The organism is Natrinema versiforme (assembly GCF_005576615.1).
Classification (GTDB): domain Archaea; phylum Halobacteriota; class Halobacteria; order Halobacteriales; family Natrialbaceae; genus Natrinema; species Natrinema versiforme_A.
In genome coordinates this window covers 112730-1012492 of sequence record NZ_CP040330.1, presented here as the reverse complement: position 1 = coordinate 1012492, position 899763 = coordinate 112730, and the positions used below count along the sequence as shown (strand labels likewise).

The following is an 899763-nucleotide window of genomic DNA, read 5'->3' as shown; positions in this document are numbered from 1 at the left end:
ACGAGGAGGATAAGTAGGACCCGGTAGCTCGCAAGCCCCGACGCGAGGGCGTCCGATCGATCGATCCAGGGCGGGCCGAACGTGGCCCCCGCGATCAGGGGTGCGAGCGCGAGGACGAGCAGGGCGAAGCGGTAGGCGACGAGGGTGCGGCGAAGCGGGACGTTCGCCGCGGCCACCGCAATCGCGGTCAGCGCGGAGAGGACGAGCAGCGCCCGCGGCGTCGTGTGTGCCAGCGCGGTGGCGGCGAACCCGATCTGGACCGCCAGTTTGGTCCGGGGATCGAGGCGGTGGGCGACCGTTTCGTCGGGTTCGAACGTCAGCATCGCTTCCCTCCCGTGGGCCGCGTCGATCGCGTCGGTCGCGGCGATTCGTCCCGTTCGGTCATCGGTCCGGAACGCGAACCGCGAGGTCTTCGAGGTCCCCCAGCGCGTCCTCGAGCGGTCCGTCAACGGCGACGCGCCCGTCTCGCATGGCGATGACGCGGTCCGCGAGCGCGGAGACGTCACGGAGGTCGTGGGTCGCGAGCAGGATTCCGGTGCCGTCGGCCGACAGCGACTCGAGTCGCTCGAGTACCGATCGGCGCGCGGGTTCGTCGAGCCCGGTGAAGGGTTCGTCGAGGACGAGGTGGGCGGGGTCCATCGCGAGCGCGCCCGCGATCGCCACGCGGGACTGCTCGCCGCCGGAGAGCGTCTCGATCCGGTCGTCCTCCCGACCGGCCATGTTGACCGCCTCGAGTGCGGTCGCGACGCGGCGGTCGATTGCCTCGCGTTCTAGCCCGAGGTTTTCGGGGCCGAAGGCGACGTCTGCCCCCACGGTCGCCGAGACGAACTGATCGCGGGGGTGTTGGAAGACCATCCCGACGTTCGAGCGGGCGGCGATCAGGTCGTCCGCGACGGGTGTTCCGTCGACGAGGACCGCGCCGGAGTCGGGCGTCAACAGGCCGTTGCAGTGGCGCAACAGCGTCGTCTTCCCGCTGCCGTTTGCCCCCGCAAGCAGGACGAACTCGCCGTCGTCGATCGTCAGCGATACGTCCTCGAGGATGGGGATGTCCTCGAACGCGTGGGAGACCGACTGGAACTCGATCATCGGGTCGTCACGATCGAACCGGCGTGATTCGGCCGGACCTGACGATGGCGACCGCCGCGGCGATCTTGAGGAGTTCGCCGGGAATAAAGGGGAGCGCGCCGGCCGCAATAGCCTCCCATGCCTCCATCTCGAGGAGCCACGCCATGTAGGCAGTCCCCATCCCGTAGATTACGATCGTCCCCATGAGGAGCGCACCGATCAGGACCGGGAGTCGAACGGTCCGCAGATCGCGCAACGCCGGTCCGCGGTGGACGATGAGGCCGATCAGCGCCGCGGCGATCGGGTACGACCACAGGTAGCCGGCCGTCTGCCCGATCAGGATGCCGAGCCCGCTGTTCATGCCGGCGAAGACCGGTGCGCCGGCGGCACCCGACGTGAGGTATAACAGGACCGAGATCGGCCCCCAGACCGGACCCAAGACGAGCCCGGCGAGGAAGACGAACAGCACCTGCAGCGTGATCGGAGCCGGCGAGAGGGGGATCGGGATCGACACCAGTACCGACGCCCCCATCAGCGCCGCGAGCATCGCCGCCCGAGCGAACTGCCGGACGACGGCATCGTCGACGGGATCGACCGAGTTCCGTTCCGTTGCCATACCCTCGCTCTCTCGTAAACCGGGATCAATACTTCGGTTTCCGAGATTATCGGAACGGACGTTGACACGTCCGCTCGAGTCGCCCCTCGAGTCGGGCGACGAGGCCGGTCGAAACAATGCGCTTCCTCCCAGTTGTATGGAGCGTTGCGGCCATCGTCGGTCGCGCGGAAACCACCTCCTTTCGCGCCGCTGTCCGCTGTTTACGCTCGTTGTTCGCAACGAAACGCCGAGTAATAGCCGATTGTCTCGACTCACTAACCGAAACGACCGGCGTCCTTATGCACGAATTCCACCCCGTGGTGGGAAAATGCGATCCGGTAGTACGAAGTCCGGCAATTCGGGGTATCAGACAGTACGTCCGGCGTGCCAACGCAGTGCCGATGGAGCCGGAGCTGCAGTCGAACGGTGGGGTCCTGACGGGCGTGTGATCCGCGACGGAGGGCTTCGCGGCGGCGGGGGCGACCGATGAGTCGACGCCGAACGACGGTCGCCGTCGTTCTAGTCGCGGCCGCGATGGTGGGAAGCGTCGTCGCGTTGCCGCTACTCGGTGGCGGCCTCGGCCCGTTCGGTTCAGACGACGGGGACGCCGACGCGGCCGCTGCGTCGCCGCTCGAGGACGAATCGCAGGCCGCACTGCAGGAAAACGGAAGTCAGGAGGGAGTCCAATCGGCGGCCGACTCGGACTTCGAACTGGTGACGCTGGAGTCGCCAGCGGCGGACGGCGAGTCGACTGGCGCGGGCGGAACGAACGAGCAGGTCGCGATCCAAGGGGACCGCGAGGACGCCGTCGAAACCGGCGTCGACGAGGGGATTGCACTCGTGCAGTCCCAAGGCGTCGAGGTGACCCAAGAGCAGCGAACGGCGGCGCTCGAGGGGGCGCGAGAATCGGCGTCCCAGTACCAATCCGTCGAAGCCGAGCAGGTTCAGGCGGCGACGAAGGGTGCCGTCCACGGCGCGCTGATTCAGGAGCAGTCGGTCAACGCCACCCAGATCCAGTACGCGATCGGCGGCGCGACCGATGGCGGGCTCTCCCAGTCGCAATCGGTGAACGCCACCCAGCTACAGAGCGCGACCTGGGGCGCGGCACACGGTGCGGTCGCCCAGAGTCAGCGCGTGAGCGTCGAGCAGTTACAGGTCGCGACCAACGGCGCGGCCGCCGGTGCAGCGAGCGAGGCCGGTGCGAAAGACATCGGAACGGTAGCGAAAATTCAGGAAGCCGCACAGGGGTCGGCCTACGGCGTCCTGACGCAGTACCAGTCGATATCGGTCGAGCAGCGCCAGCGGGTTACCCTCGAGCACGTCCAGCACGCGGCGGCCGGAGCCGCCGCCGGCTCGCTCGAGGGGAGTGCGGACGCGGTGCTCGAGCAGGAACAGCGCGTCGAGGCCGAGCAACGCCAGCGCGTGACGATCAAGCAGATTCAGAAGTCCGCGGCCGGGGCGGCGAAGGGCGCGCTCGTCCAGGAGCAAGCGGTCTCGGTCGAACAGACCCAAGCGACGGCCCGCGGCGCGAGCCGGGGGTCGCTGAAACAGGTCCAGTCAGTCAGCATCGAGCAGCGCCAGCGGATTTCGATCACGCAGGTACAGGAAGCTTCCTTCGGCGCGGCGAAGGGTGCGATCGCCCAGAGTCAGGAGGCGACCGTCGAGCAGATTCAGGCCGCGGCTGACGGCGGGGCGGGCGGCGCGCTCGTCCAGCGACAGACGGTGTCGGTCACGCAGGTCCAGTCCGCCGCGACCGGCGCCGCGGAGGGCGCGGTTACCAGCGCGATCCAGCGACAGGAAGTCACCGTCGAACAGGTCCAGGCCGCCGCGTTCGGTGCCAGTGAGGGAGCGGTGACCCAGACGCAGGTCGTCGACGTGACGCAGGTCCAGCGCCTCGCGCGCGGCGGTGCGAGCGGTGCGCTCGTCCAATCGCAGGACGCGTCGGTCACGCAGATCCAGACGGCCGCCCGAAGCGCCTGCGAGGAGACGGCTCGAGCGGTCCAGTCCCAGCGGATCAGCATCACGCAGCTCCAGTCCGTGACGGCGGAGACCGCGGCCGACGCGACGGCCTACGCGATTCAGGAGGACACCGACGACATCACCGTCATCAGCCAGCACGTCGAGATCGAGGTCGAACAGCGCATCGAGACGATCGACCGGATCGAGGGCACTGCGTCGCTCGACGTCTCGGACCAAGAGAGCGACGGTGAGAGCGTCACCGTCGGGAACACGTCGCTTTCGGAGGGCGGGTTCGTCGCCGTCTACGAGGGCGTCGCCGTCGACGCCGATCCCGACGACGTCGTCGGCGTCTCGAGCTATCTCGAGGCCGGCGAGCACGAGAACGTGACGATCGACCTCGACGAGCCGCTGAACGAAAGCGGGCCGCTCGTGGCGGTCGCCCACCACGATACGAACGACGACGAGGCGTTCGACTACGTCGAGTCCGACGGTGAGGACGACGTACCATACGTCACCGGAAGCGGAGCGCCGGCGCTCGACGGCGCGTTCGTGACGGTGACCGACGAGTCCGACGAACCCGACGTGGAGCCCAACGCGACGCTGTCGGTGGCCGATCAGGAAGGCGACGGACAAACGCTGACCGTCGACGAGGCGAACGCGTCGGTTCCCTACACCGTGACCGTGACGTACGACGGGGAGACGGTCGAGAGCGACGCGTTCGCGGCCGGCGAGCCGATAACGGATCTCGCGCTCGACCTCGAGCCGCCACTCGAGACGAACGCGTCGGTCGACGTCTCGGTCGTCGGCGAGGACGGAACGGTCCTCGAGAACGAGACGATCGAGTACACGGTCGCGAACGAGACCGACGAGCCCGAAGCGACGCTCTCGGTCGACGATCAGGAGGGTGACGGCGAGACCCTCGAGATCGACGCGGCGAGCGCGACCGTCCCGTACGTCGTGACGGCGGAGTACGACGGCGAACGCGTCGACAGCGAGCAGTTCGAGGCGAACGAGACGGTCGCGGAGGAGCGCCTCGATCTCGAACCGCCACTCGAGGAGAACGCGACCGTCAACGTCTCCGTTCGCGCCGCGGCTGACGACGCGGCACTGGCGACCGAGTCAGTCGAGTACGCGGTCGTCGAGCCGGAGCCCGGGGCACCGACGGCGAACCTCTCGGTCGCCGATCAGACCGGCGACGGCGAGACGCTGACCATCACCTCGGCCAACGCCTCCGTCGAGTACGCGCTGACCGTTACCGACGAAAACGGAACCCAGCTCGCCGAGAGCGAGCCGTTCACGGCCAACGAGACGATCGGCCCGACGGAGTTCGACCTCGATCCCCCGCTCGAGGAGAATTCGACGCTCAACGTCTCGGTCGTCGCGGCCGAGGACGGAACGGCCCTCGAGACGGATGCCGTCGAGTACACAGTCGACGGCGACCTCGCGGACTTCGACGTCGAGTTCGCGAGCTGTTCGCGCGCGGTCGTCGATGCCTCGCTCGAGGACGGCGATCAGGTCGCCGCGAGCACGGGCTTCTACGATCAGGCCGGCTTCGGTAACACGATCATCGAAGACTACGTCGCCGTCGGCGAGGACGTCGAGGCTCCGTTTAACGGGACGATCGTCTTCGAGATCGGCGACGAGCGCAGCATGACGACCGACGGCGACGAGGTGACCGTCGAGGTGCCCGACTACGGCACCTTCGGGACGTACATCTCCGGGATCAGTTCGCCGGAAGCGGTGCCCTTCGCGTCGATCGACTACGCGAACCCCGACGCGCAGACGTGCGCCGAGGAGGCCCGGCCGGACCTACCGTCGCTGTCGGTCGAGGAGACGACGCCGACCGACGACGGCGAGGCCATCGACGTGACGTTCGGCTACGAGAACCCGAACAACGCGACGATGAGCGGAAACAGCGAGTTCGTCGAGGGGACCGCGACCGACGAACCGCCGACCGAGTTGGAACCCGGCGAAAACGCGTTCACCGTCGAGTGGACGCCCGAGAGCGACGACGAGCGGCTCGTCTGGCAGACCGACTTCGCGAACTACGGCTACGACGAGCCCGTGACCGCCGAAACGCCGACCGCCGGCGAGATCGAACCGGCCGACCCTGCGGCGTTCAACGTCTCGATTGCCGGAACCAACGGTCCGGTCGAACAGGGTGAGCAACTCGCGGTCGAAGCCGACGTGCAGAACACCGGCGGCGACGCGGGCGCGCAAACCGTCTCGCTCGCGGTCGGCGACACCGCGGTCGACTCGGAGTCGGTCTCGCTCGAGGCCGGCGAGACCCAGACCGTCTCGTTTACGGCTCCGACGGACGACCTCGAGCCCGGCGAGTATCCGCTCGCGGTCTCGAGCGAGAACGAGACGGCCGAGACGACGGTGACCGTCGTGGAGAGCGGCGAGCCGGCGACGTTCACCGCCTCGATCGCTGGGACCAACAGCCCGGTCGAACAGGGCGAGCCCGTTACGGTCGAGGCCGACCTCGAGAACGTCGGTGACGAAGCCGGAACCCAAGACGTCGAAATCGCTGTCGGCGGTGCGCCCGGCGAGTCGGTGCCGGTTACACTCGAGCCCGACGAAACCCAGACGGCCACGCTGAGTTACGAGACGGACGACCTCGAGCCCGGCGAGTATCCGCTCGCGGTCTCGAGCGAGAACGAGACGGCCGAGACAACGGTCACCGTCGAGACGAGCGGCGAGCCGGCGACGTTCGCCGTGACTGATATCGCCGCGCCCGAGACCGGCGACCCCGGCGAGGAAGTAGCGGTGACGGCGACGGTCGAGAATCAGGGCGATCTCGAGGGGGCCCAGACGGTGACCTACAGCGTCGACGGCCAGCCGGTTTCCGAGGAGAGCGTGACGCTCGCGGGCGGGCAGTCGGCCGAGATCCAGTTCTCGTCGCCGCTGCCCGAGGGCACCTCGACGCACGCGATCGCGACCGACGACGAGCAGGCGTCGGTGACGATCGAAGCGACCGCAGCGGCGACCGCGGAGTCGGACGGCGACGCGGAACCGATCGACGGAACGGAAACGGGTGAGGCGGACGAGCCGACCGAGCCGACGCCACCGGAGCAGCCCGACGAACCGGCACCGCCCGACGAACCGCCGGCGGAGTCGGCGCAACCGGACGACCCCGGCGCGGACAACGAAGCCGACACGTCACCCACGGAGTCCCAGCCGACCGAGACGCCCGACGGCGGGCCGGCGGAAACGCCTGCAGAAGACACGCCGGCCGATCAACCGGCAGAGACGACGGACACCCCCGAGGCGGACGGCGCGGCTGCGGGAGCCGATAGTGAGTCTGCCGGAGCCGCGGCGGGCGCTGCGGATACCGGAAACGAAACCGCCGGCGCCGGATAGCACCGGTGCCTCGGTTCCGGTGTGCCGCTCGCTGACGGCGCTCTCGCTCGGCGGAAATGAAACGTGAAGAAGTCGGTACTTCGAGTCGCGCGTCGCGGCTCAGTGCTGGTGGCCGGTCGCTTCGCCGAACGTGACGCCGAAGCGCTCCTCGAAGAGCTCCATCACACGCTCTTCCTGGGCCTCGAGTTCGTCGTCTGCGTCCTCGCCGTGGTGGACGATGTGGTGGGCGCGGCTGGCGAAAGAGAGCAGCATGACGTCGCCGACCGTCTCGGCGTCGGTCTGGTCGCCCTCGGCGACGAGGTCGACGAGCCCTGAAGGGATCGTGATTTCGTCGGTCGCGCCGTCGTCGGAACTGATCGAGAAGGTCGTCGTCTGGACTTCGTCGGTCATACTCCTACGGTCGGGAACCGTCCCTAAAGGTGCTGTGGCTTGCCCCGGACCGCGCGCCCGGGCGAGACGTGGTGCAGATGCGACCCCCGTGGTGTTTTTGCCCCGCGACGACGAACGCTCTCGTATGCCATCCGTCGAACTCGACGAAGCAACGATCGAGCGGCTGGATGCACTGCGCGTCGAGGACGAGTCCTACGACGAACTCGTCAACGAACTCATCAACATCTACGAAACCAGCGAGTACACGCTCTTTCACGCCGGCGACTGACCGGCCGGCGAGGAGTTGAGTTCGGCACTGTCCGACGAGCCCGCCGGCGACGGTCGTCTCGCTTCAGCCGTCGGCGGCCGTTCGCCGAACCTTCTCCCACTTCCCCTTGGACTCGAGGTGGGACTGCAGTTCGGTCGCGTACTCCTGCGTGAGCCGTTCGGCCGCCTCGCGTTGCTCCCGCTCGGAGGAGCCGCCGCTGCCGCCCATGCCGAGCGCGCCCATGATCGAGTCGAAGATGCCGCCGCCGCTCGAGGAACTCGAGCCGCCGCCCGCGCCCCCGCCGGCCATCGCGCCCATGCCGGTCTGGACGTTCTCGAGTTCGGGGATGATCCCGTCGAGATTGTCCGTGTTGGCGACGATCTGGGCCCGCTCGGGATCGTCGGCGTGTTCGATCTCGAACTCCGTGGCCGTCATGATCAGGCTCCACTGCTGGTTGGAGAACTGCGACGTCTCGATCTGCGAAGCGAACTCCTGATCGACGGTCATCCGCTCGCCGACGATCCGGTCGGTCCACGACGTGTCGCTCATGGCCCCCGGTTGGGCCGGTGGCTGTATCAGCGTTTCCCCTCTCGGCCCCGCAACCGGTGTTCACCGCCGATTCGCGCTCGCCGTCGGAATCGCCCGCGGCGGACCGGAATCGTCACCCGGGCTGACCGTCTCTCGTGTCAGGAAAACGTTAATAGGTATGCTTGCCGTATGATATCGTGACACACGATGTACGACCGCATCCTCGTTCCGACCGACGGCTCGCGTGAAGTCGAGCGCGCACTCGAGTACGCCTTCGACCTCGCGCACGAACACGATGCGACGATCCGCGCGCTCTACGTCGTCAACGCGGCCGGCTACGGCGGGCTCCCCATGGAAACCGCTCTCGAGGGTGTCAGCGACGCGCTCCGCGAGGAGGGGCGAGCGGCGGTCAGCCGCGTCGAGGACCTCGCGCCCGCGGACGTCACGGTCGAGACGGCGGTCCGCGAGGGCTCTCCGAGTCAGGTCATCGTCAACGAGGCCGATCCGCTCGAGTGCGATCTAGTCGTGATGGGGACCCACGGCCGCGGCGGGATCGACCGGCTGCTGCTCGGCAGCGTCACGGAACGGGTCGTCCGACGCGCTTCGGTACCGGTGTTGACGGTGCAGGTCGATCCAGACGGGGTCGACGGCCGCGCCGAAGAGCTCCGGCTCGCCGCGGAGTAACGGATTAGACCGGCCGCAAGTGCTCGCAGTCGCCCGCCGTAACGGTCTCCCGCCCGTTCTCGGTCTCAACGACGAGGGCCCCGGACTCCGTCACGTCGATCGCCTCACCGACGATTTCGCCAGTGGGACGGTCGACGCGTACCCGCTGGCCGATCGTCAGCGCCAGCTCGCGCCACGCGGGGACGACCGCCTCGAGGTCGGTTCGATACCGATCGAACGACTCCAAGAGCCGCTGGACGAACCGTCGCCGGTCGACGTCGCCCGCCTCCTCGCGGATGCTGGTCGCGCCCTCGGGCAGCGCGTCGGCGTCGAGGTTCGCGTTGACGCCGAGCCCGACGGCGAGCCACTCCACGCGGTCGGTCTCCCCTTCCATCTCCGTGAGGATCCCCGCGAGCTTTCGGTAGTCGCCGTCGTCGCCGACCGGGACGACCACGTCGTTAGGCCACTTGATCCGGGCGTCGACGCCCGCCTCTCGAGCCGCCGTGGCCGTGGCGACCGACGCCGCGAGCGTGTACAGCGGGGCCTGCGCGGGCGCGACGGCCGGTCGCGTCAGGACGCTGACCCAGACGCCGCCCGACGGCGAGGACCACTCGCGCTCGAGGCGGCCGCGGCCGCCGACCTGTTCGTCCGCGAGGACGGCCACGTCCGTCGCGCCCTCGGCCGCCAGCTCGCGCGCCCGGTCGTTGGTGCTCCCCACGGAGTCGTGGTACTCGACCGAGAACGGGGCCTCGAGTTCGAACTCGACAGCCGGGGCGTTGTACGCCGCGACGGCGGTCAGTTCGTAGCCGGTCGGTCCGCTCTCGATCTCGAAGTCGGCCTCGCGCAGCCCGTCGATGTGCTTCCAGACGGCCGCCCGCGAGATATCGAGCGACTCGGCCAGTTCGGGCCCCGACACCGGCCCGTCCGCGATCGCCTCGAGGATCGCTCGTCGCGTCTCGTTCATGGACTCGCAAGGGAGTCGCGCGCACTTCAATCGGCTGATCGGCGGCCGCCGCCCGCCGCGGTCGCGCTAGACCTGCTGCACCCAGTCGAGGTACCACGCGTACATTCGCGCGATCTGTGCCTGCTGCGTTTCGACGATGTCGTTCGCCATCGCTTCGACCGCGGGCGACTGTCCCTCCCGGAGGACGAGGTGTGAGAGTTGGATCGCGCCGCGGTGGTGGTTCGCGAACGTTTCGATGAACCGCAGGTCGAAGGTCGTCCCCTCGAGGCGCTGCAGGTACGCGAGTTCGTTCGGGCGGAGGTTGCCGGGGATCGACGTCACCATGTCCCTGACCGCGTCGAGATCGGCCTCGAGCAGGTGCTCGGGTTCGATCCCGGCCTCGGCGAGGATCGATTCGATCCGCACGAGGCCCTCCCGCTGGCCCTCGAGTACCGTCTCGGCGAACTCGGCCAACGCGTCGTGGTTCGTCCGCTCCGGAACCAGCGAGGCGGCTTCGATCCCGCCGCGGTGGTGGTAGGCCATCAACTGGAGAAAGCCCACGTCCGCCAGATTCAGTTCGGTGTCGCTCGCTGCGTCGCCGGCGGGCGTCTCGTCGGAACCGGTCGAGTCACCGCCGGTCGCCGCGGCGGGTGCCGCACCCGACAGTCCCAATGCGAGGCCCGCCGAGGCGAGCGTGCCGGTTTGCAGAAACGAACGGCGCGATGCGTCGGCGGACGAGTCGTCGGAATCCGTTTCGCGTCCCATGGATCGGCCGGACCTCCACCGGGGACGGGGATAAGACTGGTCGTAGTCAGACCACAAAATTCGTCGTTTACAGCGCTATCGCGGGCGATATCTCCCGCTTAGATCGATAGTCTCTCGCTACACAGCACTCGTCACCGGGCGTGGCTCCGCAGTGGGGCGACCGACAGACCACGGCCACGAGCGGACGTTCGCGAACGCGAATCGGATCGCGACCGAACCGCTTGCGAGTCAAGGGGAAACGGACCAGTGGCGGGACAGTAACACTGACGCATGGACCGCGGAGGCCGTCGGGTGAAAGACGCCGTCGAAGTCGAGTTTCGGGTTCGCGACACGTCCTACCCGTTCGTCGACGCGTCGCGGGCCGAGGACTGTCGGCTCGATCTCGAGGTGCTCTTTCCGCATTCCGAGGCCGGGTTCGTCGAGTACTTCACCCTCGAGGGTGCCCGGCCGGAGCGGGTCCTCGAGGCGGTCGACCGGAGCGACGACGTCGACGCGGAACTCGTGGCGCGCCACGAGGACGGCGGTCGATTACGATTCCACGTCCGCGAGCGCTGCGTCGCGAGGAGCGTCGTCGAGTTCGGGGCGATTCCGCGGACCGTCGAGGCCGACGGCGGTGACGGCCGGGTCGTCGCGGAGGTGTCTTCACGGGCCGACGCCGACGAACTCGTCGAGCGATTCGAAACGGAGCATCCGACGGTGACGGTCGACGATTCTCGCGACCGGCAGCGGTCGACGCCGCTGTTTACGCACCACGATTTCAAACAGACCGTTATCGATGCGCTCACCGACAGGCAGCGCGAGGTGTTTCTCACCGCCTACATGAACGGCTACTACGACTGGCCGCGAAAACACGAGGCCACCGAACTCGCCGACGAACTCGGTATCTCGCCGGCGACCTTCTCACAGCACCTCCGGGCCGTCGAAGGGCAACTGTTCAGCATCCTCCTCGATACCGACGACGAGTGCGTGTTCGTCGAGTAGGGCCGACACGCGAGCCCTCGAGGCGGGATGTCGATTAGCCGCGACTCTCGAGGAAGGCGACTAGCCGCGGATCTCGCGCAGTTTCTCGCGGCCCGGCGCGATCAGTTCGTCGAGGTAGGTTGCGAGCGTCCCCTTCGCGTCGGCGGGGTGGAGTTCGCCCGACTCGAGGTCGTCGGCGAGAGCCTCGTAGTCCTCGTAAGTCAGGTCGCCGCCGTACTTCTCGGGGCGCTCGACGACGATTTCGTCGAACCGCGGGAAGACGTGATACTCGAACAGTTCGAGGACGGGGTTCTCGCGCTCGTTGCCGTCGTCGTCCGGCTCCGGATCACGGGTCGGCGGGCAGTACGCCGAGTTGACCTTCTCCTCGAGGTCCTCCGTCGAGTCCTCCATCGAGATGGTGACGCCCTCGCTCGAGGACATCTTCCCCTTACCGCTGGTGAGGTCGGCGACGATGGGCGTGTGCAGGGCCGGCCGGACCTCGTAGTCGACTTCGGGCAGTTTCTCGCGGGCGAGCATGTGGACCTTGCGCTGGTCTAAGCCGCCGACGGCCAGATCGAGGTCGAGGTACTCGATGTCCAAGGTCTGCATCAGCGGGTAGACGAGGTGGCTCACCTTGGCCGTCTCGTCGCCCTGTAGCTCGGCCATCGCGCGCTGGGCGCGGTTCATCGTCGTGTCGACCTCGAGCGTGTGCAGGTCGAGTACGTACTCCTCGTCGAGTTGGAACTCGGAGCCGTAGACGAACTCGGTTTGATCCTCGTCGAGCCCGTAGGCGAGGAACTGGGCTTTCATCTGCTCGGCGGTCTCCTGAATCTCGTCGAAGGTCCCCTTGTCGTTGAGGTAGGCGTGGACATCCGCCAGCAGGATGACGACGTCCATGCCCGCCTCCTGGAGATCGATGAGTTTGTTCGCGGTCAGCAGGTGGCCGAGGTGGAGCACGCCGGAGGGCTCGTAGCCGACGTAGGCGCGTTTCCCCGCGGGATCCGCCGCGAGGTCGCGGACCTCCTCGTCGGTGACGACCTCCTCGGCGTTTCGCGTGATCAGGTCGTAGGTATCCATTGCTGTCTGAGTGGAATCAACGGACGGATTTATGCCTTCTTGAACGACGGTAGTGTCCCGGACGGTCGCACACTCGCGCCCGATGAATTCAAAACGGTGTCAGTGAGTCGACCCGATCGCGGGCCGTCCCCGCGAGGTAGCCGGTCGCCGCGCCGACGCCGGCCCCGACCGCACCGCCCGCCGGTCCGGCGAGACCGCCGACCTTCCCGCCGAGTTTCGCTCCCTCGGCCGCGCCGCGGGAGGCGTGTTCCGATCGCAGACATGGTGGCTCGAGCGATGGCATCGCCCGACCGTTCGGTGCGGTGACAGATAATAGTTGGTCTCGAGCGAGACCGCGGCCGATCAGAGGTCGCCTGACCGGATCCGTTCCTCCGCCTCCTCGAGCGCTCGGTCCCGGTCGAAGGCCTCGACGATCTCTCGAAGTTCGTCTTCGTCGGCGTCGGCCAACTCGCGGGCGTGCGCGGTGATGTTCGGCACCGCGCGGATGATGTTGTCCACGATCGGCACGTCGGCGACCTGCGGCGAGCGCGACAGCGGGTTGAGGTCGATCACGATCTCGGTCTTGCCCATCTCGTCTAGCGCCTCGGCGCGGTCGCCGTCCTCGAGCGGTACGAGCACGACGTCGGCCGCGTAGATGCCGTCGGCGTCGACCTTCGCCCGCTTGTGGTCGAGGTTCGGAATCCGCGCATCGGCCTCGAGTCCCTTCACCTCGTCCGCGCCGTGCTCGCGCAGGTGATCGGCGATGGCCTCGATCCGCTCTGGGGTGCGATTGAAGAGGTTGACCTCGAGATCGGCACCCGTCGCGTCGGCGAGGGCGGCCATCCCGCCGGGGACCAGCGCCGCGACGTTGCCGTTGATCGAGAGCACCGGCCGCTCGGCGAGCAGGAGGTGGGCCGCGGCGGCCCGTTCGGCGTCGTCGGCGCTCAGAATCGTCTCCTCGCCCAGCAGGTAGTCGAAGGCGCTGCCCCGACCCTCGGCGTGCATCCCCTGCAGATGCGTGATCCCCTTCTCGATGCCCGCCTCGATCCGGTGGCGGGTGAGCAGGTCCTGATATCTGGGGTGATCCTCCGGGATCTCCTCCTCGTGCTCGACGTCGGCGGAGACGCTGTCGTAATCGCTCACGATCGTACTCGGGTCGGTCGGTAAAAAAGTCGATTGATAGCCGTCGATAGCCGGGGAGACCGCTATTCCGTGAACGTGATCCAGCCCTCGGGGGCCTGCGCCTTCACGTCGTTCATCGCCTCGCGGGCGTCGGTCCGGCTCTCGTAGGTCTGGGTGCTTTCGGCCATCGTCGTCCCGTACTCGTCGATCAGCTGCCAGACCCAGCCGTCCTCCGCGGTGTGGAGTTCGAACGAGACGCTGTCGATCTCGAGGATGCTCGCGGACTCGATCAGTTCGCGGACGGCCTCGAGGGCCGCGCGCGCGTCGTCGGCCGTCTCGTGGGTCTCGGAGCCGGTCGCGACGGTCCGGCCGTCCTCGTCGATGAGCCGCCACTGCCAGCGGTCGTCCTCGTCGGCGACGAGTTCGAAGGAGGCGACGTCGAAGTCGACGCGGCCGGCCATCGGCGCGAGCTGGCGGACCTCCTCGATCGCGTCGAACAGGTCGGCCTTGCTCGCGGCGGTGCCGACCCCGTTGGCGATCACTTCGCGGTCGCGGTCGACGAGTTCCCACGACCAGTCGTCGGAACCGTCGAGTCGGATCGCGGCGTCGTCGATCGCGAAGATCGGCGCGTCGGTCGCGTTCGCCTGCAGTTCGTCAACGCCGGCCATCGCGGCCTCGCGGTCGGCGTAGGAGATACTCGAGTCGGCGATCTCCTCGCGATCGCGGTCGAGCAGTCGGAAGCGCCACTCGTCGGTACCGTAGAGCTGGACCGACACGTCACCGATCGTGTAGCGACCGGCCGACGCGGCGGCGTCGCGGATGTCGTCGAGGCTGTCGACCAGTTCGTCGCGGGTCGGGTACGCCTCGCCGTCGACGGCGACGGTCTCGCCGGACGGCATGACGAACCGCCAGTGCCAGTCCTCGGTCGCGTACGTCTGGAAGACCGCCCGATCCATCGTCCGGACGTCGGAGTCGAGATACTCGAGCAGGCGGTTCATCGCCTGTCGCGCGGCGCCGCGAGTCGGGTGAGTCGCCGGGTCCTCGGCGACGAGTTTGCCGGCCTCGTCGATGAGCCGCCAGCCCCACTCGTCGTCCTCGTTGACGAACAGTTCGAACGCCGCAGTCTCGATCTCGAGCAGTTCGGCGTCGGGGGCCTGCTCTTTGAGCGTCATCATCGCTTCGGCGGCCTCGCCGCGGGAGGTGTGTTCCTCGCCGCTGTCGGCCAGCACGTTGCCGTCCTCGTCGATGAGCCGCCAGCGCCACTCGCCGGAGTCGGCCTCGTAGACCTGGAAGGCGGCGTTCTCGAACTCGATGAGCTCGGCCTCGCTGGCCTGCTCGCGGACGCGTTCGATCGCCGTCGTCGCCGCTTCGGCGTCGGCGTGTGGCTCGGTGCTCGCGGCGACGACCTCGCGGTCGTCGGTGACGAGCCGCCAGTGCCACGGGCTGGTGTCGTCCGCCGCCGGCGCGTCGTCCGCGACCGTTCCGCCGTCGGCGGCCGGTTCTGGTTCCTCGAACGGCGTCGGAAGGTCGTCGTCCTCGCCGCCCGGCGCGTCGTCGGGAGCCGCGTCGGCCTCGGCCTCGGCCTCGGCGGGGTAGACCTCGTACTCCGCGTCCTCGATCTCGACGACATCCGACTCGAGCGCGTGGTCGCCGAACTGGTCGGTCCACCGCTCGGACGCGTCGCGTTCGGCGGTCCCCTCGGGACCCCGCGCGACGACGTGTTCGTTCGCGTCGACGAGCCGGTAGCGCCACTCCTCGCCGGACTCGTAGAGTTCGTACGTCGGCTCGCCGGAGACAGTGACCGACGCCGACTCGAGCGCCGGCAGCAGCGCCTCGGCGGCCTTCTCGGCGTCGCGCCGGGAGTCGAACTCGGCGGCGCTGCTCGCGACGACCTCGTCGGCGGCGTCGACGAACCGCCACGTCCAGCCGTCGGCCCGTTCACAGAGTTCCACGCCGATGTGCTCGACGTCGAGCACTCGCGCGCGGTCGAACCGCTCGGCGAACGAGCGGGCGGCCTCCTCGGCTCGCTCCTGCGTCGAATGCCCGTCCTCGCTCGAGGCGAGCGGCGTTCGGTCGTCGTCGACGAGCTGCCAGTGCCACTGATCGCGCTTCTCGGCGTAGGTGAACGCGGCCCCCTCGATTTCGATCACGTCGGCGTCCGGGCCGCGGTCTTTCAGGAAGCTCACCGACTCCTCGGCGCCGTCACGCCGGTCGAACTCGCCGGCACAGGAGCCGACGATGCTGCCGTCGTCGCGCGCGAGCGTCCACTGCCACGTCCCGTCGCGGTCCTCGTAGAGCCGGAACGCGGAGGTCGTCAGCTCCATCAGCCCCGCGGAGCTGATCTGGTTCTGAACGCGCTCGATGCCCTCCGTCGCGTCCGGCCGCGTCACGGCGCTCTCCGTGCTCTGGGCCAGCGCCTCGAGGTGGAGGACGTGCCACTTCCAGTCGCCGTTGTCGTCGCGGAAGGCGGCGAACTGGGCTCCTTCCATCGCGTCGCCCGTAAGAATCGGCGGATCGTCCGTCGTTCCTTCCTCCTCGACGAACATCCCCTTCTGTCCCGTGAGCACGGGAACGAGGGCCGTCACGCCCGCGATGATCCCGATACCGAACGTGTAGACCGAAATGACCTCGACGCTGTAGTCGACGCCGAGATTCCGCCAGTTGTACGGATACGCCCACCCGAAAAAGCCGACGCCCCCCAACGCGACGAGCAGTCCGACGACGCTCGCCTGAATCCCCCTCGTCCGCACCGGCAACATGAGGACGATCCCGAACAGACAGAAGGCCAGCCCCGTCGCGGCCGTGACCCCCGAAATCCTGATCAGCGTGTAGGAATTCCCCTCGCCCGCGTAGCCGATCACGAACGACGCCACGCCGGCGGCCCCGATGATGTAGCCGACGATAAACAGCCAATAGCCGTAGACGTCCTTGCTTGAGTCGGGTTCGCCGACGTAGTGTTCATACAGTTGAAACAGGTTTTGGTGAATGTCAGTCAGTGATGCCATTGCCAAACTTGACCGGATAACTTGAACGAATCATAATAAAGTTCTGGCTAGCCATACGAAATCAGTCATGTAGGTTCAGAATAATCTATCCGGCAGTGATCCGGTCCTCGCAGTCCGCCGATAGAATCGAAAAACGCGCCCTTACAGGCAGTTATATCCGCTCTATCGCCAATTTTCGAGTGATCCGATACCGACGTAGAGCGTCGGCGTCGAATCGAATCGGATTCCGTCCGCGAAAACGATCGCTGAATCAAGTCCGACCACCGACTGTCCGGCGATTCGGCGGCAGATATCTACACCGGCTGATAGATAGCGGGGGTACTTAACTACCGCAACACCGCGCCGGCCGGATGCGTCGCACAGACCGACGGCTCGTAGCCGGCGTCGGAGAGCCCCGTCCCGAGCGCGAAGACGGTTTCGCCGAGCATGGCCATCGACGCCTGTCCGTCGGCCGCCGAGACCTCGCGGATCGCCTCAGCGACTCGCTCCGTGAGCAGGCCGGCGTCGCGCGCGAACAGCCTCGAGGCGTACAGCAAGGAGAGTAGCGTCGGTTCCTCGACGACCCGGGAGAGCGCCTCCTTGCCGGCGGTCGTGAGCTGCTCGGTGTCGCCCGAGAGCACGTCGGCCGTCGAGAGTTCGCCGAACGAAACGTACTCGACGCGCGCCCGCGCCGGAATCGCGTCGAGCTTGTTGTCCTGTGGCCCGCCCGGCTCGAGGCGGATCGGAACGCCGCCGTGGGCCTGCGCGACCACGTCTCCGAGTCCCGTCCCGGCCTGTACCTCGGCACCGTGAGCGATCGTCACGAGTTCGTTCTCCGAGAGCTTGCGCTCGAAGACGCGGTTCGCCGCGAGCGCCGTACCGAGCGCCATCGCTCCCGAGACGCCGAACCCGGCTCCGAGCGGCAGTTCGGAATTCGCTTCGACGCGGGCGGTCGCGTCGAGCGTCTCGAGGACGGTCGTCACCGGATCGACCTCGAGTTCGGTTCCGTCGAGGACGATCGCTGATTCCTCTGCCGGTTCGACCGTTACTTCGACACCGTCTGTGAGCGTCAGTCCCGCCCCTCGTGAGCCGGCTTTCGTCGGATCGTCGTCCGGGTGAGCGCTGAAAAATCCCGTGACGTGTCCGGGGACGAACGCCGTCGCCTCCTCGCGCATTATCCCGTCGTATCGGTCGGAACGATATAACGTTGTAGATTCCCTGCTCGGCGATGGGAGCCGGAGCGACGGGCAAGAACCGGAGGACAGCGCTCGGCGACGTTACGACGAATCGTACGATCGGTTCGCGACGGTCGCCGAGACGAGCGTGGATTCGGTCCGGCGGAGGATCTGTCCGACGGAACTCGCCGAACAGTCCAACTCGGCTGCGATCTCTTCGTAGGTGGCACCGCGCGGATCGTCGTAGTAGCCGTGCTCGTAGGCCATCTCCAGTACCTCCTGCTGGCGCTCGGTGAGGTCGTCGTAGCGCTGATCGACCGACGGCAACGAGTTCGAGACGGCCTCGACGGTGAGGTCTGCGAGTTCCCGGTAGCTCTCGATGAGCCGCTGGACGTCGTCGTCGGGCCCGGTTACGGTCGTTCGAAGCGACGATCGGTCCGGATCGACGTACACGATCGGGTACTGGACGATCACGCCGGTCGTATGGAACGGCTCGATGAACCGGCGATTGAGGTCGGTCGGCTCATACCGAAGCTGTAACATCGTCCGCCCGTCGTCGGCGCTGAGCTCGCGGTCGACGAGTCGCGAGAGGTCGTCGGGAACGTTCGACCGGACCTGTGGCGGCGTTCCGGCCACCTCGAGAAGGGCCTTGACGGTCCCGTCCTCGAGGAGACCGATCTGGTGGATCGCCTCGAATCGAAGGTCGTTCTCGCGACACCACCGCTCGGTTGGATCGAAGTACCCGCGGTGTGGAGTGACAACGTAGGTCGCCCGTTTCATGGTAATAACTCACACAATTATCAATAAAAATGTTCCGCAACCACCAGTTTTGAGTCGTCGATTAGAGCAGTCGCCTCACACAGGCACCTCAAAAGCCGATTTCGACCGCTCTACGGACGGTTTGTGGAATCGGTCTCAGGAATCGCACCCAATCATTTTCAGTGGCGAGTCCCATTCCAATGTCGTTTGCTCCGCTTGTAGGCGTGTTTCCGATCCCGGTGCGCGCGAGTTACGGCGGATGCTCGCGACCGCCACACTGCTCATGATAGTTATACTATCGAAATGTAATCGGACCCCGACATAACTGTATTCAGAACTGAAGAAGAACGAATTACCGTATTACCAATCATGATTTCGATGCACCATGGCAGACAACGACAGCGAGAACGGTACACAGCGACGTTTCGAGGAATCGACCGGATCGACTAGACGATCCATCCTCAAAGCGACTGGCGTGACGGCCATCGCCGGGACGGGACTCGCGGCCGCCTCCGGTTCGGCGTCGGCACAGGTCCTCGGCCCCGATGTCATCGAAATCGACGACGGCCTGTTCGGCTGGAGCGCCGACGGCAGCCTCCCGGTCACGGACGAACTGCTCGTGTTCGTCCACGGCTGGTTCGGCGACACCACCGTCTCGAGTCAGGCCTCGAACGTCGAGAACTCCCTCGAGTCGGGCGGCTATTCGCCGGCCGAGACGGTCGCCATCGAGTGGCCTGCGACCAACTTCAACTTCATCGGCGCGGAAGCCGACACCGAGAACGTCGGCGGGGTTACGGCCGACCTCATCGAGGAGTTCTACGACAGCGGCGGCGGTAACGTCCGACTGGTCGGCCACTCGCTTGGCGGTCGCTGTGTCCTCTGGGCCGCGACCGAACTCGGCAGCGGCTACCAGATCGAGACCGTCGCCCCGCTGGGCGCGGCCGCCGACGGCTCGGAAGTCTGTGGCAGTCCGTGGAACGCCGGTCTGGACAACGCCTGCGAGGTCCGCAACTACCACTCGAACAACGACTCGACGGTCGGCAGCGCCTACGGCGGCTTCGGTGACACGGCCCTCGGAACGGAGGGCGCCGGCTGCGATCCCGCCCCGAACTACACGGACGTCGATGTCACCGCCAGCGTCGGGAGTCACCTCGCGTATCTGGGCGACTCGATGGTCGGTAGCGACCTCGCCGGCGCTATCAACAGTGGCTCCTGTGACGGTAGCAACGGCGGCTAGGGGTGAGTCTCCCGTCCCGCTGCGCCCGCCGTGAACTGCGATCTCGAGTGCCCGTGTCGTTTTTTCGCTGCGTCCCGCCGTTCCCGTCCGGACTGGCCGCTCGCTCGGGTACGATTCGATAGCCGCGCGACTACGGGGTCTGTAGCCGGACGCGGTGATAAATAGCGGCGGTGTCGTGTCCACCGTTGGACTCGCGCTGCTCGTCCAACGAGCCCCCGCTCGACAGTTGCGCCGTCGCCTTACGGCGACAGGCGCTGCCGGTCACGCGAGACTCCCTTCGGTCGTCTCGCCGGCTCTCAGGTCTGTCGCCTATGGCGACAGACGCTGACGATCACGCGGGAACAGTACAGCTTCTCGGATGTTGTCCAGCCCGAGGATGGTCATGAGCAGGCGCTCGCCGCCGAGGCCGAAGCCAGCGTGGGGCGGCATGCCGTACTTGAACATCTTGGTGTAGTACTCGAACTGGTCGGGATCGAGGCCCTGCTGTTCGAAGCCCTCGATGAGCTTCTCGTGGCGGTGCTCGCGCTGGCCGCCCGAAACCAGTTCCATGCGCGGGTGCATCAGGTCGAAGCCGGTCGAGAGTTCGGGGTCGTCGTCGTGGTCCTTGATGTAGAACGGCTTGATCTCGCTGGGCCAGTCGGTGATGAAGTAGTGGCCGCCAACGTCCTGTCCGAGGGCCTCCTCGGCCGGCGTCGAGAGGTCGTCGCCCCAGACGAGCTGCTCGTCGAGTTCGCCCGTCGCGTTGATGCGCTCGATGGCCTCCTCGTAGCTGATGCGCGGGAAGTCACCCTCCGGAACCTCGAAGTCCTCGGCGAGGTCGAGTTCCTCGAGTTGCTCGCCGAAGTTCTCCTGTACGGACTCGTAGGACGCTTTGACGATGCCCTCGGCAACGTCCATGGCGTCTTCGTGGTCGCAGAACGCACCCTCGAAGTCGATCGAGGTGGCCTCGTTGAGGTGTCGCGGCGTGTTGTGCTCTTCGGCGCGGAAGATCGGACCGATCTCGAAGACGCGCTCGACGTTCGAGCCAGCGATCAGCTGCTTGAACAGCTGTGGCGACTGGTTCATGAAGGCCTCCTCGCCGAAGTAGGTGATCGGGAACAGTTCGGTGCCGCCCTCGGTCCCCGTGGCGACGATCTTCGGCGTGTTGATCTCCGTACAGCGGAACTCGCGGAACTGGTCGCGGACCGCGCGCAGCACGTCCGAGCGGATCTCGAAGATCGTCTGAACGTCTTCCTTGCGCAGGTCGAGCGTGCGGTTGTCGAGTCGCGTCGAGAGGTCGGCGTCGACCTTCTCGGAGGGGTCGAGCGGCAGTTCCGGGTCCGCGGGCGCGACGACCTCGACGGACTCGGGCGTGACCTCGACGCCCGTCGGCGCGCGGGGCTCTTCCTCGACCGCACCGGAGACTTTGACGACGCTCTCGCGGGAGACGCCGAGACCGGTCTCGACTAGCTCCTCGTCCATCTCGTCTTTCTCGAACTTGATCTGGATCTTGCCACTCGTATCCCGGAGAATCAGGAAGGCGATGCCCCCGAGATCGCGGATCTCGTGGACCCAGCCGGCGACCGTCGCGTCGTCACCCGGCTCGGCGTCGGCAGTGTAGGTTCTGTCCTGCATACCACCCGATTCACGCAGGCGGAACTTAAGCACAGTCGTTCGGAGTCGTGATCGGCGACCGACGAGCGCGCAATTGGCACCCCCGAGCGCTCGAGTGCGCTCCGAGCACGCTCGAACTCCCACCCACGGAGCAATGGCACATCGCCGTCCGCGTCTTTTTGGGTCCCGCGGCGGTGCCGCTAGGTATGGACGGCCTCGAGCGACTCGCGGACGATATCCGGAACGGTGAGACGGTCGTCGCCTTCACCGGCGCGGGCATCTCAGCGCCCTCGGGCGTGCCGACGTTCCGCGGCGACGACGGCGTCTGGGAACGATTCGACGAGGGACAGTTCGCCTACGGCCGATTGCAGCGCGATCCGGCGGGGTTCTGGGACGACCGCGTCGACCTCCAACAGGAGATGTTTGACGGCGAGTTCGAACCCAACGCGGCCCACGAGGCGCTGGCCGCGATGGGACGGGACGGCGACCTCGAGGCGATCCTCACCCAGAACACCGACGGGTTACACGGCGAGGCGGCGGCCTCGGCCCACGAGGGGACGACCGACGGTGAGAGCGCCGGCGAGGCGACGGTTCTCGAACTCCACGGCAACGCTCAGCGAGTCCGCTGTACCGACTGCGGGAAGCGAAGGGACGGCGAGCCGATCTTCGAGCGCGCGGCCGAGGGAGAACTACCGCCGACCTGCGACTGCGGCGGCGTCTTCAAACCCGATGTCGTCCTCTTCGGCGAGCAGCTTCCGGGTGCGGTCATCCAGCGCGCCCGGTCGCTCGCCCGCGAGAGCGACGTCTTCCTCGCGATCGGCTCCTCGCTCGTCGTCGAACCGGCCGCGTCGCTGCCGCGACTCGCCGCGTCGACCGGCGCGACGGTGGGAATCGTCAACCTCGAGTCGACGCCATGTGACGACATCGCCGATATCGTCTCTCGAGCGGACGTGACGGACGCGCTGCCGCGGCTGCGAGCGCTCGTCGTCGAGTAGGGGCCGTTGCCGCGCCGCTCGAGTGTGCGTGCTGTGGAAACCGCAGCCGAATCGAATCGGAAGAAGAGCGGAACGGTGAGCTTGATCGCGCGTTAGGCGTCGTTCGCCGCCGCGACGGTCTCGCGGACGGCCTCGATCCCCTCGTCGTGTGCGAGGTCGCCGACGACGACGACGTCTGCGTACTGGGCCATCGCGTACGCAGAGTCGTAGTCGTGGATGCCGCCGCCGTAGAACAGCGTCGACTCGTCGGTGGCCTCGGCGGCGGCCTCGACGACCGCCTCGTCGCCGAGGGTGCCGGAGTACTCGACGTAGACGATCTCCTGGCCGAACATGTGCTCGGCGACGGTCGCGTACGCGCCGACATCGTCGGCCTCGAGGTCGCAGTTCGCCTCGGTCAGTTCCGCCACGTCGGCCTCGGGATTCATGACGATGTAGGCTTCCGTCGTCGTCCGCTCCCAGTCGAGTTCGCCCTCGAGCCGGACCCACTCCTTGTGAGCCTCGGTGATCCAGAACGGCGAGCCGGCGTTGAAGACGGTCGGGATGAGATAGCCGTCGAGCGCGTCGTCCTCGAGGACGACTTCGGGGTTCGACGGCTCCTGATAGAGCGCCACGTCGTGTTCGGCACACGCCTCGATGACGGCGCTCATGTTCTCCTCGGTGATGCCCATGGTGCCGCCGACTTCGATCGCGTCGGTGCCGGTCGCACAGAGATCGCCGTAGGTCACGCCCTCGGGTAACTCCTTGTCCGGATCGATCTTGAGAATATGATTCCAATCGTCCCAGGGGGTAGTCATACCGCTCCGTTTCCCGACAACCAGCAAAAACGCTACGGAACGACCCCGTCTCGAGACGTGCACGCCAGAAGCGCCGCCTGGCTCGGACACGAGGGCTAGCGCGGCGATCTGATCGCTGTCGAGTCCGGCCGCGATCACCCGATTCGATCGGTCGACGCCCGACCGAAACGCGAACGCGGTCCGTGCGCCGCTACAGTTGTTCGGCGCTGACGGCCCGGAGCGAGGTGTCGTTCTCGACCTCCCAGATCCGCAGTACGAGGTGGGCCTTGCAGTAGTATTCGGCGGTCTCGAGGCCGGTCCGTCCGTTCTCGAGGACGAGCTGGCACGAGGCCCCGTTCGAACACTCTGGTGAATGTTCACACATTGGTACTCGTTCGATCTACTCGTCTCGCAGTCAAGACCTTGTCGGTGGAAAGCGTTCGGGTCCCGAAGTCGACCTGCGCCCCTGCTAGCGGTTCGAACGGCTGTATTCGGGTGTATTACCCGCTACTGCAGCCCGCCCTAGACGCCCTGGCTCATCAGGTGGCTGCGCAACACGTCGGCCTCCTTGTTGCCGGAGCCGGTGTTGACGATGACGACCGTTTCATCGCCGTCGAACGCGCCGCGCTCGGCGAGTTCCCATGCGCCGCTGGCCGCGGCCGCCGCGCTCGGGATGAGTTCGAGGCCCGTCGATTTGGCGACCTGCACGGCCGACTCGAGGATGTCCGGATCGTCGGTCGCGACCGCGCCGCCGCCGGTCTCGCGGATCGCGTCGAGGACCCGCGGGCTCGCAGCGGGGTCCGGAATCTCGAGTTCCCCACAGATCGTGTCGGGGTGTTCGACCGGCTCGTGGTCTTCCCGGTCGTCCTCGACGGCCTCGACGATGGGCGCACAGCCCGACGCCTGCGCCGCGTAGAGGGCCGGCAGCTCGTCGATCAGGTCGAGTTCCCGCAGTTCCCGTGCGCCCTTGGCGAGCCCGACGAGCCCGGTCCCGGCCCCCGTCGGGTACGCGATCACGTCGGGACCCTCCCACTCGAGTTGCTCGGCGATTTCGTAGGCCATCGTCTTCGCGCCCTCGTGGCGGTAGGGCGTGGCGAACGCCGCCAGCGAGTACCAGTCATCGTGTTCGTCGAGCCCTTCCTCGAACGCGCCAGCGGCGTCGCCGTAGCGGCCCCCGACGACGTTCATGTCGCCGCCGTGGACGTTGACCATGGCCTTGTTCGTGAAGCCGGAGCGAGAGGGGAGGTACGCGTGAGAGTCGAGTCCCGCGCGGGCCGCGTAGGCCGCGACGGCCTGCCCGCTGTTGCCCGGCGAGGGAAGCGCGACGTCGGTCGCGCCGTCGCGGGCGGCCGCGGTGACGGCCACCGATGCGCCGCGATCGGTGCTCGAGCCCGTGGGATTCCGTCCCTCGTCTTTGATGTAGACGCGTTCGACGCCGAGTTCGTCGGCCAGTTCCGGGCAGTCGACCAGCGGGGTCGCGCCCTCGTTCGTCGTCACCGCCGACTCGCGATCGAAGGGGAGCAGTTCGGCGTAGCGCCACTGCGAGTCGAACGGCCGGGCGGCGAGGGTCTCGCGATCGAGGTCGATCGCGTCGTAGTCGTAGGTCGGATCGAGCGACCCGCCGCAGTCCGGACACCGGGGGGACTCGGCGGCGTCGACGACCGCCCCGCAGTCGACACACTCGAGGCCGGCGAAGGCGTCTGTCGTTGCCATACGCGACCCTTCGCGGCGTCGAACTAAGGGCTGTCCATCGGCGGCTCGCACCCGACGGTTCGCGCCGCTCTGGTCGGGACTCGAGGCTGGCCGATCGGAGGATTCGGGCGGCGAAGAGTCAGAACTAGGCGAAAATTCGAGAAACCGGCAGAATCGGACAGAAGACCGAAGGGTTCAGTTGTCGCCGGTTTTCGACTGCCACTCGTAGTCGCGGCGTTTGGCGGACTTGCCGAAGCCACACGACGAGCACTCTTTCTTTTTCGTGTGATAGGATTTCTCTCCGCAGCGACGACACTTCGTGTGGGTCGTCTTGTTCTTCTTTCCTTGGCTCGGGGTTCCTGCACCAGTCATGGAGTGATCGAAACGACGTTATCGCCGCGTATAATGGTTGTGTCTTCGACCGGCGGCTCCTCTTCGACGCCGCCCTCGACGGGAATCGTCACGTCCTCGAGTACCAGATTCATGTGTTGATCGTAGCCGGCGAGATCGCCGACGTACTCGTCGCCACTCTTGAGTCGCACTGTAACGCGTTCGCCGAGCGACGCCTCGAGGACGTCCAGCGGTCGTCCACTCATACGCAACACCGCAGGTGATGGACACTTAATCGTACCGGTCCGCAATCCGCCGGAACCCGTTCAGCGATACCAGTTAGGACCGCCTTGAAGCGACGATCTATCGAGCGTGTCGCCTTAAACGGCTTCAGCTTGACCGTTCTCGGCCACAGTTTTGAGGATCAGCGGTGTGGTAACGACGTCAATGACGGCGATTCCCAGTGCGACGAGTTGCGCCGTTCCGTCCAGAACGAAGAGAGCGACCGCGGCGATGGTGATACCACTGAGTAACGCGTAGCCCCATCGGACGGCAGGGTTATGGAGTACCATGGTCTGGTTAATATTCCAACTAAACAAAAGCGTATCTATCCGCGACGGTTTCGCCCGCGGTATCAGAAGGGATGGGAGATGTCATCTCACTCCCCACTGAGGGATCGAACGGAACGAACGCGAGCGGACGAGACGGAGTCGGCAGACACGGTATCGTACTGACGCCGGCCAGCGGTCGAACGTTTCAGTCGGTGAGACGGAGCCGATTCTCGTAACCTGTCGCTACACACGTCAGTAACGGAGACCTAACCAAACGGCTAAGTGTGCACTCGTTGAGCGTCCGCCCATGGGAGACACGAACTTCACCCTCATCGAACTACGCTTCGACGGCGACGCACGGTTCGGCCTGGGATCGCTCAGCGATGCACTGCCGTTCGGCGGGACCGACTCGTCGACGGACCTCGAGACCGAGACCGAAATCGACACGGAGGACACCGATGACGAGTCCGGCGGCACGGGCAAAAGCGCCGTCGGCGCGCTGGTCGCGCTGGTCGTCCTCGTCGGGATCGCGGCCGCCGCCAAGCGATTCCGCGGTGACGACGAGGACCCCGAACTCGAGCCCGAGGACGAACCGGACGTCATCGTCAACTAATCCGGCCGTCGCACCGGACTGGACCGAGCCGAACGCTTTTGCGCATCCTTCCCGTACCGATAGTCGTGAATCTCTATCGCAGCGCCCGGGCGGTTGCCAGGGCGTCCGGTGACGACGCGATCGACTGGCGGTCGGCCGCCGACGCCGCCAAGGCGGCGACCGACCCCGGCTCGCTCGATCTCGAGCCCGGGGAGCGCGAGGCCTATGCCAGCGACGTTCGGGACGCGAGGGCTGCCGTGCGGACCGTTTCGGGGGCCGAGTTCGATGTCCCCGAGACCGTCGAGATCCAGAACCGCCACCACTGGATCGACGCCAACGTCGCCACCTTCGAACGGGTCATGGGCACGCTCGAGACCCACACCGGCGCGTTCCCCGGCGTCGCCCGGACGATCAACACGGGGACGATGACCGTCCTGCTCTCGTTCCTCGGGCGGAACGTCCTCGGACAGTACGACCCGCTCTTGCTGGCCGATGCGCCCGCGAACGACCACGCGTTGTACTTCGTCCGGCCGAACATCCTCAACGCCGCGGCGAAACTCGACGTCGACGCCGATCGGTTCCGCCGCTGGATCGCCTTCCACGAGGTGACCCACGCCGCCGAGTTCGGGGCCGCACCGTGGCTTTCGGACCACCTCGAGTCCCGCATGGAAGAGGGGATCGCGACGCTCTCGGAGGGGTCGTTCGACCGGGCGGCGTTCCGCGATCTCGACGCCGCGATGACCGTCGTCGAGGGCTACGCCGAACTCCTGATGGATCACGCCTTCGACGAGGAGTACGAGGACCTGCGCCGAAAACTCGACGAGCGCCGGCAGGGCCGGGGCCCGCTCCAGAAGCTCTTCCGTCGACTGCTCGGCCTCGGGCTCAAAGAGCGCCAGTACGAGCGCGGGAAGAACTTCTTCGAACACGTCGTCGCCGTCCGCGACCTCGAGACGGCGAGTCTCGTCTGGGACCAACCCGAGAACCTCCCCAGCCACGACGAACTCGACGCGCCGGGGACGTGGATCCAGCGCGTCGATCGCTAAGTCGGTCCGTTCTCGAGGCGTTTCGGTGCAATTCGATCTGTCGGCAGAATAGATCTATCGACAGCGAAAGCGAGCGTCCTGCTATCGTGGCGGCAAGGAATCGCCACGCCCTCCCCAACCGATTTCTCCTCACGGGCACGAAGTGCCCGTTCGGACGGTTCGCGGGACCGTTGGTCCCGCGCTAACGCTCACTCACTGTCGTTCGTTCGCTCATCCCTCGCGCAGGTGTGTCCCACGACTCGCTATTCGCTCGTCGTGGGCCAGCGCGCGCACCGCAGCGGGCGCACAGTAAATTCAGTCGGTGGTGATCCAGATTAGGTACCACAATAGCGCCCCACCGGCGACGCTCCCGCCGACGATCGCCGCGCCGATCACCGCCAGCGGGGCGTTGTTCTGGATCGCGATCAGGCCGCCCGACAGCCCGACCAGTAACACGAAGACGGCTTTGAGCTGTCCGGAACCAGTGGGTCGCTCGCTCGAGCGCGAGGAGCCCCGGCCCGGCCCGCGACCGCGGCTCATAGCTCGCGGGGGGCGCTGACGTGCATCGTCGCGAATCGCCAGTCACTCGCGCTCGAGCCGTCGTCCGATTGCCGAACCAGCGTGGCGCTCCAGCGGCTGTCGAACCGATACTGCTCGCCGGTCTCGGTGTCCGTCCACGCCATGTCGACCTCGTCGGCGACCGTCGCGAACGCATCTCGTTCCTCGACGACGAGATTGCGGCTCTCGATCGTCCAGTCGTCGGTCGTTTCGGTCTGTTCCTCGAGAGCAGCGGAGACCTCTTGTCCCCCGAACAGGGACTCGCTGATACCGAACTTGACGGTCGATTCGTCTGCGAGGAAGTACGGTGCGAGGGGATCACCGTTCCGGAGCGCATCGTAGTAGTTGCGGACGACGGTCTCGGCGTGGTCGCTCATATGGAGTCTATCGGAGTCCGGTTGCAAAGGCCCACCGGACAGTCGCAGGTGTATTCGATTGCTCGATTGGGCTGTCCGTCTGTTCGTCGATTGAGGAGCACTCTACGCAAGTATTCGCGAACGAAGTGAGCGATTTGTTACGAGAGAGCGCTGCTCTCTCGGCATCAAGCGAAGCCTTCCGGCTTCGCGGACCTCGCGAATCTCCGATTCGCTCAGTCACGAAAGAGCGCTCAGCGCTCTTTCGAACGACACCGCCGGAGCGGGACAACGCCCCGCGGAGGCGGACTTTTTCATCGAAGTCCACGGGAGCTCCGCTCTCGCGGCCCCATCAGAAATCTTCGATTTCTGAGGACGGTTTTGCGCCGAGAGGTGAGCGAGCGAACCCGAGGCGTAAAAAGTTCGGTTCACATGAAGCCGCGGTCGACCTCGTCGGTCTCGATCAGATCCTTGAGTTCAGCGTTCAACAACTCGTCGGCCTCGTCGAAGCGCTCGGCGAGCCCCTCGAGTTCGTCGGGCCGGTCGTACTGGTCGTACTCCATCGGCCCGAACGCCGGGCTCTCCATGGCCTCCATCACGTCGTCGAACAGGTCTTGGGGCCGGGTCGGCGCGTCCGCGTGCGTCTCGAGAACCGTCTCGAGGCGCTTGCCGACCGTCTCGGCCTGCGCCTCGTCTTCGGGCGGGGACTGGACCGCGAAGCGCCCGCCAGAGTCCCGTTCGGGCATGAACGAGCCGATTTCGTCGTCGAGGCTGCGGGCGACTCGCGTGCCGACGCCGCGCACCTCGAAGGGATTCTTCGCGTACGTTTTCAGGAAGAAGACGCCGGCCCGGGGATGCGCGAGGTACATGTCTTCGCCGACGCCGCCGGCGCGGTCACCGGCGACGGCGCGCCAGTCCTCCGGATCGACGTTTCGCTCCGTGACATCTTCGAGTATGTCCTGCCACTCGCAAAGCCGCATGGGCGGCGATTGGACCGCGCGCAGAATGAACGTGTCGGTTGCACCGAAAAACGCCATAATTGGACCTTCACGGTCCGAAACACCCGATTAGAACCAAAAGGAATACCATGACTCCCCGGTCAGGGAACGTAACCAGCGCTTTCCCTATGTCCGTCCGCCAACCACTCTCGTTCGTCGAACTGTTTCGCGCCACGCCGGCCAAGAGCTCGCTGTTGACGCTCGCACCGCTCGCGCTGGCGCTCGGCCAGGTATGCAATAGTTACGTCAACGGCGTCTCGCCGGCCGTCTCGATCGCCTTCGCTTGCGTCATGGTCGGGTTCGCCGTCGTCGCGATGGGCCACCACGCCGCCGAACACCGCGTCCGCCGGCTCGAGACCGAGTACGGGACTGAACAGGCCTAAGCGCCCGGTCCGGGTTCGGTCGCGACCGTCCGCGCCTCGCGGGCCTCGTAGGCGTTGTACCCCGCGAGCCCGGCGATCAGGACCCCGGTCGCGAGGGTGCTCCAGAAGAGGCCGCCGGTCATCTCGAGCAGCGCGGCCGAGACGATCAGCCAGATTCCGAGGACGGCGATCAGCGACGCGATGCCGGTACTGAGCGGGACGTCGTTTGCCACCCGATAGTAGTTGTAGCCGGCGGCGGCGAGGACGACGAGCCCGACCAAGACGTTGTTCCACAGCGGTGCCGCGGCGGTCTCGAAGACCAGCACCGAGAGCGCGACCCACGCGCCGAGGACGGCGACGAGCAGGCTGATGACCGAGGTCTTGCGCCGCCGCTCCTCGTTTGCGACCTGTGTCGACTCGTCGCGCGGGTCGCGGCCGCCGGAGCGCTCCCCGTCTCCGATGCCGGTTCCGGAGTCGATGTCGGCGGCCGCCTCTTCCGGCCGATTGACCGGTCCGTCGTCGGCTCTGCCCCCCGAACCGGTCCGGGGTCCCGACTCGTCGCTCGTCCGACGATCGTCGCCGTTCGGGTCACTCATGGCACCGAGCGTAGGGTTCGGGATCCCAAAAGCGACGTGCCTGTTCCAGCCGCGGTGGCGACTCGAGCGAAACCGAGAGCCGTGGTAATCACGAATTACCGGGCTCAATCGTCGGCGCGGACTGCGCGCGACTGGGCGGACGAGTCCGACTCGCGCGAGCGCAACGCAGTGCAGCACTGCGACCGATAGCGTTTTTGATCGCTCGCTCGTGACGATAGCTGTGCACGTACGCGGAACCGTCGCGGACGAGGTCGAAGTGCGGTCGGTGTCGACGAGCTACGGCGAGAGCGACCTCGCGGAGGTCCCGCTCCGGATCGCGACCGAGGGCGACGAGCCCGCCGGCGACGCCGCGCCGACGCGCAGCGACGGCGGAACGGCGGCCGTCGCAGATAGCCGCGAGACGACGACGGTGACGCTCTGGAACAAGTGGACCGAGTCGGCCGAGTTGCTCGAGCCGGGGATGGAGCTGCTCGTGACGAACGCGAAAGAAGAGGAGTATCAGGGCGAGATGCAGTACGCGACGACGGGCGACTCCTACGTCGTCGTCGAGCCGTCCTTCCTCGTCAGCGTTACCTCGATCCGCAACTGGGTCGAGTGTCCCCGCCTCTACTACCTGAACAAGCTCTCCGGGGTGCCGCTGAACTACCCCGTAGTGAAAGGGACCCTCGTCCACGAGGTGTTCGGCGACCTGCTCCGGGGTCGCGACCTCGAGGAGTCAATTGATGCCCGCGTGGAGGAACGGGGCCTCCAACTCGGCCTGCTCGGCGAGACCCCCGACGCCGTCAAGGAGGAGATCCGAGAGAACGCCAAAGCGATCGAGGGCTGGCTCGAGCAGGGTCGCCTGACGGAGGAGGACAGTTGGCGCTCCGAGCAGTTGCTCATCAGCGAGACCTTCGGGATTCGGGGCCGGGCCGACGCCGTCCGCCGCGGTGCGCCGGTCGAACTCAAGACCGGGAAGAACCTCAAGAAGGAGCCGCGGTTCAAGGACAAGGTCCAGGCCGCCTGCTACGCGCTCTTGCTCGAGGAACACGGCGGCGACGTCGATATCGGCACGCTGCTCTACACGAAGAACTCGGCGCTGGACCGCAACGAGGAGACCGGCGACCTGACCCCCGCGAAGGAGTTCTCGATGGGCGACGGGCTCCTGAAGTACGTCGTCCGACTGCGCAATGAGATCGCGGCGATGGAAACCTCCGGCGACATCCCGACGGGGTACGAGGCCGACGCGAAGTGCGAGTACTGCTTCGAACAGGACACCTGCATGGTCGTCTCCGGCCGGCTCGATCAGGAGTCCAAGGCCGGTCAGATCGGGCAGTCCCTGCCCGAGGAGGAACGCGAGTACTTCGATCGCTTCTACCGGGCGATCGAAGAGGAGCGCCGGGAGGTCCACCGCGAGTACGCCAAGCTCTGGGAGCAAACGGCCGAGGAGCGGGCCGACGACGACCGCGCGCTGATCGACCTCGAGTTCGTCGAGAAGCGGCCGCTCGAGGGCGGCCGGTGGGAACTCAGCGCGCGCAACACGGGCGGTGCGAACTCGAAGCTCCGGGAGGGCGATCTGGTGCTCGCGAGCGACGGTGACCCCGTCCGGGGTAATTCGGAACTGGCGCGGATCGAGCGGTTAGACGACGAGATCGTGATCACGGCGGACGAACCGGTCGAAGTCACCCGGCTCGACGTCTACCCCTCCGAACTGACGACCGACCGGCTGCTCGTCGCGATGCACGACGCGCTCCTGAAAGGCGACGAACGCCGGAAAGACATCCTGTTCGGGCGGGCCGAACCCGAATTCGGGGAGATCGAGGAGACGTTCATCGACAACAACGAGCGCCAGAACGAGGCCGTGACGAAGGCCGTCGGTGCCGAGGACTGCGCGCTGATCCACGGCCCGCCGGGCACCGGGAAGACCTACACCATCGCCCGCGCCATCCGCGCGATGGTCGAACGCGGCGAGCGCGTTCTGCTCTCCGCCTTTACGAACCGTGCCGTGGACAACGCCTTGGAGGCCTTGCTCGAGCAACTCGACGATGTCATCGACGAGGATCGGGTCGTCCGGGTCGGCTCCGAGAGCGGGATCCGCGACGACATGGAGCCGTATCGCCTCGAGCGAGCCGGAGAGCCCGAGGACCGCGTCGCGAAACTACAGAACGCGCAGGTGGTGGCCGCGACGACATCGACGTGCGGCTCGCGGATCATGAAGGAACAGCGGTTCGACGCGGCGCTGGTCGACGAGGCCGCCCAGCTCACGGAGCCGGGGACCTGCGCGGCGATCAATCTGGCCGAGCGGTTCGTCCTCGTGGGCGACCACGAGCAGCTCCCGCCGGTCGTCCGGGCCGAGAACGATCTCACCGAATCGCTGTTCGAGCGGCTCGTCGACCTCCACCCCGAAGCCGGCGTGATGCTCGACCGGCAGTACCGGATGAACCAGCGCATTCAGGTCTTCGCCTCGACCGAGTTCTACGACGGCCGGCTTCGGCCCGCGACGCCCGACGTTGCGAGCCGGAATCTGGACGATCTCGAGGGCGTCTCCCGCGACGGGCTCCCCGAGACGCTGCGAGATCCGGTCTCGTTCGTCGACGTCGAGGGCGACCGCAGCCGGTACACGGATAGTGAGGAAGCCGCGCGAATTGCGACTCTGATCGAAACGTACGAAGCCGCCGGGCTCGAGCGGTCCGAAATCGGCGTCATCGCCCCCTTCCGGGCGCAGGTGTCGGAGATTTCGAAACACGTCCCCGACGACGTGGCCGTCGACACCGTCGACCGTTTCCAGGGCTCGAGCCAAGAAGTTATCATCGTCTCCTTCACCGCGACCGGCTCGCTCAAGGGGCCGATCTTCGAGGACTACCGGCGGATCAACGTCGCCCTGACCCGGCCCAAGCGCGCGCTGGTGCTCGTCGGCGACTCGTCGGCGCTCGCGTCGGACCCGGTCTACGAGCGGATGCTCGAGTGGGCGCGGCGGTGAGCGGCCAGCCGACCGGCGGTTCACTCGCCGATCTCGTCTCGATTCGTCCCGACCCTCGTCTCGACAGGGAGCACCGGCGCTGCACCAGCAGGGCCCACTTTTAGTGCGTTCTTGCGTGTGGCATGCTCCCGAGAACGCACAATGGACGAGAGTAGCACGGGCGAGTTCACGAAATCGATGCGGGTCGAACGAGGCGGATCGAACCGATGAGAGCGCTCACGTGGCACGGCGAACAGGACGTCCGCATCGACGACGTTCCCGAGCCCGAGATCGTCAACCCGACCGACGCGATCATCGAGGTCACGGCCACCGCAATCTGTGGCTCCGATCTCCACCTCTACAACGGCTACATGCCCGGCATGCGGGAGGGCGACGTGCTCGGCCACGAGCCGATGGGCGAGGTGATCGAGGTCGGCAGCGAGGTCGAGACCCTCGAGGTCGGCGATCGGGTCGTCGTCCCCTTCACGATCAGCTGTGGCTCGTGTTGGTTCTGCGAGAACGAACTGTACTCGCTCTGTGACAACTCGAATCCGAACGCCGAGGTCGCGAGCGAGGTGATGGGCCACTCGCCGGCCGGTCTGCTCGGATTCTCCCACATGCTGGGGGGCTACGCCGGCGGACAGGCGGAGTACCTGCGGGTGCCCTACGCCGACGTCGGGCCGATCAAGATCGAGTCCGACCTGCCGGACGAACAGGTGCTGTTCCTCTCCGATATCTTCCCGACGGGGTACATGGCCGCCGAAAACGCGGACATCGAGGAGAACGACACGGTCGCGGTCTGGGGCTGCGGACCCGTCGGGCAGTTCGCCATCCAGAGCGCGTGGATGCTCGGCGCGGACCGGGTGATCGCCATCGACCGCATCCCGGAGCGACTCGAGATGGCGATGGACCACGGGAACGCGGAGATCATCGACTTCGAGAACGACGACGTCTACGACCGGCTGATGGACATGACCGGCGGCCGCGGGCCGGACCGCTGTATCGACGCGGTCGGAACGGAGGCCCACGGCACGGGTGCCATGGGCGTCGCCGATCAGGTCAAACAGGAGGCGCGACTCGAGGACGACCGGCCCCACGTGCTCCGGCAGGCGATCAAGTGCTGCCGGAAGGGCGGCACGCTCTCGGTCCCCGGCGTCTACCTCGGGCGGTCGGACAACCTCCCGTTCGGGTCGGTGATGAACAAGGCCCTGACGATCAAGACGGGCCAGACCCACGTCCAGCGCTATCTGAACCCGCTGCTCGAGCGGATCGAAGACGGCGAGATCGATCCCTCCTTCGTCATCACCCATCAGGTGGGACTCGAGGACGGCCCGGCGATGTACGAGACGTTCAACAACAAGGACGACGACTGCATCAAAGTCGTGATGACGCCCTGAACTCGAGCAGGCAGGCGGCGGCCGTCGCTCGGCGAGTCGTCGCCGAGCGATCGACCGGCAGCGAGACGACGGGCTACGCCGACGAGTAGTCCACCCGCCCTTCCTCCTCGCTCATCCGAATCCAGTACACTCGGGTGTACGGCAGGTGGATGAAGCTCTCGTCCTCGAGTCTGATGCGGACGCCCTGTACCTTCCCCGAGTCGGTGATGTTCTCGGCTGCCACCTCCTCGGACGCCGTTCCGTCGGGGCCTTCGTACGCGATTTTCGCCATGTTCCTCGGTAAACACCCCTGTCAATAAGTTCCAAGCGCGCGAATTCGTGCAGTCCGATGAGCGGGTTTCGTCCGGGAGAAGGGGTTGCCGCCGTCGGCAGCGTGGAATCGCTCTGCTCGAGTGGGTTCACGCTCGCCAACCGGTGGGCCGGCTCGCAGTCCGAGCCGTCACCGTCGTCGCGCTCGCGTCGATCGCGACCGGGATCGCCGCGTTGCTCACCCGGCCGGACGAAGCCACGGCTCACTCCGCCGCGTCGGCCGCCTCCCAGAGCGGGTAGAGGTCGTCTTCGATGGGGTCGGTAATCGACTCGCCGTCGAGGACGAGTTCGGACTCGCCGCCATCGCGGTCGTCCACGGTACCGATCGCCGCGGCCTCGAGTCCGGCGTCCTCGAGCGCCGCGAGACAGTCGTCGACCGCGTCGGCGGGGACGGTCGCGAGCAGCGCGCCGGAGCCGAAGATCCGCAGCGGATCGACGCCCGCGGCCTCGCACAGCGCCGCGGTCTCCTCGCGGATCGGAACCGCGTCACGGTCTACCTCGAGCCGGACGTTCGACGCGCGGGCGACCTCGAGCAGGCCGGCCGCGACGCCGCCCTCGGTGGGGTCGTGCATCGCCGTCGCGTACTCCCGGACGATCCGCGCCTCCGGGACGACGCTGATCTCCTCGAGAAATCCCTCGGCGCGCTCGCGGATGTCGGGATCGACCGCGAGATCGTCGCCGAAGTCGGCCGCGAGGATGGCCGAGCCCTCGATTCCGGCGGCCTTCGTGAGAAGAACGGCATCGCCGGGTTTCGCGCCACCGGTCGGGACGAAGCGCTCGGTCATCCCCATCGCCGTCAGCGAGAGGATCGGTCGCTCGAGTTGGTCGACGTACTCCGAGTGGCCGCCGACGATCGACGCGCCGATCTCCCGGGCGGCCGCGTCGAGGTCGCTGGAGATCCGCTCGAGTACCGTGTCAGCAGTGTCGTCGTTGGTCGCGTCGGCCTCAGTGGGAAGTAAGACGACGGCCGTCAGCCAGCGCGGGTCGGCCCCCGAGACGGCCACGTCGTTCGACGCGACGGCGACGCCGAGCGTGCCGACCCCCTCTGCGGCGAGCGAGATCGGATCGGAACTGACCACGAGCGTGCCGTCGCCGTCGGGCCAGTCGATCGCGGCGGCGTCCTCGCCGTCCGCGGGGCCCTGTACTACCGTCTCGTCCGTCTCGGCCGCACCCGTCCGCTCGAAGACGTGTGCGAGCAGATCGTCCGGACTCACCTTGCCGGGCATACCACGAACTGAGTGGATGCACGGTTTGTAGCTGTCGGAGAACCGTCGCTCGAGGAGAGTTCACAGTAGCCCGTTAGTCGGGAAGGGGCGGCGCAAATGGACATATCGAAACGACACTCGTCGTTCCCTCGCTCATATAAAAGCCCCCAGCACTGAGAGAACGGCTTAGCCCAGTCTGTCCCGAATGCAGTGACGCATGCAGACGACACACTCCGATGCCGGAATCGAGGTAACGTACGAGCGCCACGGTGACGGCCCGCCGCTGATTCTCCTTCACGGAGGCATGGCTCCCAAAGAATACTGGCAGCCCGTTATTCCACACCTGGACGGATACACCGCGATCGTCCCGCAACGCCCGGGATTCGGAACGTGTCTCGATGATCGAGCCGAGACCAGCGCCGATGAGGTGCTGGATCGGGAAGTCGAATACGTGCGAACGCTCGTCGACGCGTTCGACGAGGAGCCCATCCTCTTCGGTCACTCCTACGGCGCACTCACCGCGATCGAAACGGCGACGAACGCACCAGTGGCGGCAGTCGTCGCGTACGAACCGGCGATCCTCCCCGACGACTACCGCGCGGACGCCGACCTCGCGGACCGAATGCAGACGCTCATCGACGCGGGGAACCGACGTGAGGCGGTAAAGCGGTACATCGAACTGGTCCTCCACCCCGACGGGATCGACGACCTCGACGGGTGGCTCGCGGAGTGGCCGGTCTGGCCGGCGTGTACGGACCTCGCCGAAGAGGTCGTCCGGATGAACCGCGCCGTCGAGCGATACCGCCTCCCGAGCAGTCTGGACGTTGCCGCCCCCGTACTCGTCTTGACCGGCACCGACGGCCCCGGGTTTCTCCGGGAGAGCGCCCGCGCAACCCACGACGTGCTCCCGCACAGCCGCCTCGTCGAATTCGACGGTGTGAGTCACAGCGGTCCCGCCGAAGCACCGGCAGTAATCTCGGCAGAAATCGACTCGTTCGTGCGAACACGATAACGCTCCCGCAGCCAACGTATCTCAGCGGACACTCCGAACACCGGTTCGGAACGCGTCAGGCGTCGGGTGCGACCGCGTCCATCGTCTGGCGGACCTGTTCCTCGCTCGCGCCGCGCGGGAAGCTGACCGCGATGGCGTCGAGGCCGTCGACCGCCTCGTAGGCCTCGAGTTGCTCGCGGGCGGTCTCGGGATCGCCGACCGCACAGAGGTCGTCAAGGATGGCCTCGTCGACCAGTTCGAGTGCGCGCTCGCGGTCGCCGGCCTGCCACGCGTCGTGGATCTCCGCGGCCTCGTCGTAGCCCTGGCGCTCGAGGGCGTCGCGGTAGAACGTGCCCATGCCGCCGATGTAGAACCCGATGTGCTGGCGGGTGAGCGCGCGGGCCTCCGCCGGATCGTCCAGCACGCAGCAGGTGACGCCGGCGGTGACCTGTACGTCGTCGGGGTCGCGGTCGCCGAGGTCGGCACCGCGCTCGATGTCTTCGATGCGCTCTGCCATCCCCTCGGGGGTGAGCATGATGCCGTGCCAGCCGTCGGCGAAGCGGCCCGCGAGTTCGACCGCCTTGGGCCCCATGCCGGTGACCTCGATCGGCGGCGGGGTCTCCGGCGGGTCACAGCGCAGGCGGAATCCGGACAGATCGAACTCCTCACCGTCGTAGTCGACGGTCTCGCCCGACAGTACCTGCCGGACGATGTCGACCGTCTCGCGGGTGCGCCGGAGCGGGTTGCCGTACTCGACGCCGTGCCAGTTCTCGATCACGACGGGCCCGCTCGGACCGAGTCCCAGCCGGAACCGGCCCTCCGACAGCTCCTGTAGCGTCGCCGCCGTCTGGCCCAGCACGGCCGGCGTCCGCGAGTAGGTGTTCAGGATGCTCGAGCCGATATCGATCGACTCGGTGCGTTCGGCCATCGCAGAGAGCACCGTGACGCCGTCCCGTCCCCACGTCTCGGGGAGCCACGCGCAGTCGTAGCCGCCGTCCTCGGCCGTCTGAGCGTAGTCGACGATCGAGTCGATCGTCGGCTGTGCGGCCACCGGCAGGTGGACATCTCTATCAGTCATCGTCAGACACAGACGGAGTCCGGCCTTTTGTCTGTATGGGAACTGGTGGCGTGAGGACGAGCGTTTCTATCGGGCTCGAGCGACGAGCCGATTCGATGCCACCGAGCGCGAACGGTGCGGTGAAACCGGCACGACCGGTCCTGTGGGGACCGATTCGGTCTATTTCGACCCGATATTTCGGAGCCGCTCCGATCGCGGCAGGCCGTTTCCGTCGCCCGCGATAGCTCTCAGTTTGCGACTGGCGAGATAGACGATCAGGGCCCCGAGGACGGTTGCGGGCGTCGAACCGAGATGCCAGAGGATCGTATTCGAGATCTCGTATCCGAACGGACTGACCGTCTCGCTCGCCGTCTCCAGAACGAACAACACTGGCGGGTGTGCGACGTAGATACCGACGGCGTACCGCCGTCCCCACGAGGGTAACGCGGTGGACCGCCCGAGCCCCGGTCGCGAGAGGAGAAAACAGAACAGCGAGACGGTACCCAATGCGGTCGCGATCGTATAACTGGGGGCGTAGACGCCCTGACCGATCGTCTCCCCCGTGAGGACGTACCCCAGTACGTACCGTTCCCCGAGATGGAGCGCGCCGAAGAGGACGGTCGCTCCCAGATAGAGCGTGCTTCGCTCGGGACTCGGTTGCCAGTCGCGCGAGTAGATGGTGTAGCCAAGACTCACGTAAAAGAACCCGAAGAACAGCGCGTCTCTGATCTCGAACGGAATATCCACGAAGGCACTGTCTAGTTGAGCCAGTTTGAGAAACGAGCAGGTCGTTGAGTGAATTGGTTAGGATGCTCGCAGACCTGCTCAGCGAGAGCTATGAGACGAATTTAGAAGAATCTTGGGAGAATGAGCGGACGGCGACGCCCGTCAGGGCGTTCGCCGTCCGCCTCCACCAAACCGGATGTTCGCTTCGGGAGACAACAGCGATTCTCGCTGAATTAGGCGTTGAACGTTCTCACGGAGCGGTCTGGAACTGGGTTCATCGGCTGGCTGACAGCGGACGCGACCCGCCGACGGCGTCGCCGTCGCGGGTCGCTGTCGATGAAACCGCTGTCAAGATCAACGGTGAGTGGTCTTGGCTATATGCTGCAATAGATATCGAGACAAAGTTGATTCTTGACGTTGCACTGTTTAGTCGACATGGCACTGATCCGGCGGCTGCGTTTCTGCAGAAACTCCGCGAGAAACACGATCTCTCCAAGGCTGAGTTTCTCGTCGATCAATTTGGCTATCGGACTGCCCTCTCTCGAGTCGGACTGAGCGGTCGGGTCAACTATACCGACCGAAACCTCATTGAAAAGTGGTTTCACACTCTCAAAATGCGAGTTGACCGCTTCCATAATTCATGGGTGGGCAGTCGGGCGAGCGTCCGAGAGTGGCTTGAACAGTTCGTGCATTACTACAACCACCAGAGACCGCATCAAGCTCTCGATGGAAACGTACCAGTCGAGGAGGTACAGAACTAGACAGTGCCTCCACGAACATCGTATAACCGGACCCCAAGAGTCCGACGAGGTGGAAGCCGAGGGAAATCGGCAGGACGTAACCCCCGAGACCGCTCTCGAGACAGAGAGCGATCAGCAGATACGAGAAGACGAGCGCCGGGAGAAACCACAGGATCTCGGAGACGGATGTCCCGTAGTAAAGCAACTCGAGCGGCGAACCGAATTCGACCAGTTTGGGAATCGCGCTGCGCACGATATCACGCCCGCCGGAATCCGCCGGCAAAACAGTTGCCGTGAGGAAAACCGGGGCCGCGAGGACGATCCCGTAGACGTAAAGCGAGACGAGACCGGTGACTCGATCGACGAGCGCGGCCGTCAGGTCGCGGCGGGCAGCTCCGAGCGCAAAGAAGTACCCCGCTGCCACGAAGAAGAACGGGACCGCGAATCGCGCCGTCGTTTCCAGCGCGAAATTGAACGCATTGCCGTCGGTTCCGACGCCCTCGAACGGATTCGTGTGGATGACGACGACGAAGCCGATCGCGACGATTCGCATCGCATCGACGCTGTGGATTCGGTCGCTCATTACTCGAGTCGGGACCGATCCGCGTGCTGTTTTTCGGCGCACTCGAGTCGCTCGCTGGCCCGCGAAACCGGCCGGCGAGAACGCCGCCACTGATTCTCGCGCGCGTCGAACCGGAGGACAACCGCCTCGAGGTTGGTAGCGAGCTGCCGGAGCAGTCGGGTCCCGGCCGAGGCAGGGAATCCGATATCGGCATCGGTACGTCGTTCGAGCATACGTCTCGCCGACTCGCGGATTGCCCGAATATGGGAGACACCGTTCGTACCGTACTAAGAGATTTGACCGAATTAACGCCGATTAGACCGCTCTTATACACTGACTATCGCAGGATCCGATCGAACCGAGCGCCGACGAACGCCGCCACCGCTCCGAGTGGTGTCGGATGAGACCGAGAACGAGGCCCGAACGGGGCGCCGTCGGCGACTGATCGATCGTTGCCGGGTCTCAGTTCGGGGACGACTCGCGTCTCGAGTCGCTCGAGCGGAGACGCGAGTCTACACGTCGTGCTCTTCGTCGATCTGCGGGACGCCCTGTGCGGTAATGGTCTCGCCGACGATATACGACGAGGCGGGACTCGCGAGGAACTGCGTGAGGTCGGCGATCTCCTCGACGGTGCCGATGCGGCGCGCGACCGCCTCGCGGTCGATGTTGTCGGCGGAGACGCCCATCTGGCTCTCGACGCCCGGCGTCGCGACGAAGCCCGGCGCGATGCAGTTGACGCGGACGTCGTCGTCGGCCCACTCGTAGGAGAGCGTCGTCGTCAGGTTGATCACCGCCGCCTTGGCCGCGCCGTAGGGGCTCATCAGCGGCGAACCGCGCTGACCGGCCACGCTGGCGAGGTTGATCACCGCACCGCCGCCGTCCTTGAGGTGCTCCGCGGCGGCGTGGGTGCAGTGGTAGGTGCCGTTGACGTTGATGTCCATGATCGTCTCCCAGCCGTTCGGCGAGATGTCGTCGAAGTCGGCCATGAAGGAGGCCCCGGCGTTGTTGACCAGCACGTCGAGCCCGCCGAACTCCTCGACGGTGGCCTCGACGAGCGCCTCGACGGCCTCGCGGTCGGTCACGTCGCACTCGACCGCCAGCGCGCGGCCGGGCCCGTCGCTTTCGTTGATTCCCTCGACGACCGGATCGACGTTGTCCTGCTCGCGCGAGCAGACGACCACGTCGACGCCGTCCGCGGCGAAGCGCTCCGCGATCGACTTCCCGATCCCGCTCGAGGAGCCGGTAATGATGGCGACGTCGCCGTCGACGCTGAACTGGGCGGTACTCATGGCCGCTCACCTGCGACTGCGATCTGCGTTCGATTTCTTACCATTGTTAGTTCCACTCGTCCATTCGTAGCAACTGTTAATAAAGATGGGTATGGATACCGTACCGTTAAGTGAATGGCAATCGCTGGCACAGATAGTTACGCGACGGCGACGGCAGTTCGGTCGCCGCCGCGAGGAATCCGAGATCCCATGACTGGACACACGCTCGAATATAGCTCGACGCGGCGACTCGAGAGCGACGGTGGTGCGATAGACGCGGCCGACCAAGCGGCGACCGCGAGGCTCGACCGATGAGCGGCGACGCGGGCGAGGGTACGACCGACTCGACTGACCCCGAGTGGGAGGCGGTCTTCTGGGACATCGGCGGCGTGATCCTCGCGCTCGATTCGGTACAGGGCGCACACGCCGAGTTCGTCGCGGATCTATGCGAGCGCCACGGCGTCGACGCGACGGTCGAGGAGGCCGTCGACACGTGGCGGACGGCGGTCGGGAAGTACTTCCGCGAGCGCGACGGGACCGAGTTCCGCTCCGCGCGGGACGGCTACCACCGCGGCGTCGAGACGGTCGTCGGCGAGGAGATCCCGCGCGAAGAGTGGCAACCCCGATTCGACGAGATCGTTCGCTCGTCGATCGATCCGGTGCCGGGTGCCGTCGAGACGATCGAACGCCTCGCCGACCGGGACCTCCACGTCGGCGTCATCAGCGACGTCGACGACGCGGAGGGTCGGGAGATACTCGAGCGGTTCGGCGTCCGCGAGTGTTTCGATTCGATCACCACCTCGGAGGCGGTCGGACGGACCAAGCCCGATCCCGCGATGTTCGAGGCGGCGCTCGAGACGGCCGGCGTCGATCCCGAGCGGTCGCTGATGATCGGGGATCGATACGAGCACGACGTGAAGGGAGCCGCCGAGGCGGGACTGCACGGCGTCGCGTTCGGAGCCGACGACGGCTCGGCGGTCTCCTTCCGGATCGACTCGCCGGAAGAGGTTCTCGAGATCGTCGACGGCGATGTGCCGCGCTCGCCGGACAGCGGGACGTAGCCCGACGACGGAGGAGACGATCGCGACGAGAGCGACATGAGCGACTCGTTCGATCAGGGCCGGGCGGGGACCTGTGCTAACCACATGAACATTGTAAAATAAGGGAGACAACGTAACTATTTTCGTTAGGCAGCCAGTTATGCTACCGTATACCATGTCGATCGAGATCCGTGATCTAACGGCAGCTACCACACCGGTACGGAGAGCCCCATGAGCGAGAACTACTACGAGCGCCTCGTCGACGAGGACGCGCTGGTCGCGTATCTTTCGGCCAACCTCGGCGAGGTCGACGACTACGATATCGCCCGCCATCAGGAGGGCCATTCGAACGAGACTCTGTTCGTCACGTGGGGCGACCGCGAACTCGTCATCCGGCGGCCGCCGCCGGGCGAAACCGCCGACACGGCCCACGACGTGCTCCGCGAGTATCGCGTGACCGATGCCGTCGCCGACACGGACGTGCCGGTTCCGGAGCCGTTGCTCGCCTGCGAGGACCACGACGTCATCGGGAGCGACTTCTACGTGATGGAGCAACTCGAGGGCGACGTCCTGCGCGAGGGCGAGCCCGAGCGGTTCGCCGCACCCGAGCACCGCCGTCGGATCGGCGAGGAACTGGTCGACACGCTGGCGACAATCCACGACCTCGAGTACGAAGAAATCGGTCTCGGCGAGTTCGGCCGCCCCGAGGGGTACACTCAACGGCAGGTCGACCGCTGGGGGAAACAGCTCTCGTGGGCGTTCGAGGTCACCGAGGACGAACGCGAGGTTCCGGACCTCCACGAGGTCGGCGACTGGCTTCGGGACAACGTCCCCGAAGAGCACCCCCACACGCTCGTCCACGGGGACTACAAGCTCGACAACGTCATGTTCGCCCCCGGGACGCCGCCGGAACTCGTCGGCGTCTTCGACTGGGAGATGGCCACGCTCGGCGACCCGCGGGCGGACCTGGGCTGGATGCTCTCCTACTGGCGCGACGCGAAAGACCCCGAGCCGTCGATCCCCGAACTGACGACCCGCTTCATGGAACGGGACGGCTACTCGAGCCGGGCCAAACTGGTCGAACGCTGGGAGGACCGAACCGGCTACGAGTTCGAACACGAGCGGTTCTACCGAACGCTGGCCGTCTACAAGCTGGCCGCCCTCGGCGAGATGTTCTTCCGGCGCTACCTCGAGGGCAACAGCGACGATCCGATGTACCCGAAGATGGAAGACCGCGTGCCGGCACTCGCCGCGCGGGCCAAACGGATCATCGAGGGCGACGAACCGCTCTAAACGTTCCATCCCGATCGTTTGCGAACTGAGACCCGCGATCAAATCCGAATCGCCGCAGTGTCGCTGCCGACGGTTCGGCAATCGAACGCGAGTACCGTCTCGCTTCCGAGTAAACGGCTGGAAACATTACAACAGTTCCAGCAGCCGGATGTCAGTATACGGATTGTGAGCGGTTCGAAGCAACTCTTAACAATGGTAAAGCGGTGTCGGTGGAATTAAGACATTTCCGGCCGATGGCACGACCATGTCACTGGACAGCATCGACCGCGTTGCGGTTCTGGGCGCGGGGAACATGGGACACGGGATCACCGAAGTAACCGCCATGGGCGGCTACGATGTCACGATGCGGGACATCAAATCGGAGTTCGTCGAAGACGGCTACGAGTCCATCGAGTGGAGCCTGCAGAAACTCGAGGAAAAGGAGCTAATCGACGAGTCCGCCGACGAGGTCCTCTCACGGATCGACACGACGACGGATCTCGAGGAGGCCGTCGCCGACGCCGACCTCGTGATCGAGGCCGCACCCGAGGACCTCGACCTGAAACACGACATCTTCACCGATCTCGAGGAGTACACGAGTGAGGACACGCTGCTCGCGACGAACACCTCGAGCCTGCCGATCTCGGACATCGCGGAAGCCGTCGACACGCCCGAGCGCGTGCTCGGCCTGCACTTCTTCAACCCGCCGGTGAAGATGGACCTCGTCGAGGTCATCTACGGCGAAGACACGAACGACGAGGCCGCCGAGGCCGGCTACGAGTGGGTCGAATCGGTCGGAAAGACGCCGATCTACGTCCGCAAGGACGTCCGCGGCTTCGTCGTCAACACCATCGTCGGTCCCTTCGGCGGTGAGCCCGCGTTCATGGTCTCGAACGGCGAGGCGACGATCCGCGAGGCCGACGCGACGATGGCCCACGAACGGGGCTATCCGATGGGACCGTTCGAACTCGCCGACCTCACCGGGATCGATGTCGGCTACCACGTCCGCAAGGAGGGCGACAGCCCGATCCCGCCGATCACGGAGGAGAAGGTCGAAGCGGAGGAACTCGGCCAGAAGACCGGCAAGGGCTTCTACGACTACGAGGACGGCGACGGGGCCGACTACGAACCTGAAGACGCCGGCGGCTTCGACTGGCTCCGCGTCGAGGCCCGCATGATCAACCGCGCCGCGTTCCTCGTCGGCGAGGACGTCGCGACCCCCGAGGAGGTCGACACCGGCGTCCAACTCGGCCTCGGCTTCCCCGAGGGAATCTGCCGACGCGCCGATAAGATCGGTCTCGACACCGTCCTCGAGAAACTCGAGGAACTCTACGAGGAGACGGGTGAGGACCGCTTCGAGCCCCACCCGTACCTCGAAGAACTCGTCGCGGAGGGCAAGACCGGCGAGGACACCGGCGCGGGCTTCTACGACTACGGCGACGCCGAACTCGGCCCCTACCACGACCTGAACTACGAGCTCGAGGACGGCCTCCTCGAGATCGAACTCGACCGGCCGTCCCGGATGAACGCGCTCTCGGACGACCTGCTCGCCGAGATCGACGACCTGCTCACGTCGGTCGACACCGACGAGGTCCGATGTGTCACCCTCGAGGGCGCGGGCGACCGCGCGTTCAGTGCCGGCGCGGACATCTCCGGGTTCGGCGATACGGACCCGACCGACATGATGGACGTCACGCCCGCCTTCGAGACGGTCAACGACTTCCCGCGGCCCGTCCTCGCGAAGATCGACGGCTTCTGTCTCGGCGGCGGCCTCGAGCTCGCGCTGGCCTGTGACCTGCGGATCGCGACCGAGCGCTCCTCCTTCGGCGCGCCCGAAATCGGCCTCGGCCTGATCCCCGGCGGCGGCGGCACCCAGCGGCTCACCCGCATCCTCGGGGAGACCCGCGCGAAGGAACTGGTCTTCCGGGGCAATCACATCGACGCCGACCGCGCCGAGGACTGGGGCCTGATCAACCGCTCCGTCGAGCGGGATGACTTCGACGACACCGTCGAGGAGTTCGTCGACGACCTGCACAGTGGCCCGCCGATCGGCCTGAAAGTCGCGAAGAAGGTCATGAACGAGGGCCAAGACGCCAGCCTCGACGCCGCACTCGCCATGGAGAGTCAGGGCTTCGGCCTCCTGATCAGCACCGACGACGTGCTCGAAGGCACCGCCGCCTTCGCCGAGGACCGCGAGCCCGAGTTCGAGGGCAAGTGAGATGACCGACGGGCCGTCGGACGCGCCGGGCTGGCCGGAGTGGGCGTCGTTCGTCGAGCGCCACGGTTACCTGTCGTGGCTCGATCTCGAGGTCGAATCCCTCGAGGAGGGGCGGGCGGTCCTCGTCGTCGAACGGAACGAGGACTTCGAGAACCCGATCGGGAGCGACGGCTACGATCCGGTCCACGGCGGGATCGTCGCGACGCTGATCGACACCGCGAGCGCGTTCGCGCTGCGGAGCACGTTCGAGAACCCCAGCGAGGCCCACCTGACGACCACGGATCTCAACGTCTCGTATCTCCGCCCCGCGACCGGCGACCTGCGCGCCGAAGCCGAGGTGCTCCGCGCCGGCGGCTCGACCGGCGTCACGGATGTCACCGTCACCGGGGCCGACGGCGAGGCCGCCGTCGGTCGCACCACCTACCGGCTGTTTCGCGACGGTATCGACGGCACCTGACTGCGCACTCGGTTCGAAGCCCCTCGAGTCAGCCGGAACGTTGTGGCCGGCGAGGACGAGATGAGATCGCTCTCGCGCGAACTGCGATTGACCGCGGGAGAATCAGGGCGGGTGGGTTATCGCTCGTTGCGTTCCTTTCGCAGGTCCTCGTAGATCCGCGGATCGGTCTGGAACTTGAGGACGTTGTGGACCGCCGAGTTTCGGATGTTCGCGATGACGTTGCCGTACTCCGTGTAGCAATCGTGGATCCACCGGGAGACCTCTTGGCGGTCGCGGAACATCATCACCGTCTTCCACTGGTACTCCCCGTCCGAGAGGAAGAAAAACAGGGTGTGTTTGTCCGCCTTGATGTACTCCATCGCCTCGCGCCAGTTGTCGGCGAAGTGCTCCGCGTTGAACTTGAACTCGAACAGCGCGAAGATGTAGTACTCCTCGTTCGGGATGATCGCCTCGCGGAAGACCCCCTCGTCGCGCATCCGCCTGATCGACTCGCTGACGGTGACGTGGGAGACGTCGATGTCGTACTCCGCCTCGAGGACCTGCGTGAGTTCCCGCGAGGAGAGTTGCGGATCGTTCGAGAGTTCACAGAGGATCGCGATATCGCGGTCCTTGAAATCCCAGTTCGGTGGTTCGTCGTCGCTCATGGTATCGTGACTGTCGTAGCTGACATATTGTTACACTTCCGCTCCTGTCAGGAATTCACGGAGCCGATCGGCGTAGGCGTCCGACCGGTCCTCGGGAACCCAGTGGTAGGCGTCCGATAGCGGTTCGAGTTCGGCGTCGTCGATGTCCTCGGCGAGTCGCTCCGCGTAGGCGTAGGGTTGCATGACGTCGTCTTTGCCCCACAGCAGCAGCGTCTCGGCGGTGATCGCGCCGTAGTCGAGTTCGGTCGTGTGGTTCGTGTTCGTCGCGACGGCGTCCCGAACCAGCGACAGGTGACCCTCGTCGGTCAGCCACGGCGCTTTCATCCCCGCGACGAACTCGGGGTCGGCCTCGCCGTAGGCCCCCTCGACGAACGCCGAGTCGAGCTGTTCCTCGAGTTCCTCGCGCTCGAGGTCGGCAGTCGAGGGCAGGCCCAGATTCGAGACGAACTCGACCGGCCACGAGTCGTAACAGACGGCGTTCGAGAGGACGAGTTGCTCGACCCGCTCGGGGTTGTGTGCGGCAAAGCGCAGCGCGACACCGCCGCCGATATCGTGGGCGACCAGCGCGATCGCCTCGACCCCGAGATCGTCGAGCAGGGCCTCGAGCATCGCCTCCTGTGCGCGAATCGAGCGGTCGAAGCCGTCGCCCATCGCGGAATTGCCGTAGCCGACCAGATCGGGGGCGATAGTCCGCCGATCCTCGGCGACCGCCGGGACGATATCGCGCCAGAGGAACGACCACGTCGGAATGCCGTGGAGGAAGACGACCGGCGGGGCCGTGCTCTCGTCGGGACCGTCCTCGTGGGAGGCGACCTCGAGGTCGTGGCCGTCGACCGAGACCGTCGTCGACGACTGTTGGTCGCTCCACGCGTCGTGGTCGACCATTCAGGACCCTCCGTTCGCGGCGTCCCCCGATCGGTGGCGGACAGCAGTGAGCCGGCGATCGCGTCCATCTCGACCGTTCCGTGTGTGTTTCACTCGCATAATCCGTGGTAACACATCGTCCGTTCACCTTCCAAGATAAAGTCAGTTTGGGAGAGGGCTACCGATGTTAACCCATCTGGCAGCTACTCGTCTTCGGAGCCCGCCGTCAGCCCCGCCAGCGACTCCTCGCCGATCTCCTCGAGGACGTGCTCGTGGAACGACTGCAGCGCGGCGCTCTCGTCTTCGGCGAGGACGACATCGCTGGCCGACAGCGTCGCGAGCCCGAACGCTCGCGGCGTCGGCGAATCGAGAAGCCGCCGGGAGACGGCGAGTTCGCCCGCGTCGATCGCGTCGACGATGTCCTCGATCTCGCTTACGTTCAGTTTGTCCTCGAGGATCTCGCGGTAGGTCTCCTCGATCACCGCGAACTCCTCGAGATCCTCGGCGAAGCCGAGCAGCATCTCGCTGGAAACCTGCTGTTCGGCCGCGGATTTCTCGTAGCCCTTGTAGCGCTTGAGGATCATCAGCGCGCGGGTCGCGTTGATCCGGAAGTAGCGCTGGAGCAGGTCGGTTCCCGAGAGGGAGGCCCGGAGGTCGTCGCGGACGTCCTCGGCCGCGAGGTCCGCGATGATCCCCTCAATGTCGACCTTCCGGTTCAGCGGCATCGAGAGGACGAAGCCGTTGTCCGCGACCGCCACGCGGACGTTGGCGGTGGCCTCCTGTGCACAGCGGTAGGCGAACAGCCGCGAGAGCCCATCGTTGACCTTGCGGCCGTACGCCGAGTGGACGTAGTAGTGGCGCTCGTACTCCTCGCGGTCCCGGACGACTTCGATCGAGAGCCGATCGGTCGTGCTCACGCTCTCCGCGCCCGCGTACTGACACTGGTAGTCGAACAGCCGGGCAATCGCCCGCACGCTGTCGTCGTCCAGCGGGAACTCCCGGAGCCACGCGCGGACCCGCGGCGGCCCGCCGGCCGCGTAGCGCTCGAGGAGTTCCCCCTGAAACGCGAGGATCTCACAGCCCAGATCGTAGGACAGCGGGAGGCGTTCGGAGTACCACGAGGGGACCGTCGGCCGGGCGCTCGTGCGGTCGACGTAGACCTTCGACCCGCGCCGGTAGCGGTACTCGAAGTGGTCGCCGCCGAGGACGAAGACGTCGCCCTTCTCCAAGGTGTCGAGGTAGGACTCGTCGAGTTGGCCGACCCACTCGTCGCTCGCGCGCGTCTTGACATCGCAAGCGAACGAGTCCGGGATCGTGCCGATGTTGGTCATGTAGATGACCCGCGCGAGGCGGCCGCGTTTCCCGATCAGGGGCTCGCCGACGGGGAACTCCTCGTGATGGTGTTGGCCGTCGGGCGGGTCGTTCTCGTCGCGCCAGACCTTCGCGTAGACGTTTTTCTCCTCCAGGCCGGCGTACTCGGCGGTGAGGTATCGCATGAGCGACTCGTACTCCGCTTCGCCGTAGTTCCGGTAGGGATAGGCCCGCCGGAGGATTCGCTTCAGTTCGGCTTCGGGTCTGATCTCGGCGATCGCCATCCCGTAGACGTGCTGGGCGGCCACGTCCTGTGCGTTCTCGGGAATCGACACCGAGTCGACGAACCCGTCTTCGGCCTTCTTGAGCATGACCGCACACTCGAGGAGTTCGTCCCGGTCGAGCGCGATGACCCGACCCGTCACCGTCTGGCCGACGCGGTGGCCCGCGCGACCGATCCGCTGGAGGAGGGCGGCGACGGACTTCGGCGAGCCGACCTGCACGACGAGGTCGACGTGGGGCATGTCGATCCCCAACTCGAGGCTCGTCGAGGAGGTGACCACGTCGAGGTCGCCGTCTTTCAGTCGGCTCTCGATGTCCTGTCGGACCTCCTTCGAGAGGCTCCCGTGGTGACAGCCCGAGTTGTCCTCGTCGTAGGCGTCGAAGTCCTCCCGGAGGTTGTGCAGGACTCGTTCGGCCCCGGAGCGCGTGTTGGTAAAGACCAGCGTGTTTGTATGCTCCTGAATGTGTTCGTGAAGCATCCGGTAGAACCGCTCTTGGACGACCTCGCGGGGCGTGTTGATCAGGTCGTCCGCGGGGCACTCGAGTCGCATGTCGAACTCGCGGGCGAAGCGAGCGTCGACGATCTCGTAGTCGCGTGGCTCGCCGTTCGCTTCACAGCCGACGAGGAACTCCGCGACTCGAGAGAGGGGCTCGATCGTCGCCGAGCAGCCGATCCGGGTGATCGCTCCCTCGGCCATCGCCTCGAGTCGCTCGAGGCTGACCGAGAGGTGGGTGCCCCGTTTGCCCGCCGCAAGCGAGTGGATCTCGTCGACGATGACGTACTCGACGGTGCGGAGTTTCTCGCGGAACTTCGGCGAATTGAGTAAGATCGCGAGGGTCTCGGGGGTCGTGTTGAGGATGTGTGGCGTCTCCTCGAGCATCTTCTGACGGTCGCTCGAGGACGTGTCGCCGTGGCGGATGGCGTGGCGAATCTCGCCCATCGACTCCTCGCCGTCGCGCTCGGCGACGATCTCTTCGATCCCCTCGAGGGGGACCTCGAGATTGCGGTGGATGTCGTTCGCGAGGGATTTCAGCGGCGAAACGTAGAGACAGTAGACTGAGTTCTCGAGGCCATCGGGCTCCTCCCGGTCTCGCTCGTAGAGGTAATTGATGATTGAGAGAAACGACGACATGGTCTTCCCCGACCCGGTCGGGGCACAGACCAGCGTGTTCGTCCCGTCGTGGATCTTCGGGATGGCCCCCTGCTGTGGCGGCGTGAAGAAGCCCTCGTTCTCGGGAACGAACTCGCCGAACTCCTCGAGCCACCACTCCTGTACCGCGGGCTCGAGCAACTCGAACACGTCACCGTCCTCGATCGCGGTCGTGGCCGGATCGAACGGAAGGGCGTCGTCGGCGACCGGCAACTCGAGGCGCTCGTTCCCGTCCATTACCGTCGTCTCGGGGACCGGCGTGTAAGAGGGTTTGGACAGCGGGGTGAAAGTGAAATTGGGGGTTGACGGTGCGATGCCGGTCTGACTATCGGAAGCCGAGATCTGATCGGATTCGTGACGAAGCCACAATACAGATAGTCCCTCGTTCGTGACATTCAGGAAATGGTATCGTCGCGCTCGGTCGCGGCTCTCGCTCTCGTCCTCGCCGTCGGACTCCTCACGGTCGGATTCGTCGGCGGGACGACGGTCGTCGATCCCGACTCCGACGGGGTCCCGCCGGTAACCGAACTCCGCGACGGAACTGCCGTCTTCGACGCCGACACCGACGGCGACGGCCTCGAGGACGGGGCCGAACGGCGATACGGGACCGACCCCACCGCGGCCGATACCGACGGGGACGGACTCGACGACGGCGCGGAGGTGTCCGAGGTCGGGACGGACCCGCTCGAGGCCGATACGGATGGCGACGGCCTCGAGGACGGCACGGAACGACGCGAGACCGGCACCGATCCGACCAGTTCGGATACGGACGGCGACGGCCTCGCGGACGGCGACGAACTGCGCGAGTACGAGACCGATCCGCTCGCAGTGGATTCCGACGACGACGGCCTGTCCGATTTCGGCGAACTCGAGGAATACGGGACCGCGCCCGCGAACCCGGACACGGACGGCGACGGACTCGAGGACGGTCCGGAAGTGCTCGAGCACGAGACCGAGCCCACCGTCGCCGATACGGACGACGACGGACTGGCGGACGGGGAGGAAGTCCACGAGTACGGGACCGAACCGACGACTTCCGATACCGACGGGGACGGACTCTCTGACGGTGCGGAGGTCAATCGACAGGACGTCTTCCCCGACGCCGACCCGCTCCGGACGGACATCTACGTCGAGGCCGACACCATGGAGCGGACCGACCTCGAGCGGCGCGAAGTCGAGCGGATCGTCACCGAGTTCGACGAGGCCCCGCTCGAGAACCCCGACGGGTCGACCGGCGCGGCCCTCCACGTGGACCTCGACGAGACGATTCCGTGGGACTCGGAGACCGACGTCGGCGACTTGAACGAGATTCGGGCGCAGTATTTCGATCAGCAGGGACTGGGCTATCACTATCTGGTCATCGTCGAGGACGTGGCCGGCGATACGAGCAAGGGGAACGTCATCGGTAAAGCCGGCCTCGGGACGATGATGGTCGAATCGCAGTCGGGCCGCGATCAGACGGGATCGACCGCGATGCACGAACTGGGTCACTCGCTCGGTCTCTCGAACACCGATTTCGAGGGGATCGATACCGACGAGTACTCCTTCAGCAGCTACTCGAGCGTGATGAACTACAACGCGCCGCGTGACTACTACGGGTTCTCCGCGAGCGGCGGCGTCGGCGACTTCGACGACTGGGGATACCTCGACGACCACATGTTCACACCGGCGACATCGTTCGTCGGGTCGGACGACTGACTCGAGGCTCACGACCGCCCGACAGACCCACGCCAAGAGGTGCTTCACACCTCGTTCTCGGATTCACTCTCCTCGAGCCCCGAGTCAAACACGAGGCAGTGGCGCTGCTACCGCTCGCAATCGCCGTGATCCGACTCCACTGGCGTCGCCCTCGTGTCCGATCGACCGAGCGGCCGCCGTTATTCGGCGACCGTCGAGCCACCGGCATTGCTGGACGCTTCGGTCACCTGGACCTGTCCCGAATCGTCGACGCACACGCGCTTTCCGCGATACGTGAACTCGATCGTCGCACTCGAGTCGCCCGTCGACTGAAACAGCGCATCGAGCGCGTCCGTATCGATCACCTCGTGTAGCGGCGGCTCTAACTCGACCGGATCGACGCCCTCGTGTGCCGCCACCCCCTCGACGACCCTGAGACTGGTCGGAACTGAACTCGTCATATCCCTCCCGGCAATGACGACGTAAATAACTCCCTCGATACGGTATCGCCGCGGCGGCCGGTCATCGGACGATCGCCGCCGCGTGGGGTACATCGGTCGAGTCGCCCGAAACGGGCTCGAGTACAGCCGCCACAATAGTCGTGTTTAGTTTATAGCATTCTGCCAGACGGCGAAAGCTTGGAGCCACGGTTCTGCGGTTGATGGTTTGGCGTGACTAAAGCAGTTTGAAAACGAGGAGGTACGTCGTTTTATCTCTCGAAAGATACGTTCAACAGCGTTTCGATTTCCATGTTTTTGTATCGAAATCGGAGCCCATGTCGGCGGAGTGCTGTCTGGAGATGCTGTGCTCCGTCGACGAGAAACACAGCGTCTTCGACATCATTTTCTCGGTTAATTCTCGCAGAAAGCGTTCAGTTAATGCGGTTGTAGTCGTTGAAAACAGCCGTATATGGAGAATCTTGTTCGTTTCAGGATCGACTGCAGCGTACAGCCAATACTGGTGATCATCGATCCGAATCACGGTTTCGTCGAGCGCAATGTGATTCGGAGTCGTGTCAGTTGCTGGCTGTAGATCAGCTTTCTGTACCCAATCGTGAACAGCCTTCCGCGATCGCTCGACACCGAACCTCTCGAGTTCTCGAACGGTATTCGAAAGCGATAATCCAGCAAGGTGGAGTCGAATACCGAGCCCCATCAGCCGACGCGGTGTCCGTTCTCGCTCCACAACACTCAAATCGATCCAGTCGCTACAACCGTTGAGGCGGTCGATTTTTGCCATAGACCAGCATAAAATCGTACTGCCTCACTTTTCACGCTTAACTAAACACGGCCGCCACAATACGGAATGAGTTTATACGGGCTTCTCTACTAGAGAACGGCCTGCGATCGGCCGCGGCAGCGACCGGAGGCCGCGCGGCCGCGGGCTGTCAGAGGCAGCCACACTTCGATCGGACGGCATTTCGGACGCGAGAACGGCTACGGATCGGTCGAGACCGTTCGCGAACGACGTCCCGGTATCACCTCCGCCTCACTCCGGTGGTATCGGCTCGAGGTTCGAATTCGAGACCCGACAGCAGCGACGCCGGGAGTTCGGACTGAGAAACGACTGGGCTGTCTCTCCGATCTCCACCAGTCAGCAATGATGAACGATCGCTGGATCCGTTCGCCGGGGCCGATCAGACCTGCGGGTCCGGTCGAGTCTCTATAGCCGTAAGATGTAGTTAGTGTATAATCTGTTAATTTCTGACTGGTAAGGGATTTCCTGAACGGGTCGAAACCGTAGATTCCTACTTCTAGGAAGTATCTACCGCTATACTTATTGTACATACCTCGAGATGAGGAATCAGTATGATCGGGCCTCGAGTTGTGTCGATTATCGTTGTCAGTATCATTACTGCGACGGTACTCGCTTCAGGTCCACTCGTGCCGGTGGAACTCACGACGTATGAGAGTCCCTGTGAGGGAGGCTCACTCTCCAGCGAGGGAAACGCGGTAATCCAGCCATCGTCCATTCCCGAGTCGGCGACTCTCACACGATCCGAGTTCGGGGCGGAAGTCTGGAAACTTGACGTTCCTGACGCGACAGTGAGGGCAACCGATGTCCAAGGGTGTGTGAGAGTTACCTATGAGATCAGTATTAGCGAACTTGGTATCACCTCGCTTTCCGCGGTGACGGTAAGCGAGGAATCCCCTGAAATGCTCCATGTTTCTATGTCGGAAACTACCCTCAGCCCGGACCGCGTCAGCGAGGAGCAGTACGATGCAGAAGTGCGTCTGACCTACCACGGCGTTGAGAACCAAACCACCGTCGAACGGACGCTGATCAGGCGAAATATCACGGTAGAGGTGGCAGCGTGAGCTATCGATCACGGTATTATGCCGTTCTCGATAACCACTCGCAACGAGCGACTGCCATCGCACACCGCCTCGGACAGCTGGTGTTCGGGGACTACGGTGGCGTCTTCGTCTTTCTCCTCACGTGTAGCGCAGCGATGGTACTCTGGCGAACGACGTTTTCGATCAACGATAACCTGACCGTTGCCAACGGACTAGTCGCGCTGAGCGATGGACACCTCCACGTCACCACGCCGGCATATGGGGAGACACTCAGAAGTCCGGGAATGGCCGACTACAACGGAAAAGCGTTTCCGCGGAACTTCGCACATATCGTTTTCGCACTTCCGATCCTCTGGGTTCTGGACGGGGTCGCTGCAGTCGCCGACGTTCGCATCGCTCTTGTGGCACTCTGGAGTCTCTCGGTGTTCGCCACCGTCAGCGCCGGCGGACGGCTAGTGGATCGTCACAGAGCAGCCCATCTCGTCGGGGGAGGGATTGCACTCAGTAGTTTCGTCATCAGCGTGGCCATTGCGACGCCGTTTCCGCTCGTTCACCTCGCGTATCCCGCGCTCCAACTCGCGATGATACTCGCTACTGCCGGATGTGCACTCGTCGTCTATCGCCTTCTCTCACGCATCCACTCGTCCGATGTCGGGCTTGCGGCTGGCATCGCTGTCGGGGTTGCATCACCGGCGCTGCTCTGGGCGACGATCCCGAAACGGCACGTTCTTACTGCCCTGTTCGCGCTGCTCACGCTGTTCTTCCTCTACCGAAGCCGAGAGACCGACCGCATCTCGACCTATCGGCGATACAGGGCCGTCGCCTACGTTCCGGTGGGCCTAACCGCGTGGTTACACGCATCCGAAGGGCTCGTTCTGCTCGGGGCTCTGGTCGTCGCCGATTTCGCTACTGCTCGAGAGAACAGTGTCCGAACGCTTGCGACGGTTGCGGCGGGACTGCTCGTCTCGCTGCTCCCGTTTTTCCTGACGAACTATCTGATATCCGGCGATCCGTTTACGCCGCCACGGATGCTCGATCGCTACGGTGGCGATGCGGTTGGCAACCGAGTGACTGGGGACACATCTACCGCAGGTGGTAGCTCGGAAACTGGAGGCGGAACCGCTAGTGCCACGGATGACGGCAGTATCGTGGGCGGAGTTATAGCACCACTACTCGGCACCATCGACAGAGCCCTTCTTTTCACTGAGTTCCTTACTGACGGCATTACTGCGGTTCGTCAGGAGCCGGCTCGACTGTACCGCACTTTCGTTCGGAGCGGTTACTTCGGATTTTCGTCATCCGGTGCGACCGGCCGCGCTATCAACGTCGCCTTCTTGGAAGCGCTTCCGATCGCAGGCGCATTGATCGCCGCACCCGTTGTCGCCTTCCGGACCGTATTCGACAGTTTGAGTAGCCGTTCGTCTCTGCGCCTTCGGTCCCGACCGGTCTTTGCTGCGGATATTTTCGTCCTGGCCTATGCGATCCTGGTCACGCTACTGTACATCTACCGGCTTCCACTCCACGCAATGCTCACCGTTCGATACGTGTTCCCCTTGTTCCCGCTCGCCGTATACGGTGTCGCCCGCCTTCCGTGGGTCCGTGCGACCGTAACTGACCGGCCACTGTGGCTCGGATTCGCCTATACGGGAAGCGTCTTCATTGGCGGTCAACTCGTTCTCGCCGCTGTCGTGATAGAAGGCTACACTGCCGACGAGACGATACAAGGGCTCGCTCTTCTCGGTCTCGCTATCGCGGCCGGAACGGGAATCTGGAGCCTCAGCGCGGCGTTCGATCAGACAAACACGCGCATCGGCGCTATTCTGTTCGGTCTCGGAAGCGGACTTGTCACCATTCTCATGGGCGTATTCGCGTTTTCGTTTTTCGGTCCGACTGCCAAGTTCGTACTCCCGATGCTCCCGCTGTAGTTCGGGCGATACTCGAGGCGTTCGAGATCGCACTCGAGCCCTCGCGTAGATGCTCACTCGCGTCTCACATCATGGCTTGACAATCAAAAACGGCGGTCCATGCATCCCCGTCTGCCCACCCATCTATGTGCGCGCGAGGTCACGCTCGTCAATTACTGGTTCATCCCAGTTCCTATACGGACATGATGCCGAATCAACAATTCCATGTCGTTTTAGCAGGAAACTTCACTAATCGCCAGAGGGAATAGCTTTCAAGACTTCGCTGTAGCCCGGATAGCGCCCCCTGATTCTCAGTTCTGAAACCCTTGTCAGTTCACGAGAAACTCACGAACCTTTAACTATATATGGTAGTAGTTGCGTCCAGATTACAAGCACCGAAAGGATGGCAAGGATGCGCGTCGGGTTGGCTGTGGATTCCCCAGATCCCCACGCGCGAACAGTGGTTCCAGACTGCTGCGCATAATCCTTCCGACCGTTCAGACCGGTGCTGTGGTAAACATGGATTTGAAGCAATACAGATCGAAGCTGATCGGAAGCGAAGACGAACGAGCCGTCTCACCAGTTATCGGCGTGATCCTTATGGTTGCAATTACCGTCATCCTCGCAGCCGTGATCGCGGCATTCGTGCTGGATATGGGGACTGGTCAAAGTGCGAACGCGCAGGCAGGACTTGATATTTCGAACGATACCAGTGATGCTGACGACTATGACGTGACCATTACATCAATGGGAGACAATACGGACAGCATCTTCTGCGATAACGGTGGTAATCAGCAAACTGCAAGTAGTGTTGGTCAAACAATCACATGCCACCAAGGTGATAATATTATCGGAGTTAACAACGAGGGCGATGAAAACGTTATCCAGTCAGACATAGGCAACTAATTATAGATCCTTCGGATTATCAGGTTATTTACTGCTAAATGAAGTATATATTGCCTTTTGAATGATAGCTAAGCAGTGAATTCTTGGCACTAGGTTTATATTGAGAATTTGAGTTCCACACACCGCGCTTGCTCCCTGACGGAAGCAACGCGAGCGATGGGCGCGCGGTTCGGGGCCGTCGGAGATATATCAGCGCGCGACGCGCGTGGTCCGCGTGAACCGCTCGAAGCGCGCCAACCACTTCGGGACGGCCGTCGAGAAACGGATAGCCGAGAAACGATGGTTCGACCTCGAGATCAATTACGTGCGGCCACGCGAGTTGCGCGACCTCCTGCTCGGAGCGCGAGCCGCCGACCTCGTACCATCGATCGGCGAGCAACTCATCGACGAGCGTCGCCGGCACGAGCGCACGGGCGACTGCGGCAGCCCCGGCCGCGGGACTTCGAGCAGTTGCTCGTGGGCCGCTCGTTTGACGTAGAACCGGCCGCGAATCGATCGGCTCCCGTTGCTCATCTCTATCTGGCAGCCTTTGATCTCGACCGGAACTGCCGGCTCGACGAGAACGATTCCGTAGAACGGCAGCGATCGACTCGCCTCGAGGGCAGCGGTCGTCCGGGCGTCGCGCCACGGCAGTGTGATCGCTAACGTACTCGAGTTCGTCGATGGTCTGGACAATCTCCGCTTCGAGGGCGTCGCCGCTGGCCTTCGAACTCTCGAGTTCTGACGCGCGAGAACTCATAGCGGGCCCTCCTGCGCATCACGAACCGTGCGCGTACAGTCCGGGCACAGTCGCCGGAGTGCGTCGACGCGATCACCGCACCGCTCGCATTCGTCGGATTCGACGAGCCGGCTCATCGCGAATCACCGCCCTCGGTCTGATCGCCTTCGGCCTCGAGGATCGACTGACGGACCTCGATATCAGTGGCTTCCGTCGGTGACGAGTCCGCCGACCACAGTCGCCGAACTGCGACAAGAACACCGAGACCTAGCAGGAGACCGGCTACTACGTCGATCGGATAGTGAACGCCGATCACCACTCGAGACGCTGCGACTGTACCCACTACGATCGTCGCCACCGCAACCCGGGCTCGTCGCGAGCCGATCTCGAGACGGTCGGCAGCAAGTCCGTAGGCGACGGTCGCGCCGAGTGCATGGCCGCTCGGGAATCCGTAGCCACCGATCGCTGCCCCCGGTGGACGAGTGAGCCCGATGGCTGACTTCAGGACAGTCGTCAGCCCAATAGCGGCGAGGACAGCGACGACCGGCCACGGTTCCCGACCCCGGCCCACAGCCCACGCAACGAGACCGACACCGATGACGACCGAGTAGTCCCCTGCGTGAGTGACGATCGCCGCGACCGAGACGACGATCTCTGGAAGGAACTCTCAGATCAACTCGAGTTCACCGACGGCCCTCATTGACAATCGCCTCCGTGACGGCCGGGCGATGTCTCCGGGTCCGGAACCGAAACGTCGACGCCAGCAGCGGAGCCGCGGCTCAGTCGAGCGTAAGTATCGCAGTCCCCGCAGCGGTGAGCGCGATCGTCGTCGTCACCGAAGACGCGACGGAACCGGTCGGTGACGTGGGCTCCACAATGCTTGCACGTCGAGCGGTCGACTGACGGCCACGGAGCGACCGTCACGCTGACCACCTCCCGGTAGTCTGTCGACTGCGTGGTAATATACCGAAACCGAGAATTGGATTTTCGGCCGTCTCGAGGGTATGAGCCGCTAAGAGTTGAACACTTGGAAAATTTCGAGTGGGACCGCCGAGAATTGAACTCGGGTCCTACGGACCCCATCCGCAGAGGATACCACTACCCCACGGTCCCGCACGTGAACCGATGGTCGTCTGCCGCTTAAGGGTGTCGTTTCGGGTCCGGTTCGTCACCGGGTTTCACGGCCTCGAGCCCGACACGTTAGACCAGCACCCGCTCGAGGTCGACCACGACCCCGCTCTCGGCGTCGACGCTGCCGGCCAGTTCCCCGAGACAGACCGCCGCGCCGTTGGGCGTGTAACAGGCCACCAGCGCTCCGTCGTCGATCCCGTCGTCGGCCTCGAGCACGCCCGGCGCGTAGACGGGAGCCCCCTCGGCCACCTCGCGGGCCGCGTTCTCCGCGATGACGACGCTCGGAATCCCCTCGAGAATCCGCTCGGCGGGGTCGACGACATCGTACAGCGGTTCGGGATCGCCGTCCTCGAGCCAGAAGCCGAGCGCGTCGAGGAAGTCGTGGGCGCTGTGGAGGGTGCGGTCGTCGAACGGGTCCGTCGCAGTCCGGCGCAGGTGTCCCATGTGGCCGCCCGTTCCCAGCGCCAGTCCGAGGTCGTGGCACAGTTTCCGGACGTAGGTCCCGCTCTCACAGCGGATTCGCAGGAGGAGGCGACGCTCCTCGGTCTCGAGCACCTCGAGATCGTAGAGTTCGCGCACGCGCAGGCGACGGGCCACCGCGCTCTTGCGGGGCGGTTTCTGATAGATCGGCCCCTCGAACTCCGCGACCACCGATTCGGCGTCGGCTGGAACCGGCGCGTGACACTCGAGGACGGCGACGTACTCCTTGCCGCCCTCGAGGAACACCTGTGCGAGCCGGGTCGCGTCGCCGAGCATGACCGGAAGACAGCCGGTCACCTTCGGATCGAGGGTACCGGCGTGGGCGGCGCGGTCGATCGTCGACTCGACGCCGCGTTCGGCGAGCGTCTCGACGACGGCGTCCCGAAGCCACCCGCTGACCTGATGCGAGGACGGGCCGGGCGGCTTATCGAGGTTGACGACGCCGAAGGTGAGCAACTCGGCGGGCGACCGGTCCGCTGGTGGGCCACGCAGGCTCATCAGAAGTCGTACTCGACGCCGGTTACGAGCGCCTTCCCTTCGTCGCCGTCGGCGTCGTAGCGCTCGACGGCGGTGACGAGCATGTCGAGGACGGCGTCGGGCTCCCAGCGAGCCGTGTTGACCGAGAGATCGTAGATCGTGAGGTCCCGAATGTCGATCCCGTAGTACTCCTCATAGCGTTGGGCTTCGCTGGCCTCGCGGGCCTGCGTTTCCTCGGTCGCACGAACGGGATCCTTGTCCTCGCGGTCGGCGATCCGCTCGCCGCGAACCCGTGCGGGCGCGTCCAGCCAGAAGCGGAAATCCGCCTGCTCGCCGGCCAGCCAGCCGGCGAGTCTGGACTCGAGGACCAGATCGTCTTCCTCGACGGCGATCTCGCGCAGCCGTCGGTCGAGGTCGCGATCGATCTCGTCGTTTTCCTCGGCCAGTTTGTTGAACTCGAGCGGAGTATAGCCGCGCTCGTCGGCCAGTTCGCGGAAGATGTCACCGCCGCTGACGTGGTCGAAATCGAAAGCCTCGGCGAGCAACTCGGCAGTCGTGCTCTTCCCGCTTCCCGGCGGGCCGGAGACGGTGAGTAACATACTCCCTCTGCGAGGGGCCGGGTAAAATGGGTTTTGAATCAGCGAGCGCGGGCAGCGGCCGCGTCTGCGTACGCGATGAGTACGTGAGAAGAGCTGTCGAATCGGAAAACCGCTGCGAGCCGGATCAGCTAGTCGACGGCGACATATCGATGTTCAGGGACTTCCGGAGGAGTTGGGAGAACCCCATCGAGCACAGGAAGTACCAGACGATCCACGCCGGCATGGGGCCGAACAGCCCCGACTGCCAGCTGGTCTCGCCGACCAGCGGCATGATGACGGTCGCTTCCGCGCCGTCGATCCCGACCGACTGGATCTTCCAGTACATCCAGAGGAACAGCGGGATCGTCAACAGCATGATCCAGACCATCGGGCGGAACTGCTCTTTGAACATCCCGAGGTTGTCCGCCATTGCCTCCATCTGTTCTTCGCGTGCGCGCTCGATCTCGTTTTCGATGCGCTCGATTTCGGCCTCGCTCGCCCCGCGTTCTTCGGCGTCTTTTTTCTCCTGACGGAGGTCCTTTTGCTCCTGTTGGACGGCCTGCATCCGCTCTTGGTACTTCCCCATGACCTCCGTGTTCATCAGGTTCGCCTGCAGCAGCGACGAGTAGAGACCGGTGATCAACGCGACCGAGAGGATCACGCCGTAAAACGGCAACGCCGCATCGAGCGGTCCGAGAACGGCGTTGATCGTACTCCCGACGACGTTCCGAATCGAATCGAACCAGTAGCCGGGCATCAACAGCAGCGCGCCGACGCCGGCGAGTTTGTCCCACTGCGACCAGCTCGATTCCTCCTCGTCGATATCGATATCGGCCGCGGCACCGCCGTCGCCGTCACCGTCGAGGGCCCGGTCGAAGGCCTCGCGATCGGCGATCTCGAATCCCTCGTCGCCGTCGACTAACACTCCTTTCTCGATCAATCGCCCCCACTGTCCGCTCGTCAGGTCGTCGCTGACGTCGGCCCACTGGACCTCGCCGCCGTTCCTATCGGCTTCCTCGCGGATCGCCTCGAGGGCGCTCGCCATCGAGGAGTCCTCACGGACGAGGGCGTCGATCTTCTCGGCTGTACGCGTCATCTGCTTTGTGCTAGGCGTCGTCCGGTATACAAGTGTTTTTCTTCGGTTATGCGCCAAGGACGACTGAAGCAGTCATAATTTTCTTGGATCAGGAAGTGAGTTTAGCCAACATTTATGACGGCAGGATATAGATTACTGGGGTAATGACCGGGGAACGTGAATGTCTACATAAGGGGGAAGACGAAGAGCGAGGTGCCTCTCCACAAGTTGGCCTCGTTTTATTGTTTGGAATCGTAGCAATCAGTGCCGTTTTACTTATCACTGTTGGGATGGGATTAATCGGTTCGATTGAATCGGAGAGTCAAGTAGAACAGACACGTACCTCAATGGATGTCATGGATCATGGCTTTTCGACGGTTATAAACACGAAACAACAGCAGGAGGTCCCAGTTGAAGATGCACAATTCGAGCCAGATGGGACGGTATATGTTGCGTGGGTGAATAATCGCTCTACCGCCTTTGATAACAACCCGAACGCAACAATCGATCCACTTGGAAGGGTTGAATCAAAGATAGATGGGCAAACCATCGCGTATCAAGGGGGTGGCATATGGGAACAAACAGCGGATGGAACGACTGTCTATTCCGCACCAGATATACACTACGACCAGTCTCTGACAATGAACGTTGTCCAAGTAGATGCTAGCGATATCAACGGAGACAACGGAATTGCGGAGATAAACGATTCTAAATCGGATGATTTAGCCGCAGAAATTGAGAATTCATCAAAACAATCGAACGGGACGGATCTTGCGTTAGAAATCAAAAGTGAATATCATGAAGGATGGAAGCAGCATTTTGAGTCTGCTTTGAAGGGAGATGTAGATATTGATCATGATCCAGACGAAAAGCGCGTACGGGTGTATATTGAGGATGCGAGATCGGACGCGACATTCCAGGTGACAGATGTTGAAGCTGACCGAGTGGTTCCACGTAATGGTGAACTGGAAGTCAATGCATCGGTTCTCAATGTTGGAGATGCATACGGAACGGGCAATCTGACACTGGCAGTAAATCCGGAAACCAAAACGGAAATCGAACTTGAACCAGGTGAGACGACAACTGAATCACTCACATTGCCAGTAAATGCAATTTCGGAACAGGAAGATAACCTCAGTCAATATAAGCCGTACACGTATAACGTTAGCACAAGCGATGACTACGCTCAAGGAAGATTCTTTTTGAGCTATCCGAATACATCCTACTATAAGCTTAACAACAGTGATATAGATATTAATCAAGATCCCCAGAACCAGACTATTTCACTAGAAGCTGGGTTCTTGAATATAGGCGAAACTGATGAACCACGGAATGTTTCAATCGATCTCCAAGGAGATCAACAGGTTCGGAACGACCAGGGGGACCTTGTAGATATTTCTTGGGAGTCCGTTTCTTCGGTCGAGCAACAGCCGTGGAACGACAGCACGATAGCGACGACAATAAATCGTAGCGCACTCCCTGATGGAGAGTATGAACTTACCGTTGCTATCGATAACCCCACTGGAATATGTGCTAACAACAATCAAACTTGTGAAGTAACTAGGAATTTCACAATCGATGGTGGAGGAATAGGAGATCCAGGAGAAGTGATTGTTTCCGAGCCCGCAAATGTGAGTACAAGCATTATCGGGACAGAAATCTCAGCAGAGGGCGATTTTAACCGCATAACTAGTCCGTTCACCGATAACGCCGACGCAGGCCTTCTCGTTAATGACGGTAGTAAAGCAGATGGATCGGTAGTCAGACAAGAATCGGGCAATTTTGGCTTTAGCCTTGTCCCATCTGAGCCAGAGTCGACCAATGATGAGCCGAAAACATCGTCAAGTGGTGGATGGGTCGCAGCAGATGGAACTACTCCGGAAGCAGATGGAGAAGTGGTCCGCAACTGCTATGGCCGACATTGTGAGCGGAATTTTGAAGGGGAGTGGAATTGGGATGTTAACAAACTTGTATGGAGTGAGGACGGCGGATACGTACTTGACTGGCATCAGGACGGTGATTGGAGTTGGGATGGAGATGGATCCGCAGAAGTGGCAGAATTTGACCAATATAAACAATGGGCACCGGTGACTGCATCTGCAATGGTTAACGGATCAGAGGTGCAATTAACGCCGGCAGGGGAAAACAATACACTTCCCGTAGATGAGATTGATGAGCAATCAATGGCGGATCACAATCTCAACACCTTCGGAACGCAGGATCAAGTTTGGAATTACGAACAGGAAAACGTAACTGGGACTGTCTCAATAAGCTCCACATATTGGTCCTGTAATGAGTGGGACTATGCTGGCGTGGATAAATCCGATGCAACCGGGACTGATAGTAATTATTACAATCGCGAATGTACGGATTTCGGCACCCCAATTACAACAGCAGAAGGTGGTGGGTACGAAGCCGAGTCAGAAACCGGCTTCGTCATGACACGTGATGCTGACCATAATAATCTCCCAGAAATTGAAGAGGGATACCCACGGCAGCGAAACGTCACCGAAGTCTTCAAAGCCGGGACTGACGGCGTCACGTTAGATGAAGAGAATAACCTCACACTCGGTCCACGAGACTTCGCATTCATGATGGAGGTTACCATGGACCAGGACGGACTGCAAGACACGTACGGTCATAACTACAATGGCGAATACGACCTATATACGGATAATCAGAGCGAATTATTCCGTGCAGCCTGGGATATCGCAGAAAACTACCGAGATGAAGCCTTGTATACAAACGATCCGAATTACAATGACGTGATCGGATTCGTTCAAGTTGATGGCGGTGGAACCTACGTTGATCTTGAAGACGATCCATTCGATGATGTCCATGTCAATGGTGAATTACGCGAGACAAATATCAGAGGCGGCGGAACGATCGAAACGGACCCAGAATCTGGTACGGTTTCCGTCAATGCTGGTTCAATCACGATTAGATAGATAACGTAGCCAAAGTATTGACATAATCATTGTTGGGGCACTGTCTAGATGAGAGTTTGAGGAATGAGCAGGTGGTGGCGAGAAGTGCTCATGCAACTCGCCAACCTACTCAAAGAGAGCTTAGACGTGGATTGTGATGAGGTTTGGGAGAACGAGCGCATCCCGACACCCGTTAGGGTGGTCGGGGTGCGGGTTGACCGCTTTCCCTCCTTCTGGCGAGGCAGTCCAGCCAGCGCTCGCCGCTGGCTCAGATGGTTCAGACACCATTACAACCACGATCGACCGAATCAAGTACTGAATGGCCGAACACCAGCTGAGGAGGTGCTGAACTAGACAGTACCATTGTTGACGAATTAGTGCACTGTTGAAAGAACGGGCAATTAGAGATCGAGAGTGAGAAGAAGTCAGGAGAGTATTTACATTCTACGAATGCGATCGTTCAATACCGTTCAGAACACGTATTCTGCGACTCTACACGTCTTCTAGCAATATTCTGGGTTCCTACTATAGTAAAATACGACTGTTGAACGGAGATAAACGATTCTGGAAGATATGATCGGACGAGCGTATTATCATTACAAGAGAAACTGTTCTAGCCATGAATTTACGGTGTGGTGGGCGTGGAGGGGAGGCTCGAGGACAAGCCTCCGTGTTGGCACTGATCCTGCTGATCGGGATGGTTGCCGTCGGCAGTATCGGCGTTTTGCTCGTTGGAACCGAAGCGATGGCGAGTGCAGAACATCAATCGGAGCAAGAACGGATCGAACAGGCATTCGTCGAGTTGAGTACGAGTATTTCATCGTCGACCGTCTCCGGCGACACCTCGCAGTCAATGGAACTTCATGCCGGCGAACGGGGAGCGATCGCACACCACGGTTCGGCGACGTACGAGATCTGGACCGAAAGTTACAGCAGCGAGAACGAAACGCCCGTTGCCAATGGATCGATTGGTACCGTCGAGTACGAGGGTACTGACGGGACGACGATCGCCTACGAGGGCGGTGGCGTATTCCACGAAACGGGGTCGCAAACGCGGGTTCTCTCAGCGCCGCCGATCGATTACAATCACGAGACGAGCACGCTATCGTTTCCCGTATTCGGCCTCACTGAGAACAAATCGATCGATTCCGGCGATATCCGTGTCAGGCAAACGGACGCGAACCGTAGCCCGAAGAGTTACATCGAAGACGACCATGTATTCATCGAAATCGAGAGCGAGTACTGTCGAGGATGGGAGCAGTACTTCGTCGATCAGGCAGGCGATACGACACTGCAACAGGCGTGTTACGGGGCCGAAAACGCTGACGGCAAAGTGAAAGTCCGACTCGGATACGACGATATCGAAAACGCGTTCTCGTCGGGAGTCGCGCTACCGAGTGAGGATAACATCGGTTCGGGTACTGGAAACGGGAATAAGCAACCGATCGACGACGTGGACGAAACCGAATACGTTCCACTGGACGCGACGATCCAGCAGTTGAGAGACGATTTCAAGGAGAACGCGTCCGGGGAACTGAGTGAGACGAATTCCAATTCCGGAGGCAAATACTACGTCGAGAACCTCGAGGGATCATACGATTTCGAACTGGTCGGAGACGATGCGATCGTCGTCGTCAACGATAGCGTAACGACCGACGGGAGCGGGATAACAGTTTCCGAATGCGGGAACGGAGACCATAGTCTGAAAATATACGCAGCGGGGGACTTCTCTATTCACGATGATGTGAAGCCAACGGACGAATGTGGAGAGGAGAACGTAGACACGATTCAACTCTACGGTACGTCAACGTCTTCCGTCGACTTTCACGATTCGAGCAGCACGTTCCGGGGACTACTCTACGTTGCGAGTGACGAATTCGAACCAAATAACGGGGACTATCAGATCGACATCACCGGCGGTGGCGGATTCACCTTCGAGGGAGCGGTCATCGCTAACTCGATCTATTTCGACTCCGCGGCAAACAAAGTCGACCTAAATGGCCTCGAGGATAGTACCGTCGACGTGATTCCAGAGGGATACGAACCCGCACCTCAACTAACGTATCTCAACCTCGTCGAACACGAAATCGAGATTCGAAATAACTGAGTTTACGCCGCGTCGTCGATCGTTTCCTTCACGTCTTCCCAGACCGCGTCAGGTGCCTGCTCGCCGTCGACTCGCTCGAGCACGCCCGCATCGTCGTAGTACTCGATAACCGGCTCGGTGTTCTCCCGAAACACCGACAGTCGCTCCTTGACCGTCTCTTCGGTATCGTCGTCTCGCTGGACCAGTCGCTCCTCGACTTCGGGGTCCTCCGGCGGGTTGTACTCGACGTGGTAGATGTCGCCGGTCTCTGGATCCATCCGTCGGCCCGTTAGTCGGTGGACGAGTTCGTCTTCGCTGACCTCGAGATAGAGGACGACATCGAGGTCAGTCATGTCCTCGAGTTCCTCGGCCTGCTCGACGTTCCGCGGGTAGCCGTCGAGGACGAAGCCGTCGGCCTGACTGAGCGCCTCGTCGACGATGGCGTTGACGACCGCGTCGGGGACGAGTTCGCCCTGATCCATGTACTTGCCCGGGGTATCGTATTCGGTGTCCATGTCGGAGATGTCCATCTCCTTGTTATTCCGGAGGGCATCGCCGGTCGTGATGTGATCGACATCGAACTCCTCGGTGATCTTTGCACTCTGAGTCCCCTTACCCGCCCCGGGCGCGCCCAGGATCAGGATTCGTGGCTGAGCCATACGGCCTCGTTCAGTGCCAGCACATAAAGGCTTAAAGAATCGGGCACGTTCGTCCGATTATGACTCGCTTCAATGCCACCGAGCCCGCCGAGCGACGGAAACTGTACGTCGATGCCATCACCGCCCATCGCGAACGCGGGAGCGGATTCGTGACACTCGAGGCCGACGAGAGCGCCCTCGAGACTGACACGGACACCGATGCCGACGCCGAGACGGCTGCCGAACTCGGCGTTCCGTGGGTGCAGTTCGGTGACGGGACGATCAACGTCGACTGTACTGACGAGGAACTGGATACGCTCAAGACCGTCCTCGGCGAGTTCCCGGCGTTCAAAATCGACGAACTGAATCGGCCCGAAGAAGTCGAGGGAGTCAACGTCCGGATCAGCGCGAAGGCGGATCCCAATCGGATCGCCCAATTCGTCGATGACATCTTCTGCGAGGTGTACGACCTCCCGTCGGTGTTTCGCGTCTGGGCCGTCGAGGTGTGAGCAACCGTGAACAGCCGGCTCCATCGCTAGCGAGGGGACGAACAGTAACGGAGAACGGTAATCCACACTCGAGCGGGCGAGACGATTCGATTCGGAATTGCGCTCGAGCCGAACCCGCTCGGGGACCCCCTCGTATGCGGGGTTGGTATGTGGTTCGTTAGACAGGTTCTGCGTACGACAGCGACAGAAAAAAGAGCATCGGGCCCAACGGCACAGTGATGGACCGAAAAGACGGGCCCCATCCGAAAACCGAGACAGCGGTCCGCCGGACGCTCGCCGACAGACGGCATCAGTCGGGCGGTTTCCAAATAGATAAGTGGCCCCAGCAATCATCCTCCGACATATAACTGGAGTTCAAAAGAGGTGAATACAATCATCAACCTACTGACGACCCCGATGCAGACACGTGTCGACGTGTTCGACCGGATCTTCCTGGTCTTCCTCGGACTAGGTGCGCTCGTCGGTATCGTCGTGATCACGTATACGCTGTACAACGCGTACAAGTACCGTGATACGGGCGATGCCGGCGATGACGAAGATCTGCCATCCGTCGGGGAGTTACCGACAGGCGGAAAGGGCGGTAAGAAACTGTTTCTCTCGTTCGGTATCAGTGCCATCATCGTCATCTCGCTGGTGATCTGGACGTACGGGATGCTCCTGTACGTCGAGGACCCCGCCGACGAGGGCGAGAGCGCACAGGAAGAGGCGCTCAACGTCGAAGTCGTCGGCGACGGCTTCGCGTGGAGCTACGAGTACGAAAACGGCGTCGAGCCGAGTAACCTCCGCGTTCCCGCCGGCGAGCGGGTCTGGGTGCAGGTGACCTCGGGCGATGTCTGGCACGCGTTCGGCATACCCGAGCAACGGGTGAAAGCCGACGCTATTCCGGGCGAGTACGACGAAACGTGGTTCCAGGCCGACGAAACCGGCCAATACGAGATTCAGTGCTATGAACTCTGTGGCGAGTACCACACCTCGATGGTCAGCACGCTCGAGGTCGTGGAACCTGACGAGTTCGACCAGTGGATGGACGAGCAGTTGACGATGTCGTTCACGATGGAGGATGGAAACGAATCCCGCGTGACCGACGGTTACGAACTCACGCTCGAGCATCAGGAGACTGACTTCGAGGAGACGTACACGGCCGACGAGTTCGAGAACGGATCGATCACGATCGACGAACTCGAACACGCCGGGCCGTACAACGTGACGGTGACGCCGACCGACGGCCAGTTCGAGCCGATCGAAGAAACCGATGTGAACAGTCCGACCGACGACACCTTCACGCTCGAGATGAACGCGACGGAAAGTAATGCAACTGAAAGCGACGCCAACGACGGAGGCGAGAACTGATGAGTGATCTCCCGCCGATGCGGTCGGTCAAACGCTGGTTGGTCACGACCAACCACAAGGACGTCGGGATCCTCTATATCTCGACGGCAATCTTCTTCCTCCTGTTCGGGGGCCTCCTCGCGCTGCTGTTCCGGACTCACCTGTGGGAGGCCGGCGGTACGGGTCTGCTCACGAACGATCAGTTCTACCAAGCGGTCTCCGCGCACGGACTCATCATGGTGTTCTGGTTCCTGTCGCCGATCGCGAGCGGCTTCGCGAACTACTTCATCCCGCTCCAGATCGGGGCGAAGGACCTCGCGTTCCCGCGGCTGAATGCCCTGAGTTACTGGTTCTACCTGTTCTCGGGGATCCTGATGGGAATCTCGTTCTTCCAGGGTGGTTCGTTCTCCGGCGGCTGGACGATGTATGCCCCGCTGAACGTGCCGACCTACACGGGAGCGATGCAGGCGATGACCGGCGGAAACGCGACGATTCTCGCGCTGACCCTGTTCGTCATCTCGATCACGATCGGATCGGTGAACTTCCTCGTGACCATGCACCGATCCCGAGCGGAAGGGCTCGGCCTGTGGAACATGCCGATGTTCTCCTGGTCGTGGCTGCTGACCGTCTGGATGATGCTCTTTGCCTTCGCGGCCCTGCTGGCAGCGCTCCTGTTGCTATCGGTCGATCGGCTGTTCCTCACGCAGTACTTCGCGACCGATCAGGGCTCGAGCCTGCTGTGGGCCCACGTCTTCTGGTTCTTCGGTCATCCGGAGGTGTACATCGTCTTCTTCCCCGCGCTGGGGATCATGTTCGAGACGTTCCAGACGTTCACCGGTCGGCGACTCGTCGGGCGGAAGTGGGTCATCATCGCGATGGTCCTGGTCGCGGTCCAGTCGTTCCTCGTCTGGATGCACCACATGTTCCTGTCGACGATCAACCTCCCGATCAAGACGCTCTTCATGGCGACGACGATCGGGATCTCGTTGCCGTTCGACCTGATGGTCTTCGCGCTGATCTACACGATGGTCAAGGGTCGAGTTCGGTTTACGACGCCGTTCCTGTTCTCGCTAGGTGCCCTCGTCCTGTTCATCCTCGGCGGGATCACCGGCGTCTTCCTCGGTGCTGTCGTCCTCGACTACGAGTTCCGGGGCACCTACTGGGTCGTCGCCCACTTCCACTACGTGATGGTCTCGGGCGTCACCGCACTGGTCGGCGGCATCTACTACTGGTGGCCGAAGATAACCGGGAAGATGTACTCCGAGCGACTCGGAAAGCTCAACTTCGCGGTCTACTTCATCGGGTTCAACCTGCTGTACTTCCCGATGTTCATGGCCTGGGAGACGCCGCGCCGCGTCTTCCACTACGCCGAGAGCGCACAGCTCTACCACCAGCTGGCGACCGTCGGGGCGTTCGTGTTCGGCGCGTCGTTCCTGATCATGTTCGTCACGCTCGGAAAGAGTCTCGTCTCGGGCCCCGACGCGCCCGACAACCCGTGGACGTACTCGCGAACCGCTGAGTGGGCGATTCCCTCGCCCCCGCCGCTCGAGAACTGGCCGGACCGGCCCAGCTACGCCAGCGGCAAACTCGAGTTCGTCGACGACGCCCCGGCCGCGACCGACGGCGGCGTCGCACACGGACAGGAAGCAGCCGGTGCGACGGCCGCGAGCCACGAGGAAGAGCACGCCGACCACGCCAGTATCTGGCCGCTCGGCATCGGTGCCGCGACGTTCACCTTCTTCCTCGGACTCAGCGGCATCACGCCGTACGTCTTCTCGTTCGTCGAGTCGCACATCCACAGCGATGTCGGCGACTTCGTGAGCCTGTCATCGGCACCCGAACAGAGCATCATCTACCCGGCGCTCGTAGTGCTCGGACTGGGAATGATGGCCGTCACACTGTTCCAGTTCGGCCGCGAGCAGTTCGATGCGCCCGAGATGGCCGTCGCCGAACGCTGGCCGTTCGGCGGCATCAGCAACGAGAAGATGGGCGTCTGGGTCTTCCTGGCCTCGGACGTCGTCGTCTTCGGTGCCGCGATCGGCGCCTACGTGTTCATGCGCATCCACATGGGATGGGGCAACTGGCATCTCGACTCGATCACCATGGCCGGTCTGTTCAACACGTACGTCCTGCTGACCTCGAGTTTCACGGTCATCCTCGCACACGTGATGGCCGAACGCGAGAACAAGAAGGGACTACTCGGCGCGTTGAGCGTAACGGTCCTGCTCGGACTCGTGTTCATGGGCGTCAAGGCCTTCGAGTACAGCAGCAAGTTCGCCGACGGTCACTACTGGTTCAGCGGAATCGAGTACTCGATTTACTTCGTGACCACCGGCCTGCACGCGCTGCACGTGCTCCTCGGGCTATTGATCGCCGTGTTCATGATCTACCGGGTCGTCTCGATCGACGCCTATCTCGAGGACCACATGCCGGTCGAGTACTTCGGACTCTACTGGCACTTCGTCGACATCGTCTGGGTCTTCCTGTTCCCGCTGTTCTATCTGATGTAGCGCTCCGGCGCTACATGTGATTCCGCCGTGCCGTTTCGGGCTATTTTCCCCCGCTTCGACTGTGACCGACACCATCCGGGACGATACCGCGATCGGACAGCGGACTCGCTGACCGGGAGCGGATGCCGACTCGAGCGGGGCCGATATCCCGGACGGTACCGCGCCCGCCAATCGAGGCAGTCGGACGCCACTCCGTGATTGGGAGACGGTCTCCGACCGGGTCGCGCCGAGCGAGTCGCTACTGTCACACGAACCGTTGCTCGAAGGGGACACACCGGGTTTCGAAGCCCGATAGAGAACGCGGTCCAGTTAGCGATCGTCGTTTCGCCGTCGACTCGCAACGGTCAGCGCCGCGACGAGGCCGGCGGCGACGAGTACGATGCCACCGAGGAGAACGGGACTCGAGAGGGGGTTGGACGCGTCGGTTCCGTCCGTCTCGCCGTTTGGCTCGTCCGCCGTCACTGGCTCGAGACTGGCGCGGGCAGCGACGAGTGCATCGGCGGCGGCGCTGGCGTCGACGATGCCGTAGCCGTAGCGGGTGTCGACCACATCACCGTCGCTGCCGTCCGTCGTCCCGTCGGCAGTACGGCTCTCCGGCACGCGGGCCGTCTCGGTGAGCGCCGTCTCGATTTCGTCGGGCGTCGCGTCGGGTTCGATCGACAGTAAGAGCGCGGCCGTTCCGGAGACGTGCGGCGTCGCCATCGACGTCCCCGGCATCGACTCGTAGCCGCCGCCGGGAACGGCGCTCGTGATCGCGACGCCGGGTGCGACGACATCGGGAACGACGTACGACGACGGTGCCGCCCAGTCGTCCGGGGCCCCCGCCCAGTCGGTCCGGTTGACCCGCTCTCCGCCGGAGAACGAGGGGACGGCTCCGTTCCGGTCGACCGCGCCCACGCTGATCGCCTCGTAGACGTTACCGGGGGAGCCGGACGTTTCCGCCCCCTCGTTTCCGATCGCCGCGACGACGACCGCACCGCTCTCCCGTGCGTTTCGGACCGGATCGATGAGCTGCGAGTGTTTGCCAGTCGAACCGATGCTCATACTGATCACGTCGGCGTCCTCCTGCAGGGCCCACTCCATCCCGGCGACGACCTGGGCGAACGAGCCGCTCGTATCGGTCAGAACGAGCCCGTGAAGCAGTTCCACCTCGGGGGCGACGCCGATCGCGGTGCCGGTCGTCGCCCCGCCGGCGACGGTTCCGCTGACGTGTGTTCCGTGCGTGCCCGTATCGTGTGGCGTCGACCCCGTGACGCGCTGGCTGGTCGCGTTGAACTCGGCCCACCCGCCGGGATACGTCGGATCGGACGGGTCGTCGGTCGCGAGTTCGAGGTCGGGATGGCCGACGTCGATTCCGGTATCGAGGACTGCGACGCGGACGCCCTCGCCCTGCGTGTCGTAGGCGTCCCAGACGGGGGACGCGTTCAGCTGTGCGAGTCCGGTCGTCGTTCGTCGCTCGCCTGCTGCGAGAGATGACGCTGTCGCCATCGTCGTCGCGTTCGCGCGATTCGGCGGCTCGGGAACGGTCACCGCGAAGTTCTCGTGGACGGCCTCGACCGCATCGAACCGCTCGAACGTCTCGTAGTCGACTTCGTCCGTGTCGACGGTGATCAGCACGGCGTTCGTCAGCCAGAACGTCTCCTCGACGGATACCCCGTCCGTGTCCCGGACGTAATCGAGGAGCGGATCCTGCGTCGTCTCAGCATGTGTCTCGAGCCGTCGTTCCGTCGCGGCATCGGACGCCGTTTCGTGGACGGTCGCCTCCTCGAGTCGAACGACGACCTCGACAGTCGACCCGTTTTCGGGAAGGTCGTCGTCGATGACGATCGAATCGTCCGAAGCGGTCGACTGTGGCTCGTCGCCGGCCCCCGCCCCCGATCCGAGCGCGACCGGCGCGAAAACGGACGCGAGCAGGAGGACAGTGATGACTGCGAGGACGGAGGGAAACATCGTACCGGAGCGGCCAGACGCCATGATACGGTCACTGTGTAGTCACCGAACAAAGAGATTCTGGAGAACGAACTACTTCGAGGCTGTCGTTCCGAAAGTGGACCGCTCGCTCGAGCGTCGCCTACCCCGCCCAGACCAGCGCGTAGATGAACGTAAACAGGAAGTAGACGAGGAAGACGGAGATGGCCGCCTTGAAGTGAAACGTAAACAGGTCGTACTCCTCGTCGTCGCGTTCCTCGTCGAAGGCGTCCCGTTCGGCCTCGGAACACTCCTCGGGGTGGTCGACGCCGATGTGAAAGGTCGCGTATCGCTCGGACCGGAACGGCCGTCCGCAGTACGGACAGGTCGCCCCGGGCGCTTCGTCCGCGGGAACCTCGTACGTTCGCTTGAGCGTGCGATCGGTCGTCATTCGGTCGACCGTTGTGGTGGCGCGAGGAAGTGTTTGCCGGTTGGCGCTCGCGTCTCGACGGGCTGCCGGCAGGGTTAGCTCGGGACGTACGGCGGATCCATCGTTCCCTGCGAGACGAGATACAGGCTCACCATCGTAAAGAAGACCATGACGATGATGAGCGGAAACTGGCTCCTGATCGCCTGCAGTTTCCCGGGGAACAGGTCGAACGAGACGGTGTGTGCGACCCACACCGCGAGGACGTGCCCGAGCAGGATGCCGGCGATCTCGACGTAGCCGAACCAGCCCGGCAGCGCGTATCGAGTCGGGTTCGGCGGCGGGTTCAGCGGCATCGCGAGCGCGTCGAACAGTGCCGGCGACAGCGAGAGCCCGAAGCCGATGTAGTGTGCGAGGTGATAGCCGGCCGCGATGGCAAGCAACGGCGCGGCGAGCCTGAGCCCGAGGTACTCGCGGGAGAGGTACGTCTCCGCTCGCTCGCGAGTCCGGTCGATGGCGACCCAGTACACCTTCCAGAACAGGGCGAAACCGCCGACGAGCAAGAGCAGGTAGACGAGCACGGGCGGCAGTCCGATCCCGACCAGCGCCTCGATGGTCCGGACCCCGATCGGCGTGACGATGAACCCGCTGTAGGTCAGCTCCCAGACCAGCACGAGTACGAACGCCACGAGCGACCGATCAGTGACGAGATCGGCCTCGCTCAACTGCGATCCCGGATACCGGAGTTCGAACCCGTCGTCGGTCCGCTGAATCGGCGCGACGGCTCCGTAGAGTCGGAACCACAGCGAGAGGGGATCGCCGCGCCGGAACCACGTCTCCGGTGAAAACACGACCGCACTCGAGATCGTAAACAACGAGTACATGACGAGGATGGCCAGCAACGCCCGCGGCGACGAGGTCAGCGGGGCGACGACCTCGAGCCAGACGAACGTCAGCAGCGCCACCACGGCGGGCCAGGATTTGTAGGACGAGGGATACTCCTCGTAGCCGTTGGGCAGCGCCGATGCGATCCGCCGCCACGGATTGAGCGCCGGCCACGGGTTCCCGACGGCGTACGTGGCGATCGTCAGCAGCGCGCGCCCGCCGACGAACGTCACCAGGACGGTCGCACTGACCAGTCCGATGTTCGGCCCGTCGATGCCGGCGGCGAAGATGAGCGCGAGCCCGAGGAGTCCGATCGCGCCGAACAGGAGCGAGCCGGCGGTCAGCAGCCGGTCGACGGACGCCTCGAGCGCGCGGTCGTGGTAGGTACCGATGATCCCGCGATCGGTGACGAGCATCGTCAACAGCGCCGAAGCACCGACGGCACCGCCGCCGGTCGCGAGATAGAGCCACGTCGGGACGCTCACGTCGCTGCTGCCGCCGGTGAGGCCGGACGCGACGTTGCTCGCGGCGGCGAGGCCGGCTCCGGCGGCGAGAGCGACCAGCGCGAGCGCGAGAACGATACCGGTTCGGCGAACGAGAGCCGACCGTTCACTCATTGTCGGCGCTTCGTTCCGGCGGTCCATCTACGTGTCGCTTCGCCGCCGATCGACCGACGGAAGTCGTATGAGGAAGGTATAAGTATCCGTCACCCACATTCCTCACTAATGGCGAGTCTCCGGACGTACACCCTGATTTACGTGGCATTGATACTGTTAGCGACAGGGAAGTTCGTCTTCTTCCACTTCCCCGAAATCTTCGACTACCAGATGGCAGTCGGCGGGACGATGATTCTCGCGGCCATCAAGGTCTCACTGATCGCCGGCTACTTCCAGCACCTGAAAGACGAGCCCCGGTCGATCACCTATCTGATGCTCACTGCGGTGTTCATGGTGTTCCTGCTGACCCTCGCCGCAGGGTACTCGATCCAGTAGGGCTCTCGTCAACGCCGACCGTTTCGGATCGAATCAATCCGTTCTCTCGCCGTCTTTCTCGTCTTTTCGGTGATCACGTCACTGTGCTGTCCGTCGTCGAACTCTCACTCCCTCACGAGTCCGTTCGGTCTCCGACGTCCTCCCCACTGCGTATCTCGGCGTCCGGATCACCGTCCGTCACGTCGTCCGGATCGACATCGACGTCGCGAGCCGTTCGCTCCTCGCCCGGCTCCGTCTCCTCCGACCGCACTGCCCGCTCCGACGATTCAGTCCCCTTCGTCGCTGGTTCCTCGGTCTCGTCCATCTCCCTGTCGGGATCGACGCGCGCTCCCCCTTCGACGGTGTCGTAGTACTCGTCGTCCGCGATCGATTCCGACTCCTCGGGTCTGCCGGAGTCGGGGTCGCGGTCCGCTCCGGGAACGTCAGTTGCCGCTCCCGTGTCGGGCGCCGATTCCGGTCCGGCGGCCGAATCACCGCCTACTCGCGGCTCCGACCCGCCGTCTCGCTCGTCCGAACGGCCGTTCCCCGCCTCGGCCGCGGATTCGTCATCCGGCTCGACGCTTTCGGCCGAAAACGCGGCACCGATCCGAACCGCGTCGTCGGTGATCTCGTCGACGGCGTCGCTCTCGAGCGGCACGATATCGCCGGACGCGGGCTCCCAGTCGAGGACGGCTTTGATCGAGTCCGTCATGTCCGGCTCCGGGTCGATGTGTGCGGTCTCCCCGTCGATGGTGGCGACGGTCCCGAGCGTCTCACCGTCCGCGCTTTCGACGGGCTTGTCGATGTCGTCGTCGGTAAACGTCGGACTCATGCCCGAGGATAGTCCCGTCTCCGGGAAGCCGTTCCTGCCTGCACGGACCGGGATCGACGTCGGCAGCGTTCGAACGGGACCGACGCCGACCGGGCTACGCCAACTCGAGGGCCGTCGACAGATCCGACTCGATGGCGTCGACCTTGCTGCGGTCGTACAGCGCCGCCGCCGGGTGGAACGACGGGACGACGATCCGACCGTCGTCCTCGAACTCCCGGCCGTGCAGATCGGTGATCGTCTCGTCGGTATCGAGGATCTCGGCCGTCGCGAAACTCCCCATCGGCACGAGGACGGCCGGATCGACGCGGTCGATCTCGGCGTCTAACACCGGCCACCAGGCCTCGATCTCGTCGACGTGCGGATCGCGGTTCTCCGGCGGTCGCACCTTGACGAGATTGGTAATGTAACAGTCCCGCCGATCGTATCCAATCGACTCGAGGGCCCGATCCAGTTGCGAACCGGCTTGGCCGACGAAGGGCTCGCCTTGTTTCACTTCCTGGCCGCCGGGTGCCTCACCGACGAGCATCACGTCCGCCGACAGCGGCCCGACGCCGGGGACGAACTGCTCGGGATCGTACTGGTCGTCCGGCACCGCCTCGAGTGCGTCCACGAACACTGCCTCGAACTCCCAGTCGGTCGATGGCTGGTCGGTCATCGTGTGGCGCTACAACGGTCGCGGGAAACACCCTTTTGCTGCTCGCTGTACGGGACAGTCGTCCGGATTGATGTATCGGGACGATCGAGTCGCACTGTTCTCGAGTCGAACCAGGCACATGCATCCGGTAACGGTTTCCCTCGAGCGGGCAGAGAAAGCGGATATGCCATTCAAGCCGCCGGTCGAGTGTCCGATCTGTCGGGAGACGCTCGCCCTCGACCGAACGCTCGAGGATCACCTCGTCGGCTCCCACACGCAGCGCGAAGTCGCTCGCCACCTCGCAACTGTCCGCGAACGGGTCGAAGGGCAATCGATTTCGGATTGAACGACGAGTCGCCGACTTCGGTGGCGACTGCAGTCGCTCACGAAACAACGAACGGAAAAAGAACCGAGATGGCAGATGGCCGTTATTCGCCGCCGAACATCTGGCGCATCATCGGATGCATTTCCATCATCTGCTCCTCGGCGATCTCCTCGTAGAGCTTGTACGTGATGGAGACGGCCAGCAGCAGGCCGGTTCCGCTCACACCGCCGATGGTACCGAGCATGTTCGCCCAGACGGCGAGCAGGCCGACCAGTGCGCCGCCGATGACGGTCACTTGTGGAATGTACCGTTCCATGACCTTCTCGATGACGCCGACGTTCTGTCGGAAGCCGGGGATCTGCATTCCGGAGTTCTGGATCTGCTTCGCCGTCGATTCGGGGCCCATGTCAGTGGTTTCGACCCAGAAGATGGCGAAGATTGCGCCACCGACGACCATGAAGGTGACGTCGATACCGATCCGGATCATCACTTGCCACCACTCCTGAGCGACGTTCGCACTGAACCACATCCAGTCTTCGGGCGAGTAGATCGGGGCCACGTAGTAGAAGAACCCGCCGGTGGGCTGGCCCTGCTGCGAGTAGGTCCCGAGCCAGCTGGGCATGCCGGCCCACTGACTGTTCATGATCTGGCCCATGAACTGGACGTTTGCCTGCACAGCGCGAACGAGGATCATCGGCAGGACGCTCGCGTAGATGAGCTTCACGGGGAAGCGACCGCGAGCACCCTTGACTCGTGCGTGGCTCAGCGGAATCTCGACGCGGACCGACTCCGCGTAGACGACGATCCCGAAGATCAGCACGGTCGTCAGCAGGGCGATGATGTGGCCATCGTTGATCAGCAGCGTTTGCAAACCGCTCGTCGAGATGAGTGAGCCGACTTCGACTTGCCCCGTCAGGATGCGGTACCAGTCGAAGAAGAACCCTCCCTGAGAGGGCTGGACGAGTCCGGTGACCAGTCGCTGGCTCACGCCGGCGATAATGAACAGGCCGATCCCGCTGCCGACGCCCCACTTGCTGACGACCTCGTCCATGTAGAGGATGAGGACACCGCCAACGAAGATCTGGGCGAACATCAGCATCTGGACGCCCGTCTGATCGAGCATGAACCCGCCGAGTTGCAACGACTGCTGGGCTGGCAGGAAGCCGCCGGCGAACACCATCGGGAGACCGGTCAGGATCACCATCATGACGACCAGCAGCTTCTGGAGGCCCTGATAGAGCACCTGATCCCGCGGGTCGTCCGTGTCGAGACCGAGCAGGTTCGCACCGCCGAGCAACTGTAAGACGATGCTCGCGGTGACGATCGGTCCGATACCGACCTGCAACACCGACCCCTGCGAGCCGGCGAGGATCGCACGGAACTCGCCGAAGAGGTCGGTCGCCCCGCCGGACTGCATACCGAACAGCGTGATGTTCGTCAGGAAGAAGTACAACATGAGGATGCCGGCCGTCCACATCAGCTTCCGCTTGAAGGGGACGTGCCCCTCCGGACGGCGCACTGCTGGCATCCGCGTTAGGACCGGTTCAGCGGCTTCCTTCCATCCCATATGTTATTCCTCGTCCTGGTCGTCGTCGGCGTCGTCCTCCTGTCCTCGCTCCGAGACGACTGCCTCGCCGCCGGCAGCCTCGAGTTTCTCGCGAGCGGCATCGGAGAACGCGTCCGCCGTTATCTCGAGCGTGTTCCGGACCTGTCCGGATCCGAGGACCTTGACCTTGTCGACCTCGTGGCCGTCCTCGACGATATCGCGTGCGTCGAGTCGGTAGCCGCCGTCGGTCTCCTCGGCGAGGTCCTCCGCGACGTAGAGGATCGCGTCCTCGTCGAGCTTCTGGACGTCGATCTCCGCGACATCCTCGCGGATGTCGTGGGGTCGCTTGAAGCCGTGTTTGCCCTTCGGTTCGTAGTTGTGGAACTCGTGTTTGCTGCGCCCGGCACGGCCGCGGCCACCACGGTGGCCCGCACCGCGTCGGTTCTTGTGGGAACCGCCGCTGTGGGTTCGCGATCCGCGCTGGCGTCGTTTTTTGCTCGTCATGGTTATCGCATCGATTCTAGGAGGTCGTTAATCTCCCCTGTTGTATGCTTTCCGAGTTGGCCGCCCTCAACGGTCGGCTTTTTGATACCCTCGTGACCTCCCCGCGGTGGGTGAAGTCGAAGCGTCGGTGACAGTCCCTCGTCACGAAGTGTCGTCTCCTCGGCGAGGAGCGCCTCGGCGAGATCGCCGAAGCCGTCGTAGGCCGTGTTGTCGGCAAGCCACTCCTCATCGACGTCCGACTGCTTGCCCTCGAGGGGCTCCGCTCGCTTCGCGAGCAGGGTCTCGAGTACCTCGGCGTCGGGCTCTCCGACGGCGACGTAGTCGTTGACCTTCGCGATCATCCCCTCGTAGGCGTCGGTCTCGGGGACGAGCGTGCAGTGGTTGACGTTGTGGATGTTGAGCATCGACAGGGTGTCCTGGACGTCTTCCTGTCGGTTCACTTCGCCGCGGATCTGAACGATTGCCTTCATCACTCGCTCACCTCAGCTCGCTCTCGGTCCGGCCGTCGCTGCGGGTGCCGCGACTGCGAGGCGTTCTCGAGGGCGTTGTAGGTCGCCTTGGCCAGGTTCACCGTCGTTCGGGTGTTACCGTGGCTCTTGGTCCAGGCGTTTTCGATCCCGGCCAGTTCGAGGACGTGACGGACGGTGTCGCTGGCGGCCAGCCCCAGCCCTTCGGGGGCGGGGATGAGCTCGACTTCGACGGAGCCGGCCTTGCCGGTCGTCCGTCGGGTCAGCGAGTGTGGCCGGTCCGAGCGGTCCTCCCAGGAACCCGAGCCGCGGGGAACCTGGATCATGTTCAGCTTCGCGATACCGATCGCCTTCTGGATGGCGGACCCGACCTGATCGTCGCGGCCTTCGGCGTAGCCGATGAATCCGTTTCGGTCACCGACGGCGACGACGCATCGGAACTTCACGCGTCGTCCGGAGTCGGTCATCCGCTGGACCATGTTGATGTCCAGCACTTCGTCTTCCAGTCCGGGAAGGAGCTGGTCGACGAGTTCGGGTTCCTTCAGCGGAAGTCCCGAGTTGAGGGCGGTCTCCATGTCCTCGATTTCGCCCTCCTGGACCTTCCGACCGAGACGGGTGACGGGTTCCCATCCGCTGTCGTTGTAGTTGTTTCCACTCATTCGAGAATCGCCTCTCGTACCTCGTCGAAGTGTTCGGGGAGGTCTGTCGCGTCGAAGTCACCGCTGTACAGCGGTTCGTCGAGCTGTTCTGCGTACTCGGCGATGTGCTCGCCGCGTGTACGCGACCAGTCCGCGAGCACGCTGTCGTTGTGCGGGATCTCGAGGCCGGCGTCGATTGCGCCTTCCTGTACCGCGAACACCTTGTTGCCGGGCGTGGCCGTGTTGAGACCGATGTCGAGGACCGCTTCCTCGAGACCCGCCTCGACGGCCCGTGTGCCGGCCAGCAGGCCGGTCAGATACGCCGCGGAAATGTTGCTCGTGGGTGCATCCCAGCCGTACTCCGCCAGATCGCTCGAATGTGCGCTCGCGAGCGTCTCGTCTCCCTGAGGTCCGGGAGTGATCAGCTGCGCCGTAGTGTGCTTGTTGCTCTTGCGAGCAACCAGGCGGGGCTTCCCCGATTTCAGCAGGCGCAACCTCTGGTGGTAGTCCGTCCGGACCTCACGGCGACGCCGCATCGGCACTTTGTATCGTGGTCCTGTCGCCATTATTGGTCACCGTAGTTTTCGTCGATGTAGTTCAACAGGTACCGGACGCTACGGAACTCCCCGCCGCCAGCCTTCTTGTAGAGCTCGCGGTACTGCGTGGGCGTCAGCTCGCCCTTGTCGCGGAGTTCGCGCAGCTTCCGTCGCTGTGCGCGAATCTTGTTCTGCCATTCGTCTTTCTCGTCTTGGCGTGCGCCCTTCTTGCCGCGGCGCTTGCCCTGGCCGTTCTGGTGGCCGTAGGCGCGCTTCGCGTTCCGTTCGCGGGCGCGACCGCGAGAGTTACCCTTCGCGTCGGCGGCCTGAATGCGACCCTCGTCGACGAGTTCACGGATCTCGTCGCGAGTGATCGCTTCGGCGATGTCGCCTTGCGCGTCGGGATCGAGCCAGACGCGGTTCTGACCGACGTCTAAGACATCGGCTGCCAGTCGCTTCTGTGCGGTCAGATCAGTCATTGGATTCCACCTCGACTTCCTCGTAGGTTGGGTTCAGGACGCGAACGTCCTGCTCTTCGGCGAGTTCCTCGATGCGTTCGCGCTTGCGCGCGCCGACCGAGGACGAGATCCGGACCGCCTCTCGAGCGCCGTCGACGCCCTCGAGGTCGTCCGTGTTCTCGACGTAGACCTCTTCGAAGCCGCTGGGGTGTTTGCCGCGGACGGCTTTCGGCGTTCGGAAGCCGGCCTGGACTTTCGGCCCCTTGCCCTTGACGCCGCGGCGCTGCTTGGACAGCTGGCCGCGAGGTCGTCGCCAGGATTCGGGCGTCCGCTTTTTCTTGTGGTAGTCCTGTCGGTTGAACTGCGGTTTCCCTTCGCTCTTCCGACGAGAGAGGAGTCGCTCCTCCTCTTCGGAGAGGTCGGGCGTCTTCTCGGTCAGCCCGCGGGGCTGCAGTTCGGTTTCGACATCTTCGTCGGGTTCCGCTTCTTCCTCGACGCCTTCGTCTTCGATTTCGGCCTCGGTCTCCTCGGTGACCTCGAGGTCACCGACGTCGGCCTTGATACGAGCGGCGAGTGCGTTCCCGACGCCTTCGGCTTCGGCCAGGTCGTCCTGGTCCGCTTCCTTGACGTCCTGAATGGACTCGAAGCCAGCCTCTCGCAGCGCGTCTGCCTTGCTCGCGCCGACGCCGCTGATGTCCTCGAGTTCCTGTGGGTCGTCCGATTGATCGTCTGCCATCTATCAGGCACCTCCTTTCGCGGGCTTGGTGGTGATGTAGACCCCGTCCTGGAAGACGCGGGTGTCCTTGCCGCTGACCTTCGTCAGCTGCTCGATGTCGGCCGCCGTCTGGCCGACATCGTCCTTGCTGGGGCCGGAGAGGACGATCTGCTCGTCGTCGACGGTAACCTCAGTCTCACCGTGGATAGTCGTTCGTCGCGGTGCCTTTTCGCCGAGGAAGTTCTCGATGACGACATCGTCGCCGTCCACGCGGACCTGCATCGGGAAGTGAGAGTAGAAGACTTCCATCTCGTACTCCCAGCCCTCGGTCACGCCGTGAATGGCGTTGGTGATGTGGCTCTCGAAGGTGCCGACGGTCGAATTCGTCTTCGCGTCCTCGGCACCGCTCTCGATTACCACCTGATCGTCGTCGGTTTCGACGGTCACGTCGGGGTACCAGAGGCGGCGCGTAACGGCGCCTTCCGGGCCCTCGACGGTCACATCGAAACGGTCGACCTCGACGGATACGTTCTCGGGGATTTCCAGTTCGACTCGCATGATTAGTAGACGTATGCGATCACCTGGCCCCCAATACCCTGGTCGCGCGCCTCGTAGTGGCTCATGATGCCACTGCTCGTCGTGACGACGAGGGCTCCGAAGTCTCGAGCGGGGAGATAGCGCTTCTCCCACTTCTCGAAGTCTTCGGCGCCAGCAGCGTAGCGGGGCTTGATGGGGCCGCACTCGTTGATCGCTCCTTTCAGTTCGACCTCGAACTGACCGGCTTTGCCGTCGTCGACGTACTCGAAGCCGTCGATGTACCCGCGGTCGTAGAAGACCTCGAGTACGCTGCCGATCTCGTTCGAAGCGGGCGTTACCTCGTGGGTGAGATGACCCACACTCTCGGCGTTATCGAGTCCCGAGAGCGCGTTGCTGAGTGGATCGTTCCCGGTCATATTATCGGTACTTCCTGAATCCCATGTCGCGGGCGATCTCGCGGAAGCACTGCCGGCAGAGATTGATGTCGTACTTCCCGACAAGTCCCTGCTCGCGGCCACAGCGCTGACAGGATTCGACCTGTCCCGTTCGCTTTGCCGCGTGCTCGCCCGTGCGGTCGTTTTCTTCTGTTTCGCTTTCACTCATCGTCCGTGCCCTCCACGCTCACGTCGAAGTTGGCCTCGAGGAAGCCGATGGCGTCCTCGGGGGTCAGTCGGTGCTTCGAGGGGATCGATCGGGTGGCCTTATCGCGCTTGGCGATGCGGTAGCCCGGACGGACCAGGTTAACGGTGACGTCCAGCCCGTAGATCCCGACGTTCGGGTCGTACTCCTGGCTCGGGAAGTCGGTGTGTTCCTCGACACCGAAGCTGAAGTTCCCCGTGTCGTCGAACTGCGCCGCCGAGATATCCGTCAGCGGAAGCGACTTCTCGAGGAACTCGTAGGCGTCCTCGTCGCGAAGGGTGACCTTCGCGCCGATCGGATCGCCCTGACGAATACCGAAGTCCGGTTCGGTTCGCTTCGCCTGGGTCCGGACGCTCTCCTGACCCGTGACTGCCTCGATAATGTCCTCGGCTTTGCCGAGTTCGCGGCCACCTTGGCCGACGCCCATGTGGACGACGACCTTCTCGACGCGCGGTTCGCGCATCTCGTGGAAGTCGCCGCTGGTCTCGCTTTCACTACTCATCGTCATCACCAGTGAAGTTCTCGTCGATGACGACGACGTACTCTTCGACGGTTTCGAAGCCGCCGTCGTCCGTCGAAACGCCGACGCTGTTCGAGCCGCTGCCCGGGGTGACGTCGATCGCGTCGATCTCGCCGACCTTGCCGCCGTGGTTGCCACGGACGGCCGTCACGAGTGCGCCTTCCTCGTAGGGGAAGTGTGCGACGACGGACTTGTCGTCGTTGTCGATGACGATCGAGTCCTTCGGGCTGTAGTCGTCCTCGACGATGACGTTCGTCCCGTCGTGGAGCGTCAGCTGGGTGTCGCCGCCCGACACTTGCTGTTTGCCCGTGATCTTGCCGAGGCGGCTCTGGGCCGAGTCCTCGTCGATCTCGGTCAGCGCGAGCCGACCGCCCTCGTCGGGGAAGACGCGGTAGTACTCCCCTCGCTCGGGGAACGCGACGATGTCGAACATGCCGATCGGGCGCTGTTCGTCGTTGATCGCGTCGCCGTTGATGAGGATCGAATCCTCGGACAAGGCGTACCGTGCTTCCTTCCGAGAGTCCACGTAGCCGAGCACGTCCCGGAGGAGGACGACGAGCGGCACGCCGTCTTCGCCGTGGGGACCGGCGTCGGCCTTGACCGTGAAGGTCTCGGTCTTTCGCTCGACCGGCCAGGACTTCGGTACCGATAGTCGTTTCTGGTGTTTCGTCATTCGCTATCACCTTCGAGACGCGCCTCGCGACGCTCGTCCTCGAGGTCGAGTTCCGTGATCCGGACGTTCGAGGGGTCGAGCGGCCGCGGCACTTCCTCGCCGTCGGCCGTCTCGACGGTCACGTCCTCGACGTGGATGGTTCCATCCTCGAGGATCGCGCGGATGACCTCGGCTTCCTCGCCGGCGTGGTCGCCGCGCATGACCTCGACCGTGTCGCCCGCGTTGACGCGGGTTCGACGGGTGTCGTACTCCTCACGGAGCTCGTCGGACAGCGTCGCGTGCAGCTGCTTCTGTCGCTGGTGCAGCGGCGCGCGTTCCGTCTGGGTTCGCTGTTTGTGTGGTTGTTCAGTCATATCTATACGATCATCGTCGCCGTGCTGGCGATTGCTCCGAAGCGTTCTGCGACTTCGCGGGCGATCGGCCCCTTGATCTCCGTACCGCGGGGCTCCTCGTTCTCGTCGATGATGACGGCCGCGTTGTCCTCGAACTTGAGCCGCGTGCCGTCGGGCCGGCGGATCGACTTCCGCTGGCGGACGACGACGGCCTCGAGGACCTGTCGGCGCATCTCCGGGGTACCCTTGGTGACCGAGACGGTCACCTTGTCACCGATCCCCGCCTTCGGCTGGCGGTTCTTGGTGCCGTGGTAGCCCGCGACGCTGATGACCTTGAGTTCGCGCGCGCCGGTGTTGTCGGCACACGTGACCAGGGAGCCCTTCTTCAGGCCCTGCGTGACGTCGGCTTTCATTGCCTCCATCACTGATCACCCTCTTCGGCTGCGGCGAGGTCCTCGTCGGAAAGCGCCGGCTCAGGCTCGGCCTGGCTCGTCAGCTCCGCGAGGTCCTCGGCAGTCGCTTCTTCGGTTACTTCGACGACCACGTGCGATTTCGTCTTCGACAGTGGTCGGGTCTCTGCGATCTTGACCGTGTCACCGACCGAGAGCGGCTCGAGCACGCCCGGTACGTGTGCCGGGATGCGCGAGCGTCGTTTCATGTGTCGGTCGTACTTCGGGACCGCCACATCGTACTCTCGCTCGACGACTACGGTCTTATCCATGTCCGTCGAGACGACCGTCCCCTCGAGGATCTGTCCTCGAACGGAGAGTTCGCCGTAGAACGGACACTTCTCGTAGTCGTATTCCTCCGGGTTTGCTGGTTCCGGAGGGGTTTCAACGTCTAGTCCTATTGCCATGGTGAGTCACCACTCGTTTCCGTGCGTCGGGCGGGTCGTGAGAGCAGCCGCGATCCATCGACCGTAACGTAGGCTACATCCTCGCCGGCGCCGTCTGCGCCGTCCGATTGCTCGAACGTCGCAGGTTGAGTATCGGCCAGTTTGGACGCAGTCCCCGAGGACTTCGCGTCCTCGGCGGCGTCATCTGTGATCGCGAACTCGAACGTCGAGCCCGATTTCGGCACCATCACGACCCGAGACTCGCCGTCGTCACGAATTTCGATCGACAGGGTCTTCGTCGTCTCGATGACGACGCGTCCCTCCAGACCCACCCGCGAGGAGTCGTCGCTCTCGACGACTCGGACGGGGAGTCCGTTGAGTTCGTGTCGCGGCAGGGTCTCGGGTGTCAGTGCCATTGTGTGTGGTTACGTTATTCCGCTTGCGCTTCGACTTCGTCGTCCAGGTCGCCTTCCTCGCGCTGGATCGTCTTGATCCGCGCGATGGTGCGGCCCAGTTCGCCGATGCGGCCCGGATTCTCCGGGGCACCACCGGCGGCGAGGACGGACTTCGCGTTCAGCAGTTCCGTTTCGAGTTCCTCGAGTTCTTCTTCCCGTTCGGCGGGCGTCATGTCGCGGATCTCTTCGACGTGGAGGATCGCCATCAGGCGTCACCTCCCTCGTCGGGGTCTGCTTCGTCCGTCTCCTCGTCTTCCATCTCCTCGACGAGTTCCTCGGCTTCCGCTTCGACGTCTTCCTCGAGTTCCTCGAGTTCTTCTTCGACGTCTTCGTCGCCGCTGGGGACCTCGACATCGTCGAACTCCTCGTCGGCGTCGGCCTCGACTTCCTCTTCGATGACCTCCTCGACGACGTCCTCGTCGAGGTCGGCTTCCTCTTCGGTCTCGACGGTCTCGTCGGCCGCGGCCTCAGCACCGCTTTCGGCGGCCTCGGCGTCCTCGGGTTCGCCCTCGAGGAGTTCCTCGACGCCGCCTTCCTCGTTGACCTCGACGGCGTCGGGGACGATCTCTTCGGGGTCCATGTCTTCGTTGACCTCGAAGTCGTCGGGCAGTTCCGCGCCCGGCGGGATGATCTTGACGTCGACACCGATGGTGCCGAGTTTCATGACCGCGACGCCCTGGCCGTGGTCGACGACCGTTTCGGCGGGCTCGCCGTTGTGCTTGATGTAGCCGCGGTTGAACTTCTCGACGCGCGATCGCGCGCCGGTGACCTTCCCGGAAAGAACGATCTCCGCGCCGAGCGCGCCGGCTTCCATGATCCGGTCGATCGTCGTGTGACCGGCCTTTCGGAAGTACCAGCCGCGCTCGAGTGCGTTCGCCAGTCGGTCAGCGACGATCCGTGCGTTGAGGTCGGGTTCTTCGACCTCTTGGACGTCGATCTGGGGGTCCTCGAGGTTGAACTTCTCCTCGAGGGCCGTCGTGACCTTCCGGATGTTCTCGCCGCCTTTGCCGATGACCATCCCGGGCTTTTCGGCCTTGAGGACGATCTGGGTTCCCATCGGCGTCTTGGCGACGTCCATACCACCGTAGCCCGCGCGGCCGAGCTCTTCTTGGAAGAACTCGTCGATCTGGGACCGCTGCAGGCCGTTCTCGATGAATTGGTGTTCGTCAGCCATTAGCTATCACCTGCTTCGTCCTCGTCGACTTCTTCGACGACGATCTCGACGTCGACCTGCGGCGTGTTCCACGAGGAGGCACGCCCCATCGCGCGGGGCTTGCGGCCCACGGACTCGCCGACCTTGTGGGCGGCGACGTGGACGATCTCCATCGACTCGCCGTCGAAGCCCTGATGATCCGCGTTGGCTTCGACGTTCTCGAGCAGGTCGAGGAATTCGCCGGAGACCTTCTCCGGGTACTTGCCGGCGTCCCAGCCGTCGACGTCGGATCGGTGACCCGCGCCGGCGTTGTGGGACTTGAACGGAACCGACTGTACTTCGTCGATCACGTCCTGAAGGTAGGCCTTCGCGTCGCCGACGGTTCGGCCCTTGATCTCGCGTGCGACCTCCTTGCTGTGCTTGTTGCTCATATGACGCTCCCGAAGCATGGCTTTCGCCGTGGCGTCGGGGTCCGCGTCGACTGAGTAGTTGATTCCCATACGATGATCACTTCAGTGGGACGAACTTCGACGATCGGGTCGCGCCGATACCGGCCTGACCGTGCTCGACGGAGGTCCGGGTGAGCCGGAACTCGCCGAGGTAGTGGCCGATCATTTCGGGTTCGACGCGAACGCGCTCGAACGCCTGTCCGTTGTAGACCTCGAAGGTCAGACCGACGAACTCCGGCAGGATCGGCATATCCCGCAGGTGCGTTCGAATCGGGTTGTTCGCCGTCTCCTCTTCGCCCTTGCCGCGGGCCTCCTCGAGAAGCTTCTCCTTCTCGACGGAGAGACCGCGCTGGATACTTCGCCGCTGTCGTGCGGGTAGCAGTTCCACAACCTCGTCGAGCTCCATATCCTGCAGCTCCTCGAGCGTGTGGCCGCGGTAGGTGAACTCACCTTCACGGCCGGTTCGGTACTCCTGACTCATTTGTTTCCACCTCGGCCGGTGCTTCGGGACGCGATGTCACCGACCTTCCGTCCCGGCGGGGCGTCCCGCGAGACGGACTTTGGCTTGCCGGGGTGCTGTCGGCCGCCGCCACCGAACGGGTGGTCGACGGCGTTCATCGCGACACCGCGGACGCGAGGCCACTTGGTGCCCCGAGCCTTCATCTTGTGATACTTGTTCCCTGCCTTGACCATCGGCTTCTCCGTTCGGCCACCGCCGGCGACGACGCCGATAGTGGCACGACACTGCGGATCGAGGCGCTTGACCTCGCCGCTGGGAAGCTGGATGACCGCCGCGTTGCGGTCGTGCGTGATCAGGTCAGCGTTGGTCCCCGAGGCTCGAGCGAATCGACCGCCGTCGCCCTGGTTGGCCTCGACGTTACAGACCGGCACTCCTTCGGGAATCTCCGCGAGCGGGAGCGTGTTGCCGGGCTTGATCTCAGCGCTGACACCGACCTGCAGCTCCTCGCCGACGGTGATGCCTTCCGGCGCGAGGATCAGTCGCTGATCCCCGTCTTCGAACTCGACGGCGGCGATCGGCGCGGATCGGGCCGGGTCGTGTTCGATGTCGACGACCGTCCCGCGGACGATGTCGTCTTCTTCCTCGTTCTTGTGTTCGAGCTCCGCCTTGTAGCGGTGGGACGGGGCACGGAACGTGGAGGTACCGCGACCGCGTCGTTGTCCTTGAATGCGTCGTCCCATTCTCAGAACACCCCGATTCGCGAAGCGACTTCCTGTGCGTCGTCGTCCTCAGAGAGTCGGACGATCGCTTTCTTTTTGCCGTTCATCGTTACCTGCGTGTTGATGTTCTCGACCGAGATCTCGAACCGCTCCTCGACCTCGTCCCGGATCTCCGGCTTGGAGGCGTCCGGGTTGACGACGAACTGGAGCTTGTTCTCGAAGTCCATGTCGTTCATCGCCTTCTCGGTCACGAGCGGGTGTTCGATGGCCGAGCTCATCGGTCGGCCACCTCCTCGAGTGCACTCTCGGTCCAGACGGTCAGCCGTCCCGGCTGTGCGCCGGGCGCGAGATCCTCCGCGTTGACCTCTGCGGCGGTCGTCACGTCGGCACCGGCGAGGTTCCGAGCCGCTCGCGACGGGCCGGTCTCGCTCGAGGTGACGAAAAGGATCGACGTCGGCGTCTTGTACTTCCGGCCGCGGGCTTTCCCTTGACCGGAGCGGACGCTCCGACCCTCGTCGGCGCGTTCGATGTCGTCCGCGAGGCCGGCTACCTCGAGGAAGTCGACGACCTCACGGGTCTTGTGGAGATCCTCGAACTCGTCGTCGACGACGACGGGAGTCTCGACGTCCTCGTCGAACTCGTGACCGCGCTCGGCGACGAGTTCGGCGTCGGTCGTCGCAGCGATGGCGCTGCGGACGGCCAGTTTCTTTGCTTTCGTGTTGATCGATTCGGACTGGTCCTTCTCGGCTTTCGGCGGGTGTGCCTTTCGTCCCTTGACGGCCTGGGGGACGCGGCGTGCGCGACCCTCCTGTCGTGGGACGTGGGCCATACCGCGGCCGCTGCCGAACGATTCGGCCGGCGTTCGAAGGCCGGCGAACTCGTCGGAGCCGTAGTCCTGTTTTCGGTTTGCCTGCGCGGCGCGCACGGCGCGGCCGATCAAGTCCGGGCGGTAGTTGGTCTCGAAGACCGCCGGGAGCTCGACCGTGCCCGCGTCCGAGCCGTCCAGGTTTCGTACTGTTGCGTCCATGTGTTATCCCTGGTTGGATGCGGTGGAGACGTAGCGCACCTCGGGATCGAGGCGCGGCTGGTCTCCGGGTCGGATCGCCGGACGGAAGCGCACGAGGCGCTGTTGCGGTCCGGGGAGCGAGCCCTTGATCAGCGCGTGCGGTCCGTCGACTTCGCCGTAGTTGACGAAGCCGCCGTCGACCGTCGCGTCTGCGCCGTCGCCGATGTCGACGAGGCGCTTGTTCAGTTCCGTCCGCTGGTGGTAGCCCATCTGGCCCTGCTGGGGAACCGTCGACCGAACGCGGGACGGGTTCCACGGGCCGAGGTTACCGATGCGGCGGCGCCAGCCCTGCCGGGCGTGCTTGCCCTTGCGTTTCTGGACGCCCCATCGCTTGACGGGACCCTGGGTCCCTTTCCCTTTCGTGACGCCGCTCGCGTCGACGTACTCGCCGGCGCGGAAGACGTCGTTCATGACGTGTTCGCCACCGTCTGCGACGGTCTCGAGGGCGAACTCGACGCGGTCGTCGACGGAGCCGCCGCCGACGCGCGTTTCCATCACGTCCGGTTTCTTCTTGGGCACCGAGGGAACGTCCCCCGGGACCGTGTGGGTGATGACGCGGACGTCGTCGACGCGACCCTCCTCGAGGAGGCCCCGAAGCTCGTCTTCGGAGGCGTCGGTGTCGTAGTCGTCACCGGGAAGGTCGAGAACGCGATCGAGTTCGGGAACGAACTCGTCGGTCCAGACCTCGGTTATCGGCTTCATACCGTACGGCGTGTCTTCGTATGCTCGCAGTGCGACGGCGCGCATCGGCGGCGTCTCCACGATCGTCACGGGGACGGTCTCTTCCATCCCTTCGGTCGGCGAGTTCGCTTTATCGTCGACCATGACGACGTGGGTCATGCCGGCCTTGTAGCCCGCGAAGCCCTGGAGCGTCGGCTGTCCGTCAGTGTCCGGCCACGAGTTAAAGCGTGGGACCTCGCTGGTCGCACGCTTTCGTGGGCCGAACCCGAGTGAGCCTTTGCGTGGTGTATTTGCTTGTGGCATTCTATCACTCTCTCAGTGAGAGGGGAGCAAGCGTCGCGAACAGAGCCTCCTCCGTTCGAACGACCTCGCTTCCCTGATCCGGAACCGTGTTTAGCCAGAGGTCGAACCCCGGATCGGCAGTGGGTTCGACTCCGTTATCGGCCGCGTCGTCTTGTCCGGACGACGCTTCGATGGCCGATTCCTCGATTCCGAGGATAGCCGGCAGCCCTCTCTCGGGCGCGCCGAAGGCGACGGTCATCCCGTCGCGCTTGGTGCGTCCGGCCAGCGTCTCGAGCCGCCCGACGGTGAGTTCTGCACCGAATCGGGAGGCTGCGATGCGAACGCCGGCGTCCTCACGGCCGAGTGCTGCCTGCAGGTCCGTCTGCTCGATCGAAAGCCCCGGAAGGGGTTCATCGACGAGCTTCGCCCGGACCGGTCGTCGCGAAGAGATCCTGATGGTCACGCGCTCCCCCTCCTCGACCGCCATTTTCGGCGGTACGTTGAGGGAGATCGGGTGTTGCAGTCCGCAATTGACCCGGACGCGCCCTTCAGGTCCGACCTCGGTCACGATTCCTTGTCTTGACGACCCCGAACCGGTAGATTCGGAGCCGGTCTGTGACATGGCGCGGAGCGGCGGCAAGACGCCCGCGTACTCCAGTTCGTCCCGCATCCCCCATGCCTCGTTGCGGAGGTAGGGGGGCGTTGCGGCGTATCGCAGTACGGTGCTTACGAACCCGCCGTCGAACTGCCCGGTTTCCCCATCCCGATCGGGATAGACGACCAGGCGATCAGCACGGAAGATCGTCGCCGCGCGGGCGACGTATCCGAGTTTGCGAGTTGCCTCGCGTTTGTCCTCGGCTTCTCGGCTGAGCGACGACGGCACGAGTACGCTGACAGTCATGCCGAAACGCTTCGGCGCCGCGTCACTAGACTGTAGCGATGTATTGCGGAGAGGGTCTTAAAAGAATAGCGGATTCGATTCCGGCTGTCAACGGCTCACACCCACGAATTCGTGCCGAACGGACACACACTCACTCGCGATAACTAGTCCCATTCGATCCGCAGCGGAGTCGGAGAAAATTGCTGCAAGACGGGCCGACTCGGCGGTCGATAGCTCGAGAATCGCCATGCGTGGGCATGCCGATGCTGAACCGATTCGCAACCCTTATACATCCATCCGGCAGTAGGTATGAGTGCAACAGGGCGCTGGTAGTGTAGTGGTATCACGTGACCTTGCCATGGTCACAACCTGGGTTCAAATCCCAGCCAGCGCATTTCTGTCGCGAACAACTCCGTGAGCGACAGGAATCGGTCTGGATTTGAACGAGAGAAGTCGCAGCCTGCGAGCGAACGACGTGAGCGAGCAGGACCGTCTTCGCGTTGTTCAAATCCCAGCCAGCGCATTTTTCGATACTCAATAACAACGAGCGGAGCGAGAAGTCCGAGTGTTGGAAAATCATCCAGGGATTTGTATCAGACTGAGGTTCTGCGACCGCAGTGAGCAGGTTCTCAGGCGTTGTTCAAATCCCAGCCAGCGCGTTTCTCGAGCCTCGAGTCTTCACTCGCGCCACGAAATGGTTCCAGAGCTGACGATACCGTAGCGGATCGCCCGCCGAAACCCGGAATGAGATGGATTTCCAACCATTTGCCATCGGTTCGTTATGTATAAATAGATGAGGGGCAACCGTCTATTTGCACTCGAGAACGAGTGGCGGTCGAACGCGCTGGTAGTGTAGTGGTATCACGTGACCTTGCCATGGTCACAACCTGGGTTCAAATCCCAGCCAGCGCATTTCTGTCGCGAACAACTCCGTGAGCGACAGGAATCGGTCTGGATTTGACGAGAGAAGTCGCAGCCTGCGAGCGAACGACGTGAGCGAGCGGGACTGTCTTCGCGTTGTCCAAATCCCAGCCGGCGCTTCTCTGAATCCAATCCTACGAGCGCCCCCAATAGTGTGTTGCGCGTACGTGCCGATTACAACGGCACGGAGGCACCCCTAACAATTCATCTCATCGACTCGCTTGTTTACTCGAGTTAATCGATCGTGACGGTCTTGGGTTCGGTATCCGTCTGTCCGCCCTCCTCGGCGAGGTCCTCGAGGGCGAGTCGGAGGTTCCACTTGTTCGACTTCCAGAAGGCGTCGAAGACCACACCGAGGACGGGGACGGAGCCGCCCAACGTGTCGACGCCGATGTTCGCGAGCATGCGGAGCAGCGTCGACTGGGAGACATCCATGCGGGCGGCTTCGGCGACGATGTACAGCGAGACGACTGCTGTGGCGGTGTCGCCGGCTCCCGGGAGGATGCCGACGATCGGATCGATCCCGAACTGGAAATCGGTCCCCGGAAGTCGGATCCCTTCGTCGAGGGCGTTGGCGACCGTCTGCATGCGCTCGAGCGCCGCCTCGTCGACGGTCGCCGGAAGGTCGTCCTCGAATCGCTCGAGTTCCGAGCTGATGTCGTTGGAAGAGTCAGGTGCCATACGTGTGCCGAGGACGCGTGCGTGGATAAGGCACCGGGCGGCCGTAGCAAGCGGCGGGCCGTGTGATCTGGTCCCGTTGTCGCCCCGAACTCGAGACAATCGAGAGCAGGAGCCACGAACGTGAGCGGCGGTCGAACTGAGCGGTGGCAATCACCGATTGACGAAGTCAAAGTCCGTGTTGTCGTGACTGTGTGCGGCCAACGGGTGGCACCGACCCGGGAATGCCCTTCGGAACAGGGATTTCACATTCGATACTCATACGATAGACTAGTTCACGTATGACTACTGTTTTCGGCGACGAGTGGCTTTTATACCGTGAGTAACTACAGTCTAACACACGATTGAACGATCAGATTTAGCAATGCAGACCGAACTCTCACCCGCAGACGGCACGGACGATCTCCAGTACGACCAACCAAACGACCGCTACGTCTTCCGCCACGACCCCGACGGCACCGCGACGATCACGACGACGATCGTCCACGCGCTCGCGTCGATCGCGGACACCGACGTTTCACAGGGGGAGTTCTCCCTCTACGATAGCGTCGACCCGGACGCGCTCGATCGCATCTTCAGCAAAAAGGCCGACGGCACCGAGCGAACGGGCGGCCACATCGCCTTCACGGCCCTCGAGCACGAGGTGTACGTCTACGCGAACGGGGACGTCATCATCTACCCGCCCGCGGAGGCGCCCCGAACGCCGACGACGAACTGACCATCCTCGGTCACAGCCTCCTCGCAGTCGGCACTGATCGTTTTTCACGGACCCGACGACCGCTCCGCGAGCGTCGCGGCCGTTCGGGGCCCTCGAGGTGTTCGTCGGCACTGGGGAGACGTCCACATGACACCTCTTTAGGTCCCCGCTGCCGTTAGTGATCCGTATGACGGTAGTCGCACTACTGAGCGTCGCACCGGTAATCGAGGACAGCATGGCCGACGAAGTCGCGAACGCGGTCGACGCGCTCGAGGAGTACGACGTTACCTACGAGACGAACCCGATGGGGACGGTGATCGAGGCCGAGACGACGGATGAACTCTTTTCGGCCGCACAGGCGGCTCACGATGCCGTCGACGCCGACCGCGTGAGTACGGTGCTGAAAATCGACGATAAACGGACTCGAGACGTCGACGCGTCGGAGAAGGTCGAGGCCGTCGAAGAGCACCTCGGTCGGCCGGCGACGAATCGCGAGGGGTAGTGAACGATCTCGACGGGCGACTACGCGACGGTGGACAGCTATCGCCCGAACCGGGCAAGTATCCGATCGATTCCCATCGTCGGTCCGTTCTCGCCGCGAAAAAACCGCGATCGTCGTTATTGGCCGGGGACCTGCGGGTCCGTCGATCCGGTTTCCGGTCCAACGGTCGACTGAAGCGCGTACAGCCCCAGCGCGGCCACGAGGGACCCCGCTTGGAGCAGCAGGCTCGGATGGACCATAGCCGCGACGCCGAGCACGAAGAACCCAATCCGCGCGCCGGCGGTGGTCGGGCGACCGTACGGCGCTCGAGGGAGCCGCGGCGGCACGAGCGGATCGGGGGATCGACGAGGTGCGAGTCGAGCACGACGAGACGAGCGTCGACGCGGCGTCGGTTTCGGGGACGATCGAGGACGCGGGCGACACCGTCGAGGTTCGAGGCTGCCCTCGTCAGACACCGGTCAGACACGAACGGACAAACGGTTTTACCACGGAGGGTGAACCCGGTCGCATGGAAAGTCTCAATCGAATGGCGATCGAGCTGGTCGACGAGGCCCTCGATTACGCTGAGGAGTTGAACATCGGGGGCTACGACCTCGAGAACGAATCGACGGTACTCGACTTCGGGCTCGAGTTCGACGGCGGGATCGAGGCCGGGCTCTTGCTGACGGAGATCCAGACGGCCGGGATGGCGACGCCGAGCTACGAGCTGGGTGAACTCGGCGACGCGTCGATTCCGTACGTCGAACTGTCGACGGATCAGCCGGCCCTCTCGCTGCTGTGTTCCCAGAAGGCGGGCTGGGAAGTGATGACGGAAGACTTCGAAGGGCTCGGCAGCGGGCCCGCACGTGCGCTGGTGGCAGAAGAGGACGAGTTCCGCCGCATCGGCTACACCGACGCCTTCGATCTGACGGCGTTGGCCGTCGAGACCGAGATGGACCCGACCGAATCCGTGGCCGAACACGTCGCCGACCGCGCCGAGGTCGAGACGAGTAGCGTCTTCCTGCTGGCCTATCCGACCGCGAGCATCGCCGGGAGTATTACGAACGCGGCTCGAGCCGCCGAACTCGCGACCTTCCGGCTCTCGGAACTGGGCTACGATCCCCTCGACATCGTCTCGGCGACGGGCCGCGCACCGGTCGCGCCCGTCGCGGGCGACGAGCGGACGGCGATCGCCCGCACCAACGACGCGATCGCCTACGGCGGGCGCGCACACCTCACCGTTCGTGAGGACGCCGATATCTTCGATTCGGTGCCGTCGACCGCCGCCGAGGACCACGGCCGGCCGTTCGGCGAGGTCTTCGACGACCTCGACTGGGACTTCGCGGAGGTGCCGTCGGACCTCTTTGCACCCGCGGCGGTGACGATCGACGTGATCGGCGGGCCGACCTACGTGCACGGCGAAACGGACGAGGAACTGCTCGTCGACTCCTTCGAGCTGTAATCGTGCGGTTCAAGCCGGTTCCCGAACCGCCCGCCGACCTCGCGCTCCTCGCGACGGTCCGGCGAACCCTCCCCACCGACGCCGGCGATATCGACGATTGCTGTCGGCTCCTCATCGACGAAACGCCCCTCGAGACCCGGGACGAGGCGGCAACGTGGCTCACCTTCTTGCGCGCGCTCGAGCTCGCGGCCGAGGAGCCGGCGGGCTTTCGTCACCGCGGTCCGGCCTCGGGCGGCGACGCGGACTCACCGGTCCTCGAGCGGGATCGAATCGGTCGGGCGTTTCGAGACCGCGTCTACGGAGCCGACGCGGTTCTCGCCGCCCTCGAGCGCGCCGACGAGCCGCTGACCGCCGAGGCGGTCGCCGACGCGTTGGGCGACGACCGGTCGAACAGCGAGCGGCGCTCCCGCCCGAACAGCGTTTCGGAGGATCGAGTCGAGCGACTCCTCGAGTGGGCAGTACTGCTCGACGTAGCCGAGCGAGGCGAAAACGGGGAACGAGACGAAAGCAGATACCGATTTTCGCCCGCGCGCGAGAAAAAGTAAAACCGCTACTCGTCGGACAGCCGGCCGGGGGTCCACTCGCCGTCGAACTCCTGATGTGTAAACGGCGCGGCGTCCTCGCCGGCGTAGGTGGCGACGAGGTGGCCGTCGCCCTCGAGGTGGTACTTGTAGGTCGTCAGCCCCTCGAGCCCGACGGGGCCGCGGGCGTGGATCTTGCCCGTGCTGATGCCGACCTCGGCGCCGAGGCCGAACCGGTAGCCGTCGGCAAAGCGGGTCGACGCATTGTGGAAGACGCTCGCGGAGTCGAGGCTGCGCATGAACGCGCTCGCGCGGTCGGCGTCCTCGGTCACGATCGACTCGGTGTGTTTCGAGCCGTGGGTGGTGACGTGATCGATCGCCGCCTCGAGCGAGTCGACGACGCGGATCGAGACGATGAGGTCGCCGTACTCGGTGTCCCAGTCGGCGTCGGTCGCGGCTTCGACGTCGACGATGTCGCGCGCGGTCTCGTCGCCGCGGATCTCGACGTCGGCGGTTTCGTAGCGGTCGGCGATCGCCGGCAGGAACGTCTCGGCGACATCCTCGTGGACCAGCAGGGTCTCGACGGCGTTACAGACCGCCGGATACTGGACCTTGGCGTCGTAGGCGATGTCCTCGGCCATGGAGAGATCCGCCTCGTCGTCGACGTAGACGTGGCAGATCCCCTCCGTGTGGCCGAGCACCGGGATGCTCGTGTTGTCCTGAATGTAGCTCACGAACGCGGAGCTGCCGCGGGGCATGAGGAGGTCGATCGCGTCGTCCATCTCGAGCAAGGCGTCGACGTCCTCGCGAGCCTCGATGTGCTGGGCCCAACCGTCCGGGATTCCGGCGTCGGCCGCGGCGTCCTCGATGATCTCGAAGAGGATGCGGTTCGAGTGCAGCGCCTCGCTACCGCCTTTCAGGATGACCGCATTGCCGGATTTCAGGCCGAGCGCGGCGATCTGGACGAGCGCGTCGGGCCGGGACTCGAAGACCGTTCCGACGACGCCGATCGGGACGGCGACCTTGTAGAGTTCGAGGTCCTCGTCGAGCTCTCTGGCCGAGAGCGTCTTGCCGAGCGGGTCGTCCTGTTCGGCGACGCTGCGGACCATCTCGGCGATGTCCTCGATCTTCGACTCGGAGAGTTTGAGCCGGTCGACCAGCGCCTGCGTGTACTCGCCGTCCTCGAGCAGTCGCTCGCCTTCCTCGACGTCCGTCTCGTTCTCCGCGAGGATCTCGTCCGTGCGGGCTTCGATCGCGTCGGCGATCTCGTGGAGGGCCGCGCTCCGCTCCTCGTCTCCCAGTTTCGCGAGCGCTAAGGCCGCGGTCTGTGCCTCGTCGACGTCCCGTTCGATGTCGGTCTCAGTCATCGCTCCCACCGTTGATGGGGAGGAATATGGTCCCCACGGGCTTGGCAGTAGCGATCTTCTCGAGCACGTCGGGTTCCGTCGACTTCGCGATGTAGGCCGGGATGCCGTGCTCGCTGACATCGCGTGCGCCCTCGACTTTCGTCTGGATGCCGCCGAACCCGTCGGACGTGCTCTCGGAGATGATTTCTTGGACCTCGTCGTAGTTCGCCCCGACCGCCTCGATGCGCTCGGCGTCGTCGTCTTCTTTCGGGTTGCCGGTGTAGACACCGCCGACATCGGTCAGCGTGACCAGCAGGTCGGCGTCGACGCCCATCGTCGTCGCCGCCGAGAGCATGTCGTTGTCGCCGATCCGGATCTCCTCGGTCGCGACGGCGTCGTTCTCGTTGATGATCGGGACGACGCCCCAGTCGAGCAGCGTCTCGATCGTGTTCCGGAGGTTCGTGAATCGTTCCGGGTTCTCGAGGTCGTGCTGGGTCAGGAGGAGTTGGGCGACCTTCCGGTCGTACCGGTCGAAGCTCTCGGTGTAGCGGTGCATGAGGAGGCTCTGGCCGACGGTCGACAGTGCCTGGGACTCCTCGACGGTGCCACTCGACTGTTCGATCCGGCCCGTTCCGGCCCCGATCGAGCCCGAGGAGACGAGGATGACTTCCTTGTCGCGGGAGAGCAGGTCCTCGATGTCGTCGACCAGTTTGTCGAGTTTCCCGTCGTCGAGGTTGGAGTCCTCGTCGGTCAGGGAGTTCGTCCCGGCCTTGACGATCACGCGGTCGGCGTCGGCCGCCAACTGCCGCGTCTCCGCGACGGCGGCGTCCGTGAGTCCCTTACTCATCGTCCTCACTGCCGAATTCGGCCGCGAGTTCTCCCGAGCGCTCTTCGGCCGCCGCAACCGCCGCGGCGACGTCCGCATCGGCGTCGCTGTCCCAGAGGACCTCCATCCCCTCGATGGTCGTCCCGTTGGGCGAGCAGACGGCGTCGATCAGTTCGTCGACGCTCTGCTCCGAGCGGAGGACGGTCTCGGCGGCCCCCTTGAACGTCTGTGCGGCCAGCGTCTCGGCGTCCCCCTCCTCGAGGCCGCCCTCGACGCCCGCGTCGGCCATCGCCCGAATGAGATAGAAGACGAAGGCCGGGCCGCTCCCGTTGACCGCGGTCGCGATGTCCATCTTCGCCTCGTCGATCTCGGCGAACTCGCCGACATCGTCGAGGAGTTCGCGCACCTCGTCGGTGACGCCGTCGGCGGTCACGGCCGCGGCCATATCCCCCGTCTCGGCCGCGAGGTTCGGCATGATCCGGACGACGTTCGCGTCGGTCCGCGCCTCGACGTAGTCCGTGGAGACGCCGGCGGCGATAGAGAGAAGGGTCTGTTCCGGCGAGAGATCGAGATCGTCGAGGACCGCGCCGACGATGTCCGGTTTCACCGCGACGATCACAACGTCCGCGTCGGACGCCTCGGCGATGTCCGATGTCGTGTGGTCGACGTAATCCGCGACTGCCTCGAGTGCGTCGGGGTCGAGATCACACGCGGTCACCGTGTGGTTCCCCGATCGATGGAGGCCCTTGATCAGGGCGCTCCCCATGTTGCCACAACCGATAACGCTCGTCTGTACCATCTTATCTCACTCTGATGTGCCGAGGCGGACATACCAACTTTGGTTTCGATCGCGCCGCGGCGGTCGTCCGGAACCGCCTCAGTCGGCCGTTCGGTGGGGACTGGGCCTCGAGGACGGGAGAAGAGCGGGTTCGACTCGGCGAGAGTCGATCTACGAGTCCGTGGGTGCGGGGAGCGTGAAGTAAAAGATCGTCCCCTCGCCGGGTTCGGACTCGATCCAGATATCGCCGCCGTGGCGGTCGATGATCCGCTTGCACAGCGCCAGTCCGATGCCGCTCCCGTCGTGGTCGTCGGGCGTGTGGAGGCGCTGGAAGACCTCGAAGACGCGGTCGGCGTCGGACGGATCGATCCCGATGCCCTCGTCGCGAACCGAGAGCAGCCATTCCTCGCCGTCGCGCTCGGCGTCGATCGAGACACGGGGTGGCTCGTCACCGCTGTACTCGATGGCGTTGTCCAGCAGGTTCTGGAAGACCTGCCGCAACTGCTCGCTGTCGGCCTCGACGCGGGGCAGTGATGTCGCCGTGATCTCGGCGTCCCGCTCGTCGATCTTGACCTGGAGGTCGTCGCGGACGGCTGCGAGGACCGCGTCTACCTCGACGGGTTCGAAGGACTCCCCGCGAGTGTCGACCCGCGCGTACTCGAGCAAGCCCTCGATCATGGTTCGCATGCGGTCCGCGCCATCGACGGCGAATTCGATGAATTCGCGGCCGTCCTCGTCGAGTTCGTCGGCGTACCGCTGCTCGATCAGTTGCAGGTAACTCGAGACCATCCGCAGCGGTTCTTGGAGGTCGTGGGAGGCGGCGTAGGCGAACTGCTCGAGGCGTTCGTTGGACTCCTCGAGGCGCTGCTGGCGTTCCTTGCGGTCGGTGATGTCCCGGACGACGCCGACCTGCTTTCGCTCGCCGTCACCGGTCTCGAGCGTCGAGAGGGTCCCCTCCGTGGGAACGGTGTCGCCGTCGGCCGTCCGGATCGCCGCTTCCATGGTCGGATTGGTCTCGATCCCGTCGGACATCGCGTCCCGCATCGCTTCCGACTGTTCGATCGCGTCTTCGTCGACGACGAGGGAGGCGTGTTCGCCGATCAGGTCCTCGCGATCGTACCCGGTGAGCGACGCGTACGCGTCGTTGACCATCGTGAACCGCCCCGCTCGGTCTTTCACGTAGATGCCATCGTTGACCGTCTCGACGATCGTTTCGTACTCGGTCAGCTCTCGCTCGCGTTCCTTGCGGTCGGTGATGTCCTGAATCATCGCCATCCCGGCGACCACGTTGCCCTGATCGTCGGTGATGGGGACGACGTGTGCGACCCACTCCCGATCCTCGTAGGCGAACTCGACGGACCGATCCTCGCCCGCGAGCGCCCCACGGAACGCCGGCTCGAGTTCGTCGGCGGTGTCGTCGTCCCAGACCTTGCGGACGTGTCGTCCTTCGGCCGTCGCCGGATCGACCGAGAGATCCGCAAATCCCTGCCCGGCCACGAGGGTATAGACCAGTTCGTCGTCGAACAGCGTCACGGACCCGTTCGGGAAGTTCTCCGCGAGGGTTCGATACCGGCGTTCGGACTCCTCGAGTCGGCGCTCGTACTCGCGGCGTTCGGTGCTGTCCTGTGACATGCTCAAGGCGGCGAAGACGTCGCCGTCGTCGTCACGCACCGGGACGATATGGAACTGGTAGAACCCGCCGTCGAGTTCGATTTCGAAGGCGTCGGACTCGCCGTCGAGTGCGGCCTCGTAACGCGGGACGAGTTCGCCGGCCAGTTCCGACGGCACGGCCGTCGCCACTGACTGTCCCTCGAGGCTCTCGGTCGTGGTGTCGGTGTATGGAAAGCTCCCGCCGACGGTCTGATAGGTGAGGTCCTCGTCGACGAGGGCGACCACCCCGTTCGGGAAGTTGTCGACGAGGGTTCGGTAGCGGCGTTCGAGCGCCTCGAGTTCGTGTTCGTGCTGTTTTCGCGCCGTAACGTCGCGGCTCGAGACGATCAGTGACACCACGTCCCCGTCGTCGTTCGTGACCGGCCTGACGACCCCGTCGAGCGTGTACTGCAACCCGTCCAGCCGAGTGAGATCGACCTCGAACTCGACGTACTCGCCGGCCGCCGCGCGCTCGGTCCACTCCCTGACGGCCGACTGAGCCCCATCGCCCTCGTCCCACCACGGCGTCTCCCAGAACGGCTCGCCGGTCACGTCCGCGAGGTCGGTGTCGACGTACTCCATCGCCGTCCCGTTGACGTCGACGACCGTCCCGTCTGGCTCGAGCAGTCCCACGAGAATGTTCGGGTCCTCGAAGATCGCTTCGAAGCGGCGTTCGGTTCGCTCGAGTTCCCGCTCGCGTTCCTCGCGGTCGGTGGTGTTGGGCTTCCGGCGCTGTCGGCGATCGTTCTCCCGCCGCTCGGATTGGTCAGTCCCCCGCCGATCCCCGGACTGCCACCAGACTCGAGTCCCGTCGTGGATCTCCGTCGACTGTAGTTCACCGAGATCGGTGAGTTCACGCAGGTGGTGTCGTGCGGTCCGACGGGTACAGTCGAGTTCGGTAACGACTCCAGCAACCGTTATCGGCGTCGACGGCCGGTCCAATTGCCGAAAGATGTCCCGAATGCGTTCCCGAACGGCATCCGGAGTGGACCCTGAAGCTCCCATGACTCACGTGTGAGTATTATGCGCATAAACGCTTGTGTTCGGCTACTGCGCGGAGTGTGAACGCACGGCCTCGCAACCGCGGACTCAGTCCGCGGGGTGGACGTCCGTCACCGTCCCCACGCCCTTGCTGCGGCCCTCGCGGAAGACGAACTTCTGGCCCTCCTCGACGAGGTACGGACGGAACTTGAACCGGACGGAGGTCTTGCCGCTATCACCCGGCAGGAGGCGGCCGTTCTCCGGGTAGAAGGCCGCGGCCTCGCCGATCGTCTCGAGGTGGACGACCGGTTCGTACCCCTCGCCGATCCGGGTGGGGTGGTTGAGCACCATGACCTCGGCCTCGAACTCCCGGACGGGGTCGGGGTCGGCGTCGCGGGGCAGTAAGACCATCCCGCGCTCGATGGCGCTCTCCTTGATCCCCTTGAGCGCGATGCCGACGATCCGGCCCGCTTGGGCCTTGTCCACCCGGTGGTAGTGCATCTCGATCGAGCGGACCTCGACCTCCTGAAAGCGGCCGTCGGCCATCGGCCCGATCAGGAGTTCGTCGCCGGCCTCGACCTCGCCGGACATGACCGTCCCCGAGGCGACCGCGCCGACGCCGGTGACCGAGTAGCTGCGGTCGACGTACATCCGGAACTCGCCGGTGTCCTGGGATGTCTTCGGGAGCCGGTCGAACAACTCGTCCAGCGTCTCGAGGCCGTCCATCGTGATCGCGCTCGTTTCGACGATGGGGACGACCCGTTCGCTGATCTCCTCGATGGCGGCGTCGATGCCGTGGCGGCTGACCCGCAGCGGCGACTTGTCGACCTCGCGGAGGAGCCGTTCGACCTCGCGTTCGACCTCCTCGATGCGGTCGTCGTCGACGGTGTCGGTCTTCGTGATCGCGACGATCGTCGGGAGATCGGTCGCGAGTAAGACGCCGAGGTGTTCTCGCGTCGTCCGCGTCGGGCCGTCGTCGGCGGCGACGACGAGCAGGCCGTAGTCGAGTTTCTGCCCGACGAGGCCGCGGATCGTCGTCCGGAGCCACGGCTCGTGGCCGACGGTGTCGACGAAGGAGACGAGCCGGTCGGCCTCCTGGACGACGTCCGCGCGGTCGGCCTTGCGGTTCGGGTTGCGAACGCGGACCGGGCCCTCGTCGTCGAAGCCGTAGACGGCGTAGGACAGATCGGCGGAGAGCCCCCGCTCGACCTCGTGGGGCTGGACATCGAGGAACGCCCGCGTCGCGCCGTCCCCGTCGTCGGGCTTGCCCGTGACGAGCGACCCCACCAGCGTACTCTTGCCGTGGTCGACGTGGCCCGCCGTCCCGACGACGACGTGTTCGTCGTCCGTCTCGAGGACGCCGCCTTCCCGGACCTGTGCGACGCCGACGAGCCCGTCGTTGATACCCCACGTCTGGACGTCCTCGATGTGTGCGTCGGCCTCCTCGGCCAGCAGGGACAGCACGTCCATCGTCTCGGAGAAGGTATCGGGATCGATGCCGGCGAGGCCGCCGTCGTCGGTGACGCCGACGACGTACGTCGCCTCGCCGTCGCCCGAAAGGAGTCGGTGTCGGAGTTGTGCGGCCAGGCTCTCTCGCCGCCCACCCTCGAGGTGGACGTCTCGTGACAACCGTTCCTTGAACTCGACGTTGCCACCGTCCTGTTCGCCACGGTCCAGGGCTCGCTCAAGGAGAGCCCGGTCACGGCTCATACTCCCTGTTAGTCGAGCACACGGCAAAAGCCTTCCCGTGTATTGACAATGTATACCATAGTATAACTGCCGAATCGAAGAAAACTACGTCGCCGGCCGCTCTCTCGGCGCCGTGGCTGCGGATCGTTGCCGCGGTGTGCGCCCCGCGACCGCCACCGACCGGCGGCGACGAATCGGGCCGAACGTGCCGGGCTTGCTTTCAAGCCCCTCGAGCCCGTTCCTCGAAACATGAGTGTCAGCGGCCTCTGTCAGATCTGTGAATCCCGTCCCGCACAGGAACGGTGTTCCAACTGCGGCACGCTCGCGTGCGAGGTCCACTTTGAGGACAGTATGGACCTCTGTGCCGACTGCGCCTCACAGGCCCAGCCGGGGCCCGGAAACGACGACGTGGAGATCAACCGGTTCTAACCGACAGCGTCGAACGCACTCGATATCGTGACCTCGATCCGCGACCTGCTCGGCGAGTCACTCGGCGTCGGCGAGACGTATCACCTCCGGCTCGAGGAGCGCGACGGCCGTCTCGTCGCCGAGCACCCGAACGACGCTAGCCCGATGGACATCGCCGTCGTGGAAGGGCTGGATCGACTCGAGAAACGGCCACCGACGGATCCCGTCACGGTCGAGGTTCTCGGCCGGACCATCGACGGCTACGTCGGGGGTCGCGTGGTCGGGCCGGACCCGCACAGAACCGACGAGCCCGAATGACTGCGTCCGAACGCGGTCGCGAGCAGGTCACTCTTCCGACTCCGGGTTCCGCCGTCTGTACGATTCGGGGAGGAATCCCTCGTCGTCCATTTTCACGAACCCGCGTTTCGATAGCGTCGTGAACCGGGCGGGCTCGATATCCCACTGCTCGGCGACTCGTCGTGCGACGATCGCGCCCATCCCCAACGAGTCGCCGCGGCGGGGCGTTCCCTCACAATCCGCGGTGAGTTCGTCGCTGACGTCTCGGTACTGCTCGGCCGCCTCGTCCCACTCGTAGACGTCGACGAACCCGACGTGGTCCGTTTCGTGATGGTGGACGATCACCAGCAGCCCGTCGCCGATGCCCGCTTTCACGAGCAACTCACGCCAGTAGTCGCCGTGCGTGTGCGTCTTCCCGCCGAGGTACGCCTGCCGATCGTCGGCGTCGACACGCAGTCGGTCCCGTTGATAGTCGTCGTAGCGGTCGCTCTCGGCGAAAAACGAGGCGAGGCGGTCCGAGAGGTCAGGCAACTCCGATCGCGGACGGTCGAGAAACCGTTCCAGTTCGCGCTCGACGTCGCTCGGCGACGCCGTGTTCGGTCGGAACGTCGCACAGATCTCCTCGTAAACGCCCATACGCTACCGAACGGGGCGATCGGGTTAGTCGTTCGGTCGGACCGGTGAACGCGATCGGGAGGAAGCGGGCTCTCAGTCGCGGTACTGATTCAGCCGCTTCTTGAGCCGCTTTGCGGCCTGCCCGCTGGCCCTCGCGAACTCCTCGCCGTCGTCGTCTCGCGGCTCCGCCGCTCGACTGTTCGAGGCGCTTTGCGCCTCGCTATTTTCTCCGGCGAAGATGATCCCGCGCGAGGAGTTGACCAGCCCGACGCCGTCCGCGAGGCCGTACTCCACGGCGGCCTCGGCGTCGCCGCCCTGCGCGCCGATGCCGGGGACGAGGAAGGGGAGGTCGGGCACCTGCTCGCGGAGGTCCTCGAGTTCCTCGGGTTGAGTCGCGCCGACGACGAGCCCGACGTTGTCGTTCTCGTTCCAGAGGTCCGCGAGCGCGGCGACCCGCTCGTAGACGGGTTCGCCCGTCTCGAGTTCGAGGTCCTGAATGTCGGCGCCGCCCGGGTTCGAGGTCCGACAGAGGACGAAGACGCCCGCCTCCTCGTCCGCCAGAAACGGCTGCAGCGAGTCCCGTCCCATGTAGGGGTTGACGGTGATCGCGTCGGCCCGCTCGAGCAACTGCGCGTACTGGCGGGTCGTGTTCCCGATGTCGGCTCGCTTGGCGTCGAGCAGGACGGGGACGTCCTTCCCGTGGGCGTAGGCGATGGTCTCCTCCAAGGCGGCCCAGCCGTCCGGGTCCTCATAGAAGGCGGCGTTGGGTTTGTAGACGGCGGCGTGCTCGTGGGTCGCATCGATGATCCGCCGGTTGAACGCCCAGCGCGGCAGGTCGTACTCGCGGAGGTGCTCGGGGATGCGCGACGGGTCAGGATCGAGGCCGACCGAGACGACGCTGTCGACCGTCCGAATGCGGTCGTGCAAGCGGTCGAAGAAGTTCATGCCGGACGTGGTCCCGCGACGGTCGAAAAGGTTGCTATACCGTCGGCCGAAACGGTTCGTGCCGCACTCGAGACAGATACCCGTCACGTTTCCGCGGGTCGTCGAAACGCGATCGAGCGGTCACCGGCTCTTGTCGACGGAGAGACACGCAGCGTCGTCGGCAGCGGTTCGTTCGCGGTATCGGTCGATCCAGTGGCGCGTCTCTCGGTGTGCCACGGTACACCGAGCCGTTCCAAATATTTTAGACATCAGCTACTTCGTTCGTATAATAGTTGGACACTGTATGGGAATCAGGAATAATGTAACGTCGTTCTCACATCGCCTCCGCGAACAGGTTCAGTCGACGTTGCTGAACGAGCCGGAACCGGCGGGTGACGAGACCGCCCACGGAGACAACGGCGGCGAGGAACGCGTCTCGAACTCGTTCGGCAATCTCTTTCACTGCTCGCGCTGTGGCGACGTCTACATCGCCACCGAGAAGCGCGTCTGCTCGGACTGTGACGCGGAGGTCGAACAGGTTCGATCGACGCTGGCGTGCAACGGCCGATAGCCCTCTCCTCCTCGACTGAGCCGATATCGACCGCGTCGTCCGCACGTTCCGCTCGTTACGCCTCGAGTACCTCGATCAGGTTCCCCTCGGGATCCCGGAGGAACAGGATCGTCGTCCCGGTCTCGCTCGTCCGCGGTTCGCTGATCGTCGGCACGTCGTCGGGGAGGGTCTCGTAAAACGACTCGAGGTCGTCGACCGAGAGGCCGACGTGCGAGGCTCCCGGTTGGTTGAGCCCCGCGGCCGGGGAGCCCCGCGCTTCGGGATCGTACTCGACGAGTTCGATGCGGACCCCGTCGGCCTCGAGGTGCGCGAAGTCGGCGCTTGCACCCTCGATACCGACGGCGTCGGCGAAGGCCTCGCCGCCGACGCTGAACCGATCGGCGACCGAGAGACCGAGCACGTCCCGGTAGAACGCGAGCGTCTCCTCGAGATCGGTGACGGTGAGACCGACGTGGTGTGCGCTGAGTGCTTCCGCTGTCATGGTGTAAGTCCTGCGAGCCCGGGAGAAAAACGCTTCCGTCTGCCGTTCGGGTTCCACCCCGCAGGCTGTGATGGGGTAGCCGCCGAGTCGAGTCGCCCGCAGGCGTCGGTCCGCGCGGGATTAGTCGAGCGAGAGGTCCGGGAGCCCGGCTTCGATCTCGTCGCGGCGACTCTCCAACCACTCGGGAAGGACGAGGCGCTCGCCGAGCGACTCGAGGTCTTCGTCGACGGTATACCCCGGTTCCTTCGTGGCGAACTCGAAGAGGACACCGCCGTGTTCGCGGACGTAGACGGACTCGAACCACTTGCGGTCGATGATCTCGGTCGGGCGCAGTCCCTCTCCCTGGAGGACGGTGCGCCACTCGGGCTGGTCGTCGGCGGTCGTCCGAAACGCCACGTGGTGGACGGTCCCGGCACCGGGCTGGCCCCGTGGTGCCTGTGGCTCCTCGCAGATATCGACGACGTATCCCAGTTCGCCGTCGCTCTCGTATCGCCGGCGACTCCCATCCGAATCGGTCTCGGCGTAGCCCATCGTCTCTAGAACTCCCTCGGTCGGGTCGGCCGTCGAAAGCGACAGCGTCACGCCGAAAAACCCGCGGATCGCGTGCTCGTCCGAAACCGGTCCCTCGGGCGGATCGCCGGCGGGCGCGTCGGCCCGGGCGACGAGCTCGAGCGGGAGGCCGTCCGGGTCCCGGAAGGGAATCACAGTGTCGCCGAACCGTTCGTGGGGTTCGTCGGCGTCGACGCCAGCGTCTGCCAGTCGATCGGTCCAGAAATCGACCGCCCCGTCCGGGATCAGGAACGCGACCGCACTGGCCTGTCCGGTACCGACCTGCCCCTGACGGGCGTCGGGGTACGGGAAGAACGTCATGCTCGTCCCGGGGTTCCCGCCGCGGTCGCCGTAGAACAGGTGATAGACCGAGACGTCGTCCTGATTGACGCTGCGCTTCACCAACCGGAGCCCGAGCGTCTCGGTGTAGAACTCGAGGTTACGTCGGGGGTCGCTCCCGATGGCCGTCACGTGGTGGATGCCGGGAATGTCTGCGGGCATGGAGACACGTACGACGACCTCCCGAAAGAACCCCGGGCCTGGCGACGACCCCGCAGGGCGGATCGGCGACCTACGACGCCGGGTCCGCGAACCGGTCGGTATTCAGCGAATAGACGTGCTGTCTGGCGTCCGAAAAGGAGATCTGCGAGGTGACGAGGTCGTGTTCCTCGAGCTGTTTCAGCGCGTAGCGAACCGTTCGGGCGGGAAGCATCGTTTCCTCGGCGAGTCGGGACTGTGTGAGGCTTCCCTCGTGTGCGAGGACGGTCAACACGAGTTTGGCACTCGGCGGGACATCGTCGACGGCGTCCGGAGCGGTGTTCGACGTGAGAACGACCTGTTCACTCATATATTGGTCCCTCGCCACCGACTGCCTTTAATCGTACCCTGCAAGGAATCGGACCTACACAGCCGCCGAGAGCCCACTGGATGGGGGGAGGGGGAGCTGCGCCGTACCAGCCGATATCGAATCCGCTAGGCGTCGAGCGTGTCTGCGAGTTCGTGGACGCTCTCGACGGTCAGATCCGGGTCCATCTCGTAGGGTCCCCAGAGGGTGTCCTGCCGGTCGATCCAGACGCCCTGCATCCCGGCGTTGCTACCACCCGGTACGTCCCACCAGCCCGCGGCCACGAACGCGATCTCCCCGATCGGCGTGCCGATCCGGTCGGCGGCGTGGCGGTAGAGTTCGGGTTGGGGTTTGAACTGCTGGATCTCGTCGGCGCTGACCGTGTCGCGGATCAGATCGCCGAGTTCGGCCTCCTCGAGCAGCGACTCGAGCATGTCCTCGCTGCCGTTCGAGACGATGTAGCAGTCGTAGCCCGCGTCGCGTAACCGCTCGATGCCGTCGTGGACATCGTCGAAGACCGGCAGATCGTGATATTTCGAGAGGAGTTCCTCGCGCTCGTCCGCGCCGATATCGACGCCGATCGTCTCGAGGGCGTACCGTAACGCGTGGCGGTTCATCTCGTAGAACGAGTCGTACTCGCCGATCGCGTTGCCGACCATCGCGTACGACAGCGACCGCTCCCGCCAGAGGTTCGCGACGAGTTCGGGATCGTGTTCGTCGACGTGTTCCGAGAGGGGGTCGGCGACGGCCGAGACGTCCACGAGCGTGCCATAGGAATCGAACGCGATCGTTTCGACCGCGTCGGGGTCGAAGGACATGGCCCCGCCTATCCGGCGAACGTCGAAATAGCTTGGCCCGACGCGCGGGCTCGCGGACCAGCGGGGCGACGAGTCGGCGATCGGAGAGCCGGCGTTGCCGGACTCGATCGAGGAGTCAGCCCATCCGTACCGCCGGCGATCGCCGGTTGTGTGGCGTCGCGTTCACTCGACGACGGCCCGCACTTGGAGGTACTCGACGCGGATCGCGTTATCCCCGAACCACTCCTCGAGGGCCGCGACGGCGTCCCGACGGAGCGCGGCCCGCGCGTCGTCGTCGTCCATACGGCGGAGCACCGGCGAGAGCGGGCCGGACTCCTCGGCGAACTCGCGCCAGAAGTGATGGGGTGTCGCGTACCGGAACTCGAGGAGGCGGCGCTGGAACGAGCAGTCTGCGACGTCGGCGAACTGCTCGCGGACGAACGCGGGATCGCCCCACTGCAGGTGCGACCGGGGATCGCTCGGCGGGTCTGCGACGTGGTCGGTCAGGACGTCAGTGAGATCCCCGACGACGCCGTTGGGCGACCACGCGGTGAAACAGACGCGTCCGCCGGGCCTCGTCACGCGCCGGAGTTCCGCGCCGGCGCGGGTCGAGTCCGGCGCGAACACGTGGCCGAAGTTCGAGAGGACGACATCGAACGCGTCGTCGGGCACGGGGAGGGTCTCTGCGTCGCCGGTGAGCCAGCCGATGTCGTCGTAGCCGGCCAGCGCCGCGTTGTCGCGGGCGAGTTCGAGCATGTTGTGGGCGAGATCGAGACCGACGACGTCGGCCCCCGCTCGGCGGGCCGTCAGCGCGGCGTTGCCGGTCCCGCAGCCGACGTCGAGGACGCGGTTGCCCGGATCGATGCCGGCGACGTTGACCAGTCGCGCGATGGCGGGCAGCATGTTCGGGGCCATCGCGGGGTACCGGCCGGCCGACCAGACGTGTCTCGCCGATCGGTCGCCGGGTTCGGTCGGGTCGTCCATACCCGGTGGTCGGTCGCCACGCACAAAAATCGATAGCCGCCACGGACGAGCGTTTATTTCGACCGAGGGTGATGGGACGGTATGACACGCGTCGCGCTGATCGCCCACGACGAGAAGAAACCGGATATTATCGAGTTCGCACGGACGCACGAGGAGCAACTGCAGCAGTACGACCTGATCGCGACCGGGACCACGGGCGCGCGGCTCATGGAAGAGACCGACCTCGAGATCGAGCGCAAGGAATCGGGCCCGCTCGGCGGGGACCTGATGATCGGTGCCGAAGTCGCGGAGGACCGCCTCGACGGGATCGTCTTCCTCCGCGATCCGCTGCGAGCGCAGGCCCATGAGCCCGATATCTCGGCGCTGTTGCGGATCTGTGACGTCCACGACACGGCGCTCGCGACGAACCTCGCGTCCGCGACGTTTCTCATCGAAGGGCTCGCGGAGTGAGCCGCGAAGCGGTCGACGGACCGGACCCCGAATCCGGCGACCGGGTCACGCCATTTATTAGCATTCGCTGCGCGTTTTGTCGTATGGCTATCTACGAGAGCGACCTCCCCGGCGTCGGGAAGAAGTTCGAGGTCGAACTCGACGGCGACGAACGGCTCGTTATCGTGACCCACAACACGGGAAAACGGGAGGTCTACCTGAAGTCGGACGCGGACGCCGACAGCGACAAACTGTTCGAGGTCTCCGACCGGCTCGCCCGGAAGATCGGGACGATTCTCGAGGGGGCGTACTTCCAGCCGGTACAGGCCGAACAGGTCGAGACGATGCTCTCCGACGACACCTACCTCGAGTGGTACGGCGTCGCCGAGGGTGCCGAGGTCGCCGGTCGGAGCCTCGCCGAGGCAAATATCCGCGATCGGACGGGGGTCTCCATCGTCGCCATTCAGCGCGGCGAGGAACTGATCTCGCCGCCGACGCCGGAGACGATCCTCGAGGTCGGCGACACGTTAGTCGTCATCGGCGACCGCGAGGACTGCGCCCAGTTCGAGGAACTGCTCGGAGCCGGACTCGAAGAGTGATCGAAACGGCTGTTCTCGCCCGAGGTGAGATGAGTGGCGACTGAAACGGCGCTCGTCGACGTCGGGATCCTCTTCATCGCGGCGGCGTTCGCCGGGATCTGCTCGAGTCGGATCGATCAGTCGGTGATTCCATTCTACATCATTACCGGGATGCTGCTGGGGTCGAACGTGCTTGGTGAACTCCCCGCACTCGCCGGCAGCGAGGTCGGCGTCGCCGGCGTCACGGTCACTGTTCCCGACGTGACGATCGGCGGCGTCGACGTGCTGGCAGCGGTCAGCGGCCTCTCCCTCGGCGAAACCGACTTCATCGTCATCGGCGCGGAGATCGGGATCGTCCTCCTGTTGTTCTTCCTCGGTCTCGAGTTCAACCTGGACCGGCTGCTCGCGAGCAGGGATCGGATCGGCAAGGCGGGGAGCGTCGATCTGGCGATCAACTTCGGTATCGGACTGGGCTTCGGCTATCTCGTCTTCGGGGGCTTCCTCGCGGCGTTTCTCACGGCCGGCATCGTCTACATCTCCTCGAGTGCGATCATCACGAAGTCGCTGATCGATTTGGGGTGGATCGCGAACGACGAGGCCGAACCGCTGCTGGGGACGCTCGTCTACGAGGACCTCTTTATCGCGGTCTATCTGGCGATCGTGTCCGCGCTCGTCCTCGGGGGCGGCGACGTCGGCGAAGCGATGGGGCAGATCGGGGTCGCGATCGGCGTCATCATCGCCCTGCTCGCGCTCGTCACGTTTGGGACCGACTTCTTCCAGCGCTTTCTCGACGCCGATACCAACGAGTTCGTCGTCGTCCGCGCGCTCGGCGTCACGATTCTGGTCGCCGGCGCCGCGCTCGCGCTGGGCGTCAGCGAGGCCGTCGCCGCGTTCTTCGTCGGCATGGCCTTCGCGTCGACCGACCACGCCCACGACTTAGAGCGGTTGCTCGAGCCGCTCCGGGACGCCTTCGCGGTGATCTTCTTCTTCTGGATCGGGCTCGTCACCGATCCGGGGCTGTTCACGCTCTCGGTGCTCGGGATGATCGTCGCCGGCGTGGTCGTGACGACGCCGACGAAGATCGTCAGCGGCTACCTCGGCGGCCGGATCTACGACCTCGACGACCGCCGATCGCTCCGGGTCGGGTTCGGGATGGCGACCCGCGGCGAGTTCTCGCTGATCATCGCCAGCCTCGCGCTCTCGGGTGCCGGGACCGGCATCGCCGCGGAGACGGCACAGACGCTGTACGCCTTCACCGTCGGCTACGTCCTCGTCATGAGCATCCTCGGCACGTCGCTCATGCAGTACTCGAGTCGGATCGAACCCGTCGTCGTCTCGGCGCTCGAGCGCAGGCGTGCGGGGCCGGCCCAGTCGAGCGAGGACTGACCCGCCCGTTCGAAGGGATAGCTTCAACCCGCTCGAGGTCTCTCACATACCTATGCCACAGGCGGTCGTCTTCGACCTCGATTACACGCTCGCCGTTCCCCGACGGACTCGGGCGACCATCCTCGAGGAAGCCACGGCCGCAACGGGTGCGCCGTCGCTCACTCGCGACGCGTACCTCGAGGCCCATCGCCGGAACCTCACCAGCGAGACGCGCGAACCCATTTTCGCCGACCTGCTCGAGGGGGCCGAGAGCGACGCCGATCCGGCCGCCGTCGCGACGGCCTACCGGGAGACGATTTCGGACTCCCTCGAGCCCCTGCCGGGCGTCGAATCCATGCTCGCCGACCTGCGGGGTGAGTACCGGGTCGGCCTGCTCACGAACGGCCCCGTCCGGGCCCAGCGGGACAAACTCGAGACGCTGGGCTGGGAGGACGCCTTCGACGCCGCGCTGGTCACCGGTGAACTCGAGGCCGGCAAGCCCGACCCCCGCGCGTTCGAGGCGATCACCGACGCGCTGGGCGTCGATCCCGTCGACGCGGTCTACGTCGGCGACGAGGTCGAGGCCGATATTCGGGGCGCGACCGAGGCGGGGATGCGAGCGATTCAGGTGGTGCTCGAGGACGGTTCGGAGCCCGATTCGCGCGCGGTCGCACACGTCGAGCAGGCGGAGATCGCCGCGACGCTGCCGGACATCATCGCGGATCTCGAGTAAGAGGTCGAGTCCTGAGACCGGACTCGAGATCGACTTCGCCGTTCGATGGGATCACGATCGTTTCGGGACGATTTGTTTCGTGGTACTGCCGATCGTCGTACTGGCGATCGTGGTACTGACGAAGAACGGCGTTCTGCGACGGCTGGCAGCACGGAAAACCACAGCCTCCCCATCCGATTGCGGTCCTCGCTCCCGCAGTCGCTGCGGTCCTCATCCCTCGCACATCGTCGTCGGCCACCCTCGCTCGCACTCGGGCGGCCGACAGCGCGCGCCACCGCAGTGGTCCTCTTCTGTGGGCGATTCTAGCCCTTATTCGTCGGTCTCCGCGAGCGCCTGACTCACCCGCTGTACCACGTCAGTCGCGCGCTTGACCTCGGCGCCGCTCTCCACGAAAACCAGCGTGCGGGGCGGATTCGTCGCCTTCGGGCGCACCCGGAGATCGACGTCCGAGGCTGCCTCGGCCGCCGCGTCTTGGGCGGCCTCGAACTCGAGGTGCGCCCGGTCGTCGTGGACGAACGCGCGGGCGATCCGCTCGTCGTCGCGGATCACGTCGTAGGCGCGAGCGCCGTCGGCCGTCGGTTCGACGTCCCGATCGGCGTTCGTCACGGCGAAGCGGGCGAGTTCGCCGTCCTCGCGGCCGTCGAGTTCGCTCGAGAGCAGTTGGGCGATCCGGCGGCCGTCGGTGATGCGATCCTCGACCATACTCGGTGGTGCGGGCGGCGGGATTAACCCTCTTCGGTGTCGACGACGGCCGCCCGGGCGATCGGAACGAGGTCGTCGGTATCGATCCCCTCGCGGCGGGCGTAGACCACCGCGGCGGCCTCGATCGTCAGCCCGAGGTCCCGCTGGAGGGTGTTGATCGCGCCGACCGCCTCGTGTTTCGCCATCCCCTCGGCGACCAGCGAGTCGAGGACGCGTTCGAACGCCGACCGTTCCCGCAGGAGGTCCTCGTCGGGGACGAACTCCTCGGGCACCGTCACCTCGGCGGGATCGAACGCGACCTCGAGGCCGTCGTCGCCGCGCTCGAGCAGGCCCTCGCCGGTGGCGATGTCGATCAGTCGCTTGGCCTGATCGGGGGAGAACCAGTCCCGGTCGAGCGAGAGGGCGACGACGAACTCGTTTTCCTTCAGCCGACGGGTCCCGTTCTGAATGAACGGGGCGGCGACCGCGACGCGGAGGCTCATCGGGGACGACTTCCTCGAGCGGTGAGAAAACGATGGCGGTTCCGGCCGACTCGGGGGCCGGAGCGCGAGCGAAACTGCCGGCGTGTCAGGCGATCAGTCGGACGCGCGGCCACCGCTGTTCCGATCGGCTCGAGACGGCGGCGGGAACTCGCCGGCCGCCGGCTCCGGCGTCTCGGGGAGGACACAGCGGTCGAGTTCGCGGTTGACGTGGCGGTACTGGTCCGGCGCGTTCGCGAGCGGGTGAGCGGGGTTCTGATCGCTGTCGATCCGCGCGGCTCGAACCTCGTCGAACCCGTTGAGTCGGGCCTGAATCCCGCGCCAGTGATATCGCGTCGCGGCCGGGACGGAGACGGGACGGGGTGGTTTTCCGTCCGGGTGCCGCGTCGCGAGGATGGCACTGTTGACGTTACTGGCGAGCGCGTCGTGATCGATGAGGACGCCGACAGCGGCGTCTCGCGGCGCTCGCGCTGCGAGGACGTCGAGTCCGAGGTGGAGCGCCCGATACTCCGCGACGTTGTTGTCCGGCGGCGTGTCCGCAGTCGAGACGCGTGCGACGCGGGTACCGTCGCGTGTTTCGATAACGGCACCCAGCCCACCGCCCGATCCCCGGAAAGACCCGTCGGTGGCGACGTAGAAGTCACGATGATGGGTCCGCGGCGGATGGGCGATATGGGGTGTGGGCGACTCGTCGAACAGATCCCGTAGTGCGGGCCGGCCGTGAGCGGCCATGCTCCCGCCTACGTCACACGCCGCCTTAACTATTCTGTCCCTGTTGACATCCTCCTCGCCCTGAAGGGCGAGGATTCCTGAGAGTTGGGATATTAAGGTTCGCAACCTACCTGTTCGCTCGGTGCGAAACGCCCCGAGGTTTGGTTAAACAGGTAGGTTACTGGCCGTGCCAAACGACCGTTACTCATATCCCCAGTTGGGGGATTCTGAGTTATCTTTCTGCGAATGTTCACCGCACCGTTCACGTCTGCGTTCATCGTTGCTCCGCACGATTCACAGACGTACAATCCACGCTCCACCCGATTCGCATCACGCTTCCGGCCACAGCACGAACACGTCTTGCTCGTGTCGCGCTCGCTCTTGCGGTCAACGAGGATACCATGTTCTTCGGCCTTGTATTCGAGCAACGTGGTGAAGCGGTCGAACTCCCATCCGTGGAGTTTCTTGTTTCCACGCTTGCCCCAGTTCCGTGAGTCACCGTTCTCGTCCTCACGAATCTTGCTCAAGTCACCGATAGCGATACGACCAACCTCGTGGTCGATGCACAGCTCAACAATGTGTTTGGCAAGAGCATGCAGGAAGTGGTCTTTCCGCCGAGACAACTTCTGCCGAGCGCGGAGCGCACGTTTGGACGGGCCGTTCTCGCCTTCCGTCTTGTACTCGTCGTGGGTGAAGTGGTGTTTATCCTGCTTCAGCGCGTTCCCCGGATACAACTCGGCGTCTCCATCGTCATAGGCGATGGCCAGATAGTTCTTGATACCGAGGTCGATTCCAGCAGTGTTGTCGCCGGGTGCGTCCTCGACGGGAATCTCGACCTTGCAGACGAGATGGAGTTCCCAACGGTCGCCGTTCCATACGGCTCGAACTTGCTGGATGTTCTCTACGGTTACGTCCGGTCGCGTTTCGTACTCTACAAGGATGAAGTCCGAGCGGTGGTTCTTCAGGTTGAAGCCCTTGCTCAGGCGGAGTTGGTTGTGCTTGTCGTCGTGTTTGATGCCGTTTTGTTTCCACGTTACGGTGGAGCGTGGGTGGTCGTCGCCTCGCTTTCGGTAGCCGGGTGGATTCGCGTCTGTATCGCCGTTCTTGCGCTTTTTGAACCAACCGTTGAACGACTCAGCAAGCTCTTCTAGAACTCGCTGACTTGACTGAGAATGTAGGTCACTGTATCGTTCGTGGTCTTTTAGTTCACGCTTGAGGTCGGCTTCGGACGGTATCTCGCCGGTTTCATCCCATTCTTGTTGGGTGTGATAGCGGGCGACATTCCACAGTTTGGATGCTGAGTGTCCGCAGTCATCGAGATCGTCACTCACTTGAGAGTGGTTGACGATTTTCGCTCGATAGGTGCGGGTTGTTTCCAGCATCTGACTGTGTTCATAAGTACTTATAGAATTTTCCGTATTAAATATAGTGGTTGAGCGTGGAATATCCAACTGTGCAGTTATCGGTGGTTAGTGTCATCCGGTGACGGCGCGTATCCTCGCCGTAAACGGCGAGGTTTTGCGCCTGTTCATCCCATAACATGTGACAAGTATAGTCATAGGAACCGATACGACCGTCACGACTCACAGCAACGGCGGAAAGACCGATTATCGAAACAGTCTCGAGACGACGTATGAACGCCGAATTCGCCGAAATCGTTCGATTTCGGGCTCCTCCCGAGCGCTCTCGAGAACGCGTCCGGATCGGCGGGGACGCGAACCCTATCTGTGTTGGCAGTAGGTGTAATACCACTTGGTGCTTGGACGAACTATGAACCAGACGAACGCCAGTCGGATGGAGGCGGCCTGTTCCCTGCTCGCGGAATCCGAACGGCGATATCTGCTCTACCAGTTAGCCGACGACGCCACTGCGAACCTCGAAGATCTCGTTACGCAGGTCGCGGCATGGGAACTCGACGCCCGTGCCGACGCGGTCGGCAAGGAGACCAGACAGCGCGTCTACGTCTCGTTAGTCCACAACCACCTGCCGCGACTCGAGGACTACGACATCATCGAGTACGATCTCCGGAGCGGCGACATCGTACTGGCCGAGGGATTCGACGACATCAAGCCCCTGCTCGAGCAGTTCAGACAGACCGAGGAGGAACCCGAAATTCGCGAGCGGCCCCCGCTCTGAACCGGTCCACAAACCCACCAACCCGCCGACCTACCGCGCCGACCCGCCGACCCGCTACCCCACTGATTCGCTGACCGCCGACCCGCGGATCCACCGTTCCGCCGTTCCATCGACACCCGCTGCTCTACTGCTTCGACCGTTCCTGAAACAGTCGTGACGTTTCGACGACTGAAGCGGCCGTCCACTGCTCGTCACGGCTGCTTCGAATCGAAAGACAGAGGCCGTCCCTCCCGGGAGAAGCCACCGTGAGCCGATATCGAAATCTCGCCCTCTTCCTGACGCTCGCAACGCTGTGGGGATCCGCGTTCGTCGCGATCAGCGCCGGACTCTCGTATATTCCACCGGTGCTGTTCGCGGCGCTGCGATACGATATCGCCGGCCTACTGATGCTCGGCTACGCGGTGTACGCCGTCGATAACTGGCGGCCCCGCGGCCGACTCGAGTGGATGCAGGTTGCCGTCGGAGCCACGCTCTTAATCGCGGCCTACCACGCGTTCCTGTTCGTCGGACAGGTGAATACGACGGCCGCGGCGGCCGCGATCCTGGTCAGTCTCTCGCCGGTCCTGAGTTCCGGGTTCGCCCGACTGCTCGTCCCCTCCGACGCGCTCTCGTCGGTCGGCATCGTCGGCGTCCTCGTCGGTCTCGTCGGTGTCGCCGTCATCGTCCGCCCCGATCCGTCCAATCTGCTCGCCACCGACGCGGTGGCGAAGGGACTCGTCTTCTGTGCCGCGGCGGCGTTTGCACTCGGCAGCGTCCTCACCCGGCGGATCGACGCCTCGCTCCCCATCGAGACGATGGAGGCGTGGTCGATGCTCGGCGGCGCGCTCCTGATGCACCTCGCGAGCCTCGCGATCGGCGAGCCCGTCGAGCCGGCCGCGTGGACCAATCCGGAGGCGATCGGCGCGATCGCGTACCTGTCGGTGGGCGCAAGCGCCGTCGGCTTCCTCATCTACTTCGACCTGCTCGAGCGACTGGGTGCCGTCGAGATCAACATGGTGTCGTACGTCGCACCGATCGTCACCGCGATCGTCGGGTGGCTCTATCTCGGCGAACTCGTCGATACCGCGACGCTGCTCGGGTTTGGGCTCATCGCGGTCGGATTCGTCCTCGTCAAGCGACGGGCGATCCGACAGGAGTTCGGCCACGTTCGATCGCGGCGCTCGAGCGACTGAGCTCCGCGACGTGTCTCTCACCGGCGATGCGCGTGTCCGACGTACAGCGCCAGCAGGTTCCCGACGACCAGCCCGAGGAACGCGCCTCCCTCGAGCGACGACGACAGGCCGCCGGCGAGCAGGGGCAGGTACAGAATCGGCATCGCGATCGCCGTCCAGAACCCCGCCGCGCGGATCGGTGTCGCGATCCTCGGTGCTGCGCGCTCGAGTGCGCCGTGTTCGTCGTCACGGCGGTCGCTCGGCGGGCTCGAGTCGGCGGATCGCCGATCGGGCAGGGAAGGGGGACTCGCCATTGGGATCACCGAGAGTGTACGTCTCGGTCTCGGCGACCCAAATACCGGCCCGACCGTTTCGACCGATTCGGACCAATTCAGTGGAATCGGGCAGACTGAACGATCGATTTACCGACGAAGGCTGTCGTTTGACACGCGAACGGCAGCGATACCGTTCGGTAAGCGGTTCGCCGGAGGACGTAGTCTCATGTTTAAATACGAAGGCTCGGCAACGCTCGCCATGAGCGACATCGAGCGGATCGAGCGGCGACTGTCCGCCGTCGAACGCGCCGTCGTCGACGGCGATATCGAACTGGACGAACTCGCCGACATCGCGTCCGTCGCCAGCGCGCTCGAGGACCTGACCGCGCGGGTCGAGGAACACGAGCGCCGTATCGCCACCCTCGAAGGACGGATCGACGCCCTCGATGGGGTCGTCGGCAACGTCGAATCGGTCAACGGAGCCGTCGAACGGCGCGCCGACGCGGCCGTCGCCGCCGTCGATCGACTCGAGTACCGCCTCGGCGACATCGAGCGAGCCGTCGACGACGCGACCGATCTCAACATAGACGACCCGCGACCGGTCACCGCCGATGCCACGTCCGACGACCGGACCGGAGCTACCGAGACGAACCGATTGAGCTCCGCTCGAGGCGACCGCGATTCGAGCACGGTCTCGAGCGAACCGGACGATGCGGGCGAGTCGGGCAGCGATCCGCCCGCCATCGAACGAACCGTCTCGGAGATCGTCTCGCCGACGACCGATGGAGACGCCTCGACGACTCGAGAGCCACGGACCACCGCCGGCGCGACGCAGGCCGCCCTCGACTCCCGGCTCTCCGAATCGGCCGGTCGGGACGGGGCGGCCGACGATGACTGTGTCGACGGCGCGTCCCGCCCAGACGAGACACACGACTCACCGTCCGACAGCGACGAGGGGTCAACCGGGGGCGTGTTGCAGTCGCTTCGCGCCAGACTGCCGTGATTCGGTACGTCGTCGCGATCGTGCTCACGGTCGCGCTCGTGGTGCTCGCGGTCCCGGCGATCGAACGCGGAGCATCGATGAACAGCCAGCGGCAGGTCGACGCGAGCATCGCGGCGATCGACGACGCGGCGACCTCGCTCGCCGAATCCGAAGAACTCTCGCCCGACGGTCATCCCGATCCCCGGCGAGTCGTCGACGTGACGCTGCCGCGGGGGTCGCTCACGACCGAATCCGTCGATCACTTCGAGATTACGCCGCGAGAGAACGGGAGCTACAGCGCCGTTCGTTACGTTCTCGAGGACGGCACGACGCGAGAGACGGTCATCGGAGAGCCGATCGTCCGGAACGATCCCGCCGACAACGAATCGGTCGAACTCGGCGGAACCGGCGGAGTACGGCTCGCGCTGACGCTGCAGGCCGACGACAATGGGGATCCGGTCGTCGTCGCGAGCCGTGTGTGAGTTTAAATCGGAAGCCGCTGCCAGCATCGGTATGTCTCAGGACGGGACCGGACACCTTCGATCGGTCATCGACGGCCTCGGCGTTCGCAACTTCTTCGGTCGGGACGCCCCCGGAGTGGGCGGTCTCTTCGGCCGAAACGAGGATCGACTATCGCCGTGTGCCTGTCGGGTATCGTTCGAGGACGAGACGCTGCTCCTCGATGCGGCCGACTGCGACGGTGACCTCGAGAGCGCGAGTGCCTGCCGTCAGACGGCGGTCGAAGCGCTCGCCGACCGCGACGCGTCCCGGATCGTCGTCCGATCGAACGGGCTCGAGTTCCGGTATGACGGTCGCGGCGTCGACCTCCTCGGCGCGGCCGGCCGGTTCGTCGCACTGCTCGGCGATCGCGACGAGCAGTTGGCGACGGCGGCCGCGCAGGAGCCGCTCGCGGTCGGCGAGGAACTGCGAACGAGGGTCGGCCCGATCGCCGACATCGGCATCGAATCGGGACTGGTCGCGGCCGCGAGCGCGCTCGAGACCGGGAGCGATGAATCGGCGCTGACGCCGACCGTCGGGCTCACCGTCGGCCAGTACTTCGTCGACCGGACGGTCGCCGACGGCGCACATCTCAGGGACGCCCGGTCGCTCGAGACGGGGAGCGACGCACGGATCTACGGACGGTCGGACGGCGTCGCGCGCTACGCCCTCGACGTGATCGACACGACTCTTTCCGGTGACGAACGGCGGGTCCTCATCGAGGGATACGAAGCGATCGCGGAAGGAACCGTGGAAGGGGATCGCGCGGCCTCGCAGGCGATCGAGGCCGCCAGCGACGAGCCGGCCGACCCGCGTTTGACGGCAATCTTGCGCAAGCACACGATCGGGTACGGGGTCCTCGAGGACCTGTTCGCCGATCCCCGCGTCACCGACGTGTACGTCACGTCGCCGGTCTCGGCGAACCCCATCCGCGTCGTCGTCGACGGGGAGTCGATGACCACGAACGTCCACCTCACATCCGGCGGCGCTCGGGCGCTCGCCTCGCGGGTTCGGCGCACGAGCGGCCGGGCGTTCTCCCGGGCGAGCCCGACGGTCGACGCGACGGCTGCACTCGAGAGCGGCACCCGCATTCGGGTCGCCGGCGTCACCGATCCGGTCGCGGACGGCATCGCCTTCGCGTTTCGGGAACAGCCCGACGACGAGTTCACCCTGCCGGCGCTCGTCGCGAACGGAACCATGTCGGCGGCGGTCGCGGCGTTTCTCTCGGTCGCCGTCGAACGCAACGCCGCCGCGCTGATCGCCGGGACCCGCGGGTCCGGAAAGACGACCCTGCTGGGAACGCTGCTGTACGAACTCGCGGCGGGGACCCGAACGGTCCTGATCGAGGACACGCCCGAACTCCCGGTCGGGCCGCTGCAGTCGGTCGGGCGAGACGTGCAGGCGCTGCGGACGGGGTCCGGCGACGGCCCCGAGATAACGGCCGAAACGGCGCTCCGGACGGCGCTTCGGCTCGGCGACGGGGCGCTCGTCGTCGGCGAGATCCGCGGCGAGGAGGCCCAAGTTCTCTACGAGGCGATGCGGGTGGGTGCCAACGCGAACGCGGTGCTCGGGACGATTCACGGCGACGGCGCCGACGCGGTCTACGAGCGCGTCGTCTCCGATCTCGCCGTCGAACCCTCGTCGTTCGGTGCGACGGATCTCGTCGTCACCGTCCAAGCCCACCGAACGCCCGACGGGCGAACACGACGCCTCGCCAGCATCGAGGAGGTCGTGGGCAGCGGCGACGATATCTGGTTCGAGCCGCTGTACGAGTTAGACGGCGAGCGAGCGGTCGCGACCGGTCGGATCGATCGCGGCGAGAGCCGGGTCGTCGAGCGCCTCGCCGGACCGACCGAGAACTACGCCGACGTTCGCCGGGCGATTTCGGCGAGAACGGAGCTCCTGTCGACGCTCGCCCGCGACGGCCGAACGGACCCACAATCGGTCGCCGCAGTGTACGCCGATCGGGGCGACGGGGACGAGTGATCGCAAAATGGGATTCTCATCGACGCTCGTCCGCGCACTCGCCGCGCTGTATCCAGCCGCCGTCGACGGGAGCGACGACCTCGAGGAGTCGCTCTCCTTTACCGACTCGCCACACGACGCCGAGACGATCGTCCGGGCGGGATACGGGGCCGGGATCGTCGCGGCGTTTCTCCCGGTGGCGCTACTGGTCACGTCGGCTCCGATCCCCTTCGTCCTGTTTTTCGTGCTCGTCGCACCGCTCGCGGCGATCCACACCGTTCACTCGATGCCGCACTTGCAGGCGGCGTTTCGCCGAACGGAGGCGCTCGGCGACACGCCGAATCTCATCGGCCGAGCGGTGCTGCGAATGCAGGTCCAACCGGCGCTCGAGGGCGCGGTTCGGTTCGCGGCCGAAACGGGCCACGGCCCGCTCTCGCGGAGTCTCGACGGTCACATCGATCGATCGATCGGTACGTCCGGAACGGGGCTGCTCTCCTTCGCCGACGAGTGGGCCGAGTGGTTCCCGGCGCTCCGGCGGTCGGCGCACCTGCTCGTGGCCGCCCAAGACGCGCCGGACGCCGAGCGCGTCCGCACGCTCGATCGATCGCTCTCGGCCATCCTTTCGGGCACTCGCAGTCAGATGGCCGATTTCACGACCGCGATCCGAGCGCCGGCGACGGGGCTGTTCGCGTTCGGGATCATGATCCCGCTCGCGCTGGTCTCGCTCGTCCCGACGGTCCCGATGGTCGGCTACTCGGTCAACATCTGGCTCTTCGTCTTCCTGTACAACGCGGTCCTCCCCGCCGTGCTGATCGGCGCGAGCCTCTGGTTACTCGTTCGCCGCCCGGTCGCGTTTCCGCCGCCGACGATCGGCCACGATCATCCGGACGTCCCCGATCGGCTCCACCTTCGGGCGCTCTGGGGCGTGCTCGCCGGTCTCTGTAGCTACCTGCTGGTCGCCGCGTTCGGCCCCGCTCACCTCGCACCGATCGCCGCCGTCGGTATCGGCGTCGGTATCGCGCTGCTGGCCACGTACGGCCCTATCCTCGAGGTGCGCCACTACGTCCGCGATGTCGAAGCACACCTCACCGACGCGCTGTACATCGTGGGACGGCAGGTCGCCGAGGGCGAATCCGTCGAATCGGCGGTCGAGCTGGCGGCCGACCGCGTTCCCGCCGAGACCGGCGCTGTCTTCGAACGTGCGGCCGGCCTCCAGCGGCGGCTGCATATGGGCGTCCGGGAGGCGTTTCTCGGGAGCTACGGCGCGCTTCGAGATATCCCGAGTCCGCGCGCTCGCGGGACCGCCGCGTTGCTCGCGATCGCCGCCGACGAGGGGAAACCCGCCGGCCGAGCCATCGTCTCGATGGCCGACCACCTCGAGGAGCTCGAGGAGGTCGAAGCCGAGGCGAAACGGGACCTCAAACAGGTGACGGGCACGCTCGACAACACGGCGGCGTACTTCGCGCCGCTCGTGGCCGGTGCGACCGTCGGGATGGCCGCGATGATGTCCAGTGCAGATCTGAGCGGCGCAGAGGGGGTCGATGCTGCCGCGTTCCCCGCCGAATCGCTCGCGGTCGTCATCGGGGTCTACCTGATCGCGCTGTGTTTCATCGTCACGCCGCTCTCGATCGCCCTGCGTCACGGGATCGATCGGGCCCTCTTCGGCTACCACATCGGCCGCGCGCTCGCCTCCTCGATGGTGTTGTACGTCGTGACAGTAACTGCGCTCGACATCCTCCTGTGAGCCCGTCTCGGACTCGGATTTAAATACGAACACGCGGCGAGAGGCAGCATGGATCTGGAAACCCCGGTCGACGGCTGGTACGTCTGGCTGGCCGTCTCCATCGTCAGCGTCGCTGTCGCCGGTATCGCAGTCGGGTTGCCGAACGGGCCACCGCCGGATGCCAATCGGGCGGTAAACGCCATCGAGGAAACCGCCGGCAGCACCGCCCAGGCGAGTTCGACCTACGACCACGACGCGACCGAGATCAAGTTCGACGGCCGAACGGTCGCGATGCGAAACGAGCACGGCACCGCTCGAGCGAGTCTCACCTACGGACGCGTCGTCCCCGTCATGGGCCACGAGCGCCTCGAGAACCTCTCCGAAGGGCGCGCCTTCGAAGACGAGTACGCGACGGAACTCGACCGAGCGGACACGAACGCGTTCGACGTCTTCCTCGAGGATGTCGACGACGCGTACGCGGACAACACCGGGGAGTGGCGGACTGCGGACGACCGGATCCGAACCCGGACCGTCAGCACCACGCCGGTACCGACCGTCAGCGTCGCCGTCGAATTCGAACGCGTTGCGGGAGACCAGACGCATGACGCTCGGTTCGCCTACGAGGCGAACACGGACGCGACCGTACAGATACTGGCGACCGGCGAGAAGGATCTCGGCCGGATCGAGAAATCCGTCGACGCGAGTCCTACGGCAGAAACTGCCCGCCTCGACTCAGACGATCTCACCGATCACAATTCGTTGTATTTCCCGATCGACGTGCGGATTCGGGTCGGCGGAGAGGAGGTCTGTGCCGAGACGATAAGCGCCGACCAGGGCATCGACGCCCCTAAAGGGCTCCGTGCGGAGCCTGACTCCGAGCCGGTCTCGGTGTGTGAGTCGGGCGGCGCAGCCATCGACACTCCCGCGGAGACGCCGGGATACGTGAGACACAACGCGGCGACGGAAACCTTCGATGTCACACTCGTCGATGTCTAGCCGCCGGCGCGGACAGACCGAACCGCTCGCCGCGCTCGTCGCCGTCTCGGCGCTCCTCGTCGGCGTGGGACTGTACGGGCTCTATATCACCGAGACGCTCCCCGGTGCTACCGACCGGACGACGGAGACGACGGCAGTCACCCGGATCAAAGACGATATCGAGACCGACGGCGTCGTTCCCGGCGGCGACCGCGCGCTCGGCGACGAGATCGAGACGGCGTCGCTTCCGCACGGACGGAACGTCTACGTACAGGTCACGACCGTCGAGGACGGCCGCGAGACCGTCGTGGCCGACGCGTTCTTCGGGACGGACGGGCAACCGGACCGGAACCCCATCGAAAGCGGGGAACTCGAGGGGCCGCCGGACGAGGCGAGCGTAGCCGAACGTCCGGTCGCCGTCGAAACGAGACCCGGTGCCGTCCGCGGCGGAACCCTGACTGTGGGGGTGTGGGACGGATGAGCGGTGACCGCGCCGTGAGTACGGTCGTCGACGTTACGATGGCGCTCTTGCTCATCAGCGCGAGCGTGTTGCTGGTCGGGCTCCACCTCTCCGACTCCGACGACGAGTTCGACGACGACCGCGCCGACAGAACGGCCGAACTCCTCGGCGAATCGACGCTCAGTGTCAGGTACAGTCTCGCCGACACCGCACCGATCGACGACCGCGCCGGCGAGTACCACCGGACCGAGTACGGCTCGGCCACCGGACTGCTCGCGGACGCGGCCGTCGCGAACGCTCGCATCGACGGGACCCGAATCCGACCCGCCGGCGACGAGTTCGAAACCGCCGTCGACGCGTCCATCGGAAGCGCCCTCGTCGGCTCGAGCGGCGATTTCTACGCCGTCGCCGAGTGGGAGCCCTACGACAACGCCTCGATCAACGGCACCGCCACCGCCGGCGAACGACCCCCGCCGACCGCGGACGTCTCGAGCGTGACACTGACCGCCTCAAGCGGACTCCCAGCCGTCGATTCGGACGAAATCGAACGCGCGTATCTGGACGGGGGCACCGACTGGAACGAGTATCTGGGCGATCGAACCGACCGCGTCGAAACGCCCCAGAACGAGTCGTTCGAGGCGGCCGGGATGGTAGTCGGGTCGGCGATCGTCGACGGCTACTTCCCGCCGGCCGACACCCAGCGAACCCTCGAGAGCCAAGGCGTCTCCCACGAACTCGCGGTCTTTCGCTACGAGCGGATGGTCGCACCCCTCGAGTACGAGTTTACCGGGACGACGAACCCCGATCATCACGGCCCGCTCAAGCGCAACGAGGCGGACGCCGTCGAAGCCAACGCACAGGTACTCCGCGGACTCGAGGACGCTGACGCGTTCGGTCGGGACGGACTGGGCCACTGGATCGGGGCAGACCTACAGACCGCTCTCGCTCCCGAGATCGCGGCGATCGAGGCGGAGTACGACGGCCAACGACGAGACGAGGAGATCGCGGCGCTGCTCGCCGACGAGATATCGACTGCCGACGTGACGATTACGATTCAAACGTGGACCCATGACTGACCGACCTCACACCGTTTCGATCGCAGACGATGACCGCGCCCGCATTCCGTTCGCCCTGATCGCCGTCCTGTTGCTGGTCAGCAGCATCATGATCGTCGGCGTGCTGGAGTCCAGAGACACACCGACCGTCGACACCGACAACGCACTCGCGATGGATCGCGCCGAGTCCGTCGCTGTCGGCGAACTGCGACAGGCAGTCCTCCGTGCTGCCGACGACGCCGCCAGCGCACCCGTCACCTCGACTGAGGGGGCGGACGCAGCCTTCAGCAATGCCGTCGACGAGGACGAAGCTGTGTTCGATCAGTATTTCAAACTCCTCATCTACCGCGAAGTCTCCGAATCGTTCGCGAACGCCGAGCAACAGGTCGACCAAGACACCACCGCTCGAGCCTCGGTCGAGCGGATCGACTGGGGCGATAGCGACGACCTCGAGGCGGCGATCGATCGCGTCTCGATCGACAGGCGCGAACCCGGCGTCCTCACCGTCGACATCGACGGGATCAAACTGACCGTCACCGAAAGCGACGGCGAGACGGTGACCGAGCAACGGTCGCTGGCGGTGACGGTCGGCACGCCGCTCTACCAGCTCAAAGACCGAACCGAGGAGTTCCAGAGCCAACTCAACAAAGGGTTCTTCGAAACCGACGGCTACGACGGCTTTGGCCGGTACTTCGCAGCACGAATGTACCCCTACACGTGGGGGAAAGCCTACTACGACCGACTCTCCAGCGGCGACCGCGCCTTCCACAACCTCACCCCGAACGAGCACACCGAAGTGATGGTCAACGACGCCGTCTTCGGCCTCCAAGAGAAGACCTTCGGCACGACCGACCCCTCCAAGGACCGCGCCATGCTCCTCCCGACGCTCTGTATGGGGAGCGATCTCGCCTCGAGCGCGGGCGATGTTGAAACGGAGGACTTCCTTCCCGGCGGCGAGAACAACTCACTTGCCAACGAGAGCAACCTCTGTAACGCCGATCTGATCGACGCCGAGGGTGAGCTCCCGGACGCGCCGACCGTCCAAGATATCGTTTTGACGATGCTCGAGGACAACGTCGAGACCGATGTCGAGATTCAGGCCCATCCGTTCGCTGATGTCTCCTATATGCAGATGGCGGCCGGGATGGATATGGAGCAAGTGGAAGCAGAGTTTAATGAGTCGCTTGGACAAACTGACCGGTTCAACAGCCAATATCTTGAAAACTACTTCTCAGATGAGTTGGAAAACCAAGGTATGGCTGATAGAGTCGGAAGTTTCAGAGATGATGAGAGTGGTGTTCTAGCGGATGTTGAGGAATTATTTTTAACTAATTATCCACAGGAAGATGGCATATCTAAGATAATAGAGAAAGTATACGCTGTAGATGTGAAAACAACAGAAAATGGACCATATAAACATGATAGTTTACCAAATCCAACATCTCCTGCTGAATGGGCTCAAAACCCAGGGAACTGGTCTGGTCCAATTAATCAGACCTACCACGCTGATCAATCTCAATCAGATGTTGACGTAACTATTAATATTATATCGGAAGATAATAATACAAGTTTCGATAACCGTGACCTCGCTAAAATAGATATCAACTATGATACATCTGTCGGTGTGAAATCAGAATGGAAGCATAAGGATGTGAATCGATCACCACGAATTCGTTGGAATTGGAAGGAGAATGTAACGTACAGTGCTAGTTACAAAATCACCGGTGATTTTGTTTCTGACGAAATTTTAACTGAACGGGAAAAGCGTGGGATACAATCTCTATTCAGAGGAGATTCGTGGAATGAGGAATATGGGTTTGTGAAAAATTTTAACGGATCTGAAAACATAGCAATCAGAGAAACGTTCGGTCTCAGTTCGACATCTATTAGATACCAAGAAAGAGAACTTGAGGACGAAATAGTCGAATCAAGTGATGGTATAATACATACTCCTGATTTTAAGAAAGCAATCCCCTACTCTGCTGATCCAGATATTGATGTAAGTCCACGAAATCGGGAAAAACTCTACGAATGGGCATTATCAGATCTCAATCAGACACATTATGACGTTATCACGACTACAGAGCCTCATCAGACAGACTTGTGGGATATGGTTGAAAGACCAAGTCCGCTTGGAGGTATCGAGAAGAATGTGAGTAAATTAGAGCGTAAATTAGTGTATGAGGATGCTTCTGAGCCTTATAATAATACAGCAGATCTTCTTCGAGCCGAAGTTAGAAAACAATATTTTGAGAACACTCACGATAATATTGACCTGATCAACGGTTGGCATGACAAGACACTCGGGGAGAGCAGCGCGATCCTAAATGACCTCTTTGGGGGAGTCCTTGATACAAGTAATGACCTCCTCAGCGGTCCAATGAACTTTATCGATCAGATGATGGATCCCGAAACCCGGCCTCAAGATACACAAGCATCATTCAATCAATCTCCATTAGTGGATGATATGGACTATCGAGTTGAGGCCTCACCAACGTATCTCTCATTAGAGAGCGTTAATCGCACTGAGGTTCCAGCAGTGCGTCCGCATAGCGGCAACACACTCTCAGTCAGTAATATCAATGATTCAGAGCATGCTCCCATGGGTGCTGGTTATCTTGATGGAGTTGGCCACCCAGGCTTTCCTCTTCTGCCATGGCCATCCCTGTTCTATTTGCAACTTGACGCTTATTACGTGAAGATACAAGGAGAATATGCGCGTTTTGAAGTACGTTCTAATGCCGGTTCTCCAACGACCAATGATGGAATGACCTATGTCCAACAGGCATCAAAAGTTACTATCGAAACACCATCCTGGGCAGATCAAGAGGACCTTGCAGTTGGTTCTGTTGAACCAATCTCATTTGCCAATGATCTAGTCATTCCAATTATTGCTCCAAGTCCGCAATTAATGTCCATGGGTTCACCAGGAGTTGGTGATACGTGGCGCTACAAGGGTTCAGATTCACCACAGGAAAAATGTTCAGTAGCGTGGAAGAACACTGGCCCAAACTTCAATAAGGAAAGTAGCAGTTGTATTTCAAAGGAGAAGATAGGGATTAGTAATTGACACCCCACATCACTTCTCCTTCACTTCATAAACATTTCCACCTGCGGTTGGGACATAAAGAATATCATTCGAGATGGCAAGTGGTGCTCTGATTGATTCTCCCTCTCTCTTTCCAAACTCTTTATAATGCCATTTCACGGTACCGTTACTTGAGTTGAGGGCAACCAAATCATGATAGCTAGGTATATAAACGATCCCATCAGCAATCAATGGCTTTGTCTGTACACGATATGGGAGCTTTATCGGATCCCACAGATACTCCTGAGATTTGATGTCGACAGCAAAGAATTTCTGTGCTCCTGTGCCTGCTCCACCAAAATAGACGGTCCCATTCGCTATTGATGGACTACATTCCACACGTGCGTCGATTCCAATTGACCATTCCTCTTCGCCATTCTCGGCATCAATTGCGTACAGTCGCTGATCCTCGCCACCAACATAGACAGTTCCATCTGCGACTGCTGGATTACTCTCTCCTAGTGGCTCTTCATTTGGGTTCTTAAATCTCCACTCGATTTCACCGTTTTCAGAATCTACTGCATAGAGTGTATTCTCACCTGCAAAATACACACTTCCATTATTAAACGCTGGTACGTTCGTGTGTGGCCCGCGACCCTGATGATTGCGCATATTATGTAAAGTTGTTTCATCACCATTTTCTGGGTCGAAACGATGAAGAAGCAGATTTTGTGTTCCGATTACCGCATCACCAGCAATGACTGGATTGATACTGCTAATACCGATATCTTCCCTCCACAATACCTCCTCTCCGTCGCGGTCAATCGCAACGATCCCATCTTTTGTTCCGGCATATACCCCCTTACCAACAGCTGGATGAGCGGTGGGTGATGCGTTCACTTCTTCTTTCCACTCGAGGTCTCCACTCGGAAGATCAACTGCGTGTAGATGGTTGTCAGCAGCGACGTAGAGCGTTTCATCGACGATCGCCGGGCTATTGCTAATTACACCCTCAGATTCGAAGACCGTGTTTAGCTCCACATCGTCTCCCGTCGGCCCAGTCGCAGTCGGATGATACCCCGTATTCTGCGGATCGACTCCGTACATCGGCCACTCGCTGGCTGGCAGTTCATCACCGGTCCCGCTATCCTTGTTATTGCTCTTGTCATCATTCATACACCCTGCAAGTCCCGAAATCCCAGCAGTCGCACCGAGACAACTCGCCAACCAACCGCGACGAGTTCGAATCGATCGATCATCCATAATATACGTCACTTCTCTCCTTCAATCAAATAAAACTCTCGCTATCTCATATTTCAATGGGAGTGATATATCTCGAGCAATCCGCCGTCGAACGAGCATCGACAGACGGGGCGAAGACCACGACTATGCCCGAACGGAGGTTCAAAAGGGATGCCGAGCCACTGTCGGTATGATCGCTATCGCGGGTGCGAAAGGCGGCTGTGGAAAGACGGTGACGACGATCGGGCTCGCCGAAGCGTTCGGCCGGCGCGGGACGGCGGCGATCGCCGTCGACGCCGACCGGCAACTGCCGAACGTCCACGTCGCGGGTGGCGTCGATCGGGAACCGACGCTCGAGGCGCTCGAGCCGGGTACGAACGTCGATTCGGTCGCACAGTCGAGTCCGCGGGTCTCGAACGTCGGACTGCTCTCGGCTCCGGAGCCGTCGACGGAGGTCGACTTCGGGACGGCCTTCGAACTGCTCGAGGCCGACGGCGTCCGAACGTTCGTGGACTGCCCGTCGGGGGCGGGTCCCGATGTCGTCGAACCGCTCTCGGCGGCCGACGGCGTGATCGTCGTGACGACCGACGGCGAGCGCAGTTGCAGTGCCGCCGAGACGACGATCGAGATGGCGCGTCGACTCGAGATCCCGGTGCTCGGAACGGTACTGAATCGATGTGACAGCGTTCCGGAGGCGGTCGAATCGTGGACCGACGTTCCGGTGTTGGGGCGAGTTCCCGATGAATCGTCGCCCCTGACGAACGAGGCGACCTGCGTGGCCTACGACGAACTCGCACAGACGCTAGAGCGGAGGGCGTCACCGGACCGAACGCCGGTGGAGTACGACGGCGACCTGTTACCGACGGGAATCGACGACCTCGACCGGCGCTTGGGCGGGGGGCTGGCTCCGGGGTCGCTGGTCGCGGTGGTCGCGGATCCGGCCAGCCAGTCGGAGCAGCTCCTCTACGAGGCGACCGCCGTCCGCGGGACGCTCTATCTCTCGACCGAACGGTCGGCCGCGAACGTCGAGCGAGCGCTCGAGGCCACGGCGACGACGACCGGAAACCCGACGGTTCGCCGCCTCGACGGCGGTGACGAGCCTGGGGCGGCGATGGACCTGATCGAGAAACTCCCCGCCGCGTCGACGCTCATCGTCGACCCCGTAAACGCACTGGAGAGCGGCGATCGGGACGCCTACGTCACCTTTCTCGACGACCTCAAAGAGCAGTTGGTCGCGACCGAGAGTATCGGTCTGTTACACTGTCTCGACGAGCCGGGAGACGCTGCCCATCGGAGCGCGACGACGCACGCGGTCGATGCGGTCTTCGAGATGGAGACGGTCGCGACCGAGGCCGGATCGACCCTTGAGCACCGCCTCTCGATCCCGAAGTTCAGGGCCGGTGGGCGGTCGATAGAGCCGATCGAACTCGAGTTCGGTGACTCCTCGAGCCCGGTCGAATCAGTCGGAGACGACTCCTGAGTAGCTGGGAGCGGAGCGGCCGACCGAGCGAGACCGGTTAGACGACACCGATTCGATCGGACAGCCGCTTCTCACAGCGTTCGATCCGTCGAGCGACCGTCCGGATCGCGTCGACTGCGCCACAGTTCGGATAGACATCGCGGACGGCGCGCCACCGGCGCTGTGCGTCGGCGACCGCCGACCGCTCTTCGATCCCGATCGCCGGCGCGCCGAACGTCCGCTCGACGCGGTCGGCGAGCCGGTCGACGGCGGCGGCGTCAGCTCTGTTGAGTACGACCGCTGCGACCGGCGTCTCGAGATCGAGCGCGAGTCGTCTCGTGCGGAGTGCGTCGGCCAGCGCCGACTCGGTCGGTGTCGTCACGAGGACCGTCATCTGGGCGCTTTCGAGCTGGTGGCCCACGTCGCGTGCCAGCCCGGCCGGGCAGTCGACGACGACGCGCCCGCACTCGCGTTCGATCCGCTCGAGGACGCGTGGAAGCGTCGTCACGTCCGCCGCTCGGGCACCGGCGAGCGTGCGTCCGGCCGGGAGGAATCGGACGGCTTGGTGTCGGTCGATCGCCTCGAGCGGGTCGGCTCGACCGGCCAGCACGTCGTGGAGGTCCGGCCCGTGACCGCGCGGGAGGTCCGCGGTCGTCAGATCGCCGTCGACGACGACCGCGTCGAGTTCGCGGCCGAGGTTGAGCGAGACCGTCGATTTGCCGACGCCGCCTTTCCCGCCGCTGACGGCGACGATCATCGCACCCGCTCGAGGCTCTCGAGCGGCGGTCGCCAGTCGGCCATCGACGCGAACACGTCGGTCGGTTCCGGGGCCCGATCGTTCGAGGCACGGCGGGTCTCGGTCACCGCGAGCGGCGGGTCGGCTACCGCTGCCAGTTCCATCGGGGTCGCGAAGCCGAACCCGCGACAGCGGTTCGGTTCGACGAGTCCCTCCCAACAGCCGTCGCTCCACTCGGGGGCCGACTGTCGCTCGCCGTTCGGGGTCCAAAGCGGACCGTCGACGCGATTTTCGATACGGACGATCTGGGGCGTCGTCAGCGCGTTCGTGACGATCGCCGAGACCAGCGTCACTCCCTCGGTTCGGTCCGTCTCCCACTCGAGTTCGATCACGGCCGGCTTGGCCGCCCGATCCGATAAAAAGGTGATCGCTGTCGGGGCGACTGTAGCGGTGCCACAGGGGTCCGCTACTCGGCTCGGTCGCCGTCGCCGCCGGCGTCGGTTCCGAGGTCGAACTCGCCGGCGACCGACCCGCCGGCGGACTCGAGGACGACCGTCTCCCCGGCGGTCATCGAATCGCCGATATCGGCGGCGACGTCCTCGAGGTCGACCGCGGGCGGGAAGAGCAGGTCGACGCGGCTCCCGAAGGCGATGTGGCCGATGCGGTCGCCGCGCTCGAGGTCGTCGCCGCGCTCGGCGTAGGGATGAATGCGGCGGGCGAACGCGCCGGCGATCAGCGTGACTTCGGCGTCGTGGTTCGGCTCGTCGGGGTGGGAATTCGTGGGGCCGTCGCCGGCCGTCGCCTCGCTGTCGGCGGCGACCGGTTCCCCGCCGTTGTCCGCGATCGTCGCCGTTTCGTCACCGTCGGACGGCAGGGTCGGAGCGTCGGTCTCGAGGCGGACGTGGACGCGTTCGTTCCGGTCGGATTCCTTCGAGAAGGCGGGTCGGTTCGCGCCGGAGACGTGTTCGACGTCGGTAACGCGGCCCGCGAAGGGGGCGCGGACGACGTGGACGTGCCAGACGTTCATGAAGATCCCCAGCCGGACCTGATCGCCCTCCTCGCGGAGGACGGAGACGTTCCCGTCCGCGGGCGAGACGACGCCCGTCGGCGGCGGGGTACGTTCGGGATCGCGGAAGAACGCGAGGGTGCTGGCTCCGGCCGCGAACGCGACGAGCCCCGCCGTGACACTGATGAAAAGGGCGAACGGGGCAGCGAGCAGTGGAAGGACGGCGTACTTCCAGGCCCCCGGCGCGAAGTTCATAGGAGCGGTAACGGGACGGAATCGTATGGCCGTTACGGATGGAGCGGTCGACGATGGCGTCGATGAGACCCATCGACCGAATGACCGGAAACCGGCGACCGGGCTACTGTGGGGCCTCGACCGGGATCGTAAAGGAAAACGTCGACCCCTCACCGGGTTCGGAATCGACCCAGATGCGACCGCCGTGGCGCTCGACGATGCGGCGACAGAGCGCGAGCCCGATGCCGGTGCCGTCGTACTCCTCGCGACTGTGCAGGCGTTGGAAGACCCGGAAGACCCGGTCCTGATCGTCGGGATCGATCCCGATCCCCTCGTCGCGGACCGAAATCTCCCAGTTCCTGCCGCTTCGCTCGGCGCTGACGCGCACCCGCGGCGGCTCGTCGCCGCTGTACTCGATCGCGTTCGAGAGCAGGTTCTGGAACAGCTGGCGGAGCTGTCGCGAGTCGCCCGTGACCTCTGGAAGCGACGCGGCCGTTATCTCGGCGTCCTGCCGGTCGATCATCACCTGCAGATCCGTCAGTACGTCCTCGAGGACGGCGTCGAGATCGACGGGTTCGAACGGGTCACCCTGCGAGTCGATCCGGGAGTACTCGAGGAGGCCGTCGATCATGTCGCGCATGCGGTCCGCGCCGTCGACGGCGTACTCGATGAACTCCCGGCCGTCCGCGTCGAGGTCGTCGGCGTAGCGGCCCTCGATCAGTTGGAGATAACTCGAGACCATCCGCAGGGGCTCTTGGAGGTCGTGGGAGGCGGCGTAGGCGAACTGCTCTAAGCGCTCGTTCGAGGCCTCGAGGTCCGAGACGGTCTCGTTGAGCTGTCGCTCGTACCGCTGGCGCTCGATCGCGGTCGCGAGGATCGTCGCGACGCTCTCGAGGAAGTCGACGTCGTGATCGGCGAACTCCCGCCGGCGGGTGTCGTAGACGTCGAGGACGCCCCACGGATCGGTCGCCGGGCCGACGGTGACAGTGATCCCGCTCCGGGCGTCGGGGTCGTCCACCAGCGACGGCCCGTCGAACCGGTCCTCGGTCTCGAAGTCTTCGATCACGACGGGATCGTCGTCGGCCAGCGCGGCCGCGCCGATCGAATCGGTTGCGGAGGCGATCGTCCCGTCGGCGGCGTCGAAGCCGGTGTTGGCTCGGAGCCGAAGCGCCTCCCCGTCGGGGCCGGCCACCTCGTGTTCGAAGATGGCCGCGTACTCCGTGTCGAGCGCCGCCGCGACCAGTTCGGTCGCCTTCTCGAGCAACTCGTCGGTATCGGCGCTCTCGAGGGCGTTGCGACCGAGATACGAGACCGACTCGAGCTGGACGACTTTCTCCGTCAGGGTTCGCTCGGCCTCCTTGCGCGGGGAGATGTCCCGGAAGAGGCCGACGAAGTAGCGGTCGCCCTCGTACGTGAAGTCGTTGAGCGAGACGCCCAGCGGCACCTCGTGGCCGTCGGTGTGCTGGCCCGGTAACTCGACGTAGGTCCAGTTGATGTGTCGCTCGCCGGTGTCGAGATAGCGCTGGAGCGCCGAGAGGTGGGTCTGGCGCAGCCGCTCCGGGATGATCTTGACCTTGCTCGAGCCGACGAGTTCGTCGGGGTCGTGGCCGAGGATGCGCTCGACGGCGGGATTGGCGTACTGAATGTCGCTGTTCGTGTCGAGGACGATGATGCCGTCGGGCAACGCGTTGGCGAGCGCCTCGAAGGTGCGGCCGTACGTGAGATCGGACTGGGACTTCACCGTCGAATCGGCCGCCGACGCTCGGCGGCGGACGATCCCGGTGATCGACGGCTGTCGGTCGGCGTCTCCCTCCACGTCCCCGGCTCGCGATTGTCGCTCGAGGTGGACGGTACAGGGAACGACGTCCGTCTTCGTTCGGATCGGGATCGGCGTCGAGGTCGGTGTCGAGCCCGCCTGCTCGAGATCGGACCCGAGCGACTCGAGGGTCGTTTCATCGTCGAAAAGCGTCTCGAAGGATCGCTCGCGGAGTTCGGCCCGCGTGTAGCCGGTCAACCGCGTGAACGCGTCGTTGACGGCGGCGATCGTCCCCGCCGGCGTCACTCGGAAGCAGGCGACGTCCGCCGCCTCGAGCAGCCCTTCCATCCGGTCGGCTATCGGACCGGCGGTGGCCCCCTCCTCGGATACGGACGGGTCATTTGACGGGCCAGGTTCCATTGGCAGCCCTTTGGCCGTACCGTAGATAAGGGCTGTGGAACGCGTGACGTGTAGGTCTTGATTATAGTAGCCACTGCAAGTCAATGCGCTCCTGATCGCCGGACGACGTTGCGATCAGTGTGTAAATCGTTTCAGTGGCTACTATACATACCCGATCGTCGCGAGATTCGCGGCGAGGGACCGGTCGAGAGACTCGAGTCGAGCGATCCTCGAGCGGAAGACGGGACCGCGTACATCTCCTCGCCGTCGCCCGTCAGTCCCAGAACGCCTGCGTCCGGGCGTACTCACGTTCCTTCGAAAGGATGTCCCGGTAGAACTCGGACTCGTCCTCGCGGAGCTTGTTGATGATCTGGGCGGCGTTGTGCGGGCCGACCCCGCGGGCAGCCATCGCGATCACCGCCTGCTTGCCGTGGCTCTGGACGAGGCTCGCGGCCCGGAACGCGCGTTCGGTCATCTCTCGCTGCTCGTCGTCTTTCTCCTGAGAGCGGACCGCTTGGACGACCTCGTCGGCCCACGGGTTCAGCGACGCGATCCGGGTCGAGCCGCACTCGGGACACTCGGGCCGGTCGGGTACCCGCTTGACTTTCGTCTTCACCTTCCACTCCTTGCAGTGGGTACACAGCAGGATGACGCGGTCGTTCTGAATCCGCTCGCGGACCGTCTTGATGACGCTCGCGTCGGCGTTTTCCGGCGCGAGCAGTTCCTTGCCGCCCGAGGAGCGCCCGCCCTGTCCGATCGGCGTCCGACCGCGGTGGGTCACCAACTCGAGGTCGCCCGACTGAATCCCCTCGAGCACCGCACTCGCGCGCTCGATGTCGAGGTCCTCGTGGAACACTTCGCGAATCGCCTCCTCGTACATCGGCGTGTCCTCGAGCGCCGACAGCAAGCGGTCGTTCGAGAGCCGGCCCGACCCGCTGCCCTGCCAGCGTTTGAGCGCGCCGAACTTCGCCGAGACCTGCGCGAGCCGAAAGGCGAGCGCGTCCGACCGCTTGAGCCCGAGTTCGACGATCGCCTCGACGTGATCGGGATCGGTCGTCTCGAGCACCTCGATCACCTCGCTGGTCGCGATCGAGTTCGGGACCTCGAGTTCGATCCGGTAGGGATCGGTCTCGAGGCCGACCGACGAGCCGGCGCGCTGGCCGAGCAGCGCGGAACAGATCCGGCCGAGCGTTTCGTTCGCCGTGTGGCCGAAGGGTGCGTTGAGTACGATCGTCCGCCCCTGTCGCTCGAGGACCAGCCGATCCGCCGTCGGCATCGGCGACTCGCTCTCGACCTGCTGCTCGAGCTGGGTACAGGCCTCGGTCAGGGTGTACTCGTCGGCCGGGTATCGATGGGCGAGTTCGTGCCCGACCGCGGCCGCGTCGGCTCCCGCTTCGAACTGCGGCTCCGCGACGGCGCGGATGTCGCCGACCTCGCCGGCGACCGCCGCGGGGACCGGGATCTCCTGGCCGATCCACGACGGCACCTCGCCGGCGGGGTCCTCGATGGGGCTCACTTTGACCCGCGCTTCCTCGTCGTCGATCTCGGCGATCCGCCACATCTCGCCGCGCTGGATGAACACCTCGCCGGGCTGAGCGAAGTTCACGACGAACCGCTCGTCTAAGGTCCCGATCTGGCCGCCCGAGGCGATGTCGTGGACCTCGTAGGTCTCCTCGTCGGGGATCATCGAGAGGTTCGCGTAGACGTACTGCCACGTGCCGCCGGTGGTCTCGATGCGGTCCTCGCCCTCGTCGAACCAGAGAACGCGGTTGCGGTCCAGTTCCGAGATGATCTCGCGGATCGTCGCTTCGGGCACGTTCCGGAACGGATAGGAGCGGGTGACCGTCTCGACGGCCTCGTCGACGTACGTGTCGCCGCGGCTCTGGACGATCGCCGGCAACTGGTTCGCGACCACGTCCAGACTGCCCTCGTGGATCGCCGCCGGCTCGACCTCGCCGTCGCGGGCCCGGCGGGCGATCGACAGCGCCTCGAAGGTGTCGTCGGGACGCGTCGTGACGACCGTTCCGCTCGAGACCTCGTCCTGCCGGTGGCCCGCGCGGCCGATCCGCTGGAGCAGGCGGGTGACCTGTCGGGGGCTCTTGTACTGGATCACGTGGTCGACCTGCCCCACGTCGATCCCGAGTTCCATCGACGAGGTACAGAGCAATCCGTCGAGTTCGCCGGCTTTGAACCGGTCTTCGACGTCGATCCGGGCCTCCTTCGAGAGCGAGCCGTGGTGGACGCCGATCGGCAGGTCGAGTTCCTTGAACCGCGAGCCGAGCGCCTCGGCCGTCTGGCGCGTGTTCACGAAAATCAGCGTCGACTCGTTTTCCGCGACCAAATCCCGAATGACGCGGACGTGGCTGGCCGTGTCGGCTTCGGTCATGAGTTCGCCGGCCAGTCGCTCGTCCTCGTCGGTGATCTCCGGCTCGCGGACCGTCACGTCAACGTTGCTTCCCACGTCGATCTCCCGAATCTCGCAGGGCCGACCGCCCGTGAGGAACTGGCCGACCTCCCCCGGGTCGCCGACGGTCGCCGAGAGCCCGATCCGCTGGAACCGCCCCGAGAGGTCGTAGAGCCGCTCGAGGCCGATCGCCAACTGCGCGCCCCGCTTCGAGGCCGCGAGTTCGTGGACCTCGTCGATCACGACGTGGGAGACGTCTTCGAGGGCCTCGCGCAGGCGCTCGCCGGTGAGCATCGCCTGGACGGTCTCGGGCGTCGTGATCAGCACGTCCGGGGGGTCCTCGGCCTGTTTGCCCCGCTGGTACTGGGTCGTGTCGCCGTGGCGAACGTCGACCTCGAGATCGAGGTAGTCGCCCCACCACTCGAGGCGCTCGCGCATGTCGCGGTTGAGCGCCCGCAGCGGAGTGATGTAGAGCGCGCCGAACCCCTCCGGTGGGCCGTCATCAGCAACGAGATGGTCGAAGACGGGCAACATCGCCGTCTCGGTCTTGCCACTGCCGGTGGGCGCGATCACGAGCGTGTTCTCGCCGGCCGACAGCGGCGGAATCGCCAGTCGCTGCGGTGCCGTCGGCTGTGAGAATCCGCGTTCGGAGAGCGCCCCCCGAACCGTCGGTCCGAGGCGCGTAAAGGCCGCGACGTCCCCGTCAGTCATCGAAACGCGCTAGGGGCGAACGCCGGATAAGGCCCACGTTTCCGGTGAACGCGGCCCGGATCGACGACCAACTCGAGCCAGTGCCGACGGCCGCCGGGAGAACGCCGGCGGCTGTCGGATCGGTCTCGGAGACGACTCACTCCTCGGATTCGTCGCTCTCGCCGTCGGACTCGGCGTCGAGATCCGTGTCGACGAGATCCGCCGCAACGTCTTCGTCGACCGCCATCTCTCCCGGCTCGGCCGGTTCGTCCTGCACGCCGGGTTCGGCGCGTTCGGCGATCTCCTCGTCCGAGCGTTCGTCGGTGTAGTCCGCGTTCGTCTCGGTTTCCTCGAGGACGTCGGCGCTTGCCTCGTCCGCTCCGGAGTCGCCGATCTCGTCGTCACCGCTTTCGTCCAGCCCGGTCACGTCGGCGTCCTCGCTCTCGCCCTCGCTCGCGTCGGCGGACCCGTCGACATCGAGGTCGGTCTCCGACTCCTCGCTTCTGGGGCCGTCGATGGAGATCTCGGTGATATCGTCGGGGACGGTGGCGGCGGTCCGGTTCCGGATCGTCTCGATCCGATCCCCAGGGACCGCATCCGCAGCACGGCGCTGGATCTCGTCGGGAACGGCGTCCTCGACGCCGGCCTGAACCTCGTCGACGGACTGGACGGGAACGTCGTCGCGCCCGCCCAGTACTCGCAATACGGCGTACGTGAACCCGAAGAGGCCGGCCGCAGTGAGCAGGTGTTTGGCGAGCCGTCTCGAGGAAGATGCGTCGGCCGGCGGGTCGGCAGCGGCCGAGGTCGCTCGGTCGCGGTCGGGTGTTCGAAGTTGCATCACGAGTCGTTCGCACTCGGCCGGCAAGTGGGTTCGGCGTGCGCAAGCCGGCAGCGCTCGCGGGCCGCGGCGTCGGGTGCTCGCAATCAGATCTCGAGGTGTTCGATGCGGGCATAGCGGCCGGCCCGCCAGCCGGCGACGATCGCGACGACCGTGCCGACGACGAGCGCGAGCGCGAACCCGCCGAGATAGACGGCGGGCGGGGTCCGGAGGAGTCCCTCGAAGCCGAGTACCGACGCCGCGAATCGGTTCACCCCGAGCACGGCCAGCGGCGTCGTCGCGAGCCCGACGAGGCCGCCGAGCAGCCCGATGACGAGGCCCTGCGTGCCGATCGTGCCCGCGAGCACCCGCCGGGAGAGCCCGACGGCCCGGAGCGCCGCGAGTTGCTCGCGCTGTTGGTGGGCCACGAGCGCGAACAGGTTCGCCGTCAGGACGACGCCGCCGACGACGGCGAGGCCGACCAGCGTCGCGCCGCTCGCGAGGACGATCGTGCGCTCCTCGACCATCGACTGGACCTGTTCGTCGCTGGTCCGGACGTCGTACTCAGGGTACTCCTCGTCGAGGTCGTTCGCGACGGTCGTTCGATCGGCGTCATCGGTCACGTCAGCCGTGATGAACGTCGCCCGGTCGGTTCCCGACGTACCGGCGACCGCCTGCAGATCGCCCAGCGGGACCGTCACCCCCGGCGAGCCCAGATACTGCGAGTAGTAGCCGGAGGTCCCGACGACGGTGAACTCGGCTGCGTCCGCCGTCTGTCTGCTGGTCCCGACGTAAATCGTCTCGCCGACCGAGACGTTCAGCGAGTCGGCGACGCGCGGATCGATCACGATCTCGCCCACCGTCGGCTCCTCGGGCGGCGGAGTGGCAGCCGTCTCCTCGTCGACCTCGAACCCGCGTCCTTCCCGGAAGTTGAACCCATCGTGGGTCTCCTGGACGCCGACCGCGGGCCTGCGTTCGAGGTCCGACGCGTTCGTTCCGAGATAGACGTCGTACATCGCGATCGGCGAGGCGCTCTGGATGTCGTCCCGTGCGGTGATCTCGGCCGACTTGGCGTGTGCCACCACGATCGGGTTCTCGGTGCCGCTCGCGGACGGATCGACCGGATCGCTCGAGATCCAGATGTCCCGGTCGGCGTTGTCCAGCCCCTGTTCGCCCTTGTCGACGACCCCGACCCCGAGGCTCGCGAGCACCGTCACCGAGAGCACGGCCAGCGTGACCGCGAGCACGGTGAGGGCGGTTCGACCGGGCGACCGGCGGAGCTGTGCGAACGCGAGTCCGACGACGGCGCGCAGGCGAACCACCGCCCCGCTCAGCGTCATCGGCCCACCTCCTCGAGGACGGACGTTCGCGCGGCCACGGCAAGCGGGTACGGAACGGCGACCAGTCCCGACAGGAGGGCGACGCCGATCGCGTAGGGCACCAGTAGCGGGTGGAACTGGGCGACCGCTCCTGGCGCGACCGTCGCGCCGGCGACGGCGTTGACGCCGACGATTCCGGCCATCCCGAGTCCGATCCCCGCGATCGATCCGACCACCGTCGTGATCCCCGTCGACACCGCGACGACGGCGAGCCGGCTGTGCGTCGGGAACCCGACCGACTCGAGGACGGCGAGGGTACGACGGTCCTCGTTGACGGTCATCCCCATGGTGGTCGCGACGAACGACGCACAGATCGTCACGCCGACCAGCAACGCGATGACGCTCGTCGCGAACGCCAGCCCGTCGTCGAACAGCGCCGACGGATCGGTGCCGCCGGCCACCTCGACCGCGGCGGCCGGATACGCGTCGGACGCCGCCGACTGCGCCGCCTCGGTCTCGCCCCAGACCAGCAGTCGATCCGCGAGCTGGCCGTCGTCGCTCCCCGAATACGACTGGAGTTCGCTCAGATGAACCACGCCGACGGGCGCGTCGCTGCCGCGGGCACCCTCGTCCGCGATGGCGGTCACCGTCACCGTGACCGAGGGTGTGGCGGTATCGACTCGGTCCGTTCCGCCCGTTCCACCGATCGAAACGGGGATGTCGTCCCCCGCGTTGACGCCGAGTTGCTCCGCGGCGGTCGACGAGAGAACGATCTCGCGCTCCTGTGGTCCCTCGTACGAACCGTTCGCGTAATGGGGATCGCCCGCCTCGAGTTCGCCGGCCGGCAGACCCGCGACGGTTCGTGACTCCTCATCCGGGACGACGCCGACGAGGCGGACGGTTCGCGGCTCGCCGTCGGACGCCTCGAGCTGTGCCGTTTCGACGAGTACCGGCGATGCGTGTTCGACGCCGTCCTGGGCTCGGATCGTCGCGGCCCGTTCGTTGGTCGCGCCGAGCCGCGGGTCCTCGACCCCGTTGACGGACGACAGCGTTCCGCTCTCCTCGGGGATGACTCGGACATCGGCGTCATCGCCGTTGGTTACGCCGCCGTCGGCGAGCGCCAGCGCGACGCCGGTGACGACCACCAAGAGCGCGATCGTCAGCGCGACGGCGGCGATCGTCGACGCGATTCGTCCCCTCGTCGTTCGCGTCGCCCGCCGCCACCACCTGCCGAGGGTCAGACCGACGATACCGGACCAGCGCGTCCGCCGCCGCGAGTCGACCGCCTCGGGCAATACGTCGTCGTCATCGGACATCGTCCACCCGTCCGTCACACAGCGTGACGATCCGATCGGCGACATCGAGCGTGGCCTCGTCGTGGGAGGCGACCAACACCGCCCGCTCGCGGCCGACATCGGTCAGCAGTTCGAGGACATCCGCCCCGGTCGCCGTGTCAAGTTCGCCCGTCGGCTCGTCGGCGACGATCACGTCCGGGTCCGTCGACAGCGCCCGCGCGATCGCGACGCGCTGTCGTTCCCCGCCGCTGAGTTCGCCCGGCAGATGCGTGGCGCGGTCGCCCAGCCCGACCTCCTCGAGCAGCGCCGTCGCGCGCGCTCGCCGGTCGGCTCGCGGCACCCCGGACTGGACGAGCGGCAAGGCGACGTTCGCCCGGGCGGACAGCGACGGCAGGAGGTGGAATCGCTGGAAGACGATCCCGATATGGTGTCGCCGGACCCGGGTCCGCTCGGCGTCGGACAGCGCCGCGAGATCAGTGTCGCGCAGTTCGACGCTGCCGCTCGTCGGAACTAACAGCCCCGCGACCGCGTGTAACACCGTCGACTTCCCGCTCCCGCTCGGTCCCTCGAGGCCGACGATCATCCCTTCTGGCACGTCGAAGGAGACGTCGCGGAGCGCGGTCACCGTCCGCTCGTCACCCGAGCGAAAGCGCCCGCCGGTCGACCCGTACTCGTGGGTGACGCCCTCGAGGCGAACGGCCGCCGTCGATTCGCGTTCGTCCGTCCGATCCCTCGCCGACGATCGCGAACCGTGTACTGATTGGTTTGACATTCCCAACGGTCTCACTCGCAGTGACCGCCCACCGACTCATTGTTTCGACCCGGCTACCCCTGTCAAACGACCGCTACACGGTGTTTTGCTCGTGAAACGGTCTCGAAGGCGACGCCGATACCGCGATCAACGCGGCTGTCGCGCTCGTTCGATGGTATCCGGGTGATCGAGGCGAGTCGGACGAGGTAGGGGGCGCATTGTGCGCTGCTTTGTCAGTGAAACGGGTACGTACAGGTTAGCAACCGATCACGTCGGGCTATTCTCTCTGGTTTTCTGACTTGCTCCGTCTTCGAATACGAACGCACTCCGCTGCTCGGTATCGTCGGCCGCCTCGAACAATTGTGGTCCGTCGTGCGGCCTGAGCCAGACCGTCATGTCGTCGCGGTTCTCGTGTCGGTGCAGATTTCTGGCGTCCGGGTTACCTGCATTCCGGATAAGAGTCGCCGGGAATCTAGTTTTTCGTGGGACTCGAGGGGGATATCGGGGCGACTCTGTTTGACTCTATCAATCTTCTCGGACACCGCGCTCGCGGTAACTACGTGTGCGAACCGAACTTTTGCGCTGCGGGCGCGACTCCGTCGCGCCCTCGGCAAAATCTCGAGAGAGCAACGCTCTCTCGGACCTCGCGGGAGCTTCGCTCCCGCTTAGCTTCGATGAAAAGCACGGCGTCACCCCCTCAGCCGCGCCACTGGCGCGGCTTCGAGGGTTCCTTGGCCCGCTCGCTCACACCGTTCGCTCGCGGTTGCTGGCGGTAACGCCTCCGCCTGTACTTACCGCTGATGATTCTGTCCGACACTGTCTGACTTCTCGGACAGTCTTTTCATGTAGGTTCTATCTGAAAAGCACGGTAACGCTATATGCATATTGAACATCATGCTGAGGCGAAGGCCGATGGGATGCAGATCTGGGAGCCGTTGAAAGGAATACCCTCTGATCAGGGCTTTGGAAGTGAAACGAAAAACGTAGATCCTTCACCAGGCTCAGACTCAACCCATATCTCACCATTATGGCGCTCAACGATCCGTTGACAGAGCGCAAGTCCAATTCCTGTGCCGGCGTACTCATCACGGCTGTGCAGCCGATGGAACACTTCAAAGATGCTGTCTTGGTTAGCAGACTCAATGCCAATACCCTCGTCACGGACAGCAATGATCCACTTGTTCCTCTCCTGTTCGGTGAAGACGTGGACACACGGTGGTTCATCACCGCTATATTCGAGCGCGTTTTCCACAAGGTTTTGAAAGAGTTGACGCAGTTGGTTAGGGTCCCCTTTGACCTGGGGGAGAGTCTCCGCGGTTATCTGGGCATCATTTTCTTCTATTTGCCGCTGGAGGTCAGTTCGTACATCCGCTAGTATCTTGTTCAAGTCAACGTGTTCAAACGGAGCACCTTGTGTCTCGACCCGCGAGTATTTGAGGAGTCCATCAATCATGTCACGCATCCGGTCGGCGCCATTAACGGCGAACTCAAGAAACTCGTGGGCGTCCTCGTCCAGCGTGTCCCCATACCTGTTATCAAGCAACTGAAGATAACTGGATACCATCCGCAGAGGCTCCTGCAGATCGTGTGAGGCCGCGTGCGCGAACTGTTCCAACCGTTTGTTCGACTGCTTCAGCCGGCTGTTCAGGGCCTCTAGTTGTTGTTCGGTGTGTTTCCTCTCCGTGATGTCGATAAGTGCACCGGGGAAGGTAATTGGATTGCCATCTTCATCACACTCAACGTGTCCACGAGCGATGACCCACTGGAGTTCGTCGTCCTCATTCCAGACGCGATACTCCTCCTCATACTCACCGCCGGACTCAACAGTTTCCTGAATTCGCTGTTTAACCCGTTCGCGGTCGGCCTCGTGGATTCTGGAGACGAATTGGTCGAGCGATACGCCCTCTCGGGCCGCAGCTGGGTCAACTCCAAATGTCTTGGCGAACGCAGGCCCAGTGACGAACTGGTCTTCGGGGATGTGCCATTCCCAAGTCCCGACCGTACCGGCCTCTACTGCGGCCTCCATTTGCAACTTGGCGTCACGTAAGGATTGCTCACGCTCTCTCTGTGCGAGTTGGGAATTTACCCAGTTACTGACGAATTCAACGAACGTCACGTCCCAGTTAGAGAACTCCTCCGCTCGTGCCTCCATCCCGTAGAAGCAAAATGTCCCATAGACCTCCTCGCCAGCGAACACTGGAGTTCCGAGATAACAGGCAATTCCCCAGGTAGAGTCTGCTAACTCTGTTGCTTCTGCTTCAACATCCCTTAGGACAAGCGTCTGTTCAGTCTCGACAACGTGCTTGCAATTTGGAAGTTCCGAGAGAGGAATCGCCTCTCCCGCCTGCAGGTCAGCATCGGCCGGAACATCAACTGCCTCAAATATATAGGTGTTGTCCTCAACACATGAGAACGTCGCGTAGTCCGTTCCGACCACGTCGCGAACAATTTCCAGAAGAGTGTCGATTTGTTCTATAAACGGTTGGTTAGTCTTGGAGATGGTTTCTGAGACTTTTTGCAGGGCGCTTTCACGGTATTCGAGTTGTGCTGAGAGATCTTCCCGAGGACTTCTTGACACATCCCGGTCACTCATTACCTCCCAAACGAACGGCATACTGAAAGGATTGTTCTATCTCGTCGGTTTGGAGGGCATGATTCACATATTTCCTCATTTGTGTCTACTCTATAAGCAATACAGCTTTGACTGTACTTACCGCTAACTTGTGTTTATGCGTATAAGGAGTCCCGAATGACCGTCGCTTTTTATGCCTCTCCCGGGAAGTCGTTCGGATCGAGTACAGACACTTCCCACGTCCCCGTATCAGTCCGCGTCACTCGCACTGGTTGATCTTTCACATTGCCCTCTTCATCGACCATCCAAGCGCCCGAAGCTCGCCCTTCGGGAGCACAACACCGCCCGACGTACGACCAACTTGTGTCAACTGGTGGATCGGCATGGCTACGTTCCTAACTGGTACTGAATCTGTTTAAACATTGGTTTCACCAGTACGATACTATGATATTCCTGACCGCTATCATTCGCGCTCGAGTCTCATCGAAGCATGGGTGCAGACAACCCGCCACCGACTGACGAGAAGCTTCCCGACGAGGTTTACCACGACCGGAATCTCCTCGCGATCGCCTTCGCGAGAGCGATCCGCCTTACTTGGGGACCGAACACCGCCGGCTGGTACTGGTACGACGGGTGGCCGGTCGTCTGGGTCGATACTCCGACCGGCCAGAAATCCTGGCACGTCACTCCCGGCCTCGAGGATGTCCTCGAGCGCTCGTCGCTCCAACAGACCGAGCCGACGGGCGGCTACGACGGCCACTCGAGGACACTAAAGAACTGCCGACTCGCCCACCATACCACCGGAGACCACTGATGACCGAGCGCTCGAGTTCGGATCGAAAGACTGCGATCTATTCGATCTTTGCTCGACTTCGACGAGAAATCGAGTCCGCTCCCCGATTGAACAGATGCCAGACGGTCGCACTCACTCCGTTCGCGCGCTGCGACTGGCGTGTTCAAATCGGTTCAGGATGAATTTCTCACTGCTCACGTTGTTCGCAGGAGAAATCCGCCCTCCCCGATTTGAACGGGGGGCAAGTCGATCTACAGTCGACTGCTCTACCAGTCTGAGCTAAGGGCGGGCGCACTCAAACGTAGCCGCCGTAATGCACATAAGGGTTATTATTCGGAACGGGCGCGGACGTGTCGCGAGCCACGAACGGCAGCATGATTGATATGGGAGGCGTGAGAAGAGGGGGACAACTCGCCTATGAGCAAGATCACGTTCCGCGCCGACGACGACCTCGTCGAACAACTCGAGGGGCTCGAGGCCTCCAAGAGCGAAGCGATGCGAGAAGCGCTCCGCTCGTATCTCGAGGGCGACGGGTCGGCACGGAGCGGCGACGAGCGGTCGGAGACGGGACGTGAGGGAGAGGGTGCCATCGACGAACTGGTTCGCGAACGGGTCGACGAGCGACTCGCGACGCAGTTGCGGGAACTCGGCCTCGAGCGCGCCAACGCGCGTACGCGTGAATCGACTTCGACCGATCCACAGGACATCACGATCTCGATCTCGCTCGAGGGAGCGACGGCCGCGTCCGAGGAGGCGGTGCAGATCGAACGCGACCACGCGCGTGAGACGACCGACGGAACCCGACAGCCCGGTCGGACGCAGGCACAGCCGGACACGCAATCCGAGGCGGACGTAACCTGCAACCAGTGTGGTGACCAGCTCGACGGCGACCACGTCTACTGTCCGAACTGCGGCGAAAAGGCGTCGCGGCGACTGTTCTGTGATTGCGGCGACGAGGTCCGATCGGACTGGTCGTTCTGTCCGGGCTGCGGTCGTCGGACGCCCGCGGCGGACGTACTCGAGTCCGACAGTAGCCAGTACTGACCAGTGTAAGACGCTGAAAGTCACCCTCGCCGAAAGTTTTATTATTCAAGCCGGACATCCAACTATTCGCGTAAGACGGATTGTCTTACACCCGTCGACAAGACGGGAAATCGCCCGATGTCGGGCGGTTACGACGTAAGACACGCCGCGTCTGACAGGGGCGCGCCACCGTCTTACCCAACGGGGAATACAACCATGGAGCGTGTGACACTGCGAATTCCGAAACAGCAGATCGAAGAGGTAGAGCAATTGGTCGATTCGGGCGAGTTCCCGAACCGGAGCGAGGCGATCCGGTCGGCCGTCCGCGAGATGATCAACGAACAGGGAGACGGTCCCAGCGAACAGACCGGCAAACGCAACTGGGCCAAGGTGTAACGATGCAGGATATCGTTCAAGACGCCCTCGAGAACGCGGAGGAGGAGGCCCGGGAGATGGACGCCTCGATGGACGACGACGAGTTCGGGGAGCCCCGAATCGTCATCGTCGGCTGTGGCGGTGCCGGGAACAACACCATCAACCGGCTGTACAACATCGGCGTCGACGGTGCCGACACCGTGGCGATCAACACGGACAAGCAGCACCTCAAGATGATCGAGGCCGACACGAAGATCCTGGTCGGCAAGTCGCTCACGAACGGGCTCGGTGCCGGCGGCGACCCGTCGATGGGCGAACGCGCGACCGAGATGGCCCAGGGCACGATCAAGGAGGTCCTCGGCGATGCGGACCTCGTGTTCGTGACTGCCGGGATGGGCGGTGGCACCGGCACGGGTGCCGCCCCCGTCGTCTCGAAGATCGCCAAGGAGCAGGGTGCGATCGTCGTCGGAATGGTCTCGACGCCGTTCAACGTCGAGCGCGCCCGCACGGTGAAAGCCGAGGAAGGCCTCGAGAAGCTGCGCGAGCAGGCCGACTCGATCATCGTGCTGGACAACAACCGACTGCTCGATTACGTCCCGAACCTGCCGATCGGCAAGGCGTTCTCGGTGATGGACCAGATCATCGCCGAGACAGTCAAGGGGATCTCGGAGACGATCACCCAGCCGTCCCTGATCAATCTGGACTACGCGGACATGTCCACGATCATGAATCAGGGCGGCGTCGCGGTGATGCTCGTCGGCGAGACCCAGGACAAGAACAAGACCGACGAGGTCGTCAAGGACGCGATGAACCACCCGCTGCTGGACGTCGACTACCGCGGCGCGAGCGGCGGACTCGTCCACATCACCGGCGGCCCCGATCTCACGCTGAAAGAGGCCGAGGGTATTGCCGACAACATCACCGAGCGCCTCGAGGCCTCGGCGAACGTCATCTGGGGCGCGCGGATCCAGGAGAACTACAAGGGCAAGGTGCGGGTCATGGCGATCATGACCGGCGTCCAGAGCGCACAGGTGCTCGGTCCGACGACCCAGAAGCAGGCCGACAAGTCCCGCCAGAGCATCGAGGGCGTGAGCGAGGCCGACTTCGACGCGAGCAAGAACGTCGAAACCGGCGGCTCCGGCTTCGGCGCACAGAGCGACGGCGGCCGCGAGGAAGTCGACCGACAGAACGGCGTCGACGTTATCCGATAGTCGACGATCGCGGCACGGACACACCACTGACACACCACCTTCGTGCCGACTCGGTTTCGTCGATCGCGTTTTATCGTCGATTCGTTCCCTCGAGAGTCATCGCTCGCCACAGCGTGGCGTCCGTCTCGAACGACCGCCAGTCGCCGGACTGACTTGCCAGCATCGCTACTCCTGCGGCGGCCGTTTACGGTCGTATACAACCGTGCTTCGAGATTCGTCCGACGATACAGCGAGCCCGTGCGAGGGAAAGAGTTTCATCGAGTTATCCATTGAGGGGACGGTATGTCGCTCGAGACCGTGTCTTGAAAGCCGTCGGGCTTCTCGTCGGCGGATATCTACTGTTTATGGCGTTCCTCGCGATGGGGCCCATCGGCTGGCTGGTGTTCGGAACGTTACTCGCGGTCGGCGTCATACAGGTTCATCGGAAGCGAGCCACGGAGACCAGTCGACCGGACGATGTGAGCGGATACTGCCCCGACTGCGACGTGACGGTCGATCTCGAGGTTGCCGACGGTGATGGCGAGGGCGGAGACCGCGCGGATCCGTCGGATCCATCGGTTCGATACTGTCCGAACTGTGGCGAGTCGATCGACTCCGACGGAGATGTCGAGAACGCTGCCGACTCGAGAGACGCTCGTCGGGCGACCGGCACGACGAACTGTGCCGCCTGTGGTGCGCCGAACGATCCGGAGCGAACGACGTGCAAACACTGCGACGCGGCGCTCTCGTGACGCTCGGTTAGGCCAGCGACTCGAGCAGCGAGCACTTCCGACAGACCTCTCGAGTGGTCGTCGAGCCGCACTCGACGCACTCCCGGAGGTCGGCACCGTCATCGCCGGCGTACTTCTCGGCCGCGATGTCGGCCAGTTCCTCGTAGCCGGAAAGGATCGAGTGGCGAGTGCCGGGGTGGTTCTCCTCGAGATCGTAGAGGAGTTGCTGGATCTCGCCGCGGTAGGCCTCGCTGGCGTGGGGACACTCGGTGATGTGTGCCGGGAGGTCGTTGATGTGGGCGTACAGCGCGATCTCTTTTTCGGGGACGTCCCGCAGCGGCTTCGCGCGCGGGACGAACTCGTCTTGGTCCTCGCGGTCCGACAGCGAGCCGAGGCTGGCGTCGAAGTGTTTGGCCATCTGTTCGACGTCGCCCTCGAGGATGTTCATGAGCGCGGTCTGGGCCTCGTCGTCTAAGTTGTGGCCCGTGAGGAGGAGATCGGCCTCGAGTTCGTCGGCGTACTCCGAGAGGAGGTCCCGGCGGAAGACGCCGCAGTAGGCACAGGGAGCCATGTTTTCGGGGTCATCTTCGACGACATCGTCCATCCGGACGCCGAACTCGTCTTCGTAACTGACGAGTTCGTGGCGGATGTCGAGGTCCTCGCTGAGTTCGACGCAGGCGTCGACCGATTTGTCGCGGTAGCCCTCGATCCCCTCGTGAATCGTCAGCCCGACGAGTTCGATGCGGGGGTCGTCGGCGAACGTGTCGTGGAGGATCTGCGTGAGCACGACGCTGTCCTTGCCGCCGGAGAGCCCGATCACCCACGTCTGGGGGTTCTCGGGGGTCGCATCGTGGGGGACGAGGTCGTCCCGTCGGACCCGGCGGCGCACCCGCTTTTCGACCGACTCGCGGAAGTGGTCCTCACAAAGGTGTGCCCCGGAGTAGGCGGCGTGCATGACCGCCTCCTGGTCACAGCGATTACAGTCCATTAGCGGTCCGTTGTCGGTCGCCGCCAATCACGGTTTCGTCTGGCGGAGACGGCGGACCCGTCCACTCAGACCGGTACCGCCGAGCGCTCCTCGACGGTGTCGGCCCCCTCCTCGAGTGCGGCTAACAGGAGGTCGACGTACCGCTCGCGGCCGCGGGAGGAGAACAGTTCGTGGCCGCCGTTGTAGAGAACGACGTGTTCGGCGGGGACCCGCTCGCCGATCGGGTGGAGGCTCACGACGGGATCGCGCAGCGAACAGAAGACGACGGCGTCGTGGTCGATCGTCAGCAGTTCGTCCTGTGCACGGCGGGTTTCCCGAACGAAGGCCGGCGAGACCCACGAGGGCGTCGTCTGGAGTTGGTGATCGGTCGCTTCCTCACCTAGCGCCTCCCGATCGAGGTCGATCGGCAGACACGGGAACGTCGTCGGGAGTTTCGACACCGCCTCCAACACCGGTTCCGGGAACCCCTCACCGTACCCCCACCACGGACTCAGATAGACGTGGTTGGCCGCGCCGTCGAGGGCCTGTGCGACGAGCGCGCCCGCGCTGTGGCCCAGCAACTGGTACCCCTCGAGGTCGCGGACGTACTCGGCGACCGGCTCGAGCCAGTCGGCTTTGAAGTCGTCGATGTTCGTGGGGAGTTCGAACGCGTGGACCCGGTAGCCGACCTCGGTCAACTGCCCGATGAGCCAGCTGACGTTCTCGTGGGTCCAGCGGTTGCCCCAGCCCATGACGAAGACGAGTTCGTCGTCGCCGTCCTCGTTGAAGATCCGATGTCGCATAGGCTTGTGTTCACCGGGAACCGGTAAAAAACCTGATTTCTCGACAACCCGCTCGAGACCGCGCCCCCGGCGTCGCTGAGAAACGACTTTGCGCGTCGATGCCCAAGGGCGACCGATGACTGGATTTGACCGCAGTGACGCGGTCGATCGCCTCGAGCGATTCGTCGACACCGTCGAGGACGACCGGCTGCCGGTGCCCGTCCGCGAGGTGTGGGCGCTCGGCGATATCGCGCTCGGCCTCGATCCCGTCGAGCGACTGGATATCTACGTGACCAAGGACGTGTTGCTGCGCGACGACAGCGAGCCGACGGCATCGAGCGACGACGGAACCGAGTCGAACGCAGGTGACCCGAACGCCCGGTTCCGCGAGTCCCACGGCATCGAGGGCGTCGGGAAATCGGTTCGGGCCGACTGGGCCCGCGAACATCCCGACTACCTTCGCGCCAATGCGAACGGCCACGCCGCGCCCGAGCAGTGTCTCGCCGCACACCTCCTCGGGGACGACGAGCCGATCCATCTCGAGGTCTGTAACGCCTCGTTCGAGGACAACGTCACGCAGCGACTGCGCGGCGCGCAACTCCGGGAGGATTACACCCAGTTGCTCGACCCGCGCGGGGTCTGTCTGTGGGCCGACGGCACCAGAAGCGACGACGCGTTCCGGAAGCTCCGGGAGAGCGAACTGGCGCTGCCGACGCTGTCCGCCGCCCTCGAGATGCTCGGCATGGACGACGACGAGGCCGACGCGGCGGCCCGGGAGCTCCACTCGTGGCGCGAACGACAGGACGGCGTGACGGTTCGCGGCGACGTCGTCTGACGCGCCGATCGGCCCCTACCTGCAGCCGCTCCGTCCTACCTGACCGCCGCGCTGTCCTGTAGGTCTGCGATCGCCGCGCGAACATCCTCGAGCCGCTTTGCGACCGTCGCGCGGTCGACGTGGACGACGCCGCTCTGCCGGTCGTAGTCGACCATTCCGGCCTCGTCCAGTTTCGGCAGGTGGACGTGGCGGAGTTCCGTCTCGACGGCCCGCCGGTCGGGCTCAGCCGACCCCGTCTCCGGTGCTCGCTCGATGACGTAGTCGACGAGGTCCTCGGATGCGACGCTCTCTGTCCCCGTCCGCATCGCGTATCGGCAGAGGGACCGGCGACGCGGGTCACTCAATGCAGCAAACGACAGATCTATCGAATTTCGCTTTTCGTCCCCGTCCGCATGCCGGTCTGCCATTGCGTATCAATGGACGGATCCGTCGGATAGCTCCGACGCGGAAGTATTCACGTCCTTTATCCGTCCGGATCGTTCGTGATCGTCGGAGCCGAAACCGAAAAACCACACCGATACCTACCGACGGTATCTCGCCACGATGCTACTCGCTACGCTCCTCATCGACTATCCTATTCTCCGCGAAACGCTCTCGCACACATCGGACGTAACGGTCACGTGGGAACAGTCCGACCTCACCGAAGACGGTGACCACCAACTGCTCGTCTGGGTCGACGGCGACGAGTTCGCGGCGTTCGACGCCGCGCTCGAGGCCGATCCGACCGTCACCGCTCCCGTCCGAGTGGTCGAGTTCGACGAGCGTCGCCTCTACCAACTCGAATTGACGCCCGAGGGCCACCGATCGAGCGTGTATCCGCTCGTGATCGAAGAGGGCGGCGTCTTACAGGAGGTGACCGCGACGAGCGAGGGGTGGCGCTTTCGCGTCGCCTTTCCCAGCGACGAGGCGCTCGAGCGGTTTTACGCCTTCTTCGTGGAGCAGGATCTGGAGGTCGAACTCCGGAAGCTGTACGAGAAAGGAGAGAGCGTCGGCGGTGCGGGGACGCGCTCGGAGTTCGGCATGACGGAGTACCAGCACGAGGCGCTCGTCGCCGCCGTCGACGCCGGCTACCTCGACATTCCGCGATCGTGTTCGCTCGCGGAACTCGGCGACCGACTCGGGATCTCGCCGAACGCGACGTCGGAACGCTTTCGTCGCGGCGTGAAAACGCTCATCGAGAACACGGTGTACCCCGCCGACCAGTCGTCGTAGCGCACGGTCACTCGTTCTCGGCGATACCGGGGGCCGAAAGCGACGCCGGACGCTCCGAGACGAGCCACGTGGGGACGACTCGCGTGAGGACGACCATCCCGGTCAGTTCCACCAGCGTCTGCGTGACGACGACCGCCGGTGCCAGCTCGTAGCCCGCCGGGAGCGCCAGCGCCAGCGGGAGCACGACCAGCGAGTTCCGCGTCACGGAGGTAAAGACGAGCGCGCGGCTCTCGCCGGTATTCAGTCGGAGAAGTCCGGCCGCCACCCGACCCAGCAGGGGCATGACGACGAGAAACGCGACGTATACCGGGACGACCGCTGCGATCTGCCCGATCGAATCCCCGACTCGAGGGAGCTGCGAGGCGATCACGACCAGCAGGGTCGCACCCATCATCGGGACCGGAAGCCACCCCATCGCGTCCTGCCACCGGCGTCCGGTCGCCGACCGCGTCGCCCCCAGTTCGGTGAGCCACGCGAGGGTAAGCGGCAAGGCGATGAGCAGGAGGAATGCCTCGAGGAAGGGGTCGGGGTCGACGACGGCGGCGATCCGACTCCCCATGAACAGCCAGAGATAGCCCGGCAGGAGGAGCAACTGGAGGACCAACAGCGCCGGCGTCGCGGCGGTGAGCTGCTCGGCGTCCCCGTCAGCGAGGTCGGTAAACGGGATCACGTAGTCGATACAGGGCGTCAGCAACACCATGAACGCGCCGACGAGCAAGACCGGTTCCTGCGGGAGAACTCGGGTGAGTCCGTAGACGACGATCGGAACGACGAGAAAATTCATCCCGAGCGCGCCGGCCATGAACCGGCCGTTCGTAAACGCCGCACGGAACCGACCGAACGGAATCTCGAGGAAGGTTACGTACAGGAGGACCGCCAAAACGGGTGTGATGAGCCGCTCGAAGAACGGCGCGGCTGCCGGCCACGCCACGCCGACGCCGAGGGCGAGCAGGACCGAGACCGCGTACACGGCGATCTGGTTGCGTTGGACCCACTCGTTAGAAGGCATCACCGGACGTTGGTGCGAGAACCGTAAATGGGGCGCGGTCTCTCAGCACGCACAGATCGGACGAGAGTCGAGACGCCGACTCAGGGGATGTCGCTCCGGCGGAACCAGAGCTGGGCCGCGATCAGGAGGACGACGGTCATCGCGACGAGGACGCCCGTGCCGACGAGGTCGTAGCTGCCCTCGAGCAGGATCTCGTTCGGATCGTAGTACCGCATCGGTGCGATCGCGCCGACGGGTTCGGCGTCGGTGCCGGTCAGGAGCGACTCGGAGAGGAACAGCGCGAACGTGACGCCGAGCGCGACCCGCTGGGCGATCGCCGCGCGGTCGAAGACGACCGACGCGAGCAGGCCGATCCCCGCACAGGCGAAGAGGTAGGGAATCGAGAGGAGATGGACCGCGAGCACGTCAGTCGCGGCGAGGGGATGGTCGATCAGTCGCGCGCCGACGTAGACGACGATCGGCGGCAGGACGTTCGCGCCGACGATCGGCACCGCCATCGCGGCGAATCGCTCGCCGACCAACCGTGTTCGGGAGATCGGCATCGCCAGCAACACGTCCATCCGACCGCGGTCGACATCGTCGGCGATCGTTCCCGCCGTGGCGTAGGCCAGATACAGCCCCAGCAGGATGATCCATCCGAACGTATAGAGTTCGAACGAGAGGAACCCGCCCAGACTGGCCATCGTCCGGACGCCCATCACCTGCAGAATCGGCTCGGGATAGGCCGCCAGCAGTTGCTCCAGATCGACCTCGGCCTCGAACGAGGGATAGACCCAGATGACCATCGCGGCGAGCAGCGAGAGCCCGATCGAGAGATAGAGGCTCCCCCGCACTCGATGTCGGCCGTCGTACCGCGTCAGTTCAAACATCGTCGTCCCCGTCGTCCGTCGCAGTGGCACCGGCGGCCACGCGATCGCTTCCGTCCGATCCATCGGCCGCGCCGTCGCCGCCGTAAAACCGCATGAATACCTCCTCGAGCGGCGCTTCTTCGATCGAGAGATCGAGCAGCCGGTATGACCGAAGCACCTCGAGCAGCGCGTTGACGTCGCCGGTGAACGTGAACACGTACTCGCTCCCGCCGCTCGACACGTTCTCGGTATCGGTCTCGAGGTCGTGGACGCCGTCGATCTCGAGCGACTGAACCGGGATCGACTTCGCGGCGTGTAAACGGACGAGTTTGCCGCTTCTGTCCAGCAGCGATTCGACCGGTTCGACCGTGACCAACTGCCCGTTTCGGATGATGCCGACGCGATCGCACAGCTTTCGCACCTCGCTTAAGATATGCGAGGAGAAAAACACCGTCAGTCCGCGCTCCCGTTCGGCCCGGAGAAACTCCGTAAACCGCTGCTGGAGCAGCGGGTCCAGCCCGCTGGTGGGTTCGTCGAGGATCACCAGCTCGGGATCGTGCATGAACGTCGTCACGAGCCCCAACTTCTGGACGTTCCCCCGCGAGTACGCCCGGATCTCGCGGTCCAGCGGCGGGTCGAACAACTCGAGCAGTTCGGCGCTGCGCTCGTCTCCCTTGATCGAGCCGTGCAGGTCGAGGAGTTCCTGACCGGTCGCCGTCTCGTCGAACGCCGGGCTGTCGGGCAGATAGCCGATTCGGCGCTTGGCCTCGAGCAGTTGCTCCTCGTCGGTCACGTCGCGGCCCAGCAGCCGCGCCGAGCCGGCGGTCGGCGAGATGAATCCGAGCAGCGTCCGGATCGTCGTCGTCTTGCCCGCGCCGTTCGGGCCGAGGTAGCCGAATATCTCGCCGCGCTCGACATCGAACGTGACATCGTCGTTGGCGAGGACCTCCCCGTAGGATTTGGTGAGCCCCTCGAGTTCGATCGCGGCCATACATGCTAGTAGCGTCGTGACACCATTGCTGTGGCGGTCCGACGCGTTAGAGCGGGGTCCTGACAGTTTTCGTTACCAAAATCATTTATTACAGGACGTGGCCCGGGGACGTATGAGCGATATACTCGCACGAAACCTCGACGGAAAGCCCGTCGTCGGAATCGACGGTACTGACTTCGGCACGCTCTATACCATCACGATGGACCTCGAGTCCGGCGCGCTCCGCGACCTCGTCGTCGACGCTCGCGGACGGGCTTCGACGGGCGACACCGCTCGAGCCGACGGCGATGACCGGCTACAGATCCCCGTCAGCCGCGTCGAGACGGTGAACGATCGGATCGTCATTCAGTCCGGGGAGTGAGTGAGCGCTCCGCGGTGATCACGGCCCGCTCTCGGAAACCCGGCCGACGGTCACGAAGAACGGAACCGCTTCTTCGCGGCGGTACTTCCCCGCTTCCATCTGGTCGATGACGGTCCGCCCCATCTCCCGCCACGACCCGCGGAGGTCGTCGTACTCCGCCTCGGTCAACGCCCCCGAGAGCATCGTCTCGCGGTCGTCGGCCAACCCCGCGCCGGTCGCCTTTCGGCGGGCCGCGACCAGCGCCGGCTCGCCGTAGGGCGGTTCGACCGTCCGAACGTGGTCGTACCGGCGCGTTTCGCACACCTCGAGTCCCGCCGTCTCGAACGCCTCGCGGGCGTCGGCCCCGAGCGACACGTCCGTCCGCACGCCGTCGAGGTAGGCCCGCCGCGCCCGCCGCTCGAGGTCGTCTTCGGCGTCGACGCTCGAGTCGACCTCGACGGCGGCGTTGTCGGGTTCGACGGCCGCGACGAGGTCCCGCGAAACGCGAGCGAACTCGGCCAGCGCCGCGGCGGGCTCGGGGAGGTTGATCAGCAAGGCCTGACAGACGACGAGGTCGAACGCGTCGTCGGGGAACGGCAGCCGAACGGCGTCGCCGGTGACGACCGGCACGTGCTCGCTCGCGGCCGCGAGCAGATCGGAGTCGGCGTCACAGCCGATCACTTCGCCCGGCGACTCCGCCGCGAGGACGCGACTCAGTTCGCCGGTGCCACAGCCCACGTCCAGAACGCGGTCGCGAGACTCGAGGGCGAGCGGCTCGAGGGCCGCCCGGGAATCGGCCCACATCCCCGCTCGGGTCCGGCTGAGGTAGGATTCTGAGAACTCGCGCACGGACCGTCCTACGCCTATCTCGAGTAAAAACGGGTCGGTTTCTCGAGCGCTCGAGACGGGTTAGTCGTCCCGCAGTTCTCGGACCTTCTCGATGTTCCACGCGAAGCCGCGGCCGTCCTCGGTCGGCGTCTCGAGCGCGAACGGCAGGTCCCGCAGATCGGGGTGGTTCACGATCGCTTTCATGCCGTCCTCGCCGATGTACCCCTCGCCGACGTGGGCGTGTTCGTCCTTGTGGGTTCCCACGTCGTGTTTCGAGTCGTTGAGGTGGATGTACTCGAGGTACTCCAGTCCGACCTCGTCGTCGAAGCGGCCGACGGTCTCGTCGACCGCCTCGGGCGTCGTGAGGTCGTTGCCCGCGACGAGCGTGTGGGCGGTGTCGATACAGATGCCGATGTCCGTCTCGGTGCGGTCGATGATTCCCGCGAGGTGCTCGAACTCGCCGCCGAGTTTCGTTCCGCTGCCCGCGTCGGACTCGATGAGGATCGTCACGTCGTCGGGCACCTCGAGGTCGTCGATGACGCTCGCGGCGTTGTCGAGGCCGCCCTCGACGCCCGCGCCGGTGTGGGCCCCGAGGTGGACGTTTACGTACGGAATGCCGAGTCGCTCGGCGGCGTCGAGTTCCGCCTGCATACTCTCCATGGACTTCCGGCGGAGGTCGTCTTTCGGCGTGCAGAGATTGACGAGGTAGGACGAGTGAATGACCCACGGCCCCTCGAGTTCCTCGTCGGTCTCGTCCCGGAAGCCCACGGCGGCCTCGTCGCCGATTTCGGGCTGTTGCCAGACCTGCGGCGAGGTGGTGAAGATCTGTCCGCAGTTACCGCCGAAGGCGAGTTGGCGGTGGACCGCGTTGCGGAGATCGTCGTACGGCGGGGTTTCCTCGTCGGAAGAGACGCGCGAACCGGAGATCGAAACGTGTGCACCGACCTTCATGGCCACTCGTCAGTACCGGTTCGTGATAGGTACTTCGGAGCGAGTCGAGTCACCGGAATCGACGGCGCTGGAAGGCGCTCAAGCGATCCGGACGACGGCCCACCGACTGCGGGCAGTCACCCCTCTCCGGCCTCGAGCACCTCCCGATTCCGGACCCACGCATTGCTCCCGAACTTCCGGTCGGCGAGGTCCCGCGCAGCCTCGAGTTCGCCGTCCCGCCACGTCGATACCTCGGCATCACACCAGTCCCGCAGCGAATTCGCGATCGTCTCGACCGCGCCGTCCCGGTCGAGACCCGCCTCGTCGCGGACGCTCGTCACCCGGTCGGTGAAGGTCGATTCCTCGAGTTCGGCGTCGAACACGCCGACGTGTGCCCGGGGCTCGAGGGCGTAACTGATCGAGCCGTGCTGGATGACCACGTCGCGCTGGCGGTACTGTGCGTTCCCGCTGATCTTTTTCGCCTCGTCGCCCGCGTCCGCCGGTGCGACGATGTCGTGTGCCGGGTTGATATCCCGCAGGTAACACGAGGGCTGGTAGATGGCGTCCTGTTCGGCCGACGCGAAGGCGGCGTCGACGCCCATCCGGTCGAAGGCCTCGAGGATCGGCTCGCAGAACAGTTCGTAACAGTCCATCAGGTTCCCGGGGACCTCGTCGGCGGGAGCCACGATCGTATAGGAGATGTCGGCGAACCGGTCGTGGTAGATGCCACCGCCGCCGGTCTGACGCCGCGTCACGTCGACCCCCTCGCGCTCGCAGAAGTCCCAGTCGACGGTGTCGGCGTCCTGTCGGTACCCCAACGAGAGCGTACTCGGTTCCCACGAGTAGGTTCGGACCGTTCGGATCCCGTCCTCGAGGGCCGTCCCCGCCGCGATCTCCTCGAGGGCCATCTGCGTCGCTCCGTTCCGAGGCTCGTCCCGGATCAGCCGCCAGTCCCGATCCGCGAGATCCGTATCGGTCGAACGGTCTGTGGCGTCGCTCATATCCCACCAATCGCGCTCGAGGGGGTTAGAGATAGGGTTCGGACGGCCGTGGACCTGAATCCGGAACGGGGCCGTGTCCGCGGACGGGTCACCTGCGTGTTCGATTCCCAGTTCCGAAGAACTCCTCGAGGTGTTTATTCGCTGTCGTGAACTCGGTCGACGTATCGATGGCGATGATCTCGGAACGCGTTGCGGACGGCGTCTACCGGTGCGGGAGCGAGCGAGTGAACTGGTACCTCGTGGAGACGGCCGACGGCATCACAGTCGTCGATACCGGCTTCCCGGCACACTGGGATCAGTTCGACGGGCAACTCGAGACGATGGGCTACGGCGTGACGGATGTCGACGCCTGCATACTGACGCACGCGCATCCCGATCACGCGGGGTTCGCCGAGCGACTCCGCAGGGAAGCCGGGGTCTCGGTGTGGCTCCACGAAGCCGACGCCGCACACGCTCGAGGCGACGCCGAGGTGACTCTCACTAAAGGAATCGTTCGCCTCTGGCGGCCGGAACTCTCCCGGTATGCGGTCGAGTTCGTTCGCTCGGGTGGCCTTTCCGTCCCGCCGCTGACGACGTTTCGGACGGTCGCGGACGGCGAGACGCTCGACGTGCCGGGCTCGCCGCGAGTCGTTCACACCCCCGGCCACAGCGAGGGGCACGTCGCGTACCACTTCCCGGAACAGGAGGCCCTCTTCTGTGGCGACGAACTCGTCACGACCGATTTCGTCGCCGGTCGCGGCCACCAGCCGCAACTGCTCACCGACTGGTTCAACCCGGATCACGACCGCGCGTACGAGTCGTTGTCCCGACTCGAGTCGATCGGCGAGGTCCTCCTCCTGCCGGGTCACGGCAAGCCGTGGCGCGGTCATACCGAAACGGCCGTCGAACTCGCTCGAGAGCGAGAAAAACGGAAATAACGATTCGTCCGCGAACGGCGATACCCGTTGAACCGACGCCCACTCTCCGTCGTTGAGAGGACGACGAAATCCGACGCGAACACGACGGTGAACGGCCGCCGTCCGGAGGAGGAGTACGGTATATAGAACTCGATTTAGTATATCGATATGGGATTTATGCCGTGATGGCGCGTCAGTAGCCCGGCCGGCGAGGCCGACGGAGACGACTCCTCTCGCTAACTGTGACGCATTCGAGCGTTCGTCACGCCGTTTTTACGTACACGCCGGCTACCCCCTCCCATGGTGCGAAACGTCGCCGGGTTGCTCCCGGAACTCGAGGACGAGGACTTCTATCTCCTCTCGGGGGTCGAACAGGGGATGCGGTTCTCCGAGTGGGTCCAGCGGGAGAAGCTCCCGAAGTTCGCCAATCTGACCGAAGAGGAAGTCGACTACCGGCTCGAGCGCTGTCTCAAGCGCGGGTTAGTCGAGAAGAAGACGATCCAGTACGAGGGCTACACCCTCCAGTTCGAGGGCTACGATACGCTCGCCTTGCGAGCGCTCGTCGAGCAGGACACGATCTCGGAGTTCGGCTCGCCGCTGGGCGTCGGCAAGGAAAGCGACGTCTACGAGGTCAAGTCGTACAAACCGCTCGCGCTGAAGTACCACCGCGAGGGGTATACGAACTTCCGGAAGGTCCACAAGGAACGGGACTACACCTCGGACAACGACCACGTCTCGTGGATGTACACCGCCCGGAAGGCCGCCGAGCGCGAACACGACATCTTGGAGGAACTCTACCCCGACGTGGCGGTCCCCCAGCCGATCGGCCAGAACCGCCACGCCATCGTCATGGAGAAAATGGACGGCGTCGAGCTCTCCCAAACCCGACTCGAGGACGAGCAGGTACTCGGCGTCCTCGAGTTGCTGCTGACTGAGATGTCGCGCGCGTACGCGAATGGGTACGTCCACGCCGACATGAGCGAGTACAACGTCTTCGTCAATGAGGAGGGTGTCAAAGTCTTCGACTGGCCCCAAGCCGTGCCGACGGACCACGAGAACGCAGCGGAGTTCCTGCGGCGCGATCTGACGAACATCGTGGGCTACTTCCGCCGCAAGTACCCCCAGCACGTGCCCGAGGATCTCGCGAGCGACGACATCGCTCGCGCCATCGAGGACGAGTCGTTCGAGTCGGTCGAGGCTCATCTGTAGCGGTCCGGACTCGAATTCTGTGGGTACAGCTCGATCGGCCGTCGATCTCGCTGTTTTCTCGGTTTTCACCTCGAGTACGGATTTCGACCGTTCGAGAGCGACGCGCTCGCGGTTCGTCTTGCTGATTCGGTCGAAGCACTGTTCGTCCCACTATAAATCAAATATCGCGATACCAAATGGTAAACGAACTGCACACAGATTTTGCGTTTGGATTTCTACAAACCACCAACTCAATAACACTTATTGCCGATGTTGAGCTGATCAGCACTTTAGGAGAGGCGGCACAACCTCCGAAGATGAATTTGATGTGTAGCTTATTTACAGCATTGGAAAGAGAGAATTAGACGATCAGTAGGTGTGCTTACTGAACGGAGATGGGTACACGTAGTCGGCCGGTGGTTCGAAGAATCTGGGATAGCGTGGGAGCTTCGCTCTCACTGAACCTCACTCGTTTTCTCCGGTCATTCACATGACGGCCGCAATTCATTCGGCGTAGCCGAAGTTGAGAATCGGCTATCAGGAGGCTCGCTGACTATTGATCGAGTTTTTGTCGTGCGACGACGCAGCCGTGTAGCTTCTGGATTAGGCCGGGATCGTAAGCCACGCTAACGTGCGAACACTATACATCCTAATGATGGAGTATATATGGCTGTGCTCAAAATTTGCCCGGAGATGGATAGCAAATCAGAGACGAATACGGATGAGACGGATGTCGAACTCCTGGAGGGATCGTCATCCGAGAAGGACCCTAACCTGCGCAGCGCTGAAGTGACCAAGGGCGTCGAGCGTGCACCCCACCGCGCGATGTTCCGCGCGATGGGCTACGACGATGCGGATCTCTCCTCGCCGATGATCGGCATTGCGAACCCCGCGGCGGACGTCACGCCCTGTAACGTCCACCTCGACGACGTCGCCGAATCCGCGCGCGAGGGCATTGAGGACGCCGGCGGGATGCCGATCGAGTTCGGCACTGTCACCGTCAGCGACGCCATCTCGATGGGCACGGAGGGAATGAAGGCCTCGCTGATCTCGCGCGAGGTGATCGCGGATTCCGTCGAGCTCGTCTCTTTCGCCGAACGGATGGACGCCCTCGTCACCGTCGCTGGGTGCGACAAGAACCTCCCCGGCATGATGATGGCCGCCATCCGAACTGACCTCCCCAGTGTCTTCCTCTACGGCGGGTCAATCCTCCCCGGCCACCACGACGGCCGCGATCTCACGGCCCAGAGCGTCTTCGAGGGCGTTGGCACCTACGCTGCCGGCGACATGACCGAGGAGGAACTCTATGAGATGGAGCACGAGGCCTGCCCGGGCGCGGGCTCCTGCGGCGGGATGTTCACCGCCAACACGATGGCCTCGATCAGCGAGATACTCGGTCTCGCCCCCCTCGGGTCGGCGTCGCCGCCCGCCGAGGATGGAGAGCGCTATGAGGTCGCCCGCGAGGCTGGCGAGGTCGTTCTCGACGCCGTCGAGAATGACCGCCGGCCGAGCGACATCCTCACGAAAGAGTCCTTCGAGAACGCCATCACCCTCCTGACGGCGCTCGGCGGCTCCACGAACGGCGTCCTGCATGTCCTTGCACTCGCCGGCGAGGCTGGCATCGACCTCACGATCGACGAGTTCGACGAGATCAGCAAGCGCACGCCGAAGATTGCGAACCTCCAACCGGGCGGCACGCGCGTCATGAAGGACCTCCATGACGTCGGCGGTGTCCCCGTCGTCATCCGCCGCCTCTTGGAGGGCGGGTACCTCCACGGCGACACGATGACCGTCACCGGGAACACCATCGTTGAGGAGTTGGAGACGCTCAACCTGCCGGACGACGAGGACATCGACGTGAACTTCCTTGCAACGACCGAGGACCCGTTCCACGAGGAGGGCGCGATCAAGATCCTAACTGGGAACCTCGCGCCGGACGGCGCCGTCCTCAAGGAGACGGGCGAGGAGGGCTTCCACCACACCGGCCCCGCGCGCGTCTTCGAGCACGAGGAGGACGCGATGTCCTACGTGCAGGAGGGCCACATCGAGTCCGGCGACGTCATCGTCATCCGGAACGAGGGCCCGCAGGGCGGCCCCGGGATGCGCGAGATGCTCGGCGTCACCGCCGCCGTCGTTGGCCAGGGCCACGAGGACGACGTCGCCCTCCTCACCGACGGGCGCTTCAGTGGTGCGACCCGCGGCCCGATGGTCGGCCACGTCGCCCCCGAGTCCGTGGTCGGCGGACCGATCGCCGCCCTCGAAGACGGCGACACCGTCACCGTCGACATCCGCGAGCGCGAACTCTCCGTCGACCTCAGCGACGAAGAACTCGAAGCGCGCCTCGACGAGTACGAGCGTCCCGAGCTCCAGTACGAGGGCGGCTTCCTCCGTAAGTACGGCGACGCCTTCGACTCCGCTGCGAACGGCGCGGTGACGAATCCCGCCGTCAAGCGCGACAACTGAGCGAGCGTGCTTGCCCGTCAGGGCACGTTTCACCGAACGACGGAGCCAATCGGGAGTGCCCTCCCGTGTTTTTTTGGACCGAGCGGGGTGCAAAGCTCCCTCAAGAGAGAAAAGACGGAGGTATCTCCGGTGAGCGGCCGAAGCTGACGCATGAACTCCTGTTTTCGCATCAGGTAGAGGAAGTACGGGCCGCCGATGAGACCGGTGATGATTCCGACGGGGAGCTGGACGGGGTTCAGCGCGAGGCGCGCGCCCACGTCAGCGCCGACCAGTAATGCGGGGCCGACGAACAGACAGCCGACGAGGAGCCGTTTCGTGTCGCCGCCGACGACGTTCCGGACCATGTGGGGCACGATCAACCCGACGAAACTGACGAGGCCGGCGACGGCGATCGCGGCGGCCGTCGACAGGATCGCGATGCCGGCGACGAGAAAGCGGACTCGCTCGACGGACATCCCGAGCGATCGGGCGGTCTTCTCCCCCAGCAGGAGGATGTCGAGCTGTCGCGTGACGGCCAGTGCCAGCACGAGCGCGAGGATCGTAAACGGAAGCGCGATGCGGACCTGCTCCCAGTCGGTTCCCAGCAGCGACCCCGACAGCCACGTCTGGGCCGCCATCGCGATCCCCAGATCGGATGAAGAAGAACAGGGCGCGCTGGACGGAGCCGAACACGGAGCCGACGATGACGCCGGCGAGGACGAGCCGGATCGGGCTGGTCCCGTTCTTCCACGCGATGGCGTAGACGAGGAGGAAAGCGAAGGCTCCACCGGCGGCTGCGAGCATCGGGAGCCACGACACCAGTCCCGAGAACATCGTCAGGGTCAGCAAGACGACGAGTCCAGCGCCGTCGCTGATGTCGAGGATATAGGGGCTCGCGAGTTCGTTTCGAGTAACGATCTGGAAGATCGCACCCGAAATCGCGAGGTTCGCACCGACGAGGACCCCTACGAGGATTCGCGGCAGGCGGATGTTCCAGACGATGAGTTGCTGGGGTGTGAGCCAGTCCGGAATCTCGTCGCCCAGCATGAACGCGCGCCAGATGTCCACGTGAAAGATCACCTGTGGGTCGAATACGGTCCGCCACGCCTCGCTCATCGTCTCTGCTATCACGCACTTGTTTAGGCCGGCCTAAAGATTATCGTTCTCTCCGGAGACGGTCACGACACTCGAGGAATAGTCACCTTGAACACGGTCGTGGCCGTAGCCCCAATCATGAGTGAGAATACCACACAGAGTCTCGACGGCGTCGGCGTCTGGGGCGGTGGTATCACCGGCGGACTGATCGCCGGAATCGCCATGGGGCTGGTCCTCCACCTCGGCGGCAACCAGATCGAGTTACTGGGCGGACTCGCGGCCGAACCCGGGACGGCGGTCGACGTCGGCTGGACGATCCACCTGCTGATCAGTATCGCGTTCGGGTTGCTGTTCGCCGCCCTCGCTTCGCGGCGGGCGGTCCAGCAACTGGTGGACGAGTTCAGCGACTACGTCGTGCTGGGACTCGTCTTCGGTTCGGTCCTCGGGCTCTTCGCCGGCGGCGTCCTGTTCCCGCTGGCGATGGAGCGGGCCGGTGTCGCGGCGTTACCGCTGCCGTTCCTCCCGATCACGGGACCCGCGGCGGAACTGTTCAGCGCGCTCCTGTTCGGCCTCGGTCATCTCGTCTACGGACTGGTGTTGGGATCCATCTTCGCGACGGTCAACGGAGTGGCACCCGGTAGCGTGCGCGATTTCGCCGCGGTACGGTGACCGACAGTCGGCCCCAACGGGGACTGCATCGGGAACCGCTAGCACGGCGTCTCACGGAGTTCGAAGCCCTTATACTCGAGAGTTGGGAAGGGAGAGTAGACTCGCTGGTTCGCGCGGGCATCAGCGGGCACCTGTACGGCACCGCCGCCACAGGTCGGGATGTGATCCGCGGGGCACGTGCCCCGGTCGGGATTGAACCACGCAACGCCCGCGGGTGAATACAATGGCAGAAAGCTTCTATTCCCACATCAAGGACGCATGGAAGGACCCCGACGACGGCAAGCTCGGGGAACTGCAGTGGCAGCGAAAGCAGGAGTGGCGCGATCAGGGCGCGATCGAGCGGATCGATCGCCCGACGCGTCTCGACAAAGCGCGCGAACTCGGCTACAAGGCCAAGCAGGGCATCATCGTGACCCGGGTCTCGGTCCGGAAAGGGACCGCCCGGAAGCAGCGACACAAAGCCGGTCGACGCTCGAAGCGACAGGGCGTCAACCGCATCGGGCGACGCAAGAACATCCAGCGCATCGGTGAGGAGCGCGTCTCCCGAAAGTACCCCAACATGCGGGTGCTCAACAGTTACTGGGTCGGTGAAGACGGCTCGCAGAAGTGGTTCGAAGCGATCCTCGTCGATCCGAACCACCCCGCGATCGAGAACGACGACGATCTCAACTGGATCTGCGACGACGACCACACGAACCGCGCGTTCCGCGGTCTCACCAACGCCGGCAAGGCGAACCGCGGTCTGAACAACCGCGGCAAGGGCGCGGAGAAGGTCCGGCCGTCCAACAACGGCGATCGAGGCCGCGCGAAGTAACGCGGGTCGTCACTGCGACCGGTTTTCACGCCGATTTTTCTGCGCCGCGAGTCGTCGCTCGAGCAGCGATCTCCGACGAGCCGAACGGCCGCGACGCGCCATCGCCGAGACGGGCACTAAGTGTACGAGCGTCGTACCGTCCGTATGCCACGCTCCGAGGTCGCCACGTTCTCGGTCGACCGCGTCGAGATACTCGACGAAGACGGCCGCGTCGACGAGTCGCTCGAGCCCGATCTCGACGACGAGCGGCTGCTCGAGTGGTATCGAACGATGAAGCGGTCGCGGCGACTCGACCGGCGGATAATCGCGCTCCAGCGGCGGGGTGAGCTGGGAACGTTCGCGCCCGCGACGGGACAGGAGGCCGCACAGGTCGGCAGCACCGCGGCTCTCGAGGAGACCGACTGGACGGTGCCCGCGTTCCGCGAGCATCCCTCGGCGCTGGCTCGCGGCGGCTCCGCACAGGCGATCATCGAGTACGCGATGGGACTCGAGGAGGGCGGCGAGCCGCCCGATGACGTGCCGATCATGCCGCCGTCGATCGCCGTCGGAACTCAGCCGCTCCACGCCGCGGGGATCGGGTGGGCGGAGGCGATGAACGACACCGATTCGGTCGCGCTCACCTACTTCGGCGACGGGGCGACAAGCGAGGGCGAGGTCTACGAGGCGATGAATCTGGCGGGCGTCTACGAGGCCCAGACGGTCTTTTTCTGCCAGAACAACCAGTACGCGATCTCGACGCCGCTCTCGAAACAGACCCGGGCGGCGACCCTCGCCCAGAAAGCCATCGCCGCGGGCATCGAGCCGATTCAGGTCGACGGCAACGATATTCTCGGCGTCTACGCGGTCACGAAGGAGGCCAGAGAGCGCGCTCGCCGCGGCGTCCCGACGCTGATCGAGGCGACTACGTATCGACGGGAGATGCACACGACGGCGGACGATCCCTCCGTCTACCGCACCACCGAGGAAGAGGAAGAGTGGGAGCCGTTGGACCCGATCCTGCGGTTCGAGCGCTACCTCCGCGAGCACGGCGTCCTCGACGACGAGACGATCGACTCGATCGAAGCCGAGATCGAGACCGATCTCGAGGCGGCCCTCGAAGCGGCCCGGGAGACGGAGGCAAACGCCGACCCGGTCGACATGTTCGATACCGCGTACGCGGAGCGACCGCCCTACCTCGAGCGCCAACGCGAGGCGTTCGTCGCGGACGAGGGGGACACGGTCGCACCCGCGACGGGGAGTCAGCGCAGCGACGGCGGGTCCTCAGCCGCGGACGTGGGGAGCGGCGACGCGGACGGTTCCAGCAGCGCCGACGACCTCACCGACGCGGACCTCGAGAACGCCGAGCGGCTGAACATGGTCGAGGCGATCCGGGAGACCCTGCACGCCGAACTCGAGCGGGACGACGACGTGCTCGTCTACGGGCAGGACGTCGGCGTCGACGGCGGCGTCTTCCGAGCGACACAGGGGCTCATCGATGCCTTCCCGGGCCGGGTTCACGACGCGCCGGTCGCGGAAGCGGGCATCGTCGGCCTCGGCGTCGGCCTCTCGGCGGCGGGCTACCGGCCGGTCGCCGAGATCCAGTTCGCCGGGTTCACCTTTCAGGCGTTCGACCAGATCCACCAGCACCTCTCGCGGATGCGCAGCCGGTCCCGCGGCGAAATTACCTGTCCGATGGTCGTCCGGGCCCCCTACGGGCTCGGCGTGTCGGCCCTCGAGCACCACTCCGAGAGCTATGAGGCGGGCTACGCCCACATTCCCGGCCTGACGGTCGCGATCCCCTCGACGGCCCGGGACGCGGCCGGGCTGCTCCGATCGGCCGTTCGGAGCCCCGATCCGGTCCTCTTCCTCGAGCCGATGGCGCTCTATCGGGCGGCCCGGCGGCCGGTCCCCGAGGAGACGGTCGTTCCACTTGGCGAGGCGCGCGTAGTCGACTCGGGGACCGACGCCACCGTCGTCGCGTGGGGCGCGATGGTCCCCGAGGTCGAGGACGCGGTCGCCGATCTCGCAGCCGATATCGAGCTGATTGACCTGCGGACGATCAGCCCGATGGACACCGAGACCGTCCTCGAGTCGGTCCGGAAGACCGGCCGCTGCGTCGTCGTCCACGAGGCCCCGCGGACGGGCGGGTTCGCGGGCGAAATCGCGGCCCGAATCGCGGACGAGGCGGTCTGGTACCTCGAGGCACCGATCGAGCGGGTGACGGGGTACGACGTACCCGTTCCGCTCCCGGCCCGCGAGGACGCCTATCGGCCGGGTCCGGCTCGAATCGGGGCGGCGATCGAACGAGTGCTCGCCGCGTAGCTCCCGCCGCCTCGGACTCGGAGGTGGACTTATTCCGTCGGCCGGCGTACTGGGGCGTATGGCACGACACGTTCTCGTGGCGGTCGACGACTCGAAGCAGTCGACCGAGGCGCTCGAGTTCGCATGCACGGAGTATCCGGAGGCGACGATCACCGCGATTTACGTCCTCGATCCGGGCGACTTCTACGCGGTTAGCGGCGTCGAGGGGACCGCGATGGCCAACTACGACGAGATACAGGACCACCACGAGGAGCGGGCCGAGGCGGTCCTCGAGACGGCGCGCGAACAGGCGGCCGAACACGGCGTCGAGCTCGAGACGGAGCACGTCGTCGGCGGCGTCTCGCGATCGATCGTCGATTACGCAGCCGAGAACGGCGTCGACCACATCGTCGTCGGTAGCCACGGGCGGACGGGCGCGAGCCGGATCCTCCTCGGCAGCGTCGCGGAGACGGTCGCTCGCCGGTCGCCGGTACCGGTGACGATCGTTCGGTAGCCAACTCGTTGCTGGCGGCGACGCGGCCGCCGTTTCCCATCGCGATTACGCGGCCGCGGTTTTCGGACGGACAAACGGAGAACAGCGGTCGCTGTGCGGTCGAGTTGCGGGTCGTGGAAAACCGAACCGGAGCCGATCAGACCGAGACGGTCTGCCCTTCCCGTTCGCTCTCGGGCGGGCGGATGTCGAGATCGGCCTTCAGGGCCTCGATCGCCTCCTCGGGGTCGGTTTCGGAGTCGAAGACCCGATCGAATCCCATCTCCCGAAAGTACGCGCGCGTCTCGTCGAAGTCGTCCTGTCCGACAGCGAGGTTGCCGCCGATGTAGGTCGTGACCTCGAGGTCGGAGTCGGCGATCCGCTGGTGGAACCCCTCGCAGTCCTGTTTGGCGTGTCCGTAGAGCGACGAGACGAGTACAGCCTCGGCGTCGTTGGCGGACGCGGCTTCGACGAACTCCTCCTGGGAGCTCTGGACCCCCAGATTGACGACGTCGAATCCGGCTGCCTCCAGCGCCTGTTCGAGGATGGTGATCCCGACGACGTGTGCGTCGGACCCGATCACGCCGAGGATGACTGTCTCAGTCATGTGCGTACCACCACAAACCGCGGGGAGCTCCATAAACCTAATGATTAATAATGTGGTAGTGATTCACACGGTCTCCCTCCTGCGAATACGTGACGATTTTCGGCGTCCACAGCGGTCGCCGAACAGTCGTTTACTCTCGGAGGAAATCGTCGCTCGAGCGTTTCGCGAGAAGTAGAGACTCGAGTCGAGCGGCCAGCCGATCAGACGCTCGTGAGCGCGCCGACCGGCGCGTCGGTGCGGTCGCGGGCGCGTCGGATGCCGTCCTCGCCGGCCGCGATGAGGGCGAAGACGCCGGCGACGTCGGCCTCGGCGGTGTGAGCGATATCGAGGAGGAGTTCCTGGGTCTCGCCCGAGCGGATGAGGTCGTCGACGACGAGGACCGATTCGCCGGGCTCGATCGCGGAGGCCGGCAGGTAATAGGTGAGTTCGATCCCCGACTGCAGGCGCTGGCGGGCCTCGATGAACTCCTCGACGGCGGTCTCCTTGCTCTTTTTCGCGTAGGCACAGCGGACGCCGTAGTAGCTCGCGAGCGCGGCCGCGAGCGTGATGCCGTCCGTCGCGGCGGTGAGGACGACGTCCGGCCGGTCGAAGTCGAACCCGTTCGCCACCACCGGCGCGGCCAGGTCGAGGAAGGACTGGTCGAAGACCGTCGCGCTGTTGTCGACATAGCCCTCGTCGTCGACGCGAATCCGCGCCTCGAGTTCCTCGCTCAACGCCGCCCGGCCGAGGTCGTCGACGACCTCGCGGGCGCGCTCGGTCCCGGGCAGGACGTGCCCGTTGACGTACCGGTTGAGATCGCCGGCCGGAAGCCCCGTCGTCTCGGCGAGTTCGTCGTAGGTCCGCGTCTCCTTTAACATCCGCAACACGTCGACGGCTCGTAGCTGGAGGGCCGCCTTCTCGGCTCTGTTCATACTAGTATGCACGATTCCGCAACCATGGGTATTACGATCAGATTCGAATCGGGAATCAGCACGAACATGGCTTCCTCGTCGCTCGCCGTCAGCCGATGGGAGCGTCGCGCTCGCCGCTCGTCCCTTCCCGCCCGTAGCGGCGGACCAATCGCCGCATGACCCGCGCCTGTGCCTTCTGGAGGAGCGTCGCAGCCGTACTCGAGGCACACCCCAGCCGTTCGGCCACGGACTCGACGCCCGCCTCGCGGGGGACCTCGTAGTAACCGACGGCGACGGCGGCTTCGACCGCCTCGAGTTGGCGGTCGGTAAGGTCGCCAGTCAGTGGCGCGTGCCGGCGGTCGTACTCCCCGATCGCGCGAACGGTAACGTCGATCTCGTCGGGGAGCCCCTCGAGCATCGCCTGCAGGTCGTCGCCGGCGCCGACGATCGTCATGTAGAACGCGGCCTCGGAATCGTAGATCACGGGCGGCACGATGACGAGATCGAGCGCGGCGAACGATTCCCGCCAGCGGACGTCCTCCTCGCGAGTCTCCTGACAGATGTAGACGTAGAACGAGTCGTCGTCGATCGGCGTGAGATCGTACCAGCGGACCGAATCGACGGCCTCGATGGCCTCAACGTACACCTCGCGGTCGGCCTCGGCGTAGAACAGTTCGTACTCGCGGTCGCCTTCGGGGCCGAGGATATTCCACGCCCGCAGTTCCTCGTAGCGGACCGCGTCTCCCTCGCGGATGAACCGCTGCATGGGATGGAGCATCCTGTCGGGCTGGCGGAGCCGGACATCGAGGTACTTCATCGGCGGTGAGTCGATGACTGATCGGGCCGCATATAAATTCCCTAGTGTGTCCGCGAGAAGCGACAGATCGATCGCCGGCCGACGGTGACGTATGAGGACGCTCGATCCGTTCCGTCCGCCGATAGCTGATCCACGACACCCGCGGCCGCTCGAGTCGACGGCGGTGATGCATCGATGACCGATGCGCTGACGAGCGCCGTGTTCGCCGTGGGCGTCGGCCTCGCACTCGCGAACCTCACGGGAATCGTCGCCAGCGCATCGGGCCTGCTCGAGTACTGGCCACCGGGCGAACGGAATTGGACCTACTACGCCCACTGGGGGATCTCGCACTCGCTCAACGTCGTCGTGCTCGCGCTCACGTATCTCAGTTGGAACAGCCTCGGCCTGCCGCGGGGCCCGTCGCTGGCTGCGGGTGCCGTGCTGTTCGTGGCCGGCTACGCCGTCGCCATCGCGGCCGGGCTGGACCTCGGCGTCGAGGAAACGAAGGGACTTGCGGGCAACCTGCGAACCGGCGGCTGGTACCGCTACTCGCGGAATCCCCAGTACGTCGGCTACATCGTCGCGACGATCGGGTTCGCGCTGGTGGCGAACTCCGCGCCCGTGACCGTCGTCTGCGCGATCTACCTCGGCTGGTGGCTCTCGTTACCGCTCGCCGAGGAACCGTGGCTGCGCGAGCGGTACGGTGAGGAGTACGAGCGGTACGCCGAACGCGTGCCGCGGTTCGTCGGAGTACGCACGATTCGTGCGCTCGTCGATAGCCGATCCGAAACCAGCACATCGGAGACGACGTGACGACGCGCTACGCCTCGAGACGCTCTTCGAGGGCGGCGACCGCTTCGGGAAGTGCCGAGAACTGCGCACCGAGTACGACGTACTCCGCGTACACGTGGTTCAGCGTCGTCTTTCGTCCCCGTTCGATGGAACCTCGGACACGATTGTCAATGATTTCGAACCGGTCGTACCTGTCTGCGAGCAGGTCGCCGCCGATCGTCGGCTCGTCGGGATCGAACGGCGCGTCAGCCGCGCGCTCGAGCGTCGTTTCTCGAACGTCCCGGACGTCTCCAACCGATTCGAGCGCTCGGTGGGAACCGTCCGCGATTTGCTCGCGTATCGTCTCGAGGGCGCGGTAGCTGTATTCGAACGCGCAGGCGTTCCGGAGCGCCCTCGCCGTGTCACCGGACGCGGCTGCGTTGCGCGTCTGCTCGACCGGTCCGACGGTCCAGGTCAGTCCGTGGTAGAGCACGTCTTCGGCAACCGTCCCGGAAACGTCCGCGTCGACTACCGCCGCCGGGTCGGTCGATTCGTCCGGAACGGCAGCCGCGTCGATCGCTTCGAGTGACTGGTCGAGGGCCGCTTGGAATCGACCGTCGAACGATCGTTCGTCCCGTAAGCGGTCCTCGTGCCGCCGCTCGAGCGCCGTCAAGAATTCGATCGTCGCGGCCGCTCGCTCGGTGGCACCGCCGATCGCTCCGCTCTCGAGGACGTCGGTACTCTCGTCGCGAGGCTGCGTCTCGAGACGTCGGTTCGCGCTCGCCACTTCGGTTTCGAGCCGGGACGCAAGTACGAGTAGCCGCTGAGGCTCGTCACCGACGTACTCGAGTTCCGAACGACGGTTCGACAGTCGTTCTTGAACCTCGTCGCGCTCGGTTTCAACAGCATTCCGGGAACGGTCACCGGATACCACCTCGAAAGCGGTCGCCGCCTCTCCAGCAGAGCGACGTGCGGCGATACTGCGTCGCAGCCTGTGGAACCGACTCGGTAATTCCGTGAGTTCCTCGCGTCTGGTCTGTGCAATTTCCCGCGTTCGATCGATTTCCTTTCGGACGGTCTCGTTCGGTACATCGTCGGCCTCGAGCGGATCCGGGACGGCGTCAATCAACGTTTCGAGGCGGTCGACAGCACTGGCAATGGTCCCCTCGCCCGGCTGAACCGGTGCCGGCCGAGCGACGTTCGGTGCCTCCGTCGAGAGGATCGGTTCCAGTTCCTCGGCCTCGAATCGGCGCGGCTCGTCCGACTCGAGGAACTCGAGGTCGAGACAGCCAGCCGTCGCGCCGAGTGCTCCCACGCCGATCGAGCCGAGCAGTGTCCGTCGCTTGCGGTACGTTCGGTTCCTCATCATTCGTCACCGTCGCCGACGGTAGCAGTGTCACGGCTACTGGCATCGAGGTTCCTCGCGTCGAACAGTTCCCGTCGCGAGGGATGGAGGGCAGACATACCTGCAGTTGCGGGTGGTCTGACAAATACGTTATCCCGTTCGTTGACAGAAACGACGGGAACGCCGCAGTTGGAACTGCTCGCTCCCTCAGTCCTGCAGGAAGTCCGGCTGCGTGCGCTGTTCCTCGATTTCGGTCTCGAGGTGCTGTTTGAAGTCCTCGATTTCGACGTCGTACTCCTGATCCTCGAAGCGGTCTCGGACCGAGATGTTGCCGTCCTCCTCCTCGTTGTCCCCAACGATGATCTGGTACGGCACGCGGTCGTCGTGGGCCGCGCGGATCTTTCGCTCCAAGGTGGAGTCGCGGCCATCGACCTCGACGCGGAAGTCGTCGAACTCGTTCGCGACGCGGTGGGCGTAGCCGAGGTTGTCGTCGGAGATGGGCAGTACGCGGACCTGTTCGGGCGCGAGCCACAGCGGGAACCGACCCTCGTAGTGCTCGATGAGCATCATGAAGAACCGCTCGTAGCTGCCGTAGAGCGCGCGGTGAATCATGACCGGCCGGTGTTCCTCGTTGTCCTCGCCGACGTAGTTCAGGTCGAACCGCTCGGGCATGTTGAAGTCGAGTTGGACCGTCGGGCCGTCCCACGAGCGGCCGATGGCGTCCTCGAACGCGAAGTCGATCTTCGGCCCGTAGAACGCGCCGTCGCCCTCCTCGACCTCGTAGTCGTGGGCGCGGTTCTCGAGGACGTTCTCGAGTTGCTCCTCGGCGCGGTCCCAGATTTCGTCGGAGCCGACCGACTTCTCGGGCCGGGTGGCGAGCGCCATCTCGTACTCGAGGTCGAACGTCTCGAGGACATCGGTGATCATGTCCATGATCTCCTCGACCTCCTGTCTGATCTGGTCGGGCCGGATGAACAGGTGGCCGTCGTCGATCGTAAAGGCCCAGACCCGCGAGAGTCCGGAGAGTTCGCCCCGCTGTTCCTTTCGATACACTTTGCCGTTCTCGGCGTACCGGATCGGCAGGTCCCGATAGCTCCACGAGTGGTCCTGGAAGATGGCGGCGTGGCCGGGACAGTTCATCGGCTTCAGGCCGAACTCGTCGTCGCCGACGTCGAAGATGAACATGTCGTCCTGATAGTTCTCGTAGTGGCCCGACCGGTGCCAGAGGTCCGTCTTGAAGACGTGGGGCGTCTCGACGTAGTCGTAGCCCGCGTCCTCGTTGAGGTCTTTGACGAACGCCTCGAGTTCCGAGAGGACGGTCTTCCCGGCGGGGTGATAGAGCGGCAGCCCCGGCCCGGTCACGTCCTGAATCGAGAAGAGGTCCATCTCGTTGCCGATCCGCCGGTGGTCGCGCTTCTCGGCTTCCTGCTTGCGTTCGAGGAAGTCCTCGAGATCGCTCTCGTCTTCGAATGCCGTCCCGTAGATCCGGGTCTGCATCGTGTTCTCCTCGTCGCCGCGCCAGTAGGCCCCCGCGATCTCGAGCAGTTCGATCGCGCCGATTTCGCCCGTCGAGTCGACGTGCGGGCCGGCACAGAGGTCCTCCCACTCGCCTTGCGTGTAGAATGTGACGGTGTCTGCTTCCTCGGCGAACTCGGAGAGTAGTTCGAGCTTGTACGGCTCGTCGGCCAGTCGCTCTTCGGCCTCGTCGATCGAGACGACCTCGCGCTCGATGTCGTAGTCCGCCTCGATGATCGCCTCCATCTCGTCCTCGAGGTCGGCGAGGTCCTCCTCGTCGACATCGAGGTTGTCGAAGTCGTAGTAGAAGCCCTCGTCCGTCGGCGGGCCGATCGCGAGTTTGACCTCCTCGGCGTCGAACAGCCGTTCGACCGCCTGTGCGAGACAGTGGGCCGCCGAATGACGCATGACCTCGAGGTACTCCTCGCTGCCGTCGGTGATGATCTCGAGTTCGGCGCCGTCGTAGACCGGCTGCTCCTTGGCGACGAGGTCGCCGTCGAGTTTGCCGGCGACCGTGTCGCTCCCGAGGCCCGGCCCGATCTCGTAGGCGCAGTCTTCGATCGTCGCGTCGGCGTCGACTTCGAGTTCGGATCCGTCGGGCAGTACGACCGTTAGCTGCTCCTGTGAGTCTGATTCTGACATGGCTGTGGATGTGGTGAAAATCCGGTGGCGTGTCCGCGCCGTCCCGCACACTGGTCGACCGCCGTCGACACAACACACGGTAGGTGGGAATTAGAAACGGGCAAACGCCCCTGTAAAGCGGACACCTACCATCGTGGCTACGGGTACTCTCGAGCGGAATAAAAGCATTGTGATGGGGATCGGACGGTGGGGGGTCGCCCCTTCGTTCGAACGAGGGAGTCCCCGGAGCGGGGGTTACTGGCTCTCGAGCAGATCGCTCGCGGTCACCAGCGACTCCATCTCGACGCCGGCGTCCTCGACGTTCTCGCGGCCGCCCTCCTCGCGGTCGACGACGACGAGCGCGCGCTCGACGGTCGCGCCGGCCTCCCGGAGCGCCTCGACGGCCTCGACCAGACTCGTCCCCGTCGTCACGATGTCCTCGACGACGACGACCTCCTCGCCGTCCTCGAGTCGCCCCTCGATCAGGTTCCCGGTGCCGTACTCCTTGCGCTGTTTGCGCGCGATGACGTAGGGGACGCCGGCCGCGACGCTCGTCGCGGCGGCAAGCGGCACTCCGCCCAGCGCGACGCCGCCGAGTTTGTCGTCGTCCGCGAGGCGGTCGGCGAAGGCCTCCGAGATGGCCTCGAGACAGTCCGGATCGGTCTCGAAGAGGTACTTGTCGACGTAGTACTCGCTGGTACCGCCGTGGGAGAGTTCGAACTCGCCGAACTGGACGGCGTCGGCGTCTCGGAGGGCATCGATGAGTGCCTGATTCGTCATTGTTCGAGAGAGCGCACTGCACCGAAATAAGCGGTGTGGAACGGGATTGGCGGCCCGAGCGGGACACGACGGACGCAATTGGAGGCCTGCTGAGTCGGTGTCTCCGTCGTCAGCGGTCGACGTGATAGTACTCTCGTGAAAAAGCACAATCATTATGCTAATTTATTCTAATTCCAGAGTGATGGATATAGATCGGCGAACCGTGGTCATTGGAGTTATCGTCCTCGTCGCGCTTCTTAGCGCAGGAACACTCGTTCTCTACACACCGACGGCCGCGACGGGGACGACCCCGACGACGCCCACCGAACTCAATGGGTCGTACTCCGTCTCGGAGCGGGTTCTCGTCGACGGCGAGCGATTCCTCGAACGGGAGTCGATAGTCGACGATGAGACGGGTGAACAGCGGCTCGTTCTCGCGTTCGAAGACATCTCCTACGATCACTACTGGACGGGCGACGGCGAGCAGTACACGAAGATCACGGCGAAAAGCGACGACCGACTCGCCGAGGTGCTCGCGGAGTCGTCGAACGAGGTCGTCCTGAAAGCCGACGACGAACCGAGCGCGATCGTCGCTGCATCCGGCGATGACCTCGCAGACGACAGCCCGGCACACTACACGTTTCCGGACAGGCTGATCCACTCCCAGCTCAAGGCACCTGGATACGAGCGAACCAACACCCGGACCGTCGACGGTCGGGAGGTTTCCGTGTACGAACCCCAAACCGGCTGGACAAAACTGACAAGAGACGAAGCCGAAGACGACACGTTCTACGTTGCCGACGCCGACGGCGAGTTACATGCCGGCCCAGACGGACAAGTGCGTCACGCGAACGTCACGCTCGAGCGAATCGACGCCGCCACGTGGGGCGAGTACCTGCTCGAGCGCGGCGATCCGTTGACGGCGACAGTCGAGTACGACGTCACGGAGTCGGCAAATCAAGTGGCTCCGGCGTGGATGGAAGACGTTCGGTAGGCGGACTAATAGGAGTTCGACGGGACGGATACGTCACGTGACTGTAACCCAGTGATCAGTCACCCGGCTGGTTACCACGGCTCGTTCTTCAGTCCGAGTTTGTACGCGATCATGTTCGTCGTCACGTGGAGGATCGGCGTCAGGACCACGACGACGAGGATGACCTCGAGCGTGAACCAGTTCCGGAACCACCCGAATTCGAGCAGGGCGACCAGCGGGAGCGAGACGACGACGAAGTCCAGTTGGTCGAGGCCGGGGAACATCGCGCCGCGCTGGCGGCCGGTCCGGCGCTTGAGGAAGGACGCGAGGATGTCGCCGAGCATCGCGCCGCCGGCGAGTCCGAGTGCGGCGAGCGGGGTAAACTCCGGGACGGCGAACCCGAGCGCGTCGCCGACGCCGTCGGCGAGGACCGTCAGCACCGCCGCGAGGGCCAGACCCGCAGTGATTCCCATCGCCGTACCGCGCCACGTCTTGCCGTCGCCGAGGACGCGCTTCGCTCCCCACGTCCGACCACCGTCGATCGGCCGGCCGCCGCCGGCCAGCACCGCGGCGTTGTTCGGAACGTAGGCGGGCAACATCGCCCAGAACGCGATCACGATAGTCTCGAGTACTGCCATATTCGCCGGGACGAACCCGCGTGTCTTAACCGGCGGTGGTTCGGTCGGAGCGATATCGCGGCGCTCGAGCCGGGTCGCAACGACCCGGCAGACGGACGCTGACGGCCGTTCTCGAGACAGTGGCAGTTAGTGTATACAATATCTGTATTCAATATACACGAAAAGTTTTTAGCACTCCTGATCGATGCTCGTCGTAGACGCCCTGTTACCATGCCACGAGAGCATATCTTCGACGAGGCCGAGTACGAGCGGCGGGTCGCTCGGACGAAAGAGCGGCTGCGCGAGGAAGACCTCGACGCGATCATCGTTGCCGATCCGGCGAACATGAACTATCTGACGGGGTACGACGGCTGGTCGTTCTACGTCCATCAGGCTGTTGTGGTCACGCCCGATCGGGACGAACCCGTCTGGATCGGCCGCGACATGGACGGCGGCGGCGCGCGGGCGACGACCCACCTCGGCGACGACAGCATCCGCGCCTACAGCGACGACCACGTCCACTCGCCCCACGACCTCCACCCGATGGACTACGTGGCGGGCGTCCTCGAGGAACTCGAGGTCGCGGACGGCCGGATCGGCCTCGAGATGGACGCCGCCTACTTCACCGCGAAGTCCTACACGCGCCTCCAGCAGAACCTCCCCGAGGCCGAGTTCGAGGACGCGACGCTGCTGGTCGGCTGGGTTCGGATCAAGAAGTCCGAGCGGGAACTCGAGTACATGCGCGAGGCCGCTCGGATCTCCGAGAACGCGATGCGGGCGGGCCTCGACGTCATCGAGGAGGGGGTTCCGGAGTACGAGGCCGCGGCCGCGATCTACGAGCAGTTGATCACCGGCACCGAGGAGTACGGCGGCGACTACCCCTCGATCGTCCCGCTGATGCCCTCGGGCGACCACACCGGCACGCCGCATCTCACGTGGACCGACCGGGAGTTCGAGGACGGCGATCCGGTCATCATCGAACTTTCGGGCTGCCGGCACCGGTATCACTCCCCGCTGGCCCGCACGACGTTCGTCGGCGACCCGCCCGCGGAACTCGAGGAGACCGCCGACATCGTCGTCGAGGGACTCGAGGCGGCGCTCGACGCCGCCGAGCCCGGCGTGACCTGCGAGTCGGTCGAGGAGGCGTGGCGCGAGACCATCGCCCAGTACGGCCTCGAGAAGGAGGACCGGATCGGCTACTCGATGGGACTGGGCTACCCGCCGGACTGGGGCGAGCACACCGCGAGCATCCGGCCCGGCGACGAGACTGTCCTCGAGGAGGACATGACGTTCCACATGATTCCGGGCATCTGGACGGACGAGATCGGCATGGAGATCAGCGAGACGTTCCACGTGACGAGCGACGGCACGGAGACGCTCGCCGATTTCCCGCGAGAGCTTTTCACAACGTAGCGCGACCCATACCGTCCATGGAACGCCAACCATACTACTGCCTTCGACACAACACTCATACTGATGACTACCTCATCACCCGCGACGGAAAGCGAATCAGCGGACGAACTCGATTCGGCGCTCGTCACCGCTCGCCGGCAGTTAGAGCGGGCCGCGACCCACGTCGATGTCGATCCCGGGGTCGTCGAGCGGCTGAAGCACCCGACGCGAGTCCAACAGGTATCGGTTCCCCTCGAGCGCGAGGACGGTAACGTCGAGGTCTTTACAGGGTACCGAGCCCAGCACGACGACGTTCGCGGCCCGTATAAGGGCGGCCTGCGCTACCACCCCGAAGTGTCCGCCGAGGAGTGTACCGGGCTCTCGATGTGGATGACCTGGAAGTGCGCCGTGATGGATCTGCCCTTCGGCGGCGGGAAAGGCGGTATCGCCGTCGATCCGAAGGAGCTGAACGAGGACGAAACCGAACGGCTCACCCGTCGCTTCGCGGAGGAACTGCGCGACGCGGTCGGCCCGACGAAAGACGTCGCCGCACCGGACATGGGCACCGACGCCCAGACGATGGCGTGGTTCATGGACGCCTACTCGATGCAACAGGGCGAGACGATCCCCGGCGTCGTCACCGGCAAACCGCCGGTCATCGGCGGCTCCTACGGTCGCGAGGAGGCCCCCGGCCGGTCGACCGCGATCGTCACGCGGGAGGCGGTCCAGTACTACGATCGCGAACTCTCCGAGACGACCGTCGCCGTCCAGGGCTTCGGCAGCGTCGGCGCGAACGCCGCCCGCCTCCTCGAGGAGTGGGGTGCAACCGTCGTCGCCGTCTCGGACGTCAACGGCGCGATCTACGACCCAGAGGGGATCGACGTCGAGGAGATTCCCTCCCACGACGAGGAGCCCGAAGCGGTCACCCGCTTCGCGACCGAGATCGCCGACGCGGACAGCGTCCGGCGACTCTCGAACGAGGCCCTCCTCGAGCTAGACGTGGACGTCCTGATTCCGGCCGCGGTCGGCAACGTCATCACGGCGGACAACGCCGACGCCATCGCGGCCGACATCGTCGTCGAGGGCGCGAACGGTCCGACCACCTTCGCCGCCGATACCATCCTCGAGGAACGAGACGTGCAGGTGATTCCGGACATCCTCGCGAACGCGGGCGGTGTCACGGTCTCGTACTTCGAGTGGCTCCAGGACATCAACCGCCGCCAGTGGTCCCTCGAGCGCGTCAACGAGGAACTCGAGGAACACATGCTCGAAGCGTGGGACGACGTCCGGGCCGAGGTCGACGCCGAAGGGCTGACGTGGCGCGACGCGGCCTACGTAGTGGCGCTGTCCCGGATCGCGGAGGCCAAGGAGACCCGCGGGCTCTGGCCCTGATTGATCCCGGCCGCCAGCGGTTCGGACTACGTCGGCACCGCTGATCGTCGCCGGCGGTTCGACTCGGGTCGACGCGGACGATCGACACCGATCGCGACCGGACGAAGGGAAGGGCTCATGTCCCACCGGTCACATGCTCCGAGTATGGCGTCGTGGAAGCGGGTGTTCGCGAGCGGGCTCATTCTCCTCGGGCCGATACTCGTCACGCTGTACGTCGTCTACCGGGCCTACGCGATCGTGACCGGCGTCACGCCGACGCTCGTGCTCGACGAAACGGTGCTGAGCGGTCTGATCGCCCACGAACCGACCCGCGTCCGCGTCGTCAGCGTCCTCCGGCTGATCACCTCTCTGAGCTTCTTTTTCCTCGTAACCCTCGCGATGGGCGTCCTGACCCGAACGACGATCGGCGATCTCTTCGCGCGGAGCGTCGACGGGATCGCGAACCGCGTCCCGGGGCTGCGCGTCGTCTACAACGCGTCGAAGGTCGCCGCCGAAACCACGCTCGGCGAGGAGCAGGCGCTGCAGGAACCGGTCAGGGTCGAAAGCTGGGACGGCGTCGAGATGACGGCGTTCAAGACCGGCCAGACGACCGCCGACGGCCGGGTCGTGCTCTTCGTTCCGACGGCACCGAACGTCACCTCCGGCTTCGTCGTCGAGGCCGAGGCGAGCCGGGTCACCGAAACCGATGACTCCGTCGAGGAAGCGCTCGCACGGATGCTAAGCGGCGGGTTCGGCGAGACCAAACGCCCGAACGGAGCGAGCCCGACCGTGCCCTTCGACACCTCCGGCGACCGGTCGGAAGAGACGGAGTGACAGTTGCGTGAGGATAGGAAACAGATGGCTCGAGAGCGTTGCGTGGCGCTCAGTACGGCCCACCCCGCACCTCACTCTCGAGTCGAATCGGGACGATAGACGGCGTTCTCGAGGTCGCCGCCCGTCTCGAGGGCGTCGACGTTGCCCGCGACGATGTCGGCCAGTCGGTCCCAGTGTTTCGGCGTGTGACCGCCGGTGTGGGGCGTTAGCAGACAGTTCTCGAGGTCCCAGAGCGGGTGGTCAGCGGGGAGCGGTTCGGGGTCGGTGACGTCGAGGGCAGCCCCGCGGATCCCCTCGGACTGCAGAGCCGAGACGAGCGCGTCGGTGTCGATGATCCCGCCCCGGGCCGCGTTGATGACGACCGCGTTCGGCGGGAGCGTCGCCAGTTCCTCCTCGCCGACCAGCCCGCGGGTCAAATCGTTCAGCGGGCACGCGAGCACGACGTAGTCGCTCCGGGAGAAGGCCTCGTGGACGTCGTCCTCGTCGAAGCCGAGTACCTCGTCGGTCGGGCCGCCCTTCTCGGGGGTGTAGCGGATCCCGATCGTCTCGACCTCGAACCCCTCGAGACGCTTTACGACCGCCTGTCCGATCGAACCGAGGCCGACGACCGTGACGGTGCTGTCGGTGAACTCGAACGACTGGAAGTGTCGCCACCCGCTGTTTTCCTTCCGCCGCCACCCCTCGTGGAGTCGGCGCGCGAAGACGAGCATGTTGGCGATCGTCTGCTCGGCGATGCCGGGCGCGTGGATGCCGCCCGCGTTCGTCACTGCGACCCCGTGGTCCGCGAGGGCGTCCATCGGCACGTGATCGGTGCCGGCGAAGGTACACGCGAACAGCTCGAGCCGCTCGGCCCGCTCGAGGAGGGCCTCGTCGATCGTGATGCCGGTCACGACCCGGGCCTGCGGGACGAGTTCGCGTTCTTCTTTCGGCGTCCGCGCGAGCGCGACGGCGCGGTCGGGCAGTCGCTCGCGGAGCCGTTCGGCGTACGAGTCCATCGATAGCCCCTCCGTCCCCTCTCTCAGAACGACGACGTCTGGATTCGTGCTCATATCGGGTATGCGTTACCGGACGATTGGTATCCGTTCTCTTATTCCTTTTGTGTACTCGTCGTAAACACTGATTGTGTATAATTAAGGCACTGGGGCGCGTCAGTGACTCGCATGACCGAGCCGATTCAGGACCGACTCGTGACGGTTCGTCGCAGCTTCCACCGCCACCCCGAGCCGGCGTGGCGCGAGTTCCTCACGACGGCCCGACTCGTCGAGGAGATCCGGACCATCGGCGTCGACGAACTCGCCGTCGGCCCGGACGCCTACGACCCCGCGGATCGGATGGCCGTCCCCGACGACGATCTCGAGCCGTGGCTCGAGCGCGCTCGCGAGCGCGGCGCGGACGAGGCGTTGCTCGAGCGGATGACCGGCGGGAATACGGGTGCCGTAGCAGTCTTAGAGCGCGGTGAGGGACCGTCGATCGGGCTGCGCGTCGACATCGACGGGCTGTTCATCGAGGAATCGACCGACGCGGACCACGGTCCCGCGGACGAGGGCTTTCGCTCGGAGATCGACGGGACGATGCACGCCTGCGGCCACGACGCCCACATGACGTGGGGACTCGCCGTCCTCGAGGCGATCAAAGAGAGCGACTTCTCGGGTCGCTTCGTGGTCTTCTTCCAGCCCGCCGAGGAGACGAGCGGCGGGGGCTGCCCGATGGCGAAAAGCGAGTTCGCCGACGATCTGGACTACCTGCTCGCGATCCACGTCGGTCTCGACCATCCCACGGGCGAGGTCGTCGCCGGGATCGAGAAGCCGCTCGCCATGTGCCACGTCGACGTGACGATCGAGGGGACCTCCGCGCACGCGGGCAAGGCCCCGAACGAGGGGGCGAACGCCGTGCACGCGATGGGTGCCGGGATCGTCAACGCCTACGGCGTCCCCCGGCACAGCGACGGGATGACCCGGGTGAATATCGGGACGGCCGAGGCGGGAACCGCGAGCAACGTCATCGCCGAGCGCGCCCACATGGAGTGCGAAGCCCGCGGCGAGACGACCGAGCTGATGGAGTACATGAAACGTCGCCTCGAGCGCACGATGAAATCGGCGGCGACGATGCACGGCTGCCGGGCCGCGGTCGACGTAGTCAGTGAGTCGCCGCGGGCGGACAGCGATCCCGAACTGCAGGCGCTGGTGGGCGAGGTCGCGGGCGAGGTCGACGGCATCGACCGCGTGCTGCCGGCCGCCGACTTCGGCGCGAGCGAGGACGCGACGTTCCTGATGGAACGCGTCCAGAACGACGGCGGGTTGGCGACCTACCTGATCGTCGGCACCGACCACCCGACGAGCCACCACACGCCCACCTTCGACGTGGACGAGCGCAGTCTCGAGCACGGCGTCGACGTACTGGTCGAGACGATCCGGGAACTCGAGGCGCGGCATCCGGTTCCCCACGTCGCGGAACCCGACGACGGGGACGCCGCAGCGGTCGCGGAGGGCGGCGAATGAGCGAGGCCCGCGTCACGCTCGCCGACGTTGAGGCGGCACGGGAGCGCATCGCGGATGTCGTCCACCGCACGCCGCTCGACACCTCGCGGACGTTCGCCGAACTGAGTGGCGCGGCCTCGGTCGGGCTCAAACTCGAGAACGTTCAGCGGACGGGCTCGTTCAAAATCCGCGGCGCGTACAACGAGATGGCCCAGCTCTCGGCCGCGGAGCGCGAGGCGGGGGTCATCTCCTCGAGCGCGGGCAACCACGCCCAAGGGGTGGCGCTGGCCGGCGACCTGCTCGATATCGACACGACGATCGTGGTGCCGGAGGTGACGCCGGCGGCGAAGATCGAGGCCACCCGCGGCTACGGGGCCGCGGTGGTCGTCGAGGGAGACATCTACGAGCGCTCCTACGAGTACGCCCTCGAGCGGGCCGCTGACACCGGCGAGACGTTCGTCCATCCCTTCGACGACGAGGCCATCGTCGCCGGGCAGGGCACGATCGGTCTCGAGCTGCTCGAGCAGTACCCAGACATCGATACCGTCCTCGTAGCGATCGGCGGCGGCGGGCTCATCTCGGGGATCGGCACGGTGCTGAAAGCCGCCGAGCGGGACATCCGCGTGATCGGCGTCCAGCCCGAGGGCGCGGCCCACGCGAAGCCGTCGCTCGAGGCCGGCGAGATCCGCGAACTCGAGGCCGTCGACACCGTCGCGGAGGGGATCGCGGACACACGGATGCTCGAGACCACCTTCGACATCGCCCGCGAGGTCGTCGACGACGTGGTGAGCGTGAGCGATCGCGAGATTGCCGCCGCGGTGACTCTGCTCGCCGAGCGCGCGAAGACGGTCGCCGAGGGCGCCGGGGCCGCGCCGCTTGCCGCCGCGCTCTCCGATGAGGCGGAGCTGGACCTCGAGGGCGCACACGTCGGCGTCGTCGTTTCGGGTGGTAACGTGAACCTCACCGAGCACGCGGAACTGACACGGACCGGACTCCGCGAACTCGAGCGCTACGTCGAGGCCAGACTGGCCGTCGCGGGCTGGCCGACGAGCGTCGGCGAGGTTGCGGAGACCGTGGAAGCCGAGGGCGCGGAACTGGACATCCTCGAGCGCGCCCGGCGCACGTCGGTCGACGAGCCGAACCGAGTGCCCGTGACCGTCGGCCTCGAGGGCAGCGGCCCGGAGCATCTCGAGGGGGTTCTGGAGACGCTGCACTCGCTCGAGGGGGTTTCGGTGCTCGAGCGCTCGCTCGAGTGATCGCGTCGGCGAGCGCGCTCGAGCACTCCGGCCGAGCGATCTGTTACTTCGGATCGGCTACGTGCCCGTCGATCGGCATGCACGAGAGAGCCGATGATGAAACGAAGCGTCTTGCTATCGTGGCAACAGGGTATCACCACATCCTCCCCAACCGATTCGCTCACTCCGCTCGCTCATCCCTCGCACGCAATCATCGACACGCCTTCGCAGCGCTCAGGCGTGTCGGAAGCGCGCGCCACCGCATATTGGATGGGTGAGACGGAACAGTAACACCTCAGTCCGCAGTGACCGCTGAATCGAGAGCAGAGAACGGTCAGCGGAAGCGACGACAGCGATCAGTTGCGGTGAACCGCTCGCGGTAACCGAGGGGATTTGTGACCCGCGTCGCAATACGGTAGTAGAATGGGATCGCCCTCCTCGACCGACCCTGGAGTGCAGGCCCGAATCCGGCAGCAAGAGGTCATCGCGGAACTCGGCCAGCGAGCGCTGGAGACGGACGACCTCGATCAGTTGATGCGCGACGTGTCCGCCGCCGTCGCCGAGACGCTCGACAACGAGTACTGCAAGGTACTCGAGCGGGACCCCGGCGGCGACGAACTCTTCTTCCGGCAGGGCGTCGGCTGGCGAGACGGCCTCGTCGGATCGGCGACGGTGCCGACGGATCTCGACTCGCAGGCCGGCTACACGCTCATCAGCGAGGAGCCGGTCATCGTCGACGATCTCCGCGAGGAAGAGCGCTTCTCCGGCCCCGAGTTGCTCACGAGCCACGACGTGGTCAGCGGGATCAGCGTCGTCATCAGTTCGGTCGAGGAGCCGTGGGGAGTGCTCGGCACGCACACGACCGACCGAACGGAGTTCACGGCGAACGAGGCCAATTTCGTGCAAAGCGCCGCGAACATCCTCGCGGCGGCGATCGAGCGCGCGAACAAGGAAGACCAACTCCGCGAGCGCGAGGCCCAACTGAGCGTCGCGACCGACGCCGCGTCGATCGGGCTCTGGCTGTGGGACATACAGGAGAACGTCTTCACCGCCGACGAGTTCCTCGCGGAATCGTACGGAATGGACCCGGGGGTAGTGACGACGGGCGCCCCGATCGAGGCGTTCTTCGAATCGGTTCCCGAGGAAGACAAGGACGGGATCTGGGAGCGACTCGACCGCGCGCTAGAGACCGGCGGATTCAGCGCCGAATACCGCGTCGAAAGCGGCGACGGCGAGACCATGTGGATGGTCTCCCGCGGCGAGGTGGAGTACGACGCGAGCGGCGACCCGGTCCGGATGCACGGTGCCGTCACCGACATCACGGAGCGAAAGCAACGCGAGCGGCAACTCAGGGAGCGAGAAGAACGGTATCGGGACCTGTTCACCTCGATGTCCGAGGGATACTGCGTCATCGAGCGGGTCGACACGCCGCCCTCGGAGCCGATCGACTTCCGCTATATCGAGGCGAACCCGGCGTTCGAGGAGCACTCGGGGATGACCGACGTCGTCGGAAAGACGATCCGAGAACTGGTGCCGGGAGAACGACAGGAGTGGTTCGAGACCTACGATACCGTCGTGGAGACCGGTGAGCCGGTCAGATTCGATCGCGAACTGGCGACACAGGGTCGGGTTCTCGAGTGTTACGCGTTTCCGGTCGGCGACGAGACGGACGCACAAGTGGGGGTACTCTTCACGGACATCACCGAACGAGTGGAACGCGAACGGCGGCTGGAGGGTCTGATCGAACGGTTAGAGACGTCGAACGAGCGCTTGGAGCAGTTCGCCTACGCGGCCAGCCACGACTTACAGGAACCCCTGCGGATGGTCTCGAGTTACCTGCAACTCATCGAGGGCCGGTACGGTGGCGAGCTCGACGACGATGGGGAGGAGTTTCTCCAGTTCGCGGTCGACGGCGCCGAGCGCATGCGCGAGATGATCGACGGCCTGCTCGAGTACTCTCGCGTCGAGACGGAGGGCGATCCCTTCGAACCGGTCGATCTGAACGCGGTCCTCGACGACGTTCTCGATGACCTCCAACTTCGATTCGAAGAGAGCAACGGTGAGGTGATTGCCGAGTCCCTCCCGACTGTTGAAGGCGACAGCGGGCAGTTACGACAGGTCTTCCAGAATCTGCTGGACAACGCCATCGAGTACAGCGGGGACGGGCCGCCCCGCATCACCGTTTCGTCCGAGCGCCGTTCCGAGAACGCCGCCGAATGGGAAATCTCGGTCAGCGACGACGGAATCGGCATCGATCCGGAGTACAGCGACCAGATCTTCGACGTCTTCCAGAGCTATCACGAGGGTGAGGGGTACAACGGAACGGGGATCGGACTCGCAATCTGCGAGCGGATCATCGAGCGACACGGGGGCGAAATCCGGGTTACCAGCGAGCCGGGCGAGGGCTCGACGTTTACGTTCACGCTGCCGGCGGCAAGCGATTCCGACTAGGGACCGCATCGACCGCGGCTCACAGGAACCAGCGACGGTCCGGCAGCACAGATTCGGTTATGGCTCTCCTCGAGCGATCAGCGACCCCGCTCGAGACGACCGCGAAAACGACAATCGAAATCGAACGGTCAGTCGGCCACTTTCGCGCTCGGGCCGACGGCCTCGATGGCCTCGAGGAAGATGCCGATCCCCAACTCGATCTCGCGTTCAGTCGAGTCGAGCGGCGGGAGCAGCCGGATGGTCTTCTTCCCGCAGCCCAGCGTCAGGAGGCCGCGCTCGAGGGCCGCCTCGACGACGGCGCTCCGCCGTTCAGGGGTGTCGAACTCGACGGCGAGCATCAGCCCCTTCCCGCGGACGTCCTCGACGTACTCTGGTGTGTCGTCGCACAGGAGTTCTTTGGCCTGCTCGCCGCGTCGGGTGGCGTTGTCCAGCAGGTCGTGTTCCTGAATCGCCTCGAGCGTGAACGTGCCCATCATCGAGCCGAGCAGGTCGCCGCCGCCGAAGGTCGATCCCAGCCGGTTCTTCTCGCTGGGGAAGACCTCGGAGCGCGAAATCGTCGCGCCGACGCGCAGTGCCTTCGCGCTGGCGATGACGTCTGGTTCGATCGGGTAGTGATCGGAGGCCCAGATCTCGCCGGTGCGGCCGACGCCGGACTGGATCTCGTCGACGACCAGCGGGATGTCGTACTCGGCGGTGACGGCCGCGACTTCCTCCATGAACGCCTCGCTGGGGAACCGGTAGCCGCCGACGCCCTGAATCGGCTCGAGGGTGAGGAAGGCGATCTCGTCGGGGTTGACGTGGCCGCCCTCCGGCGAGAGCATGGAGCGGAGTTGCGAGTCGCCGCCGGCGAAGAACCCGCAGTCACAGCTATCGGCGTCACAGCCCCGATCGGCGCAGAACGGGACCGTCTCGATCCCGCTGATCTCGGGGTAGTGGCGCGTGTAGACCTCCTTGGACTTCGTCAGCGAGAGGGTCCCGAGCGTGCGGCCGTGGAAGCTGCCCGCGAAGGCGACGCCGTACTTCGCGGGGGCCCGGTAGTCGTGGGTGATCTTCATCGAGTTTTCCATGGCCTCCGCGCCGGAGTTCGAGAGGAAGACGGTGTCCATCCCGTACTGACTCGAGACCGCGGTCAGTTTCTCCATGAGGTGACTCGAGCCGGGGACGTCGGACTCGTCGGGGGTGGGGCCGGCACCGAAGTACATGTCCTGGCCCGCAATCTTCATCGGTTCGACGAGGTCGAACTCGCGGACCTTCTCGAGGACTTTCGCGTTGTTGTAGCCGAGCGGTGCCGCACCGATGTGACAGGTGAAATCGAGGAGGACGTTCCCGTCGACGTCCGTGACGAACGGCCCGTCGGCCTCGCGGGTCACGTCCCAGACGAATTCGTGGGAGTACTCGCTGGGCGCGGAGTACTCTTGGTGGAAGTCGACCCACTTCTGGGCGTTCGGTCCCGGAAGCGCGTCCGCGTCGGGCTCCGCCGTGTCCCTATCCATACACAGTTTATGTGTACCTCGTACATTAAAACTTGTTATAGATTGGCGAGGGGACGATCGGCCGTCGGAAAAACGGACAGCATGACGGCCGACGCGGATCGTCGGCCGGGGAGGTGGCTTGGCCGGAAATCGGTACAGGAACCCGTCTCAGTCGTCGTCCGATTCGACGGGGCCGCCGGGACCGGGCGATTCCGGTTCGGGTTCGGTCTTCGCGCTCGAGCCGACCAGGACGGTCTCGTCCTGCAGCAACACGTGGCCGTAGCTCGAACCGAAGTCCTTGATCAGCGAGCACATCGCGAGGAAGCAAACGAGGGCGAACGGCGTCCCGGTGATGATCGCCGCCTGCTGGAGCGTGTTCGCGCTCCCCGTCCCACCGAGGATCATCAGGATCGCAGCAGTCATTCCCAGGACGACACCCCAGAAGACTCGGTTGATCGTCGACGGTTTGGCCTTTCCGCCGGTCGTCATCATCGAGACGGCCAACGTCGACGAGTCCGCGGAGGTGACGAAGAACGTCGTCACGAGGATCAAGAACACGTACATCAGGGCGGTACCGATCGGGATCGTGATCGAACTCCCGCCGAGGTTGAGCGTGAACTGCAACGCCTCGAAGAGGATGAAGCCGGAGACTTCCGCCCCGGCCTCGCCGGCGATCACCGCGCCGAAGTCGGCGATGCCGTTGTGCTGGGCCCAGACGGCGGTACCGCCGACGAACGTGAACCACGGGATGGTGGCTCCGGAGGTCGCGACGATCCCCGTAAACGCGACCTCGCGAACGGTGCGCCCCTTGGAGATGCGGGCGATGAACAGACCCGCGAACGGCGACCACGAGAGCGCCCACGCCCAGTAGAAGACGGTCCAGGCGTTCATCCATTCCGTCGCCGCCGGATCGCCGGCCCCCATCGGGCCGGCACCGGTAAAGAGGCTCATCGAGACGAAGTCCGACAGCATCCCACCGAACGCCTGCGTGCCGAGCAGAATCAGGAACAGCGTCGGGCCGGCGATGAACGTGCCGAACATGAGGATAACGAAGAGAATCATGTTGAAGTTCGACAGCCGGCGGATCCCCTTGTCGACGCCCAACACCATCGAGGTCGTAAACAGCAGCGTCATGAAGGTCACCACGAGGAGAATGCCGATGTTCCCCATACTGATCCCCCACTGGTAGTCCAGCCCCGTGACGAACTGGCTACCGATGAATCCCAGCGACGTCGCGACGCCACCGATGGTCGCGAAAACGGCGAGGATGTCGACGACCTTCGCGACCGGTCCGTCTAAGTTCTCGGCACCGATGATGGGAGTGAGCGCTGAGGAGACTCGGAGCGGGACGTTCTCGTAGTTGTACGCGAAGTAGCCGATTGCGATCCCCATGATCGTAAACACTGCGAGCTGGGGGAGCGCCCAGTGAAACAGCGTCTGCTGGACAGCAAGGGTCATCGCTTCGGCCGAGCCGCCCTCGACACCGCCGAATAGCGGTGAGGGACTATCGTAGTAGAACAGCGCCTCGGTTGGGCCCCAGAACACGACGCCCGCGGCGAACCCCGCCGAGTACAGCATCGCGAAAAACGACAGGAAACTGTACTCCGGCGATTCGTCGCCGAGCTTGATCGATCCCCAGGGACCGACGATCAAGAACAACAGAAAGACGACGATGAGGAAGACGATCAGTAACAGCGCCCAGTTGAACGCGCCGAGCATCTGATTGTTCAGCGAGGAAATCCCGCTCTCGACCGTACTGGGACTGATGAAAAACGCCGCGATAACGCCGACCGTCAGCAACGCGCCGAACGCGAAGACGATCGGATCGATCTCCTCGAGGAACTCGTCGACCATTCCATTCTCGGCGTCGCTCATCCCGTCTCACCTCCCGGAAGTGGGCGACGGCATGCTGATTGTGCGTGGCTCCACCTACCGTTCGCCATGCTGCATGATGGCATACCGCTACCATTGACGGCGTATACAATAAGTGTTTCTCACATTGCGAAAATATCCACAGTTTCCGTGTATCAGACGTGTATACAGAAGACAGACTCATTTGCAACTTTTCTGCCCATACGGCCCCCGAAGCAGGTTTTTAAAACACAAGATGGCAATAATAGCCCGCAAACAGCGTTTTCAACAACTATTAGAACGGACAGTAACTGAGTGGAAGCTGCCGGAGCGACGCGGACGACGGGCGACGAGAGCCCCACTCGTCATCGGACGCGAACGGCCGAAAACGGAATTCGATAGCCGGCGGTCCCGCGTCGGATTATCGGTTCGTCAGTTCTTCGAACGTCGCCTCGCGGGCCTCGGCGCTCTCGGTCACCCGCTCGGCGAACTCGTCGACGCGGTCCTTGATCTCCTCGCCGGTGTCTTCCGGCGAGAAGTCGTCGGACATCGTCAGCAATCGGACGAACGCGCGGAGTTCCTCGTCGGTGAGCTTGGCGAACTCCTCGTTCTCGAGTTTTTCGACGACCTCGTCGACATCGATCTGACCGACCGGATCGACGTTGAACTCGACGTTGACCATGCGGTAGTTCGAGCCGGCGAGTCGCTGTTCGGCCTTGCCGACGCCCTCCGAGAGCATGTCCTTGAACGGGGTGTGATACCCCATCGTCCCGAGGTGGAGGAAGGCGAGCATGTCGGTGATCCCCTGCGTATAGGCGTCGCGATCCTCGTCATCGGGATCGAAGACCGTCTCCCGGTCGCGTTCTTCCATGTACTCGAAGAGGATGCTGAAATCGAGAATCGCGTTCCGAACCCGCCGCCGAATGCGGTTTCGCTTCTGTTTCTTCGAGTGGTCGGTGTAGTCCGTCTTCCGGCCGAGCAGGAAGTCACGGTCGGAGGGCGTGAGAATTCCGCGCGGGCGATCCGAGTCCGCCGCCGGTTGCAGTGACTCCGGCACGTCGTCCTGACTCATACAGGAAACACGGACAGCGCGCGAATTAACGTTTCCCATCCGTCGAACGTGATCGCAGACGAACAGTTCGACGAACCGGACCGTTCCGCTACGGTCGACGGCGGGAGAGTTCGACGGCTGTCTCGGTCAGCAGCCCCACGCCGACCTCGAGGCTGTCCTCGTCGATATCGAACGTCGGTGTGTGGTGGCTCGTCGGGTGGTCGGTACCGACGAGGACGTACGAGGCGAGGCCGCCGTCCGCTTGGACCCGTTCCATCAGATAGGTCACGTCCTCGCTCACGCCGAACTCCTCGCTCGGAACGACGCGATCGACGCCGTCGACCTCCCACGCGACGTTCCCCACGAGGTCCCGCAGGGCGGGATGGCTGTCGACGCGAGGCGACTCGCTGATCACCCGCGGGGTCACGTCGCAGTCGTGCATTTCGGCGGCGGCGTAGAGTACGCGCTCGAGTTCGGTGCGCGTGTATTCCATCAGCGAGGTGGTCTCACCGCGGACTTCGGCCTCGATGGTGACCTCCTCGGCGATGACGTTGCTCGCGGTGCCGCCCTCGATGCGGCCGACGTTGACGCGAGTCATCCCGTCGCTGTGCCGGGGGATGCCGTAGGCGTTCTGGATCGCGGTCGCCGCCGCCTGCATGGCGTTCGCCCCCTCGTTCGGGGCCTTGCCCGCGTGGGCGCTCGCGCCCTCGAACGTCGCGGTCAAGTGGGCCATCGCCAGCGGTTTCTCGATGCCGGCGACGATCTCGCCGGTGGGGTGGTCCAGCCCGATGTGGAGCGCGAGCAGGTAGTCGACGTCGTCGAGGTAGCCGCTCTCGGCCATCGCCTTCCCGCCGCCGGAGATCTCCTCTGCCGGTTGGAAGAAGACCGTCACCGTCCCTTCGAAGTCGCTCTCCTTTATCGTCTCGAGCGCGCCGAGCGCCATCGCGACGTGGGCGTCGTGGCCGCAGGCGTGCATGTAGCCGTCGTGTTCGGAGCGAAAGCCCTCCGCGGCCGGTCGGTGGTCGCGCTCGTCCGACTCGCGCATCGAAATCGCGTCGAGGTCGACGCGCAGTCCGATGCAGGGCCCCTCGCCCTGCTCGAGCACCGCGATAACGCCCGTGTGGCCGCCGGCGGTGCGCTCGAGGATGTCCGATCGAACCCCCGCCTCGCGAGCGCGCTCGAGCCACGGCTCGAGTTCCGACTCGGGCGGAACGGCCATGCGCTCGTCGGTCGCCAACGCCTCGCGGCCGACGGCAATCTCGTCGACGCCGATCCGCTCGAGTTCCTCGACCACCCGGGCTGTCGTCCGGAACTCGCGCCACCCGGGTTCCGGATGGCGGTGGAACGCCCGCCGGAGGTCGCGCAGCCTGTTTCGCACGTCAGAGGACATTCTTGCCGGTTCTACGCGCGGGAGCTACTTAATCGTAGTCAATAATCGTACACCGATTACGCAGTATCGATGGAGAACGTCACGGATCGAGTCGGATTGGTCACGGTTTCCGCGCCCCAGACCGCAATCGTTGGACTCGCTGCGGCCGGCGTTGGTTCGGTTAACCCAGAGACGCCGTCGCGTCGAGTTCCACGCGGACGTCTTCGGGGAGCCGCGCGACCTCCACGCAGACTCGAGCCGGCGGGTCCTCGCCGAATCGCGCGCCGTAGGCCTCGTTGACCCGCTCGTAGTCCTCGAGATCGGTCAGGTAGACGGTGACTTTGACCACGTCGGCGAGGCCGTCGCCGCCGGCTTCGTCGACGACGGCGGCGATGTTATCGAGTACCCGGTCGGTCTGTGCCTCGATGTCGCCCTCGACGACCGCGCCCGTGTCGGGATCGACGGGGCCGTAGCCGGAGACGTACAGCGTGTCGCCGGCGCGGACGCCCTGCGAGTAGGGGTTGTCGGTGCTCGGTGCGTCGTCGGTCTCGATGGAGTCGATGTCGGACATGGACTCTCGGCTCGAGGCTCAGGCGGCCCGTTTCGCTTCGGCGGTCACATCGTCGATCGCTTCGACGACCACGTCGAGTGCGGTCTCGGCCAGTTCGTGGGTGAGCACCAGCGGCGGCAGGAACCGGAGCACGTTGCCGTGGCGGCCGGCCGTCCAGACGAGGACGCCGCGCTCGAAGCAGTACTGCTGGATGGCGTCGACGAGGTCGCCGTTCGGCTGGCCGTCCGCGTCGACGAACTCCGCGCCGATGAACAGGCCTTTGCCGCGGATATCGGCGAGCCGGTCGTTGCCCTCGCCGGCCTCGCGGAGCCGCCCCTGAATGTACTCGCCGAGGTCGCGGGCGTGGGCGAGCAGGTCGTGGTCCTGAATGTACTCGATGGCGCGGGTGCCGGCCCGCATGCCGACGACGTGGCCGCGGTAGGTGCCGGCGTGGTCGCCCGGCCCCCACGTGTCCAGATCCTCGTGGTACATCGTGGCCGACAGCGGGAAGCCGACGCCGCCGAGCGCCTTCGCGCTCGTCATCGCGTCGGGGGCGACCCCGTCCCAGTCGCTGGCCCACCACTGGCCAGTGCGGCCGAGGCCGCTCTGAATCTCGTCGAAGACGAGCGTCACGTCGTTGTCGTCGGCGATGTCGCGCAGCCCCTGCAAGAACCCTTTCGGCGGCGTGACGATGCCGCCCTCGCCCTGAATCGGTTCGACGATGATGCCGGCCGGGTTCGCCAGCCCGCCGTAGGGATCTTCGACGATGGCTTGGACCTCCTCGAGCGCGTGATCGACCGCCGCCTCGGGCGTCTTGTCCTGTCGGAACGGGTGGGGGTAGGGCGCGTGGACGACGTCGGAGAGCAACGGCGTGTAGTCGCCCTTGAACTTCTTGTTCGACGTGACGCTCATCGCGCCGGTCGTCGCGCCGTGGTAGGCACCGCGGAAGGCGATCAGGCCGTCGCCGCCCGTGTTGTACTTCGAGAGTTTGATCGACGCCTCGATGGCGTCGCTGCCGGTCGGGCCGCCGAAGACGACCTTGTTCTGTCCCTGCAGGCCGTCGGGCGCGATCTCGTCTAACTTCTCGATCAACTCGAGGCGCGCTTCGGTCGGGAAGTCGACCGTGTGAACGAACTTGTCGGCCTGCTCGTGGACCGCCTCGAGCACGTAGGGGTTCGAGTGACCGACGTTGAGCACGCCGATGCCCGCGAAGAGGTCGATGTAGGTGTTGCCGTCGGCGTCTCGGACCGTCGCGCCCTTCCCCTCCTCGAAGGCGATCGGGATGTCGTCCGGGTAGGCGACCGCGCTGCTGTCGATCTCGCGCTGTTTCTCGAGCAGCGCCCGCGTGTTCGGCCCGGGCACGTCGTCGACGGTTGGTGCGTCCGCGAAGTGAAGTTCGTCTATCGGCGGTCCTGCCGTCATACGTATGGGCAGGTGAAACAATTATAAATAGCTTGTCCACAATATTCATGCAGTCTGTATACAGTTATTGACTACGCAGGTCAACTCGAACGACAGGCCGAACGACGAATCGCTCACGGAACCACGCCCGTTCTCGTCGTCCGGTTCCAATTTCGAATCCGAACGAGATGGGATCGTATTCTCAGTGATCGTCAATAGAGTGCCACGAGAATACGGATCCAGCAGTCCAATCAGGGAGTTTATCACCGGCACCTACACAAGTTCGGATCAATGAACGCCCGAAATCACGCGTGCGGTCCGCCGCGACAGTCGGTATCGAGCGCAAGGAGCCGACGGGAACCGGGAACGAGACGGCGCGACGCGGGCGGGGACGAGTGGGGTGGACCCACATGAGCGCCGACGAAGAACTCGCGAAGGACCTCGGACTGCTCTCGGCGATCGCGATCGGTATCGGGACGATGATCGGGGCCGGTATCTTCGTGCTGCCGGGAACCGCAGTCGCTCGAGCGGGGCCGCTCGCGGCGCTCACCTTCGTCATCGGCGGCGTCACCGCGCTGTTTACGGCGCTGTCGGCCTCCGAACTGGGAACGGCGATGCCGAAATCCGGCGGTGCCTACTTCTACATCAACCGCGCGCTCGGCCCGCTGTTCGGGTCGATCAGCGGCTGGGCGAACTGGCTCGGGCTGGCCTTCGCGTCCGCGTTCTACATGTACGGGTTCGGCGAGTACGTCAACCAGCTCGTTGGCGCGCAGGCCATCGGGCTCGGCCCGGTGACGATTTCGGCCGCTCAGACGATCGGACTGATCGGTGCGGCGCTGTTCATCGCCATCAACTACATGGGTGCCAAGGAGACCGGCGGCCTCCAGATCGGCATCGTGCTCACGCTGTTGGCCATCCTCGGCGTCTTCACGATCGTCGGGCTCCTGAACGCCGACCTCGAGTCGCTGCGGCCGCTCGCGCCCGAGGGGACGACCGGCGAGGTGCTCCCGGTGACCGCCATCGTCTTCGTCTCCTACCTCGGCTTCGTCCAGATCACCTCCGTCGCCGAGGAGATCAAGAACCCCGGCCGGAACCTCCCGCTGGCGGTCATCGGCTCGGTCGTCATCGTCACGGTCGTCTACGCCCTGTTCCTCCTCGTCCTGCTGGCGGCGGTGCCCAACGAGCTGGTGGCGAACAACGACACGGCGGTCGTCGAGGCCGCCGAGTTGCTCTTCGGCCAGTACAGCGTCTTCGGGTTCGGTCTGGGGGCGCTCGGCTGGGGGCTGTTACTGCTCGGAGGCCTTCTGGCGACGGCCTCGAGCGCGAACGCGTCGATCCTCTCGTCGTCGCGGATCAACTTCGCGATGGGCCGGGAGAAGATCATTTCGCCGTCGGTCAACGAGATCCACCCCCGCTTCGGGACGCCGTACAAGTCGATCCTGATCACCGGGGGACTCATCATCGTCTTCCTCCTCTTTGGCAACCTCGAGATCCTCTCGACGGCCGGCTCGGTGTTGCACCTGATCGTCTACGGCCTGTTGAACATCGCGCTGATCGTCATGCGGGAGGCCGAACCCGCCGACTACGATCCCGACTTCGAGGTGCCGCTGTATCCGATCGTCCCGATCATCGGGACGATCTCGTCGTTCGCGCTGATCGCGTACATCGAACCGCTCGTCATCGCGCTCTCGGCGGGGCTCGTCGTCTTCGCGGCGGTGTGGTACCTGCTGTACGCCCGCCAGCACGTCGAGAGCGCCGGGGTCTTCGCCGGCTGGATCCTCGACCGGTCCGAGGAGATGCCTGACGCTGCGGTGGCCGCGGCCGACACGGTCCGTCCCGACGCCGCTAGAGGGTCCGCCGCGAGCACGAACGGCGGCGACTTCCGCGTGATGGTCCCCCTCTCGAACCCGCGGACTGAGAAGGACCTCATCACGCTCGCCGGCGCCGTCGCGAAGCAACGTGGCGGCACGGTCCACGCGGTCCACATCGTGCAAGTGCCCGACCAGACGCCGCTCGAGCGGGCCGAGGAGAACGACCGCCTCGACGCCGAGTCCCAGAAGTTGCTCGAGCAGGCCCGGACCGACGCCGAGACGTTCGGCGCGACGGTCGAGACCCACACCGTCCTCTCGCATCGCTCGTTCGAGGAGGTCTTCGACGCGGCTCGCGCCTTCGAGGCCGATCAGGTCGTCATGGGCTGGGGACCGACCGCACACGGCCGCGCCGAGTCCCGCATCGACGAACTGACCCACGATCTCCCCTGTGACTTCCTCGTGTTGAACGAGCGGGGCTTCGACCCCGACCGGATCCTCGTCCCGACCGCGGGCGGCCCCGACTCGGAGCTCAGCGCCGAGGTCGCTGGGCTGCTCCGCGAGGAGTTCGACTCGCAGGTGACGCTGTTGCACGTCCTCACCGACGGCGAGTCCCCCGAGGAGGGCGAGCAGTTCCTCGAGGAGTGGGCCGCCGAGAACGGCCTCGCCGACGCCGAACTCCGGCTCGAGGACGGCGATGTCGAGACGTCCATCGCGGAGGCCGCCTCCGAGGCAACGCTGGTCGTCATCGGGGCGACCGGCGAGGGGCTGCTCTCCCGGATCGTCCGCGGCTCGCTGGTCTTAGACGTGCTCGAGGACATCGAGTGTTCGGTGCTGCTGGCCGAACGGGCCCGGGAACGGACCATGCGTGAACGGCTGCTGGGAGTCGAAGAAGAGTAGTCGTCCCCTTCTTTTCGGGTCCGTGATCGGAGCGCTCGAGAAACGGAGGAACAGCCTTACGCATGGCTGTCATTCGCTCTGATATGATCCCGCCCATCGCGAACCGGTTCGTCGCGGGGGAATCTCCTGCCGAAGCGCTCGAGCACGTCCGCGGGTTGAACGAGAACGACGTGAAGGCCATCGTCAACCTCCTCGGCGAGCACTACGACCACCGCGATCCCGTCGAAGCCGACGCCGCCGAATACCGCCGACTCGTGGCCGATATCGCGGGTTCGGGACTCGAGGCCTGCATCTCGGTGAAACCCTCGCAACTGGGGCTCGACATCGGCGAGGACGTGTTTCGGAGCGAGCTGGCCGACATCGTCGACGCCGCGGCCGACCATGGCGTCTTCGTCTGGATCGACATGGAAGATCACACGACGACCGACGCGACCCTGGACGCGTTCGAGGCGCTCGCCCGCGACCACGGAGGCGGCGTCGGCATCTGCCTGCAGGCCAATCTCAGGCGGACTCGAGCGGACGTGAAACGGCTGGCCGACGTTCCCGGCAAGGTCCGCTTCGTCAAGGGGGCCTACGACCCGCCGGCCGACGTGGCCTACACGGACGGAGCGCGGATCGATCAGGAGTATCGGGACCTGCTCGAGTACGCGTTCGAACACGACGACGGCGGCATCGCGGTGGGGAGCCACGATCCGGCGATGATCGAGCACGCGACGGCACTCCACGAGCGGTACGGCACCGACTTCGAGATCCAGATGCTCATGGGCGTCCGCGAGGAGGCCCAGTACGAGTTGGCAGGGGAGTACGAGGTCTGGCAGTACGTCCCCTACGGCGACCGCTGGAAGTCCTACTTCTACCGCCGAGTCATGGAACGACGGGAGAACCTCCGGTTCGCGCTCCGAGCCGTATTGAGCAGTTGAGACCGCGGCCTCGAGCGCGTCGCGAGGTGGCCGACATCCGCGGCGACGAAAGCGGTTCGGATTGCCCCTTTGTCCCCGACTCGAGTACCCGCCGCGAGGGATCAAAGGATAGTATAAAGGCAGACGGCTCCATCGTGGTGGACATATGACGACGACGCTCGGAACGGCGAGCGCGTCTCCCGGCGAGATCGAGACGGGGCGTCTCGAGGTCGGCGAGACGCGGGATGGGAGCCCGTTCGGACTGCCAGTCGCCGTAGTGAACGGGGCAGATTCTGGAAAAACGCTTTATATGCAGGCGGCCAGTGACGGCGACGAACTCAACGGCGTCGGCGTGATCCAGCAGGTCGTGCCGCGGCTCGATCCCACGGAGATTTCGGGGACGATCCTCATCGTGGGAATCGTCAATTACCACGCGTTTCAGGTCGCCGAACACCGCAATCCGATCGACGATACGAAGATGAACCGCGCCTACCCGGGCAACGAGGGCGGCACCTCGACGGAGCGGATCGCGGCCGCCACGTTCGACGCCGCGACCCGGGCGGACCTGATCCTCGACCTCCATCAGGGATCGACCAGCCGGATGCTCGACGAGGTGCGGGTCCGCTGTGGCAAACGCCACCGGCTCCACGACCAGTGTCTCGAGCTGGCGAAGGCCTTCGGCTGCGGCTACGTGCTCGACCAGAAGGGACCCGACGGCCAACTGGCCCGCGCGGCCCCCGACGACGGCATCCCGACCGTCGACCCCGAACTCGGCGGGGCCGTCGGCTGGGACGAGGAGAGCATCCGCAAGGGCGTCGAGGGCGTGTTCAACGTGCTCCGGTACTACAACTTCCTCGAGGGCGCCCAGCCGCTCGAGACCCAGACCCGCGCCAGAGGGTTCGAGCAGTACGGCGCTCCCGCCGGCGGACTCGTCACGCTCCGGAAAGAGCTCGGCGACCGCGTTCGACCGGGCGAGACGCTGTTCGAGGTGACGACGCCCTTCGGCGAGCCGAAAGCCGAGGTGACGGCCGACAACGACGGCATCCTCTGGCGAGCGCGGCGGCTCCCGCAGGTCGCAACCGGCGAGTACGTCTGTTCGGTCGGGACCGACATCGGTGAGTACTGAGATGGCCGCCGACCTCACCTGTCCCGACTGCGGAGCCGTCTACGAGGCCGGCCCGGACGAACCGTGGCGCTGTGGCTGCGGTCACGCACTGGAATTTACCGAACGGCCCCATCCGCAGGGCGATCCGCTCCCGCTGCACAGCCTCGACACCAGCGAGGGGCTCTGGACGTTCTTCGAGTTCCTCCCGATCGAACAGCACGTCACCTTCTACGAGGGCTTTACGCCGATGGTCGACGCCCCCGACTGGGACGCCGAGTTCAAACTCGAGTACGTCTTCCCGACGGGGTCGTTCAAGGACCGCGGCGCGACGACGACCCTCTCGCGGGCCGTCGAACTCGGCGTCGAGAAAGTCGTCGAGGACTCCTCAGGCAACGCGGGCGCGTCGATCGCGACCTACGCGGCTCGAGCGGGGCTGGACGCGGACATCTACGTCCCGGCGGATGTCAAGCAGTCGAAGCTGATGGCGATCCAGCGGGCCGACGCCCGGCCAGTCCGTGTCGAGGGAACGCGGGAGGACGTGACCGCGGCCTGTCTCGAGGCCGTCGAAGGCGACGCGAGTGGCGACGGGTCGCCGGCCGACGGCGCCGCCCCGTATCAGACGGGCGAGGGCTGGTACGCCAGCCACGCGTGGAACCCCGCGTTCTACGCCGGGACGATGACGTTCGCGTTCGAAGTGGCCGCCCAGCAGGGGTGGACCGTTCCCGACGCCGTCGTCCTCCCGATCGGCCACGGGACGCTCTTTTTAGGGGCCTACCGCGGCTTCTCACTCCTGAACGAGGCCGGTATCGTCGACGGAATGCCCCGCCTACTCGGCGCGCAGGCGGCCGGCTACGCCCCAATCGTCGCCGCGCTCGGCGGCGACACCACCGACGCGGAGGGGGAACGAACCGACATCGCCGACGGCATCCAGATCACCGAACCGGCCCGCGGCACCGAGATCCTCGAGGCGATCGAGGAGACCGACGGCGACGCGATCGCGCTCGGTTCGGACCCGATCGAGACCGCACTGGATCGGCTCCACCGCGGCGGGTTCTACGTCGAGCCCACCTGCGCGGTCGCGCCGGCGGCCCTCGAGCGGTACCGCAAGGACGGCGTCATCGCCGCCGACGACGATGTCGTCGTCCCGCTGACCGGCAGCGGACTGAAAACCCTCTAACCATGGTCAGCCGACCGCCGACGTTCTGTCCCGACTGCGGTACCCGCCTCGAGTCGACACCGATCGAAACCCGCGAGCGAATGCGCTGTCCGAACTGCGAGGCGATCGTCTGGCACAACCCGGTTCCCTGTGCCGGCGTCGCGGTGGTCGACGCCACCGGCCCCGAGCCCGCCGTACTCTGCGTCGAACGCGGCGTCCCGCCGGGCGTCGGCGAGTGGACGATCCCCGGCGGCCACATGGAGACCGGCGAGGAGCCGGCGACGGCGGCCGCCCGCGAACTCCGAGAGGAGACCGGGATCGTCGTCGATCCCGCCGACCTCGAGATCCTGGGCGCGTCGGCGATGCCGCCTCGAGAGGGCAAACACGTCGTGACGGTCCACTACGTGGCCGACCGCGCCGATGCCGAGGGCGACCCGGTCGCCGGGAGCGACGCGACGGACGCCCGCTTCTGGACGCCGGCCGAGTTCGATGCCTCCGAGGAGACCTTCCGTCCGGTTCACGAGGCGCGGTTCCGCGAGGCCGCCGCGCTGTTCGAGTAGGCACTATCGCCGACATCTCCCGGACAGCGGGACACGGCGGAATCAGGGAATTCATTAGCGACCCGACCCAGGTCCGGACAATGAGTATACCGTCGTTCGCCATCGGGATCGCCGGCGGCACGGGTGCCGGGAAGACGACGGTCGCACGCACGGTCGCGGAGACCGTCGGCGAGGCCGTCACGCGGATCCCGCTCGACAACTATTACGAGGACCTCTCGCATCTGGCCTTCGAGGAACGCGAGCAGATCAACTACGACCACCCCGACGCGTTCGAGTGGGACCTGCTCCGGGAGCAACTCGACGCGCTGTTGACCGGCCAGTCGATCGAGATGCCCCAGTACGACTTCGAACTGCACAACCGCACCGACGAACGCGTCACCGTCGAGCCCTCGGACATCATCGTCCTCGAGGGAATTCTCTCCCTCTACGACGAGGAGATCCGCGAGATGCTCGACCTGCGGGTGTACGTGATGACCGACGCGGACGTCCGCATCCTGCGCCGGATCGAACGCGACGTCATCGAGCGCGGCCGCGACCTCGAGGGCGTCATCGACCAGTACCTCGGGACGGTCAAACCGATGCACGAGCAGTTCGTCGCCCCGACGAAGAAGCAGGCCGACGTGATCATTCCCGAGGGTGCGAATCGGATGGCGCTCGATCTCCTGATCGAGAAGGTACAGGCCGAACTGCCGAACGACTCGGAGCGATCCGACGGCTCGGACCGCGAACTGTCGTTCGACGGACAGGCGATCAACTGACCGCCGCAACCGAAACCCGACATTCCTTTACTCGAGCCCTGAATACGGGCGGGTATGTTCCTCTCCCTGCGCGCGGAGGTCGAGGACGCCCTCGAGCGGGCGCTCTCGACACTGGACTTCCCGACGGACGACCTCGGAATCGAAGAACCCCCGGAGGACGTCGAGAGCGTCCTCGCCTCGAGCGTGGCGTTCCGACTCGCCGGCGAGGCCGGCGCACCCCCGCCACAGGTCGCGGGGCAGATCGCCGACGAGGTCGACGCCGACGAACTGACCTACGTGTCCGAGATTCAGACGCAGGGGCCGTATCTGAACTTCCTGCCGAGCGACGCATACTTCGCCGAGACGCTGGGCGAAGCGACCGACGAGGGCTACGGCCACCTGTCCGACCGCGACACCAGCGTCGTCGTCGAGCACACGAGCGCGAACCCGACGGGGCCGGTCCACGTCGGGCGCGCCCGAAACCCGATCATCGGCGACGCCGTCGCTAATCTGCTCGATTTCGCCGGCTACGACGTCGACCGCCACTACTACGTCAACGACGCCGGCCGGCAGATGGCCGTCTTCACGTGGGCCTACGAGACCTTCGACGAGGACGACCTCGAGAGCGAACCCGAGCGCGACCGCATCGAGTACGACCTCGTGCGCTACTACCGCAAGGGCAACGCCTACCTCGAGAACGCCGACGAGGACGACGTCGAGGAAGCCGAGGCCGAGATCGAGTCGATCATGCAGGGGCTCGAGGAAGGCGACGACGAGGCCTACGAGCGGGTCAGCGAGGTCGTCGATCAGGTGCTCGGCGGGATGACGGAGTGTCTCGCGCGCCTGCCCGCCGAGTTCGACGAGTTCGTCAAGGAGACGCGGTTCATGCGCAACGGCGACACCGACGACCTCGTCGACCGGCTACAGGACCTCGACGAATCGGTCTACGAGGAGGACGCGTGGCAGCTCGAACTCGAGGACCACGGGATCGACAAGAACCTCGTCTTCCTCCGATCGGACGGCACGTCGCTGTACGCCACCCGCGATCTGGCCCACCACGAGTGGAAGTTCGACAACTACGACCGCGCGGTGACGGTGCTCGGCGAGGACCACAAACTGCAAGCGAAGCAGGTCCGGACGACCCTCGAGTTACTGGGCAACGACACCGACAGGCTCCGGCAGGTGCTGTACTCCTACGTGAACCTGCCCGAGGGGAAGATGAGCACGCGCCGCGGGACCGGCGTGGATCTGGACGATCTGTTAGACGAGGCGATCGACCGCGCCCGCGACGAGGTCGAGGACCGGCTGGACGACCGCATCCGCGACGACGATCTGGACGAGGCAGACATCGAACGCATCGCCCATCAGGTCGGGATCGGCGCGGTCCGCTACGACATCGTCTCCAAGCAACCGACGAAGGCGATCACCTTCGAGTGGGACCGCGCGCTCGACTTCGAGGCCCAGTCCGCCCCCTACGTCCAGTACGTCCACGCGCGCTGCTGTGGCATCTTAGAGGAGGCAGGGATCGACCCCGAGACCGGGATGGACGACGTCGAGACCGCCGTCGACGCCGACCTCCTCGCAACCGAGGCCGAACGGGACCTCCTCGAGACGACCGCGCGGTTCCCGGCGGTCGTCGACGAGGCCGCGGACGACCTCGAGCCCCACCAGATCGCGACCTACACCCGCGAGTTCGCCGACCGGTTCAACGGCTTCTACCGGGAGTGTCCGGTGCTGGCCGACGACGTCGATCCCGAGGTCCGCGAGGCGCGGCTGGCGCTGGTCGCGGCCTCGAAACACGCGGTCGCGAACGCCCTCTCGATCATGGGCGTGGCCGCGCCGCGGTCGATGTGAGCGGCCGCTGATCTTCTACCATTCCTACTGTCCGCCGACACCAAACACGTTCGACGGACTCGCGGCTGTCCGTCTCGGGCCGAAAGAACAACACCGGTTACTGTAACCGCGTCGCCACTTACTACGTTTCGTCGGAGGTCGCGAGGACGGTCTCGACGAACTCGTCTTCGCTCATCTCGTCGTTGATGTACGCGAGCGCCCACTGGACGTCCACGTAGAACGACATCACCTTCGCGCCGTCGGACTCGAGTACCCACGTGACGCTGTTGACCTCGGTGGCGAACGCTTCGGGATCCGTGATCGCCGCGGCGACCGTCTCGCCGAGGGACTGGAGTTCCGCTCGCAGCGTCTCGGGATCCGTCGTGGTCGTCGTCGCGACGACATCGACCGTGTCGGCGTCCTTGTTGACGTCCTTGATCGACAGCTTGTCGCTGTCGACTTTCATCTTGTCGCGGTCGAGCCCGGGAATGTCGGTCTTATCGTCGGTCTCATTGGTATCGTCGCTACCGTCGTTGTTGAGTGATTCGTCGTCGTCATCGTTCGACTCGGAGTCGTCGCCGGTCTCGTCACTGGAACAACCCGCGAGCACGGTTGCGAGCGCTGCGCCACTGCCGAGGAGGATCTTTCGTCGCTCCATGGACGACCCATCGGGAACCGCCATGATTAGTAATCAGTTCGTTACCGTTTCTGTCCTCGAGACCGACTCGTTCGACCGATTGCGCGCGTCGAAACCGTCTCGGAAACGACCGACAAACGGATCGAAAAGAGTGCGTTCCGGCGACAGATCGAGCGAGTCCGGTCACGACGGTCAGCCGGCGAAGACAGTCACGAGCCGGTGGTAATCGCTCCGTTCGAGAAAAACGAGCGAGCCGAGAGACGAGTTCACGACGGAAAGCGCTCCTTACCGACCGATTTCGGGACCAATCGGTCCCGTCGACGGAGCCGAGATCAGCGATCGGACTCGGCTTCCGTGATCGCACTCGAGACGTCGTCGTGTGCCGCTTGCCGACCGTCGGTATCGTCATCGGTCTCCGAGTCGGCCGCGGTCGACTCGGCGGTAGCGCCCGCCTGCTCCGGCGCAGAGTCAGCGGGGGTGGAGTCGTCGTCCGCACCGGTCTCGTCGCCCCCAGTCGGGACCGGAACGTCGACGCCAGTCAGGTCCGCTGCGAGCCGGCGGTAGGCTGCCGACGCGGGTCCGTCGGGTTCGAAGACGACCAGCGGCGTCCCCGCGTAGACGCTGTCGCGGGCCGCAGGGTCCTCGGGAATCGTGCCGAGCAGAGGCACCTCGAGGCGGTCGGCGATCTCCTCGTGGGAGATATCGCCGTCCGGGCGGGTCCGGGTGAGGACGAGCCCGGCGACGGTTCCGCCGGACCGATCGGTCAACTCGAGGGTCTTCGTCGAGTCGTGGACGGCGGCGGGTTCGGGCGTCGAGACGAGGAGGACGGCGTCGGCGAGTCCCAGCGGGAGGACGGTTTCGTGGCTGATACCGGCCCCGACGTCGAGAAAGACGTAGTCGAACTGGGACCGCAGTTCATCGACGACCTCGCGCAGTCCCTCGGGGGATGTTTCGGCGTACTCGTCGAGGCTGGTGCCGCTCGGCACGGCGACGATATTGTCCGCCAGTCGATAGGTGGCGTCGTCGATCGATGCATCTCCGGCTAACACGTCGTATAGGGTGGTCGAGTCGGGGGTGAGGCTGACGAACCCGGCGAGGTTCGCCATGCCGAGGTCGGCGTCGACGATCGCGACGCGCTCGCCGGCCTCTGCGAGGGCCGTGCCGAGGTTTACCGTCGTCGTCGTCTTCCCGACGCCGCCTTTCCCGCTCGCGATGGCGTAGACCGTCTCGTGAGACATACTCGGGTACTGTCCGGACCCTAGAACGGGAACACCTTAAATCGTCACCACACCTCGCGAGTCGTGGCGAGCGGCCGACAGATCGGCGAGACGGGGGTACCGCGAGCCGCGGTCGACTCCGTTTTAGCGGGATCTAACACATCTCGTTCCGATATTCGGTTCCGCGCCTCCGGGGGACTCGGTCCCACGTCGACAGGTGTGTCAAAGGATTCTTACCCACAGCCCCGTTTTATACGGGTAATGAGCCAGGAGGGCGAGCAGGAGCAATCCGACCGGAAAAAGTACGAGTTCCGGAAGGTCATCGAGGATCTCAAGGACTACGACGGCTCCGGAACGCAGCTCGTGACGATCTACATTCCAGACGATAGACAGATCAGTGACGTCGTCCAACACGTCACGCAGGAACACAGCGAAGCGGCCAACATCAAGTCGAAACAGACACGAACGGCCGTCCAGGACGCGCTGACGAGTATCAAAGACCGACTGCGGTACTACGACACCTACCCGCCGGACAACGGCATCGTCCTGTTTTCGGGTGCCGTCGACTCCGGCGGCGGCCGTACCGACATGGTCACGAAAGTCCTCGAGAGTCCGCCCCAGCCCATCGAGTCGTTCCGCTATCACTGCGACTCGGACTTCCTGACCGAGCCCTTAGAGGAGATGCTCGCCGACAAGGGCCTCTACGGCCTGATCGTCCTCGACCGGCGCGAGGCGAACGTCGGCTGGCTGAAGGGCAAGCGCATCGAACCGGTCAAGTCCGCCTCCTCGCTCGTCCCCGGCAAGCAGCGAAAGGGCGGCCAGTCCGCCCAGCGATTCGCCCGCCTGCGCCTCGAGGCCATCGACAACTTCTATCAGGAGGTCGCGGGGATGGCGAACGACCTGTTCGTCCCCCGTCGCCACGAACTCGACGGCATTCTCGTCGGCGGTCCCTCGCCGACCAAAGACGAGTTCCTCGACGGCGACTACCTCCACCACGAACTGCAGGACACCGTACTGGGCAAGTTCGACGTGGCCTACACCGACGAGTCCGGCCTGAAAGACCTCGTCGACAACGCCGAAGACGCGCTCGCCGACGCCGAGGTGATGAAGGACAAGAAGGTGATGGAGGAGTTCTTCGAGGAACTCAACGCCGGCGATCTGGCGACCTACGGGTTCGAGCCGACCCGCCGGAACCTCATGATGGGGTCGGTCGACCGACTGCTCATCAGCGAGGACCTTCGAAAGGACGTGATCACCTACGACTGTCCCGACTGTGACACCACCGAGCGCGAGGTCGTCGACCGCCGGAAGTCGACGCCGACTCACACCTGCACCGAGTGTGGCACCGAGGTCGAGGCAGCAGACGAGGACCGCGAGGACGCCATCGATCACCTCATCGAGATCGCCGAACAACGCGGCACCGAGACCAAGTTCATCTCGACGGACTTCGAGAAGGGCGAACAGTTGCTGAACGCCTTCGGCGGCTTCGCCGGCCTCCTTCGCTACTCCACCGGCGTCTAAGCGGCTTTTCTGTTCGTTCGGTTCGCAGTCGCGACGAGCGACGCGTTTCGCCGTCTCTCTGCCAGCGAAATCTGACATGGGGATTAACACCGCGTCGGTGATCCATCGACCATGGCCATCTCGAACCGACGCGTGCTCGTGACGGGTGGGGCCGGCTTCATCGGTTCGCACCTCACCGAACGCCTGCTCGCCGACGGCGCGTCCGTAACGGTCGTCGATAACCTATCGAACGGTGACGCCGACCGGATTCCGGACAAGGCCGACTTCCTGGAGGCCGATCTGACCGAGCCCGACGCGCTCGACGGCCACCTCGAGGATATCGACCTCGTCTTCCACCTCGCTGCGTCGAAACACGTCGATACGGACCGGCCCCACGGCCAGTTCGACGATAACACGCGGATGACCCGGACTATCCTCGAGGCGATGGCCGACACCGGCGTGACCGACATCGCCTACACCTCTTCCTCGACGGTCTACGGCGAGGCTCCGCGGCCGACGCCGGAAGACTACGCGCCCCTCGAGCCGATCAGCGCCTACGGCGCGAGCAAACTGGCCGACGAAGGGTTGCTCTCGGCGCGGGCCCACAGCCACGACCTCACCGTCTGGAACTTCCGCTTTGCGAACGTCGTCGGGCCGCGGCTCCGGGGCGCGGTGATCCCGGACTTCATCGAGAAGTTGCGGGACAACCCCGAGTCGCTGACCATCCTCGGCGACGGCCGACAGGAGAAGTCCTACCTCCACGTCGAGGACTGTCTCGACGCCATGCTGCACGTAATCGATACCGCCGACGACGCGATGAACACCTACAATCTCGGCACCCGCACGACGACCTCGGTCGATCGAATCGCGACCATCGTCGCCGAGGAACTGGACGTCGACCCCGAGCGGGAGTACACCGGCGGCGAGCGCGGCTGGACCGGCGACGTACCGAAGATGCGCCTCTCGATCGAGAAGCTCTCGGCGCTGGGCTGGGAGCCCCGCCTCTCGAGCGACGAGGCGGTCCGCCGGTCGACGCGCGAGATTATCGACGAACTGCAGTAAGCGATTCCGGCTGTTTTCGCCGGGCTCGAGGACCGTCCCTAAAGCGGCTCGACCAGCGACGGCTCGTCCGTCCCGGGATCGTTCACCGCCGTCGAGACCGGATACGCTTCCATTCCGTCGGCCGAGTGTGGCTCGAGCACCTCGCGGCCGGCGTCGCCGGAGAGCCAGCGCCGTTCGGCGTCAGGCTCGAGGATCACCGCCATCCGGTGGTGCAGCTCCGAGACGAGGTCGTTCGGCTCGGTCGTGATGATCGTAAACGTCTCGAGCGGCCCGCTCTCTGCGTCGTCGTCGACGCCGCCGCCGAACGCGTCGAGGCCCGTCTGGGTCGTCTCCGGCTCCCAGCGCTCCCACAGCCCCGCCATCCCGAACACTCGATCATCCTCGAATCCGACTCGGTAGGGCTGTTTTCCCTCGTCCGTCTCGACCCACTCGTAGAACCCGTCCCCGGGAACGAGACACCGCCGTCGCTCGTAGGCCGCCTCGAAACTCGGCTTCTCATCGACGGATTCCGCCCGCGCGTTGATTAGCCCGCCGCTGTCGTCGTCGGCCCACGACGGCACCAACCCCCACTCGAGGCGCTGGAACGTCTCCGACTCCTCGTTCGTGATCACCGGAAGCTCCTGTCCGGGAGCCATGTTGTAGCGAGGAGCGAACTCGCTCTCACGAAACCGGGCGTCGAACCGCGACTCGAGGTCCGCTTGCTCGACGACGAGCGTGTAGCGACCGCACATACCTGTTCCTCGGGCCGCCGGACCAAAGGCGTGTCCCGTCTCGGTCGTTTCCGACGACCGACCGAAAATCGCCGCCCCATGGTCAGTATGCGGCCCTTACGCCGACTCGAGCAACCGGTACGGGCCCTGTTACGATATCCGATCCCGGTGGAGTCCTCGTCGGGGTCATCGTGAACGACCGATACGAAATGGTGGTGTGTCAGAGCGGTCGGCTGGAACTCAGAGACCCGGATGACCCCGACTGCTGGATCGCGACCGACTCCCCTGTCGAACTCGAGCGGTAACGCGCTCCATCCGTACCCCTACCCTTTCGTCGACGCAGTCTCGCTCGAGAGAGCCGTTGCTCATGTTGTTCGCGACAGAATATACTGTCACTGTAACGGTTACACGAATTCGCCGCGACGGCGCGGCGAATTCGTTCACTGACTTACAGTGACAGAAACGCCAGGACAGGGATTTGAACAGATGCGAGACGATCGGTCTCACTTCGTTCGACCGCATGCGACTCGCGTGTTCAAATCCCGACATTTACGTTTCGCCGAAATCGCGACTCGCGTTGCTCGTCGGTCGATTTCGGCAGAAACGCCAGGACAGGGATTTGAACCACAGTCGGACGTGCTCGCTCGTTGCACTCGCTGTGCGCGACCTCCCTGATTCAAATCCTTCGTTGGGTATCTGTCGCTCACGATGTTGTTCGCGACAGAAACGCCAGGACAGGGATTTGAACCCTGAATCCCAAAGGGAACACGCTTTCCAGGCGTGCGCCTTACCGTTCGGCCATCCTGGCTCACGTCATCCTAACCGGGTCCGTCGTTTAACCCTTACGAGATACGTTTACTCCGTCCGGCGATCGGCCGCCCGCGCAGCGAGTCGCGGCTCGAGCACGTACGCCCCGATCCCCGCGGCGAGCCCGACGACCAGTCCGAGCCCCAGCGCGCCCGTAATCGTTACGATCGGTGTTGCGAGCAGGGCATAGCTCTGGACGAGTACCAGAAAGGACAGGAAGCCGACGAGACCCCACAGGGCGGCGGATTTCGCCCGCGGATCGACCCCCATCCGTCCGGCCGGATAGCCGCTCACGGCGGGCTATGCCTCGTCCTCGAGGGACGCGATCGCTTCGATTTCGACGCCGACGCCCTTGGGCAGCGCGGACACCTCGACGGCGCTGCGGGCCGGCGGCTGGTCGTCGAAGTAGTCGGCGTAGGCCTCGTTCATCGCCTCGAAGTCGTCGATATCGTCGAGGAAGACGGTCACCTTGAGGATGTCTTCGGAACTCGCGCCGGCCTCGTCGAGGACGGCGTCGAGGTTGTACAGTGCCTGCTCGGTCTGGTTTGCGATGGGCTCGTCGTCGAGTAGGTCGCCGTCGGCGGTCATGGGGATCTGCCCGGCGGTGAACAGCAGCGAGTCGTTCCCGGCCGCCTGACTGTACGCGCCGACCGCAGCGGGCGCGTCGTCGGTTTCGATGATTCGTTTCATACCCGAAGCGTGTATCCGACCGCGCTTAAAGCCTCGAGGTCCGGATCGCTGTCGATATCCGAGACCGATGGGTTGGTCAGTACCCTTCGGCCTCGACCGGTCCAGCAAACGTCGAGTAGAGGACCGCGAAGTAGACACAGACCAGCGGCACGAGGAGGGCCGCGGACAGCGTCAGTAGACCGATCGCGGGCGACGAGATCGCGGCCTCGGTGACGGTAAGCCCGGTCGCGGGGTCGAGCGTCGGAAACAGCAACACCGCGACGAGCGCGACCAGCGCGTAGGTCAGTCCGCCGGCCGCGAAAAACGCGAGGCGGTCGCGCTCGCGCCGGATCGCGAGGGCGTAACCGCCGCCTACCGCGCTCGAGACGGCGACGAGCGCCAACGGAACGGGCTCGAGCAGGGCGGGTCGAACGGCAGGCCGAGCGACCAGTGCGAGGAAGACCGCGACGAGCGAGAGGAGATAGGCGGCGAGCGCGCGCAGCCCCCACGTCCGGGCGTCGGCCGCGAGCGAGCCGTCGGTCTTCAGGGCGACGAAGGCACCGCCGGTGACGACGGTGAGCGCGACGACGGCGAGGCCGACGAGCACGGTCGCGGGGGCCTCGGTGACGGTCGTTCCGAGCAGCCAGTTGCCGACGAAGACGCCGAGCAACAGCGGCGCTGTGACGCTGCCGACGACGAACGCGCGGCCCCACCAGCGCTGCCACGCCTCGTCCTCGCGTTGCTCGTAGAACTCGGGTGCGAGGCCGCGACAGATGAGCGCCCCGAGCACGCCGAAGAGCAGCAGGTAGTGGCGGCTGAAGAGAGAGGCATAGAGCGGCGGAAACGCCGCGAACAGGCCGCCGCCGAAGACCACCAGCCAGACCTCGTTGCCGTCCCAGAAGGGGCCGATCGCCGCGAGGATGCGCTCGCGCTCTTCCTCGTCGGTTCGGGTCGCGAACAGCGCTCCGGCCCCGAAGTCGAAGCCGTCGAGGAAGAGGAACGTACCGAGGAACGCGAAGACGACGGCGACCCACAGCGTCGGCAAGTCGATCGGGCTCGAGAGCGCGACCGGCGGGAGCGTCGCGCTGACGGGCTCAGTCATCAGTCGACACCTCCGGGGTCGACGCCGTCCCGTCGTCTGGGCTCGAGTCCGCTGTCGGCTCCGGGTTCGGTTTCCGCTCCGCCGTCGACCCGGTGGCTGATTCGACTTCGGGCGGCCCGGCCAGAACGAGCCGCCGGACGACGTAGCCGTAGCCGACGAGCAGGGCGGTGTAGACGAGTGCGAAGCCGGCGAGCGTCAGCGTCGCTTCGGTGCCGGTGAGTCCGGGTGAGACGCCGTCTTCGGTCCGGAGCAAGCCTTGGACGACCCACGGTTGGCGACCGACCTCGGTGACGATCCACCCGGTCTCGACGGCGATGAAACCGAGCGGGGCGGAGCCCATCAAGGCGAGGTGGAGCCGCTGATCGTCGAACAGGTCGCCACGCCGCCAGCGGTAGCCGCTCCACAGCGCCAGTCCGACGAACCAGAAGCCGAGCAAGACCATGGCGCGGAACGACCAGAAGACGATCGCGACCGGCGGCGAGCCCTCGAACTCGTCGAGGCCGGTCACCTCGTAGGACGGATCGCCCCCGCTGGCCAACACGGACGCCATCGCCGGAATATCGACCGTCCAGAGGTTCTCCGCGCGGGGGTCGGTGAAGGCGCTCGGATCGGTCGGAATCGCGAGCAGGTGAAGCGCGGCCGGCGCTTCGGTTTCGTACTGGGCCTCCATGGCGGCGAACTTCTGGGGCTGGGTCTCGGCGACGTGGCGCGCGTAGGAGTCGCCGTGGACGACCTGAAACGGCGCGGTCACGAGGAGGACGACCAGTGCGATCTTCAGCGTCGTTCGCCAGAAGCGGGCGTCGTCGGATCCAGCAGTCGTCTCGACGGCGCTGGGATCGTCGCTCGAGTCCGCTCTCTCGTCGCCCGAATCCGCCGTCTCGCCGCTCTCGGTGCCACCGTCGCTCGAGCGATAGACGAAGTACGCCGCGACGCCGGCCATGAAGAGCGCGACCGAGAGAACGGCGGCGGACTGCATGTGGACGAACAGCCACGGGAATCGGGGGTTGAGGTAGGCCGCGACGGGGTCGACGAGCGTCACGACCGGTTGCCCGTTCCGCTGGGCGAGTTCGTAGCCACGCGGTGTCTGCATCCACGAGTTTGCGATGAGAATCCAGACCGCCGAAAGCCACGTTCCGAGACCGACGGCGATCGCCGAGAACATGTAGAGCGCGTCGCCGACCTTCTCGCGGCCGAAGACGAAGACGCCGAGGAACGTGGCCTCGAGGAAGAAGGCCATCATCCCCTCGACGGCCAGCGGACCGCCGAACAGTTCGCCGGCGAACGTCGAAAACGCCGCGAAGTTCGTCCCGAACTCGAACTCGAGGACGAGGCCCGTCACGGTGCCGACGACGAAGCTGATCGCGAAGAGCCGGGTCCAGAAGCGTCGCTGGCGCTCCCAGAGTGGGTCGGACGAACGGATGGACTTCCACGTGAAGTAGACGAGAAAGGGCGCGAGGCCCATGCTCATCACGGGGAAGATAATGTGAACGATGGTCGTGAGCGCGAACTGGAGTCGACTGGCGAGGGCTGGATCGACCATTGGAAGCTCGGGGCTGACTACCCGATCGGAGATAACCGGCCGCCGTTTGACGGGTCCTCGGCGATTCTCGAGCGCTGGGAACCGCTCACAGCGTTGACGACGCTACGGGCCTATCGGCGGGCAGCCGACCCGAGCCGCGAGTCGGTCGATGACAACAGCGAATCCGGCAAATAGAGGGACTCAGGCGAGCACGTCGACTTCGTACCCCGCGTCCCGGAGCGCCGAGAGGAAGGCGTCGACGTGGTCGGGGCCGCGCATCTCGAGTTCGATCTCGACCTCCGTATCGCTCATCTCGACGTCGCGGGAGGTCCGGTCGTGGTGGATGGCGTAGATGTTCGCCCGGTGTTCAGTGAAGATATCCAGCAGGTCCTCGAGCGCGCCGGGCCTGTCTTTCAGGACGGTTCTGATCTTCAGGTAGCGACCGGTCTCGACGAGGCCGCGGACGATGACGTTAGTGAGCGTGTTGAGGTCGATGTTCCCGCCACAGAGCGCGGGGACGATGACTTCGTCCTCGGCATAGTCGAATTTCTCGAAAAGGACCGCGGCGAGGGGAACCGCGCCCGCGCCCTCCACGAGGGTCTTCGAGCGCTCGAGCAGGTAGACCAACGCGACGGCGATCTCGGGATCGGAGACGGTGACGACCTCGTCGACGTACTCCTGAATGTAGGGGAAGGTCTGCTCGCCGACGCTGCGGGTGGCGATGCCGTCCGCGATGGTGTCGACGCCGTCGAGCGAAATTCGCTCGCCTTTCTCGAGGGATTTCGCGGCGCTCGAGGCACCGTCGGCCTGGACGCCGATCACCCGCGTGTCGGGTTTTTGCTCCTTGATCGCGGTCGCGATGCCGCTGATGAGCCCGCCGCCGCCGATCGGGACGACGACGGTCTCGACCTCGGGGCAGTCCTCGAGTATCTCGAGGCCGATCGTTCCCTGCCCGGCCATGATGTACTCGTCGTCGAAAGCGTGGACGTAGGTGCGGTCCTCCTCGCGTTCGATCTCGTGGGCGCGCTCGGCGGCCTCGTTGTAGTCCCGGCCGGAGAGGACGACCTCCGCACCGTAGCTCTTCGTCGCCTTGACCTTCGAAATCGGCGCGTGCTCGGGCATGACGATCTTCGAGTCGACGCCCGACCGCGTGGCCGCGAGCGCGACCCCCTGTGCGTGGTTGCCCGCGCTCGCGGTGACGACGCCGGCGTCCTTCTGGGCCTCGGAGAGGGTCGCGATCCGGTTCGTCGCCCCGCGGATCTTGAACGCGCCCGTCCGCTGGAAGGTCTCCAGTTTCAGGCGGACGTCGGCCCCGGTCATCGCCGAATAGGTGTGGGAGTGCTCGAGCGGCGTGTGCCGAGCCGTCGCTCGGACTCGCTCGCGCGCCTCGAGAATATCGTCGAGTTCCAGCATACGACCGTCTACTCGGCGTGCGGTGTAAGGATTACTGTCGGGGACCGGGAGAGCCTGTCGCCGGGCCCGCACCGTCGTCCCCCCAACAGCGATGTGCTGTCAAACCTGGACAGCACGACAGGGAATACAGGGAATGCACGGCGTGTGACGTGCAACTGGAGAAGGGGACCCTGACCATATAAATCTCATGCACCCGCGGTGGAAGTGAAACCGCGAGAGGGCGACGGGGTAGAGGTGGCGTCAGACGGAAGACAGACGGGCGTCATTCGTGGTTCCGAACCGCGAGATCGGTGTGCGAAACGAACGCTCGCACCCGCTCGCGGAACGGGCCGTCGCCGGGCCACGTCGCGTCGACGCCGAGTCGGTCAGGATCGCCGAGGTACACCCAGCACCGTTCGTCGTCCCGGTCCCGCTCCGCAGCTTCCTGCAGGTCGTCGTCCTGACCCGCCACTGGCACCGCGACTCGCACGTAGAGCCCGCTGTCGACTCCCTCGTACCGGTCGAGTCGCTCGAGTCCCACGTTGTCGACCGCGAGCAGTCGCCCGTCGGCGCTGCCGCCGGGTACGAGCGTCGGATACCGGCCGTCGACCCGGTGGAGCCCCTCGAGGGTCGCGCGGCCGACGAACGTGGCTGCCGCAGTCGCGGCGTCCGTCTCGAGGACGGTCCGAACGCGGTCGGGGTCGGTCAGCGTACCGTAGACGAAGACGTCCACGAGTGTTCGTTCGGGCTCGAGGGGCTTGCGCGTACTGATACCGGGCGCGAAAACGAGCAGCGAAACTGAGAGAAAAAACGGAATCGGACTCGGGCGTGCGTTACCGCTCTTCGAGCGGAACAAACGCCTGATCCTGCGGGCCGGTGTAGCGGGCGCGCGGGCGGATGAGGCGGTTGTCATCCTGATACTCGAGGACGTGGGCGATCCAGCCGCCGGCGCGGCTCATGGCGAAGATGGGCGTGTACATGTCGATCGGGATGCCGAGCTGGTAGTAGACCGAGCCGGAGTAGAAGTCGACGTTCGGGGCGATTCCCTTCTCGACGAGGCCCTTCTCCTCGGTGAGGAACTGCTCGATGGTGGTGGTGTAGTTGTACCACTTGCCCTCGCCGTTTTCCGCGAGTTCCTTGCTGCGTTCCTGCAGGATCTTCGCGCGGGGGTCTTTGACGTTGTAGACACGGTGGCCGAAGCCGGGGATACGACGGCCCTCGGCGGTTGCTTGTTCGACCCACTCGCGGTGGTCGAGGTCGCTCTCGTCGATCTCGATTAAGACCTCCATGACGTCCTGATTCGCGCCGCCGTGGAGCGGCCCCGAGAGGGCGCTGATGCCGCCGGTCACGGCGCTGTAGATGTCGGCCATCGTCGAGCCGATGACCATCGAGGTAAACGTCGAGGCGTTCAGGCCGTGGTCCGCGTGCAGGATGAGCGCCTGATCGAACGTCTCGGCGGCGATGTCGTCCGGCTCCTCGCCGGTCAGCATGTAGAGGAAATTCGCGGCGAGACCCAGATCCGGGTGGGGGTCGACGGGCTCCTCACCGAGGCGGTAGCGCTCGAAGGCCGCGAGCGCGGTCGGGATCTTGGCCGTGATCCGACGGCCCTTCCGCAGCGTCGCGTCGAGGTCCTCGGGATCGGCGTCGGCTTCGGGTTCGTAGGCGGAGAACATCGAGACTGCAGTCCGGAGCGCGGCCATCGGCCGTTCGTCGGCCGCGGCGAGTTTCTCCATCGTCTCGAGGACATCGTCGTCGACCTCGCGTTCGTCCATCAGGGCGTCCGCGAACGGCTCGAGTTCGTCTTCGGTCGGGAGGTGGCCGTTCCAGAGCAGGTAGAGGACTTCCTCGTAGCTCGCGCCGCGAGCCAGGTCCTCGATCGTGTAGCCGCGATAGATCAGCCGACCGGCATCACCGTCGATCGAACTGAGCTCCGATTCGGCAACCAACACACCCTCGAGCCCTTTCTTGAGGTCGTCAGACATAGTCAAGGATTTCGGACGCCAATGGAAAAGTATTATCGTTTGCCCGGTGGCGTCGATCGACACTCCGGATGTTCGCATTTTGCCGGTTTTACGACTACAGACGAATGCTCGTTTCGTGATCGAACGAACAGATAGTCAGTCGATGGTCGGGACGACTACTATAATTGTCTTTCGTGAAGAGTTGTGTGGGCGGCCGTCGCGAGTTTCGCCGGCGAAAACCCGATGACGAATGCGGGACGGCAACGTTGGACATGTTTTCTGAACCTCGAGCCAGGCGTCACCCCGTCACTCTTTTTGAACCCCTTTGCAAAGGATCACCGAGTGATGGATCGGTCGTACTGGAAGACGGTGTCCCTCGTCACGATCTGGCAGATTTCCGCGAGCATCTGTTATTACGCGATCTTCGCCGCGACGCCCTTTTTCCGGGACGCCTTCGGGCTCTCGCGGTTCTCGGTCGGCCTCGTGGTCACGACGCTTACCCTCGGCTACGCCGTCTTCCTGTTGCCCCTCGGCGCGCTGACGGACCGCTTCGGCGAGCGACTGACGCTGACGCTCGGTCTCATCGGGCTCGCGACGGGAACGCTCCTCGTCGCGGGCGCTCCGACGTACGCGCTGTTGCTCGCGGCAGTGTTCGTGTTGGGATCGGCCTACGGGACGGCGATCCCCGGGACGAACAAAGCCGTCTTCGACAACATCGAACCGGGTCGCCAGAACCTCGCGATGGGTATCAAACAGGTCGGCGTCACCGGCGGGAGCGGCATCAGCGCGCTCCTGATCACCGGCCTCGCGGGAGCCTTCGTCTGGCAAACCGGCTTTCTCGTCGCCGCAAGCGTCGGCGTGATCGTCGCCGTCGCCTTCTATCTGAGCTACTCGAGCGACAGCGACGGCGGCGTCGCCGACTATCCCGACTTCGGCGCGCTGCTCTCGAACCGGCCGTACGTCGTGTTGACGACCGCCGGGCTCTTCCTCGGCGCGGCCCTGTTCACGACGACCGGGTACACCGTCCTCTACGTCGAGGAGTCGATCGGCGCGTCCGTCGGCTTCGGCGGCGTCGTCCTCGCTCTCGTCCAACTGTTCGGCAGCGTCGGCCGCGTGCTGACCGGCTGGCTGAGCGACGTCCTGCCCGGCGAGCCCCGCGTCAGGATCGGGCTGCTGCTCGTCGTCCAGTCGCTGGGCAGCGCCGTCATGTTCGTCGTCGTCGCGTCGACGAGCACCGAACTCGGTGCCGCGGTCGCGTTCGGCGTGCTCGGCTTCTTCGTGCTCGGCTACACGGGCGTCTACTACTCCGTCATGGCGACGCTCGTCAGCGCCGACGAGATGGGCGGCGCGACTGCCGGCGGCCAACTCGCGCTCACGAGCGGCGCGCTCGTCGCGCCGCCCGCGTTCGGCTATCTCGCCGACACGGTCGGCTACCGCACCTCGTGGCTCTTTCTGGCCGCCGTCGTGACGGTCGCGGCCGGCCTCCTCGTGCAGGTCGTCCGGACGCCGCCGGCCGTCGAGAACCCCGCCGCGACCGACGCCGCCGAAAAGTAGTCGCTCGAGTCGCACGACGCCGCCGCCGGCTCACTCGAGTTCTTCGACGAGTTCGACGACGTAGCCGTTCGGGTCCTCGACGAACGCGACGCGAACGTCGATTTCGTCCATCGTTGTCGGCTCCGTCTCGACCGGCGGGTCCTCGCGCTCGACCAGTCGCTCGAAGGTCTCGTCGGTGCTGTCGACGCCGACCGCGACGTGGGCCATCGATCCCGCGTCGATTTCGGTCTCGCCGTCGGGGTCGTACTTGAACTGGAACTCGCCGTTCTCGCCGCCGATGTAGACGTTTTCGACGCCGTCGTCGCCGGTGAACGACCAGTTCTCCGTGAGTCCGAGCCCGTCGATGTAGAACCCGCGTGTCCGGTCGATGTCCGATACCCACAGCGCAGTGTGAATGACATCCATGGTATCGGTGATGACGCCCCCAGTCAAAGGGTTACTGACATTCGTCGGGGCTGGCAGGCCTCGAGCCGATCCGAACCGCCCGGGCTCGAGACGGTCCGCCGGTTCCGGGTCGGAGATGCCGTCGCCCCGTCTCCACCCTCAGACGGTGGGAACTGCCAGTACGACTTTGACGGCGCGGTCCCGACGATAGGATATGTATCACGTCCTCATTCCGGTCGACACCGACGAGCAGCGCGTGACCGCGCAGATCGAGACCCTGCGCTCGCTGCCGGCCGATCCCGACGACCTGACTGTGACGGTACTGCACGTCCTCGAGGAGATCGACACCATGCCCGACGAGGGCGGGGCGACGTTCATCGAGGAACTCAACGAGTCGCTGTCGGAGATCCGGGACGTGCCCGACACCGTGTCGCTGGTCGAAGAGCGGCTCGAAGCCGACGGCATCGAGGTCGACCGCGCGGAGTTGGTCGGCGACGCCGCCGACGGAATCACGCAGGTCGCGTCGGATGTCGACGCCGATGCGATCCTGCTTGGCGGCCGGAAACGGTCCCCTGTCGGCAAAGCGCTCTTCGGCAGCGTCAGCCAGCAGGTCATCATCGACGCCGACCGGCCGGTCATCATCGCCGACTGACGCCACGAAAGAGAAGACGGCTCGAGAACGGGCGCGGCGACGCGACTACGTTTCTTCCTCGAGGATCGCGTCCATCAGCTTCGTCTGAGCTGCCCCCAGATGTTCGGTGAACGTCGATCGGGCGACGCCCAGTTCCTCGGCGACATCGGTCGCGTTCGCGCCCTTGGGGTAGTCGAAGTAGCCCATCTCGTGGGCCGTTTCGAGGATCTCTCGCTGTCTGGTCGTGAGCGCCTCCCGGTCGACGACGACCGGATCGGCCGAGATATCCTCGTGATCCTGCGTGAGTTCCTCCACGATGACGCCGTCGAAGTACGCCCGCAGTTCGTCGACGATTTCGGCGATCTCCGCCAACTCGAGGGTGCGAAAGGAGAGGAGCAACGAGCCGTTCTGGGCGCGGACCGACGAGACCGGCGTTCCCGTCCCCTCGATGATCTCGCAGGCGCAGTCGGCGCCGCTGTCGCGCTCGAACCGATAGATCGCCTCGCGGTCGTTCGACTGGACCGGCGTCAGTTCGACGTCGTGGTCCCCCTCGACCGCGGCGTCGGCGGCGACGCCGAATTCCTCGACGACCGTCCCGTCGGCCGTCGTCTGGGACGACCGCGAGACGGAGTCGACCGGTTCGTCGGCGGAGGCGGAGACGTCGGCCACCGGACAGTCCGCCGGTTCGTGGACGACGACCGTTGCACGAAAGCCCGTCATATCGGTTCGTACGCGTCCGCGCCGGATAACCGACGCCGGAATTCCCGCCGGGTGAAAATTCCTTGCGCGGGCCGAGGACCCGTTCAGCACCACTCCTCGTACTGGTGGACGCGGGCCGGGTTCAGCGGCTCCGGCTCGCGGTCGGTCCCGTCGTAGGCCTCTCGGGGGGGCTCGTCGGTGATCCCGATACTCCCCTCCGGGTCGAACGCCCGCGGGAGGATCGATTCCGCGCGCTGCCGATTCCACTCGGCCAACCCCTCGAGCGCGTCCGGGCGGTCGATCGCGGTCGTCTCGAGACCGAACGCGGCGCTCGGCGGTTCTCCCTCGAAAGGTGCCCTCGGCCGGGATCGTCACGATCACGAACTGCGGCACCGATTTCCGGCACAGGTCTCGACCGGATGAGTCGACGGCCGTGGTACCACGACCCTCGGAAGGGTTATCCCGTGTTCGGCCGTACGTTTGTTTGTAATGGCGAAAGGTAACGTTGATTTCTTCAACGACACAGGCGGCTACGGTTTCATTTCGACGGACGACGGCGACCTCGACGACGACGAAGACGTTTTCTTCCACATGGAGGATGTCGGCGGTCCTGACCTCGAAGAAGGCACGGAGATCGAATTCGATATCGAACAGGCCCCCAAGGGCCCGCGCGCGACGAACGTCGTTCGCACGTAAGTTCGACCGGCGCGTGGCCTCGAGCGACGCGTAACTACCAATCATTTTATCGACAGTATACACTGATAGCAGCGCGAGTACCGCAGGTACCCTCCGTATCGAGAGCGAGCGAACCTGCGGATATCGGGGCTACTACGGGGTCCGTCGACGGCAACGAGAGAGGTCGATGAGACCGAAAACGAGGACGACCGCTACAGCTTCTGGCCCAGCTTTTCGCGACTGATGTGGATGCCGGTCGGCGTGATGATCATCTGATCCTCGCCTTTCCGGACGATGTCGCCGTTGACTTCCTGGGCGACCTGTCGCAGTTCGTCGACGATGTGTTCGACGGTGCTGTCTTCGGTCCGCAGGCGCGTGATATCCGCGATGACGATGTCGCCGTCGTAGACGGCGTCTTTGATGTCGATCGCGTCGGCCTGCCCGCTGACTTCCGCGATGTGTACCTGCATCGTCGCCTCTGCAGAGCCGTCCGAGACGTCCTCGAGGTTCAGTTCGGCGTAGTCCTCGACGGTTCTGGACTGGTTGCCGCCGAGAATTTTGCTCATGAGTCCCATTGGCGGTATCCACCGCCGCCGCCAGTATAGTTCTTACGTCAGACACGGTCCCGTCTCCGGGACCGTTCGGACGACCGACGGCTCGAGCGACGCCGGATTCCGCAGTCGATCGCCGATTCGACCCGTCTCGAGCGGCGTCGATCCGCGAGCATCCGACGAGTCCGGTAGCTTTTAATTCCACACCGTTGCCGTTCGAACGATGACGTTCAGCATCTGCGTTCGCGAGGAGTACGAAACCGAAGACGGCGACCGTCACCGCCGGTTCGGCGTCGCGGTCACCACGCGGTTGCCGGGCGTCGGGACGCTCTGTCCGTTCGTCAGCGACCGCGGGGCGGTCGCCACGCAGAGCCTGGTCAACGTCGACCTCGGCGCGCGCGGGATCGAGTATATCGACGACGGACTGGCCGTCGACGACGTCGTCAGAACGTCCGCGTTCTGACGGCCCATCAGACGCAGTCTGATGAACGCGCTCGAGGCGCTGCTCAACGCCGACGACGGCGCGCCCCAGCGGCAGTTACACGGCGTCGACGGCGAGTCGACGTTCGCCTTCTCGGGCGAGGAGTGCGTCGCCGAGTACGGCCACCGCGAGGGCGACCACTACACCGTCGCGGGCAACATGCTGACCGGCGAGGACGTCCTCGAGACGGTCAGCGAGGCCTACGCGGCGAACGCCGTCCACGGCACGATGGACCCCGCGACCGGACCGACCGCGGTCACGGAAGACGTCGACACCGAACCCCTCGCGAAGCGATTGATCGACGCGCTGGCGGCCGGCGACCTCGAGGGCGGGGACAAGCGCGAGGAGCTGTCGGTTCAGAGCGCGGCGGTGGTCGTCGAGACGACGGAGTCCCACGCCGTCGAGCCGCCGTACAACGACCTGCGCCTCGACGCGACCGAGACACCGATCGCGGACTTACGGGAGACCGACGACCTCGCCGAGCAGGGCTACAGGGACATGCTCGCACAATACGAAGGCGCGTTCGAGACGGATTCGCTGGACGCCGCGGAGTGACCGTGACTCAGTCGCCCGCGGTGAGTTCCCGACCCTCGGACGCCTCCAGACGCAGCGGCTCGTCCCGCCACTCGATCTCGAGGCGGTGACGCGACAGGTATGGGGCCAGCGTGCGGGCCGAAAGCAGGCCGCGGTAGACGCCGTCGTCGACGACGGGGAGGTGTTTGACCCCGTCCGTTCGCATCGTTTCGGCGGCCTCGGCGATCGTCGCGGTCGGCGAAATCGTCGTCACCGGTGCCGACATGATCGCTCGAGTCGCCGGGCGTTCGTCCGTTTCCGCGACTAACGCGACGAGATCCGATTCGGTGACGATGCCGACGACTGACTCGTCCTCGAGGACGGGGAGCGCGGACACTGTCGGCCGACGGAGAGCGTGGGCCGCCTCGGTAACAGGCGTTTCGGAGGTGATCCTCGGTGGCGAGCGAAGGTCGATTGATTCGACTGTCGTCTCGATCATGGTTGATATGTGGTATCACGAACCAATACATAACGCTAGTGGACAACCGTCTCCTAGGTACTAGTATTGCTAGCATGTATCAGTGGTAAAACAGCCAAAATGCGATAGTCGAAAGTGATGGCGCGGTTGTACGGACGATTTGCAAAAGTGATTCGGCTCGCTCCCGCGGTGGGGCTTACCCGGTAAACTCGTAGAGGTCGTCGCCGACGTGGTGGAGCGAGTCGACGACCTTCCCCTCGTCGCCGGCCATCTCCGCGCCGTCGACACGGGCGCGGCCGACCGCGAGCACTTTTCCGTGGGATTCCTCGGCGATGACGACCAGATCGTCCGGCGAGATATCCTCGGTCGCGTCGGTAATCCCCGGGCGCATCACGTCGGCACCGTCGCTGACGAACGAGACCGCACCCGCGTCGACGGTGACGAGCCGTTTTTCGGGTTCGTAGGCGTTCGCCCCGCGGACCGTCAGAAAGAGGTCGTCGCCGAACGCTGCGACCTGCGGTTCGCCGTCGATGAGGACGACCTCCCAATCGGTGTCCTCGAACTCGACGCGCTCGTAGGCGTCTCCCTCGGGCGAGACGCCCAGTTGCTCCTCGAGTGTCTCCTCGAGATCGGATACCGCGTCGCTGCGGAGGTGATGTCGAGACTTGACCTGCATGATCGGGCAAACGAGCGGTCCGGAGATAAAAGGCCCGTTCCGGAGAGCGACCGAACCCGGTGAATCGGTTGGCCTGACGGTCAGGACGAGGGAAACGTGTGCCAATCGCTAAGTGGACCCACGCCGTCGGACCGCGTATGTGGCCCTCTCGGAACGGGACGGAGACGGTCACCTGTCTCGCCTGTGGCACCGAGCGAGCGCGCGACGAGGCCCGCGAGTACGACAAGCACGGCGACCGCTGGGATCGCGAGGACAAGACCTTCGAACACCTCTGTAAGGCCTGTCACAGCGACCTCTGTCACCACCCGCGCGGCGAACTCGAGGAGCTACTGGTCGATCTCGAGGCCGGCCGACGGGATCGGGACGCGTTTCTCGCGAGCTATCTCTCCGCGGTCGAGGAGCGGTACGGCACGCTCGAGGAACGCGAACGGTAATCGCTAGAGGTCGTCGGTCGCGAACCGCCAGTAACCGACGGCAGGGGCGAGCGCGCTCCAGCCCAGCAGGACGGCAGCACTGAACCAGGCCAGAGAGCGATCGGCGTCCGATCCGAGCACGGGTTCCAGCAACTGTTCGTAGGCGAGACTCGGAGAGAGCGCACCGACGTACGACATCCACCATGGTCGCGTCACCGGCTCTTCGAAGCCGGCCGCGACGTAGGCGAGCCCCTCGGGTACGAACCGCCAGACGAACAGGAGGAGCAGCAACGCGCCGAAGACGGCGAACGTCGCCCACGTCTGGGTGCGGACCGTCGCCGAGATCGCGATCGCAACGGCGAGGTACGCGAGCCCCAAGCCGGCGCTGGCGAGGAGATAGCCGAGGACGGCGGTCGTCGGGACCGCGTGTCCGGTGACGAAGACGACGGCGACGCCGGCGAGGACGCCCGCGAGCAGGGACGCGAGGAAGATCGCGTATCGGCCGACGTACGTTCCGAGGACGATATCCCGTCGGTCGTGTGGCAGGCCGAGCAAGAGCGTCAGTTGGCCGTTCGAGCGCCGCCTGACGATCGCGCCGGAGGCGAGCAGCAGTCCGGTCACCGGCACGAGGAGCATGCCGGCAAGCGCGAACTGGTCGACGAGGTCGATGGGGACCGCGTATCCCCGATCGACCTGCCTGACGTGGAGTTCGGCCATGACGGCGAAGACCAGCGCGAACGTCGCGGCGAGCGCGTACAACTGCCGGTTCCGGATCGCGTCGCCGATCTCCTTTCGAGCGATCAGCTGCCAGTTCATGCCGCCTCCTCCGTGTAGGAGACGAACAACTCCTCGAGCGACGCCTCACCGGTCGAGAAATCGCGGATCGTCGCGCCGGCGTCCCGGATCTCGTCGAGCACCCGGAGTTTCGCGTCGGCGGTACAGCCGACGACGAGGGCGTCGTCGTGTTCCTCGACCGTCGAGACCCCGTCGACGGAGGCGATGGTGGGCGCGACCGCACCCGGGTCGTCGGCCAGATCGACGGTCAGCTCCGCACCGGCGTCGGCCGTCTCGCGCAGTCCGTCGATCGTGTCGACGGCGACGAGGTCGCCCTTCCGGAGAATTCCGACGCGGTCGGCGACCGCCTCGACCTGCGCCAGGATGTGGCTCGAGAAGAAGACGGTGGCACCGCGGTCGCGTTCCGCCCGGACGATCTCGCGCATGCGGCGGACGCCGTGGGGGTCGAGCCCGGTCGAGGGTTCGTCGAGAATCAACACGTCGGGCTCGCCGACCAGCGCCATCGCCAGCGCGAGGCGCTGTGTCATCCCCGTTGAGTAGTCCGCGGCGGCCCGATCGGCGGCGTCGGACAGGCCAACGCGCTCGAGCAGGGCCGCCGGATCGTCGTCGGCGTCGGCCTCGGTGGCCTCGATCGCGTACGCGAGGTGCTGGCGACCGGTCATCGTCTCGAACGGGGCGAAGCCCTCGGGGAGGATACCGACGCGTTTCCGGACGGCGACCGGCGCTTCGGTAACGTCGTGACCGAGCACGTCAACCGAGCCGCTCGAGGGGTGCGTGTAGTGCAACAGGATGTCGATCGTCGTCGACTTGCCGGCACCGTTCGGTCCGAGGAAACCGAACACCTCGCCGGACTCGACGGTCATATCGATACCGCGGAGGGCGCGAACGTCACCGAAGCGCTTGGTGACATCCCGGAGGGATATTGCTGGCATTCACCCACAGTTATGTTAGATGGGAAATACGTCTTCTGATCGGGAACGCACTGACCCGCGGTATCGGCGGTCCGGCCGCTCGCGAACGGACGGATTCGCGTCCCGACACGACTTTCACCCTTACGTCCGTACCCCTCGGTATGAGTGACGACGCACAGGCCGACGCCGGGACCGTGGAAGGCCAAGGTCCCGTCGAGGTCTCGGAGGATCTCGCGCGCCATCTCGAGAACAAGCGCGAGGAGTTGTTCGAGAAGTTCGAACTCCGCGACGAGTTCCCGCCGGCGGTCTTGGAGGAGGCCGAAGCCCGAACGGAGGGCGTCACGGCCGAGATACAGGACGAGATCGACGAGCGGCAGGATCTCCGCGAACTGACGACGTGGACGACGGACCCGATCGACGCCCAAGACTTCGACGACGCGCTCTCGATCGAGGAACGGGACGACGAGTACGTCCTCTGGGTCCACATCGCCGACGTGACCCACTACGTCAACCCCGAGACAGCGATGTGGGACGAGGCCGTCGAGCGCGGCAACACGGTCTATCTCCCCGGCTACACGGTCCACATGCTGCCGCCCGTGCTCGCCGAGACGGTCTGCTCGCTGGTCCCCAACGAGGACCGGCTGGCCCACACCGTCGAGATGCACCTCGACAAGGAGAACCTGACCTACGAGAACATCGAGATCTACAAGTCCGTCATCGAGTCCGACGAGCGGCTCACTTACGCCGAGGCTGAAAGCCGACTCGAGGAGCCCGACGCGCCCCTCCACGAGGAGAACGCGCTGGTCTACGACCTCGCAGAGCAGATGCACGAACAGCGCAAGGAGGACGGGTCGCTCGTCCTGAACCCGAGCCGCGACCGCGCTCACACCATCATCGAGGAGTGCATGCTGAAGGCCAACAAGGCCGTCACGCACGAACTCATGTGGAACCGCGGCGTCTCGGCCATGTACCGGGTCCACCCCCAGCCCAGCCCCGACGAGTGGTCCGAAGCGCTGCGAGAGATTCAGGACTTAGACGGCGTCTCGATCCCCGGCAGCACGTGGGACGACCCCCGAAAGGCGGTCAACGCGACCCTCGAGGACGCACCGGAGCGCCAACTGGACAAGATCCAGTGGGCGGTGATGAAGGTCATGCCCCGGGCGCGGTACATGAACGATCCGTTCGGCGGCCACCACGCGCTGAACTTCGAGATCTACGGTCACTTCACGAGCCCCATTCGGCGGCTCTCGGACCTGATCAACCACTGGATCGTCTACCAGAACGACGTGCCGGAGAACCTCGTCGAACTCTGCGATCGCGCCAGCGACAAGCAGAAAGACGCCGAGCAGTGCGAGCGCGAGTACAAGACCTTCCTGCAGGAGGTCGGCCTCGATCCGATGGCGGTCAACAACCGCGGGATCGAAGTCGTGGACGACGACGAGGCTGACAAAACGCTATAGCGGGCTCCGCTACGGTGTACATCGTATTTCCACAATGTACAGCGTATTTTCTCAATTTACAGCGGTGGCGCGCGCTGTGAGCCGGCCGAGTGATACGAGGGCGGCCGGTACTGCCGTGCGAGGGATGAGCGAGCGGTGCGAGGCCGAGCACGGTGAGGCCTCGCAAGCGAACGGTGACCTGTGGGAACCGTGAGCAGTGAGCGAATCGGCTGGGGAGGGTGTGGCGATTCCCCGCCGCCACGAGAGCAGGACACTCGTCTTCGCCGTCACTCCGGTGTGAGTTCGATCCGTCGATTCGCAGATACGGACTATTCGAAAAGCCGCTTCTCGTAGACGTGCTCCTCGAGACCCGCCGCCAGATCGGACGGCCGCGTCCCGATGCGGTCGAACCCGCGCGATTCGTAGAACGAGATGCCGACCTCGTTGGCGGCGAGGACGGCCAGACGAAGCCGATCGAATCCGGCCGAGAGTTCGGTCTCGAGGCCCTCGAGCAACGCGGTCCCGGTCCCTTCGTTCCAGCCGTCGGGTCGGACGTACAGGCGCGCGAGAAACGCGACCGAGGAGTCTTCCGGCCATGGGACGGCGTGTGCGAAGCCGTCGTAGTCGGTTTCGAACGCGGGGTCGGTCGCGGGCGAGTCCTCGGCGACGAGGAAGGCGGCGTCGTCGCGGCCGCTCGCCTCCGTGATCGACGACTCGAGGTCGCCGATCGCGTACCACTCGTCGACGACCGCGTCGACCGTTTCGGGGCCGAGCACGTCGTCGTAGGCGGCGTGCCAACTCTGGCGGGCGACCTCGTGGACGGCCCAGACGTCGTCGACCGTCGCCCGTCGAACGTCTCGAGTCACACGGGACGTAGCACAGCGCCCGTCAAAAAGCAGCGGCCGACAGCCATCGATCCGGGACGGTCGCGTCGCGATGGATTCGTCGCTCGCGGTCGCTGCCGGGCGCGGTTTCAGTACCGTTCTTTGGACGGTTTTGTCAGTACTATTATCCCGACGATCGCTGAACGATGCGATGGCGGGCGGACCGACCGTTCTCGAGGGAGCGGCTCCACCACCACTGTCCCGCCCGCTATCCCCTTTCTATTCCGACGTCGTCTCGGCGGCTGCGAGCCGTCGCTGCTGTCACAGTTCAATGTCCGGCGAGTCCGTATCGTCGACGCACTCCTGTCGATCCGCGAGTTCGGAACAGGCCTCACGGAACAGTCCGTCGAGGATTTCGGGCGTCGTCGGATGATAGGCCCGCTTGGGCAGGTCGCGAACGTCGAGCCCCATCTCGACGGCGATCTGCATCGTCTTGGCCATCACGTCGGCGTGGCGGTGCAGCCCCTGATAGCCCAGCACGCTTCCGTCCTCGGCGCTGACGATCAGCGTCGCGCGGCCTTCGGGGTGGCCCTTCGTCTCGAAGACGCCGTCCGCCGACGCCTCGCGGGTGACGACGATCTCGTCCATGCCCGTCTCGGCGGCGGTCGCCGGCGTGTGACCGATGCGAACGAAGGGATAGACGCCCAGCCCCGAGAAGATCACGTGGTGGGGAACGCTCGTGTAGGGGTCACACGCAGCGCCCCGGTGGTGGTTGACGATGTTCTCCCCCGCCGCGAACCCCTGTTCCTTGGCGACGTGGAGGATCGGCTCGCGGCCATTGGCGTCGCCGACGACGAACACGCGGTCGTCGTCGCGGGCCTGCATCGTCGACGTGACCCAGCCGTCGCCCGGCTCGAGGCCGGTGGTCTCGAGCCCCAGCCCGTCGAGGTTCGGCCGGCGGCCGGTGAACAGGTAGAGGTCGTCGGCCTCGAGCACTCGCTCCGTCCCGTCCTCTCGCTCGACGAACAGCCGGACGCCGCCGTCGTCGGTCGGCTCGAGGCGCTTCTCGTCGGTGGTGGTCAGCACGTCGATCCCGAAGTGGTCGCGGTAGATGTCCACCAGCGCGTCGCCGTACTCGGGTTCCATGTCATCGAGCGGTCGCTGGTCGTGTTCGATCACGGTGAGGTCGATGTCCCCGACCTCGCTGAGGTAGGGGCCGAGCTCGAGGCTGATGTAGCCGTGCCCCATCACGATCCCCGAGTCCGGGAACGCGGTCGCGTCGAGGACGTCGGTACTGGTCTGGAACGAGACTTCGTCGATCCCCGGCAGGTCGGGGACGTTCGGCACCGAGCCGGTCGCGATGGCGACGTAATCGGGCTCGAGTCGGCGGTCACCGACCGCGAGGACGCGATCGTCGACAAAGCGGGCAGTGTCGCGGACGAGTTCGACCCCCTCCCGCTCGGCGAGGTCGTGGACGTGGTCCCGACGGTGTTCGGCGAAGTTCGAGACGTGCTCGTCCTTTCGGGCGACGATCCGCTCGGGATCGGGGTCAGGCGTCCCCTCGAGTCGGTCGTCGTGGCGTGCGAGATAGCGGTGTTCGCCGGCCGAAAGGACCTCTTTCGAGGGCATACAGCCGCGGAGAATGCAGAGCCCGCCGCCGGGGTCGCCGTCGTCGATCAGCGTCAGTTCGAGGTCGCCGTCGAACTCGTCGCGGCGCTCTTCGAGTTCGTCGGCGACGGCGACGCCAGCGCTGCCGTAGGCACCGACGATCGCAACGTGTACCATAGCGGTAGTTCGACGGCGACGCAAAAAGGCGTTCCTTCGATGTGTCCGCACTGTAGCGATCGGAAGCGGAAAAACCGGAGTTCGTTACCGGCGGACTCGAGCCGCGACGCCGGTCAGCAGGGCGAGCACCGCAGCGCCGGCACCGAAGCCGGGCACGCTGTCGTCGCCGCTGCCGTCGGTCTCGTCCTCGGCGGACCCATCGGCGCTCTCTTCGTCGCTGGAGTCGCTCTCGTCCGTGCTCTCGTCCTGTGCGGACGCGCCGTCGATCGTCGCCGTTCGCTCGGAGAAGTGGTTGACCGCGACGTAGACCGTCGCCTGTCCCTCCGCCTGTGTATCCTGTACGACCATGTATCGGGACTCGTCGCTCCCGATCGCACCCTCGAGTTCGCTCTTCGAGGACGCCTCGACCGCGGCCTCGCCGTCGACGGTCACCGAGAGGTTCTCGAGGCTCCCGACGGCGTCCTCGGAGACGGTGGTCAACACGACGGTCCCCGTGTGGGTCGTCCGATCGATCGTCATCTCGACGGCCCCGTCGGCGGTCGTCGCCGCCTCGGCGGACGTCTCCTGGCCGTAGGTGACGGCGTCGGACACCGTCTCGCCGTCCCGCTGGTCGGCCGTGACCTCGACGGCGGCGTTGCCCTCGGCGATCAGCGACTCCTCGTAGGTCGCGCGCTCGTCGCGCTCACCCTCCTCGTAGGAGCGGAACGCGAGCGTTGCGTTCTCGCCGAGATCCGCCGTCACGTTCCCGTCGGAGACGGTCACCTCGCCGTCGCCGACGACGAGGAAGGCACCCTCGCGGCCGTCGGTCTCGACCACGACGCGGTCGCCGTCCTCACGGGCCTCCGCGCTCGCCCCGAGGTCGGCCTCGACGTACTGGGCCTCGTCGCCGCTCTCGACGACGAGGGTCCCGTGCTGGTTGTCGTGGGCCGACAGCGTCGCGCCGCTGTCAGCCTGTATCTCGGCGCTCGCCTGCGTTTCGGTTGCGAGCGACAGCCCCGCGCCGTTCAGGTCCGTCGCAGCCTCGAGTCCGGTACTCGCGTCGAGTCCGGCATCGGCGTCGGCCTCGCTCTGGGACTGGACGGCGACCGAGGAGAACGTCCGTTCGCCGTCGACGCTGTAGTTAGCGATCGCATCGCCCTGCACGTCGAACTCGACGTTGGCGCCAGCGTAGGCGTCGCTCTGAGTAGTTGTACTCGATCCTGCTGCAGTCGTCGTCGGCGTTGCACCGGCGGCCGCGGCCATCGTGACGGTGCTCGTGGCCACGAGCAGTGCAATCACCAGTGTGGCTCCGCGATTCATTACGAGTCGTGGCTTTCGACGCCCGTATAAAACGACTTCTGGCAGAACCGTCCAATCGTCCGGGGAATCGTCGGCGACTCGAGGCGAGTCGAGGCGACGAGGTGCGGCGCTCGCCGGCCACTCCGGCCGTCGTCCGGAGCCGTTGCAAAACGAGGCTATCTGCAGCGGCCCGCCCGCGTCGGGCGAGCTATCGCGAGATGTCTTCGCCCTGTTCCTTGACGATCGTCTCGACTTCGTCCGCGGTGACGAGCGCGACGTCGCCGGGGATCGTCCGTTTGAGCGACGCCGTCGCCGCGGCGTACTCGAGGGCGGTGGGAACGTCGTCGCCGTCGAGCCGGCGGGCGATGAACGCGCCGGTGAAGGCGTCGCCCGTACCGATGGGATCGACGGTATCGGTCTCGTAGGCGTCGTGGTCGTGGACGACGTTGTCGTGCCAGCCGACCGCGCCCTCCGAGCCGCGGGTAACGACGACGGTGGTGAAATCGTACTGCGAGCCGAGTTTGTGCGCGAGCTGGCGCGGATCGCCCTCGAATCCGAGGACGGTTCGGGCGTCGCGGGCGGCGATCACGAGGATATCGATGCCCGGGAACAGTTTCGTCAGCGTCTCTCTGGCCTCGTCGGGCGACCAGAGCTTGCGTCGGTAGTTGAAGTCGAACGCGGTCGAGGTCCCGCCCTTCCGGGCCGCTTTGAGTAGGTTGAGCGTCGTATCCCGGAGCGTCGAGGAGAGCGCGGGCGTGATGCCGGTCGTAAAGAAGACCTTCGCGTCCTGAATCCGATCGATATCGAACTCGCGGGCCTCCGCCGTCGAAATCGCGGTGTTATCGCGGTCGTAGATCACGTTCGTCCCGCGGGGTTTGCCCGCGTGCTCGAGGTAGTAGGTCCCCTGTCGACCGCGGTGGCTCCAGACGGGATCGGCCTCGATACCGTGTCTGCGGATTTCGCCGACGACGCGCCGTCCCAACTCCGTCTCGGGGACTTTCGAGATCCACGTCGCCGACGCACCCAGCCGGTTGGCCGCGATGGCGACGTTGCTCTCGGCCCCGGCGGCCCGGACCTCGAACGTGTCCGCGTTCTCGATGCGTTCGTTCCCCGGCGGCGACAGCCGGAGCATCGTCTCGCCGAACGTGACGATATCGCTCTCGCTCACGGCTCTTCCCTCCGAACCGATCGGACGCGAATGGTAGTGTCTCCCTCGGTCATACTCGAGGCGACGGTCGGCGATACTATAAGTTGTGGCGGTTATCGACGACCGTCCCGCTCGAGCGGGGAGGTCTCACTGCCGCGCCCTCTCGGGGAGCACACAGACGGATGCCGAACCGACCGAAAGTCTATATGGTTTCTGTGACAACATGTTCATAGATGGTGTCGGCAGACGGACTCAAGACATGGTTCGACTACCAACTCCTCTTCACGGGGCTCGCTATCGCGTTCGTCTGTGTCACCGCCGCGGGCAGCCGACTCGTGGCGTATCTGGGGACGCTTCCGCTCACGGACTTGGACATCGAGCCCACGGACCCGACGTTCGCGCTCGCGGTCACGGGAGGCGGTATGCTCGTGATTTGCCTACTGGTCGCGCTGGCAGGACTGCTGAATCGAGACCAGCAGTAACCCCAGACGTTACGACCTACTGACCCCCGTCCAGCGACGACGCGACCGACACCACCGTCGCCTCGGCCTCCCGCTCGAGCCCCACGTCGACCCCGAACGCCTCGAGCAGCGCACACCGCGTCTCGACGTGGTCGGTCACGGCGGGAATCCGCACCCGCCCGCCGGCGAGCGCGAGAAAGACAAGCAACTGGTCGGCCATATGTCGATCGACCGGTGCCGCGCCCTCGAGAAACCGGTTCGCCGCGTCGGCGGCGTCTTCGCCGACCCGCTCGGCGGGCTTGCCGCGCTCGCCGAGCGCCGAAAAGCCGGCGACGCCGGTTCCGTGATCGACGCAGAGCACCAGCGCGGAGCCGGGCGACGGGCTCTCGACGGTCGTCTCACAGCGTTTCGTCAGTTCGAGATCGGGCTCGGGGTTCAGCCGCTCGAGCGCGCCTTCGGCCTGCCGATAGGCGACATCGCGGTCGGCCAGCGATTCCGATTCGGTGGTGTAGAGTCGGAGCCCCTCGAGCGGTCCCCGTTCGGTGAGGACGATCGGCTCGAGGCTCGAGGGGGCGAGCCGAAGCGTCGCGGTCCCGCCGCCGTCGGGATAGAACCCGCGCCGGTCGACCTCGCAGGCGGCCTCGACGCCGAACCGGCGGAGCAACGGGAGTGTAACGTAGCGGAGGTAGTCGAGCGGCGGCGACCACGCCACGTCCGTCCCGCCGGTGACCGTCACCGAGAGCGGTGACTCGAGGACCGTCGCCAGCGGCAAGAGGGCGTTACACAGCAGCGTCGCGCTGCCGGCGGTCCCGATATCGACGGCGTAGCTGCCGCCCTCGAGTCGCTGGCGGCCCGCTGGATCGGTCCCCGCCTCGAGCCCCGGATCGAACTCGACGGTCTCCGAGCCGAGTTCGCCGCCCGAGACATCGGCGTCGCAGAGTTCGGCCATCGTCTCGAGGACCGCCAGATGCTGGTGGCGGAGTCCGGGCGTCGACCGGTCGCCGCGGACGTGTTCGAGTCGAACCGGGTCGTTCTCGAGGACCGACAGCGCGAGCGCCGTTCGGAGAAACTGGCCGCCGGCGCTCGAGCCGTCGAGTTCGCGAGGGGTCGTCATGTGCGAAGGTTGGGCCTCGAGTCACCTACCAGTGCCGACGCCGGGTCGCGTGGTACTGGGCCGTCCACGGCTCTCGAGCGGGCTACCCGCCGTGGCCGGGATAGTCCCGCTCGAACCGGTCCTCGATCTCGCGCTCGTCGAACCGGATGACCACCGGCCGTCCGTGCGGGCAGGAATAGGGGTTCTCGCAGTCGTCTAACGCCGACAGCAGGTCGATCACCGACCCCTCCGTCAGCGACGTGTTCCCCGTGATCGACGGATAGCAGGCCAGATCGCCGAGGAACTCGTCGGCCAGCGCGTCGACCGTCTCCGCGCCCGCTTCGCGGTCGCCCTCGACGAACGAGGTGAGCACGTCCCGCAGGCGCTCGGGCTCTACGGTCTCCGCGAACACCGCGGGCACGGTCGTCACGGCGACCGTCCGATCGTCGACCCGGTCGGCGTAGAAGCCCAGCCGAGAGAGCGCCTCGCTGTAGTGTTCAAAGGCTTCCGCCTCCGCCGCGGTCAACTCGAGTTCGACGGGTTCGGCGAGGGCCTGTGCAGTCGGATCGTCCGCGAACACCTCCTGCAGGTGCTCGTAGTTGACCCGCTCGTCGGCGGCGTGCTGGTCGATCAGGACGAGTCCGGCGGGCGTTTCACAGACCAGATAGGTGTCGCGGAGCTGTCCGAGGACCCGCAGCGAGGGCAGCGAGTCGAACTCAGTTTCCTCGCCCGTCGCGGGCTCGCCGGTCAGCGTCCGCTGTTCGGTGGCGGCCGCGAACTTGCGCTCGGGGTCGCGGTCCCGATCCGGAACCGAGTCGGATTCGCGATTCGAATCGGCCCGACTCGAGCCAGAACCCGAGCCCGTTTCGGTCGAATCAGGTGCCGAGCTACCGGCCGCGTCAGCGTTCGTCGCCGCGGTCGTCGATTCGCGACCCGTGCCGCTCGAGGGAGACTGCGGACTCGAGGATCGGTCGCTGACGGCGGCATCCGAGCCGCCTGCGCTGCCGGCTGGGTCTGAACTGCTCGCGCTGGCAGCGTCCGTGCCGCCCGTGCCACCGGCAGCGTCCGAGCCGCTCGAGTCGGTCGCTGCACTCGACCCCGCGTTCGCGGACTCGCTCGTCGATCGCTCGCCGTCGGTTTCGGCGGCTGAGTCGTCAGGAGCCGAGACGGCCTCGGTCCCGGCTCCGGACTCGAGCGTTGCGGCCTCGCTGGCGGGCGAATCCGCCCCGCTCTCGACGCCGCGTCGATCGCCGGGGTCGACTCGCGCCTCGCCGGGTGCCGAGCGGCCCCGCGGGGCTCGAGACCGGAGCAGTCCGTGCTCGAGCAGCGCGCTCTCGACCGCGGCGTCGACCTGCCGGCGGACCGCATCGTCGTCGTCGAAGCGGACTTCCCGCTTTCTGGGGTGGACGTTCACGTCGACCGCGTCGCCGGGGACCGAGAGGAAGAGCGTGACGAAGGGGTAGCGGTCGCCGCCCAGTTGCGTGCCGTAGGCACCCATGATCCCCTCGCGGACGGCGTCCGCGGTCACCGCGCGTCCGTTGACGTAGGTTGCGAGGTAGTCCCGGCTCGAGCGATTCGTTTCGGGATGGGAGACGAGCCCCGAGACGGACTCGAGGGGGCCGGGCGGGAGTTCGTCGCCGTCGGCGTCGACCGGGATCATCGCCGAGGCGACGTCGCGGCCGTAGACCGACAGCACGGCGGCCTGCAGGTCGCCCTGTCCCGTCGTCGAGAACACCTCGCGGCCGTCGTGGGTCAGCGTGACCGCAACGTCCGGGTTCGCGAGCGCGTAGCGGGTGACGACGCGGTTGACGTGGGCGAACTCCGTCGCGGTCGTCTTGAGGAACTTCCGGCGAGCGGGGGTGTTGTAGAAGAGATCCTCGATCTCGACGGTGGTGCCCGCGGGACAGCCCGTCGGTTCGACGCTGGTCACCTCGCCGCCTTCGTAGACGAGTTCCGTTCCCGCACCATCGGCCTCGCGGGGCCGCGAGCAGATCGTCAGCCGCGAGACCGAGCCGATGGTGTGCAAGGCCTCGCCGCGGAATCCCAGCGTCGCGACGCCCGACTCGAGGTCCTCGAGGCCATCGATCTTGCTCGTCGTGTGTTCGCGGACGGCCGCCCGGAGATCGGCCTCGCTCATCCCGTGGCCGTCGTCGGCGACGCGGATCAGTTCGGTGCCGCCCGCCTCGACGGTGACGTCGACGCTGTCCGCGTCGGCGTCGAGACTGTTCTCGACGAGTTCCTTGACCGCGCTGGCGGGGCGCTCGACGACCTCGCCGGCGGCGATGCGGGCGACGGTGTCCTCGTCCAATCGGCGGATGCCGGTGTCGTCCTGTGGTAGTGTGCTCTCGTCACTCATGATGATTCGGCGTCGGGACTCGGTTCCGACGCTCGAGTACTGGATAGCCGTACAGAAGGCGACTGGTTAGGTCTTACGTCCCTGCCGTTCGACGGTGACGGCCGCTCGAGTCCGCCGTCAGTCCTCGAGACCCAGATCCTGCGACATCGAGTTGCCGGCGCGCGGAACACCCTTCGCCGTCACCGTCTCGCCGTTCATGAAGGAGGCGGCGGGGCTCGCGAGGAACTGGATCACGTCGGCGATCTCCTCCGCGTGGCCGATACGGCGGTCGGTCTCCTCGCGGGGCGGCATGTCCTCGCTGTCGATGCCGAGCGTCTCGGCGACGCCGGGGGTTTGGATCAGCCCGGGCGCGACGCAGTTGACGCGGATGCCGTCTTCGGCCCACTCGACGGCCAGCGTCTCGGTCAGCCGGATGATCGCCGCCTTCGACGCGCCGTAGTGGCTCTCGCCCGGGGCCGCGTGCTGGCCGTTCACGCTCGAGAGGTTGATGATGACGCCGCCCGACCCCTCGCGCATGACCTCGCCGGCGAGTTGCGTGCAGTGGACCGTGCTGTTCAGGTTGAGGTCGACGATGGTCTTCCAGCCGTTCGCGGAGATGTCCTCGAACGGCGCGACGAACTCCCCGCCGGCGTTGTTGACGAGCACGTCGATGTCGCCGAACTCCGCGACCGTCTCGTCGACCAGATTCTGAACCTGCTCGCGCTCGCGGACGTTGCATTCGACGGCGAGCGCGTCGCCCGCGTCCACATCCTCGGCGATCCCCTCGGCGACCGGCCCGACGCGATCCATCGAACGCGAACAGATCGCTACGTCCGCACCGCTGGCCGCGAGCGTCTCCGCGATCGCGCGGCCGATTCCCTGGCTCGCACCGGTGACGATCGCGGTCTTGCCCGCGACGTCGAAGTCTGCTTCGTGCATCGTGCTAACGGGCAACCTAGCGTTGCAAAACGCTTCCGATGGCTCTCGAGGAGCGTCGCTGCTCGGCATCATTCGCGCCAGCCGAGCCGTCGCTGTCCGGCGTCGACGACTCCGATGGCGAGTGCCAGCGCCGCGCTTTTGCTGACCGCAGCCGTCCGGACGGTATGGATCTGCGACGGACCCGCTCCGTCGCTCGAGATGTGGTGGCCGTCGTCGACGAGCACAACGTGACGTTCATGGCGGGGAGCATCGCCCACGCCGCCTTTCTCTCCCTGCTGCCGCTCTTGCTCCTGCTCTTTATCGTCGCCGGCGCGGTCGGTAACGACTACCTGACCGAACAGATCGTCGCGGTGGCTCGAGACCACCTCAGTCCCGCCGGTCAGGGGCTCGTCTACGAGGCGCTGACCCACGCGTCAAAGCGGGCCGGGGCGTCGCTCATCGGGATCGTCTCGCTACTGTGGGGCATGCTGCGCATCTTCCGGGGGTTGAACACCGCGTTCGACGAACTGTACGGCGCGGGAGAGCGCTCCGTTTCGGGCAAGTTCGTCGACGGTATCGTGGTCTTCCTCGCCATCGTGATCGCCACCACCGGCGTCAGTTTCGCGACGGCGACGCTGGCGACGGTGGACCATCCCGTCGTCGTCGCAGTGACCCCACTCGTCCTGTTCTGTGGCCTGGTCGTCGCGTTCTTTCCCATCTACTACGTCTTCCCCGAACCGGACGTCTCGGCGCGGGAGGCCCTTCCCGGGACCCTCATCGCCGCCGCGGGCTGGGTCGTCCTCGAGGCGCTGTTCGGCGTCTACGCGGACCTCGTGAACACCGTCGGCACGTTCGACACGTTCGGTGCGGTCATCCTCCTGCTCATCTGGCTCTACGGGACCTCGTTCGTCCTCCTCGTCGGCGTGGCGGTGAACGTCGTGATCGGGGAGTACCACCCTGAAGCGGGCCCCGCCGACAGCAACGAACGGGAGTCGACCGGCTCCGTTCACGGGTAGCCGGACGCGACCGACCCGTCCCGTTCGGACCGACTTGCGCCGATCCGATTCGCAGGACGAATCAGTGAAAGATGTCGCTCGAGCGGTCTCAGTCCTCGCTCGCTTCGGTTCCGCGGTTTTCGGAGTCGCTCTCGCCGGCGAGCTCGGCCGACACCTCCCGGCTCGTCGCTCGAACCTCGCGCATGGACTCGGCGAGTCGAGACTCGACGCGCTCCTCGGTCTCGAGGTCGATCGTGCCGCCCTCGGTTTCGATCAGGAGTTTCGCGGTCTCGACGGCCTCGTAGAGGATCGCGTCGAGTTCGTCGGCCGTGTAGAACCCGGAAAGTGCGCCGTACAGCATCGTGTTCGCCGCGTTCTGGACCTTCTCGTCGAACCGGTGTTTCGCGCTGCCGACGGACTGTCCCGAGTAGGTATCGTCCATGAAGGGGACGAGATCCGGGAGGTTCTCGCCGACCGTCTGCATCGGGACGCCGGTCGGGGTGCGAAAGTCCTGACAGGCGCGGGCGATCGCCCACTCCCGCGCGGTGAAGGACGTCCGCGCTTTGAGGAACTCGTTGACGCGGTCGTACTCGGCCCCGCTGATCTTCGTGAATCGCTCGCCGTCCGGATTGCCGGCGTACTTGCTCGTCGCTCCGTCTCGGTCGGTCGTAGACTCAGTTTCGTCGGGCATGGTGTGTATCAGGCGGTCGCCCGAAGCCCCGCCGCGGGAACGATCCGCGGTTCGCCCACCGGGGTTCCGCTCGCTCGCAATCGCGACCCGATTCGACCCGTCACCGGCGCGACGCGATTGCGGTATAGACGACACGGGCCGCTCGAACGTAAGGGGGAGCCAAGCGCAGTGAAAGTGGACGTGGAACGACTGCTATCGAAGACACTCCGAACGATGTCTCCCACCGACTCGCACGGTGATCGACGGCGAAAACGGGCTGCTATACGGTCGCGATCACGGCGGCGCAATCGCCCCGTCGCCGACTCGCGGCGATTCACCGGAAAGACGGTGTGTCAACGAGTCACTCGGACCGAGTGGCGTCCTCGAGTCGCTCCTGTAACTGCTGGACTTTCGAGACGAGTTCGATCGGCGGCGTCGTGTTCACGTCCAGCGACTCGAGGTCCTCGAGGACGGCTTCGCTCTCGGGGTCGATCGCCGCGTCCGCGGCGTCGGCCTCCGCGGGACCGCCGTCGGTCGACGCCGTCTGTGCGGAGTCCTGCGAATCGCTCCCACCCTGCGTCCGCATCGTTCCGCTCCCCAGGTCAAACGTGGCCTGTACCGGCTCGCTCGAGGTCCCGCCCTTGGCCTCGATGGCCTTCTCCTCGCGCAGGCGCTCCAAGACGTCTCTCGAGCGGTCGACGACGGGGTCGGGCACCCCTGCGAGGTCGGCGACGTGGATCCCGTAGGATCGGTCGGTCGGCCCGTCCCGGACCGTCCGGAGGAACGTCACCTCACCGTCGCGTTCGTCGGCCGCGACGTGGACGTTGGCGACGCGGGGGAGGTTCTCCGCGAGCCCGGTCAGTTCGTGGTAGTGGGTCGCGAAGAGGGTCTTCGCCTGCACCTCGTTGTGCAGGTACTCCGTGGCCGCCCACGCGATCGAGATCCCGTCGTAGGTCGCGGTCCCGCGGCCGACCTCGTCTAAGATGACCAGGGACTCCTCGGTCGCGGTGTGGAGGATGTTCGAGAGTTCGCTCATCTCGACCATGAACGTCGAGCGGCCCTGCGCGAGTTCGTCCAGCGCGCCGACGCGGGTGAAGATGCCGTCGACGAGACCGATCTCGGCCTCCTTCGCCGGGACGAAGCTCCCGACCTGCGCGAGCAAGACGATACAGGCGACCTGTCGCATGTACGTCGATTTCCCGGACATGTTCGGGCCGGTGACGACGAGGAAGCCACGATCCTCGTCTGCGCGCCCGCTGGCGCGTTCTTGGTCGGCGGCTCCGGCCGCCGACCCCATCCGCACGTCGTTCGGGACGAATTCGGTCGTCTGCTCGACGACCGGGTGGCGACCCTGCTCGAGCGCGAGTCGATCGCCGCGGTGCAGGTCCGGCTTGACCCACCGGTTCTCGGCCGCGTGGGTCGCCAGACTCGAGAGCGCGTCGACCGTCGCCAGCGCCCGGCCGACATCTTGCAGCAGTTCGGCCCGCGCGGCGACTGTCTCGCGGAGTTCCTCGAAGAGTTCGTACTCGAGTTCGCCGCGTCGTTCCTCGAGCCGAAGGATCTCGCGTTCCTTCTCCTCGAGTTCGTCGGTGGTGAATCGTTTGGAGTTCTTGAGCGTCTTGATCTCCTCGTAGTGGTCCGGAACGCCGTCGGCGGCGGACTTGCCGACCTGAATGTAGTAGCCGTCGGTCTTGTTCCGGTCGACGGTGACGTGGGAGAGGCCGTACTGTCCCTTCTCGCGCTCGGCGAGGGTGTCGAGCCACTCCTTGAGTTCCTCGTGGCGCTCGATCACCTCGTCGAGGTCGGCGTCGTACCCCCGCTGGAGGAGTTCCCCTTGGGTCACCGTCGAGGGCGGATCTTCGGCGATGGCTTCCTCGAGGGTCTCCCGAAGCTCGCTCGCGGCGTCCCGATCCGGCCGGTCGACGATTTCCGAGAGCGGCGAGTCGGCCAGATCCGGGTTCGACGCGATACTATCGGCCAGTTCGGGGAGCACTGCCAGCGTGTCCCGGACCGCGAGCAAGTCTCGCGCGTCCGCGCTGCCGTGAGTCGCCTTCGAGGCCAGCCGCGCCAGATCGTAGGCCTCGCCGAGGGAATCCTGTAACTCGTCGCGAGCGAGCGCCGCCGTCGAGAGCGCGGCGACGGACTCCTGTCGCCGCTCGAGGGTCTCGAGCGAGCGCCGCGGGCGCTGGAGCCACTCCTTTAGCAGGCGGCCGCCGGCGCTGGTCTCGGTGTGATCGATCGTCGCGAACAGCGAGCCGTCGCGCTCGCCCTGCATGGTCTCGGTGAGCTCGAGGTTGCGCTGCGTGGTCGCGTCCAGCGTGACGTGGTCGTCGCCGTGGTGGGCCTGAATGCGGGTCATCGAGGCGAGGACGCCCGCACCGGTCTCCTCGACGTAGGAGAGGATCGCGCCGGCCGCGGCGATCGTCGGCTCGCCGACCGACAACCGCTCGACGGTTTCGGCGCCGAACTGTTCGCGAACCCCGTGTCTGGCCCGTTTGGGCGCGAATGCTTCGGTCTCGTGGAGTGTAAGCGTCGCGCCGATGCGTTCACGAACCTGATTCAACAGGTCGTCGTCCGCCCGAACGTCGGGCCCCGGCAGCACTTCGACCGGGTCGAACCGGTACAACTCCGTCAGCGCGTCGTCGGCGTCGTCGGCCGCCGCCACGAGGAATCGGCCGGTCGTCACGTCCGCGAAGGCGAGCCCGTAGGCGTCGTCACCGCCGTCGACGACCGCCGCGAGGTACTGGGCGTCGGCGTCGCTGGTCTCGAGCAGGGTGCCGGGGGTCACCACGCGGACGATCTCGCGGGCGTGGCCGGAGTCGGTCTCGTACTGGTCGGCGACGGCGACGCGGTAGCCGCGCTCGACTAAGGCCTTGAGATAGGGCGTCAGGTCGTCGACGGGCACGCCGGCCATGGGGTACGACGAGCCGTGGGAGGACTTCTGGGAGACTTTGAGATCGAGTTCCTCGCTGACGATTTCGGCGTCCTCGCCGAAGAATTCGTAGAAGTCACCACACTGCATCGCCAGTAGTTCGGCGTCGGTTCCCTCCTTCAACGAGAAGAACTCTCCGACGATACCCGTCGCCTCGGTCATATCCGGTGACTGTCCCTCCACCGCAAAAACCCTGCGGGATCCGCGGTGAACGTGGTCGATCAGCGACGAGGCGCGTCGCTCAGCGGGGGAGGAGCCTCGCTAAAACGTCGGCCGGAAGCCGACGTCGAATCAGTTCGGCGCTGTGGTAGGTGATGGAGGATCGGAATCGAGGGGGGAGGGGTTGACGGTGGAACGATATCCGATCCGTGGCGAGCGGGGCGATGATGTCTCGGATGATCAGACGGGTCGGTTGGCAACGACCGGATCTGCCCCGCCTCGCCACGTGTGTTCCGTGGCGACCCGTGACTATACTTATTGTCTAGTTAAACCGGTCTCAGCGGGGGAAATCGGATCGATTCGGTCTGGTTGGCAGGGCAAGCGAACGGACACCTCCGAGCCCGAGTCAGTACAACGGTCCGCCCAGCGGCACGTCCTCGTCGGGCGAGACCAGCACGGGATACCCCTCCTCGCCGGGAACGCCGACGGTCAGCGCCTCGGATTTGAAACCGGCGATCCGCACCGAGCCGAGGTTCGTCGCACACAGCACCTGCCGCCCCTCGAGGTCGGCGGCGTCGTAGTGGTAATCGAGTTGCGCGGCGGACTGGATCTCCTCGTCGCCGAGGTCGATCCACAGTTTCGTCATCTCCGGCTTCTCTGCCTCGGGGAACGGTTCGGCGTCGATCACTTCGCCGACTTCGATAGTCGCGTCGAACGGACTCTCGACCATGCGCCGGGGTACCAGCCCCACCGAAAATTAGGTATCGGTTCTCGAGCGCCGAATCGGCGCAGCCCCGACCCCGCCAGCTACGCGAGCAGTTCGTCGGCCAGCAGGGACAGGCTCTCGTCCCCGTCGTCGGCCGCATTCGGCACCGCGAGCATGACCTCCTCGATGCCGGCGTCGGCGTAGTCCGCCAGCCGGTCGCGGACCTCGGCCGGGGTCCCGGTGGGGGCCGTCTCGAGGTAGCCCGAGAGGAAGAACTCGCGGGGCTCGCTGGGACCATCGGGCAGGAACTCGTCCCGGAAGGTCTCGCGCTTTTCAGCGGCTGCCTCGGTCGTCTCGCCGACGAAGACGAACAGTTCGGCGGATTTGCGGATCTCGTCGTACCGGGCCTCGCTCTCGCAGTGGTCGCGCAACACCTCGAGTTTCTCCGCGAAGCCCTCGGGCTCGAGGGTGCCGTAGTTCCAGCCGTCGGCCAGTTCGGCGGTGTAGCGCAGGGTGAAGTCCTCGCCCCCGCCGCCGATCCAGATCGGCGGGTGGGGCTCCTGTACGGGCTGGGGTTCGCAGAACGCATTTTCGAGGTCGATCTCGAGGTGCTCGCCCTCGTGGCTGTACGTTTCGTTGGTCCAGAGGCCCTGCAGGATCTCGACGGTCTCTGCGAGCCGGCGGAGGCGTTCGGCCGGCGGCTCCTGAAACTCGTAGCCGAAGCGGTCGTACTCGTCCGCGTACCAGCCGCCGCCCAGCCCGAGTTCGAGCCGGCCGTCGCTCACCCGATCGACCGTCGCGGCCATCTTCGCGAGCAGCGCCGGCTGGCGGTAGGACTGGCTCGTGACGAGCGTGCCGAGCCGAATCCGATCGGTCGCCTCGGCGATCGCGCTCAGGGTCGTCCAGCACTCGTGGGTGGCTCGCCGCGGGTCGCCGATCCACGACTGGGAGTGATCCTCGAGCCAGACCGCGTCGTAGCCCAGCGATTCGGCCTCGAGCGCGGTGTCCCGAACCGTCCCGATATCGGTCCCGTACTGCGGGAGGATCAGCCCGATATCGAGATCGGTCGCGTCGCGTTCGGCGGCGCTCATTCGGTTACCTCCCGATCGAGTGCCAGCGCCCGCTCCGCGAGCGTTTCGGGGTCCTCGGCGACGAGTTTGACGAGGGCCTCCTTCCCGACCTCGCCGCGGTCGACGACGGCCGCGGGCGGCTCGTCGCGGTCCGCGAAGGCCTGCCGGGCACCCCAGCCCATCGTGCTGCCCTCCGTGTCCGCGATGGCGTCGGGCTGTTCCCCGCGGTCGTACTCCGCAGTCGGCCACTCGAGGGACTCAAGTGCCGCCGCCACGTCCGCGTCGAACCGGCAATTGACCGCGAACCGGAGGTCGGGGACGAACTCCCGCGCCGAGAGGAGGAAGCGGGCGACGTGGCTCGAGGCGCCGAACCGGACCCCGCGGTTCGGCTGCAGCCCGGAGAGCGTTCGCGTGATCCGGCCCTCGACGGCGGCGGTCTCGGCGACGGACTCAGCGTAGGGCGTCGCGCCGACGACGTTCATGCCAACCTCGGGAACGAGCGCCGAGGCGTCGGCGTCGACCAACCGGTCGACGACGGCCTGCACTTCCTCGGCGGTCAGCTCTCGAGCGGCCTCGTTTCGCAGCGGCGCCATGTGGTTGACCGCGCCGTGGCCCTCGCCCACGTCGTAGTAGTACCGCACCGCGCGGGCGAGGAAGTCGGTCGCGCCCTCGACGGCGGTCTCGAGGGGTTCGCCCTTCGCGAGGCGGGCCGCGATCGCGGCGGCGAGGGCACAGCCGGAGCCGTGGGTCGCGTCGGTGCCGACGCGGGGGTGCTCGAACGCCCGGGTGGTGTCGTCGGTGACGAGCACGTCTTGTACCCGCTCGCCGGGGACGTGACCGCCCTTGACGAGGACCGCGTCGACGCCCGTCTCGAGGATCGCCTCGCCGGCCTCGTGGGCGGTCTCCTCGTCGGTCACCGCGATGTCGGTCAGTACCTCGGCCTCGTCGGCGTTCGGCGTCACCAGCGTCGCCGCGCCGAGCAGGTCCTCGTAGGCGCGCTCGGCCTCGGGCTCTAACAGGCGGTCGCCGGTGGTCGCGACCATCACGGGGTCGACCACCAGCGGGAAGTCGAACTCGCCGGCGCGGTTCGCGACGGTTTCGATGACCTCGGTCGTCGCGAGCATTCCCGTCTTCGCCGCGCCGACCGCGAAGTCGTCGGTGACGGCCGCGAGTTGGGCCTCGATTTCCTCGATCGGGAGGACGAACGAAGACTCGACGCCGCGGGTGTTCTGGGCGGTGACGGCCGTGATCGCGGACGTGCCGAAGACGCCGTGGGCGGCCATCGTCGCGAGGTCGGCCTGAATCCCCGCGCCGCCGCCGGAGTCACTGCCGGCGATCGTCAGCGCGACCGGTCGACTCTCGGGTGCTGGTGTTCTCATAGTGAACCGTATTCCCCGGTTATACTAAGCGATGATGGTCAGCGAGGATGAGAGTCGTCTTCGGTCCCGGAGACCAGCGGACGGACCGTGTGAACACGTACGGTAGACGAGCGTCGGCTCGAGCCGACATGAACCCCTCCCCCAGCCGTTACGAATCGGAGTCGTCGGCCGCGTCGGCGGCCAACGCGGCGTAGGCGTCCCACGACGGATCGACGGACGGGTGCTCGAGTCGCTCGCCGTCGACGAGCACCTCGCTCCCGCCGTCATCGGCGGCCTCAACGCGGCCGATTTCGGCGACCGGAGTGTCTCGGTCCGCGAGTGCTGCGCGCACGTCGTCGACGCCGTCGGGATCGACGGCGAGCAGCAGCGAGCCGCAACTGGTCGCCGCCCACGGGTCGAACCCGAGGTGGTCACAGACCTCGCGGACGCCGGGACGCATCGGGACGGCCGCGCGATCGACCGCGAACCGAGCGCCCGCGCCGTCGGCCATCTCGTTGCACGCGCCGGCGAGGCCGCCTTCAGTCACGTCGTGCATCGCCGTCACCGGGCCCGCCGCGGCCGCCGTGAGGGCGTCGCGGACGGAAAACACCTCCTCGAGGCGGTCCCGGCCGGCCGCGATCACGTCGTCGGGGAGCTCGAGCCGGTCGCCGAAGAGAGTGGTCAGGAGGCCGACCGACTCGACGGCGGGGCCGTTCGTCAGCAGGAGTCGGTCGCCGGGGCGGGCACCGTCGGGCCGGACGATGTCGTCGTGGTCGCCGACGCCCATCGCGGTCGCAGCGCCGACCCACGGATGCGAGATATCGGAGTAGCGGGCCGTATGCCCCGTCACGACGGCGACACCGAGGTCCGCACACTCCGCGTGAATCGTCTCCCAGATCGTTGCGAACTCCTCGTCGGTCAGCCCCTCCGGAAGGGTGAAACAGATCGAGAGGTGCGACGGAGCGACGCCGCTGACGGCCACGTCCGCGAGCACGAGGTCGAGGGCGAACCGCGCCGCCCGCTCGAGGCCGATTGCCGGAAGGATCGAGAGCGGATCGGTGGCGGTGACCAGCGCCTGCCCGCCGATATCGAGGACGCCGAAATCGACGCCGTGGGTCGGGCCGACGGCGACGTCGTCGCGGTCGGCACCGAGGTTCGGTGCGACGTGGCGGTCGAAGAACGCGCGATCGATTTTTCCGAGGTCGCTCACGGGCGAACGATTCCGGTCGGCCGCCTTATCCGTAGTGGTTCGCCGCCGCAATCGCCCGAACGCGGGTCGCGAACGGGACTCGAGCCCGCCGCTCTGCGGCTCCAGCCGGGCGAACACGTGCGGTAACGGGTACCGGTACCTACTAGTGACGAGGCGATCGGTGACGGCAGCCCCGTGATGCGATACCCGTCGCTGCGGGTCGGTATCCGTCGCCCAACACAGACCTGTCACACGGGCCAGTCATTCGACGGTTCGAAACCAAATCCACTAACGTCTTCCCGGGATCGAAACCCAGTTTGATTACAGACAAGAGTGAAGGCCGTCGCCGAGTTATCCGGGACAGATGGCGTACTCGTTCCGGTCACCGACCGACGCCGACCTCGAGTTCTCCGCGAGCGAACTGACGGGTGCGCTAGGTGATTCGGTTACGGTGTTGCCGCTGCTGGTCGCGCTGGCTGCAACGACGAGCGTTTCGCTGCCCCACGTGTTGGTCGGCTTCGGCGTCTTCCAGATCGTCTGGGGGCTGTATTACGGGATGCCGCTCTCCGTCGAGCCGATGAAGGCGCTGGTCGGGCTGGCCATCGTCGGCGCGCTTTCCTACGCCGAACTCGCCGCCGCCGGGCTGCTCGCCGGCGGCGTCTTGCTCGTCGTCGGCCGGCTCGGACTCGTCGGTCGGCTCGAGCGGGTCGTCGGCGAGCCGGTCATCCGCGGGGTGCAACTCGCCGTAGCGCTGCTCCTGCTCGAGGCGGCGGTCGACCTCTCGCTCGGAAACCCCCCGATGGCGGCGGGCGGGCTGGCCGTCGTCGGCCTGCTGGCGCTCGTCGGCTACCGGGAGGCGAGCGTGCTCGTCGTGCTCGGACTCGGCGCGGTCGCGGCCGTCGCGGCGGCCGGCGTTCCGACGCCGGCGGTCCCCGATCTCGCCGTCTTTCCCGCCGGATCGCCGTCGTTCAGCGCCGCCGCGCTCGAGGGGACCGTCGCCCAGTTGGGGATGACGGTCGGGAACGCGGCGATCGCGACCGCTTTGCTCTGTGGCGACCTCTACGATCGGGACGTGTCGCCGGACGACCTCTCGCAGAGCATGGGCGTCACCTGCCTCGCATCGATCCCGCTCGGCGGCGTCCCGATGTGTCACGGCAGCGGCGGCCTCGCGGGGAAGTACGCCTTCGGCGCGCGAACCGGCGGCGCGAACGTCCTGCTGGGGATCGGCTACCTCGCGCTCGCGCTGGTCGCCGCCGGTGCCGTGCTCGCGGCCTTCCCGACGGCGATTCTGGGCGTGTTGCTCGTCGTCGTGGCGCTCGAACTCGGCCGCGCCGCGTTCGCGCCCGTCGACGGTCGTCGCTCGCTCGCGGTCGTCACGACGGTCGGTCTCGTCGGCCTCGTGGGCAACGTCGGGGTCGCGTTCGTCCTCGGAACAGTCGCGTTCTGGCTGCTGTCGCGGTCCGCTCGAGGAGTCTGACCGAACCGTCGCCGCTGTCCGCCCGAGCCGGACGACCTTTTGTTCCGTAGTTCCAACGGCCGCCAATGAGCGCGAGTTGGGCCGACCTGTTCGACCGCGGGGCGGCGTACGGCGGCGACCTCGAGCGAATCCGAACCGAACGCGAGTCGATCCGGGAGGACGACGATGCCTGAGCGAGATGAACCGAACCCCGCACGGGTCGTCGCGGACGCCGACGTGCTCGCGGCGGATCTCCTCGTGGGTGGCGACGCGCGCGAGGCGCTGGACCACGTTCGCCGCCACTCGTGGGTCAAACTGATCGCGAGCGATCCGCTGCTCGAGGAAACGGAGCGACTCGTGGCGAGCCTCGCCGACGCCGACCTCGCCGCCGACCACCGGGAACGACTCGAGGCCGAGCGCGTCGCGGTCGAGCAACCCGAGGGCGACCACCCCGCGCTGGCCTCGACCTATCGGGGCGAGGCGGCACACCTGCTTTCCTACGACGAGCGGCTTCGATCGGCAGAGGCCGGGCTGACCCTGCAGCCCCGCGTCTCCGTCAGCATTCGCCCGCCGGACGCGTTCGCGACGCTGTTCGATCCCGAGAGTCTGTACGCGGTCGTCGAGGGCGGGGACTACCCGGGGCCGGATCGGGACCCGCGAGCGTAGCGACCACACCGTCCGACTGCGCTCGGCCGGTTGAAGGCCGGTTTGCAGCGCCGCTCTGCAGTGCCGTTCGGCTGCCGACACCCTTATGCGAGGCGAGCCCCGAGTGTTGAGGGGTTATGAACGATCTCCGCACGGGATTGAGCTACGGTGACGTGCTCCTCGTCCCGAACCGCTCGCCCGTCGACAGCCGCAGTGACGTCGACCTCTCGACGCCGTTCACGCCGAGCCTCGAGTTGGACACGCCGGTCGTCTCCGCCGCGATGGACACCGTCACGGAGGCCGAACTGGCGATCGAACTCTCTCGAGCCGGCGGCCTCGGCGTCTTGCACAGATTCCTCACTGCCGACGAGCAGTCGGCACAAGTCGAGAAAGTGAAAGCCGCCGGCGAACGGGTGGCCGCCGCGGTGGGCATCAACGAGGACTACGTCGACCGCAGCGCCGCGCTCGTCGAGGCCGGCGTCGACGCGCTCGTCGTCGACGTGGCTCACGGCCACCTCGAGCGAACGCTCGAGGCCGTCGAAACGCTCCGGGAGGAGTTCCCGTCGACGGACCTCGTCGCCGGCAACGTCGCGACGCCGGAGGGGGTCACGGATCTGGCGGCCGCCGGCGCGGACTGCGTGAAAGTCGGCATCGGTCCCGGTTCCCACTGTACCACGCGGAAGGTCGCGGGTGCCGGCGTCCCGCAACTGACCGCCGTCGACGACTGCGCGACGGCGGCCGAGGACCTGGACGTGACGATCTGTGCCGACGGCGGGATCCGCACGTCCGGCGACGCGGCGAAGGCGCTGATGGCGGGTGCTGACACCGTGATGCTAGGGAGCCTCCTCGCCGGCACCGAGGAAGCGCCCGGCGCGGTCGTCGAAGTCGACGGCGATCGGTACAAGCGCTCGCGCGGCATGGCGACCACGACGGCCGCCGAGAACCGCGACGACAAGGAGGCCGACGTGCGCGCCGACGAGGGCGTCGAGGCCCTGACGCCGTACAAGGGGCAGGTCGCCGACGTCGTCGGCGAGTTCTGTGCCGGCATCCAGTCCGGGCTCTCCTACTGCGGCGGACACACCGTCGCCGACGCGCGCCGAAAGGCCGAGTTCATCCGCGTCGCCCCGAGCGCGAAGGAACGCGAGGGCTATCACACGGATCAGGACTGGGAGGGCGTCAGCGTCGATAGCGAGGCGAAAGACGAGACCGACTCGCAACTCGCGGACGACGAGACCGGGACGGCCGCCGCCGAGAGCGACGACTGAGTTCCGCTCGAGGACGACGACCGCTCGAGTCGGCCCGTTACTCGTCGCGGCCGGCGTACCACTCCGCGAAATCGGCCAGCGCGCGCCCGCGATGTGAGATCGCGTTTTTCTCTTCCGTACTCATCTCGGCCATCGTCTGCCCGTTGTACTCGAAGATGGGGTCGTAGCCGAACCCGCCCTCGCCCCGCGGTGCGATGAGCGTGCCGGCGACCGACCCGGAAAAGGTCTCCGTGCCGTTCTCGTCGGCGTAGGCGAGTACGGTTCGGAATTTCGCGCGCCGGTTTTCCTCCTCGCTCGCGAGCCGCCAGAGTCGCTCGACGCCGACGGTGTCCTCGACGTAGGCCGAGTACGGTCCCGGAAAGCCGCCCAGCGCGTCGACAAACAGGCCCGCGTCGTCGACTAACACCGGTTCGTCGCTCCCCAGTTCCGCGTAGGCCTCGCCGGCACCGTGTGCGGCGATCTCCGCGAGTGAGTCGCTCTGGACCTCGGTGTAGTCGTACTCGATCTGCTCGACGGGCTCGATCCCGGAGAGGTACTCCCGCGCCTCGCGAACCTTCCCGTCGTTGCCGGTGACGAATCGAATGGCCATGTACGAGGCGGCGGTCCCGGACGGAAAATAGGCGTCGGTTGGCCGACTTCGGCCGCCGATCGGGAGCCGAGCACCTGTTCGGGCAGTCAGCAGTCGACACGTACTCGAGAGAAATCGCGCTGAGCGCCGCTCAGTCGTCCGTTTCGCTGTCGTCGACAATGACTTCCACGGGTTCGTCCGCGGCGTCATCGCTTTCCTCGGTGGCTCCCGACTCCTGTTGCCAGAGGAGCGCGCCGGCGACGGCGACGACGATCCACGACCGCCAGTTGGCGAGGTTCAGGGTGTAGCCGACGCCGAAGGGCTTCTCGACGAGCATCCCTTCGCCGGGCTGCCAGTACGACGAGAGCATGCGGCTGATGCTCGGTCGTTCGAAGTTGTACGGGACCCCAAGAATCTCACCGGAAGTCGGCTTCTCTGCCATGGCAGGTGATACGTCCTCCCCTGATAAGAGTATTGTGTGCCGTGACGATCGGTGCGAGCGACCGACGGCGGCCGGGTGCGGCGGAACCGATCCGCGCTATGCCTGATATCGGCCGCGGCCCTCGACCTCGCGTAAGCGCTCGAGCACCCGTTCCTCGCCGACCTCGCGGTAGCCCTCCCGGACCGCCTCACGGAGTGGGGCGGGATCGTCGGCGGTGCCGACGAGGCTCTGGTCGAAGACGTGCAGGTCCATCGCGTAGTCCTCGACGTGGTCGGTGTGGTAGCCGAGACCGAAGTCGATGAGATAGGTTCGGTCGTCGACCCTGACGTTCCGCGTCGTCGGATCGCCGTGGACGAAGCCGGCCCGATGGAGCCGCGCGAGGTGCCGCCCGACGTCGCGGACGCCCGCAGGCGTCAGCCCCGCCCGGAGGTCCCGCTCGCCGACGTACTCGAGTTCGAGTCGCGACTCGCGGGGATCGACGTCCGAGAGCACCGGCGTGGGTACTCCCTCCCGGCGCGCGAGGCTCGTGAGTCGAGCCTCGAGCGTCGTCCGCTCCCGACGGAGCCGGTCGTCGAGTTCGGGATGGCGGTAGGTCTTTGCTTCGCGGCGCTTGGTGACGCGACCCGCGTCGGGCTCGAGGGAGACGAGCGCTTCGGCCCCGCGGACCTCCCGGTCGCCCGCGACGGCTTCGCCGCGGCCGGCCGCGAGTTCGGGTTCGTCGGTCCGCCAGCTAACGGGCACCTGGTCGGGTCGGAAATCGGGGTCGACCCGCGAGTCCTCGAGCGCGAGCGTGTCGCCCGCCGCGTACATCTTCGCACCCAGCACCGCGATCATGCCGGCGTTGTCCCGCAGGAATCGCGGCTCGGGCGCGTGGAACTCGGCCCCGCGCTGTTCGCACATTTCGGTGAGCATCTCGCGCAGGCGGGCGTTCTGTCCGACGCCGCCCCCGAGGACGAGTTCGTCGCTGCCGGTCAGCGACAGGGCGCGCTCCGAGACCTCCGTAAGCATGCCGAAGACGTTCTCCTGGAGGGAGTAGCAGATGTCCTCGACCGGCGTCCCATCGTCGTACGCTTGCTTCGCGGCGCTCATGATCCCCGAAAACGAGAAGTCCATCCCCTTGACGACGTAGGGGAGATCGACGTACTCGCCGTCCTCGGCGGCCGCCTCGACTTTCGGGCCGCCGGGGTGAGACCAGCCGACGTGGCGGGTGAACTTGTCGATCGCGTTGCCGACGCCGGTGTCCATCGTCTCCCCGAGCACGCGGTAGCGCCCGTTGCGGTAGGCCAGTAAGTGCGCGTTCGCGCCGCTGGCGTTGAGACAGACTGGGGAATCGAAGCCCGAGGAGTGGCGGCCGATCTCGAGGTGGGCCACCATGTGATTGACGCCGATAAGCGGCACCGAAAGCGCCTGACTCAGTGCTCGAGCGGCCGTGCCGACGGTCCGCAGGCAAGGGCCGAGCCCGGGGCCGCGCGAGAAGGCGACGGCATCGATCGGCGGCTCCGTCGCCGGCCCGTCGTAGGTTTCCCGGGCGTGCTCGAGTGCGCGCTCGACGACGCGCGGGATCGCGTCGTGCATGTGTTCGGCCGCCTCGCGGGGGTGGATGCCGCCGCTCTCGGGCTGGTAGGCGTCGCTCTCGATGAAGACGTCGTCGGTCTCGGCGTCGAAGACGGCTGCGCTGGCGGCCCACGCGGTGCCTTCGATCCCGAGGATACGTGCGGTGTTACTCACGGTTAGAACGAATCTGCGGTGGTGGATACATCGCGTTAGACCGGATGTATCGCCCGCGGCCGGGCCGACTCAGGGCCCGGTCGCGGTTCGGTACGACCCGCCGCGGGTCGCCACATTGCGCCTACTCCCACTCGGTGTAGCTGCACTTCCCGCAGTGTTTGCGGTCGCCGTGGTCGGCGAGGAAGGCGTCACCACAGCGGGGGCACAGTTCGCCCTCGGTGCTGCCGTCGTCGCCGTAGAGTTCGTAGCGCGCCATTTAGGCTTCCTCCGGTTCCGCTTCGGCGTCTTCCTCGGCGCCGATCTTGTTTCGCTCGAGCATGTGGTCTTGCTCGACATCGCGGGCGTAGTCGGCGGTGTCGTAGACTTTCGCCTGGCCGACGGTCTTGCGCATCCCGAACTTGGTGTCGAGCGTGCGGATGACGACCTCGTCGGCGTCCTTGTTCAGCTTCGCCGCGAGGCTGTCACGAACCTGCAGACGAGAGGGCGTGGCGTCCTCGTGGACGAGTTCGAAGGTCACGTCCGTTCGATGCAACATGGGGTTCTCCGTTTCGGAGATGATGTCGACGTCCATGATATCACTCAGTTACCCTATTATCCCCGGGTAGCGCCTAAAAGGATTTCGAAGCGCCCACCCGTTTGCCCGGGTGACGATCCGCCGGCGGTCGGCACCCGCCGGATTTGACTACGCGCTGAACTGAAAGTAAGAATTACATAACGGCGCGGCGACCTCTCGACTGATGCCCTCCAGACGCCGACTCCTCGCGGGGTGTGGTCTGAGCCTCGCGGGACTGCTCGCCGGCGGGACCCTCCTCGCCGACCGCTCAGCCACAACTGATACCGACTGGCCGATGGCCCGCTACGACGCCGCCGGGACGGGATACAATCCCGACGCGTCGGGCCCGCGCGACGAGATCCACGTCGCGTGGGACGAATCCCTCGAGAGTGTCAGCGGGTTCGAAGTCACGCCGCCGGTCCTCGTCGACGACATCCTCTACACCGTCGGCGACGAGTTCGTCGCGATCGATACCGAGCGCGGAGCCGCCCGCTTTTCGGTCGACGCGATCGACGCCTCGAGTCCGACCTACGTCCCGTCGTCGGTCTATCAGACCGGGACGCTGGCGGTCACCGCAAAAGACGGTGTCATCGGCCTGAGCGCCGGCGGCGGGGTCGAACTGTTCGGACTGCGATTCGGCGACGTGCGCTGGCGCGGCCCCGGTCAGGTCTCGGAGATCGATTTCCGAGACCGGTCCGAAACGCCATCGCCCGTGCGGGTCGGAGACACCGTATACACCGCGATACCGGATACCGCGGAGATCGTCGCCCTCGAGGCCGACAGCGGCCACGAGCGATGGCGACGGGGGTTCGATCGAGACGACGACGACGAGGCCGGTGGCATCACCCACCGACCCGCGGTCCGGGACGGCATCGTCTTCGCCACCGGCCGGCCGGGCGAGGTGGCGGCGTTCGACGCCGAGAGCGGCACTAAACGGTGGGACCGAACGCTCGAGGACGCGACCGTTCGGCCGCCGACGGCGACCGAGGCCGGCGTCGTCGTCCCGACCAGAACGGGCATCCGACTGCTCGAGGCCGACAGCGGCGCGCGGCGATGGCGGAAGTCCCTCGAGGGAAACGCGACCCGCGGGGCCGCCGCGGTCGCCGAGGGACGGGTCTTCGTGGCCGACGACGGCGTCGACGGGGAATTGCACGCGCTCGACCTCGAGACCGGAAAGCCGGCGTGGTCGGTTTTGTACGGGCACGACGACACGCCGATCGTCGCCGACGGCGTCGTCTACGTGACCAACAGCGGCTACGAACTGGCCGCGTTCGACGCGGAAACGGGCGACCCGGGCTTTACCTACGGGGCGAAGTGGGCGATCTCCATGCCGGCAGTCGGCGACGGCACCCTCTACGTCGTCGACGGGGACCGCGTCCTCGCGCTGGAGGAACAGGATGACTGACGGGGAGGTCGAGGCGGCGACATCGACGGCGGACCGTTCGAACTCGGAATCGGACGCCGATCCGGACTCGGACGACCGTTCGCCGATGAGTCCGACCGGAGAGGCGGTGTCCGCAGACGAGAACGGACAGCGGGACGCCGACGATGCCGGACCGTCCGTAACGCTTCCGCAGCCGGTAGCGCGTCTCCGGCGCGAGCCGACGCTCGCGCTGCCGTTCGCGATCGCGGGCGTTTTCCTCACCGTCCTCGACTGGCTCCGGCGCGCCGACCCGCTTCCGACGCTGGCGACCGGGGGCGGTGAATGGACGCGTCTCAGCATCGAGTACGCCGGCTATCCGACCGGAGTCCCCGAAACGGCGCGCTCGCTCGAGGCCTTCGTCGGTCTGCGGCCCCCGTATCTCGTCTGGGGGATCGGCCTCGAGATTCTCGCCTTCGCCGCCGTCGCGGTCGCCGGGATCGCGACCGTCGCGCGAGCCAGCGCCGACATCGAGCGCTGGGACGAGGCGCTCTCGGGCCGACGGCTGCTCGCGTATTTCGGGGTGGTCGTCTCGTTCGATGCGGTCGGGCGAGTCCTCGGCTCGTTCGACGGCGGGCTCCTGCTCGGAGCAGTGCTCGCCGTTCCCCTGTTCGCCGCGTTCGTTCGGGCCTTTGCCGCGCCCGCGTTCGTCGTCGCCGGTGCGGGCCCGCTGACCGCGCTCTCCCGGAGTTGGCGAGCGACCCGCGGGATCGGCTTGCGGGTGCTCGCGCTCGTGGGCTGTCTCGGCCTCGCGGCGTGGTTCCTTGGGAGCCTGCCGTCCGTCGGAACGGTGCTGAGCACGACCGTCGTCGGCGCGGCCCACGCCGTCTCGACCGTCACGGTGCGGGCGGAATCGGACGAGACAGCCGGTGTTTCCGACTGAGGTCAGACTCAGGGAAGCGCGACCAGTCCGCGCGGTGATTGCGCCTCGAGCCCCGCGGGCCAGTCGATCTCGATCGGCGTCCACGAGTCGCCGAAGTCCCGGGTTGCGAAGAGCCCGCGATTGTTTACCGCGTAGACGACGCCGGGCTCGCCCGTCGTCGCGAACACCGCTCTGACGACGCCCTCGCCGGTCGGCAAGCCCCGATCGTCGAGCCGCTCCCACGGGCCGTCGTCCTCGCGACGGTAGACGTACGACTCCGCTCTGCTCGCCGTGTGGGCCGTCGACGCGCCGCTCGCGCTCGAGACGAGCACGCGGTCCGGATCGCCGGGATCGGGGACGACGCTCCAGCAGTAGGTGTGTGCGAGCCCGTCCTCTGGCCGCCGCCACGACCGCCCGCCGTCGTCGCTCTCGGCGTAGCCGTCGCCGGCCGCGGCGTAGAGTCGCCCCTCCCGATCCGGGTGCGTCGCCAGACTGTGGTTGTCCCGGCGCGATCCTGGGGGCCGCTCGCGCCACGTCTCGCCGCCGTCGGGCGTGGAGACGAACGCGCCCGCTTCGATTCCGACCGCCAGTCGCTCGGGATCGAACGGGTCCACCTCGAGCCAGCGAACGTGGTGGGTGTGCGGGCGCGGCGGGAAGTACCACTCGTCCGCGGAGGGGAGGGCCGCGAGCCCCTCGAGATGCGTCCACGAATCGCCGCCGTCGCGCGACCGGAAGATACGGCTGGGTTCGGTGCCGACGTAGACGACCCGCGGATCGTGCGAGCTGACCGTCACCGACATTACGGCGTCGCTCTCGAGGGCATCGGAGTCGATCTCGAGTCGCTCGAACGTCTCGCCGCCGTCGGCGCTTCGGAACAGGCCGTTTTCGAACGTGCCGACGACGTAGCGGTCCGGCGCGTCGGGATCCGCCGCGACGCACTCGAGGTCGTGGCCCTCGAGTCGCGCCGTCGTCGTCCAGTCGCCGGCCGCGGATCCGTCGCCCGTACAGACGAGCAGTCGGTCTCGGAGTGCGACGAGTACCGTCGTCATACGGGACCGAACGGGGGCGAGCCGGATATACCGTCGCATGGGCCTTCGATCAGAACTGTCGATCGGAGCCCCCGTCGCCCTGCCGTCCGGCGATCGATTAGCCGTCCGTTCGCACTCGCATCAGCGGAGTCGTGAGTCTCGACTCGCCGGTCGTGTCAACCGCCGTGCCAATTCATTAATGAGAGCAGTAGACAGATCCCCTACTAGTTCGATGGGGGCTCTCACTCGCCACACGGTCGGCCGTGTTCGAGCGCACATAGTGTCGCTGGTCGGTCTCGGCCTGCTCGGCATCGTCGTAGCCTACGCGCTGGCGTTCGGCGGCCCCCCGCTGTTGCTGGCACTCGAGATGGTCGTCCCGACGGCAATCGGCGTCGCGCTCGTCGGATACGGCCTGCGGACCGACGCCGCGGACGACCCCGACCGGGCGGTGATCGTCACCATCGGCTCGTGTATCTGCGGGGCGTTGGTCGCGCTCTTCTGTCTCTGTAGTATTGCTCTCCTCTCGGTCCGAATGGGATTTTCCGGCGGGTTCGCCCAGCCGGTCATCAACGCCTCGAGCACCGGTCTCGCTTTCGGGGCCGCCATCGGGCACGTCTACGCCGAGTTCTCACAGCAGTACCGCGAGAACGAGCGGCTCTCGCGGGCCGTCGACGCCTCGATGGACGGTATCGCGGTCGTCGTCGACGACCGCCACGTCTACGCCAACGAGGCGTATGCCGCGCTCTACGGACTGGGGGATGGGGCCGACCTCGAAGGCCAGCAGTGGTGTACGCTGTACACGAACGACTCTCAACGCCGAATCGAGCGGGAGGTCGTCCCGGCGCTGTCCGACCGAAACTACTGGCGCGGCACCCTGACCGGCACGCGAACGGACGGGACGACGTACCCACAGGACGTGACGGTGAGTAGCCTCGAGGACGGCTACGTCGTCGTCGCCCGCGACGTCACCAACCAGCGCGACCGCGAGCAGCGCATTCAGGTCCTCAACCGAGTGCTCCGGCACAACCTCCGGAACGCGTTCACCGTCATCCGGGGCCACGCCAACATGATCGGCGAACGGGATCCCGAACTCGAGGCCCGGCACGTGCAGCCGATCCGCGCGGAGATCGACGACCTGCTCGCGACGGCCGATAAGGCCCGCGGCGTCGAGCGGACGCTCGACCGACACGGGAACGCCGACCTGATCAACCCCGGCGAGGCGGTCCGACGGGTCACGGACCGGGCGCTGTCGGTCTATCCGAACGCCGACATCGTGTCGCGAGTGGAAGACGGCGGAGCGGCGTCCGCGACGCCCACCGTCGACGACACGGTGGTCGATGCCTTGAACGAACTCGTCGACAACGCGGTCGAACACAACACCGCGACGCGGTCGCGAGAACCCGTCGCGACCGACGGCGACGGCAACGGCCACGCCGATGTGTCTGCCCGGTCCGGCGGGCGTCCGAGCATCGAAATCGCCGTCTCCACTGTCGAGTCCGACTCTCGCACCCGACTCGAGTTTACGATCACCGACGACGGACCGGGGATTCCGGAGACCGAACGCCGAGCGGTGCTCGCGGGCCACGAGACGGCACTGGACCACGGCTCCGGGCTCGGACTGTGGCTCGTCAACTGGATCGTTCGGACGACCGGCGGCGAACTCTCCTTTAGCGACGTCCCCGAGGGCGGAACGACCGTTCGACTATCGTTTCCGGCCGTGGCCGACGCGGCGGGGATCGATACCGACGCAGTAAGCGGCCGCTGACGCCCGCCACACCGGATCGATCGCCGGGTCGCGTGACCGCCGATCCGTCGGCCCGTCTGCGCCGATGAACCGCGAGCCGGCGGCCGTTAGGACAGGGTCCTCGAGCGGGTCTGAACGGCCGCTCGATCCCGGCGAGCCGAATCACGTGTAATACGGCCAGTACAACGCACGGCCGGCCTTCACCAGCGGCCAGAGGGGGCTACACCCCCGCTCCCAGACGAGGATCGGGACGGATCGCCCGCCGAAGCCTTCCTTGAACCGGAAGACGCCGTCCTCGAAGTCCGTGTTCGTGCTGCCGAAGTCGTAGGTCTCGTACCCGTGGTCGATCCCCCACTGGAACACGTGATCGTAGAGGAGCTCCGACGCGTGATCGTCGAAGTACTCCCGGGGAACGGCGGCGAAAAAGCCGTGGATCGAATCGCGCTCGTCGTCGAGCACCTCGAGCATCCCGCCCGCGTACTCGCCGTCGATCCGAATCGTCAGCAAGAGGAGGCGGTCGTCCATCGCCTGCAGCTGTTCGAAGAAGGAAAACGGATACACCTCCCCGCCGACGCGGTCCATGACGCGTTCGTAACTCCGATAGAATCGTTGCATGGTCTCCCGCGTGATCTCCTCCTCGACGATCTCGTAGTCGACGTCCTGACCGTGTTCGATCCCCCGCCGCCGGGTCCGGCTCATGTCCGCGAGGATCTCGTCGTGGCCCTTGGTGAGATCGAGCAGGAACCGACACTCCCGCCGGTACGGCTGATACCCCTGTGACTGAAGCGCGTCGTTGTACCGCAGATAGCTCATATCGAGCCCGCGGATCTGGTGAACGATCGTCTTCCCCCGACAGAGTTGCGGGACGGCCTTCGTTACGCGCTCGAGCGACTCCGTCGTGTCCGTCGGGAGCAGCGGGCCGCCAAATCCCGGATAGAGCGACGAGAGGCGGTTGAACGGGGTCTTCTCGATCTCCACCACGAAGTTCGGCATCCCGCCGATCGTGTTTCCGTCCTTGGTGACCTCGAGGTGTTTGGGCGTGTACCCCAGCCCCTGCTCGATCGCGTCGAGCCACTCGTAGCGGTGAAAGACGCTGCCCCGACTCGAGCGCTCGACGATGCCGTTCCACTGTGCTTTCCCCACATCCCGGATGGAATCGACGACGTTCACCTCGAGATCTGACCCCTCAGTGGCGGATCGCCCGTACCGATTCGAGAACAGCGACCCGAGTCGATGGAATCTCGAGCGAGCGTTGCCGCCGGTCTTTTGTGCCATTGCTCGTTGTCAAGAGGGGTTCCCTATTTGGTAGTCCGTCCATTCCTCACCGGCCCCGTGACGGTAACGACTGCCAACCGGTTTCGGAGCGACGAAATTTCGGGGTAGGCGGCCGATAACCACCCGCCCGAGTCAGGGATTCGGGCTCCACCCCGCTGTCCACGGGACTTGCGGTCGCGGCCGTAGACACGGCTCCGGCGGGGGCCGTGGGCCGGGATGGAGTTCCGTCTCGCGTGGTGCTGATCCGTTCCGACGGATCGATCGCCGTTGCTTATTCCGCAACAATCGCGGCGAAAGGCCACATATTTCGCGTCCGAAGATGCGATATTTGTAGAAATACCGATTTCTAGTACGAAAAGGACAAGGGAACCGCAAACATTTGCGAATGCAAGCAAATGGATCTCGATGAAACGAACAAGGCCGTCCTCTATCTGCTCCAACGCGATGCACGGCGACTCACGACCAAGGAGATGGCCGAAAAAATCGGCGTCTCACCGAGCACGGTGCGGAATCGAATCGAGCAACTCGAGGCGGAAGGCATCATCCGCGGCTACCATCCGATCGTCGACTACGACAAAGCGGGCCTCCAGTTGCACGTCCTCTTTATCTGTACCGCGCCGAATCCGGAACGCGAGCAGTTGGCGAAAGCGGCCCGCGAGGTGAGCGGCGTCGTCACGATCCAGGAAGTCCTCAACGGCCAGCAGAACATCCAGATCGAGGCCGTCGGCACCGAAACCGACGACATCGCACGGATCAGCGACGAACTCTCCGATCTCGGGCTCGAGGTCATCAACTCGAAGATCCTCAAGAGTTTCCACAAGCAACCGTTCGACCACTTCGGCCAACAGATCGTCGACGACGAAACGGATGAGTGACCGCGGCCCGATCGAATACGACATCGAGACGAATACCTATCGCGTGCAGTACGACTTCGCGTCGGTCGAACCCAGCGTCGCAGTCGTCGACGTGCTCGAGTCGATCACCGAGCGCGAGTCGGCGACGCTGCCCCCGCTCTACGAGGTCATCGACCCCGAGGGCCTCGATACCGTACTGGAACACGCACAGCGCGCGACCCACACCCAGCAGCTGTCGGTCTCCTTTCGCTATCACGAGTTCCTCGTTACTGTTTCTGGAGATGGCACGATCGAAGTCGCGGTTATTGAGGACGAAGGCTCGAGTGACGAGTGAGGTTTGGGTCAACAGTTTGTGTGCAGGAAACAGAGCTATTGATCTATCGGCGCACGAGGTACGTGAGTCGTTCTCTGAAAGCGAGCGAATCACTTCGGCACGATCTGTGAAAAGCGGATGGCCAAGAAGCGACGGTTCGAACTCGAGCGGGCCAGCTGGCATGATGCCCGATTCGGGAACAGGACACCGGTCGAAATCAAGAGTACAATGCTTGAGCACGCCGATGGCCAGCCGGGAAACTTCAAAGTCTATCGGAAATACCATGAGAAACTGCGACGACACAATGGCTGGTACTGTTTTGTCGTCTACAAACCCCATGGGCAAAGCGGGCTGACGATCCTTCAAGACAAGATGGTCCGCTCAAGCGAGTTACCATTACTTCAATGGCACGGGGGCGGTGACCATCGAGGGACAGACCAAGCAAAGATACCAATCGAATTATTATTTCAATTCCCCTAAATTGAATTTCATATTTGCTCTGAAAACTATCGCCAACTCAAAACGGAGGGGTGGATATACGTATCTACTATACTAATAATATCCTTATGGGGGACGACAACCCGACCAATCCTTTCAATATATCAACAGATGATCTTGAGAGCGAAGAAGAAGCAGAAAAATTATTCTCAAAATTGGTTGATGAAGAACCAATAATTGGTGATATAATTGAGGAAATACAACGAAGACAATGGGTTGATACGACGTTTGATACCGAACTCAAAGTGAAGACTGGAGAGACACTCCTTCTTACCTCACATGTCTCAGAAAAGGAGGTAGATTTCTACATGAATATGGATGATTGCTATGATATATTCAAAATGGTCAGGGATGATTTTGATCGAGGTGAAATAAGCCAAGAGCTTGTGGACCTTTACCACAGCAACGCAGAGCAATACATACAGGAAGCCGAAGAATACTTAGAGGAAATTGAACGAGAACTTTTCGGGCCAGCGTATTCAGATTTAATTACTATAAGAAAATCCGATAGAAACGATAAAGAAGAGATACTAGGATCAATAAAAGAACCAGTTTTGAATAATCCTGATAATGAAGAGTTAGTCAACAAGAGAAACAGATTGCTATATGCAAAAAATAGTCTTGAGACATTTCCATACGATGAAGAAGATTTAGAAGGTGAACTTCCAAGAATTGGCTCTGATGAGATGCGAGTTTTGAAACATTTTTCAATTCAGATATATAATCCGAAGCTCTATACTAGTTTATTCCAATTTGAAGAAGAATTTGAAGATTTCCCACTGAGATGGCTTACCCACCTTACTATCCCAGAAATACGCACACTCTATAGGAAATATAAAAGTGGTGACGATGTTGAACAGGCAGTAGTTGCAGAGGTTGATGGAGATGAATATTTAGATAATCTTGTAACCGAATCTATCAAATTACCCTCTCTAAGAGAAAGAGAGGAAATAATAAGTGAAGTGGTGGAAAACTACAAGGATGGGCGTTATGCCTCTGTAATTAATTTATTATATCCACAGATAGAACATATAATATGGATATATGCTGCTTTCCTTGATGAAAAGAAAGAGGTAGATATCTTTATTGAGGTAGATTATGATGATTTCTGGCGCTTTAATTATCGGGATCATGATGATTTGGAAGTGCAGTCGCAGACCGGTAATTGTATAGAAGAGCCTCATATCAGAGATCTTGTGCAAAACACTCCTGTTTCTAATCACTTTAATGAGAATGTTGTAGAATATTTCGTGAATGAACTATTCGAGAAGCGAAACCCAATACTTCACGGGAACACACCCAACTATTATTCTCAATCAGAAGCTGCAAAGAAAATAGTGTTCTTTAACACAATTGTTGAAAAATTGTCTGAGTCAGTTATAGAAACTACAGCTGATCATTTAGAACAAACCATTAAAGATGAAAATGGCGGCTGGCCAACTGAATTGGCTAATGCGGTGTCTGAAGAGTAACTCACTAATCAACAGGCTATGGGGTTCCTTCACAATGGTATTGTTTTAACTCCGCTGTCGCGGAGCAGTGCGGTGTATTTTGATGTAGTGGCCTTAGCCACGCCCCTAACGGAACCCGACGGCCCCGTCGTGGTTCCCCGTCAGGCGTGGCGGGGGCTCGTTCCCGCCCACCTCGCGGCGCGCGCCGATCGAGGAGCAATCCGGGCTATTACACGCCGAAATCGACGAAATAAGGGGTTAGAATGTGTTGCCACTGGCCGACTGACCGCTACAGCCAGTGCCAAGCCGTGTTCGGCAGTCTCGAGCGATCTAAATCTAAATTCGAGTTACTCACGGTACAAACGAGTGGACTCGTCGGGATTAAGCAAACGCGAAGCGTTTGCGATGTTCGACGAGTCCACGACTGAAGAGCGAAGCGACGTGAAGAAGTGGACTCGCTGGGATTTGAACCCAGGGCCTCTTCCTTGCGAAGGAAGCGATCTACCACTGATCTACGAGCCCTCGCCCGTTTCTAACCCGGGTTTCTATTTGTAGCTTGTGTTTCGAGGACGGATCGTGACCGACCACCACGGGAACGCAGCACTCGAGCGCGCCCCTTGAGGCCCGAAAGCGCTCAGCGCCGCGCGGCGTCCGACCGAGCGCTCGAGCCGACCTGCAATACGCGAGCGCGGCCGGCACCCACTCCGACGAGGAACCCGGTGAAGTGGGCGATCAGGGCGACGCCGGGCGAGGCGGTGGCGAACGTGACCGCGATCGCGAGCCCGACGAAGACGAGGATCGACAGCCACTGCGGGACCGTGACGAACGAGGCCAGCCCCGTCGAGAGCCGGTTCGAGGCGACGAGATAGCCCAGCAGGGCGAAGACGGCACCGCTGGCACCGAGCACGCCCGGCGTCGGCGCGACGGGGACGAACGGGAGTGCCGCGAGCACGCCCGTGATGACGATCTGGGAGACGCCCGCGATCGCACCCGTGATCGCGAAGAAGGCGTGAAAGCGCAGGCGCGTCGTGGCCCGCGCGACCGGCCAGCCGAAGACGAGCAGCGCGAGGGTGTTCGAGACGAGGTGGCCGAGCCCGCTGTGGGCGTAGACGCTCGTCACGATCGTCCACGGGTTCGTCGTCAGCGGCGGCGCGAGGACGAAGAACGTCCCCATCAGGCCCGCGACCGTCGTGATCCCCTGCGCGACGAAGACGACGGCGAAGACGACGAGCACCTCGAGAATCGGGCTGCTCGAGCCCGACGCTGATCCGTCGGTCCCGCCGGAGTCGGACCGCAGGTAGGTGTTCGACTGCGATCGTGACCGCGAGCGGCTCGCCATACGAGAGAGTGCGACGGCGAGCGATAAAAGTCCCATCGCTCACGGGTTGGTCGAGACGGGGAGCGAGCTATCTGGTCGATGCTCCTCGCGCATGTCTCACGAACTATTCGAATCGCATAGCCACGGCTGGAACCAGTGCTCGAGACGCGGTAAAAACGGTAAATAACGCCACTTCGAGTCGCGACCGCGACCGTCAGTCTTCGAGGACGATCTCGATCGAAACGTCGTTCGGCACCTGAATGCGCATGAGCTGTCGGAGTGCGCGTTCGTCGGCGTCCAGATCGATCAGGCGCTTGTGGACGCGCATCTCCCAGTGCTCCCACGTCGCAGTGCCCTCGCCGTCGGGCGACTTCCGGGTCGGCACCTCGAGGGTCTTCGTCGGCAGCGGGATCGGACCGCTCAGGTTGACGCCGGTGTTGTTCGCGATCTCGCGGACGTCGTCACAGATGTCGTCGAGGTCGTCTGGACTCGTGCCCGCGAGTCGAACGCGTGCTTGCTGCATTTATTCTTTCTCGTGAACTTCGAGGACCTTTCCGGCGGCGATGGTCTGACCCATGTCGCGGATGGCGAAGCTCCCGAGTTCGGGGATCTCGCTGGACGGCTCGATGCTGAGGGGCTTTTGCGGTCGGATGGTGACCACAGCAGCGTCACCCGACTGGATGAAGTCGGGGTTCTCCTCGGCGACCTCGCCGCTCGAGGGATCCATCTTCTTGTCGATGGACTCGATCGTACAGGCGACCTGTGCGGTGTGGGCGTGGAAGACCGGCGTGTAACCGGCCGTGATCACGCTGGGGTGCTGCATGACGACGATCTGGGCCTGGAACGTCTCGGCGACGCTCGGTGGGTCGTCGGCGGGGCCACAGACGTCACCGCGTCGGATGTCGTCCTTGCCGATGCCGCGGACGTTGAATCCGACGTTGTCACCGGGCTCTGCTTTGGGCACCTCTTCGTGGTGCATCTCGATCGTCTTCACTTCGCCGCCCACGTCGCTGGGCTGGAAGGAGACGTTGTCGCCGGTGTTCAGGAGACCGGTCTCGATACGGCCGACGGGGACGGTACCGATACCGGAGATGGTGTACACGTCCTGAATCGGGAGTCGGAGCGGCGCGTCCGTCGGTGGCTCCGGCTCCGGCAGGCTGTTGAGGGCCTCGAGCAGGATTTCGCCGTCGTACCACGGCGTGTTGTCGGACTCCTCGGCGATGTTGTCGCCCTCGAAGGCCGAAATCGGGATGAACGAGGCGTCCTCGGTGTTGAACTGGACCTGCTTGAGCAGCTGGTTGACTTCCTCGACGACCTCGTCGTACGTCGACTCTTCGTAGTCGACGATGTCCATCTTGTTGATGCCGATAATGAGCTCGTCGATACCGAGGGTTCGAGCCAGGAAGACGTGCTCCTGGGTCTGGGGCGCGACACCGTCGTCAGCGGCGACGACGAGGACGGCGTTGTCCGCCTGGGATGCGCCCGTGATCATGTTCTTCACGAAGTCGCGGTGACCAGGACAGTCGACGATGGTGAAGTCGTACTCGTCGGTGGAGAACTCCTGGTGGGCGATGTCGATGGTGACACCGCGCTCTCGCTCCTCGGCGAGGTTGTCCATGACGTAGGCGAACTCGAAGCCGCCCTTGCCCTTCTCTTCTGCTTCTTCGCGGTGCTGTTCGATGACGTGCTCGGGTACGCTCCCCGTCTCGTAGAGGAGTCGTCCCACGAGCGTACTCTTCCCGTGGTCAACGTGACCGATGATGGCCAGGTTCTGGTGTTGGTCGCTCATTGTTGTAGCTCACGCGCAGAGGCGCTTATATCGGTCTCTTTGGCTCGTTGCGGTTAAAACCATTTCGAAAGCGTATTCGGTCTACCCCGACGCCTTCTTGCGGTTTGGCTAGCATTCACACACTCCGGAACGTTCCAGTGCAACGGCGCGGTCGGAGAACGATGACGAAAGAAACGACGATCGCGGGTTACAGCGGCGGCAGTCGGCCGACGTCGGAGAGGACCGCCGTCGCCGTCTCCGGACCGCCGGCACCGCGGCCGCTCGAGTGCAGGGAGCCGGCGTTGCGAGTTTCGATCTGGACGATGTTACGCGTGCCCGTGACTGCGAGGGCCCCGTTCTCGGGGACGAGCCGCGGGCCGACGCGGACGCCGTCGCGGGTCGCCTCGCCGATGAGCCGAATCGTGCGGCCGTCCTCGGCGGCGAGATCGAGCGCGCTGCCCGGAATGTCCTGGATACCCTCGACGGTCGCGTCCTCGAGCGAGAACCCGCCGTCAGCGAGCACGTTCGCGAGGATGACGAACTTGAGCGCGGCGTCGGTCCCGTCGACATCGAAGGTGGGGTCGGCCTCGGCGACGCCCAGATCCTGGGCCTCCGCGAGGACGTGCTCGTAGTCCAGTCCCTCGGCGGCCATCCGGGTGAGGATGAAGTTCGCCGTGCCGTTGAGCACGCCCCGGACCGCGGTGACGGCCTGTGGCGTGCAGTCTTCGACCGTCGAGAGCACTGGAATCGCGCCGCCGACGGTCGCTTCGAACCGGATCGAGCCCGCGCTGTCGGCCTCGAGCGCGCGGAGTTCCTCGTAGCGTTCGGCGACCGGGCCCTTGTTCGCGAGGACGACGTGGCGGTCGGCCTCGAGTGCGCGTTTCACGTGCGAGAAGCCGGGTTCGGCGTCGCCCAGCGTCGTCGGCGTCGCCTCGACCAGCACGTCGTACTCCATCTCGAAGACGTCTTCTGGGACGCCGGGGCCGAGGGCTTCGTCGCCGACCTTGCGCTCGAGGGCGTCGTCGACGGCGATTCCGTTCGGATTGACCGTCGCGGTAGTCGAGTCGGCGAGCGCGACGACCTCGTGATCGTATTCGCCGGCGAGATCGGCCACAGAGCGACCAACATCACCGGCACCGAGGATTGCGAGTTTCATCAGGCGTCACCTCCGAGCAGGGGTTCGACGACGGTCAGTTCCTTGTCCGTCCCGATCGAGCGGATCGCCGCGAGCGCTTCCGACGACCGGCCGGAGTCGATCGCGAGTCGGGCGCGCGCACTCGAGATGCCGCCGGTCCCTTCGGGCGCGGCGAGCGAGAGGTCGAGGACGACGGCGTCGGCTTCGTCCTCGATGCGGGAGAGCGTATTCGAGAGGTCGGTTTCGACGAGGTGGCCGACCAGTACGACGTTTATCTCCTCGCCGTAGTGCTCTGCGCCGGCCTGAATCACGTTGACGCCGGCACCGCGGAGCCCCTCGACGACGTCGTCGAACCGATCGGGGGGACACTCCAGATCGACCTGGACGGGGATGTGGCCGCGCGGCGTGATGTTGCCGCGCTCGTGGTGGATACTCAACAGATTGCCGCCGTTGTCGGCGATCGGGGCGAGCGCGCGGAGCAACTCGCCGGGTTCGTCGACGAGCTCGAGCCTGACGGTATAGGCTCGGAGGCCGCCGTCGGTCTCGGCGTCGGGGTCGTCCTCGTCGCCGTCCGCTGGCGGGTTACCCATCATCGACACCTCCTTTCTGCGGGCGTCTACTCGTCGTCATGATATCTGATGTCCGTAACGGGCGCGTAAAAGGATATAGGACTTGCCAAAACTCTCCGACCCTGTCAACGAGGGCCACGCGGCGTGCAGCCGCGAACGGCGATTTCCCAGCGGACTCAGAGGTGGTCTTTGCCCGGGTTCGACGAGCCCCAGTCGCCGCGACCGCCCTCGGTCCGGTCGACGCCCATGATGGTTTCGGGCTGGTCGGGGCCGCCGAGGCTGTCGCGCGCGTCGGGCACGCGGACGGTGACCTCGTCGATCTCGGGCCACGTGATGAGTTCGGCTTCGATGTTGCCCGTCGTCACGTCGCTGACCGAACAGCCCTTGCAGCCGCCGCCGAGTTCGATGATGACCTCGCCGGTCTCGGCGTCGGCCGCCCGCACTGCGCTGGTCCCGCCGTGCATCTGGATAATCGGCATCTCCCGGGCCATCCACTGCTCGACGCGTTCTTTCAGCGACGCCTCGTCCTCGGAGTCAGTCATGCCCCGTGCTAGGCACTCGAACGGTGTATAAGTTCGGTCACGCCGCCGAAATTCCACGGATTAATCCTGAACGTTTCCGCGCCGGCGCAGCCACTCGAGTCCCATCCCACCGACGGCGAGGCCACCGAGGGCGGTAAACCCGGGAATCGAGTCGTCGCCCCCGTCGGCTTCGGTTTCGTTGGCAGCCCCGTTCGTCTCGTTCGACCCGTTACTGTCGGCCCCCCAGCCGCCGGGCTCCTGCAGCGACGGCGGATCGGTTTGTTCGCCCGCTTCGATCGGGAAGGTATAGAGCGCCCCTTTGATCGACGTGTTCCGAATCGCCTCGGTACTGCTCGCGACGAACGTTTCGCCGGGCTCGAGGACCCGAGCCGTCCAGAAGCCGGTCTCGGCGGGGTCGCGCCACCACGCGAGTTGCTCGGGGTCAGCGGGATCGCTCACGTCGTGGATCTTCACGCCGGCGCGATACCACGACGAGTAGAGTCGGTCGTCGCGCAGTTCGAAGTTGTGCGATGTCGTCCACGTGCCCCCGCCGTATGACTCGTCGGTCGTCCGCGGGGGGTCGATCGACCCGCGGTGTACCGGCTCCGAAGGATCGCTCACGTCGTAGAGGTCGATCCCGCCCGGCCGATCGGGAGCCGGGCCGCCGGTCGCCCACGCCTCCCGCCCGACGGCCATGAGGTCGCCGGTCTCGTCGACCGCGGCGTAGTGATCGTTGCCCGGCAATCCGTAGGCGGCGTCCCGCCAGTCGTCGATCTCGCGTTGCTCCGCGAGCGTGGTCTCCGCGACGTGCGAGACGTATTCGGGCTCGGTCGGATCGGTGACGTCGACCAGATAGGTCCCCGCGTTCCAGTGGGCGAGGTAGGCCATCCCGTCGTGAACGTAGACGTCGTGGAGATAGCGGGCGAACATGTTGGTATCGCGCCAGCCGGGCTCGCGATCCAGCAGCGACCACGTGCCCACGTGGGCAATCTCGTCGCCGCCGACGTCGTAGATGACGAGCGGATTCTCCCGTTGTGTGTTCGCCGCGACGAACAGCAGTTCGTCCTCGAGGTAGCAGTTGTGGATGTGGTAGCCGGTTTCGTACGCGCCGATCGAGGCGGGGTCGGCGGGATCGCTCACGTCGTAGCAGCGAAATCCCTTGATTCCGGGACCCGGATTGGCCGGGCCCGCGACGACCAGTCGGTCGCCGTCGACGGTCACGTCGAGGATTTGGGACAGGGATTCCCCCTCGAGTTCGATGTCGCGTTCCTCGGCGAGGATTGTCGGGTCGGCGGGATCGCTCACGTCGACGGTCACGAACCCGGTCGCGACGGCGACGGCGGCGGTCTCCCCGTCGTCGCCGACGACGGCCTCTGCAGCGCTGCCGACCGGGACCTGACCGAGCGGTTCGTAGCCGCTCTGGCGCCGGGCGACCGCGGGACTCGATCGAGACGCCGCGGCTGTGCCCGGCAGGGACAGGGCGAGGCCGGCGGCACCACTCGTCGCGAGAAACGCTCTCCGCTCCATACCCACCGGTGGGTGCTGCAGGTACATAGAAGGTGGCTGCTCGCGGCCGCACTCGAGGCTCGTGGGCTCGTCTCACGTCTCCGCGATGCCGACTCGAGAGCGCTCGGGGCGTCGTCCGCGAGCGGTTCAGCCGCGCATCCGTCGCCGATCGCCGGTTCCCTCGGTCAGCGCGCTCGCCAGTGCGCCTTCGACGACGACGTCGTCGCCGAGGTCGGTGACCCGGATCTCGGGGACGTTCGTCATGACCATCTCGGAGACGCGCTCGCGGATGGGATCGACGACGAGTTCCTCGTTGTGCAGGGCGACCGCGCCGCCGAAGGAGACGACGATCGGCGCGAACGCGTGGACCACGTTGGTCACGCCGATCGCGTTCCAGTGGGCGAGCTGTTCGATGACGTAATCGGCCAGTTCGTCCTCCCCCGCCAGCTCGAAGACGTCCTTCGCCGTGAACTCCGCCCCCTCGAGCGGGAGATTCGTCGAGATCGTCGGGTCGTCCTCGGCGAGCAGCCGGGCGTAGTCGGGGATGGCGTTGCCCGAGCAGTAGGCCTCCCAGTGGCCCTCGCGGCCACAGCCACACGTCAGGCGGCCACGGGGATCGACGACGTAGTGGCCGACTTCGCCGACGTTGCCGTCCCAGCCGCTCATCACGGACCCATCACAGCAGACGCCGGCACCGATCCCCGAGGAGATAGTGATGTAGGCCATGTCGTCCGGGTTGCTGGCGGCGTGAAAGCGCTCGCCGATGACGCCCGCGGCGGTGTCGTTGTGGAGGTAGACGTCCTCGCTGTCGATCAGTTTCGCGATCGGTCCCGTCAGTGGGATCCGGTCGATCGAACTCGGGAGGTTGGCCGGATCGATCACCGCGCCCTCCGCGAGGTCGAACGGCCCGATCGAGCCGATCCCTGTGGCGGCGATTCGCTCGGGGTCGACCCCGGCGTCGCCACACGCCTCGCGAAGCGTTCGAAGCACACCCTCAGTCACGTCGATACCCGTCGGCCCGCGTGGTGTGGATCGGCGACTCACGCCGATCGTCGTCCCGTCGGCCTCGGCGACGATGGCCCGGACGTTGGTCGCGCCGAGATCGACGCCCGCATAGTAGACCATGTTGTCCTAGCGACGACCGTCACCGTACTTAACTACCCAGATTATACTCGGCGACGAGTAGCAATTTCGATACGTTACGGAGCCGATAGCGAGACGGCGGCGAACGGAATCGGTGACCGCCTCGCGGTGGCGTCGCTACTCCATTACGTCGAGGTCGCGGAAGTACGTGATCGGACAGGGTGCCTGCAGGATGATTTCCTGTGAAACGGAGCCGAGAACGGCCTTTTCGGCGGGCGAGCGCCGCCGGCCGCCGACGACCATCCGGTCCGCGTCGACATCGATCGCCATATCGACGACCGTCGTGCTGACCTCGCCGAGCGCGCCCTTGATCTCGTACTCGACGCCGGCCGCCTCGAACCGCTCGGCGAGTTCCGGGACCGGCGCACGCCGGGCGGCGACCGCGTCGGGATCGACGTCCTCGACGCGGTCATCGAAGCCGAGGTCCTCGCGGACGTCCTCGTACTCGTCCGCCGTGAACGCGTGCCCGATCACGACGGTCGCCTCGAGGGGGTCCGCGATCTCGAGGACCGTTTCGGCGAGTTCCGGCGCGCGCACTGTGTCCATGGGACCGACCGCGAGAAGCACCGTATCGATTGCCATACGCTCACAATGGTCTGGCCACCCGCTTAAGTATTCTCGTCAAGGCGGTATTACAGCACGCTCGTCATGTCGCGTGGCGTCGTCACTCGGACGACACTGTGGCGTACTGCGCGAGGTCACCCGACGCGACCGAGCAGCGGTCTATTCGTCGTGACGGACGAACGTGACCGGACAGGGAGCCGACAGCATGACTTCCTGTGCCGTCGAGCCGAAGACGGCCTTGCCCGTCGGCGAGCGCCGCCGCCCGCCGACGATGACTCGGTCGGCTTCAGTACTCGCCGCCAGATCGACGATCGTCGGTCCGTGTTCCCCGACGCCTCCCTGTACCTCGTAGTCGACGCCGTGTTCCTCGAGGACCGACTCGAGGTCGTGGATCGTCGAATGGCGCGCCGCGACCGCGTCGGGGTCGACCGTATCGGCGTCCGTATCGAACTCGAGGCGGTCGAGTACCTCGTCGTACTCGTTGCTCGTGAACACGTGTGCGAGAACGACGGTCGCGTCGGCGGGCTTCGCTACTTCGAGGACCGCTTCGGCCAGTTGATCGCTGCGGTCGGCGTCACCGGGACCGACGGCGAGCAACACTGTATCTAACATAGCAGAGGGGTTACCTGTCCACCGCCGTAAATCCGCGGGTTAGGGAACACCGTCCGCAGCGGGGCACTTGCGTGTGCGTAACCGGTCGATTTTTCCACGCCGTCACCGACGGCTGGGACATGGAGGGACCGGATCTCGACGGGCAAACGGTACTCGTTACGGGCGCAGCGGTCGGTGTCGGTCGCGAACTCCTGCTTTCGACGGCCGACTGCGGTGCGCGGACGGCGGTTCACTACCACACGAGCGCCGATGCCGCTCGCGAGGTGGCCGACGAGGCCCGCGAACGCAGCGGGTCCGACGCGATGACGATTCAGGGCGACGTGACCGATCCCGAGAGCGTCGACGGGCTCTTCTCGGCCGTCGAGGCCGAACTCGGGAGCGTCGACGTGCTGGTGAACAACGTCGGCGACTTCGCGCCCGCCCACTGGGCCGACCTCGAGTTCGAGGCGTGGAACCGCGTCCTCGAGACCAATCTCAACGGGACCTATCTCTGTTCGAAGCGGGCGCTGCCCGAGATGCGAGAGGGCGAGTACGGGCGGATCGTGAATATCGGCTACGCCTCGAGCGAGCAGGGCCTCGTGAGTCCGAAGAACTTCCCCTATTTCGTCGCGAAGAAGGGCGTGTTGATGTTTACGCGCATGCTCGCGGCCGACACGCAAGACGACGGGATCACGGTCAACGCTATCTCGCCGTACGTCGTCGAGAACTCCGCGGAATTTCCCGAGGAACTGCCCCGCGACCGGCCCGCGAGCTTCGAGGACCTGATCGCGCCGCTGTACTTCTTCCTCGACCCGGAGAGCGGCTACGTTAGCGGGGAAAACCTCGAGGTCGACGGCGGCTGGCTCCCCGAGACGGTGTGAGTGCGACGAACAGTCGAACCGCGGCGCAGTGCGCCGCGGGTAGTTTTTGGTCCAGATTTTTGCGAGGAGCGGGTCTCGAACGGAGTGAGAGACCCCGACGCAGTAAAACGGTGGGTGTAGAACCTCGAGGTCGACGGCGGCTGGTTGCCGGAGTCGGTGTGATGTCGGAGCGATTACGTCCGAGCAGTTCCATCTCCCTCGTATGAGTGGTCGAATCCGGGCGATCCACGTCGCGTCGGCACAGGGCGCACCGATGGACCGAGTCGACCGCGTCGAGGCGGTCGCCGGGCGGGGTCTCGAGGGAGACCGCTACTTCGCCAGCGAGGGCACGTTCGCCGACCGCGAGGGGTGTGATCTGACCCTGATCGAATCGGAAGCCCTCGAAGCGGTCGAGCGCGACTACGATATTCCCCTCGAGCCGGGGGTGCACCGACGAAATCTCACGACGGAGGGCGTCGCGCTGAACCGACTGGTCGGCGAGCGGTTTCGGATCGGGGCGGTCCTCTGCGAGGGCATAGAGCTCTGCGAGCCGTGTTCGTACCTCGAGTCCCACCTCGAGAAACAGGGCGTCCGCGAGGCGCTGGTTCACCGCGGCGGGCTTCGGGCGCGGATTCTCGAGGGCGGGACGGTGACAGATAGAACGCGCGTCGAACGGGTCTGAGGCGTCGCCTTTGTCGCAGCGGAGCCGGTCCGGCTCGGCCAGCGGACTGTTTTGGCTTCGGCTCGCCGCCGGCCGAGCCGCACCACAGTTATGGGGGCTCTCGTACTCGGTTCGCCCATGCGAGTCGCAGTCGCCGGTACGTTCGGGCCGCTCCACGACGGCCATCGATCCCTCTTCGAGCACGCGCTCCGCTTCGGCGACGGCGGCGTCGTCGTCGCGGTAACGGGCGACGAACTGGCGGTCGAAACGCGTCACGAACCCCGCCCGATCCCGTCGCTCGAGGAGCGGACCCGAGCCGTGACCGACGAACTCGCCGCCCTCGACGAGTGGGATCGGGAGGTCGAACTGCGTACGCTCGAGTCCGAGTACGGGATCGCAACGGACGAGCCGTCGATCGACGCGCTGGTGATCTCCCCCGAGACGGCTCCCGAACTCGAGGCGATCAACGAGCGACGGCGCGAACGCGGATTCGAGCCGCTGTCGGGAATCGTCGCGCCCTACGTCTACGCCGACGACGGCGAGCGAATCTCCTCGACCCGGATCGTGAAGGGCGAGATCGACGAGCACGGGCGGGTGCTCGAGTAGGTGTGACGACGGCCACAGCAGCCGTTACACGAACGCGAGCGGCACCATCACGAGTACCCCGACGGCGATGCCACCCGCGAGTTCGGGCTTCCCGCCTCGAGGCAGTCGCTCCCCGATCTCGAGCGCTTCGGGGACGAACTCCGTGAGCACCAGATAGATCATCGCGCCGGCGGCGAAGCCGAAGCCGTAGGGGAGGAACTCCCGGGCGTAGCGGACGAAGCCGAACGCGAGGACGGCCCCGATCGGCTGGGGGAGACTCGAGAAGACGGCCCACCAGACCAGCTTCCAGTTGGCGATGTCCATCGAGCGCAGCGGGATCGAGATCGCGGTCCCCTCGGGAATATTGTGGATCGAAATCGCGATCGTCATGAAAATCGCGAGGACTGGGACCGTAAAGCCGAGGAGTTCGGTGCCGCCCTCGAGGCCGAGATCGGCGAAGGAGACGCCGATGGCCACGCCCTCGGGAAAACTGTGGACGGTCAGAATTCCGAGAATGAGGACGAGTTTCTTGAAATCGGCTTCCTCGTACTGGTGGGGATCGATCTCGGTGTCCATCAGCACGTCGTGTGCGAGGACGACGAGCGCGACCCCGGCCGCCATCCCGATCGCGATCTCGAGCGGAGTCCCCTCGGCCAGCCCCTCCTCGACGAGGCCGAACAGCGATGCCGAGACCATGATCCCGGAGGAGAGCCCCCAGAGGATCACGTTTCGCCGGTCGCTGAGTCCCTCGAAGAAGAAAAACGGGAGCGCGCCGAGACCGGTCGCAAGCGCCGTGATCAGGCCGGCGACGAACACCAACACGAGGTTCTCGAGCAGCGCCATCCGTCGGAACGTGGAACCGGAGATATAAATCGGCGGCGGAGACGGTCTCTCTGGCCGTTTCGGTGTCGATAGAGCCCTCGTATGCGGGGTCGTGGTCGGGATTTACGTCGATCGCATCGACCGGTACCGTCAACAGCCGTCCGTCGAATAGGTGGCGTATGTCACTGTGGAGGTCCCGCCGCACCGGCTACTACATCGGGCTAGTGGTCGTAACGACCGTCGTCTCCACGCTGGTGTACAATTACGGAATGGCGACGTGGGAGAACGATCCGCAGCCGCTCTTTCGATCGCTCGGAATCGTCTTTCAATCGTTCACCACGACCGGATACGGCGAGGATGCGGGCTGGGCGACGCCGCAAATGTATATCTTGACCATCGGGTTGCAAGTCATGGGGATCGGCCTGATCCTCACCGCGGTCGATGTCTTCGCCGTCCCGTGGCTTCGAAACGCGCTCTCGACGACGGCCCCGACGGCCGTTCCCGATCTCGAGGATCACGTGATCATCTGCGAGTACACGTCCCGCGGAGAGGCGTTCATCGAGGAACTCGAGTCCCGCGGGCAGGAGTACGTCGTCGTCGAGTCCGACGAGGGGACGGCGACCGAACTACACGAAACGGACCGGCGGGTCGTCCACGGGGGCCCCGAGTCGACCGACGTCCTCGAGAACGCCGGCATCGAACGGGCGACGGCGGTCGTGGCCGATTCAGCCGACGACACGAACGCGAGCATCGTCCTCTCGGCGCGGGAGGCCAACCCCGACGTGCGGATCGTGACGCTGGTCGAGGACCAGCGGCTGGGGGAGTACCACCGGATCGCGGGCGCGGACGAGGTGCTCTCGCCGCGCCAGTTGCTCGGCGAGAGCCTCGCCCACCGGGTGCCGACGGCCGTGACGACCGCGGTCGACGAGGGCGTCGAAATCGGAAACGGGCTGGAACTGGTCGAACTCTCGATCGCGGAGGGGAGCGACCTCTGCCGGCGGACCGCCGGCGACGTCCGGCTCCGCGAGCGATTCGGCGTCGACGGCATCGGCGCGTGGATCGACGGCGAGTTCGAGAGCCCGATTCCGCCGGATCGCGAACTCGATACGGGCACGCGACTGCTCGTCGCGGGGGACGCTGACCGGATCGACACCTTGCGATCCGAGGCGGCGTCGACAGTCCAACCCTTCTCGGCCCGGCACGTCGTGATCGCCGGCTACGGCGAAGCGGGGGACGCGGCGGGAGAGGCGCTCGCCGAGACGGACTCTCGAGTGACCGTTCTCGACAGCGCCGACAAGGAGGGCGTCGACGTGATCGGTGACGCCCGCGATCCGACGGCGGTCCGCGAGACCGGCATCGACGACGCGTCCGCGGTGATCGTCACCCTCGACGACGACACGACGGCGATCTTCGCAACGCTCGTCGCGCGGGACCTGAACCCGTCGGTCGACATCGTCGTCCGGGCGAACGACGCGGAAAGCGAGCAGAAGCTGTACCGGGCCGGCGCGGACTACGTGCAGTCGCTGGCGACCGTCAGCGGGCGGATGCTCGCTTCGACCGTCTTCGAGGACGAGGAGGTGCTCGCCGTCGACAGACAGATCGACGTCGTGAAACTCCCCGCGGGGCGGCTGGCGGGACGGACCGTCGTCGACGCCGACGTCCGCTCGCGGACGGGCTGTACCGTCCTCGCCGCCGTTCGCGACGGCGAGACGATCGTCGAGTTCGACCCCTCGTCGTTCGTCCTCGAGAGCGACGACGCGGTCGTTCTCGCGGGCACGGACGAGAGCGTTCAGTCCTTCGAGTCACAGTTTCTCGCCTAATTCGCCGCCGGCTCTCCGAAGCGGTCGCTGGGTTTTCGGTCACAATCGTAACGACGACGAGTAGCGGGCGGTAACCGAGTTGGCCGCGACGGCTTACAGCAAGGAGCCGAGATCGAAATCGAGGCGCTGTTTCGCGAGGTCGACGAGCAGCGGCGCGTCCCCGGGCTCGAGCAGGCGTGCGATCGCGAGGGTGTCGCCCTTATTCGCTTTGGCCAGCGTGTCGTCGTCGAGTCGCTGGAGGTCCCGCATGAGCTTGTCGTAGCGGTCGTTCGGCGCGAGATAGAGGAGCTGGGTCATCAGCAGTCGGCTCTTGGCGTTGGGTGCGACGTCGCGGTGCCAGAGGGTTTCGTAGACCTCGAGGTTCTCGGCGGTCGGCTCGACGCCGTCGTGTTTGAGGACGCTATCGGCGGTGGCGGCGGCGGCCCGACCCGACAGCATGCACTTGTTGATCCCCTCGCCCCAGAGCGGGTCGAGGCTCGGAACGGTGTCGCCGATCGCCATGAACCGATCGGTGTGGAGGTCGCCGGGTGCCTGAATGTGGGCCGATCCGCGGTGCTGTTTGCCCTCGATCCGCTCTGCGTCCTGGAACCGCGGATCGGTATCGAGCCAGTGAGAGAGGTAGTCGTCGATGGTGAAATCGTCCCGGCTGTACTGGTCGTGGCTGTCGTTCTGAATGTAACAGAGGCCGACCTTGGCGGTGTCCTCGCCGGTGTGGAAGATCCAGGAGTAGCCGCCGGGCGCGATATCGTGGTCCAGGCGCAACATCATGGCGTCGCGCAGGTCGGCGAAGCCGGGGCGATCGATATCGATCCCCTCGAACTCGTACTCGATGCCGATGGCCTGGTTCTCGCGTTCGAGGTCGACGACGCCGAGTTCCTTCGCGAGGGGCGCGTTCGGTCCCGTCGCGTCGATGACGATGTCGCCGTAGACCTCCTCGTCGCCGTTGTAGGTGACGCCGGCGATCTCGCCGTTCTCCATGATCGGCGCGGTGACGCGGGCGTCGAAGCGGTACTCGGCGCCGCGGTCGCGGCTGTCGCGGACGAGATACCGCTTGAAGTCCGCGAACTCCAGTACCGCGCCGGTCTGGTCGCGGACGTAGTGTTCGGTCGGCGACTCGAGGACGACGCTGTCGGTGTACTGCATCACGACATCGTCCGGGATGCCGAACGCGGCCATCATGGAGTGGAACGTCCCCGCGGTGGACTTGTTGCTCTGACGCGGGAACCCGTCCTCGGCCTCGGTCTCGAGGACGACGACGTCGTACCCTCTGGCGGCGAGATCGCGGGCACACTGTGCGCCGGCGGGGCCGGCACCGGCGATGACTACGTCGTAGCGATCGTTCATGTAATCGAGACTGTGGTGGGCCTTAATTAGTCTGTCCTGTTGCGGTCGTTCGGTCGACGCCGACCCGCTCGAGTGTCGGTCAGTCCACGTCCGAGTCGCGCGCTTGCGGGCAGTACTACGCCGCTCGAGGCATTTACAGGTGGGGGCCGAACGCTCCCGTTGCCCCGAACAGCGGCGGAAACGACTACCGGACGATCGTCACCGGAACGGGTGCCTGCCGGGCGATCCGTTCGGCGACGCTACCCAGTAACACCCTCGAGAACCCGGTCCGGCCGTGGCTTCCGACGATGATTCGATCGACGTCGTTGGTCGCGGCGTAGTCGACGATCGCGTCGGCCGGCTGGCCGATAACCGTCTCCGTCTCGAGCGAACAGCCCTCGTCGGCCGCACGGTCTTCGGCCGACGCGAGCAGTTCCCGGGCAGCCTCCTGCTGGCGCTCGAGCAACACGTCCGGACCGAGGTGTGCCACCTCGCCGTAGCTGCTATTGGTCGGGTCGACGGCGTGGACCACAGTGATGTCGTCGTCAACGTGTTCGGTGCACGCGAACTCGAGGGCCGCCCACCCCGGCTCCGAGTCGTCGAGCGCGACCAGCAGGTGCATACCGGTCGGTACGGGGACGGGCTACTTGAGTGTCAGCATCTCCCACACCTGTTCGACCGTCATCGATCGTCCCCTCTCGGCCTCGAAAGAACGACGCGGCGGTACTCGAGGCGCATCCGCTACTCGGAGTAGCCTTCCTGCAGGAACGCCCCTTCGGTCTCGTACATCGACACCAATTCCTCGATGAGTTCCGCCGGTGTCTCACCCTCCTCGCAGTGGCTGTCGAGTCGGTCCTTCAGGTCGTCGCTGATCTCGAGCGTGTGTGTCATGGGTAATGGGTATCGGAGCGGTCGTGGCAGCGATAGTGACGTCGACGCACGGTCGGACGCGTCACCGCTAGTCTCGAGTGCCAGCATCAAATAGGTCCGGGGCGCGTGTGCAGCCGGGTTCGCTCACCTCGGTCGGTCGAGACAGTTCCCACCTCGACCGTCGCTGGTCTCACCGGCACGGGACGGCCGTTCGTTTACCCGGCTCGTCGTCGTAGCGACTGCATATGACAGCACCATTGACCGACGACGCGGTCGGGAAAACGGTCGTCGACGTCAAGGGGAAGGAACTCGGAATCGTCGCGAAGGTCGAGGGCCAGCGGGCCTACGTCGACCCCGATCCGAGCGTCGCGGAACAGGTGCTCGCCTCCGTCGGCTGGGAGGGCGAAGACGACGAGGACTACGTCGTCACCGAAGACATGCTCCAGCGGGTCGACAACGAAGTCGTCCTGCGCGGCGAACTCTGAGTCCGGCTCGTCGCGGTCGCCGACTCACTCGACCGACCGGTCGTCGAACGACTGCTCGCGCCACGTCGTCCAGTCGTAGAGCCGCTCGAGTTCGCCGCCCTGCTGGCGGATCGCTACGGCGGTGTCGAACAGGAAGGCGGCGACGAGCGTCGTCCCGACGAGCCACGCGGCGTCGGCGAGCGCGCCGTAGCCGTTCAGGTGGGTCGCGAGCAGGTCGACGAAGACGACCGCAGTCACGCAGACGATCGCCGGCAGCAGGTGGCGGGTCAGCGCGGCGAACGTCGTCCCCTCGTGGACGCGAACGGCGCGGACGGCGTAGAGCACCGCCCACGCCGACGTGACGACCCAGCCGACCGCCACGACCAGCCGGCTCGAGGAGGTCTCGACCAAGAACGTGGCCCACCACGCGGCGATAAACCCGGCGACGACGACGTAGTCCGCCCACGCGGGCAGCAGCCGAGAGCGGTCGTCCGCACCCGGCTGTTCGTGGTACATCGCGCGGATCGCCAGCGCGAGAAAGAGGATGAAAAAGAGGATCGCACCGTCGACGAACCGGCCGATCCACTCGGACTCGAGCAGCAGCGAACTGACGCCGGCGGCGGCGTAGACGATCGCCGCACCGATGCCGATCAGGAGGAACCACTGTTCGGTACCGGCCTCGACGGCGAGGACCTCGCGGACGTAAATCGTCCCGTAGTAGAGCAACACCGTCGCTGCGACACCCATCGCGAGATACGCGAACAACCGTCCGATCGCGACCGTCGCGGCCGGATCGCTGGCATCGAACGTCATCGCCGAAATGGGGGCGAACACCATCGGGTGACACTGGCAGTCGAACCGATATAAGTATACAACCCTGTTTCCATCGGTCGGGAAGGCGGTTCGGTTTCTGCGTTCTCCCTGCTGTGAGAACCGTGCTATCACGCGCGATGGACTGACCGGCGGTATCGTACCGATGGCTCTCACTCTCACCCTCTCGAGTCGGTCTCACAACGAATCGAAAAGAGTCGAGGCTGGCGGGCGATTCCGCTCACGGATCACGGATCTTCGTCGTAGAGGTCGCGGGTGGGCTCGCCGTCGACGTTGACGACGCCGAGTGCGCCGCGGCGGCCGGCGCGGGTCAGCGCGTGGTCGACGATCTTGACCGGGCCGGGCACGGGGAACTCCATCTCGGCGGCGGTGGTGGTTCCCGGCGCGACGGGCGCGGTCTCGATGTTTTTCTCGGGGTCGGTCAGGAGGTCGCCGTCGCGGTAGTAGCGGCTCCAGACGTTCCCGATGGGGTGGAGCGAGCTCAGCAGGTTCGGGCCGCCGTTGGCGAAGTAGACGCGGGCGGTTTCGCCAGTTTCGGCTTGCATGGGCTGGCCGCCGTCCTTGGTGAAGCCGTAGGCTTGGCCGTTGAAGACGACGTAGGTGGGCTGTTCGGCCAGCATCGCGTCGAAGTCGAAGCTGTGGTGGCCCTCCTCGCCGACCTCGCCGTCGGTGTAGATCTCGTGTTGGCCGAGGTAGTACTCGGTGTCGACCTCGGGGAGGCCGTCCTCGGGCTCGACGAGGATCGAGCCGAACATCCCGCTGCTGATGTGCATGTCCATGTTCGGGATCGCACAGTGGTAGATGAACACGCCCGCGTAGTCGGCCGTGAAGCTGATCTGTGTCGGGTCGTCGCCCGGCCCGATCGTGGTCGCGTCGGCCCCGCCGCCGGGGCCGTAGACCGCGTGGAAGTCCATGTTGTGCCCGACCTTGTTCATGTCCTCGGGCACCTCGAACGTGAGGTTCACCCGATCGCCGCGCCGAACTCGGATCATCGGCCCCGGCACCTGCCCCTCGAAGGTCATGTACTCGAAGGTGACCCCCGGCTCGATCTCGGCGGTCACCCGTTCGGTTCGGATCGTGATGTCGTGTTCGCGGGGCTCGTCCCAGTCGACCGGAGCCGGGATGTCCGTGGGGTCCCGCGCGATTCGGTCGACATCGACAGCCTTCGCTGCTGGCAGTCCCTCCTCATCCGCCGATGTGTCGCTTTCCGCACCGTTCCCCTCCGCATCGCCGCCGAGACAGCCGGCCACCGCACCGACACCGGCCGCCCCGAGCGCCTGTAGTACGTGTCGTCGGTTGAGTCGGGTCGTGGTCATTGGTCTTCTCCTCACTTGCTCGTAGGGGGGACATACGTTCAGTCGTATCGACGATTCCCGGGCGATGGTAAGCGAGTTGACGTGTACCACCATATCGAGGGTGCTTAAATACTACTTCGTCTATCGGCACAATTCGGCCTCGATAGCGCCCAATACGGAGGTCGTCGGAGAGGTGAGCGGCTCGGATACTGTCGAACTCTCTCATTCCCGAGATAGATCCGAACGACCGACAGCGGAGTAACCGTCAGACCGAACACGGGACCGCCCGAACGACCCCGTAATGGAACCGATCGATATCCGCGAGACGATGCCGGCCCTCGAGTCGACCGTCTACTGCAACTGGGGCGCCGGCGGGCCGAGCCCGCGCCGCGTCGTCGACGCGGCCGAATCGGCCCTCGAGCACTCCGCGGGGATCCTGCCGTGGCAGCGCCTCGAGCGCGAGTACGGCGTCGAGGTACGGGTGCTCGAGACTGAGAGTGGGCGGCTCGATCTCGCGGCCGTGAAAGCGGCGGCCGAAGACGCGACGCTGTTCTGTGTGAGTTCGCTCACGTGGACCCACGGGACGCGACTGCCGGTCTCGGAGATCGTCGACATCGCCCACGACGCCGGGGCACTGGTGCTCGTCGACGCCGTTCAGTCGCCCGGGCAGGTACCCGTCGACGTGCAGGGGTGGGGTGCCGACTTCGTCGTCGCGGCGGGCCACAAGTGGCTGCTCGGTCCCTTCGGTGCCGGCTTCCTCTATGTCCGCGACGGCGTCGAGACGGACTGCGTCCCCGCCGCGATCGGCTACCGAAGCGTCGAGGACGAGAACGCCGGCGACTATCGGTACGCAGCGGGCGCGCGGCGGTTCGAGGTCGGCACCGCGAGCCCCGCTCCCTACGCCGGGCTGACGGAAGCGATCGCGGTGCTCGAGGACGTCGGGATCGATACGATCCAGCGCCGGATCGAGATGCTCACCGACCGTCTCAAAGCGGGCGTTCCGGACGAGAGACTGTTGAGCCCGCGCGAGTACGAGTCCGGACTGGTGACGATCGACGTGGACGATCCGGAGACGACCGTCGAGCGCCTCGCCGATCGGGGGATCGTCGTCCGACCGCTGCCGACGCCGGACGCGATCCGCGCGTCGGTCCACGCGTTCAACGACCGAGCGGACGTGGACGCGGTGCTCGAGGCCCTCGAGAACGAGTTCTGACCGCGGAATCGGTTACTCGGACTGCGATTCGGATTCGGGTTCCGACTCGGCTTCAGCGGACGCGGCCGCGGCCTCGACCATCGTCTCCCGCTCGTCGAAGTACGCCGGCGCGTCGGCGTCGGCCTCGAACTCGATGACGCGGGTCAGCGCCTCCTGTCCGTCGTCGACGGCCGACGACAGTTCCTCGGCGAGGTCGGTGTACCCGGCGGCGAGATCCTGAAACGCCTGCATGCGGGCCTGTTTCGCCTCGACGAGCAGCTGTTTCTCCTCGAGTTCCTGCTGTAACTCCTCGATCGCCGCGACGTCGACCTCGCTCGCGTCCGGCACGTCCGCGGTCGACGGGGATTCGGTCGCTTCCACCTCGTCCGGCAGCGCCTCGAGGCGCGACCGGATCTCGGCCATCTCCTGATCGATCTCGTCGAGCAGTTCGTCGGCTTCCTCGCCCATCGTCTCGACGCTGCCCGAGAGGAGACCGGCCTGCGTGCGGCAGTACTCGACGAATTCGTCGACCGCGAGGTCGTCCGCGGCGTCGTCGCTCATACGCGTCCTTTGGGCTGCCAGCCGAAGTTACTTTGGTCCTGACGGTGGGGCCGGGCACCAGGTTCGCTCGAGGAGGTCGAGACGGAACGTCCCCGTAGTCCAGAAAGAGAGCGGCGGCTATCGGGTATAGCGCTCCGAAAAACGGAATCAGCGTTCGTCGCGGTGAGCGACAACGGGCGGTCGTTATTACCTGCGGACGAGGTTCGTCGCGGGGGATCCCTTGGGGAATAATCCGTTTATTTAATACATTTAAATAATACAGTGATATTATTTAATAACTGTTATTTAGCATGACCATCTAGTAAGACAATCATCACCAACTTCTTGACTAAGTGTAACTCCACCATCTGAACCATAATCAAATGTGACTGAATCTGATTGCGTAATCCCATAAATTGACACATATGAAGTAGCTTCAGCGTTAGCATACTCATGCATGAGATTGTGCCAGTCTTCGTCTTCATCAAATTCATCCCCATCAACCTCCAAGGTTACTTCAGCTGAAGAACCATCAACTTCAAAACTCACGCCCGGAGGGATAGAGACCTCTGAAACTGCTGCTCCATGAAATTCAATTTCTGAAGAAAGCGTTACTGTCTCTGGGACTTCTTCGAAAGCTGTAGTTGTTTGGCCAGAACCTTCGGCCTCCCACTTGAGTTGGTTTTTAAGATCGGCTTCACCTTCGATTTCAGAGTACAGATCATGATACCCCATATTATCGTCTTCCATGGTAGTATCGCTATCGGAATATTCCTGATTCGCTTGAATAGAGATTCTATCGTTAGACTTGTAATTTTTCTCGTTTAATTCAGGAGTTCTGATAACCTCAGATTTGTTACCACTAACAATAGGAACAATCACTTCTTCTGAAGCAGTCCCTATAGTTGGATTCTTCTTTGAAACAACCAAAGTAGCATTTGCATACGTGATGTCCTCTTCGGATATATTTTGATTATTTGTGATTTTCTCTGTATTGATAGACTTCACAGAGGAATTAGAATCTATACCTTCTGGAGATGATTGGACTGCTATCGTGCTGCCAGTGGCTCCTACAATTCCGGCTACTACTACTACTAACGGAAGGATTTTTCTTCTAATCATCCATGCCTCTATATTTCTTATTGTCATATATGTCTTTTGCTATAATAGTAGATTGAATTTAAAGGACTAGTAGCACACTACAGTAGTGGTCTTTCAGACACGTTAAGTCACTCCGGCCACTGACTCAACCACGATTGATCGTCCACCGAATCGATCACCACCACACCTAATTTCGATCATACTATTATGAGTAAGAACACCATCGAAGTGCGCGGCGCGGAGGAGCACAACCTCAAGGACATCGACGTGACGATCCCCCGCGAGGCGTTTACCGTCGTCACCGGCCTCTCGGGTTCGGGCAAGTCCTCGCTGGCGTTCGAGACGGTCTACGCGGAAGGCCAGCGCCGGTACATCGAGAGCCTCTCCGCCTACGCGCGGAACTTCCTCGGCCAGATGGACAAACCGCAGGTCGAGACCGTCGAGGGCCTCTCGCCGGCGATCTCGATCGACCAGAAGAACGCCGCGAACAACCCCCGATCGACGGTCGGGACCGTCACCGAACTCCACGACTACCTGCGGCTGCTCTACGCCCGCGTCGGCACGCCCCACTGCCCCGAGTGCGGTCGCGAAGTCGGCGAGCAGTCGGCCCAGAACATGGTCGAGCGCATCCTCGAGCTGCCCGAGGGAACCAAGGCCAAACTCGCGGCACCCGTCGTCCGCGACCAGAAGGGTGCGTTCGAGGATCTCTTCGAGGAACTCGTCTCCGAGGGGTACGCCCGCGTCGAGATCGACGGCGAGGAGTACGACCTCGCGATGGACGACCCCGATCTCGACGAGAACTTCGATCACACCGTCGACGTGATCGTCGACCGCGTGAAGGTCTCGACCGAGGCCCGCCCGCGGATCATCGACAGCGTCGAGACGGCGCTCGACGAGGCCGAGGGCGTCCTGAAGGTCATCCTGCCGGACGCCTCCGAAGAAGTCGCCGCGGACCTCGGCGAAGAGGCCCGCCGGACCGGTGCGCTCGGCGAGGAGACCGAGGCGAACGACCGGTTCGTCGTCGAGTTCTCGAAGGATCTCGCCTGTACGCACTGCGGGATCGATATCCCCGAGATCGAGACCCGATCGTTCTCGTTCAACTCGCCCCACGGTGCCTGTCCGGAGTGTGAGGGACTCGGCGAGACGAAGGAGGTCGACGAGGACCTCGTCCTGCAAGACGAGTCCAAGCCGCTCAAGCACGTCTTCGAGCCGTGGAGCTACAACCGCTCGTACTATCAGACCCGCCTCGACGCCGTCGCCGAGCACTTCGGCGTCTCGCTGTCGACGCCGTTCGAAGACCTCGACGAGGACGTCCAGCAGGCGTTCCTCTACGGCACGGACGGCGAAGTGGTGTTCAAGCGAAGCACCAAGAACGGTACCCGCCGGAAGCGGAAGCACTTCGAGGGCGTCATCCCGAACTTAGAGCGCCGGTACCTCGAGACCGACTCCGACTCGACCCGCGAACACATCGAGGACTACATGTCGGTCACGGAGTGTCCGGCCTGTGACGGCACCCGCCTGAAGCCCGCCTCGAGAGCGGTGCTGGTCGACGGTACCGCCATCACGGAGATCAACGCGATGAGCATCGGCGACGCTCGCGACCACTTCGAGGCGATGGAAGCGGACCTCACCGAGCGCGAGAAGGTCATCGCCGAGGAGATCCTGAAAGAGATCCGGGCGCGACTCGGCTTCATGTGCGAGGTCGGCCTCGACTACATCACGCTCGATCGGGAGGCCTCGACGCTCTCGGGCGGTGAGAGCCAGCGGATTCGGCTCGCCACGCAGATCGGCTCCGGTCTCGTGGGGGTCCTCTACGTGCTCGACGAGCCCTCGATCGGACTCCACCAGCGGGACAACGACCGGCTGCTGGATACCCTCGAGGAGCTCCGCGATCTGGGCAACACCCTCCTCGTGGTCGAACACGACGAGGAGACGATGCGCCGGGCGGACAACGTCATCGACATGGGGCCCGGCCCCGGCAAGCGCGGCGGCGAGGTCGTCGCCAACGGCTCCGTCGAGGAGGTCACGGCGACCGAGAACTCGGTCACCGGCGACTACCTCTCCGGTCGACGACAGATTCCGGTCCCCGACGAGCGACGCGACCCCGACGGCGCGCTGACGATCCGCGGCGCGCGCCAGCACAACCTCAAGGACCTCGACGTCGACATCCCGCTGGGCTGCTTCACCGCCATTACGGGCGTCTCAGGCTCCGGGAAGTCCACCCTCATGCACGAGGTGTTCTACAAGGGCCTCGCCCGTCAGATGAACGACAACACGTCCGTGATTCCGGGCGATCACGACGCCCTCGAGGGGCTCGATCAGATCGAGACCGTGCGGCTGATCGACCAGTCGCCGATCGGCCGGACCCCGCGATCGAACCCCGCGACGTACACCAGCGTCTTCGACTACATCCGCGAGCTGTTCGCTTCGACGAAGCTCGCGAAACAGCGCGGCTACGAGAAGGGGCGCTTCTCGTTCAACGTCAAGGGCGGTCGCTGCGAGGAGTGTGGCGGGCAAGGAACGGTGAAAATCGAGATGAACTTCCTGAGCGACGTCTACGTTCCCTGCGAGGAGTGCGACGGCGCGCGCTACAACGACGCCACGCTCGACGTCACCTACAAGGGCAAGACCATCGCCGACGTTCTCGAGATGTCGGTCGAGGAGGCCTACGACTTCTTCGAGTCATCGAGCCAGATCCGCCGGCGGCTCAAGCTGCTGAAAGACGTCGGACTCGACTACATGAAACTCGGCCAGCCCTCGACCACGCTGTCGGGCGGCGAGGCCCAGCGGATCAAGCTCGCCGAAGAGTTGGGGAAGAAGGACTCGGGCGAGACGCTCTATCTGCTCGACGAGCCCACCACCGGGCTCCACAGCGAGGACGAGCGCAAGCTCATCGACGTCCTCCACCGGCTGACCGACAACGGCAACACCGTCGTCGTCATCGAGCACGAGCTCGACCTCGTGAAGAACGCCGATCACGTCATCGACCTCGGCCCCGAGGGCGGCGAGAACGGCGGCGAAATCGTCGCCACCGGGACGCCGGAAGACGTCGCGCGACTCGAGGACTCCCACACCGGGCGCTACCTGCGCGACCTGCTGCCGAAGATCGACCTCGAGGGGCCGCGCGGCGAGCGGGTCGAGCCCGTGACGGCGCCGATGGACGACGACTGATCGGAGCCGATCGGTGTCCGGCAGCGACGCCGGCGACTCGAGCGGACCGGCCGACGGGACGCGACTCGAGCGCGCCGGCACCCGCTCGCGACCGAGTGGGAACGACTAACTGCGTTCCGGCGAAACCGACCGCTCGATGAGCGGACTGAAGGCCGTCGTTCGCCGCGGGTTCACCGGTGGCGGCGTCGCGACCCTGCTGTTAGCGGGACTGTTCGTCGTCGGTGGCGACCCGAGCGGAGCGTCGACGCTACTTCTCGCCGGCTGGCTCGCCGTCGTCGGCGTCGCGTTGCTCCTCGCCGGCACTCGTGAGCGACTCGTCGTCGCGGGTCGGCCCGTCGGTTGGCCCCGCGTGGCCGCCGTCGGGATCGGCGCGCTCGCGGTCGGCACGGGAGTGTTCGGAATCACCCAGCTCCGCTCGCTCGAGGTCGCCAGCGGTCCGTGGCTGCTCACCGTCGCGATCACGGTCTTCGCGATGGGCTATCTCGCCTGGTTCGCCCGCGAGTGCTGGACCGGCGGCCGGCGACTGGACGGGGAGATGTTCGCCGTCGAGTAACGGTCCGATCGCGTGGCCGTCCGTTTCAACGGGTGGCGCTGCCGCCCGTTCTTTTCACCACCGGCGTTGTCGAGTCGCTATGAGCGCACGCGACCGGGAGCTGTCCACGACCGCGGACGGCGAAGAGAGCCAGTTGACCTACCAGAAGATAACCGAATCGCCGCTCAGGCGCTGGCTGATGCTCGACGGTCACCGACTGGCGATCGCCGGACTACTGACGGCGGGCCTGTACGCCGCCGTCATCGCGCTGTACGTCGCCGGACTGTTTCCGGTGACCGACGCGGGAACCGTCGTGACGCTCTACGGCTCGCTCGTCGGCGGAACGCTGCCGTTCATCACGATCGTCCTGGCGATCAACCAGCTCGTCCTCTCCCAGGAATTGGGCTGGACGCCGGATCTCAGGGATCGGTTCGACGGCATGACCGAGTTTCAACGAGACGTCGAGGAACTGACCGAGTCGGGCGTCAGTCCGGCGTCACCGGCCGCCTTCCTGAACGTCATCGTCACCGCGACCGTCGTCCGCGCCCGGCGGCTTCCCGACGCGCTCGCGGACGACGCCGACCCGGACAAGCGGGCGGAAGTCGAGCGGTTCATCGAGACCTTCGAGTCGGACGGCGAGACGGTCTCGAACGCGCTCGAGGACGCCGAATTCGGGACGTTCGAGGCGCTGTCGGCAGTGCTCGGTCACCATCAGGGGAACTACTACCACGCGGCGCGGACGTTCCGAGACGAGTGGGACGACGTCTTCGACGAGACGGAACCGCTCGAGGAGTTGATCGAACTGCTGGGCTTTCTCGCGGTCGCCCGCCAGACGTTCAAGACGCTGTACGTCCAGCACGAACTCGCCGTCCTCTCGCGGATGTTGCTATACGTCGGGTTTCCGACGCTGGTCGGCGGCGGGCTGCTCATGCTCTCGTACTCGCAGTTAGTCGGGGCGATCTCGAGTACGTGGCTCCTCTTGGCGATCGCCGCCGGCGGCGTCGTCCTCGTCTTCCTCCCGTTTATGGTCCTGCTGAGCTACGCGCTCCGGATCGCGACGATCGCCGCACGAACCGCCGATTTCGGTCCCTTCGTCCCGCGAGCCTCGAGCTGATAGCATGACGTGGCCGTTCCGTACGGGTCCAGCCCCGGCGACGGCCTCGAGAGCCCGCTTCCGAGCGAGCCTCGATTACTCGGGACTCGGCGACTGGACGCGAGAAATGTAGCCCGCCAGATCCGACGTCGTGACCATGCCGATGACGCCCTCGTCCTCGTCGATGACGGGGATGTGGTGAAAGCCCCGTTCGACCATCGTGTCCGCGGCGTCGCGGATGCTGTCCTGGGCCGTGACCGTCACGACGTCGGCGCTCATGTACGTCGAGACCGGCGTCTGGTCTTTCGGCTTCTGTTCGGCGACGATCTTGACGAAGTCCGTCGTCGTCAGGATCCCCTCGAGCCGGTTGTCGTCGTCGACGACGACGACCGAGCCGATTTCGTTGTCGAGCATTTCCTGTGCGGCGTCCTCGACGAGCGTGTCCGGCGCCACCGTGTGCAGTGACGAGGACATGACTCGAGCGACGAAAATATCCTCCATACTGTACCGTATTCGGTATACAATATAAGGATTGTCGGACTGGAGCCGCTCCGGACGAGCGCGGAGACCGCACAGGCGGCGATCGTCGGTCGATCGGTCCCGGGATGACAGACAGCGAGCAGGTCGTGCCCACATTTAAGTAGGGATTCGGCCATACACGGTGACGTACAACCGATGGCGTCCCCGCCGCCCGCACTCGACGGAACCTGCAAGCTCCTCCCGGGCCCCGCCCCCGGTAGCGACGTGTTCGCGACCGTCGCCGTCGAATACGCCGCCCTCGCGGCTGAACACGGCCCGCGAAACGTTCTGGTCCTGAAACGACATCCGACGGGCCTCGAGTCCCTGACCGACGCGCTGGCCGAGATCGACCGCGAGCCGGCTGACGGGGGACCCCGTTCGCCCCGGATCGAATCGCTGCCGGAACACGCCTCGAAAACCATCGAGGAATACGATCCCACGCTCTCCCGCCTCGAGTACGAGGAACGTATCGAACTCATCTCGCTGGTGATCGACGGCGCGAGCCGCGCGGTGCCCGACTACCTCGAGCGCGCGGCCGCCCACGAGAGCTTCTCGCGCGACGTGGGGCAACTGCTGCTCGAGGCGACCCGCCAGCGGCTCCGGCTCGACGATCTCGAGAGCGACGATCCCCACGACTGTCTCGCCTTCCTGTACGCGATGAACGACCGGTTCCACGCGGAGCTCGACGACCGGGACTACGTCGAGCGGGCCGACGTGGTCCCGCAGGCGGTCGACCTGCTCGAGGCGGACGCCGACGGCCTGCGAACCCGCGTCACCGGCTCGTTCGACGCCGTTCTCGCCGTCGAATTCGAGGAGTACCGCCGGCTCGACCGCCGGTACCTCGCGGCGCTCACGCGCGACGCCGACCTCGTCTGTCTCGGCGAGCGCCACGCCAGCGTCGAGCGAACGCGGGTCGAACCGGGCCGCGTCGCGACTATCGCGACCGAGGCCGGCCTCGAGGTCGAGCCGCTCGAGCCCGTGGCCGCCGCCGAAGACGGTACCGAGGGTTCACCTCCCTCACCCCCACATCGCGCCATCACTCGATTTCTCGCGACCGGCGAGATGCCGGATCGAACCACGCCCGACGCGGCGGCCGGGGCTGAACCCGGAGACGCCGAGCCGGCGGGCGTCGCGCGACGTGTTCGGACCGAGACGGCCCGCGAACAGGTGCAGGCGGTCGCGACCGAAATCGAATCGCTGCGCGACCGCCACGGCTGGTCTCACGACGAGTTCGCCGTCGCGGTCCCGCGGATCGAACGGGTACCGGAGACGAGACGGCGGCTCCGGGACGCCGGCGTGCCGACGGCGACGATCGGTACTCCCTCGCTGGCGGACGATCCCGCGGTGAACGAACTCTACGCGGTCGTCACGCTCCAGTGCGAACGCGAGCGAGACGGCGGCGACGAACTCGCTCGAGCCGAGTCGCCCGACCACAGGCGGGACTCGAGCGACCCGCGGGACATCTCGCTGGACCGACTCCGCGCCCGCGTCCCCGAGTTCTCGCCGGACCTGCTGGCGACGACCGCCGGGGCGAGCGTCCGCCGTTCGCTCGAGCGCTGGATCCGGGAGACGGACCTGAAGGGGCGGATCGCCCGCGAGGAGGACTGGATCGACGCCCGCGAGCAGTACGAGGGGGTCCGGCGGGTCCTCGAGATCGCCCGGTTCGTCGAGGAGACGGATCTGGTCGGGCCGGACTGGCAGGGGCTACGCCGGATGCTCCGCCGGACGATCCAGTACGACGCGCCGTACGTCCACGCGGTCGAGACGCGGCCGCCGACCGGCGGCGTCACCGTCTGTGCCGTCGACGACCTCAAGTACGACTCGCGGAAGGCGGTCTTCCTGCTGGATCTGATCGACGAGACCTACCCGGGCGAACAGTTCCTCACACAGCTGTTCCCGACGGCGTGGCTCCGGAACATGCCGGCCTATCCCGCGGTCACGGCCCCCTCGGACGCGGACATCGCGGAGACCTTCGAAACGGTCGACGCAGCCGATATCGGCGACCCCTTCGAGTCGTACCACGCCCAGCGGTCCCGCAGGCGACTCGCGCTCGGGGCTCGCGCCGCCGAACGCGCGCTCTACTGCTGTTCCTACGAGCGGGGTTCGGGAAGCCTGCAGCGAACCTACGACGAGTCGCGCTACCTGAAACTGATCGAATCGACGCCCGGCCTCGCCTTCGAGGAGATCGACGCCGCCGCGGACGCGGCGATCCACGGCGAGACGAACGCGCTCGAGGCGCTGCTGGCCCAGCCGCGGGGCGAACTCGAGCGGGTGCTCCGAGAGGCGAGCACCGGTGGCGAGGCCGATCTCGGCGAGACCGAGACGCTGTTCGAGGAGATCGCGGTCGTCCTCGAGGAGGGCGATATCGACGACGAACTCGCCGAGGCGATCCGCTCGCAGTTCGAGTTCGCCGCAGGCGAGGTGGTCCGCGATGACTGACACCGACTCGAGCGCCGCCTCGCTTTCGGTCGACGGGCTCCGCACCGCGCTTCACTGCCCCCGGCGGCACGAGTTCGCCCACGTCCACGGACTCGAGGGGAGCGACGACGACGCCGTCGACGACCGCGTCGCCCTCCTGCGGACCGCCATCTGCGACGCGCTCCGGAGCGGCGAGACCGACCGCGCGGGGCTCGAAACCGTCGCCCGCGACCGGCTCTCGGCGCTGTGGACCGACCACGACGAGCCGTTCCACTCCGTCGCCCAGCGCCGCCACGAACGGCGGGTGCTCGAGGCGACGCTTTCGGCGTACCTCGAACGCGTCGGCGTCGACCACGCCGCGGGGCTCGAGGCCCTCGACGCCGATGCGGCCCGCGGCGAACTGATCGGGCCGGAGCTACCGCTCTCGAGTACGGTCGCGCTCCCCGACGCGGCGGGCGGCTCCGACCCGCCCGCGGCCGACGCGGTGACGATCGACGCGACGGTCGATTACGTCTACGGCGACGGCTCGTCGATCGTCGGCGTCCGGTTCGTCCCGACGCTCGCACCGCTCGGCCGCCTGCGCTATCGCTCCGACTGGGAGGGCGACGTGGCCGACCTCTTCACCGACCACTTCGACGACGAGCGGGACGCGTTCGACCCGGACCCGGTGGGTTCGCTCTTCGAGACCGCCGTCGTCATCGACGGGCTCCGTACCCTCCGCGACCGGCTCGAGTTGGGCGATCGGACCTGCCGATACGTCCAGATTCCGCTGGCCGACCGGTCTGGGACGGCGGTGAACTGGGTCCGGGACACCGTCGAGACGAGCCTCGAGGTCGTCGATCTCACCGACGTCTACGTCGATCACCACACCTACGGCATGACCCACGATCACCGAAACGAGACCGTCGATAGTCGACTCGCAACCGTCGCCTCGAGCCTCATCTCCGGGCCGTTCGATCCGTCCGACCGCTGGGATCAGATCGAGGAACACGCCTGTCCTGACTGCGAATACACCGTCTGCTGTCAGGAGTACATCGGTCAGGAGGTGCGGTTCGATGGGTGAGACGCCGCGGGACGGAGCGGCCGAGGACATCGAACCGAAGGGCAATCAGGAGGCGGTCATCGACAGCCGCGCGGCCTGTACCTCCGTCGACGCGGGCGCGGGCACCGGGAAGACGACGACGATGCTCGTCCGACTCGAGCGCGCCGTCGAGCGGGGCGACGTCGATCCCGACGACGTGCTCGTGTTGACCTTCGCCAACGAGGCCGCCGCGAGCATCCGCACGGCGGTCGCCGAGCGGCTCGATCCCGACGCCGCGGCGGCGATCGACGTCTACACCTACCACTCCTTTTGCTACCGGCTGGTCCGTGAGTACGCCTACTATCTGGGCTACTCGCCCGAGTTCGACGTCGTCACCGAGCGCACGCGACGGCGGCTCATCGGCCGGTTACTCGCGACCAACGACTACGATTTCGCGGCCGCATCGACCCGCAACGACGGCTCGCCGGCCGACCTCGTCGACTCGGTCGACCGGTTCATCCAGTCGATGAGCCAAGAAGACATCACGCCCGAGGATTTACAGTCGGGGCTGCCGCCGGTTCGCACCCTCGAGCTGTGCAACGAGTTCGTCCTCTGGCTCGAGCGAACGGCCGGCGACGACCTCTCCTTCGACAACGAGGCGTTCCGGTACTTCAACCGGGACGAGCACCTCGAGACGGCCCGGGAGTCGCTGGTCGATTACGGCAAGCTCGTTTCCTACTGTCGGGAGAAGATCGCGGAGGCACCGGACACGTTCCGCGAGGACGACGTGGTTCGAGATATCGACCGGTATCTCCGGACCCTCCAGACGTGCGTGACGAACACGATCGAGACGCTCTCGCTGGACGACCGGACCACGAAACACCTGCCGCGGGCGCTGTTCGGCAACCGGATCTGGGGGCAGGCGACGAGCCGGATCGAACAGACTCCCTTCGGTCGCCTGAAACACTACGTCGAGTTCCTCCGGCTGGCCCGCCACTACGCCGACGTCTACGCGGATTACCACGACGCGCTCGAGGCCGAGCGGACGATGGACTTCGACGAGTTGGTGCGGACGGCGACGGGGCTGCTGGACGACGAGAGCGCGGAACGACGTTCCGCGGAGATGTCGAACGGGCCGACGGCCCGTGAGACGATTGCAAGCGAGATCACCGGCCAGTGGACGCAGGTCTACTGCGACGAGTTTCAGGACACCGACGAGACCCAGTTCTCGCTGGTCACCGAACTCACGGACGGCCCCGACCGGCCGGACCTGCTCGCGATCGGCGACAAGGACCAGGCGATCTACGGCTGGCGCGGCACCGACCGCGAGGGGCTCGACCGGCTGGCAGAGGCCTACGACGACCACGAGGCGATCGAACTCGAGCTCAACTTCCGCTCGAGACAGGAGATCCTGGACCTGACCAACGGCTGTGACTACGGCCCGCAGTCCTCGAAGACGCTGCGGGAGGACGGCCGGACGCGCGGGACCTACGACGAGGCGGAGCCGCCGGACCGCGTCGTCAAGGTCGAGAGCGACGCGGTGCCCCAGTCGACGCCCGAACAGGTCGCGACGACGGTCTCGCGGCTGCTCAACGGCGAGGCCGCGAACGTCCCCCGGCGCTCGCTGGGCGATCTCGCGGTCATCGTCCGGACGAATCGCCACGCACAGGCCGTCGCGGACGAACTGCGGGACCTGCAGATTCCCTACGAGATCTCCGGCTCGCCCCGCGGGGAGATCTCGCCCGGGATTCAGACGGTGCTCTCGTACCTGCGCGTCCTCGTCGAGCCGGACGCGGACGCCCACCTCCGGCGCGTGCTGCTTTACCGGTACCGGCTCCCCGAGGCCGACCTCGCGGCGCTGCAACGGCGAGATGGCTCGCTGTACGACGCGGTGACGGCGACCGATCCGGCGGCGCTCGACCTCGAGCACCCCGACGGGCTCGCGACCGCTCGGGACCACCTCGCGGAACTCGAGCGGGTCCGGGACGTCTACCCGCTCTCGGGATTCGTCCGCCGGTTCCGAGAGCTCACCCGGATCGAGTGGTTCTGTACGAGCGAGGAGCGGGGCCAGTTCGACCGCCTCGAGCGGTTCGTCGAGGCCTACGACGCCGACGGCGTCGTCCAGTCGCTCTCGACCGAGTTCATGGACGCGCTCGCCCAGACGCTTCGGAGCGGCGGGAGCGACCGGACCCGCGGGACCAGATCCGACGACTGCGTCGACGTGATGACGGTCCATCAGGCGAAGGGCCTCGAGTTCGACACCGTCCTCGTGCCCTACCTCTCGGACGAGGAGTGGTGCGTCGACGGGGATTACGTCGAGCGAGCGCGGTACCGGCTGCTGGCCGCGACGCTCGACGACGAGGTCGACTCCCCGCTGCATGCCGACCTCGCCGCGGAGCGGGTCGGCGAGGAGTGGCGGGTGCTCCACGTCGCGCTCACTCGAGCCGAGAACCACCTGTTCGTGTTCGGCTCCGACTACGAGTACGACGGCGACGAGGACGAACTCGCGGCGTCGACGGCCGATGCGTGTCTGGCGACCGACATCGAGTGGTCCGTGACCGGCCAGCGGATGGACCTCTGGTCGTCGCTGACCGAGAGCTTCGAGCGGGTGCGCGAAGTCTACCCCGAAACGGTCGTCGACCGCACGGACGAGATCGCCGCCTCGGCCGGCGAGAGCCCGGGGACCATCACCTACTACGCCGACTACGGGGACCGCCCCGTCGAGCCCCTCGAGACTCGCGAGGCGATCGAGACCGTCCACCGACTGGGTCGACAGCTTCGCGACGGGACCCTGCTATCGGCCGCCGACGCCGCGAGTCACGGCCCGCTCGAGGCGGCGTCGGCCGACGGCTCGGAGCCGGCGACTCGCGTTCCCAGCGGCCGCCGGCTCTCCGCGCTGACGACCGACACCGTCCGCTTCCCGGTCGAGACGCTCGCGACGGCGACCGAACTGCCGGTCGCGATGCGTCACAGCTACTCCGCGATGGACACCCACGAGACCTGCGCGCGGAAACACTACCTCGATCACGTCGTCCGAGCGATCGACGACCCCGATCCGCTCGAGTGGGCGGAAAGAGTCGGAACCGAGACCGCAGCGGCTGCCGACCCGTCGGCGCGGATCGTCGGCACCGTCTTCCACGACGTGGCGGAGGAGGCCTTCCACCGCGAGTACCACGGCCGCGGGGCGTGGCGCGAGGCGGCCGTGCGACAGCTCACCGCGCGCGACCTGCTCGCACACCGCGAGGGCGTCCTCGCCTGCGTCGACCGGTACTTCGAGGCGACCGCGCCCGCGTTCGATCGGCCGGTCGCCGACTGGGAGCCGCTGGCCGCGGAGTTGCCCTTCTCGCTCGAGGACGTGGCCGGCGTGACCGGCGACGTAGTCGGCTACGTGGACACGGTCCGGCGGCTGCCCGACGGCGGGCTCGCCGTCCTCGACTACAAGGCCACCGCCGAGCGGCTCTCCCCCGACGAGGCCGTCCAGTTGGCGCTCTACCTGCGGGCCTGCGAGGACCAGTTCGACGAGCCGATTTCGGCCGTCGGCTACGTCTACGTCGGCGACGTCGACGGCCCTCGCGTCGACCTCATGGAGCCCGACGACCTCCCGTCGTGGGACTCCGTCCTCGAGACACTCGAGGCGGTCGACGAGCCCTCGTTTCGGGAGACGACGCCGGGCGAGCACTGCCGGCACTGCCCGCATCGATCGCTGGGCTGCGGGCCGGCGGAATAGACGCCCGAGATCGACGCAGCTGGTGACGGCTGATCGTCGTTCGAAAACCGTCCCGTCTCTCAGGCAGTGGCGGAGAATCAATTTGCGATGGGACTCTACGCGATCACGAGCCCCAGTCGAACCGCTCCGGATCGCGCGCCGCCAGCGCCGTCCGGACCGCGGCGACGTTCTCGGCTACGTCGTGGACGCGAATCAGGTCGGCCCCGCGGTCGGCCGCCAGCGCGCTCGCCGCGACGGTCGCCTCGAGTCGCTCGCCGGATTCGCGACCGACCCGTTCGAACATGGATTTGTGGGAGTGACCGAACAGCACCGGACAGCCCAGCGCGTGGAACTCGTCGATCCGATCGAGGAGTTCGAAGTTCTCGGCCGCCGATTTGCCGAAGCCGATACCGGGGTCGACGATGATCTGACTCCGGTCGAGCCCGGCCTTCTCGGCCAGCAGGATGCGCTCGGAGAGCTGGTCGATCACGTCCGCGACGACGTCGTCGTACTCGATATCGCGGTCCGGGACGACTGGCGCGTCGATGCTGTGCATGACGACCAGCCCCGCGTCGTGGTCGGCCGCGACGAACCGCATCTCGGGGTCCTCGAGTCCCGAGACGTCGTTGATGATGTCCGCGCCGGCCTCGAGCGCGGCGTCGGCGACGGCGGCCCGCCGGGTGTCGACCGAAATCAGGGCGTCGAGGTCGGCGATCCGTTCGATCACGGGGACGACCCGATCGAGTTCCTCCGCGACCGAGACGGGATCTGCGCCCGGCCGGGTGGACTCCCCGCCGATATCGATCACGTCGACATCGGCCTCGATCATCGCCTCGGCGCGGGTTACGGCGTCCTCGAGCGCGTCGTACTCGCCGCCGTCGTGAAAGCTGTCGGGCGTGACGTTCAGAATTCCCATCACGGCCGTTCGGTCTGTCCACGGGTAGTCCGGGCCGCTCGAGCCCTCTGTCGTCCAGCCGGGTGCGTGAGCCGGACCCGTCCGGTGATCCGCCTCCGATACGTCAGTTACGGCGGCTGCGGCGTCGCTTTTTTCATCGCCGCCATCCGCACCCGTCTCCGCTTCGGCTCCGGGATCGACTCCGGCACCGGCGTCGATCTCGAGGGTCGTCCGCAACTCGCGGGTGACATCGGCCAGCCCGTGGGGCCGGGATCGGTTCTCGAGGGCCCCGACGAGCGCCTCGAACTGGGCGAGCGTGCCCATTAGAACGGCGTCGACGGCCTCGTCGTCCCGCTCGAGGCCGGAGAGGGCGCACTCGCCGCCGACCCGGAGCAGTTCCTCCTTGAGGACGGTCGCCTGCCGGTCCCGCAGCGCCGTCCTGATGACCCGGTGGACGGCGTCGCCGTCCAGCCGTTCCACGTCGCCCGCGGCGACGTTCGCCGCCTCGAGCGCGTCCCGTGCGTCCGAGCGGTCGCGGACCCGCTTCGAAACATCGGTTCGGGTCCACCTCGAGCGGGCCTCGGCGACCGCGAACAGCGAGCCGGTGACGAGCACGCAGTCGTCGCGCTCGGCGTCCGCGAGGGCGCTTGCGAGCGCGTCCGGTACTGCCGGCTCGGTTCGGACGGTGCCGGCACCGGCGTCCGCGAAGACGTCCGCGAGGACGGCCGACTCCTCGGCGCGATCGAGGGACGGTTCGGTCGCGGTGACGATATCGGGCGTCGGCAGGGCGGCGGCCATCTCGCGGTGGTCCTTGTCGTGCATCGCGCCGAAGACGAGGTGGAGGTCGTCGTAGTCGTAGGTCCCGAGCGTCTCGGCGAGTCCCTCGCAGGCTCCCGGGTTGTGCGCGCCGTCGAGGACGACCAGCGGCTCGGTGTCGAGCACCTCGAACCGGCCCGGCCAGTGGGCGCTCCGCAGGCCGCGCTCGAGGTCCGTCCCCGAGACGTCGCCGACCTGCCGGGCGAGGGGCGCGGCGATACCCGCGTTTTCAGCCTGGTATGCACCCAGCAACGGAATCCGCGTCTCGAGGTCCCAGTCGTCGGCGTCGATCGAGACGGCGGCTTCGGTGTGGTTGGTCCGCCCGCCGTAGGCGACGCGGACGTCCGGTCGCGAGCCCTCGTCGTCGCCATCGTTCTCGTCCGGCTTCGGTCCGACGGTCACCACGTCGCCGGCGACCTCGCGGATCGCCTCGAGCGGGCTCCCGGTGACGCCCGTCACGAGCGGTGCGTCGGCCGGCGCGACGTGGGCCTTGTCGCGGGCGATCTCCTCGACGGTATCGCCGAGGATGCCCGTGTGCTCCAAGGTCACGCTCGTCACCGCGCTCGCGACCGGGTCGACGACGCTCGTGGCGTCGTACTTGCCGCCGATACCGACCTCGAGGACGGCGATATCGACGTCCTCGCGGCCGAACTGCCAGATCGCCATTGCGGTCATCGTCTCGAAAAACGTCGGCGAGTCGCCGTCGGCACCGCGCTCCGTGATGTACTCGCTGGCAGCGTCGACGTACTCACAGACCGCGGCGCGGGGGATTTTCCGGCCGTCGACGCGGACGCGCTCGCGGAGGTCCTCGAGGTGTGGCGAGGTGTAGAGGCCGACGGAATAGCCGGCTTCCCGCAGGGTCCGCTCGAGCATTCGGGCCGTGCTCCCCTTCCCGTTGGAGCCGGCGATCTGGACGAAGTCGACGTCGTCGTGTGGGTTCCCGAGGTGGGCCAGCAGCCGGGCCGTCGACTCCGTGCCCGGCTTCGGGCGGAACCGCCGCAGATCGAAGAGGAAGTCCGCCGCCTCGTGATACTCCATATCCGAACCACAGAGTCCGGCCGCTTTAGGGTGTCGGACTCCGCTCTCGCGCCGTGTCTCGAGCGGTCCGCGGGACCGGTCGACGCCCGAGTTCGGCGTTGCACTCGGCGCTCGTCGGTCCGCGGCGTGTGAAAGAATACGACGGCTGCCGATCGACCCGCGTCTCACGCGCTCGTCGCCGTCAGCGACAGTTCCAGCCCGACGTGATCGGTCAGGTAGTTGGGGACCTCGCCGTCGTCGTCGGCGTAGAACTGGGACGGCGGCGCGAGTTCCCGCCAGAACACGCGGCGATCGATCGTTTCGACGCTCAGTTCCATCGCGTGATCGGCCGAGGGCTCCTCGAGGAAGGCGTAATCGATCCGCTCGCCCGCGTCGTCGTTGGGACAATACGCCGGCGGTGCATCGCTCGAATCGAAGGCGCACCCGTTGACGATCGCATCGTCGTTCGTTCCGCCCGGCCCGTTCCCGTGGTCGAGCCACACGTCGGACAGCCCGGCAGTCGATGCGAACCTCTCGAGGGCGTCGGCCGCCTCGCCGTCCGGCGCGATATTGAAATCGCCCGCGACGAGGGTCACGTTCTCCGGACTGGTCTGCTCGGCGACGAACTCGCCCAGTTCGTCGAGTTGCTGGCCTCGCAGTGCCGGGATGTCCTCGTCACCGCCGTCGGCCCACGGGAGGGGCGACCCGGTCACCAGATGTGTCGTGAACAGGTCTATCTTCCCGGGCCCGAGGTCCAGTTCGACGTAGTGTGCACCTTTCCCGACGTGTGCGTCGACGTAGGTCAGGTTGTCGTCCGGTTCCGCGTCGTACTCGAGTGTCGCCCGATCGGTCACGGAAACGCCCGAGACCAGATCCAGCAATCCCGCTCCCTTCTCGCCGCCGTCCGGTTCGGGACCCGAAACCGCCGTTCCGGTCCCGGCAGCGTCGGCGTACTCGGTCTCGACCGTCTCCTGTTCGTCGTTGAACACTTCACAGAGCCCGACGATGTCGTAGCCCTCCGCACCCAGCCGCTGGCCGAGTTCGACCGCCCGCTCCTGATACTGCGGTTTCGCCGCGACGTTGAGCGACGAGCCCAGGACACCCTCGATACCGTCGACGAGCCACGAGTTCACCCAGAGGAACCGATACGACTCGGGTTCCGCTCGGACGGAACGGACTGCGCCCGAGGCACCGAGTACGATGCTTCCGAGTCCCGCCGTGCCAGCTTTCAGCGCTGTTCGCCGTCGAACCGTGGACGGATTCGTGTCGTTGGTCATGCCTCCGACACCGATTACCGATCGAAACGCCATAGTTCTTGTTTGGAAAGAGAATATTCACTTAACGAGTAATACATAGAAATATACCCGTGACCGAAGCCGTCCGCTGTCCCCGGTCGCTCGAGCGTAGCCCCAATGATACGAACAAATTCGGGAGAAGAGCGACCCGTCCGGCACGGAGACCTGCTAGTGAGACCATCGGAGGCAATCATCCATGCCAGCGACGGATTTCGACACCGAACGAACGTACGACGAGCATCGATTCAGCGCCCAACCGGTCTTCCGGAGCGACCGGATGAAGGCCGTCCTCGGCTACTTCGAGCCGGGGCAGTTCATCCCGGTCCACGCACCCGGCAGCGACGTGACGATCTGTGTCCGCTCCGGCACCGGCGTCGTCCGCGAGGGGGAAACCGAGCACATCGTCGGTCCCGACGACGTGATCGCCGTCGAAGCCGACGTCGACCGCGGCGTTCGAGCCGACGAGGACGGCCGACTCGAGGCTCTGCTCGTCACGAGTCCGCCCCCGACGGACGCCGAGCACGAACCCGTCCGCGAGGGCCTCGAGCGCGGGGTCTTCGATCCCTGATCCGGTCGCCCGAACCGAGAATATCCGGAATCAGCCGACGGAGATACCGTCCGAGCAGGCCGAACTCCCGTCACTGACTCGAGAAACGGCTCCGCGTGCTCGTACTCGAGCGAGATTGCGAGGACCGAGGAGCGAATTCAAACGTCGCGAGGCTTCGTCGGGGGACGGACGAACAGCCCGTCGAGCAGCGCGATAGCGGCGATGGCGACGCCCCAGAGAAGGGTCGTTTCGACGGGGAGACCGAGGAGGCGACCAGCGAGGACGGCGGCCGCGAAGCCCGACGGAATCAGGCCGAGCAGGAGATCGTATCGGTCGATCGTCGCGACGTAATCGGTGAGTCGGGACTCGAGATCGATGCCGGTGATACAGACCGATAGCGCATACCTCCGTCTTCAGGCGCGGGAGGAGGTCAAGTCTCTCTGCACCATGCCTTCTCACCACCGGACGGTAGTACGGGAGCCGGATACTAAAATCATATGGGGTATCTAACGCTACAGCAGGCAGCTACGGCTCGCTTCGGGATTCTCTGCTCGTCTCGTCGATCGGGATCTTCCCACGGCCGGGTCCGACTCGAGGCGCCGTCGCCCGAATTGCGCTCGCCTCACTCGAACGTCTGCTCGGCCGCGACACCCTCCTGTCCGTGCTCGCGGGTGATCTCGAGGAAGGCGTCCTCCAAGCTGCGGGCGTCGCCGGTCTCGGCACGCGACTTGAGCGTCTCGGGGTCGCCCTCCGCGACGAGTTCGCCGTCGTGGAGCACGCCGATCTCGTCGGCCAGTTCGTCGACGACCGGGAGGATGTGCGTCGAGAGGAAGATGGTCATCTCCCGATCGGCGAGTTCGGCGATGGTGTCCCGCATCGTCCGCGCGGCGCGGGGATCGAGCCCGCTCGTGGGCTCGTCGAGGAAGGCCACGGCCGGTTCGTGGAGGACCGCCTGAATGACGCCGACCTTCTGGCGCATCCCCTTCGAGTAGTCCTCGATACGCTTGTTCGCGTCCGCGAGCAGGTCGAACCGCCTAAGCAGCGACTCGATGCGCTCGTCGGCGTCGGCCTCGGGCATGTCCCGCAGGCCGGCGGCGTACTCGAGTTGTTCGCGGCCGGAGAGTTCGTCGTAGACCGGCGGCTCCTCGGGAAGGTAGCCAATGTGAGGGGTGACCGACTCGCGGTCCGCGATTGAGTGGCCGGCGACGCGGGCGGTCCCGTCGGTCGGCTTCGTCAGCGTCGTCAGCATCCGCATCGTGGTCGTCTTCCCCGCGCCGTTCGGGCCGAGGAATCCGTAGACCGTGCCGCGCTCGACGTCCATCGTGAGATTCGAGACGGCGGTCGTCTCGCCGTACCGTTTGGTCAGTCCGTCGGTTTCGATGGCGAGGCCGTCGACAGGGCTCATAGGATTCCTTTCACCGCGACATAATTAAATGTGTGTCATATGCTGCAGTGATGGTGTCGCCGTCCGACCCTCGACCATCGCTCGAGACCGAGCCCGAAAACCAGTGACTCGAGTGTCAGAGACCGCCATCGACTGCCGAACCTGACGGGTCGATCGGTGCGCACGGAATGACAGAAATCCAAATAGTTTACTGAGCGCGTCACGGAGTTTCGAGTATGAGTCACGACCGCTCGTCCCACGTCCGTCCGAACCGAGGTGGCGGCTGATGGCACACGTACCGATATCGATCACCGTCGCCGAAACGGAAGTCCGGCGCACGGTTCGTGCGGTAGCCGGCGACCGAACCAAACTGCTCATGATGGCCGTGGTCGCGCTGTTCATGCTCGGGCCGGTTACGGCCATCGGCCTGGTCCTGCTCCCGGAACTCGGGGAACAGGCCGCCGCCGGAACGCTGTCGACGGAGGTCGAGACGACGGTCACGGAGATCGTGAGCGGCGGCGTCGCGGTTCTGTGGCTGTTCTTGCTCCTCATGTCGGTCATGCGGGCGGTGACCGCGGTCGCCGATATCGACAAAACGGCCTTCCTCCTGCTGTCGACGCCGGTTCGAAACACGGTCGTCGGCGTCGTGGCTGCGGAGATCGCGCTCTTTGCGGCGTGGCTGGTGCCGCCCGCGGTGATCTTCGGGGCCGCGTTCGCGTCCGGTGCGGGAACGATACTCCCGGTGATCGCCGCGCCGCTGCTGGTCGGACTCGTCCTACTCACCGTCGTTCCCGTCGGGTTCGTTATCGGCGTCTTGGTCCGGCATCTGATCACCGTCTACGAGCCGGTTGCCCGGTATCGGACGCTGCTGTTCGCCGCGTTCTGGATCGTCTACTTCGGCGCAGTCGCGACCGGCGGCTTCAACACGGTCATGGGAACGCTGTTCACGCGGTTGCAGGCGAGCCCGCTCGGCTGGCCCGGACACGTCCTCCTGCTCGGCATCCCGGGCGTCGATCCGTCGATGCCCCTGATCGGCGGCGCGATCGTCGGCTCGGCGCTCGTCGCCGGCGTCGCGGTCGCGATCGGCGTCCCCACCGCACGGCGACACTGGTTCGCGGATCCGGCCCGTACCGGCGACGAGGAAGTCTCCGAGGAAACGTCGTCCGACCGGCTCAATGGTTTCCTCTCCGGAACGCTCTCCCGGCCGGTTCGGACGGTCGCAGTGACGGCGATCCGCCGAACGAAGCGGTCCCCGATTCGACTGGCGTACGTCGGCTACCCGCTGCTCGGGACGCTCGGCTTCATCCAGCAGATCATCGAGGCCGGGACGGTGCCGTCGTTCATGGCCGTCCTGTTCTCCCTCTACGTCGTCTGGGCGGCCGGTGTCCTGTTCACGCTCAACCCGCTCGGCGACCTCGGGACGGGCCTGCCGGCCGTCGTCACATCGACGCTCACCGGTCGCCAAGCGATTCGAGGCCGGATCGTCGCCGCCGCGCTCGTCAGCGTCCCGTTCGCACTGCTCGTCCCTGCCGTCCTGGGGATCGTCAGCCCGCTCTCGCTCGAGCGGACTGCGGCCTTGGTCGCCGGGACCGCCGTCGGCGCGGTCGTCACGCCGGCGCTGGCGTCCGGGATTGGGTCGGCGTTCCCCCGCTTTGGCAGCGTCAACGTGACCAACAACCGCGAGGCCGTGATGCCGAGCAAGACCGCCTTCGTCGTCTACACGCTCGCGATCGTCCTCCCCACGGTCGCCGCGCTCGTGCTCTATCTCGAGGCCCCCGAGGCGATCGCCGGGCTGATCGCGTCGGTCGCCGCGTGGTCGCCGGCTCCCGACCTCTCGATCTCCGCACACGGGATCACCGTCGGGGCGTGGATCGTACTGATCGGCGGCCTGATCGCGCCGCTCGTCTCCTACCGGTACGCGGTTGAGCGCTTCGACTGGTACGCACTCGAGTAGGCGGCCGGCAGCGCGATCTCCCGACTCGAGACGACTGCTCCCGTTTCGATCCGGAGCCGCGGGCCCGCCGTTTAGCGACCCCGAAACTTATTCGATCGGCGGCGAAATCACCCGCTCGATGCCACAGCTCTGGCGGTTGACCCGAAACCGGTACGGCCGGGCCGTCTACGATGCGCTCGCGCGAATCGGTATCACGGCGACGGTGATGTACGAGTACGTCGCGACGCTCGAGGACGCCGCCGTCGACGGGAGCGAGGACAGTTCGTACGAGGTCGCCGTCTGCGAACCGGAGCGGGTGACGGGGCTCGACGCGCCCGTGGCGGAACTCCGTCCCGACGAGATGGTCGTCGCGGCGCTCGAGAACGAGACACCGCGGGGCTACCTCTTTTGCTCCGTCGACGCGACCCACGAGATCCATCCCTTAGAACGGACGCTCGCGTTCGAGGGAGCCTACATCAGGCGCGTCTTCGTCGATCCGGACCACCGAAACCGCGGCATCGCGACCGCGATGCTCGCCGAGGCCTGTCGACAGGCCCACGAGCGGGGTGCCCGACAGGCGACCGCGCTCGTCGCCCTCGATAATGCGCCCTCGCGCGCCTTGTTCGAGCGCCACGGCTTCGTCCCCCGCCGGACCCGACGTTACGTTCGAATCGGCCCGTTCACCCACCGGACGACGCGAGCGGCGTGACCTCCCTACCGTTCTCGAGCGGAACGTAGCCCTACAAACCTATATAGAATTCTCCTAAGTAAATAATTCCCAGAGCAGATTTATACCGATCGCGGTGGTGTCTCCACCCGAGCGGATGCCCAACGAACTGCGCGAGGCGATACGAGGGGTCTGGAACCGGTTCGATCTCGCCGATCGGCGGGTCGGAAACGCGGCGGACAGAACGAACGTCTTCGAACGGCTCACGGGTGCCGACTACATCAGCCTCGGCGCACTCTTCGTCGGGTGGGCCAGTGCGCTCCTGTTCGCTCGAGGGGAGCCGAACTGGGCGCTGCTGGCCATGTTCGGGGCCTTTCTGTTGGACAAAGCTGACGGCTGGTACGCCCGCCGAACGGGAACGTCGTCACCCTTCGGCCGGCAGGTAGACTCGTTCATCGACATCTTCGCGTATCTGGTCCCGGCGGTGCTCCTGTATCACTTCGTCCTCGCGCCGAACGTCTTTGCGAGCCTCGTCGTTGGATTTCTCGTCCTCGCGTTCGGCGGCCTGCGGTTGGTTCGTCACAACAGCGAAGGGTTCGGGTCCGACGGCGCTGCGAGCTTCTATCACGGGACTACCGTCGTCCACACGAATCTCGTCGTCGTCGCGAACTACTTCCTCGCCGTGCTCGTCGGGAGTTGGAACGGCTGGCTCGCGGGACTCACCATCGGCGTCGTCTGCCCCTTGATGGTCTCGGATTACAAGGCCTACAAGACCGACACGACCCACGTACTGGCCGGGATCGCCGCGGTGGCCGCGATCGGACTGGCGATCGGCCTCGAGTTCGGCTACCTATGACCGGTCGTGCGGTGAGCGGTGACGAGCGGCGGCCGCGGACGGTGCGCATCGATCCCCACGTCCACACCGACGCCTCGTACGATGGGGAGACGACGCCGGCGGAACTGGTCCGCGCGGCGCGGTCCGTCGGCCTCGACGGGATCGTCGTCACCGATCACGACACGATCGACGGCGCGACGCGGGCCGCGGCGCTGGCACCGGACGATCTCGCCGTCATCGTCGGTTGTGAAGTCTCGACCGCCGACGGACACTTGCTCGCGATCGGCATCGACGCCGCGCCGGAACCCGATCGGTCCCTCGTCGAGACGGCGCGGACGTTTCAGGACGCGGGCGGCATCGCGGTCGTTCCGCACCCCTTCCAGCGGTCCCGACACGGAGCCCGCGAGGGGGCGATCGACGGCGTCGACGGCATCGAAGTCTACAACGCCCACGCAGTCACCAACGTCCGCAACCGACAGTCCGAACGCTTCGCGAGACGCAACGACTACCCGCAGTTCGGCGGGAGCGACGCCCACCGGGCCGACCACGTCGGCCGCGCGGTCACCGAGGTCCGACTGCCCGCGGCGGCGTCCCCGACTCCGGCGACGATCCTCGAGTCGATGCGGGCCGGACGGACCGCCGCGATCGGCGAGCGCACGACGGCGTGGCAGTACCTGACCAAGGAACTCCGGAACGCGAGACGAAAGACGCCGTCGTTGCGCTGAGCCTCGCGGCTTCCTTCTCGATCGGATCGAACCCGGACTCGAGTCGCAACGCCCGTCTCGACTCGAACAGCGGTCGGTCTCCGGGCCGCTCGATCGAGGCGTGCCTGTGGTCGAAGCCTCGTTGTTTATCAGCACTGAGTGCTATGTAGGGAACAGTATCGCTATGATGGCGCTCACGCACGGATTTATGGCCCTCGCCGCTGTCGTCGTCGCCCTGCCGGTTCTGGGCGACCACGTCGGGGTTCCCCTCCTGCTCGCGGCCGCGTTCGTCGGCGGGGTCGCGCCCGACGCCGACCTGCTTGCGAGCCACCGGAAGACGCTGCACTATCCGGTCGGCTTTTCGGCCCTCTCCGGCGTCTCGCTCGGCGCGTTTCTCCTGACATCGTCGCCCGGGCTGCTAGTCCTGACGGTCGCAGTCGGCGGTGCCGCCCTGCACTCCGTCTCCGACGTGCTCGGCGGCAGCGCGGAGCGGGAACCCTGGAACCCGGTGACCGAGAACGGCGTCTACAACCACGCCCTCGGGCGGTGGCACCGCCCGCGCCGGTACGTCCGGTACTCGGGCGCGCCGGAGGACTTCCTCGTCTGTCTCGCGTTCGCGGCCGTCGCGATATCGGCGGGAGCCACGCCGGCAGCGGCCGACACCGCTCTCGTCGGGCTCGTCGCGTTCGCGGGCCTCTACTCGCTGTGTCGGAAACGACTCGCGGCGATCGGGGCGACGCTCGACCGACTCATCCCGAGGCGACTCCGCGCGGTCGTCCCCGCGGTACGGGTCACGGAAACCGAAACCGACGGCACGACGGTCGATATCCGATTCGGACGCTAATCGGGCCTACTGCCCCGACGCTTCGATCCACTCCCCTTCGACGTAGTTCTCGACCGAGAGCGAGTCGACCGAGAGCGTGTTCGTCGAGACCGTTGCGGTCGTGATCGCCGTCGAGTTCGTCCCGTTCTCGTCGCCGGTGTCGGTGCTGTTCCCGTCGTCAGCGTCGGTGTCGGAACTCGCTACCGCTCGCTCGAGGATCGTGCCGCCGTCGCCGACCGCGATGTCGTACGCCGACCCCGTCGCGACGCCGTCGAGTTTCGATTCGACCGCGGTCTCGTACTGCTGCCACTGGCCGGCGGACTGGCGCTCGTAGATCGTCCCGCCGTCGCCGGCCGCGAGCCCGGCGCTCCCGTCGCGGTCGACGGCGCGGATGGCCCGTCGCTGGTCGTCGACGACGTGGGGCGTCCAGCGGAAGCCGTCGTACCGATAGACGATCCCGGAGCCGGCGGCGACGTTCACGTCTCGCTCGCCCCGACTCGCGAGGTCGAAGAACGCGCCGCCCGCGAAGTCGATACCGATCTGCTCCCACGTCTGCCCGCCGTCGGTCGTCTCGCCGACGAACTGGCTGGTGGTACAGACGTGGCCGGCCTCGCGGGCGTGGAAATCGATACCCGGAATGGTCGAGCCGCCGCCGGGTTCGATCACCGCCTCGTACTGCATCGCGCCGCTGTCCTGTCGGACGCCGACGAGGAGTTCGCCGGAGCCGTTGACGAAGGAGACGCGCTCGTTCTCGCCGGCGGTTCCCCGCACGGCGCAGTCCTCCCACGTGCTCGTCTTCCCCTTCGGCGCGGAGTAGTTCGTCAGTGTCTGTGTCTCAACATTGTATTCGCCGATAACGCCGCTTCCGCCGACGAACCAGACCGCACTGCCGTCGTCGGTCGCGTCGATGCCGGTCAGGCGACGACTCCGGGCCTGCGGACCGTAGTCGACGACTTTTCGCCAACCGCCCTCGCCTCGAGCGATGACGTTCCCGTCGGCACCGGCCGCGAACGGCCCCGCGGCGGTATCGACGGCGTCATTCAGCGCTTTGTCGGTCGGCGACTCCGCCCGCGTCCACTCGCCGTCGTTCGATTGGGCGGCCGCCGCCGACCCGAGCGTGAGGACGCCGGCAGTGGCCGATGCTGTCGCGAGCCGAAGCACGTCGCGTCTGGTCTGTTCGGACATGGGTCGCGACCCGGCGTAGTGCTCGAGCGGGGAAAAGAACGTGAGATAGTATACATTTCTGTGCCGAGACGAGCGACGAGGGAACTGAGCGCAGTGAAGAAAGCCGAGCGCCGACCGATAGCCGGATCGGCTATTCAGAGACCAGTGGCAGGCGCGATTACGGACCAGTTCGGGGCGACGTTACTCGGACTCACCCCATCCGGACACCGTCTTCGGCCGGCTGGACACCGACGAGACATCCAGTTCGCCGTCGAAGCCGTCGAGAGCTTCGACGTAGGCCTCGGCGCTGGCGACCGTCGACAGGTACGGAATCTCCTCCTCGACGGCCATCTCGAGGGAGTCGCGATCGCGGCTGACGACGAAGTCGACCTCGCCCTCGCGGATGGCTTGGGGCACGTCGTCGAACTCGGCGACGTCGAAGTGGTCCTCGAAGCCGTCGACGTCGAGGTCGACGACGGCGGTGCCCTCGCTGACGGCGTTGTCGGCGGCCTGCTGGGCCTTCCAGTAGGCCGTACCGAAGTCGCTTGCCGTCCCCATGACCTCACCGGTGGACTTCATTTCCGGGCCGAGACGCGGGTCCGAGCCCGGCAGGCGGTCGAACGGCAGGACGACCTCCTTGATCGAGGTCTGGTCGGGGATCTGCTCGTCGGCATCGAGGCTCTCGAGGGTCTCGCCGGCCATGACCTGCGCGGCGAGTTTGGCGATCGGGACGCCAGTCGCCTTCGAGACGAACGGCACGGTACGCGAGGAACGCGGGTTCGCCTCGAGCACGTACACTTCACCGTCGCGGACGGCCAACTGAACGTTTAGCAGCCCCTTCGTCTTCAGCGCCTCGGCGATATCCTCGGTGACCTCGCGGACGCGTTCTAACGTGTCCTCGTCGAGCGAGCGCGGCGGGATCATGCAGGCGGAGTCGCCGGAGTGGACGCCCGCGCTCTCGACGTGTTCCATGATGCCGCCGATGAGCACGTTGCGGCCGTCCGAGACCGCGTCCACGTCGAGTTCGACCGCGTCCTCGAGGAAGTCGTCCACGAGGATCGGTTTATCGGGCGCGACGCGGACCGCTTCCTCGATGTAGGTCTGGAGCTCCGCGTCGTTGTAGACGACGTCCATTGCACGGCCGCCCAGCACGTAGGAGGGACGGACGAGGACGGGGTAGCCGATGTCGTGGGCCAGTTCGAGCGCCTCCTCCTCGGAGAAGGCGGTGCCGCCCTCCGGCTGGGCGATGCCCAGTTCGTCCATCAGGGCGTTGAAGCGGTCGCGGTCCTCCGCGAGGTCCATCGCTTCGACGGACGTGCCCATGACCTCGCAGTCGAGTCCGCGGCGCGCGAGTTCGTCCTCGAGCGGTTCGCCGATGTTGACGGAGGTCTGGCCGCCGAACTGGACCATCACGCCGTCGGCCCCCGTGGCCTCGGCCACGTCGGCGACCTCCTCGGCCGTGATCGGCTCGAAGAAGAGGCCGTCGGAGGTGTCGTAGTCCGTCGAGACCGTCTCGGGGTTGTTGTTCACGACGTAGGCGTCGATCCCGAGTTCGCGCAGCGCGCGGACCGCGTGGACCGAACAGTAGTCGAACTCGACGCCCTGTCCGATGCGGATCGGGCCGCCGCCGACGACGATCACGCTCTCGAGATCGCGGTCGACCTCGAGCTCGCCCGCGGCGGCGTCGCCGAGCAGCGGACCGGACTCGAACTCGGACTTACGCGCGGAGTAGTAGTACGGCGTCTCGGCCTCGAACTCGCCCGCACAGGTGTCGACCTGCTTGTAGGTGCGGCCGGGGACTTCTGTCTCGACAGCGTCGACGTCCGCGCCCGCGGTCGCGGCGATGCTGGCGTTGGTGTGGCCGGCGATCGCGGCCTCGGTGAAGTCGCCCGCTTGGGCGGCGAGCGTGGAGTCCGCGATGCGCTTGAAGCGCTCGGTGTACCACTCGAAGATGCCGGTGAGTTCCTGGACCTCTTCGACGGTGTAGCCGCGCTCGAAGGCCTCGAACATCGCGTAGGGACGGTCCGGCGACGGGCGCTCGAGGTAGTGCTCCTCGAGTTCCGCGTCCGAGAGTTCGGCCCAGTCGACGTCGGGTTCGTACTCCGAGGAGCGAAGCGCCTTGAGCAGGGACTCCTCGAAGGTGCGGCCGATGGCCATCGCCTCGCCGGTCGACTTCATCGCCGTGGTCAGTTCGAAGTCGACGTCGTCGAACTTGTCTTTGGGCCAGCGCGGGACCTTGGTGACTACGTAGTCGATCGCGGGCTCGAAGGCGGCGGTGGTCTCGCCGGTGATCTCGTTGGTGATCTCGTGGAGTCGCTTGCCGAGCGCGACCTTCGCGGTCACGCGGGCGATCGGGTAGCCGGTCGCCTTGGAGGCCAGCGCGGAGGAACGGGAGACGCGGGGGTTGACCTCGACGACGCGGTACTCGCCGCCGGGGGTGCCGTCGTCGCGCCACGCGAACTGGATGTTACAGCCGCCCTGAATGCCGAGTTCGCGGATCACGTCGAGTGCGGCGGTACGCATCTCCTGGTGGCCCTCGTCGGGGACGATCTGGGAGGGCGTGACGACCGTCGACTCCCCGGTGTGGATGCCCATCGGGTCAATGTTCTCCATGTTACAGATGATGATACACGAGTCGTCGGCGTCGCGCATCACTTCGTACTCGTACTCGACCCAGCCGGCGATGGACTCGGTGATGAGGACCTCGCTGTTGCGGGAGAGGCGCAGCCCCTTGCGGACGCGGCGCAGCAGTTCGTCCATCTCGTGGACGACGCCGGAGCCGGAGCCGCCCAGCGTGTAGGTCGTGCGGGCGATGACCGGGAGCCCGCCGACCTCGTCGACGGCGGCCTGGACGCGCTCTTTCAAGCCTGCCTCGGTCATCTCCGAGACCTCCTCGCCCTCGTCGAGCGAGATGGTCGTCGAGGCGGGGACCGGCTGACCGATCTTCTCCATGCGCTGGCGGAAGAGGTCGCGGTCCTCAGTCGCGTAGATCGTGTCAAGCGGCGTTCCCATGATCTCGACGTCGTACTCCTCGAGAACGCCTTCCTCGGCCAGTTCGGCGGTGACGTTCAGCCCCGTCTGACCGCCCAGTCCGGCGATGACGCCGTCGGGTCGCTCTTTGCGGATGATCTCGGCGATGGCGTCGGTCGTGATCGGCTCGATGTAGACCTCATCGGCCATCTCCGGGTCCGTCATGATCGTCGCCGGATTCGAGTTGACGAGGACGACGCGAGCGCCCTCCTCCTGCAGTGCTCGGCAGGCCTGTGCGCCCGAATAGTCGAATTCGGCGGCCTGTCCGATCTGGATCGGGCCGCTGCCGATCAATAAGATCGTGCGACCGTCACCCGTCTCGCCGTCCGCGGCGGTGTCCGTACTCATTTGTCTTGTCGAATTGGAGTTCGCACATCGTAATAAGCCCCACGATACAGTACGAATCTCGAAATGGCTTTTCGAAATTCGAACTCGAGGCGGGAGCGACGGCCCGAACCGGTCCGGTTGCCGCGATAGCACCCGCTGTTCACCGGGTGGGTGTGAAGCTCACACAGTGCTCCGAAGACGCGCGTTCGACTCGAGCGATCGGTTATCACCGGATTCGGGCCGTGCACCTTATGACGGCTCGTTCCGTCCGTCTGTACGAACGAGATGGCCGCGTTCGGTCTCACCCGTTTCCAGCGACCCACCACCGTCGTCTACGCCGATCCGGACCCCGACGATCGCCGTCGGATCGCCGACGGCCTCGAGTCGGCCACCGACGGGCTCGCCGTCGAGCCAGTCGCGACGCCAACCGAACTCCGCGACGCGGTCGCGGACGCGAGCGGGCGCACGTGCGTCGTAACTGATCTGTTCGCGGAGACCGACGTGCTGTCGCTGTACGACCGCATCCGAGCCGACGGCGTCGCGGACGCGCCGGTCGTGCTCTACACCGCCGACGGCGACGAACGGCTCGCCAGCGACGCCGTGACGGCCGGATTCGCGGGGTACGTCCCGAAGGGGCACGCGGACTCGCTCGAGCGGCTGGTCGCACAGCTTCGGGCGATCGTCGATGAGCCAGCGGCGGCGAACGGCAGAGAAACGGATGTGGGCACGCTTCAGCCGGACGGGGAACGACGGTCCCTCCGAACCGAGCGCGACCGGTTCGCCGCGCTGTTCGAGTACAGCCCCGACCCGGTCATCGTGACTCATCGCACCGATCCCAATCGAATCGTCGATGTCAACCCCGCCTTCGAGGACATCTTCGGCTACGAACGCGAGGATATCGCTGGCGGCTCGCTCGACGATATCCTCGTCCCGGACGACGAGGGGCCGGTGTCTATCGCCGAGACGGTCGGCCTCGGAGAGGTGATCTCGACGACCGTCGAGCGGGTAACGGCCGAGGGGCGCAGGGACTTCTTCCTGCGCGGCTTCGCGGCCGACATCGACGGCGAGGTCCACGAGTACGCGATCTACACCGACATCAGCGAGCAGAAACGCCGGGAGCGCGAACTCGAGCGATACCGCACGCTCGTCGATACGGTCGGCGATTCGATGTACGTCCTCGATGCGACGGGGCGGATCGAGATGGCCAACGACGCGATGGCCGACGCTCTGGGGACCACGCGCGACGAACTCGTCGGCGGTCACCCGTCGAGCTACATGTCGGCCGAAGACGTCGAGCGGGCCAAGGAGTTACTGATCGATATCCTCGCGGACGACGACCGGACGTGGGGCACCTTCGAGATGGAGTTCCGGCCCCTCGACGGCGAGCCGTTTCTGGTCGAGAACAACGTCGCCCCGCTGGTCGCCGAGGACGGCTCGCTCGCCGGCAGCGTCGGTGCGATCCGGGACATCAGCGATCGAATGGAACGCGAGCGCCGGATTCGGAAACTCCACGAGGGGACGCGCCGACTGATGGCCGCGGAACGCACTGACGAGGTCGCTCGCGTCGCGAGCGAGATCGCCCGCGACGCGCTGTCGCTCGAGATCAACTCGGTCCACTTGTACGAGGAACGTGCGGAGTACCACGCCGTGAGCGCCGATGAGCCGCCCGCCGTGACCGACTCGAGCGCCGATTCGGTGCGGGAGCGAGGCGTCCTCGTCCCCGCGGCGGCGACCGACCGCACCGAAGCGCTGTTCGGCTCCGTTCCGTCCATCGGCCCGGGCGACGGGATCTCGTGGGACGCGTTCGAGGCCGGCGAGACCATCGTTCACGGCGACGTCCGCCGCGCCGAGAACGTTCGCAACCCCGAGACGGCGGTCCGCAGCGAGGCCCACATCCCGCTCGGGACGACGGGGATTTTCATCGCCAGTTCGACGACGCCGAACGACTTCGATCCCGAGACGATCACGCTCGCTCGCATCCTCGCGGCCAACGTCGAAGCCGCGCTCGAGCGCGCCCGCCGGGAGGACGAACTGGCCACGCGCACGGCCGAACTCGAGCGCCAGAACGACCGACTCGAGGCCTTCGCCAGCACCGTCTCCCACGATCTGCGGAACCCGCTGACCCTCGCGGCGGGCCACCTCGAGAACCTCGAGGCCCACATCGACGGGGACGGCGAGCGCTACCGCGAGGAGATCGACTGGGCGCTCGAACGGATGGACGATCTCATCGAGAACGCCCTCACGCTCGCCCGGAGCGGCCAGCGGCTGACGGCGACGGAGCCGGTCGACATCGACGACGTCGTCGATCAGGCCCACAGAACCGTCGATCCGGACCTCGAACTCGTTCGAGACGAGCCGCTGCCGACGATCGAAGCCGACGCGGACCGCCTGCTGGTCTGCTTCGAGAACGCCTTCCGGAACGCCCGCGAACACGTCGGGACCGACGTGACGATCGCGGTCGAGAACACTGACGACGGGTTCGCCATCACCGACGACGGCCCCGGCGTTCCGCCCGGCGAGCGCGGCGACATCCTCGAGTCGGGGTACAGCACGTCCCCCGACGGCACCGGCTTCGGGCTGGCTATCGTCTCCGAGGTCGTCGAGGCCCACGGCTGGTCGGTCACCGTCGGCGAGAGCGACGCCGGCGGGCTTCGGTTAGCCGTCTCGTTCGAGGAGTAAGGTCGCAACCGGCTGTCACGCACTAATTCCGGAGAACAGCGGTCGATCTTCGAGACTGAAAACCGAGCTACAGCGGCTGGTCGTGTTCGCTCTCGAACTCCCGCTGTCGCCGGTACTGCTCGACGAACTCCGACACGTCGAACTCGAGCATCTGGGACTCGAACTCGCTGACGGCGGCGTCGTTCTCGGCGTGACTGATCGCGTGTTCCATGAGTTCGACGACGAGTTCGACGACGACCTCGTGGAGCCGCCGAGCGTCGAAGTCGGTCATCCACAACAGCGTGTAGCCGACCGCGCCGTCGTCGCTCGCGTCGTGGACGACGACCGCTTCGGGGAACTCCTCCAAGACGACGCCCATCAGGTGGGGCGTGCCGAACTCCTCGAACTCGTCGTCGGTGTCGATCGTCTCCTGTAGAACGGCCACGAGCGATTCCGGGAAGAAACGCGACGGCGGGTGCACGTCGGTCACGACCGCGTGGGTCTCGCCGCAGGGACAGTTGTACTCGCGCATCCCCAGATCGATCTCGTGGGGATCAACGGACTCCCCGCAGGGAAGCTCGAGGTGATCGCCGTCGTCGGAACCCGGAACGCTGGGTCCTGCCATTGCCAGCGCTACGGATGGGCCGGGCATAAGGGCGACGACTCGCAGCGTGACGTACTGAAGCTACCGCCAACCGAGACTGGTGGTCGTACCGTCGCTTCGGGCCGTCTTCTCCATACGATTCGGACAGCGCATCACGAGCCGGATGTAGTGGCTGGTAGCAAACTGACATCCGTCTGGAATATCACTGTGAGGAGATCCAAGACCCGGAACGAGTGTCTGGTGAGTCCCGCTCTGATCCATCCTCGATGACTCGCTCGAGACGGTCACTGACCGTCTCGTAGTCTCGGAGATACGACAGCCGGGCAGGTGGGCCGTCGCCCGTCTCGACGACTACCCGTCCGTATCCCCCGATCCGGCCGTCGAGCCCGCGCTCGAGGGATACCGCCGTCATGTCCTCGTACGCGAGCCGCCAGACCGGTTCTTCCAGCCGGAAATCGTAGCAGACCAGTTGATCGTCGTAGAATTCGTACACCAGCGTCGCGTGTCGTGGCACGACGAACACCAGCACGGGAACGACGGCAAACACCAGTGCGATAGCGAATACGAGGAGCGGCAGAATCAGTCGAACGTCCGCGACGAGAGCGAAAACGCCCATGAGACCGAACAGGATCGGTTCCCCAGTGCGCGAAATGAATGCCCCGAGAATCGGGCTCAGTCCGAGAATCCGCCGAGTGCTGGGACGGACCGTCGCTTGCGGTCGCGTAGTCGGTCGCTCCACTCGAGGCAGTGTCGTCGCTGTTATGCCAGCAGTCTGGAGGAGATTCCCGCCAGTCCGATCCTCGAACGGGTTTATGTCGTGGTCAGGTAACCCGAACCGATCCCGGTCACGACACCGGAAGAGCAACGTCATCGCGAGCTTTCCACCGACGAGGGCGTACGACAGGGCCACAGGCCAGGCCGTCATGCGGAACCAGCGCCGTTCCCGTCTCGAAGCAACAATAAGACGACGAGTCCGGTAACGCCCACACCGGTTCTGAACCACGACTGAAAGGCCTGCTTCGCCGGTGCTCGATCGTACTGTTGCTCGTCGAAATAGATCTTCGCGGTTAACAGATGTGTTCCGGCGAGAATTCCGGCAACGATCGCTACGCTCTCGACCGTCTCATGTGATACATAGTACAGTGGAGACGCTGGAATGAACAGCGCGAGCCCCGAACTGAAAAACACGAAGAGAAACATCGAATGGGCTCCAATAACTGATGCGTTTCGAACGTACCCAGTGAGAGGGCCAACACGCAGCGTTCCGTGCCGAGCCTTGAGCAACGGCTTGGAACGAGGGTGTGGTAACGGGACATCGACGAGTCTGACGGGGACTAGTTTTAGTATCCCGACGATGGTGCCGATCACTGCCTCAACCCAATAGACGAGTACCAACTCGGTGACTCCCCACTGGAACCCGGCGAGCCCGATCAACGGGAGGAGATTTGCGATTACGATAGCACCCGCGACCCACAAGGGAAACGCAAAAAATCCGTTTGTGTCCCCTGAAACCATACGTAACGTAGGCGTGTGGATTCCGCTTATCGTTCGTCAGCAGAGTCGCGTCTGCTCACCTCGAGACGAGAGACAAAACGACCGTCGCTAACAGGTGAGGAGACGGTCTGGATCAGGGCCAGTCGTCGCGGACCTGCTCCGCGTCGTCCTCCTCGTCTTCGGCCGAGCTCGCCAGAATCCAGTCGGCCGCCTCGCCGGCGTCCTCGACGGCGAGGTACTCCCAGCCGACCTCGTCGGCCAGTTGCTCGTCTTCCTCGCTGGCACCGATGTAGACGTAGCGCTCGGTCTCGAACTGGTCTTTGACACCTTCGAGGCTCTCGGCTTTCCCGCGGGGGCCGGAGAAGAAGTCCTGTCGGATGCGGTTTTTCCGCGTGAAGTTGGTTACGACGTAGGTCGGTTTCTCGGAGACGACGCCGATGTACTCGGTCCAGCCTCTGGCGTCTTCGAACACGCGCTCGGGCGAGGCGACCTCTTTGAGGGCCTCGAGTTCGAATGCCAGGGTCATGTCGCTTTCGCCGTTCATGCGTCATCGAAGGCGCGCACGCGGGAAAACGACTTCGATACCACACACTCGCGACGGGTACCGACAGGCCGGAGCGACGAACCGACTCAGACGCGTTCGACGCGGTAGTAGTCCGTAAAGACGATCACCTCGCCCGGCTCGAGGTCGGTTTCGGCGGTCGTGACCGGTCGCCCGTCCGAAACGGCGCGATAAACGGCCCCCAGTGTCTCCGAATCGAGCTGATCGACGTGGCGAACGGTCGCGTCCATCGCGACCGAGTCAACGCGCTCGAGGCGTAGCGACCGACGGTGGAGTGTACTGGCAGCCATGTTCATTGGTACCAAATGACTCGATATGACTTAACAGTTATGCCGGGTAACCGACCGATCGGTCCGGCGAGGGCCCACTCGAACGCAGAGACGACGCTACGGGATGGAAACGAGTCCGGGTGTCGAAAACGGACCGCGTGAGCGACCGCGAACGACCGCGGTTACTGTTCCTGCGGCGGTGCGAGTTCGTCCAGATCGACGGACTGCTCGAGCAACACGTCGGCCTGATCGGCGACGACGCGCTGTTCGCGCATTAGCTGCTTGAACTTGCTCTGGGGCGAGAGATCACCGATGAGGACGCCGCCGACGATCTTGCCGTCCTTGAAGGCGATGCGTCGCCACTCGGTGTCGCTGTACTTGCGCTCGGCGTGTTCGTCGCCCAGCGTCGGGTGTCCGAAGGAGAGGAACGGGAAGTCGAAGTGGGTAATCGAGTACGAGGAGACCCACTGGAACCCTTCGGCTTCCTCGTCGGCGGCCATGTTGACCGCGGCGACGCGGCCCTGTTCTTTCGCCGATCCCCACGAACCGTTCTGGCCCTGCTCGCCGAGCAGGACGTCGTAGAACTGGGTGAGGTCGCCCGCGGCGTAGACGTCGTCGACGTTGGTCTGCATGTACTCGTCGACGACGATCCCGTTGTCCTGTTCGATGCCGGCACCGCGGAGAAACTCGGTGTTGAAGGTGAGTCCGATGGCGGCCCCGACGAAGTCACACTCGTAGCGGTCGCCGTCGGGGTCGACTGCGGCGGTGACGTGCCCGTCGTCGTCCGTCTCGAAGTGATCGACGCCGCTGTCGAAGACCGGTTCGACGCCGACCTCGCGCATGCCCTCGTGCATGATCTCCGCGCCGTCGCTCGAGAGCGCGTAGCGCCACCAGCGGTCGCCGCGCATCAGGTAGTCGGCTTCGATGCCCTGTGCGCCACAGACGGCCGCGAAGTCGATGCCGAGCAGGCCGGCACCGACGATGACGCCCTTGTCGGCGTTTTCGGCGTGCTCGCGGATACCGCGGGCGTCTTCGAACGTCCAGAAGTGATGGATTCCGTCCGCGTCGCTGTTCTCGACGGGCAGCTGCGTCGGCGTCCCGCCGGTCGCAACGAGCAGTTTGTCGTACGGAATTTCGCCGCTCTCGTGGGTGTTGATGATCTTCGCGTCGGTGTCGACGCTCGTCACGTAGGTGTTCAACGAGAGCTCGATATCTCGTTCCGCGTACCAGTCCTCGTCGTGGATCGAAATGGGGGCTTCGGGGAGCTTTCCCTTCGCGTGTTCCTTGATAAGAATCCGGTTATACAATGGCTCCCCCTCATCGGTGATGACGGTAATCTTCGCGTCCGGGTCTTCCTCCCGGAGGGTCTCGGCGGCCGAACTACCCGAGATCCCGTCACCGATGATGACGTACTGAGTCATATCCGGAACGTTCGTAATGAGGGTTAAAGTGGGTTGCTATCTCGTCTATTTTGCCGGACGGGGTGGGATGACACAACGATCGTAAACTGAACGCCGAATATGTTCACCCGAGTGGCTTTACCGCCGCCGCTTCGAGCCCGCCGCTCGAGCGAGCAATCTTTGCTGCCATCTCTGACAAGCGGTCCTGGAGCGGCGGATGGCGATCCGCGAGCGCGGATCGGCAGATCGGCCGCTCGATCCGTCGGAATCTAACAATGTTGTCCGAACCGTTCTTTAGGACGTGCGCCCAAGACGGAGCTATGAAACTCCGCCAGAACGCGAAACACTTCGCCTATCGGAAGGCCCTCGAGACCCCCGGCATCCGCTCGGTCGCCAACTCGGGGCTGGTCCGTCTCCACACCAAGATCTTCACCGGGAAGGCCGACCCCGCCCACGCCGAGGAACGGAAAGCCCACCTCGACGGCCTCTTCGATGCGACGATGGACGCCTACCTGCGGGCGCTCCAAGCGGGCTACTCCGAGGCCGAGGCCCGCGAGATCACCCACATCCAGGCCAACTTCGACTTCTACAACCACGGCTGGACCGAGATGATGGAGTTCCCCGCCGACGAACTCGAGGCTCACTACGATCGCTACCGGGAGTTCTTCGAGCGCTGGGACGTGACCATCGACGAGCCGCTGGGCCAGTTCGCGCCGCCGGAGGGACTCCCCGAGGCCCCGTCGACGCCCGAGCGACTCGAGGACCCCGAGCATCCCCACGCCGAGGGCGGCTTCGCCGACGACGTGTACATCGAAACGGACGACGGCGAACTCGTGGTCGGCGGACAGGACGAACCCGACGATGTCGACGTCTCGGAGGCGGTCGGTGTCGAGGACGGCGACAGCTGATTCGCGCGGCGTCGAAGACGTGACATACCAGCTCGGTATCGACCCGATTACGTCCGAACCGGTGACGGTAACGAGATCGTAACAATAGTCGCGAGCGACGTGTCCGACCGTGAATGCAACGGCGACACTACCTCGCGCTGACGTCGTCGCTCTGTCTGGCCGGCTGTCTCACCTCGAGTGACGAGTCGCCGCCGACGGAGCCCGATCCGAACGCGACCGCAGGTCCAGATCCGTCACCCGAACCCGAGTCCGGCGATCGGCCGCCGAGAGACCGCCCGATGGCCGGTACGATCGACGATTTCGAAACCCTCGATTCGTGGGAGGTCTTCGGTGGCACGCTGTCGCCCGACTCGAGTCGATCGGTCGTCGGCACGCAGAGCGCCCGCCTCGACGTGCCGGCGAGCGAGCGGACTGGCGGAATCGCAACCGCGTTCTCGGAGCCGCGGGATCTCACCGACGTCGTACCCGGCCTCGCCGTCGCGTCGGACGGCCTCGTCGTCCCGTGGCTCCGGCTGATCGACGACGCGGGAAACGAGATCGATTACCGCCGCGGGATCAAGGGCGGGCTTCCCCTCGTGCGGTACAACTTCGGCGTCGAGGGGATCGCGAACGGGTTCGATCCCGCGGCCGTTCGGGAGGTGTACGTCCTCGTCAGGACGGGCGACGGCGAGTCGCGAACGGTCTGGCTCGACGACCTCCACCTCGTCCCGCGACCCGACACCGGAGCGGTGATGATCCAGTTCGACGACGCCCACGTCACCGACTACACGCGCGCGCTGCCGATCCTCGAGAAGTACGGTTATCCCGCAGTCGCCTTCGTCAACCCCGGCCGGATCGAAGCGGAGACCCGCGGTGCCGACGACCCCGGCGGCTTCCCGAGACTCACCGTCGATCAGGTCCACGAACTCCACGGCGCCGGGTGGGTCATCGCCAACCACTGCTACTCCCACCCGCACCTGTCAGAACTCGAGTCCAAGGCCCAACGAACCGAGATCGAGCGGGGGAAAGCGTGGCTCGAGAAGGAGGGTTTCGAGGACGGAGCGCAGTATTTTGCCTACCCGCACGGGGATTACGACGAACGGACGCTCGCCCTCGTCGAGCAGCACCACGACATCGGCTTCGCGGGCGGCCGGCCAGTCCAGGGCTACGCCGTGAATCCGCGACAGACTTCCCGAATCGGCGAGCCCAGCGCCGAGCAAGCCCGCACCGCCATCGATCGCACGGCGTCGATGCGGGGGGTCACCTCGCTGTTCTTCCACCGACTCGAGGGCGACCTGCTCGCCGACTTCGAGGCGACGGTGGAAGCGATCCACGAATACGAGTCCGCCGGCGAGTTGGACGTGATCCTCCCGGCGGACCTCAAGCGCGAGTACTGGTATGACGTCTAACGCGTGAAGACAGGCGACGCCGGTTTCCAAGCCGCTAAGTGGACGGGGCGTGCGGATTGAGACAACGATTCGCACATGGCACTGAACGCGAACGATCGGTCGATCGCGGGCTTTACGATGGCCGGGCACGCGCTCGTTCACTGGTTCGAGACCTCGATTCCGATCTTTCTGGTCGTCTGGTTGGCCGAGTTCGACGTGGGGACGACGCTGTTGGGCCTCATCGTCGCGCTCGGCTACGCCCCGTTCGGACTGGGTGCGCTCCCCGGCGGGATCCTCGCGGACCGATACGGCACCAAGCGGCTCATCCTGTGTTGTCTCGCCGGGATGAGCCTCTCCTTTCTCGTCCTCTCGCTCGCGACGTCGATCTACGCCATCGCCGTCGGGCTGATCCTGTGGGGGATCGCCGCCAGCGTCTACCACCCCGCCGGGCTCGCGCTCATCAGCACCGGCGTCGAGGACCGCGGCACGGTCTTCGCGTGGCACGGGATCGCCGGTAACGCCGGCATCGCGCTGGGGCCGTTCGTCGCCGCCACCCTCCTGATCTTCCTCGATTGGTCGCTCGTCGCCGCGTTGCTCGCGATTCCCGGTGTCTTCGCCGTCCTCTACGGGCTCAGCGCGGGGTTCGAGCCGACCGCGGCCGTCGCGGACGAGGCCGACGCCGGCCCCGACGAGGCGCTGTCGGCGTCGGAACTCGTCGGGAGCACGCGGACGCTGTTCGCGAGCGCCTTCGCCGTCGTCTTCGCCCTCGTCATCTTCGAGGGGCTCTACTACCGGGGCACGCTGACCTACCTTCCCGAGATCCTCCACGGGCTCCCGGCGATGAGCAGCCTCGCGCTGCCCGCCGGCCTCGAGGGGATCGAGCCCGCTGATTACATCTACGTTGGCCTGTTGGTCGTCGGGATCGCGGGCCAGTACGCCGGAGGAAAACTGACGGATCGAGTTACACCGGCCCGCGGACTCGCGGGCATCTTCGCGGTCCTCGCGGTCCTCGCGATCCTGTTTATCCCGGCGACGGCGGCGGAGATCGGGCTCGTCCCGGTGATCGCCCTCTGTGGCGTCCTCGGATTCTTCCTCTTCGCCATCCAGCCGTTCTACCAGAACGCCGTCGCGATCTACACGCCGCCGGACGCCCGCGGGCTCTCCTACGGCTTTACCTACCTCGCGGAGTTCGGCTTCGGAGCGGCGAGCATCGCACTGGGCGGCTTCGTGCTCGACGAGCTCTCTCAAACGGCGTTTTTCGCGTTGATAGCCGGGTTCGCGGCTGTCGGCGGACTCCTCGCGGGCGCGCTGCTGGTCGGTGGCGGTCGGTTCACAGAGACGCAGGCGGCCGCCGAGACGAACGCGGACGACTGACGAGAGCAGACAGTCGACGAGAGCAGTTGTGACAATAGACCGGATCGGGGCGGCCGACAGCGGAGAAACCGACCGAGATGAGCGTTGGAATTCCGGGCCGGTCGCCGTCAGGCATCCACAGCCGAGAATTCCGGACCGAGACAGTCTCGCGATGCTGCCGTCGTACCGCAAGAACAGATCGACAAACGCAGGCGCTCCGCTCGAGCGGCCTACAACCAGTCCGGGGTCTCGTATTCGTCGCCCTCGGCCGCGTGTTGCTCCGGCCAGATGACCGTCTGCTCGCCCTCGCCGGCGTCGTTTTCCTGCCACTGGAAGTAGACCGGATGGACCTTGTCCTCGCCGTAGATGACGTCGTGGGGGTGTTCATCGTTCTGCCCGTGGAACTCGATGTTGCCGGTCGTCCCTTCAAAGGAGGTCTCCTCGAGCGGGGTGACTAACTGCTCGGACTCGAGGGTCTCGCCGCGCTCGGCCGCATCGGCGAACACCTTGATCGCGTCGAATGCGATGTAGCCGGTGTAGACCGGGCTGGTCCCGCCGTTTTCGTTCTGGTACTTCTTGGCGAAGCCCTGCGTCTTGGACGTGATTTGGGCGGTCGCCGTCGCGCTGGCGTAGCCGGTAGCATACTCGCAGGCACCCTCAGTAGCGTCGTAGTACGCCGGGTCCTGCATCGGGACGTGAATGCCACCGAACTCGAACTCCCGCTCTTCCGGCCGCCAGTCTTGCAGCGCGGCGGTCCCGGTGTGGGCGGTCGAGATGAACGCCGCGTCCGCGCCCGACTCCTCGATTTCGGTGTAAATGTCGGAGAAGTCGTCGGTCGCCGGCGGATATCGCTCCCACATCTCGACATCGATGTCGGTCTCGGGGAACTGGCTCTGATAGAACGCCCACAGCCCGTCGGTCCACGCGTAGTCCTCGGCGAGTACGGCGACGGAATCCCACCCCAGATCATCGCTCTTGTCGGTGAGAAAGTCGATCTGGGCCTGCGCGAGATTGGTTCCGTTGACCGGGCCGACGCGGAAGTGATACTTGTACTTCTCGTAGTCGTCGGCGACGTTCTGGCTCGCCGTCGTCGTCGCGGAGCCGGCCGTGAGATGGATCGTCTCCTGTTCGGCGATGTCCTCCATCAGCGGGACGAGCGCCTCGGTCGTGGAGATGCCGACGGTGACGTCGGCACCTTCCTCGAGGACGAGTCGCTGGTACTGTCGGCGCGCCTCGAGCGGACTCGAGTTCGTATCGCCGACGACCATCTCGACGTCGCGGCCGAGGATGCCGCCGTCATCGTTGAGTTCGTTGACGGCGATCTGCGCGCCCTGCACGATCGAGCGGCCGGTCGAATCGCTCCCCGGATCGGGCGCGAGCACGCCGATCGTGACCGGCTCGACCTCGTCGTCGCCGACGATCGAGCCGGCGGTTTCGAGACAGCCCGCTATCGAGAGTCCGGCCGCGCTACCCGCCGTCGTTTTAAGCATCTGGCGGCGGTCGAGACCGCGCTGTTGACCGTCATCGGTGGGAGACCCCACGTTCCCCCGTCCGTGATCATCGTCATCCATATTGGACAGTCGTTTCGACCTATGTTTCTTAACGTTTGCGAATAATATCAGGATCGAGTCATGAGCCGATGGCGGCTACTATCCAAGTTTGATAATCGTCCATCCCATCCGAGAACCCGATAGTGGGGTGTTAATTTTACGATATTGGGTCTGATACGTTGCGAGTAACGGGGAAATACCCTCGCGAAGACTACGGCTAGGATCGAAATCCAATTATCACCTCCGATAACCATGGCTGACAATTTATGTAGTGACGAAATCACGCGTTCCCTATCCATGGATTTCGCTCGACGGTTGGTGCCGAAAGCTATCCGACGCAGGTACGCGGTCAAGTTCGGGATCGCGCTGCTCATACTCGGGCTGTCGGTCGGCCTGATCGGATACGGCGCAACGGGAGCAATCACGACGCAGATGGAGGATCGGGTCCAGGACGATCACGCATCCGCGGCCGGGCAGGAAGCCCAGAGCCTGCAGATGTGGAACGAACAGAACGAACACACGATCGGGACGATCACCCGATCGGACGTCGTCGCCAGTGACGATCCGGCGGCGATCCAACATCGCTTCCTCGACTGGGAGGAACACTTAGACGCTGATACGTTCGAGATCTCCTACGTCGATATCAGCAACGAGACGGTGACGGCGAGTACCAACGAGGAACTCCGCGATGGGTCGATAGACGATGTCAACAACGTCCCCCGCGGAGCGTACTCGGACGCGACCGAGACCGTTCCCTGGGTCTCCGACGCCTATCTCGCCGAGGGAGAGTTCGGCCAGAACACGACCGTGATCACCTACGTCCAGCTCTCGTCCGAAAACAGCGACCGAGCGGTCGTCTACACCGCCGACCTCGAGGCGTACGCGAATCAGCTTCAGGACGAGACGGGAGTCACGACGGTGGCCCTCAACGGCGACAACGAGGTCATGCTCGACAACGCCGGCTACGGCGAAGATCACGAGACGCTCGGCTACACCTACAGCGACGACACCGGCCTCGCCCAATCCGCACGGACCGAGGGCGCGACTACCCAACAGGTCGCCGGCTCGGACCTCTCGTTCGATAACTACGCCTATGGCCTCGGCGAGGACAACGAAAACGACTACGTCGCCAGTTCCGCCCGCGTGTTCGGGACCGACTGGGTCGTCCTGACCGTCGAACCCGCCGATCAGGCGCTCGGGTTCGTCACCACGATTAACGAATGGGGTATCTACGCGACGCTCCTCGGCGTGCTCATGATCGGGATGGTCGGTGCCGTCCTCGGCCGGAACACCGCCGTCTCGATCGATCGGCTCACCGACAAGGCGAGCCAGATGGAAGAGGGTAACCTCGACGTCGACCTCGAGACCGAGCGGATCGACAACATCGGTCGGCTCTACGACGGCTTCGACTCGATGCGCGTCGCCCTGCGCGAGCAGATTGAGCAGGCGGAAGCCGCCCGCGAGGACGCCGAACGCGAACGCAAGCGCGTCCAAGAGATCAACGACGAACTCGAAAAGACGGCCGCCGATTACAGCGACGTGATGGAAGCGGCCGCCGACGGGAATCTGACCGCCCGGATGGAGGCGGACGGCGACAACGAGGCGATGGCCGAGATCGCCGAGGACTTCAACGAGATGCTCGACGAGATCGAGCAGACCATCGCCGAGCTCAACCGGTTCGCGACCGACGTCGCGACCGCCTCCGAGCAGGTGACGGCCTCGAGCGAGGAGGTTCGCTCGGCCTCCCAGCAGGTCACCGAGTCGATTCAGGAGATTTCCGACGGTGCGGATCGACAGAACGAGTCGCTGCAGTCGGTCAACCAGGAGATGAGCGGCCTCTCGACGACGACCGAGGAGATCGCCGCCTCCTCGAACGAGGTGGCCGACATCGCCGAGCGGACCGTCGACACCGGGAAGGAAGGGCAGGAAGCCGCGCAGGCGGCGATCACTGCCATGGACGAGATCGAGAACGAGGCCGGCAGCGCAGTCGCCGAGATCCGCCGGCTCGAGGAAGAGGTCCAACAGATCGACGAGCTGATCAACACGATTTCCGAGATTGCCCGACAGACCAACATGCTGGCGCTCAACGCCAACATCGAGGCCTCCCGCTCCGCCGGTGGGAGCAGCGACGACGAAGGGTTCTCGGTCGTCGCAAAGGAGGTCAAGGCACTCTCCGAGGACGTCGCCGAGGCGGCCGACGAGGCCGAAGACCGGCTCGAGGCGATCCGCGAGCGGACCGAGGAGTCCGCCGCCGAGGTCGAAGGCACGAGCGAAGACATCGAAGACGCCAGCGAACAGGTCGAGGAAGCGGTCACCGCGCTCGAGGAGATCGCCACCCTCGCACAGGAGACGAACGTGGGCGTCCAGGAGATTTCCGCGGCGACCGAAGAGCAGGCGGCCTCCACCCAAGAGGTCGTCGCGATGGTCGACGACGCGGCGACGATCTCCGAGGAGACGACCTCCGAAGCCGAGAACGTTGCCGCCGCGGCCGAAGAGCAGACCACCGCGCTGACCGAGGTCACGAAGTCCGCCTCGAGCCTCTCCGAACAGGCCTCGCAGCTGTCCGAAGCACTCGACCGCTTCGACACCGACATCGACCGCGACGAGGTCGACATCGAGTCAGCGTTCGACGTGGACGCGGAACTCGACGCGGCCGAGCCGAACTTCGACGTGGACGATGCCAGTGAGACGAACGACTCGGAGCAGGGGATCACGTTCGATGCGGATGCCGACAGCGAGCAGGCCGAGCCGGACGAGACTCTGACGTTCGACGAGGGTGCAGACGACGCGGACGACGCGGACGACGACGCGATCGAGTTCGACGCCGAACCGGGCGCGGACAACCAGTCGGCCGAAACCGAGGTCGAACTCGAGGGCGAGCAGGCCGCCGAATCCCTCGAGACCGACCCGTCGGCCGACGGCGTGACGGCTCCCGACGCCGGCGACGCGTCGGCGACGGAGGAGCCGGCCGATGCGGCCGAGATGGGTGCAGAGGAGATCCTCGGAATCGAGGAGAACGATGGCAACGGGTTCGACCCAGCGACCGAGTCGACCGATCCGCTCGCCGACGAGACGACTGAGTCGGCCGCGGACGAGACGGCAGATCCGCTCGCGGACCCCGACCTCGAGACGACGACCGAGACCGAGGACGCCGACACCGACGCGGCCGAGGACGCGGCACACGCGGTCGAACCGGTGACCGAGCCCGAGGACGGGACTGACGCGTCGGCCGGCCAGCCGCTCGAACCGGTCGACGCCGAGGCTGCCGACACCGAGTCGGCCGCTGCGGCCGACGAGAGCACCGATAGCGACGGCTCGCCGACCGATGACGACCTCGCGAGCGACGACGGGAGCGAGGACAACGACACCGAGACCGATGCCGACGAGAGCGGGTCCGAGAGCGACGACGTGTTCACCTTCGGCACGTCCGAAGACGACGAGTAACGCCGCGAACGGTCTCGAGTAGACGGACCGCCGCGGCTTCGTCCCGATTCGGGTCGCCGGCGGTACTCTTCGTGCGATGCCGTCGGCGCTTTTTCTGCGATGCCGTCGGCGCTTTTCCTGCGATGTCGTCGGCGTCGTTCGCTACCTTTTTGACTGCCGTCTCGGAAGGAATCGGCATGCTCACCGTGCGGGCGCCTGCGACGAGTGCGAACCTCGGGAGTGGCTTCGACGTCTTCGGCGTCGCTCTCGGAACGCCCGCCGACGTGGTCCGGGTCGAACGCGCCCCGGAAACGACGATTTCGATCACCGGTGCCGGCAGCGAGTACATCCCGGAAGACCCCGCCAAGAACACCGTCGGTGCGGTCGCGGAGGCGCTCGACGCCCCGGCCCGCATCCGGATCGACAAGGGCGTCAGACCGTCCTCGGGACTGGGGTCGTCGGCCGCGAGCGCGGCCGCCGCCGCCATCGCGTTGAACGCGCTCTACGACCGCGGCCGCTCACGGGAAGAACTCGTCCCCGTCGCGGCCGAGGGCGAGGCGCTCGTCTCCGGCGAGGCCCACGCGGACAACGTCGCGCCCTCACTGCTCGGCGGCTTTACCGTCGTCACCGACGACGGCGTCACGCAAGTCGACGCGTCGGTCTCCGTCGTCGCCTGCCTGCCCGATATCTCCGTGTCGACGCGCGACGCGCGCGGCGTCGTCCCCGACTCGGCCCCGATGGACGACGTCGTCACCACCGTCGGCAACGCCGCCACGCTGACCGTCGGCATGACGCGAGACGATCCGGATCTCGTCGGCAGCGGCATGAACGACGATATCGTCACGCCCGAACGCACCCGGCTCATCACCGGCTACGACCGGGTTCGCGAGGCCGCCCTCGAGGCGGGCGCGACCGGCGTGACGGTCAGCGGGGCCGGGCCGGGGATCCTCGCGGTCTGTCACCGACGGGACCAGCGGGCGATCGCCTCGGCGATGGTCGACGGCTTCGACGCAGCCGGCGTCGACAGCCGGGCCTACCAGACCGCGATCGGGCAGGGCGCGACGCTGTACCGGGACGACTCGTAGCCGCGGATGGGAACGAGTACCGACGGCCTCCTCGCACTGATCGCGCTCGCCGCGTTCCTCGGTCTCGCCTTCCTCACCGATGCATCGCTCTCGATTTACTTCCTGCCCGTCGGCGGGACGGGGACGATCGTCTTCGAACTGCTCGCCGCTCGAGACCCGGCGCTCGTTCGGGACTACTGGGAACGGTGGCCGGTCCAGCTCGCGTCGCTTGCGGTAGCGATCGGCGGAGCCGCCGTCGGCGCTCGAGTCGCGCCGGTGCCGGTGCTGTCACTGTGCTGTGGTGCAACGCTAACGTATCTGGTCTTTCTCGCGCTTCTCCGAACGGGTATTATTCCGCCGCTCGAGACGTGGTGGGAGTCGGACACGTAGCGGTCAGATTCACACGCTCCGGACGGGAGAGCCACAAAACGAGCGTGCGTGCCGATCGGTCGGCGGTTCGGCAAGTCAGTGTACGGGTTGGGATTCGGTCAGTCGCCGATCAGACGCCCCGGCCCTGCATCTTCTCTTCCTCGGGGAGATCGACGTTCGCGTCGCCTTTCATGCTCTTGCCGAGGTTCTTCGAGATCTCGGCGAGGGTCTCGGGGTCGTCCCAGTTGTTGGTCGCCTCAACGATCGCCTCGGCCATCTCCGGCGGGTTCTCCGCGCCGAAGATCCCGCTGCCGACGAAGATGCCGTCGCACTCGTGGTGCATCATGAGCGCGGCGTCGGCGGGCGTCGCGATCCCGCCCGCGGCGAAGTTGACGACCGGCAGTCGCCCCATCTCGGCTGTCTCGTGGACCAGTTCCGCGGGCGCCTCGATCTCTCGAGCGTAGGCCTCCCGTTCCTCGTGTTTCATCCCCTCGAGTTCGCGGATCGCGCCCTTGATCGTCCGCTGGTGGTGGACGGCCTGGTTCACGTCGCCGGTGCCGGCCTCGCCCTTGGTGCGGATCATTGCCGCGCCCTCGTCGATCCGGCGCAGGGCTTCGCCGAGATTGCGCGCGCCGCAGACGAACGGTGCGGTGAAGTCGCGCTTGTCGATGTGGTAGGCGTCGTCGGCGGGGGTGAGCACTTCGGACTCGTCGATCATGTCGACCCCGACGGCCTCGAGGATCTGGGCCTCCTTCGTGTGGCCGATTCGGGATTTGCCCATAACGGGGATCGAGACTGAATCGACGATTTCCTCGACGTCCGCGGGGTCGGCCATCCGGGCGACGCCACCGCGTTTGCGAATGTCCGCGGGGACGGCTTCCAGCGCCATCACCGCGACCGCGCCGGCCTCCTCGGCGATGCGGGCCTGCTCGGGGTCGACGACGTCCATGATGACGCCGCCTTTCTGCATCCGTGCGAAGCCGCGCTTGACGAGATCGGTCCCGCGTCTGAGTTCCTCGAGGTCGGTTTCCTCGGTCATACTACGCGGTTTGGAGCCCCGCCACTTACGCGTGTTCGTTGTGGCCGATTCGGCCGCAGGGGCCGAAATGGTTCGGGAGCCGCGACGTTCGCGGGACGCTCGAGCGCTCGAGCGGCCGCGTCACCCATCCACCCGCTCACCCTCGAACAGGTGCGCACGAACGGACGACCCGTACAGCCGCGCGATGGGTCGTCGCCACAGCCCGAGTTCCTCGGCCAGTTCCGGCGCGACCTCGAGTCGCGTGCCGATCGACGGCCCGAGGCCGAGCGCCACCTCGCCCCGAATTCGGGCCGTCGTCCGCAGGAGCGCGCCGTCTTTCGTCGTGTAACTGGCCATCGTCCAGTCGCGCGCGGTCGGCTCGAGTCGCGGGCGGGCGATCTCGAGGCGGACCGATTCGTCTCCGTAGCGGCCGCCGTCGACGACGGTACGGACGCCGTCCGGCCCGTCGGTTACCGTGATAGCGGCCCGCTCCTTGGGATAGCCCCAGATCTCTCGGCCGAGCGCGACCGACGGGTCGGTCGTCACCGGCAGCCAGTGGACGTAGCCGCCGATCTCGCCGTCGGCGAGCTGTGCGCCCGGGAGGCTCGTCTGGCTCCCGCGGACCGCCGGGACGATGACGGCGAACTCGTCGTAGGGCTCGAGTCCGGTCGCACCTCGAGTGCCACCGCCGACGCGATGGTACTGGATCCCGACGAGCGTGACGCAGCCGATACCGGGTGCGATCGCGAGCGACGAGAGCCCGTCGGGCAGGACCGCCTCGAGCCGGCTGCGCCGCGCCGGAACGGTAACGCCGCCCATCGCGAACGAGAGCGCGAGCGGGAGCGCGACCTCGTGGCCGGTCGAGAGTTGCCGTCGCGTCCGTTCGTCGACTGCTGTCATGGCTGACACTACGGCGGGGTCGATCGTAGTAGTACGGGACCGTGCGCAGCGATAACCGCTACTGTTTTGCGGGTTCCGTCCGTCGCGCCGGACAATGACCGCGTCGACGCTGACGGCGGACTGCGAGCGGCCCGACGACGAGTCGCTGCCAGCGTATCTCGCGCCGGTGCCGACGACGCTCGAGGAGTTGGGGCTGCGGTTCGCGTGGCTGGTCGTGGCGATCAACCTCGCGGGGACGGCCTTCGGGTTCTGGTACTACTCGGGGCAGTTCACTCGGACCGCGACTGTGCTGTGGCCGTGGGTGCCGGACAGCCCGCTCGCGACGCTGTTCGTCGCGCTGGCGATCGCCGCGTGGAAACTGGGCCGCGAGCAGCCGTGGCTCACCGCGCTCGCGTTTTTCGGTAACCTCGTGCTCGGGCTGTGGACGCCGATGACGCTGCTCGCCTTTGCCGACTCCTACGCGTACCTCTCGCCGGTGATGTTTCACTTCCTCTTCTGGAGCCACCTCGCGATGGTCGTCCAGGCGCTGGTCCTCCACCGGATCAGCGACTTTCCGGTGTGGGCCGTCGGCGTCGCCGCCGTCTGGTACTGGAGCAACCTCATCGTCGACTACTTCGTTCCGATCGTCGGCGAGCCACACCACACGATCATCCCCGTTGCGCGGGACACCGCCATGTTCCTCGAGGCCGACGCGCTCGGCGTGATCGCTGCGGGCGAAGTCACCTTCGTACTGCTCGCAGTGTTTCTCGCGCTCGCGATCCGGGTCAAAAAGTGCGAAGCCGCCCGGAGTCGGGCGTAGCCCCGACTCGAGCAACGGCGGTCATCTACAGGCCGTCGACGGACGCGAGTTCGAGGTACGGATCCAGCGAGCGGGCGGCGGCCCGGCGCTCGACCGTGCCGGCGTCCGCGTCGTACCGCAGGACGTCCGCGTCGATCAGCTTCCGCAGGTGGTTGTGGTGGAATTCGACGGTGATCCGGTCGATCCGCTCGCGAGTCGACTGTCCCTCCCGATCGGCGATTCGGTCGATGAGATCCTCGAGGCTGACTGCCCCCACTTTCTCGGAGAGGTAGTACAGTGCGTATCGGCGCTGTTCCTCGAGCAAGAGCTCGAAAATCGTGTTCGGGGGAAGGGGCCGATCGGTTCCGACGGGGTTGGCGTCTGAGGTATCTGTCTTCATGGTGCTCTGTACTCGGCTTACACGGCGGCGAACGACATGGCGGCTCGTTCCGACTTCAGCAGAGCACGCGTCACGATTGTCCGGTGTCGTCATAACTATTCTGTTACTGGCGGGGTTTTCGGCCGTATTTCGTGACGTTCAACACGGAGAGACGGACGCGAGAACGGGATAGTCAGAATTCGTGGAACGACAGCGAGAGCGCGCTGCGGTGTTACTCGAGGATGACGACGGCCGACTCCGTTTCGACCATCTCGCCCTCGCCCGAGTAGGTGCGCTCGAGTTCGACCTCGAACAACTCCTCTTCGAGTTCCTCGCCGGCGACGCGCAGCACGCCGGCGTCGTCGTCAATTTCGTACTCGCCGCTCTCGATGCCGGCGTCGATCTCGCCGACCTTCGAGCCGAACTTCGGGCCGAGCGTGGAGTAGTCGAGGTCGATTTCGGCGACCTCGGTCGTGATCTCCGGCGGCTCCGCGAGCACGTCGAGTTCCCGCACGTGCATCACGTGCTGGATCGCGTCCTCGAAGCCCTCGATGGGGCCGTAGACGGCGACCGACTCGAGGTCGGCGTTCAGCGGTAGCTGGTTTTCGCTCTTGTAGCGACGCAGCGCCGAGATGACTTCCATGGCGGTCTCGCCGGCCTCGAGGTCAGCATCGTAGCCCTGTGGGCTGGGCCAGTCATGGACGTGGATGCTGTCGTTCTCGAGGGTCTCGGAGTCGTCGCTGTAGACGGCCTGCCAGATCTCCTCCGTCGCGTGGGGCAGGAACGGTGCCCACAGCTCGAGGAACGTGCGGTGGGCGGTCCGCAGCGCGTACTGCGTCGAGGGGTTGTCCTCTCGGGTCTTGGCGATCTCGAGGTAGTCGTCACAGAACGTGTTCCAGAAGAAGGTCCGCAGCCGGTCGCGGGCCTTCGCGAACTCGTAGTCCTCGAGGTGGGCGGTGAGGTCCGCGACGGCGTCGTCTAGCTCGGCGAGGAGCCAGCGGTCGATCGCCTCGAGGTCGGCGGGCTCGTCGGGATCGGCGGGCGCGAGCGTGTCGACGAGTTTCGAGGCGTTCCAGAGCTTGCGCAGGAGCTTCTCGCCGGCCCGGAGGTCCTTCTCCTGATACGGGAAGTCGTCGCCGACCGCGGCGCTTGCGGCCCAGAACCGGACGGCGTCGACGGGGTAGTCCGCGAGCACCTCGTCGGGTGCGACGACGTTCCCCCGCGATTTGGACATCTTCTCGCGGTTCTCGTCTAACACGTGGCCGTTGATCATCGTCGCGTCGAAGGGCACCTCGCCGGTGTGCTCGTAGCACTTGACGATGGTGTGAAACAGCCAGAACGAGATGATGTCGTGGCCCTGCGGGCGCAGGTCGAACGGGTAGAGTTCGGGGTTGTCCATCGTGAACGCCTCGCTCTCGGCGTCCCAGTCCCAGCCGGCGTTGATCAGCGGGGTCAGCGAGGAGGTCGCCCACGTGTCGAAGACGTCCTCTTCGGCCTCGAACTCGTCGTGGCCGCACTCCGGACAGGCCGAGACGGGGGGCTCGTCCGAGAGCGGATCGACCGGCAGGTCCTCACGGTCGGCCATGATCGGGTGATCACAGTCCCCGCAGTACCAGACCGGGAACGGAATGCCCGAGTCACGCTGGCGCGAGATTAGCCAGTCCCACTCGAGGCCCTCGATCCAGTGCTCGTAGCGGGCGAACATCTTCTCGGGGTACCAGTCCATCTCCCGGCCGGCCTCGAGGTACTCCTCCTTGTGGTCGAGGATTTCGACGTACCACTGCTTGGAGACGCGGTACTCGACGGCGGTGTCACAGCGTTCGTGGACCTGCACGGCGTGGGTGATCTCCCGGCGGTCGCGGAGGTAGCCCTCGTCGTCTAAGTCCTCGACGATGGCCTCGCGGGCCTCCTCGGTGGACATGCCCTCGTAGGGGCCGGCGAGGTCGGTCATCGTCGCGGACTCGTCGATGGCCACGCGCAGCGGGAGGTCGTGGGCTTGGTACCACTCGATGTCGTTCTGGTCGCCGAAGGTACAGCACATCACGACGCCGCTTCCCTTCTCCATGTCGACGCGCTCGTCCTCGATGATCGACACCTCGTGGCCGAAGATCGGAATCCGAGCGGTCTCGCCGACGAGGTCCTGATTCTCCTCGTCGTCCGGGTGGACGAAGACGGAGACGCAGGCCGGGATGAGTTCCGGTCGCGTCGTCGAGATGACGAACTCCTCGCGCGGGGCGTCCTCGCCGACGAGTTCGAACGCGATGTCGTTAAAGTGCGAGCCGCGCTCGTCGTCTTCCATCTCGACCTGCGAGATGGCCGTCTCGCAGTCGGGACACCAGATCGCGGGTGCCTTCTTCCGATACTCGCGTCCCTTCTCGTGGAGGTCGAGGAAGGAGAGCTGGGAGATCCGCTGGACGCGAGGTTCGATCGTCTTGTACGTGTTGTTCCAGTCGATCGAGGTTCCGAGGTTCTGCATCTTGCGGGTGAAGTCGTCCTCGTACTCCTGACAGACCTCGCGGCAGAGTTCCTGGAACTCCCGGCGCTCGTAGTCCTGATGGCGGATGTCCAGTTCCGACTCGGTCAGGCGCTCGCTGGCGATCCCGTTGTCGTCGTAGCCGAAGGGAAAGAGCACGTCGCCGTCGTGCATCCGCTGGAACCGGGCCGCGAAGTCCTGCAGCGTCGAGCCGTAGAGGTGGCCCATGTGCAGGCTGCCCGAGACCGTCGGCGGCGGCGTGTCGATCGAGTAAACGGTGTTCGGATCCCGCTTTTCGTCGCCCTCGTAGGCGTAAACGTCCTCGTCGATCCAGCGCTGCTGCCAGCGCGATTCGACGGCGTCGGGATCGTAGCCGCCCTCGAGGCTGGGCTCGTCGTCGGCGTGTTCGGGCGTGTCCGTGCTCATGGTCTCACCGCCCGTCGCGGGCGTGGTCGGTGCGTCGATCGCCGGAAGTGCGGTTGACTGTCGTCCATAGAGTGGTCCGTTGCTCGGTGAATACCGGTCGGCGACAATACATCCGTCGAAACGGGGTGGTGAACGCGGGGCTAGTGCGCCCCTACGAAAACGCCGGCGCGCGGACCGTCGAACGAACCGAACGCAGCCGTGACGGGCGTCGCCATGTGTTCGTTATCGAGCGGCGACCGGGTTAGGTGTTTCGCGTCTCAGCGACCGCGACCGGGCCGTAGACGGGTACTCACGCGCGGGACGAGGACCAGACTGTCGGAAAGCACACGAAGCCACACACCCGCGCCGCGACGGCACCGATCGCGGCGACCCGACGGCGGCCTCGCGGGCGTCGGTCACTGCTGTGGCGGGTCGTCGAGTTCGATATCGGCTCGGTCGTGGAGCGCGCCGTCCCGGTCCCTGAGATGGGCCGGCGAGCGGTCGTTGTGGACGGCGAGGGCCTCGGAGACGATGCTCATCGCGATCTGATGCGGTGTCTCGCTCCCCAGATCCAGTCCGATCGGCGTGTAGACGGACGCGAGTTCCGCCTCCGTGAACGTTCGATCCTCCTCGGCGAACGCCTCGAGCATTTCCTCGAAGCGCTTGCTCGGTCCCATCAGACCGACGTAGGGGACCGGCGACCGCACGAGTTCGTCGAGGGCGAGCCGATCGTCCACGAAGTTGTGACTCATGACGACGGCGTACGTCCGCTCGTCCAACTCGAGCGTCTCGCGGATGCGTGCGGGCGCCGTCGAGACGGTGCGATCCGCGGCGGGGAACCGGTCGCTCGTCGCGACGGCCCCGCGGAAGCCGACGACGATCACCCGAAAGTCGGCCAGCGTCGCCAACCGGACGACCGGGGCGACATCGTGTCCCGACCCGAAGACCACGAGCTCCGGCGGCGCGGCGATTCCGTCGAGAAAGAGCGTCACCGCCGAACCGCCCCTGTCGATCGTGACCGTCTCCGCGGTGCCGGCCGGCGCGAGCGCCGATGCGGACTCCTCGAGCCGGGCCGTCACGTCGTCGGGCCACGTCCCGGATAGCTCACGGAACTCGCCGGCGTCGGCGTGGTAGTACGCACGATCGCCGCGGGCGAACGCCGCGTCCTCGCTCTCGAGGACCGTGACGACCGTACAGTCACCGCCGTCGTCGACTACGCTCAGCGGTGGTTCGAGTGTGTCGGTGAGTGGTTCGAGGAAGATATCGATCACGCCGTTACAGCCGATACCGAGTCCCCACACGTCGTCGTCTCCGCTCAAGTCGAATCGCTCGAGCCGAGGCCGCCCGGACTCGAGGACGGACGCCGCGAGCGAGCGAACTTCGTCCTCGAGGCAGCCCGCGGTGAGGCTCCCGACGCCGTCCCCGTCGCCGTCGATCAGCATTTTCGTCCCCGGCCGGCGGTACGCGCTTCCCTCCACGCGGACGATCGTCGCGAGAACCGCTCGCCGATCCGACGTACACGCCTCGCGGACCGCGCCGAGGACTTCCGTCTCGGGCACGCTCCAGTCTTGCGAAGTCATATCATGACTTGGCCGCTCGTATAATTATACTTTCTCGTGGTCAGGACGGCCGGTCCGCGTTCGCGTCGCCGCGCCCGTCGTACTCGTAGCCGATCCGACCGTGAACGCCGCGAAGCGAGAGCTGTCTGGCGATCTCCTCGAGGTCTGTCGGCCGGGCGAACCCGAACAGTCCGTCGACGAACGGAGCGGCGACCGCCATGCCGCGGCAGGCGGGCTCGTATTCGGCGTCGGCCGCCAAGGGATTGAGCCAGAGGACCGCGTCCGCTCGCGCCGAGAGCCAGTTCATCCCCCGTTCGAGCCGATCGAGTTCGCCGACCTCGAGGCCGTCACTGATCACGAACACGGCCGTCTCTCGGTCGACGACCTCGGGATAGTCGTTCCGAAGCGTCGAGAGCGCGTGCCCGATCTTGGTGCCACCGCCCCACTCGGTCTCGGCCCGCTCGAGGGCCGCGATCGCGCGTTCGGACGACGGTTCGTCGAACTGCGCCGTGACCTCTCGCAGACTGGTATCGAAGAAGAAGATGCGGACCGATCGCCAGTCGGCGTGCAGCTGCCGAAGGACGCCCAGCAGAAACCCGCGATCGACGCTGTCGAGGACCGAACGGCTCACGTCGACGAGGACGACGGCGTTCACCGCCGTTCGATCGTAGTCGTATCGCTCGACGTCGAGAACTGTTCCGCCGGTCCCGAAGCTCCGGCGCAGCGTCCGGCGGACGTTCAGTTCGGAGCCCGTCGGCGCATCCGTGAAGCGTCGCCCCCGTTTCCGTCCCAGTACGCGACCGATCCGCTCGAGCGGCTCCCGAACGTCCGCGGCCGTCGCCGTGACGGCGTCGACGGCGAGCGGTTCCGAGCGACCGGTCCGCGTGGACAGCGCGTGGAACCCGTGCCTTCGGTCCGTTTCGGTGTCGGGTTCGTCGTCTCCGCCGACGGACGCGTTCGATTCCGTCACGGACGACCGGGCGCGTTCGGTCCGCTCGAGCGAGTCCGCGGTATCGCCACCCCCGTCCCGACTCGAGGCACCGCCCCGTGGCACCGCGAAGGGCTGCGTCGCCCCGTCGCGGGCCGGAGGCGATTCGGCGGTACCCTCGCCGGTGAACCTGGCCCAGAAGGCCGGAAAGCAGCGTTCGAACGCGGCGATGTCCGGCCGTCGAGAGATCAGCGCCGCCCGAAGGGCGACACGGACCGTCGGCTCGTCGTACTCGGTGAGCGCTGCGAGGGCTCGAGCGGCCGTCACGCTCGCCGTCGGCGGGACGGTCGCGCCCTCGGCCCGGAGCGCGTCGGCGAGCCTCACTACCTCGTCTACGACGTGGTCCCGGACGATCTCGAGACCGGCGGACTCGGGGGGATCGGTCACTGCGCCTCCGTCCGCTCCCGAGCGTCGCGGGCCGCCCGGGCGAGGGTCTCGAGGAGCTCGTCGTCGATACGGGACGCGTCTTCGACCTCCTTCAACAGACACGACAGGGTCCGATCGATCAGCTGCGGCGAAAGCGACGCCGCGGGTTCGCTACTCCCGTCCTCGCTCGCGGATCGAAGCTCGAGGAGCGCGCGAGACCAGTCCAACGTCTCCGCGATCCCCGGCCGTTTCAGCAGGGGCTCCTCGCGGAGCCGCTGGACGACGCCACAGATCTCCGCGGCGGTCGCGCCGTCCAGCTCCGGCACTTTCCGCTGGACGATCTCTCGTTCCTTTTCGAACGACGGCGGTTCCACGTGGAGGTACAGACAGCGCCGCTTGAGCGCGTCGCTGAGGCCGCGCGTTCGGTTCGACGTGAGCAGGACGATCGGGGGAACCGACGCCTCGATCGTCCCCAGTTCCGGTACCGAGACCTGGAAATCGGAGAGGAACTCGAGCAACAGCGCCTCGAACTCCCGATCGGCGCGGTCCACTTCGTCGATGAGGAGGACGGCGGGGCGGTCGCGGTCGCCCGAGAGCGCCCGGAGCAGGGGCCGCTCGAGCAGATACTCCTCGTCGAACACCGAACCGTCGTCGGTGACCCCGCGCTCACCGGCCTGCACCGAGAGCAGCTGTTTCGTGTAGTTCCACTCGTAGAGCGTGTTCTCGGCCGCCAACCCCTCGTAGCACTGTAACCGAACGAGGTCGGTCTCGAGCCCGTCCGCGAGCACCTTTCCTAACTCCGTCTTCCCGCTCCCGGGTTCGCCCTCGATGAGCAGCGGCTTCCCGAGCCGGAGCGCGAGCAACACCGGGATCAGGATGTCGTCCTCGGCGACGTACCCCGTTCGGTCGAAGACCCGTCTGAGATCCGCCTCGGTATACTCCGCGAACGGGGTGGCAGTCGGCTCAGTCATGCGCGCTCGCGGTGAACCGGCATCGGTCCGCTCCGAGCCATCGATAGTTATTGGTTCGCAGATCCATTGGGAGTTCGTCTCGTTCCACGGTGTTCCAGACGGTAAATCTTCCTCGAGAAATAGTCACCGAGGCGAACGGTCGGTCGAACGAGCAGGCCGAGATATCGGTGCCGGGGTCGCACTCACAGCGGGCACTGGCGGCCGGTCACGATTCCTCGCGCGGCACTCGTCGCGACCGGCGGCCCGGGTCTCGTCCGCGATATCGACGAGCCGTCCGATGACCCGGACTGACGGCATCCGCGTCCGAATGACGGGAAACCCGCCTCGAAAACTCGGGTCGGAAATCGGCGACGGAGAGGCGTCACCCGTGGACCAGTACGGGTCAGCGGCGGAATTCCGTTGCGAACCTATTTACCGTAATGTGGTGACTATGTCGTGTGGGATTGTATCACGGGTATCGTGAACAGTCCGCTGACTCGAGTGACGCTACAAACCGGAGGAAAATGAATGACGACACACGGTATATCGGTAACAGTGAACGGAGAACAGCACGACCTGACCGTCCGACCGCGGACGTTGCTCGTGACGGCGCTTCGAGAGGAACTCGGGTATACCGGGGCGAACGTCGGCTGTGAGACGGGGCGGTGTGGCGCCTGTACCGTCAGAGAGAACGGCGAGACGATCAAGTCCTGTACTCGCTTGGCCGTGCAGGCCGACGGCTCGGAGATCGAGACCGTCGAAGGACTCGCCGACGACGGCGATCTCTCGGCCCTGCAGAAGCAGTTTCAGGAACAGCACGGGCTCCAGTGTGGCTACTGTACGCCGGGGATGCTCATGAGCGCCGACACGTTCTTGCGGGAGGCCGACGACCCGTCCCGCGAGGAAATTCGAGAGGCGATCGAGGGCAACCTCTGTCGGTGTACCGGCTACCAGAACATCGTCGACGCGATCGAGGCCGCGGCCGAACAGTCGGGTGAGCACCGATGAGCGACGCCGATTCGAGCGGTGAGTCCGGCGCCGACAGCGGTGGCGCCTTCGGCTCCGCCATCGAACGCGGCGAGGACGTTCCGCTGCTGACCGGGTCCGGGGACTACACCGACGACATCTCCCTGCGCGGAACGACGCATCTGGCTATCCGCCGGTCCGATCACGCCCACGCGAGAATCGAGCGGATAGACACCAGCGACGCGGCCGCGATGGATGGCGTCGTCGCGGTGTACACGGGCGAGGACGTCGTCGAAAGCGGCGTTCCGAACACGATTCCGACCGCGTGGGACCTCCCCGGCCTCGTGCAGCCGCAATATCGCATGCTCGCCACGGACAAGGTTCGCCACGAGGGGACCGCCGTCGCCGCCGTCGTCGCGGAGACGCCACACGTCGCCCACGATGCGCTCGAGCGGATCGCGGTCGAGTACGAACCGCTCGAGCACGTGACCGATCCGGTCGAGGCGGTCGAGCGCGACGTGCCGCCGGTTCACGAGGAGGCCGCGGACAACGTGGCCTTCGACTTCGAACTGGGTGAGGAGGAGGCCACCGACGAAGCGTTCGCCGACGCCGATCGGGTCGCGACCGTCGACCTCCGACAGCCGCGCATCATTCCGAACGCGATGGAGCCGCGAGCCGCCCTCGCCGACTGGGAGGACGCGACGGGGAAGTTGCGCCTATGGATGACGAGTCAGAACCCGCATCTCCATCGAATGCTGCTCTCGGCGGGGACGCTGGGCCTTCCGGAGAACAAGATTCAGGTGATCGCTCCCGAGGTCGGCGGCGGCTTCGGCAGCAAGATCTACCACTACCCGGACGAGGCCGTCACGGCCTGGTGTTCGATGCAACTCGGCCGGCCGGTGAAGTGGCAGGCGACGCGCTCGGAGAGCTACCTGACCGACTGTCACGGGCGAGATCACGTGACGACCGGCGAGATCGCACTCGACGACGACGGGACGATCCGCGGGGTTCGCGTCGAAACGCACGCCGGACTCGGTGCGCAGCTCTCGCAGTTCGGGACCGCGACGCCGTCCTATCTCTACGCGACCGTCCTCTCGGGCCAGTACGCGATTCCGGCGATCCACTGCCGCGTCGTCGGTGCGTTCACGAACACGACGCCCGTCGACGCCTATCGCGGCGCGGGCCGGGCCGAGGGGATCTACGTGATCGAGCGACTCGTCGACGCCGGGGCCCGGGAACTCGAGATGGACCCGGCCGAACTGCGGCGGCGGAACCTCGTCCCCCCCGACGAGTTCCCCTACGAGTCCGCCGCGGCGCTGGTCTACGACAGCGGCGAGTACGAACGTGCGATGGATCTGGCGCTCGAGCACGTCGACTACGACGACTTGCGCGAGCGCCAGCGCGAGCTTCGAGACGAGGACCGATACATCGGTATCGGCATCGGCAACTTCGTCGAATCCGCGGGGCTCTCGCCGTCCGGACTCGCGGGGGATCTCGGCGCGCAGGCCGGCGGCTGGGAGAGTTCGATCGTCCGGTTCGACTCGACGGGATCGGTGACGGTCCTCGCGGGGACGGCGGATCAGGGGCAGGGCCATCGAACGACGTACGCCCAGATCGCCGCCGAGGAACTCGGCGTCTCCGTCGACGACGTCGACGTCGTCGAGGGGGACACCGATCGGATCCCGCAGGGAATGGGGACCTACGGCAGCCGGAGCGCGTCGGTCGGCGGCGGCTCCATCGCCCGGGGCGCCCGCGAGGTCCGCGAGAAGGCCCGTCGGATCGCCGCCCATCAACTCGAGGCGAGCGTCGACGACATCGAGTTCGAGGACGGCGAATTCCGCGTCGCCGGCGCACCGGATCGGTCGCTCCACATCCAGACGATCGCTCACGAGGCGTATCTCGGACACGACTTGCCCGAGGGAATGGACCCCGGCCTCGAGGAGACCAACTTCTACGATCCGGAGAACTTCACCTACCCCTTCGGGACCCACGTCGCAGTCGTCGAGGTCGATCCCGAAACGGGCGATATCGAGATCCGACGCTACGTCGCGGTCGACGACTGCGGGGAGATCATCAATCCGATGATCGTCGAGGGACAGGTCCACGGGGGGATCGCGCAGGGGATCGGTGCCGCGCTCTACGAGGGCGCAGCGTACGACGACGACGAGCATCTCCAAACCCGTCGGATGGACGAGTACGCCGTCCCCCACTCGACGCAGTTGCCCGATTTCGAAACGGACAGCACGGTGACGCCGAGCCCGCACAACCCCCTCGGCGTGAAGGGCGTCGGCGAGTCGGCGACGATCGCGGCGACACCGACCATCGTGTCGGCCGTCGCAGACGCGCTCGAGCCGTTCGGCGTCGACCACCTCGACATGCCGATCACGCCGGAATCGGTCTGGCGAGCCACGGAGGGCGATCGCTGATGTACGTGAACGATTTCGACTACTACCGAGCGGACAGCGTCGACGACGCCCTCGAGTTACTCGGCGACCACGACGGGGCCGAACTGGTCGCCGGCGCGCACGGGCTGTTGCCGCGGATGAAGACGGGAGACGAATCGCCGCCGGCGCTCGTCGATATCGGCCAACTGAGCGGGCTCGATGCGATCGAAGCGGCGGACGACGGAACCGCCGTCTCGGTCGGCGCGCTCGCCACGCACGCCGAGATCGCCGAGTCCGAACCCGTCCGGCAGCACGCGGCCGCGCTCGCCGACGCCGCGGCCGAGTTGGGCGACCCGCAGGTCCGAAACGGCGGCACGATCGGCGGCAACCTCGCCCACGGCGACGCGCGCTCGGACCCGCCGGCCGCCCTGCTCGCACTCGACGGGGCGCTCGAGGTGCGCGGGGCGGACGGCGAGCGGACGATCGACGCGACCGATCTCTTCGAAGGGCCGTTCGAGACGGCGGTCGACGACGACGAGATCGTCACTGCCGTTCGGCTCCCGACCGACGACGACGCCGTGAGCGCCTACCGCAAGCGTCGCGATCCGCTCTCGGGCTACGCGATGGTCGGCGTCGGCGTCTGGCTCCGCACCGACGGCGAGGCGATCGAGGAGGCTCGGGTCGCCGTCACCGGCGCGACGACGACGCCGACGAGACTGCCGGCCGTCGAGGACGAACTCGAGGGAGCGGCGGTTTCCGAGGAGACGATCACCGCGGCGGCGGCCGAGGCCGGAACCACGGTCGACGACGAGGCGTTCGTTTCGGACGTGCAGGCGACTGCCGAGTACCGCGCCCACCTCCTGACGATCGACACCGAGCGCGCGCTGTACGACCTGCTGGACGACGTCTGATCGCAGCGCGTCCCAGCCGTTTTCCGGCCATTCAACGCGGGTCGTCCGACCGCGCAGGGCTTCCGCTCGCTCGAGAGAGTGTCGGACTGGAAGGAGAACCGCGCGCGGACCGATCGGCCGAGTCGAGCGACGGACGACCCGTGGTCACGGCTGGTCCGTGGACTCCGACTCGTCGTTGGAGTGGGCACGTACCCACAGCTCGCCGATCCGCGACAGGCGAGTTCGATAGGACTTGCCGTGTTCCTCGCGCTCGATGTAGCCCTTGCCGCCCGGACCCAGCCGATCGACGTTGTAGATGACCTTCGACCGGAAGCTGTCGGTGTACTCCTCGTTCAGTTCGCGGGCCAGCGATTCGGCCAGTTCCGAGACGGAGTCGAACTCGCCGTCCTCGCCGAGTTTGTACAGGATGAGTTCCTCGAACGGTTTGACGTTCGAGAAGGAGGCGACCGGCAGCTCGACAATGTGCTTGCCGTCGATCTCCTTCGCGCCGATCGTCGTCCCGCGCTCGTCGAACTCGGCTAACAGGTCGCGGGCGCTCTCGAGGCGGGTCCCGACTCGATCGTTCTCGATCCCCTCCTCCGTCTCCCGGAGATCCTCGAGCAGCGCGATCTGCTCCCTGAGTTCCTCGGCGAGTTCGGTCTCGAGGTACTTCTCGGGGGCGGTGTAGTAGGTGTGGATCCCCTCGCGGTCCTCCTGGCGTTCGACCATCAGGGAGTGGGCGGCGTTGGCAAACGCGAAGCTCACGGTTCGGGGCATCGCGGCGACGTTGACCCAGACCTCGTTGCCGGCGTCGAGTTCCGCGGTGATGAGTTCGTAGGCCTGCTCGAAGGCATCGTCGTAGTCGTAGACGTCCTCGAGGACGAACCGCTCGGTCTCGGCCCCCAGCAGGTTCTCGAAGTCCGTCTCGAGTTTCTTCGAGAGATGGCGAGAGTACTCCACGTTGGCCTCGCTTCCGACGGCCCCCTCGAGCAAGATGACGCTGTCGACATCGATCTGATCGCGCACGAGCGGCGCGATCAGCCGGTCGTAGTCGAAGCCGACCGGAACGATGTGGGTTTGCATGGTCGACAGTTAGGCGGGGCGGTTACAAAACCACCGAGTCGTCGGCCGGCTATTCGGTCAGCGGCATGATGATGCCGAAGACGAACGGCGAGGCAAAGCCGATGGCAAAGCCGATCATCGTCAGCGCGTAAAACAGCGTGTTCTCCCACTGGGGGAGCGATCCGAAGAACGCGTGTCCGACCAACTCGCTGCCCGCGCCGATGACGAAAAGGGTGAGTCCGAGGAAGAACCCCCGCTTCGCGAGCCGCGAGTAGTCTGGGCCACTATAGTATCCCATACGTGGTGGTACACGGCCGCTCCATTAATTATTTCGACATTCTGATGTCCGGTTCGAATCCGACCCCGTCACTCCTCGGTCGCACTGTCGTCCGCGGCCTCGAGGTCGAGCCCCCGGAACAGGTCGACGATCGCCTCTCGGTCGCGGGCCGGATCGACGTCGAGGGCGGCCCCGAGCAGGTCCGCGCCGTCGGGTGCCTCGAGCGGGAGCACCCCGCCGGCCATCACGTACGCGTCGGCGGCGGGCCAGACGGCGACGTGCGCTTCGGCGTCGATCGTCTCGCTCCCGGCGCGTGCGCCGTCGCCGCTGTCACCGTCGGCCGTGTTCTCGGCGTCGATCGGATACGCAGCCTCGAGGACAGTAAGGTGTCCGACCGCCCCGTCCGGCCGATCGATGTACTCGCTCGCGCGTTCACCGCCGACAGCGATGTCGTCGTCCTCGAGCGTCTCGATGAACTGGTCGCGGACCTTCGGCGCGGCCGTCTCGAGCGCGTCGGCGGCGTCGAGGCCGATGGTAGACAGCGACGGCGACACGCTGAGATCGACGGTGAACAGCGACCGCGCCGGGATGTCGCCGCCGCTCCGGAGCGACTCGAGCGCGTCGGCGGTCGATCGGTGTTCGAAGATCGTCGTTTCGGCGGTCACCGTCGCGAGCGAGATGCTGGTCTGATCGGTTCGGGTGCCGAGGCGGTCCCACGTGTCGGCGACCGCGGGCGGCAGATCGATGGCCATCGACGGTGCGTATGCGGCCGGGGCCTTTCGGCGTGGCGGTTGCGACAGCGTCATCCGGGCTGCGAGAAGTCGTTGCCGGCACAACCCCAGAGCGGTCGGGATTGTGCCGGGAAATCGCTACAGCGATCCGTCTCAGTCCGCGCCAAGTCGATCGAAGTAGATCGCACGCCGTTCGGCGGCCGCCGGCGAGGTCAGCAGGGAGGCGACGACGGTGACGACGAGACCGAGCCCCATCCCGACGATGCCGGCCGACCAGCCCCCGTAGGAACCGGGAACGACGCTGAGGAAGAGACTCGAGACGTAGAAGGCCTGACTCGCCACCACGCCGGCGGTGATGCCGGCTCGCGTAATCCTGCGCCAGTAGAGCGCGAGCAGGACCGGCAACGCGAGTTGGGCGAAACCGCTAAAGGCCGCGTCGCCGAGTTCGAACAGCGTCGCGGGCCGCCCCAAGCTGGCGAGAAACGCCGCGCTCGCGAAGACCACGACGCCGCCGCGGGCGATCAGATCCTCCTGGCGTTCGGAGAGTCGGACGCCGAAGAACGCGGCGATCGGCCGGAAGAGGTCCCGCGTGAAGTACGACGACCCCGAGAGCAGCATCGAGTCCGAGGAGGACATCATCGCGGCCATCGCGCCGGCGATGACGAGCGCGGCGAACCAGGTCGGCGTGTACTCCGCGAGGACCAGCGGCAGGACGTTCGCACCCTCGGGAACCGCGACCTTGAGGCCGGCGGCCCACGCGCCGAGCATGAACGAGGGGACGAACAGCAGGACACAGAGGATCGGCCAGAGGGCGAACGAGCGCTTGAACACGGCTTCCGATCCGGCGGCGAAGAACCGCTGGTTGACCTGCGGGAACATCGCGACGCCGAAGCCGATCGTGATCGCCGTCGAGAGCATCCACGGGACCGTGTAGTAGTCGCTCCCCAGCGAGAGGAAGCCACCGGTTTCGGGGTTCGACGCGAGCGCGTCCGTCGCAGCGCCGGGACCGCCGACGGCCGCGAGCACCCACAGCACGGCGACCCACGTCGTGACGAGCATGAACGCCCCCTGCAGCGTGTCGGTCCACGCGATCCCGCGCATCCCGGCGACGACGACGTAGAGGATCATGAACGCGGTGATCAGTCCCGCGCCGGCGGCGTACGGAACAGCGCCGTCGGTCAGGGCCTCGAGCGCGGTGCCGGCCCCGACCTGCTGGAGCATGACGTAGGGGAAGAGCCACAGCAGGCTGACACCGGCGACGAGGCCGCGGAGCCACCCGGAGCCGAAGCGGTCGCCCAGCATTTCGCCGAGGGTGACGTAGCCGAACTGCCGGCCGAGCAGCCACTGCTTGTAGCCGACGACGTACCAGAGAATCGCGAAGATGATCCCGTCCATCAGGCCCATGACGAGCACCCACTCGGGACCCTGCGCGTAGGCGATGTTCGGCCCGGCGAAGAAGGTAAACGCCGACAGGAGTGTCGCGAAGGTAGTAAACAGCAGGACGACCGTCCCGAGCGTCCGGCTCGCGAGGTAGAAGTCCTCGGCAATGCGGTCGGTCAGCCGGTAGGCGACCAGCCCGACAGCGAGGGCGATCAGCAGGTAGCCCACGATAATCGAGAGCTGGAGCGTGACCGCGTTCACGGCGAGTCACCTCCGGGCCGGCCGTCTCGAGCGCGTTCAGTTCGGGTCCTGTTCCCCTCGAGCGAGTCGGTATCGCGTCCACCGGTTTCGATGCCGATTCCCCATGCGCGCTGGGTGAATACCCAGAAGACGGCCGACGCGAGCACCATCCAGCCAATGTGCCACCAGAGCCAGATCGGCAAGCCGGCGACGACGGTCGCCGATCCCCACAGGAACCACGGAATCGCAAGCGCGGCGAGGACGATTCCGACGGCGATCCAGCCCCCCAGTTCGGTCCGTCGCATGTGCGACGGTTTGTCCCGACATGGGTAACCTTTACTGTTCGAACAACGCTATCGAAGAGATATATTCATCGAACTACTGCCCCCGGCTTCGTGGTGCGGTTTTCGGTAGCTGAAATCGCTCTTTCACCGAGGAAAAAGAGTATATGTGTTTGTCATCGAATAGGAAGCGAACCTCGTATGGCCCGTCTCTTCCCCTTTCGCTCCGATACGGCCGCCGAAGAGGGCCAACCGCGCGTCGTCGACCTCGAGGGCGAGGACGCCGACGCGGTGTTCGGCGCGCTCTCCTCGACGACGGCCCGGCAGATCTACTCCCAACTCGACGACGAACCCGGTACCCCCAGCGACATCGCCGACGCGGTCGACTCCTCGATCCAGAACGTTCGCTACCACCTCGAGAACCTCGAGGACGCGGGGCTCGTCGAGGTCGTCGACACGTGGTACTCCTCGCGTGGCAACGAGATGAGCGTCTACGCGACGACCGACGGGCCGCTGATCGTGACGAGCGACGAGTCGCGGGCGACGCAGTTGAAGGAGGCGCTGTCCCGGTTTATCGGCGGCGTCGGCGCGCTGGCGGGCGGCAGTCTACTGGTTCAGTACGCGATGACCCAGTGGCTCGCTCCGTCCGGAACGGGGTCGACGGCGGACGGGGGGACACAGCCGGCCGGGACGACCGACGACTCGAGCGGTGGGAGGACGACCGACGAGACGGCGGGCGACGCTGGTACCGAGACGACGGATGGGGGCGATGCTGGTGCCGGAGCGGCGGACGAAGGCGACGATCTCAGTGCCGCGGACATCGGTACGTCCGATCAGAACGGGTCCGAAAGCGCCAGCAACGGCGACGCCGGAGGCGGGGGCGCAGATTCCGGATTCGACGCCGACAACGAGACGCTCCAGAACGCGACCGACGGCGGCGCGGAGGCGATCGAGACGGTATTCGGCTCCGTCCCGCCGGGGTTGCTCTTCTTCCTCGGCGGGTTAGTCGTCCTGCTCGCGATCACGGCATACTGGTACTGGTACCGGCCGTCGTACTGACCTCGAGCGGCGGTTCGATTCGCAGTGGCCGACCGAATCGGCCGGGGTGTGTATGGCGCTTTTCTGTTGTCACGAGAGCGGGCACTCGCTCGTCGCGGCGCCCCGGCCTCTCGAGGTTTGCTGGCAGCGGACGCCGCGGCTGACCAACTCCTGCGGAGGTCAACAGCTATTTGCCCCTCACGAACGAAATTCTATATAAATCGGTCTCTGTACGCTCTCCGCGTCACCGCCCCTCCCGGGGACAGATCTCCAATGGAAGACACGTCGAAATACCTCATTCACGCCTCCGTCACGGCTGACGGGATCGTCGAGCGGAGCGATGTCGTCGGTGCGATCTTCGGTCAGACCGAAGGCCTGCTCGGCGACGACCTCGATCTCCGCGACCTCCGCCAGTCCGGCAAAGTCGGCCGCATAGACGTCGAAATCGCAAGTACCGGCGGCCAGTCACACGGCCGCGTAACGATCGCGACCAGCCTCGATAAAGTCGAAACGGCGACCCTCGCCGCCTCCCTCGAGACGATCACCCGGGTCGGTCCCTGTCGGGCCGACCTCGAGGTCGACGAGATCGAGGACGTCCGAGCGGCCAAACGCAAGGAAGTCGTCGACCGCGCGAAGGAACTCCTCCGGACGGGGTTCGACGACACGATCATGTCCTCCGACGAGATCCTCGCGGAGGTCCGCCAGCAGGTCCGCGTCGAGGACATCACCGAATACGAAGGGCTGCCCGCAGGTCCCCGCGTCACCGACAGCGACGCCATCATCGTCGTCGAGGGCCGCTCCGACGTGCTCACGCTGCTGAAATACGGCATCAAAAACGCCATCGCCGTCGAGGGGACGAACGTCCCCGACGCGGTGGCCGAACTCACCCGCCACCGCACCGTCACGGCCTTCCTCGACGGCGACCGCGGCGGCGATCTGATCCTCGAGGAACTCTCCCAGGTCGGCGACATCGATTACGTCGCGTTCGCCCCCGCCGACAGCTCGGTAGAGGAGTTGGATCACCACGAACTGTTCGCCGCGCTCCGGAACAAGGTCCCCTACGAGACCGTCTCGGAACTGAACGAACCTCGGGAGGCGGTCGCGGCCACGGACGGCAGCACGACGCCGGCACCGCGGCCGTCGGAGGGCGAGCCCACGTCTCCGGCGGTCGCCGACGAGCCCGACGGTGATCGAGACGGCCGCGCAGGGTCCGAGACAGCCTCGAGTGAAGCGAATGATGCGACTGACGCGGTGGCCGACTCGAGCGAGGCCGCGACGGATCCCGATGCCGCCGACGGAACGCCGGCGAGAGCGAAGACCGAACGAACGGACGCGGAGCCGGCGGGGGGCTCGGCGCAGTCCGCCGACGGGCGCGAAACGGGAGCGGGCGACGCTGACGAGACCAGCGCAGGGGCACGGGCCGAATCCGCATCCGCGGCCGACGCGGAGACCGGGCCCGAAACCGTCTACGGGCACGCGACTGCGATCATCCGGTCGGAGACCGGCCGCGTTCGATTCCTCGACGCCGACGGCGAGGCGATCGGTGAAGCCGACGCGGCCGATGTCTACGACGAGCTCGAGGTGCTCGAGCCGGTGCCGACGACGGTCGTGCTCGATACGGTCCTCGACCAGCGACTGCTCGATCTGGCCGCCGACCGCGGCGTCGAACGAATCGTCGCGCGCTCGCTCGGGCAGTTCACCAAGCGCCCGACTGGGGTTCGAATCCACGCGATCGACGACGTCGCGGAACGGCCGCCGAACGGGAACTGATCGACGACCGATTCCCAGTCGCCGGTACCGGTCCGAGCCGTTGATATACCGTCGGTACCGAGCGACGCACGATGACACCTCCGCCGATGGCTGCGGTCGCGCTCCTCGGAGTCTGGGCACTCATGACGCTCTGGGTGACGGGCACTGCCGCGGCCGGCCAGTCGCGAACCGACGAACAGTTCGATCCGCCCGGTCCCGACGCGCGACGCGGGCGGTCCGACGGAACGCCGGACGACCGCTCCTCGGAACCGTCGTTTCCCGCCGCCGACGACTGAGTCGCGATCGACCGTTCGAACTCGAGTTTTGTCGCCCCGCTCCCGTACTCAGCCGAGCATCGCAAACGAGAGCACCAGCAACGCACAGACGAGCGCGCCGGACAGCGTCGCGAGGAAGTTCACGCTTTGGTTCCCGAGCAGCGATCCCTCGAGGGTCGCGCCGAGCAGGCTGTCGACGGTCATCCCGACGATGCCGGCGACGGCGATGACCGCCGCACCGAGGAGTCCGATCTCGGGAAAAAGTCCGGAGGCGATGCCGGCGACGACGGCCGCACCGATGACACCGGCGAGTTCGCCCTGCCACGTGACGCCGCCGTCGGTCCCGGGATCGACCGGCTCGAGGGTGGTGATCAGCCGCGGCGTCTCGAAGACGCTGCCGATCTCGCTCGAGAGGGTGTCGCTCATCGCAGTCGCGATGGAACCGGCGAAGGCGAAGAGGAACAGTTCGGGCTCGCGGGGCAGGAAGCCGGCGTCGCTGGCGGCGTAGCCGAGGACCGCGGCGAGCGCGACGGCGGCGTTGCCGAGGACGTTGCCGCTGCCCCGGGCCCCGTTGTTGTCTTCGGCGACGCCGAGGTCCTCCTTCCGATCGTAGCGGAACTTCGTCGAGAGGCCGCCGATGGCGAAAAAGGAGATGAGGACGGCGAACCAGCCGTAGCCGCCGAGGACGATCGTCAACAGCCCCAGCAACACGCCGGTGAGCATCCCCGCGATGGAGGCCGTCTCGAGCGCGTAGGAGGCGTAGCCGAACGCGACCGTGATCGCGAGCGCGACGGCGATTTCGCCGCTATTGATAGCCGGCTCGAGTTCCGCGAGCAGCCAGAGGAGGAGGCCGACCGAGAGGACGACGATCGGGTCGTCGGACCGCAACAGGACATCGCGGAGGAGGGCGGCGAGCAGGGCCCCGCTGGCGGCCAGAAAGACGACGACCGGCAGTGCCGACGCGGCGGTCTCACCGGTGACCGAGTAGGTGACGGACTGCCCGACGACGGCGGCCCCGATCGCAGCGAGACAGAAGCAGGCGACGCGGACGACCGAGTCGTCGGTACGGAGTCGGACGAGTTGCTCGCCGAGGTTGCCGTACCCGACCAGCAGTATCGTGCCGACGAAGACGGCGACCGGCATCGACGCCGCGGTCGCCATGAGGCCGAGCGCGACCCCCGCGAGGACGAACGTGATGAGACCGTAGAGGCGCGAATCCTCGTAATCGCCCGGATACGCGAGGAGATCGAACAGCGGTCCGCCGGTGATCACGTAGGCACCCAGCAGGACGACGCCGGCAAGCGCGGCCGCCGCCCGCGGATCGAAGAGCGGAACCGCGAGCGAGAGGGTACAGAGGGCCGCGAACACGCCGGCTCGCCGAACGGGTGCTGTCACGATATCGGACCCTTTCTGTGGCGTTCACTTGAAGCTTCGTGAACCCGTCTCGAGTCGGGTAGCACCCGCTCAGATGCGTGAAACGGGGGTGGTTCGCCGTACGGGTATCGGTGGCGACGACCCGTAACCGGTATGCCACCGGCCGTGAAAGTCGCTGGCGTGGGACTGTACGAACGGTATCTGGCCCTCCGGATCCGCCGCCACGAGGCCGACCCGCCCGACCACGTCGCGCTCGTGATCACCGAACGCGACCTGTTAGAGCGGGGTGCCTACGAGACGCTCACCGACTTCTTCGAGTGGGCGGTCGAGTACGCCTCGCAAATTACGGTCTACGTGAGCGTCCTCGACGCGGCGGCGGTGCCGGCCCTGCAGCGCGAACTCGAGACTATCGATGCGCCGCGACCGGTCGCCGTCCGCGGCCCGGAGGACAAGGCACGGGCCGACGCGCCGATCCGGATCGGGATCGGGCTCGGCGGCAAACACGAGTTCACCAGCGCGGTCCGAACCCTCGCCGAGCGCGTCGACGACGGCGACCTCGAGCCCGACGAGATCGACGACGAGCGCGTCGAGGACCACCTCGTCTTTCCGTCGGAGCCGGATCTGGTGATCAAGACCGGTGCGGAGCGGCTCTCGGATTTCATGATCTGGCAGTCGGTCTACTCGGAGCTGTACTTCACGGACGTGAACTGGCGGGACTTCCGCAAGCGGGACTTTCTGCGGGCGGTCCGCGAGTACTGCAACCGGTCGCGGCGCTTCGGTCGCTAATCGGCCGAGTCGCGCGGCGGGTCGTTCGAACTCGATTCGGGAATGCCAGCGAGGTCTGCGACCGGATCAGCGGCGGCGACGACCGGCCTGTCGAGCCGGACGGTGTCCGCGTCGCAGTCGTACTCGAGGACATCGTGGGCCTCGAGTTTCGGGAGGACGACGTGGTTGAGCGAAAGGCGGACGGCGCGTTCGTCGGCGTCGTCTCGACCGGCGACGGCGTCGGTCAGCCTGTCGACCGAGAGCGGTGGTTCACACGCCGAGAGGACGTGGAGCGTGAGACGGGTTCGGGGGTTCGCGAGGAGCGCGTACGCCTCATCGAGCGGGACATCCGTGAGGCGAACGAACCGCTCGACGTCGATGGCTGGGGCGCTGGTCGGTGCCGACATCGTACGTATCGTTGTTCGAATGACAAATAAAGGTCTTTGGGTGGGGTGGGAGACGGCGACCACACCGACACCGCGGCCCGATCAGTCCGCGATTCGGCTGTTCGAGTCGTTCGCCTCGAGTTCTCCAGCGTCGGGTCGTTCCGAGGAGGGCAGCGAGTCGCGAAACCGGTCGACGATCGAGCGAGCCTCGGAGAGTTCGGGCTCACTGACGGCTCCGAGCAGGGCCAACGCGCGCCGGGCGCGGGTCCGCCGCCACGACTCCTGTCGGTGTTCGTAGGTCCGGATACCGCGCAGGAAGTCGGCTTTCGAGAACTCCGGCCAGTAGGGCGTACAGAAGAAGACGGCGGCCTCGTTGCCGTTGGCGTGCCACGGCAGGAAGTTCGAGGTCCGCTCCTCGCCGGCGGGGCGAATAATCAGGTCCACGTCCCGGATCGGCTGGTCGTACAGCCGGCGTTCGATGTCCTCGATATCGATCGCGTCGGGGTCGAGGTCGCCCGCCTCGACGTCGGCGGCGACCCCGCGGGTGGCCTCGAGCAGTCGCGAGCGACCGCCGTACGCGAGCGCGATGTTGAGCACGAACTGGTCGTAGTCCTGCGTGCGGCGTTCGGCGTACTCGATGGCGTTTTGGACCCGTTCGGGCAGCAGTTGCGTCTCGCCGATCGCGCGAATACAGACCCCGTTGTCGTGGACGCGGTCGGCGTCCGCGAACTCGTGGAGCTTCTCGCAGAGCAGGTCGAACAGCGCCTCGTTTTGCTCGTCGGGGCGGTCGAAGTTCTCCGTCGAGAACGTGTACAGCGTCAGCTCCTCGACGCCGATGTCCTGACACCACTCGAGGACCCGTTCGGTCGTTTCGGCTCCTGCACGGTGGCCCTCGTGGGCGTCGCCGCCCTGACTGCGGGCGTACCGTCGGTTCCCGTCCTGAATCACCGCGACGTGCGTCGGTGCGCCGGAGATCTCCCGAGAGAGCAGCCGCTCGTAGGCCGTGTCGACGCGCTGACGGAGCCACCGCTTCATTACCCGACAAAAGGTCATTGAACACTATGTGTCTTGCGTGTGACCCATCCGCAGTGAGAATCGGTCCCGTCTTTTGTCGGGGCCGCCGGACGGGGGAATCGTGACGGCTATCCGTCCGGACTGCGAACGGCCGCCAATGCCAGACGCGATCGACGACGACCTCTACCGGCGGACCAAGGCACTGCTCGAGCCCGGGGACATCGCCCTCAACGGGGCGGTCGTCCGAACCGATTACGACGGGCAGGAAGACGTCAAGATGATGCAGGCAACGATCGACGTCGGCGACATCATCGCCGAACACTCCGGGTACGACCCGAAAGACTGCTACGTCTATTCGGGCAACGACGATCCCGACTTCTCCTCGAATCAGCATCAGGGGCTAACCCTCGAGGACGAGGAGTTCGTCTGGGAGTGCCAGCAACTGCTGCGGGAGGGCAGTTTCGATATCGTCATCTACTACAAGGCGAGCGCGGACCACGAGGCGATCCTCGAGGACGTTCGCGATCTGGGCTTCGACGTAATGGGCGTCGAGGGCGAGTGAACTATCGTCGCTCTTGAAACGAGTTACACACCGATCGCAACGCTATCCTGCGATCGGGTGTGCATTGATTTTCAAGAGCGACTATAACGGGTCGAGCGGGCCGGTATTTTCGGGAGAGCCTGCGACCGATCGGACAGTCAGATAGCTCTCGCCGGGTGCGGTTCCAATTCGCTTATACACCGTCAGTCCCGAGTATTTCGTATGACTACGGACGTCGACCTCACCGAGCGCGAACGGGCGGTCGTCAACGCCTTTCAGGGCGGGTTTCCCGTCGTGGAACGGCCGTTCGAGGACGCCGCGGCGGCCATGCGCGACCGCGGGGTCGACATCGATGCGACGGAACTGCTCGAGACGGTTCGGGACCTCGACGAGCGCGGCGTGCTCTCGCGGTTCGGGGCCCTCGTCAACGCCCAAGAGATCGGCGGCGCGGCGACGCTGGTCGCCATGCACGCCCCCGACGATCGGTTCGACGAGATCGTCGAGGCGGTCAACGACCGGCGCGAGGTGGCCCACAACTACGAGCGCGAGCACCCGCACCTGAACGTCTGGTTCGTCGTGAGCGTCGCCGACGAGGACCGCGTCGAGACGGTGCTCGCCGAGATCGAGGACGAGACGGGCCAAGCGACGTACAACCTGCCCAAACGACAGGAGTTCCGCGTCGAGGCCAAGTTCTACGTCGACGGCCCACTCGACGGCGGGGGCGATATCGAGGCCGCCGGCGTCGACTGCTCGGCGCTCGGCCCCGACATCGCGCCGACCGACGCCGCCGTGCTGTCGCCGGCCGAGCGGGACCTCGTCCTCGAGATTCAGGACGGAGTCCCCCTGACAGAAACGCCGTATGCGGACATCGCCGATGCGATCGGGCAGGAGATCGACTGGGTGCTCGAGACGATCACGCGGTTCGAACGCGAGGGGAAGATCCGCCGGATCGGCGTCGTGCCGAACCACTACGCGCTGGGGTACACGGAAAACGGGATGACGGTCTGGAACGTCCCGGACGATGTCGTTCCCGAGGTCGGCCCGGAGGTCGCCGCCTTACCGTTCGTCACCCACTGTTACCGGCGGCCGCGCCACGAGGGCGTCTGGCCGTACAACTTCTTCGCGATGACCCACGGCCGCAGCGAGGAAGAGAGCCGCCAGCGAGTCGAACAGGTTCGGGAACGGATGGAGGAATATTGGGACGTAACTCCCGACGACTGGGACACCTTGCACTCGACGCAAATATTGAAGAAGACCGGTATACGGATGGCAGAGCGAGCCGACGCGAACACCAGAGCGCAGTAGCGCCGCCGGACGTGCCAGAGTATCTCCAATGATTCCACTTCTCCACGATTTCACGAACGAGACGGTGCTGATCTTCGGCGGCGGACCCGTCGGGGCCCGGAAGGCACGCCGATTCGCCCGCGAGGCGCGGGTGATCGTCCTCAGCCCGGCGTTTACCGATCGGGACTTCGGCGACGCCGAACTGATCCGGGCCGGGCCCGCCGCCGACGACGTTCCGGCGTGGCTCGAGCGGACCGCGCCCGCCCTGGTCGTCGCCGCGACGGACGACGAGGCGATCAACCGAGCCGTCGCCGACGCGGCCCGTGATCAGGGGGTGCTCGTCAACCGGGCGGATCGGTCGGGCGAGCGCGAGTCCGACAGCGTCGTCGTTCCCGCGACCGTGCGCGAGGACCCCGTTACCGTCGCGGTCGCGACCGGCGGCACGGCACCCGCGCTGAGCAAGTACCTGCGACAGGAACTCGAGGAGACGGTCGACGGGGCCGGTGAGATGGCTCGAGCCTGCGGGGGGCTGCGCGAGGAACTCAAATCGCGGGACGTATCGGCGGGCCGACGACGAGAGATCGTCACGGATGTCGTCAATTCTCCGGAGGTTTGGACAGCTTTACGTACGGGTACTTCTAACTACCGTCAAGTGATTGAGGACGTGCTCGGCGAGGAACTATCGACTGGGGGTGATCGGCCATGATGTCGACCGGGGTCGTGACCGCTGCACGAGTGACCCACGAGAGCGGTAGCGTCGACCAACTGGCCGTCGCCAGTCCCGACAGTCAGGGGGCTGCCGTAGACGAACTCCTGACCGTTCCCGATATCGAGGAGGCGTACGTCCTCTCGACGTGTAACCGAGTCGAGGCGTACGTCGTCGCTCCCGACCACGCCATCGGTCGGGCCGCCCTCGAGGAACTTTTCGCCGGGGTCGACGACGACGCCGTCGTCACGACCGACCACGACGAGAGCCTGCAGCACCTGCTTCGGGTGGCCGCCGGACTCGAGTCGGTGATCCTCGGCGAGGACCAGATCATCGGGCAGGTCCGGACCGCCTACGAGGACGCCCGCGACGCCGGCGGCATCGGCTCGATGCTCGAGGCCGCCGTCACGAAGGCGATCCACGTCGGCGAGCGTGCCCGCACCGAGACCGGTATCAACGAGGGCGTCGTCTCGCTGGGCTCGGCCGCGACGCGCCGAGCAGCCGCCGAAATCGCCCTCGAGGGGGCGACCGCGCTGGTCGTCGGTGCCGGCGAGATGGGACAACTCGCTGCGCGCAGCCTCGCGGCCGCCGGGGTCGACGAACTCGTCGTCGCCAACCGGACCGTCGCCCACGCCGACCACCTCGTCAGCGACATCGAGGACGAGACGAACGCCACGGCCGCGCCGCTCGAGGCGCTCGATACCGTCGCGAGCCGCGCCGATGTCGTCGTCACAGCGACCGGAAGCGAGAACCCGATCCTCGGCCCCCGTCAACTCGAGGGAGAGACCGACGAGGCGGGGGACTCAGAGACCGAGCAGGTGGTCGTTGACCTCGGCCAGCCGCGGGACGTGTCCCCGGCGGCCGACGCGCTGCCGTCGGTTCGTGTCTTCGATCTGGACGACCTCGAGTCGATCACCGAGGAGACCCGCGAGCAGCGGGCCGACGCGGCCCGCGAGGTCGAGGCGATGATCGACGCGGAGTTCGACCTGCTGACCGAGCAGTACAAACGGGCCCGCGCCGACGAGGCGATCGCGGCGATGTATGAGTCCGCCGAGCGGATCAAGGAGCGAGAGGTCGAGACCGCGCTCTCGAACCTCGGGGAGGAAACTACCGAGGAGCAACGCGAGGTCGTCGAAGCGATGGCCGACGCGCTGGTCAACCAGTTGCTCGCCCCGCCGACCAAGAGCCTACGCGAGGCGGCGGCGGAGGACGACTGGAGTACCATCCACACCGCCCTGCAACTATTCAATCCGGAGTTCGACGCCGATGACGGCCCGCTCGCGCCGCCGTCGGCCATCACCGCGAACCCCGATTCGGGAATCGGCGCGACCGACGACGACTGAGCGATCGGCGGGCGAGCGAGCGGCTTTTCGAATCGTCGTGACTCGAGACCACCAGTTCCTCTGTAGCGGTCGCACTACTGGCGCTCTAGAGTGAGCGATCGAGTCGTACGGAACTGCAGAAACCCCTACCCGGAGTCGGCCGTGTCGAACTGTTACCGGTCCGGTGCGCCGTACTCGACGTGGACCGTCGGGACGCTCGCGGAGTCGGGCGCTTCGTTCCCGTTCCAGTCGACGAGACGAACGTTCGCCATCTGGCCGGAAAAGCGGAAGCGCTGGACGCCGACGTCTATCGCGCCCTCGGCGACGCCGCCGGCGACGACGGTTCCCTCGGCGACGGGATCGGCGGCGAGCATCTCGAGGTCGCCGTCGACGGCAATCTCGTAGTTCGAGGGGACGCCTCGTCCAACGATTGTTACGAGATTTGGAAGTGTACTGTCAGTTGCGGCCGTGGCGGTCCGGTTCTGTACCGGTGTATCGCGTGCCATGCTCCGATAACCCGAGTATCCCGGCATAAGCTTTCCTGTCGATAGAATGGTAAGAATGGATGAATACGGTGAATTGGCAACCAATCGCAGCCGCCGGACGGTGCGCGGCCAACGTTTACACGACGCGGCGTGGTCGACCGTCTCATGCTCGAACTCTATCAGGCGGAGAGCTGTCCGCACAGCAGCGATGTCCGCGAGAAACTGACGGACCTCGGCGTCTCGTACGTGATTCACAACCCGCGACGGCCCGGCCACGAGGGCGGTGACGTGCTCAACGAGTGGGCCCAGCGGGCGATGACTGACCTCGGCGGCGAGGATGCGATCCCGTTCCTCGTCGATACCGACCGCGAGGAACAACTCTACGAGAGCGAGGACATCGTCGACTACCTCGAGGAACACTACGGGTAACGGGGTCGCTGTCAGGGACTGTCGCTCCGAGACGCGCGATCGACCGCTCAGTCGCTCGAGGGAACCAGATCGCGAACGAGGACCTCACCGGCGACATCTGGCGCGGTCGGACGGACGATCGATTCGCTCGAGTCGATCGTGTGTCCCGTGTCGACGTGGTGGTCGATGGCCGCCTGCGAGCGGTCCCGCTGGGACGGTTCGTCGGTCGCGTTCAGACTCCAGTCGCAGTCGAGACAGTACTTCATCGTGAATTCGTCTCCGACCGGACTCCTGAATCCCTTTCGGTCTCGGTCTCGAGGTCGACCCGGCCGTCGCTCTCGACGCGAACGCTGTATCCACAGTAGGTGAACGAAACGGAACCGGCGTCCCGCTGCCGGGATCGGTTCGATTCAAAGAGGTCGTCCAGCGCGGTCGGATCGATCGCGTCGTGAAGCGGTGGCGAAAGTTCGAGCGGATCGATCCCTTCGCGTTCCGCGACCGCTTCGACGACGCGGACCGACACCGGAGCCTGTGCATCGTCGGCGGTTCGGTTCGAGGGCTGAGAATCCATTATCCGAGTAAGGCCGGTGAAATACATAAGAATAGTGGTATATCTTGTTGCTGCTGGCCAGCAGGAAAGATCGGTTCTGGCTGCGGTCCACAAAAGGAAGGAATAATCTGCTCCGAGCCATCTCCGCAAGTATTTATCGGCCGTTCTCATCCCGAGTCCGGTTCGTCGACGAGTTCGTAGCCGAAGTGATCGTAGGGGCGGCTGTACTCCGTTCTGAGCATCTCGGAGCGTTCGATCTCGAGGCCGAGGCCGTCCAATTCTTCGGCGGTCGACTCGACGTCTCCGGCCTGCATACCGACGACTTCGACGTGCAGGTTCTGCGATCCGGTCAGCAGTTCGCGAGCGTGGACGACGTTCGACAGCTCGATCGTCCGCTCGCAGAGGTCCCTGCGCTCGGGGATTGGAGCCGTACAGACGAACAAAATGTGGTGGGGCGCACCCGCCTTTTCGTAGTTGATTACCGGATCGAACTTCTCGAGGACCCCCTCGTCTTCCAGCCGCTGGATGCGGTTGCTGACGGTGCTCGAGGAGACATCGATCCGCTCGGCGATCTCGTCGTGGGTGAAATCCGCGCGACTCTCCGCCTGCAGGAGGTAGAGGATCGCGTGGTCCGTGCCGTCGAGTTCCATACGGACGGTCCGCCGTCGATCGAAAAGGGTACTGGCCTTGAAATATCGTCGGGTCGGACTCGGGCCGGTTCCGCTGCCGGCGCTCTCGAGCGGCGATCGCTCAGTACAGTTCCGCGAACGACTGGACGCGGTAGTCGCCGAGCACGCACTGGCCACGCCGCTCGTGGCCGACCCGTTCGACGTGGATCGCGTCGAGGCCGGCGTTCCACGCCGCGCCGACGTCGCAGGCGCCGTCGCCCGCAAGCACGCCTCGGTGGCCGTTGTGACCGACGCCCAGTTCGGACATGACCGACTGGACGGGCCCCGGATCGGGCTTCCAGCCCGTCTCCTCGGTACAGCACAGGCGCGCGTCGAACCAGTCGCCGATCCCGAGGTGGTCCAGGACGGGTTCGGCGAGGAACTCCTGACAGTGCGTGACCAGGCCGACCGGCACCTCGAGGTCGGCGACGAACGCCGCGTCCTCGTGGAGATAAGTCTGTTCGGCTCGGACCATGGGGTCTTCCTCGTCGTGGAAGGCCTCCCAGAACTCGACGGGGTCGACACCCCACTCCTCGAGTTGGCGGTCGCGAGAGCCGGTGAGGCCGCTCCAGAGGATATCTGCCTCCCGGTCAGTGAACTCGCGGCCGACCCGGTCGCCGACCCGGTCGAACACGTCGCGAGTGTAGGACCACTCGACGTCGACGAGGGTGCCGTCGAGGTCGAGCAGCCAGAAGTCATAGTTGCGCTCGAGGGCCATTCGGACGCACGACTACGGCCGTCGGCAGTAAATGCTTATCGCCGCAACCGACACGCAATCTCGATGCGACAGGCGACGTATGCGAATTATCGGCGTGACGAATGTGCGGCCGTTGCAAAATTTACTGGTATTATCGTTAGATCACAGATAAATGTGGTGTCGTACCATCCCAAATATATAACTCCGTGGTACTCTCGAGTGATATCATGGTCGAAGGGAACGGCGGCTCCGAGCGGAGCGGGCGCGACGCAGCTATCGAGGGCGACGCGGCCTCCGCGACGGTAACCGACGGCGGCGTCCCCGCCCTCGACGAGTTCGTACGGGTGTTGAGCGAGCGGCGCCGACGCTGCGTCCTCTATTGTCTCCGCGAGGACGACGTCGCGGACGTCGGTGGTCTCGCTAGACGCGTCGCCGCTCGGTTAGATCGCACGTCCCCGAAGGAGGTGTCCGAACGTCGCCGCGAGACCGTTGAGATATCGCTCGTCCACGTCGAGCTCCCGATGCTGGCGGACGCCGGCGTCGTCTCGTACGATCGGCGGACCGGAACGCTTCGCCTCGACCACCCGTCGGCGCCGGTCAAAACGCTGCTCGACGCGTGTGCAACCTTCGACGAGCGCGGCTGCACCCGCGCCGACCCCGATCGCGACGACGGGTCCGGTGAGAGCGACGCGACGGCGGCTCCCGACCGGTCCCGAGACGATCGGTGATCGACCGGTAGCGGAGCGGGGACGTCCCTCGCCGCGATTACTCCGCCGTCGGCCGAACGCGGTCGGCGTACTCCGCGACGAGCGCCTCGTCGGCGGGCCGGAACTCGTCGGTCCAGACCGCGTCCGGGTCGATCTCCCCCTCGAGCAGCGCCGTCTCCGAGAGCGTCTCGCCGAGTCGCCGCCAGCGATCCCCGTCCTGTGCGCCCCAGCCGTGGTCCCGGACGTACGGCGTGAACTGGAGTTGATGGGCGGCGGTCTCGAACTTCAGTCGCTCGATCTCCCGGTTGCGCTCGAGCGTGGCGTTGCGGTCGACCAGTACGTCGATCGCGCGCTCCGGATCGCGGGTCGCGGCGGCCCAGCCGCGGGCGGTCGCCCGGAGGAACGATCGGATCGTCTCGGGTCGTTCGTCGGCGAACTCGGGACCGGTGACGAGCGTCATCCCGTAGATGTCGAGATACTCGCCGATCGGGAGTTCGTCGGGCGTCCGGTCGTGCTCTCGCCCGATTTCGATCCCGTTGGTGACCACGCCGACCGCGGCGTCGACCGTCCCGTCGATCACCTTGTGCTGGACGCGGTGGTGCGTGTGCGGATCGACCTCGAGGAGGTCGACCTCGTCGCGGATGCCCGCGTCCTCGAGTAACTGGGCCGTGAGGATCCGCGTCTTCGTCGCGGAGGGCGCGACGGTTCGGCCGGCGAGTTGTGCGGGTTCGGTAAGCTCCTCGCCGAAGACGTCCCGCAGCGTGTAGACGGCCGCCGGCGTCTTCTGGGTCACCGCCGCGACCGCGAGCGGCTCGAACCCCTCGCTCTGTTTCGCCAAGACGGCGCTCGCGCCGGCGAGCGCGATATCCGCATCGCCGCGGGCGGCGCGTTTGGCCGCGTAGGGCGAGCCGTGGCCCTCGACGAACTCGACCTCGAGGTCTTCGTCCTCGTAGAAGCCCGCCTCGCGGGCGAGGAAGTACGGCGACTGAAACCCGTTCGGCTCCCAGTTGAGCTGAAACGAGAGGGGGGCGTCCGTCATGCCTCCACCTCGAGTTCGGGTCGGAACAGCCCCTCGGGGAGCTCCTCGACGCCGAGTGCATCCGCGCCGGCGACCGATTCGAGGTGGTCGAACAGCCGTTCCATTCCCTCGACAGTGGTCTCGTCCCAGTCGGCGACGACCATCGCGCGCCACCGGTCGCGGACGGCTCGGACGACCTCGGGATCGTCCTCGTACATGAGCCGCTCGCCGATCTCGTCCCAGAGGCCGTCGTCGCGCTGTAATCGCTCGACGGCATCCTGAAACGCGCCGCGGAACCCGCGGACCGCATCGGGGTGATCGGTCAGGTACGTCTCGCTCGTCAGGAACGTCGAGACGGGGATCGGGCGATCGGCGTCGGCTTCGGTGCCGGCGAGGCGATCGACCAGCGTCGACATCGGCAGCACCTCGCGGTACGGCCCGGTCTCGACGATCTCCGGAACGATCTGCCAGAACTGCAAGATGGCGTCGACCTCACCGTCCTCGAGCAGCCGCGTGAGTTCGACCTTCGAGCCGGCTTCGACCGGCGTGGCTGTCTCGTCGGGGTCGAAGCCGTGGGCCTCCCGGCAGGCCGCCCGGACGAGGATCCAGTTCTTGTCGAGGCGTCTGACGACGCCGATCCGGTGGCCGGAGAGGTCCGCGAGGCCCTCGATCCCGGAGTCCTCGGGGACGACGAGGCCGCCGACGGTCTGGCCGTAGGGGTGGAAGGCGACGATCGGCGCGCCGTCGGCGCGCTCGCGGGCCGTCGAGATGTAGTCGATGTCGATCAGGTCGGCGTCACCGTCCTGCAGTTTCGCCTCGACGGTCTCCCGGCCCTCGTCTAACTCGTCGGAGACGAGTCGCAGGTCGAGGTGAAAGCCGTGGTCGTGATCGTAGCCGAACCGCTTGATCGTGTAGAGCATGTACCGCGGGCTGCCGTTGTGTTCGAATCGGGCCCGCAGGACGGGGCGGTCGCCGGGGTCGCCCTGATACTCGTCGATCGCGGCCTGTTGTGAACTGATGTCGATTTCGGTCATAGTGGGTGTGTGGGGTAGTTGGTGTGAATCGCCGGAACCGCTTACAGCGGCGCGACGATGTCGTCGATCGCCGCGTTCTCGTCGATCAGTCCGCGGTCACGCATCCAGTCGAGGTGGTCGTCGAGTTCCTCGCGGTCGACGGGGTCGGGGACCTCGTACCGCGGCACGGTGATCTCCTCGCGGACGGCCGCGACGTCGACATCGTCGAACAGGTCGGGCGCGACCGCGGCGTCGGCCTCGAGCATTTCGAGGTACGTCCCGCGGAAGGCGTCGGGGTTCGCGTTGATGTCCGCGACCGCACGGCCGTAAGCGCGCAGGAACGCCTCGAGCAGGTCCCGGTCGATGTCCTCGCTCCCGACGATGCCCATGTGGTTGTCGTACTCGAGGAGGCGTCGGAACCCGAGGTGGTCCGCGAGGGTGCTGTGGGGGTCGATGAGCGTCACGGCGTCGACGCGTCCCTCGTGAAGCGCTCGGAGTCGGTCGGTCGGCATCCCGCAGCCGACGAGGTCGATCTCGTCGGGGGAGACGTGGTCCTCGAGCGCTTTGCGGGCGGTGTACTCTTGGCCGGTCCGCAGATTGACCCCGACCGGCACATCCGCGAGATCGGCTGGCGACTCGATCGCGGAATCGGGGCGAGTGAAGACGGTATACGGGAGGTTCGCGAAGGTGCCGTTCGCGACGACCCGGCCGTCGTCCATGTCCCACGTCCGGCGGATGCTCTCCCACTTGCAGATGGGGTAGAGATCCACGTCGTAGTCGCCCGTCAACGTCTCCTCCGCGGGGATGTATTTGACCGAGACGTCGCGTCTGTCTCGCTCGACCAGGTCGACCGCGAGTCCCTCCTCGCGGTAGTAGCCCCGTTCGGCCGCCACCGTCTGTGGCAGCATGAACGAGAACGGGAGGTGGAACAGCCGGACCGATTGGTCTGCTAACATGGAACAATGCACACCGGAGAGCGGCTTAAAACGTTTTCATGATACGTTTATCAGTGCAGACGTGGTGAGTGAGCCCCGTTCCCATGAAACGGATATCGACGGGCCACGCGGAGTTCGAGGAGGTCGCCGACGGGGTCTCCCTCGCGGACCTTCCTGCTGGGGAGCAAGCAGGCATGGTCTACTGGAAAATCGAATCGGGGGCCACGCTACCGTCTCATACGCACGCGAACGAACAGATCGGCTTCGTCCTCGAGGGGGAACTCACCGCCATCGTCGAAGGCGAGGAGTACCCGCTCACGGCCGGCGACGCGTACATGTTCTCGAGCGACGAGCGCCACGGGGCCGAAAACCGGACCGACGAGGACGCGGTCGGCATCGGCGTCCTCGCACCGCCGCGGGAGGAACCCGACTGGCGGCGAACGCCGTCTGCGGTCGATCAGGACTGACGCGGCCGACACGCGTGTCGGCCGCCGAAAAGCCGTCCCGAGCGGGAACGGCCGGTTTGCAGGCCGACTCGGAGCGGCCGCTACGGATAGTATATTGGGGCCGCCCGTGGTAGATGCTCGCATGGATGCCGTCGATCACATCAACGTCGATGTCGACGCCCTCGAGCCCTGCTACGAGTTCTACCGCGACACTCTCGAACTCGAACTGGTCAGACCGCCCGCGGATTTTCGGGGCGCACACGCGATGTTCCGGGCCGGCGAGACCGTCGTCACGCTCGCCGAAACCGGCCGTGCCGAGAACTGGGGCGACCGCGGACTCGAGCACCCGCTCGACAAAGCTCATCTCGCGTTCGAGACCGACCGCGGGAGCTACGACGCGCTGGTGGCCGACCTCGACGAACAGTTCCCGAAACAGGGGCCGTACGACTGGGGGGCGTTCGAGGGGTTCTACTTCCTCGATCCGGACGGCAACCTCCTCGAGGTCGTCACCTACGACGAGCCCGACGGCGAGCGGTCCCGGCAGCTACTGACTCACGACGACGTCGAGTGACGACGAGGGCCCGAGCCCGGGCTCGAGCCGGGTCCTCGAACCCTCACGACGAATCGGTCACGCGGATGCTCGAGCCCAGATACTTCGAGAGTACCTCGGAGACGCTCTCGGCCTTGAATAGCTCGAGGTCCGCCGCGATTGCCGACTCGAGGGCCTCGAGATAGGCCTCGTCGGTCTGGAGTTCGCGGAAGTCGACGGCCTCGACGGTCCGCTCGGGGACGCCGAGCCACTCCGCGGCGAGTCGACGGGCGTACTCCTCGTCGGACACCTCGCCGCGCCAGAGCGTGTTTCGGAAGAAGAGCCAGCCCTCGGTGCCCGGCTCCGGCGCGTCGCGAAAGAGCGTGACCGTCGTCTCGGCGCTGCCCGGCTCGAGGGAGACGAACGCTTCTGCGGGTTCGATACGGAAACGAACGCGGAAGGTGTAGTTGGCATCCATCGTGGTATCGACGGGTCGGCCCGGATCGATTTCGGTGATGGTGTCGATCTTGAGTCCGCTCGTACGGACTGGTGTCCGGATCAGGCGTTGCGCTCGGACTCGATCAGCTCCGCCATCTCGATGTCGTCCTCGGTGATACCGCCCTCCTCGTGGGAGGTCAGTCGGATCTCGACGCCGGCGTACCGAATGATGATCTCGGGGTGGTGAAACTGCGCCTCGGCGATTTCGCCGACCATCTGGGCGAAGTTGACGCCGCGGAGGTAGTCGTCGAACTCGTAGGTCCGGACGATTTCGTCGTCCTCGCGGTCCCAGTCGTCGGGGAGTTGCTCCTCGATCTCCTCGTCGGAAAGCAGGTCAGCCATGTGGAGCCGAACGTAAGCCACCCAAATAACGATTGTGTCGTGTTCCGCCTCCCTGCGGGCAATCACCGGTCGAGACGGCCATCAGTCGAACCGGAACTGCTCGCCCGCGGGCTCGAGTTCGGCGTCGACCAGCGTCTCGTAGGCCCGGCGGAACCGCTCGGAGAGCGCCTGATGGGAAATCCCCAGCTCCTCGGCCAGTTCCTCCATCGAGATCCCGCGCGGGATTTCGAAGTAGCCATACTCGAGGGCTGCCTCGAGGGCTTCCTGCTGTTCCGGGGTCAGCCGCGTCTCGTGGTCGTCGACGTCGGTCACGTCGGTCACCCGTCGGAGATCGACGTTGACGCCGCAGTCGACTAACCGATCGTAGGCGTCACAGAGCGTCTCGCGATCGCGGTAGCGCACCGTCACCTGCCACCAGCCGTCGCTTGCCCGGGCCTCGAGCAGCGAGCCGCCGTCCGCGAGCAGGTCGTCCCAGAGCCGGTTCGTCCCCGCGCCCTCGGCGAAGGTCACGTCGTACAGCAGCCGCGATCCCGTTTCGACGAGGAGTTCGGCGTCCTCGACCGAGGGGTCGGCCGCGAAGGCGGCGTCGGCCGTCTCGCGCTCGACGCCGGACACCCACAGCGACGGGCGCGTCTTCGAGACCGACGACTCGAGTTCGAACGTGGCCGCTGGCGCGCGTTCGAAGGTGGTCGCTAGCGCGGTCTCCGTCGCCGGAAGCCGGAGGTCGGCTATCGTCGACATCGAGCGTCGTACACCGCCGACGCGTAAAAACCGCTGTTGCGCTGGGAGTGATTGTCGGACTCGGTGACACCGTGGCGGGATCGATCCGATCCCGAATTCGCTCAACGGGCATTCCAGACGGAAACCGCCGCGACCGACCGCCGGAACTGGCCGGCCACAACCTAAAGCCCGACGACCGCAGAGCACGACGCATGCCCTCGCGTCTCGACGATGAAACCGACTTCGAGGAACTGGCCGCCCGCGTCCGCACGCAGTCACAGCAAGCGCCGGGCTCGGACACCGAACGGGTGACGATCCGCTCGCTCGAGGGCGTCTCCTCGGACACGCTCGAGAACTTGCTCGAGGCCGCCGAGAGCGAACACCTCGAGCCGGGCGAACTCGTCTTCGTCCTCTCGCGGACTAACGCCGAACTCCTCTGCGAGCGCGAGTTCGACATCGACGACGTCGACGAACTCGAGGAGGTACTCGGCCGGAGAGTCCGCGTCGAAGACGAGATGCCCGACGACACGATCCTCCTGTTGCATCCCGACGCCGTCGAGGGGGAGACGCTGGTCGAACCCGAGGCGATCGCCTGCGGGATCGTCGGGAGCGGCGAGGCCTGAGAACGTCGCCGGCGAACGCAGTGTCGCTCCCCAGCCCGATCGAGCGGGCGGCTCGAGACCATAGCCGTCGATCGGGCGAACGAACGGGAAAGCCGTCGACGCAGGCAGCGTGCTCGATCCGACGAACGTCTATTACCCGACACTTATTTATCATCTTCGTGTGAGGGGCGAAATATGCCCACTCGAGCCCCGCGTCTCCGCTCTGGCGTCCTCGCGGCGATCCTGTTTCTCGCGGCCGGTCCGGTGCCGGCGATCGCTCAGCGCACCACCGACGGAGCCAGGACCGGCGTCGAGACGGCGACCCAGTATCCGTGGTACGTCGACGCGATCGGCCCCGCCGCGGTCACGCTCGTCATCGGCGGACTCCTGATCATCGTCTCGCCGGACGGAACGCGACGCCGGACCGACCGCGCGCTCGAATCGCCCGGTGCGGCGTTCGTCTACGGGCTCGCGAGCCTGATCGGCGTCATCGGTGCGTCGGTCTTGCTGGCGATCACGGTCATCGGTCTCGTCCTCGCGATTCCGTTGCTCCTCGGCTACGTCTTCGTCCTGATCGTCGCCGGCGAACTCGGCTACCTCGCGGTCGGTCGACTCGCGGCCGACGCGTGGCCGGCCGCCTTGGCCGTCGCGATCATCGTCGCCGCGCTGGTCGGACTCGTTCCCATCCTCGGCGGACTGGTCGGATTCGTGATCGGGATGATCGGGATGGGAACGGCCGTGATAGAAATCAGGGAGTGACGGCTTACGGCCGCGAGAGCAGCGCCTTGAGGTGTTCGAGCGAGACGAGCGACGTCGGTCGGTCCATGTGAACGCCGATCTCGCCCGACAGCGCACCCAGCCCGACCCGCTGGACGGGCTCGGGCAGCGAGTAGGCCCGCCGGATCCAGCGGCCCAGTTCCTGTTCGCGCTCTAAGTCGTCGCGCCACGCGCGCTCGTAGGCCGCGAGCGTGGTCGGTCGATCGGGGTCGATCTCGCGGGCGGCGTGGTCCGCGCTGGTCATGCCATAGAGGATCCCGCCGCCGGTAAACGGCTTGGTCTGGGCGGCCGCGTCGCCGATGAGAAACGCCCGGCGGGTCGTCACGCGGTCCGGCGGCCCGATCGGGATCGCGCCGGAACAGCGGTGAGAGACGTCGATCTCGTAGCCGTCGATCAGCTCCTCGAAGTGTTTGGTCACCTGCACGCCCGGCGGCGCCGCGAGGCCGTACTCGACGCCGGCCTCGCCGCGGGGGATGCGCCACGCGAAGAACGTCGGCGGCGTGAGGTGGACGTCGACGAAGTCCTCGTGATCGTCCTCCTCGGAGAAGGCGAGCACGCCGTGGAGCAACTCCTCGGGCTGTGGCAACTCGAGTTCGTCGCGGACCCTCGAGCGCGGACCGTCACAGCCAGCGAGCATCTTCGCCTCGAACTCGACGGTGCCGTCGGGGCCGTTCGCGACGACGTCGACACGGTCGCGGTGTTCGGTGACCTCGGTAACGGTGTGTTCCTCGCGGACATCGGCGCCCGCCTCGCGTGCGAGGTCGGCGAGGTGGCGATCCAGTCCCACGCGGTCGATGACGTTCGACGCGACCTCGCGCTTGTAGAACGGGTAGGCGTCGCTGTCGGGACCGCCGACGTGGAACCGCGCGCCGTAGACCTCGTTCTGGAACAGTTCCTCGCGAGCGCCCTCGCCCGTGAATGCCCAGAGATCAGTACTCACGTGGCCCGAACAGGCGAGCGGCTCGCCGACGGTGCCCTTCTCGAGGGCGAGCACGTCGTGGCCTTCCTCGGCGGCCCGGCGGGCAAAACGCGCACCCGGCGGTCCGACGCCGACGACGACGAAATCGTACATACCCGGCACGTTCACGGCGGCCGGTAAATAGTTTCTCGAGATATTCGCGGAGGCAGTACTAAATGGATCCCGCTGGTCGTGACCCCCATGAGCGAACTGGTAGCACCCGACGAGACCACCCCGATCGACCGCACCATTGGTCTCGAGGACGGCGCAGCGAGCGAACCGACGCCGCCGAGCATCGGTGCGTTCGGCCACGAGACGAGCACGAAACGGCTCGACGGGGCCGACGCCAAAACCGGCGGTGAGACGGCGTGAAGCTCGCGACGTTCGCGGTCGACACCCCCGTCGGCCCCGTCGAGCGCATCGGGGCCGTCGACGAGTCGACCGACACCGACGATACCCCCGCGGACGAGGCCGCCCTCGTCGATCTCACCGCCGCCTACGGGGCGACTCTCGAGGCCGAGGGCGAACCCGCGCCCGCGGATCTGGCTCGCTCGCACGTCCCGCCGGAGATGATCGCCTTCCTCGAGCGCGGCGACCGGGCGATCGCGGACGCCAGAGAGGCGCTCGAGTACGCGGCCGAGACGGACGCCGAGCGCGGTCCCGGCGGTGCCAAACTCCGGTACGAGCCCGGTGAGTACCGGCTGCTCGCGCCGCTGCCGCGGCCCAACTCGCTGCGGGACTGCATGGCGATCGAGGAGCACGTGGAAAACAGCATGGACGGCGAGATCGCGGACGTCTGGTACGACCTGCCGGTCTACTACAAGGGCAACGCCGACGGCGTGGTCGCGCCCGGCGAGACGGTCCAGTGGCCCGACTACTCGGAGATCATGGACTACGAACTCGAGATCGCTGCAGTGATCGGCGAGCGCGGCCGTGACATTCCCGCAGAAGAAGCCGAGAAGCACATCGCCGGCTACACCGTGTTCAACGATTTCAGCGCCCGCGACATCCAGGGCGAGGAGATGGAGGGCCGTCTCGGGCCGGCGAAGGGCAAGGACTTCGCGAACGGGCTCGGCCCGTACCTCGTCCCCCGCGAGGACATCGACGTGCTCTCCGCCCCGATGACCGCTCGGATCGACGGCGAGGTCTGGTCTACCGGCATCGTCGACGAGATGTACCACTCCTTCGCCGACATCATCGAGCACGTCTCGCAGTCCGAGACGCTCCATCCCGGCGACGTTATCGGCAGCGGCACGGTCGGCGAGGGCTGCGGGCTCGAGTTAGGCCAGTGGCTCGAGGACGGCGATACCGTCGCGCTCGAGGTCGAGGGGATCGGTACGCTCGAGCACACCGTTATCGAGTGACCGATCGCCAAGAGTGCCGAGTCGCTAGCTCCGAGGAGCCGCCTGCTCGTGCCTGTGTGCGGCGCTCGCGGTGAGGAGAAAGCCGATCACACCGAGGTAGCCGACGAAAACGACGGCATCGATGCCGTAGATGCCGACACCGAACACGCTCGCGCCGAAGAGACCGACCGCGTACCCAATCGAGTCCCTCGTGTCCTCGAACGCGAGCCCCTCGAGCGAGAGCAGGCCCGGATCCCGGGCGACGAAATACGACCAGCCGGTATACAGCGCGCTCACACTGATGACGACGACCCACGCTGGCTGTCCCATCATCGCGACTGCCACACCGATACTCACGCCGACGGTGACCGCGATCGGGAGGGCACGGTTCATGACAATTTAACCAACAGATCGGGTGATAAATGTCTCGAGTCTATTACGGTAAACGAATCACATCCGGGTGAGACTCTCGAGGACTGACTTCGAGACGTCCACAGCGGATACCGGAGAGAACGAGGACTTACTCGCCGTCGTCCGAGCCCTCGAGCAGGGCCCAGAACCGCTCGGTGTCGCCCTCGAAGCGCTCGAGGAGCGCGCGCATCTCGGTCCGGTGGTCGTCGGCGACTTTCACGTGGACCATCCCCTCGTCGGGCTGGCCGTAGACCACGCTCGCGCCCTCGGGCGCGGCGACGATGGCCGGAAGCGCGACCAGATCCTCCTCGCCGTCGACCAGAATCGTCGTCGGCTCGTCGGCCGCGAGAGCACGTCGGAGCGCCCGAACGACCGGTGCCGAAAGCTCCGCAGGGGGGTTTCTGACTTCGATGCTCGCGCCCGACGTCACTGCCTCGCGGATCTCCTCGTCGACCGCGCTGCGTTTCGTGCGACCGTCGACCAGTGCGACGTCGGGCCGGTGGCCCGCCTCGAGCAGGTGGTAGGTGACGACGTCGCCGACGGCGATGAGGGGGCCGTCGACGGTCTCGAGAAGCCGGTCGGCGTCGGTCTCGATGGGTCCCATCGGCTCCTTGAGTTCGTGGCGCAGGTCGTCGGGTAAAACCAGTAGCTGGTCGTCGGCGGCGGACGCCGCGTCTCGGTCGTCGTCGCGGGTCACGTGCGTCAGCGGACCTTCAGGGCGTACGCGCCCGGTTCGGTGATCTGCATCTCCGTCGCGATTTCGCTTTCCTCGGGGTGGGCGATGATGACGTAGCCCGCCCAGTCCTCGGTCAGCGACGAGGAGTTGCAGGCGTCACAGGTCTCGTTGTCGGGTTCGTTGACCCGGTGACACTCGCGACAGACGAGACGGTCGGATGCCATGGTTATTCACCTGCGGTCGCTTCGCGTTTCTCGCGCTCTTCCTCGAGCCAGCCGTGTTTGCCGAGGCCGGGCTGTTTGGCGGTGAGCCCGATCTTCGAGTCCCGGGGGTTGCGCTCGTCGATGCTCTTGGTGACGATACGAGTCCGAACGGCGTCGTCGACGCCGAGCGCGCGGTCGGACTCGTTCGAGGAGAGCCGCTGGTTCTCGCCGTCGAAGGCGAGATACTCGTCGCTGATCTGCGAGACGTGGAGCAGCCCGTCGACGGGGCCGATGCCGACGAAGGCGCCGAATTCGACGACTTCGACGACGGTGCCGTCGACGACTTCCTGCATCTCCGGATCGAACGTCACCGCGTCGAACTCGGCCTCGTAGTAGACGCCCGGCCGGTTCGGCAGCACCGTTCCCTCGCCGATATCGTGGACTTCGGTGACGGAGACGACGCTACCGACCTCCTCGTCCATTCGCCCCTCGAGTTTGTCCTGGAGCAGTCGCTTGACTCGATCCGGCGACACGTCGCCGAGCTCTTCCGGTGGCACTTCTACCGTATCCTTCAATCTGACCCGTTTGTACATCTATGGTTGAGTGATCGCTAACTTGTTTCTCCCGCGTAATGCAATTACCGGTCTGCTCGCTTCGAGCACCCGGTCGCCCAACGGACGGTCGTTCGTCACGACGTAGTCGACCGCGCCCTCGCGGGCGAGTTCGACCAGCGCGTCGTCCGCGTACGATGCCTCCGTGTCGACGACGAGACAGCGTTCGGTCGCCAGATCGTGGCCGACGGTCGCGGCCGTCCCCTCCGTGCCGCCCTTCTCCGATAGCCGCCGGAGTTCCTCGAGGACGGCCTGTGGAATCGTCGGCTCGTAGTCGTCGAGGAGCCGGTCGAGTTCCTCGAACAGCCGCACGTCGAGTTCGACCGGCATCATGAGCGCGCTCGTATCGAGGGCGACCCGCGTCCGCGTGCTCATCGCCTCAGTCCGTAAGCGTTCCCAGGCCGATCAGCCGCCAGCGCGCGCCGATGCGGCGGTTGATCGCGATTTTCGTTCCCGGATCGGCGGCGACGGGCCGTTTGAGTTTGACCTCGCACTCGCCGCTTCGGGCGCTGGTGACCGAGCCGACGGTCGTCGCCGTACCGACGGTCATCATCAGCGGTTCGCCCGTGCTGATCTCGTCGACCGTCTCGCCCTGTTCCGCGCCGACGACCCGCTCGAGCAGGTCGACGTCCATGGTGAACTCGTTCCACGTCGGCGGGAGCGTCCCCGGCGGACCGGCCATCCGGCCGGCCAGCGCGTCGCCCTTGGTGAGCGAGGGGTCGAGCCCGGTCCCGACGCCGAGCAGGCCGCCCGGCGTGACGGTGTCGACGGTCTCGCCGCCGGCCTGGAGCGAGCGGATGCTCGTCTCGATCGGGACGTACTCGGTCTTGCCGCCCTCCTCGACCTCGCGGCCGGGTCGGATCTCGATATCGTCGCCGACCTCGAGTTCGCCCCGGACGAGACTGCCGCCGAGGACGCCGCCGGCGAGGTCCTTCGCAGTCGTGCCGGGTTTGTTGATGTCGAAACTGCGGGCGACGTGCATCCGGGGGTCCGCGTCGGGGTCCCGGTCCGGGGTCGGAATCTCCTCCTCGATGGCCTGAATGAGCAGGTCGAGGTTGACCTCCTGACCCGCGGAGACGGGGACGATCGGGGCGTCTTCCGCGACCGTGCCCTCGACGAACTCCGTGATCTGCTCGTGGTTGTCGCGGGCGGTCTCGGGGTCGACGAGGTCGACCTTGTTCTGGGCGATGACGATGTTGTCGATCCCGATGATGTCGAGCGCCATCAGGTGCTCTTCGGTCTGGGGCTGGGGGACGGGCTCGTTGGCGCTGACCACCAACACGGCCCCGTCCATCAGCGACGCGCCCGAGAGCATCGTCGCCATCAGAGTCTCGTGACCCGGGGCGTCGACGAACGACACGGTCCGGAGCGGCTCGCTCGGCGAGCCGTCCGCACACTCCTCCTCGACGGTGTAACACTCGGGTTCGTCCAGCCCGTCGCAGTGGCGGAACGTCGCGTCCGCGTAGCCGAGTCGGATGGAGATACCGCGTTTCATCTCCTCTGAGTGCTGGTCCGTCCACGAACCGCTGAGGGCTTGCACCAGCGTCGTCTTGCCGTGGTCTACGTGGCCGACGAGCCCGATGTTCACCTCCGGTTGTCGATTTCCTACCATAAGACGATGAGTAATCTTGGGTAGTGATTCCGCTGTGCGCTTGATAAAGGTTGCGAGCTATCCCTTCCGCCGGCGGCGAAGTGACAGTGAGGTTCCCACGCACGGCCGACTGCGAGCCGCCGAACCCGGCGACTTATCTCGAGTCCGCCCCTCACTGAACCCGTGTCGGAGTTCGCGTTCGAACTCGAGTTGTGCGCCCGTCTCGAGGAGCGACGCGACGGGATCGTCGCCCGGCAACTCGGCGGCGGCGTCGCCGATCCCGGCGGGCGGATTCTCGACGCGGTCTGTATCGAGCCCGGTCCCGAGTTCGACGACCGCGTCGCGATCGCGAGCGAGTCGATCCCCGACGCCGCGATCGAGTCCGCCGTCGGTACCGGGCGGGCCCGCTACTGGAAGGACGCCTTCGACTGCCACCCCGAGCGCGCCCGCAGCGCCACGGAGCGGGCCCTCGAGATCGGCTTCTTCGAGCGCGATCACAGCGCCGGCGCGGTCGGCGGACGCGAGTACGTCCGGCAGGTCGCCCGCTACCCCGACTGGTACGACCGCATCGTCGGGATCGAGAACAAGCCCGACCTCGGGCGGCCGGGCGACCTCGAGGCCCAGTTGCGAACCGACGCGAGCCTCGCGCTGGTCGACGAGATCGTGCTCGCGACCGAGAGTTACGTCACGCGCGCACACCTGAACCGAATTCCCGACGAAGTCGGCGTCTGGCGAGTCCACCGCGACGGCGGCGACCCGACGGCCGAGACGGCACCGACGAGTGCGCTCGAGATCGAGGTGGTTCGGGAGCCGACGCCGCTGGCCGTCGACGAGCGCGGCATCGAACCCCTCGAATCCCACCCCGGCCGCACCGAGATCGCGACCGTCTCCGCCGACGCGAAGGCGCGAGCGCGCCGGCGGCTGGCCGAACGGGCCTACGGCAAGGGCTGGCGAACGTACGCGTTTCCGGACTGCGGGGCCTGTCGCCCCGAGGACGCGAGCGGTGCGACGCTGCCCTACTGCGAGTGGAAGGACCGGGTGGTCGACGCCGGTTCGGAGTGTGGCCCCTCGTGTCCGGGGTACGAGGCCGATCCGGGGGCCGAGACCGAGCCCGCGGTCGATCTCGAGGCCGAACGCGATCGCCGGACCGCGTGGGAGGCCGAGCCGAGCGGCAAGCGACGACGACAGTCCGGACTCGATCAGTTCGGCTGATCGGGGGTCGGCCGCTCGTTTCCCTCGAGCGGTCGAACGACGGCGCAGTCGGTCGCCTACAGCACGTACGTCTCGCCGTCGACCGCGAGCGGCTCCGCGAAGGCCTCCTCAGCGGGGTAGAAGTGGGCGAGGTGGACCAGCCGCGTCCGATCGGCGTTCAGTTTCTCCGCCATCGCGAGGGCTCCCTCTCGAGTCATGTGCTTCGTACCGAACGTCCGCGGGGTTCCCTCGGCGTCCTCGTGGCGACCGCCGATGGGGTGGTGCTCACAGAGGCTCGCGGGGACGATGGCGTCGGCGAGCAGGAGGTCTGCGTCGGCGAGGACATCACGGGACGCGGCGGGAATCTCGTAGCTCGTATCGCCGGTTACCGACAGTTTCGCACCCGTCACCGGGTCCTCGACGACGAGCCCGTAACAGACCAGCGGCGGGTGATCGACCGGGACCAACGTCACGTCGAGCCCGCAGATGCGGACCGTCTCGAGGGGCGTCGTCGGCACCACGGTCAGGGGCTCGAGGTAGTGATAGTCGTCCCGGACCGTCTCGGCGACGCTCTTTCCGGTCTCGGGGTCGGTCTCGTCGGCCGCGTAGACCTCGAGGGAGTCGAGCACGCGGAAGACGTTGCCCAGTCCGTCGAGGTGGTCGAAGTGGATGTGGGTGATGACGGCGGCGTCGGGCAGGGGTACCTCGTCGCGGAGGAACTGGGAGCGAAAGTCGGGGCTGAAATCGATCAGCAGCGATTCGTCGGTCCGCTCGTTCTCGACGTGGACCGAGAACCGCGTGCGTTCGACGCCGCGCTCGCGGGCGGCCTCGCAGGTGTCACAGTCACAGCCGACGGTCGGCGTCCCGGTCGTGTCGCCCGTACCCAGCAAGGTCACCCGCATCGGGCGGTGACACCTCCGGTTGACGTGGGCGACCGAGCGGCCGTCGGGCCGCGGTCGGCGTGGTCGGCGCTGTCGGCGCGTTCGACCCGCCGTCGCCTACACATACGAGGTCCCTTCCTCGAGCGCCGTCCGGATGAACGGGTGGTCCGTCTGCGATTCGAACCGGTCGATCGGCAGGACGTGAACCGAGAAGACGACGCCGTGTTCGAGCCCGACGGTCTCGCCGAGCGCCTCGAGTTCGCGTTCGACGTCCTCGGTCGCGTCCTCGAGGACCAGCAGTACCTCCACCGACGCGTGGACGCCGCGGTCGTCGCCACGGGCGGCGTCCCCGAAGACGACGAGCCGGCAGATCGAGTCGCCGTGGGCCGCCTGCGCCCGGTCGGCGAACGCGTCCGCGGCGGACCCCTCTGGCGCGCTATCGCTCATAGAGGGTGGTTGGCAGCCGTCACATAAAGGATATTCCCCGCGGGACGACCGGTCCCCGCTCCGTCACGGACCATCGGCCCGCCGTCGCGGTCGCGTTCGCGACGCAGGTCCCAGCCGTCGCGGTCACCGGCCGCGGATCGCCCTGTACCCCACGTACAGGGCGGTCGCCGCGAGGCCGGCGACGACCGCGGGCGAGACCCGTCGCTGGCGGAGCCGCGTGTAGAGACTCGACTCGGCGACGTGGCCCTCGTAGCCGCCGCGTTCCTCGAGGTTGCCGGTCGGATCCTCGAGCCCGTCCGATTCGGTCGGCGGCTCCGCCTTCCGCTGTTGGTCGACGAACACCGTCTCCATGAGGGTGTCCATCGCGCTCGAGAGGGTCCGCCCCATCGCGACCATGTTCTTCCCGCCGCCGCCGACGGTCACCTCGCGCTGGGGATCGGCCGCGGCGTCGAGGATCGTCCGCGCGACCGTCTCCGGCGCGTAGACGGGGGCCGGCAGCGAGGCTTCCGTCTCCATGTAGTTCTTCGCGTGCTCCGCGAACGGCGTGTCGATCGCGCTCGGTTTGACGAGCGTCACGGACACGGGTTCATCGTCTCGCTCGAGTTCCATGCGCAGCGAGTCGGTAAAGCCCTTGACCGCCTGTTTGGACGCCGAATAGCTGCCCTGCAGGATGATCGCGCGATCGGAGACGATGCTCCCGATATTGATGATCGCACCGCCGCTGTCTTTCTGCTTCAGGCGCTCGGCGGCCTCGAGCGAGCCGTACAGCACTCCCCAGACGTTGGTCTCGAACTGCTCGCGCATGTCCTCGACCGGAACCTCGGTTAGCTTGCCGTAGATGGAGATGCCCGCGCCGTTGACCCACGTATCGAAGCCGCCGTAGGTTTCCGCGGCCGTGTCGGCGATTTCGCGGACATCGTCCCGGTCGCCCACGTCGGCGACGACGTACTCGGCCTCGCCGCCGTCGTCGCGGATCTCCTCGGTCGCCTCCCGCAACGCGTCCTCGCTGCGGGCCGCGAGGACCACTCGCGCCCCGCGGTCCGCGGCCGTCCGCGCCGTCGTCAGGCCGATCCCCGACGACGCGCCGGTGATCACGATCGTCTGTTCCTCGAGCGGTTTCAGATCCGGATTGGGACTCATAGCAGTTGGGCTACCGCCTCGAGACGGTGCTACCTGACGCCTGTATTGGCATGGCAACCGGGCAGTCATCGGGTCGAGGGCCGATCGCGAGACTCGTTCGACCTCGATACCTCCGAACTGGCCGTTCGTACGACGGATGAACTGAGGACCAACCTCCCTCGAGTGCAGAGAGCGCCTATCTCTGTCGGCGGTCACAATCAATACGCAGCGGAAACGGCGAGGCGTGGGAACTTATAGGACGTGTCACAGTTGTAATAGTATGGCGGATGACCGCGCAGACGGCCACTCAGAGGAGTCCCAGCAGCACCCCCGCGAGACACGAATGACGACGTCCGTCGATTCGTCCCTCCGGACGGACCCTCGCGTTCTGGGACTCTCCGTCTCGGGAGTCCTGGTGGGTATCGCCGCGTCAGTTCATCTGTCGGGCGAATACACGGCCGTTGAGACAGCGAGCATCCTCGCTCTCGTTCCAGTTATCGCGATCGCAACGATGCTCTCCCACCGATTTCGATAGGAATCGTGTGCCGAAGTCCCAGTCCGGCCGGCTTCTACTGGGACGGTTTGCTGGTGTCATCGCTCGAGGCCCTGTTTCGTAAAAAGACCGATAGCGCCGTCTCGAGACCCGCTCCGAAGCAACGTCAGTGATCGTGGTCGTGATCGTGATCGTGCGAGTGACCGCCGTCGGACCCGTGGTCCGACGAGGATCGCCTCGCATCACTCGGCTCGCCGCCGTCGCTGGCTGCATCGCCGAGGTCGCCGCCCGCGACGAGCGCGTCGTGATCGCCCTCCATCATGTCCATGTTCTTCAGCGTGTCCCGCTCCTCGAACTCCTCGACGGCGTTCATGAGGTCCTCCTGTGTCAGCGTCGTCCGGTCCTCGGTCAGCGCCTCGAGCACCGCTTCCCGGAGCACCATTCGGAGGTCGCTGCCGGTCAGGCCCTCGGTGACCTCGGCGATGAGTTGCGGATCGAACTCGTCGATATCCATCGTGCGGGTGATCAGGCCGAGGATGTCCGCCCGCATGCCGCGGTCGGGCTTGGGGAAGTTGATGATTTCGTCGAAGCGCCGCCACGCGGCGTCGTCGAGTTGGTCGGGGTGGTTGGTCGCGCCGATGAGCAGGACATCGTCCTCGATGAGCGAGATGTTGTCGATGCTCTTGAGGAGGGTGTTGACGGCCCGTTTGAGCGCGGCGTGTTCGTCGCTGCGCCGCGTCTTCGCAACGAAGTCGAACTCGTCGATGAAGAGGATACACGGCGAGAGTCGCTTTGCGACCTCGAAGGTCTTGTCGACGTTTTTGGCCGTCTCGCCGAGGTACTGGCTCGTGATCATCGAGAGTTTCACCTCGACGAACGGCAGGTCCATGTCCTGTGCCAGCGCCTGTGCCGTGGAGGTCTTCCCGGTGCCCGGCGGCCCGACGAACAGCAGTTTCCCGATCTCTCGCAGGCCGATGTTCGCGAGGTAATCCCGGTGTTCGATCGCCTTCGAGATCTTGTTGAGTTCGTTCTGCTGGTCCTCGGTGAGCACGAGGTCGTCCAGCGACATGTCGACTTCCTCGGGCGCACGAACCTCGACGAGGTCGAGCATCTCCTCGTCTTCCTCCTCGTCGAAGTACTCCTCGAGGAGGCCGTCGATCCAGACGCGGTCGGCCTGAATCGGCCGGTTTCGCTCGCGGGCCTCCTCGTGGGTGACCGCGAAGTCGTAGTCGTCGTGATTCGCGAAGTGTTTCGCGAGCGTCGGGTTCTCGAGCAGGCGCTCGTCGTCGACGCGCTCGGCGAACCACTCCTCGGCCATCCCCCGCTGGGCGAGGGTGATCGTTCCCGAGAACTCGTCGCGCTCGGTGAACATGAGGTCGGAGACGGCCTCCCACGGGCGGTCGACGCCGGTCGCCTCGCGGGCGGTCGTCGTCGTCACCGACAGCGGGCGACTGATCCCGGCGGGTTTGCGCCCGCTTCCGCCGCCGTCTCCGTCGTCCCCGTCCTCGTCGACGCCGCCGGTCCAGTAGACCCGGCGGAACGACGGCGGGAGGTCGTTCTCGTCCAGCGTCCGGTCGTCCGAATACACGCTCGTCGTGAGCAGAAATTCCACGACATCGAGCGCCGCGTCACTCATTCCGTGAGCGTACTCGCTACACGTTCTTAACAGCGTCGTCCCGCGCAACGTATGTGACCGCGTTCCATCCCGAGCGGTCCCGCGGTGGCGGTTCAGCGACGGAAACCGGCACAACCGTTTTCGTGTATCGGCTCACAGTCACCAGTATGAACGTGTTGCTGGGTCTGGGCGGCAGCGACGAGTCGGTGAAGACGCTCCGACGGACCATCGAGCGGACGCGCGAGGTCGGTGACGACCTGACGATCGTCGTCCTCGATAAACCCGAGTCGAAACGCTCGCAGGACGAAATGTATCAGCAAGCCGTCGACGCCCTCGAGGAGGGTGACATCACCGACGTCGCGGTCGAGAAACTCGAGGGCGATCCCGGAAGCGCGCTCGTCAATTACGCCGAGCAGGGCGAGTACGACCAGTTGGTCATCGGCGGCGGCACCCTGAGCCCGATGGGGAAGATTCAGCTCGGCCCGATCACCGAGTTCGTCCTGTTGAACGCGCCGACGACGGTCAAACTGGTGCGATAACGATGTCCGGATCGCGTCAGTATCCGGACGACCCGTCCGGGCCGTTCCCCTCGCCGCCGACGACGGTCGAGGACCGCGAGGGGCGATCGGTCGAGATTCGGGCACCCGAGGCGTTCGCCGACGAGGCGCTCGCGGACGTCGTCGAGATGTACACCGAGTTCGACCCGACCGACCGCGCACAGGGAATCCCGCCGACCGGCGAGGAGCGCATCCGCAACTGGCTCGAGACGATCGGCGAGGATAGCGTTAACGTCGTCGCCCGCCACGACGGCGACGTGATCGCCCACGCGATGCTCGTCCCCGACACCGACGATCCGTCCGCGATCGAGCACAGGAGAGACATCGAGTGGGAGCTGGCGATCTTCGTCCTGCAGGCCTACCAGCGGGCCGGTATCGGGACGACGCTGCTCGAGAACCTCCTCGGCCACGCAAGCGATGTCGGCATCGAGCGCGTGTGGCTGACCGTCGAGCGCTGGAACAACCCGGCGATCGCGCTCTACGAGCGAGTCGGCTTCGAATCGACCGGCACCGAGAGCTTCGAACAGGAGATGGCGATCTTGCTCGAGGGCGATGGCGACGATGGCAACGGCGACAACGACCGCTGAACGCCCGCTGTAGTAGTTTCATCCGACCGGAATCAGACCGACAGCACCGGCTGGCTCGCGTACGAGAGGACGTACTCGGCGGCCTTCTCGAGGACCTCCGCCTCGGCTCGCGTCACGGGTTCCCGGGGGAGGACGATGAAGTCGGCGTCGATATCGTCGGCCGTGTCGAGGACGACGTTCCCGGGGTGGCGCGTCTTCCGCGTCTGCGAGAAGCCGTCGTCGACCGCGGTCGAGAGCGGAACGCCGGCGTCGTCGGCGATGGTGCTGATGTCGTCGAAAAAGCCCTGCGTGTTCTCCGCGATGTCGGTTTCGTCGACCGTCCCGGCGTCCAGTCCCCGGACGACGCCGCGTCCGAGGACGAACAGCGCGTGGACGGAGGCGTCGTACCGGTCGGCGACGGCGACGGCGTACTCGACGGCGGTGGCGGACTCGTCGCTCCCGTCGACCGGTGCGAGAACTGTGTCGACGGTAAACGGCTCGCTGGCGTCCATACGCGGCAGTGGGTGGCCCGTCACAAAAAAGCCACCCCACGGCTCCCGCGTGCGGTCGTCACCGGCCCCCGCAGAACGGGGACGTTTAAGCGGGTACGAGCGCAATCCCCGGTCATGTTCGATACGGTCGTGGTCGCCACCGACGGCTCCGACAGCGTGAAACGGGCCGTCGACATCGCGCTCGATCTCGCCGACCGATTCGACGCCGAGGTCCACGCGCTCTCGGTGATCGACGCCAGCGAGGTCGACGCCTCGCCCGAGCAGCTCCGGGCCGAACTCCGCACCGCCCTCGAGACGACAGCCGACGCCGCGCTCGCTACCGTCGAGGAGCGGGCAGAGCGGGACGTGACGACCGCCACCCGCGAGGGCCGGCCCGCCGTCGAAATCTGCGAGTACGCCCGGGAGATCGACGCCGACGTGATCGCGACGGGGACCCGCGGTCGCCACGGCGAGAACCGCCTGCTGCTCGGCAGCGTCGCCGAGCGGATCGTCCGCACCTCGCCCGTGCCCGTCCTGACGGTCCGCCAACTCGAGCCGGCGGGCGATGGCGACGGCGAAGACGGCGACGAGATCCCCGCGAACGCCTGATCAAGGACGCGTTCGGCCGCGTCGTCTCGCGATACCGGCGGTTACTTCCCCGCCGGTCACCCAGTACGTCCCATGTACGACGAACTTATCCAGAGCGGCGATCTGTCGCTCGCCCGGAAGTCGGTACTGCCGGGAACCGGATTCTTCCTGCCAGATACGCTCGAGGACGACCTCGAAGACCAGCAGACCGAGGCCGCACTCGAGGGGGCCGAGGTCGCGGTCATCGCGGACCCGGACGCCGACGGACTGGCCTGTGTCGCCCTCCTTCGAGAGGCCTACGACGACGTGCAGAACATTCCGGACCCCGACGAGGACGGTGACGGAGACGATGCGGACCGGCCGGAATCGGTCGCGGACGCGACCGACGACGCCGACGAGGAGAACGTCGTCATCGCGGCCGGAGACGCCGACGAGCCGCTCGAGGAACCGGAACCGACGCCGCACACCGTCGCGCTCGTTCCCGCGAGCCCCCACGACGTGGAAGACGCGCTGGCTCGCGTCGCCGAGTACGGCGACGAAGGGATCGACATCTTCGTCTGCGACCTCGCGCCGGACCGATACGAGTACGTCGAGGACGAGCTCGCGGCCGCGCTCGAGACCGCGGACTCGATCGCGTGGTACGACCACCACCAGTGGGGCGACGACGTGGCGCGGGCGGTCCGCGAGACCGGCGTCGACCTCGTGATCGGCGACTCCGACGAGGAGTGTTCCGCCGACGTGGTCTATCGCTCGCTCGAGTACGAGTTCGACCCGATGTACGAGGAACTCGCGGCGGTCACGCGGGATCACGATCTCTGGCTGCGCGAGGACCCGCGCAGCGACGATTTGGCGGACTACGCTTACTGGACCGACCCCGCCGAGTACGTCGAGGTCGTCCGCGAGTACGGCGTCGACCTCCCCGAGTGGGTCACGGACTACATCGCCGAGCGCCGCGTCGAGAAGGAGGCGCTCATCGACCAGGCGGTCGGCCGAGCGGAACTCCGCGAGATCGGCGGCTACACGGTCGGGATCACCTACGGCCGCTGTTCGCAAAACGAGGTCGCGGAAGCCATGCGCGAGCAGGGTGCCGACGCCTCGGTGATCGTCAAACCCGCCGGGTCGGCCTCGATCCGCGGCACCGACGAATTCGAACTGTGCCACGAGGTCGCGGGGAAGGTAAACGGCGGCGGCCACCCCAAGGCCGCGGGCTGTAAACCCGACATCTACGACGACATGCTCGACTACGCGAACCACTGGACGACCCGCGGGGCTGTGACGAAACGGGTCATCCTCGACGCGTTCCGCGACGTCGTCGACGAGGCAGCCGAAGAACAAGCGGCGGAAGCGGACGACGCGGACGCAAGCGACGACTGATCGACTCGTTTTGTCATAACTATTAAACGATCGATATAGGGCGCTCTGTATCACTTCGGACTGGTCAACCGATGTGCGGTGGCGCGCGCTGGACCGCAACGAACGACTGTGAGCCGCGGTCCGAAGCCGTGCGAGGTCGTCGCGAGTGGAACGAGCGACTGCATGGAAGACGCAGCGGGTCTTCCAGTGGACGAGCGCGGGAACGGAGTGACTGAGCGAGTCGGTTGGGGAGGGCGCGGCGATTCCCTGTTGCCACGATAGCAGCGCACGCATCCCGTCAGATATCTCGGAATATAGCCTCCTGCAGAAATCCGCCGACAGTCAGTTGGCCTGACGAATCACTGCCGAGACGCGAAGTATCGCATGACGAGTTGCAAGACGTGAACGAAGACGCCGGCGACGGCGATGTAGACGCCGATCGTCTGGAGCGCGACCGACTCGGTCCGCTGGTCGCGGACCTTCCAGATCTCCCAGCCCAGTCGGAGCAGGAATCCCAGAAAGACGAGGACGAACCCGAGGAGCAACACCGGCGCGTAAAACGTCCCGAGCAGAATCGCGACGAGACCGCCGATAAACGCGTAGTTGGCGTAGGAACCCCAGTGCTCGAACGACTTCGAGCGCGCGTAGACGTAGGCCGCGATGACGGCGGTCAACACGGCGACCACGACCGCGGTGACGGCGAGAATCGGCAACTGAGATTCGCGGGGCGCAAACCGGAGCACCCCGGCCCCGAAGATTCCGAACGCCAACTGGAGAATCACCATCCCGACGAACGCGATGCCCGTATCGCCGCCCTCGACGCCCCGCTCGGCGACCAACTGGCCGGCCATGATCGCTGCGCCGTAGGCGATCGCACCGATGATCGGGAACCGAAACAGGTAGTCGTTGACGTTCGAGAGCGGCGTGCTCACGAGGCCGTACATCACCACCACGTTGAGCGCCATCAGGACGCTCGCGCCGCCGATCACGCGCGCCTCGCGGCTCGAGAGACCGAACCCGCGGCCGGTCTCGGTCGGGGTTCCGGTCGAGCTCATTCACCCTCGATAGGCCGTCCTCGAGCAAAAGGAGACGGCCGACAGGTGACGGTGTCAGGAACCGAACCGGTGGATCGGTGCTCGAGTGCGGAACGAGAGACCGGGACTCGAGCGGAACCCCGTGGTAGACGAACGCGTCCGTTCAGTGGCGGCGACGGCAGAGTCAGTCGCCCGCGGTCCACCGATCCGAGAACGCCGTCCCGCACGTACACTGGGCGTAGGCGTGGATGACATCCCCGTCGGCGTAGATGCCGCCGACCTCCTCGTTTTGCGCTTCGGCGAACGCGAAGACGAACTGGACCGCGTGGCTCTCGTCGTCGTCCGCATCCGGACACTGCCCGCCCGTCAGATCGTCGTCGATCTCCCCCTCGTTGCTCATCGCGGATTTCGCGAACTCCATCGCGCCGGTGCCGGTCGCCGCCTGAAAGGCGCCCCGCCCGCGCTCGCCGTCGACGACGATCAGCGTGCCGTCGTCGACCCGGTCGCCGAACCGCTCGAGTCGCTCGTCGGAGACGTAGGAATCGGCCAGAAACAGCGCGACGTCCTCGAGGCGGTCGCCCGCCAGAAACTCCGCACGTGGGTTGCTCATGACGGCGGATTCGCGCTCGAGGTGGAAAAAGGGAGTTATTCGCAGCCGTTCGATCGGCCGCCGACCGAACGGCGTACACGCCGTGGCGTCCCCAGTAGTTCAGACCTCGAGATCGGACGCGGCCAGCATCACCTGCAGTGCCTCGCTGGGCGACATGTCCTCGTCGAGCTGGCCGGCGTACCACGTCAGGAGATCGACGAACACCTCGCGGACGTCGTGTGACGTCGCGCGGTGGTGTGCGACCGCCCCGTCGGTCTTCAGCGAGATATCGACGCCGTGGGGCTCGGGCGCATCGGCGAGCGTCCCGCCGTCGCCTCGAGCGTCGACCGACGGCTCCGTCGGTGCGTCCGCCGCGTCGCTCTCGGGCGACTGACGCGTATTCAGTTCGTCAGTCTCCGCCCTGATTACGTACTGGTTCTCGGCGAGTTCGCGAACGTGATCACCCTCGAGCGAGAGGTCGTCCGGCTCGAGGACCGTGTCCGTGTCGGTGTCTCGTGTGTCAGTCATGGGTTTCTGATCGGAATGTATTGCGCGATGAGTTCCGCGATCGGAAGCGCGAACTGTCGGCCGCTGCCGAAGTACTCGAGCCCCGAGAGGAGCAGGAACACCGCCATCGCCGCGACGGCCAGTGCGAGCGCGAGCGCCCCGACGCGGTCTCCCCTATCGGTTCGCGTCGCGACGACGACCCACGACGCGAGGACGCCGGCGACGCAGAGATTGACGACCGCGTGCGTCTGCACGATGCTCCCGACGGCTAGGTTGGCGTTGAACGCGGCGATCGCGGCCGCGATTCCGACGGCCGTGAACCCGCACGTCGCCAGCGCGAACGGTCGCCACTCCCGATCGGCGACCCGGCGAACCGGCTCGAGGCGGAACACGCCGTACAGCAGGAACGGGACGATGGGTGCGAGATATCGAACCGTGATCGTCGAGTGCAGTGGGAGCCGCGAGAGGTACAGGAGACTGAAGAGGCAGACGTAGCAGGCGGCGAAGACGTCCGTCTGCGTGAGCGGGTCACGGAGTCGCTGACGAATCTCGCGGCGACTCACCGCGTGCCGGGCGACCGCGAGGGGGGCCGCGACGAGCGCCCCCAGAACCGGCGCGGACTCGAGGATCGTGAGCTCGACGGTCTGACCGCCGGTCTGACTGTAGTCGACGCCCGGAATGCGCCCGCTCCGGAGAAAAACGTGGGAGAGCCGATCGGTGTCCAGCGAGTCGACGCCGGTGTTGAGGAGTCCGCCGAACACGTCCAGCGCGTTCAGCGCACCGTCGATTCCCGCCGACACCATCGCGACTGCCCCACCGACGAGTCGCGTGAAGACGCTCGTCGGGCCGGTAGTCGAGCCGCTGCTCGAGGTCGGTCCCGTTCCGCCACCGCTCGATTGTGAGTCAGTACCGCCACCGCTCGAGCCGCTATCGCCGGACGCGGTTCCACCGGTGTCTCCCGTAGCGGCCTCGCCGCCCGATTCGGCACCGCCCGCGTCCGTTCCGACGGTATCGACCAGCACGTCGCCGCCGGTGTAGGTCGACAGCAATCGCGGCGGCTTGACCGGATTGCCCGTGATGAGCGTATTCGTCGCGAAAAACGGCACCAGCGAGAGGGCGAACACGCCGCCGATGAGTCCGAGGGTCCGCGGATCCCTCGAGCGGGCCGTCAACAGATCCGCGGGGACGAGCACGGTGAGCAACGCGAGCGCTTCGGGAGCGTGAATCCACGCCGTCCCGCCGACGGCCGCGTAGGAGAGCGCTCGGAACGTGACTCCCTCGTCGCCGTCCGCGATGGCTGCGCGGCTCCGATAGAAACCGTACAGCGCGATCAGGGCGAGCAGCGCCGTCAGCGCGTGACGTTTCGGGATGGACGCCCAGAACCCGATCGGGACGAGCACGACACCCGTGATCCCGGCCGTCGTCGCGACCCGTCGACCGTGTGCGTGTTCGAACAACCGGTAGAGGACGACCGGTACGAATCCGGCCGCGACCATCGTGCTCACCTGCAGCGCGAGCAGCGGAAACAGCCGGGGCGGCAGCTCGGTCGCCGTCGCGAGGTTCGCCTGAAAGAGGCCGAACGCGAGCGCACAGCCGGCCAGCGTCGCGAGACGGCCGCGTCCGAGCAGGTGACCAAGCTGGACGCAGAAAGCGAGCACCAGCAAACTCCACAGCGCCGCGATGGCGATCCGCACATCGGCGACGAGCGCGATCGCCTCGAGCCCCCAGAGGAACGGGAGTGCGAAGACGACGTGGCCGTAGTTTCGCGCGTAGAGCCGGCCGTCCACGATGTTCATACCGGGTGTCGACGGATCCGCCGGCCCGTAGACGACCTGCGAGATGTGCAGGTGGCCCTCCGAAACGGCGACGAGCGCGTTCCCGATGGCGAACGTGTCGACGATGAAAATGTCGACGCGCCAGTAGAGCGCGAACAGTACGAGCGCCCCGAGGTAGAGGGTGAGTCCGGTTCGGTCACCGAACAGTAGCCGAACGAGTAGCGTTCGGTCGACCTCGAGACCAGTTAGCTCCTCGCGAACTCGGTGAGCGGTACTCATTCGGGCACCTCGAGGGCGACGGTTTCTTCGATCACGGGAAAGGCCATGTTGTCGGACTCCGCGGTGACCGTTACTGTGGCCTCGACGCTCGAGTTCTCGGTATCCCCGACCGACCCGTCGGGAATCGAGAGCGGAACCGATCGTTCTGTTCCCGGGGAAATACTACTGGTCGCGTTCTCGCTGTAATCCAGTTCGGGAACCGAAACGCGGTAGGTCACCGCGACCGGTTCCGAACCGGTTTCGACGTAGACCAGCGCGTCGGGGATCTCGAGTCGGTGCGAGTTGGTGTTCGTTTGCTCGAGCGAGATATTTTGAGCGGGAACCTGTGTGGGAGAGACGAACAGCTGTCTATCGACAGAAACACCCTCTTCATTCCCGGCGAACGAGGTATAGAGTTCCACCGATTCGTCAGCGGAGTCAGTGGCGTTGATCGCAGGAACCAGCGGTCCGGCCGCGAGCGTAACGAGTAGTATGCAAAGCGCGGTTACGACGACGCACTGGTGTTCTCGTTCCATAAAAATCGGAGGGAATCGATCCCTAATTAGACGATGACGTAGTCCTTGTCACCGAACGTGTTCGGGACACTGACCCCATAGACGGATGTCGCACCGGACTGGTCGACAAACTTGATCGTCGCGTCGGAGCCGGTCAAGAGGCCAGCACCGTTCGATTCGATCGCAGCGAGGTCGAGCTGAACGGACACTCGCTCGTCGCTGTTAACGAGCGCGTCTTCCTGCCCAGACGTACTCTCTAGGGACGTTGCGAACTCAGTACCACTAGTAGCAGTCGCGTAAGTCAGCGTCTTGGCCGTCGAATCACTCGTATACTGGATCGTTGCCGATGTAAGATCGATCTCCTCGGAACCTGCAGATTTCTTGATTGTAATACTGAGATCGGTAACGACATCAACGGTTTCGTCAGTACCATCATCGTCAACGTCGACACTACCCGTACCAGTAGTCCCGACCGCGTCAACTACCGAAATCTGGTTTGCGACCTCCTGTTGCGTGTCGGACCCCGTACTCGAGGCCTGACTCTGGAGGAGTCCGGCCGTGTTAATCAGTACGCCCGCTGCGATCGCTGCGACGAGCACCATTGCGATGAACACGATCAGGGTACCGATACCGACCTGACCGCGCTCGTCTGCGTCTGTAAGTTTTTCGAACATTATGTGTACACCCTGAGTGCCGTCCTCGCCCGGTCGGTTCCGTCGTGGCAATTGGTGCCACCGTGAAACCTCGAGACGCCCGCGGGGGCGTCGGTCCCCGGCTCGACGGGCTGCTCCCGTCGCTCCCGCGGTGGGCGTGGCGACGGGCCACGAGTCGTGTCCCGTCGAAGGCCGGAGTGTGGCGAGTGGTTCGGCATCACAGTATCTGGGGATGCACCCCAGCGGACACATCGCTCAGTCGGACTATCAAGCTCCGTATCACCTCAGACCGCGTATCGAGACTCGACTCACGTCTCGAAACACGGCGCGAACTCGAGCGCACATCTATAGGAACACCGCAACTACGGGTGAGTAGCATGACCGTATCGTCCGACGAGGATCGCCGCCGAGAGCGCTCGAGCGCGGCGAGCCGTCGAAGCACGCGCTCGCGGAGGGAGTAGATGGAGTTCGGACTCGATTCCCTCCGCGACTTCATCGAAGACTTCCTCAGCGATAGCGGCGGCCGCCGCGGGCGCGAGCGCGAACAACAGCGCCAACAGCAGGACGACCCGTTCGAGGAGACGGCGGCCGACGCGCAGACAAGGGAGTCGACGGACGGGGCGGACAGTGACGAACGCGTCGAGTCCGAGCCCGATTCGGGCGGCAGCGGTGGCGGTGGCGGCGGACTGTTCGGCCGCGGCGCCTCGTCGACCGACGAGGAGGAACTCGACGATCTCTACTACCGGCTCGACGAACTCGAGGAGCAACTCGAGGACAAGAGTTCGGAGTTGGGCACGGTCCAGGACTCCCAGCAGCAGGTCGCGGATCGCGTCGAGGAGATGAACGACACGGTCCGCCAGCTGCTCGGGGTCTACGACATGTTGACCGACGACGTGAACCCGTTTACGGGAGCCGGCGAGGAACGGAACGGATTCGGCGTCTTCGGCGAAGACGAGTCGCCGCCCGAGGAGCCGACCCGGAGCGGCGTCGGCGTCGCGGACGGCGGTACGAAGAGCGCGGAGGAGACGGTGTCCTTCGACGACCTCAAAGACGTCATCGAGGACGCGGCGGCCCAGTCCGACGGTGACGGCAGTGGTGAGACGATCGCGTTCGACGAGGACAGCGACGCCGACGACACCACCGTCGAAGTGCAAGCCACCGAGAGCGTCGACGAGTCGGACGCGGACGACGCGGACGAAGACGATGGGAACGACGAGGGTGGCTCCGACGTCACCCTCGAGACGCTCGCGGACACGTACGCGACAGATATCATCGTCCTCGAGTGGCTGACCGAACTGGTCCGGACGGCCGGCCCGGCCGCGACGCTGCGTGCGATTTCGTACTACAGCGAGATCGGCTGGATCGACGAGGAGGTCAGGGACCACCTCGAGGCGATGCTCAGCGGTCCGGACCTCGACATTCACGTCGATCCGGGGACGACGCCGGACGAACTGACCGCCGAGGATCACGCCGACAGCTACACGTACATCATGAAGCTCCAGGAGATCCACAAGACCAAACGGGAGATCGAACCGGACGCCGAGACGGGGACGTAGCCGTGATCCGAGCCGACGACGGAGGACGGTGATTCGACGTGGGATTCAGTACCAGCGGGGCGACGGCGATCATCGTCGTGGGCGTCCTCGTCGCCGCGGGGATCGCCTACCCGGTGTTCCAGACGGCCCACGAAAATCGGTCAACGGCGATCGACGACCGCGACGATCGACGCCTCGAGATGCGAAACACGGCGATCCAGATCGACTCGCAGGGCTACAACCAGAGCGGGAACGAGGAGTTCATCATGCACGTGAATAACACCGGCTCGACGACGCTTTCGGTCGCCGAGACGGATCTCTTGATCGACGGCGATTATCAAAGCCGGAGCACCTACGAGACGAGCGTCGATGGAGTCGCCGACCGCGAACTGTGGCAGCCCGGAGAGACACTGAACGTCACGGTCTCGACCGACCCGAACAGGGTAAAGCTCGTGACCGAACACGGAATCGCCGAGACGGTGGTGCGGTAACTATGGCGGGCGATTCCGTCTCGACGCTGATCCTGTTCATCGCCGCGATGTTGGTCGCGGCCGGCGTCGCCGGGACGCTGGTGACCAACGTCAACGAACTCAGCAACTCGGTCGATACCCAGAGTGCCGACGTGACGGACAAGATCGATACCGACATCGAGATCATCAGCGATCCGGGGAGCGATGCGGTGTACAACTCGGACGGCGCGGAGAACGTCACGCTCCTCGTGAAAAACACCGGCCAGAAGACCCTTGCCGACGACGGAACCGGTCTCGACGTGCTGGTCAACGGCTCGTACATCTCGGACGAGGCGATGACGGTCACGGTGCAAGACGACGGCGGGCCGTGGCGACGGGGCACAGTCGCCGAACTCGAGATCGACCAGTCGCTCGCGACGGGCGCGGAACACCGGGTGCAGGTGACCGTCAACGGTGCGGAAGAGGTGTTCGAATTCTACGTCTCATGACAGCGTATCACTCCATCGGACTGACCGATCGCGACCGCGTGAACAACGCCATCGGCGGCGGAATCCCAGCAGGGAGTATCGTCCTCATCGAAGGCCAAGACGGCGCGGGCAAGAGCGCGCTCTCCCAGCGCTTTTCCTACGGGATGGCGACCGAGGACGCCTACGTCACGTACGTCTCGACGGAGCTGAAATCGTGGGAGTTCGTCCAGCAGATGAATTCGTTATCCTACGACGTGGTCGACCTGCTGTTGGACGAGCAGTTGCTATTCTTGCACGCGAACGTCGACACCCGCAACGAAGGGCAGGAACGACAACTGCTGGGTCGGCTCGCGGGCGCGGAGACGCTCTGGAAGGCAGACGTCGTCTTCGTGGACACGCTGTCGTCGCTCCTGCGGAACGATCCGAACTACGAGGCGGTCATCAACGAGGGCGACGAGGACCACGTCATCCAGCGGCTCGTCACGTTCCTGCGGCAGGTGACCATGCGGGACAAGTCCGTCGTGCTGACCGTCGATCCGACGAGCGTCCGCGATGACGCGTTGCGACCGCTGCGAAACGTCGCCGACATCTACCTCGAGATCGAGACGAACACGGTCGGACAGGAGATCAGACGGAAGGTCCTGGTCCGGCGGTTCCAGAACATGAAGAACCCGGTCGACGATTCCATCGGCTTCAGCGTCCAGCAGGGCCGCGGGCTCTCGATCGTCAGCAGGACGGTGGCCTAGATGTCCGACTTCGGCACCGCTCGACTCGAGAGCAAACTCGACGCGCTGGCCGACGACTACCCGCATCTCAGGGAGCACCTCGAGTGGTTCTACGAGGAGTACGGCGAGTACCCGAAGCTCATCGACGAGCCAAGCGGCGAGTGGGAGTCGGATCGACCCAACGTCATCTACGAGGCCGAGGCACCGATCTTCTGCCACGTCCACGGCGATCTGGGAATCGACACCACCTACTACTGCGTCGAGCCGACCCTCGAGGACGAGGACAAGGCGCTGTACAACCGCATCCGCCAGAAAATCCTCGACAAGAGCGTCACCCGGCCGGCACCGGGCAACGACGAGGAGTTCGAGGAGCATCTGGACGAACTCCTAGACGAGGTCGTCGAAGTGACCTCGGGAATCACCGGGCAGTCGATCGGCCGGCTCAAGTCGTTCGGGACGAGCAAGATCGCGCTCTCGAGCGACCAGTTCACCCGGTTGCGATACCAGCTCCAGCGCGACATCGTCGGCCTCGGCCCGCTGGAACCGGTAATGGTCGATACGGCCAACGAGGACATCCACGTGATCGGGCCCAAACAGTGTTACCTCGATCACGGCACCTACGGGATGATCTCGGCGACGGTCGACTTCGGGACGCCCGAGGAGTTCGAGCAGTGGCTGCGCAACATGGGCGAGCGGATGAACCACCCCGTCAGCGACTCCGATCCGGTCATCGACGCGACCCTGCCCGACGGCTCGCGTATCAACATCATCTACTCCGACGACGTCTCGGTGCAGGGGCCCTCGCTGACCATCCGACAGGGCGAGGAGATCCCGCTGTCGGTCTTCCAGATCACGAAGTGGGGGACCCTGAGTCCGGAGCTCGCGGCCTACCTCTGGCTCTGTCTCGAGAACGAACAGACCGTCTTCGTCGTCGGCGAGACGGCATCCGGAAAGACCACGACGCTGAACGCCGCGCTGTCGTTCATCCCGCGGGACGCGAAGATCTACACGGCAGAAGACACCGCGGAGGTCATTCCGCCCCACAACACGTGGCAGCAACTGCTCACCCGCGAGGGGTCGGGCGACGAGTCGGCCGACGTGGACATGTTCGATCTGGTCGCGGCCGCGCTCCGATCCCGTCCCGACTACATCGTCGTGGGTGAGGTCCGCGGAGCGGAGGGGCAGATGGCGTTTCAGGCGGCCCAGACCGGCCACCCGGTCATGCTGACCTTCCACGCCAGCGACATCGTCTCGATGATCCAGCGCTTTACCGGGGCCCCGATCAACGTCCCCGAGACGTTCATGGACAACTGCGACGTCGCGCTGTTCCAGAACCGGGTCAAACAGGGCGACGACGTCCTCCGTCGGGTGACCTCGGTCCAGGAGATCGAGGGCTACTCCGACTACGAGGGCGGGGTCGTCACCCGACAGGCGTTCAAGTGGGACCCCCGCGACGACGAGGTCGCCTTCACCGGCCGCAACAACTCCTTCGTCCTCGAGGAACAGATCGCGACGCTGCTGGGCTACGAGGACACCCGGAAAATCTACGACGAACTCGACCGCCGGGCGGAGATCATCCGCCAACTCATCGACGCCGACGTACTCGGCTACCACGAGGTCAACGACGCGATCGCCGACTTCCAGCGCGACGGCCTCGAGGGGCTTCCCATCCGGATCAGCGGCATCGATCAGTTCGCCTGAGATCACCATGTCGACCGACTCCCAGTCCGCGCCCGATATGAGCGCTCGATCGGTCCTCGAGTCGCTCAACATGGCGTACGCGAACATGGAGATGTCCGCCTCGCGGTATCTCCTGTTGGTCATCGCGCCCGCGTTCGTGTTCTTCCTCGGATCGGGAGTGGCAGTCCTCGCGCTCGGGCTCTCGCTGATGATCGGGCTCCCGGTCGTCCTGTTGGGGCTATTGGCGATGGTCGTCGCGATCATCTACCCCAAGCTGGCCCAAGACCGCAAGCGAAAGCAGGTCCGCCAGCGCTTTCACCTCTTCCTGACCCACATCACGGTCCTCTCGATGACGAACATCAACCGCGTCGAGATCTTCCGGACCCTCGCGGAGGAAGACGAGTACGACGCCCTCGCCGAGGAGATGGGGCATCTCGTCGCGATGGTCGACACGTGGAATCAGAGCTTAGACGACGCCTGCCGGCTGCGCGCCAAACAGACCACGAGCCCGCTCTTAACCGACTTCTTGGAGCGGCTCGCGTACACCGTCGGCGGCGGCCAGCAGATCAGCGAGTTCCTGATGGACGAACAGGATACGATCATCCAGCAGTTCGTCACCCGCTACGAGGCCGATCTGGCGAAACTCGACGTGATGAAGGAGCTGTACATGTCGATGATGCTGTCGGTGGCGTTTATCCTCGTGTTTGCCATCGTCCTGCCGATCCTGATCGGGACCAATCCGACGGTGCTGATCGGCGGTACCATCGTCATGTTCTCGATCGTGCAGGTGGCGTTCGTCTACGCGATCCACGTCGTCTCGCCGTACGATCCCATCTGGTACATCGAGGAGACCGAGGGGACCGGCCCGCTGACCCGGATCCCGCGGGCGCTCGCGATCGGGATCGGGTGCAGCGTCGTCCTCGCGCTCGTCATGGTCCTCGCCGCGCTCGGGATCGTTCCCGTCATCGCCGATCGCGTCCCGCTCCCGCTCATGGCCGCGATTCCCGTCACGCCGCTGTTGCTTCCCGGCTGGCGGATGCGCCAAGAGGAACAGAAGGTCAAGGTCCGCGACGGGGAGTTCCCCAGTTTCATCCGCGCACTCGGGGCCGTCGAGAGCGTCAAACAGACCTCGACCGGCAGCGTCTTGGAGAGCCTGCGGCGCAAGGACTTCGGGGCCCTGACCGATAACGTCGACGCGCTCTACAAGCGTCTGAACATGCGGATCGACGACATCCGCTCGTGGCGGCTGTTCGCCGCCGAAACCGGCTCTTACCTCATCCAGAAGTTCGGCGACATGTACGTCATCGGTCGCCAGATGGGCGGCGACCCGCAGGTGCTCGGACAGGTCATCAGCGAGAACCAGAACGAGGTACTCAAAGTCCGCGAGCAACGCCAGCAGGCGACGATGACGCTGATCGGGGTGCTCTACGGCATCACGGCCGCCGCCGTCTTCTCGTTTTTCGTCGGCCTCGAGGTCGTCGAGATCATGATGAACATCACGAGCGAGATGAACTTGGAGGAACAGAGCGACGTCGCCGGGAACCTGCTCAGTACCGAACAGTATAACATTCAGACTATCGAGTACCTGCTGATCCTAACGATCCTCATCAACGCCGCGCTCTCGGCGGTCATGATCCGCATCACCGACCGCGGCCACATGATCAGCGCCCTGGTCCACTTCGTCATCATGACGTGGCTCGGTGCGGTGATCGCCGTCATCACGCAGTACGTCGTCAACGTCGTCATCAGCGTCTGAGGCCGGCGGTTCGGGTTGGAATCGCTTCTTGGGTGGACTCAAAACACCGACTCGAGAGCCGGGTCCGCCTCTCGGCCGCCGTGCGGCAGCCGTTTCCGGTGGCGACTCACCGCTCGTAATGACGCGAATCTTCTTGACCGTTCCGCGACTGGAACAGCAATAGACCGGCGATGCCGGCCACCCCATGTCAGACTCACAGCCCTACCTCGAGACGCTCGAACGATCGGCCGGGCGAACCGACGCCACCATCCAGTGGGCGCGCTTTCTCGGCGAGACCTTCGGGACGACGGGCGCGCTGAACTGCCTGCGCTACTACGAGGACCTGGGCTGGATCAGCCCGCTCGTCCGCGAGCAGATGACCTCCTACCTGCGCGGGCTCTCGCTCGGCGAGATTCACAACAAACGCTACGACGAACCGACGACGCTGGAGTACCCCCTCGAGTCCCTGAGCGGGACGCTCTTTAGCGCACACGCCCAGAGCCTCGAGTACATCGCGATGATTCGGGGCGACGACCTCGAGGAACACGTAATGATCGCGCGGATGGCCGAACGGCGAGTCGAACGACGGATCGACGACGAGGACGGCGAGGACGACGCCGACGAACCGAACGAGATGGTCAGTATCATCCGCGACGGCCCGTCATCTCATTGACCATATATCCGACGAAGGGCCACAACAGTTATCAAGGAGACCCACCACCATCGTAGAAATGGATATATCCATACGATATATGCGTTAATCGACCGTTCGTCTTCTTTTCACACCCACACCCGGCAATCACGATACGAGTCGACCAGTAGCCAGTTATTGCGTCATTCACTGCGTCTTGATTTATAGCAAAAGTAGATTGTTCGGTTCCCCGTCCCTTAATACGTCTCAGCGTCAGGAATTCAGTAGTCGTGAAGGCGTCCCGTCTTCGAGCGCCCGTCGACGTGCGTGGTCGGCGGCCGCAAAACGGGCCTCTCACGAAACCCCCATCTGGTGATCGTCAATGCGTGAGGACACACCCAATACCGAATCCGTGCTCGACGAACTGTCGAGGGCGGCGACTGCGGACAACCAGTCGGAATCGTACGACCTCTCCCTCGGATCGACCGAGGACGGAACGAAAGACATCGAGCGCGAACTCGACGAGCTGATGGAGCAGGTAAACAGCGCGCTCCCGACCGACGAGGTCCAGTTCGACGAGGCCATCATCAAGGAGAACCTCGATGAAATCCTCCTGATGCTCATCGCGCTCCACGAGGAGACCCACGGCAAGGAACTCCTCTCTGACCTGACCCACCTCTTCGGTGCACAGCTCAGCCCGGGTACCGTCTACCCGAGCCTGCACAACTTAGAGGAAGACGACGTGCTCTCGATGCACGCCAAGGTTCGAACCAAGGAGTACTCCATCGCCGACGAGGAGTACGTCCGTGCGACCGTCGAGCGAACGATGGTCCAGCATCTCGCCTTCGGACTCCTGCTGTACGCCTTCCTCCCCCGGCTCTGAGCCGGTCGCGGTTTCCGTTTCTTCGAACTCCGAGAGCACTCGCTGTCCGAAAACAGACCTAGCTAGCGAGAACCGCGACCCAATCGCTCCTCGGACGACAAAACTCGAGTACGAGATGCGCCGCTACCGGCCGCTGTGTCGCCGGTATCGATCCCGTCCGTCAGGACTCCTCGAGATCCTTCGCAATCTCGCTCAGGCTCTCGGTTGGCGGTTCGCGGGCGTCGTAGTAGGCCGTCTCGCCGGGCGCGCGACAGCCGTAGAGGAACTCGGGTTCGACGACGTCGATCAGCACCGAGCCGCCCGCCGGTACGTCGTGGTCGTCGGTCCACTCGGCCAGCCGGTCGGTCGCGCCGCTGGGGTCTCGAGCCAGATCCGGCGTGTCGTAAATACCCGGAATCGACAGTTCTTCGCCCGTTAGCGCGCGCTCGACCCGCGCGAACCGTTCCTCGCCGTCGAGTGCAACCCGGACGACCTCGTCGGTCGGGAACTGGTCGCGATCGTCGGCCGGCACCTCGAGTTTGACCCCCGTCGCCGTCTCCGTACACGTCGATCTAACCGTGTCTACGGCGGGGTGGTCGCTCGCAATTCTGTCTGACATGAAAACGAATCGGATTGAAATCGACGCTGCTTACTCGTCGTCGGCGTCGCCGAGCAGTTCGTCGACATCGGTACTGCCGCGCTCGGTGATCGAGGCGTTGATCTGTGCGACGGCGTCGGAGACCTCGCGGCCTCGGACGGTGATTCGGCGGCGCTCGCCGTCTCGGGACGGCTTGTAGCCGGTCTGCTCGCCGGTCATCAGGACCTCCTTCAGGTTCGGCCCTGCAACCTCCTCGTTGAGCGGCCGGCCGGCCTCGTCGGAGCCGCCGGTGATCTCGAGCGTGTAGCCGTCGAGTCCGACCGAGCCGCCGTCGACCTCGTCGCCGATCGACTTGCTGATGAATCGGTTCGCGTCCTGGTCCTCCGCCTCGAGCTGGTGGGACGACCCGGACTCTGGGTCGCCGACAACGACAGTGAAACTTGCCATGCCCGACGGAAGACGGCCGTCGCTCAAAAGAACATCGATCCCGCCGAAATTTTACGCTGCGGTCTATCGCGCTCGCGACCACCGCGAGCGCGATGTCCCTCGGTAAAATTTCGATTAAAAGCACTCCTCCCTCCGTTTCGACCCCTCCGGGGTCTCCACATCGGTCGTCGGCCCGCTCGCTCACCCTTCGGGTTCGCTCGCGGTCGGTACCGGGTAACGTCCTGCCCTTCCCCGGGTCGCACGGCTCTCGCGTTGCTCGAGCCGTCCTCCCGGCCACTACGAGGAGAATTGTCTACCTCGGCATCCAATTCGCTCGAACAGTCAAGTATGTCGAACGCCTACGAGGAATCGTGTTCATCGATCCCGGGCGACTCGAGGTGCGCCTGCGCGAGGAGTTCGGCGGGACGAGCGGGCAGTCGCGGGTGGTCGTTCGACAGGCCGTCGATCTGGCCGATTCCGGCCAGTACGAGGCCGATATGGGGGAGGCGCTGACGAACGACCTCGTCCTCGAGGAGTTGGCGGACGCTCCCGAGGGGACCCCGCCGGAGCGGTGGAACTGGTGGATCGGGTCGCTCGAGATCGCATACGGCGGCTACGGCCGGTTCGGAATCCGGACGTATCGGAAATAGCCGCCCGGGTCGGATGGCAACACCGATTGTCCTCCGTGACGTACGGGGGCCTATGAGTGAGCTGTCGCGACCGGTCTGGCCGGCGTATCCGCTGTCCGCGCTCGTTGCCGGCCTCGGCCACTGTTACCTCGGTCAGTGGAAACGCGGCGGGATCTGGTTCGGCTGCTACGGGCTCGCGCTCGCGTTCCTGAGCGCGCGGTCGCTGTCGGGCGCGCTCGAGCCGGGTAATCCGTTCGTCGTGACGGCCCTGCAGTTCGACGCGGTGAGCTACACCGACGTGGCCGTGCCGCTCGCGATCCTCCTTATTTGCCTACTCGACGTGTATCTCATCGGGCTGGCCGAACGGGCCGGCGTCCCGGTGGCCGGGGCGGACGACCGCCGCTCGAACAGTTCCTGACGGCTCCTCGAGCCGCGACGCGAGTCAAACGGGCCGCGATCCGACCGGTGTCGCCGCGTGGTTTTTGTGCGCGTCCGACGAACGGTGTGTATGGGACGACTCAGTTCCGTCCTGCTGAAGGGAGTCGGCGTGCTCGTGCTCGCGCTCATCGTACTGAGCGTCGTCGGAACGATCCTCGGGATCGCGCTCTCGGTCATCGCGGCCGTCCTCTCGATGATCGTGTCGCTCGCGATCATGGGTCTGTTCGCGTTGGCAGTCGTCGGACTATTCTCGATGCTCAGCGGTCGCTCGAGCCCCGCCGAGGAGCCGGATTCACAACGGCAGTCGACTGACCAGCCCGATCCCGAGGAACGCCTTCGCTCCCGGTACGTCGCCGGCGAACTCGAGGACGAGGAGTTCGAACGCGAACTCGAGCGGCTCCTCGCGGACGATCGACAGGACCGAACCGAGAGCGGGCGGGCGAGCGGACACACCACGGCGAACGAGACGCGGCGGCTCCGCGATCGGTAGGCTGGCGCTGTCCGCGAGAGCCCGACACCCGGCGACCGGAACCAACGGAGGCAAGCCGCGCGAGGTCCGAGAGAGTCGTCATGGACGTTCAGTTGCTGGGCGGTGCCGGCGAGATCGGCCGGAGCGCGATCTATATCGACGAGACGCTCTTGCTCGATTTCGGGATGGATTCGGGGAACCCACCGGCGTTCCCGATCGGCGACATCGATCCCGAGGCCGTCGTCGTCAGTCACGGCCACCTCGATCACGTCGGCTCGGTCCCGGCGCTTCTGTCGGGCGACGCGCGGCCGTCGATCCACTGGACGCCGCCGACCTACGACCTCACGATGGTCCTCGCCCGCGACACGCTGAAACTCCACGGCGGCAGCTACGACTGCCCGTTCACCGAGGCGGAACTCGCCCGCGTCGCGGAGGTCTCGGAAACCCACGGCTACGAAGACACGTTCGAGGTCGCCGGCTACGAGGTCACCTTCTTCGACGCCGGCCACGTTCCCGGGAGCGCCCACGTCCTCGTCGATGACGGCGAGACGCGACTGCTCTACACCGGCGACTTTCACATCGAGGGACAGCGGCTGCTGGCCGGCACTACCGCGCGGCCCGACGCCGACGTCGTCCTCTGTGAGAGTACCTACTCCGACGTGACGCGTCGGCCGCGCGAGGAGATCGAACGCGAGTTCGCCGAGAGTCTCCGTACGACGATCTGGGAGGGCGGCACCGTCGTCGTCCCCGCGTTCGGCATCGGCCGCACGCAGGAGGTACTCTGTCTCTGCGAGGAATACGACCTCGAGTGCTACGTCGACGGGATGGGAAAACACGTCACAGAACTCTTCTTGCGCGATCAAAACCGCGAGTTCCTGCGCGATCCGGACCTACTGCGCCGAGCGAAGGGCAACGCCCGGTTCGTCGACGGCCGCGACGGCCAGCGCAAACGGATCGCGGAACAAAACACCGTCATCGTCACCACGAGCGGGATGCTCCACGGCGGCCCGGCCATGACCTACGTCCCCGCGATCCGCTCGCACCCGACGAACAAGATCGCCATGACGGGCTATCAGGTCGAGGGCACCCCCGGACGCGACTTGCTCGAGACCGGGAGCGCCGAAATCGACGGCCGGATGATGCCGGTCAGCGCGCAGGTCGAACAGTACGACTTCTCCGCGCACGCGGACCGCGAGGGGTTGCGTTCGTTCCTCGAGGCCTACGAAGACGCGCGGGTGCTCGTCAATCACGGCGACCGCTGCGAGGCGTTCGCCGCGGAACTGCGGGCGGACGGCTACGACGCGTCCGCACCCGAACTGGGCGAGCGGATCGAGTGCTGATCGAGCGGCCGAGGCGGGCGCGACGGCGACCGCCGGTCCGGCACGTTCAACGGATACGGTTTTGCCTCGCGTCGTGGTCGTCGCGTGCGTGACTGACACCGATTCAGACGCCGGCCCTGAGACGGAGACCGACCCGGCGGAACTCGAACTGAGCGACGCCGAACAGGCGGCGCTCCACGAACTCCAGTTGGGAATCGAGCACGTCCACCGGGCCTACGGCACCCTCCTCGAGTTCCACCACGAACTCGGCCACGCGATGGACCGGATGAGCGACGCCGAGGCCGAACTGCGCGAGGCCGGCCACGAGGAGTGGGCGAACGACCTCCGGGACGACCACCTCCCCGCGGGGGCGATCAGCGATCAGTGGACGTTCGAACTCGTCGAGGAGTTCTCCGAAGCGTTCCTCGAGGAGGTCGACGCCTTCGAGACGCGCGTCAGAGACGAACTGGCCGACGGCGTCGATCACGTGACCGAACGCCGCCAGAAACAGCAGTTACGGGACCGCGCCCGGAGCGAGGAGTAAGCGGCCGGGGCCGGCCTCGCAACCTCGAGTGGCGTCGAGGGCGGCTGGCGTCGCTCGTGAGCGGCGACGGGCTACAGTTGGTCGATGATCTCGTCGGCGAACGTCGACAGCGCCGCTTCTTTGTCGTCGTTTCTGATTCCGATAATCGCGTGATCGAGGCCGTAGTCCGCGAGCCGGGCGAAGTAGTCGCGGAACCACTCGATGCCGGCGTGGAAGCCGAGGTGGAGCGGTTCGGGCTCGGCCGTCGGGTCGTCGGCCAGTTCGACCTGTACCGCGATGGCAAACGGTTTCTCGCCCGCGGCCTCGCGCCAGTCGGTCAGATAGCTCTCGAGGGTCGACTCCGGGAGATGGTAGAACAGCCACCCGTCGCCGTGCTCAGCGATCCACTCGCGGGACTGGCGGGCGTGGCCGGTGGGCAACAGCGGGAGCGTCTCGGTCGTCGGCTTCGGGACCACCTCGAGGTCGCCCTCGAGGCTGCCCCACTGGCCCTCGCACTCCGGGAACTCCTCGCGCCAGACGGTTCGGAGCGCGTCGACGGACTCGCGGAACAGCCGGCCGCGCTCCTCGCGGTCGACGCCGAAGGCGGGGTACTCGGGGTCGCGGTCGCCGGAGGCGACGCCGAGGACGAGCCGGCCGTCAGAGAGCTGGTCGACCGTCGCCGCGGACTTCGCGACGTGGAGGGGATGGCGCAGCGTGAGGACGACGCTCGAGGTGCCGAGCGCGATCTCGTCGGTGCGGGCGGCGACGTGTGAGAGCCACGGCCACGTGTCGAAGGACTGGCCCGCGTCGCCGAACTTCGGCCAGTAGGTCGGGACGTCTCGGGCCCAGAGGCCGTCGAAGCCGACCGCCTCGGCGTGGTTCGCGAGCCCCAGTTCGTCCCCGACGGTCGGCGTCGAGCGGTTCGCCCCCGTGAGCGGGAAGCCGACGCCGAAGGTCAGCCCGTCGCTGTCGAACAGGCGTCGGTAGCCCGCGTTCTCGTGTCCACCGGCAGGCATTCGGTCGTGCTATCGGACCCAGCGGTATGACGATGGCGCTGTCCGACCACCGTTGCCGGTTTCGACTGCGCCGGCTGCCGATTCCGGTCGCGGCGACGGACGGCTGGACCGCGAGAGAGCGCGTTGCCACTCGCCGGCGGAACAAAAATGAAAATCGAGTGTGCGTACAGCCGAGTCGTCAGAGACCGATCAGTCGTCAGCGGGCGTCGCGCCGCTGCCGCCTTCGGCCTGCTCTTTCGTCCACGAGAGCTTGCCGCCGGCCGCGAGGATTGCGCGCTCGCGCTCGGAGGCATCAAGCGTCGCCGTGTACTCGTCGCCGTTGACGCGGACGGTGAACTCCTCCTGTCCGCTGGTGACGGCGTCGTAGACGTCGTCGACGATCTCGATCTCGTCGCCCTGGTCGATGTTCTCGTAGGTGTCCTCGTCGATCGTCAGCGGGACGATCCCGAAGTTGAAGAGGTTCGCGCGGTGGATGCGTGCGAAGCTCTGTGCGAGGACGCCCTCGATACCGAGGTACATCGGACAGAGAGCGGCGTGCTCTCGCGAGGAGCCCTGCCCGTAGTTCTCGCCGGCGACGAGGAAGCCGCCGTCGGCCTCAAGCGCGCGGTCGGCGAAGGTCTCGTCGACGCGGCTCAGGGTGAACTCGCTGAGTTTGGGGACGTTCGACCGGTACATCAGAATGTCCTGCGTCGCAGGGATGATGTGGTCGGTCGTGATGTTGTCCTCCATCTTCAGGAGCGCCTCACCGGAGATGTCCGATCCGAGCTGGTCTTTCAGCGGGACGTCGCCGATGTTCGGGCCCTTGATGAGCTCGTCGTCGACGGCTTCGTCGGGGCTGATGAGGTCCGTCTTGGAGCCGTCGTACTCGTCGGGGAGCTCGACGCCGGGGGCCTCGAGGTCGCCGAGTTCGTCGGCGAGGGTACGCGGGTCGACGATTTCGCCCTTGAGCGACGCAGCGGCCGCGACCTCCGGCGAGCAGAGGTAGACGTTGTCGTCTTCGATACCCGAGCGACCCTCGAAGTTGCGGTTGAAGGTTCGCAGGGAGACAGAGTCCGAGGAGGGGACGTGGCCGATGCCGATACAGGCACCGCACGTCGCCTCGGAGAAGTTGACGCCGGCGGCCATCATCTCCGCGACCCAGCCCTCGCGGGCGAGCATCTCGGAGGCCTGCTTGGAGCCGGGCGCGACGATCGTGTCGGTTTCCATCGAGGTCTCGCGACCCTCGAGCATCTTGGCGACGGGGAGGATGTCCTCGTAGCCGCCGTTCGTACAGGAGCCGACGATGACCTGCTCGACGGACTCGCCTTCGACTTCGCTGACGGGAACGACCTTGTCCGGCATCGAGGGCTGTGCGATCAGCGGCTCGAGGTCGGAGAGGTCGACGACGATCTCGTCGTCGTAGTCGGCGTCGTCGTCGGGCTGGAGCTCGGTGTATTCCTCGCCGCGGCCGACGCGCTGGAGGTAGTCCTCCGTCTGCTCGTCGGTCGGGAAGATCGACGTCGTTGCGCCGAGTTCCGTGCCCATGTTGGTGATGGTCATCCGCTCGGGTGCGGTCAGGGTTTCGACGCCCGGACCGGTGTACTCGAGGATCTTGCCGACGCCGCCCTTGACGGAAAGGCGACGGAGCAGCTCGAGGATGACGTCTTTCGCGGTGGCCCACTCGGGGAGCTCGCCCTCGAGTCGGACGTTGACGACTTCGGGCATCTCGATGTAGTAGGGGGCGCCGCCCATGGCGACGGTGACGTCGATCCCGCCGGCGCCGATGGCGAGTTCGCCGAGGCCGCCGGGCGTGGGCGTGTGGCTGTCCGAACCCAGCAGCGTCTTGCCGGGGGCCGCGAAGTTCTCGCGGTGGACGTTGTGGCAGATACCGTTACCGGGTCGAGAGAAGTGAGCGCCGTATTTGCCGGCCGCAGAACGCAGGAAACGGTGGTCGTCGGTATTCTTAAAGTCGAACTGATATGTCTGGTGGTCGCAGTACTGCGCCGCGATCTCGGTCTGGACCTCGTCCAGCCCCATCGCTTCGAACTGGAGCCAAACCATGGTCCCGGTCGTGTCCTGAGTAAGCACCTGGTCGATCTCGATCCCGATCTCCTCGCCGGTCTCGAGTTCGCCCTCGACGAGGTGGTCGTCGAGAATCTTTTCGGTGAGAGTCTGTCCCATAGCACCCTGAACTCGGCTTTCCGTCCTGATAAATCCAGCGTGTTTCTGTCAGGGACGACCGCTACAATCCCCGCAAAACGGGTCCGGTTCGAGTAAGTATTGCCGTGCAGGTGACCGTTCGTTCCGGCGATACGGCCTCCACTGCAACATGTTCGCATAATTCTGTGCGGTGGCGACCCGTGGCGTACGGGACGATACCATATCGTCGGGCCGTCGCGAACGGATACGCTTTTCCCGTCGCCGCGGCGTTAGGTGGACAGAGACCGTCATGTTCCGATCCGGTGCCTTCGTCGCCGACCACGTCTCGCCGACGACCGATTCGCAGGTCCAGCCAAATGGGGTGGATCTCACCGCCGACGTCGTCTTCGAGCAACTGGAACCGGGCCGTATCGGCCGGGACGGGAAACAGATCGGCGACCGGGTCGCCCGTCCGCTCGAGGAACTCGAGCAGAAAGAGCCCGCCACCTACTACCTGCCCGAGGGTGCCTACATCGTCCGGTACGGCGAACGAATCGAGATCCCCGAGGGCCACATCGGCTTTGTCTACCCCCGCTCGTCGCTCATGCGCAACTCCTGTATGCTCAACACCGCGGTCTGGGACGCGGGCTACGAGGGCCGCGGCGAGGGCCTGTTGCAGGTCCACCACGACATCGAACTCGAGCGCGGGGCCCGGATCGCGCAGTTGGTGTTCGCGGAAGCGAACCACGAGGACCTCTACGACGGCAGCTATCAGGGCGAGAACGTCGAGTGACCCCTCGCGGCTCGCGTGAGCCTCGTCGGTGCGGCGACGATCGACGCGGCGTCGTCACGAGCGTGCCGGTTCGCGTACCGTTTTCCCGTTCCCGACCCTCCGCTCGAGTGAGACACCGATGATGGCGACGACCCACGTGTTTACCGGGCTCGCGGTCGTCGCGCCGGTGGCGTACGTCGTCCCCGAGTTCGCGGTCGCGCTCGCGGTCGGCGCGATCCTCGGCGGGCTCGCCCCCGATTTCGACCTCGTCTTCACGCATCGGCGGACGCTGCACTTTCCAGTCGCCGGACTCGCGGTCGCCGTTCCTGCGGTCGTCATCGCCACCATCGTCCCCGCAGCGCTCACCGTCGGCGTCGCCGCGTTCGCCGTCACCGCGTGGCTCCACGCCGCGAGCGATTCCCTCGGCGGCGGCCCGGAAATGGACCCGTGGAACGAGCGCACGGAGCGCGCGGTCTACGACCACGTCCGCGGGCGGTGGCTCCGCCCCCGGCGGTTGATCCGCTACGACGGCGCGCCCGAGGACGCCGCTCTCGGTATCGCGCTCGCGATCCCGGCGCTGCTCGTCTTCGACGGGTGGCTCACCGCCGCGATCGTCGGCGGGGTGGTCGTCTCGCTGGTCTACGCGCTCCTCCGGCGACGACTGGTCGCGTGGACGCCCGACTGGCTCGAGTGACAGACCGGGTTTCGACGTTCGTCTCGAGCGGACTCTCAGTCGGTCGGAAGTCGGAACCCTGATACGGCCGCTCTCCGAGCGACCCCGTATGGTCGACGTGCTCGCCGCCAGAACGATCCATCTGGTCTTTGCCGCACTCTGGGCCGGTAGCGTCTGTTTCGTCGCCGCCGTCGTCATCCCGCTCGCACGCGACGGCGCGTTCAACACGACCCGGCCGCTCGAGGTCATCTCGGGGAAACTGACGACGGTTTCGCGGGTGAGCTCGCTCCTTCTCTTTCTCACCGGCGGCCATCTGGCCGGCCGAACATACACGACTGAGACGCTGTTCGGCTCCACTAACGGCCGACTGGTGATCGCGATGGTCGCGCTCTGGTTGGTCCTGACCGCGCTCGTCGAAATCGGGACGAAACGGTTCGAGGCCGGCCTCACCGGGAAGAAGATCCGCGAACCCGCTCGCGATGCGCTGCCGGTGTTCCGTGCCGCAGCGGTGGCCGCACTCGGGCTGTTGGTCGTCGCGGGCCTGCTCTCGGCCAACGTCGGCCGCCTGCTTTAGTCGGTTGGTTTTTCGGCGACGAACCCCTTAGTAACGAACATTCTTGCGAAAGATACTTAGTCAGTTACTGTAAGATACTCGCTAATGATTAGGGGTAAAGACATGGCCCTGTCGCTCCTCGCGGTGGGGACGGCTGCCGTGGCCGGCTACGTCCTGCATTCGGAGCAGTCAGCGGCCCGCACATCACGATCGAAGGCAAACCTCGGCGCACGCGTCATCGAGTCGGAAGACATCCCGGACGACGCCATCGTCGTCGACGCGTCCGCACAACGACTCGGCGAGATTCCCGGCGCGCGCAGAGCGCTCGACCGGGCGATCCGTCACGGCGCACACGAGGAGTGGGAACATATCACGCTCGAACGCGACGGCGCGTGGTCCGTCGTCGACAGTATCCGCCAGACGCTGCCCTATTACGACGCCGACGGCGACGAGTACAACGGCGTCTACGTCCGGTACAACGACCGGATCGTCGTGCTCGACGCGATCGGCTGGGCTCACCTCGAGGAACCGATTCCGTAGGTGCAGTCGTCGATTTTCGTCTGCCTCGTATCGGCGTGCCACAACAGTAATCACCGACGACTACTTTCGTCGGATAGACAGTGACCGGAACCGAACAGCACGTCGTCTTCGTCGGAGACGGGGCGACGCCGCCACGCGATCTCGAGAGAGCCGCGTTCGATGTCGCCGCGCCGGCGGATCGAGCGGCGGCCATCGCCCGTCTCGAAACGGCCGCCGTCGACTGCGTGGTCATCGACGCGACCGACGCCGACCGCGTCGGGACCGTCGCTGCGGTACGCGAGCGAGCGCCGGCGGTACCGATCATCTACGTGACGGCAGTGCCTGACGGGACCGCCGCGGCGGCCGCGACGCGTGCGGGGGCGACGGAGTATTTCGTCCGCGGGACCGACGAGACGCTCGTCGATCGTATCGCGGCCGTCTCGGCCGGCCACGGATCCGCGACCGACACCACCGAGCGCCACGAGCGAGAGGCCGAACTGCTCGAGGCGACGCGGGCGCTGTTCTCCTGTGAGTCGCGCGCGGCCGTCGCGGACATCGTCGTCGACGCCGCCGAGCGCGTCCTCGGGTTCGACATGGTCACCGTTCGCCTCCACGATCCGGAAACGGAGGAGTTGGCCCTGACGGCCGCCTCCGACGCCCTCAACCAGCTGTTCGACGAGCGAGAACGAGTCGAGATTCGCGACAGCGATATGGGCGAGGCGTTCCGCCGCCGTGAGCCGATCATCTTCGCGGACGTCCGGACCGGCCGGGCAGACGAGTACGAACGGCTCCCCGAGATGATGTGCGTCCCGATCGGCGACCACGGACTCCTCAACGTCGGGTCACCGGTCAGCGATACGTTCGACGACCGCCACGTCCGGCTCGCACGACTGCTGACGGCCAGCGCGGCCGCCGCGCTCGAGCGAACCGATCGCGGCGAGGAGCTTCGCCGGCACGAACGGGTCCTCGAGACTGTCGAGGGGATGGTGTACGCGGTCAACGGAGACGCCCGGCTGACGCTGGTGACCGACCCCCTCGCCGAGCGGCTGGGATACGACCGCGAGGAACTCATCGGCGAACCCGTCCCTCTCATCTTCGAGGACGACTCGTACGATCGCGCGGTCGAACACGTCGAAGAGTTGCTCGAGGAGCCCCAGAAAGAGAGCGGCGCCTTCGAGGCCACCTACGCGACCGCCGACGGCGAGCAGTTTCCGGTCGAGATCGAGTGCTCGCTGTTACCCCGCGATGCGGACGAGATCGAGAACGAAACGTTCCGCGGCGCGGTCAGCGTCGTCAGGGACATCACCCGGCGCAAGGAGCGCGAGCAGTACCTGCAGGTGCTCAACCGCGTCCTCCGGCACAACCTCCGGAACGATCTCACCGTCGTCATCGGCTACGCCGAACTCCTCCGCGAGCGACTCGAGGACGGCGATCTCACGGACGCCGCCGGCACGCTCCGGGAGACCGCGACCGATCTCGCCCGCACCAGCGAGAAGACCCGGGCCATCCAAGACGCGCTCGACCGGGACGACGACCTGCGGCCGGTCGACGTCGGCGCAGTCGCGGCGGACGCCGTCGCTGCCGTCGAGGACGAAGCCGCGACCGTCTCCGTCTCGACGACTGGCGACTGTCGGGCCTGGGCCGACGCGGGACTGGGACTCGTCGTCGACAACCTCCTCGAGAACGCGGTTCGACACGCGGGACCGGCACCGACCGTCGAAATTTCGGCCGATCGCGAGCGCGATCGGGTCCGGCTCTCGATCGCCGACGACGGTCCCGGGATCCCGCCCGCCGAGATCGACGTTATCACCGGCGAGAGCGACATCACGCAGCTCACCCACAGCAGCGGGCTCGGCCTCTGGCTCGTCCGCTGGATGGTCGATAGCTACGGCGGCTCCATCTCGTTTTCGGCGTCCGAACTGGGCGGCAGCCGCGTCGAAATCGTCCTCGAGGCCGCCCCGTCGGAGGTGGCCGACGCGGTGGACGCGACGTGACTCGACCGGCCGACAGACATCACACAGCTGACCGGCCCGCCGATCTCCCATAGCGGTCGCGTTCGCCGCGGAACCGCAACCACTACCACAGCGGCCGGCCGACGCCTATCCATGCAACTGGGCCTGATCGGACTCGGACGGATGGGACAGATCGTCGTCGAGCGGACCCTCGCGGCGGGCCACGACGTCGTCGCCTTCGACTTGGACGAGGAAGCCGTCGCGACGGCGGCCGACGCCGGCGCTGACCCCGCCGCCTCGATCGACGACCTCGTCGACCGGCTGGGATCGGACAAGCGCATCTGGCTGATGGTCCCCGCCGGCGAGGCGGTCGATGTCACGCTCGAGGAACTCGCGGACCACCTCGACGGCGACGATATCGTCGTCGACGGCGGGAACTCCTACTTCGAGGACTCCGTGCGCCGCGCCGAGTCCTGTCCCGCGGCGTACCTCGATTGTGGCACCTCCGGCGGCCCCGCCGGTGCCGAGCTGGGCTTTTCCCTGATGGTCGGCGGCCCCCAGTGGGCCTACGACGAACTCGAGCCGGTCTTCGACGCCGTCGCGACCGGTCCCGACGGCCACGAGCGGATGGGGGCCGCCGGTTCGGGCCACTACGTCAAGATGATCCACAACGGCGTCGAGTACGCCCTGATGCAGACCTACGGCGAGGGGTTCGAACTCCTCCACGAGGGCCGGTACGACCTCGACCTCGAGAGCGTGGCCTCGGTCTGGAACAACGGCGCCGTGATCCGGTCGTGGCTGCTCGAACTCTGCGAGGAGGCGTTCCGCGAGGAGGGCAACGACTTGGGCACCGTCGCCGACCGCATCGAAGGTGGATCGACGGGGACGTGGACCGTCCAGGAGGCGCTCGAGCAGGAGGTGCCGCTGCCGCTGATCTACACCGCGCTCTCCGAACGGTTCGGCTCACGGGCCGACGACGGCCGGTTCTCGCGGCGGCTCGCGAACCGGCTCCGGTACGGGTTCGGTCGCCACGAGGTCCCGCGCCGCGAGTAGCGACTCGACCGTATCCGATATCGGAAGCGCGATATCGGAACACGTATATCTGACTTCGGAATACTCGGTGGCAGTCAGGTTCACTCGACCGCCTATTCCGGCGTATTGAATCGTTCTTTTCTCCGGGAACAGTGGCGTGAAATATTGGGACACCTTCTTTACTCCCGGTCCCACACCAGCAGTTATGAATTCGCTCGAGTCGACATCCGTTTCCGTCACAGCAACTGACCAACTCAGCATGGCCGTTATCGATCTCGTCGCGCAGGTTGAGGACGCCGATCCCATCGAGTTGAACCCGCTGTACGATGCGATCGATCCCGATCTCCTCGATTCGCTTCCGGATTCGACCGGATTCACCTCGCTCGAGTTTTCCTATCAGGGCTATACCGTCGCAGTCGCGGACACCGACGACGGCGTCGACGTGAGCCTCGAGGGAGCGGAGATTTCCGCCGACGTATCGCGCAGCGATCTCATGGACACCGAGTCGTCGACGTAAGGGGTTACAGGCGACGTGAGATTTACCGCCGGCATCGTGTTTCAGTAGGGAGAACGAGGAGGCGGTTCGGCTTCCTCGGCGACGGACTTTCTCGAGACTGCCTCGGCGACCGTTTTTCTCGGGACTCTCCTCCGCGACTATTTTCTCGAGAGGACGTTGCGGACACGTCGCTCGGTTCGGATGCGATCGACCGCGTCTCGGATCGCTATCGACAGACACACACCACTGTTGCAAGTGAAGCAGCGTGACGGGGCGTGGGACAGACGGGACTCCGCGAACGCCCGTTCCGTCGCGACTTTTATTTCGACCCAGAGCGTTGAAAAGAGACGGTTGAGGACTCGCGCTGTCGCGAGTTCGCTCTCGATGGAGCGAAATGTCACCGCTTTAGATGAAATAGTGGACTGTTCTCTAGACGACTCGTACTAGACTAGTCTTCACGTGAAAGAGTGGTGTGTCTGAGTTCACTTGCATCAGATGAAAGAGTGGCTTTAAATAGTACATCTCTCTTGATACGGGCATGCCTCGGTTCGAGCGGAAGCAGAACATCTTCCGGAACAAGGACGCACTGGGGGAGTCGTACCAACCCGAACGGATCGAAGAACGGGACGAAGAAATCGAGGCCTACATGGACGCGCTCCAGCCCATCATCGACGGCTGGGAGCCGAACAACGTCTTTCTCTACGGAAACACTGGCGTCGGCAAGACCGCCGTCACCGACTATCTCCTCGACGTGCTCCAGGAAGACGTCACCGAGTACGACGACGTCGACCTCTCGGTGCTGGGCGTCAACTGCAAGACGCTCAACTCGTCGTATCAGGTCGCGGTCGAACTGGTCAACACGCTCCGCCCCGCCGGCGCCGAGATCAGCACGACCGGCTACCCCCAACAGACCGTCTTCAAGAAACTCTACAGCGAACTCGAGGCACTGGGCGGAACCGTCGTCATCGTCCTCGACGAAATCGATTCGATCGGCGACCGCGACGAGTTGCTGTACGAACTGCCGCGAGCACGGTCGAACGGCTACCTCGAGTCGACGAAGGTCGGTCTCATCGGCATCAGCAACGATTTCAAATTCCGTGAGCAACTCGATCCCCGCGTCCAGGATACGCTCTGCGAGCGCGAACTGCAGTTTCCGCCCTACGAGGCCTCGGAACTGACCAACATCCTCGAGTCTCGAGCCGAGGTCGCGATCACCGAGAACGGCTGTGACGGCGGGGTTTTGAACCTCTGTGCGGCCCTCGCCGCCCGCGACAGCGGCAGCGCCCGACAGGCGCTCGATTTGCTCCGGCTAGCAGGTGAAGTCGCGGAGAACAACGACGACGACGTGATTCAGGAACACCACGTCGAGCAAGCACGATCCAAACTCGAGCAAGAGCGAGTCGAGGAGGGGATGCGGGAGCTGACGACCCACGGCCGACTCGCCCTGCTGGCGGTCGTCTCGAAGGCCGCCAAGGAGTCGACGCCCTGCCGGACCCGCGAACTCTATCAGGAGTACGAAGCGCTCTGTGAGTCGTCGGGGACCGACTCCCTCGCCCAGCGGTCGGTCCACAACCACCTCTCCGATCTCCGGATGCTCGGCATCCTCTCGGCGAAGGAAAACCGGAGCGGCTCCCGCGGCAACTACTACAGCTACGAACTCGACGTGCCCTTCTCGAGCGCCGTGGACGCGATGGCCGACGTGCTCTACCTCGACGAGGAAATCGAGACGATCCGGGAGATCGCGCGGATGAATGGCGTCGTCTGAGTCCGCCCCACACCACCGTTACAAGTGAACGGCGGATAACACGATACCGTCCTCGGTGACGGCGTCGTGACGACCGTCACTGTTCACTTGTATCAGTGGGGTCATAGTGCGGCGAATTCTAGCCGTACACCGCCATCACACCTTGTTCTCCCCGAGAGATCTCGGCCAACCCGCTGTCAGGGATCGATCGCAGCGGCAGTGTTGACTGTTCACATGAAAGAGTGGTGTCTGTGGTCCCGTTGGGAACCGGGACTCGAGGGTCGGGCAGCCTTCACATGCAACCGTGGTGTGTCCCGGTCCGGTTCACTTGTAAGGCCGGTGTGTCTCCGAGCGACGCGACGATTTCCGCGGGCCTCGCCGCCGAGCCGCTCCCGCCGCTCGTTTTATACTCGTGTCCTCACAACGACAGCAGTACTGACTGTCACGATGGGAGGGGATACACGCACTATCGCGGTTCGATTTTTCGGCGGCGCGGGGAACTACACGGCCGTCCTCGAGCGGCTCTGCAACTATATCGTTACCGAAAGTCCGACCGAAGCGGCGGTCCTCGAGTGGAGTCGATCGCGGTGAGGCAATCGCGGACGGACTCGTTTTGTGTACCGCCATCGGCACGGACTCGAGCGTTCGAAATCGATGCCACTGATCGGTCGCGGCCTTCCAGGTCCCGCGAATTGTGGTCGGACATGGCTTCCGTAGCACTGTACGGGAGCTGGCGCAGTCCGGTGCCCATACACTGGACTGCATTTTGCCACGGATCGATCGAATAGACCCGTATATCGTTCCCGTGACAAACAGTATTGTTTTCGAACGAATTAAAGCTAACGACAGTACTGTTTGTTTATCAAACCATATTGTTTCTAGCAACTGTCCAATGAAAATAGTCAAACGGGGAGAGAACGTCGTGGTGGCAGATGCGCCCGAGGTTAGCCGACTGGATGACGCCGGTCGATAGAGATATCCTCGAGTTGCTCCACAATGACGGGGGGTTGCGCGAACTCGTTTTGTCCCCTCGAATCATCGCAGAGAATATCGATTGGAGTCGTCAAACGGTTCGGGAACACGTGATGACACTTCGTGAGCACGGACTCGTCGAATACTACGATAAAACCGGCGGGATCTACCAACTCTCTGATCGCGGCCGTTCGTATCTCGAGGGCGAACTCGACGCCGACGATCTCGAAGCAACCAACGAGTGACAGCCACACTGATCCCCACCTGCTTGCTCTCAGTCCCACTCGAAAACGCGATAGCTGGTGTATCAAACATCGCTGGGTGGGACTTTCATGATGTTGTCGACTCCGTCTAACCACCACTATACCTCCCAACAACTCTCTGAAAGCCCCTTTCAGTCCCACCTAGCGGTGGGTCGCGACACGTGCTTTCGCACGATGACATCTCGAGCGTTCCGAACCGAATCAAACGGGCTCTCGAAGCGCCCAAACGTCCTCGAGGGGCTCGAGCCGACTCGGCTCTGCCCCGCGGTCGGTGAGAATCCCGGTGTGAAACAGCATCGCCTTCAACTGGAACACGGTCGGCGAGTGGTAGACCGAACCGTCCTCGAGCGCCGCCGGGCGGAGGTCGCCGTCTTCGGTCAGGACGCGACTGCGGACGCCGTCGGTGCCGCGGACGAACAGTTCGACGGTAAAGGTCGGGTGGAGTTCGTGCAGGTACTCGACGAGGTCGACCAGCGACGGCTCCGTGATCCCGTCCTCGTGCATACACTGGAGTTCCCGGACGAGCAACTCCGTCGCCCGGTAGTCGAAGACGACCCGACGGGCTAACTGCCCCCACGCCGGCGCGAGATCGACGAATCGCTTGCTCGACCGGTACCAGTTCTCGAACTCCTCGAGGGCCGCCTCGACGCTCCCGTAGCGCGCCGTCGCGAACCGGACGACCTCCTCGCCCAGCGAGGTCAGGTCGACGCCCTCGACCCCGACACCGTCCTCGATCAATCCGAGGAACGCAGCGCCCTGCCGAGCGCTCTCGACAGCGCTCACCACCTTGTACGCCGACAACAGCGCCTCGGTATCGCCGGCCGCGTAGTGAGCCAGCGGATAGCCGAGGTAGTTCTTGGGGTGGTTCAGACCGAACGACTTGTCCGCGACGCCCTGTGCGCTGGCCTGAAATCGGATCGCCGTCGCCTCGGTCGTCGTTCGATTGCCGACGACGCGGGGCACCTCGAGCGGATCCACGGTCCCCGCGGAATCGACGCCGAGCACCCCGACGTTCAACTCCCGGGCGAGCGTGCGGTCGGTCTCGGAGATCGACGCGGCCGGTGCGGCCAGATACGCCGCGTTCGCCTCGTGAAGCCGGTCGTAGGCCTGGACGATCCCGCGTTGGGTATCGACGCCGCCGCTGGTCTCGCCTTTCGCCTCGACGGCGATCAGCGGCGGGTCGTCCCCGAGTCGCTCGACGGCGAGGAGGTCGGACTCGAGGGTTCGAACGCCGACGAGGTCGGGGTAGCCGCCGCCGATCCGAACGTGATTGAACGGGGCCAGCCGGTCCCGAACGGCCGCCTCGACCGGCTGACCGGGGAGCCACTCCGCCTGCGCGAACTGGGTGTCGGCTACCGCGTAGGCGGTCGGCTCGTCCTCGTCGGGAAAGAGCCGCCGCTTCGCGTGGGCCAGCACCCGCGGTTCCGAGAGCGGCCGGGCCGCGCTACTCATGGCTCAGCATTGGCCACCGGTCTCAATAATGTTCTGGCGAGAGGCCGGCAAACCGGCTCACTCCTCGCCGACGGTGAACGCCCCCGACTCGAGTTCGGTCAGAATGCCGGCGACGACGGCTCCCGACCCGAGCAGCGCGAGTGCGACGCCAACTAACCACGGCGCCGAGCCGAACTCGACGAGCGCCACGAGCCAGCACGCGCCGATGAGGACGACCCCGCCGGCGACGATCGACTGCACGAACCGCTCCATGGGAACCGCTTCGCTGCCCCGGCCCAAGTATCCCGGCGCTCGAGTCGCCCGTCGGAACTCGCTCGACATCCCGCGGCGTTCCGCGCGGCGCGCCACGGACCTCGAGCCGAGCCAAGCGTTTGTGTCTCGAGCCCCTTGCTTCGGATATGACCGAGGCGACACTCGTCTACGACGACGACTGCGGTTTCTGTACGTGGTGGGCGGAGTACTTCGACGAGCGGACGGACCTACGCATCGTCGGCTTCAGCGACCTCACGGACGACCTGCGCGAGCGACTGCCCGAGGACTACGAGGACTGCTCGCATCTGGTCGCCGAAGACGGCGTCTACTCCTGTGGGGCCTCGATCGAGGAGGCGTTCGTCCGTACCGACGTCGCCGAGCCTGCACAAGACGTCGTCGAGTTCCTCGGGCAGTTCGAGGACTACGAGCACTTCCGCGAGCGCTCCTACCGGTGGGTCGCGGACAACCGCGACCGGTGGGGGACATACCTCTCGAGGACACCACCGGCGCGCCAGGATTCCGACGACACCTAACCGTCCCGTTCCGATGCCGAGTCATCGCAGCCGCGGCTCGCGAACGTGCAACTCCTCGAGCGAGACCGGGTGGACGTACGTCCCGACGCGCTCGCGGGACCACCAGCGGCCGCTTTCGGCCCGCTCCTCTGGCGTCGTGTACCGATAGTGGTACCGAGCCGCGCGGACGTGGGTCGGCGGTTCCCCGTCGAAGGGGTCCTCGGCGAGCAGGGCGAGCGTGTCCGCGTCGGCCTCGAGGAGCTTCGCCAGAAACCGGTGGAACCACGGATGGCGGCGCGGAGTCGGCGACATGGCGGCGAACCACAGCTGCCAGTCGAGCCGGAGGTGGTAGGGCGCGACCTGCGGCGGCCGGCGCTCGGGATCGGTCGGCTTCCCCTTGAATCGATACGGCTGCCACTCCGTCGCCGCCGTGATCTCCTTGTCGGTGGTTCCCTCGACGACGACCTCGTACCGGTCCCGCGTGACCGACCCGAACGCGCCGTAGGTGTTGACGAGGTTGAGCGGATCGAACGAGGTGTTCATCAACTGGCGCTCGGAGAGGATGTTTTGGACCGGCCGGACGCTCAAGACGACCACGACGGCGGCCAACAGGATCGCGAGCACCTCGAGATACAGCGGCGTTGGGGCGGTCGCCGGCGCGGAAATCGGGAGTACGGTTGCGAGCGTCCCGTCGCTGAACGTCGGAATCGCCAGCACGATCGTGAGCGCGTTCAGCCACGCGAAGTTCCCGGTGACCATGAGCCAGCCCTGAAAGCCAATCGTGGCCGCGCCGGCCAGCGCCGACAGCGGCTGCGGGGCGAAGTACAGGAAAGGGATCAGCAACTCGAGGACGTGGTTCCCGAAGGTCTCCACGCGATGGAAGCGGTCCGGCAGGTGATGGGCGAACCAGCTCACCGGATTCGGAATCGGTTGGGTCTCGTAGTGGTAGTCCATGCAGGTCAGGTCCCGCCAACAGTCGTCCCCGCGGAGCTTGATGAGCCCGGCTCCGAACATGTTGCGAAAGAGTACCCACTGAACGAGCAGGATGACGATGAACGGCGGCGCGACCGATCCCGCGCCCAAGAAGATCGCGAGGAAGCCGGTTTCACAGAGCATCGACTCCCAGCCGTAGCCGTAGAACGTCTGGCCTGCGTTCACGAAGGAGAGATACAGCGCCCACAGCGCCGCCCAGAGGGCCATCGAGGCGGGCGTCGCGTACCCCGTCGGCAGCCAGTAGGGGACCCCCACCAGCGCGAGCGCCGACAGTCCGACGCCGGTCCACGCCGCGATCCCGATCGCGCGATCGCTCGAGACGAAATAGAAGAGGCTCGGCCGGTCGCGAAACGAGACGCCGTCGACGTACCGCTCGAGGGGTAACAGGCCGTCCTCGCCGGCCAGCGGCCGGAACTGCTTGGCTGCGACGAGGAAGGCGAGCAGGTACAACAACGCGAGGCCGCGCTGGAAGACGACGCGGACGAGCCAGTAGCCGTCGCCCTGCCACATACCCGGCCGTAACTCCGCGGACGGGCAAAGGAGTGACGCGTGCGGGTGCGCTCTCAGTGTCAGAAATCACCGTCCCGATACCGCAACACGCCGCCGGCGACCGCCACGACGAGTCCTCCCGAGGCGAGCAACCCCAGTCCCGGCGCGTACGACCCGGTGAGATCGTACAGCGTCCCGACCAGCACCGGGCCGAGGAAACCGCCGATCTCGCCGACGGCGAAGATGAAGCCGACCGCGGTACCGGTCAGCCGCGCGCCGATCCCCTCGAGTTCCGGCGGGATGGCCCTGATCAGCGGCGAAAGCCCGCCGAAACCGAAGCCGGTGACGACGACGCTCCCGAGCAGGAGCAGGCCGAGTTCGCTCGCGATCACGCCGGAAATCCCGAGGCCGGCGATCAGCCCGCAGACCAGCAACGCGGTGCGGCGAGCGCCGAACCGGTCGCCCACTGCGGGGACGGTCAGCACACCGACGACGTTGGCGGCGACGAGCAGACTGGTCATCCGTCCCGCCCGATCCGGCGCGTAGCCTCGGGCCTCGAGCAGCGTCGGGAGCCACCCCTGCATCCCGTGGGCGATCATGAGGTACATGGTCCCGACGACGACCACGAGTTGCAGTTCGCGGTGGGTGAGGACGGCTTTCAGGTCCCGGCGGATCGCCGCGAGCGTGAGCGAGGAGTCGGCCGCGTCGGCGTCGTTGGCCGCGCGGTTGCGGGCGTCGATCCCCAGTCGCCGCGAGACGACGGCCCACAGCAGACCGTAGCCGATCGCGACGACACCGGTCCAGAAGAAGAGCCCGCGCCAGCCGCCCAGCAGCGGCCCCAAGATCGGCCGGCCGAGCGCGAATGCACTCGCGGTCCCCGCCGCCGAGCCGACGAGATAGATCGCGGACGGAAAGCCGGTTTCCGCGGGCGGGAACAGCACCGAGACGAGCTTCGGCAGCCCGAACGTGATCGCCGTCGCGCCGACGCCGAGCAGCAGGGTCGCCGCGAGCAGCGACGGGAACCCGGTCGCGAAACTTCGCACGAGTTGTGCGACGCCGTATATCAGGACGCCCGCCGCGAGGCTCCGTCCCGGCCCGATCCGGTCGACGGCCACGCCGGTAAACAGCGCGATCGGGATGTAGGTCAGCGGAACCGCCCCCGCGACCACGCCGGCCTGCGTGCTCGAGAGCCCGAGTTCGTCGATGATCACCGGGAGGTACGCCGGCAGCGAGAACCAACTGAACATCAGGAAGGTGTAGGTCAGCGTCCCGACGACGACGGCTCCGTACGCGCGACGGCGTCCCATCCGTTCGGTCATCCGATCGTGGATGGGTGACGCCGGCCCGTGTAGTTTGGCGTAGCGGTACGACTCCCCGGAGTCGGCGGAGAACAACAAGCGCGTTCCGCCGGCGCGTCGTCCGTCACCACGTGTGCTCGACGACCTCGAGAACCGGAACTCGCCGGCGGAAGGCCTCGAGAAAAAGGAGAAGTCAGTCGCCGACGAGCGGTCGCTCGGCGTTCCCGACGATGAGCAGGGTGCCGGCGACAACGGCGACGGTCGTGATCAGCGGGTTCACGACGCCGAGGACGGCGGCGGGAATCGCGATCGCGTTGTAGACGAAGGCGAGCCCGAGGTTTTGCCTGAGTCGGTCGCGTGCGGCCCCCGCCAGCGCGAACGCCTCCTCGACCGCGGCCAGATCGTCGTCGACGATCGCGACGTCGGCCGCGTCGGCGGCGAGTGCCGTGCCACTGCCCAGCGAGATACCCAGATCGGCCGCGGCGAGCGCGGGCGCGTCGTTCGTCCCGTCGCCGACCATCGCCACGCGGTCGTCGGCTCGCATCCGCTCGATCGCCGCCGTCTTGCCGTCGGGCGAGACCCCGGCGAAGACGTGATCGACGCCCGGATGGCGATCGAAGACCTCGGCCGCCGTCCCGTCGTCTCCGGTCAGAACGACGACGTCGACCCCGTCCTCGTCGAGCGCCGTGAGCGTCTCGTCCCACGCCTCGCGAGGCTCGTCGCCGACAATCACGACGCCCTCGGCGGTCCCGTCCCGGCCGACGACGACCGGGAGGTGACCGGCCTCGCGTGCGCGGTCGACCCGCTCCGCGAGGTCGTTCTCGAGGTCCCACGCTCGCTCCCGGAACAGATCCGGATGGCCGACGAGCACGGAGCTGCCGTCGACGGTTCCCTCGACCCCGGTCGCGTGGGTCCGGAAGTCTCGGACCTCGAGACCATCGGTAGCGGTCGACCCGCCGTCCGCTCGAGTCGGCTCGCCATCGTGATCGCCGTCGACCGAGCCCTCGTCGCCGCCGAACGCGCCCGCGATGGCCGCCGCGGCGGGGTGGGCCGCGCGGCGCTCGAGGGCCGCGGCGGCCGCGAGCAGGTCGTCGGGCGCGTCGGCCTCGCGGACGGTCATCTCGCCGGTCGTGAGCGTGCCGGTCTTGTCGAAGACGACGGTGTCGACCGCTCGCAGCCGCTCGAAGACCGTCTCGTCGAAGACGACGATGCCGCGTTCCAGCGCCTGCTGTAAGCTCGCGGCGACGGAGTACGGCGTCGCGAACCCGAGCGCCCACGGGCTCGCGACCATGAGCGTCATGCAGACGGCCAACGCGGTGGCAACCCCGTTCGCACCGGTGAGCAGCGCGCCCGCGCCGACGACGACCGCGGCGGCGAGGACGACGGGCACGAGGACCGCGGCGAGTTCGTCGGCCCGGCGCGTGACGCCGTGGTCCGCGCTCTGGACGTTCCAGACGACTCGCGTGAGCCGTTCGATGCTGCTGGTCGTCCGCTCGCCGATGTCGACCACCGCCGCGTCGGTCGTGACGACCGAGCCGCCGACCACGTCGTCCCCCGCGCGTTTCGTGACCGGCAGCGACTCCCCCGTCACCACGGCCTCGTCGACCGCACACTTGCCCTCGGCCAGCCGGCCGTCGACGGGGATGCGTTCGCCCTCGCGGACGAGCACGCGGTCGTCGGACTCGAGGTCGGCGACGGGGAGCTCCGTCGTCGAGCCGTCGTCGGCGTACAGCCGGGCCGTGTCGACCTGCGAGACGGTGAGGTCGGTCAGCCGGTCCGTCGCGCGGCGCTTGACCGTCGCCTCGTAGTAGGTCGCGCCCATCACGATGGCGGCGACGGCGATCGTCAGATCGAAGTAGAGGTCGTTGCGCCCGAGCCCGGAGACGAGGATGCTGAACGCGTACGCGCCAAGTATCGTGAGGACCGCGAGCAGGTCCGTGGTCGGCCGCCGCAGCTTCAGGCTGACGTACGCGCCCCGCAGGACTGGGCCGCCGGTCAGGTAGACGATCGCACCCGTCATCACGAGGAAGAAGGGCAGGTACAGCGGGCCGGTAAAGCCGGTGAACGCCCCCTCGAAGTGTTCGATCGCCCCCCAGTCGGTAAACGAGGTCAGAAACATCGGGTAGAGGACGGCCACGAAGGGCAACAGGAGGAAGGAGCCGAAGACGACGCCGACGACGTACCGCATCTCGAGCATGTCGTCCGATCGGCGCTTTCGCAGCCCGGACATCTCGCGCGAGCGCTGCGTGCCGCCCGTTTCCTCGTCGGCGGTCGCCTCGTCCCGCAGGTACGCCGTGTACCCGAGCGTGCTCAGCGCATCCTCGAGCGCGTCCGTCGTGATTTCGTCCGGATCGTGATCGACGCGAACCGTCTCCGTGACGTAACTCGCCTCGGCCGCAGTCACGCCGTCTCGGCCCTCGGCCACGGCCTCGAGGAACGCCTCGCAGGTCGCCGAGTGCATGCCGTCGACCCGGAAGAACGTGCGGACGGTCCCGTCCTCGGCGGGGCCGTCGGGCCGATCGGTCGGGTCGCCCTCGGACCGATCGGCACCCGCGCTCTCGGTCGGGGCGGCGCTAGCGCCGTCGCTCTGCTCGTCGCCCTCACCGTCGCCATCGCCCCCGCTATCGCTCGTCCCGAATTCGGCGGCCACGTCGCGGCAGCCGGGCGAACAGAACTCGTCTGCTCCCGTCTCACCCGCGGCGGTCTCCGAGAGCGGCGTCCCGCACAGCCGACAGCCGCCGCGTCGGTCGCTCGGGCGTCGATTACTCACGCGTGGTACTGCGTGTTCGACGGCAATAACAGTGGCCGAATCCGGCCGCTCCCTCGATCGCGCGGTCCCCTCGAGTCGGCGGCCCGCTCGTCACGTCGTGTCCAGATCGAGCCGCGAGAACGTCCACGCCGCGGCCGAACTCGACTCGAGGTCGAGTCCGTCCTCGAGATCGCGCGCGAGCAGCGTCCGGGAGGTCGGCCGGATCAGCGCCGAAAGGGGCAATCGCGTGTCCGGATAGAACCGGAACCGCAGCGGGGCCGGCACCGTCTCCCCGAACGCCTCGACGTAGCTCCGGTCCGAATACTGATCGAGCGCCGCCACGAGCAGGCGGTTGAGCGCGTCCGATTCCTGCTCGAGCGTCCGCGGGAGCGTGTCGACGATCCGTGCGTGGTCGCCCACGCTCGAGACGACGAGCGCGGCGACCGGCTCGCCGTCCCGTCGAGCGACGTAGGCCGCGTACGAGTGCTCGGGGTTGGCGAACCGCCAGCGGTAGAACGCCACGGACCGATTGGTATGGATCGAATCGGGAATCGAGCGCCGATAAATCGCCGCGAGCGTGTCGGCCGGCGGCGTCTCGTAGCGTTCGACGTCGAAATCGCCGTCGGAGTCGACGAGCAACTTGTCGCCGGCTCGGTGTGAGGTCGCGATCGCCCCCTCGAGCGTGTCGGCGACGGCGTTCGCGGCCCCCTCGTCGGCCGATTGGAGTTCGGTACTCCCGCCCCGCGGCTCGGCGTCGCGGGTCTCCCCGAGGGCGGAGACGGGGTTTTGGGGCCGGTAATAGGCCGGAACCGTCCCGATCTCTCGCCAGCCGTGTGCGAGGTTGCCGGGCTTCGAGTTCTCGTTCGGGAAGTTGAAGAAGAACGACGGCCGGCCGTCGGCGTAGCGCTCGATGGCCCGCTCGTTCATGCGCCCGAACAGCCCGCGTCCGCGGTGGTCCGCGTGGACCATCGTATCACAGGGCTGGAACGCGATACGGACGGTATCGCCGACGCGCATCTCCTGGGCGAAAAACGACCGGAAGCCGACGGGCTCGCCGTCGGCGCTCGCCACGAGGATCGGGACGTGATCGACGTACGGGTTCTCGCGGAACTTCCAGCGGAACCAGTCCGCGCCCCTGTCGTGACCGAAGACCGTTTCGTACAGCGACAGGAACGCCTCTCGATCGTCGGGTTCGAACGTGCGGACGGTGTATCGCGTCGCCGTTCGTGTAGGTGTACTCATGATCGAGGTCGTTCACGCCCGTTTGCGGGGGATCGGAGAGGCCCCGCTGTGCGGTCGTGACGAGTGAATATCCGCCCCGAAAGGGAAAGCCGATTGGCCTTGAATACGCCGATCCGACAGGTCCGCGAAGCAGTCACGAGAACCGACGGTCAGCCGACCCGTTCGGATCGAATATGCGCCGGGACCGGCGGCTCGAGCGCTCCGAAATACCGGTCGATCGGAACTCGAGACGCGGAAATCCCGCCGGGCTGGCACAGGCGTCGATCCACTGTCGCTGCTGGTCGCCTCGCTGTCGCCGCCAGCCGACTCACCGCCGTTCGACGACGGTGCCGTCCTCGCCGACCGCAACCGCCCGGTCCCCGCCCGTCTCGACCGAGACGGCCATGAGCGGTTCCGGCGCGCTCGCGTCGACCTGTTCCCATCCGGTCGCCGCTCGCTCGTAGATCACCCCGTCCGCGTCGCAGGCGATCGTCTCCGCCTCGCGGCGGGCGATGCCACAGATCGCCTCCTCGCCGACCCGCTCGGGCGTCCACGTCGACCCGCCGTAGCGGTGGACGATCCCGTCGTCCGCGCTCACCAGACAGTCGTCTCGCCCCAGCGTCGCGAGGTTCTCGAGCGTGCCGCTCGCGTCGCCGAGCCCGACGCGCTCGAAGGACTCCCCGCCGTCGGTCGTCTCGAAGACGCTATCGTTCGTATCGCAGCAGTAGCCGATCGACGCGTCGGCGAGGGCGATCCCGCTCAGACTCGAGCCGCTGCCCGGTGTGACCGGCTCGGCCCACGAGCAGTCCCCGTCGCGATAGCGCCCGCGGAGGACCGCCCCGGAGCCGTTGATCAGCAGGACCGTCTCGTCGCCGCTCGCGCCGGCGACCGCGACGCCGAGCCAGTTGTCGGTGATGTCCGCGGGAGCCGTGTAATCCGTGTGGATTCCGGTTTCGGCCTCGAGCCGACCCACCGAGCCGCTGTCGCCCGCGACCCAGACCGCCTCGCCCGCGGCGGTCGCGTCGACCCCCGCGAGGTCCTCGCCCGCGGCGGCCGGGCCGTCCTCGAGGATGATCGACCAGTCGCCGTCGCTGCCGTCGGAAGAACCCGCGGCGAGAACCAGTCCGCCGCCGCCAACCGCGTAGACCGCGCCGGTCTCGGTCACGCTGACATCGCGGAGCGTCGTCTCTGTCGGCACGTCGACGAGACGCCAGTCGCGAGACGGCGCTGGTTCGCTCGCGTGCTCGGCCGCGGTCTCGTCATCTTCGGAGGGGGCGGCCGAGCCACCGCCGCTGCCCGCTTCGGTCTCGGCGCTGTCGGGCGTCGCGGCGGTCGCCGTGCCGTCGGCGGTCCCGGCGCTGCCCTCGGTCACCGTGCGATCGGCGATTTCGGTTTCACTACCGGTCTCGAGGCCGTTCCCGATCGCGGCTTGGTTGCGCGGTGCGGTCTCCGCGTCCATTGCTCGAGTATCGGTCGCCGCGGCGTCCGCTCTATCGCTCGTTCCGTTGCTCCCGGTGCGTTCGCCCGTTCTCTCGCCGCCGGTGCCGTCGCTCGACAGTTGCCACAGGTACAGCGCGATCGGCGGCACGACGTAGGACGCGAGCGCGAGCACCGCAAAGCCGCGGTGGACGATCGTCAGCGTCCCGAACGCGGTCATGCCGGCCGCCGCGACCGCGTGAACCCACGACTTCGCGTAGCGGCGGAAGAAGGGGGCGAAGCCGTCGCCGGATCGCGAATCGTGGGTAGCCATTGGTCGAACCCGGGCGTGGTCTCCCTATCCGACTGGCGAGCAAAAGCGTGCTGCAGGCACGGGTTAGAACCCGTGGGGCTCGTCGATCAACACGAGTTGGGTGCGGTCGTCGACCCGCTCGTGCTCGAGGGAGACGAGCTTGCCGACGACGCTGCCCTGCCCGTAGACCTCCTCGGCGCGGGCATCCTCGAGCGGGTAGGCGAACTCCCTGACGCGCTCGACGGCCGTCTCCCAGTCGTCGACGATCTTGTTCGTGCTGCCGACCAGGACGAGCGATTCGGCGGCGAAGGCCCACGCACCGACGGCGTTGCCGAGCGCGTTGGCCCCGACCAGTTCGCCGCTCTCGGCGATGGCATTGACGCTGTCGACGAAGACGTCCGCGGTCGTCGCCTCGCGGCGCGCCCGAAACCGCTCCTCGTCGTCGTCGATCTCCTGTAACCGGGCCCCGAGGTAGTCGAACCCGTCTTCGGCCTCGAGGTCGTCGGTGAAGCCGATCTCCTCGAGCGTCGTGGAGTGGCCGTCCATCACCTCGGCACCGTCGGGGAGCTGGTCGCGGAGGTGCTCGCGAGCGCTCTCGCCGTCGTCGAAGACGTGGACCGCGACGTTTCGCTCCTCGACGTTCGAGACGACGCGCTCGATCGTCTCCTCGTCCGGCGCTCGGTCGAAGCGCGACTCGTCGACCGCGAGGTCGTCCGCGAAGTCGTCTTTCGTGTAGTAGTCGTCGCTCATCGCGGTAGCCGTGGTTCGACGCCGCGACGGATCAACGTGGAGCAAGCGAATACCGGTGGTTCGCTCGCAGCGACGCCGCTCCGCACGTCGCCGCCGCGTGCGTGCTGAGGCGGTGCGTTCGTCTATGACCGCGTCTCGATCGAGAGACTGAGGACGCCGTTGTTGTAGCTCGCCCGCCGGTCGTCGCCGAAGGCGAGCCCCGGCGGGAGCGGCGTGACGGTTCGCTCGGCGATGTCGCCGTCGCAGTCGACCGCGATCCGGACGCGACGCGAGCCGACTTCGACCGTCACATCGTCGATGGCTGCGGGGGCGACATCGACGGCGGCGCGGAGGCGGTCGGCCGGCCCTTCGTAGACGAACTGCATCGGATAGGGAAACGACGCCACTCGAGGCTGGGAGGGAGAGGACATGGTCGCAGTTCCGACGATGGACGGAAACGTCCCGGCGTGTACAGTTGCGTGTTTGATACCGCATGCGCGCTACGGCCGTCGAACCGACATGCGGTGGCGCGCGCGCTATCGGTCGTCCGAACGCTAGTGAGGGCGGCCGATGACGCTGCGCGAGGGATGAGCGAACGCAGTGAGCGAATCGGGTGGGGAGGGTGAGGCCACTCCGTGTTGCCACGATAGCAGAACGCGCGTTGTAATATTACTCTCGACCGATCTATTGAGAAAATCGGCGCAAAAGAGCGTGCTGCTATCGTGGCTGCGAGGGAGTACCACGTCCACCCCAGCCGATTCGCTCAGTCACTTCGTTCCTTCGCTCATCCCTCGCGCAGCGTCGTCGTCTCCCCTCACCAGCGTTCGGGGAGCCGCCAGCGCGCGCCACCCCACGAGGTGTGACCGGTCGGGCACTATCCGAGCGGTCATCGACCGAATTCCTCACAGATAGCCCAGGTCCGCTAACCGCTCTTTGGTCCCCTCGCGCATCTCGACCTCGCCCGACGCACCGGCCTCGCCGAGCGGCTCGAACCGCTCCTCGAGTCGCCGCCGAAGCGCCCGCACCCGCTCGGGTTCGTCGTCGCTGATATCGGTGTGCTCGAGCGGATCGGTCCGGACGCGGTGACAGCGCTCGAAGCCATCGTCGCCGCGGACGTACTTGTACTCGGCCGTGCGGACCGCCCGGAGCCGGCGGTCGAACTCCCGCACCCGATCCGGAATCTCGCCGAAGCGGGCCTCGAGGCGCTCGATCGAGGGCTGGGGCGCGACGTACTCGGCGAAGACGGCCTCGCGCGAGTCCGCGTTCGAGTCGGGATGGAGCGACCGGCTCGACCACTGCTCGCGTAGCTCGGGGTCGTCGATTCCGGCCGTCTCGAGCAGCGTGGCGGGGAGATCGAGCAACTGGACGAGGTCGTGGCGTCGCCCGCCGTCGGTGAAGGGGCCGCCGTGACAGACCAGCGGGACGTTGAGCAGCGTGTCGTAGAGGTTGTACTGGTGGCCGAAAAAGCCGTGCTCGCCGATGTGCTCGCCGTGGTCGCCACAGACTACGAACAGGGTGTCCTCCCACTCGCCGGCGTCCTCAAGGGCGCTCCGGAGCCGGCCGACCTGCTGGTCGACGTAGGCGAGTTCGGCCCGGTAGAGCCCGCGGAGCAGGGCGAACTCGTGATCGGAGATGGCGTAGTCGCCGCAGTCGTAGGCGCGGGGATCCTGCCTGATCGCGGTCGCTTCCTCGTAGCTGGCACCGTCGGGAAGGAACCGTTCGGCGAACTCCTTGGGCGGGTCGTACTGGACGTGTGGCTCGATGAAGTTACAGAACAGGAAGAAGGGGCGACTCTCGTCTCGGCTCCCGAGCCAGTCGCCGATCCAGTCCGTCGCTCGCGCGGAGCCGTCGTCGCCGTCGGGTTGGAGGAGTTCGCTGTAGAGGATGTTGGCGGCGTTGACGAGCGGGTTCCCGTCGAAGAGCCGGTTTCGGGTCGCCTCGAGCTTCTCCCGGAGGTCCTCGCCGCGGACGACCGCGCCCATGTCGGCGTCGGACTGGACGTACTGCCAGCCCTTGCGGAGTTCGTCGAACCCGCGGTCGAAGCCGAACTCCTCGGTGATCCACGTGTTGTTCGAGACGCCGATCGTCTCGTATCCCGCGTCGTCGAACGCCTCCGGCAGGGTCCGCAGTCCGTCGTCGAGATAGGTGTGATCCCCGTGCGTGCCGTGTTCGGAGGGATAGGTCCCGGTGAAAAACGAGGCGTGAGAGGGAAGCGTCCACGGGGCGGTCGCGAAGGCGTTCTCGAACGCGGTCCCCGTCTCGGCGAGGCGGGTCAGCATCGGCGTCGGGTGTGCGCCGACGGAATCGCCGTCCGCGGTCGGTCGGTCGCCCGGAGCGAGTCGGGTCCCGGCGCGGTCGGCCGGCGGTGCGGTTCGATCGTCCGGAAACGGCTGCATTCCGACGCTCTTCGCCCGGGCCGTATCGAGAACCACGAGAACGACGTTCCGCACAGTGGTATGTGATTCGTCGTCACGTCCGTTAGAGTCCGCCATGGATACCCTACGTTATCCGCAGGCAGGGAAGGTCGCCTGCCCGGAGTATGCAGGGCCGTAATCGGAGACACCGGCCGATTTTCGGTCGAACACGCCTGAGTGCGGTAATATCTGATATCGCGCTGCAGTCATCCACGGGCGAGTGCGACGCGGGCCGGGTATTCATCTGCCGGTCGAATCTTCATCCGACCGGACGGTGTAGGCCCCGTGAGCGGACGCCGGTGGCCCGACGGTCGCGAGTCCGATGGCCGGCCACCGGCACTGTCGCTCGGAGACTCCGATGACTGAACACCACGATCACGACGCGACGACGGACGGTTCGATGGGCGCATTCGACGAGATAGACGACCTCGAGGCCCTCGATGAACTGGACGCTCCCGCCGGACGAGCCGCTTCGGCGGCGTCCGACGCGGTCTCGAGCGGGACGCTCCCGATCCTTGGCGGCGGCCTCCTGCTGGTCGCCGCGATCCGCTCGATGGCCCGCAACCGGGCGCGGGCGATTCCGCTCGGTATCGCCGGCAGCGGGCTGGTCGGCTTCGGCCTTCAGCAACGCCGCTCGAGCGACGAGGAGTCCGCTGGGGTCCCGGATGTCGAGGGCGGAACCGAAGGGAAGGAGACCTCGGATCAGGCGAGCGCCGCCGCCGAGCGCGTCGATTCCGGGCGGGAATCCGAGATCCAGCCGGATGGCGAGATTTCGGACGAGCCCGAAATCGACGAGACGGCGGACTCGGGCTCGCAGATCGAGTTCACCGAAACGCCGGACGAGGACGACTCCCGCTCGCGGCCAGATCTCGGCGCGGACGAGGAGGAGCCGCGGCGCGATACCGACACCGAGGGCGTAGCGGTCGACATCTCCGATCCGGCGATGGCCGACGAGGCCAGCGAGGCGACCGGGCCGTCGCCCGAACAGGCCCAGCCGACTCAGACCGACGACACCGAACCGGAGGAGAGTCCCGCCGAGGACGCCTCCGACATGAAGGTCGAGCCACCGGACGAGGGCGATTCGGAGTCGGAGGAGGCAGACAGCGACGCCGACACCGACGACGCCGACGATTCTGACGACGAGAGCGAGCAGTAACCGCTCGGTCTCGCCCGCGTGCCGTCTCTGTGACTGACGGTGGATAATTTCGACTCGAGCCGCCGACACGAAACAGTCGACGCACAACGGGGACGAGCTACTGCGAGCGGGACGGTGATCGTCGCCGGAAACTGCTGACACGCTCGGAGCGGTAGAGGACGGGCAACACCACCAACGCGGCGACGGCCAGTCCGAGCGCACCGCTCCCGGCGAAGAGCGTGACGGGCCAGTAGTAGCCGGTGGCGGCGATGAGAGCCGCGATCACGAGCGCCGCACCGACGGCCCTCGCGGTAAGCCGGCCGCTGTCTCGAATCGGACCGCGACCCGAGTCCAGCGCTCGAGCGAGGACGGCGAGTTGCCAGCCGGCGAACGCGCCGAGGGACGCGCCGAACAGGAGGACGGCGTCGGGGTCCGCGCCGCTCACGACGACGGCGATGGCGGCGAGGCCGACCGCGAGGCCGAATCCGAGCGTCCCGCGGTGGGGCGGATACCGGTTCAGGAGCCCCCACGTGAGGAGCAGGAAGACCAATCCGACCCCGATGCCGGCGACGATGTCGACGAGGTAGTGGACGCCGAGGCCGACCCGGGAGAAACAGACGATCGTCACGATTCCGACGGCCCCGAGATATCGCCGCCGCCGCGTGCCGACGGACAGGTATTCGGCCAGACTCAGGTAGACGATGGTCGTCAGCAGGGCGTGACCGCTCGGAAAGCCGTAGCCCGTCGCGGTCGCGGTGGCTTCGTACAGCGGGTGGACCGTCTCCGGAAGCGCCCCGACCTCGACGAGGACGCGCTCCGGTCGCGGGAGCGCGAAGACGTGTTTCAGACCGGTGATGAGCGAGAGCCCCGCCAAGAGCACGCCGGCGACGGCGGCGATCCCGTCCCGGTCGTCGGCCGCTCTCCAGTAGAGGGTGCCGACGAGCAGGCCGAGAAACCACACGTCGCCGAGCTGGGTGACCAGCCCGAGCACGACGACCGCCCACTCCGGGGCGAGTTCGCGAAACGAGTCGAACCAGCCGATTCCTCGGGACATACCTCACGTTACGACCGACGGACCATATAAGCGATTCCGCTCGGCCGGACGTCGGGACCGACATCGAACGCGACTGCCGAACTCATTTCACGGCGGCAGAGAGTCACCGGAGTGCGGAAAAACCCTCATTTCCGCGTCACCTGTACGCTATCGAGACGCGCCACCGGTCGGCGTCGCGAGGGAATCGCAATGAGTGAGACATCGGAACCAGAACCCGAATCCGAGCGCGAACGCATCGATCCGGAGTACGACCACCAGCGCGAGGACGGCATCGACGAGGCCGCACTCGAGGCCCTGCTCTCCGAGTACGCGATCGGCCGGGACGACCACGAGAACGCGCCGGCGTTCGTGATCCGGCCGGACGACGTGCAGGCGGTGGTTCGCCTACTGCGCGACGAGGCGGGGTTCGACCACCTCTCGTGTATCACGCCCCAGCAGTACGAGGATCGCTACGAGTCGATCGTCCACATGACGAAGTACGATCGGCGGACCCACGAGGTGACGCTGATCGTCCCGCTGCCGACGGGGGCGCCCGTCTGCGAGTCCGCCGAACCCGTCTTCCGAACCGCCGACTGGCACGAGCGGGAGGCCTTCGACCTCGTCGGGATCGAGTATGCGGACCACCCCAACCTCACCCGCATTCTCCTCCCCGAGTCGTGGCAGGGCCACCCGCTCGCGCTGGACTACGATCAGGACAAACCGCAGGTCGTCAGCTACACCGAACACGCCAACCCCCTCGCCGAGGATCGGCGCGACGAGGAATCGGAGACGATGTTTCTCAACATCGGCCCCCACCATCCGGCGACCCACGGCGTGCTCCACCTCGAGACGGTGCTGGACGGCGAATCGGTCGCCGACGTCGAACCCGATATTGGCTACCTACACCGCTGCGAGGAGCAGATGTGCCAGCAGGGGACCTACCGCCACCAGATCATTCCCTACTCGAATCGCTGGGACTACACCGCGAACCTGCCCAACGAGTGGGCAGTCGCCCGCGCCATCGAGGACATCGCCGACATCGAGGTCCCCGAGTACGCGCAGGTCCTGCGGACGATGGCGACCGAGTTCGGACGCATGCTCGGCCACTTCCTCGCGGTCTCGACGTTCGCGCTGGACGTCTACGGCGACTTCACCGCCATCTTCCAGTACGGCATGCGCGACCGCGAGGTCGTCCAGGACATCTTGGAGGACTTGACCGGCCAGCGGATGATGTTCTACTTCTTCCGGCTGGGCGGTGTCTGCTGGGACCTCCCCGAGCCCCGCGCGGAGTTCATCGAGAAATGCCGGGACTTCCTCGACGAACTCCCCGCGAAGGTCGACGAGTACCACAGCCTGCTGACCGGCAACGAAATCTTCCAGCGACGGACGATGGGAACGGGGGTGCTCGAGCCCGAGGTGGCCAAAGACTACGGCTGTACGGGTCCCGTGGCTCGCGGCTCCGGCATCGATTACGACCTCCGCCGTGACGACCCCTACGGCTACTACGAGAACCTCGAGTGGAACGTGGTCACCGAGGACAGTTGCGACAACCACGCGCGCGTCCTCGTTCGGCTGCGCGAAGTCGAGGAGTCCGCGAAGATCATCGAGCAGTGTCTCGACCTACTCGAGGATTGGCCGGAAGACGAACGCACGGTCCAGAGCAACGTCCCGCGGACACTCAAACCTGATCCGGGGATCGAGACCTACCGCGCCGTCGAGAGCGCGAAGGGCGAACTCGGGATCTACATCCGCGCGGACGGCTCGAACTCGCCGGCCCGGTTCAAGATCCGCAGTCCGTGTTTCCACAACCTCTCGGCGCTGCCCGAAATGTCCGAAGGAGAGTACGTCGCGGATCTGATCGCGACGCTCGGCAGTCTCGATATCGTGTTAGGGAGCGTCGACCGGTGACGACGGACTCGAGCGGCGGGACGACGTCGTTTCGCCGACCCGCAACCGCTCGTCCGCGTCGTCTGCAGTCGCTCGCGCACTCGAGGCAGGTGTTCGTCGGCGCTCATTCGGTCTGACGAGGGCACGAACGCGGAAATGCTCACACCTCGATCATCACCCCACCATCGAGTCGGCGATACGTCGATCGGTGGATCCTTTGCCACAGATACCGGGAATATAATCCGGTATCTACGACGAAATCGACAACAGTTAACTGCAACCGTCACTCCAATACGGAATACATGTGGATCGACGGCTGGCAGCCGACCGCCGGCTCCGTGATGGATCGCTGGAGCGACCTCGAGCGCGACTGGCAGAGCGTCCTCGTGGGCGCGGCGATCGTCGCCCCAGTCTCCCTCCTCGAGTTGCAGATTCCGTGGTGACGCGATGATCGTCCGTCGACTGGCGTCGGGTCTCCTCGCCCTCTGTCTCGGTGCGATACTCGCTCGAGGGGTCGCCGCCGTCCTCGGGGTCAATCACCTCCTGCTCGCGATCGCGCTCGGGTTCGTCGCAGCGAACGTCGTCGGAATTCCCGATCGGCTCGAGCCCGGAATCGCGACGCACAAGCTGTTGCTGGGCGGGGGAATCGTCCTCATGGGCGCGTCGATATCGCTCGAGACCGTCCTCGAGGTCGGCGGGCTCGTCCTGTTGCTCGTGGTCGGGGTGACCGCGACGACGCTGCTCGTCGTCGAATTCCTCGCGCGCAACGTGTTCGGGCTGGCCGAGCGGATGGGATCGCTGCTCGCGGCCGGTGCGAGCATCTGTGGCGTCTCCGCGGTCGTCGCGGTCGCCGGCGCGGTCCGCGCCCGCGAGGAACAGATTGCCTACGCAGCCACGACGGTCCTCCTGTTCGACGCGATCACCATCGTCGTCTATCCGATCGTCGGTGACCTGCTGAACCTCTCCGGGATGGTGTTCGGCGCGTGGGCCGGCACCAGCATGTTCTCTACGGGACCCGTCGTCGCCGTCGGTTTCGCTCACTCCGAGGTCGCCGGGCAGTGGGCGACGATGACGAAGCTCTCGCGGAACGCCCTGATCGGCGTCGTCGTCCTCGCCTACGCTAGCTATTACGCCCGCACGGCTGGCGGTCGCCGCCCCTCCGTTCGGACCCTCTGGGACGAATTCCCGAAGTTCGTGCTCGGCTTTCTCGCGCTCGCCGTCGTCGCGAGCGCGGGCATCCTCTCCGCCGCCCAGTTGAACTCGATCGAGAACGCCTACAACTGGCTGTTCGTGCTCGCGTTCGTCGGCCTCGGGACCGAGATTCGACTCGCCGATCTTCGCGACACCGGCGTAACACCCGCGATCGTCGTCCTGCTCGTGTTATTCGCGAGCAGTACGCTCTCGCTTACGGTGCTGTTGGTGGCGTTCTGAGTCCGATCGCCTGCACAGCAATCTCCGAGCGACATGTTGCGTCGAAGATAGCGGCAATAAACACAAAACCGACCGTAAGCGATCGAGCTTTTCGATATCGACGGTTACTCGAGTTTCGATGAGATCTATTTCGAGAACGCGCATACCGCTCGGTTTGCGTGAATTGATAGCCGCAGAGACCAAAACGGGTTCACTGCTTCTCCGCCGCTTCGACGGGATCAGTACTCGATCGTCACAGCAACGATTGCGTTTCCCACTCACGATCCGCGAATTTTGCTCATTTCAAGTTCCGGATCGAAGAATTGCTGAGGAACGAGGGCATACATAGGGTCGGTTACTACGTCGGGAGACGCATGGAACGAGTCTATTCACGTCGCTCTGCGTTACAGTTCACGGGAGTCGCTTCTACGATCTCTCTCGCCGGCTGTGCGTCTCTTCTCGGCGACAGTGCCGACGTTCGTATCTCCGGTGGCGTCGGACCGCTGCCGATGGTCGAAGTGTGGGCCGATATGTACGAACAGGAGAACGACATCGCGTTCGACATCTCCGGTGGCGGAACCGGCGTCGGCGTCTCCGACGTCCTCAACGATCAGGTCGACATCGCGATGATGGGTCGCGAACCGGAACAGGAAGAGATCGATCAGGGACTGTTCGCCGTCCCGATGCTCATCGACACCGTCGTCGCGACGGTCAACGTCGACAACCCCGTCCTCGAGGAACTACAGGAGAACGGCCTGAGCCGCGAGGAGATGGAGGCCATCTTTACGAAGGAGATCACGAACTGGGGCGAAGTCGTCGACGCCGACGTCGACGAGGAGATTATCGTCTACGGCCGGTCGGACGCCTCGGCCGCCTACAAGAAGTGGGGCGATTTCCTTGGCGGCGAAGACGATGCTTACACCGAGAAGGACCTTGAGGATCTCGCGGACGGCAACCACAACGGTGACCAGCAGGTCGCCGAGGCTGTCGGCTCCAACGAGAACGCCATCTCGCTGAACAACATCAACTACGTCTACGATCTGGATAGTGGCGAACTCGAGGGCAACATTCGGCCGGTGCCGCTCGATCGGGACGGCGACGGAACGATCTCCGAGGAGGAGGACTTCTACGAGACCCGCAACGAGTTCCTCACCGCCGTCGACGAGGGTCGGTATCCGGCACCGCCGGCGCGCGAGATGTTCCTCGCCTCGAACGGCGAGTTCGAAGACGAGGCCTACGACTTCGTCGAGTGGGTGCTCACGGACGGACAGGAACACGTGCGCGAAAACGGCTACGTTCCGCTCGAGGACGAGCGACTCGAGGAAGCGCAGAACGACCTCGAAACGGGGCCGTGAACTGAACGATGGTCGAGTCGACGGAACCGACTGACCCGGAGCAGGGCGCGCGTATCGACCGACGGCTGCTCGCCGAGCGACTGAGCAGTCAGTGGCTTCGCGGTGCAGGCTACTTCGCGATCGCGCTGTTCGCGTTGATCGTGCTGATGCTGCTCTATCAGTCGCTGCCGCTGCTCTCGGAGTACTCGCTCGTCCAAGTGTTGGCGTCGTCGAACTGGGATCCCGCACGAAACGAGTTCGGGTTCCTGCCGGCCATCGTCGGCACGATCTACGTGACCGGGCTCACGATGCTCATGGGGACGCCGATCGCGATCCTCACGGCGATCTATATCGCCGAGTACGCCGAGGGCCGGACGAAGGTCATCGTCTCGTCGTTCATCGACGTGCTTGCGGCGATTCCGAGCGTTATCTTCGGACTGGTCGCACTGATCGTCGTCGTTCCCTTCGTCGGAGATTACCTCGCGCCGGCGGTCGGCTCCGGCGGGACCGGACTGGGGATCTTCACGGTCAGTCTCGTGATGGCGATCGTCGTCACGCCCTTTATGATCTCGCTGTCCGCCGAGTCGCTCGAGGCCCTGCCCGACGAACTGCGCGAGTCCTCGCTGGGCGTCGGCGCAACGAAGTGGGAGACGATCAAGTCGGTCCTGTTGCGGGCTGCGGGCCCCGGAATCTTCTCGGCGATCCTGCTCGGATTCGGCCGCGTCTTCGGCGCGACGATCGTGCCGGCGATGCTCATCGGCGGCCAGACCCAGCTTCCGGACTCGCCGTTTGCGACCGGCCAGACGTTGCCGACGCTGATCGTCAACGACTTCGGCGAACTGATGAGCCTGCCGCTGACCCAGTCGGCGCTGATCTTCGTGGGACTAATGCTCGTGATCGTCGTCTGGCTGTTCAACTTCACGGCGATGCTCGTCCGCCAGCGCCTCCAGCGGAGGTGGCAGTACTGATGGATCGCTACGCCGAACAGCGACTCTTCGGCTGGCTCGCTCGCGGTGCTGCCGCGCTCGTCGTGAGCGTTCTGATCCTAGTAATCGGCGTGACGATTTACAGGGGCGGTCGCGTCTTCCTCACGGACCCAGCGATCGCGTTTACGCCGCCCGGCTCGCGGTACATGCTCGAGGGAGAGGGCGGCTTCTTCCACGCGGTGTTGGGGAGCGTCTTCATCGTCGTCCCGGCGACGGTCATCTCGACGATACTGGCCGTCTCAACGGCCGTTTACCTCCAGAGCGACTACTCGAGCGACCGGTTCTCGGATGTCGTAAACATGTTTCTGAACGTCCTCTGGGGGACGCCGCCGATCGTCTACGGCGTGTTCATTCTGACAGTGATCATCGCGATCGGTGCCCAGACGAGCCTGTTCTTCGGGATCGTCGCCATCGCGATCTTCCAGTACCCGATCGTGACCCGGTACACCGACGAGGCGTTACGGTCGGCGCCGGAGACGGTCAAGGAAGCCGCGTACGGGCTCGGATCGACGCGGTTCGAAACCGCACGAATGACCGTTCGAGCGGCGCTTCCGGGCGTCATCGCCGGGATCGTCATGGGCTTTGCCCGCGGAATCGGCGATGCCGCGACGGTATTGTTCACTGCCGGACGGAGCACGCGAATGCCGTCCGGCCTGTTCGAACCGTCGACGACGCTGCCGGTTCTCATCTTCGATCAAGCGATGTCGTTCAACGCCGAAGTCAGGTCCCACGCGTACGCAGCGTCGTTCATCCTCACGGTCGCCGTGCTGGGCCTGATTCTCGTCTCGAAACTGCTCGCCGGACGGTACGCTCGATACGCACCGGGAGGTCGAAACTCATGACAGACGCTGCACTCACCACCGACAACCTTGCCGTAACGTACACCGGGAACCGCGAAGTGGAGGCGCTGAAGGGCGTCTCGGTGGAGTTCCCGGAGAACCAGTTGACCGCCATCATCGGTCCGTCAGGCTGCGGGAAGTCGACGCTGCTGAAGTCACTAAACCGGCTCCACGAGATCCAGCCCGACGTCGAAATCTCCGGCGACGTGTATCTGGGCGAGCAGTCGGTCTACGACACCGACGAGCCCGTCCCGGAGCTTCGCAGGCGGATCGGCTACGTCCCGCAGACGCCGACGCCGTTACCCCTCTCGATCTACGAGAACGTCGCCTACGGACTGCGGATACACGGGGCCTACGACTCGAAGGCGGACCTCGACGAGCAGGTCGAAAGCTACCTTCGAAAGGTGAACCTCTGGGAGGAGGTAAAGGACCGACTGGATACCCCCGGTGCGGAGCTGTCGACTGGCCAGATCCAGCGGCTGTGTCTCGCCCGCTCGCTGGCAGTCGAACCCGAGGTGTTGCTGTGCGACGAGGTGACGTCGGCGCTGGATCCAGTCTCGGCCGAGCAGGTCGAGGAAACCCTCGCCGACCTCAAAGACGAGTACACTATCGTCATGGTTACCCACAGCATGGACCAGGCGAAGCGGCTCGCCGACGAGGTAGTCTTCCTCTATCTCGGCGAACTCGTCGAGGCCAACGACGTGCGATCGTTCTTCGAGAATCCGCAGAACGAACGGACTCGGGAGTTCGTCGACGGTCCGACGATGGTCGAGTACGGCGACGACGAGACGCCGGAGTCGACGCCGACCGAGGCGGTGACCGAGCGATAGCGGCGGATCGGCCCCGACGTACCGGTCAATCGCGATCGCTCTTCGGGGTCGTCCACTCGATCGGATACGCGTCGGCAATCTCGTCGAAGCGAATCGATCGGCACCAGCGCTCGCGAGACCAGTCGGCGACGAACGGGCTCAGGTCCCTCGGATTCTCGAAGTTCTGGACGCGAACGACGTCGACCGATCGTCCGAGAGCAGCCGCGAGACGCTCACGGCGGAGTCACCCGGCAGCCCGACGGCTCGCGTCCGAACTGATTCGAGACATCGCTAACCGTCCGGTCGCGACCACGAACGCTCGAATACGCCTGTACCCAGCGGAGACGCCGCTCGACTAGTGAGTCGAACCGCAACCGGAGCACGGAACGTATTTGCTGCCGGCGTCCCAGTCATGACACATGACCGACGGCGCATTCGGAGGCTACGGCGGACGTCACGTCCCCGACCCGCTGCAGGAACCGCTCGAGCAACTCGCCGCGGCGTACGACGACGTGGCGAATACCGACGAGTTCGACGCTGAACTGCGCGAACTCCTCGAGGAGTTCGCCGGCCGGCCGACCCCGCTGTACTACGCGCGCAACCTGAGCGAGCGCTACGGGGCCGAGATCTACCTCAAGCGGGAGGACCTGCTCCACGGCGGGGCTCACAAGATCAACAACGCGCTCGGGCAGGCCCTGCTCGCTAAGCGAGCGGGCCGCGATCGGTTGATCGCCGAGACCGGGGCCGGCCAGCACGGCACCGCGACCGCGATGGTCGGCGCCTTGCTCGGCCTCGAGACGGAGATCTACATGGGACGGAAAGACGTCGAACGGCAGGAGATGAACGTCTTCAGGATGCGCCTGATGGGTGCCGAAGTAAACGAGGTCACCCGAGGTGACGAGGGGCTGGCCGACGCCGTCGATGCCGCGCTCGAGGATTTCGCCGAAAACGTCGAAGACACCCACTATCTGGTGGGCAGCGTCGTCGGCCCCGACCCGTTCCCGCGGATGGTCCGGGACTTCCAGAGCGTCATCGGTCGGGAGGCCCGCGAGCAGATACAGGAGCGCACGGGCGACCTGCCCGACGCCGCGGTCGCCTGCGTCGGCGGTGGCTCGAACGCGATCGGCCTGTTCCACGCGTTCCGCGAGGACGATGTCGACTTCTACGGCGCCGAAGGCGGCGGGAAAGGCTCGGACTCGAGTCAGCACGCCGCCCCGCTCGCACAGGGGAGAGACGACGTGCTCCACGGGATGAAGACGCGGGTCCTCGACGAGGACGTCGACGTCCACTCCGTCTCGGCGGGGCTCGACTACCCCGGCGTCGGCCCCGAACACGCCATGTTCCGGGCCGTCGGCCGCTGTGAGTACACTGGCGTCACCGACGACGAAGCGCTGGCGGCCTTCCGCGAACTGAGCGAGACCGAGGGGATCATCCCGGCCCTCGAGTCCAGCCACGCGATCGCTCGAGCGATCGACCTCGCGGAGGCGGGCGAGCACGAGACGATCCTCGTGAACCTCTCGGGTCGCGGCGACAAGGACATGGAGACGGCGGCCGCGAAGTTCGACCTCTGAGCGGCGACTCCGATCCCGTCGGCCGTCGATTCAGCGCTCGAGGTGTGCCTGCACGCGACCCATCAGGGCCGCGGCGTCGTCGTCGAGCCGATCCCGCGACAGCGACAGCGCCACGTCGTCGTCCCCGAAGCGAGGGAGGAGGTGGACGTGTGCGTGATCGACAGTCCCGACTAACGGCCCGCTGGTGTGAAAGACGCTGAACCCTTCCGGCTCGAGTGCCGCCTCCAGCGCGTTCGAAACGGTCCGGACCGTTTCGAAGACGGCCGTCGAGACCGATTCGTCGATCGTCAGCACGTCTTCCTCGTGGGCGCGCGGAATAACGAGGCAGTGTCCGGGCACGGCCGGGTTCCGGTCGAGAAACGCAACCGTTCGCTCGTCTTCGTAGAGGACGTGCGCCGATCGATCACCGCTGAGAATCCGACAGAAGTCACAGTCGTCGTGCATGGCCGAACTCTCTACTGAATCGACATATAGGTATCTCCATCCGACGGTCGCCCGTCGGTGTCCGGTATCGTTGGACGCTTACAGGAGACCGCGTTCGTCCCGTAACGTTCGATACGACTCGAGATACCGGTCTGCCACCGCCGAGCGATCGTAGTCGGCAAAGGCCTCGTCGTACTCGCGGTGCTCTAAGTCGCCCGCCGCGAGGATGGCTTCCGCCAACTCGTCCTCGCTGGTGGTCCGGAACCCGCGGTCCCAGCCCTCGACGAGTTCGTGGGCGCTCGAGTCCGCGTGATACTCAACGATACCCACGCAGCCGGCGGCGATCGCCCACAGCATCTCCGTCGGGAAGACGCAGTGGTCGGCCGTCTGGGCGAAGACGTGGGCCCCGCGGTAGGCCGCGATCCGCTCCTCGAGGTCGAGGTCGCCGAGGAACGTTACCCGATCCTCGATCCGGAGGTCCCGCGTCAGTTGCTCGTAGGCGTCCCGTTCCGGTCCGTCGCCGACGACGTTCGCGGACCAGTCCCGGTCGCGGAGTTCGGCAAGTCCCAACAGCAGGCTCTCGAGGTTCGCTCCCTCGTCGAGTCGGCGAGCGTAGATCACGTCGACTTCCTCGCCCGGTTCGACCTCCCGAATCCGGTCGCAGTCGATCGGGTTCGGCACCGTCTCGACGATGTCGCCGTCGGCCCCGATCTCTCGGACCCACGTCCCCACGAGTTTCGAGGGCGTGACGATCCGGTCCGGACGGCCCGTCGCGAACCGCGTCCAGCGGGTGTCGGTAACGCCGCCGTCGCCGTACCACTCGAGGACCAGCGGCGCTCGCGCGAGCGTCGCCCCCCAGTTGGCTGCGACGACCTGACTCGGCGGTTGTGCGCTGGCGTGAACGATATCCGGACTCGCGGCCGCGAGAACGAACGGGAGTCGCAGGAGGAACGAACTCCGGGCTTCGGGGCCGTTCGAGACCGCGTGATAGGTGATTCCGTCCGCGTCGAACGTGGACTCCTCGCCGGCCCAGAAGCCGGCGCAGTACCAGTGGACATCGTGGCCGTGCTCCGCGAGGAGTTCGCAAACGGTCCGCAACCGCTCGTTCGTCTCGGTGGCGCGGTGGTGAGCCGTTTCGAACGAGACGAACGCGATTCGCATCTGCTCGCAGAATGCGAGCGAGAGGTTAAAAACTCCCTGTTTCGGTCGAATCCGGGTCCCACAGTCACCGGGTCACGAACGTGCGTCGCCGAGACGGCTAGAAAAAGCCATCGTCGGTATCGTCCGTCTCGTTGTCCGTACTATCGTCGTCCGTGCTATCATCCGTCCCATCATCGCCATCGCTCTCGCCATCGTCGCTCTCGCTCTCGCTGTCGTCCCCATCGCTCTCGTCATCACTGCTCTCATCGTCACCATCACCCTCGCCGTCATCGCTGTCGTCCTCATCGGTTCCGGGTCCCGCGTCGTCATCGTCCCCGGAGCCGTCCTCGGTTTCGTTGCCGCCGTCGCTCTCGTTACCGTCGCTCTCGTTGCCACCGATACTCTCGTTGTCACTGCTCTCGTTGCCGCCGATATCGATCGGGTCGGTATCGGACTCGTTGTCCTCGAGGTCGCCCTCCTCGTCCCCGTCGGTGCTCTCGTTCTCGGAGCCGCCACCCGCCGTTTCAGAGTCAGCGCCCTGACTCCCCAGCGACTCTATTTCGCCGTCGGAGTCGGGCATCTCGACCGAATCGGCCACGAACAGCTCCGGGCCGACGGCCGCGACGGTCATCCCGAACGCCGCGAGGATGAGTACGGTCGTCACGAGGACGGTCCCGACCGGCGACTCGTCGATCTCGTCTGCCATTGACCGTGTTCGGGACGCTATACGGCTTTGTTAAGCGCCGCCATCGTCCCCCGTTCCCGACACGACGGCGGGGGATCGACCCCGTGTCACGCGCGTCGCGGGATACCGCCGTGTGGACCGTAACTGGTCCCTACTCGCCCGCGTCCGCCGGGCCGACCGATCCCACCGACCGAAACGACTACCCCTTCGAGTCCGTACGCCACTGGCATGAGCAGCTACGACATCGAGCGCTATCTCAACGTTCGCAGCGCCTACGGTACGTCCTTCGGCCCCGACGGTGAACGCCTCTCCTTCCTGATGAACACGACCGGGACCCCGCAGGTCTGGACCCTCGAGGAGTCCCGCGGCTGGCCCGAGCAGCGGACGTTCTACGACGAGCGGGTGACCTTCGCCTCGTGGTCGCCGGAGTGCCCGGAGCTGATCTTCGGAATGGACGAAGGCGGCAACGAACGCGCACAGCTGTTTCGGTTGGACGCCGAAACGGGCGAGATCGAGAACGTCACCGCGATGCCCGACGCGAAACACCGCTGGGGCGGCTGGAGCCACGACGGCGAGCGGTTCGCCTTCACCTCGAACCGCCGCGACGAGTCCGTCTTCGATGTCTACGTGCAGGGCCGCGACGAGCGCGGAGACGAGGCACAGCTGGTGTACGAGGGCGATGGCTGGCTCTCGCTGTCCGGCTGGAGCCCCGACGACTCGCGGCTGCTCGTCTCGCAGGCCTACTCCAACTTCGATCAGGACCTGTACGTGCTCGACCTTGAGGCGGACGACCCCGACCTCGAGCACCTCACGCCCCACGAGGGCGACGTTCGCTATCAGAGCGCGAGTTGGGCTCCCGACGGTGAGGGTATCTATCTGGTCACCGACGAGGGCGACACCGATACCCTGTATCTGGCCTATCTCGACCTCGAGGGCGGGGCGCGGAGCGCCCCGGAAACTCAAGTAGCGACGGACTCGAAGAGTCCCTCGGACCATGCGAGCGGGTCGAAGACCCGCGAGCAGACGGGGAGGGAAACGACCCGCGAGAGCGGCGACCTCGAGACGGTCGCCGACGGCGATGGCTGGAACGTCGGCGGTATCGCACTGGACGACGAGACGGGGCGGTTCGTCTACTCGCGGAACGTCGAGGGCTACACCGACCTCACCGTGGGCGAGTTCGATCCCGACGCGCCGACCGAGTTCGAGACCTTCCCCGAGCCCGACCTACCGGGCGGGATCTCCGGCGGCGTGGGCTTCGACCCCGACGCCGAGCGGTTCGCGCTGTCGACGAGCGGCGACACGGTCAACACGAACGTCTTCGTCGTCGATATCGAGACCGGCGAGGCCGAACAGTGGACGAGCGCGCCGACCGCGGGCATTCCCCCCGAATCGTTCGACGACTCGGAACTGGTCCACGTCGAGAGTTTCGACGACCTCGAGGTGCCCGGATTCTTCACCCTCCCGGACGACTACGAGGCGGGTGACGCGAACGACGGCGACGGCGTCCCCGTCATCGTCGACATCCACGGCGGCCCCGAGAGCCAACGGCGACCCTCCTTCTCGAGTGTCAAACAGTACTTCCTCGACCGGGGCTACGCCTACTTCGAGCCGAACGTCCGGGGCTCGTCGGGGTACGGTGCCGACTACGCGAGCCTCGACGACGTCGAAAAGCGAATGGACTCCGTGGCGGACATCGAGGCCTGTGTCGAGTGGTTGCAGGATCACCCTGCCGTCGATCCCGATCGGATCGCGGCGAAGGGCGGCTCCTACGGCGGCTTCATGGTGCTTGCCACGCTGACGGAGTACCCCGACCTCTGGGCCGCCGGTATCGACACCGTCGGCATCGCCAACTTCGTCACCTTCCTCGAAAATACGGGCGACTGGCGACGGGAACTCAGGGAGGCGGAGTACGGGTCCCTCGAGGACGACCGGGAGTTCTTGGCGGAAATCTCGCCGATCAACAACGTCGAGAACATCGAGGCACCGCTGTTCGTCCTCCACGGGGAAAACGACCCCCGCGTGCCCGTCGGCGAGGCCGAACAGATCGCGGAGAAAGCGGCCGAACAGGGCGTCCCCGTCCGAAAGCTGATCTTCGAAGATGAGGGCCACGGCTTCTCGAAACTCGAGAACCGCATCGAGGCCTACTCCGCGATCGCCGACTTCCTCGACGAGCACGTCTGAGTCCTCGAGTGATCGGCGTGAGCACACCAACCTGCCGTCCGGATCGGCAACGAAAAGCATTGGAATAAGATCCAGAGATTTTTACACGTCCCCGAAATAGGGAACCACGTGCCCGCTATCGAAACCTCCAGCCTGACGAAACGGTACGGCGACTCGGTCCTCGCCGTCGACGACCTCGATTTAGTCGTCGAGGAAGGCGAGATATTCGGCTTCTTAGGCCCCAACGGGGCTGGGAAGTCGACGACGATTAACATGCTTCTGGACTTCGTCCGCCCGACCGAAGGTTCCGCGACGGTACTCGGACACGATATCCAGCGAGAGTCGAAAACGATCCGCTCGCGCATCGGTGTCCTCCCCGAAGGTGCGACGCTGTACGATCGGCTGACCGGCCGCGAACACCTCGAGTGGGTCATCGACAACAAAGGCAGCGACGACGACGCCGACGAACTCCTCGAACTGGTCGGCCTCGAGCCCGAGGCCGCGGCGCGATCTGCCGGCGGCTACTCGAAGGGGATGGCCCAGCGTCTCGGATTCGCGATGGCACTGGTCGGTGACCCCGACCTCCTGATCCTCGATGAACCGTCCTCGGGACTCGATCCCAAGGGAATGCAGGAAATGCGCGAAATTATCACTGCCGAAGCCGACCGCGGTACGACCGTCTTCTTCTCGAGTCACATCCTCGGGGAAGTCGAGGCGGTCTGTGACCGTGTCGGCATCATGAACGACGGACGACTCGTTGCGACGGGAACTCTCGACGCGTTGCGCGAGAATCTCGATCTCGACGCCTCGATCTCGCTGACGGTCGACACCGTCCCCGACGCGCTCGTCGCCGACCTCGAGAACCACGAGGGCGTCCGCTCGACGACCGTCGACGGATCGACTATAACGGTCTCCTGTGCGTCGACGGACACCAAGTACGATGTCGTGACACAAATCGGTGCGGCGACGACTGTCCGCGATATCGTCTCCGAGGACGCCTCCCTCGAACGGCTGTTCAACACGTACACGAACGGCGAGCAGCCGCGTGAGGAGGACACCGACGCGGAGCGGGCCGACGCAGAGACGGAGGTGTCGGCATGAGCGTCCTCGCCGTGGCGAAGAAGGACTTCCTCGATGTCCGGCGGGCGAAGAGCGTCTGGGTCGTCAGTGGACTGTACATGCTGCTCGTGGCGTTTTTGTTCTACTTCGGCCAGAACGGACCGACGGACCCGAACGTCATTTATCAGTTGTCGACTCTCACAACCGTCGGGACGCTGTTCGTTCCGATCGTCGCGCTCATGATGGTGTATCTCACGATCGCCGGCGAGCGGGAGTCGGGAAGTATCAGGTACCTGCTTTCGCTTCCGAACACGCGACGGGACATCGTCATCGGGAAGTACCTCTCCCGCGGGGCCGTCGGTACCGGCGTCATCCTCGTCGCGTTCGGCGTGGGCGCGGTGATGACGGTGCTGTGGTACCCGTCGTTCGAAGCGACCGTCTTCGGCGGCATCGCCGGCCTGACGGTGCTCCTCACGCTTGCGTACGTCTCGGTCGCCATCGGCATCTCCGCGGCGACGGGAGCGCGATCGCAGGCGATGACCGGGGCGATCGGGTTCTACTTCGTCAGTAACTTGCTGATGATCAGTCCGAACCTCTCGATCGTCGCCGCGCTCGAGTACGTGCTGAACGGTCGGCTCGGGATGGGTATCTCCGATCACCTGTTCGAGTTTATCCGCATGCTCAGTCCGACGATCGCCTTCAGGAAATCCCTCCCGCTCGTCGTGCCGAACGACGTGACGGTGTTCCCGGCGAACGCGGATCCCTCGGCCCCATCCTACCTCACACCCGAAGTTGCATTCACCATTCTGGTCGCCTGGCTTGTCGTTCCGATTGCGTTCGGTCTGTGGCGGTTCAACCGGACCGACCTGGATTGAACGAATCGGCGGTATCCGCTCGGTCCACTGACTCACCACCCGTTTTCTCAGATCACGCCCGTTTTCGTCGCTACGTCTCGAGCCGCGCGCTCGTTCATCCCGTTGCCCAGAATCGTGTAGCGGTCCCGGATCTCGTGGCAGGTCGTCAGCGACTCGATGATCGTCTCGTCGTCGATTCCGAGTTCCTCGGCGGTCGTCGGCGCGTCGATGCTCGAGAGCGCGTCGCGGATGTCCCGCCAGATCCCGTCTTCGCCCTGATGGAGGTAGGCGGTTATGATCGAGCCGACGCCGACCTGATGGCCATGCAGGGCCGCCTCGGGTGCCAGCCGGTCGAGCTGGTGGGAAAAGAGGTGTTCGGCCCCGCTGGCCGGCCGCGAGGAGCCGGCGATGCTCATCGCGACGCCCGAGGACATGAGTGCCTTGGTGACGACCCACGCGGACTCCTCGAGGCCCGGGCGAATCAGATCGGCGTTGTCCACGAGGATTTCGGCGGTCATCTCCGAGAGCGCGGCGGCGTACTCGGAGTACTCGACGTCTTGGAGTCGTCGGGCGAGTCGCCAGTCCATCACGGCGGTGTAGTTCGAAATGATGTCGGCACAGCCGGCCGTGGTCAGGTCCCACGGCGCGTCGGCGAGGATGCCGGTGTCGGCGACGACCGCGAGCGGCGGTTCCGCGGCGACGCTGTGGCGAGAGTCCCCGTCCGGAACCGAGCCGCGATTGCTGACGATCCCGTCGTGGCTGGCCGCCGTCGGCACCGAGAGAAAGCCCATATCGAGGTGGTGACTGGCCAGTTTCGCTATGTCGATGGCCTTCCCGCCGCCGATCCCGACGAGGTAGGAGACCTCCTCGGCTTCGGCGGCCTCGATTACTCGCTCGACGGCGTCGAAGGTCGCCTTTTCGATCGTGACGATCGCGGGCTCGATCCCGGCGGCCTCGAAATCGGCCGCGATGGGGTCTGCGGCAACCTCTCGAGGCGTCGGACTCGTGATGAACAGCGGCCGCCCCTGTAGGTGGAGATCATCGACCACGTCGAGGACCTCGTCGCGAACGCCGTGACCGACGACGACGTTTCGCGGGAGGCGAATCCACGTCGACTTCTCGAACATAGTGGCCCTGACACACCCCCGGGACATGTGTTTTTCCTCGTCGGCGCGCTGGGTGGGCGGAACTCCGATCCGTCAGCTTCGCGCTCATCGGCTCGAGTCCCGTCGCGTCGAAAACGATGTCTTATATACTTGCTAAGATGAACGGTGAGATATGATCGGCGTGCTCGTGCGCTGGCTCGGCCTGCTCGTCGTCGGCTATATCGCCGGTCGACTGTACGGGCGGCTCGCAATTCGACGCAGGGGTACCGACGGTCAGGGATCGCGAGGAACGTATCGGTTTCTCGCCGTCGTCGGCATCGCCGCCCTTCTCGTCCTCACGTTTTCCGGCCTCATCGATGCGACTGAGACGGCCCTCTCGTCCGTCCATCCGATACTGGGCAGTGGCCTCGCCACGCCGCTCGCGTGGGCACCGGCGGCGGCCGGAACGATCGTCGCGATCCTCGTCGCGTACCTCGGCGTATTTCCGTCCGCTCGCGAGCGGCGAGGGCTCGAGATCAGCGCATCGACGGCAGTGGCCCGTCTCGGCAAGTATCTCGTGGCGGTCGCGATATTCTGTTTGGGGTTGCTCGCGCCCTTCACGGCACTTCTCGGCGCGTCGAACCCGAGCCCGCTGTTGATTCCGGTCGTGTTCGCCGTCCTCGCCATCGGCGTCTACGCCTGGCTGCAGTACAGTATTCGACTCACACAGGACATCTCCGACCCGACGGCCGAACAGCGACGACGGCTCGAGACCGCGGCCGATCGGGCCGATCTGACGGCGACCGTCGCCGGCGTGTTTTCCGGCCGTGAAACCGAAACGGCCGGACTCTACCTCGACGGCCCGTTCTGGAACCGGCAGCTATACGCGACCGATTACGCGTTCGACGTCCTCGGCGACGAGGAGCTGGCGGCGCTGTGTGCACGCGAACGCGCCGCGGACGACCTCCGACTGCTCGAGCGTCGATCGCTCGTCGTGGCGGTTCTGTTCGGGCTGTTTCTGACCGTGACCGTCTGGACATCGGTGCTCGTCGCGCTCGTCGGCCTCGCCGTCACCTGGCCGCTCCTCGTTTGGCACCTCCAGCACTGCGAGTTCGCCGCCGACCGCCGTGCGGCTCGCGAAATCGGGGCTGGGCCCCTCGCGAGCGCCTACGAAGCACACCCCGACCTGACCGATAGTCGCGGCCGTCTCCACGAACGGCTCGCCTCGACGCCGTCGACGGCGCGACGCCTCGAGCGCCTCCGGGAGTCCGGTTAGAGCGTCTCCAGAATTCCCAACACGCGCTCTTCGGCCTCCCGGTCCGGCCCGTTCTCGTCCCCGTCGCGGTCGCTCTCGAGGTGAGCCGCGACCGAGCGATCCATCGCCGTCTCGAGCGGCGTCGACTCCCAGCCGAGGGCCGCGAGTTTCGCCGTCGAGAGGACGTGCGGATAGGTCCGGTAGAGGGGATAGTCGTCGAGTTCGATGTCGCCGGCCGCGAGTTCGCGGGGGCCGGCGTGGACGAGATCGACCGCCGTCTCGAGCGCGTCGGCGATCAGTTCGACCATCTCCTCGAGCGTGACGAGCCGCCGGTCGCCGACGTTGTAGGCCTCGCCCGCGTCGCCGCGTTCGGCGACGATCCGCAGGGCGCTGGCGACATCCTCGACGAAGACGCGGTGTCGAAGGTTCGTCCCGTCGCCGGGGACCACGACGCGATCGAATCGGTTCACCCGGTCGATCCACCAGTCCAGTCGCTCGGTGTGGTCGTGGGGGCCGTAGACGATCGGCGGTCTGACCGCCATGGCGCGGACGCCGTCGTCGGCCGCCGCGAAGACGGCGCGGTCGCCCTCGGCCTTGCGATTGCCGTAGGTCTCGAAGGAGTCGTCCGTCGCCTGCTCGGCCGTACAGGGGTGCAGCGAGGTCTCGCCCTCCCGCTTCGGAATCTCTTCGTCGCCGTAGGCCGCGCCGCTCGAGACGTAGACGTAGGCCTCGCAGTCGTCGAAGATCCGGGTCGCGGCGCGGACGTCCTTCGGGTGGTAGGCGACGCAGTCGAAGACGGCGTCCGGCGTGACCGTCATCGCGGCCGACTCGAGGGCGGTGTCGTTCGTGCGGTCGCCCTCGACGTGGTCGACCCGGTCGTCGTCTTCGAACGGGTTCTCGCTGGTTCCGCGATTGAAGATCGTCACGTCGTACTCGTGCTCGAGCAGATCCTCCACGAGGTGGCGACCGATAAAGCGAGTGCCGCCGATAACGAGTGCGCTGTCCATGTGTGGCCCCTCACGGCTGTGAGAGAAAACGGTGGCGGACGACGCTCGATCGCCTCGAGTCGTCGTCCGATCAGCGTCTCGATTCGACTGAGGCGATCGGTGACGACCTCCGATCCGTCGCTCGAGTCCGGGTCGGACCGGTAAGCGCGGTGACCCTCAGGGGAGGGTTCTATTGGTCCGTCCGTGGTAGGGCGGTTCGATATGTCTGACCAGCTCCGGACGGACCGCGCTCGAGCGTATCCCCTCGAGTGCGACCACTGTCACTATCCGATCCCGGACGATCCCGTCGAGAACGACGACGGACAGTACTGTTCGACCGCGTGCCGCGAAGCCGCCGCCGAGGACTCGACGATGTCCGAGCCCGACGCCTACAAACGGGTCGCGACCGGCGTCGAGCCGCTCGACTCGCTCGTCCCGAACGGGATTCCCGCGGACTCGTTGGTCCTCCTCTCGGGCGACGAGGGGACTCGCCGCGCCGAACTGGGGATCGAACTCGCGTGGCGCGCCCTCGAGCGGGGCGAACCCGCCGTCGTCTGCTCGATCGCAAACCCGCCGACGGCGACGCTCGAGCGATTCTACCAGAACGGCTGGAACGTGCTTCCCGCGCTCGAAAATGACCGGTTGCGGATCATCGACTGCTTCACCTATCGGCTCGACGACCGGGACGGCTTCCTCGACGACCGCAACGATTGGTCGACGTTCATCGGCGAGGCCGCCGAAGACGCCATCGTGGACGTGCGCGATCCGAGCGACCGCAGCGAGCTGGCGAACAGGCTCCACGGCGCGCTCGACGACCTCGAGATGACCGAGACCGGACTGGTCACGATCGACTCGCTGGACGACCTCGAGGCAGTGTTCACCGAACAGTCGGTTCGGGAGTTCCTCACGGACGTTCGGGCGACGGTCTGTAAGGCGCGGTTCGTGCCGATCGTCGCGGCGGCGACGACGGCGGAGCAGGGCGGCCCGCCGGGGGCGGCACACGTCTTCGACGGGATCGTCGATCTGCGGCTGACGGACCACCTCACGCCGGAGGCGCGGCTCAAACAGCTCGCCGTCCGCAAACTGACCGGGGCCCAGTTCCTGCCCCAGTGGGTGACTTACGAACATGAACCCGCTCGCGGCCTGTTCGCGTTCGGTCCGAACACGGACGCGCGGCAGGTCTACGATTTCGGGAACGGGCCCACACAGCCAGATCGGCCCCGGTAGCCGTCCGGCGCGGACACGGACCGAACAGGACGAGTGCCAACGGGGACGGTTTACCGGAGTGTCGGCTCTCGTCCGATCGCCGTCATCACTCCGTCGCCTGATCGGCCAGTGCGTACAGCGTGATCGGCCCCTCGTCCGAATGGTCGTTGCCGATGGCCCACAGCGTCTCGTCAGCGACGAACGGCGACGTGACCGTTCCGTGGGGGACATCGTAACTCCACACCAGTTCCCCGCTCGCTTTGTCGATCGCACGGATTCGTGCCTCGTCGCCGGGCCACGAGCCGGTGACGAGAAGGTTTTCGGTGACGACGGGGAGCGTGTCACTGCTCCCCGCCAGTCTGGGCCCGCCGTCAGGTTGAAACGACCACGTCGGGGTCCCGTCCGTCGGCTCAAGCGCGTACAGTCGATTGTCGTCGACGACATAGACGTGCTCGTCATCGACGGTCACGCCCGTTCGCGGTGCGTCCCGCTGTTCAAACCGCCACGCCACAGTTCCGTCAGTCCGTGACAGCGCCGTGATACTGTCCGGGCCGTCCGCAGCCTTCACCGGGAGGTAGACGTGGTCGGTATCGACGACGGGAATTCCTTCACCGATCGGGAGTGTCGCGTCCCAGCGTCGTTTCCGTGACTCCAAATCGAACGCGACGACGTTCGCCACGTCGTCCGGTGCCTCGTCCGTCGTGAGGAACACCGTCCCGTCATCGATCGCCATGTCCTCGGGATACAAATTCCCGGCCGCGAGCGGCGCGTGCCACTCGACGCGTCGGTTCGCTACGTCGACGACGTACAGTTTCGAAACGCCGTCGTCGGTCCGCGTCGTCGTTCCGACGTACGCTCGGTCACCGTCGACTTTGAACGCCGTTGCGTGTTCGTCGTCGCTCTCGTCGAGGGGAATCGGGACAGCCCACTGTTTCTGACCCGTTTCGGGATCGATTCCGATCACTTCCGAGTCGCGCGTCCGCTTGTTCAACACGAGAGTGGCGACGACGCCGTTAGTACGCGCTACCGAGGCGCGATGAGCGGTATACGGGTCCACGGCCGTCTCGCTGAAGCGCCAGCGAACCGAGCCGTCGGTCCGCGAGATCGCCGCGAGAATGTCTCGGTTGTTACTGATGAAGAGCGAGTCTTCGGAGAGAAGGGGTCCGCGACCGATCCGGCTGTAGTAGTCAACATCGAGATCCCGTTTCCAGGCGAGGGACGGTTCGCTCGTCGTGACCGTCGCCCCCTGTTGGTACATACTGTTCCGAGTGTCGACGAAAATCTGGTCGACGGTATCGTCACCGACCGTCCGGCGTTGCTGGTCGCCGTCCGTGGGTGAGGAATTCGTCGACTCCGGATCGGATTCCTCGAGACAGCCGGCGATACCGGCGGATGTGACTGATCCGATGGCAGCAAGTAACGTTCGCCGTCGGTAGGGAGATCTGCGTGACTCCATCATCCCGGTGGAGCAACTAGACTGTAATAACGATACTTGCCGTTCGGAGAGGGTCACCGATCAGAGACGGTCTCGGTCCCTGACTGCGCTCGAGCGATTCGAATCGCGCTCGCGATCGGCCCCGTCTTGCATGCGAGCGCGCGCTCAGCGTTTATCCGCTCGTTCGGTTTAGCACCCACCGCAGCACTACGACCACCAGCGACCAGCGCGTCGATCGGGGCGAGTCAGCGATCGATATCGAATCCACAGCCGACGATCCACACAGTCATACCCATGAACGACCGATACGACAGCGACCGACGAGAGACGGAGGATCGAGAAGAGCGCTCGAGCAATACGGAGAACCGGCGTCAGAATCGACGTGAGGGACAGGGCCAAGAGACCGATCGGAGCCGGCAGGGCGGCGACCGCGGCTGGCTCCACGGCATGTTCAGCCGCGGCGACAGCGACGATGTCGGTGCGCAGGGTCCCGACCGACGGGAGCGCGAGCGACGGCAAACGGAGGGGCAGCAGGGCTCGTCCGGCGATACCGGCTGGGGACGCGGTTCCGGCACGACCACCGATCGAGACCGCCAGCGTGGCCAGCAGTCCGGCGGAGGCCAGGGCGACTACCCGCAGCGCAGTCGGTCCCAGCAGCAACGCGAACAGGAGGGGCAGCGAGGCCAACGAAGCCAGCAACGCGGCGAGCGCGGCCAACAGTTCGGCCAACAAGAGACACAGCAGCGAGGCCAGCAGTCCGGCCGACAGCGAGGCCAGCAGTCCGGCCGACAGCGAGGCCAGCAATCCGGCCGACAGCGCGGCCAGCAATCCGGCCGACAGCGCGGCCAATCCGGACAACAGCAGGGCGGTCGCCAGCAGCGCAGCGGGTTCGAAACCGACGCGATGGACGAGGCGAACCTCGAGTACGGCGGCGAGGCCCGACACGAGCAGCGTCGCGGCGGACAGCAGGGCGGTATGCAGGGTCAGCAGGGAGGAATGCAAGACCAGCAGGGACAGCGCGGACAGCAGCGTGACATGCAGAACCGGCAGGGCCAGCAGCGACAGGGTGGCATGCACGGCCATCGCGGACAACAGGGACAACAGCGCAGCGGCCAATCCGACCGGAGCCAACAGGGCACGCAGCGCGGCGAGAAACAGATGGGTGCCCAGCAGCGCTGGCACGAGAACCGGGATACCCAGTCCGATGCGACGGGACGCATGCAGGGCCAACAGGACCGCCACCACCGCGGCCAGCAGAGCGGAATTCGAGGCGAGGGACAGCAGAACCAGTCCCGGCGGGGCGGCGAGCAACACGGCAGCCAGTACCAGCAGGGCCAGCCCGAGTACGGTCGCCACCAGCGGAGCGAAGGCCACGAATCGGGAATGCAGCGCGACCGCGGCGGCGACCAGCGAGGGGGTCGATCGCAGCGTGACTTCGGGGACACCCAGCAGTACGACCGCGGCGGCGAGTACGGCGATACCGGCGATCGCTCCGGCGGACGCATGAACCGAGAGCAACAATCCGGCGGCGGTCTCGAGTACGAACAACGGGGCCGGCGATCCGAGCAGGGTGACTGGACGGAGTCCCGCGAGTCGGATCGGGGCTCGAGCGGCGACCGAAATCAGCAACTGCAGGACGACATGAGCAACCGTCGCCACGTCCACGAACGCGATCCCACCGCCGATGAGGATCGGGCCCGCGACGAGGACTGGTCGAGCTAACGCCGCGAGCGAGAGCGGAGCCGCCGCTGCGAGCCGAAAACACACTCGTTTTTCCGCCGCCGTCCGATCGGCCGGTATGAGCGGGACGTACGTCCTCGTCATCGACGTGGCCCGATCGACATCGATCGATGTCGGCGCGCTGGGCGACCGCGAGTTCCCCGCCGGCGCGTACGCCTACGTCGGCAGCGCGTTCGGTCCCGGCGGCTTCAGTCGCGTCGACCGCCACCGCGAACTTGCTGCCGGCGAGCGCGAGACGCGCCACTGGCACATCGATTACCTGCTCGGTCACCCGGCCGCGAGCCTCGAGACGGCGATCACGTTTCCGGACGCCGACCGGGAGTACGAACTGGCGGCGTCGCTTCCCGGCGACCCGGTTCCCGCGTTCGGTACCTCGGACTGCGACTGCGGGGCGCACCTGCTCGCAGCACCGAATGCGGCGGCGATTCGGGAGGCTGCAGTCGACGCGGGCGGCGTCCTCGAGTAGGTACTGTGCGGTCTCGACCGGGGACGAATCGGAATCGAATCGCGATGAAAACGGAGCGTCGAAGCCGACGGCCGCGTTAGTCGTCGCTCGCCGCGAACCTGGCCGATTCGGCCTCGGCGGTCGCCTCGGGCGCGCCGGGCAGTTCGTTGCGGACATCGTCGCTTCCCTGCTCGGTGATCGCTTCGTAGTAGGCCTCGGGCATGACCTTCACGAAGGCCTCGAGGGCGCGCTCCCAGTTTGCGAGCAGCAGTTGCCCGCGCTCGGAGCCGGTATAGGCGACGTGGTTCTCGACGAGGCGGCGCAGCATCCGCTCGTCTTTCTCCTTGAGTTCGTCGTGGAGCGAGACCATGCCGGTGTTCGCCTTCGCCTCGAACTCGTCGTCCGGGTCGTAGACGTAGGCGACGCCGCCGGACATACCGGCCGCGAAGTTCGTCCCGGTCTCGCCGAGGACGGCGACGACGCCACCGGTCATGTACTCGCAGCCGTGGTCGCCGACGCCCTCGACGACGGCTTTGGCACCGGAGTTGCGCACCGCGAAGCGCTCGCCGGCGACGCCGTTGACGTACAGTTGGCCGTCGGTCGCGCCGTAGAGCGCGACGTTGCCGATCGAGACGTTCTCGGTCGGGTCGTAGGCGGCGGTTTCGGGTGTTCGGATCGTCAGTTTGCCGCCCGAGAGCCCCTTACCGACGTAGTCGTTGGCACTGCCGTCTAAGTGCATCGAGATGCCGCTTGCGAGGAACGCGCCGAAGCTCTGACCGGCGGTCCCGTCCACGTCGAGGGTGATCGTGTCCTCGGGGAGCCCGGGCTCGCCGTAGCGGCTGGTGATGCGGTTCGAGAGCATCGCGCCGACGGTGCGGTCGACGTTCGTGACCTCGGCCTCGAGGCTGACCGGCTCTTGGTCCTCGATCGCGTCGGCCGCGGCCTCGATGAGGTCCCGGTCGAGTTGGTCCTCGAGTTCGTGGTCCTGCTCGCGGATCTTCCGGCGAACGTCGCTGCCGGGGTCCGCGAGGACCTCCGAGAGGTCGACGTTGCGCGCCTTCGGGTGGTCGACGTCGTCGCGTTGCTCGAGGACGTCGACCTGCCCGATCATCTCGTCGACGGTCTCGAAGCCGAGTTCGGCCATGATCTCGCGCAGTTCCTGCGCGATGAAGGTCATGTAGTTGATGACGTGTTCGGGCTCGCCGGGGAACCGCTTGCGCAGGTCCTCGCGCTGGGTGGCGACGCCGACCGGGCAGGTGTTCTTGTGACACTGCCGGGCCATCACGCAGCCGCTGGTGACCAGCGACCCGGTGCCGAAGATGTACTCCTCGGCTCCCAGCAGGGCGGCGACGGCAACGTCGCGACCGGTCTTGAGCCCGCCGTCGGTGGAGACGCGGATGCGGTCGCGGAGGCCGGTCGCACAGAGCATCTGGTTCGCCTCGGCGAGGCCGAGTTCCCACGGGAGGCCGGCGTTCTTGATCGAGGTGCGCGGCGAGGCACCCGTCCCGCCGGAGTGGCCCGAGATGTGGACCACGTCGGCGTTGGCCTTCGCGACGCCGGCGGCGACCGTGCCGATTCCGGCCTCGCTGACGAGTTTGACGTTGATGTCCGCCGCTTCGTTGGCCGCTTTCAGATCGAAGATCAGCTGTTTGAGGTCCTCGATCGAGTAGATGTCGTGCAGCGGCGGCGGCGAGATCAGCCCGACGCCCGGCGTGGACTTGCGCACGTGGGCGATCATCTCGTTGACCTTCGAGCCGGGGAGGTGGCCGCCCTCGCCGGGCTTGCTTCCTTGGGCCATCTTGATCTGTAGCTCGTCGGCGTTCGAGAGGTACGTCGAGGTGACGCCGAAGCGACCCGAGGCCACTTGCTTGACGTTACACTCGCGTTCGGTGTTGAACCGCTCCGGCGGCTCGCCACCCTCTCCCGAATTGCTCTTGCCGCCCAGCCGGTTCATCGCGATCGAGTTGTTCTCGTGGGCCTCCGGCGAGAGGCTCCCGAGGCTCATCGCCGCGGTCGAGAACCGCTCGACGATGTCCTTGATCGGCTCGACGTCCTCGACCGGAACCGGGTCGCGGTCCGAGTCGAACTCGAGCAGCCCGCGCAGGGTCTGGAGGTTCTGTTGCTGGTCGTTGATTTTCTCGGCGAACTCCCCGTAGCGCTCGTAATCGTTCGAGCGGACGGCCTGCTGAAGCGCGCCGACGGTATCCGGGTTCCACTGGTGGTGGATCCCGTCCGAGCGGTGTTCGAACTCGCCGTGGCGGTCGAGGTCCGACTCCTCGCCGTCGGCGCGGCCGAAGGCGGTCGCGTGGCGCTCGCGGAGGTCTTCCTCGATCTCGGCGAGGCCGATCCCTTCGGTGCGGTTCTCCGTGCCCTCGAAGTACTCTGCGACGAGTCCGCTGTCGAGCCCGACGGCCTCGAAGATCTGGGCGCCTTGATAGCTCTCGACCGTCGAGATACCCATCTTGGCCATGATCTTCAGCAGGCCGTCCTCGACCGCGCCGACGTAGGCGTCGATGGCGACCTCGGTGTCGGCGCCGTCGGGGCCGGCGGTGATGTCCTCGATGGTCTGGTAAGCGAGGTAGGGGTTGACCGCGCCGGCACCGTAGCCGACCAGCGTCGCGAAGTGATGGACGGTCCGCGGATCGGCGGACTCGACGACGAGCCCGACGTGATTTCGCAGTCCGTTGCGGACGAGGTGGTGGTGGACCCCACCGGTCGCCAGCAGGCTCGGGATCGCGACCCGATCCTCGTCGACGCGTCGGTCGGAGAGGACGAGAACGTCGGTCCCGCTCTCGATGGCCTCGACGGCGTCCGCTCGCACGCGCTCGAGTGCGGCCTCGAGGTCGGTACCGAGGTCGTCGCTCTCGGGCTCGTAGGTGATGTCGATCGTCGTCGCCGTAATGCCGTTGGCCGAGCAGTCGCGGACCGACTCGAGTTCGGCGTCGGTCAGGATCGGCGAGTCGAGCACGAGTTGGCGGGCGTGTTCGGGCGACTCGTCGAGCAGGTTGCGCTGGAAGCCCAGCCGGGACTCCATCGAGGTGACCAGTTCCTCGCGGATGTAGTCAAGCGGTGGGTTGGTCACCTGTGCGAACAGCTGCTTGAAGTAGGAGAACAGCGGCCGGTTGAACTCGGTGAGCACCGACAGCGGCGTGTCGTCACCCATCGAGCCGACGGGGTCTTTCCCCTTCTGGGTCATCGGCTCGATCAGGTTCTCGAGTTCGTCGTGGGTGTAGCCGAACGAGGCCTGGTAGTCGCGGAGGCCGTCGACAGGCTGCTGAGGCGATCGGTCGTCCGTGGTCCGGATGTCGTCGAGGCGGACCTGCTCTTGGGCGACCCACTCGCCGTAGCGGTCGTCGGTGAGGTCATCGAATACTTCCTCGTCCGGGATCACGCGGCCTTCCTCGGGATCGGCGAGGAACAGCTGGCCGGGCTGGAGGCGGCCGCGCTCCTCGATGTTTTCGGGCTCGGTCTCGAGCGCGCCGGCCTCGCTGGCCATGATGAGTCGGTTGTCGGTCGTCACGTCGTACCGGCAGGGGCGAAGGCCGTTGCGGTCGAGTACCGCGCCGACGCGTTCGCCGTCGGTCGCCGCGACGAGCGCGGGGCCGTCCCACGGCTCGACGAGCGAGGCGTGGAAGTCGTACCAGTCTTTGCGATCGGGGTCCATCGCGTCGTCGCCGCGCCACGCTTCGGGGATGAGCATCCGCAACGCGTGCTCTAAGTCCCGGCCGTCCTGCATCAGCAGTTCCAAGGCGTTGTCGACGCTCGCCGTGTCGGACTGCTCGGGGTCGTCGATGATCGGTTTGACCGCCTCGAGGTCGTCGAGCACGTCGCTCTCGATGTCGGTCTCGCGGGCCCGCATCCAGTTGATGTTGCCCTGAATGGTGTTGAACTCGCCGTTGTGGATGATGTTCCGGTAGGGATGGGCGAGGTGCCACGCGCCGAGCGTGTTGGTCGAGAACCGCTCGTGGACCATCACGAACGTCGACTCGAGTCGCTCGTCGGTGAGGTCGGGGTAGTAAGACGGGACCTGAACGCCCTTCAGCAGTCCCTTGTAGACGACGGTCTTCGAGTCCAGCGAGACGACGTAGAAGCGCTCTTTGTGCTCGATATCCGCGTCTTCGACCGCGTTCTCGAGAGCGCGTCGGGCGACGTAGAGGCGACGGTCGAAGTCGTCCCCGGAGACGTCGTCGTCGGGCGTGACGACGACCTGCCAGACATCGGGTTCCGAGTCGACGGCCGTCTGGCCGAGATCGTCGTTGTTCGTCGGCACGTCCCGCCACTCGAGGACGTCGAGATCGTAGGTAGCGAACGTCTCCTCGACGAGCGAGACGAGTTCCTCGCGAGCCGCGGTATCCTGCGGCAGAAAGAGCGAGCCGACGGCATAGGTCTCAGGAAGGGAGGCGTCGAGAACGCTCTCGAAGAACGAATCGGACGTCTGGAGCATGATGCCGGCCCCGTCGCCGGTGTTTTTCTCCGCACCGGTCGTCCCGCGGTGCTCGAGGTTGCGAAGGAGTTCGAGTCCGTCGGCGACGACATCGTGGCCCCCCTCCCCATCGAGGTCCATGACGACGCCGACGCCGCAGTTCGACCGTGCGTCCGCAGGGTCAGCGAGCCCCTGTGAACGCTCGGTGGATGGCGCTATCTGTGGCTGTGTCATACACACCCTTAGCGAGAACAACTATAAGAGGCTAACCCATTATGGCTAAGTGTATTATTAACACATATATATTAGTATAAGGTGTGGGGGAGCCCTTAATCGCCAGACACGGGACTGTCGGCTGCTCGGATACTGGTCGCCGACCGAGAACGCCCGTCAGCCGCGTCACTGGACGAAAACCCCGTCCGGAAAGATCGACTTCCCGTCGACGGGGAAATGTCAGAGGCACGTAGTGTTCACCCACCAGAGTGAACACCACATGCTTCTAGTTAGTCTTCCGGGCTAAGCAACCTCGGGTTAAAGAGTTAGGTTCAGGTGAAATAATCACGCACGGTCGGCGGTCGATATGCCTCGAGTCGAACCGCAAACGGCAGCGACGGCACGCGCGATTCGGCGACGAAAATCGTCCGCTCAGTAGGACTTCGCGAAGTAGACGGTACTAATGAATACGACTACTTAACATTCTCCATCTGTTGACAATCTAGTATGGTAGACGAACCCTCTGAAGAGGACGAGGATTACGAGCCCTTCGAGGAAGATGAGAATTACAACTCGCTGTTGGAAGAACACTACTATCGTAACCTCCACAATATCGAACAGCAGCTCGGCGAGGAATTCAACGAGAAAATCCGCCGAGCTATCGAGCGTGGTGCTAATAAGAGTAAAGAGGGTGACTGGAGTGACGCGACAAAGAAGAACACTTCGGGCGACCTTAAGACAGTCCTCATACACGCGAAGAAAGAACTCGCGGTCAGCGTTGAATCTATTGAAGACATCAACGATTGGGATGCAGAGCAGTGGAACAACGTCATTGAGGATACTACCATTGACCGAGAAGTAAGTCAGGGGACGCGACGGAACTACGCATTCGCTGTCAGACGGTTTGTGGCGAACCACCGAGATACAGACGTTAGTCGAGAGGATATCGATACACCCTCCCAACAACAGACCGAGGTGGATGCTGATAAGGTTCTGAGTCACGAGGAAGTCTTGGAGCTAATTGACGCGGCAAACAACAGTCGTGACCGCGCAATGCTCGCCTGTATGTACGAGGGAGGGCTTCGGAGAGGGGCGACTGTTCAACTGGATATCGCTCACGTAGAAGAAGGTGCCAAAGAGGATGGATATGCCATTCTTCACATACCGTACCGAGACGGCGTTAAAGATGCAGGAGGTCAACAAAAGGCCATCACTTGGGCATATGGTCACCTATCTAATTGGATGCAAGACCATCCAAGACGATATCAAGAGGACGCTCCGCTATTCTGTGGATTACGGGGTGCAGAGGGAGAACGGCTCGAACCACGGTCTGTTTATTCTGTGTTCCAACGACTCCGCAAGAAGGTCGATATAGATAACGACAGAGTGTATCCACATGCTCTCAGGCACTCCAGAGCAACTGAGATGCGAGGGTCAACGAATTACGACAAGAAGGACATTGAGCAGGTGATGGGGTGGTCAGATTCTACTCCGATGCACAGTAGATACACCCACGCAGACCAAGAGGACCGTGCCAAACGAGTGCTGCAGAAGACGGGGGTAGAGGTTGAAGACGAGGAAGAAGACGAGATAACAGATTGTGTCCGTTGCGGATATCCTGTTGCTATCGGTCAATCCTATTGCGCCAAATGTGGGCTCAAACAGACTGACGAGCCACCTGAGTGGTGGCAGTATTATAAACAGATTACAAAGGAAGATGAGCCGCTGCGGGCGCAGCTACAAGAAACGCCGAATGCTATCCCACCACTCATCTCTCTTGACGCAGCTGACTTGAACCGAGTTCAGATTGCATCATACTTTGCAATCATGAAGACGGCGGCTGCACTGGATGATGGAGAAGAGTGGGAAACCGACTATATGGGCGACCTCAATGACTACATAAAGACGCTCAACAGCTATGAGGATATTGGGACTATCAAGGAATCACTCCTAAATCGCACGACTGACTTGACTCCTCAGAAGTATGAAGATAACCCTCATGAATGGGAGCAAATTTCCCATGAGGTCCCCGATATAGAGGGAATTCGAGAAGCAGCGGACGACTAAGCGAGATAATCAGTTATCCTATGTTCGATACTCTTCAAGAAATTCTTCGAATTCCTCATCATTCATCTTCCGAGTATCGTCCCGCAGTGTGTATAGCACAGCTCGCCACGCTTCGATTTCTTCTATCGCTATCTCTTCAGGGTCTTTTCCCGACCGTTGTGCAAATTCTCTGACCTCCCGAACTGAACCGAAGTCCATTACTCGTTTCATGTCTAAAATAGACCCACGTCAATGCTGTAGGCATACATCTTGTTGCAGCTATCGCACTCTGCTTCTGGTTCCTCATTAAATGGATTTGCAGCGTCTATTTTACTAGTTTCAGTGATTTTATCTTCTTCATCGACTTCAGTTGGCTCATTACAGTGGGGACAGGTTGCAGTTTGCATCTTATTGGTCTCGCTGGAACACATTGGGTTGTTCGTAGTTGATATTCTGAGCATCTCCAAGGTCTCTCTTGAGACGGTCACAGTGGGTTTGCAGTCGTTCTTGCTCCCAAGTGAGTAGGTGCTGAAATTCTGGTGGTATTATCCCTTGATGTACAGCATTACTGTTCTCAGCCGTACCTATATCAGATTCTTCAGCTAGAGCGAGGGCTTCTCGAGTCCATCTTAATTCCCTCTCTATTTGCGCGGTCATACACCAGCCAGGAGAATGAGGCTAGCATTCAACATTGTGATTCTCCTCACTTATAAACGAAACTATGGTAGAACTTTTGTCATACGTATCTCACCCGCACAAGGTCGCAAGTGGAGCAGTTGGCGTAGCTAAGATATGGGAAGATAGACTACAGATTATGGACGCAGACTCTGTCGCTACTTCTGTCTGAATTCACCATGAGGTAGAGCTATTATTGGACTTCATCGTTCGCTCTATATCCTCGAGATTCGACTCGATATCTTCCAGAGCTTTTCTCATCTTGACCTCTTCTTCGTAGTTCACTAGCGTTCCTTTGTTCTCCAACCACGCGTAGAGGTCCACATCATTCGTGTAGGAATACTCTTTACCGAACGGACTTTCGCACTCAAAGCTAAACGTTAGAATTCCATTCGAATCTTGCTCCTCTAATTTCGACTTTACCCCACCCATTTTCAGGACCATACTGTCTGTTTCATTCACGGGGATGGGAAATCGGAAATCTTCTCCTGGAGACAATATCGGGGTTGTGAATTCAATAGGTTCTGCATCGATATCTTCGACCGAGATAGTCATAGTAACGTCGTGTGCTGCTCCATTCCCTGTATTCCTGATTTCAGCAATCATTAGTGTTGGAGCAAACGTGAGGACATTACCCCGTAGAATAGGTTGATTCTCCATCTCTCGCGTAGCTTGCATCTCGTCGGTCTGGGCCTTTGTGTAGTAGGTGTAGATGACGGTCGCAACTACAAGGGCAAACGACAGGAGAGTCTGACTAACGGCAATAGGATTATCCTGAATTGTCTCGACTACCATATCTTACAGTCAACGATAATCCAGAACCAAAAGTCATGCTATCGAAGAGGAATTGAATCAACTCCGCACTTATTATCATATGATATCCAGATGCACTATGAATCTGAGTCCTCCCTTACAGTCTCTATCTGTCGATTTATCGGTCACGAATATATCCTAATTTTGCCTTTCTGCACTTCTCGGAGGCTTGTATAATCTCATGTATAGAGCTCAGCAGAGGCAAGGAGATATCCAGGGGACTCAGAGTCAAATTATGGAGTGATAGACGCAGTGATGGCTGCAGACCATCAATCTGAACTGGTGCATGAAGGCGAAATAAGCGCTGACGAGAACACGGTCTCTACCACATTGTCTAATGTAGGAGAGGGACGTGTACGAGAGTTGGCCATAGTGTGCTACACGTTCTACAAAGAAGACGCCGTCAGTGTAACTCATTAATAGTACGACTAACGGAATTCATCTTCAGAAATTATAGCACTCTCGCTAATTTCGCTGATTTTGTGTAGTGTATATTGCGCCTTACGCTGGTCCGCACGCGTGATAGAGTCATCCCCGTCGATACTATCCTGACGGTCTATGGCCTCTTGCACAGCTGCTGTGTGGACACAGGAACCGTCGTAGTCATCACAGTTGCACACAACCTCCTTCTGAACGGTGTAGAAAGTATCTTCCTCATCAATGGGGGACACGATGTGGGTTTCCTCCTCGTTATCGGACCAGACGTAATAGAGTCCAGTCTGGACGGGTTTCACTTCTCGATGTTCGTACTCTGTTTCTATTTTCTCATCTCTTCCAGTAATCTCTCCCATGTATATACGTACACGTCCAATCCCTATATTTTTCACCCATTAATTAAAAGAAGGGAACCCACCGCTTCCTGCTAGTTTTCTCATCTAGAATTGGCAAAAGGTTATCCCGTGCTTCTTTCGCCTTAGTTGCCGAGATTTTGACGCTCATACGGTATAATCCCTCTTTGGTTCGATTCTGGCGTCTTTCCTCGTGTGTCTCTCCTGTCTCTCGTTCTTGCACCGCATTGTATTTTTCTTGACTCGAGATAATGCTTTCTACGGCTTGATAATAAGCGAGAGTGTATTCCACTTCTTCGTCCGAGAGAGACCCCAGTTTTGAAAGATTCCGTCGATACATTTTACGACTAAAGTGAACATCAAGTCCATCTCTTACAGGCATATCATCATCAGTGTGTTCCAGTATATCTTCTAGTCTCTCTCCTGCCGACTGGATTTCTCCTTTGAGAGCTTTCCTGGTTTCATAGCGTTCTCTCGTCTGCTGAAACCACTGGAGAGAAAACGTAGCCACTACGGTCAGGATAACACCAATCAAGATATTCACCAACTGTGGCGATATAGATACCATATCTGATTACGGTGATGGTCAGTCCATAAATACTTGGGAGGGTAGCTGCACGAAGATAGCATGCTATTCCTGAGATAATCAGCTTCAACCGTGCTACTACGCTTTCTTGGTCAGATACGGTGTCTCTCTACTATTCTCTGGTAACTTACCCGAGAAACGTTTGAAACACGCACACGACCGTGTGCGGCTACACGAACGACATATATGTGTGACTAGTTCCCTTTCACTGGTTATCGATGACCGTGTTAAATTGAGGAGAGACCACTGAAATATACTATAGAAGGCGACTTTCTGTTCCCATTAGAGTTTTATAGAGTGCCCCCTGTTTAAAGGATATGTCCAGTACGGGGTTTAACCTCTCAGCAGATGACCACAATGTTGGAGAGGTTCTAGAAGGGTCTAAGCAGATTCGAGTCCCTGATTATCAACGAGAGTATTCCTGGGGGAAGGACCAATGGAGTGAACTCTGGGATGACGTATACGCTCTCACGCAAGATAGAAACAATCACTTCTTAGGTTCTGTCGTCGTGATTGAAGGACAAGGAGACGATATAAAGCACCTTGAGCTAGTCGATGGTCAACAACGTATAACGACAATCTGTATTCTTCTTTGTGCCATCCGTGACCGATTTGAAGAGGACGGTGAGGATTATGACGATGATGTCGCTAGTTTGATTGATGATATTCTTTGGATAACTAGTCAAAGGACGAGGAAAGAATACCAGAAAGTTAGGCTGAATGAATATAATAATCCCTACTTTAGACACATTCTCGAAGGAGAAGCAGATGAGATTGAAGAATCTCAAGTGAAGGACGCATATGAATACTATCGAGAGAAAATAGAGGAGAAGAAGCTTGGACGTTTAGATGATGTTTGGATTGAACTCATCGAATCTATCTCTATGGTCCAAATTGAGTGTAGTAGTGAAGTCTCTGCATTCCGCTTGTTCGAAAGTCTGAATGACAAAGGTTTGGACCTGGGGTCTGTTGACCTTGTGAAGAATCGTATCTTTATGGAAGCGAACCAGAACGAGGATATCAATGAAGACCTTGTGAAAGAACTCTGGGAAGATATTCTCAGTGTGATTCGACCAGAACTCTCTCAACAATACCGATTCTTCTGTCACTATTTCATGTCTATTCAAGAGCCTGAAGCAACTGATAACGTATCTAAACGGAAACTCTATGATTACGTGAACGAGCTACTTGAGGGTCGTCTCCAAGAGCATAATATGACTCTCGAGGAGCTACTTGAGGATATGCATGAAAAATCTAAAGTCTATGTGAATATCAAGAACGGAGAAGTCAAACGCTTCAGAAGACATACTAATGAGCTGAATGAAAAGGTAGAATCCACTCAACTCAAGAACAAACGGATTCGCACGCTGCTGCTACGTATTATTACAGAATACGATGATGCAGATGATGTGCTTGAAGCGCTCTATATCTTAGAAGTACTTAATATCCGTAACAAGATTGCTGGCCGTGACTCTAACACTAGTCGAGATAGATTTTGGTGTCGTGCCTGTACGATGCTAACTAAACAGGACAATCAAAACGAATACCTAAGACGGTTAGCAGAGCAGCGGTCACCCAGTGATACTGTTCTGAGAGAGCGAATGGCTAACCGTGAATTCAAGAACAACGATTTCACTAAATACGTTCTTGACCGTATTGAGGAAGAGCATTATATGCGTTCTAGTCGGGGGAAAGGTGTGAACGATAGGTCTAAGGTAGATATCGAACACATCGCGCCTCAGAGTGCATTTACAGCAGATAAATACAGCGAGTGGAAGCGCTATCTGAACTGTACAGAAGAAGAGTTCGAGGAATACAAGAAGCGGATTGGGAACCTGACTCTCCTCGAAGACCGTGTGAATCAGAGTGCATCTGATAATCCCTTTGAGCAGAAGTGCCGTATCTATTCGCATAAAACAGAATTCAAAATGGCAGAAGCTGTTTCGGATAATTATGATGAGTGGAGTGTTGAGAAAATTGTAGAACGGAGTAAAGAACTCGCTGATATTGTGAACGAAATTTGGAGTATGGATAACGTCTAATCAAACCCATGTTGTAACATAACGCGACCACATCTGCCCATGCACTATCTTGGTAGTGTTGAATGAATATTGTTTCTTCGATATCATGAGCGCAAAGAGGGCGGTCAGAGAGGTCATGAACGAAGCCCTCGATAATCCCCCTAAAAGTCATCAACTGTTGCCTTAGGTTCTTCAGCAAGTGCCTCTGACATATTGTCTCCTGAAGCAGGTTTTATCCGTTCTCGCCACACTCACTGCATATAATAATCGACAGAACTGCGTGTGGGACAGATAGACTCGTATTTATTCATAGGCGGTCCAATCAGCTTTACCAACAACATCACCGTCTGCAAACCAATCATTTGTATATTTATCACTATCTGCTGTTACTGCTATAGCCTTCTCAGCTCTTGCAGGACACATCGGGGGGACATCCCTCGGAATGGGTTTTGCTAATTCTCCAGAAGAGACTGAAACTACGACTCCTGCATGCGCTGTTTTGTTAGTTGCATCACAAAGGGGGCAATACCCTTCTCGCGGCTCGAGACCAAGACTTAGTGATACTCCGAATATATCTCTAGATGGGTCTGTTGATAACGCGAGCGCCTTGATGATGTTTGATTCACGAACTTCATACCCATCGAATACTTTCATATCGAATAATTCCATATAGGGGCGCTGCATGTTCAGGATACATGCCATTGCAGTACCATGTCCGATAGAATCAAGGGTGTCATCTTCAGTCAAATTTATTCTCGAAACTACATTTGTGATTTGAGCATTTCGGATATCTATTCCACTGTCTATGACCGCCATTCGTTGTCGGTCGAATTTTGTCTCTGAGACGCCACTGATATGTGAATCCTCTATCGTTTCGGAGACCTCACTCAATTCTTCTAGAAGCCTCTCTGTCTCAGCAAATTTATCAAATTCAGGTTCGATATGAACCTTATCTGTGTCTTCGATTTTCCTCATTTCGTTTTGCTCACCAGTCCGCTCTATAACAGCATGTTCGACTCCATCAATCGCTTCGACCTTGCAGGCGACTTCTTCAGGTACCGACTCTGGCTCAATAACAATCATAGAGAAGATATCTGCTGACCAGAGTGGTTCTACGTCCTCTGTTTCTGCGATTTCCTCTTTTAAGTCGCCAGAAACCTCTTCCAGCGTGACGATAATCCGAGGGTCCATTGTGTGTTGAAGGTCTTCTAACCCAATATATCTGTCTGAAGAATAGGTCGGGGTACGGTCGATATATTTCTGAATTATAGGATAAGAGTGCAATTGATGAATATCTCGAGATTTGGTAGGGAGAACGTTCATTCTCTTAGAACTCACTGAGTTTTATATACCATAACGCGGCCACGCCTGTTTATGCACTATCGAATGGGCGACCGCGTGCGTATCGATGTGCCTGATGAGCTGCACCAACTATACGACTACCACGGAGAGCATGGACTGGTATTAGATATTAGCCACGGGGACGGATGTGTAGTGTACAAGGTAGGGCTTGAGGACCGCCATGTGACTCTTCACACAGACTGTGGATGTCTTCGGGCTCCTCTTCTGGATTGACGGGCAGTCCAATCGACTGGTCTTATTATATACGGGTCTTTGACCATCCCCTTGGTGGGGTGGGGGGATGGTGAATAACCCGCTATAGTAATAGTGAACAGAATTACCACGAATCCGTAGTAACTCAGCAAGCGAATATGGACTAACCTCCATTCCACAATCAACGAAGTGCAATTCGTTAAATGACGAAAAGACCTTTAACACTAGAAATCATACATTAGAATGGGCTAAGGGCGAGTCAATTGGGAATTGGTGTTGTCTCCTTGGCCCGCCCGTTTTCACACTTTTCTAGACTTATATTGGAATGTCTCATATTATCCAATTTGTTTCACCACTATCTGCAATAATTATTTAGGGCGATGGAAACAATTAATGAATGTAATGAAAGGCAACACCAATTCCCCTCCAGAATTTGATATCGAATCTCAGGAGGATATGATAGAATCTGTTGAATCGTTTGTTGACTACTATGCAGATACGTCTGTATCTGGCTCGAAAAAAGTCGAAGCACAGTCTGATTTCATTGATGCATTGGTTGAAGCTGTAGAGGTGGGCATCGTTGCAATAGACGATATTGACAATGTTCTCACTCGTGATGAAATTCAGAATAAGAATCCGCTAGGTGCAGAATCCATCAAGACCGATGTGAAAAATAATATCAGTGAATCACATCCACCTCTGGACCGCTGGCTTGTCGAACATACTGACGAAGTTGTCGTATACAAGTCTTCAGACACGGATGTTGATACAAGCTACTTGTGGCGGTTTGATTCAGGCCATCAAGTAGAGTTGGGGGACGAGATGTTTAATTGGTATCAATTTGCTGATGAGCTTCATAAGGTATCTTTCACATTCGATTTCCAAGACCCTCGAGAGGAATTTGAGGAGATGGGTTCGTGGAAACGTAAATTCCTGATTCCGCTACTTCAGGAAGTTGCTCGAGAAGAGGAAGTTGCAGGCAGTCGTTCTGAGGCGCTTGAAGTACTCCAGAATACGGTTCGGACGCGGCGTGCATATGATGACTTGGAAGAGGCATACCAGTCCTCTGGAGTCTATGTGGAGACCTACGATGACCCTGATACAGTATATGTGCTCTCCAAGCAGATATCCAATATAGCAGAGGAATACAGTGAAACTACACGAAGTCTACAGGCAGAACTCAACTCCCGAAAAATAGTCCGCGGAAAAGTCTCGGAGAAACAGTACCTAGAGAACGGTCAGAGTGTTCGATTCTGGAAACTCCCTGCTGATTTCGCTGAGCCCAAGATTCCCGACGACGAGGAAGATGAGGAAGAAGACGGGTCCGTAAGTTCGCGGGGTGGTGTAGCATGAGTGACCTAGCCTTTGAGGATATCCCGATATCTCAGGCTGCTGAATACCCTGTTACAGAATCGGTGAAGATACAGGGTACGGCTGGCTGTGGGAAGTCTACTCAGGCGTTCAGAAGAATGGTTGAGTGTGCCCGTGAGCGTGATATAGATGTAGAGGACGTTGCTGTCATCTCTTACCGTGTAGACCTCATTGAGGAGCTTCTGAATGACCTTGTGGATGAGGTTGGTCTCCTCTATCCATTCGATTTAGAATCTGCGGGTGGCCGTACGAAGTACTTTGGGACAGCTCACGCCGTCGCTAAGCGGATGCTTGGAAAGACGGATATAGTAACGTGGCAGGACCGTAAAGGGTGGTGCAACTCACGTGACTGGGAATATACTGGAGATAGGTCACTCGGTAAATTGTTCTTCTCAGTCAATGACTGGCTTGTGGACAACCAGGTCCCAGCTGAAGAAGCAACACGCGCTCCTGAGTATAGTGACTTCGAATCGGAATTTGGGCGTCCTATCGATATTGAACCGCTACTTGAGGACTGGCTTGAATACAAGCTCGAGAATGACCTCTATGATTTCTCTGACCTCCTCACAGTAGCAATTTCGGAGGAGCTTGTACCTGACGTTGAAATCCTCGTCATAGACGAACTACACGATGTATACCCACTTTTGAACGAAGTTATCACGATGTGGATTGATGAGGTTCGAAATCAGGGAGGTACTGTAATCGTTGCAGGTGATACCAACCAAGTCATCAATTCATATCAGGGTGCTTCGGCAGAGTTTTTCGAGCAAATTGACCTCCCAGAGATTTGGCTGGATGTATCTCATAGAGTTCCAGAGCAGCATTTTGTGCCTGCTAAGAACGTACTCAGTCAATCACAGGATGCTCCCGATGTAGATGCTAAATCCGATGATGGAGAACTACACGTAGTACGGAGTGGTTCTCACCTACCCGAGTCTGACGACGTGAATAACCCTGTAGACCTCCTCGATGAACATCGGGAATTCGGTGAGAAAGTGATGTTTTTAGCGCGGACGCAAAGCCAGTGTGAGTATATATCTAAATCTCTCAGAGATGCAGGCATCCTGTTCGGAGGGTCATCGGGAAGCACTGCATGGACAAGAAGTGACTCGCACGAACGGGTTGCGTTGTACTATTGTCTGAGAAAGCTTTCGTCAATAGACGAATGCGATTTTGAAGTGAAGGAATGGGATTCTCACGCTGCTTTCAAGCAAAGTGTGGATATCTCGCTCCGTTCAGATGACCTACGAGAATTCATCAAATACGTCCCAACTGAATATATCGTAGATAGTAAGGAAGAACTCCGTAACGAGCTCAAAGGTGAGGATTCTTGGAAAGAATCGCTGCTCACTCTATGGGTGGAGCCAGAATTCTGGAGTGAGTTCACAAGGGGTGCTGACTCACTCAATGCTCTCAATCTGAATCAGGATTTAGAAGCGTGGGTCTGGCCTGCTCTTGAGAATCCAGATAATGCTGAGAAGACATTAGCATCGACAGATAGCCAACTCATTAACGTCCGTACTATCCATGCGTCAAAGGGCGCTGAAGCCGACCTCGTAATCCTCTACGACGGTATCACTCGTCGGATACACAATTCAATGTTTGAGTCGAACGAGGCGAGAAAGAACGAGGATAGAGTCTGGTTTGTAGCACTCACACGGTCTCGGGAGAAGATGGTGGTTGTACAGGATGGATTCAGTTACACAACTAATTATCTCAATAATATAGGTAAATTACTATGAGTATATATACTAGCGTTAAATGGAAAAATGACTCTGCACTGTACAGAGCGATTGAACTGCTGGAATTAGCATACGAGGGTGAGGAATTAGATATGGGTGCTTTTTGCGTACCCCATCAGAGTATACTGCAGCCAAAGGAGCTTGAGAAGATTAGATATTCAGCTACCCCTCATGAGTGTAAAGAGCAGGTTCAGAAGGCTGCACACAATGCATACGATATTGCTAGCCAAATTGCTGAACGGATAGATGATGACGGTCTCCGAGACCAACTCTTGAGCAATATCAATCATCCGTCTGGAGACCTTCCCGATGAGTACGAACAGTTCTACCAACAGCTATCTTCTGCTGTACAGGAAGCCATAGAACGAGAGGATACCGAACTCAGTGATTTAGAAGGATTCTGGGTTCGAGAACGAGATGAGAATTCCGTCTATGAATTCCCTGCTGGCATCATTCATGATGTACTCGAAGAGCCACCTGAAGGGGTAATCTGTGTCGGGTCCCGATGGACGATGGCTGAGATGGATTATTGGGCCTCACCTGCTGCACTTGTAGCTGTAGCAGATAGGATTGTAGAACCTGAGCAAATACAGGGTCATGAGTCATCAGATATACTCTCTCCAGCAGTAACGGACTATCAAAAATTCTGGGTAAACTCACTAACCAATTCCCAGTTGATAGATGTCTTTTCCCGAGTTAGAGACCTAGGTGCAATCGGTGAGGTCCCATATTCCGTGCTACTAGCGATAGGGGAAATACACAACCTAGAACTGACAAAGGAAGGTGCACTCACACGACAATCCCGTTCTCAAGCAGAAGAATTGTTTGAAGCACTGTGAATCGGATAGTCTTAGAAATCCCTATACACCTTCTCTGAGAACGTTAAAATATGGTCAGCGAGGGGAGCGTAATTGATATCGATTGTCCAAACGGCTGTGAGTCAGAGGTGACTGTTACTGCAACAGCACCCAGCGAGACGGGAATGAAACCAATAAATCTCACCTGTAGCGCTTGTAACGCGAGAATCGAGAGGTGTGAAAAATGCGAAGATTGGACGACGCCAAAAAGTGGTCACGAGACCGTCATCGGTGATGCAAATGGTGTAATCGATGTGTTGGTCTGTTCGGACTGCTAATCCAGCTTCTATAGTCAGGTTTGTTTATCAGTGAGCAATATCGGTGTCTTTTCATTCTGCTATTTCTTAGAGCCTAGTCATGAACGCCCTCGAGCAGAGAATGCAGGAGTGTGAGCGTGCAGCTCAGAGGAGTGTGGAAAGACACAGCGTGAGGTAGCACTCAAGCGTGTGAATCTGTGGAAACAAGTGCTGCAAGAAGTATCGGATGACTACAGGAAACTTGACGAGGACGAATTTGAGCAGATGCTTGAGATGGAAATTGATTCTCTGAGGGAACACGAGGATTGATTCCTGACGGCTCTTACCCTACTTCGAGCGCATATAAAAGTCGAAATATAGCACTCTCGTACCCTGTTCGTATACTGTTTATAACAACTTCCATAGGGGTGAGAGAGGATTGCATGGACGACCTCACAGGGTTCCAGCGAGACCTGCTATACGTTATCGCAGGTGAGGAACAGCCATCAGGACAGGATGTAAAAGTAGAGATTGAGAAGTACTATAGCTCCGAAATAAACTACGGACGACTGTACCCGAATCTCGAGACGGTCGTGAATAAAGAACTGGTAGAGAAAGGACAACTGGACAGTCGAACTAATTATTACGATACCACAGGAAAGAGTAAAGAAGTCATGGAGGAGCGGCAAGAGTGGGAAGAGCAGTACCTGAGTTCATAGTCTGCTTCTGCTTTCCTCCCATCTTAGACGAAGCTACTTTCTACTTTTTCCTCTTTCTGGAAACTTCTCTCAAGTCTTAACCGCAACTCCGCGATTTGGGGCTTCTTACCCTCTTCAAATTTAACAAAAGGAATTACATTCTTCTAGATACTATAGACGAATAGGAAATGAGAGTCGAACGTAAGAGAGATGGAGGATATAAGGTCTGGATGTCTCGAGACGAATACCAACAATTAGTTCATCACACCGAATCATTAGAGGAAGAGATTGCTCTACGTCTGATGGGTGATTGTGGACTGCGAATCGGAGAGGTTGGTGATGTTTCTTATTCTCACGTGAAACGGATGCCAGATGGGTCTGGATATAAACTCCGAGTAGTGCATGGGAAAGATACGACAGGTGAGTTGGATGAGGGCAAATTCCGAGAGACTTGGCTCCCTGATGGCCTCGAGCGGTGGCTTTACCGATATAAATCCGAAAACGAGCTTAATGAGGATGAAGAGCTGATAACAGTTACCCGTCGAACCCTAAATAACTGGGTCGATTACGCAGCTGAAGGTGCAGCAGAAGAGACTGGTGACGACGATTATCGGAAATTATCCAGTCACGACCTTCGTCGTCAATGGGCTCAGCATCTCTTAGTCGAACAAAGAGTGAATCCTCGAGTCGTTATGTCTCTCGGTGGATGGTCCAGCTATGACGCTATAGAACCCTATCTCAACGCTCCAACAGATAGCCATATTGCAGAGGAAATGGAGGCTGTCTTCTAATATCTTATATTGAAAAGGAGCTGACGAGGGAAGAGGTCGACAAGCTGTTTGGGTACTGTAGATGATTCGAAACGCTTCAGAATAGCCAAAGAATGAAAGCTGTCCTCCACGTATCCTGACCTATGGTGGACGAGGAACGGGATTACGAGACTGACACGTTAAATCCAACTGAAGATATAGATGTAAGTCACAATGTAGATACGCTCAGAATGGAGCGGATGGATTCAGAGACTATCTATTTAGCAGGCTATACTGACGATGATGATGAGCCTGATTATCGGTATTGGATTATTTCTACTGAAGAGGGTCTGCGAATTGACTCTGAACTCCATTCTGGCGGTCTGTGAGTCCAATGATTGTTGAATCCCTACTCAAAGACCTCGGGAATATTTCCAATCCTATTATTAGCTATTGATGCCCGATGGATTTCTACAGATTGTCCCTTACATTATGTTCTATAGGTCTTTATAAGAATTCTAAATAGCGGTTAGTAGTCGTACTGGTCTAGTAGGACTTCGCGAAGTACGCGATCTCGTCGGCAGGGTCGCCACAGACGCCACACTCGCCGGCGTCGGGTTCGGGCACCTCACCGGCCGTCGAGCCGCCCTCGTCCTCGAGGGGTTGCATGACGATTTCGGCGGCGATCTTCTCCTTGATGGCCTCCTCGCAGGCCTCGTCGCCACACCACGGCGTCTTCACGTAGCCGCCGTGTTTGCCGATCGTTCCGAGGATGTCCTCCGGACTATGAGCTTCGCGGACGTTCTCTTCTAAGTTCTCCTCGGCCGCCTCGTAGAGCTTGTCGTAGATGTCCTCGAGGTGCTCGTCGACCGCGTCGACGATTTCGTCGCGGTCCTCGACCGCTTCGGCGTTATCCGGCCGGTGGACCAGCGTGACCTCCTCGTCCTCGACCTCGTGGGGGCCGATCTCCAACCGGAGGGGAACGCCGTTGAGTTCGTGTTCGTTGAACTTGAACCCGGGATTGCGCTCGTCGCGGTCGTCGAGTTCGACGCGGAAGCCGGCCGTCTCGAGGTCGTCGGCGATGTCCTCGGAGTACTCGAGGACGTCGTCTTTGGTGTCTTCCTGCCAGATGGGGACGATGACGACCTGCGTGGGCGCGACCGTCGGCGGGAGCACGAGCCCCTGATCGTCGGAGTGGGTCATGATGAGCGCGCCCAGCGCGCGCCACGAGAGGCCCCACGAGGTGGTGTAGGCCGTCTGTTCTTCCTCGTCCTCGTCGGCGAAGGTGATGTCGAAGGCCTCGGCGAAGCTCTGGCCGAGGTTGTGGCTGGTCGCACCCTGGACGGACTTGCCGTCGGGCATTAAGGCCTCGACGGTCGTTGTCGTGTCCGCGCCGGGGAACTTGTCGTGTTCGGGCTTCTTGCCCCGCAGCACGGGAATCGCGAGCACGTCCTCGTAGAGTTCTTCGTACTGTCCGAGTCGGGTCCAGACCTCGTCCCACGCGCCCTCGTCGCTCGCGTGGGCGGTGTGGCCCTCCTGCCACATGAACTCCTTCGTCCGGAAGAACGGCTTCGTCTCCGTCGCCTCCCACCGAACCACCGAACACCACTGATTGAGCCGCATCGGCAGGTCGCGGTGGCTGCGCGTCCAGTCGGCCATGAAGGGCGCGATGATCGATTCGCTGGTCGGGCGAACGGCCAGTCGCTCCTCGAGTTCGTCGTGGCCGCCCTGTGTCACCCACGCGACCTCGGGGTCGAAGCCTTCGACGATGTCCTTCTCCCGCTCTAAGAAGCTCTCGGGGATGAACATCGGGAAGTAGACGTTGTCGACGCCGGTCTCCTTGAACCAGCCGTCCAGCGAGTCCTGAATGGCCTCCCAGAGGGCGTAGCCGCGGGGTTTGGTGACGATGAAGCCGCCCATCGGCGCGTAGTCAGCGATGTCGGCCTTCTGGACGACCTCGGCGTACCACTCGCCGGGCTTGTGCGATTTCGACTCGGTGATACCGAGTTCTTGACTCTCGTCGCTCATTAGTACGACATGCAGTCAGCGCGGGCTTAAACCATGCGAAGGCCGAACGCCGACTCGCGAGTCGATCGCAGGGGCCACGTTGTCATGAGCCGGAACCACCGCGGCGGGAAACTATAAACTAAACATCTGTTTCCCCCGGTTCTCACACCTTTATGCGAGTCACGCCGGTATAATTCCGATATGAAAGCGATCGAAGTCGAGTCCTACGGCGACAGCGACGAACTCTCCGTGGTCGACGTGCCGACCCCCGAACCTGACGCGGGCGAGGTTCGAATCGACATCGAGTCGGCCGGGATCAACTTCGCGGACATCATGCAACGGCGCGGCCACTATCCGGACGGCCCCGACGCGCCCTACGTCCCCGGCATGGAAGCCGCGGGAACGGTCGACGCGGTCGGCGACGGCGTCGAGGACCTCTCGGAAGGCGACCGCGTCGTCGGCATGCTCGACACCGGCGGCTACGCCGAGTACGTCACCGCCGCCGCGGACCTGCTCTTCCCGATCCCAGAGGCGATGAGCTTCGACGAGGCGGCCGGGTTCCCCGTCCAGTTCCTCACCGCCCACGCGTGTCTCTTCGAGTGGGGCGGCCTCGAGGAGGGCGAATCCGTCCTCGTTCAGGCCGCAGCCGGTGGGGTCGGCACGGCAGCCGTCCAACTGGCGTCGAACGCCGGCGCTGAAGTCTTCGGCACCGCGAGCACGCAGGAAAAACTCGACCTCGCGGCCGACCTCGGCTGTGACCACCCGATCAACTACACCGAGACTGACTTCCGCGAGGTCGTCGAGGAGGAAACCGACGGCGAGGGCGTCGATCTCGTCCTCGAGAGCGTCGGCGACGACGTCTTCGAGCGCAGCCTCGACGCCATGGCCCACTTCGGCCGGATGGTCACCTACGGCGTGGCAAGCGGCGTCCCCGCCGAAGTGAGCAACCAGCGCCTGCTCTTCGAGAACAAGACGGTCAAAGGGTTCCACCTCGGGCAGGCCTCCATGCACGATCCGTCGCGAGTCATGCAGGCCGTCCCCGAGTTGACCGAGGGACTCGCGGGCGGCGACCTCGAGATCATTCTGGGCGAGTCGTTCGCGCTCGAGGACGCGGCCGAAGCCCACCAGTACATCGAAGCCCGGAAGAGTTCCGGGAAGGTCGTACTGAAGCCGTAACTCGGTGGTCTACTCGCGGGCGTAGTTTGCCAGCGACCGGGCCGATCAAAACGACACGTCCCACTCGAGGTCGTGATCGACGAACTCGGCTTCGTCGAGCGGTTCGCCGCCCTCGAATCGGAACTCGCCGGCGACGGTTTTCCCCTCGAGCACGCCCGGCAGCCACAGGTGATCGTCGTCCCACATCCGGTCGTAGGGCACCTCATCGACGGGGATCCACTCCGGATAGGCCTCCTCGGAGACGCTCGGCTCGCTGGCGAACGAGCGTGTGCGGTAGACGTGACAGAACGTGTGGGCCTCGCCGTCGAGCAGGAATCGGAGTTCGCCCGCCTTCTCGAGGTCCGAGACCTCGAGGCCCACCTCTTCCTCGGTTTCGCGGATCGCACAGTCGCGGGGCGTCTCGCCGGGTTCGCACTTCCCGCCGGGACCGTTGTACCAGCCCTCGCCGAGCCCGCGGCGTTTCTCGATGAGCAGCACCTCGCGGTCGGCCGCAGCGTCACCGCCGTCTCGCAGCGGGAAACACAGCGTCGCCTCGATCATGGTTGGGGGTTCGCTCGGAGCGTGAAAAGGGTGTACGCTCTCCGAGGGGACTCGAGTTCGTGGGGAGACGGTAGTCCGGAAAGGCTGTTCTGCTATCGTGGCAACAGGGGATCGCCACGCCCTCCCCAACCGATTCGCTCACGCCTACCGGCGTTCGCTCATCCCTCGCGTGGGGTTGTGCGACAGGTCGCCCTCGACTCGCGGTTCCTTTCAGTCACCGCTCGCACTGACGACCTGTCGCTCAGCACGCGCCACGGCAGTACACCGCCGAAGAACGAGCCGATGTCACCCGTCCGCGTGCGAAAAGACGAACTCTCGAACCAGCTTCGCGGCCAGCGCGGCCGTCTGGCCGTCGTCGCGGTCGTTGACCTCGACCACGTCGAACCCGCCGGCGTGGGGTGCCACTTCGCGCACCACGTCGCGGAGTTCGCGGGGCTCGAGGCCGAACGGCTCCATCGTCCCGGTTCCCGGCGCGTATCCGGGGTCGGCGGCGTCGATGTCGACGCTCAGGTAGACCTCGCGGTCCGCGAGTCGGTCGCCGGGCGACCACTCGCCCACCGCCTCGGGCGGAACGACGGTCACGTCGTCCGCAGCGGCGCGCTCCCACTCGGTCTCGCTGCCGGTGCGAGCGCCGAGGAGAACGACCTCCTCGACGGCGTCGACGTCCTCGAGGATGCGCCGGGTGACGGCGGCGTGGGAGAGCGGATTCCCGTCGTAGGCGTCGTACAGGTCGAGGTGGGCATCGAGACAGACGAACACCTCGGGTTCGACCGCGCGGACGCCTGCGAGGGAGACGGTGTGTTCGCCCCCCAGCATCAGCGGGACGGCGTCGTTCCAGACGGCCTCCCGCAGGGTGCTTGCAAGGTACTCGAGGTACTCTGGAACGTCGTTCCACGCCCGAACGTCGCCGCGGTCGGCGACGCTGAGGGTCGAAAAGTGCTGGTCCGTTCGGGAGTCGTAATCGTCGAACGGTTCGGCGAGAGAACGGATCCGTCGGGGACCGAATCGGGTCCCCGGCTGAAAGGTCGTCGTTGCGTCCAGGGGCGCACCGACGACCACGAAGTTCGCGCCGTCACGGGTGGATCGATCGGCCGTGTCGGTCGCCTCGCCGTCGTCGGTCGCCCCGGGAAACATCAGACGATCTTTCGCTGGTCTTCCATCTCGAGGTACTCGATGTTCTCGTCGGGGGAGACATCGATGTCGTCGGGGATGCGCATCGTGATCGTCTCGTAGGTCTCGAGGTCCATGACCTGCATGTCGTTGCCGTCGACGGAGACGACCTGTCCGTTTTTCCGCTCGATGATCGGGACCCAAATCTTCGCGTCGACCGGCTGGGAGAGCGAGCGCTTCTTGCCGTCGAAGACGCCCTCGGCCTCAACACGAGCCTTGGCGCTGCCGTGTTTGCCCGGCTTCGCCGTCGAGTAAGCGTTGATCTTACACGGCGTGTCATCGATCATGACGTAGCTTCCTTCCTGGAGTTCGCGAACTTCGGTCTGCTGTTTCGCCATGTCCCGGCGTAATCAATCGACGTGCATAAACCGTTTGGAATGGCCGCTGGCGTGCGTTCGATGTGCTAACAGGGCCGGTTCAGGCGCCGATCCGACTCGGCGCAGTGCAGCGATTCGCAGATTGACGAAACCCTCATCCTTTTCATCTGGAGGCTGCAACCGGACGAATGTCCGGGTGAAAAACTCACATCCAGGCTGGACCGCAGAACTCACATCCATCCAGTCCACCCCGGACTTCTTCGAAACAGTCCGAAACCCGAAAGTCTACTGGCTACGTACGACGGTATCGACGCCGGCGGCACCGACGAGCGCCTCGAGTCACCGTTCCGATACTCCAAGCCCTCTTTTGAACCAAAGGCCAGTAGAGACCCGGCGCGACCGTTCTCAGCGGAATCCGACGGACTCCGTCGACAACTCCAGCGGACTCCGCGGTAAGCCGTCTCCGACATCGGGGTCGTTGTACGCCCGCGGCGCCACGTCGTTCGGTCCGTCGGGATAGCAAAGCGACGCCAGCCGCTGGATCTGGCCGCGGCCGACGCCGAGTTCGAACTGGCCGCCGCCGTACAGTCGCACGTCGCGCTCGTCGCAGTAGGCGATCGTCTCGCACAGCGACTCGAGCGAGCCGAAGCGCGAGGGTTTGATATTCAGCCAGTCGGGCTCCCACGGCAGCGCCTCGATGTCCGCAATCCCGTGAATCGGGGCGTCCCACGAGACACGGGACCTAACAGCGGAGTCCTCGAACAGCGGCCGCGTCTCGTCGGTCAGCGCCGGATCCTCGATCACGGCCTCGGGGAATGCCTCGAGCACTCGCTCGTACAGGTCCGGATCGGCTGGCACGTCCACCTCCGTTCCCTCGTACCGCCCCTTCAGATCGAGGATGCGGACCGCGTCGGTCCCGACGGTCTCGCCGATGGCCGCCACCAACTCTGCGTCCCACGCCGGGATGGGATCGAGCTTGAACTCGAGGTCGGGCACCCGCTCGCGCAACGACTCGAGTCTGTCGGTCGTCGGCGGCTCGCCGAGTCGGGTGCTGGCGACGAACCGGACGGGATCGGCCGTTCGGCCCAGTTCGCTCCCGAGGTCGGTGTCAGCCTGCCGGAGCGCGAGGTCCAGCGCGGCGCTCTCGAGGCTCCACCGTCGATAGTTTCGAAAGACCTCGCGGTCGGGCGCACCGCCGGGAAAGAGATCAAGGTCGGCGAGCCGCGAGGAAAACGAGTCGATCGTCCACTCGCCGGTCAGGTCGGGCAGCCCCGACTCCGCCAACCGGTCGTGGTCTTCGGTTTCGTAGGTCACGTCCTCGCCGCGGCCGGTCGCCGTTCCGTCGCCGCTCGATGCCGGTCCTGTTAGCGAAATCTCCGTCGTGACGCGGGTGAACTCGCTCGAGGTCTCGCGCTCGAGGCGGTCGGTCGACACCTCCTCGATCGTCAGCGGCAGGTCGGCGATTGCCTCGTACTCCATACCGGTCGTTCGACCCCGGCGTGGAAAGAAGCTCGGGGCCGCCGCGGCCGGTGCGAAACGGGTCGGCCGACTCGACTCTCAGCGGTCTCGAGACGCACGCACGGAGGAATCTGGGCTCGGTCGGTTAGACTGTCTCTCCCGGAGACCGCGGCGCGCTCGAGGGCACCGACACGGTCCGAGTATGAGAGACCGGCTCGAGGTCGTCCGCTCGGAGGACGCGGTCGCGCCAGACGGCGTAGCCGGCCAAATTCCACGCGAGGCCGGGCGAGTGGTCGACGATCTCGCCGGAGATGTCCGGTGCGAACTCGGGAACGTCGTAGCGGTCGAAGACGGACGCGAGCGGGCCCGTCGAGAGGAATCGATCGGCCGGGAAGTTGCCGTTGCCCTTCGGCTTGCTCCGGTCGTACTCGGGGTACCACTCGCCGAGCAGCCGCTTCGGGACGTGTTTGGGCTCGCCGTCGCGGACGTAGCGTTCGGGCGAGGAGAGCCCGAGCGCGAGTTCGGCGACCGCCTTGCCCGCGAACGGCGTGTACATCTCACAGCCCCGCGCGAGGCCGGCCTGCCGCCAGACGGTGACGGCGTCTTCACAGAAGAAGTCGATCCACTGCCCGACGTGGACGTGCTGTGCGTAGCTGTCCCCGCTGGCGTCGGGAACGCGGTCCATCGCGTACTCGTAGCGCTCGCGCTGTCGTCGCTCGTACTGTCGGCGACCGATCGTCTCGACGACGGAGGGCACGTCGGTGTAGACCGCGAACTGGAGCCCCTGCCCGTCGGGATCGGACGGATGCCGCCGGAGCCGTTCGAGCACGTCCCGGTGTTGCTGCAGTTTCGCGACGACCGGCGGAACGTACCCGAGATGGCGTGTCATCCAGACTTTGCGAGCGACCTCGAGCGAGCCGCCGAGGCCGAAGACGGCGTCCGCGACCTGCCCGCTGACGAGCGTGTCGTTGCCCTCGAACTCGCGGTAGATCCCGTCGAACGTCGGCGTCTGGAGCTGGTGGGGCGGCATCCCCAGCGCGTCGACGGCCGCCTCGAGCCGCTCGAGATACGAGGATTCCGACATTTCGACGACCTCGCGGTCGGTCTCGACGAGGTCGTTCGCGCGGTCGGCGTACTCCCGTTCGAACTCGAGTTCGGGCGTGTCGAAGGCGCCGGTGACGCTCTCGGTCGGATTCGTCAGGTAGGGCTCGAGGACGGTCGAATCGACCCCGCCGGAGAGCATGAGCGAGGCGTCGTCCGCGATCGGGGCACAGACCGCCGACAACACCTCGTCGAGCCGGTCGTGTGCGCTCGTGGGAGAGAGATCGGGCTCGGGCTCGAGGGTCTCCGTCAGTTCGGTTCGGGGCGTGGTCTCCCCGGGCGTCCACGCGAGCGTCTCGCCGTGGCCGAGGCGGTGGATCCGCTCGACGTAGGAGTCGATCGGCGTCGTCCGGTAGAGCAGGTGGTCGGCCTTCGCCCGGTCCGGAACCGTCCGGTCGGCGGGCTCGAGTCGGGCGAGGGCGTTCCGAAATAGGTCGGTGAGGACCGGCTCGCCGCTCGAGTCGAGACAGTAGAACACCTCGTAGGCCGACGTGATGCCGCGGTGGGCGCGTATCGTCGGCTCGTCCGCGCGAGATGAGAGGACGACGATCGTTCCCTCACCGGGCAGCGAGTCGTGGAGTGCTTTGACCGCCTCGAAATCCGCTCCGGCGTCGATCTCCGCGCGGAGTTCGTGCGCGTGCGTTCCACAGAGGATCCACTGGCGCTCGTCCCGACTGACGACCTCGGCGTTGGGATTCGCGAGCAGTACTGTCGGCATTACTCGTCCGAACCGGCACATCGGACATTGTAATGGAATGGATACTCCGCTCGCGGCGATATTCAGTCGGCGATGAACTGTATGTCGTCACTCGTCGCGGCGCTGGCGCAGATTTTGTCGCGTGAACTGCGGTCGCGTCCCGATCGATGTCGGCGAGCGGAAGGATCGGTAGAGCTGGATCGTCACGAACACCGCAACGACCGCCGCGACGACCGACGCTCTCGGTGCCTCGAGCGCGTAGAGGACGCCCATCGAGAACAGCGACATCGTGAGCAACATGCCGTAGACCAGCCGCTTGGCGAGGTCTTCGAAGACATCCGCCGAGTCTTCGACGCCGATGCGGACGTGGAGGTCGTCGCGGTCGAGCCGGTCGAGCGCCCGCTCGGCCTTGGGTGCGAGTCTGGTCAGCGACTCGCCGGTCCGACGGAGCTGTCGGCCCGTCTCGTCTATGTACTGCCGGATCGACTCCTCGCGATACCCCTGCTCGGTCAGGTAGTCGGTCGCGACCGAGATGAAGTCGAAGTCCTCGTCTAACGTGACGCAGACGCCTTCGACAACGGTCGCGACACGCAACACGAGCGCGAGGTTCTTCGGGAGTCGGAGCGGGAACTCGTAGATCGAGTCCTCGATCTGGCCGACGATCTGGTTGACGCGGTACTGCTCGACGTCCTCGCCGCGGGCGTCCTGAATGGCGATCTCCATCACCTCGGCCATCACGCCGCGGTCGGCGTCGGGGGACAGCGTGCCGATCTCGACGAGCGCGTCGAGGATGCCGTCGATATCTTGGTTGGCGACGGCGATGTAGAAGTCGACGATCTTCTCTTGGACGAACGGATCGACCCGACCGGACATCCCGAAGTCGTAGAAGACGATCCGCTCGTCGTCGGTCACCGCGAGGTTGCCCGGATGCGGATCGGCGTGAAAGACCCCGTCGTCCATGATCATCTGCAGGTACGACCGCTCCAAGTTCTCCGCGATCGTGGTCCGGTCGATCCCCTTGCGCTCGAGTGCCTCGACATCGTTGATCTTCGTCCCCTCGACGTACTCCATCGTGAGCACGCGCGGGCTGGAGTGGCTCTCGATCACGTCGGGGATCAGGAAGCGATCGTCTCCCGCGAAGTTGCCCCTGATCTCGGCGAGCATCTCGGCCTCGCGCTCGTAGTCCATCTCCTCGCGGATGGTCTTCGAGAACTCCTCGGCCAAATTCTCGAGCGAGAACGACCGGGCGTCGTCGACGAAGTACAGCAAGATCGGTAGCGACCACTTGATGACGCGCAGATCGGCCCGAACGAGGGCCTCGATGTCCGGTCGGCGGACCTTCACGGCGACGTCGCGGCTCCGTTCGCCGTCGATAGGGGTCGCCGCTGCATCGCCCTCGACGCCGTCACCGTCTCCCGTCTCGGCGTCGGGATCGAGACGGGCCCGATAGACCTGTCCCAGACTCGCGCCGCTGATCGGCTCGGTGTCGAATTCCGCGAATCGCTCGTCGACGGGGCCGAGTTCCGCCTCGAGCACCCGTTTCGCCCCGGGCCAGGGGGCCGGCGGCACGTCGTCTTGCAGCGACGCGAGCACGTCGATGTACGCCGGCGGGAGCACGTCCGGGCGGGTCGACAGCAACTGGCCGAGTTTGATGAAGGTCGGCCCCAGCGTCAGCAGCGACTCGAGCAGGACTTCGGCCCGGTGGCGGTGCGTCTCGGAATCGACCTGCCGGCGCCGGCCGAACAGCAGGAAACGCCGCCGGTCGCGGGCGTAGGCGAGCAACAGCGGGAGGAACTGCCACGCGACGACGACGAACCGCTTATAGGCGCGGAGGGAGGCCAGCCTCGGTCACCCCGCGTTAGGCGTCCTCGTCGACGATATCGATCGTCGTCTCCTCACCCGCGCCGCGTTTCGGGAGGGTCACCTCGAGGACGCCGCGGTTGACCGTCGCCTCGGCCCCGGCATCGGAGGCGTCGTCGGGCAGCGGGAGGTCGACGTCGAGAAAGAGCGAGCGGTTCTCCTCGAGGTAGCGGTAGTCACCCGTGGGCTCTTTGTCGCGGTGGGCGTCGATGGATATCTCTCCCTCTTCGATCGCGAGGTCGAGCGACTCGGCGGAGACGCCGGGCACGTCGAGCACGAGCAGGTAGGCGTCCTCGCTCTCGAGCAGATCGAAAAAGACGTCATCGGAGAGGTCCCGCAACGCGTCGCGGAGCGCTGACATAGATACTGGTTCGAACGCCGATACGAAAAAGGCCGCGGTCGCGGCGAGTCGTCGATCGCTCGAGTAGAGCGGTGAAACAGCACGTTCGGACTCGCCGCTCGAGTGAGACGGTATCGGAATCGATCCGGTGCGTGTTATGCCGGGGGCTCACAGCGACACTCGTGGCCGTGCGAAGAGCGACCGATGACGAAGGAATGGATTTCAGTGGCGAGCGTATACAGTTTCTCGGCGCGGTCTGCTGTCGCGAGACCGTCCTGATAGTACGTCTTCGCTCTGTGTTCTCGCCATAGATCTGCGAGGTCCGCGGCGACGGACTCGGAAAAGACGCCGATCGCGGCGGCTTCTCGATACACGCCGGGATGCGTGCCCGGCAAGTCGTCGGGTTGGATTGTTCCGCGCTCGAGGAGGCGAAACTCGACCGTTCGTTCGATCGCGACGAACGATGCTTCGATGACGAGCGTATAGTATTCCGCCTTGCGAAGCGCTTTAGCACCGGCGAGCAGTCGGCACCCCTTCCGAAGTTGGAGGAGCGCAGCGTCTTCGACGTCGAGACCGGATTCGATCTCTGTCGGTCGCCGATCGAACGCGGCTTGGACATCGTCGGTCAACTGTTCGATCCGCGAGTTACTCATCGGCGAACACCGCCTTTCGAATCGTCTGAAGGCGGCTATCACCGTATACCGTGATTCCCTCCGAAAAGATCTCTCGAACTTTCGACCCGGCACGCCGCGTGCTCTCTATCGATTCGACGGACGGCTCGAAATCGAATCGGTCCCCGTCGAATCGTCGGTCACCGAGGTCGGCGACCACGCCCGCCACGAGTCGCCGCGCGCTCGTCCGGTCCCCGTCGACGACGACGAACAGATCGATGTCGCTCCGCCTGTCGGCCTCGCCTCGAGCGACGCTTCCGAAGAGGATGATGCCACAGATTTCATCGACATCGTCGGCGTCGGCGACCGCCCGTCGAACCCGGTCGACGAACGCGCGGATCGGCTCGTGGAACTCGGGTTGTTCGACGGCGAGCACTGGATCGTCCTTTCGCAACCGGTGGGGGTCGATCGAGACGTAATTTCGTTGCGGAGTCTCTCGAACGCAGACGACGCCGATGCCGTCGAGCAAGTCGACCGCTCGCCAGACGGTCGAGCGAGCAGCCCCAGTCGCGTCGACGAGTTCCGGAATCGTAAACTCCGTCTCGTGGGCGTCGACTAACAACCGGAGGACATCGTCCGCTGTTTTGCTCCGGAAAATGTCGATTTCGCCACCGGGGTACGGATCGATACAGACAGTTATACTTCGTTTCGATTCTTCGGACACTGTTCGATATTATGCAACGACATATAAAGAACCACCGCCGCTAGTGGGCTATGTCCCCAGCGAGCCACCTCCGTGGCAATTCGACTCGCTGCGGCCTCCTCAAATTGAGTACCCGGTCGACGGGTTCCCCCACGCTTTTGGCCTCCGGCGACCCGATTCAGGGTATGGAAGGTGCCGACCGCGAACGGACGGAAGCCGGGTTCAAGGTTCGGACGCCGGTCGACGAGGCGCGCCGGATCTTGCGGGACGCAGTCGAGGGGAGTGGCGACGCCGACGCGGACGTCCCCTGCGGGACCGAGACCGTCGACGTCGACCGCGCGGACGGCCGCGTCCTCGCCGCCCCCGTCACGTCCGCTCGAGACGTGCCCCACTACGAGCGGGCGGCGATGGACGGCTACGCCGTTCGGGCCGCGGACACGTTCGGGGCCAGCGACCGGTCGCCGGAGGTGTTGCGCATCGCCGAACCGGCCGAATCCGGCGACGAGCACGCCACGGCCGACCGTATCGACCCCGGGACGGCCGCGCGGGTCCACACCGGCAGCGCGCTCCCCGAGGGGGCCGACGGCGTCGTCATGATCGAGCGGGTCACCGAACTCGAGTCGGCGGGCGAACTCGAGGTCGAGGACGCGATCGCGGAGGGGGAAAACGTCGCGCCCGTCGGCGAGGACATCGAAGAGGGCCAACACCTCTACGACGCGGGCCACCGGCTCCGGCCGTCGGATCTGGGACTGTTGCGGTCGGCGGGCTACGGCCGCGTCGCGGTCGCCCGACAGCCCACGGTCGGCGTGATTCCGACGGGCGAGGAACTCGTCGCGGGCGATCCCGACCCCGGAGAGGTGGTCGAAACCAACGGGCTCACCGTCTCGCGGCTGGCCCAGCGCTGGGACGCTCGCGCGACGTACCGCGACGTGGTCACCGACGATCCCGAGTCGCTTCGCGTGGCGATCCAGCGGGACCTGACGAAGGACGTGGTCGTCACGACCGGCGGCTCGAGCGTCGGCGAGCGCGACCTGCTCCCGGAGGTGATCGACGATCTCGGCGAGGTGCTCGTCCACGGCGTCGGACTCAAACCCGGCCACCCCGTCTGTCTCGGAATCGTCGAGGAGACGCCCGTCCTCGCACTGCCGGGGTATCCCGTCGCCTGTATCGTCAACGCCGTCCAGTTCCTCCGGCCGGTCCTGCGCTGGCTCGAGGGAACGACCTCCGACCCCCACCCGACTACGCGGGCCCGACTCGAGCGCAAGATCCCGAGCGAGCCCGGCACGCGGACGTTCGCACGGGTGCGACTCGAGGAACGCGACGGCGACGGGGCGGAACCAGGCGGCGACGAACCCGCGTACGCGGCGATTCCGACCCGAGCGAGCGGGTCGGGTGTTCTCTCGAGCGTCGCACTGGCCGACGGCTGGGTGGTCGTCGACGACGACCGCGAGGGGATTCCGGCCGGGGAAACGGTCGCCGTCGAGGACTGGGAACCGAACGCCTGAGCTAGTAGCCTCGTTCTTTTCGTCGGTGTCGCGTGACGATCAGGAACCCCGCTACGAGGACCACGGCCGCGATCGTTACGGCGAGGACCGGCCGCTCGGCGGCGACGGAGCCGGCGGCGGCGAAGAGCGATCGCTGTCGCCCGTAGTAGACGACCGCGCCGACGGCTGCGTAGAACAGGACGGTGCCCGCTGCCGTGTAGACGCCGAACCGGGCCGGCGACATGCCGGCGAGCGCCGCCGGGATGGAGACGACGGATCGCAACGCCGGCAGGAATCGGCCCCAAAAGACCGACGACTGTCCCCAGCGGCGGAACCACTGCCGGCCGCGTTCGGTCGCGTCCTCGGAGACGTTGATCCGCTCCCGGAGTCGGCCGAGTCCGCGCGAGCCGGGGCCGCGAAACGCGTAGAACGGGACGAAGGCTCCGACGGTCCCGCCGACGGTCGCCGCCGCGACGAAGACGAGAAACGAAATTGGATCGACGATCAACAGCGCGGCCGCGGCCGGGACGACGACCTCGCTCGGAAAGAACGGGAACAACATCGAGGTCTCGAGGAACGTAAAGACCAACAGTGCGATCGGGCCGTACAGTTGAATGAAGCGCAGTGCGGCCGTCCCGAAATCCGCCATAGGTGAGGTAGGAACGGATGACGTATCACCGTTTGGTCAGCGTACTCGGAGAAGGGGAGACGGCGTTTGGATCACTCGAGCGCCTGCCGAACCGCATCGGCCAGCGCGTTCACGCGGGCGACGTGTTCGTAGGAACCTTCCCGCACACCGTTCGTCACGTAGGCAAACCCGATGTTCTCCGCGGGGTCGGCCCAGCCGACGCTGCTCCCGAGGCCGGCGTGGCCGAACGCGCGGTCGGGGGGGAGCGAGCCGTACGGCGCGACCGTGGTGCCGCCCTTCCAGAACCCGAGCGCGAACCGGGCTTCCCGGCCGATCGTGCCGTCGGACTCCGTCTCGGCCTGTACCTGCGTCATCTCCTCGACGGTCTCTGGCTCGAGGACCCGAGTTCCCTCGAGTTCGCCGTCGTTCGCGAGACAGGCGTAGAACCGGGCCATATCGCCGGCGGTCCCGATGCCGTTGGCGGCGGGGATCACGGCGCGGTGGATCTCCTCGGAGTTGAACGGCGCGGCGACCTCGGCGTTGTCCCCGAGGCCCTCGCCGGGGTCACGACAGCGGTCGAACGGGTCGAAGCCGACCAGCGTCGCGATGTCGTCGTCCTCGTTCTCCCGGAGACCGATACCGGTGTCGTCTAGCCCGAGCGGATCGAAGACATGCTCTGCGGCGGCGTCCTCGATCGGCGTGCCCGACACGCGGCGGACGAGTTCGCCGACCAGCCAGCCGAAGGTGAGCGCGTGGTAGGCCGGGACCTCGCCCGGCGGGAAGTTCGGCTCCATCGCCTCGAGGTGCTCGACGACGGCGTCCCAGTCGCCCCAGAGGTCGGGCCGGTCGTCGATCTCGCCCCGGTTGAGCCCCGATGTGTGACTGAGCACCTGTCGCACCGTTATCTCGGCCTTCTCGGTTCCCTCGTCGGCGAACTCGGGCCAGTGGTCGACCACGCGGTCGTCGTACGCGAGTTTGCCCTCCTCGACGAGCGAGTGCAACGTGACCCCGGCGTAGGGTTTCGTACTCGAGAAGAGGACGTGTCGCGTCTCGCGGGTCTCCGCGGGGCCGTCGGGCGCTGCGACGCCGCCCGCGAGGTCGATCACGGACTCGCCGTCGACGTAGACGGCCAGCTGTGCACCGTGATGGAGGCCGACCTCGAGGTGGCGATCGAAGAGATCGGCGATACGCTCGCGGTCGGTCTCGGACAGCCGTGACATGGCTCGCACCTCTTCGGGCGGACGCTTAATTATTGTCGTACGGGAACACGACACAGAGTAGTGAGAGCGGGCGGAGCGTGGACCGCGGTGGCGGACGACGGCCCAAATCGACCGACGTTTTTAGCCGCGGCGGCCGAAGGGCCGGTATGAACCGCAAGGAGTTCCGCGATCTCGCGACCCCCGACGAGGCCCGCGCAGCGATCGACTCGCTGGCCCTCGAGGGCGGTATCGAGCGCGTCCCGCTCGAGGACGCGCGTGGCCGGGTGCTCGTGGCGCGACTCGACGCCGAACTCGACGTGCCCGGCTTCGACCGGGCGAGTCTGGACGGCTACGCGCTCCGGGCACGGGACACGTTCGGCGCGGACGAGGTTGATCCCGCTCGCCTCGACATCGTCGGCGAGGTCCACGCCGGCGAGAAGCCCGACGTGGCGCTCGAGGCAGGACAGGCCGCCGAAATCTCGACGGGCGCGGTGATGCCCGACGGCGCGGACGCGATGGTACCCGTCGAACGCACCGACACGGATTCGGGGGGCGACGAGGTCCTGGTCCGCACGGCGGTCGCCCCCGGCGACAACGTCATGTTCGCCGGCGCGGACGTGGCTGCGGGCGAGCGCGCACTCGGGCCCGGGACGACGATCACGCCCCGCGACATCGGGCTGTTGTCCGCGCTCGGGATCGACGAGGTGCCGGTCCGGGCGAAACCGCGCGTCGGAATCGTCTCGACCGGCGACGAACTCGTGCGGCCGGGCGACGAACTCGAGAGCGAGCGCGGCGAGATCTACGACGTCAACAGCTACACCATCGCTGCGGGGGTCGAAGACGCGGGCGGGGACGCCGTCCTCTACCCTCACGCCGGCGACGAACAGGACGAAATGGAGCGGATCCTCCGGACCGCGGCCGACGAGTGCGACCTCGTGCTCTCCTCGGGATCGACTAGCGCGAGCGCGGTCGACGTCATCTACCGAGTCATCGAGGAGCAAGGCGAGTTGCTGCTCCACGGCGTCAGCGTCAAGCCCGGAAAGCCGATGTTGATCGGCCGGTTGAACGACTCCGCCTACGTCGGACTCCCCGGCTACCCCGTCTCCGCGATGATGGTCTTCCGAACCTTCGTCGCGCCGGCGATCCGCGAAGCCGCCGGGAGACCGGAACCGGCGGCTGCTACCGTCTCCGGACGGCTCGCCCGGCAGGAGCGCTACGAGGAGGGTCGCCACCGGCTCATGCCCGTCGGGTTGGTCGAAAGCGGGCCGTCGGAGACGGCCCGAAACGGAGGCGGAGAATCCGCCGACGAGGACGGAAGCGACGAGACGCTCGTCTACCCGGTCGACAAGGGCAGCGGCGCGACGACCAGCCTCGCCGACGCGGACGGCGTCGTGGAGGTCGGCCCCGAGACCGACTACCTCGAGGCGGGCGAACCCGTGACGGTCACGCTGTTCTCGCCGGACGTCCGGCCGCCGACGCTGTTCGGCGTCGGCGAGGACGACCCGACGTTTTCGCGACTGCTCGACGGCCTCGAGAACCCGCGCTATCTCTCGGTCGGCAGCCGCCCCGGGCTGCGGCGGCTCCGCGACGGCGTCCCGGACGTGGCCGTCGCCGCGGGCCCGCTCGAGCAAGATACGGGCAACGCAACGGTACTCGGCCAGTGGACTCGCGAGTGGGGACTGGTCGTCCGGGCCGGCAACCCCGACGAAATCGAGGGCCTCGAGGACCTGATCGATCGCGACCTGCGCTTCGTCAATCGGACGACTGACTCCGGCCTGCGCTCGAGTCTCGGCGCTGCGGTGGCCGACCTCGCCGAAGACCGCGGATCGGATCGCCACGAGATCGTCGACGCGATCGACGGCTTCGATCTCGGCCTGCGCGCCCACGAAAGCCCCGCCCGGAAGGTCATCGCCGGCGACGCCGACGCCGGCCTCGGGCTGCGCGAAACGGCCGAGCGGCTCGATCTCGGCTTCGTCTCGCTCGGCGAGCAACCCGTACGAGTACTGGCGAATCCCGACCGCACCGAGAAGGAGGGCGTTCGGGAACTCGAGCGAGCGCTGTCGGATGTCTCGACCGAGTAGCGCTACCGGGAGCCAGCATATGTCGCAGGAATACTGACAGGAGAGTTGTTGCAGGGGACTGTCTCACAGTAGTCGCGGTAGTCCGATTACAACGAGTCCGATTCCAAGGAATCGATAGAGCCAGACTTCGGTTACGGACAATGTGTCGCTGAGTACGTAGTGTAAACTATAGCTGTGCATTTTTCGCGGAATACTGATGTAGGCCACTCCGAGTAGTACCGTTCCGAGGGCAGCGATTTGAATTAAAACGCTCATATAAAACACCCATTTTGTAAGATTATTAAAACTATGGATAGACATTCGTCTGAACGGCCGTCGATGAATCCCGATCTCGAGGCCGCCGTTTTTGGTCGCCCGCCCCCTACGAGGAGCCATGCGAATCGTCACGACGCTCCCCTCGGCCACCGAGACGGTCGCCGCGCTCGGTCTCGAGCCGGTCGGCGTCTCCCACGAGTGCGACTACCCGCCGAGTGCCGCGTCCGCACCCGCCGTCACCAGTTCGCCGATCGATGCCGCTGGCTCGAGCGGCGAGATCGACCAGCAGGTGCTCGAGACGGCCGACACCGAGGGTGGCCTCTACGAGGTCGATATCGAGACCCTCGACGACCTCGAGCCGGACGTAATCGTCACGCAGGGGATGTGCGACGTCTGTGCGGTCGACGTGGCCGTCATCGAGGACGCCGTCGCGAAGATCGACGCCGATCCGGAAATCGTGCCGACCGATCCACACAGCGTCGCGGACGTACTGGACGATCTCGAGCGGATCGGTCGGGCGATCGGGTACGAGGATCGGGCTCGAGCGGTTCGTCGGGATCTCGAGGCCCGAATCGAAACGGTCCGAAACCGAACCGCCGACCGCACCGCCGAGGACCGCCCGCGCGTGGCGATCTTCGATTGGACCGATCCCGTCATGATCGCGGGCCACTGGACCGCCGAACTGGTCGACTGGGCCGGCGGCGAGTACGGACTGGCCGCCGTCGGCGAGGCCTCGAGCCCCCGCGAGTGGGACGACATCCGCGCGTACGACCCGGAAGTCGTGATCGCCGCGCCCTGTGGCTTCGACCTCGAGCAGACCGCGGCGAACCGGACCGACCTGACTGACCGCGACGGCTGGGACGAACTGACGGCGGTCCGCGAGGGCCGCGTCTGGGCGATGGACGGCGACCACTACCTCAATCGACCCGGCCCGCGGCTGGTGGACACGCTCGAGGCGCTGGCACCGATCGTGTCTCCCGACCGGTTCGACGGTCCGGATCCGGACGTCGCAGTGCCGTTCGGAGAACTCGAGGCCCTCGAGACGCTCGAGACGGAGCGCGAACCCACCGATTCAGACGCTCGAGCCGAGGTCGACCCGAGCTCGTGATCACCCTCCCGACCGCGATCCGCGAGACAATTCTCGAGCGCGCCCGCGGGGGCCGGCCCGCGGAAATCTGTGGCGTCCTCGGCGGCGAGTACGAGCCCGAAGGGCGGAGTCGCGTGCGGTCGCAGTACCCGGCCGAAAACGTCGCCGAGACGTCGCGGACGCGGTACGAAATCGAACCCGAGGAGCAGTTGGCGATCTTCGATCGGCTCGAGGACCGGGGCGAGGACATCGTCGGCTTCTATCACTCCCATCCCCGCGGCCCGCCGCGGCCGAGCGCGACCGACACGGCACAGGCGACGTGGCCCAATCGCTCGTATCTGATCGTCTCGCTCGAGCCGCTCGAGGTGGGGTCGTGGCGCTGGCGGACGGGTGACCAAGAGCGATTCGAGCGAGAAGAACTCGTCCTCGACTGACCGAAGCCGGCGGTCAGTCGGCCGATTCGTCCTCGAGGTCCCCGGCTTTCTGCCGCGCCTCGTTTGCCTGCTCCCGGAACTCCTCGATCCGCTGACTCAGTTTCTTGCCGACGATGTACGTGAAGTCGTCCGGCATCATGCCGTACTCGATATCGAGCGTGACCATCGTGTCACAGCCCTCGACGATCTCCGGTGCCCAACTGCCCTGTGCCAGTTTCGATTCGTCGGTGACGACCGCCTCGCCGTCCTCGACGTCGATGAACGCCGTGACGGTGTTCCAGACGTTCGGATTGCTCGAACTCGCCTCGTCGAACAGTCCCTCGAGTCGCGAGTCCTTGATCTCCTCGTCGCGCAGTTCCGCGAGGAGGTCCTCGAGGGCATCGGCGATCTCGTCGGCTCTGGCAGCCTCCTCGCGGAGGTCGGCGGGCGACTGGTCGTCGTCTCTCGTCATCGGTTCCCCTCCGTTCCGTCGGTGGCGGCGATCATGGACGGACGTATCGGCTTCGACACCGTAAACGTACGCTTCCGTTCGCCGTCCGGCGGGACGCCAGACGTTTCCGCCCGGTGACAGCTGGCCGTGACCATTACTAACCCCGTCCCGGAATTCCGTGTCGTGAAGAACTACTATATCCTCATCTTCGCGCTCGAAGGCGTCGGAATCGGCGCTCTGGTCTACCTCGTCCTCCGAGCGGCGGTCCGGCACTTCTTCGATGTCTCCGCGCTGATACCTCAGTTCCCCCACGTCGGCATCGTTACGAACGCCGTCGGGCTGGCAGTGATCCTCCCGCTCGTCGTCCTCGTCACGATCGCGGGAGTCCGGTCGCTCGGGCTAGACAAAGTCTAGCGACGACGGGCCTCTCTCTGTCGTCCGCCACCGGCTCCGTAACCGGGATTAGGACCCGTTCTCGAGCACGTCAGTCACCCACACGCGGTTCGGGTCCTCGGTCTCGTCCATCCAGTCGATCAATCGAGTTCGCATGTCCCGTCGTATCTCCTCGTATTCGGGGTGGTCGACGAGGTTCCGTAGTTCCGCCGGATCGGCCGCGAGGTCGTACAGTTCGTCGATATCGGGACCGTTGTAGACGTACTTGTAGCGCTCCGTGCGGACCATCCGCTGGCTGTAGAGGCCGAACTCGTCGCCGTGGTACTGGGCGAACGTCGACTCCCGCCAGTCGATGTCCGCGGGTGGCTCGCCGCCGTTCTCGAGCAACGGAACCAGACTCCGCGAATCGAAGCTATCGGGGATCGGAACGTCGGCCATCTCGAGGAAGGTCGCCGCCAGATCGTGCAGGTGGACCGGGGTCTCGCTGCGCGCTCCGGCGTCGACCACGCCAGGCCAGCGCACCTGCAGCGGGATCCGGTAGGTATCGTCGTACATCAGCGGTCCCTTGTTGAACTGGCGGTGGCTCCCGGCGAAGTCACCGTGGTCCGACGCGTGGATCACGGCCGTCTCGTCGGCCAGTCCGTGCTCCGCGAGGGCATCGAGGATCCGCTCGAGTTGGTGGTCGATCAGCGTGACGAACCCCCAGTACTTCGCGACCGCTTCGGCCCAGAGCTCCCAGTCGAAGTCGGCGACGCCGCGATAGGAGAGGTAGTTCTCGTGAACCCGGGGCTTCCCGTCGTAGGTCTCGGCGTAGCTCGCTGGCGGCTCGATTTCGTCGGGATCGTACATCGAGGCGTACGGCTCCGGGACGACGTAGGGGTGGTGGGGGCCGTAGAAGTCCGCCCGGTGGAAGAACGGGGTGTCCCCGTCCCCTTCGGCGTGGTCCTCGATCGCGTCGATCGTCCGCTCGGCGAGGAAGTAGGCCCGGGTGTCCTCGACATCGACCGGCGTTTTCGCGGCGACGAACGTTCCCTCGTCCCCGTCTCGCGGATCGTCGCCGGTGTAGATTTCCGCCTCGAGGTCGACCTCGCCGACCGGAGTCCCCCGGTCCGCGCGGTACTCGCGGTAGGCCGCATCGATATCGTCGTGGTGTTCGTCGCTCCCGCCGAGATACGAGAAGCCGAAATCGGCGGGCGTCTGATCGCGGCCGGCGTGCCACTTGCCCGTATAGGTGAGGTCGTAGCCGGCGGCGACGAGTTCCTCCGAGAACGTCGGCATGTCCGCGGGCAGGTTCGCCCGGATCGCGTCCGGCTCGTGGCAGTTGTTCAGCATCCCGTGGCCGTGGGGAAACCGGCCCGTCAGCAGCGAGGCTCGAGCGCTCGAGCAGATGCTGATCGGGGTACACGCCCGCTCGAATCGAACGCCCTCCGCGGAGAGCTGATCGATCGCCGGCGTCTCGACCGGCGGTCCCTCGGGTGCGCTGCAGTCGTATCGCTCCTGATCGGTGAGCACGAAGAGGACGTTCGGTCGGGTGTCGGCGTCAGCGTCGGCCATCGACCGTGGTACATCGCCGCCGAAGTTAAGGGTGGGACCTGCACGCGGCCCCGACGGCCAGCGGCCCTACATAAGACACCGCGGTGTGAACCCCACCGTTCATTAGACCGCCGTTCGACGGTCCACGCGTGCCGAGCGCGTACTGTGGTGAGTGTGAGTGGCGGTACCGAGTCGATCGAGCCGACGCGAGCGAACTCAGTCGGGCGATGATCGACCACTTCGTCGAGACCGGGCACTCGCCGGTCGAACGCCGTGACGCAGACGACCGGTTCCCGGCGGACGAGCGAGCCAGCCCCTCGAGCGATACAGACGAACGGACACAGCCCCGCGATGAACGGACGGGCGCTGCTGACGACCGAACGAGCGACGCAGCGAAACGGCGCGAACCGTCGAAAAAACGAGAGCGGTAACGGGCCGCGACCGCCCGCGGTCAGCCGAGGAGGTATCGCAGCCACGGCCGCCGGCGGACGAACTCGGTCTCCTCGAGGGCGGCGTCGACGCCGAGGATGCGGCCCGCGGCGAAGACGCCGACGATCACGAACATGACGAACCCGAGCAGGTCGCCGTTGACGTAGCCGGTCGCCCAGTCGGCGTTCCCGAGGTAGAACAGCACCATCAGAACGCCGCCGAAGAAGGCGGCCAGCCGAACGAGCGCGCCCAAGACGAGCCCCAGTCCGATGAGGAACTCACCGACCGGGATCATCACGTTCGTGAGCTCGAGCAGCCACGGCGTGCCGACGACGACCTCGAAGAGGCCGGCGATGGGCGACTGGGCGTTCTGCAGGTAGCCCGCCGCGTTGAACGGCTCCCCGGCGACGAACGCGAACTTCCCCCATCCCGAATGGAGGAACCAGTACCCGACGAGCAGCCGAACCGCCACCATCGTGTAGCCGGCGACCGAATCGGCGTACTCGAACGCTTCCCGCCTGCCGAGCCACTGTACGGTGGCGTCGTTAGTAGACATTGGTGGTCACCTTTCGATTGAGGATTGGCGCTCTCGGACGTTAATACCGGCCTCAATTCCCGTTTACCGGGAGCAGCGTCGAAACCCCCACGCGATGGAGGGGCTTTAAGAGGTGACGGGAAAACGGCGGAGTCGCTCGCGCGGCGTCGCCGGTCGATCCGCTCAGGCCAGATCCTCGAACGTCGGTCGCTCGCGGTCGCCCGGGAACTCGTCGACCGGCACCTGCGTCTGGTCGCCCGAGTCCATGTCCTTGATCGTCACCTCGTCGTTCGCGAGGTCCTGCTCGCCGACGATGACGACCGTCTCGGCGTTGATCGAGTCGGCGTAGTCCAGTTGCGCACCGAACGAGCGGCCGGCGACATCGGTCTCGACGACGTGACCCCGATCGCGGAGCGCTCGAGAGATCCGAGCCGCTTCCGACCGCGTCTCGCCGACCTGCAGGACGTAGTAGTCGGTAGTCACTTCCTCGTCGGGCCAGACGCCCGCCCGCTGCAACAGGAGCGGCAGCGTCGCGTGTCCCGGCGCGACACCGACCGCGGGCGTCGGCTGTCCGCCGAAGCCTTCGATCAGGTCGTCGTAGCGGCCGCCGCCGAAGATCGACCGCGAGACCTCGCCGGCCGAGTCGAAGCACTCGAAGACGACGCCCGTGTAGTAGTCCAGTCCGCGGGCCGTCTCGAGGGAGATCGTACAGTACTCGCGGGCACCGAAGTCCTCGGCGGCGGCGAGCACGTTCCGGAGGTTCTCGACCGCCGCCGTCACGCGCTCGGTGTCGGCGAACGATTCGACCGCCTCGAGGTCGCCCTCGGCGATGAGGTCGTCGAACTCGGCGGCCTGCTCGGCGGTGAGTCCCGCGTCGATCAGCAGGTCGTGGTACTCGGCTTGGGAAATCTTATCGGACTTGTCGACCGCGCGGATCGCCGCCTCGGTGTCGACCTCGGTATCGTAGCTCTCGAGGACGCCGCCGAGGATATCCCGGTGGGAGACGCGGAACTCGAAGTGGTCGCCGGTGAGTCCGAGACCGGTCAGGGCGTCGGCGGCCCACGCCAGAATCTCGGCGTCGGCCTCGGGCTCCGAGGAGCCGAAGATGTCGACGTTGGTCTGGTAGAACTCCCGGTAGCGGCCCTGCTGGACCTGCTCGTAGCGCCAGAACGGGCGCGTCGAGACCCACTTGATCGGCTTGGAAAGCTCCTGCTGTTTCGCGACGACCATCCGGGCGACGGTCGGCGTCAGTTCGGGGGTCATCGTGACGTGGCGGCCGCTCCGGTCCTCGAACGAGTAGAGTTCGTCGACGATGTCGTCGCCGCTCTTGTCGGTCCACAGCTCCGCGCGCTCTAAGGCCGGCGTTCCGATCTCCCGAAACCCGTACTCGCGGGCGGTCTCCTCTAAGACGTCGATGGTCGCCCGCCGTGCGGACATCTCGCCGGGATAGAAGTCACGAAAGCCCTTGATCCGGTCGTACATGGGAACTCGTTCGGGGACGGCAAACTTCTATCCTTTCGTTCCGACACGGCCGCCGCGAGTGTCGACCGTCGGACGTTTGGTTCAGCCCCCGGTCCCGTTAGTTCGATACCCCCCGCCCTGAGACCGTCCCGTAAATTGATAGCGACCTGCGCCAAGGAGTCACTGTGCAACGCGTGGCCGACGAGGACGATTGGGTCGCGGAAATCGGCGAGCAACTGCCTGTGTCGCCGCTGTCCGCGCTCGGCCTCTTCCTCGCGACGATCATCGGTGCTCGCCTCGCCCTCGAGCACGCCTCGACGCGAGCGCTCCTCGAGAGCGTCTTTCCGCTCGTGGCCGCCACGGCGGTCGTCTCCGCCGACCGCTGGCTGGTGTCCCGAGACGTGTCGATGCGGGACCGACTCACCGTCTTCGGCTACGGACTCGGCGGCTTCCTCGCCGCGGTACTCGTGACGGCGCTTCACCTCTACGTGCTGTATCTCGAGGGAACCGGTGCCAGAGCGCCGCTGTACCTGCTCCTGATGGGCGGGACTGTCGGCGTCGGCGCGGGGACCGTCGCCGGCATCTACGAGATCCAGCAACGGGCCGCCGTCCGCGAGGCCGAACGCCAGAGCGCGCGCTTGGAGGAGTTCGCGAGCGTCGTCAGCCACGACCTTCGAAACCCGCTCAGCGTCGCTCAGGGGCGGCTTCGAGCGGCGTTTACGAGCGGTGACCCGGAGCACCTACAGGAGGTCGACGCGGCGCTCACCCGGATGGACGAACTGATCGAGGAGACCCTCTCGGTCGCCCGGAGCGGCACGCAGGTCGAGGACCCCTACGACGTGCCGCTGGTCGAACTCGCGAGCGACGCGTGGACGGTCGTCGAGACGGACGCGGCCACCTACGAGACGGTCGGCGATCGGACGCTGCAGGTCGACCCGCTCCGGGCGAAACAGCTCTTCGAGAACCTCTTTCGGAACGCGATCGAGCACGGCCGCGAGGATGTCCACATCCGCGTCGGCCCCTGCGACGGCGGCTTCTTCGTCGCCGACGACGGTCCCGGCATCCCCGAAGACGAGCGCGAGGAGGTCCTCGAGCAGGGGTACTCGACCGCCGAGGAGGGGTCGGGACTCGGCCTCGCGATCGTCCGCGCCGTCGCCGACGCGCACGGCTGGCAGGTCGCGATCACCGAAAGCGAGGCCGGCGGGGCCCGGTTCGAGTTCACCCGCGGCGGCTGAGAACGGGAGTCGACCGGTCGATCGACCCGGCCGACCGGCGGCTAGCCGATCGTCGTCACTGCGGTCGTGTCAGCGTACTTTCGTCACGTACGTCTGATCGTGATCGGGGAAGCACTCCGCGATCGCTCCGGGACCGTCTTCTTCGGCGAGCAGCGTCCGCAGTTCGGCCTCGTAATCGGCCCTGTCGATCTCCTCGCTCGGTCCGACGATCACGTCCAGTCGCGACTCGACGAGCCGGTCGACGGCCGATCGGCCAAAGCCCGATAGCGGTGCGATGTAGTCGACCCCGTGGCGATCCTCGAGGCTCTGGGCTTGCGCCCGCGAGACCGTCGGGACGCGGTCGTCGCGCCGAGTGCCGTCCGCGATGGCGTCGAACTCCCTGGCGGCGAGGCGCTCTAAGGCGTGCTGGTGGACCAGCTGAATGCCGTTTCGCGGGAAGCCGTCCTCGCGGATCCGATCGACGGCGTCCTCGGCGACCGCGGGGTCACACTCGAGTCGTTCGAAGTCGAAACCGGCGGCGTCGGCCGTCTCCCGGGCGTGTTTCCAGTCGTCGCTGATGCCGAAGTGAGCCGTCAGCAGCGTCACGTCGTAAAACTCCTCGAGCAAGAGCGCGGCGAGCGTCGAATCCTTGCCGCCGCTGTAGAGCAGTCCGAGCTCCATTACCGTCGCTGGATGTCGAAGCTCTGCGAGTCGGGTTTCAGCTCCTTGAGGAGCTGTTTCATCTTGTCGTCGTCGATTTTCCCCTGAATGCGGCCGCTGCGGGCGAGACTGACGACCTGTCGCTCGACCTGCTCGCCGAACTGGGGTTTGCTCATCTTGACGGTGTTGAGCCGCTTGCGGGCGTCGTCGGTCAGGTGCTGGCGCAACACGGCCTTCTTCTGGGCTTCGGCCTGTTGCTGTGCGGCCTCCTGTCCGCCCTCGCCCTGGGATTCGGCGCGGTCCTGTAGCTGCTCCATTTTCTTCTGTCGGAGCTCCTCGAGTTTTTCTTCGTCCGGTGAGCCACTCATGGTTGTCTCGTACTTGTTCGGCGCGCGGGAAAATGATTACGGACGACGGAAGCGTTGCTCTGGGGGGTGAAACCGACGCGAAAACGGGTTTCCAACTTACGCGTAGCGCTCGAGTTCCGGTCGGTCGAGGTCTTCGAGGACGCTGCCGGCGGTGTCGTCGAGCAGGCTGCGGCCCTCGGGGGTGATTCGGCGACCCTCACCCTCGGCGGTCTCGACGAGGTCCTCCTCCTCGAGTTGCTGGAGGATCGTTCGGATCAGGTTCTTCGAGCCGTCGGCGCGCTTGTCGGGCGCGACCTGGTAGCGGTTGGAGCCGCCCTTCGCGCCGCCGTACTCCGTCGAGAGTCGTTCGACGCCGACGGGGCCGCGGTCGGCGACCTTGCGCAGGAGACTCGCGGCGCGGGTGGCCCAGAAGTCGTCCTGTTCGGGCGGGAGTTCGTTCGCGACGCCGCTCTTGGCGAATTTGCCCCACTCCGGTTCCTCGAGTCGATCCGCGAGATCGTCGGCGAGCGCCTCGATGAGGTCGTCCGCCGGAACGTCGTACATCGTAGCCATTGGCGTGTGATTTCCGTCCGCGGCATTTAAGACCATCGTATCTCGGCAGCCCCGTACCGGCCCGGACCGTTTTTCGCCCTCGAGTCGAAACGGGGGGTATGGACGAACGCGCCGCCCTGCGGCTCCTGTCGGATGAACTCGCGGCGGCCGGCGACGATGCGGCGGTCGTCGACGGGCTGGTCGTGACGACGGACATGCTCCACGATCGAACCGATTTCCCGGACGGAACGAGCCGCTACACAGCCGGGTGGCGGGCCGTCGGCGCGTCCCTGTCGGACGTGGCGGCGATGGGTGCGCCGGCCACGGCCGCGGTCGCCGCCTACGCCGCGCCGACGTTCGACCGCGAGGAGCTGCTCGCGTTCGTTCGGGGCGCGAGCGACGTCTGCGAGCGGGTCGGGACCGAGTACGTCGGCGGCGACCTCGACGGTCACGACGAGTTCACCGTCTCCACGACCGCGATCGGCCGGACCGACGATCCCGTTCCGCGAAGCGGCGCTCGTCCCGGTGACGTGATCTGCGTTACCGGCACGCTCGGCCGGAGCGCGGCCGCGCTTCGCCTGTTCGATCGCGGAGCCGTGGACCGGGCGAACGACCTGTTTCGGTTCGAGCCCCGGATCGCCGCCGGGCAGGGACTCGCCCCGCACGCGACCGCGATGATGGACTCGAGCGACGGGCTCGCCCGCTCGCTCCACCAGCTCGCCGAGGCCAGCGACTGCGGGTTCGCGATCGAGTCCGACCGCGTGCCAATCGACGACGCCGTCCGCGAGGTCGCCGATGACGACGACGAGGCGCTCGAGCTCGCGACGACCTTCGGCGAGGACTTCGAACTCGTCGCGACGCTCCCCGAGGAGGCGCTTCCCGCGGCTCAGGACGCGACCGACATCCCGCTGGCGGCCATCGGGTCGGTCCGCGACGCCGGTGACGGCGTCACGATGGACGGCGAGTCGCTCGCGGATCGGGGCTATACGCACGGGTAGGCACGAAGCCGAGTGGAAAGGCCGGAAACGAAAAACGAGTCGTGCCCGCGCGTCGATCACTCGATGATCATGACCGGGATCGGCATGAAACAGAGCAGGCCGAACCCGAAGGTGAGGATTCCGAGGAGGACCCGCCCGGGACCCAACCGCTCGTCTCGCATCGGCGTCGCCGGACCCACCGACGCGAACACCGTCGTCAACAGCCCCCAGAGGATCCAGACGAAAACCGTGTTCACGCTGTGATTCTGGACGTAGTAGAGGTAGCCGGCGAGTGCGAACAGCGCGCCCGGGACGATCGCCGCGATCGTCTCCTGGAACTCGCCGGCCATCGCGCGGAGGATGTGGCCGCCGTCGAGTTGGCCGACCGGGATCAGGTTGAGGAACGTGACGAACATCCCGACCCACGCGCCGATGACGACCGGGTTCACCCCCGTCGCCGGATCGTCCCTGTACAGCGGCTGGTCGAACCCGGCCGCGAGCAACTCGAGCAGCGGGGGATAGCCCAGTTCGATCCGAACCGCGTCGGGGTTCTGGAGCAGAGCGGGATCGACGGTCACGGGCGGCAGGTGAAGCCCGATCACGGTCGCGACGACCGTTGCGACCAGCCCCGCGAGCGGGCCGGCGACGCCGATGTCGAACAGCGCCTTGCGGTCGGGCATTCGTCCCTTCATCCTGATGACCGCCCCCATCGTCCCGATGAGCGTCGGAACCGGAATGAAGTAGGGTAACGAGGCGTCGACCTGATGATACCGGCTCATGACGTAGTGGCCCATCTCGTGGACGCCGAGCACGCCGAGGATCGCCAGCGAGAACGGCCACGCGTGGGCGATATCGATCGGGTTCGCGAACGGATCGAGCGAGGGGTACCACCACCACGCCCCGACGAACAGCGTCGACCCGATCGTCGCCAGTAGCAGAAAGACGTTCGTCCACGGGATCCCGTCGACCCCGACGCTGGTCGGCTCGGCGACGAGCACGTACTCGCCGTGGCGGATCTCGAGGTCGGCGTCGTAGCCGCGCTCGCGGAAGTCAGACCAGAGTTCGCCGATCACTCGCTCCGGCCGGATCAACGGGTCGCCGTAGTATATCAGCCGGCCGTCCTCTCGTTGCACCTCGTAGACCGCAAACACTGACTCGATGCGATCGATCGGCGGCCCGTCCTCGGACGAGGGCCCGCTGGGCCCCGCCGTGCCGAATCCGGACCGATCGATGTCCTCCATCACCGGAGGTTCATCGTCACCGGGTATAAATCGACTGCCGTCGGCAGGGGCGGCCGTTTCCCGAGTTCGAGGAGACGGCGTCGGCGACTCGAGAACGGTGGCACGATAGCGAAGCGGCGCTACTGGAGCGCGTGATCCACTGCTACTGGAAGAGAGGACGGCGTCTCGTCGACGAGAGTGCTGCAGGGTGGATCGTGCCGGATGGCGTCGACGACGCGCCGGCACGGGTCCGGGGAGGAATGCGGGGACAGTCGTCCGGGCGGTTCGCTCGCACTAACTGGGCGGAACTCAGGCGGGGGCGACACGCCACGTGGTGGCGCTCGTGTACGACCACTTCTCGATCTCGAGGTCGCTGACCGAATCCGAGAGCTTGACCATCAGCGCGCCGATCTCTTTGGGGGACATACCGACGTCGTCTGCGATGAACTTGCCTTTGAAGTACAGTTCGCCATCTTCGGCTCGGTCGCGAAGGTAGCTTTTGAGGCGGCGTTCCTTGCTTTCCGTGGAGGGTTGGGCTGTCGTGCTCATCGTCATCACCTCCTTGACGGGGATATCTGTTATAAAGGGAGGATCGTTAGTGGCATTTCGCTTGTGTTCAACGATCTGGGGGGTAATAGACGTTTTATTCTGCCTTAGATGACTATTAATAGTTCCCTCAGGTTGCTCGAGACGTTTTAAAACTGTCTCTAACTCATTATCGCTGTTTCGACCACCATGGCCGATACAATATCCTCTTTCCCGACCGTTCCGCTATTTCAGAGCGGTCGGCGAACGAATGTAACGGTCAGGATTGTTCGTGGACCCAGAATTCGTCCTCGACTGTCACTTCCTTCTTGAACAGCGGGACCTCGTCTTTCAGGCGGTTGATCCCGTCTTCGACGGTCCGGAACGCCTCCTCGCGATGACCCGCGAGCACGACGACGAAGACGATGTCCTCGCCGTCCTCGACGATCCCCGTCCGGTGATAGAGTTCGACGGCGAACACGTCGTCTCGAGCCTCGAGATCCGTTTCGAGGGCCGCCATTCGCTCGTCGGCGACGCCCTCGTACTTCTCGAACTCGAGGTACTGGGTGCGCGCGTCGTCCGCGCTGTCTTTCGCCCGGACGCGGCCGGTAAACGTCGCGATCGCGCCCGCGCGGTCGGCCCGCGGTGATCGCTTGAGACGTGCCACCAGCGACTCGAGGGTCTCGTGGGGCTCGGTTGACTCGAGGCTCGTCACGAGCTCCTCGAGCTCGAGGTCGGCGGGGCCGCGAACGGTCGCGAGGACGCTCTCGTCGGACTCGCGGTCGGCGGCGCTCGAGCCGACGACGATCGAGGGATACCGGAGCGTCGGCGCGCCGATGACGACGGCGTACTCGCAGTCGGTCGCCAGTCCGTCGAGCGCCTCGCCGACGGACAGTCCCGTCCCAGAGGCGGTCCAGTCGCCGTCGACGCCGAGGTCGTAGGTGACGTCGCCCCCGAGCGTGGTCGATTCGCGCGCATGCGTTCCGTCCGCGATCGTCGCGTCGTATCTGATGACGCCGACGCGCCCCCGCTCGGAGAGCCGGTCGACGACCCGATCGACGACCGACTCGAGCGCGTCGCCGTCGGCCCCCGCCTCGCGAACACCGAGTACGTGCATGGTCGAGCTATGGGCAGGTCGGACTTTGTAGCTGTCGCCGAGAAAGCCCCGCGCTGGGCGGCCGCGAGGCGCCCGCCCAGCGCGCCCCTTTCAGTCCCACCCAGCAACCGCACGCCGCCACCACCCAGCAACCGCACGCCGCCACCGCCCGGCACCGCGCGTCTCCAGTCCCATCCGCCACCGTACGCCTCCAGTCCCACATGGCACCGCGCGCCGCTTCCCGCAACCGGCACCGCGCACAGCCGTCTCGTCCCGCGGTTTCGTCCGTGTTCGGCCATCGATACCGGAGAACGGCCCGCCGACCATGACCCGGGATTTTGCACGTGCGCCACGAATGCTCGCATATGTCCCTCCGAATCGGCTTCACAGGCGACGTGATGCTCGGACGGCTGGTCGATGACCGCCAGCGCAGTCGGTCCGTCGATGCGGTGTGGGGCACCGTCCTCGAGCGACTGCGCGAACTGGACGGGCTGGTGATCAACCTCGAGTGCGTGCTCTCGACGCGCGGCCGAGAGTGGCAGCGCACCCGCCGCCCGTTTCACTTCCGAGCGGATCCCGACTGGGCGATCCCGGCCCTCGAGCGCGCGGGCGTCGACGTCTGTGCGCTGGCGAACAATCACGTGCTGGACTACGAGGAAGTGGCGCTGCGCGATACGCTCGAGGCGCTCGACGAGGCCGGGATCGCCCGCACGGGTGCGGGGGAGACGATCGACGAAGCGCTCGAGCCAGCGGTACGGACGATCGGCGGCTCCGAGGGGGGCGGCGCCCGTTCGGAGACGGACGGCAACGGCGGACTCGACATGGCGGTCGTCTCGCTGACGGACAACACGCCCGAGTACGCCGCCGACGAGGAGTCGCCGGGCACGGCCAGAGTCGAAATCGATGTCGACGATCCGAAGACGAAACAGCTCGTTGGGGAGTCCCTCGAGCGCGCACGCGAGACGAACCCAGATCTGCTGGTCGCCTCGCTGCACTGGGGGCCGAACATGGTCACCGAGCCGCCCGTGGCGTTCCGCGAGTTCGGCCGCTGGCTGGTCGAGGCGGGCGTCGATGTCGTCCACGGCCACAGCGCCCACGTCTTTCAGGGGATCGAGATCCACGAGGGCAGCCCGATCATCTACGACGCGGGCGACTTCGTCGACGACTACCGGGTCGACGAGGAGTTACACAACGACCGGAGCTTCCTGTTCGTCCTCGCGGTGACGCCCGACGGCCGGCCGACCGAACTCCGGCTGCATCCGACCGAAATCGAGGACTGTGCAGTCCGCGAGGCGGGCCCGGAAGCGGCTGCGTGGTCCCGCGAGCGGATGCGAGCGCTATCGGCTCCGTTCGGGACCGAGTTCGACCGCGACGGCGACGGGCTCGTCCTGTCGCTCGAGGGGTGAGATCACGACGCGATTTCGCCGCGACGAGAGAGCCCTCGACAGTCGCTCGAGGGGTGTGTCACCACGCCGTCCGGGCAGTTGACAACCCTTAAGATAGCAACTCCGCTACACCGGTGTAGTATGAAAGTGGTCGTCTCTATCGGCGGAAGCGTCCTCGTCCCCGAGCCCGGGGCGGACCGGGTGGCCGAGCACGCTGCCGTCATCGAAGACCTCATCGCCGAAGGGTGTCGGATCGGTGCCGTCGTCGGGGGCGGCGGCGTCGCTCGCGAGTACATCGAGGCCGCTCGAGACCTCGGGGCGAATGAAATCGAACTCGACCAGCTGGGGATCGACGTCACTCGGCTCAACGCTCGGCTGCTCATCGCCGCGCTGAGCGAGGAGTCCGTGACCGCGCCCGCACTCGACTACGAGGAGGCCAGCGAGGCGCTCCGCCGGGACGACATCTGTGTCATGGGCGGCGTCGCGCCGGCCCAGACCACCGACGCCGTCGGCGCCGCGCTGGCGGAGTACATCGACGCCGACCTGCTCGTCTACGCCACGAGCGTCCCCGGCGTCTACAGCGCCGATCCCAACGAGGACGACGACGCGACCAAGTACGACCACCTTTCGGCCGCGGACTTGGTCGACGCCATCGCCGGCCTCGAGATGAACGCCGGCGCCTCCGCGCCCGTGGACCTGCTGGCAGCGAAGATCATCGAGCGGTCGGGGATGCGAACCATCGTCCTCGACGGCACGGATCCCGACCGGATCGCCCGCGCGGTTCGCCACGGCGACCACGAGGGAACCGACGTCATTCCCGACGGTGCCGGCGCGGAACCGACCTACTGGGCGAGCGACGAGCAATGAGTGCCGACGGCGACGCGGACGTCGACGGGGACGGGGCGAACACGACGGAGTCGGACGCGATCAGTCCCTACACGCTCCAGAGCGAGGAAGCAAGCGAGACGCGCCACGCGTTCTGGGCGGATACCGTCGCTGACCGCATCGAGGAGCGAACCCCCGAGGAGCCGATCGTCGTCAAGGGCGGCATCTCGCCCTCGGGGGTTCCCCACCTCGGCAATGTCAACGAGATCATGCGCGGCTACTTCGTCGCCGAGGTGCTGCGCGACCGTGGCCACGAGGTCCGGCAGGTCTTCACTGCCGACGACCGCGATCCGCTCCGCGGACTGCCCCGCACGCTCTGTGACCTCGAGGGGAACCTCGTCGATCTCGGCGAGGTCGACGCCGGCGCACTCGGCCGCAACCTCGGCGCGCCCTACACGGACATTCCGGACCCCTTCGGCTGCTGTGACTCCTACGGCGACCACTTCTCGACGATCATCCAAGACAGCGCCGACGCCGTCGACGTGCCGATCGATTTGGTCTCGAACACCGACCTCTACGAGTCCGGCGAGTTCGAGGACGTGACTCGCTTCGTCCTCGAGCACCGGGATCGGGCTCGCGAGGTCCTCTCACAGTATCAGGACAAGGTCGACGAGAACGGCGAGTACGTGCCGTTCAACCCGATCTGTGCGGAGTGTGGCAAGATCACCGAGACCGTGACGAGCGTCGATCTCGAAAACGAGCCGCCGACCGTCGACTACGAGTGTACCGACATGGACGCCGGCGATCAGACGATCGACGGCTGCGGCCACGAGGGTACTGCGACGCTGCGGGAGGGCAAACTCCCGTGGCGCTTCGAGTGGCCAGCCCAGTGGCAACTGCTCGGCGTCGACTTCGAGCCCTTCGGCAAGGACCACGCCGAGGGATCCTGGCCCAGCGGCCAAGACGTCGCCCGCAACGTCCTCGAGATCGAGCCGCCGGTCCCGATGGTCTACGAGTGGTTCACGCTCGAGGGCGAGCCGTTCTCCTCCTCGGAGGGGAACGTGATTCTGGTCTCGGACGTGCTCGAACTCTTAGAGCCCGAGGTCCTGCGTTACTTCTTCGCGAAAGATCCCGCGAAGGCGCGGGACTTCAGCATCGAACGGCTGGACCAGTTGGTCGACGAGTTCGACCGGCTCGAGGGGACCTACTTCGGCGAGATCGACGCGAGCAAGGACGAGCAGGCGTTCGCCGAGCGGGTCTACCCGTTCGTCGTCGAGGAACCGCGCGAAGAGCGGATTCGGCTCCCCTACACCTTCGCCGCGGTGCTCGGGATGACCGACGACCCCGACCTGCGCGAGGAGATCGCCCGACGGGAAGGTCACATTCCCGAGGACGCCCCGGAGTGGGCCGTCGAGGGAGCCCTCGAGCGCGTCGAGCAGGCGCGTAACTGGGCGCGCCGGACCGGCAACGAGTTCGATTACGAACTCAAACGCACCGAGATCCCGGAGCACGACTTCGACGCGGACACCGAGGCCGCGCTGGCCGAACTCGCCGATTTCATCGATGAGGGCCACGATCCCGAGGACATTCAGGGCGAGATCTACGAGACGGCGCGGCGCCACGACGTCGACGTCGGCGACTTCTTCGCGGCGGGCTACCGACTGTTCTTCGACGAAGAGCAGGGGCCGAAGCTCGGGCCGTTCCTCGCGAAGGTCGACCGGGAGTTCGTCGTCGGGCGACTCCGGCGGGAACGCTGACCGCGACCGGCCCGATAGACAAAAGCCATTTGAGAACGCCGCCCGGAGAGAGTAACGATGGATCACGGTTCCTTCGCTGTCGTCTCGCCACCCGCAATCTACGGCTCGGAACTCCTCACGTGGGTTCTGATCGGGCTCCTCCTCTACTGGCTCGCGGTCGTCGGGCTCCGAAACGGCGGGTATCTTCCCGACTACATCGGAACCCAGGGACCGATTCTCACGTTCCACACGAAACGCGGGCGGGCGCTGCTCGATCGACTCGCGCGGCCGAAGCGCTTCTGGCGAGCGTGGTCGAACTTCGGCGTCGGCATCGCGCTCGTCGTGATGATCAGCATGTTCGCGGTGCTGATCCGCGTGGCGATGGTCGCGCTTTCCTCGCCCCAACCGGCGAGTTCAGCCGCGAGACAACCCCACAACGTTCTCGTCATCCCCGGCGTCAACGACTTTCTGCCGCTGTCGGCCACGCCCGGCATCGTCTTCGGGCTGCTCGTCGGGCTCGTCGTCCACGAGGGCGGCCACGGGCTACTCTGTCGCGTCGAGGATATCGATATCGACTCGATGGGGGTTGCGATGCTCGCTATCCTCCCCGTCGGCGCGTTCGTCGAGCCCGACCACGAGAGCAGTAAATCGGCCTCCCGGGGCGGCCAGACGCGGATGTTCGCCGCCGGCGTCACGAACAACTTCGCGGTCACGCTGCTGGCCTTCGCCCTGCTGTTCGGGCCGATCGTCGGCGCGATCGGCGTCGCGCCCGGGGCCGCCGTCGGCGGCGTCGCGGAGGACTCCCCGGCCGCGGACGCCGGAATCGAACCGAACGATCGCATAACGGCGATCAACGGCACCGCAGTCGAAGGGAACGACGACCTCGCGGATCGGCTCGAGGCGACCGGTGGTGAGCAGGTCTCCGTCGAACTCAACGGCGAGGAAACGGTGCCCGTCGATCGGTCGCTGCTCGTGACCGCGGCGATGGAGAACGGACCGACGGAACTCGCCGCCGGCGACAAGATCCGCGCGGTCGACGGTCAGCAGGTCGCGACCGAACGCGGCTTCGAAGACGCCGTCGGCGACAGCGAGCGAGTCACGCTGACGATCGATCCCGCAAACGGCGACGAGCGGATCGAACGCGAGGTGACGATCGGCGCAGCGGTCTCGGTCGCCGACGACGGTCCGCTCGAGCGCGAAACTGGCCCGACCGACGAGACCTTCGTCATCACCCGCTTCGACGGCGAGCGAATCCACGAGTACGACGACCTCGCCACCCTGCTCGAGGACAGCGAACCCGACCAGCAGGTCGAGGTGGCGGGTTACTTCGGCGACGAACGCGAGGAGTACAACGTGACCCTCGGCGAGCATCCCCGATCGGACACCGGATTCCTCGGGATTCAGGGGAGCAGGGGGATGTCCGGGATCGAAGTGAGCGATCTCGGCGTCCAGCTGTATCCCGCAGACGAGTATCTGGGACTGCTGGGCGGTGACGGCGAGACGCGGTTCGGGCCGATCACCGACACCTTCCTCGGAAAGATCGCGATCTCGCTGATGCTGCCGGTCATCGGCGTCAGCGGTGCGATGCCGTTCAATTTCGCCGGCTTCACGGGCGGCATTCAGAACTTCTATGAAGCACAGGGGATGCTCGGCGCGTTCGGAGACGGGACCGTCTTCGTCCTCGCGAACCTGCTGTTCTGGACCGGCTGGATCAACGTCCAGCTCGGCTTCTTCAACTGTATTCCGGCGTTCCCCCTCGACGGCGGCCACATCCTCCGGACGAGCACCGAGGCGATCGTCTCCCGGTTACCGGTCGACGCGACCCGCGGAATGGTCCGGCTGGTGACGACCGCGATCGGGGTGACGATGCTCGTGAGCTTCCTCCTCTTGCTGTTCGGGCCGCAACTGCTCGGGAATTGATCGATCCCCGAACCCGAATCCGGCTCGAGGCCGGTATTTTTGTGCCGTACTCACTGTGCGTTCTCAATTGACCGCGGCAGAACTAGTCCGGTCGTCCGAACCCGTCTGCACGCACCTGTAGAGCGGTCGATCTATAGGGTCAGTCGTCCGTGTCGACGCCGTGGCGCTCGTAGAACTCCGCGGCCGTCTCGTCGATCCGGTCGAACTCGGTGTCGAAGTAGTGTTCGTAGTGGCGGACGACCTGTTCGACGACCCAGCGGCTGAACTCCTCGTCGAAGTGCCACTCGCCGTCCATCTCCGGGATTTCGAACCGATCGTCCGTCGAGAACGCCGCGTAGACGTGGAAGAAGCCGAGGATCACGTCGGCGAAGTCCCGAGCCTTCTCCGACCCGCTCTCGCGGCGCTCCTCGAGTTCCGCCTGCCCCTCGGCGGTGAGTTCGAAGTACTTCCGATCGGGTTCGTCCGCGCGCTCGATGCGCTCGGCCCATCCCTTCTCCTCGAACTTGTAGAGGATCGGGTAGACCGAGCCGTAGGAGGGTTCCCAGTGGCCGCCGCTGATGTCGCGGATCTCCTTGAGGATCTCGTAGCCGTAGCGCGGTTTCTCCTCGAGGAGTTCGAGGACGAGATAGGCGATGAGTCCTTTCGGCGGCCCGCTTTTCCGCATATATCTCGAGAGTTAAACGGGTGGACGTAAAGCGTTTCGGTCGCGGTCGAAACCGTCGAACTGATCGCCGAGGGCGGCGAATTCGGCGCGCTCTCGGCGGGGACCGATGCGGCGACGGCGGGGAGAATCGAGCCGAAACCCGGCCCTTCTTAGCGTCTCCGCCCCAACCCACGCGCATGGAACGACGGCGACCACCGCAGACGGAAGAAGGCTGGTACGTTCTGCACGACTTCCGGTCGATCGACTGGGACGCGTGGCGCGCGGCCCCCGAGCGGCGACGCTCGCAGGCGATCGACGAGGGCATCGACTACCTCGCGGCCAGCGAGGCCGTCGACGACGCCGAGGAGGGCGACTCGGCGACGTTCGCCGTCCTCGGCCACAAGGCCGACCTGCTCGTCCTCCACCTCCGCCCCACCCTCGGCGACATCGACGCGCTCGAGCGGCGGTTCGAACACACGGCACTCGCCGAGTTCACCGAGCGGGCCGACTCCTATCTCTCGGTGACGGAGGTCTCGGGCTACATGTCCCAGGACTTCTTCGACGAGGACAGCGAGGTCGAGGACGCCGGCCTCGAGCGCTACATCGAATCGCGGCTCAAACCGGAGATTCCCGACAGCGAGTTCCTGAGCTTCTATCCGATGAGCAAGCGCCGCGGCCCCGACCACAACTGGTATGAACTGCCCTTCGACGAGCGGGCCGACTACCTCGCGAACCACGGCGAGATCGGCAAGGACTACGCCGGCCGAGTCACTCAGATCATCTCCGGCAGTGTCGGCCTCGACGACTTCGAGTGGGGCGTCACCCTGTTCGGCGACGACCCGACCGACGTGAAGGAACTGCTCTACGAGATGCGCTTCGACCCCTCGAGTTCCCGCTTCGCCGAGTTCGGCCGGTTCCTCTCGGCGCGGCGGTTCCCGCCGGAAGACCTCGGGGCCTTCCTCGCCGGCGAGCGAGTGCCGGCCGAGGGCGACGAGGCTCACCCCCACGCCGGCGGTGACGCCGAGGATCACCACCACGGCGGCTCCGGCGGGCACCACCACGGCGACGACTCGGGGTCGGGCCACGGCGACGAGGAGGGCGACATCCGCGACGAACTCGAGAACGAGGGCATCTACGCGGGCCAGCCCCACGGCGAGGACGTCCACGCGGTCGTCCTCTACTCGGACGCCGAGCCCGACGAGCTGTTCGCGGAGGTCGACGGCTACCGGGAGAACTTCGACCACTACGACACCCACGTGAAGACGGCGGTCTACGAACCGCACGACGGCGACGCCGAGACGGCGGTCGTCAGCCTCTGGGACACCGCACGCGCCGCGGACACGGCGGCCGGGTTCCTCGCCGAGTTACCCGAAATCGTCCGACAGGCCGGCGACGACGAGGGCGACTCGTGGGGGACGATGGGGATGTTCTACACCGTCAAGCCCGAACACCGCGGTGACTTCGTCGGAACGTTCGACGACGTCGGCGAGATCCTGGCCGACATGGACGGCCACCGCAAGACCGACCTGCTGGTCAACCGCGAGGACGAGAACGACATGTTCATCGCCAGCCGTTGGGACGCCCGCGAGGACGCCATGGCGTTCTTCCGGAGCGACGCCTTCTCCGAGACCGTCGAGTTCGGGCGGGACGTCCTCGCGGACCGACCGCGACACGTCTTCCTGGCCTGAGGCTGGGTCCCATCCTCGCCCCCGTCACGACGGACCGTCATAGGAGTGGGACAGTCTCACCGGTAACGACACGGGTTGATCGGTCCCGCTCATAGGGTGGGTCGATGAGTACGGCACAGACGTCGTTACCGCGACGAACGTGGGGGCAGTATCGATCGATTCCGATCATCTACCGTATCGCGGTCGCGTTCGTCCTCGGGACTGCACTCGGGGCCATCGCCGGCGAACGCGCCGCCGTTCTCAGCCCGCTGGGCGACCTCTTCTTGCGGTTGCTCGAGATGCTGATCATCCCGTTGATCGTCTTTACGCTGCTCGGAGGGATGCGCAAGCTAACGCCGTCGAAGCTCGGGAAGGTCGGCGGGCTGACCGTCGCGCTCTACGCCGCGACGACGACGATCGCGGCCCTGATCGGCCTCGCGGTCGCGAACCTGTTCGACCCCGGAACGGCCGTGGAGTTCACCGGTGGCGAGGCCCAGCAGGCCGAGCCACCGACCGTCTCCGAGGTCGTCCTCGGTATCGTCCCCGAGAATCCGCTGGCCGCGATGGTCAACGGTGAGATTCTGGCGACGATCTTCGTCGTCGTCGTCTTCGGATTGGCGTTGACGATCGTCCGCGAGTCGACGACGGAAGAGCCGATCGAGGACGCGATCGACGGCTTCTTCACGTTTATCGACGCCGGCACGCAGGCGCTGTTCAAGATCGTCTGGGGCGTCATGGAGTACGGGGTCGTCGGCGTCTTCGCACTCATGGCCGCCGCGATCGGGACCGAGGGGCTCGGTGCGATCGTGCAACTCGGCGCGCTCGTCGGGGTGATCGCGATCGGCATCGCGATCCACATGACCGTCACCTATCTGGGCCTGATGACCGTCGGCATCCTCGGCCAGTCGCCGCTTTCGTTTCTCGACGGCGCGAAAGACGCGATGCTGACGGCCTTTACGATCCGCTCCTCGAGCGGGACGCTGCCGGTGACGATCACCGACGCCGAACGGAACCTGCGGATCGACGAGTCGGTCTACGGCTTCGGCCTCCCGCTCGGGGCGACGATCAACATGGACGGTGCAGCGATCAGACAGGCCGTCACGGTGGTCTTCGCCGCGAACATGGTCGGCGTTTCGCTCGGCCTCGGCGATCAGTTGATCGTCCTCGCGACCGTGATCCTGATCAGTATCGGCACTGCCGGGGTCCCCGGTGCGGGTCTCATCATGCTGACCGTCATTCTGAACGCCGTCGGACTCCCCCTCGAGATCGTCGGCTTCGTCGCGGGCGTCGACCCGATCCTCGGCCGGATCGCGACGACGAACAACGTCACTGGTGATCTCGCCGTCGCTTCCGTCGTCGGCAAGTGGACCGACGGGATCGACCTCACGGAGGGCGTCTGGGCCGACGGCTCACACGGCGGTGGCGACGGCGAAGACGGCGCCGCAGTCGGTGACTGAACTCAGGGACTCGAGTCCGCCGACTCGTCGTAGAAGAAGTAGGCCGCGATGCCGGCCAGTCCGAGCGCGAGCGTTACGAACGGCCACTTGCCGGCGTCGCGATCGGTCATGAACGCGTGAGCAGTCACGAAGATCGCGAACCCAACGTGGGCGGCCAGCGTCGCGGCGAGAAACGCCTGTGCTTCCATCGGCCGAGAGATTCGACGCTGCGATAAAAGCCGTTTCGAAGCCGTTCGCAGTCCACAGCAGGCCGTGGCCCAGAAGCCGGCTCACCGCATCCGCGGTGAGTCGGCTGACCCAACGGAAGAGCAAGCTCTTCCGAGCAGTCGGCGCTTCGCGCCGACGACCTCGCGGACGTGTAACGTCCGCTCAGCGGGGGAGGGCAGGCCCTCCACCGAACCCGCCGCGAGCGAAGCGAGCGGGCCGACGACCGATGTGAAGGCTCGCTATGCGAGCCGAAACGGAGGGAGGAGTGCTTTTGATCGACCTTTTGCCGAGGGACATCGCGAGCGGGGCGCTACGCGCTCCGCTCGCGATAGACCGCAGCGTAAAAGGTCGTTAGTCGAAATCGTGATCCGGGTCGTCTTCGACCGTCCGCTTCATCGAGTCACGACGGGACTTGGCGTCGCGACCAGTCGCCTCGAGCAGGAAGTCGTTCTTGGCGTCGACGGCCTCGCCGGCGGCCTCGAGTTCGTCGGGGCCGAGTTCGGTGGGGTCGCGCTCGTAGAACTCGACGGCGAGTTTGTCCTTCTTGCCGGAGTACTCGACGGTACCGACGACGACTTTCTCGAAGACGGGGTTGTCGGGCTCGCCGATGACGAAGAGGTCGCTGCCCTTGTACTCCTTCGTTTCGGTGATGGGGCCGAAGTAGTCCTCGACGGTCGACTCCATGTCGGGAATTCGCTCCTCGAGATATTCGCCGCGACGCATCTTGTACTCCTTCATGGCTCGAAGAAACACGGGGGAGTGTTTACCTCTTTTCATACCCGACGTTTCGGGTGTCTGATGGGTCCTCGAGCGCGGAGACCGGAGATATCGCGAGATGAGGGGTACAGTCGGATCGACGCGAGATCAGCAATGGCTGCTCGATCGGTCGAACCACGCTCGGTCGGTGGACGGCAAGCGGCGGAGAAAACGAGGGTCGTAGCCGTCCTAATCGGCGTTACCGCTGTCGCTCGCGCTCGCTGAGATAGCCCTTCCGGCAGTCGGGGCAGATGTCGCCGGTGCGAAGCGAGCCACGGTCGCCGGCGGCGACGTAGTCACACCGCGGGCAGTAGAACTCGGTCGGAACGTCGTCGGCGGGCGCACCGCCGCTCTCGGCGGGCGTCGGCGCGGACGCGGCCCGCTCGATGCCGGTTCCCGAATCGGCGTCGGCGGCGGGGTCGGCGTCGCTTCGATCGTCAGTTGGGGGCTCCGCCGTCACCGATCGCGCGTCGGTCGTGGCCGCGGCAGTGCTGTCGGCAGCGCCGTCGCCGCTGGCACCGACGGTACTCGTCGGTCCGTCGTCATCGAGGACGACGGCATCGTCGTCGATCTCGGCCGGATCGGGGTCCGCGGCTCCACCGGCGGGTTCGGCCTCGGAATCGGTATCGTCCGCGTCGTCCGGCCAGTCGGCCGGCGTCGATTCCGCGCCGACCGGCGGACCGACATCGCTCGAGTCGGGCCACTCGCCGTGGTCGCGGTCCCGGTCTCGGTCGGGCGAGGGCTCGTCGTCCTCGAGGATTTCGCCGTCGTCGGTGACGGGATCGCCGTTCTCGTCGGTCGGGAGGTCGATATCGTCCGCGTCGGCGTCCGTGTCAGCGTCGGCCGCCGGCACACTGGAGTCCGCTGCGTCCGGGGACGGCTCCGGCCGCGGTGTATCCGTCTCGTCGGCGTCGGAGGCGGTGTCGTCGGCGTCGATGAATTCGGCGTCGTCACCGTCGGACAGCTCGATGCCGTCGTCCGCATCGGCATCGATGAATCCAGCGTCCGCGTCGGTTTCGCCGGCGGGGGCGGCATCGGTGTCGGCTGTTGATTCGGGCGGTTCGGTTTCGGGCTCGTCGGGCAACGAGTCGCCGGCGTCCGTCCCAGCGGTGAGGCTGGTCACTTCGGTGTTCTCGCTGATGACGGATCGCTCGCCACAGCGGACACACTCTTCGTACTCCTGGACGGTTACGACGACTTCACTGCCCCGTTCTTCGCGCTCGCGTTCGACTTCGGGCTCGCCGAAGTCGTGTCCGAGCAGCGAACATCGCAGGACCATTGTCCCACCGTACCGAGCCATCCCATAAAAAACGTACTGCCTGTTAGTCACAGTTTTATGACAGTCCCGCGAGCGGTCCAGTCGGGCGGCTGACTCGAGTCGAGTCTGCAATTCGAGGAGCACCTGCTCGAGACGATCCGATGGGTCTCGTGGACCCGCGACCGCACAGCGTGGGGGGAACGGCAAACGTCAAATCCCATGTGGTCGAATGGAAATACAGATGAGAGCAAAGCGGGAGTACCGGAACCGGGAGCGGACGGAGGTGGCGGTACTCGATGCGCTGGTCGATCGCGCCGACGACGGGATGACCGTCTTCGAGCTCCGCGCGGCCGTCGAGGTCGACATCGACGAACTCGAGGAGGCCCTGTCGACGCTCAAGGAGGACGATCTGATCGTCGTCGACTCGGGGTCGGAGACGGTGATCAAGCCCGCCGAGCGGGTCGTTCCCGACGAGCCGGAAGACGAGGACGGGGAGCGGTCGATCGGAGAGTGGCTCCGCGAGCGGATCCCTTTTTGAATCGAAACGCCTGATACGCTCAGGCCCCAGGGAGTAGGCATGAGTGTCATCGAGTCCATCCACGAGGACCACGGGGCCACGTTCGGCGAGCGCGCCGACCGGCGAGTCGTCGAACACTACGGCCGACCGGAGCGAACCCACCGGGCGGTCCGCAACGGCGTCGGGCTGCTCGAGTCGGCCTACGGCGTGATCGTCGTGGAGGGCGACGACCGCGTCGAGTACGTCGATAACGTCGTCTCGAACCGCGTCCCGACCGAGGACGGGCAGGGCTGTTACGCGCTCGTGCTCGACCCCCAAGGCGGGATCGACGTCGAACTCTACGTCTACAACGCGGGCGAGCGACTCCTGCTTTTCACCCAGCCCGAGACCGCCGAGCCCCTCGCCGAGGAGTGGTCCGAGAAAGTGTTCATTCAGGATGTCGACATCCGTGTCGCGACCGACGACTACGCGGTCTTCGGGATTCACGGCCCGCAGGCCACCGAAAAGATCGCGAGCGTGCTCAACGGTGCCGGCTCGCCCGACGAGCGCTACTCGTTCGTCCGCGGGACGATGGGCGACGAGGGCGTCTCAGTCATCCGCACCGACGCGCTCACCGGCGAGGAGAGCTACGAAGTGATCTGTGCCGCGGACGACGCCGCGGCCGTCCATGACACGCTGCTCAATCAGGGGCTCAACGCCGCCCCCTTCGGCTATCAGGCGTTCGAGAGCCTCGCGCTCGAGGCCGGCTCGCCGCTCTTTCACACCGAACTCGAGGGGACGCTGCCGAACGTGCTCGGCCTGCGCAACGCCCTCGACTTCGAGAAGGGCTGTTACGTCGGACAGGAGGTGGTTTCCCGGGTCGAGAACCGCGGCCAGCCCAGTCGGCGACTCGTCGGGCTCACCCTCGAGGCGGAGAGTGAGGGCGACGGAGACGACGAGAGCGGAGGGCGGCCGATTCCCGAGTCCGGCGCGGCCGTCTTCGACGGCGACGCGTCGGTCGGTGAGATAACCCGTGCGGGAGAGAGCCCGATGCTCGGCGACATCATCGCGCTCGCGATTGTCGACTACGACCTCGAGAGCGACGAGTTGACGGTCCGGGTCGGCGGCGAAGAGGTGGCCGCGACCCGCACCGAACTGCCGTTCGTCGCGGGATCGGATCGGTCCGACCGCCTGCCGGACTATCTTTAAACAGCGAGAGAATCCCGCCGTTTACGGCGAGGAGGATGTCACCAGTAGGTTCCTGCCGGCCCGGTCGGCTCACCGTGACTCGAGGCACACGAGGCGATCTCGCTGCCCTGCGGGAGACCCACGGCGACGAGGTGTTACTCGAGGACGAGTGAGTCTCGAGGCGAGCATATAAACGCAACACTGGGACAGGCAAACGACTACCCGGGTCTCGCCGCGAGGTCCAGTCGATATGCAACTCGAGCAGTCGTCCCGCGCTACGGGGACGACCTGGAGCGGCACGGTACCGAGCGCGGTCGACGCGCGAGTGCTCGGACTGGTCGCCGTGACGGCCGGTCTCGCGGCGTCGATAAACGTCCCCTACGGTGGGCTCCCGATGGCGGGCGCCGCGTTCGCGCTGTTGACCGGTTGCGGTGTCGCGCTCCACCTACTCGGCGAACGGAAGCTTCGCCGACTCACCGACGATCTCGTCGAGCGGTGGGCTGCGGCCGGCGGGCAGATCGAGGACGTCACGCGGTCCTCGAACGGTATGCAGACCGAGTGGCGAGTCCACACCCCCGACGGCGAGATCGTCATCGGCGGCATCGCACTGGTCCCGATCGCTCGGCTGTCCGTCGAGTGGCGGGGCATCGGCGATACGATCGACGCCAGCGAGGCCGAGGCGAACATCGACCGCCTCGCCGAGAGCCTCTACCGGGAGATCTTCGAGATCGGATCGGCGACCCAGCAAGCGTAGGTCGCGCTCGAGCCGCCACGTCTTCCGCTTTTCCGGGCCAGTGAGCCCATGACTCCTCCCTCGACCAGTTCTTCGTGGCACTGTGCCAGATCCGTGGACACTCCCGGTGCGAACGCCTCGTGGATCGCCTCCGCTCCGATGTCGGTTGCCTCGAGCGGCGTAACGCCCCGAGAACGCCACGGAGGAACGACTGGAGCGATCGCATACTCGTCCCGGACGACCGTCACCAGCGAGCGACGATTGCCCGAGCCGAAAGTATCCGACTTCCCGACCCCATCACCACCTGATACCATTCAAAGCCATCTAATGGTTTGCAAGCTCGAGACTTATCCCTGATCGAGTCGAACTCCTCAGTGAAATGAGCCAGTCAGAATCCCCGATCCGTGCGATGTTCGACGTCCAGCGAACCGCAGTCAAACAGAGCCAGCAGCTGTTCAAGCAGGGAATGGCCACCCAACGAAACGTCGACACGATGGCCCTGACCGGGCTCAAAGGCCAGGAGTCCCTTCAGCGCCAGCAACTCGAGCTCGCGCAGGCGGCGACGCACGGCTACCTCAGCGCGACGGCGGCGATGCTGCCGAGCGACGACGCTCCCGAGGCCCACCGAACCATCGACGAGACCTTCGAGCAGCTGAAAACGACTCACGCGGAGGTTTACGAGGCGCTCGAGCGAGAACTCGAGCGGGGCGTCGACTCCGCCGACGAGCTCTCGGGGGAGTTCGTCGATACCCTCGACGAACAGACAGCCCAGCTCCTCGAGATCACGGAGGCCGTCGAGGACCAGACGGTCCAGAACGTCGACGAACTCTCGGGGCAGCTCCGCGAGCAACTCGACCAGACCCAGGAGCTGCAGGATCAACTCGAGGACCAACTCGAGCGCCAGACCGGTGACGTCGAGGAGCTCCTCGAACGGCAGGCCGAACAGGTCGAACGGTTCCAGCAGCAACTCGAGGAGCAGGCGGAGGCGGTCACCCAGGAGATCCCGGTACAGGGGACTGACGAACCGCACACGAAGATCGAAACCGATCCGGAGCACACCCTCGAGTCGGTCGAGGGAATCGACGCCGACATCCGCGACCAGCTCTCGGAGGCCGGTATCGCGACGATCGACGACCTCACGCGCGCCGGTCCCGAGGCCGTCGCCGAGGCCGCCGATATCTCGGAGGAGCAGGCCGAGGACTGGATCGAGCAGGCCGAAGCGTAAGCCGGATCACGGCGAGTTTCGGTTCGAGGGGCCGAGACGATCGGAGGTCAATCGGACGCCGATCAGGACTCGATCTTGTCAACGATTTCGCGGGCCTGCTCTTTCGCTTTGTCCTCGCCGACGTGTTTCTCGATCAGGACGCTGGTGACTTCCCAGTCGTCTTCTCCTTCGACCTTCCCGGTGCGGACCTCGCTGCCCTCGGAGACCGACTCCGCCGGCTGCTCCGCCCAATCCGGGGTTCGTATCTCGTCGTACCGATCGGGATCGCGAAACCGGACGTGCGTGTAGTCGTCTTCCGTTTCGACTGTATTGATATCTGGCGTGTCGGCCATAGCGGGGACTCCGAGGGCGGCACATCTAAATCACGACCCTGAATGTGTCGGTCGCGGCTCGGTCGACACGGCAGCGACCACCCCTCGCGATCGAAACCGACCGATCCGGCGGGGTCCGGCGCGGACACTATCCGGATCGGGTTCCTACGTGCACCCATGCTCGTCCTCGGCGACGCCCACGCGTCCGACTCTGACCGGTGTGACACCCTACTCGAGCTCTACCGAACCCTCGAGCCCGATCGGGTGCTCCAGCTCGGCGACCTCGAGCGATACGACCTGCCGGCACCGACGTGGTTCATCGCGGGGAACAACGAGGAGTTCGACGTGATCGAGGCGCTGCGGGCGGGCGACGATCTCGAAACAACGTCTAACGTCCACCTCCTCGCGAGCACGGCGGCGACGGTCGACGGCCTGCGCGTGGGCGGTCTCTCGGGGAACTTCGCCCCGACGAAGTATGACCTGTCCCGGGACGAACTCACGGGCGAGCGCCGCCGTCACTTCACTCACGAGGACGTGGAACGGGCCGCCGCCCTCGAGGACATCGACATCTTTCTCACGCACGAAGCACCGAACGGCCTGCTGTCCTACGGCTACGATCCCGGCTGTGAGTATATCGACGACCTGCTCGAGGCGATCTCGCCCGACCTCTGTCTGGTCGGCCATCACCATCGCCACCGCGAGGCCGAGATCGCCGGCACTCGCGTCGTCAGTCTCGCCCCAGCGTGGGAGCGATACTACACGCTCGATCCCGAAACGCTGGCGCTCGAGGGCCACGAACACGACCTGTCGAGTGACAACTGACAGAGAGAAAAATATCGGAACCGCCCGGTGGCGGCTATCGGCTTAGAACGTCTCGAGGTAGCGGTCGAGTTCCCAGTCGGAAACGTCGACGAGGTAGTCCTCGAACTCCTGTTCTTTGGCTTCGACGAACTTCGGCGCGACGTGGTCGCCGAGCGCGTCGTAGATGACTTCGTCCTCCTCGAGAGCCTCGACGGCCTCGCCGAGGTTCGACGGCAGCGTGTCGATGCCGTACTCTTCGCGTTTCTCCTCGTCGAATTCGTAGATGTTCTCCCGGACCGGGTCGGGACACTCGAGATCGTTCTCGATGCCGTCGAGACCCGCGTGGATCATGGCGGCGAGCGCGAGGTAGGCGTTACAGGACGGGTCGGGCGAACGGAGTTCGACGCGGGAGGCGGCCGGCGTGCGAGCCGCCGGTTTGCGGATCAGTGCCGAGCGGTTGCGGTCGGACCACGCGACGTAGACGGGTGCCTCGTAGCCGGGCACCAGTCGCTTGTAGCTGTTGACCGTGGGGTTCGCGATCGCCGTGATCGCCGGCGCGTGCTCGAGGATCCCGGCCGTAAAGGCGTGGGCCTCGTCGCTCAGATTGAACTCGTCGTCCTCGTCGTGGAACGCGTTCTCGCCGTCCTCGGTGAACAGCGAGAGGTGCGTGTGCATCCCCGAGCCGTTGATTCGCGGGATCGGCTTGGGCATGAACGTCGCGTGCAGGTCGTGCTGGGCGGCGATGGCGCGGACGACGGTGCGGAACGTGCCGACGTTGTCGGCCGTCGCGAGCGCGTCGTCGTAGGTGAAGTTGATCTCGTGTTGGCCCTCGGCGACCTCGTGGTGGCTAGCCTCGATCTCGAAGCCCATCTCCTCGAGACCGTAGATGATGTCGCGGCGAACGTCGCTGGCGAGGTCTTTCGGCGCGAGGTCGAAGTAGCCGCCGGCGTCGTTGGTCTTGGTCGTCGCGCGGCCGTCCTCGTCCTCCTCGAAGAGGAAGAACTCCGGCTCGGGCGCGGCGTTGACAGTATAGCCCATCTCGTCGGCGCGATCGAGCGCGTTCTTGAGCACGCGGCGCGGGTCGCCCTCGAAGGGCTCGCCCGTGGACGTATCGTAGACGTCACAGATCATTCGGGCGGCGGCGCTCTCCTCTTTCTGGCGCCACGGGAGCACTGCGAAGGTGTCCGGGTCGGGCTTGAGCCGCATGTCCGACTCCTGAATGCGAACGAAGCCTTCGATAGAAGAACCGTCGAAGTAGATGCCTTCGGTGAACGCCTTCTCGGCCTGCCGGGCCGGTACGGAGACGTTCTTGACCGTTCCCAGAATGTCGGTAAACTGCAGTCGGAGGAAGTCGACGTCTTGTTCCTCGATCTCGTCCAATACCGCCTGTTCAGTGTCAGTGATGTTGCCGCTTGTCATCTTTCTCGTCGTCGTATCCTCGTAACCCGTCTACTAAAACACTGCTGTTCTAAGCAAATCTTCTCTCACCACCGGTAAACTGCATATTCGTAAAGTTCTAAAGGGCTCAGTGAGAGGATAGATGTGATGACGTACGAAAATCTCGATGCAAAACTAGTGAATGCACTTCTCGGCGACGGCCGAGCGAGTCTGCGCAGCCTCGCCGAAGACCTCGACGTCTCCGTGACGACCGTCTCGAATCACCTCTCCGATCTCGAGGAGGATGGCGTGATCGAGGGCTACACGCCGAAGATCGATTACGACGCGGTCGGGTACGACGTGACCGCCGTCATCCAGTTGCAGGTCGAAGGGAACGCGCTCCCCGACGTCACCGAAACGCTGCGCGAGCACCGCCAGATGACTAGCGTCTACGAGGTCACCGGCGACTACGACGTGATCGCCATCGGGAAGTTCGAGGACACCGACGGAATGAACGACCAGATCAAACAGCTGCTGACCGATCCCGATATCAAGGCCTCGAACACGAGCGTCGTTCTCAACGCCGTTTCCGAGAACGAACAGTTCGAACTCGAGGTCACGGACGACTGAGACGCGATCCGTTCGAACGACCGTTTTCTAGGATAATACGCGAGTGGCGACAATCGAGTAACCGACGAGCCGACGCTCCGTCGGGCGACCGAGATCGGCCCGTCAGTCGGTCCCGTCGACCAGCGCGTCGGCCGCCGCCTCGCGGTCGCCGGCTTGGGCCGTCCACAGCGTCGCGTACTCGCCGCCGGCCTCGAGTAACGCCTCGTGGGTTCCCCGCTCGACGATTTCGCCGTCCTCGAGCACGAGGATGGTATCGGCGTCCCGGATCGTCGAGAGGCGGTGGGCGATGACGAGCGTCGTTCGATCTTCTGTGAGCCGGTCGATCGAGCGCTGAATCTGCAGTTCGGTCTTGGTGTCGACGGCGCTGGTCGCCTCGTCGAGGATCAACACCGCGGGGTCGGTGAGGACGGCGCGGGCGAGCGCGATCCGCTGGCGTTGGCCGCCCGAGAGCTTGACCCCCTCCTCGCCGACGCGGGTCTCGTAGCCCGCCGAGAGGTCGGTGATGAACTCGTGGGCTCGAGCGGCTTTCGCGGCCTCTCGAACGGCCTCGTCGGACGCGTCGAAGTGACCGTAGCGGACGTTATCGGCGACGGTGCCGTCGAAGAGGAACGTGTCCTGACTCACGTAGCCGACTGCCGAGCGGAGGTCGGCGAGGGCCACGTCCCGAACGTCGTGGCCGTCGATCCGGATCGATCCCGCTCGGACGTCGTAGAGCCGGAGCAGGAGTTTGAGTAGCGTCGATTTCCCGGCCCCCGTCGGGCCGACGAACGCGACCGTTTCGCCCGGTTCGGCCTCGAAGGAGATGTCCTCGAGAACGGGCTCTTCGAACGCCGTCACATCGTCGCCGTCAGCGCTCCGTGCGGCACTCGTGTCGTACCCGAAAGTGATGTCCTCGTACTCGACGCGGCCCTCGACGGGTTCGATGGCCGTCGGGTCGGCCGGGTCCGCGACGTGGACCGGGATGTCCATCAGGCCGAAGACGCGCTCGCTCGAGGCCTTGGCGTTCTCGTACTGGTCGACGATGTTCGACACCTCGGCGAGCGGGGCGACGATCCGCTGGGTCATGAAGAGGAAGACGACGAAGTCGCCGACCGAGAGGGAGCCGGTGAGCGGGCCGGGTGCGGTCCCCGTCGCGAGCCAGAGCCCCCCGACGAGGAAGGTTCCGGCGAAGGCCAGTCCGGCGAGCAGTTCCATGCCGGGCCGGTAGAAGTACGAGAGCCGGAGCACGGCCATCGTATCCTCGTAGAGTCGGCGCGAGGCCTGCCGGACGCGGTCGATCTCGTAGCTCTCGCTGTTGGTCGTCTTCGTCAGGCCGACGCCGGAGAGGCTGTTCTCGAGGCGGGTGTTGAGCCACCCGACCGCGGAGCGTTGGCGAGCGTACCGAGGCTCGACGGCGCGCATGAACCAGATCGTAAAGCCGACCATCGCGGGGATCGCGACGAGGGTGATGAGCGCCAACTGCCAGTTGAGATAGAAGAGGACGCCGGCGATCCCGCCGACCATCACCAGCAGCCGCGCGGAGTTCATCAGGGCGTTGTCCAGAAACATCTCGAGGTTCTGGGTATCGTTGTTCAGCACCGCCATGACCTCGCCGGTCTCCTTGTCGTCGAAGAAGGTCATGTCCAGCCGTTGCATTTTCTCGAAGGAATCGACCCGGACCGCGTGCATCACGCCGTGGGCGAACAGGTTGGCGGTGACGCCGTAGATCCACGTGAAGAGGGCGACGACAAGAAACGAGACGGCAATGGCGGTGATGGAGAACCAGAACTGGGCCATCTGTGCGGTCGGCAGCCACGCGTTCGGCACGATCGGCAACTCGAACGCGCCGTTGCCGGTAAAGATCGCGTCGATGGCGGTCCCCAGCAGCAGCGGCGGGACCAGACTCGCCATCCGAGCGACGAAGTTGGCGACCATCCCCGCCGAAAACCAGCCGAGTCGACCGGGCGCGTACTCGCGAAACAGCCTCGAGAGCGGCCGATCGACGTCCTCCCGGTAGGCGTCGAACGGCGTTTCGTCCTCGTGGGAACTCACTGCCGAGCCGGTACCGGTTCAATCCGTAAACCAAATACGATTTCGGGCGGCGAGAACAACTCGAACCCCCTCGACGAGCATCGGCGAGCGAGCGGTGCGCGGCGCGACGCGCCGCGAGAATGCGAACGGGTGCTTCGCACCCGTGAGCGGTTCGGAGAACCCGAGCGACGCCGTTCACCGAGCGCGTAGCGCTCGGGCCGACGAGCGACCGTCGGGAGCGAGGAGTGCTTTTATACTAAATTTTGCCGAGGGCGCGGCTTCGCCGCGCCCGCAGAGCAAAATTTAGTCTCACATCATGCCGCCCATGCCACCGCCCATGCCGCCCATGCCGCCGGGCGCACCGCCGGGGCCGCCGGCCTCGTCGTCGCCCTTGTCGGTCGACAGGTCGCCGGCGGAGATGATGTCGTCGATTTTGAGCACGAGGTTTGCGGCCTCAGCAGCGGAGGTGACGGCCTGTTCCTTGGCGTGGGCCGGTTCGACGACGCCGGCCTCGAAGGTGTCCTCGACGTCGCCCGAGAAGACGTTCAGGCCGGCCGTGATGTCGCCGTCGTCGTGGGCCGCACGCAGGTCGACCAGCGTGTCGATCGAGTCGAGACCCGCGTTGCCGGCGAGGACGCGCGGGACGAGCTCGAGCGAGTCGGCGAAGGCCTCGACAGCCAGCTGCTCGCGGCCGGAGACGGAGTCGGCGAAGTCTCGCAGGCGCGAGGCGAGTTCGACTTCGATTGCGCCGCCGCCCGCGAGGACGCGGCCGTCGGAGACGGTCTGTGCGACGACGTCGAGCGCGTCGTTGACGCCGCGCTCGAGTTCGTCGACGACGTGGTCGGTCGAGCCGCGGAGCAGGAGGGTGACGCCGTGGGCGTCCTCACCCTCGACGTAGAACAGCTCGTCTTCCTCGTCGCGGGTGACGTCGCCGAAGCCGAGGTCGGCCTCGGTCGCGCCCTCGAGGTCGGAGACGATCGACGCCCCGACGACTTCCGAGAGGAACTCGAGGTCGGACTTCTTGGCGCGGCGCACCGCGAGGATGCCTTCCTTGGCGAGGTAGTGCTGTGCGAGGTCGTCGATGCCCTTCTGGCAGAAGACGACGTCAGCGCCGAGGTCGGCGATTGTGTCGACCTTCTCGCGGAGCTGTTTCTCCTCGCGGTCGAGGAACTTCTGGAGCTGGTCGGGGTCGGTGACCGACACTTCGGTGTCGACGTCGGTCTCCTCGACCTCGATGGCCTCGTTCAGGAGGAGGATGTCGGCGTCAGTCGCCGAGCGGGGCATGTTGTCGTGGACGGGGTCCTTGTCGACGATGCCGCCCTCGAGGAGGTCGGATTCGCCGGCGCTGCGGCCGGTCTGGGTCTCGATGTTGAGGAACTCGAGGTCGACGACGTTGTCGCCGTTCTCGTCCTCGACGGTGACCTGCCGGATGGCCTCGACGATCAGCTGGGCGAGGTGCTCCTTGTTGACCTCGGTGCCCTTGCCGGTCATCGAGGTTTCGGCTGTCTTCTTGAGGAGGTCCTCGTCGCTGGTGTCGATATCGGTCGCGATGTCGTCGATCTCCTCGCGGGCCTGCTCGCTCGCGAGGTGGAAGCCCTTGATGATCGCCGTCGGGTGGATGTCCTGCTCGAGGAGGTCCTCGGCGTTCTTGAGGAGTTCACCGGCGATCGCGACGGCGGTCGTGGTGCCGTCGCCGGCCTCGTCTTCCTGCGTTTCGGCGACCTCGATGATCATCTCGGCCGTCGGGTTGTCGATGTCCATCTCCTTGAGGATGGTGACGCCGTCGTTGGTGATCGTCACCGATCCCATGGAGTCGACGAGCATCTTGTCCATGCCCTTCGGTCCGAGCGTGGACTGGACGGCTTCAGCGACCGCACGGGCGGCGCTGATGTTGTAATCCTGCGCGTCCTTGTCCTTGACGCGCTGGGAGTCCTCGCTCATTACGATCATCGGCTGCCCCTGCTGCATTCGCTGACTCATAGTCGAGCGGATGATTGATTGTGATTCTACATAAAACTTTCCCAATCGCTTCGGTCGTAGCGACGAGCGGGACCTCGATTTGACGACGAAAACCGCCGCAGTGCGCGATGGTGGCGACGATTATCGCCGTCGGTATTCGATCGTCACTCGTTCCCAATCGAACGTCCGGACGGTGCTTTTATATTGGATGCTACCGTGTTCGGTTCCGCCAGCGCGAGCGGGGTCTGTTTTCGTCGCCGAACCCGCCGGTTCGTCGGCGAGATAACGAACGATTTGCGCGGCCGCAACGGTTCTCACCCGCCGGCGATCCGTCGCCCGAACTCTGACTCGGAACCGAGTCAACACAACAGAAGGGTTATGCCGGTAGTCACGTATTACCACTCGAGCAATGGACGAGTCCCCGTCCTTTCCCGAATCGTTCGACGACCCGCGGATCACGCCCCAGTTCTGTCGCCGGCTCTCCGGCGGCGCCGGCGACCTCGTTCTCCTCGGCGTCGTCCACGACCACCCCGCCAGCATCGCCCGCGTCGAGCGCGTCCTCGAGCGCGTCGGCCCGGAGACCCTCGCCCTCGAACTGCCGCCCGTTGCGATGCCGCTGTACCGCGTCTACGCCCGCGACGGCGACGCCGCCGACCCCACGCCGCCGCGGTTCGGCGGCGAGATGAGCGCGGCAATCCGCGCCGCCCCCAACGCGGACCACGTCGGGATCGACGCACCGAACTGGTCGTTCCTCCGGCGGCTCGTGGCGCGGCTGGTCGCCGACCGCGTCTCGCCCGCGACGGCTCGGCGCGTCCTCTCGAGCGTCAGCGGTGCGACCCGCGAGGCACTCGCCTGCCGGGTCGCCGCGACGCTAACCCACGCGACCTCGATGACCGTCGTTCCCGGAGAGCAAGTCGAGTACGACTGCGAGCCGGACGACTCGCCGGAGCAACAGGCCGCCCACGAGCGCTCGCACGTCGCCGGCGTGCAGGCGCTGCTCGGCAGCGTCGAGACGGACGGCAGCGCGCTCACGTACCGGGACGACACGCGCGAACACTGCATGGTCGAGCGACTCGAGGCGATCCGATCGGAGCCGGGCGACGTCGTCGCCGTCGTCGGCGTCGACCACCTCGAGCGACTCGTGACGGACCTCTCGGCGTAGCGACTGGCGATTTTTCGCGGCGAGCACACGACTCGAGTAAGAACAGGACCCGCGGTGTTAGCGCTGTGCGGGCGGTTCGATCAGGATTTCGCCGTCCCCGTGGACGGTTACGTGGTGGCCCTCGACGACGAACGAGAGCGTCCCACCGGTTCGCGGCGAGCCGTCGTGGCGTGGCCGGAAGAGAGCGTCTAGTGCATCCGGATCGACGGTGTCGTACAGCGAGATACGGCTGTCAGTCACGTCGACGCCCAGACAGTCCGCGAGCGCGTGAACGACGGTCGTACTGAGCGTCGCCGGCCCGTGCGGGTCGTGCGAGGCGCGATACAGGGATGGAGAGCGAGACTGCGAGGCGCGGGGAGCGTGTCCATACATTGCGGTCGTCTCCTACCACTCTCTGTTTGGTGACCAAAAGCGTAATCGTTCATTACTGGTCGAACTAGTCAGATCGAACGCAGATAGCGATCAATCGGGCTGTATTTCTCTACAAATGGAACGGACCGTGTGCAAAGGAAGTGTCGAGCAGGCGGGACGGAGCGACGCAGCGTCGCTTCGATCAGCGGTCGAGAGCCACGGCCGGCAGTGCTCGGTTCTCGTCGCCGGGGCTCGAGCCGCCGTCACTGCCGCAGTCCCGAGATACAGTTCCAGCAGTACGTAAACGTCTGATCGGCCTCGTTTCGCGCGCCGCAGTGGGGACACCGGATCGTCTCCCCCTCGAGGTCCGGTTCGCGGTCCTCGTCCACCTGATCCGTGTCGCCGATATCGTCGGGTGCGCGCGGATAGCGGTCGGGACCGGGCGAGGATCGCATGCTTGCACGATCCGGATCAGCGAACGACGGCGCGCGGTCGCTGTCCTCGTCGTCACGCCGGACGTACAGGTAGTACAGTAACAGGTGTAACAGGGCGAACAACGCGACGTAGCCGATGAGCCAGCCCCAGAGCTCCATCACCATGTGGTACGTTCTCGAGCCACTTGGATATTCCCCGATTTCCGGAACCGAGAGAGTCAGGTCAGCGATGACTATCACTGCCGTCGAGAGGTTTGGCGGCGGCGGTGGCTCCGAACAGACTGACTACTCGCCGGGCTACTCGAGGTCGTAGAGGTCAGTCGAGAGGTAGCGTTCACCGGTGTCGGGGAGACGACGACGGTCAGTTCGTCCGGGTGGTCAGTCGCGTAGTCGGCGGCGGCAGCCAGTGCGGCACCCGAGGAAATGCCGACCAGCAGCCCGTCGTCGCGGGCCAGTTTTCGGGCCGCGCGTTTCGCTTCGGCAGCCTCGACGGCGGGGGTCTCGTCGACGAGATCGGTCCGGAGGATGTCCGGAACGAAGCCGGGGCCGATCCCCTGGATATCGTGGCCCGCGGTGCTGAGAGTCGAGAGGGTCGGCGACTCGGCCGGTTCGACCGCGACCGACGTGAACTCGCTCTTTCCCCGCTCCTCTTTGACGTACTCCGAAATGCCGGTGATCGTCCCGCCGGTGCCGACGCCCGCGACGACCGCGTCGACTCGGCCGTCGGTCGCCGCCCAGATCTCCGGTCCCGTCGTCTCCCGGTGGGCCGCGGGGTTGGCCTCGTTCTCGAACTGCCGGGCCAAGATCGCATCCTCCCGGTCGGCGGCGAGTTCCGCGGCACGCTCGTTCGCGCCGCCCATCCCGTCCTCGGCGGGTGTCAACTCGAGGTCGACCCCTAACGCCTGCAGGAGTTGCCGGCGCTCCGTCGACATCGAGGACGGCATCGTCAGCACGCAGTCGTAGCCGCGCGCGGCGGCGACGGCCGCCAGCCCGATCCCCGTGTTGCCGCTGGTCGATTCGACGACGGTGCCGCCGGGCTCGAGCGCGCCGTCTTCCTCGGCGGCGTCGAGGATCGCCCGCGCGATGCGGTCCTTGACCGAGTAGGGGTTGTGCGACTCGATCTTTCCGAAGCAGTTGTCGGCGAAGCCGTCCAATCGAATCAGGGGCGTCTCGCCGATCAGTTCGTCGACGCTCTCGACGGCATCGATCTCGGCCGCGGGTTCGACGGTTCCGTCCATTATCGTCTTCGACTGCCGGGACCGCACTCCCAGTTTCCCCGAACATCTTCGGGCAGGCTGCCGGCGAATCGGCGACTCGAGAGTGAAAGATCCCTTTGAGCTTGGGGTGGGCTTTTTTCCGTTCCCGCTAGTCGATTCTCCATGGATCGACGACAGTTCCTCGCGGCCTCGAGTATCGGCCTGACAGCGGCGATCGCGGGTTGTGCGGGCAACCCTCTCAGTAGTAACGACTCCGCGGAACCGGACTCGGACGCCGCCACGAACGCGGCCGCCGGCGAAATCACAGTCAGCGCGAGCGGCGAGGTCGACGCGGACCCGGACCGGGCGATCGTCAGCGTCGGTGTGCAGGCCACGGGCGAGAGCGCCGACGCCGTAACCGACGAACTGGCGACGGGTGCCGAGCGGCTTCGCGGGACGTTCGACGAACTCGGCATCCCCGAGGAGAACATCGAGGAAGGACGCTACCGGGTTCACCCGAGACGCGGGCGAGACGCGGAGGGATTCGAGGGATCCCACTCCTTCGAGGTGACGGTCACCGACGTCGACCGCGTCGGCGAGGTCATCGACGCGTCGATCGAGGCCGGTGCCGACGATATCGGCCGGGTGAGCTTTACGCTCCAGGAGGAGACGCGATCGGCGCTGCGGAAAGACGCGATCGACGCCGCGCTCGCAAACGCCGACGAAGAGGCGTCCCACATCGCCGATAACCGCGAGATCTCACTCGAGGGGACGACGGCGGTAACGACTGGCGACGTACAGGTCCGGCCGGTACAGGAGAGCGTCACCAGCGGCGACGCGGCCGACGGCGCGGCACCACCCACGGAGATCGAGGCGGACCCGGTCAGCGTGAGTGCCAGCGCGACGGTGACGTACGCGTTCGCCGAGTGACCGCGCCGATCGGAAAAGCGGACGCTTCGCGGTCGCACCGTATCAGTTCGGGATGGTTTTGGCCGGCCTAAACCGAACGCTTTTTGAATTGTTAGGGGAGCCTAAAGCGTATGGACAGACCGCAGCAGTTCGATCGAACGCGACGGGGATTCCTCGGAACGGGAGTCGCAGTCGGGAGCGCGGCGCTGGCCGGCTGTCTCGACGGAACCGGCGACGACTCGGGGGTGGGAGACTCGTATACGGTGTCGATGGCACCGATGGGCGATGTCGAGTTCGACAGCGTCCCGGAGAACGCCTTCGTCACGTTCACGCAGTACGCCGACATGGCGGTCGCGCTCGGCCACGGCGACGCGGTCCAGACGCTCTTCGCCCCGGAGATGTCGGGGACCACGATGAACAAGTTCTACGACCGGCTCGAGGGCGTCAGCGAGTTCGAGTGGGAAGGCCTCGAGAACCCGCTCGACGGCGGCGTGACGAAAGAACAGTCTACAACGCGGAGAGCGACGTTCACTTCCTCGATCCCTCCTACGTTCTGACGACCCAGCCCGACTGGAGCGAGGGAGACATCGACGAGATCACCGAGACGGTCGGCCCGTGGATCGGCAGCTACCACAGCGGCGTGCACAGCGAGCCGGCCGAGGCCTACGCGGACAGCTACGAGTACTACACGCTCTGGGAACTCTTCGAGAAGGTCGCGGCCGTCTTTCAGGAAGCGGAGCGGTACGAGGCACTCAACGAGGTCTACGAGGAGACCCGATCACACATCGAGTCGAACCTGCCCCCCGAGAGCGAACGGCCCACGGTCGCGCGGGTCACGCTCGGGGACGGCGTCTTCTACACCTACCACCTCAACACGCCCGGCTTCTGGCAGGCCGAAACGCGACCGCTTGGCGCACACGACGCGCTCGAAGACATCGACTGGCCGGACGACGACTGGGGCAACATCGGCTACGAAACGATGCTCGAGGCCGATCCCGACGTGATCCTCCACATCTGGGGGATCACGTCGCAGTACGCCATCGACGACATTCGCGAGCGACTGGCGTCCCACCCCGCGGGCAGCGACCTGACCGCGGTCGAGAACGACCGGGTCGTTGCCAGCGGCATGCGGTATCAGGGTCCGATCATGAACCTGTTCCAACTCGAGATGACGGCCAAGCAGCTCTACCCCGAGCAGTTCGGCGAGTGGCCCGGCTACGAGGACGGCGAGTCCTACCCCGAGATACCCGAGGACGAACGATTGTTCGACCGCGAGCGCGTGACCGAGATCGTCACCGACGGAGCGTAGCTGACTGACGACGGTTCCGACGGCGGCGACACAGGGTTGGACGCCGATCGGCGCAACGACCGAGCAACCGATATTGTTTTTAGGCCGGCCTAAAAATCTGAAGGCGATGAGATCGAGCGAAACGACGCGGCGGCAATTCATCGGTTCGGGGGCCGTTACCGGCGGGATGCTCCTCGCAGGGTGTATCAGCGGCGGCGGTACGGACACCTCGAGCGGCGAGACGTACACGGTCTCGATCGCGCCGATGGGCGAGGTCGAATTCGACGGCCCGCCCGAGGAGTGGACCGCGTTGCTGCCGACGTACGCGGACATGGGGTTTGCACTCGGCGGCGGGCAGACACTCGGGATTCAGGACCACGCTCGGTTCGGGACCGACGCGTACGAGGAACTTCCCGGCATCGAGTTCGACGAGGACGACATCGTGGAACTGACCGAAGGCGGCGTCGACACGGAACTGTTCTACGAGATGAACGCCGACGCCCATTTTATCGACCCACACATATTGACACACTGGTACGATTGGGATCAGTCCGATGTCGACAAAGTAAGAGACGAGATCGGGCCCTTCTTTGGCAACTTCATTCGCCGCCACAGTGACGAGTGGCACGATTACCGCTACTACGACCTCTACGAGGCCCTCGAGCTGATGGCCGAGGTCTTCCAGGCACGAGCGCGCTACGAGGCGTACGTCGCCCTCCACGACGAAATGCTCGCGACGATCGACGAGCGACTGCCGCCGGCCGAGGAGCGACCGACCGCGATGCTCCTCTACCCGGCCAGCGGCTCGGGCCTCGAGTTCTTCCCCTTCCGATTCGACGACGGCGGGATCAGTACCAAACAGTGGCGCGATCTCGGACTGACGGATGCACTCGCCGCGACCGACGTGGGCCACTACAGCTACACCGATAGGGGGACACTCGATCTGGAGACGCTCCTCGACATCGATCCCGAGGTGTTGCTGGTGCGCAATCACGGCGGTGAGTCCGACTCGGAGTTTCAGGAAGCGGTCCTCGAGCCGTTACAGGACGACCCAGTCGCGAGCGAGGTCCAAGCCGTCCAAGACGAGGCCGTCTATAATGCCGGCTACCTCGATCAGGGGCCGATCATCAACTTCTACCATACCGAACGCGCTGCGAACGACATCTATCCCGACGCGTTCGCGGACGCGACGCTGTTCGACCGCGAGCGCGTCGCGAACATCGTTACCGGGGACTTCTGAGACCGGGGCGGATTGCGGACTGCGAACGCGATCGCCGACCCGACGCCGGTGTCACCCTCATGCTCGGTTCGCTATCGCAGTCGGACCGGTACGGGAACTGAGACGACTCTTCACGTCAATTCCGCTGAACGACGCCCAACCGAACCGGTATAGTTTTTAGGCCAGCCTAAAACATGGTCGGTATGCGACGGACTGAGACAACGCGGCGGCAATTGGTGGGGACGGGAGCGGCTATCGGCGGCGCGCTCTTGGCGGGGTGTGTCAGTGACGACGGACCCAGTGACTCGAACGACTCGAGCGACGGCCCGTACACGGTCTCGATGGAACCGATGGGAGCCGTCGAATTCGACGAACCGCCCGAGGAGTGGACCGCGTTGCTGCCGAGTTACGCGGACATGGGGTTCGCACTCGGCGGCGGTCAGACGCTCGGGATTCAGGGGCACGATCGATACGCGACGGAGGCCTACGACGAGCTTCCGGGCGTGGAGTTCGACGAGTCCGCGGTTCGGCAGCTAAACGACAACGGCGTCGATAAGGAACTGTTCTACGAGCTGGAAGCCGAGGCCCACTTCATGGAGCCGAACCAGTTGCTCAACTGGTACGGCTGGAGCGAGTCCGACGTCGAGGAGATCGAAACGGCCCTTGGTCCCTTCTTCGGCAACTTCATCCGGCGACGCAGCGACGAGTGGCACGACTACCGGTACTACGACCTCTACGAGGCCTTCGAACTGATGGCCGAAGTCTTTCAGGCACGAGAGCGCTACGAGGCGTTCGTCGACCTCCACGACGAGATGCTCGCGACGATCGACGAGCGACTGCCGGCCGAGGAGCGACCGAACGCGATGCTCGTCTATCCGGCCGACCTGCCGCCGACGGAGTTTCATCCCTACCGGTTCGACGACGGCGGGGTCAGCACCAAGCAGTGGCGCGATCTCGGCCTGACCGACGCGCTCGTGGCCAGCGACGTGGGCCACTACACCGGCGACGGCGGCACGGTCGACCTCGAGACGATCATCGAGGTCGATCCCGACGTGCTACTGGTCCGCGGACAGGAGGGCGTCTCCGAGTCGGCGTTCCGGGAGTCGATCATCGAACCGCTGCGGGAGGATCCCGCCGCGAGCGAAGTGACGGCGGTCCAGGACGGAGCCGTCTACAACGGCGGCTACCTCGACCAGGGACCGATCATCAACTTTTACCAGACCGAACGTGCCGCGAAAGACATCTACCCCGACGCGTTCGCGGACGCGACGCTGTTCGACCGCGAGCGCGTCGCGAACATCATTACTGGCGACTTCTGAGACGGCAAGCGCGGAACGCAACCTCGAGCGGCGATCAGCCCGCCTCGCGGGCGGCCATCTCGTCGGACCAGGGATCGACTCGGGCAGGGGACGGTTCCGTCTCGAGATGGAACCGGAACCGGCGCTACCGGTGTCGATCAGTTGCAGCAAAACGGATAGGAAAACGGCTGCAGTCGGCGGTCAGTGGCGACGTTCAGTCGTCGGCGGGAACCGCCTGCGTGTCCGCTCGCTCGGAAGCCATGGCGAGCACGTCGTCGAAGAAGTCGAGGGTGTCTTCGGGGCCGGGGTTCGCTTCGGGGTGGTACTGGCGGGTGATCACGTCGTACTCGATGCCGTCGATCCCTTCCGGCGTGTCGTCGTTGACGTTAATCTGGGTGACCTCGAGGTGCTCACCCGGCTCGGCGACCGTGTAGCCGTGGTTCTGGGTGGTCATGACGACCTGCCCGGACTCGAGGTCGAGGACGGGCTGGTTGACACCGCGGTGGCCGAAGGTCATCTTCTCGGTGGTGCCGCCGAGCGCCTCGGCGACGATCTGCTGGCCGAGACAGATGCCGGCGACGGGCGTGTCCTCGACGAACGCCTCGACGAGGCCGATCGCCCCCTCGAAGTTGACCGGGTCGCCGGGGCCGTTCGAGATAAAGAGGATGTCAGGGTTGACGGCCTCGACGTCGTCGACGCTCGCGTCGTAGGGGAACACGTGGACCGTCGCGTCGCGGGCGAGCAGCGAGTCGACGATCGAGCCCTTCGCGCCGCAGTCGATCAAGGCGACGGTCTCGCCGTCGTTGTCCTCGCCGTGGACCTCGGGCTCGTCGACGCTGACCTGTGCGCCGATATCGGTGTGGTCGCTCATGGCCTTGCACTGCTCGAGTTGCTCGAGTGCGTCGTCCTCGGTGACGTCCTCGCCGACGGCGATGCCGCACTTCATCGCACCGCCGTCGCGGATGTCGGTGACGACCTCCCGCGTGTCGAGGTGGTCGACGGCCGGGACGCCCTCGCTTGCGAGCCAGTCGACGACGTCTTCGGTGAGTTCCTTCGCGAGCACGGCACGCGGGTGGACGCGGTCGTCCTCGAACCGCTCCTCGCGGACGCCGTAGTTGCCGATCAGCGGGTACGAGAAGGTCAGGATCTGCTCCTCGTAGGAGGGGTCGGTCAGACTCTCCTCGTAACCGGTATACGCTGTTGTGAAAACGAGTTCACCGCGAGCCGTCCCTTCTGCACGGCCACGTCCCTCGAGTACGTGACCGCCTTCCAGTGCGACGTAGGCTTCCGTCATTACGATCTACGTATCGGATGGACCATCATAAGTGTTGTCTTCGAAGCTCAGTTACGATTTTCGTAATCGGTAAGTGCGGGTCACACGTAGGTACGCATCTCCATGGACGACCTGGACCGACAGATCCTCGATATCCTCCGGCGAGACTCCCGGACGCCGTACACCGAGATCGCCGACGAGGTTGGAACCAGCGAGGGGACCGTCCGCAACCGCGTCGAGCGTATGATGGACGACGACATCCTCGAACGCTTTACCATCTCGACCCGGACCGGCAACGTCCAAGCGATGCTCGAGATCAGCGTCGCGGTCGACGTCGACACCAAAGGGGTCTCCGAGCGGATGGCCGAGTGGGACGAGGTCGACTTCGTCTGGATGGTCTCGGGCGAGCAGGACGTGGTCCTCGTGGTCGACGCCGCGGACACGCGCGGGGTCAACGATCTCATCACGAAAGCCCGCGATCAGGAGGAGGTCGTGAGCACGAAGACGCGGTTGATTCTGGACGAGGAACTAGGGTGACCAATCTACGCGGTGCGAATGCCGAAAGCTATAAATCTGAGACGCGATAATCTGTACTCGAGTGAGTGGTACAGGGGTCGATGATCCCGCTGTGACGGGGTATGAGCCCTCTGTTGCTGCTCCCGGTTTTCATCTAGCGAATCGAAGATCGTGAAGAAGTCCTGACGCAGTACTACAGTCGCCAGTTAAGAGGTTTCGTCGCCAACTCACAGCGGCGATATCAGCGAACTGAATCCCCGGTGTTGCCTTGCTATTTCGAGTGGCATAGTCGATTTCGGTATCCGTTGAGAGTCTCGATTCGGTAGCCCGTTGAAATTCGTTCGCTGCCCGCTTCCACACCGTAGCGTCCAGTAAGACTCGGACACGATCGTACGATGAGGTATCTACGAGGCCAGCGGAGAACAACGGGGTGAGAACTGTATTAAGTGCGAGCCGTTTCATGATCTCGGGAATCGCGAGTTCGTTATTTGTTAACCCGTCGACGGTGACAGCGCTGATATCGGGCTGGACCATCGTCACTGTAAACCCGAGCAGATAACTCATCGACCATGCTCGAGACGGGCAACGGATCGAATCGTCCTCGTACATGAGCTGTTTGAGGTGACTGATCAATCTTCCGAGCGTTGATGAATCGTAGTCCTTCCCTTTCAGTTCCGATGGCGGCGAGGAAAGCGACTCGAGTGTCGCTGCCTTCGAGAGAAGTTTTTGACTGGTCGAGACGAGAATATCCTGCGGACGGTCACGGTCTGATCCGAACCAGCATCCAGCGACGGTAAAACAATTACCAGAACTGGGAACACCGCTTTCATCGATACAGATGTAGAGCGTTCCCATTACGCCGCCGATAGTCAACAAATCATATTATTCCCGTCGATTATTCAAGGACGGTCTTCGCCCGGCGGCTTCCCGACACCCGGCGTCGGCCGTTCGATCGCGTCGATCACGTGCTTGCGCTCGTGGATCGCCCGGTAGCCGCGGCGGAGCAGGCGGTCGAATCCCGATTTGGAAACGCGCGCGTTGACATCGCCGCGGCGGATCGCATCGACGATCGACTCGGGCGTGAGCCGGTCAGCCTCGACGATCGTGTACGCCCGGCCCACCTCGAAGGGGTAGTGGGCGTCGCTGCCGCCGACCAGCGGGAGGTCCCGCTCCTCGGCCAACTGCTCGACCAGCGGCCGCGAGCGGGGGTGTTTGCCGTTGACCTCGATCGCGTCGAAGGGCACGTCCTCGAGTTCGCGTACCGTACTGTTCCGGAACGGATGGGCGACGATCGCGGCGCAGTCGCGGTCGTGGGCCAGCGCGACCGCCTCCGCGGGGGAGAGCGCCCCGGGTTTCGTCGCCGCGGGCGGGTCGGGGCCGACGACGAGGACGTGGCCCTGATCGGTCGTGATCTCGATTCCCGGCAGCGTCTCGACGTCGGGGGACGGATCGAACGCCGTGTAGTAATCGTGGTTGGTCGTCGCGACGCCGTCGAGGCTGCGCCGGTCGGCCGCTTCGGCGAGCAGTCTGACACCGAGCGGGTCGAACCGGTCGCCGAGCGATCGCCGACCGTGGAAGAATCGCGTGTGTGCGTGGAGATCGACCGCGTACATGGTCGTGCAAACGCCGGGCAGACCCTTTTGCGTGCGGCCGGCATGCACTGCAGTATGGCATCCGCGGAGTCGAGCGACCGCCTTCTCGTTCTCAATCCCGTCAGCGGCAGCGGGGACCACGTCGACACCGTCGTCGAACTCGCCGCCGAGCACGATTTCGAGATTCGTCGGACGGAGGAAGCCGGTGACGCGACGCGATTCGCCCGCGAGGCCGCACCCGACGCCGACCTCGTCGCGGCGGCCGGCGGCGACGGCACCCTCAACGCCGTCGTCAACGGCGTAGACGCGGCGGACGAACTCGAGACGACGACCGTCGCGGTCGTCCCGGCGGGAACGGGTAACAACTTCGCGACGAACATCGGAATTCGGGGGATCGAACACGGCTTTACGGTGATCGAGGAGGGCCAGCGACGAGCGATCGATATCGCGACGGCGAACGGCCGGGCCTTCGTCAACTCCTGTGTCGGCGGGATCACCGCCGAGGCGAGCGGCGAGACGTCCGCGGAGAGCAAGGCGGAGTTGGGCGTGCTCGCGTACGTGAAGAACACGCTCGAGACGGTCGGCGAGTTCGACTCGCTCCCGCTCCGGGTGGAGACGGCCCCGGGGCCGGACGGCGAGACGGCGCGGGCGTGGGAGGGCGAGGCGCTGTTCGTCCTCATCGGCAACTGTCGGCGCTTTACCGGCGCACGGACCGCACAGGCCCACGTCGAAGACGGCCTGCTCGAGGTCACGATCGTCGAGGACGCCGCGGCGACGAATCTGGTCGGCGGGGCGGCGTTGGAGGGACTGATCGGACAGGACAGCACGCATATCGTCCGGCGGCGAACGCCGTCGCTCGCGATTGAGAGTAGAGAGGACTCCGTCGAGTACAGTCTCGACGGCGAGATGCTCGAGACCGAAACGTTGCACCTCGAGACGGACGCGGAGACGCTGACGATTCCCGTGGGTGAGGGCTACCAGCCCGATCCGGACGACGGGGACCTGTGGCCGCTCGAGGGGCCGACGAATCGGTAGCGTCACCGACGCTATCGATTCGAAACACCCGCGACGAGACGATACTGGTTTCAAGAGCCGTCGTAATTGTGGAGGTATGAGCACGCCGGAGGAGGACCTGCAACACGAGAACGCGGGACAGGACGTAATCGCCGTCGACGCCGACGACACCGAACTCGAGCTAGTCAACCGACTCGACGCCCACACGGGCGACGGGATCCGCCACCGCGCGTTCACCTCGCTCGTCTTCGACGGCGAGGGGAACGTCCTGCTCGCCCAGCGAGCGCCGGACAAGCGCCTGTGGGGCACCTACTGGGACGGCACCGTCGCCTCCCACCCCGTCGAGGGCCAGAGTCAGGAGGAGGCGACCCGAGAACGTCTCGAGGAGGAACTGGGGATCACCCCCGACCAGTACGACGATCTGGAACTGACCGACCGCTTCGAGTACAAGCGCTACTTCGAGAACGCGGGCGTCGAACACGAGGTCTGTGCCGTCTTGCAACTGACCCTCTCCGACCGCAGCCTCGATCCCAACGAGGAGGAGGTCGCCGGTCTGATGTGGGTCCCCTACGAGCGACTCCACTCGAACCCGGAGTGGTACCGACAGCTCCGACTCTGTCCGTGGTTCGAGATCGCGATGCGTCGAGACGCTCGATAACGAGCGCCGCGAGAGCCGCCTCGACACCGAACCAGTCCGGGATCTGACGCGACGTCGAACTATCCAGCCCGGAAACGGCTTCCATCGCTTTTGATAGATTCGAGCGAGAGGCGCACTCGAGGACGGAAACGGCGTCTTCGGGTCCGGCATCCGCCGTCCAAGCCGACCACGTCTCGAGATCGAACACTATCAAGAAACAGTACACGAGCGGGAGGTTTATAGGGGAGTGCCTACACGTGACGGATAGACTGCGATGGTCACTGGTACGCTGAGACGGCTTCTCCCGGGGAGTGTGATTTCCTCGTCCGCGTCGGCGACGGGAACGACCGCCGCGGGAACGACGGAGTCGGAGCCGTCACTCGAGGCGGAGCGTCGTCCCGACGGTCCGCTCGATATCTGTCTCCTGAGTTATCGCTCCAACCCCTATTCGGGTGGACAGGGCGTCTACGTGAAATACCTGAGTCGGGCGCTGACCGATCTCGGCCACTCCGTCGACGTGATCTCAGGGAAACCCTACCCCGAACTCGACGACGACGTCGGGTTGGTGAAACTGCCCGGCGAGAACATCGTCGACGAACTCGATCGGCTGGGGCAGTTCGAAACGTCCTATCTCCGCGACCCGCTCGCGCTGTACGAGTGGCTGAGCGCGCTCACCGGCGGCTTTCCCGACCCCTACGTCTTCGGCCGGCAGGTCGTCGACTACTTCGAAGCGCGCGACCCCGAGTACGACGTGATCCACGACAACCAGTCGCTCTGTCACGGCCTCCACACGCTCCGCGAGCGGGGCCACCCCGTCGTGGCGACGGTGCACCATCCGATCACCGTCGACCGCGACGCCGCCCTCGCCGCGGCCGACGACTGGAGCGAGCGGCTGCTGATCCGCCGGTGGTACCGATTCCTTCGGATGCAACGCGAGGTCGTCCGGGAGCTGCCCCACGTGCTGACCGTCTCCGAGTCGGCCAAACGCCGCACCGTCGCCGACTTCGGTGCCGATCCCGACTCGATCCGCGTCGTCCACAACGGCATCGACACGGACCTGTTCGAACCCGTCGACCGCGACGCCGAGCAACTGCGCGTGATGACGACGGTCAGCGCCGACGTGCCGCTGAAGGGGGCTCGCCACCTGCTCGAGGCGTTCGCGGCCGTTCGGGACTCGATCGACGCCGAACTCGTCGTCGTCGGCGAGTTCGACGAGGGCGGCGACTGCGACCGACTCGTCTCGGAACTGGGCATCGCGGACGCGATCGAGACCCACAGCGAGATCAGTTACGAGCGGATGGTCGACCTCTACGGGACCGCCGACGTGGCGGTCGTCCCCTCGATTTACGAGGGCTTTGGCCTCCCTGCGGGTGAGGCGCTTTCCTGTGGCGTGCCGGTGGTGGCGACCACCGGCGGCGGACTGCCGGAGGTGGTCGGCGACGCCGGCGTCCTCGTCGAACCGGGCGACGCCGACGCGCTGGCCGAGGCGATCCGCGACCTGCTCGCGGACGACGAGCGCCGCCGGCGACTCGGCGAGCGGGGCCGGGAGCGGATCGTCGAGGAGTTCGACTGGGAACGAGCAGCCCGAGAGACGGTTCGAACGTACCGCGACGCGATCGAAACGCAGGGGAACGGGGCCTGAGATGGAGACGATCGATTTCGATCGGCTGACGCTGACGCCGGGAATGCGCGTCCTCGATGTCGGCTGTGGCGAGGGCCGACACGTCCACGCCGCCGCCCTCGAGAACGTCGCGGAGGTCGTCGGCCTCGACCTCGAGCGGTCGAATCTGGAAGCGGCCCGAGCAGACTACGAGGAGTACATCGCCCCGGAGTCGGACGTGCCAGTCACCTTTCTGTCCGGCGACGCGCTTCGACTCCCCTTCGAGGACGGCGCGTTCGATGTCGTCTGCTGTACCGAGGTGTTAGAGCACCTCCCCGACTACGAGTCCGCGATCGACGAACTGCGTCGGGTCTGTGCGCCGGGCGGGACGCTCGCGGTCAGCGTCCCGCGGGAGGGTCCCGAACGCGTCTGCTGGGCGCTGTCCGACGAGTACCACGAGGTCGAGGGCGGTCACGTCCGCATCTTCGACCGCGAGGAGCTGCGGGCCGCCGTCGAACGGCGCGGGTTCCGGCGAGTTGATAGTCACTTCGCCCACGCGTTGCACTCGCCGTACTGGTGGCTGAAGTGTCTCTGGTGGGACCGCGACGAGCGCGGGGACCCGCCGCTGCCCCTGCGGGCCTACGACCGCTTCCTCGAGTGGGACGTGCTCGAGTCGCCCCGGCCGGTGCGATTGCTCGAGCGGGCGCTCGATCCCGCGCTGGGCAAGAGCGTCGTCTACTACTTCGAGTTGGAGGGGCAGGCGTGAGCGACGGCCCGTCGCGGGCGTCGCTTTCGGACTGGGGGCTCAAGCCGGCGGTCGACTACATCGAGCGCGTCCAGCGATCGGACGGGCTCGTGCTCTGGTACCCCGACGGGCCGGCGGACCCGTGGGATCACGTCGAGAGCGCGATGGCGCTGTCGGTCGCCGGCCGCCGCGAGGCCGCCGCGCGCGCGTACCGCTGGATTGCCGACGCACAGCACGACGACGGCGCGCTGTGGGCGACCTACGGCGACGCCGACGGCGAGGAGGGAGCCCACGACGGCGACGAGCCGCGCAAGGAGACCCACCGCAGCGCCTACGTCGCCGTCGGCGTCTGGCACCACTACCTGTGTACCGGCGACCGGGACTTTCTCGAGTCGCTGTGGCCCACGGTCCGGGACGCCCTCGAATTCGCGTGTCGCCAGCAGGCCCCGACCGGCGAGATCTACTGGACCGTCGGCGCGGACGGCGCGGTCTACGAGGACGCCCTGATCGCCGGCTGTGCCTCGCTCTACAAGAGTCTGGCCTGCGGCGCGGCCATCGCGGCCGAACTCGAGCGCGACGCCCCTCGAGACCGGTGGCTCGAGGCCCGCACCCGACTCGGGGAAGCGATCCGCGAGCGACCCGACCGGTTCGACCGCACGTGGGAGAGCAAGTCCCGCTACGCGATGGACTGGTTCTATCCCGTCCTCTGTGGCGTGGTGACCGGCGACCCGGCGCGGAACCGGCTCGAGGACGGGATGGATCGCTTTCTCGAGGAGGGGCTGGGCTGTCGCTGCGTCGCGGACGAGCCGTGGGTGACCGTCGCCGAGTCCTGCGAACTCGTGGTTTCACTTGCCGCGGTGGGGAGGGTGGAGCGTGCGCGTGAGATCTACGAGTGGCTGTTCCAGTGGACCGACGACGAGGGGGTCTTCTGGACGGGCTACCAGTTCGCGGACGAGGCGTTCTGGCCCGGCGAGCGGCCGACATGGACCGGCGGGGCCGCGGTGCTTGCTGCTGACGCGTTGTCGGGGCTGTCGGGTGGTGCGGATCTGTTTACTGATCCGCTATCCGAATGAACTGATGTTGATCCAGATGAAATTGAGGTCGAAGTGAGAAACTATTGAAACCGGACTTGAATTCTCATATCTTATCTCGACTATAGAACTAGCTATCTTGGTTCCTTTCCAAGGTTTCTATTGCTTCTCTTCGATGCTCATCAGTTATAGATAATTGTCTTACAAATACTTTTGCGTCATTCTCATTGATCTCTCCCCGATCGATGATACCACTAATATTGTCAGTCATACTATTTAATGTATTTAAGCTAGAATAATACTCCACTATCTTCTTGACTTCTTCTTTCTCCAACAATCCTAATTCATTCGACACATTTTCATATACTGTTTTATCTGCTAAGCCGTTCTCTGGCACCCTTTCTTGGTTTTTCACATACTCCATAGTATTTTGGAATACGCTTTTATTCTTATCACCATCTCCATCAATTTCTGTACTTTTCAGTTCTGTTATTATAGCTAATCGAATTCGTTCCTCTTTATTATTCATTCTTCGCTTATGTAATCCAAACGAAGAGAGTAAAGTTGCTGCAGCACCGATTATTCCGCCTACTGCGGCCGATCCCAGTGAAGTGACAATTTCACCGACCATCCAATATAGAATCTGAAAGTAGCCCTGTATAATAGTTCCTTAGGGTTGCCCCTATGGGGGTAATTGCGTGATGCGCGCTCTGCGCGCCGTGATGGGAAATCTGAGCAGACCGATATCGGACGTAATAGCCTGTCTACTCTACTGGTAGGATATCGCGGGCCCTCGATAACCGTGATTGCCGAATATGCCTACAAGGGTTTATCAGTAAAGCCGCGGCTATCCGTTAGCGGATACGACATCCACAAGATGACCTACTGATTATCTACGCACTGTCACTGCTCGCTTGGGAGCATAAGGAACGGAGAAAGAAGAACAGGCATGGGTCTCGCAGCCGAGGTTGCAGATCAACACGGTCTAGCAGTAAGTGACGCAATTCGGTAGTTTGAGTAGAGAACACTCGCAAGGCGACAGCACAAAAATTACAGGGAACCACCCATCTCCGTCCGAAAACCTTCGACTCTATCCCTACCTGAGAGATACACGAAAGAAATATACCCATCATCTTAAGATATATTGTTATGAAAAGATCAGATATCAGAGAATCAGATTTTGATAAACTATTCTTTATAGATAACCCTGCACATGGTCGCCTCCTTCCAATTTACCCAGTATATAGTCCTGAACACAATGGCAAGTATGATGATGATCTTGAAAACCCAGAGTGGTATAACTGGAAAGCCAACTCCAATGATCGCATCTATCGAGATCGAGGCGTTCTCGGTGAGGGGTTGTATTTCGCGAAGGAACCAGCAGGTAACTTGGATGTGACAATCAAGGCTGTGGATTTTTTGGTACAAACTTCTCTCCATCCTGAAATCCAGGAAAAGGTTCGATCAATCGTTCAGGATTTTATGAATATAGCGGCAGCCTTCTCAAAGATTGGCTTCTATCAAGAAGTTCGGAATGATACCGATTTGGATGTGCGGAGGCTTACAATAACTGAAGTTGAGTATATATTCACCGTTTGTAGAAGTGTCTATGACCTCTTCCAAGAAGTTTTTAGATGTGTCTGGGAGAGGATAGAACTTCATGAAAGTAGTGGTAATCAACTCCCAGAAAACTTTACGAAAATGGCTCTTGAGTCAAATGAACCGGTTCCTTCTGAGAAACTGGAAGATATCTATGGACTAAGCCCAGAATTGGCCAATGTGTATGAGTCATACGCTGCTATTTTCAACGATATCAGATCTTTTAGAAATGAAGTTATTCATGATGGAGTTGGTATTGAATTGATTCTTTCCACTGAGAAGGGATTTGGAGTCTCAATAGATCAGCCTCCCTTTTGTGATCTGGATGCTTGGGAAGATGATCAGATTGAGTCTCATGCAATAGTGTATAGCACGATTAGATCAGATGTGTCGGTCGCCGATGTTGCACCAATTTGGCCACCGATTTCAAAAGCAATACTATCTACTATAAGCTTGATGAATGATTTTGTGGATCGGTTAGAAGCTGAGTTCAATTTGCCGCCATATCTTGCTCCAGATTACGAAGTCTATATCCGGGGACACTATCTGAAAAATCTAACTAAGATATCAAATTTGATGCAGGAGGATCCATGGGGTCAAAGCATAGGGGCTACTATGGCCAAACATCTACCAAGTAAAGACCAGTGACCTCATTCTAATTTGTACTAGATCAATTCCACTATCTGAATAAGAGGCCCCACGATACCGAGTATAATTGAAATCCCTACTATAGCTCTCCAGAGGTTCTTAGCGTACCCGGCTTGGGAATCCTCTGTCTTAATTGCTACATATGGCCACAGTTTATGAATGGACCACCCAGCAGATACTATTGAGAGGCCGATCACGAGATTCATAGCATCATACACGGTGTATGTGTAATAAATTGGAACTCCAAACAAATACAATATATGACGTATCTGCGTACTCACGAGAAATCCCAATCCAAGAAACATTATCCCTAACCTAGGCCAGAAGTTAATATGGGACCTTATTTTGGAAAGTTCGTTTCTTCGGATGAAAATCTCTATCTCATCCTTTCTTCCGCTAACCCATTCATCATTTCCCTTCAGATATAATTTATTTGTGTCCCATTTTCCATTACCTCTTAGTTTAGCATGGCCGTGATCCGTACGAACGCTAAGAGCGAATTTCAAGATGTTATCTGGAAGAAATGGATTTGAGAACAAATTATCAAGGTTTTCAAACTCTCTAACGCCAGTTTCATCATGAACTTCGATCCGTATACTCGGATTCTCAGAACCTTTTACTATAACATCCACTAGCTCCCGGAAATGTTCCTCATCAAAGTGTATCGATTTGAGATTGATATGTTTTCGATGCATGTTCTTTAGTAGGAAGAGACTGAATATTGATAAATTATCGGAAATAGACTGTTTCGAGACGAATAAATTTGACTTGTATTGTAAGGCACCTCCCTGAGGTCATGTGTCAATAAAACCCGATTCCTGAATATGCATACGAACCGGGGTTTGTCGTGTACAGATTACGAATTAATCTTTCGATTGAACTGCCAATCATCTCGGAATTATCAATACGATCCGCTAGTTGTGGTCGGAAATAGTCTATTCAGCAAGTCGAAAAATAGGATTTCAGGGGTCGTGCGTACGATATCATTCTGATGGTTCAAGGTCGTCACTCTCTAATTCACCCTTGAGATAGGCGCGACCTTGATCCGTAATTCGGTAGTAGCCCCGTTCCTCGTCTACTTGCTCCAATAGGCCGTGGTCCACCAAAACTGGAAGGCGTCTAGTGATCGTAGATTTCGAAACGCCTTCCAAATTGAATTCTGCAACTGCTGGCGGGATAGCGATTCCTGCTTCCTCGAAGATTTCGAGAATTGCAGGATCAGACTTCGTCATCCACGAAACCAGCGGACGCATTCAGTTGGTGCTCACGCTTTCCAGTCATAACTTCAGGTGGCACGCAAGTGAATGGCAACATATATCCTCTTTATGAGTTCATATAGCGTCAAATATAAGCCTCATAACACCATTGCTCAGAGCAACGGAAGCCAACCGGACCCACGACTGCCCGATTTGGTCCTCGAGAGAATGCGGACCCGGTGTCACTACCACCGGCCCGCGTGGCTTCCGTACTCCACTGAAAGCCATGCCCGACGACGACTCGCGGGACCTTGAACCTCCCGCTCGAGCAGACGCATCGCCCCCAGACGATCCGATAACAGACGGCCGGCTCGCGTGGGTCGACCTCACCGGGTTCCAACGCGACTGTCTCGAGGCGATCGCCCGCTGCGAGCGCGACGACCGCTCGCGGTCTCCCGCGGGGCTCATCGCGATGCTCGAGCGCCGGTATCCGACGGTCAGTCGCGCCCGGCTCGAGCCGAATCTCCGCGCGCTCGTCGCCCGCGACCTCGTCGCGACGCGCGACGGACTGCTCGGCCGAACCATCGACTACCGCCTCACGGGTGCCGGGCGCGCGCTGCTGATCCAGCGCGCCGAACGCCTCGCGGTCCTCTGTGACCTGCGTGGGGAGCACGGCGACGCGGCGGACGAGGGGACCGCTCGAGCGGAGCGAGCGGACCAGACGGAGAGTCGAAACGAACGCTAGCGCGGCCGCCGCGCGATCCCCGTATCACAGACCACGCACGACCGGAGTCCGTTCGCGTCGGTGAATCGATCGAACAGCCGCGAGAGCCGCACGTCGTGACTCGCGAGGACCCCGCCGGGCTCGAGCCGCGACAGCGCCGTCTCGTACTCGTAGCGCATGTGGGGCAGCCGGTGGTCCGAATCGTGCAAGAACAGATCGAGCGGCCCGACGCGCTCGAGCAGGGTCGGAAGCACCTCACGCGCGTCCCCGCGATGAAGCCGCCAGCGGTCGCGACAGCGATCCGGAATTAGATGGCCGTACTCGAAGGGACCGGGCGGCCCGCCGGGCAGGTCTACCGCGTGCAGCGTCCCACCACCGTTTTCCGCCATCGCAGCCAGAATGTGCGCGTCGAAGGAGCCGAACAGCACCCCGGTTTCGACCGCGGTCTCGACCTCGAGCGCGCGACAGACCACGTACAGCGTCACCCCGTCGCGCCAGTGGGTCGTGTCAGTGGCGACGCCGGCGTCGTGAATCTCTTCGACGCGGTCGGCGTAGCTGTCGTGAAACCACTCGAGGTCGTCGTACTCCCGCTCGTACTCGCGAAGTTCGGCGGTCGACGCCGGAAGCACCGCGGCCAGCCGCTCGGCCCGCTCGCGGGTCTCCGCGCCGTAATCGAGTCGCCGACGCTCGAGACCAAGCCGCGCCTTGCGAAGGGCGTAGATCGCGTCTCGAAGAGCGCTCGTCACCGGTAGCCCAGCGCCTCGAGGCGCGACTCGATCTCGTCACCGCCGTCGGAACCGCCCGCTCCCGCCCCGCTTTCCTCGCGGATCTCCTCGGGGAGCGCGGGATCGCAGGTTCCCGTATCCCGTCCGTCGCGGACCGCCCACGGAACCCGCCGGAGCGCGGGGACCGGCGTTCCGGGCGGGTGCGACCAGACGCCGAATTCGCCGAGCCCGTTCCCGTGGTCGCTGGTCATCGCGACCCGCCCGTCGCAGTTCCCGAGCAGGCGCGCAAGGTCGTCTAACACCCACTCGAGGTTGTCCCGGTAGGCGTCCCAGACCGCTTCGAAGGAGAGGTCGCCGTCGCGCAGGCGCATCCACGGATCGTTCATCGAGTCCGTCTCGTCGTCGTCGCTCTCAGCCTCGGCTTCGGCCAGCGCCTCGAGGGCCTCGCGTTCGGCCGGCTCGAGATCCTCGAGATCGACCTCCTCGTCGTCGTCCTCCCCGTCGGTGAACTGCCCCCAGTGCTCGATATCGGCCGAGCCGAAGAACCAGCCCGGCCGCGACCGGAAGGGCGCGTGGGGCTGCATGTAGTGGACCAGCACGCGGTCGACGCCCAACTCCTCGCGGTTGCGCCAGATCGCGATCGCCGCGTCGGTCAGCGGCTCGGGTGGGATCGTCGAGATGTCGTCGTCGACCCACTCCTCGCGCCACGCCTCGTGGAAGACGCCGAAATCGTCGGCCGTGAGCGGGAGCACCTCGTCGGAGGTGACGAGGATGTGCTCACAGTCCTGCGAGGAGAAGGGGTTGCCGGTCACGTATGCGGTCCGGGCCATCGCCTCGCGGTGCTCGGGAGCGAAGGTCCGATCCATCCACTCGGCGGACTGAGAGCCGACCGACCACAGCGAGCCCACCGAGTCGGGGTCGGGAAGCGTCTCGTGGCCGGCCGCGGCGGCCTCGCGCATGAGATCGAGCCGGCAGCCGTCGAGGACACAGCAGACGTCCCACTCGCGCTCCCAGATCGGCGTCGCGGGAACGAGCCGCGAGAGTGCGTGCCCGATGCGGCCGGTCGCGATTTCCCCGGATAGCGTCGCGAAGTCCATCAGCGTCGCTCTGTGTGTTCACTGGTCGCGATTCTGTTAGTAGCTTTTGATCGAGAGACTGACTGTCCGCAGTCCCGACACGGACGATCGATCGGCTTCGAGTCCCGACAGGATTCGTGCGATCGACACCGGCGATCGAACCCAGCAACTATGGCATGCGGTAACAAGGCTTATTATGCCGCTGTTCGTAGCGTTGGTCGAGGACCGACGAACCCGGTCCCGTCTGACGAAATGAGCTCCTCACAACCGGAAACCGAGACGTACGAAGTCACGCTCTCCAGAGACGAACAATGGGTCGTCCACCACGTCCTATCGAACCGCCTCGACGAGGCCCTCGACGCGGACGGAACGCCGCCCGAGTGGGTACTCGAGGGAATCGAGACGCTCGAGGCGGGCGACGGAACGGAACGACTCACCGGCTCGCAGGCCGATCGGATCTATACCGAGCTCGCCGCGTACGTCGACCGGGAGGAGACGCCCGCCCGGGATGTCGACGACGGATCGGCCGTCCTCGACCTGCTCGAGGACGTCTGCGAAGCGGACGCGCAAGCGTAACGAAGCGATTTCTTTTCGCGCCGATCGACAGAGAGTAGGAAGCGCCGCAGAGACTCGTCTTCAGGGCCGCGTCGTCGCCCAGACGGCCGTAATCGCGAGCAAAACGGCGGGTGCGAGCGGCAAAATTAGCAGCGCGAAGCGATATCCTTCCGCACCCGGCGGGACGAGATAGATCGCGGTCGGAGCGACGAGAAACGCGACGATCAGCACGCCGACGAGGGTCCAGCCGCGCCAGTCGAACTCGCGGTCGGCCGTCGACGGGTGGGCCGGTTCCTCGTCGGGGCCGGCCGCCGGCCCGTCGGCTCCCCCTTCGCCGTCCGCGTCGGCGTCGAACGTCGCTGGATCGTGGACGTAACCGCCGTCGTCGCTCGAGGTCACTACTGGGGGTTTCGAGCGCGTCGTGAAAGCCCTCACGGTTGCCTGCCCTGACAGTTTCGAGCCGAAGGCGTGGCGGGTTCGACCGCCTCGGTCGCCCGCCTAGAGTTCGCTGTCCGGGCGGACGACGACCTTGCCGAACCCGTCGCGGTTCTCGATGATCTCGTGGGCGCGTGCCGTCTCGCTCATCGGCAGCTCCTCGCGGATCGCGGGTTCGAAGGTGCCGTCCCAGACGAGTTCCATCACGTCGTCGACCTGATCGGGCGTGGCCATCGTCGACCCGATGATCGTGAGCTGTTCCCAGAAGATGCGGGGAATGTCCGTCTCGGGGTTGCCGCCGCCGGTGCCGCCACAGGTCACGAGTCGCCCGCCCTTGGTCAGGCTCTTCAGCGAGTTCCGCCACGTCGGCGCGCCGACGTGCTCGACGACGACGTCGACCCCGCGGCCGTCGGTCTCCTCCAAGACCCAGTCCGCGAAGTCCTCCTCCTCGTAGTTACAGACGTGGTCCGCGCCGTGTTCCTCGGCGTACTCGAGTTTCTCCTCCGTGCTCCCCGTCGCGTACACCTCTGCGCCCGCGTAGTCGGCGATCTGTAAGGCGGCGTGGCCGACCCCGCCGCTTGCCCCCAGGACGAGCACCGACTCGCCGGCCTCGAGGTCGGCGCGTTCGATGAGCATCCGCCAGGCGGTTTGGAACACGAGGCAACTGGAGCCGGCGACCGACCAGTCGACGCCCTCGGGGACGGGAAGCAGGTTGTCCTCGGGGACGGCGGCGTACTCGGAGTGGACGCCCTGGACGTGCTCGCCGATGATGTGGAACTTCGGATCGAGGGTCGGGTCGTCCATCCGCAGGTCGCCGACGCCGGCCGAGAGCGCGACGCGATCACCCGGTTCGAAACGGGTCACGTCCTCGCCGACCTCCTCGACGACGCCGGCCGCGTCGCTGCCCGGTACGTGGGGCATCTCGAGGTCGATCCCCGGCATCCCGCGGCGCGTCCAGATATCGAGGTGGTTGAGCGCGGCCGCCTTGATGTCGACCAAGACCTCGTCCCGGCCGACCTCGGGGTCGGGGTACTCGCCGTACTCGATGACGTCCGTGTCGCCGTGCTCCGCGAATTGGACTGCCTGCATATACGCGAGCCAACGGAAACGGCGTCCATAACAGTTGGGCTACCAGCATGTGACGGCCGGCGAGAACCATACTTTGTACTGGAAAGTGACTTTGCGATGCAAAGGATTATCTGTCAGGCCGCCGTCGGGACGACGCGAAACGATGGCAATCGATACGCGAGAGATGCGCGGCACCGAACGGAGATCGACCGGGGGTCGGCGCGTCTGGCTCGAGCAGGCCGGTGCGTTCGCTCGCCGGAGCCTCCGGGAGGTCCGGAATAGTTGGCTCATGCTGACGTGGGTGATCGCGTTCCCAGCGATCATGTACCTGCTCCAGACGACACAGGGGACCAATGGGTCAGCCGTGTCCGACGCAACCGTCTCCATCGGAATCGGGATTCTGGGGTCGATGTTCGTCTGTCTCTTCGTCTTCGGGAATCAGCTCGCGACCGACCTCGAGGACCGGCGCTACGTGGCCTATCGCTCGATGCCGATCGCCCCGTCGGCCGAACTGGCCGGCCGAATGGCCGCCGGGCTCGTCCTCGCGGGGGGCGCGTTCGCCGCGACGATCGCCGCCGGACTGGCGACCGGCGCGTCCTACGGGCTCCGCGGCCCCGAATCGGTGCCGATCGCCCTCGCTGCCGGCGCGTTGACCTGTCTGTTCTGGATGGTCGTCGCGATCCCGTTCGTCGTCGTCGCCGGCAACGAGCGAGTCGCATCGATGACGACCACGCTTGTCGCCGTCGGAGGGTTCGTCCTCACCGGGCTCAACGGGACCGTACCGGCACAGTCGCCGATCGACGGGCCGGTACTGAACGTCCTCCCGAACACGCTCCCGACACGGCTGCTCGTCTCCCACCTCGTCCCGGCCGAGAACTGGACCGAACTCGGCGTCGCGCCGCCCGCGATGCCGACCGGGCCGGCGTTTCTCGCACTGCTCGCCGCGTACGCCGTTCTCGCGATCGTCGCCGGAACGATGCTCGTGAACCGAACGCTCTACGATCAGGGGTGGCTGCCGTGAGCGATCCGGTCGCGACCGCCAACGGTGTCAGCAAGTCCTTCGGCGAAGCGGGCGTCCTCGATGACGTCGATCTCACGGTCGAGGACGGAGAACTCCTCGTCCTGATGGGGCCAAACGGCGTCGGCAAGTCGGTGTTGCTCTCCTGTCTCGCCGGCAGCCAAACGCCGTCCGCGGGCAGCGTCGAGGTGTTCGGCGAACCGGCAACGGCCCGCTCGGACACGACGAGTTTCCTCCTGCAGGACGCGCTCGCACTCGAGGATCTCACCGGCCGCGAGAACGTCGATTTCTACCGCCGGCTGCACCCGCAGTTCACCGACGAGTGGCGCGACCACGTCGAGCGGCTGGGGATCGCCGACGACCTCGAGAAACCCGTCGCGGACTACTCGGGCGGGATGGTCCGGAAACTCGAGTTCGCGATCGCCGCCAGTATCGACGCGCCGCTGTACCTGTTCGACGAGCCGACCGCGGCGCTGGATCTCGCGACGATCCCGACGATCCACGAGCTGTTTCGCGAGAAACGCGACGCGGGGAAGACGATCGTCGTCGCCAGCCACCGGCCGATGAACGCGGACATCGCCGATCGGATCGCCTTCCTCGCCGACGGCCGGATCGTCGCGACGGGACCGCCCGACGAACTGTTGGCGTCGGTCCCGCCCGTCCTCGAGACGAGCGCGTCGAACGCGAGCGCCCTCGCGGACGCCGTCGACGGAGCCCCGTTCGCGGTGGCCGGGAACGTTCGCGGCTTCGTCCCACAGCGGTACGAAGAAGCCACTGCGGACAGCGGATCGATGCGCGACGCGATCGCGGACGCTGCGAGGATCGATCAGGCAGGCCTCGAGATCGTCGAACCGACCTACACCGACCTCTTTACGTACTACACGAACGGTGAGTCGACCACGACCGCCGCCGATCCACGATGAGCCGAGAGCTATCCGAGGATGTCGACGCGGACGCGCTCCGGACCGACCTCGAGGAGATCAAGGGAGCGATGGGGCTCGCGTCGGAGCATCCCTACTGGTGGCGGTTCTGGATCGTCGAGGGGATCTGTACCGGGATCGTCTTCGCCGTCGTCCAGTTCTGGCTCCGCGAGGGGTTCCGGCCGTGGATCGCCGTCGCGTTCGCCGGCGTGATCGCCGGCTGCGAACTCGCGAAGCGACGGGTCAGATCGAACTACCGGCCGCCGACAGGGGTGCCGGATCAGCGCCGTTGGGGACTCGCCGTCTTCGCTGGAACCGGCGTCTTGCTCGTCGGGCTCCGGCCCGTCTTCGAGAGCCTCGACGCGACGAACGCGGTCCGTCTGGCGCTCGTCTCGGCTGGGGCCGTCGTCGGCGTCGGCTACGTCCTTATGGGCCAGTTGCTCGCCGCGTACGATATCAGGGCCGTCGATCGGTACGCCTTCATCGGCGGTGGCGCGTGGATCATGGCCCTCTCCGCGGCGATTCCGTACGTCCCCCTCCTCGAGGGCTGGGAGTACGCCGCCCTCGGAGCCGGGATCGCACTGCACCACAGTGGAACCTACGCCGTCCTCTCACGCTATTAAGATGGAATTCGACAAACTCGTTCACCAGCCCACGCGACTTCGTATCTTCGCGCACCTCTACGCCAACGGCGAGACGGGATTTACCGACCTCACCGCGGCGCTCGAGGTCACCGAAGGGAACCTCGCCAGCCACATCGATCGCATGAAAGACGCGGACTGCGTCGCCGTCGATACGGAACTCGTCGACGGAACGGCCCGGACGACCTACCGGCTCACCGAGCGCGGCGAGCGACTGTTCGAGGACCACATCGAGACCCTCGAGTCGCTCATCGACGGCCTCGAGACCGAGTCGCCGGATTCGGACCCGATCCACGACGCCGACTCGAGCCCGGGCCGCGACCGGGATCCGGGACCGGGGCCGAGCCCGGGTCCCGGGGCGTGACGCGTGCGTAGCTTTTACCCGCCGGCTTTCGAAGACGACGTATGAACGAGACGGACGCCCCCGACGCCGACGGTTCCGGCGGTGCCGACAGCGCCGACGGAACGCTCTGTACCGGCGTCGTCACGATCGCCTCGAGCCGCTCGCTCGAGACCGACACGGCCGGTGAGACGATTACCGAGGTACTCGAGGAAAGGGGGGACGAGATCACGGTGCGAGAACACGTCGGCGCGGATCACGACAAGGTCCAGTCGATCGTCTCGCGACTGATCGACCGGGACGACGTCGATATCGTGATCACTGCCGGCGCGACCAGCGTCGAGCCGACCGATATCACCGTCGAGGCCGTCGAACCGCTGTTAGAGAAGGAACTGACCGCCTTCGGCGAACTGTTCACCGCGCTGGCCTACGAGGAAGTGGGGACGAAAGTCGTCGCCGCGCGCACGCTCGCCGGCGTCGCCGACGGCACGCCGGTCTTCTGTCTGCCCGGCCACGCCGACGCGGTCCGGCTCGCGCTCGGGGAGATCATCCTCCCCGAAGCGCCGCAGATCATCGACCTCGCGGCCGAGACTGAACCGGACGACGAAGCGGGCGAGCCGGAAAACGGCGACCGGACCGAAGCCGACGCGGCCGACGGAGGTGCCTGACGTGGGCTCCGCCGATGGAAGCGGCGACAGTGAGGGGGACGGCGACGTCGCCGATCGCGTCAAGAAGGAAACGATCCGCGAACGCGTCTGGGACGACTTAGAAGAGAGCGGCGAGGCCCGGTTTCCGTTCCCGCCCCACGGCCGGATCCCCAATTTCGCGGGGGCGAGCGAGGCCGCCGATCGGCTGGCCGAGCAGCCGGAGTGGACGGACGCGACGACGATCAAGGCCAATCCCGACGCCCCGCAGTTGCCGGTCAGGCGGCGGGCACTGCGCGAGGGCAAGACGGTTTACATGGCCGTCCCGCGGCTCCGGGACGAGCAGTGTTTCCTGAAACTCGACCCCGACGAACTCGAGGACTACGACGACGCGACGACCGTGTCCGGCTCCTCGAAACACGGCGAGCAGGTGGGGCCGGACGAGATCGATCGCGTCGATCTGATCGTTTCCGGCAGCGTTGCGGTCACCGAAGACGGCGGGCGGATCGGCAAGGGCGAGGGCTACAGCGACCTCGAGTACGCCGTGCTCAGGGAACTCGGGCTCGTCGACGAGTCGACGCCGGTCGCGACGACGGTCCACGAGCGGCAGGTAATCGGCGACCCCGTCGCGATCGGGGCCCACGACGTCGCGATGGACCTCGTCGTCACGCCCGAGCGGACAGTGCGACCCGCGGGGAACGAGCAGCCGGCCGGCATCGACTGGGACCTGCTCGACGAGGAGCGACTCGAGGAGATCCCGGTTCTGGACCGGTTCGCGCCGTAGCCGACTCCGCGCCGAGATCCTATCGAGAACGAAGCCGTCGGTCGCGAAGCGCCGCGCTGGCGGAAACCAGCCGTCGCGACGCGTCAAAAGGGGGATGGGTCATCCCCGGGACGCGGCGGAAACCGCCGCGCCCCGATGCCAGAATCGCAGGGTGCGACGCGAGCCGGTGGGGGTGGGCCCGCGTCAGCGAGAATCGGTTGGCAGTGGTGGGAAGGGTGCTGTGGTGGGGTTGCTGGAAGTCGCGGGTGCAGGTGGTGGGGTGGGTGCCATCGGTGGGGTCTGCCCGTCGACCTCCATTGCCACGTAGCGGCGGCTGCCACTTGAACGAGGGTGATGGTATACCGCTCTTACGCCGAATTCCGCCGGATTCAATCCGAATTTATTCCGCCGAAATACCGCTCGAGAAAGTTCATACCGCCCCCATTGCCATCAGCTATCAATGTGCGCAATAAATAGCCGAATCCAGGTCGGAACTCGACACCGGAAACCGACAACTGTCGCAGTCAGCGAGCCGTTAGCATCACGCGACGAGTTCGTCGGCGACGACGCTCGCGTCCATCAACTGCGGATCGATCGCGATATCGAGTTGTCCCTTGACGAACTCGGGGACGGTCCGCCGGGCGTAGACGACGGTCCGGACGTCCTCGTTCAGGTCGCAGACGATCGGGATCGTCGTCGCCTGTCCGATATCGGTCAGCACGTACAGGTCGGCGGCGACGACGCCCGCCTCCTCGAGTTGCGGGCGCGAGATGACGCCCTCGAGTCGGGTCACGTCGACGCCCTCGGCCTCGAGGGCCGCCGCGATGCCGTCCTCGTCGGAACCGGCGACGACTGCGGTCGTAGTGGTGCTCATTCGTACTCGATGGTCGCGGGCGGTTTGTGGGTCACGTCGTAGACGACGCGGGCGACGTTCTCGTGGGCACCCGTGATTCGGGACTGGATGCGCTGGAGGGTCTCCCAGTCGATCTCCTGTGCGCGGGCAGTCATCCCGTCGCGGGACTCGACCGAGCGCACGGAGACGACCCAGCCGTGGACCCGGTTGTCGCCCTTGACACCCGTCGCCTTGCCGATGACGGCCGCGAGCGCCTGCCACGGCTCGTACTCCTCGAGTTCTTCCTCGACGACATGGTTTGCCTCGCGGGCCACTTCCAGTTTCTCCTCGGTGATCTCGCCGATGATCCGCACGGCGAGGCCGGGGCCGGGGAACGGCATCCGCTCAGCGACGAGTTCATCGAGGCCGAGGTGCCGGGCGACCTCGCGGACCTCGTCCTTGTAGAGGTCGCGGACGGGTTCGACGATCCCCTCGAAGTCGACGACCTCGGGGAGCCCGCCGACGTTGTGGTGGGACTTGATCCCGCCCTCGCTCTCGATGCGATCGGGGTAGATCGTCCCCTGCACAAGGAAGTCGGCGTCCGCGTCTTTCGCCTCGCGCTCGAACTCTCGGATGAACTGCTCACCGATGACCGACCGCTTCTTCTCGGGGTCGGTGACGCCTTCGAGGGCCTCGAGGAACCGGTCTTTCGCGTCGACGATCCGCAGCGAGTCCATGTAGTCGAAGGTCTCGCGGATCTGGTCGGTCTCGCCTTTCCGCATCAGGCCGGTGTCGACGTAGACTGGCGTGAGTCGGTCGCCGATGGCCTCGTAGGCCAGCGCGGCGGCGACCGAGGAGTCGACGCCGCCCGAAAGGGCGATGACGGCGTTTGCGTCGTCGATTTCCTCGTCGATCTCTGCGACTGCGTCTGGGACGAACGTCTCGGTGTCTACCATCAGTGGGTTACCTCGGTTTCTGCGTCGGCGTCGGTATCCGCGGCCTCGCTCTCGGTTCCCGTCTCGGTCCGCTCGAGGACGGCCTCGACCAGCCCGAGGAACGGCGGACTCGGCTGTCCGGGTCGGGACGTGTACTCGGGGTGGAACTGCGTCCCGACGAAGAAGGGATGATCCTCGAGTTCGAGGATCTCCATCCGGTTGCCCGCGGTCCCGGAGAAGACGAGCGGCTCGTCTTCGAACTGGTCGAAGTACTCCGGATTGACCTCGTAGCGGTGGCGGTGGCGCTCGGAACAGGACGTGTCGCCGTATAGTTCGTAGGCCAGCGTCTCGGGTTCGATCACGGTCGTGTGCTCGCCGAGGCGCATCGTGCCGCCCATGTCCTCGACCTCGTACTGTTCGGGCAGGATGTCGATGACGGGGTGTGGCGTGTCTTCTTCCATCTCCGCGGAGTGTGCGCCCTCGAGGCCGAGTACGTTCCGGGCGTACTCGACGACGGCCATCTGGAAGCCCAGACAGAGCCCGAGGAAGGGAACGTCGTTCTCGCGGGCGTACTGGACCGCGCGGATCTTCCCTTCGGAGCCCCGCATGCCGAAGCCGCCGGGGACGATGACCCCGTCCATCCCCTCGAGTTGGCCGTCGTAGTCGTCGCTCAGTTCGTCGGCGGCCACCCAGTGGACGTTCACGTCGCTACCGACCTCGAAGCCGGCGTGTTTCAGCGACTCGTGGATCGACATGTACGCGTCCTCCAAGTCGTACTTACCGACCAGCGCGATGTCGATCTCGCCGTCTTTCTCGGTGGTGACGATCTCGCGCCAGTCGTTGGTTCGTTCCTCGGGCGGCAGCGCCTCGTCGGCGAGGCCGAAGCGCTCGAGGACGTACTGGTCGAGCCCCTCGTCTTCGACCATCAGCGGGACGTGATAGACGTCCTCGACGTCGGGGTTCGAAAACACCGCTTCCGTGGGAATGTCACAGAACAGCGCGATCTTCTCTTTGGTTTCGGGGTCGAGTCGGTCCTCGCAGCGGCCGACGATCACGTCGGGCTGGAGGCCGATCGAGCGGACCTCCTTGACCGAGTGCTGGGTCGGCTTGGTCTTTTGCTCGCCGTTTTTCGAATACGGAACGAGGGTAACGTGGGTAAAGAGGACGTTCTCCTCCGGTTCCTCGTGGGCGAACTGGCGCAGGGCCTCGAGGTAGGGCATCCCCTCGATGTCCCCGACGGTGCCGCCGACTTCGATGATACAGACATCGGTGCCTTCGGCAGCCTCGCGAATGCGCCGTTTGATGTCGTCGGTAATGTGGGGGATTATCTGGACCGTCTTGCCCAGATAGTCGCCCGCACGCTCCTTCTCGATGACGTGCTGGTAGGTCTTCCCCGTGGTGATGTTGTGGTCCGAGGTCATGTCGATATCGAGGAACCGCTCGTAGTTCCCCAGATCGAGGTCGACCTCGCCGCCGTCCTCGAGGACGTACACCTCCCCGTGCTGGTAGGGATTCATCGTCCCCGCGTCGACGTTCAGGTACGGATCGATCTTCACCGCGGTGACGTCGAACCCGGCGTTTTTGAGGAGTCGGCCGGTGCTCGCGGCCGTAATCCCCTTGCCGAGTCCCGACATGACGCCGCCGGTGACGAAGATGAACTTGTTCCCCAGCGAGGGGTCATAATGAGTGTCCGATTCCGTCGGCATACCGAGTGTGCGCGCGACCGCTTGAAAACGATTTCGGGACTGCATCGCCTCCGACAGAGGTTGTCATCCCCCGCCGGTTCGGGTTCCCTCGACGACCGCCTCCTCGAGTCGACGTTCGTCCAAAAAGAGACGCCGCCTCGAGCGGACACCCTACGGCTCGTCGTCCATCGATTCCTTGCCGTAGGATTCGCCGTCCTGAGACGCTTTGCCCTCGGCCGGCGCTTCTTCGACCTCGAGGTCCTGTACCTCGACGATTTCGGCCTGTGCGATGTTTTCGATCCCGCCGCCCATGCGCAACTGGATCGTCTGCCCGGGGAGGTCCGGATCGTCCTCGTCGGTCGGCTCCCGCGGGACGGAGACGGCGGTGACACCGTCGATCGTGAGCGAGCGGCGCTGGATCGGATCGTCCTCGTGCTCGACGGTATCCCACGTCTCGACGTCGAGATCGTCCATCTCTTCCCCGAAGTAGTCCGTCGCCTCTGGGTTGACCGTGTCTTCGGTCTGGGACTCGCCGGTCGTCCTGTTGTCGTCGAACTGGACCTCCTCGTGCTTGTACTGGCGGAGCTGGACGAGCATACACCACCTACGGCCTGCTGTGTGGTAACTCTCACACCGGAACTCGCCGGCCCGGCTCGAGCGCCCGTGAACGAGTACGGAGCCGTGACTCGAGGACCGTCGAGACCGGCGGTCTGATTCCATACCGCGGTCGTCACCGGGAAGTATCGGCCGGTCGTGACCCCGCGTATGAGCGACCTTCGCGTCACCGTTGGCGATCGCGACCTCGAGGCGATCTGGAGCGACGACGCGCCCGAGACGAGAGTGGCGCTCGAGGACGCGCTGCCGGTCTCGGGCCGGGCGACGCGATGGGGCGACGAGCTCTATTTCGACATCTCGATCGACGCGCCGGCGGAAAGTGCCACCGAGGTCGTTCCCGAGGGTGCGATCGCGTACTGGCCGACCGGGAACAAGCTCTGTCTGTTCTGGGGCGAAACGCCGGCGAGTCACGAGAGCGAACCGCGTGCCGCCGCGCCCGTGAACGTCGTAGGCCGCGTTGCGGACATCGAACCGCTCGAGGATCTCGAGGGTGGAGCGCGAGTTCGGCTCGAGCGGGCTGAAGAGTGAGTACGCGGATGATCTGGAAACGAATGGCTTTGTTACTGCTCAGGAGGTGATGCGGGCAGCGTTCTGGCGATAAGTACAGCCCACAGAGTTACCGCTGCGGTCGAGTTGTAAGGAGTGCACCCGCGAGCGACCACCGGGAGCGAGCGGCCTTTTTAGCGTAGATTTTTGGAGGAGTGGTGAGCGAGTAGCGTGGGACCGGAGGTCCCACGGACCATTCGCGCGGCGCTGCCGCGCGAAGACGCTGCGAGCGAACCCGACGAGAAAAAGGTACGTTTACTTGCCCCAGAAGGGGTCCCGGCTGCGCTGCTTGTCGAGGTACATGTTCAGCGCCTCGAGTTCGTCGGCGGGAATTTCGCTCGCGAGTTCCTGCTCTAAGATCTTCGCGTGTTTCTCGGGGATCTCGATCCAGAGTTCGTCGTCCTCCTCGATCTGGCGACCGACGGTGGGGCCGTCGATGGCGACCGAGACGCGGTTGCCCGCGCGGGCCTCGTCGACGTCCTCCCCCTGCTCTTGAATCCCCTTGACCTGCCCGACGCGGTCGGGCTCGTTACCCTCGAACTTGACGACGTTCGCGTTGTTCTGGACCGTCCCGGAGTTCACCTCGACGCCGACGACCGCGGGGTCGTTCTGGCGGAAGGTGTGATCCGGCAGGATGCGGAACCGAGCGGGTCGCGTGATGTTATCGAGGATGGTGTCCTGCTGGGCCTGCTCGATCCCCTCGACGTACTCCTCGTACTCCTCGATGAGTTGGTAGATGACCTCGTCGGTGAAGATCGTCACGTCCTCGATCCCCGCGCGCTGCTCGGCGTCGTCGAGGACGTCGACGTTGAACCCGAGGATGGCCTTCTGTTTGCCGTCGTCGGCCGTCGAGGCGACGGAGACGTCCCGCGGCGCGACGTCGCCGACTTCGGCCCGAACGATCGGCACCTCCGCGTCGTCGAGGGCGTCGGCCATCGCCTCGAGGCTGCCGAGGGTGTCGGCCTTGACGACGACGCCCTCCTCGGCGGTGTCGACGGCGATGTCCGCGAGTTCGGCCTGCACTTCCGCGATGACCTCGTCGAGGTCGCGGTCACGGACGACCCGGACCGGCGCGCCGGCCATGGCGTCGGCGAGTTCCGGCGCGGCGACCTTGATCCCCGAGGCGGCCGAGACCTCGTCGACCTTTTCGAAGCGGCTCTCGGTGCGGATTTCCGCGAGGGGCCGCGGCTGGAGCAGCGCGCGCACGTCGGTGACGATCGGCTCGTTCTGGCCCCCGACGACGATCTGATCGTCCGAGCGGATCGTCCCGTCGTAGAGCACGGTGTCGATCGTCGTCCCGAACCCTTTCTCCTCTTTGACCTCGAGGACGGTCCCGACGCCGGGGCCGGCGACGTCGATCTCCATCTCCTCTTTCATGTAGCGCTGGGAGAGCCCCATCATGACGGTCAGGAGGTCGGGAACGCCCTCGCCGGTCATCGCCGAGACGGGGACGACACCGACGTTACGTTGGAAGTTCTGGACCCGCCAGTACAGATCGGCGGAGAAGCCCTCGTCCGAGAGGTTCCCGATGATCTCGTAGAGGCTCTCGTCGAGCCGTTCGCGGACGCGATCGGACTGGGACTCGTAGGTGTCGTTGATCGGCGAGTCCTCGTTGGCGTTCCAGCCCGGGACGGTGTCGATCTTGTTCGCCGCGACGATGAACGGGGTTTCGGACCGCCGGAGGATGTCTAAGGCCTCGAGCGTCTGGGGCTGGAAGCCGTCGTTGACGTCGACGACGAGGATGGCGATGTCGGCCAGCGCGCCCCCGCGGGATCGCAGCGTGGTAAAGGAGTGGTGACCCGGCGTGTCGATGAAGAGGAGGCCGGGGAGGTCGAAATCGTCCGGGTCGACGAGATCGCCCGCGATCGTCGAGATGATGTCCAGCGGGACGGCGGTCGCGCCGATGTGCTGGGTGATCGCGCCTGCTTCGCCCTCGATGACCGCGGAGCCGCGGATCTTATCGAGGAGACTGGTCTTGCCGTGATCGACGTGTCCGAGGACGGCGACGATCGGCGTTCTGAGAGATGTGGGGTCGCGTGTATCCGTGTCCGACATGATGAACCACCCGAGAAGGTCTTACCTAAATCGTCCGTAGCGCCGTAGTTAAACCCATCGTCATCCGCGTTCCGAACGCTGCGGCGGGAGCCGCGGTCACGACTGCCACAGGTCGGTCCGTTTCGGCGGGGCCGGGATTCCGTCGTCCGTGCGCGTTCCCCGTGGTCTTTAATACCGATTAGTAAGTACGGGGATGCATGAGCGATATACTCGCTGAAAACCTCTCGGGGAAGTCCGTCATGGGGTCCGACGGCACCGAGCTCGGATTGCTCTACAACATCACGATGGATCTGAAATCCGGCAAACTCCACGATCTCGTTATCGAGCCCGACGAGGAACTCTCCCGCCGCGCAGTCGACTTCGACAGCGACGACGCCGGTCGGTTTCTCGTTCCCGTCAACCGCGTCCAAGCGGTGAAAGACTACATCGTCGTCCAGCGCTAACGGTATGTACGTTCTCGACTCCTCCGCTTTTATCCACGACTTCCATACGACAGAACAGACTGCAACTATCCCGCTCGTCCGCGAGGAACTGGAAGACGAGAGCGCCTATCGCTACGACGCGATGGAAGGCTCCGGGATGCACATCCACATTCCCAACGAGGACACCACCGAGAAAGTCGAGCGCGCGGCCCGGGAATCCGGCGACCTCGACGTCCTCTCGGAAACGGACATTCGCCTCGTTGCGGCGAGTTTCGAACTCGACGCCACCCTCGTGACCGACGACTACGCGATGCAAAACGTCGCGGAGAAACTCAACGTCGGGGTCGAAGTGATCGCCCGAGAGGGGATCGACGAACAGCGCCACTGGAAGTATCAGTGTCAGGGCTGCGGTCGCGAGTTCGACGAGGAGAAGGATCGGTGCCCGATCTGCGGGTCGGAACTGGCACGGAAGAACCCGTCGTAGTCCGCGGTCGCGGTCCGCGATCGTTTCTGTCGCAGTCGGTTACGAATCAGTCAGCCGCCGGTCGAGAGTCCTCAGCCATAGACGAAGTAGAGGTTCGCGAAGAGGATCGCGTTGTAGGCACCGTGGATCAGCGCCGGGACGAGGAGGTTGTCCGTCCGCTCGTAGATGGTCCCGAGGACGATCGCGAGCCCGAAGATGGTCCCTAGACTGGCGATCACCGCGCCCAGTCCGGCGGTGGCGTACGCGAGCACGTGGACCGCCGCGAAGATGACGCTTGCCACGGCAACGGCCCCCGGCCGCGAGAACGTGTCGTACAGCGACTTCTGGATCACGTTCCGGTAGAGCAGTTCCTCGAACGGGCCGATGATCAGGATGGCCAGCGGGACCAGTACCAGCATTAGATCGGGGCTCTCTTGGGCCCGCTGGGTCGTCGAGTGGTCGGCGCTTTCCATGCCGGTCGACTCCATGACAAAAGAGATCAGAAAGAGCGCCCCGAAGAGGACTACCAGTCCGCCGATCATCCAGCCGATGTCCCGCAGCGTCGGTCGATGCACGTCGATAAAGGACAGGCCGCGGTCGGTCACCGAGAGATAGGCACCCGCGACGAGCATCGTTCCGATCGCCATGCACACCTGCGTAAAGACGGTGCTTTCGATCTGGGAGATCGGCTCGAGAAGCGGGCGGACCGGAACCGCGAGGATGTTGACAACGACCGGCGTGATGAGGAGGCCCGCGAGACCGACGGCCGACAGCATCACGACCTGTAGACTCCGTTCCTTGAGCCCGATACTACCGATTCCGTAGTAATCCGCGACCCCGGCGGCGGCGGTGAGTCCCGCCGTGAGGAACGCGACGAAGACGATCGGGATCGACAGCGGAATCGTCGGCACGCCGGTCGGTGCTGTCACCCCCTGATTCAACGCGTAGCCGGCGAGTAACACGACGGCGACGCTCGAGCCGGCGGCCACGAGGCCGGCGATTCGTCCCTCGAGAAAGCCGTGGCGTTGGGCCAGAAACGCGAGGACGGCGGCGACGGCGAACGCTGCGCCGGCCCAGACGACCGGGTCGTCGACGCCGCGGCGAACGGGGACGAACATGGCGACCATCGTGATTCCCGCGAGGATGGTCCCGATTCCGGGAACCACGCCGGACGCGACCGGGCCGGCGTCGTCGGTCCGTGCAGTCTCGGTCATACGTCGATATTCGTGCGAGGGCTCATACAAATTTCGAGGCGGGAACGACGAGGGCGGTCCGACGGCCGTCGCTCGAGCGCCGCCGCCGACCGCGAGCGGCTCGGCCTACCGCTCGACTCGGAGTTCCGTCTTCTCGGCGACCGCGTCCGCTTCCTCGAACTCGCCGCCGCCGAGCAGGCCCCGGGTGGCCTTCTTGGCCCACTCGACGGCCGGCTGTTCGAAGGTGTTCACGCCGGCGAGTTCGCCCGCGAGCACGCAGGCGGCTTCCATGCCGTAGAGCAGCCCGCCGAGTTCGTACTCGTCGACGCGCTCGAGTTCCACGCGGACGTTCGGTCGGCCGGCGGCCGCGAGGCTCGCCTCCGTGGCTTCGAACTCGGCCTCGAGCAGTTCCCCGAGCGTCGCGTCGCCCAGATACGCGAGGTCCTCGACGTCGGTGTCAGGGATCGGCCGGTCCGCACCCTCCTCGGTCGTCACGAAGGTGACGAGTTTGTCCCGCGGGCCCGCGCGATAGAGTTGCAGTTGCGAGTGCTGATCGGTGACGCCGAGCGCTCGCACGGGGGTCTGGCCGAGGTCGTCTTTCCCCAGACTCTCGGCCCACAGCTGGGCGAACCACTCCGCGTACGTCTCCAGCGATTCCGCGTAGGGCATCACGGCGTTCACGCCGGCACCGCGCTGGTCCAGGGCGTAGGTCGTCGCGCCGTAGGCGTAGGCGGGGCAGTCGAACAGCGAACCCGAGAGCGTTTCGGCTTCGGCAGCGGCACCCGCGAGCAGGGCCTCGAGGTCGTGGCCGCAGACGGCCGCGGCGACCATGCCGACCGCCGACAGCGCCGAGAAGCGACCGGGGACGCCGTCGGGAACTTTCAACGACGGCAGATCGTGGCGGTTCGCGAGGTCGCGAAGCGGGCCGGACTCGCCGGTCGTGACGATCGTTCGCTCGGTCCAGTCGACGCCGGCAGATTCGAAGGCATCGCGGACGACGAGGAAGTTCGCCAGCGTCTCCGCCGTCGTCCCCGACCGCGAGACCACGTTGATCGCCGTGCGCTCGAGGGGCAGTCGCTCGAGGTGGCTCGAGACCCATTCGGGATCGACGTTGTCCAGAAAGACCGTCTCGGTCCCGTCGGACTTCGTCCGACTCTCCGTCGAGCGTGGCTCGACGCGCTCCAGCGCGTTCGTAATCGTCGCCGCGCCGAGCGAACTGCCGCCGATCCCGACGGTGAGCAGCGCGTCGGCGTCCGCGACCGGCTCGACCGCCGCCCGGATTTCGTCGGGATCGGTTCGCTCGGGGAGGTTCAGCGCCTCGTAGCCGTGTTCCCCGTTCGCCATTCCCGTCTCGATGCGCTCGTGGGCGGCCGCGACCTGCTCGTCCAGTCGCTCGAGGGACTCCCGCGAGACGCCCGGCGACGCGACCGACTCGAGTGCGTTCCCGATGTCGACGTTCATACGGAAGGGCGCAACCGCCTGCGATAAATGCGTTCCGTGACGGAGTCGGTCGATCGTCTTTCCGACGGCTGTCCGGTCGCAGTGTGTCACCCGTCTCAACTAGGCAGTCATCGGCTCCGTAACGCCGTCACCGACAGCAGGACGAGGACGGGCAGAAGCCGAAACCCCGAAACCGATCCCCCGTCTACGAGCGCCCATGACCGAAAAGACCGGCACCTTCGTCGTCACCCACGCCGAGGCCGAGTCGGCCGTCGTCCGCGACGCCGAGACCGCACAAGTCCACACCCTCGCGTCGAACCCCGGCCTCGAGGTCCACGACGTTCTCGAGGCGACCGTCGCGCCGGAGCCGCCACTGGAAGTCGCGTGGGAAGTCGTCGACGTCGACGACAGGCGATCGATCGAACTGGTCGACAGCGACCTCGAGCCGACCACACACGAGACGGAACTGGCGGCCGAGGCCGAACTCGGCGACCTCGTCCAAGAGGAGCGCGCGGGAACGGGGGAACTCCACGTCTTCCGGACCCCCGACGGCGAGGTCGAACAGGCCGCACGGGATGTCCTCGACGACGAGGAGACCATCGCTCGAGCGGCCCGGCTCGAGGCGGTCCGCGTGGAAGTGCGGCGCTCGGCCGAGGACGGCGTGTTGAGCGTTCGGTATCTGCCGGACTGATCGCGATCGCAAGGACTGGCGATCATTCATCGCGAAGCGTGACTCGGAGGACTCGAGCGGGCAGCAATCCCGGAAATCAGAATGACAGAATGTGACGAACGACCACGTTTCCGAAATTGAGAAGGCTTACCTCGGGGCGCTTCGAGTAGTCCGGTATATGGCGTATTTCGACGTACCGGAGATCGATTACACCCGGTACAGTAACCGCCAGCTCGCGGCGGTTCCGCTCGCGGTTCTCGCGGTTGCACTGCTCGTCCTCAGCGGCTCGTTTCTCGTGTACGGCACGCCAGTGCCGCTCGGGATGGACTTCGCCGGCGGTTCGGAGCTGACCGTCCAGACGACGACGCCGGAAGGCGACATTCCGGCGGCGTTCGACGAACAACCCGAATCCGTCACGGGAACGGGCGGCGACAATCAGTACATCGTCCGGTTCTCCTCGACCGACGCGCAGGCCTTGGAGGATCAGGCCACGGACGATGAGAACGGACTGGAACAGGACGGCGACGCCGAGATCGTCCAGTCGGTCTCGTCCACGTCGGCGAGTTTCGGCCAGCAGAGCCAGCGCACGGCCATGATCGGACTCGCCGTCGCGTTCGTCGGAATGAGCGCGATCGCCTTTCTGCTCTTCCGGACGTTCGTCCCGTCGATCGCGATCGTCATCTCGGCGTTTTCTGACCTCGTGATCCCGCTCGCGTTCATGCGACTCGCCGGCATCCCGCTCTCGCTCGGCACCGTCGCCGGCCTACTGATGTTGATCGGATACTCGGTCGACTCGGACATCCTGTTAAACAATCACGTCCTGCGCCGCAGCGGTGACTTCTACGAGAGCACGTACCGCGCGATGCGGACCGGCGTCACGATGACAGTGACGTCGATGGCCGCGATGCTCGTCATGGGCGTCGCGGCGTACCTGTTCGGTATCGACCTCTTGGCCTCGATCGGGATCATCCTGTTCGTCGGCCTCGCGACCGACCTGCTGAACACCTACATGTTGAACCTGAGCCTGCTTCGCTGGTACAAATTCGAGGGGGTGCGCTCATGAATCCGATCGACGCGATCAAGCACAACTGGCGGGTCCTCCTGCTCGTGGTGTTCGTCGGCTTCTCCGCCGTCGCGCTCTTCATCCCCGGCGGGATCGTCGCCGACGACAGCCTCGCCGACGACAGCATCGACGACAGTCCCACCAACCTCGAGTTCGGTCTCAGCCTCGAGGGCGGGACCCGAATGCGGGCCCCGGTCGACGGGCTGACCGCCGAGGACATCGAGACCGGCGCTGTCAGCGACAACGGGCAGATCGATCAGGATCGGCTCAATGAGGTCGACGCGACGGTCCGCGAGGAACTCGATCTCGATCCGGCCGACTCCAACATCAACGTCCAGGAAGACGGGACCGTCACCGCGGAAGTGTTCGACGGGAACGTGACCGAAGCGGAGTTCGCCGCGGCGTTGCAGGCGGCTGACGTCGACGCGACCGAGGACGACATTCGCCCGGGCGTCACCCAAGAGACCCGCGATAGTATGATCAAGACGCTCCAGTCGAAGATCAACGCGGCCGGCCTCTCGGGCGGAACGGCCTACGAGTCGTCGACGCTCGAGGGCGACCACTACATCGTCGTGGAAGTACCCAACATGGGTGCCAGCGAACTCCGCGATATCCTCTCCGACCGCGGACAGGTCGAGGTCAAAGCCTACTATCCCGATGACAGCGGGAACCAAACCAACCAGACGAACCAGACGGTACTGACCGGCGAGGATATCGCTAACGTCGACCCGCCGAAGCAGCGCCAGCCAGGGTCGGATTCGGGGTACGTGGTCCCGGTTCAAGTCAACGAGGAGGCCGCGCCCGGGTTCCAACAGCAGATGAACGACCTCGGCTTCACCAGCGAGGGGGTGCAGGTAGGCTGCAACCTTCGCGGTGATGGTGAAAGCATCAGCTTCGACCACGAGAACGAACAGTACTGTCTGCTGACCGTCGTCGACGGCGAGGTCGTCGACGCCCACAGCATGGCTCAATCGCTGGCGAACCCGATGCAAAGCGGCAGCTGGGTGAACACCCCGACCTTCCAGATGGGCGCACAGAACCAGCAGGACGCCCAGTCGCTCTCAGTCAACCTCCGAGCCGGGAGCCTGCGCGCGCCGCTCGACATGGACAACAATCAAGTCTACTCGATTCAGCCGTCCCATGCTGACCAGTTCAAACAGTACTCGCTGCTGATCGGGCTGCTCTCGGTGCTCACCGTCAGCGGCGTCGTCTACTCCCGGTACACGGACACGCGCGTCGCCCTACCGATGATCCTCACGGCGGTGGCGGAGGTCGTGATCCTGCTCGGCTTCACCGCGCTGATACGCATGCCGATAGACCTCTCCCACGTCGCCGGGTTCATCGCCGTCGTCGGGACGGGGGTCGACGACCTCGTGATCATCGCCGACGAGGTGATGGACGAAGGCGACGTCAGTTCCGAACGGGTGTTCCAGTCGCGGTTCCGCAAGGCCTTCTGGGTCATCGGGGCCGCCGCGGCGACGACGATCATCGCGCTCTCGCCGCTCGCGGTCATGAGCCTCGGCGACCTCCAAGGGTTCGCCATCATCACCATCCTCGGCGTGCTCATCGGGGTCCTCATCACCCGGCCCGCCTACGGGGACATCCTCCGGCGGCTGCTGACCGACCGATAGCGCGGTCCGATTCGCGCCGTACCGTTTTTACCGACCGGTCCTACCGCCCGTTCTGACACCGCGGACACCAGTCGACGGCTCCGTCCTCACCGTGTGCGCGAGCGAAATCGTACGAAACGGGATTGCCGCAGGTCCTACAATGTGGCATAGAGAGTCACTACGGCAACGCACTGGCGGTCGACTACTGAACGACTCGCCTGCACTTGCAACGGCTCTGGTGGGGTACGCTCGAGGACTGTCACAGAAGGATTCGATCGGCGCTCGCCGCTCACCGGAGTGCGGGCAGTTCGAGACGAAGCGATGCTACGGCTGTTGGAGATCGCGCTGGAACTCGTCGAAGACCTCGAAGTCGTCGGGAAGGTCGTACTCGCGGTGGCGCTGTTCCTGCCGGTTGGTGCCGGCGTCGTCGATCGGCGTGGCGGTGTCCTCCCAGCCGGGTTTGATCTTGACGCTCTTGGCGGGCATTCCGATCGCGATATGGTGGGCGGGGATGTCGTGTTGGACGATGCCGCGCGCGCCGACGATGGCGTTTTCGCCGACCTTACAGCCGGCGCGGACCATCGCGTCGTAAGTGAGCCGGACGTCGTCCTCGACGATGGTGTGGTAGTTGCGAACCTCGGTCTGGTCGACGACGTCGTGGTCGTGGCTGTAGATGTGGACGCCGTCGGAGATCGAGACGCGGTCGCCGATCGTGAGTTTGCCACGGTCGTCCAGATGGACGTCGTCGTGGATGACCGTGTTGTCCCCGATCGTGATGTTGTGGCCGTAGGTAAACGAGATACCCTTGAAAAAGCGACAGCCGTCGCCGCAGTCCTCGAACAGGTGGTCGGCGAGCATCCGTCGGAATCGCAGCGCGAACTCGACGTTGTCCGCGATCGGCAGACTGTCGAACTGCCGCCAGAGCCACTGGAGGTGTTTCGAGCGGCGGAACTGTTCCTCGTCTTTCTCGGCGTAGTACTCACTCTCGAGGGTCGTGTTACAGGGATCGTAGCTCTGTAGGCGGACGCGCTCGGCCGCCGAGACCGACTCGCCACGCTGCCAGCGTTCGTAGGCCTCGCGGTCGCCCGAGAGGTCGATCAGGACGTCCTCGACGACCGAGCAGGTGTCCTCGTCGCCCGAGAGCCGTCGATCGACCTCGTCGATGAACTCACGCATCCCCGCTTCCGCCTCCTCGGGGAGCGACACGTACCGCTTTGTCATACCTCGAGATATTGCCCGCCGAGTTGATAGGGGTTCGGTTGTCCGGATGCGGTTGCCGGACCCGCTGGCGTGCGGGCGCAGGGTACCGTCACGGTCGGGTCGCGAGTGGATCCGCGCCGCGTCGTCGGTCTCACTCCCGCTCGGACTGCCAGCCGGAGAGGAGCAACGCGGGCAGTGCGAGCGCGCCGATCACCAGCAGGCCCCCGCCGACGACCGCGCCGACCGTGACCTGGTCGACGGGGAACGCGAGCGCCCTCGCGGCGAGGAGCCCGAGCGGAACGATAACGAGGAGGACCGCCAGCAGGATCAGGGTGGGGTTCCGGACGCGAGAGTCGGCCATACACGAACGTGTCAGTCGAGACCCAAGAGCGGTTCGACTCGAGCCGGCGGCCGAAATCCCGAACCCGTTCGGGCCGCTGCTCGAGCGTTCCGCACGCCATAAGTTTCCCCGCTTCGAAGGGTCGTCCATGCAACACAGCGAACTCGGCGACTCCGGAGTCGAGGTCAGTGAGATCGGTTTCGGCGCGTGGACCGTCGGCACCGACTGGTGGGGCGACCGCTCGGAAGACGACGCGATCGAGATGCTCCAGTACGCCGTCGATCAGGGAATTACCTACTTCGATACCGGCGACGTCTACGGTCACGGCCGCAGCGAGGAACTGGTCGGGAAAGCGCTGAGCGAGATCCGCGACGAGGTCACGATCGCGACCAAGGTCGGCTACGACTTCTACGACAACCCGCAGGCCGGCCACGGGGAACTCCCGAAGGAGATGGACGCCGACTATCTCCGCGAGGCCGTCCACAAGAGCCTCGATCGACTCGGGCTCGAGTCGGTCGACGTGCTCCAGCTCCACAACGCCGACGTCGAGGAGATCACGCCCGACATCCTCGAGTTGCTGGACGAACTCGAGGAGGAAGGGACGATCGAGGCCACCGGCCTCGCGCTCGGCCCGTCGATCGGCTGGCTCGCCGAGGGCGATCTGGCGATCGAGGAGGAGTTCGACTCCGTTCAACTCGTCTGGAACATGCTCGAACAGGAGGTCGGCGACCACTTCCTCGAGACGATCGAGCGAACGGGCTCGTCGACGAGCCTGATCCCCCGCGTCCCGCATTCGTCGGGCATCCTCAACGAGCAGGTCACCCCCGAAACCGAACTCGGCGAGGGCGACCACCGCGGCTTCCGTCCCGAGGAATGGTACGAGACCGGGTGGGAGAAACTCGAGAAACTTCGGTTCCTCGAGCGAGGCGGCGAGCGGACGATGGGGCAGGCGTCGATCGCGTGGCTTCTGAGCCACGACCCCGTCGCCACCGTGACGCCCACCTTCCGCACGAAGGCGGACATCGACGAGTGGGCGGCCGCAAGCGACGTGCCGAAGCTCTCCGAGGAGGAGATGAGCCGCGTCGCGGAACTCTACGAGAACGACTTCGGCATCGATCGCGACGACGGCATGGACTCGCTGCGCTCGTCGGTCGACGGCGACGACATCGAGTCGGCCGGGCTCGACAAGCTCGCGGCCGACTGATCGGAACGACTCGAGGCCTGGGCGGCCGACTCACTCGGCGTTCGAGTCGGACTCGGTGAGCCTGAACTCGAACTCCAGTTGCCCGTCCGTCCTCACGTTCACCCCGCCGAGGCGGTCCGCGAGCTGCTCTCGGGCTCGAGAACTCGGTTCGACGGTGACGGAGACGCTGTTGCTGTTGGCGTTGTACGTGATGTTTCCGACCGCGACATCGAACTCGAAACACTCCGGAATCTCCGCTCTGAGCTGTGATCGCACGTCGCCGACATCCGCGCGGACGTCGGCCATCTCTTCGTTTAGCGTGCCCATTTCCGGTGATAGATGGTAACATGGCTTAATCGTTCAGCCTGAACTGTCCGGCGTCTGAATTTGGGGGATGATGGCGCACGGAGCCGAGTTGACCGCGGAGTCACCGGCCCGCCGTCGCTTTCCGCTCCTATATACGTCCCTCCATATCTGGGTATCTCCCCTATCGGAACCCAGTCCGTAGGAACAGGTGTCGAGCACACCATCTAGACCCATGAAACCGTACGAATTCATCTGCCCGGATTGCGGCCGTGAGATCCCAGTAACCGACCCGATGCTCGAGGCGACGTTAGCTAACGGCTGTCCCGTCTGCGGGCGGTCGGTCGCGGAAAGCCACTTCGCGACCTGATCCCGTCGTGACCGGTCGCCGTTCGATTCCCATCGCGACTAGCTACGCTTCGGCGAAACGACCGGCCGAAAACGGCCTCGAGCGCCCGGAAGCCGTAGTATTGATATACCGCACTTACCGACGGGTGAGCATGTCTCCCACTGTGGTGAGAATCGAATGAGTTGGCAACGGACGCTGGAACGGATCGGAACGGTCACGAGCAAGTACTTCGTCCTCTGGGTGCTGATCGTCTCCCCGCTGGCGCTCTACTCGCCGGAGACGTTCACCCCGATCGCGCCCTATATCACCCCGCTGCTGGGCATCATCATGCTCGGTATGGGGCTGACGCTGACTCCGGCTGATTTCCGCCGCATTCTCGAGCGGCCGCAGGACGTCGCCATCGGGGCGATGAGCCAGTGGCTCCTGATGCCGACGATCGCCTACATTCTCGTCTTCGCGCTTGGACTGCCCGAAGAGATCGGGCTCGGACTGATCATCGTCGGCGCGGCACCGGGCGGGACCGCCTCGAACGTGATGACCTACCTCGGTCGCGGCGATGTCGCGCTGTCGGTGTCGATCACTACGGTGACGACGATCGCTGCGCCGCTGGTGATGCCGGCGTGGATCGTCCTGCTCGCGGGCGAGTCGATCTCGGTCACGTTCGGCGAGATGGCCACCTCGATCGTGAAGGTCGTCTTGCTCCCGGTCATCGGCGGGCTCGTGTTGCGCTACGTGCTCGACGAGTACGCGCCGGCGGTCGCACAGGCCGGGCTGTCGATCTTCCCGGCGATCAGCGTGGTCGCCATCGTCGCCATCGTTGCAGCCGTCGTCGGCCTCAACGTCGAAACGATCCTCGCCGCGAGCGCGCTCGTCTTCCTCGCGGTCGTCCTGCACAACGGCCTCGGACTGGGGTCCGGCTACGCCATCGGGCACGCGGCGAACATGGCCGAAGACCGGGCGCGAGCGTGCGCGTTCGAAGTGGGCCTGCAGAACAGCGGACTGGCGGTCACGCTCGCGACGGTATACTTCAGTCCCGAGGCCGCGTTGATTCCGGCGCTCTTCAGCGTCTGGCACAACGTCTCCGGGCCGGCGCTGGCGACGCTCTTTACCTATCTCGACGGTGACGCGCCCGTCGCGGACGACGCGCCCGTCGCCTCTGACTGACCGCGCAACGCTCGTCGATCGACCGCCGAACCGATCTTCCGACTTCCTTAAGGTCATTTAATGACCCCTATGATAGGTTTTTACGCGAGAACGGTGTGGTAGGTTGTACCATGAGCGACGTAACCTACGTCCAGAAGGCCTGTGCCTACATCACTCGCGACACGGGCGAGTTACTGGTCTTCGAGGGACCGGGCCACGACGGCTTACAGATCCCCAAAGGAACGCTCGAGTCGGGCGAATCGCCGCGCGAGGCGCTGTTCAGGGAAGTCCTCGAGGAGAGCGGACTCGGGTCGTTGAACGGGACGAGACATCTGACGACCGATATCTGGACGCGACGCGAGGGGAGACGCTATGTGCGTCACTTCTTCCACTCGACGGTCCACGAACCGCGCGACCGCTGGACCCACACCGTCACTGACGGCGGCGGGGAACACGGCTCCGAGTTCGAGTTCCGCTGGATCCGCCCACGGGCCGCGGGGGAGTTCGCGCTCGATCTCGACGAGTACGTCGGCTTGCTCCCGACCGCCACCGGGACCGAGACGGTCGCGAGCGTGTCGGACTGACCGCGATTCGATTTGACCGCCGTTCGATCGCCCACTGCGACAGCACCGACCGGCACCGCGAGTTCGGTCGACAGCCAGAAGAGCTATATCGATTTCGCCGTGTTCCCGGGGTATGACCCTCCACCGCCGGAAATATCTCAGCGTCACTGCTGAGGCGCTCCACCCCGGAACGACCGTTCGCTACTACTACCGGACCGGCGACTCGCTGGCCACCGTCGTCGAGCGAACCGACCGCCTCGTCACCTTCGTCGGTGAGGACTGCGACGGCCGGTTCACGCACGGCCAGATCGACCGGCTGTTCGCGGACGGCCGCCTCGAGATCGTCCTCGACGACCGGATTCACACGCCGGCGGACGACCGGTCAGAAAACGCATAGGCGACGAAACTCGGTACCCGCCTCGAGTCGGTCAGTTCGAGAGCGCGCGCTCGACCGCTTCGGCCACGTCCATCGCTTTCTCGCCTAACTCCTCGGTAACCAGTCCGTCGTCGACGGCGGCCTCGAGTTCGTCCGCGTCGACGATTTCGACCGTGCCGTCCCCCTGACGGATCACGTCGACGTAGAGGTCGACGTATCGCACACAGTCAGGAAATAGTTCAACGGGGGTACAGACGTTGACGTAGGTTCCCTTCGAGGTACCGTCGGCGGCCTTGTACGTCGTCGGATACCACCAGCGGCCCTCGCGGAACTTCGTCACGGCCACGTCGCCCGACTCCTTTGCGACGCCGAGCGCGTCGTAGCTGCCGCCCCCGCGCATGGAGCGCTCGAGGGTCACCTTCCCCTCGGGGTCCCACTCGGTGACCTCGCCGCGACCCAGCGAGATGAGCCGGCCGTCGGGTTTACCGTGGCCGATCTCGAGGCGATCGCCCTTCGTCGGGCCGAACTGGCGGGCGACCGCGGCGAAGGGGAACTCGCCGTTCCCGCTCCCGTCGCCGCTGCCGACCGAGTCGCAGACGGCCTCCGCGAAGTCGACCGCCGCGCTCGCGGCCCGGTCGGCGGCCTTCGACCGGTGATGGCCCGGCATCGTCGTCTCGACCCGCCGTCGGACGCCGTCCAGCGCGAACCGGGACTCGCGGCCGAACCAGCACCACTCGGTCCGCCGGGGCGTGGCGAGCAGTCCCGGCTCGCCGGGGCCGTCCGGCGCGTCGGCGAGCGCGTCCTCGAGCACCCGCGCCCGACTCACCGCGTCCTCGAGCGCGGTGCCCATCGCCGCGAGGTCTGCGTCGGTCGCGGCGTGTTGCCAGCGCAGTCCCCACCCGTCGGGCACGTCGACCGAGAGCAGGTCGGTCATGCCGACCAGTTCCTCCGCGCGCTCGCCCCGCAGCGCCGCCGAGATACCGGTCCGGTCCTTCGAGAGCGTACAGAGGCCACCCTGCACCTCGAGCGCCGGTCGCACGAGCGGGCGGTCGTCGTCCCACGGCGGCGCGGGTTCGTGAACCTGCACCCGGTACCGGTCGCCGGCGTCCACGTAGCCGTCCGCGTCGTCGTAGTTGAGATAGCCGCGCTGACCGTCGCCGAGATCGACCACTGCACCGCTGCCGCCGGCGGCCTCGAGCACCTCCGCGTCGAAGACCGCGCCGCGAGGGATGTCGTCGTCCCAGCGGAAGGCGTCGATCGCGAGGGCCGCGAGTTCGCCGGCGACCGTCTCGACCGCGTCGGGGTCGCCCGAAATCTCGACGCCCTGCCGGTCGCGGGTCGTCTCGATTGTCGCGTCGGCCGGCGCAGCGTCGAACGACTGGTCGAAGCGGTCCCGAATCGGCTCGGAGGCCTGGACGACCTCGCAATCAGCCTCGCTCAACAGCTGGGTGACGGCCGTCGTGTAGATGCCCCGGACTCGAGCCGTCGTCATCGCAGGATGTCGCGGTCGGCGGCGAACCGCACCCGATCGTTGATCGTCGGCCCGAGCGAGAGTTCGACGTAGTCCTCGTCTAAAATCCGGCCGTCCTCGACGGAGACGCCCCACGTCTCGAAGCGGAGCCAACCGCGCATCTCGTCGGCGTGGGTCGTCAAGTCGGCGTAGTCGACCTCGTGTTCCGGATAGTCGGAACTCGAGTGGGCCATGTCCATGTCGGAGTAGACGGTGTCGTGGTCGGCGAAGAACTCCTCGAGGGCCGCCGCGTCCTCGGCGACGGCCTCGACGACCGCCTCCGAGGCGGCCCGGAGATCGTCGGTCTCGAGGCCGACATCGCGAAGCGCCTGCTGGGTTCGCTGGTCGAAGTGCATACCCGCCGATTGGGCCGGGAGGCCTTTGATAATTCCGAGTCCGCGCCGTCTATCGAAGTGATCGGTTCTTGTGAGCCCATGATAGTCGAGCCGGCCGCATTTTGTCGCCGTCCTAGAAACGGTGGAGGGGTGCTGTCAGAATCCCAGTCAGCCCGCGATCGAGTGAGTGGGACGTTCCGTTCGTACAGGATCTCCGCCACCAACGTTAATTCCTATACAAATATTAGCAAACATACGGAAATAGTCTAGAATGTCAATTCCCACCATCAAATCCGTATATACCAATCGAATGGTTCGGTATCGGTGTTTTTATTGATCGTGTGTTTCGACAGAGGATATAGCAATGGCAATCCGGCAGCTCTACGATCAATATCGATCCGTTCCCATTATCTACCGCATCGGTGTCGCGTTCGTTCTTGGCTCACTCTTCGGCCTGACGGTCGGGGAACCGGCGACGCGGCTTGAGCCGCTCGGCGATCTCTTCGTCCGGCTACTTCAGATGATCGTGATTCCGATCATCGTTTTCACGCTTCTCATGGGCGCTAGACGGCTCTCGCCGTCGAACCTCGGAAAGATCGGCGGGCAGGTCATAACGCTGTATCTGGCCACGACAGCGATCGCGATCGCTGTCGGGCTGTTCGTCGCTAATCTCATCAATCCCGGGACCGGACTGGAGGTGGCCAACGCGAGCGTCGAGACCAAAGAGGCTCCCGACATCGTCGAGGTCTTCATGAACATCGTGCCGACGAACCCGATTGGGGCGATGGCGAACGGCGACGTTCTCCCGACGATTTTCTTCACGATCGTGTTCGGACTCGCGCTGGCCTATCTACAAGACGAGTACGACGTCAGCTCTGCCGTCCACGAGGGCACCGAAACGGTATTCGAACTCGCGGAAACCGGCGCGGAAGCGATGTTCAAGGTCGTCTGGGGCGTCATGGAGTACGGCGTGATCGGCGTCTTCGCCCTGATGGCGACAACGTTCGGTAACGCGGGGGTCGACGCGATCGCGCCGTTCGCCAAACTCATCGGCGCGCTCGCGATTGCAGTCGGACTCCACATCGGCATCACCTACCTGCTGATCATCCAGTGGGGGCTGCTTCGGGAGTCTCCGGTCGATTTCCTCCGTGGCAGCAAGGAAGCGATGGTGACCGCGCTCTCGATCCGCTCCTCTAGCGGGACGCTCCCGGTCACCATGAACGACGCCGACGAGAACTTCGGTGTCGACGAGGAGGTCTACAGCTTCTCGCTGCCGCTGGGCGCGACGATCAACATGGACGGGACGGCGATGTATCAGGGCGTCGCGGCGGTCTTCGCTGCCAACATGGTCGGACAGACCCTGACCATCGGCGAACAGCTCACCGTCGTCACGACGGCCCTCCTCGCGAGCGTCGGCACCGCTGGCGTTCCCGGGAGTGGACTGATAATGCTCACGATGGTCCTCACGCAACTCGGCCTCCCGCTCGAGGTCGTCGGAATGGTGGCGGGCGTCGATCCGATCCTCGACCGCCTGCGGACGATGAACAACGTGACCGGCGACTTGGCCGTCACGACGCTCGTTGCCGGCTGGAACGACAAGATCGACCGCACGGCTACCGTCTGGTCGGCGGCGGACATCCCGGACTCGGCATCGAGTGCGGACGACGACTGAGTGCGGCCGTCGGACACTGAACGGGTACTGTCCGTCGCCGGTTGCCGAACCTATACCGGGCCGGCGCGTATACACACGGCCATGGAGCGCAGGCGCGACCCGGTCGAACGAGCGGAGGAGCGAAGCGGCGACGGATCGAGAGATCTCTACGACGTCTCGACGTGGGAACCGCGATCGATCCCGGATCTGTTCGCGTACACGCTCTACAACGCGGTCAGCTACGGGTTCCGGGCGATCGTGTTGTTGATCGCGCTCGCGATCACGCTCTCCCTGCTCGTCTCGCCGGCCGCGCTCGTCCTCGAGGATCCGTACCTCGCCGGTTTCTTCGCGCTGTCGGTCGTCCCGGCAGGGCTGCTCGCGGCCTATATCTGGTACGCCGATATCACGACGAGCGAACCGCTTCGATTGGTGGTCGTGACCTTCCTGCTGGCGATCCTGTTCGCGACGTTTGCCGCGGTCGTCAACTCCGTCACGCAGCCGTTGTTCGGCGTCGGGTTCCTCGGTAGCCTCCTCTTTTTCTACCTGATCGTCGGCCCCATCGAGGAGAGCGTGAAGCTACTCGCCGTGCAGGTGTTCGCCTATCGGAGCGATAGCTTCGACGCGGTCATCGACGGCGCGGTCTACGGGGCCGTCGCCGGACTCGGCTTCGCGGCCATCGAGAACGCGATCTACATCGGCCGCGTCGTCGGCGAGGCAGACCCCGAAGCGGGCCTCCTCACCACTGCGGGCGGGATCGCGACGGTTCGGGCGCTGGCGGGTCCCGGCCACGTCATCTACTCCGCGATCGCGGGCTACTACCTCGGGCTGGCGAAGTTCAACCGGGAGTACGCCGGCCCGATCGTCCTCAAGGGGCTGCTCGTCGCCGCCTTCGTCCACGGGACGTACAACGTCACGGTCGGGATCGCCCCCGAGATCATCACCAGTTTCCTCCCGATCGGCACCGGGCTCGCGTTCGTCGGCTACGTGATCGTCTACGACCTCGCAATCGGCTACTACCTCTACCGGAAGATCGCTCGCTACCGCCGGACCTACCAGTCGGTCACGAACGGCGTCGACGGCGACTCGCGACCGGAGTTGACCGAGTTCGAGCCGCCACAGCGCTGATCGAGGACGGTGGCGACGGCCGAGGAACAGGACCGAGAGTGAGAGAAGGCGAATTAAGCCGTCAGTCGAACCGCGCCTCGAGCAGCCGTTCGACGTACTTCGAGAGCACGTCGACCTCGAGGTGGACCGGATCGCCGGGTTCTTTCTCCGAGAGCGTCGTCAGGTCGTAGGTCGTCGGGATAATGGCGACGGTCACCCGCCCGGTTTCGGTGTCGAGATCGGCGACGGTGAGGCTGATCCCGTCGAGCGTGATCGACCCCTTCTCGACGACGTAGCGGCCGTACCCCTCCGGGAGGTCGAACTCGAAGAACCAGTCTTCATCTATCGACTCGACGTTCCTGACGGTCGCGACCGCGTCGACGTGGCCCTGCACGACGTGACCGTCGAACCGGCCGTCGGCCGGCATCGCTCGCTCGAGGTTGACCGTCTCGCCCTCGGCGAGGTCGCCGAGATACGTCCGCTCGACGGTTTCGGTCGCCAGAAAGACCTCGAACCACTCGCCGTCGGCGTGCTCCTCGACCGTGAGACACGCGCCGCTGACGCTGATGCTCTGGCCGTAGTCGAGCCCCGTCGCGACCTCGTCAGCCCCGATTCGCAGCCGGAGGCCGTCCTCGGTGCGCTCTCGAGCGACGATCTCGCCGGTCTCCTCGACGATTCCCGTGAACATACGTACAGGTGGCGGACGACGGGGGAAAGCCGTTCCGGGTCCGTCCGTGCTCGCTCCGGCCCGCGTCGATCCGAGCGTGAGTCGTCGTCGCGTTTTTGGTCGTCCCCCGCGATCATCCACTAATGGCCGGCATTATCGATACGATCAAACTCGCGGGCACGCTCGTCTTCGCGCTCCCCGCGGCGATGGCCGGGATCGGGCTTCTCAACGGCGATCGGCCGCTGTTCGGCGGGGCGCTCATCGGACTCGCGATCGGGCTCGTGGTGATCCAACACTGGCTGACGATGCCCACCGATATCCCCGAGGTTCTGGCACAACGGGTCGTCGGAACGGTCACGAAAGAGCCGGACGCGGAGCCGGAACCCGACGACGAGCGGTAGCGCCGCGGGAGCGCGAGCGATTCGATCCGCCAATCGATTCAGTTCGATGGCGCGCGCTGTGGCGCGGTGAGGAGTGCGAGGCGCGAGTGTACCGAGCGCCTCGGAAAGCGAACGGCGACCGCAGGGAACCGTGAGCCACTGACGAACCGCGACACGACTCTGTGCGAGGTCTTCGCGAGTAACACGAGCGAATGGCTCGGAAGACGAGCGTACGTGTTCACCGGGAAATCGCCCGGGATCTCTGCTATCGGGACTCGAGTCCCACCGACGCGAAAATCAGTCGAGCAGTGCCGTCGGCGAGAGCGACTGCGACGGCGCCGCCAGCCAGTCCGGCCGCTCGCCCTCGTCGGTGACCGCCATGACGTCGGCGATCCGGATCCAACTGTCCGCGTTCACTCGAGCGGCCACGTCGAGTCGCACGACGGTCCCGGGACCGATCTCGTCGCCCCCGGCAACGGGTCGTTCGCGCGGCTCGAGGCCGACGCCCGCGACACGCGTTTCGATCGCGTCGCCGTCGCTGAACCCGAACGAGCGAACCTCCGCCTCGAGGTCGGCTTCGACGGCGGTCACGGACTCCGTCCCGGCGGTCAGCATCGACCGCGCGGAGCGAAACGACTGCGTGACGCCGACGTGAACCCGACGCTCCCGGCCGCCGTCACCGTCGACGACGAGCGTCCGAGCCAGGCCGCCGTAGTAGCCGGCCGGCCCGCGAGGCGCGGTCTCGAGGACGATCGGGTCGCCGGGCCGGAGCGGCGCGTCGGCATCGGCGCTCGAGCCGGGAGTGACGACGGTGTTGCCGGCCGGAAAGGCACCCGCACCGACGACGGCCTCGTCGATCGCAGTCCGGAGCCGGGCGGGTGTCAGCGGGTCGGGGCCGCCGTCGCTCGCATCTATTGCGAGTCCCCCGTCGACGACTGTCGCGTCGGCGAGTACCGCCGCCGCCCGCCGGATTCCGGCGCCCGCCGCCCGCTGGGCGGTCGCAACCGCCTCCCGTTCGCCGGCCGTCTTCGTCCCTCGAGCGCGTTCGAGGGCGTCCGTCGACGCCAGTTCGAAACCCGCCTGCTCGAGATAGAGCGCGGCGTCGTGTGGCACTCGCGGGGGCGTCAGAATCGTTCCCTCGAGGCCGCGGTCGGCGAGCGCCGACGCGAGTCGCTCGGCGGGATGGCCGCGCTCCGCGTCGGCCGCCGAGCGGACGAGCCACTCGCCTGCGGTCCCGTCGTAGGCGACGGCGGTCAGTTCGGTCACCGGATGCGGGCAGCTGTATCGGATTCCCGGATCGCGATCGGTACCGGCGTGGACGAACGCGGCGGAATCGCGGTCCGCGAGCGCCCTCGAGACGACTGTCGTCGCGCGGTCGCGCCGCTCGCGACCGTCAACCGTACTGTCGCTCTCCGGAAGCCGAGCCCCGCCCGCGACGCCGCGTTCGTTCCCACCGGTCACGGCGCTTCGGCTTCGGCCTCGACCTCGTCCGCATCAGCGTCGGCGACCGGTTCCTGGGCCTCCTCGATCAGTTCCTCGAGGGTCGAATCGGTCAGCTGATTCCGGAGCAGCACGTCGATCGGCAGCGTCGGCGCGCCGTCGACGAGGTTCTCGAGCAGGACGAGCCGTTCGCGGGCCCGGGACATCCCGACGTAGAAGACGCGGCGCTCGTTGTCGGTCAGCACGGGAACCGGCGAGGTGGTCTTGGTGAACTCCTCGCAGTTGGGGACGTCGGTGGGGTCGTCGACGGTGGCGACCATCTGCTCGACGACCTTCTCGGTGAGGTCGGTGCCGACGAAGACGTGGTCGGCCTCGCGACCCTTCGCGGAGTGGATCGTGCCGACGCGGACGCGGTCGGTTGCCATCCCCTTGTACTCGCCGATGGCAAAGTACGAGCGGATGCTCTTCTTCTGGAAGTTCGTGACTTTGCGGAGCATGTCGGCCGCCGACCCCGGGCCGGGCATGAACGGCGCGTGGTCCTCGATGACCTCCGCGGGGATCATGAGCTGCTCGAGGTCGTCGATCCCGGCTTCCTCCTGTCGATCGTCGATCTCGTCGAAGAGGGCGTCGCGATCGTTGGTGCCGAAGGCGGACTCCTGTAGCATGTCGGCGAGCCGGCGGGCCTGCAGGCCGGTGACGTCCTCGCCGGCGTCGATGGCCTCGACGGCGCGGACGTACTGGGTGAGCCGGTCAGTCCACATCCGCTGGTCGGTCAGCGAGGTGAACGGAACCCCTTCGGTGATGAACTCGTCGATAAACTGGAACATCTGATAGCGAGCCCGGAACAACACCATGATGGTGCCGTCGCCTTCGACGAGTGTGCGTCGAACCATCCGGACCACGTCGAGCATCGAGCCGTTCGTGCGCGCCTCGACGGCCCCGCCTTCGGTCCGCGGCTTGAGGTCCTTGTCTTGGCGCTGGTCGATGTGGCGGATCTCCTTGTTGACCGCGTTGAGCACGTTCGACGGCAGTCGGTAGGAGTTCGGAAGGATGACGTCCTCGTCGACCTCTTCCTCGAGGAGGAGCGCGGGGTCGGCACCCTGCCACGAGTAGACGACCTGGTCGTCGTCGCCGGCGATCAGGACCTGTTTCATGTGTGGTTTCCACTCCTCGTAAACGTCGTACTGTAGCGTCGTGATGTCCTGGAACTCGTCGATCACCAGATAGTCGACGCTGGGCAGCAGCGAGCGCTGCTGGACCCGCTCGAGCATGTCCGCGAAGCCGATCTTCCCGTTGTCACCCTTGTAGGAGCGCCACGCACGGATCGCCTCGGGGACGTCGATCCGGTCGTCGTCGCTGGGCCAGGTCGGCGTGTACTTGTTGCCCTCCTGTGCGTTGGGGTCGATTTCGGGCGGCAGTCTGACTTCCTCCTCGTCCCACTGGAAGGGGACATCGTACCAGTCGGTGACGTCGCGGCTGGTCCGCTGGAGCCACTGGCTCGTCGCGATAACCTTGTTGCCGATCGTCGTCGACCGGGCGGTCCGGCGGCCGGCACCCGAGTACTCGTCCTCGTACTCGATGCCGTACTCGTCGCAGAACTCCTCCTTATCGGATTCGCCGATCACGTCGCTGCGAGAGAGATCGAGCAGTTCGTAGGCCTTGGCGTGCATCGTACAGACGTTTCCCTGCAGCGCACGCGGGCTCTCGTCGAGCCGCTCGGCGAGCCGCTCGCGAACCTCTTGGGCCGCCGCTCGCGTATACGAGACGACGAGAATGTCGCGGAAGGTGACACCGTCCTGCTCGAGAATTTCCTCGACGTGGTCGAGAAGAGCGGTCGTCTTCCCGCTCCCCGGACCACCGAACAGGCGGGTAACCGTCGTATCCGTCGTAGTCATTGTAGCGATACAAGGGCGCGACACCCATAAGTGACGTGGGTTTTCTTCGACAGAAACTAGCGGTTAGGGATCGCGAGGAGAGCGCGCCTCTCGGACGTTGGCACCGTCGCGAATCTTGTCCTGACAGTCCGGGCAGACGCGCGGATCGTCGACCTCGCGCGGGGTGAAGACCCGGGCGTACGCGTCCGTCACGAACCCGCCGCAGTTCTGGCATTCCGGCATCGTTATTCTCACCGTCATATGGTAAGTAATCCACCATAATTGTGTTGGAACACTGTGAGAAACGGACTCGACGGCAGCGGGCGGGGGTGTCGGAACGAAACGGAAAACGGCGAGTGGTGCGGATTCACGCGCGGTACAGCCGGGGCACGTGCGGTGTGCCGAAGTCGCCTGTAACGCCCGTGCGTTACGACGCTGGTTCCCACCCACAGACGGTACAGGAGCTGGCGGAGGTGTCGTGGAGCCCGCCGCATTCGGGACACTGCTTCTTGTTATACTCCTGCTCCCACCCTACTCGTTCGACCGAGTGACCGCGATCGGACAGGAATTGATCGATGACGTCGTCACCGGCATCGTTGGGTGAGGTTGCCATAGGTGTGTGAATGACCACCACACTATTAAATCGTTGGGTCGGTGAAGATCCTGCCACCTCCGCGAAGAGACGCGTCGTCCCGGCGACCACGAAACGAACGCCGTCGCCGTCACATCCCACCGCCGTGCCGCCGCGAGCGAACCGACCCGCGAACTTTTCTCGCTCTCGTGCGAACACTCCCCCATGAGCGACCTGCGCCTCGACGCGACCCAACTCGATCGCTACTCGAGACACGTCATCATGGACGAGATCGGCCCCGAGGGCCAGCAACGCCTGCTCGAGGGCTCCGTGCTGGTCGTCGGTGCGGGCGGGCTCGGTTCGCCGGCGATCCAGTACCTCGCGGCGGCCGGCGTCGGCCGGTTGGGTATCGTCGATGACGACGTCGTCGAGCGGTCGAACCTGCAGCGCCAGATCATCCACCGTGACGACGACGTGGGCCGGCCGAAAGTCGAGAGCGCCGCCGACTACGTCGCGGCGCTGAACCCCGACATCGAGGTCGAAACCCACGAGACCCGCGTCACGGCCGACACCGTCGCGGCCCTCGGCGACGACTACGACATCGTCCTCGATGCCAGCGACAACTTCGCCACCCGGTACCTGCTCAACGACCACTGCGTGCTCACCGAGACGCCGCTGTTCCACGGCGCGATCTACCGCTTCGAGGGCCAGATCACGTCGTTCACCAACGAGCGCGGCGGCGACCGCGACGAGTCACCGCCGTGTTACCGCTGTCTCTTCCCCGAGGCACCCGAGCCCGGCACTGTCCCCGACTGCGCGACCACCGGCGTGCTCGGCGTCCTCCCCGGCACCGTCGGCTGCATTCAGGCCACCGAGGTCGTCAAGTACCTGCTCGAGAAGGGCGATCTGCTCGAGGGACGCCTGCTGATGTACGACGCGATGGGCATGAGTTTCGAGGAGGTGCCGATCCAGTCGAACCCGGCGTGTCCGGTCTGCGGGGAGGACCCCGAAATCGAGTCCGTCGGGGACGTGGCCTACGAGGGAACCTGCGAGATTTCCGCCGATTGAGCGCGGGCCACGGATCGATCAGGCCGTTCCAACGTATCGACGCCTGTAGCTGAGGTAGACGGCCGAGGAAATCCAGAGCGCGACGACGAACCCGTACACACCGTCTCCCGACGGGTTCGGCGACGCCAGCGCCGTCGCGACCAGATACACGACGGCATAGGCGGCCAGCGGCGCGCCGACGTACGCCCAGTAGTTGGGGCCTCGGTCGCGTCCCACCTCCCGAAGGGTCACCGCGTCCTCGAAGAGCGCGACGGCGACGAAGAGGGAGAACGGAACTAACACGAGCAGCGCCAGCACCGAGAGGGCGAACGCGGCACCGCTCTCCGGTCCGACGCCGAACGTGTAGAGCAACACCGCCGGCGCGAAGACGATATACGCGATGACCCAGCGCCACCAGCCGGAGACGTCGCCGTCCGCGTCCGGCTCCGCCCGTGACCGGGCCCTGTCTCGAGCCCGATCGACCCGCGTGACCAGCCAGTCACCGACCGCCGCGCCGACGCCGCCGGCCAGCGCGAAGAGCGCGACGAGAAGCGGAACGACGGCCGGGAGCAGGGCAGCGGCGGCCGCTCCCAGCCACCCCGACAGGGACCACGCGCGCTCGAGCATGTAACCGATCGCCCAGCCGACTGCCGGCGCGGAGCCGACGGCGCCGACGACCACACCGGCCCGGCGGTTCACGGCCGGTCGCTTGCCGTACCGAAGCCCCTCGAGGAGGCCGACGTCGGCGTTCTCGCTCGAGCGGCCGGCGTAGTGGAGGCCGGCGAGCAGACCGGCTGCGACGACGGCTTCGGCCGAAAACGACGTCGGCGCGGACTCCCACGAGAGGGCAACGGTAAACGGGATCGACGCGAGTCCGAGGAGGACCGCCGTTCGGAACCGCTCGTCGATCAGGTCCGCGAGGGTGTCGCGAAGTCGGGACACAGTAGTTAGTCGACTATCATGTCCGGCCGCTATTGAAACTATTCCTCCGCGGTCGCACGGAATGACGTACCGCCGTCGTGCGATCGGGTGTGCGACGACTGCCCGTGGCGATTATCCGAGATGGGACAGCGACCGAAAACGGACCTACTGGGTCGACCGACGGACGTGCGAGCGGCCGACGGCCGAGAGGCGAACCGCGCCGGCGACGGCGAGACAGGAGACGAACGCGGTGGTTCCGAGTTTGCCGCCCGAACCGGCGAGGGCCGGCGCGACCGCGAGGTAGACGAGGCCGGAGAGGAGGCCGGCGGCCGCGATCTGCGCGGCCGACAGCCGCTCGTCGCTCGACATCCCGACGAACGAGGCACAGAAGGCGACTGCGGCCAGCGTCGGCCCCAATTCCGGCAGCACCGACGGAAACGCGACCCCGGCGACCACCCCGACTGCGGCGGAAGCGACGACGGAACTGGCCCCACCGCGGGTCCGCAGCGCGACGGTCGCGACCGCCGCGACGACGGCGACGAGGACGACCGGCGGGACGAGTCGGGGCTCGAGGCCGCCGGCGGCGGCGTAATCGACGTCGAACAGCGCCGCCGTCGCGATGCAGCCGAAGAGCGCGATGGTCCCGTACTTGCCGCCGAAGCCGTCGAACGCGCCCGTCGTCGCGACGAACGCGAGGCCGGCGATCGCCCCAGCGATCGCGACCGACTCGAGGGAGGGAAACAGCGCCGGCGAGGCCATCCCCACGAACGTCCCGCAGTAGGCCGCGCCGTCGATCCGGGGGAGCCCGACGCCGACGAGCAGGCCGACGACTGCGGCGGCCACGACTGGGCCGACGCCGGCGTGAACGCTCAGTCCGTACGTGACGACCGCCGCGGCCGCGACCGCGACCGCGTCGACGGCGTCCGCTCGAGCGAGTCCGGGCCCCTCGAGCCGGAGGAGTCGCCGGGGCTCCGTCGCGGCGACGACGGTGCCGGCGAGGGCGACCCCGAGCGGAATGCCCACTGTCCCGGTGTGGAGCTCCGGCGGCGCACGGGCGGCGCCGAGAAGCAATGCGGCCGGCGTCACCAGCAACGCGAGGTAGCCGGCGACTCGAATCGGACCGTACACACTCCCACTCTCCGGAGGGGATCCGAGAGGGTTACGGTTCGGGGCCCGGGAGCCCGCTGCGGGTCGGGGGTGACGGCGCGACGGTCCCGCGGAGTCCGACCACGCGACCCGCGTTAGCTCCGCAACAGCCCGCCGTCGATCGGGATCTCGGCTCCGTTGACGAAGCTCGCTCGCGGACTCGAGAGGAACGCGACAACGTCGCCCAGTTCGCGCGGCTCGCCGATGCGGTCCATCGGGATGTCGTCGGCCATCGCCGCCAGCCCCGCCTCATAGTCGTCGTAGGTGCCGCGCTCGACGCGGGCCTCGAGGAGTTCCTCGATCCGGGCCGTTTCGATCGTCCCCGGGAGGACCGCGTTGGCCCGGATTTCGGGGGCGAACTCCCGCGAGACAGTCTTGACGAGGCCGATCACGCCCCGGCGCACCGAGTTCGAGAGCAGCAAGCCGTCCGCCACCTCCCGGACGGTACGCGAGGTGATGCAGGTGATCGTCCCGTGATCGGACTCGAGGAGGTGGTCGTAGCTCTCCTCGATCGTCCAGACGACGCTCATCACCAGCAGGTCGTAGGCCTGATACCAGTCCTGTTCGTCGGTCTCGAGGAAGGTCGTACTCGGCGGGCCGCCCGAGGAGGTGACGAGGTGGTCGAGCCCGCCGAAGGCGTCGACCGTCTCGCTCACGAGGTGGGAGACGTCGTCCGGGTCGGTGAGGTCGGCCTGCACGGCGAGCACCTCGCCGTCGCCCGTCTCCGAGAGTTCTTCGCGCGCATCCGCGAGCCGCTCCGCGTCGCGGCCACAGATCGCGACGTTCGCGCCGTCCGCTGCCAACGCCCGTGCACTCGCAAAGCCGAGGCCGCTCGAGGCGGCGGTCACCAGTGCGCTGTTGCCGTCGAGGTCGAAGTCCATACCGGGATCGACGGGGGCGGCCTACAAATCTCTCCGGGAATCAGACGCGATTGCAGCGCGCCGGTCGGGCGAACATCGCCGTACTATAGTCGGGTGAGCCCGGAGGTGTGACACCGATGTCGTGGCCGCTGCTGTTCGTCGCGGGACTGTTCGAAATCGCGTGGGCGATCGGGCTCCACTACTCCGATGGACTCTCGAGACCGATCCCGACGGTCGGGACGGCGGTCGCGCTCCTCCTGAGTATGGTACTGCTCTCGCGGGCGGTCCAGACGTTGCCGATCGGAACCGCGTACGCGGTCTGGACGGGGATCGGTGCGGTCGGGACGGCGACGCTCGGCATCGCATTGCTCGACGAACCGGTGACGCTCGCTCGCCTCGGCTTTCTGTCCCTCATCGTCGTCGGAATCGTCGGTCTGCATTTCGTCTCGACCGGCTAATTCCGGCGGGACGAAACCGCGAATCGACTCCAATCGATCGATTCAGTCCTGATGGCGAACGCGGACCATCCCCTCCGAGGTCACCCCGACGATCAGCGGCGTCGATACCTGTCGCCCGGTGACGGCCGACCCTGCGGCGTCGCTGACGACCTTCATCAGGTCCGGCGCGGTGTGATCGACCTTGACGCCGGCCTCGTCGCAGGCGTCGTAGACCAACTGGGGCACGTCGTAGAGGTCGGTTCCCTCGGGTACCCGAACCCGGACCGGTGCGCGAAGCGCCTCGGCGAACGCGACCGTCTCGCGGGCTTTCGCGACGTTCTCGCGGGCGCTCGACTCGATCGACGAGACGTTCGCCCGCGAGGTCCCGAGCGCGTCGGCGATGTCGGCCTGCGAGACGTCGCGTTCGCGCAGTGCGAGCACCTGCGCCTGCCGGTAGGTCAACACGCTCGTCTCGGGATCGAACCCGATCTCCTCGAGGAGACCCTCGACGTCGTCGATCACGGCGACCTCCCTCCCCCGAATCCGCGGACTCGCGTGTGCATGTGTACAGCCTATTTCGGCGGGATCAAAGCTTCCACGGTCTCGGCACCGACGATCCCCCACTTAGCCGGCGGACTCGAGGCCGGGCGGCTGGCGGGACCAGTCGCTATCGTCAAAAAGCGCCAGCAGAAAACGGGCGGAATCGGGGCCGCGCGCTCGAGTTAGTCGGCAGACTGGCCGGGTGCGGCGTACTCCTCTTCGGTCAGGAACTCGGTCACGGCCTGTCGGGCCTGCCGGGCCAGCGATCGGGCGAACCGGGCGACGTTCGCGGGGCCGTCGTGCGGACCGGGCGAGCGGAAGGAGACGATCAGCGACCACATCGTCGCGACGCCGAGCGAGCCCGCGGCTGAGAAGGTCATTCCCATCGTCGCGTACGTCGCGGCGTAGATCGCGCCGATGGTCATCGATGGGACGCTCGAGCCGAGCGGGATGTTCGCCGTCGCGTCGCGCACCGTCGGCGCGAGGAACACGATCGAGAGGGCGCTTCCGGCGAGGAATATCAGGTCTTGCCACATCATACTCATTCATAACTCGGCTACGAGTAAATACTTCTCGGTATTAGACCGGGTCGAAATATCTACGATCCGGTCTGTAATATACGGCAGACTATTCCCGCGACCGGAGTTTCGCGGGCCTCGAGAAGTGGACCGATTCTGCCGACGAGAGGTCTCGGAACGTCCGCGAGGCCGGACGCCGACTACAATTCTCGGCGGCAGAGATGGGAAGACCGTCGCTCCGAGTAACAGTCGAACCCGGTCGCGGCGTCAGTACTCGAGTGGCCAACGTTCTTCCTCGAGTCCGGCGAGTTCGTCGGCGACGCCGTCAGCGAGTCGGTACTCGGTGCCGTCGCGAACGACGGTGCCCGCCCGCTCGAGGTGTTCCAGATGCGCAGAGGACTCGCCGGGGCCGTGGAGGATGTGGATGCTGTCGAGTTCGCCGAACAGGTCGGCGCTGACCGTCCACGTATCGCAGGGGCCGAGCCGATCCAGCGCGTCGAGGACCCGCCACGAGCGCTCCGCGTGGTGGTCGATGATGTACTGCGCCCGCCCGGCGGGATCGTCGATCGGGTCGCGGTGGCCCGGCCACGCGCGGGCGTAGTCGGCCTCGGTGATCCCTCGCAGCGCGCGGAGGTACTTCTCGAGCGGGCGGTCGACGCGTACGTCCGCACCGCCGACGTTCGGGGTATAGACCGGCAACAGCGTATCGCCGGAGAAGACCGCCCGACCGCGCTCGAGGTCGGCTTCGAACATGCACAGCCCGGCCGCGTGACCGGGGGTGTGGACGACCTCGAGTTCGGTGCCGGAAACCGAGAACGTGTCGCCGTCCGCGAACGGGGTCACGGTCGGCGTCTCGGTCGTCGCCACGTCGAGGCGCATCCGCTCGCGCAGGATCTCCCGCTTGGCCTCGGGCATGCCCCACTCCTCGAAGTAGCGCTCTTGGCGGTCGTACATCGCCTCCCACGCGTCTTCGTCGCCTTCGATGAGCGCCGCGTCGGCGGCGTGTGCGTACACGTCGGCCCCGCTCTCGGCCTGAATGTCGCCGGCCAGCCCGCAGTGGTCGTGGTGCCAGTGCGTGAGGAAGATGCGGTCGATATCCGCGAACTCGAGCCCGCGGTCGGCGAGTGCCGCCGCGAGTCCCTGGCGGGTCGCTCGCGTCCAGTCGCCGGTATCGATCAGTGCCGCCGTCGATCCGTCGATGAAGAGGTAGGCGTTGTTGTCTCCCTCGAAGGCCGAGTTCGACAGGGAAATCCGTTCCATGCGTCTCCATCGCACGGAACCGAGAAAACGTTGTGCGACGCGGAACGGCGCGTCGATGAGAGCGCCGACTGAACCGGCGAAAGCGAAACTTCGGATAAAAACCGACCGACGCAGCGCGATCTGTCCACTCGAGGGCGTTACGAACCCCAGAAGTTGTCGCGACTGCCGAGTCGCTCGCGCTGGGGACCGTCGTCGCTCTCGTCTGCATCGGACTCGTCGTCGACGGTGTCATCGTCGTCGTCGTCTCCGACCGCCGCGTCCTCGCCGTCGTCTTCGTCCTCGCCGTCGGGGTCCATCGGAAGGAGTTCCAACTCCTCGGCGCGCGCGTGATTGCTGTGAACTCGCGTGATCTCGACTCGCGCACGGGCTTCCGGCAGGACGCCGTCGACCATCACGATGAATCCGTCTTCGGTTCGACCGACGCCGGCACCGCTCTCGTGCATGTCGACGACGTCGATGACGACTTCCTCGCCCGACTTGACCGGCTGTGTCTTGAGGTCTTCGATCGGTTGGCCGTAGTGGTTACACCACTCCTTGCCACCCCGATCACCGTAATGTTGACATCCCATTCCCGAGATTCGCTCGGAGAACTCGGGGCAGTCGTCGGCGAGTGGACAGTCTGCCATACTCAACACTACCAGCGGTGGCGTTAAACCGTTTCCGTCTTGGAGATCGAACGGGCGCGCGAACGAAACGCTGGTAGCTCACACCGGGAAAACCGCCAGCAAACGTAGCTCGTATGAGATGATTCGGAAAACATGGTAACTGAACGGCTTCCGCGTGAGGTGCGGTTTCGAAAAGATTTACGGTATGGGCGTAGCAGTGACAAACGATGAAAATTCTCGTTACGGTCAAAGAGGTGGCGACCGTCGAAGACGAGTTCGAGATCGAGGGAACCGAAATCGCGGAGCAGTACCTCGGTGCCGACCTCAACGAGTGGGACGATTACGCGATCGAAGAGGCCGTCCAGCTTCAGGAAGACGGCATCGCCGACGAAGTCGTGACGGTCACGATCGGGCCGGAAGAGTGCGAACAGACCATTCGGCAGGCGCTCGCGAAGGGTGCCGACCGCGCCGTCCGCGTCTGGGACGACTCCCTCGAGGGCGTCGACCTGCTCGACGTCAACGCCAAGACGGAGATCCTGAGCGCCGTCATCGAGGAGGAGGACCCCGACCTCGTGCTCTCGGGTGTTCAAGCCGGCGACGACAGCTTCGCCGCGACCGGCGTCTCGGTCGCCGAAAACCTCGGCTACCAGTGGGGCGCCGTCGTCAACCACCTCGAGCACGAGTTCGACGACGACGACGTGGCCTCCGTGCGACGCGAACTCGAGGGCGGCGTCGAGGAGCTCACCGAGATCGACCTGCCTGCGGTGCTGACGATCCAGACGGGTATCAACGAGCCCCGCTACGCCAGTCTGCGGGGCATCCGACAGGCACAGCGCAAGGAACTCGATGTCAAGGCGCTGGCCGACATCGGCGTCGACGAGAGCACCGTCGAGTCCGAACTCGATCTGACGGCCATGTACGAGCCCGAAAGCGAGAGCGACGCGACGTTCTGGGAGGGCAGCCCCGAGGAGACCGCCTCGGAGCTGGGTGAACTGCTCCGCGACAAGGGGGTGGCACAATGACGGACATCCTCGCGGTCGCGGACCACCGCCGCGGCGAACTGCGCGATGTCAGCTACGAGATCATCACCGCCGGCCGCCAACTGGCGGACGAGACCGGTGGCGACCTCCACCTCGCGGTCATCAGCGGCACCGTCGACGACTTCGCCGACAAGCTCAACCGCGACGGCGTCGACGCGATCCACACCGTCTCCCACGGCGAGGAGTTCAACCACGACGTCTACACGCAGACGATCACGCAGCTCTACGACGAACTCGCCCCGCAGTACGTGCTGACGCCGAACAGCGTCAACGGGCTCGACTACGCCCCCGCCGTCGCCAACCAGCTCGATCTCCCGGTCGTCACCGACACGATCGACCTCGACAACGACGGCGAGACGCTCGTCGCGACCCGCGAGATGTACGGCGGCAAGGTCGAGACGACCAACGAGCTCACGGGCGGCGCGGTCGTCACGATCCGCGGTGCCGAGTGGCCCGCTGCGGAGGGCACCGGCGACGCCGCGATCGAGGCCTTCGAGGCCGACATCGACGAGGACGCCGTCGGCTCGACCGTCAACGGCTTCGAGGAAGTCGGCGGCGGCGACGTCGACATCAGCGAGGCCGACCTGCTGGTCTCGATCGGCCGCGGGATCGAGGAAGAGGAGAACCTCGATCTGATCCGCGATCTGGCGGACGCACTCGGCGCGACGCTGTCGTCCTCGCGCCCGATCGTCGACAACGGCTGGCTGCCCAAGAACCGACAGGTCGGCCAGTCCGGGAAGGTCGTCACCCCCGACGTCTACATCGCAATCGGGATCTCCGGCGCGGTCCAGCACGTCGCCGGCATGAAGGGCTCCGATACGATCGTCGCGATCAACACGGACCCCAACGCGCCGATCATGGACATCGCCGACTATGCCATCGTCGACGACCTCTTCGACGTCGTGCCGGAACTCATCGACGAGTTCCAGTAACCCACACGGTTCGAACAGAAACGGCTCTGCGTTCACTGTTTCCTCGACGCTCAATTCTTTCGAGTCTCGTTCGCTTTGCGTACTCTCCTGTGAACCGGCCAGTGCGGCTACTCGCGGATTCAGTGGTCCGTTTCTCGTGTCGATGGTGTAGCGTCGTTCTGGGGCACTCGTTGTCACCGAACGAGTGGGTACGTATTCCACTCGCATCTAATATATACCACAATATACACAAATGGGGTGTTCTACAGAATTAATAATACATCTGATATTGATCTCGTACTACTAGTGATGAGGATTTCATAGCGCACTCTCACTGGCCCTTGGTACTGATTCCCAGAAATATCGGTTGCTAGTCCCGAACAGTCGCGATATAACCAGTCAATACCACAACAATAAATCTGTATCTCGAGCCGAGTCATGATTTATTCCCAACTATTGTCGATATCCAGACAGTGAAATTATATGGGGTGAGTCAAATGAGCAGATATGTCTGATCGACTGCATCGTCGAAAACTACTATCCGGTTTCTGTGGCGTCGGCCTCGGTGGCCTCGCCGGCTGTCTCAGTTCGGTTCCCGGACTCGACTCCAACGACATCGAGGACGGGAGCGACGTCGGGGGAACCGACCGAACGCTCAGACTCGGCATCATGCAACCGTTGAGTGGGAATCTCGAGACCGTCGGGAAACCGATGCGAAACGCCGCGGAACTCCCGATTCGACAGGTCGAAGACGAGATTTCGCTCGACATTGAGTACGAAGTCGTCGATACCGAAACCTCGCCGTCCACGGGCGTCCAGGGTGCAGCCACGCTGGTCGACGAGGGGTATCCGATGGTCAACGGCCCGGCGGCCTCGGACGTGACGCTGCAGGCGACTCAGCAGGTTCTCATTCCGTACCGTTCCGTCTGCTGTTCCCCCGGCGCGACCACGCCGACGATCACGTCGCTCAACGACGCCGGGCTGGTCTTCCGGACCGCGGTCTCCGACTCGCTGCAGGCGGTCGTGCTCGCCGACCGGGCGGCGAACGATCTCGGCCACGATAGCGCCGCGACCCTCTATGCGAACAACGACTACGGCTGGCAGTTGAGCCAGGCGTTCTCGCGCTCGTTCCGGAGCGATCACGGCGGAACGGTTTCGGCGCAGGTCCCGCTAACGGAAGGGCAGGACACCTACGAAGGTGCGATCGAACGAGCCAGAGCGGACGATCCCGAACTGCTCGTCGTGATCGGGTATCCGGAGACCGGCGGACAGGTGTTCGCCGACCTGGGTGCCGACGCCGAGGAAGACATCCTCGTCACCGACGGCCTGCAGGACAGCGACCTCCACGAGCAGGTCGATTACTCGCTCGACGGCATCCGCGGCACCGCGCCGCTGGTCGACGCACCGGGGACCGAGACGTTCACGGAGCTGTTCGAGGACACCTACGAGGCCGAACCGGGCGTCTTCACGCCTCACTCCTACGACGCGAGTGCCGTCCTGTTACTCGCGAACGCCTACGCCGGGCAAAACGACGGGACCGCCATTAGAAACGCCATGCAGGCGGTTACGACCGGCGACGGCGAGGAGATCACACCGGAGTCCCTCGCCGACGGGATCGAACTCGCGGCCCGAGGAGACTCCGTCACGTACCAGGGAGCCTCGAGTTCGGTCGACTTCGACGACAACGGCGACGTGACCGACGCGATCTTCGAGTACTGGGAGTTCGACGAAAGCGCGGACGGCGGTATCGCCGAACTGGACAGGGTGAGTTCGTAATGGCGTCGCTTTCCGCTCTGGTGCCGTCGTTCGTCAGGCAGCGGTATCTCGTGAAGTTCGTGGTATCGATTCTGGCGGTCGTGCTCGTTATCGGGGCCGTCGGCGCGGTCAGCTACGTCGATATCAACAACACGGTTCGGGCGGACTCGAACGAGCAACTCGAATCGACCGCCGAGATGCAGGCCGACACGATCAGCAACTGGGTCGAGACGATGCGGGTCCAGACGCGGACCGCCTCCGATTCGCAGGTCCTCCAGGACGGCGATCCGCAGGAAGTCCAGGGCCAACTCGTCGAGGAGCAAGCCCGGATGGACGTCGACGTGCGGGCGATCCACTACGTCGACACCGAGAACAACGAGATCGTGACGAGTACGAACGCCGACTACCGCGGCGAGTCGTTCGCGGACCTTTCGGAACCGTGGGCGACCGACGGCTTCGAGGAGAACCTCGGGCTTGAGGAGTCCGTCTGGAACTCCCAGGAAGCGTACCAATCGCCGACTCTCGACGACCAGGTCATGGCCTTCGCCAGTCCGGTGACGGAACGCGAAGATCGAGCCGTCGTCATCATCGGCACGCTCGAGTATCAGGTCCAACAGCTCCATCAGGAGAACACGTCCGCGTCGACGGCCATTCTCGATAGCGACGGGTCGGCGGTCTTTCAGGCCGAATCCGCGTCTGCCGTCGATGGCTCGGTCGACGACGACGCGATGGCTGCCGCCCTGGGCGGCCGGCTGACCCGCATTCAGGGCGACGACGCGGTGCGAGCGTACGTTCCCGTCGGGAACACGCAGTGGGTCGCCGTCACGACCGTTCCGAACGAGCAGGCGTACGGCGTCGTCTCCGACGTCGAAACGAACGTCGTCGCGATGGTGCTGACGAGCCTGATCGCGCTCGGCGTCGTCGGCATCGTTCTCGGCCGGCAGACCGTCGGCCCGCTGGCCAGATTGCGCGACCGGACGACCGAGATGGAGCAGGGCAACCTCGACGTCGATCTCGAGACGGATCGCGTCGACGAGATCGGGCGGCTGTACGACGGCTTCGACAGCATGCGGAACTCGCTGCGCGACCAGATCGAAGCCGCCGAGACCGCACGCGAAGAGGCCGAAGCGGCCCGGGCCGAGACCGAGTCGATAAACCGCCATCTCGAGGCGAAAGCCGAGGAGTTCAGCGCCGTGATGGACGACTGTGCGGACGGCGACCTGACCCGCCGGCTCGATCCCGAAAGCGAGAGTCAGGCAATGACGGACATCGCCGAGGCGTTCAACGAGATGATCGCCGACCTCGAGGAGACGACAGCCGACGTCAAAACCTTCGCCAACGAGGTGGCGGCGGCCAGCGAACAGGTAACCGCATCCAGCGAAGAGGTTCGCTCGGCCTCCCAGCAGGTCTCCGTGTCGGTCCAAGAGATCTCCGAGGGCGCCGACCGGCAACACGAGAACCTCCACTCGGTCAACCAGGAGATGAGCGATCTCTCCACGACGACCGAAGAGATCGCTGCCTCCTCGAACAACGTCGCCGACCTCGCCGAGCGGACGGCCGAAACCGGCCGCCTCGGTCGCGAGGCGGCCCAGGAGGCGATCGACGGGATGCACGAGATCGAAGCGGAGTCGACCGAGGCCGTCGAGGCCATCCGAGACCTCGAGGCGGAGATGGCACAGGTCGACGAACTGGTCGAGTTCATCACCGAGGTCGCCCGCGAGACGAACATGCTCGCGTTGAACGCGAACATCGAGGCCTCGCGGGGCGGCGGCGAGGGCGAGGGCTCCGGTTTCGGTGCCGTCGCGACGCAGGTCAAGGAACTCGCCGCCGACACGAAATCGACCGCCGAAGACATCGAGCAGCGACTCGAGCGGATCGACGAACAGACGGCCGAGACCGCGACGGAGGTCCAACAGACCGCCGACCGGGTCGCCGAACACGTCGACTCCGTCGAGAACGCCGTCGAAGCGCTCGACGAAATCGCCGACTACGCCGACCGGACGAACGAGGGCGTCCAAGAGATCTCCGCGGCGACCGAAGAGCAGGCGGCCTCGACCCAGGAGGTCGTCGCCATGGTCTCGTCGGCGACCGACATCTCCGAATCGACGGCCGCCGAGGCCCAGCGCGTCGCCGCGGCCGCGGAGGAACAGACCTCCGCCCTCTCGGAAGTCACCGAGAGCGCGAGCTCGCTCACCGATCAGGCGTCGTACCTGAGCGAGACGCTCGATCACTTCGAGACCGACGAGGTGGCAGATGTAGATGTCTCCGCCGACGACTACGACACCGACGGCGAGACGATCGCGTTCGACGAGACGGAGATCGACGGCGCCGACGGTGCTACCGAGAGCGTCGATAGCGACTCGAGCACGGAGCCCGACGAGGATGCCAGCGAGGTCGAAGCCGAATCGAACGGCGGGATCACGGACGCGGGTAGTATCGATCGAGACGCTGAACCGGAACCCGATACCGACGCCGTAACCGACTCGGTCCCCGACGATGAGACGCCCGATTCGGTCGACGGGGCCGACGCCGCCGAACTCGACGAGGCGGAGACCGAGACTGAAACCGCCGAAGACGACGCGGCGGCGAACTCGGAACCGAGAGACAGCGACGCTGGAGACGGCACTGATGACGACCGCGGTGACGGCGGTGCCGTCCCGTCGGACCGCGAGAGCGGGTTCACGTTCAGCCAGTTCGACGACGAGTAACCGTCACCGACTGACGTCGCAGATTTTCTCTCGGTTCCGTGTAAACGGTCCAACCACTACACTACTGAACCGTCACGTACTTTTCACCCCCGTCCTAAGCGGGTGTGATGGAATTGCTGGAGCGCCGTCGGGCGCTGATCGAGGATCGGCTCGTCGAGGTAGTCGACGACCTCGAGCCGGACGCGCTCAGAGCGGAAGTAGAACACACGGCCCTCGCCGGCGGCAAGCGCGTCCGCCCGATGGTGACGGTGCTGGCCTGCGAAACGGTGGGCGGAACGGCCGAGGACGCCGTCGACTTCGGTGTCGGAATCGAACTCGTCCACGCGGCGTCGCTGGTCGTCGACGACATCATCGATCGCTCGGAACTGCGCCGCGGGACGACCAGCGCGTGGGCCGAGTTCGGCCACGGGCCGGCAATCATCACCAGCGACGGGCTGCTGGGCGAGGCCTTCGCCCTCTTTTCCGCCGATCCGGACGCCACCCGCGTCGTCGCCGAGGCCATGGTCGAACTCGGTATCGGCGAGGCGACCGAGCTCTCTGCCGAGCCGACGAACGAAGAGGAGTACATGACCCTGGCCCGGCGCAAGACCGGCGCGCTGTTCCGCGCCGCGGCCGAACTCGGGGCGATCGCCGCCGACTCCGATCCCGTCACCGTCGAGGCGCTGGGCGAGTACGCCGAGCGGGTCGGCGTCGCCTTCCAGATCAGGGACGACGTGTTAGACGCCGTCGCCGACCCCGAGGAACTCGGTAAACCGACCGGTCACGACGCCGCCTTAGAGCGGCCGTCGGTCGTCCAAGTGACCGATCTCACGCCCGAGGAGGCGAACGCACACGCACAGGCGGAGGCCGACCGGGCCCTCGACGCGCTGGATCGGGTCGAGGTCGCCGACCCCGAGGCTCGGCAGTATCTGCTCGAGTTAGCGGAGTTCGTGGTCGAACGGGAGCGGTAATCGCGTTTTCAGACTCGCTCGGCCCCTCGTTGCCCCTCTTCTCGATCCGAATCGGAAAACCGCGACTCAGCGACGGCAAAGGCCAGCGTGCTCGCGATCCCGAGCAGCGTGCCGGCCGTCAGCGCCGTCGCGAGGTAGGTGATCTCGACCCGATCGAGGAAGAAGGCGCTCACCGCGTGGAGGACGACCGCGATCGAGAGCACGTAAAAGGGCGCGTTGAGGTAGCGCCATTCCAGCGAGCCGGCGATGTACTCGTCGGTGATCTGTCCGAGACTGGTCGTGACCCCCGCGGCGGCGAACCAGTGGATCGAGCCGTTGACGAGCGCGGCGAGCATGACTGGCACCTCAACGGTCCCGTCGGTCGACTGGCGGACCGTCTCGAGGGTGTCCATCCCGCTGACGCCGCCGAGGACGAACAGCGCGGCCGCGACCACGTACGCGAGCAGCGTCGTTCGACCGGCGTACAGCGAGTGGCGGGCGCGTTCGACGGTCGCGTCTAACCGATCGCCCAACCCCAGTCCGCGCGAGATGAGATAGAAGCCGAGCAGCGCCGATGTCATTCCCAGGACGAAGCCCGGCATATCCAGCGCGGACCCGATGAGCGCGAGGGGGTAGATCAACAGGAGGATCCCCAGCGGAATGAGTACCGTCCCCCGCGTCTCGGGGTCGTCGAGAACCTGCTTGATCGTGTAGTACATCGACTCGAGGTTCTGTGCCTGCCGGACGACGACCCGCCGGACGCCGTCGATCGGGACCCGCGACCGGATGATCGGGATGACGGATTCGTCCTGTGCGCCGTCGGTGACGACGAGCGCGGTGACGTCCTCGGCGGTCGAGAGGCTCGCGAGGACGGTGTCGACCTCGTCTCCGACTTCGCGGTTGGCGCTGACGTCGCCCTCGTCGTTGCCGGTGACGACGGCGACCTCAACGCTCTCGTCGCGTTCCGTGAGGTCGTCGTAGACGTGCAACCCCTGGAAGATGACGTTGACGTCCGAGTCCTCCGGGTCCGCGGTGGCCAGCGCCACGGCTGCCTCCTCGACCGGGTCGCGACCGATGACCGGCGTCGAGAAGCCGGTCTTGCGGCCGAGATCGTCGTCGAGATCGACACAGAGGACCAACAGCATCGTCTCGTGGTTGCACGCCGCGCTATTTCCCTCTTCTGGGACGACGAGACCGTATTCCGTACTGACCGGTCTCCTGCTCACGTGATAATCGAAGCCACACCACGCAGGGTCGAGCTGTCCGGATTCGCTCAGTCGGAATCGTCGGTCTCGTCGGCCACGGGAGTGTCAGTGGCGTTAGCAGCGACTCTGACCCCGTCGATTTCGAAGCGGGCACCGCCGGAGGACCCGTTTCGAGCCGCGATCGACCAGCCGTGGGCCGTCACGATCCCCTCGACGATCGCCAACCCGAGCCCGGTTCCGTCCGTCTCAGTCGTGTAGCCGAACTCGAACAGCGACTCGCGATCTGCCGGCAGCCCCGACCCCGTGTCCTCGACGTAGAACCCGTGGGGACGCGTCCCCTCGTCGGTCGATCGGGAGTCCGACTCGAGGGCTCCGACGGTGACGAGCAGGCGATCGGTCTCCTCGCCGTGGCACCTCTCGGCGGCTGTCGGGTCGCGCTCGGCGGCGTCCTGCTGTGCCCGCGACAGAGGGCTCGCCGAGCCGTGCTCGACGGCGTCCTGATGAGTTTGCGAGTCAGGGCTCGTCGAGCCGTGCTCGGCGGCGTTTCGGAAGAGGTTCTCGAGCAGTTCCCGAACGCGGGTCTCGTCGCCGTAGATCTCGATATCGGTAGCGATCTCGAGGCGGGCGTCGCCGGTGTCGACGGTCGACCACGCTTCGCGAGCCGCCGAGGCCAGCGAGAGCCACGTTTCGTCGCCGATCGTCTTCCCCTGCCGGGCCAACTGGAGGAGTCCGTCGATGAGTTCCTCCATCCGCGCAAGCGACCACTGCAGTTCGTCGACGCGCGGGCTGTCGAGTTGCTCCGCGAGCATGTCGAGGTTCCCCTGTGCGACGTTCAACGGGTTCCGCAGGTCGTGGCTGACGAGGCTGGTGAACTCCGCTAACCGCTCGTTCTGGCGCTCGAGTTCGCGCCGGTAGCGACGCCGGCGGGTGATATCGCGGATCGCGTGTATCGTCCCGGTGAACTCCCCGTCCTCGAGCGGGAGGAGCCTGGTGTGGACGTCGTGGATTCGCTCCTCGCCGACCGGCGCGTGAAATCGCACCTGATACTTCGCCCGCTCGCGGTCGACCGACGAGGAGAGCAGTCCGCGGACTTCCTCGGTGTACTTGGTCGTCACGCGCTCGTCGTAGTACCCCCGTTCGACGAGTTTCGGAAACGGCGTCCCGATCAGGTCCGCCCTGTCCTCCGCGAACGCGTCGGCGAACTCCTCGTTCGACCAGCAGATCGTCGCGTCCGCATCGAGCACGAAGAGCGCGGTCGGGACGAGTTCGATCAGCCGCTCGTGCCGGGCGAGTTCGCGTTCGCCCTCGCGTCGCGCCCGCTCGGCGCGGCGTTTCTCGACGGCGTCTTCGATGTGATTCGCCAGTCCGGCGTACTGGTCCGTTTCGGACCCCTTCCTGAGGTAGTCGGTGACGCCGGTCGAGATCGCCTCGCTCGCGATCGCCTCGGACCCGTTGCTCGGAAAGAGGATGAACGGGACGGTCGGATCGCGTTCTCGCACTGCCGCGAGCAACTCGAGGCCGTCCTCGTCGGGCAGTTCGTAGCCGCTGACGACGCAATCGACGGCTCGTGCGGGTTCGACATCGCTCTCGGCGTCGAAGACTGCCAGACCCTCGCGGCCGCTCTTCGCAGTCGTCACGTCGATATCGGCGCTCCGTCGCTCGAGCGCGGCGGCCGTTGACGCACGGCTATCGGGGTCGGCGTCGACACAGAGGACGTGGATCCCACCGGGCATCGGTTAGGTCACAGTACGCGCGGACCGTCTAATAGTATGTGGCCGCCACGCGAATCGAGCGGAGCCATGTACCCGACCAACGGGGCACAGCGGCGCTGTAGATTCGCACGGCTTTTGAGGCTCGGGTGGGTATGTACCCTCGAATGATCTCGAAGGGCTGTGAGCAGTGCGCGAAGGGCGGCAAGATGGTGCTGTTCGTCTACGGCTACTGCGACCAGCGCGACTGCTTTTACTGCCCGCTCGGTGAGAACCGCAAGAACGTCACCGACGTCTACGCCAACGAGCGACTCGTCGAGAGCGACGAGGACGTCCTGATCGAGGCCAACCGGATGGACGCGCTGGGCACGTCGATCACCGGCGGCGAACCGCAGGAAGCCCTCGACCGGACCTGCCACTACCTCGAGCTCCTCAAAGACAAGTTCGGCGAGGACCACCACACCCACCTCTACACGGGTATCACGGGCGGCCGCGAGAACATGCGCCGCCTCTCGGAAGCCGGCCTCGACGAAATTCGCTTCCACCCGCCGTACGAGCAGTGGGGCGACCTCCACGGCACCGAGTGGGAGGAAATCCTCCACATCGCCCGCGAAGAGGGACTCACCCCCGCGTTCGAAATTCCCGGTATCCGCGCCGAAACGGAGTTCCTCGACTTCTTGGACGAGGGCGCGGCCGAGTTCTGTAACGTCAATGAGTTCGAGATGTCCGACGGGAACTACCGCCGGATGCAAGAACAGGGCTTCGAACTCAAAGAGGACCACATGAGCGCCGTCGACGGCTCCCGCGAGGACATCCTCGAGGTGATGGGCGACCACGAGAAGGTCTACTTCTGTACCTCCGTCTTCAAGGACGCGGCCCAGCACCGCCGCCGTCTCAAGCGGATGGCCCGCAACGTCCGCCGCGAGTTCGACGACGTCACCGACGACGGTACCCTCGTCTACGGGAAGACCTATACCGATCCCGACCGCCTCGAGGCGCTGGGCGTCCCCGAGGAGTTCTACACCGTCAAAACCGACCACGTCGAGGTCGCCTGGTGGCTCTTAGAGGAGATGATCGAGGAGGGCGACCTCGAGGACGGCGAAATCGTCGAGCAGTATCCCACCTACGACGGGCAAGTGGTCGAGCGGACGCCACTAGCGTAAGTACCGCGAGTGAGCGGAGCGAGCGACTTTTCTGTCGGTGTTTTTGTGCGAGGGTAAAACGGAGTGAACTCGAGCGAAAACGGTCGTTGGCATCGGGTTCGGACACGAGACGGATCGTTCTACAGCGTGCAAATTCGAAAATCGACCGTCTCGAGCGATTTCTCTGCCGTCTCTCGTCGAACGAGTCGGAGCCGTTTATCCGGACTGTAATAATGGCGATCGTCCCGGAACGAGGGAGTACGATGCAATCCCGAACCATCGCTGTCGTCGCGGTCGCACTGCTCGTCGCCCTCTCCGGGTGTAGCGCTCTGGGAGGGTCACAAACTGACGGACCGTCGGACGAGAACAAGACGGAGCCGTTGACCGATAGCGAGACGGGCGCGAACGGGACCGACAACGCGACAACCGACTCCGGTGACGCCGCCGATCCGAACGCCACCGATGGGAGCACGGACACGGGCGGCGGAACCGACACCGCAGAGACGGACGAGACCGCAACTGCGGAGTGGTACCCGCCAGAGGAACCGAACCGCCCGCTCGAGGACAAGCGCGAGGACCGGATCGAATCCGTCGAGTTCGTCGATACAGAACCCGCAGAGAGCGGTGACGGCTACTCGAACTTCAACCTCGAGGTCACCGCCAACACCAGTATGGAGAACGTCGATCCGCCGGAGCACGGAGACGTGATCGGCGAACCGTACTTCTTCGTCAAGATCAACGAGGACGAACAGAAACTGATCGAGCGCACGGGAGAGGTTCGCATGGACGAGAACGGGACCTATCACATCGACGTCCGACCCGACGGAATCGAGGAGTTCGGCGAGGGATCGCTGACCGTCGAAGTCTTCCTGCTGGACGAGGACAAAGACTGGGACGATATCTACGACTCCGTCGGGCAAGATATCCAGTACAACCCGGACGCGAGCGCTGACGACTCGAACACGACCGCTACCGACTCGAGCGAGAACTGAGCGTCACCGCGGCGCTGTCGAGGCGATCGATCAGTCCAGTTCGGTCGGATCGACGCCCGGCAACGTGATGAGGTTCTCCCGTCCGATCCGGAGCTTTTCGATCTCGTCGTCGTCGTCCATCTTCGAGAGCAACTGCGACACCTTGGCGTTCGACCAGCCGGTCTCCGAGACGATCGACGCCTGTTTCATCCGCCCGCCGTTTTGCTTGAGCAGTCGCAGGACGCGTTCCTCGTCGCTCAGCAGTTCGGGATCGATATCGTCGTCGCCGGGTTCCTCGAACTCGAGGCGAGTGCCCGAGCCAGCACTGTCGGACGTGGATGGCTCAGGTGCCGGAGAAGTAACCGATTCGGTGCCGCCGTTTGCGTCGACTCGAGTGGACCCCCGGTCGTCCTCGGCAGGTCCGCGCTCGAGTACCGTCGCGAACTCGAGCGACGAAAGCTGATCGGCCAAGATCGGAACGTCGAGGTCGCGTTGCGTGAGGAGATACACGGTTCCGCTGACGACGATCATGAGGGCGAGAACGGCAGCGATCAGCCATCCCTGTCCGGAAAAGATCGAGGAGTTCGAACCGGCACCCCGGAGAATCGTGATCTGGAGGTTGTTCGTCTCGAACTCGTAGGGGCCGTTCCAGACGAGTGCACCGTTTTGGGTTCCCGTCGGTGCATTGACGAACCCGTAGTTAGACGGTGGTTCGATGACGAGGCGCTGACCGGCGCTCAGCGTCGGTAATAGGAGCCCGTCAGACGTTTGGAAGGTGTCGTCGACATGAATTCGATCCCCGTCGACGGTACCGAAGTTCGTCCATGTAAACGAGTACGAAAGCACTCCGACCCGCCCGGGCTCTCCGTCCGGCGCTTGTGCGTCGTCGGTCTCGACATCCTCGATTCGAGGGTCGTCCCACCCTGCATTCTCGACGGACATCTCTCGACCGGTCGACTCGGCTGAGCGACTCACGTAGTTCGCGGGGTCGAAACCGTAGTCGTACTGGTTCTGATCCGAGACGACCGCGTCGGCGAAGTCGTTGAACGTTTCGGCTTCGGTTTCGTTCGTCACGCGAAATCGGCTCTCGATCGTCCACTCCGCGTCACCGGTATCTGTCACCCGAATTCTGATGACCTGCCACGTGTCTGGCTGGTCGGGCGGCGGCGGAGCAGTCGATGCGGACGAGAGGGCATGAGATTGGAGCGCTGGGGAGGTCGCCGACGACGAGTCGACGGCCGCCGAAGACTGTGCCGACGGTGTGGCGGCTACTGCCCCCAGCGTGGTTGTCGCGAGGAGGACCGTGAGGGCGAGTGTGACGGCGGTGGACATCCGCATGCGTACCAACGGGTGGTTTCCCGGGGGAAAAAACACTTTCCATCGGAAAATAAAACGTTACCGAGGGTCGTAAACGCTCTCGCAGCCCGTGAGAGCTTCGTGAAACGCGGTCTCGAGTCTTCATTGGGAGACGACCAGTTTTTGTATCAAGAGCCCGTACGGTGTGGCGATGAACAACGCGACCCCCGCTTTCCTCGCGTTACTTCTCGTCCTCTCCCTCCCCGCGATGACGATCGTGGCGGCACAACCGGAGGGCGAAATTAACGGCGGTTCCGAGGCGGTTCAGTTGCAAGTATCGTCCTCCCAATCGACGCCGATAGCAGTCGATAACACGACCAACAGACTCGGGCTCAGCGGCGAGGTCAGAAGCGAGTACACCGAGTACGGACCGAACCTCGGAATGGCGCTTGCGAGCGCGGACGATCAGCTCCGAGTCGACCACGACCAGTACACCATCGTCGATAGCGAGTTCGACGATGCGACGGCCGAGGAACGAGAAGCGATGATTCAGGCGGGATACGAACGACTCACGCAACGGATGGATGAACTCGAGCAACGCGAACGCGAGGCGGCGAAAGCGTACGCCGCTGGCGAGCGCTCGTCAACAGAGTTCCTCCAAACGCTGTTACGAAATCACAACCAGGCGGCGATGCTCTCCGAGAGTCTCGAGGAACTGGACGATCGCGCAGATCGGGTCCCGGGATACTCGCTGTCGGCCAGCCAGACGCGTGCCGACCAGAAGACCCTCAACTATCACCGAACCTCGCTCCGATCGACTCTCGCGCAACTATCCGAACGGCCGACCGGCGACGTCAGACACGACATCGTCGTCTCGACATCACAGACCGGGTACAGTGTCGCGATAATGACGGGCGATCAGTATATCGTCGAAACGAGTCGATTCGACAACCGCGACGAAACGGGATCAGAGCGGTTCAAAAACGGAGGAGCGTATGATCACATCGCCGAACTCTACCCGTGGGCAAGCGAGTTCGGCTCCGGTCCACACTTCCAGGACAACAGTCCCGGCTACTACTGGGTCGAAATGGGACACGACCACGGTCGCCTCGACTTCTATTTCGACGGCCGAACGGGTGACGTCTATCGCGAAGTACAAGAGCTGTCCGCGTCGTCTCTGCCCCGGACGGACGTCAAGACGTGGTCCCGGGACGGCATCAACATGACGATTACCGAGACGCCAGCCAACGGGCCGGTGAAGATCACGATGACCGATCCGGAAACTGGCGATCCCGCACAAGCGACCATCACGGCTGATGGGGTCGAACTCGGCGAGACCGGCGAGGACGGAAGCCTGTGGATCGTGCAGCCGATCGGCCGATACGACATCACCGCAGAAACCGAGAGCGGAAGCGTCAACGCGACGATAACGGACAACTTCTGACCGGGAGCCGGGGGCAATCGAGTTCGCGGAGTCGGGATTCAGTTCGACCGCGGTTACCCGGTGACTGCGGACTGAAATTTATACGGGAAAGAGCGGCCAGAGAGCGCCGTGCGCGTAACGCAGAACAGCAAAGATCGACAGAGTTCGGGAGCCGGCGATGCGCGCGCCGTGAGTCCGGTTATCGGCGTACTCCTTCTCGTCGCTCTCACCGTCTGTCTGGCAGCCGTTATCGCTGTCGGCGTTGGCGCGTGGACGCTCGAGTCCCCGACCCCGACCGCGACGTTCGAACTCTCGGCCGACGGCGACCAGTCGTCGATAGCGATCGAACACGTCGCCGGCGACGCCGTCGATGTCGAGGTGCTGTCGGTAACGGTGGCGGTAAACGGGACGGAGCTAGCCGAGCAGCCGCCGGTCCCCTATGCCGGTGCGAGCGGCTTCAACGGGACGCCGGAGGGACCGTTCAATTCGAGATCGGATTCGGAGTGGACGGTCGGGGAGCGAGCGAGTCTGTCGGTCGCCGACACGAATTCCCCGCCGCTCGCAACGGGTGATTCCGTTACCGTTATGCTCGCGGTCGACGGTCGGCGAGTGGCGACGCTGGAGGCGACGGCGACCTGAGAGCCGGCGAATCCGACTGTCCGACTATTCGGGCGCGCGACCGATAGTCGTGATCGCGACTTCGGGGTCGTACGACGGCCCCATGAAGGCGTGCTTGACGTCTTCGAAGCCGGCGGTTTTGAACATCCGGTCGGCCTCGTACTCGTCGTAGAAGAGCATGATCGAGTCGGCGAGCAGTTGGCTGACGACGTTGTCGGGGTAGTTCGGACCGACGACGAGCACCTGTCCGCCGGGTTTGAGGACGCGGCGAAACTCCCGAAGGGCGAGGACGGGATTGGGCCAGTACTCGATCGAGCCCGACGACCAGACGACGTCGAACGTGTCCGTCGCGAACGGGAGTCGCTCGGCGTCGCCGCGGTGGAAGTGGACCGGTGGGGCTCGCTTCCCGAACTTGTCGTAGGCCTGTTCGAGTTGGTGTTCGCTCTGATCGAGGGCGTACACCTCGTCGACGCGCTCGAGCAGTCCTTCGGTCGCGAATCCGGTGCCACAGCCGACGTCGAGGACGGTCATGTCGTCCTCGATGTCGAGCAGGGAGAGGGCCTCGGTTCGCATCTCCTCGGTCCAGATGAAGGGGTTCACCTGATCGTAGACCCGTGAGAGGTACTTATAGAACAGTCGAGCACGGTCCTTGTTCTCGAGAATACCCATTAGTGACGCGTTTCGGTCGAATCGGCATATGTCTACTGTTCCGGTCGGAATACCGGCGTACGTAATTACGGATTACCGGTCGTTCGGATCGCGACGCGCTGAGGGACTTTCGCAACTACCATATACGCGCTCTGGCAAACGTTCGCTTGCTTAGAATATGCCGAGGCCAGAGGTTCTCGAACGAATTAAGTCGGCGGAAGAGGAGGCCGACGAGATCGTCGCATTGGCAGAAAACGACCGCGACGAGCGAATAGCCGAGGCCCGGGAACGCGCCGAGGAGATTCGCACGGAAGCGGAACAGGAGGCCCAAGAGATCAGGGAGCGCCGTCTGGAGGAAGCTCGCGAAGAGATCGATGCGGAGTGCGAGCGCGTCCTCGAAGCAGGTGAACAGGAGCGCGAGGAACTCGCCGAGCGCGCCCGAGACCGGGTCGACGAAGTGACCGCTCACGTCGTCGAACTGTTCCAGGAGGACGTCCATGCTCAGACCTGAACGGATGAGCAAGGTCTCGGTGACCGGCTCGCGGGGCGTCATGCCCACGGTCATCGAGACGGTTCACGACCTGAGCTTGGTCCACCTCTCGGACTACGACGGCTCCTGGGAGGGGTTCGACAACGGCGACCCCATCGAGGGGGCCGAGAACGCCTCCGAGAAGCTGGTGACCGTCCGCGCCCTCGAAAGCACCCTTGATCTCTCGGCCGACGAGGCGGATCCGGGGACCCTCGAGGACGGCTGGGAACAGCGACTCGAGGAGATCCGCACGCGGATCAACGAACTCGACGACCGACGCGCGGAGATCAACGACGAACTGCGGCAGGTCAACGAAAAGATCGATCGCGTGGCTCCGTTCGCGGAGCTGGGCATCGATCTCGATCTGCTGTCGGGCTACGAGACGGTCGCCGTCCTCGTCGGTGAGGGCTCGCTCGAGGAGGTCGAGGCAGCCGTCAGCGCCTCGGACGACATTCGGGCCTTCGAGACGTTTACCGGCGGCAACGTCGTGGCGGTCGTCGCCGCGCCCGCCGAGAGCGCCGACGAGAACCCGATCGACGACGCGCTGGTCGGCGTCGAATTCACCCGGTACGAGGTGCCCGACACCGACCAGAGTCCCGACGACTACGTCGCGGACCTCGAGAGTCGAAAGCGCGACCTCGAGTCCCAACTCGACGAGATCGACGCGGAACTCGAGGAGATCAAACGGGCGGAAGCCGGCTTCCTCCTGCGCGTCGAAGAGGAGCTGACGATCGAGGTTCAGCAGGCGGAAGCGCCGCTGCAGTTTGCGACGACCGACCACGCGTTCGTCGCGGAGGGCTGGCTCCCGACCGAGGAGTACGATCGGCTCGTCGCGACACTGAACGATGCGGTCGGCGACAGCGTCGAAGTCGAAGAACTCGTCCGCGCCGACTACAACGACGAGGGGTATCCGACGCGGACGGAAGACGTCGACCACGGCGGCTCCGGCGGTGCCGAGGAGACGACCGAAGAGGAAGAACGCGAAGTCGCGACCCAAGAAGCGATCGCCGACGGCGGCACGACCGCGGCCGGCGGCGACATCGTGACGATGGTCGACGAACCACCGGTTATCCAGGACAACACCGGCCCCGCGAAACCGTTCGAGTTCCTGCTCCGGCTGATCGACCGCCCGAAGTACAGCGAACTCGACCCGACTGTCGTCTTGCTGTTGACGTTCCCGGCGTTCTACGGCTTCATGCTGGGTGACCTCGGGTACGGGATGTTGTACACCGGTGTCGGCTATCTGTTGTACAGTCGGTTCGACGAAGACATCGTCCGGAGTCTGGGAGCGATCGGCATGTGGGCCGGCGGGTTCACGATGCTGTTCGGGATCCTTTATGGAGAGATCTTCGGACTACACGTTCTCGGCGAACTCCTGTTTAGCGATGGGCCTCCCCTGCGGAAGGGCATCCAGCCCGCGTTTTCGCAGTTCAGCCAGACGTGGCTGCTGGTGAGCGTCTTCATCGGACTGGCCCATCTCACCCTCGGGTACATCTTCGGCTTCGTTAACGATCTCGACCACGGCGTCGGAGATGCCTACTTCGAGAACGGCTCGTGGGCACTGCTCATGATCGGTCTCTGGACCTGGATCTTCAGTCGCCACTTTGGAGATGCGAAGCCGAACTTCCTGTTCGAAGTGTTCGGGACCGGGTCTGACGCGGCGATCGAACTCGGCTTCACCGGCTTCACTCCGGAGATCGGACAATTCGTCGCACTTCCGCTCATGGTGATCGGCTTCGTGACGATGGTCTACGGCGAGGTCAAACACTACGGTGCTCTCGGCATCATCATCGGGTGCCTCGAGAGTTTCAACGTCTTCGGAGACGTGCTCTCGTATCTCCGGATCGCAGCGGTCATCCTCGCGAAGGCAGGCATGGCGTTCGTCGTCAACATGCTGTTCTTCGGGGTCTACGTCGTCGAGACCGACCACGGCGCGGAGTGGCACTTCGGTACCAGCCACGCGCCCCAACACATGCTCGAGCAGGGGACCTACCACGGTCACGAAGTGAGCGAGGTCATGTTCGGCGGTCTGCTCCACGGCGGCATCCTGATGGCGATTATCGGCGTGATCGTCCTCGTAGTCGGTCACGTCGTCGTCCTGCTGCTGGGCATTACGAGTGCCGGGTTGCAGGGGATCCGCCTCGAGTACGTCGAATTCTTTAATCGGTTCTACGAGGGCGGTGGCCGGAAGTTCGAACCCTTCGGCGGGATTCGATCCGACGACGAGGACTAACGCCGTCGGTCACCTTCCGGTCTCGTTGAGCGTCGTTCTAGGGTCGTCAACCACGATAGTGTGACTCATATTTCGTCGATTGTATCGAAAGGATAATACCTTGGGACTGCCCGCATTAACGGTTAGGCCGCCAAAATCGGCAGTTTGGTTTGGGAAGTTTTAAGAACACGCTGGGGAGTAGTACCACCTGTCCGGTTGCAAAACCACGAGGAAAACTCAAAATGACAATCGAAGCTCTACCCGAAATGGCATTCGCGCTGAACAGTTTCGCAGAGAACGCGGTCGCGCTACAGGAGGGCGGTGCTGCTGCCGGTAACGGCGGTCCCATGATCGAGCGAGGTGCGGCGGCGGCGCTGGGTATCGGTCTCGCGGCGATCGGTGCGGGGTATGCAGAGCGAGCGATCGGCGCGTCGGTCGTCGGCGCACTCGCCGAGGACTCCATCTCGCCGGGTATCGGAATTCTACTGACGGTCCTGCCCGAGACGCTCGTGATCTTCGCACTGGTCGCGCTCTTCGTCGGACCTTAAAGCGTCTCCCTTCGAACTTTCTTACAATGAGTTTGGATACAGTCGTTGAGGACATTCGAGAAGAGGCTCACGCGCGTGCGGAGGACATCCGCGCTGAGGGCGAAACGCGCGCCGAAGAGATCGAATCGGCCGCCCAGGAGGACGCAGACGAGATCGTCGCCGACGCCGAAGCCGACGTCGACCGCGAGATCGAGCAGTTGCGCGAACAGCGACTCTCCAGTGCGAAACTGGAGGCGAAACAGCAGCGCCTGGAGGCACGACGTGACGTCCTCACCGAAGTCCGCGAGGCAGTCGAGGACGAGCTCGCCGCCCTCGAGGGAGACACCCGCGAGGAGCTCACCCGCGACCTGCTCGAGGCGGCGACGGTCGAGTTCGACGAGGGCGACGACGTCGTGGTCTACGGTCGGTCCGACGACGCGGAGCTGATCGAGTCGATCCTCGCCGACTACGACGGCTACGAATACGCCGGTGACTACGACTGTCTCGGCGGCGTCGTCGTCGAGAGTGAGGCGTCCCGCGTCCGCGTCAACAACACCTTCGATTCGGTGCTCGAGGACGTCTGGGAAGACAACCTTCAGGAGATCAGTAATCGACTCTTCGAGCAATGAGTACGGGAGCCTCGAATCCGGAGTACGTGAACGCTCGCGTCCGCTCGCGTCGAGCGGCGATGTTGTCCGACGAGGACTACCGCAAGCTGATCCGGATGGGGCCGAGCGAGATCGCGCGGTTCATGGAGGAAACGGAGTACGAACGGGAGATCAACGCGCTCGGAACGCGGTTTTCCGGCGTCGATCTGATCGAGTACGCGCTGAACCGCAACCTCGCAAAGCACTTCGACGACCTCCTCGAGTGGTCCGAAGGGCAGCTCTACGACCGCATCGTTCGGTACCTCCGGAAGTTCGACGTCTGGAACCTGAAGACGATCGTCCGCGGAATCTATACGGATTCCGATCCCGAGGAGATCAGCACCGATCTCATTCGGGCGGGCGAACTCGACGACGGCACGATCGACCGACTGGTCGAGGTCGACTCGATCGAGGACGTCATCGAGATCCTCGAGGGGACGATCTTCGCCGAGCAGCTCGAAGACGCCTACGAGGAGTTCGAAGAGAGCGGCGCGCTCGTTCCCCTCGAGAACGCGCTCGATCGCGCGTTCTACGAGAACCTGCTCGAGGATCTCGGCCGACCCCGAGAGGGGCCGGAAGCGAAGTACGTCGAGTTCCTCGAGGCCGAGATCGACTTCCTGAACGCGCGGAACGCGTTGCGCCTCGCGCGGAGCGGGGCCGATCTCGACCCCGCCGCCTACTACATCGACGGCGGCGTGTTGTTCGACGAGTCGGACCTGAACCGCTTGGTTGGCGATTACGACGCGCTCGTCGACCACATCGCCGACAACAAACGCTACGGCGACCGCCTCTCGGGAGCGCTGGATCGGCTGCGCGATGCTGACAGCCTTATCCAGTTCGAGCACGCACTAGACGCTGCGTTGCTCGAGTACGCGGACACACTCTCGAGTGTCTACCCGACCTCGATATCGCCCGTTCTGTCGTTCATCCTCGCCAAAGAGCGCGAGGTCGAGAACATCCGCGCGATCGCGCGGGGTCGCGAGGTCGGACTCGACGAAAACGAGATCGAAGAGGAGCTGGTGATCCTATGAGCCAGGAAATCGCAGTCGTCGGCAGTCCGGAGTTTACGACCGGCTTCCGTCTCGCGGGAGTGCGACGGTTCGAGAACGTCCCGGACGACGAGAAAGACGAACGCCTCGATGACGCAGCGACGGCGGCCCTCGAAGACGAGGGCGTCGGGATCGTCGTCATGCACGACGATGACCTCGAGTACCTGTCGCGGTCGGTTCGCCAAGAGGTCGAGACGAGCGTCGAGCCGGTCGTCGTCACGATCGGAAGCGGCACCGGTGGTGGCGGACTGCGCGACCAGATCAAACGCGCGATCGGAATCGACCTGATGGAAGAGGACGAAGACAGCTAAACTATGAGCCAGGCAGAAGACATCGAATCCGTCGACGAAGACGGTGTAATCGACAGCGTGAGTGGTCCCGTCGTGACCGCCACGGACCTCGACGCCCGGATGAACGACGTCGTCTACGTCGGCGACGAAGGACTGATGGGCGAGGTCATCGAGATCGAAGGGAACCTGACCACGATTCAGGTCTACGAGGAAACCTCCGGCGTCAGCCCGGGTGAGCCCGTCCAGAACACGGGCGAGCCCCTGAGCGTCGACCTCGGACCGGGCATGATGGACTCCATCTACGACGGCGTCCAGCGCCCGCTCGACGTCCTCGAGGACAAGATGGGGACGGCGTTCCTCGACCGCGGGGTCGACGCCCCCGGGATCGACCTCGAGAAGAAGTGGGAGTTCGAACCCACCGTCGAGGAGGGCGACACGGTCGAACCCGGCGACGCCGTCGGCGTCGTCGAAGAGACCGTCACCATCGACCACAAGGTCATGGTGCCCCCGGACTACGAGGGCGGCGAAGTCACGTCGATCGAGCACGGCGAGTTCACCGTCGAGGAGACGGTCGCCGAACTGGACAGCGGCGAGGAGATCCAGATGCACCAGGAGTGGCCGGTCCGAGAGGCCCGTCCCGCCGGTGACAAGGAGACGCCGACCGAGCCGCTGGTGACGGGCCAGCGAGTCCAGGACGGCCTCTTCCCGCTCGCGAAGGGCGGGACGGCGGCGATTCCCGGGCCCTTTGGCTCCGGGAAGACCGTCACCCAGCAGCAACTCGCCAAGTGGTCCGACGCGGACATCGTCGTCTACATCGGCTGCGGCGAGCGCGGCAACGAGATGACCGAGGTTATCGAGGACTTCCCGGAACTGCCGGACCCCCAGACCGGGAACCCGCTGATGGCCCGGACCTGCCTCATCGCCAACACATCGAACATGCCCGTCGCGGCCCGCGAGTCCTGTATCTACACGGGAATCACGATCGCGGAGTACTACCGCGATATGGGCTACGACGTCGCGCTGATGGCCGACTCCACCTCCCGGTGGGCCGAGGCCATGCGGGAAATCTCGAGCCGGCTCGAGGAGATGCCCGGCGAAGAGGGCTACCCCGCGTATCTGGCCGCCGCGCTCTCGGAGTTCTACGAGCGCGCCGGCAAGTTCCAGCTGATCAACGGCGGCGAAGGGTCGATTTCGGTCGTCGGCGCGGTGTCGCCGCCGGGCGGCGACTTCTCCGAGCCAGTTACCCAGAACACGCTGCGTATCGTCAAGACGTTCTGGGCGCTGGACGCCGACCTCGCGGAACGTCGGCACTTCCCCTCGATCAACTGGAACGAGTCCTACTCGCTGTACAAGGACCAGCTCGACCCGTGGTGGGAGAGCAACGTCGCCGACGACTGGTCGGCGGTCCGCCAGTGGGCGGTCGACGTGCTCGACGAGGAGGACGAACTCCAAGAGATCGTTCAGCTCGTCGGGAAGGACGCGCTGCCGGAGGACCAGCAGCTCACCATGGAAGTCGCACGCTACATCCGTGAGGCCTGGCTCCAGCAGAACGCGCTCCACGACGTGGACACGTACTGCGAACCCGAGAAGACCTACCGGATGCTCGGTGCGATCAAGACGTTCAACGACGAGGCCTTCGAGGCGCTCGAGGCCGGTGTTCCGGTCGAGGAGATTCAGGACGTCGACGCCGCACCGCGGCTCAACCGGATGGGCACGGCAGAAGAGTGGGGCGAGTTCATCGACGAGATCGAAAGCGACCTCGAAGACCAACTGCGCGCACTGTACTAACAATGAAAGAGTACCAGACTATCACGGAAATCAGCGGTCCGCTGGTGTTCGCCGAGGTCGACGAGCCGGTCGGTTACGACGAGATCGTCGAGATCGAGACCGAGGACGGGCGGACGCTGCGCGGCCAGGTGCTGGAATCGAGCGAAGGAATCGTCTCGATCCAGGTGTTCGAGGGAACGGGCGGAATCGACCGCAACGCCTCCGTTCGCTTCCTGGGCGAGACGATGAAGATGCCCGTCACCGAGGATCTGCTCGGGCGGGTGCTCGACGGCTCCGGAAACCCGATCGACGGCGGCCCGGAGATCGTCCCCGACGAACGACACGACATCGTCGGCGAAGCGATCAACCCCTACTCCCGGGAGTACCCAGAGGAGTTCATCCAGACCGGCGTCTCCGCCATCGACGGCATGAACACGCTGGTCCGGGGCCAGAAGCTCCCGATCTTCTCCGGCTCGGGGCTGCCCCATAACGAACTCGCACTGCAGATCGCTCGACAGGCGACGGTGCCCGAAGAGGAAGCGGGCGACGAGGAAGGCTCGGAGTTCGCAGTCATCTTCGGTGCGATGGGGATCACCGCCGAAGAGGCAAACGAGTTCATGGACGACTTCGAGCGCACCGGCGCGCTCGAGCGGTCGGTCGTCTTCATGAACCTCGCGGACGACCCCGCAGTCGAGCGGCAGGTCACGCCGCGACTCGCGCTGACCACGGCCGAGTATCTGGCCTTCGAGAAGGATTACCACGTCCTGGTCATCCTCACCGACATGACCAACTACTGTGAGGCGCTGCGAGAGATCGGTGCCGCACGTGAGGAGGTTCCGGGCCGCCGTGGCTACCCCGGGTACATGTACACGGACCTGGCACAGCTCTACGAGCGTGCCGGTCGTATCGAGGGCAAGGAAGGGTCGGTCACGCAGATCCCGATCCTGACGATGCCCGGCGACGACGACACGCACCCGATTCCGGACCTGACCGGCTACATCACCGAGGGCCAGATCATGATGGATCGGGACCTCAACAGTCAGGGGATCGAGCCGCCGGTCAACGTCCTGCCAAGCCTCTCCCGGCTGATGGACGACGGGATCGGCGAGGGCCTGACCCGCGAGGACCACGGCGACGTCTCCGACCAGATGTACGCCGCCTACGCGGAGGGTGAGGACCTGCGCGACCTCGTGAACATCGTCGGTCGCGAGGCGCTCTCCGAGCGGGACAACAAGTTCCTCGACTTCGCCGACCGCTTCGAGGAAGAGTTCGTCCAGCAGGGGTACGACACCAACCGCTCGATCGACGAGACGCTCGAGCTCGGCTGGGACCTGCTGTCGGCGCTGCCGAAGACGGAACTCAACCGGATCGACGAAGAACTCATCGCGGAGCACTACCGCGAAGACGAGTCCGAAGCGGCAGAAGTGACGGCCGACTAAAATCCTCGAGACTACGCCGCTTTTTTCGCCGTGGGTCGCGCGCTCTTTCGAGACCCGTCCGTCGTTTACGCGCAGTCGAGGCGTGCCCGGTTCCGGCGCTGCTCGATCGCCGCGCGTACTCCCTCGGGGTCGTCGATCGCCGAGCAGTCACACCGGAGGTCGAACCACGGTCGCTCGAGGACAAGTTCCTCGTCGGTTAGCGCCACGCTCCCGATGTCGGTCCAGGGAACCAACCGCGTTCCGATCGGCCCCGCGGCGACCAGCCCCGCCTCGTGGACGCGGAGTTCGCGGCCCGCCCGCGTCCCGCCCAGTTCTACGTCCAGCCGGTCGAGCCGTCCGCTCGCCTCGAGTCCCTGGACGAGAAAGAGCAGACCGAACAGGAACCACTGCGCAGTGAGAATCCCGCGTTCCCGAGTGGCGAAACCGAGCACGACGTAGCCGACGGCGATCGCGTACAGACATAGCTCCCGGTTTGGCGAGCGCCACTGCCAGGTCGCGACCGGGTCGTCGGGGGTGATCGCCGCCACGTACCGCGTCCGCGCCATCGTGGTGACGACGGCCGCGCCGAACAGCGCGGCAGCCGTCGCCAGACCGCACGCGAGCGCGAGCACGGTCGGTATCGACGGCAGAGAGACCGCCGCGAGCGCGGACCCGGCGAACGCGACCGCGGGAACGAACCACGCGGCCGTCATCCGGCGGCTGCGACCCGTACGCTCGGGCAGTCCGTCGGCCTCCGACGCGAGGGCGCTGCCGACCACGAGTCCGACCGAGACGGTCGTCGGGACGGTGGCAACGAGGATGCCGCTCGAGGCATTCAGGGCGACGCCGGCGACGAGCGCCGCACCGGTCAGGACCGCGGCGAGGTAGACGCCGATCCCTATCCGGAAGCCGGTGTCGGGAGAGTCGAGATCGTCGGGGAGCGAGATATCGCGGGCGGCCGTCAGAAACACGGGCCAGGGTACGGAACGAAGGGCAATAAATTGTCACTATATGCGATGAATCGAAACAACCGTATGCTCCGGCAGTGAACCGTGGTATGTATGCACAAACCATTGCTCGTCCCTGAGTTCCTCGACCGGGCGCGGACGCACTACGGCGACGACGAGGCGGTCGTCGCCACCACGGGGGAACGGTTTACCTACGACGAACTCGGCGAGCGGGCCGATCGGTTCTCGGCGGCGCTGCAGGACCGGGGCATCGAGAAGGGCGACCGCGTTGCGGTGCTGGACCCGAACACCCACTACCACCTCGAGGCGGCCTACGGGATCATGCAGATCGGGGCGGTTCACACGCCGCTGAACTACCGGCTCACGTCCGACGACTTCGAGTACATCCTCTCGGATGCGGGCGTGGATGCGATCTTCGCGGATTACGACTTCGCCGAGAAGATCGAGGAAATCCGCGACGAGGTGCCGACGGAGACGTTCATCACGAACGACGCCGACGCCGTCGAGGGTGGTGAGGCCGGCGAAGCCGGGCGATCCTCGTCGGACTCGTCCGACGTAGAGTGGGAAGACTTCGACGCTGTGCTCGAGGAGGCGGGCACCGCGTTCGAGCGGCCGGAGATGAGCGAGGACGAGATCATCACAATCAACTACACCTCGGGGACGACAGGGGATCCGAAGGGTGTCTGTCGTACTCATCGCTGCGAGACGATCCACGCCTACCTGCTGGTCGGCCATCAAGAGATCACCGACGACGATACCTACCTGTGGACGCTGCCGATGTTCCACGCCAACGGCTGGGGCCACATCTTCGCGGTGACCGGAATCGGGGCGACCCACGTCTGTACGCGCGGGGTCGACGCCGCGGATATCTTCGAGGCCGTGCGATCCGAAGACGTCTCCTACATGTGCGGTGCGCCGACGGTGCTGAACATGCTGGTCAGCTACTACGACGAACACGACCCCGAGACGACCGGCGAGCGGGACGTTCGGCTCGCGACCGCCGGCAGCGCGCCGCCCGAGGCGACGATCCGAACCGTCGAGGACGAGTTCGGCTGGTACCTGAAACACGTCTACGGGGCGACCGAGACGGGGCCGCTGATCACGACCTCCGACGCGCGGCGGCATTTCGAGAACGACAGTGACGACCGGTTCCGGATCAAGAAGCGACAGGGGCTGGCCTACCTCGGAACCGAAATCCGCGTCGTCGACGAGGACGGCACCGACGTGCCGCGGGACGACGAAACGCTCGGCGAGGTCGTCGTCCGCGGCAACCAGATCATGGAGAAGTACTGGGAGAAACACGAGGCGACTGAGACGGCCTTCAACGACCGCGTCGAGGGCTACTACCACACGGGCGATCTCGCGACGATCGACGAGAACGGCATGATCGCCATTCAGGACCGCAAGAAAGACATCATCATCTCCGGCGGCGAGAACATCTCGAGCATCGAACTCGAGGACGCCCTCTTCGACCATCCCGAGATCGCGGACGTGGCGGTGATTCCCGCGCCGAGCGACGAGTGGGGTGAGACACCCAAGGCGTACGTCGTCCCCGCGAGCGGCGACCCCGACGATCCCGGCGTGACCGAGAGCGACCTCGAGGCCTTCACGCGCGAGAACCTCGCGGGCTACAAGACCGTTCGCCGGGTCGAGTTCGTCGAGGAACTGCCGACGACCGCGACGGGCAAGGTCCAGAAGTACGAACTGAGACAGGAGGAATGGGAGGACGAAGAGCGGATGGTCGGACAGGGGTGAGCAAAAACAGAGGTCGGTTCGGAGCGAGCGTTACGAGCGTCGAGTGCCCCACTCGTCGCGCTCGTCCCAGTCGAATCCCGTCGTCCGGTCCTCGCGCTCGTCGGGTCGATGGCCATCGTCCGGGTCAGCGGCCGTGGGATCGCCGTCGGTACCCCGCGATGGCGAGTCTGGGCCCGACCGCGACGGATCGCGGCCACCCTGCGCTTTGGCAATTCGTTCCGCCTCCTCGCGGTCGACAACGGTCGGGTTCGAGGTTTCCTGATTGATCGCCAGCCAGAGGACCAGTGGGATCACGAGAGAGACGACCAAGAGGATAGCGAAGACGACGGACATGGTCGACGCATACTCGAGGGCCCAAACACAAAGAATTTGTGCATTGACAGGAATCGTTCGAGTATGAAAGACGACGATCGCGGCTGTCCGAAGTGCGACCACACGGAGACGGAGATCGACGAAATTTCGACCACCGGAGGCGGTCTGTCGAAAATGTTCGACATCCAGAACCGGAGTTTCATGGTCGTCAGCTGTACGAACTGCGGCTACTCGGAACTCTACAAGGGCCAGTCGTCGGGCAACATGGTCGATCTGTTCCTCGGATAGGTCTCGGTAGGACCGAAACCGACGGCACGGAAACCGACGGCACGGAATCGCACGAATCGGGCGCGTGGGGAGCGCGGAAACTGTAAACAGTTATCCGACTGGGGGCGCTAGCCCCCCACAAGATGGCCAACGACGTCAAGCCCACCCGCAAGAACTTGATGGCGATCGAGGATCGCATCGAGCTTTCCGAGCGGGGACACGGCACGCTCGAGAAGAAACGCGACGGGCTGATCATGGAGTTCATGGACATTCTGGACAAGGCCCAGGACGTCCGCGGCGAGCTCGCCGACGACTACGAGGACGCCCAGAAGAAGATCAACATGGCCCGGGCGATGGAAGGCGACGTTGCGGTCCGCGGTGCCGCATCGGCACTGCAGGAACACCCCGAGATCACCACTGAGTCGAAGAACATCATGGGCGTCGTCGTCCCGCAGATCGAATCCTCCAAGGTCACCAAGAGCCTCGACCAGCGCGGCTACGGGATCATGGGTACCACCGCCCGCATCGACGAGGCCGCCGAGGCCTACGAGGACCTGCTCGAGAGCATCATCCTCGCTGCCGAGGTCGAGACGGCGATGAAGAAGATGCTCCGCGAGATCGAGACCACCAAACGCCGTGTCAACGCCCTCGAGTTCAAGCTCCTCCCGGACCTGTACGACAATCAGGAGTACATCGAGCAGAAACTCGAAGAACAGGAGCGCGAGGAGACGTTCCGCCTGAAGAAGATCAAGGAGAAGAAAGAAGCCGAAGAGAAGGCCGAACGCGAAGCCGAAGCGGCCGCCGAGGCCGAGGACGCCGAAGCGACACAAGACGAACTCGAAGATATACAGCCGGACACCGCCGCACAGTCCCCCGCGGCCAATCAGTAAGTCGCGCCGACTGTCTCGCGTCGTCCCCACCTGCATTTCACCCACCGACTCCGATGACCTGTTCTGCGTGCGGTTCAGCCACGATTTCGTTTGCCGTCCCGGCGAAACACCGCTCGGACGCACCGTCGGGAGCCGCCATTGCGTCGTTCTGCCCGCACTGTCTGACCCTCGAGTCGGCTCCAACGGAAGACGAAGTCACGACCGATAAGCCGGATTTTACACGCGTCAGCGATCGATTCCCGACACAACCGGAACGTGCGATTCCGCTCGCGCTCGCGATCGGCCTGTGCTCGTCGCTGGCGACGAACCGGGCAGCGATCGAATCGCTGCTCGAGGCGGTCGAACGAGCCGGTGCCGATCCGTTACTGGTATTCGATCGACTCAGTGCCGATCCGTCGATCGAGCCGGCGATCGACCTCGAGCGCCGGCGACACCAACTCGAGCAACTGCGCGACTGAATTTCGAGACGCGGCAAAAGCGTGGGTCGGGAGCGACACCCGATGGGACGGCAGTCGAGAACGGATGTCGACGCGACGGTATCGGCTTACTTTCCGGTCGGCCGCACGTTGTTGCTGATGGCCTGTTTCACCTGCAGGGCGGCGCTCGCGGCCAGTCCGCGGGCGACTTCGTCGCGTTCGTCGGCGGTGATAACCTCTTCGGCGGCGGCCGCCTCCTCGAGGTCGGGCGTGAAACCGGCGCTGACGGCGTGGCCCACCGGCGGTCGGACGGCGACGGTGACCTCCGGGCCGGTCATGCCGCTCGAGACGTCGGCGTCGACCACGTACTCGTTCGGGAGGAATTCGCGGGTTCGGGCGGCGATCCGCGAGACATCGCGATGGAGCAGTCGTTTCTGCGCGCTCGAGAGGTCAGGAACGTCCGCCGCTGCACGCTGCCCAGCCCCAGTCTCGCCCGGTAGCCCTGCGTACGGCGTATTTCCGTTCATGAGAAGTGTGTGCTCGTATCAATGGGCCGCCGGTTCAAAAGGGTTCGCTTTGGGTCAATCCGAGAGAATCGGCTCGCTGTCGCCGTAGACCGCGAGAACGACGGCCGTGGTATGCGCTCCCGACTCGGCTTGCCGGCTCTCGACGGCGACCCGCGGGTCGGCAAACTCCCAGTCGCGGAGGTCCTGTCCCGCGGCCAGTCCCTCGCGAACCCGCCGTTCGACGTCCTCGCGATCCATCTCACCCGCGGTCTCGTAGAACAGTCCCGGCCCGTCGTCGACGGACTGGGCCCACGCGAGTGCCGCGCTCACGCGACCCGGCTCGGCGGCGGTGGCTCGAGCCTCGACGACGGTCAGGCGCTCGCCGGCGGGGCCGAGATCGGGTGCGGTGCCGACTGCCTCGACGTGCGTCGCCGCCGGAATCACGGAGGAAACCGAGACGAGGTTGTAGTTCTCGACGCCGGCGTCCGCGAGCGCGGCGTCGTAGGAGGCCATCGCGGTGGGTGCCGATGCAGAGCCCCAGACGACTCGAATCGTGCTCATATCCGTCCTCGGGGACGAGCGGCGTAAGGCGTTGCGATCCGGGTCGAACACACCGTCCCGATAGCGAGTACAGCGGCCGGGAGCGCGGCTCGAGCAGAGGCGAGAGCCGCGCGAACCGGGGAAAGGCAGGCGACTCACCGACATTCACCGCGAGCGAAGCGAGCGGGCCGACGACCGATGTGGAGAACGCTTTGCGTTCGGAACGGAGGGAGGAGTGCTTTTAATCGAATTTTTGCCGAGGGCGCGGCGGAGCCGCGCCCGCAGCGCAAAACTTCGTTATTGGTAGAAGTAACCGGCCGAGGAAACGACATCGCTCGAGTCGTCCTCTTCGATCTTCTCGAGAGCGTCGGCGAAGTCCTGATGGGCGACTTCGTTGCGCTCGTTGCGGATGGCGAACATGCCGGCTTCGGTGGCGAGGCTCTCGATTTCGGCACCGGAGTAGCCCTCGGTGTCGTCGGCGAGTGCGCCGAAGTCGACGCCGTCGGCGACGTTCATGGTCCGGGTATGGATCGAGAGGATCTGTTCGCGGCCGTCGCGGTCGGGTTCGGGGACTTCGATGAGGCGGTCGAACCGGCCGGGGCGCAGGATGGCGCGGTCGAGCATGTCGAAGCGGTTGGTGGCGGCGATGATGCGGATCTCGCCGCGGGCCTCGAAGCCGTCCATCTCCGAGAGCAGTTGCATCATGGTCCGCTGGACCTCGGCGTCGCCGGAGGTCTTGGACTCGGTTCGGCGGGTCGCGATGGCGTCGATCTCGTCGATGAAGATGATGGCGGGCTGGCGCTCGCGGGCCATCTCGAAGAGGTCGCGGACGAGCCGCGAGCCCTCGCCGATGAACTTGCGGACGAGTTCGGAGCCGGCCATCTTGATGAAGGTGGCGTCAGTCTCGTTGGCGACGGCCTTGGCGAGCATCGTCTTCCCCGTGCCCGGCGGCCCGTAGAGCAGGACGCCGCTGGGCGGGTCGATGCCGACTTCGTTGAAGATTTCGGGCTCGGTCAGCGGCTGTTCGACGGCCTCGCGGACCTCGCGGACCTGCTCGTCGATGCCGCCGATGTCGGCGTAGGTGACCTCGGGCTTCTCGGTGATCTCCATCGACTGCGCGCGCGCGTCGGTCTCGGTGTCGAGGACCGACTGGATCGCAAAGGAGTCGTTGACCGCGACGCGGTCGCCAGGCGCGACGCTGTCGACGATGCGCGAGGAGACATCGGTCAGCACTTCCTGATTGTTCCCGTGCTGTTTGACGATGACCTGCTCGTCGTCGAGGACGTCCTCGACGGTGGCGATGTACAGCGACGAACTCTTCAGCGTCTCGTTTTCGCGTTCGACGCGGTCGACTTTCTCCCGGAGGCGCTCGCGACGGTCCTCGGCCTCGTCGAGCTGATCGGAGAGCTGGTCGTTGATGTCGACCAGATCCTCGTAGTGTCCGCGGAGCGCCTCGAGCCGCTCGTCGTCGGGGAGGTCTGAGTCGATATCGCGGTGAGGTCGGTCGGGAATAGACGGGCTTCGAGACATCCTGATGTACGCCGATAGGATTCCGATAGTAAATGTGCCTTTGGGTCCCGGAGGGATTTCTCAGGTACATATCAGCTGGACCCTTGCATATACCGGGTCGGTCGGCGCGAAGCCGGTTCCGCACACCCGGATATCGGAGCGGGCGGCCGCCCGATCAGTCGAGCAGCGACTCGAACTCGTCGAGGCGCTGTCCGTAGGTCTCGAGCGCGCGGTCGATCGGCTCCGAGGAACTCATATCGACGCCGGCGATCCGGAGGAGTTCGAGCGGGTACTCGCGGGAGCCTCGGCGGAGGAACTCGAGGTAGTCATCGGCGGCGGACTGGCCGTTCTCGAGCACGTCGTCGACGATGGCGAGCGCGGCGGAGATGCCGGTCGCGTACTGGTAGACGTAGAACGCCCGGTAGAAGTGAGGGATGCGCATCCACTCGCGGGCGATGCGGTCGTCGATGACCGCCGGCTCGTAGTAGTCGTCCTTGAGTCCGCGGTAGAGGTCGTCCAGCCGGTCGGCGGTGAGGGGTTCGCCCGCCTCCTCGAGCCGGTGGGTCTCGTGTTCGAACTCCGCGAACAGGGTCTGCCGATAGAGGGTCGAGCGCACCCGCTCTAGGAACTCATTGAGGACGTGTCGCCGGAACTCGGGGTCCTCGACGGTCTCGAGCAGGTGGTTGGTCAGCAGGGCCTCGTTGACCGTGCTTGCGACCTCGGCGACGAAGATCTCGTAGTTCGAGTAGATGAAGGGCTGTTCGTCCTTGGTGAGTTCGGAGTGCATCGAGTGGCCGAGTTCGTGGGCCAGCGTGTACATCGAGGAGATGTCCTGCTGGTAGTTCAGCAGGATGAACGGCTGGGTGTCGTAGGTGCCACCGGAGTAGGCCCCGGACTGTTTACCCTCGTTCTCGTACACGTCGACCCACCGGGACTCGAGTCCCTCCGCGACTCGGGACTGGTACTCCTCGCCCAGCGGCGCGAGCGCGTCGACGACGTACTCGGTCGCTTGGTCGTACTCGAGGTCGGGGCCCTCGTCGCCGGTCAGCGGCATGTAGATGTCCCACATCTGCAGGTCGTCGACGCCCAATGCTCGCTCCTTGAGTTCGGCGTGGTGGTGGAGCTTGTCGATGTTGTCGTGGACGGTATCGACGAGCGTGTCGTAGACCTCGACGGGGACGTTCGGGCCGTCGAGCGCGGCCTCGCGCGCGGTGTCGTAGTTGCGGGCTCGAGCGGTCTTGACGTCGGCCTTGACGCTGTTCTTGTAGGAGGCCGCGACCGTGTTCCGCATCGATTCCCACTCGTCGAAGTAGCCCTCGTAGACCCGCCGCCGGAAGTCGCGATCGGGGCGCTTGAGCAGGTTCGTGAAGTTGCTCTGGGTGATCTCGACCGCGTCTCCGTCTCGCGGCTTATCGCCGCTCGACTTGTCCGAGGCGCTTCGCGCCTCGCTACCGGGCTCCTCGACGGTCGGGAACTCCATGTCCGCGTTCGAGAGCATGTTGTAGACCTCGCCGGTCGCGCCGGTCACTTCGCTCAGATCGGCGAGCAGCGCCTCGACTTCCGCCGAGCGCGTGTGCGGTTTCATCCGGAGCACGTCGTCGACGTAGTGGTCGTAGGTCTCGAGGGCCGGTTCGTCGTCGACCATGGCGTCGAACTCCTCGCGGGTCAGTTCTTGGAGTTCGGGGTCGATAAACGAAGCCGCGGACTGGGCGTCGGCCGCGAGCGACTGCGACCGGGCCGTCAGCGCCTGATACTCCTGGTTCGTCGTGTCCTCGTCGCGACGCATCCGGGCGTAGGCCGCGACCATCGAGACCTCTCGCATGACCTCGTCGCGGAGTTCGAGCACCTCGAGGAGGGTCTCGGCGTCGTCGGTAACCTGTCCCTCGTAGGCCTCGAGATCAGCGACGCGTTCGGCGACCGCCTCGGCGGCGGCCTCCCAGTCGTCGTCGGTCGCGTAGATGCTCTCGAGATCCCAGGTGTATTCCTCGTCGACCTCGGAGCGGTCGGGAACGGAACTCATGGCCCGAATTTCGGAACGAAGATGGTAAAGGGTATCGGACGATGTCATCCGCGTTACCGAGGAGTTCGGCTCCGAGCGACCGCGACAGCGGTCGGATCGGCTATCGAATACGGCGGGCGGTCGGAACCGAAAGAGCGAACCGCTTTTCACTCCGATTTCCGAAGCCGCAGCATGGAGAAACTCCTCGAGTCGTTGGACGACGCACCGATCATCGATAAGGACGGATACGAGTACCTCGTCCACCCGATCAGCAACGGCGTGCCGCGGCTCGATCCCGCCCTGTTGCGGGAAGTCGTGACCGAGGTGATGCAAACCGCGGATCTGGACGTCGACAAGATCATCGCACCCGAGGCGATGGGGATCCACCTCGCGACCGCGCTCTCGCTCCAGACCGACATCCCGCTCGTCGTTATTCGCAAGCGGCCCTACGGGCTCGAGGGCGAGGTCTCGTTACACCAGGAGACGGGCTACTCGGAGTCGGAAATGTACATCAACGACGTCGAGGACGGCGACCGCGTAGTGATCGTCGACGACATGCTCTCGACCGGCGGAACGCTGGCGGCGATCTGCGACGCGCTCGACGGTATCGGGGCCGAAATTGTCGACATCGTCGTCGTGTTACGGAAGGTCGGCGACTCGGCGCTCGACGACACGGAGTACGACGCCACGAGCCTCGTCGACATCACGGTCGAGAACGGCGAGGTAACGATTCACTGACCGACTGAACGACGCTCGTTCGTCTCCCGTTTTCGTCTCGACGGAATCGCCGGACAGCCACGGTGTCGAATCGCGTTCCTCGAAAAGTATGCACGATTGTGATTATAGTTGCCCCCGGAACGCCGCTCGATGAGCGCATATACGAGACTTTTTGTATTTCGATTCGCTACGGGGTGGGTATAGTATGTCGAACGAGACTGACGGGGGCATCCAACTCGAGTACGGCGTCGACGACAAACCGCCGTTGCCGAAATCGATTCTGCTCGGCTTGCAACACGTCGCGGTGATGATCGTGCCGGCGACGGCGGTGGCGTACGTCGTCGCGGGCGGAGTCGGACTCGATCCGACGGACACGGCCTACATCGTTCAGATGGTCCTCCTGTTCTCCGGGCTGGCGACGATCGTCCAGGCCTACACCGTCGGCCCGGTCGGCGCGCGCCTGCCGATCGTCATGGGCTCGAGTTTCACCTTCGTGGGCGCGTCGATCTCGATCGGCGCGGACTTCGGGATGGCCGCAGTGTTCGGCGCGATCCTCGTCACGGGCTTTGCCGTCGAAGGCCTCATCGGCTGGCAATTCAAGCGAATCAAACCCTTCTTCCCGCCGCTGGTGACCGGCCTCGTCGTCGTCATCATCGGCCTCTACCTCGTGCCCGTCGCGATGGACTACGCCGCCGGTGGGGCCGACGCCGCCGACTTCGGCGCGCTCCACCACATCGGCCTCGCCGGGCTCGTCCTCGCGATTGCCGTCGGTCTCAACATGTTCACGCGCGGCGTCACGCGACTGCTGTCCGTACTCGTCGCGATCGGCGTCGGTTACGCGGCCGCCCTCGCCCTCACGTTCACCACCGGCCTCGAGCTCGTCGACTTCTCGGCCGTCGGCGACGCCGCCTGGATCGCGCTGCCGTCGCCCACCCGGTTCGGCTTCGAGTTCGAGCCGATCGCGATCGCCACGTTCGCCGTCCTCTTTCTCGTCTCCTCGATGGAGACCGTCGGCGACATGTCCGGCGTCACGGCCGCCGAGGGGCGCAATCCGACGAACGAGGAGTTCCGCGGCGGGCTGTTCAACGACGGTCTGCTGAGTTCGATCGGCGCCGTCTTCGGCGCGTTCCCGATCACCTCCTTCTCCCAGAACGTCGGCATCGTCAACTTCACCGGCGTGATGAGCCGGCACGTCGTCGGCATCGGCGGCGTCTTCCTCGCCGTCCTCGGGCTGAGCCCGAAGGTTGGCGCGGCCGTCACGACGATCCCCAGTGCGGTCTTCGGCGGTGCGGTCTTGCTCATGGCCGGCATGGTCGCAGCCAGCGGCTTCCGGCTGGTCATCACGAACGCCGACCTCGACCGCCGGAACACGGTCGTCGTCGCCGTCTCGCTCGGTCTCGGACTCGGCATCGCGACCACGCCCGAGGCGCTCTCGGGGCTTCCGAACGCCGCCGAAACGTTCTTCGGTCAGCCGGTCATCGTCACCGCGCTGTCCGCGCTGGCGCTCAACACGTTCGTTCCCGGCGAACAGAGTCCGCTGTTCGACGCCCGACCCGCCGACTCGGACGCGGATGCAGACGCCGACGCCGCGGCCGTCGGCCCCACCGACGACTGAGACGCACTCACCGCCGCTCGCTCGACCACACCCGCCGGCCGTCGGCTTGCCGGCCCGCTCTTTTGTCGCCCGGCCGCGAACTCGCGAAGCCAGGCCTAGGTCTCCGCGTCGACCGCGGTCCGGACGACGCGGGCGACGCCGAGCATCGCGACAAACGTCCCGGCGAGGACGAGCATGACGAGCAACACGACGCCGAGGGCGGACGCGCCGATCTCGGGGTGGCTCCGCAGCGGCGACGTGAGACGAAGGCCGAAGAAGATCACGAGGAGTCCGGCGGAAACGCGGCTCGAGGCGCGCCAGTAGGCACCGTACTCCTCCGGTGAGAGTTCCATGCGCCGACGTGTGTCCGCGGCCGTGAAAAACGCTCCTCTGCGGTTCGGACGACGGGATCGCTCGAGTCGAGAGCCGTACCGATCAGCGCATCCCGTCGGCCACCTGTCCGGCGACGCGGGCCCCCGTTCGGCGATCGACGCGACGGCGGTTGAACACCGCTCGAGCGCTCGCGGCCGCGTCGTCGTCGATCTCGAAGGCGAGATCGGGGTAGTCCACCTCGGTCAGCACGAGCGGCTCCGGTGGCGCGGGCGCGACTCCCTCGTGGCCGGGCAACGGTTCGGGCTCGAGGACGCGATCGACTTTTTCGAGCGGCGATTCGCCGGTGCCGACCGCGCGAGCCAACGAAACGAGCCGCCGGACGAGTTCTCGAGCGAAGCCGCCGGCACTGGCGGTGACGACGAGGTAGTCGCCGTCGCGGCGAGCCGCGAGGGACAGCGAGCGCTCGGTATTGCGATCGTCCGGCGTCAGGTTGTGGATATCGTGAGTCCCGGACAGCGCCTCGCAGGCCGCGCGGAAGCGGTCGTCGTCGACGGCCGGCGGAGCGGGCGCTCCGTCGGCGACCGGCGCGTACAGGTGATACGTGTACTCTCGGCGGCTCGCGTGGTGGGTCGCGTGGAACCCGTCCGGCGCCTCGGCGGCCGCCCACGCACGGACATCGGCAGGGAGTTCGGCGTTCAGCGCTCGCGGCGCGAGCCAGTCAGGGGCCTCGAGCGCGATCGTCTGGGCGAGCGCGGAAACGCCCGCGTCGGTGCGGCCGGCGGCGGCGTAGCCCGCGGGCTTGTCGGCATCGGGCTCGAGGATGTCGAGCGCGCGGAGCGAATCGAAGATCGCGTCCTCGACGGTCGCAACGTCGGGCTGGCGCTGGAAGCCGCGGTAGTCCGTCCCGTCGTAGGCGATCCGGAACGCGCGCAGTGGCATGGTCTCGAGTCGATCCAGCGGGGCCAGCGTGTTATACGGTTCGCTGTGTCCCGGCGGCGGTTCGCGGCGCTCCGTTCGAGGCGTTGGGTTGCGGCGACCCGGTCGTCGGATCGACAGGCTACCGCTCGCGCTCGAGCGCCGCCAACGCGTCGAGCCGTTCGTCCGTCGGCGGGTGCGTTTCGAAGAGGTAGCGCTCGAGCCGGTGGAGCCGTTTTCGAAGCGCCCAGTACGACGGCTCGGTGTCGCCCTCGGGGCCGAGCATGATCTTTTCGGGCTCGGACGGCTCGAGCGAGATGATCGACAACGAGGAGACGCCCGACGCGTCGCGGAGGTCTCGAGTCGGCGTGTCCGCAATCTCCCGATCTAACCGCCGGAGCGCACTGGCGAGCGCGGCGGGCGAGCCGGTCACCTCCGCGGCGGCTCGATCCGCCGCTCGCTCCCTGACCCGGGAGAGACGGGCCGTTATCGTGCGCCCGACGATCTGAACGCCTGCCGACAGAAACCCCAGCGGGACGGTGACGATCGCGGCCCAGCCGGGGTTCTCGATCCGGTTAATCCGCGACCCCAGCCCGTCGGCGAGCACGACGGGCAGCGAAACGGCCGTCATGATCATCGCATCGCGGTTTCTGACGTGGGCGAGTTCATGTGCGATCACCGCCTCCAGTTCCGCTTGCCCCTCGAGCGCGTTGATCGTCCCCAGCGAGAGCACCAGATGCACCGACTCCGGTCGGAAGCCGACGGCCAGCGCTTCGGGGGCGTCCCGCTCCGAGACGGCGATCGTCGGCACGGGGACCCCGAGCTGGGCCGCGACCCGGGTCGTCGTCTCGTACAGCTCCGGTGCCGTCTCCCGATCCACCGGGTGGGCGTCCGCAAGCCGCTCAATCGTCTCGAGGTGTCTGTACTCGAGATACCCGATCGTCACCAGCGTCCCGGCGGTGGTGACGGACGCGACGTGGGATGCGAGCGCGAACCCGAGAAACGAGAGCACGCCGTAGAACACGGCCCAGACCCCCGCGAGCAGTCCGAGCGTGACGACCGCGAGTCCGAGGACGGCGGCGACCATTCGCACGCGGAGACCGATCGGGATTGCGCCCATAGTCGTTGACTCCGAGTGACGAATTAAAATGTTGTCGGAGATACGTTTCCGGGAGCTACTGCTCGAGTTCCTCCGACAAGAGTTCGATAGCGAGGCCGATGACGCCGATGAGGGCGGCAAACAGCATGAATCCGATGCCGGTCCTCTTCGAACTCAGTTCGAGAAACCCACCCAGTAGCACCACAAGTATCGCGAACCGCTGGAGGGCAGCACCGACCATTATCGATCGGTGTGATTAGCCGGATAAATTTCTTGCGGTACCGGTTCGGTATTTTCTACGAACGCGACTTCGATTCGGGTTGGCAGCCGGAATCACAGCTCGCAAACGAAACAGTCACCGGGAGCCGTTCGGCGGCGCTATCGGTGGCGACTCACAGTTCGTCGCCGGTATCGAACTCGTCCCCCTCGGCGTCGTCGACAGCGGTCTGGTCGATGTCGAACTCGTCGGTCTCGAGTTCCGACCCGCCGACGCCGACCTGGCCCTCCTGAATCTCGATGGTCACGCCCTCCTTTTCGGACGCGGGCCCGGCCCCGAGGAGGCGGGTCGTCGCCGACTCGACTTCCTCGTTGACCGACCAGACGAAGCGCAGCACCGACTCGAGTTCGGTGCCGGCCTCGCGGACGCCGCGCTGGGGCGAAATCTCGCCCAGGCTCCGTGCGCCCTCCGGATGGAGGTACTGGATCGGGTGGTCGGTCGGGACCTCCTGCAGGTCGACGTCGAACGACCAGAGGTAGGGCAGGGCCTGAATGGCGTACCCCTGCGGTTTCGGCGCCCGCCGCCCGGCGGCGGTCAGGGCGACGTTGATCGCCGGCGATTCTGCGTCAGTGTCGAAGTACACGCCCGGAGCGCCGGGAATGGATACTCGCATACTCGAGGGAGGGTGCCCGGGACGGGTGAGTCCAGACCCGGCAATTCCAACCTCCTTTTACGTGTCTCGGGGGTCCGTCGGCCGATCCGTACCGCTCAGTGGAACGTCTCGGCGAATTTCTCTCGCGGGTTGATATCGAGTTCGCTCACGCTCGAGTGGTCCTGACTCGCGGCGAAGCGGATCGCGGCGGCGATCTCCGCGGGGTCGCTCGCCTCGTCCTCGTCGTACCGTTCGGCGAACGTCTCGCCGTCGGGGGTCTCGAACTCGGAGCGCACCTCGGCCGGGTTGACGATCGTGACCCCGACGTCGGCGTCGCCGATCTGGGCCGCGAGGCTCTTGGCGAAGCCCCGAACCCACCACTTCGTGGCCGCGTAGACGGGGTTAGCCGGTCGCGGGTGGCGGCCGGCGAAACTGCCGACGAAGATCAAGTGGCCGTCGCGTTCGCGGACGTGGGGGATCGCCGCCCGCGTGGCGTAGAAGACGCCGTCGACGTTCGTCTCCTGCATCGTCTCGTAGTCGTCGGTCGACAGCGATTCGACCTCGCTGCCCCGGCCCAGTCCCGCGTTGTTCACCAGCACGTCGATCCCGCCGAACTCATCGACGGTCTCTTCGATGAGCGCGTCGACGTCGTCTTCCTCCCGGACGTTCGTCGGGACGACCAGCGTCTCGACGTCGTGGGTCGCCTCGAGGTCGTCGGCGAGTTCCCGCAGTCGGTCTTCGCTGCGTGCCGCGAGAACGAGGTTGGCGCCCGCGCCCGCGAGTTCGCGACAGGTCGCCGCGCCGATGCCGGAACTCGCGCCCGTGACGATCGCCGTTCCCTGCTCGAGTGAGTCGGACATCGTCGGCCAATAGGTCGGCATCAACCCTAAAAACGAGGGTCGCGGAACGGTCTCGCTGACGATCGCGGAGAAACGGCGACCGAGCGAGCGGCGCTCAGTAGTCTTCGAGGTCGTACAACTCGCCGTACTTCGACTCGACGTACTCGAGGAAGTAGTCGGCGGTCAGCCCGTCGCCGGTTGCGTTCTCGATCAGGTCGGGCGTGACGTACCGTTTGCCGTGCTGGTGGATATTCTCGCGGAGCCAGCCGTTGAGTTCGTCGAACTCGCCCTCGCGGATCTGGTCGTCGAAGGGGCCGCGGTCGTCCTCGGCAGCGGCGTACAACTGCGCCGCGAGCACCGAGCCCAGCGAGTACGTCGAGAAGTAGCCGAAGTCGCCGTGGGACCAGTGGATGTCCTGCAGGCAGCCCTCCGCGTCGGTCTCCGGGCGCACGCCGAGGTACTCCTCGTACTTGTCGTTCCAGACCTCGGGGACCGCCGAGACCTCGAGGTCGCCCCGGATCAGATCGCGTTCGATCTCGAACCGGATCACGATGTGGAGGTGGTAGGTGAGCTCGTCCGCCTCGACCCGGATGAGGTTGTCGTCGTGGACCTGATTCGCGGCCTCGTAGGCCTCCTCGGGGGTGACGTCCTCGAGTTCGGGGAAGCGCTCGCGGGCGATCGGCAGGAAGTGCTCCCAGAAGGGCCGGGAGCGCCCGACGTGGTTCTCCCAGAGGCGGGACTGGGACTCGTGGACCGAGAGGTCCCGCGCTTCGCCGAGCGGCGTGCCGTAGCCCTCGTCGGGCAGCCCCTGCGTGTAGTTCGCGTGGCCGAACTCGTGGATGGTCGACGTGATCGAGCCCAAGAGATCGTCCTCCTCGAAGCGGGTGGTCACGCGAGCATCGAACTGCGTGCCCGAGGAGAACGGATGCGGTGCAGTGTCGAGCCGACCGCGGTCCCAGTCGTAGCCCAGCGAATCGAGCACGTCCCGCGCGAGGGCCTCCTGATCGTCGTCGTCGAACTCGCCCGCGAAGGCGCCCGTAGTGAGGTCCGCGTCACTATCCTGAACGGCATCGATCAGCGGCACCAGGTTCTCCCGCAATCGCTCTAAGACCCGTTCGGCCGTCTCGAGGTCGATGTAGGGTTCGTAGTCCGCGAAGAGAACGGCGTAGGGGTCGGCGTCGGGATCGATGTGCTCGGCGTACTCGCGCTTCAATTCGACCAGTTTCTCGAGGGTCGGTGCGAAGTGATCGAAGTCGTCCTCCTCTCGGGCCTGCTTCCACTTCGGATGGGCGTTCGACGCCGTCGCCGAAATTTCCTCGACGAGGTCCTGCGGGACGCTCGTCTCGCGGTCGTATTTCCGGCGGATCTCGCGGACGACCGCGGCCTGCTCGCCCTCGAGATCACTGCTTTGGGTTTCGCCGCTCTCGTCCCCCTCCAGTTCCTCGAGCAGGTCGCCGGTCTCGTCGGCGGTCAGGAGTTCGTGGCTGATCGAGGACAGCGCCGAGAGCTGCTGTGCGCGGGCCGGGGTGCCGTCGTCGGGCATCACGACCTCCTGATCCCACTGCAGGATGCCGGCGGCGTTCCCGATATTCGAGATACGTCGGACTCGGTCTTCGAACTGCTCGTAGGTGTCGGCCTCGCTCGCATCGCTCTGGGCCTGATCGGTCGCCATAGACGTACCGTTGGCCCGGAAGCGGTATCAACGTCGTGGTTCCGGCGACTCGAGCGCGGACGGTCACCGACAGCAGCCACTCGAGTCGCAAAAACTATCGACTGACGTGATAGTCAATACGCCGTTGTGACGGCGGCGAACGCGACCCTCCCGCGGTGTTCGCGAGTCGATGAGAGACAGACAGAACTTGCAAGCACCGGACTGTTCCGCCGATCTGACGTATGTCGATCCACGCTATGGCACTCACTGGACCAATCGCATCGGCCGTCGTCTTCGTCGTGAGCCTGCTGATCGGCGCGCTCGGCATCTACGCCGGGGCTCGAGTTATCGTGGGGAGAGGTGACTACGATCACGCCATCGTCACCGCGTTGATCGGGGCGATCGTCTGGGCGATTGTCGGCTTCGTGGTCGGCTGGATCCCGCTCGTCGGGCCGTTGCTCGCCCTGATTGCGTACGTCGCGGTGATCAACTGGCGGTATCCCGGCGACTGGACCGCCGCGGCGATGATCGGCCTCGTCGCCTGGGTCACCGTCCTGATCGCGCTCTATGTCCTCGCCGCGCTCGGGGTCACCGGCTTCGAGGCGGTCGGCGTCCCGGGCGTCTGATCGGCCGCCGACCACGGGCCGAGACGGGCGCGGCGGCACTACCGCGCCGTCGGCCACTCCTGTGCGACCCGCCGGTAGGTCTCGAGACAGCGCTCGAGGACGGCGATCGAGACGCTCTCGTCGTCGGTGTGGGCCTCACCGGGTTCCGACGGCCCGTAGATCACGCACTCGGTACCGGCCCGTGAGAGCCAGCCCGCGTCGGTCGCGTGGGGTTTCGTCACGAGTTCGGGATCGGCGGTCTGAGCGTCGGTTGCGGCCGCGAGCACCGCGTCGACGAACGCGTCGTCGTCACAGCGCATCGGCGGCAAGTTTTGATCGACCGTCCACTCGATCCCCTCGAGGGCAGCGACCGACTCGAGATCGGCGCGCTCACCCGGTACCGTCCGTTCGTCGACCGTGAACTCGCAGCGGGCGGGCACGACGTTCATCGCCGACCCGCCCTCGATCTCCGTGACAGTGAGCCGGCCCGCGAGCGTTTCGCCGGCGGCGTCGACTGACGGGGGCTCGAGGTCGCGAACGCGGTCGACGGCCGCGGTGGCGCAGTAGATGGCGTTCTCGCCGGCGTCGGCCTCGCTGGCATGGGCGGCGGTGCCGCGGGCGACGATCGTACTTCCCCGGCGACCTTTGTGGGCGACGGCGACGTCGGTAACGTCCGGTCCCGAGTAGGTCGTCGATCCCTCGCCGACGACGGCGTAGTCGGGGGCGAACCCCTGCTCGATCGCGTACTGCGCGCCGACGCCGCCGACCTCTTCGCCGACGAAACTCGCAAAAATGAGTTCTCCCGCGGGATCGGCCTCGCGGAAGGCGAGTACGGCGGCCGCGAGCGCCCCTTTCATGTCCGCCGTCCCGCGGCCGTAGAGACGGCCGTCCCGTTCCTCGACGACGTACTCGGTCGCCTCGGTGTCGTCGTGTCCGTCGGCCACCTGCGACGCTGCCGGTTCGACGACATCGTGATGTCCCACGAGCGCAAGCGTCTCGGCTCCCGTCCCCTTCCGGGCGATCACGTTGCCGGCGTCGTCTCGGGTCACGTCCGCGTCGGTCTCGCGGCGCAGCCACGACTCGAGGAAATCGCCGGCAGCGGTCGCGTCGTCGTGGCTCGGGATCGAGACGAGATCGCGCGTCAGCTCGACGAGCGTCGAAGTCATAGGCGTGGTATCGACCGCTGTGGTGTTCAGTGCAGCGAAGTCCGCGATCGGTCCGGCCCTCGCGATCAGCCGAGCCGTTCGTAGACCGGGACGGTGTCCTCGGCGTCGTCGTCGGTCAGTCGCGCGACCGACTCCCGGACCTCGCGGAGGCTGGCCGTCTGCTGTTGGCTGGCGGCTGCGACCGACTCCGCCGCGCTCGCGACCGTGTCGGCCGACTCCGAGAGGTCGTCGAGTGTCCGTGCGGTCACCTCGACGCCGCGGGCCTGCTGGTCGGCCGCCGCCGCCACGTCCTCCATCCCCGAAGCGGTCTCTCGGGCCGACTCGTGGATCGCCTCGAGCGAGTCGACCGTCTCCCGAACCCGGTTGGTTCCGGCGTCGACGCGGGCGACCGTCTCCTCGGTCGTTTCGACAGTGGCCGCGGCGTCCTCGCGGACGGCTTCGACCGCGGCCTCGATCTCGGCCAGATCCGATTTCGTCTGCTCGGCGAACGAGCGGACCTCGCTCGCGATGACGCCCATGGTCTCGCCGCCGTCGGCGTCCGATCTGGTGGACTCGATTTTCGCATTGGTCGCGAGCACCGTCGTCCGTTCCGCGAGGTCGTCGAGGCGGTCGACGATCTCGTCGATCTCGTCCGTCCGCTCCGCGAGCGCGTCGGCGGCGTCGGCGACGCGATCCGTCGCGTCCTCGATCGCCTCGAGTTCGTCCAACGCGCCGTCGGCCGCGTCGACGCCCTCGGCGGCGAGTCGTTCGGTCCGGTCGCTCTCCTCGCTGACCTCGTCCGCGACGCTCGCGACCTCCTCGACGGCTGCGCTCACGTCGTTGAGTTCGCCCGCGGCCCGCGTGATACCGGCCGCCTGCGACTCGGTGTGCTCGCTGATCGACTCCGCGCGCCGCGCGACGGCCTCGCTCGACTCGTGGAGTTCGGCGATCGGCTCCTGTACGTCGTTTTCGACCTCTTGAGCGAGTCGTTTGCGGCGTTCGATCGACTCCTCGAGTCGCTGCGCGTAGGAGTCGACGTACGTGTCGGTCGCGACCTGCATGTCGAGATTGATGATCCGCAACAGCGAGAGGACGTCCATCATGCCGTCGTCGATAGCGTCCCTGACCGCCGTCTCGAACGAGTCCTCGAGGCCGTCGTCGGCCGCGTCGGTGCCGCCGCCCAGTCCCAGCGCACCGACGACACGCCCGAGGCCGCCGTCGTCCTCGGCCTCGCGTTCGGCGGCCCACTCCTCGACGGCGTCGATGACCTGTTTCTGGACCCGCTCGTTCAGCCGCGAGAGGATCAGGTCGTAGTAGACGCCGTACTGGCCCACGTACTGTTTCAGGGGCATGTCCAGTATCTCGTGGAGCTTGCCGATCCGCGCCCGGTTCTCGAAGAACTCCCGGTCGTACTCGCCGGATGCCAACGAGACGAGATACGCCTGCTGGGTTCGCTTGAGGGCGTCGACATCTTTCGGCGACCGGTCGACGATCGCTCGCGTCTGCTCGTAGTGCAACACGTTCTCGTAGAAGTCGTCGGCGATCGCCTCGGCATTCGCTTGCACCAACGGCTCGAGGGCCGACAGCCGCTGTTCGTCGTCCTCGCCGAAGCCGATGAACTCCTTTCGCCACGCGATTTCGTCCTCGTCGAGCCCGATGCGATCGACGAGTTCCTCGACGTCGAGAAAGCCGTTGAGTCCTCCGCGTCCGAACGTCTCCTGCGGTTGCATGCGCGAAACGTGTTCGGTCGGTCCGTTAAGTTTCCGTGAGTGTTCCCGCTGAATAGGAACACGGGAGAGCGAACACGACACGACGCATGCGGACTGCAACCGATCCCCGTGGATTTGCTGTGAACACCCTTATAGGCGTACGTGAACCAGTTTACGTATGAACGTCGTGCCGGATACGAGCGTGGTCATCGACGGCCGCGTCTCGGCGACTATCGAAGACGGGCAGTTCGAGGGAGCGACGATCTGCGTGCCCGAAGCGGTCGTCGCGGAACTCGAGGCGCAGGCCAACGACGGGATCGACAGCGGCTGGGACGGCCTGGAGGAACTCCAGCGGCTGGCCGACCTCGCTGATGACGGAGTCATCGAACTCCGGTACGTCGGCGAGCGGCCCAACGCCATCGAGCGCGGACACGCCTCCGAAGGCGAGATCGACGCCCTCATTCGGGACCTCGCGGAGGACCTCGACGCGACCTTCGTCACCAGCGATATCGTCCAGGCCGAGGTCGCACAGGCCAAGGGGCTCGACGTCGAGCACGTCTCCCCGGAGGTCCGCGAGATCGGGACGTTGGCCGTCGAGGAGTTCTTCGACGACGAGACGATGAGCGTCCACCTCAAGACCGACGCGGTCCCGATGGCAAAGCGGGGCGAACTCGGCGAGATGCGCTACCAGCAGATCGCCGACGAACCGCTCGACGAGGCGACGATGGACGAGTACGCCCGCGAGGTCGTCGACGCCGCCAAGGAGTCCCCCGAGGGCTTCCTCGAGCTCTCCGAGCCGGGGATGAAGATCGTCCAGTTCCGTGACTACCGCATCGCGATCGGCCGGCCGCCCTTCTCCGATGGCATCGAGATCACGGCCGTCCGCCCGATCGCCCAGACCGACATCGAGGACTACGAGCACGCCGCCGAACTCAAAGAGCGGCTGCTCGAGCGCCAGCGCGGCGTCCTCATCTCGGGTGCGCCCGGAGCCGGGAAGTCGACGTTCGCGCAAGCGGTCGCCCGCTACATCGCCGACCACGACTACTCGGTCAAGACGATGGAGAAACCGCGGGACCTGCAGGTCGGCCCCGACATCACCCAGTACACGGAACTGGGCGGCGAGATGGCCAAAACCGCCGACGCCCTGTTGATGGTTCGGCCGGACTACACCATCTACGACGAGGTCCGCAAGACCGACGACTTCGAGGTCTTCGCTGACATGCGACTGGCCGGCGTCGGCATGATCGGCGTCGTCCACGCGACGCGGCCGATCGACGCGCTCCAGCGGCTCGTCGGGCGGGTCGAACTCGGGATGATTCCCCAAGTCGTCGACACTGTCGTCTACATCGAGGCCGGGGAGGTCAACACCGTCTACGACGTGAAGACGGAGGTCAAGGTCCCCGCAGGGCTCACCGAGGAGGACCTCGCTCGCCCCGTGATTCAGGTCACGAACTTCCAGACTGGCGAGCCCGAGTACGAGATTTACACCTTCAACCGACAGGTCGTCACCGTCCCGCTGAACGACGAGGACGGCGGCCCGGGCAACGAGTCCGGCGTCGACCGCATCGCGAAACAGGAGATCGAACGGGAGATCCGCTCGATCGCGCGGGGCTACGTCGATGTCGAACTCAAGAGCCAGGACAAGGCCGTCGTCTACGTCGAGGAGGACGACATCTCGAGCGTCATCGGCAAGGGCGGCGGTCGAATCACCGACGTCGAGAACCGACTGGGGATCGACATCGACGTCCGGACCCACGACGAGAACCCCAACTACGGCGCGGGCGGCGGTTCCGGCGGTGCCAGCGCCAACGGCGGCGGGGGCGGCGGGTCGCAGGCCGGCCAGATGGTCCAGCCCGAGATCACCTCGCGACACATCGTCATCCCCGTCGACGGCAACCAGGGCGAGACGGTCGAAGTGCAGGCCGCCGGCGACTACCTCTTCACCGCGACGGTGAGCCGCGGCGGCGAAATTCAGGTGTCACGCGGGAGCGCGATCGCCGAGGAACTCGAGCAAGCGATCGACCGGAAGGACCCGGTGACGATCGTGCCGTCGTAAGTAGTCGAACCGTGAACGAAGGCGCGGCGCTACGCGCCGCGAAAAGACGAGCGGCGAAGCCGTGAGTCGCGTAAGTGCGCGGCTTTTTGGTCCAGATTTTTGCGTGAGGGTGAACGAAGTGAACCCGAGCGGAAAAAGGTGGATCGCGAAGGACCCGGTGACGATCGTGCCGTCGTAAGCGGTGCGCGGTTCGGAGCGAACGAAGTGAGTGAGAACCGCGAGAATGCGAACGGGCGGCAGCCCGTGAGCGAACGCAGTGGGCGAGGGTGTTTTTTGATGCGGATTTTCGGGAGCAACGAGCGAAACGTGTAAGACGCAAATCTCGCGCGGGCCCGATCGCGTCGGACCTCGAGCGGACCGCGGCGCGCGCGAGGAAAGTTGGTCGACGATCGGTCCGGCGAAGCGGTAGACGAACTGAACGGCCTGTCGCATCCGTACAGAAACGGACGCATCTCGAGCGAGTGAAGTGGACGATCTGTCGGAAATAGCGGCGACGCCCGACCGGGTGCGTGCGAACCACCCACATAATTCCAACGTAGCCAAGCATTAGCTTCATATATGAGACAATCGTTTGGACAAAGTGAGTACAATAGAGTGATTCCAACGCATGAGTGTCGATAGGAAAACGTTCGTCTATTCAGGAATCGAACGCACGAACGGGCCGTTTCTGACGGACCGCCGGTCGCTCGAGGCGCTCCGCGAGCGAATCGTAGCCGATATCCAGACGCGGGTCGCCGACGCCGGAGCCGACGGCGTCGTCGTGGCCATGAGCGGCGGGATCGACTCGACGCTGACGGCGGCGCTGGCGGTCGACGCCGTCGGAAACGACCGCGTGCTCGGGCTGGGACTGCCCTGTACCAAAACCGATGGGGCCCACGTCAGCGACGCCCGCACGATCGCCGAGGGAATGGGCATCGAGTTCGAGGAAATTCAGTTGCGACCGCTCCTCGAGGCCTTCGACGGAACGGTCGCAAGCGCCCTCGAGTCGGACGCCGAGAGCGGCACGCCAAACGAACGGACCCACGAGATCGGGAACGTCACCGCGAGGTTGCGGATGATCGTCGCCTACTACGCGGCGAATCGCCAGTCCCGACTCGTCATCGGCACCGCGAACCGCTCGGAGCGACTGCTCGGCTACTTCACCAAGTACGGCGACGGCGCGGCCGACGCCTATCCGATCGGCGACTGCTACAAGACGGAGGTCCGGGCGCTCGCGAAACACGTCGGGCTCCCCCGCCGGATCGTCAGCAAGGAACCGACGGCGGGCTTTTGGGCCACACAGACCGACGCCGGCGAACTCGGCGCGCGGTACGATGTCATCGATCCGCTGCTCTATCGACTCGTCGAGAGGGGGCTCCCGCTCGAGGACGCTATCGGCGAACTGCGGATCGATCGCGAGACGGCCGAAGACATCGCGGCTCGCTACGCCGACACCGCACACAAACGGACGACGCCGCCGACGCCGGGAATCGCCGGCCGCGACGACGAGCGGGTCGGTGACGGCACGGATTCACTCGAATAACAGACGCCCGCAGTCGCGTCGGTCGCGATCAACCGCTCGCGGCGCGCACCCGGTGGCTCAGCGCTCGGCGTCGGTGCCGTAGAGGTCCGGATTGCGCCACCAGAACAGTCCCCACGACAGGAGGAAGCCGCCGGCCATCGCGAGGACGTCCTGCAGAAAGCCGGGAAGACCGAGCCCGACGATCGCGACGAGCGCGATGGCCGAACCCAGCGCCGCCCCCGCCACGACGAACAGACAATCGCCGACGATTCGCGCCCGCGAGTGCGTCCAGTAGTGTTGTTTATCCGCGTCGTACCAGACGCCGACGTAGATCAGTACCGGCGACATGGTCGTGATGACCGTGATCGATCGGTACGCCTCGGGGAGCCCGTTCGGGAGCAAGACGAGCCAGTTGAGCAGGTTCGCGATCAACGCCGCCAGAAACAACCCGACCAACAGCCAACCCCATCGCGGCAGCCGCTCTTTATCCATATCGGAACCCGATCACCGCTGGAAAATAATCCTGCCGTTCTCGCCGTTATTCAGCGCAGCACGCGTCTTTCTTCGGAGACTCCTCGACGCCGTTCCCGTCGGCCGCGACCGGTTCCTCGAGCCGGTAGAGGCTCTGTCGGGCGTCGGCGAAGTAGATGTCCTCGTCGACAATCCCGATCTCTTCGAGGCGCTCGAGCGCGTATCGTACCGTCCGGGCCGAGAGCATCGATTCCTCGACGATCTGTTTCTGGGTCAGTGGCCCGTCGTACTCGAGAACCTTGAAGACGAGTTTCGCACTCGGTGGCAAGTCTTCGATCGCCTCCCCGTCGGTCTCTGCCATATTACGAATCGAAAGGCCCCAGCAGTATAAAAGTTGAGCCTTACCGGACGGGAAATCGTACTAGATTGCGTGACGGTTTTGCCGGCAAAGTGAGCGCTGAGGCGACGAAAAGCCGAATACGAGGAACGGCCGCGATCGGTCGAAACCGGTCATAAATGACGATACTCACCACGAGCAGCTATTCGGTCGATCGGTTTCGCAACGAGTTCGACTGGCAGTACATCGGACGGATTTGCCGGTGGTCACCCCTCGCCGATCATCCGGTCCTCGTCGGCCCACTCGCGCTGGCGCAGTTCGTACTTCTGCGTTTTCCCGGTCGCGGTCGTCGGCAGTTCCGCGACGTACTCGACGCGGCGGACGACCTTGTAACTCGCGAGTCGATCGCGAGTGAACTCAGTCAGTTCGTCGGCCGAGACCGGCGGATCGTCGGGATCGCCGTTCGACGGCACGACGAACGCCTTCGGCGTCTCGCCCCACTCGTCGCTCGGCGCGGGAATCACCGCCGCGTCCGCGACCGCATCGTGGTCGAAGAGGGTGTCCTCGAGTTCGATGCTCGAGATGTTCTCGCCGCCGGAGATGATGATGTCCTTCTTGCGGTCCCGGATCGCGATCATGCCGTTTTCGTCGACCGTTGCGAGGTCGCCCGTGTGGTAGTAGCCCTCGGCACGGTCGTTGAAGGCCGTCTCGGTCTCCTCGGGCTTGTTCCAGTAGCGGTCCATGATCTGGTTGCCCCGGACGACGATCTCGCCGAGGGTCTGATCGTCGCGGGGGACATCCTCGCCGTCCTCGTCGACGACGCGAACGTCGGTGCCGAGGACGCCCATCCCCTGCCGTTTCTTGATCTCGAAGCGGTTGTCGTCGGTCATGAGCCGCTTCGCGTCGGAGATGGTGATCAGCGGCCCCGTCTCGGTCGCCCCGTAGAGGTGTTTCAGGTACCAGCCAAAGCGATCCTCGACGGCCCGGATCGTCGCCTCCGGCGGTGCGCTGCCGGCGGTCGTGACCCGGACCTGCTGGTCACCCATCATCGCCGGCTCACCCTCACTCTCATAATAATCGATCAACTGGTTGAGCACCGCCGGGGCGGCACAGAGGAAGGAGACATCCTCCTCGCGGATCGAGGAGACGACCTCGTCGGGGTTGACTCCGCGCGTACAGACGTGGGTGGCACCCATGCCGGTCACCGCGTAGATGTGGCCCCAGCCGTTGACGTGGAACATCGGCAGCGTCCACAGGTAGGTGTCGTCGTCGGTGATTTCGTGGTAGATCGACATCAGATAGGCGTGGAGCGTCTCGGTCCGGTGCGTGCGACAGACGCCCTTCGGATCCCCCGTCGTCCCCGAGGTGTAGTTGATCGTGATGACCTCGTCCTCGCTCATTTCCGGCTGATCAAACTCGGTTCCCGCATCCTCGAGCACCGCGTCGAAGTCTTCCCACTCTACGTCGGACGAGTCCGACGAGGATCGCCTGGCTTCGCCGGCCTCACCGCCCTCGACGGCGTCTGCATCGTTCGTCACGAACGTCTCCGTCGGCACCTCGTCGCGGATCGCTTCGATCTTCTCGGCGTACTCGTAATCGGCGAAAATCGCGTCGACGCCCGCGTCCGAAAGGATGTACTCGTAGTCGGCCGGCTCGAGCCGGTAATTGAGCGGTGTGTGGACCGCGCCGAGTTGCATCGCGCCGAAGGCCGCCTCGAGGTGGTAGTGCGTGTTCGGGTCGAGGACGGCGACGCGGTCGCCCTTTTCGATGCCCCGATCCTGCAGCGCCGCAGCGAACCGGTCGGCCCGCTCGCCGAACTCGGCGTAGGTGAATCGGTCGCCGTCGGTCCCCACGATCGCTTCCTCGTCCCCGTAGTAGCTCCGCGCCTGCTCGAGGAAATCGGTGACAACGAGTGGCCGTTGCATACCTCACGATTTTTGTTTATCACTATTATACCTGTGTGATCGGCAGTCGAACAGGTAGCGACGGGAAGAACCGAACCGCCACTCCCGCTGCTCGGCGCGTCGACGCGACGGGCTACAGTTGGTTCCAGACGTCCTCGTCGTCTTCGAACCCGTCCGCATCGTCGGGGGACGCGAACTCGTCGCTCGGGTCGAGTTCCGCGATTTCCTCGACCGACATCTCCCTGTCGCCGTCGATGACGGCCGGCTGTTCCTCGAGATCCATCTCCGGCCACGCGGTCTCCTCCCAGAGGCCGCGGTCGCTGTAGTAGTAGACGACGCCGTCGTTGACGACCGCGAACAGCCCCCGCTGCTCGTCGTGGACGACGCGCTCGTTGGTGTCGATCGCGACATCGACCACGTCCTCGAGGGTATCGAGCGAGACGTGGTAGTCGCCGATCCACATCGGGATCGAGCCCCGCGAGATCCACTCGGCGTACCGCTGTTCGTGGACCGCGCGGCGGGCGGCCTCGAGGTCCGTCGGCGACCGGCGGGCGACGATCGCCCCACCGGCGAGCGAGAGCGTCCCGAGCACCGAGAGCCCACCGATGAGCGCCGGACTCCGGGACTCGGTCGTCCGCTCCGTGCCGCTCCGGTGGCTGTGGGCGGCCGAGTCCGACAGCGACCCCTCCAGCCAGTAGGCGTCGTCCGTGATCACCACCGGCGTCTCGGTCGTGAACGTGCCACGATGGTGGCCCGTGTCGTACTCGACGCGCAGTTCCATCGTGAGTTCGACCGAGCCGATACCGCTGACTTCCCGCTCGAGTTGGCGCTGTCGCTCGCGATAGGACTCCATATCGATCGGCGTCTCCGACGTGGCGACCCCGTTCTCGACCGACGGCGAGTCGCGGAGCACTCGATGGGACTCGTTCCAGAACGAATCGCCGTCGCGGATCGCCTCGAATCGAAGCCGCAATTCGTGGGTGACGTCCCCATCCTCGACCGGGACGCCGCCGGTCTCGTTTCGCAGCGTCGTCTCCGGCTCGACCGTGAGCTCCGGCGAGGTGTTCAACACGTAGACCGAACTGTCCGTGAGGCGGTCGCCTTCGGTCCAGAGCGTGCCGTTCTCGGAGACCAGCGCGCTCGTCTGTGCGTCAGTCGCGACGCGTTCCTCGTCGAACTGGGGTGAGGTCGTCGTCTCCGGGTTCGCGACGGCCCACCCGGTCGCGACGATCGCGAGGGCACCGATAACGATCAGCGCGATAGCGATCGCCCGCCCCTGTTTGACGAGCAACAACTCGAGTCGCGGGTTGTCGATCATCCGTCGTCCCCCGATCCCCAGCCACTCCGTCCGAACGCGCCCGCTGGCCGACCCGTCCGTTTCCGAACTGGTCGGTCATCGGGATACTGCATGCGTAAATGAAAGAAATAGACCACTATAAGGATAGTGGCCCCGAGGAGCTACTCTCGATTCCGGAGCCACTTCCGGAGTTTCCGCTCGAGCCGAGTCGAGAGCGAGACGTGATCGCCCGCGGACCGGTAGCGGATGTCGCCGCTGCCGAAGATCACGAGCACGATTGCGACGGATACCCCGACGATGACGCCGTTTACCGCCGCGATGGCGGCGAGCGGGTGTAGAGTGTGAAGCCAGCCCAGCACTGACGGCGGTAACACGGCGAGATACCGGTACTCGCCGAGGTGGCGCGTGTACTCGCCCGTCTCCTCGGGGGTCGACAGCGTCACCGTCGTCTCGCCGCTGTCGCGTATCCCGATCGTCTGCTGTGAGGGATCGGTGCTGATCCCCCCGCTCTCCGCCTCGTGGACGACCACCACCGGCAGGTAGCCGGCGTTGTCGACGGTGCGAGAGAGTTCCGTCGTCCCACCGGGCGCGACGATCTGTGGGTCGTCGCCGGGGGTCTCGGTACTGACGAGTTCGTACTCGGTGGTGCCCGACGGGACGACCATCGCCGCGGTCGCGAACGTGACGAACACGAACAACACGAGGCCGAGCGCGGTCCAGAACGCGATGACGTTCTCGCGCGACCGCGAGCGCGTCACCTCGCGCCGAGACGGCCCGAGTCGCTCGAGCAGCGTGCCGAAGCCGAGCATGGCGACGCCGGCCGCGACGAGCATGGAGCCGAGGCCGTTCGAGGACGCGGTCGTCGTCAACCCGAGTATCGGCGCGACCGTCCCGTAGGCCCGCTCCGCGAGTCCCTGCACACCCATGATCGCGCTCCCGAGGTACGGAACGGTGACGACGGTGCCGTGTCCCTGCAAGACCTCGGCGACGATCTGGCCCTCGGTGACGTGAGGTTCGCCGCCGTCCTGATCGGTAAACGGGTTCGCGTCACCCTTCGTGACGTACCCCTCCTCCGTCTCGCCGACGACGCGGTGGGTCGTCAGCCCGCCGTCGTGGAGATCTCTGGCCTGATAGACGACCACGTCGCCTTCCTCGACATCGCCCGCGGCGATGCTGGGTATCGCGACGAACCCGTCGCCGGCGTCCATCGTCGGCTCCATGCTGCCGGTCGCGACGTAGCCCAGCAGGATCGGCTGCCCGAGGAGTTGGCCGACCAGCAGGAGGACGACGACCAGCGCGATTGCGAGCCCGACTCCCCGCTTAGCGAGCGTGGCGGCGGTCATCGAGTAGTGACGAGGATATTCATAGTTGGGTGACGGTTCGACCTGAGTATATCTCTGCTGTAGTATAAAGCCCGCGAGAGTGACGACGGCGGAGCACCGTCGCGATTTCGCGACGCGAAACGGGAGAATGGAAACGCTCGTCCCGAGACCACACTGGAGAAACGGTCTGAGATGGGATGCGGGCGAGCGCCGTTTCACTTACCCACCGCAGTAGCGCGCGAGGGAGAAACAGCGCACTCGTCGGATTGGGCACACACCGCCATCTCAGCGGTCAACACAGAGTCGTAGCGAGTCGGGGCGTTACTGAACGAACGCCCACCGACGGTTCGCAGCCATCGCGAGGAACAACAGCCCCGCCGTTGCCGGTGGCGCGATCGCCGCCGAGAGCTCCCGGTTCCGGATCGAGAACGTCTCCGGCTCGGAGACAGTAACCGTCCCCGCACCGACGCCGCTGACTCCGATTTCGTACGTCCCTACCTCGTCGAACCGCCGTTCGAAGACGACCGTCCGCTCGCCGTTCGCCGGAATCGTGACGGCTCGGCTATCGACGACGGTCCCGTCGACCGCGACCTCGAGCGTGCGATCAACCGCCGTATTTGTGGGGTTCCTGACCGTCGCCCGAACCGCGGTCGACTCGCCGGCCGTGAGTTCCGCGTCGTCGATAGTCGCGTCGACGACATCGATCGGCGGCCCCTCGACGGTCACCGATTCGGTGCCGACGCCCGCGATTCCGACCTCGTACGCCCCGGGCCAGTCCATCCGCCGCTCGAAACTGACCGTCTCCGTCTCTCCCGGCTCGAGGTCGATCGACCGCTGGTCGACGACGGTCCCGTCGACGGTCAGGCGCGGCGTTATCGTCTCAGTTTCGCCGAAGTTTCGGTAGGTCGCGTTCACCGTTACCGTCTGGCCGGTCTCGAGCGAATGCGGGTCGACCGAGAGGGACTCGACAGTGACTCCACCCGGAGGCGAGGAGGTGACATCGTTCCGGTTCTCGGTCTCGTCTTCGGAGATAGCGTGCACGGTGAACGTTTTCGTACCCGTGGGTGCGATATGGGTATTAATCGACACGCCCACGGTGACGGTTTCACCGGGTGCCGGCTCGAGTCTCGACTCGTCGGTGATCGGAGAGCCACCGGCATAAAAGGTCACACCGTCGACATCGTGATCGATCCAAATCGCCCCGATGTCGTCAGCGTCCTCCCCGATGCGAATCGTGAACACGTCTTCGATAGTTGTCATCGCATCGCCGTACACGCCGATGTCGAGCGTGAGGTTGCCGTTTTCGATCGTCGCGTATCGTTCGTCAACCGGCTCGAAAACGACGTCGTCGCTCGCCGAATCTTCGCCTATCGCAAGCGCCATAGTCGGGGCTGCAAATGCGAAGAGAAAGCAAAGCGCGGCTGCAGCGAACAGAATCCGTGCTGAGACCATGGTGGATCGTGTGTACTGTCGACTCGGGTTTCGGGAGCCCGGTTCGTACCAATACAGACGATTGGTACGGCCGATGCGGGAGACTACAAGCGCTTACTGTTCCGTTATCTCTAACGTGACCATCTCATTTTCGATGCTCGAGTCAGACGTAGTGATTTCCAGACCGGCCGTTGTAGAGTCCCCCTCCGCTAAGACGATCGGTTCAGTAACGTTGGTGAACGCGATGTTCGCGTCCCCGGATAGATTGTCATCAGCCATACTCACTTCGTAGGTTGTCCCGCTCTCGCCGTTATGTGCGAAGTCGATCGCTTCGTCGATAATGATCGTCGCGTTCTGATGTGCACCGCTACCGCCGAAATCGTCCGCGTTCCACTGGATCATTATCTGGCCAGTGTCGCCGTCGACGGTCACGAGATCAGTGTTAGCATTCGGCGTAATACTGACGAAGGCGTTTTGATCGTCGTCGACATCGACAGTGATCGTACGGTCCGCCTCAACTTGACTGAACGCTCCGGTACCGAAGGCGACTCCACCGCCCGCAACGACCGTTCCCAGGCCGAATATCACGTTGCGTCTGTTCAATCTCATGCCGACCCACCACTGCTATCGTCTGCCGTAATCGCAACAGTAGACGGGAGGTTACCATCCGCTGTGGAAGTATCGGTCGAATTCTCGAGGTTGAACACGACATCGAGCGTGACACTGCCACCGTCCCCATCGATATCGGTGAGATCGCCGTCACTGTACTCGAAATACATCCCGTCGTCTTCTACCGAAGCGTCCGTCGTCGTGATCGAATTGCCATCCCCGTCGTCGATGGAGAGGGTAATCGTATCACTCTGGGTTTCTCTATTGTTCGTGATCTCGAATCCGCCATCGAAGCGGGTGATCGCACCGATATTGAGGTCTTCGAGATCGAACTGGATCATCTCGTCGTCGGACCCTTCCGATCCCTCGAGCAGACTACTGGTGATATTGAACGCGACCAGCGCATTCGCGTCGCCCGAGGTCGTGACGCTAACCGTTCGGTTCGCTTCCACGCTACTGAACGCGCCCGTCCCGAGAGCGGCTCCGCCACCTGCGACGATTGTCCCCAATCCGACTAACACGTTGCGTCGATTCATTCTCATAGTGTATGGTCTCCGTACAACCGCGCCGGCAGTCGTCGGTACCCCCGACGGCCCGGAACGCGGTCCTTACTCATCTCCACGAACACCACCCCCTTTGTATTGAGTGACCAGAACGTCCGATCGGTCGGCCATACCGACGTTCAAGCCGGCCTTGATCGGTATTTCGGGGCCTGTCGTGTGTGTCAGACTCACGTCACTCCCATGCAACCTGCGGAAACGAACCGCGGGTCAACGGATCACAGCTATCGAGCAGACGGGTCGATGGACATGAGTCCCGAGGCGAACGAGAACTCGAGTCCGATGACAACGGGTTCGGTTTCTCAACGTCGAATAGAACCGTTGTATGCCACTCATCACCAAAATATGGCGATAAGAGTTATATATCAATAGAAAGCAGTATCAAGCCAATAGGGGATCGATGGGGACGAGAACAGGGGGACCGGATCGCGGGGAGATTTTCGACCTGTTGAGTAACCACCGACGACGGTATGCAATCCACTACTGCAAACAAGAAGACGGCCCCGTGGAACTCGGGACGCTCGCAGAACACGTCGCAGCGTGGGAACTCGACAAAGAGGTCGGGGGAGTAACCTCGACGGAACGAAAGCGGGTCTACACGTCGTTACAGCAGACCCATCTGCCCACGCTCGAGCGGGCCAACGTGATCGAATTCGACGACCGAACGATCGAACTCACCGACGGGGCGGCCGGACTGGACGTCTACCTCGACGTCGTCCCAGAGGACTCGATTCCGTGGGCGACCTACTATCTGGGGTTAGCCGCGGTCGGCTCGACCGTCTTGATCGGCGTGTGGCTCGAGATAGTGCCGACCAACCCGATATCCGAACTCGGGTGGGCAACAGCGGTCTTCGTCCTGTTTGCAGTCTCTGCGGTCGTCCACGTGATACAGAACCAACGGATGCAACTGGGGAACATGGAGAAACCGCCATGATATCAGCAGTCGTAGGTTGGTACCGGTGTTCCGACCGATGTGTCGATAGGAATTGAGACGGACAATAGCAGCGGGACAGTCTGAAACCCACTCAGTATGCGAGTGATTACGTACTTGGGCATCGTGCTCGTCGTCGTCGGTGCAATCGCGCTTGCCGCCTCGAGCGGAGCATTCGATTCGTCAGCCGCAGACAGGGGTTCCACGGTCGAAACGGCGAGTGACGGGTCTGCACTTCTCAGTCTCGACTATCCGAACGGCGAGCAGATAGAATTAGAGAGTTCTAACAGTGATCGTGGAGTGTTGTGTATAATTTTTGGCCCTTGTGATGGGTTCCGATATAACGACGTAGAAATAGTCGTATTTGCGGATAACACATCGTCGCAGCAGCTAACGGTTGAAGAGATCGACATCAGTATAGATAACACTGATATGATCAGAGGCGACCAACTGAGAGATGAGACGAGGAACAATGGGAATGAAATTAATGCTGTCCTCGGGGATTTCAAGTGCCCAGCAGAGAGAGATGGGCTCTTCAGTAGACAGCAGACGGAAGATTCCGGGACGGTCACGGTCTGGGTCAAAGCCAGCGACGGCAATGTCACGGTCGAACTCGAGCGCGACGTAGAGATCGACTGCGTTCAGGAGTGAGTCCACGACCGCATCGGACACTCGAAGATCACGACCTTATCAACGGATATCGCGAGTCAGTATCGAGACTGTGACAATCACTTTCAGAAACTGTTTTGTCTATGCACGTCCGATAGCGACAGTAGATCTGCTGGAAACGTCGACCAGCAACGTGGCCGTCTTATCGGCCGTCCATCATAAGTGACCACCGTGTCCGGAAATATCGTTACCGTCTTCGGAGCCGTATTTATCGTCGCCGGAGCGGTGCTACTTGCCGGTCCAGTCTACGGGTTCACGTCCCTGGCTGCCGATCGCGGCGTCAGCATGGAGACGGCGTCCGGCGAGAACGCGAATATCGGCGTCGTCCCGAGCGACAGCACGATCGACGGGCCAAACGACGAGTCTGAAGTCGCTGTCATCACGAACAACCTCGAGTCGGATATCACCGCTCTCGAGGTCGGCGTCGCGTTCTCGAGCGGCGGGGGCGACCTCGAGACGACCGTTCCGGAGACTATCGGGCGGAACGTCACCGGGTCAGTTCTCGTCGCGTGTAGTAGCCGAGGCGGTCCGCGGGGTCCTGAGACGACGACCGTAACCGTCACCGTCGAAGAAGCGATCGCCGACGGAGTGACGGTGACGGGAATCACCGTAGAAAGCGCGCTTACCTACGAATGTAATCCCGGTGGGTCCGGGCCTCCGGGCGGCAATCCCGGCGGATCGACCGTCGGCGGCGGTGAAGTCAGAAACGGTGATGTCAGCAGTGATGGAGACGTCACCTCGGGGTGGGACTCCGAGATCACCGGCGACGTCGACACGGGCGGTGATGCCTCGATGGGAGACTCGAGTACCGTCGGTGGCAATATCGATGCGGACGGGACCGTGACTACGGGCTGGGACTCCGAGGTCAGCGAGGACGTGAGGGCTGGCGGTGACGTCTCGACGGGGTCCTTGAGTCGGGTCGGCGGTGATATCGACGCAGATGGGTCCGTGACTACGGGCTGGGACTCCGAGGTCGGCGGCGACATAACGGCCGGCGGTGACGTGACGATCAGCGACTCGAGTACGGTCGGCGGCAAAATTACCGCGGACGGAAACGTCGAAACCGGTTGGAACTCCGAGGTCGGAGACGACATCACTGCGGGCGGTGACGTCGTCATCGGTGGGGACAGCACGATCCGCGGCGACATTAACGCCGACGGCGACGTGGTGGTCAAATGGGGTGCAGTCGTCGAAGGGGATATCGATGCCGGCGGCAGTACGACGATCAGCGACGGTGCAGATGTGACGGGTGATGTCGAGTCAAACTGATGTCGTCGTGCTCGTTCTCAACGGTGTAACCTATACGGCGGCGACCGGTTGTACGAGTCGTGCGACGGCTGTGCGTGACCGGACGCTTCTGTGCGATTGATTCGTCGAACGGTCATTCGAGCGGTTGCGACGGGGACTAAACGATCGTGAACGTCGTGAACGGTCTGGAAGGTAGAGCGTGTTTTTATCGGAGCATTCGAAGGAGCTGATAAGCGGCTGCGGGCAGTGACGTGGGGTGTTTCCCGGGGCCGGGGATTCGAGGGGTAAACGAATGCGTATGCAATCGATTAAACACATCGGGGTCGCAGTCACTATCATCGGCACGCTATTAGTGATCGGACCGTCGGCCGGCTTCAGTTCCCTCGAAGCCGACCGCGGGATCGGCGTTCAGACAGCCGCGGACCCGGACGCATACCTCGGAATCGAAAGCGAGGGCGACGTGACCGGAACCGAGTTGCGAGGGAACAGCGATCCACTGACCGTCGGAACGCTCACTAACAACGTCAGCGAGACGCTCGAGGTGCGAGACGTGAGTGTCGCTTCGATCGGTGACGACAGTGTCGACGATACGATCGTGGCCGTCGCATCGCCGGACGCCGGTGACACGATCGAAACCGGTAGTTCGAGCGGTGTCACGGTCGAATGTGCCGACGATCAGAGCGTGGGCGAGCGCGAGGTCACGTTTCGAGTCGATCGCGTCGAGGGGGAAAGTATCAGTATCGCTGGTCCGAGGTTCAACACGACCGTCGAGATCCAATGTGGGAAGGGGAAGTTCAGCGGATCGGCCGGGCTCACGGTGAGCGATGTAGCGACTGACAGCACGACGCAAAACGTTTCGTTCGATGTCTCGTCGCTCGGTAACAACGACCAAGCGACCGTCAACGTCTCTCGGCCACAGAGCAGCGGCGGTGTGGATTACTCGTCGGTCACTACCGAAGACGTGACCGTCCAAACACAACACAATGGAGAACTGACGTTCGATCCCGACTCGTCACAGCTCACGTACAGTTCCCAAGGCAACGGGGGACAAGGGAACTCGGAACGCGAAATCACGATCAGAATAGAGAACATCGATGTGACCGGCAGTTCGGGCGAGTCCTATCAAGTGGACTACTCGGATACGACGGGGCGCGAGGAGGGGGACTTCTTCGATATTACGTAACGGATCTCAGGGTTCAATGCGAACGCCTTTTTAGCGCCGCCCTCGCAGTTCTTTCCATGTCGACCGAATCGATCAGCGACCGGCGAAAGCACATTCGCTCGGTCAGCGTGACGGCCTTGTCGGCGCTGCTGGGCGTCGCTGCGGCGCTGGCGTCTGCGACCTGGGTCGGACTGTCCGACGCGGCGGCCCAGAACACGCAGGCGCTCGCGTTCGTCCTCGGCGCGGTCTTCGTCCAGTACGTCCTCATCAACGTCTCGGGGATCTACGGCGACGACGAGTTCGGGGCGAAACACTACCTGTTCATCGCGTTCATGACCTTCGCACTCTGGTTCGTGACGTGGGGTATCCTGCTCACCGCGGAGGCCTCGGGTTAACATGGCCGACGACAGCATCGCCGTCGTAGACTTAGACCGGTGCCAGCCGGATCGGTGTAGCTACGAGTGCAAGAACTACTGTCCGCCAAATCGTACGGGCAAGGAGTGTATCACCCTCCGCGGCGAGGAGGCCGCGGAGGGCCAGCCCGAGCAGATCCACATCTCCGAGGAGATCTGTCTGGGCGAGAGCTGTGGGATCTGCGTCGAGAAGTGTCCCTTCGACGCCATCGAGATCATCAACCTGCCCCAGGAACTCCAGGACGAACCGGTCCACCGCTACGGCGAGAACGCCTTCTCGCTGTACGGCCTCCCCGCGCCACAGGAGGGGCAGGTCACCGGAATTCTCGGTCCGAACGGGATCGGGAAGACCACCGCCGTGCGCATCCTCGCGGGCGAACTCGAGCCGAACCTCGGTCGCCACGAGGAGTCGCCGGGCTGGGACGAGGTGCTCGAGGCCTACCGCGGGACCGAACTCCAGGATTACATCGCCGACGTACGAGACGGCGACATCACCATCGCACAAAAGCCCCAGTACGTCGACCAGATTCCGAACCAGTTCGACGGGAACACCCGCCAGTTGCTCGAGCGGACCGACGAACGCGGTGCGTTAGACGAGTTAGTCGAGCGGCTCTCGATCGGCCCCGTCATGGATCAGTCGATCGACGACCTCTCGGGCGGGGAACTCCAGCGGGTCGCCATCGCGGCAACGCTCGCTCGGGACACGGACTTCTACTTCCTCGACGAGGTCACGCCGTATCTGGATATCGGCCAGCGCGTGACCGCGGCGCGGCTGATCCGTGAACTCGCCGAGGAGGAAGACAAGTCGGTCCTGGTCGTCGAGCACGACCTCGCGATCCTCGACCTGCTCGCGGACACGCTCCACGTCGCCTACGGTGAGCCGGGTGCCTACGGTGTCATCACCTCGCCCAAGTCCGTCCGTAACGGGATCAACGAGTACCTCTCGGGGTACCTCGACAACGAGAACATGCGGATCCGGCCGAACCCGATCGAGTTCGAGGAACACGCTCCGCGGGCCGCCAGCAAGGCCGATGCACTCGTGGAGTACCCCGACCTCACCAAGAGCTACGGCGACGGCGAGTTCAGCCTCGAGGTCGAGGGCGGGACGATCCGCGAGAACGAGGTGCTGGGGATCGTCGGCCCGAACGGGATCGGGAAGTCGACGTTCGCGAAACTGCTCACCGGGAATCTCACGCCCGACGAGGGCGACGCCGATCTGGACCTCGATATTTCGTACAAACCGCAGTACGTCACCATCGACCAGCACATGCGGGTCGACGCCTTCCTCTCGTCGATCACCGATCAGTTCGGCTCCTCGTACTGGAACACCGAGATCGCCCAGCCGCTCCAACTCGAGCGGATCATGGAGCAGAACCTCTCGGATCTCTCCGGCGGGGAGCGCCAGCGGGTCGCCATCGCGGCCTGTCTCTCCGACTCGGCGGACCTCTACCTGCTCGACGAGCCGTCCGCCCACCTCGACGTCGAACAGCGGGTCCAGGCCACGAAGGCGATCCGACGCTACGCCGAACAGCAGGATGCCACCGTGATGGTCATCGACCACGACATCTACATGATGGACCTGCTGGCCGACCGGCTGATGGTCTTCGACGGCGAGCCCGCCGTGCAGGGTCGCGCCGGCCAACCCCAGCCCATGCGCGACGGCATGAACGAGTTCCTCGCGAACTTGGACGTGACCTTCCGCCGGGACGAGCGCACCTCCCGGCCGCGGATCAACAAACCCGAGTCACAGCTGGATCGCCAGCAGAAAAGCGAGGGCGAGTACTACTACGCGCCGTAAGTCGCCGACGCGAGGCCGTCGAGGTCGGTGTTTCGCTTCGGTATCGGGCGGAAACGAAGAACGGAACTCAGCTAATCAGTCGTTGACAGCTGCCACAGAGGTTCTCTTCTTTGATGTCGACTTCGCGGACGGTCGGCGAGAAGTTCATGACACAGCGGTTGTTGTCGCAGTGCTCGAGGCCGTAGGTGTGGCCGATCTCGTGGACGATCTCCTTGCGGACGCGGTCCTCGAAGATGTCGGCGGCGCTCTGGTTCGAGAAGCCGCCGTCGCTCGAGGTCTGCAGTCGATACGTGGAGACGACGCTACCGCTGCCGTCGAGATAGGCGAGCCCGAAGACGTAGTTGCGGCGGCGATAGAAGAGATCGTGAGGGGTGATGGCGATGTTTTTCTGTCCGCGGCCGACCCGTTCTGCGAGTTGGATGAACGTCTCCGCGGAGTACTGGTTCCGATCGGAGTCGTAGGCTCCGTTGGGGACCGACTGCGAGTCGTTGATCGACACGTCGCAGTCGTAAACCGATCGCAACGCGGTAGAGGCCGCCCGCTTGACCGCTGCGGGGACGTTGCCGACCGGCACGATATCGACGAGCATAGCAAGGGCTATGGCCGCGGGTGGCATAAACGTCCCGCCGTGGCCCACTCTCGCCGGAATCTCGATGCAATAATCGATTACGTTGACGAGTACGAACAGGTAGTCGAGATCGGGATCGGCCGGCGGACCGAGGTGGCTCGAGCGCTCGCAAAACGCGGCGTTTCCGTCACCGCGACGGACGTCCACGATCGCGACGTGCCGGCGGGTGTGCAATTCGTCCGCGACGATATCGTCGACCCCGACCCGTCGGTCTACGCCGACGCGGACGCGGTGTACGCGCGGAATCTCCCGCCGGAGCTCCACCGCCCGGCGCTCGAGGCGGCGCGGGCGGCCGACGCCGACTTCCTGTTCACGACGCTGGGCGGCGATCAGCCCGCGGTGCCGGTCGAACGGGTGACGATCGAGACGGGGACGCTGTACGTGGCTCGCACGCTTTCGGAGTAAGTTATCGAGGCGCGCCGAGACGGTCTCACCGAGAGCTGCGAGACGTTCGCGCGAATGAATTATTTCCGTTCGAATCCTTCCAGCGAACGTGAACGCCGATCTACTCGCGTCTCCCATCGGGCTCGTGGCTGCCGCCATCGCGCTCACCGTGGTACTTGTCGGCATCAGCACGCTCTTCTGGGGTCTGTTCCGTCTCTTTACCGTCCCCGGCGTCGTCTTCCACGAGTTCGCCCACAAGCAGGCCTGCGATCTCGTGGGGGTTCCCGTCCTCGAGGTCGCGTACTTCCGGGTCGGGAATCCGCCGGGGTACGTCCGCCACGGCCACCCCGAGCGGTACCGGGAGTCGTTCGTCGTCAGCGTCGCGCCGTTTCTGGTCAACACCCTCGCCGCGTTTGCCGCCTTTCTCGGCCTCGCCGTGCTCCTCGAGGGGATCGGCGAGATTCGGACGGCGTCTCTCGGGACGATCGTCGCGGCGCTCGCACTCGGCTGGCTGGGACTCTCGGTCGGAATGCACGCGTTTCCGAGCACCGGCGACGCGAATACGCTCTGGAACCGCTCGCGGGCGGAGTGGCGGCGGTCGCCCCGCGTTCTGCTCGGCGTTCCGTTCGTCGTCGTGATCTACGTCGCGAACCTGCTGTCGTGGCTGTGGGCGGACCTCCTCTACGCGGCCGGCCTGTTCGCCGTGGCGGCGTGGGTCGTGGGACTCGGCGCGGTCTGAAATCAGAGTTATTTATCCCCGCCGGCCCGTTCGAGGGAGTATGAACGCAGACGCCGTCATCCTCGACATCGACGGGGTGCTCGTCGACGTCGCCGACTCCTACCGGCGGGCGATCGTCGAGTCCGTCGAGGCGGTCTACGATCGGACGATCCGCAAGGACGACATCCAGCAGTTCAAAGACGCCGGCGGGTTCAACAACGATTGGGAACTGACCCACGCCGCCGCGCTCTACGTTCTTGCGACTGAGGAGGGGTATGGCGAGTCGCTGTCGGACTTTACCGACGCGATCGCCGCGAACGGCGGCGGCCTCGAGGCGGCCGAAACCGTCGTCCGCGAGGCGATCGGCGCGCGGGCAACCCAGCGCGTGACGAATCGGTGGGACCGCGAGCGGCTCCGCGACGTCTTCCAGCAACTGTACCTCGGCGACGAACTCTACCGCGGACTCGAGGGCGGCGAGCCCGACCTCGAGCGCGAGACGGCCGGCTTCATCCACGACGAACCGGTGTTGCTCGAGCCCGAAGCCCGGGACCGGCTGCTCGAGGGCTACGACGTAGGCGTCCTGACCGGCCGCCCGGAAGCCGAGGCCGAGATCGCCTTAGATCGGGTGGGACTCGACGACGCGATCCCGCTCGACCATCGCTTCACGATGGACGACTGGGAGGAGGGCAAACCCCACCCGCGCGCGCTGACGACGCTCGCGGAGCGGTTCGACGCCGAGAGCGTCGTCTTCGTCGGCGACACGTTAGACGATATTCGGACGGCGGTCAACGCCAGCGAGGCCGACCCCGATCGCGAGTACCGCGGGATCGGCGTCCTGACCGGCGGGCTGACCGGCGCGGAGGGGCGGCGGAAATACGAGACCGAGGGCGCGGCGGCGGTCCTCGAGTCGATCAACGAATTGCCCGACTGGCTCGAGTCGTAGAGTCGATCGGAACGGGCCGGGTTTTGGGGAGACAGAGCCCGAGCGAAAGAGAGCGAGGTCGGCTCCGTCGAGGCTACTCGCCGGGGAGTCGGACGAAGGTCAGCCAGAAGTTTTCGAACGAGCGGCCGAGTTCGATGAACTCGTCCGGTTCGACCGGTTTCTGGACGTACGCGTTCGCGTGGAGGTCGTAGGAGCGGGCGATGTCCTCTTCGGTCGCCGAACTCGTCATCACGATCACGGGGATCGAGCGCAGCGCCTCTGCGGATTTGAGTTCGGAGAGCACGTCCGCGCCGTCCACGTCGGGGAGTTGGAAGTCGAGCAGGATCATGTCCGGTCGGGGGCTGTCCACGTGCTCGCCGCGCTGGTGGACGAAGTCGAGCGCCGCCTCGCCCCCGGTGACGGTGTGGATCCGGCTCGCGATGTTCGCGTCCTCGAACGATTCGGAGAACAGGCGCGCGTCACCGGGGTTTGGTTCGACCAACAGAACGGTAATCGCGTCCTCGATCGGTGGAGACATACTATTGTTTGGATCGAGTCGCAAAAGAAGTGCACGGTTCGCTCGGTGAAACGTACGCAACCGTGAACTTCACCCGTCGCGGTAATCTCACGCCCGCCGGTCGTCCAATCGGCGACAGGAATCGAACCGGTCGTCGGTCAGGTAGACGGCCCCGTCGCGAACGGACGTCGAGTCGTCGGTCCCCTCGAGCGTTACCCGGACGGGATCGGGCATACACTCTCTTTTCGGCCAGCCTAAAAATACGTTCCGGACCCGGGGGCGAATACAGTCCGCGAAAACGCGCGGTATCCCTATAGGGAAGTCGAGCGAAGGGCAGGTATGGACGACGCCGAAGTCACCGTCGACGTGGAGGTCGAAGTCGAAGTGGACACCACCGAACTCGAGATGGAAGTCGGGGACGAACGCGAGTTCGAGGGCGAACTCGAGGCCGGCGGGCTGACGATCGAAGTCGAAGCGGAGGTCGAGGTCGAGGGCGAGGACGAGGACGAGGACGAAGCGGACGAGGAGTCGACCGGCGGAGCCGCCGACGAGGAGGAAGACGAGGAAACCGACGAAGACTGAATTGACCGCCGAGACGCGAACGCAGCGGGTGCGCTCGCTCGCGGAGCCACCGTCGAGCAGCGGGAATCGGAGTCGATTTTATAACCCGGCCATGCGAACTGTTGTCCATGTATCGCGTCTTGATACCCGTCGATACCAACGAGGACCGTGCGCTGGCACAGGCCGACTACGTCGCGTCGCTGCCCGACGCCGCACAAGCGGTCGAGGCCTACGTCCTGTTCGTCTTCACCGAGGACAGCGACGACCTCCCACAGGAGTTCGAGAAGTTCAAATCGGCCTCGCGGATCGGCTCCGTTCGCCGCGCACAGGAGGCCCTCGAGGACGCCGACATCGAAGTGACGGTCCTCGAAGACAGCGGCGATACCGAAGACGACATTCTCGAGGCGGCCGAGGCCTACGACGTCGACTCGATCGTGCTCGGCGGCCGCAAGCGCTCGCCGGTGGGCAAAGCGATTTTCGGCAGCACGACGCAGGGCATTATCCTCAGTTCGGACCGCCCGGTGGTCGTCACCGGCGGCGACGCGTAAGTCCCGCTCGAGCGGTCCGGTTCACGCGGGGTCGAGGCGAGGCGGCGGCCGGCAGCCGACGGGGTTGGCTCCCCAAATAAGTCCGCCTGTCCCCGCCTGCAGCCATCTTATCCGGGACGATACCGAGTATCCGATATGGAGATTCGGGAACCGGAGCCGGACGAGGCCGAGCGGATTCGGGAAGTCATAGACAGTTCGATGACGACATCGTTCAGGCTCAGTCCGGGACAGATCGACGGGATCACCGACGATCAGTTCGGCGACGACGCCGTGGCCGACAAGATCGACGACGGGGACACGCTGCTCCACGTCGTCGAGACCGGCGACGAGCTCGAGAGCACGGTCATCGCCGGGTTCGTCGAAGGCCGACTCGAGGACGAGTGGGGCGAAGTGAACTGGCTCTTCGTCGATCCCGAACACCGAGGGAAGGGGATCGGGACGGAGCTCTACGAGACCGCGAGCGAGACGCTCCGCAATCGGGGGGCCGAGCACGTCTGCGCCACCGTCCTCGAGGCGAACACCGAGGGCCACCAGTTCGTCGAGCGCTTCGGCCTCGAGCACAACGGGGACCGGCGCATCGAGGTCGCCGGTGAGTCCCTCGTGAAGTACGTGTACGCGGACGCGGACGTCGACGTGGCCCTCCCGACGGAATCGCGAGCGGACGGCGAGGACGCACAGACCGACGAGTTCCCCGAGACGGAGACGGTCGACGGAACCCTGACGGCGACCGACGGCGACGAGACGCTCTATATCGCTCGCGAGGAGGAAGAATCCGGCACCGCGGCGTCGTTTTTCGTCACCTACGAGGACGAAGACCACACGGAACAGTACGGGTATTACTGTGCGAACTGCGGCTCGCTCGACGTCTCGATGGACAACATGGAACGGCTGGAGTGCAGTGATTGCGGCAACGCACACGCGGAGCGATCCAAGGAGTCGTACGACGACTCGCACCTCTGAGACCGGACGACCGGCGTTACTTCGAGAAGATGCTGTCGGCCGTCGCGGCGCCGACGACACTGAACACCGAGCCGACGCTCACGGCCTTGATCGTCGTCTTCACGGCGACGCTGGTCGTCTCGTCCCCGAGGAAGGTATCGGGTGCGTCGAGTAACAGCGCGAGCAGCGCTACCGCGCCGAACGAGACGATCATCAGCGAGATGAACCGAAGCGGGACGCCGACGACCTCCTGTTCGTCGTCCGGGTCGCGAGTCGTATCGGCCGTGTACAGTGCCCCGTAGCCGATCCCGAACACCACGATCACGGTCCCGATCGCCTGAAAGAGGTTCATGCTCTTCGCGAGGTCCCAGACCTCCTCGGTAACCACGAAGGGGCCGGCGAGCAGGAACCCGCCGACGATCTGCTGTGCCGAGTCCGCAAGCCGGAAATCGCGCGGCCGGCGCGGCCGTCGAAGTTTCATAGCGGAGGATTACGGCGAGATGGTAAAACGCTCCCGTTTGGGGTTCGGGACCGACCGCAGTCGGCCGCGTCTGCCGGGTGCGACGATCGGCCGAACTCAAACGAAGAGCAACAGGACGGCATAGCCCGCCGCACCGCCCGCGAACGCCCAGAACCGGCTCTCGCGGTCAGACGGCAGTTCTTCCTTGATCACGTTGAGAACGATGCCGCCGGCCAGAAACGGCACGAACACCGCGAGGAGGAGTTCGGTCTCCTCGAGGACGTAGCCGGCTCCGAATCCGGCGATCACCGCCGCCGACAGCACCCACCGACCGCGGCGGTGGTACGTCGCGCCGTGATGGGTCCGGAGGCCGTCGTCCGTGACCAGAAAGTGCAGCGCCATCGCGACGGAAAACAGGAACAGACTACCGAGTTCGCGATCCCACAGGAGATAGCCGACGATACCGTTGTAGGCGGCGAACGAGCCGACGTGGACCCAGAACAGCCTCGCTCCGGTAGTCTCGTCCTCTCGTCTCCGGTCGTCGGTGGTCAGACGAGCGAGTTGCTCGAGGCCGTAGAACACGACGAACCCGAGGAGGGCGATCAGATAGCCGTGGTGTTCGGCGACGCCGGTCGCCGGTCCGTGTTCCGCGAGCGTCGCCGCGGCCTCCCGGACCTCGGGCAGGAGGTGGACGAACACGTACGCGACCGAGACGCCGCCGGCGATCGACAGCCATCGGCTCCGGGGAATTCGGCCGCCGACGCCAAGCCGACCGGCGAGGAGGTGAACGGCAGCGAGAGCGATTGCGGCCGCGATCGTGAGCGCCGTCTCCGACCGCAGCGGACCGCTCGAGAGCATCGACAGGGTCGACGACAGCTACGAACGTAGACGTATGGCCGGCGACTTCAGTCGTCGGCGCTCTGGGGCTTCTCCCCGCCGATCGACATCGCGTCGCCGACCGTCCCCGCGGTTCGCCGGACGAGCCGACCGAGCGCCCGCCGGCGGCTGACGAACAGCGCCGTCCCGAGCACGAGGTAAATCGCGCTGTAGACGAGCAGGAGTTGGGTGCTCGAGACCGGCAGGGTGACGAACTCGCGGATGATGGCGAACTCGAGGAAGACCTGCGAGAGGAACAGTGCGAGCAGCGTGAGCGCTTCCCCGACCGAGATTTCGAACCGGATCAGCAGCGAGATGGCGAAGAACGACTGCGCGGCAGTGAGCCAGATTTCGGCCGACTGCTTGAAGTCGAACGAGAGGGTGCCGTACTCACCCAGCGCGATCGAGTGAACGACGACGAGGGTCCCGATGAGCAGCGTCCACTGGTTGAGCTTCGAGGAGATCAGTGCGTTAAAGCCCGCCGTCGAGCGCGCCTTGTTCACCAGATAGACGACGACGATGAGTTCCGGCGCTTCGGAGGCCAGCGGCGCGATCCACTGGATCATGAAAAACGAGGGAATGCCGACGCTCTCGCCGAGGGACTCGAGGCCGTGGGCGAACGGCTCGACGGCCGTGAAGATCAACAGGCCCGAGTAGGCAAAGAGGAGGAAGACGGTCGCGATCCGGCGCGGCTTCGAAAAGTTCTGGAGGTACGCCGGGACGCCGACGTGGTCCATGTCCGGTTCGACCTCGCCGCGGAGGATCACTGCGATGTAGCAGACGTACAGGCCGACCAGAAACAGCATGTCGAAGATGTCGATACCACCGTTGAGCGGGACGAGAAATGCCCAGAGCGTCGCGAGCAGCAGAAAGACGATCTCGAGGCCGATCTCCCGATCGAGGATGACGACGTTGGAGAAGCGGCCGGATCGCTGCTCGACCGCGGGATCGGCGGCCGAACCCCGGCGGAAGATCGTAAAGAGGGCGACGCCGGCCCAGCCGATACCGATGAGGATTCGGTTCGCGCCGGTCATGTTGGCGACGGCCAGGTTGCCGGCCTCGATCCCGCGCTCGGTGCCCGCGAACACGCCCGCGTTCCACGCGTAGAGCGCGTCGACGGCGTACTCGGGCGCGACCGCTAACACCGCGAGCACCGCGATCGCGAACGCCTGTGGGACGTCCTTTTCAGCCGTTTCCGCGGCCCACGCGAGGAGGAACGCCGCGCCGAGGACGGCGAGCCCGGTCACGATTACCGTCCCGAGAGTCGACAGGGTGGTGAGCGCGACCGGCGGTTGGTACTCGAACCCGGCGACCGTTGCGAGCCGAGGGAGGAGATCGGTGGCCCCCGACACGACGACCCAGGGGAGTGTCAATGCGACTGCGGCCGAAATCGCGCCGAGCACTCGTCGTCTCATGGAAATCGTACTGGAACCCGCAATCGGACCGTCATAGGTACTGCGTTGCGATGGTGATGGTGCCTGCGACTGCCCAGTCTGCGGTCGTCGAGCGGCCGGCGGGGCCGATATCGAACTCGGTACCCGTCCCTGGTCTCGAGCCGCGAACTGGCCACCGCACAACCAATCCCCCCGGACTTCAACGGCTTGAACGTGTAACGCGCGGGTCGAACTACGGCCGTGCGGGGGATTCGATAGATGGGCCCCGGCCGCCGGACGTGGATGGTGATTCTCGTCGCGATCGGCCTGATCGTCGCAGCCGCGGGCTACGGGCTGCTCGCGGTGGACCGGCCGCGAGTCGAATCGGTCGACAACGAGTGGGGAACCGTCACGAGCGAGCGAACCGAAGTGGAGACCACCGTCACCGTCGACAACCCGCGGTTGCTTCGCGTCGGCGACGCCGCGGCCGACGTCTCGTATACGGTCCGCCTCAACGACATCGAGGTCGCGACGGGGCGCGAGGAGGGCGTGGCCGTCGCCGGTCGAGAGAGTCAGGTGTCCGTGTCGACGTGGATCGACAACGACGAGATCCCGGGCTGGTGGGCCTCCCACGTCGCCAACGGCGAGACGACCACGGTCCGAATCGAACCCGATATCGTCGTCGACTACGCGGGTGTCCAGTATCCGGCGGACCGGTGGACGCGAACCCGGACCGTGCAGACGGACCTGCTCGAGCCGTTGCAGACCGACGAGCGACGCGAATTTCGCGCCAGCGGCCGGACGCTGTTCGTCGTCGAAGCGACGGACGCACGGTGGGGCAACGCCACCGCCAACCGGACGCCGATCGAGGCGTCGGCGACCGTAACCAATCCGACGCCGCTCCCGATTCCGATCGCGGAGATCGGGTACACCGTCCGGTTGAACGGGATCGTCGTGGGACAGGGCGTCGCCGGCGAACAGTTCGTACTCTCGCCGGACAGTACCCAGACGCTCGAGGCCGGCGCGGCGATCGACACCGACGAACTCGACGAGTGGTGGGTCACGCACGTCCGGAACGACGAGACCTCGAACCTGACCGTCGACTTCACCGCGACCCTCGAGTACGGCGGCAGTCAACGGGAGGTCCCGCTCGAGTTCCTCTCGTACGAACGGACGTTCCGGACGGACATACTCGGATCGGCGGACGACGCCGGTGTGACCGACTCCGAGGCGGGACGAGAGCCGGACCAGACGAGGACGCAGAGCCAAACTAGCAGCGTCGGGGCCCGAATCGAGAGCCGCCGTTAGGTCGAACGTTTTCAACGGTCCGCCGCGAAGGTCTCGAGCATGACCGACTTCCGCGGCGCGTGGACCGAGGACGAGGTCGAGGCCTTCCTGCAGGAGGCGGAAATCCGATCCGACTCGCCACCCACCGGCCGGACGGCTCGCTCTGGCTCGTCACGCTCTGGTTTCGCTATCGCGACGGCTCGCTCGAGTGTGCGACGCAGGCGACCGCGGACGTGGTCCGCTTCCTGCGGAACGACCCGGAGATCGCCTTCGATATCTCGACGAATCGGGTTCCCTACCGCGGTATCAGGGGCAACGGAACCGTCGAGGTCTCCTCGGAGAACGCCACGGCGGTCCTGCGCGACCTCGTCGAGCGCTACCTCGGCGACACGGACTCGCCGCTCGCCCAGCGATTACTCGACGACGACCGCGACGAGGTTCGGATCCGGATCGAGCCCCGCGAGATCTTCAGTTGGGACTACACCGAGCGGATGGGCGAGGGCTCGAGCGAGCGCTCAGAATAGGCCGATCACGTCAGACGGCATCGGTCGGGTTCCGGCCCCTTCGAATCGCCCGCTGTCGGGCGAGACACGAGAGAGAGAATAGAAACCGATCGAACGGAGTCGACGCGGCGCAGTCAGTTAGTCGTCGGCGTCGGGTGCAGCGACTTTCTTGCCGGCGGAATCGTCGCCGCGCGGGAAGTTATCGATCGTCTCCGACCGGAACGCCTCCTCGTCGAACTCGTAGTCGCCGTCGAGGAACTCGAGGAGCGTGTGCGTGTCGCGCATGGCGTTCTTGAGACAGGTCGAGGCACCCGGCGACGGCGTGATGTTGAAGATGATGTCGTCGCCGACGATTTTGGCCTCGCCCATGTCGAGGGACTTGTTCTTCGTGTCGACGATCTGGGGGCGGACGCCGCCGTAACCTTTCGCGCGTTCGATGTCCTCGAGTTCGACGCTCGGGACGACCTTCTGGACGTGGGGCAGGAACTGTTTCCGGCCGACGTTCGGGAGGTCGTAGACGAGGTTCCGGAGCACGTACGGCAGGAGGATTCGGTCCGAGAGGATGTTGGCGTAGCTCAGGAACGCCGCCGCGTTGAGTCCGAACACGTCGAGGAAATCCTTGACCGTCGAGATGCGGCCGCGCTCGAGGGTGGGCACGAGTTTCGCGGTCGGTCCGAAGCGGGTGATGCTGCCGTCGTGGACGTCGGCGTCGCCGTGGACTGCGGCGAAGGGCAGCTTCTTCATCTGGAGCGTGTAGACCTTCCCGTTCAGGAGGTCGTCCGCGAGGAAGAAGCTCCCGGCGATGGGGAGCAGGACTTTGTCCTGCCCGTAGCCGAGTTCCTTCGCGATCTGGAGGCTGTGCGAGCCGGCGGCGACGACGGCGGCGTCGGAGTCGAAGCGGCCGTTATCGGTCTCGATCGTGTATCCGTCGAGCGTCGGCGTGATGTCCTCGACTTTCGTCCCGGTGTAGACATCGACGGTGGCTTCCTCGCTCGCCTGCTCGACGAAGGACTTCGTCGTCTCGCCGTAGTCGACGACGTAGCCGTCCGGCGTCTGGAGCGCGAGCATGTCCGTGTTGGGGTCGCGGCCCTCGACGACCTTGGGCTCGAGTTCGGCGATCTCCTCGCGGTCGATCGGTCGGAGTTTCGGGAAGAGGTCGCCGAAGCCTTCCTCCTCGTAGCGCTCCTCGAGTTCCGCGACCTCCTCGTCGCCGACACCGAGCACCATCTTGCTGCGTTTCGAGTGCATCTCCCGGTCGGGGTCCTGATTCTCCAGATAGCCCGCGAGGAGTTCCGCCCCCTCTTTGACCTCTTCGGCCTTCTCGAGCGTGTAGTTGGTCTCGATATCCCCGAAGTGGAGGGTCTGGGAGTTGTTCGTGTGGTGGGAGTTGATCGCTGCGATCTCCGATTCCTTCTCGATCAGCGCGATCGAGTCGATATCAGTGAACTTCGCGGTCGTGTACAGGAGGGACGCGCCACTGATACCACCGCCGACGATTACGAGGTCGTATTTACCAGACATTATTGGAATGTGTGAGTCGGTAGTACATACGCTCGACTCCAGACTGATAACTCATATTTTTTCGATCTCTATTTCGTCACCTGTCGATGCCGTCATCGACGAGCGTATATTCGGTCTCAGGACGACGGGAATAAACACACATCGGTCGGTAGAAACCGCGGCACAGGAGGGATTTCGTGATTCAACTCTGTTGTTTCGCTGGCGTTCGCGCCGTCGTTTCGGTCACCCAGACCGACTGTCTCGTCGATTTTTGACCGTTGCGATATCGACAGTTGTCGTACCACCGAGCGCCCGTCCTCGAGTGCGGCAGCGAAGACACGGTGTGTTACCAACAGCTGTTGAGGCAGGGTGTCTTCGGAACGAAAGTAAACTCTCGAGGCGTTCTCATTCGGAGCCGTGATTGTCGGATTCGAACTCCTGATAGATGACGTGACCGCACGCCTTGCAGTGGGAGGCGTCCCGGTCGTGAGACGATAGTCCGCAGTTCGGACACGCGACGTTGACCGTCCCCCTGTGGCTCCACTCGCGGACGATCTTGCTCGCCTGCCACGGGAGCACGATGATCCCTGCCAGGATCGCCGCTACGGTAATCCACCGGCCTGCGGTCGTGACCGGGACGATATCGCCGAACCCGACGGTCGACAGGGCGACCACGACGTAGTAGAAGGCGTCGCCGAACGTTGCGACGTCGGGATTCGCGGCGTATTCCGCGCTGTAGAACAGGCCGGCGGAGACGAACAGGAGCACCAACACCGTCAGCAGCAACTTCAGGGCACGCAACGCGTTGTCCGAAATCGTCCCGAAGAAGAACTCGGCGTCCCTCGTGAACCGGTAGAATCGGAGGACGCGGACGACCCGGACCACGCGGAGAAAGCCGGCGTTGGCGGCCATCGTGACACCCGGCAAGCCCGCCACGAGTAGCGTCGGGAGAATCGCGATCAGGTCGACAATCGTGTAGGGGTTGCGAAACTCCGCGAGTCGATCCTCGGCACCGTACAGCCGCAGGACGTACTCCGCCAGAAAGACGACGGCGATCGCGACCTCGAGTCCCCAGAGGAACGACCGGAGGTCGTCGGAGAGGGGATAGGTTTCCGCGACGAAGGCCGCGACGAACACGAGGTTCAACGCCAACAGCGCGATGTCGATCGCCTTTCCCAGCGGCGTCCGATGATCGAGCAGGTAGAAACGGACGGTCTCCCGAAGCGTTCGGGTTCCGGGCGACGAGTCTGTGGTCATTCGACAGCGGTACTCCTCGCAGGAGATACGTAGGCCCTCGGATTATCGTGCCCTCGGCCGCCCGAAGACGGGGTCCGTCCTCGGCTCTCGGACCCCGCACGGGAACCGACGACAGCGGCCGGCGAGAATCGGACGAGTCGACTAGGCTTTAGGTGTCCGCCGAGAACGACACACGTGAATTCTAACGAGGTCCGCCGTCAGTGGGCAGAACGGTCCGGCGCATATTCACCGGAGTATTACGCCTACTACGGACCGGACCATCGGAGCGAGTCGATTCACGGCATTCTCGATCGGTTCGTCGACCGAGACGCGGCCGTCCTCGAACTCGGCTGTAGCTCGGGCCGTCACCTCGCACATCTCTACGAACACGGCTTCGAGAATCTGCACGGCATCGACGTCAACGACGACGCCTTCGACGTGATGGAAGAGACCTACCCCGACCTCGCCGCCGGCGGCACGTTTTATCACGACACGATCGAGGACACCGTCGGCGACTTCGCGGACGGCCGATTCGATATCGTCTACTCGGTCGAGACGCTCCAGCACATCCACCCCGACGCCGAGTGGGTGCTCGAGGACCTGACCCGGATCACCGACGACCTCCTCATCACGGTCGAGAACGAGGGCGACGACGACGGGTCGGAATCGGACGGCCCCGACGTGAGCTACGTCAACGACGACTTCCCGCTGTACCACCGCGACTGGAACCGGGTGTTTACCGATCTCGGCCTGCTCGAGGTCGACGCCGAGTCGGGGAAGCGAGACACCGTTCGCGCGTTCCGCACTCGGGAAGAGTAGTCCGTCCGCGTCGCGTCTCGAGGCCGTCGCTGGTCCGAATTTATCCGACCCGGGTCCGGGTTACTCCGCGCCCGAACTCGAGGGACGCGGTTCTTCTCGGTCGTCCGGGTCCGAATCGTCCTCGTCCGTCTCGACTGAGTCGGCAGCGGATTCGTCGACCGCTTGGCTGACCGTTTTCTCGACCTCCTCGCTGACAGTGTCACTGACCGTCTCCTCGACTTCCTTGCTGACCGTGTCGGTAACCGTCTCTTCGACCGTCTTGGTCACGTCCTCACTGACGGTCTCCCCGACTTTTTCGGCCACGTTGTCGACTTCCTTACTGACGGTATCGCTGACCGTCTCTTCGACTTCCTTACTGACGGTATCACTGACGGTCTCTTCGACTTCTTTGCTGACAGTATCGCTGACCGTTTCCTCGACTTCCTTGCTGACCGTCTCTCCGACTTCCTTACTGACCGTGTCGGTGACCGTCTCTTCGACCTCCTTACTGACCGTGTCGGTGACCGTCTCTTCGACTCGTTCGGCGACCTCGGTCGTCATCCAGTCGGGGTCGAATCGGGCCATCTTCCACACGACGTGGATGACATAGGAGGCCAGCACTCCGAGCCCGAACGCGACGCCGACACTGGTCTCGACCGCGACGATGAGTGCGACCGCAGCGAAAATCATAATCCCGTACGCGAGGTCGACCACGAAGTCGACGCGAGTCGGGTTCATCGAGCAGAACTCTCGAGCAAACTAGTATAATCGGTTTCCGTATGCATTATCAGATAGATGGGCTCCAGCGGAAAATACCCGTCTACTCGAGTCCAGACTCACGGACGACCGTTCGGCTCGAGGAACCGGCCACTGCGGTTCGAACGAGGGTAGATTACGGGTACGGTTCCGCCGTCGTCCGCCGAGCGTGGCGGAACGTCGGTTCGATAGCACTCGAGCAGGTGAACCATATGATCGAATTGACTCTTTCGGTGCTCGGCGCGGACTCATTCACACGGACAGCGGTTCTGACCACCGGCTTCGATAGACCGATTTCTATTTGATTATACCGAAACCGGAAGGTATTATTCACATGCATGATATGGTGGGACCGATGCGACGACGACGCTATCTGGTGACGGGGGGAACGGGTGCGCTCGGGGCGATTGCGGGCTGTACCGGCTCGCTCGAGGACGACGAGTGTACGCCCGGGTCCGATCCGATTTCGGAGATCGAGCTCGACTTCGCGGGGTACACCGAGAGCGATCGATACACCGACGAGACGTATCACGTCCGGGGGACCGTCGTCGAGCAGGGTTCGACCCGCGTGGTCATCGACGACGGAACCGGTCTCGCGGCGGTCAGCGTGGCGAGCAGCGAGTATGTGTTCGACACCGAGGAGTTCGATATCGGTGATTGCATCAGCGGAAGCGGATCGCTCCACGTTTCACGGGCCGGGCAACACGAGATGCCACACGTCGGCCTCGAGCCCGAGGAGATCGAGTTCGGGAGTTCGGAGAAAGACATCTCACTGCTCCCTGATCGGCCGAACCAAACCGTCTCGTCGGATTACGACGGCCTCGATGAGGAGATTACGGTCACCGTCACCGGTGACGCCGAGATCCAGTCAGACCGGTTGCTCGTTCGGTGGCGCGAGTACGAGTCGGAGACCCCGTGGACCGAAGCCGATCGCGAGTGGTGGCACGAACTGACCGACGTCGAACCGGGCGAGCCGATCCCCGACGGCAGTCAGTTCACTCGCGCGACCAACAGTTTCGACTACAGCGCCCTCTGGCTCAGCGGCGATCGGGGCTGGAGCCGCGAACTCGACCAGCTCAAGACCAACGACATTCGGTGACTGCGGGCCGTCGCGGATCGCGGTCTCGCGAACCGGTCTTCGAAGAAGCCAACTCCGGCGATCATGCTCGACCGGACGCAACGTTTTTGATCGCCACGTCCCACGAGACAGCAGATGGACGCCGAGCGCTGGTGGCCACCGTTCGTCGAGGTCATGGCGCTCGTGTGGATCGTACTGTTCGTCGTCGACGTTGCGGTCAGCGTCGACTTGCTCGCCGTCTCCGAATCGCTCACGGGGACGGTTCGCAGCGTCCTCCAGTGGCTCCTCATCGTCTTCCTCCTCGACATCGCGGTCCTCTACCGGTGGTCGGATCAGGGTCCGAGGCGGTTCGTTCGCTCGAACTGGTTTCTTATCCTCACCGCGGTCCCGTGGTTCCGACCGTTCCGACTACTCCGCATCGGCCGATCGATCCGCGCACTCCGGCTCCTCTCCGGGTCACGCCGGGTCGGCTCGTTCCTCAACAAGGTCCGTCGGAAGTGTCACAGCCTGTGGCATCGGCTGCGCCGATAAGGGACTCCGCAAGCGCGGCAGCCACTCGTCGACGTGCCACCACGCGCTCCGCCCGTCGGCTGCGTCGCCGGCCGCAACCGCGCGCTGGTAGTCGACGAACCGCACGTCGACGTGGACCGACCGACTCGTCTGCGCGTCGATCTCGGTCCGCAGGTCCGCCGCCAGCCCCTCGTGTTCGAGCCCGCTCGAGCGCCCCACGGTCACCGTCACCGAGACCTCGTCGCTGAACACGCTTGCGTCGTTGTACTCGGTCTGGACGCCGGCGAGTTCCAGCGAATTGTACTCGGGGTCGTCGAGCACGTTCTGGACTTCGTCGTTCACCTGCTGTTCGAAGACGAGGTGCTGGTACGTTCCGAGGGCCGTCACCGCGACGACGATCAGGAACAGGAGGACGATGACGGCGTACGCGCCCGTACGGAGCGAGACGGTCGCGTTCTCGCGGACATTGCGGATGACCGACGAGCGGTAACCGAGCGCGATGAGCGTGAGATACGCGGTGAGGTTGATGAACACGATGTTCATCAGGAGCAAGACGGCGCCGCCGGCGACGATGAGCGGCTCGCCCCACGCCGTCCCGATGCCGGCCGCGGCGGCGGCGGGCACGATGGCCGCCGCGACGGCGACGCCGGCCAGCGAGACGGGGAGATCGGTCGCGAGCGCGAGCGCGCCGGCGAACCCGGCCGCGATGGCGATGACGAGCGTCAGGAGGTTCGGCGTGGCGAACGCGCCCACCTGCCCGACGCGACCGACGGACAGCGTCGGCTGGACGAACCCCGTCTGTTGTAAGAACACGCTCATCACGACCGCGCCGACGTACGCGACGACGAGCCCCGTCACCTGCGACGTGGCGCTGTCGACGACCATCTCGCGGTCGCTGATGACGGCGCCCGCGCTCGCGGAGAGCGTCGATCCCGCAAAGGGCGCGATCACCATCGCGCCGACGATGACGATGGCGGAATCGAGCAGGAGACCACCGACCGCGACGACCGCGCTCGCGACCGCAAACGCGAGGTACGTCGCCGTGTCCGGGGTCAGGTCCGCCGCGCGCTCCCGGATCTCGGCGTGCGAAGCGCCCCGCTCGCCCTTCGGTCCCTCGACGTAGCGGTCCGTTATCTCCTCGGCGTTCGGGACGCTCGCCCGGTCGACATCCGTCACGACGGTGTACGTCTCCTCGTCGAGTCCGGCGTCGTACAGGTGCTCGAGGACCGTGTCTGCGGCACCCGCCGGAACCGGGATTTCCGCTATGCTCCCGTCCCGGCGGCCGTCGGCCTCGCTGAAAAGGAACTCGATCTCCATCTCCGAGAGGGCCGTCCGTACCGCCTCGCGGTCCTCGTCGGGAACGAAGACCCGAATGAGTCGCATACCGAAGGGGGACTGTGTACGCCTTTTATTAACGACTGACTACGGCCAGTAGCAGCGTGAGTAGGGAGATGACGGGACAGTCGCTCGAGTAGCTTGTCTCCTCGCGGTACGTGGACCGAATAGAACGGTGGTTGCAGGAGCACGGGTACGTGGTGGTGCCGCATTTTATAATATGTGGGAACATTCCTCATACAATAACAATATGAATAATTATTGACTTGGACATATTAGATAAATACTTGCTATGTATAGCTCTCTTATCAACCATCACTGGTATGAACCTAGAACTTTAAAGGGAATCAACTCTTACCTTGCTCTGTGTCAGAAAACATCTCCCCGCTTGAAAACCCGCTTCTCCAAGAAGACGACTACACCGGGAGGATGTATCACTTGAGTCTACCTGAAACGAAGGAACCCAACTGCGGATGGTTAAAACAGGAACTTGAGGGGTCGTCAGTTGACTTAGACGAAGACGACCTAGCTGATCGCGACGATCTTCACATTCCAGAAGTTTTCCGATCAGGGGTTGACAACGAAGCGCAAATCGCTTCAATCAAAAATGTATCCGAATTCCATCAGGAAGGACTAAACGGAATAATGGGATATCTGGTTCACAACGAGTCAGATACCGTTAAATATGATAACAAGGAAGTATTGATTCTTGACCAACAATCTACGAAATTCCTGGTCTTCGAAGTTAGTGGCCAAGCATTTCTACTAATGCTAGCAAGTCGAGAAATCATGAGGAGAGTATACAATATCCTGTCCAATACACTGGAGGAGTTCGGTTTTATCGTTGATGAAATCACGCTCAATCACTCCGAGTTTGAGGGTATTGCAGAGAGTCTCGTTGATACTCATCTTATGACTGCTGTAGAAGACTACGAGGACAGCAATATCGAAAAGAAGCATATTATGGGTCATGGTTTCGGTGAATCTGAAGAGTATAAACGCGAGAAACGCCAAGGAGCCGTACATGGCCAACGGTTCGGAACATCCCAACTCGATGGTAGTAGCAAGACAATCCAGATATCGGACGACTGCCTGATTCGAAGCTACAATAACATCACCCTCTCAATGTATCTCTCAATGATTGCATCGCACATCGTTCCAAGTCTCTCACTGACGATCCAGACATCGGTGTCAGCATACACCTCAGAAACACCTAGGCTCCATACAGAGGACTGATGCCCCTCCTTGAATCACTGCTATCCGCCGACCATATTCAAGGCGCACTTGTTGTTCTCATTATCCCAGTGGTCACAACTACGGTTGACTATATTCTTCAATCACTCTTCGAAAAGAAGGCGTTTGAGCCGATATGGTCTGGAGTAAAACGAAAGTGTAAGTCTTGGAGAACGAAGCGTAACAAAATCACTGCGGATTACGAGTTCAGCATCTATCTCGACACAGATCTGCCGGCCGACGCACCACGTGAAACAGCAGCAACAATCCTGAATTCGGTTGATGAACGCAGTGACGGTGATTTCCAAATTGTTGAACAAAAATGGAGTGACGACGGGAATGAAATGGATGTCAAAGTCAGATACAAAGACGAGAAAGATCCCTACGAGCTGACCTTGAACTTCATTCCGGGTGGATCTGAGGGAAGTCCATTCGATACAGAGTATGACTCTTCAATCGGAAGTATCGGCGTGAATATTACGTTTAGATTTGAGTTTGGAAAGCTTCGAAACTCGATTATTGACTTGATGCTGTTCGCTAGATTCCTCCGGAACTCTGTTACCGATAAACTAGAGGTTCGGTCGGTAACAGATGGTCGGTTTATCGTCTCACCTATTGAAAATGATCTCACTTTGGATGAGTGGATCAAAAAAGAGCAGTTCGATGTGAGCTTGTTACTTGAATCCGAAGACGGCCGAAGTGCTGTCGAGTTCCATCGGGACAAAGCGATTATTAGCTCTCCTCATACTGATGTTGATGACGCGACAGTTGAGTATATCCGAGCAACTCTGTTGAATTACTACTTGTAGCTAAAGTAGAAAATATTCGATGGTTGTATAGTGTTAGTGGTACATGGAAATCGGTGGCCTCGGCACTCATAGGGCTCGTCACCACCGGATGCCGAGTCCGGCTCGGAGCGGGTGCATCGTCATCGGCCACGCGAGACTACCGCCGTCGCTCCAAAGACGGTTTGGGTTCGCCGGCGAAAATCGCACGACCGTTACGAGCCGTCCGCGCTCTCGTTCGCAAAGGCCGCGTTCCACTCGTCGATGAGGTTCTCGAGTCGCCCCGTGTTCCGATGCGAGAACATCCGCTGGGCGCGATCGGTGGGCGTCCGCGGGTCCTCGAGGGCGCTCGAGTGAGGTGCTTGCGGACGGGTCGTGGGTCGGTTGGGAGTCGGTTCGGCGTCGGACGTGAACTGCGGATTTCGGGTGCTCATGTCGGTCGGGTGTGGATTTCCGTCGAAAAGCGGTACTCGTCGTCAGCAACGGGCTCACGCTACTACGTGTACGACCGACATCTCTACGCCATCCTATCCGCCCCACCGTTATAAAAGTTCATGATAGATAGTGGTCCTGTGGGGCGGTGTCTGAAACCAAGCATCACGATTTGTGTTAGCACGACTCGGCCAGCAGGAACAGCAGCTCTTTCGGCGAGTATCGGCGACTCGAGCCGTCGTTCGGTCGGTCCGCTACCACACCCACAACTGGCAGACAGCTATCGCCCGGTCCGCCCCCGCCAGGACTCGTCGGGACTCCGGTAGCTTGAGAACCCGCGGCCGAGTTCTCGTCCCTAACACGATGGCGAGCGACGACCGAGACGACGATGCCGGCGAGTGCGACGTGAGCTTCGTCGTGCCGGCGCGAAACGAGGCCGACTACCTCCGCGGAGCCTTGGCGAGTCTCACCGCACTGGACACGAGCTACGAGTACGAGGTGATCGTTGTCGACGGCCGTTCCACCGACGAGACGCCGGCGATCGCCCGCGAGTACGGCGCGACCGTCGTCCGCGACGCCGGCTCGAGCATCGCCGCCGCCCGGAACCTCGGGGCTGAGCGAGCGGCCGGCGAGTGGCTAGCCTTCATCGACGCCGACACCCGGGTGCGGGCGAACTATCTGACCGAACTGCTCGGCTTCGTCGAGGCCAACGGGCTCGCGGCCGCGAGTTCGTACTGTCGGATCACCGGTCCCCGACGGGCGAAGCTGATGGAACTGACGATCAATCACGTCTTCTCGCGACTCGAGCGCCCGATCCTGCCGGGGTTCAACTGTCTCGTCCACCGGCGAGCGTTCGATGAAATCGGCGGCTTTCCCCGCGTGGCGAACGAGGACACGGCCTTCAGCCGAGCGCTCGCCCGCCGGTTTCCGACGGCCTACTGTCCGGCCGTCTTGGTCGAGAGTTCGGGCCGGCGGGTCGCCGAAGACGGGTTGACGGGCACGCTGTGGCACTACCTCCGACTGGATCTCGAGCGACTTCGAACAGACTACTAAGCGAGCACGGGGAGACGAGGAAGGGCACGCGCGCCGGCCGTGGAGTGCGGACCAACGCTGCCGCTATCTGTGACGGTGGTGAGAGAAGGTGGCTGGTGTCCGCGTTACGCGACGATCGTCAGCAACTGGACCAGCACGCCCAGTAGCACGCCGAACGCGATGACCGTCTTGGGGTCGATACGGATGGCGTTCGAGTCCTCGGAGTCGAAGTACCGAACGAGTCCGGCACTGGACATCAGGCCACCGGTGTTCTGTCCTTTATCCATACCCGTTCCTATGGGCCCCTGAAACTAAACCTTTCGACCGGCCCGTGTCGGCGATCACGGCAATGCATTGGCAGTGGGAAACCCTTATGCGCGGCGCGTGGCAACTAGCGTTGACCGCATGACTGTCACACTTAAGGACTTCTACGCGGACTGGTGTGGCCCCTGCAAGACCCAGGACCCGATCCTCGAGGAGCTCGAGGACGACTGGGAGGGCCGATTCGAAGTCGAGAAAGTAAACGTCGACGAGAAACAGGACGTGGCAAACGAGTACCAGGTTCGATCGCTGCCGACGCTCATCATCGAGAACGACGACGGCATCGTCGAACGCTTCGTCGGCGTCACCCAGCGCGACGACATCGAGGACGCCCTCGAGTCGGCCGGCGCGTAATCGACCGGTCGCTTTTCTCCTCGTGAGCAACACCCCGCGGAGCCGGGCGTGCGGATCGGCCGGGACGTAGCCGGGCTCGAGCCCACGGACGAAACCCCAGCGGAGTCGCCGAACGACCGCGAACCCGCCGCTCGAGAACTCGATACTGAAATCGTTGCAGAAGCCGGAGCCGAGTTCAGGAGTCGTGCTCGAACGCGCCGAGCGAGCGCCCGCACGCGCTCAGGTCCACTTCACGCCGACATCGTGCATGTCCTCGTTGTACTTCGCGATGTTGATGACCAGCGGCGTGACGCTCTCGACTTCGGCTGCGTTGGCCAGCGGCCCCGCCTCGAGTGCGCGCAGGCCCTCGATCTCGTTGGCGATCGTCAGGACCGTGTCGCCGGCCGCATCGTCGTCGGCGACGACGAGCGTGTCGAGGTCGAGGTCGTTATCGAGGTTCGACAGCGCGTCGGCCGCGAGGTTGTGGAACGCGCCGACGACCGGGACCTCGTCGGGAGCCCGTCCGGCGACGAGTTCGGTGACGCTACCGGCCTCGGGCGGGTGATAGTGGAGTCCGTCCTCGTCGCCCTGCATGCCGACGGCGGGCGTCACCAACACGGTGTCCGAGTCGAGGTTGTCGGCGACCGCTTCGACGGTGTCGCCGACGTAGTACGGCGGGACGCTGAGGACGACGACGTCGGCCCGGTCGGCCGCCATCTCGTTGCCGAAGCCCTTGATGTCGACCTCGTCGGTGCGGTCCGCGAGTTCGTCCTCGTACTCCGCGACCGCGTCGCGGGCCTTCTCGGGGTCCCGGGAGCCGATGAGGATCTCGTGGCCCGTATCGCGGGCGAGCCGCAGTGCGAGTCCTTCGCCGATATCGCCGGTGCCGCCCAGTAGTGCAATTCGCATACCCACCTCTCCGGACGGCACCCGAATAAAAGGGCCGGAGATCGGCCGATCTCGCCGGGTTCTCGGACGAAACGGACGGCTCAGTGATCCGTTCGAGCACTCGAGTCGGCAGCCCCACCGTACCGCTACGGCGCGTCGTCCTCGGTCGGGTTCATCGCCGCCCCCAAGCCGCTGTCGTAGGCGTCGCGCTCGGTCACCTCGCGGATGCGCTGTTGGAGTCGGGTCTCGAGTTCCCGTCGCCGTTCCTCGTCGACGTTCGGGTTCGACCCCAGATCGTCGAGATCCTGCTCGGCCGTCCGCAGGACGGCAACGGCCTCCTCGGTCTCGAGGTCGTCCGCACGGTCGAGCGCGCGTTCGACGTCGGCGAGCGTGGTCTCGGTCATAGCGAACGTTTGCTGGACACACGGATGAAAGACGGGCCGGGAAGCGCCACGTCGCCGCCTCGCACGCGATGGCGTACTTCCATTACCCGGCCGGCCGTCGCTCCGATATGGCCCGTCCCGCCGTCATCGCCCACCGCGGCTACGCCGGTATCGCCCCCGAGAACACCGTCGCCGCGATCGAGCGCGCCACCGAACACGACGAGACCGCGATGATCGAAATCGACGTGCGGCCGGCCGCCTGCGGGACGCCGGTGGTCGTCCACGATGAGCGCCTCGAGGGGACCCGCGACGGGCGACCGCTCACCGACGGGACCGGCCTCGTCCGGGAGACGCCGCTCGAGACGCTCCGGGAAACGCGAGTGCTCGGCACCGATGCCACGGTGTCGACGCTCGCGGACGTACTCGAGGCGACCCCCGAAACGGTCGGTCTCAACGTCGAACTGAAAGGGGCGGGACGGGCGGACCTGCGCGTCGACGGGTCGCTCCCATCGGGCGAACGCGCCGAGCGCCGCGAGGCGTGGCGGCCGTTCGTCGAACGCGTCGTCGCCGACTGCGACGCCTTCGGCGGCGATCTCCTCTTCTCGTCGTTCTGTGAGGGAGCCATCGCGGCGCTGCGCGACGTGACCAGCGAGTTCGCCGCTGCGCCCCTGATTCGGGACGACCTCGGGGCCGGCCTCGAGATCGCGCGCCGGTACGAGTGCGAGGCGATCCACCCGCCGCGGAGCGCGGTTCGCGACGCCGACGCGGCCCCTGAGAGAGCGACCGACCCCGGCCCCGAAATCGACGTGCTCGAGGCCGCCCACGGGGAGGGGCGAGCGGTCAACGTCTGGACGGTGACGAACTGGGTCCAGTTCGACCGGCTCGCAGCGGCCGGCGTCGACGGCATCGTCGCCGACTACCCCGGACTAGGGCGGGCCTCGAGCGATCGATGACGCCGTGAGCGACTGTCTGTGTTCATGAACCGCCGTCTGCGTTCGGGAACGGCCGTCTGTGCTCGGCGATTAGCTTCCGAAAAGGCGGTATAGGGGGCAAGAGCGTGTCAGAGGAGGTTATCCGAGCCATCGCGGTCGGCTGTGAGGGAAGTATCGCTTGCAAGCGCACCGGACATCTTGATGCGGAGAATCGTCGGAGTGTGTCGAGTATGGTTTCCGTCGTCTATTCGAGGAACCGTCTCGGCAGTCGGTTCGTGCGTGGGACTGGGGATGCCGGCCCGAAGCGCTGCCGGCTCGAGGCGCGTGTCCAGTTGGGAGGTGAGACCGAATGAGTGAGCTCCCGCCGCGGACCACCCTCAAGCGGTGGCTGGTCACAACCAACCACAAGGATGTCGGAATTCTCTATCTAGCGACGGCGATCTTCTTTCTGCTGTTCGCCGGGATCCTCGCGCTGTTGTTCCGTACACATATGTGGGAGTCCGGCGGGATCGGCCTCCTCGAGAATCAGGAGTTCAATCAGGCGGTGACGAACCACGGACTCCTGATGGTGTTCTGGTATCTCTCGCCGTTCGCGTTCGGCTTCGCGAACTACCTCGTCCCGCTCCAGATCGGGGCGAAGGACCTCTCGTTCCCGCGGCTGAATGCCATGAGTTACTGGTTTTACCTGTTTTCGGGAATCCTCATCGCCCTCGCGTTCTTTCAGGGGAGGGCCTTCGCCGGCGGCTGGTACATGTACGCGCCGCTGAACGTGCCGATGTACAACACGGCGATGGCGGCGACGTCCGGCGGGACGCTGACGATCCTCGCGCTGGTCCTGTTCGTCATGTCGACGACGATCGCGACGGTCAACTTCCTCACGACGATCCACTACGAGCGCGCGGAGGGGCTCGGACTGTGGAACATGCCGCTGTTCACGTGGTCGATTCTGCTGACCGTCTGGATGATGCTCTTTGCCTTCGCCGCCTTGCTCGCCGCCCTGCTGTTGCTGGTCAGCGACCGGATCTTACTGACCCAATACTTCGCGACCGATCAGGGCTCGAGCCTCTTGTGGGCGCATATCTTCTGGTTCTTCGGCCACCCGGAGGTGTACATCGTCTTCTTCCCGGCGCTCGGGGTGCTGTTCGAGACGTTCCAGACCTTCTGTGGCCGGCGGCTGGTCGGCCGCAAGTGGGTCATCATCGCGATGGTCCTCGTGGCCGTTCAGTCGTTCCTCGTCTGGGCCCACCACATGTTCCTGACGACGATCAACCTCCCGATCAAGACGCTCTTCATGGCGACGACGATCGGGATTTCGCTGCCCTTCGACCTGATGGTCTTCTCGCTGATCTACACGATGGTCAAGGGCCGGGTCCGCTTTACCACGCCGTTCCTGTGGAGTCTCGGGACGCTGGTGATCTTCATCATCGGCGGCATTACGGGGGTCTTCCTCGGGGCCGTCGTGCTGGACTACGAGTTCCGGGGCACCTACTGGGTCGTCGCGCACTTCCACTACGTGATGGTCGCCGGCTCGACGGCGCTGGTTGGCGCGGTCTACTACTGGTGGCCGAAGATCACCGGGAAAATGTACGACGAGACGCTCGGCAAACTCCACTTCGCGACGTACTTCATCGGGTTCAACCTGCTGTACTTCCCGATGTTCATGGCGTGGGAGACGCCGCGTCGCGTCTTCAACTTCAGTTCGGAGCTGACGATCTATCACCGGCTGGCGACGGTCGGGGCCTTCGTCCTCGCCGCGTCCTACCTCATCATGTTCTACGCGCTCGGCAAGAGCCTGCTCTCGGGCCCCGACGCGCCCGACAACCCGTGGGCGTACTCCCGGACCGCCGAGTGGGCGACGACGTCGCCACCGCCGCTCGAGAACTGGCCGGACCGGCCCAGCTACGCCAGCGGCAAACTCGAGTTCGTCGACGATGCGACGGCGGCCGACGGCGGGGCGGCCGCACACGAGCGAGCCGGCCAGACCGAGTCGCTCGAGGCGGAGCACGAAGACCACGCGAGCATCTGGCCGTTCGGAGTCGGGATCGGCATGTTCGTCATGTTCCTCGGACTGTCGGGACTGACGCCGTGGGTCGCGAACTTCGCCACCGAACGCGGAGCCGAGATACAGGAGACCGGTTCGACCGACCTCGTACACCCGGTGCTTTTCGTCGGCGGGATCGCCATCCTGGGCTACACGCTGTTCGAGTACGGCCGGGAACGGTTCCACGCGCCCGATCAGCCGATCGCCGAGCGCTGGCCGTTCGAGAACGTCGGCGGCACGAAACTCGGCGTCTGGTTCTTCCTCGCCTCGGACGTGATCGTCTTCGGCGCCGCCATCGGGGCGTACGTCTTCATGCGCCTCCACGCCGGCTGGGGTTCGTTCGAGACCGTGCCCCCGTCGGAGATCATCGGCCTCGTCAACACCTACGTCCTGTTGACCTCGAGTTTCACGGTCATCATCGCGCTCGTCATGGCCGAACGCGAGAACAAACGCGGCCTGCTGGCGTCGCTCGGCGTCACGCTCGCGCTCGGGCTCACGTTCCTCACGATCAAGGGCTACGAGTGGAGCCAGGAGTTCGCCCACGGCATCTACTGGTTCACCGAACTCGAGTACTCGCTGTACTTCGTGACGACCGGGCTTCACGCGTTCCACGTCATCCTCGGCCTGCTCATCGCCCTGTTCATGATATACCGCGTCGTGACCGTCGACGCCTACCTCCGGGATCACCGGCCGGTCGAGTACTTCGGGCTCTACTGGCACTTCGTCGACATCGTCTGGGTGATCCTGTTCCCGCTGTTCTACCTGATGTAGCGGGCCCGGCTCACGGTTTTCGGTGCAGTCGTCCGCGTTTCGCACGCCCGACTCGAGAGGGAAGCCGCCACGGGACCGGTCGGGATCAACCGGATACAAGACGCTCACTGCCGAACGGGCTGCTATGGAACTCTCGAACGTCGTCGATCGACTCGACGAAGAACTTGGAACCGCCGACTACGCCGACCTCGACGCCAGCGCGAACGGCCTGCAGGTCGGCCCGGACGAGGCCGAGATCGAGCGCGTCGCGTTCGCCGTCGACGGCGTCCGCGAGACGTTCGACCGCGCGATCGAGGCCGACGCGGACCTACTGGTCGTCCACCACGGGCTCTCGTGGGGCGGCTTCGACCGCGTGACCGGGCGGACCTACGACCGGATCGCGCCCCTGATCGAGAACGACCTCGCGCTCTACGTCTCCCACCTCCCGCTGGACGGCCAGCAGGAACTGGGCAACGCCGCCGGCGTCGCCGACGTGCTCGGCCTCGAGGACCGCACCCCGTTCGGTGAACTCGGCCCCGAGTACATCGGCCAGCGCGGGACGGCGGCCGACGCCTACGCCCCCGACGAACTGCGCGAGCGGCTCGAGGACACACTCGAGACCGACGGGGAACCCGTCCAGCACCTCGACTTCGGCCCCGACGAGATCGAGGACGTGGCGGTCGTCACCGGCAGCGGGGTCGACTGGCTGGACGAGGCCGCCGCGGCCGACGCGGACGCGCTGGTGACCGGCGAGGGGAAAGGCAAAGCCTACCACGAGGCACAGGAGGCCGGCATCCACGTCTTCCTCGCGGGCCATTACGCGACGGAGACCTTCGGCGTGCAATCGGTGCAAGATCTGGTCGAGGAGTGGGGACTCGAGACGACGTATCTCGAGGTGCCGACGGGACTGTAGTCACCTCTAGCGGTAAGTACAGGGAAAGCACTGACCGGAGCTGCTACCCGTATTTCTGAACATTGCTACAATCGACGTACGAGACGGAGAACGAGTTCGATCTACAGGTATCGCGGATCTCACTGTCGATCGCCATCAGTCGGTGACGTTACATCCCAAATCTTCGAGTCGCAGGACAGCAGCATCAAGCTCGTCTTCCTTGACAAACACGTGATCGGTTGAGTACGTAGAAATGACGAACACCGAAACATCTACTTCGGCGAGGGCTGACGCAACCGCCGCCAGAAAACCAACGAGTTCAAACGGGAGGTCCATCTCGAACGTCAGTCGCTTCCACCCGGACTCAATCTCACTGGCATCGACCGTATCGATATCGTCCTGCTCAACGACCACCGTGGTCTCCGTCTCGTCTTGGATGGTCGCAAATGCACCGGGATGATTGTGATCGGTCCGGCAGACTGCATATGTGTCGTCCGATACGCTGACTGTCCCGTTCTGGAGAAAATCCGTTGGATCCATACGGACGATGACTCTACAACGGCGTAAAAAAGTGTGTCATGAGCAACACAACCTTTCGGCGGTACTTGGGCATCTTTCTTGGCACCCTAGTTCACATCCTAACTGAGCAGTCGGTCCACGAATGAAAGCGTGATATCGATGGTGGCCGAGTGCTGCATCCGCATTTCGAGTGAGCGATTCTATGTCCCGCTCGAGACGACGGATCGAACCGAACCGCGGCGTTCAAACCGCTGGCTCGCGGATGCGAGGATATGAGCGACGACCACGAGCACGGGAGCGGCGACGGCGACAGCGAGGCGGACGGCCACCACGAGCCCGAGCGGGAGACCTTCTCGCACGATCCGGTCGGCCACGCCGAGGTCCGCGCGGGCATGACGGTCGGCGAACTCGCGGACGAGTACGGCAACGCCGGCGTCGGCGCGGCGGACCTCCACGAGGCCGTCGACGTGACCGAGTCGATGTTCGACGACGACGTGACCGTCTTCTTCGGGCTGGCGGGCGCGATGGTCCCGACGGGCATGCGAGCCATCGTCGCCGACCTGATCCGGGACGGCCACATCGACGTGCTCGTCACGACAGGGGCGAACCTCACCCACGATTCCATCGAGGCCATCGGCGGCAAGCACCACCACGGCGCGGTCCACGAGGAGGGCAAGACCGAGCGCGAACACGACGAAACCCTTCGCGACGAGGGCGTCGACCGCATCTACAACGTCTACCTCCCACAGGAGTTCTTCGCGACGTTCGAGTCCCACCTGCGCGACGAGGTCTTCCCGGTCCTCGAGGAGGACGGCGTCGTCCCGATCCAGCGACTCACCGAGGAACTCGGGCGGGCCAACGCCGAGGTGAACGAACGCGACGACATCGACGAGGACGCCGGCATTGCCGCCGCGGCCTACGAAAACGACGTGCCGATCTACTGCCCCGCGATCCAGGACTCCGTGCTCGGCCTGCAGGCGTGGATGTACTCCCAGACCTCCGACTTCTCGCTGGACGCGCTGGCGGACATGACGCCGCTTACGGACATCGCCTACCACGCGGACGAGGCCGGCGCGTTCGTCGTCGGCGGCGGCGTCCCGAAGAACTTCACGCTGCAGACGATGCTCGTCGCGCCCGACGCCTACGACTACGCCGTCCAACTGACCATGGACCCCAAACAGACCGGCGGCCTCTCCGGCGCGACCTTGGACGAGGCGCGCTCGTGGGGCAAACTCGAGAAGGACGCCGACAACGTCTCGGTCTACGCCGACGCGACGATCACGCTCCCGCTCGTGGTCGCCGCGGCTCGGGAACGACTCGAGGACGAGTAACGGCGGGTCTGAGTGGCGTCGCCCCTTTTCCCTGGGTGAGAGAGTCGCGAGAGCGTATCGGATACGTGATCCTCCGATAACACTTTTGACGACCGAATGGTGGATACAATCATGGCTTCGGAAACGGAGGATTCGTCGGCGGTCCGCACGGCCTCTCTCAGGGATCTCACGCTATCGGGGGCGGCAGCGCTCATCTCGTCGGTGCTCGTCAACTGTTTGCTCGTGTTCGGGACGAATACCGGCGGTATCGCTCCGGAACTGGAGGCGTTAAATTACGGGCCGGTAACGCTCTTTACGGCGCTCGGCGTCGTCGGTGCGACCGTCACGTACGGCATCCTCACGCGAACCGTCTCCAACCCGAACCGAACGTTCGTGCTCGTGGCGGCGGTCGTCCTCCTCGTCTCGTTAGTTCCGGATTTCACGGTGATTCCCGTGGAACCCGGCGGAAGCCTCGTCGCCGGCGCGATCCTCGGCGCGATGCACGTGACGACGGCGATCATCTGCGTCGGCGTTCTCACCCGGTTCAACACCCGACTCCGATAATCGATCCCCGTTCGGTGCATCGTTCGCGGCCGATTCGATGGCGACGTACTGATTTGAGACGGTCGCTATCCGTCCGCCGTCAGCGGCGGTCGTCCTCGTTGCCCGACCTGACCCGCTCGAGAACGATCCGATCGGTAACGCCGCCGCGTTCGTCGGCCTTCTCCGCCCGGCGTTCCTCGAGCGTGTCGCATTCTCGCGTCACGGCCGATACTCGGAGACCGGCGTCCTGAACGTTGATTCCTCGCCTCTTACTGGGCGACTGGCCCCAAGTTCGATTCACACTCGGGAGTATATATTTATATTTACAGAACTGATGAAAGACCATGCTCTGGCGACCGCTACTGCTGACCGGACTCGTTTATACCGCGATTTTCGGTTCACTTTCGGCGCTGGTCTACTGGGACGCGAACCGGTGCAGACTCGAGTCCCCCGCCAAATGGGCGGGATTCGTGTTTTTCTCGGGCGGGACGGGATTCCTCCTCTACATAGTCGACAGCGACGACGAGACTCGAGTCGACGGAGAGGCGGATCCCTTTTCGCTGCCCGGTTCGATGGCTACCGACCGGCGTGACGGCAGTCTCGATTCGGACGACACCGAGTGAGGGCGGTCGGGACGCTGCGAACGCGACCGATCCGCTCGCGGAACGAACCTCGATCGTTAGCTGCGGCGATCCGACGGCGGTTCAAACTCGTAGCTCTCGCCGTGCTCGAGGTAGTCGACCCGGTCCTCGAGGCCCGCCTTTTCGACCGCCGCCTTGAAATTCGAGAGCGGCGAGCGGAACACCTCGTAGTCGTTGTAGTGGATCGGAATCGACGTGTCGGCGTCGATGAGGTCGACGGCCTCGGCCCCCTGTTCGGCGTCCATCGTCAGGAGCACGCCGAGAATCCGCGTTCCGCCCAGATGCAGCAGTGCGAGATCGATCTCGGGATAGCGCTCCGGGATCTCCTCGAGGGCGTCGTAGACGACCGTGTCGCCGGAGACGTAGAGCCGCATGAGCGGCGGCTCCGCGGGGCCGGCGTCGGCCGGCCGGAACTCGAGCATGCTCCCCATCACCGGCGGCAGCCCCTTCGAGACGACGGGCGGGCCGTGACGGCCGGGCATCGCCGTGATCGTCAGTTCGGCCTCGCCCTTGCGGATCCGAAACTCCTCCCACGTCTCGAGCGGATGGGTCTCATTGAACCCCTTCTCGGCGAGTTCCGCGGCGGCGTGGCGGGTCGTGACGATCGGCAGGTCGGTATCGAGTTTCGCCTCGGCGACGCGGTCGAAGTGGTCGCCGTGGTAGTGTGAGAGCAAGACGAAGTCGATCGGCGGTAGGTCTTCGATCGCCATCGCCGGGTCGGTCCGCCGCCGGGACGTGATGCCGTAGCCGAGGTGGACGTGATCGCCGCTGTGGAGGAAATTGGGATCGGTGAGGATCGTGAAGCCGGCGTACTCGAGGATCACCGTGGCGGTGCCGACGAAGAAGATCGAGCCGTGCTCGAGGTCGGCATCGTCCGATTCCGTCGCGGGGAGCGCGAGGTCGATATCGCGGAACTGGCTCATAGTACCACCGCCACCGCGGGCCCGTTTCAACCCCTTTCGGAACTGGCGAGACTACCAGTCCGCCTGATACGAGCGACGGGGCTGTGGCCCGCTGTGGCCGCATATTCACGGCCCAGCCTCAACCCGCTGGGCGTTCGAGTGGGCTGTCATGAGCGATTCCCTCGAGTACGAGGTCGTCGTCATCGGCGGCGGCCCCGCCGGCCTGACGACCGCGCTGTACACGACTCGGCTCGGTCACCGCACGGCCGTCTTCGAGAAGGAGGGCGGCCGTCACGCGGCGGTTAGCCACGTCCACAACATGCTGGGCGTCTCGGAAAACGTCTCCGGGCGGGAACTGGCGGCCCACGCCGTCGAACAACTCGAGCACTACGGCGGTGACTTCTACCCCGACGCCGTCGAGTCCGTGACGGAACTGGGCGGCGACGAGGCCGGTGACACCGCGGACGGCGACCCGCAATTTCGCCTCAAGGCGACCCACGCGACGGTCGACGCCGACAGGGTCGTCTTCGCGACCGGCTTCCGCGACCGCAGTCCCGAGGTGCCGGAACTCGAGCGCTTTACCGGTCGCGGGCTGCACTACTGTCTGCACTGCGACGCGTACACGCTGGGCGACGGCCCGGTTTTCGTGCTCGGCCACACCGAGAGCGCGGCCCACGTGGCGATGGCGATGTGCAACTTCACGGCCGACGTCGACCTCCTGTTGAACGACCGCGAACCGGAGTGGGACGACGAGACGGACGCGCAACTCGAGGCCCACCCGGTCGATCGGATCGACACGGCCGTCGTCTCGGCGTACGACGACGAGAGCATCGACGCGGACGAGCCGCCGTGGCTCGGCGGCCTCGCCCTGGCCGACGGGACCGAACGGGACTACCTCGGCGGCTTCGCGATGTACGGCTCCGCGTACAACGCCGATCTCGCCGCCGACCTCGGCTGCGAACTCGGGGACGACGGCGCGATCGACGTCGACGAAAATCGGGAGACCAGCGTCGCGGGCGTCTACGCCGTCGGCGACGTGACCCACGGCCAGAACCAGACGACGATCGCCATCGGTGACGGTGCCTACGCCGGCCTCGCGATCCACAAGGACCTCCGGACGTTCCCGAAACCGGCCGCCGAACTCGAGGACAGCGGCGACGAGACCGCGGTCGAGCAGTCCACACCGGGGGCACCCTCGGATCTCCGCGCCCGGATGCGCCGCGTTCGCGAACTGGGGACCCATCCGGGGCTGCGCGGGCCGTCACCGGGCAGGGGTCGCGAATGAGGACTGTCGTCGATCACTCGAGCACGTCGCCGTAGGTTCGGTAGGTCGCCGAGCCGACATCGATCCGAACGAGCGTGTTGTCGGCGTAGGCGTCCGGCTCCGCGTCGTACTTCTCGTTGATCCGGCGACGAGCCGCGGCCGTCTCCGCCTCGTCCTCGACGATCGTCGCCGTTCCGAGCAGCGACACCATCCATCGCGTCTGTCCGGCATCGTCGTTCTGTATCGAGAGGGCGACCCGCGGATTCCGCCCGATATTGGCCAGTTTCCGACCGGTCGTGACGATCTCGACGACCCCGTCAGCGTACCGGTACCAGACCGGCGCGACGTGGGGCCGTCCCTCGGTACAGGTCCCCAGATGGGCCATCACGGGCTCGCTCTCGAGCAGGCGTTCAGCCTCCGCTGGAACGGTCGACACGGTCGTCTCGCCGACGGGTAGCGACAAAAGCGGCCGCCATGGCGGTGCCGGCGCGGGGAGCGGGGCTACTGCAACCCGCGGCGTCTGCCGACCTCCGCTCGCCCGTCTCGTGGCGCGGACTTTTTGACGGCACCGTCCGTATCCGCGGCCATGTCACTGACTGCGGGCGTCGTCGCGGTCCAAGGCGACGTCGAGGAACACGCGGCCGCCATCGAACGCGCCGCGGCGGCCCGCGGCCGCGAGGTCGCGGTCCGCGAGATTCGCGACTCGGGGATCGTCCCCGACTGCGACCTGCTCGCGATGCCCGGCGGCGAATCGACGACCATCTCTCGACTGCTCCACAGCGAGGGCATCGCCCCCGAAATCCGGGCTCACGTCGCCGACAGCAAGCCGCTGCTCGCGACCTGTGCCGGCCTGATCGTCGCCGCGAGCGACGCCGGCGACGACCGGGTCGAGGAACTCGAGGTGATCGACGTCGGCGTCGAGCGCAACGCGTTCGGCCGGCAGAAGGACAGCTTCGAAGCGCCCCTCGAGGTCGCGGGCCTCGACGAGCCGTATCCGGCGGTGTTCATCCGCGCGCCGGCCATCGATTCGGTCGGCGACGCCGAGGTGCTCGCGACGTGGGACGACCGGCCGGTCGCGGTCCGGGACGGCCCCGTCGTCGGCACCTCGTTTCACCCCGAACTGACCGCCGACAGCCGGATTCACGGGCTGGCCTTCTTCGAGAACGAGGCCGCGTCGGTGCCGTCGCTCGAGGAAGCGAAGTAGGCACGCGGCGTACACAGCGGGGCGAACACAGCAGGATGCGGTTGTAGCGAGCGGCTATTTTATCCCGTCGCGCAGCATGTACTGACGGTATATGTCAGACGAATACGAGGCGGCGTACGAGATCGATGCCAGCGACGAGACGATTCACAGCGCGTGGGACAACAGCCTCGAGCCGGTACAGACGGTCGAACCCGGCGAGGTCGTCCGGTTTACGTGCCGGGACTCGACCGGCGGACAACTCGGCCCGGACTCGACGGTCGCCGACATCGCCGACCTCGATATCGACCGAGTTCACACCCTGACCGGCCCCGTCGCGATCGAGGGGGCTCGGCCGGGCGACGTCCTCGAGGTCGAACTGCTCGAGATCGACCACCGGGGCTGGGGGGTCACGTTGGTCCTCCCGAGCGAGGCGGAACTCGGGCTCTTGGCCGACGAATTCCCCGAACCGGCGCTACACGTCTGGGACCTCGAGGACGGCGTCGGTCGCTTCGGAAACGGCATCGAGGTGCCGCTCGATCCGTTCCCCGGCGTGATCGGCGTCGCACCCGCCGAGGACGGCACTCACACGACGTTCCCGCCGCGATCGGTCGGCGGGAACATGGACATCAAACAGCTCACGGCGGGCTCGACGCTGTATCTCCCCGTCGCGGTCGACGGAGCCCTGTTCAGCGTCGGCGACGGCCACGCCGCACAGGGAGACGGCGAGGTCTGCGGGTCCGGGATCGAGGCACCGATGACCGTCACCTGTCGGTTCGACCTCCGGTCGGACCTGTCGATCGACCAACCCCAGTTCGAGACCACGGGGCCGTTCACCCCGAGCGGCCGGGACGAGCCGATGTACGGGACGACAGGGATCGCGGACGACCTGCAGGAGGCCGCCAGCGCCGCCGTCCGGCAACTGATCGACCACCTCGAGACCGAACGCGGCCTCGAGCGACACGAGGCGTACATGCTGTGTTCGGTGGCCGTCGACCTGAAGATCAACGAGGTGGTCAACGCGCCGAACTGGGTCGTCTCCGCGTACCTTCCGGAGGGGATCTTCCCCGCCGAGCAGCGCCGGTCGGCGTGACGACCGGTGGTACGCATTTATCCGTCGACGCCGTACTGACGGTATGAGCCGGAGCCGATATCGACACCCCGGAAGTGCGACCGACCGGCGTACCGAGACGCAAAGCGAGCGCCTCGAGGCCGATCCCCCGTGCCTCGAGCGAGCGAGAGCGCGATGACGGACTCGTCGGCGGGCGGGTTTCGCGCCGGCGATCCGGTCGAACGGAACTCGGACGAGAGCGAGTCGGAGGCATCGCTTCCGGCGGACCTCGCGCGACGGTTCTTCGACGCGTGTCCGGTCAGCGCCATCGTGATCGATGCGACGGGCGAGATCGCCCACGCGACCGACCGCGCCGTGGCGACGCTCGACCTCCCGCGCGAGGAACTCGTCGGCCGACCCTACGACCCGTCCGAGTGGGGCCTCACCTACGACGACGGAACGCCCGTCCCCGTCGACGAGCATCCAGTCACGCGCGTCTTCGAGTCGGGCGACCCCGTGTTCAGGTTCGAACACTGGATCGAACTCCCGGACGGCAGCCGGCGGTGGTTCTCGAGCAACGCCGCGCCCCTATTCGATTCGGACGGTACCGTCGAGTACGTCGCCCTCGCGTTCGAGGACGTGAGCGCGCTGAAGCGACGCGAGAAGCGCCTGACCAGCGACCACGTCAGATTCCTCGGGTTCCGCGCGGACGAATCCGCGGTCCCGCCCTCGCTGCAGGTCGAGGACGAACCGACGTGGATCGACATCGATTCCGTCGTCTCGCTGCCGGACGGGACCACCGTCCAGTACATGGGGACGAGGGATCTCACCGCGAGCGAGTTCGTCACCGCCGTCGAAGAGGTCCCCCACTACCTCGACGCCCGACTGCTCAGTTCGGTCGACGGCTACAATCGGATCGAGGCCCACTCGGAATCGGAGACGGTCGCCCACGTGTTCTCCGCGCTCGGCGGCCGTCCCCGCGAGATCATCATCGCGTCCGACGCGGTCAGGTTCCGCGGCGAACTCCCCGGCGACGTGGATCACCGGCAGGCCGGCGACGAGATCCGGCGGTTCCACCCCGAGGCCGAACTGGTCGCCGAGGAACTGGTCTACTCACCTCAACTGCTGTACGACGTCGTCGCGGACGCGCTCACCGACCGACAGCTGGCCGCGCTCGACGCCGCCTACTTCAGCGGCTACTTCGACACGCCGCGGACCAGCACCGGCGACGAGTTGGCGGCCCGGTTCGGCGTCACCCGCCAGACCTTCAATCAACACCTCCGCAAGGCGGAACGAACCGTCTTCCGGCACCTCTTCGAGAAGTCCGGGGCGCCGGGGGACTGACTAGTCAGCGTCACCCCTTAGAACGATATCTGCGATACTGGAACGCAATGAGTGAGAACACAGCCCACTCCGATCTCCCTGCAGCTCGGCCGCTCGGCGAAGACAGTTCGGGATACGATCCCATCACGGAAACGTACCACAGTCGATTCGGTGGCGGTCCGAGTACGGTCGTCGTCGCGATCGTCGAAGCCGTGGCGGCCGTGACGAACCGCGACCCCGCCGCGATGTCACCGCTCTACGACACGGTCGACCCCGAGGCGCTCACCGACCTCGTGACGGGCGCTCAAAACCACCAGATCAAGGTGTCCATCGCCTACGAAGGATGCTACGTGACCGTCTCGAGCGACGGCGGCGTCGTCGTCGAGCCGCCGGAGAACTGACCGCGTTCGTGAGCCGAAACTGCGGCGTCGCCGGCCGGGTCTGCATGCATTCGCGACCGGACATGTTTTCTCCCTCCTCGCCGACGGTGTGGGTATGCAGGCATCTATCGACGCCGTTCGCGTCGCGGGGACCCCGAAGGGACCGGTCCCGGTCGTCGTCCTCGCCGTCGAGGGCGAAGCCGACGTCGTCCCGATCTTTATCGGCTTCAACGAGGCGACGAGCATCGCTCGCGGCCTCGAGGCCGAGGACATCGGCCGGCCGCTGACCCACGACCTCCTGTTGGACGTCATGGAGGAACTCGGGAGCCGCATCGAGCGCATCGTCGTCAACGAGATCGAAGAGCACGACGGCGGGCAGGGCGGCACCTACATCGCCGATATCCACCTCGAGACGCCCCGCGGCGAGACGGTCGTCGACGCCCGGCCGAGCGATTCGCTCGCGCTCGCCGCCCGGACGAACGCGCTGATCGAGGTGACCGAGGAGGTCTTCGCGGACAGCCGAGACGATAGCGAGAAGTTCGACGAACTCGAAGACATCCGCAACGTGTCGGGTGACCTCTAGATGGACGACGTGCTCGAGGAGTTGTTCGCCGTGATCGAAGACCGGAAGGAAACGCTGCCCGAGGACTCCTACACCGCCTCGCTGTTCACCCACGAGAAAGGCGAGAACGCGGTCCTGGAGAAACTCGGCGAGGAGAGCACGGAACTCGTGCTGGCCGCGAAAGACGACGATCACGAGGAGATCGCCCACGAGGGCGCAGATATCGTCTACCACCTGCTCGTCCTGCTCGCGATGAAGGACATGGACCTCGCCGATCTCGAGGCGGAACTCGAGGCGCGGCGATAACGCGACCGCGGGTCGGCGGTCCGTCTCCGCGGCTCACTTGCTACGGCGGCCGAATCTGCGACCACGCAGTGCTTGCAGCCGCCCGTGATAGCTTGATGGCGCCCGCTGGTGTCTCTTTGCTCGTTATGGCGCTCCAACAACTCGAGCACGCGGACGACCACATGCAGGAGTGTATCGACAACTGCCTCGAGGCCGCGCAGGTCTGCGAGTGGTGTGCCGACGCCTGTGCGGGCGAGGGCGAGGACATGGCCCGCTGCATCCGGCTCTGTCGGGACGTGGCCGACATCGCCTCGCTGCACGCGCGATTCATGGCCCGCAACTCGGGCTACCATCAGGAACTCGGCGAGCTCTGTGCGGACCTCTGTGAGGAGTGTGCCGAGGAGTGCGAACAGCACGATCACGAGCACTGTCAGGCCTGTGCGGAGATCCTGCCGAAGTGCGCCGAGAGCTGTCGGGAGATGGCGTCGAGTTGAGGCGCGCGGCGACGAGGCGGAAGCTGCGACGGCAACCGGCGGTGTCTGCAGCCGCAGGTAGCCAGACGCTTAGTGCGGCAGCCACCGATATAACCGGCGATCTTTTAGGTCTGGCTGGCCATCCTTTCGTTACGATTCAAGCCATCGCGTCGAACGGGACGACTGTGGTCCCGGTCGTGCCGCTAGTCGTCGCGATGGCTCGCCGTGTGCCGTGGCGCTGACGATCATCGGCACGTCTCTCCAGAACTCTATGAATGAAATGATGCAAAACGCCGACGGAGCGGAGGGGAGGGCGCTCGAATACGGTTTCGATCCCCGCGAGAAACGCCCGATGTTCCCGAACGCCCGCGGTCCCGTCGAACCGCTCGGCGAGCGCGAGGAGGCCGACCACTTCGCGCTCGTCTACGAGAACCAGGCGGAGCAGTTCGCGACGGTCGTTCCGTACGTCCGTCAGGGGCTCGAGCGCGGCGAGCACTGCATGTACATCTACGCCGAGAACACGCGGAAAGAGGTGCTCGAAGCGCTGCGCTCCGGCGGGATCGACGTCGACGCCGCGCTCGACGACGGCCGGCTCTCGCTGTACTCCGCCGGGGAGACGTACCTCGACGGCGGCGAGTTCGACGGCGACAAGGCCGACGCTCTCCTCGAAGCTGCGATGGAGGAGGCGGTGGCGGAGTACGAGGGCTTCCGCGTGACCGCCGAGGAGACGTGGCTCACCCACGACAAGGCGGCCCAGGAGGCGTTCGCGACGTGCGAAACGCGCGTGAACGGACTCCTCGACGGCGAAGCGAGCACGGCGCTGTGTCAATATAACCGCGACCGACTCCCGCCGTCGGTCATCGAAAGCGTCATCGAGACCCATCCCTATCTGATCTACGACAGCACGGTTTGTCAGAACGTCTACTATACGCCGCCTGCGGAGTACTTCGGCCCCGACCGACCGTCGCGCGACAACGAACGGAAACTGCAGACGCTGGTCGATCGGACGACGGCGCGGGAGACCCTCCAGACGGACGAATTAGCCCAGCGACAGCTGTACGCCATCGCCGCGGACCCGCATCGGTCGTTCGAGGAGAAAATCGACGATCTCCTCGCGTTCGGCCGCGAGCTGTTCGGCCTCGAAATCGGCGGGATTGCTCGGGTCGATCCGACGACCGACTTCTACCGAATCGAGACGATCAGCGGCGACCACGACCAGTTAGAGCCCGGCACGGAGATTCCCCTGTCCGACACCTACTGTCGCGAAGTGATCGAGAACGAGTCGGGGACGACCGTTCCGAAACCGACCGAACTCTCGAGCGCTACCACCGACCTCCCGGAGACGGCGGGCAACGATCGGGTGCAGGTGTATCTCGGTACCTGCGTCCCGATCGAAGGCGACCTCGACCGAACGTTCTTCTTTACCTCCTCGGACCTGTCCGACGGTGCGTTCACCGAGAAGGAACGGGTCTTCTTCCAGCTGATGGGTCAGTTGGTGAAATACGAGTTGGAGCAACGCCAACACGAACGCCTCCTTCGAGACCTCTACGAGACGGTCGCCGATACGGAGGCGTCGTTCGACGCGAAGATCGAGCGACTGCTCGAGTTGGGAAGCGAGCGGTTCGGACTCGAAGTTGGGTACTTCACCCAGACCGACGACGACGGCACGTTCGAAATCGACGCCGCGGTCGGTGACCACGACGAGATCCAGACGGGCACCACGGACACGATCCGTAACACCTACTGCGAGAAGCTGCTCGCGTCGCCCGGGCCGATCTCCGTGACCGACGCCGCCGAGGTCGGGTGGACCGACGATCCCGCCTACGAACGGTTCGGACTGGACGCCTACTTCGCGACGACCGTCCACGTCGGCAGCGAAGAGTACGGAACGCTGTGCTTCGGATCCGAAACGACCCGCAGTCGGCCGTTCTCGGAGGCCGAACGCACGTACCTCGATCTGATGGGACAGTGGGCGAGCTACGAACTCGACCAGCGCCGCCGCAGGCGGTACCTCCAGGAGAGCTACGAGATCACGTCCGATCCCGCACTCTCCTTCGAGGAGAAGCTCGAGCGGCTGCTCGAACTGGGCAGCGAGCGGTTCGGGCTCGAAATGGGCGGCTTAAACTACCTGCCGACGTGGGACGGCGCGTTCAAACTGGAGAAGGGTATCGGCTTCGACGTCGATCCCGACGAGGAGCTCTGGACCGATCCGGGAACGGGCTGTTTCTGTCGCCAGGCGATCACCGCCGACGCGCCGGTCGAGACGACCGACGCGAGCGAGACCGAGTGGGCGGACGACGAGGTCTACCGGGAGTTCGGACTGACGACCTACCTCGGAACGAAGATCTCGAGCGGCTCCGGACCGTACGGAACGCTCTGGTTCGGCAGCACGGAGGCTCGCGACCGGCCGTTCTCCGACGCCGAACGGACGTTCATCGAGCTGATGGGCCAGTGGGTTGGATACGAGATCGAACGGCGGGACCACAGGCAATCACAGGAGCGGCTGTACGAGATCACCGCCGACAGCGATCGCTCGTTCGACGAGAAGGTCGAGCGCCTGCTCGATCTGGGCCGCGAGCGGTTCGATCTCGATATGGGCTTCTTCCTCGAGAAGCAAGGCGATGAGTTCCGGGTCATCAAGACCTGCGGGACCGATCTAGAGGAGGGCGTCGCGACGATCTCGGCGAATCCGGGGCAGTACTGCAAGCAGACGATCACGGTAAACTCGCCCGTCGGCATACAGGACGCCGAGGCGGTCGGGTGGGACGACGATCCGCTCTACGAGAAGTACGGGCTCGGCTGCTATCTCGGGACCAGAGTGACCGACGGCGACGACATCTACGGATCGGTGTGTTTCGCCGACAACGGCGCGCGGGAGCGGGAGTTCTCCGACGCCGAGTACGCCTTCTTGGACCTGATCGGACAGTGGATCAGCTACGAACTCGAGCGCGACGAGCGCGAACGGCGACTCGAACGGTCCAACGAACGCCTCGAGGAGTCCAACAAGCGGCTGGAACAGTTCGCCTACGCCGCTTCCCACGACCTCCAAGAGCCCCTGCGGATGGTCTCGAGCTACCTCCAACTGCTCGAGAAGCGATACGGCGACGACCTCGGCGGCGACGGCGAGGAGTTCCTCGAGTTCGCCGTCGACGGTGCCGATCGGATGCGAGAGATGATCGACGGGCTCCTCCAGTACTCGCGGGTCGAAACGAAGGGCAATCCGCTCGAGCCGGTCGATCTCGACGACGTGTTCGAGAGCGTCCGCGAGGACCTCCGCGTCCAGATCGAGGAGACCGGCGCCGAGATCACTGCCGATCCGCTCCCGCCGGTCCGGGGCGACGCCAGCCAACTCCGTCAGGTGTTCCAGAACCTGCTGGCGAACGCGATCAAGTACAGCGGCGACGAGCCGCCGCGGATCCACGTCAGCGCCGAGCGACGGATCCGGGGCCGGACGCGAGTGATCTCGGTCGAAGACGAGGGGATCGGCATCGAACCGGACGAACAGGAGCGCATCTTTGACATCTTCGATCGCCTCCACAGCCGCGAGGAGTACGACGGCACCGGCATCGGCCTCGCGCTCTGTGAACGGATCGTCGAGCGCCACGACGGCGACATCTGGGTCGACGCCGAGCCGGGCGCGGGATCGACGTTCTCGTTCACGCTCCGGCCGCCGACCGAGGGCGAATCGTAACCGACGGCCGGGTCCCGTCCGGTCAGGCACTCATCGCCGCGCCGACCGCGCCGGCGACCGCGCTCTCGAGAGCCATGACCAGCGAGATGGTCGCGGCGAGGGCGAAGATGCCGAGCCCGGCCGCACCGGAAACCGCGCCGCCGGCAGGGCCGAGCGCGAGCCCGGCGATGCCGACGGCGACGGCGATGAGCAGCCCACCGATGATGCCGCCGAGCGCGCCGGCGAGCAGCCCGTGCCAGAAGCCGCTGCCGAGTCCGCCGCCGGCCATGTAGCCCGCGACGAAGCCGCCGATGAGCCCCGCAGCGAGCTGCCCGATTCCCGGGAGAGCGAGCCCGACGATTCCCAAGACGGTCGCGACGACGAAGCCGACGAAGACGGCACGCCAGTTTGTCATACTCGATCGGACGACGGCGACGGGGATAAGCCCGCGGCGGACAACTGCCACGCGAACTGACACGCGGACCGACCCGCACTCGCGGGACCGGCGCGTAACGAACGCCCTTTATGGTCGGAGGCGCTAGTGCTGGACATGATTTTCGAAGACCTTCCGACGACGCCCACGTCGGAAGAGCTGATCGACAAGGCGTTTTCGCGGGCGGCGCGGGCCGGCAAGGCCAAAGGCGGCCTCGAGGCCCAGCAGTCGATGCTCCAGACGGCGGCGAACATCATCTCCGACAACCTCGAGAACGTGGTGACGGCGTGGCCGGACTTCGAGTACGACGCCCACCCGTTCTACTACGAGCTGGCCGACGCGATCGTCGACGTCGACCGGCTCCGACAGGCGCTGTCCGAAGTGATGTGGGCCAGCCGCAAAGCCCGCGAGATCCACGAGGAGTACCAGCCGCGGCTGCGAAAGACCGACGTGGACACCGCGCGCAAGCACCGCAAGCAGGCCTTCGCCCGGCTGGCGGACATCGTCGAGCAGGTCGACGACCACCTGCTGTACATCAACGAGTCGCGAAACGATCTGCGGGACCTGCCCGAAATCAACCCCGACGAGCCGACGATCGTCGTCGCCGGCTACCCCAACGTCGGCAAGTCCTCGTTCGTCAACGACGTCACCAACGCCCGCGGCGAGACCGCCTCCTACCCCTTCACGACGAAGGGGATCGGCGTCGGCCACTTCGAGCGCGATCACATCCGCTACCAGATCGTCGACACCCCCGGGCTGCTCGACCGCCCGCCAGCCGAGCGCAACGAGATCGAATCCCAAGCCGTCAGCGCCGTCGAGCACCTCGCCGACTGCATGCTCGTCATGATCGATCCCACCGGCAACTGTGGCTACCCGACCGGCTCGCAACTCGAGCTCCGGGACTCGATCTCGGCGCAGTTCGAGGATATCCCCGTGCTCACGATCGCGAACAAGGAAGATCGCTTCGAGGACGGCGACCTCACGGAGGACGTCGCGGCCGACTACACCATGAGCGTCGAGACCGGCGCGAACGTCGAGACGGTCCTCGACGCCGCCGTCGAGGCGATCGGCTACGAACCTGAGCTCCCGTTCGACGGCTAACTCGCGGACGAGTTGATGAAGGGACCCGGCATTCTGTGGATGCTCCAGACCGCTGCGGGGCTCTCGATGGCGGGGCCGATGTTCGTCGTCGGCGTCGGATTCCTCCGCGACGGCCGCCTTGTCGGCGGGCTCGGCTTTCTGGTACTCGGTGCGATCGCTCTCTACTTCCCGACATATCTTCTCAACCGGATCGGCGGACCGAAGACGTGGGTCCGCCGGCTGCTCGGTCGCGTCCGGCGTGACGACACTACCGCCGAGGCGGGGGCCGACTCCGGATCCGGTCCCGAGGCGTCCGAAGACTCGAGTCTCCTCGAGCGACTGCGGCGCTAGCGGGCCGGAAACGGTTGTTCTCGCGCAGAGTCAGCGAGTTCCAAAAACGACGACGGGCCGACGGAGAGCGCCGCGTCCACCGCGCTGGGCTGGCGACCGAACGCTACTGGTCCCCTCGCTCGAGGACTTCGACGTATCTGACCTCGACGTTGACGGAGCCGTCGGCGTGGCGGTTGACCCGCTCGTGGAGGGTATCGGCCAGTTCGGGTGCCGACTCGCCGGGCGGACCGCCGATCGTGACGATCACCCGATCGGGGTTCCGGAACGGGTAGTCGTTGTCGAGAACGACCTGGAACTCGAGCAACTGGTAGCGCTCGTACTGGTCCTGTGCGAGGACCTGCTCGACTTCGTCGCGGGCGTCCTGTTCGAAGTTCCCCGTCTCGTAGGAGGCGAAGGTGATCCCGCCGAGAAACACGGCGAAGACGAGGACGATGACGACGAGTCCGACGATCCGGTGGCGAACGCGCTGTTCCGTCTCGCCGAGCGAAAACAGGTTCTCCGGGCGGTAGCCGGCGTACCACAGCGTCAACAGGCCGGCGAGGTTCACCGAGAGCAGATTGACGAGGACGAGGACCGTCGCGCCGATCGCGGCCGTCGGCTGCCCCCACGCGAGGGTGATGCCAGCCACGCCGGCCGGCGGAATCAGTGCCGCCGCGATCATGACGCCGACGAGCGCCACGGAGGTCCCCGTCGCGATGCTGACGACCCCCGCGATCCCCGCGCCGAGAGCGATCGCGAGCGAGAGCAAGTCCGGCGCGAGCCGCTCCGAGATCTCGCCGACGTTCGCGAGAACGAGATCCGGCGGGACGATGTTCGTCATCCGTACCACCAGCGCGAAGATCGCCGCCGCCGCGATCGCGAGGACGACGCCGAGGATCTGGTAGGTGACGCTCTCGACGAACAGTTCCTCGTCGTCGATCACCGTCCCGACGCTCGCCCCCAGCGCCGGGCCGATCAGCGGCGCGATCACCATCGACCCGACGACGACCGCGGGCGAGTCGAGCAGGAGTCCGGCGGTCGCGACGACCGCGCTGATGATCGTCATCACGGCGTAGACGGGAAAGCTCGGCGTCAGATCGTCGGCCTCGGCCCGCAGCTCGTGGCGGGAAATACGATCCGACTCGACATCGCCGTCCTCGTACTCCTCGCGGAGTGACTGAAATCGGCGGGAGACGACCGTCTCGGCGTCGACAACGACCGTGTACGCGTCCTCGTCGATACCCGCCGATTGGATCTCATCGAGCACCGGCTCGACGGCCGAATCCGGCAGCGGGAAGTAGACGACCGCCGTGTACTTCCGACTGCTGGTCTCGTCGGTCACGACGTAGTCGATCCCCCGCTCGTCGAGGGTGTCGAGAATCGTCTCCCGCTTGCCCGTCGGTACCGTCAGCTGTACGAGCCGCACGTCTCCGTCTGTGCCCCCCCGGGATCATAACTTCGGGGCATTCGTCCCGCGCAGACGGTCGATTTCGACTCGAGGGAGCGGCTCTCCCTGTCTCACACACCACCGTTTTGTGTCAAGGTGTCGGAGAGATAGTATGAAACGGCGAATCGCTCCGCTGTTGGGCATTGTAATGCTGGTACTCGTCGGTACCTACCTCGCGGTCTTCGGTCGTCGCGCTCTCGCCGGTCCGCTCGCCGGCGCACTGCTCGCCGGCTTTACCCTCTCGGCGATCCTGATGATCGGCGGTGGCCTCGTCGATTCCATCGCGGTCGGCGGGCGGACGGTCTCGTGGAACGCCCTCGTTGGAATCGCGGACATCGTTCTGGCGATCGTCGTGACGCTCTCGGCGATACAGAGCGCGCTCATCTCCGGCGAATCGAGTTCGTGGATTTTCGCCGTGGCCATGCTCGCCGGCGGCACGTCGATAGCGTGGTTCGGCGTTCAGACCGCCCGCGACAGCCGCCGCGTCGACCTCGAGGCGACGCCCTCGAACCGGCGACGCGTGGCTATCCTCCTCCTCATGGCACTCTCGTTCGGAATCGGACTGTTCGTCGTGACGAACGTATAGCATCGAGATTTCGGCCGGATCGGCGGTCCGACTCGAGCGGGCGCTGACCGCCCGGCCGGTTCCCGTTACAACGCGTATAAAGGTCGGTCCGCCCTACGGTCGGGTATGATCGATTTCGATACGCGCCCCAATCGGGAGGCCGAAGTCGCCCTCGTCGGCCGCTCGAACGTGGGCAAGTCCACTCTCATGCGCGAGCTGACCGGCCACAGCTTCGACACCGGCGGCAAACCCGGCGTCACCCGCTCGCCGAACCACTACGACTGGGCCCCCGAGGACTTCGTCATCACCGACCTCCCCGGGTTCGGCTTCATGAGCGGCGTCGACGAGGACCTCCGCGAGGAGATCAAGACCGAGATCGTCCACTACCTCGAGGAGTACGCCGACAACGTCCTCGTCGCCGTCCTCGTGGTCGACGGCAAGAGCGTCATCGACATCATCGACCGCCACTCCGGCCCCGACGAGATCCCCTACGACGTCGAGATGTTCCACTTCCTGCGCGAACTCGACGTTCCGACGGTCGTCGCCGTCAACAAGATGGACAAGGTCGACGACGAGGACGAGCGGCTCGACGCCCTCTGCGACCGCCTCGGCCTCTACCCGCCGTGGAAGCAGTGGCAGGAGACCATCGCCCCAATCAGCGCGAAAAAGGGCCAACTCGAGCCGCTGAACGAGGCCGTCCGGAGTCACCTGCACGAGCAAAATCGGGACGATCTGTTCAAATTCTTCTAACGAAATTTTGCTCTGCGGTCTATCGCGCTGGCGGCTTCGCCGCACAGCGCGATGTCCCTCGGCAAAATTTCGATCAAAAGCACTCCTCCCTCCCCGTTGGGTCGGTCGTCGGCCCGCTCGCTCCCTTCGGTCGCTCGCGGTGAGTGCCGGGTGAGTGCCTGCCCTTCCCCGGATCGCGCGACTCTCGCAGTTGCTCGAGCCGCGCTCTCGGCCATGTTACGACAGATCCATCATCAGACCACGCGGTTGTGAAACTCCTCGTCGTCCGTAAGCCGGTCGACGTTCTCGCGGACGATATCGCCCGTATCCCGAAAATAGTCCCGCGTGTAGGCCGCACAGTGGGGCGAGATGATGACCTCGTCCATCTCCCACAGCGGCGAGTCCTCGGGCAAGGGCTCCTCTTCGAAGACATCCAGTGCTGCGCCGGCGACCTCGCCGGCCTCGAGCGCGTTGATCAGCGCCGGTTCGTCGACGACCGAGCCGCGAGCGACGTTGACGAAGTAGGCGTCGTCACGCATCGCGTCGAACGCCTCGGCGTCGAAGAGGTGGTGGGTCTCCTCGGTCAGCGGCACGGTGACGATCACGAACTCGGCGTCGGTGATCGCCTCGAGCAGCCGGTCGTTCGTGTAGATTGCGTCGAATCCGGGGACCGGATCGCCCGAGCGCCGGACGCCGGTTACCCGGACACCGAGCCCGCCGAGGGTCTCTGCGACGCCGCGACCGAGGGTGCCGGTGCCGACGACGCAGGCCGTCGATCCCGGGAGCGTGAAGGCCTCGTCCCACTCGGGGCGGTCCCAGCGGCGCTCCTGCTGGTTTGCGACGTGATCGTGCAACCGCCGGGCGAACATCAGCAGGTAGCCCGCGACCGTCTCGCCGACGCTCCGATCGTGGATGCCGGTACTGTTCGTGAGGATTACGTTCTCGTCCTCGAACGCGTCGAAGGGAAACCGGTCGACCCCCGCCTGAATCGAGTGCACCCAATCCAGATCGAGGAAGGACTCGCGGTGCTCGAGAGTGACGACCGCGTCGCAGGACGAAATTTCGTCGTCGCCGATCACCGCGACCTCGACCGGGAGATCGACGAGATAGTCCGCTAATTCGGCCGGCGGAAACACCGCCTCGACTGACTCGTGGACGCCGAGTCGCTCGAGTTCGAATGCCATGGGCGTCGCTACGCACGAATCTGGGTTGAAAGTTTGCACCCCGGAAGTCGCGTCGGGATGCGTATGAGTGAGATGGCGGCTCGGGTAAATCCCTCGTCACACGGGGCTCGGTGGGGGTAACTCTTCGTCACGGCCGCCGGAGTCGGCTACTCCCTCGAGGGGTTTCGGTCTGTCGTTTCCCGATCCGTCGCCGCCTCGTCACCCGCTTGCCACGCCTCGAGGTCCCGCAGTTCCTCGGCGACAGCCGCGATCTCCCCGGACTCGAGCGCGCCGCGCTCGGTCACTACCTCGTCGATACAATCGGCGGGCGTCACGTCGAAGGTCGGGTTCAGCACGTCGATCGAGGCGTCGCCGTCGTACACCGCAGTTTGGTCGCCGGACTCGAGGTTAACGTCCTCGCGGGTCGAGACCTTGTCCGTCGCCGCGACGACGGAGACCGGAATCCCCTCGCGGACAGCGGCGACCGAAAGCGACCGGGTGCCCGTCTTGTTCACGACGGACCCGTCTGGGAGGACGGTGTCCGCGCCGACTGCGATCCGATCGATATCCTCGCGTGCGAGCACGTGCGCGACCGCCGCGTCGGTGTGGACGGTTACGGTGCCGTCGATCGTGGCTGCCAGTCGTTCCGCGACACCGATGCCCTCGCGGGCCGGCCGCGATTCGGCGACGAAGACGCGGATTGGCTCGGCCGCCCGAAGCGCCTCGAGCACGGTGCCCGACCGCGAGAGCGTCGCGACGCTGCCCGTGAGGCGCTCGCTCGCGGTCGCCGCGGCGTCCTCGTCGGCAGTCAGCGCGCGGTCGATGTTCGAGAGCGCCGACTCGAGGACGGCCGGCGCACCGCCGTCCGCCCCCGCCGCACCGGCCATCGTCCGGTTCACCCGATTCCGGAGGACGGCCATCGACGGCCGGGCCTCGAGCAACCGGCCCGCGAGTTCGGCGAGCTCGTCCCGCTCGCCGTCGGGGTCCGGACCGAACTCGCGTCGCTCGGCGACGAGCAGGCCCGCCCGGTCGCGAAGTACCTCGAGCGCACGGACGGACAGATATGCGGCCCCGTGCTCGTCGTCGGCCGCGATCGAGCGAACGGTAGGGGCCACGCGCTCGTAGGCGGTCCGCAGTTCCGGGACCGTCTCCCGATCGTCCCCGACGCCCTCGAGCATCTCCGTCGGCGAGACCCATTCGAAGTTGTCGTGTTCCTCGCTCAGGTCGATCTCGCGGTGCTCGCAGTCGAACAGAGACGGGTGGACGACCCACTCGCGCTCAAGGTCCGGGTCAGTGAACTCGACCGGCCGCCCGGTGCGGACGAGCGAAACGGCGTCGTCCTCGAGGCCCGTTTCCTCGCGGATCTCGACGCGGACCTGCTCGTCCGGCTGGCCTTCGGCGAACCCGGAGACGCCGCCCCACTGGCCCGCGTAGGTGCCGACCACATCGCTCCGGCGCAGTAACAGGACCTCCCCGCGGTTGCGGAGGAACGCGGTGACAACGTGGCTTGCGGTCGCCTCGTCGCCGCTCTCGTCGCGCTCCGACGGTGAATCGCTCATACGCGGAGCCACGGCCGCTTGCAGGGAATCGTTTTCGGGACCGGCCGCCGTACCCATGCCCGTGAAACGAATCGCGATCATCGCCGACACGCACGTCCCCTCCCGCGAGAGCGCGCTCCCCGAGTGGGTCGTCGACGAACTCGCGCGGGCCGACCACACGATCCACGCGGGTGATTTCGACTCCCGACAGACCTACGATCGGATCGCCGCCCTCGCGAACCGAGACCTGACCGCCGTCCGCGGGAACACGGATCCGCCGACGATCGACGCGCCCCGCGCCGCGACCCTCGAGATCGGCGACGTAACCTTCGCCGTCACCCACGGAGCCGGTTCGCCGACCGGCTGGCGACAGCGGGTTATAGAGGCCGCTCGAGCCGAAACGTCGGCGTCCGATCCGGTCGCCGTCGCGGGCCACACCCACGAGGTCGTCGAGACGACCGTCGACGGGATTCGACTGCTCAACCCCGGCAGCGCGACCGGCGCGGCCCCCGCCGACCGGGCGACGATGTACGTCGCAACCGTCGAGGACGGAGAGCTAACGGTCGAACTACGAACCGAGTGAGTGCCCGGAGAGCCGGTGACCGTCGGTACTCGGCGCTTTCCGACCGCTAATCGGCGACCGTCGACCGGCGACCCGCAACCGGCGACCGTCGCCGCGAGTGCGTGAACTATACCCGTCTCGGGAACCCCCGTGTGACCATGACACAGCGTGTGACTGTATCGCTCGACGACGACTCGGCCGCGGCCCTCGAGACGCTGGTCGCCGAGACGGGCAACGGCCAGAGCGAGGTCGTCCGCCGGGCGCTCACGTTCTACGCGGCGAACTTCGAAGCCGCCGACGGCGGGCCGAGCGACAACCTCGAGCGGTACTATCGGATGCTCTCCTCCGGGGAGCACGTCCTGCTCGATATCGACTTCCTGCACGCCTTCCTCGAGTACTGCTACGACGGCGGCGACCCAGATCCGGCGTTCGTCGAGGCGGCTGACCGGGTCTCGGACTACCACGCCCGCGAGTACGGCACCCGGTTCGACGCGGTCGGCGACCTGCTCGAGTGGCTCTCGTTCTGTGGCTTCCTCGATGTCCGCGAGGAGGGCGAGGACGTCTATCACCTCGTCTTTCCTTCGGAGGCCGTCCGCTGGTTCATGACCCGGTTCATCGAGCGCAGTACCGTCGATCTGCCGACTGAGATCGAACTCGAGGGCGGCGTCTCGAAGGTGATCGTGACCGAGCGGGCGGCCGACTGACGAGTCGCTGCTGACGGACCGTTGCGGTCGACGGGCGAGCATCGAGCGCGATCGTCGACCGGTGTCGGCAGTCGGAATTCACACGAGTTCATACGGATTCATACGTCAGCCACACTGTCTCGAGCCGACGAAGTGTTCGTATGGTCGGGTCTTAACAATCTTTTTGGGGATTTCGAAGAGTGGTGCGTGTGAATACGCATCATGGGTGTTATTGACCGACTCAAAGCGATCGGACCGGGGGCGCTCGTCGCGGCGGCGTTCATCGGTCCGGGAACGGTAACGACCGCGAGCGTGATCGGGGCAGAACACGCCTATCTGCTCGTGTGGACGATCGCGTTCTCGATTCTGGCGACGATCGTCCTACAGGAAATGAGCGCGCGGTTGGGGCTGATTACGCAGGAAGGGTTGGGGGAAGCGTTTCGAAACGAGTTCAACAATCCGATTCCGCAGGCGATCACCGTCGCGCTCGTCGTGAGCGCGATCGGGATCGGGACGGCGGCGTTCCAGACGGGCAACATCGTCGGCGGCGCAGCCGGCCTGTCGACGATCACCGGCGTCAGCGAGAACGTCTGGGGACCGATCATCGGCCTGGTCGCCGCCGGCCTGCTGTGGACGGGGAGCTACAAGCTGATCGAGCGCGTGTTCATCGGTCTCGTCAGTATCATGGGTGCGGCGTTCCTGCTCAACGCGATCATGGTCCGACCGGACCTCGGCTCGCTGGCGAACGGGCTCGTTCCGACCGTCCCCGACGGATCGGCGTATCTCATCGCCGGCCTCGTCGGAACCACCGTCGTCGGCTACAACCTGTTCCTGCACGCGAGCACCGTCCAAGAGCGGTGGGACGGTCCCGACGACCTCGCGGCGTGTCGCACCGACACGATCGGGATGGTCATCGTCGGCGGCCTGATCACGACGGCGATCGTCGTCACGGCCGCCGCCGTCTTCCCCGCGGGAACACAGATCACCGGCGTCGGCGAGATGGCCGACCAGCTCGAGCCCGTCTTCGGCGGCTACGCCCTGACCTTCTTCGCGATCGGCCTCTTCGCGGCCGGCTTTACGAGCGCGATGAGCGCGCCGCTGGCCGGGGCCTACGCCACTGCCGGCGCGCTGGGCTGGGAGCGGGACCTGACCTCGACCCGGTTCCGGGCGATCTGGATGACGATCCTCGGCGTCGGCATCGTCTTCTCGGCGCTGGACTACAACCCCGTGCAGGTGATCGTCTTCGCACAGGTCGCCAACGGCCTCCTGTTGCCGATTCTGGCCGTCTTCCTCATCTACGCGATGAACAACCGGGACCTGCTGGGCGAGTACACGAACAGCACCCTCCAGAACGTCCTCGGCGGGCTCGTCACGCTCGTCGTGGTCGGTATCGGCCTCCGAACGCTCTACGACGTTCTGTTCCTCTGACGATCTGCATGACCGATTTAAACGCACGCGACACGAATTCGGACGCATCGATGGACAGTCACGACGCGACGGGCGACGACGGAACGCGGGTCGGCGTCGACGTCGGCGGCACCTTCACCGACGTGGCGCTCACCGTCGACGACCGGCTCGTCACCGCGAAGGTCCCCACGACCGACGACCAGCACGTCGGCGTCCTCGAGGGGATCGAAAAGGCCTGCGAGAGCGCCGGCATCGACCCCGCGGCAATCGACGGCTTCGCCCACGCGATGACCGTCTCGGTCAACGCCCTGCTCGAGCGCGGCGGTGCCGAAACCGCGCTCGTCACGACCGAGGGCTTCCGCGACGTCCTCGAGATCGGGCGACAGGACCGGCCGGATCTGTACGACCTCGAGGCCGAGAAACCCGAACCGTTGGTGCCTCGAGAGCGACGGTTCGAGGTCGACGAGCGGACGACCGGCGAGGGCGTCGAGCGACCGGTCGACCCTGAGGAGATCCGCGACCTCGCGGCGACGCTGCGCGAGCGCGATGTCGAGGCGGTCGCGGTCTCCCTGCTGCATTCCTACGCCGACCCCGCAAACGAGCGGGTCGTCGCCGAGACGCTGCGCGAGGAACTCGCGGTCCCGGTCTCGGCCTCCCACGAGGTGCTCGCGGAGTTCCGCGAGTTCGAGCGCACGTCGACCACGGCGGTCGACGCCTACGTCCGGCCGGCGATCGACCACTACGTCGGCCGACTGGTCGAGGAGGCCGACGACGCCGGGGTTCCGGCCCCGCGGATCATGCAGGCGAACGGCGGCATCGCGGACCCCGAGACGGTCCGAGAACACGCCGTGACGACGACGCTCTCCGGCCCGGCCGCGGGCGTCGTCGGCGCTGCGGCGACCGTCGACGACGACGACGTCGAGGGGCTCGTCACCTTCGACATGGGCGGCACCTCGAGCGACGTGAGCCTCGTCCGGGACGGACGGGCCGAGCGGACGACCGATGCCGAAATCGACGGCCTCCCGATCCGAACGCCGATGGTGGACGTGAACACCGTCGGCGCGGGCGGCGGCTCGATCGCGTGGGTCGACGCCGGCGGCGCGCTCCGGGTCGGGCCGGAGTCCTCGGGTGCTCAGCCCGGACCCGCCTGCTACGGCCGCGGCGGGACGCGACCGACCGTCACCGACGCCAACGTCGTGCTGGGCTACATCGGCCCCGAGACCGCGCTCGGCGGCGAGATGACCCTCGATGTCGACGCGGCTCGCGACGCCCTCGAGCGACTGGCCGACGAGGCCGGCTTAGACGGGGCGCTCGAGGCGGCCCGCGGCGTCTACCGCGTCGCGAACGCGACGATGACGCGGACGATCCGTTCGGTGACCGTCGAGCGGGGCCACGACCCCCGCGAGTTCGCGCTCGTCGCGTTCGGCGGCGCGGGACCGATGCACGCCGCGGCGCTCGCCGACTCGCTGTCGGTCGACCGCGTCGTCGTCCCGCGCCCGGGCGGGGTCCTCTCCGCGTTCGGCCTGCTCGCGGCCGACGAGAGCTACGATGCCGTTCGAACCGTCGGCGTCTCCCTCGAGACAGCCGACACGGGGGACCTCGAGTCGGTCTACGACGGCCTCGTGGCCGACGTGCTCGCGGACGCGTCCGACCCCGACGCGGCGCGGGTCGAGCGGGCCGCCGACTGCCGGTACGCGGGCCAGAGCTTCGAGCTGACCGTGCCCGTCGACGACGAGTTCGACGCGGCGACGGTCGCCGAGCGGTTCCGCGAGGCCCACGAGCGGGCCTACGGCTACGCGATGGACGAATCGATCGAGATCGTCAACCTCCGCGCGACGGCGACGATCCCCGGCTCGGAGCCGACCATCCGCCACGAGGGCGCGGGCGACGCCGTCGTCGGCACCCGGGAGGCTCACTTTCCCGGAACCGGTGACGACCCGCGAGAGGCGACCGTCTACGACCGGGATCGACTCGCGCCCGGCGCGGCCGTCGACGGACCGGCGATCCTCGAGCAAGCGGAGAGCACGACCGTCGTGCCGCCCGCGTGGACCGGCGATATCCTCGCCGACGGAACGCTCGTCATGACGCGAACGGAGGACGAAGGACAATGACGACAGACTCGACGACGGAGACGGACGACGGTATCGATCCGGTGACCCTCGAGGTGCTGCGCAACCAACTCGAGAGCGTCGCCGAGGAGATGGGACAGACCCTCATTCGGGGAGCGTACTCGCCGAACATCAAGGAACGCCGGGACTGCTCGACGGCGCTGTTCGACGCCGAGGGGCGGATGATCGCCCAGGCGGAACACATCCCGGTCCACCTCGGCGCGATGCCCGCCGCGGTCGACGCCGTGCGCGAGCGCGACCCGAAGCCGGGCGACGTGTTCGTGCTCAACGACCCCTTTACCGGCGGAACGCACCTGCCGGACGTGACGATGGTCTCACCGATCGCGCCCGGCCACGACGACGGAGACGGTCGCGAGGGAGACGAGAACCGAGAAATAGTCGGCTACGCCGTCTCTCGAGCCCACCACGCCGACGTGGGTGGGATGACCCCCGGCAGCATGCCGGCCGGCGCACAGGAGATCTATCAGGAAGGGCTTCGGCTCCCCCCGACGCGGCTCGTCGAGGGCGGCGAGCCGCGGGACGAGGTCCGCTCGCTCGTGCTGGCGAACGTCCGCAACGCCCGCGAGCGCCGGGCCGATCTGCGGGCCCAGCAGGCGGCGAACGAACGCGCCGAGGAACGGCTCGCGACGCTGTTCGCGGACCACGGCCGCGAGACCGTTCTCTCCGGCTTCGACGCCGTGATCGACTACTCCCGCGAGCGGATCACCGAGGAGATCGCGGCGCTTCCCGACGGCACCTACGAGGCGACCGACGTCCTCGAGGGCGACGGCGTGACCGACGAGGACATCGAGATTTCGGTGACGGTGACCGTCGCCGGCGAGACGATCGACGTGGACTTCGCGGGAACTGCACCGCAGGTCGCGGGGAACCTCAACGCACCGATCGCGGTCGCGACGAGTGCCGTCTACTTCGTCGTACGCTGTATCACCGACCCCGAGATCCCGCCGAACCACGGCTGCTACGACCCGGTGAGCGTCAGCGCACCCGAGGGATCGCTGTTGAATCCGAACCCGCCGGCCGCCGTCGTCGGCGGCAACGTCGAGACCAGCCAGCGGGTCACCGACGTGGTCTTCACCGCGCTCGCACGGGCCGCGCCCGACCGGGTGCCCGCCCAAGGGCAGGGGACGATGAACAACCTCACCATCGGCGGGCGGGACAGTTCCTTTACCTACTACGAGACGATCGGCGGCGGCTTCGGCGCACGCGCGGACCGCGACGGAATGGACGGCGTCCAGGTCGGGATGACCAACACGCTCAACACGCCGATCGAATCCCTCGAGACCGAGTACCCGCTGCGGGTCGAGCGCTACGCGCTCCGGGACGGCAGCGGCGGTCCCGGCCGATTCCGCGGCGGACTGGGTCTCGAGCGCTCGGTGACCGTCGAGACCGACGCGACGGTGTCGCTGCTGACCGAGCGCCGGCGACACGCGCCGACGGGCGTCGCCGGCGGCGGGGACGGCGCGACCGGGGAGAACCTGATCGACGGCGAGCCCGTGCCCGCGAAGACGACGGTCGACGTTCCGGCCGGGACGACAGTGACAGTCAAAACGCCCGGCGGCGGCGGCCACGGCGATCCGGACGAGCGCGGCGATGGTGGGGCCGATGACTGACGCGGATGCCGACGCCGACCGCGGCGGCCGACTGGGGCTGATCGTCCCCTCGTCGAACGCGACGGCCGAACCGGGGTTTCGGGCGTTCTGCCCCGAGACAATCACCGTCCACGGCGCGCGGATGGCCCTCGAGTCGGTCACCGTCGACGAACTCGACGCGATGAGCGACGACGCGGCGCGGGCGGCGACGCTGCTCGGCCACGCCGACGTCGACGCGGTTGCCTACGCCTGTACGACCGGCAGCCTGATCCACGGCCCGGGGTTCGACGCCGAACTCGAGGACCGGCTGGCCGAGGCGGCCGGCGTCCCCGCGGTCGCGACGGCCCGCTCGGTCGTGCGGGCACTCGAGACCCTCGAGGCCGACCGGATCGCCGTCGCGACGCCGTACACCGACGCCCTCGACGAGCGGGAGCGGGACTTCCTCGAGGCCGCGGGATTCGAGGTCGCCTCGATCGACGGCCGCGGCCTCGCGGCCAACACGGCGATCGGGGAGCTAACCCCCGAGGACGCGACTCAGCAGGTCCTCGAGCGCGTCGGCGCGGTCGACGATCTCGACGCCGTCTTCGTCTCCTGTACGAACTACCGCTCGCTCGCCGCGGTCGAGGGGCTCGAGGCGGAGCTGGAGGTGCCGGTCATCACGAGCAACGGCGCGACGCTGTGGGACGTCTGCGGGGCGGCCGGATTCGCGGTCGACGGCCCGGGAACGCTGTTCGAATGAGAACCTCGTGGCGGTCAGCGGAAATCAAAGCCGTTGCACCGCGAGTGACCGAAGGGAGCGAGCGGGCCGACGACTGACTCGGAGCGAGTAACACGAGCGGAGAGGAAGGAGGAGTGCTTTTGATCAACATTTTGCCGAGGGTGCGCCGTAGGCGCACCCGCAGCGCAAAAGGTTGGTGTTTTTGACGCCGCTTCCCCACCCTCCGGTATGGAACTCAACGGCGTGGCGGACCTGCCCGAGATCCGCCCCGGCGACGACATCGCCGCCCTCGTCGCGGATCGGGCCGATCTGGAACCCGGCGACGTGCTCACCGTCGCCAGCACCGTCGTCTCGAAGGCCGAGGGCCGCACGGCGGACCTCGAGGACTATCCGATCAGTGGCCGCGCACGGGAGATCGCCGACCGGATCGCCGAGGTCACCGACGAGGAGAAGGACCCGCGGTTCGCTCAGGCGATCATCGAGGAAAGCACGGAGCTGCTGATCGACTGTCCGTTCCTGCTGACCGAGACCCGATTCGGACACATCTGCCCGAACGCGGGGATCGACCGGTCGAACGTGCCGGATCACGACCTGTTGCTCCTGCCGAAGCGGCCGGACGAAAGCGCCGAGCGAATTCGATCGGGGCTCGAGGAACGGGGCATTGAAGACGTGGCGGTAGTCGTCACCGACACCTGCGGGCGACCGTTCCGGCACGGCCAGACCGGCGTCGCGATCGGCTGGGTGGGGATGCCCGCGAGCCGGGACTGGCGCGGCGAGGAGGACCGGGACGGCCACGAACTCGGTGTCACCGTCCAATCCGTGATCGACGAACTCGCCGCCGCCGCGAACCTCGTCACCGGCGAGGGGGCCGGCGGGACGCCCGCCGTGGTCGTCCGGGACTGGGAGTTCGGAGACCACGAGGGCAGTGACGAACTCTTCCGGGCCGTCGAGGACGATATGGTTCGACAGGCGCTGCGGGAGTGGAGGTTCGAGGGATAATGAGCGATAAGACACCGGATCGAGGGGCGGGCGGACCGACGCGAGGCATCGAACTCACGCCCGAGCACCCGCCCGAGCGGGTAGCCGATCTGGCCGCGCTCGCCGAAGACGAGGGGTTCGACGTCGCGTTCGCGAGCAGCCACTACTTCAATCGGGATCCGTTCGTGGTGCTCTCGCGGATGGCCGACGCCACCGAAGCGATCCGGCTCGGACCGGGCGTCGTCAACCCCTACGAGACCCATCCCGTGAAACTGGCCGCCCAGACGGCGACGATCGACGAGATCAGCGACGGACGCGGCGTCTTCGGCGTCGGTGCCGGCGACCGCTCCTCGCTGTCGAACCTCGGGGTCGAACGCGACAGCCCGCTCCGGCGCGTCCTCGAGACGTTCGACCTCGCTCGCGACCTCTGGGACGGTGAGACGGTCACCCACGAGGGCACCTTCACCGCGCGGGACGCGGCGCTCAACCTCGAGCCGCCCTCGGCGGACATTCCGGTCTACGTCGGCGCGCAGGGGCCGCACATGCTCCGGATGAGCGCGAAACACGCCGACGGCGTGCTGGTAAACGCCGCGCATCCGCGGGACCTCGAGTGGGCGGCGGGTCAGCTCGAGCAGGGGCTTGCAGAGCGCCCGGACGAGAGCGAGGCGCAAAGCGCCTCGGAACAGCCGAGCGGGGAGCGAAGTGACCCGCGAGACGGCGCGTTCGAGTCACTTGCCTTCGCGAGCGTCAGCGTCGCCGCCGACGAGAGCGACGCGCGCGAGGCGGCTCGACCGCCCGTCGCGTTCATCGTCGGCGGAGCCGCCGAGCCGGTCCTCGAGCGCCACGATATCGACCGGGAGGCGGCGAGTGAGGTAAGCGAGGCGCTCGAGCAGGGGGACCTGCCCGAGGCCTTCGACCGCGTCACGCCCGCGATGATCGACGCCTTCTGTATCGCGGGGACAACGGAGACCGTCGCGGACCGATTCACCGCGGCGCTCGAGCACGTCGACGGAATCGTCGTCGGCTCGCCGCTGGGTCCGGACCTCGAGGACGCGGTAGAGCGAGCGAGCGACGCGCTCGATCGTGCGGTCGAAAACGACTGACCGAGAACGGAAGGGTTAGTTCGCGGTGAAGAGGTCCGCGACCGCACCGAGGGTGAGGACGCCGAAGACGCCCATCGAGAAGACGACGAGGAGCGTGCCCATCAGGATCAGCAGCGGCGCGAGGCCCGCGCCCATCGCGACGTCGCTGAAGAGGCTGGTCATTTCGGTGAGGTTGTCCACGATGACGTTCAGCGGTGTGACGGTGTCCATGTTCGGGGGTTGTTACCGGTGCTACTTGGCCGTGCCGGTCCCGAATGAGGAGGGATTAAGCCGGTCCCCGTCGTACCGGTTTCCGTGACCGACGACGCGACGCTCTCCGATTTCGATGCTGCCGGCGACGACAAGACAACGGAAGCATCACGAGAGGGAGAGGAATCCGCCGCCGATCCCGCCGAAGCGGCAGATTCGAGTGCGGAAACAGGGACGAGCGACGCGGCCCGCTGGACGTACGCGTGGGGCGACTACACCTGCAGTCGGTGTGACTCGCCGACCGAGCGCGCGTGGCGCGCCGACGGCGAGGGGACCGATCCGGTCTGTCCCGACTGCAAATCGTGGTGATCAGTGACAGACAGCGGTAACAGTTGACTTCGCGGGGCAGTGCTTGCGAGTCTCCTCCCGAAGCTTTATATCTCCGTCGTGGTTCTATGCAGATGCAATGGCGAAAGGTACGGTCGACTTCTTCAACGACACTGGCGGCTATGGATTCATCGAGACTGACGACGCGGACGAGGACGTGTTCTTCCACATGGAGGACATCGGCGGTCCTGACCTAGAGGAGGGTCAGGAACTCGAGTTCGACATCGAGGAGGCCGAGAAGGGTCCACGCGCGACGAACGTCGAGCGGCTCTAGGCCGGTCCAATCGGGGGTATCGTTTTCTGATTGCTACGTTCTGAGCGGCGGCACTGTCGATGGGACCGCGCACCTGACTCGAGCCGACAGTTCATCGCCAGCCGCGTCTCGACTCACCGGAGGCGGAATCGCCACACGTCTCGAGTCACGGGTAACTCGTATGACACAAAACATATGTTCCGGAGCCCCGGATGTCGTAGTAATGGATAGCTCGCCTGGGCCCCGCAGACTTCCTCGAGACGATGACTGACGCCAATCCGACACCGGAACGGAGCGCCGAACCGGCGGAAGACGACGATTCGCTCCCGGTTTCGACGGTCGAACAGTTGTGTGCCGAAATCGAGGCGAACGTGTCCCGCGTCATCGTCGGTCACGACGACGTTATCGAACACGTCATCACCGCCGTCCTCGGGCGCGGCCACGTCCTCCTCGACGACGTGCCCGGCGTCGGCAAGACGATGCTCGCGCGCTCGATCGCCACGTCGGTCGACTGCACGTTCAGCCGCGTCCAGTTCACGCCCGACCTCCTCCCCAGCGACGTCACCGGCGTGAACGTCTTCAACCAGAAGACCCGCGAGTTCGAGTTCCAGTCCGGCCCCGTCTTCGGCAACATCGTCCTCGGCGACGAGATCAACCGCGCGCCGCCGAAGACCCAGAGCTCCCTGCTCGAGGCCATGGAGGAAGGACAGGTCACAACCGACGGCACGACACGCGAACTCCCGACGCCCTTTATCGTCATTGCCACCCAAAACGCCGTCGAGCCGAACCGTACCTACGACCTGCCGTTCGCCGAACTCGACCGCTTCATGAAGAAACTCCACCTCGGCTACCCCGACCCCGACGAGGAGGCCGAACTGCTCGGCCGTACGGTCGGCGACCACCCGATCGAATCCCTCGAGGCGGTGACCGACCGCGAGACCCTCGTCGCCGCCCGCGAGACGGTATCGACGGTACAGGTCGCGGAGCCGGTCCGGGAGTACGCGACGCGGCTCGTGGCCGACACCCGCGAGAACGCCCACATCGGCGTGAGTCCCCGCGGGACGATATCGCTCCTCCGAGCGGCCCAAGCCCGTGCGGTCACGAACGGCCGGGACTACGCGATTCCGGACGATATACGTGCGGAAGCCCCCGTGGTGATGGCCCACCGGATCAAGACGAACGGTCACGACCGAGACGGCACCGCGGTCGTCGAGGACGCACTCGAGCGCGTGCCCGTCGAATGAGACTCACGCTCCGCGGGTGGACCGTCGTCGTCGTGGTGTGTGGGGCCGTCGTGCTGAGCTGGCAGTCCGGCCCGCGAGCGTTGAACGCCATCGTCGTCCCGCTGGTCGTCATGTTACTCGCCGGGCTGGTCACGATCGGTCGCGCCGACCGACCGCGCGTCACCCGCCGCCCCGTCGAGGAGGGGTTCATCCGCGAGGAGCGCCCGGTCGAGGTCGCGATCGAAACCGACGGCGCGACCGCCGCGACCGTCCGCGATACCGTCGGCGACGGCCTCTCGGCGGCGACGGAGCCGCTCGCGGAAACGACCCTCGAGGGCGAGGAGACGGTTTCCTACGACGTGCGACTCGAGGCGCGGGGCGAGCGCCGAGTCGGCCCGCTCTCGATCACCGTCAGTGACGTCGTCGGGCTCGTCGAGCGACGGTTCGCGTACGAGGCGACGACGCCCGTTCTCGTCTACCCGCGAGTTCGGCAGTTGGCCGGCGGCTCCGCTGCGGACATCCAGGCGCTGGCCGGCGTCGCGGACCGGCGCGATCACGAGGAGTTCGACCACCTTCGGGAGTACCGCCGCGGGGATCCGCTGCGGGACGTCCACTGGAAGTCCGCGGCCAAGCGCCCGGACGACGACCTCGTCGTCACGGAGTACGCGGACGACGAGGAGGGCGGCGCCGTCACGATCGCCGCCGACTGTCTCATCGACCGCGACGACGAGATGGCGTCGGCCGCCGCCACCGTCGCGACGTACCTGCTCGAGCAGGGCGCGACGGTCGGGATCACCGTCCCCGGCGGCACGCGGCCGCCGGGATCGGGCCGGGACCACCACCGCGATCTACTCCAGTTACTGGCCGTCGCCAGGCCCGGCGAACTCGGCGAGCGGACCCGCGGGGACGCGGACGTACTGGTCCGAACCGACGACGACGGGACGACGGTCGTCGTTGACGGGCACGAGATTCCCTTCGATCGGCTCTGCGGGCGCGAAAGCGGGAGCAAGCGAGGCGGTGATCGGAAACGAACCGAACGCGACGGCCGAAGCGACCGCGAGACCGGCGGACAGGGGGTAACCGCATGAGTACGGACTCGTCCAGTCACGCCGGGGATCGAACGCTCTCGATCGATACGGACGAGCCGATCGGCTCCGACGCCGTCCGCCTCCTCGCGCTCGGCTGCGTACTGGTCCTGACGGGCTCGTACGTCAGCGTCCTGTACGACATAACGCGGGTCGTCGGTGGGAGTCAGTCGCTGCTCGCCCTCGTCGGCGTCATGCTCCTCGCGGCGACGGGACTCGCGCGGTTGATCCGTCCCCGGACCGCGGGAGCTCTCGCGCTGGTCGGAGCCGGGTTCGGCTTCGCCTACTACCTCACGTCAGCCGGCGTCGAACTCGGCGTCGTCTTCACGGCGACCGATGCGCTCGTTTCGGACACCGTCGCGCTCGCGACCGGCCTCCCGCTGCTTCGGATGGTGCAGGCTGGCATCTGGACGCTCGGCTTCGCGCCAGCACCTGTCTTCCTCTCCTGGTATCTCGCCATGCGAGGACGGTACGAACTCGGCGTCGTCCCCGGCGGGATCGCGCTCGGCTTTCTCGTCCTGACCGGCGACGCGGGCACGCTCGCGACCCTGACCGGCACCCTCGCGGCCATCGGGGCCGTCGCCTTCGGCGAACTCGAGCGCCGCGGCGGCTCGATCGCACAGGCCGACCTGCTCGCCGTGCTGTTCGCGGTGATCGTCGCCCTCTCGCTGTCGGTGACGATCGTCCCCGGCGAGCCGAGCGGGCCGACCCACCTCGTCCAGGGCGAAGCCGGCTCCCTCGAGGCGACGATCGATTCCTCGCCCCAGCGGTCGGGGATCTCCGGACAGGTCGACCTCTCGCCGGAGGTCCGGTTCACCGTCGAGTCCGACCAGCGGTCCTACTGGCGGACCGGAGTCTACGACCGCTTTACCGGCGACGAGTGGGTCCGGACCGGTCAGAGCAGCCGCTACGACGGACGGCTCGCATCGCCGCCGGGGAACTACGAGACGGTCGAGCAGACCGTCACCGCCGAAACGGAACTGGGAATCATGCCCGTCTCGCCCCAGCCGCTCTCTCTCGGCGGCGACGTGACCCGGGAAACCACCGTCTCCAGACACGGCCAGCCGCGGCCCGAAACGCCGCTCGAGGCGGGCGAGAGCTACACCGTCGAGAGCGCGAAGATCGACGCCGACCCGGCCGCGCTCCGGGCCGCGGGGACGAACTACCCCGAGGCGGTCAGCGACCGCCACCTCCAGACGCCCGAAGACACCTCGAGCGAGTTCCGCGAGCGTACCGCCGAGATCACGGCGGAGGCGGACAATCCCTACGAGAAGGCGGCCGCGATCGAGAGCCACCTCCGCTCGTCGAAGGACTACTCGCTCGAGGTCACCCAGCCCGCCGGCAACGTCGCCGAAGGGTTCCTGCTCGAGATGGACGAGGGCTACTGCGTCTACTTCGCGACGACGATGACGCAGATGCTCCGCGAGGAGGGGGTCCCGGCCCGCTACGTCACCGGCTACACGAGCGGCCAGCAGGTCGACGACGACGAGTACGTCGTCCGCGGGCTCGACGCCCACTCGTGGGTCGAGGTCTACTTCCCCGACCACGGCTGGGTCCGGTTCGATCCGACCCCCGGCGGCTCCCGCGCCGACGTCCACACCGACCGACTCGAGGAGGCCCGCGCGAACGGCAACGAGGCGGCGGACACCGAGGAAAGTGAGGACGTTCCGATCGGTGACGACGAAGACGACCCCGCCGAGCCACCCGAGTCCGACCCGTCCGATCCGAACGGCTCGCCGTCCGATCCGAACACGGACAACGGGACGGATCCGGAAACTGATCCGAACAACGGGACTGGGCCTGACGACCCGGACAACGGAACGAACCCCCCGAACGATCCCGGTGATCGAGTCGACGGTGACGCCTCGGAGGGCACATCACTCGGCGAGCGCCTCGTCGCGATCGTCCGCGAGACGGGCGCGATCGGGCTCGTCCTCCTCATCGGTCTCGCCGCGGGCGCGCGTCGAACCGGCGCGGCGACGCGGCTCCGTCGTGGCGTCGGGATCTACTGGCACGGGTTCCGCGCCGAACCCGACGAGGACGCTGAGCGCGCCTTCCGCCGCCTCGAGCGACTCCTCGCGCGGGAGTACCGACCGCGCCGTCGGTCGGAATCCGCGCGGGCCTACCTGACCGCGCTCTCGACGGCGGTCGAGGCCGAGACCGAGAACGCGGCCCCGCTCGATCCGCGGGTCGAGCAGGTACTCGAGTCCTACGAACGGGCGATCTACGGCGACGGCGTGAGCCGGGCGGAGGCCGACGAGGCGATCGAGATCGTCGGCGACCTCGCCCGGAGTCGGCTGCCGATAGTCGGTCGGCTCCGCTGACGCCGCTTTCCGCGAGAGCCGAGCCGGGTTCGGTCAACGGGGACTCGAGTTCGTTCAACGGCCGCGATTGACCGGTAAATCCGCCCCTGCACTCAAAAAGAACCACGCGAGGGCATGCGGGTCCCGATAGTGTTTAATATGCCCGTTTCATAGCTACGAACGTAATGTCGGAAGTCTGCTCGACGTGCGGGCTGCCCCAGGAACTCTGCGTCTGCGAGGACGTGGCGAAGGGCCAACAGCAACTCAACATCCGCATTGACGAGCGCAGATACGGAAAAGAGGTAACGATCGTCGAAGGATTCGACCCGAAGGACGTCGATCTCGACAGTCTGTCGTCGGATCTCAAGTCCAAGTTCGCCTGCGGCGGGACGGTCGAGGACGACCAGATCGAACTTCAAGGGAACCACACCGGCCGCATCGAAGAGTTCCTTCGGGACCGCGGCTTCAACGTCGCCTGATGCCCGCGATGCTCTGAGACGACTTCCGAACCCACGATCGCGTCATAGAACGCCGCCGTTTTTTCACCCGCATACCGCCCAGTCGCGTCACCGTGTCCGAGAGCGACCGGTTAGAACGGCGATTCGCGTTCGGCCGGCTCCTCTTCGTCGTCCTCCTCGCGGACGAGTCCGAACTTCATGCCGTACTTGTCGAGGCCGCCCTCCATGCTCTCGACCCGCGCGTCCGCGGTCCCGTCGTAGGACCCGATGAGCTGTGCGGCCTGCACGCTCGCTTTGCCGTGGGGACAGACGGTGACGATGTGCTCGTCGTCCTCGAGTTCGTCGACGCGATCCGTGAGTTCGTGGAAGGGGATGTTCTCGCTGCCGGGGATGTGGCTGTGTTTGAAATTCCGCTCGTCGCGGATATCGACGATGCGAACGTCGGCATCGTCCTCGAGGAGTTCCTTGACCTCGTCGGTGGTGATTTCGCCGTCCATTACTGTGCGATTGGGTGTCGACTCGAATAAGAACAGGGGTTCGACCTGGGCGACTCCGCTGGTGGTTCGACTGCGAGCCGTTGCAACTTGTCTGACCGTGGTACTCTAGTCAGAACGGAAAACATATAGCTGGTCTATGGTATAGCTGCGGTAATGATTCCGGAAACTGCCCTCGTTCCGATGCAAGCCGCTGCCGGTGGCTTCATTCTCTTCGTCGCTTTGGTGTTTTTCGTCATTCAGATCGCCGCGCTGATATGGGTCTACAGCGATGCGCAGACGAACAGTCCCCAGAGTGCAGTACTCTGGACGCTCGTCGTATTCTTCGGGGGTTTGCTTGGCCTCCTACTGTATGTCCTCATCGGCAGAGACCGACGGAGCAGTCGGACCGATCACCGGACCCAGTTCTAGAGCAGGATCCAATCTCGGAGACGGGGAACCGATCGACCGCGTCGCTATTTAAATCAGTCCGTCTTCTTTCGCTAACAGCAACCCCGACAGCGTCGCGTCGTTCGTCGGCCGTTCGCGGGCGCGCTCGAGCGCTTCGCTCACCGGTATCGTCGTCACCTCGAGGAACTCGTTGGAATCGAGTTCCCGTTCGCCCGGCTCGAGCCCCTCGGCGTAGACGATGGCGCGGTCGTGGCGCAAGACGCCGGTGGCGACGGCGTACTCCTGGAGGAGCGCGGTGCTCGTGGGCCGGAAGCCGGTTTCCTCCTCGAGTTCTCGCGTCGCCGCCTGCGTGTAGGACTCGCCGTCCTCGACGATCCCCGCGGGGAGCTCGAGGTGGGTCTCGCGGATCGTCGGCCGGTACTGTTCGACGAACAGGAGCCGGTCTTCGTCGGTTCCAGCGCCAGCGTCGCCGTCACCGGTGTCAGCACCGCCCGCCGCGTCCGCGAGGACGCTGCCGTCGATCCGCGCCACCACGACGACCGCGGCCGGCAGCGTCGCCCAATAGTAGCGTTTCTCCGTCCCGTCGGGCTGTTCGAGCAGGTCATAGCCGCCGTCGTACCAGCCGGTCTCGTACTCGGTCCGTTCCTCGAGTAGCTCCCACTCGTCGGGTGCAGTCATCGTGGGAGAATGGGCGCTCGAGCGGATAATAGATAGTGGTCGCTCGTTCTGGTCGGGTCTCGCGACGGAGCTACACCAGTTCTCGATACAGCCGTCCGAACGCCTGCCGCCGAAGCGTCGCGACCGCCGCGTCCTCCTCGTTCTGGAAGGTCGCCGCGACGGCAGTTTCCTCGGGCCCCGCGTGCCAGACGACGTGATCGACGTCCTCGTGGCCCGTTTTGGTCATCTCACCGTCGTAGCTCTCGAGCCAGTCCTCGAACTCCTCGCGGCTCCCGACGCGGACCTCAAGCAGGCTCGCGAAGAGGGCGTCTCGAGCGGTCTCGATGACGTCGCCCGTAACGCGTTCGTCGTACTCCTCGCGCTCGAATTCCATGGCCTTGGCCACCTCGCGGACGACCGTCTGGGCCGCGGGGCCGACCGACTCGTACTGTGCTCGCGCGGCTTCGGCCGATTCGAAGGTGAACGTCCCCACCGTGTGCATATCCGGACAGTCGGCCGACGGCCAGTTACGCGTTTCCGTTCCCGTCGGCGTCGCCGTCAGCGTCGCCGGCGTCGTCCGCAGGGTCGCCGTTCGAGGCCGAGTCGTCGGCCGCCTCGCCCTCGCTCGAGTCCTGCATCTCGCGGGTCAACTCCGCGGCCTCCTGCAGGACGTTCTCGGCTTCGGCAGTCATCGATCCACGACCGGGCTGGCGGCTCTGGCGGGAGATGCCCGCCTCGAGCGAATCGGGTCGGCCGGGCTCGTGACCGTGGCTGTGGCCGTGGCCGTGGCCGCGCTCCTCGAACTCCGGCGTGTCGATTTCGTCCGCGTGCGGGCTGACGAGTTCCCCGAGTTCTTCAGGGCTGCAGTCGCCCCAGTCGGGCGCGTACTCCTCGAGCCACTCGCGGTGGTCCTCGCGACCGAGCGACGCGGTGATCGCGAGGTGGTTCGCGAGGTGAACCGCGTCGGCCTCTTCGGCGTCACAGACCGGACAGGCGTATCCCATAGGAGACCGTACGACCGCGAACGGTAAAACGTCCCGCAACCGACCGGTATCGAGTCAGCCGAGTTTCCGGATCATCACGATCGCGTCCTCGCCGTCGCCGTAGTACTCGGGAACCCGCCGGAGCGGATCGAACCCGAACTCCCGGTAGAGGCGCTTCGCCCCGTCGTTCGACCGCCGAACCTCGAGTTTGACCGTCTGCGCGCCGTGAGCCGCGAGCACGCCGATCGATCGGGACAGGAGCGTGGAGCCGACGCCGTCCCCGCGGTGGTCGGGGTGGACGGCGATATCCTTCACGTGGCCGAGCGCGCGGCCGATCTGCTGGGTCACGTCGGCGACGATGTAGCCGGCGACCTCGCCGTCGCACTCGGCGACGAGAAATCCCGGCTTGCCGAGGAACCGCTCGAACGCGTCGTAGGGCCAGGGCTGGGAAAACGACGCGTTCTCGATGCGAACGACCGCGAGCAGATCCGCGCGCTCCGCGGGTCGGACCGTCACTTCTTCGCCGTCCTCCGGCGCGGGCCTTGTCACACGCGGCAGTAACGCACCGAACAGTAAAAGCCGTACGCGTCTCGGCAGCCGTCGGCGAAATCGGGCGATCGCGTCGGCTCGAGACAGCGGGAAACAGCGCGGAACGGGGAGCTACTCGTCAGTATCGCCGTCTCCGCCGTCCTCGTCGCCCTCGTCGAGATCGGTCGTCGGCTGCTCGTCTTCGGTACCGCCGTACTGGGTCTGTTCCTCCTCGTCGTCGGCCTCGGTATCGCCGTCGTCAGTCACGCGAATCACTCGGCCGGGATCGCGTCCATTTCGAACTCCTCGGTCAGTTCCGTCAGCTCCTCGAGGGCGGCTTGCTCCTCACGGAGATTCTCCTCGAGGAGGTCGGCGGCGTCGTCCATACCGAGCTGGTCCGCGAGCGGGATCAGGTTCCCGTAGGCGGCGATCTCGTAGTGTTCGGTCTTCTCCGCGGCCGCCATGTTGTGATAGTCCATTACGTCCTGGTCGGGGTCCATCGACACGAACTCCTCGTACTCCTCGAGCAGGCCCTCGATGCCCTCACACTCCTCTTTCTCCGGCGGCTCGCCGAACATGTCGAAGACCTCCTCGAGCCGGTCGATCTGTCCTTCCGTTTCCTCGCGGTGTTCCGAAAACGCCTGCACGATTTCCTCGCGCTCCGTGTTTGACTCGAGTTCCTCGAGCGCGTCGAGGAGCTGATGCTCCGCGTGATAGATGTCCTCCAAGCCGTGTTCGAACAGGTCCTGAATCGTGTCCATGCTCATGGTGTATCCACTCGAGCGTTCACCGGGCGAGCGAAAAAGACGGGAGCCTGCGACGGCAGGTGTCGCCGCGAGTCGATCCCGCCGTCAGAACTGACTCGGGCTACTCCGTCGCGTCCTCGACGCGATCGGCGTGTTTCTCGAGATCGGCAGCCAGCGTACGGGCCTGTGCCGGCGTCAACTCGAGTTCTTCCATATGCTTCGGCACGTGCTCCTCGGACAGATTATCGAGCTCGAGTTGGAGGCGGATCTCCTCGGGATCCTCGCGATCGGCGGTCGCGTTCACGACGGCGACCGACTCCCACTCGAAGGTCTCGCCCACCGCCTTCCCCTCGACGTAGTCCAGCGTCGTGTACGCGTTGACCGTCATCAATCGATCGGACATATCGGTTCGACACTCGCGGCGTGCTCACTTATACCGATGGCTGTTCCGACCGACAGCGGACCAGCCGCAATGACTCCGGACTCGAGTGCAGTCGCGAACAGTTTCCCGGTGAATTCAGCGCCGGTTCCCATTCGGTAGCGGAATTCGATGTTTGAACGCCCCCAGATAGCAAGCGCTGAGACCACCCGTGTCTACCGATCTCGACGGCACCGAACCGACCACCACACTTACCGGCCGTTTTTGCCACCACAATGTCGTGAGAAACCGATCGGCCATTCGAGTCGAACACCCGACCGAGACGGTGGGCAGAAACTTCGTTCTCGAATCACCGACGGTCGACGCAATCGGTGACCGCCTGCTCGTGATACTCGACTCGACTGTCAGTCGCTGGCCTCCCACGCGGCCCGATACGAAACGTCGATCGCGGATCGACGGAACTGAAATGGACCCTTCCCCAATGGAGAGCCCCCTCGCTACCGAATGCGCTCACTCCGGACGACTTCGACTGCGCCACCACTCTCTCGAGCGGTCCCTCCTGACGGACGATCGTCTCCCAGCATTTCACCAGTCGATAGCCGTCGACACCGAACCCGGTGGCACGATTAGTATCGGCTTCCACCGCGTCATTCGGCAGGTCCTCGTCGACAACCGAACACCTCGAGGACCCAATCCGTCAGAGATAGCGGCATAATCAACCCATAAGACAGAGCACGGGTATCGTTTGCAGCCGAAGCGATACTTATGCCGACGGGGTTCGAAAGGCCGGCAATGACTGATACAGCCGAATGCAAACCAGAGCCGGTCGAGCAGGAATCCGAGGAGCGCGACGATGCCCACCTCGACGACATCGAGGAAGGGGCCGGCTGTACGGAAATCTGGGAGCACCTCGCAGAGCAGCGCGAGGAGTAACCCGAGAATTTCGCCACGGCAACGACCTTTTTGACTGCGAGACCCGTAACGAGGTGCATGACCGACAACCGGCCCGGTGATCGTTCGCACCGCCGCGGCGAGAACGGTCGATCGATCCCGACGGACCGCGAATCTCCCGTCGGTGCACCAGTTATCCGGGGCGACGAATCGGTCGCCGGGACCCGCGCCCGCGAGGCCGTCCAGTTCGATCCCGACGACCCCGACAGCCTCGCGGACGCCGCCGAAACCGTCCGCCAGTTTGCAGCCGGCAACACCAACGACGATCACCTCTACATGCTCCGCGGCGCGGCCGCCTGCGCCGCGCTCGTCCGTGGCGAAGGCTCCTACAAAGCCGCCGCGGAACGCGCCGGTGGCGACGCCACCGTCTCGTTTATCCGCAAGTGGGCCCGCGTCCACGACCTCCCGAGATCGGTCCGCAAGCAGGTCGCGATCGGCCAGATCGCACCGACCGCCGCCAAACACATCGCCCGCGTCGGCGGTGAAGCACGACTCCTCCTCGCGTGGGCCACCCTCGACGGAAACCTCACCGTCCGCGACGTGCGAAGCGTCGCCAGCTCGATCAACGACGGGACATCCATCGATCAGGCGCTCGCCGAGCACGATATCACCCTCGGCCGACTCGAGCTCACCCTCTCACCGCACACCTACCGCGACCTCCGGCGTCGCGCCTCCGTCGAAGACATCGACCCCGGCCACCTCGTCACCGAGGCGCTCGAGCAGTACCTCGAGTGAACTCGTCTCGAACTAACGGGACACATCCGTAGCGGAGAAAGAAACGTTTAACCGCTACTCCCCGAAAAGGGAAACCACGGGGCCGGTAGCTCAGTTTGGCAGAGCGTCTGGCTTTTAACCAGACGGTCGCGTGTTCAAATCGCGCCCGGCCCGCTTTTGCCACGAGCAAGGTCGCGAGTGGCAAAACCACCGCGATTTGAATCGCAGGGAGATCGCGCACAACGGAGTAAGCACGTCCGATCGTGTGTTCAAATCGCGCCCAGCCCACTTTCCTGCTGCGAACACTATGTGAGCAGCAGGTCGCAGATCCGAAGTGAGTTGAAATAGACGAGCCGCAGCCTGCGAGCGAGCAGGAACGTCTCGGCGTAGTTCACGATCGCGCCTGGCCCGCTTCTGCGAGAACCGATTCGTAACCGGCAGAGCAGCGACCGCGGTTTGAGCGCGGAAGAACGAAGTCTCACGAGCGAAGCGAGTGAGGAGAGGAGTTGGAAAATAAACCACGAAATAATCCGCTACCTCGACTAGTAGTCACCGGCCATATTGTTATCCGATCTGTGGTGTTTCGAGGTGTTCTTCGAGATAGCTCCAGTCATCGAAGTCATTCCTCGAAGACCCACCAGTCGAGTACCCATAGTAGTTATTAGGCCGGTTGTAGTTCATCACGCTCGGGTACTCCTGGTGCGAATACCTTCTAGAATCGATTCCCTCGTGAACATCAGCTAGCCCGAGGGAATGACCCAGCTCATGCATGGCAGTCGTTCCTGTAATATCACTCCACTCATAGTGGCGGACCATCATCGCACCGCTCGAGTCGCTTGCGGCAGTGCCACCGACGCTTCTTCCATCGTGGATGGCGGTCTCAACGATAAGCAGATAGTGGTAGCCCGTTCCGTTCTGATCCCGATACTGGTCCCGGTAGTCCTCATACGAACCGTCCCACTCCGTTCGCGGCTCTGACGGAACGATCTCGTCGTACTCGACGTGTAGCGAAATACCGGTCGACCCATCCGGGTTATCAATCGGTGCGTCTTCGAACTGTTGTACGATTTTAGCCGTTTCCCGCTTCGGTAATTCGGTTCCCTCCATTTCGTCTACCTCGACGAAGACGTCCGTTCGAAGCGGATCCGCGCCCGGGTATTGATCAGACTGATTCACCTCTTTGCCGTCAGAAAGTCCGTCGCCATCCGTGTCCTCATCAGTCGGGTCAGTCCCGTACTCGATGATTTCCGCTCCGTCAGTCAGCCCATCGTCGTCGGAATCCGAATCGTAAGGATTCGTCTCATAGTCATCAACTTCGGATGCATCGTCGACGCCATCGCCATCAGTATCGGTATCGACGTTCGTTGGATCAGTCTCGAGAGTATAGATTTCGTCATCATCGTCGAGTCCGTCGCCGTCGGTATCGGTACTCGTTGGCTCAGTCTCGTAAATCTCTATCTCGTCGCCATCACTGATACCATCATCGTCCGTATCATTTCGAGTCGGATCAGTCCCGTACTCGTTCCTCTCGAGACCATCGCCGACCCCGTCGTCGTCTGTATCGATATCTATCGGCGACGTCCCATACGCTTCGACTTCTTCGCGATCGGATAGTCCATCCCCATCAGTATCGGTGTCTGTCGGGTCAGTGCCGTAGTCGTAAACTTCGTCATCGTCTGAGAGTCCATCACCATCCGTATCGATCGCTCTCGGGTTCGACTCGTATTCTCGTATTTCAGCTGGATCGCTCAGACCATCTCCATCGGAGTCTGTATCGGACGGATTTGTCTCGAGTTCGTTCACCTCTTGGCCGTCCTCTAGCCCATCGCCGTCAGTATCCGCATTGATTGGGTTGGTCCCGTACTGTTTCTCTTTCCCGTCATCAAGGCCATCTTCGTCAGTGTCGGCAGACGAGGGATCAGTGCCCTCTCTAACTTCACTCAATGCAGACTCTCCATCTCCATCGATATCAACGAACGTAGTCCCGCCAACGAAACCCGCAGAGAGTATCGACCCGAATAGCAGCCCCACGACGACCACTCTTCTAGAAACCATCCGTCCCCAACTTTTCACTATTGGTATAATTATATTCTGGCTGTCTGTAGTATCGTATTATTGTGTTATTCTAATTACGAGACGGATATCCTCTGACAAGCAGTGTAGCGCTCTTGCGGCACCCACAAGATCATCGTCTCAGTAAGTACGATTCGACCACTCGATTCCCTCGAATTCCTCGTTGAATGCTGGCCGCTCGAGGATATACTGATAAGGGACACCGCTCGAGTTGCCGGAGTAAGAGTGTCACCTGATCGCAGCAAATCTCCGTTAGCCGTCGCTATCGCGGGATGTGGTTCATGATGCTTCTCGGAAGTATCGAAAAACTGCGTTCCAGCCGACGTTCGCGATGGCTGGACCCTACAATCCGCGTGGATTGTAAGGAATTTGGTATAAGCCAAGGGCCGGATTTGAACCGGCGGTGGGCGGCTCTGCAGGCCGCTGCGTTCGGCCGGACTCTGCCACCTTGGCGCATCCTACCGTTGACACTGCGTTCGTTTAAGCATAGCGGTACGGCACAATCGTGGTTGCTGTCACTGATCAGGGAAATACAGAAACCCCCACAGAGCGACTGCTTTAGCAGCCGCTCTGTGAGGGTGAAAGTCTGAGTATGAGTGGTGGCGGCGAAACGGGGTTCCCAGAGGGTCGCCCACTCCAGTACTAACCGTAACGCAGGCGAGCTTATCTTCCGTGTTCGGGATGGGTACGGGAGGCACCTCGCCGCTATGGCCGCCGTAATGCCGACCGACGGACTCGAACCGTCGTCAAACCGTAATCGGTGGCATGTCTATGACCGAGTGTACGTGTAGTCCAGTTTGCGTCCGGACCCGTTCGCGCGTCACGGATCCAATGCGATGTAGTGTATGAGTGTGTGGCTTGGCCGGTTAGTGCTCGCGGACTCAACACCTCGTTGCCTTGGTGCGTACATCCCGAGTCTATCGATCTCGTCTTCTACGAGTGGCCTCGGTGGTATCTCTTTTTCAGGTGGGTTTCGAGCTTAGATGCGTTCAGCTCTTACCCCGTGGTGCGTCGCTGCCCGGCACGTGCTCTTTCGAACAGCCGGTACACGAGTGGCACCCATTCGTAGTTCCTCTCGTACTATACGAACGTTCCCGTCAGATACCGTAACACCCCCAATAGATAGCAGCCGACCTGTCTCACGACGGTCTAAACCCAGCTCACGACCTCCTTTAATAGGCGAACAACCTCACCCTTGCCCGCTTCTGCACGGGCAGGATGGAGGGAACCGACATCGAGGTAGCAAGCCACCCGGTCGATATGTGCTCTTGCGGGTGACGACTCTGTTATCCCTAAGGTAGCTTTTTTGTCAGCAATGGGCCGCATCAAGCAGCCTCATTGGTTCGCTAGACCACGCTTTCGCGTCAGCGTCCGTCGTTGTGCCGGACACTGTCAGACTTCCTTTTGCTCTTGCGCTCTTCCCCGAGTCTCCGACTCGGGTGAGGAAATCTTGGGGCGCGCCCGATATCTTTTCAGGCGCGTACCGCCCCAGTCAAACTGCCCGGCTACCAGTGTCCTCCGCCAGGAGTGAGAGTCGCAGTCACCATCGGGTAGTATTTCAATGCTGCCTCGGTGGCCCGCTAGCGCGGGTACCTGTGTAGCGGCTCCTACCTATGCTGCACAATGGCGACCACGTCTCAGTGACAGCCTGCAGTAAAGCTCTATAGGGTCTTCGCTTCCCCTTGGGGGTCTCCAGACTCCGCACTGGAACGTACAGTTCACCGGGCCCAACGTTGGGACAGTGGCGCTCTCGTTGATCCATTCATGCAAGCCGCTACTGAAGCGGCAAGGTACTACGCTACCTTAAGAGGGTCATAGTTACCCCCGCCGTTAACAGGTCCTTCGTCCCCTTGTACGGGGTGTTCAGATACCTGCACTGGGCAGGATTCAGTGACCGTACGAGTCCTTGCGGATTTGCGGTCACCTATGTTGTTACTAGACAGTCGGAGCGCCCGAGTCACTGCGACCTGCCTCTTCGCGAGGCAGGCATCCCTTATTGCGAACGTACGGGACTAACTTGCCGAATTCCCTAACGTCGGTTGCTCCCGACAGACCTTGGCTTTCGCCGCCACGAGTACCTGTGTCGGATCTCGGTACGGACAGTGTGCTCGCCTTTTCACGGGCTCTAGGTTGGCCTGACTTGCGCTATCCTGCCATTCGTTCGCTTCGTGCCATTACGGCTTCCACGAAGTTCGACAGTTAGACTGGGCGAAAGCCCAGCTCAGGCGGCCCCAAAGCGTTGGCTTTGAGTGCACACTGGCATAGGAATATTAACCTATTTCCCTGTTGTCAATTTCGACTTACGGATTGACTTAGGACCGGCTAACCCTCAGCTGATCAGCATTGCTGAGGAACCCTTACTCGTTCGGCCGTCGGGGTTCTAACCCGACTAACGCTGCTACTATGACCAGGATTTTCGTTACTGAACGGTCCACACGATCTCTCGACCGTGCTTCCACCCGAACAGAACGCCAACCTACGAGATCACCAGTCTGAGTGGTGCTGCTAGGTCTCGGTGGTAGACTTGAGCCCCGATCATTTTGGGCGCCTCAAACCTCGGCCGGTAAGCTGTTACGCTTTTCTTAGAGGGTAGCTGCTTCTAAGCTCACCTCCCGGCTGTCTAGGGCTTGAGACCACCTTCGATCGCACTTAGTCTACACTTGGGGACCTTAACCCAGCTCTGGGTTGTCTCCCTCACGGTACACAGGCTTACCCCGTGCACCGGACTCCCTGCGTCAAACGACGTTCGTAGGTTCGGAGTTGGACAGGGGGGCGCACTCCTCTCGGAGTGCGGTCCCCCAATCCGTCGCTCTACCCCACGAACTATCTCGGCAGAGGTCATGCTTCGACATGTTTCGGTTGGAACCAGCTGTTTCCGGACTCGATGGGCCTTTCACCCCTACACAAAGATCACGAGAGGGTATTGTAGGACACCAACTCTAACAGGCCTCCACGTGCCTTTCGGCACGCTTCACCTTGTCCTTGCGTAGATCGTCCGGTTTCGGGTCGTGCCCGTTTGACTCCCCGCGCTTGAACACGGCGGCCCTCGTGCAAAGCACTGCGGCCATGTCGGTTTCCCTTCGCCTTCCTCGATAATCGAGTTAGACTCGTCAAACAGGCACACTCCCTGGTTCGTTTTTCAAAACGTACGACAGAACACCGGCTTCCCAAACTTCTTACTACAGGTTCGCACCTGATTCATTGTGTCCGGGACCTTGTATGCCCTGTCGCTCCATCGCCAACTGATTTCACGCCCTATTGCACCTCCCTTCGTGGGGTGCTTTTCAGCGTTCGCTCACGCTACTTGTTCGCTATCGGTCTTGAGGAGTGTTTAGTCTTCGCGGTCGATGCCCGCGATATTCACGAGGGATATCCAACCCCCGATACTCTGGAACTGACGCACAGCATACTCGTCGGCAGTACGGGACTGTCACCCTGTTTCGTGCTCTATTCCAAGAGACTTCGTGTCGAGTTTCTGCTGATGAGAGTCAGTCCGAACACCACATTGCCCGTAAGGGCTTCGGTTTGGACTGTGTCGCGTTTATTCGCCATTACTAACGACATCGCGTTTGCTTTCTTTTCCTGTCGATACTAAGATGTTTCAATTCTCGACGTTCCCCATTGCGCGAAGCAATTGCGGTGGGGATTCCCATTCGGAGATCCCAAGTTCTTCGCCTCCGTGCGGCTCCCTTGGGCTTATCGCAGCTTGGCACGTCCTTCATCAGCTCTCAAGCCGAGCGATCCACCAGCTGGCACAGTAGCCACGTTCATCGGATCGGCGTTGCGACAAAGTCGCAACATCGTGACCCGGGAACGGGTCCAGTGGACGCCTGGACTACACGTACACACGGTCTCATCTGCACGCCGGTAGACAGCCGGCCTGCATTAACCCTTCCCACTCGCACTTACGCGGAGTGGTGCATCAGTTTCGTCGGATTAGATCGAAGTCGTCTGCCCTACTTAAGGGGCACGATTCGATCCGCACCGAGCCATGGACCCACAGGGATTCGAACCCTGGGCATCCTCCTTGCAAAGGAGGCACTCTACCACTGAGCTATGGGCCCACGTCCACCCACGTGGGTGGACAGCGCGTATCATGTTAGCCTCGGTAGTTCAAAGGTGCCCGATCGGCCAACCGATGGTCGATCGAACGTGCACCGCGTGGCGCAACGCGCCACGAGTTAGGGTGGGCCGGGGCGACGCCCCGGTCCCGGTCTGTGGAGGTGATCCAGCCGCAGATTCCCCTACGGCTACCTTGTTACGACTTAAGCCCCCTTGCGGAGCCCAGATTCGACCGACGTTGCGTTGGCCTCATCCGGACCCCACTCGGGTGCTTTGACGGGCGGTGTGTGCAAGGAGCAGGGACGTATTCACCGCGCCCTTCTGAGGCGCGATTACTACCGAATCCAGCTTCATGAGGACGAGTTTCAGTCCTCAATCCGAACTACGACCGAGTTTCGGAGATTAGCGTCCCCTTTCGGGGTTGCATCCCACTGTCTCGGCCATTGTAGCCCGCGTGTCGCCCAGCACATTCGGGGCATACTGACCTACCGTTGCCCGTTCCTTCCTCCAGTTTGGCACTGGCAGTCCTCCTAATGTACCCAACCACCACAAGGGTGTTGCTGGCAATTAGGAGTGCGGGTCTCGCTCGTTGCCTGACTTAACAGGACGCCTCACGGTACGAGCTGACGGCGGCCATGCACCTCCTCTCAACGGCTCCAGTAAGGTCATCAACCTGACCTTCACTGCACGTTGTCGATGCTGGTGAGATGTCCGGCGTTGAGTCCAATTAAACCGCAGGCTCCTCCGGTTGTAGTGCTCCCCCGCCAATTCCTTTAAGTTTCATCCTTGCGGACGTACTTCCCAGGCGGTCTGCTTCACGGCTTCCCTACGGCACAGCACAGGCTCGTAGCCTGTGCCACACCTAGCAGACATCGTTTACAGCTCGGACTACCCGGGTATCTAATCCGGTTCGTGACCCGAGCTTTCGTCCCTCACCGTCGGATCCGTCTTCCAGAGGCGCTTTCGCCACCGGTGGTCCGTCCAGGATTACGGGATTTCACTCCTACCCCGGACGTACCCCTCTGGTCTTCCGGTCCCAAGCCATACAGTTTCCGTCGGACGCCTGCGCGTTAAGCGCGCAGATTTCCCGACGAACTTGCGTGGCCAGCTACGGACGCTTTAGGCCCAATAATAGCGGTCATCACTCGTGCTGCCGGTATTACCGCGGCGGCTGGCACCGGTCTTGCCCAGCACTTATTCTACGACCACCTTACGGTCGTGAAAAGCGAGGACTATATGCCCTCGCACTTGGAGTCCCCTTATCGCACTCGCGTGCAGTGTAAAGGTTTCGCGCCTGCTGCGCCCCGTAGGGCCCGGTATCTTGTCTCAGATACCGTCTCCGGGCTCTTGCTCTCACAACCCGTACCGATTATGGGCACGGTGGGCCGTTACCCCACCGTCTACCTAATCGGCCGCAGCCACATCCTATGGCGCCTGAACGTTTCGCGTTCGTGCCACTCCAGGCGATGAACGCTATTCCGGATTAGCCTCAGTTTCCCGAGGTTATCCGGATCCATAGGGTAGTTTGGCCACGTGTTACTGAGCTATCTGCTACGAGCCTGAACTCGTGCAACTAGCATGGCTAAATCGGACTCCAATAGCAATGACCTCCGGCAGGATCAACCGGAATGCTATATGATCTCCCCAGTTGGGGAGGGTCTATTGGCGGTGAATGTTAATACACACTCACACATAATGGTCCACGTTCGATGACTCCGACTCGACGACCGAGCGGGCGTCACCGAACTACCAAGGCTAACATCAGATCCCATCTGTACGGCGGACCGCAGGGGTGGAATCCTCATCTCGTGCGGATGTATTTCTAAGCCGTCTGGGGTACATAACCCCTTCGGACTCGAGCCATCCGGGATGACGGAACGAGTTGAACGTCCCGTCGATCACATCTTTCGTGTTCACATCCGAATGCCCTCGTACATATAAGGGCGTCGGATCGCCGCCCAGCCGGAAATCGCATCCGGCGAGGGCGTGTGCGATCACAACTGAACGCCCACGCACGTATAAGGGCTCCGGACTGTCGCAACCGGGAACACCGGTCGCGAACACATCCATAGTGGAACCCTCGAGTACGGATAAGGCCGTCGGATCGAACCGACGGATTATCCGGGGTGGATGTAGACATCCCCCGCGCCGGGTTGCGGCCGGAGGGAACATGGCGGTGTACGCCACGTCGTTCGCATTCCAATCGATGCCGGGTACACATATAAGACCGTCGGACCAGACTGATATCGGAACCCGCTACCATGCCACGGTTTTCCACGAGAGGGTCGCATCACTAATACTAATAAATGCAGTCGCTCCTCGAGCAAATCGACTCAGGGCTGCAACGGGTGTCACGCGGGCGGAGGTCGGCCGGTCATCCCGCCCTTGTAGGGAGTCGGACCGAATGATACCCGCGTGAGTCGCACTCGAGCGCGCACGCGCAAGAAGGCTTCGTGTCGACGGCTCGACGGCAGCGGCTGGGGAACGCATCGATGCCGATAAACCACGTGCGTTGCAAGGGGGAGACGAATGGTCCGGGACCCGTTCGCTTCGGAATCGACGCCGGCTGCGGAGGAGATCTGCTCCGCGCTGGACGATCCCGACTGCCGTGAAATCATCCGAAACCTCGAGGAACCCATGACCGCATCGGAGCTATCGAAGCGGTGTGAGATCCCGCAGTCGACGCTGTACCGGAAACTCGAGTTGTTGACCGAGGCGACGCTGCTCGAGGAGTCGACCGAGATTCGACAGGACGGACATCACGCGAGCAAGTACTCGGTCGCGTTCGACGAGATCACGCTCGGGTTAGACGAGGACCGGTCGCTGACGGTCCAGATCGATCGGCCGGCGCGGACGGCGGACGAACGGCTTGCGGACCTGTGGTCGGAGGTGCGAAAGGAAACATGAATCCATTTCCCGCCGGCTCGGCCGAGATCATGCTCGCGCTGGCCGTCGTCAAGACGCTCGTGCTCGTGGTCGGGGGCATTATTACGTACTTCGCGTTCAAGGCGTATCGACGGACCCGCCAGCGCGCGTTAGGCTATCTCGCGGGCGGGTTCGGCCTCGTCACGCTCGGGTTGGTGCTCGCCGGCATGTTGTACGAACTCCTCGGCGTCGAGCTCGCGACGGGGATCCTGCTCGAGAGTCTGCTCGTGTTGGCCGGCTTCGTGGTGATCGCGTACTCGCTGTACGTGCAGTGAGCGGCACGATCCGTCTATCTCTCGGGGAACTGTTATGCGAGCGCGCCAGTTCCGGCACTGATCGCGTAGCAGTCGGCTCGCAGTTCGCTGCGGGTTCACGGTTCCCGCCGGTCGCGTTTTCGGGCCATCCGACAGTCGGGTTCGCTCCGCTTCCCGTCGTCTAACGCGCCAGCGGAAAGCGACACCCTCGAGAGAAACAGATTCGAACGAATCGATGAGAACGAGCCGCGAGCACGCGACCATCCGTGGTCCCGCGTCAGCGGTTCAGCGTGTGAATCGCGTGTCCGAGCGCGTTTTCGGCGGCTTCCATCACCGCTTCCGAGAGCGTCGGGTGGGTGTGGACCGTCGACGCGACGTCCTCGAGGGTCGCGCCGAGTTCGATCGCAAGGCTGAGTTCGGCGATCAGTTCCGAAGCTTCGGAGCCGACGATCGAGGCTCCGAGGACGTAGCCGTCTTCGTCGTCGGCGACGATTTTGACGAATCCGTCGGAGTTCCCGGTCGTGAGGGCGCGGCCGCTCGCGCGGAACGGGAACTGACCGGTCACGGTCTCGAAGCCGGCGTCGTCGGCCTCGGATTCGGTCATGCCGACGGTTCCGATTTCGGGATCGGTGAAGACGGCGGCCGGCATTGCTTGGTGGTCGAGAGCGGCGGGTTCGCCGGCGATCACTTCGGCGGCGACCTTGCCCTCTGCGCTGCCCTTGTGTGCGAGCATCGGTTCGCCGGCGACATCGCCCGCGGCGAAGATGTGGTCGACGGTCGTGCGTGCGCGCGAATCGGTTTCGATGAACCCGCGGTCGTCCGTCTGGAGTCCGGCTTCCGCAAGATCAAGCGTGTCCGAGACCGGTTGGCGGCCGACGGCCACGAGTACCTTTTCGGTGTCGAGTTCGAGACGTTCGTCTTCGACGGCTTCGGCTCCTCCCCCGTCGGCGGCGGCCCGTTCGGCTGGCTCGGCAACGACGCGGATACCGTCCGCGTCGTCGCGGTCGTGCCACTCCGTCGCGGTATAGCCGAACTCGAAGTCGATTCCGAGATCGTTTGCGCGTTGCTTGACCGGGCGTTTGAGGTCGTCGTCGTAGCCCGGGAGGATCGAGTCGAGCATCTCGAGGGCGGTCACGTCGGTCCCCAGTTTGGCGAAGACGCTCGCGAGTTCCATCCCGATGTAGCCGGCCCCGACGACGACGAGCGAGTCGGGGACGGACTTGAGCGCGAGGGCCTGTTTCGAGTCGAGGACCGGTTCGTCCCCGTACTCGAAGTTCGGAATCTCGATGGGCCGCGAACCGGTCGCGATAACGGCGTGTTCGAACTCGAGGGTCTCGGAGCCCTGCCCCTCGCCGCTGTGGGAGACGCGGACGGTGTTCTCGTCGGCGAAGCGGGCGGTTCCCTCGAGCAGGGTGACCTGGTTGGCCTTGCAGAGTTTCTCGACGCCGCCGGTGAGTTGATCGACGACGCCGTCCTTCCAGTCCATCATCCCGCCGAGGTCGATCGCGGGATCGGCGTGGATGCCCATCTCCTCGGCGGTGGCGGCCTCGTGGGCGACGTCGGTCGCGGTGATCAGCGCTTTCGAGGGGATACAGCCGTAGTTCAGACAGGTCCCCCCGTAGGCGTCCTTCTCGACGAGCGTGACGTCGAGATCGAGTTGGCCGGCGCGGATCGCGGCCACGTAGCCGGCGGGGCCCGCGCCGATGACCAGTACGTCGGTTCCGGTGGTGACGTCTCCGACGACCATCAGTTATCCTCCTCCGTCGCGTGTATCGTGCGTGAACTGTGTGCGTCCATGGTCGGTAGCGTTGGCTTCGATCACTCGAGCAATAGTAGGCTGGGGTTCTCGAGGTACTCCATGACGGTGTTCGTAAACTGCGCGCCGACGGCCCCGTCGATCAGCCGGTGGTCGAACGACAGCGACAGCGTCAGCACCGAGCGGGGTTCGATCGACTCCTCGCCGGTCTCCTCATCGACCACGACCCGGGGCTTGCGCTTGATCGCGCCGATCGCGAGGATGCCCGCCTCGGGGTAGTTGATGATCGGGGTGGCGTACTCGCCGCCGATCGCTCCGACGTTAGTGATCGTAAACGTCGAGCCGCGCAGTTCGCCGGGGCTGATCGTTCTGTCGCGGGCCTTCTGGACGACCTCGTTCATCTCCGAGGAGAGCTGTAGCAGTCCCTTCCGGTCGGCGTCCTCGACCACCGGCACCATCAGTCCGACGTCGGTCGCGGTCGCGACTCCGATGTTGTAGTAGTCGCGGTAGACGATTTCGTCTGCCTCCTCGTCGATGACCGCGTTCATCTCGGGGTGTTCTTTCAGCGCCGCGACGACGGCCTTCATGATGAACGGCATGTAAGTGAGCCGAATGCCGCGCTCCTCGGCACGCGGTTTGAGTTTCTCGCGCGCCTCGACGAGTTCGGTCACGTCGACTTCGTCGTGGTGGGTGACGTGGGGCGCGCTGTACTTGGACTCGACCATCGCCTCGGCGATCCGCTTGCGGACGCCCCTGAACGGCTCGCGGCGTTCGCGCTCGCCCTCGGCGAACTCGGTCCCCTTCGTTCCCACCCCCTCACCGGATTCGACTGCGTCCCGATCCGCCTCCTGTGCCCGCTGCTGGGCGTCCGCGTACTCCTGCAGCGCTTCCGGCGTGACGAACGCTTCACCGTCGCGCTCCTCGGTCGCCGGGACGGCATCGATGTCGATCCCCTCCTCGTCGGCGATCCGCCGGGTCGCGGGCGCGGCCAGTGTCTTGTCGCGATCCGCGGCTTCGACCTGTGTCGGCGTCTCGGTTCGCTGGGTGCTCGAGGCCTCGGCCCCTGCCGCGGAAGCCGATCCCTCGCCGGTTCCGGCACCGGTACTCGTGGCGCTCGAGCCGCTCGTGCTCGATTCAGCGCCGGCCGTATCGGATGCGGGTTCAGCGGCCTCCGGCTGGACCTGAACCGATCCGTCGCCGGCCCCGCCGGTAGCGGCCTGCACGTCGGCCGCGGTGATCCGACCGCCGGGACCGCTTCCCTCGAGGCTCGAGAGGTCGATTCCCCGTTCGCGGGCCAGCCGGCGCACGCGCGGGGGCGCGAAGACGCGATCGTCGGGCGGCGCGACCGCTTCGGTGTCCGCCCCGGTCGCGCCGGGGTCGCCGGCAGCGTCACCGGTTTCCGCTTGTGGCTCGCCCGGTTCGTCGACGCCGGCGGGTTCGCTCGTCTGCTCTCGCTCCGATTCCGTCTCCGTCTCGGCTGCTCCTTCGGTTTCTCCCGCTACATCAAAGGAGATGATTACCGTCCCGACGGGGACGACCGCACCCTCCTCGACGTGTAACTCGCGGACCGTGCCGTCGACCGGCGCGGGAACCTCCACGAGGGCTTTGTCCGTCTCGACCTCCGCAACGGGTTGGTCCTCTTCGACTGTCTCGCCCGCTTCGACCAGCCACGAGACCAGTTCGCCCTCCGCGACTCCCTCGCCGACGTCCGGTAGTTCGAATTCCCTGACCATGATCAGAACTCCACGGCGTCTCGAATGCCGTCCTCGATGCGCGCCGGCTCGGGCAGATAGTAGTCCTCGAGCGCGTACAGCGGGAACGGCGTGTCGAAACCCGTGATACGCTCCACCGGGGCTTCCTGATACAGTAGGGCTTCCTCCTGCAGGGTCGCGGTGATCTCGGCTCCCAGTCCGCCGGTCTTGGGTGCCTCGTGGACGACCGCGGCGCGGCCGGTTTTCTTGAACGAGTCGACGATCGTCTCCTCGTCCAGCGGCGAGACCGTTCGCAGGTCGACTACTTCGGCGTCGATCCCTTCGTCTTCGAGGTTCTCGGCGGCCTCGAGCGTCGGCCGGGTCATCGCGCCCCACGTGTAGACCGAGATGTCGCTGCCCTCGCGACGGACGGCCGCCTCGCCGAGGGGGACTTCGTACGATTCGTCGGGGACTTCCTCGCGGAACGCCCGGTAGATGAGCTTCGGCTCGAGGAAGAGCACCGGATCGGGACTCCGGATCGCGCTGGTCAGCAGCCCCTTCGTGTCGTAAGGGGTCGACGGGATGACGACCTTGAGCCCGGGCTGGTGGACGAACATCGCCTCGGTCGATTCGGAGTGGTGTTCGGGCGCTCGAATCCCGCCGCCGTAGGGGGCGCGGACGACCAGCGGACACGTGTATCGTCCGCGCGAGCGCGTCCGCAGGCGCGCGGCGTGGGAGACGATCTGGTCGAACGCGGGATAGATGAAGCCCATGAACTGGATCTCGGGGACCGGCCGCATCCCGTAGGCGGCCATCCCGATCGCCGTCCCGACGATGCCCGACTCCGCGAGCGGCGTGTCGACGACCCGGTCCTCGCCGAACTCGTCGTAGAGCCCTTCGGTCGCCCGGAAGACGCCGCCGTTCTTGCCGACGTCCTCGCCCATGACGATGACGTCGTCGTCGCGAGCCATCTCGGTGTGTAATCCGTCCCGTACCGCCTGTACCAGCGTGAGGTTCTCCGAGCCTGATTCTACAGCCATGGTATCACTCCAAGAGCGCGTCGTCGCCGTGGTCCTCGCGGATCGATTCGAAGTACTCGAGTTGCTTTCGTAACCGTCGGGGCATCCCCTCGTAGACATGGGCGAAGATCTCCTCGGGGTCGGGCCGTTCGACCGACTCGGCCGACTCGATCGCGTCGGCCACGGCCTCCTCGATCCGCGCCTCGATCGTCTCGACCCGCTCCGCGTCGAGGACGCCGGTCGACCGCAGGTACGTCTCGAGGCGCGGGATGGGATCCTTCTGCTTCCAGCGCTCGACCTCGTCGTCGGTCCGGTAGACGGAGGGATCGTCCGCCGTGGTGTGGGCTCCGAACCGGTACTGGACCGCCTCGATGAGCGTCGGCCGCAGTTCGTCTTCGCCGGGATCCTTGGCTTTCTCGAGGGCCTCCTTCGTGACCTTGTACACCGCGAGCGGGTCCATCCCGTCGACCTGCACACCCTCGAAGCCGTAGGCGGTGGCCTTCTGGGCGAGCGTGGCACTCGCCGTCTGGCGCTCGCGCGGCACGGAGATGGCCCACTGGTTGTTGTTACAGAAGAACACGTTCGGCGTGTCGAAGACGCCGGCGAAGTTCAGCCCCTCGTGGAAGTCGCCTTCGGAGGTCGCGCCGTCGCCGAAGTAACAGACGAAGGCCTTGTTTTCGTCGCGGAGTTTCGAGGCCCACGCCGCGCCGGTCGCGTGGGGAATCTGGGTCGCGATGGGGACCGCGACCGAGAAGATGTTGACATCCTCGGGCATGTAGTTTCCGCGCTCGTGACCCATCCAGTAGAGCAGAGTCCGCTCGAGGGAGAGGCCCCGAACCAGCCCGACGCCGTGTTCGCGGTAACTGGGGAAGACCCAGTCCTCCTCGGCCAACGCGTGGGCGCTGCCGACCTGTGCGCCCTCCTGTCCGGACAGCGGCGGATAGGTGCCCATCCGCCCCTGTCGTTGGAGGCTGACGGCTCGCTCGTCGAACCGGCGCACGAGCCGCATCTGCTCGTACATCTCGACGAGTTGGTCGTCAGTGAGGTCCGGAACCTCGGCACCCTCTCGGACCCGACCCGCCTCGTCGAGTATCTGTACTCGCTCGCGGGGATCGCGCTGTAACGTACTCACGGGACAACCCACCTGTACATACCCTAATGAACTATCGCTCAGGATAAAGGAGTTTCCCAAAAGTAGGTTACTGTTCGTCGGATTTTTGCCGGACGGCTGTACGCCTCCGTCCCAGATCTCGACAACAGCGAACAGAAGTGCGCAAAGTCGACTGATTTCTTCCGGTTGTGGAAGGTGACTCTCGAGCGTGGACGACCGTCGGCGCGGGCGACCGAACGAGGCGGACTCCCCGCGGCTTGTGGTCGGAACGAAGCATCGCACCGGCGGGCGGCCGCGGTCGCGAGCGCTCTTAGGACTCGGTCTGCTGTGGCCGTGTCCGGCGCGCGTCGGCTCTCGCTTCCGCGACGCTCTTGCCCTCCCGCAGGACGGCGTCGACGAACAGTTCGCCGGCCTTATACGACGATCGCACCATCGGCCCGCTGGCACAATAGAGGAAGCCTAACTCCGCTTCAGCGACGCGTCGCCACGTCTCGTACTTATCGGGGTGGTCGTAGCGCCGGACCTCGAGGTGGTCCCGCGAGGGCTGCAGATACTGCCCCAGTGTGACGATATCGACGCCGCGTTCGCGCAGGTCCGCGAGCGTCTGGTAGACCTCGTGGTCGTACTCGCCGTGGCCGAGCATGACGGAGGTTTTGGTGTAAATGTCGCTTTCCCGATCGACCTGCTCGAGGACCGACAGGCTCTGCTCGTAGCCGGCACGACGGTCACGAACGGGATACTGCAATCGCTCGACGGTCTCGACGTTGTGGGCGATCACGTCGGGTTCGGCGTCGATGATCTTCCGGACGAGTCGCTCCTCGCCCTGGAAATCGGGAATCAGCACCTCGACGAGGATGCCGGGGTGTCGGGCCTTGATCTCGCGGATCGTCTCGGCGAAGTGGCCCGCGCCCTGATCGGGGAGGTCGTCCCGGTCGACGCTGGTGAGGACGACGTAGTCCAGCCCGATTTCGGCGATCGCCTCGGCGACGTTTTCGGGCTCGTCGGGGTCGAGGGCCTCCATCCCGCCGGTCCGAACGTCACAGAAGTTACAGCCTCGAGAGCAGCGATCACCCATCAGCATGAAGGTGGCCGTTCCGCCGCCCGACCCATCGCCGTCGGACCCGCCTCTACCCGACCAGCACTCGCCCAGATTCGGACAGTTGGCCTCCTCGCAGACGGTGTGCAGGTCGTGTTTCCGTAGCGTCTCCCGGATGCCGGCGAACTCCCGTCCCGACGGCGGGCGACTCTTCAGCCAGTCGGGCTTGCGCGCGCGGCTCATATCCCTTCATCGGCCCGCGCGGTCAAAAACCGTGGTGGTCCCGCGACTCGTTTCGAGCCGACCCCGTCGTGACACGTCGGTATGGAGCAGCAAACCGCCTGAAAATCGGCCACGTCGCGGGTAACCGGTCCGTTCCCCCGATAGCTTTACGGACGGGTACGGAATAGGCGCGGCCGATGGCCTTCGGCTCGACGCCCGACTGGTTTCATATCAGCGACGACGAGAGCATCGTCTGGGAGAGCCGTCCGCATCCGTTCGCGATGGGGACCGAGCTCCCGGTCGGAATCGGGCTCGCGCTCGCGGGCATTCTGGTCGCCGGCTGGAGCGGGACCGACGGCGTCGGGCTCCTGACGATACTCGGCGTCCTCGTCACGGTGACCGGGGTGATTATCGCGCTCGCCCGGTATCTCATCTGGACGAACACGCGCTACGTCATCACCTCCACGGAACTCTACAAGAAACGGGGCGTGATCTCGAGAGACGTGACCCAGTTCCGCCTCGATCGGGTCCAGAACACCAGCCTGCGCCAGTCCGGAATCGGTCGCCTGCTGGGCTACGGCGACCTGACCGTCTACACCGCCGGCTCCGGCGAGCCGGAACTGGTCTTCGAACGCGTCCCCCAACCCGAACGGGCCAGCAGCCGGCTCAGCGACCGGCTCGAGCACGTCGCGGCCGACGAATCGGCCGTCTGAACGGCGGGTCCGACGGAGGGTGGTCGCCACCGAACGCAAGACTGTCCCGAGGAGGTGGCACCGAGGCCCGAGGAACGGGGAAAACACAAAGCTCATTATATTACCCGAATTCTACCAGTGACACAATGTCTTCACAGCTGGCAACGTCCGAAGAGAGCACGGTATCGCGCGGCTCGAGCGTCGCGGCGAATGCGGGACTCGGCGTCTTTGCCGCCGCAACCGGGTACCTCCTCACATATTTGCTGATCGGTGCCGAAGTTCGACAGAACCTCGACGGCGAAGTCGCCAGTTGGAAGGGCGTCGCGTGGTACTTCTACGAAGCCCACATGGTCGATATCGAGGCTACCAGACAGGCCGCTTCGTTCGGCGGAACTGGTATCCTCAATCTCATCGCTGAGTCGAACAGCGCAAGCGCCGACGTGTTGTACGTGCTCCCGCCCCTAGTGCTGTTCGCAGTCGGTGCGTTTCTGGCCGTGCGATGGGAGACTACTGATCTCGGCGATGCCGTCATGGCTGGTGCTCCGGTAACGATCGGGTACGCCGTGGTGCTCGGTCTCGGCGCGGTCGTCGCAGAAGCCAACACCGAAGCGTCCGTTTGGGGAATCGAGACGACCAGTTCGATCGGGCCGACGCTCCTGCCCGCGATCGTACTTGGCGGGATTCTCTATCCGCTGGTGTTCGCCACTGTGGGGGCTGCGACCGCCACCGCCATCAACGCACAGTAGCGGCGACTCGAAGGAAACGCCTTTGACCCGGCACCCCCCGTTTCCGTGTGATGGAGGTCGCCGAGGTTCTCCCCGAATTCGCGGACGCTTTTGCCTTCGAGGAGTTCAACCGGATGCAACGCGAGGCACTGCCCGCATTACTCGAGTCCGAGGACAACGTGGTCGCGAGCGCGCCCACCGCCTCGGGGAAGACGGCACTCGCGGAACTCGCGATCTGTAAGTCGCTCGCCGAAGGGGGCACCGCGCTCTTTATCGCCCCGATGCGAGCGCTGACGAACGAGAAGGAAGACGACTGGGACCGGTTCGAGGCGTTGGATTACTCGGTCTACGTCGTCACCGGCGAGCGCGATCTGAACCCGCGCCGGGCGCGCCGGGCGGACATCCTCGTGATGACCCCCGAGAAACTCGACTCGGCGACCCGTAAACACGATTCGCGACGGTACGACTTCGTCACCGACATCGACGTCTGTGTCATCGACGAGGTCCACCTGCTCGACGCCGACCGCCGGGGCTCGGTGCTCGAGGTGACGATCTCTCGCCTGCGCCGGCTCTGTGACCCCCGGGTCGTCGCGCTCTCGGCGACGATGCCGAACATCGAGGACGTGGCGGCGTGGCTCGACGCCCCCGAGGAGACGACCTTCGAGTTCGGCGAGGAGTACCGACCCGTGGAACTCAACGCGGGCGTCAAGACCTATACGCACGGCGACAACTCCTTTGCGGACAAGTACCGGCGGCTCTACCGGGCGCTGGACCTGGCCGAGCCCCACCTCCGCGAGGACGGCCAGTCGCTCGTCTTCGTCTCCTCCCGACAGGACACCGTTCAGGCGGCCAAGAAGGCCCGCGACGAGATCGCGGAACGTGACATTCCCATCGGCGCCCGCGGCGACTACGACTTCCACACCGAGTCGAAAGACAAGATCGAGGACGGCACGCTCCGGAAATCGGTGCTCGACGGCGTCGCATTCCACCACGCCGGGCTCTCGAAGAACGACCGCGACCTCGTCGAGGAGTGGTTCAAGGAGGGCCATATCGAACTCCTCTTCTCGACCTCGACGCTGGCGTGGGGCGTCAACCTGCCCGCCCGCTGTGTCGTGATTCGGGATACGAAACACCACGACCCCCTCGAGGGCGAAGTCGATATGAGTCCCCTCGACGTGCTCCAGATGCTCGGCCGCGCCGGCCGCCCGGGCTACGACGACGTCGGCTACGGCTGGGTCATCTCCAACTCGGCGGAAGCCGACAAGTACCGCCGGCTGCTCCGGGACGGCAAGGAGATCGAGTCCCGACTGGCCGAGAGCCTCGAAACCCACCTCAACGCCGAGATCGCGATGGGGACGATCACCGATCTCGAGGACGTGATGGACTGGCTCGAGACGACCTTCTACTACGTCCGCGGCCAGTCCAAACCCGACGACTACGACTTTCCGAACCTCCGCCAGCGGGTCCGGGACTGTCTCGAGGGGCTGGTCGACCGCGGCTTCGTCGAGACTGGCGAGGACCTCTCGATCGAGGCGACGCCGCGTGGCGTCCTCACTTCGAAGTACTATCTCAGGCTCGACACCGCGGCCCGATTCGCGGCCCTGTGTGACCGCGTTGGCGGCGAAGACGGCGGAAGCGCCAATGGCGACGAACTGACGACCGGCGCCATCCTCGAGGCGGTCGCGACCGCCGCGGAGTTCGACTCCGTCTCGTCGCGACAGGACGAACGCGACGCGATCAGCGCGGTCCTGGTCGGCGAGGATACCGACGACCTCGAGGCTGGCGAGCGGAAGGTGCTGGCGATCCTCCGCAGCGCGGCCAGCGGGACGACCCCCTCCGAACTCCGCAGCGACGCGTGGGTCATCCGCCAGAACGCCACGCGGCTCCTCTCGGCGCTCGGAGCCTTCCTCGATCGGTTCGTCGGCCCCCACGCCGCGAACCTCGCGCGGCGGGTCGAGGCCCGCATCGAGAACGGCGTCGCCGAGGACGCGGTCGGGCTGACCGCCATCGACGGCGTCGGCTCGGGTCGGGCGAGCAAACTCGCGAAAGAGGGGCTCTCGACGCCCGGCGACGTGGTCGACGCGGGCGTCGAGGGCCTCGTCGACGCCGGCCTCTCGGAGGGCGTCGCCGACGGCGTCTACGAGGGCGCACAGTCCCTGCCCGCGATCGATATCGAGTGGGGCCAGTTCCCCGAGACCGTCGCGACGGGCGAGAACGAAGTCTGCGAGGTCACGGTCCGAAACGTCGGCGAACCCGCTCGAGCGGGCATCCGCGTGACCGTCAATAGCGTAGAGATGACGAGCACGAACACCTATCTGCGCGACGAAGAAACCCTCCCGATCGGCGTCTTCGGTGCCGACGCAGACGAACTTGAGTTTACCGTCAGCGTCGCCTTCCCCGAGGAGCCGCTGGTCCCGATTACGGACACGCGGACCGTTCGCGTTCGGTAATCCCTGAAGGACGATCCGACGATGGCTGTAACTGTTCGATAGTCGTTCGATAGCCGATACTTCTTTGCGGTTCTACCCTCGACACTCCCGACATGCAGACCGAGTTTCGGGTGGGAGAGGCGGCGGCCGCGGTGCGGTCGGGGGGTGGGGCCATCGAAACGTGGATCGGCGCGACGGAGTGGACGGGGCGATCCGGCGCGGTGCTGTCGCTGGCGGACGATCCGACCGCGCTCGCACTCGTCGCGGCGGTGCTCGCGGTCGTCGGTGCCGCGGTCGTCGTCCGGATTCGGTCCGGGACGGCGACCGACGGGTCTGGCAGTCCCGACGATCGCTCGAGCGACGAACCGGCCGGGAGCGACGTCGAGACCGAGCGCAGCCGCGAGACGGTTGCGGATCGGATCGGGGAGTCGACCCTCGAGCGACTCGAGCCGATCGTTCCCGACGCGGTCGACCGCGTTCGCGAGGTCGCGGCCGACGATCGCGATCCGGATCGGGCGGCGCTCGATCGCGCCGAGCGGGACCTCCGTCGCGGGCTCGAGGACGCCCTTGCCGACGGCCGACTCGACGTGGGACTCACCGCGCCGGACGGCGAGCGCTACGAGATCGTGAATCTGCCGAGCCGGTACCGCGAACTCGCGGTGCCGCCGTCGGGGGAGACGGTCCACGTCGAATCGGCAGAAGCGGCCGTCCGCGACCGGCTCGAGAACGGGACGCTCCGAGAGGCGGCCGCGGCCGCCGCGGCGGTCGACGAACACCGCGAAGAGGTCCACCGATACGTCCGTCGCCGCGAGGGGGAGATCGTCAACCTGCAGGACGAAATCGAGGCGACGCTGGGGGATGTCCGCGAACTGGTCGACCGACTCGAGGGATCGCTGGCCGATCGTGTCGACGACTTCGTACTGGCGGGGCGACACGACGAGGTAGAGGGAGTCGCCGAAATCGAACGCGACGTATCGGACGCGACCCGGTCGCTGCACCGGTGCTCGTTCGACGACGCACAGCGGGAACTCCGAGACGCCCGCGAGGCCGCCGACGAGTTGCTCGTCACCGTCGATCTCCTCGGCGGCCTGGTCGGCACGATTGAGCACGGGAGCGGCACGGTCGAGTTGCCGACCGACATCTCGACGACGCTGGTGACCGATCTCGCGCCGATCATCGAACGGCAGTACGACGTGGACGCGTCGGTCGAGGGGAATGCGATCGTCATTTCCGAACGGAACGCGCTCGGCGGCGAGGGCGACACGACGGGAGTCACGAGCGAGACGGCGAGAGGCGGCGACGGGTCGTCGGCGCGCGAACGGACGCCGACCGGTGGGTCGACGGCCTCGGCGGGGAGCAGAAACCGCGTCACGGCCGACTCGGTCGCCGACGAGATCCTGTTCGTCCTCCGGGAACTCGACGGCGAGACCGGCGGCGACACCGTCCAGTGTCAAACCGACGGACTCCCGACGGGCGTCGCACAACCGGCCGTCCTCGAGGAACTGGCCGCGTTCTGCCGGCGACAGACGGACATCGTCGCCGCGGTCGACCTGCAAGAGGGGGCCCCACCGGGCTTTCTCGAGATCGAGTTCACCGATCGAACGACGCCGATCGGCGGGCTCGAGACGCTGCGGGAGCGCTTCGCGGAACGCCACGGTGGCTGAGTCGATCACTGCGAAACGCGTCGGCGGCGGAAGACGACCGCTGCGAGAGACGGCGTTACCCGCGCGCCGACGGCGGTGAGCGAGCGAATGGTTTCGTTATCGGACAAATATCAATAATTTTACTACATAACAGCCCAGTAAATCGCGAACACTGTGTACGGAGGAGTACGATGCGCGAACACCGACGGATCACACGTAATCCTTTAGATAGTTCCGACGTACGGGTAGGGTAGTATCGAGAATGACGAATCTCTGTAAAATCTGTATGGCGCGGGAGGGTGAGTGGGAGCGGGCGACCCTCGTCGAACACATCCGAGCCGCACACGGCGACGAACCGGCCTCCGTCGAACAGGTGTATCCGGAGTTGCGCGAGGAGGTCTTCGCCGCGGAGTCCGAGTCGGAGTCAACCGACCCCGGGCCCGGACCCGAACCGGGGACGCCGCCCGAGACGCCGAGCGAGGAGTTGCTCGATAGCTCGTACGGCAAGAAGTGGTTCCTCATCGGCGTCGGCGGCGCGGGGAACAACCTCCTCGACGCGGTCCTGTTGCGCCGCGAGACGCTGTCGGAGAACAACGAGCGCCGCGCGCGGATCTGGGAGGGCGGCCTCGCCGGCTACGGGGCGCTGAACACGAACGTCAGCGAACTCGAGCAGACCTACTACGCACAGGAGGAAAACGACTACAGCCGCAACGATCTGCTGCCGAACTGTATCATCGGCTCGGGTCGACACGATTACGCGGGGGCCGGCTACCGATGGGACATCGGCAGACAGCTCATGGAGGCCGATTTTGAGGGGGACGCCGACCCGTTCCGGGAGCGGTGGGACATGCGGACCGATCACATCAAAGATTCCCAAGCGGTGATGTTCGTCCACAGCGTGACGAAAGGCACCGGCTGCGGCGCGACGCCGGTGCTCGCCGAGAAGCTCAGAACGGAGGTCCTCGCGGACGAGACGATCGTCCCGAAGCCGCTGTTCAGCAGCGTCGTTATCCCGTCGGAGGGGACCGAGTACTCGGAGTACGGCGGCCGCGCGAAGGTAAACGGGGTCGTCGGACTCGCGCGCACCTCGCGAGCGGTCGACGCGATCATCCCCTTCGACAACAACCGCCTCGAGAACGTCCAGGCGGACATCCGCCCGCGGATCGACCGCCTCGAGGAGTACAACCCGCCGCAGTACACGGAGATCAACCGGCCGCTCGTGGCGTTTCTCGAGGCGTTTACCATGTCGTCGGTGCCGCAGTTCCTCGATCGGGACGCGACGATGTCGATCATGGGCGACGTGTTCGATCCGGCCGACAGCTTCCGGCCGGTCGAAGACAAGTACCAGCTGAACCCCGACGTGTCGTTCACGCCGGCCGTGATCCTCGCGCCGGTGCTCGGGCGGTCGCGGGCGAACGCCATCGATCGATCGAAACTCGAGATCCTCGTCCGGAACGCGCTGTTCCAGAACAAGCTGGCCGAGTTCGATCCGACGACCGCGTGGGGTGGGACGTTCCTGGCGTACGGCCCTCCGGAGAAGATGGACGACGTCTCGGAGTTCGTCGCCGACGGCACGCTGACCGAGATCATCTCCGGCGAGGAGTTCCTCGACGCGGGCGACGTCTCGGGGATCGAAACCGTCGACGTCCACGTCAAACAGCTCGTCACGCCCGACCTCGACGACGTCTACCTCTGGGGGACGCTGTGGAACCCGGAGATGCCGTCGCTTTCGGACATGTACGATCAGGCCCAGCGGCTGAAACAGGAGGGCAATAGCGAACAGGCCGAGAACGTCCGCGAGGAGTGGGACGCGGTCGAGGCATTGTTTTCCTCGCTCGGACGGGAGAACATGGCTTGAGGCAGCGACAGAGATCAATACCCCCAGCCAGAGATTCGACCGCAGCCGCCACACGGGACCGATATGGACCGTTCGGACTCGGTTCATAGCACTCTCCGTCCGCCACGTTTTCAGAAACGACTTTCTTCGATAGAAATCAATCTTGAACTGATATATCAGGGCAGAAGCTTAATCAGGACTTGAGTACATTCGTTCGCTATATAATGGCAGGGGAGGTTAACGGACTCCGATGGAAGATAGGGTGGTCACCGTGGCTCGTGACCATTGGTGTGACAATCGCGTTTACTGTCATCGGAGTAATGGGAGACAGCGTGGTACTGTTCGCCGGTCTCGGTTTGATTGGGGGAGTCGGCATTTGGTACTGGGGCGTCAGGGAAGTCAACAATAATTACCAGCCGTTTATCGAGGGCTTCGTCAGCGAATCGGAACGGAAGGCAAAGCAAGGTATCGCAGTCGATAGCGGCGAGATCTATAATCTGTTGTCCGGTTCAGGCAGTTCACCGATGTTGGTAAAACCGTCTGATACGTATTATAACACCTCTATCGTCCTGACTGATACGTCGATCAGTCTGCATGGAAAAGCGCAATACGATATGGAGTCCCGATCGGGGACAGACGGCGGTTCCGACAAAGAGATCTACTATGATCAACTGACCGGTGTTCAGTCGAAGCAAACCAAGGGCCACACCGAACTCGAGATTCAGACATCGGGCGGGAACTCGACCACGATACACTCGAATACGAGCGACACTGTCGACGAACTCGTCTCCGAGATCCGGCAACGCATTCGGCGACTCAAAAACCCCAGTTCGAATCGAGAACGAAACGCCGGACCGCAGACGAATCGAAGTCACTCTCGATCACCAGCGGCCCAGGAAGACCCATCACGAGAACAGGGGACGGAACCGTCACCGGTCACCGAACAGCCGCGCGACGACGAGCCGGTGGCCCCTCGAGACGACCGCGACGAGCCGACAGAGACGGCGGACCATCCGGTGACGACGGTCGCCGATGCCGTCACCTCGCGGACGCGACCGACCGATCCGATCGCCGACGATCTGTGTCGGGTTCTCTCGGACCCCGACCCGGACGAGGAGCAACTCGAGGACGCTCTCGAGGATGCGGTCGACCGACTCGAGCACGCAGGGGCTATCGCCGACGCCGTCGAAAGCATCGACGACCCGACGGTCGACGCACAGCTCCAGTCGGCGAAACGAACGCTGTCCGTGCGTGAGGGGCCGATCGCCGCCGGTCTCGAGCCGGTGTTCGATCGCGTCCTCGAAGGCAGCGAAACGGCGTCGGTCGAAGCCGAACTCTCGGCGACCGAGGCCGAACTTTCGGAAACCGAAGCCGACCTGGAACGGTCCAGAAGAGAGTACGAGCGGATACGGACCGCGGCCGAGACCGTCTGTCGCGAAGCCGACCGAAGCGACGCGCTCGCGTTCCGGGCGGACGATATCGCCGACCGAACCGCGGAACTTGCGGACGCCCTCGAGAGCGGGGCCATCGCGCTCGAGGACCCGAACGCGACGGGACCGACCGAGATGTCGGTCGAATCGATTGCCGCCGATCTCGAGCGCTCGATCAGACCGCAGTCGCCACAGTCCCGGGAGTTGCTCGAGACGCTGGGCGAGCCGGCGTCGGACGACACCGCGCCGGTCCTGCGGTCGACGGTCGACTCGCTCGACGGGTACGCGGACCTGCAAGCGTCGATCGCGGACATCGGCGAGCGCGACGTTCGACGGCGGCTCGACGCTCTCGATGACGAACTTCAGCGGGCGGACGGCGACGTCTACCGGCATCTCGCCGACCGGGTCCGGGAACTCGAGGCGATGCTCGAGCGGGACGGGGTGACCGACGTGCAGCTGTACGCGATCTATCAGGAGTGTACGTTCTACGATCGGACGCTGCTGCCGCGGCTGTCGCGGTCGCTCGGGGGAGACACCGGGGCAGATACCGGGCGGTTGATCGAGGATCTCGAGAAGCGGATCGACGAGATCGAGCGCGAGTACATCGACGTACGGGCCGATCACAACCACACCATTCCGCGTCACTTCCTCTCGCTGGCCGACGACCTCCGAGCCGAGGCCCAGCGCGTCGACGGCGAGAGTCCGATGCGGGCGGTCGGCCTCTGTGCGGCGGCCGACGAGGTGCTCGGACACGTCGAGGCGCTCTACGAGCGAAACGAGTACAGCGTCATGCTCCGCCGGCTCCGGGGGTAGGTCGAATCGCGGATCGCGCTGGTTGGCGTCCGAAGCGGATCGGTGAATGCAGATCGAGTTTTCGGCCGACTCCGGACGAGACGGCGATCGTCCGTCGCCGGCGGGGTCGCGACCGCCAGTCACTGAGCCGAATCGAATTCGGGCCCAATTATCTTATAACCGACATACATTGTCGATATATTCCATCAAAATAGTGTGAAATATCTCGCGATCCTGTTGCCAGTCAAAAATCGTTACTATCGGCCATCTCACTCGGAAACCCGGTCCTACACGTGGCCATTAGCTTTATTGTATGATGCTCGAGTGGTCTGACTGACAAGACATGTACGATCCGTTAACTACATTTGGAGCTGAACGAGACGGTTTTCGATAGCTAGATGACGTACCTGTTCGTTGGGGCCGGACAAGCGGGGGGTGCGATCGTCGATTCGATATTCGATTACACCGACGATTCGCTGCTGGGGTTGTTCGATTCGGCCGACATTTCGACGCTCGGTCGGCCGCTGGTGTTCAATTCGACGATGCGGGACCTCCAGAACCTCTCGAACGTGCCGCCCGAAGATCAGTACGGAGTCGCAGAGCAACACGGGCTCGTCCAGGGGACCGAGCCCGGGTTCGAGGAGATGGTGACCGGCGGGTTCGGTCGGAATCCGGTCGATGCCGACGAGGTGATGGCCGAGCACGCGCCGCAGGTCCAGACGATCCTGGGCGAGAAGTTCGATCCCTCGTTCGCGAACGACGCCGGCGCGGCGTTCGACGACGCGCCCGAAGACGAGGACGGCGACCCGGTCGACGGTGACTCGCTCGAGGATGACGCATCGGCCGAGACCGATCCCGAACCGGCGATCGAGCCGACGGGCTCGGGCGTCCAGTTTGCGTTCCTGTTCCTCGGACTCGGGGGCGGAACCGGCTGCGGGATCGGCCCGCACCTCGCCCGCGAGATCAAGGCGTTTACCGACGGGCGGACCAAGGTGGTCGCGGTGGCGGTGCTGCCGAACACGCAGAATGCGGACACGGTCGGCGGTTCCGCCGACGATGGAGACGACGAAGACGACGTTAGCGCCGGCCGGCAGGCGTGGAACGCCCGGTACGGTCTGGATCGCCTCGAGGAGGAAGTCGACGGGATCGTGCTGGTCGACAACCAGCGCATCTCGTATCTCGACTCGGCGGGCGGCGAGTTCGGCGAGTACAACGAGTATGTCGCCGCATCGATCTACGATCTCGTCGCCGGACCGGTGTTGAGCGGGATCGACCCGAGCGCGGTCGACGGCATCGACACGCCGGACATCGACGTTCGGGACATCGTCACGTCGCTGTCGTTCGGCGTCGCCGGCGAGGAGTCGGAGCCGGGCTACGCCGCGATCGGTCGCTCGGTGACGATGACGCGGTCGCTGTCGGGCTATCTGCTGCCGTTCGTCGGAAAGCGCAATATCGACAGCGCGGCGCTCTCGCGGCTGTCGGCGGCGAAGCAGACGCTCGCGAAGGCCGACGTCGAGGACGCACAGAAGGCGATTTCGCTGATCAGGGCGCCGAAGTCGAACCTCGGGTCCGGCGGCCACAGCGTCGAGATCGGGACCGTCAAGCGATACCTCGAGGGGACCAGTAACCTGAGCGAGGTCAACCTCGGCGTCGCGATGAGCGACCGGAACCTCGCGTCGGTGACGACGCTGCTGACCTACCGCCGCGAGGACCTCGACCGGATCGCGGATATCGAGGCGGCCGCCGAGGCCTACGAAGCGGAAACGGAGGAGTTGCTCGCATGACGCGACGGCGGTACACGCTGTGCGTGCTCGTCCTCGTCGTCGTCCTCGGCGGACTCACGGCGACGGTCGCAGCCGACGACTCCGTCGTGGGAACGGCCGCCGAGGAGACGACTGGAGCAGACACCGCGACGGCGCTCGCGGAGCAAACGCTACCGCTTGCGGCCGGCGGTGCGCTACTCGGGCTCGGGCTCGGGGCCGCGGTCGCGAGCGGGATCACGTACTGGTACAAGAATCGGGAAATCGGAGGGCGACTGCAATGACGATTCGAATGCGACGATTCCTGCTTTTCGCGGTCGTTGTGTGCGCGATACTCGCCGTCGGAACGGGAACAGCCGGTGCGACAGTGACTGACGTCGACTGCCCCGGTACCGATTCGACTGTCGTCGGCAACGTCGACGGCGAGTGGGTCGACGGCGACGAGCGGCTGTACGAGGGCTCGACGTTCGACGTCGCCTACTGTACCGACGGCTCGAAATACAAGGGCGACTGGCTGACCGACGACGGTGCCGACGGCTTCGAAATCCGAAACGAACCGAGTTCGACGAACGAGGGCGTCTACACCGTCGCGATCACCGGCGATGCCGGAATGAGGGTCGAATTCGACGAGTACGTCACCCTCAACGACGTCGAATCCGGGCTGGTCGTGACCGTTCCGGGCGAACCGACCGGCGAGGCGGCCCTCGCCGACCTCGAGGACGAGCGCGTCGAGGAGTACCTCGAGGCGCGGCGCTCGCTCGCGAACGCGACGGCGGCGCTGAACGAGACGACCGCGGCACTCGAGGAGGGCGACGCGGATTTCGCGGCCGCCGAGGAGGATCTAGATGAACTCGATGAGACGTACGAGACCATGAACGAGCGGGCGGACGCGCTGAGCAACTACCTGCTCGCGGAGGCCGAAGCCGGGAACGAAAGCGGCGCGATCGGCGCGCTCGCGGCGGTACAGGCGGACGCGAGCGAACAACGCAACGAGACGAACACGGCGCTCGAGCGATACCAAACTGCCGTCGAAACGGAGCGCGCCGAGGCTCAATCGACGGTCCGGATGGCGACGCTGGGATCGCTCGCGGCCGGGCTCGTCATCGGCGTGGCCGCGGGGGCGGCGGTCCCGCTGATCGCGGCGCGGCGCGTCGAGGAGACGATGAAGCTGAGCCGGAACGTGTCCTACGACCGGAAGACGGCGCTGGTGCCGATTCTGGTGGGGCTCGTCCTGGCCGTCGCCGGCGGTGCGTTGCTCGTCACCCTCGGCGGGGCCGAGCTACTGGAGGTGATCCGATGAAATCGAACGCGAAGAGCGCGCTCGGAATCGGCGGGCTGGTCGTGCTGGCGGCCGCGATCGGTGCCGGCGTCTTCGTCTTGAACGGTTCCAAAATCGCGGTCTGGTTCGTCATCGGCGGCATCCCGCTGATCGTCGTCGGCGGGATCGCGCTGTACGTCCGCGGCGTCGTCTCCCGCAGCGGCACGAGCGAACAGCAGTACGTCGAAAAGCGGGCGCGGGCCGTCGCACAGGACTTCCAGGAAACGGTCCGGGAGCGAAACGACCTCCACACCGCGTACCCCGGGTGGGAGTTCACCGCGGACGCACAGTTCGAGTCGATCGCCGGCGATCTCCGGGCGGAGGGCGTCGCGTTCGACCTCGAGTCGGGCGCGTTCGACCTCACGAAATCCGTCAAGAACGCCGACGTGCAGTCCTTCGAGGGAATCGCGGCCGAGATCGATCGCGTCGAGGAGGAGGTCGAGACGGAGTTCCGATCGTTCGCGACCGCCGAACTGTCGCGGATCGACGGGGCCCTCGACCGGCTCGAGGAGGTCGACCTCGTGGGCCGCGACGCGGCGATCGACAAGCCAGAACCGGACGCGGCCGTCCCGGCCTGTCGGGATTCGGTCGACGCCGCCAGAGCGACCGCGACGGAGACGATCGAGACGGCGATCGAAACCGTCCGCGAGATGGGGCGGGGCGACCAGCGACCGGCCGACAGCGACGCGATCGAGCGGGACCTCGAGGCGGCCGAAGACGCCCTCGACCGCACCGAGTTCGGCGGGGCCGTCGAGTCGGTGCTCGAGGCGCGAGACCGGCTTCGAGATCAGTTCTCCGGCTCGTTCAACGCGGAACGGGACGCCGTGCTGACGCTCGTCGACGCCGTCGAGGACGCCGGCGTGGCCGCACACGTCGACGCCGAGTACATCGACGCGATCGATGAAGTCGAGTCGGCCGTCACCGGCATGGACTCGGCGCTCGACCTGTCGGAGGTCAGCCGGCGTCGTGCCGACCTCCGCCGGACCTGCGTCGACGTGGTCGCGGCGCTCGAGCGCACCCTCGCCGGCGAAGTCGAGCCGCTCCGAGACGCGGACCTGCCGCCCGGCTACTACGCGGAGCCGGCGATCGCCGGCGAGACGTTCGTCGACGAACTCGAGGGGATCGACGACTTCGAGCGGTTCACCGAGCGGTGGCGGGAGGTCGCCGAGTCGCTCGCCGACGCCGTCGGTACTGCAAGCACCAAGGCCGCCGTCGTGGGGGCCTACGACGACGTCGCCGAGACCATCGAGGCCGAACTCGAGGCGTCGGGCGAGGTCACCGACGACGACCTGCCGGTGCGAAACGCCGACGAGTTCCTCGGGCTCTACTACCGGCGCAACGAGGCGGTCGAGCTCGATCCCGACGTTCCGGTGCTCCGGCCAGGTGACGTCGAAACCCACGATCTCGCCGTCGACATCGCCTACGAGCGAGGCGGTTCGAAGCGGACGGCGACGCTGTCGCTGTCGGGATCGGGGTACGACGAGACCGCGACCGTCGAGACGCGAGTCGCCGGAACGACGACGTTCGCGGACGTGCCGGCCGGCAGCTACGCGCTCGAGGCCGAGCCCGGCGACGACGCGTTCGCGCCGATCGAGCGGGAGGTCCGGGTCGACGGCGAGACCGCGATCGATCTCGAGTTCACCGAACAGAGCCTCCGCGAACGGGTCTGTACGGACACCGACGCGGACATGAGCGAGCACCTGTCGGAGCTCCGCCCGCGCCTCGAGGAACTGTTCGAGGACGAGGGACACGTGTCGACGGCGATGGAGCTGCCGGTGCGGTCCGCACACGCACCCTGCCTGCTCGCCGTGTGGGCCGAGACGGACGGCTACGACGCGACGGAGACGGGCGACGGCGAGATCGTCGTCTTCGAGCGCGATCGACTCGAGCGCGAACTGACCAACGTGGTCAGATACAACCTCGAGCCGGGCGAGCGGCTCTCCTTCGACGACCTCGAGCGGAACTTCCTGACGGCACCGGTCCCGCGGTCGGTCATTCGAGACGTTATCGCGGACCTGAGCGAGGAGCACAGCGTGACGACCAGCGGCGACGCGATCGAGTTGAAGTAATTCATGGGACAGACAGACACGTTTACGAGATGGAGCGTCATCGCCTCGGGAGAGGGTGGCGGCCGCATCGCATCGCAGTTTTTCGACCGCACCGAGAACCCGGGCATCGACGACCGGATTCTGGTGATGAACACGAACAGAGCGGACCTGCGGAACACGATCGACCGACTCCGGTCGAAACTGGGGGCCAGCGAAGAGGAGGACGTGATCGAATCCCACGCCCTCGAGTTCGGCTCCCAGCAGGGGGCGGGGAACTTCTTCCCGAACGGGGAGGCCTGCGCGCGGGAGGACCTCGATCGGATCGTCAACCGGATCACGGAGTTCGGGACGACGGACGCGTTCATGCACGTCGCGACGCTCGGCGGGGGGACCGGCAACGGCTCGATCCCCTACGTCGTCGACCAGTTCAAAGACGGGTTGCGCGACCTGAACGACGACAACGCCTCCGAGGAGTGGATGGACAGCGTGATCCACGCCGCCGTGGGCGTCTGGCCCTACTACTACGAGCAGCCCCAGCGACACTTCAACGCGATCTGCGGGCTCTCGCGGCTGCTCCGGACCGACGACGACGAGCAGAACGCCGACATGGTGTTGCTCGCGTCGAACTCCCACCTCGACGACGACGAGACCGGCGCCGGCGATCAGTACGACTCGATCAACGACGCGATCATCACCGCGGTCGACCTGATGATCGGGGCCGGCCGGGAGACCCACAGCGTCATCGATATCAAGGACTACGTGACGATCCCGTCCCAGATGGACGCCTACCACTTCACGCCCGCCGTCGCGACGGACCTCAACGGCTCCGTCTACGAACTCGAGTACATGCTCGATCAGGCGGCCGAGGGGGCGTTCGTGCCGATGGACGTGGAGACGACGACGGCCGCCTACGCCATCGTTCGCGCGCCCGAGCAGATGATCGACGACGGGGAGATCACCGAGCCGGACGTCTACGAGGCGTTCCGCGAGTGGACCGGCAAGAACGACATCAACGTCGCCGGACAGGCGAGTCTCACGCCGAAACGCGGGCGCGGCAGCGACGTTGACGTGCTCCTGTTGCTCGGCGGCTTCGATCTGAACCCGCTGCTCGATCACTCGTGGGACGACTTCGAGATGCTCGGCGACAGCCTCGCCGGCCAGTCCCGCGGCGGGGGCTCGGACCTGACGACCGCCCAACTCGACCGGATCGTCGACAACCTCGAGTCGTACGTCGAACGGAACGCGGAGTGAGCATGACGGCACTGACACGCGATCCAGACGACCGTTCGACCGCGACTCGCGCGCTCGTCGCCGTCGTCCTCGCGCTCGCGCTCGCCGGTGCGACCGTCGCACCGGCGACGGCGGCAGCGACGGCCCAAGACGGCAACGGGGAGATCGGTATCGAGCGGACCGGCGACTTCGTCGAGGTCTCCCTCTCGGAATTCGGCGACGACCGGCCCGAGGAGGTGACCCTCGAGGTCACCGCGGCCAACGAGAGCGCCTCGACGACCGAAAATAGCAGCGACGGCTCGGCTGAGGTGGCGATCGCCAAACTGGCCGACAGCATCGGCCACGAGTCGCTGCGCGAGGCGACCGTGACGGTCACAGCCGGCGATCAGACGGCGAACGAGACCCTCGACCTGCGCACGATCGCGTTCGCGGGCGACGGGGTCCCGGTTCGGATCGACGGCGGCGACGAGCCACAGGTCGTGCTCCCGCTCGAGCAGCGCAACACGGTCGGGATCACGGAAAGCGACACGGTCACGGTCTCCGCCGGCGGCGACGAGACCGAGGCCGAGATTCGGGCGAACGGCACCCAGCTCGCGATCGACCACTCGTGGCTCGTCGGCGCGGTCGCGCCCGGCGACGAGGTCGCCCTCGAGGCGTCCGTCGGCGACTGGGACCCGACGGAGCGACCCCTCGAGCCGGAACTGCGCGATATCGACGACGACCTCGTGCTCTGGCACCCGCTGGTCGAGACCGGCAGTCAGTACGACGTTGCGGCCGAGGACGGCGACGGGAACCGGTACGTGAACAACAGCGTCGACCCCGTTCGACCCGGCGAGATCGATCTGCCGTCGCTCTCGAGTGCGGACGACGTTCGCGTCACCCTGTCGGCGACGGACGGGAGCGACGCGCTCCTCGAGGACGAATCGCTCTCGCTCGCGGAGCCGGCCTCGCTCTCCGCGACGGTCGCGGACGACGGCTCGGCAGTCGCCTTCGAGCAGAGCGTCGACGGGCTCGCGGTCTCGTCCGTCGTCGTCAACGCGAGCGATGGATCCCTCGAGCGATTCGCGCTCGAGAACGGGACGATCGAGAACGGCGCACTCGACCTCGAGGGGACGACGGTGACGGCAGACGACGAACTCCTGCTGGCGACCGAGGCGGGGCTCACGAGAGTGTCGCTCAGCGCCCCCGACGCCGGATCGGAAGAAGACCCCAATCCCGGGCTACTGAGTAAGATTACCGCGAGCGCCGGGCAAGCGGGCAAACTCGGCGGGCCGCTGGTGCTGCCGGGGCTGGCGGGACTCGTCGTCGGCTACTGTGCCTACTGGTTCCGCGAGGATTGGAACAAAGAGCGTCTCAGTCTGAGCGCCCTCATCGCCGTCGGACCGGCGCTGACGGTCGCGATCGTGAGCGTCGTCCGCCTCGCCGATGACCCGCTATCTCCCGCGCTGGGCATCCACGGTCCGGCTGTCGGCGGCGTCGTGTTGGGAGCGGCGCTGGCACCGGGGACCTACTACCTCCTCGGCGTCCCGGCCGGTGCCGATCGGGACACCGGGTTTACGATCGACGTATCGGTTACCGACGGAGAGTATCCGCTGGTCAAGCGAGCGGAGATTCATTACAAACGAGTAGACGACGACAAGAAGGACTCGCGAAATAAGACGATCTCAGACGGAGAGGGGCGGATCACAGTGCCGGATCAAGGGCCGTGGGAGGTCGTCGCGGAAATCGATTCACACTATTCCGACCTCGTCGAGGTGAGTAAGCACGACCCGAAGGCCACGCTTACTCTATCGCTTCCGTCGACGGGGCTCGTCGTCACCGACCGAGCTGACGGCGAGCCGATCCCCAGTGCGACGGTTACGCGCGGCGACGACGGGGCCACGCTATCGACGAACTCGAATGGAGTCGCCAATATCGAACCGGGAGATGGCGGCTCGAGCGTCGACGTGGAGATTTCCCACGAGAAGTACGAGGATCGAACTGAGTCGGTCAACTTCCCGCAGGACGGGAACAGACAGTTCGCGCTTACCCCACACACCGGACGCGTGCGGCTGGTCTCCCGCATCGACGGTGTGCAGACGCCGTCGATGCCGCTTCAACTCAGCCCGCGGGAGAAGGTGCTCGACGATCGGTACGGGACCGTCAGCATGACGACCGACAGCGACGGGGTCGCCACCCGCGACGGGCTCCTGATCGGGCAGTACCGGGCCGCGATCGGCGCGCCGGAGGGACGCGATCACCTGTTCGACGGCGGGAAAACCGTCCTGACAGTGCGCGAAGACCGGTCGACGAAGGTCGAGGTCGACGCCCGCTTTACGTGGTCGCTGTCCGCGAGCCACCGGGATCGGATCGATCACCTACGACGCGAGGTCCGGGCCCTGTCCGACCACAGCGGGCGGGACACGACCATCCCGCGGTACTACGGCTCGGTCGTGACCGCGATCCTCGAGACGGTCGAGTCCCTCCCCGACGCGGGCCACCACTTCGCCCACAGCGAGGCGGAGCCCGACGCCGTCGCGGACGCGCTGCTGGCCGCCGCCGAGGCGGCGATCGACGCGATCAACGACGCGATGACGACTAAGCGGAACGTCGACCTCTTCGCCGCCTGTGCGGACATGCCCGATCCCGGCGTCGGCTGGGACGGCGACTGCGATATCGAGACGGTCCTCGAGTGGCTCGAGTCCGACGCGATGAGCCGACGAAACACGCTCAAGGACCGGTACGAGAAGGTCACGACCCAGGTTGAGACCGAGCGCGAATCGGTCTCGGAAGCCGCGCCCGCCGAGGAGATGCTGCGACGCGCCTGGGAACTGGGCAGCGACGCCGGTCGCGGTGACGAGGCGATCGTCACCATCTACACCGCCCTGCTGTTGCTCGACGCGGTCGAGGCCGTGTTCGAGCGCGATCCCCTCCGCGATAGGCTCTCACGGACGGTGTTCTAAGCCATGCCCACACGATCAACCCGACGGTCGATGCTACTCGCGGCGATACTCGTCGTCGCGACGGTCGCGACGGTGCCCCTCTTCGGGGGGACTGCCGCCGCACAGGAGGAGAGCGCGAACGACTACTTCGAGACGTTCCGCGCGATGGAGGGGACCGAGGCCTACCAGGAGTACGACGAACTCGAGACGGTCCGAACCTTTGCCGTGTCTCAGACGCAGGTAACCGGCGACCTCTCGGCCGACGAGCGCGCGGAGTTCGACGCCGTCGCCGGCACGCTGCGGGCGTTCGACCGCGCCTACGTCCGCGCCGAAGACGGCGAGTACGAGGCGAGTCTCGCCGCCGCCGAGAACGTCAGCGCACACATCGATGACCTCGAGCGGTACGACCAGACGCAGGCGACCCTCGCCGGACTCGCGCTGACGCGGTTCTACGAGCGACTCGGCGACGGGCTCTACGAGGAGGCCGACGCCGTGAACCGAACGCCCGACCGGATCGAGCGCCTCGAGATGACCGCGACCGCCTACGAGCGGGCGGACATGCCCGACGAGGCGGCCCAGTTCCGGGTGCAGGCCGAACAGTTGACCGCGGAGTACGAGCGCGACCGCGAGACCATTGCGACCGCGCGCAACGCCACCGCGACCTTCGTCGAAGACTGCGCAGACTGTGCGGACGTACAGGCCGTCATCAGCGCCAACGGCCTCGAGACGTTCGCGGCCTACGAGAAGGCCCGAGCGACTGATAGTCGGATTCGGGACGCCCGCGACCGTGCGGCGACCCACGGACTCGCCGACCGCGAGGAGGAACTGAGTGCGATGGCCGACGACGTGGCCGAAACCCGAACGACGCTCGCGATCGCCTCGAGCGCGGTGCTGGTCGGCTACGGGGTCGCTGTCGGACTGTTGGGAACGATCATCGTCGGGCGGCTCTTCCTCTGGCGGCGGACCTACGAGGCGTCCAGAGTCGGCTCGGTCGTCGCGGTGGGTGATAGCGATGTCTAAGCGCAAACGAGTGCTGTTCGTCTCGTTCGTTCTCGCGATCGGCCTGACGATGGCGGCCGTCCCGGGGGCGACAGCACAGAGCAGTGTCACCGTCGACGCGGAGAGCGGCCCGGTCGATCTGGGGACCGAGACGGAGACGCACTCGGTCACAGTCGAGAACAGAGGGAACAACTCTGTCTCACTCGACATCTCGTCGCCGTCGGGCATCGACGTCGATCCGGAGCAGCGAAGCGTTCCCGGCGGGTCGACACGAACCATCGACCTCGAGATCAGCGGCGACGACGATGCGAGCGGCGGAACGGTCACCGTGAGCGCCGGCGGCGACTCGGACAGCTTTCAGGTCGACCGGCTCCCGATCGCCGGCCTCGAGGACGAACCGCTCGATACCGGTGACGTACTCGTCGGCGGGAGCACATCCGGTGAGGCCGATATCGAGGAGCTCACCGGCGAGGGCGGGCTGAGTTACGCCAGCGCGACCGTCGTCAGTACCGATCCGGACGCCGATCTGGGCGTCAGCGTGAGCGGCACCACGCTGAACTGGAACGTCTACGCCGACAGCGGCGTCGACCAGCACGAGGACCTCGAGTGGGAGGTGGAACTCGAGGCGAACGGCGACTCCAGAACGACCCGAACCGTCGAGGTCGAGAGCCGCGTGATCTACCCCGCCGAGTTCGGCGAGGTAACGCTCGACGACGAGATGACGTTCGACGAACCCCGCGGGTCGTCCTCGACGATCACGAAGACGGTCGATCTCGACGTCGAGAACAGCGGCGACCTCGAGTTGGATCTCGACGGTGTGACGGCGTACGCGTCGAACCGCGGGCTCGATGTCTCGATCGCGGACCGACCGGACACGATCGACGGACAGTCTACCGGGACGGTCGAACTGGCGGTGACGGCGGACACCGGCCTTTCTGAAGGGACCTACGACGTGACGGGCTCGGTCAGCGCGGCGGATTTCAGCGTCAGTGACGCGAGCTACGACGGGACCGTCGACATCGAGCACGGAACGGAACTCGACGTTCCCAGTCGGATCGACCTCGGCGACGTGCCGATCGGCGAACCCGAACGGCGGTCGACGACCGTCGGTGAATCGCTCGGCTACAACGACGTCGAGAACTTCGAGCTCTCGCTCGAGGACGGGCCGGACAGGTGGCTGACGGTCGAGGAGTCCCCGTCGCGGCTCGCCGCCGGCGACTCCGGGCCGGTCGTCTTCGGGATGGCCTTCGAACCCGACGCCGAGGTTGGGACCAGCTACGAGTGGACGTACGTCGTCGACGGCGCCGGCGTCGAGGAAGAGACCGTGACGGTCACGGCGTCGCCGGTCCCGCTCGATCTCGGGCCGATCCGGTCCGAGGTGTCGTCCTACGACGGGACCGTCGCCGACCGAACCGTCTCGATGATCGACACGATGGACGAGCGGTCGCGATCCGGTGACGTTTCGGGCGACGACATCACGCGGGTCCTCTCCTACGGGAGCGCCGCCTCGCTCTACCTCGAGTCGATGGAGACCGCCCGCGAGCGACAGGCCGCCGGCGAGTACAAGTCCGCCCAGCGGGAGATCGTCCAGGCCGCGGCCGCCTACAATACGATGACTCTCTACGCGAACGAACTCGAGGGCGACGCCTTCCGGGCGGACAGTTCGGCGGTGGTGGCCGCCGCCGAGAGCGACCTCGATGCGGTGATCGCCGAACAGGAGGCCTACTACGAGGACCGCCTCGAGTCCGAGAACGTCTCGCTGATCGAGGAGGCGACGGTCCAGCGCCAGCTCGCCCGCGTCGCGCTGTTGCAGGGCGACGACGAGCGAGCGGCGACGCTCGAGTCGGACGCCGAATCGGCCTTCGAGAGCTATACCGAGTCAGTGTCTGCGGGCGAGCGGGCCCGCCAGCGGGCCGACGAGACGTGGGCCGCGATGGAGACGGAGCAGTTCCTCACGATCGCCGGGCAGCCGCTGTTCCTGAACCCGGCCGAGTACGACGCGTACGACGAGCGCGTCGACGAAATGAACGCCGCCTACGAGAACGCGACCGCGACGTTCGAGGACGCCGGCGAGGCGAGCCGGGCGGAGGCGGTGACCGCGGAGTACGAGCAGCGGGCCAGCGCGCTGCAGGTGACCCGCTGGTCGCTGTTCGGCGCGGTCGCGGTGTACGCGGCGCTCGTCGTCGGGATCGTCTTCCGGACCGCACGCGGGATGTACTGGTATCTGCGGGACGCGCGCGAGTCGGTCAGCGGCGACTTCCTCGTCTGAAATCCCGTCTCCGGCCGGCCGGCCGGTGACGGCGATTCCGTCCCGGCGACCGAACCCGCCTACTCGAGGCGGAACGGCGTCGACAGCGACGACGGGACGCTCCGATTCGACGATTCGTTTTCGACGCGGTCGATCGACCAGCGCTCGCGGTGTGCGTCGGTCCAGTCGGCCTCGTCCGCGACCGAGGGGCCGGCCGCGCGAACGGCGTGTTCGCGCTCGGCGTCGTCGACCGCGTACCGCACCGTCGCGTCGAACGAGGGGTCGGACACGCCGGGTTCGATGTCGACGAAGTGCTCGATCCGATCGCCGGGCTCGAGGCGTTCGCGGCGCGCTTCCGAGTAGAACAGTTCGTTGATCGGCTCGCCGGTCGCCGACACCGCGACGTCCGACAGCGGCCGGTCGCCCTCGTTCTCGAAGACGAGCACGACGGTTCCGTACTCGCCGGCGACCTGCGTCTCCGGGCCGATCGCGATCCGGAACCGGTCGCCGTCATCGCCGGAGCCGGACGCGACGGACGAGACCGTCGCGACGATATCGATCCGGCGCTCGGTGCCGTCCCCGTCGGTGACTTTTAGTGTCCCCTCAATAGCGTCCGCGGCCCCGCCCACGCCCGCCGCGTCCCATCGCTCGGGACTGGCGGTCGCGGTCGTCGACTCGCCGGCGGCGAGGCGCGCCTCGAGCGGGACCGCGCGGCCGGCGATCTCGAGCCCGCGAACCCGACGGGGCCGATCGTCGCGGTTCTCGAGGTCGGCGACGACGGTCCCGTCGGTCGGATCGATGGTGGCCCGAACGGCGACGCCGTCCTCGCCGGCAGTAATGGTGCGCTCGGAAAGCCGCTCGCGAACGTCCCCGTCGACGCTGATCGACGCGGATGGCAGGGTGGTGCTCTCGCCCGAGAGAATCGCCACCGAGCGCTCGAGGGTCGTCCGCTCACCGCCCGCGAGCCGGCCGACGTCGACGGTCGAATCACCAATGTCGACGGCGACGGTCGCCGCCGATTCGCCCTCGTTCTCGAGTTCGATCCGGTCGCGAACCGCGTGACCGACCGGGGCCCGCTCGTCGTCGGGCCGCCGCGTCGCGACGATGCGAGGGCCGCCGGCGGTCTCGTCGGCGGTCGCGGATTCGGCGGGCTCGGGGCTTGGGCGTTCCTCGGCGTCTGCGACTGCGGGGCCGCCAACGGCCGTTTCGGGACGGTCTTCGATACTGTCCGCCGGCTCCGGCGCGTCCCCGTCCACCGGCTCAGTTCCGACCGCCGACCCGTCTGAAGCACCGCCGTCGCCGACCGAATCGTCGGCCGTCGCGGACGGCGTGGCGGTCGACTCGGATCGGGCGGACCGAGCAGATCGGGGCGATTGGGACCGGCTCGCGCCGCCGAGCCCCGACGAGCCCGAGAGCGTTCCCGGACCCGCGCCGGAGAGCCGGACCCGCTCGTCGACGTCGATCGACTCGAGGCCGATCCGGGCGGTGCCGTCCTCGAACCGGGGGACGACGAGCAGCAGGTCGTCGCCCTCGACGGTCACCTCGGTCCGGACGCGGCCCGCCCCCGGAAGCTCGATCACGAGCCGGTCGACGACGGGGATCGTACCATCGATCTCGACGGTCGCACGGATCGCGTCCTCGTCGGGTTCGACGTCGATCGTCGGCATCGGCGGCAGCGTACACGTCGGGGCGTACTCCCGGCGGCGCTCGCCGCGGGCGACCTCGAGGCCGACCGAGACCCGCCGGTCGGGTTCGTACGGCCGCGTGACGGTCCCCGTCCACGTCTCGCCGGGCTCGAGCGCGTCCGTTCCCGCGTCCGTCTCGCGGAGCCGAACGTCCTCGAGCGCCACGCCGCCGACGTTCTCGACGGTGACCGCGAGTTCGGCGACGCCGTGGTCGATCGCCGTCACCTCGAGATCGGTTTCGACGGCGATCCCGCCGCTCGCGGCGTCGTCGAGTTCGATCGCCGCCCGCTCGACGACCGAGCCGTCGACGGCGAGTTCGACTTCCGTCTCGCCTTCGGCCCTGACCGATTCGACCGGGAAGTCCACGAGCGTCGTCTCGCCCGCCTCGATCGCTGCGGTCCGTTCGTTCGGCGAGAGCGTCGCCCCGTCGACGGCGGCGGTCAGTGAGACGCGGCGCTCTCGGTCGGTGACGTTGGTCACCTCGACATCGATCGTCCCGCCGACGCCGACGCCGTCGGTCGGGACCGCGAGCCGGAGTCGGTCGCGGCTGTGCGCGTGGATCGACACCGTTCCGTCCCGGATCGCACAGACGAGCGACCCGTCGGCCGTCGCGTAGCCGTCGCCGCTCGAGAGGCCCGAAACCGAGGTCGTCTCGCCCGCGGGGTCGACCGCGCGGATGCCGTCCGCCGTGGTCACCAGCACCGACGAGTCGCCGACCGGCGCGACGTGGTCCGCCGCGAGTTCCGTCTGCCAGCACGACTCGCCGGTCTCGAGGTCGGCCGAGACGAGCCGATCGTTCTGCAGGGCGGCGACGATCGCGTTGTCACACCGCCCCAGACTCCGCACGACGGCCTCGAGGTTCCGGTCGAAGGCGACCTCGCCGTCGGGGTCGATCCGGGTCAGGAACGACCACGTCGCGATCACGAAGCCCGAGGGCGTGCCGAGCAGGCCGTCGTCGGCCGGCCCGCCCGGCCGGGTGCGCTCGATATCGAACCGCTCGCGGCCGGTCGCGATATCGACGGCGCGGAGCCGGTCCGGCCCGAGCACGCCAACGAGTCCCGTCTCGGGGACGGCGGCAATCGCGTGGGCGTCCGCGACCGGCTGCTGTCGAATCCGGTCGCCGTCCCGCGAGTAGGTCGTCAACGCGTCCGCCGAGAGGACGAGCACGCGATCGGCCAGCGCGAGGTCGACGACCCGTTCGCCGTGGTCGATCTCGAGGCTGTCTCCGCCCGTGGCCACGACGACGCGGTCGTCGGTCCCGAGCGCGATCGCCCCGTCGCCGACGCCGACGGCGTCGACGCGGCCGCTCTCGAAGGAGCCGACCTGCCGGTAGCCGTCACTCATCGCCCTCACCTCCGCTCGAGCCGGCGTCCCCGTCCGCCTCGTCGGGCTCCGAGATGTCGATCTCCGCCATGTCCGAACTCGAGTCGTCCGTCGCCGCCGGCTCCGAGGGCGGTTCGTCCGACGATGTCGCGGTTCCGTCCGTCGTAGCCACCTCCGCCGGCGTCGCGGCCCCGTCCGTCGCGGCCGGGTCGCCGCCGAGCAACTGGCCGAGCGACGACGGCTCTGAACCGAGGGACATCCCCAGCCGGTCGGCCTGCTCCTCGACGTAGCGTTTGAGTTCGGGGTAGCCCTCGAGGTCGTCGATCTGGGTCCGCACGCTCGCGACGTACTGGCGGATCGTCTTCGGCTCGGTCGCCTCGAGGCGCTCGAGGAAGTAGTCGGTGTCCGGTTCGATCGGCTCCCGATCGGGGAGGTGGACGCTCTCGACGAGTTCGCGCTGGAGTTCGCTCCCGAGGACGCGGTCGGCGATCTCGGCCGGGGTGTACCCCTTCGATCGCTCCCCGATACGATCGTAATCGACCGCCGTCGTGCCGGCCATCTCGGAGAGGTGTTTGCGCCAGACCTCCGCCATGACCGTCTCGTCGGGCTGGGGAATGAACTGCTGGATCGGGAACCGGCGGGTCGCCGCCGGATCGATGGTAAACGGCATGTTCGTCGCCCCGATCACGAGCAGGTTGTCCTCGATCTCGTTCATCTCCTGCAGGAAGGCGTTTGTCAGCGACCGCTCGTGGCGCTGTAAGGAGTCGTCACCGCGGTCCGGAATGAGGGTGTCGACCTCGTCGAAAAAGAGGACCGCGAAGCCGTCCTGTGCGATCCCGTGGGCCTTCTCGAAGATCGCCTCGACGCGTTTCTCCGACTCCCCGGAGTACTTCGAGAGCACGTCGCTGCCCTTGATCTCGAGGAACTTGACCTCGCCGTAGCTCTCCTCGATGCGGGAGTTGAACTTCGCCTCGTAGGCGATCGCCTCCGAGATGAGCGTCTTGCCACAGCCCGGCGGTCCATAGAGCAGCATGCTGTTGCCCCGCGAGGCGAACTCGTCGCCGTAGCGGTCGATGACCTCGTCGCGAACGTCGGGATCGAACAGCGCGAGCAGGTTCTCCGCGGTCCGCTTGACCTCCGGCAGCCCGGCGACGTCCGCCTCGAAGCTGACGGTCGGCTTCTTCGGCTCGAGCGAGACCTGAACCTCCTCGTCGTCAGCCCCCTCCTCGCCGGCCCCGCCGGGACCGGGGCCGCGACCCGCCGCCGTTCTGGTCGCGCGAAGCTCCCGGAGTTCCCCGGCGTCGATGAACTCGAGGTCGGTATTCGGCGTGACCCGGAGCGTGGCGTAATCGGTCGGCTCCATCGCCGCGACCTCGAAGGTCGCCAGTTCGTCGCCTTTCGGGACGACTTCCTCCATCCGATGGAGGAGGTAGTCGTTCTCCCGGAGGAACGGCTCGAGGTCGTCGGGGATGATCTCGCTGGTGTGGATCTTCGCCGACGAACACTCCACGACGTCGCGTTTCGAGACGTCGGAATCGACGAGGAAGTCCTTGCCCCGGTCGATGCCGCCGAAGACGGTTTCGACGTTCTGGTGCATCCGGACCTTGTTCCCGATCCCGTCGATGATCGAGTCGTCGACCGGTTCGACGTAGAAGAAGGCCCGCCTGTCGTTGTGGCGAATCTCGACGGTGTCGGTGTTGGGCCCGACCTTCTTCGCTCCAATCTTGATCCGGGACGTCGGCTGATCTCGCTTCAGTATTGGCGTCAGGTTATGCATTGTCGTCACTCCGTAGCTGCGTCGTCGCGTCCTCGATCGTCGATAACAGTTCGTCCTGCTGGTGGTCCGCCCGGTCGCGGACGTACCGCGCGTCGGCGTCGGCCCGGCGAACGACCAGCGAGAGCGTCTCGAGCATCTGGGTGATCGCCTCGCAGCCGGTTGCGAGCGGCCCGTCGGCGTCGCCGGCCCGCACCCGACGGACGATCCGCTCGAAGTCCTCGCGGACGCCCTCGAGTCGCTCGAGTAAGGTCTCGATGAGCGGTCGCCAGTTGCGTGCATACGGCGCGGCGGGAGACAGCGGCACGATCACCCGCGAGTCGACGGTCTCGAGGCGCTCGGCGGCCGCGACGCGGTCGGCGACCGCCGGCTCGAGACGCTCGATCGGCGTCGACCCGCGCTCGTACCCGGTCTCGAGGACCAGTCGGACGAGGTCGTCCCGGTCTTCCGGACCGTCCTCCGACTCCGTTGCCGTTCGATCGGAGCCGCCGTCTGGCAGGCAGTCACGGCCCGCTCGATCGCCGGCCTCGGCTTCGATCTCAGTCTCGAGTCGCGGCGGGAACGGTGCCCCGGCGCGAAGTAGTTCGGCGAGATCGACGAGGGCAGCCATTGCGATGTCGACCCACAGTGCGGGTTCCGAACCCGAGAAGGTCCGCACGGAGAGGAGCCGCTCCCCCTGTTCGTCGACCCGACGAACCCCCTGCAGCAACGAGTCTGCGCGCATCCTACGACATCCCGAGTTCGCTGGCCTCGGTTTCGGGGTCTGTCTCCTCGACCTCCTCGCCGGCCGTCTGCTGTGCGGTCTCGCCGAGCGAGCCGATATCGCTGAGGATGTCGTCGGCCATCGAGTCTAGCTCGTGGTCTGCCGTGTTCTCTAGCTCCTCCTCGAAGCCGCCGACGCCGGCGAGTTGGGTCGTCAGCTCCCCCATGTTGTCGACGATGTTCATCGCCTCGTCGGGGAACGTCTGCTTCTTGAGCGCTTGGGTCCGGACCTGTTCGCGCTTGTTCCCGAGCGTCGTCTTGGCCGACTCCAGCATCTCGATGTTGTCGGCCAGCCTATCGGCACCGCTCTCGACCTTCTCGGCCAAGTTCTCCTGATCGGCCTCCTTCATCTTCTTGTGGTAGATCAGCTTCCGCTTGAGCTGTTTGAAGCGTTCCCGCTCCTCTTCCGGGAGCGACGACGGGTCTTTCGGGACGCCCGCGCCGGTACCGAGGCTCTTCAGTTCCTGTGCGGTCTCTTCGAGGTGTTCGTCGATCTTCCCGGAACTCTGGTCGATGTCGGCCATCCGGTTCTCGAGTTTCTCCTTCGCGCCGTCGACCCGGTCGATCGTCTCGGAGATCTTCTCGACGCAGGCGTCGATCGCGGCCGCCCAGTTGAGGATCATCCGGCCGTTTATCTCCTCGGGGTTGTCGCTGGGGTTGCGGAGCATCACGACCTGTCCGCCCTGCAGGTCCAGGATGTCCTCGTGGGCGAGGAACTCGAGCAGCGCCTCGGCCTGCTGTTCGCTCGTGACGATGTCGCCCTCCTCGTCGCTGGCCGAAGCGAGCGTCTCGATCGCCCGTCTGCGGTCGATCCGCCCGTTCCCCTCCTTGAGTTCCATCGATCCCAGCAGATCGGTCTTGATGATCGCCCGGATGGCCCGCTCCCACTCGCCTTCGATGTCGTCGCCCTCGATCCAGCGGGCGTCGAGGCGAACCGGGTCGTCGGTCTGGTTGACTGGGTCGGCGATCACGAACTCCCGTCCGTCGCTTTCGATGCGTTCGAATTCGTACTTTTGAGGCATTGTGTCTCTGTTGCGGTCGCGTCGGTCGTTCAGGATGACTGTGTGTCGCGTTCGATTATACGTTCCGGCCCGTTAGGCGGCCATACCGCCGAACTCCTCCTCGTTGACGAGGCACCGGTAGCGGTCCCGAACCGCGTCGCGGACGTACTCGTTGACTTCCGTCGCGTTGCTCACCTGCAGTTCTTCGAAGTGTTCCTCGGCCAGTTCGACCCACTCCGGCAGCGTGCCGGGCAACTGGTCCTGCTCGGCTTTCAGGTCGGTTCGGATCCGTCTGGCGTGGTCCTCGACCACGTCCTCGAAGGGGCCGACAGCCTCGACCATCTCCCGGCCCCGATCGAGCCCGAGCCGGTCGACCACCGAGTCGCGGGTGCTCTCGAGGATCTCGCTGCGGACGCTTCGAGCCGTCGAGAGGACATCGAACCGGCTGGCGATCTCGTTTTCGACGACCTGCTCGAACTCGCCGGTTCGGAGCACGTAACTCGAGTCCGCGAACTCGGCCTCCACGTCGTCTTCGATCCGTTCGGCCAGATACCGGGCGTACTCGTCGATCGCCTCCTCGACCAGATACTCCCCGTCGAGGTCGACGATATATCCCTCGCGGTCGAGATACCGGATCACGTCGGACGTCGCATCGACGTCGATGACGCTCTCGAGGTCGCCGTGGGCGATCTTCCCGTTCGAGGCCTCCCGCTCGAGCCGCGAGTCCAGGCCGACGTCGTCGGCGTGTTCCTTGAGCTGGGGACCGATCGTGTAGTAGTCGCGTTTGCCGGCGGTGATCCGCCGGACGTAGTTCCGGTCGGCGAGTTCGTCGGCGAAGAACTCCATGTCGTCGATCGCGAGCGAGAACCGCGAGCGCAGGGTCTCCCCGGTGACGACCAGCCGCTGGCCGAACAGGTTGGTCAGTTCCCGGGTGATGTTCATGTTTCCCTTGACGCCGAACGGATCCACGTAGAAGACGCCGTCCCGGAGTTGCTCGAGGTCGATGAACTCGTCGGCCGTCATTTCGGTCAGCGCCTTGCGCATGTCGCTCGAGGAGAGCGACCGCGCGTTGACGAGACCGATATCGGCGCTTTCGTAGGCGGACTTGATCTCGTTCTTCTGATCGGAGACGTAGATAAATCCGTAGTTGTCCTGGGCGATGTCGCGACAGACGTCTTCCAGAACGTCGGTATCGACCGGTAAGAGCGTCATTGTAGAGTGAGTTATATGCTCGCATACTAAACCTTGCGACCGTTGTATTCGTTTCCCGACAGTGGTGGATATTTCAACAGCTCGAGCGGAAATATCGAAAAAAAACGGTCGCGGGAGAGCCGGCGCCAATGGGGATCGAGAAAACGAGCACAGCGATCACCCGCGGTCGCAAGCGATCGCGGGCAGCGTTACGCTGCCGTCTCGAGGACGCGTTCTCGAAGTTCGGCCGGCGAGTCCACGATCTCGTCCGCCGGCGAGCGGTCGATGTCGCCGTGGGCGTCGATCCGGTAGGCGACGACGATCGTCCCCGCTCGAGCGGCCGCCTCGATTCCATTCGCCGAGTCCTCGACGACGACACAGTCCGCGGCGGGAACGCCGATTTCGTCGGCCGCGTACTCGAAGACATCGGGGGCCGGTTTGCTCGCCGCGTCGATGTCGTCGGCGCTGATGACGCGGTCGAACGCGCCCTCGAGGTCGAAGCGTTCCGTGACCATTCCGATCCAGTCGTGGGGCGAGGAGGAGACGAGCGCGGTCGGGACGCCGCGGTCGTCCAGTTCGGCGAGGAGGTCGCGGAGACCGCCCAGTAGCTCGACGCGGTCGGTGTAGATCTCCTCGGCGGCTTCGGTAAAGCGCCGGATGAACTCTTCGCGGGAGATAGCGGTGCCGTACTCCGCGTCGAGGTAGTCGTAGATCTCGCGGAAGTTCATCCCGCTCGTCTCGGCGACATCGACGTCCTCGTCGGGGACGGCCGCGGGGAAGATGTCCTCGCGCTGGAAGTCGACCCAGTAGTCTTCGCTGTTGACGAGCACGCCGTCCATATCGAACAACACAGCAGGCATGTACGGCGAGGTATTCGATCGCCGCGTATAGCCGTTTGGCCCGAACGACACTCAGCCGAAGACCGCACCGCGCCGTTCGTGCTCCATCTCGGTCTCGACCGCCTCGGCGATTTCCGCGCCGAACTCCCGCTCGAGCAGCCACAGCGCGAGATCGATCCCCGCGGTGACCCCGCCGGCGGTGAGCACGTCGCCGTCGTCGACGACCCGGTCGTCGATCACGCTTCCGGCGTACGCCTCGAGATCATCGATCGCGACCTGATGGGAGGTCGCGGGCCGCCCCTCGAGCAGGCCGGCGTCGGCAAGTATCATCGCGCCGGTACAGACCGACGCGACCGTCGCGCCGTCCGCGTGCCGCGCGGTGACGGCCTCCGGCAAGCGCCCGTCCTCGACGGCGGCTCGGACGCCGCCCTCGGTGGTCCACCCGCCGCCGGGAACGACGAGCAGGTCGGGCTCGCCGAGGACCCCGTCGGGCTCGACGCGGAGCCCGTGACTCGCCGTCACGAGCGCGGTCTCCTCGAGGGTCACCAGCCGCGTCTCGATCGACGCGCCGGCGTCGGCCCCGTTCTCGAGGACCTCGTAGGGGCCGATGGCGTCGAGTTCGTCGAAGCCGTCGAACAGCACGATTTCGGCGGTCATATCGTCCATACGTGATCGTCGCGAGCAACGGTGAAATCCGTTGTGTCGGCGCGGCGTCTCACCCGACGCCGGTCGCCGTCGGCCGGTCCCTCGCCGTCGGGCCCGCGGCCGCTCGAGTCACTCATTGCCTCTCACTCCGCTCACGCACCGACCACCGTCTCAACCCCGATCTGGCGGCGTTAAACCGGGGCCAAACCGGCGAAAACGATCGGGAAACGGATTCAAACGCTCGAAATCCGTGTTCACGACATCCCCCCTTCAAGTCGATACGGCCACCGAGAGTCGGATGCGAGCTATGAACCGAACAACGCTCATCGCAGTTGCCTGTGCCGCACTGATCATGGCGACCGGGTTCGCCGCCGCGGCGCCCGGAAACGCACCCGTGTCCGTTGATACGGGCGCGGATAGCACCGACGAACAACAGGCGAACGAACACGCGGACGAACGAGCCGGGAACGGAGCCGCTGCCGGCGCTACAGCCGGCGAAGAGAACGGACAGGGGCCGAACGCTGACCTCCCCGAGCAGGTCCCCGAACACGTCTCCGGAATCCACGATCGGATTTCGTCGTTCCTGAGCGGCGATCTCGACGGCTCGCTCGGCGACGCTGTCAGCGAGGTGACGCCGGGTGACGACGAGTCGGACGACGACGCCACTGACGACGGCGGTGACGCAGCTGACGACACCGACGAGACCGCCGACGACGGCGACGAGTCACAGGAGAGCACCGACGAAGAGAGCGACGACAGCAACGAGTCGGCCGACGGCGACGAATAATCCGCCATCTCATCGACTCTCATGCCGCCACTCGCTCAGCCGGCATCGATCGGGCTCGAGGACCAGCTGCTGGCGTTCGCCGTGAGCCTGCTGATCGGTGGCGTGGCCCTCCACGTCGGCACCCACGTCGTCGCCGACGCCCGTGACTACGGCCACGCGGTGCTGACCGCGCTGCTCGGCGCGCTGGCGTGGACCCTGCTCGAGCCGGTGCCGTTGCTCGGCGGCCTGCTGGCGCTCACGGCGTGGATCGCGGTCGTCAAGCGGCGCTACCGGCTCGGCTGGCTGCGCTCGCTCGGCGTCGGCGCGGCCGCGTGGGCCGCCGCGGTAGTCGTCCTCGCGGCCCTGGAACTGGTCGGCATCGGCTCGGTCTCGGCGCTCGGCGTGCCGGGTACCTGAATCACATTCCCGCTGGCGCTTTCCTCCACCCACGTCCCGGTAGGCCGGCCGTATTCTACGGACACGACTCGGTAGCCCGGCGATCCGATCCGAGCGATCGCTCGTGAGACTCGAGTCGGTCCGTGCTACCGGCACCTCGAGGCGCCACCACACGGCTATAATTATCCGGCCACCGAAGCGTTTCGTATGGTTGCAATCATCGGCTCGCTCGTCGCCTTCGTCGTCGCGCTCCTCGTCGGTGCGCTGGCGATCTTCGCCAGCGCGCGGTTCATCGTCGACGTCGAGGACTACTCGTACGCGATCGTCACCGCGGTTCTCGGCGCGATCGCGTGGGCACTAACCTCGTGGATCCCGCTTCTCGGCCCGATACTCGCGCTGATCGCGTGGGTCTGGGTAATCAACTGGCGGTATCCCGGCGGCTGGGGGACGGCCGCGGCCATCGGATTCATCGCGTGGCTCGCCGCGCTCGCGATCCTCTTCGTGCTCAACGCCGTTCTGAGACTCGGCGTCGGCGCGTTCGGCGTCCCCGGTGCGTAGGTCCGTCACCGTCGAAAGCGATCGATACTCGGCGCAAATCGGGGCAAATCGGGTCCACGAACTAACCGGTTGAAGGGCTCGAGTGACCACGCTCCGATCGTGATGCAGAGACGAACGCTACTCACGATCGCGATTTCGGTAACGCTTCTCATCAGCGCGACGGGCGCTGCGACGGCACAGACAGCTGACGGTCCCCCGGACGATCTCCCGGACCCGGTCCCGGAGTTCGTCTCCGATATCTTGGGGACGATATCCGACTTCGTCAACGGCGCGCTCGAGGCCCTCGGTGAGGTCGTTCGCGGACTAACCCCCGGCGGTGATGCGGGCGCTCCGAACGGCGATAGTAGCTGACCACCGAGTGACATGTATCGGGACAGGTCGGCCGTATCCAGCAGGTATCGTGGCTGAATCTGTCGTCCTCGAGTTTCGCATGATTTAACCGATGTGGCAAGAACTCCCTCGTATGAACGTTCGCGCCGGCGTGACGGTCGTGATCGTCGCGGTGCTTCTCGCCGGGACGGGACCGATCGCAGCCGCGGCCGGAGCGACACAGAGCGGACAGTCCCAACCGGAGCCGTTCGCACTCCAGCAGGACGGGATCGACGCGGACGAAGTCCGAATGGACGTCGCGGTACAGCCCAACGGGACCGCCGAGTGGACCCTCGAGTTCTGGGTCCGGCTCGACGACAACGAGAGCGAGACGGCGTTCGAATCGCTGCGGGCGGACATTCGGGACGACCCCGAAAACCACACGCAATCGTTCGCCGATCGGATGAGCGAGACCGTTTCGACGGCGAGTAACGCGACTGGCCGCGAGATGGCTGCCGACGGGTTCGACGTGACGACCGCGCGCCAGTCCCTCGCGCGCGAATACGGCGTCGTCCGGTATACGTTCCGCTGGGACGGGTTCGCGGCCGTCGACGGCGACGAACTCCGCGCGGGCGACGCGATCGAGGGGTTCTACCTCGACGACGGCACTCGGCTGCTGATCGAGTGGCCGGCCGACTACGAACTGGTCTCGGCGACGCCGGCCCCGGACGACGAACGCGAGCAGGCAGTGATCTGGCGGGGCGGGGACACCGACTTCGTCTCCGGTGAGCCGCGGGTGGTCGTCACCGCGGACACGGGGCCGAACGCGGCGCTGCTCGCGGCCGCCGCAATCGTCGTAGCCGGCCTCGGCGCGGCCGGCGCGTGGTGGTACCGCAATCGAAGTGCGGCGGGTGGAGCGGCCGGCGGCGACGGGGACTCGGGCCGGCCGGATGACGCGCCCGACTCGGCGGCCGCGACGGCCGCGGCGACGACCGCCGGATCGGTCGGCTCGAGCGCGACCGAGGCGGCGGACCCGGAACTCCTTACCAACGAGGAGCAGGTCCTCCGACTCGTCAGAGAGCGCGGCGGCCGCATGAAACAGCAGGCGGTCGTCGAGGAACTCGGCTGGACCGACGCGAAGACCAGCAAGGTCGTCAGCGGACTGCGCGAGGACGACGAACTCGAGTCGTTCCGGCTCGGTCGCGAGAACGTGCTTTCGCTCCCCGATGAAGACGGCGAAGGGACGGACGGGGCCGGCGGTGCGGACGGCGGAGCCTCGTGACGCCGGCCGCGGCTGTCGCGGCTTCGAGCGGACGACAGTTCGAAGCCGAGAAACCCGCCGAAATCGACAGAGGGCAACGGATCGAAAACGGCGTTAAACCGCGTTGACGGTCGGTGAGCCCAAGTCACTGTCCCAAGTGGCTAGCAGCGAGCGGAGACAACAGACACCAATGAACCGAACTACGTCGATCACGCTGGCAGCGATCCTCGTCGTCGCGACGGTCGCGGTCCCCCTCGCCGCGGCGAGCGTCGCCTCGAGCGGCGGCGTCCAAGACGAGACCGATGCGAGTGAAGCGAACGAATCGATCAAACCCGGCGAGCGGTTCGCCGCCGCCATCGGCGTCCAGAACGCCGAAATAGAGGGCAACGTCTCGGAACGGGCCTTCGGCGTCCGAATCGCGAACGCGGCGTCGAACGGGACGAAAGCGGCGATCGTCGCGGAACACCACGAGACCGCCGACGCGCGTCTCGAGGAACTCGAGGACAGACTCGAGACGCTGAACGAGTCCCGTGAGGCCGGCAACCTCAGCGAGGGTCGCTACCGCGCGGAAGTCGCAAAGACCGTCGCTGAGATGCAGTCGATCGAGCGACGGGCCACAACGGCCGAGACGACGGCGGCGGAGTTACCCCCAGATGCACTCGCTGCCAACGGGATCGACCTCGAGTCGATCCGAACGCTGCGAGAGCGCGCCGGCGAACTCGGCGGGCCGGACACCGCGGCGATCGCTCGCTCGATCGCCGGCGACGACATCGACCGCTCGAGCGGGAGCGAACCCGGCGTCGGCGGCCCGAGCGACGGCCCCGTCGACGACCGGCCCGGTGATCAAGCGGGCGATAGAAACGGTACCGTTGCAGGACCGACCGGGGAGTAAGGCCGTCGTTCTCGAGCGAAGCGTTCGACCGCCAGCATCAATTTTATTCGAAATCGGAATCCGTCGGCGATCGTCCGCGGGTTTAAGTACGAAACCGCGGCCAACCGCAGCCATGATCGACGACGCGATCCGCGTGCTCGCGGGCGATTGCACCGTCATCGCCGAGGACGCCGACCGGGAGGAGTACCGCGGCCGAGTGACGACGATCGTCAAACCCGACAACACCGTCCTCGTCCACGACAGCGACGGCTACCAGCCCGTCGCGTGGCTCACCCGCGCCGACAGCGTCTCGAGCGAGCGCCGAGACGGCTTCTCCCTCGTCGCGAAGAAGGACACCCAGACGCTGCGGATCGCCGCCCACGAACAGGAGGGGTTCGCCCACTACCCGTCCTCGGCGGCCGGCACACCCGTCGGGGAGTGTCCCGACTGCGACGGCGCGCTCGTGCGCTCGAGCGGCGTCCACTGCGTGGGCTGTGGCAACCGCTACGGCGTGCCGGCGGACGCGACGATCCGCGACGAGCGCTGTGATTGTGACTGCGGGCTCCCGAAGATGCGCGTCGAACGGGGGCTCGCCTTCACTGTCTGCCTCGACAGAGGTTGTGAGTCCCTCGACGCCGCGGTCAAGGCGGAGTTCGACCGCGAGTGGGCGTGTCCGGAAGCGGGCTGTGACGGCGACCTCAGAATCCTCCGCCGCGGCGGCCTCATCGCCGGCTGCGAACACTACCCCGACTGCGACACCGGCTTCGCCGTCCCCGCCGGCGTCGTCGACGGCGAGTGTGGTTGTGGCCTCCCGACCTTCGAAACCGCCAGCGGCGTTCGGTGTCTCGACGCGACCTGCGATCGAGCCCTCGAGGGGCCACTCGAGGCCGACTCCGTCGCCGACGATTGAACGACATGATCGAACGCAACGGCGGAAATCCACCGTGCGATAGCCGCCCGATCAGCCGCCGCTGCGGCGGGTGGGACTGAAAGGGGCTGGCGGGGTCGGCGACGCCCGACACCCCGAGCACCGCACTCGAACGAAGTGAGATGCGGAGCGCAGGGGTGGCGCGCGAGTCGAGCCCGTCAGGGGCTTTCGAGGGAGACTGCAGAGCGATCCCTGAATTTCGTCGGGGTTCTCGAGCCGGTCGCCACCGAAGCGGTGGCGCACCCGTATGCCGTGACACTCGCTCTCGGGAATCGATCCGCAGCCACTTAATCCCGGCCGGCCAACAGCCGGCTATGGCACTCGAGGGGCGGTTCGACGACGGCGTCGTTCGCGTGGGCAGCGACGCTCGCCAGCGGTATCACGACTCGCGAGGCTACGGCTATCCGCTCGAGGGCAACGAGATCGCCCTCGCACCCGTCGAGGCGGCACACCTGCTCTACCGGGGCGACCTCGAGGCGGTCGTCGACGCCGAGAGCGGCGAGCGGCTGGGGTTCCGGGAGTTCGTCGCGCGCGAACCGGGCGAGGATTTCGGCGTTCGGTTCCTCGTCTACGCGGATCTGCGGTCCCGCGGGTTCTACCTCTCGCCGGCCGCGGAGCCGTGGGTGCAGGAGCCGCCGAGCGGCGAGGCCGACTTCGCGGTCTTCCCGCGTGGAAAGGGGCCCGGTGACGGCGAGATTGCCTACGCCCTGCGCATCATCGGCGAGCGAACGGATATTCCGGCCAGCGAACTCCGGGAGGGGGTACTGGCGGTCGTCGACGAGGAGAGCGAAATCACCTACTTCGAGGTCGGCCGACGGGATCCGACCGGGACGTCGACCCCCGACGCGTCACTGCCCGAGGGCTGTGCGGCCGACCTGCTCGCCGACCGGGTCGTCGTCTGGGAGCCCCCGCTCGAGCTCTACGAGCGGACCTTCTACGGCCAGCCCCTCGAGGGGCGAGAGTACGACGAGCCGACGCTGCAGTGTTCCCTGCTCGAGGCGGCCTACCTCGCCGAACGGGGGGCGATCGACCTCGAGCCCGAGACGGTCCGCGAGCGGGGCCGCGAGGTCGAAGGCGAGCGGTTCGATCGCCGGCTGACCGTCTACACGGCCCTGCGGGAGCGCGACGTGGTGCCCAAGACGGGGTACAAGTTCGGGGCGGACTTCCGGACCTACGCCGACGTAGAGTCCGTCGAAGATCTGGGGCACTCCGAACTGCTCGTCCGGGTCCATCCCGCAGACTACGTCTTCGAACCGCGCGATCTGGCGCTCGACGTTCGGCTCGCCCACGGCGTCCGGAAGACGATGGTGTTCGCGCTCGTCGACGACGACGCCATGGGGGTCGAAGGGATCGACTGGTGGTCGCTCGAGCGGCTGACACCCTGAGCGGATTAGCTTAGCGGTCCATCAGTCGTCGGTTCTCAGCCCCGCTGCCGCCGGCGGCCACCGAAATCCACGCCGACCCGGTTCGGCGACGATCCGGGCGAGCGGAATCCTGAAAACCCCGACGGACGAGGAACGCACCATGCAACTCGAGGTGATCGGCGTCGGCGGCGCGGGCTGTCGGATCGCCGACGCGATCCGGGCCGCGGAGCCGACCGACCGCTCGTTTCTCACCGACGTCTTCGCGTTCGATACCGACGAGAGCGACCTGAACCGGACCGTCATCCCCGAATCGCACCGGTTTCGGTACGGCCCCGGCGAGTCGGACGGCGGCCTCGAGGGCGATCTCGAGCGGGGTCGGACTCTCGGCCGGGATCACGTCGACGACCTCCTCGAGAGCGCGGACCGAGCCACACCGGGTGCGGCCGACGGAGTTCTCGTCGCGGTCGGTCTCGGCGGGGCGACCGGCGGCGGTGCGGTCCCGGCGCTCGTGTCGGCGCTCCAGCAACGGTCCGACGCGCCGGTCTACGTTCTGGCGACGCTGCCGGCCGCCCGCGAGTTCGACGCCGCGGCAGAGCCGTCGGGAACCGGCCCTCACGCGGGCGAGCCGAACGCTACTGCGGATACGCCGCCGCGACCGACCGCGGCGGCGAACGCCGTCGCCACCCTCGAGCGACTCGACGGGGTCGCGAGCGCGATCATCACGTTCGACAACGAGGACTGGCTCCGCCCCGGAGAGACGCTCGCAGACGGTCGCGACCGCTGTAACCGCGAACTGGCGACACGAGTCGCGGCCGTCTTCGCCGGCGGCAGTGATTCGGGGGAATCGGTCGCCCAGACCGTCATCGACGCGAGCGACATCCGCCGGATCGTCGGCGACCAGTCGGCCGTCGTTGCGCTCGGCTACGGCGATCAGACGGTCGAGACGAGCGGCTCGCGGTTCGGTCTCGGGCTCCTGTCGGCGGAGCCGGACGTCGAGACCAGCGAGGCGGTCAGCGCCGTCGAGACCGTGGTTCGAAAGGGGATCCGCGGGAAGCTCACACTCGAGTGCGACCCCGAAACGGCCGACCGCGGACTGCTGATCGTCGGCGGGCCACCGGCGTGGCTCAACCGCCGGGCGATCGCCGAGGGCCGGCGGACCCTCGAGTCGGCAATCGGCGGTTCCGGCATTCTCGGCGGCGACGCGCCGCGAGCCGACGGCGACCGCGTCTTCGCGGCGGTCGTCCTCGCCGGCGTCGAATCGGATCGACTCGCGGAGTTGCGATCGGCAGCCGACCGGGCCGGTCGAGTCGACTGACGCCAGTCCGCCGCTGGTCGGTCGCAAAATCGTCTCGCCGGTCCGTTGTCCGAGCTACGCGAACCGCTCGAGGAATCGCTTTCCGAGCACGACCTCCGTCCCCGCCAGCCCGACCGAGCAAAACAGCGTGATCTCCTCCTCGCGCTGCCGTCCGCAGTCGGGATTCTCGAGTACGTCGGCGAGTTCGACCATCCGCTCGCGGTCCGCGCCCGACGCGACGTACGGCCGGTCGTAGGCGTCGACCTGCGGGAGCGAGTCGGTCGCGACGACATCGGCGCGGGAAACGACCTCGAGCGGGAGTTCGTGAGCGTCTTCGAATCGCGGGCCGATCGTCGTGACGTGGGTGCCCGCCTCGAGCCAATCGGGGTCGAACACTGGTTCCTCACTGTTCGTCGCACAGACGAGCGCGTCGGCCCCGCGGACGACCGGTTCGGGGTCGTCGAGTGCGCGGACGGGCGGCTCAACCTCGCCGTCGACCGTCTCGGCGAAGGAATCGCGGCTCTCGCGGGTCGGGCTGTAGACCAACACGTCCTCGAAGTCGCGGGCCGCACACGCCGCGCCGACCTGCGTTCGAGCCTGAAACCCCGAGCCGAGGATGCCAACCGTCTCGCTGTCGTCCCGGGCGAGGCAGTCGACCGCGACGCCGCCGATACCGCCCGTTCGAAGCCCGCCGATCGCGTGTCCGACGACCAGCCCCTCGAACGCGCCGGTCGTCGCGTCGAAGACCGCGACCAGTTCGGTGTGCTCGTCGCCGGCGTCGGGAAAGGTCTCGTAGACCCGAAAGCCGGTCGCGTTCGCGGGTCCGGTCGCGGCTCCCGCGGTGAACACGAGATCCCCCTCGCCGGCGTCGACGTGCCAGCGGGGCGGGGCCTCGAGCGTCCCGGCGGCCCGCTCGGCGAACGCGTCGCGCATGGCGTCGACGACCTGCTCGTAGTCGAACTGCGAATAGACGTCGGCGTCGGTGAGGACGGGAAAATCAGTCATGACCGACGTATCAGTCGGAGCGACCATAACAGGTGCGGCGCGGGACCCGATCGGGAGCCGAACAGTTACGAGTCGCCCGGAATCGCGGCCCCCTCGTGCTCGAGCAGCCGCCGTTTCAACGCCAGTCCGCCCGCGTACCCGGTGAGCGAGTCCGCGCCGACGATCCGGTGGCAGGGGACGATCACGGGAGTCGGATTGCGGCCACAGGCCTGCCCGACCGCGATCGGTGCCGTCTCGAGGTCTGCGGCGACCTCGCCGTAGGTTCGCGTCTCGCCGGGCCGAATCTCAGACATCGCCCGCATCACGTCGCCCGTGAAGTCGTCGGGAAACTCGATCTCGAGGTCGAACGCCGTCCGCGCACCGGCCTCGTACTCCCGCACCTGCTCGTGGATCGCTGCCGGCTCCGCATCGATCGCCGAGGCGTCGATCTCCTGCTCGTGCCCGAAGAGCTGAATCTGCATCGGTAAGCGAGGTTCGGTCCGCACCGACATTACTCTCGGTGGCCGAAATTTCGGTGACGGCGAAGCCGAAGGCTTTTGCGCGCTGCCGCGCCAAAACGCACGTAATGACCGGAGACGACCCACTCGAGGAGTCCGAGTCAGGGGAACCGAGACCCGACGGAGGGACAGCAGGTGCAGACGACGTCGCCCTCGACCCCTGGGGATCCTCGAGCGTCTCCGACTACCGGAACCTCTTCGAGGAGTTCGGCATCGAGGAGTTCGACGAGGTGCTCGAGGAGGTGCCGAATCCCCACTACCTGATGCGCCGCGGCGTGATCTTCGGTCACCGGGACTACCGCCCGGTCGCGGAGGCACTGCAGAACGACGAGCCGGCGGCCGTCCTCTCGGGTTTCATGCCAACCGGTGACCCCCACATCGGGCACAAGCTGGTCTTCGACGAGATCATCTGGCACCAACAACAGGGGGCCGACGCCTACGCCCTGATCGCCGACCTCGAGGCCAACTCCGCCCGTGGCATGTCGTGGGCGGAGATCGACGAGCACGCCCGGGATTACCTGCTTTCCCTGCTCGCGCTCGGCTTCGATCTCGAGGAAGGGACCCTCTACCGGCAGTCGACCAACCGCGAGCTACAGGACTTGGCCTTCGAACTCGGTGCCGACGCCAACTTCTCGGAGTTTCAGGCGATCTACGGCTTCGACGGCGAGACCGACGTCTCGCACATGCAGTCGGTCGTCACCCAGATGGCCGACATCCTCTACCCGCAACTCGAGGAGCCCAAGCCGACCGTGATCCCCGTGGGGCCGGATCAAGACCCCCACGTTCGGCTGGCGCGGGACCTCGCCGAGCGGATGCGATTCTTCAAGGTCAGTGACGCCTACGCCAGCTTCGAACTCGAGCCCGAGGAGCGCGCGCTGGTCGCCGAGTTCTACGAGCGACTCGACCCCGCCGACTTCGACGACGACGACCTCCGCTGTGTCCACGTCGCCGAGGCGCTCGAGGAGACGCCGCTGTCGGAGCTCGGGGTCAGCGCCGACACGCTGAGTTCGGTCCTGACGAAACTGAACGAGGCGGGGATGGAACCGGTCCGGCCGCGCACCCGCTTTTTCGACCGGCGGGCCACCGACGACGCGTTCGACGCCCTGATCGACACCATCGAGGGCGAAAAACGAGTCTACGAGAGCCACGTCGACGCGTTCGAACTGGACCTCGCCGAGGCCGAGGAACTCGCCCGCGAGGTCGAAGTCGACAACGGCGGCTATGGCTTCCAGCCGCCCTCGTCGATCTACCACCGCTTCATGACCGGGCTGACCGGCGGCAAGATGTCCTCTTCGATCCCGGCGAGTCACATCTCGCTGCTGGATGACCCCGAGGACGGCTACGACAAGGTCAAGGCCGCGACCACCGGCGGCCGCGAGACCGCCGAGGAACAGCGCGAGAAAGGCGGGAAAGCCGACGAGTGTCCCGTCTACGAACTCTACGCCTACCTGCTGGCCGGCGACGACGACGAGTTCGCAAAGCGCGTCTACGACGAGTGCGTCGGCGGCGAGCGCCTCTGTGGCGACTGCAAGGAACAGGCCGCCCAACTCATGACGGAGTTCCTTGAGGAGCACCAAGAGAAACGCGACGAGGTCGAGGAGTTGCTCGAGGCGGCCGACATCGAACTCGAGTCGCCGCGCCGTCGCTGAGCCGGATCGACTCGGCACGGAACCGCCGAACACCAGCGCTGGCTCGACGCTGCCGGTTTTTTCGAATCCGACCCGAGATGCGTTTTGATGTCTGACGTAGATATATAGGGCCGGTTGTGGAACCGTGAGCTATCGATGGCTCGGCCCTCCCGTGACTCGGACCGCGACCTACTGGTCTCTGCCGACGTCCTCGGTGCAGTCGGCGTCACGGCGGCAGACATTCGACGAACCGCGGCCGAGAGCGACAGTCTCGAGTCGGCGCTGGCCGACGCGCTCGCGACACCGGTCGACCGGACGACGGTACTCCGGCGAACGATCTGCCGGAGCGACCGCGGGATCGACTGTGCGGCCCGCTACTCGCAGGCGGCCCTCGAGCGCGAACTCACCACCGTCTTCGAGGCGATCGGGTGGTCGCTCTCGGTCACGGGGACGCGGGACGGACTGGCACTGACCGCGACCGATCCGTACGATCGAAGCCGTGAGGCCGCCGTTACGTACCCCGAAACGCCGCTCGCGGGCGATAACTTCCCCGCCGTCCTGTGGACGATCAACGAAACCGTCCTCGCGGCGACCGACGCGCGGTTCGTCCTCCTCTCGTCGGGTATCGACCGCTGGCGGGCCGCGCTGGTCGAAACGAGCGAACTCGAGCGGCTGCGGGATCGTTACGGCCCGCGAATCGGCGCGTTCGATCGGCCGTTGTTGCCGAAGTACGGGCTCGAGGCGTACGTTCCCGACACCGATGTCGACGGCGGGACAGCACCACCGCTCGGAGCCACCGCTGGCGACGGCGACCCGTGGCCGCCGTGGGCGCTCGAGGGCGGCGCTCGCCGACCGACGGATCCGGCTCCGACCGTCGACTCGCTCATCGACGAAGCGGAACCGAGCGCGGGCCCGGGCACGGAGCAGGCCACCGGTCCGGGTGGGGACTCGGGGGCAGATTCGAGGGCGACGGCGACCGGCGGCTCGAGCGACGCGGCGACTGCGTCACCGTCGGAACCCTCGGAGCGAACGGCGGCCCCCTCGAGCGAGATCGACGGGTTCGAAATTCGTGGGACTCCGTCGGTCTCGCGGCGTCGGAGTACCGAGACCGACCCGTCCGAGAAGCGGGACTCCGGAACCGCAGGGTCCGGCGACTCGAGTTCGGCCGACGATTCGAGCGCGGTCGACGACTCGAGTCGAACCGACGAGACGGACGAGTTCGGGACGCTCTCCGGAACCAGTACGACCGCCCGCGTCGGCAACGACTCGTTTGGAACGGATCTCGACAGTCCGTCCGAAGACGACCGCTACCGCGCGCTCGGTGCGGCGCTCGACGCGGGCGGCAACGTCTCCGTCCGCGGGCTGCTCGAGGACGACGAGTTCCTCCCCGAACTGCCGGCGACCGAGTCCGCGGAGACCCGAATCGAGTTCGCCGACCGGTGTGGGCCCGTAACGGTTCCCGAGAGGAGCGCCGCCGCCGAGCAGTCGGGATTCGAATGGGTCGAGACCGGCTCGCTCGAGACGACGCGGATATCGAACAGCTGACGCGGGTCGCCGGGACGTCGAAGGGGGCTATAGTAGCCACTGACAGCCGAGTGTCGTGTGGTGACTCGTAACACAACGTTTTTATACTGTTCGTCGTATCCTCCGCGTATGGCAACCGGATCCCACGCAGTCGGTGTCGGCGATCAGCCACCGCGTTCGGTCCTGGGGTCCGGCTTCTTCTTCTTCGCCCGGTAACCCGGGCCGGTGGATCCGAGGGCGGCCATATCAGTCGCTCGCGGCGAAACCGTCCGCGTCAGCGCCGTCGGCTCGAGAGATGGGATCGGTCGTCACGTCACGACGGCGACTGCAACGGTCTCGAGTCGACTCGAGTCGGAACCGCTAACTGACCGACCCACGCCAATTCGGATAAGCGAATGCAACTGCCAGCACAACAGGTCGCGGTCTTAGAGGCCGCGACTGCGGACGAGGCAACGTCCGTCGATGCCCTCGCCGCGGCGACCGAGCTCCCCCCCGAAACCGTCACCGGGGCCGTCTTCGAACTCGAGGACGAGGGGCTACTCGCCGTCAGCGAACGCGTCGACGAAACGGTCGCGCTCACCGACGAGGGGCGCGAGTACGTCACCGACAGCCTTCCCGAGGTTCGGCTCTACGAGGCCGCACTCGAGGCCGGGGCCGACGCCGACCCCGTCTCGATGGGACAGGTCATCGGCGCGTCGGGGCTCGAGGGCGGCGCGGTCGACATCGCGCTCTCGAACTACGCGCGCAAGGGCTACGGCGTGATCGACAGCGGCGAGATCACCGCCGATCCCGACGCCGATCCGGACGCGGACGCCGAGGCGACCGCGCTCGAGGAACTCGCCGACGCGGACGACGCGCCGGTCGACAGCGTCGACGTGGATTCGGAGACCCTCGAGTCGCTCGAGCGCCGCGGTCTGCTGGACCGACGCGAGTCGACGGTCCGCGAGGCGACCCTGACCGAGCACGCCGTCACGGAGCTGATGGCGGGGATCGAGACCGCCGAGACGGTCGGACAGGTCACTCCCGAACTGCTCACGAGCGGCGAGTGGGAGGACGTCGAGTTCTCCGAGTACAACGTCGAGGCCGACGCCGAACAGTTCGACGGCGGCAAGGTCCACATCCTGCGCCAGACGTCCGAGCGCGTCAAGGACGTTCTCGTCGGGATGGGCTTTCAGGAGATGGAAGGTCCCCACGTCGACGCGGACTTCTGGATCAACGACTGCCTGTTCATGCCCCAGGACCATCCGGCGCGCACGCACTGGGACCGGTTCGCCTTGGAGCAGCCGACCCACATCGACGAGCTTCCGGACGACCTCGTCGACCGCGTCGAGCGGGCGCACAAGGAGGGCGTCGGCGAGGACGGCGAGGGCTATCACTCGCCGTGGGACGAGGACTTCGCGCGGGCGCTCGCACTGCGCGGGCACACCACCTCGCTGTCGACGCGCTACCTCTCGGGCGAGGAGATCGGCGACCTCGAGCCGCCACAGCGCTATTTCAGCGTCGAGAAAGTGTATCGCAACGACACGCTCGACCCGACGCACCTGCTCGAGTTCTTCCAGATCGAGGGCTGGGTGATGGCCGAGAACCTCTCGGTGCGCGATCTGATGGGTACCTTCGAGGAGTTCTACGCCCAGTTCGGCATCGAGGACATCCGGTTCAAACCCCACTACAACCCCTACACCGAGCCGTCGTTCGAGCTGTTCGGCACCCACCCGACGACCGGCGAACTCGTCGAGATCGGGAACTCGGGGATCTTCCGCGAGGAGATGCTCGAGCCCCTCGGTGTGGAGTGCGACGTGATGGCGTGGGGACTCGCCCTCGAGCGACTGCTCATGCTGATGTACGGCTTCGAGGACATCCGGGACATCCACGGGACGCTGTGTGACCTGGAACTGCTTCGCGAGACGGAGGTGACCTACTGATGCCCACGGTCGATATCGACCCCGACGAACTGCGTGACCTGACCGGTCACGACGAGAAGAGCGACGACGAACTGATCGACGACCTGTTCGGCCTCGGCCTCGAGTTCGAGGGCCGCACCGAGGAGGGGGCGTTCGAACTCGAGTTCGCGCCCGACCGGCTCGACCGGCTCTCCGTCGAGGGGGTCGCCCGCTCGATGCGCTACCAGTACGGCGACGCGCGAGGGACCCACGTCCCCTCGCCGAACTCGCCGGAGTGGACCATCGAAGTGGACGAATCGGTCCCCGACGAGCGACCCTACGTCACGGGCGCGGTCGTCCGCGACATCGATTTGGACGAGGAGAGCCTCGAGTCGCTCATCCAACTCCAAGAGAAGCTCCACGCGACGATGGGGCGCAAGCGCGCGAAGGGCGCGATCGGGATTCACGACCTGACGATGCTGAAGGGCAACTCCGCGACCGAGGGCAACCCGACGATTCAGTACGTCGGCGTCGAACCCGACGAGGACCGGTTCGTCCCGCTCGATTCCGACGAAGAGATGACGCCGGCCGACGTGCTCGAGCGCCACCAGACGGGGCAGACCTACGCCGACCTGGTCAGCGAGTACGAGCGGTATCCGGCGATCTACGACAGTATCGGGCTGTTCTCGTTCCCGCCGGTGATCAACGGCCGCCGGACCGAGGTCTCGACGGACTCCCGTGACCTGTTCGTCGAGATGACGGGCACCGACCAGTGGACGATCGACAAGATGCTGAACATCGTCTGCTACGCGCTGTCGGCCCGCGGGGCCACCATCGAGGAGGTGCGCGTCGAGTACCCCGATTACGAACTCGTCCGGCCCGACCTCTCGATGAAGACGAAGACGGTCGCTCACGACCGTATCGAGACCATCCTCGGCATCGGGCTCGATCCCGACGAGGTGATCGACCTCGCCGAGCGGTCCGGTCTCGGGGCCACGAAAGAGGAGAACGACGACGGTGACCTCGTCTACGAGGTCACGATCCCGCCCTACCGCGTCGACGTGCTCCACCCGCTGGACGTCATCGACGACCTCGGGCGGGCCTACGGCTTCAACGAACTCGAGCCGCGCTATCCCGACATCGGGACCGTCGGCGGCCGCCACGAGCGCTCCCGGCTCGAGCGGTCGGTCCGCGAGCAACTCGTCGGCCTCAGCTTCGAGGACATGCTGAACTTCCACATGATCAGCGAGGGCGAGAACTACGACCGGCTCGATATCGCGCCCGGCGACGATGCCTACGGAGCCGGCGAGCCGGCGACCATCAAAGAGCCCTACAGCGAGGACTTCACCATGCTGCGGACCTGGGTCACGCCCTCGCTGCTGATGGTCCTCGAGCGGAACACGCACCGCTCGTATCCGCAGAACCTCGCCGAGATCGGCTTCGCGGCCGAGGTCGACGAGAGCGAAAACACCGGCGTCGCAGAGAGCCGCCGCGTCGGTGCCGTCCTCGCCCACCACGAGGCCGGCTACGAGGACGCCAAGGCGCGCCTGCAGGCGCTCGCTCGCAACTTCGACGTCGACCTCGAGACGCCGCCGACCGACCACCCGACCTTCATTTCGGGTCGAACCGCGGCGGTCGTCATCGACGGCGAGGAAGTCGGCGTGATCGGCGAGGTCCACCCGAAGGTACTCGTCGAACACGACCTCGAGGTGCCGGTCTCGGCCTTCGAGTTCGATCTCGAGGCGCTGCGCTGATCGGCCGAAAGAGAGCGAAAGGCGGTTTTCTCGGGTCCAGCTCCGGTTTGCGGTCGCTGTGGTCCAGCGTACTGTTCCGCGAGCGACCGCAGGGAGCGAGCGGGCCGACGACTGACTCGGAGCGAACGAAGTGAGCGGAGAGGAAGGAGGAGTGCTTTTGATCGAAATTTTGCCGAGTGACATCGCGCTTGCGGCGAAGCCGCAAGCGCGATAGACCGCAGAGCAAAATTTCGTTAGAACTCGTGTTCGACGTCGTCGTCGTCTGCTTTCTGGATGATTATTTTGCCGTCCCGGACTCGGACGAAGACCTCGTCGCCGATATCCATGCCCGCGACCTCGAGTTCGTCCTCGTGGAGGTTGAGGTGGACGTTGTGGTAGTTACCGTCGTCGTCTTTCGCACCGCTTGGACTCAGCTTCTTTTTCCGTACCATCGCGGGATTCTATTCCGAACTTCGCCGCAGGATATACTTAAGTGTTTTCGACGCCACAACGAATGACTTCGGGACGCGACCAGTGTGCCGGAAATACGAGACGGCGACGCACTCGAAACGCAGCTACTGCGGGGGAAATGGTCACGCAACTCACTTAAATATACCGCCGCAGTCGGTCGATTTGCGGGGATATCTTTATGTCGGATCGTGTGCTGAATTGACACGGAGGCGAAAATCATGGTACGCGAAGACGGTAAACGGAACTTTGCACTGCGCGAATCGGGCGGTGACGAGTCGAGCGTCTTCTCGGGCAACACGCCCCGACAGGCGGCGCTCAAAGCGGCCCGACGGCTCGAGCCGGGCTCGAGCGAGGAGGATGCGGAACGGGTCGAGTTACAGCTCCGAGAGAAAGGAACGGACAAGGTCCACATCTACGACGGCTGGGCGTGGGAGGAGACGGCCCCCGACGACAAGCCGGACTGGATGCCAAACGAGATCACGGAGGCCAACGTCGCGAAGAAAGGAATCGAACACCTCGAGGAGTGAGGCGGCCGATCGGTAGCTTTCTCCGGCAGCAGATCGACCGGAAGCGATACGTCTCGGTCGGCAGGGATCGAGAGCGGCGCTGAGAGGTCACAGCACTAGCGGAGCGCACGGAGAGGGGATGAATACGGAGCGGATGCCTCGACGAAGGAGCAACGTCTAATTTTAGAATCTGTCCATCATTGCTGAAAATGTTACGTTTGTTCGAAGTATAAACGGGATAGTACTAGCTGAGTTTGTGCCATCACTGCCCTATAGTTGGATGGGTTCTAATAATCAAGTATATACGGCAGTCGCCGGACCATCCGAGTGACACATGTGGAGAAACATCGAAGGGAAGAGTTCATTGATCGAGAGAAGGAGGAAGATACACGGAATATCAAAAACTATTGTGCCACATTCGCCGTGGTCGTGGACGCGAGCAGACTGTGGAGTCACCGGCGGCATCCGGGGTGACTGGTCGTGATCAAGATGACCAAGTGGCGGACGCTGGTGCTGGCGACGATCGGATTCAACTTCTCGTTCCTGATCTGGTTCTCCTTCGCCCCCTTTACCGGCCCGATGGCCGACGAGTTCGGCCTCTCAGTGGCCGAACTCGGCCTGCTGGCCAGCGCGAACATCTGGCTGGCCCCGTTCGGTCGGATCCTGACCGGCTGGCTCTCCGACCGCTGGGGCGCGCCGACGGTGTTCGCGATCGTGTTAGCGTACGTCGGCGTGTTCTCGATCGCGTCGGCGTTCGCGCAGTCGTACACCGTCTTCTTCGTCGAGCGGATGATCGTCGCGACGGCGGGGATCACGTTCGTCATCGGCATCCAGCACGTCTCCGAGTGGTTCGAGGAGGGTGAACTGGGAACCGCCGAAGGGGTCTACGCCGGCATCGGCAACGCCGGCGCGGCCGGCGGAGCGCTCATCCTCCCCCGCGTGTTCGGCGAGAGCTGGAGCGGCCCCCTCTTCGAGAGCAACTGGCGGGCCGCGTTCTTCTACACCGGAATCGTCTCGATCCTGCTCGCGATCACCTACTTCGTGCTCGGCGAGGCCGCGAAGAGCGAGGAGAAACGGCAGGCGACCAAGGCGAGCGCGAATCTCAGAGACTGGCTCTACACCGCCACGCGCTACGGAACCGTCGTGCTCGCGCTGGCCTACGTGATGAGCTTCGGCCTCGAGCTCTCGATGAACGGCTGGCTCGCGACCTACTACCGCGAAGGGTTCAACACGAACAACCTCGTGCTCGCGAGCACGTTCGCCGCGACGTTCTCCGTCGCGGCCGGCCTGTTGCGACCGATCGGCGGCTACGTCAGCGACCTGCTGGCCCGCAAGGAGAAGAACATCCTGCCGATCTTCACCGGCAGATACCGCGAGCAGTGGACGTTCGTCTCGCTGTGTTTCATCGTCGTCGCGATGGTCGGCATGACCCTGGCCGGCCTGACCGGCGAGGTCATGCTGGCCGTCGGGGCCGGCTTCGTCGTCGGGATGGGCTGTGCGTTCGCCGAGGGCGCGATCTTCGCGCAGGTTCCGGCCATGTTCCCCAACAGTTCGGGGAGCGTTGCCGGCGTCGTCGGCGGCGTCGGTACCGTCGGCGGGATCGTCTACCCGCTCGTCTACGCCGCGCCGCTGATGCCGAGTCTGCACACCGGCTACTCCGTCGTCGCGGCGACGATGCTCCCCATCGTCCTCCTGTGCGCGTGGGTCTTCCAGCCCCACGTCGCCGAGCGGGCGACCTCAGGTGGCTGGCTCGTCTCGAGCGAGCGTCCGTCCGGCGCGCCGACCGACGACTGAGACGGACTGCGACCGATCGCGGCCGCACCGATCGACGGTCGATCCGCGCGTCGGAAAACCCGACGGTCTTTTGACCCGTTCCCTGCTATCGTCGGGTAATGACTGCAGTTACGCTCGGACCCGAAGGGACCTACTCTCACAGAGCGGCGAGCGCGATCGCCGACGACGACGAGATCGACTTCCGGCAGTCGGTCACGGCGATCGTCGACGCCGTCGCGAGCGGCGAGTACGACCGCGGCGTCATCCCGATCGAGAACAGTATCGAGGGCAGCGTTACCGAGAGCCTCGACGCCGTCGCCGACTATGAGGTCGCCGTCGTCCGCGAGATCGTCACCCCGATCAGGCACGCCTTACTCGCGCAGGGTCCGGAGTTCGACACCGTCGCCAGCCACTCGCAGGCGCTGGCCCAGTGTCGGTCCTACCTCGACCGCGAGTACCCCGGCGCCACCCTAGAGGCCGTCGCGAGCACGGCACAGGGCGTCGAGTTCGCCCGCGACGATCCCTCGGTCGCGGGGATCGGCCACCCGGCGAACGCGAGTGGCGACCTCGAGGTGTTAGCCGAGGACATTCAGGATCAGGACTCGAACGCGACGCGCTTTTTCGCGCTCGCGCCCGCCGACGAACGCTCGACGGGCGGCGGGAAAACCTCGCTCGTGGTCTACCCGAACGCGAACTACCCCGGATTGCTGCTCGAGTTGCTCGAGCCGTTCGCGGACCGGGACATCAACCTGACCCGCGTCGAATCGCGGCCGAGCGGCCAGCGGCTGGGCGATTACGTCTTCCACATCGACTTCGAGGCCGGGCTCTACGAGTCGCGGACGGCGGACGCGATCGCTGATCTCGAGGACCTCGCGGAGAACGGCTGGGTCCGGCGGCTCGGCTCGTACGATACCGAACACGTCGTCGAGTAAGTGCGGTCGCTCGAAACGGAGCGTCAATCGGTCGTCGCGGCGTTCTCGCGGCCGATCCACGTACGGATGCGGTCGGCGTACGTCGCCGCGCCGAGCCCCGCGACGAACGAGAGGAAACTCGGGACGAGAATCCAGAGAAGATTGGGGTGCTCCGAACCGGTGTGAAGGACGGTGTCGATCATACTCGAAGCAATCGGCACGACGGGTATAAGAGAACCGGATTTGGCAGGACTCTCCATTACCGACTCGAGACGGTACGGCTATCACGGCGTCGAAGTCCGGGTGCGAGAATCGAACCACGCCGAGACGTGCTCGCTTCGCTGCGCGCGACTCGTCTGATTCGATCTCGCTGTCCGGCGTTTCCGCTCTCGTTTTACTCGTCGCGAAAAAGTCCGGGTGCGAGAATCGAACTACGCGTCTCAGCCGCACAGGCTGAAGGATAGGCCACTACCCCAACCCGGACACGAGCACGCTGCACTCACGGCTACGACGGCAGATCTATAATAAGTTCGGAGACTCCTCACGAGCTGTAAATCACGGCGAAGTACTTGAGGCGCGAACGGAGCAGACTACCCGGCCGATGGCGAGGCGACCGACCGCAACTTGTTTTTCCTCGTCTCCCGGTACCACGAGTATGGTACTCGCTGCGGGCGACGACGCGCCGACCGTGACCGCGCCGAATCAGGACGGCGACGCCGTCAGCCCCGACTTCGAGGAGCCGACGGTCCTCTACTTCTATCCGCGGGACGACACGCCCGGCTGTACGATCGAGGCGAACCAGTTCCAGCGCGAGCGCGAGACGTATCTGGACGCCGGCGTCGACGTCTACGGCGTCTCGACGGACGACGTCGACTCCCATCGGTCCTTCTGTGACTCGGAGGGCCTCGAGTTCGACCTGCTCGCGGACCCCGACGGGGAGGTCGCCGAGGCCTTCGACGTCGAACTGCGAGACGGCGCGACCGCGCGGACGACGTTCCTGCTGGCCGACGGCGAGGTCAAAGCCGTCTACGAGGGCGTCGATCCGGACGGCCACGCGCGCGAGGTCTTGCTCGATGCGCTCGAGGACGGCCTCGTGACCCTCCCCGAGTAGTCGATATCTTCTGTCGTCACGCTGCGGGCAGAATTTATCCCCGTCGGGCTCCTACGACCGAGTATGCGACGCAATCCGTTCGACAACATCGAGGAAATGCTCGACCGCGTCAGCCGTCAGGTCGAGGAGGGAATGACCGCCGGTGGCCTGCAGGTCCCCGGGTCGGTCCCGGTCGACGTCGCCGACACGGACGAGGAGTACGTCGTCACGGCCGACCTGCCCGGCTACGAGACCGACGACATCGAACTGACGCTGTCGAACGGCACGCTCCGCCTCGAGGCCAACCGGACCGACGCGGACGACTACGCCGAGGGGCGCTATATCCGGCGCGAGCGGACCGAAACCTCGGCGAGCCGGCGGATCCGCCTCCCGGAACCGGTCGACGAGGAGGAAGTCGCAGCCGGCTTCGAGAACGGCGTGTTGACGGTGCGGCTACCGAAGGTGTCGAGCGGTGAGGACTCGCGACAGATCGACATCGAGTAGTTCGACCGGACTGGACCGCCGCTCGAGCCGGTAATCCGACTAGTACCACGCCCCGCCCGAGGAGACGTTGATATCCTGTCCGGTGACGTGTTGCGATGCCGAACTCGCGAGGTGGACGGCCACCTCGGCTACTTCCTCGGGCGGGACGAGATCGTCGATCATGAGACTCTCGAGCACCTCGTCCTCGACGGCCTCGACGGGGACATCCGCTTCCTCGGCCTGTCGCTCGAAGACGCCCCGGATCCGATCGCCCTCGACCGGGCCGGGACAGATTGCGTTGACGGTGACGCCGTCGTCGCCGAACTCGGCGGCCAGCGCCCGGGTCAGCCCGATCACGCCCATCTTCGAGGCGGCGTAGGGCGTCCGGTTCGCGTACGGTCGCTTACCGCCGATCGAGGAGATGTTGACGACGCTCCCCCGCTCTGACTCGCGCAGGTGTGGTGCCGCCGCGCGCGTAACGCGGGCGATCCCGACGACGTTGACGTCCAGCGTCTCGAGCCACTCGCCGTCGGTCGTTTCCTCGATCGGCGCGGTCGGGCCGGCGATCCCCGCGTTGTTCACGAGACAGTCCAGTCCGCCGAAGGTCTCGACGGTCTCGTCGATAGCGTCGGCGACCGATTCGGTATCGGTTACGTCGGTCTCGACGGCCAGCGTCCGCTCGGGCGCGTCGATCGCGTCCGCGGTTTCGTGGATGCCGTCGCTCCGGGCTGCGAGAACGACGTTCGCGCCCGCATCGGCGAACGCGACGGCGATTTCGCGGCCGAGACCCTGACTCGCTCCCGTGACGAAGACAGTGGAATCTGCTACCATGACTCGAGAGTTGCGGGGACGAGGATAAAACGTTCCGCCCACGCGTCGCGGGCCTCGTCGACGTTAGAACTCGAGGCGTGCGTCGATCGATTCGACGGTGGCATCGACGGCCCCGGGAAGGTCGTCGGGGCGGTCGCCGCCCCGTTTCGGCGGCTCGAGGGGGAGTTCGACGGGGTGATACGCGAACCGCTCGACGGCTCGGGCCGCAATCGCGCCGACGAACTCGGCGTTTGCCCGCTTCGAGGAGACGCCGCCCGAGGCGAGGTCGTAGTACTCGGTAAAGCAGTGACAGACGGTGATCGAATCGTACTCGTCGAGCAGCCCCGCCTCGAGGTGGCGAAACAGCTTCGCCGCGTTGTCGGCGGGATCGGCCCGCCGCCACTCGAGTTCGATGAGCGCGAGATTCGAGTCGCCGATCCCCGCGACGTCGACGGGCGTTCCGGCGAGTCGGTGTTCGACGCGCCACTCGAGGCCGGGGCGGCGCTCGGCGAACGCGTCGCGGAGGCGTTCTTGGGTCTCGCGTGCGAGTTCGCCCACGAGCTCGAGCTGGGGGCGGGTCGCCGTAAGCGTTGCTCTCGAGAGACCGGCGCTGGAGCCGTTCGACGGCCCGGTGGGCCGCGGTATGGAAAGGTATAGGGTGGCGTCCCGCCCTAGAGGTATATAAGCAAATGAGCGACGCGGGATACGACCACGCGACGGTCGAACGGCGCTGGCAAGAGGCGTGGGACGATGCGGACGTCTATCGGACGCCCGACGACGTCGAGGATCCGACGTACGTCCTCGGGATGTACCCGTACCCCTCGGGCAAACTCCACATGGGTCACGTCCGTAATTACACCATTACGGACGCGTACGCCCGCTACCGCCGGATGCGCGGCGACGACGTCCTTCACCCGATGGGGTGGGACGCGTTCGGCCTCCCCGCTGAGAACGCGGCCAAAGAGCGCGACACGAACCCGCGCGACTGGACCATCGACTGCATCGAGACCATGACCGATCAGATGGAGTCGATGGGGTTTGGCTACGACTGGGACCGAGAGATCACCACCTGTACACCCGACTACTACCAGTGGAACCAGTGGCTCTTCTCCCGATTCCACGAGGAAGGGTTGGTCGAGCGCCGCGACGCCGAAGTCAACTGGTGTCCCCACTGCGAGACGGTGTTGGCAGACGAGCAGGTTGAGGGCGAAGCCGAACTCTGCTGGCGCTGTGACACCCCCGTCGAACAGCGCGAACTCGAGCAGTGGTTCCTGAAGATCACCGAGTACGCAGACGAGTTGCTCGAGGACATCGACGACTTGGAGGGGTGGCCCAACTCGGTGCGCCAGATGCAGCGCAACTGGATCGGCCGGCAGGAGGGGACGGAACTCGAGTTCAGCATCGACGGCTACGGTTCGGTCGAAGCCTTCACCACCCGCGTCGACACCATCCACGGCGCGACCTTCTTCGCGCTCGCACCCGACCACCCGATCAGCGAGGAGTTGGCGGAAGAAGACGCCGACGTTCGGCACTTCATCGAGGCGGAAGCCGACCCCGAGGGCGACGAGCCCAACGGCGTCGAGACGGGCCTGACCGCGACGAATCCCGTCACCGGCGAGGAAATTCCCGTCTACGTCGCGGACTTCGTCCTCTCGGACGTCGGGACCGGCGCGCTGATGGCCGTTCCCGGCCACGACGAGCGCGACCACGCGTTCGCCGAGAAACACGGTATCGACATCGTCCCCGTCATCGCCCCCGAACCCGAGGGCGACGAGGAGCCGACCGCACCCGACGTAGCGGAAGGCGCCTACACGGAAGACGGCGTCCTGATCAACTCCGGCGAGTACGACGGCCTCGACAGCGAGACCGCCCGCGATCGCCTGACCGAAGACATCGACAGCGCCGAGTGGACCGAGCAGTATCAGCTCCGCGACTGGGGAATTTCCCGCCAGCGCTACTGGGGAACGCCGATTCCGGTGATCCACTGCGACGACTGCGGTCCCGTGATGGTGCCCGAGGAAGACCTGCCGGTCGAACTGCCGGAGTTCATCAACACCACCGGGAATCCGCTGGACGCCGCCGAGGAGTGGAAGCAGACGACCTGTCCGGACTGCGGCGGCGATGCGACCCGCGAGACGGACACGATGGACACCTTCGTCGACTCCTCGTGGTACTTCCTGCGGTACGTCTCGCCCGGACTGGACGAGGCCCCGTTCGACCGCGAGCAGGCCAACGACTGGATGCCGGTCGACCAGTACGTCGGTGGCATCGAACACGCCGTGATGCACCTGCTGTACTCCCGCTTTTTCACGAAGGTCCTGGCGGACCACGAGGGACTCGAGCACCGCGAGCCGTTCACGAACCTGCTGGCACAGGGGATGGTCCAACTTGAGGGCGAGAAGATGTCCAAGTCGAAGGGCAACGTCGTCTCCCCCCAGCGGATCGTCGAGGAGTACGGCGCCGACACCGCACGGCTGTTCATGATGCAGGCCGCCCAGCCCGAGCGGGACTTCGACTGGAGCGAGGAGGGCGTTCGATCGACCTACGCCTTCCTCGACCGGTTGAAGGGGATGGTCGAGGGCTATATCGCCGACGAGCCCGACGGCGACGACGACGCGATCGCGAGCTACGTCGACGCAGAGATCGACGCGACGATCGCTATCGCCAGCGGCGAGTACGACGAGCTGACGTTCAACAAGGCGCTGCGCGAGACCCAGGATCTCGTTCGAACGCTCCGGCAGTACGCGGAGTACACCGACCCCCACGCCGAGACGTACGAGCGCGGGCTGTCGGCCGTCGTCCGACTGCTCTCGCCGGTCGCACCGCACCTCACCGAAGAACTCTACGAGACGCTCGGCAACGACGGGTTCGTCGCCGAGGCCGAGTGGCCGACCGCCGAGGTCGACCGCGACTACGTCGCCAAACGCCGTCGGCTGGTCGCGAACACCCGCGAGGACATCCGCGACATCGTCGAGGTCGCCGGGATCGAGGATCCGAACGCGATCGACGTCGTCATCGCGCCCGACTGGAAGTACGACGCCCTCGAGATCGCGATCGAGAGCGACGCCGACAACCTGATCGGCGAACTCATGCAGGAGTCACACATCCGCGACCAGGGCGACGCGGCCGCCGATTACGGACAGGACCTGCAGGCAGAGCGGGAAGCGCTCTCGATGACGCTCGGTCCGGAGGCCGAACACGCGGCCCTTGAGTCCGCCGCGTGGCTGATCGAACGCGAGTTCGACGCGCCGGTTCGCGTCGTCCGAGCCGAGGACGCCGACGAGGACGTGCTCGCGAACGCTGAGCCCGGTCGGCCAGCGATCGAGATCGACGACTGAGCCCGTTCCTCGGCGACCCCGGGATCGACGGCTTCTCCCGAATCGGATCGGGTCGATCACGGCGAGTCGCTCCGACCGTGCCGGTATCACTCGCCCGGAAACAGAATTATCGTTTATTTTTCATACTTGTCGCCGAACAGAGGTCCGGTTGCTACCACCTGTCGGCAGCACTCAGACGAGGCAGCGATTAATTATCAGCTGTGATAGTCACTCCAACCGATACATTCAATTGGCGCGGGTGACCACGGATAACGAAGGCGTCGGGCAGCCTCGCGCTACCCACCCGCCGTTTGACACTATGGCACTCGAGGACTATCTCCCTGATCGGCTCAGAGAAACGTACAGTGTAAAGATCGGTCTCATTTTCCTGCTGGTCGCCGTGATGACGATCGCCGTCTCCGCGCTCTTCTTGGGACACGTCTCGGGCACGGTCGGCCCGGCCGCGGAAGACCACTTCAGCGATCGCACCGACGACCGGAGCGACGTCGCAGCGAACTGGCTCGAGACGACGGCCGAAACGGCGAACGGGCTCGCCGCGGACGCGACCGTCCGAGCGGGAACGGACGACGAGATCAGCGATCGACTCGCGACGGCCCAGTCGACTCGCGGGGATCGGATCGCTGAAATTCACTATCTCGACGGCGACGGCGAGATACGCGCGAGCAGCGCGGACGGCGCGGTCGACAGGAACTTCTTCGAGACGGCCGGTGTGCAGGGCGCGACCGACGGCCCCCGCACCCACGACGCGGTCGGGAGCGGGGACTCGGTGCTCTCGTTCGTCTCGAGCGTCGAGGGCGAAGACGAGCGATACGTCGCCGTTTCGGCCCCCACGAGCGCGTTCGCGTCCGTTCTCGAGACCGACGGCGACTCGCGTCGAACGGTCGTCACGAACGCCGACGGCGAGACGATCGCGGCGGTCGGCGAGGAGGCCCCGGTCGGCGACGACGCCGTCCTCGCCGCGGTCACACCGGATTCGGACGGGGTCGCGACCGGCACCCCCGACGGCTCGGAGACGGAGTTCGCGGGGACGGCGGCGACGATCGACAGCGGCGGCGAGTCGCTGACGGTCACGACCTACGATACCGCGGCGGCCGTCTACGGGCCACAGGGGACCGCGACCTCGTCGGTGCTTGCACTACTGCTGATCTTCATCCTCCATCTCGGGCTCGTCGGCGTCGTTCTCGGCGGCAACATCTCGTTGAACCTCCGTCGGCTCGCGTCCAAGGCCGAGCGGATGGGGAACGGCGACCTCGAGGTCGACCTCGAGACGGACCGGATCGACGAGGTCGGGACGCTCTACGGCTCCTTCGACTCGATGCGGAACTCGCTCATGGAGACGCTCTCCGATCTCGAGAAGGAACGCGAACGCGCTCGCGAGGCCCAACAGCAGACCGAGAAGTACAACCGTAAACTCGAGGCCGAGGCCGAACGCTACAGCGAGGTCATGTCGGCGTGTGCCGACGGCGACCTCGAGAACCGCCTCGAGCCCGAGACGGACCACGAGGCGATGGTCTCGATCGCCGAGGCGTTCAACGAGATGATCGCCGATCTGGAGGAGACGGTCGGGCAGGTCAAGGCGATCTCGGCGGAGGTCGCCCGGACGAGTACCGAGGTCCAGAGCAGTTCCGACGAGATCCGACGAGCGAGCGAGGAGGTCAGTTCGTCGGTCCAGGAGATTTCGGACGGGTCCTCGAAGCAGGCCGAGGACCTGTCGGTCGCGACGACCGAGGTCAAGGAGATGTCGGCGACCGTCGAGGAGGTCGCTGCCGCGACGAGTACCATCGCCGAACAGACCGGACAGGTCGGCGAACTGGCCACGGACGGGAAGCGGGCGGCCGAGGAGACGACCGCGGAGATGCACGCGGCGAGCGAACGGACGGAAGCGCTCGCGGAGACGATCCGCTCGCTGGACGAGGAGGCCGAACAGATCCAAGAGATCGTCGAACTGATCGACGAGATCGCCGGCCAGACCAACATGCTCGCGTTGAACGCGGCCATCGAGTCCGCGCGATCCGAGAGCGCCTCGAGCGAGAGCGGTGGGTTCCAGGCCGTCGCCGACGAGGTCAAGGAACTCGCAGAGCAGACCCAGACGGCAGTCGAAGACGTCGAAACAATGATCGAATCGATACAGCAGCGGGCGACGAAGAGCGCGACGCAGATCGAGGAGACCGAATCGACGATCGGGTCGGCGACCGACCGGGTCGACTCCCTCACGGACAAACTCGAACGGATCGAGACGGAGATCGAACAGGTAACGGCCGGCGTCCAGGAGATCGATCAGGCGACCGACGAACAGGCCAGCTCCGCGGAGGAGTTGGCGACGATCGTCCAGGACGTCGCGAGCGTCGCCGACGAGACGACGTCGCAGGCCCAGCAGGTCGCGGCGGCCGCCGAGGAGACGACCGCGACGATTACGGACGTCTCCGACGAGGCGACCCGACTCGACGAGCGGGCCGCGGATCTGGCCGACGCCGTCGACGAGTTCACCGTCGCGGCGACGCCGACCGGTGCGACTACGACTCCCGTCGGACAGGGAGGTGACGCGCGATGATCCCCGAACTCCAACTCTACCGCTTCGCGTTCTACGCGATGGCGGCTGCGACCGTCGGCTTCCTCGCGTGGATCGCCCGGATGCCGGCGGGGAAACGGCGGTACTACCTTCCGGCGCCGATCGTCACCGGGACGCTCGCGCTCTCGAACGTCGGGATGTCGCTCGAGCTGTTCCGAATCACGACGGCGGGAGGACAGCCGATTCCGATGACCCGATACATCGACTATCTGGTCGCGACGGTCATCATGGTCGTCGTCGCCGGCCGAATCGCCGGAGCCACCCGTCGGCAATTGGCCGCGGTCTCCGTCCTGACCGTGACGTGGGTCGGCTCGACGGCCGTCCGGTATTTCATCGAGGGGTCGTTGAGTACGGCCGCGATGGGCGTCACGTTCGCCTCGCTCGGGGCTCTCATGTACCTGATGATCTGGCCGATTACGACACGCTCCGGCCAGCAGAGCGGCGAACGAGTGCTCCTCTTCGGGAAGCTCCGGAACCTGCTCCTGTTGCTCTGGGTCTTCTACCTGGTCATGGGATTCGTCTCGCGGCAGGGACTGGGACTGCTCGACGCCTTCGGCGGAATCTTCGTCACGGCGTACATCGACGCCCTCACCCGGATCGGGTTCGGCGTCCTGTTACTCCGGGCAACCGACGCCGTCGATCAGGTGATCGCGGCGACCGAGTCGTCCGATGGAGACGACGGCTCGGACGGCGTCACCCTCGAGAAGACCGACGGGACCGCGGTCGATCCGGCGGACTGACGACGCCGGCCGAAACACCATCGGATCTGACAGCAGACTATCTATTTTATACGCCGGCTCGTCGTAGGGTCCGGACAGCAACTGTTGGTCGAGGATGAACGCACAACGTACGGATCCCTTCCGATGGTCGTTCGCAGACGGGTCGTCGCCGAAAGCACCACACGTCGCCTCGATGATATGGCGAGACGGGTTGTTCGTCCACTGGCCGGTCGATCCCGACGACCTCCGGCCCCACGTCCCCGGACAGGTGACCCTCGAGACTCGAGACGGCCGCGCGTGGCTGAGCGTGCTCCCGTTCGTGCTCACGAACGTAGGGCTCCGGGGGACGCCGTCGATCACCCGGCTCGCCTTTCCCGAACTCAACGTCCGGACCTACGTCCGGTATCGCGGCGATCCCGGCCTGTTTTTCTTCAGCATCGACATCGGGAACTCGCTCGTCGCGACGAGCGTCGGTCGAACGACCAGATTACCCGTCTATCGCGCCAAGATGCGCGTCGGAGCCACCGAGGATAATCACGTCGCCTTCGAAAGCGAGCGCCGATCGAGTGAGTCGGCGGGCGATACCGCCGCCCGGTTCGCTGCGACCTACTGCCCGAACGGCGAGGTCTTCACCGCCGAGCCGAACACGCTCGAGCACTGGCTCACGGCTCGTCGCCGGTTCTACGCTCCGGAAGCCGACGGCGTCCTGACCGGCGAGATCGCCCACGATCCGTGGCCGCTCCAGCCGGCCGCGGTGACGATCCACGAGAACACGCTGTTCGAGGCCAACGGCCTGCCGACGCCGACCGGCGATCCGGTCGTCCACTACGCCGACGAACTGTCGATGACGGGCTCGATTCCGCGCCGAATCGGAACGTAACCGAGTCTCGGTGAGAGGCCTGTACGACCGATTTCGACGCGGTAATACCGGCCAGACACCGGAAAGCCGCCGAGACTTTCCGTGCGGGAGAGCGTCGACTCCGGCTACGACGGACGCATATCGTTAGATTTGTTAACTACAGTGTGAGACAATAATTTACACAGAGTAGCAATGTCTACGACACACTCAGGAACGACCGGCAGCGGCCGGAATTCGTTCGTCTACGTCGTCGCGGCCTTGGCCGCACTCAACGGGTTACTGTTCGGATTCGACACCGGCGTTATCTCCGGCGCGATGTTGTACATCCGGAACACGTTCGAACTGACGACGGTGTTTGGCGTGTCGATGAACGCCTCGTTCGTCGAGGGGATCGTCGTCAGCGGCGCAATGATCGGTGCAATCGTCGGCGCGGCCCTCGGCGGTCGGCTCGCCGATCGGCTCGGTCGGCGACGGCTCATCCTCGTCGGTGCCGTCATCTTCTTCGTCGGGTCGTTCATCATGGCGATCGCCCCGACCGTCGAGATCCTGATCGTCGGTCGAATCGTCGACGGGATCGGCGTGGGCTTCGCGTCGGTCGTCGGACCGCTGTACATCTCGGAGATCTCACCGCCCAAGATCCGCGGCTCGCTGGTTTCGCTGAATCAACTGACGATCACCAGCGGTATCCTCATCGCCTACCTCGTGAACTACGCGTTTTCCAGCGCCCAACTGTGGCGCTGGGTCGGCCTCGGAACGGTCCCTGAGGAGGTGTTCGCAAGCGGCGGCGGGTGGCGCTGGATGCTCGGTCTCGGCATGGTCCCCGCGACCGTCCTGTTCCTCGGAATGCTGTTCATGCCGGAGAGTCCCCGGTGGCTCTACGAGCACGGACGCGAATCGGACGCCCGCGAGGTGCTGGCAACCACTCGCGTCGAGAGCCACGTCGAGGACGAACTCCGCGAGATCAAGCAGACGGTACGCACCGAGTCCGGGACGCTGCAGGACCTGTTCGAGCCGTGGGTGCGGCCGATGCTGATCGTCGGCGTCGGGCTCGCGGCGTTCCAGCAGGTCACCGGTATCAACACGGTCATGTACTACGCGCCGACGATCCTCGAGTCGACCGGCTTCGCTGACACCGCCTCGATCCTCGCGACCGTGGGAATCGGTGCCGTCAACGTCGTCATGACCGTCGTCGCAGTGTTCCTGATGGACCGCTCCGGCCGCCGTCCGCTGTTGCTGACCGGACTGGCCGGAATGACCGTCATGCTCGCCGTCCTCGGAATCGTGTTCTACCTGCCCGGCCTCTCGGGTGCGATCGGCTGGGTCGCGACCGGGAGCCTGATGCTGTACGTCGCCTTCTTCGCGATCGGACTCGGCCCGGTCTTCTGGCTAATGATCTCCGAGATCTACCCGATGGAGGTCCGCGGGACGGCGATGGGCGTCGTCACCGTCGTCAACTGGGCCGGCAACCTGATCGTCTCGCTGACCTTCCTCCGACTGGTCGACGGCATCGGCCAGACCGGCACGTTCTGGCTCTACGGCGTGCTCTCGCTGTTCGCGCTCGTCTTCTGTTACCGGCTCGTCCCCGAAACGAAAGGGCGGTCGCTCGAGGAAATCGAAGCCGACCTCCGCGAAACGGCGTTCGGTAGCGAGACCAGCGAACGGTCCCCCGCCGTCGAGACGGACGACTAACGGCCGAGAAAAACCGCGTTCCGTATTTTTCGCGAGACGACACTCGGGATTCGGCGCTGGTCGCAGACCGGCGGTCGGAACCGTTACTGGTCGGTGTCGATCATCCCGAAGTCGTATCCGGAATCGGTCTCGCGAGCGTTTTCGTAGACCACGCGGGCGGCCGCGACATCCTGAATGGCGAGCCCGGTCGAGTCGAAGACGGAGACGCCCGTCTCCTCCGTTCGACCCGCTTTCGCACCGACGACGAGTTCGCCGATTTCGCCGTGGATGTCCGCGTCGGTCAGGGCCCCCTCGCCGTAAGGGACGTTGATCTCGCCGGAGTGAGTACACTGCTCGTGATCGTCGATCACGATCCGCGCCGCACCCAGTAGGTCGTCGCTCAGTTCGTGTTTCCCCGCCGCGTCGGCCCCGATCGCGTTGATGTGCGTCTGCTCGCCGACATCCTCGAGTCCCACGATCGGGTCCTCGACCGGCGTCACGGTCGACAAGACGTCGCAGTGACCCGCCTCCGAAATCGAGCCGCCGCGAACGTCGAACCGGTCCTCGTAGCTCTCGACGAACCGCCGGACGCGGTCCTCGTCGGGGTCCGAGACGACGACCTCCTCGATCGGCCGCACCTCGCTGATCGCCTCGAGTTGGGTGTACGACTGAACCCCGGCTCCGACGAGTCCGAGCGTCGTGGCGTCCTCGACGGCCAGATAGTCGGTGGCGACGGCCGCCGCGGCACCCGTTCGTTTCATCGTGAGCGTCGTCCCGTCCATGATGGCAAGCGGGAACGCGGTCTCGGGGTCGGAGTAGATCATCGTCCCCAGCACGGTCGGCAGCCCGTGATCCTCGGGGTTGTCGGGGTGGACGTTGACCCACTTGATCCCGGCGGCGTCCCAGTCGCCCGTATCGAGGTACGCCGGCATCGACCGGAAGTCGCCGTTGTACTGTGGGAGGTCGATGTACGATTTCGCGGGCATCTGCGTGGTCCCGCGCTCGAAGGCCCCGAAGGCCTCCTCGACCGCGTCGATGACGGCCGCGAGCGCGGCGTGCTCGTCGACGTCGTCGCTGTCCAGAAGGAGCGTGTTCATACCCGCGAATATTGCGGGCTCGCACTTAGTTCGTCGTGACTCGACGGCAGCGTGGGATACGGGACCGTCCGATACATGCTACGCTATCACTGCTCACGGGGACTCGAGCCAGTCTCAGAATCGTACGCTCTGCTCACTCGAGAGGAATCGAAGCGACGCGAAACGGCAAAAAGCAAAGATGGGCCGACTCGAAACGGCGGAGACGGTAGCTGGAGCGGTGATGTACGACGACTCCCACCGCGAGGGCCGCAGGCCCGAGCGGGCCGACGACCGATGTGGAGGCCCCGAAGGGGCCGAAACGGAGGGAGGAGTGCTTTTAATCGAATTTTTGCCGAGGGCCAGCTTGCTGGCCCGTGGTTCGAAAGGCGCGAAGCGCCTTTCGTCATCACGAGAGAGCTTTGCTCTCTCGAACGACAGAGCAAAACTTCGTTTTACATCATGCCGCCCATGCCGCCGCCCATACCGCCCATGCCGCCGCCCATACCACCGCCGCCCGGCGGCATCTCTTCGTCATCGTCGTCGTGGGAGACCGCGAGGTCGCCCGCGGCGATGACGTCGTCGATGCGCAGCAGCATTACGGCCGCCTCGGTGGCGGACTCGATAGCTTGGGTCTTCACGCGGAGCGGCTCGTAGACGCCCTCGGCGTCCATGTCGATGGTGTCGCCGGTGTAGGCGTCGAGGCCGGCACCCGTGTCGCCGCCGTCGTGGGCACTGCGGAGTTCGACCAGCGAGTCGATGGGATCGAGGCCCGCGTTCTCGGCCAGCGTGCGCGGGATGACCTCGAGCGCGTCGGCGAAGGCTTCGACGGCGAGCTGCTCGCGGCCGCCGACGGAGTCGGCGTAGTCACGGAGCGCGAGCGAGAGGTCGATCTCGGGCGCGCCGCCGCCGGCGAGGACCTTGCCGTCCTCGATGGTCGTTCGGACGACGCCCAGCGAGTCCTCGACGGCGCGGTCGATCTCGTCGATGACGTGCTCGGTGCCACCGCGGAGGATCAGGGTGACGGCCTGTGCGTCGTCGACGTCCTCGACGAAGATGCGCTGGTCGCCGGCGATCTCCTTCTGGGCGACGCTGCCGGCGACGCCGAGGTCGTCCTCGGTCAGGTCGTCAACGCTCGAGACCGTCGTTGCGCCGGTCGCGCGTGCGAGCTGACCCTGGTCGCTGGACTTGACGCGGCGGACGGCGATGATGCCCTCCTGTGCGAGGTAGTGCTGGGCCATGTCGTCGATGCCGCCGTCGACGAAGACGACGTCAGCACCGACGTCGGCGATCTGCTCGGCCATCTCTCGCAGCTGGGCCTCTTCCTGCTCGAGGAACTGCTCGAGCTGGTCGGGGTCGGTGACGTTGACCTCGGCGTCGATCTCGGTCTCCTTGATCTCGAGGTCGCCGCCGATGATCGCGACGTTGGCGTCCTCGGCGAAGTACGGCATGTTCTCGGAGACGCGCTCCTTGTCGACGATGACGCCCTCGACGAGCTCGGAGTTCTCGATGGAGCCGCCGACGACCTTCTCGACTTTGATGTTGTCCGTGTCGACGCCGTCGTCGTCGGAGACCGCGCGAACGGCCTCGACGATGAGCTCGGAGAGCAGGTCCTTGGCGTTCTCCGCGCCCTTGCCGGTCATCGCCGTCGCGGCGATCTGCTCGAGGATCTCGGTGTCGTCCTCGTCGACATCGATGGCGATTTCCTCGAGGGCCTCGGTGGCCTCTTCGGCGGCCTCTCGGTATCCCTGTGCGAGGGTGGTCGCGTGGATGTCCTGGTCCAGCAGGTTCTCGGCCTGACTGAGGAGTTCGCCGGCGATGACGACCGCGCTGGTGGTGCCGTCACCGACTTCCTCTTCCTGGGTCTCGGCGACTTCGACGATCATGTCGGCCGCGGGATGGTCGATCTCCATCTCCGAGAGCAGGGTGACACCGTCGTTGGTGACGATGACGTTGCCCGAGGAGTCGACGAGCATCTTGTCCATCCCCTTCGGGCCGAGGGTCGTCCGAACCGATTCGGCGACCGCCTTCCCGGCCTGCACGTTCATCGACTGCGCGTCCTCCCCGGAGGTGCGCTGGCTGTCCTCCGAGAGTACGATAAGGGGCTGGTTGCCCATCTGCTGTTGAGCCATAGTCACTCGAGGGATTGTTTGCTATTCTATATAAATCTTACCCTATTGAATAGGTAGGGGCGCTAGAGGTGGCCCCTGTCGTGCGTTTTCGAACCGGTGGCTGTTCGGGTATTTATACTTGCACTGTGTGAGAACCACCGCACAGATGACGTGTCGGCGGGGATTCGAACGGGTTCAGCTATCGGTCGAAAAGCGGTTCACACGGCGACTCCTCCGAGCGCGGGAGAAGACGGTCGACGGAGCAGAAATCGGGGCGAACAGACGGATCAGGACTGACCGCCGGGGAACCGGTGGTACTCCATTCCCTTGTGTTTCATCTCGTTGTGCTTCTCCTCGAGGAAGGAGTAGACCGCGCCGTGGGGCGCGCCGTCGAGCAGCATCTCGGCGGCGCTGCGGACGACGTCGACCTCCTGTGGCGCGCCGATGACACCGAGCGTCGAGCCGTAGATGACGACATCGGCACCGGTCAGTTCCTCCATCAGTTCCCGGGTCCGGCCGCCCTCGCCGATGAGCCGGCCCTTCTTGCGTTTCATGTCGGTCTTGTTGCGCGAGGCGGCGTCGATGTCGACCACGTCGAACAACATCATGTCGTCCTCGAGCAGTCGCAGGGCGTCCTCCGGTGCGAAGCCTCGGCCGATGGCGCGGACGATCTCGGGGCCTTTGAGGCCGAGTACGGGATCGCCGACGGTTTCGACGGCGACGGAGCCGTTCTCCGAGTCGATGTCGAGTCGCACTTCGGCTTCCGCCTCGATCTCGCGCATCGTCTCGCCTCCTTCACCGATGAGAACGCCGATGCGGTCCTGCGGAATCTTCACGTGCTGCATACAGTCCGGTACTCGCTGGTCGAGGTTAAGCGCTTGGTCCGCGAGTACCGGGTGTTCCGTGGCACCGTCACACGCGTCTCGAGGCGCGGCGCGGTCGAAGCCCGCTACTCGCGGACCGAACGGAACCGCACCGACTCCGAGCGGGTGTCGACGATCGCGACCGTTCGATCCGCCTCGGACGCCAGCACGTGCGCACCGGGATTGAGTACCGTCGTCCGCCCGTCCTCCGACAGTTCGCGCTCGTGGTGGTGTCCGTAACAGACGAAATCGTAGCTGTCGCCGGCCGCGATCGCCGCGACCTCCGCCTTACTCTCGCCGTGGAGAACTGCGAACGAGAGCCCGTCGAACTCGAGGTCGGCGAAGCGGCCGTGGAGTCGGCTCTCGTCGCCGAGCCGGTCGAACGCCGCCTGGATGTTCGCGACGTCGCCGTCGTTGTTCCCGAGGACGCCGTGGAGTTCGAACCCCTCGAAGTAATCGATCATCAGGGGTGCGACGAAATCGCCGCAGTGAACGACGATCTCGACGCCCTCCTCGGCGAAGACCTCGGTCGCCCGTTCGATGGCTTCGACGTTATCGTGAGTGTCGGAGACGATGCCGATGTTCATACGCGTTCGCGTGGGAGCGAGCCACTAAGGCGTTCGGGGAACGCCGATTCGGGAGACACTGCGCGATCGAACGGCTATCGATCGAGTCCCGTCGGCACGCCGGCCCGCTCGAGCGCCCGCTGCCGCTCTCCGTCCGTCAGTCGGTAGGGCTCGAGTTCGGCCTCGATCGATCCCAGTTCTTCGCGCCGGCGCTGGTGATCGGCGAGAAACGCTGTAATTCGCTCGATCGCGAGTTCCTTCAACTCCCCGCTGAGCAGGTCGCCAGACCGGTAGTCGGCCGCGATGCGCTCGAGTTCGGCGTCGTCGGGTTCGAAGAAGTATCGGAGGTACTGGAAGGGGACGTCGACGGTCGGGTCACCGCCCTTCTCGCGGTGTTCCTCGATGGTTGCCCGGCCGCCGGTGTAGGCGTGGGTCCGAATCGTCTCGGCGACCGTTTCGGGATCGGCGGTGAGTTCGATCGACGGTGCGTCGCCGGAGGAACTCATTTTGCCCGGTCCCTCGAGACTCGGGAGGAACCGGCCGAGCAGCGCACCCGGCTTTTCGACCGGCAGCGCCTCCTTTGCGGCGACATCGCGACAGACGCGGACGTGAGGGTCCTGATCAATGGCGATGGGGACCAGCGTCGGCTGCCGGCCCGCGACGAGTTGCGGGAGCAGGAGGTGAGTCGCCTGCACGGCGGGATAGAACTGTAGGCCGACGGTGTCCTGCTCGCCGTAAACGGCCTCGACCGTAGCCGGCGTGAGGTGCTTCGCGAGGCGGACCGCGATCGGGTAGACCACGTCCGCGTCGGCGGTGTCGACGACGATCCGCGTCCGGTCGGGATCGAAGCCGACGGCGAGGATATCGCGCAGGTTCTCGCGGGTGTGCTCGCCGATGGCGTCGAACGACTGGTCCTTCGCGAGGAACTTCTCGTCGTCGGAGAGCGGGATATAGACCGTCGCGCCGGTCTTCCGCTGGAACCGCTTCGCGAGGTACAGCGGGAGGACGTGGCCCAGATGCATCGGTCCCGAGGGGCCGCGACCGGTGACGATCGCGTGCGGATCGCCGGCCGCGGCGGCCTCGAGGTACTCGTCGATGTCTCGGCCCGCGTAGAACGTCCGCCGTCTGAGCAGCGGGTGGTCGGGGAAGCGTTCGATCTGCTCGTCGGTGAGCCGGTCGGCCCCGAACCGCTCGAGCAGTTTCTCGTAGTCGATCTCACCGTCGACGGCGTAGGGAGTGACGGTGAACTGGTCAGCGGGCGAACTCGAATCCGTGCGTGTCGTTTCGGTGGTATCTGCGGTTTCGCGTGAGTCTGTCATTCGTGTCTCGGAGTCGACTGCAGCGGCTGGAAGACGATTCAAACGGAAAACGAGCGAAGGGAGCGCCACCGCCGCGGTCGCCGGGTTAGGCCGCGTCGTCCGCCGCGACGACACTGTCCGCTCTCGAGAGGGGCTGCCAGCGCCACTGCCACTCGAGAGCGGAGATCACTGTCCGCCCATTTTCAGTCGGTGGTAAAGAAGATTTCGGGGATCGCCTCGAGAATCAGTCTCGAGACGGGTCCGGTTCCGGACTCGTGACGAACTCGAGGAGGTCGTCCTCGGTCACCTCGAGGCCTTGCCGGGAGAAGAAACTCGCGACGTTTCGGCAGTCCCGCTCGAGGAACTCGCGGCTGTTGGGGTGGTGGACGGTGACGGCCTGTCCGAGGTCGATGAAGACGAGTTGGCCCTCGTCCTCGTCGAAGACGACGTTGTACTCGCTCAGGTCGCCGTGGATCAGGCCGGCCGAGTAGAGCCGGCGCATGTACTCGCGCATGACCTCGTAGGCGGTCTGGGGGTTCTCGATCTGGACCTCGCCGAGCCGCTTCGCGCGGCCGTCTTCGGTTCCGATGTACTCCATGACCAGCACGTTGCGCTCGGTCGCGATCGGTTCCGGTACCCGCACGCCGGCCGCTTTCGCGCGCTCTAAGTTCGCCAGTTCCTTTTTCGTCCACGCGAGGACGACGTCTTTCTTCTTCCCGCCCAGTCCCTCGAATCGGGGATCGCCCTCGAGATAGTCACGCATCTGCCGGAAGTTCGAGGCGTTGATTCGGTAGATCTTGACCGCGACCTCGCGGTCGTCGCCCAGCGCGTGGTAGACGTTGGCCTCCTTGCCCGTCGAGAGCGGCCCACCGAAGGCCTCGACGTAGCCGTCCTGGACGAGCTTGTACAACGCCGCGAAGGTCGCGTCGTCGAACACCGACTGCTCGACCTTGAACTGCTCGGCGTCTTTGATCCGCTCCTCGAACTGCTCGAACTCGCGGTCGCGTTTGCGGGCGATCCGGTCCGCCTCGGTGTCCGAGACGTCGATCTCCTCCCACTCGTCGCCCGGGGTATCGGCTTCCTCGAGGTCGACCAGTCCGAACTCCGTTCCCTGTCCCATCTACTCGGTCGTAGGCTCTCCGACGGGTAAAGTACTGGGTCTGGTCGCCGGCTCGGTTCGGTCGCTGCGACGCCGGAAGTCGACCGGCGAATGACGGTTTATTTATACCCGCTGTCGCAAACTCGGGTCGACCCGAACATGGGACTGGATTTCACACCGAAGACCTACGACGAAATCCCAGAGGACAAGCAGCCGTCGTTGGGGGAAGCGCTCGTCCCCATCACGGGAATGCTCTTGTTCCTCTCGGTCGGGATGATTTGGCTCGATATGGACCCGCAGATGCCGCTGCTGTGGGGGATCGCCTTCGCGGGACTGTTCGGACGGTACTACTTCGGCTACTCGTGGGGCGACCTCTACGACGGGATCGGGCGCAGTATTCTGACCGGGCTTCAAGCCATTCTCATCCTGTTCGTCATCTACATGCTCATCTCGTCGTGGATCGATTCCGGGACGATCCCGACGCTCATGTACTACGGGCTGGAGTTCCTGTCGCCGCGGATATTCCTCCCCTTTACCGTCGTCCTCTCGGCGGTCGTCGCCTTCGCGATCGGGTCGTCGTGGACGACGGCTGGGACCCTCGGCGTCGCGATGATCGGGATCGGCTCCGGGCTCGGGATTTCGGAGGCGATGACGGCCGGCGCCGTCCTGTCGGGAGCCTACACCGGCGACAAGAACTCGCCGCTTTCCGACACCACGAACCTCGCCGCCGCGGTGACGAACACGGACCTGATGGATCACATCCGCGCGATGCGTCCCGGGACCGCGATCTCCTTTGTGATCTCGCTGCTCCTGTTCGTCGTCTTGGGCCTGAGCGCGAGCGGGACGATCCCCGCCGGCCGCGTCGCCGAGATTCAAGGCGGACTCTCGAGTAGCTACGTCATCTCGCCGATCACCTTCGTCCCGCTGATCATCACGTTCGCGCTCGCGCTGTATGGCTTCCCGGCGTTGCCGTCGCTCGGAGCCGGTATCTTCGCCGGCGTCGCGGTCAGTACCACGCTGCAGGGCGTCGGCTTCGCCGCCGCATGGGAAACCATCCACTTCGGGACCGGCCCCGAAACAGGAGTCGACCTTACGGACGAACTGCTCGCGAGCGGCGGCCTCGAGGGCTCCGTGTGGGTGATCTCGATCGTCGTCGCCGCGCTGGCGCTGGGCGGGATTTTGCAGGAAACCGGCGTGCTGGCGGCGATCGCGTACCATATCGGCCGGGCCGTCAGCAGCGTCGCCGGACTGACCGCCGGGACGGCCGTGGGGACGGTCGCGATGAACTTCCTCGCCGCGGAGCAGTACATGGCGATCGTCGTGCCCGGCATGACGCTGCAGAACCTGTACGACGAGTACAACCTCGACAGCCGGAACCTCTCGCGGGCGGTCGAAGCGTCGGGGACGACGACATCGGCGTTCGTGCCGTGGGGCTCGGGCGGCGCCTTCATGGCCTCGGCGCTCGGCGTACCGGTGATCGAGTACGCCCCGTACTACTTCTTCGGGATCCTCTCGCCGCTGGTCCTGATCCTGATGGGGGCAACCGGTTGGGGAATCGTCTACACGGAAGACACCGACCGGGACGCCGCCGAGACAACGGGCGAATCGACGCCAACCGTGGACTGAGACCGCTCGCCGGATCGCGGTCGCCCCGTTTTAGACGGAGAACCACACCGGTCACACGGTGATCGTGTTTCGCGTCTCACCCGTGGCTCGCGCGCACGGACTTTTGCCGTCGCGGACCGTACCCACGCTATGATCGACCGATCCGAACGACGAGCGCGGCCGACGGGGGGACGATGACGGACTACGACGTAACCCTCGAGTGGGCCGACGGCCGGACCGAGTCGGTCGTCGTCGCCGAGGACGAGACGGTCCTCGAGGCGGCCCAGCGGGACCGCATCCGGCTTCCGTACGACTGCCGGGCCGGAACCTGCATCACCTGCGTCGGCCGACTGGTCGCGCTCGAGGACGGAGACGGCGACCGCGATGAGAACGGAGCGGACGAACCGAACGAACCGATCGACGCCGCGGAGGGATTCACGTACCGGCGGTCGCCGCAGGCGCTGACCGAGCAGGAAGGGGCGGACGGCTACGTCCTGTTGTGTATCGCATCGCCGCGAGCCGACTGCCGCATCGAGGTCGGGCCGCGAGTCCGCGCCGAAGTCGGTGACAGTCCGTGGGCGTAGGCCCCCGCCGGCACGCGGGATTCGGGCCGAAGCAACTGCAGTAACGTTAACGGCTCCGCGGGGCAAGCCCCGAGCAAGACCGATATCGATGTCGCTCACACACGAGACTGCAGACGAGGACAACCCGTATCTCCGGGACCCGCCGACCGATTTCGCGCCGCTCGAGGAACTCTCGGCGGCCGAGGCCGAACGGCAGGTCGAACTGCTCCGGGAGGCGATCCGCGAGCACGACCGCCGGTACTACGTCGAGAGCGAGCCGCTGATCGCCGACCGCACGTACGACGCGCTCTTCGCCCGACTGCGCGACCTCGAGGACGCGTTCGATCTCTCCCATCCCGACAGCCCCACGCGAAGCGTCGGCGGCGAGCCCATCGAGGCGTTCGACACGGTCGAGCACGTCGCGCCGATGCTGTCGATCGACAACAGCGGCGAGGAAGACGACGTCCGGGAGTTCGACGAGCGGGTGCGCCGCGAGTTACGCGCCAGCGGGCACGCGGGCGACGTTCGGTACGTCTGCGAGCCCAAGTTCGACGGCGTCTCGATGGAGTTCGTCTACGAGGAGGGCAGCTTAGAGCGGGCGGTCACCCGCGGGGACGGCCGCGAGGGCGACGACGTGACCCGCAACGCTCGCACGATCGGCTCGGTGCCCCAGCACCTCCACGGCGACTACCCCGAGACCCTCGCGGTGCGAGGCGAGGTCTACATGCCCAAAGACGAGTTCCAGAGACACAACCGCGAGCGAATCGAGCGCGGCGAGGATCCCTTCGCGAACCCGCGCAACGCGACCGCCGGCACGATCCGCCAACTCGATCCCTCGGTCGTCGCCGAGCGCCCGCTCGCGGTCTTCTACTTCGACGTACTTGCGGCCAGCGAACTCGAGGACACCCATCGAGAGGAACTCGAGCGCTTCCCCGAGTTCGGACTGCGGACGAACGACCGCGTCGAAGTGGTCGACGACATCGACGGTGCGATCGACTACCGCAATCGCCTGCTCGAGGCCCGCGACGAACTGGACTACGAGATCGACGGCGTCGTGATCAAGGTCGACGACCGCGAGGCCCGCGAGGAACTCGGGCGGACGGCGCGCCACGACCGCTGGGCGTTCGCCTACAAGTTCCCCGCCCGCGCGGAGGTCACCCCGATCGCCGACGTCGCGGTACAGGTCGGCCGAACGGGTCGGCTGACCCCCGTCGCCCTGCTCGAGCCGGTCGACGTGGGCGGCGTCACCGTCTCGCGGGCGAGTCTACACAACCCCGACGAGATCGAGGCGAAGAACGTCAACGTCGGCGACACCGTCCGCGTGCAGCGCGCGGGCGACGTGATCCCCTACGTCGAGGAGGTCGTCGAGAAGGGCAGCGAGGGCCACTACGAACTGCCGGAGACGTGTCCCGTCTGCGACAGCCCCGTCGAGCGCGACGGCCCGATCGCGTTCTGCACCGGCGGCCTCGGCTGCGACGCCCAGCTCCGGCGGTCGATCGAGTACTACGCCGGCGACGACGGCCTCGATCTCGAGGGACTGGGCGAGAAGAGCGTCCGTCAGCTCGTCGAGGCCGGCCTGCTCGAGACCGTCGCGGACCTCTACGAACTCGATCGGGAGGCCCTCACCGACCTCGAGGGCTGGGGCGAGACCAGCGCCGAGAACCTGCTCGCGGAGATCGACGCCAGCCGCGATCCGCCCCTGCCCGACTTTCTCTCCGCGCTGGGCATCCCCCACGTCGGCCCGACGACGGCCCGCGAACTCGCCCGCGAGTTCGGCACCTTCGAGGCCGTCCGCGAGGCCGCCGAGGACGAGCCCGACCGGCTCGAGGGCGTCGACGACGTCGGTGAGACCGTCGCCGAGACGATCCACGAGTTCTTCGCGAGCGAGGCCAACGCCGCCGTGGTCGACGACGTGCTCGAGCACGTCTCCCCGCAGGAAGTCGCAGTCGATACCGACACCGGCGGCGAACTCGAGGGGCTCACGTTCGTTTTCACCGGCTCGCTCGCCGAGATGACCAGAGGCGAGGCACAAGATCTCGTCGAAACCCACGGCGCGAACGCGACAGGTAGCGTCTCCGGGAACACGGATTACCTCGTCGCCGGCGAAAACCCGGGCGCAACGAAACGACAGGATGCGGAAGACAACGACGTGCCGATCCTCGACGAGAGCGAGTTCCGGGTGCTGCTCGCGGACCACGGGATCGACCTCGAGTAGCGAGTATCGGGCGAATCGGGACACCCGGAGCCGAGGCGATAGTTCAACAGCGCGGCAGACAGTTCAGCGGCCCGGAGACAGTTCGACAGCGCGGCAGACAGTTCAGCGGCCCGGATTACAACTCGAGCGTGTAGACCGCCTCGGGGTAGAAGTCGCCGTCGGTTTCGACCTCGCCCTCGTCCGTCTGTTCGAAGCCGAGTCCCTCGTAGAAGGCGCGGCTGGCGTCGTTGAACGCGAAGTCGATCGACCGAATTCGCTCGATATCATAGGCCTCGAGTTCGGCGATCAGTCGCTCGTGGAGTTGCGATCCGATGCCCTCGCCCTGCCGGTCCGGGCGGACGTACATCCGGAGAATGTCGGCTTTATCGCCCTGTGCGACCGCGTGGGTGAAGCCGACGACCTCGTCGTTGTCAGCGGCGTTACCGCTTCGTTCCGAGGCGCGTTGCGCCTCGCGCTCTTCCGCAACGAGAACGATCGTCCCCGGAGCCTCGAGCGGCATCGAATCGTCAGTGTACCAGTCGTCGACCGTCCGGTCGATCACGTCCGCCTCGAGTTCGTCGTAAGTGTCGTGCCACGTGGCGCGAGCGACGGCCGTGATCGCCTCGAAGTCGTCGGTCGTGGCGGGTCGAACGTGCATACGTCATTATCGAACGTGGAACATAAATAGCCCGTTGCCCGAAGCGACCGATTCGGCGGCGAACGTTCCTCGAGCGGCGGCGAGCGGGGCAGGCCGTCCCGTCTTCACTCGCGAACGTCGAATCCCCGGTCCCGGAGCAGATCCGGGACGCGGTCGCGGTGGTCGCCCTGCAGTTCGATCCGGCCCTCGTCGACCGTGCCGCCCGTCCCGAGCGAACTCTTGAGGTCCGAGGCGGTCGATTCGATCTCGGATTTCGTGAGGTCGAAGCCCTCGATGATCGTCACCGGCTTGTCGTACCGGCGGCTCTCGGTCCGGATCGATAACACCTGCTGGGAGGTCTCGAGGTCGCCCTGACTGTCGAGTTCGTCGAGCAAGTCGTCGAGGTCGTCTTCGTCTGCCATATTCACACATGGATCAGGCCGGGGGATAGCCCTGTCCTTGCCTTCGCAACGGTCGCGTTACACGCCGGCCTCGGTGACGCCTCGAGAACCGGACTGGTGCCCGCTACTGCAGTGGCGCGCGCTGTGTTGCGGTTCGCCCTCGGCGAACCGCAGAACAAAGCCGTGCGAGGGATGAGCGAACGAACCGTGTGAGTGAGCGAATCGGTTGGGGAGGACGTGGCGATTCACTGTTGCCACGATAGCAGGACACTCGTCTCTGTCGTTACTCGCTGTGAACTCGACCGTTCTATCCGAAAAGCGGGCGAAGACAGTAAATCGTATTCAACGGCTGTCAGAGTCTCGATTTGAGCGTCTCCGCCGTCTTCTCGCCGATTCCCTCGATGCTCTCGAGGTCCGCGAGACTCGCCTCCCGGACGTTCTCGACGCTGCCGAAGCGCCCGAGCAGCCGCTTTCGCGTCTCGGGGCCGACCCCCTGTACGTCGTCGAGAACCGTTTTGACCTCGTCCCGGACCGTCTGGTGGTACTGCACGGCAAAGCGGTGGGACTCGTCGCGCACGCGCTGGAGGAGGTGCAGGTGCGGCGCGTCGCTCGGCCACGAAAACGTTCGGTGGGGCGTGACCACGCGCTCCTCGGCTTTCGCCAGCGCGACCGCCGGCACGTCCCAGCCGACCGCCGAGAGCGCGTCTCGAGCCGCCTCGAGTTGGCCCTCGCCCCCGTCGATCAGGAGCAGGTCGGGGTCCGGCCGGTCGTCCCGGTCCTCGACGGCGCGGCGGGCGCGCCACTCGAGTAAGGCGTGCATATTATCGTAATCGTCGTTCTGGTCGGTCAGCTTCTTCCGGCGGTAATCGGCCTTCTCGGCGCTGCCGTCGACGAAGGTGACGTTGCTGCCGACTGCCGCTTTTCCCTGCGCGTGGCTCACGTCGAAGCCCTCGATCCGCCGGGCCGACTCGATCTCGAGGGCGTCCGCGAGCATGCCACACTCGTCGCGCCGGCCCACGTTGCGCCGGGCGTTCTTCAGCGCGAGTTCGACGAGTTTGGCCTCCCGGCCCGCGCCCGGCACGCGGACCGAGACGCCCTCGGCCTCGAGCCACGCGGCGACCTCCTCGTCGTCGTGGCGCTCGGGCAGGAGCAGGGCATCGGGGAGGTCGCGTTCGGCGTAGTATTGGACGATGAAGGCCGCGAGGACGGCTGGGACGCCGTCCGCCTCGCCACCGACTCCCCCGTCGGAGCCGGGTGCCTCGAGCGTGTGCCGATCCCGATCGACCAGTTTGCCGTCCTCGGCGCGCAGCCGGGCGACGGTCGCGTCCTCGCCTTCGATCGCCACGCCGAGGACGTCGACGCCCTGCTCGTCGCCGACCGACTGGACCGCCTCGCCGCCCTCGCCGTGGAACGCCGCGACGGTCTCGAGGCGGTCCCGCAGGTTCGCCGCGCGCTCGAAGTTCTGTTCCTCCGCGGCGGCTTCCATCTCCCGGCGCAGCGGGTCCGCGAGGATGCCGGTCTCGCCCTCGAGAAAGCGCTCGACGGCGGTGACGTCCTCGCCGTAGCTCTCGAGGTCGATCTCGCGGGTACAGGGGGCGGTACAGAGCCCCATCTCGTAGTCCAGACACGGCCGCTCCCGGCCGATGTACTTGTGGTCCGAACACCCGCGGACGCCGTAGGTCTCTCGCAGGGCTTTGACGACCGTCTCGACCTGCCCCTTGCTGGTGTAGGGGCCGAACACGGTCGCCGACTCGTCGGGATCGCGGGTGACCTCGATCCGCGGCGCGGCGTGGTCGGTCAACTGCACCATCGGATACGATTTGTCGTCCTTGAGCCGGACGTTGTACCGCGGCTGGTGGCGCTTGATCAGGTTCGCCTCGAGCAGCAACGCTTGGGTCTCGGTGTCGGTGACGGCGATCTCGATGTCGTCGGCGCGGTCGACCATCCGCCGGATCCGCGCGCTGCGCGGGTCGGCGTAGGACCGCACCCGATCGCGGAGATCGACCGCCTTCCCGACGTAGAGCGTGGTGTCTCCCTCGCGAAACTGGTAGACGCCGGGCTCTCGCGGCAACGACCCGGCCCGCTCGCGAACCCCGTCGGCGTTCATCGGCGGCCCTACGGAGTCAGGAGGTTTCAGCCTGACTCCTCGACACCGGTCGGCACACTGGACGGTCGTGCTCGCTGCCGCGCCGACGCCGACCGCTCAGTCGCTCGCCGCCGGGTCGTCGCCCATCGCTCGATCGCGTCCGTCGTCGCTTCTCCCGTCGCTCCGGCTGCCGCTCTCGCTCCCGCCCGCTCCCTCGAGCGCCGACCCGTCTCCCGGTCGAATCGCGCGCTCGAGGTCGGCGACGGCATCGGCCTCGAGATCCGCGTCGCTGACGGCGAACGCGAGGTCGTCCCCGCCGTGGACCCTGCAGACGAGCCGCCGCGAGCGCGATCGGATGTACCGGGCGACGAGAGCGAGCGCGGCGACGCCGCCCAGGAGCACGCCCCATTCGACCAGCAGGAGGGCGGTCTCGAGGAATTCGATGGCGGACTCGACGACGCCGGCGAGCTGTGTCGCGCCCGGTGTCGATTCGCTCCACCCGAGGTCGACGCCCGGAATCAGCGTCGCGAAGCTGACGCCCCTCGTCAGTTCGATCAGTCCGATTCCGACGAACGCGGCGACGAATCCCACGCAGAGATCGCGCAGTCGGTGGTCGGTTTCGACGGCGATGGTCCCGACGTTCGGCCGGTCCACATGGCGAACGGTCGGCCCGCTCGAGTCGGACGGAAACGCCAGTACGCGCTGGTTCGTGACGACGACCGTCGCGCCCTCGAGGTCGGCCCGGTGCTCGACGGTCTCCCCGTCGTGGCACAGTTCGTCGACGTGTTCGCGCCACTGCTCGACGCGTTCGCTCCGAGAGTCGGCCATGAGCACTCGTTGTCCCCGCTCCGACGCCGACCACCAAGTACGTCGGGGCCCGTTCCCGGGAGTAGGCCCCGCCTTCCGATCGTGCCGACTCGGTACATTCTCGGTGGTCGACGCCGAACCCGTCGGTATGAGTGACTCGACGGTGCAGTGCTGGCTCGTCGAACGGGAGATCGGGGATCGGGACTTCGTAACCCTCGTCTACGCGACGCCGGACGGCTCGCGCTATCAGCAACACGAGCGGTCGTCGACGGCGCTGCGGACCGGGCCGACCGTCACCGCGGCGACCGAAATCCCCGAAGACGAACTCGAGCCGGTACCGGACGACGAGACCCGAAAGCGGTACGCCGAGGAGGTCGACCGAACGGCGGAGCGGTACGATCCGGACGATCCGATCTAACCGCAATGTTACCCGCCTCGATCGTTTCGGACTCGGGATCGTGAAATCACGATCGGCGAGATGCCCACCGCGCGTAAACCGATGGTTTCAGCTGTAGTCGTGATGTCAAAAACCTTATCGGGCAACGCTGTGTCCACACGGACATGCCCGCTATTACAGTCGACAACCTGACCAAGTCGTTCGGTCAGACCCTCGCACTCGAGGAGCTCTCCTTCCAAGTCAAGGAAGGCGAGGTGTTCGGCTTCCTCGGTCCCAACGGCGCTGGCAAGTCGACGACGATCAACATCATCCTCGATTTCGCCCGCCCGACTGCGGGCGAGGTCAGCGTCCTCGGCATGGACGCCCAGCAGTACAGCCGGGACATCCGGCAACGGACCGGCGTCCTCCCCGAGGGCGTCAAGACCTACGACCGGCTGACCGCCCGCCAACACCTCCAGTTCGCGATCGAGTCCAAAAACGCCGACGCGGACCCCGAGGCGCTGCTCGAGCGCGTCGGCTTGGTCGACGCGATCGACAAGAAAGCCGGCGGCTACTCGAAGGGGATGGCCCAGCGGCTCATGCTCGCGATGGCGCTGGTCGGCGAACCGGACCTGCTGATTCTGGACGAGCCCTCCACCGGACTCGACCCGAACGGCGCCCGCGAAATGCGAGACATCGTCCGCGAGGAGAACGAGCGGGGCGCGACCGTCTTCTTCTCGAGTCACATCATGGAGCAGGTCGAGGCGGTCTGTGACCGCGTCGGCATCCTCCGGGACGGCGAGATGGTCGCCGTCGACTCCGTCGAGGGACTGCGCGACTCCGTCGAGGGCGGCACGACGCTGCGGGTCACCGTCGACCGAATCGACGACGACGCCCTGCAGGCGGTCCGCTCGCTGCCAGACGTGACGAACGCCACCGTCGAGGGCCGGGACCCGCCGACGGTCGTCGTCGCCGTCGACGGCTCGAAGACGGCGGTTCTCTCGACGCTCGAGGACCGTGGCATCGAGGTCCGGGACTTCACGACGACTGAGGCGTCGCTCGACGACGTCTTCCAGTCGTACACCACGGATACGGGGGTGCATGCGCGATGAGTACCGAAACCGGTACCGCGTCCGATTCGACGGGCGGATCGGCCTCGAGTTCGGTCAACCTCGAGAGCGTGCGTGCGGTCGCGAAGAAGGACTTTCAGGACTCGATCCGCTCGTGGCTGTTCTGGGGGCTGAGCGTGTTCTTTTTCACCCTCATGGCCGCCTTGGCCGGCTTCATCTCGTGGGCGAATCCGGACGATCTCACGACGATCGGATTCATCTCGCTGGTCAGTCAGGTGTGTAAGCTCGTCATCCCGCTGATCGCGCTCATTCTCGGGTGGAAGTCCATCGCCGGCGAACGCGAGACGGGGAGCATCAAGGTCTTGCTGTCGCTGCCCCACTCGCGGAAGGACGTCCTCCTCGGCAAGCTGCTGGGTCGGACGGCCGTGCTCACCCTGTCGCTGATCATCGGCTTTCTCATCGGCATGGTCGCCGTCGCGTTCGCCGTCTCGGAGTTCTCCTTCCCGGCGTACATCGCCTTCCTGGCGATGACGATCGTCTACGGGCTCGCGTACATGAGCATCGCCGTCTCGCTCTCGTCGCTGACCCGTTCGACGACGATGGCCGGCGCGGCGATGTTCGGCGTCTTCGTCCTGTTCTACATCGTCTGGAACTCGATCCAGAGGGCGCTGGGACTCCTGATGGACCGAGGGTTCATCGAGGGAGTCAGCTACACGACGACGAACTTCGCCGGACAGCAAGTCGAGCCGACCCGATTGCCCGACTGGGCGCTGTTCATCAACATGGTCGACCCCGGCAACGCCTACCAGAACACGATCACGCTGTTCAGTTCCCTCTCGAGTGACTCGATCGGGACGACGTTCAACGAGGCCGCGTTCCCGAACGGCTTCCCGTTCTTCCTGCAGGACTGGTTCTCCTGTATCATCCTGCTGTTCTGGATCGTCGTCCCGATCGCCGTCGCGCTTTACCGGTTCGACCGCGTCGACATCTGATCGGCACCGTCCTCGCAGAGCGGCGACTCGGTTTCCGTCGCGGGATTCGTTTACAGTCGTGGCCGTGGGACGTGGGCTATGACCGACTGCATCTTCTACGGCGGCAAGGGCGGCGTCGGTAAGACGACCTGTGCGGCCGCGACCGGCCTCTCGTTGGCCGCCGCCGAGCGAGAGACGCTCGTCGTCTCCACCGATCCGGCCCACTCGCTCGCGGACTCGCTCGAGGCCGAGATCGGCCCGGAGCCGACCGAACTGGAGGGGGCGCTCGAGGCGGTCGACGGGGCCGACTCGGACCCCGCGGGCGGCCTCTGGGCCGTCGAAGTCGATCCCGAGACCCAACGAGAGCGCTACGAGAAACTGGCACGGACGCTGGCCGCGGACCTCCGCAGCGCCGGGATCAGTCTCTCGGACGCGGAAGTCGAGCGGCTCTTCGCGACGGGTGCGCCGGCCGGCAGCGACGAGATCGCGGCGCTCGATCTGCTGGTCGAGTACGTCGACGCCGGCGAGTGGGATACCGTCGTCTTCGACACCGCACCGACGGGCCACACCCTGCGACTGTTCGAGATGCCCGAGGTGATGGGGCTGGCACTCGAGACGGCACACTCGCTGCGCGGCCAGGCAAAGCGGATCGGAAACGCGGCCCGGACGGCGGTCCTCGGACCGATGTCGATGATGACCGGCACCAGCGACGACGAAGAGGAGAGTCTCGCGGCGTTTCGGGACCGCCTCGAGCGCGCACGCGACCTGCTCGTCGATCCCGAGCGAACCGAGTTCCGCGTCGTGCTCGTCCCGGAATCGATGGCCATCGCGGAGACGGAACGCCTCGTCGAGCGACTCCGCGAGACCGGCGTGCCGGTCGAACGGCTGGTCGTGAACCGGGTGCTCAAGGACCCCCACGACGGCTGCCCGCGCTGTCGGTCGCGGCGGGACCGCCACGAGGAGCGGCTGGCGGAGATCCGAACGGCGTTTCCGGACCTCGTGGTCGCGACACTGCCGGCTCTCGAGGGGGAGGTGCAAGGACGCGAGTCGCTTGCGGCGATCGCCCGGCGGTTGCCGGACTGAGCGGTCGGACGGGGTTTGCCCCCTGAAATTATTATGTTAGACGTTTTACAGCCGATATGGCGCGTTCGCTCGGTCGAAACTCGTCCCCGCTACTCACGGCGATCGGCCTCGCCGTCGCGCTCGTGGCGATCGTCGGCACGCAGGTCCTCGGGTGGGAGTGGGGCTCCGGACAGCTCCTCCCGACGATCATCGGCGTCGCGGCCGCCGTAATCGCCGTCTTCGTCTTCCTCAATCGGCGCTGAACGCGAGCGGTGAGTCAGGAACTCGAGCCCGGGTCGCCGGTTCGCGTCGCGGGTCCGCGGCGGCACCTAACTGAGACGGTGCAACCACTTTGTCACTCGCTGTCGTAGCGCGCGGTATGGAGATCAGACCCGCGACTCTCGACGACCGCGACCGGATCAGGGCCGTCGCCCGCGAGACGTGGCACGAGACCTACGACGAACTCGACGCCGAGACGATCGACGAAACCATCGACGAGTGGTACGGCGACGAGGCGCTCGAGACGGCGCTGTCGAAACCGGGAACCGCTTTTCTCGTCGCAGAGAAGCGCGAGGCGCAACGCGCCTCGGAAACGGACGGCAAAATCGTCGGCTTCACCCACGGCGTCGTCTCCGAGGAAGAAGGGGACGTACTCCGCATGTCCGTCCATCCCGATCATCAGGGGGAGGGGATCGGCACCGCGCTGTACGAGCGGCTGCGCGAGGACCTCCGGGACTTCAACATGGAGCGGATGCGCGCGATCGACCTCGCCTCGAACGACGGCGGCCGGGAGTTCTACGAGCAACACGGCTTCGAACTGACCGACGAGGACGACGTCGAGATCGGCGGCGAGCGGCGACGGGAAGTGGTCTACACGCTCGAGTTGTAGCCGGCCCGGCCTCGAGGACGAGTCGCCGCCGGCGGCCGGTCGATCCGCCGACTCGACCTTGCAAATGCATCGCAGGGACGCAAGTGAGCCGCCGGTGAGTTCCACCGTAGCACGATGGGGACGAAAACGCCCAGCGAGGCCGACATCTTGCGACCGATCGGACAGGTATCGAAAACGTATTTCATACTGGTCGCGGTCGCGGGACTGGCCTTCGTCGCCTTCCTGATCGGCTGGGCCTTCCAGTTACAGCGGGGACTGGCCGTCACCGGCCTCGGCGACTGGGGGAGCGGGGGCGGCGCGACGTGGGGAGTGTACATCGGCGCGTTCATCTGGTGGGTCGGCATCGCCCACGGCGGCATTATCCTCTCGGCCGCGGTCAGGCTGTTGGGCATGGACCGCTACATGCCCGTCGCGCGACTCGCCGAGTTGCTGACGATCGCCGGGCTCTCGGCGGCCGGCTTTTACATCATCGTCCACCTCGGCCGGCCGGACCGGATGGTCACGAGCGTCCTCGGCCACTATCACGTGACGGTCCACGCATCGCCGTTGGTATGGGACGTGACCGTCATCACGGCCTACTTCGTCCTGACGGCGACCTATCTCTCGCTCACCTTACGCTACGATATCAGCCGACTGCGCGATCAGCTCCCGGACCGGCTCGGTCCGATCTACAGTCTCATGACGATCGGCTACACCGAGAGAGAAGACGCGGCCGTCGAACGGATGGTCTGGTGGCTCGCGCTCGCGATCATCATCATGGCACCGCTCTTGCTCCACGGCGGCGTGATTCCGTGGCTGTTCGCCGTGATTCCGACCATGCCGACGTGGTTCGGGGGCGTCCAAGGGCCGCAGTTCCTCACCATCGCGCTGACCTCGGCGATCAGCGGCGTGATCCTCCTCTCCTTTGTGTTCCGTCGCGCCTACGACTGGGAACACATCATCACCGACGACATCTTCCGCGGGTTGCTCCTGTGGCTGGGCTTCTTCTGTCTGCTCTTCCTGTGGCTGCAGCTCCAGCAGAACATCACCGGGCTGTTCACGGCTCCCGTCGATCTCACACACGCCGCGGTCGCCAGAGCCACCACCCCCATCTACGTCTTCGCGATGAGTCTGGTCTTCGTCGTGCTCGCCTACATCTTCGCGCAGTCGATCCGCCCGGAACTGTTCACCAAGCGCCGAGCCGCCGTCTCCGGGATCGCGGTCCTCACCGCGACGATCATCGAGAAGGTGCTGTTCGTCGTCGAGGGCTTTCTGCACCCGACGTTCGACATCTACCACGCGACGCCCGGCGTCTACGTCCCGAGCCTGATCGAGATCTTGTCGATCATCGGCACGATCGGAATGGTCGGACTCTTCTTCCTCACCGTCGCCAAAGTGTTCCCCGTCGTCGAGCTTCACGCGATCGAACACCTCCGGGACGATCACGAATAGCGACGTGAGACGTTGCCCTCGCCGCTCCCGTTTCGCCGACCGTTACGCGAGCCAGTCCATCCGTCGTCGTCACCACCGGCACACTGACGAGGCCGCGTGAGCGCTCGTTCGGTGATTCTCTCGAGAGACTGCCACCACCAGCAACTATTTATTCTATGCTGCTAAACTCTTGTTTAGAGATGTCTAATCTTCGAGCCGCGAACTCGCACCCCGCGAGTGACCGGCCATGAACGAGCTTCTAACGGTTCTCCTCGAGTCGCTGCGGGACGGCTACGTGCAGGTGAGTGCGTTCGTCGCCGTGACGGTGCTCGCGTTCGGGCTGCTCCAGTACTGGACCGACGGGGCCGTGATCGCCGCGATCGAGGACAACGAGCGACTGCAGGTGCTGTTTGGCGGCCTGCTCGGGCTCACGCCCGGCTGTGGCGGCGCGATCGTCGTCATGCCGCTGTACGTCCGCGGGACGGTCAGTTTCGGCACCGTCGTCGCGACGCTGGGCGCGACCGCGGGTGACTCGGCGTTCGTCATCCTCGCGCTGGCTCCCGAAGCGGCGCTGTACGCCTACGCCATCGCCTTCGTCGCCTCCGTCGCGACCGGCTACCTCGTCGATTCGGTTGGGCTGGGCGTCTCGAGAATCGACGCCGCCGTCGCGCACCTCTCGCCCGACGCGACCCCGGACGGCGGAGCAGTGGTCAACGGCGGCGTCGGGCCGAACCCCGCCCACGACTACGGCGGCCCGGCACCGACCCACGCCCACGAAACGGGACCGGATCGACGCTCTCGAGTGCTCACGCCGCTCTCCCATCTCGCACACGTCGCGTGGTGGGCCATCGCCGTCGCGGGACTCGTCCTCGGCACGCTCTACCTGCTCCGCGGCGGCCCCGAGGTACCGATCACGCTCGGCGTCGGCTTCGACGGTCTGTTCACCGTCGTCGGCATCGTCGGCTCCGCGCTGTCGCTGTACCTCTACGCGATCGGCCGCCACTACGTCGGCGAAGGGGAGATCGCCCGCGCTCGAGACTCCTTCGGGTCGGTCTACGACACGCTCACCCACGCGGCGATGGAGACGAGCTTCGTCACCGTCTGGGTGCTCGCGGCCTTCCTGCTCTACGAGTACGGCGTCCTCCTGACCGGGGTGAACGTCGCCAGCCTCGCCGCGGCGGCCGGCGTCCTCGCCCCGATCGGCGGCGCGGTCGTCGGGCTGATCCCCGGCTGCGGCCCGCAGATCCTGCTGGCGAGCGTCTACGCCGGGGGCGAGCTCCCCTTCTCCGCGCTCACCGCCAACGCGATCTGTCAGGACGGGGACGCCCTGTTCCCGCTGCTGGCCGTCGACGCCAAGGCGGCGATCGTCGCCTCGATCTACAACTTCCTACCTGCCGTCGTCGTCGGCGTCGCGCTCCACTTCCTGTGGGGGCCTGTCTTCGGCATGGCGGAGTTCGGCTTCGGCGTGTTGTAAGACGGTCCTCCCGCTCTCGGTACGGATGTAAAGGTTCTTGAAATAATAGTTCGTACGTGTGAGAGATGCGTCGCCGTGATATTCTCGAAACGATAGGGGTCAGCGCGGTCGCGACAGGAGCCGGTTGCATGGGATCGACCAGTTCCGAGTCGCCGTCAGTCGCGTGGCGGTACGACGCGCCGGACATCCAAGCTATCGATGGCGACGAAACGCAGACAGTCATCGCTACCGAGCGGGAGATCGTCGGCCTCGATCGAGCGAACGGTGAGGTCGCATGGCGGCACCGAGTCGGGTCGATTACCGGCCTCGAACGTGACGAGTCGGGGTACTACGGCCACGGCGACGGCGGCGTCGTCGCCATCGATCGCTCGAGCGGTGCGAAACGCTGGCAGGTCGACGAACGGTACACCTCCCTCCATCGAGCCGAATCGGCGCTCGTCTGTTACGACTTCGACGACCGGAAGACCGTCGGGTTCGACCCGGAAACGGGAGATCGACTGTGGACGTGGGACGGGGGCGCGGTCGACGCGTACACCGCTACGTTCGGGATCGTCACCGACGAGGAGTACAGGGGCGTCGACTTGAACGACGGGACCACCGAGTGGCGGTTTCGGGCCGGTCAAGGGAGCCTGGTGGAAGCCGTCGCCGACGAGAACATCGTGCTGTCGATACCCGACGACTCGTCGGGGGAATTCCTCGCGCTCGTCGACGGCGGCACCGAACAGTGGCGATTCGAAGCCCCCGCAGTCCGCAGTTGGGACTGCGGTGTGATCGACGGGACGGTGTACGCCGCTACCAAGACCGAAACCGAGCCGCGCCGCCTCCACGCGATCGACTTCGAGTCCGGACGGGAACGGTGGTCGACGGAACTGGACAGCGAGTTCGACATCTCGGAGGTGGAACCGGTGGCCGCCGTCGACGAAGCGGTCCTCGTGAGTACGCCGTGGACGACTGGGAACCTGACCGGCTGGAAGCAACGCCTTCCGACGACCGCGTGGATCGATCGGTCGACGGGAACGGTCGATTGGACCGAATCCGGTCGCGGCGTCGTCACGACGACGTCAGAACTGATCGTTCTGGCCCACGGAGACGGGACGTTCGTCGGACGCCGACCGGACGGAACCGTCGCGTGGGAGGACGGGCTGTCCGTCACAGTGCAGTCGAAGAGCCACAGTGCCGACGAGTTCGTCTACGCACCGCTGGAAGTCCTCGCGCTCGAGGACGCGTTCGTCGCGGCGTCGGCCGGCAGTAACAGAGTGGAAAAGTGGGACAGTAACACGGGCACGCAGCGCTGGGCCCTCTCGCTCGAGGCCGCTATCGACACGTTACTCGAGGTAGACGGCGACGTCTACGCCCTCGCCGAGGGAGCGATCGCCGCGATTCGGACGGACTGATCGGCAACTCGGCGCTCTCCCGCTCTCGAGAGCGGTCAAACGGCCGAACGGGCCGGGTTCGTTCGGAACGGCTCGCGGAGCGAACGATCCGCTCGTCGAGACGGGCGACTGCCGTATCAAGCCGCAGTGACCGATCCGCACTCTCGTCGTTCCGCGGGAACGACAGCCCGTAGCGATCCGCGGTACTCGGGCCGCAGACGATACTTTCTCATCCACCACCAGTAGTTATAAGAGACAACGAACCAACATTCAACCGGAAGCCCGTCTCCGAACGCACGACCGGTTGGGGGCGGCCGTCGAAACGCCCCGGGTGCTCAGAACACCCGAGACTGGCTTCCAATCCCCTAAGCGGGATTTGCAAGCCATGATTGCGTACATTCTACCGGGATATAAACGTCCCGCACGGCGATGGAATCAACGACGAGCGACAGCCCTCGATCTCCGGTACCAGCCACGCTACCCGCGGGGGGAACGATGACCAAGGATTCCGGCCCGGAACCGGTCGAATCCGCCGGTGAGCCGGCCGACGAGATAGACGGCGAGGAGTGGGCAGTTCCCGACTGCCCTCGTTGTGGTCGCCCCGTCTGGGTCGTGACCGTCACCGGCCCCATCACGGCCACCGCCTCTCCCTGTGGCTGCTCGGTGGCTCCGGGCACCCTCGAGCGCGAGTGATTACCGGTTCGAGGGTGTGACGGCGTCCGCGAGCGCCTGCGCTCGCGGGGCCCTGTCTGCCGGCCACTACGCCTAGAATTCTTCGCTCGGCGGCGCAATTCCATCATCGCTGCCCTCGAGTTCGAACTCCTCGCGCACTTCGCGAATCCGGTCGCGAATATCAGCGGCCAATTCGAACTCGAGGTTGCCCGCGGCTTCCTCCATCTGGGCCTCGAGTTCGTCGATGTAGCGGGCGGCGTCGTCCTCGTCTTCTAGTTCCCGACCGGAGACCTCGCTGGTGTCGGTCTTCGACCCGGGCAGATTGGTCTCGCCGATCTCCTTCTCGATCGTGGTCGGTTCGAAGCCGTGTTCCTCGTTGTATTCCTGCTGGATCTCGCGGCGGCGCTGGGTCTCCTCGATCGCGGATTCCATCGCGTTGGATGGCTCGTCGGCGTAGAGGACGACCTCGCCGTTGACGTTCCGGGCCGCCCGGCCCATCGTCTGGACGAGCGTCGTCTCGGAGCGCAGAAAGCCCTCCTGATCGGCGTCGAGGATCGCGACCAGCGAGACCTCGGGGATGTCCAGTCCCTCCCGCAGGAGGTTGATCCCGACGAGCACGTCGATTTCACCCAATCGCAACGAGCGGATGATCTCGTGGCGCTCCAAGGTGTCGGTCTCGTCGTGCATGTAGGCCACGTCGACGCCCGCTTCCTCGAGGTACTCGGTCAGGTCCTCGGCCATGCGCTTGGTGAGGGTGGTGACGAGAGTGCGCTCGTCGCGGTCGATCCGGTCGTCGATGCGGTCCATGAGGTCGTCGACCTGTCCGCTGGCGTCCGACACCTCGATCGCCGGGTCGACGAGGTGGGTCGGCCGAACGATCTGTTCGACGATCCGCTCGCTCTCCTCGCGCTCGTAGTCGCTTGGCGTCGCGCTGACGTACAGCGTCTGGTCGGTCTTTTCCTCGAACTCCTCGAAGGTGAGCGGGCGGTTGTCGTAGGCGGTCGGTAGCCGGAAGCCGTTCTCGACCAGCGATTCCTTCCGGGACTTGTCGCCGGCGTACTGGCCCCGGATCTGGGGGAGAGTCACGTGGGACTCGTCGACCACGGTCAGGAAGTCGTCGGGGAAGTAGTCCATGAGGGTGTAGGGGGCCTCGCCCGACTCGCGGTCGGAGAGGTACAGCGAGTAGTTCTCGATCCCCGAACAGTAGCCCGTCTCCTGCATCATCTCGAGGTCGAAGGTCGTTCGCTCTTCGATGCGCTGGGCCGCGATCATGTCGCCTTTCCGCTCGAAGTAGGAGATCCGGGAGTCCAGATCGTCGCGGATCTCGTCCATCGCCTGCTCGAGTTTCGTCTCCGGAATCGAGTAGTGCTCCGCGGGGTGGATCAACACCGCCTGCTGGTCGCCGTGGGTCGTCCCCTCGAGCGGATCGACCTTGACCATGCGATCGATCTCGTCGCCCCAGAGTTCGACGCGGACCGCGTAGCGGCCGTACATCGGGTAGATCTCGACGGTGTCGCCCCGCACCCGGAAGGTGCCCTGCGTGAAGTCGACGTCGTTGCGCTCGTAGTTCAGGTCCACGAGCTGTGCGAGTAACTCGTCGCGGCCGACCTCCTCGCCGACCTCGAGTCGCAGGGACATGTCGATGTAGTTTCGCGGGTCGCCGAGGCCGTAGATCGCGGAGACCGAGGCGACGACGATGACGTCCTCGCGCGTGAGGAGGGACCGGGTGGCGGAGTGGCGCAGGCGGTCGATCTCGTCGTTGATCGAAGCGTCCTTGTCGATGTAGGTGTCGCTCTGCTCGACGTAGGCCTCGGGCTGGTAGTAGTCGTAGTAGGAGACGAAGTACTCGACGGCGTTGTCCGGAAACAGGTTCCGGAACTCCTCGTAGAGCTGGGCCGCCAGCGTCTTGTTGTGGGCGATGACCAGCGTCGGCTTCTGAATCTCCTCGACGGTCCACGAGACGGTGTTGGTCTTCCCGGAGCCGGTCACGCCGAGCAGGGTCTGTCTGTCCATCCCCGACTGGAATCCGTCGGCTAGTTGCTCGATCGCCTCGGGCTGATCGCCCGCGGGTTCGAAGGGGGCATCGACCCGAAACGGCCGATCGACATCCGGACGGTCCGGCTGGAGGGGACCTTGCGCGTCACTCATTATCGGTATCAAGAGGTCAAGGCACTTTACGCGCTCGCATTACGCGACCGCGAGCGGAGACGACGGCGACCGATGAGTCAGTCCGCGTGCTCCGTCTGGGACGGTCTGGGCCCTCGACCGATCGCTGCCCGCGTAGTCAACGCGGTCCGCTCGAGGAGTTCGCGGACGCTGTCGCGTCGCCGGACGAACAAGGCGAGACCGAGCAGGACGTACACGGCGGTGTAGCCGTAGAGGATGGTCATACTGAGCTCCGTCACGACCGGCTCGGTGTACGCCCGGATGACGTAGAACTCCGCGAGGACCTGCGTGACGAACAGTCCGAGCACCGCGAGCGCCTCGCGGGTGCTGATCTCGAAGTTCGTCAGGATGGCGATCGCGAAGAAGCTCTGGGCCGCGGTGATCCAGATCTCTGCGACCTGCTTCGAATCGAACGGGAGCGTTCCGACGCTCCCGGCGGAGATCGAGTAGACGACCGCGAGCGTCCCGATGAGCAGCGTCCACTGATTGAGCTTCGAGGAGATGAGCGCGTTGAATCCCGCGGTCGTCCGCGCTTTGTTCACGAGATAGGCGACGACGATCAACTCGGGGCTTTCCGAGGCCAGCGGAGCGAGCCACTGGATCATGAAGAACTCGGGGATGCCGTACTGGAGGCCCACCTGCTCGAGGCCCTCCGCGAACGGATGTACCGCAGTGAAGATGATCGCCCCCGAAAACGCGAATCCGAAGAGGACGACTGCCACCCGCTGGAGCGTGGGAAGGCCCTGGAAGTATGCGGGCACACCGACGTGTGCTTCGGTTTCGTCGACGTCACTCCGAATAATCACGAGGAGGTAGAGCAGGTAGAGGCCGACGAGAACGAGCGTATCGACCATCCCGATACCGCCGCCCAGCGGGACGAGAAACGCAAAGGCCGTCGCCACGAGGAGGAACACGATCTCGAGGGAGATCGCGCGGTCCAGCGTGACCACGTCCGCGAGGGTTCCCGAGCGGTGTTCGACCGCCGGATCGGCCGTGTACGTCGCGCGGTAGATGCTGAACAGCGCGATCCCCGACCAGCCGAGACCGATGAGAATCCGGTTCGCACCGGTCATGTTGGCGACCGCGAGGTTGCCCGCCTCGCTGGAGCCGGCGCCGGCCTGCCAGGCGTACAGCGCGTCGACGGCGTATTCGGGAGCCACGGCTAGGACTGCCAGCACCGCGATGGCGAACGCCTGCGGAACGTCTTTCTCGGCGGTTTCGGCCGCCCACGCAAGCAGGAACGCCGCGCCGAGGATCGCGGTTCCGGCGACGGCGACGGCGAGACCGGCCGCGATGTTTTCGCTCGGATGGACGGTTCCGTAACCGCCGTAGGAAAGGAACGTCCCGATCCACGGAACGGTCAAGAGCAGCGTGACGATGACGGCGACGAGCGGATGGCGTAACCGAGACGACATGTATTCAATACTGAACAGGATGGCTCCCCATATAAGCCACAAGATATGGCACTGACGGACGATTTCGAGAGCGTCATGGCTCGAGGAAGCGAAATCCCGATTTTGTCGACATTCGACGATCTACTCGGTTCGAAGGCTATGGCGGCCGAATGCGCCAGTAGCAGGGAGAGAGATAGGCGCCAGTACCGGAGACGAACTGCGCGGCTGATCAGTCGGTCGGTATATCGACCCCCGGCCGTGACCCGCGAAACGTTCAGCAGGAACTGACGCGTTCGGGTCTCGGACGGACGTGGCGATTGCTCGCCCAACCGTTATGACTCGAGTCCCCGTCAGTCCGCCCATGACGGAGCAACTCCAGCAGGCCCGCGACGATCTCGAGGAGGCAGCGAAATCGGCCGACAGCGACGACGTCCGCGAGGACATCCGCGAGACCACCGACGCGTTCGCCGACTACGTGATGAGCGACACGGCGCCCGATCACGCGATCCTCGACGAGCGACTCAACACGCTCCGACAGGTCCGCGAGCAGGCGGACGGCAACACCGAGGACAAAGTCGAATCGGCGATCGAGTCCGTCGAGGACTACCGCGAAACGGTCGATCAGGCCTGAGAACACGAACGGACGGCGGTACCGAACCGCGACGATCAGTATTCTCCCGGCGTGCGATCGGCCGCGTCGACGTCCGCGTCCGTCTCCGCGAGCAGTTCCTCGAAGCCGTAGTGCTCGAACTGGTCGACGACGGCCGCGCGCTCGCTCTCGTCGACCGCCTCGAGGACCGTTCCGAGGACGGTCGTCGCCGCTTCCTCGCCGTGTAACTCGACGGTGTCCATGCGCTGGTCGATCCGAGAGACGAACTCCTCCTCGGAGAAGCGCTGGCCCGACTCGCCCCGCGTGAGGTGCTGGCTCAGATCTCCCGGAAGTTGTGCGGCGAGGTCCGCGGCCTCGTCCTCGCTCAGCCGTTCGCCGAGCGTCTCGAGGACCGCCCGCGTCGCGTCCGTTGCCGCGTCCTCGTCCGCGTCGGCGGCGGCGCGGTCGCCCACCGTCTCGAGCAGTGCTTCCTGGTCCATGTCCGTGGCCACGGCGACTCGCCACGTCACGGTTCGGGCGGCACCTGCCGGGGTCGCGCCGCCGTCGGCGTTAGCCCCCCGCGCCGGGCCCCGACTCCGGGACGGTCGCCTCGTAGCCGAACGCCTCGAGTCGGTCGCGCAGGTCGTCGGCCTCGTCCTCGTCGACGTGCTCGAGCAGCGTTCCGACGACAGCCTGCGAGACCGCCTCGGGATCACCGGTATCGGCGCGGTCGGTCTGCGTCTCGACGCGATCGAGGAACTCGTCGTACGAGAGCGAGCGGCCCGACGGCCCCTCGGCGAGCTGCTCCCCGAGCTCCGAGGGCAACTCGCCGTCGAGACGCTGTGAGCGAGTGTCGTCCAGCCGTTCGCCCAGCGCGGACAGCACCGCGTGGGTCGCGTCTCTCGCGTCGGCTTCGTCGGCGAGAGCCGCCTGCTGTTCGACCGACTGGTAGAAGTCGTGGCGTTCCATACCGGCCGTTGGACGGAGCCGTCCCTTGGGATTTGGCCAGCGACTGCCGGCAACGGCGCGGTCGGGAGCGCAGTCGAATCACTCCCCAATCGCGGACAGCGGCCGTTTCGGATCGAGATCGCGCTCCTGGTCGACCTGTCGGTCGTGAGCGCGCTTTGCCGCCTCGTGAGCCGCGTCGTCGTCCTCGGCTCGGTCGGCCAACTCCCGCAGGCGCTCTTCCTGCCCGTAGGCGATGACGCGATCGCCGGAATGGATCCTGTGCTCGCCCGACGGCGCGCCGATGTAGGTGCCGTCATCGCGCTCGATGCCGAGGATCGTCACCCCCTCCGCCGAGCGCAACTCGAGGTCGCCCAGCCGTTCGCCGGCCAGCCACTCGCCCTCGTCGACGGCGATGTCGGCCACGCGGTACTCCCGGTCAAGGTTGAGCAGACCGGTGTAATCGCGCAGTCGGAACCGGGCGGACCGCGACAGCGCCCGCTCGATCACGGGCGTGAGCAACTCGTTGAACCACGTGCTGCGAGCGAGCGCGAGCAGGACGAGACAGGCGGCCACGAGAAGGACCAGCCGCCGGGACCGCGTTACGGGATCGGTCAGCGAGATGACCAGCGAGGCGATCGTCGTGACGAGTCCGACGTTCCCCAGCCGCATCAGCATCTTGACGGTCCGACGGCGACTCGGATAGGCGGTGATCTCCTCGGCCTCGTCGGTCGTGAAGCCGGCTCCCGAGTACGCGGACAGCGACTGAAAGGAGGCGACCTCCTGCGAGAGACCGGTCATCGTCAGCGCGACGGTCCCCGTCCGAACGACGAGCATCGACAGCGAGATGATGACGATCAGGGAAACGAGCGCGTACATTCGTCCCCGGAGATAGGAGCGACGGCCGGTTTGTATCCCGTGCCGGAGTGTTCAAGCGTCGGTTGCGGAGCCGCGAGCGGGTGCCCCGCGGATCACTCGACGATGTCCTCGAGCCGACCGCCGAACTCCGCGAGGTCGTCGTTGATGTCGTCACCGGAGCTCTCACCGGGCAGAATGTCGCCGAGTGCGGCGCCGAACGAGGCGACGGTCCAGACGACGCTGATGCGGGCGATCGCGACGACGGGATCGTGCCAGTCGGCGACCCGTCCCCACATCGTCATCAGCGCCGCCGCGGTCAGAAACGAGACGATCGAAATGCCGACCATGCGGCGCGGAACGAGGCCGAATATCGGCCGGTGCACCTGGACGTCCTGTGGTCCGGCCCAGTAGACGAGCGCCATCACCATCAGCAAGACGAACGCCGCGTTCGCGAGGAAGAAGACGGGGAACCCGCCGACCCGAAAGGAGAGGAAGTACTCGGCGATGTCGAAGACGCCGTCCTCGACCAGAAACGGCACGGCGAAGAAGATGCTCCCGACGAACGCCTCCGCGATATCGCGGGTGGTGTACTTCCGGATCCGATCGCCGAACGTGTCGTCGAGAGTCGCGTGTCTCGTTCGTTCCCTGAGACGCCGCATTTCGTGGCGTTCCTCGTGATCGTCGGCGTGGGACTCGAGGCCGTGGAACCGCTCGAGGATCGCGTCGACGAGTTCGACATCGGTCAGCCGATGGCTCGAGGCCGCGGTCGGGGTCTGGGTCGCGGTCGAAGCCGACTGCTGTCCGTCGCGGGCCCCGTCTCGGCCGGCTCGGAAGCCGTCCCGATCGGCCACAGCGGACGACGCGGACTCTTGGACCGAGAGGATATCGCCGAGCGCGGCGCCGAGCGAGCCGACGGTCCAGAGCACGTTGATGCGGGCGAGGGCTTCGGTCGGCGGCTGCCAGTTCCCGACCCGGCCCCAGACGGTCATCAGGACGGCCGCGGTGAGAAAGGAGACGACGAGGATCATGATCACCCGCGTCGGGACGCGGCCGAAGAGGAGTTCGGCCTCCGTCTTGTCCCGGCCCGTCCACTCGACGAGCGCGTACGTCATCGTCACGACAAACAGCGTGTTCGCGATCAGGAAGAACGGGATCGAATGGACAGTTACGCCGAAGAGGTAGTCGGCGATATCGAAGACCCCGTCCTCGACGAGCAGCGGGGACGTGAAGATCACGCTCCCGACGAACGCTTCGATCGCGTCGCTGACCCGGAGCCCCCGGATCCGCGAATCGATCAGCCCCCGCTCGTGGGCCGCCGACAGGAGCCCCTCGAGTTCGCGGATCTCCTCGTGAGCGTCGCTCGATTCGGTGTCGGCCGCGAAGTCGGTGAGCCCGTCGAAGAGATCCTCGACGTGGGCGGGCGTCGAGTGCGACTCGAGACGGCCCGCGCCGTCCTCGAGACGATCGGCCGAGGGATCGGTGTCCATTCTGGGTAGATCGCAGGGTACGAACGGGAGCGGGTATAGCGTTGTGGTCCCGGATCGACGAGAGCGCTCTCCGAACGCGTCGTCACCTGAGCAGCGGACTCACCGGTGAGGACGCGTTCGGCGTCGACTCGTCGAAGTAGCCGTCGACGCCGTCGAGTTCCAGTACGAAGTCGGGGCCGAACGCACCGGCCGGGGTCTGGAACCCGTCGTCGACCCCGCGGGCGAGTACTCGCCGCGCGGTCGTCACGGCCGCATCGACGGTCACGACGTACGGGTCGGGCGTCCGCAGTCGGGAGACGACCCGTTCGTCGTCGGTACTGGCCTCGCCCCAGATATACGCCGACCCGCGTTCGCGGGCTCGTTCCGACGGCCCCTCGCGGACGCCGGCCACCTGCTTCAGCGCCCATCGAACCGACTTCGATTCGAACAGCGGCGCGAGATAGCGGTGCGATCGCAGTGCCAGCCGAGCGGGCTGGGGCATCACCGCGTACACCTCGACGTTCGGAACCCCGGTCGTGTAGTGGGCCGTCGATACGTCTCCCATCGGCATCGTGACCGCCGGCCGCTCGCCGCGACCGAAGTCGATCTCGCGGGTCCGCCACGCCGTCGGCACGCTCTCGAGTCGGCCGTCGCGGCGAACGGCACCGCCGGTATCGGCACCCTCGAGGACCGTCCGTATCGTCCCGATCGACGGCACGCGAAACGAGTCGACACCCAGCGCGAGGTCGGTCGCGTCCGGGAGCCGCTCGGCGAGGTGGACGGCGAGACAGTCCATCGGCACCGCCGAGAACGCGGCGGCCGGGAGGAGCGTGACGCCGGCGTCGGCCGCCGCATCGTCCCGGTCTTCGATCCCCTCGATGACGGGGATCTCGCCGGTGATGTCGACGTAGTCGGTCCCGCTTCGGAGACAGCCCTCGACGAGCGCGTCGGCGGTGTTCGAGAACGGGCCGGCGCAGTTCAAGACACAGTCGACGTCCGCGAGGGCCGCCGCGACGACCGCGGGGTCCTCGAGATCGAATCGTCGGCCCGGCTGTCCGAGATCGTCGACCTGTTCACGGAGCCGATCGCGGTCGCGACCGGCCAGAATCGGATCCAGTCCGCGGTCGATCGCCTCGCGAGCGATGAGACTCCCGACGAACCCGTACGAGCCGTAACAGAGGAGCGAGGGCATACCCCGCGTACAGGTCGTCAACGGGTAAGCGACCGGCCAGAATAGTCATCGGTCTCGGGCCGTCGCCCCTCGAAAACGGGTCACTCGAGGGCGCGGTTGCCGCTCACTCGAGCCGGTCTAACACCGCCTCTTTCTCGTAGGACAGGGAGAGCGACCGCGAGCGGCCGCGGCCGTCGACGTCGGCGTAGTCGGCGTCGATCAGCCCGAGCTGGTCGAGTTTGTTGACGATTTCGGAGTAGCGGGTGTAGCCCAGGTCGGTCCGGTCGTGGAAGGCCTCGTAGACCTCGCCGGCCTGATCGCCGTCGCGTTCAGCGATCACCTCGAGCAGGGCCTGCTCGGTGTCGGTCAGTCCCGAGAGACTCCGCGAGAGGTTGATGTACTTGGACTTCTCGTAGGCGTCCTCGACGTCCTGGCGCTCGACAGTGCGGCTGGCCCGCATCTCGGCATTGAGCCCCGCCCGGCGCAACAGGTCGATCCCGACCCGCAGGTCGCCGCTCTCGGCGGTCAGTTCCGCGACGTACTCCAACGTCTCCCGACCGATGACGCCTTCGTGGAAGCCGCGCGTGACCCGCTCCTCGAGGATGTCGACGATCTCGGGCTGGTCGTAGACGGGGAAGTAGACGTCTTCGGGGCGGAACACGCTCTGGACCCGCGAATCGAGTTCGTCGATCACGTCGAGTGCGGGATCGGAGGAGACGACGACGACGCCGATCTTCGCGCCGGGGTACTCCTCGTGGGCCCGCAGCAGCGAGTAGAGCGTATCGCTGGCCTCGTTCTCGTAGAAGAGGTAATTAATGTCGTCCAAGGCGACGACCAGTACCTTGTCCTCCTCGACGAGTTTCTCGGCGATCTGGCCGAACAGCTTCTTGAAGGAGATGCCCGACGAGGGCGGCTCGTAGTCGAACGTGCCTTCGAAGAGCCGCGAGAACACGGAGTAGCGGGTCGCGTTGACCTGACAGTTGACTCTAATCGTTCGGACCTCACTCGTCTGGGCCCCAACCTCGTCGAACAGTTTCTGGATCGCCGTCGTCTTCCCGGTCCCGGGCGGCCCCCGAACCACGACGTTTAGCGGTCGCGACCCCCGCACCGCCGGGCGCAAGGCGTAGGTCAGGCTCTGGGTTTGGCCCTCGCGGTGCTTGAACGTCTCGGGGACGTAGTCGATCTCGAAGACGTGCTCGTCCCGGAACACGGATTCGTCCCACGACAACATCCCCTCTTCGGGGTCGTCTGCCATCACTTTCACCCTGCTTCCGCAGCGTCTTAATGCTTCGGTGGGTCGATCCCTCGCTCGATACCACTGTCACCAGTTAGTGTTTCACACGGTCACAAACATTAATATTCATTATATCTATTTAGCTCGTAGCGATGACGCCACCGGAACCCCCAGACGCGATTCCCGACTTCCTGCTCGAGCAGTTCGACGATCTCTCCCCGAAGACCCTGCGGGGGATCGCCGAGTACGCTCGCGAGGAAACGTACGTCAAACCCGACGAGATGCCGGATTCGATGTCGACGGCCTTGGCGTTACAGGACGACGAGACGGTCGCGGCGATCGCCGACTACGCCGACGCGCTCGCCGAGTTCCTCGCGGAGCGAGACGCCGACTCGCTCAGAGAGATCACCGGCGACCCGAGCGACGAGGAAGAGAAGTGGGGTCACAAACGGATACTGGAGTGGCACGGCGGCGGGCGGCAACGGTAGCCGTCGGGCAGTCGGCGATTCAGGCGACCTCGATTCGCTCGAGCCACCGATCGAGATCCGCCGGCGCGATTCGGGTGCGATGTGCGACGCGGGCGTGGGCTCTCGCGAGCCGCGCCGCCTCGTAATCGGCATCACAGCGCAGCTCGAAGGAACAGCCGTCCCTGGGACACTCGAACTGATATGGCATGTGATACCACAGACTCCGCGCAGTCGTAGGTGTTGTACTTGCATGCCCCAGTGCAGTATGGCGACTCTCGCCGGTTCCGACCGGGCTGCTGGCGGGAATCGAGCGGAGTGGACTGGGACCCGTCGACGGGAAACGGAGGGATCGAACTAGTCGAACTTCTCGAGCAGCCGATCGTAGAAAACGGGTTCGGGTTCGCCGCCGTCCGGCGCGCCGCCATTTGTCGCTATCCGATCGTCTCGAGCCTCGTCGGCCAGTTTCTCGACGATCAGTTCCGGCGTCGACCGCGCGAGGTGATCCTTGACCGGCGAACGGTTCACCTCGAGTTCCCCGTCGACCAGCCCGACGGCTTCGATCCCGTCGACGGTCACGTCGAACGCGGCCATCTCGCTGATCTCGTCGGCCAGATGGGAGACGAACACCGCCGTCGCGCCGTTCTCGGCCAGCGCCTCCAAGATCCCGGCGATGATCTTCGCCGACGCGCCGGGTTCGGTGATGCTCTCGAGTTCGTCGACCAGCACGAGCGAGCCCTCGCCGCCCTCGGCGAGGTCCGCGAACTCCCGCACGGTGGACTCGAAGGCCCCTGCGTCGAGGGTTCCCTGCGTCTTCGCGTGGTAGTGCAGATCGTCGAACCGCCGCAGGCGAACGCGCTCGGCGGGGACCGGCAGCCCCATGTGCGCCAGAATCACCACGCTCGCGACCAGGTCCAGCGTGGAGGTCTTCCCGCCGCTGTTGACCCCTGACAGCAGGGCGACGCCGGAAACCTCGTAGTCGACGGGGTCGATCGCCTCGAGCGGTTCGTCGAGCAGCGGCGAGCGGCCGCCCGCGATTGCGAAGCCGACGGCGTCGCCGCCGCCCTCGCTCTCGCCCGGCGCAACGAACTCGGGTATCGTACAGTCGTACTCCCGGGCGAACCGGGCGATCGCGAGTTCGACGTCTAACTCGAGGGCGTCGCGGACGAGTTGGCGGGCCCCATCGCGCTGGTCGGCGAGGTCGGCCGCGAGTTCGCGTTTGAGCCGGCCCGCGCGGCGCTCCTTGGCCGCCGTCAGCTCGTCGCGCAGGCGGCCGATGACATCGTCGTCGCGCTCGACCGGAAACGTCGGCTCGTCGCTGAACGCGCGGCGGGCGATCTCGGCCTCGCCCTGCTCGAGGTCGAGCGCGTCGACGAGGTGGTCCCGGGCGGCCTCGACGGCCGCGGCGTACTCGTCCGCGAGTTCGCGGGAGAGCAGCGAATCGACGCCGGCCCCGCGTTCGACCAGCGAGAGCAGGTCGGAGCCCTCGATCGTCACGTCCTGTTCGCGGATGGCCTCCCGCAGGTGGTCGTTGGCGACGCTCTCGGCCGCTCCGGCCGCCGCGTCGAGGTCGTCGACCGCCGTCGTCAGCCGGTCGAGTTCGTCGTCGCCCGCAACTGTACCGTCCTCGTCGAGCCGCGAGAGGCCGTCCTCGAGCGCGGCGAGATCGCAGGGCGCGTCGAGGCCGGCCTCCCGGTGGACCTCGATGGCCGCCTGCAGCCGGTCCCGGTTGCGCGCGAAGAAGGCGAGCGGGCGCTCCGGGACGACCTCCGCCGGCGTCTCGAGCGCGTCGGGCCGGACCTGCACGTCGCCATCGAGGGTGACGCCGGCGAAGGACTCGTCGAGGGCGATCACGGTGGCGTACCCCCGCGCGAGTTCGGCCAGCCCCTGTGCGTCCTCGACGATCTCGACGGAGAGCTCCGGGATCGCCTCCCGGGCCTCGGAGTAGCGCTCGGCGTCGGTCGTCGCCAGACAGCGCTCGCGGACCCGCACGTCGCCCGGCTCCCGGAGCGGTTCGACCCCCTCGAGCGCCGCGAGCACGGCCGGCTCCGGCTCGCGCTCGAGCGCGTCGGCCGCGAACGACTGCACCTCCTCGATGCGCGAGCGCCGGGGGCTCGGATAGATCGTCTCGAGTCGCTGGGCCGCGTAGTCGGTCACGGTGCGCTCCTCGAGCCGCCCGAGGAGTTCGCGGTAGACCTCGCGGGCGCGGTCCGTCGCGAGGAAGCCGCCGGGATCGTCGTGCTCGAGCCGGATCGCGCCGCGCGCGATGCGGGCCGCCCGGCCCTGCGAGATTCCCGGCGCGGTCGCGATCGCCTCCACGTCGCCCGCCCGAAGCGCGCGCTCGGGATCGTCGAGTGCGGACAGCGCTCGGGCCGTCTTTTCGCCGACGCCCGGAATCGACTCGAGGTCCATGTTCTCGACCGGCGTATCAAACCGGAGCGAGAAAAAGTTCCCGCCCGGAGCGTCCGTCCATGGTATCACGAGGCACGCGCCTCGAGCCGCTCGGCGCGGAATCGAAACCGGTGTGTAAGCGGCGGATAGCTGTCGAAATAGAGATTAGTGGCGACGATCCCCGCCGTCAGGACCGAATGCCGTAGGTGTCGTCGTCGAGGTCGATCATGTAGACGTTGTCCATCCGATCGATGTCGTCAATGCGGGCGACGTCGTCGGCGTCGAGTTCCCAGCCGAAGAGGTCGATGTTCTGCCGGAGGTGCGGTTCCGAGGTCGACTTCGGCAACACGACGATGTCCTTCTGGAGCGCCCATTTCAGGGCGACCTGTGCCGGCGTCTTCTCGTAGGCCTCGGCGACGTCGTTCAACACCGGATCGTCGAAGAGTTCGGTTCTGGCGAGCGGCGCGGACGCCTCGACGACGATGTCGTGTTCGTGGCAGTACTCGAGCAACTCCTCGCGGTAGTACCACGGGTGGAGCTCGATCTGATTGACCGCGATCGGCACGTCGGCCACCTTCCGGGCGAACATGAGCTGGTACTTGCTGAAGTTGCTGACGCCGACGTTTCGGATCAGCCCCTCCTCGTGAGCGCGCTCGAGCGCGTCGAACGTCTCCCGCAGCGAGATCGCGGGGTTCGGCCAGTGGATGAGATACAGGTCCAGCGCGGAGACGCCGAGTTTATCGAGCGACGCCTCCAGCGACTCGAGGACGTTGTCGTAATGCAGGTTCGACGGGAGCACCTTCGACGTGAGAAAGAGGTCCTCGCGGTCGTGCTCGGAGAGGACCTCGCCGATCTCGGCCTCGTTCTTGTATCCCTCCGCCGTGTCGACGTGGGTATAGCCGCGGTCCAGCGCGGTTCGGACCGTCTCTTTCACGGCGTCGCCGCCGACGTCCCACGTGCCGGCACCGACGACCGGGATCTCGTCACCGCTCGGGAGCGATCGCGTTGGCACTGTGTCCATAGAAATCACGTACACGTTTTCTATCAGCGTGGAAAACGATTCCGAACCCGGTAATATCGGGACTTCACCGCCTGTCCGATCGCTGTGTAGAGCGGCGCTCGTCCAGTACCCCGCGTTTTTCGACGAGACTGGCAGAAATAGGCCGGTAACGACGGTCACGTGCGGAGACGGCACGCGCTGACGCGGTTGTCGCACTTTTATACGGCCGCACGTCGCCCCATCGAGCATGCAGCCGACACGGCGGCCCGATCGCTCGGGCTCGAGACGACGAGTTCGGACGCGAGCGAGCCGACAGTCGAGCCGAAACCCGCGGGAACTGAGACATGGCGCATGAGCGAACCGACATCGTCGGCGACCGCATCGAACTGCTCCGGGCCTACGGCTACGGGCTCTGTATGGGTGCAGCGGACGCGCTGCCCGGCGTCTCCGGCGGGACCGTCGCGCTCCTGCTTGGTTTCTACGGGCGGCTGATCGCCGCCGTCACCGCACTCACGCCTCGTCGGGGGATCGCCGTCCTCCGGGGGTATCATCCCGAGAACCGGTCGCGAGCCCGGGAAGCGCTGCTCGAGATGGACCTCCAGTTTCTGGTGCCGCTGGGGGTCGGGATGGTCACCGCGGTCGTCCTCATCGCCGATATCGTCTCGTCGCTCGCAGAGTCCCATCCGGTGGCGATATTCGGCTTCTTCACCGGGCTGATCGCCGCCTCGGCGATCGCGCTCGGCCGGAGCCTCGAGTTCTCCTCACCGGCACACCTCAGCGCTGCAGCGGCGGGCGCGACGCTCGCACTGCTGGTCGCCGCCGACATCGTCCAACTGCCCGGCGGCGGGCCGGTCGTGATCTTCGTCGCCGGCGCGATCGCGATCAGCGCGATGATCCTGCCGGGCATTTCGGGCTCGTTGATCCTGATCCTGCTTGGCCAGTACGTCTTCCTCTCCGACGAACTGAGCGCGTTCGTCCGCGCCGGGGCGGACCTGCTCGGCGGCGGCTCGCTCGCGGCGGTCACCGACCCGGGGACGACCGTGGCGCTGTTCGTCGCCGGCGGCGTCATCGGCCTCGTCACCATCGCCCGCGTCGTGCGCGCCGCGCTGGCCCGCCACCGCGGCGTGACCCTCGTCTTCCTGGTGAGTCTGATCGCCGGCTCCGTTCCCGCGCCGTTGCACAACATCGGCGAGGCGCACGCGTGGACGACGGAAACGATGGCGCTGACGGCCGCGTGGGCCGCACTCGGGGCAATCGTCCTGTTCGCGCTCGAGCACCTCGTCGGCGGGTTCGATCCGGAGTAACCGGGCCGGGATCTCGACTCTGCGGATAGAATAGTACTTGCAACCGCTGGGACCGGCGCTATTTCGTCGTCGCGTCTAGAACGAGTATGCCAGTCACGGCTCTCCTCGGGACGAAACCGACGCGATCACCGCCGATCCGCGCGGTCGTGGCGGCGGCAAAGCGGGAGTTCGACCGCGGCAACTGGGGCCGCGGATGCGTGCTGCTCGGCCTCGTCGTCCTCGCGCGACTGGGGAGATTCATCGATCCGACGGCACGACGAGTTTCCGACGCGGCGCGGTAATCCACCGCCGATCGCGACCGACGCTGCTCAGTCGCCGAAGTCGGCGTCCTCGAAGTGTTCGTTCGCGAGGTCGTCGATCATGTCCTCGATATTTTCCGCCTTCTCGTCGTCGAGGTCGTCGACCGCACCGACGCCGTGACCGCCGCTTTTCGCCGTCTGCAGCGCGTTCTTGTTGAGGTTCCCGTCGGGATCGACGACCGGGAGTTTCAGATCCGTGAAGTTCTCCGGCGGAAAGCCCGACGCCGAGAGGATGAAGTGGTCCGACACCTCGCTCAGATCGTCGGTCTGGCGAGACTCTGACGAGTCTCGCTGACCATCCGAGCTCCGCTCGGAGATATCGAAGTCCTCGAGTCGCGGTTCGTCCCACTCTTCGGTCGTCGTGTCCGAAAAATCGGGCTCGTGCAGCTCGTAGTCGGTCATACGCGAGGGTACGCCGCGCCGGAAAATCGGCGTGGTCCTTGCGTACTCACGGCCTCGAGTCGAACTCGAAGGCTCGCCGCGAAGCGTCTCAGCCGAGCAACGCAGCGGCCGTCTCAGTGGCTGCTTCCGGCGCTACCAGCGGTGGTGGACGTGTTCGAACACGTACTCCTCGTAGACGTCTCGGACCGCACCGTGGACCTGATTCGAGAGCGGCGACAGGTCCGAAACGGCGGCGTTGCTCCGGACGTGCTCCGGCGAGGTCGTCCCCGGAATGACCGTCGAGACCGCTTCGTGATCGAGGATCCACCGGAGGGTGAGGTCGGCCAGCGACAGGTCCTCGGGGACGTGGGGGTCGAGCGCGTCGACGGCGTCGTGGCCCGTCTCGTAGGGGACGCCGGCGAACGTCTCGCCGACGTCGAAGGCCTCGCCCTCGCGGTTGAAGTTCCGGTGGTCGTCCTCGGCGAACTCCTGGTCGCGCTCGAGCGCGCCGGTCAAGAGCCCCGACGCGTACGGCACCCGGACGATCACGCCGATATCGTTCCGTTTCGCCCGCTCGAAGAACAGTTCGTTCGGGCGCTGGCGGAACGGGTTAAAGATGATCTGGACGGTCTCGACGACGTCGTACTCGATGGCCTTCAGGGCTTCCTCGACCGTTTCGACGCTCACGCCGGCGTGAGCGATCTTGTTCTCGGCTTTCAGTCGCTCGAGCGCGTCGAACGTCGACGGCTGGTAGTACGCCTCGGTCGGCGGACAGTGCAACTGGAGGAGATTCAGCGTCTCCTCGCCGAGGTTCTCGCGGCTCCGGTCGACGAACGAGGAGAGGCGGTCGTCGTCGTAGCGGTCGGCCTCGTGTGGCTCGAGCCGACGGCCGGCCTTCGTCGCGACGAACACGTCGTCGTGAGCCCCGCGCTCGTCGAGGACGTGCCCGATGTGGCGTTCGCTGCGGCCGTCGCCGTAGACATCCGCGGTGTCGATGAAGTCGATGTCCGCATCGATCGCGGCGCGGACGACATCGCGACCGGTTTCGTCGTCGACATCGCCCCAGTCGCCGCCGATGTTCCACGTCCCGAGGCCGACCTCGGAGACGTCGCTGTCGATCGAACCGAGTCGTCGATAGTTCATGTGCGACCATTCGCACGGATCGGCCTATGGCTTGGCCTGCCGGCAACCCGTTCCACGGCCTCGCTCGAGCAGTGACCGTGAATTACTGAAGTGTCGATATACGGCCGTAGAGGTGCCAGAAGGACGGTTTAATCGTCCTGTCGTCGCCTGCAAGCTGTGGTACTTTCCCGCCCATCGGGATAGGTCCACCCGATGAACCACATCGACGAGACCACGGACGAGATCCGGTCGCTGGACGTCGGCGCTATCAACGACCTGTTCGGGGACGCGACGTTCCCGATGACCACCGACGAGGTGCTCGCGGAGTTCGACGACGTCGAAATCACGTACCCGCGGCGGTCGGATTCCCTCGAGACGATCCTCGAGACGTCGGGCCACGAGACCTACGGGACGCAGGACGAACTCGAGTTAGCGATTCTCAACGGCGTCAGGCGAGACGCCGTGGGGCGGCCGCGGTACAGCGACCGCGGCGACAGCCCGCACAATACCGACGAGCACATGCGAGATCAGCAGTCGTTCTGAACGACCGACTCGCGACCGAGACACAGCCATGAGCACGACAGCAACCACACCGCGCGACGCGCTCGCGACCGAGTTGGAACGACTGTACTACATCGAACGGGAGCTCTGTGACGAACTCGAGACGCTGGCGGGCGACGTCTCGATCGACGCGGTAGCCGACACCCGCGCGACGGAGTGTCGAGAGCGGCTGTGGGAAGCGGTCGACGAGCACTGCTACGAGACCCAGCGACACTGCGAGCGGATCGAGCGGGCCTTCGACGCGCTCGGCGAGGAGCCCGACACGCGACGCGCCCCGGAGTTCGACGGCCTGATCGCCGACAAGGAGGCGTTCAACAACGTCGTCCTGAACGACGCGCTCCGGCCGCTGTACTACCTCGAGACCGCGCTGAAACTCGAGGCCCTCGAGTGTACGGCCTACGAGACGGCAATGGCGCTCGCGAGCGCCATCGAAGGTGAGGACGCCGACGCCGTCGTCGACGCGCTCCGACCGAACTACGACGACGAACGGGCGATGCGGGCCGATCTCGAGTCGCTGTCGGACGGCGACGCCCTCGAGACGCTACTCGCGGCGAGCCCGGTCGACGACGCCAGTCGCGGGTCCCTCGATCGACGATGATCGCACCGATCAGCCCATGAATATCGAAACCCTCGAGGACGTGTTCGGATATCAGCTACAGCGCGCATACTACGTCGAACGCGCCCACGTCGAACTGCTCGCCGAGATGGCGACCGACGCCGCGAACGACGACCTCGCGGCGCAGTTCGAGACTCACCGCGACGAGACCGAGCGACACGTCGAGCGACTCGAGCGCGTCTTCGAGGCGCTCGGCCGGCGGCCGCGAGCGAGTCGGTCGCAGACGGCCGACGGCCTCGCCGAATCGCGCCGGACTCGCTTCGATGGAGCCGACGGCGAGTCGCCGCCGACGTACGTCGATCTCGAGATCGGGCTCGCGGCGGAGCGCCTCGAGGTCCGGTCCTACGAGGGACTGCTCAGGCTGGCGGGGCGGCTCGCCTACGCGGACGATATCGTCGAACCGCTCGAGGAGACCCTCGAGGAAGAACGGGCGACACGCCGGCGACTCGAGGCCCTCGAGACGGAGATATCGATCGTCGACTCGCTGGAAACGGGGCGCACGGAGCAGTAGCGAAGAGCGCGGTCGACGTGCGGAAATCGCCCTACGACCCGCGGGAGGGCAGCGGTCACTCGTCGGTCGGCTGGTGGAGCCCGAAGACACACTCCAAACCGAACATGACGAAAGCCATCGTAAGCGTCCGGACGAGGAGGAGTTCCCCCGTCACGAGACCGACCACGAGAACGCCGGTACCGGCCGACGCTCCCAAGAAGGCCGCGTACGACCGTTGAGAGAGTCCCCGCAACCACGTATCGCTGCGGTCGTAGAGACGTTTCACGGGACTCATTTCCTCCCGATACGGTTCGTCCCGGCAAATGTGTGACGGGGCCGACACGTGCCGGCTGAATTGATCGGCTCCGTTGGGACCGCAACGGGAGAAATACGGCAGGCGGCTGCAGGCACGGCCGCTTCGGGAAAACGCGTCGATCATCGAGACACCGAAATACGGAACTCGAGCCGCCGACCGACCCGAATCGCGTCTTCTGTGGAAGCGAAATCGACTGCCCTGCATCGCCCGATTGGCCGCCCGACGGAAATCGCCCGACAATGAAAACGAGCATCGAAGTCGAGTACTGGGTCGTCGATAGCGACGGTACCCTCACCGAACCGGGGCCGCTCGCGGACGTATCGGACCGAACCGAACGGGAGTTCGTCGAGCCGCTGTTCGAGCTGAAGACGCCGCCCTGCGAGTCGGTGTCGAAGCTCCGAACGGCGCTCGTCGAGGAACTCGAGGCCGTCCTCTCGAGGGCGGCGGAACTGGACAAACGCCTCGTCCCGCTGGGCACGCCGATCAACGGCGACGGGATCGACCGTCGCCCCGGCGAGCGGGGCCGCATTCAGAAGGCAGTGATCGGCGACGACTTCGATCACGCGAAGTACTGCGCCGGCACGCACATCCACGTCGAGAAGCGGAACGTGACCGACCAGCTCAACGCGCTCATCGCGCTCGACCCGGCGCTCGCGCTGGTCAACTCCTCGCCGTACTACGGCGGCGAGCGGATCGCCAACGGAGCCCGCGCCCACTGTTACCGAAAGCAAAGCTACGAGTCGTACCCGAAACACGGCCAGCTCTGGCGCTACGTCGAGAACGTCGGCGAGTGGCACCGCCGACTCGAGCACCGCTACGAGGAGTTCAGAGACGCGGCCCTCGAGGCGGGTGTCGACGCGGACGCGGTCGAGGAACACTTCTCGCCCGACGACGTGGTCTGGACGCCCGTTCGGCTGCGCGATTCGATGCCGACCGTCGAGTGGCGCTCGCCCGACGCCGCCCTGCCGAGCCAGATACTCCGACTGGCCGGCGAACTCGAGACGGTCATGGAACGGCTCCACCACACCAACGTTCGGATCGACGGTGCCGGTGCAGGCGACGGCGACCGCGACGGCGGACGGCGAGCGAACGAGGGCGCGCTCACCGGGATCGAGGACGAGCCGACCGCCCGCCCCGGCCACGTCACGGACGAGGAAATCGCCCTTCCCGCGTTCGAAACCGTCCGTGACCTCGCCGAATCGGCGATCCACGACGGCCTCGAGTCGGCGGCCGTCGCGGGCTACCTCGAGCGGATGGGCTTTACCGTCGGCGACTACCACCCGATCGCGATGCAGATCGACGGCCGACAGTATGTGACGAAAGCCGACGCCCGCGAGCTGCGACTCGAGTACGCGAGCCGGCTCGAAGCGGATGTCGCGGAACTGAGCGAGGACGGTTAGTTGCCGTCGTCGTACTCGTACTCCCGTTCGGGATCCTCGACGCCCTCGGTCCGGGAGCCGATCCACGCGCCGAGCGAGAGTCCGTAGACGAGATGTCCGGCGTGAAAGAGCGCGAGTTCGTCCGCCTCGAGGCGGATGTCGAGCAGTTCTTTCAGCATGAACTGCGCGCCGAAGGCCGACAGGACCATCCCGTAGATCGAACCCCAGACGAGCCCGCGCTGTTCGGGTTCGATCTCCCGTCCGGCGTCGTACAGGGAAAACAACGCGCCGAAGACCACGCCCGAACTGATCCCGTAGACGAGGTGCAGAGCGAGGCCGGCGACGGGGTGGTCGTCGGGATCGCCGTCGGCGACGTACTGCGACCAGAAGTTCGCCGACGGCGGCAGTGATCTGAGGATCGGCAGGCGAAAGGCGGTCATGATGAGCGTCGCGACGAAGCCGGCCTGCACCCCGCGAGCCACGGCGTCGGCGACGTGTTCTTCGCGCTGGTGGTCGTCGGCCTCGCTCGGCTGCCCCTCGGTGTCGGCAATCGAGCGCAGCCGTTGGAGTTGGTCTGATACAGCCATAGTGATCCGGATGACGCTCCTACCACGGACGGCTCCTTAACCGTCCGGCGCGCTGTTTACTGGTCCCCGCGTCGCGGCCGCGACGGATCGAGCGACGAGAACCGTCGCCGATCGGATGTCCCAGCAGTCGCGTCGGTCACCGCTCGCGGACGACTGCTTGAATATTTATACGAGTTCGCGAAACACACCGACATGGATTTCGGCGTTCTCAGTACGGCCGGTATCGCACAGAAAGCGTTCCTCCCGGGAATCGCGGCCAGCGACCACGACGTGACGGCCATCGCGTCCCGCGACGAGGCCGACGCGCGCGCCGTCGCGGCGGAGTACGGGATCGAGGAGACCTACGGCGACTACGGCGACCTCATCGCCAACGCCGACGTCGACGCGCTCTACGTCCCGCTACCGAACTCGCTCCACGCGGAGTGGACGAAACGCGGGGCCGACGCGGGACTCGACGTCCTCTGTGAGAAGCCGCTGGCGGTCGACGCCGCGGAGGCGCGCGAGGTCGTCGACTACTGCCAAGAGCAAGGCGTGACCCTGATGGAGGCGTTCATGTACCAGTACCACCCGCGGACCGAGCGCGCGTTCGCGCTGGCCCGCGACGAACTCGAGGACGTGCGCTCGGTGACGGCGACGTTCAAGTACCGGCTCGACCGGACCGAGGACATCCGCCTCTCGCCCGAACTGGCCGGCGGGAGCCTGATGGACGTCGGCTGTTACGCCGTCTCGGTGGTTCGGCAAGCCCTCGGCGAGCCGGAGCGGGCGTACGCGACCGCGGCCGACACCCGCGACGCCGGCGTCGACACGGAACTGACCGGCGTCCTCGAGTACGCGGACGGCGTGACCGGCCGGGTCTCGTCGGGCTTCGACACGGAAGGCGTCCAGCGCTACCGCATCGAGGCGACCAACGGCTGGGTCGAGGTCCAGGACGCGTTCGACATCCCCGAAGGGGAACTGTCGCTCGAGTACCGGATCGACGGCCGCCACGGCGTCGAGACGTTCGCGCCGGTCGACCAGTTCCGCCTCGAGATCGAGCACTTCGCCGACTGCGTCGCCGCCGGCCGAACGCCGCGGACGGACGGCGACGAAGCGATCGCGAACATGCGAGTCCTCGACGCGCTGTCGGAAAGCGCCGCGGAGGGGCGAGTCGTCGACCTCGATAGCTGAGCGCCCGCGCCGGGTGAGCGGTCCTCTGCCGAGTCGTCGACCCGTCGAGGAGTCGAGCCCTCGGCCCGTCGAAACACCGCACGACCGACGCAACGTCCTTTTGCCCGTCCGGTTCGAACCTCGAGCCATGACAACGGTCGAGGCGAAACTCGAGGCCGCCCGCGAGGACCTCGCGGCTCGCGACGGGGTCGTCGTCGCCTTCTCCGGCGGGGTCGACTCGAGCGCCGTGGCCGCGATCGCCCACGACGCGCTCGGCGAGGACGCGGTCGCCTGTACCGCGAAAAGCGAGACCTTACCCGAGGCCGAACTCGAGGACGCCCGACGAGTCGCCGACGAGATCGGCATCCGCCACGAGATCGTCTCCTTCTCCGAACTCGAGAGCGACGACTTCGTCGAGAACGACGACGATCGCTGCTATCACTGCCGGACGATGCGACTCGGCGAGATGCTCGAGACCGCCCGCGACCTCGGCGTCGGAACCGTTTGCGACGGGACGAACGCCGACGATCCGGGCGCGGGGCACCGGCCCGGGCTGCAAGCGGTCGAGGAACTCGACGTTCACTCGCCGCTGCTGGCCCACGACATCACGAAGGACGAAGTGCGGGCGATCGCCGACCACTATGACCTCTCGGTCGCCGAGAAACCCTCGATGGCCTGTCTCTCCTCGCGGATCCCGACCGGACTCGAGGTCACCGAAGACCGACTCACGCGGATCGAGCGGGCCGAAGCGCTGTTGCGACAGTGGGGCTTCGAGCAGTTCCGGGTGCGCGACCACGACGGCCTCGCCCGCATCGAGGTCGCGCCCGACGAACTCGAGCGGGCGCTGGAACTCGAGTTCGTCGAGACGGTTCGGGCCGAACTCTCGAACCTGGGCTTCGATCACGTCACGCTGGATCTCCACGGCTACCGCACGGGCAGCGTCAGCCCCGAAACCGAAGACGAGGAGCCGGTCGTCGAGGACGTCTTCGCGACGGAGTCCTCGAGCGACGATTGAGCGACGGACGAACGCGGTAGCCGGGGTCGAACGCGGACGGGAGTCGACCGCCGCGACAAGCGTAGATTCGACGGTCATCCGAATTACATGGCTGTTAGAAGACAAATATTCAGAATATAACCACTATTTACGCGGAGAACCCACCAATGATGAAGTATCTGGACTATCGGTCGATAATATTGCTCGTTGCGATACGAACGTAGCACTCGGGTTGGTATCAGTGATCGATGGAAGCCGACGTGCCGCTCGAGTGGAACACGGAAGAGTGTCGGACCTATACCCCGGCCGACACGGACCGGGAAATGCAGTATCGGACGTACCTCCACGAATCAGGCGATCTGCGGCTAAAGGTCGCGCCCGCCTCGCTCGACGGCGAGGACCACCCCGGCTACGCGCTGACGGCGACGAGCTACCCGGGGCTCGACCTCTCGGAAACGATACGGGTCAGAACCGTCCTGACATTCGAACGGTGCGAGCGGACCGCCCGCGAGTTCATGGACCTGTTCTCCGCCAGCTACGACGGCCCGGGCTCGCTCGAGGATGCGCTGGACTACGCCTACGAGCGAACGCGCGAGCACCGCTAGCGGCGGCTGGAGCCGATTTCTCGTCGATCGGATACCTCGCAACGACGGCCGGAGAGTCCCTCACTCGATTTCTAACGCTCCGTCGCTACTCTCGTCCTCGCCCTCCTCGACCTCGTCCCACTCGAGTTCGAACTCGACGCTCAATTCGCCGGGGCCGTCGGCCGGCCCCTCGCGTTCGGCTTTGACCTCGAATGTCGGCCGGGCGGGCGGCTCGAGAGTCACGGACTCGGAACCGGCTGTAAGCGTGATCGCCTCGCCGGCGTCTAAGTTGTCCGCGACGCGGCGGAGCAGTGACGCGATTTCCGCTCGGTCCCGGTCGCTCTCGGATTCGAAGAGTACGTCTTCGGGCATACGAGACCGTACGGACCGGGAGCTGATAAATACGCGCTCGAGAAATCGGGGCGATCGTCTCGGGCGGACCGAAACCGCGTCAGTCGTCGGACGGGGCCGCGGACTCCTCGCCGGTGGCGGCCGCCGCGGACTCGCTCTCGGCGAAGGGGTACCACGACTGCTTGGCGTCGGCCATGTACGGCGCCTCGAAGTCCGTCTCCTCGGGCTCGCAGAACTCCACGAGCTGTTCCTCGGCCGTCGCCTCGACCCACTGGCGGAACGTCTGACCGTCCTCGCGGTGGGCCGCGTAGGCCTCGAGCAGGTTGCGGATCGCGCCCGGCGCTTCGTCGGCGGGCACGCGCTGTTGGACCCAGTCGATGAAGGAGGGGTCCTCGCCGACGCCGCCGCCGACGCCGATGTCGAAGGCCTCGACCATCTCGCCGTTCTTGCGGGCGCGCATGCCCTGCAGACCGATATCGGCGGTCATCGCCTGCCCGCAGTCGGCCGTACAGCCGGAGTAGTGCATCTTGATCTTGCCGACATCGTCGGGCAGTTCGACGTTCTTGTTGAACCAGCGCAGCATGCGAGCCATCCGACCCTTCGTCTCGGTCAGCGCGATCGAGCAGAATTCCGTGCCGGTACAGGCCATCGCCCCGCGCTCGAAGGGGCTGGGCTCGGCGGGGTACTCCTCGAGGATCGGTTCCGCGAGCAGCCCCTCGAGGTCCTCGTCGGCGACGTCGACGATGACGGGGTTCTGGCGGCGGGTCAGGCGGACCTCGCCGGAGCCGTACTCGTCGGCAAGATCGGCGAGTTCGATGGCGTCCTCGGCCGGCAGGCGGCCGACGGGAACGCTCAGGCCGACGTAGTTCTGTCCGTCCTTCTGATCGCCGACGCCGACGTGGTCGTGCTGGCCCGCTTCGACGGGGCGGCCGGCATTGTAGGTGTACTCCTCGCGGAAGTCCTCGCCTTCGGTGTGCATTTCGAAGTCGACGTACTCCTCTTGGAGCGTCTCGCGGATTTTCTCCATGCCCCAGTCCTCGGCGAAGAACCGGGCGCGGTTCTTCGAACGGTTCTGGCGGTTGCCGTAGTCGTGGTAGAGTTCGACGAAGCCGCGGCCGACCTCGTAGGCGTTCTCGGGACGGACGAAGACGTCGAGCGGCGTCGCGGCGCGGGGCTGACGGCCGCCGAGCCCGCCGCCGATACAGACGTTGAACCCACGGACTTCCTCGCCACCGTCGGACGAGTCCGACGAGCCTCCGGCTCCGCCGGAGACGTCGATCTCCTTGGTCGCCGGCTCGAACCCGATGTCGTTGAGCGAGTCCTGTGCGCAGCCGACCGTACAGCCCGACGCGCTAATGTTGAACTTCCGGGGCATGTTCGCGAGCGCGTCGTCCTTGCGCAGGTCCTCCTCGAAGCGCTCGAGCAGCGGGCCGGCCTCGACGAACTCCTCGGCCTTCCCGTGGAGCGGACACCCCGAGATGTTGCGCATCGTGTCCCCGCCCGCCGAGCGGGAGTGGACGCCGGCGGCCTCGAGTTTCTCCCAGATCTCGGGCACGTCCTCGAGTTTGAGCCAGTGCAGTTGCACCGACTGGCGGGTGGTCAGGTCGATCCACCCGTTGCCGAACTCGGGGTTTTCGACGGGGCCTTTGGCGTACTCGCGGGCGACCTCGCCGATCGTCCGCAGTTGGTCGGGCTCTAAGATGCCGCTGGCGTTGGTCAGCCGCATCATGAAGTACGATTCCTGCCCGGAGCGCTGGTGGAACAGCCCCCAGAACTTGAACCGGGTGAACCACTTCTCGTGTTCGTCCTCCGGAATCGCCTCGTAGCCGCCGTTGTCCGCGAACTCGAGGATGTGTTCGCGGACCTCGTCGCCGTAACAGCCCTCCTTGAGTTCCTCTTTCTTATGCGCCATCGGCGCTCACCTCACTGACCGAACGATCGGCCTCGAATCCGCAGAGTTCCTCGCCAAACATGTCGTAATTCACGTTTTGACGACATGGTCCTAAAACATATAACAGTAATCGTTTACAAAATCAGTTTTTCGACGTGGTTTCGGGGCCGGACGTGGTATCTCCAATGACATATGCACTGTATTAGGACGTATATCACGGCTGACCGGGGCGGAGAATGGGCGATTACACACCCGGTCCGGGCGGCCAACCCCCCGATTAGGGGTGGGATCGGACGGCAATCTCGCTTTCAGCGCGCACACCGGGCCGCGACCGACGCGGCTCGGCCGGTGTGACGCGTCGCGGGGGATCGCGACTGCTCGAGAACTCGACGAACGGGCAGGAGACGGGGCGAAAAACGAACGGCTTCAATCGTCGGACGGGACCGCCGTGTCCGGGGTCGGCTCCACTCGAGTCCGATACAACCCGCCGGAGAGCCCGATCGAGACGACCGCGAGGACGAGGAACACGACGTAGCCGTTGGCGTAGCCGGCGGGCCCCTGCAGGTCGACGAAGAGGCCGAGCACCGGTGGGATGACGAAGCCGCCGAACGCTCCGAGGCCGCCGACCAGCCCGGACGCGCCGCCGACGGCCTCCGGCACGTACTCGGGGACGAGTCCGAACACCGCCGCGTTGGCGACGCCGATCCCGATCCCGAGCAAGACCGTCCCGCCGATCGCGAGCGGGACGGTTCGCGCCGCGATCAGTACGGCCGCGGCGACGCCGACGACGACGAAGCTCGCGATTGCAGTGGGTTCGCCGCCGAATCGGTCGCTGACGACGCCGCCCGGCACGCGGACGAGCGCCGCGAGCAGGGTGAACGCGAGCGCCGTGAGGGCTCCCGCACGTTGCACGGACAGATCGTGGACGGCCGCCCAGTAGGACGGAAACCACGTCGTCAGCGCGAGAAAGCCGCCGAAGGAGGTGAAAAACAGCGCGACGAGGACCCACGTCCGCCAGATGCTCGCCGCCTCGCGGATCGAGGCCATCGCGTCGCCGCTGGGGAACAGTTCCTGTCCCCGCGTTTCGGCGCGCCGTTTCGCGGCGTCGGCCGCAAGTCCCTGTTTCCGGAACTGGAAGAACGGCGCGTCGACGGCGACGACCGCGTAGGCGAGCGTCCCGCAAACGAGGAAACCGAACCACGCCAGATACGCGCCGGTCAGGCCGAGCGCGGCGAGCGCGACGGGGACGACGAGCGTGAAGATCCCCGGCGAACTGTTGCCCAGCCCCGCGTACACCGCGAGCATCGTTCCCTGTCGCTCCTCCGGGGACCAGTACGACGTCTGGGCGGCCCCGACCGAAAACGTCGCGATTCCACAGCCCGACAGCGAGCCGAACAGGAACACGAGCGGGTAGTGAGCCATCGTCAACCCGTCGGTCCCGAGCGTGACGAGAATCGTGGACAGGCCGGCCATTCCAACGACCGCACAGCCGAGCAAGACGAGAAACGGCTTCGCCGCGCCGACGTCTTCGACCCATGCGCCGAAGGGAACCCGGAGCAGCGAACCGGTGAGTTGCGGCGCGGCGACCAGCAGTCCGAGCGCGATGCCGGACAGTCCCATCGCTCCCTCGAGTTCGGTCGCGACGGGACCGTAGAGGACGACGCCGGCGAAGCCCACGAAGAACCCGAGGGTCGCGGACGCGACGCCCCGTCGGGCGTTCCCCCGAATCTCGAGCGCGTCGTCGATAGCCTCGGAATCCGATCTCGCCGTCATGAACTGTCAGGCGCTCGCTTCGGCGACCGACCTGACGTCCCGTTCCCGAAGCGACTCGAGGCGAACCGCGCACTGCTTGAAGTTGGGTTCGTTCGAGCGCGGGTCGACATCGGGCAGCGTGAGGTCGTTCACGTCGGGGTGGTGGATCGGCAGCCAGACGACGCCGTCGGGGATCGCTTCGTCGGTCTCGACGCTGACCGTGACCGACGCCCGGCGGGAGACGACGCGAGCGAACTGCTCGTCGTCGCCGTCCTCGAGGTCGTCCGCCGGGGCCTCGAGTTCCTCCGCGAAGGCGGCGGCCGTCGCCGGGCTGACCCGGGCCGTCGGCGGCTCGTCTTCGCGGGTCCGAACCCCGGTGTTGTAGGCGTCCGGGCGGCGCGCGGTCGTCAGCGTGAACGGGTAGGACTCGTCGGTCGGCTCGGGAAGCGGGCGGGCCTCGCCCGTCGAGAACCGCGCGCGGCCCGACTGGGTCGGGAACGACCACGAATCGTCGGCGGCGTCGCTCTCGTCGGACTCGTCGCCCTCGTAGTACCGGTAGCCCGCCGACACGTCCGGCTCCGGTGCCGGCCAGCGGACTGCACGTTCGGCCTCGAGGCGGTCGTAGCTGATCCCCGAGAGATCGGCCGGCGTACCGGCCGTCAGCGCGGCGAGTTCGTCGAAGACGGCTTCTGGCTCCGGCCGGTTGTCGAACAGGTCGGGGACGAGGCGATCGGCGAGTTGGCCGATCAGCGTGAGATCGGTTCGGACGCCGCCGGGCGTCTCCGTTGCGGCTCGGACCCGGGAGATCGTCCGTTCCATGTTGGTCGTCGTCCCCTCGGACTCGCCCCACGTCGCCGCGGGCAGGACGACGTCGGCGTACTCGACCGTCTCGCTGCGGAAGGCGTCCTGGACGACGAGGAACGAGTCCTCGAGTTTCTCGCGGACGCGGGTCGCGTCGGGCATGCCCGCGACGGGGTTGGTCGCGACCGCGTAGACCGCGTCGATGTCGTCGCCGATCGCGTCGACGATCCCGACCGGTCCCGGGCCCGGGTCGTCGGGGAACCGCGAGACCGACACGTCCCACGTCTCGGCGACCTCCCGACGATGGTCCGGATCGGCGAAGGGGCGGTGGCCGGGCCACGACCCCTTCGAGGAGCAGACGCGGGTCCCCATCGAGTTGGCCTGTCCGGTCAGCGAGAACGGCCCCGAGCCCGGCCGGAGGTTGCCGGTCGCGAGACACAGATCGATCAGCGCGCCCGCGGCCGCGGTCCCGTTGACGCTCTGGTTGATCCCCATCCCCCAGTAACAGAGGGTGCGGTCCTCGAGCGCGTCGGCAAGGCGGTCGACGTCGTCCATCGAGACGCCCGCCATCTCGGCGGCCTCGGCCGCGTCGGGCAGCTCCGCGCGGAGCTCCTCGAAGCCGACCGTCGCCTCGGCGACGAACGCCTCGTCGACGCGGTCCGTCTCGACGACGCGAGCGAGGACTGCTCGAGCGAGCGCGAGGTCACCGCCCGGCTCGAGCGGGACGTGGTGGTCGGCCACCTCGGCGGTCTCGCTGTGGACGGGATCGACGACGATCAGCTCGGAGTCGTCCTCGTCGGCGGACTGGCGAATCCACCGGAACATGACCGGATGGGCGGCCGCCGGGTTCGCGCCCCAGACGACGTGGCTCTCGGCCTCGGGGATGTCGTCGTAGGTCGGCGGCGGCGCGTCGCTGCCGAAGGCGTCGTAGTAGGCGGTGACGGCCGAGGCCATACACAGCGTCGTGTTGGCGTCGTAGTACCGGGTACCGAACCCACCGCGGGCGAGTTTCCCGAGCGCGTAGGCGGCCTCGTTGGTCTGCTGGCCGCTCCCCAAGACGGCGACGCTGTCGCCGCCCGACTCGAGCGCGCTCCCGAGTCCGCCCGCCGCGCGCTGGAGGGCGGACTCCCACGTCGTCGGGACGAGTTCGCCGTCTTTCCGCTCGAGGGGGCGGGTCAGCCACTCGCCGCCCGGATCGGCGGTCTCACTGACGCCGCGCTGGCACGCCAGTCCCTGATTGACCGGATGCGCGGCGTCGCCGCGGACGGTCTCGAGGCCGTACCCCCGCTCGGGGGCCTGCTGGACGTGGCCGCAGCCGACCGCACACCGCATACACGTGGTCGGGACGAGTTCGGTCACGGGTCCCACCCCGCCGCGTCGGCGCGAATGGGATTATGTGATTTACAATCACACCCATCAAAGCGATATTGGCGCAACATCATTCAAATGTTCACAGATTAGGAGAACATATGCACCTACTAAACGGTGATCGTTTACGAACTATGAATTTTATCTCGAGAACGAGACGGAGTCCGCAATATGCGAACGGATGCATACAATATAAGGCCATTATATGACGGGTGTACCGGCTGGCGACCAAACGAATGTCCACGGATTCTCGACTCGTCTGCGGAATTGATGTCGAGAACGCCGCGTGGAAAAACGGAACCGGACTCGAGTCGACTTACTCGCGCCCGACCCACTTGAGGACGAACAGCGTCCCCTCGAACAGCAGGATCATCGTGATGGCGACGAGGATGGGAGCCATCATCGTCGGGTCGATGGTGAACATGAACGACAGCCCCGCGAAAGCCGCCCAGAAGTACAGCCGCTTCTGGGCCAGCCAACGGCGGGTCGTCACACCCATCATGATCGCCAGCATGATGAACAGCGGAATCTGGAAGACGATCGCGAGGAAGCCGGTCAGCGTGATGATCAGGTTGAACGTCTCGCCGAGCGCGTACGCGATCATGGCGCTCTCCTCGGCGTAGTAGGTGAAGTACTCGAAGAGGATCGGGAGGACGAGGACGTACGAGAACAGCATCCCACCCGCAGCGAGCACGACGCTCGTCGGGACGGCCGCGAGGTAGTACTTGCGCTCGTTGGGATACAGCCCGGGCCGCATGAACAGGTAACACTCGTAGACCAACACCGGCAGGGCGAACATGATCCCCAGCAGCGACGAGATCTTGATCCGCGTCAGCCACAGCTCGAGCGGGTTGTACACGTGCGGCGGCGGGACCTCGCTGACCTCGTAGGGAAAGACGTTGAACCAGACGAATTCGATGGCTTGGGAGGCCCACAGAAGTCCGATCGCCGTCCCGCCGGCTCCGAACAAGAGGACGACCGCGAGCCGGAGGACCATCTCCTCGATGTGGTCGGCAAGCGGCATCTCCTCGTCGTCCGGCGGCGTCGAGATCCCGCCGATATCGTCGTCGGAGTCGGGATACGTCGGCTCGGGGTTGTGCCGGTCGCCGACGACGCCTTCGCCGTCGGTCTCGAGACTGGGTTCGTCCGGCTCGTCGTGGTCGGCCGATCCGTCGTCGGATACGGGATCGGCATCGGCATCGGACGCATCGGCGGCTGGCCGTCGCTCGTCAAGGTCGTCCCCCGACTCTCGGGTGCCCTCCACGTCGCGGTCGTCCGCCGGCTCGTCCGACATCTACGGGATAGTGATAGGGCACCGGTTATAGGCCTTTTTCTTACGAACACCCCTCGAGAGTGAGAAGGCCGCTCGATCGGTCCTCGAACCGCACACCCACTCGAAAGGTTGATAACTGGATGTCAGTTACCGTTTACCCAATGAGTTCTGCCGTCGACGAGGACACTGCCAAGGCCATCAATACCGGCCGGGAGACGCTCGGCGCACTACTCTCGGGCGCCCAGCAACACCTCCAGAAGGTGTTTATCGTCTTCTTGCTGGGCTTCGTCGGCTCCTTCTACGCGCTCCGCGTGGTCGTCTGGGACTTTCTCAAGGCGACCGCGACGGGACAGATGAACGAAGAGATCGCCGGCTCGACCGATGTCATCACCCGGACGCCGTTCGAGGTCATTCTGCTTCAGGCCAAGATCGGGATGATCGCGGGAATTATCGTCGCGATCCCGGCCCTGCTCTTTTTCTCCCGGAAAGCCCTCCGCCGTCGCGGCTACACGAGCGCCGTCCCGATTTCGAAGGGCTACATCGCCGGGCTAATAACCATGTCGCTGTCGCTGTTTCTCGCTGGCGTCATCTACGCCTACAGCATCTTCTTCCCGTATGCCTTCGAGTTCCTCGCTGGAAACGCCGTCAAGGCCGGCGTCAAGCCCAGTTACGGTATCACCGAGTTCACCGAGTTCATGGCGCTGCTGACGCTGTCGTTCGGACTCGCCGCTCAGCTGCCGCTGTTGATGGGCGTCCTGTCCTACACCGAGATCATCCCCTACGAAACGTTCCGTGACAAGTGGCGACACGCCGTCGTCGGGATCGTCGTCTTCGGGGCCCTGTTCTCACCGCCGGACCCGTTCACGCAGGTCATGTGGGCGATGCCGATGGTCGTCCTCTACGTCTTCAGCCTCGGGCTGGCCAAGGTGGTCACGAACATCCGCCGGCGCGGCGCGGCGAACTCCGCCGGAACGGGGACGGAACACGTCAAACGACGTCTCCTCCAGTTCGGCGGCGCGCTCGCCGCCGTCGCCGCCGCGATCACCGTCGCCGTCAATCAGGGCGGCTTCGGCTACCTCCGCGAGTCGGTCTATCCCACGTTCCCGTCGTGGCTGCGCCCCGACGGAACCACCGGGCTCGAGACCGTGGCGATCGAACACGGACTCCTCGGCGAGATCGCGGTCGGTCTGCTCGTCGCCGCCGTCGTCGGCTTCGTCGTCCTGCTCGGCTACACGATTCACGTCCTCCAGCAGCCGGTCTACCCGCGACCGGGCGATATCCGGCGGGCGGACTCACACGAGGACGTCGACTTCGAGACGCTCGCGTCCGAGGACATCACGGACCTCTCGACGCAGGTCTTCCGGACCATGAGCGAGGATCAGGCTCTCGAGTACTCCCGGCAGGCGATGTACGACGACAACCGAGCGAAGGCCGAGGCGATCCTCGATCGCTTCGATACGGTCCAGGAGATGGGGAGCAAGGGTGAGTCGGCGGACGCGGGCGACGCGGCCGCAGCGGGCGGCGGAGCCGCCGCAGACGAGGACGAAGGCGACCTCTTCGCGAGCACCGCCGCCGGCATGCTCGACCCGTTCACCGAGGACGAGACCACCGAGGACGACATCGGCGGCTACGCTTACGACATCGCGTTCGTTCTCAACAGTCTCACCTCGAAGGTGTTTCACATCGTGGGGCTGTTCATGATCGTCATGGGCGGGACCTTCTTCTGGCTCTACTCGGGTGGGCTCAGGGACGTGCTCAGGCTCTTCCTCGATCAGGTCCCCCGAGACGTACTCGAGGAGGTCGTCGCCGACGGCGTCGATCCGTCCACGTTGACCCTTCAGGAGCTCATCGCGGAGATGGACATCGTCATCGCCCTGAATCCGGTCGAGGTGCTCATCTTCGAGGCGAAGATCAGCGCGCTCGCCGGCCTCGTCTTCTCCATGCCGCTGGCGCTGTTCTACGCCTGGCCGGCCGCCAAAGAGCGCGGGTTGGTCTACGGCGACCGTCGCACGTTCGTCGTCTGGGGCGGCGGCCTTCTGGCCGGCTTCGCGGTCGGGACCTACCTCGGCTTCTTCTACGTCGCGCCGACGATCATCTCGTATCTGGTCTCGGACGCGCTCAGTAACGGGATGGTCATCTCCTACCGGATCAAGAGCTTCTTCTGGCTCGTGATCTTCACCACTGTCGGCATCGGCTTCCTGCTGAACATCATCGTCACGATGGCGCTGTTCCACGCCGGCGGAATCGTCAGCTACCGCTCGATGCTCGAGCGGTGGCGGCCGGTCGTGGTCGGAATCTTCGTCATCGCGGCCTTCTTCAGCCCGAAGGGCGTGCTGATGATGTTGCTGTTTTCCATCCCGATCGCGCTCACGTACCTGATCGGCCTCGCCGTCCTCTACGTCCTGACCGGTGGCGGCCGGTTGTTCGGCGGCGGTGGCGGCGGCTCGGCGGCCGACGCGGACCCGGACGGCGACGCCGGTGCGACCGTCGTCGAGTAACGCGGTGCCGCGAGCCGACGGCTTAAGTCGGCGACGTGCGAACGACTACCCAGACTGATGCCCAAGATCAGCGTCGAAATCCCGCAGGAACTCCTCAACGACTTAGACGACCACGTCGGCGACGACGGCAAGTTCGTCAACCGCAGCGACGCGATCCGTTCCTCGATCCGCAAGAACCTGGATATCTTAGACGAGATCGACAAACGCCACGACCGCCTCGAGGACCAGGAATAGCAGCGGTCGGCCCGCTCAATCGGTCAGTCCCGGTCGATCCGCTGTGCGAACCCGAAGTTCGGCTTGACGTCCTCGACGCGGACGGAGACCGTCTCTCCTTCCTCGGTGTTCGGGACGAACAGCCGGTAGCCGTCGACGCTCGCCATCCCGTCGCCTTCGCCGCCGACGGCCTCGATCTCGACCTCGAGTTCGTCGCCCGGCCGCACCGAGGCGGTGAGCCGACCCTTGGCGATGAAGTAGACCTCGGAGGACTCGTCGCGGCTGGCCTTCGGCGAGGTCGCGCGGACGTACTGGAACTCCTCCTCGACGTCCGCCCGGAAGTCGTCGACGTCCGGGCCCTCGAAGACCTTCACGACGAAGTCCCCGCCGTTGTCGAGGAGTTCGAGCGCGGTCTCGAAGGCCTGTCGCGCGAGGTGCAGCGAGCGGGCCTGATCGAGCGAGTACTCGCCGGACATGTTGGGGGCCATGTCCGAAATCACGGCATCGACCGGACCGCCGGCGGCGTCGATGACCCGGTCCCGGGTCTTGTCCTCGGTCATGTCCCCGCGGAGCGTCTCGACGTTGTCGTGATCGTCGAATTCCTTGATCCGCTGGAAGTCGACGCCGATGACGTTCCCCTCCGGACCGACTTCCTCAGCCGCGACCTCGAGCCAGCCGCCCGGTGCCGCACCGAGGTCGACGACCGTGTCGCCGCGGTCGATGACGTTCTCGAGTTCGTCGAGTTGTTTGAGCTTGTAGGCCGCTCGCGAGCGATACCCCTCCTGTTTCGCTTTGTTGTAGTAGTGGTCTTTGCCTGCCATCAGCGTGTCACTCAGTTATCGCGACTAGCCGGTCGAGACGGATAGGTGTCGCGACTCGTCGTTTCGACGGCCGAATCCGCAGTCGGAGGGCTACGAGGACGACCCGGTCCGGAGATCGAGCGTCTTCTGAATGAGCTGTCGGGCCGCCATCGAGCAGACGAAATACCAGACGATCCACGTCTGCATCGGGCCGACGAGGGATTGCTGCCACGTGACCGAGCCCGCGAGCGGGACGACCAGCCCCGTTTCCCCGGCACCGAGATGGCCACCGCGGACTTTCCAACGGAGCCAGAGAAAGACCGGAATCGTCAACAGCATGATCCAGACCATCGGCCGAAACTGTAGCTTGAACATGCCGAACTGGTCGCCGGCGGCCGCGATCTGCTCCTCCTGAATCCGCTCGAGGGCCGCGTCGTCGCCGCGCTCTGTCGCCGCCTCCTTTCGCTCTCGGAGGTCCTCCATCCGCTGTTTGTACTCCTCGAGTTTCTCGCGGTCCATCAGGCGGGACTGTAAGATGGTCGAATAGAGCCCGGTGACGACCGCGAGGAAGACGATGATGAGGTGAAACGGCACGAATTCGGCGACGGGGCCGAGTACGACGCTCTCGACCGACGCGACGATGTTCCGGATCTGGGCGTTCCAGTAGCCGGCGAACAGAAAGAGTGCGAACACGCCCGCGGCCTTGTCTGCGGAGGTCCAGGACGGTGACTCGATATCGTCCAGCCCCGTGTGCTCGGAGGGCTCGTCTCCCGTCCCTGTGCGCTCGGACGAATCGTCTCCCGCGAGAAGGCGCTCGACCTGGTCGGGCTCCGCGATCGCGAATCCGGTCCCGGCGCTGACGAGCACCTCTCGTTCGATGAGTGTTCCCCACTGATCGCTCGACAGGGAGTCCCTGACGTCGCTCCACTCGAGTTCCTCCGTGCCACCGTCCGATCGTTCGTAGACGATCACAAGGGCCTCTCGGACCGACTCGTTCTCGAGGAGCGCCACCAACTGATCGATAGGCATTCGCTAGCCGGGAATCTCCGCTACCGAACTATCAACCCTTTCGTTTCGGCGATCCGTTCTGCAGTCGGCTCCGACCGGTCCGGCGGGTTTCGAACGCCGGGCCAGCAGTTATCCCGCCGAAGCGTGGACCGGCGACCATGGGCGACGAGATCACGACCGAGGACGGCGGAAAGCGCGTCATCGACAGCAACGGCACCGAAATCGGGGTCGTCCTCGACGTTGAGGACGGAACGGCCTACGTCGACCCGAACGACGAGATCGGCGGCGAACTCAAGACCAGACTCGGCTGGGGCCCGGACACCGGGAGCCGGTATCCCCTCCGAAACGACGCGATCGGCGAGATCACCGACGAAGAGATCCGGTTGCGCGGCGAATACTGAGGCGAGTGGGGCGATACGAGACGCGATCGCGGGCGGAACCGGATCGGGAAGTCTCGCGTCTCGTCTTCGCGATATCCTCTCGAGTGAGCATGCGAATTCCCCGTCCGTCGAGCGACCGTCCGAACCACCCTCCGCGCCGCCGACCGCGGTTCCGTCCGCGCGTAAAGGGTGGCTTTTTATGTCGACCGTCCGTACCCCGACCTATATGTTCAAGGCCATCGTGAGCGCCGAAACGCTCACCAGCGCGCTGGATTCGATCAGCGTGCTGGTCGACGAGTGCAAGATCCACCTCGAGGAGGACGGTCTGGAAATCCGGGCCGTCGACCCCGCGAACGTCGGGATGGTCGACCTCTCGCTCGATGCGGCTGCGTTCGAATCGTACGAAGCCGACGGCGGGCTGATCGGTGTCGACCTCTCGCGGCTCGAAGACATCGCTGGCATGGCCGAATCCGGCCAACTCATCCAACTCGAACTCGACGAGGAGACCCGCAAACTCCAGATCCAGATCGACGGCCTCGAGTACACGCTCGCGCTCATCGACCCCGATTCGATCCGACAGGAACCGGACATTCCGGACCTCGATCTCCCCGGAGAGGTCGTCCTCGAGGGCAAAGACGTCAACCGCTCGGTGACCGCCGCGGATATGGTCTCCGACCACATCGCGCTCGGCGTCGACGAGACTGAAGAGTACTTCTACGTCGACGCGGCGGGCGACACCGACGACGTCCACCTCGAGCTTACTCGAGACGATCTGATCGACCTGCAGGTCGGCCCCGCTCACTCGCTGTTCTCGCTCGACTATCTCAAAGACATGAACAAGGCGATCCCGAAAGACACCGAGGTCACGCTCGACCTCGGCGAGGAGTTCCCCGTCAAGATCTACTTCGGCTTCGCGGAGGGGCAGGGACAGGTCACCTACATGCTCGCGCCGCGCATCCAGAGCGAGTAACGCACTGCCGTTTTCGCAGTTTCTCGGTATCGGCTCCCGCCGCCGACTCCATCGGTGTGAGGGAGCGACTCGATGCCGTTCCGTCCGTCGGACTACTTAAAAATTCGATATGGAAAGGAGAGCGGCTACCGGGACACTCGTTCTCGGATGACATATGCCCTCCGCGAACGATTCCACGGACGAGTCGGAGCCACGCGACACGAGTTGCGTCGCAACGTTCGATCCCGCCAGCGAGCGGCCGAGCGAGGCCGTCGTCACCGCGGTCGCCGCGCTCCGAGAGGCGGAGCCGGCCGACCTCCCGCCGCTGTACGAGGCCGTCGATCCCGACGCGCTCGACTCCCTCGTCGAGCACGGCCAACGCGTCGGCGACGCGGGGACCCACGAGGTGTGGTTCACCTACGACGCGTTCGATATCGGCGTCCGAACCGACGGCGAGATACGGATTCGAGACGCCACCGCGACGGCCAGTTGAGGACGAGTTCTCTCGACCGCACCCTCACTCGAGTCCCCGCCGCCGGCGCGACTCTCGTTACTCCTGTTCGTCCAGAAACGCGAGCAACTGCTCGTTCACGTCGTCGGCGTTCTCGATGAAGAAGAGGTGCGAGCCGCCCTCGACGAGTTCGAGACGGCTGTCTGAGATCTTCTCCTCGAGCAGCCGCGCGTTCTCGACGGGGACGACCCGGTCGTCCGTCCCGTGGAGGATGAGCGTCGGGATTCGAAGTCCGTCGAGGCGATCGCTGACGTCAAAGTTCAGGACGGCGGCGGCTTGGGCCTCGCGAGCGGGGTCGTCGGCGTCCTGCTCCAGTCGCCACTCGAGAATCCGGTCGATGAGATGTGGGTTCCGGTTGGTGAACCGCTCGTTGAACGCGGGCCGCATCCGGTGGCGGAGCGTCTCCCGCTCGCTCGCGCCGTCGGGCGTGTCGAACATGTGGGCTTGGGTCTCGTCGGGCACCGGGGCCGCGTCGGGGCCGCCGTGGGACGTACAACAGAGCGTCAGCGACTTCGCTCGGGAGTACTCGATCGCGTAGCGTTGGGCGATCATCCCGCCCATGCTCGCGCCGACGATGTGGGCGTCGTAGATCCCCGCATCGTCGAGGACGGCCTCCAAATCGGCGGCCAGTCCGCCGATCGAGTAGCCGGCCAGTTTGCGGAGGACCGGGGCGCGGAGTTTGGCCGGGAGCCGCGGAACCAGCGGCGGGAGGCCGGTATCCGACCGGCCGGTCCCCCGGTTATCGGGGGCCACCACGTCGTACTCGCTGGCGACGGCCTCGCGCTGCCAGCGCCACATCCACCGGCCGAATCCGAGTCCCTGCACGAACACGACCGGCGCTCGCCGCTCGCCGTCGCTCCGGTCGTACTCGTAGTAGATCGACACGCCGTCTCTCGTCGCCTGTGGCATACTCGAGACGACGTGTCGGACTCCCTTGAAATCGATCATCGAAACGGGAGCCAAACGACGTCGGGCGATCTCGCGTGCCGCCGTCGACTGCCGGTGCCGACTTTATTACCTGCGGCGTCGCCGACTATTCCCGGGCAACGGGCGGCGAGATACGTCCGCCGGAACGACGGTCGTAATAAGAGATGATTATGCTAATCAGCGCGTTTATCCCATCGGAGTAATATCGTTTTACCGATGCAGCGACTTCACGCCCGATACCCGTTTCTCGAGGCGGCCCGCGAGTCCGTCGCGACGGAGGCGGTCGATCTGGCGACCGTCGTCGAACAGGATCGGGCGGTCGTCGATCGCGCGCGCCAACGCGTTATTACCGCGCTCGAGTCGGGTGAGACCGGGGAGCCACACCGCGACGCCCGCATCGAACTGCTTTCCTACCCCGTCGCCCGGGTCCTCGTATCGATGGTCGACGAACGCGTGCTCGTCCGCAAGTACGCCCGGGCCGAGGCCGCGACGGCCTACGAGCGGTTCACCGCCGACATGGCCGATACCACCGAACTGAAAAGCGTCGAGTCGACGGGGCTGGAACTCGACGAACTGCTCGCGGAGTTCGACCTCCGGGATGCGGTCCGCGAGACGAGCGGCGACGCGTACCGAATCGATGTCGGCACCTACCTGCCGCTGGCCGAAGACCTCTGGGACGACGAGTGGCGACTCGTCAACCAGCCGTTAGAAGCCGGCGAAGTCCCCGTCGACGAGGAGGAACTGCTCACGCTTCTCCGGGAGGCGATCCGGGGTCGCATCGAGGACGGGCTTCCCTTCGAGGTGCCCGAGGCGATCGGGTCCGCACTCGAGGACGAGACCGCCGAGATCCGAGAGGTACTGGCCGACCTCGAGTTGACACAGGACATCGATACCGTCGTGCCGGACCTGTTCCCGCCGTGTATGAAGGCCCTGCTCGACCAGATCCAGAAGGGCGAGCACCTGCCCCACCACTCCCGGTTCGCGATCACCGCCTTCCTGACGAGCATCGGGATGACCACCGACCAGGTCGTCGACCTCTATCGCGTCAACTCGTCGTTCGGCGAGGAGATGACCCGCTACCAGACCGACCACATCCGCGGTGATAGCTCGCCGACGGAGTACTCGGCCCCCTCGTGTGCGACCATGCAGTCCTACGGCGACTGCGTGAACAAAGACGACCTCTGCGAGCGGATTCCGCACCCGATGGCCTACTACGAGCAGCGGATCGACGACGCCGACGACGAGGAACTCGAGGACTGGCGAGAAGCGGAGGACGACGGCCAGTCAGCGAGCGGCGACTGACTCCGCGGTCGGTCCGCGCTCGATCGAAACCATCGACCGATTAGTTTTCCGGCGGTTCGTCCGACAGTTCCTCGGCCTGCCGTTGAATGTCCTGCAGCGCCCGTTCCTGTTCGCCGCGGGTGATACCGCCGGACTCGACGTGACGGCCCCCGTACTGCCACGACGGAATCGCGTCCCAGACGTTCGAGCGATCCTCGTCCTCGGACTCGTCAGCGGACGACGGATCGTCCGTCGCGGATCGTCGCCACTCGAGGCCGATTGCAAGCGCCGAGAAGACGATCAACCCGCCGATGGCGGTGACGGGGTCGACGATCGCTGTCGACCGCACGAGCAGCGACGAACCGAGCAACGCGACCGTGACGACGGCGGCGACTCGGCCGAGTCGGGAGCGATAGCGTCGGGTCGGCGTGTCGTCGGAACGCACCATACCGAATGTCAACTGCCCAAGGAGAAAAACGTACCGACGGGTTCAGAACGTGCCCTGTGCGTCGACATCGTCATCGTCGTTCGTCTCGAGGCCGTCCTCGGGATCGTTCAGCAGGTAGGCCAGCGCGATGCCGACCGCGGTCATCAGGAGGATAAACCCGATGATAACCCCGACGAGCATCTGACCGCCCTCCGGCGAGAGCGTACTGTTTTCGGTTCCGTAGGCGGAGCCGACGTAGACCATGGCCGCGATCATCAGGACGACCGAACCCACGGACACGGCGATTTCGATGAGCTGTTCGCGTTCGACCATTGACTAATCGCTTTCGTCGGCCCGGTGAAAAGCGCTTCGAAGGGGGGCAAGCGGCGTTAGCTGGAGGCTGATCGCGGCGGGTGCACCCGGCATAAAGGTCGCACTTGAGCATGCAGGCGCGGCCGTTATTGCCCTCGAGGCCCTATCTGCGTCGAATAGCCAGCCGACCAGCGAACCCCATCCCGACGCACCCATGAAAACAATAGCGTCACCGAAAGCGCCGCTTCACGTACCGTCTGCCGACCATCTCACGGAGCGCTCGCGCCGGGCGCGCACCGAACCGATGTCGGTGTTGCCCCTCGGCGACGGCCTCTACGAGGTCGAGTCCGCGAGCGACCACACCTACCTCGTCGATCTCGAGGCGGGCAGGTGTACCTGTCCGGATCACGTCTTCCGCGAGGCCCGCTGCAAGCACATCCGCCGGGTCGCGATCGAGATCACGGAGGGGCGCACCCCGCCACCGGGCGAGGTCTCGGTCACCTGCCACGACTGCGACGAGACGATGTTCGTCGCGGAGGACGCGACCGCGCCGTTCTACTGCGACGAGCACGCGATCGGCCCCGGCGACACCGTTATCGACCGCGAGACGGGCGACCGCCTCACCGTCGTCGACGTCTCTGACCTACGGGCCGACGCCGTCGAAATCGGCTCGGCCGACTGCACCGTCGCCGAGTACGGGACGAACGAGGGCTACGACCCCGACGTGCCCGTCGTCGGCGCGGTCTACCCCCACGCCACCGTCGCCCGAAACGGCGTCGTCCCATCGTCGCTGAAGGTCTACGTCTTCCCGCGGACCCGCCTCGAGACGGCGGCGTAGACCGGTTCCCGGGTTCCGATTTTCCGAGTTCGACGCCGATCGATCAGCGGCGCTCCCGCTCGAGTGCCTCGAGTTCGGCGAGGCGCTGTTCGGTCGGCGGATGGGTCCGGAACAGCCGGACCCGGAGTCGGGAGAGCCGGTGTCGGAGCCCGCCGAGGACAGAATCGGGAGTCTCCGGGTCGGTCGTCATCGGCTCGAGCGGCAGGATCGACAGCGACGAGACGCTCGCAACCTCGCGCAGGTCTCGGTTCGGCGTCGCCGCGATGCGGTCGTCAAGCGCCCGCAGCGCGCCGGCGAGGGCGGCCGGCGACCCGGTCACCTCGACGGCGGTGCGATCCGCGGCCGTCTCCCTCGCCCGCGAGAGGACGGCGGTGATCGCGCGGCTTCCGAGCCACGCGGCGGTCGCGGCGACGAACAACACCAGACTGAGGAGCCAACCGTCGCTCTCGTCGTCCTCGTCGTCGTCCGGATCGGGCGAATGCGTCGCCGCTCGCCACTCGTCGTTCGGCCCGAAAATCTCCTCGTCGCCCCACTCCGTTTCGGGGTCGGGTTCCGCCGCGGGCGGTTCCCACTCCTCTTCCTCGACTCGCCGTCGACCGCCGCGGAACGGCAGATCGTCGCGGACCCGCGCCCGCAGGCCGTCGGCGAGGACGACCGGCGTCGAGACGGCCGTCATCACCATCGCGTCCCTGTTCGCCACGTGGGCGAGTTCGTGGGCGATGACCGCCTCGAGTTCGTCGTCCGAGAGGGCGGTGACGGCACCGTAGGAGAGGATGAGGTGGGTCTCGCTCGGCCGGAAGCCGACGACCATCGCTTCCGGAGCGTGGGTTTCGGAGATGGAAATCGTCGGCAGCGGCACGCCGAGCTGGGATGCGACCGCCGTCGTCGTCGCGTGGATGCCGGGCAGGTCGTCGGCGGTCGTCGGCGTCGCGTCCGCCCGTTGTTCGATGGACGCGACCTGCGTGTACTCGCGGTAACCGAGCGCGATTAGCACGAGGAGCGTGATCCCGCCGGCCGTATACACCCCGAGGATCGGCCCGACGACCAGCGCCGAGAGGGCGAACGCGAGGAGCCAGAGCGTCGCGAGAAAGCCGACGGTGACGAGCACGAGCAGGAGAACCGCGACGGCCATTCGAAACACGAGCGTCCAGTCCGTCGACTCCCCGACCGCGGTGACGGCCGCCACCGAGACCGCCGCGATGGCGACGGCGAGCGCGAGCGTAACGATCCCCGCCGCGGTCGCCGCACCGTCGATTCCGAGCGGGATCACGACGAACAGGAACACCGTCGTCCAGACGGCGGCGAGGAAGGCGACCGTCGCACCCGCGAGACAGACCACGTAGGCGGCCATCGAAAGCGTGGGGTAGCCCTCCGCGGAGACGGCGACGTACCCGAGGACGAGCAGCGGAACGGCCGCGAAGACGGTCGCCGCAGTCAGCGCTGAACCGGGACCGATCGCGACCGTCCACAGGAGCAGACTCGTTATCCAGCCGATCGCGGCCACCCCGATCGTCGCGAACGCGAACGCTACGACGGAAACGCCGGTGGCGACCGGGGACCCCCATCCGGAGCCCGTCGACATACGTAGGAATTCTAACTATCCCGGATAAATTACCCGGTTACGCGCCGAGAACGACGGCCGACTCGTGGGCTCCGAGGACCGCTCACTCGAGCAGGTCCGCGGCCTCGTCGACGTCCATGACGCCCTGCTGGACGGCGTTGAGCACGCGCAGGGTGTCCTCGTCCGGTCCGTCGTCGCCGCCGTCGGCGACTTCCTCGAGCGTGACCTTCTCGGACTCGCCGGTGAACTCGGGGAAGTCGGTGCCGTCGGCGAGGGCCGTCTCCTTCTTGACGCGGTAGTTCCCGCCGTCGGTGACGTGGAGGTCGCCGGGGTGGAAGAAGTACCAGTCCTCACGGTCGAAGCGGACGCCGATGCGGGGTTTCGCGCCGAAATTCTGGGCGAAGAAGGTCAGCGCCTCGACTTCTTCGCCGGTGAGGTAGATCGGATCGCCGGAACTCGACTTCGCTTCGATCGCGTAGAACTGCTCGCCGTCACCGGCGAGCACGTCGGGGAGTTCGCGCTCGGTCGCGGAGCCGCTGGCGGGCGCACGCATCACCGCGAAGCCGGCCTCGTCGAGTTCGTTGACGAGTTCCCGCTCGCGGCGGTCGCCCTTCGCCTGAGACATACCACTCCCTCACCGCCGGTCGGTAATAAAGGACCGGACGGCGCGGCGGTCGTGAGCGATCGCGGTCTACAGCGGCGCGGCCGACGCGAGTTCGACCAGCATCGACGTCGACGGGTCGGCGGTCTCGAGGTCGTACTCCATCGCGATGTAGAGCAGTCCGAACTGGACGGCGTTGAAGGCGGCGTGGGCGGCGATCGGAACGAAGAGGTTGTCCGTTTTCGCGTAGAGGTATCCGAAGATCATCGCGCCGCCGAAGACGACCGCGACCGGAACGGCGGTCGCGAGCAGCGACTCGGAGAGGACGGCGTACACCGGGAAGTGAATCAGCCCGAAGATGGCGCTGGCGATGACGACCGCCTGCGGGCGCGAGAAGGCGTCGTAGAGGCGCTTCTGGACGATGTTCCGGTAGAGGAACTCCTCGGTCGGCGCGTTGAAGACGAAGACGATGACGATCATGACCAGCACCATCGTCTGGTCGTCGCCGATATAGGTCGTGACCGAGTTGTCCGCGGTCGGCAGCGAGAGAAACTGCACGAGTACGCTGATGAGGACGTAAAAGGCGAGGCTGCCGACGATGCCGGCGAGGACGTAGCCCCAGTCCCGGCGCGTCGGCGTTCGGAGGTCGACGTACGACCAGCCGCGGTCGGTGACGGCGAGATAGAGGCCGCCGACGAGGACGAACCCGACGAACCCGAGGATCAACACCAGCGCGCGGCTGCCGATCGACGCCTGCGCCGGCGCGTAGATCAACTGCGAATCCAACAGGAACGCGGGGATCGTCGTCACCTGTTGGGACCCGAGTCCGACGATCGCGAGCCCGGCGGCGACGAGTATCGAACGGAGCGGCCCGTCGGTCCGACGGCGGGACGGTGTTGCCATGCGCCGTGGTACGGTCACCGGCCCCTTGGGCGTTCCTCTCCCGGGACTCGAGCCGACGTGGCCGCGCGACCCAGCCGCTCACTCCGCCGGGACGGCGGACTCGTCCTCGAACAACTGCGCTAACAGCCGCCGCTGGCCGATCCGCAGGTGTCGGTTGACCGTCGGCTGGGTCACGCCGAGCATCTCGGCGATCTCCTCGCCGGTGCTCTCGCGGGGCCAGTCGAAGAAGCCGGCGAAGTAGGCCGTCCGCAGCACCTCGAGTTGCCGGTCGGTCAGCACGTCGAACAGGGAGGTGACGAGTTCGCTCCGCGTGCCCATGGAGCGCTCGACGTGGCGGCGAGCCTGCAGTTCAACGGTCGCGTACTGTTCTCGGAGCACGTCGACGAACTCGCGAACGTCGGTGCCCGTCGGCACGTCGACAGTGAGCTCCAATTGGTCGCCGTCGGCGTGCATCGAGCGCGGGCTGCCGCCGCGGCGGACCAGCCGCGCGGCGAGGACATCGCTCGCGACGGTCGCCTCGAAGCGACAGCCGCCGTCCGCATCGCTGATCAGTCGATACGACGTGACCGAGACGAGGTCGTCGAGGGCCGCCCGCACGTCGTCGGCCGGGACGCCGCCGGTCTCGAAGAACAGGAGCGTCTCGTCGGACGAGTGGGCACCGAGGCCCTCGTACTCGACGCGGGCCCCCGTCGCCGTCGCGAGCCGCGAGAGGATGTCGTCCGAGCCCTCGATCCGGAGCGTGAGTTCGAGCAGCGTCTCGGCGTGCAGTGCCTCCCGCGTTTTGACGGCGGTGATCGCGTTCGCGATCCCCTCTCCGAGCTCCGTCACGACCGTCCGCTCGAGGTCGCCGAACGCGTCCGGCTCGTCGGCGTAGACCGTGAGGACGCCGTAGGTGTACTCCGCGTAGGTGAGCGGGACGCTGATAACCGACTGGAATCCGCGATCCAGCGCCCGTCGCCGCCAGCCCTCGCCCTGCAGTCCGTCGACGGTGTTCGAGACGACCGTCGGCGTTTCGCTTCGGGCGGTCCGAACCGACGGCTCGGCCGACGCGTCGTACTCGAGGGGCACGTCGTCTAAGTACGCCTGCCCGGAGCCGGCCCACGCGCGGGGCTCGAGGCGGGTGCCGCTGGCGTCGAGGGCCCCGATCCACGCAAAGGAGACGGCGTCGGCCTCGAGCAGCCGTTCGGGGACGGTCCGTTCGATCTCCTCGCGGCCGTCCGCGCCGATGAGCACCTGATCGATCCGTCTGATGAGTTCCGTGATCTCGATCTGGCGGTTGAGCCGCCGGTTCCGTTCCTCGAGTTCGGTTTCCCGCTCGCGGAGGCTGGTCTCGCTCTCGAGGCGGTCGAACGCGGCCTCGGTCGTGGCCACGAGCGTCTCGATCAACTGCCGGGCCGCGGCGTCGATCGGGTCGCCGCCCGACGCGACCGCGAAGACGCCGTGGTCGCCGATCGGCACGACGATTCCGCTCTCGACGTCCGGGCCGAAGACCGGCGACCGATCGAACGAGGCCGGATCGTCGACGACCGTCCCCGTCCCCGTCACGTAGGCGTTCCAGAGGACGGAGTCGCCGTCGCCGACGGCGACCGACGACGCGCCGTCACAGAGCCGTTCGAACCCGTCGGTGACGGCGATCGGCTCGAGTCGATTCACGTCTGAGTCGAGGCCGTAGACGGCCACGCTCGAGGGCTCGAGGATCTCCGCGGCCGTCTCGACGACCAGCTCCGCGACCTCCCGGTCGGTCTCGGTCCCGAGGAGGTCGCGGGCGGCGCCGTGGAGCGACTCGAGCGCCAGTTCGCGTTCCTTGTGGTCGGTGATGTCCTGGATCGTCCCGCGGACGCCGACGATCTCGTCGCCGTCGGCCGCCGATCGGGCGTCGGCAGGGCGGCGTCCCTCCCGGTCCTCTCGGACGGGTTCGCCGACCGATCGGATCCACCGTTCGTTCCCGTCGGCCGTCAGCATGCGGTGTTCGATCTCGTAACTCTCGCCGTTCTCGAGCGCCGCGTCGACGGTGTCGAGAACGGCCGCCCGGTCGTCCGGGTGCAGGAACGAGGCCGCCCGTTCGGCGTCGATCGCCGCGCCCGGCGGGAGTTCGTACAGCCGACGCAGTCCGCCGGTAAGCGTCACCTCCTGTGAGTCGTCGCGGACATCGAGTTCCCAGCCGCCCATCCCCGCGAGCCGCTCGGCCTGCTCGAGCAGTTCCGTCGTTCGCTCGAGGTCGCGCTCGCGCTCCTTGCGCTCGGTGATATCGCGGAGGACCCCCGCCGTCCCGCTGAACTCGCCGTCGACCGTCGGCAACAGCGCCATGTGGTTCTCCGCGTCGATCACGTCGCCGTCGGCGGTCTCGAGGGCCATCTCGAACGTCCGGGACGGTTCGTCGGCGTGGAGTAACTCGCGGACGCGCTCTCGTGCGATCTCGAGGTCGCCCTCGGCCATCACCGTCGAGACGTGTTCGCCGAGCAGTTCCTCGGGGTCGTAGCCGGCGACCGAGGCCGTGGCATCGTTCAGGAAGCGAAACTGCCCGTCCGCGTCGAGCGTGTACACCAGTTCGTCGAGCGCCTGAATGATCGTCTCGGCGCGCTCGAGTTCGCGTTCGCGCTCCTTGCGCTCGGTGATGTCCTGAAACGCCCCGCGGAGCGCGATTATCTCGCCGTCATCGCCGTCAGCTCGAACGGGTTCGCCGATCGAACGGACCCAGCGAACGTCGCCGTCGATCGTCTGGACGCGATGTTCCAGATCGTATGCCTCGCCGTCTTCGAGTGCGCGCTCGACGGCCCGGCGAATCTGCGGTCGGTCGTCCGGATGATAGAACTCGATCGCGCGCTCGAGATCGATCTCCTCGTCCGGCGAGAGGCCGTGGATCCGGTAGACCTCGTCGGTCCATTGCATCTCGGCGGGTGCTGTCGTCACATCGAGTTGCCACGCGCCGACGGCCGCCAGCTGCTGGGACTGCTCGAGCAGGCGCGTGGTCCGCTCGAGGCGCGCCTCGCGCTCGCGGAGCCGGCGTTCGGTCTCCTCGCGCTCGCTGATATCACGGCCGATTCCGGCGAGTACCGTCTCTCCCGTCGGCGCCTCGAGCGGCGAGGCGACGAACTCGTAGGGGATCCGCTCGCCGGCGGTCGTCACGAGCTCCGCTTCTGTCCGGGTATCGCCCGTCTCGTAGGCGTCCTCGATCGCGGTCGAGATCCGCGAGCGATCCGTTTCGTCGAAGAAGTCGAGCGCGTGCATCTCCGCGATCTCGGCGTCCGTATAGCCGGTCACCGCGGCGAGGCTCTCGTTCCAGCGTCGTACCTCGCCGTCCTCGTCGAGGATGTAGAACACGTCGTCTAACGCGTCCAGTATGTCGTCGGTGAACGCCTGTGCCCGCTCGAGGCGTCGCTCTCGCTCCCTGATAGTCCGAACGGACGCGTGGCGTTCGAACGAGTGGCTGATCCAGCGGGTCATCAGGTCGACGAACGACGTTTCGGCCGGCGTGAACGGTTCGTCTCGCGGCTCGCGGTTCAGAAAGCACAGCGTCCCGTAGAGTTCGCCTTCGACGACGATCTTCCCGCCGACGTAGCAGCTGATTCCGAGTTCCTCGGCCGCCGGATGATCCTCCCGTCCCGTCGCCGCGGCATCGTAGATTCCGAGGATGTCGTCCGACGTGACGGTGTCTCGGCAGTAGATCGTCGACAGATCCAGTTCGGTGCCCTCGAGTTCGCCGTCGCGTCCGATCGCGGTTTCGACTGCATATCGGCCGTCAGCCTCGTCGATTCGCGAAACGATCCCCGTCTCGACGCCCAGTCGATCACAGCCGAGCTCGAGCAGCCGGCGGACTTTCGCCTCGCCCTGCAGGTCGGGATCGGACGTGATCCGATACAGGTCCCGGCGGTAGCGTTCGCTCTCGGCGCGCCGGCGCTCGCGTTCACGGACCGACGCGGCCAGATCATCGACGACCGCCGCAAGCTTGCCGACCTCGTCGTCCCGGTCGATCGTGAAATCGACCGGCTCGTCGCCGGCGGAGCAGTCATCAGGCTCGGCGACGGTCGCGGGCTCGTCGGCGAACGGGGCGGGTTCGTCGCCGTCGATCCGCGAGACGAACCGCCGCAGATCGTCGGTCAACCGTTCGATATCGTCCGTCCGGTCAGAGCCGCGCCGTGCGGCGAGACCCAAAAAGAAGAGGCCCGATCCCGGTTCCGACCCGATCCCAATCGCCGCGAGGTCGGGAAGCGGCGTTCCGGTCCCGACGGCGATCAGTACGCCGACGACCACGAGGAGGGCGGCAAGCAGGTGTCGCGGAGCATCCGCGAGCGTCCCGGTGTGGACCGCGGTAACATCCATACCCCACCTATGGAACGACCGACAATGATACGAGCGGTTCGTTCCTCGTGATATATCGTAAATTTCACCAGTGAGGTATAACGGAATAGCGAGCAGGAACGCCAGCTCCGGCCGTGGGCCACGGTCACGCCGATTCGAGCCATCGGCTGATCGAACGCCGCCGGCCCGCGATTCCACGCGGACACTATACACGTAGTGTCGCATCCGCGACGAAATTACGTGTATAACGGGCAGGTGGATACCGGTCGGTCGCCTCGTTCGAACTAAGATGCACGAAACCACACTGGACTACCACAGCGACTCTATCAGTCTGCGGATCATCGAGGCCCTCGCGGACGCGACCAATACCGACGCACACGAACTCGAGCCACTGTACAACGTCGTCGATCCCGAGGCACTCGACCGGCTCTGTGGCCCCGACTCGAGCGGCGGGGTTCGCGTCGAGTTCGAGTACGACGGAGTGCTGGTCGAGGTCGGCAGCGACGGAACCGTCGCGGTCGACGGGGCAGTCCATGAGAGCGGATAACCGGCGACGGTTCGACTCGAGACCGACGGTCACCAGTAGCCAGCCACGACGAGGTGCCACGACGAGCCGGCTCGAGCCACGAAGGCGCGATCGAACGGGTTCTACCCGAGGTCGATCCCGATGCTAATTCCCACGACGGAGATGGCCGATCCGACCAAACGCACGCGTCGGTCACAACTGACCCTCCTGGTAGTCGCCGCCGATTCGGATCGCGACCGCATCGAACGCGCGTTCGACGACGGGACCGACCTCACCGTGGAAACGGCGGCCACGCTCGTGGACGCGTGGGAACGACTCGAGGCGATCGACTGCCTCATCGTCACGCCGCAGGCGGCTGAAGAGACCGACCCCCACGGAGCGGACGGTGACATCGTCGCAGCCGTCGACGATCACCTTGAGATGGTCAGAACCACCGCAGCCGAACTGCCCGTCGTCGTCCTCGCGGACGAGCGGACGGCCGACCTCGCGGCCGCGGTCCGATCGTACGACTGGACCGCCGTCATCGAACGGTCCGAGGCGACCGGGCGGCTCGCCGACCGCGTCCACGATCTCCTCGAGCGCCACCGGCTAGCGACGCTGTCACGGCGGTCGTTGGCGAGCATCGAATTCGCGGGCGACGCCGTCGCGATCGTGGATACGGACGACGAGATCCAGTTCGCGAGTCGCTCCTTCGCGATGCAGTTCGGCTTCGATCACGCCTCTCTCCCCGGGACGCCGTGGCGGGAGCTGTTCACCGACGACGCCGTCGACCATCTCGAATCGGCGGCGCTCCCGACCATTACTGAGGGGTGGCGGTGGACCGGCACCTGTACCGGCCGGCGGAACTCGGGCGACACGTTCGCGGCTCGCGTTCGCCTCGGCGGCCTCGAGGACGGCGGACTGGTGTTCGTCGTCGACGAGTCCGAGCAGAGCGAACTCGAGGAGTGACTGTCGGTTCGGAACGGAACGAACTGGCTTTTACCGGCTGAAAACGGGCGAAGAACGCTCGATCGGGAGTTCGGCAGGTTACGTGCCGTGGTCCCAGCTGTCCATGTACTCGCGCTGGGTGTCGGTCAGCGAGTCGAAGTCGACGCCCTCCGCCTCGAGTTTGATCTCGGCGATCTCCTTGTCGAGGTCGTCGGGAACGTCGTGGACGCCCGCGTCGTAGGCGTCACCGTTCTCGAGCATTTCTCGCACGCAGACGGCCTGAATCCCGAAGCTCTGGTCCATGACCTCGACGGGGTGTCCGAGCGAAACGGGCGCGGCGAGGTTGACGAGTCGGCCCTCGGCGATGACGTTCAGCTTGCGGCCGTCCGCGAGTTCGTAGGCCTCGACCCCATCCCGTGCTTCGTAGCGGTCGACCGCGAGGTCGTCGAGCGCGTCCAGATCGATCTCGATGTCGAAGTGGCCCGCGTTCGCGAGGAGAACGCCGTCTTGCATCTTCTCGAAGTGCTCCTCGACGATGACGTCTCGGTTGCCCGTCGTCGTCAGGAAGACGTCGCCGACTTCGGCCGCTTCCGACATGGGCATGACCTCGTAGCCCTCCATGTGGGCCTCGAGCGCGCGCCGGGGCTCGACTTCGGTGACGATGACGTTCGCGTTCTGGCCCGACGCCTTCTGTGCGACGCCCTTCCCGCAGTAGCCGTAGCCCGCGACGACGACGTTCTTGCCGGCCCACGAGAGGTTCGTGGTCATGGCGATGGAGGCCAGCGAGGACTCGCCGGTGCCGTGAACGTTGTCGAACAGGCGCTTCATCGGCGTGTCGTTCACAGCAAATACGGGATAGTCAAGCGCCCCATCACGGTCCATCGCGCGCAGGCGGTGGACGCCGGTGGTGGTCTCCTCGGCCCCGCCGACGATGCCGTCGATCAGTTCGGGGTAGTCCTCGTGGATCGCGGCGACGAGGTCCATCCCGTCGTCGACGGTGATCGTGGGCTCGTGGGCGATGACGGCCTCGATGGCGGCGTAGTACTCCTCGTCGTCGACGCCGCGCTTGGCGTAGCTCGTGATGTTTTCGTGGGTGTCCAGCGCCGCCGAGACATCGTCGTGGGTCGAGAGCGGGTTACAGCCGGTCACCGCGACCTCCGCGCCGCCCTCCGCGAGCGTCTCGACGAGCATCGCCGTCTTCGCCTCGACGTGCATCGCCATGCCGATGCGCTCGCCCTCGAAGGGCTGCTCCGCGACGAACTCCTCGCGGACGTGTTCCAAGATCGGCATGTGTTGGGCGGCCCAGTCCATCTTCCGGCGACCCTCTTCGCGAGCGGACTCGAGGTCGTCCAGTTGCTCGCTGATCGGGGGGTACTCGGTCTCGGTCATGGATCGACAGAGTGGGACCGTAGCCAAAACGGTACCGAACCGTTCCGACGGCCGACTCGAGCGGCGACTCGGTTCCGGGGGCAAAACTGCGCCGTCACGGGTTAAAAACGATCGGCGAGAATGGTGGGTGGGCCGCGGATACTACGTGCCTGTTCGATCGACGCGATCGCGGTCGTTACTTGGGGCCGGCGTGACTCGGCGGGCCGCCACCGCTGCCGCCGTCGTCGTCATCGTCGTCGGAGTCGTCGTCATCATCGTCGGCATCCTCGACATCATCCTCGTCGGTATCTTCAGCGTCGTCGGCATCTTCAACATCATCGTTGGCAGTGTCATCTCCATCCGACGGACCGGCGTGGCTCGGCGGGCCTCGCTCATCGTCGTCGTCAGTCGGCGGGCCGCGTTTGTCGTCGTCATCGGCGTCTTCGTCGTCATCAGCGTCGCTAGGCGGGCCGGCGTGACTCGGCGGGCCGGCGTGGCTCGGCGCGTTACCCGGGTTGTTCGCGACGACGAAGCTCGCGACCGAGAGACCGATCGACTCGTTGGAGTCGTTTTGCTGGCTCTCGGCGTACTCGGAGACGAGCGCACCGAAGTTCGTCGCGGTTTCGTTGTCCGTCTCGTTGTCCGCGGTTTCGTTCTCCGCTACCTCGTCGGTCTCATTGAGGTCATCCGACTCGTTGTCATCAGTCGTCTCGTTCTCCTCTACCTCGTCCGTCTCGTTGAGGTCATCCGACTCGTTGTCGTCAGTCGTCTCGTTCTCCTCTACCTCGCTGGTCTCGTTGCCGTCAACCGTCTCGTTTTGCTGGACCAACGAGGGGTTGACATCGACGCTATCGACGGATCCCGCGTCAGCGGTCCCCGTATTCGCTGCCGCGGTCATCGGTGCGAGCACGGACGCACACATCGCGACCGCCAGTACGAGTGCGAATAGCCGTTTTTGTCTCATTCCGAGTCGAACATTCACGGATCCCTGAATAAACCCCGTCGGCAGTTCGATCAGTTCGCCGATTCGTTTCGAGCAATAAGAATCGTTTATACAGTTTATCGAGACTTGTGAGCGTTCAGCAGTCGTTCATCACTCGGCTCGAGCGACCAGCGACTCGGCCGCCTCGAGCGCTCGCTCCCGGACCGCCGCTTCGTCGAGCGAGAGTACCTCGCGGTCGCGCATGAGCACCCGGCCGTCACAGACGGTGTGGCGCACGTCTGCCGCGGCGGCCGCGTACGCGAGGTGGCTCACGAGGTCGTGGCGCGGCGTCAGGTGGGGTTTCTCGAGGTCGATGACGGCGAGATCGGCCGGTGCGCCCGCCTCGAGGCGGCCCGAATCGAGGCCGATCGCGTCGGCGCTGCCCCGAGTCAGCATCTCGACGACCGTCTCGGCGGGCACCGCGCTGGCGTCGTCGGCCGCGAGCTTGCCGAGCATGGCCGCGTCGCGGGCCTCGTCGAGCATCGAGAGGTCGTTGTTCGAGGCCGCGCCGTCGGTTCCGAGGCCGAGGGTGACGCCGGCCTCGCGCATTCGCTCGACCGGGGCCATCCCGCTGGCGAGTTTCATGTTCGAGGCCGGGCAGTGGATCACGCCGGTGCCGGCCTCGGCGAGCAGGTCGATCTCGGTCTCGTCGACGTGGACGCCGTGAGCGACGAAGTCCTCGGGTTCGAGCATTCCGTGTTCGGCGGCGTACTCGAGCGGCCGAATCCCGTGCTCATCGACGATCGGGGCGACCTCGTCGGCGGTCTCGTTCGCGTGGTAGTGGATCGGCACGCCGGCGTTCCGGGCTTCGGGGACGAACTCCTCGAGATACTCGCTCCCGACGGTCGTCAGCGAGTGTGGCATGAACGCCGTCGAGAGCCGGCCGTCGGCCGCGCCGTCGTACTCGCGGGCGACCTCGAGGCTCGTCCGGGCGTCCTCGCGGGCACCCTCGTCGTCCTTGACGACGGTGACGACGCCGTGGCCGAGGCGGGCACGGAGACCGCTCTTCTCGACTGCAGCGGCGATTTCGGGGACATCGAAGTACATGTCCGCGAAGGCCGTCGTCCCGGACTTGATCAACTCGAGCAGGCCCAGTTCCGCACCGACGCGGATGTCGTCGGCCGTCAGTTCGGCCTCGGCGGGCCAGATGTCCTCCTGCAGCCACGCGTCCAGCGGCTTGTCGTCGGCGTACCCGCGTAGGAGCGCCATCGCGACGTGGCAGTGGCCGTTGACGAACCCCGGCGTCACGAGGGAGTCCGCGGCGTCGAGCGTCTCGTCCGCCTCGCCCGCGAGGTCGGGAGCGATTTCGAGGATGGTGCCGTTCTCCTGATCGATCAGTACGTCCGCGGTCGTCACCGTCAGGTCGGGTCGGAGGACCCGGCCGTCGGTGATCGCAAGCGTCGTCATTGCCACACGGTTCTCGCCGGGCGGCCTTATTGTGTCGATTCGAACGATCACCGCCAGCCGCCGGCGCGACGAGGATAGAGACTAGTCGGCGGATTTAACATTTCGGTCGCGGAATAGCCGGTATGACCGAACGATCGCCGCACGCTGAGGGCGGCGGCTTTCTCAGCAGCTATCCGCCGCAGGCGGCGCTGGCCGACGCATGGGACGAACACCGCCGGTACGTCGGCTTCGCGGCCGGCCTGTTCGCGCTCGGCGTCGTCGTCGGGGTCCTCCTCTTGGCGGCCGGCTACAACCTGCTCGAGATCATCGCCGACCTGCTCGGCGAGAGTCTCTTCCCGGAGGATGTCGACGAGTTCGGCGGACTCGAGTTAGCGCGATTCCTGCTGGTGAACAACTCGCAGGCGTTTTTCCTGTCGATCGGCGGCGCGCTGTCGCTCGGGCTCCTCACCGCGTGGGCGATGGTGTTCAACGGGATCATCGTCGGCAACGTCGGCGCCGCCGTCGCCACCAACGTCGGCCTCGATTACATCCTCGTGGGCCTCCTTCCCCACGGGATCTTCGAACTCCCCGCCCTCTTCATCGCCGCCGGCGTCGGCTTCCGGCTCCTGTACCGGTTCGGACAGCGGATTCGGGGTAGCCGCGACGCGGTCTTTACCAAACCCTACCTCTACCGGACCGCCCTCCTCGTGCTCGCCGGCTGGCTCCTATTGGTCGTCGCCGCCTTCGTCGAGGCCTTCGTCACGCCCGCGCTGCTCGAGGCCCTGTTCGCCGAACGACTCGAGGGCCTGAGCACGCCCTGACTCGCCGTTGGGGCCGAGCCACCGTCTCGACCGTTTCGCCCGCTGAACGATATGAACGGCCCCAACCGTCGACCCCCTTTTTCCCTGCCGGATGACTGTCACTCGGTATGAACAGACGCGCAATCCAACTGATACTGGTCGCGGCTCTCGTGGCCGTCGCCGGCTGTGCCGGTGGCATGGGCGGACAACCGGCGAGCGAATCGGCAGGCGACGATCCCTCGAGCGTGGACGACTCGAGTGACGGCGGCATGGGAACGGCCGCCTTCTACGTCAGCGACGAACCGAACGTAATCGACGACTTCGAACACCTGAACGTGACGATCACGAAGGTCGGGTTCAAGAAGGCCGGCGGGTCGTCCGAGACGGACGGTGAGAGCGACGATGCGGACGACGGGAACGAGACCGACGACGAGACGGATGGCGAGGAGGACGAAGCCGACGACGGCGCGGCGAACGAAACCGACGCCGAAGGGGAAGCGCAAACGGACGGCGACGGTGAGAACGACAGTGACGGGGAAGAGACGGACGAAGAAGACGGCGACGGGAAAGACGAGGACGGTGACGATGAGAAAGACGGTGACAAGGCGGACGGCGACGGCGGTGACGAGTGGGTCGAGTACGACGTCGACGAACGGACGGTCGACCTCACCGAACTGAAGGGCGCGAACGCCTCGATGATCGACGAGTTCGACCTCCCGGCCGGCGACTACGAGAAGGTCTTCATCTACGTCAGCGACACCGAGGGCGTCCTGAACGACGGGAGTACGACGCGAGTGAAACTCCCGAGCAGCAAGCTCCAACTCAACTCGAAGTTCACCGTCGGCGATGGCGAGCGGGTCGACTTCGTCTACGACATCGCACCCCACAAAGCCGGCAAGAGCGGGAAGTACATCCTCAAGCCGGTGATCAGCGAGAGCGGAACGGGCGACAAGGTCGAGATTCGCGATGTCGACAAGAAAGATGAGAACGAAGGCGACGACGAAGACGAGAACCGCGGCAACGGCGGGAACGGAAACGGTGCGCCCGAAGCGGACGAGACTGACGAATAGTCGACGACGCTGTAACGACGCCTCGAGCGCGCCGTCGACTCAGGCTCGAGGGCCGTGACGCGTCGGAACTTCTTCTTCTTCGAGGAACGATGCGCCGGCAGCCGCTCGAGGACCGATCAGCGGCGGAATCGGCCGAGCAGTTCGTAGTCGCGGTCCGGTGTGTACCGGCGGAACAGCAGGCTGTTCGAGAGCACGGACACCGACGATAACGCCATCGCGCCGGCCGCGAGCACTGGCTGGAGCAGGCCCAGCGAGGCAAGCGGGATCATCGCGGTGTTGTAGCCGAGTGCCCAGACGAGGTTCTGCTTGATCTTCGCCAGCGTGGCCTCGGAGATGCGGATCGCCTTCACAACATCGAGCGGATCGTCGCGCATCAGCGTCACGTCCGCGGCCTCGATGGCCACGTCGGTCCCGGAGCCGATAGCGGTGCCGACGTGGGCGACGGCGAGTGCGGGCGCGTCGTTGACCCCGTCGCCGACCATCATCGCCTTGCGGCCCGTCGACTGGATGTCCTCGAGGGCGTCGGCTTTGTCCTCGGGCAACACGCCGGCCCGGACGTTGTCGGGGTCGATCCCGACCCGCTCGGCGACGGCGCGGGCCGTCCGCTCGTTGTCGCCGGTGATCAGCATGACATCGAGACCGCGCTCGCGCAGTTCGCCGACCGCGTCGGCGGAACTCTCCTTGACAGTGTCGGCGTCGGCCACCACGCCCACAACCGCGCCGTCGACCGCGACCAACATCGCGGTCTTGCCCTCGCGCTCGAGGCGCTCCATCTCGTCTTCGGCGGGCGCGGGATCGACGCCCCGCGCCTCGAGCAGCCGCCGGTTGCCGACCAGCACCTCGCGGCCCTCGAGGGTCGCCCGGACGCCCTGTCCGGGGACGTTCTCGAAGTCCTCGGGATCGGCTAGCTCGAGGCCGCGTTCCTCGGCCCCCTGGGCGATAGCCTGTGCGAGCGGGTGTTCGCTGTTGCGCTCGGCGCTGGCGGCCAGACGGAGCACCTCGCTCTCGTCGAGCCGCGCTCGAGTCGCCACCGCGCCGCCGTCGGCCGCCGTTTCGCCGCCGTCAGCGGCTGCTCGATCGCCGTCAGCCTCAAGCGCGACCACGTCGGTCAGCGTCATCTCGCCGGTCGTCAGCGTGCCGGTCTTGTCGAAGACGACGGTATCGACGTCTCGTGCCCGCTCGAGCACGTCGCCGCCCTTGAACAGGACGCCGTTCTGTGCGCCCAGCGTGGAACCGACCATCGTCGCGGCGGGCGTGGCGAGCCCCAGCGCGCAGGGACAGGCGATCAGCACCGCGGAGGCGAAGACGACGACCGCGAACTCGAATTTCGAGAGGACCGCGGGGCCGCCGCCGACCAGCCCCAGCACGGGCACCGCGTCGACGACACCCGCGAGCGCCTCGGGGAAGAGGAACCAGACGAGCCCCCAGAACAGGGCGTTGAGGATGACCGCGGGGACGAAATACGCCGAGATGCGGTCGGCGAGGTTCTGGATGTCCGGCTGGCGCGACTGGGCCTCCTTGACGGTCTGGACGATCCCCTGCAGGGCCGTGTCCGAGCCGACCTTAGTCGCCTCGACGACCAGTACGCCGTTCTCGTTGATCGTCGAGCCGATCACCTCGTCGCCCGCCTCCTTCTCGACGGGGACGGACTCGCCGGTGACCATCGACTCGTCGACCGCGGACTGGCCGTCCACGACGACGCCGTCCGTCGGCACCTTCTCGCCGGGCCGGACTTTCATCCGGTCGCCGACCGCGACGTCCTCGAGGTCGACCTCCCGTTCGGTCCCGTCCTCGTCGACCAGCGTGGCCGTCTCGGCCTCCATCTCGAGGAGTTTCCGGAGGGCGTCGCTCGCCTGTCCTTTCGAACGCGCCTCGAGGTAGTTCCCCAGCGTGATGAACACGAGGATCATCGCGGCGGTGTCGAAGTAGAGATTGCCCGCCAGCAGATCCAGCAGGACCACGAGGCTGTAGAGGTACGCCGTCGAGGAGCCGAGCGCGATCAGCACGTCCATGTTGGCGGTCCGGTTCTTCGCAAGCGCTGTGTAGGAGTTCTCGAGGAATTCGCGGCCCAGCAGGACGTAGACCGGGGTGGCGAGCAGGAACTCGACCCAGCCGAAGGAGACGCCGAAGACCGTCTCCGGAACGTAGGTCCCGCCGAGCAGGAACGTGTCGGCGAGGAAGAACAGGAACGGGGCCGAAAGCACCGCGCCGAAGATCGTCAGCCGGCGCTGTTTGCGGATCTCGGCCTGCCGGGCCGCGTTGCGCCGATCCTGATCCGACTCCTCCGCGTCGCCCTCGTCGCGGACCGGCGTGTAGCCGGCCGACTCGATGGCCGCGTAGAGGGCCTCGAGCGAGACGTCCGACGGGTTGTACTCGACGGTCGCCTCGTCGGTGGCGTAGTTGACCTCCGCGTCGATGACGCCGGGTACGTCCTCGAGGGCAGCCTCGTTGGTTTCGGCGCAGTTCGCACAGCTCATGTCCGTGATCCCGATCGAGCGACTCGCGCGGTCGGCTTCGTAGCCGGCCTCGTCGATCGCCTCGTAGATCTCGGCCAGCGAGATCGTCTCGGGATCGTACTCGACGGTTCCATCGTCGGTCGCGAAGTTGGCGGTCGCTTCCGCCACGCCGTCTCGGGACTCCAGGGCCTCGCTGATCGTCTGCGAACAGTTCGCACAGCTCATGCCCCGGATGTCCACGTGTGCGGTCCGGGTACTCATTGGTAACTAGTAGGGGCTCCCGTCTTACCCCCTTTGCTGATCGAAATCCAAACTGTGCGGGGCCGAGAACCTTCGAGTCGAAAGTCAGGCGCCCGCCTCGAACCGGTCGTACCGATCTTCGAACCGGCCTCGACAGGACGGACAGCAGAAGTGGTACACCTCGCTATCGATTCGAGTCGACTCGCCCTCGCTGTCGACCGTATTGCCACACTCCGCGCAGGTGAGCGCGAACTGCGTCCCCTCGAGCGAGGGCGTCCACTCCGCGTCGTCGACCAGCGTCACGTCGTACTCGACGCCGTCGGCGGGCAGGAGTCCCTCGAGCCACTCGCGGACGCGCTGGACTTGTGCGCGGGCGTAGAACCAGATTTCGCCGTCGGCGGTGACGAACACGTGTTCGACGGCGTCGGAATCCGCGACGGCCGCTCTGCAGTCGTCGACGGCAGCCGCGGGAACGGTCGCCCGGACGAACACCGGCACCCCCGCCCGGAGCTGTGACTGGTCCACGTCGACGGTGAAGCCGTTGATAACGCCCGCCTCCTCGAGGCGCTGGACGCGGTCGGAGACGGCGGGTCCGGAGAGGTCGACGCGCTCGGCGATTTCGCTGTACGGCCGGCGGGCATCCTCGCCCAGCAGCCGCAGGATCTGCATATCGGTCTCATCGAGGTCGCGCATACGTCCGGTTCGAACGCAGGAGCAAAGAATATAGCGACCGTCGCTTTGGAATCGAAAGCTGATCCTCCGATCGCGTTACCATCGAAAGCAGTAACGCACAAAGACCGGACGCCCCTATGGTCCACTATGAGTCGAACCATCACCGTCGAAGGCATGTCCTGTGAACACTGCGAACAGACCGTCGAAGACGCACTCGAGGGCGTCTCGGGCGTCGAATCGGTCGACGTCGACCGCGAGGCGGAGCGGGCCACCGTCGACGGCGACGCGGACCCGCAGGAACTGGTTCGCGCGGTCGACGAGGCCGGCTACGACGCGTCGGCGTAGAGTGTCAGTCAGCCGGCTGGGGTTCCCGCGGCGCGGCAACTCCCGACAGGCTCGGCACGGAGAGGTCGGTCCGGCGGAGGAACTGCGCGTTGATCGCGACGATCACCGTGCTGAGCGACATGAGCAACGCGCCGACCGCGGGCGAGAGGAGGATGCCGATCGGCGCGAGGACGCCGGCCGCCAGCGGGAGCGCGAAGACGTTGTAGCCCGCGGCCCAGACGAGGTTCTGTTGCATCTTCCGGTAGCTCGCGCGACTCAACTTGACGAGTCGGACCGCGTCCATCGGATTGTTCTTGACGAGGATGATGTCCGCCGACTGGACGGCCACGTCCGTCCCGCTCCCGATCGCGATGCCGATGTCGGCTCTGGTGAGCGCCGGCGCGTCGTTGACCCCGTCGCCGACCATCGCGACGGTTTTGCCCTGCTCCTGTAGCTCCGTGATCTTCTCGTCCTTGTCCTCGGGCAACACCTCGGCGAAGACCGTGTCGATCCCGAGATCGGCCGCGACCGCTCGAGCCACGTCTTCGGAATCCCCGGTCAGCATCGCCACCTCGAGTCCCAGTTCGTGGAGCGCGTCGACGACCCGGTAGCTCTCCTCGCGGATCACGTCCGCAAGCGCGAATGCGGCGATCTGCTCGCCCTCGCGGATTACATAAACGACCGTCTGCGCGTTCTCACCGGCTCTGTCGGCAAATCGCTCGAGCGCCGCCGGAACGTCGCCCTCGAGTTCCGAGAGCAAGTTCGGCCCGCCGACGTAGACTCGCTCCCCGTCTCGCGGCTCGTCGCCGCGAGACAGTCCGGCGGCGCGGAGCGCCGCCCCGTCGACCGTCGCGCGAACCCCTTTGCCTTTCAGCGCCTCGAAATCGGTAGCAGTTCCCCGCTCGAGGCCGCGCTCGTCGGCCGCCTCGCGGATCGCTCGGGCGATCATGTGTTCGGAGTCGCCCTCGACGGTGGCCGCCAGCGCGATCGCCTCGTCCGCGGAGACGCCGTCGACGGTCGCGATATCGACCACGCCCTGTTCGCCCTCGGTGAGCGTCCCGGTCTTGTCGAAGACGACGGTATCGAGGGTCCGGGCCCGCTCCATCGCGATTCGGTCCCGGACGAGCATCCCGTTGCGCGCGGCCAGCGAGGTGTTGATCGCGACCACCAAGGGGATCGCCAGCCCGAGGGCGTGCGGGCAGGCGATGACGAGGACGGTGACGACGCGTTCGATCACCGCCGAATCGAATCCCGTCGCGATCGTCCACGCGATCGCCGTGACGACGGCCGCACCGAGGGCGACGTAGAACAGCCAGCCCGCCGCGCGGTCGGCCAGCGCCTGCGTCCGGGACTCGCTACCCTGCGCCTCCTCGACCAGCCGCATGATGCCGGCCAGGGTCGTCTCCTCGCCCGTCGCGCTGATCCGCACCCGGAGGCTGCCGTCGCCGTTGACCGTTCCGCCGATAACCTCGTCGTCGGGTCCCTTCGAAACCGGCGTCGACTCGCCGGTGATCATCGACTCGTTGACGTCCGACTCGCCGTCCTCGACGACGCCGTCGGCCGGCACGCTCGCGCCGGGCCGGACGAGGACGAGGTCTCCCTCCTCGAGTTCGCTCGCCGGAACCGCCTCGGTCTCGCCATCGTCCGTGATCCGCTCGGCGGTGTCGGGCATCAGTTTCGCCAGTTCGTCCAGCGCGCTCGAGGCCCGCCGAACCGAGCGCATTTCGATCCAGTGGCCGAGCAGCATGATGTCGATCAGCGTCACGAGTTCCCAGAAGAAGGCCGACTCTGCGGGGACGACGACGCTCGCGAGGCTGTAGACGAAGGCGACGGTGATCGCCATCGAGATGAGCGTCATCATCCCGGGCGCGCGGTCGCGTAGTTCCGGAACGGCCATTCTGAGGAAGGGAACCCCGCCGTAGGCGAAGACGATCACCGCGAAGACGGGGGTGAGCCACTCGCTGCCGGGAAACGCCGGCATCGAAAAGCCGAGCCAGTCCTGCAGCGTCTCGCTGTAGAGCAAGACGGGAACCGAGAGCAGCACGGAGACGAAAAACCGCCGTCGGAACATCGTTTCGTGACCGGCGTGCATGCCGCCACCGTGGTCGCCGTGCCTGCCGTCTCCGCCGTCTTCGTGACCGCTATCACCGTGAGCACCGCCGGCGTCGTGACCGTCCGGGCTGCGTGTACCGTGACCGGCGCGGGCCTCCCCCTGTTCGTGCCGGTCGCGGATCTCGTCTCGCCCCCGTTCGGCGTCGTCGGCCTCGTCCTCGAGCAGCGACTCCTTCGTCCGATCGGTCCGATCGTCGCCAGGACCGGTATCGGCCGTCTCCGAGCCGTCCTCGGATCGGTGGTCGTGGTCGTCCATCGGAACCACTACGCCGCCGAGGCCCAAGGGACTGGGGGTGGCAGCCGCCGAAACGGGCCGAACCGGCGACTCGCCCGGATGAAAAGACAATTCCCCCGCCGCCGCCAAGGGGCCAGCATATGCGAATCGCCGTTCCCAACAAGGGCCGCCTGCACGAGCCGACGATCGACCTCCTCGAGCGGGCGGGGCTCCACCTCGAGAACGGGGCCGACCGGAAGCTCTACGCGGACACCGTCGATCCCGACGTGACCGTGCTGTTCGCCCGCGCGGCCGACATCCCGGAGTACGTCTCCGACGGCGCGGCCGACCTCGGGATCACGGGCTTCGATCAGGTGCAAGAAGCGCGCGTCGACAACGTCTCGGAACTGCTCGACCTCGAGTTCGGGCGCTGTCGGCTGGTGCTCGCGGCCCCGGAAGACGGCGGCATCGACGGCGTCGAGGATCTGGCGGGCAAGACCGTCGCAACCGAGTTCCCAAACATCACGGCGGACTTCTTCGCCGAGACCGGCGTCGATCCCGACATCGTCGAGGTCTCGGGCGCGACGGAACTCACGCCCCACGTGGAGATGGCCGACGCCATCGTCGACATCACGAGCACCGGGACCACGCTGAAGATGAACCGGCTAGCCGTCGTCGACGAGGTCCTCTCGAGTTCGGTTCGCCTGTTCGGTCGCGAGGACGTCCTCGACGAGCCGAAGATCGGCGAAGTCCGGACCGCGCTCTCCTCGGTCAAACACGCCGAGGGCAAGCGCTACCTGATGATGAACGTGCCGCGGGATCGACTCGAGGCCGTCCGCGATGTCATCCCGGGGCTGGGCGGGCCGACGATCATGGACATCGCCGACGAGGACGACGGGGCGAAGGTCGCGGTCCACGCCGTCGTCGACGAGGGAGATGTCTTCGAGACGATTACTGAGGTGAAAAACGCCGGCGCGAGCGATATTTTAGTGACCGAGATCGAGCGCCTCGTCGAGTAGTCGCGGGCGGTCGCGGCCCGCGCTACTCGAGTCGGGCGGCGATCGGTCGCTCGAGGGACTCGAACTCGAGGAGGGAGTCGAACGCGGCGCAGTTGGCCGCCGGGCCGACGAGGCTCCGCACCCGATCGAAGTGGATGATATCGTGTTCCTCGAGCAGCGGGAGGTGCGTTTCACAGAGCGAGGTGTGGATCCGTTGGCGCAGTCGGTGGATCGTCGTCCCGACCGTCGGATCGTGCTCGGCGTCGGCGAGTCGCCCGACCAGCGTTCGCAACGCGATCGGATCGTCGGCGGCGAGTACGCAGCGGACCACTTCGCGCCGGCGGTCGCTGTCGACGACGTGCCGGATCGTCTCCCGCGCGAGCGGGCGGCGGCCGATCGCGGCGTCGCTCCCGAGGTGAAACCGATCCGAAACCGGCGTCGTTCGATCTGGGTGGATCGTCATGGACACGTGAGAGTCAGGAACGGGTTCCCGGATAAACGCGAACGGTCGTTTTGACGAGTCTGGCTCGATTCAGGCGAGTCGGCCCCGCTCGGGCGGGATTGAACGGTCGATAATCCGGTGAAAGGGACGACGGGGTGTGTGACAATCGGCGAGATCGGCGATCGCTCGAGTCGCGGGTCGCTTCGCGCGGACGGGTAAGAAGTCGCTACTGGCGCACGATCGGCGGGTGGTCGAACAATGTGATCTCACGGACACGGCGCCTGCTGTCGGTGGGCGCGAGGACGTGTCCGTGAGCGGAAAACGGACTGGTGGCGCGGGCACCGCTCGAGGCGGTCGAAGGCGGCCGAAAACGGGCGGCGTTACTCGAGCAGGCCGAGGTCCTCGAGCCGGGAGACGATCTTGTCGACCGCGTGTTCGGCGTCTTCGGGCTTTTTGCCGCCGGTGATGACGAGCTTCCCGGAGCCGAAGAGCAGGGCGACGACTTCCGGTTCGTCGAGCCGATAGACGAGACCCGGGAACTGCTCGGGCTCGTACTCGATGTTCTCGAGGCCCAGCCCGATGGCGATCGCGTTCAGGTTGAGGTTGCGGCCCAGATCGGCCGAGGTGACGATGTTCTGGACGACGATCTCGGGGTCCTCGTTGACCTGAATTTGGAGTTCGCGGAGCTTGTCGAAGACGATTCGCAGGCTCTCGTGAACGTCGTCAGTGCTTTTCGCGCCGGTACAGACGATCTTCCCGGAGCGGAAGATCAGGGCGGCGGATTTGGGATTCTGCGTTCGGTAGACGAGACCGGGGAACTGCTCGGGGTCGTAGTCGGCCCCCTCGAGGTCCATGGCAACGCTCTGGAGGTCGAGTTCCTGTCCGATGCCGGTCGACGCCACCACGTTTTCGATGTTGATGGTGTCCTTCGGATCCGTCATTAGTCGCTTAAAAAGACGTATTTAAGGTTTATAAAGGTTAGTACCGCCACCTGATATATCCGGTTTATACGCTCCCTGCGATTTCCGGGACGGCCGATTTCCGGGTGGTAGACGGGTCGCAGGTGTGATATTTGGTATCGTGCATAACCGGCCGGTTCGCGGAAAGCGGTAGGCTCATGGCCGGTCCGAAGCGATGATTCGACCGTGTATCTGCTCGAGTTCGGCGGCGAAGACGACGCGTTCGCGGCCCGCGAGGCGGCCAGCGCGGCGACCGGCATCCGCCGAATCGCACCCGGGCTCGCCGTTGCGGGCGGAATCGTCCCCGAGCGCGTCCGCGGACTCGCCTACACCCGGCGCGCGAGCGAGCTTCTCGGCCGCGGCGACGCCGACCTCGCGAGCGCTCGCACCGTCCTCGAGGCCGCCTCGATCGACCGGGAGGGAACCGTCGCGGTGCGAGCGACGGACGTCCACGGCTCGAGCGGCGTGAGCACCGAGCGCGCGGAGCGCGAACTGGGACAAGTGCTGGTCGACCGCGGGTTCGCGGTGGATCTCGACGATCCGGACCATCTCCTGCGGGTCGCGTTTTCGGAAGGTGTACTTGCGGCCGATTCGGACGCGGGCTCTCTCGAGCACGAGGAGCGTGCGGACGGCGAGGAGTCTGCGGGCGAGCACGTTTCGGCCTGCGCGCTCGGCTGGCTCGCAGCCGAGAGCGTTCGGGATTTCGGCACTCGAGCACCGACGGACAAACCGTTCTTCCAGCCCGGCAGCATGGATCCGCTGCTCGCGCGCGCCGTGGCGAACGTCGCGGGCGCTCGGCCGGGCGCGACGATTCTGGACCCGATGTGTGGCACCGGTGGCGTACTCGTGGAGGCGGGGCTGGTCGGCGCTGACGTGGTCGGCACGGACGCGCAGGCGAAGATGGCCGCCGGAGCGCAGGAGAATCTGGAGCACTTCCTCGCGACCGACGAGCCCTCGCCGACCGGCGTTTCGCGGGGCTCGTGGCACGTCGGTCGCGGCGACGCGACCCAGCTACCGCTGGCGGACGACGCGGTCGACGGCGTGGTCTTCGACGCCCCCTACGGCCGCCAGTCGAAAATCGAGACCCACCGGCTCGAGGACCTCGTCTCGGGCGCGCTCGCCGAGGCCCGGCGGGTCGCGCCGCGCGCGGTCGTGATCGCGGATCGATCGTGGCGAAGCGAGGCGCGAGCGGCGGGCTGGGAACTCGAGTCGACGTTCGAGCGACGCGTCCATCGGTCGCTGACGCGGTACGTGATGGTCCTCGAGCGGCGAACGGCGTAGACGGCGAATCAGCGGTCGATTTTATCGACGCGGTCCCGAAGCCGCTCCCCTTCCTCGCTCTCGATCGAGAGGTCGGGAACGGGGACCTTCTCGCCGTTCTCGTCGATCGCGACGAACGTGAACGTGGACTCGGTCGTTTTCTCGCTCTCTCCCGTCCGGGGTTCCTCGCGCCACGCGCGTAACGCGACGTGGACGCTCGTTTTGCCGGCGTCGTAGACGTAGGCCTCGACGAGGGCGGTGTCGCCGATTTCGATCGGGCGCTCGAAGTCGAGTTCGTTCACGCGGGCAGTGACGCAGGTCTCGCCGGCAAAGCGCATCGCCGACATCGCGCTCACCTCGTCGAGCCACTTCATCAGATTGCCGCCGTGGAGCGTGTCGTTGTTGTTCGCGTGATTCGGCTGGACGCGAAACCGGTTCTTGATGTGGGTCTCGAGAAGCGTCGGCATGCCGGATCGTTCTCACGGGAGGGGGATAACGGTCGGTGTCGGCGAGAGATTGGCCGGTGACTCGTCCGTCACCGGTGTCGGGAGTCCCGAAAACGGGAGTCAGGCGTCTCGGCCCAGTTCCGCCAGCAAGTGCGAGACGTGAACGCGGTCGCTCGTCCCCTCGTGCATCTCGAAGTCGACATCGGCGGCCAGCCGGTGAATCCGCGCGAGCCGGTCGCCCTGATACCGCTTGCGGGCGATGCGGAGGACCTCCTCGAGCACCTCGTTGCCGTCTAATCCCTCGTCGACCAGCAGGTCGTCAAGCGTCGAGCGGGCGTCGGTAAAGTCGCCGGCCTCGGCGTCGTCCAACATCGACTCGATCTCGTCGTCCAGTCCGACCTCGCCGATGGTCTCGTAGGCCGCGCTCATCGTGAGTTCCCCCTCGTCCTCGACGGTCGTCTGGGCCGCCAGAATCGCCTGTCGGAGGTTCCCGTTCGCGTAGCCCGCGACGAACTCGAGGCCGTCGTCGTCGTAGTCGACGCCCTCGCGCTCGACGATGCGCTCGAGGACGGCGACGATCTCGTCGCTGCTGGGCGAGGGGAAGGAGACGGGGAAACACCGCGAGCGGATCGGTGGGATGAGCTTGGTCGGCTGGCGGGTCGCGACGATAAACTGCGTCGTCCGGTGGTGTTGTTCCATGATCCGGCGCAGGGCCTGCTGGAAGTCCTCGCGGACGTCCTCGGCGTTGTCGAGCAGGATAGTTGTGTAGCCGCCCGAGACCGGGGCGTAGCTCGCGGACTCCTTGAGGACGTGGTTGATCATGTCCCGTTTGGACATCGACGAGCGGCCGACGAGGAAGTGCTCGAACCGGGGGTCGTTCTTGATCTCGGTCTTGGTCCGGCCGAAGAAGTCGGCGACGTTGATCTCGACGAAGTCGTTGTCCGGACCACCGCCGGACGAGGTCCGGCGTGCTTCCGAATCGTCGAGCGACGATTCGGAAACCCCGTGGGCCTCGCGGGCCAGTGCGCGCGCTGCGGCCGTCTTCCCGCTCCCGGGCGGTCCCTGCAGGAGGAGGTTGATCGGCTCCTCGACGGCTCGCTCCAAGTACTCGCGAGCGTCGTCCTGTGGCAACTCGGCCAGCTCCGGGGCGTGGGTTTCGGTCCACAGCGGCGCGTCCATCGCCAGCCGATAGGTGCGGGGCGGGTAAGAATCGGTCGGTTAGTCGTCGCTCGAGGCGGGGGATTACTCGCCGGTCGACTCGTTTCCGTCGCCGCTCCCGTCTGTCGAGTCGTCCGCGCTCGCGTCCGCGATCGTGAACGTCGTTTCGACCGGCTCGCCCTCGAACTCGATCGGCGACGCGGCGTCGGCTTCGCCCGGCGAGCCCGCGTAGAGAGCGGCGGTGAGTTCGTCGTCCTCGGCGATCGACGCGTCGTCGGACAGCGCGACGGTCACGTTCTCGTGTTCGCCGGGCGCAAGTTGGTCGCTCGTACCGACCGTCGTACCGTTCTGCTCGACGGCCACGAATCCCCGCTCGGGGATCGCCGCGGCGGCCGTCACGGTCCCGTCGGAGGCATCGGTGACCGAGACGCTCGGATCGGTGTGGAACTCGAGGTCGATGTCCGAGACTGCGCCGTCGCCGTCGGTGTAGATACCGATCGTCCGGTTGCCCGGCGGCGCGCCGCTCGTGTCCGTCTCGAAGGTCACGGTCCGGGACTCGCCGCCCTCGAGTTCCAGCACCTGTCGCTCGAAGACGGCCCCGTCGATGCGGACCGTCACCGACTGCTGGGTCTGGAACTCGGTCGGGTTGCGGATCGTCGCGTTCACCTGAACCGTCTCGTTGGTCGTCGCCGTCGCGGGCGCGTCGATCGATTCGACGAGGAACGAGTCGCCGAGCGCGTCTTCCTCGGTGGTCGTCACCGTCGCGGTGTCGCTGACCGGAACCCCGTTCTCGAGGTAGGGTTGGTCTTCCTCGCCGTCGGTCGCCTCGTACGCGTAGCCCTCGTCGTCGGAGGTGTCCCGGTGGACCGTCGCCGTGAGCTGGCCGACCAGTTCACGGGTGGAATCGTCCTTGCGCTCGACGGTGACGTTCTCGTGGGTCCCCGCCTCGAGTCGCTCGGAGACCGCGAGCGGCTCGTCGCCGCCGTCGGTGAGCACGACGTAGCCGCCGTCGGAGAGGGAGACCTCCCGAATCGTGACAGTAGTGCCGTCGCCCTGCTGGTCCTCGAACGTGATCGACGCCTCGGGGTCCTCTTCGACGCCGAAGATGGCGGGGGCCTGCCCGACGACGATACCGGCGGCGAGCACGATCGCGATCGCGATCAGGATGGCGACGATCCGCTTGAGCGTGCCGAACGTCAGTCTCGAACTCATTGGGGGTGTTGTCGTTCCCGTGTTGGGACTGGACCGACGTAAAACGCACAGTCCGTTCGCAGGCCGGTAGATCGTTCCGAGACAGTTTACGTGAATAGTCGCCACTTACCACAGTTCACGAACCCTGTTCGTCGCCCCAGCTGAACCGATAGAAATTCGAACCGAACGACCGACTCGAACACTGACGGCGACGATTCCCACGGACTGGAGTCGGTTCCGGACCGGAAATACGGCTCGAGCGATCCGAAGCCGGTTTAGCCGCGGCCCGCCGAAGGGGTACCGATGGCACTGCGCGTGACGTTTCTGGGGACGGCCGGGGCGATTCCGACGACCGAACGGAATCCGAGCAGCGTCTTCGTCGCCCGCGAGGGCGAGGGGTTGCTGTTCGACGCCGGCGAGGGGACCCAGCGTCAGATGATGCGCTTTGGCACCGGCTTTTCGGTCTCCCACCTGTTCGTCACGCACCTCCACGGCGATCACGTCCTCGGGATTCCGGGGCTGCTCCAGACGATGGCCTTCAACGACCGCGAGGAACCGCTGGCGATCCACACGCCCCACGGCACGCGCCAACAGCTCAAATCGCTGGTCAACGCCCTCGGGAATCGTCCCTCGTTTCCCGTGCGGATCAGCGAAGTCGGCGGCGGCGACGTTGCCTACCGCGCCGAGGAGTACGAGGTCCGCGCGTTCGAGACCGACCACGACACCCGCTCGGTCGGCTACGCACTCGTCGAAGACGACCGCAAGGGCCGGTTCGATCGCGAACGCGCTGAGGAATTAGGCGTGCCGGTGGGACCGAAGTTCTCGAAACTCCACGAGGGCGAACCCGTCGAACTCGAGGACGGTACCGTGGTCGACCCCGAGCAGGTCGTCGGCGACCCCCGCCCGGGCCGGTCGATCGTCTACACCGGCGACACTCGCCCCGCCGAGGCGACGATCGCAGCCGCCGACGGGCCGGACCTGCTGATCCACGACGCCACCTTCGCCGATGACCGCGCCGACCGCGCCACCGATACCGCCCACTCGACGGCCCGCCAAGCCGCCGAAATCGCGAACCGAGCCGGGGCGGACCGGCTCGCGCTGATGCACCTCTCCTCGCGCTACGCCGGGCGGACCGAGGACCACGAACGACAGGCCCGCGAGGTCTTCGCGGGTGATGCGGACGACGTGTTCGTTCCCCAAGACGGACAGTACCTCGAGATTCCGTATCCGGACGACGACGAGCAGTGATCGACGGGTCCCCGTCGCCGTGACCACGGTCGCGATCTCGTTCGAGCGCCGGCGGTCCGCGATTCGAGCGGCGTGCGAACCCGCGTCGGATTTATAGCCGTCTCGTTCCTATAGCTCTCTGTGAGTACGCGAACGAGTGCGCTCGATGCAGTCGTCTTCGGCGTCGACATCCAAAGTGGTGACGTGCGCGGCGATGCGCCATCGTACGCACTGGCCGTCTACGACGGGGAAGACGTCACCCGGGACGTCGTCAGCCACCGAAAGCTCAGGCGACTGATCGACGACGAGGAGCCGGCGATCATCGCGACGGACAACATGTACGAGTTGGCCGCCGACAAGGACCAGCTCATCCACTTCCTCGGCTCGCTGCCCGCCGGGACCATGCTCGTCCAAGTGACGGGTGCCGAACAGCCCGAGCCGCTCTCCCGCGTCGCGAAGCGACACAACATCCCGTACGGAAAGGACCCGATGCAGGAGGCCGAGGCCGCGGCCCGACTGGCCGCCCACAACGTCGGCCACGAGGTCTCGGCCTTTACCGACACGACCGAAGTCAAGGTCGCACGCGGGCGCTCGACCGGCAGCGGCGGCTGGAGCGAGGACCGCTACACCCGCCGCATCCACGGCTCGGTCCGGAAACGGGCCCGCGAGGTCGAGTCCGAACTCGAGGACGCGAACCTCGAGTTCGAGAAGGACGCCCGAGAGTCCTACGGCGGCCTCGCAAACGCCATCTTCACCGTCCAAGCCCGGCCGAGCGACATCCCCGTCTCGCGCAATCGGTCGGGCGACGTCCGCGTCGAGATCGAGCGCCAGCGCCGCGACGGCATCGAGTTCCGGCCGCTGGTCAAGCGCCGCGATCACGTCATCGTCGGGATCGATCCCGGGACGACGACCGCCGTCGCCATCGTCGGCCTCGAGGGCGAGGTGTTAGACGTCTGGAGTTCCCGCACCAGCGACACCGCCGACGTAATCGAGTGGATCGTCGAGCGCGGCCGGCCCGTCATCGTCGCGGCGGACGTGACGCCGATGCCCGAGACCGTCGAGAAGTTCCGCCGGAGCTTCGACGCCGCGGGCTGGGCCCCCGAAACCGATCTGCCGGTCGACGAGAAACAACACCGCACGCGCGAGCACCCCTACGATAACGACCATCAGCGCGACGCGATGGCCGCCGCGCTGTACGCCCTCGACGCTCACGAGGACCAGTTCGCGCGGATCGCCGACAAACTCCCGCCGGGGATCGACCGCGGCGAGGTCACCGCCCGCGTCGTCGCCGGCGAGGAGAGCGTCGAGGCCGTCCTCACCGACCTGAACGACGACGACGAATCCCAAGAGGAATCCACCGAGCACCAGCCCCGCGAACTGAGCGAGGAGGAAAAACGGATCAAGGACCTCGAGCGACAGGTCGAGCGGCTGCAGTCACACGTCGAGCGCCTCGAGGGCCGCGTCGAGGACCGCGACGACCGGATCGACGAACTCGAGACCGAACTGGGGGTCGCCCGTCGCGAAGAGCGCAAGGAGGTCCGCCGGGACCGCGAGGTGAGCCGCCTCGAGCGGAAGGCGAACCGACTCGAACGCGAGCGCGACGAGGCCCGCGAGGAGGTCGAGACGCTCGAGCGGAAAGTCGAGCGGATGAAAGCCCTCTGGAAGCTCGATCACTCGAACTTCAGCGACGTCTCCGCGGAGAAGGAGGGGCTGGTCCCGGTCAAGGTCGTCGAGAAGTTTACGAAGGGCGCGATCCGCGAGGCCGACGAGCAGTACGGCATCGCCAGCGGCGACGTGGTCTACATCCGCGACGCCAGCGGTGCGGGCCGTTCGACGGCCGAACTGCTCGCGGAGTTCGACCCCCGCGTGATTCTCAAAGACGGCGGCCTCTCCGAAATCGCCGACGAAATCCTCTTCGAGAGCGAGATTCCGGTCGGCCCCGCGGACGACGTCGCCATGCAGGAGGTCGACGAACTCGCCGTCGCTCGCGAGGCCGACGTCGAGGCGGCCATCGACGACTGGCACGAGCGAGCCGAAGACCGGAAACGGGATCGCAAAGCGGCGATGGTCGACCAGCTCATCAGCGAACACCGAGCTGGCGACAACGAAGTATAGATCGATCGGTTACGGTTCGGGTCCCGACTCGACCGGCGACAGCACCGTCGGCACGTCCTCAAGTGCGACCTCCTCGCTCAGATCCTCGGTATCGTCGACCGGCCCGTTGACGAACAGCGCGTGGCCGATAAAGGCGATCGCGACGATCCCGAGGCCGACGATCGCAACCGGGAGCGGGACGGGCGTCGCGTAGCCGACGACGGCTCCGGTCCCCAGACTCGTCGCGATCGCGATCAACACGAGATCGTAGTACTGGAGCGTGTGTCCCATACGGAGACAACGAGACGCAGGCGCAAAACGCTTGAGCCTCAGTACCCCGGGGCAGACGAGCGAGCGGTCAAAACATGCCGAAACTCTGGAGCATCCCCGAAATCAGGGACTTGACGACCAGCCCGAGGCCGGCGACGATGAGCGCCATTCCCGCTGCGATCAGGGGATTCTGAGACGCGATGAGACCGATACCGGCGAGCAGGATCACGATACCGGCGATACCGAGTGCACCGAGGTTTTTCAACATACGCGGGATTCCAGAGCCGAGCGAAATAAACGGCATGGTTTCGGGGTCTCACCGCGGTCACATGCGCCCCAGCAGGACGTGATTCGGCCGATCGAATCAGTAAAGGGTTAAACCGCTCGACCGCCAATCCACGGCCATGAGCGACGACGGTGAGGGTGGTCGGAAGAACCTCCGGATGCCCGAGGACGACGAGGTCTTCGCGACCGTCACGAACATGCTCGGGGCGAATCGGGTCAAAGTACGCTGTGCTGACGGGACAGAGCGCACCGCTCGCATTCCCGGCAAGATGCAGAAACGCATCTGGATCCGTGAGGACGACGTCGTCCTCGTCGAGCCCTGGGACTGGCAAGACGAGAAAGCCGACATCACGTGGCGCTACGAGAAGAGCGAAGCGGACCAGTTGCGCGACGAAGGCCATATTCCATAAAACGAAATTTTACGCTGCGAAATTTTACCGAGAGCGCGGCAGCGCCGCGCTCTCGGTAAAATTTCGATCAAAAGCGTTCCTCCTTCCCCGCCATTCACTACGTTCATTCTGGGTCAGTCGTCAGCCCGCTCGCAGCCTGTCGGCTGCTCGCGGTGAACGGCGGTGCTCATGGGCCACTTCGTTCCCCGTTCGCTTTCCGCGGTTCTCGCCCTACGGGCTCCGAACCGCGCACCGCTCGGGTTCTCCGAACCGCTCACTCGCCGACGGGACGCATGAACTAGGTTCATATCCGCGTTCTCGAGGCTCGTGTCCGAGCGAATACAACCCGATGGCGCTCGAGAAAGCGCAATCCATCGTATCTACTGACTGTCAGTCGACACAGAAGACTTATTCCGCCCTTGTTCATCCACCTGCGCATGAAACTCAGCCGGCGACGGGTACTCGGTGGGATCGGAGCCGGTGCCGCGGCGGGGCTGCTTGGGATGCCGGCGTCGGCAGCGGAGGACGGTATCGCCACCGACACCGAGCGGGTATTCATACATCCGAAGACGGGGTTGCTGGACGAACTCGGCGAACTTCTTGACGTGATCGAGGCCGTCGACGGCACGACGGTCCTCGAGTTCGACAACTTCGAGTTCGTCGTCGCGGAGGTGCCGTCGACCGGACTGGACCAACTGCGTCAGGATCGTCGCGTAGCGACCGTCGAAGAGGACGACGAGACGGGAATTCCGTCGGACTGGTCGCCGTCCCTGCCGAACCTCTTCGATCCGCCCGGCGGGTCGGATTGTGCGACCCATCCCGACCAACGAGCGTCGTGGGGCGTCGAACGGATCGGTGCCGACGCCGTCGAACCGGACGGATCGGGCGTCGACGTGGGAATTCTCGACACGGGAATTCAGTCGGACCACTGCAGCCTGTCGGTCGCCGGCGGTCGGAACTTCACCGCCGACGGAACGGCCGGGGACTACGAGGACCGCCACGGCCACGGGACCCACGTCGCCGGGGTCGCCGGTGCCGACGACAACGACCGCGGCGTCGTGGGCGTCGCTCCAGCGGCGAATCTGTACGCGGTGAAGGTGCTCGGCGACGACGGCTCCGGCCGGTACAGCGAACTGATCGCCGGGATCGACTGGTGCATGTCGAACGACATCGAGATCATCTCGATGAGCCTCGGCGGCGACGCCGAGAGTGCCACGCTCGCCCGGGCGATCGACGCCGCACACTCGGATGGCCACCTCCTGCTCTGTGCGGCCGGGAATGACGGCAACGACGGCAGCGACTCGTGTGCCGCGGAGACGATGACCTATCCGGCGACCCACGAGAACGTCGTCGCGGTGACCGCGATGGACGAAAACGACCGGCTGGCATCCTACAGCAGCGTCGGCTCGGCCGTCGACCTGCTAGCACCGGGGACGGCCATCACCTCGAGCACCGTCGACAACGAGTACGCCGAGGCCAGCGGCACGAGCGTCGCCACCCCGTTCGTTACCGGCGTCGCGGCGCTCGTCTGGGAGACTCGCGAGGAGGACGGCCCGGGACCGACCGACCCGGTCCGGAAGATCCTCGGCGAGACGGCGGAGACGGTGCTCGGAACCTGCGCAGAAGGAGACGGGCTCGTGAACGCCCGCGCGGCCCTCGGCGACGAGCGTGCGACTGAGGGCAGGGAGTGGAGCGACGGTCCCGTCGGCGGATTCCGGTCGATCGTCCAGTGGTTTGTCGACCTGATCGCCGGCGTCTTCGAGTGGCTCTTCGGGCTGTTCGAATGACCGGCGGTGCCGATCGCGCGAACTGACTCGTCGCGCTTCGATCGGTGGCTCCGTCGCTCAGCTTCCCCTCAGCGGTCGACCGAAGACGCCGAGACTCGGCTCGATCGTTCGGAACCGCGAGAGTCGCAGGGTAGGCGGGACGTTCGATGACGGCCGGTCACCGACTGTGCCCGGTTGCTCGCCACGAGTAGTGACGTTCTGTCTATTCGTTCGAGCGCTCTCCGGTCGCGTCCTCGTCAAACACGCGCTCGGCCAGGCGCTCGACGTTTCGGTCGGTAATCCGGGTCGCGACTGATTCCCGCTCTTCGTTCAGTCGGGCGAGACCGCGGACCATCTCCGTTCGCGTCTCGAGAGGGACTGCGTTCAGTAGCCGCTCGGCGATGAGCATCACACCGTCGCCGCGCTCTCCCGCGAGAACGGACACCATCAGGTCGGCGG

General features: G+C 65.3%; 882 protein-coding genes, 9 tRNA genes, 3 rRNA genes and 10 pseudogenes (2 of these 904 only partly in view). 429 read left to right on the top strand and 475 right to left on the bottom strand.

The window, feature by feature from the left end; all coding sequences use genetic code 11:
• The 3 genes in view from FEJ81_RS04980 to FEJ81_RS04970 are tightly spaced (at most 58 nt apart) and all read right to left on the bottom strand, a layout consistent with a single transcriptional unit that may run on beyond the window.
• A protein-coding gene (locus FEJ81_RS04980) for an energy-coupling factor transporter transmembrane component T family protein (RefSeq protein WP_138246716.1) crosses the window boundary here: on the bottom strand, positions 1-323 show its beginning. Its footprint begins 382 nt before the window's first position; 323 of the gene's 705 nt are visible here — the first part of the coding sequence; its start codon is at positions 321-323; the stop codon falls past the left edge of the window.
• A 58-nt stretch (positions 324-381) separates the two neighbouring features.
• The gene (locus tag FEJ81_RS04975) at positions 382-1086 is read right to left on the bottom strand and encodes an energy-coupling factor ABC transporter ATP-binding protein (protein WP_138244240.1); all 705 of its coding nucleotides are present in this window, start codon (positions 1084-1086) and stop codon (positions 382-384) included.
• Positions 1087-1093: 7 nt separating this feature from the next.
• Complete coding sequence (locus tag FEJ81_RS04970; RefSeq protein ID WP_138244239.1) at positions 1094-1681, bottom strand: biotin transporter BioY; 588 nt, start codon at positions 1679-1681, stop codon at positions 1094-1096.
• Between the two features lie 465 nt (positions 1682-2146).
• On the opposite strand from FEJ81_RS04970, the gene FEJ81_RS04965 reads away from it, so the two are divergent.
• Entirely contained in the window at positions 2147-6982 is a 4836-nt protein-coding gene (locus FEJ81_RS04965) for a DUF7282 domain-containing protein (protein ID WP_138244238.1), read from the top strand.
• 99 nt (positions 6983-7081) lie between these two features.
• Here the strand turns inward: FEJ81_RS04965 and FEJ81_RS04960 are convergent, their stop codons facing one another.
• Entirely contained in the window at positions 7082-7372 is a 291-nt protein-coding gene (locus FEJ81_RS04960; RefSeq protein WP_138244237.1) for a DUF7545 family protein, read from the bottom strand.
• 124 nt (positions 7373-7496) lie between these two features.
• Between FEJ81_RS04960 and FEJ81_RS23045 the strand changes: the two genes are divergently transcribed.
• On the top strand, positions 7497-7640 hold the full coding sequence (locus FEJ81_RS23045; protein ID WP_175416357.1) for a DUF7557 family protein: 144 nt from the start codon (positions 7497-7499) through the stop codon (positions 7638-7640).
• Between the two features lie 63 nt (positions 7641-7703).
• On the opposite strand, the gene FEJ81_RS04955 is transcribed toward FEJ81_RS23045, so the two are convergent.
• Positions 7704-8168, bottom strand: a complete 465-nt coding sequence (locus tag FEJ81_RS04955; protein WP_138244236.1) for a DUF5799 family protein — start codon at positions 8166-8168, stop codon at positions 7704-7706.
• A gap of 186 nt (positions 8169-8354) precedes the next feature.
• Between FEJ81_RS04955 and FEJ81_RS04950 the strand changes: the two genes are divergently transcribed.
• Positions 8355-8831, top strand: coding sequence for a universal stress protein (locus tag FEJ81_RS04950; RefSeq protein ID WP_138244235.1), 477 nt, complete (start codon positions 8355-8357; stop codon positions 8829-8831).
• A 4-nt stretch (positions 8832-8835) separates the two neighbouring features.
• Here FEJ81_RS04950 and FEJ81_RS04945 read toward each other — a convergent pair whose 3' ends face one another.
• Both FEJ81_RS04945 and FEJ81_RS04940 read right to left on the bottom strand, forming a co-directional pair.
• Complete coding sequence (locus FEJ81_RS04945; protein WP_138244234.1) at positions 8836-9774, bottom strand: biotin--[acetyl-CoA-carboxylase] ligase; 939 nt, start codon at positions 9772-9774, stop codon at positions 8836-8838.
• Between the two features lie 66 nt (positions 9775-9840).
• Positions 9841-10518 carry a DUF305 domain-containing protein gene (locus FEJ81_RS04940; protein WP_138244233.1) on the bottom strand — a complete coding sequence of 226 codons (678 nt, stop codon included), beginning with the start codon at positions 10516-10518 and terminating at the stop codon, positions 9841-9843.
• 151 nt (positions 10519-10669) lie between these two features.
• On the opposite strand from FEJ81_RS04940, the gene FEJ81_RS23040 reads away from it, so the two are divergent.
• Both FEJ81_RS23040 and FEJ81_RS04935 read left to right on the top strand, forming a co-directional pair.
• Positions 10670-10813: a hypothetical protein gene (locus FEJ81_RS23040; RefSeq protein WP_175416356.1), complete on the top strand. Its 144-nt coding sequence runs from the start codon at positions 10670-10672 to the stop codon at positions 10811-10813.
• Entirely contained in the window at positions 10810-11499 is a 690-nt protein-coding gene (locus FEJ81_RS04935; protein ID WP_229504758.1) for a helix-turn-helix domain-containing protein, read from the top strand. Before FEJ81_RS23040 ends, FEJ81_RS04935 begins: the two co-directional genes overlap by 4 nt.
• Before the next feature lie 60 nt (positions 11500-11559).
• Here FEJ81_RS04935 and FEJ81_RS04930 read toward each other — a convergent pair whose 3' ends face one another.
• The 6 genes from FEJ81_RS04930 to FEJ81_RS04905 form a co-directional block, all read right to left on the bottom strand.
• Entirely contained in the window at positions 11560-12555 is a 996-nt protein-coding gene (locus FEJ81_RS04930; protein ID WP_138244231.1) for a tyrosine--tRNA ligase, read from the bottom strand.
• A gap of 88 nt (positions 12556-12643) precedes the next feature.
• On the bottom strand, positions 12644-12838 hold the full coding sequence (locus tag FEJ81_RS04925) for a hypothetical protein (protein WP_138244230.1): 195 nt from the start codon (positions 12836-12838) through the stop codon (positions 12644-12646).
• 59 nt (positions 12839-12897) lie between these two features.
• Positions 12898-13677, bottom strand: coding sequence for a 4-phosphopantoate--beta-alanine ligase (locus tag FEJ81_RS04920; protein ID WP_138244229.1), 780 nt, complete (start codon positions 13675-13677; stop codon positions 12898-12900).
• Positions 13678-13739: 62 nt separating this feature from the next.
• The gene (locus FEJ81_RS04915; protein ID WP_138244228.1) at positions 13740-16661 is read right to left on the bottom strand and encodes a YegP family protein; all 2922 of its coding nucleotides are present in this window, start codon (positions 16659-16661) and stop codon (positions 13740-13742) included.
• Between the two features lie 326 nt (positions 16662-16987).
• On the bottom strand, positions 16988-17815 hold the full coding sequence (locus tag FEJ81_RS04910; RefSeq protein ID WP_138244227.1) for a pantoate kinase: 828 nt from the start codon (positions 17813-17815) through the stop codon (positions 16988-16990).
• 102 nt (positions 17816-17917) lie between these two features.
• Entirely contained in the window at positions 17918-18595 is a 678-nt protein-coding gene (locus FEJ81_RS04905; RefSeq protein ID WP_138244226.1) for a helix-turn-helix domain-containing protein, read from the bottom strand.
• A gap of 364 nt (positions 18596-18959) precedes the next feature.
• Here FEJ81_RS04905 and FEJ81_RS04900 point away from each other — a divergent pair, with 364 nt between their 5' ends.
• The gene (locus FEJ81_RS04900) at positions 18960-19811 is read left to right on the top strand and encodes an esterase/lipase family protein (protein WP_138244225.1); all 852 of its coding nucleotides are present in this window, start codon (positions 18960-18962) and stop codon (positions 19809-19811) included.
• Positions 19812-20120: 309 nt separating this feature from the next.
• Here FEJ81_RS04900 and aspS read toward each other — a convergent pair whose 3' ends face one another.
• Positions 20121-21425, bottom strand: coding sequence for an aspartate--tRNA(Asn) ligase (gene aspS / locus FEJ81_RS04895; protein WP_138244224.1), 1305 nt, complete (start codon positions 21423-21425; stop codon positions 20121-20123).
• A 185-nt stretch (positions 21426-21610) separates the two neighbouring features.
• Here aspS and FEJ81_RS04890 point away from each other — a divergent pair, with 185 nt between their 5' ends.
• Positions 21611-22399, top strand: a complete 789-nt coding sequence (locus tag FEJ81_RS04890; RefSeq protein WP_138244223.1) for an SIR2 family NAD-dependent protein deacylase — start codon at positions 21611-21613, stop codon at positions 22397-22399.
• Positions 22400-22491: 92 nt separating this feature from the next.
• On the opposite strand, the gene FEJ81_RS04885 is transcribed toward FEJ81_RS04890, so the two are convergent.
• From FEJ81_RS04885 to FEJ81_RS04865, 6 genes are all read right to left on the bottom strand, one after another.
• Positions 22492-23193, bottom strand: coding sequence for a phosphoglycerol geranylgeranyltransferase (locus FEJ81_RS04885; protein WP_138244222.1), 702 nt, complete (start codon positions 23191-23193; stop codon positions 22492-22494).
• A 190-nt stretch (positions 23194-23383) separates the two neighbouring features.
• Positions 23384-23557: a hypothetical protein gene (locus FEJ81_RS23035; RefSeq protein ID WP_175416355.1), complete on the bottom strand. Its 174-nt coding sequence runs from the start codon at positions 23555-23557 to the stop codon at positions 23384-23386.
• Positions 23558-23694: 137 nt separating this feature from the next.
• Positions 23695-24885, bottom strand: coding sequence for a threonine synthase (locus FEJ81_RS04880; protein WP_138244221.1), 1191 nt, complete (start codon positions 24883-24885; stop codon positions 23695-23697).
• 174 nt (positions 24886-25059) lie between these two features.
• Positions 25060-25236, bottom strand: a complete 177-nt coding sequence (locus FEJ81_RS04875; RefSeq protein WP_138244220.1) for a 50S ribosomal protein L37e — start codon at positions 25234-25236, stop codon at positions 25060-25062.
• Positions 25233-25460, bottom strand: coding sequence for an LSM domain-containing protein (locus tag FEJ81_RS04870; RefSeq protein WP_138244219.1), 228 nt, complete (start codon positions 25458-25460; stop codon positions 25233-25235). The genes FEJ81_RS04875 and FEJ81_RS04870 overlap by 4 nt, the downstream gene beginning before the upstream one ends.
• 114 nt (positions 25461-25574) lie before the next feature.
• Positions 25575-25766, bottom strand: coding sequence for a hypothetical protein (locus FEJ81_RS04865; protein WP_138244218.1), 192 nt, complete (start codon positions 25764-25766; stop codon positions 25575-25577).
• Between the two features lie 286 nt (positions 25767-26052).
• On the opposite strand from FEJ81_RS04865, the gene FEJ81_RS04860 reads away from it, so the two are divergent.
• Positions 26053-26358, top strand: a complete 306-nt coding sequence (locus tag FEJ81_RS04860) for a hypothetical protein (RefSeq protein ID WP_138244217.1) — start codon at positions 26053-26055, stop codon at positions 26356-26358.
• A gap of 65 nt (positions 26359-26423) precedes the next feature.
• Entirely contained in the window at positions 26424-27380 is a 957-nt protein-coding gene (locus tag FEJ81_RS04855; protein ID WP_138244216.1) for a zinc-dependent metalloprotease, read from the top strand.
• Positions 27381-27674: 294 nt separating this feature from the next.
• On the opposite strand, the gene FEJ81_RS04850 is transcribed toward FEJ81_RS04855, so the two are convergent.
• From FEJ81_RS04850 to FEJ81_RS04840, 3 genes are all read right to left on the bottom strand, one after another.
• Complete coding sequence (locus tag FEJ81_RS04850) at positions 27675-27899, bottom strand: hypothetical protein (RefSeq protein ID WP_138244215.1); 225 nt, start codon at positions 27897-27899, stop codon at positions 27675-27677.
• Positions 27896-28294, bottom strand: a complete 399-nt coding sequence (locus tag FEJ81_RS04845) for a nuclear transport factor 2 family protein (protein ID WP_138244214.1) — start codon at positions 28292-28294, stop codon at positions 27896-27898. The genes FEJ81_RS04850 and FEJ81_RS04845 overlap by 4 nt, the downstream gene beginning before the upstream one ends.
• Positions 28295-28698: 404 nt before the next feature.
• Positions 28699-29250 (bottom strand): hypothetical protein, encoded by a 552-nt coding sequence (locus FEJ81_RS04840; protein WP_138244213.1) that lies wholly within the window; start codon positions 29248-29250, stop codon positions 28699-28701.
• A gap of 146 nt (positions 29251-29396) precedes the next feature.
• Between FEJ81_RS04840 and FEJ81_RS04835 the strand changes: the two genes are divergently transcribed.
• Positions 29397-29651: a hypothetical protein gene (locus FEJ81_RS04835; protein ID WP_138244212.1), complete on the top strand. Its 255-nt coding sequence runs from the start codon at positions 29397-29399 to the stop codon at positions 29649-29651.
• On the opposite strand, the gene FEJ81_RS04830 is transcribed toward FEJ81_RS04835, so the two are convergent.
• Positions 29648-30226: an SPW repeat protein gene (locus FEJ81_RS04830; RefSeq protein ID WP_138244211.1), complete on the bottom strand. Its 579-nt coding sequence runs from the start codon at positions 30224-30226 to the stop codon at positions 29648-29650. The two genes, FEJ81_RS04835 and FEJ81_RS04830, sit on opposite strands and share 4 nt — an antisense overlap.
• A 220-nt stretch (positions 30227-30446) precedes the next feature.
• Here FEJ81_RS04830 and FEJ81_RS04825 point away from each other — a divergent pair, with 220 nt between their 5' ends.
• Together FEJ81_RS04825 and FEJ81_RS04820 are read left to right on the top strand one after the other, a co-directional pair.
• Complete coding sequence (locus FEJ81_RS04825) at positions 30447-33185, top strand: AAA domain-containing protein (protein WP_138244210.1); 2739 nt, start codon at positions 30447-30449, stop codon at positions 33183-33185.
• A 206-nt stretch (positions 33186-33391) separates the two neighbouring features.
• On the top strand, positions 33392-34561 hold the full coding sequence (locus FEJ81_RS04820) for a zinc-dependent alcohol dehydrogenase (RefSeq protein WP_138244209.1): 1170 nt from the start codon (positions 33392-33394) through the stop codon (positions 34559-34561).
• Between the two features lie 73 nt (positions 34562-34634).
• On the opposite strand, the gene FEJ81_RS04815 is transcribed toward FEJ81_RS04820, so the two are convergent.
• Positions 34635-34832 (bottom strand): hypothetical protein, encoded by a 198-nt coding sequence (locus tag FEJ81_RS04815; RefSeq protein WP_138244208.1) that lies wholly within the window; start codon positions 34830-34832, stop codon positions 34635-34637.
• Positions 34833-34975: 143 nt separating this feature from the next.
• On the opposite strand from FEJ81_RS04815, the gene FEJ81_RS24120 reads away from it, so the two are divergent.
• Positions 34976-35110 carry a hypothetical protein gene (locus FEJ81_RS24120; RefSeq protein WP_267877922.1) on the top strand — a complete coding sequence of 45 codons (135 nt, stop codon included), beginning with the start codon at positions 34976-34978 and terminating at the stop codon, positions 35108-35110.
• On the opposite strand, the gene FEJ81_RS04810 is transcribed toward FEJ81_RS24120, so the two are convergent.
• Positions 35074-36096: an AIR synthase family protein gene (locus FEJ81_RS04810; protein WP_138244207.1), complete on the bottom strand. Its 1023-nt coding sequence runs from the start codon at positions 36094-36096 to the stop codon at positions 35074-35076. The genes FEJ81_RS24120 and FEJ81_RS04810 overlap by 37 nt on opposite strands.
• A 196-nt stretch (positions 36097-36292) precedes the next feature.
• On the opposite strand from FEJ81_RS04810, the gene FEJ81_RS04805 reads away from it, so the two are divergent.
• Complete coding sequence (locus FEJ81_RS04805; RefSeq protein ID WP_138244206.1) at positions 36293-37087, top strand: alpha/beta fold hydrolase; 795 nt, start codon at positions 36293-36295, stop codon at positions 37085-37087.
• Positions 37088-37142: 55 nt separating this feature from the next.
• On the opposite strand, the gene FEJ81_RS04800 is transcribed toward FEJ81_RS04805, so the two are convergent.
• Entirely contained in the window at positions 37143-38144 is a 1002-nt protein-coding gene (locus FEJ81_RS04800; protein ID WP_138244205.1) for a TIGR04024 family LLM class F420-dependent oxidoreductase, read from the bottom strand.
• A gap of 159 nt (positions 38145-38303) precedes the next feature.
• Positions 38304-38870, bottom strand: coding sequence for an acyltransferase (locus tag FEJ81_RS04795; protein ID WP_138244204.1), 567 nt, complete (start codon positions 38868-38870; stop codon positions 38304-38306).
• Between the two features lie 62 nt (positions 38871-38932).
• Between FEJ81_RS04795 and FEJ81_RS04790 the strand changes: the two genes are divergently transcribed.
• Entirely contained in the window at positions 38933-39610 is a 678-nt protein-coding gene (locus tag FEJ81_RS04790) for an IS6 family transposase (protein ID WP_138244203.1), read from the top strand.
• A 109-nt stretch (positions 39611-39719) separates the two neighbouring features.
• Here FEJ81_RS04790 and FEJ81_RS23700 read toward each other — a convergent pair.
• The 3 genes and pseudogenes from FEJ81_RS23700 to FEJ81_RS04775 form a co-directional block, all read right to left on the bottom strand.
• Positions 39720-40172: pseudogene (locus FEJ81_RS23700) on the bottom strand (acyltransferase family protein); the annotation flags it as partial.
• A complete protein-coding gene (locus FEJ81_RS04780; RefSeq protein WP_138244201.1) occupies positions 40172-40384 on the bottom strand; it encodes a hypothetical protein in 213 nt (70 codons plus the stop codon). The gene FEJ81_RS04780 and the pseudogene FEJ81_RS23700, both read right to left, overlap by 1 nt.
• A gap of 279 nt (positions 40385-40663) precedes the next feature.
• Positions 40664-41440 carry an SDR family NAD(P)-dependent oxidoreductase gene (locus FEJ81_RS04775; protein ID WP_138244200.1) on the bottom strand — a complete coding sequence of 259 codons (777 nt, stop codon included), beginning with the start codon at positions 41438-41440 and terminating at the stop codon, positions 40664-40666.
• A 290-nt stretch (positions 41441-41730) separates the two neighbouring features.
• On the opposite strand from FEJ81_RS04775, the gene FEJ81_RS04770 reads away from it, so the two are divergent.
• The 4 genes from FEJ81_RS04770 to FEJ81_RS04755 all read left to right on the top strand — a co-directional run bounded on the left by FEJ81_RS04770 (position 41731) and on the right by FEJ81_RS04755 (position 46406).
• Positions 41731-42480: an HAD family hydrolase gene (locus FEJ81_RS04770; protein WP_138244199.1), complete on the top strand. Its 750-nt coding sequence runs from the start codon at positions 41731-41733 to the stop codon at positions 42478-42480.
• Between the two features lie 210 nt (positions 42481-42690).
• Entirely contained in the window at positions 42691-43752 is a 1062-nt protein-coding gene (locus FEJ81_RS04765; RefSeq protein WP_138244198.1) for a phosphotransferase family protein, read from the top strand.
• 244 nt (positions 43753-43996) lie between these two features.
• The gene (locus tag FEJ81_RS04760) at positions 43997-45949 is read left to right on the top strand and encodes a 3-hydroxyacyl-CoA dehydrogenase/enoyl-CoA hydratase family protein (protein ID WP_138244197.1); all 1953 of its coding nucleotides are present in this window, start codon (positions 43997-43999) and stop codon (positions 45947-45949) included.
• Between the two features lies 1 nt (position 45950).
• Positions 45951-46406, top strand: coding sequence for a PaaI family thioesterase (locus FEJ81_RS04755; RefSeq protein WP_138244196.1), 456 nt, complete (start codon positions 45951-45953; stop codon positions 46404-46406).
• A gap of 116 nt (positions 46407-46522) precedes the next feature.
• Here the strand turns inward: FEJ81_RS04755 and FEJ81_RS04750 are convergent, their stop codons facing one another.
• The 3 genes from FEJ81_RS04750 to FEJ81_RS04740 all read right to left on the bottom strand — a co-directional run bounded on the left by FEJ81_RS04750 (position 46523) and on the right by FEJ81_RS04740 (position 50895).
• Positions 46523-47050 carry an Lrp/AsnC family transcriptional regulator gene (locus FEJ81_RS04750; RefSeq protein ID WP_138244195.1) on the bottom strand — a complete coding sequence of 176 codons (528 nt, stop codon included), beginning with the start codon at positions 47048-47050 and terminating at the stop codon, positions 46523-46525.
• 30 nt (positions 47051-47080) lie between these two features.
• Complete coding sequence (locus FEJ81_RS04745) at positions 47081-47935, bottom strand: alpha/beta fold hydrolase (protein ID WP_138244194.1); 855 nt, start codon at positions 47933-47935, stop codon at positions 47081-47083.
• 182 nt (positions 47936-48117) lie between these two features.
• Positions 48118-50895, bottom strand: a complete 2778-nt coding sequence (locus FEJ81_RS04740; RefSeq protein ID WP_138244193.1) for an ATP-dependent helicase — start codon at positions 50893-50895, stop codon at positions 48118-48120.
• Positions 50896-51060: 165 nt separating this feature from the next.
• Here FEJ81_RS04740 and FEJ81_RS04735 point away from each other — a divergent pair, with 165 nt between their 5' ends.
• Positions 51061-52356, top strand: coding sequence for a zinc metalloprotease (locus FEJ81_RS04735; RefSeq protein ID WP_138244192.1), 1296 nt, complete (start codon positions 51061-51063; stop codon positions 52354-52356).
• A gap of 179 nt (positions 52357-52535) precedes the next feature.
• Here the strand turns inward: FEJ81_RS04735 and FEJ81_RS04730 are convergent, their stop codons facing one another.
• Positions 52536-52796, bottom strand: a complete 261-nt coding sequence (locus FEJ81_RS04730) for a HalOD1 output domain-containing protein (RefSeq protein WP_138244191.1) — start codon at positions 52794-52796, stop codon at positions 52536-52538.
• A 144-nt stretch (positions 52797-52940) separates the two neighbouring features.
• Positions 52941-53574 (bottom strand): annotated as a pseudogene (locus tag FEJ81_RS04725) (IS6 family transposase).
• Positions 53575-54143: 569 nt separating this feature from the next.
• Between FEJ81_RS04725 and FEJ81_RS04720 the strand changes: the two are divergent.
• The 3 genes from FEJ81_RS04720 (at position 54144) to FEJ81_RS04710 (ending at position 57442) form a co-directional block, all read left to right on the top strand.
• Complete coding sequence (locus FEJ81_RS04720) at positions 54144-54653, top strand: hypothetical protein (protein ID WP_138244190.1); 510 nt, start codon at positions 54144-54146, stop codon at positions 54651-54653.
• The gene (locus FEJ81_RS04715; protein ID WP_138244189.1) at positions 54650-56557 is read left to right on the top strand and encodes a hypothetical protein; all 1908 of its coding nucleotides are present in this window, start codon (positions 54650-54652) and stop codon (positions 56555-56557) included. The genes FEJ81_RS04720 and FEJ81_RS04715 overlap by 4 nt, the downstream gene beginning before the upstream one ends.
• Positions 56558-57055: 498 nt before the next feature.
• Complete coding sequence (locus tag FEJ81_RS04710) at positions 57056-57442, top strand: type IV pilin domain-containing protein (RefSeq protein ID WP_138244188.1); 387 nt, start codon at positions 57056-57058, stop codon at positions 57440-57442.
• 277 nt (positions 57443-57719) lie between these two features.
• Here FEJ81_RS04710 and FEJ81_RS23695 read toward each other — a convergent pair.
• From FEJ81_RS23695 to FEJ81_RS04675, 7 genes and pseudogenes are all read right to left on the bottom strand, one after another.
• Positions 57720-58181, bottom strand: a pseudogene (locus tag FEJ81_RS23695) (hypothetical protein); the annotation flags it as partial.
• Between the two features lie 112 nt (positions 58182-58293).
• Positions 58294-58731 carry a phosphatase PAP2 family protein gene (locus FEJ81_RS24375; RefSeq protein ID WP_175416354.1) on the bottom strand — a complete coding sequence of 146 codons (438 nt, stop codon included), beginning with the start codon at positions 58729-58731 and terminating at the stop codon, positions 58294-58296.
• A gap of 125 nt (positions 58732-58856) precedes the next feature.
• Complete coding sequence (locus FEJ81_RS23690; protein WP_138244187.1) at positions 58857-59093, bottom strand: DUF7563 family protein; 237 nt, start codon at positions 59091-59093, stop codon at positions 58857-58859.
• Between the two features lie 109 nt (positions 59094-59202).
• Positions 59203-59273: transfer RNA gene (locus tag FEJ81_RS04690), tRNA-Pro, on the bottom strand.
• Positions 59274-59360: 87 nt separating this feature from the next.
• A complete protein-coding gene (locus tag FEJ81_RS04685; protein ID WP_138244186.1) occupies positions 59361-60269 on the bottom strand; it encodes an RNA-guided pseudouridylation complex pseudouridine synthase subunit Cbf5 in 909 nt (302 codons plus the stop codon).
• A complete protein-coding gene (gene cmk, locus FEJ81_RS04680) occupies positions 60269-60847 on the bottom strand; it encodes a (d)CMP kinase (RefSeq protein ID WP_138244185.1) in 579 nt (192 codons plus the stop codon). Before cmk ends, FEJ81_RS04685 begins: the two co-directional genes overlap by 1 nt.
• 124 nt (positions 60848-60971) lie before the next feature.
• Positions 60972-61922, bottom strand: a complete 951-nt coding sequence (locus FEJ81_RS04675) for a DUF106 domain-containing protein (RefSeq protein ID WP_138244184.1) — start codon at positions 61920-61922, stop codon at positions 60972-60974.
• 143 nt (positions 61923-62065) lie between these two features.
• On the opposite strand from FEJ81_RS04675, the gene FEJ81_RS04670 reads away from it, so the two are divergent.
• From FEJ81_RS04670 to FEJ81_RS04660, 3 genes and pseudogenes are all read left to right on the top strand, one after another.
• Positions 62066-64849, top strand: coding sequence for a DUF7289 family protein (locus tag FEJ81_RS04670; RefSeq protein WP_138244183.1), 2784 nt, complete (start codon positions 62066-62068; stop codon positions 64847-64849).
• 186 nt (positions 64850-65035) lie between these two features.
• Positions 65036-65182: pseudogene (locus tag FEJ81_RS23685) on the top strand (IS6 family transposase); the annotation flags it as partial.
• Positions 65183-65447: 265 nt separating this feature from the next.
• On the top strand, positions 65448-66935 hold the full coding sequence (locus FEJ81_RS04660; RefSeq protein WP_463605660.1) for a DUF7289 family protein: 1488 nt from the start codon (positions 65448-65450) through the stop codon (positions 66933-66935).
• A gap of 2 nt (positions 66936-66937) precedes the next feature.
• Here the strand turns inward: FEJ81_RS04660 and FEJ81_RS04655 are convergent, their stop codons facing one another.
• Complete coding sequence (locus tag FEJ81_RS04655) at positions 66938-67573, bottom strand: adenylate kinase (RefSeq protein ID WP_138244180.1); 636 nt, start codon at positions 67571-67573, stop codon at positions 66938-66940.
• Positions 67574-67632: 59 nt separating this feature from the next.
• On the opposite strand from FEJ81_RS04655, the gene FEJ81_RS04650 reads away from it, so the two are divergent.
• The 3 genes from FEJ81_RS04650 to FEJ81_RS04640 all read left to right on the top strand — a co-directional run bounded on the left by FEJ81_RS04650 (position 67633) and on the right by FEJ81_RS04640 (position 71900).
• Positions 67633-68061, top strand: coding sequence for a hypothetical protein (locus tag FEJ81_RS04650; RefSeq protein WP_138244179.1), 429 nt, complete (start codon positions 67633-67635; stop codon positions 68059-68061).
• Positions 68062-68424: 363 nt separating this feature from the next.
• Entirely contained in the window at positions 68425-69411 is a 987-nt protein-coding gene (coxB, locus tag FEJ81_RS04645; protein ID WP_138244178.1) for a cytochrome c oxidase subunit II, read from the top strand.
• The gene (locus tag FEJ81_RS04640) at positions 69411-71900 is read left to right on the top strand and encodes a cbb3-type cytochrome c oxidase subunit I (RefSeq protein ID WP_138244177.1); all 2490 of its coding nucleotides are present in this window, start codon (positions 69411-69413) and stop codon (positions 71898-71900) included. Before coxB ends, FEJ81_RS04640 begins: the two co-directional genes overlap by 1 nt.
• Before the next feature lie 309 nt (positions 71901-72209).
• Here FEJ81_RS04640 and FEJ81_RS04635 read toward each other — a convergent pair whose 3' ends face one another.
• From FEJ81_RS04635 to FEJ81_RS04625, 3 genes are all read right to left on the bottom strand, one after another.
• On the bottom strand, positions 72210-73874 hold the full coding sequence (locus FEJ81_RS04635) for a S8 family serine peptidase (protein WP_138244176.1): 1665 nt from the start codon (positions 73872-73874) through the stop codon (positions 72210-72212).
• Positions 73875-73971: 97 nt separating this feature from the next.
• Positions 73972-74259 (bottom strand): DUF7410 domain-containing protein, encoded by a 288-nt coding sequence (locus FEJ81_RS04630; protein ID WP_138244175.1) that lies wholly within the window; start codon positions 74257-74259, stop codon positions 73972-73974.
• Positions 74260-74333: 74 nt separating this feature from the next.
• A complete protein-coding gene (locus FEJ81_RS04625) occupies positions 74334-75737 on the bottom strand; it encodes a hypothetical protein (protein WP_138244174.1) in 1404 nt (467 codons plus the stop codon).
• Between the two features lie 108 nt (positions 75738-75845).
• On the opposite strand from FEJ81_RS04625, the gene FEJ81_RS04620 reads away from it, so the two are divergent.
• The gene (locus FEJ81_RS04620; RefSeq protein ID WP_138244173.1) at positions 75846-76112 is read left to right on the top strand and encodes a cytochrome C oxidase subunit IV family protein; all 267 of its coding nucleotides are present in this window, start codon (positions 75846-75848) and stop codon (positions 76110-76112) included.
• Positions 76113-76224: 112 nt separating this feature from the next.
• On the opposite strand, the gene FEJ81_RS04615 is transcribed toward FEJ81_RS04620, so the two are convergent.
• The gene (locus FEJ81_RS04615) at positions 76225-76923 is read right to left on the bottom strand and encodes a hypothetical protein (protein WP_138244172.1); all 699 of its coding nucleotides are present in this window, start codon (positions 76921-76923) and stop codon (positions 76225-76227) included.
• Positions 76924-77017: 94 nt separating this feature from the next.
• Positions 77018-77578: a uracil-DNA glycosylase gene (locus FEJ81_RS04610; RefSeq protein WP_138244171.1), complete on the bottom strand. Its 561-nt coding sequence runs from the start codon at positions 77576-77578 to the stop codon at positions 77018-77020.
• A 163-nt stretch (positions 77579-77741) separates the two neighbouring features.
• Between FEJ81_RS04610 and FEJ81_RS23025 the strand changes: the two genes are divergently transcribed.
• Complete coding sequence (locus tag FEJ81_RS23025) at positions 77742-77903, top strand: hypothetical protein (protein WP_175416352.1); 162 nt, start codon at positions 77742-77744, stop codon at positions 77901-77903.
• A gap of 82 nt (positions 77904-77985) precedes the next feature.
• On the opposite strand, the gene secY is transcribed toward FEJ81_RS23025, so the two are convergent.
• Genes secY through FEJ81_RS04485 form a run of 25 tightly spaced genes read right to left on the bottom strand, consistent with a single transcriptional unit; the run spans position 77986 to position 92448 of the window.
• A complete protein-coding gene (gene secY / locus FEJ81_RS04605; RefSeq protein ID WP_138244170.1) occupies positions 77986-79449 on the bottom strand; it encodes a preprotein translocase subunit SecY in 1464 nt (487 codons plus the stop codon).
• Positions 79450-79452: 3 nt separating this feature from the next.
• Positions 79453-79932: an uL15m family ribosomal protein gene (locus FEJ81_RS04600; RefSeq protein ID WP_138244169.1), complete on the bottom strand. Its 480-nt coding sequence runs from the start codon at positions 79930-79932 to the stop codon at positions 79453-79455.
• 2 nt (positions 79933-79934) lie between these two features.
• Positions 79935-80402: a 50S ribosomal protein L30 gene (locus tag FEJ81_RS04595; RefSeq protein WP_138244168.1), complete on the bottom strand. Its 468-nt coding sequence runs from the start codon at positions 80400-80402 to the stop codon at positions 79935-79937.
• Positions 80402-81058, bottom strand: a complete 657-nt coding sequence (locus tag FEJ81_RS04590; RefSeq protein ID WP_006430989.1) for a 30S ribosomal protein S5 — start codon at positions 81056-81058, stop codon at positions 80402-80404. The genes FEJ81_RS04595 and FEJ81_RS04590 overlap by 1 nt, the downstream gene beginning before the upstream one ends.
• Entirely contained in the window at positions 81055-81603 is a 549-nt protein-coding gene (locus tag FEJ81_RS04585) for a 50S ribosomal protein L18 (RefSeq protein ID WP_097378336.1), read from the bottom strand. Before FEJ81_RS04585 ends, FEJ81_RS04590 begins: the two co-directional genes overlap by 4 nt.
• Entirely contained in the window at positions 81603-82052 is a 450-nt protein-coding gene (locus FEJ81_RS04580) for a 50S ribosomal protein L19e (protein ID WP_138244167.1), read from the bottom strand. Before FEJ81_RS04580 ends, FEJ81_RS04585 begins: the two co-directional genes overlap by 1 nt.
• Entirely contained in the window at positions 82045-82767 is a 723-nt protein-coding gene (locus tag FEJ81_RS04575) for a 50S ribosomal protein L32e (RefSeq protein WP_138244166.1), read from the bottom strand. The genes FEJ81_RS04580 and FEJ81_RS04575 overlap by 8 nt, the downstream gene beginning before the upstream one ends.
• A 3-nt stretch (positions 82768-82770) precedes the next feature.
• Positions 82771-83304, bottom strand: coding sequence for a 50S ribosomal protein L6 (locus FEJ81_RS04570; RefSeq protein ID WP_138244165.1), 534 nt, complete (start codon positions 83302-83304; stop codon positions 82771-82773).
• A gap of 2 nt (positions 83305-83306) precedes the next feature.
• Positions 83307-83699, bottom strand: a complete 393-nt coding sequence (locus tag FEJ81_RS04565) for a 30S ribosomal protein S8 (RefSeq protein WP_006430984.1) — start codon at positions 83697-83699, stop codon at positions 83307-83309.
• Between the two features lies 1 nt (position 83700).
• Positions 83701-83886, bottom strand: a complete 186-nt coding sequence (locus FEJ81_RS04560; protein ID WP_138244164.1) for a 30S ribosomal protein S14 — start codon at positions 83884-83886, stop codon at positions 83701-83703.
• Entirely contained in the window at positions 83879-84424 is a 546-nt protein-coding gene (locus FEJ81_RS04555) for a 50S ribosomal protein L5 (RefSeq protein WP_138244163.1), read from the bottom strand. Before FEJ81_RS04555 ends, FEJ81_RS04560 begins: the two co-directional genes overlap by 8 nt.
• The gene (locus tag FEJ81_RS04550; RefSeq protein WP_138244162.1) at positions 84417-85115 is read right to left on the bottom strand and encodes a 30S ribosomal protein S4e; all 699 of its coding nucleotides are present in this window, start codon (positions 85113-85115) and stop codon (positions 84417-84419) included. Before FEJ81_RS04550 ends, FEJ81_RS04555 begins: the two co-directional genes overlap by 8 nt.
• Positions 85112-85468: a 50S ribosomal protein L24 gene (rplX, locus tag FEJ81_RS04545; RefSeq protein WP_138244161.1), complete on the bottom strand. Its 357-nt coding sequence runs from the start codon at positions 85466-85468 to the stop codon at positions 85112-85114. The genes FEJ81_RS04550 and rplX overlap by 4 nt, the downstream gene beginning before the upstream one ends.
• Positions 85469-85470: 2 nt before the next feature.
• Positions 85471-85869, bottom strand: coding sequence for a 50S ribosomal protein L14 (locus FEJ81_RS04540; protein ID WP_006180012.1), 399 nt, complete (start codon positions 85867-85869; stop codon positions 85471-85473).
• Complete coding sequence (locus tag FEJ81_RS04535) at positions 85869-86303, bottom strand: 30S ribosomal protein S17 (RefSeq protein ID WP_138244160.1); 435 nt, start codon at positions 86301-86303, stop codon at positions 85869-85871. The genes FEJ81_RS04540 and FEJ81_RS04535 overlap by 1 nt, the downstream gene beginning before the upstream one ends.
• Positions 86294-86698: a ribonuclease P protein component 1 gene (locus FEJ81_RS04530; RefSeq protein WP_138244159.1), complete on the bottom strand. Its 405-nt coding sequence runs from the start codon at positions 86696-86698 to the stop codon at positions 86294-86296. Before FEJ81_RS04530 ends, FEJ81_RS04535 begins: the two co-directional genes overlap by 10 nt.
• 14 nt (positions 86699-86712) lie before the next feature.
• A complete protein-coding gene (gene rpmC / locus FEJ81_RS04525) occupies positions 86713-86943 on the bottom strand; it encodes a 50S ribosomal protein L29 (RefSeq protein ID WP_138244158.1) in 231 nt (76 codons plus the stop codon).
• Positions 86943-87911: a 30S ribosomal protein S3 gene (locus FEJ81_RS04520; protein WP_138244157.1), complete on the bottom strand. Its 969-nt coding sequence runs from the start codon at positions 87909-87911 to the stop codon at positions 86943-86945. Before FEJ81_RS04520 ends, rpmC begins: the two co-directional genes overlap by 1 nt.
• Positions 87911-88390, bottom strand: a complete 480-nt coding sequence (locus FEJ81_RS04515; RefSeq protein WP_006430973.1) for a 50S ribosomal protein L22 — start codon at positions 88388-88390, stop codon at positions 87911-87913. Before FEJ81_RS04515 ends, FEJ81_RS04520 begins: the two co-directional genes overlap by 1 nt.
• 7 nt (positions 88391-88397) lie before the next feature.
• A complete protein-coding gene (locus tag FEJ81_RS04510; protein WP_138244156.1) occupies positions 88398-88820 on the bottom strand; it encodes a 30S ribosomal protein S19 in 423 nt (140 codons plus the stop codon).
• The gene (locus FEJ81_RS04505; RefSeq protein ID WP_138244155.1) at positions 88817-89539 is read right to left on the bottom strand and encodes a 50S ribosomal protein L2; all 723 of its coding nucleotides are present in this window, start codon (positions 89537-89539) and stop codon (positions 88817-88819) included. The genes FEJ81_RS04510 and FEJ81_RS04505 overlap by 4 nt, the downstream gene beginning before the upstream one ends.
• A gap of 2 nt (positions 89540-89541) precedes the next feature.
• Complete coding sequence (locus FEJ81_RS04500; RefSeq protein WP_138244154.1) at positions 89542-89796, bottom strand: 50S ribosomal protein L23; 255 nt, start codon at positions 89794-89796, stop codon at positions 89542-89544.
• Positions 89793-90545, bottom strand: a complete 753-nt coding sequence (gene rpl4p / locus FEJ81_RS04495; protein WP_138244153.1) for a 50S ribosomal protein L4 — start codon at positions 90543-90545, stop codon at positions 89793-89795. The genes FEJ81_RS04500 and rpl4p overlap by 4 nt, the downstream gene beginning before the upstream one ends.
• A gap of 3 nt (positions 90546-90548) precedes the next feature.
• Positions 90549-91568 (bottom strand): 50S ribosomal protein L3, encoded by a 1020-nt coding sequence (locus tag FEJ81_RS04490; protein ID WP_138244152.1) that lies wholly within the window; start codon positions 91566-91568, stop codon positions 90549-90551.
• Between the two features lie 4 nt (positions 91569-91572).
• Positions 91573-92448, bottom strand: coding sequence for a putative RNA uridine N3 methyltransferase (locus tag FEJ81_RS04485; protein WP_138244151.1), 876 nt, complete (start codon positions 92446-92448; stop codon positions 91573-91575).
• A gap of 302 nt (positions 92449-92750) precedes the next feature.
• On the opposite strand from FEJ81_RS04485, the gene FEJ81_RS04480 reads away from it, so the two are divergent.
• Positions 92751-92821 (top strand) — tRNA-Gly (locus tag FEJ81_RS04480).
• A gap of 447 nt (positions 92822-93268) precedes the next feature.
• Positions 93269-93339: transfer RNA gene (locus tag FEJ81_RS04475), tRNA-Gly, on the top strand.
• A 243-nt stretch (positions 93340-93582) separates the two neighbouring features.
• Here the strand turns inward: FEJ81_RS04475 and FEJ81_RS04470 are convergent.
• Entirely contained in the window at positions 93583-94029 is a 447-nt protein-coding gene (locus FEJ81_RS04470) for a DUF4112 domain-containing protein (protein WP_138244150.1), read from the bottom strand.
• 361 nt (positions 94030-94390) lie between these two features.
• Between FEJ81_RS04470 and FEJ81_RS04465 the strand changes: the two genes are divergently transcribed.
• On the top strand, positions 94391-94744 hold the full coding sequence (locus FEJ81_RS04465) for a HalOD1 output domain-containing protein (RefSeq protein WP_138244149.1): 354 nt from the start codon (positions 94391-94393) through the stop codon (positions 94742-94744).
• A gap of 166 nt (positions 94745-94910) precedes the next feature.
• On the top strand, positions 94911-95225 hold the full coding sequence (locus FEJ81_RS04460) for an MTH1187 family thiamine-binding protein (RefSeq protein ID WP_138244148.1): 315 nt from the start codon (positions 94911-94913) through the stop codon (positions 95223-95225).
• Between the two features lie 116 nt (positions 95226-95341).
• Here FEJ81_RS04460 and FEJ81_RS24115 read toward each other — a convergent pair whose 3' ends face one another.
• Positions 95342-95464: a hypothetical protein gene (locus FEJ81_RS24115; protein WP_267877921.1), complete on the bottom strand. Its 123-nt coding sequence runs from the start codon at positions 95462-95464 to the stop codon at positions 95342-95344.
• A 269-nt stretch (positions 95465-95733) separates the two neighbouring features.
• On the opposite strand from FEJ81_RS24115, the gene mch reads away from it, so the two are divergent.
• Together mch and FEJ81_RS04450 are read left to right on the top strand one after the other, a co-directional pair.
• Positions 95734-96666, top strand: a complete 933-nt coding sequence (gene mch, locus FEJ81_RS04455) for a methenyltetrahydromethanopterin cyclohydrolase (protein WP_138244147.1) — start codon at positions 95734-95736, stop codon at positions 96664-96666.
• A 2-nt stretch (positions 96667-96668) separates the two neighbouring features.
• A complete protein-coding gene (locus FEJ81_RS04450; protein WP_138244146.1) occupies positions 96669-97211 on the top strand; it encodes a hypothetical protein in 543 nt (180 codons plus the stop codon).
• Positions 97212-97216: 5 nt separating this feature from the next.
• Here FEJ81_RS04450 and FEJ81_RS04445 read toward each other — a convergent pair whose 3' ends face one another.
• The 5 genes from FEJ81_RS04445 to FEJ81_RS04425 form a co-directional block, all read right to left on the bottom strand.
• Positions 97217-98554: a glutamate-5-semialdehyde dehydrogenase gene (locus FEJ81_RS04445; RefSeq protein WP_138244145.1), complete on the bottom strand. Its 1338-nt coding sequence runs from the start codon at positions 98552-98554 to the stop codon at positions 97217-97219.
• Entirely contained in the window at positions 98547-99380 is an 834-nt protein-coding gene (gene proB / locus FEJ81_RS04440; RefSeq protein ID WP_138244144.1) for a glutamate 5-kinase, read from the bottom strand. The genes FEJ81_RS04445 and proB overlap by 8 nt, the downstream gene beginning before the upstream one ends.
• Positions 99373-100158 (bottom strand): pyrroline-5-carboxylate reductase, encoded by a 786-nt coding sequence (gene proC / locus FEJ81_RS04435; RefSeq protein WP_138244143.1) that lies wholly within the window; start codon positions 100156-100158, stop codon positions 99373-99375. Before proC ends, proB begins: the two co-directional genes overlap by 8 nt.
• Before the next feature lie 150 nt (positions 100159-100308).
• Positions 100309-102792, bottom strand: coding sequence for a PAS domain-containing sensor histidine kinase (locus FEJ81_RS04430; protein ID WP_138244142.1), 2484 nt, complete (start codon positions 102790-102792; stop codon positions 100309-100311).
• 84 nt (positions 102793-102876) lie between these two features.
• Entirely contained in the window at positions 102877-104478 is a 1602-nt protein-coding gene (locus FEJ81_RS04425) for a GTPBP1 family GTP-binding protein (protein ID WP_138244141.1), read from the bottom strand.
• 228 nt (positions 104479-104706) lie between these two features.
• Here FEJ81_RS04425 and FEJ81_RS04420 point away from each other — a divergent pair, with 228 nt between their 5' ends.
• Together FEJ81_RS04420 and FEJ81_RS04415 are read left to right on the top strand one after the other, a co-directional pair.
• On the top strand, positions 104707-104886 hold the full coding sequence (locus FEJ81_RS04420; RefSeq protein WP_138244140.1) for a hypothetical protein: 180 nt from the start codon (positions 104707-104709) through the stop codon (positions 104884-104886).
• A gap of 27 nt (positions 104887-104913) precedes the next feature.
• Positions 104914-105183 carry a hypothetical protein gene (locus FEJ81_RS04415; protein ID WP_138244139.1) on the top strand — a complete coding sequence of 90 codons (270 nt, stop codon included), beginning with the start codon at positions 104914-104916 and terminating at the stop codon, positions 105181-105183.
• 27 nt (positions 105184-105210) lie between these two features.
• Here FEJ81_RS04415 and FEJ81_RS04410 read toward each other — a convergent pair whose 3' ends face one another.
• Both FEJ81_RS04410 and pyrF read right to left on the bottom strand, forming a co-directional pair.
• Positions 105211-105798, bottom strand: coding sequence for a hypothetical protein (locus FEJ81_RS04410; protein ID WP_138244138.1), 588 nt, complete (start codon positions 105796-105798; stop codon positions 105211-105213).
• A 72-nt stretch (positions 105799-105870) separates the two neighbouring features.
• Entirely contained in the window at positions 105871-106722 is an 852-nt protein-coding gene (gene pyrF, locus FEJ81_RS04405; RefSeq protein ID WP_138244137.1) for an orotidine-5'-phosphate decarboxylase, read from the bottom strand.
• 283 nt (positions 106723-107005) lie between these two features.
• Between pyrF and FEJ81_RS04400 the strand changes: the two genes are divergently transcribed.
• On the top strand, positions 107006-107272 hold the full coding sequence (locus FEJ81_RS04400; protein WP_138244136.1) for a hypothetical protein: 267 nt from the start codon (positions 107006-107008) through the stop codon (positions 107270-107272).
• 55 nt (positions 107273-107327) lie between these two features.
• On the opposite strand, the gene FEJ81_RS04395 is transcribed toward FEJ81_RS04400, so the two are convergent.
• From FEJ81_RS04395 to FEJ81_RS04375, 5 genes are all read right to left on the bottom strand, one after another.
• The gene (locus FEJ81_RS04395; RefSeq protein WP_138244135.1) at positions 107328-107753 is read right to left on the bottom strand and encodes a VOC family protein; all 426 of its coding nucleotides are present in this window, start codon (positions 107751-107753) and stop codon (positions 107328-107330) included.
• Positions 107754-107873: 120 nt separating this feature from the next.
• Complete coding sequence (locus FEJ81_RS04390) at positions 107874-108803, bottom strand: ring-cleaving dioxygenase (RefSeq protein WP_138244134.1); 930 nt, start codon at positions 108801-108803, stop codon at positions 107874-107876.
• A gap of 70 nt (positions 108804-108873) precedes the next feature.
• Positions 108874-109149, bottom strand: coding sequence for a MarR family transcriptional regulator (locus tag FEJ81_RS04385; RefSeq protein ID WP_138244133.1), 276 nt, complete (start codon positions 109147-109149; stop codon positions 108874-108876).
• Between the two features lie 125 nt (positions 109150-109274).
• Complete coding sequence (locus tag FEJ81_RS04380; protein WP_138244132.1) at positions 109275-109964, bottom strand: haloacid dehalogenase type II; 690 nt, start codon at positions 109962-109964, stop codon at positions 109275-109277.
• 162 nt (positions 109965-110126) lie between these two features.
• Positions 110127-110927: a class I SAM-dependent methyltransferase gene (locus tag FEJ81_RS04375; RefSeq protein WP_138244131.1), complete on the bottom strand. Its 801-nt coding sequence runs from the start codon at positions 110925-110927 to the stop codon at positions 110127-110129.
• 81 nt (positions 110928-111008) lie between these two features.
• Here FEJ81_RS04375 and FEJ81_RS04370 point away from each other — a divergent pair, with 81 nt between their 5' ends.
• The 4 genes from FEJ81_RS04370 to FEJ81_RS04355 all read left to right on the top strand — a co-directional run bounded on the left by FEJ81_RS04370 (position 111009) and on the right by FEJ81_RS04355 (position 114032).
• Positions 111009-111377 carry a methylglyoxal synthase gene (locus FEJ81_RS04370; RefSeq protein WP_138244130.1) on the top strand — a complete coding sequence of 123 codons (369 nt, stop codon included), beginning with the start codon at positions 111009-111011 and terminating at the stop codon, positions 111375-111377.
• Positions 111378-111460: 83 nt separating this feature from the next.
• Positions 111461-111955, top strand: a complete 495-nt coding sequence (locus FEJ81_RS04365; protein ID WP_138244129.1) for a cation:proton antiporter regulatory subunit — start codon at positions 111461-111463, stop codon at positions 111953-111955.
• Between the two features lie 33 nt (positions 111956-111988).
• A complete protein-coding gene (locus tag FEJ81_RS04360) occupies positions 111989-113320 on the top strand; it encodes a cation:proton antiporter (protein WP_138244128.1) in 1332 nt (443 codons plus the stop codon).
• 52 nt (positions 113321-113372) lie between these two features.
• A complete protein-coding gene (locus FEJ81_RS04355) occupies positions 113373-114032 on the top strand; it encodes an HAD family hydrolase (protein ID WP_138244127.1) in 660 nt (219 codons plus the stop codon).
• A gap of 309 nt (positions 114033-114341) precedes the next feature.
• Here the strand turns inward: FEJ81_RS04355 and FEJ81_RS04350 are convergent, their stop codons facing one another.
• The 4 genes from FEJ81_RS04350 to FEJ81_RS04335 all read right to left on the bottom strand — a co-directional run bounded on the left by FEJ81_RS04350 (position 114342) and on the right by FEJ81_RS04335 (position 117306).
• Positions 114342-114734, bottom strand: a complete 393-nt coding sequence (locus FEJ81_RS04350; RefSeq protein ID WP_138244126.1) for a hypothetical protein — start codon at positions 114732-114734, stop codon at positions 114342-114344.
• 23 nt (positions 114735-114757) lie between these two features.
• Complete coding sequence (locus FEJ81_RS04345) at positions 114758-115216, bottom strand: DUF2240 family protein (protein ID WP_138244125.1); 459 nt, start codon at positions 115214-115216, stop codon at positions 114758-114760.
• Positions 115217-115309: 93 nt separating this feature from the next.
• The gene (locus FEJ81_RS04340; RefSeq protein WP_138244124.1) at positions 115310-115945 is read right to left on the bottom strand and encodes a ribonuclease H family protein; all 636 of its coding nucleotides are present in this window, start codon (positions 115943-115945) and stop codon (positions 115310-115312) included.
• Positions 115946-116037: 92 nt separating this feature from the next.
• Positions 116038-117306: an RNA-guided endonuclease InsQ/TnpB family protein gene (locus tag FEJ81_RS04335; RefSeq protein WP_138244123.1), complete on the bottom strand. Its 1269-nt coding sequence runs from the start codon at positions 117304-117306 to the stop codon at positions 116038-116040.
• Between the two features lie 388 nt (positions 117307-117694).
• Between FEJ81_RS04335 and FEJ81_RS04330 the strand changes: the two genes are divergently transcribed.
• Both FEJ81_RS04330 and FEJ81_RS04325 read left to right on the top strand, forming a co-directional pair.
• Complete coding sequence (locus FEJ81_RS04330) at positions 117695-118060, top strand: DUF7344 domain-containing protein (RefSeq protein WP_138244122.1); 366 nt, start codon at positions 117695-117697, stop codon at positions 118058-118060.
• Positions 118061-118305: 245 nt separating this feature from the next.
• Positions 118306-119232: a DMT family transporter gene (locus tag FEJ81_RS04325; protein WP_138244121.1), complete on the top strand. Its 927-nt coding sequence runs from the start codon at positions 118306-118308 to the stop codon at positions 119230-119232.
• Between the two features lie 17 nt (positions 119233-119249).
• On the opposite strand, the gene FEJ81_RS04320 is transcribed toward FEJ81_RS04325, so the two are convergent.
• Positions 119250-119525 carry a hypothetical protein gene (locus tag FEJ81_RS04320; RefSeq protein WP_138244120.1) on the bottom strand — a complete coding sequence of 92 codons (276 nt, stop codon included), beginning with the start codon at positions 119523-119525 and terminating at the stop codon, positions 119250-119252.
• Positions 119526-119745: 220 nt separating this feature from the next.
• On the opposite strand from FEJ81_RS04320, the gene FEJ81_RS04315 reads away from it, so the two are divergent.
• The 8 genes from FEJ81_RS04315 to FEJ81_RS04280 are packed head-to-tail and all read left to right on the top strand — an operon-like array spanning position 119746 to position 130214.
• Positions 119746-120489 carry a DUF7310 family coiled-coil domain-containing protein gene (locus FEJ81_RS04315; RefSeq protein ID WP_138244119.1) on the top strand — a complete coding sequence of 248 codons (744 nt, stop codon included), beginning with the start codon at positions 119746-119748 and terminating at the stop codon, positions 120487-120489.
• Complete coding sequence (locus FEJ81_RS04310) at positions 120486-120950, top strand: DUF7311 family protein (RefSeq protein ID WP_138244118.1); 465 nt, start codon at positions 120486-120488, stop codon at positions 120948-120950. Before FEJ81_RS04315 ends, FEJ81_RS04310 begins: the two co-directional genes overlap by 4 nt.
• 31 nt (positions 120951-120981) lie before the next feature.
• Positions 120982-122952 carry a type II/IV secretion system ATPase subunit gene (locus FEJ81_RS04305; RefSeq protein ID WP_138244117.1) on the top strand — a complete coding sequence of 657 codons (1971 nt, stop codon included), beginning with the start codon at positions 120982-120984 and terminating at the stop codon, positions 122950-122952.
• 7 nt (positions 122953-122959) lie between these two features.
• Positions 122960-124675, top strand: coding sequence for a secretion system protein (locus FEJ81_RS04300; protein ID WP_138244116.1), 1716 nt, complete (start codon positions 122960-122962; stop codon positions 124673-124675).
• 48 nt (positions 124676-124723) lie between these two features.
• Positions 124724-125650: a DUF7283 family protein gene (locus tag FEJ81_RS04295; RefSeq protein ID WP_138244115.1), complete on the top strand. Its 927-nt coding sequence runs from the start codon at positions 124724-124726 to the stop codon at positions 125648-125650.
• On the top strand, positions 125643-126110 hold the full coding sequence (locus FEJ81_RS04290) for a DUF7285 family protein (protein ID WP_229504757.1): 468 nt from the start codon (positions 125643-125645) through the stop codon (positions 126108-126110). The genes FEJ81_RS04295 and FEJ81_RS04290 overlap by 8 nt, the downstream gene beginning before the upstream one ends.
• Positions 126107-127165, top strand: a complete 1059-nt coding sequence (locus FEJ81_RS04285; RefSeq protein ID WP_138244113.1) for a DUF7284 family protein — start codon at positions 126107-126109, stop codon at positions 127163-127165. Before FEJ81_RS04290 ends, FEJ81_RS04285 begins: the two co-directional genes overlap by 4 nt.
• The gene (locus FEJ81_RS04280) at positions 127158-130214 is read left to right on the top strand and encodes a DUF7286 family protein (protein ID WP_138244112.1); all 3057 of its coding nucleotides are present in this window, start codon (positions 127158-127160) and stop codon (positions 130212-130214) included. The genes FEJ81_RS04285 and FEJ81_RS04280 overlap by 8 nt, the downstream gene beginning before the upstream one ends.
• Before the next feature lie 9 nt (positions 130215-130223).
• Here FEJ81_RS04280 and FEJ81_RS04275 read toward each other — a convergent pair whose 3' ends face one another.
• Positions 130224-131348, bottom strand: a complete 1125-nt coding sequence (locus tag FEJ81_RS04275; RefSeq protein WP_175416351.1) for an outer membrane protein assembly factor BamB family protein — start codon at positions 131346-131348, stop codon at positions 130224-130226.
• 256 nt (positions 131349-131604) lie between these two features.
• Between FEJ81_RS04275 and FEJ81_RS04270 the strand changes: the two genes are divergently transcribed.
• The gene (locus FEJ81_RS04270) at positions 131605-132894 is read left to right on the top strand and encodes a DUF7125 family protein (protein ID WP_138244110.1); all 1290 of its coding nucleotides are present in this window, start codon (positions 131605-131607) and stop codon (positions 132892-132894) included.
• A gap of 37 nt (positions 132895-132931) precedes the next feature.
• On the opposite strand, the gene FEJ81_RS04265 is transcribed toward FEJ81_RS04270, so the two are convergent.
• From FEJ81_RS04265 to FEJ81_RS04215, 10 genes are all read right to left on the bottom strand, one after another.
• Entirely contained in the window at positions 132932-133630 is a 699-nt protein-coding gene (locus FEJ81_RS04265; protein ID WP_138244109.1) for a MinD/ParA family ATP-binding protein, read from the bottom strand.
• Complete coding sequence (locus FEJ81_RS04260; RefSeq protein WP_138244108.1) at positions 133627-134001, bottom strand: DUF7857 domain-containing protein; 375 nt, start codon at positions 133999-134001, stop codon at positions 133627-133629. The genes FEJ81_RS04265 and FEJ81_RS04260 overlap by 4 nt, the downstream gene beginning before the upstream one ends.
• 74 nt (positions 134002-134075) lie before the next feature.
• A complete protein-coding gene (locus FEJ81_RS04255) occupies positions 134076-134870 on the bottom strand; it encodes a protein sorting system archaetidylserine decarboxylase (protein ID WP_138244107.1) in 795 nt (264 codons plus the stop codon).
• A gap of 103 nt (positions 134871-134973) precedes the next feature.
• Positions 134974-137025, bottom strand: a complete 2052-nt coding sequence (locus FEJ81_RS04250) for a PAS domain-containing sensor histidine kinase (protein WP_175416350.1) — start codon at positions 137023-137025, stop codon at positions 134974-134976.
• A 253-nt stretch (positions 137026-137278) separates the two neighbouring features.
• Positions 137279-140119 carry a DEAD/DEAH box helicase gene (locus tag FEJ81_RS04240; protein WP_138244105.1) on the bottom strand — a complete coding sequence of 947 codons (2841 nt, stop codon included), beginning with the start codon at positions 140117-140119 and terminating at the stop codon, positions 137279-137281.
• Positions 140120-140255: 136 nt separating this feature from the next.
• Positions 140256-140936: a hypothetical protein gene (locus tag FEJ81_RS04235; protein WP_138244104.1), complete on the bottom strand. Its 681-nt coding sequence runs from the start codon at positions 140934-140936 to the stop codon at positions 140256-140258.
• Between the two features lie 86 nt (positions 140937-141022).
• Positions 141023-142255, bottom strand: a complete 1233-nt coding sequence (locus FEJ81_RS04230) for an ABC transporter permease (protein ID WP_138244103.1) — start codon at positions 142253-142255, stop codon at positions 141023-141025.
• Positions 142252-143550 carry an ABC transporter permease gene (locus FEJ81_RS04225; RefSeq protein WP_138244102.1) on the bottom strand — a complete coding sequence of 433 codons (1299 nt, stop codon included), beginning with the start codon at positions 143548-143550 and terminating at the stop codon, positions 142252-142254. The genes FEJ81_RS04230 and FEJ81_RS04225 overlap by 4 nt, the downstream gene beginning before the upstream one ends.
• The gene (locus tag FEJ81_RS04220) at positions 143540-144301 is read right to left on the bottom strand and encodes an ABC transporter ATP-binding protein (protein ID WP_138244101.1); all 762 of its coding nucleotides are present in this window, start codon (positions 144299-144301) and stop codon (positions 143540-143542) included. Before FEJ81_RS04220 ends, FEJ81_RS04225 begins: the two co-directional genes overlap by 11 nt.
• A 934-nt stretch (positions 144302-145235) precedes the next feature.
• Complete coding sequence (locus FEJ81_RS04215) at positions 145236-146873, bottom strand: ATP-binding protein (protein WP_394349648.1); 1638 nt, start codon at positions 146871-146873, stop codon at positions 145236-145238.
• 469 nt (positions 146874-147342) lie between these two features.
• Between FEJ81_RS04215 and FEJ81_RS04205 the strand changes: the two genes are divergently transcribed.
• Positions 147343-147666 (top strand): hypothetical protein, encoded by a 324-nt coding sequence (locus tag FEJ81_RS04205; protein WP_138244099.1) that lies wholly within the window; start codon positions 147343-147345, stop codon positions 147664-147666.
• Positions 147667-147860: 194 nt separating this feature from the next.
• On the opposite strand, the gene FEJ81_RS04200 is transcribed toward FEJ81_RS04205, so the two are convergent.
• Positions 147861-147934: transfer RNA gene (locus tag FEJ81_RS04200), tRNA-Tyr, on the bottom strand.
• A gap of 128 nt (positions 147935-148062) precedes the next feature.
• Here FEJ81_RS04200 and FEJ81_RS04195 point away from each other — a divergent pair.
• The 4 genes from FEJ81_RS04195 (at position 148063) to FEJ81_RS04180 (ending at position 150985) form a co-directional block, all read left to right on the top strand.
• Complete coding sequence (locus FEJ81_RS04195; RefSeq protein ID WP_138244098.1) at positions 148063-148689, top strand: double zinc ribbon domain-containing protein; 627 nt, start codon at positions 148063-148065, stop codon at positions 148687-148689.
• A 195-nt stretch (positions 148690-148884) separates the two neighbouring features.
• The gene (locus FEJ81_RS04190; protein ID WP_138244097.1) at positions 148885-149064 is read left to right on the top strand and encodes a ribbon-helix-helix domain-containing protein; all 180 of its coding nucleotides are present in this window, start codon (positions 148885-148887) and stop codon (positions 149062-149064) included.
• Between the two features lie 2 nt (positions 149065-149066).
• Positions 149067-150254: a cell division protein FtsZ gene (ftsZ, locus tag FEJ81_RS04185; protein ID WP_138244096.1), complete on the top strand. Its 1188-nt coding sequence runs from the start codon at positions 149067-149069 to the stop codon at positions 150252-150254.
• A 344-nt stretch (positions 150255-150598) separates the two neighbouring features.
• On the top strand, positions 150599-150985 hold the full coding sequence (locus tag FEJ81_RS04180) for a hypothetical protein (RefSeq protein WP_138244095.1): 387 nt from the start codon (positions 150599-150601) through the stop codon (positions 150983-150985).
• 7 nt (positions 150986-150992) lie between these two features.
• Here FEJ81_RS04180 and ncsA read toward each other — a convergent pair whose 3' ends face one another.
• Together ncsA and FEJ81_RS04170 are read right to left on the bottom strand one after the other, a co-directional pair.
• Positions 150993-151952 (bottom strand): tRNA 2-thiolation protein NcsA, encoded by a 960-nt coding sequence (gene ncsA, locus FEJ81_RS04175; protein ID WP_138244094.1) that lies wholly within the window; start codon positions 151950-151952, stop codon positions 150993-150995.
• Positions 151953-152017: 65 nt separating this feature from the next.
• Positions 152018-152734 (bottom strand): alpha/beta fold hydrolase, encoded by a 717-nt coding sequence (locus FEJ81_RS04170; protein WP_138244093.1) that lies wholly within the window; start codon positions 152732-152734, stop codon positions 152018-152020.
• Positions 152735-152849: 115 nt separating this feature from the next.
• Here FEJ81_RS04170 and FEJ81_RS04165 point away from each other — a divergent pair, with 115 nt between their 5' ends.
• Entirely contained in the window at positions 152850-153548 is a 699-nt protein-coding gene (locus tag FEJ81_RS04165; RefSeq protein ID WP_138244092.1) for a DUF7095 family protein, read from the top strand.
• A gap of 35 nt (positions 153549-153583) precedes the next feature.
• Here FEJ81_RS04165 and FEJ81_RS04160 read toward each other — a convergent pair whose 3' ends face one another.
• Positions 153584-153955: a DUF7344 domain-containing protein gene (locus FEJ81_RS04160; protein ID WP_138244091.1), complete on the bottom strand. Its 372-nt coding sequence runs from the start codon at positions 153953-153955 to the stop codon at positions 153584-153586.
• 136 nt (positions 153956-154091) lie between these two features.
• Here FEJ81_RS04160 and FEJ81_RS04155 point away from each other — a divergent pair, with 136 nt between their 5' ends.
• Positions 154092-154760, top strand: coding sequence for a helix-turn-helix domain-containing protein (locus FEJ81_RS04155; protein WP_138244090.1), 669 nt, complete (start codon positions 154092-154094; stop codon positions 154758-154760).
• 7 nt (positions 154761-154767) lie between these two features.
• Here FEJ81_RS04155 and FEJ81_RS04150 read toward each other — a convergent pair whose 3' ends face one another.
• The 3 genes from FEJ81_RS04150 to FEJ81_RS04140 form a co-directional block, all read right to left on the bottom strand.
• Positions 154768-155769 (bottom strand): arsenic resistance protein, encoded by a 1002-nt coding sequence (locus FEJ81_RS04150; protein WP_138244089.1) that lies wholly within the window; start codon positions 155767-155769, stop codon positions 154768-154770.
• Positions 155770-155849: 80 nt separating this feature from the next.
• Entirely contained in the window at positions 155850-156638 is a 789-nt protein-coding gene (locus tag FEJ81_RS04145) for an ABC transporter permease (RefSeq protein ID WP_138246713.1), read from the bottom strand.
• On the bottom strand, positions 156631-157608 hold the full coding sequence (locus FEJ81_RS04140) for an ABC transporter ATP-binding protein (RefSeq protein WP_138244088.1): 978 nt from the start codon (positions 157606-157608) through the stop codon (positions 156631-156633). The genes FEJ81_RS04145 and FEJ81_RS04140 overlap by 8 nt, the downstream gene beginning before the upstream one ends.
• A gap of 112 nt (positions 157609-157720) precedes the next feature.
• On the opposite strand from FEJ81_RS04140, the gene FEJ81_RS04135 reads away from it, so the two are divergent.
• Complete coding sequence (locus FEJ81_RS04135) at positions 157721-157969, top strand: PRC-barrel domain-containing protein (RefSeq protein ID WP_138244087.1); 249 nt, start codon at positions 157721-157723, stop codon at positions 157967-157969.
• Positions 157970-157987: 18 nt separating this feature from the next.
• On the opposite strand, the gene FEJ81_RS04130 is transcribed toward FEJ81_RS04135, so the two are convergent.
• The 3 genes from FEJ81_RS04130 to FEJ81_RS04120 form a co-directional block, all read right to left on the bottom strand.
• Positions 157988-158797, bottom strand: coding sequence for a class I SAM-dependent methyltransferase (locus FEJ81_RS04130; protein WP_138244086.1), 810 nt, complete (start codon positions 158795-158797; stop codon positions 157988-157990).
• Between the two features lie 60 nt (positions 158798-158857).
• Positions 158858-159727 carry a deoxyribonuclease IV gene (locus tag FEJ81_RS04125; RefSeq protein ID WP_138244085.1) on the bottom strand — a complete coding sequence of 290 codons (870 nt, stop codon included), beginning with the start codon at positions 159725-159727 and terminating at the stop codon, positions 158858-158860.
• Between the two features lie 116 nt (positions 159728-159843).
• A complete protein-coding gene (locus tag FEJ81_RS04120; protein ID WP_138244084.1) occupies positions 159844-160707 on the bottom strand; it encodes a lipoate--protein ligase family protein in 864 nt (287 codons plus the stop codon).
• 167 nt (positions 160708-160874) lie between these two features.
• Between FEJ81_RS04120 and FEJ81_RS04115 the strand changes: the two genes are divergently transcribed.
• The 3 genes from FEJ81_RS04115 (at position 160875) to ilvD (ending at position 165254) form a co-directional block, all read left to right on the top strand.
• Positions 160875-161624, top strand: a complete 750-nt coding sequence (locus FEJ81_RS04115) for an MBL fold metallo-hydrolase (RefSeq protein ID WP_138244083.1) — start codon at positions 160875-160877, stop codon at positions 161622-161624.
• Between the two features lie 279 nt (positions 161625-161903).
• Positions 161904-162812 carry a serine/threonine-protein kinase RIO2 gene (locus FEJ81_RS04110; RefSeq protein WP_138244082.1) on the top strand — a complete coding sequence of 303 codons (909 nt, stop codon included), beginning with the start codon at positions 161904-161906 and terminating at the stop codon, positions 162810-162812.
• 672 nt (positions 162813-163484) lie between these two features.
• Positions 163485-165254 carry a dihydroxy-acid dehydratase gene (ilvD, locus tag FEJ81_RS04105; RefSeq protein ID WP_138244081.1) on the top strand — a complete coding sequence of 590 codons (1770 nt, stop codon included), beginning with the start codon at positions 163485-163487 and terminating at the stop codon, positions 165252-165254.
• Between the two features lie 140 nt (positions 165255-165394).
• On the opposite strand, the pseudogene FEJ81_RS04100 reads toward ilvD, so the two are convergent.
• Positions 165395-166352, bottom strand: a pseudogene (locus FEJ81_RS04100) (FecCD family ABC transporter permease); the annotation flags it as partial.
• A 114-nt stretch (positions 166353-166466) separates the two neighbouring features.
• Here FEJ81_RS04100 and FEJ81_RS04095 point away from each other — a divergent pair.
• The 4 genes from FEJ81_RS04095 to FEJ81_RS04080 all read left to right on the top strand — a co-directional run bounded on the left by FEJ81_RS04095 (position 166467) and on the right by FEJ81_RS04080 (position 170605).
• Positions 166467-166997, top strand: coding sequence for a hypothetical protein (locus tag FEJ81_RS04095; RefSeq protein ID WP_138244080.1), 531 nt, complete (start codon positions 166467-166469; stop codon positions 166995-166997).
• Positions 166998-167220: 223 nt separating this feature from the next.
• A complete protein-coding gene (locus tag FEJ81_RS04090; RefSeq protein WP_138244079.1) occupies positions 167221-167811 on the top strand; it encodes a 50S ribosomal protein L15e in 591 nt (196 codons plus the stop codon).
• Positions 167812-167955: 144 nt separating this feature from the next.
• The gene (gene pdhA / locus FEJ81_RS24370) at positions 167956-170112 is read left to right on the top strand and encodes a pyruvate dehydrogenase (acetyl-transferring) E1 component subunit alpha (RefSeq protein WP_138244078.1); all 2157 of its coding nucleotides are present in this window, start codon (positions 167956-167958) and stop codon (positions 170110-170112) included.
• Positions 170113-170170: 58 nt separating this feature from the next.
• Entirely contained in the window at positions 170171-170605 is a 435-nt protein-coding gene (locus tag FEJ81_RS04080) for a universal stress protein (protein ID WP_138244077.1), read from the top strand.
• A 136-nt stretch (positions 170606-170741) separates the two neighbouring features.
• Here FEJ81_RS04080 and glmS read toward each other — a convergent pair whose 3' ends face one another.
• From glmS to FEJ81_RS04065, 3 genes are all read right to left on the bottom strand, one after another.
• A complete protein-coding gene (gene glmS / locus FEJ81_RS04075; RefSeq protein ID WP_138244076.1) occupies positions 170742-171188 on the bottom strand; it encodes a methylaspartate mutase subunit S in 447 nt (148 codons plus the stop codon).
• A gap of 200 nt (positions 171189-171388) precedes the next feature.
• A complete protein-coding gene (locus tag FEJ81_RS04070) occupies positions 171389-172099 on the bottom strand; it encodes a phosphoribosyltransferase family protein (RefSeq protein WP_138244075.1) in 711 nt (236 codons plus the stop codon).
• Positions 172100-172187: 88 nt separating this feature from the next.
• Entirely contained in the window at positions 172188-172895 is a 708-nt protein-coding gene (locus FEJ81_RS04065; protein ID WP_138244074.1) for a helix-turn-helix domain-containing protein, read from the bottom strand.
• 174 nt (positions 172896-173069) lie between these two features.
• Here FEJ81_RS04065 and FEJ81_RS04060 point away from each other — a divergent pair, with 174 nt between their 5' ends.
• Positions 173070-173687: a methyltransferase family protein gene (locus FEJ81_RS04060; protein WP_138244073.1), complete on the top strand. Its 618-nt coding sequence runs from the start codon at positions 173070-173072 to the stop codon at positions 173685-173687.
• Between the two features lie 7 nt (positions 173688-173694).
• Here the strand turns inward: FEJ81_RS04060 and FEJ81_RS04055 are convergent, their stop codons facing one another.
• The 3 genes from FEJ81_RS04055 to pyrE form a co-directional block, all read right to left on the bottom strand.
• Positions 173695-175011 (bottom strand): hypothetical protein, encoded by a 1317-nt coding sequence (locus FEJ81_RS04055; RefSeq protein ID WP_229504755.1) that lies wholly within the window; start codon positions 175009-175011, stop codon positions 173695-173697.
• Between the two features lie 186 nt (positions 175012-175197).
• A complete protein-coding gene (thrS, locus tag FEJ81_RS04050; protein WP_138244071.1) occupies positions 175198-177147 on the bottom strand; it encodes a threonine--tRNA ligase in 1950 nt (649 codons plus the stop codon).
• Positions 177148-177381: 234 nt separating this feature from the next.
• Positions 177382-177906: an orotate phosphoribosyltransferase gene (gene pyrE / locus FEJ81_RS04045; protein ID WP_138244070.1), complete on the bottom strand. Its 525-nt coding sequence runs from the start codon at positions 177904-177906 to the stop codon at positions 177382-177384.
• A 181-nt stretch (positions 177907-178087) separates the two neighbouring features.
• Here pyrE and FEJ81_RS04040 point away from each other — a divergent pair, with 181 nt between their 5' ends.
• Positions 178088-178879, top strand: coding sequence for a hypothetical protein (locus FEJ81_RS04040; protein WP_138244069.1), 792 nt, complete (start codon positions 178088-178090; stop codon positions 178877-178879).
• 71 nt (positions 178880-178950) lie between these two features.
• Here FEJ81_RS04040 and FEJ81_RS04035 read toward each other — a convergent pair whose 3' ends face one another.
• Complete coding sequence (locus tag FEJ81_RS04035) at positions 178951-179496, bottom strand: CDP-2,3-bis-(O-geranylgeranyl)-sn-glycerol synthase (protein WP_138244068.1); 546 nt, start codon at positions 179494-179496, stop codon at positions 178951-178953.
• A gap of 210 nt (positions 179497-179706) precedes the next feature.
• Between FEJ81_RS04035 and FEJ81_RS04030 the strand changes: the two genes are divergently transcribed.
• From FEJ81_RS04030 to FEJ81_RS04020, 3 genes are all read left to right on the top strand, one after another.
• Positions 179707-180888, top strand: coding sequence for a M24 family metallopeptidase (locus FEJ81_RS04030; protein ID WP_138244067.1), 1182 nt, complete (start codon positions 179707-179709; stop codon positions 180886-180888).
• Positions 180889-180951: 63 nt separating this feature from the next.
• Positions 180952-182259 carry a glutamate dehydrogenase GdhB gene (gdhB, locus tag FEJ81_RS04025; RefSeq protein ID WP_138244066.1) on the top strand — a complete coding sequence of 436 codons (1308 nt, stop codon included), beginning with the start codon at positions 180952-180954 and terminating at the stop codon, positions 182257-182259.
• Between the two features lie 144 nt (positions 182260-182403).
• Positions 182404-183072, top strand: a complete 669-nt coding sequence (locus FEJ81_RS04020) for a DUF502 domain-containing protein (RefSeq protein WP_138244065.1) — start codon at positions 182404-182406, stop codon at positions 183070-183072.
• 71 nt (positions 183073-183143) lie between these two features.
• Here the strand turns inward: FEJ81_RS04020 and FEJ81_RS04015 are convergent, their stop codons facing one another.
• Entirely contained in the window at positions 183144-184121 is a 978-nt protein-coding gene (locus FEJ81_RS04015) for an NAD(P)-dependent oxidoreductase (protein ID WP_138244064.1), read from the bottom strand.
• A gap of 111 nt (positions 184122-184232) precedes the next feature.
• Here FEJ81_RS04015 and FEJ81_RS04010 point away from each other — a divergent pair, with 111 nt between their 5' ends.
• The 3 genes from FEJ81_RS04010 to FEJ81_RS04000 all read left to right on the top strand — a co-directional run bounded on the left by FEJ81_RS04010 (position 184233) and on the right by FEJ81_RS04000 (position 189235).
• Positions 184233-185570 (top strand): amidohydrolase, encoded by a 1338-nt coding sequence (locus tag FEJ81_RS04010; protein WP_138244063.1) that lies wholly within the window; start codon positions 184233-184235, stop codon positions 185568-185570.
• Entirely contained in the window at positions 185567-186805 is a 1239-nt protein-coding gene (gene ilvA / locus FEJ81_RS04005; RefSeq protein WP_138244062.1) for a threonine ammonia-lyase, read from the top strand. The genes FEJ81_RS04010 and ilvA (FEJ81_RS04005) overlap by 4 nt, the downstream gene beginning before the upstream one ends.
• Before the next feature lie 402 nt (positions 186806-187207).
• Positions 187208-189235, top strand: a complete 2028-nt coding sequence (locus FEJ81_RS04000; protein ID WP_138244061.1) for an ATP-binding protein — start codon at positions 187208-187210, stop codon at positions 189233-189235.
• A gap of 128 nt (positions 189236-189363) precedes the next feature.
• Here the strand turns inward: FEJ81_RS04000 and FEJ81_RS03995 are convergent, their stop codons facing one another.
• The 6 genes from FEJ81_RS03995 to FEJ81_RS03970 form a co-directional block, all read right to left on the bottom strand.
• Entirely contained in the window at positions 189364-190728 is a 1365-nt protein-coding gene (locus FEJ81_RS03995; RefSeq protein WP_138244060.1) for an aminotransferase class III-fold pyridoxal phosphate-dependent enzyme, read from the bottom strand.
• Positions 190729-190875: 147 nt separating this feature from the next.
• Positions 190876-192582 carry a BCCT family transporter gene (locus tag FEJ81_RS03990; protein WP_175416349.1) on the bottom strand — a complete coding sequence of 569 codons (1707 nt, stop codon included), beginning with the start codon at positions 192580-192582 and terminating at the stop codon, positions 190876-190878.
• 397 nt (positions 192583-192979) lie between these two features.
• Positions 192980-193630: a hypothetical protein gene (locus tag FEJ81_RS03985; protein WP_138244059.1), complete on the bottom strand. Its 651-nt coding sequence runs from the start codon at positions 193628-193630 to the stop codon at positions 192980-192982.
• Positions 193631-193718: 88 nt separating this feature from the next.
• Entirely contained in the window at positions 193719-194999 is a 1281-nt protein-coding gene (locus FEJ81_RS03980) for an amidohydrolase (protein WP_138244058.1), read from the bottom strand.
• 160 nt (positions 195000-195159) lie between these two features.
• Positions 195160-195549 carry a Rid family detoxifying hydrolase gene (locus FEJ81_RS03975; protein WP_138244057.1) on the bottom strand — a complete coding sequence of 130 codons (390 nt, stop codon included), beginning with the start codon at positions 195547-195549 and terminating at the stop codon, positions 195160-195162.
• 18 nt (positions 195550-195567) lie between these two features.
• Complete coding sequence (locus FEJ81_RS03970) at positions 195568-196950, bottom strand: aspartate aminotransferase family protein (RefSeq protein WP_138244056.1); 1383 nt, start codon at positions 196948-196950, stop codon at positions 195568-195570.
• A 389-nt stretch (positions 196951-197339) separates the two neighbouring features.
• On the opposite strand from FEJ81_RS03970, the gene FEJ81_RS03965 reads away from it, so the two are divergent.
• The 7 genes from FEJ81_RS03965 to argS all read left to right on the top strand — a co-directional run bounded on the left by FEJ81_RS03965 (position 197340) and on the right by argS (position 205948).
• Positions 197340-199637: an amino acid permease gene (locus tag FEJ81_RS03965; RefSeq protein WP_138244055.1), complete on the top strand. Its 2298-nt coding sequence runs from the start codon at positions 197340-197342 to the stop codon at positions 199635-199637.
• Positions 199638-199720: 83 nt separating this feature from the next.
• Positions 199721-200557, top strand: coding sequence for a proline dehydrogenase family protein (locus tag FEJ81_RS03960; protein ID WP_138244054.1), 837 nt, complete (start codon positions 199721-199723; stop codon positions 200555-200557).
• A 145-nt stretch (positions 200558-200702) separates the two neighbouring features.
• Positions 200703-201662, top strand: coding sequence for a succinylglutamate desuccinylase/aspartoacylase family protein (locus FEJ81_RS03955; RefSeq protein WP_138244053.1), 960 nt, complete (start codon positions 200703-200705; stop codon positions 201660-201662).
• A 1-nt stretch (position 201663) separates the two neighbouring features.
• Complete coding sequence (locus FEJ81_RS03950; protein ID WP_138246711.1) at positions 201664-202818, top strand: threonine synthase; 1155 nt, start codon at positions 201664-201666, stop codon at positions 202816-202818.
• Between the two features lie 2 nt (positions 202819-202820).
• A complete protein-coding gene (locus FEJ81_RS03945) occupies positions 202821-203357 on the top strand; it encodes an NUDIX hydrolase (RefSeq protein WP_138244052.1) in 537 nt (178 codons plus the stop codon).
• 80 nt (positions 203358-203437) lie between these two features.
• Positions 203438-204115, top strand: coding sequence for a uridine kinase (gene udk / locus FEJ81_RS03940; protein WP_138244051.1), 678 nt, complete (start codon positions 203438-203440; stop codon positions 204113-204115).
• 54 nt (positions 204116-204169) lie between these two features.
• The gene (gene argS, locus FEJ81_RS03935) at positions 204170-205948 is read left to right on the top strand and encodes an arginine--tRNA ligase (RefSeq protein WP_138244050.1); all 1779 of its coding nucleotides are present in this window, start codon (positions 204170-204172) and stop codon (positions 205946-205948) included.
• Positions 205949-206069: 121 nt separating this feature from the next.
• Here argS and FEJ81_RS03930 read toward each other — a convergent pair whose 3' ends face one another.
• A complete protein-coding gene (locus FEJ81_RS03930) occupies positions 206070-206585 on the bottom strand; it encodes a hypothetical protein (protein ID WP_138244049.1) in 516 nt (171 codons plus the stop codon).
• 311 nt (positions 206586-206896) lie between these two features.
• Complete coding sequence (gene minD / locus FEJ81_RS03925; RefSeq protein WP_138244048.1) at positions 206897-207802, bottom strand: cell division ATPase MinD; 906 nt, start codon at positions 207800-207802, stop codon at positions 206897-206899.
• Between the two features lie 240 nt (positions 207803-208042).
• On the opposite strand from minD, the gene prf1 reads away from it, so the two are divergent.
• Both prf1 and FEJ81_RS03915 read left to right on the top strand, forming a co-directional pair.
• A complete protein-coding gene (prf1, locus tag FEJ81_RS03920) occupies positions 208043-209302 on the top strand; it encodes a peptide chain release factor aRF-1 (protein WP_138244047.1) in 1260 nt (419 codons plus the stop codon).
• A 111-nt stretch (positions 209303-209413) separates the two neighbouring features.
• Entirely contained in the window at positions 209414-210343 is a 930-nt protein-coding gene (locus tag FEJ81_RS03915) for an NAD-dependent epimerase/dehydratase family protein (protein WP_138244046.1), read from the top strand.
• Between the two features lie 38 nt (positions 210344-210381).
• Here the strand turns inward: FEJ81_RS03915 and FEJ81_RS03910 are convergent, their stop codons facing one another.
• The 9 genes from FEJ81_RS03910 to citZ all read right to left on the bottom strand — a co-directional run bounded on the left by FEJ81_RS03910 (position 210382) and on the right by citZ (position 218524).
• Complete coding sequence (locus FEJ81_RS03910) at positions 210382-211074, bottom strand: SOS response-associated peptidase (protein ID WP_138244045.1); 693 nt, start codon at positions 211072-211074, stop codon at positions 210382-210384.
• Positions 211075-211780: 706 nt separating this feature from the next.
• Positions 211781-211861 (bottom strand) — tRNA-Ser (locus tag FEJ81_RS03905).
• A 47-nt stretch (positions 211862-211908) separates the two neighbouring features.
• On the bottom strand, positions 211909-212154 hold the full coding sequence (locus FEJ81_RS03900) for a hypothetical protein (RefSeq protein ID WP_138244044.1): 246 nt from the start codon (positions 212152-212154) through the stop codon (positions 211909-211911).
• 6 nt (positions 212155-212160) lie between these two features.
• Positions 212161-212550, bottom strand: a complete 390-nt coding sequence (locus tag FEJ81_RS03895) for a Rid family detoxifying hydrolase (RefSeq protein ID WP_138244043.1) — start codon at positions 212548-212550, stop codon at positions 212161-212163.
• A 76-nt stretch (positions 212551-212626) separates the two neighbouring features.
• Positions 212627-213631, bottom strand: coding sequence for a cytochrome d ubiquinol oxidase subunit II (locus FEJ81_RS03890; RefSeq protein ID WP_138244042.1), 1005 nt, complete (start codon positions 213629-213631; stop codon positions 212627-212629).
• Positions 213624-215171 carry a cytochrome ubiquinol oxidase subunit I gene (locus FEJ81_RS03885; RefSeq protein ID WP_138244041.1) on the bottom strand — a complete coding sequence of 516 codons (1548 nt, stop codon included), beginning with the start codon at positions 215169-215171 and terminating at the stop codon, positions 213624-213626. Before FEJ81_RS03885 ends, FEJ81_RS03890 begins: the two co-directional genes overlap by 8 nt.
• Before the next feature lie 180 nt (positions 215172-215351).
• Complete coding sequence (gene ilvA, locus FEJ81_RS03880) at positions 215352-216563, bottom strand: threonine ammonia-lyase (RefSeq protein ID WP_138244040.1); 1212 nt, start codon at positions 216561-216563, stop codon at positions 215352-215354.
• A gap of 262 nt (positions 216564-216825) precedes the next feature.
• Positions 216826-217275, bottom strand: coding sequence for a gamma-glutamylcyclotransferase family protein (locus FEJ81_RS03875; protein ID WP_138244039.1), 450 nt, complete (start codon positions 217273-217275; stop codon positions 216826-216828).
• Positions 217276-217375: 100 nt separating this feature from the next.
• Positions 217376-218524 (bottom strand): citrate synthase, encoded by a 1149-nt coding sequence (gene citZ, locus FEJ81_RS03870; protein ID WP_138244038.1) that lies wholly within the window; start codon positions 218522-218524, stop codon positions 217376-217378.
• A 324-nt stretch (positions 218525-218848) separates the two neighbouring features.
• Between citZ and FEJ81_RS03865 the strand changes: the two genes are divergently transcribed.
• The gene (locus tag FEJ81_RS03865) at positions 218849-220057 is read left to right on the top strand and encodes an MFS transporter (protein ID WP_138244037.1); all 1209 of its coding nucleotides are present in this window, start codon (positions 218849-218851) and stop codon (positions 220055-220057) included.
• Between the two features lie 30 nt (positions 220058-220087).
• On the opposite strand, the gene FEJ81_RS03860 is transcribed toward FEJ81_RS03865, so the two are convergent.
• A complete protein-coding gene (locus tag FEJ81_RS03860; RefSeq protein ID WP_138244036.1) occupies positions 220088-220462 on the bottom strand; it encodes a VOC family protein in 375 nt (124 codons plus the stop codon).
• A gap of 193 nt (positions 220463-220655) precedes the next feature.
• On the opposite strand from FEJ81_RS03860, the gene FEJ81_RS03855 reads away from it, so the two are divergent.
• On the top strand, positions 220656-221093 hold the full coding sequence (locus FEJ81_RS03855) for a universal stress protein (RefSeq protein ID WP_138244035.1): 438 nt from the start codon (positions 220656-220658) through the stop codon (positions 221091-221093).
• A gap of 45 nt (positions 221094-221138) precedes the next feature.
• Here the strand turns inward: FEJ81_RS03855 and FEJ81_RS03850 are convergent, their stop codons facing one another.
• Positions 221139-221792 carry a helix-turn-helix domain-containing protein gene (locus FEJ81_RS03850; protein ID WP_138244034.1) on the bottom strand — a complete coding sequence of 218 codons (654 nt, stop codon included), beginning with the start codon at positions 221790-221792 and terminating at the stop codon, positions 221139-221141.
• An 83-nt stretch (positions 221793-221875) separates the two neighbouring features.
• On the bottom strand, positions 221876-222046 hold the full coding sequence (locus FEJ81_RS03845; protein WP_229504754.1) for a hypothetical protein: 171 nt from the start codon (positions 222044-222046) through the stop codon (positions 221876-221878).
• A 214-nt stretch (positions 222047-222260) separates the two neighbouring features.
• Here FEJ81_RS03845 and FEJ81_RS03840 point away from each other — a divergent pair, with 214 nt between their 5' ends.
• Entirely contained in the window at positions 222261-222467 is a 207-nt protein-coding gene (locus FEJ81_RS03840) for a cold-shock protein (RefSeq protein ID WP_138244033.1), read from the top strand.
• 191 nt (positions 222468-222658) lie between these two features.
• Here the strand turns inward: FEJ81_RS03840 and FEJ81_RS03835 are convergent, their stop codons facing one another.
• A complete protein-coding gene (locus FEJ81_RS03835; RefSeq protein WP_138244032.1) occupies positions 222659-223021 on the bottom strand; it encodes a cell division protein SepF in 363 nt (120 codons plus the stop codon).
• Between FEJ81_RS03835 and FEJ81_RS03830 the strand changes: the two genes are divergently transcribed.
• Positions 223011-223196 (top strand): hypothetical protein, encoded by a 186-nt coding sequence (locus FEJ81_RS03830; protein ID WP_138244031.1) that lies wholly within the window; start codon positions 223011-223013, stop codon positions 223194-223196. The two genes, FEJ81_RS03835 and FEJ81_RS03830, sit on opposite strands and share 11 nt — an antisense overlap.
• A gap of 24 nt (positions 223197-223220) precedes the next feature.
• Positions 223221-224033: pseudogene (locus FEJ81_RS03825) on the top strand (DUF1028 domain-containing protein).
• 7 nt (positions 224034-224040) lie between these two features.
• Here the strand turns inward: FEJ81_RS03825 and FEJ81_RS03820 are convergent.
• Both FEJ81_RS03820 and FEJ81_RS03815 read right to left on the bottom strand, forming a co-directional pair.
• On the bottom strand, positions 224041-224490 hold the full coding sequence (locus FEJ81_RS03820) for a CBS domain-containing protein (protein WP_138244030.1): 450 nt from the start codon (positions 224488-224490) through the stop codon (positions 224041-224043).
• 175 nt (positions 224491-224665) lie between these two features.
• Positions 224666-225145: an RNA-binding protein gene (locus FEJ81_RS03815; protein WP_138244029.1), complete on the bottom strand. Its 480-nt coding sequence runs from the start codon at positions 225143-225145 to the stop codon at positions 224666-224668.
• A 137-nt stretch (positions 225146-225282) separates the two neighbouring features.
• On the opposite strand from FEJ81_RS03815, the gene FEJ81_RS03810 reads away from it, so the two are divergent.
• Positions 225283-225579: a DUF7562 family protein gene (locus FEJ81_RS03810; protein ID WP_138244028.1), complete on the top strand. Its 297-nt coding sequence runs from the start codon at positions 225283-225285 to the stop codon at positions 225577-225579.
• A gap of 3 nt (positions 225580-225582) precedes the next feature.
• Here FEJ81_RS03810 and FEJ81_RS03805 read toward each other — a convergent pair whose 3' ends face one another.
• Complete coding sequence (locus tag FEJ81_RS03805; protein ID WP_138244027.1) at positions 225583-226374, bottom strand: ABC transporter permease subunit; 792 nt, start codon at positions 226372-226374, stop codon at positions 225583-225585.
• A complete protein-coding gene (locus tag FEJ81_RS03800) occupies positions 226371-227285 on the bottom strand; it encodes an ABC transporter ATP-binding protein (RefSeq protein ID WP_138244026.1) in 915 nt (304 codons plus the stop codon). The genes FEJ81_RS03805 and FEJ81_RS03800 overlap by 4 nt, the downstream gene beginning before the upstream one ends.
• 140 nt (positions 227286-227425) lie before the next feature.
• Here FEJ81_RS03800 and FEJ81_RS03795 point away from each other — a divergent pair, with 140 nt between their 5' ends.
• Positions 227426-228724 (top strand): RNB domain-containing ribonuclease, encoded by a 1299-nt coding sequence (locus FEJ81_RS03795; protein ID WP_138244025.1) that lies wholly within the window; start codon positions 227426-227428, stop codon positions 228722-228724.
• A 308-nt stretch (positions 228725-229032) separates the two neighbouring features.
• On the opposite strand, the gene FEJ81_RS03790 is transcribed toward FEJ81_RS03795, so the two are convergent.
• The 4 genes from FEJ81_RS03790 to kdgK1 form a co-directional block, all read right to left on the bottom strand.
• Complete coding sequence (locus FEJ81_RS03790; RefSeq protein ID WP_138244024.1) at positions 229033-229569, bottom strand: GNAT family N-acetyltransferase; 537 nt, start codon at positions 229567-229569, stop codon at positions 229033-229035.
• 279 nt (positions 229570-229848) lie between these two features.
• A complete protein-coding gene (locus FEJ81_RS03785; RefSeq protein WP_138244023.1) occupies positions 229849-231312 on the bottom strand; it encodes a dihydrolipoyl dehydrogenase family protein in 1464 nt (487 codons plus the stop codon).
• Positions 231313-231396: 84 nt separating this feature from the next.
• Complete coding sequence (locus tag FEJ81_RS03780; protein WP_138244022.1) at positions 231397-232611, bottom strand: hypothetical protein; 1215 nt, start codon at positions 232609-232611, stop codon at positions 231397-231399.
• A gap of 187 nt (positions 232612-232798) precedes the next feature.
• Positions 232799-233758 carry a bifunctional 2-dehydro-3-deoxygluconokinase/2-dehydro-3-deoxygalactonokinase gene (gene kdgK1, locus FEJ81_RS03775; protein ID WP_138244021.1) on the bottom strand — a complete coding sequence of 320 codons (960 nt, stop codon included), beginning with the start codon at positions 233756-233758 and terminating at the stop codon, positions 232799-232801.
• A gap of 212 nt (positions 233759-233970) precedes the next feature.
• On the opposite strand from kdgK1, the gene FEJ81_RS03770 reads away from it, so the two are divergent.
• Positions 233971-234219 (top strand): hypothetical protein, encoded by a 249-nt coding sequence (locus FEJ81_RS03770; protein ID WP_138244020.1) that lies wholly within the window; start codon positions 233971-233973, stop codon positions 234217-234219.
• Between the two features lie 16 nt (positions 234220-234235).
• Here FEJ81_RS03770 and rtcA read toward each other — a convergent pair whose 3' ends face one another.
• The 3 genes from rtcA to FEJ81_RS03755 all read right to left on the bottom strand — a co-directional run bounded on the left by rtcA (position 234236) and on the right by FEJ81_RS03755 (position 238565).
• Entirely contained in the window at positions 234236-235312 is a 1077-nt protein-coding gene (gene rtcA / locus FEJ81_RS03765) for an RNA 3'-terminal phosphate cyclase (protein WP_138244019.1), read from the bottom strand.
• Positions 235313-235394: 82 nt separating this feature from the next.
• A complete protein-coding gene (gene mutL, locus FEJ81_RS03760) occupies positions 235395-237647 on the bottom strand; it encodes a DNA mismatch repair endonuclease MutL (protein ID WP_138244018.1) in 2253 nt (750 codons plus the stop codon).
• A gap of 117 nt (positions 237648-237764) precedes the next feature.
• Complete coding sequence (locus FEJ81_RS03755) at positions 237765-238565, bottom strand: SDR family NAD(P)-dependent oxidoreductase (protein WP_138244017.1); 801 nt, start codon at positions 238563-238565, stop codon at positions 237765-237767.
• 164 nt (positions 238566-238729) lie between these two features.
• On the opposite strand from FEJ81_RS03755, the gene FEJ81_RS03750 reads away from it, so the two are divergent.
• Entirely contained in the window at positions 238730-239560 is an 831-nt protein-coding gene (locus FEJ81_RS03750) for a YihY/virulence factor BrkB family protein (protein ID WP_138244016.1), read from the top strand.
• Between the two features lie 88 nt (positions 239561-239648).
• Here the strand turns inward: FEJ81_RS03750 and FEJ81_RS03745 are convergent, their stop codons facing one another.
• The 6 genes from FEJ81_RS03745 to FEJ81_RS03720 form a co-directional block, all read right to left on the bottom strand.
• Positions 239649-240230, bottom strand: a complete 582-nt coding sequence (locus FEJ81_RS03745; RefSeq protein ID WP_229504753.1) for a DUF5806 family protein — start codon at positions 240228-240230, stop codon at positions 239649-239651.
• A 340-nt stretch (positions 240231-240570) separates the two neighbouring features.
• A complete protein-coding gene (gene mutS, locus FEJ81_RS03740; RefSeq protein ID WP_138244015.1) occupies positions 240571-243303 on the bottom strand; it encodes a DNA mismatch repair protein MutS in 2733 nt (910 codons plus the stop codon).
• 403 nt (positions 243304-243706) lie between these two features.
• Positions 243707-244030, bottom strand: a complete 324-nt coding sequence (locus FEJ81_RS03735) for a tRNA-binding protein (RefSeq protein ID WP_138244014.1) — start codon at positions 244028-244030, stop codon at positions 243707-243709.
• A 77-nt stretch (positions 244031-244107) separates the two neighbouring features.
• Positions 244108-245097 (bottom strand): LLM class flavin-dependent oxidoreductase, encoded by a 990-nt coding sequence (locus FEJ81_RS03730; protein ID WP_138244013.1) that lies wholly within the window; start codon positions 245095-245097, stop codon positions 244108-244110.
• Entirely contained in the window at positions 245094-246455 is a 1362-nt protein-coding gene (thiD, locus tag FEJ81_RS03725; RefSeq protein ID WP_138244012.1) for a bifunctional hydroxymethylpyrimidine kinase/phosphomethylpyrimidine kinase, read from the bottom strand. The genes FEJ81_RS03730 and thiD overlap by 4 nt, the downstream gene beginning before the upstream one ends.
• A 148-nt stretch (positions 246456-246603) precedes the next feature.
• The gene (locus FEJ81_RS03720) at positions 246604-247644 is read right to left on the bottom strand and encodes an AIR synthase family protein (RefSeq protein ID WP_138244011.1); all 1041 of its coding nucleotides are present in this window, start codon (positions 247642-247644) and stop codon (positions 246604-246606) included.
• A gap of 343 nt (positions 247645-247987) precedes the next feature.
• Between FEJ81_RS03720 and FEJ81_RS03715 the strand changes: the two genes are divergently transcribed.
• The 3 genes from FEJ81_RS03715 to FEJ81_RS03705 all read left to right on the top strand — a co-directional run bounded on the left by FEJ81_RS03715 (position 247988) and on the right by FEJ81_RS03705 (position 250989).
• Positions 247988-249100 carry a putative sulfate/molybdate transporter gene (locus tag FEJ81_RS03715; RefSeq protein ID WP_138244010.1) on the top strand — a complete coding sequence of 371 codons (1113 nt, stop codon included), beginning with the start codon at positions 247988-247990 and terminating at the stop codon, positions 249098-249100.
• A 165-nt stretch (positions 249101-249265) separates the two neighbouring features.
• Positions 249266-249745: a DUF7384 family protein gene (locus FEJ81_RS03710; protein WP_138244009.1), complete on the top strand. Its 480-nt coding sequence runs from the start codon at positions 249266-249268 to the stop codon at positions 249743-249745.
• A gap of 116 nt (positions 249746-249861) precedes the next feature.
• Entirely contained in the window at positions 249862-250989 is a 1128-nt protein-coding gene (locus tag FEJ81_RS03705; protein ID WP_138244008.1) for a guanosine monophosphate reductase, read from the top strand.
• 37 nt (positions 250990-251026) lie between these two features.
• Here the strand turns inward: FEJ81_RS03705 and FEJ81_RS03700 are convergent, their stop codons facing one another.
• The 5 genes from FEJ81_RS03700 to FEJ81_RS03680 all read right to left on the bottom strand — a co-directional run bounded on the left by FEJ81_RS03700 (position 251027) and on the right by FEJ81_RS03680 (position 254298).
• Complete coding sequence (locus FEJ81_RS03700) at positions 251027-251578, bottom strand: XTP/dITP diphosphatase (protein ID WP_138244007.1); 552 nt, start codon at positions 251576-251578, stop codon at positions 251027-251029.
• A 130-nt stretch (positions 251579-251708) separates the two neighbouring features.
• A complete protein-coding gene (locus FEJ81_RS03695) occupies positions 251709-251999 on the bottom strand; it encodes a DUF5808 domain-containing protein (RefSeq protein ID WP_138244006.1) in 291 nt (96 codons plus the stop codon).
• A gap of 96 nt (positions 252000-252095) precedes the next feature.
• Complete coding sequence (locus tag FEJ81_RS03690) at positions 252096-253727, bottom strand: bifunctional N(6)-L-threonylcarbamoyladenine synthase/serine/threonine protein kinase (RefSeq protein ID WP_138244005.1); 1632 nt, start codon at positions 253725-253727, stop codon at positions 252096-252098.
• Positions 253728-253848: 121 nt separating this feature from the next.
• A complete protein-coding gene (locus tag FEJ81_RS03685; RefSeq protein WP_138244004.1) occupies positions 253849-253983 on the bottom strand; it encodes a 30S ribosomal protein S27ae in 135 nt (44 codons plus the stop codon).
• A complete protein-coding gene (locus FEJ81_RS03680) occupies positions 253984-254298 on the bottom strand; it encodes a 30S ribosomal protein S24e (protein ID WP_006430754.1) in 315 nt (104 codons plus the stop codon).
• Positions 254299-254464: 166 nt separating this feature from the next.
• Here FEJ81_RS03680 and FEJ81_RS03675 point away from each other — a divergent pair, with 166 nt between their 5' ends.
• Positions 254465-255685, top strand: a complete 1221-nt coding sequence (locus tag FEJ81_RS03675; protein WP_138244003.1) for an outer membrane protein assembly factor BamB family protein — start codon at positions 254465-254467, stop codon at positions 255683-255685.
• Positions 255678-256583, top strand: coding sequence for a hypothetical protein (locus FEJ81_RS03670; protein ID WP_138244002.1), 906 nt, complete (start codon positions 255678-255680; stop codon positions 256581-256583). Before FEJ81_RS03675 ends, FEJ81_RS03670 begins: the two co-directional genes overlap by 8 nt.
• 8 nt (positions 256584-256591) lie before the next feature.
• Here FEJ81_RS03670 and FEJ81_RS03665 read toward each other — a convergent pair whose 3' ends face one another.
• Positions 256592-257611, bottom strand: a complete 1020-nt coding sequence (locus tag FEJ81_RS03665; protein ID WP_138244001.1) for a WD40/YVTN/BNR-like repeat-containing protein — start codon at positions 257609-257611, stop codon at positions 256592-256594.
• Positions 257612-257870: 259 nt separating this feature from the next.
• Between FEJ81_RS03665 and FEJ81_RS03660 the strand changes: the two genes are divergently transcribed.
• On the top strand, positions 257871-259355 hold the full coding sequence (locus tag FEJ81_RS03660) for an ATP-binding protein (RefSeq protein WP_138244000.1): 1485 nt from the start codon (positions 257871-257873) through the stop codon (positions 259353-259355).
• A 141-nt stretch (positions 259356-259496) separates the two neighbouring features.
• Here the strand turns inward: FEJ81_RS03660 and FEJ81_RS03655 are convergent, their stop codons facing one another.
• Positions 259497-260609, bottom strand: coding sequence for a lipid II:glycine glycyltransferase FemX (locus FEJ81_RS03655; protein ID WP_138243999.1), 1113 nt, complete (start codon positions 260607-260609; stop codon positions 259497-259499).
• Positions 260610-261004: 395 nt separating this feature from the next.
• On the opposite strand from FEJ81_RS03655, the gene FEJ81_RS03650 reads away from it, so the two are divergent.
• The 4 genes from FEJ81_RS03650 to FEJ81_RS03635 all read left to right on the top strand — a co-directional run bounded on the left by FEJ81_RS03650 (position 261005) and on the right by FEJ81_RS03635 (position 263746).
• Entirely contained in the window at positions 261005-261484 is a 480-nt protein-coding gene (locus FEJ81_RS03650) for an Lrp/AsnC family transcriptional regulator (protein ID WP_138243998.1), read from the top strand.
• On the top strand, positions 261477-261797 hold the full coding sequence (locus FEJ81_RS03645; RefSeq protein WP_138243997.1) for a HalOD1 output domain-containing protein: 321 nt from the start codon (positions 261477-261479) through the stop codon (positions 261795-261797). The genes FEJ81_RS03650 and FEJ81_RS03645 overlap by 8 nt, the downstream gene beginning before the upstream one ends.
• A 117-nt stretch (positions 261798-261914) precedes the next feature.
• A complete protein-coding gene (locus FEJ81_RS23665) occupies positions 261915-262256 on the top strand; it encodes a hypothetical protein (RefSeq protein WP_138243996.1) in 342 nt (113 codons plus the stop codon).
• A gap of 86 nt (positions 262257-262342) precedes the next feature.
• A complete protein-coding gene (locus tag FEJ81_RS03635) occupies positions 262343-263746 on the top strand; it encodes a hypothetical protein (protein WP_138243995.1) in 1404 nt (467 codons plus the stop codon).
• A gap of 429 nt (positions 263747-264175) precedes the next feature.
• Here the strand turns inward: FEJ81_RS03635 and FEJ81_RS03630 are convergent.
• The 11 genes from FEJ81_RS03630 to FEJ81_RS03580 all read right to left on the bottom strand — a co-directional run bounded on the left by FEJ81_RS03630 (position 264176) and on the right by FEJ81_RS03580 (position 272861).
• Positions 264176-264247, bottom strand: a tRNA-Ala gene (locus FEJ81_RS03630).
• 112 nt (positions 264248-264359) lie between these two features.
• Positions 264360-265064, bottom strand: coding sequence for a rhomboid family intramembrane serine protease (locus tag FEJ81_RS03625; protein WP_138243994.1), 705 nt, complete (start codon positions 265062-265064; stop codon positions 264360-264362).
• Positions 265065-265257: 193 nt separating this feature from the next.
• Positions 265258-265566: a 30S ribosomal protein S10 gene (gene rpsJ / locus FEJ81_RS03620; RefSeq protein ID WP_004215311.1), complete on the bottom strand. Its 309-nt coding sequence runs from the start codon at positions 265564-265566 to the stop codon at positions 265258-265260.
• Positions 265567-266832 carry a translation elongation factor EF-1 subunit alpha gene (gene tuf, locus FEJ81_RS03615; protein ID WP_006430745.1) on the bottom strand — a complete coding sequence of 422 codons (1266 nt, stop codon included), beginning with the start codon at positions 266830-266832 and terminating at the stop codon, positions 265567-265569.
• Between the two features lie 187 nt (positions 266833-267019).
• Positions 267020-267967 carry a homoserine dehydrogenase gene (locus FEJ81_RS03610; RefSeq protein ID WP_138243993.1) on the bottom strand — a complete coding sequence of 316 codons (948 nt, stop codon included), beginning with the start codon at positions 267965-267967 and terminating at the stop codon, positions 267020-267022.
• Complete coding sequence (locus FEJ81_RS03605; protein ID WP_138243992.1) at positions 267967-268536, bottom strand: amino acid-binding protein; 570 nt, start codon at positions 268534-268536, stop codon at positions 267967-267969. The genes FEJ81_RS03610 and FEJ81_RS03605 overlap by 1 nt, the downstream gene beginning before the upstream one ends.
• Before the next feature lie 155 nt (positions 268537-268691).
• Complete coding sequence (locus FEJ81_RS03600) at positions 268692-269057, bottom strand: NifU family protein (protein ID WP_138243991.1); 366 nt, start codon at positions 269055-269057, stop codon at positions 268692-268694.
• Between the two features lie 60 nt (positions 269058-269117).
• Positions 269118-270563 carry an LVIVD repeat-containing protein gene (locus FEJ81_RS03595; protein ID WP_138243990.1) on the bottom strand — a complete coding sequence of 482 codons (1446 nt, stop codon included), beginning with the start codon at positions 270561-270563 and terminating at the stop codon, positions 269118-269120.
• A gap of 126 nt (positions 270564-270689) precedes the next feature.
• A complete protein-coding gene (locus tag FEJ81_RS03590) occupies positions 270690-271667 on the bottom strand; it encodes an ROK family protein (protein ID WP_138243989.1) in 978 nt (325 codons plus the stop codon).
• A gap of 135 nt (positions 271668-271802) precedes the next feature.
• Positions 271803-272267, bottom strand: a complete 465-nt coding sequence (locus FEJ81_RS03585; RefSeq protein WP_138243988.1) for a universal stress protein — start codon at positions 272265-272267, stop codon at positions 271803-271805.
• Positions 272268-272408: 141 nt separating this feature from the next.
• Positions 272409-272861 carry a universal stress protein gene (locus FEJ81_RS03580; RefSeq protein WP_138243987.1) on the bottom strand — a complete coding sequence of 151 codons (453 nt, stop codon included), beginning with the start codon at positions 272859-272861 and terminating at the stop codon, positions 272409-272411.
• Between the two features lie 119 nt (positions 272862-272980).
• Here FEJ81_RS03580 and FEJ81_RS03575 point away from each other — a divergent pair, with 119 nt between their 5' ends.
• The 3 genes from FEJ81_RS03575 to FEJ81_RS03565 all read left to right on the top strand — a co-directional run bounded on the left by FEJ81_RS03575 (position 272981) and on the right by FEJ81_RS03565 (position 274967).
• Positions 272981-273721, top strand: a complete 741-nt coding sequence (locus FEJ81_RS03575; protein ID WP_138243986.1) for an SDR family NAD(P)-dependent oxidoreductase — start codon at positions 272981-272983, stop codon at positions 273719-273721.
• Positions 273722-273923: 202 nt separating this feature from the next.
• Complete coding sequence (locus tag FEJ81_RS03570; RefSeq protein WP_138243985.1) at positions 273924-274382, top strand: MOSC domain-containing protein; 459 nt, start codon at positions 273924-273926, stop codon at positions 274380-274382.
• Between the two features lie 117 nt (positions 274383-274499).
• Positions 274500-274967, top strand: a complete 468-nt coding sequence (locus FEJ81_RS03565; RefSeq protein ID WP_138243984.1) for a phosphopantetheine adenylyltransferase — start codon at positions 274500-274502, stop codon at positions 274965-274967.
• 24 nt (positions 274968-274991) lie between these two features.
• Here the strand turns inward: FEJ81_RS03565 and FEJ81_RS03560 are convergent, their stop codons facing one another.
• Positions 274992-275789, bottom strand: coding sequence for a ZIP family metal transporter (locus FEJ81_RS03560; protein ID WP_138243983.1), 798 nt, complete (start codon positions 275787-275789; stop codon positions 274992-274994).
• Positions 275790-275947: 158 nt separating this feature from the next.
• On the opposite strand from FEJ81_RS03560, the gene FEJ81_RS03555 reads away from it, so the two are divergent.
• On the top strand, positions 275948-277588 hold the full coding sequence (locus FEJ81_RS03555; RefSeq protein ID WP_138243982.1) for a potassium channel family protein: 1641 nt from the start codon (positions 275948-275950) through the stop codon (positions 277586-277588).
• A 93-nt stretch (positions 277589-277681) separates the two neighbouring features.
• Here the strand turns inward: FEJ81_RS03555 and FEJ81_RS03550 are convergent, their stop codons facing one another.
• The 3 genes from FEJ81_RS03550 to FEJ81_RS23020 form a co-directional block, all read right to left on the bottom strand.
• Positions 277682-278932: a digeranylgeranylglycerophospholipid reductase gene (locus tag FEJ81_RS03550; RefSeq protein ID WP_138243981.1), complete on the bottom strand. Its 1251-nt coding sequence runs from the start codon at positions 278930-278932 to the stop codon at positions 277682-277684.
• Between the two features lie 184 nt (positions 278933-279116).
• A complete protein-coding gene (locus tag FEJ81_RS03545) occupies positions 279117-279533 on the bottom strand; it encodes a universal stress protein (protein ID WP_138243980.1) in 417 nt (138 codons plus the stop codon).
• 119 nt (positions 279534-279652) lie between these two features.
• Complete coding sequence (locus FEJ81_RS23020; RefSeq protein WP_175416347.1) at positions 279653-279802, bottom strand: DUF7557 family protein; 150 nt, start codon at positions 279800-279802, stop codon at positions 279653-279655.
• A gap of 224 nt (positions 279803-280026) precedes the next feature.
• Here FEJ81_RS23020 and FEJ81_RS03540 point away from each other — a divergent pair, with 224 nt between their 5' ends.
• On the top strand, positions 280027-280266 hold the full coding sequence (locus FEJ81_RS03540; protein ID WP_138243979.1) for a hypothetical protein: 240 nt from the start codon (positions 280027-280029) through the stop codon (positions 280264-280266).
• Between the two features lie 24 nt (positions 280267-280290).
• Here the strand turns inward: FEJ81_RS03540 and FEJ81_RS03535 are convergent, their stop codons facing one another.
• Together FEJ81_RS03535 and nirK are read right to left on the bottom strand one after the other, a co-directional pair.
• Positions 280291-281082, bottom strand: coding sequence for a hypothetical protein (locus FEJ81_RS03535; protein WP_138243978.1), 792 nt, complete (start codon positions 281080-281082; stop codon positions 280291-280293).
• A gap of 221 nt (positions 281083-281303) precedes the next feature.
• A complete protein-coding gene (gene nirK / locus FEJ81_RS03530; protein ID WP_138243977.1) occupies positions 281304-282392 on the bottom strand; it encodes a copper-containing nitrite reductase in 1089 nt (362 codons plus the stop codon).
• 280 nt (positions 282393-282672) lie between these two features.
• On the opposite strand from nirK, the gene FEJ81_RS03525 reads away from it, so the two are divergent.
• Positions 282673-283584 carry an aminotransferase class V-fold PLP-dependent enzyme gene (locus FEJ81_RS03525; RefSeq protein ID WP_138243976.1) on the top strand — a complete coding sequence of 304 codons (912 nt, stop codon included), beginning with the start codon at positions 282673-282675 and terminating at the stop codon, positions 283582-283584.
• Between the two features lie 12 nt (positions 283585-283596).
• Here the strand turns inward: FEJ81_RS03525 and FEJ81_RS03520 are convergent, their stop codons facing one another.
• Entirely contained in the window at positions 283597-284124 is a 528-nt protein-coding gene (locus FEJ81_RS03520; RefSeq protein WP_138243975.1) for a hypothetical protein, read from the bottom strand.
• 285 nt (positions 284125-284409) lie between these two features.
• Positions 284410-285252, bottom strand: a complete 843-nt coding sequence (locus FEJ81_RS03515) for a hypothetical protein (protein ID WP_138243974.1) — start codon at positions 285250-285252, stop codon at positions 284410-284412.
• A gap of 159 nt (positions 285253-285411) precedes the next feature.
• On the opposite strand from FEJ81_RS03515, the gene uvrA reads away from it, so the two are divergent.
• The 3 genes from uvrA (at position 285412) to FEJ81_RS03500 (ending at position 290021) form a co-directional block, all read left to right on the top strand.
• Positions 285412-288375 carry an excinuclease ABC subunit UvrA gene (gene uvrA, locus FEJ81_RS03510; protein WP_138243973.1) on the top strand — a complete coding sequence of 988 codons (2964 nt, stop codon included), beginning with the start codon at positions 285412-285414 and terminating at the stop codon, positions 288373-288375.
• A gap of 136 nt (positions 288376-288511) precedes the next feature.
• The gene (locus FEJ81_RS03505) at positions 288512-288928 is read left to right on the top strand and encodes a hypothetical protein (protein WP_138243972.1); all 417 of its coding nucleotides are present in this window, start codon (positions 288512-288514) and stop codon (positions 288926-288928) included.
• 79 nt (positions 288929-289007) lie between these two features.
• Complete coding sequence (locus tag FEJ81_RS03500) at positions 289008-290021, top strand: hypothetical protein (RefSeq protein ID WP_138243971.1); 1014 nt, start codon at positions 289008-289010, stop codon at positions 290019-290021.
• A gap of 75 nt (positions 290022-290096) precedes the next feature.
• Here the strand turns inward: FEJ81_RS03500 and FEJ81_RS03495 are convergent, their stop codons facing one another.
• Positions 290097-290501: a CBS domain-containing protein gene (locus tag FEJ81_RS03495; RefSeq protein WP_138243970.1), complete on the bottom strand. Its 405-nt coding sequence runs from the start codon at positions 290499-290501 to the stop codon at positions 290097-290099.
• A 174-nt stretch (positions 290502-290675) separates the two neighbouring features.
• On the opposite strand from FEJ81_RS03495, the gene FEJ81_RS03490 reads away from it, so the two are divergent.
• Genes FEJ81_RS03490 through FEJ81_RS03480 form a run of 3 tightly spaced genes read left to right on the top strand, consistent with a single transcriptional unit; the run spans position 290676 to position 297685 of the window.
• Positions 290676-292958: a hypothetical protein gene (locus FEJ81_RS03490; RefSeq protein ID WP_138243969.1), complete on the top strand. Its 2283-nt coding sequence runs from the start codon at positions 290676-290678 to the stop codon at positions 292956-292958.
• On the top strand, positions 292951-294000 hold the full coding sequence (locus tag FEJ81_RS03485; RefSeq protein WP_138243968.1) for a PD-(D/E)XK nuclease family protein: 1050 nt from the start codon (positions 292951-292953) through the stop codon (positions 293998-294000). The genes FEJ81_RS03490 and FEJ81_RS03485 overlap by 8 nt, the downstream gene beginning before the upstream one ends.
• Entirely contained in the window at positions 293993-297685 is a 3693-nt protein-coding gene (locus tag FEJ81_RS03480) for a UvrD-helicase domain-containing protein (RefSeq protein WP_138243967.1), read from the top strand. Before FEJ81_RS03485 ends, FEJ81_RS03480 begins: the two co-directional genes overlap by 8 nt.
• Before the next feature lie 103 nt (positions 297686-297788).
• On the opposite strand, the gene folP is transcribed toward FEJ81_RS03480, so the two are convergent.
• On the bottom strand, positions 297789-300413 hold the full coding sequence (gene folP / locus FEJ81_RS03475) for a dihydropteroate synthase (RefSeq protein ID WP_138243966.1): 2625 nt from the start codon (positions 300411-300413) through the stop codon (positions 297789-297791).
• Positions 300414-300577: 164 nt separating this feature from the next.
• Positions 300578-301669, bottom strand: coding sequence for an endonuclease/exonuclease/phosphatase family protein (locus FEJ81_RS03470; protein WP_138243965.1), 1092 nt, complete (start codon positions 301667-301669; stop codon positions 300578-300580).
• Positions 301670-301883: 214 nt separating this feature from the next.
• Here FEJ81_RS03470 and FEJ81_RS03465 point away from each other — a divergent pair, with 214 nt between their 5' ends.
• Both FEJ81_RS03465 and FEJ81_RS24365 read left to right on the top strand, forming a co-directional pair.
• Positions 301884-302255 carry a cupin domain-containing protein gene (locus FEJ81_RS03465; RefSeq protein ID WP_138243964.1) on the top strand — a complete coding sequence of 124 codons (372 nt, stop codon included), beginning with the start codon at positions 301884-301886 and terminating at the stop codon, positions 302253-302255.
• A 95-nt stretch (positions 302256-302350) separates the two neighbouring features.
• Complete coding sequence (locus FEJ81_RS24365) at positions 302351-302632, top strand: hypothetical protein (RefSeq protein WP_175416346.1); 282 nt, start codon at positions 302351-302353, stop codon at positions 302630-302632.
• Between the two features lie 224 nt (positions 302633-302856).
• Here the strand turns inward: FEJ81_RS24365 and FEJ81_RS03455 are convergent, their stop codons facing one another.
• Positions 302857-303639 carry an ABC transporter ATP-binding protein gene (locus FEJ81_RS03455; RefSeq protein WP_138243963.1) on the bottom strand — a complete coding sequence of 261 codons (783 nt, stop codon included), beginning with the start codon at positions 303637-303639 and terminating at the stop codon, positions 302857-302859.
• Positions 303640-303904: 265 nt separating this feature from the next.
• Between FEJ81_RS03455 and FEJ81_RS03450 the strand changes: the two genes are divergently transcribed.
• The 5 genes from FEJ81_RS03450 to FEJ81_RS03430 all read left to right on the top strand — a co-directional run bounded on the left by FEJ81_RS03450 (position 303905) and on the right by FEJ81_RS03430 (position 308601).
• Positions 303905-305572 (top strand): hypothetical protein, encoded by a 1668-nt coding sequence (locus FEJ81_RS03450; RefSeq protein ID WP_138243962.1) that lies wholly within the window; start codon positions 303905-303907, stop codon positions 305570-305572.
• 118 nt (positions 305573-305690) lie between these two features.
• Positions 305691-306260 (top strand): GNAT family N-acetyltransferase, encoded by a 570-nt coding sequence (locus FEJ81_RS03445; protein WP_138243961.1) that lies wholly within the window; start codon positions 305691-305693, stop codon positions 306258-306260.
• 115 nt (positions 306261-306375) lie between these two features.
• The gene (locus tag FEJ81_RS03440) at positions 306376-307074 is read left to right on the top strand and encodes a CDP-alcohol phosphatidyltransferase family protein (protein ID WP_138246708.1); all 699 of its coding nucleotides are present in this window, start codon (positions 306376-306378) and stop codon (positions 307072-307074) included.
• Positions 307071-307778: a CehA/McbA family metallohydrolase gene (locus tag FEJ81_RS03435; protein ID WP_138243960.1), complete on the top strand. Its 708-nt coding sequence runs from the start codon at positions 307071-307073 to the stop codon at positions 307776-307778. Before FEJ81_RS03440 ends, FEJ81_RS03435 begins: the two co-directional genes overlap by 4 nt.
• 187 nt (positions 307779-307965) lie before the next feature.
• A complete protein-coding gene (locus FEJ81_RS03430) occupies positions 307966-308601 on the top strand; it encodes a metal-dependent hydrolase (protein WP_229504752.1) in 636 nt (211 codons plus the stop codon).
• Positions 308602-308607: 6 nt separating this feature from the next.
• On the opposite strand, the gene FEJ81_RS03425 is transcribed toward FEJ81_RS03430, so the two are convergent.
• Together FEJ81_RS03425 and carB are read right to left on the bottom strand one after the other, a co-directional pair.
• Positions 308608-309765 (bottom strand): beta propeller repeat protein, encoded by a 1158-nt coding sequence (locus FEJ81_RS03425; protein WP_138243958.1) that lies wholly within the window; start codon positions 309763-309765, stop codon positions 308608-308610.
• A 180-nt stretch (positions 309766-309945) separates the two neighbouring features.
• Positions 309946-313122, bottom strand: coding sequence for a carbamoyl-phosphate synthase large subunit (gene carB / locus FEJ81_RS03420; RefSeq protein ID WP_138243957.1), 3177 nt, complete (start codon positions 313120-313122; stop codon positions 309946-309948).
• Positions 313123-313386: 264 nt separating this feature from the next.
• On the opposite strand from carB, the gene FEJ81_RS03415 reads away from it, so the two are divergent.
• Positions 313387-315780 carry a PAS domain S-box protein gene (locus FEJ81_RS03415; protein ID WP_138243956.1) on the top strand — a complete coding sequence of 798 codons (2394 nt, stop codon included), beginning with the start codon at positions 313387-313389 and terminating at the stop codon, positions 315778-315780.
• A gap of 67 nt (positions 315781-315847) precedes the next feature.
• On the opposite strand, the gene FEJ81_RS03410 is transcribed toward FEJ81_RS03415, so the two are convergent.
• From FEJ81_RS03410 to FEJ81_RS03385, 6 genes are all read right to left on the bottom strand, one after another.
• Entirely contained in the window at positions 315848-316384 is a 537-nt protein-coding gene (locus tag FEJ81_RS03410; protein ID WP_138243955.1) for a DUF5815 family protein, read from the bottom strand.
• A 181-nt stretch (positions 316385-316565) separates the two neighbouring features.
• Positions 316566-316979 carry a PH domain-containing protein gene (locus tag FEJ81_RS03405; RefSeq protein ID WP_138243954.1) on the bottom strand — a complete coding sequence of 138 codons (414 nt, stop codon included), beginning with the start codon at positions 316977-316979 and terminating at the stop codon, positions 316566-316568.
• A 305-nt stretch (positions 316980-317284) separates the two neighbouring features.
• The gene (locus FEJ81_RS03400) at positions 317285-317878 is read right to left on the bottom strand and encodes a DUF6498-containing protein (RefSeq protein ID WP_138243953.1); all 594 of its coding nucleotides are present in this window, start codon (positions 317876-317878) and stop codon (positions 317285-317287) included.
• Positions 317879-317990: 112 nt separating this feature from the next.
• On the bottom strand, positions 317991-318401 hold the full coding sequence (locus tag FEJ81_RS03395; protein WP_138243952.1) for a DUF7124 domain-containing protein: 411 nt from the start codon (positions 318399-318401) through the stop codon (positions 317991-317993).
• Positions 318402-318487: 86 nt separating this feature from the next.
• Positions 318488-318715 carry a hypothetical protein gene (locus FEJ81_RS03390; RefSeq protein ID WP_138243951.1) on the bottom strand — a complete coding sequence of 76 codons (228 nt, stop codon included), beginning with the start codon at positions 318713-318715 and terminating at the stop codon, positions 318488-318490.
• Between the two features lie 155 nt (positions 318716-318870).
• Positions 318871-320109: an NAD(P)/FAD-dependent oxidoreductase gene (locus FEJ81_RS03385; protein WP_138243950.1), complete on the bottom strand. Its 1239-nt coding sequence runs from the start codon at positions 320107-320109 to the stop codon at positions 318871-318873.
• 299 nt (positions 320110-320408) lie between these two features.
• Here FEJ81_RS03385 and FEJ81_RS03380 point away from each other — a divergent pair, with 299 nt between their 5' ends.
• From FEJ81_RS03380 to FEJ81_RS03370, 3 genes are all read left to right on the top strand, one after another.
• Positions 320409-320996, top strand: coding sequence for a DUF6149 family protein (locus FEJ81_RS03380; protein ID WP_138243949.1), 588 nt, complete (start codon positions 320409-320411; stop codon positions 320994-320996).
• 113 nt (positions 320997-321109) lie between these two features.
• Entirely contained in the window at positions 321110-322384 is a 1275-nt protein-coding gene (locus tag FEJ81_RS03375) for a polysaccharide deacetylase family protein (RefSeq protein ID WP_138243948.1), read from the top strand.
• 75 nt (positions 322385-322459) lie between these two features.
• Entirely contained in the window at positions 322460-323737 is a 1278-nt protein-coding gene (locus tag FEJ81_RS03370; RefSeq protein WP_138243947.1) for an MFS transporter, read from the top strand.
• A gap of 209 nt (positions 323738-323946) precedes the next feature.
• On the opposite strand, the gene FEJ81_RS03365 is transcribed toward FEJ81_RS03370, so the two are convergent.
• Positions 323947-325287: an ABC transporter substrate-binding protein gene (locus tag FEJ81_RS03365; protein ID WP_138243946.1), complete on the bottom strand. Its 1341-nt coding sequence runs from the start codon at positions 325285-325287 to the stop codon at positions 323947-323949.
• Between the two features lie 276 nt (positions 325288-325563).
• Between FEJ81_RS03365 and FEJ81_RS03360 the strand changes: the two genes are divergently transcribed.
• From FEJ81_RS03360 to FEJ81_RS03350, 3 genes are all read left to right on the top strand, one after another.
• The gene (locus tag FEJ81_RS03360; protein ID WP_138243945.1) at positions 325564-328710 is read left to right on the top strand and encodes a methyl-accepting chemotaxis protein; all 3147 of its coding nucleotides are present in this window, start codon (positions 325564-325566) and stop codon (positions 328708-328710) included.
• A gap of 176 nt (positions 328711-328886) precedes the next feature.
• The gene (locus tag FEJ81_RS03355; RefSeq protein WP_138243944.1) at positions 328887-329774 is read left to right on the top strand and encodes a homoserine kinase; all 888 of its coding nucleotides are present in this window, start codon (positions 328887-328889) and stop codon (positions 329772-329774) included.
• Positions 329775-329780: 6 nt separating this feature from the next.
• Positions 329781-330143 carry a hypothetical protein gene (locus FEJ81_RS03350; RefSeq protein ID WP_138243943.1) on the top strand — a complete coding sequence of 121 codons (363 nt, stop codon included), beginning with the start codon at positions 329781-329783 and terminating at the stop codon, positions 330141-330143.
• Positions 330144-330252: 109 nt separating this feature from the next.
• On the opposite strand, the gene pdxS is transcribed toward FEJ81_RS03350, so the two are convergent.
• Both pdxS and FEJ81_RS03340 read right to left on the bottom strand, forming a co-directional pair.
• Positions 330253-331161 (bottom strand): pyridoxal 5'-phosphate synthase lyase subunit PdxS, encoded by a 909-nt coding sequence (pdxS, locus tag FEJ81_RS03345; protein ID WP_138243942.1) that lies wholly within the window; start codon positions 331159-331161, stop codon positions 330253-330255.
• A gap of 120 nt (positions 331162-331281) precedes the next feature.
• The gene (locus tag FEJ81_RS03340) at positions 331282-332040 is read right to left on the bottom strand and encodes an acetoacetate decarboxylase family protein (protein ID WP_138243941.1); all 759 of its coding nucleotides are present in this window, start codon (positions 332038-332040) and stop codon (positions 331282-331284) included.
• A gap of 94 nt (positions 332041-332134) precedes the next feature.
• Between FEJ81_RS03340 and FEJ81_RS03335 the strand changes: the two genes are divergently transcribed.
• Entirely contained in the window at positions 332135-332839 is a 705-nt protein-coding gene (locus tag FEJ81_RS03335) for a DUF1405 domain-containing protein (protein WP_138243940.1), read from the top strand.
• Positions 332840-332864: 25 nt separating this feature from the next.
• Here the strand turns inward: FEJ81_RS03335 and FEJ81_RS03330 are convergent, their stop codons facing one another.
• From FEJ81_RS03330 to FEJ81_RS03310, 5 genes are all read right to left on the bottom strand, one after another.
• The gene (locus FEJ81_RS03330) at positions 332865-333218 is read right to left on the bottom strand and encodes a DUF7344 domain-containing protein (protein ID WP_138243939.1); all 354 of its coding nucleotides are present in this window, start codon (positions 333216-333218) and stop codon (positions 332865-332867) included.
• A gap of 211 nt (positions 333219-333429) precedes the next feature.
• Positions 333430-336096: a valine--tRNA ligase gene (locus FEJ81_RS03325; RefSeq protein ID WP_138243938.1), complete on the bottom strand. Its 2667-nt coding sequence runs from the start codon at positions 336094-336096 to the stop codon at positions 333430-333432.
• A 395-nt stretch (positions 336097-336491) separates the two neighbouring features.
• On the bottom strand, positions 336492-337655 hold the full coding sequence (locus tag FEJ81_RS03320) for an XdhC family protein (protein ID WP_138243937.1): 1164 nt from the start codon (positions 337653-337655) through the stop codon (positions 336492-336494).
• Between the two features lie 40 nt (positions 337656-337695).
• On the bottom strand, positions 337696-339009 hold the full coding sequence (locus tag FEJ81_RS03315; protein WP_175416345.1) for a VWA domain-containing protein: 1314 nt from the start codon (positions 339007-339009) through the stop codon (positions 337696-337698).
• Positions 339006-339959, bottom strand: a complete 954-nt coding sequence (locus FEJ81_RS03310) for an AAA family ATPase (RefSeq protein ID WP_138243935.1) — start codon at positions 339957-339959, stop codon at positions 339006-339008. Before FEJ81_RS03310 ends, FEJ81_RS03315 begins: the two co-directional genes overlap by 4 nt.
• A 507-nt stretch (positions 339960-340466) precedes the next feature.
• Between FEJ81_RS03310 and FEJ81_RS03305 the strand changes: the two genes are divergently transcribed.
• From FEJ81_RS03305 to FEJ81_RS03295, 3 genes are read left to right on the top strand one after another with little or no spacing between them, the layout of a single operon-like run.
• A complete protein-coding gene (locus tag FEJ81_RS03305) occupies positions 340467-340946 on the top strand; it encodes a (2Fe-2S)-binding protein (protein ID WP_138243934.1) in 480 nt (159 codons plus the stop codon).
• Complete coding sequence (locus FEJ81_RS03300; RefSeq protein WP_138243933.1) at positions 340943-343330, top strand: xanthine dehydrogenase family protein molybdopterin-binding subunit; 2388 nt, start codon at positions 340943-340945, stop codon at positions 343328-343330. Before FEJ81_RS03305 ends, FEJ81_RS03300 begins: the two co-directional genes overlap by 4 nt.
• The gene (locus FEJ81_RS03295) at positions 343330-344199 is read left to right on the top strand and encodes an FAD binding domain-containing protein (protein WP_138243932.1); all 870 of its coding nucleotides are present in this window, start codon (positions 343330-343332) and stop codon (positions 344197-344199) included. The genes FEJ81_RS03300 and FEJ81_RS03295 overlap by 1 nt, the downstream gene beginning before the upstream one ends.
• Positions 344200-344343: 144 nt before the next feature.
• Here the strand turns inward: FEJ81_RS03295 and FEJ81_RS03290 are convergent, their stop codons facing one another.
• The 5 genes from FEJ81_RS03290 to FEJ81_RS03270 all read right to left on the bottom strand — a co-directional run bounded on the left by FEJ81_RS03290 (position 344344) and on the right by FEJ81_RS03270 (position 348173).
• Positions 344344-345261: an HFX_2341 family transcriptional regulator gene (locus FEJ81_RS03290; protein WP_138243931.1), complete on the bottom strand. Its 918-nt coding sequence runs from the start codon at positions 345259-345261 to the stop codon at positions 344344-344346.
• A 49-nt stretch (positions 345262-345310) separates the two neighbouring features.
• On the bottom strand, positions 345311-345538 hold the full coding sequence (locus tag FEJ81_RS03285; protein ID WP_138243930.1) for a DUF7860 family protein: 228 nt from the start codon (positions 345536-345538) through the stop codon (positions 345311-345313).
• Positions 345539-345606: 68 nt separating this feature from the next.
• Positions 345607-346269, bottom strand: a complete 663-nt coding sequence (locus tag FEJ81_RS03280; RefSeq protein WP_138243929.1) for a hypothetical protein — start codon at positions 346267-346269, stop codon at positions 345607-345609.
• A 132-nt stretch (positions 346270-346401) separates the two neighbouring features.
• A complete protein-coding gene (locus tag FEJ81_RS03275) occupies positions 346402-347889 on the bottom strand; it encodes a sodium:solute symporter family protein (RefSeq protein WP_138243928.1) in 1488 nt (495 codons plus the stop codon).
• Entirely contained in the window at positions 347886-348173 is a 288-nt protein-coding gene (locus FEJ81_RS03270) for a DUF3311 domain-containing protein (RefSeq protein WP_138243927.1), read from the bottom strand. The genes FEJ81_RS03275 and FEJ81_RS03270 overlap by 4 nt, the downstream gene beginning before the upstream one ends.
• Positions 348174-348350: 177 nt before the next feature.
• Here FEJ81_RS03270 and FEJ81_RS03265 point away from each other — a divergent pair, with 177 nt between their 5' ends.
• The 3 genes from FEJ81_RS03265 to FEJ81_RS03255 all read left to right on the top strand — a co-directional run bounded on the left by FEJ81_RS03265 (position 348351) and on the right by FEJ81_RS03255 (position 351232).
• Entirely contained in the window at positions 348351-349208 is an 858-nt protein-coding gene (locus FEJ81_RS03265; protein WP_138243926.1) for an ArsR/SmtB family transcription factor, read from the top strand.
• 252 nt (positions 349209-349460) lie between these two features.
• Entirely contained in the window at positions 349461-350957 is a 1497-nt protein-coding gene (gene dnaG, locus FEJ81_RS03260) for a DNA primase DnaG (RefSeq protein ID WP_138243925.1), read from the top strand.
• Positions 350958-351028: 71 nt separating this feature from the next.
• Positions 351029-351232, top strand: a complete 204-nt coding sequence (locus FEJ81_RS03255) for a hypothetical protein (protein ID WP_229504751.1) — start codon at positions 351029-351031, stop codon at positions 351230-351232.
• Between the two features lie 48 nt (positions 351233-351280).
• Here FEJ81_RS03255 and FEJ81_RS03250 read toward each other — a convergent pair whose 3' ends face one another.
• Positions 351281-352606 carry a DUF92 domain-containing protein gene (locus tag FEJ81_RS03250; protein WP_138243924.1) on the bottom strand — a complete coding sequence of 442 codons (1326 nt, stop codon included), beginning with the start codon at positions 352604-352606 and terminating at the stop codon, positions 351281-351283.
• Between the two features lie 159 nt (positions 352607-352765).
• Here FEJ81_RS03250 and FEJ81_RS03245 point away from each other — a divergent pair, with 159 nt between their 5' ends.
• Entirely contained in the window at positions 352766-353371 is a 606-nt protein-coding gene (locus FEJ81_RS03245; protein ID WP_138246706.1) for an undecaprenyl diphosphate synthase family protein, read from the top strand.
• Here FEJ81_RS03245 and FEJ81_RS03240 read toward each other — a convergent pair.
• A complete protein-coding gene (locus FEJ81_RS03240; protein WP_138243923.1) occupies positions 353368-353757 on the bottom strand; it encodes a DUF7344 domain-containing protein in 390 nt (129 codons plus the stop codon). The two genes, FEJ81_RS03245 and FEJ81_RS03240, sit on opposite strands and share 4 nt — an antisense overlap.
• Positions 353758-353838: 81 nt before the next feature.
• Entirely contained in the window at positions 353839-354771 is a 933-nt protein-coding gene (uppS, locus tag FEJ81_RS03235; protein WP_138243922.1) for a polyprenyl diphosphate synthase, read from the bottom strand.
• Positions 354772-354907: 136 nt separating this feature from the next.
• Here uppS and FEJ81_RS03230 point away from each other — a divergent pair, with 136 nt between their 5' ends.
• The 4 genes from FEJ81_RS03230 (at position 354908) to hemA (ending at position 358624) form a co-directional block, all read left to right on the top strand.
• Positions 354908-355312, top strand: a complete 405-nt coding sequence (locus tag FEJ81_RS03230; RefSeq protein ID WP_138243921.1) for a DUF5778 family protein — start codon at positions 354908-354910, stop codon at positions 355310-355312.
• Between the two features lie 201 nt (positions 355313-355513).
• On the top strand, positions 355514-356596 hold the full coding sequence (ahbB, locus tag FEJ81_RS03225) for a siroheme decarboxylase subunit beta (RefSeq protein ID WP_138243920.1): 1083 nt from the start codon (positions 355514-355516) through the stop codon (positions 356594-356596).
• Positions 356597-356624: 28 nt separating this feature from the next.
• Positions 356625-357281: a precorrin-2 dehydrogenase/sirohydrochlorin ferrochelatase family protein gene (locus FEJ81_RS03220; protein ID WP_138243919.1), complete on the top strand. Its 657-nt coding sequence runs from the start codon at positions 356625-356627 to the stop codon at positions 357279-357281.
• On the top strand, positions 357281-358624 hold the full coding sequence (gene hemA, locus FEJ81_RS03215; protein WP_138246705.1) for a glutamyl-tRNA reductase: 1344 nt from the start codon (positions 357281-357283) through the stop codon (positions 358622-358624). Before FEJ81_RS03220 ends, hemA begins: the two co-directional genes overlap by 1 nt.
• A gap of 152 nt (positions 358625-358776) precedes the next feature.
• On the opposite strand, the gene FEJ81_RS03210 is transcribed toward hemA, so the two are convergent.
• Positions 358777-359109 carry a hypothetical protein gene (locus FEJ81_RS03210; RefSeq protein ID WP_138243918.1) on the bottom strand — a complete coding sequence of 111 codons (333 nt, stop codon included), beginning with the start codon at positions 359107-359109 and terminating at the stop codon, positions 358777-358779.
• A gap of 144 nt (positions 359110-359253) precedes the next feature.
• Here FEJ81_RS03210 and FEJ81_RS03205 point away from each other — a divergent pair, with 144 nt between their 5' ends.
• Positions 359254-359517 carry a glutathione S-transferase N-terminal domain-containing protein gene (locus FEJ81_RS03205; RefSeq protein ID WP_138243917.1) on the top strand — a complete coding sequence of 88 codons (264 nt, stop codon included), beginning with the start codon at positions 359254-359256 and terminating at the stop codon, positions 359515-359517.
• Positions 359518-359564: 47 nt separating this feature from the next.
• On the opposite strand, the gene FEJ81_RS03200 is transcribed toward FEJ81_RS03205, so the two are convergent.
• The 4 genes from FEJ81_RS03200 to FEJ81_RS03185 all read right to left on the bottom strand — a co-directional run bounded on the left by FEJ81_RS03200 (position 359565) and on the right by FEJ81_RS03185 (position 361432).
• On the bottom strand, positions 359565-359762 hold the full coding sequence (locus FEJ81_RS03200) for a hypothetical protein (protein WP_138243916.1): 198 nt from the start codon (positions 359760-359762) through the stop codon (positions 359565-359567).
• Entirely contained in the window at positions 359759-360067 is a 309-nt protein-coding gene (locus tag FEJ81_RS03195) for a HalOD1 output domain-containing protein (protein WP_138243915.1), read from the bottom strand. The genes FEJ81_RS03200 and FEJ81_RS03195 overlap by 4 nt, the downstream gene beginning before the upstream one ends.
• A 146-nt stretch (positions 360068-360213) precedes the next feature.
• The gene (locus FEJ81_RS03190; RefSeq protein WP_138243914.1) at positions 360214-360696 is read right to left on the bottom strand and encodes an Lrp/AsnC family transcriptional regulator; all 483 of its coding nucleotides are present in this window, start codon (positions 360694-360696) and stop codon (positions 360214-360216) included.
• Positions 360697-360796: 100 nt separating this feature from the next.
• Complete coding sequence (locus tag FEJ81_RS03185) at positions 360797-361432, bottom strand: HAD family hydrolase (protein WP_138243913.1); 636 nt, start codon at positions 361430-361432, stop codon at positions 360797-360799.
• A 206-nt stretch (positions 361433-361638) separates the two neighbouring features.
• Between FEJ81_RS03185 and FEJ81_RS03180 the strand changes: the two genes are divergently transcribed.
• Positions 361639-362139 carry a DUF7344 domain-containing protein gene (locus FEJ81_RS03180; RefSeq protein WP_138243912.1) on the top strand — a complete coding sequence of 167 codons (501 nt, stop codon included), beginning with the start codon at positions 361639-361641 and terminating at the stop codon, positions 362137-362139.
• Positions 362140-362176: 37 nt separating this feature from the next.
• Here the strand turns inward: FEJ81_RS03180 and FEJ81_RS03175 are convergent, their stop codons facing one another.
• From FEJ81_RS03175 to FEJ81_RS03165, 3 genes are read right to left on the bottom strand one after another with little or no spacing between them, the layout of a single operon-like run.
• The gene (locus tag FEJ81_RS03175) at positions 362177-363157 is read right to left on the bottom strand and encodes an ABC transporter substrate-binding protein (protein ID WP_138243911.1); all 981 of its coding nucleotides are present in this window, start codon (positions 363155-363157) and stop codon (positions 362177-362179) included.
• Entirely contained in the window at positions 363154-364170 is a 1017-nt protein-coding gene (locus tag FEJ81_RS03170) for an ABC transporter substrate-binding protein (RefSeq protein WP_138243910.1), read from the bottom strand. The genes FEJ81_RS03175 and FEJ81_RS03170 overlap by 4 nt, the downstream gene beginning before the upstream one ends.
• A gap of 41 nt (positions 364171-364211) precedes the next feature.
• Positions 364212-365105 (bottom strand): ABC transporter substrate-binding protein, encoded by an 894-nt coding sequence (locus FEJ81_RS03165; protein ID WP_138243909.1) that lies wholly within the window; start codon positions 365103-365105, stop codon positions 364212-364214.
• A gap of 83 nt (positions 365106-365188) precedes the next feature.
• Here FEJ81_RS03165 and FEJ81_RS03160 point away from each other — a divergent pair, with 83 nt between their 5' ends.
• Together FEJ81_RS03160 and FEJ81_RS03155 are read left to right on the top strand one after the other, a co-directional pair.
• A complete protein-coding gene (locus FEJ81_RS03160; protein ID WP_138243908.1) occupies positions 365189-365551 on the top strand; it encodes a cupin domain-containing protein in 363 nt (120 codons plus the stop codon).
• A 121-nt stretch (positions 365552-365672) separates the two neighbouring features.
• Entirely contained in the window at positions 365673-366101 is a 429-nt protein-coding gene (locus tag FEJ81_RS03155; RefSeq protein WP_138243907.1) for a VOC family protein, read from the top strand.
• 43 nt (positions 366102-366144) lie between these two features.
• Here the strand turns inward: FEJ81_RS03155 and lwrS are convergent, their stop codons facing one another.
• From lwrS to FEJ81_RS03140, 3 genes are all read right to left on the bottom strand, one after another.
• Positions 366145-366537 (bottom strand): LWR-salt protein, encoded by a 393-nt coding sequence (gene lwrS, locus FEJ81_RS03150; protein ID WP_138243906.1) that lies wholly within the window; start codon positions 366535-366537, stop codon positions 366145-366147.
• 80 nt (positions 366538-366617) lie between these two features.
• Complete coding sequence (locus FEJ81_RS03145; protein ID WP_138243905.1) at positions 366618-366899, bottom strand: 4a-hydroxytetrahydrobiopterin dehydratase; 282 nt, start codon at positions 366897-366899, stop codon at positions 366618-366620.
• A gap of 81 nt (positions 366900-366980) precedes the next feature.
• Positions 366981-367640 (bottom strand): helix-turn-helix domain-containing protein, encoded by a 660-nt coding sequence (locus tag FEJ81_RS03140; RefSeq protein WP_138243904.1) that lies wholly within the window; start codon positions 367638-367640, stop codon positions 366981-366983.
• 191 nt (positions 367641-367831) lie between these two features.
• Between FEJ81_RS03140 and FEJ81_RS03135 the strand changes: the two genes are divergently transcribed.
• Positions 367832-368242, top strand: a complete 411-nt coding sequence (locus FEJ81_RS03135; protein WP_138243903.1) for a hypothetical protein — start codon at positions 367832-367834, stop codon at positions 368240-368242.
• A gap of 174 nt (positions 368243-368416) precedes the next feature.
• Positions 368417-368980: a hypothetical protein gene (locus FEJ81_RS03130; protein WP_138243902.1), complete on the top strand. Its 564-nt coding sequence runs from the start codon at positions 368417-368419 to the stop codon at positions 368978-368980.
• A 4-nt stretch (positions 368981-368984) separates the two neighbouring features.
• On the opposite strand, the gene FEJ81_RS03125 is transcribed toward FEJ81_RS03130, so the two are convergent.
• Positions 368985-370070, bottom strand: coding sequence for a geranylgeranyl reductase family protein (locus FEJ81_RS03125; RefSeq protein WP_138243901.1), 1086 nt, complete (start codon positions 370068-370070; stop codon positions 368985-368987).
• Between the two features lie 87 nt (positions 370071-370157).
• Here FEJ81_RS03125 and FEJ81_RS23010 point away from each other — a divergent pair, with 87 nt between their 5' ends.
• Together FEJ81_RS23010 and FEJ81_RS03120 are read left to right on the top strand one after the other, a co-directional pair.
• Positions 370158-370328: a hypothetical protein gene (locus FEJ81_RS23010; protein ID WP_175416344.1), complete on the top strand. Its 171-nt coding sequence runs from the start codon at positions 370158-370160 to the stop codon at positions 370326-370328.
• On the top strand, positions 370325-371320 hold the full coding sequence (locus FEJ81_RS03120) for a fumarylacetoacetate hydrolase family protein (RefSeq protein WP_138243900.1): 996 nt from the start codon (positions 370325-370327) through the stop codon (positions 371318-371320). Before FEJ81_RS23010 ends, FEJ81_RS03120 begins: the two co-directional genes overlap by 4 nt.
• 24 nt (positions 371321-371344) lie before the next feature.
• On the opposite strand, the gene FEJ81_RS03115 is transcribed toward FEJ81_RS03120, so the two are convergent.
• From FEJ81_RS03115 to FEJ81_RS03090, 6 genes are all read right to left on the bottom strand, one after another.
• Positions 371345-371692, bottom strand: coding sequence for a hypothetical protein (locus FEJ81_RS03115; RefSeq protein WP_138243899.1), 348 nt, complete (start codon positions 371690-371692; stop codon positions 371345-371347).
• 127 nt (positions 371693-371819) lie between these two features.
• On the bottom strand, positions 371820-372407 hold the full coding sequence (locus FEJ81_RS03110) for a GTP-dependent dephospho-CoA kinase family protein (RefSeq protein WP_138243898.1): 588 nt from the start codon (positions 372405-372407) through the stop codon (positions 371820-371822).
• A gap of 5 nt (positions 372408-372412) precedes the next feature.
• On the bottom strand, positions 372413-372610 hold the full coding sequence (spt4, locus tag FEJ81_RS03105; RefSeq protein ID WP_076143095.1) for a transcription elongation factor subunit Spt4: 198 nt from the start codon (positions 372608-372610) through the stop codon (positions 372413-372415).
• 2 nt (positions 372611-372612) lie between these two features.
• A complete protein-coding gene (locus FEJ81_RS03100) occupies positions 372613-373182 on the bottom strand; it encodes a DNA-directed RNA polymerase (protein WP_138243897.1) in 570 nt (189 codons plus the stop codon).
• Positions 373183-373575: a PIN domain-containing protein gene (locus FEJ81_RS03095; RefSeq protein WP_138243896.1), complete on the bottom strand. Its 393-nt coding sequence runs from the start codon at positions 373573-373575 to the stop codon at positions 373183-373185.
• Between the two features lie 4 nt (positions 373576-373579).
• Positions 373580-374812 carry a translation initiation factor IF-2 subunit gamma gene (locus tag FEJ81_RS03090; RefSeq protein ID WP_138243895.1) on the bottom strand — a complete coding sequence of 411 codons (1233 nt, stop codon included), beginning with the start codon at positions 374810-374812 and terminating at the stop codon, positions 373580-373582.
• Positions 374813-374974: 162 nt separating this feature from the next.
• Here FEJ81_RS03090 and FEJ81_RS03085 point away from each other — a divergent pair, with 162 nt between their 5' ends.
• Positions 374975-376003, top strand: a complete 1029-nt coding sequence (locus tag FEJ81_RS03085; RefSeq protein WP_138243894.1) for a DUF5787 family protein — start codon at positions 374975-374977, stop codon at positions 376001-376003.
• Between the two features lie 56 nt (positions 376004-376059).
• Here FEJ81_RS03085 and FEJ81_RS03080 read toward each other — a convergent pair whose 3' ends face one another.
• From FEJ81_RS03080 to FEJ81_RS03065, 4 genes are all read right to left on the bottom strand, one after another.
• Complete coding sequence (locus FEJ81_RS03080; protein WP_138243893.1) at positions 376060-376884, bottom strand: MBL fold metallo-hydrolase; 825 nt, start codon at positions 376882-376884, stop codon at positions 376060-376062.
• A gap of 96 nt (positions 376885-376980) precedes the next feature.
• Entirely contained in the window at positions 376981-377310 is a 330-nt protein-coding gene (locus FEJ81_RS03075) for a hypothetical protein (RefSeq protein WP_138243892.1), read from the bottom strand.
• A gap of 123 nt (positions 377311-377433) precedes the next feature.
• On the bottom strand, positions 377434-378450 hold the full coding sequence (locus FEJ81_RS03070; protein ID WP_138243891.1) for an SDR family oxidoreductase: 1017 nt from the start codon (positions 378448-378450) through the stop codon (positions 377434-377436).
• A 638-nt stretch (positions 378451-379088) separates the two neighbouring features.
• Entirely contained in the window at positions 379089-380558 is a 1470-nt protein-coding gene (locus tag FEJ81_RS03065) for an ATP-binding protein (RefSeq protein WP_138243890.1), read from the bottom strand.
• Between the two features lie 146 nt (positions 380559-380704).
• On the opposite strand from FEJ81_RS03065, the gene FEJ81_RS03060 reads away from it, so the two are divergent.
• Complete coding sequence (locus FEJ81_RS03060) at positions 380705-381076, top strand: universal stress protein (RefSeq protein ID WP_138243889.1); 372 nt, start codon at positions 380705-380707, stop codon at positions 381074-381076.
• 2 nt (positions 381077-381078) lie between these two features.
• Positions 381079-381681 carry a GNAT family N-acetyltransferase gene (locus FEJ81_RS03055; RefSeq protein WP_138243888.1) on the top strand — a complete coding sequence of 201 codons (603 nt, stop codon included), beginning with the start codon at positions 381079-381081 and terminating at the stop codon, positions 381679-381681.
• Positions 381682-381713: 32 nt separating this feature from the next.
• On the opposite strand, the gene FEJ81_RS03050 is transcribed toward FEJ81_RS03055, so the two are convergent.
• Positions 381714-382172: a universal stress protein gene (locus FEJ81_RS03050; RefSeq protein WP_138243887.1), complete on the bottom strand. Its 459-nt coding sequence runs from the start codon at positions 382170-382172 to the stop codon at positions 381714-381716.
• Positions 382173-382286: 114 nt separating this feature from the next.
• Between FEJ81_RS03050 and FEJ81_RS03045 the strand changes: the two genes are divergently transcribed.
• Positions 382287-382760, top strand: a complete 474-nt coding sequence (locus FEJ81_RS03045) for a universal stress protein (protein WP_138243886.1) — start codon at positions 382287-382289, stop codon at positions 382758-382760.
• 72 nt (positions 382761-382832) lie between these two features.
• On the top strand, positions 382833-384113 hold the full coding sequence (locus FEJ81_RS03040) for a DHH family phosphoesterase (protein WP_138243885.1): 1281 nt from the start codon (positions 382833-382835) through the stop codon (positions 384111-384113).
• Between the two features lie 338 nt (positions 384114-384451).
• Here the strand turns inward: FEJ81_RS03040 and FEJ81_RS03035 are convergent, their stop codons facing one another.
• The 6 genes from FEJ81_RS03035 to FEJ81_RS03010 all read right to left on the bottom strand — a co-directional run bounded on the left by FEJ81_RS03035 (position 384452) and on the right by FEJ81_RS03010 (position 389444).
• Positions 384452-385147: a hypothetical protein gene (locus tag FEJ81_RS03035; RefSeq protein ID WP_138243884.1), complete on the bottom strand. Its 696-nt coding sequence runs from the start codon at positions 385145-385147 to the stop codon at positions 384452-384454.
• A 163-nt stretch (positions 385148-385310) separates the two neighbouring features.
• Positions 385311-385736, bottom strand: coding sequence for a DUF5807 family protein (locus tag FEJ81_RS03030; RefSeq protein ID WP_138243883.1), 426 nt, complete (start codon positions 385734-385736; stop codon positions 385311-385313).
• A gap of 99 nt (positions 385737-385835) precedes the next feature.
• Positions 385836-386243 (bottom strand): DUF7500 family protein, encoded by a 408-nt coding sequence (locus FEJ81_RS03025; protein WP_138243882.1) that lies wholly within the window; start codon positions 386241-386243, stop codon positions 385836-385838.
• Positions 386240-388276 carry a hypothetical protein gene (locus tag FEJ81_RS03020; protein ID WP_138243881.1) on the bottom strand — a complete coding sequence of 679 codons (2037 nt, stop codon included), beginning with the start codon at positions 388274-388276 and terminating at the stop codon, positions 386240-386242. Before FEJ81_RS03020 ends, FEJ81_RS03025 begins: the two co-directional genes overlap by 4 nt.
• The gene (locus tag FEJ81_RS03015; protein WP_138243880.1) at positions 388273-388791 is read right to left on the bottom strand and encodes a hypothetical protein; all 519 of its coding nucleotides are present in this window, start codon (positions 388789-388791) and stop codon (positions 388273-388275) included. The genes FEJ81_RS03020 and FEJ81_RS03015 overlap by 4 nt, the downstream gene beginning before the upstream one ends.
• 26 nt (positions 388792-388817) lie before the next feature.
• Complete coding sequence (locus FEJ81_RS03010; RefSeq protein ID WP_138246704.1) at positions 388818-389444, bottom strand: archaellin/type IV pilin N-terminal domain-containing protein; 627 nt, start codon at positions 389442-389444, stop codon at positions 388818-388820.
• A gap of 440 nt (positions 389445-389884) precedes the next feature.
• Here FEJ81_RS03010 and FEJ81_RS03005 point away from each other — a divergent pair, with 440 nt between their 5' ends.
• The 8 genes from FEJ81_RS03005 to FEJ81_RS02970 all read left to right on the top strand — a co-directional run bounded on the left by FEJ81_RS03005 (position 389885) and on the right by FEJ81_RS02970 (position 397549).
• On the top strand, positions 389885-390979 hold the full coding sequence (locus FEJ81_RS03005; protein ID WP_138243879.1) for a FlaD/FlaE family flagellar protein: 1095 nt from the start codon (positions 389885-389887) through the stop codon (positions 390977-390979).
• A 38-nt stretch (positions 390980-391017) separates the two neighbouring features.
• Complete coding sequence (gene arlF / locus FEJ81_RS03000; protein WP_138243878.1) at positions 391018-391449, top strand: archaellum stator protein ArlF; 432 nt, start codon at positions 391018-391020, stop codon at positions 391447-391449.
• Positions 391450-391451: 2 nt separating this feature from the next.
• Positions 391452-391916: an archaellum stator protein ArlG gene (gene arlG, locus FEJ81_RS02995; RefSeq protein WP_138243877.1), complete on the top strand. Its 465-nt coding sequence runs from the start codon at positions 391452-391454 to the stop codon at positions 391914-391916.
• A complete protein-coding gene (arlH, locus tag FEJ81_RS02990; protein ID WP_138243876.1) occupies positions 391913-392641 on the top strand; it encodes an archaellum protein ArlH in 729 nt (242 codons plus the stop codon). Before arlG ends, arlH begins: the two co-directional genes overlap by 4 nt.
• Complete coding sequence (locus FEJ81_RS02985; RefSeq protein WP_138243875.1) at positions 392642-394321, top strand: type II/IV secretion system ATPase subunit; 1680 nt, start codon at positions 392642-392644, stop codon at positions 394319-394321. It abuts the gene before it with no gap.
• A 7-nt stretch (positions 394322-394328) separates the two neighbouring features.
• A complete protein-coding gene (gene flaJ, locus FEJ81_RS02980; RefSeq protein WP_138243874.1) occupies positions 394329-396056 on the top strand; it encodes an archaellar assembly protein FlaJ in 1728 nt (575 codons plus the stop codon).
• Positions 396057-396240: 184 nt separating this feature from the next.
• Entirely contained in the window at positions 396241-396708 is a 468-nt protein-coding gene (locus FEJ81_RS02975) for a FlaD/FlaE family flagellar protein (protein ID WP_138243873.1), read from the top strand.
• A 340-nt stretch (positions 396709-397048) separates the two neighbouring features.
• Entirely contained in the window at positions 397049-397549 is a 501-nt protein-coding gene (locus FEJ81_RS02970; protein ID WP_138243872.1) for a helix-turn-helix transcriptional regulator, read from the top strand.
• A 160-nt stretch (positions 397550-397709) separates the two neighbouring features.
• Here the strand turns inward: FEJ81_RS02970 and FEJ81_RS02965 are convergent, their stop codons facing one another.
• Both FEJ81_RS02965 and FEJ81_RS02960 read right to left on the bottom strand, forming a co-directional pair.
• Positions 397710-398147, bottom strand: coding sequence for a DUF7112 family protein (locus FEJ81_RS02965; protein ID WP_138243871.1), 438 nt, complete (start codon positions 398145-398147; stop codon positions 397710-397712).
• A gap of 30 nt (positions 398148-398177) precedes the next feature.
• Positions 398178-398573, bottom strand: a complete 396-nt coding sequence (locus FEJ81_RS02960) for a 30S ribosomal protein S6e (RefSeq protein WP_138243870.1) — start codon at positions 398571-398573, stop codon at positions 398178-398180.
• A gap of 350 nt (positions 398574-398923) precedes the next feature.
• Between FEJ81_RS02960 and FEJ81_RS02955 the strand changes: the two genes are divergently transcribed.
• From FEJ81_RS02955 to FEJ81_RS02935, 5 genes are all read left to right on the top strand, one after another.
• A complete protein-coding gene (locus FEJ81_RS02955) occupies positions 398924-399202 on the top strand; it encodes a hypothetical protein (RefSeq protein ID WP_138243869.1) in 279 nt (92 codons plus the stop codon).
• A gap of 52 nt (positions 399203-399254) precedes the next feature.
• Positions 399255-399599, top strand: a complete 345-nt coding sequence (locus tag FEJ81_RS02950; RefSeq protein WP_138243868.1) for a hypothetical protein — start codon at positions 399255-399257, stop codon at positions 399597-399599.
• Between the two features lie 90 nt (positions 399600-399689).
• Positions 399690-400109: an SHOCT domain-containing protein gene (locus tag FEJ81_RS02945; RefSeq protein WP_138243867.1), complete on the top strand. Its 420-nt coding sequence runs from the start codon at positions 399690-399692 to the stop codon at positions 400107-400109.
• A gap of 80 nt (positions 400110-400189) precedes the next feature.
• Entirely contained in the window at positions 400190-401428 is a 1239-nt protein-coding gene (locus tag FEJ81_RS02940; RefSeq protein WP_138243866.1) for an MBL fold metallo-hydrolase, read from the top strand.
• Positions 401429-401516: 88 nt separating this feature from the next.
• Positions 401517-401951, top strand: coding sequence for a hypothetical protein (locus FEJ81_RS02935; protein WP_138243865.1), 435 nt, complete (start codon positions 401517-401519; stop codon positions 401949-401951).
• 71 nt (positions 401952-402022) lie between these two features.
• Here the strand turns inward: FEJ81_RS02935 and FEJ81_RS02930 are convergent, their stop codons facing one another.
• Together FEJ81_RS02930 and FEJ81_RS02925 are read right to left on the bottom strand one after the other, a co-directional pair.
• Positions 402023-402946 (bottom strand): LLM class oxidoreductase, encoded by a 924-nt coding sequence (locus FEJ81_RS02930; protein WP_138243864.1) that lies wholly within the window; start codon positions 402944-402946, stop codon positions 402023-402025.
• A 189-nt stretch (positions 402947-403135) separates the two neighbouring features.
• On the bottom strand, positions 403136-405106 hold the full coding sequence (locus FEJ81_RS02925; protein WP_138243863.1) for an aconitate hydratase: 1971 nt from the start codon (positions 405104-405106) through the stop codon (positions 403136-403138).
• A gap of 268 nt (positions 405107-405374) precedes the next feature.
• Between FEJ81_RS02925 and FEJ81_RS02920 the strand changes: the two genes are divergently transcribed.
• The 10 genes from FEJ81_RS02920 to FEJ81_RS02875 all read left to right on the top strand — a co-directional run bounded on the left by FEJ81_RS02920 (position 405375) and on the right by FEJ81_RS02875 (position 414022).
• Entirely contained in the window at positions 405375-405857 is a 483-nt protein-coding gene (locus tag FEJ81_RS02920) for a deoxyuridine 5'-triphosphate nucleotidohydrolase (RefSeq protein ID WP_138243862.1), read from the top strand.
• 118 nt (positions 405858-405975) lie between these two features.
• Complete coding sequence (locus FEJ81_RS02915; RefSeq protein WP_138243861.1) at positions 405976-406530, top strand: metal-dependent hydrolase; 555 nt, start codon at positions 405976-405978, stop codon at positions 406528-406530.
• 88 nt (positions 406531-406618) lie between these two features.
• On the top strand, positions 406619-407083 hold the full coding sequence (locus FEJ81_RS02910) for a copper resistance protein CopD (protein WP_138243860.1): 465 nt from the start codon (positions 406619-406621) through the stop codon (positions 407081-407083).
• Between the two features lie 84 nt (positions 407084-407167).
• A complete protein-coding gene (locus FEJ81_RS02905; protein WP_138243859.1) occupies positions 407168-407602 on the top strand; it encodes a hypothetical protein in 435 nt (144 codons plus the stop codon).
• A gap of 80 nt (positions 407603-407682) precedes the next feature.
• Positions 407683-409575: a sensor histidine kinase gene (locus FEJ81_RS02900; protein ID WP_138243858.1), complete on the top strand. Its 1893-nt coding sequence runs from the start codon at positions 407683-407685 to the stop codon at positions 409573-409575.
• A 111-nt stretch (positions 409576-409686) separates the two neighbouring features.
• Entirely contained in the window at positions 409687-410586 is a 900-nt protein-coding gene (gene gnd, locus FEJ81_RS02895) for a phosphogluconate dehydrogenase (NAD(+)-dependent, decarboxylating) (RefSeq protein WP_138243857.1), read from the top strand.
• Between the two features lie 184 nt (positions 410587-410770).
• Positions 410771-411082 (top strand): HalOD1 output domain-containing protein, encoded by a 312-nt coding sequence (locus tag FEJ81_RS02890; protein ID WP_138243856.1) that lies wholly within the window; start codon positions 410771-410773, stop codon positions 411080-411082.
• 517 nt (positions 411083-411599) lie between these two features.
• Positions 411600-412826 (top strand): orc1/cdc6 family replication initiation protein, encoded by a 1227-nt coding sequence (locus tag FEJ81_RS02885; RefSeq protein ID WP_138243855.1) that lies wholly within the window; start codon positions 411600-411602, stop codon positions 412824-412826.
• Positions 412827-413252: 426 nt separating this feature from the next.
• On the top strand, positions 413253-413396 hold the full coding sequence (locus FEJ81_RS23005) for a hypothetical protein (protein WP_175416322.1): 144 nt from the start codon (positions 413253-413255) through the stop codon (positions 413394-413396).
• A gap of 365 nt (positions 413397-413761) precedes the next feature.
• Positions 413762-414022: a winged helix-turn-helix domain-containing protein gene (locus FEJ81_RS02875; RefSeq protein WP_138246703.1), complete on the top strand. Its 261-nt coding sequence runs from the start codon at positions 413762-413764 to the stop codon at positions 414020-414022.
• A gap of 219 nt (positions 414023-414241) precedes the next feature.
• On the opposite strand, the gene FEJ81_RS02870 is transcribed toward FEJ81_RS02875, so the two are convergent.
• Complete coding sequence (locus FEJ81_RS02870; protein WP_138243853.1) at positions 414242-415492, bottom strand: hypothetical protein; 1251 nt, start codon at positions 415490-415492, stop codon at positions 414242-414244.
• A gap of 57 nt (positions 415493-415549) precedes the next feature.
• Positions 415550-415744 carry a hypothetical protein gene (locus tag FEJ81_RS02865; RefSeq protein WP_138246702.1) on the bottom strand — a complete coding sequence of 65 codons (195 nt, stop codon included), beginning with the start codon at positions 415742-415744 and terminating at the stop codon, positions 415550-415552.
• A 146-nt stretch (positions 415745-415890) separates the two neighbouring features.
• Here FEJ81_RS02865 and FEJ81_RS02860 point away from each other — a divergent pair, with 146 nt between their 5' ends.
• Positions 415891-416277, top strand: coding sequence for a DCC1-like thiol-disulfide oxidoreductase family protein (locus tag FEJ81_RS02860; protein ID WP_138243852.1), 387 nt, complete (start codon positions 415891-415893; stop codon positions 416275-416277).
• A 21-nt stretch (positions 416278-416298) separates the two neighbouring features.
• Here FEJ81_RS02860 and FEJ81_RS02855 read toward each other — a convergent pair whose 3' ends face one another.
• From FEJ81_RS02855 to FEJ81_RS02820, 8 genes are all read right to left on the bottom strand, one after another.
• Entirely contained in the window at positions 416299-417759 is a 1461-nt protein-coding gene (locus FEJ81_RS02855) for a lipase maturation factor family protein (protein WP_138243851.1), read from the bottom strand.
• Positions 417760-417818: 59 nt separating this feature from the next.
• Positions 417819-419057, bottom strand: a complete 1239-nt coding sequence (locus FEJ81_RS02850) for an MFS transporter (protein ID WP_138246701.1) — start codon at positions 419055-419057, stop codon at positions 417819-417821.
• A gap of 172 nt (positions 419058-419229) precedes the next feature.
• Positions 419230-421806 carry a heavy metal translocating P-type ATPase gene (locus FEJ81_RS02845; protein ID WP_138243850.1) on the bottom strand — a complete coding sequence of 859 codons (2577 nt, stop codon included), beginning with the start codon at positions 421804-421806 and terminating at the stop codon, positions 419230-419232.
• Positions 421807-421896: 90 nt separating this feature from the next.
• Complete coding sequence (locus tag FEJ81_RS02840) at positions 421897-423027, bottom strand: GNAT family N-acetyltransferase (protein ID WP_138243849.1); 1131 nt, start codon at positions 423025-423027, stop codon at positions 421897-421899.
• Between the two features lie 307 nt (positions 423028-423334).
• Positions 423335-424756, bottom strand: a complete 1422-nt coding sequence (locus FEJ81_RS02835) for a WD40/YVTN/BNR-like repeat-containing protein (RefSeq protein WP_138243848.1) — start codon at positions 424754-424756, stop codon at positions 423335-423337.
• Positions 424757-424819: 63 nt separating this feature from the next.
• Entirely contained in the window at positions 424820-425485 is a 666-nt protein-coding gene (locus tag FEJ81_RS02830) for a lactate utilization protein (RefSeq protein WP_138243847.1), read from the bottom strand.
• A 122-nt stretch (positions 425486-425607) separates the two neighbouring features.
• The gene (locus FEJ81_RS02825) at positions 425608-425895 is read right to left on the bottom strand and encodes an Hsp20/alpha crystallin family protein (RefSeq protein WP_138243846.1); all 288 of its coding nucleotides are present in this window, start codon (positions 425893-425895) and stop codon (positions 425608-425610) included.
• 471 nt (positions 425896-426366) lie between these two features.
• Complete coding sequence (locus FEJ81_RS02820) at positions 426367-427956, bottom strand: sulfatase (protein WP_138243845.1); 1590 nt, start codon at positions 427954-427956, stop codon at positions 426367-426369.
• A 280-nt stretch (positions 427957-428236) separates the two neighbouring features.
• On the opposite strand from FEJ81_RS02820, the gene FEJ81_RS02815 reads away from it, so the two are divergent.
• Positions 428237-429034, top strand: a complete 798-nt coding sequence (locus FEJ81_RS02815; protein ID WP_138243844.1) for a hypothetical protein — start codon at positions 428237-428239, stop codon at positions 429032-429034.
• Between the two features lie 97 nt (positions 429035-429131).
• On the opposite strand, the gene FEJ81_RS02810 is transcribed toward FEJ81_RS02815, so the two are convergent.
• Positions 429132-430067 (bottom strand): phosphatase PAP2 family protein, encoded by a 936-nt coding sequence (locus FEJ81_RS02810; protein WP_138243843.1) that lies wholly within the window; start codon positions 430065-430067, stop codon positions 429132-429134.
• Positions 430068-430256: 189 nt separating this feature from the next.
• Here FEJ81_RS02810 and FEJ81_RS02805 point away from each other — a divergent pair, with 189 nt between their 5' ends.
• The 8 genes from FEJ81_RS02805 (at position 430257) to trpB (ending at position 438882) form a co-directional block, all read left to right on the top strand.
• On the top strand, positions 430257-431954 hold the full coding sequence (locus FEJ81_RS02805) for an NADH-quinone oxidoreductase subunit D (RefSeq protein ID WP_138243842.1): 1698 nt from the start codon (positions 430257-430259) through the stop codon (positions 431952-431954).
• 281 nt (positions 431955-432235) lie between these two features.
• Positions 432236-432376, top strand: coding sequence for a hypothetical protein (locus tag FEJ81_RS23000; RefSeq protein WP_175416343.1), 141 nt, complete (start codon positions 432236-432238; stop codon positions 432374-432376).
• 4 nt (positions 432377-432380) lie between these two features.
• A complete protein-coding gene (locus FEJ81_RS02800) occupies positions 432381-433364 on the top strand; it encodes a YeiH family protein (protein ID WP_138243841.1) in 984 nt (327 codons plus the stop codon).
• A 353-nt stretch (positions 433365-433717) separates the two neighbouring features.
• Complete coding sequence (locus tag FEJ81_RS02795) at positions 433718-434698, top strand: PstS family phosphate ABC transporter substrate-binding protein (RefSeq protein ID WP_138243840.1); 981 nt, start codon at positions 433718-433720, stop codon at positions 434696-434698.
• Between the two features lie 8 nt (positions 434699-434706).
• Positions 434707-435645 (top strand): phosphate ABC transporter permease subunit PstC, encoded by a 939-nt coding sequence (gene pstC / locus FEJ81_RS02790; RefSeq protein ID WP_138243839.1) that lies wholly within the window; start codon positions 434707-434709, stop codon positions 435643-435645.
• Positions 435645-436505: a PstA family ABC transporter permease gene (locus tag FEJ81_RS02785; RefSeq protein WP_138243838.1), complete on the top strand. Its 861-nt coding sequence runs from the start codon at positions 435645-435647 to the stop codon at positions 436503-436505. Before pstC ends, FEJ81_RS02785 begins: the two co-directional genes overlap by 1 nt.
• Positions 436502-437332, top strand: coding sequence for a phosphate ABC transporter ATP-binding protein (locus FEJ81_RS02780; RefSeq protein ID WP_138243837.1), 831 nt, complete (start codon positions 436502-436504; stop codon positions 437330-437332). Before FEJ81_RS02785 ends, FEJ81_RS02780 begins: the two co-directional genes overlap by 4 nt.
• A gap of 398 nt (positions 437333-437730) precedes the next feature.
• Complete coding sequence (trpB, locus tag FEJ81_RS02775) at positions 437731-438882, top strand: tryptophan synthase subunit beta (protein ID WP_138243836.1); 1152 nt, start codon at positions 437731-437733, stop codon at positions 438880-438882.
• Positions 438883-438912: 30 nt separating this feature from the next.
• Here the strand turns inward: trpB and FEJ81_RS02770 are convergent, their stop codons facing one another.
• The 3 genes from FEJ81_RS02770 to FEJ81_RS02760 form a co-directional block, all read right to left on the bottom strand.
• Positions 438913-439326, bottom strand: a complete 414-nt coding sequence (locus FEJ81_RS02770; RefSeq protein ID WP_138243835.1) for an HIT family protein — start codon at positions 439324-439326, stop codon at positions 438913-438915.
• 78 nt (positions 439327-439404) lie between these two features.
• A complete protein-coding gene (locus FEJ81_RS02765; RefSeq protein ID WP_138243834.1) occupies positions 439405-440466 on the bottom strand; it encodes a glycosyltransferase family 4 protein in 1062 nt (353 codons plus the stop codon).
• Positions 440467-440563: 97 nt separating this feature from the next.
• Positions 440564-441151, bottom strand: coding sequence for a hypothetical protein (locus FEJ81_RS02760; RefSeq protein ID WP_138243833.1), 588 nt, complete (start codon positions 441149-441151; stop codon positions 440564-440566).
• A gap of 207 nt (positions 441152-441358) precedes the next feature.
• Here FEJ81_RS02760 and FEJ81_RS02755 point away from each other — a divergent pair, with 207 nt between their 5' ends.
• From FEJ81_RS02755 to FEJ81_RS02745, 3 genes are all read left to right on the top strand, one after another.
• A complete protein-coding gene (locus FEJ81_RS02755; protein ID WP_138243832.1) occupies positions 441359-443311 on the top strand; it encodes a S9 family peptidase in 1953 nt (650 codons plus the stop codon).
• A gap of 108 nt (positions 443312-443419) precedes the next feature.
• Positions 443420-444391, top strand: coding sequence for an ABC transporter ATP-binding protein (locus FEJ81_RS02750; RefSeq protein WP_138243831.1), 972 nt, complete (start codon positions 443420-443422; stop codon positions 444389-444391).
• The gene (locus FEJ81_RS02745) at positions 444388-445224 is read left to right on the top strand and encodes an ABC transporter permease subunit (protein ID WP_138243830.1); all 837 of its coding nucleotides are present in this window, start codon (positions 444388-444390) and stop codon (positions 445222-445224) included. The genes FEJ81_RS02750 and FEJ81_RS02745 overlap by 4 nt, the downstream gene beginning before the upstream one ends.
• 47 nt (positions 445225-445271) lie before the next feature.
• Here FEJ81_RS02745 and FEJ81_RS02740 read toward each other — a convergent pair whose 3' ends face one another.
• Positions 445272-446330, bottom strand: coding sequence for an NAD(P)-dependent glycerol-1-phosphate dehydrogenase (locus FEJ81_RS02740; protein WP_138243829.1), 1059 nt, complete (start codon positions 446328-446330; stop codon positions 445272-445274).
• 151 nt (positions 446331-446481) lie between these two features.
• On the opposite strand from FEJ81_RS02740, the gene FEJ81_RS02735 reads away from it, so the two are divergent.
• On the top strand, positions 446482-447564 hold the full coding sequence (locus tag FEJ81_RS02735; protein WP_138243828.1) for a M48 family metalloprotease: 1083 nt from the start codon (positions 446482-446484) through the stop codon (positions 447562-447564).
• Here FEJ81_RS02735 and FEJ81_RS02730 read toward each other — a convergent pair.
• Positions 447561-448550, bottom strand: coding sequence for an NAD-dependent epimerase/dehydratase family protein (locus FEJ81_RS02730; protein WP_138243827.1), 990 nt, complete (start codon positions 448548-448550; stop codon positions 447561-447563). The genes FEJ81_RS02735 and FEJ81_RS02730 overlap by 4 nt on opposite strands.
• Positions 448551-448751: 201 nt before the next feature.
• Here FEJ81_RS02730 and FEJ81_RS02725 point away from each other — a divergent pair, with 201 nt between their 5' ends.
• Complete coding sequence (locus FEJ81_RS02725) at positions 448752-449756, top strand: RAD55 family ATPase (RefSeq protein ID WP_138243826.1); 1005 nt, start codon at positions 448752-448754, stop codon at positions 449754-449756.
• A gap of 85 nt (positions 449757-449841) precedes the next feature.
• Here FEJ81_RS02725 and FEJ81_RS02720 read toward each other — a convergent pair whose 3' ends face one another.
• Positions 449842-451191, bottom strand: coding sequence for a PQQ-binding-like beta-propeller repeat protein (locus tag FEJ81_RS02720; RefSeq protein WP_175416342.1), 1350 nt, complete (start codon positions 451189-451191; stop codon positions 449842-449844).
• Between the two features lie 273 nt (positions 451192-451464).
• Here FEJ81_RS02720 and FEJ81_RS23655 point away from each other — a divergent pair, with 273 nt between their 5' ends.
• Positions 451465-452892: a hypothetical protein gene (locus FEJ81_RS23655; RefSeq protein WP_229504750.1), complete on the top strand. Its 1428-nt coding sequence runs from the start codon at positions 451465-451467 to the stop codon at positions 452890-452892.
• Positions 452893-452968: 76 nt separating this feature from the next.
• Positions 452969-453376: a GIY-YIG nuclease family protein gene (locus tag FEJ81_RS02710; protein WP_138243824.1), complete on the top strand. Its 408-nt coding sequence runs from the start codon at positions 452969-452971 to the stop codon at positions 453374-453376.
• Positions 453377-453452: 76 nt separating this feature from the next.
• On the opposite strand, the gene gltB is transcribed toward FEJ81_RS02710, so the two are convergent.
• Entirely contained in the window at positions 453453-458012 is a 4560-nt protein-coding gene (gltB, locus tag FEJ81_RS02705) for a glutamate synthase large subunit (protein WP_175416341.1), read from the bottom strand.
• Positions 458013-458498: 486 nt separating this feature from the next.
• Here gltB and FEJ81_RS02700 point away from each other — a divergent pair, with 486 nt between their 5' ends.
• Entirely contained in the window at positions 458499-460058 is a 1560-nt protein-coding gene (locus FEJ81_RS02700; RefSeq protein ID WP_138243823.1) for a tyrosine-type recombinase/integrase, read from the top strand.
• 18 nt (positions 460059-460076) lie between these two features.
• On the opposite strand, the gene FEJ81_RS23625 is transcribed toward FEJ81_RS02700, so the two are convergent.
• The 5 genes from FEJ81_RS23625 to FEJ81_RS02680 form a co-directional block, all read right to left on the bottom strand.
• Positions 460077-460256, bottom strand: a complete 180-nt coding sequence (locus FEJ81_RS23625) for a hypothetical protein (protein WP_138243822.1) — start codon at positions 460254-460256, stop codon at positions 460077-460079.
• A gap of 14 nt (positions 460257-460270) precedes the next feature.
• Positions 460271-460444: a hypothetical protein gene (locus tag FEJ81_RS22995; RefSeq protein ID WP_175416340.1), complete on the bottom strand. Its 174-nt coding sequence runs from the start codon at positions 460442-460444 to the stop codon at positions 460271-460273.
• Positions 460445-460886: 442 nt separating this feature from the next.
• The gene (locus tag FEJ81_RS02690) at positions 460887-461507 is read right to left on the bottom strand and encodes a hypothetical protein (RefSeq protein WP_138243821.1); all 621 of its coding nucleotides are present in this window, start codon (positions 461505-461507) and stop codon (positions 460887-460889) included.
• 446 nt (positions 461508-461953) lie between these two features.
• A complete protein-coding gene (locus FEJ81_RS02685; protein ID WP_138243820.1) occupies positions 461954-462316 on the bottom strand; it encodes a hypothetical protein in 363 nt (120 codons plus the stop codon).
• Positions 462317-462359: 43 nt separating this feature from the next.
• Positions 462360-462881 carry a hypothetical protein gene (locus FEJ81_RS02680; RefSeq protein ID WP_138243819.1) on the bottom strand — a complete coding sequence of 174 codons (522 nt, stop codon included), beginning with the start codon at positions 462879-462881 and terminating at the stop codon, positions 462360-462362.
• Between the two features lie 335 nt (positions 462882-463216).
• Here FEJ81_RS02680 and FEJ81_RS02675 point away from each other — a divergent pair, with 335 nt between their 5' ends.
• Complete coding sequence (locus FEJ81_RS02675) at positions 463217-464941, top strand: DUF262 domain-containing protein (protein ID WP_138243818.1); 1725 nt, start codon at positions 463217-463219, stop codon at positions 464939-464941.
• Between the two features lie 282 nt (positions 464942-465223).
• Here FEJ81_RS02675 and FEJ81_RS02670 read toward each other — a convergent pair whose 3' ends face one another.
• Positions 465224-466111, bottom strand: coding sequence for a S8 family serine peptidase (locus tag FEJ81_RS02670; RefSeq protein ID WP_138243817.1), 888 nt, complete (start codon positions 466109-466111; stop codon positions 465224-465226).
• A 765-nt stretch (positions 466112-466876) separates the two neighbouring features.
• On the opposite strand from FEJ81_RS02670, the gene FEJ81_RS02665 reads away from it, so the two are divergent.
• From FEJ81_RS02665 to FEJ81_RS02635, 7 genes are all read left to right on the top strand, one after another.
• A complete protein-coding gene (locus FEJ81_RS02665) occupies positions 466877-467827 on the top strand; it encodes a hypothetical protein (RefSeq protein ID WP_138243816.1) in 951 nt (316 codons plus the stop codon).
• A complete protein-coding gene (locus FEJ81_RS02660; RefSeq protein ID WP_138243815.1) occupies positions 467824-469587 on the top strand; it encodes a 3'-5' exonuclease in 1764 nt (587 codons plus the stop codon). The genes FEJ81_RS02665 and FEJ81_RS02660 overlap by 4 nt, the downstream gene beginning before the upstream one ends.
• On the top strand, positions 469584-470426 hold the full coding sequence (locus tag FEJ81_RS02655) for a hypothetical protein (protein ID WP_138243814.1): 843 nt from the start codon (positions 469584-469586) through the stop codon (positions 470424-470426). Before FEJ81_RS02660 ends, FEJ81_RS02655 begins: the two co-directional genes overlap by 4 nt.
• A gap of 50 nt (positions 470427-470476) precedes the next feature.
• Positions 470477-470722, top strand: coding sequence for a hypothetical protein (locus tag FEJ81_RS02650; protein ID WP_138243813.1), 246 nt, complete (start codon positions 470477-470479; stop codon positions 470720-470722).
• Between the two features lie 401 nt (positions 470723-471123).
• Positions 471124-471399 (top strand): PadR family transcriptional regulator, encoded by a 276-nt coding sequence (locus FEJ81_RS02645; protein ID WP_138243812.1) that lies wholly within the window; start codon positions 471124-471126, stop codon positions 471397-471399.
• Between the two features lie 209 nt (positions 471400-471608).
• Positions 471609-472169, top strand: a complete 561-nt coding sequence (locus FEJ81_RS02640; RefSeq protein WP_202979393.1) for a site-specific integrase — start codon at positions 471609-471611, stop codon at positions 472167-472169.
• A 122-nt stretch (positions 472170-472291) separates the two neighbouring features.
• The gene (locus FEJ81_RS02635) at positions 472292-472516 is read left to right on the top strand and encodes a hypothetical protein (protein WP_138243810.1); all 225 of its coding nucleotides are present in this window, start codon (positions 472292-472294) and stop codon (positions 472514-472516) included.
• A gap of 157 nt (positions 472517-472673) precedes the next feature.
• On the opposite strand, the gene proS is transcribed toward FEJ81_RS02635, so the two are convergent.
• Positions 472674-474155 (bottom strand): proline--tRNA ligase, encoded by a 1482-nt coding sequence (gene proS, locus FEJ81_RS02630; RefSeq protein ID WP_138243809.1) that lies wholly within the window; start codon positions 474153-474155, stop codon positions 472674-472676.
• Positions 474156-474335: 180 nt separating this feature from the next.
• On the opposite strand from proS, the gene FEJ81_RS02625 reads away from it, so the two are divergent.
• Entirely contained in the window at positions 474336-475310 is a 975-nt protein-coding gene (locus FEJ81_RS02625; protein ID WP_138243808.1) for a quinone oxidoreductase family protein, read from the top strand.
• A 45-nt stretch (positions 475311-475355) separates the two neighbouring features.
• On the opposite strand, the gene FEJ81_RS02620 is transcribed toward FEJ81_RS02625, so the two are convergent.
• The 9 genes from FEJ81_RS02620 to FEJ81_RS02580 all read right to left on the bottom strand — a co-directional run bounded on the left by FEJ81_RS02620 (position 475356) and on the right by FEJ81_RS02580 (position 484128).
• The gene (locus FEJ81_RS02620; RefSeq protein ID WP_138243807.1) at positions 475356-475850 is read right to left on the bottom strand and encodes an 8-oxo-dGTP diphosphatase; all 495 of its coding nucleotides are present in this window, start codon (positions 475848-475850) and stop codon (positions 475356-475358) included.
• 285 nt (positions 475851-476135) lie between these two features.
• Positions 476136-476984 carry an agmatinase gene (gene speB / locus FEJ81_RS02615; RefSeq protein WP_138243806.1) on the bottom strand — a complete coding sequence of 283 codons (849 nt, stop codon included), beginning with the start codon at positions 476982-476984 and terminating at the stop codon, positions 476136-476138.
• Positions 476984-477358, bottom strand: coding sequence for a translation initiation factor IF-5A (locus tag FEJ81_RS02610; RefSeq protein WP_138243805.1), 375 nt, complete (start codon positions 477356-477358; stop codon positions 476984-476986). Before FEJ81_RS02610 ends, speB begins: the two co-directional genes overlap by 1 nt.
• Positions 477359-477742: 384 nt before the next feature.
• Positions 477743-478816, bottom strand: a complete 1074-nt coding sequence (locus FEJ81_RS02605; RefSeq protein WP_138243804.1) for an enolase-like domain-containing protein — start codon at positions 478814-478816, stop codon at positions 477743-477745.
• Positions 478817-478940: 124 nt separating this feature from the next.
• Complete coding sequence (locus FEJ81_RS02600) at positions 478941-480614, bottom strand: asparagine synthase-related protein (RefSeq protein WP_138243803.1); 1674 nt, start codon at positions 480612-480614, stop codon at positions 478941-478943.
• A gap of 87 nt (positions 480615-480701) precedes the next feature.
• Positions 480702-482375 (bottom strand): ABC1 kinase family protein, encoded by a 1674-nt coding sequence (locus FEJ81_RS02595; protein ID WP_138243802.1) that lies wholly within the window; start codon positions 482373-482375, stop codon positions 480702-480704.
• Between the two features lie 76 nt (positions 482376-482451).
• A complete protein-coding gene (locus FEJ81_RS02590; protein ID WP_138243801.1) occupies positions 482452-482814 on the bottom strand; it encodes an Hsp20/alpha crystallin family protein in 363 nt (120 codons plus the stop codon).
• 134 nt (positions 482815-482948) lie between these two features.
• Positions 482949-483446, bottom strand: a complete 498-nt coding sequence (locus FEJ81_RS02585) for a hypothetical protein (RefSeq protein ID WP_138243800.1) — start codon at positions 483444-483446, stop codon at positions 482949-482951.
• Positions 483439-484128: a nucleotidyltransferase domain-containing protein gene (locus tag FEJ81_RS02580; RefSeq protein WP_138243799.1), complete on the bottom strand. Its 690-nt coding sequence runs from the start codon at positions 484126-484128 to the stop codon at positions 483439-483441. The genes FEJ81_RS02585 and FEJ81_RS02580 overlap by 8 nt, the downstream gene beginning before the upstream one ends.
• A 164-nt stretch (positions 484129-484292) precedes the next feature.
• Between FEJ81_RS02580 and FEJ81_RS02575 the strand changes: the two genes are divergently transcribed.
• Complete coding sequence (locus FEJ81_RS02575; protein WP_138243798.1) at positions 484293-485612, top strand: molybdopterin molybdotransferase MoeA; 1320 nt, start codon at positions 484293-484295, stop codon at positions 485610-485612.
• A gap of 1 nt (position 485613) precedes the next feature.
• On the opposite strand, the gene FEJ81_RS02570 is transcribed toward FEJ81_RS02575, so the two are convergent.
• On the bottom strand, positions 485614-486240 hold the full coding sequence (locus tag FEJ81_RS02570) for a DedA family protein (protein ID WP_138243797.1): 627 nt from the start codon (positions 486238-486240) through the stop codon (positions 485614-485616).
• Positions 486241-486311: 71 nt separating this feature from the next.
• Positions 486312-487439: a serine hydrolase domain-containing protein gene (locus FEJ81_RS02565; RefSeq protein WP_138243796.1), complete on the bottom strand. Its 1128-nt coding sequence runs from the start codon at positions 487437-487439 to the stop codon at positions 486312-486314.
• 146 nt (positions 487440-487585) lie between these two features.
• Between FEJ81_RS02565 and FEJ81_RS02560 the strand changes: the two genes are divergently transcribed.
• From FEJ81_RS02560 to FEJ81_RS02550, 3 genes are all read left to right on the top strand, one after another.
• Positions 487586-489499, top strand: coding sequence for a molybdopterin biosynthesis protein (locus FEJ81_RS02560; protein WP_138243795.1), 1914 nt, complete (start codon positions 487586-487588; stop codon positions 489497-489499).
• A gap of 373 nt (positions 489500-489872) precedes the next feature.
• Positions 489873-490862, top strand: a complete 990-nt coding sequence (locus FEJ81_RS02555; RefSeq protein ID WP_138243794.1) for a cobalamin-binding protein — start codon at positions 489873-489875, stop codon at positions 490860-490862.
• Positions 490859-491275 (top strand): desampylase, encoded by a 417-nt coding sequence (locus tag FEJ81_RS02550; protein WP_138243793.1) that lies wholly within the window; start codon positions 490859-490861, stop codon positions 491273-491275. Before FEJ81_RS02555 ends, FEJ81_RS02550 begins: the two co-directional genes overlap by 4 nt.
• A 13-nt stretch (positions 491276-491288) precedes the next feature.
• Here FEJ81_RS02550 and FEJ81_RS02545 read toward each other — a convergent pair whose 3' ends face one another.
• The gene (locus FEJ81_RS02545) at positions 491289-491726 is read right to left on the bottom strand and encodes a hypothetical protein (RefSeq protein WP_138243792.1); all 438 of its coding nucleotides are present in this window, start codon (positions 491724-491726) and stop codon (positions 491289-491291) included.
• Positions 491727-491888: 162 nt separating this feature from the next.
• Between FEJ81_RS02545 and FEJ81_RS02540 the strand changes: the two genes are divergently transcribed.
• Positions 491889-492119: a hypothetical protein gene (locus tag FEJ81_RS02540; protein ID WP_138243791.1), complete on the top strand. Its 231-nt coding sequence runs from the start codon at positions 491889-491891 to the stop codon at positions 492117-492119.
• Positions 492120-492167: 48 nt separating this feature from the next.
• Here FEJ81_RS02540 and FEJ81_RS02535 read toward each other — a convergent pair whose 3' ends face one another.
• Positions 492168-493652, bottom strand: coding sequence for a sulfatase-like hydrolase/transferase (locus FEJ81_RS02535; RefSeq protein ID WP_138243790.1), 1485 nt, complete (start codon positions 493650-493652; stop codon positions 492168-492170).
• Positions 493653-493780: 128 nt separating this feature from the next.
• Between FEJ81_RS02535 and FEJ81_RS02530 the strand changes: the two genes are divergently transcribed.
• Positions 493781-494062, top strand: coding sequence for a hypothetical protein (locus tag FEJ81_RS02530; protein ID WP_138243789.1), 282 nt, complete (start codon positions 493781-493783; stop codon positions 494060-494062).
• A gap of 20 nt (positions 494063-494082) precedes the next feature.
• Here FEJ81_RS02530 and FEJ81_RS02525 read toward each other — a convergent pair whose 3' ends face one another.
• Positions 494083-494616: a DoxX family protein gene (locus FEJ81_RS02525; RefSeq protein WP_138243788.1), complete on the bottom strand. Its 534-nt coding sequence runs from the start codon at positions 494614-494616 to the stop codon at positions 494083-494085.
• A gap of 162 nt (positions 494617-494778) precedes the next feature.
• A complete protein-coding gene (gene hisS / locus FEJ81_RS02520; protein WP_138243787.1) occupies positions 494779-496077 on the bottom strand; it encodes a histidine--tRNA ligase in 1299 nt (432 codons plus the stop codon).
• Positions 496078-496241: 164 nt separating this feature from the next.
• Between hisS and FEJ81_RS02515 the strand changes: the two genes are divergently transcribed.
• Positions 496242-497291 (top strand): sensor histidine kinase, encoded by a 1050-nt coding sequence (locus FEJ81_RS02515; protein ID WP_138243786.1) that lies wholly within the window; start codon positions 496242-496244, stop codon positions 497289-497291.
• A 69-nt stretch (positions 497292-497360) separates the two neighbouring features.
• Here FEJ81_RS02515 and FEJ81_RS02510 read toward each other — a convergent pair whose 3' ends face one another.
• The 3 genes from FEJ81_RS02510 to FEJ81_RS02500 form a co-directional block, all read right to left on the bottom strand.
• Positions 497361-497951 carry a DUF7411 family protein gene (locus FEJ81_RS02510; protein WP_138243785.1) on the bottom strand — a complete coding sequence of 197 codons (591 nt, stop codon included), beginning with the start codon at positions 497949-497951 and terminating at the stop codon, positions 497361-497363.
• Positions 497951-498298, bottom strand: coding sequence for a DNA-binding protein (locus tag FEJ81_RS02505; RefSeq protein ID WP_138243784.1), 348 nt, complete (start codon positions 498296-498298; stop codon positions 497951-497953). Before FEJ81_RS02505 ends, FEJ81_RS02510 begins: the two co-directional genes overlap by 1 nt.
• Before the next feature lie 96 nt (positions 498299-498394).
• Positions 498395-498850, bottom strand: coding sequence for a 30S ribosomal protein S19e (locus tag FEJ81_RS02500; protein WP_138243783.1), 456 nt, complete (start codon positions 498848-498850; stop codon positions 498395-498397).
• A 98-nt stretch (positions 498851-498948) separates the two neighbouring features.
• Between FEJ81_RS02500 and thiL the strand changes: the two genes are divergently transcribed.
• Positions 498949-499827 carry a thiamine-phosphate kinase gene (gene thiL, locus FEJ81_RS02495; RefSeq protein ID WP_138243782.1) on the top strand — a complete coding sequence of 293 codons (879 nt, stop codon included), beginning with the start codon at positions 498949-498951 and terminating at the stop codon, positions 499825-499827.
• Between the two features lie 56 nt (positions 499828-499883).
• Here thiL and FEJ81_RS02490 read toward each other — a convergent pair whose 3' ends face one another.
• The 3 genes from FEJ81_RS02490 to FEJ81_RS02480 form a co-directional block, all read right to left on the bottom strand.
• Positions 499884-501047, bottom strand: a complete 1164-nt coding sequence (locus FEJ81_RS02490; protein ID WP_138243781.1) for a site-2 protease family protein — start codon at positions 501045-501047, stop codon at positions 499884-499886.
• A gap of 288 nt (positions 501048-501335) precedes the next feature.
• On the bottom strand, positions 501336-501581 hold the full coding sequence (locus FEJ81_RS02485; RefSeq protein ID WP_138243780.1) for a DUF7123 family protein: 246 nt from the start codon (positions 501579-501581) through the stop codon (positions 501336-501338).
• Positions 501582-501831: 250 nt separating this feature from the next.
• Positions 501832-502668 (bottom strand): molybdopterin synthase, encoded by an 837-nt coding sequence (locus tag FEJ81_RS02480; RefSeq protein ID WP_138243779.1) that lies wholly within the window; start codon positions 502666-502668, stop codon positions 501832-501834.
• A 344-nt stretch (positions 502669-503012) separates the two neighbouring features.
• On the opposite strand from FEJ81_RS02480, the gene FEJ81_RS02475 reads away from it, so the two are divergent.
• The 4 genes from FEJ81_RS02475 (at position 503013) to FEJ81_RS02460 (ending at position 508513) form a co-directional block, all read left to right on the top strand.
• A complete protein-coding gene (locus tag FEJ81_RS02475) occupies positions 503013-504053 on the top strand; it encodes a CapA family protein (RefSeq protein WP_138243778.1) in 1041 nt (346 codons plus the stop codon).
• A gap of 120 nt (positions 504054-504173) precedes the next feature.
• Positions 504174-504899, top strand: a complete 726-nt coding sequence (pyrH, locus tag FEJ81_RS02470; protein WP_138243777.1) for a UMP kinase — start codon at positions 504174-504176, stop codon at positions 504897-504899.
• Positions 504896-506614 carry a lysine--tRNA ligase gene (lysS, locus tag FEJ81_RS02465; RefSeq protein WP_138243776.1) on the top strand — a complete coding sequence of 573 codons (1719 nt, stop codon included), beginning with the start codon at positions 504896-504898 and terminating at the stop codon, positions 506612-506614. Before pyrH ends, lysS begins: the two co-directional genes overlap by 4 nt.
• Before the next feature lie 57 nt (positions 506615-506671).
• Positions 506672-508513 (top strand): site-2 protease family protein, encoded by a 1842-nt coding sequence (locus FEJ81_RS02460; RefSeq protein WP_138243775.1) that lies wholly within the window; start codon positions 506672-506674, stop codon positions 508511-508513.
• A gap of 139 nt (positions 508514-508652) precedes the next feature.
• Here the strand turns inward: FEJ81_RS02460 and FEJ81_RS02455 are convergent, their stop codons facing one another.
• On the bottom strand, positions 508653-509177 hold the full coding sequence (locus FEJ81_RS02455) for a PadR family transcriptional regulator (RefSeq protein WP_138243774.1): 525 nt from the start codon (positions 509175-509177) through the stop codon (positions 508653-508655).
• Positions 509178-509353: 176 nt separating this feature from the next.
• On the opposite strand from FEJ81_RS02455, the gene FEJ81_RS02450 reads away from it, so the two are divergent.
• Entirely contained in the window at positions 509354-510844 is a 1491-nt protein-coding gene (locus tag FEJ81_RS02450; protein WP_138243773.1) for a heme-binding protein, read from the top strand.
• 104 nt (positions 510845-510948) lie between these two features.
• A complete protein-coding gene (locus FEJ81_RS02445; protein WP_138243772.1) occupies positions 510949-512280 on the top strand; it encodes a dicarboxylate/amino acid:cation symporter in 1332 nt (443 codons plus the stop codon).
• Between the two features lie 2 nt (positions 512281-512282).
• Here the strand turns inward: FEJ81_RS02445 and FEJ81_RS02440 are convergent, their stop codons facing one another.
• The 3 genes from FEJ81_RS02440 to FEJ81_RS02430 form a co-directional block, all read right to left on the bottom strand.
• Positions 512283-512468 carry a hypothetical protein gene (locus FEJ81_RS02440; RefSeq protein WP_138243771.1) on the bottom strand — a complete coding sequence of 62 codons (186 nt, stop codon included), beginning with the start codon at positions 512466-512468 and terminating at the stop codon, positions 512283-512285.
• A 370-nt stretch (positions 512469-512838) separates the two neighbouring features.
• A complete protein-coding gene (locus FEJ81_RS02435; RefSeq protein ID WP_138243770.1) occupies positions 512839-513225 on the bottom strand; it encodes a DUF5611 family protein in 387 nt (128 codons plus the stop codon).
• Between the two features lie 217 nt (positions 513226-513442).
• Positions 513443-514522: a DUF7093 family protein gene (locus FEJ81_RS02430; protein WP_138243769.1), complete on the bottom strand. Its 1080-nt coding sequence runs from the start codon at positions 514520-514522 to the stop codon at positions 513443-513445.
• A gap of 220 nt (positions 514523-514742) precedes the next feature.
• Between FEJ81_RS02430 and FEJ81_RS02425 the strand changes: the two genes are divergently transcribed.
• The 4 genes from FEJ81_RS02425 (at position 514743) to FEJ81_RS02410 (ending at position 518143) form a co-directional block, all read left to right on the top strand.
• Positions 514743-515039, top strand: coding sequence for a DUF6432 family protein (locus FEJ81_RS02425; RefSeq protein WP_138243768.1), 297 nt, complete (start codon positions 514743-514745; stop codon positions 515037-515039).
• A gap of 39 nt (positions 515040-515078) precedes the next feature.
• Entirely contained in the window at positions 515079-516206 is a 1128-nt protein-coding gene (gene ygfZ, locus FEJ81_RS02420; RefSeq protein WP_138243767.1) for a CAF17-like 4Fe-4S cluster assembly/insertion protein YgfZ, read from the top strand.
• A gap of 229 nt (positions 516207-516435) precedes the next feature.
• The gene (locus FEJ81_RS02415; protein ID WP_138243766.1) at positions 516436-516939 is read left to right on the top strand and encodes a hypothetical protein; all 504 of its coding nucleotides are present in this window, start codon (positions 516436-516438) and stop codon (positions 516937-516939) included.
• Positions 516940-517297: 358 nt separating this feature from the next.
• On the top strand, positions 517298-518143 hold the full coding sequence (locus tag FEJ81_RS02410) for a helix-hairpin-helix domain-containing protein (protein ID WP_229504749.1): 846 nt from the start codon (positions 517298-517300) through the stop codon (positions 518141-518143).
• 62 nt (positions 518144-518205) lie between these two features.
• Here the strand turns inward: FEJ81_RS02410 and FEJ81_RS02405 are convergent, their stop codons facing one another.
• Positions 518206-518475: a hypothetical protein gene (locus FEJ81_RS02405; protein ID WP_138243765.1), complete on the bottom strand. Its 270-nt coding sequence runs from the start codon at positions 518473-518475 to the stop codon at positions 518206-518208.
• A gap of 156 nt (positions 518476-518631) precedes the next feature.
• Between FEJ81_RS02405 and FEJ81_RS02400 the strand changes: the two genes are divergently transcribed.
• Positions 518632-519276 carry a metallophosphoesterase family protein gene (locus tag FEJ81_RS02400; RefSeq protein WP_138243764.1) on the top strand — a complete coding sequence of 215 codons (645 nt, stop codon included), beginning with the start codon at positions 518632-518634 and terminating at the stop codon, positions 519274-519276.
• 42 nt (positions 519277-519318) lie between these two features.
• Here FEJ81_RS02400 and glnA read toward each other — a convergent pair whose 3' ends face one another.
• A complete protein-coding gene (gene glnA / locus FEJ81_RS02395) occupies positions 519319-520674 on the bottom strand; it encodes a type I glutamate--ammonia ligase (protein ID WP_138243763.1) in 1356 nt (451 codons plus the stop codon).
• A 126-nt stretch (positions 520675-520800) separates the two neighbouring features.
• Here glnA and lrp point away from each other — a divergent pair, with 126 nt between their 5' ends.
• Entirely contained in the window at positions 520801-521262 is a 462-nt protein-coding gene (gene lrp / locus FEJ81_RS02390; protein ID WP_138243762.1) for an HTH-type transcriptional regulator Lrp, read from the top strand.
• 102 nt (positions 521263-521364) lie between these two features.
• On the opposite strand, the gene FEJ81_RS02385 is transcribed toward lrp, so the two are convergent.
• The gene (locus FEJ81_RS02385) at positions 521365-523293 is read right to left on the bottom strand and encodes an ABC transporter ATP-binding protein (RefSeq protein WP_138243761.1); all 1929 of its coding nucleotides are present in this window, start codon (positions 523291-523293) and stop codon (positions 521365-521367) included.
• Between the two features lie 288 nt (positions 523294-523581).
• The gene (gene thsB, locus FEJ81_RS02380; RefSeq protein ID WP_138243760.1) at positions 523582-525252 is read right to left on the bottom strand and encodes a thermosome subunit beta; all 1671 of its coding nucleotides are present in this window, start codon (positions 525250-525252) and stop codon (positions 523582-523584) included.
• Positions 525253-525640: 388 nt separating this feature from the next.
• On the opposite strand from thsB, the gene FEJ81_RS02375 reads away from it, so the two are divergent.
• On the top strand, positions 525641-526393 hold the full coding sequence (locus FEJ81_RS02375; protein WP_138243759.1) for a hypothetical protein: 753 nt from the start codon (positions 525641-525643) through the stop codon (positions 526391-526393).
• A gap of 57 nt (positions 526394-526450) precedes the next feature.
• On the opposite strand, the gene FEJ81_RS02370 is transcribed toward FEJ81_RS02375, so the two are convergent.
• The 3 genes and pseudogenes from FEJ81_RS02370 to cysK form a co-directional block, all read right to left on the bottom strand.
• A complete protein-coding gene (locus tag FEJ81_RS02370) occupies positions 526451-526765 on the bottom strand; it encodes a HalOD1 output domain-containing protein (RefSeq protein ID WP_138243758.1) in 315 nt (104 codons plus the stop codon).
• A 242-nt stretch (positions 526766-527007) separates the two neighbouring features.
• A complete protein-coding gene (locus FEJ81_RS02365; RefSeq protein ID WP_138246697.1) occupies positions 527008-527337 on the bottom strand; it encodes a DUF7577 domain-containing protein in 330 nt (109 codons plus the stop codon).
• Positions 527338-527475: 138 nt separating this feature from the next.
• Positions 527476-528416, bottom strand: a pseudogene (gene cysK / locus FEJ81_RS02360) (cysteine synthase A).
• A gap of 141 nt (positions 528417-528557) precedes the next feature.
• Between cysK and FEJ81_RS02355 the strand changes: the two are divergent.
• From FEJ81_RS02355 to FEJ81_RS02340, 4 genes and pseudogenes are all read left to right on the top strand, one after another.
• Complete coding sequence (locus FEJ81_RS02355) at positions 528558-529304, top strand: SIMPL domain-containing protein (RefSeq protein ID WP_138243757.1); 747 nt, start codon at positions 528558-528560, stop codon at positions 529302-529304.
• Between the two features lie 110 nt (positions 529305-529414).
• Positions 529415-530592 (top strand): annotated as a pseudogene (locus tag FEJ81_RS02350) (ABC transporter substrate-binding protein).
• Positions 530593-530836: 244 nt separating this feature from the next.
• On the top strand, positions 530837-531811 hold the full coding sequence (locus FEJ81_RS02345) for an ABC transporter substrate-binding protein (protein ID WP_138246696.1): 975 nt from the start codon (positions 530837-530839) through the stop codon (positions 531809-531811).
• Positions 531812-532140: 329 nt separating this feature from the next.
• A complete protein-coding gene (locus FEJ81_RS02340; RefSeq protein ID WP_138246695.1) occupies positions 532141-533109 on the top strand; it encodes an ABC transporter substrate-binding protein in 969 nt (322 codons plus the stop codon).
• Between the two features lie 193 nt (positions 533110-533302).
• Here FEJ81_RS02340 and carA read toward each other — a convergent pair whose 3' ends face one another.
• The gene (carA, locus tag FEJ81_RS02335; protein ID WP_138243756.1) at positions 533303-534382 is read right to left on the bottom strand and encodes a glutamine-hydrolyzing carbamoyl-phosphate synthase small subunit; all 1080 of its coding nucleotides are present in this window, start codon (positions 534380-534382) and stop codon (positions 533303-533305) included.
• Between the two features lie 102 nt (positions 534383-534484).
• Between carA and FEJ81_RS02330 the strand changes: the two genes are divergently transcribed.
• Positions 534485-534898: an Lrp/AsnC family transcriptional regulator gene (locus FEJ81_RS02330; protein WP_138243755.1), complete on the top strand. Its 414-nt coding sequence runs from the start codon at positions 534485-534487 to the stop codon at positions 534896-534898.
• Between the two features lie 129 nt (positions 534899-535027).
• Here FEJ81_RS02330 and FEJ81_RS02325 read toward each other — a convergent pair whose 3' ends face one another.
• Positions 535028-535732, bottom strand: coding sequence for a DUF3800 domain-containing protein (locus FEJ81_RS02325; RefSeq protein ID WP_138243754.1), 705 nt, complete (start codon positions 535730-535732; stop codon positions 535028-535030).
• Positions 535733-535776: 44 nt separating this feature from the next.
• Positions 535777-536490, bottom strand: a complete 714-nt coding sequence (locus FEJ81_RS02320) for a PHP domain-containing protein (RefSeq protein ID WP_138243753.1) — start codon at positions 536488-536490, stop codon at positions 535777-535779.
• A gap of 54 nt (positions 536491-536544) precedes the next feature.
• On the opposite strand from FEJ81_RS02320, the gene FEJ81_RS02315 reads away from it, so the two are divergent.
• From FEJ81_RS02315 to FEJ81_RS02295, 5 genes are all read left to right on the top strand, one after another.
• Positions 536545-537504: a diacylglycerol/lipid kinase family protein gene (locus FEJ81_RS02315; protein WP_138243752.1), complete on the top strand. Its 960-nt coding sequence runs from the start codon at positions 536545-536547 to the stop codon at positions 537502-537504.
• Between the two features lie 76 nt (positions 537505-537580).
• On the top strand, positions 537581-538141 hold the full coding sequence (locus FEJ81_RS02310; RefSeq protein WP_138243751.1) for an NUDIX hydrolase: 561 nt from the start codon (positions 537581-537583) through the stop codon (positions 538139-538141).
• 253 nt (positions 538142-538394) lie between these two features.
• The gene (locus FEJ81_RS02305; protein ID WP_138243750.1) at positions 538395-539762 is read left to right on the top strand and encodes a glycosyltransferase family 4 protein; all 1368 of its coding nucleotides are present in this window, start codon (positions 538395-538397) and stop codon (positions 539760-539762) included.
• A 1-nt stretch (position 539763) separates the two neighbouring features.
• Positions 539764-540486: a class I SAM-dependent methyltransferase gene (locus FEJ81_RS02300; protein ID WP_138243749.1), complete on the top strand. Its 723-nt coding sequence runs from the start codon at positions 539764-539766 to the stop codon at positions 540484-540486.
• The gene (locus FEJ81_RS02295; RefSeq protein WP_138243748.1) at positions 540483-541538 is read left to right on the top strand and encodes a prenyltransferase; all 1056 of its coding nucleotides are present in this window, start codon (positions 540483-540485) and stop codon (positions 541536-541538) included. The genes FEJ81_RS02300 and FEJ81_RS02295 overlap by 4 nt, the downstream gene beginning before the upstream one ends.
• Before the next feature lie 88 nt (positions 541539-541626).
• On the opposite strand, the gene FEJ81_RS02290 is transcribed toward FEJ81_RS02295, so the two are convergent.
• Positions 541627-542127, bottom strand: a complete 501-nt coding sequence (locus FEJ81_RS02290) for a hypothetical protein (protein ID WP_138243747.1) — start codon at positions 542125-542127, stop codon at positions 541627-541629.
• Between the two features lie 518 nt (positions 542128-542645).
• Between FEJ81_RS02290 and FEJ81_RS02285 the strand changes: the two genes are divergently transcribed.
• A complete protein-coding gene (locus FEJ81_RS02285; RefSeq protein WP_138243746.1) occupies positions 542646-543743 on the top strand; it encodes a hypothetical protein in 1098 nt (365 codons plus the stop codon).
• A 17-nt stretch (positions 543744-543760) separates the two neighbouring features.
• Here the strand turns inward: FEJ81_RS02285 and FEJ81_RS02280 are convergent, their stop codons facing one another.
• Entirely contained in the window at positions 543761-544438 is a 678-nt protein-coding gene (locus FEJ81_RS02280; protein WP_138243745.1) for a hypothetical protein, read from the bottom strand.
• A gap of 288 nt (positions 544439-544726) precedes the next feature.
• The gene (locus FEJ81_RS02275; protein ID WP_138243744.1) at positions 544727-544996 is read right to left on the bottom strand and encodes an IclR family transcriptional regulator; all 270 of its coding nucleotides are present in this window, start codon (positions 544994-544996) and stop codon (positions 544727-544729) included.
• Positions 544997-545225: 229 nt separating this feature from the next.
• Between FEJ81_RS02275 and FEJ81_RS02270 the strand changes: the two genes are divergently transcribed.
• On the top strand, positions 545226-545684 hold the full coding sequence (locus FEJ81_RS02270; RefSeq protein WP_138243743.1) for a PadR family transcriptional regulator: 459 nt from the start codon (positions 545226-545228) through the stop codon (positions 545682-545684).
• On the opposite strand, the gene FEJ81_RS02265 is transcribed toward FEJ81_RS02270, so the two are convergent.
• Positions 545681-546409, bottom strand: coding sequence for a class I SAM-dependent methyltransferase (locus FEJ81_RS02265; RefSeq protein ID WP_138243742.1), 729 nt, complete (start codon positions 546407-546409; stop codon positions 545681-545683). The genes FEJ81_RS02270 and FEJ81_RS02265 overlap by 4 nt on opposite strands.
• Positions 546406-547485 (bottom strand): alkaline phosphatase family protein, encoded by a 1080-nt coding sequence (locus tag FEJ81_RS02260; protein WP_138243741.1) that lies wholly within the window; start codon positions 547483-547485, stop codon positions 546406-546408. The genes FEJ81_RS02265 and FEJ81_RS02260 overlap by 4 nt, the downstream gene beginning before the upstream one ends.
• A 231-nt stretch (positions 547486-547716) precedes the next feature.
• Here FEJ81_RS02260 and FEJ81_RS02255 point away from each other — a divergent pair, with 231 nt between their 5' ends.
• Positions 547717-548040, top strand: a complete 324-nt coding sequence (locus FEJ81_RS02255; RefSeq protein WP_138243740.1) for a DUF7853 family protein — start codon at positions 547717-547719, stop codon at positions 548038-548040.
• A 60-nt stretch (positions 548041-548100) separates the two neighbouring features.
• Here FEJ81_RS02255 and FEJ81_RS02250 read toward each other — a convergent pair whose 3' ends face one another.
• A complete protein-coding gene (locus tag FEJ81_RS02250) occupies positions 548101-548418 on the bottom strand; it encodes a hypothetical protein (protein WP_138243739.1) in 318 nt (105 codons plus the stop codon).
• A gap of 99 nt (positions 548419-548517) precedes the next feature.
• Entirely contained in the window at positions 548518-549543 is a 1026-nt protein-coding gene (locus tag FEJ81_RS02245; protein ID WP_138243738.1) for a zinc-binding dehydrogenase, read from the bottom strand.
• Positions 549544-549685: 142 nt separating this feature from the next.
• On the opposite strand from FEJ81_RS02245, the gene FEJ81_RS02240 reads away from it, so the two are divergent.
• From FEJ81_RS02240 to FEJ81_RS02215, 6 genes and pseudogenes are all read left to right on the top strand, one after another.
• Positions 549686-550543, top strand: a complete 858-nt coding sequence (locus FEJ81_RS02240; protein ID WP_138243737.1) for an ABC transporter permease — start codon at positions 549686-549688, stop codon at positions 550541-550543.
• A complete protein-coding gene (locus tag FEJ81_RS02235; RefSeq protein ID WP_324618336.1) occupies positions 550540-551463 on the top strand; it encodes an ABC transporter ATP-binding protein in 924 nt (307 codons plus the stop codon). The genes FEJ81_RS02240 and FEJ81_RS02235 overlap by 4 nt, the downstream gene beginning before the upstream one ends.
• Positions 551460-552083 carry a hypothetical protein gene (locus tag FEJ81_RS02230; protein ID WP_138243735.1) on the top strand — a complete coding sequence of 208 codons (624 nt, stop codon included), beginning with the start codon at positions 551460-551462 and terminating at the stop codon, positions 552081-552083. Before FEJ81_RS02235 ends, FEJ81_RS02230 begins: the two co-directional genes overlap by 4 nt.
• Position 552084: 1 nt before the next feature.
• Positions 552085-552372: pseudogene (locus FEJ81_RS02225) on the top strand (transcriptional regulator); the annotation flags it as partial.
• A gap of 134 nt (positions 552373-552506) precedes the next feature.
• Positions 552507-553109 (top strand): MogA/MoaB family molybdenum cofactor biosynthesis protein, encoded by a 603-nt coding sequence (locus FEJ81_RS02220; protein ID WP_138243733.1) that lies wholly within the window; start codon positions 552507-552509, stop codon positions 553107-553109.
• Between the two features lies 1 nt (position 553110).
• Positions 553111-553869 carry a 5-formyltetrahydrofolate cyclo-ligase gene (locus FEJ81_RS02215; protein ID WP_394349646.1) on the top strand — a complete coding sequence of 253 codons (759 nt, stop codon included), beginning with the start codon at positions 553111-553113 and terminating at the stop codon, positions 553867-553869.
• A 520-nt stretch (positions 553870-554389) separates the two neighbouring features.
• Here the strand turns inward: FEJ81_RS02215 and FEJ81_RS02210 are convergent.
• From FEJ81_RS02210 to FEJ81_RS02195, 4 genes are all read right to left on the bottom strand, one after another.
• Positions 554390-554722 carry a DUF7126 family protein gene (locus tag FEJ81_RS02210; RefSeq protein ID WP_138243731.1) on the bottom strand — a complete coding sequence of 111 codons (333 nt, stop codon included), beginning with the start codon at positions 554720-554722 and terminating at the stop codon, positions 554390-554392.
• On the bottom strand, positions 554719-555636 hold the full coding sequence (gene guaA / locus FEJ81_RS02205) for a glutamine-hydrolyzing GMP synthase (protein WP_138243730.1): 918 nt from the start codon (positions 555634-555636) through the stop codon (positions 554719-554721). Before guaA ends, FEJ81_RS02210 begins: the two co-directional genes overlap by 4 nt.
• Positions 555636-557321, bottom strand: a complete 1686-nt coding sequence (gene pyrG, locus FEJ81_RS02200) for a glutamine hydrolyzing CTP synthase (RefSeq protein WP_138243729.1) — start codon at positions 557319-557321, stop codon at positions 555636-555638. Before pyrG ends, guaA begins: the two co-directional genes overlap by 1 nt.
• 150 nt (positions 557322-557471) lie before the next feature.
• A complete protein-coding gene (locus FEJ81_RS02195) occupies positions 557472-557897 on the bottom strand; it encodes a hypothetical protein (RefSeq protein WP_138243728.1) in 426 nt (141 codons plus the stop codon).
• A 168-nt stretch (positions 557898-558065) separates the two neighbouring features.
• Here FEJ81_RS02195 and FEJ81_RS02190 point away from each other — a divergent pair, with 168 nt between their 5' ends.
• A complete protein-coding gene (locus FEJ81_RS02190) occupies positions 558066-558443 on the top strand; it encodes a cyclophilin-like family protein (protein WP_138243727.1) in 378 nt (125 codons plus the stop codon).
• A gap of 273 nt (positions 558444-558716) precedes the next feature.
• Here FEJ81_RS02190 and infB read toward each other — a convergent pair whose 3' ends face one another.
• Positions 558717-560516: a translation initiation factor IF-2 gene (gene infB / locus FEJ81_RS02185; RefSeq protein ID WP_138243726.1), complete on the bottom strand. Its 1800-nt coding sequence runs from the start codon at positions 560514-560516 to the stop codon at positions 558717-558719.
• Between the two features lie 197 nt (positions 560517-560713).
• On the opposite strand from infB, the gene FEJ81_RS02180 reads away from it, so the two are divergent.
• Positions 560714-560959, top strand: coding sequence for a PRC-barrel domain-containing protein (locus tag FEJ81_RS02180; RefSeq protein WP_138243725.1), 246 nt, complete (start codon positions 560714-560716; stop codon positions 560957-560959).
• 4 nt (positions 560960-560963) lie between these two features.
• The gene (locus FEJ81_RS02175; protein ID WP_138243724.1) at positions 560964-561422 is read left to right on the top strand and encodes an NOB1 family endonuclease; all 459 of its coding nucleotides are present in this window, start codon (positions 560964-560966) and stop codon (positions 561420-561422) included.
• Positions 561423-561493: 71 nt separating this feature from the next.
• Here the strand turns inward: FEJ81_RS02175 and FEJ81_RS02170 are convergent, their stop codons facing one another.
• Positions 561494-562615 carry a CPBP family intramembrane glutamic endopeptidase gene (locus FEJ81_RS02170; RefSeq protein WP_138243723.1) on the bottom strand — a complete coding sequence of 374 codons (1122 nt, stop codon included), beginning with the start codon at positions 562613-562615 and terminating at the stop codon, positions 561494-561496.
• Positions 562616-562720: 105 nt separating this feature from the next.
• Positions 562721-564055, bottom strand: coding sequence for a glucose-6-phosphate isomerase (locus tag FEJ81_RS02165; protein WP_138243722.1), 1335 nt, complete (start codon positions 564053-564055; stop codon positions 562721-562723).
• Between the two features lie 196 nt (positions 564056-564251).
• Here FEJ81_RS02165 and FEJ81_RS02160 point away from each other — a divergent pair, with 196 nt between their 5' ends.
• The 3 genes from FEJ81_RS02160 to FEJ81_RS02150 all read left to right on the top strand — a co-directional run bounded on the left by FEJ81_RS02160 (position 564252) and on the right by FEJ81_RS02150 (position 567398).
• Positions 564252-564725 (top strand): DUF5812 family protein, encoded by a 474-nt coding sequence (locus FEJ81_RS02160; RefSeq protein WP_138243721.1) that lies wholly within the window; start codon positions 564252-564254, stop codon positions 564723-564725.
• Between the two features lie 157 nt (positions 564726-564882).
• A complete protein-coding gene (gene secF / locus FEJ81_RS02155; protein ID WP_138243720.1) occupies positions 564883-565767 on the top strand; it encodes a protein translocase subunit SecF in 885 nt (294 codons plus the stop codon).
• Complete coding sequence (locus tag FEJ81_RS02150) at positions 565764-567398, top strand: preprotein translocase subunit SecD (RefSeq protein WP_138243719.1); 1635 nt, start codon at positions 565764-565766, stop codon at positions 567396-567398. Before secF ends, FEJ81_RS02150 begins: the two co-directional genes overlap by 4 nt.
• Before the next feature lie 40 nt (positions 567399-567438).
• On the opposite strand, the gene FEJ81_RS24505 is transcribed toward FEJ81_RS02150, so the two are convergent.
• From FEJ81_RS24505 to FEJ81_RS02140, 3 genes are all read right to left on the bottom strand, one after another.
• Positions 567439-567546 carry a DUF7563 family protein gene (locus FEJ81_RS24505; protein ID WP_463605659.1) on the bottom strand — a complete coding sequence of 36 codons (108 nt, stop codon included), beginning with the start codon at positions 567544-567546 and terminating at the stop codon, positions 567439-567441.
• Between the two features lie 155 nt (positions 567547-567701).
• Positions 567702-568598 (bottom strand): acyltransferase, encoded by an 897-nt coding sequence (locus tag FEJ81_RS02145; RefSeq protein WP_138243718.1) that lies wholly within the window; start codon positions 568596-568598, stop codon positions 567702-567704.
• 130 nt (positions 568599-568728) lie between these two features.
• A complete protein-coding gene (locus FEJ81_RS02140; RefSeq protein WP_138243717.1) occupies positions 568729-568938 on the bottom strand; it encodes a hypothetical protein in 210 nt (69 codons plus the stop codon).
• Between the two features lie 127 nt (positions 568939-569065).
• On the opposite strand from FEJ81_RS02140, the gene FEJ81_RS02135 reads away from it, so the two are divergent.
• Positions 569066-570121: an aldo/keto reductase gene (locus FEJ81_RS02135; RefSeq protein ID WP_138243716.1), complete on the top strand. Its 1056-nt coding sequence runs from the start codon at positions 569066-569068 to the stop codon at positions 570119-570121.
• A gap of 30 nt (positions 570122-570151) precedes the next feature.
• On the opposite strand, the gene FEJ81_RS02130 is transcribed toward FEJ81_RS02135, so the two are convergent.
• Entirely contained in the window at positions 570152-570427 is a 276-nt protein-coding gene (locus tag FEJ81_RS02130; RefSeq protein ID WP_138243715.1) for a hypothetical protein, read from the bottom strand.
• Between the two features lie 211 nt (positions 570428-570638).
• Between FEJ81_RS02130 and FEJ81_RS23650 the strand changes: the two genes are divergently transcribed.
• The 4 genes from FEJ81_RS23650 to FEJ81_RS02110 all read left to right on the top strand — a co-directional run bounded on the left by FEJ81_RS23650 (position 570639) and on the right by FEJ81_RS02110 (position 572855).
• Positions 570639-570773 carry a DUF7560 family zinc ribbon protein gene (locus FEJ81_RS23650; RefSeq protein WP_138243714.1) on the top strand — a complete coding sequence of 45 codons (135 nt, stop codon included), beginning with the start codon at positions 570639-570641 and terminating at the stop codon, positions 570771-570773.
• Between the two features lie 156 nt (positions 570774-570929).
• A complete protein-coding gene (locus FEJ81_RS02120) occupies positions 570930-571916 on the top strand; it encodes a bile acid:sodium symporter family protein (protein ID WP_138243713.1) in 987 nt (328 codons plus the stop codon).
• A gap of 110 nt (positions 571917-572026) precedes the next feature.
• Positions 572027-572479 (top strand): NUDIX hydrolase, encoded by a 453-nt coding sequence (locus tag FEJ81_RS02115; protein ID WP_138243712.1) that lies wholly within the window; start codon positions 572027-572029, stop codon positions 572477-572479.
• Between the two features lie 112 nt (positions 572480-572591).
• Positions 572592-572855 (top strand): hypothetical protein, encoded by a 264-nt coding sequence (locus tag FEJ81_RS02110; RefSeq protein ID WP_138243711.1) that lies wholly within the window; start codon positions 572592-572594, stop codon positions 572853-572855.
• Between the two features lie 31 nt (positions 572856-572886).
• Here the strand turns inward: FEJ81_RS02110 and FEJ81_RS02105 are convergent, their stop codons facing one another.
• Positions 572887-574326, bottom strand: coding sequence for a ribonuclease FAU-1 family protein (locus FEJ81_RS02105; protein WP_138243710.1), 1440 nt, complete (start codon positions 574324-574326; stop codon positions 572887-572889).
• Positions 574323-574700 (bottom strand): DUF7532 family protein, encoded by a 378-nt coding sequence (locus FEJ81_RS02100; protein WP_138243709.1) that lies wholly within the window; start codon positions 574698-574700, stop codon positions 574323-574325. The genes FEJ81_RS02105 and FEJ81_RS02100 overlap by 4 nt, the downstream gene beginning before the upstream one ends.
• Before the next feature lie 337 nt (positions 574701-575037).
• Between FEJ81_RS02100 and FEJ81_RS02095 the strand changes: the two genes are divergently transcribed.
• Together FEJ81_RS02095 and FEJ81_RS02090 are read left to right on the top strand one after the other, a co-directional pair.
• Positions 575038-576351 (top strand): dicarboxylate/amino acid:cation symporter, encoded by a 1314-nt coding sequence (locus FEJ81_RS02095; RefSeq protein ID WP_138243708.1) that lies wholly within the window; start codon positions 575038-575040, stop codon positions 576349-576351.
• Between the two features lie 81 nt (positions 576352-576432).
• Complete coding sequence (locus tag FEJ81_RS02090) at positions 576433-577455, top strand: PrsW family intramembrane metalloprotease (RefSeq protein WP_138243707.1); 1023 nt, start codon at positions 576433-576435, stop codon at positions 577453-577455.
• Positions 577456-577516: 61 nt separating this feature from the next.
• Here FEJ81_RS02090 and FEJ81_RS02085 read toward each other — a convergent pair whose 3' ends face one another.
• Positions 577517-578122, bottom strand: a complete 606-nt coding sequence (locus FEJ81_RS02085) for a riboflavin synthase (RefSeq protein ID WP_138243706.1) — start codon at positions 578120-578122, stop codon at positions 577517-577519.
• 122 nt (positions 578123-578244) lie between these two features.
• Between FEJ81_RS02085 and FEJ81_RS02080 the strand changes: the two genes are divergently transcribed.
• Positions 578245-578502 carry a DUF7533 family protein gene (locus FEJ81_RS02080; protein ID WP_138243705.1) on the top strand — a complete coding sequence of 86 codons (258 nt, stop codon included), beginning with the start codon at positions 578245-578247 and terminating at the stop codon, positions 578500-578502.
• Between the two features lie 276 nt (positions 578503-578778).
• Here FEJ81_RS02080 and FEJ81_RS02075 read toward each other — a convergent pair whose 3' ends face one another.
• The 4 genes from FEJ81_RS02075 to FEJ81_RS02065 form a co-directional block, all read right to left on the bottom strand.
• Complete coding sequence (locus FEJ81_RS02075; RefSeq protein WP_138243704.1) at positions 578779-579942, bottom strand: M24 family metallopeptidase; 1164 nt, start codon at positions 579940-579942, stop codon at positions 578779-578781.
• Entirely contained in the window at positions 579939-581816 is a 1878-nt protein-coding gene (locus tag FEJ81_RS02070) for a UvrD-helicase domain-containing protein (protein WP_138243703.1), read from the bottom strand. The genes FEJ81_RS02075 and FEJ81_RS02070 overlap by 4 nt, the downstream gene beginning before the upstream one ends.
• Positions 581817-581879: 63 nt before the next feature.
• Entirely contained in the window at positions 581880-582038 is a 159-nt protein-coding gene (locus tag FEJ81_RS22990) for a DUF7563 family protein (protein ID WP_444719739.1), read from the bottom strand.
• 184 nt (positions 582039-582222) lie between these two features.
• Positions 582223-582408, bottom strand: a complete 186-nt coding sequence (locus FEJ81_RS02065; RefSeq protein WP_138243702.1) for an HVO_0416 family zinc finger protein — start codon at positions 582406-582408, stop codon at positions 582223-582225.
• A gap of 183 nt (positions 582409-582591) precedes the next feature.
• On the opposite strand from FEJ81_RS02065, the gene ubaA reads away from it, so the two are divergent.
• Positions 582592-583434, top strand: a complete 843-nt coding sequence (gene ubaA, locus FEJ81_RS02060) for an SAMP-activating enzyme E1 (RefSeq protein ID WP_138243701.1) — start codon at positions 582592-582594, stop codon at positions 583432-583434.
• 18 nt (positions 583435-583452) lie between these two features.
• Here the strand turns inward: ubaA and FEJ81_RS02055 are convergent, their stop codons facing one another.
• The 3 genes from FEJ81_RS02055 to FEJ81_RS02045 form a co-directional block, all read right to left on the bottom strand.
• On the bottom strand, positions 583453-584355 hold the full coding sequence (locus FEJ81_RS02055) for a transposase (protein ID WP_138243700.1): 903 nt from the start codon (positions 584353-584355) through the stop codon (positions 583453-583455).
• Between the two features lie 144 nt (positions 584356-584499).
• Entirely contained in the window at positions 584500-585462 is a 963-nt protein-coding gene (locus FEJ81_RS02050) for a hypothetical protein (protein WP_138243699.1), read from the bottom strand.
• Positions 585463-585575: 113 nt separating this feature from the next.
• The gene (locus FEJ81_RS02045; RefSeq protein ID WP_138243698.1) at positions 585576-586361 is read right to left on the bottom strand and encodes an SDR family oxidoreductase; all 786 of its coding nucleotides are present in this window, start codon (positions 586359-586361) and stop codon (positions 585576-585578) included.
• Positions 586362-586477: 116 nt separating this feature from the next.
• Here FEJ81_RS02045 and FEJ81_RS02040 point away from each other — a divergent pair, with 116 nt between their 5' ends.
• Positions 586478-586798: a DMT family transporter gene (locus FEJ81_RS02040; RefSeq protein ID WP_138243697.1), complete on the top strand. Its 321-nt coding sequence runs from the start codon at positions 586478-586480 to the stop codon at positions 586796-586798.
• A gap of 42 nt (positions 586799-586840) precedes the next feature.
• Here FEJ81_RS02040 and FEJ81_RS02035 read toward each other — a convergent pair whose 3' ends face one another.
• On the bottom strand, positions 586841-587299 hold the full coding sequence (locus tag FEJ81_RS02035; protein ID WP_138243696.1) for a Tfx family DNA-binding protein: 459 nt from the start codon (positions 587297-587299) through the stop codon (positions 586841-586843).
• A gap of 39 nt (positions 587300-587338) precedes the next feature.
• Between FEJ81_RS02035 and FEJ81_RS22985 the strand changes: the two genes are divergently transcribed.
• Positions 587339-587503, top strand: a complete 165-nt coding sequence (locus FEJ81_RS22985) for a hypothetical protein (protein ID WP_175416338.1) — start codon at positions 587339-587341, stop codon at positions 587501-587503.
• Here FEJ81_RS22985 and FEJ81_RS02030 read toward each other — a convergent pair.
• The 3 genes from FEJ81_RS02030 to FEJ81_RS02020 form a co-directional block, all read right to left on the bottom strand.
• Entirely contained in the window at positions 587500-587856 is a 357-nt protein-coding gene (locus FEJ81_RS02030) for a hypothetical protein (protein WP_175416337.1), read from the bottom strand. The two genes, FEJ81_RS22985 and FEJ81_RS02030, sit on opposite strands and share 4 nt — an antisense overlap.
• A gap of 246 nt (positions 587857-588102) precedes the next feature.
• Positions 588103-589095 (bottom strand): MBL fold metallo-hydrolase, encoded by a 993-nt coding sequence (locus tag FEJ81_RS02025; protein ID WP_138243695.1) that lies wholly within the window; start codon positions 589093-589095, stop codon positions 588103-588105.
• Between the two features lie 137 nt (positions 589096-589232).
• Positions 589233-589721, bottom strand: a complete 489-nt coding sequence (locus FEJ81_RS02020; RefSeq protein WP_138243694.1) for a TRAM domain-containing protein — start codon at positions 589719-589721, stop codon at positions 589233-589235.
• Between the two features lie 206 nt (positions 589722-589927).
• Between FEJ81_RS02020 and FEJ81_RS02015 the strand changes: the two genes are divergently transcribed.
• The 5 genes from FEJ81_RS02015 (at position 589928) to FEJ81_RS01995 (ending at position 597064) form a co-directional block, all read left to right on the top strand.
• Positions 589928-590722: an electron transfer flavoprotein subunit beta/FixA family protein gene (locus FEJ81_RS02015; RefSeq protein ID WP_138243693.1), complete on the top strand. Its 795-nt coding sequence runs from the start codon at positions 589928-589930 to the stop codon at positions 590720-590722.
• Positions 590719-591672, top strand: coding sequence for an electron transfer flavoprotein subunit alpha/FixB family protein (locus FEJ81_RS02010; protein WP_138243692.1), 954 nt, complete (start codon positions 590719-590721; stop codon positions 591670-591672). Before FEJ81_RS02015 ends, FEJ81_RS02010 begins: the two co-directional genes overlap by 4 nt.
• Before the next feature lie 486 nt (positions 591673-592158).
• Entirely contained in the window at positions 592159-593427 is a 1269-nt protein-coding gene (locus FEJ81_RS02005) for an ABC transporter substrate-binding protein (protein WP_138243691.1), read from the top strand.
• Positions 593427-596114 carry a methyl-accepting chemotaxis protein gene (locus tag FEJ81_RS02000; protein WP_138243690.1) on the top strand — a complete coding sequence of 896 codons (2688 nt, stop codon included), beginning with the start codon at positions 593427-593429 and terminating at the stop codon, positions 596112-596114. The genes FEJ81_RS02005 and FEJ81_RS02000 overlap by 1 nt, the downstream gene beginning before the upstream one ends.
• Before the next feature lie 107 nt (positions 596115-596221).
• Positions 596222-597064 carry a polyprenyl synthetase family protein gene (locus tag FEJ81_RS01995; protein ID WP_138243689.1) on the top strand — a complete coding sequence of 281 codons (843 nt, stop codon included), beginning with the start codon at positions 596222-596224 and terminating at the stop codon, positions 597062-597064.
• An 8-nt stretch (positions 597065-597072) separates the two neighbouring features.
• Here the strand turns inward: FEJ81_RS01995 and FEJ81_RS01990 are convergent, their stop codons facing one another.
• On the bottom strand, positions 597073-598188 hold the full coding sequence (locus FEJ81_RS01990; protein WP_138246693.1) for a DUF373 family protein: 1116 nt from the start codon (positions 598186-598188) through the stop codon (positions 597073-597075).
• A 128-nt stretch (positions 598189-598316) separates the two neighbouring features.
• Complete coding sequence (locus FEJ81_RS01985) at positions 598317-599981, bottom strand: hybrid sensor histidine kinase/response regulator (protein ID WP_138243688.1); 1665 nt, start codon at positions 599979-599981, stop codon at positions 598317-598319.
• 143 nt (positions 599982-600124) lie between these two features.
• Between FEJ81_RS01985 and FEJ81_RS01980 the strand changes: the two genes are divergently transcribed.
• Together FEJ81_RS01980 and FEJ81_RS01975 are read left to right on the top strand one after the other, a co-directional pair.
• The gene (locus FEJ81_RS01980; RefSeq protein ID WP_138246692.1) at positions 600125-601120 is read left to right on the top strand and encodes a radical SAM protein; all 996 of its coding nucleotides are present in this window, start codon (positions 600125-600127) and stop codon (positions 601118-601120) included.
• Between the two features lie 242 nt (positions 601121-601362).
• Positions 601363-602091: a hypothetical protein gene (locus FEJ81_RS01975; RefSeq protein ID WP_138243687.1), complete on the top strand. Its 729-nt coding sequence runs from the start codon at positions 601363-601365 to the stop codon at positions 602089-602091.
• A 30-nt stretch (positions 602092-602121) separates the two neighbouring features.
• Here FEJ81_RS01975 and FEJ81_RS01970 read toward each other — a convergent pair whose 3' ends face one another.
• On the bottom strand, positions 602122-603408 hold the full coding sequence (locus FEJ81_RS01970) for a helix-turn-helix transcriptional regulator (protein WP_138243686.1): 1287 nt from the start codon (positions 603406-603408) through the stop codon (positions 602122-602124).
• A 169-nt stretch (positions 603409-603577) separates the two neighbouring features.
• Here FEJ81_RS01970 and FEJ81_RS01965 point away from each other — a divergent pair, with 169 nt between their 5' ends.
• Positions 603578-604810, top strand: a complete 1233-nt coding sequence (locus FEJ81_RS01965; RefSeq protein ID WP_138243685.1) for a DUF7096 domain-containing protein — start codon at positions 603578-603580, stop codon at positions 604808-604810.
• A 168-nt stretch (positions 604811-604978) separates the two neighbouring features.
• On the top strand, positions 604979-605428 hold the full coding sequence (locus tag FEJ81_RS01960; protein ID WP_175416475.1) for a type IV pilin domain-containing protein: 450 nt from the start codon (positions 604979-604981) through the stop codon (positions 605426-605428).
• Between the two features lie 24 nt (positions 605429-605452).
• Here the strand turns inward: FEJ81_RS01960 and FEJ81_RS01955 are convergent, their stop codons facing one another.
• Positions 605453-606076, bottom strand: a complete 624-nt coding sequence (locus FEJ81_RS01955) for a methyltransferase domain-containing protein (RefSeq protein WP_138243683.1) — start codon at positions 606074-606076, stop codon at positions 605453-605455.
• A 157-nt stretch (positions 606077-606233) separates the two neighbouring features.
• Between FEJ81_RS01955 and ahaH the strand changes: the two genes are divergently transcribed.
• The 8 genes from ahaH (at position 606234) to FEJ81_RS01915 (ending at position 614515) form a co-directional block, all read left to right on the top strand.
• Positions 606234-606566: an ATP synthase archaeal subunit H gene (gene ahaH, locus FEJ81_RS01950; RefSeq protein WP_006430417.1), complete on the top strand. Its 333-nt coding sequence runs from the start codon at positions 606234-606236 to the stop codon at positions 606564-606566.
• Positions 606553-608817: a V-type ATP synthase subunit I gene (locus FEJ81_RS01945; protein ID WP_229504748.1), complete on the top strand. Its 2265-nt coding sequence runs from the start codon at positions 606553-606555 to the stop codon at positions 608815-608817. Before ahaH ends, FEJ81_RS01945 begins: the two co-directional genes overlap by 14 nt.
• Before the next feature lie 245 nt (positions 608818-609062).
• Complete coding sequence (locus FEJ81_RS01940; RefSeq protein ID WP_138243682.1) at positions 609063-609344, top strand: hypothetical protein; 282 nt, start codon at positions 609063-609065, stop codon at positions 609342-609344.
• A gap of 26 nt (positions 609345-609370) precedes the next feature.
• Positions 609371-609952 carry a V-type ATP synthase subunit E gene (locus FEJ81_RS01935; RefSeq protein ID WP_138243681.1) on the top strand — a complete coding sequence of 194 codons (582 nt, stop codon included), beginning with the start codon at positions 609371-609373 and terminating at the stop codon, positions 609950-609952.
• Positions 609949-611001, top strand: a complete 1053-nt coding sequence (locus tag FEJ81_RS01930) for a V-type ATP synthase subunit C (protein WP_138243680.1) — start codon at positions 609949-609951, stop codon at positions 610999-611001. The genes FEJ81_RS01935 and FEJ81_RS01930 overlap by 4 nt, the downstream gene beginning before the upstream one ends.
• Entirely contained in the window at positions 610998-611330 is a 333-nt protein-coding gene (locus tag FEJ81_RS01925) for a V-type ATP synthase subunit F (protein WP_138243679.1), read from the top strand. Before FEJ81_RS01930 ends, FEJ81_RS01925 begins: the two co-directional genes overlap by 4 nt.
• 3 nt (positions 611331-611333) lie before the next feature.
• Entirely contained in the window at positions 611334-613097 is a 1764-nt protein-coding gene (locus tag FEJ81_RS01920) for an ATP synthase subunit A (RefSeq protein ID WP_138243678.1), read from the top strand.
• 2 nt (positions 613098-613099) lie between these two features.
• Positions 613100-614515, top strand: a complete 1416-nt coding sequence (locus tag FEJ81_RS01915) for an ATP synthase subunit B (RefSeq protein ID WP_138243677.1) — start codon at positions 613100-613102, stop codon at positions 614513-614515.
• A 65-nt stretch (positions 614516-614580) separates the two neighbouring features.
• Here the strand turns inward: FEJ81_RS01915 and FEJ81_RS01910 are convergent, their stop codons facing one another.
• On the bottom strand, positions 614581-615465 hold the full coding sequence (locus tag FEJ81_RS01910) for a hypothetical protein (protein ID WP_138243676.1): 885 nt from the start codon (positions 615463-615465) through the stop codon (positions 614581-614583).
• 90 nt (positions 615466-615555) lie between these two features.
• Between FEJ81_RS01910 and FEJ81_RS01905 the strand changes: the two genes are divergently transcribed.
• The gene (locus tag FEJ81_RS01905; protein ID WP_138243675.1) at positions 615556-617217 is read left to right on the top strand and encodes a long-chain-fatty-acid--CoA ligase; all 1662 of its coding nucleotides are present in this window, start codon (positions 615556-615558) and stop codon (positions 617215-617217) included.
• 30 nt (positions 617218-617247) lie between these two features.
• On the opposite strand, the gene FEJ81_RS01900 is transcribed toward FEJ81_RS01905, so the two are convergent.
• A complete protein-coding gene (locus tag FEJ81_RS01900; protein WP_138243674.1) occupies positions 617248-617550 on the bottom strand; it encodes a hypothetical protein in 303 nt (100 codons plus the stop codon).
• A 63-nt stretch (positions 617551-617613) separates the two neighbouring features.
• On the opposite strand from FEJ81_RS01900, the gene FEJ81_RS01895 reads away from it, so the two are divergent.
• The 3 genes from FEJ81_RS01895 to FEJ81_RS01885 all read left to right on the top strand — a co-directional run bounded on the left by FEJ81_RS01895 (position 617614) and on the right by FEJ81_RS01885 (position 619144).
• Complete coding sequence (locus tag FEJ81_RS01895; protein ID WP_006430407.1) at positions 617614-617817, top strand: zinc ribbon domain-containing protein; 204 nt, start codon at positions 617614-617616, stop codon at positions 617815-617817.
• A 122-nt stretch (positions 617818-617939) separates the two neighbouring features.
• Entirely contained in the window at positions 617940-618686 is a 747-nt protein-coding gene (locus tag FEJ81_RS01890; RefSeq protein WP_138243673.1) for a V-type ATP synthase subunit D, read from the top strand.
• 53 nt (positions 618687-618739) lie between these two features.
• Complete coding sequence (locus tag FEJ81_RS01885) at positions 618740-619144, top strand: DUF6276 family protein (protein WP_138243672.1); 405 nt, start codon at positions 618740-618742, stop codon at positions 619142-619144.
• An 86-nt stretch (positions 619145-619230) separates the two neighbouring features.
• Here FEJ81_RS01885 and FEJ81_RS01880 read toward each other — a convergent pair whose 3' ends face one another.
• The 4 genes from FEJ81_RS01880 to pepF form a co-directional block, all read right to left on the bottom strand.
• Positions 619231-619629, bottom strand: coding sequence for a DUF5811 family protein (locus FEJ81_RS01880; protein ID WP_138243671.1), 399 nt, complete (start codon positions 619627-619629; stop codon positions 619231-619233).
• Positions 619630-619683: 54 nt separating this feature from the next.
• A complete protein-coding gene (locus FEJ81_RS01875) occupies positions 619684-620169 on the bottom strand; it encodes a pyruvoyl-dependent arginine decarboxylase (RefSeq protein ID WP_138243670.1) in 486 nt (161 codons plus the stop codon).
• 276 nt (positions 620170-620445) lie between these two features.
• Positions 620446-621678 (bottom strand): proteasome-activating nucleotidase Pan2, encoded by a 1233-nt coding sequence (gene pan2 / locus FEJ81_RS01870; RefSeq protein WP_138243669.1) that lies wholly within the window; start codon positions 621676-621678, stop codon positions 620446-620448.
• Between the two features lie 154 nt (positions 621679-621832).
• Entirely contained in the window at positions 621833-623677 is a 1845-nt protein-coding gene (gene pepF, locus FEJ81_RS01865) for an oligoendopeptidase F (protein WP_138243668.1), read from the bottom strand.
• Positions 623678-623848: 171 nt separating this feature from the next.
• Between pepF and hpt the strand changes: the two genes are divergently transcribed.
• Positions 623849-624394, top strand: coding sequence for a hypoxanthine/guanine phosphoribosyltransferase (gene hpt, locus FEJ81_RS01860; RefSeq protein ID WP_138243667.1), 546 nt, complete (start codon positions 623849-623851; stop codon positions 624392-624394).
• A 184-nt stretch (positions 624395-624578) separates the two neighbouring features.
• A complete protein-coding gene (locus FEJ81_RS01855) occupies positions 624579-625988 on the top strand; it encodes a uracil-xanthine permease family protein (RefSeq protein ID WP_138243666.1) in 1410 nt (469 codons plus the stop codon).
• A gap of 95 nt (positions 625989-626083) precedes the next feature.
• Here the strand turns inward: FEJ81_RS01855 and FEJ81_RS01850 are convergent, their stop codons facing one another.
• The 7 genes from FEJ81_RS01850 to FEJ81_RS01825 form a co-directional block, all read right to left on the bottom strand.
• Entirely contained in the window at positions 626084-626320 is a 237-nt protein-coding gene (locus tag FEJ81_RS01850) for a hypothetical protein (RefSeq protein ID WP_138243665.1), read from the bottom strand.
• An 82-nt stretch (positions 626321-626402) separates the two neighbouring features.
• Positions 626403-627239 carry a tRNA pseudouridine(38-40) synthase TruA gene (truA, locus tag FEJ81_RS01845; protein ID WP_138243664.1) on the bottom strand — a complete coding sequence of 279 codons (837 nt, stop codon included), beginning with the start codon at positions 627237-627239 and terminating at the stop codon, positions 626403-626405.
• Positions 627240-627357: 118 nt separating this feature from the next.
• A complete protein-coding gene (locus FEJ81_RS01840) occupies positions 627358-628302 on the bottom strand; it encodes a M48 family metalloprotease (protein WP_138246690.1) in 945 nt (314 codons plus the stop codon).
• Between the two features lie 88 nt (positions 628303-628390).
• Positions 628391-628555: a hypothetical protein gene (locus FEJ81_RS22980; RefSeq protein ID WP_175416336.1), complete on the bottom strand. Its 165-nt coding sequence runs from the start codon at positions 628553-628555 to the stop codon at positions 628391-628393.
• 151 nt (positions 628556-628706) lie between these two features.
• A complete protein-coding gene (locus FEJ81_RS01835; protein WP_138243663.1) occupies positions 628707-629204 on the bottom strand; it encodes a hypothetical protein in 498 nt (165 codons plus the stop codon).
• Between the two features lie 95 nt (positions 629205-629299).
• Entirely contained in the window at positions 629300-630043 is a 744-nt protein-coding gene (locus FEJ81_RS01830; RefSeq protein WP_138243662.1) for an SDR family oxidoreductase, read from the bottom strand.
• 94 nt (positions 630044-630137) lie between these two features.
• Positions 630138-631694: a carboxypeptidase M32 gene (locus FEJ81_RS01825; protein WP_138243661.1), complete on the bottom strand. Its 1557-nt coding sequence runs from the start codon at positions 631692-631694 to the stop codon at positions 630138-630140.
• 236 nt (positions 631695-631930) lie between these two features.
• Here FEJ81_RS01825 and FEJ81_RS01820 point away from each other — a divergent pair, with 236 nt between their 5' ends.
• On the top strand, positions 631931-632299 hold the full coding sequence (locus FEJ81_RS01820; protein ID WP_138243660.1) for a hypothetical protein: 369 nt from the start codon (positions 631931-631933) through the stop codon (positions 632297-632299).
• Between the two features lie 38 nt (positions 632300-632337).
• Here the strand turns inward: FEJ81_RS01820 and FEJ81_RS01815 are convergent, their stop codons facing one another.
• Both FEJ81_RS01815 and FEJ81_RS01810 read right to left on the bottom strand, forming a co-directional pair.
• On the bottom strand, positions 632338-633444 hold the full coding sequence (locus FEJ81_RS01815) for a M20 family metallopeptidase (RefSeq protein WP_138243659.1): 1107 nt from the start codon (positions 633442-633444) through the stop codon (positions 632338-632340).
• Positions 633445-633509: 65 nt separating this feature from the next.
• On the bottom strand, positions 633510-635153 hold the full coding sequence (locus FEJ81_RS01810; RefSeq protein ID WP_138243658.1) for a globin-coupled sensor protein: 1644 nt from the start codon (positions 635151-635153) through the stop codon (positions 633510-633512).
• A 157-nt stretch (positions 635154-635310) separates the two neighbouring features.
• On the opposite strand from FEJ81_RS01810, the gene FEJ81_RS01805 reads away from it, so the two are divergent.
• Together FEJ81_RS01805 and FEJ81_RS01800 are read left to right on the top strand one after the other, a co-directional pair.
• Entirely contained in the window at positions 635311-637188 is a 1878-nt protein-coding gene (locus tag FEJ81_RS01805) for a PINc/VapC family ATPase (protein WP_138243657.1), read from the top strand.
• Between the two features lie 607 nt (positions 637189-637795).
• A complete protein-coding gene (locus FEJ81_RS01800; RefSeq protein ID WP_138243656.1) occupies positions 637796-638710 on the top strand; it encodes an NAD+ synthase in 915 nt (304 codons plus the stop codon).
• A 57-nt stretch (positions 638711-638767) separates the two neighbouring features.
• Here the strand turns inward: FEJ81_RS01800 and FEJ81_RS01795 are convergent, their stop codons facing one another.
• From FEJ81_RS01795 to FEJ81_RS01760, 8 genes are all read right to left on the bottom strand, one after another.
• Positions 638768-639181 (bottom strand): hypothetical protein, encoded by a 414-nt coding sequence (locus tag FEJ81_RS01795; RefSeq protein WP_138243655.1) that lies wholly within the window; start codon positions 639179-639181, stop codon positions 638768-638770.
• Positions 639182-639227: 46 nt separating this feature from the next.
• Positions 639228-639521 carry a MarR family transcriptional regulator gene (locus FEJ81_RS01790; RefSeq protein ID WP_006430384.1) on the bottom strand — a complete coding sequence of 98 codons (294 nt, stop codon included), beginning with the start codon at positions 639519-639521 and terminating at the stop codon, positions 639228-639230.
• A gap of 242 nt (positions 639522-639763) precedes the next feature.
• On the bottom strand, positions 639764-641422 hold the full coding sequence (locus FEJ81_RS01785; protein ID WP_138243654.1) for a long-chain-fatty-acid--CoA ligase: 1659 nt from the start codon (positions 641420-641422) through the stop codon (positions 639764-639766).
• A gap of 112 nt (positions 641423-641534) precedes the next feature.
• Positions 641535-642719 carry a DUF5305 domain-containing protein gene (locus tag FEJ81_RS01780; protein ID WP_138243653.1) on the bottom strand — a complete coding sequence of 395 codons (1185 nt, stop codon included), beginning with the start codon at positions 642717-642719 and terminating at the stop codon, positions 641535-641537.
• 140 nt (positions 642720-642859) lie between these two features.
• On the bottom strand, positions 642860-644041 hold the full coding sequence (locus FEJ81_RS01775; RefSeq protein WP_138243652.1) for a signal peptidase I: 1182 nt from the start codon (positions 644039-644041) through the stop codon (positions 642860-642862).
• A 300-nt stretch (positions 644042-644341) separates the two neighbouring features.
• Positions 644342-645472, bottom strand: a complete 1131-nt coding sequence (locus tag FEJ81_RS01770) for a CARDB domain-containing protein (protein WP_138243651.1) — start codon at positions 645470-645472, stop codon at positions 644342-644344.
• Positions 645473-645565: 93 nt separating this feature from the next.
• Positions 645566-645883 (bottom strand): hypothetical protein, encoded by a 318-nt coding sequence (locus FEJ81_RS01765; RefSeq protein WP_138243650.1) that lies wholly within the window; start codon positions 645881-645883, stop codon positions 645566-645568.
• A 173-nt stretch (positions 645884-646056) separates the two neighbouring features.
• Positions 646057-646602: a hypothetical protein gene (locus tag FEJ81_RS01760; protein ID WP_138243649.1), complete on the bottom strand. Its 546-nt coding sequence runs from the start codon at positions 646600-646602 to the stop codon at positions 646057-646059.
• A 418-nt stretch (positions 646603-647020) separates the two neighbouring features.
• Here FEJ81_RS01760 and FEJ81_RS01755 point away from each other — a divergent pair, with 418 nt between their 5' ends.
• The 6 genes from FEJ81_RS01755 to FEJ81_RS01730 all read left to right on the top strand — a co-directional run bounded on the left by FEJ81_RS01755 (position 647021) and on the right by FEJ81_RS01730 (position 652841).
• On the top strand, positions 647021-647554 hold the full coding sequence (locus tag FEJ81_RS01755; RefSeq protein ID WP_138243648.1) for a DUF7344 domain-containing protein: 534 nt from the start codon (positions 647021-647023) through the stop codon (positions 647552-647554).
• 123 nt (positions 647555-647677) lie between these two features.
• Positions 647678-648202, top strand: coding sequence for a hypothetical protein (locus FEJ81_RS01750; protein ID WP_138243647.1), 525 nt, complete (start codon positions 647678-647680; stop codon positions 648200-648202).
• A 189-nt stretch (positions 648203-648391) separates the two neighbouring features.
• Positions 648392-649489, top strand: a complete 1098-nt coding sequence (locus FEJ81_RS01745) for a polymer-forming cytoskeletal protein (RefSeq protein ID WP_138243646.1) — start codon at positions 648392-648394, stop codon at positions 649487-649489.
• Positions 649490-649766: 277 nt separating this feature from the next.
• Positions 649767-650651: a hypothetical protein gene (locus FEJ81_RS01740; RefSeq protein ID WP_138243645.1), complete on the top strand. Its 885-nt coding sequence runs from the start codon at positions 649767-649769 to the stop codon at positions 650649-650651.
• A 56-nt stretch (positions 650652-650707) separates the two neighbouring features.
• On the top strand, positions 650708-651025 hold the full coding sequence (locus FEJ81_RS01735; protein WP_138243644.1) for an EMC6-like membrane protein: 318 nt from the start codon (positions 650708-650710) through the stop codon (positions 651023-651025).
• A gap of 1 nt (position 651026) precedes the next feature.
• On the top strand, positions 651027-652841 hold the full coding sequence (locus FEJ81_RS01730) for a ribosome biogenesis/translation initiation ATPase RLI (protein ID WP_138243643.1): 1815 nt from the start codon (positions 651027-651029) through the stop codon (positions 652839-652841).
• Positions 652842-652908: 67 nt separating this feature from the next.
• Here FEJ81_RS01730 and FEJ81_RS01725 read toward each other — a convergent pair whose 3' ends face one another.
• Complete coding sequence (locus FEJ81_RS01725) at positions 652909-653430, bottom strand: archaemetzincin family Zn-dependent metalloprotease (RefSeq protein WP_006430375.1); 522 nt, start codon at positions 653428-653430, stop codon at positions 652909-652911.
• A gap of 39 nt (positions 653431-653469) precedes the next feature.
• Here FEJ81_RS01725 and FEJ81_RS01720 point away from each other — a divergent pair, with 39 nt between their 5' ends.
• The 3 genes from FEJ81_RS01720 (at position 653470) to FEJ81_RS01710 (ending at position 655514) form a co-directional block, all read left to right on the top strand.
• Positions 653470-653874, top strand: a complete 405-nt coding sequence (locus tag FEJ81_RS01720) for a UPF0146 family protein (RefSeq protein ID WP_175416335.1) — start codon at positions 653470-653472, stop codon at positions 653872-653874.
• Positions 653875-653962: 88 nt separating this feature from the next.
• Positions 653963-654592 (top strand): metalloprotease family protein, encoded by a 630-nt coding sequence (locus FEJ81_RS01715; RefSeq protein ID WP_138243642.1) that lies wholly within the window; start codon positions 653963-653965, stop codon positions 654590-654592.
• A gap of 40 nt (positions 654593-654632) precedes the next feature.
• On the top strand, positions 654633-655514 hold the full coding sequence (locus FEJ81_RS01710) for a TIGR01548 family HAD-type hydrolase (RefSeq protein WP_138243641.1): 882 nt from the start codon (positions 654633-654635) through the stop codon (positions 655512-655514).
• 73 nt (positions 655515-655587) lie between these two features.
• Here the strand turns inward: FEJ81_RS01710 and FEJ81_RS01705 are convergent, their stop codons facing one another.
• Both FEJ81_RS01705 and FEJ81_RS24110 read right to left on the bottom strand, forming a co-directional pair.
• Positions 655588-656031 carry a response regulator gene (locus FEJ81_RS01705; RefSeq protein WP_138243640.1) on the bottom strand — a complete coding sequence of 148 codons (444 nt, stop codon included), beginning with the start codon at positions 656029-656031 and terminating at the stop codon, positions 655588-655590.
• Between the two features lie 87 nt (positions 656032-656118).
• Positions 656119-656244, bottom strand: coding sequence for a hypothetical protein (locus tag FEJ81_RS24110; protein ID WP_267877920.1), 126 nt, complete (start codon positions 656242-656244; stop codon positions 656119-656121).
• A 105-nt stretch (positions 656245-656349) separates the two neighbouring features.
• Between FEJ81_RS24110 and FEJ81_RS01700 the strand changes: the two genes are divergently transcribed.
• The 3 genes from FEJ81_RS01700 (at position 656350) to FEJ81_RS01690 (ending at position 658079) form a co-directional block, all read left to right on the top strand.
• Positions 656350-656592 (top strand): hypothetical protein, encoded by a 243-nt coding sequence (locus FEJ81_RS01700; protein ID WP_138243639.1) that lies wholly within the window; start codon positions 656350-656352, stop codon positions 656590-656592.
• Positions 656593-656699: 107 nt separating this feature from the next.
• Positions 656700-657119: a universal stress protein gene (locus FEJ81_RS01695; protein WP_138243638.1), complete on the top strand. Its 420-nt coding sequence runs from the start codon at positions 656700-656702 to the stop codon at positions 657117-657119.
• A gap of 135 nt (positions 657120-657254) precedes the next feature.
• A complete protein-coding gene (locus FEJ81_RS01690; protein WP_138243637.1) occupies positions 657255-658079 on the top strand; it encodes a GNAT family N-acetyltransferase in 825 nt (274 codons plus the stop codon).
• 16 nt (positions 658080-658095) lie between these two features.
• Here the strand turns inward: FEJ81_RS01690 and FEJ81_RS01685 are convergent, their stop codons facing one another.
• From FEJ81_RS01685 to FEJ81_RS01675, 3 genes are all read right to left on the bottom strand, one after another.
• Positions 658096-658539 carry a DUF2391 family protein gene (locus FEJ81_RS01685; RefSeq protein WP_138243636.1) on the bottom strand — a complete coding sequence of 148 codons (444 nt, stop codon included), beginning with the start codon at positions 658537-658539 and terminating at the stop codon, positions 658096-658098.
• 96 nt (positions 658540-658635) lie between these two features.
• A complete protein-coding gene (locus FEJ81_RS01680) occupies positions 658636-659376 on the bottom strand; it encodes a hypothetical protein (protein WP_138243635.1) in 741 nt (246 codons plus the stop codon).
• A gap of 47 nt (positions 659377-659423) precedes the next feature.
• Positions 659424-660809 (bottom strand): sodium:calcium antiporter, encoded by a 1386-nt coding sequence (locus tag FEJ81_RS01675; protein ID WP_138243634.1) that lies wholly within the window; start codon positions 660807-660809, stop codon positions 659424-659426.
• Positions 660810-661046: 237 nt separating this feature from the next.
• On the opposite strand from FEJ81_RS01675, the gene FEJ81_RS01670 reads away from it, so the two are divergent.
• Both FEJ81_RS01670 and FEJ81_RS01665 read left to right on the top strand, forming a co-directional pair.
• Positions 661047-662075: an LEA/WHy family protein gene (locus tag FEJ81_RS01670; RefSeq protein WP_138243633.1), complete on the top strand. Its 1029-nt coding sequence runs from the start codon at positions 661047-661049 to the stop codon at positions 662073-662075.
• Between the two features lie 39 nt (positions 662076-662114).
• Positions 662115-662578, top strand: a pseudogene (locus FEJ81_RS01665) (pyridoxamine 5'-phosphate oxidase family protein).
• A gap of 117 nt (positions 662579-662695) precedes the next feature.
• Here FEJ81_RS01665 and FEJ81_RS01660 read toward each other — a convergent pair.
• Together FEJ81_RS01660 and FEJ81_RS01655 are read right to left on the bottom strand one after the other, a co-directional pair.
• Positions 662696-664078 carry an FAD-dependent oxidoreductase gene (locus FEJ81_RS01660; RefSeq protein WP_138243632.1) on the bottom strand — a complete coding sequence of 461 codons (1383 nt, stop codon included), beginning with the start codon at positions 664076-664078 and terminating at the stop codon, positions 662696-662698.
• Between the two features lie 384 nt (positions 664079-664462).
• Positions 664463-665314: an ion transporter gene (locus tag FEJ81_RS01655; RefSeq protein ID WP_138243631.1), complete on the bottom strand. Its 852-nt coding sequence runs from the start codon at positions 665312-665314 to the stop codon at positions 664463-664465.
• Between the two features lie 174 nt (positions 665315-665488).
• Between FEJ81_RS01655 and FEJ81_RS01650 the strand changes: the two genes are divergently transcribed.
• The gene (locus tag FEJ81_RS01650) at positions 665489-666112 is read left to right on the top strand and encodes a class I SAM-dependent methyltransferase (protein ID WP_138243630.1); all 624 of its coding nucleotides are present in this window, start codon (positions 665489-665491) and stop codon (positions 666110-666112) included.
• Between the two features lie 60 nt (positions 666113-666172).
• Here the strand turns inward: FEJ81_RS01650 and FEJ81_RS01645 are convergent, their stop codons facing one another.
• Positions 666173-666829: a hypothetical protein gene (locus tag FEJ81_RS01645; RefSeq protein WP_138243629.1), complete on the bottom strand. Its 657-nt coding sequence runs from the start codon at positions 666827-666829 to the stop codon at positions 666173-666175.
• A 373-nt stretch (positions 666830-667202) separates the two neighbouring features.
• Between FEJ81_RS01645 and FEJ81_RS01640 the strand changes: the two genes are divergently transcribed.
• Together FEJ81_RS01640 and FEJ81_RS01635 are read left to right on the top strand one after the other, a co-directional pair.
• Positions 667203-667946: a hypothetical protein gene (locus FEJ81_RS01640; RefSeq protein ID WP_138243628.1), complete on the top strand. Its 744-nt coding sequence runs from the start codon at positions 667203-667205 to the stop codon at positions 667944-667946.
• A gap of 114 nt (positions 667947-668060) precedes the next feature.
• A complete protein-coding gene (locus FEJ81_RS01635) occupies positions 668061-668456 on the top strand; it encodes a hypothetical protein (protein ID WP_138243627.1) in 396 nt (131 codons plus the stop codon).
• Here the strand turns inward: FEJ81_RS01635 and FEJ81_RS01630 are convergent.
• On the bottom strand, positions 668382-669818 hold the full coding sequence (locus FEJ81_RS01630) for a DUF389 domain-containing protein (protein WP_138243626.1): 1437 nt from the start codon (positions 669816-669818) through the stop codon (positions 668382-668384). The genes FEJ81_RS01635 and FEJ81_RS01630 overlap by 75 nt on opposite strands.
• A 318-nt stretch (positions 669819-670136) precedes the next feature.
• Here FEJ81_RS01630 and FEJ81_RS01625 point away from each other — a divergent pair, with 318 nt between their 5' ends.
• A complete protein-coding gene (locus tag FEJ81_RS01625) occupies positions 670137-671006 on the top strand; it encodes a hypothetical protein (protein ID WP_138243625.1) in 870 nt (289 codons plus the stop codon).
• A complete protein-coding gene (locus tag FEJ81_RS01620; protein WP_138243624.1) occupies positions 671006-671812 on the top strand; it encodes a hypothetical protein in 807 nt (268 codons plus the stop codon). Before FEJ81_RS01625 ends, FEJ81_RS01620 begins: the two co-directional genes overlap by 1 nt.
• Before the next feature lie 191 nt (positions 671813-672003).
• Here the strand turns inward: FEJ81_RS01620 and FEJ81_RS01615 are convergent, their stop codons facing one another.
• Positions 672004-672222 (bottom strand): hypothetical protein, encoded by a 219-nt coding sequence (locus FEJ81_RS01615; protein WP_138243623.1) that lies wholly within the window; start codon positions 672220-672222, stop codon positions 672004-672006.
• Positions 672223-672583: 361 nt separating this feature from the next.
• Between FEJ81_RS01615 and FEJ81_RS01610 the strand changes: the two genes are divergently transcribed.
• A complete protein-coding gene (locus FEJ81_RS01610; protein WP_138243622.1) occupies positions 672584-673273 on the top strand; it encodes a glycosyltransferase family 2 protein in 690 nt (229 codons plus the stop codon).
• A 104-nt stretch (positions 673274-673377) separates the two neighbouring features.
• Here FEJ81_RS01610 and FEJ81_RS01605 read toward each other — a convergent pair whose 3' ends face one another.
• A complete protein-coding gene (locus tag FEJ81_RS01605) occupies positions 673378-673539 on the bottom strand; it encodes a preprotein translocase subunit Sec61beta (protein WP_138243621.1) in 162 nt (53 codons plus the stop codon).
• Between the two features lie 118 nt (positions 673540-673657).
• Between FEJ81_RS01605 and FEJ81_RS01600 the strand changes: the two genes are divergently transcribed.
• Positions 673658-673927 (top strand): thioredoxin family protein, encoded by a 270-nt coding sequence (locus FEJ81_RS01600; protein WP_006180412.1) that lies wholly within the window; start codon positions 673658-673660, stop codon positions 673925-673927.
• Between the two features lie 219 nt (positions 673928-674146).
• Here FEJ81_RS01600 and npdG read toward each other — a convergent pair whose 3' ends face one another.
• Together npdG and FEJ81_RS01590 are read right to left on the bottom strand one after the other, a co-directional pair.
• Complete coding sequence (npdG, locus tag FEJ81_RS01595) at positions 674147-674815, bottom strand: NADPH-dependent F420 reductase (RefSeq protein WP_138243620.1); 669 nt, start codon at positions 674813-674815, stop codon at positions 674147-674149.
• Positions 674816-674940: 125 nt separating this feature from the next.
• The gene (locus FEJ81_RS01590; RefSeq protein WP_138243619.1) at positions 674941-675198 is read right to left on the bottom strand and encodes a hypothetical protein; all 258 of its coding nucleotides are present in this window, start codon (positions 675196-675198) and stop codon (positions 674941-674943) included.
• 107 nt (positions 675199-675305) lie between these two features.
• Here FEJ81_RS01590 and FEJ81_RS01585 point away from each other — a divergent pair, with 107 nt between their 5' ends.
• From FEJ81_RS01585 to FEJ81_RS01575, 3 genes are all read left to right on the top strand, one after another.
• Positions 675306-676130 carry a glycerophosphodiester phosphodiesterase gene (locus FEJ81_RS01585; RefSeq protein ID WP_138243618.1) on the top strand — a complete coding sequence of 275 codons (825 nt, stop codon included), beginning with the start codon at positions 675306-675308 and terminating at the stop codon, positions 676128-676130.
• 328 nt (positions 676131-676458) lie between these two features.
• A complete protein-coding gene (locus FEJ81_RS01580) occupies positions 676459-678921 on the top strand; it encodes a cbb3-type cytochrome c oxidase subunit I (protein WP_138243617.1) in 2463 nt (820 codons plus the stop codon).
• 124 nt (positions 678922-679045) lie between these two features.
• Positions 679046-679813: a Nif3-like dinuclear metal center hexameric protein gene (locus FEJ81_RS01575; protein WP_138243616.1), complete on the top strand. Its 768-nt coding sequence runs from the start codon at positions 679046-679048 to the stop codon at positions 679811-679813.
• A 135-nt stretch (positions 679814-679948) separates the two neighbouring features.
• On the opposite strand, the gene FEJ81_RS01570 is transcribed toward FEJ81_RS01575, so the two are convergent.
• Positions 679949-680332, bottom strand: a complete 384-nt coding sequence (locus FEJ81_RS01570; protein ID WP_138243615.1) for an ACT domain-containing protein — start codon at positions 680330-680332, stop codon at positions 679949-679951.
• 251 nt (positions 680333-680583) lie between these two features.
• Between FEJ81_RS01570 and FEJ81_RS01565 the strand changes: the two genes are divergently transcribed.
• On the top strand, positions 680584-681642 hold the full coding sequence (locus tag FEJ81_RS01565; RefSeq protein ID WP_138243614.1) for a deoxyhypusine synthase: 1059 nt from the start codon (positions 680584-680586) through the stop codon (positions 681640-681642).
• A gap of 111 nt (positions 681643-681753) precedes the next feature.
• Positions 681754-682185 carry a DUF6069 family protein gene (locus FEJ81_RS01560; protein ID WP_138243613.1) on the top strand — a complete coding sequence of 144 codons (432 nt, stop codon included), beginning with the start codon at positions 681754-681756 and terminating at the stop codon, positions 682183-682185.
• Between the two features lie 79 nt (positions 682186-682264).
• On the opposite strand, the gene FEJ81_RS24105 is transcribed toward FEJ81_RS01560, so the two are convergent.
• Positions 682265-682387, bottom strand: a complete 123-nt coding sequence (locus tag FEJ81_RS24105; protein WP_267877919.1) for a hypothetical protein — start codon at positions 682385-682387, stop codon at positions 682265-682267.
• Positions 682388-682508: 121 nt separating this feature from the next.
• Here FEJ81_RS24105 and FEJ81_RS01555 point away from each other — a divergent pair, with 121 nt between their 5' ends.
• Positions 682509-682787 (top strand): hypothetical protein, encoded by a 279-nt coding sequence (locus tag FEJ81_RS01555; RefSeq protein WP_138243612.1) that lies wholly within the window; start codon positions 682509-682511, stop codon positions 682785-682787.
• Positions 682788-682843: 56 nt separating this feature from the next.
• Here FEJ81_RS01555 and FEJ81_RS01550 read toward each other — a convergent pair whose 3' ends face one another.
• The gene (locus FEJ81_RS01550) at positions 682844-683728 is read right to left on the bottom strand and encodes an MBL fold metallo-hydrolase (RefSeq protein WP_138243611.1); all 885 of its coding nucleotides are present in this window, start codon (positions 683726-683728) and stop codon (positions 682844-682846) included.
• A 148-nt stretch (positions 683729-683876) separates the two neighbouring features.
• Here FEJ81_RS01550 and FEJ81_RS01545 point away from each other — a divergent pair, with 148 nt between their 5' ends.
• The gene (locus FEJ81_RS01545; RefSeq protein ID WP_138243610.1) at positions 683877-684992 is read left to right on the top strand and encodes an NAD(P)/FAD-dependent oxidoreductase; all 1116 of its coding nucleotides are present in this window, start codon (positions 683877-683879) and stop codon (positions 684990-684992) included.
• 13 nt (positions 684993-685005) lie between these two features.
• On the opposite strand, the gene FEJ81_RS01540 is transcribed toward FEJ81_RS01545, so the two are convergent.
• Positions 685006-685407: a pyridoxamine 5'-phosphate oxidase family protein gene (locus FEJ81_RS01540; protein WP_138243609.1), complete on the bottom strand. Its 402-nt coding sequence runs from the start codon at positions 685405-685407 to the stop codon at positions 685006-685008.
• Between the two features lie 150 nt (positions 685408-685557).
• Here FEJ81_RS01540 and pdxT point away from each other — a divergent pair, with 150 nt between their 5' ends.
• From pdxT to FEJ81_RS01500, 8 genes are all read left to right on the top strand, one after another.
• Complete coding sequence (pdxT, locus tag FEJ81_RS01535) at positions 685558-686175, top strand: pyridoxal 5'-phosphate synthase glutaminase subunit PdxT (protein WP_138243608.1); 618 nt, start codon at positions 685558-685560, stop codon at positions 686173-686175.
• Positions 686176-686266: 91 nt separating this feature from the next.
• Positions 686267-687244, top strand: coding sequence for an acetamidase/formamidase family protein (locus FEJ81_RS01530; RefSeq protein ID WP_138243607.1), 978 nt, complete (start codon positions 686267-686269; stop codon positions 687242-687244).
• Between the two features lie 153 nt (positions 687245-687397).
• Positions 687398-688546: a helix-turn-helix domain-containing protein gene (locus FEJ81_RS01525; protein ID WP_138243606.1), complete on the top strand. Its 1149-nt coding sequence runs from the start codon at positions 687398-687400 to the stop codon at positions 688544-688546.
• A 47-nt stretch (positions 688547-688593) separates the two neighbouring features.
• A complete protein-coding gene (locus FEJ81_RS01520; protein ID WP_138243605.1) occupies positions 688594-688926 on the top strand; it encodes a HalOD1 output domain-containing protein in 333 nt (110 codons plus the stop codon).
• Positions 688927-689020: 94 nt separating this feature from the next.
• Positions 689021-689488 (top strand): bifunctional nuclease family protein, encoded by a 468-nt coding sequence (locus FEJ81_RS01515; RefSeq protein WP_138243604.1) that lies wholly within the window; start codon positions 689021-689023, stop codon positions 689486-689488.
• A complete protein-coding gene (gene hisE / locus FEJ81_RS01510; RefSeq protein WP_006430335.1) occupies positions 689489-689773 on the top strand; it encodes a phosphoribosyl-ATP diphosphatase in 285 nt (94 codons plus the stop codon).
• A gap of 125 nt (positions 689774-689898) precedes the next feature.
• Positions 689899-690246, top strand: a complete 348-nt coding sequence (locus tag FEJ81_RS01505; RefSeq protein WP_138243603.1) for a four-helix bundle copper-binding protein — start codon at positions 689899-689901, stop codon at positions 690244-690246.
• Between the two features lie 259 nt (positions 690247-690505).
• Entirely contained in the window at positions 690506-693916 is a 3411-nt protein-coding gene (locus FEJ81_RS01500) for an MEDS domain-containing protein (RefSeq protein WP_175416334.1), read from the top strand.
• A gap of 22 nt (positions 693917-693938) precedes the next feature.
• On the opposite strand, the gene FEJ81_RS01495 is transcribed toward FEJ81_RS01500, so the two are convergent.
• Positions 693939-694310 carry a DUF5518 domain-containing protein gene (locus FEJ81_RS01495; protein ID WP_138243601.1) on the bottom strand — a complete coding sequence of 124 codons (372 nt, stop codon included), beginning with the start codon at positions 694308-694310 and terminating at the stop codon, positions 693939-693941.
• A gap of 135 nt (positions 694311-694445) precedes the next feature.
• Between FEJ81_RS01495 and FEJ81_RS01490 the strand changes: the two genes are divergently transcribed.
• Entirely contained in the window at positions 694446-695429 is a 984-nt protein-coding gene (locus tag FEJ81_RS01490; RefSeq protein ID WP_138243600.1) for an NOG1 family protein, read from the top strand.
• 15 nt (positions 695430-695444) lie between these two features.
• Entirely contained in the window at positions 695445-695759 is a 315-nt protein-coding gene (locus FEJ81_RS01485) for a DUF7533 family protein (RefSeq protein ID WP_138243599.1), read from the top strand.
• 103 nt (positions 695760-695862) lie between these two features.
• Here FEJ81_RS01485 and FEJ81_RS01480 read toward each other — a convergent pair whose 3' ends face one another.
• Positions 695863-697164, bottom strand: a complete 1302-nt coding sequence (locus FEJ81_RS01480; protein ID WP_138243598.1) for a TIGR00341 family protein — start codon at positions 697162-697164, stop codon at positions 695863-695865.
• 133 nt (positions 697165-697297) lie between these two features.
• On the opposite strand from FEJ81_RS01480, the gene FEJ81_RS01475 reads away from it, so the two are divergent.
• Both FEJ81_RS01475 and engB read left to right on the top strand, forming a co-directional pair.
• Positions 697298-697771: a hypothetical protein gene (locus tag FEJ81_RS01475; RefSeq protein ID WP_138243597.1), complete on the top strand. Its 474-nt coding sequence runs from the start codon at positions 697298-697300 to the stop codon at positions 697769-697771.
• Between the two features lie 105 nt (positions 697772-697876).
• Positions 697877-698500: a GTP-binding protein EngB gene (engB, locus tag FEJ81_RS01470; RefSeq protein WP_138243596.1), complete on the top strand. Its 624-nt coding sequence runs from the start codon at positions 697877-697879 to the stop codon at positions 698498-698500.
• A gap of 233 nt (positions 698501-698733) precedes the next feature.
• Here the strand turns inward: engB and ddh are convergent, their stop codons facing one another.
• Positions 698734-699663 (bottom strand): D-2-hydroxyacid dehydrogenase, encoded by a 930-nt coding sequence (ddh, locus tag FEJ81_RS01465; protein WP_138243595.1) that lies wholly within the window; start codon positions 699661-699663, stop codon positions 698734-698736.
• A gap of 146 nt (positions 699664-699809) precedes the next feature.
• Positions 699810-701201 carry an eIF2B alpha/beta/delta subunit family protein gene (locus FEJ81_RS01460; RefSeq protein WP_138243594.1) on the bottom strand — a complete coding sequence of 464 codons (1392 nt, stop codon included), beginning with the start codon at positions 701199-701201 and terminating at the stop codon, positions 699810-699812.
• A 61-nt stretch (positions 701202-701262) separates the two neighbouring features.
• Between FEJ81_RS01460 and FEJ81_RS01455 the strand changes: the two genes are divergently transcribed.
• The 8 genes from FEJ81_RS01455 to FEJ81_RS01420 all read left to right on the top strand — a co-directional run bounded on the left by FEJ81_RS01455 (position 701263) and on the right by FEJ81_RS01420 (position 710349).
• A complete protein-coding gene (locus FEJ81_RS01455; protein WP_138243593.1) occupies positions 701263-701763 on the top strand; it encodes a metallophosphoesterase family protein in 501 nt (166 codons plus the stop codon).
• 137 nt (positions 701764-701900) lie between these two features.
• A complete protein-coding gene (locus FEJ81_RS01450; protein WP_138243592.1) occupies positions 701901-702446 on the top strand; it encodes a ribbon-helix-helix protein, CopG family in 546 nt (181 codons plus the stop codon).
• Between the two features lie 201 nt (positions 702447-702647).
• Positions 702648-703853, top strand: a complete 1206-nt coding sequence (locus tag FEJ81_RS01445) for an Nramp family divalent metal transporter (RefSeq protein ID WP_138243591.1) — start codon at positions 702648-702650, stop codon at positions 703851-703853.
• Between the two features lie 8 nt (positions 703854-703861).
• The gene (locus FEJ81_RS01440) at positions 703862-705943 is read left to right on the top strand and encodes a hydantoinase/oxoprolinase family protein (RefSeq protein WP_138243590.1); all 2082 of its coding nucleotides are present in this window, start codon (positions 703862-703864) and stop codon (positions 705941-705943) included.
• Positions 705940-707571, top strand: a complete 1632-nt coding sequence (locus FEJ81_RS01435; RefSeq protein ID WP_138243589.1) for a hydantoinase B/oxoprolinase family protein — start codon at positions 705940-705942, stop codon at positions 707569-707571. Before FEJ81_RS01440 ends, FEJ81_RS01435 begins: the two co-directional genes overlap by 4 nt.
• Complete coding sequence (locus FEJ81_RS01430; protein WP_138243588.1) at positions 707564-708289, top strand: maleate cis-trans isomerase family protein; 726 nt, start codon at positions 707564-707566, stop codon at positions 708287-708289. The genes FEJ81_RS01435 and FEJ81_RS01430 overlap by 8 nt, the downstream gene beginning before the upstream one ends.
• A 207-nt stretch (positions 708290-708496) precedes the next feature.
• Positions 708497-709267 carry a coenzyme F420-0:L-glutamate ligase gene (locus tag FEJ81_RS01425; RefSeq protein ID WP_138243587.1) on the top strand — a complete coding sequence of 257 codons (771 nt, stop codon included), beginning with the start codon at positions 708497-708499 and terminating at the stop codon, positions 709265-709267.
• Entirely contained in the window at positions 709267-710349 is a 1083-nt protein-coding gene (locus tag FEJ81_RS01420) for a 5,10-methylenetetrahydromethanopterin reductase (RefSeq protein ID WP_138243586.1), read from the top strand. The genes FEJ81_RS01425 and FEJ81_RS01420 overlap by 1 nt, the downstream gene beginning before the upstream one ends.
• A 15-nt stretch (positions 710350-710364) precedes the next feature.
• Here the strand turns inward: FEJ81_RS01420 and FEJ81_RS01415 are convergent, their stop codons facing one another.
• The gene (locus FEJ81_RS01415; protein WP_138243585.1) at positions 710365-710559 is read right to left on the bottom strand and encodes a hypothetical protein; all 195 of its coding nucleotides are present in this window, start codon (positions 710557-710559) and stop codon (positions 710365-710367) included.
• Between the two features lie 84 nt (positions 710560-710643).
• Here FEJ81_RS01415 and FEJ81_RS01410 point away from each other — a divergent pair, with 84 nt between their 5' ends.
• The 6 genes from FEJ81_RS01410 to yciH all read left to right on the top strand — a co-directional run bounded on the left by FEJ81_RS01410 (position 710644) and on the right by yciH (position 716268).
• On the top strand, positions 710644-710907 hold the full coding sequence (locus FEJ81_RS01410; protein WP_138243584.1) for a DUF7573 domain-containing protein: 264 nt from the start codon (positions 710644-710646) through the stop codon (positions 710905-710907).
• A gap of 97 nt (positions 710908-711004) precedes the next feature.
• Positions 711005-711199, top strand: coding sequence for a cold-shock protein (locus tag FEJ81_RS01405; protein ID WP_006180449.1), 195 nt, complete (start codon positions 711005-711007; stop codon positions 711197-711199).
• Between the two features lie 242 nt (positions 711200-711441).
• On the top strand, positions 711442-712422 hold the full coding sequence (locus FEJ81_RS01400; protein ID WP_138243583.1) for an AAA family ATPase: 981 nt from the start codon (positions 711442-711444) through the stop codon (positions 712420-712422).
• Positions 712419-713489, top strand: a complete 1071-nt coding sequence (locus tag FEJ81_RS01395; RefSeq protein WP_138243582.1) for a DUF58 domain-containing protein — start codon at positions 712419-712421, stop codon at positions 713487-713489. Before FEJ81_RS01400 ends, FEJ81_RS01395 begins: the two co-directional genes overlap by 4 nt.
• Positions 713486-715810, top strand: a complete 2325-nt coding sequence (locus FEJ81_RS01390) for a transglutaminase TgpA family protein (RefSeq protein WP_138243581.1) — start codon at positions 713486-713488, stop codon at positions 715808-715810. Before FEJ81_RS01395 ends, FEJ81_RS01390 begins: the two co-directional genes overlap by 4 nt.
• 164 nt (positions 715811-715974) lie before the next feature.
• A complete protein-coding gene (gene yciH / locus FEJ81_RS01385; protein WP_006183677.1) occupies positions 715975-716268 on the top strand; it encodes a stress response translation initiation inhibitor YciH in 294 nt (97 codons plus the stop codon).
• A gap of 110 nt (positions 716269-716378) precedes the next feature.
• On the opposite strand, the gene FEJ81_RS01380 is transcribed toward yciH, so the two are convergent.
• On the bottom strand, positions 716379-716744 hold the full coding sequence (locus FEJ81_RS01380) for a rhodanese-like domain-containing protein (protein ID WP_138243580.1): 366 nt from the start codon (positions 716742-716744) through the stop codon (positions 716379-716381).
• A gap of 153 nt (positions 716745-716897) precedes the next feature.
• Here FEJ81_RS01380 and FEJ81_RS01375 point away from each other — a divergent pair, with 153 nt between their 5' ends.
• Positions 716898-717152, top strand: coding sequence for a PLDc N-terminal domain-containing protein (locus tag FEJ81_RS01375; protein WP_138243579.1), 255 nt, complete (start codon positions 716898-716900; stop codon positions 717150-717152).
• Positions 717153-717200: 48 nt separating this feature from the next.
• Here the strand turns inward: FEJ81_RS01375 and FEJ81_RS01370 are convergent, their stop codons facing one another.
• From FEJ81_RS01370 to FEJ81_RS01345, 7 genes are all read right to left on the bottom strand, one after another.
• Positions 717201-717809: an NUDIX hydrolase gene (locus tag FEJ81_RS01370; RefSeq protein ID WP_138243578.1), complete on the bottom strand. Its 609-nt coding sequence runs from the start codon at positions 717807-717809 to the stop codon at positions 717201-717203.
• 70 nt (positions 717810-717879) lie between these two features.
• Positions 717880-718290, bottom strand: a complete 411-nt coding sequence (locus tag FEJ81_RS01365) for a DUF5809 family protein (RefSeq protein WP_138243577.1) — start codon at positions 718288-718290, stop codon at positions 717880-717882.
• A gap of 25 nt (positions 718291-718315) precedes the next feature.
• Positions 718316-718792, bottom strand: coding sequence for a DUF5810 domain-containing protein (locus tag FEJ81_RS01360; protein WP_138243576.1), 477 nt, complete (start codon positions 718790-718792; stop codon positions 718316-718318).
• A gap of 54 nt (positions 718793-718846) precedes the next feature.
• Positions 718847-719320, bottom strand: a complete 474-nt coding sequence (gene rimI / locus FEJ81_RS01355; protein ID WP_138243575.1) for a ribosomal protein S18-alanine N-acetyltransferase — start codon at positions 719318-719320, stop codon at positions 718847-718849.
• 111 nt (positions 719321-719431) lie between these two features.
• Positions 719432-719566 (bottom strand): hypothetical protein, encoded by a 135-nt coding sequence (locus FEJ81_RS24100; RefSeq protein ID WP_267877918.1) that lies wholly within the window; start codon positions 719564-719566, stop codon positions 719432-719434.
• A gap of 5 nt (positions 719567-719571) precedes the next feature.
• Positions 719572-720066 (bottom strand): ferritin-like domain-containing protein, encoded by a 495-nt coding sequence (locus FEJ81_RS01350; protein WP_138243574.1) that lies wholly within the window; start codon positions 720064-720066, stop codon positions 719572-719574.
• Between the two features lie 100 nt (positions 720067-720166).
• Complete coding sequence (locus FEJ81_RS01345) at positions 720167-720448, bottom strand: DUF6360 family protein (RefSeq protein ID WP_138243573.1); 282 nt, start codon at positions 720446-720448, stop codon at positions 720167-720169.
• 768 nt (positions 720449-721216) lie between these two features.
• Here FEJ81_RS01345 and FEJ81_RS22975 point away from each other — a divergent pair.
• The 3 genes from FEJ81_RS22975 (at position 721217) to FEJ81_RS01335 (ending at position 722263) form a co-directional block, all read left to right on the top strand.
• A complete protein-coding gene (locus tag FEJ81_RS22975; RefSeq protein ID WP_006430304.1) occupies positions 721217-721357 on the top strand; it encodes a hypothetical protein in 141 nt (46 codons plus the stop codon).
• A gap of 57 nt (positions 721358-721414) precedes the next feature.
• Positions 721415-722110 (top strand): DUF7119 family protein, encoded by a 696-nt coding sequence (locus FEJ81_RS01340; protein ID WP_138243572.1) that lies wholly within the window; start codon positions 721415-721417, stop codon positions 722108-722110.
• A 79-nt stretch (positions 722111-722189) separates the two neighbouring features.
• Positions 722190-722263: transfer RNA gene (locus FEJ81_RS01335), tRNA-Lys, on the top strand.
• A 390-nt stretch (positions 722264-722653) separates the two neighbouring features.
• On the opposite strand, the gene FEJ81_RS01330 is transcribed toward FEJ81_RS01335, so the two are convergent.
• The 6 genes from FEJ81_RS01330 to FEJ81_RS01305 all read right to left on the bottom strand — a co-directional run bounded on the left by FEJ81_RS01330 (position 722654) and on the right by FEJ81_RS01305 (position 729854).
• The gene (locus FEJ81_RS01330; protein WP_138243571.1) at positions 722654-724144 is read right to left on the bottom strand and encodes a hypothetical protein; all 1491 of its coding nucleotides are present in this window, start codon (positions 724142-724144) and stop codon (positions 722654-722656) included.
• A 395-nt stretch (positions 724145-724539) separates the two neighbouring features.
• Positions 724540-724615, bottom strand: a tRNA-Cys gene (locus FEJ81_RS01325).
• 144 nt (positions 724616-724759) lie between these two features.
• Positions 724760-724881, bottom strand: a 5S ribosomal RNA gene (rrf, locus tag FEJ81_RS01320).
• Between the two features lie 129 nt (positions 724882-725010).
• A 23S ribosomal RNA gene (locus tag FEJ81_RS01315) occupies positions 725011-727932 on the bottom strand.
• A gap of 222 nt (positions 727933-728154) precedes the next feature.
• Positions 728155-728226, bottom strand: a tRNA-Ala gene (locus tag FEJ81_RS01310).
• Between the two features lie 154 nt (positions 728227-728380).
• A 16S ribosomal RNA gene (locus tag FEJ81_RS01305) occupies positions 728381-729854 on the bottom strand.
• The 16S, 23S and 5S rRNA genes sit together here with 2 tRNA genes alongside, the layout of an rRNA operon.
• 899 nt (positions 729855-730753) lie before the next feature.
• On the opposite strand from FEJ81_RS01305, the gene FEJ81_RS01300 reads away from it, so the two are divergent.
• Both FEJ81_RS01300 and FEJ81_RS01295 read left to right on the top strand, forming a co-directional pair.
• On the top strand, positions 730754-731131 hold the full coding sequence (locus FEJ81_RS01300) for a winged helix-turn-helix domain-containing protein (RefSeq protein WP_006431791.1): 378 nt from the start codon (positions 730754-730756) through the stop codon (positions 731129-731131).
• Positions 731128-731424: a DUF7521 family protein gene (locus tag FEJ81_RS01295; protein WP_138243570.1), complete on the top strand. Its 297-nt coding sequence runs from the start codon at positions 731128-731130 to the stop codon at positions 731422-731424. The genes FEJ81_RS01300 and FEJ81_RS01295 overlap by 4 nt, the downstream gene beginning before the upstream one ends.
• Before the next feature lie 256 nt (positions 731425-731680).
• Here FEJ81_RS01295 and lpdA read toward each other — a convergent pair whose 3' ends face one another.
• The 5 genes from lpdA to lipA form a co-directional block, all read right to left on the bottom strand.
• Entirely contained in the window at positions 731681-733150 is a 1470-nt protein-coding gene (gene lpdA, locus FEJ81_RS01290; protein WP_138243569.1) for a dihydrolipoyl dehydrogenase, read from the bottom strand.
• A gap of 71 nt (positions 733151-733221) precedes the next feature.
• Positions 733222-734892 (bottom strand): dihydrolipoamide acetyltransferase family protein, encoded by a 1671-nt coding sequence (locus FEJ81_RS01285; protein ID WP_138243568.1) that lies wholly within the window; start codon positions 734890-734892, stop codon positions 733222-733224.
• A gap of 2 nt (positions 734893-734894) precedes the next feature.
• Entirely contained in the window at positions 734895-735890 is a 996-nt protein-coding gene (locus FEJ81_RS01280; protein ID WP_138243567.1) for an alpha-ketoacid dehydrogenase subunit beta, read from the bottom strand.
• 4 nt (positions 735891-735894) lie between these two features.
• The gene (gene pdhA, locus FEJ81_RS01275) at positions 735895-737001 is read right to left on the bottom strand and encodes a pyruvate dehydrogenase (acetyl-transferring) E1 component subunit alpha (protein WP_138243566.1); all 1107 of its coding nucleotides are present in this window, start codon (positions 736999-737001) and stop codon (positions 735895-735897) included.
• 289 nt (positions 737002-737290) lie between these two features.
• Positions 737291-738259 carry a lipoyl synthase gene (gene lipA, locus FEJ81_RS01270; RefSeq protein ID WP_138243565.1) on the bottom strand — a complete coding sequence of 323 codons (969 nt, stop codon included), beginning with the start codon at positions 738257-738259 and terminating at the stop codon, positions 737291-737293.
• A 176-nt stretch (positions 738260-738435) separates the two neighbouring features.
• Between lipA and FEJ81_RS01265 the strand changes: the two genes are divergently transcribed.
• The 14 genes from FEJ81_RS01265 to FEJ81_RS01200 all read left to right on the top strand — a co-directional run bounded on the left by FEJ81_RS01265 (position 738436) and on the right by FEJ81_RS01200 (position 760331).
• On the top strand, positions 738436-738951 hold the full coding sequence (locus tag FEJ81_RS01265; protein WP_138243564.1) for a PH domain-containing protein: 516 nt from the start codon (positions 738436-738438) through the stop codon (positions 738949-738951).
• A 125-nt stretch (positions 738952-739076) separates the two neighbouring features.
• Positions 739077-739676 carry a hypothetical protein gene (locus tag FEJ81_RS01260; protein WP_138243563.1) on the top strand — a complete coding sequence of 200 codons (600 nt, stop codon included), beginning with the start codon at positions 739077-739079 and terminating at the stop codon, positions 739674-739676.
• 50 nt (positions 739677-739726) lie between these two features.
• Positions 739727-742105, top strand: coding sequence for a DEAD/DEAH box helicase (locus FEJ81_RS01255; protein WP_138243562.1), 2379 nt, complete (start codon positions 739727-739729; stop codon positions 742103-742105).
• 92 nt (positions 742106-742197) lie between these two features.
• Positions 742198-743748, top strand: a complete 1551-nt coding sequence (locus tag FEJ81_RS01250; RefSeq protein ID WP_138243561.1) for a hypothetical protein — start codon at positions 742198-742200, stop codon at positions 743746-743748.
• 241 nt (positions 743749-743989) lie between these two features.
• The gene (locus tag FEJ81_RS01245) at positions 743990-745585 is read left to right on the top strand and encodes an FtsZ/tubulin family protein (RefSeq protein ID WP_138243560.1); all 1596 of its coding nucleotides are present in this window, start codon (positions 743990-743992) and stop codon (positions 745583-745585) included.
• 944 nt (positions 745586-746529) lie between these two features.
• The gene (locus FEJ81_RS23645; RefSeq protein ID WP_229504745.1) at positions 746530-747807 is read left to right on the top strand and encodes a hypothetical protein; all 1278 of its coding nucleotides are present in this window, start codon (positions 746530-746532) and stop codon (positions 747805-747807) included.
• A gap of 377 nt (positions 747808-748184) precedes the next feature.
• Positions 748185-749570, top strand: a complete 1386-nt coding sequence (locus FEJ81_RS01235) for an FtsZ/tubulin family protein (protein WP_138243558.1) — start codon at positions 748185-748187, stop codon at positions 749568-749570.
• Entirely contained in the window at positions 749567-749830 is a 264-nt protein-coding gene (locus FEJ81_RS01230; protein ID WP_229504744.1) for a hypothetical protein, read from the top strand. Before FEJ81_RS01235 ends, FEJ81_RS01230 begins: the two co-directional genes overlap by 4 nt.
• The gene (locus FEJ81_RS01225) at positions 749827-750846 is read left to right on the top strand and encodes a hypothetical protein (protein WP_138243557.1); all 1020 of its coding nucleotides are present in this window, start codon (positions 749827-749829) and stop codon (positions 750844-750846) included. The genes FEJ81_RS01230 and FEJ81_RS01225 overlap by 4 nt, the downstream gene beginning before the upstream one ends.
• Positions 750843-752933 carry a hypothetical protein gene (locus FEJ81_RS01220; RefSeq protein ID WP_138243556.1) on the top strand — a complete coding sequence of 697 codons (2091 nt, stop codon included), beginning with the start codon at positions 750843-750845 and terminating at the stop codon, positions 752931-752933. The genes FEJ81_RS01225 and FEJ81_RS01220 overlap by 4 nt, the downstream gene beginning before the upstream one ends.
• Before the next feature lie 3 nt (positions 752934-752936).
• The gene (locus FEJ81_RS01215; RefSeq protein ID WP_138243555.1) at positions 752937-754163 is read left to right on the top strand and encodes an FtsZ/tubulin family protein; all 1227 of its coding nucleotides are present in this window, start codon (positions 752937-752939) and stop codon (positions 754161-754163) included.
• Positions 754164-754165: 2 nt separating this feature from the next.
• Positions 754166-757084 carry a hypothetical protein gene (locus tag FEJ81_RS01210; protein WP_138243554.1) on the top strand — a complete coding sequence of 973 codons (2919 nt, stop codon included), beginning with the start codon at positions 754166-754168 and terminating at the stop codon, positions 757082-757084.
• 3 nt (positions 757085-757087) lie between these two features.
• On the top strand, positions 757088-758083 hold the full coding sequence (locus FEJ81_RS01205; protein WP_229504743.1) for a hypothetical protein: 996 nt from the start codon (positions 757088-757090) through the stop codon (positions 758081-758083).
• Positions 758076-760331, top strand: coding sequence for a COG1361 family protein (locus FEJ81_RS01200; RefSeq protein ID WP_138243553.1), 2256 nt, complete (start codon positions 758076-758078; stop codon positions 760329-760331). Before FEJ81_RS01205 ends, FEJ81_RS01200 begins: the two co-directional genes overlap by 8 nt.
• 59 nt (positions 760332-760390) lie before the next feature.
• Here FEJ81_RS01200 and FEJ81_RS01195 read toward each other — a convergent pair whose 3' ends face one another.
• From FEJ81_RS01195 to FEJ81_RS01165, 7 genes are all read right to left on the bottom strand, one after another.
• On the bottom strand, positions 760391-763339 hold the full coding sequence (locus tag FEJ81_RS01195) for a hypothetical protein (protein WP_138243552.1): 2949 nt from the start codon (positions 763337-763339) through the stop codon (positions 760391-760393).
• Positions 763332-765095 carry an ATP-binding protein gene (locus FEJ81_RS01190; RefSeq protein ID WP_138243551.1) on the bottom strand — a complete coding sequence of 588 codons (1764 nt, stop codon included), beginning with the start codon at positions 765093-765095 and terminating at the stop codon, positions 763332-763334. Before FEJ81_RS01190 ends, FEJ81_RS01195 begins: the two co-directional genes overlap by 8 nt.
• Complete coding sequence (locus FEJ81_RS01185) at positions 765088-765816, bottom strand: hypothetical protein (protein ID WP_138243550.1); 729 nt, start codon at positions 765814-765816, stop codon at positions 765088-765090. Before FEJ81_RS01185 ends, FEJ81_RS01190 begins: the two co-directional genes overlap by 8 nt.
• Position 765817: 1 nt before the next feature.
• Entirely contained in the window at positions 765818-766876 is a 1059-nt protein-coding gene (locus tag FEJ81_RS01180) for a hypothetical protein (protein ID WP_138243549.1), read from the bottom strand.
• Between the two features lie 72 nt (positions 766877-766948).
• The gene (locus FEJ81_RS01175) at positions 766949-768067 is read right to left on the bottom strand and encodes a hypothetical protein (RefSeq protein ID WP_138243548.1); all 1119 of its coding nucleotides are present in this window, start codon (positions 768065-768067) and stop codon (positions 766949-766951) included.
• A 188-nt stretch (positions 768068-768255) separates the two neighbouring features.
• A complete protein-coding gene (locus FEJ81_RS01170; protein ID WP_138243547.1) occupies positions 768256-768906 on the bottom strand; it encodes an HAD family hydrolase in 651 nt (216 codons plus the stop codon).
• 51 nt (positions 768907-768957) lie between these two features.
• Positions 768958-769551, bottom strand: coding sequence for a DJ-1/PfpI family protein (locus tag FEJ81_RS01165; RefSeq protein ID WP_138243546.1), 594 nt, complete (start codon positions 769549-769551; stop codon positions 768958-768960).
• A gap of 286 nt (positions 769552-769837) precedes the next feature.
• Between FEJ81_RS01165 and FEJ81_RS01160 the strand changes: the two genes are divergently transcribed.
• The 9 genes from FEJ81_RS01160 to FEJ81_RS01120 all read left to right on the top strand — a co-directional run bounded on the left by FEJ81_RS01160 (position 769838) and on the right by FEJ81_RS01120 (position 777298).
• Positions 769838-770317 carry a hypothetical protein gene (locus FEJ81_RS01160; RefSeq protein ID WP_138243545.1) on the top strand — a complete coding sequence of 160 codons (480 nt, stop codon included), beginning with the start codon at positions 769838-769840 and terminating at the stop codon, positions 770315-770317.
• Between the two features lie 21 nt (positions 770318-770338).
• A complete protein-coding gene (locus FEJ81_RS01155) occupies positions 770339-770713 on the top strand; it encodes a hypothetical protein (protein WP_138243544.1) in 375 nt (124 codons plus the stop codon).
• Between the two features lie 186 nt (positions 770714-770899).
• Complete coding sequence (locus tag FEJ81_RS01150; protein ID WP_138243543.1) at positions 770900-771250, top strand: hypothetical protein; 351 nt, start codon at positions 770900-770902, stop codon at positions 771248-771250.
• Positions 771251-771352: 102 nt separating this feature from the next.
• Complete coding sequence (locus tag FEJ81_RS01145) at positions 771353-771601, top strand: hypothetical protein (RefSeq protein ID WP_138243542.1); 249 nt, start codon at positions 771353-771355, stop codon at positions 771599-771601.
• A 112-nt stretch (positions 771602-771713) separates the two neighbouring features.
• Positions 771714-772841 (top strand): DUF7345 domain-containing protein, encoded by a 1128-nt coding sequence (locus tag FEJ81_RS01140; RefSeq protein ID WP_138243541.1) that lies wholly within the window; start codon positions 771714-771716, stop codon positions 772839-772841.
• A 169-nt stretch (positions 772842-773010) separates the two neighbouring features.
• The gene (locus tag FEJ81_RS01135; RefSeq protein WP_138243540.1) at positions 773011-773712 is read left to right on the top strand and encodes a hypothetical protein; all 702 of its coding nucleotides are present in this window, start codon (positions 773011-773013) and stop codon (positions 773710-773712) included.
• 112 nt (positions 773713-773824) lie between these two features.
• On the top strand, positions 773825-774601 hold the full coding sequence (locus FEJ81_RS01130) for an endonuclease NucS domain-containing protein (protein ID WP_138243539.1): 777 nt from the start codon (positions 773825-773827) through the stop codon (positions 774599-774601).
• A 332-nt stretch (positions 774602-774933) separates the two neighbouring features.
• Positions 774934-776004, top strand: a complete 1071-nt coding sequence (endA, locus tag FEJ81_RS01125; protein ID WP_138243538.1) for a tRNA-intron lyase — start codon at positions 774934-774936, stop codon at positions 776002-776004.
• Positions 776005-776143: 139 nt separating this feature from the next.
• Entirely contained in the window at positions 776144-777298 is a 1155-nt protein-coding gene (locus tag FEJ81_RS01120; RefSeq protein WP_138243537.1) for a tubulin/FtsZ family protein, read from the top strand.
• 54 nt (positions 777299-777352) lie between these two features.
• Here FEJ81_RS01120 and FEJ81_RS01115 read toward each other — a convergent pair whose 3' ends face one another.
• Together FEJ81_RS01115 and FEJ81_RS01110 are read right to left on the bottom strand one after the other, a co-directional pair.
• A complete protein-coding gene (locus tag FEJ81_RS01115; protein WP_138243536.1) occupies positions 777353-778282 on the bottom strand; it encodes an ornithine cyclodeaminase family protein in 930 nt (309 codons plus the stop codon).
• A gap of 65 nt (positions 778283-778347) precedes the next feature.
• On the bottom strand, positions 778348-778743 hold the full coding sequence (locus tag FEJ81_RS01110) for a methylated-DNA--[protein]-cysteine S-methyltransferase (RefSeq protein ID WP_138243535.1): 396 nt from the start codon (positions 778741-778743) through the stop codon (positions 778348-778350).
• 104 nt (positions 778744-778847) lie between these two features.
• On the opposite strand from FEJ81_RS01110, the gene FEJ81_RS01105 reads away from it, so the two are divergent.
• The 4 genes from FEJ81_RS01105 (at position 778848) to pheT (ending at position 785565) form a co-directional block, all read left to right on the top strand.
• On the top strand, positions 778848-780428 hold the full coding sequence (locus FEJ81_RS01105) for a tryptophan--tRNA ligase (RefSeq protein WP_138243534.1): 1581 nt from the start codon (positions 778848-778850) through the stop codon (positions 780426-780428).
• 135 nt (positions 780429-780563) lie between these two features.
• On the top strand, positions 780564-781952 hold the full coding sequence (locus tag FEJ81_RS01100) for a hypothetical protein (protein WP_138243533.1): 1389 nt from the start codon (positions 780564-780566) through the stop codon (positions 781950-781952).
• Between the two features lie 374 nt (positions 781953-782326).
• The gene (gene pheS / locus FEJ81_RS01095) at positions 782327-783853 is read left to right on the top strand and encodes a phenylalanine--tRNA ligase subunit alpha (RefSeq protein ID WP_138243532.1); all 1527 of its coding nucleotides are present in this window, start codon (positions 782327-782329) and stop codon (positions 783851-783853) included.
• A complete protein-coding gene (pheT, locus tag FEJ81_RS01090) occupies positions 783853-785565 on the top strand; it encodes a phenylalanine--tRNA ligase subunit beta (protein WP_138243531.1) in 1713 nt (570 codons plus the stop codon). Before pheS ends, pheT begins: the two co-directional genes overlap by 1 nt.
• Positions 785566-785798: 233 nt before the next feature.
• On the opposite strand, the gene FEJ81_RS01085 is transcribed toward pheT, so the two are convergent.
• Positions 785799-785996: a SymE family type I addiction module toxin gene (locus tag FEJ81_RS01085; RefSeq protein ID WP_006431836.1), complete on the bottom strand. Its 198-nt coding sequence runs from the start codon at positions 785994-785996 to the stop codon at positions 785799-785801.
• Between the two features lie 237 nt (positions 785997-786233).
• Here FEJ81_RS01085 and FEJ81_RS01080 point away from each other — a divergent pair, with 237 nt between their 5' ends.
• From FEJ81_RS01080 to pheA, 3 genes are all read left to right on the top strand, one after another.
• A complete protein-coding gene (locus tag FEJ81_RS01080) occupies positions 786234-786542 on the top strand; it encodes a non-histone chromosomal MC1 family protein (RefSeq protein ID WP_006431837.1) in 309 nt (102 codons plus the stop codon).
• A gap of 468 nt (positions 786543-787010) precedes the next feature.
• A complete protein-coding gene (locus tag FEJ81_RS01075; protein WP_138243530.1) occupies positions 787011-788315 on the top strand; it encodes an MFS transporter in 1305 nt (434 codons plus the stop codon).
• Between the two features lie 98 nt (positions 788316-788413).
• Positions 788414-789226 (top strand): prephenate dehydratase, encoded by an 813-nt coding sequence (pheA, locus tag FEJ81_RS01070; RefSeq protein WP_138243529.1) that lies wholly within the window; start codon positions 788414-788416, stop codon positions 789224-789226.
• 23 nt (positions 789227-789249) lie between these two features.
• Here pheA and FEJ81_RS22970 read toward each other — a convergent pair whose 3' ends face one another.
• Positions 789250-789408 (bottom strand): hypothetical protein, encoded by a 159-nt coding sequence (locus tag FEJ81_RS22970; protein ID WP_175416333.1) that lies wholly within the window; start codon positions 789406-789408, stop codon positions 789250-789252.
• A gap of 452 nt (positions 789409-789860) precedes the next feature.
• Between FEJ81_RS22970 and FEJ81_RS01065 the strand changes: the two genes are divergently transcribed.
• Together FEJ81_RS01065 and FEJ81_RS01060 are read left to right on the top strand one after the other, a co-directional pair.
• The gene (locus FEJ81_RS01065) at positions 789861-790316 is read left to right on the top strand and encodes a peroxiredoxin (RefSeq protein WP_138243528.1); all 456 of its coding nucleotides are present in this window, start codon (positions 789861-789863) and stop codon (positions 790314-790316) included.
• 63 nt (positions 790317-790379) lie between these two features.
• Positions 790380-790799 (top strand): Hsp20/alpha crystallin family protein, encoded by a 420-nt coding sequence (locus tag FEJ81_RS01060; protein ID WP_138243527.1) that lies wholly within the window; start codon positions 790380-790382, stop codon positions 790797-790799.
• Between the two features lie 39 nt (positions 790800-790838).
• Here FEJ81_RS01060 and FEJ81_RS01055 read toward each other — a convergent pair whose 3' ends face one another.
• On the bottom strand, positions 790839-791609 hold the full coding sequence (locus FEJ81_RS01055) for an SDR family NAD(P)-dependent oxidoreductase (RefSeq protein WP_138243526.1): 771 nt from the start codon (positions 791607-791609) through the stop codon (positions 790839-790841).
• A 63-nt stretch (positions 791610-791672) separates the two neighbouring features.
• Positions 791673-792146 (bottom strand): hypothetical protein, encoded by a 474-nt coding sequence (locus FEJ81_RS01050; protein WP_138243525.1) that lies wholly within the window; start codon positions 792144-792146, stop codon positions 791673-791675.
• Between the two features lie 131 nt (positions 792147-792277).
• Between FEJ81_RS01050 and leuS the strand changes: the two genes are divergently transcribed.
• The 5 genes from leuS (at position 792278) to FEJ81_RS01025 (ending at position 800762) form a co-directional block, all read left to right on the top strand.
• On the top strand, positions 792278-794926 hold the full coding sequence (gene leuS, locus FEJ81_RS01045) for a leucine--tRNA ligase (RefSeq protein ID WP_138243524.1): 2649 nt from the start codon (positions 792278-792280) through the stop codon (positions 794924-794926).
• A gap of 298 nt (positions 794927-795224) precedes the next feature.
• Positions 795225-797477, top strand: coding sequence for a methyl-accepting chemotaxis protein (locus tag FEJ81_RS01040; RefSeq protein WP_138243523.1), 2253 nt, complete (start codon positions 795225-795227; stop codon positions 797475-797477).
• Complete coding sequence (locus FEJ81_RS01035) at positions 797474-798235, top strand: bacteriorhodopsin (RefSeq protein WP_138243522.1); 762 nt, start codon at positions 797474-797476, stop codon at positions 798233-798235. Before FEJ81_RS01040 ends, FEJ81_RS01035 begins: the two co-directional genes overlap by 4 nt.
• A 94-nt stretch (positions 798236-798329) precedes the next feature.
• Complete coding sequence (locus FEJ81_RS01030) at positions 798330-799094, top strand: YqjF family protein (protein ID WP_138243521.1); 765 nt, start codon at positions 798330-798332, stop codon at positions 799092-799094.
• A gap of 171 nt (positions 799095-799265) precedes the next feature.
• Positions 799266-800762 (top strand): sugar porter family MFS transporter, encoded by a 1497-nt coding sequence (locus FEJ81_RS01025; RefSeq protein ID WP_138243520.1) that lies wholly within the window; start codon positions 799266-799268, stop codon positions 800760-800762.
• 83 nt (positions 800763-800845) lie between these two features.
• Here FEJ81_RS01025 and FEJ81_RS01020 read toward each other — a convergent pair whose 3' ends face one another.
• The 6 genes from FEJ81_RS01020 to rio1 form a co-directional block, all read right to left on the bottom strand.
• Positions 800846-801838, bottom strand: coding sequence for an ornithine cyclodeaminase family protein (locus FEJ81_RS01020; RefSeq protein WP_138243519.1), 993 nt, complete (start codon positions 801836-801838; stop codon positions 800846-800848).
• A 431-nt stretch (positions 801839-802269) separates the two neighbouring features.
• On the bottom strand, positions 802270-803931 hold the full coding sequence (thsA, locus tag FEJ81_RS01015; protein WP_138246686.1) for a thermosome subunit alpha: 1662 nt from the start codon (positions 803929-803931) through the stop codon (positions 802270-802272).
• A 281-nt stretch (positions 803932-804212) separates the two neighbouring features.
• The gene (locus tag FEJ81_RS01010) at positions 804213-804770 is read right to left on the bottom strand and encodes a KH domain-containing protein (RefSeq protein WP_138243518.1); all 558 of its coding nucleotides are present in this window, start codon (positions 804768-804770) and stop codon (positions 804213-804215) included.
• Between the two features lie 104 nt (positions 804771-804874).
• Positions 804875-805375 (bottom strand): metallophosphoesterase, encoded by a 501-nt coding sequence (locus FEJ81_RS01005; RefSeq protein ID WP_138243517.1) that lies wholly within the window; start codon positions 805373-805375, stop codon positions 804875-804877.
• 74 nt (positions 805376-805449) lie between these two features.
• Positions 805450-806673 carry a tryptophan--tRNA ligase gene (locus FEJ81_RS01000; RefSeq protein WP_138243516.1) on the bottom strand — a complete coding sequence of 408 codons (1224 nt, stop codon included), beginning with the start codon at positions 806671-806673 and terminating at the stop codon, positions 805450-805452.
• Between the two features lie 223 nt (positions 806674-806896).
• Positions 806897-807772: a serine/threonine-protein kinase Rio1 gene (gene rio1 / locus FEJ81_RS00995; RefSeq protein ID WP_138243515.1), complete on the bottom strand. Its 876-nt coding sequence runs from the start codon at positions 807770-807772 to the stop codon at positions 806897-806899.
• Between the two features lie 138 nt (positions 807773-807910).
• Between rio1 and arcD the strand changes: the two genes are divergently transcribed.
• The 3 genes from arcD to ligA all read left to right on the top strand — a co-directional run bounded on the left by arcD (position 807911) and on the right by ligA (position 812134).
• Positions 807911-809377 carry an arginine/ornithine antiporter ArcD gene (arcD, locus tag FEJ81_RS00990; protein ID WP_138243514.1) on the top strand — a complete coding sequence of 489 codons (1467 nt, stop codon included), beginning with the start codon at positions 807911-807913 and terminating at the stop codon, positions 809375-809377.
• A 173-nt stretch (positions 809378-809550) separates the two neighbouring features.
• On the top strand, positions 809551-809940 hold the full coding sequence (locus FEJ81_RS00985) for a 2Fe-2S iron-sulfur cluster-binding protein (RefSeq protein WP_138243513.1): 390 nt from the start codon (positions 809551-809553) through the stop codon (positions 809938-809940).
• Between the two features lie 88 nt (positions 809941-810028).
• Positions 810029-812134 carry an NAD-dependent DNA ligase LigA gene (gene ligA, locus FEJ81_RS00980; protein WP_138243512.1) on the top strand — a complete coding sequence of 702 codons (2106 nt, stop codon included), beginning with the start codon at positions 810029-810031 and terminating at the stop codon, positions 812132-812134.
• Positions 812135-812249: 115 nt separating this feature from the next.
• On the opposite strand, the gene FEJ81_RS00975 is transcribed toward ligA, so the two are convergent.
• The 4 genes from FEJ81_RS00975 to FEJ81_RS00960 all read right to left on the bottom strand — a co-directional run bounded on the left by FEJ81_RS00975 (position 812250) and on the right by FEJ81_RS00960 (position 816065).
• Positions 812250-812771, bottom strand: a complete 522-nt coding sequence (locus tag FEJ81_RS00975) for a GNAT family N-acetyltransferase (RefSeq protein ID WP_138243511.1) — start codon at positions 812769-812771, stop codon at positions 812250-812252.
• 104 nt (positions 812772-812875) lie between these two features.
• Positions 812876-813172: an SUI1 family translation initiation factor gene (locus FEJ81_RS00970; RefSeq protein WP_138243510.1), complete on the bottom strand. Its 297-nt coding sequence runs from the start codon at positions 813170-813172 to the stop codon at positions 812876-812878.
• Positions 813173-813503: 331 nt separating this feature from the next.
• Positions 813504-815258 (bottom strand): excinuclease ABC subunit C, encoded by a 1755-nt coding sequence (locus tag FEJ81_RS00965; RefSeq protein WP_138243509.1) that lies wholly within the window; start codon positions 815256-815258, stop codon positions 813504-813506.
• Between the two features lie 96 nt (positions 815259-815354).
• Entirely contained in the window at positions 815355-816065 is a 711-nt protein-coding gene (locus tag FEJ81_RS00960; RefSeq protein ID WP_138243508.1) for a hypothetical protein, read from the bottom strand.
• A gap of 127 nt (positions 816066-816192) precedes the next feature.
• Here FEJ81_RS00960 and FEJ81_RS00955 point away from each other — a divergent pair, with 127 nt between their 5' ends.
• From FEJ81_RS00955 to FEJ81_RS00910, 10 genes are all read left to right on the top strand, one after another.
• Complete coding sequence (locus tag FEJ81_RS00955) at positions 816193-816462, top strand: hypothetical protein (protein ID WP_138243507.1); 270 nt, start codon at positions 816193-816195, stop codon at positions 816460-816462.
• A gap of 143 nt (positions 816463-816605) precedes the next feature.
• The gene (locus FEJ81_RS00950) at positions 816606-817532 is read left to right on the top strand and encodes an ABC transporter ATP-binding protein (protein ID WP_138243506.1); all 927 of its coding nucleotides are present in this window, start codon (positions 816606-816608) and stop codon (positions 817530-817532) included.
• A complete protein-coding gene (locus tag FEJ81_RS00945) occupies positions 817529-818482 on the top strand; it encodes an ABC transporter permease (RefSeq protein ID WP_138243505.1) in 954 nt (317 codons plus the stop codon). The genes FEJ81_RS00950 and FEJ81_RS00945 overlap by 4 nt, the downstream gene beginning before the upstream one ends.
• A gap of 78 nt (positions 818483-818560) precedes the next feature.
• Positions 818561-819544 (top strand): ArsA family ATPase, encoded by a 984-nt coding sequence (locus FEJ81_RS00940; protein WP_138243504.1) that lies wholly within the window; start codon positions 818561-818563, stop codon positions 819542-819544.
• 56 nt (positions 819545-819600) lie between these two features.
• Positions 819601-819786 (top strand): multidrug transporter, encoded by a 186-nt coding sequence (locus FEJ81_RS00935; RefSeq protein WP_138243503.1) that lies wholly within the window; start codon positions 819601-819603, stop codon positions 819784-819786.
• 116 nt (positions 819787-819902) lie between these two features.
• Positions 819903-820412 carry a GNAT family N-acetyltransferase gene (locus tag FEJ81_RS00930; RefSeq protein ID WP_138243502.1) on the top strand — a complete coding sequence of 170 codons (510 nt, stop codon included), beginning with the start codon at positions 819903-819905 and terminating at the stop codon, positions 820410-820412.
• 114 nt (positions 820413-820526) lie between these two features.
• Positions 820527-821843 (top strand): NrfD/PsrC family molybdoenzyme membrane anchor subunit, encoded by a 1317-nt coding sequence (gene nrfD / locus FEJ81_RS00925; protein WP_138243501.1) that lies wholly within the window; start codon positions 820527-820529, stop codon positions 821841-821843.
• A 226-nt stretch (positions 821844-822069) separates the two neighbouring features.
• Positions 822070-823296 (top strand): putative manganese transporter, encoded by a 1227-nt coding sequence (locus tag FEJ81_RS00920; protein ID WP_138243500.1) that lies wholly within the window; start codon positions 822070-822072, stop codon positions 823294-823296.
• 128 nt (positions 823297-823424) lie between these two features.
• The gene (locus FEJ81_RS00915; protein WP_175416332.1) at positions 823425-824690 is read left to right on the top strand and encodes an outer membrane protein assembly factor BamB family protein; all 1266 of its coding nucleotides are present in this window, start codon (positions 823425-823427) and stop codon (positions 824688-824690) included.
• A gap of 474 nt (positions 824691-825164) precedes the next feature.
• A complete protein-coding gene (locus tag FEJ81_RS00910; protein WP_138243498.1) occupies positions 825165-825362 on the top strand; it encodes a hypothetical protein in 198 nt (65 codons plus the stop codon).
• Between the two features lie 72 nt (positions 825363-825434).
• Here the strand turns inward: FEJ81_RS00910 and uvrB are convergent, their stop codons facing one another.
• Together uvrB and FEJ81_RS00900 are read right to left on the bottom strand one after the other, a co-directional pair.
• Positions 825435-827489 (bottom strand): excinuclease ABC subunit UvrB, encoded by a 2055-nt coding sequence (uvrB, locus tag FEJ81_RS00905; RefSeq protein ID WP_138243497.1) that lies wholly within the window; start codon positions 827487-827489, stop codon positions 825435-825437.
• Positions 827490-827566: 77 nt separating this feature from the next.
• Entirely contained in the window at positions 827567-828922 is a 1356-nt protein-coding gene (locus tag FEJ81_RS00900) for a sodium/calcium exchanger protein (RefSeq protein ID WP_138243496.1), read from the bottom strand.
• A 340-nt stretch (positions 828923-829262) separates the two neighbouring features.
• On the opposite strand from FEJ81_RS00900, the gene FEJ81_RS00895 reads away from it, so the two are divergent.
• Positions 829263-829532 carry a DUF7553 family protein gene (locus FEJ81_RS00895; RefSeq protein WP_138243495.1) on the top strand — a complete coding sequence of 90 codons (270 nt, stop codon included), beginning with the start codon at positions 829263-829265 and terminating at the stop codon, positions 829530-829532.
• Between the two features lie 35 nt (positions 829533-829567).
• Here the strand turns inward: FEJ81_RS00895 and FEJ81_RS00890 are convergent, their stop codons facing one another.
• From FEJ81_RS00890 to FEJ81_RS00865, 6 genes are all read right to left on the bottom strand, one after another.
• Positions 829568-829990, bottom strand: coding sequence for a DUF2267 domain-containing protein (locus tag FEJ81_RS00890; protein ID WP_138243494.1), 423 nt, complete (start codon positions 829988-829990; stop codon positions 829568-829570).
• A 70-nt stretch (positions 829991-830060) separates the two neighbouring features.
• Positions 830061-830459, bottom strand: a complete 399-nt coding sequence (locus FEJ81_RS00885) for a DUF2267 domain-containing protein (protein WP_138243493.1) — start codon at positions 830457-830459, stop codon at positions 830061-830063.
• A 78-nt stretch (positions 830460-830537) separates the two neighbouring features.
• On the bottom strand, positions 830538-831314 hold the full coding sequence (locus FEJ81_RS00880; RefSeq protein ID WP_138243492.1) for a TrkA C-terminal domain-containing protein: 777 nt from the start codon (positions 831312-831314) through the stop codon (positions 830538-830540).
• 92 nt (positions 831315-831406) lie between these two features.
• Positions 831407-832780 carry a hypothetical protein gene (locus FEJ81_RS00875; protein WP_138243491.1) on the bottom strand — a complete coding sequence of 458 codons (1374 nt, stop codon included), beginning with the start codon at positions 832778-832780 and terminating at the stop codon, positions 831407-831409.
• 82 nt (positions 832781-832862) lie between these two features.
• On the bottom strand, positions 832863-833951 hold the full coding sequence (locus FEJ81_RS00870; RefSeq protein ID WP_138243490.1) for a saccharopine dehydrogenase family protein: 1089 nt from the start codon (positions 833949-833951) through the stop codon (positions 832863-832865).
• A 103-nt stretch (positions 833952-834054) separates the two neighbouring features.
• Positions 834055-835185, bottom strand: coding sequence for an ORC1-type DNA replication protein (locus tag FEJ81_RS00865; RefSeq protein ID WP_138243489.1), 1131 nt, complete (start codon positions 835183-835185; stop codon positions 834055-834057).
• Between the two features lie 131 nt (positions 835186-835316).
• Between FEJ81_RS00865 and FEJ81_RS00860 the strand changes: the two genes are divergently transcribed.
• Positions 835317-835652, top strand: coding sequence for a hypothetical protein (locus FEJ81_RS00860; RefSeq protein WP_138243488.1), 336 nt, complete (start codon positions 835317-835319; stop codon positions 835650-835652).
• Between the two features lie 19 nt (positions 835653-835671).
• Here the strand turns inward: FEJ81_RS00860 and FEJ81_RS00855 are convergent, their stop codons facing one another.
• The 3 genes from FEJ81_RS00855 to FEJ81_RS00845 all read right to left on the bottom strand — a co-directional run bounded on the left by FEJ81_RS00855 (position 835672) and on the right by FEJ81_RS00845 (position 839040).
• Positions 835672-835839, bottom strand: a complete 168-nt coding sequence (locus tag FEJ81_RS00855) for a DUF1059 domain-containing protein (RefSeq protein WP_138243487.1) — start codon at positions 835837-835839, stop codon at positions 835672-835674.
• Positions 835840-835985: 146 nt separating this feature from the next.
• The gene (locus FEJ81_RS00850; RefSeq protein ID WP_138243486.1) at positions 835986-838040 is read right to left on the bottom strand and encodes a MutS-related protein; all 2055 of its coding nucleotides are present in this window, start codon (positions 838038-838040) and stop codon (positions 835986-835988) included.
• A 166-nt stretch (positions 838041-838206) separates the two neighbouring features.
• Positions 838207-839040: an aldo/keto reductase gene (locus FEJ81_RS00845; RefSeq protein ID WP_138243485.1), complete on the bottom strand. Its 834-nt coding sequence runs from the start codon at positions 839038-839040 to the stop codon at positions 838207-838209.
• Positions 839041-839363: 323 nt separating this feature from the next.
• Between FEJ81_RS00845 and FEJ81_RS00840 the strand changes: the two genes are divergently transcribed.
• Both FEJ81_RS00840 and FEJ81_RS00835 read left to right on the top strand, forming a co-directional pair.
• Entirely contained in the window at positions 839364-840323 is a 960-nt protein-coding gene (locus FEJ81_RS00840) for a DUF368 domain-containing protein (protein ID WP_138243484.1), read from the top strand.
• Positions 840324-840409: 86 nt separating this feature from the next.
• Positions 840410-840604 carry a hypothetical protein gene (locus FEJ81_RS00835; protein WP_138243483.1) on the top strand — a complete coding sequence of 65 codons (195 nt, stop codon included), beginning with the start codon at positions 840410-840412 and terminating at the stop codon, positions 840602-840604.
• Between the two features lie 27 nt (positions 840605-840631).
• Here FEJ81_RS00835 and FEJ81_RS00830 read toward each other — a convergent pair whose 3' ends face one another.
• The gene (locus FEJ81_RS00830; protein WP_138243482.1) at positions 840632-841024 is read right to left on the bottom strand and encodes a hypothetical protein; all 393 of its coding nucleotides are present in this window, start codon (positions 841022-841024) and stop codon (positions 840632-840634) included.
• Positions 841025-841156: 132 nt separating this feature from the next.
• The gene (locus tag FEJ81_RS00825) at positions 841157-842146 is read right to left on the bottom strand and encodes an aldo/keto reductase (RefSeq protein ID WP_138243481.1); all 990 of its coding nucleotides are present in this window, start codon (positions 842144-842146) and stop codon (positions 841157-841159) included.
• Between the two features lie 192 nt (positions 842147-842338).
• Here FEJ81_RS00825 and FEJ81_RS00820 point away from each other — a divergent pair, with 192 nt between their 5' ends.
• The 3 genes from FEJ81_RS00820 to FEJ81_RS00810 are packed head-to-tail and all read left to right on the top strand — an operon-like array spanning position 842339 to position 843813.
• Positions 842339-842668, top strand: coding sequence for a DUF5789 family protein (locus FEJ81_RS00820; RefSeq protein ID WP_138243480.1), 330 nt, complete (start codon positions 842339-842341; stop codon positions 842666-842668).
• A 28-nt stretch (positions 842669-842696) separates the two neighbouring features.
• Complete coding sequence (locus FEJ81_RS00815) at positions 842697-843284, top strand: YciE/YciF ferroxidase family protein (RefSeq protein ID WP_138243479.1); 588 nt, start codon at positions 842697-842699, stop codon at positions 843282-843284.
• A 16-nt stretch (positions 843285-843300) separates the two neighbouring features.
• Positions 843301-843813, top strand: a complete 513-nt coding sequence (locus FEJ81_RS00810; RefSeq protein WP_138243478.1) for a YciE/YciF ferroxidase family protein — start codon at positions 843301-843303, stop codon at positions 843811-843813.
• Between the two features lie 55 nt (positions 843814-843868).
• On the opposite strand, the gene FEJ81_RS00805 is transcribed toward FEJ81_RS00810, so the two are convergent.
• Entirely contained in the window at positions 843869-844087 is a 219-nt protein-coding gene (locus FEJ81_RS00805) for a hypothetical protein (protein ID WP_138243477.1), read from the bottom strand.
• Between the two features lie 260 nt (positions 844088-844347).
• Between FEJ81_RS00805 and FEJ81_RS00800 the strand changes: the two genes are divergently transcribed.
• Positions 844348-845508, top strand: a complete 1161-nt coding sequence (locus FEJ81_RS00800) for a glutamate-cysteine ligase family protein (protein WP_138243476.1) — start codon at positions 844348-844350, stop codon at positions 845506-845508.
• Here the strand turns inward: FEJ81_RS00800 and FEJ81_RS00795 are convergent.
• Positions 845505-846074, bottom strand: a complete 570-nt coding sequence (locus tag FEJ81_RS00795; RefSeq protein WP_138243475.1) for a DUF6789 family protein — start codon at positions 846072-846074, stop codon at positions 845505-845507. The two genes, FEJ81_RS00800 and FEJ81_RS00795, sit on opposite strands and share 4 nt — an antisense overlap.
• Before the next feature lie 192 nt (positions 846075-846266).
• Here FEJ81_RS00795 and FEJ81_RS00790 point away from each other — a divergent pair, with 192 nt between their 5' ends.
• The 3 genes from FEJ81_RS00790 to FEJ81_RS00780 all read left to right on the top strand — a co-directional run bounded on the left by FEJ81_RS00790 (position 846267) and on the right by FEJ81_RS00780 (position 848819).
• Positions 846267-847241 (top strand): Gfo/Idh/MocA family protein, encoded by a 975-nt coding sequence (locus FEJ81_RS00790; RefSeq protein WP_138243474.1) that lies wholly within the window; start codon positions 846267-846269, stop codon positions 847239-847241.
• A 127-nt stretch (positions 847242-847368) separates the two neighbouring features.
• Positions 847369-848235: an ATP-dependent sacrificial sulfur transferase LarE gene (gene larE / locus FEJ81_RS00785; RefSeq protein WP_138243473.1), complete on the top strand. Its 867-nt coding sequence runs from the start codon at positions 847369-847371 to the stop codon at positions 848233-848235.
• A 227-nt stretch (positions 848236-848462) separates the two neighbouring features.
• Positions 848463-848819: a hypothetical protein gene (locus tag FEJ81_RS00780; RefSeq protein ID WP_138243472.1), complete on the top strand. Its 357-nt coding sequence runs from the start codon at positions 848463-848465 to the stop codon at positions 848817-848819.
• A 60-nt stretch (positions 848820-848879) separates the two neighbouring features.
• Here FEJ81_RS00780 and FEJ81_RS00775 read toward each other — a convergent pair whose 3' ends face one another.
• From FEJ81_RS00775 to tatC, 5 genes are all read right to left on the bottom strand, one after another.
• The gene (locus FEJ81_RS00775) at positions 848880-849170 is read right to left on the bottom strand and encodes an amphi-Trp domain-containing protein (protein ID WP_138243471.1); all 291 of its coding nucleotides are present in this window, start codon (positions 849168-849170) and stop codon (positions 848880-848882) included.
• Positions 849171-849249: 79 nt separating this feature from the next.
• Complete coding sequence (locus tag FEJ81_RS00770; RefSeq protein ID WP_138243470.1) at positions 849250-851061, bottom strand: nitrite/sulfite reductase; 1812 nt, start codon at positions 851059-851061, stop codon at positions 849250-849252.
• Positions 851062-851466: 405 nt separating this feature from the next.
• The gene (locus FEJ81_RS00765) at positions 851467-852813 is read right to left on the bottom strand and encodes an MFS transporter (RefSeq protein ID WP_138243469.1); all 1347 of its coding nucleotides are present in this window, start codon (positions 852811-852813) and stop codon (positions 851467-851469) included.
• A 6-nt stretch (positions 852814-852819) separates the two neighbouring features.
• A complete protein-coding gene (gene nasA / locus FEJ81_RS00760) occupies positions 852820-854925 on the bottom strand; it encodes an assimilatory nitrate reductase NasA (protein ID WP_229504787.1) in 2106 nt (701 codons plus the stop codon).
• 352 nt (positions 854926-855277) lie between these two features.
• Entirely contained in the window at positions 855278-856255 is a 978-nt protein-coding gene (gene tatC / locus FEJ81_RS00755) for a twin-arginine translocase subunit TatC (RefSeq protein WP_138243467.1), read from the bottom strand.
• Positions 856256-856395: 140 nt separating this feature from the next.
• Here tatC and FEJ81_RS00750 point away from each other — a divergent pair, with 140 nt between their 5' ends.
• Together FEJ81_RS00750 and FEJ81_RS00745 are read left to right on the top strand one after the other, a co-directional pair.
• Complete coding sequence (locus tag FEJ81_RS00750; RefSeq protein ID WP_138243466.1) at positions 856396-858732, top strand: twin-arginine translocase subunit TatC; 2337 nt, start codon at positions 856396-856398, stop codon at positions 858730-858732.
• A 57-nt stretch (positions 858733-858789) separates the two neighbouring features.
• The gene (locus tag FEJ81_RS00745) at positions 858790-858966 is read left to right on the top strand and encodes a ribbon-helix-helix domain-containing protein (protein ID WP_138243465.1); all 177 of its coding nucleotides are present in this window, start codon (positions 858790-858792) and stop codon (positions 858964-858966) included.
• Between the two features lie 23 nt (positions 858967-858989).
• Here the strand turns inward: FEJ81_RS00745 and FEJ81_RS00740 are convergent, their stop codons facing one another.
• A complete protein-coding gene (locus tag FEJ81_RS00740) occupies positions 858990-859766 on the bottom strand; it encodes a 23S rRNA (uridine(2552)-2'-O)-methyltransferase (RefSeq protein WP_138243464.1) in 777 nt (258 codons plus the stop codon).
• A 90-nt stretch (positions 859767-859856) separates the two neighbouring features.
• Complete coding sequence (locus FEJ81_RS00735) at positions 859857-860774, bottom strand: DUF106 domain-containing protein (RefSeq protein WP_138243463.1); 918 nt, start codon at positions 860772-860774, stop codon at positions 859857-859859.
• 137 nt (positions 860775-860911) lie between these two features.
• On the opposite strand from FEJ81_RS00735, the gene FEJ81_RS00730 reads away from it, so the two are divergent.
• The 3 genes from FEJ81_RS00730 to FEJ81_RS00720 all read left to right on the top strand — a co-directional run bounded on the left by FEJ81_RS00730 (position 860912) and on the right by FEJ81_RS00720 (position 862575).
• Positions 860912-861154 (top strand): TroA family protein, encoded by a 243-nt coding sequence (locus FEJ81_RS00730; RefSeq protein ID WP_138243462.1) that lies wholly within the window; start codon positions 860912-860914, stop codon positions 861152-861154.
• A gap of 205 nt (positions 861155-861359) precedes the next feature.
• Positions 861360-862103, top strand: coding sequence for a DNA polymerase sliding clamp (locus tag FEJ81_RS00725; protein WP_138243461.1), 744 nt, complete (start codon positions 861360-861362; stop codon positions 862101-862103).
• 154 nt (positions 862104-862257) lie between these two features.
• A complete protein-coding gene (locus tag FEJ81_RS00720; protein WP_138243460.1) occupies positions 862258-862575 on the top strand; it encodes a HalOD1 output domain-containing protein in 318 nt (105 codons plus the stop codon).
• Positions 862576-862632: 57 nt separating this feature from the next.
• Here FEJ81_RS00720 and FEJ81_RS00715 read toward each other — a convergent pair whose 3' ends face one another.
• Positions 862633-863502 carry an alpha/beta fold hydrolase gene (locus FEJ81_RS00715; protein ID WP_138243459.1) on the bottom strand — a complete coding sequence of 290 codons (870 nt, stop codon included), beginning with the start codon at positions 863500-863502 and terminating at the stop codon, positions 862633-862635.
• Positions 863503-863736: 234 nt separating this feature from the next.
• Between FEJ81_RS00715 and priL the strand changes: the two genes are divergently transcribed.
• Positions 863737-864822, top strand: a complete 1086-nt coding sequence (priL, locus tag FEJ81_RS00710; RefSeq protein ID WP_138243458.1) for a DNA primase regulatory subunit PriL — start codon at positions 863737-863739, stop codon at positions 864820-864822.
• 40 nt (positions 864823-864862) lie between these two features.
• Here the strand turns inward: priL and FEJ81_RS00705 are convergent, their stop codons facing one another.
• Both FEJ81_RS00705 and FEJ81_RS00700 read right to left on the bottom strand, forming a co-directional pair.
• Positions 864863-865249 (bottom strand): hypothetical protein, encoded by a 387-nt coding sequence (locus FEJ81_RS00705; RefSeq protein ID WP_138243457.1) that lies wholly within the window; start codon positions 865247-865249, stop codon positions 864863-864865.
• A 42-nt stretch (positions 865250-865291) separates the two neighbouring features.
• Complete coding sequence (locus FEJ81_RS00700; RefSeq protein WP_138243456.1) at positions 865292-865561, bottom strand: DUF7472 family protein; 270 nt, start codon at positions 865559-865561, stop codon at positions 865292-865294.
• Positions 865562-865754: 193 nt separating this feature from the next.
• Here FEJ81_RS00700 and FEJ81_RS00695 point away from each other — a divergent pair, with 193 nt between their 5' ends.
• On the top strand, positions 865755-866378 hold the full coding sequence (locus FEJ81_RS00695) for an SWIM zinc finger family protein (RefSeq protein ID WP_138243455.1): 624 nt from the start codon (positions 865755-865757) through the stop codon (positions 866376-866378).
• A 43-nt stretch (positions 866379-866421) separates the two neighbouring features.
• On the opposite strand, the gene FEJ81_RS00690 is transcribed toward FEJ81_RS00695, so the two are convergent.
• The 4 genes from FEJ81_RS00690 to FEJ81_RS00675 form a co-directional block, all read right to left on the bottom strand.
• Complete coding sequence (locus tag FEJ81_RS00690; RefSeq protein WP_138243454.1) at positions 866422-867960, bottom strand: M48 family metalloprotease; 1539 nt, start codon at positions 867958-867960, stop codon at positions 866422-866424.
• 82 nt (positions 867961-868042) lie between these two features.
• Positions 868043-868564 carry a Holliday junction resolvase Hjc gene (gene hjc / locus FEJ81_RS00685; protein ID WP_138243453.1) on the bottom strand — a complete coding sequence of 174 codons (522 nt, stop codon included), beginning with the start codon at positions 868562-868564 and terminating at the stop codon, positions 868043-868045.
• A 66-nt stretch (positions 868565-868630) separates the two neighbouring features.
• Positions 868631-869443 carry a CPBP family intramembrane glutamic endopeptidase gene (locus tag FEJ81_RS00680; protein WP_138243452.1) on the bottom strand — a complete coding sequence of 271 codons (813 nt, stop codon included), beginning with the start codon at positions 869441-869443 and terminating at the stop codon, positions 868631-868633.
• Between the two features lie 78 nt (positions 869444-869521).
• The gene (locus tag FEJ81_RS00675; RefSeq protein ID WP_138243451.1) at positions 869522-873763 is read right to left on the bottom strand and encodes a PAS domain S-box protein; all 4242 of its coding nucleotides are present in this window, start codon (positions 873761-873763) and stop codon (positions 869522-869524) included.
• A 268-nt stretch (positions 873764-874031) separates the two neighbouring features.
• Between FEJ81_RS00675 and FEJ81_RS00670 the strand changes: the two genes are divergently transcribed.
• Together FEJ81_RS00670 and FEJ81_RS00665 are read left to right on the top strand one after the other, a co-directional pair.
• Positions 874032-874289 carry a HalOD1 output domain-containing protein gene (locus FEJ81_RS00670; RefSeq protein ID WP_138243450.1) on the top strand — a complete coding sequence of 86 codons (258 nt, stop codon included), beginning with the start codon at positions 874032-874034 and terminating at the stop codon, positions 874287-874289.
• Between the two features lie 120 nt (positions 874290-874409).
• A complete protein-coding gene (locus FEJ81_RS00665) occupies positions 874410-875216 on the top strand; it encodes a PAS domain-containing protein (RefSeq protein ID WP_138243449.1) in 807 nt (268 codons plus the stop codon).
• A gap of 78 nt (positions 875217-875294) precedes the next feature.
• Here the strand turns inward: FEJ81_RS00665 and FEJ81_RS00660 are convergent, their stop codons facing one another.
• The 3 genes from FEJ81_RS00660 to FEJ81_RS00650 form a co-directional block, all read right to left on the bottom strand.
• Positions 875295-876584 (bottom strand): adenosylhomocysteinase, encoded by a 1290-nt coding sequence (locus FEJ81_RS00660; RefSeq protein ID WP_138243448.1) that lies wholly within the window; start codon positions 876582-876584, stop codon positions 875295-875297.
• A 175-nt stretch (positions 876585-876759) separates the two neighbouring features.
• Positions 876760-877527 carry a hypothetical protein gene (locus FEJ81_RS00655; protein WP_138243447.1) on the bottom strand — a complete coding sequence of 256 codons (768 nt, stop codon included), beginning with the start codon at positions 877525-877527 and terminating at the stop codon, positions 876760-876762.
• 129 nt (positions 877528-877656) lie between these two features.
• Positions 877657-878952, bottom strand: coding sequence for an amidohydrolase (locus FEJ81_RS00650; protein ID WP_138243446.1), 1296 nt, complete (start codon positions 878950-878952; stop codon positions 877657-877659).
• 122 nt (positions 878953-879074) lie between these two features.
• Here FEJ81_RS00650 and FEJ81_RS00645 point away from each other — a divergent pair, with 122 nt between their 5' ends.
• Together FEJ81_RS00645 and FEJ81_RS00640 are read left to right on the top strand one after the other, a co-directional pair.
• Positions 879075-879752 carry a stage II sporulation protein M gene (locus FEJ81_RS00645; protein WP_138243445.1) on the top strand — a complete coding sequence of 226 codons (678 nt, stop codon included), beginning with the start codon at positions 879075-879077 and terminating at the stop codon, positions 879750-879752.
• Between the two features lie 107 nt (positions 879753-879859).
• Positions 879860-880801: a DUF4382 domain-containing protein gene (locus FEJ81_RS00640; RefSeq protein ID WP_138243444.1), complete on the top strand. Its 942-nt coding sequence runs from the start codon at positions 879860-879862 to the stop codon at positions 880799-880801.
• Positions 880802-880917: 116 nt separating this feature from the next.
• Here the strand turns inward: FEJ81_RS00640 and FEJ81_RS00635 are convergent, their stop codons facing one another.
• Both FEJ81_RS00635 and FEJ81_RS00630 read right to left on the bottom strand, forming a co-directional pair.
• Positions 880918-883518: a heavy metal translocating P-type ATPase gene (locus FEJ81_RS00635; protein WP_138243443.1), complete on the bottom strand. Its 2601-nt coding sequence runs from the start codon at positions 883516-883518 to the stop codon at positions 880918-880920.
• Positions 883519-883602: 84 nt separating this feature from the next.
• Positions 883603-884190 carry an AsnC family transcriptional regulator gene (locus FEJ81_RS00630; protein WP_138243442.1) on the bottom strand — a complete coding sequence of 196 codons (588 nt, stop codon included), beginning with the start codon at positions 884188-884190 and terminating at the stop codon, positions 883603-883605.
• A 126-nt stretch (positions 884191-884316) separates the two neighbouring features.
• Between FEJ81_RS00630 and FEJ81_RS00625 the strand changes: the two genes are divergently transcribed.
• A complete protein-coding gene (locus tag FEJ81_RS00625; RefSeq protein ID WP_138243441.1) occupies positions 884317-884514 on the top strand; it encodes a CopZ family metallochaperone in 198 nt (65 codons plus the stop codon).
• A gap of 4 nt (positions 884515-884518) precedes the next feature.
• On the opposite strand, the gene FEJ81_RS00620 is transcribed toward FEJ81_RS00625, so the two are convergent.
• Positions 884519-886861 (bottom strand): heavy metal translocating P-type ATPase, encoded by a 2343-nt coding sequence (locus FEJ81_RS00620; protein ID WP_175416331.1) that lies wholly within the window; start codon positions 886859-886861, stop codon positions 884519-884521.
• A 119-nt stretch (positions 886862-886980) separates the two neighbouring features.
• Between FEJ81_RS00620 and hisG the strand changes: the two genes are divergently transcribed.
• A complete protein-coding gene (gene hisG, locus FEJ81_RS00615; protein ID WP_138243440.1) occupies positions 886981-887838 on the top strand; it encodes an ATP phosphoribosyltransferase in 858 nt (285 codons plus the stop codon).
• Between the two features lie 22 nt (positions 887839-887860).
• On the opposite strand, the gene FEJ81_RS00610 is transcribed toward hisG, so the two are convergent.
• Positions 887861-888280, bottom strand: a complete 420-nt coding sequence (locus tag FEJ81_RS00610) for a DUF7344 domain-containing protein (protein ID WP_138246684.1) — start codon at positions 888278-888280, stop codon at positions 887861-887863.
• Positions 888281-888639: 359 nt separating this feature from the next.
• Positions 888640-889200, bottom strand: coding sequence for a TATA-box-binding protein (locus tag FEJ81_RS00605; RefSeq protein WP_006671604.1), 561 nt, complete (start codon positions 889198-889200; stop codon positions 888640-888642).
• 204 nt (positions 889201-889404) lie between these two features.
• On the opposite strand from FEJ81_RS00605, the gene FEJ81_RS00600 reads away from it, so the two are divergent.
• Positions 889405-890499 (top strand): methyltransferase domain-containing protein, encoded by a 1095-nt coding sequence (locus tag FEJ81_RS00600; RefSeq protein WP_138243439.1) that lies wholly within the window; start codon positions 889405-889407, stop codon positions 890497-890499.
• Positions 890500-890507: 8 nt separating this feature from the next.
• Here the strand turns inward: FEJ81_RS00600 and FEJ81_RS00595 are convergent, their stop codons facing one another.
• From FEJ81_RS00595 to FEJ81_RS00585, 3 genes are all read right to left on the bottom strand, one after another.
• A complete protein-coding gene (locus tag FEJ81_RS00595; protein WP_138243438.1) occupies positions 890508-890945 on the bottom strand; it encodes an acyl-CoA thioesterase in 438 nt (145 codons plus the stop codon).
• A gap of 99 nt (positions 890946-891044) precedes the next feature.
• Positions 891045-892103, bottom strand: a complete 1059-nt coding sequence (locus FEJ81_RS00590; RefSeq protein WP_138243437.1) for an AAA family ATPase — start codon at positions 892101-892103, stop codon at positions 891045-891047.
• Between the two features lie 63 nt (positions 892104-892166).
• Entirely contained in the window at positions 892167-893294 is a 1128-nt protein-coding gene (locus FEJ81_RS00585; protein ID WP_138243436.1) for a DUF7282 domain-containing protein, read from the bottom strand.
• A gap of 282 nt (positions 893295-893576) precedes the next feature.
• Here FEJ81_RS00585 and rnz point away from each other — a divergent pair, with 282 nt between their 5' ends.
• Together rnz and FEJ81_RS00575 are read left to right on the top strand one after the other, a co-directional pair.
• Complete coding sequence (rnz, locus tag FEJ81_RS00580) at positions 893577-894521, top strand: ribonuclease Z (protein WP_138243435.1); 945 nt, start codon at positions 893577-893579, stop codon at positions 894519-894521.
• A 120-nt stretch (positions 894522-894641) separates the two neighbouring features.
• Complete coding sequence (locus FEJ81_RS00575; protein ID WP_138243434.1) at positions 894642-896615, top strand: DUF460 domain-containing protein; 1974 nt, start codon at positions 894642-894644, stop codon at positions 896613-896615.
• Positions 896616-896624: 9 nt separating this feature from the next.
• Here FEJ81_RS00575 and FEJ81_RS00570 read toward each other — a convergent pair whose 3' ends face one another.
• Together FEJ81_RS00570 and FEJ81_RS00565 are read right to left on the bottom strand one after the other, a co-directional pair.
• A complete protein-coding gene (locus FEJ81_RS00570) occupies positions 896625-896885 on the bottom strand; it encodes a hypothetical protein (RefSeq protein WP_138243433.1) in 261 nt (86 codons plus the stop codon).
• 67 nt (positions 896886-896952) lie between these two features.
• The gene (locus tag FEJ81_RS00565; protein ID WP_138243432.1) at positions 896953-897132 is read right to left on the bottom strand and encodes a DUF7470 family protein; all 180 of its coding nucleotides are present in this window, start codon (positions 897130-897132) and stop codon (positions 896953-896955) included.
• Positions 897133-897268: 136 nt separating this feature from the next.
• Between FEJ81_RS00565 and eif1A the strand changes: the two genes are divergently transcribed.
• Both eif1A and FEJ81_RS00555 read left to right on the top strand, forming a co-directional pair.
• Positions 897269-897559, top strand: coding sequence for a translation initiation factor eIF-1A (gene eif1A / locus FEJ81_RS00560; protein ID WP_006431933.1), 291 nt, complete (start codon positions 897269-897271; stop codon positions 897557-897559).
• A gap of 416 nt (positions 897560-897975) precedes the next feature.
• Complete coding sequence (locus tag FEJ81_RS00555; RefSeq protein WP_138243431.1) at positions 897976-899325, top strand: S8 family peptidase; 1350 nt, start codon at positions 897976-897978, stop codon at positions 899323-899325.
• Between the two features lie 202 nt (positions 899326-899527).
• Here FEJ81_RS00555 and FEJ81_RS00550 read toward each other — a convergent pair whose 3' ends face one another.
• Positions 899528-899763, bottom strand: the final stretch of a protein-coding gene (locus tag FEJ81_RS00550) for a hypothetical protein (protein ID WP_138243430.1). 1108 nt of this gene lie beyond the right edge of the window; only the last 236 of its 1344 coding nucleotides appear in the window; the start codon falls outside the window, past its right edge — the gene reads right to left on this strand; the stop codon is at positions 899528-899530.

Bases quoted from the DNA above. Each gene is read 5' to 3' on its own strand.
- FEJ81_RS02740 (WP_138243829.1), bottom strand. From the start codon at position 446,330: ATGTTCGAGAAGTCGACGTGGATTCGCCTCCCGCGAAACGTCGTCGTC.
- FEJ81_RS03800 (WP_138244026.1), bottom strand. From the start codon at position 227,285: ATGCCAGCAATATCCCTCCGGGATGTCACCAAGCGCTTCGGTGACGTT.
- FEJ81_RS01080 (WP_006431837.1), top strand. From the start codon at position 786,234: ATGGTACGCGAAGACGGTAAACGGAACTTTGCACTGCGCGAATCGGGC.
- FEJ81_RS04080 (WP_138244077.1), top strand. From the start codon at position 170,171: ATGGCACGACACGTTCTCGTGGCGGTCGACGACTCGAAGCAGTCGACC.
- FEJ81_RS03340 (WP_138243941.1), bottom strand. From the start codon at position 332,040: ATGACAGCAGTCGACGAACGGACGCGACGGCAACTCTCGACCGGCCAC.
- spt4 (WP_076143095.1), bottom strand. From the start codon at position 372,610: ATGGCATCCGACCGTCTCGTCTGTCGCGAGTGTCACCGGGTCAACGAA.
- FEJ81_RS01215 (WP_138243555.1), top strand. From the start codon at position 752,937: ATGGGACAGACAGACACGTTTACGAGATGGAGCGTCATCGCCTCGGGA.
- FEJ81_RS02180 (WP_138243725.1), top strand. From the start codon at position 560,714: ATGAGCGATATACTCGCTGAAAACCTCTCGGGGAAGTCCGTCATGGGG.
- FEJ81_RS00920 (WP_138243500.1), top strand. From the start codon at position 822,070: ATGAACGAGCTTCTAACGGTTCTCCTCGAGTCGCTGCGGGACGGCTAC.
- pan2 (WP_138243669.1), bottom strand. From the start codon at position 621,678: ATGTCTCGAAGCCCGTCTATTCCCGACCGACCTCACCGCGATATCGAC.
- FEJ81_RS02400 (WP_138243764.1), top strand. From the start codon at position 518,632: ATGCTCGTCCTCGGCGACGCCCACGCGTCCGACTCTGACCGGTGTGAC.
- FEJ81_RS01775 (WP_138243652.1), bottom strand. From the start codon at position 644,041: ATGACCGCCGCCACGCTCGCTAAGCGGGGAGTCGGGCTCGCAATCGCG.
- FEJ81_RS00945 (WP_138243505.1), top strand. From the start codon at position 817,529: ATGAGTACCGAAACCGGTACCGCGTCCGATTCGACGGGCGGATCGGCC.
- FEJ81_RS04520 (WP_138244157.1), bottom strand. From the start codon at position 87,911: ATGGCTGACGAACACCAATTCATCGAGAACGGCCTGCAGCGGTCCCAG.
- proB (WP_138244144.1), bottom strand. From the start codon at position 99,380: ATGAGTAAGGGACTCACGGACGCCGCCGTCGCGGAGACGCGGCAGTTG.
- FEJ81_RS02825 (WP_138243846.1), bottom strand. From the start codon at position 425,895: ATGTCCTCTCCCTCCCAGCCTCGAGTGGCGTCGTTTCCCTATCCGATG.
- FEJ81_RS01645 (WP_138243629.1), bottom strand. From the start codon at position 666,829: ATGAACCCGACTCGCGTCGACTTCGTGGTCGACCTCGCGTACGGGATT.
- FEJ81_RS01165 (WP_138243546.1), bottom strand. From the start codon at position 769,551: ATGGACGATATGACCGCCGAAATCGTGCTGTTCGACGGCTTCGACGAA.
- FEJ81_RS02585 (WP_138243800.1), bottom strand. From the start codon at position 483,446: ATGAGTAACTCGCGGATCGAACAGTTGACCGACGATGTCCAAGCCGCG.
- FEJ81_RS01425 (WP_138243587.1), top strand. From the start codon at position 708,497: ATGGAACTCAACGGCGTGGCGGACCTGCCCGAGATCCGCCCCGGCGAC.
- FEJ81_RS03650 (WP_138243998.1), top strand. From the start codon at position 261,005: ATGGATCTCGATGAAACGAACAAGGCCGTCCTCTATCTGCTCCAACGC.
- FEJ81_RS04155 (WP_138244090.1), top strand. From the start codon at position 154,092: ATGCTACTCGCTACGCTCCTCATCGACTATCCTATTCTCCGCGAAACG.
- FEJ81_RS01805 (WP_138243657.1), top strand. From the start codon at position 635,311: ATGAACGTCGTGCCGGATACGAGCGTGGTCATCGACGGCCGCGTCTCG.
- FEJ81_RS01945 (WP_229504748.1), top strand. From the start codon at position 606,553: ATGCTCAGACCTGAACGGATGAGCAAGGTCTCGGTGACCGGCTCGCGG.
- FEJ81_RS03495 (WP_138243970.1), bottom strand. From the start codon at position 290,501: ATGGAGGATATTTTCGTCGCTCGAGTCATGTCCTCGTCACTGCACACG.
- FEJ81_RS03115 (WP_138243899.1), bottom strand. From the start codon at position 371,692: ATGAACCGTGCCCTCCCGATCGCGGTCACCGTCGGCGTGAGTATCGGT.
- FEJ81_RS02305 (WP_138243750.1), top strand. From the start codon at position 538,395: ATGGTCACTGGTACGCTGAGACGGCTTCTCCCGGGGAGTGTGATTTCC.
- FEJ81_RS04805 (WP_138244206.1), top strand. From the start codon at position 36,293: ATGCAGACGACACACTCCGATGCCGGAATCGAGGTAACGTACGAGCGC.
- FEJ81_RS03850 (WP_138244034.1), bottom strand. From the start codon at position 221,792: ATGACGGGCTTTCGTGCAACGGTCGTCGTCCACGAACCGGCGGACTGT.
- FEJ81_RS01880 (WP_138243671.1), bottom strand. From the start codon at position 619,629: ATGAACGGAAATACGCCGTACGCAGGGCTACCGGGCGAGACTGGGGCT.
- glmS (WP_138244076.1), bottom strand. From the start codon at position 171,188: ATGACTGAGACAGTCATCCTCGGCGTGATCGGGTCCGACGCACACGTC.
- FEJ81_RS02375 (WP_138243759.1), top strand. From the start codon at position 525,641: ATGGACGAGTCCCCGTCCTTTCCCGAATCGTTCGACGACCCGCGGATC.
- gnd (WP_138243857.1), top strand. From the start codon at position 409,687: ATGCAACTGGGCCTGATCGGACTCGGACGGATGGGACAGATCGTCGTC.
- FEJ81_RS01830 (WP_138243662.1), bottom strand. From the start codon at position 630,043: ATGTCCGACTCACTCGAGCAGGGAACGGCGATCGTCACGGGCGCGAGT.
- FEJ81_RS03885 (WP_138244041.1), bottom strand. From the start codon at position 215,171: ATGGTCGATCCAGCCCTCGCCAGTCGACTCCAGTTCGCGCTCACGACC.
- FEJ81_RS04630 (WP_138244175.1), bottom strand. From the start codon at position 74,259: ATGACGACCGATCGCACGCTCAAGCGAACGTACGAGGTTCCCGCGGAC.
- FEJ81_RS02910 (WP_138243860.1), top strand. From the start codon at position 406,619: ATGGTCGACGTGCTCGCCGCCAGAACGATCCATCTGGTCTTTGCCGCA.
- FEJ81_RS01110 (WP_138243535.1), bottom strand. From the start codon at position 778,743: ATGCAGATTCAGCTCTTCGGGCACGAGCAGGAGATCGACGCCTCGGCG.
- FEJ81_RS03220 (WP_138243919.1), top strand. From the start codon at position 356,625: ATGATTCCACTTCTCCACGATTTCACGAACGAGACGGTGCTGATCTTC.
- FEJ81_RS01965 (WP_138243685.1), top strand. From the start codon at position 603,578: ATGAACAACGCGACCCCCGCTTTCCTCGCGTTACTTCTCGTCCTCTCC.
- FEJ81_RS01460 (WP_138243594.1), bottom strand. From the start codon at position 701,201: ATGAGCGATTCACCGTCGGAGCGCGACGAGAGCGGCGACGAGGCGACC.
- FEJ81_RS03465 (WP_138243964.1), top strand. From the start codon at position 301,884: ATGCCAGCGACGGATTTCGACACCGAACGAACGTACGACGAGCATCGA.
- FEJ81_RS03670 (WP_138244002.1), top strand. From the start codon at position 255,678: ATGACTGACGGGGAGGTCGAGGCGGCGACATCGACGGCGGACCGTTCG.
- FEJ81_RS02370 (WP_138243758.1), bottom strand. From the start codon at position 526,765: ATGTATGGACACGCTCCCCGCGCCTCGCAGTCTCGCTCTCCATCCCTG.
- thsB (WP_138243760.1), bottom strand. From the start codon at position 525,252: ATGAGTCAGCGAATGCAGCAGGGGCAGCCGATGATCGTAATGAGCGAG.
- FEJ81_RS03230 (WP_138243921.1), top strand. From the start codon at position 354,908: ATGCCAGACGCGATCGACGACGACCTCTACCGGCGGACCAAGGCACTG.
- FEJ81_RS04950 (WP_138244235.1), top strand. From the start codon at position 8,355: ATGTACGACCGCATCCTCGTTCCGACCGACGGCTCGCGTGAAGTCGAG.
- lpdA (WP_138243569.1), bottom strand. From the start codon at position 733,150: ATGGTCGTCGGAGACGTCACCACCGGAACCGACGTACTGGTCATCGGC.
- FEJ81_RS00735 (WP_138243463.1), bottom strand. From the start codon at position 860,774: ATGCCTATCGATCAGTTGGTGGCGCTCCTCGAGAACGAGTCGGTCCGA.
- FEJ81_RS00700 (WP_138243456.1), bottom strand. From the start codon at position 865,561: ATGGTCGAACGCGAACAGCTCATCGAAATCGCCGTGTCCGTGGGTTCG.
- FEJ81_RS04365 (WP_138244129.1), top strand. From the start codon at position 111,461: ATGGCTATCTACGAGAGCGACCTCCCCGGCGTCGGGAAGAAGTTCGAG.
- FEJ81_RS04315 (WP_138244119.1), top strand. From the start codon at position 119,746: ATGAGCGACATCGAGCGGATCGAGCGGCGACTGTCCGCCGTCGAACGC.
- FEJ81_RS02260 (WP_138243741.1), bottom strand. From the start codon at position 547,485: ATGGACTTCGCGACGCTATCCGGGGAAATCGCGACCGGCCGCATCGGG.
- FEJ81_RS03415 (WP_138243956.1), top strand. From the start codon at position 313,387: ATGGCCGCGTTCGGTCTCACCCGTTTCCAGCGACCCACCACCGTCGTC.
- FEJ81_RS03160 (WP_138243908.1), top strand. From the start codon at position 365,189: ATGAAACGGATATCGACGGGCCACGCGGAGTTCGAGGAGGTCGCCGAC.
- FEJ81_RS23010 (WP_175416344.1), top strand. From the start codon at position 370,158: ATGAGCGAACTGGTAGCACCCGACGAGACCACCCCGATCGACCGCACC.
- FEJ81_RS01370 (WP_138243578.1), bottom strand. From the start codon at position 717,809: ATGACTGCACCCGACGAGTGGGAGCTACTCGAGGAACGGACCGAGTAC.
- FEJ81_RS02745 (WP_138243830.1), top strand. From the start codon at position 444,388: ATGAGCGTCCTCGCCGTGGCGAAGAAGGACTTCCTCGATGTCCGGCGG.
- FEJ81_RS03490 (WP_138243969.1), top strand. From the start codon at position 290,676: ATGGCGTCCCCGCCGCCCGCACTCGACGGAACCTGCAAGCTCCTCCCG.
- FEJ81_RS02460 (WP_138243775.1), top strand. From the start codon at position 506,672: ATGGATCACGGTTCCTTCGCTGTCGTCTCGCCACCCGCAATCTACGGC.
- FEJ81_RS02855 (WP_138243851.1), bottom strand. From the start codon at position 417,759: ATGTGGCAGGGCGACGGCTACTGGCTCGTCCGCGTCGTCTTCCAGCGC.
- FEJ81_RS04335 (WP_138244123.1), bottom strand. From the start codon at position 117,306: ATGCTGGAAACAACCCGCACCTATCGAGCGAAAATCGTCAACCACTCT.
- FEJ81_RS03715 (WP_138244010.1), top strand. From the start codon at position 247,988: ATGGCGTACTCGTTCCGGTCACCGACCGACGCCGACCTCGAGTTCTCC.
- FEJ81_RS04125 (WP_138244085.1), bottom strand. From the start codon at position 159,727: ATGAAGGTCGGTGCACACGTTTCGATCTCCGGTTCGCGCGTCTCTTCC.
- FEJ81_RS04020 (WP_138244065.1), top strand. From the start codon at position 182,404: ATGGCGTCGTGGAAGCGGGTGTTCGCGAGCGGGCTCATTCTCCTCGGG.
- secY (WP_138244170.1), bottom strand. From the start codon at position 79,449: ATGGGATGGAAGGAAGCCGCTGAACCGGTCCTAACGCGGATGCCAGCA.
- FEJ81_RS03355 (WP_138243944.1), top strand. From the start codon at position 328,887: ATGCTCACCGTGCGGGCGCCTGCGACGAGTGCGAACCTCGGGAGTGGC.
- uvrB (WP_138243497.1), bottom strand. From the start codon at position 827,489: ATGAGTGACGCGCAAGGTCCCCTCCAGCCGGACCGTCCGGATGTCGAT.
- FEJ81_RS03165 (WP_138243909.1), bottom strand. From the start codon at position 365,105: ATGTTAGCAGACCAATCGGTCCGGCTGTTCCACCTCCCGTTCTCGTTC.
- FEJ81_RS04965 (WP_138244238.1), top strand. From the start codon at position 2,147: ATGAGTCGACGCCGAACGACGGTCGCCGTCGTTCTAGTCGCGGCCGCG.
- FEJ81_RS01190 (WP_138243551.1), bottom strand. From the start codon at position 765,095: ATGCATAACCTGACGCCAATACTGAAGCGAGATCAGCCGACGTCCCGG.
- FEJ81_RS01695 (WP_138243638.1), top strand. From the start codon at position 656,700: ATGTATCGCGTCTTGATACCCGTCGATACCAACGAGGACCGTGCGCTG.
- FEJ81_RS04180 (WP_138244095.1), top strand. From the start codon at position 150,599: ATGGCGTTCCTCGCGATGGGGCCCATCGGCTGGCTGGTGTTCGGAACG.
- FEJ81_RS02735 (WP_138243828.1), top strand. From the start codon at position 446,482: ATGATCGGCGTGCTCGTGCGCTGGCTCGGCCTGCTCGTCGTCGGCTAT.
- FEJ81_RS04600 (WP_138244169.1), bottom strand. From the start codon at position 79,932: ATGACGAGCAAAAAACGACGCCAGCGCGGATCGCGAACCCACAGCGGC.
- FEJ81_RS03390 (WP_138243951.1), bottom strand. From the start codon at position 318,715: ATGAACATGGCTGCCAGTACACTCCACCGTCGGTCGCTACGCCTCGAG.
- FEJ81_RS01990 (WP_138246693.1), bottom strand. From the start codon at position 598,188: ATGCTGTTGGTCCTCTGTGTCGATCTCGACGACGATCTCGGCCGCAAG.
- pdxS (WP_138243942.1), bottom strand. From the start codon at position 331,161: ATGACCGAGGAAACCGACCTCGAGGAACTCAGACGCGGGACCGATCTC.
- FEJ81_RS01570 (WP_138243615.1), bottom strand. From the start codon at position 680,332: ATGGATCCAACGGATTTTCTCCAGAACGGGACAGTCAGCGTATCGGAC.
- FEJ81_RS03005 (WP_138243879.1), top strand. From the start codon at position 389,885: ATGGAGTTCGGACTCGATTCCCTCCGCGACTTCATCGAAGACTTCCTC.
- FEJ81_RS03930 (WP_138244049.1), bottom strand. From the start codon at position 206,585: ATGGAGCGACGAAAGATCCTCCTCGGCAGTGGCGCAGCGCTCGCAACC.
- FEJ81_RS01145 (WP_138243542.1), top strand. From the start codon at position 771,353: ATGCAGAGACGAACGCTACTCACGATCGCGATTTCGGTAACGCTTCTC.
- pepF (WP_138243668.1), bottom strand. From the start codon at position 623,677: ATGAGTTCCGTTCCCGACCGCTCCGAGGTCGACGAGGAATACACCTGG.
- FEJ81_RS03350 (WP_138243943.1), top strand. From the start codon at position 329,781: ATGGGAACGAGTACCGACGGCCTCCTCGCACTGATCGCGCTCGCCGCG.
- FEJ81_RS03385 (WP_138243950.1), bottom strand. From the start codon at position 320,109: ATGACTCAGTACGTCATCATCGGTGACGGGATCTCGGGTAGTTCGGCC.
- hisS (WP_138243787.1), bottom strand. From the start codon at position 496,077: ATGTACGACCGGATCAAGGGCTTTCGTGACTTCTATCCCGGCGAGATG.
- FEJ81_RS01175 (WP_138243548.1), bottom strand. From the start codon at position 768,067: ATGACGCTCTTACCGGTCGATACCGACGTTCTGGAAGACGTCTGTCGC.
- FEJ81_RS04330 (WP_138244122.1), top strand. From the start codon at position 117,695: ATGAACCAGACGAACGCCAGTCGGATGGAGGCGGCCTGTTCCCTGCTC.
- FEJ81_RS01905 (WP_138243675.1), top strand. From the start codon at position 615,556: ATGCACAAACCATTGCTCGTCCCTGAGTTCCTCGACCGGGCGCGGACG.
- FEJ81_RS03695 (WP_138244006.1), bottom strand. From the start codon at position 251,999: ATGGCAGAGAAGCCGACTTCCGGTGAGATTCTTGGGGTCCCGTACAAC.
- pyrH (WP_138243777.1), top strand. From the start codon at position 504,174: ATGAAAGTGGTCGTCTCTATCGGCGGAAGCGTCCTCGTCCCCGAGCCC.
- FEJ81_RS01690 (WP_138243637.1), top strand. From the start codon at position 657,255: ATGGAGATTCGGGAACCGGAGCCGGACGAGGCCGAGCGGATTCGGGAA.
- FEJ81_RS03080 (WP_138243893.1), bottom strand. From the start codon at position 376,884: ATGCGGGTGACCTTGCTGGGTACGGGCGACACGACCGGGACGCCGACC.
- FEJ81_RS01850 (WP_138243665.1), bottom strand. From the start codon at position 626,320: ATGGAACTCTCACCGGAGGAGTACGGTGCCTACTGGCGCGCCTCGAGC.
- FEJ81_RS02570 (WP_138243797.1), bottom strand. From the start codon at position 486,240: ATGGCGGATTTCGGGACGGCCGCACTGCGCTTCATTCAACTGTACGGC.
- FEJ81_RS01130 (WP_138243539.1), top strand. From the start codon at position 773,825: ATGATCGACGACGCGATCCGCGTGCTCGCGGGCGATTGCACCGTCATC.
- FEJ81_RS01835 (WP_138243663.1), bottom strand. From the start codon at position 629,204: ATGCGAGTATCCATTCCCGGCGCTCCGGGCGTGTACTTCGACACTGAC.
- truA (WP_138243664.1), bottom strand. From the start codon at position 627,239: ATGCCACTGCGCGCGTTCCGGATCGCCTACGACGGGACGGACTACCGC.
- FEJ81_RS03570 (WP_138243985.1), top strand. From the start codon at position 273,924: ATGAGTGGTCGAATCCGGGCGATCCACGTCGCGTCGGCACAGGGCGCA.
- FEJ81_RS00635 (WP_138243443.1), bottom strand. From the start codon at position 883,518: ATGAGTACCCGGACCGCACACGTGGACATCCGGGGCATGAGCTGTGCG.
- FEJ81_RS02535 (WP_138243790.1), bottom strand. From the start codon at position 493,652: ATGGCCGACGCTGACGCCGACACCCGACCGAACGTCCTCTTCGTGCTC.
- FEJ81_RS01970 (WP_138243686.1), bottom strand. From the start codon at position 603,408: ATGCGGATGTCCACCGCCGTCACACTCGCCCTCACGGTCCTCCTCGCG.
- FEJ81_RS03075 (WP_138243892.1), bottom strand. From the start codon at position 377,310: ATGAGCGATAGCGCGCCAGAGGGGTCCGCCGCGGACGCGTTCGCCGAC.
- FEJ81_RS01575 (WP_138243616.1), top strand. From the start codon at position 679,046: ATGGAACTCTCGAACGTCGTCGATCGACTCGACGAAGAACTTGGAACC.
- cmk (WP_138244185.1), bottom strand. From the start codon at position 60,847: ATGTTACTCACCGTCTCCGGCCCGCCGGGAAGCGGGAAGAGCACGACT.
- FEJ81_RS02650 (WP_138243813.1), top strand. From the start codon at position 470,477: ATGGTCAGCGAGGGGAGCGTAATTGATATCGATTGTCCAAACGGCTGT.
- FEJ81_RS00780 (WP_138243472.1), top strand. From the start codon at position 848,463: ATGGAAGCCGACGTGCCGCTCGAGTGGAACACGGAAGAGTGTCGGACC.
- ilvD (WP_138244081.1), top strand. From the start codon at position 163,485: ATGGATAGCAAATCAGAGACGAATACGGATGAGACGGATGTCGAACTC.
- FEJ81_RS04860 (WP_138244217.1), top strand. From the start codon at position 26,053: ATGGGAGACACGAACTTCACCCTCATCGAACTACGCTTCGACGGCGAC.
- ligA (WP_138243512.1), top strand. From the start codon at position 810,029: ATGTCGCTCACACACGAGACTGCAGACGAGGACAACCCGTATCTCCGG.
- minD (WP_138244048.1), bottom strand. From the start codon at position 207,802: ATGTCTCACGAGACGGTCTACGCCATCGCGAGCGGGAAAGGCGGCGTC.
- FEJ81_RS03700 (WP_138244007.1), bottom strand. From the start codon at position 251,578: ATGGCCATTCGATTCGTCACCGGCAACGACGGGAAGGTTCGCGAGGCG.
- FEJ81_RS02070 (WP_138243703.1), bottom strand. From the start codon at position 581,816: ATGACTACGACGGATACGACGGTTACCCGCCTGTTCGGTGGTCCGGGG.
- FEJ81_RS01405 (WP_006180449.1), top strand. From the start codon at position 711,005: ATGGCGAAAGGTACGGTCGACTTCTTCAACGACACTGGCGGCTATGGA.
- FEJ81_RS03295 (WP_138243932.1), top strand. From the start codon at position 343,330: ATGTACGTGAACGATTTCGACTACTACCGAGCGGACAGCGTCGACGAC.
- FEJ81_RS01585 (WP_138243618.1), top strand. From the start codon at position 675,306: ATGGCCCGTCCCGCCGTCATCGCCCACCGCGGCTACGCCGGTATCGCC.
- FEJ81_RS01795 (WP_138243655.1), bottom strand. From the start codon at position 639,181: ATGGATAAAGAGCGGCTGCCGCGATGGGGTTGGCTGTTGGTCGGGTTG.
- FEJ81_RS02030 (WP_175416337.1), bottom strand. From the start codon at position 587,856: ATGATGTGGCAAGACCTGATATTCCTCGCCGGAAGCGCCCTCTCGATC.
- FEJ81_RS01515 (WP_138243604.1), top strand. From the start codon at position 689,021: ATGCAGGCATCTATCGACGCCGTTCGCGTCGCGGGGACCCCGAAGGGA.
- FEJ81_RS02090 (WP_138243707.1), top strand. From the start codon at position 576,433: ATGGAGCGCAGGCGCGACCCGGTCGAACGAGCGGAGGAGCGAAGCGGC.
- FEJ81_RS02720 (WP_175416342.1), bottom strand. From the start codon at position 451,191: ATGGAGTCACGCAGATCTCCCTACCGACGGCGAACGTTACTTGCTGCC.
- FEJ81_RS03830 (WP_138244031.1), top strand. From the start codon at position 223,011: ATGAGTCCCATTGGCGGTATCCACCGCCGCCGCCAGTATAGTTCTTAC.
- FEJ81_RS02285 (WP_138243746.1), top strand. From the start codon at position 542,646: ATGAAAAGATCAGATATCAGAGAATCAGATTTTGATAAACTATTCTTT.
- FEJ81_RS03675 (WP_138244003.1), top strand. From the start codon at position 254,465: ATGCCCTCCAGACGCCGACTCCTCGCGGGGTGTGGTCTGAGCCTCGCG.
- FEJ81_RS01505 (WP_138243603.1), top strand. From the start codon at position 689,899: ATGGCGCTCCAACAACTCGAGCACGCGGACGACCACATGCAGGAGTGT.
- ahbB (WP_138243920.1), top strand. From the start codon at position 355,514: ATGACTACGGACGTCGACCTCACCGAGCGCGAACGGGCGGTCGTCAAC.
- FEJ81_RS00585 (WP_138243436.1), bottom strand. From the start codon at position 893,294: ATGAGTTCGAGACTGACGTTCGGCACGCTCAAGCGGATCGTCGCCATC.
- FEJ81_RS01685 (WP_138243636.1), bottom strand. From the start codon at position 658,539: ATGAAACTTCGACGGCCGCGCCGGCCGCGCGATTTCCGGCTTGCGGAC.
- FEJ81_RS02145 (WP_138243718.1), bottom strand. From the start codon at position 568,598: ATGACAAAGCGGTACGTGTCGCTCCCCGAGGAGGCGGAAGCGGGGATG.
- FEJ81_RS04765 (WP_138244198.1), top strand. From the start codon at position 42,691: ATGAGCGAGAACTACTACGAGCGCCTCGTCGACGAGGACGCGCTGGTC.
- FEJ81_RS04430 (WP_138244142.1), bottom strand. From the start codon at position 102,792: ATGGGAGCTTCAGGGTCCACTCCGGATGCCGTTCGGGAACGCATTCGG.
- FEJ81_RS02865 (WP_138246702.1), bottom strand. From the start codon at position 415,744: ATGGAGCGGTTCGTGCAGTCGATCGTCGCCGGCGGGGTCGTCCTCATC.
- FEJ81_RS00800 (WP_138243476.1), top strand. From the start codon at position 844,348: ATGAAAACGAGCATCGAAGTCGAGTACTGGGTCGTCGATAGCGACGGT.
- FEJ81_RS02435 (WP_138243770.1), bottom strand. From the start codon at position 513,225: ATGAAGGAGTACAAGATGCGTCGCGGCGAATATCTCGAGGAGCGAATT.
- FEJ81_RS02545 (WP_138243792.1), bottom strand. From the start codon at position 491,726: ATGACGAGAGACGACGACCAGTCGCCCGCCGACCTCCGCGAGGAGGCT.
- FEJ81_RS04760 (WP_138244197.1), top strand. From the start codon at position 43,997: ATGTCACTGGACAGCATCGACCGCGTTGCGGTTCTGGGCGCGGGGAAC.
- arcD (WP_138243514.1), top strand. From the start codon at position 807,911: ATGGGACTGGATTTCACACCGAAGACCTACGACGAAATCCCAGAGGAC.
- FEJ81_RS00595 (WP_138243438.1), bottom strand. From the start codon at position 890,945: ATGCCGACGCTTCTCGAGACCCACATCAAGAACCGGTTTCGCGTCCAG.
- ddh (WP_138243595.1), bottom strand. From the start codon at position 699,663: ATGGCATTCGAACTCGAGCGACTCGGCGTCCACGAGTCAGTCGAGGCG.
- FEJ81_RS23005 (WP_175416322.1), top strand. From the start codon at position 413,253: ATGGGAGGGGATACACGCACTATCGCGGTTCGATTTTTCGGCGGCGCG.
- FEJ81_RS03610 (WP_138243993.1), bottom strand. From the start codon at position 267,967: ATGAAACTCGCAATCCTCGGTGCCGGTGATGTTGGTCGCTCTGTGGCC.
- FEJ81_RS01485 (WP_138243599.1), top strand. From the start codon at position 695,445: ATGAAGGGACCCGGCATTCTGTGGATGCTCCAGACCGCTGCGGGGCTC.
- FEJ81_RS02575 (WP_138243798.1), top strand. From the start codon at position 484,293: ATGGAAGGTGCCGACCGCGAACGGACGGAAGCCGGGTTCAAGGTTCGG.
- FEJ81_RS01635 (WP_138243627.1), top strand. From the start codon at position 668,061: ATGGACGCCGAGCGCTGGTGGCCACCGTTCGTCGAGGTCATGGCGCTC.
- FEJ81_RS23000 (WP_175416343.1), top strand. From the start codon at position 432,236: ATGTGGATCGACGGCTGGCAGCCGACCGCCGGCTCCGTGATGGATCGC.
- FEJ81_RS04590 (WP_006430989.1), bottom strand. From the start codon at position 81,058: ATGAGTGGAAACAACTACAACGACAGCGGATGGGAACCCGTCACCCGT.
- citZ (WP_138244038.1), bottom strand. From the start codon at position 218,524: ATGTCTGACGACCTCAAGAAAGGGCTCGAGGGTGTGTTGGTTGCCGAA.
- FEJ81_RS03210 (WP_138243918.1), bottom strand. From the start codon at position 359,109: ATGGCACGCGATACACCGGTACAGAACCGGACCGCCACGGCCGCAACT.
- FEJ81_RS00930 (WP_138243502.1), top strand. From the start codon at position 819,903: ATGGAGATCAGACCCGCGACTCTCGACGACCGCGACCGGATCAGGGCC.
- FEJ81_RS00825 (WP_138243481.1), bottom strand. From the start codon at position 842,146: ATGAACTATCGACGACTCGGTTCGATCGACAGCGACGTCTCCGAGGTC.
- FEJ81_RS03135 (WP_138243903.1), top strand. From the start codon at position 367,832: ATGCCCTCGCGTCTCGACGATGAAACCGACTTCGAGGAACTGGCCGCC.
- FEJ81_RS02300 (WP_138243749.1), top strand. From the start codon at position 539,764: ATGGAGACGATCGATTTCGATCGGCTGACGCTGACGCCGGGAATGCGC.
- flaJ (WP_138243874.1), top strand. From the start codon at position 394,329: ATGTCGACCGACTCCCAGTCCGCGCCCGATATGAGCGCTCGATCGGTC.
- FEJ81_RS02245 (WP_138243738.1), bottom strand. From the start codon at position 549,543: ATGCAGGCAGTCCAATTCGCGGAGCACGGCGACACGGACGTCATCGAG.
- FEJ81_RS01035 (WP_138243522.1), top strand. From the start codon at position 797,474: ATGATCCCCGAACTCCAACTCTACCGCTTCGCGTTCTACGCGATGGCG.
- FEJ81_RS01855 (WP_138243666.1), top strand. From the start codon at position 624,579: ATGTCGAACGAGACTGACGGGGGCATCCAACTCGAGTACGGCGTCGAC.
- pyrF (WP_138244137.1), bottom strand. From the start codon at position 106,722: ATGAACTTCTTCGACCGCTTGCACGACCGCATTCGGACGGTCGACAGC.
- FEJ81_RS02000 (WP_138243690.1), top strand. From the start codon at position 593,427: ATGGCGTCGCTTTCCGCTCTGGTGCCGTCGTTCGTCAGGCAGCGGTAT.
- FEJ81_RS03860 (WP_138244036.1), bottom strand. From the start codon at position 220,462: ATGGATGTCATTCACACTGCGCTGTGGGTATCGGACATCGACCGGACA.
- FEJ81_RS04900 (WP_138244225.1), top strand. From the start codon at position 18,960: ATGGCAGACAACGACAGCGAGAACGGTACACAGCGACGTTTCGAGGAA.
- FEJ81_RS02950 (WP_138243868.1), top strand. From the start codon at position 399,255: ATGAGTGAGCTGTCGCGACCGGTCTGGCCGGCGTATCCGCTGTCCGCG.
- FEJ81_RS04830 (WP_138244211.1), bottom strand. From the start codon at position 30,226: ATGAGTGACCCGAACGGCGACGATCGTCGGACGAGCGACGAGTCGGGA.
- glnA (WP_138243763.1), bottom strand. From the start codon at position 520,674: ATGACAAGCGGCAACATCACTGACACTGAACAGGCGGTATTGGACGAG.
- guaA (WP_138243730.1), bottom strand. From the start codon at position 555,636: ATGGTAGACACCGAGACGTTCGTCCCAGACGCAGTCGCAGAGATCGAC.
- gdhB (WP_138244066.1), top strand. From the start codon at position 180,952: ATGACTACCTCATCACCCGCGACGGAAAGCGAATCAGCGGACGAACTC.
- FEJ81_RS04580 (WP_138244167.1), bottom strand. From the start codon at position 82,052: ATGACTGATCTGACCGCACAGAAGCGACTGGCAGCCGATGTCTTAGAC.
- FEJ81_RS04280 (WP_138244112.1), top strand. From the start codon at position 127,158: ATGACTGACCGACCTCACACCGTTTCGATCGCAGACGATGACCGCGCC.
- FEJ81_RS02430 (WP_138243769.1), bottom strand. From the start codon at position 514,522: ATGGTCCTGCGATGTTCGCTGCTCGGACACGACTTCGGCGAGCCCGAA.
- ilvA (WP_138244062.1), top strand. From the start codon at position 185,567: ATGAGCGAGGCCCGCGTCACGCTCGCCGACGTTGAGGCGGCACGGGAG.
- FEJ81_RS01445 (WP_138243591.1), top strand. From the start codon at position 702,648: ATGGGTGTTATTGACCGACTCAAAGCGATCGGACCGGGGGCGCTCGTC.
- FEJ81_RS02315 (WP_138243752.1), top strand. From the start codon at position 536,545: ATGGCATCCGCGGAGTCGAGCGACCGCCTTCTCGTTCTCAATCCCGTC.
- FEJ81_RS01490 (WP_138243600.1), top strand. From the start codon at position 694,446: ATGATTTTCGAAGACCTTCCGACGACGCCCACGTCGGAAGAGCTGATC.
- FEJ81_RS01105 (WP_138243534.1), top strand. From the start codon at position 778,848: ATGACCGGAGACGACCCACTCGAGGAGTCCGAGTCAGGGGAACCGAGA.
- FEJ81_RS02345 (WP_138246696.1), top strand. From the start codon at position 530,837: ATGGGCGAGGTCGAATTCGACGGCCCGCCCGAGGAGTGGACCGCGTTG.
- FEJ81_RS00805 (WP_138243477.1), bottom strand. From the start codon at position 844,087: ATGAGTCCCGTGAAACGTCTCTACGACCGCAGCGATACGTGGTTGCGG.
- FEJ81_RS01550 (WP_138243611.1), bottom strand. From the start codon at position 683,728: ATGAGCCAGTTCCGCGATATCGACCTCGCGCTCCCCGCGACGGAATCG.
- FEJ81_RS01195 (WP_138243552.1), bottom strand. From the start codon at position 763,339: ATGAGTGACGGCTACCGGCAGGTCGGCTCCTTCGAGAGCGGCCGCGTC.
- FEJ81_RS01985 (WP_138243688.1), bottom strand. From the start codon at position 599,981: ATGCCCGGTGGGATCCACGTCCTCTGTGTCGACGCCGACCCCGATAGC.
- pyrG (WP_138243729.1), bottom strand. From the start codon at position 557,321: ATGCCGACGGAATCGGACACTCATTATGACCCCTCGCTGGGGAACAAG.
- FEJ81_RS00645 (WP_138243445.1), top strand. From the start codon at position 879,075: ATGACCGAACGATCGCCGCACGCTGAGGGCGGCGGCTTTCTCAGCAGC.
- FEJ81_RS03125 (WP_138243901.1), bottom strand. From the start codon at position 370,070: ATGTACGATTTCGTCGTCGTCGGCGTCGGACCGCCGGGTGCGCGTTTT.
- FEJ81_RS04955 (WP_138244236.1), bottom strand. From the start codon at position 8,168: ATGAGCGACACGTCGTGGACCGACCGGATCGTCGGCGAGCGGATGACC.
- FEJ81_RS01600 (WP_006180412.1), top strand. From the start codon at position 673,658: ATGACTGTCACACTTAAGGACTTCTACGCGGACTGGTGTGGCCCCTGC.
- FEJ81_RS03170 (WP_138243910.1), bottom strand. From the start codon at position 364,170: ATGACCGAAATCGACATCAGTTCACAACAGGCCGCGATCGACGAGTAT.
- FEJ81_RS04550 (WP_138244162.1), bottom strand. From the start codon at position 85,115: ATGACGAAACACCAGAAACGACTATCGGTACCGAAGTCCTGGCCGGTC.
- FEJ81_RS00625 (WP_138243441.1), top strand. From the start codon at position 884,317: ATGAGTCGAACCATCACCGTCGAAGGCATGTCCTGTGAACACTGCGAA.
- FEJ81_RS02635 (WP_138243810.1), top strand. From the start codon at position 472,292: ATGGTGGACGAGGAACGGGATTACGAGACTGACACGTTAAATCCAACT.
- FEJ81_RS01115 (WP_138243536.1), bottom strand. From the start codon at position 778,282: ATGACTGATTTTCCCGTCCTCACCGACGCCGACGTCTATTCGCAGTTC.
- FEJ81_RS01120 (WP_138243537.1), top strand. From the start codon at position 776,144: ATGCAACTCGAGGTGATCGGCGTCGGCGGCGCGGGCTGTCGGATCGCC.
- FEJ81_RS00795 (WP_138243475.1), bottom strand. From the start codon at position 846,074: ATGGCTGTATCAGACCAACTCCAACGGCTGCGCTCGATTGCCGACACC.
- FEJ81_RS04460 (WP_138244148.1), top strand. From the start codon at position 94,911: ATGACGGTAGTCGCACTACTGAGCGTCGCACCGGTAATCGAGGACAGC.
- FEJ81_RS02850 (WP_138246701.1), bottom strand. From the start codon at position 419,057: ATGACCGAACGGATGGGACGCCGTCGCGCGTACGGAGCCGTCGTCGTC.
- FEJ81_RS01980 (WP_138246692.1), top strand. From the start codon at position 600,125: ATGATCTCGAAGGGCTGTGAGCAGTGCGCGAAGGGCGGCAAGATGGTG.
- FEJ81_RS02320 (WP_138243753.1), bottom strand. From the start codon at position 536,490: ATGTACGCGGTCGATCTCCACGCACACACGCGATTCTTCCACGGTCGG.
- FEJ81_RS02600 (WP_138243803.1), bottom strand. From the start codon at position 480,614: ATGCCGACAGTACTGCTCGCGAATCCCAACGCCGAGGTCGTCAGTCGG.
- hemA (WP_138246705.1), top strand. From the start codon at position 357,281: ATGTCGACCGGGGTCGTGACCGCTGCACGAGTGACCCACGAGAGCGGT.
- FEJ81_RS03795 (WP_138244025.1), top strand. From the start codon at position 227,426: ATGAGTGACGACGCACAGGCCGACGCCGGGACCGTGGAAGGCCAAGGT.
- FEJ81_RS00605 (WP_006671604.1), bottom strand. From the start codon at position 889,200: ATGACGGATCCGAAGGACACCATCAACATCGAAAACGTGGTGGCGTCG.
- FEJ81_RS03910 (WP_138244045.1), bottom strand. From the start codon at position 211,074: ATGTGCGGTCGCTACACGCTCGTCGTCGAGCAAGCGGACCTCGAGTCG.
- FEJ81_RS02820 (WP_138243845.1), bottom strand. From the start codon at position 427,956: ATGGCGGACTCTAACGGACGTGACGACGAATCACATACCACTGTGCGG.
- FEJ81_RS03200 (WP_138243916.1), bottom strand. From the start codon at position 359,762: ATGAAGTACTGTCTCGACTGCGACTGGAGTCTGAACGCGACCGACGAA.
- FEJ81_RS03440 (WP_138246708.1), top strand. From the start codon at position 306,376: ATGCCCAACGAACTGCGCGAGGCGATACGAGGGGTCTGGAACCGGTTC.
- FEJ81_RS01170 (WP_138243547.1), bottom strand. From the start codon at position 768,906: ATGCCTGCTGTGTTGTTCGATATGGACGGCGTGCTCGTCAACAGCGAA.
- FEJ81_RS02670 (WP_138243817.1), bottom strand. From the start codon at position 466,111: ATGGACCCTCGGATTATCGTCACGCTGGAAGAGGTTTCTGGCGACTTA.
- FEJ81_RS02485 (WP_138243780.1), bottom strand. From the start codon at position 501,581: ATGACGATGAGCACGACAGCCCAACCCTCCACGGAAAGCAAGGAACGC.
- FEJ81_RS04685 (WP_138244186.1), bottom strand. From the start codon at position 60,269: ATGAGCCTGCGTGGCCCACCAGCGGACCGGTCGCCCGCCGAGTTGCTC.
- FEJ81_RS03645 (WP_138243997.1), top strand. From the start codon at position 261,477: ATGAGTGACCGCGGCCCGATCGAATACGACATCGAGACGAATACCTAT.
- pheS (WP_138243532.1), top strand. From the start codon at position 782,327: ATGCAACTGCCAGCACAACAGGTCGCGGTCTTAGAGGCCGCGACTGCG.
- FEJ81_RS02160 (WP_138243721.1), top strand. From the start codon at position 564,252: ATGACCGAAAAGACCGGCACCTTCGTCGTCACCCACGCCGAGGCCGAG.
- FEJ81_RS04395 (WP_138244135.1), bottom strand. From the start codon at position 107,753: ATGACAGCGGAAGCACTCAGCGCACACCACGTCGGTCTCACCGTCACC.
- FEJ81_RS04165 (WP_138244092.1), top strand. From the start codon at position 152,850: ATGACTGGATTTGACCGCAGTGACGCGGTCGATCGCCTCGAGCGATTC.
- FEJ81_RS04840 (WP_138244213.1), bottom strand. From the start codon at position 29,250: ATGCGGCTTTGCGAGTGGCAGGACATACTCGAAGATGTCACGGAGCGA.
- FEJ81_RS04505 (WP_138244155.1), bottom strand. From the start codon at position 89,539: ATGGGACGACGCATTCAAGGACAACGACGCGGTCGCGGTACCTCCACG.
- FEJ81_RS02085 (WP_138243706.1), bottom strand. From the start codon at position 578,122: ATGTTCACGGGAATCGTCGAGGAGACCGGCGAGATCGTCGCTCGAGAG.
- FEJ81_RS04515 (WP_006430973.1), bottom strand. From the start codon at position 88,390: ATGGGAATCAACTACTCAGTCGACGCGGACCCCGACGCCACGGCGAAA.
- FEJ81_RS01770 (WP_138243651.1), bottom strand. From the start codon at position 645,472: ATGGTCTCAGCACGGATTCTGTTCGCTGCAGCCGCGCTTTGCTTTCTC.
- FEJ81_RS01815 (WP_138243659.1), bottom strand. From the start codon at position 633,444: ATGACTTCGACGCTCGTCGAGCTGACGCGCGATCTCGTCTCGATCCCG.
- FEJ81_RS03820 (WP_138244030.1), bottom strand. From the start codon at position 224,490: ATGATCGAGACGACAGTCGAATCAATCGACCTTCGCTCGCCACCGAGG.
- FEJ81_RS00900 (WP_138243496.1), bottom strand. From the start codon at position 828,922: ATGTCGTCTCGGTTACGCCATCCGCTCGTCGCCGTCATCGTCACGCTG.
- FEJ81_RS01010 (WP_138243518.1), bottom strand. From the start codon at position 804,770: ATGCAGCACGTGAAGATTCCGCAGGACCGCATCGGCGTTCTCATCGGT.
- FEJ81_RS02005 (WP_138243691.1), top strand. From the start codon at position 592,159: ATGTCTGATCGACTGCATCGTCGAAAACTACTATCCGGTTTCTGTGGC.
- FEJ81_RS02440 (WP_138243771.1), bottom strand. From the start codon at position 512,468: ATGGAAGCACAGGCGTTTCTCGCCGCGACGCTGGCCGCCCACGTTGGG.
- FEJ81_RS03375 (WP_138243948.1), top strand. From the start codon at position 321,110: ATGCAACGGCGACACTACCTCGCGCTGACGTCGTCGCTCTGTCTGGCC.
- FEJ81_RS01495 (WP_138243601.1), bottom strand. From the start codon at position 694,310: ATGACAAACTGGCGTGCCGTCTTCGTCGGCTTCGTCGTCGCGACCGTC.
- FEJ81_RS01285 (WP_138243568.1), bottom strand. From the start codon at position 734,892: ATGGTCAGGGAATTCGAACTACCGGACGTCGGCGAGGGAGTCGCGGAG.
- lrp (WP_138243762.1), top strand. From the start codon at position 520,801: ATGACGTACGAAAATCTCGATGCAAAACTAGTGAATGCACTTCTCGGC.
- FEJ81_RS04035 (WP_138244068.1), bottom strand. From the start codon at position 179,496: ATGGCAGTACTCGAGACTATCGTGATCGCGTTCTGGGCGATGTTGCCC.
- FEJ81_RS01390 (WP_138243581.1), top strand. From the start codon at position 713,486: ATGAGTACGGACTCGTCCAGTCACGCCGGGGATCGAACGCTCTCGATC.
- FEJ81_RS02860 (WP_138243852.1), top strand. From the start codon at position 415,891: ATGACCGAGGCGACACTCGTCTACGACGACGACTGCGGTTTCTGTACG.
- FEJ81_RS02490 (WP_138243781.1), bottom strand. From the start codon at position 501,047: ATGGAGGACATCGATCGGTCCGGATTCGGCACGGCGGGGCCCAGCGGG.
- FEJ81_RS04635 (WP_138244176.1), bottom strand. From the start codon at position 73,874: ATGGCGTCTGGCCGCTCCGGTACGATGTTTCCCTCCGTCCTCGCAGTC.
- FEJ81_RS02680 (WP_138243819.1), bottom strand. From the start codon at position 462,881: ATGGTATCTATATCGCCACAGTTGGTGAATATCTTGATTGGTGTTATC.
- FEJ81_RS03310 (WP_138243935.1), bottom strand. From the start codon at position 339,959: ATGACTGAGCCGACTGCCACCCCGTTCGCGGAGTATACCGAGGCGGAT.
- FEJ81_RS04000 (WP_138244061.1), top strand. From the start codon at position 187,208: ATGGGATCGCCCTCCTCGACCGACCCTGGAGTGCAGGCCCGAATCCGG.
- FEJ81_RS03605 (WP_138243992.1), bottom strand. From the start codon at position 268,536: ATGGGTAACCCGCCAGCGGACGGCGACGAGGACGACCCCGACGCCGAG.
- FEJ81_RS02870 (WP_138243853.1), bottom strand. From the start codon at position 415,492: ATGAGTAGCGCGGCCCGGCCGCTCTCGGAACCGCGGGTGCTGGCCCAC.
- FEJ81_RS01670 (WP_138243633.1), top strand. From the start codon at position 661,047: ATGGGCCCCGGCCGCCGGACGTGGATGGTGATTCTCGTCGCGATCGGC.
- FEJ81_RS01450 (WP_138243592.1), top strand. From the start codon at position 701,901: ATGACACAGCGTGTGACTGTATCGCTCGACGACGACTCGGCCGCGGCC.
- FEJ81_RS03555 (WP_138243982.1), top strand. From the start codon at position 275,948: ATGTCACTGTGGAGGTCCCGCCGCACCGGCTACTACATCGGGCTAGTG.
- FEJ81_RS01920 (WP_138243678.1), top strand. From the start codon at position 611,334: ATGAGCCAGGCAGAAGACATCGAATCCGTCGACGAAGACGGTGTAATC.
- FEJ81_RS01800 (WP_138243656.1), top strand. From the start codon at position 637,796: ATGAGTGTCGATAGGAAAACGTTCGTCTATTCAGGAATCGAACGCACG.
- FEJ81_RS02725 (WP_138243826.1), top strand. From the start codon at position 448,752: ATGTCTGACCAGCTCCGGACGGACCGCGCTCGAGCGTATCCCCTCGAG.
- FEJ81_RS02785 (WP_138243838.1), top strand. From the start codon at position 435,645: ATGGATCGCTACGCCGAACAGCGACTCTTCGGCTGGCTCGCTCGCGGT.
- FEJ81_RS01680 (WP_138243635.1), bottom strand. From the start codon at position 659,376: ATGCTCTCGAGCGGTCCGCTGCGGTCGGAGACGGCGCTCACGATCGCG.
- FEJ81_RS04370 (WP_138244130.1), top strand. From the start codon at position 111,009: ATGACACGCGTCGCGCTGATCGCCCACGACGAGAAGAAACCGGATATT.
- proC (WP_138244143.1), bottom strand. From the start codon at position 100,158: ATGGTACAGACGAGCGTTATCGGTTGTGGCAACATGGGGAGCGCCCTG.
- FEJ81_RS04610 (WP_138244171.1), bottom strand. From the start codon at position 77,578: ATGACCGACCAGCCATCGACCGACTGGGAGTTCGAGGCAGTGTTCGTG.
- FEJ81_RS04390 (WP_138244134.1), bottom strand. From the start codon at position 108,803: ATGCCCGCAGACATTCCCGGCATCCACCACGTGACGGCCATCGGGAGC.
- FEJ81_RS04465 (WP_138244149.1), top strand. From the start codon at position 94,391: ATGCAGACCGAACTCTCACCCGCAGACGGCACGGACGATCTCCAGTAC.
- FEJ81_RS02690 (WP_138243821.1), bottom strand. From the start codon at position 461,507: ATGGTAGTCGAGACAATTCAGGATAATCCTATTGCCGTTAGTCAGACT.
- FEJ81_RS04490 (WP_138244152.1), bottom strand. From the start codon at position 91,568: ATGCCACAAGCAAATACACCACGCAAAGGCTCACTCGGGTTCGGCCCA.
- FEJ81_RS03750 (WP_138244016.1), top strand. From the start codon at position 238,730: ATGGATCTGCGACGGACCCGCTCCGTCGCTCGAGATGTGGTGGCCGTC.
- FEJ81_RS02270 (WP_138243743.1), top strand. From the start codon at position 545,226: ATGCCCGACGACGACTCGCGGGACCTTGAACCTCCCGCTCGAGCAGAC.
- FEJ81_RS02025 (WP_138243695.1), bottom strand. From the start codon at position 589,095: ATGGAACGGATTTCCCTGTCGAACTCGGCCTTCGAGGGAGACAACAAC.
- FEJ81_RS02445 (WP_138243772.1), top strand. From the start codon at position 510,949: ATGAGTACGGCACAGACGTCGTTACCGCGACGAACGTGGGGGCAGTAT.
- larE (WP_138243473.1), top strand. From the start codon at position 847,369: ATGACAACGGTCGAGGCGAAACTCGAGGCCGCCCGCGAGGACCTCGCG.
- FEJ81_RS02195 (WP_138243728.1), bottom strand. From the start codon at position 557,897: ATGCTCGTCCAGCTCCGCCAGTACAAGCACGAGGAGGTCCAGTTCGAC.
- FEJ81_RS04960 (WP_138244237.1), bottom strand. From the start codon at position 7,372: ATGACCGACGAAGTCCAGACGACGACCTTCTCGATCAGTTCCGACGAC.
- FEJ81_RS01660 (WP_138243632.1), bottom strand. From the start codon at position 664,078: ATGTCTGGTAAATACGACCTCGTAATCGTCGGCGGTGGTATCAGTGGC.
- FEJ81_RS01140 (WP_138243541.1), top strand. From the start codon at position 771,714: ATGAACGTTCGCGCCGGCGTGACGGTCGTGATCGTCGCGGTGCTTCTC.
- FEJ81_RS04295 (WP_138244115.1), top strand. From the start codon at position 124,724: ATGGATCTGGAAACCCCGGTCGACGGCTGGTACGTCTGGCTGGCCGTC.
- FEJ81_RS03955 (WP_138244053.1), top strand. From the start codon at position 200,703: ATGACGACGACGCTCGGAACGGCGAGCGCGTCTCCCGGCGAGATCGAG.
- FEJ81_RS03025 (WP_138243882.1), bottom strand. From the start codon at position 386,243: ATGACTGACACACGAGACACCGACACGGACACGGTCCTCGAGCCGGAC.
- FEJ81_RS03090 (WP_138243895.1), bottom strand. From the start codon at position 374,812: ATGGTAGGAAATCGACAACCGGAGGTGAACATCGGGCTCGTCGGCCAC.
- FEJ81_RS01730 (WP_138243643.1), top strand. From the start codon at position 651,027: ATGGCCGACGACAGCATCGCCGTCGTAGACTTAGACCGGTGCCAGCCG.
- FEJ81_RS02645 (WP_138243812.1), top strand. From the start codon at position 471,124: ATGGACGACCTCACAGGGTTCCAGCGAGACCTGCTATACGTTATCGCA.
- FEJ81_RS03755 (WP_138244017.1), bottom strand. From the start codon at position 238,565: ATGCACGAAGCAGACTTCGACGTCGCGGGCAAGACCGCGATCGTCACC.
- FEJ81_RS01790 (WP_006430384.1), bottom strand. From the start codon at position 639,521: ATGGCAGAGACCGACGGGGAGGCGATCGAAGACTTGCCACCGAGTGCG.
- FEJ81_RS01330 (WP_138243571.1), bottom strand. From the start codon at position 724,144: ATGGTTTCTAGAAGAGTGGTCGTCGTGGGGCTGCTATTCGGGTCGATA.
- nirK (WP_138243977.1), bottom strand. From the start codon at position 282,392: ATGACCACGACCCGACTCAACCGACGACACGTACTACAGGCGCTCGGG.
- FEJ81_RS03945 (WP_138244052.1), top strand. From the start codon at position 202,821: ATGGTCAGCCGACCGCCGACGTTCTGTCCCGACTGCGGTACCCGCCTC.
- FEJ81_RS00865 (WP_138243489.1), bottom strand. From the start codon at position 835,185: ATGGCAGACGACCCCGAAGAGGGGATGTTGTCGTGGGACGAATCCGTG.
- argS (WP_138244050.1), top strand. From the start codon at position 204,170: ATGTTCCTCTCCCTGCGCGCGGAGGTCGAGGACGCCCTCGAGCGGGCG.
- FEJ81_RS02665 (WP_138243816.1), top strand. From the start codon at position 466,877: ATGAAAGGCAACACCAATTCCCCTCCAGAATTTGATATCGAATCTCAG.
- FEJ81_RS00815 (WP_138243479.1), top strand. From the start codon at position 842,697: ATGAGCACGACAGCAACCACACCGCGCGACGCGCTCGCGACCGAGTTG.
- FEJ81_RS03520 (WP_138243975.1), bottom strand. From the start codon at position 284,124: ATGAGCGACGACGCCGCGGACGACCTCGCGGTCGACGAATTCGTCGAG.
- engB (WP_138243596.1), top strand. From the start codon at position 697,877: ATGATCGATTTCGATACGCGCCCCAATCGGGAGGCCGAAGTCGCCCTC.
- FEJ81_RS01525 (WP_138243606.1), top strand. From the start codon at position 687,398: ATGACGGACTCGTCGGCGGGCGGGTTTCGCGCCGGCGATCCGGTCGAA.
- FEJ81_RS22995 (WP_175416340.1), bottom strand. From the start codon at position 460,444: ATGCAAACTGCAACCTGTCCCCACTGTAATGAGCCAACTGAAGTCGAT.
- FEJ81_RS04930 (WP_138244231.1), bottom strand. From the start codon at position 12,555: ATGGATACCTACGACCTGATCACGCGAAACGCCGAGGAGGTCGTCACC.
- FEJ81_RS02405 (WP_138243765.1), bottom strand. From the start codon at position 518,475: ATGGCCGACACGCCAGATATCAATACAGTCGAAACGGAAGACGACTAC.
- FEJ81_RS01245 (WP_138243560.1), top strand. From the start codon at position 743,990: ATGACGAATCTCTGTAAAATCTGTATGGCGCGGGAGGGTGAGTGGGAG.
- FEJ81_RS00935 (WP_138243503.1), top strand. From the start codon at position 819,601: ATGGCGCGTTCGCTCGGTCGAAACTCGTCCCCGCTACTCACGGCGATC.
- FEJ81_RS01475 (WP_138243597.1), top strand. From the start codon at position 697,298: ATGAAACGGCGAATCGCTCCGCTGTTGGGCATTGTAATGCTGGTACTC.
- FEJ81_RS00970 (WP_138243510.1), bottom strand. From the start codon at position 813,172: ATGGCAGACGAAGACGACCTCGACGACTTGCTCGACGAACTCGACAGT.
- ahaH (WP_006430417.1), top strand. From the start codon at position 606,234: ATGCCGAGGCCAGAGGTTCTCGAACGAATTAAGTCGGCGGAAGAGGAG.
- FEJ81_RS03155 (WP_138243907.1), top strand. From the start codon at position 365,673: ATGGATGCCGTCGATCACATCAACGTCGATGTCGACGCCCTCGAGCCC.
- FEJ81_RS23655 (WP_229504750.1), top strand. From the start codon at position 451,465: ATGAACGACCGATACGACAGCGACCGACGAGAGACGGAGGATCGAGAA.
- FEJ81_RS02500 (WP_138243783.1), bottom strand. From the start codon at position 498,850: ATGGCTACGATGTACGACGTTCCGGCGGACGACCTCATCGAGGCGCTC.
- FEJ81_RS00985 (WP_138243513.1), top strand. From the start codon at position 809,551: ATGACGGACTACGACGTAACCCTCGAGTGGGCCGACGGCCGGACCGAG.
- hisG (WP_138243440.1), top strand. From the start codon at position 886,981: ATGCGAATCGCCGTTCCCAACAAGGGCCGCCTGCACGAGCCGACGATC.
- FEJ81_RS01185 (WP_138243550.1), bottom strand. From the start codon at position 765,816: ATGCGCGCAGACTCGTTGCTGCAGGGGGTTCGTCGGGTCGACGAACAG.
- FEJ81_RS00730 (WP_138243462.1), top strand. From the start codon at position 860,912: ATGGGCGACGAGATCACGACCGAGGACGGCGGAAAGCGCGTCATCGAC.
- FEJ81_RS04615 (WP_138244172.1), bottom strand. From the start codon at position 76,923: ATGAGTCCGACGTTTACCGACGACGACATCGACAAGCCCGTCGAAAGC.
- thiL (WP_138243782.1), top strand. From the start codon at position 498,949: ATGGACGAACGCGCCGCCCTGCGGCTCCTGTCGGATGAACTCGCGGCG.
- FEJ81_RS04500 (WP_138244154.1), bottom strand. From the start codon at position 89,796: ATGAGCTCGGCCATCGAACACCCGCTCGTGACCGAGAAGGCGATGAAC.
- FEJ81_RS01975 (WP_138243687.1), top strand. From the start codon at position 601,363: ATGCAATCCCGAACCATCGCTGTCGTCGCGGTCGCACTGCTCGTCGCC.
- FEJ81_RS00875 (WP_138243491.1), bottom strand. From the start codon at position 832,780: ATGGACACCGATCCCTCGGCCGATCGTCTCGAGGACGGCGCGGGCCGT.
- FEJ81_RS04750 (WP_138244195.1), bottom strand. From the start codon at position 47,050: ATGAGCGACGACGAACCACCGAACTGGGATTTCAAGGACCGCGATATC.
- FEJ81_RS04145 (WP_138246713.1), bottom strand. From the start codon at position 156,638: ATGTTTGAACTGACGCGGTACGACGGCCGACATCGAGTGCGGGGGAGC.
- FEJ81_RS02610 (WP_138243805.1), bottom strand. From the start codon at position 477,358: ATGGCGAAACAGCAGACCGAAGTTCGCGAACTCCAGGAAGGAAGCTAC.
- uppS (WP_138243922.1), bottom strand. From the start codon at position 354,771: ATGAAGCGGTGGCTCCGTCAGCGCGTCGACACGGCCTACGAGCGGCTG.
- FEJ81_RS00695 (WP_138243455.1), top strand. From the start codon at position 865,755: ATGAAAACAATAGCGTCACCGAAAGCGCCGCTTCACGTACCGTCTGCC.
- FEJ81_RS02365 (WP_138246697.1), bottom strand. From the start codon at position 527,337: ATGGAGCTCTGGGGCTGGCTCATCGGCTACGTCGCGTTGTTCGCCCTG.
- FEJ81_RS02020 (WP_138243694.1), bottom strand. From the start codon at position 589,721: ATGGCAGACTGTCCACTCGCCGACGACTGCCCCGAGTTCTCCGAGCGA.
- FEJ81_RS00745 (WP_138243465.1), top strand. From the start codon at position 858,790: ATGCCCAAGATCAGCGTCGAAATCCCGCAGGAACTCCTCAACGACTTA.
- rpmC (WP_138244158.1), bottom strand. From the start codon at position 86,943: ATGGCGATCCTCCACGTCGAAGAGATCCGCGACATGACGCCCGCCGAA.
- hisE (WP_006430335.1), top strand. From the start codon at position 689,489: ATGGACGACGTGCTCGAGGAGTTGTTCGCCGTGATCGAAGACCGGAAG.
- thrS (WP_138244071.1), bottom strand. From the start codon at position 177,147: ATGTCAGAATCAGACTCACAGGAGCAGCTAACGGTCGTACTGCCCGAC.
- FEJ81_RS04255 (WP_138244107.1), bottom strand. From the start codon at position 134,870: ATGAACTTCGCGCCGGGGGCCTGGAAGTACGCCGTCCTTCCACTGCTC.
- FEJ81_RS02945 (WP_138243867.1), top strand. From the start codon at position 399,690: ATGGGACGACTCAGTTCCGTCCTGCTGAAGGGAGTCGGCGTGCTCGTG.
- FEJ81_RS04120 (WP_138244084.1), bottom strand. From the start codon at position 160,707: ATGAGCGACGCCACAGACCGTTCGACCGATACGGATCTCGCGGATCGG.
- FEJ81_RS02140 (WP_138243717.1), bottom strand. From the start codon at position 568,938: ATGGCCGACTCTCGCGTCCGGAACCCCACCCTGATCCTGCTGGCGGTC.
- FEJ81_RS01900 (WP_138243674.1), bottom strand. From the start codon at position 617,550: ATGTCCGTCGTCTTCGCTATCCTCTTGGTCGTCTCTCTCGTGATCCCA.
- FEJ81_RS03455 (WP_138243963.1), bottom strand. From the start codon at position 303,639: ATGAGCCCTGTCGACGGCCTCGCCATCGAAACCGACGGACTGACCAAA.
- FEJ81_RS00975 (WP_138243511.1), bottom strand. From the start codon at position 812,771: ATGCACGTTCGACCCGCCACGACCGACGACTTCGAGGCGATCACGGCC.
- FEJ81_RS03070 (WP_138243891.1), bottom strand. From the start codon at position 378,450: ATGAGTCCCAATCCGGATCTGAAACCGCTCGAGGAACAGACGATCGTG.
- FEJ81_RS04420 (WP_138244140.1), top strand. From the start codon at position 104,707: ATGAGTGTCAGCGGCCTCTGTCAGATCTGTGAATCCCGTCCCGCACAG.
- FEJ81_RS04055 (WP_229504755.1), bottom strand. From the start codon at position 175,011: ATGAGGAACCGAACGTACCGCAAGCGACGGACACTGCTCGGCTCGATC.
- FEJ81_RS04640 (WP_138244177.1), top strand. From the start codon at position 69,411: ATGAGTGATCTCCCGCCGATGCGGTCGGTCAAACGCTGGTTGGTCACG.
- FEJ81_RS04555 (WP_138244163.1), bottom strand. From the start codon at position 84,424: ATGAGTAGTGAAAGCGAGACCAGCGGCGACTTCCACGAGATGCGCGAA.
- FEJ81_RS00620 (WP_175416331.1), bottom strand. From the start codon at position 886,861: ATGGACGACCACGACCACCGATCCGAGGACGGCTCGGAGACGGCCGAT.
- FEJ81_RS04620 (WP_138244173.1), top strand. From the start codon at position 75,846: ATGGCGAGTCTCCGGACGTACACCCTGATTTACGTGGCATTGATACTG.
- FEJ81_RS02875 (WP_138246703.1), top strand. From the start codon at position 413,762: ATGACGCCGGTCGATAGAGATATCCTCGAGTTGCTCCACAATGACGGG.
- FEJ81_RS03665 (WP_138244001.1), bottom strand. From the start codon at position 257,611: ATGACGACGGTACTCGTCGCACTCCGAGACCGACTGCTCGTCTGTACG.
- FEJ81_RS04885 (WP_138244222.1), bottom strand. From the start codon at position 23,193: ATGACTACCCCCTGGGACGATTGGAATCATATTCTCAAGATCGATCCG.
- npdG (WP_138243620.1), bottom strand. From the start codon at position 674,815: ATGCGAATTGCACTACTGGGCGGCACCGGCGATATCGGCGAAGGACTC.
- FEJ81_RS03500 (WP_138243971.1), top strand. From the start codon at position 289,008: ATGAGCGCACGCGACCGGGAGCTGTCCACGACCGCGGACGGCGAAGAG.
- FEJ81_RS00610 (WP_138246684.1), bottom strand. From the start codon at position 888,280: ATGACGATCCACCCAGATCGAACGACGCCGGTTTCGGATCGGTTTCAC.
- FEJ81_RS03540 (WP_138243979.1), top strand. From the start codon at position 280,027: ATGACAGCACCATTGACCGACGACGCGGTCGGGAAAACGGTCGTCGAC.
- FEJ81_RS02135 (WP_138243716.1), top strand. From the start codon at position 569,066: ATGCAACACAGCGAACTCGGCGACTCCGGAGTCGAGGTCAGTGAGATC.
- leuS (WP_138243524.1), top strand. From the start codon at position 792,278: ATGAGCGACGCGGGATACGACCACGCGACGGTCGAACGGCGCTGGCAA.
- ilvA (WP_138244040.1), bottom strand. From the start codon at position 216,563: ATGCTGGAACTCGACGATATTCTCGAGGCGCGCGAGCGAGTCCGAGCG.
- ftsZ (WP_138244096.1), top strand. From the start codon at position 149,067: ATGCAGGATATCGTTCAAGACGCCCTCGAGAACGCGGAGGAGGAGGCC.
- FEJ81_RS03430 (WP_229504752.1), top strand. From the start codon at position 307,966: ATGGCCCTCGCCGCTGTCGTCGTCGCCCTGCCGGTTCTGGGCGACCAC.
- FEJ81_RS03705 (WP_138244008.1), top strand. From the start codon at position 249,862: ATGAACGATCTCCGCACGGGATTGAGCTACGGTGACGTGCTCCTCGTC.
- FEJ81_RS23045 (WP_175416357.1), top strand. From the start codon at position 7,497: ATGCCATCCGTCGAACTCGACGAAGCAACGATCGAGCGGCTGGATGCA.
- FEJ81_RS04305 (WP_138244117.1), top strand. From the start codon at position 120,982: ATGTCTCAGGACGGGACCGGACACCTTCGATCGGTCATCGACGGCCTC.
- FEJ81_RS00750 (WP_138243466.1), top strand. From the start codon at position 856,396: ATGAGTTCTGCCGTCGACGAGGACACTGCCAAGGCCATCAATACCGGC.
- FEJ81_RS01060 (WP_138243527.1), top strand. From the start codon at position 790,380: ATGCGACGCAATCCGTTCGACAACATCGAGGAAATGCTCGACCGCGTC.
- FEJ81_RS02170 (WP_138243723.1), bottom strand. From the start codon at position 562,615: ATGACCGAGACTGCACGGACCGACGACGCCGGCCCGGTCGCGTCCGGC.
- FEJ81_RS02330 (WP_138243755.1), top strand. From the start codon at position 534,485: ATGGACGACCTGGACCGACAGATCCTCGATATCCTCCGGCGAGACTCC.
- ncsA (WP_138244094.1), bottom strand. From the start codon at position 151,952: ATGGACTGTAATCGCTGTGACCAGGAGGCGGTCATGCACGCCGCCTAC.
- FEJ81_RS01885 (WP_138243672.1), top strand. From the start codon at position 618,740: ATGACCTGTTCTGCGTGCGGTTCAGCCACGATTTCGTTTGCCGTCCCG.
- FEJ81_RS02475 (WP_138243778.1), top strand. From the start codon at position 503,013: ATGTCCCTCCGAATCGGCTTCACAGGCGACGTGATGCTCGGACGGCTG.
- thiD (WP_138244012.1), bottom strand. From the start codon at position 246,455: ATGAGAACACCAGCACCCGAGAGTCGACCGGTCGCGCTGACGATCGCC.
- FEJ81_RS01555 (WP_138243612.1), top strand. From the start codon at position 682,509: ATGCTCTGGCGACCGCTACTGCTGACCGGACTCGTTTATACCGCGATT.
- FEJ81_RS00965 (WP_138243509.1), bottom strand. From the start codon at position 815,258: ATGAACGCCGACGGGGTTCGCGAGCGGGCCGGGTCGTTGCCGCGAGAG.
- FEJ81_RS04275 (WP_175416351.1), bottom strand. From the start codon at position 131,348: ATGAATGATGACAAGAGCAATAACAAGGATAGCGGGACCGGTGATGAA.
- uvrA (WP_138243973.1), top strand. From the start codon at position 285,412: ATGAGTAAGAACACCATCGAAGTGCGCGGCGCGGAGGAGCACAACCTC.
- FEJ81_RS04010 (WP_138244063.1), top strand. From the start codon at position 184,233: ATGACCGAGCCGATTCAGGACCGACTCGTGACGGTTCGTCGCAGCTTC.
- FEJ81_RS01280 (WP_138243567.1), bottom strand. From the start codon at position 735,890: ATGGCTGTAGAATCAGGCTCGGAGAACCTCACGCTGGTACAGGCGGTA.
- FEJ81_RS01230 (WP_229504744.1), top strand. From the start codon at position 749,567: ATGACGCGACGGCGGTACACGCTGTGCGTGCTCGTCCTCGTCGTCGTC.
- rpl4p (WP_138244153.1), bottom strand. From the start codon at position 90,545: ATGGACGCAACAGTACGAAACCTGGACGGCTCGGACGCGGGCACGGTC.
- FEJ81_RS03735 (WP_138244014.1), bottom strand. From the start codon at position 244,030: ATGGTCGAGAGTCCGTTCGACGCGACTATCGAAGTCGGCGAAGTGATC.
- lipA (WP_138243565.1), bottom strand. From the start codon at position 738,259: ATGAGCCGCGCGCGCAAGCCCGACTGGCTGAAGAGTCGCCCGCCGTCG.
- FEJ81_RS03950 (WP_138246711.1), top strand. From the start codon at position 201,664: ATGGCCGCCGACCTCACCTGTCCCGACTGCGGAGCCGTCTACGAGGCC.
- FEJ81_RS02560 (WP_138243795.1), top strand. From the start codon at position 487,586: ATGAACCGCAAGGAGTTCCGCGATCTCGCGACCCCCGACGAGGCCCGC.
- FEJ81_RS00835 (WP_138243483.1), top strand. From the start codon at position 840,410: ATGCCAGTCACGGCTCTCCTCGGGACGAAACCGACGCGATCACCGCCG.
- FEJ81_RS01780 (WP_138243653.1), bottom strand. From the start codon at position 642,719: ATGATCGACAACCCGCGACTCGAGTTGTTGCTCGTCAAACAGGGGCGG.
- FEJ81_RS03050 (WP_138243887.1), bottom strand. From the start codon at position 382,172: ATGGACGCCAGCGAGCCGTTTACCGTCGACACAGTTCTCGCACCGGTC.
- FEJ81_RS00775 (WP_138243471.1), bottom strand. From the start codon at position 849,170: ATGCCCGAAGACGTACTCTTCGAATCCGAGAGCGACCGGGACCGAGCG.
- FEJ81_RS02685 (WP_138243820.1), bottom strand. From the start codon at position 462,316: ATGGGAGAGATTACTGGAAGAGATGAGAAAATAGAAACAGAGTACGAA.
- FEJ81_RS01435 (WP_138243589.1), top strand. From the start codon at position 705,940: ATGACGACAGACTCGACGACGGAGACGGACGACGGTATCGATCCGGTG.
- FEJ81_RS03395 (WP_138243952.1), bottom strand. From the start codon at position 318,401: ATGAACGGCGAAAGCGACATGACCCTGGCATTCGAACTCGAGGCCCTC.
- FEJ81_RS02230 (WP_138243735.1), top strand. From the start codon at position 551,460: ATGAGCCGAGAGCTATCCGAGGATGTCGACGCGGACGCGCTCCGGACC.
- FEJ81_RS04095 (WP_138244080.1), top strand. From the start codon at position 166,467: ATGAGTGAGAATACCACACAGAGTCTCGACGGCGTCGGCGTCTGGGGC.
- FEJ81_RS02620 (WP_138243807.1), bottom strand. From the start codon at position 475,850: ATGATCGAGGCGACGCTGTGTTTCCCGCTGCGAGACGGCGGTGACGCT.
- FEJ81_RS03255 (WP_229504751.1), top strand. From the start codon at position 351,029: ATGACACCTCCGCCGATGGCTGCGGTCGCGCTCCTCGGAGTCTGGGCA.
- FEJ81_RS03020 (WP_138243881.1), bottom strand. From the start codon at position 388,276: ATGAGTACCGCTCACCGAGTTCGCGAGGAGCTAACTGGTCTCGAGGTC.
- FEJ81_RS04810 (WP_138244207.1), bottom strand. From the start codon at position 36,096: ATGCCCGGCAAGGTGAGTCCGGACGATCTGCTCGCACACGTCTTCGAG.
- rpsJ (WP_004215311.1), bottom strand. From the start codon at position 265,566: ATGCAGCAAGCACGCGTTCGACTCGCGGGCACGAGTCCAGACGACCTC.
- FEJ81_RS02925 (WP_138243863.1), bottom strand. From the start codon at position 405,106: ATGGGACAGACTCTCACCGAAAAGATTCTCGACGACCACCTCGTCGAG.
- FEJ81_RS01360 (WP_138243576.1), bottom strand. From the start codon at position 718,792: ATGGGATACGCCTGTCCGGTCTGTGACGCCGAAGAGGCCGACGCGGTT.
- FEJ81_RS03330 (WP_138243939.1), bottom strand. From the start codon at position 333,218: ATGAAGACAGATACCTCAGACGCCAACCCCGTCGGAACCGATCGGCCC.
- FEJ81_RS02930 (WP_138243864.1), bottom strand. From the start codon at position 402,946: ATGCCTGCCGGTGGACACGAGAACGCGGGCTACCGACGCCTGTTCGAC.
- FEJ81_RS01890 (WP_138243673.1), top strand. From the start codon at position 617,940: ATGGCCAACGACGTCAAGCCCACCCGCAAGAACTTGATGGCGATCGAG.
- FEJ81_RS03360 (WP_138243945.1), top strand. From the start codon at position 325,564: ATGGATTTCGCTCGACGGTTGGTGCCGAAAGCTATCCGACGCAGGTAC.
- FEJ81_RS00790 (WP_138243474.1), top strand. From the start codon at position 846,267: ATGGATTTCGGCGTTCTCAGTACGGCCGGTATCGCACAGAAAGCGTTC.
- FEJ81_RS00655 (WP_138243447.1), bottom strand. From the start codon at position 877,527: ATGAGACAAAAACGGCTATTCGCACTCGTACTGGCGGTCGCGATGTGT.
- FEJ81_RS02780 (WP_138243837.1), top strand. From the start codon at position 436,502: ATGACAGACGCTGCACTCACCACCGACAACCTTGCCGTAACGTACACC.
- FEJ81_RS01995 (WP_138243689.1), top strand. From the start codon at position 596,222: ATGGAATTGCTGGAGCGCCGTCGGGCGCTGATCGAGGATCGGCTCGTC.
- FEJ81_RS04375 (WP_138244131.1), bottom strand. From the start codon at position 110,927: ATGGACGACCCGACCGAACCCGGCGACCGATCGGCGAGACACGTCTGG.
- FEJ81_RS03965 (WP_138244055.1), top strand. From the start codon at position 197,340: ATGAGCGCCGACGAAGAACTCGCGAAGGACCTCGGACTGCTCTCGGCG.
- arlG (WP_138243877.1), top strand. From the start codon at position 391,452: ATGGCGGGCGATTCCGTCTCGACGCTGATCCTGTTCATCGCCGCGATG.
- FEJ81_RS00670 (WP_138243450.1), top strand. From the start codon at position 874,032: ATGCACGAAACCACACTGGACTACCACAGCGACTCTATCAGTCTGCGG.
- FEJ81_RS24505 (WP_463605659.1), bottom strand. From the start codon at position 567,546: ATGCCACATTGTAGGACCTGCGGCAATCCCGTTTCGTACGATTTCGCT.
- hjc (WP_138243453.1), bottom strand. From the start codon at position 868,564: ATGTCTCAGGCGAAGGGCGACCGCCGCGAGCGGGAACTCGTCAACGAA.
- FEJ81_RS04755 (WP_138244196.1), top strand. From the start codon at position 45,951: ATGACCGACGGGCCGTCGGACGCGCCGGGCTGGCCGGAGTGGGCGTCG.
- FEJ81_RS23020 (WP_175416347.1), bottom strand. From the start codon at position 279,802: ATGACACACACGCTCGAGATCAGCGACGACCTGAAGGACCGACTCGAC.
- FEJ81_RS02885 (WP_138243855.1), top strand. From the start codon at position 411,600: ATGCCTCGGTTCGAGCGGAAGCAGAACATCTTCCGGAACAAGGACGCA.
- FEJ81_RS01395 (WP_138243582.1), top strand. From the start codon at position 712,419: ATGAGACTCACGCTCCGCGGGTGGACCGTCGTCGTCGTGGTGTGTGGG.
- FEJ81_RS03365 (WP_138243946.1), bottom strand. From the start codon at position 325,287: ATGGATGACGATGATCACGGACGGGGGAACGTGGGGTCTCCCACCGAT.
- FEJ81_RS04660 (WP_463605660.1), top strand. From the start codon at position 65,448: ATGAATTTACGGTGTGGTGGGCGTGGAGGGGAGGCTCGAGGACAAGCC.
- FEJ81_RS02040 (WP_138243697.1), top strand. From the start codon at position 586,478: ATGTCGTGGCCGCTGCTGTTCGTCGCGGGACTGTTCGAAATCGCGTGG.
- FEJ81_RS00570 (WP_138243433.1), bottom strand. From the start codon at position 896,885: ATGGGACACACGCTCCAGTACTACGATCTCGTGTTGATCGCGATCGCG.
- FEJ81_RS00690 (WP_138243454.1), bottom strand. From the start codon at position 867,960: ATGTCGACGGGCTCCGGATGGGGGTCCCCGGTCGCCACCGGCGTTTCC.
- FEJ81_RS04250 (WP_175416350.1), bottom strand. From the start codon at position 137,025: ATGGAACCTGGCCCGTCAAATGACCCGTCCGTATCCGAGGAGGGGGCC.
- FEJ81_RS01345 (WP_138243573.1), bottom strand. From the start codon at position 720,448: ATGTCCGATCGATTGATGACGGTCAACGCGTACACGACGCTGGACTAC.
- FEJ81_RS03470 (WP_138243965.1), bottom strand. From the start codon at position 301,669: ATGACCAACGACACGAATCCGTCCACGGTTCGACGGCGAACAGCGCTG.
- FEJ81_RS01025 (WP_138243520.1), top strand. From the start codon at position 799,266: ATGTCTACGACACACTCAGGAACGACCGGCAGCGGCCGGAATTCGTTC.
- FEJ81_RS00765 (WP_138243469.1), bottom strand. From the start codon at position 852,813: ATGACGGCGAGATCGGATTCCGAGGCTATCGACGACGCGCTCGAGATT.
- FEJ81_RS01545 (WP_138243610.1), top strand. From the start codon at position 683,877: ATGAGCGATTCCCTCGAGTACGAGGTCGTCGTCATCGGCGGCGGCCCC.
- FEJ81_RS00660 (WP_138243448.1), bottom strand. From the start codon at position 876,584: ATGACCGAGACCGAGTACCCCCCGATCAGCGAGCAACTGGACGACCTC.
- hpt (WP_138243667.1), top strand. From the start codon at position 623,849: ATGGAGAAACTCCTCGAGTCGTTGGACGACGCACCGATCATCGATAAG.
- mch (WP_138244147.1), top strand. From the start codon at position 95,734: ATGGAAAGTCTCAATCGAATGGCGATCGAGCTGGTCGACGAGGCCCTC.
- FEJ81_RS04140 (WP_138244088.1), bottom strand. From the start codon at position 157,608: ATGGCCGCGATCGAACTCGAGGGGCTCACCAAATCCTACGGGGAGGTC.
- FEJ81_RS04820 (WP_138244209.1), top strand. From the start codon at position 33,392: ATGAGAGCGCTCACGTGGCACGGCGAACAGGACGTCCGCATCGACGAC.
- FEJ81_RS00960 (WP_138243508.1), bottom strand. From the start codon at position 816,065: ATGGCCGACTCTCGGAGCGAACGCGTCGAGCAGTGGCGCGAACACGTC.
- FEJ81_RS03575 (WP_138243986.1), top strand. From the start codon at position 272,981: ATGGAGGGACCGGATCTCGACGGGCAAACGGTACTCGTTACGGGCGCA.
- FEJ81_RS00720 (WP_138243460.1), top strand. From the start codon at position 862,258: ATGCCCTCCGCGAACGATTCCACGGACGAGTCGGAGCCACGCGACACG.
- FEJ81_RS04655 (WP_138244180.1), bottom strand. From the start codon at position 67,573: ATGGCTCAGCCACGAATCCTGATCCTGGGCGCGCCCGGGGCGGGTAAG.
- FEJ81_RS04565 (WP_006430984.1), bottom strand. From the start codon at position 83,699: ATGACCGGGAACGATCCACTCAGCAACGCGCTCTCGGGACTCGATAAC.
- FEJ81_RS04670 (WP_138244183.1), top strand. From the start codon at position 62,066: ATGACCGGGGAACGTGAATGTCTACATAAGGGGGAAGACGAAGAGCGA.
- FEJ81_RS02190 (WP_138243727.1), top strand. From the start codon at position 558,066: ATGAGCGACCTTCGCGTCACCGTTGGCGATCGCGACCTCGAGGCGATC.
- FEJ81_RS02605 (WP_138243804.1), bottom strand. From the start codon at position 478,816: ATGGAGTACGAGGCAATCGCCGACCTGCCGCTGACGATCGAGGAGGTG.
- FEJ81_RS02115 (WP_138243712.1), top strand. From the start codon at position 572,027: ATGAGCGACGTAACCTACGTCCAGAAGGCCTGTGCCTACATCACTCGC.
- FEJ81_RS00665 (WP_138243449.1), top strand. From the start codon at position 874,410: ATGCTAATTCCCACGACGGAGATGGCCGATCCGACCAAACGCACGCGT.
- FEJ81_RS01100 (WP_138243533.1), top strand. From the start codon at position 780,564: ATGGCTCGGCCCTCCCGTGACTCGGACCGCGACCTACTGGTCTCTGCC.
- FEJ81_RS01615 (WP_138243623.1), bottom strand. From the start codon at position 672,222: ATGAGCACCCGAAATCCGCAGTTCACGTCCGACGCCGAACCGACTCCC.
- FEJ81_RS24115 (WP_267877921.1), bottom strand. From the start codon at position 95,464: ATGGTCCATCCGAGCCTGCTGCTCCAAGCGGGGTCCCTCGTGGCCGCG.
- FEJ81_RS00860 (WP_138243488.1), top strand. From the start codon at position 835,317: ATGACGCCACCGGAACCCCCAGACGCGATTCCCGACTTCCTGCTCGAG.
- FEJ81_RS03815 (WP_138244029.1), bottom strand. From the start codon at position 225,145: ATGCAGGTCAAGTCTCGACATCACCTCCGCAGCGACGCGGTATCCGAT.
- FEJ81_RS03485 (WP_138243968.1), top strand. From the start codon at position 292,951: ATGACTGACACCGACTCGAGCGCCGCCTCGCTTTCGGTCGACGGGCTC.
- FEJ81_RS01255 (WP_138243562.1), top strand. From the start codon at position 739,727: ATGGAGGTCGCCGAGGTTCTCCCCGAATTCGCGGACGCTTTTGCCTTC.
- FEJ81_RS04380 (WP_138244132.1), bottom strand. From the start codon at position 109,964: ATGTCCTTCGACCCCGACGCGGTCGAAACGATCGCGTTCGATTCCTAT.
- pyrE (WP_138244070.1), bottom strand. From the start codon at position 177,906: ATGACGAATCAGGCACTCATCGATGCCCTCCGAGACGCCGACGCCGTC.
- FEJ81_RS00840 (WP_138243484.1), top strand. From the start codon at position 839,364: ATGGCGCATGAGCGAACCGACATCGTCGGCGACCGCATCGAACTGCTC.
- FEJ81_RS04060 (WP_138244073.1), top strand. From the start codon at position 173,070: ATGACCGATGCGCTGACGAGCGCCGTGTTCGCCGTGGGCGTCGGCCTC.
- FEJ81_RS00565 (WP_138243432.1), bottom strand. From the start codon at position 897,132: ATGTTGAAAAACCTCGGTGCACTCGGTATCGCCGGTATCGTGATCCTG.
- FEJ81_RS03565 (WP_138243984.1), top strand. From the start codon at position 274,500: ATGCGAGTCGCAGTCGCCGGTACGTTCGGGCCGCTCCACGACGGCCAT.
- FEJ81_RS04535 (WP_138244160.1), bottom strand. From the start codon at position 86,303: ATGGCAATAGGACTAGACGTTGAAACCCCTCCGGAACCAGCAAACCCG.
- FEJ81_RS03270 (WP_138243927.1), bottom strand. From the start codon at position 348,173: ATGCGACGGACCGAACTGGGGGGCTGGATCGCCGTCGGAATCGTCCTC.
- FEJ81_RS02220 (WP_138243733.1), top strand. From the start codon at position 552,507: ATGAACGAGACGGACGCCCCCGACGCCGACGGTTCCGGCGGTGCCGAC.
- FEJ81_RS04735 (WP_138244192.1), top strand. From the start codon at position 51,061: ATGGTATCGTCGCGCTCGGTCGCGGCTCTCGCTCTCGTCCTCGCCGTC.
- FEJ81_RS02355 (WP_138243757.1), top strand. From the start codon at position 528,558: ATGGATCGACGACAGTTCCTCGCGGCCTCGAGTATCGGCCTGACAGCG.
- FEJ81_RS04355 (WP_138244127.1), top strand. From the start codon at position 113,373: ATGCCACAGGCGGTCGTCTTCGACCTCGATTACACGCTCGCCGTTCCC.
- FEJ81_RS01590 (WP_138243619.1), bottom strand. From the start codon at position 675,198: ATGACCGAGACCACGCTCGCCGACGTCGAACGCGCGCTCGACCGTGCG.
- FEJ81_RS02240 (WP_138243737.1), top strand. From the start codon at position 549,686: ATGGCAATCGATACGCGAGAGATGCGCGGCACCGAACGGAGATCGACC.
- endA (WP_138243538.1), top strand. From the start codon at position 774,934: ATGGCACTCGAGGGGCGGTTCGACGACGGCGTCGTTCGCGTGGGCAGC.
- FEJ81_RS04880 (WP_138244221.1), bottom strand. From the start codon at position 24,885: ATGGCAACGACAGACGCCTTCGCCGGCCTCGAGTGTGTCGACTGCGGG.
- FEJ81_RS02915 (WP_138243861.1), top strand. From the start codon at position 405,976: ATGATGGCGACGACCCACGTGTTTACCGGGCTCGCGGTCGTCGCGCCG.
- FEJ81_RS01610 (WP_138243622.1), top strand. From the start codon at position 672,584: ATGGCGAGCGACGACCGAGACGACGATGCCGGCGAGTGCGACGTGAGC.
- FEJ81_RS01300 (WP_006431791.1), top strand. From the start codon at position 730,754: ATGGTCCGGGACCCGTTCGCTTCGGAATCGACGCCGGCTGCGGAGGAG.
- FEJ81_RS04205 (WP_138244099.1), top strand. From the start codon at position 147,343: ATGGGTGCAGACAACCCGCCACCGACTGACGAGAAGCTTCCCGACGAG.
- FEJ81_RS02975 (WP_138243873.1), top strand. From the start codon at position 396,241: ATGTCAGACTCACAGCCCTACCTCGAGACGCTCGAACGATCGGCCGGG.
- FEJ81_RS03305 (WP_138243934.1), top strand. From the start codon at position 340,467: ATGACGACACACGGTATATCGGTAACAGTGAACGGAGAACAGCACGAC.
- FEJ81_RS03995 (WP_138244060.1), bottom strand. From the start codon at position 190,728: ATGGATAGGGACACGGCGGAGCCCGACGCGGACGCGCTTCCGGGACCG.
- FEJ81_RS01020 (WP_138243519.1), bottom strand. From the start codon at position 801,838: ATGAACACGCTCCTTCTGGACAGCGACGACGTCGACGAGCACGCCGCG.
- FEJ81_RS02905 (WP_138243859.1), top strand. From the start codon at position 407,168: ATGATTAGGGGTAAAGACATGGCCCTGTCGCTCCTCGCGGTGGGGACG.
- FEJ81_RS03095 (WP_138243896.1), bottom strand. From the start codon at position 373,575: ATGAGCACGCGGACGCGGGTCGCCCTCGATACGAGCGCGCTCATGATG.
- FEJ81_RS04730 (WP_138244191.1), bottom strand. From the start codon at position 52,796: ATGACGAGTTCAGTTCCGACCAGTCTCAGGGTCGTCGAGGGGGTGGCG.
- FEJ81_RS01530 (WP_138243607.1), top strand. From the start codon at position 686,267: ATGTCAGACGAATACGAGGCGGCGTACGAGATCGATGCCAGCGACGAG.
- pheA (WP_138243529.1), top strand. From the start codon at position 788,414: ATGACTGCAGTTACGCTCGGACCCGAAGGGACCTACTCTCACAGAGCG.
- FEJ81_RS03195 (WP_138243915.1), bottom strand. From the start codon at position 360,067: ATGGATTCTCAGCCCTCGAACCGAACCGCCGACGATGCACAGGCTCCG.
- FEJ81_RS03890 (WP_138244042.1), bottom strand. From the start codon at position 213,631: ATGACTGAGCCCGTCAGCGCGACGCTCCCGCCGGTCGCGCTCTCGAGC.
- FEJ81_RS00890 (WP_138243494.1), bottom strand. From the start codon at position 829,990: ATGGACCAGGAAGCACTGCTCGAGACGGTGGGCGACCGCGCCGCCGCC.
- FEJ81_RS03865 (WP_138244037.1), top strand. From the start codon at position 218,849: ATGGATCGGTCGTACTGGAAGACGGTGTCCCTCGTCACGATCTGGCAG.
- FEJ81_RS03145 (WP_138243905.1), bottom strand. From the start codon at position 366,899: ATGGCTGACCTGCTTTCCGACGAGGAGATCGAGGAGCAACTCCCCGAC.
- FEJ81_RS04530 (WP_138244159.1), bottom strand. From the start codon at position 86,698: ATGGCACTGACACCCGAGACCCTGCCGCGACACGAACTCAACGGACTC.
- FEJ81_RS03320 (WP_138243937.1), bottom strand. From the start codon at position 337,655: ATGACTTCGCAAGACTGGAGCGTGCCCGAGACGGAAGTCCTCGGCGCG.
- FEJ81_RS02275 (WP_138243744.1), bottom strand. From the start codon at position 544,996: ATGCGTCCGCTGGTTTCGTGGATGACGAAGTCTGATCCTGCAATTCTC.
- FEJ81_RS04070 (WP_138244075.1), bottom strand. From the start codon at position 172,099: ATGAACAGAGCCGAGAAGGCGGCCCTCCAGCTACGAGCCGTCGACGTG.
- FEJ81_RS01700 (WP_138243639.1), top strand. From the start codon at position 656,350: ATGGACGACGCCGAAGTCACCGTCGACGTGGAGGTCGAAGTCGAAGTG.
- FEJ81_RS01820 (WP_138243660.1), top strand. From the start codon at position 631,931: ATGGCACTCACTGGACCAATCGCATCGGCCGTCGTCTTCGTCGTGAGC.
- FEJ81_RS04115 (WP_138244083.1), top strand. From the start codon at position 160,875: ATGGCGATGATCTCGGAACGCGTTGCGGACGGCGTCTACCGGTGCGGG.
- FEJ81_RS03685 (WP_138244004.1), bottom strand. From the start codon at position 253,983: ATGGCGCGCTACGAACTCTACGGCGACGACGGCAGCACCGAGGGCGAA.
- FEJ81_RS02840 (WP_138243849.1), bottom strand. From the start codon at position 423,027: ATGAGTACACCTACACGAACGGCGACGCGATACACCGTCCGCACGTTC.
- secF (WP_138243720.1), top strand. From the start codon at position 564,883: ATGGCGTATTTCGACGTACCGGAGATCGATTACACCCGGTACAGTAAC.
- FEJ81_RS03370 (WP_138243947.1), top strand. From the start codon at position 322,460: ATGGCACTGAACGCGAACGATCGGTCGATCGCGGGCTTTACGATGGCC.
- FEJ81_RS02080 (WP_138243705.1), top strand. From the start codon at position 578,245: ATGGCCGGCATTATCGATACGATCAAACTCGCGGGCACGCTCGTCTTC.
- FEJ81_RS03280 (WP_138243929.1), bottom strand. From the start codon at position 346,269: ATGGCCATCGATCTGCCGCCCGCGGTCGCCGACACGTGGGACCGCCTC.
- FEJ81_RS02110 (WP_138243711.1), top strand. From the start codon at position 572,592: ATGACCCTCCACCGCCGGAAATATCTCAGCGTCACTGCTGAGGCGCTC.
- FEJ81_RS02730 (WP_138243827.1), bottom strand. From the start codon at position 448,550: ATGGACAGCGCACTCGTTATCGGCGGCACTCGCTTTATCGGTCGCCAC.
- FEJ81_RS01075 (WP_138243530.1), top strand. From the start codon at position 787,011: ATGACCAAGTGGCGGACGCTGGTGCTGGCGACGATCGGATTCAACTTC.
- FEJ81_RS01840 (WP_138246690.1), bottom strand. From the start codon at position 628,302: ATGGTCGCCGCCGTCCTCGGACTCGCGGTCGTCACGCTCGGACTGCTC.
- FEJ81_RS01200 (WP_138243553.1), top strand. From the start codon at position 758,076: ATGTCTAAGCGCAAACGAGTGCTGTTCGTCTCGTTCGTTCTCGCGATC.
- FEJ81_RS01500 (WP_175416334.1), top strand. From the start codon at position 690,506: ATGATGCAAAACGCCGACGGAGCGGAGGGGAGGGCGCTCGAATACGGT.
- FEJ81_RS03835 (WP_138244032.1), bottom strand. From the start codon at position 223,021: ATGGGACTCATGAGCAAAATTCTCGGCGGCAACCAGTCCAGAACCGTC.
- FEJ81_RS04300 (WP_138244116.1), top strand. From the start codon at position 122,960: ATGGGATTCTCATCGACGCTCGTCCGCGCACTCGCCGCGCTGTATCCA.
- FEJ81_RS03100 (WP_138243897.1), bottom strand. From the start codon at position 373,182: ATGTACAAACGGGTCAGATTGAAGGATACGGTAGAAGTGCCACCGGAA.
- FEJ81_RS04625 (WP_138244174.1), bottom strand. From the start codon at position 75,737: ATGAGTGAACGGTCGGCTCTCGTTCGCCGAACCGGTATCGTTCTCGCG.
- FEJ81_RS01630 (WP_138243626.1), bottom strand. From the start codon at position 669,818: ATGCGACTCATTCGGGTCTTCGTTCCCGACGAGGACCGCGAGGCGGTA.
- FEJ81_RS01040 (WP_138243523.1), top strand. From the start codon at position 795,225: ATGGCACTCGAGGACTATCTCCCTGATCGGCTCAGAGAAACGTACAGT.
- FEJ81_RS02625 (WP_138243808.1), top strand. From the start codon at position 474,336: ATGAAAGCGATCGAAGTCGAGTCCTACGGCGACAGCGACGAACTCTCC.
- FEJ81_RS00885 (WP_138243493.1), bottom strand. From the start codon at position 830,459: ATGGAACGCCACGACTTCTACCAGTCGGTCGAACAGCAGGCGGCTCTC.
- FEJ81_RS03180 (WP_138243912.1), top strand. From the start codon at position 361,639: ATGGTCGAAGGGAACGGCGGCTCCGAGCGGAGCGGGCGCGACGCAGCT.
- FEJ81_RS02555 (WP_138243794.1), top strand. From the start codon at position 489,873: ATGCGAATCGTCACGACGCTCCCCTCGGCCACCGAGACGGTCGCCGCG.
- rio1 (WP_138243515.1), bottom strand. From the start codon at position 807,772: ATGGGACAGGGAACGGAGTTCGGACTGGTCGACCTCGAGGAAGCCGAT.
- FEJ81_RS03655 (WP_138243999.1), bottom strand. From the start codon at position 260,609: ATGGCACAAAAGACCGGCGGCAACGCTCGCTCGAGATTCCATCGACTC.
- FEJ81_RS02455 (WP_138243774.1), bottom strand. From the start codon at position 509,177: ATGCGGAAAAGCGGGCCGCCGAAAGGACTCATCGCCTATCTCGTCCTC.
- FEJ81_RS03140 (WP_138243904.1), bottom strand. From the start codon at position 367,640: ATGTCGACGATAGCCGACCTCCGGCTTCCGGCGACGGAGACCGCGCTA.
- FEJ81_RS02105 (WP_138243710.1), bottom strand. From the start codon at position 574,326: ATGACGACGGCTCGAGTCCGGGGCATCTACACGACGGCCGTCACCCAG.
- FEJ81_RS03045 (WP_138243886.1), top strand. From the start codon at position 382,287: ATGTTCGATACGGTCGTGGTCGCCACCGACGGCTCCGACAGCGTGAAA.
- pstC (WP_138243839.1), top strand. From the start codon at position 434,707: ATGGTCGAGTCGACGGAACCGACTGACCCGGAGCAGGGCGCGCGTATC.
- FEJ81_RS04290 (WP_229504757.1), top strand. From the start codon at position 125,643: ATGTCTAGCCGCCGGCGCGGACAGACCGAACCGCTCGCCGCGCTCGTC.
- FEJ81_RS01135 (WP_138243540.1), top strand. From the start codon at position 773,011: ATGAACCGAACTACGTCGATCACGCTGGCAGCGATCCTCGTCGTCGCG.
- FEJ81_RS00770 (WP_138243470.1), bottom strand. From the start codon at position 851,061: ATGGCGCATAAGAAAGAGGAACTCAAGGAGGGCTGTTACGGCGACGAG.
- FEJ81_RS04345 (WP_138244125.1), bottom strand. From the start codon at position 115,216: ATGAGCCTCCGCGTCGCGGTCGCCGCCCCGTTCATTCAGAACGGGACC.
- FEJ81_RS01760 (WP_138243649.1), bottom strand. From the start codon at position 646,602: ATGAGAATGAATCGACGCAACGTGTTAGTCGGATTGGGGACAATCGTC.
- FEJ81_RS03590 (WP_138243989.1), bottom strand. From the start codon at position 271,667: ATGGTCTACTATGCGGGCGTCGATCTCGGCGCGACCAACGTCCGGGCC.
- FEJ81_RS01430 (WP_138243588.1), top strand. From the start codon at position 707,564: ATGACTGACGCGGATGCCGACGCCGACCGCGGCGGCCGACTGGGGCTG.
- FEJ81_RS00880 (WP_138243492.1), bottom strand. From the start codon at position 831,314: ATGTACGCGCTCGTTTCCCTGATCGTCATCATCTCGCTGTCGATGCTC.
- FEJ81_RS01605 (WP_138243621.1), bottom strand. From the start codon at position 673,539: ATGGATAAAGGACAGAACACCGGTGGCCTGATGTCCAGTGCCGGACTC.
- FEJ81_RS03560 (WP_138243983.1), bottom strand. From the start codon at position 275,789: ATGGCGCTGCTCGAGAACCTCGTGTTGGTGTTCGTCGCCGGCCTGATC.
- FEJ81_RS04540 (WP_006180012.1), bottom strand. From the start codon at position 85,869: ATGGAGGCAATGAAAGCCGACGTCACGCAGGGCCTGAAGAAGGGCTCC.
- FEJ81_RS04030 (WP_138244067.1), top strand. From the start codon at position 179,707: ATGCCACGAGAGCATATCTTCGACGAGGCCGAGTACGAGCGGCGGGTC.
- FEJ81_RS02675 (WP_138243818.1), top strand. From the start codon at position 463,217: ATGTCCAGTACGGGGTTTAACCTCTCAGCAGATGACCACAATGTTGGA.
- FEJ81_RS02810 (WP_138243843.1), bottom strand. From the start codon at position 430,067: ATGTCCCGAGGAATCGGCTGGTTCGACTCGTTTCGCGAACTCGCCCCG.
- FEJ81_RS04385 (WP_138244133.1), bottom strand. From the start codon at position 109,149: ATGAGTGAACAGGTCGTTCTCACGTCGAACACCGCTCCGGACGCCGTC.
- mutS (WP_138244015.1), bottom strand. From the start codon at position 243,303: ATGACCGAGGCGACGGGTATCGTCGGAGAGTTCTTCTCGTTGAAGGAG.
- FEJ81_RS04510 (WP_138244156.1), bottom strand. From the start codon at position 88,820: ATGAGTCAGGAGTACCGAACCGGCCGTGAAGGTGAGTTCACCTACCGC.
- FEJ81_RS01260 (WP_138243563.1), top strand. From the start codon at position 739,077: ATGTCTTCACAGCTGGCAACGTCCGAAGAGAGCACGGTATCGCGCGGC.
- FEJ81_RS04975 (WP_138244240.1), bottom strand. From the start codon at position 1,086: ATGATCGAGTTCCAGTCGGTCTCCCACGCGTTCGAGGACATCCCCATC.
- FEJ81_RS01785 (WP_138243654.1), bottom strand. From the start codon at position 641,422: ATGCAACGGCCACTCGTTGTCACCGATTTCCTCGAGCAGGCGCGGAGC.
- FEJ81_RS22980 (WP_175416336.1), bottom strand. From the start codon at position 628,555: ATGGTCGGTGCTGCCCTCCAGCGGTTCGCGATACTTGTGGTGCTACTG.
- pheT (WP_138243531.1), top strand. From the start codon at position 783,853: ATGCCCACGGTCGATATCGACCCCGACGAACTGCGTGACCTGACCGGT.
- carB (WP_138243957.1), bottom strand. From the start codon at position 313,122: ATGAGTACGGACACCGCCGCGGACGGCGAGACGGGTGACGGTCGCACG.
- FEJ81_RS01380 (WP_138243580.1), bottom strand. From the start codon at position 716,744: ATGGACGGCGAAATCACCACCGACGAGGTCAAGGAACTCCTCGAGGAC.
- FEJ81_RS01710 (WP_138243641.1), top strand. From the start codon at position 654,633: ATGAACGCAGACGCCGTCATCCTCGACATCGACGGGGTGCTCGTCGAC.
- FEJ81_RS04560 (WP_138244164.1), bottom strand. From the start codon at position 83,886: ATGAGTGAAAGCGAAACAGAAGAAAACGACCGCACGGGCGAGCACGCG.
- FEJ81_RS03600 (WP_138243991.1), bottom strand. From the start codon at position 269,057: ATGACTGACTCCGAGGACGAGGCGTCGCTGAAAGAACGCGTCGAGCAG.
- FEJ81_RS04845 (WP_138244214.1), bottom strand. From the start codon at position 28,294: ATGAGCGACCACGCCGAGACCGTCGTCCGCAACTACTACGATGCGCTC.
- FEJ81_RS02960 (WP_138243870.1), bottom strand. From the start codon at position 398,573: ATGGCAAGTTTCACTGTCGTTGTCGGCGACCCAGAGTCCGGGTCGTCC.
- FEJ81_RS04340 (WP_138244124.1), bottom strand. From the start codon at position 115,945: ATGGCCGCTCACGGCCGGCCCGCACTACGGGATCTGTTCGACGAGTCG.
- FEJ81_RS00675 (WP_138243451.1), bottom strand. From the start codon at position 873,763: ATGGATGTTACCGCGGTCCACACCGGGACGCTCGCGGATGCTCCGCGA.
- FEJ81_RS04190 (WP_138244097.1), top strand. From the start codon at position 148,885: ATGGAGCGTGTGACACTGCGAATTCCGAAACAGCAGATCGAAGAGGTA.
- mutL (WP_138244018.1), bottom strand. From the start codon at position 237,647: ATGAGTGACGAGAGCACACTACCACAGGACGACACCGGCATCCGCCGA.
- FEJ81_RS02760 (WP_138243833.1), bottom strand. From the start codon at position 441,151: ATGGCAGACGAGATCGACGAGTCGCCGGTCGGGACCGTCCTCGTGACG.
- FEJ81_RS03130 (WP_138243902.1), top strand. From the start codon at position 368,417: ATGCCCACTCGAGCCCCGCGTCTCCGCTCTGGCGTCCTCGCGGCGATC.
- FEJ81_RS04135 (WP_138244087.1), top strand. From the start codon at position 157,721: ATGAGCGATATACTCGCACGAAACCTCGACGGAAAGCCCGTCGTCGGA.
- FEJ81_RS03915 (WP_138244046.1), top strand. From the start codon at position 209,414: ATGGCCATCTCGAACCGACGCGTGCTCGTGACGGGTGGGGCCGGCTTC.
- FEJ81_RS02765 (WP_138243834.1), bottom strand. From the start codon at position 440,466: ATGCGAATCGCGTTCGTCTCGTTCGAAACGGCTCACCACCGCGCCACC.
- FEJ81_RS00950 (WP_138243506.1), top strand. From the start codon at position 816,606: ATGCCCGCTATTACAGTCGACAACCTGACCAAGTCGTTCGGTCAGACC.
- FEJ81_RS02815 (WP_138243844.1), top strand. From the start codon at position 428,237: ATGACTGAACACCACGATCACGACGCGACGACGGACGGTTCGATGGGC.
- FEJ81_RS04230 (WP_138244103.1), bottom strand. From the start codon at position 142,255: ATGACGCTGAGCGGGGCGGTGGTTCGCCTGCGCGCCGTCGTCGGACTC.
- FEJ81_RS04925 (WP_138244230.1), bottom strand. From the start codon at position 12,838: ATGCCATCGCTCGAGCCACCATGTCTGCGATCGGAACACGCCTCCCGC.
- priL (WP_138243458.1), top strand. From the start codon at position 863,737: ATGCAGCGACTTCACGCCCGATACCCGTTTCTCGAGGCGGCCCGCGAG.
- FEJ81_RS03035 (WP_138243884.1), bottom strand. From the start codon at position 385,147: ATGAGCTCGACCGGAACCCCGACCGAGACCGGCCGCGGGTTCGGTCTC.
- FEJ81_RS01375 (WP_138243579.1), top strand. From the start codon at position 716,898: ATGATTCCGGAAACTGCCCTCGTTCCGATGCAAGCCGCTGCCGGTGGC.
- FEJ81_RS04160 (WP_138244091.1), bottom strand. From the start codon at position 153,955: ATGGCAGACCGGCATGCGGACGGGGACGAAAAGCGAAATTCGATAGAT.
- FEJ81_RS02150 (WP_138243719.1), top strand. From the start codon at position 565,764: ATGAATCCGATCGACGCGATCAAGCACAACTGGCGGGTCCTCCTGCTC.
- FEJ81_RS03970 (WP_138244056.1), bottom strand. From the start codon at position 196,950: ATGACGGCAGGACCGCCGATAGACGAACTTCACTTCGCGGACGCACCA.
- FEJ81_RS03175 (WP_138243911.1), bottom strand. From the start codon at position 363,157: ATGACGGACGCCCCCCTCTCGTTTCAGCTCAACTGGGAGCCGAACGGG.
- FEJ81_RS01725 (WP_006430375.1), bottom strand. From the start codon at position 653,430: ATGCTCGTCGATATCGTGCCGGTCGGCAACGTCCCCGCAGCGGTCAAG.
- FEJ81_RS04585 (WP_097378336.1), bottom strand. From the start codon at position 81,603: ATGGCGACAGGACCACGATACAAAGTGCCGATGCGGCGTCGCCGTGAG.
- FEJ81_RS03055 (WP_138243888.1), top strand. From the start codon at position 381,079: ATGTCCGGATCGCGTCAGTATCCGGACGACCCGTCCGGGCCGTTCCCC.
- FEJ81_RS03855 (WP_138244035.1), top strand. From the start codon at position 220,656: ATGTATCACGTCCTCATTCCGGTCGACACCGACGAGCAGCGCGTGACC.
- FEJ81_RS04470 (WP_138244150.1), bottom strand. From the start codon at position 94,029: ATGGCACCTGACTCTTCCAACGACATCAGCTCGGAACTCGAGCGATTC.
- FEJ81_RS03805 (WP_138244027.1), bottom strand. From the start codon at position 226,374: ATGAACTGGCAGCTGATCGCTCGAAAGGAGATCGGCGACGCGATCCGG.
- FEJ81_RS04110 (WP_138244082.1), top strand. From the start codon at position 161,904: ATGGTGCGAAACGTCGCCGGGTTGCTCCCGGAACTCGAGGACGAGGAC.
- FEJ81_RS02510 (WP_138243785.1), bottom strand. From the start codon at position 497,951: ATGGAGCTCGGACTGCTCTACAGCGGCGGCAAGGATTCGACGCTCGCC.
- FEJ81_RS01895 (WP_006430407.1), top strand. From the start codon at position 617,614: ATGAAAGACGACGATCGCGGCTGTCCGAAGTGCGACCACACGGAGACG.
- FEJ81_RS22970 (WP_175416333.1), bottom strand. From the start codon at position 789,408: ATGATCGACACCGTCCTTCACACCGGTTCGGAGCACCCCAATCTTCTC.
- FEJ81_RS03265 (WP_138243926.1), top strand. From the start codon at position 348,351: ATGGCCCGTCTCTTCCCCTTTCGCTCCGATACGGCCGCCGAAGAGGGC.
- FEJ81_RS02800 (WP_138243841.1), top strand. From the start codon at position 432,381: ATGATCGTCCGTCGACTGGCGTCGGGTCTCCTCGCCCTCTGTCTCGGT.
- aspS (WP_138244224.1), bottom strand. From the start codon at position 21,425: ATGCAGGACAGAACCTACACTGCCGACGCCGAGCCGGGTGACGACGCG.
- tuf (WP_006430745.1), bottom strand. From the start codon at position 266,832: ATGAGCGACCAACACCAGAACCTGGCCATCATCGGTCACGTTGACCAC.
- FEJ81_RS04285 (WP_138244113.1), top strand. From the start codon at position 126,107: ATGAGCGGTGACCGCGCCGTGAGTACGGTCGTCGACGTTACGATGGCG.
- FEJ81_RS03730 (WP_138244013.1), bottom strand. From the start codon at position 245,097: ATGAGCGCCGCCGAACGCGACGCGACCGATCTCGATATCGGGCTGATC.
- FEJ81_RS02410 (WP_229504749.1), top strand. From the start codon at position 517,298: ATGAGCCAGTCAGAATCCCCGATCCGTGCGATGTTCGACGTCCAGCGA.
- FEJ81_RS23625 (WP_138243822.1), bottom strand. From the start codon at position 460,256: ATGGACTTCGGTTCAGTTCGGGAGGTCAGAGAATTTGCACAACGGTCG.
- FEJ81_RS00555 (WP_138243431.1), top strand. From the start codon at position 897,976: ATGAAACTCAGCCGGCGACGGGTACTCGGTGGGATCGGAGCCGGTGCC.
- FEJ81_RS24110 (WP_267877920.1), bottom strand. From the start codon at position 656,244: ATGCCCGATCCCGTCCGGGTAACGCTCGAGGGGACCGACGACTCGACG.
- FEJ81_RS03325 (WP_138243938.1), bottom strand. From the start codon at position 336,096: ATGAGCACGGACACGCCCGAACACGCCGACGACGAGCCCAGCCTCGAG.
- FEJ81_RS00855 (WP_138243487.1), bottom strand. From the start codon at position 835,839: ATGCCATATCAGTTCGAGTGTCCCAGGGACGGCTGTTCCTTCGAGCTG.
- FEJ81_RS04015 (WP_138244064.1), bottom strand. From the start codon at position 184,121: ATGAGCACGAATCCAGACGTCGTCGTTCTGAGAGAGGGGACGGAGGGG.
- FEJ81_RS04225 (WP_138244102.1), bottom strand. From the start codon at position 143,550: ATGTCCGATGACGACGACGTATTGCCCGAGGCGGTCGACTCGCGGCGG.
- FEJ81_RS04710 (WP_138244188.1), top strand. From the start codon at position 57,056: ATGGATTTGAAGCAATACAGATCGAAGCTGATCGGAAGCGAAGACGAA.
- FEJ81_RS02255 (WP_138243740.1), top strand. From the start codon at position 547,717: ATGAGCTCCTCACAACCGGAAACCGAGACGTACGAAGTCACGCTCTCC.
- FEJ81_RS03595 (WP_138243990.1), bottom strand. From the start codon at position 270,563: ATGGAGCGGAGAGCGTTTCTCGCGACGAGTGGTGCCGCCGGCCTCGCC.
- FEJ81_RS22990 (WP_444719739.1), bottom strand. From the start codon at position 582,038: ATGCCGGAATGCCAGAACTGCGGCGGGTTCGTGACGGACGCGTACGCC.
- FEJ81_RS03425 (WP_138243958.1), bottom strand. From the start codon at position 309,765: ATGTCCGAACAGACCAGACGCGACGTGCTTCGGCTCGCGACAGCATCG.
- FEJ81_RS01565 (WP_138243614.1), top strand. From the start codon at position 680,584: ATGAGCGACGACCACGAGCACGGGAGCGGCGACGGCGACAGCGAGGCG.
- FEJ81_RS02130 (WP_138243715.1), bottom strand. From the start codon at position 570,427: ATGGGCACGCTAAACGAAGAGATGGCCGACGTCCGCGCGGATGTCGGC.
- FEJ81_RS02015 (WP_138243693.1), top strand. From the start codon at position 589,928: ATGAAAATTCTCGTTACGGTCAAAGAGGTGGCGACCGTCGAAGACGAG.
- FEJ81_RS00955 (WP_138243507.1), top strand. From the start codon at position 816,193: ATGAGTGACTCGACGGTGCAGTGCTGGCTCGTCGAACGGGAGATCGGG.
- FEJ81_RS01340 (WP_138243572.1), top strand. From the start codon at position 721,415: ATGACCGACAACCGGCCCGGTGATCGTTCGCACCGCCGCGGCGAGAAC.
- FEJ81_RS00590 (WP_138243437.1), bottom strand. From the start codon at position 892,103: ATGGACGCGCCGCTGTGGACCGAAACCCACGCCCCGGAGCTGGCCGAG.
- ygfZ (WP_138243767.1), top strand. From the start codon at position 515,079: ATGAGTGTCATCGAGTCCATCCACGAGGACCACGGGGCCACGTTCGGC.
- FEJ81_RS02290 (WP_138243747.1), bottom strand. From the start codon at position 542,127: ATGGTCGGTGAAATTGTCACTTCACTGGGATCGGCCGCAGTAGGCGGA.
- FEJ81_RS01210 (WP_138243554.1), top strand. From the start codon at position 754,166: ATGACGGCACTGACACGCGATCCAGACGACCGTTCGACCGCGACTCGC.
- FEJ81_RS01940 (WP_138243682.1), top strand. From the start codon at position 609,063: ATGGCATTCGCGCTGAACAGTTTCGCAGAGAACGCGGTCGCGCTACAG.
- FEJ81_RS00940 (WP_138243504.1), top strand. From the start codon at position 818,561: ATGACCGACTGCATCTTCTACGGCGGCAAGGGCGGCGTCGGTAAGACG.
- FEJ81_RS02480 (WP_138243779.1), bottom strand. From the start codon at position 502,668: ATGCACGTACTCGGTGTTCGCGAGGCGGGGGCCGACGGCGACGCGCTC.
- FEJ81_RS00680 (WP_138243452.1), bottom strand. From the start codon at position 869,443: ATGGCAACACCGTCCCGCCGTCGGACCGACGGGCCGCTCCGTTCGATA.
- FEJ81_RS00725 (WP_138243461.1), top strand. From the start codon at position 861,360: ATGTTCAAGGCCATCGTGAGCGCCGAAACGCTCACCAGCGCGCTGGAT.
- rplX (WP_138244161.1), bottom strand. From the start codon at position 85,468: ATGACTGAACAACCACACAAACAGCGAACCCAGACGGAACGCGCGCCG.
- FEJ81_RS01030 (WP_138243521.1), top strand. From the start codon at position 798,330: ATGAACGCACAACGTACGGATCCCTTCCGATGGTCGTTCGCAGACGGG.
- arlH (WP_138243876.1), top strand. From the start codon at position 391,913: ATGACAGCGTATCACTCCATCGGACTGACCGATCGCGACCGCGTGAAC.
- FEJ81_RS03515 (WP_138243974.1), bottom strand. From the start codon at position 285,252: ATGACAATAAGAAATATAGAGGCATGGATGATTAGAAGAAAAATCCTT.
- FEJ81_RS03040 (WP_138243885.1), top strand. From the start codon at position 382,833: ATGTACGACGAACTTATCCAGAGCGGCGATCTGTCGCTCGCCCGGAAG.
- FEJ81_RS23650 (WP_138243714.1), top strand. From the start codon at position 570,639: ATGAAACCGTACGAATTCATCTGCCCGGATTGCGGCCGTGAGATCCCA.
- FEJ81_RS03985 (WP_138244059.1), bottom strand. From the start codon at position 193,630: ATGAGTCAGGACGACGTGCCGGAGTCACTGCAACCGGCGGCGGACTCG.
- FEJ81_RS01065 (WP_138243528.1), top strand. From the start codon at position 789,861: ATGGTACTCGCTGCGGGCGACGACGCGCCGACCGTGACCGCGCCGAAT.
- FEJ81_RS03450 (WP_138243962.1), top strand. From the start codon at position 303,905: ATGGCACACGTACCGATATCGATCACCGTCGCCGAAACGGAAGTCCGG.
- pdhA (WP_138244078.1), top strand. From the start codon at position 167,956: ATGCCACGCTCCGAGGTCGCCACGTTCTCGGTCGACCGCGTCGAGATA.
- FEJ81_RS03240 (WP_138243923.1), bottom strand. From the start codon at position 353,757: ATGTCGGCACCGACCAGCGCCCCAGCCATCGACGTCGAGCGGTTCGTT.
- dnaG (WP_138243925.1), top strand. From the start codon at position 349,461: ATGGAAGACACGTCGAAATACCTCATTCACGCCTCCGTCACGGCTGAC.
- FEJ81_RS01225 (WP_138243557.1), top strand. From the start codon at position 749,827: ATGACGATTCGAATGCGACGATTCCTGCTTTTCGCGGTCGTTGTGTGC.
- FEJ81_RS02805 (WP_138243842.1), top strand. From the start codon at position 430,257: ATGAGTGAGACATCGGAACCAGAACCCGAATCCGAGCGCGAACGCATC.
- FEJ81_RS02045 (WP_138243698.1), bottom strand. From the start codon at position 586,361: ATGGACTTCGACCTCGACGGCAACAGCGCACTGGTGACCGCCGCCTCG.
- FEJ81_RS04150 (WP_138244089.1), bottom strand. From the start codon at position 155,769: ATGCCTTCTAACGAGTGGGTCCAACGCAACCAGATCGCCGTGTACGCG.
- FEJ81_RS04170 (WP_138244093.1), bottom strand. From the start codon at position 152,734: ATGCGACATCGGATCTTCAACGAGGACGGCGACGACGAACTCGTCTTC.
- FEJ81_RS03770 (WP_138244020.1), top strand. From the start codon at position 233,971: ATGGTGTCGGCAGACGGACTCAAGACATGGTTCGACTACCAACTCCTC.
- FEJ81_RS03810 (WP_138244028.1), top strand. From the start codon at position 225,283: ATGTGGCCCTCTCGGAACGGGACGGAGACGGTCACCTGTCTCGCCTGT.
- FEJ81_RS04320 (WP_138244120.1), bottom strand. From the start codon at position 119,525: ATGGCGAGTCCCCCTTCCCTGCCCGATCGGCGATCCGCCGACTCGAGC.
- FEJ81_RS04675 (WP_138244184.1), bottom strand. From the start codon at position 61,922: ATGACGCGTACAGCCGAGAAGATCGACGCCCTCGTCCGTGAGGACTCC.
- FEJ81_RS02920 (WP_138243862.1), top strand. From the start codon at position 405,375: ATGTTCCGATCCGGTGCCTTCGTCGCCGACCACGTCTCGCCGACGACC.
- FEJ81_RS03635 (WP_138243995.1), top strand. From the start codon at position 262,343: ATGGGGGACGACAACCCGACCAATCCTTTCAATATATCAACAGATGAT.
- FEJ81_RS04065 (WP_138244074.1), bottom strand. From the start codon at position 172,895: ATGAAGTACCTCGATGTCCGGCTCCGCCAGCCCGACAGGATGCTCCAT.
- FEJ81_RS01415 (WP_138243585.1), bottom strand. From the start codon at position 710,559: ATGGACACCGTCACACCGCTGAACGTCATCGTGGACAACCTCACCGAA.
- FEJ81_RS03065 (WP_138243890.1), bottom strand. From the start codon at position 380,558: ATGAGTGACGCGGCGCTCGATGTCGTGGAATTTCTGCTCACGACGAGC.
- FEJ81_RS00850 (WP_138243486.1), bottom strand. From the start codon at position 838,040: ATGGACCTCGAGTCGATTCCGGGCGTCGGCGAAAAGACGGCCCGAGCG.
- FEJ81_RS00830 (WP_138243482.1), bottom strand. From the start codon at position 841,024: ATGACCGACTACGAGCTGCACGAGCCCGATTTTTCGGACACGACGACC.
- FEJ81_RS22975 (WP_006430304.1), top strand. From the start codon at position 721,217: ATGACTGATACAGCCGAATGCAAACCAGAGCCGGTCGAGCAGGAATCC.
- FEJ81_RS04790 (WP_138244203.1), top strand. From the start codon at position 38,933: ATGCTCGCAGACCTGCTCAGCGAGAGCTATGAGACGAATTTAGAAGAA.
- FEJ81_RS02830 (WP_138243847.1), bottom strand. From the start codon at position 425,485: ATGAGCGACGACTACTACACGAAAGACGACTTCGCGGACGACCTCGCG.
- FEJ81_RS02415 (WP_138243766.1), top strand. From the start codon at position 516,436: ATGCAACTCGAGCAGTCGTCCCGCGCTACGGGGACGACCTGGAGCGGC.
- folP (WP_138243966.1), bottom strand. From the start codon at position 300,413: ATGGAGTATCACGAGGCGGCGGACTTCCTCTTCGATCTGCGGCGGTTC.
- FEJ81_RS03400 (WP_138243953.1), bottom strand. From the start codon at position 317,878: ATGGTTTCAGGGGACACAAACGGATTTTTTGCGTTTCCCTTGTGGGTC.
- FEJ81_RS02450 (WP_138243773.1), top strand. From the start codon at position 509,354: ATGGAACGACGGCGACCACCGCAGACGGAAGAAGGCTGGTACGTTCTG.
- ubaA (WP_138243701.1), top strand. From the start codon at position 582,592: ATGAGCGACCTGCGCCTCGACGCGACCCAACTCGATCGCTACTCGAGA.
- FEJ81_RS02640 (WP_202979393.1), top strand. From the start codon at position 471,609: ATGTCTCGAGACGAATACCAACAATTAGTTCATCACACCGAATCATTA.
- FEJ81_RS04815 (WP_138244208.1), bottom strand. From the start codon at position 34,832: ATGGCGAAAATCGCGTACGAAGGCCCCGACGGAACGGCGTCCGAGGAG.
- FEJ81_RS04775 (WP_138244200.1), bottom strand. From the start codon at position 41,440: ATGAGTACCGCCCAGTTCAGCGTCGACGGCGACGTCGCCATCATTACC.
- FEJ81_RS02120 (WP_138243713.1), top strand. From the start codon at position 570,930: ATGAGTTGGCAACGGACGCTGGAACGGATCGGAACGGTCACGAGCAAG.
- thsA (WP_138246686.1), bottom strand. From the start codon at position 803,931: ATGGGCAACCAGCCCCTTATCGTACTCTCGGAGGACAGCCAGCGCACC.
- FEJ81_RS04865 (WP_138244218.1), bottom strand. From the start codon at position 25,766: ATGGTACTCCATAACCCTGCCGTCCGATGGGGCTACGCGTTACTCAGT.
- FEJ81_RS04570 (WP_138244165.1), bottom strand. From the start codon at position 83,304: ATGCGAGTCGAACTGGAAATCCCCGAGAACGTATCCGTCGAGGTCGAC.
- FEJ81_RS03010 (WP_138246704.1), bottom strand. From the start codon at position 389,444: ATGTTCGAAAAACTTACAGACGCAGACGAGCGCGGTCAGGTCGGTATC.
- FEJ81_RS00820 (WP_138243480.1), top strand. From the start codon at position 842,339: ATGAACCACATCGACGAGACCACGGACGAGATCCGGTCGCTGGACGTC.
- FEJ81_RS04425 (WP_138244141.1), bottom strand. From the start codon at position 104,478: ATGAGCCGTGACCGGGCTCTCCTTGAGCGAGCCCTGGACCGTGGCGAA.
- FEJ81_RS02970 (WP_138243872.1), top strand. From the start codon at position 397,049: ATGCGTGAGGACACACCCAATACCGAATCCGTGCTCGACGAACTGTCG.
- FEJ81_RS02700 (WP_138243823.1), top strand. From the start codon at position 458,499: ATGGTAGACGAACCCTCTGAAGAGGACGAGGATTACGAGCCCTTCGAG.
- FEJ81_RS01740 (WP_138243645.1), top strand. From the start codon at position 649,767: ATGCAATCGATTAAACACATCGGGGTCGCAGTCACTATCATCGGCACG.
- FEJ81_RS04745 (WP_138244194.1), bottom strand. From the start codon at position 47,935: ATGGTCGACCACGACGCGTGGAGCGACCAACAGTCGTCGACGACGGTC.
- FEJ81_RS03285 (WP_138243930.1), bottom strand. From the start codon at position 345,538: ATGGGATACTATAGTGGCCCAGACTACTCGCGGCTCGCGAAGCGGGGG.
- FEJ81_RS04890 (WP_138244223.1), top strand. From the start codon at position 21,611: ATGGACGGCCTCGAGCGACTCGCGGACGATATCCGGAACGGTGAGACG.
- FEJ81_RS01235 (WP_138243558.1), top strand. From the start codon at position 748,185: ATGACGTACCTGTTCGTTGGGGCCGGACAAGCGGGGGGTGCGATCGTC.
- FEJ81_RS04575 (WP_138244166.1), bottom strand. From the start codon at position 82,767: ATGGCAGACGATCAATCGGACGACCCACAGGAACTCGAGGACATCAGC.
- FEJ81_RS01180 (WP_138243549.1), bottom strand. From the start codon at position 766,876: ATGCCTCAAAAGTACGAATTCGAACGCATCGAAAGCGACGGACGGGAG.
- FEJ81_RS02065 (WP_138243702.1), bottom strand. From the start codon at position 582,408: ATGGCAACCTCACCCAACGATGCCGGTGACGACGTCATCGATCAATTC.
- FEJ81_RS02165 (WP_138243722.1), bottom strand. From the start codon at position 564,055: ATGAACGTCGACATCGGGAACGCACTCGAGTCGGTCGCGTCGCCGGGC.
- FEJ81_RS04835 (WP_138244212.1), top strand. From the start codon at position 29,397: ATGTCCGTCCGCCAACCACTCTCGTTCGTCGAACTGTTTCGCGCCACG.
- lysS (WP_138243776.1), top strand. From the start codon at position 504,896: ATGAGTGCCGACGGCGACGCGGACGTCGACGGGGACGGGGCGAACACG.
- FEJ81_RS03015 (WP_138243880.1), bottom strand. From the start codon at position 388,791: ATGGAACGAGAACACCAGTGCGTCGTCGTAACCGCGCTTTGCATACTA.
- FEJ81_RS01400 (WP_138243583.1), top strand. From the start codon at position 711,442: ATGACTGACGCCAATCCGACACCGGAACGGAGCGCCGAACCGGCGGAA.
- FEJ81_RS01220 (WP_138243556.1), top strand. From the start codon at position 750,843: ATGAAATCGAACGCGAAGAGCGCGCTCGGAATCGGCGGGCTGGTCGTG.
- FEJ81_RS00915 (WP_175416332.1), top strand. From the start codon at position 823,425: ATGGGATCGACCAGTTCCGAGTCGCCGTCAGTCGCGTGGCGGTACGAC.
- rnz (WP_138243435.1), top strand. From the start codon at position 893,577: ATGGCACTGCGCGTGACGTTTCTGGGGACGGCCGGGGCGATTCCGACG.
- FEJ81_RS01930 (WP_138243680.1), top strand. From the start codon at position 609,949: ATGAGTACGGGAGCCTCGAATCCGGAGTACGTGAACGCTCGCGTCCGC.
- FEJ81_RS02010 (WP_138243692.1), top strand. From the start codon at position 590,719: ATGACGGACATCCTCGCGGTCGCGGACCACCGCCGCGGCGAACTGCGC.
- FEJ81_RS00895 (WP_138243495.1), top strand. From the start codon at position 829,263: ATGACGGAGCAACTCCAGCAGGCCCGCGACGATCTCGAGGAGGCAGCG.
- FEJ81_RS01825 (WP_138243661.1), bottom strand. From the start codon at position 631,694: ATGGCGACCGATCAGGCCCAGAGCGATGCGAGCGAGGCCGACACCTAC.
- FEJ81_RS03405 (WP_138243954.1), bottom strand. From the start codon at position 316,979: ATGGGCGTTTTCGCTCTCGTCGCGGACGTTCGACTGATTCTGCCGCTC.
- FEJ81_RS03185 (WP_138243913.1), bottom strand. From the start codon at position 361,432: ATGGCCCTCGAGCGCAACTATGACTTCTGGCTGCTCGACCTCGACGGC.
- FEJ81_RS02985 (WP_138243875.1), top strand. From the start codon at position 392,642: ATGTCCGACTTCGGCACCGCTCGACTCGAGAGCAAACTCGACGCGCTG.
- FEJ81_RS03525 (WP_138243976.1), top strand. From the start codon at position 282,673: ATGGAACCGATCGATATCCGCGAGACGATGCCGGCCCTCGAGTCGACC.
- FEJ81_RS00640 (WP_138243444.1), top strand. From the start codon at position 879,860: ATGAACAGACGCGCAATCCAACTGATACTGGTCGCGGCTCTCGTGGCC.
- FEJ81_RS03680 (WP_006430754.1), bottom strand. From the start codon at position 254,298: ATGGACGTCGACATCATCTCCGAAACGGAGAACCCCATGTTGCATCGA.
- FEJ81_RS02965 (WP_138243871.1), bottom strand. From the start codon at position 398,147: ATGTCAGACAGAATTGCGAGCGACCACCCCGCCGTAGACACGGTTAGA.
- FEJ81_RS01705 (WP_138243640.1), bottom strand. From the start codon at position 656,031: ATGTCTCCACCGATCGAGGACGCGATTACCGTTCTGTTGGTCGAACCA.
- FEJ81_RS01350 (WP_138243574.1), bottom strand. From the start codon at position 720,066: ATGAGCATGGACACGATTCAGGACCTGTTCGAACACGGCTTGGAGGAC.
- eif1A (WP_006431933.1), top strand. From the start codon at position 897,269: ATGAGCGACGACGGTGAGGGTGGTCGGAAGAACCTCCGGATGCCCGAG.
- FEJ81_RS03535 (WP_138243978.1), bottom strand. From the start codon at position 281,082: ATGGTGTTCGCCCCCATTTCGGCGATGACGTTCGATGCCAGCGATCCG.
- FEJ81_RS00705 (WP_138243457.1), bottom strand. From the start codon at position 865,249: ATGGTGCGTTCCGACGACACGCCGACCCGACGCTATCGCTCCCGACTC.
- FEJ81_RS03545 (WP_138243980.1), bottom strand. From the start codon at position 279,533: ATGCACCTGCTGGTCGCGCTCGACGACTCGGAGCCGGGGTGGGCGGCC.
- FEJ81_RS04940 (WP_138244233.1), bottom strand. From the start codon at position 10,518: ATGGGACGCGAAACGGATTCCGACGACTCGTCCGCCGACGCATCGCGC.
- lwrS (WP_138243906.1), bottom strand. From the start codon at position 366,537: ATGGATGCCAACTACACCTTCCGCGTTCGTTTCCGTATCGAACCCGCA.
- FEJ81_RS04740 (WP_138244193.1), bottom strand. From the start codon at position 50,895: ATGGACGGGAACGAGCGCCTCGAGTTGCCGGTCGCCGACGACGCCCTT.
- FEJ81_RS01005 (WP_138243517.1), bottom strand. From the start codon at position 805,375: ATGAACATCGGCATCGTCTCCGACACTCACGATAACGTCGAAGCCATC.
- FEJ81_RS03335 (WP_138243940.1), top strand. From the start codon at position 332,135: ATGACCGCGTCGACGCTGACGGCGGACTGCGAGCGGCCCGACGACGAG.
- FEJ81_RS03895 (WP_138244043.1), bottom strand. From the start codon at position 212,550: ATGAAACGAATCATCGAAACCGACGACGCGCCCGCTGCGGTCGGCGCG.
- FEJ81_RS01560 (WP_138243613.1), top strand. From the start codon at position 681,754: ATGGCTTCGGAAACGGAGGATTCGTCGGCGGTCCGCACGGCCTCTCTC.
- FEJ81_RS02175 (WP_138243724.1), top strand. From the start codon at position 560,964: ATGTACGTTCTCGACTCCTCCGCTTTTATCCACGACTTCCATACGACA.
- FEJ81_RS03625 (WP_138243994.1), bottom strand. From the start codon at position 265,064: ATGGCGAGCCGCTCGCGGTCACGATCGCAGTCGAACACCTACCTGCGG.
- FEJ81_RS02795 (WP_138243840.1), top strand. From the start codon at position 433,718: ATGGAACGAGTCTATTCACGTCGCTCTGCGTTACAGTTCACGGGAGTC.
- FEJ81_RS03990 (WP_175416349.1), bottom strand. From the start codon at position 192,582: ATGAGCGACGCCGAGAATGGAATGGTCGACGAGTTCCTCGAGGAGATC.
- FEJ81_RS04240 (WP_138244105.1), bottom strand. From the start codon at position 140,119: ATGACTGACGGGGACGTCGCGGCCTTTACGCGCCTCGGACCGACGGTT.
- FEJ81_RS02565 (WP_138243796.1), bottom strand. From the start codon at position 487,439: ATGTCACGGCTGTCCGAGACCGACCGCGAGCGTATCGCCGATCTCTTC.
- FEJ81_RS03960 (WP_138244054.1), top strand. From the start codon at position 199,721: ATGATCCCGCCCATCGCGAACCGGTTCGTCGCGGGGGAATCTCCTGCC.
- yciH (WP_006183677.1), top strand. From the start codon at position 715,975: ATGTCGGAAGTCTGCTCGACGTGCGGGCTGCCCCAGGAACTCTGCGTC.
- FEJ81_RS04090 (WP_138244079.1), top strand. From the start codon at position 167,221: ATGGCAGAAAGCTTCTATTCCCACATCAAGGACGCATGGAAGGACCCC.
- FEJ81_RS01155 (WP_138243544.1), top strand. From the start codon at position 770,339: ATGCCGCCACTCGCTCAGCCGGCATCGATCGGGCTCGAGGACCAGCTG.
- FEJ81_RS03550 (WP_138243981.1), bottom strand. From the start codon at position 278,932: ATGAACGATCGCTACGACGTAGTCATCGCCGGTGCCGGCCCCGCCGGC.
- FEJ81_RS03505 (WP_138243972.1), top strand. From the start codon at position 288,512: ATGAGCGGACTGAAGGCCGTCGTTCGCCGCGGGTTCACCGGTGGCGGC.
- prf1 (WP_138244047.1), top strand. From the start codon at position 208,043: ATGAGCCAGGAGGGCGAGCAGGAGCAATCCGACCGGAAAAAGTACGAG.
- FEJ81_RS01160 (WP_138243545.1), top strand. From the start codon at position 769,838: ATGAACCGAACAACGCTCATCGCAGTTGCCTGTGCCGCACTGATCATG.
- FEJ81_RS02310 (WP_138243751.1), top strand. From the start codon at position 537,581: ATGAGCACGCCGGAGGAGGACCTGCAACACGAGAACGCGGGACAGGAC.
- pdxT (WP_138243608.1), top strand. From the start codon at position 685,558: ATGTCACTGACTGCGGGCGTCGTCGCGGTCCAAGGCGACGTCGAGGAA.
- FEJ81_RS03785 (WP_138244023.1), bottom strand. From the start codon at position 231,312: ATGGTACACGTTGCGATCGTCGGTGCCTACGGCAGCGCTGGCGTCGCC.
- FEJ81_RS03780 (WP_138244022.1), bottom strand. From the start codon at position 232,611: ATGAATCGCGGAGCCACACTGGTGATTGCACTGCTCGTGGCCACGAGC.
- FEJ81_RS23035 (WP_175416355.1), bottom strand. From the start codon at position 23,557: ATGTGTGAACATTCACCAGAGTGTTCGAACGGGGCCTCGTGCCAGCTC.
- FEJ81_RS04445 (WP_138244145.1), bottom strand. From the start codon at position 98,554: ATGACTGAGACCGACATCGAACGGGACGTCGACGAGGCACAGACCGCG.
- FEJ81_RS01935 (WP_138243681.1), top strand. From the start codon at position 609,371: ATGAGTTTGGATACAGTCGTTGAGGACATTCGAGAAGAGGCTCACGCG.
- FEJ81_RS03030 (WP_138243883.1), bottom strand. From the start codon at position 385,736: ATGAGCAACCCACGTGCGGAGTTTCTGGCGGGCGACCGCCTCGAGGAC.
- FEJ81_RS01580 (WP_138243617.1), top strand. From the start codon at position 676,459: ATGAGTGAGCTCCCGCCGCGGACCACCCTCAAGCGGTGGCTGGTCACA.
- FEJ81_RS04220 (WP_138244101.1), bottom strand. From the start codon at position 144,301: ATGTCAAACCAATCAGTACACGGTTCGCGATCGTCGGCGAGGGATCGG.
- FEJ81_RS04040 (WP_138244069.1), top strand. From the start codon at position 178,088: ATGGATATAGATCGGCGAACCGTGGTCATTGGAGTTATCGTCCTCGTC.
- FEJ81_RS03300 (WP_138243933.1), top strand. From the start codon at position 340,943: ATGAGCGACGCCGATTCGAGCGGTGAGTCCGGCGCCGACAGCGGTGGC.
- FEJ81_RS03060 (WP_138243889.1), top strand. From the start codon at position 380,705: ATGAACGTGTTGCTGGGTCTGGGCGGCAGCGACGAGTCGGTGAAGACG.
- FEJ81_RS00870 (WP_138243490.1), bottom strand. From the start codon at position 833,951: ATGCCCTCGCTCCTCTGTTACGGCTCGTACGGGTTCGTCGGGAGTCTC.
- FEJ81_RS00630 (WP_138243442.1), bottom strand. From the start codon at position 884,190: ATGCGCGACCTCGATGAGACCGATATGCAGATCCTGCGGCTGCTGGGC.
- nasA (WP_229504787.1), bottom strand. From the start codon at position 854,925: ATGCGGTGTGCGGTCGGCTGCGGCCACGTCCAGCAGGCCCCCGAGCGG.
- FEJ81_RS01250 (WP_138243561.1), top strand. From the start codon at position 742,198: ATGCAGACCGAGTTTCGGGTGGGAGAGGCGGCGGCCGCGGTGCGGTCG.
- FEJ81_RS04905 (WP_138244226.1), bottom strand. From the start codon at position 18,595: ATGAAACGGGCGACCTACGTTGTCACTCCACACCGCGGGTACTTCGAT.
- FEJ81_RS02770 (WP_138243835.1), bottom strand. From the start codon at position 439,326: ATGCACGACGACTGTGACTTCTGTCGGATTCTCAGCGGTGATCGATCG.
- FEJ81_RS01955 (WP_138243683.1), bottom strand. From the start codon at position 606,076: ATGGGTATTCTCGAGAACAAGGACCGTGCTCGACTGTTCTATAAGTAC.
- proS (WP_138243809.1), bottom strand. From the start codon at position 474,155: ATGAGCGACGAGAGTCAAGAACTCGGTATCACCGAGTCGAAATCGCAC.
- FEJ81_RS04235 (WP_138244104.1), bottom strand. From the start codon at position 140,936: ATGCAACTTCGAACACCCGACCGCGACCGAGCGACCTCGGCCGCTGCC.
- FEJ81_RS00910 (WP_138243498.1), top strand. From the start codon at position 825,165: ATGACCAAGGATTCCGGCCCGGAACCGGTCGAATCCGCCGGTGAGCCG.
- FEJ81_RS04400 (WP_138244136.1), top strand. From the start codon at position 107,006: ATGGGAATCAGGAATAATGTAACGTCGTTCTCACATCGCCTCCGCGAA.
- FEJ81_RS04870 (WP_138244219.1), bottom strand. From the start codon at position 25,460: ATGAGTGGACGACCGCTGGACGTCCTCGAGGCGTCGCTCGGCGAACGC.
- FEJ81_RS02505 (WP_138243784.1), bottom strand. From the start codon at position 498,298: ATGAGTGGCTCACCGGACGAAGAAAAACTCGAGGAGCTCCGACAGAAG.
- infB (WP_138243726.1), bottom strand. From the start codon at position 560,516: ATGTCGGACACGGATACACGCGACCCCACATCTCTCAGAACGCCGATC.
- FEJ81_RS23665 (WP_138243996.1), top strand. From the start codon at position 261,915: ATGGCCAAGAAGCGACGGTTCGAACTCGAGCGGGCCAGCTGGCATGAT.
- FEJ81_RS22985 (WP_175416338.1), top strand. From the start codon at position 587,339: ATGTGTACAGCCTATTTCGGCGGGATCAAAGCTTCCACGGTCTCGGCA.
- FEJ81_RS04195 (WP_138244098.1), top strand. From the start codon at position 148,063: ATGAGCAAGATCACGTTCCGCGCCGACGACGACCTCGTCGAACAACTC.
- FEJ81_RS04720 (WP_138244190.1), top strand. From the start codon at position 54,144: ATGATCGGGCCTCGAGTTGTGTCGATTATCGTTGTCAGTATCATTACT.
- FEJ81_RS03585 (WP_138243988.1), bottom strand. From the start codon at position 272,267: ATGGCAATCGATACGGTGCTTCTCGCGGTCGGTCCCATGGACACAGTG.
- FEJ81_RS01520 (WP_138243605.1), top strand. From the start codon at position 688,594: ATGAGTGAGAACACAGCCCACTCCGATCTCCCTGCAGCTCGGCCGCTC.
- FEJ81_RS04780 (WP_138244201.1), bottom strand. From the start codon at position 40,384: ATGCTCGAACGACGTACCGATGCCGATATCGGATTCCCTGCCTCGGCC.
- FEJ81_RS01640 (WP_138243628.1), top strand. From the start codon at position 667,203: ATGCGACGACGACGCTATCTGGTGACGGGGGGAACGGGTGCGCTCGGG.
- FEJ81_RS01295 (WP_138243570.1), top strand. From the start codon at position 731,128: ATGAATCCATTTCCCGCCGGCTCGGCCGAGATCATGCTCGCGCTGGCC.
- FEJ81_RS02340 (WP_138246695.1), top strand. From the start codon at position 532,141: ATGGGAGCCGTCGAATTCGACGAACCGCCCGAGGAGTGGACCGCGTTG.
- FEJ81_RS02280 (WP_138243745.1), bottom strand. From the start codon at position 544,438: ATGCATCGAAAACATATCAATCTCAAATCGATACACTTTGATGAGGAA.
- FEJ81_RS04595 (WP_138244168.1), bottom strand. From the start codon at position 80,402: ATGAAGGCAATCGTTCAGATCCGCGGCGAAGTGAACCGACAGGAAGAC.
- FEJ81_RS03745 (WP_229504753.1), bottom strand. From the start codon at position 240,230: ATGCCCGACGAAACTGAGTCTACGACCGACCGAGACGGAGCGACGAGC.
- FEJ81_RS01925 (WP_138243679.1), top strand. From the start codon at position 610,998: ATGAGCCAGGAAATCGCAGTCGTCGGCAGTCCGGAGTTTACGACCGGC.
- FEJ81_RS01440 (WP_138243590.1), top strand. From the start codon at position 703,862: ATGACCGATTTAAACGCACGCGACACGAATTCGGACGCATCGATGGAC.
- FEJ81_RS04770 (WP_138244199.1), top strand. From the start codon at position 41,731: ATGAGCGGCGACGCGGGCGAGGGTACGACCGACTCGACTGACCCCGAG.
- FEJ81_RS02100 (WP_138243709.1), bottom strand. From the start codon at position 574,700: ATGCACTTCGACCAGCGAACCCAGCAGGCGCTTCGCGATGTCGGCCTC.
- FEJ81_RS03410 (WP_138243955.1), bottom strand. From the start codon at position 316,384: ATGGCAGGACCCAGCGTTCCGGGTTCCGACGACGGCGATCACCTCGAG.
- FEJ81_RS02835 (WP_138243848.1), bottom strand. From the start codon at position 424,756: ATGGCTACCCACGATTCGCGATCCGGCGACGGCTTCGCCCCCTTCTTC.
- FEJ81_RS04650 (WP_138244179.1), top strand. From the start codon at position 67,633: ATGACTCGCTTCAATGCCACCGAGCCCGCCGAGCGACGGAAACTGTAC.
- nrfD (WP_138243501.1), top strand. From the start codon at position 820,527: ATGGGGACGAAAACGCCCAGCGAGGCCGACATCTTGCGACCGATCGGA.
- FEJ81_RS00810 (WP_138243478.1), top strand. From the start codon at position 843,301: ATGAATATCGAAACCCTCGAGGACGTGTTCGGATATCAGCTACAGCGC.
- FEJ81_RS01365 (WP_138243577.1), bottom strand. From the start codon at position 718,290: ATGCACACGGTGGGGACGTTCACCTTCGAATCGGCCGAAGCCGCGCGA.
- FEJ81_RS04945 (WP_138244234.1), bottom strand. From the start codon at position 9,774: ATGAACGAGACGCGACGAGCGATCCTCGAGGCGATCGCGGACGGGCCG.
- FEJ81_RS01085 (WP_006431836.1), bottom strand. From the start codon at position 785,996: ATGGTACGGAAAAAGAAGCTGAGTCCAAGCGGTGCGAAAGACGACGAC.
- FEJ81_RS01420 (WP_138243586.1), top strand. From the start codon at position 709,267: ATGAGCGATAAGACACCGGATCGAGGGGCGGGCGGACCGACGCGAGGC.
- FEJ81_RS02425 (WP_138243768.1), top strand. From the start codon at position 514,743: ATGAGAGCAAAGCGGGAGTACCGGAACCGGGAGCGGACGGAGGTGGCG.
- FEJ81_RS03840 (WP_138244033.1), top strand. From the start codon at position 222,261: ATGGCGAAAGGTAACGTTGATTTCTTCAACGACACAGGCGGCTACGGT.
- rtcA (WP_138244019.1), bottom strand. From the start codon at position 235,312: ATGACGACCCCTCGCGAACTCGACGGCTCGAGCGCCGGCGGCCAGTTT.
- FEJ81_RS02655 (WP_138243814.1), top strand. From the start codon at position 469,584: ATGAGTATATATACTAGCGTTAAATGGAAAAATGACTCTGCACTGTAC.
- FEJ81_RS03435 (WP_138243960.1), top strand. From the start codon at position 307,071: ATGACCGGTCGTGCGGTGAGCGGTGACGAGCGGCGGCCGCGGACGGTG.
- FEJ81_RS23025 (WP_175416352.1), top strand. From the start codon at position 77,742: ATGCCATTCAAGCCGCCGGTCGAGTGTCCGATCTGTCGGGAGACGCTC.
- FEJ81_RS03380 (WP_138243949.1), top strand. From the start codon at position 320,409: ATGAAACTCCGCCAGAACGCGAAACACTTCGCCTATCGGAAGGCCCTC.
- FEJ81_RS01675 (WP_138243634.1), bottom strand. From the start codon at position 660,809: ATGAGACGACGAGTGCTCGGCGCGATTTCGGCCGCAGTCGCATTGACA.
- FEJ81_RS01150 (WP_138243543.1), top strand. From the start codon at position 770,900: ATGGTTGCAATCATCGGCTCGCTCGTCGCCTTCGTCGTCGCGCTCCTC.
- FEJ81_RS04850 (WP_138244215.1), bottom strand. From the start codon at position 27,899: ATGAGCCGCGGTCGCGGGCCGGGCCGGGGCTCCTCGCGCTCGAGCGAG.
- FEJ81_RS03290 (WP_138243931.1), bottom strand. From the start codon at position 345,261: ATGCAAACCCACATCGTTCCGGTCGGCTTCGACTACGACCGGCTGATC.
- FEJ81_RS04270 (WP_138244110.1), top strand. From the start codon at position 131,605: ATGATCGCTATCGCGGGTGCGAAAGGCGGCTGTGGAAAGACGGTGACG.
- FEJ81_RS03190 (WP_138243914.1), bottom strand. From the start codon at position 360,696: ATGGAACTCGACGGCACGGACCACGCGATCCTCTACCTCCTGCAGGCG.
- FEJ81_RS03975 (WP_138244057.1), bottom strand. From the start codon at position 195,549: ATGTCCGACATCGACTCCATCGAGACCGACGACGCACCGAGCACCGAC.
- FEJ81_RS01755 (WP_138243648.1), top strand. From the start codon at position 647,021: ATGGGGACGAGAACAGGGGGACCGGATCGCGGGGAGATTTTCGACCTG.
- FEJ81_RS02210 (WP_138243731.1), bottom strand. From the start codon at position 554,722: ATGAGCACCACTACGACCGCAGTCGTCGCCGGTTCCGACGAGGACGGC.
- carA (WP_138243756.1), bottom strand. From the start codon at position 534,382: ATGACGGAAGCCTACGTCGCACTGGAAGGCGGTCACGTACTCGAGGGA.
- gltB (WP_175416341.1), bottom strand. From the start codon at position 458,012: ATGACACAGCCACAGATAGCGCCATCCACCGAGCGTTCACAGGGGCTC.
- FEJ81_RS03980 (WP_138244058.1), bottom strand. From the start codon at position 194,999: ATGTCCTCTGACGTGCGAAACAGGCTGCGCGACCTCCGGCGGGCGTTC.
- FEJ81_RS02890 (WP_138243856.1), top strand. From the start codon at position 410,771: ATGAATTCGCTCGAGTCGACATCCGTTTCCGTCACAGCAACTGACCAA.
- FEJ81_RS04875 (WP_138244220.1), bottom strand. From the start codon at position 25,236: ATGACTGGTGCAGGAACCCCGAGCCAAGGAAAGAAGAACAAGACGACC.
- FEJ81_RS04970 (WP_138244239.1), bottom strand. From the start codon at position 1,681: ATGGCAACGGAACGGAACTCGGTCGATCCCGTCGACGATGCCGTCGTC.
- FEJ81_RS00715 (WP_138243459.1), bottom strand. From the start codon at position 863,502: ATGCCACAGGCGACGAGAGACGGCGTGTCGATCTACTACGAGTACGAC.
- FEJ81_RS00650 (WP_138243446.1), bottom strand. From the start codon at position 878,952: ATGACGACGCTTGCGATCACCGACGGCCGGGTCCTCCGACCCGACCTG.
- FEJ81_RS04410 (WP_138244138.1), bottom strand. From the start codon at position 105,798: ATGGGCGTTTACGAGGAGATCTGTGCGACGTTCCGACCGAACACGGCG.
- FEJ81_RS01265 (WP_138243564.1), top strand. From the start codon at position 738,436: ATGGCCTTCGGCTCGACGCCCGACTGGTTTCATATCAGCGACGACGAG.
- FEJ81_RS01055 (WP_138243526.1), bottom strand. From the start codon at position 791,609: ATGGTAGCAGATTCCACTGTCTTCGTCACGGGAGCGAGTCAGGGTCTC.
- FEJ81_RS04265 (WP_138244109.1), bottom strand. From the start codon at position 133,630: ATGATCGTCGCCGTCAGCGGCGGGAAAGGCGGCGTCGGCAAATCGACG.
- FEJ81_RS04800 (WP_138244205.1), bottom strand. From the start codon at position 38,144: ATGACTGATAGAGATGTCCACCTGCCGGTGGCCGCACAGCCGACGATC.
- FEJ81_RS04910 (WP_138244227.1), bottom strand. From the start codon at position 17,815: ATGCGCGAGGAGGCGACGGCGTTCGTCCCCGGACACGTCACGGGATTT.
- FEJ81_RS00740 (WP_138243464.1), bottom strand. From the start codon at position 859,766: ATGGCAGGCAAAGACCACTACTACAACAAAGCGAAACAGGAGGGGTAT.
- FEJ81_RS01735 (WP_138243644.1), top strand. From the start codon at position 650,708: ATGTCGACCGAATCGATCAGCGACCGGCGAAAGCACATTCGCTCGGTC.
- FEJ81_RS01205 (WP_229504743.1), top strand. From the start codon at position 757,088: ATGCCCACACGATCAACCCGACGGTCGATGCTACTCGCGGCGATACTC.
- FEJ81_RS01810 (WP_138243658.1), bottom strand. From the start codon at position 635,153: ATGCAACCGCAGGAGACGTTCGGACGCGGAGGACTCAACGGCTTTCTC.
- FEJ81_RS03205 (WP_138243917.1), top strand. From the start codon at position 359,254: ATGCTCGAACTCTATCAGGCGGAGAGCTGTCCGCACAGCAGCGATGTC.
- FEJ81_RS01915 (WP_138243677.1), top strand. From the start codon at position 613,100: ATGAAAGAGTACCAGACTATCACGGAAATCAGCGGTCCGCTGGTGTTC.
- tatC (WP_138243467.1), bottom strand. From the start codon at position 856,255: ATGTCGGACGAGCCGGCGGACGACCGCGACGTGGAGGGCACCCGAGAG.
- FEJ81_RS01655 (WP_138243631.1), bottom strand. From the start codon at position 665,314: ATGACCACAGACTCGTCGCCCGGAACCCGAACGCTTCGGGAGACCGTC.
- FEJ81_RS02940 (WP_138243866.1), top strand. From the start codon at position 400,190: ATGGACGTTCAGTTGCTGGGCGGTGCCGGCGAGATCGGCCGGAGCGCG.
- FEJ81_RS03710 (WP_138244009.1), top strand. From the start codon at position 249,266: ATGCCTGAGCGAGATGAACCGAACCCCGCACGGGTCGTCGCGGACGCC.
- FEJ81_RS01000 (WP_138243516.1), bottom strand. From the start codon at position 806,673: ATGACAGACTCACGCGAAACCGCAGATACCACCGAAACGACACGCACG.
- FEJ81_RS02325 (WP_138243754.1), bottom strand. From the start codon at position 535,732: ATGGGAACGCTCTACATCTGTATCGATGAAAGCGGTGTTCCCAGTTCT.
- FEJ81_RS03580 (WP_138243987.1), bottom strand. From the start codon at position 272,861: ATGTTAGATACAGTGTTGCTCGCCGTCGGTCCCGGTGACGCCGACCGC.
- FEJ81_RS04915 (WP_138244228.1), bottom strand. From the start codon at position 16,661: ATGGCATCACTGACTGACATTCACCAAAACCTGTTTCAACTGTATGAA.
- FEJ81_RS01620 (WP_138243624.1), top strand. From the start codon at position 671,006: ATGCCCCTCCTTGAATCACTGCTATCCGCCGACCATATTCAAGGCGCA.
- FEJ81_RS03445 (WP_138243961.1), top strand. From the start codon at position 305,691: ATGCCACAGCTCTGGCGGTTGACCCGAAACCGGTACGGCCGGGCCGTC.
- FEJ81_RS04485 (WP_138244151.1), bottom strand. From the start codon at position 92,448: ATGACTGTCAGCGTACTCGTGCCGTCGTCGCTCAGCCGAGAAGCCGAG.
- FEJ81_RS00845 (WP_138243485.1), bottom strand. From the start codon at position 839,040: ATGGACACAGTGCCAACGCGATCGCTCCCGAGCGGTGACGAGATCCCG.
- FEJ81_RS02710 (WP_138243824.1), top strand. From the start codon at position 452,969: ATGAGCGGGACGTACGTCCTCGTCATCGACGTGGCCCGATCGACATCG.
- FEJ81_RS01875 (WP_138243670.1), bottom strand. From the start codon at position 620,169: ATGAGCACGATTCGAGTCGTCTGGGGCTCTGCATCGGCACCCACCGCG.
- FEJ81_RS02525 (WP_138243788.1), bottom strand. From the start codon at position 494,616: ATGTCTACTAACGACGCCACCGTACAGTGGCTCGGCAGGCGGGAAGCG.
- udk (WP_138244051.1), top strand. From the start codon at position 203,438: ATGAGTATACCGTCGTTCGCCATCGGGATCGCCGGCGGCACGGGTGCC.
- trpB (WP_138243836.1), top strand. From the start codon at position 437,731: ATGACCGACGGCGCATTCGGAGGCTACGGCGGACGTCACGTCCCCGAC.
- FEJ81_RS02755 (WP_138243832.1), top strand. From the start codon at position 441,359: ATGAGCAGCTACGACATCGAGCGCTATCTCAACGTTCGCAGCGCCTAC.
- FEJ81_RS04215 (WP_394349648.1), bottom strand. From the start codon at position 146,873: ATGAGTGACCGGGATGTGTCAAGAAGTCCTCGGGAAGATCTCTCAGCA.
- FEJ81_RS03480 (WP_138243967.1), top strand. From the start codon at position 293,993: ATGGGTGAGACGCCGCGGGACGGAGCGGCCGAGGACATCGAACCGAAG.
- FEJ81_RS02590 (WP_138243801.1), bottom strand. From the start codon at position 482,814: ATGTCAGCGCTCCGCGACGCGTTGCGGGACCTCTCCGATGACGTCTTT.
- FEJ81_RS04350 (WP_138244126.1), bottom strand. From the start codon at position 114,734: ATGGTCGAGGATCGCATCACCGACGGCCGCCGGATCGCCCAACTGCTC.
- FEJ81_RS02660 (WP_138243815.1), top strand. From the start codon at position 467,824: ATGAGTGACCTAGCCTTTGAGGATATCCCGATATCTCAGGCTGCTGAA.
- speB (WP_138243806.1), bottom strand. From the start codon at position 476,984: ATGTTTCCCGGGGCGACCGACGACGGCGAGGCGACCGACACGGCCGAT.